Genomic DNA, 899,211 nt, shown 5'->3' on the forward strand with positions numbered 1-899,211 from the left:
CGGCCTTGGCCGCGCCTATGCCCTGGCCCTGGCGGCCGAGGGCGCGAAAGTCGTGGTCAACGACATCAACCGGGAAGCCGTCGCTGGCGTGGTGGCGCTGATCCGCGACCAGGGCGGCAGCGCCATCGGCGACTGCCACGACATCACCGACTACGTCGAAGCTGGCGAGATCGTCGGCTCGGCCATCGCCGCCTTCGGCGACCTGCACGCGGTGGTCAACAACGCCGGCATCTGCCGCGACCGCATGTTCGCCAGCCTCACCGAAGCCGACTGGGACGCGGTGATGGCCGTGCACCTGAAGGGCCACTTCTGCATCGCCAGCCACGCCGTGAAGCACTGGCGCGAGCAGGCGAAGCAGGGCGCCAAGGTGCAGGCGCGCATCATCAACACCAGCTCCGGCGCCGGGCTGCAAGGCAGCATCGGCCAATCCAACTACGCAGCAGCCAAGGGCGGCATCGCCTCCCTGACCCTGGTGCAGGCGGCGGAACTGGCGCGCTACGGCATCACCGCCAACGCCCTGGCCCCGGCCGCGCGCACCGGCATGACCGAGCAGGTGTTCGCCGCGACGATGAAAAAGCCGGAAGAAGGCTTCGACCACTTCGCCCCGGAAAACGTCGCGCCACTGGTGGCCTGGCTGGTGTCCGAGGACTCGCAGCACGTCACCGGCAAGCTGTTCGAAGTCGAAGGCGGCAAGCTGTCCATTGCCGACGGTTGGCGCCTGGGTCCGCAACTCGACAAGGGCGCGCGCTGGCAGCCGGCGGAAGTCGGTGCGGCAGTGGATGCCCTGATCGAACAAGCGGTGCCGGCGCAGAAGGTCTACGGCACCTGAGACCCGCAAACCTCAACATACGGAGTTCCCCTGTAGGAGCGGCCCATGGCCGCGAATCGCGCGCATGGCGCGCTCCTACAGGGTTGTCTCGGTGCAGGGATAATCGCGGATGAATCCGTTCCTACAGGATGATGCCGAACGGCTCCCTCTCCCTTCAGGGCGGGCCGCGTAGGAGAGGGCTGGGGAGAGGGTAGCGGACTTCGCCCCAGCATCGGCGCCAAGCCTGACTCCGCTCCCCCTCCCTAACCCTCCCCCGCAAGCGGGAGAGGGGCTGTTCGGCAGAACGGGGGGGCTGCAGCCGGCCGGTTGCCTCGGTTCGTGAGCAAGCTCGCTCCTGCGAAAGGCCGGCTCCGGCAAGCCCCCACGTCCATTCGGACGATTCCCCCCACCCGCGCTGCGGCCAGACTGCCTCCATCCGACTCGACAGGGCTGCCTGCCATGAAGTTCGCCTTCACCGAGATGCAGGGAGCGGTCCGCGCCGTCGTGGGCCGTGAACAAGGGCTGGGGGTGCTGCTGTGTGGCGCCCAGGCTTCCTCGCCGCCTTGGCAGGTCGCCGAGGCTCTGACGGAGCTGATCGGCCTGGCCTACGAGGGGCTCAGCGAGGCGCGGCCCTGGTTCGGCCTGGCCGAGCGCCTGCGGCAGTTGCTCGGCGCCTTCAACGTGACCATCACCCTGCATCATTCCGAGGACCAGCCCCGGGATGTCCAGGTGATGGCCCTGGACGCCGATGATCGCACTGACTGGGACCTCGCCGAGCAGGTTTCCCGCGAGCGCTTCTGGCACATCGAGCTGGTGCGTCCGGAGTCGGTGGCGCCGGGCACGCTGATCGAGTTCGGGCCGGGCGACGTGGAGGGGGACTGTGCCGCCTTCATGGTTTCGCTGGGCATCGGGCGGTGCCTGCGCGGTTGCTTCGCAGAGCCCGGCGGCATGCGCTGCTGGATCGACGTGGTGCGTGGCCTGCGGCTGTCCGGGCAGGCCTTCGCCGCGGAGGAGCGCGCCTTGCTGGCGCAATTGCTGCCGCATCTTTCCCGGTCGCTGGGCCTGTACGCCCGGCTCAAGCGCGAGGAGGCCGAGAAGGCGGTGTACGAGGGCAGCCTCGACCACCTGGCGCTCGGTTGCCTGCTGCTGGATGGCCATGCGCGGGTGCTCTGCGCGAACCGTGCGGCCCGCGCGATCATCGCCCGGCAGGTCGGCATCGAGATTCGCCAGGGGCGCTTGCAGGTCGAGGAGCGCGGAGCGCAGCAGGCGTTGGAGGCGGCTGTCGCAAAGGTCCTGCAGGCGCGCGACGGTCCCGGCGAGCGGGTGCGCCTGCAGGCGCGCGACGGCACCTTGCTCGGCATCCTGGTCGCGCCGGTGCCGCCGGCGCCTTATTACCAGGGCGAGCAGGTGCCCAGCGTGATCGTCCACCTCTGCGAGCTTTCCCAGTGCGAGGCTGCATCGCAAGTCCCGCGCGCCCACTCGCCCGAGCTGCTCGGCCAGCTCTTCGGCCTGACCCGCCAGGAGGCGCGCCTGGCGGCCTGGCTGGCCACCGGGCGGACGATCAGCGAAGCGGCCGGGCAGATGAACATCGCCGTGACTGCCGCGCGCAATTATTCGAAGAACATCTACGCCAAGCTCGGCATCAAGGGCCAGACCGACCTGGTGCGCCTGATGTGCCGGAGCGTCGCCCTGCTGCGCTGACGCCGGAACCCGCGTTCTCAGTACCAGTTGGTACTGGAGCGGTGTTTCTCCCTCTCTCTAGGATCGATGCCACTGGAGCTGCCCCGGCCACAAGGCCGGCAGCGCATACCAAGGAGTCGCCAGTGAGCAGTGCGATCGATCGGCAAGCCGCGTGCGGACGGGTTCCGCAGTTCCCCATCGCCCAGGCCTACGAGGCCGGCGTGGTGCCGATCCGCTTCAGCGGCTGGCCGGCGGCGCAACCCGCGCCCGTGTACGCGGCGCTGGACGGCGACCTGGACGCCGATGTGGTGGTCGTCGGCGCCGGCCTGGCCGGGACTTCCCTGGCCCTGCACCTGGCAGAGCGCGGCGTACGCAGCGTGCTGCTGGAAGCCGACCAGCCGGCCAGCGGCGCCTCCGGGCGCAACGCCGGGCACGTGCAGCCCTACCTGAGCTCCTTCGAACCGCTGCGCGCCCATCGCGACCAGGGGCGGCGCTTCATCGAAACCTTCATCGAGCAGCGCAACATCGTCTTCGAGCTCTGCCGCAAGCATGGCCTGGACGCCGATGCGGCGGCCTGCGGGATGCTCGAAGCGGCGCGCCGACCGAGCGCCGCGCTGGCGAAACAGACGCAGCAGTGGAAGGGGTTCGGCTACGACGTCGAACTGGTCGGCCAGGCGCGCCTGCGGGAGATGCTCGGTACCGACATCTACACCCAGGGCATCCACTGGCGCGAAGGTGGGCGGATCAACCCCTACCTCTTCACCCAGGGCATGGCCGCCGCAGCCGTGCGCGCCGGGGCCTCGGTGTTCGGCAATTCCTGCGTGCTGGCCTGCGAGCGCGACGGCAACCGCTGGCGTGTGCGCACCGCCACCGGCAGCGTGCGCGCGGCGCGCGTGGTGCTGTGCACCAGCGGCCACACCGGCAACGCTTTCTTCCCGGAACTGGCGCGGACCCAGTTCCCCCTGGTCGCCTGCGGCATGGCCACGCGACCGCTGCCGGCGGCCGTGCTCGACGCCATCAACCCGGCCCGCGTGGCGCTCATGCAGTACCCCGCCGGTCTCTATCCGCTGGTCGTAGACGGGCGCGGCCGGCTGGTCACCGCGACCATCCCGCGGCACCGCCAGGCGCAGTGCGCGGACGTCCACTTCGCCAGCTTCGTGCGCTACCTGCGCCGCACCTTCCCGGGCGTGGGCAATGCGCCCATCGAGCTGGAGTCCTACTGGACCGGGATGACCGCCAACTCCTCGGTCGCCTACGAGGCCGCCTATCCGAAGCTTTACCGGGCGGCGGACGGCGTGCTGGCGCTGATGAACCTCGGCTCCTGGGGCAACCTCATGGGCCCGCTGCTGGGCATGGACCTGGCGCGCGCGCTCGCAGCCGACCGTCCGGACGATGCCCTGCTGCCGCTGGAGCAGCCGCAGGCGGTGTGTCTGCCGGGACGATTCGAAACCAAGATCCGCCGGGTGCTGATCCCGGCGGCCAGGCTGGCGGACCGCCTCGACCTGGTCTGAGCCCGGGCGCGCCCGCGTCCGGAGCGAGAACGCTTAACACGAAAACAAGAAGCAGAAAGAGAGGTAAGCATGAAGATCTTGCTGTTGGGGTGCGGGAATGTCGGGGCCAACGTGGCGCGCCAACTGGTGCCGCGTCATCCCTCGGTCGAATACGTGGTGGCCGACCTGAACCTCGAGGTCGCCGAGAAACTCGCCGCCGACCTGGGCTCGCAGGTGAAGGCGGCGCGGGCCGACGTGCTCGACCCGGCGTGCCTGGACGCGCTGCTCGATGGCGTCGACCTGGTGTTCAACGCGGTCGGTCCGTTCTATCGCAGCGCGGTGCCGGTGATCGAGGCGGCCCTGCGCGCCCGCGTCGACTACATCGACATCAACGACGACCATGATGTCGCCGAGGCTCTCTACCTCGATCCGAGCTATCAGCAGCGCGCCCTGGAAGCCGGGATTCGCCTGGTCGTCGGTTGCGGCTCGACGCCCGGCCTGAGCAACGTGATCGCGCGCATGCTGGTCGATCGCCTGGACAGCGCCACGGAAATCCACCTGGCCACCGCCGTGCCCTTCGTGCCGGACCTGCTGTCGCCGGCGGTGGTTGACCACATGATGCACATCACCTGCGGCGAAGTGGTGCAGTTCGTCGACGGCCAGTACCGCAAGATGCCCGGCTGGGGCGGTCGCCTGGAGGTGCCTTACTCGGCGCCGTTCAAGCACTACCCGGGGTTCTTCATCGGCCACGGCGAGACCGTCACCCTGCCGCATTGCATCCCCGGCCTGCAGCAGGTCACCAACCGCATCGGCTTCATTCCCGAGGCCGGTTCGAAGATCTGGCAATCGATGATCGACCTCGGCCTGGGCAGCCCGGAGAAGATCGAGTCGCTGGGCATCTCGCCGCTCAAGTTCCTCACCCAACACCTGTCCAGCGAGGCCGGGCGCAAGGCCCTGAGCGTCGACCTGTCCGACGAGCCCTGGGCGGTGGCCATGCGCGTTGAGGTCCGTGGCCTGCGCGACGGCGCCGAAGTGTGCAGCGTGGTCGAGCAGCACCTGCAATTGCCGGTGGAGGAGACCGAGGACAGCACCGCCGACCCGACCCCGACCTGCGCACGCCTGTTCATCGAGGCCTACCTGGACGACCGGATCCTCGGCCAGGGCCTGCTGGCGCCGGAAAGCTGCGTGGACGCCGAGGCCTATGTGCGCGCCTTCGCCGAGGAAACCGGCGCGACCTTCATCGCCAGCGAAACCCGGGTGCAGGGCGAGCTGTTCGCCTGATCCCGCGTACCCGTGGACGACCACAAGGCCGGCCCGCCCCGCGCGGCCGGACCTTCGCAGAGGAAGAAGACACCATGAAGCACACGATTCTTGGCGCGCTGCCGCTCGCGGCGACGCTGATGCTGGGCAGCGGGCTCGCCCTGGGCGCGGCCAGCCCCGCCGATGTGGAAAAGCTCGGCCGCGAACTCACCTGCCTGGGCGCGGAAAAGGCCGGCAACGCCGACGGCAGCATCCCGCCCTACAGCGGCAAGTGGCTGGGCACGCCGCCGGGCCTGAAGTTCGACGGGGTGGGCGCGCGCCATCCCGATCCCTATGCCGGGGAAAAACCGCTGTTCACCATCACCGCGCAGAACATGGCGCAGTACGAGGCGCGCCTGTCCGACGGGCAGAAGGCGCTGCTGCACAAGTACCCGGCGAGCTTCGCGATTCCCGTCTACCCCAGTCATCGGGACTTCCGCTACGACGACTATCGCTGCGAAATCGCCCGCAAGAACGCCGCCAGCGCGGAGCTCGAGGACGGCAACATGGGTGAGCGCGCACTGCGCGGCGGCACGCCTTTCCCGATTCCGAAGAACGGCGACGAAGTGCTGCGCAACATTCTCCTGCCGGCCTATGCCGCCGAGGAAGACGGCGAGTACGACCAGGCCGTGGTCTACCAGGACGGCAAGATCGCCTGGGGCCGGATGCGCTTCGAGATCCTCGACCTGACCGGCGACCAGTACGCCGGCCAGCCCACCGACGGGGTCTTCGCCCTGTCGCGGGTCACCACCCTCAAGCCGGACCGCGACAAGGGCCAGGTGTCGCTGACCTACACCTACTTCAACGAGGCGAAGAACCCGCAGACCAGCTGGCAATACAACCCCGGCACCCGCCGTGTGCGCCAGTCCCCCGGCTATGGCTTCGACATCCCGCTGGGGGTCGGCGGCTTCCGCACCATCGACGACGACCGGCTCTTCAACGGTTCGCCCGAACGCTACAGCTGGAAGCTGCTCGGCAAGCGCGAGATGTACATCCCCTACAACGGCTATCGACTCGAGGCCGAAGGGGTCAAGTACGCGGACCTGCTCAAGCCCGGCAGCATCGACCCCAGCGTGATGCGCTACGAGCTGCACCGGGTCTGGGTGCTGGAGGCGACCCTGAAGGAAGGTTATCGCCACCAGTACGCCAAGCGCGTCCTGTACATCGACGAGGACACCTGGAACGCCATCATGGCGGACAACTACGACGCCCATGGCGAGTTGTGGCGGACCAACTTCCTCAACGCCTACTACGCCTACGGCGCGAAGGTCTTCCAGGCGGGCGTCACGGTCTACCACGACCTGATCGCCGGCTCCTACCTGGCCGACCGGCTGACCAACGAGGGCGCTGCGCCCCGGGTCAACGGCGACCGGCTGAAGCCCTTCATGTTCACCACCGACATGCTCCGCCAGGCGGGCCGGTGAGCGCACCGGGCGCCGCGCTCGCGGCGCCCGGACACGGCTTTCTCCACTGAGAACAATTCCAAAAGACCCCATCCCCGGCGACGGCCAGTGCCTCGCCAGGGGGTGATGCTGCGCGGTCGTCGGACACCGGGGGACGGTGCCGCGGCGGCGCGGGCGAACAGGAGGCTGTAGATGATGCGTTTTGCAAGCGATGTGGCTGGGGGATCGGGTTGGCTGCGTGGCGGCCGCAAGTTGCAGTGGCTGCTGGGGCTGTCGGTGATGCCCTTGGCGGTTCCGGCGCATGCCGGGAGCTTCGGCATCGGCGAGGAGGTGAACGTCGACTACATCATCAACGTCAGTTACGCCGCGGCCTACCGCCTGCGCGATCCATCGGCGGCGCTGGTCGACGGACCGACCGACCCGGCCAGCGGCCTGCCGACCACCGTCAACTCGGATGACGGCGACCGCAACTTCAAGCGCGGCGCGCTGATCAACAATCGCCTGTCGGTGCTCGGCGATTTCGACATCAAGTACCGCAACTACGGGGCGTTCCTGCGCGCCAGCAGCTTCTACGACGATGTCTACCGGCACTACAACGACAACGATTCGCCCGAAACGGTGAACAAGGACGGCGACCACGACCAGTTCACCTCGCGGGCGCGCCGCCTCGAAGAGAACCGCACGCGCCTGCTCGATGCCTACCTGTATACCAGCCAGCAGACCGGCGAGGAGTCGATGCTCAACCTGCGCCTGGGGCAGCAGGTGGTGCAGTGGGGCGAAAGCCTGTTCTTCCCGAACATCGCCGGCGCCCAGTCGCCCGCCGATGCGACCAAGGCCAATGTGCCCGGCACCGAGGTGAAGGACATCCTGCTGCCGGTCGGCCAGCTCTCGGCGCAGTGGCAGCTGAACCCGGTGTTCGGCGTCGCGGCCTACTACCAGTACCAGTACAAGCCCACCGAGCTGGACCCGGTCGGCACCTACTTCTCCTACACCGACGTGGTCGGACCGGGAGCGGAATTCATTCGCGCGGCACCGGGCTTCAACATTCCGCGCGGCCCCGACCATCACCCGCGCGACAGCGGTCAGTGGGGTCTGAGCACGCACTTCGCCGTGACCAGCGAGACCGACCTGAGCCTCTTCTACCTGCGCTACCACGACAAGAACCCCAACGTGGAAGTGCACTACCAGGACCAGTTCCCGGTCGACTACAGCGTGGTGTATTTCGACGACATCTCGCTCTACGGCGCCAGCTTCTCGACCCGCCTGGGCGACGTGAACCTGGCCGGCGAGGTCAGCTACAAGGAAGGCGTGCCGGTGCTGGTCGACTCGCCGCTGGGCTCGGTGGCGACCCGCGCCGACGCCACCCAGGCGAACCTGTCGGCCATCTACCTGCTGGGCCCGCGCTGGTTCTCCGAACAGACCACCTTCCTCGCCGAGGTCAGCTCGCTGCACGTCAACTCGGTGGACGCCTTCGGCTTCGCCGGGGAGCGTTACGACGAGCTGACCAATGACCGCAACTCCTGGGCCTACCAGCTGATGGTGATCCCGTCCTGGAACAACGTCATCGAGAACTGGGACATGACCCTGCCGGTCTCCTTCGCCCAGCAGGTCAAGGGCGCGGCCGCCGTGGCGGGGGCCTTCGGCGGCCTGGTCGGCCAGGGCGACAAGCGCATGAGCGTCGGCATCACCGGCAAGTACCTGAACAACCTGGAACTGGACCTGACCTACAACGGCTTCCTCGGCTCGGCCGACCTGGAGAAGCGCCCGCTGGCCGACCGCGACTACCTGGCGTTCGCCGCCAAGTACAGCTTCTGAGCCGGGGAGGCCTTTCATGAGGACGATCCTCGGACTGGCTGCCTGCGTGCTGGTGGCGGGGGCCGGTGCGCTGGCCTTCGCCCCACGCGGCGCGCCCTCCCTGCGGCCGACGGAGATTCCCGTCGAGCGCATGCAGATCGACGGCATCAAGGCCACGGCCGCCGGGCTGGTGCTGGCCGGCGAACTCGGCCAGATCCGCCTGTCCCTCGACCAGGGGCGGACCTGGATCGCCGCCAAGGTTTCGCCGCAACGCCAGGCGCTGATCACGCGCCTGGTGTTCGCCGATTCCCACAACGGCCTGGCCCTCGGCCACGAGGGCTGGATCCTGCGCACCACCGACGGCGGGCGCAGCTGGCACGAGGCCGCCTTCGTCGAGAACGATGGCCAGCCGCTGATGGACGCCGCGCGGCTGCCTTCGGGCGACTGGCTCGCGGTCGGCGCCTTCGGCCGCGTGCTGCGCTCCACCGATGGCGGGCAGCACTGGAGCGGCGAGTCCATCGGCGCGCCGGGTGACTGGCACCTGAACGCCATCGTGGCCGCGCCCGACCGGCACCAGTGGCTGATCGTCGGCGAGGCCGGCAGCGTGCTGCGCTCCACCGACGGCGGCGCGCATTGGCAGGCCATCGAGCCTTTCTACAGCGGCTCGCTGTACGGGGCGCTCGGCCTGGGCGGCGGCAACTGGCTGGCCTACGGCATGCGCGGCCAGGTGTTCCGCAGTGGCGACGACGGCCTGCACTGGCGCCCGGTGCGGGTGCCGCTGCCGGTCTCGCTGTATGCCGGCGCGATTGATTCACAGGGCGCGGTGCTGCTCGCCGGACAGGGCGGCGTGGTGCTGGGCAGCCGCGACGGAGGCCTGTCCTTCCAGGTGCTGCGCGAGGGCGGCCAGGAAAACCTCACCGACCTGCTGCTCCCACCCGGCGGCCCGCTGCTGCTGGCCAGCGACGCCGGTTTGCGCCGCCTGGCGCTGCCGGGTTCCGCCCAGGTCCCGACCCCGCCACAGGAGATTCACTGATGTCCCCCGCTGCAACCCGTACCGAGCGCCTGGTGGCGGCCCTGGCCCGAGGGCTGATCGCCCGGCGCAAGGTCCTCGGCCTGCTCTTCGTGCTGATCACCCTCGGCCTGGGCGCCTCGGCGCTGCACACCCGCCTGGACCCGGGCTTCAACAAGCTGATCCCGCTCAGCCATCCGTTCATGGCCGCCTTCCGCGAGCACGGCAGCACCTTCTCCGGCGCCAACCGGGTGCTGGTGAGCGTGCACTGGAAGGGGCCGGGCGACATCTACAATCCGCAGTTCCTAGAAGTGCTGCGCAAGGTCACCGACGAGGTGTTCTTCACCCCCGGGGTGAACCGCAGCCGCGTGCGCTCGCTGTTCACCCCCAACGTGCGCTACATCGAGGTCACCGAGGACGGCTTCACCGGCGACGTGGTCGTGCCCTCGCACTTCGTCGCCGACGCCACGGGGCTGGCGCAGATCCGCACCAACGTCGCCAAGTCTGGCGAGATCGGCCAGCTGGTGGCCAACGACCTGCGCTCGGCCATGGTCCAGGCCGACCTGCTGGAGGTCGACCCGCAGACCGGCCGCAAGCTCGACTACGCGGCGGTCGCCAAGCGCCTGGAGAGCATCCGCGCGCGCTACGCCAGCGACCGGATCGACATCCAGATCGTTGGCTTCGCCAAGCTCATGGGCGAGGTGATGGACGGCCTCAACGGGGTGCTGGGCTTCTTCGCCATCGCCTTCGCGATCACCGCCGTCCTGCTGTGGCTCTATTGCCGCTCGCTGAAGCTGACGCTGCTGGCGATCTGCGTCGCGCTGCTGCCGGTGATCTGGCTGCTCGGCCTGCTGCCGCTGCTGGGCTATGGCATCGACCCGATGTCGGTGCTGGTGCCCTTCCTGATCTTCTCCATCGGCGTGTCCCACGCCGTGCAGATGACCAACGCCTGGAAGCAGGACGTGCTGGCCGGTGCCGCGCCGCGTGAGGCCGCCGAGGCGGCGTTCCGCAAGCTGGCGATTCCGGGTACGGTGGCGCTGCTGGCCAACGCGCTGGGCTTCATGGTGATCATGCTCATCGACATCCCCATCGTCCGCGAGCTGGGCCTCACCGCATGCCTGGGCGTCGGCCTGATGGTGGTCACCAACAAGATGTTCCTGCCGATCATCCTGTCCCACCTGCAGTTGGAGCGTGCCGCGCGCAGGGTGCCGGCGGGGCAACGCCAGCGCGCCTGGTGGGCGCTGGCGGCGCTGGCCGAACCGGGCCCGGCGCTGCTCAGCCTCGCCGCCATGCTCGTGCTGCTCGCCGCCGGCACCTATGGCTCGCGCTTCCTGCACATCGGCGACATCGGCGCCGGCGCCCCCGAGCTGCGCGCCGAGTCGCGCTACAACCGCGACAACGCGGCCATCGTCGGCAGCTACTCGATCAGCATGGACGTGCTCTCGGTCTACGCCGAGACCAGCGGCCAGGGGGAGGCCTGCCTGAACTGGCAGGTGATGAACGCGGTCGAGCGCCTGGACCTGTTCCTGCGCGGCGTCGCAGGCGTGCAGTCGGTGCGCAGCGTGGCCGGCGGGGTGAAGCTGTACGTCGCCGGGAACAACGAGGCCAACCCGCGCTGGGCGGCGCTGCAGCGCTCGGAGGCGGCCCTGCGCATCGGCGGCGGGGCGGCCAACCCGGAGCTGGGGCTGAACACCGAGGGCTGCCGGACCCTCAACATCCTGGTCTACCTCGACGATCACCAGGGCTCGACCCTCAAGCACGTCACCGAGGAAGTGCAGCGCTTCATCGCCGCCGAGCATGACCCGCTGATCCGCTTCCGCCTGGCCGGCGGCAACGCCGGGGTGGCGGCGGCCACCAACGAGGCGGTGGAACACGCCGAGGCGCAGATGCTGGCGTCGATCTTCGTCGCCATCACCCTGCTGTGCTGGATCACCTTCGGCTCCTGGCGCGGGGTGCTCTGCGTGATCGTGCCGCTGATGCTGGTGACCATCCTCTGCAACGCGCTCATGGCCCTGCTCGGCATCGGCCTGAAGGTCGCCACCCTGCCGGTGATCGCCCTCGGCGTCGGTGTCGGGGTGGACTACGGCGTGTACCTCTTCGAGCGGGTGCAGCATGAACTGGAAGACGGCAGGAGCCTGCGCGAAGCCTTCTACGAAGCGCTGCGCCAGCGCGGCACGGCTGCCGTGTTCACGGCCGTGACCATGTCCATCGGCGTCGGCACCTGGGCGTTCTCCGCGCTCAAGTTCCAGGCCGACATGGGCGTGCTGCTGGCCTTCATGTTCCTGGTCAACGTGCTGGGGGCGATCTTCCTCCTGCCGGCGCTGGCGGTGTGGCTCGGCGTCGGCCAGCGCTTGCGTGAGAAGCCGGCGCTGCCGGTCGGCGGCGAGCTGTTCGAGCGCTGAGTGTGTATCCCGGGGGCGCGCACGTTGAAGGCGCGCGGGGCGAGGGCAGGCGCGGGTGGCGGGCTCGACCGACCCGCGTCCCGCCGCCCGAGTGCACGTCCCCGGGGCCTTTGTCTTGCGTAGGGCGTACAACCGTTCGCGGTTGTACGCCGTTTGACCGATGCCTCCGCCAACCTCGCGCTCGAACCAGGCGATTCTTCCAAGCCCGACCCCGAGCGTGCCGCAACCAAGGTCAATCGGCGTATAACGCGGAGCGTTATACGCCCTACGCCCCCGTGAACCTTCGCGCGTTCCTCCCCACGTCCATTCGGACGATTCCCCCCGAACCTTCTCCCGCCAGACTTCGCCCATCCGAAACCGCAGGGCCGCATCCCATGGAATTCGCCTTCACCGACGAGCAGGAGATGATCCGCGACAGCGCGGAGAGCTTCCTCGCCGACGCTTCACCTTCCAGCGCCGTGCGCGCGGCCATGGCCGCCGGCGGTCATGACCGGGCGCTGTGGCAGCGCATCTGCAACGAACTCGGCTGGCAGGCCCTGCTGGTGCCCGAGGCCCATGGCGGCCTGGGTCTGGGCTTCGTCGAGCTGGCCATCGTCCAGGAACAGTTGGGTCGCCGTCTTTCGCCCTTGCCGTTCTTCGCCAGCGCTCTGGCCGTGTGCGCCTTGCGAGTGCTTGGCGATGAAACGCAGCAGGCGCGTTGGTTGCCCGGCCTGGCCGAGGGCAGCCTTACCGCCGCCTTGGCGCTGAGTACACCCTACGCCGATGCCGTGCAGGTACAGGCGCGTGCGGAGGGCCAGGGGTTCGTGCTCGACGGTCGCCTGCGTTCGGTCATCGACGGAGCCAGCGCCGATCTTCTGCTGATCCCCGCGCGCGTGGCGCAGGGCATCAGCCTGTTCGCCGTACCCGCCGAAAGCGCCGGCCTGCAGCGCCGTGTGCTGCCGACGCTGGATCAGACCCGCACGCTCGCGGAGATCGAACTGAATGGCTTGTACCTGCCCGCCGATGCCTTGCTGGGTGATCCGGGCGCGGCCTGGCCGTTGCTGGAGAAAGTCCTGCAACTGGGCGCCGTGGCCCTGGCCGCCGAGCAGGTCGGCGGCGCGCAACAGGCGCTGGACCTGACCGTCGCCTACACCCAGGAGCGCCGCCAGTTCGGCCGCCCGGTCGGTGGTTTCCAGGCGCTCAAGCACCGCATGGCGGACATGATGCTGCAGGTGGAATGCGCGCGTTCGGCGCTGTACTACGCCGCCTGCGTAGCCCAGGAAGCGCTGGACGGGCAGGGCGACGCCGCGCTGGCCGCCGAGCTGCCGCTGGCCGCCGCGCTGGCCAAGTCGCAGGCCTCGGAGACCTTCTTCCACTGCGCCGCCGAGTCGATCCAGCTGCACGGCGGCGTCGGCTTCACCTGGGAATACGACCCGCACCTTTATTTCAAGCGCGCCCGCGCCGGCGAGGGCCTGTTCGGCACCCCGGCCTGGCACCGCGAGCGCATCGCCGCGGCCATCCTGGAGGAACGTCCATGAAGATCGGATTCAGTGCCGCCGACGAGGCTTTCCGCGCCGAGGTGGCCGGCTGGCTGGCGGACAACCTGCGCGGCGAGTTCGAATCGCTGCGCTTCCGTGGCGGACCGGGCGACGAACACAGCTTCCCCGAGGAGCGCAAGGCCTGGGAGCGCAAGCTCGCCGAGGGCGGCTGGACCTGCGTCGGCTGGGCGCCGGAGCACGGCGGGCGCGGCCTGTCGATCAACCAGCAGGTAATCTTCCACGAGGAATACGCCCGCGCCGGCGGCCCCGGTCGCATGGGCCATATCGGCGAGGGCCTGGCCGGGCCGACCATCGCCGCCTTCGGCACTGAGGAGCAGAAAAGCCGCCTGCTGCCGGGCATCGTCAGCGGCCGCGAGTTCTGGTGCCAGGGCTATTCCGAGCCGGGCGCCGGTTCCGACCTGGCGGCGGTGAAGACCCGCGCGAGCTTCGATGCCGAGCGCAACGTCTGGAAGATCAACGGACAGAAGGTCTGGACCTCGTTGGCCCATGAGTCCGACTGGTGCTTCGTCATCGCCCGCTGCGAGCCGGGAAGCGTCGGTCACCACGGCCTGGCGTTCCTGCTGGTGCCGATGCGCCAGGCGGGCGTCACGGTGCGGCCGATCGAGCAGATCACCGGCACCTCGGAATTCAACGAGGTGTTCTTCGACGACGCCGAGACCGCCGCCGAGAACCTGCTCGGCGCGCCGGGCGAGGGCTGGAAGATCGCCATGGCGCTGCTGGGCTTCGAGCGCGGGGTGTCCACCCTCGGCCAGCAGATGCAGTTCCAGAACGAGCTCGACGAAGTCATCCGCATCGCCCGTGCCAACGGCGCCGCCCGCGATCCGCTGCTGCGCCAGCGCCTGGCCGAGGCCTGGGGCGGGCTGAAGGTGTTGCGCTACAACTCGCTGCGCATGCTCTCCGGCCCGCAGGACGGCCGCCTGCAACGCGAGGCGCTGATCTACAAGCTGTGCTGGGCCGACTGGCACGCGCGCCTGGGCAAGCTGGCGATGGACGTGCTCGGCCCCGAGGCGGAAATCCTCGACGGCGCGCCCTACGAGCTGAACCGGCTTCAGGGCCTGTTCCTGTTCAGCCGCTCCGACACCATCTACGGCGGCAGCAACGAGATCCAGCGCAACCTCATCGCCGAGCGCGCGCTCGGCCTGCCGAAAGAACCCAAGGCGCCTCGCTAGGAGACAGAATCCATGCTCAACCCCGAATACGTATCCGGCCGTGGCCTGCTGCGCGGCAAGTCGGTGCTGATCACCGCCGCGGCGGGCGCCGGCATCGGCTTTTCCGCCGCCCTGCGCGCCGCCGAGGAAGGCTGCCGCGCGCTGATGATCAGCGACATCCACGAAGGCCGCCTGAACGAGGCGGTGGAGCGCATCCGACAGGCCTGCGGGCTGCAGGCGGTGTACGGTCAGGTCTGCAACGTCACCAACGAGGAACAGGTGCGCGCCCTGGTGGCCGCCGCCGAAGAGCGCCTGGGCGGGGTCGACGTGCTGATCAACAACGCCGGGCTCGGCGGTTCGCGCACCCTGGTGGAGATGACCGACGAGGAGTGGAACCGCGTCCTCGACGTCACCCTCACCGGCACCATGCGCATGACCCGCGCGATGCTCCCGCACATGATGGAGCGCAAGGCCGGCGCCATCGTCAACAACGCCTCTGTGCTCGGCTGGCGCGCGCAGAAGGAACAGAGCCACTACGCCGCCGCCAAGGCCGGGGTGATGGCGCTGACCCGTTGCGCGGCGCTGGAAGCGGCCGAGTACGGCATCCGCATCAACGCGGTGAGCCCGAGCATCGCCCTGCACGATTTCCTGCGCAAATCCGCGCCCCAGGAGCTGCTGGAGAAACTGGCCTCCACCGAGGCCTTCGGCCGCGCGGCGGAGACCTGGGAAATCGCCAACGTGATGATGTTCCTGGCCAGCGACTACAGCTCCTACATGACCGGCGAAGTGCTCTCGGTCTCCAGCCAGAGGGCCTGACATGCCGCGCCTCTTCGAACATCCCGAACAACTGCTGGCCTGCGTCGGCGAAACCCTCGGCGAGAGCGAGTGGCTGACCGTCGAGCAATCGCGCATCGATCAGTTCGCCGAGGCGACCGGCGACCACCAGTGGATCCACGTCGACCCCGTGCGCGCCGCCGCCGGCCCCTATGGCGCGTGCATCGCCCACGGTTACCTGAGCCTGGCGCTGGTCAACCTGTTCCTGCCGCAGATCGTCGAGGTGCGCGGCATCTCGATGGGCGTGAACTACGGCTGCGACCGCGTGCGCTTCCCCAACGTGGTGAAGGCCGGCGCGCGCGTCCGTGGCCGCGCCGAGCTGGTTGCCGCCGAGGCGGTGAAGGGCGCGGTGCAGGCGACGGTACGCGTCAGCGTCGAGATCGACGGCGAAGACCGCCCCGGCTGCGTCGTGGACACCATCAGCCGCTATTACCCGGCCTGAGGCCGGGACGACCCATTTGCGAAGGAACCCATCATGAGAGAAGCCGTCATCGTCTCCACCGCCCGTACCGCCATCGGCAAGGCCTTCCGCGGCGCCTTCAACGACACCGAGGCGCCGGCCATGGGCGGCCACGTGGTGGCCGAGGCGGTGCGCCGCGCCGGCGTCGAGCCGGGCGAGGTGGACGACGTCATCATCGGCGCCGCGGCCCAGCAGGGCACCCAGGCCTACAACCTCGGGCGCCTCTGCGCCATCGCCGGCGGGCTGCCGACCAGCGTCGCCGGCATGGCCGTGGAGCGGCAGTGCTCGTCTGGCCTGATGAGCATCGCCATCGCCGCGAAAGGCATCATCTGCAACGAACTGGACATCGCCGTGGCCGGTGGCCTGGAGTCCATCTCGCTGGTGCAGAACAAGCACAAGAACGCCTACCGCAATCAGTCCGCCGCCGTGATTGAGCGCGACCCGGCGGCGTACATCCCGATGATCGAGACCGCCGAGATCGTCTCCGCGCGCTACGGCATCAGCCGCGAAGCGCAGGACGCCTATGCCCTGCGGAGCCAGCAGCGCACAGCCGCCGCGCAGCGCGACGGCCTGTTCGACGCCGAGATCGTGCCGTTCAATGCTCAGCGCCTGGTGGTGGACAAGGCCACTGGCGAGAGCCGCCACGAACCCGTGCTGCTGACCCGCGACGAGTGCAACCGCGCCGACACCAGCCTGGAAAGCCTGGCCGCGCTGGAGCCGGTGTGGCAGGGCGGACAGTGGAGCGGGGCGGGGCGTTTCATCACCGCCGGCAACGCTTCGCAACTCTCCGACGGCGCCTCGGTTTCGCTGCTGATGGAAGCCCGCGATGCCGAACGTCGTGGCCTGCAGCCGCTGGGCATCTATCGCGGCATGGCTGTGGCCGGCTGCAACTCCGACGAGATGGGTATCGGCCCGGTGTTCGCCGTGCCGAAGCTGCTCAAGCGCCACGGCCTGACGGTCAACGACATCGGCCTGTGGGAGATCAACGAAGCCTTCGCCTGCCAGGTGCTGTTCTGCCAGGACAAGCTGGGCATCCCCGACGAGCGCCTGAACGTCAACGGCGGCGCCATCGCGGTCGGCCACCCGTTCGGCATGTCCGGCGCGCGCATGGTCGGCCACGCGCTGATCGAAGGGCGCCGGCGTGGCGTGCGCTACGTGGTGGTGACCATGTGCATCGGTGGCGGCATGGGCGCTGCCGCGCTGTTCGAGGTGGCCTGATGGACGCGCAACTGATCCGCCGCCGTATGGCGCGCTACGTCGAACTGGTGGATGCCGGGGATATCGACGGCATCCTTTCCCTGTACGCCGATGACGCGGTGATCGAGGACCCGGTGGGCTCACCGCCGCTGGTCGGCATCGAGGCGATCGCCCGCTTCTACCGCGAGGGCCTTGGCCGCGCCGAAGCCAGCGCCCAGCTCACCGGCCCGGTGCGGGTGGCGAGCAACGGCAGCGGCGCCATGCCGTTCCGCGTCGACCTGGTGTGGAACGGCGAGCCGTGCAGCCTGCACGTGATCGACGTGATGGAATTCGACGGCAATGGCCGCATCCGCACGATGAAAGCCTACTGGGGCGAACTCAACATGGAGCGCCGGCCGGAATGAACCTTGAACAGCGCATCGCCCGGCTGGAGGCCCTGGAGGCCATCCGCCAACTCAAGCACCGCTACCTGAATGCCTGCGACCTGAAGGATGTGGGCGCGATCCGCGACTGCTTCGCCGAAGGCGAGGTGCTGATCGACTACGGCCCGCTTGGCGTGTTCCGCGAGCGCGAGCCGTTCCTGGCGCTGTACCAGGAGCTGGCCTGCGTGCCGAGGGTGATCGACCTGCACCATGCGGCCAACCCGGAGATCGAGCTGGAAGACGAAAACAACGCCCGCGCGCGTTGGGCGTTGCATTACCAGAATCGGGATGGCGAGACCGGCGCTACGCGGCAGCTCGGCGGTTTCTACCAGGACCGTTACCGCCGCGTGGATGGCCGATGGCGGATCGTCGAAACCGTCTTCCGCGGGCATTTCGAGGTATCCCATCCTACGGCGCGAACGGCAGGGCACGATGTTCACCTGTAGGAGCGGCCCATGGCCGCGAATCGCGCGCATGGCGCGCTCCTACAGGTTCCATTTCGTGCCGATCAGCCCTTGGCGAAATCCGCATTCTGCGTCTGGCCGGTTTCGTAGAACGCCTTCAGGTTCACCGCGATCTTCGCCACGGTCTTGCGCAATGCGCCGGCCAGCAGCCATTCGCCGAGTTTGCCGCCGCGCAGCTCGCCATCCAGGCTCAGGCTCAGGCGGGTGCGGCCGTTGCCTTCCGGTTGCAGCGCATAGCAGAAGCTGGCTTCACGGAAGGGGAAGGGCGGGCCTTGTTCGGCGCGGTGCAGGCGCAGGACGAAGCCTTCGCCTTCTTCCCAGTGCAGGACGCTTTCGTCGAGGAAGCCGCGTTTCATGAACACCCGGCGGCTGGCGCCCGGGCCTTCCTTCGGGCCGGGGTGGAAGGCGCAGGCGGTGAGGCCGGGCACGTAGTGCGGCGCCAGGGCCAGGTTGCGCAGGTGCGTCCAGGCGGCTTCCGGGGTCAGGTCGAGGATGAGTTCGTGGGAAGCGCTGAGCATGGCCTCACCCCTGCGCCGCGTCGAGGAACGCCGGGCGTTCGCCGCCGCCATGCAGGGTGATCTCGGCGCCGCTGACGTAGGCGGCCATCGGCGAGGCGAGGTACAGGCAGGCGTCGCCGATGTCGCCCGGCTCGGCCATGCGACCGAGCGGGATGCTCGCGGCAACCCGGGCCACGCCGGCTTCGTCGCCATAGTGCAGGTGGCTCTGCTCGGTGCGGATCAGTCCGCCGATCACCGCGTTGATCCGCACCTTGGGCGCCCATTCCACGGCCAGCGAACGGCCCAGGTTGACCAGGCCGGCCTTGGCCGCGCCATAGGCGGCGGTGCCCGGCGAGGGGCGGATGGCGCTGACGCTGCAGATGTTGATGATCGCGCCGCCTTGCGGCTGCTTCTGCATGCGCTGGTTGGCCAGCTGGCAGAGGTTGAGCGGCGCCAGCAGGTTGAGGCGCACGATGGCTTCGGAGAAGCGCGGCGAGGCTTCGGCGGCATTGGCATAAGGCGCCCCGCCGGCATTGTTGATGAGCACATCGAGGCGGCCGTAGCGCTCGTCGATGGCGGCCATCAGCTGTTCCAGCTGCGCGAAGTCGCGCACGTCGCAGGGCACGAACCAGGCTTCGCGGCCCTCATGCGCCGGCAACTGCGCGGGCGCCTCCCGGCCACAGATCACCACTTCGGCGCCCTGTTCCAGGAAGCGCTGGGTGATGCCTCTTCCAACGCCCTTGGCGCCGCCGGTGACCAGGACGACCTGGCCGCTGAAATCCATCGTTCGTGTCATCGCACGTCCTCTTCGGGAAAGGCTTCCAGCCTAGGTGGAGCTGGGGCTGGCGCCCACGTCCGAAGGGACTAGGCAGAGCCCTCTCCCCAACCCTCTCCCGCAAGCGGGAGAGGGGCTGGTCGGCGTGAACGGACGGTTCGGCAGCGGATTCATCCGCGAAATTCCCGGTACCAATTCACCCGTAGGGCGCATAACCGCGTTCGCGGTTATGCGCCGCCGCCCGGCACGAAAACGGCGGATAACCCCCACGGGGTTATTCGCCCAACGGGTCGGCATTCGTGCCAGGCGGTTCGCGAGCTCGCTCCTACGAAGAGAGGATTCATTGCCCAGCACCACGCTAGTCCTCTCGGACGATGCCGCCCGCGTCGGCGCGCCGAAATAATCGCTGCGATCCCACCACCCAGGAGCAGCGCCATGGCCGCCTTGCCGCAAGGGCACTTCGTCACCCTCAACGACGGACTCCGGTTGCACTACCTGGACAGCGGCAGCGGCGACGCCGTGCTGTTCATCCATGGCAGCGGCCCTGGCGCCAGCGGCCATAGCAACTTCAATCTGAACTACCCGGAATTCGCCGCCGCCGGCCATCGCGCGCTGGTGCCGGACCTGCCGGGCTACGGCCTGAGCGACAAGCCGGAAACCGACTACACCCTGGACTTCTTCGTCGAGGCGATGTTCGGCCTGCTCGATTCGCTGGATATCCAGCGCTGCACCCTCGTCGGCAACTCCCTGGGCGGCGCCATCGCCATCAAGATGGCCCTCGACCAGCCGCAGCGCATCGCGCGCCTGGTGCTGATGGCGCCCGGCGGGTTGATGGAGAAGGAGCAGTACTACCTGCAGATGGAAGGCATCCAGCGCATGGGCGCGGCCTTCGCCAATGGCGAGCTGAACGATGCCGAGGGCATGCGCCGCCTGCTCTCGCTGCAACTTTTCGATGCCTCGCAGATCAGCGACGAGACGGTGAACGAGCGCGTCGCCGTGGTGAAGGAGCAGCCGCGCTACGTGCTGACCCGCATGCAGGTGCCGAACCTGGCCGCGCGGCTTTCCGAGCTGAGCTGCCCGATCCTCGGGTTCTGGGGCATGAACGACAAGTTCTGCCCGGCCAGCGGCGCGCAGACGCTGATGCAGGCCTGCCGCAATATTCGTTTCATCCTGCTCAGCGAGTGCGGGCACTGGGTGATGGTCGAGCACCGCGAGGTGTTCAACCGCGACGTGCTGGCCTTCCTGGCGGAGGGCGCGAAATGAGCGAGGCGTTGCATCGCCAGTACGGCGAGGAGCTCTACCAGGCCCTGCTCGCCGGGCGCACTTTGGCGCCGCTGACCGAGCGCTGGCCGCAGATCACCATCGAGGATGCCTACCGCATCTCGCTGAACAGCATCGAGCGCCGTGTGGCTGCCGGTGACGCCATCGTCGGCAAGAAGATCGGCGTCACCTCCGAGGCCGTGCAGCGCATGCTGAACGTGCACCAGCCGGACTTTGGCTTCATCACCCGCGACATGTCCTTCGACTGCGGCGCCGATATCTCGCTTGCCGAGCACCGCCTGATCCAGCCGCGCGCCGAGGGCGAGATCGCCTTCAAGCTCAAGCATGACCTGCAGGGGCCGGGCGTCACCGAGCAGGACGTGCTGGATGCCACCGAGTGCGTGATGGCCTGCTTCGAGATCGTCGATTCGCGCATCCACGACTGGAAGATCCGCATCCAGGACACGGTCGCCGACAACGCCTCCTGCGGCGTCTTCGTCCTCGGCCGCGAGCAGGTCGACCCGCGCGGGCTGGACCTGCCGAACCTGCGCATGACCGTCTACAAGAACGGCGTGCCGATCAGCGAGGGGCTGGGCTCCGCCGTGCAGGGCAACCCGCTCACCGCGGTGGCCTGGCTGGCCAACACGCTGGGCGCCTTCGGCATTCCCTTCAAGGCCGGCGAGATCATCCTCTCCGGCTCGCTGGTGCCCCTGGAGCCGGCGCGCGCCGGCGACCGCTTCGAACTGAACATCGACGGCCTGGGCAGTGCCCGGGTGTCGTTCCGTCCCTGATTCCCCTTCCGCCACGGGAGCTTTCCATGAGCAAGAAACTCAAGGCCGCGATCATCGGGCCGGGCAACATCGGCACCGACCTGCTGATGAAGATGCGCCGTTCCGACTGGATCGAGCCGGTCTGGATGGTCGGCGTCGACCCCGAATCCGATGGCTTGAAGCGCGCCCGCGAATTCGGCCTGAAGACCACCGCCGAGGGCGTCGACGGCCTGCTGCCGCACGTGCTGGACGACGACATTCGCATCGCCTTCGACGCCACCTCGGCTTATGTGCATGCCGAGAACAGCCGCAAGCTGAACGCCCTGGGCGTGATCATGATCGACCTGACCCCGGCGGCCATCGGCCCGTTCTGCGTGCCGCCGGTGAACCTCGCCGAGCACGCCGGCAACCTGGCCATGAACGTCAACATGGTCACCTGCGGCGGCCAGGCGACCATTCCGATGGTGGCGGCCGTGTCGCGGGTGCAGCCGGTGGACTACGCCGAGATCGTGGCCACCGTTTCCTCGCGTTCGGTCGGTCCGGGCACGCGCAAGAACATCGACGAGTTCACCCGCACCACCGCCGGCGCCATCGAGAAGGTCGGCGGGGCGAAGGAGGGCAAGGCGATCATCGTCATCAACCCGGCCGAGCCGCCGCTGATGATGCGCGACACCATCCACTGCCTGACCGCCGGCGAGCCCGACCAGGCGGCGATCCGCGAGTCGGTGCACGCGATGATCCGCGAGGTGCAGCGCTACGTGCCGGGCTACAAGCTGATCAACGGCCCGGTGTTCGATGGCAAGCGCGTCTCGGTGTACCTGGAGGTGGAGGGCCTGGGCGACTACCTGCCCAAGTCCGCCGGCAACCTCGACATCATGACCGCCGCCGGCCTGCGCACTGCCGAGATGTTCGCCGAACGCGCCGCCGAAGGCGCCCTGCAACTGCCCGCTCGCTGAGGAATTCCCGATGAACCTGCAAGGTAAGAAAGTCCGCCTGCACGACATGAGCCTGCGCGACGGCATGCACGCCAAGCGCCACCAGATCAGCCTGGAGCAGATGGTCAGCGTCGCCACCGCCCTGGACGAGGCCGGCGTGCCGCTGATCGAGATCACCCACGGCGACGGCCTGGGTGGCGCCTCGGTGAACTACGGTTTCCCGGCGCACACCGACCGCGAGTACTTCGAGGCAGTGGTTCCCAAGCTCAAGCAGGCCAAGGTCTCGGCCCTGCTGCTGCCGGGCATCGGCACGGTCGAGCACCTGAAGATGGCCCACGGCTGCGGCGTCTCCACCATCCGCGTGGCCACCCATTGCACCGAGGCCGACGTCTCCGAGCAGCACATCGGCATGTCCCGCGAGATGGGCCTGGATACCGTCGGCTTCCTGATGATGGCGCACATGGTCAGCGCCGAGCAGTTGCTGGCCCAGGCGAAGCTGATGGAGAGCTTCGGCGCCAACTGCATCTATTGCACCGACTCGGCCGGCTACATGCTGCCCGACGAGGTGAGCGCCAAGATCGGCCTGCTGCGTGCCGAGCTGAAGGGCTCCACCGAAGTCGGCTTCCACGGCCACCACAACCTGGGCATGGCCATCGCCAACTCCCTGGCCGCCATCGAGGCCGGTGCTGCTCGCATCGACGGTTCGGTGGCGGGCCTGGGCGCCGGCGCCGGCAACACCCCGCTGGAAGTGTTCGTCGCGGTACTGCAGCGCATGGGCGTGGAAAGCGGCGTGGACCTGTATCGCATCATGGACGTCGCCGAGGACCGCGTGGTGCCGATGATGGACCAGCCGATCCGCCTCGACCGCGATGCGCTGACCCTGGGTTACGCGGGGGTCTACAGCTCGTTCCTGCTGTTCGCCAAACGCGCCGAGGCCCGCTACGGCATCTCCGCCCGCGAGCTGCTGGTGGAACTGGGCCGGCGCGGCACCGTCGGCGGCCAGGAAGACATGATCGAGGACCTGGCGCTGACCCTGGCCAACCAGCGCGGCGTGCTGCCGACGTAGGGCGTACAACCGTTCGCGGTTGTACGCCGTTTGACCGATCCCCCCGCCCGCGTCGTGTTCGAACCGGGCGCCCTGCTCCCAGCCCGCCCGCGGTTGTACGCCGATACACCCTGCCTGGCAGGTCACTCCGTGGCCGCCAGGGCGGTCTGTGCCACGGCGGCGCTTCGATCTGATCCTGATCAAGGTATTTCCGCGCCAACCGCGCAGGATCAGCGAAGTGATCGATCCGATCAGTGCCGGGAGAACCCTCATGAAAAAGCTCGCGATGGCCGTGGCGACGGCCCTGTTGGTAGGTACCCCGTTGGTGGCGGTGATGGGCGCCGAGAGCCAGCCCAAGGCCGATGACAAGCCTGCGGCACAGGCCGGCACGCCCAAGGCGCCGGACACCGCCGCGTTCGACAAGCAGCTGGAGCAGATCCAGCAGCAGATGAATGCGATGCACGAGCAGATGCAGAGGATCCAGGCCACCCAGGACCCGAAGGAGCGGCAGAAGCTGCTCGATGAGCACTGGAACAGCATGCACAGCACCATGTCGGCTATGCATGAGCTCTGGGGCCGGGGCATGGGGCCGGCGGGGATGGGGCCCGGAGGGATGGGCATGGGCGGCATGGGGCCCGGCATGATGGGCGGCGGTGGCGGCTGGATGCACATGCGCGGCTACTACTCGCACCTGACGCCCGAACAGATGCATCAGCACCAGTACATGATGGATCAGTACCTGAACATGCAGCAGATGATGATGAACCACATGATGTGGCAGCAGCAGTACGGCAACGGCGCGCCGCCGAAGAGCCCTTAGTCGGCTCGCGGCTGCCCCGCGTGGACCGCGGGGCTTTCGTTTGATGCCGATCAAGGCGCCGCCAGCATTCCGGGTCGAGGTTAGCGAGAGATCACCCGGAGGGCTGGGAAATGGCACATAGCAAACTCCTGTTCGGCAGCCAGGCGCGCGAGAAGGTGCTGCGCGGCGCGACGCAGCTGGCCGATGCGGTGCGGGTCACCCTGGGGCCGCGCTCCAAGTCCGTCCTGATCCGCCGTGGCTGGGGCACTCCGGTGGTGTGCAACGACGGGGTGACGATTGCCAAGCAGGTCGACCTCGAGGACCCGGAAGAGAACCTCGGCGCGCAGATGCTCTGCCAGGCCGCCGAGCGCACCGGCGAGGCGGTGGGCGACGGCACCAGCACGGCGACGGTGCTCGCCCATGCGATCCTCGCCGACGGCATCCGCAACGTGGTCGCCGGGGCCAGCGCCATCGACATCAAGCGCGGCCTCGACCGCGGCCTGCAGCGGGCGGTGGCGTCGCTGAAGGCGCAGTCGCGGCCGGTGAGCGGCCGCAGGGAAAAGGTCCAGATCGCGAGCATCTCGGCGCACAACGACAACGCCATCGGCGAGCTGGTGGCCGACGCCCTGGAGAAAGTCGGCAGCGAGGGCGTGATCAGCGTGGAAGAGTCCAAGACCACCGAGACGGTGGTGGAAGTGGTCGAGGGCATGCGCTTCGACCGGGGCTACGTGTCGCCGTACTTCATCACCGACACCGACAAGATGCAGGCCGTCATCGAGGACGCCTACCTGTTGCTGAGCGACCAGAAGATCGGCCTGCTCAAGGACCTGATCCCGCTGCTCGAGCAGGTCGCCAAGAGCGGCCGGCCGCTGCTGTTCATCGCCGAGGACATCGAGGGCGAGGCGCTGGCGACGCTGATCGTCAACCAGATCCGCGGCATCCTCCGCGCAGTGGCGGTCAAGGCGCCGGGGTTCGGCGAGCGGCGCAAGGAGCTGCTGCAGGACATCGCCGTGCTCACCGGCGCCCAGGTGATTTCCAGCGACCTCGGCATCCGCCTGGAGCAGGTCGAGCTGAGCCAGCTGGGGCGCGTGCAGCGGGTGGTGGTGGACCGCGAGAGCACCACGCTGATCGGTGGCGCCGGCGAGCGCCCGGCCATCGAGGCGCGCCTCCAGCAAATTCGCGCGCAGCTGGAGCGCAGCACCAGCGAATACGACCAGGAGAAGCTGCGCGAGCGTCTGGCCAAGCTGTCCGGCGGTGTCGCGGTGGTCCGCGTCGGCGCGCCCACCGAGGCGGAAATGAAGACCCGCAAGGACGCCCTCGACGATGCCATCGCGGCGACCAAGGCGGCCATCGCCGAGGGCCTGGTGCCTGGCGGCGGGCTGGCGCTGCTGCGCGCGGTCAAGGCCATCGCCGAGGAGGAAGCGAATTGCCAGGGCGACGAGCGGACCGGCCTGCAGATCCTGCGCCGCGCCCTGGAGGCGCCGGCACGGACCATCGCCGAGAACTCCGCGGTGGATGCCGGCGTGGTGGTCGCGCGGATGCTCGCCGAGGAGGGCGATCGCGGCTTCGATGCATCGAACAACCAGTACGTGGACATGTACGAGGCCGGCATCATCGACCCGACCAAGGTGGTGCGCGTCGCCCTGGAGAACGCCGTGTCGGTCGCCAGCGTGCTGCTGCTCACCGAGGCCACCCTGACCGAGCTGCCGGAGAAGGAGCCGCCGGAAGGCCCTCCGTCGCTGCAGGGCTGAAGCGCTGGCCGGTCAGTGCCAGTGCAGGTGCAACTCGCCGTCGTCGTCCCCGCGCAACCAGCAGCCAAAGGGCGTGCACAAGCGGTTGAGGGTATCGAGCAGCCAGGCGCGATCCGCCTCGGCGGCGGCCTGCAGGCTCAGCCGGCATTGCCGCGTGGGGTAGAGCGCCAGCGACAGCAGGCGGCCCTCGGCGTCCAGTTCGGGGAAGTAGAGCAGGCCGAGGTCGCTGCGGTAGCGCTCGTGCCCGCCGATGCCTTCGTAGTCGTCCAGCAGGTCGCCGCAGCCGTACAGGATCAGGCGCTCGCGGTAGACCTCCAGCGCCTTGACGTGGTGCGAGGAGTGGCCGTGGACCAGGTCCGCCCCGGCTTCGTCGATCAGCCCGTGGGCGAAACGGACCTGTTCCGAGGCGACGGGGAACTCCCAGTTTCCGCCCCAGTGCAGCGAGACCAGCACGCGGTCGCCCGGTTGGCGGAGCGCGTCGATGTGCCGGGCGATGCGCGCCACGGTCGACGACGACAGGTCGGCCAGGCGGGCGATACCGGCGCGCCCGTGGCCGGCGGCCCAGCCTGCCGGTACGCCGCAATCGCCGGTGGCGAAGGCAAACACCAGCAGGCGGCCGCCAGCCACGGGCAGGACCGCGGGCGCCTCGGCGCTGCCGCGGTCGATGCCGGCGCCGGCGTGGCGCACGCCCGCCTGGTCGAGCCCGGACAGGGTGTCCAGAAGGCCTTCCTCGCCCCAGTCGAGCACATGGTTGTTGGCCAGGCCGCAGCAGTCGATGCCGGCGCTGCGCAGCACCGGCAGGTTGTCCGGATGCATCCGGTAGTTGATGCCCTTGGGCTGCGGCCAGCCACGCCGGGTCACGGCGGTCTCCAGGTTGACCAGGCGGACGTCCGCGCGGTGCCGGGCGATGGCCTGCAACGCCACGCCCCATACGTAGGTGAAATCCACCGGGCGGGCGATGGGGCCGTTGCGCCGCTCGGCCAGTTCCACGTAACGGCGGGCATCCGTGACGTAGGCTTCGTAGAGCAGTGGGTCGCCCGGATGCGGCAGGATCTGGTCGATGCCGCGGGCGGTCATCAGGTCGCCGCCGAGGAACAGCCGCAAGGGCGGGGGCGAATCGGACATGGGGCACCTCCTGCTTCGGGCGTTTTCCGATGCTGGGCCGATCCGCCGCCGGCGACTTGATCTGCATCAGAGCCGGGCCCTGTGCGAGGGCGTCTGATGGAACTTCCGGATGCCTGTATCAGCGAGGAATTCCGCCATGCCCCAGCAACGGCCCCAGCTCGCCTTACCCGGCGCGCTGCTGACGGACCTCTACCAGCTGACCATGCTGCAGGCGTATTTCGACCGGGGCATGTTCGACACCGCGGTGTTCGAGTTTTTCGCGCGCAAGCTGCCGGCGTGCCGCAACTTCTACCTGGCCGCGGGGCTTGAGCAGGCGCTGGACTACCTCGAGCAGCTGCAGTTTTCCGAGGCCGAGCTGGAATGGCTGTCCGCCCAGCGGATGTTCAACGCGGCGTTCATCGACTACCTGGCCGGCCTGCGTTTCACCGGTGAGGTGCATGCCATGGCCGAGGGCACGCCCTTCTTCGCCAACGAGCCGATCCTGCGGGTGACCGCGCCGCTGCCGGAGGCGCAGCTGGCGGAGTCGCGGCTGGTCAACCTGCTGCACTTCCAGTCGCTGATCGCCGGCAAGGCCGCCCGGGTCGTGCTGCAGGCGCCGGGCAAGCGCCTGGTGGATTTCGGCCTGCGCCGGGCGCATGGCGCCGAGGCCGGACTGCTCGCCTCGCGGGCCTGTTACCTGGCGGGCTTCTCGGCCACGGCCACGGTGCTGGCCGGTGCGCAATTCGGCATCCCGCTCGCCGGGACCATGGCGCATTCGTTCATCCAGGCGCACGTCGACGAGGTCGCGGCCTTCGAGCATTTCGCCCACAGCCTGCCGGGCTCGGTGGTGCTGCTGATCGACACCTACGACACCGAGGCCGGCGCCGCGCGGGTAGTGGAGTTGGCGCCGCGCCTGGCGGCGGCCGGCATCCGCGTCCAGGGCGTGCGCATCGACAGTGGCGACCTCGGCGAGCATGCGCGCCGGGTGCGCGCCATCCTCGATGCCGGTGGTCTGACTGAAGCCACCATCTTCGCCAGCGGCAACGTCGACGAATACCTGCTGCGCGACCTGCAGGCAAAGGGTGCTCCTATCGACGGCTATGGCGTGGGGACGAAGCTGGATACGTCGGCCGACGTCCCGGCGCTGGATTGCGCCTACAAGCTGCAGGAATACGCCGGGCTGCCCCGGCGCAAGCGCTCCGAGGGCAAGGCCACCTGGCCGGGGCGCAAGCAGGTTTATCGCCAGTACGACGACGATGGCTGCTGTTGCGGCGACGTTCTCACCCTGGAAGGCGACACGGCACCGGGCGTGGCCTTGATCAAGCCGGTGATGCGTCACGGCCGGCGCCTGCACCCGTCACCGTCGCTGGATGAGGTTCGTGCCTATACCCGATTGCAGCTGGACAGCCTGCCCGCGGCCCTCTGCAGCCTCGACCCGGCCACCTATCCGGTGCACGAGTCCGAGGCGCTGCACCTGCTGGCGGCCGAGGCCGACCGGCTCGTCGGCAGGCCCTGAGCGGCGCGAGCCTCAGAGGCTGTCGCGAATCTCCACCCCGGCTTCGCGCATCGCCAGTACGGCTTTCGCCAGCGAGCCGTCCAGGTCCAGGCCGCGGCAGGCGTCGAGCAGCAGCACGGCCTCGAAGCCTTCCCGGCGGGCGTCCAGGGCGGAATACAGCACGCAGTAATCGGTGGCCAGGCCGACGAGGAACAGGCGCCGGATGCCGCGTTCGCGCAGGTAGCCGGCCAGGCCGGTGGGTGTGCGGCGGTCGTTCTCGTAGAAGGCCGAGTAGGAGTCGATGGCGCTGCGGTAGCCCTTGCGCAGGATCAGTTCGGCCTGGGGCAGCGCCAGTTGCGGATGGAAGGCCGCGCCGGCGGTGCCCTGCACGCAGTGCACGGGCCACAGGATCTGCTCGCCATAGGCCAGGCGCAGGCTGTCGAACGGCTGCCGGCCGGGGTGGTTGGCGGCGAAGCTCTGGTGGTCGGCCGGGTGCCAGTCCTGGGTCAGCACCACATGCGAGAAGCGCTCGGCGAGGCGGTTGATCACCGGCACCACGGCGTCCGCGTCGGGCACGGCCAGGGCGCCGCCGGCGCAGAAATCGTTCTGGACGTCGATCACCAGCAACAGGTCGTGGCTGTCGGGGGCGGATGGGCTCATGGCAGGGGCTCCGGGGCGGGAATCGGCAGGCGCCGCGCGAGGCGGGCGAATTGTCCGGATGCTAGCGCAAAGCCGGCCGGCGTCGAACCGCAAGGGGACCGCGATTGCTTGATCGGGATCAAACCGGCCATCCGGCACGGGGCTAGCCTGACTCGAAATCGGCCCTGGACTCTCCTGTGCCCGCGCGCCCGGAGGTGAACGATGCGTCCGGCTACCATCGACAAGCATCCCGAAACGATGCAGGTGAAGCCCAACTGGCCGGATGACGCCGAAGCCGCCGCCGGGTTTTCCTGGCCGATCGCTGCGCGCGAGTTGGCGCGGCTGCCCGGCGGGGGCCTGAACCTGGCCCATGAGGCGGTCGACCGCCACGCCCTGGGCGCGCGAAGCGGGCATACCGCCTTGTGCCTCCTGGCCCGTGACGGCGGGCGCCGCGAGGTCAGCTACGCCGAGCTGAGTCGCCTGAGCAACCGTTTCGCCAATGTCCTGCAGCGCCTCGGGCTTTCGCGGGGTGATCGGGTGTTCGTCCTCTGCGAGCGGGGCATCGAGCTGTACCTCGCCGTGCTGGGCGCGTTGAAGAACGGCTGCGTGGTCACGCCGCTGTTCGCCGCCTTCGGCCCCGAGCCCCTGGAAACCCGTCTGCGCCTGGGCGAGTGCCGCCTTCTGCTGACCAGCCGCAGCCTCTACCGGCGCAAGGTGGCGGGGCTGCGCGAACGCCTGCCGGCGCTCGAACGGGTGCTGGTCTACGGCGGCGAGGGCGAGGCTACGCCCCTGGACCGCACGCTCGACCTGCAGCCGCTGCTGGACGAGGCATCGGACGACTTCGCGGTCGTGTCCTGCGACGAGGACACCCCGTCGCTGCTGCACTTCACCAGCGGCACCACCGGTACGCCGAAGGGCGCGCTGCACGTGCACGGCGCGGCGCTGATGCACTACATCACCGGCAAGTACGCGCTGGACCTGCACCCGGACGACATCTACTGGTGCACCGCCGATCCGGGCTGGGTCACCGGCACCTCCTACGGCATCCTCGCCCCGCTGATGCTGGGCGTGACCAGCCTCGTCGACGCCGGCGACTTCGATGCGGCGCGCTGGTACGCGACCCTCGAACGCGAGCGGGTCAGCGTCTGGTACACGGCGCCCACGGCGATCCGCATGCTGATGCGGGCCGGGCCGGACCTGGCGCGACGCCACCGTTTTCCGCAGCTGCGCTTCGTCGCCAGCGTGGGCGAGCCGCTGAACCCGGAGGCGGTGTGGTGGGGCCAGGACGTGCTGGGCCTGCCCATCCACGACAACTGGTGGCAGACGGAAACCGGCGGGATCATGATCGCCAACACCCTGGCCATGCCGATCAAGCCCGGCTCCATGGGCAAGCCGCTGCCGGGCATCGAGGCGGCCATCGTGCGGCTGAAGGACGACGGCGGCCTGGAGCGCCTCGGCGACGACCAGCTCGGCGAACTGGCGCTGCGGCAGCCCTGGCCGGGCATGTTCCGCACCTACCTCGGCCAGGAGGAGCGCTACCGGCGCTGCTTCGTCGGCGACTGGTACCTCAGCGGCGACCTGGCCCGCCGCGACGTCGATGGCTACTACTGGTTCGTCGGCCGCAACGACGACGTCATCAAGTCCGCCGGCCACCTGATCGGTCCGTTCGAGGTTGAGAGCGCGCTGCTGGAGCATCCGGCGGTAGCCGACGCGGCGGTGATCGGCAAGCCCGACGAACTGCTCGGGGAACGGGTCAAGGCGTTCGTCGCCCTGAACCCCGGCTTCTCCCCCAGCGATGCGCTGCGTGACGAACTGCTCGGGCATGCGCGGGTCCGCCTGGGCGCCGCCGTGGCGCCCAAGGAGCTGGACTTCCTCCCCAGCCTGCCGCACACCCGCAGCGGCAAAACCCTGCGCCGCCTGCTCAAGGCGCGCGAGCTGGGGCTGCCGGAAGGCGACACCTCGACCCTGGAGAATCCGCTATGAACGGACAGCCATCGCCACCGTCGCCGGCGTTCGCCGTCGGCCTGCTGCGCGACATGCTGCGCATCCGCCGCCTGGAGGAGCGCGCCGCGGAACTCTACGGGCAGCAGAAGATTCGCGGCTTCCTGCACCTGTACATCGGCGAGGAGGCGGTGGCGGTCGGCGCCCTGCGCGCCCTGGCGGCGGACGATGCGCTGGTGGCCACCTACCGCGAGCACGGCCATGCGCTGCTCAAGGGCGTGCCGATGGACGCCATCATGGCGGAGATGTTCGGTCGCCAGGAGGGCTGCTCCCGCGGGCGCGGCGGGTCCATGCACCTGTTCGACGCGGCCACGCGCTTCTTCGGCGGCAACGCCATCGTCGGCGGCGGCCTGCCGCTGGCGGCGGGGCTGGCCCTGGCCGAGCGGCTGCAGGGCGGCAAGCGCCTGGTCGCCTGCTTCTTCGGCGAGGGGGCGATGGCCGAAGGGGCTTTCCACGAAACCATGAACCTGGCGGCGCTCTGGCAGTTGCCGATGCTGTTCTGCTGCGAAAACAACCTCTACGCGATGGGCACCGCGCTGGTTCGCTCGCAGTCGCAGACCGAGCTGTGCGCCAAGGCGTCGGCCTACAAAATGCAGGCGCAGGCGGTGGACGGCATGGATGTGCTTGCCGTGCACGAGGCCAGTCGGCGGGCGGTGGAGTGGGTGCGCTCCGGAGCGGGGCCGTATTTCCTGGAGTTCAGGACCTACCGCTTCCGTGCGCATTCGATGTTCGACCCGGAGCTCTACCGCGACAAGGCCGAGGTCGAGCGCTGGAAGCTGCGCGACCCGATTCCGGCCTACCGCGCGCAACTGCTCGCCGAAGGCATGCTGGACGAGGGCGCCGCCGGCGCGCTGCTCGCCGAGGTCGAGCGGGAGGTGGAGGCGGCGGTCGCCTACGCCGAGGCCGGCACCCTGGAACCGGTGGAGACGCTGGCGCGGGATGTCTACACCGGGGAGGGCGCGCCATGAGCCACACCACCTACCGCGAGTCCCTGCGCGAGGCGCTTCGCGAAGCGCTGCTGCGCGATGAGCGGGTGTTCCTGATGGGCGAGGACGTCGGCCGCTACGGCGGCAGCTATGCGGTGTCCAAGGGCCTGCTCGAGGAATTCGGCGAAGCGCGCATCCGTGACACCCCGCTCTCCGAGCTGACCTTCGTCGGCGCCGGCATAGGCGCGGCGCTGGGCGGCATGCGGCCGATCGTCGAAGTCATGACGGTGAATTTCAGCCTGCTGGCGCTGGACCCGCTGGTGAACACCGCCGCCACCCTGCGGCACATGTCCGGCGGCCAGTTCTCGGTGCCCCTGGTCCTGCGCATGGCCACGGGCGCGGGGCGGCAACTGGCGGCGCAGCACTCGCACAGCCTGGAGGGCTGGCTGGCGCATATTCCCGGGCTGAAGATTCTTGCCCCGGCCACCCTGGAGGACGCTCGCGGCATGCTCTGGCCGGCGCTGCAGGACCCCGATCCGGTGCTGATCTTCGAGCATGCCCAGCTCTACAACCTGGAGGGCGAGCTGGATGCCGACGCGCCGGTGGACATCCGTTCGGCGAAGGTTCGCCGCGAGGGCAGCGACCTGACCCTCATCGCCTACGGCGGCACGCTGCACAAGGCCCTGGCCGCCGCCGAGCAACTGGCGCAGGAGGGCATTTCCGCCGAGGTCATCGACCTGCGTGTACTGCGCCCGCTGGACGACGCCACGCTGCTGGCTTCGCTGCGCAAGACCCGGCGGGTGCTGGTGGTCGACGAGGGCTGGCGCAGTGGCGGGCTGTCCGCCGAGATCCTCGCGCGCCTCACCGAGCAGGGCTTCTATGAGCTGGATGCGCCGCCGGCGCGGCTTTGCAGCGCGGAGGTGCCGATCCCCTACGCCAAGCACCTCGAAGACGCGGCCTTGCCGCAGGTGCCCGGCATAGTCGCGGCGGCCAGGGGGTTGCTGGGATGATCGAATTCAACCTGCCATCGCTGGGCGCCGACATGGACGAGGGGACCTTGCTGGAGTGGAAGGTGCGCCCCGGCGACAAGGTCGAGCGGGGCCAGGTGGTGGCCGTGGTGGACACCGCCAAGGCGGCGGTGGACGTGGAGTGCTGGCATGCCGGCGAGGTCTTCGAGCTGCTGGTCGAGCCGGGGGACAAGGTGCCGGTCGGCACCCTGCTGGCGACCCTGCTGGAAGCCGGCGAGACGGCGGCCAACGCGCAGCGCCGGGCACGTCCGGCCGTGGCGGCGGAGGCGCCGTCACCCGGGGCGATTCCCGGCGCGCCGGCCAGCACCCGTCCGCGGATATCCCCGGCGGCGCGCCTGCGGGCCGCCGAGTTGGGCCTCGACGTCGCGAGCTTGCGCGGTACCGGACCGCAGGGCGCGGTGACTCTTAGTGACGTCGAGGCGGCCCGGCCGGTCGCGGCGGTCGATCGCAACGCCGCCATGCGCCAGGCCATCGCCAGCGCGATGAGCCGCTCCAAGCGCGAGATTCCGCACTATTACCTGATGGAAAGCCTGGACCTCGGGCCGCTGCTGGCTTGGCTGCAGGCGTACAACGCGCCGCTGCCCCCGGAACGTCGCCTGTTGCCGGCGGTGGCCCTGCTCAAGGCGGTGGCGCTGGCGCTGCGCGATTACCCGCAACTCAACGGCAGCTGGCGCGACGGCGCCTTCCACCCGGCCGACGGCATTCACCTGGGCGTCGCCATCGCGTTGCGCCAGGGCGGGCTGGTGGCGCCGACCCTGCATGCGGTCGCGGACAAGGACCTGCCGACCCTGATGGACGACTTCGTCGATCTCGTTCAAAGGGCTCGCGCCGGCTCGTTGCGAAGCTCCGAGCTCGAGGGAGCGGGACTGACCGTCACCCTGCTCGGCGACCAGGGGGCGGAGAGCGTGTTCGGCGTGATCTATCCGCCGCAGGTGGCGCTGGTTGGCTTCGGCCGCATCGCCGAAAGGCCCTGGGTCGATGGCGGCGAGCTCTGCGTGCGGCCGCAGGTCAACGCGAGCCTGGCGGCGGACCACCGGGTAAGCGACGGCCACTACGGCGGACGTTTCCTGGCCGGGATACACCGCCTGCTGAAGCATCCCGGCGACCTGTGAGGAGGTGAGAGATGGACGAGGCGGCGATCCGTGCCGAGGTGCTGCAGGCCCTGAAGACGGTCGCGCCGGAGATCGATCCGGCGACCTTGCGGGGCGACCGGGTCCTGCGCGAGGAAGTCGACCTGGACTCGATGGACTGGCTGCGCTTCCTGACACTGCTGCATCAGCGCCTGGGCGTCAGCATCCCCGAGGAGGACTACTGGCGTTTCGAACGGCTGGACGACCTGGTCGGCTACCTGCTCCCACGCCTGGCCTGATGCGGCTCGTCGGAGGGCGCCGGCCGGCCGTGGCTGGCCGCAGGGCTTGGACTTAACTCTAGGAGTGCTCGCCCCCGCGAAGGTCCCGCACCGAGGAGTTGCACCGTGCCGCCGCATCTCGAATTGACCGTCCCGCAGCTCTACCAGGCCTGCGACCTGGAGGCGCTGGGCTGCGCCAGCAGCGCCGATCTCGCCGACCTCGACGGCGGTCTTGGCCAGGAGCGCGCGCTCGGCGCCCTGCGCTTCGGCATCGGCATCCGCCACGAGGGCTACAACCTCTATGTGATGGGCTCGCCGGGGCTGGGCAAGCATGCCATCGTGCGCCAGCTGCTCGGCCGCCAGGCGCCCTTGCTGGAGGCACCGAACGACTGGTGCTACGTCAACAACTTCCGCACCCCGCACAAGCCGCGCGTGCTGCGCCTGCCGGCAGGCACCGGGTGCAACCTCGACGGCGACCTGCGGGCGCTGGTGCGGCGCTTGATCGTGGCACTGCCGGCGGCATTCGACAGCGCCGAGTACCGCAGCGCCGTGCAGGGCATCAAGGACAAGTTCAAGAACCGCGAGGATCAGCTGTTCGGCGATGTCGAGGCGGCGGCCAAGGAGGCGGGCATCGTGCTGCTGCGCACCCCGGCGGGCTTCACCCTGGCGCCGACCAAGGACGGCGAGGTGATGGACGCCGAAGCCTTCGGCAAGCTGCCCGAGAGCGAGCGGCGGCAGATCGACGAGTACACCGAGCAGATCAGCCAGCTGCTGCGCCAGACCGTGCAGCAGGTCGCCCAGGCCAGCCGCGACCACGACCTGCAGATCGAGCAGCTGAACCAGGCGGTGGCGCGTGCCACCGTGGACCGTCAGTTCAACCACCTGGCAGGCCAGTACGCTCACCTGGAGCAAGTGGCGCTGTACCTCGACGAGGTCAAGCGCGACATGATCGAGAAGGGCCTGGAGCTGTTCGGCTCGGCGCCGGCCGAGCGGATGCTCGATCACCAGCGGCTGACGCCGTTCAATCGTTACTTCGTCAACGTGCTGGTGGATAACGGCGCCAGCGATGACGCCCCGCTGGTCTACGAGGATTTCCCGAGCTACCAGAACCTCTTCGGGCGCATCGAGCACCAGGCGATGATGGGCACGCTGCACACTGACTTCACCCTGATCAAGGGGGGCGCGCTGCACCGTGCCAACGGCGGCTACCTGCTGCTCGATGCGCGCAAGCTGCTGCTTACCCCTTTCGCCTGGGATGCGCTCAAGCGCGCCCTGCAGGCCGGCGAGCTGCGCATCCAGTCACCGGAACAGTTGCTCAGCCTGGCCAGCACCATCTCACTGGAACCGGACCCGATCCCGCTGCGGGTCAAGGTGGTGCTGATCGGCGATCGCCTGCTGCATCACCTGCTGACCCAGCTGGACCCGGAGTTCCCGCTGCTGTTCAAGGTCCAGGCCGATTTCGCCGAGGACATGCCGCGCAGCGCCGACAGCGCGCGTCTCTATGCCCGCCTGCTGGCCACGCTGCAGCGCCGCGAGCGCCTGCGCGTGCTGGAAACCGCCGCCATCGGCCGACTGATCGAGGAAGCGGCTCGGACCGCCGACGACGGGGAGAAGATGACCCTGAACATGCAGGCGCTGCTCGACCTGCTGCACGAGGCCGACTACTGGGCCGGCGAAAGCCGCCAGGAGCTGATCCGCCGCGAGGACGTCGAGCGCGCCGTACAGGAACGCCGGCAACGCGCCGGGCAGATCCGCGAGCGCCAACTGGAGGCGACCCTGCGCGACCTGCGGCACATCGAGACCGACGGCAAGCGGGTGGCGCAGATCAACGGGCTGTCGGTGCTGCAACTGGGCGGGCAGACCTTCGGCCAACCGGCGCGGATCACGGCTACCGCGCGCCTGGGCGACGGCAAGCTGATCGACATCGAGCGCGAGGTGGAACTGGGCGGCGCGCTGCACTCCAAGGGCGTGCTGATCCTCTCCGCCTGCCTGGCCAGCCGCTTTGGCGGGCGCCAGCCGCTGTCCTTCGCCGCGACCCTGGTGTTCGAGCAGTCCTACGGCGGAGTGGACGGCGACAGCGCCTCGGCCGCCGAGCTCTGCGTGCTGCAGTCGGCGCTCGGCAAGTTGCCGCTGCGCCAGGACCTCGCGATCACCGGCTCGGTGGACCAGCACGGGCGGCTGCAGGTGATAGGTGGGGTCAACGAGAAGATCGAGGGTTTCTTCGACCTCTGCGCGGCGCGTGGCCTGACCGGCAGCCAGGGTGTGATCATTCCGCAGGGCAACGTCTGTCACCTGATGCTGCAGCGAAGCTTGCTGGATGCAGTGGCCGAGGGGCGCTTCCACATCTACGCCGTGGAACACGCCGAGCAGGCCATGGAGCTGCTCACCGGGCTGGAGGCCGGGGTCGCCGACGCCGACGGGCGCTTCCCCGCCGGCACCGTGCACGGGGCGTTGCAGGCGCGCCTGGAGGCCTTCGCCGAACTGCGCCGGCGCTTCGCCGAGACGGCCGCGCCAGCGGGGAGTCCCGAGCAGGGAAGCGCGCCATGACGTCCCGGCGTCGCCGGCGTGCTCGGGCCCTGCTGGCGCTCGTCGTAACGACTCGAAAGGCGCCGACCGCCTATCCGAATGCCCTTCAATTTACTGCAGAGGCTTACAAACCGCCGCCGACACTGTATCCTGCTCGCCTGCCTGCTCTGTTTAGCGGCCCGTCTTGATGCTCGATTTCGAATTCCATCTCCACGGTATCCCTTCACTTTGCATTCAGTCATCTACAGTCCATACGGCTGGGCAATTCCTACTTTGGAGAAACACATCATGGCAAATCGCCAAAACGGTACCGTCAAGTGGTTCAACGCCGAGAAAGGCTTCGGCTTCATCACCCCTGAGAGCGGTCCGGACGTATTCGTTCACTTCCGTCAGATCGAAACCAACGGCTACAAGACCCTGGACGAAGGCCAGCGCGTCAGCTTCATCGTGACCCAAGGCGCCAAGGGTCCGCAGGCCGAGCAGGTTCAGATCGTTTCGTAAGCGATCGCACCGTCGAAAAACCCGCAATGCATGCATTGCGGGTTTTTTTATGGGCGCGATTCGGGCTCGGGCCCTGGTGGCGTTTCCCCGCACCCTCCGGTTGCCAGCTCGAGCAAGAGGGAATGCGCCTTGTGCTTCACCGCCCGCCAGGGCGCGGCGCCAATGCGCGCTTGCACCTAGTCTGATGAGGCACGCCTGCCCATCGCTGGGGCGGGACATGAAGCATCGTCGGGAAAGGTGGGTTCCGTGAATCGGGGATCGCTCGACCACTGGCTGCGCTGGCGCGAGCCGGCACTGTTGCTGCTGACCGCGCTGGGCTTGTTGCTCGGCGGCTTGGCCTACGCCCTGGACCAACCGTCGCTGGCCGCCGGCTGCTGGACTTCGGGGGCGGTGATGATGGCGCTGCTGTTGGCCGTCGAGATCGTCCAGCGCCTGCTACGGGGCGAGACCGGAGTGGACCTGGTCGCCTTGCTCGCCATAGGTGCGGCCCTGGCCTTCGGGCAGTGGCTGGTGGCGGCGGTGGTGGCGCTGATGCTGGCCAGCGGGCGGACCCTGGAGTTCTACACCTCGCGGCGCGCCGAGCGTGAGCTGCGTGCGCTGGTCGACCGGGCGCCGCGCTTCGCCTGGCTGGAGGAGGGCGGCGACCTGCGTCGCGTGCCCATCGAGCAGGTGCGGCCCGGGCAGGTGTTGCTGGTGCGCCTGGGCGAAGTGGTGCCGGTCGATGGCCGCCTGCTCAGCCCCAGCGCCAGCCTCGACGAGTCGGCGCTGACCGGCGAGTCGTTGCCGGTGACGCGGCGTCAGGGCAGCCCGTTGCTCAGCGGGGTGGTCAACCTTGGCGAGCCGCTCCAGCTGCAGGCCACCCAGGGCGCGGCCGAAAGCACCTATGCCGGGGTGGTGCGCCTGGCCGAGGCGGCACGCAGCTCGCGTGCGCCCTTCGTGCGCCTGGCCGACCGTTACGCGCTGCTGTTCATCCCCGCGACCCTGCTGCTCTCCGGACTCGCCTGGCTGTTCAGTGGCGACCCTTTGCGCGCTTTAGCGGTGCTCGTAGTGGCTACGCCCTGTCCGCTGATTCTTGCGGTACCCATCGCCATCATCGGCGGCATCTCGCGGGCGGCCCGGCGCGGCATCCTGATCAAGGATGGCGCCACCCTGGAGGCGCTGGCCGAAGTGAGCCAGCTGTATCTCGACAAGACCGGCACCCTCACCAGCGGCCAAGTGCGCCTGCTGTCGGTGGAGGTCAACGGCAGCCGCGACGCGGGCCAGTTGCTGACCTGGGCCGCTTCGCTTGCGCAGGCCTCGGTGCACCCGATCTCCCAGGCCATCGTCCAGGCCGCGCAGCAGCAGCGGTTGGCGCTGCAAGCGCCGCAGGCGGTGGAGGAAAGCCCCGGCGCCGGGCTCGCCGGACAGGTCGACGGCCATCGCGTGCGCCTGGGGACGCTGTCCTTCGCCCGTGCCGGGGCGGAGTCCGGGCGCTGGGCGGCGAGCATCCTGCGGCGCATGGACTACGCCGCCTGTGGCGGCAGCTTCGTCGAGGTGGACGGCGAGCTGGCCGGCGCGCTGCTGTTCGCCGACCGCGTGCGCCGGGAAACGCCACGTGTGGTACGGCGCCTGCGCGCGGTGGGGGTCGAGCGGATCGTCATGCTAACCGGCGACCGCCTGGAGACCGCCGAGATGATTGCCCTGGCTGCCGGCATCGACGAGCTGCACGCCGGGCTGTCGCCGGCGGACAAGGTACGCGCGGTGAAGGAAGGAGGGGCAGCCGGTCGCACGCTGATGGTCGGCGACGGGATCAACGACGCGCCGGCCCTGGCGGCGGCCGATGTCGGTGTGGCCATGGGCGCCGCCGGCGCCAGCGCCTCCTCCGAAGCGGCCGGGGTGGTGCTGCTGGTCGATCGCCTGGATCGCCTGGTCGAGGCGCTGGATATCGCCCGCCATACCCGCGCCATCGCCCGCCACGGCGTACTGGCCGGCATGGGACTGTCGCTGCTGGCCATGCTGGTGGCGGCTTGCGGCTTCCTGCCGGCGCTGGCTGGCGCGGTAGTGCAGGAGCTGATTGACGTGGCGGTGATCGCCTACGCCCTGCGTGCCCTGGGAACGCGACGCGGGCAGGCGGAATTGCTGAGCGGTGAGCAACTCGACCGGTTGAGCGACGAGCACGCCCAGCTCGGACGCCTGCTGGCGCGCCTGCAGCAACTGGCCGGGGAGTTCGCGCGGTTGCCGGAGGACGCGGCCCGGGAGGCGCTCAACACGCTGGTCGACGACCTGCAGCGCCTGCTCGCCGAGCATGAGCGCGACGACGAACGAAAGCTCTATCCGCTGCTGTCGGCACGCCTGGCCGGCGAAGACCCGTTGTCGGCGCTCAGCTACGGCCATCGCGAGATCTTCCGCCTGATCCTGCTGCTGGCAAGGATGCGCGACGACCTGCAGCAGGACCCGGCCGCCGTGCCGCTGGACGAGGTGCAGATGCTGCTGGTCCGCCTGGACACCCTGGTGCGGCTGCATTTCGAGCAGGAGGAAGAGCTGTACCAGTATCTCGACAGGCGCTAGCTGGGGGCTGCGGGGATGGACCCTGTAGGAGCGAGCTTGCTCGCGAACCGATTCGGCAGGGAGCCGTTCGCGAGCAAGCTAGCTCCTACGAAAAGCCCGAGATCGAAAGCGGAAACGGCGGGGCGGGTAGCCCCGTCGCGGCGCCTGCCGGGTGGGCAGGCGCAGGCATGTAGATGCCAGAAGGGAAGGGCCGCGGTACCGGGCGGGTAGCCCCCGAATTCGGTGTACCGCGGTATGCGCCCAAGGGCGCGAGTGGAGCCGGCGGCGGCCCGGGTAGGGCCGCCGCCTTTTTCATCAGCCGATGGTCATCAGGCTGGCGTTGCCGCCCGCGGCGGCGGTGTTGACGCTGAGTGCGTGCTCGACCAGCAGGCGCTCCATGGGCACGTCGGTTTCGCCCTTGGCCAGGCCGTGCACGCCGACGATGGCGCCCTTGCGCTTGGCGGCCTGCTCGCAGACTGCGCGCAGCTGGTCGGAATCGCCGTGGTGGAGGATGGCGTCGAAGGCGGCGTCGGCGGCGGTCCAGTCGTTGACCAGCTCGATGCGCTTCTGCACGTCCTTCGGCAGGCTGTCGCGCAGCTCGCGCTGGGACGCCGGCCATACGGCCAGGCTGCCCACCGCGAGGGTCGCGGCCAGTTGCACCAGCAGGTCGGCGCGTTCTTCGGCAAGGTTCAGCACGCGTTCGCGCGGCAGCAGGGTGTAGGTATTGCGCTCGCCGGTCGGGCCGGTCAGCACGTGGCAGCTGTAGCTCTGCGCCAGTTCGGCGAACTCGGCGGCCAGCTTGGCCAGTTCCGGCTCCTGCTTGCCGGCCCAGTCACGCAGGGCTTGCAGGGCTTTCGCCTGCTCGGCCGGGCGCTCCAGGGCCTGCTTGGCGTCGCCGGCCAGTTGCTGGGCCACCGCATCGCGCGGGCGGGTCGACAGCAGGCGGTACAGGTACAGCGGGCCGCCGGCCTTCGGGCCGGTGCCGGACAGGCCTTCGCCGCCGAAGGGCTGCACGCCGACCACGGCGCCGACGATGTTGCGGTTGACGTAGAGGTTGCCGACGTGGGCGGCCTCGACGACCTGGTTGATGGTCTCGTCGATGCGGGTGTGCACGCCGAGGGTCAGGCCGTAGCCGGAGGCGTTGATCTGCGCCAGCAGCTGGTCGAGGTCGGAGCGCTCGTAGCGCACCAGGTGCAGCACCGGGCCGAAGATCTCGCGCTTGAGCTCGTCGAAGCTGTCCAGTTCGATCAGGGTCGGCATGACGAAGGTGCCGCGCTTGATCTCCTCGCCGTTCACGCGAGCGGCCTGGAACACCTTGCGGCCTTTGTCGCGCATGGCCTGGATGTGCTTGTCGATGTTGGCCTTGGCTTCGGCGTCGATCACCGGGCCGATGTCGACGTTCAGGCGCTCCGGCGAGCCCATGGCGTATTCGGCCATGGCGCCCTTGAGCATCTGCACCACGCGGTCGGCCACGTCGGCCTGCACGCACAGCACGCGCAGGGCCGAGCAGCGCTGGCCGGCGCTGTCGAAGGCGGAGTTGATCACGTCCACCACCACCTGCTCGGCCAGGGCCGAGGAGTCGACGATCATGGCGTTCATCCCGCCGGTCTCGGCGATCAGCGGAATGGCGCGGCCCTGGGCATCCAGGCGGCCGGCGATGTTGCGCTGGAGGATGCCGGCCACCTCGGTGGAGCCGGTGAACATCACGCCGCGCACGCGCTCGTCGCCCACCAGGCGGGCACCGACGGTTTCGCCGCGGCCCGGCAGCAGTTGCAGCACGCCGGACGGAAGGCCGGCTTCGATGAGGATGCGCACGGCTTGCGCGGCGATCAGCGGGGTCTGCTCGGCCGGCTTGGCCAGCACGGTGTTGCCGGCGGCCAGGGCGGCGGCCACCTGGCCGCTGAAGATCGCCAGCGGGAAGTTCCACGGGCTGATGCACACCACCGGGCCCAGCGGACGGTGGCTGTCGTTGGCGAAGCCGCGTGCCTGGGCTGCGTAGTAGCGCAGGAAGTCCACCGCCTCGCGCACTTCGGCGATGGCGTTGGCGAAGGTCTTGCCGGACTCGCGCACCAGCAAGCCCATCAGCTGCTGCATCTCGCCTTCCATCTGGTCGGCGGCGCGTTCCAGCACGGCGGCGCGTTCGGCTGGCAGGGTGGACTGCCAGATCGGACCGCTGGCCTGGGCGCAGAGCAGCGCGGCCTTGACGTCGGCTTCGCTGGCTTCGTGCACCTGGCCGACGAGGTCGCGGTGGTCGGCCGGGTTGCGCACGGCTTCGGCCGCCAGCGGCGTCGGGGTGTCGTTGCCGAGCACCGGCTGGGCGACGTAGGCGTGGTTGGTGCTGGAGAGCAGCGCCGAGCTCAGCGAGCCGAGGCGGTGTTCGTTGGCGAGGTCGAGGCCGGCGGAGTTGGCCCGGGCGTCGCCGTACAGGTCACGCGGCAGCGGGATGCGCGGGTGCGGCAGGCCGAGGGTGCCTTCCTGGGCGGCCATCTTCTCGACTTGCTGCACCGGGTCGGTGACCAGGTCCTGCAGGGAGATGCTGTGGTCGGCGATGCGGTTGACGAAGCTGGTGTTGGCGCCGTTTTCCAGCAGGCGGCGGACCAGGTAGGCCAGCAGCGTCTCGTGGCTGCCGACCGGGGCGTAGATGCGGCACGGACGGTTGAACTTGCCGTCGGCGACCTTACCCACCACTTGCTCGTACAGGGGCTCGCCCATGCCGTGCAGGCACTGGAACTCGTACTGGCCCGGGTAGTAGTTCTGCCCGGCGATCTGGTAGATGGCCGCCAGCGAGTGGGCGTTGTGGGTGGCGAACTGCGGGTAGATGGCTTCCGGCACCGCCAGCAGCTTGCGCGCGCAGGCGATGTAGGAGACGTCGGTGTACGGCTTGCGGGTGTAGACCGGGTAGCCTTCCAGGCCGTTGACCTGGGCGGCCTTGATCTCGCTGTCCCAGTAGGCGCCCTTGACCAGGCGGATCATCAGGCGGTGGCGGCTGCGCTTGGCCAGGTCGATGACGTAGTCGATCACGTACGGGCAGCGCTTCTGGTAGGCCTGGATGACGAAGCCGATGCCGTTCCAGCCGGCCAGGCTCGGCTCGAAGCACAGGCGCTCGAGCAGGTCGAGGGAGATTTCCAGGCGGTCGGCTTCCTCGGCGTCGATGTTCAGGCCGATGTCGTACTGCTTGGCCATCTGCGTGAGGTTCAGCAGGGTCGGGTACAGCTCTTCCATCACCCGGTCGTACTGCGCGCGGCTGTAGCGCGGGTGCAGCGCCGAGAGCTTGATGGAGATGCCCGGGCCTTCGTAGATGCCGCGGCCGTGGGAGGCCTTGCCGATGGCGTGGATGGCCTGCTCGTAGGAGGCCAGGTAGCGCTTGGCGTCTTCCTCGGTCAGCGCGGCTTCGCCGAGCATGTCGTAGGAGTAGCGGAAGCCCTTGCTCTCCATGGTGGTGGCATTGGCCAGGGCTTCACCGATGGTCTCGCCGGTGACGAACTGCTCGCCCATCAGGCGCATGGCCATGTCCACGCCCTTGCGGATCAGCGGCTCGCCGCTCTTGCCGATGATGCGGTTGAGCGAGGAGGTCATGCCCGCTTCGGTGTGGGTGGACACCAGCTTGCCGGTGATCAGCAGGCCCCAGGAGGCGGCGTTGACGAACATCGACGGGCTCTGGCCCAGGTGCTGGCTCCAGTTGCCGTTGGCGATCTTGTCGCGGATCAGGGCGTCGCGGGTGGCCTTGTCCGGGATGCGCAGCAGCGCCTCGGCCAGGCACATCAGCGCCACGCCTTCCTGGGACGACAGGGAGAACTCCTGCAGCAGGCCCTGCACCAGGCCCTGGCGGCCGCCGGCGCTCTTCTGGTTGCGCAGTTTCTCGGCGATGCCCAGGGCCATCTTGTTGGCCGCATCGGCCAGGGCCTGCGGCAGGCGCGCCTGCTCCAGCAGCATCGGCAGGGCTTCGGTTTCCGGGCGGCGGTAGGCCGAGGTGATGGCGGCGCGCAGCACGGATTGCGGGAGGATGCTCTCGGCGAATTCGAGGAACACCTGCAGGCCCTGCTCGTTCAGCGCTTCCAGCGATTCTTCGCCGGCCGCGGCGGCCAGGCCGGCGTGGGCGGCGGGGTTCAGGCCCCCTTCGATCTGTTCCAGGTAGTTGAAGATGGCCTGCTTGATCAGCCAGTGCGGGGTGCGCTCGATGGTCTGCGCGGCTTGCTTGAGGCGTTCACGGGTGGCGTCGTCAAGTTTCACGCCAAGGGTGGTGGTGGCCATGGTTCTACCTGTTCTTGGAAAGGGGCACGACAAAGTGGCGAGAATATAAACGTCGGCATTCTCGGGTGCAACCAGGTGCAACCGCGTCTTTCGCAGGTTTCAGAACGTCCGGGTGGTAGTCTGTTTCTCCCTGTCAGAGGCCGGTTTTGCTGGGCTCGCCATCGGTGATGGCAGGCTGTTGAGTGTTTTGGCCGGCTGCCCGGCCGAGCGCCTGGGCAGCCTTCGAGGCGACGAGGTGCAACCCTTTCGTCGGGGGGCTCCGAGGTGGTTCTCCTTGCAAGGAGGACACTGCAAGGACAGTGCCGGTTCACGACGAGTGGCGTCGCACCGCCAAGTTCGCGGGGCGTGCAGGTGCCTGGCGATGGGGTTGCCCTTGGAGTCGGCCGGGGGTGTTACTACGCGTAGCGCTGGAGGCCGGCAATGGGTGCAGCCCGCGGCGGGGCAAGGAGCAGTGGAAGGTGCGCGAAGCTAGGGCGCCGGTCGCGCTGGCAATGGGCCGGTCGGCGGATTCAGGCGTCGGCCGGCTCGCGGGTTTCCGTGCGGCCGGCGTAGATCATCGGTTCGATGGTAAAGAGCATGCCCGGCTCCAGCCGCAGCGCCTTGTCGAGTTCGGCCGGGGTGCGGCGGCGAATCGGCGGGCGTTTCACTGGCTGAGTTCCTCGTGGTGATCGGATTCGCCCTGGCGCCAGTAGGCGGCGATGCGCATGGTTTCCTTCGGCTGGCCCTTTTCCTGGGTCAGCAGGTTGCGCACGCGGACCATGCTGGCGGACTCGCCGGCGCCCCAGCAGAAGCCTTCGCCTTCCGGCAGTTGCAACGCCTCGACGGCGGCCAGCAGTTGTTCGCTGCTATCGAACCATTGCAGTTGAACATCGGCGGCCGTGTCGAACCGGCGACGATCGGCGGCCTCGACCTGCAGCAGGACGATGGCGCGGGTGCCGGCCGGCAGTTCCTCCAGGCAGCGATGCACGGCGGGAAGGCCGGTGGCGTCGGCGATCAGCAGGCGCCAGGCGAAATCGGTGGGGACGATCATCGAGCCGCGCGGCCCGCCGATCACTGCCGCATCGCCGACCTGCGCATTCTCGGCCCATTGGCAGACCTTGCCGTCGCCGTGCAGGGCAAATTCCACGGTCAGCTCGCGGGCCTGCCGGTCGAAGCGGCGCGGGGTGTAGTCGCGGCGCACGGTGTTGCCGTCGGCGTCGTCGAACATGAACTTGATGTGGTCGTCGAACCCGGCGGAGACGAAGTCCGCCAGGGCTTCTCCGGCGAAGGTGAGGCTGACGAAGTGCGGGCTGATGCGTTCGCGGCGGACGACTTCGACTTCGCGCATGCGCAGTTCGTGGCGGATGCGCTGGACGCGGCGTTGTACGGTGGCTTGGGTCATGGCTTGCCCTCGTGGGCTATGGTTGATAATGTCAACAAATCCTAAGAACTAGTAGTTGATATTGTCAACCATATAGCCGTGAAAACCGACGATCCGCTCGAACTCATCCACGCCGTCATGCACCTGTACCGCTCGCGGCAGTACCGCGAATTGCGCGACGGTCCCCACGAGCTCACGCACATGGAGTTCAAGGTGCTGGGCTTTTTCGCCCGCCATCCGGGCGCGACCCAGCGTGACCTGGTGCAGCACAGCGGGCGCGACAAGGCGCAGATCGCCCGGCTGATCCAGGGCCTGCGCCAGCGCCAGCTGCTCGATGCCAGCGCCGACGAACAGGACAAACGCAGCCTCTGCCTGCGCCTGAGCGAAGCGGGGGAGACGGTGTACGGCGTGGTTGCGCGCCAGGGCCGGCGCCTGTCCGAGGTGGCGGTGCAGGGCTTCAGCGCCGAAGAGAAGCAGACACTTGCGGCATTGCTGGAGCGGGTGCGCGAGAACCTCGAAGACGAAGGCTGATGCCCGACTCAGGCGTCCAGCTGACGAACGTCCAGGCGCTCCACGGTGCGGGCGCGCAGTTGTCCACAGCCCCCATCGACGTCTTGCCCGGCGCTGTTGCGTACCTTGGTCAGCACGCCGCGGCTGTGCAGGTAGCGGACGATCTCGACGATGCGTTCGCCGTCCGGGCGCTGGTAGGCGTCGCCTTCCAGGGCGTTGAAGGGGATCAGGTTGAGTACCGCGAACTTGCCCTTGAGCAGGCGCAGGATGCCGTCCAGCTCGTCCTGGCCATCGTTGACGCCCTTGAGCAGGGTCCACTGGTACTGGATCGGGTAGCTGACCTCGCGGGCGTAGGTTTCGCCCAGTTCGACCAGCTCATCCGGGGTGATCTTCGGTGCCTTGGGCAGCAGGTGCTCGCGCAGCTCGGCCTTGGTGGTGTGCAGCGAAAGCGCGAGGGCCGGCTTCACCTGTTGTCGTGGCAGGCGCTCGAACACGCGCGGATCGCCGACGGTGGAGAACACCAGGTTCTTGTGGCCGATGCCGGCGGCGCTGCCAAAGAGGTCGATGGCTTCGAGCACGTTGTCGAGGTTGTGCGCCGGCTCGCCCATGCCCATGAACACCACTTTCTTCACCGGGCGCAGGCGTCGAGCCAGTACCAGCTGGGCGACGATCTCGCTGCTGTGCACCTGGCGCAGCAGGCCGCTCTTGCCGGTCATGCAGAAACGGCAACCGACCGCACAGCCGACCTGGGTCGATACGCAGAGGCCGCCGCGCGGCAGCAGCACACTCTCGACCATCTGGCCGTCGGCCAGGCTCACCAGCAGGCGCTCGGAGCCGTCGCCGGCCGGGTGGCGGGAATGCAGGCGGGCCAGGCCGTCGAGCGCGGCGCTTAGCTCGGGCACGGCGTTTCTTACCGACAGCGGCAGGAAGTTCTCGCTAGCCTGGCGGCGCGTGCCGAGGTCCAGCGGCTGGCCCTGCAGCCAGGCACGCAGCATCCGCGCGCGGTGCTTGGGCAGCGCGCCGAGGTCGGCGAGGCGTTGGTCGAGTTCGGTCAGGCGCATGGGGCGCGCATGCTATCACCGGGCATGCGTGCCGCGTAGCGCTGGCCGTCCGTTGGGAAGGGAAGGGCGGGGCCGGACGAGCCGGCCCCGCTGTTTCAGGCGCCGCTGCCGACCACCCGGTAGCACGGCTTGTAGGCCGCGCCGCCGGGCAGCTTCATGCGGTGTTGCTTGACGAAGGCCTGCAGCAGGTCGTCCAGCGGCTTCATCACCTGGTGGTCGCCGTGGATCTCGTAGGGGCCGTGCTCCTCGATCAGGCGCACGCCGTTCTCCTTCACGTTGCCCGCGACTATGCCGGAGAAGGCCCGGCGCAGGTTGGCGGCCAGTTTGTGCGGCGGAATGTCTTTCGTGAGCTGCAGCGCGGCCATGTTCTCGTGGGTCGGGTCGAACGGACGCTGGAAGCGCTCGTCGATCTTCAGCAGCCAGTTGAAGTGGAAGGCGTCGTTGCGCTCGCGGCGGAACTGCTTGACCTCCTTGAGCCCCTTGGCCATTTCGCGGGCCACTTCCGCCGGATCGTCGATGAGGATGCGGTAGCGACGCTGCGCGGATTCGCCGAGGGTGGCGCCGACGAAGGCGTGCAGTTGCTCGAAGTAGGGCGCGGCGCTGCGCGGGCCAGTGAGCAGGAGGGGGAAGGGCAGCTCCTGGTTGTCCGGGTGCATGAGGATGCCCAGCAGGTAGAGGAATTCCTCGGCCGTGCCCACGCCGCCGGGGAAGATGATGATGCCGTGGCCGACGCGGACGAAGGCTTCCAGGCGCTTCTCGATGTCCGGCAGGATCACCAGTTCGTTGACGATCGGGTTCGGCGCCTCGGCGGCGATGATCCCCGGCTCGGTCAGGCCCAGGTAGCGGCCACCGTGGTGGCGCTGCTTGGCGTGGCCGATGGTGGCGCCCTTCATCGGGCCCTTCATCACACCGGGGCCGCAACCGGTGCAGACGTCGAGGTTGCGCAGGCCCAGCTCGTGGCCGACCTTCTTGGTGTACTTGTATTCCTCGGTGCTGATGGAGTGACCGCCCCAGCACACGACGATCTTCGGCTCGACGCCGGCGCGCAGGGTGCGGGCGTTGCGCAGCAGGTGGAAGACGTAGTCGGTGATGCCCGCCGAGCTGTTCAGGTCGACGCGCTGGTTCTCCAGCTCGCTGGCGGTGTAGACGATGTCGCGCAGCGCGCTGAAGAGCATTTCGCGGGTGCCGGCGATCATCTCGCCGTCGACGAAGGCGTCGGCCGGCGCGTTCAGCAGTTCCAGGCGCACGCCGCGGTCCTGCTGGTGGATGCGCACCTCGAAGTCGCGGTAGGCGTCGAGGATGGTCTTGGCGTTGTCGATACGAGCGCCGGTATTGAGGATCGCCAGCACGCACTGGCGGAAGAGCTGGTAAAGGTTGCCCGAGCCGGCTTCGCTGAGTTGCGCCACTTCGCGCTGGGACAGGGTTTCGAGGGTGCCCTTGGGGCTGACCGAGGCATTGATGGTGGGTCTGTGGGACATTACAGCTTCCATGTATTCGGATGCCGCTGGGGCATCTGGGTACTTCAACCGCGCGGCGGCGGTGTCCTGCCCCGGGGGCCGCAAGGGCGGCCGCTGAAGGGTGGGGCTTACCTGGATAGTAGTGCGAGTTTTATGACTGCTGCGAGTCCGTTTGGCTGCAGCGCACTCTCGGTTGGACCGCCGGATGGGGCGCTGTGTTCGCTGCTTCGCGGATGATCGCCGCGCGCTCGCCGGCGTGAGGCGCCGGATCGACTCAGATCACGCCAAGCGCGCCAAGGCTGCGATAGAGCATGTAGAGCGCGGTCGCGCCGATCATGGTGGCGGAAACCAGGTTAAGCAGCCCCTGGCTGCGCGACAGGCGCGTGGCCAACAGGGCGCCGAGCAGGCCGCCGCCGATGCCGCCTGCGATGAATACCAGCGCCAGCATCCAGTCGACCAGCCCGGAACGCGCGTAGTTGAGCGCGGTGGTCAGGCCGAACGCGGTGACCGCCACCAGCGAGCTGCCGACGGCGAAGAGGATTGGCATGCGCGTGGCGGCCATCAGTCCGGGGACGATGAGGAAGCCGCCGCCGATGCCGAAGAACCCCGAGAGCGCGCCGGCCAGTCCGCCGAAGGCCGCCAGGCGAGGGGCATTGCCCGGGCCGAGTGCGACACTGGCGTCGCCCTCGCTACCGCGTCCGCGCACCATGAGGGCGGCCACCACCAGCATCAGCAGCGAGAACAGCACCAGCAGCTTCTGTCCGTCGAAGGCCTTGCCCAGGCTGGAGCCGAAGAACGCGCCTATCACCCCGACCACCGCGAAGACCGATGCGCACGGCCATTTAACGTTGCCACGGCGGGCGTGATTGAGCAGGTTCGCCGCGGCGTTGGCGGCCACCGCCAGGGCGCTGGTGCCGATGGCGATGTGCGGGTTGTCAACCCCGACCAGGTAGACCATCAGCGGCACGGCGAGGATCGAGCCGCCGCCGCCGACCAGGCCGAGGGTGAAGCCGACCAGCGAACCGGCGGCGGCGCCGAGCAGGTACTGCAGCAAGCTCAGGGTCGGCATGGCGGCTCCTCAGGCGCTTGCAGCGGTGGTGTGGCGGGCCGGTGCGCAGAGCCATTCGCGGCCCTTGAGCATGGCGTTCCAGTACAGGCTCGGCAGCGCCTCGGACTTCAGGTGCCAGGCGAGGCTCGAGGGACGACGGCCGTCGATCAGCCAGCGCGGGAAGGTCGGCAGCAGCTTGCCGCCATAACCGAACTCGGCGAGCACGATCTTGCCGCGCTCCACGGTCAGCGGGCAGGAGCCATAGCCGTCGTACGCCGCCTGCAGCGGCCGGTCGTCGAGGCAGGCGAGGACGTTCTCCGCCACCACCGGCGCCTGCTTGCGCGCCGCCGCGGCCGTCTTGGCGTTGGGCGCGGCGCTGACGTCGCCGAGGGCGAAGACGTTGGCGAAGCGCTGGTGGCGAAGGGTGTTGTGATCGACATCGATCCAGCCGCTCTCGCTGGCCAGCGGACTGCGGCGGATGAAGTCCGGCGCTGTCTGTGGGGGGCAGACGTGGAGCATGTCGAACTCACGGGTTTCCTCGATGCGCTGGCCGTTGGCATCGGTGCGAGCGAAGGTCGCGGTGCGCGCGGGGCCATCGACGGCTACCAGGTTTGAGCCGAAATTGAGCTGCGCGCGGTAGCGCTCGACGTACTCCATCAGTGCCGGGACGTAGGCTTCGACGCCGAACAGCGCGGCGCCGGCGGTGTGGAACTGGATGTCGATGCCGTCCAGGCGGCCGCTGCGGCGCCAGTGGTCGGCCGACAGGTACATGGCCTTCTGTGGTGCGCCGGCGCACTTGATCGGCATCGGCGGCTGGGTGAAGAGCGCGCGGCCGCTGTGCAGGCCGCGTACCAGTTGCCAGGTGTAAGGGGCGAGGTCGAAGCGGTAGTTGGAGGTCACCCCGTTGCGCCCGAGCGTCTCGGCCAGGCCGGGGATCGATTGCCAGTCGAGCTTGATGCCGGGCGCGACCACCAGGGTGCGGTATCGCAGGCTATCGCCATTGGCCAGGATCACTCGGTCATGCTGCGGTTCGAAGGCGGCCGCGGCGGAGCGTTCCCAGGCCACGCAGTCGGGGATCAGCGAGGCCATGGGGCGCACGGTGCGCTCCTGGGTGAAGACGCCGGCGCCGACCATGGTCCAGCCTGGCTGGTAGAAGTGCTCGGAAGCCGGCTCGACCACGCAGATGCGCAGGTCCTGGCGACGCTTGAGCAGGCTGGCGCAGGTGGCCAGGCCGGCAGCGCCGGCGCCGATCAGGACCACGTCGTAGAGCGGCTCGCGAAGATTGGCCGGGCGGGCCGCGCGATGCAGGCGCCAGTGCAGGGTGGAGAGATCGAAGCCGGCGCGGGTGGTGGCGGCGAGGATCTGCTCCAGCGGCCGTCGGTCGGCCTGGCTCAGCGCCCATAGCGAGGCCGAGCGCATGCCGCTGCGGCAGTAGGCGAGCAGCGGGCCGGGTCGTTCGGCCAGGGCGGTGGCGAAGGCGGCGACCGCGGCCTCGTCGATGGCGCCGCTGACGACCGGAATGTGCACGAAGTCGATGCCGTGGGCTTGGGCGGCTCGTGCGATGGCATCGCTGCCGGGTTGATCGGCGGCTTCGCCGTCGGGGCGATTGCATATCAGGGTGCGGAAACCGGCGGCGGCCAGTTCCGGGATGTCTTCCGGGCGAATCTGCGCGGCGACGGCGAAGCCGTCGTCGAGGTCGAGACGATGCATGGGGTTACCTCGTGCGGCGGCGCTGCAAGGCAAGGGTGGGGCGAGGCGCCGGCCGCCGCGGCGCCTCGCTCGCGCTGCTCACAGGAGGTTCAGTGGCAGCTTCAGGTAGCTCACGCCGTTGTCTTCCGGCTCCGGCAGGCGGCCGCCGCGCATGTTCACCTGCACCGAGGGCAGGATCAGGCGCGGCATGGCGAGGGTGGCATCGCGCGCATCGCGCATGGCGACGAATTCGCCTTCGCCGATGCCCTCGTGGATGTGCACGTTGTGGCAGCGCTGTTCGCCGATGCTGGATTCCCAGACGTACTGGTCGCGGCCGGGCGCCTTGTAGTCGTGGCAGAGCAGCACGCGAGTGGCGTCCGGCAGCGCCAGCAGGCGTTGCACCGAGCGGTAGAGGGTGGCGCTGTCGCCGCCGGGGAAGTCGCAGCGGGCGGTGCCGTAGTCGGGCATGAACAGGGTGTCGCCGACGAACACCGCGTCGCCGATCACGTAGGCCATGCATGCGGGGGTGTGGCCGGGTACGTGCAGGGCGATGGCTTCGAGATTGCCGATACGGAAACTTTCGCCATCCGCGTAAAGATGATCGAACTGGCTGCCGTCGCGGGCGAAGGCGCTGCCCTCGTTGAAGATCTTGCCGAAGGCTTGCTGCACCACCGTGATCTTCTCGCCGATGGCGATGCGTCCGCCCAGTTCCTGCTGCAGCAGCGGCGCGGCGGACAGATGGTCGGCGTGGGCGTGGGTCTCCAGCAGCCATTCGACGTGCAGGTCGTGTTCGCGGACGAAGGCCATTACGGCGTCGGCAGAGGTACTGCTGGTGCGGCCGCTGGCAGCGTCGAAGTCGAGCACGCTGTCGATGATGGCGCAGGCCTGGCTGGACGGGTCGCGCACCACATGGCTGGCGGTGAAGGTGGCTTCGTCGAAGAAGGAGGTGATCTGCGGGCGCCTGGCCGGGGCGGCCTGGGCGGCTTCGACCAGCGCGATGGCGCGGGTCAGGGCCTGATCGGGGTTCGCGGACGTCATGCTGACATCTCCTGCGGCATTGACTTAAATCATGCTTACATTATTTAAGTAATTACGCAATTGTAATCTCGGGAATACCGTCATCGACGCTACCGAGCCCTGGCGTTAGCATGGCGGGCCTGTTCATTCGAGGATGCCGAGCACCGTGGAACCCATCGTCAGCCCCGCACCTGCCATGCCGCCCCTGCGGCAGAACGACCGTGCGCCGGAGTTTCGCGCACGCACCACCCGTGGCGATGTCGCCTTGAGTGATTATCGTGGGCGTTGGCTGTTGCTGTTCTCCCATCCGGCGGATTTCACGCCGGTGTGCACCAGCGAGTTCATCGCCTTCGCCCGTGCCAAGCCGCGCTTCGATGCGCTGGGATGCGAGCTGCTCGCGCTGTCGGTGGACGGCCTCTATTCGCACCTGGCGTGGATCCGGGACATCCACGAGCGCTTTGGCGTGGCCATCGACTTCCCGATCATCGAGGACCCGTCCATGGCCATCGCCCGTGGCTACGGCATGGTCGCCGCCGATGCCAGCGACAGCTCGACAGCTCGCGTCAGCTATGTGATCGACCCGGAAGGCATCATTCGCGCCATGAACTGGTACCCGATGAACGTCGGTCGCTCGGTCGATGAGCTGTTGCGCCTGGTGGCTGCGCTGCAGGCCAGCGATCGCTACGGCGCTTCCACCCCGGAAGGCTGGCAGCCGGAGCAACCGCTGCTCGAGCCGGTGGCCCTCGACGCACGCGAGGCCCTGGCGTTGAAGCCGGCCGACGACGAGGCCTGGTACTACCGCTGGAGACGCCCGTGACAGCGCTGGCCGCCGTCGAGCTGGAGGCGCTCAAGGCGCGCGCCAATGACGCCGCCGAGCTGCTGCGCCTGTTGGCCAACCCGACGCGCCTGCTGCTGCTCTGCCACATCGCCCGTGGCGAATGTTCGGTGGCCGAGCTGGAACGCGACCTGGGCCTGCGCCAGCCGGGCTTGTCGCAGCAGTTGGCCGAACTGCGCCAGAACCAGTTGGTGAAGACTCGCCGCGAGTCGCGCTCGATCTACTACAGCATCGCCGATGCGCGTGTGCAGGTGATGCTCGATGCGCTCCACGAGGCCTTGTGCGGCGATCCGCAGCTTCGCGAAGGCTCCGTGCAGGAGTCGGACGGCACTGCGCGGCACGGCGAAAGCGCGCGTTTCGCGCAGATCATTCGCTGAGCGCGGATTGCTGGCACGCGGGCCGGCCCTGCCGCGCCTGCGGCCTGGGTATCCGCTGGCGACAACGACGGGCCGTGATGCGGGAGGCGTCTCCCGCCTTCACGAGCCCGCTCAACTGGCCAGGGCGGCGACCGGGATACCCTGCAGGTTGGGGTGGTAGCCATTGCCCAGGGACAGGCTGACCGGCTGGCGTTGCGGACGCAGGAAAGCCAGCATGGCGTCCTGGGTTTCCTGCCAGGCCTGCTTGTGCTCGACGTCGATGAAGTGCCCGGCATTGCGGATGGTGCGGAACTCGCAGTCGCGGATCAGTTGCTGGAACTGCCGTGCGTCGCCCGGCGTGGTGTACAGGTCCATCTCGCCATTGAGGAACAGCAGCGGGATGTCGATGGCGGCGAAGTCTTCCATGTAGTTCTCGGTGCTGAGCTTGAACACCTGGCAGATGTGGTAGTGCATCTGCAGGTACTCGTGCTCGTCGAGACTGGAGACGTGGCGGAAGTTGAAGCGCTTGAACAGCTGTGGCAGGTAGCGGCCGATGGTCTCGTTGACCAGGTTGGCCACGTTCGCCCGGTCGCACGCCGCCAGGTAATCCATGCCGCGGTGCAGGTAGTCCAGCATGGCCGCATTGAAGACTGGCGAGAACGAACTGATCACCGCCTTGCGGATGCGGCTTGGGCGCTGTGCCAGGGCCAGCAGGGCAGCCACGCCGCCCCACGAGAAGGACATCACCACGTCGGCGCGGAAGTGCTCGATCAGGCCCAGCAGCAGCTGCGCTTCGTACTCCTTGGTGATGAATTCGCCCGGCGCGTTGAATGCCTTGGACCCGCCCGCATAGGGCTGGTCGTAGCAGACCACGTTGAAGTGCGGTTGCAGGTACTTCACCGTTTGCGCAAAGGAGGCGGTAGTCGACAGCGAGCCGTTGACCAGGATGATGGTCTGGCGTGCTTCCCTGTTCGCATAGAACTCCGTGTAAACCCGGTGTTGCAGAATCTCGACGACGGCGGTTTCCGGCCTCATGTCGCTTCCTCCATACGCAGCTCGAATGGACGCACCCGACTATCGGATGCAGAGGACTACCAGGCAGAGGAAAACGCTTTGAGGTGACAACTTCATTGCACCCAGCGAAACTTCATAAATTCTTTATTTTCAACAGCTTATGTTTCAAATAGAGCGAAGCGCAAAGCCCTTGTGGAGGCTGTGCGAGGGTACTGGGCAGGTATTTCGAAAGGGCCTGGCGGGGAGGTGCCGGGCGGATGGAGCTTCTTAGAAGTATTGCGTGACCGGTGAGTCACACATGGGGCAGAGTTAAGCAGGACGGTCCGAGCCACGCAACCCCGTCGGAACCGGCGAGTCACATTTTTTCGCTGCTTGGCCGGCGGATTCCGACGAACTGCGTTTGCCCGGCAAAAGGCCAGCGCCCTATTACACTTTCCCACTAGTCGTTTCCTCAGCATCGCCCTGCCGCGGAAGAGGTAGTTGCACTCCTCCCTGGCCGACACAACGGATGGGTCGGTTCCATGGTCTTGTTCCCTGTCTTGCGCATCGGGCTGCTGTGCGCCCTCATGAATTGCGCCTCCCTGTATGCGGCCGCGGAAGACCGCTACGGCTGCGCTACGCCGGTGCGCCTGGCGTTCTATCCACACCCGATCCTCTACGAGGACGGCAAGGGCATGGATGTCGATGTGGCCACCGAACTGGCGCGTCGCAGTGGCTGCCGCTTCGAGGTTTCGGTCCGGCCCCGTGCGCAGATCTGGCAGGACATCGAGAGCGGCGAGGTGGACCTGACCATGAGCGGCGTGGCGAGCCCCGACCGCCTGCGACTGGCGTACTTCATTCCCTACCTGTACCTGCGTGAGCGCCTGATCGTGCCGCTCGAACAGTCCATGGACCTGCACGACCTGAACGATTTCCGCGCGCGGCCCGGTGTGCGCCTGGGCGTGATCAGCGGCTACCGCCACGGCACCTACCTCGACGCCATATTGCGGATCATGGCCGCCGACGGGCAGTTGAGGGAGTACCCCGACGAGCGCGGCAGCTTCGCCGCCCTGCAAAAAGGCGAGGTGAACGGGCTGATCGGGCACGCGCTGGTGCTCTCCACCGTTCTGAGCGATCCGGCCATGCGCCATCGCTACCGCGTGATCGAGCTGAATGCACCGGGCGTTGCGCGAGGTCTGGTGCTCTCGCGCCTTCACTTCAATGCCGCGCAGAGCGCCGAGTGGTTGCGCCTGCTCGAGGACCTGCGCCTGGACGGTGGCCTCTCCAGAATCCTCCTTCGCAACGCGCCGCTGGATATCGCGGCATCGTTGCTCGACAACGGTTATCGCGCGCCTGCGGGCGACCTGGACAAGCAACCATGACCATGAAAGCGAAAAGACGCGGCATTCCACTGCAGGTCCTGCTAACCGGCGCCATCATCCTCAGCATGCTGGTCCTCGCGGCGTCGCTGCTGATCCAGGGCTATCGAGGCGTCGAGGCTGCGATGGTGTCGGCGGCCGGGGAGGCCGCCGGGCAGCTCGGCATCACGGTCAACGAGCGTATCCGGCGTCTGCTGGACCCGGCGCAGAACACCTTGCGTCTGCTCAGCTATGACCGTATCTCGCAGGCCGACAACCTTTCCGCGCGCCTGGAGCGCCTGCCGGTCCTGGTCGAGAACCTGCGCGCCAACCGCACGCTGAGCGCGGTGTACATCGGTTATCCGAATGGCGAGTTCCTGCTGGTGCGCGCGCTCAACGCCGCCTCGGTGCGGGAGAAACTCAAGGCGCCGCCGAAGGCGCTCTATCTGGTGCAGAGCCAGACGCTCGACGCGCAGAACGTGCCGCAGGGCGAGTGGCGCTTCTACGACGATCAGCTGCAGCTGCTTCAGCGCCTGGACATGCCCGACTACCATTTCGACGCTCGCCAGCGTGGCTGGTACCAGGAGGCATCCGCCAGTCGCACCACGGTTCTTACCCAGCCCTACGTGTTCTTCACCACCGGCGAGATCGGCTTGACCCTGGCGCAGCGCACCGTCGATGGCGCCGCGGTGATCGGCATGGACGCATCGGTCAATGACCTGGCCGAGGAGATGGGCGATCTGCGTCAGACCGTGCATACCGAGCTGGCAGTGATCGACGGGCACGATACCGTGATCGCCTATCCCGACCTGTCGCGTCTGCTCGTACGCGAGGGCCGCAAGGCACGCCTGGCCAAGCTTGGCGAGCTGGGCGTGCCGAGCCTGAGTCGGCTGGCCGAGATCGGTGGCCAGCCCCGCATGGCGCAGGCCTATCGAGTCGACGGCGAGAACTGGTATGGCATCTGGGTGCCGCTGGCGAGTTTCGCCAGCACCCAGGCGCGCGTGCTGATCAGCATTCCCGCCGCCGAACTGCTGGCCGGAGCGCGGGCGACCCTGCTGCAGCAAGCCCTGTGGGGCGGCGTGCTGCTGTTGGTGTTGCTGCTGCTCGGCTCGCTCATCGGCCGCCGCATCGCCCGCCCGCTGAACCTGCTGACCGAGCAGCTCGGCGCCCTGGCGGCCTTCGACTTCGCCCGCCCGGTGGGGGTGAACTCGCGGATCGCCGAAGTGCGCGAGCTCAGCCAGGTGCTGGGCGGCATGTCGAAGACCATCCGCAATTTCCAGGGCATCACTCTGAGCCTCAGCCGCGAGACGCGGCTGGACAGCATGCTCGCCGACGTGCTGTCGCGCCTGGTCGAGGCCACCGGCGTGCTCGGTGGCGCGGTCTACCTGCTGCACGAGGAGGAGAACCGCCTGGGCCTGGCCTGCGCGGTCAATGGCGAGCATTACCAGCAATCGCTGCCCATCCAGGGCTTCGACGAAAAGCAGTTGGCCTCATTGCTGGACCAGGCGCTGAGCGGCAGCGGCCGGCACATGGAAGTGGCCCTGCGCAATCGCAGCGAGGAACTGCTCGGCGTGCTGGTGCTGCAACTGCAGGAGGAGGGCGAGCGGCGGCGCAAACCGCGTCGGCCGTTCCGGCGCTTCGTCGAGGAGCTCTCCGGCGCCGCCGCCGTGGCCATCGAGACGCGCCAGTTGATCGAAGCGCAGCAACGCCTGCTGGACGCCATCATCAAGCTGCTGGCCGACGCCATCGATGCCAAGAGCCCCTACACCGGCGGGCACTGCGAGCGCGTGCCGCAACTGGCCGACATGCTCCTGCAGAAGGCCATCGACGACCGCGACCGCTACGCCGATTTCGCCATGAGCGACGCCGACCGCTACGAATTCCAGATCGCCGCCTGGCTGCACGACTGCGGCAAGATCACCAGCCCGGAATACGTGGTGGACAAGGCCACCAAACTGGAGACCCTGTACAACCGCCTGCACGAAGTGCGCATGCGCTTCGAGGTGCTCTGGCGCGACGCCGAGATCGACTACTGGCGCGGTCTCGCCGAGGGTGGCGACAGCGCAGCACTGGGCGCGCGCCGCGATGCCGAGCGGCAAGCGTTGCAGGAAGACTTCGCCTTCGTCGCCCAGGCCAACGTCGGCGGCGAGTTCATGAAGGACGAGGACATCGAGCGCCTGCAGCGGATCGGCGAACGCCGCTGGCTGCGCCACTTCGACGACCGCCTGGGCATTTCCCACGACGAAGCCGCACGGCTGGTCGGCGTGCCGGCAGCCTCCTTGCCGGCGGAGGAACGCCTGCTCGCCGACAAACCCGAACACTGCGTGCCCTGGGGCGAGCGCAAGCCACCGGTAGACAAGGACGACCCGCGCAACCGCTGGGGTTTCGACATGCGCCTGCCGCCCTGCGCGAGCAACTACGGCGAGCTCTACAACCTCGGCATCCGCCGCGGGACCCTCACCGACGAAGAGCGCTTCAAGATCAACGAGCACATCGTGCAGACCCTGATGATGCTCAGCGCCCTGCCGTTGCCCAAGCACCTCAAGCGCGTGCCGACCATCGCCGCCAACCACCACGAGAAGATGGACGGCACCGGCTATCCAAGACGCCTGGCGGGCGAGGACATGAGCATTCCGGAAAGGGTGATGGCGATTGCCGACATCTTCGAGGCCCTGACCGCCGCCGACCGCCCGTACAAGGCGCCCAAGACGCTCTCCGAATCGCTGAAGATCCTCGCCTTCATGGCCCGCGACCGCCACGTCGACAGCGAGCTGTTCCGCCTGTTCGTCGAAACCGGGGTATACCGCGAGTACGGCGAGAAATTCCTCCGCCCGGACCAGCTCGACGCGGTGGACGAAAAAGCGATGCTGGCGATCGTCGAGGCGCCGGCGAAGGCCTAACGCCTTCGTACGAGCGAGCCGGCTCGCAAACAGCGCTACCTGGATGCATGGGTATTTCGGCTTGCCCTGGTTCCCTCTCCCCAACCCTCTCCCGCAAGCGGGAGAGGGGCCGTTCTGAGAACGCGGGAAGATCGGCGCCGTCCTGTAGGAGCATATCTTCCGCGAAAATCCCCGCGCCCTTTCCAACCGTAGGGTGCATGACCTCGTTCGCGGTCATGCACCGCCACCCCGTAAGAGAATGGCGGATAACCCTTTCGGGGTTATTCGCCCTACAGGTTCGGCATTCGTGCCGTGCGGTTCGCGAGCAAGCTCGCTCCTACGAAAAGCGGCAGCGCCGCGCAGCTCTTGCTCTTGGACTTCCAGAGAAACGTCCGCGCACTCCGGACCGCCCCTTACAGGAGGCCGAGCTAAGCCCACGCAGAGGAGGTTGCGCGACATGGATGTCGCAAAAGCCCCGACCAGCACAGGGACGTGCTGTCGGGGCGGGCCTCCGGGTGCGTGGGGATGTGCGAGGGAAGTCCGGCTTGCCGGACCCGTATGTCGGGGCAAGCGCTTTGGTTACTTTCTGCGGGGGTGGCCTTCCACCGTTTGAGAAAGTGACTCGCCCGAGGGGGCGAAACAAGAAACATCCGAACACGCCAACGGGGCGCGCTACACCGAGCAAGACGCCTCTGGATCCCCGCGTTCGCGGGGAAGACGTGAAGGGGCGCGCGGTGCATGGGCGTAGGAACGGACCTTGTCCGCGAAAAGATCGCGGATGAATCCGCTCCTACAGGGAGGCACCGTGCCAGGAGTTCGCGGATGAGATCCGCCCTACAGTGGGGAACTGAAGTGCGTTGCGGGAGGGGATGGGGCGGCACTGCGCCGCCCCGGAATGGCATTTAGCGCTTGGCCAGCGTCGTCGCGCGGCCCAGGTTGGGCGCCTTGGCCACGGTGCAGCTGGCGCCGGCGAGGTACTGCGAATTGCTCAGCCAGTTCTGCTGCGGGTAGTAGGCGAACACGTAACTGCCTTGCGACAGCGTGTCGATCAGCCGCTTCGCCACTTGCGGACGTACCGCCGGGCAGCCCTGGCTGCGGCCGAGGCGACCGAGGCCGGGGACCACTTTCGGGTCGGCGTAGGCGGCTGCGTGCATCACGATGGCGCGCTCTTCACTGTTGTCGTTGAAGCCCGGCTCCAGGCCCAGCAGGCGCAGCGAGCGGCCGTGCTTGCCGCTGTAGGTGTTGCCGGTCTGGTAGAGGCCCAGCGACGACTGGTAGCTGTTCGGGCGGTTGGAGAAGGAAGTGGCGACGTCGTCGCCGCTGTTCTTGCCGTGGGCCACCCACTCCTCGAACAGCAGCTTGCGCTTGCTCAGGTCGAACACCCACAGGCGCTTGTCGCGCGAGGGCTTCGAGTAGTCGATGACGGTCAGCAGTTCGCCCTTGCCGCCCAACTGGCTGCTGGCGCACTGGTAGGCGCTGAGCGCCAGGCGCAGGGCTTGCAGGCTGGTGGCCGGGGCCAGGCGGTGGAGTTCCTCGGCGCTGGGCAGGGCAGCGGCGTGGACGGTGCCGCAGCCGAGCGCGAGAAGCGCGCCCACGGCAAGCAGCGGCCGGAGTTTCCCCCAGACGTTCGATATGGACGGCATGGCGCCGTTCCCCCCTTGGTGTTTTTCCTAAGGTCTAGTTTTGGTATAGCGCGCAAGTGCGCGAAATTGGGCCGGATTTTCGCTTATTTTTTGATCGATGCAGGTACCGCTTGTCGATCATTGGTGGTGATCACCGTGAAGTCCGAACTGCTTCGGGTATCGCGGCTGGAGGGCAGGTCGGTGATCACCAGGGTGCTGCCGACGTCCATCGCCAGCAGCAGCGAGCGCAGGAAATGCGGGTCCATGCTGAACTGGCCGAGCTGTTCGGAAGGCGTCAGGCCGGCCTGCGGGTTGCTCACCTGCACCGCGCTCCAGCGCAGGTTCGGCGTGGCGCTGGCGAGCTGTTCCGGTGTCGGTCGCTCGAGCAGCGAGAAGGCGGCGACGCCGGTGCGCGCGCCCGGATTGTCGATGGTCACCGGGGCGCTGCCGATCTGGGTGCCGCCGCGGTAGACGTAGGCACGCCGGTCGGCGCGGCTGATCAGCACCGAAATCGGACCGACGGCCGCGCCCGGATCGTTCAAATAGGGCTCCGCCTCCGGGCTGGCCGGTCCGCTGGCCTTGCCGTCGCTGACCTGGGGCGCCAGCAGGCCGGGGTGGTAGACCTCCACCGGCGAGCTCTTGGCGTCGGAGATGATCACCGTGGTGCTGGTGAAGCCGGTGACCTCATAGAGCTTCTTGGCGAAGGCCATCGGCATGCGGATGCAGCCGTGCGAGGCCGGGTAGCCGGGCAGGTTGCCGGCGTGCAGGGCGATGCCGTCCCAGGTCAGGCGCTGCATGTAGGGCATAGGCGCACTGTCGTAGAGGTCGGAGTAGTACTCGACCTTCTTCTGCAGGATGGTGAATACGCCGGTCGGGGTTTCCCGGCCGCGCTTGCCGGTGCTCACGGTGGCGACGCCGATGGCGATGCCGTTGCGGTAAACGTAGGCCCGTTGCTCGGTCAGGCTGACCACCACGGTGACCGGCCCCTGCGGGGAGATTTCCGGGTACCAGAGGAACTGCCCTGGCTTGAGCTTCTTCAGCGCTGCCTGCAGGTCATTGAGCGGCGATCCGTGGCTGCTCGTGGCGGCCACGGCGGGAAGGGCGAACAGGCTGAGCGCGAGCAGGGCGGCGTGCAGAGTCTTCATCGGAAACCTTCGAGGAGCGGGCGTCAGAGCAGCTTAGCCGCGGCTCCGGCGTCGCTGCAATCGGCGATGCCAGACGGTCCGATTCAGTCCGAAGCGGCTACTTCCGCGGCGCTCAGGGCCCGGTACTGGCCCGGTGCCAGGGCCGGATCGAGGCTGATGCCGGCCATGCTTTCGCGGTGCAGGCGGGTGACCTTGTTCTGGAAGTGGCCGAACATCCGCTTGACCTGGTGGTAGCGGCCTTCGTGCAGGGTCAGGCGCGCGGCGCGGGCGTCGAGGATTTCCAGTTGCGCGGGCAGCGTGGTGAGGTCCTCGAAGCGGAAGTACAGGCCTTTGGCGAAGGTTTCCGCGTAATGCGCTTCGATCGGCTGCTCGGTCTCGACGTAGTAGACCTTCGGCAGCTTGCGCCCCGGCAGGGTCATGCGCCGCGACCAGAGGCCGTCGTTGGTGATCAGCAGCAGGCCGGTGCTGTTGTAGTCGAGGCGGCCGCCGATGTGCAACTCGTGCTTGTCCGGCTCGTCGAGCAGGTCGAGCACGGTGCGGTGCTCGGCGTCGCGGGTCGCGCTGACGCAGCCTTCGGGCTTGTGCAGCATGAAGTAGCGCGCCGGCTTGCCGGCCTGCAGCACCTCGTCGTCCAGCTCCACGCGGCTGAACTCGCGCACCTCGAAGCGACCGTCGCGCACCACTTCGCCGTCGACGCGCAGGCGGCCGGAGACGAGCAAGAGGCGCGCATCCTGGCGGCTGAAGCGGGGCAGGTTGGAGAGCAGGCGGTCCAGGCGCATCAGGTCGGTTCGTCTTCGGGCGGCAGGTTCTGCGCGCAGCGCGGGCAGAGGCAGGCGCGGTCGACCGATTCCGGGGCAATGCGCTGCAGTGCGACGGGGTCGATGGCCGTTTCGAAGCACCAGCAGGACGCGCCGTCCGCGGCCGGATCGGCCTGGGCGCAGCGGTTGCGCTGGCCGCAGAGCGGGCAGCGGGTGGGGTCGATGTCGGTCATGTCGCGGGGTCGGGGTTTCGCCGGGCGCACAGGGTGCAGCGGGGGCGTGCGGGGCGCAAGGGGATTCGGATGCCTGGCCGGCATGGATGATGGGAATTCGTAGTATGGGTTGAGCGAAGTGTTCTGCCGGGAGACATGGGTGACAGGTGTCGGGAGACATAGGTAACGCATTTAGGATCACGGTGTAGCCGTTTCGGGAGATCGAGCGATGCCGTGGAAGGAGTGCACACCTGTGTCCAGTCGATATGAGTTCGTTCTTCTGGCGAGGCAGCCAGACACCAATGTGCGCGAGTTGTGTCGTCGCTACGGGATCAGTCCGAAGACGGGCTACAAGTGGATTGAGCGCTATCGAAAGCAGGGCGAGTCGGGGCTGCTGGATAAGTCTCGACGGCCCTTGAATAGCCCTCGCAGTTGCAGCGATGAACTGGAGAAAGCGGTCTTGGCACTGCATGACGAATACCCCGCCTGGGGCAGTCGCAAATTACGCAGCTTGTTGAGCAGCGACTTGCCGTTGCCGCACCACAGCACTATCGATGCGATCCTGCGGCGCAATGATCGGCATCTGCGCTATGGCGCCGATACTGGCCCGGCGGCTACGTCTCGTTTCGAGCATGACGCGCCCAATGACCTCTGGCAGATGGACTTCAAAGGCCATTTCGCCTTGTTCGGCCAGCGTCAACATTGTCATCCGCTGACCTTGCTCGACGATCACTCGCGCTTTGCGTTGTGCCTGGCAGCTTGTGCCAATGAACGGCGCGAGACGGTCCGCCAACAGTTGATCCGTGTGTTCAGGCGCTACGGCCTGCCGCGGCGCCTGACCAGCGACAACGGTCCACCCTGGGGGTCAACCCGACGTGGTGGAATCTCGGCTCTGGAGGTCTGGCTGATGCGCTTGGGCATCAAGGTCGGCCACAGCCGCCCCCACCACCCACAGACACAAGGCAAACTCGAACGCTTCCATCAGACGCTGAAGCGGGAGCTGCTGCACGACGCGCATTTCCGCACGCTGGAGCAGTGCCAGGCCGGTATGGACCGCTGGCTCGAACAGTACAATCAGCAACGCCCGCACCAGGCCTTGGGCCAGAAACCACCGCTGACGCGTTATCAGAGCAGCCCCAGGCCATACCCGGAACAACTGCCGGAAGTGGAATACGAGCCGGGAGAGTGGGTGCTGACAGTGCATACCAAGGGCCAGATCCGCCTCAATGGCCAAATGGTATTCGTCAGCGAAGGCTTGGCCGGCGAACGCGTCGCCATCCGCCCGGCCAAGGAGGATGGCGTGCTCGATATCATTTTCATCAACAGAACGGTCCGGCAGGTCGATCTCCGGCAGCCGGAGTGAACATGGGCAACCGTTACCCATGTGTCCCGACAGGCGTTACCTGTCTGTCCCGGCAGAACACGAAGCGAAACCCATGCCGCTCGAAACCCTACGCCCCTTCGATTTCCTCGCGAGGCTCAAGGACGACAGCATGGGTTTCGTACCTCAACCCATCCTACAGTCGTCAACGCGCCTGGATTTTCTCGATCCAGGGCTCCAGGCGCTGGCCGAAATCCACCTCGGCAACGAAGGGCTGCGCGGCTTCCTGGGCGGCGCGCTGTTCGGCGCGTGGGGCCAGGCCTTCAAGTTCCTCGTGCCAGCGCTTGGGTACGTTCAGTGCGCGCACGCCGTCGGTGCTGGCCATGCCACCGATGATCCAGGCACGGTTGCGGTACAGCGAGCTGGGCCGCACCTGGCCGTGGACGATGGCGTAGCGCTGGCGGTCCGGGTAGCGCGCGCGCAGGGCCTGCAGGTCGTTGCCGGCGTCGGCGAGGAGCAGGCGGCTGGCGCGCTGTTCCTCGTGCTCGAGGGCGTCGCGCTGGAAGTCGCGCTCGCTCTTGAGGTGGACGTTGCCGGGGTCGCCGGCCAGCGCCCGCTCGGCCTGTTCCAGGCGCTGCTGGGCCAGGCGCAGTTCGCGCTGGTACAGCGGGCCGTCCAGTTCCAGCACCAACAGGGCGTCGCGGGCCTGCTGGCGGTCGTAGGCCAGCGCGCTTTCGCGGTCGATCTGCTGCGGAACTGCGAAGCCCAGCTCGCGCATGCGCTCGGCCGGGATGCGCGGCGCCCAGGCAGCATTCGACTCCTCTCCGGGGATGCGCCAGAGCAGGCGCAGGCTGACGCCGCTGTTTTCGTTGTGCCAGTCGCTGTTGCGCACCAGCTCGCGCTCGCTCAGCGCCAGGCGGCTGTCCGGTTCGCCGCTGCGGTTCCAGGCGGCGGAGCCGAGGGCGGCGGCATTGGCCAGGACGATCAGGCCGAGCCCGGCGAGCAGGCCCTGGGTACGTGTCCAGTTCATCACAGGCGCCCTCCGAGCAGGCCGTGGACGTTGCGCAGGTAGCGCAGGAACAGCAGGATCGCCACCGCGCCCAGCCCGAGGACCAGGAAGAACAGGTACTTGGGCAGCACCTCCCACCACCAGTCGAAGAACTTGGTGTAGAGGAAGATGACGAAGAAGGTCAGCCCGGTGTTCACCACCTCCGGCCATTCCTGCCGCGCGCCCAGCCAGATGGCCAGGGCCGCGCAGACGAAGCCGAGCAGCTGGTAGAGGCTTTCCAGCTTGTGCGGCGCGAAGGGCAGGTAGCTGGAGCCGCCCCAGTTGGCCAGCACCAGCATTGGCAGCATTAGGGCGAGCAGGCCGAACACCCGGTAGATCGCGGCGAAGCCGTCGAAGCGGTGCTGCTCGAAGACCAGCGGCACCAGGAAGATCAGCACGGCGGCGGGGAAGAAGTTCTCCGGACGCTCGCCCACGTCCAGCCAGTAGACCCCGCCCCAGGTGCCGCAGCGCGCGGCGACGAAGCCGATCAGGCAGATCAGCCCGGCGCCCAGCAGCAGCCTGGACTGGCACAGGTAGGCCAGCAGCAGGGCGTAGGCGGCCCAGGGCAGGAACGCGAGGTCCGAGGGCGTGAGGTTGAAGATCTGCCCGAGCATGCTGATGTTCAGCACCAGTGCGGCGAAGGCCAGCATGGCGGCCAGCTTGGCGAAGTAGCCGGAAGCGTCGCGGCCTTGCAGCCAGAACGTGGCCAGCAGCGTGACCAGCGAGGCACCGACCAGGATGGCGACCTGCGCGCCTTCGCCGAACAGTCCCCAGAACTGGTAGAAGAGGAAGAACAGGCTGGCCGCCAGGGCCAGCGCACCGAGGAAGGACGCCACGCGCATGCCCAACGACAGGCGGCTGTCCTGGCTGTCGCGGTCGATGTCGAACTGCGCGCGGTAGTCGTCGAGCAGGCGCAGGTGATGGGTTTCCACACGGGCGCGCTGGTCCGCGTCCAGCTCCAGCGCACCTTCCTCGCCCAGGCGTCGCAGCTCCCGGTTGAAGGCGTGGATATCGTTGACCCGCTGCTGGGCGTCGTGGTGGCTGAGCATCGGCATGACACAACCTCGGCGATAGGCTTCCACTCACTCTAGCGACTCCCGCAGCACCCCTCCACTGCGTCCGGTCCGCGTACCGCGACCCTTAGCCGCGGCTGGCCAGCCAGGCTCTCCAGCCGCCGAAATGGCTGATGTCCTCGGCACCGGCGAGGCCCCAGCCGTCGCAGATGAAACCTGTCTCCCAGCGGCCGTCGGCCAGTTCCACCTTGCCCAGCCCCAGCGGCGCCGGGATGCCGGTGAGGAAGGAGCCGAGCTCGGCGCTGGGCAGTTCCCAGATCTCCACTTCGATGGCCGTGCCGCCTTGCGCCACCCGGACCATGCCCGGCCGCAGCGGCGGGCCGCCGGCCAGGGCGTAGAGCTTGTAGGCCGGCGCGCTTTGAGTGGCTTCGAGCAGGCGCGCGCCGCGCTGGCGCAGTTGCCAGTTCAGCGCCAGGCCGTCGAGGTGCGCGCCGCATACCACCAGGCGCGCGCGGTCGCTGCGTGCGGATACGGCGGGCGCAGGACTGTTCAGCGCATTGCCGCCGACCAGTGGTAGCGCGTTGTGGCGTTGCAGCGCGTCGCCCAGTCCGAGCAGGTACTGGTCGGTGAAGGCGCGGCCGAACAGCGTCAGGCCCCAGGGCAAGCCATTGGTCATGAAGGCGCTGGGCAGCGCCAGGGCTGCGTAGTCCAGCAGGTTCATGAAGTTGGTGTAGTAGCCCAGCTGCGAGTTGCGCAGCACGGGTTCGGCGTGCAGTTCGTCGAGGGTGACGGGGCGGCCGATGGTCGGGGTCAGCACGCAATCCAGCTCGGCGATGATCGCGTCGCATTGCGCCTTGAGTTCCTGCAGGCGGTACTGTGCGCGGAACAGCTCGACCGCGCCGGCGCCGGGCGCCTTTTCCAGCACCGCGCGAATCACCGGCAGCACGGCCTGCGGATCGCGCTCGATCAGCTCGCCGGCGACGCTGTAGCGCTCCGCCACCCAGGGGCCTTCGTAAAGCAGTCGAGCGGCTTCGAGGAAGGGCGCGAAGTCGATCTCCACCGGTGAGCCGCCGATGCCGCGCAGCTGTTCGATAGCTTGGGCGAACAGCGCCGGCCCCTCGTTGCAGCCGAAGAATTCGAGGTCCTGGGCGCGGGGAACGCCGAAGCGGAACGGGCGTGGCGTGCCGAAGGCGCTGCCGTCGTTCCAGGAAGGATTGGTGCGGCTGTAGCCATCTTGTGGATCGTGGCGCGCGCTCAGGGCCAGCAGCTCGCTGGCCTCGGCGGCCGTGGCGGTGAAGTAGGTGATGCAGTCGAGCGTGCGGCAGGCCGGCACCAGGCCGTGGTTGGACAGCAGGCCCTTGCTCGGTTTCAGGCCAACGAGATTGTTCAGCGCCGCCGGCACGCGGCCGGAACCGGCGGTGTCGGTGCCCAGCGCGAAGCTGGCCACGCCGAGGGCCACGGCCAGCGAGGAGCCGGCGCTGGAACCGCCGGACGGGAACTCCGGCAGCACGCTGTTCGGGCATTCGCCATAGGGCGAACGGGTGCCGTTGAGGCCGGTGGCGAACTGGTCGAGGTTGGTCTTGCCCAGCGGCACCGCGCCCAGCTCGACCAGTCGCTGCACCAGCGTTGCCGACGTAGGCGGCGTGTAGGCGAAGGCCGGGCAGGCGGCGGTGGTCGGGATGCCCGCAAGGTCGATGTTGTCCTTGATGGCGAAGGGGATGCCGTACAGCGGCAGCTGCTCGGGCGACTTGCCGTCGAGCGCCGCGAGGTAGGGCTCAAGCTCCGCCAGCGTCAGCAGGTGGATGAACAGGTGGTAGTCCGGGTTCAGCGCGGCGGCCTTGTCGCGCAGCTCGGCGATCAGCTGGCGCGGGGTGCTGCGGCCTTCGCGGTAGGCGGCGCGCAGGGTGGCGAGGCGGAGGTCGAAGGGTTGGCTCATCTGTTTTTCCTCAATAGGTTCCGGGCGATTCGCGGCGTTGCGCGGATCAAGCCTCTTCCAGCACCACCACCCGCTGCCCCGCCCGCACCGGCGAACCGGGCTGCACGCGAACCTCGCGGACCACGCCGTCGCGCGGGGCGGTGAGGGGGATTTCCATCTTCATCGACTCGAGGATCACCAGGGTGTCGCCGGCCTTCACGCTGGCGCCCTCGCTCACCTGCACCTGCCAGAGGTTGCCGGCGACGTGGCTCTCGATGGCGTGCTGGCCGGCTTCCAGGGGCGCGTCCTCGCCCAGCTCCGGTGCAACTTCCTCGCTCTCGAAATGCGCCTGGCCGGAGGCGATCCAGCGTTGCCGTTCGGCGTCGAAGGCGGCGCGCTGGTGCGTGCGGAAGGCCTCGATGCTCTCGGCCTCGCGGCCCAGGAAGGCCTGGTAGTCGGCCAGGCACAGCTCGCTTTCCTCGATGCGCAGCGGATAGCGGCCGAGCGGAAAGTCGCGGCGGATGCGCAGCAACTCCTCGGCGCTCACCGGGTAGAAGCGGATCTGGTCGAAGAAGCGCAGTAGCCAGGGCTTGCCGCCGAAGGCCTCGACGGCGCGGTAGCGGTTCCACATCTGCAGGGTGCGGCCGACGAACTGATAGCCGCCGGGGCCTTCCATGCCGTACACGCACATGTAGGCGCCGCCGATACCTACCGAGTTCTCCGCGGTCCAGGTGCGTGCCGGGTTGTACTTGGTGGTGACCAGCCGGTGGCGCGGGTCCAGCGGCGTGGCCACGGGCGCGCCGAGGTAGACGTCGCCCAGGCCCATCACCAGGTAGCTGGCCTCGAACACCGTGCGGTACACGGCCTCAAGGTCAGGCAGCTCGTTGATGCGGCGGATGAACTCCAGGTTGCTCGGGCACCAGGGTGCGTCCTTGCGCACCGTGGTCATGTATTTCTCGATGGCCAGCTGACAGGCCGGGTCGTCCCAGGACAGCGGCAGGTGGACGATGCGCGAAGGCACCTTGAGGTCGCGCGCGGCGCAGACGCCGTCCCACAGGCCGGCGACGGTTTCCAGCAGCTTCGCAAGCGGCAGCGCTTCGGGTTGGTAGTGCACCTGCAGCGAGCGGATGCCCGGGGTGAGGTCGATCACGCCTTCCAGCGCCAGGGCTTCCAGGGCCTGCATCAGCGCGTGGGCGCGGAAGCGCAGCACGAGGTCCAGCTCGGGCTGGCCGATCTCCAGCAGCAGGTGGGTGTCGCCGGAAAGGCGCGCGACCAGGCGGGTGTCGTCCTGGCCGAGGTCGAGGACGATGGGGGAGGTGAGGGCGGTGCCGGGGCTTCCCTCTCCCCCCGCCCGCTCCCGCAAGCGGGAGAGGGGGCTGTCCGTGCCGGCCCTGGTCAGTTCGCGCGCCGTGGCGATGTCCACCGGTTCGAAGCACACCTTGTCCCCGGCCTTGAGCTGGCCGAGCTGCCAGAGGTCGGCCTCGATCACCGTCACCGGGCAGACGAAGCCGCCCAGGCTCGGACCGTCCGGGCCGAGGATCACCGGCATGTCGCCGGTGAAGTCCACCGCGCCGATGGCGTAGGGGTTGTCGTGGATGTTCGACGGGTGCAGGCCGGCCTCGCCGCCGCTGTCGCGCACCCATTCGGGTTTCGGGCCGATCAGGCGCACGCCGGTGCGGCTGGAGTTGAAGTGGACTTCCCAGGCGGTGGCGAAGAAGGTCTCGATGTAGGCCGGGGTGAAGTATTCCGGCGCGCCGTGCGGGCCGTAGATGACGCGGATGCGCCGCAGCTCCGGCAGCTCGGTGCATTGCTCGGCGGGCAGGCGGGCGCCGTGGCTGGCGTCACTCAGTTCCGCTAGGTGCAGCACATCGCCGGCGCGCAGGGCGCGGCCGCCGTGGCCGCCGAACTGGCCGAGGGTGAAGGTGCTCTTGCTGCCCAGGTAGTCCGGCAGTTGCAGGCCGCCGCGCAGGCACAGGTAGCTGCGCGCCCCGGCGCCGGAAATGCTGCCCAGGGCGAGAGTCGAGCCGGCGGGCACGAAGAGCGCGGTGTCCATCGGTTGCTCGACACCGTCCAGGCTCAGGGCGATGCGCGCGCCAGTGACGGCGACCACGGCGTCGGCGTTGAAGCGCAGGGTCGGGCCGCTCATGGTGATTTCCAGGGCGGCGGCGCCTTCCGGGTTGCCCAGCAGGCGGTTGCCCAGGCGCAGCGCACGGTCATCCATCGGCCCAGACGGCGGCACGCCGACCGCCCAGTAGCCGAGGCGGCCGGGGTAGTCCTGCGCGCTGGTCTGGGTGCCGGCGCTCAGTACCTCGAAGGTCTGGGCACGGTAGCGCAGGCCTTCCAGGCAACGGGTCCAGGGCGAGCCGCTGGCGAAGGGCACGTCGGCGAGGATCTGCCGCAGGTAGTCGCGGTTGCATTCCACGCCGTACAGCAGGCTGTCGGCCAGCGCGCGGTCGAGGCCGGCGCGGGCCTGTTCGCGGTCCGGCGCCCAGGCGATCAGCTTGGCGATCATCGGGTCGAAGTAGGGCGGGATCTCGCAGCCGGCCTCGACCCAGGTGTCGATGCGCAGCGCCTTGCCATCCGCTGGCGGGAAGGCGACGGCGGTGAGCAGGCCGGGGCTGGGCTGGAAGTCGCGGCCCGGGTCCTCGGCATACAGGCGCGCCTGGATGGCGTGGCCTTGCGGTTTCAGCGCGGCGGTGAGCTCGGCCAGCGGCGGCAGGTCGCCGGCCGCCAGTTCGATCATCCAGCGCACCAGGTCGACGCCCCAGACCTGCTCGGTGACGCCGTGCTCCACCTGCAGGCGGGTGTTCACTTCGAGGAAGTAGAAGCGCTCGGCCAGGCTGTCGTAGACGAACTCGACGGTGCCGGCGCTGCGGTAGTTCGCCGCCTTGGCCAGCTTGATCGCCGCCGCGCAGAGCTTGTCGGCCATGCCGGCCGGCAGGTTAGGCGCCGGGGTTTCCTCCAGCACCTTCTGGTTGCGCCGCTGCACCGAGCAGTCGCGCACGCCGAGGGCGATGACTTCGCCCTGGCCGTCGCCGAACACCTGCACTTCAAGGTGGCGGGCGCGTTCGATGTACTTCTCGATGAACACGCCGGAGTCGCTGAAGTTGTTCTGCCCCAGGCGTTTCACCGCGTCGAAGGCGTCGGAGAGCTCCTGCGCCGAGCGGCACACGCGCATGCCGATGCCGCCGCCGCCGGCGGTGCTCTTGAGCATCACCGGGTAGCCGACGGTTTCACCGGCGGCCAGCGCGGCGTCGAGGTTTTCCAGCAGGTCGGTGCCTTCGAGCAGCGGCACGCCCTGTTCGCGCGCCAGGGCGCGGGCGGTGTGCTTGAGGCCGAAAAGACGCAGCTGCTGCGGCGTCGGGCCGACGAAGGCGATGCCGGCCGCTTCGCAGGCTTCGGCGAAGGCGGCGTTCTCGGAGAGGAAGCCGTAGCCGGGGTGGATGGCCTGGGCGCCGCTGGCGCGAGCGGCGGCGAGGATCTTGTCGACCACCAGGTAAGTGCTGGACGCCGGGCCGGCGCCCAGCTCGAAGGCTTCGTCGGCCTGCTGCACGTGGAGGCTGGCGGCGTCGGCTTCGGCGTAGACCGCCACGCCTTGCACGTCGAGGGCTCGAAGGGTGCGCAGGATGCGGCAGGCGATGGCGCCGCGGTTGGCGATCAGGAGCTTGTCGAACATGAGGAAGTCCCCATGGGGTGGCGGGCCGTCCCGCCGTCATTCGGTCTGCGCCACGGTCGTCCGTGGTCGGGTTGTAGGAGCGCGCCAAGCGCGCGATTCGCGGGCATGGCCCGCTCCTACGGCTTCAGGCATTGCCCGGAGCGGCTCTGGCAGAGCAGGAAGAGCAGGGCGCGCAGGCGCTGGCTCAGTCCCATACCAGCAGCTCCGCCGGGGTCGGGTTCCAGCCGTTGCACGGGTTGTTCAGCTGCGGGCAGTTGGAGATCAGGACGATCACGTCCATGTGCGCGAGCAACTCGACGTACTTGCCGGCGCCGGAGATGCCGTCCTCGAAGGTCAGGCCGCCTTCCGGGGTGACCGGCACGTTCATGAAGAAGTTGATGTTGTGGCTGATGTCGGCCTTGCTCAGGCGGCCGTCGTGCAGGCTGGCGCGCAGGAAGTTGTCGCGGCAGCTGTGCATGTAGCGCTTGTCCAGGGCGTAGCGCACGGTGTTGCTTTCCTGCGCGCAGGCGCCGCCGAGGGTGTCGTGGCGGCCGCAGGTGTCGGCGACGATGGTCAGCATCGGGTTGCCGAGGTTGGAATAGAGCACGCTGCCGGCGGAGAGGTAGACGCGCCCCTGTTTGCGCAGGGTGCGCTGCACGTCGTAGCGCTCGCGCGGGTTGCGCGCGCTGAAGAAGAGGGTGTCCACCGCCTGGTTGCCTTCCAGGTCGAGGATGCGCAGGGTCTGCCCGGCTTTCAGTTCGGTGAGGCTGGGCTCGCCGGCGGGGATCAGGGTGCGCGAGAAGGCGGCTTCGGGGTGTTTGTCGCTGGGGACGATGGGCATGCTCGCGTTCCTTCAGATGAACAGGCGTTCGGTGTTGTGGAAGCCGCGGCCGTTTTCCGGGCGCGAGGTGCGGCAGAGCACGCTGATGCCGTCGCTGGCGACCTGGTGCCAGGACAGGCCGATGGGCTTGGGCGCGTACTGCGGGTTCGGGTCCATGGGGTGCTGCAGGGCGGTGAGCACGACGAGCGTGTCCATCGGCGCGTAGAGCTCCACGTAGTCGCCGGCCTTGGAATTGCCGGGTACGAAGTGGAAGCAGCCGTCGGCATCCACATCCACGCGGCTGAACAGGTTCAGGCACATCAGCAGGTCTTGCAGGCGCATGTCCCACTTGCCCATTTCCACCAGCAGGTTGTCCGCGCCGTTGCGGAAGAAACCGTTGCGCAGTTCCTGGTAGCGGCCCTGGCCGTACTTCTCCAGCACCTCGGCGGCGTTGAGCACGCCGCCGAAGCTGTCGTGCCAGCCGCAGGTGTCGGCGCTGATGGCGGCGAGCACGCGGCCCATGTCGGAGTACAGGCAGTGCCCGGCGGTGAACTTGGCGGTGTGCTGGCACTTGAGGCTGTCCGGCAGGTTCAGCCGTTCGCTTTTCTCGTGGGCGTTGAACAGCAGTACGGCGAGGTTGCCACCGCCTTCGATATCGGTGATGCGCAGCAGCTGGCCGCGCTTGAGTACGAAAGAGGTGTGGCCGCCGCCGGGGACGGTTTCTTCGTAGAGGGTCGAGCGCAGGGCGAGGGATGCGGTCATGTCGGGTTCCTTAATAGGCCGGCGTGATGAGGGGCGCGGCGGGGGGCTCGCCGGACGCTTCCAGGCGCGCGGCAAGCGGGGCCGGCAGGGCCGCGCGGGCGGCGCGGCGATCGGCGTTGAGCGGGATGTCGTAGGTGATGCGCGCGCCGTAGGCGTTGGGCGCGTGCGGGTCGTGGCGGACCTTGTCGAAGACCAGCAGGCGGGTGCCCAGGCTGAAGCCTTCGGCGAGGTCGTGGGTAACCATGAACACGGTCAGCCGGGTTTCCTGCCAGAGGTCGAGCAGCAGCAGGTGCATGTCCTTGCGGATGCCCGGGTCGAGGGCGCCGAAGGGCTCGTCGAGGAGCAGCACGCGCGGCTTCATGATCAGCGCCTGGGCGATTGCCAGGCGTTGCTGCATGCCGCCGGAGAGGGCGCTGGGGTACTTGTCCAGGGCATGGCCGAGGCCGACTTTCTTCAGCAGTTCGGCGGCCTGTTCGCGGGCTTCGCGGCGGGCGGCGCCGAACAGCCGGCCGAGCAGCTTGGCGCGGGGCAGTTCGAGGCCGAGCACCACGTTGTCGAGCACGGTCAGGTGCGGGAACACCGAGTAGCGCTGGAACACCACGCCACGGCTCGGGTCGGGTTCGCCGGGCAGCGCCTTGCCGTCGAGCAGCAGTTCGCCGCGGCTGGGGCGCTCCTGGCCGAGCAGCAGGCGCAGGAAGGTCGACTTGCCGCAGCCGGAGGCGCCGACCAGGGTGCAGAACTCGCCCTCGTTCACCGTCAGGTTGAGGCGTTCGAGGATCACGTTGCCGGCGTATTCCTGCCAGACGTTGCGGACCTGGATGAAGCTCATGCCTTGCCTCCTTCGTACCAGGGGAAGGCGCGCCGGGTGAGCACGCGCAGGGCCCAGTCCATCAGCCAGGCGAGCAGGGTGATCCAGACCACGTAGGGCACGATCACGTCCATCGCGAGGTAGCGGCGCACGAGGAAGATGCGGTAGCCCAGGCCGTCGGTGGAGGCGATGGCCTCGGCGGCGATGAGGAACAGCCAGGCCGAGCCGAGCATCAGGCGCAGGGAGATCAGTAGGCGCGGCAGCAGCTGCGGCAGCACCACGCGCAGGATCAGGGTCCAGGTATTGGCGCCGAGGGTCTGCGCCTTGATCAGCAGCTCGCGGGGGATTTCCCGGGCGCGCTGCTCGATGTCACGGGCGATGCAGGGGGCGACGCCGATGACGATCAGCACCACCTTGGACAGCTCGCCGAGGCCGAAGACGATGAACAGGATCGGCAGCAAGGCCAGCGGCGGCACCATCGACAGCACGGTGAGCAGCGGCGAGAGCGGCGCGCCGAACAGCGGCACGCTGCCGGCGGCGATGCCCAGCGTGAGGCCGAGCAATGCGGCGATGCCAAGGCCCAGGCCGAGACGTTGCAAGCTGGCGCCGGTGTCGCCCCAGAACAGCACTTCGCCGGTGCGCTTGTCCTCGCTGAAGGCCAGGCGGTCGACGGCATCGACCATCTGCGCGGCGCTGGGCAGCAGCTTGTCGTTGGGGTTCTCCGCCAGCCGCGACGCCGACCCGGTGAAGTAGGCGAACAGCAGCAGGGCGAAGGGCAGCAGCACCAGGAGCAGGCGGCTGCCGCGGTCGGGTTGCAGGTTGATCAGGCGCATATCGTCTACCCGTAGAAGGTGGCTGTAGGAGCGGATCTCATCCGCGAATCGCGCTGGAGGAGCCGGTCATCGCGGACAAGGTCCGCTCCTACGGTCTGCGGCTCAGAGCTTCCCTTCCGCCGCCATCTGCACGTAGCTCGGGTCGAAGCGCAGCTTGAGGTTGCCGGCGTCGCCCAGGGCCACGCCGTTGGCGAAGCTCATGCCGACCGCGTCGGGGCTCTTGGCGCCTTCGCCGAGCAGACCGTGGGCGAAGGAGAATTTCGCCACCTTCTGCATGGTGTCCGGCAGGCCGGCGCTGGTGGCGAAGGCCAGCGCCTCGGCCGGGGTGGCGAACAGCTTGGTGGTGGCCAGCTGCGACTGGTAGCCGGCGAGGTCGGTGCCGGAGGCCTTGGCCATGTGTTCCAGGGCTTCCTTGCTCTGCGCGTTGTCGGCCTTCATCAGGGCCACGGTCTCGAACCAGGCGCCGGTCAGCGCCTTGCCCAGGGCGGGGTTGTCCTTCAGCGTCTGGCTGTTGACCACCATCATGTCCATGATCTCGCCGGGCACCTTGCTGGAGTCGAACACCTCGGTGGTGCCGGGCTTGGCGCGGGCTTCGGCGAGCATCGGGTTCCAGGTGGTCACCGCCTGCACCTCGTCGGTGTTGAAGGCGGCGGCGATGTCGGCGTCGGACGTGTTGACGGTCTTCACGTCCTTCTCGGCGAGCTTGGCGGTCTCCAGGGCGCGGGCGAGCAGGTAGTGGGAGACCGACAGCTCGACCAGGTTGACCTTCATGCCCTTGAGGTCGGCGAGGGTCTTGCCTTCGCCCTTGAGGACGATCCCGTCGTTGCCGTTGGAGAAGTCGCTGACGATCAGCGCGGTGGAGTCGACGCCGCCGGCGGCGGGGATGGTCAGGGCGTCCATGTTGGTCATGGTGCAGCCGTCGAACTGGCCGGCGGTGTACTGGTTGATCGACTCGATGTAGTCGTTGAGCTGGGTGATCTTGATGTCGATGCCGTACTTCTTCGCCCACTTGTCGACGATGCCGTGGCTGGCGGCGTATTCCCAGGGCATCCAGCCGGCGTAGATGGTCCAGCAGAGGTTGAAGCTGTTCTTGCTCGCGGCGGAGGCGGAGAGGCTGAGGGCGGCGAGGGCGGCGGCCAGCAGGGCGGTGAGGCGGGACTTGCGCATGGGAACCTCCAGGTCGGTTGTCGGGCAGGCGGGAGTCGGGCGGCGGTGGCGTCGCGCTCTTCTCCCGGGCTTTTGTCCCGCCGTGTAACCTCGCTGGAGGTCGATGGCTCTCGGACCAGACGCCCGCAACGCGAGCCGGAACCCTAGCCATCCATTTCGAATTGTGGTGCCGCGAACCCGCATGGCGGGTGACTCCTGCACGTCGATCCCTAAGCGATAGGCGTGCCAACTACGCGGCGCACCCGTGGCAGAGCGGTCGCGCCACTTCCGGCGGCGCGCGCGCGGGGTCGGCGTGCCCCGGCATGCAGCACGTCGCCACATCCTGGTGCGCGCCAGTCGAAAGTCGGTGTCGAGGCGCCCTGGCCTCACGGCAGACTGCGGCGACCAATCCCCATCGGAGTCGTCCCCATGTCGCACCTGCTGTCCTTCGCCAAGGGCGCGCTGGCCATGTTCTGGCTGGCCGCCGCGGTCAACCTGGTCTACCCGTTCGGCGAGCTGCATCGGCCGCTGTTGCTGCTGGCCGGCGTGCTGCTGGTGGTGCATGCCGGCGAGGTGCTGCTGTTCGGCAAACGCCTGAAACAGCGCCCGCAGCCCTGGCTGGAGCGCCTGCAGGTCTTGCTCTTCGGCGTCCTGCATCTGCCCGCAATGCGTCCGTAAATCGATGATTTACAAAAGCTTTACCTGAGGCTGTGGCACTCGCTGCAAGGCGCTCGGTCTGATCTATCAAGTCGCTGCTACGCGCTTTCGCGAAGCGGACTTGCCCAGATCAGGAGTTAGCCATGCGTCGCTTGTTCATTGCCTTGCTGTTGTTCCTGCCGTTGTCCGGCTGCGTGGTCTACGAACACGATCACGGCTGGCGCGGGCCGCGCTACTACGGCCCGCCGGCTCACTACTACGATCACGATCGATATGACCACGATCGCTACGACCGCGACTGGCGGCGTTGATCGCGCTGACTGACGGCACCTTCGGGTGCCGTCAGCTTTTTCGCTTGCCGTCTTCGACCGGATGGCCTTCGGTCTCCAGCAGCAATTCGACGAAGGCCGCAGCCGCCGGCGACAGGCTGCGGCTGGCATGGCGCACCAGGCCGTAGGCAGAGCGGCGCAGCGTGGCGTCGCCGGCCAGGCGCGGCCAATGCAGCGCAGCCAGGCGTCCGCTGGCAATGTCGGCGGCGACCACGTCGGCCACCGCCAGGCAGAGCATGTCGCTGCCGCGCACCAGTTCCTTGAGCATCAGTACGTCGTCGCACTGCACGTCCAGCGGCTGCTCGCGGCCGAGCGTCTGCACCAGACGGTGATGAGCGTCGCGCGGCAGGCGCGGGCCGGCCAGGGGGAAGTCGAGCAGGCGCTCGATGCCGGGCTCCGCCTCGCTCAACAGCGGATGGCCGGGGCGGCAGAACAGCAGGCTGTCGTGCTCGCGTAGCGGAAGGATGTCGAGGCGAGGATCGTCCATGAGTTCGCGGCAGTCGGCGACGAAGAGTTCCAGCTCATCATCGAGCAGCCGCTGGTGCAGCTCGCCCCAGTTCTCGATCGACAGCACCAGGCTGACCTTCGGGTGCGCCCGGCTGAAGGCGGCGAGCACCTGCGGCATCAGGCGCGCGGCGGGGAAGGGGCCGGAACCCAGGCGCAATTCGCCGGCGCCCATTTCGCCCAGCTGGCGCACCGCGTTGTCCAGTGCGCGGCTGCCGGCGAGGAGGCGGCGGGCATGTTCCAGCACCAGTCGGCCATGGGCGGTGAGGGTGATGCCGCGCGGATTGCGGTCGAGCAGACGGCAGTCGAGCTGGCTTTCCAGCGCCTGGATGCTACGCGAGAGCGCGGGCTGGCTGAGGTTCACCGCTTCGGCGGCGCGGGCGAAGTGACCGTATTCGGCGAGGGCGACGAAGTGGCGGAGCTGGCGAAGGTCGGTCATGCGCGTACTGCATTGAAGTAGATAAAGGAATGCATTGGAATTATTGATCCGCGCGGCGGCATAGTGCCAGGCATTCCCATAACAAAAACCGGAGTTCCTTCGCATGATGCGTCTGTCCGCCGCCGTCCTCGTGGCCGGCCTGTCTCCCGTGCTGCTCGCCGCCGACGATCCCGCCGATGCGCCCAAGGCGCCGAGCACCTTCACCATCGCCGCGCAGCAAAAAGTCCGCGAGTCGCTCCCGTTCAGCGAACGCGCCGACTTCGAGCGGGTCGAGAAGGGCCTGATCAAGCGCCCGCCGGCGCTGGAGATCAGGAACGAGGACGGCAGCGTGGCCTGGACCCTCGGCGGCTTCGACTTCCTCAATGCCGGCAAGGACTTCGACAGCATCAACCCGAGCCTGCAGCGCCAGGCCCTGCTCAACCTCAAGTACGGCCTGTACAAGGTCACCGACGGTGTCTACCAGGTACGTGGCTTCGACCTCGCCAACACCACCTTCATCGAAGGCAAGACCGGCTGGATCGTCATCGACACCCTGACCACCCCGGCCACCTCGAAGGCCGCCTATGCGCTCGTCAGCCAGGAGCTAGGGCAGAAGCCGATCAAGGCGATCATCTACAGCCACGCCCACGTCGACCATTTCGGCGGGGTGAAGGGGCTGGTCAGCCAGGAACAGGTGGACAAGGGCGAGGTGCAGATCATCGCGCCCAAGGGCTTCATGGAGGCGGCGATCAAGGAAAACGTGCTGGCCGGCAACGCCATGCTGCGCCGCGCCACCTATCAGTACGGCACCCTGCTGCCCAAAGGCCCCACCGGCTTGGTCGACATGGCCATCGGCAAAGGCGTCGCCCACGGCCCGATGACCCTGATCGCGCCGACCAGGGTGATCGAACGCGACGACGAGCAGTTGGACATCGACGGCGTGACCTTCGCCTTCCAGAACACCCCGGGTACCGAATCGCCGGCGGAGATGAACATCTGGATGCCGCAGCAGAAGGCCCTGATGATGGCCGAGAACGTCACCGCGACCCTGCACAACCTCTACACCCTGCGCGGCGCCGAGACCCGCGACGCGCTGGGCTGGAGCAAGTACATCAACGCCGCGCTGCACCGCTATGGCGACCAGGCCGAAGTGATGCTGGCCGTGCACAACTGGCCGCGCTGGGGGCACGACGACATCGTTCGTACCCTGGAGAAGGAGCGCGACCTGTACGGCTACCTCAACGACCAGAGCCTGCACCTGGCCAACCAGGGCGTGACCATCAACCAGATCCACGAGCGCTTCCAGTTGCCGCCGGAACTGGCCAACGAATGGTTCAACCGCGGCTACCACGGCTCGGTCAGCCACAACGTGCGCGCGGTGGTGAACAAGTACCTGGGCTACTACGACGGCAACCCGGCGACGCTCAACCCGTTGGCGCCGGAGGATTCGGCGAAGAAATACGTGGAGTTCATGGGCGGCGCGGAGCACCTGCTGCAGATGGCGCAGAAATCCTTCGACCAGGGCGAGTACCGCTGGGTGGTGGAAGTGGTCAACAAGCTGGTCTTCGCCGAGCCGGACAACCAGGCCGCCCGCCGCCTGCAGGCAGACGCCCTGGAGCAGCTCGGCTACCAGGCGGAGAACGCCGGCTGGCGCAACAGCTACCTGGCCGCCGCCGACGAGTTGCGCCACGGCGTGCCGCGCAACCTGCCATCGCTCAAGACCTCCAGTTCCGACGCCCTGGCGGCAATGGATACCGGCCTGCTGTTCGACTACCTGGGCGTGCGCCTGAACGCCGGCAAGGCCGAGGGCGAGGATTTCGCCATCAACCTGGTGCTGCCGGATCTCAAGCAGCAATACCTGCTGGAGCTGAAGAACTCGCACCTGAACAACATCCAGGGCGTTCAGAGCGACAAGGCCGGGCAGACGGTGACCATCGACCGCGTCGACCTCAACCGCTTGCTGCTCAAGCAGGTCAACCCGGTGGTGCTGATCGCCGAGGGCAAACTGAAGAGCTCGGGCAACCCGCTGCTGCTGCCCAAGCTGTTCGGCATGCTGGACGACTTCGACTTCTGGTTCGACATCGCCACGCCGGCGAAGCGGGAGGGGTAACGGAAACGGCGCTTTTCGTAGGAGCGAGCTTGCTCGCGAACGGCTGCGGCACAGGGCTTGTTCGCGAGCAAGCTCGCGCCTACAAGAGCAGGCTGCCGCAGGACGCAGGGCGCATAACCCCCGAGGGGGTTATGCGCCTTGTCGTTTCAATAGGCCACGGTGAACCGCTGCTGGTGATGCGCCGGTTTCTCCGCTTCGTCGAGCATGGCCACTGCGAGGTCGGGCAGCGAGATGCGGCTCTCGCCCTTGGCATCGAACAGCACCTGGTCGCCGCCGATGCGGAAGCTGCCGGTGCGGGTTTCGCCTTCGAGGAGCATGGCCGGACTGAGGAAGGCCCAGTCCAGGCCCTTCTCGCTACGCAGCTGGTCGAGGGCATCGGCGGCGCCGAGGGCGCCCTGTTTCCACTGCTCGGGGAATTCCGGACTGTCCACCAGGCGCTGGCCGGGCGCGATCTCCAGGCTGCCGGCGCCGCCGAGCACCAGCAAGCGCTTCACCCCGGCCGCCTTGGTGCCTTCGAGGATGGCGCGGCTGCCGTTGGCGTGGGCGTTGCGGATGTCCGGGTTGCCCCAGCCGGCGTTGAAGGCGCTGATCACCACGTCATGTCCGGCCACCGCCTTGGCCACCTGTGTGGCGTCGTAGACATCCGCCTGGACTGCGCTGACGCCATCGCGGCCGGCCAGCTTCGCCGGGTCGCGCACCAGTGCGGTCACCGCATGACCACGGCGCAGGGCTTCTTCCAGGAAATAATGGCCGACGTGGCCGGTGGCGCCGATCAGGGCGATTTTCATGGGGGATCTCCAGTGTCTGGGCCGCGATTGCGGCGGGAAAGGCGCCCATGATCGGCTGGTGCGGGGCGTGGAAAAACCACTGGAACAGCCATGCACTCATTAGCTGGGCTTCATAATCTGTCTGCGGGTTCGTTCATCAGCGACAGGCCGCGGGCCACTGCCACGGAGATGAACAGCACCCCCAGGACGGCTTCGCTGGTCGCCAGCAGGCGGGTGATCGGCAGCAGCGGCTGGATGTCGCCGTAGCCGACGGTGGTGAGGGTGATCAGGCTGAAATAGACGAAGCTGTCCAGGTGCAGTTCGCTGCCCGGTGGGCCGAACCCGCCGGGCAGGTAGCGCTGGATCAAGGCGTAGAGCAGGGCATAGGCCAGGGCCAGCTGCAGGTAGAGTGCGCTCAATCCGTAGAGCAGTTCGCCGGTCACCGGGCGTTCGCGGGCTACACGGCGGAACAGCGTGACGAGCAGGACGGCATAGAAGGCCAGCAACGGCAGCGTGCGGTCGAAGTACGGTGAATGCCCATTGAGCTCGGCGAGCAGTGAGAAAACGACGCACGCGCTACCGAACAGCGCCGCCAGGATAATCCAGCCGCGACGTTGCGGCAGGCTGTTGATACCGCTTAGCACCAGCGTCAGCAGCGCGATCTGGTCCAGCGCCAGCGGCGGTTGCGGGAAGCCGAGCACCAGCAACATGAAGACGCTGCTGAAGAACAGCAGGCGAAAGCGGAAACGGTGCAGGAAGCCGGGCATCTCCATGCTCTCCGATGTGTCTGTGTTCAGTGATCGAACAGCTTCTGCACCACCGAGAAGTCCTTGTCGCCGAAGCCCTGGCGCAGCAGCAGGCGATACAGGCTGGTGGCCAGGCTGCCCATGGGCGTGCTGTTGCCGCTGACCAGCGCGGCTTCCTGGGCCAGGCCCAGGTCCTTGACCATCAGCGCGGTGAGGAAACCGCCTTCGTAGCCGCGCGTGGCCGGGGCATTCTCCATCACTCCCGGCCAGGGGTTGTAGACCTCCAGGGCCCAGTTGCCGCCGGAGCTGCGGCGCATGATCTCGGACAGCACGCGCGGATCGAGACCGTTGGCGACACCCAGCGCGAGAGATTCGGCGGTGCCGATCATCAGCACGGCGAGCAGTTGGTTGTTGCACACCTTGGCGACCTGGCCGGCGCCGTCGGAACCGGCATGGAAGATGTTGCGGCCCATGGCGGAGAACACCGGTTTCGCTTGTTCGAGCACGTCGGCGTCACCGCCGACCATGAAGGTCAGGGTGCCGGCGATGGCACCACCGACGCCGCCGGACACCGGCGCGTCGAGCATCGGGATGCGCAGCTCGGCAGCGGCCTTGTGCACCTTGCGCGCCGAGGCCGGGGCGATGGTCGAGCATTCCAGTACCAGGGTGCCGGGGGCGATGTGCCGGAGCAGCCCTTCGTCGCCGAGGTAGAGCCCTTCGACGTGGTGGCTGGCCGGAAGCATGGTGATTACCACGTCAGCCCCGTCGACCGCGTCGTGGGCGCTGCGCGCGGCATTGGCGCCCAACGGCACCAGGCCGTCGATGGCGCTCTGCACCAGGTCGAAGACCCGCAGCAGGTAACCGGCCTTGAGCAGGTTGGCGGCCATGGGCGCGCCCATGTGGCCGAGGCCGATGAAGGCTATCTGTTTCATCCGCGTTCTCCTCTGGTTGCCAGGGTGAACGCGTCGATGTTGTCCACTGGGCTCCCGCGTTCGCGGGAGTGACGGGGACGGGCGCGGTGCTCATACCCGTCTTCCCCGCGAATGCGGGGACCCAGCAGATAGCCGATCGGGAAGGGCGGGGGGATCAGAGATCCGCCAGCGGGTGCGCGCCCTCCCAGGTCGCCTCGAAATGCGCGTCCACCACTGCCTCAGGTATGGCAGCGATATCCGGCCAGTGCCAGTGCGGCGCGTTGTCCTTGTCGATCAGGCGCGCGCGCACGCCTTCGGCGAACTCCGGATGGCGGCAGCAGTTCAGGCTCATCGCGTATTCCATGCGGAACACCTCGGCGAGCGACGAATGGCGGGCGCGGCGGATCTGCTCCCAGACCAGCCGGGCAGTCAGCGGGCAGCCACTGGCCATGGTCCGGGCGGCCTTCGCCAGCAGCAGGTCGGCGTCGTTCTGCTTGGCGGCGAGGGCCTGCCAGGCGTCGGCGGCGTTGGCCACGTCGAGCAGCGCGTCGAGCCGTTCGCGGCGCGGCAGCAGCTGGGCCTCGGGCAGTTCGCCTCGGGCTTCGTGCTCCAGGGCGCGCAGCAGGCTGTGCAGTTGCACTTCGGGCTGCTCGCGCCAGTTCAGTTGCACCAGCCCGGCGAGCAGGGCGTCCTGCTGATTGTCGAGGAGGAAGCGGTCGGCGAGGTCGAGGTCCAGCGCGTCGCGGGCGTTCAGCTGGGTCGCGCCCAGGCCGAGGAACAGACCCAAGCGACCCGGCAGGCGGGCGAGGAACCAGCTGGCGCCGACGTCCGGGTACAGGCCGATGCCGATTTCCGGCATGGCCAGGCGGCTGGAAGGGGTGACGATGCGCACGCCGGCGCCCTGCATCAGGCCCATGCCGCCGCCCATCACGTAGCCGTGGGCCCAGCAGATCAGCGGCTTGCCGTAGGTATGGATGAGGTGGTCGAGGCGGTATTCGTCGGCGAAGAAGCGACGTGCCAGTTCGGGCACCTCGCCGGGGTGTTCGCGGCAGGCATCGACCAGCTTGCGTACGTCGCCGCCGGCGCAGAATGCCTTGGCGCCGGTGCCGCGCAGCAGCACGCAGGCGATGTGCGGGTCCTCGCGCCACAGCTTCAGGCGCTGGGCCAGGGCCTCGATCATCGGCAGGCTGAGGGCGTTGAGGCTCTTTTCCGCGTCCAGGGTGGCGATGCCGATGCGGAAGCCGTGGAGCCCGGAGCGTTCCTCGAATAGTACGTTCATGGCCCTTTCCTTATTTGTTGCGCCAGTTCGGCTCGCGCTTCTCGAGGAAGGCATTGACGCCTTCGCGGGTGTCGTCGGCGTCGAACAGGTCGACGAAGCTCTCGCGCTCCTCGCTCAGCCAGGTGTTCGGCCCACGCTCGCGGGCGCCCTGGATCAGCGGCTTGATGGTGCGTACCGCCACCGGGCTCTGCCGCGCCACCTTGGCCGCCAGCAGCAGGGCGGTGCCGCGGGCTTCGCCGCTGTCCACCACCTGCTCGACCAGGCCGATGCGCTGCGCGGTATCGGCGTCGATGCGCTCGCCGCAGAGAATCATGCGCTTGGCCCAGCCTTCGCCCACCAGCCAAGCCAGCGCCTGGGTGCCGCCGGCACAGGGCAGCAGGCCCACCGCGGCTTCCGGCAGGGCCATCTGCGCGTGACGCTCGGCGATGCGGATGTCGCAGGCGAGGGCGCACTCCAGGCCGCCGCCCATGGCGTAGCCGTTGATCGCGGCGATGGACACGCCACGGAAGTCGCGCAGGGCCTCGAAGGCTTCGCCGAAGCGGCGGGCCATTTCGCGGGCGCGGGCCTTGTCGCCGTCGGCGAACATGTTCAGGTCGGCGCCGGCGGAGAAGAACTTCGGCCCCTGGCCAGTAATCACCAGAGCGTAGATGTCGTCGTCGCGGTTCAGGTGCTCGACCAACTGGCGCAGGCCGATCAGCGAGTCGCGGTCCCAGGTGTTGGCCGGCGGATGGTTGATGGTGATCAGCGCGGTGTGGCCGTGCTTCTCCACGGTGAGCTTGTGGGTCAGGTCGAAGAGGCCGGGCTTGTAGGGTTCGACGGCGGTGCTCATGGCGTTCTCCTTATCGATGGCCGCGCTCGGCGGGCGTATGTCGGTGGACTCTAGGCGGGCGCGGTTGCGCGCGTCCATGTCCGATCTGTTCGATTGCGCCCGCGAGGGCGGGCGGATTTTCCAGTAGGAGCGAGCAAGCTCGCCCCTACTGGGGAAACATCAGAGCAGCCTGTCCAGCATCCCGCCCTGGTCGAGCAGGCGACGGGCGACTATCACCCGCATGATCTCGTTGGTGCCTTCGAGGATCTGGTGCACGCGGCTGTCGCGCACCCAGCGCTCGAGTGGGTAGTCGTTCAGGTAGCCGTAGCCGCCGTGCAGCTGCAGCGCCTCGTTGCACAGGGCGAAGCAGCGATCGGTGGCAAAGCGCTTGGCCATGGCGCAGTAGAGCGTGGCCTCGCCGTCCTTGTGGTCCAGCTTGTGCGCGGCCAGGCGCACCATCTGCCGACTGGCGGTGAGGTCGGTGAGCATGTCGGCGAGTTTGAACTGCAGGGCCTGGAACTCGGCCAGGGCCTTGCCGAACTGCTTGCGCTCCTCGACGTAGCGCAGCGACTGCTCCAGCGCTGCCTGGGCCGCACCGAGGGAGCAACTGGCGATGTTCAAGCGGCCGCCATCCAGGCCCTTCATGGCATAGACGAAGCCCTGGCCTTCCGGGCCGATGCGGTTGCCTGCCGGGATGCGTACGCCCTCGAAGGTGATGGTGCGGGTCGGCTGGGCCTTCCAGCCCATCTTGTCTTCGTTGCGGCCGTAGCGGACGCCTTCGGCGTTGGCCGGCACCAGGAAGCAGGAAATGCCCTTGGCGCCGTCCTCGCCGGTGCGCGCCATGACGATCAGCACGTCGGTGGAGCCGGCGCCGGAGATGAAGGTCTTGGCGCCGTCCAGCACGTATTCGTCGCCGTCGCGGCGGGCGCGGGTGCGCAGATGTGCGGCGTCGGAACCGGCGTCCGGCTCGGTGAGGCAGTAGGAGGCGAGCAGTTCGCCGCCGATCAGGCCGGGCAGCCACTGTTCCTTGAGCGCGGCGTCCCCGAAGGAGGCGAGCATCCAGCTGGCCATGTTGTGGATGGTCATGTAGGCGGTGGTGGCGACGCAGCCAGCGGCCAGTTGCTCGAAGATCAGCGAGGCGGACAGCCGCGACAGGCCCAGGCCGCCGTCGTCCTCGGCGATGTACAGGCCCAGGTAGCCCTGCTCGGCGGCGCGGCGAATCACCTCGACCGGGAAGTGGTGCTCGCGGTCCCAGTCCGCCGCGTGCGGCGCCAGTTCGCGCGAGGCGAAGGCCCGGGCGCTTTCCACCAGCAGGCGCTGTTCTTCGCTGAGATCGAAATCCATGGGGGAGCTTCCTCGGTTTGTTCTTGTGAAGTGGGACAGCTTGCAGCGGTTATAGCGCGAGCCGGGGGGCGCTGTGGATTGACGATCTTGCTCGCGAGATGGACGATCTTGGCGTTGAACAATGCATTATCGAGGTCGTGATCGCGATGTCCGGCAGTCCGCTCCTGTCCACCTGGCCCCTGCCGCAGCAGGGCGTCCGTTTCATCACGCCGCCGCGCCTGCGCCGCGCGTTGGCCCGTCACCCGCTCGGTCAGGCCTGCTATCCGCTCGCCCTGGGCTACTACCCGGCGGCGTCCGGGCACCTCATGCAGCGCCAGGTTCCCGACGATCATCTGCTGATCTACTGCAGCGCGGGGGAGGGTTGGCTGGAGATCGGGGATGGACGATTCGATGTCATGGCTGGCGACCTGCTGGTGTTGCCGAAGGGCCAGGCGCACGCCTATGGCGCTTCCGCCGAGCGGCCCTGGTCGATCTTCTGGGTACACCTGGAAGGCGGGCTGGCCGAGGAGTTCCTGCGGCCGCTGGGCAAGTCGCCGCGCCTGCGCATCGGCGTGCAGCCGCGCCTGCGCGGGGAGTTCGACGCCTTGCTGGCGCTGCGTCGCCAGGGCTTGAGCCTGCCGCACTTCATCCACGCCGCGCATCTGTTGCAAAGCCTGCTCACGTCCCTGGCGCTGCGCCCGGTGCGGGCGCGACTGAAGTCAGGCGGGGTGCTGGATATCGAAGCGGTACAGGCGCTGATGCGCGAGCACCTGGATTCGACGCTCAACCTCGACGAACTGGCTGCGCAGTTCCACTTGTCGCGTTTCCATTTCGCCAAGACCTACCGGGCGCTGACCGGCCAGGCGCCGATCCAGGATTTCATCCGCTTGAAGATGACCCATGCCTGCCGCCTGCTCGACCAGGGGCATCTGGAAGTGCGCCAGGTCGCCGAGCAGCTCGGCTATGCCGATGCCTACTACTTTTCGCGGTTGTTCAAGCGCGTGGTGGGCATGGCGCCCAGTCACTACCGGGCGCTGCACCAGGGCTGATCAGCGGTTGCCGAGCAGTTGGCGCCAGCCCTGGAAGTCGCCGGCCAGCTCTTCGCGCAGGCGCTCCATCGAGGTCGGCAGCGCGGGGCAGAGGCTGCGCAGGCGGGCGAAGGCCGGCAATTTCGCCAGGGCGTCGTCGGCCAGCTGCGGGTTGCGCAGGTGGTGGGCGATCTGCACCAGGTCGGCCAGGTCGATCTCACCGGTCGTTTCGCGGCTCCAGCAGGTGCGCTGGCGGGCGCATTCGATCAGGTTGGTGGGCAGCTTCCAGACGGTCATGATGACCACGCCTATGTCGCCGGACAGCCACTCGCACAGCTGATTCAGCGAATCCTGCTCGCGCGACTGCTGCGGCCAGCGCTCCAGTTCGGCGAGCAGCGGCAGGCTGCCGACGTCCTGCAGCAGGCCGCCAAGCAGGGCTTCGTCGATCTCCACGCGCTCGCAGCGCTGGGCCAGCGCTGCGCTGTACGCAGCGCGTTCGAGGGCGGCTCGCCAGCGGGCGCGAAACACCTGCTGCAGGGCCGACTCCTTGCCGATGTAGAGGTTGCGTATGGCGAAGCCGGTTACGAGGCTGGCCAGGCGACGGATGCCCAGGCGCGCCAAAACGTCGCGCAGCGGCGCGCCGGGGCGGGTGCCGCGCAGCAGCGGGCTGTCGGCGAACTGCATGAGGTAGGCGGCCAGCGGCGGGTCGGCCTTGATCGTCTGCGCCAGTTGCTCCAGCGAGGCTTTCGGGTCAGCCAGCAGGCGGCGCACGCGAAGATAGGCCTCGGGCATCTGCGGGATCTTCGCCTCGCCTTTCAGGAAACGGTTGTACAGCGCGAAGCGCATGGCTTCGGCGCTCATCGGCTTAGGCGGGTTTTCCGCGTTTTCCATGTCGGCCTGCCGGATTGACAAGGGGGTCGGGCTTTTCTAGGGTGCGCCGGCCATGTTTCATCAGGTGTCCCATGACCGAGAGCGACGATCGTATCAAACTGGAAGCAAGCTGGAAGGAAGCCCTGCGCGACGAATTCGACAAGCCCTATATGCATGAGCTGAGCGAATTCCTACGCAGTGAGAAAGCCGCCGGCAAGGTGATCTACCCGCCGGGGCCGCTGATCTTCAACGCACTCAATTCGACGCCGCTGGACCGTATCAAGGTGGTGATCATCGGCCAGGATCCCTACCACGGGCCGGGCCAGGCCCATGGGCTGTGCTTCTCTGTGCAGCCGGGCGTGCCGACGCCGCCGTCGTTGCAGAACATCTATAAGGAGCTGCAGCGCGACCTGAACATCCCCATCCCCGCGCACGGCTACCTGCAGCACTGGGCCGAGCAGGGCGTGCTGCTGCTCAACACCTCGCTGACAGTCGAGCAGGCGCGCGCCGGCTCGCACGCCAATGCCGGCTGGCAGCAGTTCACCGATCGGGTGATCCAGGTGGTCAGCGAGCGGTGCGACGGACTGGTGTTCCTGCTCTGGGGCTCGCATGCGCAGGGCAAACAGAAGTTCATCGACGCGCAGAAGCACCTGATCCTCAAGTCGGCGCATCCGTCGCCGCTTTCGGCCTACCGCGGCTTCCTCGGTAACGGCCATTTCAGCCGCGCCAACAAGTTCCTCGAACAGCACGGCAAGACGCCTATCGACTGGGCATTGCCGGCGCTAGGTTGAAATCAATAAAAAAGGCGCTGCCGGATAACCCGGCAGCGCCTTTTTTATTGAGTTGCACTTAGCCGCGCATCATTTCCTTGAGGATCTTCTCCTGGTCGCGGAATTCCTGCTGGCGAGCATCCAGCTTGGCGGCCAGGGTGAAGTTGCCGCCGGCGCGGCGCTTGGCGAAGTCCAGTTGCTCGATGGCCGAAGGGTAGTCGCCGGTCAGCGCCAGGTACTCGGCGCGCGCCTGGTGCACGCCGATGGCGTTGCCGTCGATGGTGCGGGCGTCGGCCAGGCGGCTCCAGACGTCCGGGTCGAGCGGGCGGGCCTGGGTCAGCTTGATCAGGATCTTCTCGGCGTCGGCCGCGCGGTTGAGCTTCATCAGCACGTCGGTCTGGGCCTGGATCAGCGGGTAGCTGTCGGGGTACTGGCCCAGCAGGCGCTGCACGCGGGAGAGGGCGTCGTTCAGCTTGTTCGCGGTGATGTCCAGGTCGACCTGGGCGAGGTTGTAGGCCAGTTCATTGGGCGCCTTGGCCAGCAGCGGTTGCAGGGTGGCGCGAGCTTCGTTGAGCTGGCCGATGCGGGTCTGCGACAGCGCCAGGCCGTAGCGCGCGGCATCGAGCTTGGGATTGTCGTCGAGCATGGCGCGGAAGCGCTTGCCGGCCATGCCGGGCATTTCCTCGAAGATCAGCTGCACGCGGGCGCGCATCAACTGGTAGCGCAGGCTGTCTTCCTTGCCGCTCGACGGGTATTGCTCGGCACGATTTCGGGTGTCGGCGATACGCGAGTCGGTAACCGGGTGGGTGAGGAGGAATTCCGGCGGCTTGGCGTCGTAGCGGTACTGCCGCGCCAGGCGCTCGAACATGGTCGGCATGGAGCGCGGGTCGTAGCCGGCGCGAACCATGTTGACCACGCCGACGCGGTCGGCTTCCTGCTCGTTCTGCCGGGAGAAGCGCAACTGGTTCTGAATCGCCGCCGCCTGGGTCGAGGCGATAGTGGCGATGCCGGCATCACCGGCGCCGGCGGCGGCCGCGACGATACCGGCGAGCATCGCTGCCATTACCGGCAACTGCATCTGTTTCTGCGCTTCCAGGCCGCGGGCGAAGTGGCGCTGGATCAGGTGACCCAGTTCGTGCGCCAGTACCGCGGCGTACTCGCCTTCGGTTTGCGCATAGAGGAACAGGCCGCCGTTCACCCCGATGACTCCGCCGGGTGCGGCGAAGGCGTTGATCTGCGGGTCCTTGATGAGGATGAAAGCCAGGCGGTGGTCCTGCAGGTCGCTGGTTTCGGCCAGGCGATAGACGCTGGATTCGACGAAATCCTTGATCTGCGGGTCGTTGATCGAGTCGACCTGGTTGCGCAGCATGCTCAGCCAGGCGCGACCGAGCTGGAACTCCTGCTCCTGGGAGACGATGGACGAGCTGGAGTCGCCCAGGGACGGCAGGTCGTCCGCCACGGTGGGCATGGCCAGCAGGCAGGCAAGCGACAGCAGGGCAGGGCGCAGTACTTTCATGTACATGAGGCTCGTTCCGGGAAAGGCACTACTTTAGCCGCAGGCTGTCGCCACTGCCTAGGTTATGGCGGGGCGTCGCGGCGGGACAGGAAGCGATCCGACTACCTTTCTAGGCCGTGGGGCTGAAGGTTTGCTTAAGGTCACGCGGGTGCGCGCGAGCCGGGCAGTTTTCCAACGGATTCGGTATTCTTGGGCGCCTTGCCCGGAGACCACGACATGCCAGCCGATATTCATTGTGACGCCGAGCTGGATGCCAGCGGTCTGAATTGTCCCCTGCCGCTGCTCAAGGCCAAGCTGGAACTCAATCGCCTGGCCAGCGGTCAGGTGCTCAAGGTCATCGCCACCGACGCCGGTTCGCAGCGCGACTTCCGCGCCTTCGCCGAACTTGCCGGGCACCAGCTGCTGCGCGAAGAGGCCGACCAGGGCCAGTACCGCTACTGGCTGCGCAAGAAGTAACCCCGCCCGGGCCCGCGCCCGGGCGTTTCCATTTCGCAGGACTCCCGATGCTCAAAGTTCTACAAGGCTGGATGCAGCGCTACTTTTCCGACGAGGAAGCAGTGGTGCTGGCAGTCATCCTGGCGCTTGGTTTCACCGTCGTCCTGGCCTTCGGCAGCATGCTTGCGCCGGTGCTCGCGGCCATGGTCGTGGCCTTCCTGATCAAGGGCCTGCAGGGCCAGCTGGAACGCCTGCGGGTGCCCAGGCTGTTCGCCCTGTGGCTGGTCTACGCGCTCTTCCTGGGAATGCTCGGGTTGTTCCTGCTGGTGCTGGTGCCGCTGATCTGGAAGCAGCTGTTCACCCTCGTCAACGAGATGCCGCGCATGCTCGGCGAGTGGCAGTCGGTGCTGCTGATGCTGCCCGAGCGCTACCCGGAGATGGTCAACGAGGAGCAGGTGCTCAAGGTGATAGAAACGGCGCGCAGCGAGTTGGGCCAGCTCGGCCAGTGGGCGCTGACCTTCTCCCTCTCGGGCCTGCCGATCCTGGTCAACGCCATGATCTACCTGGTGCTGGTGCCGATCCTGGTGTTCTTCTTCCTCAAGGATCGCCGGCGCTTCCAGCTCTGGTTCCGTCGCTACCTGCCGCGCGAGCGCGGGCTGATGAAGCAGGTCTGGGTGGAGATGGACAAGCAGATCGCCAACTACATCCGCGGCAAGGTCATCGAGATCGTCATCACCGGCGCCGCCAGCTACGTCGCCTTCGTCGTGCTCGGCCTGAACTACGCCGCGCTGCTGGCCCTGCTGGTGGGCCTGTCGGTGGTGGTGCCTTATATAGGCGCGCTGGTGGTCACAGTGCCGGTGGCGCTGATCGGCCTGTTCCAGTGGGGCTGGGGCGACCAGTTCATCTACCTGATGGTGGCCCACGCGGTGATCCAGGCGCTGGACGGCAACGTGCTGGTGCCGCTGCTGTTCTCCGAGGCGGTGAACCTGCACCCGGTGGCGATCATTTGCGCGGTGCTGCTGTTCGGCGGCCTGTGGGGCTTCTGGGGCGTGTTCTTCGCCATCCCCCTGGCAACCCTGGTGAAGGCGGTGCTGGACGCTTGGCCGAAGCAGCCGGAGCTGCAGCCGCAGGTCAGCCCGCTGATGTAAACGAAAAAGGCCGCTGGAAAGCGGCCTTTTTCATGCTGCGACGCAAGGGTCAGGCCTTGGCCAGTTCCTGTGCGGCGGCAAGCACGGCATCGACATGGCCGGGCACCTTGACCCCGCGCCACTCGTGACGCAGCACGCCCTTGGCGTCGATCAGGAAGGTGCTGCGGTCGACGCCCATGTATTCCTTGCCGTAGAGCTTCTTCAGCTTGATCACGTCGAACAGCTGGCAGAGCGCCTCGTCCTTGTCGCTGATCAGCTCGAAGGGGAAGCACTGCTTGGCCTTGAAGTTCTCGTGGGACTTCAGGCCGTCGCGGGAGACGCCGAAGATCACCGTGTTGGCCTTGGCGAAGGCCTCGATCTGGTCGCGGAAGCCCTGGCCTTCGGTGGTGCAGCCGGGGGTGCTGTCCTTGGGGTAGAAGTACAGCACTACCTGCTGGCCCTTCAGTGCCGAGAGTTGCACCTGCTGGCCACTGGTGGCAGCGGCCTGGAAGTCGGTGACGGGTTTGTCGAGTTCAACGGCCATGCGGTTCTTCTCCTTACGGGTGCTGCGGGCGCCAGGGTTCGATCAGCGCGTCGAGGTTCAGTGCATCGGCGAAGTCGAGGAACTGGTCGCGCAGCCAGCTGATCTGGGTGCCGGCCGGCAGCGTCACGGTGATGGTGGCGTTGAGCATGCTGGTGTTGGTGTGCGGCGCCTGGTAGGTGTCGCAGGTCAGGTTCTCCAGCTCGATGTTGTGGTCGATGAAGAACTGGCACAGCTCGTTGAGGATGTCCGGGCGGTACACCGCGCTGACATAGGCCACGTAGGGCAGGGCCTGGGCGCGGGTCACGTGGGCGTTGCTGCGGGTCACGCTGAGGGTGAAACCATGGCGCTTGGCCAGCGCCGGCAGGCCGCCTTCCAGGCGGGCCAGGGCGTCCCAGCTGCCGGAGACCTGCAGAACAAGCGCGCTGAACTCGCCGTGGCGGGTCAGGCGGCTGCTGATGACCGAGCAGCGGTTGTCGATGCAGGTGCGGCAGAGCACGCTGGTCAGCTCCATGGGGTTGGGCCCCAGGGCACTGATCAGGAGGAATTGTTCACGGGGGTGGGAGGCGGACATGCAGCTTTCCTGGGATGGGCGACCGAAGGGGCCGCGTCGACAAAGGGGAAAGGGTAGCGAAAAGCGGCCGCAAGGGGAATGTCCGGTATGCGCCGGACGCCGCGCTCAGCTTGTGCAAGGCAGGTGGCCCCAGTACCATTACGGCTTTCTTTTTCCGGCAGGAGCGGTTGCATGATTGCGGGCAGTATGGTGGCGCTGGTCACCCCCTTCGATGCTCAGGGTCGACTGGATTGGGACAGCCTCGCCAAGCTGGTGGACTTCCACCTGCAGGAAGGCACCAACGCCATAGTTGCAGTCGGCACCACGGGTGAATCGGCGACCCTCGATGTGAACGAACACCTCGAGGTCATCCGCCGCGTCGTCGACCAGGTCAATGGCCGCATCCCGGTGATCGCCGGTACCGGCGCCAACTCCACCCGCGAGGCGGTCGAGCTGACCGAGGCGGCCAAGAGCGGCGGCGCCGATGCCTGCCTGCTGGTCACCCCGTACTACAACAAGCCGACCCAGGAAGGCCTGTACCAGCACTTCCGCCACATCGCCGAAGCCGTGGCCATCCCGCAGATCCTCTACAACGTGCCGGGCCGTACCGCCTGCGACATGCTGCCGGAGACCGTCGAGCGCCTGTCCAAGGTGCCGAACATCATCGGTATCAAGGAAGCCACCGGCGACCTGCAGCGCGGCAAGGAAGTCCTGGACCGCGTCGGCAAGGATTTCCTGGTCTACTCCGGCGATGACGCCACCGCCGTCGAGCTGATGCTGATGGGCGGCAAGGGCAACATCTCGGTGACCGCCAACGTCGCCCCGCGCGCCATGAGCGACCTGTGCGCCGCCGCCATGCGTGGCGACGCCGCTGCCGCCCGTGCGATCAACGACCGTCTGATGCCGCTGCACAAGGCGCTGTTCATCGAATCCAATCCGATTCCGGTGAAATTCGCCCTGCACGAGATGGGCCTGATCCCCGAGGGCATCCGTCTGCCGCTGACCTGGCTCAGCTCGCGTTGCCAGGAACCGCTGCGTCAGGCCATGCGCCAGACCGGCATTCTGGCCTGACGGAGAGCGATTGCATGAAGCGACTGGCAGGACTGACCGCGCTCGCCCTGATCATTGGCAACACCACTGGCTGCAGCTGGTTGTGGGGCAAGGACGGCTACTTCCGCGACCGCGGCACCGATTACCTGGATTCCCGCGAAACCGCACCGATGAAGGTGCCGGAAGGCTTGCATACCAAGCCTCTGGACCCGCTGCTGCCGATTCCAATGAACGTCGCCGACAGCCACGAGAAGGCCGGTGAGTTCGAGGTGCCGCGCCCGGTGGCTCTGGCCACTACCGGCGCCAGCTCCAGCGATTACAGCCTGCAGAAGAGCGGCGATTCGCGGTGGCTGATCGCCCAGCGCCCGCCGGCGGAAGTCTGGCCGGTCGCCCACCAGTTCTACCAGGACAACGGCTTCGCCTTCGCCGAGGAAAAACCGCAGACCGGCGAGTTCACCACCCGCTGGCAGCCGCTGACCTCGCTGTCCGCCTCGCTGTCCCGTCGCCTGAGCAGCCGCGTGGCTGGCATCGACCCGAGCAGCGAGGCGCGCGTTCGCGTGCGCATCGAGCCGGGCGTGCAGACCAACACCAGCGAAGTCTACGTGCTCAGTGAAACCCGTCCGGCCGGCAGCAATGCCAGCCAGGACTGGCCGAGCAAGCCGGTCGTCCCGGCACTCGATGCCGCTCTGCTCGACGAAATGCTGGCCAACATGGCCACCACCTCGGAGAAAGGCGGTTCGGTTTCCCTGCTGGCTGCGCACTCCACCTTCGACACCCCCGGCAGCGTAGTTCTGGACAAGGACGGCAACGGCAACCCGATGCTGACCATCGACTCCGACTTCGACCGCGCCTGGGTCAGCGTCGGCCGCGCTCTGGACAAGGCCGACGTTCGCGTAGACGACATCAACCGCAGCCTCGGCGTGTACTACGTGAACGTCGCCGAAGGTGCGAAGAAGCTCGACGAAGACAAGAAGCCGGGCTTCTTCAGCCGCCTGTTCGGCGCCAGCGAAGAGAAGGCCAAGGCCGAGGAAGAGAAGAAGGCCCAGCGCTACCAGGTTCGCCTGACCAGTGTGAACAACACCGTGCAGGTAACCCTCGACAAGGACATCAACACCTCCGCGCCGACCGATGTTGCGCAGAACGTGCTGGAAAAAATTCAAGAGAGCATGCGTGATGCACTTCGCGGTCCTGGGGAGCGGAAGCCGGGGCAATTCGGCCTTGGTGAGAAGTTCTGACGCCCGCGTCCTGATCGATTGCGGCTTTCCGCTGCGTGAAACCGTCAAGCGACTGGCTCGCCTGGGTATCGAACCCGGCGAGCTGGACGCGATCCTGGTCACGCACGAACACGCCGATCATGTGCATGGCGTCGAATTGCTCGCCCGGCACCACCGGATACCCGTCTACCTCAGCGCCGGAACCCTGCAGGGACTGCGCAAGCCATTGGAGCCCGCCGGGCTGTTGACGGCCGGTCAGCGTCTGCAGATCAAGGACATGGAAATCACCGCCGTCGGCGTCGCCCACGATGCCCGCGAGCCCTTGCAGTTCGTGCTTTCCGATGGTCGGCGGCGATTCGGTCAGTTGACCGATCTGGGGAGCGTCACCGCCGAAGTGCTGGAGTGCTATCGTGGCCTGGATGCGCTGGTGGTCGAGGCCAACCACGACAGCGAGATGCTCGCCCGTGGTCCCTATCCCTACCCGCTGAAGGCCCGCGTGGGCGGCCAGTGGGGACACTTGAACAACCAGCAGGCCGCCGACCTGGTCGCGGCGCTGGACTGGGAAGGGCTGCAGCACCTGGTGCTGGCCCACCTCAGCGAAAAGAACAACACGCCGCAGCTGGCCCGGCAATGTTTCGTCGACACCCTCGGGTGCGACCCGGACTGGCTGCAGGTAGCCGATCAGCATTCGGGGCTCGACTGGCGCGAGATCGCCTGACCCCATCAACCTAGCAAGCGGAGCCCATCATGGAAAAACGCGAAGAACTTTATCGCGGCAAGGCCAAATCGGTTTACACCACCGACGACGCCGACCGCCTCGTCCTGCTGTTCCGCAACGATACCTCGGCGTTCGACGGCAAGCGCATCGAGCAGCTGGATCGCAAGGGCATGGTGAACAACAAGTTCAACGCCTTCATCATGCAGAAGCTGGAAGAAGCCGGCATTCCCACCCAGTTCGACAAACTGCTGTCGGACAACGAGGTGCTGGTGAAGAAGCTGGCGATGATTCCGGTCGAGTGCGTAGTGCGCAACTACGCCGCCGGCAGCCTGGTGCGCCGCCTGGGTGTGGAAGAGGGCCTGCAGCTGACGCCGCCGACCTTCGAGCTGTTCCTGAAGAACGACGCCCTGGGCGACCCCTTCATCAACGAATCCCACGTCCAGGCCTTCGGCTGGGCGACCCTCGAGCAACTGGCGCAGATGAAGGCCTACTCCTTCAAGGTCAACGAAGTGCTGAACAGGCTCTTCGACGACGCCGGCCTGCTGCTGGTCGACTTCAAGCTGGAGTTCGGCGTGTTCCACGGCCAGATCGTCCTTGGCGACGAGTTCAGCCCGGACGGCTGCCGCCTGTGGGACAAGGAAACCCGCAAGAAGATGGACAAGGACCGCTTCCGCCAAGGCCTGGGCGACGTGATCGAAGCCTACGAGGAAGTCGCGCAACGCCTCGGCGTTCCGCTCTAACCTGTTCAAAGCGCGCAAGCGACTGAAAGAACGCGAAAATTTCCAAAAGAAAGCTTCGCGTTCTGCAATCAAGCTGGTATCATGCGCGCCGCACGGAGAGATGCCGGAGTGGTCGAACGGGACGGATTCGAAATCCGTTGAGTCAGCAATGGCTCCTAGGGTTCAAATCCCTATCTCTCCGCCATTACATATGGCCAGAACCCCTGAAATGCCTAGCGTTTCAGGGGTTTTGTCTTTTCTGGGGGGAGTCTCTAGGGAATGCCAGCAGGTAGGCGTGGTAATGGCGATCTGCTAGCGTTCCCGGTGTGAACTCCAGATCAAGGCCGGAAATGGGATCAGCAGTCGGAAAGGGATTGTCATTCGCTCGGCGCATCTACCCGCCGCGCACCGTTGGGCTGGGTATCGGCTTCTTCTGTGTGGCCGCTGCGCTACAGCCGCTGGGGATGCCCCTGTGGGGCTGGGGGCTGCTGGTTTTCAACGGATTTCTCTGGCCGCATCTGGCCTATCAGTTGGCGCGCCATTCTCGGCAACCGTACCAGGCCGAGCGCCGCAACCTCTTGCTGGACTCGCTGTTCGGCGGCTTCTGGGCCGGCGCCATGCAGCTCAATCCGCTGCCTAGCGTGACCATCCTGTCGATGATGGCGATGGACAACATCGCTGCCGGCGGACTGCGCTTCTTCCTGCTCGGCAGCCTGGCGCAACTGCTCGGCCTGTCGCTCGCCGTGGCGCTCTTCGGCTTCACCTTCATCTCCGTGGCGACTCCGCTGCAGGTGTACGCCTGCCTGCCAATGCTGGTGATCTATCCGCTGGCGGTCGGCGGGGTCAGTTTCAGCCTGGCCAAGCGTCTCTCCGATCACAAGAAGGCCTTGCGCGCGGTGAGTCGCACCGACAGCCTGACCGGGCTGCTCAACCACGGCAGCTGGATGGACCAGCTGGAAAGCGAGTTCCAGCGCTGCCGCCAGCAGCACACCCGCTCCAGCATCGCACTCATCGACATCGACCGCTTCAAGAACGTCAACGACACCTACGGGCACGTGCTGGGTGACATGGTTATCGCCGAGCTCAGCCGCGTCCTGACCCATACGCTGCGCGATACGGACACGCCCGGCCGCTACGGCGGCGACGAGTTCTGCGTAATCCTCCCTGGCACCACGCAGTCCCTGGCGGTGGAAGTGATGCAGCGCCTGCGGCAGAACTTCGCCAAGGTGCGTTTCGAACTGCATCCGGACCTGATGGTGAGCCTGAGTATCGGCGTCGCCTCCTACAGCCCCTACCAGGTGGATGCCTGCGCCTGGCTCAACGAGGCCGACCGCGCCTTGTACCAGGCGAAGAACCAGGGGCGCGATCAGGTGGTGCTCGGCAAGCCCATGGCTCAGCCGCAGTAGCCGTCCATCTTCAAGCGGTTCTTGTCGCTGGGGTCGGCCTGGTACTGCTGACGCCAGAACTGGCAGGGCGCGCTGTTGAAGCGTTTGTCCCGCTCGCTCTGCTCGACCTTCTGATTCTGCTCACCCTGCAGCTTGCGCTGGGTGTCCAGGTATTGCTGGAACATGGCCGCGTTGGCGTCTTCGGCGGTGGGGCGCGCGGGTGCTGGCGCTGGCAGCAGGCGCTTCGCAACTTCGGCCGGAGCCTGGGGCAGGTAGCGATAGAGCAGAGCGCAACTGAGGGCTACGGCAGCGAAGCCGAGCCAGATGCCGGCGGCAATGCCGAGGGCCAGTTTCCAGGTGCTGAATCCAGGTGTGGACATGGCGGCTCACGTCAGAGGGTAAGCCGCCACTGATAGCGCATTTCCGCCGACGGCATCAACCGGCGGAAGATTCGTACGCCTCCAGGGCGCGCAGCGAGTAGACATAGGCCGCGCCCGCGTTCATGGCGATGGCCGTGGCAAGTGCCTGCGCCACTTCCGCTTCGCTCGCGCCGGCCTTGCGTGCAGCCTCTGCATGCACCCCGATGCAACCGTCGCAGCGAGTGGTGATGGCCACGGCCAGGGAGATGAGTTCGCGGGTCTTGGCGTCCAGCGCATCGCCGTCCGCCGCGGCGGCATCCAGCGCCTGGTAGGCGGCGATCATTTTTGGATGCTTCTTGCCCAGGGCGCCGAAGGCTTTCTTCACCGCGGGAACGTATTCGGACCAGTTGAACAGCATGGCGGCAGCTCCTTTCTTCGGGATCGGAGCATGCAGCGTAGTCCGGCGTCGATGGGTGCGCCGGCCAGGTCAGCTGGCGTCGAGGATTTCGTAGACCTGCTTGCCCACCTGCAACTCGTCGCCCGGCTGGTGATTGAGCAGGGCGCCACCCAGTGGCGAGCGCGGGCTGATGACGAGGATCTCCTGGCCATCCAGCGCCACCTTCAGACCGGCGGCGTCCGGGCCGAGGAACAGCCACATATGGCGGTCGTCCTGATCTGCCAGCTGCACCAGCGCGCTGGTCTGCACGCCCTGGTCCGGGTCGAAGTCGCGCAGTACCAGGTTCTGGAAGCGCGCCAGGGCCTGGCGGATCTCCTCGACACGGCGCGATTGCCCGGCGGCCAGGTAGGCGGCCTCCAGGCCGAGCGTGTCGTACTTGTTTTCGGCGACGTTTTCCTCGTGAGTGGCGGCCTCGTGGGCCGTGCGGGCGGCGCCCACGGCGATGTCCAGGTCGGCTTCGAGGCGGTCGAGGATCAACTGGTAGACGCGTTTCTTGTCCATGGCGGCGGCGAGCGGGGCGGAAAGGGCGCCTATCGTAGTGGCTTTCGCCGGCGCGGGCGAATCCGCATCTCAAGATTTCCCCGTGCCGGTCGATAGCAGGCTGCATACCCGGAAAAGGAACCCGGACATGATTGTGTCTCCATCTAGCTCGAACTATGTGATCTCGGTCTCCACCAACGCCTCGTCAGGTAATGGCGCGGGAATGGCTGACACCGCCAAGGACGAGACTACGACGCGCCAGGCCGTGCCTACTGGCCGCTCTTCCGCCGCAAGCGGCAGTGCCTCGGCGGGCGGCTCGTCCACTACCGTGCAGCAACTGCAGAAGCGCCTCAAGGAACTGCAGAAGCAGCTCCAGCAGGAGCAGCAAGAACTGTCCGCCGCCCAGGCGCGACACTATTCGTCCGATGCCGAGCGCACCGCCGCGTTGATGGCGATTCAGAGCCGCATCGCCAGTACCAGCGCAGCGCTGCAGACGACCGCCGCAGCGCTCGTCCAGGCGCTTCAGAAAGGTGGCGGCGGCGCCGGCTCGCTGCTGAGCGCCACCGCCTGAGCCGAGCCGGCATCAATAGCCGGCGAGTACGCTGACCACCGCGCCGGTGGCGATCGCGATCAGCACGTAGTCGCCGTTGACGTACAGCCAGCGATGATCGCGCGGCGGTGCATACAGATGGCGCGCGTGCCAGTCGGTGACCCAGTAGCGGTCGCTACGGTAGACCGGCTGCACCACCCACCCCCTGCGCCACTCCCGATGCGGCACCGGCATGCCGGGGCGCGGCTGGTAATGCGGATCGCGGTAGTAGCGCGGGTCCGCATGGCCGGAGCGGCCGTGGTCATGGCCCGGCTTCGGCGGTTGACCGTAGCCCGGCGGGCGATGGTCGGGGCCTCGATCCGGGCCCGGTTGGGCGAAGCTGCTCAGCGGGCCGGCCAGGGCAAGGGCGGCACAGAGCAGGGCGAGAGTCTTTTTCATGTTGGGCTCCTGGAGCGCCGGTCCGGCGCGTTCATCGGGTCGCGTCCGCGTCGAGCGATTGCCGCGCGGTTGCAAACTCTGACTGCGCAGGCCCGTCAAGAAACGCCAAGCAGTGGTAAAGGTCGGGTAAAGACGCAGGCTTCGGCTCATTTCACGTTCTGTGGAAATATCACTTTGTGTGATATAAATGATGAAATTTCACCAAGGAGGCGCGCGCCATGAGTGCCCTGATCCAGGACAGTCCGTCGCCCGACATCGTTCTTGCCAAGGCCGTTCTGGCTGCCCGCGAGCAACTGGGCATGACCCAGCAGGAGCTGGCCGATATCGTCGGTGTGGACCGCAGCGCGGTGAGCCGCTGGAAGGGCGCTGGCCTGCGAGTCAACAGCAAGACCGGCGAGTTGGCGCTGCTGCTGGTGCGTATCTATCGCGCGCTGTTTGCCTTGTTCGGCGGCAACCTTGAGGACATGCGCCACTTCCTGCGCACCGACAACCATCACCTGGGCGGCGTGCCGCTGCAGCTCATGGAACAGGTGCAGGGCCTGGTACAGGTGGTGGAATACCTCGACGCCATTCGGGGCAAAGTCTGAATGGCTTCCGACGCGGGCGCCGAGCTCTGGCGGCGTTGCCAGGGCGAGCAGACGATCACGCCGCTGCGCGGCAAGCTGGTGCGCCTGGTGGAAAGCCAGGAGCAGGTCGCGACCCTGCAATTGGTGGATACCCTCGAGGAGCAGGCGCTGCTCGAGGAACTGATCGAAACCAGCAAGCCACGCCTACCGCAGACGGCCACCGATCTGCATTACCTGCTCAAGACACCGTTCCGCTATCCGCCGCTGCGCTGGGGTTCACGCTTCGGTCGGCGCCACGAGCCGAGCCTGTTCTACGCCGCCCTGCGCCTGGAAACCGCGATGGCCGAAGGCGCCTATTACCGCTTCGTGCTGTGGGAGGGCATGAGCAGCCCGCCGCCCAGCGGACGCATTCTTTCCGAACATGCGTCCTTCGAGGCGCGTTTCCAGGTGCAGCGGGGTGTGCGCCTGCAACAGGCGCCCTTCGCCGAACATGCTGCGAAGCTGGAAGATCGGCAGGACTACGGGCTGACCCAGGGCCTGGGCAGTGCGATGCGCGGTGCCGGGGTCGAGGCGTTCGAGTATCGTTCGGCGCGTTGTCCGCTGGGTGGACTCAATGCGGCGCTGTTCGCGCCGTCGGCCTTCGTCGATCGGCGCCCGCGCAACTTGCAGCCCTGGCTGTGCGAAACCACGGGCGACTATGTGGCCTATAAGCAGGCGCAGGTGCCGGATGCGCCGCGGTTGTTCCCGCGCGAGACATTCCTGGTGGATGGACGACTGCCGTACCCGGCCTGACCGTTTGTCGTCCTTTGCTGTCGGATCGGTCTGAAGGGTTTAGCTTATGGGGCTGGCCAGCAAGGAGCGCCGCCATGGATGTCCGCCTGGAAGCCCATCCCCATGACCGTCAGCAATGGCGCGTCTACCTGAATCAGCAGTTCTTCTTCCAGTACTCGAACAAGCTTGCCGCGCAGCGCATGTTCGAGCGCGTTCGCCTGTCGCTCTGCGATGTTGCACCACCCTGGCACAAACCGCCGTCGACGCCTGTCGTCGAGCGCCGCCGAGGCTCTCGCCAGTACGTCTGAAACGCCCCGGAAAAGCCCCTGGTATGCCGCTTTGCCGCCCTGAATTGAGGCGGTCTGCGGCCGTGTGCCGCAGACTTGTGCACATCGCGCGTGCGCCCTGTCAAGCCTTTGAGAAAATCTTCCGCAAGCCTTTGATTTTTCACTTTACATTCATAAGTTATTGAAAATATTATTGTTTTTCTGTTGGTGAAAAAATCGACAATCTAAGCCGCGGCCCCGCAGGGCAAGGCGTATAAGACGTTTTCATCATCTTATCCACGAAGTTATCCACAGCTTCTGTGGATTGTCCCAAGCGCTTGCTTCCGGCCACCTTTGTCAAGCCTTTCCAGGCCGTTGCCAGGGACTTTTTCGTCGCTCATCGCTGCTACCATGGCGCGCAACTTTCCTTCCCGCCGTCTGTTCCGGAGCCTGCGAATGCCCATTGACCTGCCCAACCTGCTGATCGGATTGCTCGCCGGGATGCTGCCGCTGGCCGGGCTCGCCTGGCGCCTGCGCGAGCGGCTGGCCGAGCGCGAGGGCGAGCTGGCCCTGATAGGCGAGCGCCTGGCTACCGCGCAATTGGCACAGGACGGCCTCGGTGCGCAGTTGGAAGCCGAGCGCGATGCCGTCCAGACCCTCAACGGCCGCAATGGCGAGCTGTTGGCGGAGGCGGCGGCGCTGCGTCGAGAAGTCGAGCTGCGCCGTACCGAACGCGAGCGCCAGGTGCAGGCGGAGCGCGCCTGGCAGAGCGAGCGCGAGGGCAAGGAAGAGGAGCTGCGCCGTCTGGCCGCCGAACGCGCGTCCCTGGCGGCCGAGTTGCGCGAGCAGCAGGAAGGCCATCAGCAGCGCCTGGGCGATCTGCAGTCGGCTCGTGATGAGTTGCGCGCGCAGTTCGCCGAGCTGGCCGGGAAGATCTTCGAGGAGCGCGAGCAGCGTTTCGCCGAGAACAGTCAGCAGCGCCTGGGGCAATTGCTCGATCCGCTGAAGGAGCGCATCCAGGCCTTCGAGAAGCGTGTCGAGGAAAGCTATCAACAGGAGGCGCGCGAGCGCTTCTCGCTGGGCAAGGAACTGGAGCGCCTGCAGCAGCTCAACCTGCGCCTGGGCGAAGAGGCGACCAACCTGACCCGTGCGCTCAAGGGCCAGAAGACCCAGGGCAACTGGGGCGAGCTGGTGCTGGAGCGGGTGCTGGAGCATGCCGGGCTGGAGAAGGGCCGCGAGTATGAGACCCAGGTCAGCCTGCGCGCCGCCGACGGCGAGCGCTTCCAGCCCGACGTGTTGATCCGCCTGCCTGGCGACAAGCAGGTGGTGGTGGATGCCAAGGTCAGCCTGACCGCCTACCAGCAGTTCGTCGCCAGTGACGACGAGGAAATCCGCCTGCAAGCGCTGAAGCAGCACGTGCAGTCGCTGCGCAACCATGTGAAGGGCCTTTCCGGCAAGGATTACCGGCGCCTGGAAGGCCTGCACAGCCTGGACTTCGTGCTGCTCTTCATGCCGGTGGAAGCTGCATTTTCCGCCGCCCTGCAAGCCGAACCGAACCTGTTCCAGGAGGCGTTCGAGCGCAACATCGTGATCGTCAGCCCGACCACCCTGCTAGCCACGCTGCGGGTGATCGACAGCCTGTGGCGCCAGGAGCGGCAGACGCAGAACGCCCGCGAGATTGCCGAGCGCGCCGGCGCGCTGTACGACAAGTTCGTGCTTTTCGTGCAGGACCTGGATGAAGTGGGCTCGCGCCTGCAGCAGCTGGACAAGGCCTACGCCTCGGCCCGCAACAAGCTCTGCGAAGGGCGTGGCAACCTGATCAGCCGTGCGGAGCAGGTCAAGCTGCTCGGCGCGCGGGCCAGCAAGAGCCTGCCGGGCGACTGGCTGGAGCGGGCGCTGGGCGACGAGCCGCAGGTGCTTGAAGGCGAGTAATCCGGCGTATACCGGTCGGTATGCGCGGTGCCTGCTCTTGGTAGGAGCGGACCTTGTCCGCGATTCGCGGCCATGGGCCGCTCCTACAGGTTTCGGCGCCATTCGCGGATGAGATCCGCTCCTACAGGATCGCTAGAACAGCGAATACGGCTTTCCGGCGGTGCCATCGGCGAAGCGCCGCAGGCGGAAGGCGTGCAGGTCCAGGCCTGGCTGGCCGTCGAGCAGCCACTGGCGCATCAGTTGGCCGACGATCGGCCCCATGGCGAATCCGTGGCCGCAGAAGCCGGTGGCCACCAGCAGGCCCGGCACTTCGCTCGGGGCGTCCAGCACCGGGATGCCGTCGGGCAGCACGTCGATCATCCCGGCCCAGCTCTCCACCACTTTCACATCACGCAGTGCTGGGAAGGCCTTCGCCAGGTTGCTCTGCGCATCCAGCACGCGACGCTGGTTGACCGCTACCTGCGGGTCGCGCTCGCCGATCACCGGGCCATTGCGCTGTCTCTCCGAGCCCGGCAGGCGTTGGCGCAGGTCCTGGAGCAGCTTGCCGTTGAGCTTGAAGGCGAAGCTTGCGCGGTTGTCCGGCAGGTGCGGCAGGTACCACTTTGCCGCACGCAGGTAGTCGAGGCTGAGGTCGATATCGGCCTGGGTTTCGTCGGCCAGGTTGAAGCTGCCGTCGGCGCGCTGGCGGATTCCGATACCGTGACCGATAAAGCTCTGCGCGCCGATATGCGGGCCGGGGCTGGTGCGCGATACCGTGCAGCGCACGGCTTGCTGCGGCAGTTCCAGGCCGATGCTCTGCAGCAGGCGCCAGCTGCTGGCGCCGGCGGCGACCAGCAGATGCTTCGTCTTCACGTAACCGCGTTCGGTCTGCACGCCGCAGATGCGTCCGGCGGCGAGATCGATGCCGCTCACGCCACAGCCTTCGACGAACACGGCGCCGCGCTCACGGGCGCGCAAGGCATATGCAGGTGCGACTCGGCGTGGTTCGGCCTGCCCGTCGTTGGCGGTGTACAGGGCGCCAAGGCCCGTGTCGGAAAGGCCCGGCATCAGCGCCTTCACTTCGGCGGGCGAGATCACGCGGGTGCCGAGTCCGAATTGTGCGGCGACCTTCAGCCACTCCTCATGGCGGGTGCGCTGCTCGGCGTTTTCGGCTAGGTACAGGCAACCGCCCTGGCGCCACTCCAGTGGCATTTGCAGTTCGCTTTCGAGGCGCTCCCAGAGCGGGATGGCCGCCATCATCAACGGCACTTCGGCGGGATCACGGGCCTGCTGGCGGACGAAGCCCCAGGCGCGGGTGGACTGCTGGCTGGCGAGGCCGGCCTTGTCGCAGACCAGCACGCGCAGGCCACGTTCGGCCAGTTCCCACGCGGTGGCGCAGCCCATGATGCCGCTGCCGGCAATGACCAGGTCGACTTCCTCGGGCAGGCGCGCGTCAGCGCTGGCGAGGGCGGGGTGCAGTGGATAGGTTCCGGTCGGCATCGGCGTTCCCTGTCGTACTCAATGGAGGGCCGAGTATGCCGGTGGCGAGCCGCGCCCATCCATGGGCGCGGGTCCGCGGGGACTCAGGCGCGCGCGGCGCGGCTGGCGGCCGGCGAGCGGGCGAGGTAGTCCAGCGCTTCCTGGGTGTTGGCCTCGTGGTCCGGGTGGTACCAGGGCTTGAAGTAGCGCAGGAAGCTGGTCGCCACCGAGGAGATCCTTGGCAGCAGGCCGCGCTTCGCGCTGTCGCGCCAGATGGCGAAGAAGCCGCGCGGCTTGGTCAGGCTCGGGTCCTGGCGAGCGATGGTGCGAGTGCCGAAGGCGAACAGCCAGACGATCAGCGGCCAGACCACGAACATCCACAGCTGGCGGCTGATGAAGCTGCCGCCCAGGTGCACGTGCAGGTCGTGGGCGACGTTGCGGTGCTCCACTTCCTCGGCGCCGTGCCAGCGGAACAGGTCGAGCAGCACCGGGTCGGCCTTGGCGCGGTCCAGCGCATCGGCCTCGAGAATCCACTTGCCGAGCACGCAGGTGAAGTGCTCGACGGCCGCGACTATCGCGCAGCGCTGGCCGATCCACCAGCGCTGCAGCCAGGGCCGGCGATTGAACAGCTGGTAGCCGAAGGGAGTGTCGCTAAGCATCTGTTCGAACAGGTAGTCCATCACCTTCAGGTACTTCGACGAGTCGATGTTATGCACCGACAGGTAGCGCTCCAGCGCACCGGAGTGCGCGCGCGAGTGCATCGCCTCCTGGCGGATGAAGCCCTGCACGTCGTCGCGCAGGCGGGCGTCCTTCACGAAGGGCAGGGCCTTGTTGTACAGGCGGCAGAACCACAGCTCGCCGGCCGGCAGCATCATGTGGATGACGTTGATCACGTGGGAGGCCTCGGCCTCGCCGGGGATCCAGTGCAGCGGCGAGTCGCTGTAGTCGAACTGGACCTTGCGCTGCACCAGGCGGTGATGATGGTCGATCATGGCGCGAACCTCAGGAAGTCAGGTTGAAACGGGCGAACAGACGCGACAGGCCGGGCAGCAGGCGCCATTGCCAGTGCGCCATGTGCACCTCGCTGCCGGCGGCGACCACCGGCTTGTTGCGTTGCACGGCCTGGACGATCTTCTCGCCCACCGTGTCGGGGCTCAGTCGGCGGCGGCGGTAGAAGCGCTGCACCTTGGCGCGGCGCTTGGCCTGCTGCTCGTCGGAGAGGCCGGCGAAGCGGGTGGCCTGGACGATGCCGGTGTCGACGAAACCGGGGCAGGCGGCGCTGACGCCGATGCCCTTGCCGGCCAGTTCGGCGCGCAGGCATTCGCTGAGCATCAGCACCGCGGCCTTGCTGGTGGCGTAGGCCGGGTAGTTGCGCGATGGGGCAAAGGCCACGCCGGAGGCGACGTTGACCAGGTGCCCGGGTTTGCCGGCCTCGACCATCTGCCGGCCGAACAGGCGGCAGCCGTCGATCACGCTCCACAGGTTAACCCGCAGCAGACGCTCCCAGTCCGCCGGGGTGGTGTCGAGCATGGCGCCGGCCATGCCGATGCCGGCGTTGCTGACCACCACGTCGGGCACGCCCAGGCTGCTCTTCACCCATTGGGCGAAGCGCTCCATGGCGGCGCTGTCGCCGACATCCACGCAATAGCTGAAGGCGCTCGTGCCCATAGCACGGGCCAGTTCGGCACTGCGTTCGGCGGCGGCCGGGTCGATGTCCGCGGCGAGCACGCTGGCGCCGCGCTCGGCGAAGCTGAGCAGGGTCGAGCGACCGATGCCGCCGCCGGCGCCGGTGACTACCACCAGCTTGCCGGCGAAGGGCCCAGAACCCGGCTTCAGTGCGGCGCGTTGCAGTGCCTGGCTGGCTTCGCCGCCCTCGATGTGGCTGGCGAATTCGTCGATCCAGCCGGCCAGGCGATCGGCTTCGGCAAGTAGCGTCCAGTGCCCGGCGGACACATCGCGCCGCCACAGCCGCGGCGCCCACAGCGAGAGTTGCTGGAACAGCTGCTGGCCGACGTAGCGGTCGCGGGTCGGCACTATCAGTTGTACGGGGACTTCGGTGTGGCGCTTGCGCGGCTTGAAGATCGAGGTGATGAAGTTGGCCCGGTACAGCTTCACCCCGTGCACGCCGTCGCTGGCCTGGTGCGGGTTGATCGCCGGATTGCGCACGCCTTCGACCTTGCGCAGGTATTGCGGCCACAGGCGCGCCGCGCCCAGGCGCCAGGACAGCGCCGGCAGCAGCGGCAGGTGGAAGTAGTAGATGTACCAGGAGTGCACGAGCTGGCTGACCAGTTGCAGCAGTGCGCGCGGGCTCTTCTGCCGCAGGCGGTCGCGCATCCAGAAGCCGACGTGGTCGAGGCAGGGTCCGGAGACACTGGTGTAGGAAGCGATGCGCTCGCGCAGCGCCGGGTCGGTGACGCTTTCCCAGGTCTGGATCGAGCCCCAGTCGTGGGCGACCAGGTGCACCGGGCGTTCGGGGCTTACCGCATCCAGCACGGCCTTGAGGTCCTGGCTGAGCAGTTCCAGGCGGTAGTCGCGGGTCTTGCCCGGCTTGTCCGATGCGCCGGCGCCGCGCACGTCGTAGGCCACGACTTGATAGCGACCAACCAGGCGTTCGATCAGTGGCAGCCAGACTTCATGGTTGTCCGGGTAGCCGTGGACGAACAGCAGCATCGGTTTGCTCGCGTCGCCCCAGCGGTAGACGGCCAGGCGCACGTCGCCGGACTGCACCGTCAGGCGTTCGGCCGGCGGCAGGCCGGGGCGCTGCTCCAGCATGGCGTTCATGCGGCCTCCTTGCGCGGGGCCAGCAGGCCGCGTTCGCGCCAGCGGCGTACGTGGGGCAGGTCGTCGTCCAGCCAGAAGGCATCGTCTTTGGTAATGACCAGCAGTTCTTCGTATTTCACTCCCACGCCGCGCAGGCCGAGGTGCGGCTCCACCGCCCACAGGCCGGGCGTGGGCGCGTGTCCCGAGCGGGCGTTGCTCGACCACAGTGGCGACCAGCCCTCGCGGCGCCCGGTGAGCAGCGCGTTGCGCGTCAGGGTGTAGAGGTTGCGCACGCCGAAGCGGGCGATGGACGGGCCGCTCTTGCGCTCGCCGAGCTTCTCCACGCGGTGCGCCAGGACTTCGAACGGGTAGGCCTTGTGTCGCGGCAGCGTGCCCTGGCGCTGGCACAGGCGGTCTACCGCGCGGCTGACCTCGGCCATCGGCTGGCGCTGGCGGATCAGGTCGAGGATGAGTTCGCGGTGCGGAAGCAGGTCGTCCATCAACCGGTCGACTAGCAGGTTGCTGCCCAACGCGCCGGAGTAGCCGACGTCGGCGGTGTAGGCGCCGAGGGTGGGCGCGCAGTCGAGGATGAACGGCATGCCTTCTTCCAGGCGCGTGCGTCCGGGGTAGAAGGCCAGGTTGAAGCCGCCCAGGTGGCGCAGGCCGTCGAAGCCCTTGAAGGCCGTGCGATTGCCGAACCAGGCGAAGGGTTGGTGGAACCACTCGCGCACGCCGTGATCCTGCAGCCAGGTCTTCATCAATGCGGCGGTTTCGCGCTCGCTGATGCCGGGGCGCAACTCGCCGGCGATGGTTTCGCAGCAACGGTAGGCGAGCTGCTGGACGTCGCGGAAGCGCGCCAGGTCTTCGGGGGTGGGCAGCCAAGCGCCGTGGGACATGACTCTCTCCAGGCCGGTTGTTGTTATGGGTCTGCGGAAGTGATCGTGACATTGGTCGATGTCATGGTTCGATGCTGACCCATCCGCCTCGCGCGCGCCATGCCCGGGGGCGGTGTTACCGTCCCGGTCATTCGTCTACAGGCCAGGAACCGCGCGGGTTGAGCGGAAGAGAGGGTTGGGGCGGCGGGGCCAAATCCCGCCTTTGGTTGGGCTCTGGACGGTTTTGTGATCCGCGCTTTGGGATTAACCCGTTCCGGTTGTAGCGCTCGCGATGCCGTCGCTATGATCGCGCCCATGAGCACACCCCTGAGCCTCCTGCAGCGCCTGCTCCAACGTCCCGACGACAGCCCGCGGGCGCTGGATGACGAGCGCGAATTCAGCGTCGACGAACTGGCCCGCGAAGCCGGCAGCACCGTGCGCAATGTCCGCGCCTACCAGGACCGCGGCCTGCTGCCGCCGCCGGAGAGACGTGGACGTAGCGGCGTCTACTTCGCCAGCCACCTGCGCCGCCTGCGCCTGATCGGCAGCTTGCTGGAGCGCGGTTACGGCCTGTCGAACATCAAGGAGCTGCTGGAAAGCTGGGAGCGCGGCCAGGACCTCGACCATGTGCTCGGCCTGGACGAGGCGATCCTCGGTGCCTGGAACCAGGAAGCGCCGGCGGTGATCGGTTTCGACGAGCTGCAGGCGATCTTCGGTGACGAGCTGAACGACGAAGTGATCGAACGCGCATTGGCCCAGGGCCTGCTGCAGTTCGATGGCGAGCGGATCAACGTGCCCAGCCCGCGCCTGTTCAATGCTGGCGTCGAGCTGTACCGCTCGGGTATCCCCCTGGCGGCGCTGCTGGAGCATCTGGCGGTGCTGCGCAGCGACACCGAGCACCTGGCCGCCGGCATCGTGCGCCTGGTGGTGACCCATTTGGTGGACAAGAAGGGCGCCGACCTGCTGCCCGGAGCGGCCGACCTCGGGCAACTGGCGGAGGTGTTCATGCGCTTGCGCCCGCTGGCCGAGCAGGTGGTGCTGGTGGAACTGGCGCGCGGCCTCAAGCTGTCGGCCAACGAGATGCTCGGCGAGCGCGTCGGCGAGATCCTGCGGCAGCTGGAGCAGCCACGCTAATCCTGCGCGGCCTGCTGCAGGCGTTGGCGCAGCCAGAGGCGCGCTGGATCGCGATCGGCGTCTTCGCGCCAGATCTGCACGAAATCGAAGCGCGGTAGCGCCAGGGGTGGTTCGAACACCGCCAGCGAGTCGGACAGTGCCAGGCGTTCCAGGCAGCGCTCGGCGATGGTCAGGACCAGGTCTGTTCCTTCGAGCAACGCGGGCGCCACAGTGAAGTGAGGCAGGGTCAGCGCCACTCGACGCTGCAGGCCGAGCTTGCCGAGGCAGCCGTCGACCTCCTCCAGCGTATCCTGCAAGGCCACGCGCAGATGCGCGGCGGCCAGGTAGGCGGGCAGCGACAGACTCAAGGGCCGGTCCAGCAGATCGCGCCGGCAAACGCAGACGAAGCGTTCCTCGAACAGCCGCCAGGCGCGCACGCCAGCAGGCAGCTCCGGAAAAACGCCCAGGGCGCCATCCAGTTCACCTTCAGCCACCTGACGGGCCATTTCCAGGCGTGATTCCTGGGTGACGCCCAGGCTCGAATGCGGCGCGCTTTGGCGCAGGTCGCGCAGCAGGCGTGGCAGAACCACCCAGGCGCCGTAGTCGGACATGCCCAGGCGAAAGTGCCGGTGGCTGGACTCCGCCGCGAACGCCGGTCCGCCTAGCAGCCCTCGTACGCCGTCCAGTGCCTGGACGAGTCGAGGCGCCAGCTCCAGCGCGAGGCTGGTCAGGCGCATCTCGTTCCTGACCCGCACCAGCAGTGGGTCGCCCATTAGCTCACGCAGGCGTGCGAGGGCATGACTCACCGCCGGCTGCGACATGGCAAGGCGATCGGCTGCGCGGGATACGTGGCGTTCGGCGAGGAGGGCATCGAGGATCACGAGAAGGTTGAGGTCGATGCGTCGCAGGTCATGAATCTCATGCATATGTGCCGTGCCGAATGTGCATTTCAATTCGCTGATTGGATAGCAAAGGATAGTCCCATCGACAAGTGACGGAGTTCTTCCCATGTCCAAACTTCTGCTCATTGCCCTGGCCGTATCGGTGGGTGGCCTGGTGGCCCTCCAGGCCGGCAGCAACGCCTTTCTCGGGCGTCAACTGGGGCATCCGCTGAGCGCCAGCCTGGCCTCGCTGAGCGTTAGCCTGGGCGTGGTCGTGCTCGCCCTGCTGGTGCTGCGCGTGCCGCTACCGGCCAGCGGCGGATTGGCCGCGACGCCTTGGTGGAGCTGGCTCGGCGGGCTGTTCGGCGCAGCCTACCTGACGGTAGCAGTCATGCTGGCGCCGCGCCTGGGCGGCGCGACTTTCCTGGCCTGCGTGGTCGCCGGTCAGGTGCTTGTCGCCTCGCTGTGCGACCAATACGGCTGGCTGGGCTTTCCAGTGCGCCGGCTCAGTGCGGAGGGTGTGATTGCGCTGCTACTGATTGTCTCCGGCGTGCTTCTGCTGCAGTGGCGCGGGCGACTGGCCTGAGCAGTGCCTGCTCATTGCAGGCTCAGGTGCCGGCTCAACAGCGCGCGCAGCGCCGCCGGCTTCACCGGCTTGGCGAGGAACTCCAGGCCCTGGGCATGCACCTGCGCCACCAGCTCGGGGCGGGCGTCGGCGCTGATCACCACGCCGGGCACCGGCTCGCCCATCCGCGCGCGTAGCCAGGCCATCAGCTCGGCGCCGGTCTCGCCGTTGTCCAGGTGGTAGTCGATCAAGGCCAGCTCGGGGCGCGCATCGCCGGCCAGCAGTTGCTCGCAGTCGGCCTTGCTGCGGGCGGTGAGCACGCGGCAGCCCCAGCGGCTGAGCAGGCTGCTCATGCCGACCAGGATGCTGTCTTCGTTGTCCACGCAGAGCACCTGGGCGCCGTTGAGTTCGGCCGGAGTCTCGACCTTGTGGCCATTCAACTCGGCCGGCGCCGGTTGCCGGGCCAGCGGTACGCTGACGCTGAATACGCTGCCCTTGCCCGGCCAGGAGCGCACTTCCAGGCGATGGCCGAGCACCTTGCACAGCCGGTCGGCGATTGCCAGGCCCAGGCCCAGGCCCTTCTCGGCGCGGGTCTGGTGGCTGTCCAGGCGCTTGAACTCCTCGAAGATCACGCTGAGCTTGTCCTCGGGAATCCCCGGTCCGCGATCCCAGACTTCCAGGCGCACATGCCCGGCCTCGCGGCGTACGCCCAGCAGCACGCGGCCCTTGGCGTAACGGAAGGCGTTGGTCAGGAAGTTCTGCAGCACCCGTCGCAGAAGCTTGATGTCGCTGTCCACGCGCAGCTTGCTGCCGCGCAGGCGGAAGTCGATGCCCTGTTCCTGGGCCAGTGCGCAGAACTCCGCGTCCAGCGGGTCGAGCAGCGCGCTCAGCGGGAAGGCCGTGCGTTCGGCGCTGACCCGGCCGCTCTCCAGGCGCGAGATGTCCAGCAGGTCGGTGATCAGGTCCTCGGCGGAGCGCAGCGAGGAATCCAGGTGGCGCACCAGTTCAGTAGCTTCGCTGGACAGTCCGTTCTGGTGCCCGAGTGCGGCTGAGAACAGCCGGGCGGCGTTCAGCGGCTGCATCAGGTCGTGGCTGACGGCGGCGAGGAAGCGCGTCTTCGACTGGTTGGCCGCCTCGGCGGTGCCCTTGGCCTCGGTCAGCGCCTGGTTCAGCTGCGACAACTCGTGGGTACGCTCCTGCACGCGTTGCTCCAGGCTTTCGTTGGCTTCCTTGAGTCCGTGCTCGGCGTCGCGGAACGCGGTGATGTCGGTGAAGCTCATGACGAAGCCGCCGCCGGGCATGGGGTTGCCGATCAGCTCGATGACGCGGCCGTTGGGGAACAGTCGTTCGGAGGTGTGCGGCGTGCCCTGGCGCATCCAGTACAGGCGCTTGGCCACATGCAGGTCCGGGTCTCCGGGACCGCAAAGACCGCGTTCGGCGTTGTAGCGGATGATGTCTGCGATGGGGCGGCCGACGTAGATCAGGCCTTCTGGGTAGTCGAACAGCTCGATGTAGCGGTGGTTCCAGGCCACCAGGCGCAGCGACTGGTCGACCACGCTGATGCCCTGGGTGATGTTCTCGATGGCGCCCTGCAGCAACGCGCGGTTGAACTGCAGCACTTCGGAGGCTTCGTCGGCGATCTTCACCACGTCCTCGACCTGCATCTCGCGGCCTTCGATGGCGGCTTTCACCACCGCGCGCGCGGAAGAGGCACCGAGCACGCCGGCAAGCAGGCGTTCGGTGTGGGCGATCCACTCCTCATTGGCGTTCTGGCTCGGCACGAAGCCCTTGCCCTGGCGGTAGGCGAAGCGGATGAAGCTCTGCCGCGCGCGCTCTTCGCCGACGAAGCGCGCGGCAAGCATCAGCAGGTCTTCCAGCTGTACAGCGAGCATCGAGCGCGAGCTGGGCTTCTGCGAGAGCTCCTGGCCGATGAAGCGGCTGGCCTGCCAGTGCTCGGAAACGCGGGTGCGGGAGAACACCGAAACCAGCCCGAACAAGGCGAAGTTGCCGATCAGCGAGAGCAGCACGCCAAGGGTCAGCGGCTCGATGTTCACGCCGAAGGGGCGGCCGGCGAGCCAGGCCAGGCCGGGGAAATTCTCCAGCGGCCAGCCCAGGCCGCGGGCGATCACCGGCAGCACCAGGGTGTAGGCCCAGAGCGCGGAACCGGCGGCCAGGCCGGCGAACACGCCGCGGCGGTTGGCCTGTTTCCAATACAGCGCGCCGATCATTGCCGGGCCGAGTTGGGCGATGGCGGCAAAGGCGATCTGGCCGATGGTGGCGAGGCTCGCGGTGGAGCCAAGCAGGCGGTAGCTGACGTAGGCCAGCAGCAGGATCAGCGCGATGCTGACCCGGCGCACGGTGAGCAGCCAGTGGCGGAACACCTCGAACGGCTGCTCGGCATTGCCGCCGCGACGGCGCAGCAGCCAGGGCAGCAGCATGTCGTTGGAGACCATGGTGGACAGCGCCACGCTGGCGACGATGACCATGCCGGTGGCCGCCGAGGCGCCGCCGATGAAGGCGAGCAAAGCCAGCGCCGGGTGCTGTTCGGCCAGCGGCAGGCTGATCACGAATGAATCGGGGATGACCCCGGCCGGCAGGTGCATCTGCCCGGCGAGGGCGATGGGGACCACGAACAATGCGGCCAGCACCAGGTACGCTGGGAACACCCAGCGCGCCAGGCCGAGGTCGCGCGGCTCGATGTTCTCTACCACCAGCACGTGGAACTGCCGGGGCAGGCACATGATCGCGGTCATGGCCACGCCGGTCTGCAGCAGCATGGCCGGCCAATGCACGGTTTCCTGCCAGTACTCGGTCAGTTGCGGCGCGACGCGCGCGGTTTTAAGCAGGTCGTCGAAGCCGTCGTAGAGGCCGTAGGTGACGAAGATGCCGACGGCGAGGAAGGCGGCGAGCTTGACCAGCGCCTCGAAGGCGATCGCCAGGACCATGCCGCGGTGGTGTTCGGTGACGTCCAGGCTGCGCGTGCCGAAGACGATGGTGAACAGCGCCAGTACCAGCGACACGATCAGCGCCGTGTCCTGCGCGCGGCTGCCGCCGGCATCAGCGCCGGCGCCGATCAGCAGGTTCACGCCGAGCACGATGCCCTTCAGCTGCAGGGCGATGTAGGGCAGCACGCAGACCACGCAGATCAGCGCAACCACCACCGCCAGCGCCTGCGACTTGCCGTAGCGCGCAGCGATGAAGTCGGCGATGGAGGTGATGTTCTCCTGCTTGCTGATCATGATCATCTTCTGCAGCACCCAGGGCGCGAAGAGCATGAGCAGCACAGGGCCGATGTAGATCGGCAGGAACGACCAGAGCTGGCCGGCGGCCTGGCCGACCGCGCCGAAGAAGGTCCAGCTGGTGCAGTAGACCGCCAGGGACAGGCTATAGACCCAGGCGCGCATGCGCGGCGACAGCGGCGCGCGGCGGCGGTCGCCATAGAAGGCGATGGCGAAGAGGATGGCCATGTAGAGAAGGGCGACCGTGGCGATCAGCCCGCTGGACAACGACATGCGAACTCCGGAATGACTCGCTCCCCCGCAGGAGCGCAATTGCTGCATGCAGTTTCGCACCAAAGCAGGGTGCTGTCAGAAAGCCTGCGACCAAGGTCGCAGCGGTCGCTTGCCGCGCTCCATGCTCGCTGGTAGCTTTGCGCGCCTTCCGCGCCGGGGGCGCCCGTCGCACCCTGGCGACGCTAGTGGCACTATTGCCTGGTGCCGGGCTCGAAGCGGAGCCGGCGGAAAGTCGATGCAAGAGGAGGGGCTATGTTCAGACCGTCACCGATAACCCTGCAGCGCGGTGCGCTGCGCCTGGAGCCCATGGTCGAGGCCGATGTCTCCGAGCTGGTGGCCCTGGCCGAAGCCAATCGCGAGGCGCTGCAATTCATGAGTGCGCCCCAGCGTCCGGACTGGTATCGCCAGAGCATCGCCGACCAGCGCGAAGGCCGCGCCCTGCCTTTGGTGGTGCGCCTGGGCAACCAGATCGTCGGCACCACCCGCTTCATGGACTTCCTGCCCGCGCTGCCGGCCTGTGAGATCGGCGGCACCTGGCTCGACTCTGCGCAACACGGCAGCGGGCTCAACGCCAGCATCAAGTACCTGATGCTGCGCCAGGCCTTCGACAACTGGAAAATGGTCCGCGTGCAACTGAAGACCGCCGCCAGCAACCTGCGCTCGCAGCGCGCCATCGAGAAGCTGGGTGCAGTCCGCGAGGGCGTGCTGCGCAACCACCGCCGACTGGCCGGCGGACGCCTCGACGACTCCGTGATCTACAGCATCACCGACCTGGAGTGGCCGCAGGTCAAGGCCGCGCTGGAAGCCGGTTTCAACGGCTGAGCCGGGGCATGGACACAGGCACGCTGCAGGACGACGCCCAGGGCGAACGTACGCGCTTCTGGCGCGCCCAGGAACTGGGCGGCTTGGAGCTGCTGCATGCGCGCTACATCGGGCAACGCTTCGCTCCGCACGTACATGAAGGCTTCTCCCTGGTGCTGATCGAGCAGGGCGCCCAGCGCTTCCGCCATCGCGGCGCCGAGCACCTGGCGCCGAGCGGCAGCCTGGTGCTGATCAATCCCGACGAAGTGCACACCGGCTCCAAGGCCCACGATGCGGGTTGGCAGTACCGCGGCTTCTACCCGGAGATCGACCAGGTCGGCAGCGTGCTCGATGAGCTGAGCCTTGGCGGTCGCGGCTTGCCGACCTTCGACGTCAGCGTGCTGCACGATCCGCAGCTGAGCCGGGCTTTCATCCATGTACACCGGCTGCTGGAGTCGCCGGCCAGCGACCTGGAGCGCCAGACCTGCTGGCGCGAGGCATTGCTGGCCCTGTTCCAGCGTCATGCGCGGGTGCCGGAGGCGCGTCGGTTCGGGCAGGAGCCGCTGGCCGTGGCACGCGCTCGCGAGCTGTTAGCCGCACGCCTGCTCGATCCGCCGTCGCTGGAAGAACTCGCAGCGGCGGTCAATCTTTCGCCCTTCCATCTGTCCCGCGTATTCCGCCAAGCCACCGGCTTGCCGCCGCACGCCTGGATCAAGCAGCGTCGCCTGGAGCAGGCGAGGGCGCTGCTCAAGCAGGGCGGCGCGCCGGCAATGGTGGCCGCGCAGCTGGGCTTCGCCGACCAGAGCCACCTTAGTCGCCAGTTCAAGCAGGCCTATGGCGTGGCGCCGGGCGAGTACCGGCTGGCGTGCGGGCGGTCCGTCGTGAGTTCATAACGACCAGGGTTGTCTGGATCCCCGCGTTCGCGGGGACGACGTATCTGGCTTGACCCCGCGAACAAAGCAACGCCGTCATTCCCGCGAACGCGGGAACCCAGAAACAACGGCACCCGCGCGATGTAAGCGGATTTTTCGCGTTTGGATGTGGCCTGCGGCCCGGCTGTTGCGGTCAAATCACCGACGGACGCCTCGCGTCCTCCCGGCCCGCTACAGGGTCGTCTGACCAGGTACACACGGACGATGAGCCAACATTCGCAATTCGCCTTGCTGGGCACCCGGCGTTTCCTGCCGTTTTTCATCACCCAGCTGCTCGGCGCCTTCAACGACAACATCTTCAAGCAGTCGCTGATCCTGGCGATCCTCTACCACCTGAGCGTCGGCGGTGACCGCAACCTGCTGGTGAACCTCTGCGCGCTGCTGTTCATCCTGCCGTTCTTCCTGTTCTCCGCCCTGGGCGGGCAGTTCGGCGAGAAGTTCAACAAGGACGCGCTGATGCGCGGGCTGAAGCTGGCCGAGATCGTCATCATGCTGGTCGGCGCGGCGGGCTTCCTGCTCGGCAGCCTGACGCTGCTGTTCGTCGCGCTCTTCGCCATGGGCACCCATTCGGCGCTGTTCGGTCCGGTGAAGTACTCGATCCTGCCGCAGAGCCTGCGCGAGGACGAACTGGTCGGCGGCAACGCCCTGGTGGAAATGGGCACCTTCCTCGCCATCCTCGCCGGCACCATCGGCGCCGGCGTGCTGATGTCGCGCAGCAGCTTTGCGCCGGGCGTGGCGGTGGCCGTGGTGCTGGTCGCCACCTGCGGCTACCTGGCCAGTCGCGGCATCCCGCGTGCCGCGGCGGCGCTGCCGAACCTGCAGCTGGACTGGAACATCTTCAAACAGTCCTGGAGCATCCTGCGCCTGGGCCTCGGGCAGCGCCCGGCGGTGTCGCGCTCGCTGGTCGGCAACTCCTGGTTCTGGTTCCTCGGCGCGGTCTACCTGACGCAGATCCCGACCTACGCCAAGGAATTGCTGCACGGCGACGAGAGCGTGGTGACCCTGATTCTCACGGTGTTTTCGGTGGGCATCGCACTGGGTTCGATGCTTTGCGAGAAGCTCTCCGGGAAAAAGGTGGAGATCGGCCTGGTGCCCTTCGGCTCCATCGGCCTGAGCCTGTTCGGCATCCTCCTGTGGTGGCACAGCGGCGGCTTCCCCGCGGCGGACGCGCCTTATACCTGGCTGGGCGTGCTGGAGCAGCCGCAGAGCTGGGCGGTGCTGCTCGACATCCTCGGCATCGGCATCTTCGGCGGCTTCTACATCGTGCCGCTCTATGCGCTGATCCAGGCGCGCACCGAGGAAGACAAGCGTGCCCGCGTGATCGCCGCAAACAACATCCTCAATGCGCTGTTCATGGTGGTCGCGGCCATCGTCTCGATCCTGCTGCTGTCGGTGGCCGGGCTGAGCATCCCGGAGCTGTTCCTGGTGCTCTCGCTGATGAACGTCGCGGTGAACGTGTACATCTTCAAGATCGTGCCCGAGTTCACCATGCGCTTCCTGGTCTGGCTGCTCAGCCACTCGATGTACCGCGTCGATCACCGCAACCTCGAGGCCATCCCCGACGAGGGCCCGGCGGTGCTGGTGTGCAACCACGTGTCCTTCGTCGATGCGCTGCTGATCGCCGGTTCGATTCGCCGGCCGGTGCGCTTCGTCATGTACTACAAGATCTTCCAGATCCCGGTGCTCAACTTCATTTTCCGCACCGCCGGCGCCGTACCCATCGCCGCGCGCCACGAGGACGAGCGGATCTACGAGGAGGCCTTCGCCAAGGTGGCCGAGTACCTGAAGGAAGGCGAGGTGGTGTGCATCTTCCCCGAAGGCAAGCTGACAGCCGATGGCGAGATGAACGAGTTCCGTGGCGGCGTGGAGCGGATCATCGAGGAAACCCCGGTGCCGGTGATCCCGATGGCGCTGCAGGGGCTGTGGGGCAGCTTCTTCAGTCGCGACCCGGGCAAGGGCTTGTTCCGTCGCTTCTGGTCGCGGGTCAGCCTGGTCGCCGGGCAGCCGCTGGCGCCCGAGGTGGCCGGCCGCGAGCGCTTGCAGGCGCTGGTGGCGGACCTGCGGGGCAATGCCCGCTGAAACGAAAAAGCCCCGGCAATGCCGGGGCTTTTTTCAAGCAGCCGAGGTTCAGATGACCTGAACTTCGTCAGCCTGCAGGCCTTTCTGGCCTTCAACGACTACGAAGGAGACCTTCTGGCCTTCCTGCAGCGATTTGAAGCCAGTGCCCTGGATGGAGCGGAAGTGCACGAACAGGTCGCCGCCGCTTTCCTGGGTGATGAAGCCGAAGCCTTTGGCATCGTTGAACCATTTGACGGTGCCGGTTTGACGAGTCGACATGGAATTACACCTTGAACGTTGTGGATTGCTGCGCGGCGAGCCGCGCCGGTTCTGAGTTGCAAGGTGTGGGGGCGGGCGCCGTGACTACCCTGGCAAGCACAGTGGCCGCAGCATACCGGGAGTTTTCCGGGAAAGCGACAGTACGCGCGCAGCGAAATTTCAATGGCTGAGCTTGAGGCCGACAAGGCCGCAAAGGATCAGCAGGATGCTGAGCAGGCGCAGCAGCGCAATGGACTCGCCGAAGAGCAGGATGCCGACGATCACCGTGCCGATGGCGCCTACGCCGGTCCAGATCGCATAGGCGGTGCCCAGCGGCAGATTCTTCATGGCCAGGCCAAGCAGGCCGATGCTGGTCAGCATGGCCAGCGCGGTAAACAGGCTGGGCCAAAGGCGGGTAAAGCCTTCGGTGTATTTGAGACCGACCGCCCAGGCGACTTCGAACAGGCCGGCGACGAACAGGATGAACCAGGACAAGGAAACCTCCGGGGCAGCATTGAAAGGCAGGGCCGTCCCCGTTGGTACACCGCTCAGGTGGTGAGGTCGTCCTCACGATGCGCAGTATTTTGCACTTTTCTTCTGCCGCGGCAACCGCGGCGGGAGATCGACCTCACTTGCGAGGCTCGTCGGAAAGGCGGCGGAACCAGCTCGACAAGGTTGCGCCTGAGACGTTGTGCCACACGCTGAACAGCGCGCTCGGCACTGCCGCCAGCGGCGAGAAGTGCGCACTCGCGAGGGCTGCGCCAAGCCCGGAGTTCTGCATGCCGACTTCCAGGGCCAGCGACTTGCGCTGTGCCAGCGGCAGCCCGAAGAGTTTCGCGGCGAGGTAGCCGAGGAGGAAGCCGAAGCCGTTGTGCAGGATCACCACGGCCATGATCAGCAGGCCGGATTCGGCGATCTTCGCCTGGCTGGCGGCAACCACGGCCGCAATGATCACCACGATGCAGATCACCGAAACCAATGGCAGCGCTTCCACCACCACGCGCACCCGCGCGCCGAACAGACCCTGGGCGACGAGGCCCAGGGCGATGGGCAGCAGCACCACTTGCAGGATCGACCAGAACAGCGCGCCGAAGGACACCGGCAGCCAGGCCGAAGCCAGCAGCCAGATCAGCGCAGGAGTCAGCAGCGGGGCGAGGAGGGTAGTCACCGCGGCGATGGAAACCGACAGCGCCAGGTCTCCGCGGGCCAGCCAGGTCATCACGTTCGAGGCTGTGCCGCTCGGGCAGCAGCCAACCAGGATCACGCCGACGGCGATTTCCGCCGGCAACTGCAGCGCTTGGCAAAGCAGCCAGGCCACGCCGGGCATGATGACGAAGTGCGCTACCACGCCCAGGCACACACGCCACGGGTGGCGCGCCACTTCGGCGAAGTCTTCCAGCTTGAGGGTCAGCCCCATGCCGAACATGACGATGCCGAGCATCGGCACTATCGCCGGGGCTAGCGGGCGGAACCACTGCGGGGCGAAGAAGGCGAGCACGGCGAACAGCAGAACCCAGAGGGCGAAGGTGTTGCCGACGAAGCGGCTCAGCAGGGCGAGGGCGCGCATGGGCGAATCCTGATTGTTCTTCTAATGAAACCGGCGCCTTGAGGCGCCGGTCGTCGTGGACATCCGCTGATTAGATGCCCTGGGGGATTTCCTCGCCGCCGAGGGCTTCGAATAGCGCGGGGAGGAATTCGCCGAAGGTCAGCATCATCAGGATGAAGCTGGCGTCCAGTTGGCCGAGGGCGTCGTCGCCACCGTCCTTCTCGGCCTGCTCCTGCAGCAGCTCCTCGAAGCGCAGGCGCTTGATCGCCAGCTTGTCGTCGAGAACGAAGCTCAGCTTGTCCGACCAGGCCAGGGACAGCTGGGTGACCAGCTTGCCAGAGGACAGGTGCAGCTGGATCTCGTCGCTGGTCAGGTCCTGGCGCTTGCAGCGCACTACGCCGCCGTCCTCGTGGGTATCACGCAGCTCGCACTCGTCGAGGACGAAGAAGTCGCCAGCGGCTTCCTGGGTCTTCACCCAGTCGGTGAGGGTGGCGCTGGGCGCGACTTTCACGCTGAGCGGGCGCACAGGCAGCGAGCCGAGGGCTTCGCGCAGCGTGGAGAGCAGGTCCTCGGCTTTCTTCGGGCTGGCCGAGTCGACCAGGATCAGGCCCAGCTCGGGGGCGATCGCGGCGAAGGTCGAGGAGCGACGGATGAAGGCGCGCGGCAGCAGGGTCTGGACGATCTCGTCCTTCAGCTGGTCGCGCTCCTTCTTGTAGACCTTGCGCATCTGCGCGGTCTCGATTTCGTCGACCTTCTCCTTGAGCGCGTCACGCACCACGCTGCCGGGGAGGATGCGCTCCTCTTTACGCGCGCTGATCAGGTAGAAGCCCTGGCTGACATGCGCCAGCGGCGCGTCGGGGCCCTTGCCGAAGGGCGCGGTGAAACCGTAGGTGGTCAGTTCCTGGCTGGCGCAGGGGCGCGCCGGTTTGCTGGCCAGGGCTTTCTCGAGGGCATCTGCATCGATCTGCAGATCCTGGGTGAGGCGGTAGACGAGCAGGTTACGGAACCACATGAGGGTCAAACTCCCGGACACAAAGGTCTGCATTATTCCCACAGCGGCGGTCCAGGCCAAGCCCATGGCTTTTCGCCTTGCATTGCTAAGCCTTTGGAACGGCAGAAAATTTTTTTTAATCAGGGGCTTGCCAGGGTGCGAATGCGTCCGTAGAATGCGCCCCACTTCGAGAGTGAAGGGTGATTAGCTCAGCTGGGAGAGCATCTGCCTTACAAGCAGAGGGTCGGCGGTTCGATCCCGTCATCACCCACCAATCTCGGGTCCGACGCAGCGGTAGTTCAGTCGGTTAGAATACCGGCCTGTCACGCCGGGGGTCGCGGGTTCGAGTCCCGTCCGCTGCGCCATATTCAAAGCCCTCAGGTAGAAATACCTGGGGGCTTTTTCGTTGCCGTCCGGCATGTTTTCCTGGCCCAGTCCTGGGCACCTATCCTCTTAATTTTTCTATAAGTTTGCCGTGGGAACTTATCCCCCGGCGACGGTTCCTATTGCCCATAGCCATTGGTCGCGACGCCCTGCTAAGCTCGCGGCTTCACCGAAATGCCAGCATGGCGAATAGACAAGGAATCAGCATGAAACAACATCGGTTGGCGGCGGCGATCGCACTGGTCGGCCTGGTTCTCAGCGGCTGCGATCAGAAAGCTGCCACTGTCGAGCTCAAGACTCCGGCGCAGAAGGCCTCTTATGGCATCGGCCTGAACATGGGCAAGAGCCTGGCCCAGGAAGGCATGAATGACCTGGATCCCAAGGCCGTTGCCCTGGGCATCGAAGACGCCATCGGCAAGCAGAAGCAGAAGCTGACCGATGAAGAGCTGACCGAAGCCTTCACCTTCCTGCAGAAGCGTTCCGAAGAGCAGGCGGTCAAGCTGAGCGAAGAAACCCTCAAGGCCGGCAAGAAGTTCCTCGAGGACAACGGCAAGCGCGAAGGCGTGGTCACCACCAAGTCCGGCCTGCAGTACGAAGTCGTGAAGAAGGCCGACGGCGCGCAGCCCAAAGCTACCGACGTGGTCACCGTGCACTACGAGGGCAAGCTGACCGACGGCACCGTGTTCGACAGCTCCATCCAGCGTGGCAGCCCGATCGACCTGCCGGTCAACGGCGTGATCCCGGGTTGGGTAGAAGCGCTGCAGCTGATGCACGTTGGCGAGAAGATCAAGCTCTACATCCCGAGCGAACTGGCTTACGGCGCACAGAGCCCGAGCCCGACCATTCCGGCCAACTCGGTGCTGGTGTTCGACCTGGAACTGCTGGCAATCAAGAATCCGAACCAGGCAGGCGACGAGCCGCAGGCCCCGGCGAAGAACTGAGTACCTTCGTACCACATCGAACGCCCCGCCCTTTGGCGGGGCGTTCGTTTTTCCGTCGTACGAGCGCAACGCCGGGGCTGACCGACGAGTCTGATTGGGCATGCTGCAGTGCGCGGGTGTTACCCTTATGCACATTTATGACGCAGTTGAAATGTTGCCTGGTGCTTGACAGCGATAGCCCTCATCGCATAGCCGCAACTGCATGATTTTTAACGGGTTTCCAGGCCTGGATAAAAAATCGCCGATCTGTCTGCAGGCCGCTGGTGGCGGGGCATTCGGCTCGGTTGGAAGATAATTTCAACAGAGTTATCCACAGGAAAGGTGGATAACCCACAGGAGGCCCGGCACAGCCCGCCGGGGCGAGGTGGAGCATGAAAAAGCCCGCTGGATTCGATCGTTACCTGAACCTCGCCGAGCGCTTCCTGGCGCGCGGGCGGGTCCCAGCCCTGTTGTTCGCCGTAGCGCGCAAGAGCTCACGGCTGAAGCTGGTGAAGTCCGATCTCAAGTTGCTGCAGGAACTTGCCCTGGCAACGGTGCGCGGGCAGTACCGCGAGCTCAACCCCAAGGCCCTGCTGGCGGTGGTTGCGGCGCTGCTGTATTTCCTGTCGCCGGTGGACGTGATTCCCGACTGGATCCCCGGCTTCGGCCTGCTCGACGATCTCGCCGTGCTGGCTTGGGTGGTGCGTCACTGGCAGTCCGAATTGGACGCCTTCAAGGCCTGGCGTGACCGCCAGAGCGTGGACGTGCGGCAGTCGCTGAATTTGCTGCCGGCCCCGGGGAAGTCGTCCGCGTCCTGAGCCGCCTTTGAGCGAAGCGCTGCGCTGCTGGGCTGATCGACCTTTCATGGGCGATACTTGTGAAGACAGGGTTTCCGGAATGGTTGCCCGAAATGCCGTCAACGCCTGTAGGACGGCAGACTGTAAGGAGTGCAGTAGATGAATGTGCAAGTGATCATGCGTGACGGCGAAGCGGAATATGCCGTGCTGCCCTGGGCGGACTACCAGGCGCTGTTGGCGTCGGCAGGCAAGGCGCCTGCGGTGGCCGAGGTCGCTAGCCCGGTAGTGGCGGCCCATGCCTCCTGGCGCGAGTTGCGCGAAGCTCGCGGGCTGTCGTTGGAGCACGTGGCCCGTGAGGTGGGCATCAGTCCGCCGTATCTGGCAATGATCGAAAGCGGCGAGCGCGAGGCCAGCGACGCGATCCAGCATGGTTTGCGCCGCGCGTTGGGAGTGAAGTCGGAGCCGGCATCTTGACCGTGCACATCAGCCGCAAGCACTGGCAAGGCTTGCTGGTGGAGCTCGAAGATGCCCGGCGCCAGCGTCATCTGCTTACCTACCGCGCGCTGATCGAGCGCCTGCAGTTGCCGACCCCGGCGATGACGACCCTGACCGCGGCGCTGGAGCATCTGGCGGCGCTGGATGCGCGTGCCGGACGGCCACTGCGTAGCTCGCTGGTGATCAGCCAGGGCGCCAGTCGCCTGCCGCGCACCGGGTTCTTCGAATGTGTCGAGCGACTCGGGCGTTTCTCCGGCGCTCCCGACGGCCCGGCAGCGGCTGGTTGGCATGCCGCCGAGGTGGTCAGGGTCTTCGAGTTCGACTATCCGGAAGAGCCGTGAGCCGCGAGCTCTTCTGGCGCCTCCGCGCGCGCCTTGCCTACGGACTGGCGCGGCGCTTGCTGGGCTGGCCATGGCTGGTCCGTCAGCCACGTGCCTGGCAATGGATGCAGGGGCAGTTCGCACGCATGGCCGCTCTTGGCCATGTTCCGGCACAGAATTTCTATGGTCACCTGTTGCTGTTCCGCGGCCAGGGTCAAGGCGCCCGCGATGAGGGCCTCCGGCTGCTCGCGCTCGCCGCTGCGGCGGGCGATGCCAAGGCGGCCTACCAGCTAGGGGTTCAGGCGCTGCAGGGCGACGCACGCAAGGCGCCGGATGGTGCGGCCGCAGCCCGTTATTGGGAGCAGGCTGCCGCTGCCGGGCACCCTTTGGCGGCGCGACGCCTGGCCGATCTCTATCGCCAGGGTGCGCCGGGGCTGGACGCCGATCCGGCCTTGGCGGCGCGCTACAGCGAGCGCGCCGCGCAGCTCGGCCTCTAATCCAGCGTCAGGATGTGCAGGCTGTAGCCGGGCATCTGCTTGGCATGGCGCTTGGCTTCCGATGCGGCGCTGGCCAGTTGGGCGGCATCCAGCTTCGAGCAGGCCGACGGCTTGAGATGGACCACGCCGACCGACAGTGAAAGCAGCGGGAATTCCTGACGCTCGCCCTGCCTGTTGTGCGACACGAAACAACCTGCCTGCAAGTGTTCCTGGCTGTAGAAGCGCCGGCACTGGCCCTGGAAGTCTTCGAGCAGATGGTTGATTCGGGCGCGCCAGTCTTCGGAGGCGAACACGAGCATGAAGTCGTCCCCGCCGATGTGCCCGACGAAATCGCTGCCTGGGTCGACCCGATCGTTCAGGCATTGCGCCAGGCACAGCAGCACCTCGTCGCCACGGGCGTAGCCATAGAGGTCGTTGAAGGGCTTGAAGCTGTCGATGTCGACGTAGCAGATGGCCGCTTCGCGGTTCTGCTGCAGCAGGCGGCCGAGGCACTGCTGGATGGGCACGTTGCCCGGCAGCAGGGTAAGCGGGTTGGCATAGCGCGCCTGGCGGATCTTCAGTTCGGTGATCAGCTTGAGCACGTCGATCACCCGGCCAAGGCCCAGGTAGCGGCCTCCCTGGGTGATGATGAAGTCTTCCTCGATACGCTGCCGTGCGCGACTGGTGAGCAGGCGGCTGACCTGTTGCAGCGACTGGCTCCGCTCCACGGCGAGGAAGTTCTCGCTCATCAGCCGACTGATCGGCTTGCGTGAGAATAGGTCGGTGGCAAAAGGCTTTAGCAGGGCGTCGGACAAGGCATGCCGATGGACGATGCCAACCGGCCGCAGATGCTCGTCGAGCACCGCCAGGGAATTCAAATTCGCCTGAGAGTGGAACGCCTCGAGGATCGCGCTGATGGGCGTATCGCTGGCTACCGCGGGTTGCTCCAGAAGCAGCGGACGCAGGTCGGCCTGTTCCTCAGTGGAGAGGCTGTCGATCCGGTCCAGCTCCGGCAGCATGTGCCGGGCCTCGCGTGGCGGATTTTCCTGCGGGCGGCCGATCAGGTAGCCCTGGACCAGGTCGACGCCCATTTCGGAGAGCACCGCCAGTTCCTCGGGCAGTTCGATGCCTTCGGCGATCACCTGCGCGCGGGAGGCGTGGGCCATCTTCAGGATGGAGCCGACGAACTCGCGCTTGACGCCATCCTGGTGGATTCCGTCGATGAAGTGGCGGTCGATCTTCACGTAGTCCGGGCGCAGCTCCGACCACAAGCGCAGGCTGGAATAGCCGGCGCCGAGGTCGTCGAGGGCGATGCAGAAGCCCATGGCGCGATAGTGGTGCAGGGCGGTATCGAGCAGCCCGAAATCCTCGATGGGTGCCTGTTCGGTCAGCTCGATCACGACGTCACTGGGTGAGATGCCCAGTGCCTGCAGCATCTGCAGGGTGCGGCCGGGCTGGTGGCTGGCCTCGAGCAGCGACTCGGGCGACACGTTGAGGAACAGCTTGCCGTCCAGCTTGAGGTCGCGAAAGCGTTGGCAGGCCTTGCGTCGGCACAGGACGTCCAGCTCGCTCAGGCGGCCGGCGTGGCGGGCGGTGCTGAACAGCGTGAGAGGCGAGTGGAGCGGGCTGTTGGACGGGCCGCGGGTGAGGGCTTCGTAGCCCACCAGGCGGCGTTCGGAGAGCGACAGGATGGGCTGGAACAGGCAATGCAGGTCGCCGTGAGCGAGGATCTGGCCCAAGGCGCTCAACTGCTCGGTGACGGTCATGACGGTTCTCGGCGAGTGAAAAGAAGAGGGCCGGTTTCCCGGCCCTCGCGCATTTCACTGCAAGATCATGACGCTTTCATGACCACTCGGAACGTCAGTGCTTGGCCACCGCTGAGCTGAGCGTCAGGTAGTCAAGCAGGATGTGCCCGGACTCGGTGAGGTAGGCGTCGTCCTGTGGCTTGGTCTTGCTATCGTCGTCAAGCAGGTTGTCGTCGTCTTCCTGCTTGAGCTTCTTCAGCGGCTCCTGGCCCTTGGCCTTGCGCAGCTCGTTCTCCATTGCCAGTTGGCGGTTCTCGATGCTGGTCTGCTGGGTACGGCGCTTGGCTTCGTTGAGGCTCAGGGTCTTCTCTTTCATCAGCTCCTGGGCCAGCGCCAGACGCTCGCGGGCGTAGACGAAGTCCGCGTTATGCTCGGTGCGCGCATCGTGCTGGGTCTTGAGCTGATCGAGGAACGGCTTGAAGGGATCGCTCTGCGCCTGCAGCACCGGGCGGATGGTGTCCCAGGGCATGGAGTCGGGCAGAGCGCTCTCGCCGATTTCCTTGTCGTCGACCACCGACGGGTAGCTGATGTCCGGGATCACGCCCTGGTGCTGGGTGCTCTGGCCGGAGACGCGGTAGAACTTGGCCAGGGTCAGCTTCAGCTCGCCATGGTTAAGCGGCTGGATGGTCTGCACGGTGCCCTTGCCGAAGGTCTGGCCGCCGACGATGAGCGCGCGGTGGTAGTCCTGCATGGCGCCGGCGAAGATCTCCGACGCCGAGGCCGAGAGGCGGTTGACCAGCACGGTCATCGGGCCGCTGTAGAAGGCCTTGCCTTCGTCATCGTTGAGCACGTCCACGCGGCCATCGCTGTTGCGCACCAGCACGGTCGGACCCTGGTCGATGAACAGGCCGGTCAGCTCGGTGGCTTCCTGCAGGGAGCCGCCGCCGTTGTTGCGCAGGTCGATGACGATGCCGTCGACCTTGTCCTGCTGCAGCTCGCCGATGAGCTTCTTCACGTCGCGCGTGGTGCTCTTGTAGTTCGGGTCGCCGGCGCGGTAGGCCTTGAAGTCCAGGTAGAAGGCCGGCACGTCGATCACGCCGACCTTGTAGTTGCGGCCGTCGTGGGAGAGGGTGATCTCCGACTTCTTCGCCGCCTGGTCTTCGAGCTTCACCGCTTCGCGGGTGATGGTTACTACCTTGCTGGTCTGGTCGTTCGGCGCGTTGGTCGACGGGATCACTTCCAGACGCACTTGCGAGCCTTTCGGACCGCGGATCAGCTTGACCACCTCGTCGAGGCGCCAGCCCACCACGTCGACCATCTCGCCCTTGCCCTGGGCGACGCCGATGATCTTGTCCGACGGCTTGATCTGCTTGCTCTTCTCCGCCGGGCCGGCCGGTACGAGACGGACCACCTTGACGAAGTCGTTGTCGCTTTGCAGCACGGCGCCGATCCCTTCGAGGGACAGGCTCATGTTGATGTCGAAGTTTTCCGCGCTATCCGGCGACAGGTACTGGGTGTGCGGGTCGTAGGTCTGCGCGAAGGCATTGATGTAGGCCTGGAAGATGTCTTCGCTGCGGGTCTGCTCCAGGCGCATCAGCTGGTTCTTGTAGCGCTTGGTCAGCTGGTCCTGGATGGCCTTGTTGTCCTTGCCGGCGATCTTCAGGCGCAGGATCTCGTCCTTGACGCGTTTGCGCCAGAGGTCGTCGAGCTCGGCGCTGTTCTTCGCCCAGGGCGCGTTCTCGCGGTCGATGGTCAGGCTCTCGTCGACGCTGAAGTTGATCTTGTCGACGCCCTTGTTGAGCATCGCCAGGGCGTAGTCCAGGCGCTCCTTCAGGCGGTCCAGGTGACGCTTGTAGATGGTGAAGCCGGGGTCCAGCTCACCGCTCTTGAGGAAGTCGTCGAACTGGGTACGCCAAGGCGTGAACTGCGCGATGTCGGAAGCGGTGAAGTACATCCGCGACGGATCGAGGGCCTTGAGGTAGGCGTCGTAGATCTTCGACGAGCGCTCGTCGTTCAGCGGCGGCTTGCTGTAGTGATGGCGCTTGAGCAACTCAACGATGTTGAGGCTGGCGATCACCTGGTCACGATCCGGCTGCAGGCCATCCCAGGAGTTAGGGCCTGCGGAGGTGCTAGCGAAGGACGGCAGGGCGCTGGCGCCGAGGACCAACATCAGGGTGGTACGGGACAGAAATCGCTTCATGCTTATTCGACTGGGTGCGGAGTTATGACGCATATTAGGCCGTATCTGGCGGTGCCGGGTTCCAAGCTTGTCGAGATTGGCGTCCGGTGCGACGAGCGAAGAATAGGCCCGACCGGAGGGCGCGGGCCTGTTGAAGCACTATGGAGGTAGCGTGAACGCATTGCAAGGCATCGAAGGGCGGGTGGAGTGGGGCGAGCGGCCGGCGCCGGCCTGTGCTCCGGGGCAGATTCGCATCCGTGTGGCAGCGGCCGGGCTCAACCGTGCCGATCTGCTGCAGAAAGCAGGGCTCTATCCGCCGCCGCCGGGCGCCAGCGACATCCTTGGTCTGGAGTGCGCCGGGGTGGTCAGCGAGACAGGTGCCGGTGTCACCTGGCAGGTTGGCGACCGCGTCTGCGCGCTGTTGGCTGGTGGCGGCATGGCCGAGGAGGTGGTGGTGGATGCGCGTCATGCGCTGCCAGTGCCGGCGGGCCTGTCGCTGGCCGAGGCGGCAGCGCTGCCGGAAGTCTACGCCACGGCTTGGCTGAACCTGTTCCAGCTCGGTGGCTTGAAGCCGGGCGAGAAGGTCCTGCTGCATGCTGGCGCCAGCGGCGTGGGGTCGGCGGGCATACAGCTGTGCAAGGCCTTTGGCAGCCCGTGCTGGGTCAGCGTCGGCTCGGCCGACCGCCTGGCCTACTGCGAGGCACTGGGCGCCGAGGGCGGCGTGCTGCGGGGTGACGATCTGCAGTCGCTGCGCGATTTCGCGCCTTTCGACCTGATCCTCGATCCGGTCGGCGCCAACTACGCAGAGCTGAACCTGCAGTTGCTGCGCCAGGATGGCCGCTGGGTGGTCATCGGCCTGATGGGCGGCCGCAAGGCCGAGTTGGACCTGGCGCTGCTGCTGGGCAAGCGCATCCAGCTGACGGGCTCGACGCTGCGCAGCCGCGATGCCGACTTCAAGGCACAGCTGATCGCCGAGCTGGGCGAGAAGGTCTGGCCGCTGTTCGCAAGCGGGCAGCTCAAGCCGCAGCTGGAACGGCAGTTCGCCGCCAAGGAGGCCGAACTGGCCTTCGAGACCCTGGCGAGCAACCAGGTGCAAGGCAAGGTGGTGCTGCTGGTCGACGAAAGCCTGGCCTGAGGGCCTGCTATCGAGGGCGTATGACCGCTAACGGTTATGCGCCCGACGCATCAAGCCAGCCTATTTCCAGGAAAGAACTTCCCAGCCCGAGCGCTCGGCTTCGGCGCGCAGCGCTGTGTCCGGGTTCACCACGTGCGGATTGCCGACGCGACGCAGCAGCGGCAGGTCGTTGCGCGAGTCGGAATAGAAGTGCGCTTCGGCCAGTGCCTTGTCTTCCCCGTCCAGCCAGTCCAGCAGGCGGATGATCTTGCCTTCGCGGTAGGTGAGCACGCCCTGGGTGCGGCCGGTGTAGTGGCCGTTGACGACTTCCAGGTCGATGGCCAGCACCTCGCTAATGCCGATGCGCTCGGCGATCGGCTGGACCAGGTGTACGCCGGAGGCCGAGATCACCAGCGGGTGGTCGCCGGCGGCGCGGTGGCGCGCCAGGGTAGAGCAGGCGTCGCTGTAGATCAGCGGTTCGATGACGTCTTCGACGTAGGCTTCGACTTCCCGCTCGACTTCATCGACGCTGCGCCCGGCCATCGGCTCCAGGCTGAATGCCATGTAGTCCTCCATGGACAGTTCGCCGATTGCGTAGCGCGCCATCAGCTCGGCGTCGCGTTTCACGAAGGACACGCCGTCGACCCAGCCGAGGTCGGCCATGCGCCGGCTCCACAGGCTGGCGCAGTCGCCGCCGATAAGGGTTTCGTCGAGGTCGAAGATCACCAGGGCCATCAGGCCACCTCCCGGATGCTGTCTTGGTCGATTGCCAGGCCCAGTTCGGTGCCGGCGGGGTAGAGGCGTTCGGCGCTGCGATTGAGCACGTCCACCGTGAGTTCAACGCCGTCGGCATCCACGCGGTAGCGGATGACGTTGCCGAGCAGGCTGTGGGAGAGCACGCGCACGGCAATTCCATCGCCCGGCTCCTGGCTCAGGCGCAGGGATTCCGGGCGGATCGCCACCTGCCCGGCGAAGCGGCGGCCGAGCAGCTTGCCGGCCTCGTCGGCGGCGAGCAAGTTGTAGTTGCCGATGAAGCCTGCAGCGAAGGCGTCGCGCGGCGCCGTGTAGAGGGTTTCCGCGTCGCCGCTCTGGACGATGCGCCCTGCGTTCATCAGGACGATGCGGTCCGACAGCGTCAGCGCCTCTTCCTGGTCGTGGGTGACGAACACGGTCGTCAGCTGCAGCTCTTGCTGGATGCGCCGGATCTGTTCGCGCAGGTGCTTGCGGATGCGCGCGTCCAGGGCCGACAGCGGCTCGTCGAGCAGCAGCAGGCGCGGGCGAGTGACCAGCGAACGGGCGAGGGCAACGCGCTGGCACTGGCCGCCGGAAAGCTGGTGAGGGTAGCGCTCGGCGAAGCTGCCGAGCTCGACCATGTCCAGCACCTCGGCAACCCGCTGGCTGGCCTCGACGGCCGGCACTTTCTGCATGCGCAGGCCGAAGGCCACGTTCTGCTGCACGGTCATGTTGGGGAACAGCGCGTAGCTCTGGAACACCATGGCGATGCCGCGCTTCTGCGGCGACAGCGGCACCAGGTCCTGGCCGTCGACCAGGATGCGCCCGCTGTCCACCGAGGTCAGCCCGGCGATGCAGCGCAGCAGGGTGGATTTGCCGCAGCCGCTGGGGCCGAGGAGGGTGACGAACTCGCCGCGCTCGGCGGCGAAGTCGATGTCCTGGAACACCTGGGTGTTCCCGTAGCTCTTGTTCAGGTGTTCGACGCTGAGGAAGCTCATGTGCGTTCCTTGTCCTTGTTCAATCGGTTGGCCGCCCAGGTGAGCAGCAGGACGAAGAAGAAATACGAGACCACCACCGCGCTGGTGTAGTGGCCGCTGCTGTTGCGCATGTTGTTGAGGAACACCTGCAGGGTTTCGTAGCGGGTGCCCACCAGCAGGTTGGCGAAGACGAATTCGCCGATGAGGAAGCTGAAGGAAAGGAAGAGTGCGGCCATCAGCCCCTTGCGCAGGTTCGGCAGCAGCACCAGCAGCGCCGCTTGCCAGGTGCTGGCGCCGAGCAGGTGGGCGGCGTCCATCAGGTCGTGCAGGTTGATCGCCTGCAGGTTGTTGCCGATGGCGCGGTACATGAAGGGCAGGGCGATGGTGAAGTAGCAGCCGATCAGCATCCAGGGCGTCCCCACCAGTGGAATCGGGCCGGCGGCATACAGCTGCAGCAGGCCGACGGAGGAGACCACCGGCGGCACCGCGAAGGGCAGCAGGATGAGCACGTTCATCAGCGCGTCCAGGCGCGGGAAGTAGTAGTGCACGACGAACATCAGCGGCAGTACCAGCACCACGCTCAACACCAGCGCACCGGCGCAGACCAGCAGCGACTTGCCGAAGGCGGCGAGGAAGCGCGGGTCGCTCCACAGCGTCAGGTACCACTTGATGGTCAGGCCGTCGGGCAGGATGCTCGCCGACCACTGGGTGGCCAGGGAGTAGAGCAGGGTCGCGGCCAGCGGCAGCAGAAGGATCAGGAACAGGCCGTAGACCACCACGCGGTGGTAGAGCCCGCCCCCGGCGTTACTAGCGTTTCTGGGCATGGTAGCTCCGGCGCAGCAGCCACTGGTGGACGAAGGTGATCAGGCTCATCAGGAAGACCAGCAGCATGGCGAGCGCGCTGGCCATGTCCGGGTCCAGGAAGATGTCGCCAGCGACCAGCCCCGCGATGCGGATTGGCAGTACGTTGAAGTTGCCGGTGGTCAGCGAGTAGACGGTGGCGTAAGCGCCTAGCGCGTTGGCTAGCAGGATCACGAATGTGCCGAGTAGCGCAGGGGTCAGCACAGGGACGCCGATCAGCCGCCAGAACTGCCAGTTGCTGGCGCCGAGCAGCGCCGCGGATTCGCGCCAGTCCTCGCGTACCGCATCGAACGCGGGGAAGAGCAGCATCACGCCCAGGGGAATCTGGAAGTAGGTGTAGAGGATGATCAGGCCGGTCTTGGAGTACAGGTTGAAGTCGCTGATCAGTCCGGTCTGCTTGAGCAGCAGGGTAATGGCGCCGTTGAAGCCGAGGATGATGATGAAGGCGAAGGCCAGCGGCACCCCGGCGAAGTTGCTGGTCATGTTGGCGAAGGCCATGACGAAGTCGCGCAGGCGGCTGTTCACCTGGCGCAGCGAGTGGCAGCCGAGCACCGCTATCAGCAGGCCGATCAGGCTCGACCAGAGCGAGATGTCGAGGCTGTTGCCGATCGCCTGGCGGTAGAACGGCGAGGCGAAGATCTCGCGGAAGTTGCCCAGGCCCCAGGCGCCGGCGGCCTGCACGCTGTGCAGGGCGATCCACACCAGAGGCGCCAGTTGGAAGGCGGCGAAGAACAGGGCGAACGGCAGCAGGCAGAGCAGCGCGATGAGTTTTCCGCGGGTCGATCTCATGGTCGCAGCAATCCTTCGCAGACCGGTTTGTCATGGGCGACGCCGAGGATTTCGCAGAGGCTGCCGCAGAGCTCGACCTGGCGTGGGCGCACCTGGTCGTCGAGGCTGAACGCGTTGCCGAAGACGAACAGCGGCACCTCGCGCTCCTCAGGCAGCACGCCGCCGTGGGTGCGGTCGTCGTTCATGCCGTGGTCGGCGGTGACCATCACCTGGTAGCCCGCAGCCAGCCACTGGTGAAGGTATTCGGAAAGGATGATGTCGGCGTGCCGCGCGCAGTTGCGGTACTGCGGGCTGTTCAGGCCGTGCTTGTGGCCGACGTCGTCGATGTTCATCGGATGCACCAGCAGCACGTCGGGCTGGTGGCGACGGCGCAGGCGCTCGGCGTCGGCGAACAGGTGCGAGTCCGGATAGTGGTCGGTCCAGTAGAAGTGGCCGTGCTGGATCGGCAGGGAAATGTCCTCGGTATGTCTGTCGCGGCTGTCGTCGAACGGCGAGCGGTTGTACAGCTCGCTGATCCAGTGATAGGCCGCGGCAGCGGTCTTCAGGCCGGCATCGCGGGCATAGTGGAACAGGCTGCGCTGGGTGGACAGGCGCGACACGCCGTTGTGCAGGATGCCGCTGTCGATGGGCGGCACGCCGGTGAGAATGCATTCATAGAGGGGGCGCGACAGGGACGGCAGCTCGCACTCCAGGCGGTAGAGCTGGCCGCGCCCGGCCTTGCAGAGCGCCTGCAGGTGGCCCATGCAGTCGTGGGCGACGCTGTAGTTGAGGCCATCGAGGATGACCAGGACGACGGGTTGGGACATCGGGACGGCCTGCGCTGACGAATTCGGAAGGAACCGCCCCCGCATGCGCGGGGGCGGCGATGCATCACTGCATGTTGATGATCACGCTTTCCTGCCAGAGGCGCGGGATGCGCTTGGAGGTCTCCTCCCAGGCCTTGGCGTCCTTGATCGGCTGGACCTTGGCGTACTGCTCGTTGGGCAGCAGCTTGGCCTTGACCTCGGCCGGCAGCGTCAGGTGCTCGGCGCGGATCGGCCGGGCGTTGCCCTTGGCCAGGTTGATCTGCCCGGCGTCGCTGAAGATGTACTCGCGGGCGAGCTTCGCGGCATTCGGGTGCTTGGCGAACTTGTTGATGATGGTGGTGTAGCCGGAGATCACCGAACCGTCGGAGGGGATCAGCACCTCGAAGCGGCTGGGGTCGATCTGATCGCGGTAGCTCAGGCCGTTGAAGTCCCAGACCACGCCGACTTCCACTTCACCCTTCTCGAGGGTGTTGATCACCGGGTTGGTCAGCGACAGGCGGCCCTGCTTGGCCAGCTGGGCAAAGAAGTCCAGGCCCGGCTGGATGTTCTTCTCGTCGCCGCCGTTGGCGATGGCCGCGGCGAGCACGCCGTTGACCGCCTGGGCGGCGGTGCCGACGTCACCGATGGTGACCTTGTACTTGCCCTTGAGCAGGTCGGCCCAGCTGTGCGGGACGTCCTTGACCAGTTGCTTGTTGACGATGAAGGCGATGCTGCCGGTATAGGCCAGCGCCCAGTGCCCGTCCTTGTCCTTGGCCCAGTCGGGGACCTGGTCCCAGGTGCTCGGCTTGTACGGCAGGGCCAGGCCCTGCTGCACGGCGATCGGCCCGAAGGCGGCGCCGACGTCGCCGATGTCGGCGCTGGCGTTCTCGCCCTCGGCCTTGAACTTGGCCAGTTCCTGGGCGGAGCTCATGTCGGTGTCGACATGCTTGAGCCCGTACTTGCTCTCCAGGTCCTTCCAGGTGTCTTTCCAATTCGCCCAGCTGTCCGGCATGCCGACGCTGTTGATCTGGCCTTCCTTGCGGGCGGCCTGTTCCAGCGCCTGCAGGTCGGCATCGGCGGCCATTGCCGCGGCGCCGCCGAGGGCGATTGCTGTTCCCAGCAGTGAAGCAAGCAAGCGTTTCATTCGGTGCTCCTTCGTTCATCGGGTTTGGGTGTGCGGTCCGCGTCGCAGTGTTCTGGCAGCGGAAAAACTCTGGTCTAGATCAGCAAGACCCAGGCCAATCTACGAGCCGGGTATGACAGTTTCGTGTCCGTGGGTCAGCTCGGCTCTGCGGCGGCTCCGGCCCAGTACAGCCTAGACCATGCGTAAGATGTTGATCCGCTTGAGCTATGCTGCGCAGATTGCTGGCATGGGAGGTGCTTGCCACCTGGCTGTCACAGGATATTCATCGCTGCTTTCTAGAGTGGAGCAGCCGCTAACGGCACCGAATTGCCCTGAAATGGGGCTGGACTAGTCCAGAAGAGGGATACCGCATGCGCGACGAGGCGCTACCGACAGTGACGGCGATCTGCCGAGCCCTGATCGAACAGATCGACAGCGGCCTGCTGCCGGCCGCCGGCAAGTTGCCGGCAGAACGCCGCCTCAGCGAGTTGTTCGATACCACGCGTATCACCCTGCGCGAGGCGCTGACCCAACTCGAAGCGCAGGGGCTGATCTATCGCGAGGAGCGCCGCGGCTGGTTCGTCTCGCCACCGCGGCTGCTTTACAACCCACTGGTACGCAGCCACTTCCACGAGATGGTCGCTGGGCAGAACCGGGTGCCGGCGACCGAAGTGATCTCGGCACGGCAGGTGCCGGCGAGTCCGGCGATCTGTGCGCACCTGGAGCTCCCGGCGCTCTCCAGCGTTTACCAGATCCGCCGCGCACGGCGGGTGGATGGTCGCCTGGTGCTGTATGTCGAGCATTACCTCAATCCGGCCTATTTCCCCGGAATCCTCGATTGCGACCTGCGCCAGTCGCTGACCGATCTCTACGCCAGCCGCTACGACATTCGCTACGGCCGCGTGCGGTTCGACATGGTCCCCACCGCGCTGCACGGCGAGGCCGCTGCGGCACTGCGCGTGGCTGAGGGTAGCCCGGCGCTGCGCATCACCCGGATCAACCGCGACCAGCATGGGCGGATCATCGACTGCGACCTGGAATTCTGGCGGCACGACGCCATCCACGTGAGCGTGGAAGTGCCGGATTGAAGACGTTTGTATAGGAGCGAGCTTGCTCGCGAACCCGAGTCTCTGCGGCCTGTCAGGCCTTGCGCTCTGGATTCCACTCCGGATAGGCGGGGATGTTCTCGCCGGAGAGCCACGGGCGGTCGTGTGACGTCCAGATGTGGCGGGCCGGGCGGGTGCCCGGGTCGTCGTCGAGCGTGGCCACCCGCACGATGACATGCGGCTGGCCGTCGCGTTCGGCGATCAGATGGCTGCCGCAGCGCGGGCAGAAGCGCCGCAGTTTCCCCGGCGAGGATTCGTAGGCCGCCACCAGCGCCTCGCCGCGGGTCCAGCGGAAATGCTCGCGCAGGACGCCGGCGGTCGTGGCGAAGGCAGCCGCATGAGCCTTCTGGCAGGTCTGGCAGTGACAATGGCTGATCGGCATGTCGAGCGAGTCGATCTCGTAGCCGATTGCACCGCACAGGCAGCTACCTTTCAGGCTCATGTTTTTCTCCTCAGGGCAGTTCGATGCTTTCGTAGAAGGCGCTCAGCACCTTGGCCAGGTAGCGCAGGTCCTGGCTGCCGGCCAGCTCGCGGATGCTGTGCATGGCGAAGGTCGGCAGGCCGATGTCGACGGTGCGCACGCCCAGCTGGCTGGCGGTAAGCGGGCCGATGGTCGAGCCGCAACCCATGTCGCTGCGGGTCACGAAGCTCTGCACCGGGACTTCATTCTCCAGGCACAGGTGGCGGAAGAAACCGGCGGTTTCGCTGCTGGTGGCGTAGCGCTGGTTGCTGTTGACCTTGATCACCGGGCCGCCGTTGAGCTGCGGGCCGTGATTGCCGTCGTGCTTGTCGGCGTAGTTGGGGTGCACGCCGTGGGCGTTGTCGGCGGAGACCAGCAGCGAGCGCTGGATCACGCGGACGAAGGCGTCGCCTTCGGGCAGCAGGCGGCGCAGGGTCTGTTCGAGGAACGGGCCATCGGCGCCGCAGGCCGAACAGGAGCCGACTTCCTCGTGGTCGGTGCAGACCAGCACCGCGCTCTGTTCGTCACCGCTGGTTAGTAGCGCTTCCAGGCCGGCGTAGCACGACAGCAGGTTGTCCAGGCGGGCGCCGGCGATGAACTCACCACCCAGGCCGACCACTGCCGCGCGTTGGGTGTCGTAGAAGCTCAGTTCGTAGTCGAGGATGGCGTCGGCAATGATGCCATGCTCGTTCTGCAGCTGTTCGCCGAGCAGGTCGCGGAAGTCGCGGGTTTCGCCGGCGGCCAGTTGGGCCAGGATCGGTGGCAGCTCGTTCTGCGCATTGATCGGCCAGCCCTGGTTGGCCTCGCGGTTGAGGTGGATGGCCAGGTTGGGAATCACTGCGATGGGCGCGCGGAAGTCGATCAGGCGGCTTTCCACCTTGCCCGCCAGGCGGAAGGTGACACGGCCGGCGAGCGACAGGTCGCGGTCGAACCAGGGCGCGAAGAGGGCGCCGCCGTAGACTTCGACGCCCAGCTGCCAGTAGCCCTGGCGTGCCAGTTCCGGGTTCGGCTTGACCCGCAGGCAGGGGCTGTCGGTGTGTGCGCCAACCAGGCGCAGGCCGTGCTCGAGCGGTGCGTTGCGGCCGAGCTTGAAGGCGATCAGCGAGGAGTCGTTACGGGTCACGTAGTAGCGCCCGCCTGCTTCGGTGCGCCAAGCGTCGCGTTCGTCGAGGCGCTGGTAGCCGGCCTCTTCGAGGCGCCGGGCGAGGCTTGCGGTGGCATGGAAAGGCGTCGGCGAGGCCGCGAGGAAATCGATCAGGCCCTGGTTGAGATCTGCACGCATGGGAAACTCCGGACAGCGAATGGCGGAAGTTTATCGCAAATGTGTGGCAGCGCGGCTGTGGGAAGCGGGCGGGATGGCTTGTACTGCCATGCCCGCGAATCGCGGGGTCAGAACGGTGCGGGCGACTCGAAGCGCATCCGCTCGCCGGTCTGCGGATGGGTCAGGCACAGCAGGCTGGCGTGCAGGCACAGGCGGTCGCGCAGGGTCAGGGCTTCGCCCTGGGCGTAGAGGCGGTCGCCGAGCAGCGGGTGGCCGATGGAGAGCATGTGCACGCGCAGCTGGTGCGAGCGGCCGGTGATCGGGGTCAGCTCGACGCGTGCGTAGTTTCCGCAGCGCTCGACCACTCGCCAGAAGGTCAGTGCATGACGGCCGTGCTCGTGGCAGACGATGTGCCGAGGCTTGTTTTCCGGGTCGTAGCGCAACGGCAGGTCGATGCGACCGCTGTCCAGCTCGGGTTCGCCCCAGCATAGCGCGGTGTAGGCCTTCTCGGTCTCACGGTCGTGGAATTGCCGGGACAGCTCGCGGTGGCTGTCCGCGTCGCGCGCCAGCACCATCAGGCCGGAGGTTTCCCAGTCCAGGCGGTGAACGATGCGTGCTTCCGGATAGCCGTTCTCCTGCAGTCGGGTTACCAGGCAGTCCTTGTTGTCGTCGGCGCGACCGGGGACGGAGAGCAGCAGGGTGGGCTTGTTCACCACCAGCAGGGCGGCGTCCTGGTGGACGATCTGGATGTTCGACAGCGGCATGGCAATTGACCGGAGAAAAAGAAACGACTGCGGCGGCCGAGGCCGCCGCAGGGTACCGTGCGGAACTCAGCGTTCCGGCAGGGTGATGTTGAGCTCCAGGATCGAGCAGCTACCCTGGTTGGCCAGTTCGACCTGGACTTGCTCCTGGTCGATCGGCACGTACTTGCGGATCACTTCCAGCAGGTCTTTCTGCAGCTGCGGCAGGTAGTCAGGCTGGGAGCGGTTGCCGCGCTCGTGGGCGACGATGATCTGGAGTCTTTCCTTCGCTATCGACGCACTGGATTGCGCCTTTCGGCTGCGAAAGAAGTCTAAAAGGCTCATTCACGTCCTCCGAACAGTCGTTGCAGGAATCCTTTCTTCTGCACATCGAGGAACCGATGCGGCATCTCTTTGCCCAGCAGGCGGTCGACGGCGTCGCTGTAGGCCTGGCCGGCGTCGCTCTGGTCGTCGAGGATGACCGGTACGCCCTGGTTCGAGGCCTTGAGCACGGCTTGCGACTCCGGGATCACGCCGAGCAGGCGGATCGCCAGGATTTCCTCGACGTCTTCCACGCCGAGCATCTCGCCCTTGGTGACGCGCTCGGGGTTGTAGCGGGTCAGCAGCAGGTGCTCCTTGATCGGCTCCTCGCCCTTCTCGGAGCGCTGCGACTTGCTGGCCAGCAGACCGAGCATGCGGTCGGAGTCGCGTACCGAGGAGACTTCCGGGTTGGTCACGACGATCGCCTCGTCGGCGAAGTACATGGCCAGGTGGGCACCTTTCTCGATGCCGGCCGGGGAGTCGCAGATGATGTATTCGAAGTTTTGCTTGAGCTCTTCCATGACCTTGCCGACGCCTTCCTGGGTCAGGGCGTCCTTGTCACGGGTCTGGCTGGCGGCCAGGACGAACAGGTTCTCGAGGCGCTTGTCCTTGATCAGGGCCTGGGTCAGTGTGGCTTCGCCGTTGATGACGTTGACGAAGTCGTAAACCACGCGGCGTTCGCAGCCCATGATCAGGTCGAGGTTACGCAGGCCCACGTCGAAGTCGACGATGACGGTCTTGTGGCCACGCAGGGCCAGGCCGGTGCCGATTGCTGCGCTGGTGGTAGTTTTACCGACGCCACCCTTACCGGAAGTGACTACGAGGATCTTGGCCAAGGTGATTCACCCCAAAGAAAAAACGAAGGATTCTGGTCCCTGAAAGTCGCGGCAGTATCCGTTAAAGGCGGGTGATGTTCAACACGTCACCCGACAGGCTGACGTGGACCGCCTGACCCCACTGCGGACTGCGCCTAAGGTCTTCTGCCACCTTGTAATTTCCGGCGATCGAGACCAGTTCGGCGCCCAGTTGCTGGCAGAAGATCCGGGCGCTGGTGTCGCCCTTGACGCCTGCCAGGGCACGGCCGCGCATCGGACCGTAAACGTGGATATTTCCGTCGGCGAGAAGTTCCGCGCCGGGGCTGACCGGCGCCAGCACGATGAGGTCGCCGCCGGCTGCGTATATCTGCATGCCGCCACGTACCGGGGCGGTGATCATCTTGGTCGGGCGGACCACCGGAAGAGCGGGCTCGACCGGCTCCTCGGCTTTCTCTTCGACCGGTTCGGCGGCCTTTTCCTCGACCTTCTCCTCGGCTTTGGCCGCCAGTTGCGCTTCGACGGCTTTCTCGACCACCTGTCCGGCCAGCTTCTCGCTGCGCGGGCGGCGGATCACCGGCTCGGCGGTCGGCGCGTCCTTGGGCTCCAGCGGGCGCTCGCGCGAGCCGGACTGCGGCAGCACGGGGATGTCCAGCATGGTCGCCAGGCGCAGGTCTTCCTCGCGGTTGGCGCGGATCGCCAGGGTGCGCAGGCCGTGGCGGCGGCAGATGTCCAGCACGCCTTGCAGGTCGAGCTGGCCTTCACCGTCGGGGAGTTTGTCCAGGGCGAGCACCAGCGGGGTGTCGCGGAAGAAATTCGGAGCCTGGGCGACCTTGTCGGCAAGCTGTCTGTCCAGGCGCGCCAAGTCGTTGTGTGCCAGTTCCAGCACGGTGACGGCGAGCATGCTGCCCTTGAGCTGGAATACGGGATCTTGGTCGAGGAGGTCGGCTTGGCTCATGGTCGGACTGCATCGCTAAATGGCCTCGACTTATAGCGGACCGTCCCAGCGCCCGCAAGCCTGGCGCGGCGCCACTTCCGCGGTAGCGGTGCAAAGCCCGTCGCTCGCGGTAGAATGCCGCTCTTTGCCTGTCTATCCGGAACCCTTCATGGATCGTCCCCAATTTCGCGCCGCCTTCCTCCATCCGCGCTACTGGCCGCTATGGCTGGGCCTCGGCGTGCTGTGGCTGGTGGTGCAACTGCCCTATCCGCTGCTGCTGTGCCTGGGCCGTGCCCTGGGTGCGGTGATGTATCGGGTGGTCGGCAGCCGCCGGGCGATTGCCGCGCGCAACCTGGAGCTGTGCTTCCCGGAGAAGTCCGCCGCCGAGCGCAAGCGGCTGCTTAAAGAGAACTTCGCTTCAACAGGCATCGCTTTCTTCGAGATGGCCATGAGCTGGTGGTGGCCGAAGGCGCGCCTGGCGAAGCTCGCCCATATCGAAGGCCTGGATATCCTGCGCAAGGCCCAGGCCGAGGGGCAGGGCGTGATCCTCATGGCCATGCACTTCACCACCCTGGAGATCGGCGCGGCGCTGCTTGGCCAGGTGCAGACCATCGACGGCATGTACCGCGAGCACGACAACCCGCTGTTCGACTTCGTGCAGCGCCGTGGCCGTGAGCGGCACAACGCCGACGCCAGCGCCATCGAGCGCGAGGACGTGCGCGCCATGCTCAAGGTGCTGCGCGCCGGCCGGGCCATCTGGTACGCACCGGACCAGGACTACGGCGCCAAGCAGAGCCTGTTCGTGCCGCTGTTCGGCATCCAGGCGGCCACCGTCACCGCTACCACCAAGTTCGCCCGCCTGGGCCGCGCGCTGGTCTGCCCGTTCACCCAGACGCGCCTGGCCGATGGCTCCGGCTACCGCCTGGTGATCCATCCGCCGCTGCAGGACTTCCCCGGCGAGACCGAGGAGGCCGACTGCCTGCGCGTCAACCAGTGGGTCGAGGCCGAGATCCGCCAGCAACCGGAGCAGTACCTGTGGGCGCATCGGCGCTTCAAGAGCCGCCCGGAAGGCGAGCCCAAGCTCTACGCGAAGCGCTGAGCGCCGGCTTTACCGAACCCGGCGCAGCGACATACTTGATTGCAGGACGCATCCAGGACTCCTGTCGTGACTGAATCCGCCGAGCAGCACCCGACTTCCCATTCTCCCCGCGCCGTTACCGGGCTGATCCTGTCCGGCGGCGGCGCCCGCGCGGCCTACCAGGTCGGGGTGCTCGCGGCCATCGCCGAGCTGCTGCCGGAAGGTGCGGCCAATCCGTTCCCTGTGATCGTCGGCACCTCGGCCGGCGCCATCAATGCAGTGGGGCTGGCTTGCGGTGCGCTCTCGTTCCGCGAGGCTATCCATAGCCTCACGCGGGTCTGGAAGGGTTTCCAGACCGGCCAGGTCTACCGCGGCGACTTCCTCGGCGTGTGCGGCCAGGCGTTGCGCTTCCTCAGCCACAGCCTGCTTGGCCTCGGCCGGAGGCAGCCGGTGGCGCTGCTCGACAGCACGCCGCTGCGCCATCTGCTGGCCCGCGAGCTGGACTTCTCGGGCATCTCCGCCGCCTTGCAGGCGCGGAAGCTGCGCGCGGTCGCGGTTACCGCGTTCGGCTACGAGTCCGGCCAGGCAGTGACCTTCTACCAAGGACGCGCCACCATCGAGCCCTGGCTGCGTCATCGGCGGGTCGGCACGCCAACGCGGCTGAATCTGGAGCACCTGCTGGCCAGTTCGGCGATTCCCCTGCTGTTCGCTCCGGTGTGCATCCAGCAGGAGTATTTCGGCGACGGCGCGGTACGCCAGCAGGCGCCGATCAGTCCGGCGCTGCATTTGGGGGCCAACCGCGTGCTGGTGATCGGCGTCAGCGGCAATCCGACCCGCAGCGATCCCAACGAAGGCGCCGACACCCCGCGCAGCGGCCGGCCACCAAGCCTCGCGCAGATGGGCATCCACCTGCTCAACGGCACCTTCATCGACAGCCTGGAAGGCGACATCGAGGTGCTGCAGCGCATCAACTACCTGGGCAAGCTGGTGCCCGTGGAACGCCGCCAGCAAGAGGCGGGTTTGCGTGAGGTGGAGGTACTGCTGGTGTCGCCGTCGGTGCCGCTGGACGAGATCGCCGCCAAGCACCGCAAGGAGCTGCCCTGGGCGCTGCGCCTGTTCCTGCGTGGCCCTGGCGCTACCCGGGCGAGCGGGGCGGGCGTGCTGAGCTACCTGCTGTTCGAGCGGGGCTATTGCCACGAGCTCATCCGCCTGGGCTACAAGGACGCGATGAACCAACGGGCGGAGTTGACGCGCTTCCTCGGGCTGGAAGAGCACAACCTGTAATCGCCCGCTCCGGCTTCAAATATGTTTAGGAGCGAGCTTGCTCGCGAACGGCTTCGGTACGTGACCCGTTCGCGAGCAAGCTCGCTCCTACGAAAGGCAGGACTTATCAGACCGCCAGCACGCCATCGCGGTAGTCGCGCAGGGCCTGCTCGATTTCCTCGCGGCTGTTCATCACGAAGGGCCCGTACTGCACGATCGGCTCCTGGAGCGGCTTGCCGGCCAGCAGCAGGACGCGCGCACCACCAGCACTGCTCAACTTCACGGCATCGCCATCGCCCAGGCGGGCCAGACGGTTGTGGCCGATTTCGCCGCCGCGCTCGGCCTCCACCTGCAGGCTGCCTTCGTAGACATAAAGCAGGGCCTGGTGACCACGCGGCAGGTGCGGGGTGACGCTACTACCGGCGGGCAGGCTGAGGTCGTAGTAGTGCGGCTCGGTGTCCGGACGCTGCACGGCGCCGTCGAGGGCGATTTCGCCATCGTCGAAGCGACCGGCGATGACCGTCACGCCCACACCTTGCGCGGTGGTCGTGCGCGGCACGTCTTCCGGTTCTATATCGCGGTAGCCGGCCGGGCCGAGCTTGCTCTTGGCCGGCAGGTTCAGCCAGAGCTGGAAGCCGCGCATGGCGCCTTCTTCCTGTTCCGGCATCTCGCTGTGGATGATGCCGTGGGCGGCGGTCATCCACTGCACGCCGCCGGGCTTGAGCAGGCCTTCGTTGCCCAGGTGGTCGCGGTGGCGCATGCGCCCTTCGAGCATGTAGGTGACGGTTTCGAAGCCGCGATGCGGGTGATCAGGGAAGCCGGCGATGTAGTCGTCGGGGTTCTGCGTATCGAACTGGTCGAGCATCAGGAACGGATCGAAGCGCTCGAGGCCGGGGCCGCCGATCACGCGGGTCAGGCGAACGCCGGCGCCGTCCGAGGCGGGGCGGCCGATGTGCAGGTCGAACAGATTGCGCAGCTGGGTCATGGTGACCTCCTCGATCAGGTATGGAGGCCATCCTAGTCCCGATTGGCGGATAGATGGTTGCGAGTTTTGCGAGGGAAATATCGATTAAGTCGATATTTCCCTCGCTCAGGCTTACTCATTGATCTGCAACTTGCGCGACTCGGTATAGAAGTAGCGCAGCTTCTCGTACTCGAACGGTGTGTTCATCTGCCCGTAGCGGAAGCTGTTCGTGTAGCGCTTGTCGATCACCATCAGCGTGGGGATTTCCCAGTAGTCGCTGCTGGCGCTGGCAACGCCCAGGTAGTCGACCTGCTCGGCGGCGATGTAGTCGGTGACCAGCCCGCCGGTGTCGCGCAGGTTGGACGGCCCGAGGATCGGCAGCATCAGGTAGGGCCCGGCGGGCACGCCGTAGAAGCCCAGGGTCTGGCCGAAGTCCTCGCTCTGCTTGGGTAGGCCCATGCGGGTTGCCGGGTCCCACAAGCCGAGGACGCCGAAGGTGGTGTTGAACAGCAGCCGCGCGGTGGTGTTCATGGCGCGTTTGCCTTTGAACTGCAGCAGGCTGTTGAGCAGGGTCGGCACATCGCCCAGGTTGCTGAAGAAGTTGCTCACACCGCTGCGCACGAAGCGTGGGGTGACGTATTCGTAGCCATGCACGACGGGCAGGAACACCCAGTTATCGAAGCGGTAGTTGAAGTGATAGACGCGGCGGTTCCACGACTCCCAGGGGTCGTAGATGTTCAGCGCGCTCAAGGTGGCGCGCTCGAATTCGCGCTGGTCCAGGCCGGGGTTGAACTTGAGGGCGTCGAGCGGGTGCTTGAAGCCGTCGGCGTCGGGCTCCAGGGCTATCGGCTTGGCCGCGGAGGGCGGCACGATCGGCTGCGGGCCGGCCTCGCTGGCGGCATCCGCGTGGGCCAGGCCGCAGCCCAGGGCGAGGGTGAGAAGCCAGGTGGATCGAAGCGTCATTCAGTGGCTCCCTGCTGCGCCACGCTCTGCGGCGCGGCGTCCTTGCCGTGGAAGAAGTCCAGCATGTCCTGGGCGTTGACCCGGTAGTTGAGGTTGCCGCAATGGCCTCCCAGCGGGTACAGCGTCAGCCGGTCGCCAAAGGTCCGCCGCAGGAAGCCGACGTCGCCGGGGCCGAGGATGAGGTCGTCGGCGTTGTGCATCACGGCGATCTTCGGGGTGTCGTGCAGGTACTGCTCCAGGGCGTACAGGCTGGTCTGCTGGATCAGCTGCGGCAGGCTGTTGCCCTTGTGATGCTTGCGCCAGGCAGGGATCAGCTGCTCGACCATGTAGCAGTCGAAATCGCATTGCAGCGAGCGCGAGAAGAAGGGTTCGAGGCTGGTGCCCTCGCGGATCGGGTAGCCCGGCGGGGTGATCAGCCCGCGGCGGTTGATCAGGTCCGAGGTGAAGGCGATGTCCGCCGAGGAGAAGCGGAAGGTCGCGCCAATCAGCATCGCCATCTCTTCGTTGGTCAGGTGCTGCTTGGAGTTCTGGAAGTCGTAGAGGAAGGCATCGTTCAGGTCGATGTAGCCCTTTTGCTGGAAGTAGCGGGTGAGCTTGCCCAGCACCAGTTGGTAGAAGGTCTTGGAGTCGGTGATGCCTTTGACCCGGGTCTGCACCAGCTTTTCCAGGTTGCTCACCGAGGTGTAGAGATTCACCGGCGGGTTGAGCAGCAGCACGCGCTTGAAGTTGAAGGTGCGCATGGACTCGTCGAGCTGGCTGACGAAAGCCGCGTGCAGCGCACCGAGGCTGTAGCCGGTGAGGTAGTACTCGGTAACTGGCAGGCTCGGATTCCCGGCGAGTACGGCCTGCATCACCCGGTACAGGTCGTCGGCGTCGTCGGGGCTGTAGCCGGGTGTGGCGTGCATCGAAGCGCCGGCCATGAAGTCCCAGCTGGTCGGCGAGGAAATCTGCACCACGTGGTAGCCGGCGCCGTAGAACAGGCGCTTGAGGTATTCCGGCGTGCGGCTGTCGTAACTGGCGCCGGTGCCGGCGATGATGAACACCAGCGGCGCCGGGTGATCCTGGCGGGCCAGGCGGTAGTGCAGCTTCTTCACGGGCCAGAAGTTGTCCGGCAGGGCGTACTCGCGCTCCGGGCGCAACTTCACTGCGTAGTCGCTCTGGCGGATGTCGCCATCGTCCGGCAGCACCGGGCGCAGCTCTGGCGGCGTGGTGGCGATGGTCGCTTCGAACGGGTTGCTCAGCGGAAAACCGTAGCTGGCCGGGTTGACGTCGCGGGCCAGGGCGGGGCCGACGAATCCCAGCACGAGGCTGCCGAGCAGGACGGCGGCGCGCGAAAGCACTGTCATGAAGGTTCCCTTGGCGAAAAGCACGCTTGGAGTGAAATAGAGCTTTATGACAAGCGCAAGGCGCTGGAGTGCCTTGGCGCACGAATCCGTGCGTCGCATCAGTCGCGCTGGCCGAGCATGCTGCGCTGGCTCGTGCCCTGGCAACGTCATTGGCTGTCGATATCGAGCCGCTCGACCCAGACCAGTTCGCAGGCCCCGGCGCCGGTGTCCTCGCGGCTCAGCGAGCTGGTCCAGCGCCAGCCGTCGGCGGCACTCACCTGTACCAGCTTCCCGCTCAGGTGGATGTGTTCGCCCGCGCTTACTGCGGCCAGGCTGTGCGCCACTGTGTCGCTGGCCGGGATCATGTGCATGTTGGCGCTGTGCGTCTCGATCTCGCGAGGCGGCAGTGGAGGTTGCTCGGCCTGCCAGTGGTACCAGCGGCCGCCCTGGCTGAAGTGGATCTTCGCGGCGATCGCCGCATCGCCCAGCGGGCCCCAGCCGAGCGCCAGGTCGGTGGGCGAGATCTGTGCCTCGCGGCCGAGCCGGTAGTCCTCGCGACTCAACACCAGGGCGTCGATCTGGAAGTCCTGCAGCGGCTGGACGCGGTAGCCGTCCAGGTGCAGGCTGCCGTCGGCGGCGGTCTGCGCGAGGTGATGTTGCTTGAATGGCAGCAGCCACCAGAAGCTGATGGCCAGGCAGACAAGGAAGAAGCGGGTGGCGCGCGACATGGACAACTCCTGCGCAGGACCGGCCCAGTGTAATGAGCGGCGCCTGGCCTTGCATCGCCCCCGGCGCTGGGTATGCTGGGCGCCGTTTCGCTCATGGAGTGGCCCGATGCCCCGTCGACTCTCGCTGATCCTCCTGCTTCTGCTCGCTGCGCTTTGGGTGGCGGCGTGCTATGGGGTGCGCTTCGGCTTGCTGGAGAACGGCAGCTGGGTCGACGTGTGCGCCGATAACGAGCAGCAACTGGCCTGCCAGGCTCGCTCCGGGCTGGGGCTGCTGATCCACTTCGGCGTGCTTGGCCAGGCGGCGCTGGTCGCGTCCATCCCGGCGTTCCTGATTCCCGGCCGCATCGGCTGGTGGCTGGCGGCCGTGGCGTTGTTCATCGGTTTGCCGGCACTGGTGTTCTACAGCGTCAGCATGGCGGTGTTCGCCGTGGTGCTGGCCGCCTTGCGCCTCGTGCGCCAGGCGCGTCCCGCCTGAGGCGGGCTCAGGCCAGGCGAGTCTCGGTGCGGGCAGAGCGGGTCTCGGCAGTGCCGGAGCGTTCCTGACGCAGGCCGCGCAGCAGTGCACCGGCCAATAGCGCGCAGATGCCGGCCCAGAGGACCGCCTGCAGATTGTCCAGCCCCTCCAGGGCCAATTGCGGCACGATGCCGGCGGCGATCAGCACGGCGAGCAGGGTCGCTTCGCGACGCGGCGTGGCTACCGGGCGATAGAGGTAGAAAAGCGCCGGGAACAGCAGCGCGGCGTTGGGGAAGTTGCGGTAGCGCGCATCGAATACCAGCGCCAGCATCCATACCGCGCCGGCGAAACCGCTGGCCAGCAACCACCAGCCGCCGCGCGCTTCCAGGCCTCGGAATAGCCGACCGCGCCAGCCTTCGTGGGCGCCCAATGCCAGTGCCAGGTGAGCCATGACCAGCAGGTTGAGGATGGCCAGGTAGGCCGCCCACAGCCATTCGTCGAGGAAGGTGCAGATCACCCAGGCCTGGGCGCACCAGAGGCCCAGGCAGGTCGCGCCCAGGGCCATGCCCAGCGGTTGCGCGAGGGCTGCGCGGGCGCTGGCCGGACGCCCGCCGAGCAGCAGCATTGCGGCGCCCAGCAGGGCGCTGAAGGCGAACCAGGCGGGCCAATCCGGCTGATTGGAAACCGGGCCGGCGAGCACGTCCTTCTCCTGGCGGTCGGCGTCGAACAGCCCCCAGTAACCGCCCACGGCGCCTTCCAGGCGGCGCTTCCACGGCTGGTCGAAGGCTTCGATCAGGTTGTAGCGCCAGCCGTTCTCCTCGGCCATCTGCACGAAACCGCGGATGTAGCGCGCTTCGTTGACCCGGCTGGGCAGGGCGGTGCGCCGCTGCCGGCCTTCGCTGGGCCAGCCGGTCTCGCCGATCAGGATGCTCTTGCCGGGGAAGGCGCGGTCGAACTGCTGGCGGATTTCCGCGACATGCTGCAGGGCGCCGTCGATGCCGCTGGGCTGGTTGTCCCAGTACGGCAGCAGATGCAGGGTGACGAAGTCGACGTGCTCGGCCAGCTGCGGGTGCTTCAGCCAGTACTCCCAGACCTCGGCATACGACACCGGCTGGCGAACCTGGCTCTTCACCTGGGCCAGCAAACCCTCCAGGTATTTGCTGGTGACCTCCTGGCGCAGCAGGGTCTCGTTGCCGACGATCACCGACTGCACCACGTCCGGATAGGTGTTGGCGGCGTCGATCAGCTTGCGCACTTCGCGCTCGCTATCTGCCGGGATGGCGTTGATCCAGGCACCGAGGATGAGTTTCAGGCGGTGCTTGCGGGCCAGCTCGGGAATGCCTTCCAGGCCGGTCATGGAATAGGTGCGTACGCAGCTGAAGTGCTTGGCCAGCAGCGCCAGGTCGGCGTCCATCTGCTGCGGGCGCAGCACGAAGGGCTGGTCGAAGGGCGACTGGTCCTTGCCGAACGGGCTGTAGGACGCGCATTGCAGGCGCTGCCCCGGTGCGGCGGCATCTGCCAGGTCGAGGCTGCGCCCCTGCAGGTACCAGGCGCCGAGCAGGCCCAGCAGGGCCACGAGCAGAGCGCAGCAGTAGGGCAGCAGCGGGAAGGGCGAGCGATTGGGCATGAAGGAGGGCCTGGGTGCGGACAGGCGATCTTAGCAATCGCCTCCATGCGCGTCAGCGTTCTCCCGAGCGTCGGCGCACTGTCGCAAACGGTTCGTGCAAGTCGCAAATGGCGAGGTCGTGTCGTGGAGGGGATCGTTCGGAGTCGCTCTCGGAGCAGCCCGCACGGCTCTCACGCCGATGATGGAGGTGCGGCCAAGACCGCCTCGGGGCATTGGCTCCGGTGTACCTAATTCGAAGGGGAGAAACACATGCGAATGATGCGACGTCTGCTGGGCCTGGGCGCGGGGCTGGCACTGACGGCGGCGGCGACCCTGGTGTCGGCTGCAGCCAAGCCGGAAATCACCATCGGCTACGTCGATGGCTGGTCGGACAGCGTGGCCACCACCCACGTGGCGGCCGAGGTGATCCGCAAGGAGCTCGGCTACCCGGTGAAACTGATGCCGGTGGCGGCCGGCATCATGTGGCAGGGCGTGGCCCGCGGCAAACTCGACGCCATGCTCTCGGCCTGGCTGCCGGTCACCCACGGCGCCTACTTCGAGAAGATGAAGGACAAGGTGGTCGACCTGGGCGTGAACTACCCGGGGGCGAAGATCGGCCTGATCGTGCCGGAGTACGTCAAGGCCAACAGCATCGAGGACCTCAAGGCGCAGAAGGCTGACTTCAACGGCCAGATCATCGGCATCGACGCCGGCGCCGGGGTGATGCTCAAGACCGACCAGGCGATCAAGGACTACGGCCTGGACTACAAGCTGGTGGCCAGTTCCGGCAGCGGCATGATCGCCGAGCTGACCCGCGCCGAGAACGACAAGAAGGCGGTGGCGGTGACCGGCTGGATTCCGCACTGGATGTTCGCCAAGTGGAAACTGAAGTTCCTCGAGGACCCGAAGAAGGTCTACGGCGACGAGGAACACGTCGACAGCGTCGCCAACCCGGCGCTGGAGAAGAAGGCGCCGGAAGTCTGGGCCCTGCTGAAGAAACTGAAGTGGAAGGACGGCCAGGAGATCGGCGAGGTCATGCTTGCCATCCAGGACGGCGCCAAGCCCGAGGAAGCCGCGAAGAAATGGGTGGACAGCCACCCGGACCGGGTCAAGGAGTGGACCCAGTAAGTCCTGTTCAAGCTCCGCAAAAAGCCCGCCGCATGGCGGGCTTTTTCATGCCGCGCGCTCTGTTCCGCAGCTTGGCGGGCAGCACGCTGAGCGCTACGACTAAAGTCGTCTGGAGGCCTTGCACCAGAGTCCTAAAGTGGGGATCGACGACATCCGCGTCATCCCCCGCTGTGAGGACAAAAACAAAATGAACGACAGCATCTACCAGCGGATTGATAGCAATCCGCGCTTCAAAGAACTGGTGGCCAAGCGCGAGCGATTCGCCTGGCTGCTCTCCGTGATCATGCTGGGCCTGTACGTGGGCTTCATCCTCCTGATCGCCTTCGCACCGCAGGTCCTGGGCACCAAGGTCAGCCCCGAATCGTCCGTGACCTGGGGCATTCCCCTGGGCGTCGGCCTGATCGTTTCGGCCTTCGTCCTCACCGGCATCTACGTGCGCCGCGCGAATGGCGAGTTCGACCGCCTGAACCAGGAAGTCCTCAAGGAGATCCAGCAATGATCGCCCGCCTGCTCGCGGCCCTCGGCCTGGCCGCCTTCGCTCCTGCCCTGTGGGCCGACGCCCTGACCGGCGACGTCCAGCGCCAACCCATGAACGTCTCCGCCATCGTGATGTTCGTGGCCTTCGTCGGCCTGACCCTGTGCATCACCTACTGGGCCTCCAAGCGCAGCAAGTCGGCCGCCGACTTCTACACCGCTGGCGGCAGCATCACCGGTTTCCAGAACGGCCTGGCGATCGCCGGCGACTACATGTCCGCAGCGTCCTTCCTGGGGATTTCCGCCCTGGTGTTCGCCTCCGGCTATGACGGCCTGATCTACTCCATCGGATTCCTGGTGGGCTGGCCGATCATCCTCTTCCTGATCGCCGAACGCCTGCGCAACCTCGGCAAGTACACCTTCGCCGACGTCGCGTCCTATCGCCTGAAACAGAAGAACATCCGCACCCTGTCCGCCTGCGGTTCGCTGGTGGTGGTGGCCTTCTACCTGATCGCGCAGATGGTCGGCGCCGGCAAGCTGATCCAGCTGCTGTTCGGCCTGAACTACCACGTCGCGGTGGTCATGGTCGGCATCCTGATGGTGCTCTACGTGCTGTTCGGCGGCATGCTCGCCACCACCTGGGTCCAGATCATCAAGGCCGTGCTGCTGCTCTCCGGCGCCACCTTCATGGCGATCATGGTGCTCAAGCACGTCAACTTCGACATCAGCACCCTGTTCTCCGAAGCCATCAAGGTCCACCCCAAAGGCGAAGCGATCATGAGCCCCGGCGGCCTGGTCAAGGACCCGATCTCGGCGTTCTCCCTGGGCTTCGCGCTGATGTTCGGCACCGCCGGCCTGCCGCACATCCTGATGCGCTTCTTCACCGTCAGCGACGCCAAGGAAGCGCGCAAAAGCGTGTTCTTCGCCACCGGCTTCATCGGCTACTTCTACATCCTGACCTTCATCATCGGCTTCGGCGCGATCCTGCTGGTCAGCACCAACCCGGCCTTCAAGGACGCCACCGGCGCGCTGATCGGCGGCAACAACATGGCCGCCGTGCACCTGGCCAACGCCGTGGGCGGCAGCCTGTTCCTCGGCTTCATCTCGGCGGTGGCCTTCGCCACCATCCTCGCGGTGGTCGCCGGGCTGACCCTGGCCGGCGCCTCGGCGGTGTCCCACGACCTGTACGCCAGCGTCTACAAGGGCGGCAAGGCCAACGAGAAAGATGAGCTGCGCGTGTCGAAGATGACCACCGTCGCCCTGGGCGTGGTTGCCATCATCCTCGGCATCCTGTTCGAGAAGCAGAACATCGCCTTCATGGTCGGCCTGGCCTTCTCCATCGCCGCCAGCTGCAACTTCCCGGTGCTGCTGCTCTCGATGTACTGGAAGAAGCTGACCACCCGCGGCGCCATGATCGGCGGCTGGCTGGGCCTGATCACTGCGGTGGTGCTGATGATCCTCGGCCCGACCATCTGGGTGCAGATCCTCGGCCACGAGAAACCGATCTATCCGTTCGAATACCCGGCACTGTTCTCCATGGCCGTGGCCTTCATCGGTATCTGGTTCTTCTCGATCACCGACAAGTCCGCCGCTGCCGACGAGGAGCGCGCACGCTTCTTCCCGCAGTTCATCCGTTCGCAGACCGGCCTTGGCGCCAGCGGTGCCGTAGCGCACTGATGGTTTTTGGCTGTTGAATGCAAAGCCGGAGGTTCGCCTCCGGCTTTGTCTTTGTTTCCCTGCCACGGGGGCCGAGATGGCCGAGCAGTTCAACTTTTCCTCGCCGCCGTTCGATCTGCTGCGCGCGGCCGAGCGCGAGCGGCTGAGCGAGGCGCTTAGCGTTGGCTACTACGCCGCCGGCGAAACCCTCATCGCCGCTGGATCCGCGGTACCTTGCCTGTTCGTCGTGCTCAAGGGCGTGATCGAGGAACGCGGCGAGGACGGCAAGCTGTTCGCGCAGTACACCAGCGACGACATCTTCGACATCCGCGGGCTTTTCTCCGGCAGCAGCAAGCACGTCTATTGCGCAGTGGAGGAGAGCATCACCTACGAATTGCCCGCCAGCGTCTTCCATCAGCTGTGCGGCGCCAATCCGGACTTCGGCCGCTTCTTCCAGGCCGACCTCGCGGCCAAGCGCCAGCTGGCGCGCCGCGACGGGCAGAACCTCGCCGAGTTCATCCTCACCCGCATCGCCCGCGAGCACCTGCTGCCGGCGATCGAAGTCTCCGCCGGCCTGGCCCTGGGCGATGCCGCGCGCCTGCAGCTGAGCCGTGGCGCCGATGCGCTGCTGGTTCGCCAGGACGGCGAGCTGGGCATAGTCACCCGCACCGACCTGATGACCGCGCACTTTCGCGACGGCCGCAGCGAGGCCGAGCCCATCGGGCCCTTGGCGCATGGTCCGCTGGCCTGCGTGGAGCTGGGCGACTTCCTCTTCGATGCCATGATCCTCATGACCCGCAAGCGCATCGAGCGGGTCGCCGTGCGCGAAGACGGCGAGGTCGTCGGCCTTCTGCACCTGACCCAGGTGCTCAGCCTCTTCTCGACCCACTCCCACGTGCTGGCGATGCGCATCGCACGGGCAGAGAGCGAGGAGGAGCTGCGCGGCGCCGCGGAAACCCTGCACACGCTGATTGCCACGTTGTGCGGCAACGGCATTCGCCTGCGCTTCATCATGCAGTTGGTCAGCGCGCTCAATGAGCAACTGCTGGAGCGACTGTTCGAACTGCTCGTGCCGCCAGCACTGCGCAGCCGCTGCTGCCTGCTGGTGATGGGCAGCGAAGGCCGCGGCGAACAGTTGCTCAAGACCGACCAGGACAACGCCTTGATCCTCGCCGAAGACCTGCCGGTCGAGCAGGGGCTGGCGCTGATGCAGCGCTTCAGCGAGGCCCTGCTGAGCTTCGGTTATCCACCTTGTCCGGGCGGCGTCATGGCCAGCCAGCCAGCGTGGTGCAAGCCGTTGGCGGCCTGGCAGCGTGAGCTGAACCAGACCCAGCTGGAGGGTCAGCCCGAGCAGCTGATGCGCATGTCGATCCTGGCCGATGCGAGCCCTGTCGCCGGAAATCGGCAGCTCTACGAAGGGCTGCGCCAGGGACTGCTGCGTTTCGCCCAGGAGGGCGAGCGCTGGTTGCCCGACATGGCAGCCGCTGCTCTGCAGTTCGACACGCCGCTCACCATCCTTGGCAACTTGAAAACCCGCGAGGAGCATCTGGACATCAAGCGCGGCGGCATCTTCCCGCTGGTCCACGGCTGCCGTGTGCTGGCCCTGCGCGAAGGTCTGGAGGAGCGCGGCACCCTGGCCCGCCTGGGAGCTCTCAAGGCGCGCGGCGTCCTCGACGAAGGCTTGGCCGACAACCTGGCGGAATCCTTCGAACTCTTCCTGCAACTGCGTCTGCAGCAACAGCTTGGCGGTGCGCGCGATGGCCGCGAGCACGGCCTGGACGTGGCGCGCCTGAGCCGCCACGAACGCGATCTGCTGCGCTTCGGCTTGCATGCGGTGAAGAAGTTCAAGCAGAGCCTGGCCTGGCAATTCCATCTGGAGAGTCGATGAACGCGCTGGTGAAGCTCCCCGATCACGCCTGGTCTGGCTGGCGCCGCCGCCTTTACTGGTGCCTGCATGCGGCCGAAGAGGCCGAGGAAATCGTCTCCATCGATCTCGAAACCACCAGCCTCGACCCACGCACGGCAGACATTCTGAGCATCGGCGCGGTGCTGATCCGCGGCGGCAAGTTGGTCCTCGGCGAGCGCCTGGACCTGCTGGTCGAGCCGCCGGCAAGCCTGACCGGCGACTCCATCCGCATCCACAAGCTGCGCCGCGCCGACCTCGAAGGGCAATTGCCGCTGGCCGAAGCGCTGCGCCGCCTGCTGGCGTTCATCGGCGAGCGACCGCTGCTCGGCTACTACCTGTCCTTCGATGCCGCTGTCCTCAGCCGCCATCTGCGCCTGCTGCTGGGCGAGCGGCTGGACAATCCGCGCATCGAGGTCTCGGCCCTGTATCAGCGCAAGATGGCGCGGCGCTACCCGGACCTGCACCTGGACCTGCGCTTCGACACGCTGGCGCGCACCCTCGATATCCCGGTGGAAGGGCGCCACACCGCCCTGGGCGACGCGCGCAGCGTGGCCCTGATGTTCCTGCGCCTGCGCAAGGGGTCGCTGCCCACGGAGCTGCGCTGACGTACGTATTTGTATCTGGCGCAAAGTGACCCAGCACACAGCCCGCAGCCGGGCAACTCTCTACCATGTCGGCTTTTTCGGGAGAGGGGAGCGCGCATGCTCGGGATGGTGCTGGTCGTGCTGGGAAGCCTCTGGCTGCTGAGCCAGTTGCTGCTGGGCGTGGTGATTCTGCCGCTGGCGAGCTGGCTGGCCCGCGAGAGCAATCCGCAGCTCTACTGGCAGTTCGTCTACCTGCTGCCGGCCTTGCTGCTGGCGATGGGCGCCTTCCTCTTGCGCTACCGCGTCCATTCCTTCGCCGGCCTGCGTCGCGAGCGCACCAACTGCGTGACCTTCCTGCTGGTCTCCGCCGGGCTTGCGCTGGTGCTCGGCAAGGCCACAGGGCTGCTCCTGCCGGCGCTCTGAAGGCCCCGCCACGCCTGGCTATGGCCGCGGTTTGCCAGGGCCATTCAGCAGCCTGATTTAAGCGCAGCCCGCCATGCGCCTTGGCTAAACTGCCGGTCAACTTCACCGGACAAGACAAGGCAACCTCCCTATGCAAAATCGCATGATGATCACCGGCGCCGGTTCCGGCCTGGGTCGTGAAATCGCCCTGCGCTGGGCCCGTGACGGCTGGAAACTGGCCCTGGCCGACGTCAACGAAGCGGGCCTGGCGGAAACCCTCAAACTCGTTCGCGAAGCCGGCGGCGACGGCTTCACCCAGCGCTGCGACGTGCGCGACTACAGCCAGCTCACTGCGCTGGCGCAGGCTTGCGATGAGAAGCTCGGCGGCATCGACGTCATCGTCAACAACGCCGGCGTGGCCTCCGGCGGTTTCTTCGGCGAGCTGTCGCTGGAGGACTGGGACTGGCAGATCTCGATCAACCTGATGGGCGTGGTCAAGGGCTGCAAGGCCTTCCTGCCGCTGCTCGAACGCAGCAAGGGGCGGATCATCAACATCGCCTCCATGGCTGCACTGATGCAGGGCCCGGCGATGAGCAACTACAACGTCGCCAAGGCCGGCGTGGTGGCGCTCTCGGAAAGCCTGCTGGCCGAGCTGACCCTGGTGGACGTGAAGGTCCACGTGGTCTGCCCGTCGTTCTTCCAGACCAACCTGCTCGATTCCTTCCGTGGCCCGAGCCCGGAGATGAAGAGCCAGGTCGGCAAGCTGCTGGAAGGCTCGCCCATCAGCGCCGCCGACATCGCCGACTACATCCACCAGGAAGTGGCCCGCGACAGCTTCATGATCCTGCCCCACGAACAGGGCCGCATGGCCTGGCAGATCAAGCAGCAGAACCCGCAGGCGATCTACGACGAGATGGCGAAAATGGCTGCGAAGATGCAGGCCAAGCGCGGCAACGCGGCCTGATTTCCGCACCGCTTTGGTGCTCGTGCAATCAGGGCTTGCCCAGGCCGGTGCAAAGCGCTAGCTTTACCCCACCGGCCTGCCTGCCGATGTATGTTGGACCCCAGTGAAAGCCCCGCCACGTTCGCGGGGCTTTTGCTTTTCTGCGTAACCCCGGCCGGTGTTTGCGCGGTTGCGCATCTTTGCCGCAGTTCGCTTTCGGTTCCTTTGCGCCTGTGCTAGAAGGCTGCGGTGTTTTTCCGTGGTAGGGAGTGTCCCGTCTTGCAGTCCGAATCCATCGTCTATGGTTGCATCCGCGACTGGCCCGGCGACTCCATGGAGCGGCGCATGCGCCGGGCGGCCAATCGCAAGGTGCTGGACAGCCTGCCGATGGGCGAGAACTGGCCGTTCATCGGCCGCGAGATGTTCAGCCGCTGCGAGCAGGAAGGCGCCGGGCTGTACCAGTCGCAAGTGATCCACTTCGGTGCCAGCTACCAGACCATCGAATACGAGTGGAGCCTCTGGGTCGAGCAGTTCGAGTCCCTGCTGCGGCGCCTGTACTGGGCCAGCGCGGTGGTCCACCTGGAGACCGAACTCAACGGCAGCCACACCTTCCGCTGGGAGTCCGAGCGCGGCTTCCACAGCCCCCACGAGGACGACCTGCGCGTGCGCTGCGCCTGGGAAAGGGAAGGCGGCCTGCGCGGCTGAAGCTCAAGGAAAGCCCATGCTCAATTACCTGTGGTTCCTGCTCGCCGCGTTCTGCGAGATCGCCGGTTGCTACACCTTTTTCCTCTGGCTGCGCCTGGATCGCACGCCCCTGTGGATAATTCCCGGGCTGTTCAGCCTGGTCTGCTTCGCCCTGCTGCTGACCCGCGTCGAAGCCGCCTACGCCGGGCGTGCCTACGCGGCCTACGGCGGGATCTACGTGGCGGCCTCGCTGTTCTGGCTGGCCTTCATCGAGAAGAGCCGCCCGCTGTGGAGCGACTGGCTGGGCGCGGCGCTGTGCATAGCCGGCGCGAGCGTAGTGCTGCTGGGGCCGAAGCTGGCGCCCTGACATGGACGGGCATCCCTGCCCGCCCGTTGCCGAACCTCAGCCGTGCGCGATGATGCCGGCGTAGCCGAATTGCGGTTGCGGCTGGGCGCCCTTGCGCCACTTCACCAGCAGCAGGGTCAGGGCAAAGCCGCCGATGATCAGCAGGGGATAGGCCGCGAGAATTTCTGCCAGGCTGTACTTCCACGACAGCGGGCGACCGACGCCGAGCATGGCCGCGTACAGCCAGGAAACCGCTGAGACGGTGCCGCTGAAAATCGCCAGGTCGCGTTCGCTGGCCGGCAGCTTCAGGATGCAGCCGGCGCGCTTGATGGTCGGCATGATGTAAGCGTGCAGGGCGAAGCCGTTGAGCGTCAGGAGTGTCACCACCAGTATCTTGGCCTGCAGCTTGGGATTGAGCAGGTACTGGGTGCCTTTGCCCAGCATATCCAGCCCAACGACCAGGGCCCCGCTGATCCACAGTGCGACCAGGGCATAGCTGATGATGCGTTTAAGCGTATCGAGGTGGTTTCCGTCTTCTTCGGTGCTGCGGCCCGTAACCAGTTTGTGCAGCAGGGTGAAGTCGCTGACCAGCACCATGCCGAGGGCAACGCAACAGGCAAGCAGGTGCGCATACACGACGCCCATTCGAATGAGCTCCATGGCGGCGTCGCGGTGCAGGAGATCGATGAAGTAGTGGGTGAGTTCCATAGGATGGGGTGCCTCTTGTTAACAACGATTTCAGGTTCTGAACTGCTTCCTGCGGTTGCCCATTTCCTATTTCCGGCATTGCGTCCCCCTCGCGGCGCATCGTAAGGGGGCTTCGAGTGTCCACTCCTTTTCTTCGGACAAAATGAGTCCCTGCACGGAATGTCTTCCGCGCATGAGGGACCTCCGTCCGGGAAAAGGGGGGGCGCCTGGGCAACGTGCCGGTTGCCATGCCCAGGCGAAAGTAGGAGTCCGATGCAGCCGTGGGGTTCAGCAACAATTGGAAGAAACTGGTCAAGTTCCGATCAACGGAAGGGAATGACCAATGCGACTGACAGAGCCGATTGGGTTGTGGAGGCGGGGGTAGAGCGTCGGGCTTCGGGTTATCTGATCAATGGGTCAGGAAAGTGCGCCATGTGCCTGATGCTGCTGGAAAAGCTCGGTTTGGCAAGATCGGGTGTCGTTTGGATTCCGACGTCGCTCACCGGGGAGGGCCGATGGGGTTCAGCTCTCCAGCCACTCCTTCGGCACTTCGCTTTTCAGCATCAGTTGGCACTGCTGGCTTTCCGGATCGAAGACGATCACCGCCTCGCCGCGTTTGAGCGCATGACGGGCGCGCTCGACGCGGACGTCGAGCGGGGTGTCGTCGCCGTTGTCGGTGCCTTCGCGGGTGACGAAGTCTTCCAGCAGGTTGTCCAGGGTCTCGGCTTCGAGCAGGTCGTGGGGGATCAGCATCATGGGTACTCGGCGGAACAGGCGGCGATTCTAGTCCCGCGCCGGTCCGCCGGCGAGTCCGGGGTGCTTCAGCGGCGCTCCTTGTCGTCGTCCGGGTGCTGGTCCAGCAGTTCGCCGACCGGCTGCACGTGGGTGGTGCTTTCCATATGCACCGGGTGTTCCAGCTGCTTGCTGAAGCGCGCGATGGCGCCTTCGCGCGGCTCCGCGTCGCTGGCGAACACCGGCGGGCTCAGCAGGTAGGCGCAGAGCAGGCGGGCGAGGTTGGCCAGGCTGTCGATGTGGGTGCGCTCGTAGCCGTGGGTCGCGTCGCAGCCGAAGGCCAGCAGCGCGGTGCGGATGTCGTGGCCGGCCTCGATCGCCGATTGCGCATCGCTGTGGTAGTAGCGGAACAGGTCGCGACGCACGTTCACTTCGTGCCGCTCGGCCAGGCGCAGCAGGTGCCGCGACAGGTGATAGTCGTACGGCCCGCCGGAATCCTGCAGGGCCACGCTCACCGCGTGTTCGCTGGAGTTCTGCCCGGCGGCCACTGGGGCGATGTCGATGCCGACGAACTCGCTGACGTCCCAGGGCAAGGCGCCGGCCGCGCCCGAGCCGATTTCCTCGGTGATGGTGAACAGCGGGTGGCAGTCGATCGGCGGCACCTGGCCGCTTTCCACCACGGCCTTGAGCGCCGCCAGCAGCGCCGCGACACCGGCCTTGTCGTCCAGGTGACGGGCGCTGATGTGGCCGCTCTCGGTGAATTCCGGCAGCGGGTCGAAGGCGACGAAGTCGCCGATGGATACCCCCAGCGCGGCGCTGTCGGCGTGGCTCACGGTGTAGGCGTCCAGGCGCAACTCGATGTTGTCCCAGCTGATCGGCAGGTTATCCACCGCCGTGTTGAAGGCATGCCCGGAGGCCAGCAACGGCAGCACGCTGCCGCGCAGTACGCCGTTGTCGCAGAACACGGTGACGCGGCTGCCCTCGGCGAAGCGGCTCGACCAGCAGCCTACCGGCGCCAGGGCCAGGCGGCCGTCGGCCTTGATCTCGCGGACGATGGCGCCAATGGTGTCCAGGTGCGCCGATACCGCGCGGTCCGGACTGTCGCGCTTGCCGGCGAGGGTTGCGCGGATGGTCCCGCGGCGGGTCATCTCGAAGGGCACGCCGAGCTCTTCGAGGCGTTCGGCGACGTAGCGCACGATGGTGTCGGTGAAGCCGGTAGGGCTGGGGATGGCGAGCATCTCCAGGAGCACGCGTTGCAGATAGGCCAGGTCTGGCTGCGGCAGGGCGGTCATGCGGACTCCTGGCGACCCAGCGGGTCGCGGCTGAGCGGGAAGAGCAGGTCGATGAAGCGTTCGGCGGTGGGCTGCGGCTCGTGGTTGGCCAGGCCCGGGCGTTCGTTGGCCTCGATGATCACGTAGTCCTCGCCGTCCACTGCCGGCACCAGCAGGTCGAGCCCGGTGACCGGCACTTCCAGCGCCCGCGCGGCGCGCACGGCGGCCTCGCGCAGGGTCGGATGCAGCTGCGCGGTGACGTCTTCCAGGGTGCCGCCGGTATGCAGGTTGGCGGTGCCGCGCACGGCCAGGCGGGTGCCCTCCGGCAGTACGTCGGCGTAGTCGTAGCCCGCGGCGCGCAGGGTGCGTTCGGTTTCGCCGTCCAGCGGGATGCGGCTCTCGCCGTCGGTCGCGGCCTGGCGTCGGCGGCTCTGGGCTTCGATCAGCTCGCGGATGCTGTGCCGGCCGTCGCCGATCACGCTGGCTGGGTGGCGCACGGCGGCGGCCACCACTTCGTAGCCGATCACCAGTACGCGCAGGTCGAGGCCGGAGTGGTAGCTCTCCAGCAGCACGCGGGTGTCGAAGCGTCGGGCGTGCTCGATGGCTGCCTCCAGTTCCTCGGCATCGTTCAGGTTGACCGCTACGCCCTGGCCTTGCTCACCGTCCACTGGCTTGACTACCAGCGCGCCATGCTCGGCGAGGAAGGCGGCGTTCTCTGCGGCGCTGCCGGCCAGGCGCTGGCTGGGCTGCTTGAGGCCGGCGCGGGACAGCGCGCGGTGGGTCAGCTGCTTGTCCTGGCAGAGGGTCATGGCCACTGCGCTGGTCAGGTCGCAAAGCGACTCTCGGCAGCGGATGCGCCGGCCGCCCTGGGTGAGGCTGAACAGCCCGGCGTCGGCGTCCAGCACGCGGACCTCGATACCGCGCCGGTGGGCCTCGTCGATGATGATCCGCGCATAGGGGTTGAGCGCGTGCTCCGGACCGGGACCGATGTACAGCGGCTGGTTGATGCTGTTCTTGCGCTTGATGGCGAAGGTCGGCAGTTCGCGGAAGCCGAGCTTGCGGTACAGCGCCTTGGCCTGCTGGTTGCCGTGCAGCACCGACAGGTCGAGGTAAGCCAGTTCGCGGCTCATGAAGTGCTCGATGAGGTGCCGCACCAGCGCTTCGCCCACGCCCGGGCGAGCGCACTGCGGATCGACCGCCAGGCACCAGAGGCTGGAGCCACGCTCCGGGTCGGCGAAGGCCTTGGCGTGGTTCAGGCCCATCACGCTGCCGACTGCCGCACCGGTTTCGCTGTCCTCAGCCAACCAGTAGGTGGGGCCGCCGTCGAAGTGTGGGGTGAGTCGCTGCGCATCGACCGGCTGCATGCCGCGCGTCAGGTACAGGCGATTGATCGCGGCCCAGTCCGCCTCGCTGTGCACGCGGCGGATACGGAAGCCGCGGAACGAGCGGCGCGCCGGGCGGTAGTCGGTGAACCACAGGCGCAGGGTGTCGGACGGGTCGAGGAACAGCTGCTGTGGCGCATGGGCCAGCACCTGCTGCGGCGCCGCTACGTAGAGGGCGATGTCGCGTTCGCCGGCGCGCTCCTTGAGCAGTTCACTGGCGAGGGCTTCGGCTTCGGCGAAGGTGTGCCCGACCAGCAGGCGACCCCAGCCGCAGTGCAGGATGTGCGGCTCGAAGGGCTCATTGTGGTCTTCGGCAAAACGCGCCTGCAGACGCTGGTAGGTCGGCGCCAGGCCGCGCAGCAGGCGCTGGTTGTGCGGACGGGGCGGGTGGATGGGGTTCTTCATGCTGAGCTCCCTGGGCAGGTCGCCGGCTCGTGGGCCGGGGCCTGCCGGCTGAGTGGCGTCAGAGTCCCTGCTCGTTGAGCCAGAGGTTGAGGGCGGCGAGCTGCCAGAGCTTCGAGCCGCGCAAGGGGGTGAGGTCGTCCTCCGGGCTGCCCAGCAGGCGGTCGATCTGCGCAGGCTCGAAGAGGCCGCGGTCCTGGCTCGGGTCGAGCAGCAGCTCGCTGATCCAGGCGCGCGTACGGCCCTGCAGGTGCTTGAGGCCAGGCACCGGGAAATAGCCCTTGGGGCGGTCGATCACCTCGGCCGGCAGCACGCGTCGCGCGGCGGCCTTGAGCACCTGCTTGCCGCCGTCGCCGAGCTTGAAGCGCGCAGGGATGCGCGCCGAGAGCTCGGCCAGGCGGTAGTCGAGGAACGGCACGCGGGCCTCCAGGCCCCAGGCCATGGTCATGTTGTCGACCCGCTTCACCGGGTCGTCGACCAGCATGACCGTGCTGTCCAGGCGCAGCGCCTTGTCCACCGGATCGGTCGCGCCGGATCCGGCGAAGTGCTCGGCGACGAAGGCCTGGGCGACATCCTCGACGCGCAGCGCCGGACGCACTGTCTCCAGGTACTCCGCGTGGGTGCGGTCGAAGAAGGCCGCGCGATAGCCGGCCAGCGGGTCGGCGGCTTCGGCGACGCGCGGATACCAGTGATAGCCGGCGAAGAGTTCGTCGGCGCCCTGGCCGCTCTGCACCACCTTGCAGTGCTTCGAGACTTCGCGAGCGAGCAGGTAGAAGGCGATGCAGTCGTGGCTGACCATCGGCTCGGTCATGGCGCGGAAGGCCGCAGGCAACTGGTCGATCACTTCGTGTTCGGCGATGCGCAGGCGATTGTGGCGCGTGCCATAACGGCGGGCGATGAGGTCGGAGTAGTGGAATTCGTCGCCGCGTTCGCCGCCGGCATCTTCGAAACCGATGGAGAAGGTCGGCAGTTCCTCCACACCGGCCTCGTGCAGCAGCGCGACGAGCAGGCTGGAGTCGACGCCACCCGAGAGCAGTACGCCGACCTCGCGGGCCGCGCGCTGGCGCAGGCGTACCGCGTCACGCAAGCCGTCGAGCACGCGTTCTTCCCAGTCATCCTGGGTCAGTTCGCGTTCTTCCTCGGTCGGGCCGTAATCGAGGCGCCACCAGCAGTGCTGCTCGACGCGTCCGACGCTGTCGATGCTCATCCAGGTCGCCGGCGGCAGCTTGCGCACGCCGGCCAGCAGCGTGCGCGGGGCCGGCACCACCGAATGGAAGTTCAGGTAGAGGTTCAGCGCCTCGGGGTCGAGCTGGGTATCGATACCGCCGCCCTGCAACAGCGCCGGCAGGCTGGAGGCGAAGCGCAGGCGCTTGGCGTCGCGGGTCAGGTAGAGAGGCTTGATGCCCAGGCGGTCGCGGGCGATGAACAGGCGCTGAGCGTCACGCTCCCAGATGGCGAACGCGAACATGCCATTGAGGCGCGGCAATAGATCCTTGCCCCAAGCGTGATAGCCTTTTAACAGTACTTCCGTGTCGCCGCTGGAAAAGAACCGATAGCCGAGGGCTTCCAGTTCGCGGCGCAACTCCGGGTAGTTATAGAGCGCGCCATTGAACACCAGGGACAGGCCCAGATCGGCGTCTACCATGGGCTGAGCGGAGCGCTCGGCAAGGTCCATGATCTTCAGCCGGCGGTGCCCGAAGGCGATCGGGCCCTGGCTGTGGAAGCCCCAGGCGTCGGGTCCGCGAGGGGAGAGGTGGTGGGTGATGCGCTCGACCGCTGCGAGGTCGGCGGGTTGTTTATCGAAACGAAGTTCTCCTGCTATTCCGCACATTGTCCTTACCGGTTCTCCGTTGGGGATGAATGGGGTCAGGCCGGGGCCTAATTGGTAGGTGGTAATTGACTGACACTTTCAGGTGGAAGTGGTTCTGAAGATTTTTAATGATCCTTTCTGGGCTCTGTGCGGGTGATTGCTTATGGCTGAAAGAGATTCGGCGAAGGATGACGCCTACAGGCTGTCCATGTTCCAGGCCTTGCGGCGGCTCCAGCAGGGCTGCGAGGTGCACGCCAAGCGCCTGAGCCGGCTGGGTGGGCTGACGCCATTGCAACTGCTGATCCTGCAGGTGTTGCAGATGGAGCAGGAGATCACCGCGAGCGGCCTGGCCAAGCAGGTGAGCCTCTCGCAGGCGGCCCTCTCCGGGGTACTCGACCGCCTGGAAAGCCGCGGATTACTGGCGCGGAGGCGCGATGAAAGAGATCGCCGCAAGCAATGGCTGCTGCTCGAAGATGCCGGCCGCGACGCGCTGCGCACGGCACCACCGCTGTTGCCCGAGTACGTGATGACGCGTTTCGCCGAACTGCCGGAATGGGAGCGCCATGCGGTGCTGGCCGGCTTGCTGCGTGCGGCCGAGTTGTTCGAGCTGCCGGAAGAGGAAGAGGAGTGATGTAGGAGCGGAGAGGTTCGCGCCTACGTCAGGCCAGCAGCTTCTGCGCCGCCAGGGAGAGGCTCACGACTACCAGCATTACAGCGAAGATGCGCTGCAGGGTGGCGCCACCCAGGCGCAATGCCAGGCGGTTGCCGAACAGCACGCCCAGCGCACCGCCGGCTGCGAGTGCGGCAAGCAGCGACATCGGCGGTTGCGCATGGCTGAGGTAGAGCAGGAAGCCGCCGCCCGAGACCAGGGCGATGCCGGCCATGGAGGTCGCGGTGGCCGCCAACATCGACAGCGGGGTGAACCACAGCAGCCCCGGCACTATCAGGAAGCCGCCGCCAACGCCCATCAGCCCCGAGAGCAGGCCCACCGCGAGACCAAGCGCTAGCAACGGCCCGTTGCGCGTCGCCGTGCCGGCCACCTTGGGCGTGCTCGAACCACGCCACATCCGCCACGCCGACCACAGCACCAGGGCGCAGAAGCCGAGGATCAGCAGCGCCTCGGGGATGAAGCGGCCCAGCCACTGGCCCAGGGCGTTGCCCGGCCAGCCGGCGAGGGTCAGCCACAGCAGGGGGCGCCAGGCCACCAGGCCCTGACGCGCACGGGGAATGGCGCCGATCAGCGCCGACAGCGCCACCGCGCCCAGGCTCACGCCGATGGCGTCGTGCAGCGGCATGTGCAGGCTGAGCAGCAGCGGCAGTGCCACCAGCGAGCCGCCGGCACCTGTGAGGCCGAGCAGCAATCCGAGGATCATGCCGATGGCAGCGGATTCGACGAGCAGGGCATCCATTCGCGTGGGAGGCTCCGGTGGTCCGGTTGCAGGTTGAGAGTCAGGCCTTCTGGCCGCGCACTACCTCACGCAGCAGGAAACGGTTCGGCAAGCAGGCCTCGGCGACCTTGCGCGGCAGCGGCAATGGCTCGCCTTCGATCCAGGCCGCGAGCAGTTCGCCGGAAAGCGGTGCGGTGATCAGTCCGCGCGAGCCGTGGGCGCTGTTCAGGTATAGCCCTTCGAGCCAGGGGCAGGGGACTTCCGGCACCTGGCGGGCATCCTTGCCCAGCACCGTATAGGCGGCGGCGAAGGCTTCGCGTTCGGCCAATGGGCCAATCAGCGGCAGGTAGTCCGGCGTGGTGCAACGGAAGGCCGCGCGGCCTTCCAGCGTGGCCGGGTCGAGCTTACCAGCGCCAAGGCGCGCGAGAAGGTCAGGGGAGATTTCTCGCAAAAGTTCGAGGTTGCCCTGGTGCTCTTCGACGGTCGGCTGCAGGTCGTCGTTGTGGAAATCGAAGCTGGCGCCGAGGGTGTGTTCGCCCAGGCGCGGCGGGGCGACGTAGCCTTCCGCGCAAACCACGGTGCGCAGGGCTGCGCTTTCGGCGTTGGCCGGCAGGCGGCTGATCTGCCCGCGGATGCGCTTGAGCGGCAGGCTCGCCGCAGCGGGGAAGGCACGCACTTCGGCGGCGGTGGCGAGCACCGCGACCGGCGCGATGGCCAGGCGTTGCTCGCCGCTCCAGGCGCTCCACTGCCCGTCCTCGCGCTGCAGGCGCACTTCATGGCAGGTCTGCACGCTGATGTTCGGATGGCTCGCCAGCGCCCGGCATAAGGCCGGTGGATGTACCCAGCCGGCTTCGGGGAAGTACAGCCCGCCGGCGGGCAGGGCGACGCCGGCGAAGGTTTCGGCTTGTTCCTGTGACAGGGCTTGCAGCAGGTTTTCCGGAAAGGCGTCGGCCAGTTGCGCCTGGCGCTTGCCCTCGGCTTCGTCGAAGGCCAGTTGCAGTACGCCGCAGGCATCCCAATCGCTGCCGCGTTGCAGGCGTTCGAGCAGCCGACGGGTGTGGCCGAAGCCGCTGACGATCAGGCGCGAGAGCGCGGTGCCGTGGGCCGAGAGCTTGAGGTAGAGCACGCCCTGGGGGTTGCCGGATGCTTCCATGGCCAGCTCGGCGTGACGTTCGATCAGGGTCACTCGCCAGCCGCGCCCGGCCAGGCTGGCGGCGCTGGCGCAACCGGCCAGGCCGCCGCCGATCACCAGGGCGTGGCGCTCGCCTGCTGCGCGCGGTGGGCGCGCATACCAGGGTACGGTCGCGCCTTCGGCGGGACCTTCGAAGGTGCCGACCAGCATCTCGCGTTTCTGCCCGAAGCCCTTGACCCGCTGCATGGCGAAGCCGGCTTCGATCAGGCCGCGGCGGACGAAACCGGCGCTGGTGAAGGTGGCCAGGGTCGCGCCGGGGGCGGACAGCCGCGCGAGTTGCTGGAACAGCGGCTGGGTCCACATCTCCGGGTTCTTCGCCGGCGAGAAACCGTCGAGGAACCAGGCATCGATGCTTGCGTCCAGCTCGGGCAGGCAGTCCAGCACGTCGCCCACCAGCAGGGTGAGGACCACGCGGCCGCCGGCGAACACCAGGCGCTGGAAGCCCGGATGGATGGCGTGGTACTGCGCCAGCAGCTGATCGCTCCAGGGCTGCAGGTCGTCCCAGAGGGCGAGGGCGCGGATCAGGTCGTCGTGGCGCAGGGGGAATTTTTCCACGCTGACGAAGTGCAGGCGGGCATCCGCCGGTGCCAGGGCTTCGAACAGGCGCCAGGCGCAGAGGAAGTTGAGCCCGGTGCCAAAACCGGTTTCGCCAATGCACAGGCAACCGCCGGCGGGGAGCGCGGCGAAGCGTCGCGGCAGCTGGTTGCCGTCGAGGAACACGTGGTGTGTCTCGTCCAGGCCCGACGCGCGGGAGAAGTACACGTCGCCGTAGACGCGCGAAAGCGGCTGGCCGTTGTCGTCCCAGTCGAGCTGGGCGCTGTGGAGGTCGGGCATGGGGGTTCCGGCAGTGAAGCGAAGGGCGCATTTTAGCCGATCCCCCGCACAGACAGCCTGCGTCACATCCGCTACTTTCAATGCATCCCGCAGTCAGGAGCGTATGCATGTTCGAGTCCGCCGAGATCGGCCATTCCATCGACAAGGAAACCTACGACAAGGAAGTTGCGGAGCTGCGCGAGGCGTTGCTCGAGGCGCAATACGAGTTGAAGCAGCAGGCGCGCTTCCCGGTGATCGTGCTGATCAACGGCATCGAAGGCGCCGGCAAGGGCGAGACGGTGAAGCTGCTCAACGAGTGGATGGACCCACGGCTGATCCAGGTCGAGAGCTTCCTGCGGCCCTCGGACGAAGAGCTCTCGCGGCCGCCGCAGTGGCGCTTCTGGCGGCGCCTGCCGCCCAAGGGGCGGATCGCCATCTTCTTCGGCAACTGGTACAGCCAGATGCTCCATGCGCGGGTCAACGGCGATATCAAGAGCGCTCGCCTGGATGCCGCCATCAGCGCAGCGGAGCGCTTCGAGCGCATGCTCTGCGACGAGGGCGCGCTGATCTTCAAGTTCTGGTTCCACCTGTCCAAGAAGCAGCTCAAGGAACGCCTGAAGGCGCTGGAGAACGACCCGCAGCGCTCCTGGCAACTGAGCCCGCTCGACTGGAAGCAGAGCGAGGTCTACGACAGGTTCGTGCGCTATGGCGAGCGCGTGCTGCGCCGCACCAGCCGCGACTACGCGCCCTGGTACATCGTCGAGGGCGCCGACGAGCGCTATCGCAGCCTCACTGTGGGGCGCACCATCCTCGAGGGCCTGCAGGCGGCGCTGAAGCACAAGGTGCGTCCGCAGCTGCAACCGCACACTGCGCCGCTGGTCGCCAGCCTGGACAATCGCGGGTTGATCGACAGCCTCGACCTGAGCCTGTCGCTGGACAAGGACCAATACAACCAGCAGATGGCCAAGGAGCAGGCACGCCTGGCCATGCTGATGCGCGACAAGCGCTTCCGCCAGCACTCGCTGGTGGCGGTGTTCGAGGGTAACGACGCTGCCGGCAAGGGCGGCGCCATCCGCCGCGTGACCGGCGCCCTCGACCCGAGGCAGTACCACATCGTGCCGATCGCCGCGCCGACCGAGGAGGAGCGCGCGCAACCCTATCTGTGGCGCTTCTGGCGGCACATGCCGGGGCGTCGGCAGTTCACCATCTTCGACCGCTCCTGGTACGGCCGCGTGCTCGTCGAGCGGGTCGAGGGCTTCTGCCCGCCTGCCGACTGGCTGCGCGCCTATGGCGAGATCAACGATTTCGAGGAGCAGCTCACCGAATTCGGCATCGTGGTGGTCAAGTTCTGGCTGGCGATCGACAAGGAAACCCAGTTCCACCGCTTCAAGACGCGCGAGGAAGTGCCGTTCAAGCGCTACAAGATCACCGATGAGGACTGGCGCAACCGCGACAAGTGGGACCAGTACGTCGATGCCGTGGGCGACATGGTCGACCGAACCAGCACCGAGATCGCACCCTGGACCCTGATCGAGGCCAACGACAAGCGCTTCGCGCGGGTGAAGGTGCTGCGCACCATCAACGATGCGCTGGAGGCGGCGTACAAGAAGGACAAGTGAGGAGGGACGAAGGATGGTCTATGTGCAGCGCAATGCGAACGGGCGCCTGGTGCGCGTGCAGCGCGAACCCTTCGAAGGTGCGCAGGGCCTGGCGGCCGACGATCCGGAAGTGCTTGCCTGGTTCAACGATGCGGCCCTGGATGCGCGCCTGCAGTCGCTGCAGCGTTCGGACCTGGAGCTGGTGCGGGTGCTGGAGGATCTGGTCACGGTGCTGGTCGATCGCGGTGTGATCCGCTACACAGACCTGCCGGAGGTGGCCCGGCGCAAGCTGGAGGCCCGCGCCAGCACACGGGCCAGCCTGGGCGGCCTGAGTTCGCTGGTCGATGAGGATGACGAGCGGCTGTTCTGACCCCGTTGTTGGCTTCAACGTAGATGACACGGTATCTACGGTTTCGGCGTGCTCTCTCCCCACGGCGCCGGTGGGCCGATCAGCCGGCCCATGGCGCCGTGGATGCCCATCTCGCGCAGCACGCGCAGTTCCCCTTCGCTTTCCACCATCTCGGCAATCAACGGCAGGTCGATGCTATTGGTTGCGCGGAACACCGCCTCGATGAACACGCGCTTGGAATCGTCCTGGTCGATGGAGCGGATGTAGCTGCCGTCCAGCTTCAGGTAGGCCAGGCCGAGGCGGGTGAGGTTGCCGATCAGGCTGAAGCGTCCGCCGAAGTGCTGCAGGCCGAGGTTTGCGCCGGTGTCGCGCACGGCTTGGCCGAGGCGTTCCAGTTCGGCCGGTGGCGGCAGGTAGCGCTCGTCCAGTTCCAGGGTCAGCAGGCCGGCCTGTTGCGGGTTGGCCTTGATGACGTCGAGCAGGCGTTGCAGGGCCTGGGGTTCGCGAATGCTCGCCGCCGACAGGCTCAGCGCCAGTGGCCGGGCATGCTGGGCCAGGTGGGCGAGGGCATGTTCGAGCATCGCCAGGTCGAAGCGCGCGGCCCAGCCGAAGCGCTCCACCCAGGGCAGGAACTGGCCGGCGGCCACGGCCTGGCCTTGCTCGTCGAGCAGGCGCGCCAGCACCTTGCTGTGCAATTCGCCACCGCCCTCGGCGCACGCGCGTACCGGCTGGAACCACAGCTGCAGCTGGCTCTTCTGCAGGGCCTGGTCGATCCAGCGGTGCCAGGCGTGGCTGTCCTGGGTGGTTTGCCCGCTGGATTGCTCCAGGCGGTGCCAGGGATGCTCCGCACTGCTTTGCGCCTGGGCCAGGGCCTGGTCGGCGCGACCGAGGATAGAGGCAGGTGCTTCGCCCGGCTGGAAGGCCGCGAGGCCCAGGTGCGCCACCGGATTGCAGTCGCTGGCGCCAGTGCGCTGCAGGCTTTCCAGTTGCGCGCTGAGGGTCTCCGCGAGGCGCTCGGCGCCCTGGCTGTCGAGGCCGGGAGCGAGCAGGGTGAATTCACCGCCGCGGCTGCGCGCCGCCAGCCAGTCCGGCGTGCCGTGCTGTTCGAGGCTGCGCTGCAGCAGCCCGGCCACTTCGCGGATCAGGGCGTCGGTGCGCTGGCCGCCCAGGCGCTGGTTGAGTCCGGCGAGGTCGTTGAGCCGCAGCAGCAGAAGGTAGCCGCCAGGGTGCTGCTCGCTGGGGGTCAGCTCAGCTTCCAGGCGAGCGTCGAACAGACGGCGGTTGGCCAGGCCGGAGAGGCTGTCCTGGTAGGCCTCCTCGCGCAGTTTCTCGCTGCGCGTGGCTTCCTCGGCGAACAGCGCCTTGAGCTTCTCGACCATCTGGTTCATCGCCTGCACCACCCGGCGCAGTTCCGGGGTGCGCGGCTCGCGCGGCAGGGTGAGGAACTCGCGGCGGGTGATCGCCTGGGCCTGCTGCACCATCTGGTCCAACGGCCGCAGCTGGGCGCGCAGCAGCCAGCCGCCGAGCAGGGCGCTGATCACTCCGCAGGCGAGCAGCCAGGCCAGGCTGCCGAGGGCGCTGTCCCACAGCCGCGACAGGGCGAACTGCGGATGGCTGACCACCTCGACCCGCGCGGCCTGGTCCCAGCCGCGCATGATCAGGGCATCGCCGCCTTCGGCCTTGAGGTTGACCAGGTGGGCGAACCAGCCCGGCACGCTGCCGGTGCCCGGGTCGGCCTTGCGCTCGACGATCACCTGGTTGTCGGGGATGCGCACCACGCGGATGCTGGCGAAGTAGCCGCTGTCGAAGATCGAGCTGACCATCAGCTCGATCATCGCCGGGTCGTCGACATGCGGGGTCAGCGACAGCCCCAGCGCGGTTGCAGCGTCCTGGGCATGGGAGCGCAACTGGCTGATGAGTTGCTCTCGGGAACTCTCCAGGCTGGTGGCGAAGCTACCGGCGAAGGCCACCACGAGGAACAGGCAGATGGCCAGGAAGAGTTGCTTGAGTAACGACATGCATGCCTCCTAGCGCGTCTCGTCGAGGATCAGGCCCTCGGCGCGCATCTTGGTCAACAGGTCCTGCCAGCGCGACAGCTGCTTGCTGCTGCCGGTGCGCTTGCCGCCGCCGGGGCCCGGCAGCCAGAGGCCTTCGGCATTGAAGGCGTAGACCGGGAGCAGGTCCGAGCGCTGGGAAGCGGGGCGGATCTGCGGGATCAGGTTGTCCAGCACCAGCGGCTCGCCGCCGGGCGTGGCGTAGTAGGTGAGCACCATGTGCGCCTGGTTCAGGCGCAGGGCCTTGACGTAGGTGATGCGCAGCTTGTCGCTGGGGATGCCGAGCTGGCGCAGGGTCACGTACTTGGCGATGGCATAGTCCTCGCAATCGCCGGCGCCCTTGTACAGCGCTTCTATCGGCGTGGCCCAGTAGTCGGTCTGGTGCCAGACGCTCATGTCGTCGCGGAAGGCGAGGCTGGCGTTGAAGAAGTCGTTGGCGGCCTTGAGCTTCGCGGACTCGTCGAGGTTCTGGCTGCGTTCGAGCAGCTCGCCCCAGTCGCGGATGCGCTGGCGTGCGGGGCCCAGGTCGCCCCATTGCTGTTCGGCGTTGCGGAGGATGGCGTCGAAGTCCCAGCCGGCCTGGCCGATGCTCAGCAGCAGGGCGCCGACGCACAGAACGACGAGGTTCCGGGCGGTGCTGTGCCATCTCCTGATGCCTGCGTACCGCGCCATCTGCCACGCCTCCGCGGTGGATGCGCAGAGTCTAGTGGCTCTCGGCCATTTCTGCCGATGCTCAGCCGAGGCGGCGGGTCTTCACGAGCAGGAGGATGTAGAGGCTGACCAGGACCGCGCTGGTCAGCATGAACACGCGGGCCCAGAGGTGCGGCAGCAGGTAGAAGGAAAGCCCGATGCTCGCCCACATCAGCGCCAGGGTATAGAGCTTGCCCTTGAGCGGGATGCCGTTGCCTTCGAGGTAGTCGGCGATCCACGGACCGAGCCGCGGGTGCAGCACCAGCCAGTCGTAGAAACGCTGCGAGCTGCGCATGAAGCAGGCGGCGGCGAGCAGTAGGAAGGGCGTGGTCGGGAGCAGGGGGAGGAAGATCCCGGCCACGCCCAGGGCAACGCTCAGCCAGCCAACGGCCAGCAACAGATAGCGCACCCAGGCGTGGCGATGACGGCGGATGGGCCGCGTCATCGACGGTGGATCAGTGCTGGCGGGGTTTGAGCAGCGCCGGCTTTTCTTCCGGAGCCTGGCAGAGCAGGAACAGGTTGGTCAGCAGTTCGGGGATCTGCGCGACCATGTCGTCCACCAGGTGGCGGTCGCGGGCGATCTCGTCGAATTCCGGCTGTTCGTCGAACAGGCCCGAACCGACCATGATCGGCAGCAGCAGCTCGCTGACTTCTTCCTCGGCCTGCTCGAACCACACCGCTTCACGCAGGAACACGCCTTCCATGAAGCCGATGCACCAGCCGCGGATATCGGAGTCGTCCGGCTCGTCGCCCAGGTAGGGTTCGCAGGGCAGCTCCAGCTCTTCGTCGCTGGCCAGCACACGGGTGATGTGCGCTTCGAGCTGTTGCAGGGTGCCCTCGATTTCCTCGCGCTCGGCGTCGCTGCGGTAGTGCGGCGGCTCGGCGAACAGGGCGTCGATCCACTCGCGCTCCGGGACCTGTTCCGGGCAGATCGCCAAGGCGGTCAGGTAACCGTGGGCCGCGATGTAGTCCAAGGCTTCCTCGTGCAGGTCATCGGCATCGAGAAAGGCTTGCAGGCGGGCCAGTTGGTCGGCGAAGGACATCGGTTACTACCTCGGCGGGAATTAGGAGCGGGATTGTAGTCCTTCCGCGCCCTGCGGGCCAGCAGCAGCGCGGGGTGGCGGCATTCGGCGAACGCTCCGCGACGGCTGACCGGGCAGCGCCTGGCCGCTTGCGTATAATGCGCGCCTCGATTCGGAGACCCCCATGCTCGACCAGGCACAGCGCATTCTCAAAGACGTATTCGGCTACGACGCCTTCCGCGGCAACCAGGCGCGCATCATCGAGCGCGTGGCCGGCGGTGGCGATGCGCTGGTGCTGATGCCCACCGGCGGCGGCAAGTCGCTGTGCTTCCAGGTCCCGGCGCTGCTGCGCGAGGGCCTGACGGTGGTGGTTTCGCCGCTGATCGCGCTGATGGAAGACCAGGTCGCCACCCTCGACGAGCTGGGCGTGCCGGTGGCGGCGCTGAACTCCTCGCTCAGCCCCGAGGCGCAGCGCGACATCGCCGCGCGCCTGGAACGTGGCGAGATCAAGCTGCTGTACCTTGCGCCCGAACGCCTGGTGCAGCCGCGCATGCTGGCCTTCCTGCAGCGCCTTAACATCGGCCTGTTCGCCATCGACGAGGCGCATTGCGTGTCGCAGTGGGGCCACGACTTCCGTCCCGAATACCTGCAACTGGGCCAGCTCGCCGAGCTGTTCCCGGACGTGCCGCGCATCGCCCTGACCGCCACCGCGGACATGCGCACCCGCGAGGAGATGATCCAGCGCCTGCACCTGCAGAACGCCGAACAGTTCCTCTCCAGCTTCGACCGGCCGAACATCTTCTACCGCATCGTGCCCAAGGAGCAGCCGCGCAAGCAGTTGCTGGGCTTCCTCAGCGAGCGTCGTGGCGACGCCGGCATCGTCTACTGCCTGTCGCGCAAGAAGGTCGAGGAGGTCGCCGAGTTCCTCTCCGGCCAGGGCTTCCCGGCGCTGCCGTACCACGCCGGGCTGTCCAACGAGCTGCGCGCGTTCCACCAGAAACGCTTCCTCAACGAAGAGGGGCTGATCATGGTGGCGACCATCGCCTTCGGCATGGGCATCGACAAGCCGAACGTTCGCTTCGTCGCCCACCTCGACCTGCCCAAGAGCCTGGAGGCGTACTACCAGGAAACCGGCCGCGCCGGCCGTGACGGCCTGCCGGCGGATGCCTGGATGGCCTACGGCCTGCAGGACGTGCTGTTGCTGCGGCAGATGATGCAGAACTCCGAGGGCGACGAACGCCACAAGCGCATCGAGCGGCACAAGCTCGAAGCCATGCTGGCGCTCTGCGAGGAAACGCGCTGCCGGCGCCAGGCGCTTCTGGCCTATTTCGACGAGCAGATGGCCAACCCCTGCGGGCACTGCGACAACTGCGTCGACGGCGTCGAGACCTGGGATGCCACCGAGCCTGCCCGCCAGGCGCTGTCGGCCATCTACCGCAGCGGCCAGCGCTACGGCGTCGGCCACCTGGTGGACATCCTGCTCGGCAAGGATACCGAGAAGGTGCGCAGCCTCGGCCACCAGCACCTGGCGGTGTTCGGCATCGGCAAGGCGCGCGCCGAAGACGAATGGCGGACCCTGTTCCGCCAGTTGGTCGCCCGTGGATTCGCCGACGTGGACCTGGAAGGCTTCGGCAGCCTGCGCCTGACCGAGGCTTGCCGCCCGCTGCTGCGCGGCGAGGAGACGCTGGCCCTGCGCCGCGATCCGAAGCCGCAACGGAGCAAGTCTTCGTCCTCCGGCGGCGCCAGCCCGGCCAGCCAGCTCGTGCGGGCCGAGGAACGCCAGATGTGGGAGGCCCTGCGCACCCTGCGACGCAAGCTCGCCGAGGAGCATGCGGTGCCGCCGTACGTCATCTTCCCCGATGCCACCCTGCTGGAAATGCTGCGCAGCCAGCCGCGCTCGTTGTCGGACATGGCCCAGGTCAGCGGCGTCGGCGCGCGCAAGCTGGAGCGCTACGGCCAGGCCTTCCTCGACGTGCTCACCGATTCCCCGGCGGCGCCCGCCACGCCGCCGGCGGACCTGCGTCACGAGCTGGTCAGCCTGGCCCGCGCCGGCATGACTCCGGCGCAGATCGCCCGCCAGCTGGATTGCACCGAGAAAAATGTCTACAGCCTGCTGGCCGAGGCCATCACCGCCCAGCAGCTGAGCCTGGAGGAAGCCCTGGACCTGCCCGAGGCGCTGCTGGCCGACGTGCAGGACGCTTTCCTCGAGGAAGACGGCGAGCTGCCGCCGGTGGCTGCGATCGCCGAGCGTTTCGCCGGTCGTGTGCCCCAGGGCGTGCTGTACTGCGTCCGCGCTGCGCTGCAGGCCGAGCTGGAAGCCTGACGGAAGCTGGCGAAGGTGCCGGCTAGAAAGGTCTTCAGAAATTACTGGCCATTTGATGGCTGCCAAGGAAGTGACGCCCTTTCGCGACAAACTTGTGACGTGTGTCGCCAACCGCTAAGGTGGCGCGAGAACCTCCGGAAGAAGAGGTATTCATGCAACTGCATGCCTGGCTCGACGACGTTCGCTCCAATCCTTATGCCGAACAGCTCTCCCGGGGCTTTCGCCGCCTGCGCTTCGCCTCCGCCCTGGAGAGCGAGTACCGCAGCTATTTGCTGGAAGACAATTTCGAACTCAAGTGCAGCGCACTGGGGTTCGCCATGTTCGCCTGGCTAGCGCTGGCCGCCGTCGACTTCCTGCTGATTCCCGGTGCCGAACACTGGACCATGCTGGCCGTGCGCGGCGTGGTGCTTGTGCTGCTGATCGTCTGCGGCGGGCTCATCCTGCACCGGCGTTTCGTCCGCCTGATGGTGCCGCTGAGCATCGCCTGCATCCTCGCGGTGGGGATAGGGGCGGCCGCGGTGGTCGGCATCGCCCATCGGGTCGACCCCGGCTATCCCTATGAGGGACTGCTGGTGGTCAGCATGGCCGCCTACTTCCTGGTCGGGCTGCGCTTCTCCGAGGCGCTGGGCTCGGCCACGCTGATCCTGCTCGCTTACCTGGGCTGCGAGCTGTACGCCGGCCTGCCACCGACCAAGCTGCTCAACAACCTGGTGTTCCTGCTGCTCGGTAACCTGGTCGGCGCGGTGGGCTGCTACCTGCTGGAGTACAAGTCGCGCGAGCATTTCCTGGTCAGCCGCCTGATGCGGGTGATGGCCGAGCACGACCCGCTCACCGGCCTGCGCAACCGGCGCAGCTTCGATCGCCAGCTTGAACGCCTGTGGCGCCAGTCGCAGCGCGACGAGACGCCGATGGCGCTGCTGCTGTGCGACGTCGACCACTTCAAGGCATACAACGACCGCTATGGCCACCAGGCCGGTGACCAGGCGCTGCAGCGCATCGCCGGGGCCCTGCAGGACAGCGCCCGGCGGCCGCTGGACATGGCCGTTCGCCTGGGGGGAGAGGAGTTCGCCGTGCTGCTCTATGGTGCCGACGGCGACGAGGCGCGGCAGCGCGCCGAGGTGCTGCGCCAGGCGGTGCAGGGCCTGGGCATTCCCCACGAGGGTTCGAGCACGGCGGCGGAGGTGACCCTGTCCATCGGCATCTCCTGCCTGGTGCCCGGTACTTCGGTGGGCCTGCAGGCGATCTACGCGCATGCCGACCGCGCGCTCTACGAGGCCAAGGCGTTCGGCCGCAACCAGGTGGTGGCCTGACGCCTTCGGTCCCTCCAGCTGGCGCCGGCGGTGACTGCGTGGGCCGCGGGGCCGGTGCTAGCATGCGCCGCACCCCGGCAGCGAGCGCGCGAGCATGCAGCAACTCATCCAGGCCAACGGCCAGCCGCACTACGGCATCCTTGAGCAGACCCCGCAGCACATCAATTACCGCGATTTCGACTACCGCTCGCCGATGGGCCGCAAGCTCGGTGCGCTGAGCAAGTGGCGCAACTTCCACCAGTTCCAGTACTTCGGCCTGATCAGCCCGACGCTGATCGGCGGCTGCGCGCTCGCCCAGCTGAGCCTGGTGGCCATCGGTTTCGTCTACCTCTACCACCCGCAGAGCGGGCGCATGATCGAGCGCCAGTTCAAGTGTCCGCTGGGGCTGGGGACGAACTTCTCGCAGACGCCGGACGAAGGCGTCTGCGAACTGCGCCAGGGGCGCAATCTGTTGCGGTTGGAGAATGTCGGCAACCCGCTGGAGAAACGCCTGCTGGTGGAGCTGGACGACGGCATGCGGATAGATGCGCGCTTCAACGAGCAGGACCCGGTATTCAACCCCATGAGCCTGTGCACGCCGACCGCGGTGAACGGCTGGGTCTATGCGCGCAAGGTTGCCGGGGTGCGCTGCAGCGGCGAGGTGCGCAGCGCGCTGGGCGACTTCGATCTGCGAGCCATCGACGCATTCGCCCACCACGACTGGTCGGCCGGCTACATGCGCCGCGAGACCTTCTGGAACTGGGCCTGCCTGTCCGGCGAGGCGCAGGGGAGGCGGGTGGGGCTGAACCTGTCATGCGGGGTGAACGAGACGAGCTTCACCGAGAACTGCTTCTGGCTCGACGGCGAACTGCTGAAGGTCGATAGCGTGCGCTTCGAATTCGACCGTGACCGCGACATGTCGCCCTGGGCCATCCGCTCCTTCGACGGCCAGGTCGACTTGCGTTTCGAGGCCCACGGCCTGCACCGTGAGCGCCTGAATCTTGGCATTCTTGCCAGCAATTTCCGGCAGATATTCGGACGCTTCAGCGGCGAGCTGCGACCGTTCGGACAGTCTGTGCTGCCGATCGACAATCTATGGGGGTTTGTCGAGGACCAGTACGCCAAATGGTGAGGCAAAGCGTCCCTGCGACAATATGTCATTGTACGGTCTTGATTAGCCGGCTAATAATTAGCCAAATCAATTAGCCCGAAAATGCGTTGCACAATGTCCGATAAAGATAAGCACTACTTCGGTACCCAGTTGGCTCAAGCGTCCCGTGCCTGGCGCGCCGAGCTCGACCGTCGCCTCAGTCACCTGGGCCTTTCCCAGGCGCGTTGGCTGGTGCTGCTGCACCTGGCCCGCAACTCCGGTATTCCCACCCAGCGCGAACTGGCGCAGTCGGTAGGCGTCGAAGGCCCGACCCTGGCGCGCCTACTCGATGGCCTCGAAGCCCAGGGCCTGGTGCGCCGCCAGGCGGTGGCGGAGGATCGCCGGGCCAAGCGCATCTGCCTGACGCCCAAGGCCGATGTGCTTATCGCCGATATCGAAAGCATCGCCGCCAGCGTGCGCAACGACGTGCTGGCCGGGATCGACGAAGAGGACATTGCGGTCTGTCAGAAGATCCTCTCGAAGATCCTCTGCAACCTGGAAAAGAATTGAGCACTCATTCACAGTATTTCGAGTAAGCTAGCCAAATATCTGACGGCCCTTTATGGGCCGTCTTTCATTTAGGCGCAGGCCCGGCCTACCTAATTGTCGGTTTTCCGACGAGTCGTCTTGACCGCACCCGGACCAGCACCTAAATCGTGATAGCAACGGGCCGGTATCGGCGCCGCGCGCGAATAGGTAATTCGTCGCGGCAAATGGATGCAAGGAACGCCAACCGACCGCGTGCAAGTGGCATGGAAGCCAAGGAACCTGGACTGAACTGGGGTGGCGACTATGGCTCGAATCAACCGCTTGCCGCTGGCAATGGCCGTGTTCTCGGCCGTCATGGCTTCACAGGCGCAGGCGCTGGGACTGGGTGACATCACCCTGCGTTCCGCGCTGAACCAGCCCCTGGATGCCGAAATCGCACTGCTTCAGGTCGGCGACCTGACCTCCGAGGAGCTCGTCGCCCACCTGGCGAATGCCGCGACCTTCGATCGGCTTGGCGTCGACCGCCCGACCTTCCTGCAGAACCTGCGCTTCACCCCGGTGATCCGTGGCGGTCGCAGCTACATCCATGTGGTTTCCACCCAGGCGGTGCGCGAGCCCTACCTGAACTTCCTCGTCGAGGTCGAGCGCCCCAACGGCAGCCTGATGCGCGAGTACACGCTGCTGCTCGATCCGCCGGGCTACAGCGAAACGCGCAGCTACGGCAGCTATGCGGACACCCGCCCCGAGCGCGCCGACAGCTACGCGTCCAACGCCCGTCCGATTTCGCACGACGCCGCTCCGCGCAAGGCCAGCAAGCCGGCGGTTGCGGCTACTCCCGGCGACGGCCGCTACACCACGGTCAGCGGCGACTCCCTGTGGAGCATCTCCGGCCGCCTGGCGGGGCAAGGCGTGTCCCGTCACACCTACATGGCGCAGTTGCAGCAGTTGAATCCGCAGGCCTTCGTCGGTGGCAATCCCCATCGCCTGCGGATCGGCCAGACACTGGTGCTGCCCGCCAGCACGACCGCGGGCGCTGCCGGTACGCCGCCAGTCGCCAGCGCAGCCCCGGTCGCACCGAATGCCCCTGCTGCGCCGGCCGTTGCTGCAGCGACTCAGCAACAGGTCGACCAGGCGCAGAGCCAGCTGGCCAACATGAATGCCGAGCGCGACAAGCTCAACCAGCGCATGGATGACTTGCAGAAGCAGCTCAATACCCTGCAGCAGACCCTGGAAAGCCGCGACCAGCAGGTGCAATCCCTGGAAGCGCAGCTGGCTCAACGTCAGGCGGCGGCAGCGTCGGCACAGCCCGCACCGGCACCGGTTGCCCCCAAGCCAGCACCGGCAGTAGCAGCGCCGGCGCCCAGCGCCCCGCAGGATGAAGGTCTGGTCCGCTACTGGCCCTGGGCAGCCGCTCTCGGCGCCGCATTGCTGCTCGGCGTCCTCTACGGTCGCCGGCGCAAGCCGGAAGCCACCGAGCCGCCGCGCGTGCAGGCGGCTGCTGCCAGCCTGCCGCCGCAGCCACCGGTGCGGCCAGCACCGGTGGCCAAGCCGGTCAGCGCACCGGTTGCCGCTCCCGTTGCTCCTGCCGCCAGCGACGCGTCGCTGGCCAAGCTGCCGACGGCCAGCAGCGACAGCCTGGAAGGCGCGAACATCTACATCGCCTACGGCCGCTTCGGCCAGGCCCGCGACATGCTGCTCAAGGCCATCGTCGCCGAACCCGAGCGCCGCGAGCTGCGCATGAAGCTGCTGCTGGTCCTGGCCGAACTCGGCGAGGTCGGCGCCTTCCATGAACAGGAGAAGGCCCTGGTGGCCATGGGCGGCGATCAGAAGCAGATCGATCAGCTGAAGACGCGCTACCCGGCCATGCTGGAGCGCGATGAGAGCGTGGCGATCAGCGACACCCTCGGCGAATGGGAAGGGCTGGAGCTGGACGAAATCGTCGCCGAGCCGGTCCAGGAAGAGCAGCCGATGCTCGGCGACAGCGAGCTGAACCTCGGTGACCTGCCGATGGACCTCGACTGGAGTGCCCTGGACCCCTTCGAGACGCCGAAAACCGCATCGACCAAAGCCAAGGCGGCAGCCGAGCCGGTGCTGGAAGACTTCCGCAGCAACCTGCGCGAGCTGCCGGAGGTCACCGAGTTCGATCTCGACGGCGAGCACGCCGGCGCCTTCGGCCTGCCGTCACGCCCGGTCGTCAGCGGCGAGCAGGACAAGCTGCTGGCCAGCCTCGACGAGGCGCGGGCCTGCATCGATCGCGGCGACCTGGAGCAGGCCTACCGCATCCTCAAGCGCGTGCTCGAGGACGGCGACTCTCACCAACGCGAAGAAGCGCGCGAGCTGTTGGCGCGCATCGCCTGAACGCATTCCCTTTGATGTTCCCCAGCCCGGCCTAGCGCCGGGCTTTTTTTGCCAGCGTATCGGCTTTGGCAAGACCGATCAGGATCGGTACCGCGGCATCAACCGGACCGCGTGCCTGGCTGTCTTGCTTGGGGCGGCAGCCGAACAGCATGCGGCGCATGTCGGGGGCCGGTCGATCATCCCGGGCCGCTATCATAGGTCCCCCCTCCCAGTGGAAGTCCTTGTCATGAGCCAGCCCAAAGCCGAAGTCGTCATCACCTATTGCACCCAGTGCCAGTGGCTGCTGCGTGCCGCCTGGCTGGCCCAGGAGCTGCTCAGCACCTTCGCCGACGACCTCGGCCGGGTATCCCTGGAGCCGGGCACCGGCGGGGTGTTCCGCATCACCTGCGACGGCGAGCAGATCTGGGAGCGCAAGGCCGACGGCGGTTTCCCCGAGGCCAAGGTGCTCAAGCAGCGGGTGCGCGACCGCATCGATCCGCAGCGCGATCTCGGCCATAACGACCGCTCATGAGGAAATAACGTTAGCTAGCTAACTTTTATTGCCTTGCGTCAAAGCCTGATGGCGATGCTCGGAATAGCCTGTGTGCACTCCATTCTCTACAAGGGAGTGTTCCCACATGAGCATCATCGTCACCGGCGCCGCCGGCTTCATTGGCAGCAACCTGGTCAAGGCGCTCAACCTGCGTGGTGAGACCGACATCATCGCGGTGGATGACCTGACCGAGGGCGACAAATTCCGCAACCTCGCGGACTGCGAGATCACCGATTACCTGGACAAGCGCGACTTCGTCACGCGCTACGCCAGGGGCGGTTTCGGCGTGGTCCGCGCGCTGTTCCACCAGGGCGCCTGCTCCAGCACCATGGAGAGCGACGGGCGCTACATGATGGACAACAACTACCGCTACAGCTGCGACCTGCTGCAGGCCAGCCTGACGCTGGGCATCCCGTTCCTATATGCCTCATCGGCTGCGGTCTATGGTGGTGGGCGTGACTTCCGCGAAATGCGCGATCACGAGAAGCCGCTGAACGTCTACGGCTACTCCAAGTTCCTCTTCGACCAGCGCGTACGCCGCGTGCTGCCGCAGGTGCGCACCCAGGTGGTCGGCCTGCGCTACTTCAACGTCTACGGCCCGCGCGAGCAGCACAAGGGGCGCATGGCCTCGGTGGCCTACCACTGCTTCCGGCAGTTCCGCGAGCGGGGCAAGGTGCAGCTGTTCGGCGAGTACGGCGACTATCCGGCCGGCGGCCATCTGCGCGACTTCGTGTCGGTGGAGGATGTCGCCCGGGTCAACCTGCACTTCCTCGACAACCCGCACCACAGCGGCATCTTCAACCTCGGCAGTGGCCGGGCTCAGCCGTTCAACGACGTGGCGCTGGCGGTCATCAACAGCCTGCGCGCACAGCAGGACCAACAGCCGCTGAGCCTCGAACAGGCCATCGGCCAGGGCCTGCTCGAGTACGTCGAGTTTCCCGACAGCCTGCGCGGCAAGTACCAGTGCTACACCTGCGCGGACATCTCCTTCCTGCGCGAAACGGGCTTCCGCGGACCGATGCTGAACGTGGAAGAGGGCGTCGATCGCTATTGCCGCTGGCTTCTTCAAGAGGAGGCCTGAACGCCTTGTATTGCGGTTTTTACCAAGTCTTTACCAAGCGCTGACAACCAAGGCAGGGCGAACGCGCGATCATTGTCCTCACGAATGGCGGGCGCGCTGGCGCCCGTGTCTTGAGGAGTCATCGAAGATGCCGTCGCGCGCTGCGCTGAAGTCGATCTGCTGTGTGCTGGCCCTGAGTGTCTCGGCTGCTGCCATGGCGGGTCCGCCGCCAGGGTACGGTCCGCCGCCGCATTACCACGGCTGGGGACCGGGCCACGGCCACGGTCTGCCGGACTATGCGCGGTCCCTGTGGATCGGCAGCGCCCTGTATTTCGTTGCCGCCGGCACCTACTACCTGTGGAACGCCGACCGTCGTCAGTACGTGGTGGTACAGCCGCCGCCTGCCGTACAGCAGGCACCGGTAGGGGTGAGCTACGACGTGATCGCTTATCCGGCACGCGGGCAGAACCCCGATCAGCAGAGCCGCGATCGCTACGAGTGCCACACCTGGGCCGTGGGCCAGAGCGGCTTCGATCCGGCGGCATCCACCCAGGCGCCACCGCCTGCGGTCGCTGATACATACCGCCGCGCGCTGGGCGCGTGCCTGAACGGGCGCGGTTATAGCGTCAACTGATTTCCCGGCTTCACGCCGGAACCGAACAGGCCGCTTCGCAGGCTGTCGTGCGGTGAGTCCTTGGCAATCCCTCCCCAGGGCAAGGATTCGGGTTACGCACGCTGCGAGGCGGCCTTCTTTTTTGCGCGCAGTTCGTTAGCGAGCAAGCGCGCTCCTGTGTGCTTGCTGGGTCCCCGCGTTCGCGGGGATGACGCAGGAGAAAACGAATCTTAATCCCGTCACTCCCGCGAACGCGGGACGCGGCTCCATCGCGAACAGCGCTTGCGCTGGCCCGAAGGGGAATAACCCAGAAGACAGTTGCTCCTGCGAGGAGCTAGGTCGCGCTGCGCGCGCTGAGGAAGGTGGCGAAGATGATCAGCGCGCCGCCCGCGAGCATGCGCAGGCTCGGCTGCTCGCCGAACAGCATGGCGGCGAAGGCGATGCCATAGACCGGCTCCAGGGCGAAGATCACTGCCGCCGTGCGCGCCTTGATCAGCCGCAGGCTGGCGACGAACAGGCTGTGCGCCACCCCCGTGCAGAGCACGCCGAGCAGGACCAGCCACAGCCAGTCGAGGGCGCGCACCTGCGGCAGTTGGCCGATCGCGAATGGCAGCAGGCAGAAGAGGATCGTCAGGTTCTGCGCGAAGGCCGCGAAGACCGGGTCGAGCCCACGCACGCTGACGCGGTTGGCCAGCGACAGCAGGGCGAACAGCAGACCCGAGACGATCCCCCAGAGCAACCCGGCGGTGGCGCCCTGGCTGAAGTCCAGGTTCGGCGTCACCAGCACCAGGCCCAGGCAAACCAGCGCGACCACCTGATACTCGCTGCGGCGGATGCGCTCGCGGAACAGCAGCCCTTCGAGCAGCACGGTGAAGGCGGGGAAGCTGGCAAAGCCGAGGGTCGCCACGGCGACGTTGCCGACCTTCACCGCGAGGAAGAAGGTCAGCCAGTGCGCGCACAGCAGCACGCCGCTGCCGACGAGCATGGCCGCCTGGCGCGCGCTTGGCCGCGGCTGCGCGGCCATGTGCCCGGCGAAGGCTGCGCCCAGGGCGAGTACGCCGAAGAGTGCGCGGCCGAAGACGATCACCAGCGGGCCGGCGAGGATGAGTTTGCCGAAGACGCCGGTCAGGCCGAACATCAGGGCGCCAATGTGCAGGCCGAACAGGGCCGAGCGGGGCGTCAGCTGGGGAACACGCATTGCTCGTCGTGCAACCTCAGGCCAGGCGGGCGCCGTTGGGCAGCGGCTTGTCGAAGCCGGCCAGCACCACCTTGTCGTCGCTGTCGTAGACACCGGTGACCAGCACCTCGGAGCGCACCCCGGCAATCAACTTGGGTGCGAAATTGCAGACGCACAGCACCTGCCGGCCGATCAGTGCCTCGATGGCGTAGTGCGCGGTGATCTGCGCGCTGGAGGTCTTCAGCCCGAGCGGGCCGAGGTCGACCTGCAGGACGTACGCCGGCTTGCGCGCCTTTGCATTGGGTTCGGCGTGGACGATGGTGCCCACGCGCAATTCGACGCGCTCGAAATCCTGCCACTCGATGGTGTCTGCCGACATCGCTGTTCTCCTTTTCGATGGAGCGGCAGTCTAGGGCCTGGCGCGGTGCTTGTCTGTCGAGGGACTAGCGGGAATTGTCGCGCGCCTCGCGGCGGATCTGTCGCGGCGTAAGGCCGAACTCGCGGGCCAGCGCGGCGGTGAAGGCGCTCTGCGAGGCATAGCCGACCTGCGCAGCGATCTCGCCCACGGCCAGCGGCGTGTTGCAAAGCAGTTCGCGGCCCAATTGCAGGCGGCGTTGGCGCACGTAGTCCATGGGCGTTTGCCCGGTCTCGGCGAGGAAGCGGGCGTGGAAGCGCGCGGCGGACAGCCCGGCGAGCCGCGCAAGGTCCGCCACCTGCAGCGGATGCCCGGCATGCCGGTCGATGTAGCTGTCCAGGCTGGCCAACGGCAGGCGTGTCGCTGATTCGCCGACGGCTTCGGCGCGGGCCAGGCTGGCGAGCAGCAGCAGGGCGCCCTGGCGCTCGATCACCGGGTCTTGCAGGGGGCTGTTGGCGAGCCAGTGGACCAACTGGCCCTGGGCCGGATCGAGTTGCAGCGCGGCCGGGCGTTCGAGTAGCCGGCGGATGCTGTCGGCGTGCTCGCCGAGGCCGCGCAGCAGCAGGTCTTCGTCTTCCAGGTCGAACACCAGGCAATGGCTGCCGGTGGGCGCGGCGCAGGCGTGGTGCGTGCCGCGCGGCACCACCGCGAAGCGCTGGCGGGTGACGCGACTGCCGTGGCCGCCGACCTCGAATTCCAGGTCGCCGGACAGCCCGAGCACCAGCTGCGCATGGTCATGGCTGTGGGCGAGGTATTCGTGGCTGTAGTGGCGCAGGGAGAGGATCTGGCTCATCGCGGACTCCGGGGGCAGGTGGCCAGTTTAGCGCCAAGCGCGCTGTCACGGGACTGTCGCAGCGTCGTCATGATCGGGTCACCGCAGCGGCCGACAATCGGTGAAACCCCGCCGGAGCCCGCCGATGACCAGCGCCCAACGCCTGACCCCGACCAAGAAACAACGGGTGCGCACCCTGTGGATTTCCGATGTCCACCTGGGCACGCGCGATTGCCAGGCCGAGCACCTGGCGGCATTCCTCAAGCGCTATCACGCCGAGCGCGTCTACCTGGTCGGCGACATCATCGACGGCTGGAAACTGCGTGGCGGCATCTATTGGCCGCAGGCGCACACCAACGTGATCCGCCGCCTGCTGACGATGAGCAAGCGCGGCACCGAGGTGATCTACGTCACCGGCAACCACGACGAATTCCTGCGCCGCTATTCCACGCTGCTGCTGGGCAACATCCGCCTGGTCGACGAGATCGAGCACACCACCGCCGACGGCCGCCGCCTGCTGGTGATCCACGGCGACCAGTTCGACGTCATCACCCGCTACCACAAGTGGCTGGCCTTCCTCGGCGACTCCGCCTACGAGTTCACCCTGACCCTCAACCGCTGGCTGAACCACTGGCGCAGCCGCTGGGGCTACGGCTACTGGTCGCTGTCGGCGTACCTCAAGCACAAGGTCAAGAGCGCGGTGAACTTCATCAGCGACTTCGAGGAAGCCATCGCCCACGAGGTGCACAAGCGTGGCCTGAACGGTGTGGTCTGCGGCCACATCCACCATGCCGAGATCCGCCGCATCGGCGAGGTCGAGTACCTCAACTGTGGCGACTGGGTAGAGTCCTGCTCGGCGCTGATCGAGCACTGGGACGGCAGCATCCAGCTGTACCGATTGGCTGAAGAGCAGGCCCAGCTCGCCGAAGCGCCGGTCGTAGCCGAGTCGGCAGCATGAGGTTGCTGATTGTCAGCGATGCCTGGTCACCGCAGGTCAATGGCGTGGTCACCAGCTTGCGAGCGCTAGTCGCAGAACTGGAGACCATGGGGCATACCGTGGCGGTGCTGTCGCCGCAGGAATTCCGCAGCCGGCCCTGTCCGACCTACCCGGAAATCCCCCTGGCCTGGGACCTCTGGCGGGTCGGCGAGAAGATCGAAGCCTTCGCCCCGGATTGCGTGCACCTCGCCACCGAAGGTCCGCTGGGCTGGTCCGCGCGGCGCTGGTTACGGCGTCGCGGGTTGGCCTTCACCTCGGCGATCCATACACGTTTCCCCGAATACCTGCACGGCCGCTGGCCCTGGCTGCCACTGGCGCTGGGCTATGCGGTGATCCGCCGCTTCCACGCGCCGAGCTCGGCGGTGATGGTCAGCAGCGAACGCATGCGCGGTGTCTTCGCCCAGTGGGGCGTGGGTGACCTGGCGCTGTGGCGCAAGGGTGTGGACAACGGCCTGTTCAGCCCGGCCGCAGCCCCCGAAGGCGAGGCGGTATTCCTCTACGTCGGTCGCGTGGCGCCGGAGAAGAACCTGGAAGCCTTCCTCGACCTGGACCTGCCGGGTCGCAAGCGGGTGGTCGGCGACGGTCCGCAGCGCGCTGAACTCCAGGCGCGCTATCCACAGGTCGAGTTTCTCGGCTATCGCCATGGCGAAGAACTCGCCGAAGCCTATCGCGCGGCCAGCGTGCTGGTGTTCCCTTCGCGGACCGACACACTCGGCCTGGTGATGTACGAAGCCCTGGCCTGCGGCACGCCGGTGGCTGCCTTCCCGGTGCCTGGGCCGCTGGATGTGCTGGTGGAAGGCCTGACCGGCGCGATGGACCCGGACCTGGGCGAAGCCTGCCGTCGCGCGCTGACGCTGGACCGCCACGCCTGCGCGGCCTGGGCGCAGGAGCAGTCCTGGCGCTACTCGGCGCAGCAGTTCCTGGCCCTGCAGCGGCCGCTGGTCGAGGCTCCGCTGGGGGGCGAAGCCTCGGTCCTTGCGGACTAGCCGAACAGTTCGCGTTCTCCGGACAAGCTCTGGTCGACCAGCCACTTGCCGTGGGCGATGGACGCGTGCTGCGCGGCATTCAGGTCGGCCATGTAGGCCATCTGCGTAGGTAGGGTCTGGCGGCGGCTGATGCGGCCGTCCGGGGCGATGATCTGGCAACCGCCGGCCCAGGGCGTGGGCAGCCCCGGATGCTCGAAGACGCGGGCGATGACGGTGTAGTCGCGATGGGTGCATTGCAGGCTTTGCATGGGGTGGACCTCGCATCGAAGCCGAAGCCGCACCGCCTGGCGCCGCTCCGGCAGGAGTGTCCCGCGGTTTGGCGGGGCCTGTGCTTTCGCGCCCCACCACCTTAGAACAGCGAGTCGCATGCACAAGGGAAGGGCGACGAAGGGTTCGCCGCTTTCCTTCCGCCAGCGCTCGCGCCAGACTGTCGCGCATGCCTATCCATCGCCTTTCCCGCCTCAGCGATCTCGACGCCGGCCAGTGGGACGCCCTGCTGCCCGACGCCCAGCCGTTCCTGCGCCACGCCTTCCTTTCCAGCCTGGAGGACAGCCGCAGCGTCGGCGCGCGCACCGGCTGGCGCCCGGCGCATCACCTGCTGCACGGCGATGACGGTCGCCTGCTCGCAGCGGTGCCGGCCTACGTGAAGGCGCACTCCTATGGCGAGTACGTATTCGATTGGGGCTGGGCCGAGGCCTGCGAGCGCGCCGGCATCCGCTACTACCCGAAACTGCTGGTGGGCATTCCGTTCTCGCCGGTAGGCGGTGCGCGCCTGCTCGGCGAGGAAGGTGCGCTGGCAGAGCTGCTCGGCGTGCTTGGCGAAGGTGTCGAAGAGGGCATCTGGTCGGGTATCCACGTGAACTTCACCGATTCCCGCGCCGATGCCCTGATCGCCGCGCAGGACGGCTGGCTGGAGCGCCTGGGCTGCCAGTACCACTGGTTCAATCGCGGCTACCGGGATTTCCAGGACTTCCTCGACGCCCTGGCTTCGCGCAAGCGCAAGCAACTGCGCAAGGAGCGCGAGCAGGTCGCGGGGCAGGGCATGGACTTCCGCTGGATGGAAGGCGCCGAGCTGAGCGAGGCGGACTGGGACTTCGTCTACGCCTGCTACGCCAGCACCTACGAAGTGCGCGGGCAGGCGCCTTACCTGACGCGGACGTTCTTCAGCCTGCTGGCCGAGCGCATGCCCGAAGCGATCCGCGTGGTGTTCGCGCGGCGCAACGGGCGGCCGGTGGCCATGGCATTCAGCCTGGTCGACGGCGAGACACTGTATGGACGCTACTGGGGCTGCCTGGCGGACTTCGACCGCCTGCATTTCGAGACGTGTTTCTACCAGGGCCTGGAATACGCCATGGCTGCCGGATTGCGGCGCTTCGATGCGGGCGCGCAGGGCGAGCACAAGCTGATCCGCGGCTTCGAACCGGTGATCACGCGATCCTGGCACCGCCTCGGCCACCCGGGCTTGCGCGTGGCGGTCAGTGACTTCCTCGCCCAAGAGCGGGCGGGGATTCGCGCCTACGCCGAAGAGGCGAGGGCGGCGTTGCCGTACAGGCAGGTTCCTTAGGCGGGTAGAAGGATCGGTCCCCGGCCGCTACAACTGGCTCGCGGGTGGCCAAACGGCCAGGGACCGATGCGCGGTCGGGGCTCAGGCGTGGCTCGCCTTGCCGCCCCATTCGAGGAAGCGCACGCGGTGCGGCGCGCCATCGTGATCCAGGTATACGAGGTAGGCGGGCACCATGCCGACCTTCTCGGAGTTGTCGGTGCGGTGCAGGACCTTGTCGATGTCTAGCTGCATGCCGTAGTGGTACTCCTCGGTCGGAATCTCCCGCCCCGGCTCCTTCACCACGTCCTGTGCGAAGGCCATGGGAGCGAGGCTGGTAATCAACGCCGATACGACAGATGCAATCTTCATTCTGGATGTCCTCATAGCGAAGTGGGGTAGCCCCGCCTGGAGCGCTGGCATCAATGTCTGTCGTCGGGTCCGGGGTCGGACAGGGGGCGATGCTTCAGGCTTCCACGGCTCAGCGGGGCGTGGGACAGATATGACCATCCTTTGCCCGGCGGCAGAAATTGATGTGCTTGCTAATGAAGATCGATGGGCGTGATGTGGCGGTTTGTCGCAGGTCGGCCACCTTTCCACCTGTAGGAGCAACTGTCTTTCACTCGGCACCTGTTCTCCAGCAGGTGCCGTCTCTGACCATGGCATTCAACCGTACGATGAGTACGCGCATGCAGGCCACCAGAGCGACCTTCGCGCAGCGCCCGTTCTCGCGCAGGCAGTGGTAACGCTGGGAGAAGTCGTTCTGGTAGCGAATGACCGACCAGGTCGCCATGTACAGGATGCGCCGCATCATGCCGCGCCCGCCGCGGATACGACGCTGGCCTGACTTCTGGCCGCTGTCGCTGTTGTAGGGCGCGAGTCCCACCAGAGCGGCGATCTGGCGCCGATTCAGTTGCCCCAGCTCCGGCAAATACGCCAGCAACCCAGCAACAGTGACAGGGCCGATGCCCTTGACCTGAGCAAGCTGCTGGGCCTGCTCGGAGTCCACGGCAGCCATGGCCTTGGCAATTTCCCGGTCATAGCGGCGAATCATGTCTTTCAAGGCCTTGATGGCATCCTCCAGGCATTTCCGCACAAATGCGTCCCTGGCCTGAGGCAAACGACGACGCTCGTCATCACGCTGGCTGACCAGCTGTTCCCGGCGCTGTACCAGCTCGCGTAGCCGATCGCGCTCTGGTGAAGGGACAGTGCTAGGGGCCTCCTCCAGCGTCTGGGCCAGGTGTGCCAGCACGGCCGCATCGATGGGGTCGGTCTTGGCCTGCTTGCCCATGGCGGTGGCAAACGCCCGCACCCGCACGGGGTTCAGCCGCGAGATGGCGTGGTTGGCCCGGGACAAGGCGAACATGACCGGAGTCTCATAGCCGCCAGTAGCCTCCAGTACGATCCGAGCAGGCTTGTCTTCGGCGAGCAGCGCTATGAGTTGCTGATGCCCCGCCTCATCATTGGAGACGCTGAAGCTCTTGCCCTGCGGCCGAAGCCATACGGCCAGCGAGTCCTTGGCCACATCGATACCTACCCAACACGTCATGATCAAACCCTCGTAAAATCCATGGCGAGAGCACTCTGACTGCCCACGCTTGTGGTTCGAGGTTTGACTCGTTCAACTGTTCGGGCTTGGTCAGAGGACGGCGGGAGGCAGCTTGGGCTCCTACCCGTGCTCGAACACCGCGGACCTGCAGCTTGCCTCCCGCCGCTCTCACCTTCGATCTTATCGATGTCTGCAGACACAAGCGGGCCATGCCCGCGATTCGCGCGCATGGCGCGCTCCTACAAGGGACGCCTACTGTTCAATCCACCCCGACGAACCCGCCCGTCTGGTGCCGCCACAGGCGGGCGTAGAGGCCGCCGTGTTCGAGCAGCTCGGCGTGGCTGCCACTCTCGACGATGCGGCCGTGCTCCAGCACTACCAGGCGGTCCATGCGGGCGATGGTAGAGAGGCGGTGGGCGATGGCGATTACCGTCTTGCCACGCATCAGGGTTTCCAGGCTTTCCTGGATTGCCGCTTCCACTTCCGAGTCGAGCGCCGAGGTGGCTTCGTCGAGGATCAGGAGGGGTGCGTCCTTGAGCAGCACGCGGGCGATGGCGATGCGCTGGCGCTGGCCGCCGGAGAGTTTCACGCCGCGTTCGCCGACGTGCGCGTCGAGGCCGGTGCGGCCCTGGGCGTCGTACAGCTGCGGGATGAATTCGTCGGCGCGGGCCTTGCGGATCGCTTCCTGCAGTTCCTCCGCGCTGGCGCCGGGGCGGCCGTAGAGCAGGTTGTCGCGGATCGAGCGGTGCAGCAGCGAGGTGTCCTGGGTGACCATGCCGATCTGCGCGCGCAGGCTTTCCTGGGTCACGCTGGCGATGTCCTGGCCGTCGATGCGGATGCAGCCGCCTTCGAGGTCGTAGAGGCGCAGCAGCAGGTTGACCAGGGTCGACTTGCCGGCGCCGGACGGGCCGACCAGGCCGATCTTCTCGCCCGGGCGCACTACCAGGTCGAGGCCCTGGATCAGGCCGTTGCCCTTGCCGTAGCTGAAGTCGACGTGCTCGAAATTCACTTCGCCGTGGGGCACCTGCAGCGGCTGCGCACCAGGCTTGTCCACCACCTGGCGAGGGATGGAGATGGTCTGCATGCCGTCCTGCACCTGGCCGACGTTCTCGAAGATGCCGCCGACCACCCACATGATCCAGCCGGACATGTTGTTGATGCGGATCACCAGGCTGGTGGCGAGGGCGATGGCGCCGACGCTGATCAGTCCCTGGCTCCACAGCCACAGCGCGAGGCCCGTGGTGCCCGCGATGAGCAGGCCGTTCATGAAGGTGATGCTGACGTCCATCGACGTCACCACGCGGCCGGCGCCCTGGGCCTTGCGGGTCTGGTCGTCGATCGCCTCGCGGGCGTAGTCCTCTTCCTGGCGTGTGTGGGCGAACAGCTTGAGGGTGGTGATGTTGGTGTAGCCGTCGACGATGCGCCCCATGAGCTTCGAGCGCGAGTCGGAGGCGGCCACCGAGCGGCGCTTCACCTGCGGCACGAAGTAGGCGAGGGCGCCGATGTAGCCGATCACCCAGATCGTCAGCGGAATCATCAGCCGCCAGTCGGCCTCGGCGAACAGCACCAGCGCGCTGATCGTGTAGATCGCCACGTGCCAGAGCGCGTCCACCACCTGCACCGCCGAGTCGCGCAGGGAGTTGCCGGTCTGCATGATGCGCTGGGCGATGCGCCCGGCGAAGTCGTTCTGGAAGAAGCCCAGGCTTTGCTTGAGCACGTAGCGGTGGTTCTGCCAGCGGATCAGGTTGGTCATGCTGGGGTTGATGCTCTGGTGCACCAGCATGTCGTGCAGGGCGTTGAACAGCGGGCGCAGGATCAGCGCCACCACGGCCATCCACAGCAGTTCCTTGCCGTGCAGGCTGAAGAACTCGGCGGGCTTGGTGTTCTGCGCCAGATCGACGATGCGCCCCAGGTAGCTGAACAGCGCCACTTCGATCAGCGCGACTATCAGGCCGACCACCAGCAGCACCGAGAAGATCGGCCAGACCTGGCGCAGGTAGAAGATGTAGAAGCGCACCACCTCGGCCGGCGGCATGTGTTCGGGGGCGCTGCGGAAGGGGTCGATGAGCTTTTCGAAACGGCGGTAAAGCATGATGTCTCTCGTGTGTCGCGGGTCCGTCCTGGACCCGCAGGTTCAGCCTCCGTCAGGCGGGCGTAGCGGTGAGGCTTACAGGCGCTTGGCGGAGAGGATGACCACCGGCTCGCTGGGTACGTTCTGGTACATGCCCTTGTTGGTGGTAGGGACCTTGGCGATCTGGTCGACCACGCCCATGCCGCGTACCACCTTGCCGAATACGGCGTAACCGAAGTCGCGCTGGCCGTGGTCGAGGAAGTCGTTGCCGGTCAGGTTGATGAAGAACTGGCTGGTGGCCGAGTCGACCTCGCTGGTGCGGGCCATGGCCAGGGTGCCGCGCTCGTTGACCAGGCCGTTGTCGGCCTCGTTCTTGATCGGCGCTGCAGTGTCCTTCTCCTGCATGTTCTCGGTGAAGCCGCCGCCCTGGACCATGAAGCCCGGGATTACGCGGTGGAAGATGGTGCCGTTGTAGAAGCCCTTGTCCACATAGGCGAGGAAGTTGTTCACGCTGATCGGCGCCTTGGCTGCGTCGAGCTCGACTTCGATTTCGCCCAGGGTGGTGGACAGCAGCACGTGCGGCTTCGTCGCGTCCGCGGCGAGCGCCGAGGTGGCCAGGACGAGGGAGCAGGCGGCAAGCAGCAAGCGTTTGAACAGGGTCATTTTGCGGAAGTTTCCTGAGGGTGTTGGAAGTGATCGACCTGCTCGAGGAAGTCGAGCAGGGTACGGTTGAACACTTGGGGCTGGTCCAGCGGCGTGGCGTGGCGAGAGTCCTCGATCACCACCAGGCGCGCGTCGGGCAGGCGTTGCACGTATTCCTGCTTGAGTGCCACCGGGGTGTAGTCGCGGTCGGCGCTGATCACCAGCGTTGGACAGGTTATGCGCCCGAGGCGTTCCTGCACACCCCAGCCGATGATGGCGTGCAGGCTGGAGAGGTACGCGCGCTTGTCGTTCTGCGGCCAGCGCTGTTCGATCTTGCGGCGCAGGTCGGCCTGTTCCGGCTTGGGGAAGAGCAGTTTGCCGAGGGCCTTGCCTACGGTGTTCAGCCCCAGCACATGGGCGAGGAACAGCCGGCGCGCGACTTCGAGGTATTCGCGCGGGGTGCGTGGCTTCACCTCCGGGGCGCTGTTGACGATGGTCAGGCTCTTCAGCAGCTCCGGATGACGGGTGGCCAGTTCGAAACCGATCATACCGCCCATGCTGATTCCCACCAGGTGCACCGGCGCCAGGCGCAGGTGCTCGATCATCGCCGCCACGTCGGCGGCGAAGCCGGCGATGCTGTAGCGCTCGCGCGGCTTGTCGGACTGGCCGTGGCCGCGTACGTCGACGGCGATCACCCGGTGCCGGGCCTCAAGCTCGGGGACCTGGAACTCCCAGTCGCGGCTGCTCGAGCCCAACCCGTGGACCAGCAGGACCGGGCTGCCCTGGCCGCTGACTTCGTAGTACAGGCGTTGGCCGTCATGGTGCAGGTAAGGCATGCGGGTTTCCTCCTCAACGGATCGACGAGTCGGCTGGCGCTTCCGGTGCGGCGAAGGGGGCGTCGAGGGGCACGCTGGCGAAGGTCTTCAGCAGCTCGACGAGGATCTGCGTGGCCGGCCCCAGCGGCTTCTCCTTGTTCGGGTAGAGGTAGAAGCGGCTCTCCCGGGTGCCGCCCTGGGCCAGCGGCAAGGCCTTGAGCTGGCCGTCGCGCAGTTCGCGCTCGATCATGTGCCGTGGCAGCCAGCCAAAGCCCAGGCCGTTGCTGACGAAGGTGGCGGCGGTGGCGAGGCTGCCCAGCGTCCAGCGCTGCTCGGCGCCGAGCCAGCCGACGTCGCGCGGCTGCAAGCGGCCGGAGTCGCGGATCACCACCTGCATGTGGGTTTCCAGGTCCTGGTGGGTCAGCTCGCGCTGCAGGCGGTGCAGGGGATGGTCCGGGTTGGCGACCGCGACGAAGTCCACCATGGACAGTTCGGCGCCCAGGTGGCCGGCAATGTGCAGGCCGCTGATGGCGAGGTCGGCGTGGCCCTGGATCAGCGCTTCTTCCACGCCGGAGAGCACCTCTTCGCGCAGCAGCACGCGGCAGCCGCGGCTCTGCGGCATGAAGGCGGAGAGGGCGCGGACCACCCGCAGGGTCGGGTAGGCGGCGTCCACCACCAGGCGCACCTCGGGCTCCCAGCCTTGCTCCATGTGATGGGCGAGGTCTTCCAGCTGACTGGCGGACTTCACCAGTTGCCGCGAGCGGCGCAGCAGCACCTCGCCGGCCTCGGTGAGCACCGCCTTGCGGCCGTCGATGCGCAGCAGCGGCACGCCGAGCTGCTCCTGCATGCGCGCGACCGTGTAGCTGATCGACGATTGCGAGCGGTGCAGGGCGTCTGCGGCCTGGGCGAAGCCGCCGTGATCGACCACCGCCTGCAGGGTCCGCCATTGATCCAGGGTAACGCGGGGCGCTTTCATCCTCGCCTCCTCTTGTCTAATCTGGCGGCCTGCCTGAATCCAGCGAGACCCCCTCATGAAACGTATTTGCTGTGCGCTGTTGCTGTGCTTGCCGCTGACCGCCCTGGCCTACCCGACCGAGGTGGAAAAGTCCCTGAACGGCATGGAAATCGACGTCCAGACCCAGGACATCGGCGACACCATGGGCGCGGTACTGTTGCAGAACTACGGCAAGCAGGACGTGGCCTGCTCCGCGACGTTCCAGAACGGCCCGGAGAATCCCAAGGTGCGCAAGGCTGTGATCCCCGCCGGCAAGACCAAGAACCTCACCGCCAGCTTCGGCCGCTCCATCATCAAGCTGCGCGTGAAGGTGACCTGCAACCCGGCCTGATGTGGCCGACACTGGCTTCAGCCTAGGACCGGACAGGAATTAAATCAACTTGTTCGATAGATTGAAGCAGAATTTTACGCTTTTTAATCGATAAATCTCTCCATAAGCTGACCTCCATCGACGCAACGACCGATGGAGGTCCAGCAAATGTCCCGTGTCCTGGTTATCGAAAGCAGCGCCCGCCAACAAGGTTCCGTATCCCGCCAACTGACCGCCGAGTTCATCGCCAACTGGCGCGCCGCCCATCCGGCGGACGAGATCAAGGTACGTGACCTGGCTGTCGAGCAAGTGCCGCACCTGGACGCCGACCTGCTGGGTGGCTGGATGAAGCCGGCCGCGGAGCAGAGCGAGACCGAACGCGCCGCGCTGCAACGCTCCAACCTGCTGACCGATGAGCTGCTGGCCGCCGACGTACTGGTCCTGGCCGCCCCCATGTACAACTTCGCCATCCCTAGCACCCTGAAGTCCTGGCTCGACCACGTGCTGCGCGCCGGCGTCACCTTCAAGTACACCGAGACCGGCCCGCAGGGCCTGCTCACCGGCAAGCGCGCCTACGTGCTGACCACCCGTGGCGGCGTCTACGCCGGCGGCCCGCTGGACCACCAGGAACCCTACCTGCGCCAGGCCATGGCGTTCATCGGCATCCATGACGTCACCTTCGTGCATGCCGAGGGCCTGAACATGGGCGGCGAGTTCGCCGACAAGGGTTTGGCCAAGGCTCGCGAGCAACTGGCCGCGGTGGCCTGACCGCCTTCTCCCCCGACTCTCTCCTTGCGCGCCCCCACGCTCCTGGGCGCAATGCCCGGTCGACGGCTTCCCCGCTAATGTCGACCGGGCTTTTTCTTTTCCGGTCTAGGCATGGTTACCACCAGCTTTCTGCTGGGTCCCCGCGTGCGCGGGGAAGACGCCGAGGCTCGATGGGTAATAGGGGGAGGGAACCTGAAGCCCGCGCGGGGAGAAGACGCTGTCCAGCGTCCCCCGTCGTCCCCGCGAACGCGGGGATCCAGTAAACGGATACGCGCAGTCATTGATCGCCAGGCCAGGGAAGGTTTCCAGCTCCGCTCGCCGCGGACCCGCTACGCTTCCTTCGCCGGGCCAAAACCGCTATTTTCCCCGCCCCTTTCTGGTGCTGCGGTCATGCCTTACCTGCTTTTCGTCACCGTCCTCTGGGCGTTTTCCTTCAGCCTGATCGGCGAATACCTCGCCGGCCAGGTGGACAGCTATTTCGCCGTGCTCACCCGTGTGCTGCTGGCCGGCGCGGTGTTCCTGCCGCTGACGCGCTGGCGCGGGGTGGTGCCGCGATTCATCGGCGGGGTGATGCTGGTTGGCGCGCTGCAGTTCGGCATCACCTATGTCTGCCTTTATCAGAGCTTCCGGGTGCTGACGGTGCCGGAGGTGCTGCTGTTCACCGTGCTCACCCCCCTGCACGTGGCGCTGATCGACGACGCGCTGAACCGTCGTTTCAATCCCTGGGCGCTGCTCGCGGCGGCGGTGGCCGTGCTGGGCGCGGCGATCATTCGCTACGACGGTGTCAGCGGCGCCTTCTTCGAAGGCTTCCTGCTGCTGCAGCTGGCGAATGCCACCTTCGCCGCAGGGCAGGTCCTTTATAAGCACCTGGTGACCCGCTATCCCTCGGACGTCCCGCAGTTCCGCCGTTTCGGCTACTTCTTTATCGGCGCGTTGCTGGTGGCGCTGCCGGGCTGGCTGCTGTGGGGCAACCCGCAGAAGCTGCCGAGCAGCGAGGTGCAGTGGTGGGTGCTGCTGTTCATGGGCTTCGGCGCGACTGCGCTCGGCCAGTTCTGGTGGAACAAGGGCGGCACCCTGGTCGATGGCGGCACGCTGGCCGTGATGAACAACCTGCACGTGCCGGTCGGCTTGCTGATCAACCTGCTGATCTGGAACCAGCACGCCGACCTCGGGCGCCTGGCGCTGGGCGGCGCGGTGATTGTGGCGTCGCTCTGGGTCAATCGCCTCGGGCTGCGCCGGAGCGTGCCGGCATGAACATTTCCGGACGGGGCGTGGCGCTGTCCCTGGCCGCCTCGGTGCTATTCGTCACCCTGCCGGGCTACCTGCGCTGGCTGGCGCCGCTGGACAGCGTGCAGGTGGTTGCGCACCGGGTGGTCTGGTCGATCCCCATGGTCCTGCTGCTGGTGTATTTCACCGGGCAGTCGGCCGTGCTGCGCGAAGCCGGCCGGCGCCTGCTGCGCGAGCGCTGGTTGCTGCTGTGCTTCCCGCTGAGCGCGGCGATGATGCTGGTGCAGTGGGGCGTGTTCATCTATGCGCCCATGATCGGCCGGACGCTGGAGTTGTCCCTGGGGTACTTCCTGTTGCCGCTGACCATGGTGCTTTGCGGTCGGCTTTTCTATGGCGAACGGCTGACCCCGCTGCAGAGCATTGCCGTGGGCTTCGCCCTGATCGGGGTGCTCCACGAGCTGTGGCTGACCCGCGCCTTCTCGGCGTTCAGCCTGATCACCGCGCTGGGTTATCCACCGTATTTCATGCTGCGCCGGCGCATGGGCGTGGACGCGCTTTCCGGCTTCGTCTTCGAGATGCTGGTGTTGCTGCCCTTCGCCGTGTGGACCATCTGGCACTTCGGCGATCGCCAGGTGTTCGTCGATACGCCGCGCCTGTGGGCATTGCTGCCGGTGCTCGGGCTGATCAGCGCGCTGGCCTTCGGCGCCATGATGGCCTCCAGCCGGCTGCTGCCGATGGGGCTATTCGGCATCCTCAGCTACGTCGAGCCGATGCTGCTGTTCGCCTTGGCCGTGCTGTTCCTCGGTGAGAGTTTCAGGGCCGAGCAGCTGTGGACCTACGGGCCGATCTGGCTGGCGATTCTGCTGACCGGCTGGGACAGTGTGCGCCTGTTGCGCAAGCAGGCACGGCGCGGAATGAATGGCTGAAAACGAAAAACCCCGGGCATGCCCGGGGTTTTTGCTGTGCGGCTCGGCTTACTCGTAACGGTGGCCGGGCAGGTCGGCCTTGGCCAGGGTTTCCGGCAGGACACGCTTGGCGGCCAGGTAATGGCGCTGCCAGTACTTGTCGTTGAGGTTGGCCACCTTGACCTTCTGCCCACGACGCGGTGCGTGGACGAAGCGGTCGTTGCCGACATAAATGCCGACATGGTCGACACTGCGGCTGCGGATGCGGAAGAACACCAGGTCGCCGGGCTGCAGGTCGCCGCGCGAGACCTTGGGGTTGCTGCTCTGGTAGATGGCCCGGGCCGTGCGCGGCAGTTCGACGTCGTCGACATCGCGGTACACGTACTTGACCAGGCCGCTGCAGTCGAAGCCCTTGGGCGAGGTGCCGCCCCAGCGGTAGGGCGTGCCGATCATGCTGAAGGCACGCTGGGTCACCTGGTGGGCGTCACTGGGGGCCTGCTTGGTCGGCGCGGGCACGCCCAGCAGGTCCTTGCCTTGCAGCGGGACGCGGAGTTCGAGTGGAGCGGGCGAGTAGGTTCGTACAGCCCGCGGAGAGGCTTCCACCCCGGTTACAAAGGCGGCCAAACTGGTCGCCAAGCCTATGGAAAGGCATGTCAAAAGGGTACTGCGCATTCGGCATGTCTTCTTTCTGGTTGTTGATGTAACCCAGACTCCGCTGGATCGCCGTTGCTCTTCGGCGGGCGATGGTGTCCTTTGGTCCGTGAGGAAAAGTGGCGGCATTCTGACCGACTTCAGGTGACAGTGTTTTTACCGTTCGTCGATTGAAAAATGAGCAATGTGACTCCGCGAGCGGCTGATGACATGTGCCAGCACCCGTGGGTCGGGGGCCGGCCTTATCGCCGGAAGCCCTATGCAATGGGGTTCTTCGCGGGGTGGCCAATGGCCGGGTCGCGCCCCGGGAAAGGGCGCGCGGAGGGGGATAACGCGATGTGGTGACCCGGGTAAAAACCCGACGAAGTGCAGGTTATTGACTGCTTTTCGTCATCACTCGTGGTGATTTTTCAGCGCAGGCAGGACTTTTTCGCGTAGCAGGGGCGCCAGATTGGCCATCGGTTCGGCATCGCGCTCCAGCCAGGCCAGCTCTTCCAGCTCCGCTGCGGCGGCCACCGGATGGGGCAGGGCGGCCAGGTAGATGTGGGCGTCGACCTGGGTGTCGGGCTCGTTGGCTGCTGCGGCCTGGAAACGGCCGAGCGGCGCCAGGGCCGCTTCCGGCAACGCCAGGCCGAGCTCTTCTTGCAGTTCGCGCTGCAGCGCCTGGAGCGGGTTCTCGCCGGGTTCGCGCTTGCCGCCGGGCAGCATGAAGGCGCGAGTGCCGCGCTTGCGCACGAGCAATAGGCGGCCGGCTTCGTCGAGCAGGCAGGCGGCGGCGATGGCGAGTACGGTCTGGGTCATGGTTCGGGGCGTTCCTTCAGCACCTGGTAGCGCATCTGCACGATGCCGCTGGGAAAACTGCGCTGCTCGAGCAACTGCAGGCGTCGCTCGAGGCCGATGCCGAACAGCGGGATGCCGGCGCCGAGCAGGTGCGGAATGATGCTGACGATCACCTCGTCGAGCAAGTCGGCCGCCAGGCAGTTGCCGGCCAGGCTGCCGCCGCCGACCAGCCAGATGCGCTCGCAACCCAGGCCGTGCAGATGCTCCAGGGCTTCGGCCGGCGAACAGTGGCGCAGTTCCAGCTGCGCAGAGGCCCGGGGCAGGTGATTGGCGCGGGTCAGCACCAGGACCGGTTTGTCCGGATAGGGCCAGGTGCCGAAATCCAGGCACTGCAGGTAGGTGGCGCGGCCCATGAGCAGGCCATCGATGCCAGCATAGAAAGCGGCGTAGCCGTGATCGTCGTCGCTGCCGGCCAGTGCGGGCAGCCAGTCGACGCTGCCGTCGGGGCGGGCGATGAAGCCGTCCAGGCTGGCGGCCACGTAATAGATGAGGGTCGGTGGCACGGTCGTTCTCCGGAATGGGCGCGCGTTGCGCACCTGCGCTGAGCATGGCATCGGCTGGGCGAGGCGGCCATGACGTCCGTCCGGCGGTGAAGACCCTTCGGCGGTCGGCCGTGACGAATAAAACCTGCGTTCGCCGGCGGCAACCGGTAGGCTATGCAGCTATTTGATCTTTCGTCACGCCGAGGTTTGCCTTGTTCGCCCAATTCGCCCTCCATGAACGCCTGCTCAAGGCGCTCGACAGCCTGTCCTTCACCGAGCCGACCGCCGTGCAGGCCGCCGCCATCCCGAAGGCGCTGGAGGGCCGCGACCTGCGAGTGACGGCGCAGACCGGCAGCGGCAAGACTGCCGCCTTCCTGCTGCCGCTTCTGCATCGCCTGCTCGCCGAGGAAAAGCCCAGGAGCGGCGCCCGCGCGCTGATCCTGCTGCCGACCCGCGAACTGGCCCAGCAGACCCTCAAGGAAGTCGAGCGCTTCGCCCAGTTCACCTTCATCAAGGCCTGCCTGATCACCGGGGGCGAGGACTTCAAAGTGCAGGGTGCGCGCCTGCGCAAGAACCCGGAAATCATCATTGGCACCCCTGGCCGCCTGAACGAGCAGTTCAACGCCGGCAACCTGCCGCTGAACGATGTCGAGGTGCTGGTGCTCGATGAAGCCGACCGCATGCTCGACATGGGCTTCTCCGAGGACGTGCTCAAGCTCGCCGCGCAATGCCCGGCGCAGCGCCAGACCCTGCTGTTCTCCGCCACCACCGGCAGCGGCCTGCGCGAGATGATCGAAACCGTGCTGCGCGAGCCGGAGCACCTGCTGCTGAACCAGGTCAGCGAGCTCAACGAAGAGGTGAGCCAGCAGGTCGTGCTGGTCGACGAGGGCGAGCACAAGGAAGCCGTGCTGTTCTGGCTGCTGCAGAACGAGACCTACGAGAAGGCCATCGTCTTCACCAACACCCGCGTCCAGGCCGACCGCCTGACCGGCCGGCTGATCGCCGCCGGGCACAAGGTCTTCGTCCTGCACGGCGAGAAGGACCAGAAGGACCGCAAGCTAGCCATCGAGCGCCTGAAGCAGGGCGCGGTGAAGATCCTCGTCGCCACCGACGTCGCCGCCCGTGGCCTGGATGTCGACGGCCTGGACCTGGTGATCAACTACGACATGCCACGCAAGGGCGACGAGTACGTGCACCGTATCGGCCGCACCGGTCGCGCGGGCGCTGCCGGTGTCGCCATTTCGCTGGTCGCGCACACCGACTGGAACCTGATGTCGAGCATCGAGCGCTACCTCAAGCTGCGCTTCGAGCAACGCGTCATCCCGGGCCTGAAGGCCAGCTACAAGGGGCCGAAGAAGGTCAAGGCCTCGGGCAAGGCTGCCGGGACCAAGAAGAAAAAGACCGACGCTGGCAAGAAGGCCGGCGCCAAGCCCGCCGCCAAGCGCAAGCCGGCAGCCAAGCCGAAGGCACCGCTGGCTAGCAGCGACGGCATGGCGCCGCTCAAGCGCAAGAAGCCGGCGGCGGAATAAGCCTCGGCCTGGGCGGGTGACCGGAACCGGACATCCGCCGCACACTTTTGATCTGTAGGAGCGGATCTCATCCGCGAATCGCGCCGGGACTTCCTGCTTTCGCGGACAAGGTCCGCTTGTGTCTGCAGACATCGATAAGATCGAAGGTGAGAGCGGCGGGAGGCAAGCTGCAGGTCCGCGGTGTTCGAGCACGGGTAGGAGCCCAAGCTGCCTCCCGCCGTCCTCTGACCAAGCCCGAACAGTTGAACGAGTCAAACCTCGAACCACAAGCGTGGGCAGTCAGAGTGCTCTCGCCATGGATTTTACGAGGGTTTGATCATGACGTGTTGGGTAGGTATCGATGTGGCCAAGGACTCGCTGGCCGTATGGCTTCGGCCGCAGGGCAAGAGCTTCAGCGTCTCCAATGATGAGGCGGGGCATCAGCAACTCATAGCGCTGCTCGCCGAAGACAAGCCTGCTCGGATCGTACTGGAGGCTACTGGCGGCTATGAGACTCCGGTCATGTTCGCCTTGTCCCGGGCCAACCACGCCATCTCGCGGCTGAACCCCGTGCGGGTGCGGGCGTTTGCCACCGCCATGGGCAAGCAGGCCAAGACCGACCCCATCGATGCGGCCGTGCTGGCACACCTGGCCCAGACGCTGGAGGAGGCCCCTAGCACTGTCCCTTCACCAGAGCGCGATCGGCTACGCGAGCTGGTACAGCGCCGGGAACAGCTGGTCAGCCAGCGTGATGACGAGCGTCGTCGTTTGCCTCAGGCCAGGGACGCATTTGTGCGGAAATGCCTGGAGGATGCCATCAAGGCCTTGAAAGACATGATTCGCCGCTATGACCGGGAAATTGCCAAGGCCATGGCTGCCGTGGACTCCGAGCAGGCCCAGCAGCTTGCTCAGGTCAAGGGCATCGGCCCTGTCACTGTTGCTGGGTTGCTGGCGTATTTGCCGGAGCTGGGGCAACTGAATCGGCGCCAGATCGCCGCTCTGGTGGGACTCGCGCCCTACAACAGCGACAGCGGCCAGAAGTCAGGCCAGCGTCGTATCCGCGGCGGGCGCGGCATGATGCGGCGCATCCTGTACATGGCGACCTGGTCGGTCATTCGCTACCAGAACGACTTCTCCCAGCGTTACCACTGCCTGCGCGAGAACGGGCGCTGCGCGAAGGTCGCTCTGGTGGCCTGCATGCGCGTACTCATCGTACGGTTGAATGCCATGGTCAGAGACGGCACCTGCTGGAGAACAGGTGCCGAGTGAAAGACAGTTGCTCCTACCTGGTTCTCGCATTACTCGAAGGCGAAATGCTCTGCCTTCAACCCCATCACCGATTCCACCGGCTTGCCCATCGCCGCCGCGTGGCCCTTGGCCCGTGGCAGCAGGCGGGCGAAGTAGAAGTCGCTGGTGGCGATCTTCGCCTTGTAGAAGTCGCTCGACTCGCCGCCGCCCTGGCGCAGGCGCTTGCGTGCCGCGGCTTCCTGCAGCGCCCAGGAGTAGGCCAGGGCGACGTAGCCGGAGAACATCAGGTAGTCGTGGCTGGCGGTGCCCACCAGGTCGCGTTCCTTGCGGGCGGTGAGGGCGATGCGCAGGGTCAGCAGGTTCCATTGCGCGCAGAGCTTGAGCAGGGTGAGGGCGCGGCCGCGCATGGCCGGTTCTTGCTTGAGCAGATCGACAGCAAACCTGCCGACCACCTTGGTGAAGTCGCGTACGGCCTTGCCCTGTGTCATCAGCAGGACCTTGCGGCCGAGCAGGTCCAGCGCCTGGATGCCGGTGGTGCCTTCATAAAGCGTGGCGATGCGCGCATCGCGGACGATCTGCTCCATGCCGTGCTCGCGGATGTAGCCGTGGCCGCCGAACACCTGCATGCCCAGGTTGGCGCTTTCCAGGCCCAGTTCGGTGAGGCAGCCCTTGAGGATCGGGGTAAGGAAGCCGAGCTTGTCGTCCCAGCGCTCGTACTCGGCGTTGTCGCCGGTCAGCAGGCCCTGGATCATCTTGTCGGCGTACTGCGTGGCCAGGTAGACCAGCGCGCGGCCGCCCTCGGCCACGGCCTTCTGGGTCAGCAGCATACGGCGCACGTCGCCGTGGTGCATGAGGCTGTCGGCGACCTGTTCCGGCTCCTTGGTCCCGGATAGCGCGCGCATCGAGCGGCGCTCACGGGCATAGGCTAGCGCGCCCTGGTAGGCCAGCTCGGCGGTAGCGACGCCCTGGATGGCGGTGCCGATGCGGGCGCTGTTCATGAAGGTGAACATGCATTCCAGGCCCTTGTTCGGTGGGCCGATGAGGTAGCCGGTGGCGCCGTCGAAGTTCATCACGCAGGTCGCCGAGGCCTTGATGCCCATCTTCTTCTCCAGCGCGCCGCAGCTCACGCCGTTGCGTTCGCCCACGCCGCCCTCGGTGTTCGGCAGGAACTTGGGCACGATGAACAGCGAGATGCCGCGAGTGCCCTTGGGCGCGTCAGGCAGGCGGGCGAGGACGATGTGCACGATGTTCTCGGTGAGATCGTGGTCGCCCGAGGAGATGAAGATCTTGGTGCCGCTGATGGCGTAGCTGCCGTCGGCGTTGGCTTCGGCGCGGGTCTTCACCTGGCCCAGGTCGGTGCCGCACTGCGGTTCGGTGAGGCACATGGTGCCGCCCCAGCGGCCTTCGGTGAGGGGTGTCAGGTAGGTGCGCTTCTGTTCCTCGGAGCCGTGCTGCATAACCGTGTTCATCGCGCCAAGCGACAGGCCCGGATACATGGAGAACGGCCAGTTGGCGGTGCCGAGCATCTCCTGCTTGAGCGCGCCCAGGCTCATCGGCAGGCCCTGGCCGCCGTATTCCACCGGGTGCGAGAGGCCCTGCCAGCCGCCGGCCACGTAGGCGTCGTAGGCTTCCTTGAAGCCCTTGGGCGTGCGTACCTCGCCGTTTTCCAGGTGGCAGCCTTCCTCGTCGCCGGAGTGGTAGAGCGGGGCGACGACTTCCTCGCAGAGTTTCGCGCACTCGCCGAGGATGGCGTCGACCATGTCCGGCGTGGCGTCGGCTCCGTTGATCAGGTTGCGGTAGTGCTCGGGGAAGTCGAAGACCTCTTTGAGCAGGAAGCGGGTGTCGCGCAGCGGGGCTTTGTAGAGGGGCATTGCAGTGATCTCGGAGGGACTGTCGGCGCAGTTATACGGCCGGCCGCCGCGCCTGCCCTTGGCAGCGGCAACAACCGCCATCTGGCAGAAAGGACAATCGGTCACCGCGCGATTGACGCCCCCAGGTATCGCGGGTATATACACGCAATGCTCAAGACCCAATGCCTTTGCACCCAATTGCGCCGCGCTGCGCGAGGCGTCACCCGCGTCTACGACGATGCCTTGCAGGGCATCGGGCTGACGGTCGCGCAATTTTCCCTGTTGCGCCATCTGGCACGCCTCGACGAGCCGAGCATTTCTGCGCTCGCGGATGCCATGGGCCTGGACCGCAGCACCCTCGGGCGCAACCTCAAGCCGCTGCAGGCCGAAGGTCTGGTGCAGTTGCAGGGCGACGCGGGCGACCAGCGCAACCGCCTGGTGCTGCTCACCGAGGCCGGTCGCGAGCGCCTGGAGCAGGGCGCCGCGCCTTGGGAGGCGGCGCAGCAGCGCATGCATGAGCAACTCGGCGAGGCCAATCGCGCGCAGTTGATGGCATTGCTTGGTGAATTGGAAAGCCTCGGCTGAACCGACGGGTTCGGGCGAACGAACGGATTGAAGCGGGTATATACCCCTACTGGAGATAAGAACAATGTCCAAGCTGTCGCGCACGGGATTCTGGATCCTCTTGTCCGGCGCCCTGATCCTGGCCTTGTCGCTGGGCACTCGCCACGGCTTCGGCCTGTTCCTCGCGCCGATGAGCGCCGAGTTCGGCTGGGGCCGTGAGGTGTTCGCCTTCGCAATTGCCCTGCAGAACCTGATCTGGGGCATCGCCCAGCCGTTCACTGGCGCCCTGGCTGACCGCTACGGCGCAGGGCGCGCCGTGTTGGTCGGCGGGCTGCTGTACGCCGTGGGCCTGGTGCTGATGGGGCATGCCGACTCGGCTGCCAGCCTGTCGCTGAGCGCCGGTCTGCTGATCGGCATCGGCCTTTCGGGCACTTCCTTCTCGGTGATTCTCGGCGCGGTCGGCCGCGCCGTTCCGCTGGAGAAGCGCAGCATGGCGATGGGCATTTCCGCCGCCGCCGGCTCCTTCGGCCAGTTCGCCATGCTGCCCGGCACCCTCGGGCTGATCGGCTGGCTCGGTTGGTCGACGGCGTTGCTTGCCCTCGGCCTGCTGGTGGCGCTGATCGTGCCGCTGGCCGGGTTGATGCGCGACAAGCCGCTGCCGGTGCTGGCCCATGAACAGTCCCTGGGCGAGGCGCTGCGCGAGGCCTGTGGGCATTCGGGCTTCTGGCTGCTTTCGCTGGGCTTCTTCGTCTGTGGCTTCCAGGTGGTGTTCATCGGCGTGCACCTGCCGGCCTATCTGGTGGACCGTCACCTGCCGGCCACGGTCGGCACCACGGTGCTGGCGCTGGTCGGGCTGTTCAACGTGTTCGGTACCTACCTCGCCGGCTGGCTCGGCGGTCGCTGGAGCAAGCCGAAGTTGCTGACTGCGCTCTACCTGGTGCGTGGCGTGGTGATCCTGGCCTTCCTCTGGGCGCCGTTGAGCATCTGGACGGCCTACGCCTTCGGCATTGCCATGGGCCTGCTGTGGCTGTCCACCGTGCCGCTCACCAACGGCACGGTGGCGACCCTGTTCGGCGTGCGCAACCTGTCGATGCTTGGCGGCATCACCTTCCTGTTCCACCAGATCGGCGCCTTCCTCGGCGGCTGGCTGGGCGGTTACGTTTATGACCACACCGGCAACTACGACCTGGTCTGGCAGATTTCCATCCTGCTCTCGCTGCTCGCCGGCCTGCTCAACTGGCCGGTGCGCGAGCGCCCGGTGGCGCGCCTGGCTGCCGCGGAGGTCGCGTGAGTCCGCGAGTCCTGCAACTCGGGCTAGGCCTGCTGGCAGCGCTGCTGCTGGGCCTGGCCTGGTGGGGCTGGGCGCATGGCGGCCTGGCGCTGCTGCAGGCCGGCCTGTGGCATTGCTTCTGAGGATTGCCGCGGGCGGGGCAGGAGAGTAGCGTCACTCGATTATTCGAGGATTCCGCACATGTCCCGCTACCTGCTCATCAGCCTGTTCTTCTTCGCACCCCTGGCCGCGCAGGCCGCCGACTGTCCGCCGCTGCTCGCACAGCAGGGGCACTTGCAGAAGCTGCGCTCCAAGGTGGACCTCGATCTTTGCGAACTCTACGCCGGCAAGCCGCTGCTGGTGGTCAACACAGCCAGCCACTGCGGCTTCACTCCGCAGTTCAAAGGCCTGGAGGCGATCTACCAGCGCTACAAGGGACAGGGCCTGGAAGTGCTTGGCGTGCCGTCCGATGACTTCAAGCAGGAGGATGCCGACACCGAGGTGACCGCCAAGGTCTGCTACGGCAACTACGGCGTGACCTTCAACATGACGCAGGTGCAGCCGGTACGCGGCGACGACGCCATCCCGCTGTTCAAGGAGCTGGCGCGCCAGGCCGACCAGGCGCCGCGCTGGAACTTCTACAAGTACGTGGTGGACCGCCAGGGCAAGGTGGTCGGCGAGTTCCCCAGCCTGACCAAGCCGGATGATCCGGCATTGCAGGCGGCCATCGAGAAGGCCATCGCCAGCCAGCCGTAACGAACGGCAGAAACGAAAAAGCCGGGCAGATGCCCGGTTTTTTCTTTCGCGCAGCGGCCTATCAGAAGCGATAGGTGACCTGGGCGGTCAGACCGTTGGCGCTGTTGTCGTACTTGGCGCTGTAGGCCGGCTGCAGCGCAGTGCCTTCCTGGTTGACGCCGGCGGTGTCTTCCCACAGGTAGGCGTAGGCCACGTCTACGGTCAGGTCGGCGTTCGGCGACCAGCCTGCACCGAAGGTGACGATCTGGCGATCGCCCACCGGGATGCGCACGTTGCGGTCGGCGTTGCTGGTCGGCGACGGGTCGTAGGCGTAACCGGTACGCAGCACCCACTCCTGGTTCAACTGATAGGAGGCGCCGATGGAGCCGGACCAGGTGTCCTTCCAGTTCAGGTTTTCGCCGATGGTGCCGAAGCCCAGGGCCTGGCCGAGGGCCGGAACGCCGCTGTTCTCCACCTCGATCTTGTCCAGGCGGCTCCAACGGGTCCAGACGGCGCCGATGTAGCCGGTCCACTTGTCGTCGAACTTGTGGGTGAAGGAGGTATCGACGTTTTCCGGCAGGGTGATGTCCAGCTTGGCGTCGTAGCTGCCGTTCAGGCCCAGGCCGTTAGGCGCGTTCTTGACCTTGGTGCGACCGTCCAGGTGGTAGTCGACCTTGGAGTGGTAGGTCAGACCCCAGGTGGTGTCGTCGGTCAGGTCGACCATCACGCCGATGTTGTAGCCCAGCGCGGTGTCGTCGCCCTTGATGTCGATGTGGGTGTCGCCCTTGCCGCCGTTCAGCGCATTGGTCGCCAGGTCGTTCTTCAGCTGGCCGTCGATGCGGTTGATGGTCGGACCGAAGCCAACGGAGACCTTGTCGTTGATCTTGTAGGCGATGGTCGGCTGCAGGGTGATGACTTGAACCTTGCTGTAGGAGCCGTGGTAGCTGCCCTGGAAGCCGTTCTCGTAGTCGTTGATGATGCCGTAGGGCACGTACATGCCGAAGCCGAAGGTGAAGTCGTCGTTGATCGGCGTGGAGACGTAGCCGAACGGAACGGCGGCCAGCGGTACGGAATCACCCTTGTTGGAACCCTTGTTCGGGCCCTGGGCGTCGCTGATGTCGTCCTTGGCGTCGACGATCGCCAGACCGCCGCTCACCTCGGTGCGCTTGAGCTTGCTCAGGCCGGCCGGGTTGCCGAAGACGGTGCTGGCGTCCAGTGCGGAGGAGGCGCGGCCGGCGTAGGCGGTGCCCGCGCCACTCGCGCTTTGTTCGTTAATCGCGATGCCGTTGGCCAGGGCCTGGGCAGAGGCGGCGCTGATGGTCAGTGCGAGAGTGGTTTTGAGCCATGTTGTTTTCATTGTTAAAGCAACTCCTGTGGTCAACGGCGCGCAAACTAGCAAGATTCCCCAGCAATGGGTAGCCCTTGTGGGCGCTCTATTCCGGGCTTCCGAGCGCGAGGCGGCGGGCTTATCGGCGCCGTTACATTTGTGTCTGTAGGTAAACGGAAAGTGACCAGTAGGTCACTTCTGATTTCGTTGTAGGCAAATTTGAATTGACCGATTGGTCAGTTCAACTTCAGGCCACTTGCACCAGGTTCCCAATGTGCCGTTGCCAGGCGTCGAGAAAGTCGTGCAGGTGCCCGTGGGGCTGAAAGACGCGGCGCCAGATGCGAGCGAGGGCGAGGTGATCGGCGGCATTGGGGAGGGGCAGGTGGGTCGCTTCGACCAGCATCCAGGCGATTGCGACGCTGTACCGCAGGTTGACGGTCAATTCGAGGTGCGGGGCGCTGAGGAAGGCGTGTTGGCTGGCCAGGCCTCGGACGCGGCTGGCCAGATCGGGATCGGTGGCCAGGTAGCGGTCCCAGACCTGCTGGTGCCTTCGCTCGTCGATGCGGAAGAGTCCGTGGCCGTGGCGGCAGTCGAGATTGCTGCCCAGGGCTGTTTGACATGCCGCCGCTCCCAGCAACAGCACCTCGGCCGCATCGCTGTGTCGATCCAGATACAGCAATGTGGGCCGGATGACGTGCTGTCGCAGGTCGCTGGCGGCTATTCCCATGGTCTTGTCCCTCATTAGCCGGCGGGGCTGGGCGCTTTGGCAGCTTCTGATGTTCTCCTGGGCCCCGCCGTAAGCGAACTTAGCCGCTCGATTTGAAGTGTAGTGCGACAAATCGGCTGTAAAGGACTGTTTTTAAATTGTTTTGACTTGCTGCTTCGCGGGCATATTCCGCGTCGTGATTAGCCGCTCGCTGCTAGTCGCGGCCAGTGACTGCGCAGGCGGCACGGGCGGCCGCCTGCGTTGGAGCGCTCAGGCGCCGGTGGCCACGGGGCGCGCGGGGTCGGTGATCCACTCGCTCCAGGAGCCTGCGTACAGGCGGCCCAGCGGGTAGCCGGCGAGGCTCAGGGCGAACAGGTTGTGGCAGGCGGTCACGCCAGATCCGCAGTAGGCGACCAGGGATTCCGCCGGGCGGCCGCGCAGCAGGTGGGCGAAGCGCTGGTGCAGCTGTGAGGGCGGAAGGAAGCGGCCGTCGCTGCCGAGGTTGTCGGTGAAGGCCGCGCACTGCGCGCCGGGAATGTGCCCGGCAACCGGATCGATGGGCTCGACCTCGCCACGGAAGCGCGGCTCCGCGCGGGCATCGATCAGCGGCGGCTGGGCGTCGGCGAGCAGGGTCGAGAGGCCGTTGGCGTCGATCAGCAGGCTGGCGTCTGGCCGGCCTTGGAAGGCGCCCGGCTGCACCGCGGGTTTGGCGGTGGTCAGCGGCAGGTTGGCGGCGCGCCAGGCGTTCAGGCCGCCGTCGAGCAGGTAGACGCCGTCACGCTTGCCCAGCCACAGCAGCAGCCACCAGGCGCGGGCGGCAAAGGCGCCGGGGCCGTCGTCGTACAGCACCACTTCGTCGCTTTTGTCCAGGCCCCAGTCGCGCAGGCGTTGCAGCAGGGCTTGCGCGTCGGGGAGCGGATGGCGCCCGGTTACACCTTTTATTGCCGGCGCAGACAGGTCGCGCTCGAGGTCGGCGTATTGCGCCCCGGGAATGTGGTTCTCGGCGAAGACGCGGGCTCCGTAGTCCGGGTCATCCAGCGCGAAGCGGCAATCGAGGATCAGCAGGCCGGGATCGTCCAGGCGGGCTGCCAGTTGTTGCGGGGTGAGCAGGCGGGCGAGCGACATGTGCGGGTTCCTGTGTCGTAGCGATGTCTCGGCGCATCATAAGGCTTGTGCAGCGAAAGCGCTGGGTTCGGCGGCTTTCCTCAATCGATTGGAGTTTCGTGCATGTTCAGCCTGCAGCCGAGGGTTCAGGGCGCGTCCCTTTTCCGCATTGTCTATGTCGCCATCGCCACTACGCTGGTGACCCTCCATTACAGCTTGCTGGTGCTTGGCCGGGCGGCTTGCGGGCGCCTGGGGCGCGAGCAGGTCGACCGCTACACCCGCGAATGGTCCGGGCTTTTGCTGCGCCTGGTGCGCATGCGCTTGAGCGTGCACGGGACTGTGCCGACCTTCAGTGACGGTCGGCGCTACATGATCCTCTGCAACCACTCCAGTCACTACGACATCCCCGCCAGCTTCGCCGCCCTGCCAGGCTCGATCCGCATGCTGGCGAAGAAGGAGCTGTACCGAATCCCGGTGCTTGGCCGGGCCATGCGCGCCGCCGAGTTCCCGTCCGTGGACCGGCACAACGGCCAGCGTGCCCGTGACGATCTGGAGCGCGCCCGCGCGATGATGGAAAGCGGCATCGTCCTGTGGGCGGCGCCGGAAGGCACGCGTTCCCCCGACGGGCGCCTGCTGCCGTTCAAGAAGGGCTGCTTCCGCCTGGCCCTGGACACCGACGCGGTGATCATCCCGGTGGCCATTCGCGGTATCCATCGCGTGCTGCCGGCGCGCACCTTCTACCTCAACCTGGGCCAGCCGGTGGATCTGCTGGTGGGCCAACCGATCGATGCCGCTGCGTTTCATGAGCGGGGGCTGGATGCCCTGATCGGCGAGGTGCGCGAGCGCATGCAGAATCTGCTCGAACCAGCCGCACCCGCCAAGGTTGAAGCGCCTGCGAAAGAGCCGCTGGCGCTCAGCTGAGGGCTGTCAGCGAATCTGCAGGCGACCGATGCGGTCGTTCTCCAGGCTGCCGAAGTAGAGGTAGTCGCCCACCGGCTTGGCCGAGGTGATCATGCGCAGGTGTTGGCCGCTGGTGTCGTGCAGGCTGCGCAGTACCTTGCCGTTCTCGTCCAGGCCGAGGACCAGGCCGTAGGGCGTCGGCTTGGGCAGCAGCGGGCGCGGCAGCTTGGCCAACTGCGCCTTGAGCCAGGGATGCGGGAGGATGAAGTCGGCATCGGCCTTGCGCGGCGAGGGCAGGGCAACCCAGAAGGTGCCGGCGCGATCGCCCTGCAGGTTGTCCGGCAGCCCCGGCAGGTTATCGACGAAGACCTCGTTCTGCCCGGCTTTGGGACCCGTCAGCCAATAGCGGGTGATCCGGTAGCGGTAGGTCTCGTTGACCAGCACGAAATCCTCGTGGGCGGACAGCGCCACGCCATTGGCGAAGTACAGGTCCTTGAGCAGCGTCTCGGTCTTGCCGCTTGCCGGGTCATAGCGCAGCAGGCGGCCGTGCGGACGGCTCTCCAGCAGGTCGAGGACGTAATCGGGCTGGTGGAAGCGACTGGAGGCGTCGGTGAAATAGATGCGCCCGTCGCTGGCGATGTCGAGGTCGTCGGTGAAGCCGAAGGGCTGCCCATCGGCCTGGGTGCTCAGCACCGTGATCTGGCCCTGCGGGTCGATCTTCAGCAAGCCCTTCCAGGCGTCGCAGACGATCAGGTTGCCCTGGGCGTCGAAGTCCATGCCCAGCGGGCGGCCGCCGGTGTCGGCGAAGGTCTGCACCTGGCCGCTGCCATCCAGGCGCACCACGCGGCCGTCGGCCAGGCCAGCGTAGACGCGACCGTCCTTGTCCACGGCGGTGTCTTCCGGGCCACGCACCCGGCCCTGGCCGAGCAGTTCGGCCTTCATCAGGGTGTCGTTGGGTTCCAGTACGCCGGTCAGCTTCGGCGCCGTTGGCGGGGTCCAGGCGACCGGGTCGATGGGGCTGGGGGTAACGACGAGATAGATCGCCAGGGCGGCGACGAGCAAAACCAGCAAGCTTGCGAGTTTCTTCATCATTGAAGGCTTCTTCTTGTTGGGGATCCTGGGGACGGAAAGATACGGATTTCGTCCGAACCCTGCAGCTTCGCCCGCAAAAGCCGAATGCCCGGACCTCGGCGCGCCGATATAATGCGCTCCACTGAAAGCAAGGAGATGTTCGTGAGCGCCCTCGATATCCGGTGGATCCGCGACGATGCCAGCCTGGCGCAGCAATGCCAGGACTGGAAACAACGGCCGTACCTGGCACTCGATACCGAGTTCATGCGCGTCGATACCTTCTACCCCGAGGCCGGCCTGATCCAGGTCGGCGACGGCGACTGCGCCTGGCTCATCGATCCGCTGCTGATCCGCGACTGGTCGGCATTTGCTGCCGTGCTCGAAGCGCCGTCGGTGGTCAAGGTCTTCCACGCCTGCGGCGAGGACCTGGAGGTCTTCCTGCGCCTGACCGGCAGCCTGCCGCAACCGCTGTTCGACACCCAGCTGGCCGCCGCCTACCTCGGCATGCCGCATTCCATGGGCTATTCGAAGCTGGTGCTGGAAATCCTCGGCATCGAGCTGCCCAAGGACGAGACCCGATCGGACTGGCTGCAGCGCCCGTTGACCGACATGCAGGTGCGCTACGCCGCCGAGGACGTGCAGCACCTCGCCGAGGTCTACGTGAAGCTGGCGCCGCGCCTGCCCGAGCACAAGCTGGCCTGGCTGCTGGCCGACGGCGCGGACCTTGTGGCGAACCAGACCCGCGTCAGCGACCCGCGCGAAGCCTGGCGCGAGGTCAAGCTGGCCTGGAAACTGGCGCCGCGGCAACTCGCCGTGCTGCGCGAGCTCTGCGCCTGGCGGGAGGAGCAGGCACGCCTGCGCAATCAGCCGCGCAACCGCGTGCTGCGCGAGCCGACGCTGTGGCCGCTGGCGCGCTTCCAGCCGACCGACAAGGTGGCACTGGCCCGCATCGAAGACATGCATCCGCGCACCGTGCGCCAGGATGGCGACACCCTCCTGCAATTGATGGCCCATGCCGCCGCGCTGCCCGAGTCCGAGTGGCCGCAGGCGCTGCCCGAGCCGCTGCCGCGCGAAGTCACGCCGCTGCTCAAGCAACTGCGCGAAGTCGGCCAGCGCGAAGCGGAGCGCCAGGGCATGGCGCCCGAGCTCATGCTGCGCAAGAAAATCCTTGAGGCGCTGCTCAAGACCGGCTACCCCGACGGCCCCTATCGCCTGCCCGATTCCCTGCAGGGCTGGCGCCGTGAATTGATGGGCCAGGCCCTGCTGGATTGCCTGAGCCCTGCGGAGAAACCATGAAACGCATCTGCTCCATTTACAAAAGCCCGCGCAAGAACGAGATGTACCTCTACGTCGACAAGCGCGAAGCCCTCAGCCGCGTGCCCGAGGCGCTGCTGGCCGCATTCGGCGCGCCGCAGCACGCCTTCGACCTGGTGCTGACCCCCGAGCGCAAGCTGGCGCGCGAGGATATCGAGAAGGTTTTGGAGAACATCGAGAAGCAGGGCTACCACCTGCAGATGCCGCCGGGGGAAGAGGAGTACATCGAGCACCTGCCCGAAGAACTGCTGCGGATGAACGACCCGCTGTAATTCAGCGGGTGACGGAAAACCGACGTAATCCCGCGCGCGCCGCTCTATCTATGGGCAAGTGTCGGAATCGGGCGCATTATTGCTGGAAATAGTAGTTACAGGGCGCGGAACGCCTGGCCTTCCAGCCTGTCTTACAGGCCTTCGTTCCAACAGCCCCGACAGCGCCGAACCGGCAGGGATGTTTCGACCATGACCAGCCAAATGCCCATGCCCTGCCAACCGGACGGTGCGACCTAGACCATGCGCGTGCTCATTCTCGATCGCGACCATAAGCTCTATGCCGCCCTGCTCATGGCGGCGGAACCCAATCTGAACGTCGTCGCCGGCGACAGCCCGGACAAGGTTCTGGACGCCGCCAGCGAATGCCCGGTGTGGCTGGGCCAGCCCGACCTGGTGGCGCAACTGCTGCGCAAGGGTGTGCATCCGGTCTGGGTGCAATCGACCTGGGCCGGGATTACTCCGCTGCTGGCCACCGATCTGCCCTGCGACTATGCGCTGACCCGCGCCGTGGGCATTTTCGGCCAGGTGATGAGTGAGTACCTGCTGACCTACATGCTCGCCCACGAGCGCCAGTTCCTCGGCCGCCTGGCCAGCCAGGTCGGCAGCCAGTGGGACGACCGCGCACCGGGCAGCCTGCGCGGGCGCCACGTGCTGTTGGTCGGTGCCGGCGAGATCGGTCAGGCGGTGGCGCACATGCTGGCCGCGTTCGGCGTCGAGCTGACCGGCGTGGCGCGTACGCCCCGGTCGTTGCAGCCGTTCCAGCGCATGGGCGCGCTGAGCGAGCTGCCGCGCCTGGTAGAAACCGCCGACTACGTGATCAACCTGCTGCCCGACACCCCGGACACCCACGATCTCTACGACCTGTCGCTGTTCCAGCGGATGAAGCCTTCGGCGTTGTTCATCAACGCCGGGCGCGGCAATGCCGTGGTCGATGCCGATCTGGTCGCCGCGCTGGAAAACAACCGCCTGGCCGGCGCGATCATCGACGTCTGCCGCGAGGAGCCATTACCCGCGCACCACCCGTTCTGGATGACGCCGCGCCTGCTGCTCACCGGCCATACTGCTGCGCCGACCCTGCCGGGGCCGATGGTCGAGCTGTTCCGCGATAACCTGTCGCGCTTCTGGGCCGGGCAGGCGATGCGCGGCGAAGTGGACTTCGCCCGCGGTTACTGAAAAAACGCCCCGCTTGCCGGGGCGTTTTCTTCCTACAGACTGAAGTCGCCCTCGGCGACCAGCTCCTGCAGCGGCCGCCGCGCATTCGGCACTTCGCGCGCCTGCAGGCTTTCCGACAGTTGAGCCTTGTCGCCCTGCTTGCCGATCGCCACCACGGCGTGGATCTCGTACTCGTCCGGCACCTTCAGCTCGACGCGGGTCGCTTCGCGGTCGAAGCCGGCCATGCCGTGGCTGTGCCAACCGGCCAGGTGCGTCTGCAGGGCGAGGAAGCCCCAGGCGGCGCCGGTGTCGAAGGTGTGCCAGAGCGCTGGCTTCTCTTCGCTGGAGCCGGGCGGCGCGAAGGTGGTCTTGGACAGCACCACGACCAGCGCCGCGGCGTTCTGCGCCCAGCCGCGGTTGAACTCGCCCAGCAGGTTCAGGTAGCGCTGCCAGTTCGGCGTGTCGCGGCGCGCGTAGAGGAAGCGCCAGGGCTGCGAGTTGAACGAGGAGGGCGCCCAGCGCGCGGCTTCGAGGAAGCCCAGCAGGGTTTCCTCCGGGATGCTTTCGCCGCTGAAAGCGCGCGGCGACCAGCGCTCGAGGAATTGCGGGTCGATGGGATAGTCGGCAACGCGGGGATTGGCGCTCATGGAGGCTCCTGGAAGAAAGGGAGATGGTGCCGTGGACGGCTGGGCATCGCGAGGCTGTGGATAACGCGGGGCGGCCCGTCGCGGGCCTGTCGGTGGGCGAAAGCTACCCAGCCGCGTTGGCCCTGGCAAGGGCCCGATGGTCACCTGCGCTTGGCCCCGGACGTCGCGGGGCATAGACTTGGCGCCCCGTGATCTACCCCTGCTAGAAATAAAGATGGCTGCCAAAGTCGAACCCTTCTGGAAACGCAAAACCCTCGACCAACTCGATCAGGAAGAATGGGAGTCGCTGTGCGACGGCTGCGGCCTGTGCTGCCTGCAGAAACTCGAGGACGAGGACGACGGCGCCGTCTACTACACGCGCATCGCCTGCAAGCTGCTGGACCTGAAAACCTGCCGCTGCACCGACTACGCCAATCGCCGCGCCAGCGTGCCGGACTGCATCCAGCTCACCCCGGCGCAAGCCGACGAATTCCGCTGGCTGCCGCCGACCTGCGCCTATCGCCTGGTATCCGAGGGCAAGGACCTGCCGCTGTGGCACCACCTGGTCTGCGGCGATCCGGAAGCGGTGCACCACGAGCGCATTTCGCAGTCCGGGCGCATGCTCAGCGAAGGTTCGGTGCCCGAGGATGACTGGGAAGAGCACCTGATCTTCCGCGCGGGTTGAGACTTTCCGTGGCAGCAAGCTTGCTCGCGAACTGCACGGCCCGGTATTTCCCTGTAGGAGCGGCCCATGGCCGCGAATCGCGCGCATGGCGCGCTCCTACAGGGGGCGTTGGCGCAGGGATTTCGCGGATAAGATCCGCTCCTACCGGATGATGCCGAACGCTCAGCGCCCACCCGGCGTCGGGCGCAGCCAGTAGCAGGCCTCTTCGCCAGCCACCAGCGGGCCGCCGTGGTCTTCCTCCAGGCTCGGGTAGTCGGCGCGGCGCTGCCAGAGGGCGAACCAGCGTTCGTCCTTTTCGTCCTCGATGGTCGGCGGCCTTACCTGGTCGCGGAAGCGCCTTTCGCAGGCGCCCCATTGCACGAAGTTCACCTGGGCCTCGATCAGGCTGACCGCGTTGGCCCCGCCGCGCGCGTCGGGGAAACACAGTTGCAGCAGATCGTCTTCCCAGAAGCAGATCGGGCAGATTTCGTAGGAGCCCGGCGCGTCGGCGAAGCTGAAGTGGCCGCAGCAGGGGCAGGTGTAGAGCATCAGGCCTGCTCCAGCCCCAGTACCTTCAGCAGGAAGCCGTATTCCAGCGCCACGTCCTTCAGCCCCTGGTAGCGGCCGCTCATGCCGCCGTGGCCGGCTCCCAGTTCTGTCTTGAGCAGCAGCAGCTTGTCGTCGGTCTTGCTGACGCGCAGCTTGGCCACCCACTTGGCCGCTTCCCAGTACTGCACGCGGCTGTCGTTGTAGCCGGCCACCACCAGCATCGCCGGGTAGTCCTGGGCACAGACGTTCTCGTAGGGCGCGTAGGCGCGGATGCGCTGGTACACCTCCGGCTCCTGCGGGTTGCCCCACTCGTCGTACTCGGTGACGGTCAGCGGCAGGTCGGGGTTGAGCATGCTGTTGAGTACGTCCACGAAAGGCACTTCGGCGATGGCTGCGGCGAACTGTTGCGGACGCTGGTTGAGCACCGCGCCCATCAGCAGGCCGCCGGCGCTGCCGCCGCTGATCGCGGTCTGCTGCGGGGTGCTGTAGCCCTCGGCGCAGAGGTGTTCGGCGCAGGCGATGAAGTCGCTGAAGCTGTTCTGCTTGTGCGCCAGCTTGCCGGCGCGGTACCAGGCCTCGCCCAGTTCGCCGCCGCCGCGGACGTGGGCGATGGCGAAGACGAAGCCGCGCTCCAGCAGGCTCAGGCGGGCGTGGGAGAACCAGGGATCGAGGCTCATGCCGTAGGCGCCGTAGCCGTAGAGGTAGAGCGGCGCAGGGCGGCCAGCGGCGATGCCGTCGAGCACCTCGCGGCGCGCTACCAGGCTGATCGGCACCTGCACGCCGTCCACGCTCGTTGCCCAGAGCCGGCGGCTCACGTAGGCGTCGGCGTCGAACGGGCCTTCCACCGGGGTTTCCTTGAGGACTTTCTGCTCGCCGTCGAGCAGGCCCAGCTGGCGGATCTGCGCGGGGCGGTTGAGCGCTTCGTAGCGCAGGCGGATCACCTGGCTGTGGAACTCCAGGCTGTCCTGCACGTACAGGTTGTAGGCCGCGTCCGGCAGCTCGACGCGGCGCGGCTCCTGTCCTTGCGCGCGCACTTCGATGATCGGCAGGCCGCCTTCGCGCAGGCTGAGGATGAAGGCGTCGCGGTTCAGGGTGATGTCTTCGAGCATCACGCTGTCGCGGTGGGCGATCAGCTCGCGCCAGTGCTCGCGGGTCGGCTGCGCTTCGCTGGCGGTGTAGAGGGCGAAGTTGATGCCGCTCTGGTTGCTGCGCACGAACCAGGTCCACTCGCCGTCGAGTAGGCCGTGGTCGACGTGGTACTCGTGCTCTTCCTGGCGCGGCGCCAGGCAGCGGAACTCACCGAGCGGGGTTTCCGCGTCGAGCACCCAGGCTTCGCTGGTGGTCTTGCTGCCGAGCAGCAGCACCAGCTGGCGCTCGGAACTGGCGCGGTAGCAGTGCAGGAAGAAGCGCCCGTCGGGCTCCTCGAAGACCAGCTCGGCGCCTTCCTCACCGAGGGTGTGGCGGTACAGCTTGTGCGGGCGATGGGTGTCGTCCAGCTCGCCGAAGAACAGCGTGCGGCTGTCGTTGGCCCAGGTCATGCTGCCGTCGCAGTCGTCGAAGGCCAGTTCCGTCACGGTGCCGCTGTCGAGGTCCTTCACATAGAGCTGGTAGATCTCGTCGCCGCTGGTGTCGAGGCTGTAGGCCAGGCGCGAATGGTCGGGGCTGATGCTGAAAGCGCCGAGGGAGATGAAGCCACCGGCGGCCAGTTCATTGGGGTCGAGCAGCAACTGCTCGGCGTTCTCGTCCACGACCAGGGAGCCATCGGCCGGGCGCGGGCAGCGGTAGTGACGCGGGTATTCGTCGCCGGCGGTGGTGCGCTGGTAGTACATCCAGGGGCCCCAGGGCGAGGGCAGCGAGAGGTCGGTCTCGCGGATGCGGCCCTTGATCTCCTGGAAGAGCTTTTCGCGCAGCGCTTGCTGGTCGGTCAGTTGCTCGTCGAGGTAGGCGTTCTCCGCCTTGAGGTAGTCGAGCACCTCCTCGGCATCGCGGTTCTCCAGCCAGGCGTAAGGGTCGGCGGCGGCTTCGCGGCGGGCGATGGGGGGCTGGCGGTCGGTCATGGCGGCTCCTTGGCGGGGCAGGGGTGACGCCCGGCTGCGCACCCGCAAGTAAAAAAGGGCTATCATAAGCCCCCCTCCGCCGCCATCGCACGCACGCGCATGAACCAACACGATTATGAACTCGCCTGGGCCGTCTACCTGGCTGCTGGCTTAGGTCTGCTGCTGGTCTGGTTCCTGATGACCGACTGGATGTGGCGTTGGCTGCGCGAGCCGCTGCGGGTGATTGTGCTGGTCCTGCTGTTCACCCCGACCCCGGTCGACCCGGCGAACAACGAGTACGCCCCGGCCATCGCCATCACCGCCCTGGACATCCTGTTCAAGGTTGGCAATAACGCCTGGCGCGCGGTCTCCGATCTGGCCCTGGTACTCTTGGCGGCCTTCGTCGTCTACCTGATTTTCGTCGCCGTGCGCTGGCCGATCGAACGTGCCGCGAAGAAGCGCCGCGAGCGCGCCGAGGCGGAAGCCGAGCCGACCATGCGGCAGATGATGCAGCCCTCGCTCATGCCCGACGTCGACAGCCGCACCGACGAGCGTGGCGACCGCCGCATGCGCATCGAGCCGCGCCTCTGATCCTGCCTGGGCGCCGCCCTTGCGCGGCGCCGGATCGGCGTTCAGCATGACGGCATCGTCCCTGCGGAACCTGCCCGATGCCGTTTCTGTACAGCGCGCGCTCCATGCGCGCCCCTGACAAATCCACCTGCTTGCCCGTGCCGGGCTGCCTGCCACGGGAGGTCTGAGCCATGTGCGAACTGCTCGGCATGAGCGCCAACGTGCCCACCGATATCGTCTTCAGCTTCACCGGCCTGATGCAGCGCGGTGGCGGCACCGGCCCGCATCGCGACGGCTGGGGCATCGCTTTCTACGAAGGGCGCGGCGTGCGCCTGTTCCAGGACCCGCAGGCGAGCATCGATTCGGAAGTGGCGCGCCTGGTGCAGCGCTACCCGATCAAGAGCGAAACCGTGATTGGCCACATCCGCCAGGCCAACGTCGGCAAGGTCTGCCTGTCCAATACCCACCCCTTCGTGCGCGAACTCGGCGGGCGCTACTGGACCTTCGCGCACAACGGCCAGCTGAGCGACTTCAACCCGCCGCCGGGGATGTACCGGCCGGTGGGCGACACCGACAGCGAAGCGGCCTTCTGCGACCTGCTAAACCGCGTGCGCCGGGCCTTCCCCGAGCCGGTGCCGGTGGAGGTGCTGCTGCCGACGCTGATCTCGGCCTGCGCCGAATACCGCCAGAAAGGCGTGTTCAACTGCCTGCTGAGCGACGGTGATTGGTTGTTCACCTTCTGCTCGAGCAAGCTGGCGTACATTACCCGCCGCGCGCCCTTCGGTCCGGCGCGCCTGAAGGATGCCGACCTGACCGTCGACTTCCAGGCGGAAACCACGCCCGACGACGTGGTGACGGTGGTCGCCACCGAACCGCTGACCGACAACGAGAGCTGGACCCTGCAACAGAGTGGCGAATGGATGCTCTGGTGGCGCGGTGAGATTCTCGACCAGGGCCGCGTCTGAGAGGGGGACTCCCATGCTGCGCAGTTACATTCGCCTGGTGCTGTTCGCCATCGGCCTGCTGGTCGGGGTGCAGGTGCCGGGCTTCATCAAGGATTACGCCCTGCGTGTGGATGCCCATCGGGCGGAAGCGGCGCAGGCCCTGGACGGCTTCCGCAGCACGGCGGGGCAGTACTTCAGCGGCGATCTCAATGCCCTGGTGGCGCATTACCGCGGCAGCCCCGACCCGGTGTTCCAGCGCGACGGCGACAACGTCGAGCGCGTGCTGCGCCGTTCCCAGCTGTTCGACCGCGAATGGCAGATTCTTCAAGGCCCCTGGTACACCCGCGCCTGGCACCTGTTCAGTGCGCCCAACCGCGAACTGTTGGAAGAAACCCTGAGCGGCTACAGCTACCAGGTGCTGCTGTCGCCGGAAGCCATCGGCTGGGCGATTGGCGGCGGCCTGCTGCTGTCCTGGATCGTCGAGCTGTTGATGGTCTCGATCGGCGCGCTGGTGGGGCTTGGCGACAACCGCCAGACGGCGGCGCGGCGGCACTGGAGCTGAGCGCCGTTCTTGCGTAGGAGCGAGCTTGCTCGCGAATGGATTCCCGGCCGCTACCGTGCCGGACCGGTTCGCGAGCAAGCTCGCTCCTACATGTGGTTTCTCCCTCAGCCGCGGGCGTTGATGGCCCGCTGGTTCGACAGATAGACGTTGTCGCGCTCCGGCGCTTCGCCACTCTTCACGGCTGCTACCCACTCGTCCGTGCTCAGCACCGCGGCGAACGACGAATGCAGCACCACGCTGAACACCCGGTGAATCTCCTCGGCGGTGGCCGCGCCAGCGCGGTTGGCGTAGGGCAGCGAGCCGCTGGCGTCGTGCAGGAACTCCACGTCCCAGCCCTCATGGGCCGCCTGCCGCGCGGTGGCGTCGTCGCAGTTGTGGGTCATGTAGCCGACGATGGCCAGGGTGTCGATATTCCGCTCGCGCAGCCAGTCGCCCAGGCCGGTGCCGAACAGGGCGCTGGCTTCGGACTTGGTCACTTCATGCTGGTAGGGCCGCGCCGCCACTTCGGGGTGCAGGGCGGCGCCGTGGCTGCCGACAGCGAAGATCGGCGCGCTCTCCGGTGCCAGGTGCAGCACCCGCACGACCGGGATGCCGGCAGCCTGGGCGGCGTCCATGGCGCGCAGGATGTTGGGCAGGGACTCCCGGACCGGCGGGTATTCGATGCGCAGGTTGCCGTCGAAGTATTCGTTCTGCACGTCGATGACGATCAGGGCGCGATTGGCTTTCTGGCTCATGGCGAGGCCTCGTTGGGTGGGAAGTGGAGCCATTGTGGGATGACGAGCGGCGCCACCGTGAGTGGCCCGAATGACAGCTTTCGCTAGAATTGGGCCAACTCCTTCGCTCGCCGGATTGCCCGCCATGGACCTGCACCGTGTCGCCGTGGTCGCCTTCGACCAGATCAGCCCGTTCCACCTGTCGGTCCCTTGCCTGGTCTTCGGCGAAGGCGACCCGGGCGGCGAGCGGGTGCGCTTCGAACTGCTCGTGTGCGCCGCCGAACCCGGGCCGCTGCGCACCAGCGCCGGCTTCAGCATTGTCACGGAGCACGGCCTGGAAGCGCTGGCCAGCGCCGACACGGTGATAGTTCCGAGCTGGCGCGATCCCGAGGAGCGCCCGCCGCAAGCGCTGCTCGACGCCCTGGTGGCCGCCGCCGAGCGCGGCGCGCAACTGGTCGGCCTGTGCCTGGGGGCCTTCGTCCTGGCCGAAACCGGGCTGCTCGACGGTCGCGTGGCGACCACCCACTGGCTGTGCGCGGAGCAGTTCACCCAGCGTTTTCCGGCGGTGCGCGTGGCGCCGGACGTGCTCTACGTCGACGACGGCCCGATCCTGACTTCCGCCGGCACCGTGGCGGGCATCGACTGCTGCCTGCACTTGCTGCGCGAGCGCTGCGGCGCGCAACTGAGCAACCAGCAGGCGCGTTACATGGTGGTGGCGCCGCACCGCCAGGGCGGCCAGGCGCAGTTCGTCGAACAGCCCTTGCCGGCGACTGCGCGGGACAACCGGCTATCCGGCCTGCTCGACTGGGTGCGCGAGCGCCTCGACCAGCCCCATGACCTGGACAGCCTGGCCGAGCGCGCGTTGATGAGCCGGCGCAGCTTCAGCCGGCATTTCCGCCAGTTGACCGGCAGCACCCTGGGCGACTGGCTGCGCAGCGAGCGTCTGGCCCTGGCGCAGCGGTTGCTGGAGTCCACCGAACAGCCGATCCCCGAGGTCGCCTGCCTGTCGGGCTTCGGTTCGGTCGCCTCGTTGCGCCAGCATTTCGCTGCGGCGCTGGGGGTGTCGCCGAGTGCGTATCGGCAGGCGTTCAGGGGTTAGCGCCGGGGAGCACTGCGTACACCTGTAGGAGCGCGCCATGCGCGCGATTCGCGGCCATGGGCCGCTCCTACAAGGGGACCGTACCCTGGGTTTCACGGGCTCGTAGGATACGGTTGAGCGCAGCGAAACCCATGCGGCATGGGTTTCGTGCCTCAACCCATCCTACGTAGGACGCTGTTCTTATTCCGCCAGCGCCTTCTCCGGCAATTCGTTGCGCCGATAGGGGAAGACATCGATCACCTTGCCCGCGCGGATCTGCGCCTGCAGGCCCTTCCAGTAGTCGGCGTCATAGAGGTCGCCGTGCAGCTTGGCGAACAGCCGGCGCTGCTTGAGGTCGGCGAACAGGAAGCGCGGGAACTCCTCGGGGAAGACGTCGTTCGGCCCCACCGAGTACCAGGGCTCGGAGGCCATCTCGTCCTCTTCGTAGCGCGGCGGCGGGATGTGCCGAAAGTTCACTTCGGTGAGGTAGAGGATCTCGTCATAGTCGTAGAACACCACGCGGCCGTGGCGGGTGACGCCGAAGTTCTTCAGCAGCATGTCGCCGGGAAAGATGTTGGCCGCCGCCAGTTGCTTGATGGCCAGGCCGTAGTCGTAGAGGGTTTCCTCCTGCTGCGCCTGGGTGGCGTGCTCCAGGTAGAGGTTCAGCGGGATCATGCGGCGCTCGGTCCAGCAGTGGCGGATCAGCACCACGTCGCCTTCGAGCACCACGGTGGACGGCGCCACTTCGAGCAGTTCGGCCAGGCACTCGGGGTCGAACTTGCTCAGCGGGAAGCGGAAGTCGGCGAATTGCTGGGTGTCGGCCAGGCGGCCGACGCGGTCGTGGTTCTTCACCAGCTGGTACTTCTGCACCACGGTGGCGTGGTCTACGGTCTTCGCCGGGTTGAAGTTGTCCTTGATGATCTTGAACACGGTGTTGAAGCCGGGGAGGGTGAACACGCTCATCACCATCCCGCGCACGCCGGGGGCCATGACGAAGCGGTCGTCGGTGGTCGCCAGGTGGTTGATCAGCGCGCGGTAGAACTCGCTCTTGCCCTGTTTGTAGAAGCCGATCGAGGTGTACAGCTCGGCGATGTGCTTGCCCGGCAGCAGGCGCTTGAGGAAGGCCACCAGCTCCGCCGGCACCGGCACGTCGACCATGAAGTAGGAGCGGGTGAAGGAGAAGATGATCGACACCTCCGCCTCGTCGGTGATCACGGTGTCGAAACGGATGCCCTGGCCTTCGCGGTGGATCAGCGGGAACACCAGCGGCCACTGCTCGTCCGGGGTGAACAGGCGACCGACCAGGTAGGCGCCCTTGTTGCGGTAGAACACCGAGCCGATCAGCTCCAGGGTCAGTTCCGGGTCCTTGCATACCCAGTCCGGCAGGTTGCTGTGCAGCAGCGTTTCCAGGCGCGCCAGGTCACCTTCGGCATCCTCGTAGGGCACATTGAAGCGGTAGTCGACGAGGATTTGTTCCAGCGTCTTGCGCAGGTGGCCTTGCGGACGATAGATGCGGGTGTGCGGATCGCGCGCGTGGGGGCGCAGCGACGGCCGCGTGGTGTGCACGAACATGGTGCCGTCGCTGATGTTGTCGTGGCTGAACAGGCCGCAGAAGATCGAGTTGAACCAGGTTTCCGCCAGCTCGTCGTCGTTGCGCGGGTCGATCAGGCCGATGTAGGCGCTCTTGATCAGCGGCCAGCGCTCGACGTCGTGCAGGTCGGCCGCCGCGAACTCGCGGGTCAGGCGCGCCACCGTCTCGCCGACCTTCTCCTCGTAGAGGTTGATGCGCGCCGCCGAGGCGTGCTGGATTTCCTGCCATTGCGCCTGCTCGAAGCGCGCCGGGGCGCCGTCGGTGATCTGCCGGAAGCCTTCGCGGTAGTCGTCGAATCCTTGCAGGATGGCCTGTGCGATCGGGGCGTGGGACATGGACGCGGCTCGCTTGAGGGGAGTGAAGCGAGCTTAGCCAGAGTCCCGGAGGGGCGAAAGCGCGCCGACCGACCGGGCGGTCGGAGTTTGAAAGTCACCTCCGTGTTGCCGTGCGCACCCAGGCGGTTAAGCTCGTCACCTTCTCCCTGCCTCGAACCACCGTCATGCGCCCAACCGATCTGCTCCGCCTCTTCAGCCTGGCTGCCATCTGGGGTGCCAGTTTCCTGTTCATGCGCCAGTTGGTGCCGGCCATCGGCGTGATGCCGACCGCGTTCCTGCGCGTGGTGCTCTCGGCCATCGGCCTGTTCGCCATCCTGGGCGCGATGCGCGTGCCCTGGGCGTTTCGCGGCAAGCTCAAGGCGATGCTGCTGATCGGCACCATCAGTTCGGGCATCCCGGTGCTGATGTTTAGCCTCGCCGCACGCTTCCTGCCGGCGGGCTACTCGGCGATCTTCAACGCCACCACGCCACTGATGGGCGTGCTGGTCGGCAGCCTGTTCTTCGGCGAGCGCCTGACCCCGGCGAAGGCCCTCGGCATCGGCATGGGGCTGGCGGGCGTGGCGGTGCTCAGCGGCGCCGGTCCCGCTCCCTTCGACAGCAAGCTGCTGCTGGGCGCAGGCGCCTGCCTGGTGGCGACCACCTGCTACGGTTTCGCCGGCTACCTGACCAAGCGCTGGGTCAACGACCAGGGCGGGCTGGACAGCCGCGTCACCGCCTTCGCCAACCAGCTGGGCGCGACCCTTTGCCTGCTGCCGGTGTTCGCCGCCACCAGCCTGGACATGCCGCTGGCGCCCCTGGCCCAGCCGTCGATATGGCTGGCCCTGGCCGGGCTCGGGCTGCTCTGCACGTCCTTCGCTTACATCGTGTACTTCCGCCTGCTCGCCGATATCGGCCCGCTGAAGACCATGACGGTGACCTTCCTGATCCCGCCGTTCGGGGTGTTCTGGGGCGTGCTGCTTCTGGGCGAACAGGTGTCCTGGGCGCACCTGCAGGGCGGCGTACTGATCGCCCTGGCGCTCTGGCTGGTGCTGCGTCCCGCACCGGTGGCACGGGACGCGCAAAGCGCCTGAGCGGCTCAGCTGGCTTCGGTTTGCGCCTCGCCTCCGCGCTCGCGCGGCTGGCGGAACACCAGCAGCAGGCCAGCCACGATCAGCGCCATTCCGAGCAGGCTGAGCGGGCCGAGGCGGTTGCCGAAGGCCAGGTAGTCGAGCAGTGCGGTCACCGCCGGCACCAGGTAGAACAGGCTGGTGACCTGCACCAGGTTGCCGCGGGCGATCAGCCGGTAGAGCAGCAGGGTCGCTCCCACCGACACCAGCAGGCCCATCCACAGGAGGCTAAGCAGCAACTCCGGGCTCCAGTCGAAATGCAGCGGCTGGGTCGGCAGTAGCGCCAGGCACAGCAGCAGGCCGGCGACGTACTGCAGCGGCAGGCTACCCAGCGGGCTCTCGGTCAGGCCCTTCTGCAGCAGGGTGCCGAAGGTGATGCCGAGCAGCGCCAGCAGAGCGCAGGCGAGCCCGCCGAGGGTGAGGCCGGCCATGCCGATGCCTTGCCAGACCACCAGCACCAGGCCGCCAAGGCCGAGCAGCAGGCCGACCAGGCGCGCCGCGGAGAAGCGCCGTTCAGTGAGCAGCCCGGTGAGGATCGGCTGCACGCCGAGCAAGGTGGCGATCAGCCCCGGCGTCACCTGCAGTTGCAGGGCCCAGACGTAGCAGATCGGGTAGAAGCCGAGCAGCACCAGCCCGGTGAGCAGGGCGCGGCGGCGCTCGCGTGGCTGTTTCGGCAGACGCAAGCCGAGCAGCGGGCCGAGGATCAGCAAGGCGCCCAGGGCGATGGCGAAGCGGCCGATCAGGAAGGCCACGGGCGAGGCGTGGGCGAGACCCCACTTGGAAACGATGGCGGCGCTGCTCCAGAGCAGCACGAAAAAGCTGGCGCTGGTCACGCCGACCAGGCTGGAAGCGTTGATTCGGGACATGGTGTCACCTGTCTTGCAAGCGATGGGGAACGACCGCGGCGCGAAGGCGCGGCGGCAATGCGTTCAGGGAAAGCGCTTGGGCGCTGTCAGTGGGCGCGAACGCCCGGCGGCGGGCAGGCCGCTACGCACGGGGGCGGAGGCGCTGCGACCGCAGCGAGGGGAGGCGACAGGAGGGCGACGGCATCGCGCAGACGAACACCCGCTTCGCCGTGGGCGGCGCTGGAAGCTGCGAACTGTGCGAGGGCAAGGGACATGGCCGGGATCTGCGTGGTGGATGCGTCGGAGGGGACTATAGCGAGCCCCGCCGAGGCTGGCGAGCCGGGCGAGAGTCGCGCGGCAATCGCGCGAGTCCGGCGGCAATTCGCCGGGTGGAGTGCGCTCCCGCCGGGGCGGGAGCGCGAGGGGCTTACTTGCCGGTCTTGATGGTGTTCCAGACGCGTGTGCGCAGGCGGTCGATCTTCTGCGGCATCGACTGCAGGGCGAACAGCTTGGCCATCTTCTCCTGCGGCGGGTAGATCGCCGGGTCCGCCTTGATCGCCGCGTCCACCAGCGGGTCGGCGGCCAGGTTGCCGTTGGCGTAGTGCACCGAGTTGCTGATGCCGGCCATCACGTCAGGACGCAGCAGGTAGTTCATGAAGGCGTAGCCGGCCTTCTCGTCGGGCGCGTCGGCCGGCATGGCGACCATGTCGAACCACAGCGGCGAGCCTTCCTTCGGCGTGGAGTACTGGATTTCCACGCCGTTCTTGGCTTCCTTGGCGCGGGTGGCGGCCTGCAGCACGTCGCCGGAGAAGCCGACCACCATGCAGATCTCGCCGTTGGCCAGGTCGCTGACGTACTTCGAGGAGTGGAAGTAGCGGATGTACGGACGCACCTTCACCAGCGCCGCCTCAGCCTTCTTGTAGTCCTCGGGGTTCTGGCTGTGGTGCGGCAGGCCCAGGTAGTTGAGGGTGATCGGCAGCAGCTCGGGGCCGTTGTCCAGCACCGCCACGCCGCACTTGGCGAGCTTCTCCATGTTCTCCGGCTTGAAGAACAGGTCCCAGGAATCGACCGGCGCGTTGTCGCCCAGCACGGCCTTGATCTTGGCCGGGTTGTAGCCGATGCCGGTGGTGCCCCACAGGTAGGGGAAGCCGTGTTCGTTGCCCGGGTCGTTGACCTCCAGGGCCTTCATCAGCACCGGGTTGAGGTTCTTCCAGTTGGGCAACTGGCTCTTGTCCAGCTTCTTCAGGGCGCCGGCCTGGATCTGCTTGGCCATGAAGTGGTTGGAGGGGAAGACCACGTCGTAGCCGGACTTGCCGGTCATCAGCTTGCCGTCGAGGGTCTCGTTGCTGTCGTAGACGTCGTAGGTGGCCTGGATGCCGGTTTCCTTGGTGAAGTTCGGCACGGTTTCCGGAGCGATGTACTCGGACCAGTTGTAGATCTTCACGGTGTCGGCGGCCTGGGCGGCGGCGACCATGGAGACGGAAAGCGCGAGGGCACTGAGCAGCGGTGCGGTTGTTTTCATTGTTGTTTCCTGACGGCGAACGGAGAGGGCCTGACCGGGTTGCGATTGGGCCTGGCGAAGAAATAACCGGATTGCCGACGGATTTGGAGACGCTGCGGTTGCCTGCGGACCCGCAGACAGGGGAGGAGAGGGCGCCGCCCCGTGATGGGGCGGCGCGGGGCCTTACTGCACCTTTTCCTGTTCGTCGAACATGCCTTCGAAGAGCATGCTCGACAGGTAGCGTTCGGCCGAGTCGGGGAGGATCACCACGATGGTCTTGCCCTGCATGGCCGGTTCCTCGGCCAGGCGCACGGCCACCGCCATGGCGGCGCCGCTGGAAATGCCGCAGAGGATGCCTTCTTCCTGCATCAGGCGGCGGGCCATGCTGCGGGCCTCGTCGTCGGTGACCGTCTCGACGCGGTCGACCATCGCAAGGTCAAGGTTCTTCGGCACGAAGCCGGCGCCGATGCCTTGGATCTTGTGCGGGCTGGGCTTCACTTCCTCGCCGGCGAGGGTCTGGCTGATGACCGGCGAGCTGACCGGCTCCACCGCCACCGAGAGGATCGGCTTGCCCTTGGTGTTCTTGATGAAGCGCGAGATGCCGCTGATGGTGCCGCCGGTGCCGACCCCGGCTACCAGCACGTCGACCGCGCCGTCGGTGTCGTTCCAGATCTCCGGGCCGGTGGTCTTCTCGTGGATCGCCGGGTTGGCAGGGTTCTCGAACTGCTGCGGCATGAAGTACTGGTCGGGGTGTTCGGCGACCAGCTCCTCGGCCTTGGCGATGGCGCCCTTCATGCCCTTGGCCGGCTCGGTGAGGATCAGCTCGGCACCCAGGGCCTTGAGCACCTGGCGGCGTTCCAGGCTCATCGACGCAGGCATGGTCAGCACCAGCTTGTAGCCGCGCGCGGCAGCGACGAAGGCCAGGCCGATGCCGGTGTTGCCGGAGGTCGGCTCGATGATCTTCATGCCCGGCTTGAGGCGGCCGCTGGATTCGGCATCCCAGATCATGCTGGCGCCGATGCGGCATTTCACCGAATAGCCGGGGTTGCGGCCCTCGGTCTTGGCCAGGATGGTGACGCCGCGCGGCGCGATGCTGTTGATCTGCACCAGCGGCGTGTTGCCGATGGACTGCGCGTTGTCTGCGAAGATGCGACTCATGTTGGGTTGTCCTTGTGGAGGCGATGCTGACCCACCAGCCTATTCCGCGGCGCAGTGGCCGTAAAGCCGCGAAACCGGCGGAAAGATCGGTCCCAGGGCCCCGCAGGCGGTGCCAGGGTGGAGGCCGAAAGGCGCGGTTCGACGAAGGGACGAGTGGTCGTGCATTCAATGACTGAATGCCTGCCCTGCGTTCACAGTTGGCGGACCCGCGCGGTATAGTCGCAGTCTGTTTCCCCTAATTCCTTCAGACCGGGCCTACGCCCGGCGACACCCGTTCGAGGATTTCCCGATGAAGTTCGAAGGCACCCAGTCCTACGTCGCCACCGACGACCTCAAGCTGGCGGTCAACGCCTCCATCACCCTGCAGCGTCCGCTGCTGGTGAAGGGCGAGCCGGGCACCGGCAAGACCATGCTCGCCGAGCAGCTCGCCGCGGCCTTCGGCGCCAAGCTGATCACCTGGCACATCAAGTCCACCACCAAGGCCCACCAGGGCCTCTACGAGTACGACGCGGTCAGCCGCCTGCGCGACTCGCAGCTGGGCGTGGACAAGGTCCACGACGTGCGCAACTACATCAAGAAGGGCAAGCTCTGGGAGGCCTTCGAGGCCGAAGAGCGCGTGATTCTGCTGATCGACGAGATCGACAAGGCCGACATCGAGTTCCCCAACGACCTGTTGCAGGAACTCGACAAGATGGAGTTCTACGTTTACGAGACCAACGAGACCATCAAGGCCAAGCAGCGCCCGATCATCATCATCACCTCGAACAACGAGAAGGAACTGCCGGACGCCTTCCTGCGCCGCTGCTTCTTCCACTACATCGCCTTCCCCGACCGCGACACCCTGCAGAAGATCGTCGACGTGCACTTCCCGGCCATCAAGCAATCGCTGGTCAGCGAAGCGCTGGACGTGTTCTTCGACGTGCGCAAGGTCCCGGGCCTGAAGAAGAAGCCGTCCACCAGCGAGCTGGTCGACTGGCTGAAGCTGCTGATGGCCGACGACATCGGCGAAGCCGTGCTGCGCGAGCGCGATCCGACCAAGGCCATCCCGCCGCTGGCTGGCGCCCTGGTGAAGAACGAGCAGGACGTGCAATTGCTCGAGCGCCTCGCCTTCATGAGCCGCCGCGCCAGTCGTTAAATTGGGCTGCTGCGCGTCGGCCATGCTGCGTTGGAATCAGACTCGGAAAGCCACTTGTGGCTAACGCACTTTAGTGCGGCCCCGTAGGGGCGAGCGGAGCGAGTAATGCTCATTTACAATCGTAGACTCCGCTTCCTCGTCTGATTCCGCCTTGCCTGGCTCTAGCTCGCGAGCCCTAGCACCGAGTGCAAAAGGAGCATTGCTCCTGAATCAATGAATTCATGAGGCATGCAGCCATGCTGCTCAACCTGTTCAATGAAATGCGCGCGGCCAAGGTGCCGGTGTCGGTGCGCGAGCTGCTCGACCTGATCGATGCGCTCAAGCACCGCGTCGTGTACGCCGACATGGACGAGTTCTACTACCTCGCCCGCACCATCATGGTGAAGGACGAGCGCCATTTCGATAAGTTCGACCGGGCTTTCGGCGCCTACTTCAAGGGCCTGGAAAAGCTCGATGACCACCTCAAGGCCCTGATCCCCGAGGAATGGCTGCGCAAGGAGTTCGAGCGCATGCTGACCGACGAGGAGAAGGCGCAGATCCAGTCCCTGGGCGGCCTGGACAAGCTCATCGAGGAGTTCAAGAAGCGCCTCGAGGAGCAGAAGGAACGCCACGCCGGCGGCAACAAGTGGATCGGTACCGGCGGCACCAGCCCGTTCGGTTCGGGCGGCTTCAACCCCGAGGGCATCCGCGTCGGCGACGCCGGCAAGCGCCAGGGCAAGGCCGCCAAGGTCTGGGACCAGCGCGAGTACAAGAACCTCGACGACCAGGTCGAGCTGGGCACGCGCAACATCAAGATCGCCCTGCGCCGCCTGCGCAAGTTCGCCCGCGAAGGCGCCGCGGAAGAGCTGGACATCGACGGCACCATCGACCACACGGCCAAGGACGCCGGGCTGCTCAACATCCAGATGCGCCCGGAGCGCCGCAACACCGTGAAGCTCCTGCTGCTGCTCGACATCGGCGGCTCCATGGACGCCCACGTGAAGGTCTGCGAGGAGCTGTTCTCGGCCTGCAAGACCGAGTTCAAGCACCTGGAGTACTTCTACTTCCACAACTTCATCTACGAGTCGGTGTGGAAGAACAACCTGCGCCGCACCAACGAACGCACCGCGACCTTCGACCTGCTGCACAAGTACGGGCCGGACTACAAGGTGGTGTTCGTCGGCGACGCAGCGATGGCGCCCTACGAGATCACCCAGGCCGGCGGCAGCGTCGAGCACTGGAACGAGGAAGCCGGCTACGTGTGGATGCAGCGCTTCATGGAGAAGTACAAGAAGCTCATCTGGATCAACCCGTATCCGAAGGAAACCTGGAACTACACCGCCTCCACCAACCTGGTGCGCGAGCTGGTGAAGGACCAGATGTTCCCGCTGACCCTGCGCGGGTTGGAAGAGGGCATGCGCTTCCTCTCACGGGGTTGACGCGAAAAGGGCCGGCAGCAAGCCGGCCCTTTTGTTTTGTAGGAGCGAGCTTGCTCGCGAACCCCACGGCACAGGGTACCCCTGTAGGAGCGGCCCATGGCCGCGAATCGCGGGCATGGCCCGCTCCTACACGATTGCATCGGCGCGGGGATTTTCGCGGATGAATCCGCTCCTGCAGGATCACGCCGAACAGCCCACTCTCCCGCTGCGGGAGAGGGTTGGGGAGAGGGAACAGAATCACCTCGAAACGCCGTCGCACCCGTGAGGCAACGTTCGCGAGCAAGCTCGCTCCTACCTCTCGATCGCGCTCCGGCACGCAACTTGCCTTGCCAATGACCTCGCTCCCGGCGGTAACATCGGGGGCGCGTCGTAGCGCACCGATGGGCAAGACATGACCGCTAACACGTTCTCCCGCAATACCTGGCTCAACTCCCTGCACATGTCCTCGCTGACCGTCTCCCTGCTGGAAGCCGAAGGGCATGGGCGTGACAGCATTCTCGAAGGCAGCGGTATCACCCAGGCGGACCTGCTCGATCTGCGCCGGCTGGTCAGCCCCTGGCAGGAGCAACAGGTGTTCGCCAACGCCGAGCGCCTGGCCGCCGAGCCGGCGCTGGGCTTGCGGCTGGGGCTGCGGACGCGTATCTCGGCCTATGGCCTGCTGGGCTATGCGCTGCTTTCCGCGCCGACCTTTGGCGAAGCGCTGCGGATCGGCCTGAGCTATCCGGTGCTGCTGGGCACCTACTTCCACCTGGAGTTGAGTGTCGAAGGCGAGGTGGCCTGGCTGGTCGCCACCCGCTATGGCGAAGACGAGGCGTTGCGGCCGTTCAATACCGAACTGTGCCTGGGGTCGCTGAAAGTGACCTGCGGCGACCTGCTCGGCGAGCCCCTGGAACTGCTCTACGCCGAGTTCGACTACGCCAGCTCCGCCGAGCGCGAGGCAGCCTATGCCGCCGGTTTCGGGTGCGAGTTGCGCTTCGGCGCCAAGCGTAGTGCCTTCGGTTTCCCCGCTGCCTGGCTGGAACGGCGCCTGCCGCTGGCCGACCCGGTGACCCACCGCGAGATGCTCGAACAGTGCCGCCGGCAGAACGTCGACCTGGCCGCGCGCCGCGCCTGGCTGGACAAGGTGCGCGCCATCCTCGGCGAGCGCCTGCAATCGCCGCCGGGGCTGGAAGAGCTGGCGCGGCGCCTGAACTGCTCCTCGCGCAGCCTGCGCCGGCACCTGCAGCAACAGCAGACCAGCTACCAGCAACTGCTCGACGAACTGCGCTTCGCCCGCGCCAAGGAGCTGCTGCAGGGCGGCGACATGCCGATCTACCGCATCGCCGAGGAGCTCGGCTTCAGCGAGACGGCCAGCCTGCGCCATGCCTTCCAGCGCTGGAGCGGCCAGCCGCCGAGCCATTTCCGCGCCTGACACATCCGCGCTGCGTTTACCGCCTTGCCTCCAGGATCAGATTGAACGGCGTTTCCGCCGCGCGGCGGAAACTGCCGAAGCCGGCTTCCTCGAACACCTTGCGCAGACGCGCCTCGCCGGCTTGCGCGCCGAGGCCGAGGCCGACTTCCTGGGACAGCGAGTTGGGCGTGCAGATAAAGGTGGAGGCGGCGTAGTACAGGCGCCCGACAGGTGTCTTGTTGTCGTCCAGGTGGTCGTGCGCATAGGGCTCGACCAGCAACACTGTGCCGTCCGGGGCCAGGCGCTGCAGGGCGTGGCGGGCGGCGCCCACCGGGTCGCCCATGTCGTGCAGGCAGTCGAAGAAGCAGATCAGGTCGAACTCGCCCGGATAGTCCTTGGCGCTGGCCTTGGCGAAGCTCACCCGCTCGGCGACGCCCGCGTCGGCGGCGCGGCGGGTCGCGGTGTCGATCGACGGGCCGTGGTAGTCGAAGCCCTGGAAGCGCGAGGCCGGGTAGGCCTTGGCCATGACGATGGTCGAGGCGCCGTGGCCGCAGCCGACGTCGGCGACCCGTGCGCCGGCCTGCAGCTTGGCGGTGACGCCTTCCAGCGCCGGAATCCATTCATCGACCAGGTGCGCGCGGTAGCCGGGGCGGAAGAACCGCTCGGTGCCATGGAACAGGCACGGGTGGTGGTCGCCCCAGGCCAGGGCGCCGTCACCGCGCATGGCGGCGATCAGCTTGTCCTTGTCCTGGTACATCGAGGCCAGCACGCTGGCGCCGCCGGCCACGTAGACTGGCGAATCCTCGTTGGCCAGGGCCATGGCCTGCTCTTCGGGCAGGCGGAACTTGCCGCCGTCGTGTTCGAGGTAGCCAGCCGCCGCCTGCGCGTTGAGCCATTCGCGCAGCAGGCGCGGGTGGCAGCCGGTGCGTTCGGCGAGGGCTTCGGGGGTGACCGGCTGGCTGTCGGCCATCGCCTTGTAGATGCCCAACTCGTCGCCGAGGATGACGCTGGCGAGCATCGCCGCGCCGCCCATGTCGGTGACCAGGCGTCCCATGAAGTCTTGCAGTTTGGCTTCGTCCACGGCGCTTCCTCCTCTGCGGGGGCCAGTCGTTCAGCCGTGGGCGGGCATGCGTGGGGCTGGCCTGGGGTGGGTTTGCGAAGCTGCCGGAGCGCGGCGCGAACGGCGGGGAGGGGCGGTGGACGGGACCGTCGGATCGGCACCAGCGTAGCGGCAGTCGGACGCGTGCCGGCAGCTGGAAATTCACGCGTCCACACCGGTCCGTTGCGCAGGTGTCCCCTCTGCGGGGCGTGCTTTGAGTTTAGTTCCGTGCTCTGAAAGCCGCATGTGGCGCGACGTCCGGCCGGACTGCTGTCGAAATGTATAACGCCAATTCGCTCTGCCGCGTTGGCTGGCCCTGTGCCATAACTCCACCAGCCAACCGCCACGGAGCGCCGCCATGAACCACGCCGAACAGCAGCTCAGCAAGACCCTGCGCAGCCTGGTCTACAACCTGGAACTGGCCTCGTACAACATGCGTACTTCGCAGGCGTTCGTCGAAGACGCGGTGCTGGCGGGGATGCTCGGCGCCGATGCGCAGCGCCTGGCACTGGCCGCCGAGGCCATGCAGGGATTGCTGGGGGAGGTGCAGGATGGCCGCATCTGCCGCCTGCAGCAGCAACAGGATGGGCGTCGCGCCGGTTGAGCGGCCTAGCTCAGCCCGCCGTTCTGCATGATCTGCGCGATGATCGGCACCGGCGTCATCAGGTGGCTGCGCATCATCTCGCTGGCTTTCGCCGCGTCGCGGGCCAGGATCGCCTCGACCAGCGCGGCGTGCTCCTGGCGCTTGAGCTCCAGCGCCTGCTCGGAAAACACCGTTTGCGTCAGCCACAGGTGGCGGTAGCGCTCGGCCTGGTCGAACAGGTAGGTGCGCGCCTGTAGCAGGTGCTTGGAGCCGCAGCCCTGGGCGATGGCGGTGTGGAAGGCCTTGTGGCGTTCGTCCCAGACATCCAGGCGCTGCTCGCGGGTCTTCACCTCGACGACCTTGGCCAGGGTGTGCGAATGCGCCAGCACCTGCGCTTCCCAGGCGTCGTCGCCGCGCTGGATGGCCAGGCCGACGATCATCGCTTCGAGGTTGGCGCGGGCGTCATAGATGTCGCGCATCTCTTCCAGCGACATGGGCGCGACGCGGTAGCCCTTCTGGCTGATGGCTACGACCAGGTGCTCCGCGACCAGCTGCGAAAGCGCCTCGCGCAGCGGACCCACGCCGAGGTCGTAGCGCTCCTTCAGGGTGCTCATCAGCAGCTTTTCGCCCGGTTTGAAGACACCGCGGATGATGTCCTTCTTGAGCTTTTCGTACCCGCTGAAGGCCGAGTTCTGACGGGGGGCGACGGCTTCCAAATCCAGCTCCTGCAAGGGTTTAGCTGGCGATCATACCCAAATGTCGTATGGACGAAAAACAATAGACAAGGCACTGTTTTGTCTGTGATTTAGAAAAATGTAGACATTTTGTATTTGTGGCGATATTTTGATCCTGCCCGCCTGATCCAGGTCATTGCCGGACGGCGCCAACCCATCTTTGCCAGGACATCGCCATGAACGCCTTCACCTCCATCCAGGACCTCGTCATGCCCCTGCCGCTGGAGACCCGCGGCTTCTCGGTAGCGCCGTCGGCGCAGTCGCCGCGCCTGCTCGAGCTGACCTTCGCCCGCGACACCGTGGAGGCCTTCGTCAAGGCCGTGGCCCAGTGGCCTGTACAGGCCCTGGAGTACAAGTCGTTCCTGCGCTTCCGCATCGCCCAGATCCTCGACGAGCTGTGCGAAGGCACCCTGCGTCCGGTGGTGCTGAACACCATCCTCGACCGTGGCACCGGCGGCATGCTGATCAAGCCCGAAGGGCTGGATGACGCGGCCCAGGCCGAAGACATGGTCAAGTTCTCCACCGCCGTTGCGCACCTGATCGGCCGTTCCAACTACGACGCCATGAGCGGCCAGTTCTACGCCCGCTTCGTGGTGCTCAACACCGACAACTCCGACAGCTACCTGCGCCAGCCGCACCGCGTCATGGAGCTGCACAACGACGGCACCTTCGTGAATCAGATCACCGACTACGTGCTGATGATGAAGATCGAAGAAAAGAACATGGAAGGCGGCAACTCGCTGATCCTGCACCTGGACGACTGGGCCGATCTGGACGAGTTCTACCGCCACCCGCTGGCCCGCCGCGAGATGCGCTGGACCGCGCCGCCGAGCAAGAAGGTCAGCGAGGACGTGTTCCACGCGGTGTTCGATACTGACGCCGAAGGTCGCCCGACCATGCGCTACATCGACCAGTTCGTGCAGCCGAAGGACTTCGAGGAAGGCATCTGGTTGAACGCCCTGTCCGAGTCCCTGGAAGGCAGCCCGGCCAAGCTTTCGGTGCCGGTGCCGCAGGGCTGCTTCCTGCTGATCAACAACCTGTTCTGGCTGCACGGCCGCGACCGCTTCACCCCGCACGAGGGCCTGCGCCGCGAACTGATGCGCCAGCGCGGCTACATCGCCTACCAGAAGCCGCTGTACCAGCGCGGCCAGTAATTTCGACAGCGTCACCCTTGCCGTAGGGGCGAGCTGGCTCGCGAATGTCCGCGCACGGTCTTCGCCAGTGGCTCGCTCCTGCGGTTCTTTTTCAGCTGAGCCAGTGCGCGAGGTAATGGCTGTGTACGATTTCATCATCATCGGCGGCGGCATCGTCGGCATGTCCACCGCGATGCAACTCACCCAGGTCTACCCGGACGCGAAGATCCTCCTGCTGGAGAAGGAATCCGGCCCGGCCCGCCACCAGACCGGGCACAATAGCGGCGTGATCCACGCCGGCGTCTACTACACCCCCGGCAGCCTCAAGGCGAAGTTCTGCCTGGCCGGCAACAAGGCCACCAAGGCCTTCTGCGACAAGCACGGCATCCGCTACGACGAGTGCGGCAAGCTGCTGGTGGCCACCAACGAACTGGAAATGCAGCGCATGGGCGCGCTCTGGGAACGCACCGCGGCCAACGGCCTGGAGCGCTACTGGCTGAGCGCCGGCGAACTGCGCGAGCGCGAGCCGAACATCGTCGGCATGGGCGGTATCTTCGTGCCCTCCAGCGGCATCGTCAGCTACGCCGAAGTCACCGCCGCCATGGGCCGCGAGTTCCAGGCCGCCGGTGGCGAGATCCGCTACAACGCCGAAGTCGTCGGCCTCGACGAGCGTGCCGACGAGGTGGTGGTGCACACCACCGACAACGCCTTCCGCGGCCGCTACCTGGTCACCTGCTCGGGCCTGATGGCCGACCGCATCGTGCGCATGCTGGGCCTGCAGCCGGAATTCATCATCTGCCCGTTCCGTGGCGAGTACTACCTGCTGCCCAAGCAGCACAACCAGATCGTCAACCACCTGATCTACCCGATCCCGGACCCGTCCATGCCGTTCCTCGGCGTGCACCTGACCCGCATGATCGACGGCACCGTCACCGTCGGCCCGAACGCCGTGCTGGCGATGAAGCGCGAGGGCTACCGCAAGCGCGACATCAGCCTCTCCGACATGTTCGAGACGCTGACCACGCCGGGCATCCTCAAGGTGCTGGCGAAGAACCTGCGCCCGGGCCTTATCGAGATGAAGAACTCGCTGTTCAAGGGCGGCTACCTGAAGGAAGTGCAGAAGTACTGCCCGAGCATCGTCAAGGCCGACCTCACCGACTATCCGGCCGGCGTCCGCGCCCAGGCGGTATCGCGCGACGGCAAGCTGATCGACGACTTCCTCTTCGTGAACACCAAGCGCAGCGTCAACGTCTGCAACGCCCCGTCGCCTGCGGCCACCTCGGCCATTCCAATCGGCGCCTACATCGTCGAGAAGGTCCGCGAGCAGGTCGCCGCCCAGGGCGGCAACTTCGTCAAGGCCGTGACCCCGAACAACCTGCGGGCGGCCGGTTAAGCCGCCCGACACCTATAACCTCGACACCTAAAACGAGGAAGAACGCGTGCAACTCAAAGACTCCAGCCTGTTCCGCCAACAGGCGTACATCGATGGTGCCTGGGTGGATGCCGACAACGGCCAGACCCTCGCGGTGACCAACCCCGCCACCGGCGAACTGCTCGGCAGCGTGCCGAAGATGGGCGCCGCCGAAACCCGCCGCGCCATCGAAGCCGCCGACAAGGCCCTGCCGGCCTGGCGCGCGCTGACCGCCAAGGAACGTGCCAACAAGCTGCGCCGCTGGTTCGAGCTGATGATGCAGAACCAGGACGACCTGGCTCGCCTGATGACCCTCGAGCAGGGTAAGCCGCTGGCCGAAGCCAAGGGCGAGATCGCCTACGCCGCTTCCTTCCTCGAGTGGTTCGGCGAGGAAGCCAAGCGCGTCTACGGCGACATGATCCCCGGCCACCAGCCGGACAAGCGCCTGATGGTGATCAAGCAGCCCATCGGCGTCACCGCGGCCATCACCCCGTGGAATTTCCCCTCGGCGATGATCACCCGCAAGGCCGGCCCGGCCCTGGCCGCCGGCTGCACCATGGTCCTCAAGCCCGCTTCGCAGACCCCGTATTCCGCCCTGGCCCTGGCCGAGCTGGCCGAGCGCGCCGGCATTCCGAAAGGTGTGTTCAGCGTCGTCACCGGCAGCGCTGGCGCAGTCGGCGGCGAGCTGACCGGCAACCCCATCGTGCGCAAGCTGACCTTCACCGGCTCGACGGAAATCGGCCGCCAGCTGATGGTCGAGTGCGCCAAGGACATCAAGAAGGTGTCCCTGGAACTGGGCGGCAACGCACCCTTCATCGTTTTCGATGACGCCGACCTGGACGCCGCCGTCGATGGCGCGCTGATCTCCAAGTTCCGCAACAACGGCCAGACCTGCGTGTGCGCCAACCGCCTGTATGTGCAGGACGGCGTATACGACGCCTTCGTCGACAAGCTGAAAGCCGCCGTCGCCCGCCTGAGCCTGGGCAATGGCCTGGAAGCGGGCGTGACCACCGGCCCGCTGATCGACGCCAAGGCCGTGGCCAAGGTCCAGGAGCACATCGAGGACGCCGTCGCCAAGGGCGCCAAAGTCGTCGCCGGCGGCAAGCCGCACGCCCTGGGCGGCACCTTCTTCGAGCCGACCATCCTGGTCGACGTGCCGAAGAACGCCCTGGTCTCCAAGGACGAGACCTTCGGCCCGCTGGCACCGGTGTTCCGCTTCAAGGACGAGGCCGAAGTGATCGAGCTTTCCAACGACACCGAGTACGGCCTGGCCGCCTACTTCTACGCCCGCGACCTGGGCCGCGTGTTCCGCGTCGGCGAGGCGCTGGAGTACGGCATCGTCGGCATCAACACCGGGATCATCTCCAACGAGGTCGCTCCCTTCGGCGGCATCAAGGCCTCGGGCCTGGGCCGCGAAGGCTCCAAGTACGGCATCGAGGACTACCTCGAAATCAAATACCTGTGCATCGGCGTGTAACCACGGCGGTCATTCATCAAGCGTCATCAGGAGCGAACATGAACACCAACCAGAGCCTGCAACAACGCCGCATGGCCGCCATCCCGCGCGGTGTCGGCCAGATCCACCAGATCTATGCCGAGCGCGCCGAGAACGCCACCGTGTGGGACGTCGAGGGCCGCGAGTACCTGGACTTCGCCGGCGGCATCGCCGTGCTGAACACCGGTCACCTGCACCCGAAGATCATGGCCGCCGTGCAGGAGCAGATGGCCAAGCTGACCCACACCTGCTTCCACGTCTTCGGCTACGAGCCCTACGTGGCCCTGGCCGAGAAGATCAACGGCCTGGTCCCGGGCAACTTCGAGAAGAAGACCCTGCTGGTGACCACCGGCGCCGAAGCGGTGGAAAACGCCATCAAGATCGCCCGCGCCGCCACCGGCCGCACCGGCGTGATCGCCTTCACCGGCGCCTACCACGGCCGCACCCACTACACCCTGAGCCTGACCGGCAAGGTGGTGCCGTACTCCGCCGGCATGGGCCTGATGCCGGGCGGCATCTTCCGCGCCCAGTACCCGAACGCGCTGCACGGCGTGTCGGTGGACGACGCCATCGCCAGCATCGAGCGCATCTTCAAGAACGATGCGCAGCCGCGCGACATCGCCGCGATCATCCTCGAGCCGGTGCAGGGCGAGGGCGGCTTCAACCCGGCGCCGAAGGACTTCATGCAGCGCCTGCGCGCCCTGTGCGACGAGCACGGCATCGTCCTGATCGCCGACGAAGTGCAGACCGGCGCCGGCCGTACCGGCACCTTCTTCGCCATGGAGCAGATGGGCGTCGCCGCCGACCTGACCACCTTCGCCAAGTCCATCGCCGGCGGCTTCCCGCTGGCCGGTGTGGCTGGCAAGGCCGAGCTGATGGATGCGGTGGCCCCGGGCGGCCTGGGCGGCACCTACGCCGGCAACCCGCTGTCCTGCGCCGCCGGCCTTGCCGTGATCGAGGCCTTCGAGCAGGAGAACCTGCTGGATCGCGCCAAGGCAGTTGGTGAAGTGCTGGGCGCCGGCCTGCGCCAGATTGGCGAGGAGCACGCCTGCGTCGGCGACGTACGCACCCTGGGCGCGATGGTCGCGGTGGAACTGTTCGAGGCCGACGGCAAGACCCCGGCCGCCGAGCTGACCGCCAAGATAGTCGCCAAGGCCCGCGACAAGGGCCTGATCCTGCTGTCCTGCGGCACCTACTACAACGTGCTGCGCATCCTGGTGCCGCTGACCGTCAGCGACGCCGACCTGCAGCGCGGCCTGTCCATCATCGGCGAGTGCTTCGACGAACTGGCCTGACGGTCCGTCGATTCCGCCCAGCAAGACCCCACGACAAATCCCTCCCTGCCCGTGAGCGCTCACGGGTGGGCGAGGGCGTTTTTGCTGCAAGGATGCTGCTCTACAAAGGTGAGACCATGAAACAGCTCAACAAGAACAACCTGAGCCATGGGTTGAAATCGCGGCATGTGACCATGCTGTCCATCGCCGGGGTGATCGGCGCCGGCCTCTTCGTCGGCTCCGGCCGCGCCATCGCCGAGGCCGGCCCGGCCGCGATCCTCGCGTACCTGCTGGCCGGCGCGCTGGTGGTGATCGTCATGCGCATGCTGGCCGAGATGGCCGTGGCGTCGCCCGACACCGGCTCCTTCTCCACCTACGCCGACCAGGCCATCGGCAAGTGGGCCGGCTACACCATCGGCTGGCTGTACTGGTGGTTCTGGGTCCTGGTGATCCCGATCGAGGCGAACATCGCCGCCACCATCATCAACACCTGGGTGCCGCAGCTGGACATCTGGGTGCTGTCGCTGGCGATCACCCTGCTGCTCACCGTGACCAACCTGTTCAGCGTGAAGAACTACGGCGAGTTCGAGTTCTGGCTGGCGCTGGTCAAGGTGATCGCGATCACCTGCTTCATCATCCTCGGCGCCTGCGCCATCCTCGGCCTGCTGCCGAACACCGGCGTGAGCGGCGTGTCGCGCCTATGGGACAACGGCGGCTTCATGCCCAACGGCTTCGGCGCGGTGCTCAGCGCCATGCTGATCACCATGTTCTCGTTCCTCGGGGCGGAAGTGGTGACCATCGCCGCGGCCGAGTCCGACGCCGCCGGCAAGCAGATCTCCAAGGCCACCAACTCGGTGATCTGGCGGATCAGCCTGTTCTACATCCTGTCGATCTTCATCGTCGTCGCCCTGGTGCCCTGGACCGACTCGCGCCTGGCCGCCGACGGCTCCTACGTGACAGTGCTGGAAGTGCTCGGCGTGCCGCACGCCAAGGCACTGATCGACGTGGTGGTGCTGACCTCGGTGACGAGCTGCCTGAACTCCTCGCTCTACACCGCCTCGCGCATGCTCTATTCGCTGAGCAGCCGTGGCGACGCGCCGGCCGCCGCGCGAATCACCAGCCGCGCCGGTACTCCGGTGGTGGCGGTGCTGCTGTCCACCGCCGCGGCGTTCGCCACCGTGGTCGCCAACTACCTGGTGCCGTCCCAGGTATTCGGCTTCCTGATGGCCAGCTCCGGCGCCATCGCCCTGCTGGTGTACCTGGTGATCGCCGTCTCCCAGCTGCGCATGCGCAAGCGCATGGTCGCCGAGGGCAAGGCCATCGAATACCGCATGTGGCTGTTCCCCTGGCTGACCTGGGGCGTGATCGCCTTCATCGCCGGCGTGCTGGTGCTGATGCTGCTGCGCCCGGACCACCGCGTCGAAGTGACCGCCACCGCGCTGCTCAGCGTGCTGATCGTCTGCTCCGGGTTGTTGGTGACGCGCCGGCGTGCGCGGAGTGAGCAGAGCGCAGCGGGTCTGAGCGTGGCTAAACATTAAGCCGCTGCCCCCGTGTAGGAGCGCGCCATGCGCGCGATCGCGGGCATGGCCCGCTCCTACAGGGTTGTGCAAATGAAACGGGGCGCCATTTGGCGCCCCGTTTCATTTCATTCATCAGGCCAGCTTCAGCAGCCCCATCCCCAGGATCAGCAGGGCCAGCCCCAACCAGCCGCGCCCCACCAGGCGCTGGCCGAACAGCGCCCAGCCCATGGCCACGGTGGCGAGGATGCCGAAGCCGCCCCAGATGGCGTAGGCCACCGACAGTTCGATGTCCTTCACCGCCTGCGCCAGCGCCGAGAAGGCGGCCAGCACGCAGAGGATCGAGACGATGCCGTAGCCGCGCTTGCGGAAGCCGTCGGAGTACTTCAGCAGCAGGTTGGCCACTACTTCCAGCACGATCGCCAGGCCCAGCCAGGCGAACGGAATCCAGTCGAAATTCAGCATGCCAGGGCCTCCTCTGCAGCCGGCTCGCGCTTGGCTTGGGTGCCGGACTTGATCAGCAGGATGCCGGCGATCATTACGGCCAGGCCGATGGCCTTCTCAACGGCCAGGTCTTCGCCCAGCCAGGCCACGCTGATCAGGGTGATCAGCACGATGCCGATGCCTTCCCAGAGGGCGTAGGCGACGCCGACCGGCACGCGCTGGATGGCCAGCGACAGGCAGTAGTACGACAGACCGATCATGGCAAACATCAGCAGGTGGCCGTACAGCGGGGCCAGATCGGCGGTGAATTTCATCGAGGTGGTGCCAGCGACTTCGAAGCCGATGGCGGCGAACAGATAAATCCAGGAACGCATGATCGAGCCCTCCCATGGGCAAGCGTGTGCCGCGCGAAACAGCTGCGTGGCGATGCGAAACGACGGTTCGGGAGGTGACGGCTCGAGCGGCGATACGCTCGGGCGCATCGTCACCAACGAAGATGACCGAAGGGGAGGGGCTAGAGGTCGCCGGTCCAGTAACGCTCGCGGGAGACCAGACGAGAAGTGGCGAGGGATTTAACTTTGCTGTTCAGCATAATGAACACTATCTTGCCTGAGACGCCGAAAATTGGCAAATCGATCCTGGCGTCGGAATGTTTAAATGGCGTTAATTCGCCGTTTCAGTTGGGTTTCTCACTATGGAACTCCATGGGGCGCTCAATGAGGGTGTGCAATATTTTGTTCGATCGCCTGGCCGCGTCGTTTTCCTGGCTGGGCAAAGAGGGGTGATAGGCGTAACCTTCATTTGAAGGTGTTGTCTGCGTCATTTGAGGAGGTCGCATGCTGGCCATGAAAACCAACGAGGGTCATCGCGGTGCTGCGCAGTTCCCCCGCTTCTGGGCGCTGGCGTACGACCATGCCCGACTCACCGAGAACGAGCGGCTGCAGCAGATCAGGCACGGCCTGAGCTGGACCTGGGTCGAATCCGCGCGCGACACCTTCCGCATCAACACGTCGGACTTCGTCGCGCTGTTCAACATTTCCCTGTCCACCTACGAGCGCAAGAAGAAGGCCGACCAGCCGCTGGACGTCGTGACTTCCGAGCGCCTGGACCGCCTGGCCGCTGTGGCCCTGCTGGCCGAGTCGGTGTTCGAGGACAAGGATGCCGCTACCCAATGGCTGGAACGGCCGAACGAAGCCCTCGGCGGGCAGACACCGCTGAGCCTGTGCGACACCGAGATAGGCGCAAACCAGGTACGCCGCGTGCTGCACGCACTGGAGTGGGGCGGAGTCGTCTGATGCGGGCCTGGCGAGTCGCCAAGGCCTCGCGCGCCACCGACCTGTCCGGCCAGGGCGCCGCGATCCAGGGCGGTCGCTGGAACGACAAGGACGTGCCGGTCGTCTACCTGGGCCTGTCGCCGGCCATCTGTTGCCTGGAAACCTTCGTCCACGCCAGCGGCCGGCCGCTGTTCCCGATGAAGATCACCGCATTCGAGCTGCCGGATGGCGACGAGCTCTACCTCAGGCCCGACCCGCAGGACCTGCCCGATGGCTGGAACAGCCTGCCGGCGGACCGCCCGAGCATGGACTTCGGCACCCGCTGGCTGAAGGCTGGCGAACAGCTCGGCCTGATCGTGCCCTCGGCGGTGCTGCCGCTGGAATGGAACATCCTGCTCAACCCGCGTCACCCCGCCATGGCTCAGGTGCGGGTCGAGGACAGCTTCGATTTCCTCTACGACGAGCGCATGTTCCAGCCGCGCTCGTAACGGAGATGGCCCTGCCATGGCGGGGCCGCACGGGGAGACTTTCGGGTCTGCCGGTTCTGTGTTGCCGGTTCGCCAACCCCGTGTGGTTCTGCCTCCATTCTGCCTGGGTGCCTTGACGCCCGAATCCACCCCTCATACCCTCTGCCCGCCTTCGCGAAAGCGGCGAAGGTCGGGTTTGGCGACTCGTTTTATATCTAGCTGCGGTACTGCCTACGGGCGCTGCGACGTATTGCTATGCGTGCAGTGTTCTTCTCTGGCGGGCCGCATAGGGAGACCTTCGGGTCTGCCGGTAGCTAGGTAGCCGGTTCGCCAACCCTGTGCGGTTCCGCCTCCAATTCGTTTGGCGACGAGGTGGTGGCGGCTCTTTTTCTACCTAGGAGCTTCCCCATGGACGATGTTCATTTTCCCGTTGTCTTCCAACGCTTTAACCGTTCCCTGCGCGGCGTATGCATCGACGGCCAGCCCTGGCTGGTCGCGCGCGACCTAGGCGTGCTGATCCGCGAGCGGGTCGAGCATTACGTGATCCATCGACTCGACGATGATCTGCGCCGCCAGGCCGTGCTGGTCAGCCGCTCCGGCGAGGAGTGCGTCTGGCTGGTCAATGATTTCGGCCTGTTCCATCTGCTCGCTCGTTATCGCCATCCGGAGCACCGCAACCTGCGTCAGTGGCTGACCGGCGAAGTGCTGCCGACATTGCGCGATCAGGCTGAAAGTCGTGCCGAACAGCCGCGGCGCATGCACTTGCAAGGTCCGACTGCGCCGCTAACGGTGCTGCTGTGGCAGGGCGAGTTATGGATGCGCTTTGGCGACATGCCGCGGCTGCTGGCCGAGCAAACACGCAACCGACGCTGGTCGCACTGGTTGCCGGGAAGACGCGATTCGTAGGATGGCGTTGAGCGCAGCGAAACCCATGCTGCATGGACGTCCCTGCGCTGAATCGAGCCCGTGATGGAGCGGGTGAGAATCCATCGATGACCGCATGGGTTTCGTGCCTCAACCCATCCTACGGTGCAGCCGCAAACATCGCGGCGAGACGACCGACCTCCGCCAGCACCTTGTCCCGCTGTTCCAGCGAGGCGGTGCTGCGGGTGAGGTAGGCGGTCACCAGCAGCGGCGCGCGGCCGGGCGGGTAGAGGATGGCGATGTCGTTGCTGGTGCCGGTGGCTTTCGGGCCGGTGCCGGTCTTGTCGCCGACCTTCCAGTCCTTCGGCACGCCGGCGCGCAGGCGTGCGTCGCCGGTCTGGTTGGCCAGCAGCCAGGCTTTCAACTGGTCGCGCGAGTTGGTTTTGAGCACGTCGCCCAGCAGCAGGCGCTGCAGCGTTTCCAGCATGTCTGTTGGCGTGGTGGTGTCGCGCGGGTCGCCGGGCGTGCCTTCGTTGAGGGCGGGCTCGTTGCGGTCCAGGCGCGTCACTGTGTCGCCCGTTTTGCGCAGCCAGGCGGTCAGGCCAGCGGGGCCGCCGAGGCTTTCGAGGAGCAGGTTGGCCGCGCCGTTGTCACTGAGGGTGACGGCGGCTTTGCAAAGCTCGGCGACGCTCAGGCCGGGTTCGCCGACGTGCTTTTCCGCAACCGGCGAGTAGTCCACCAGTGCTTCGGGGCCGTAGACGATGTGCCGTGCCAGGTCTTCCTTGCCGGCATCCACCCGCGCCAATACGGCAGCAGCGAGCAGCGCCTTGAAGGTGCTGCACATGGGGAAGCGTTCGTCCGCGCGGTGGCCGAAACCTTGGCCGGTGCCGGTATCCAGTACGGCCACGCCGAGGCGTCCGCCGCTGCCGCGTTCGAGCTTTGCGAGTTGCGCTTCCAGGGCCTTGCGGTCCGCCGCTCGGGCCGGGCCGGCGAGCAGGCCGGCCAGCGGGGCGAGCATCAGGATGTGGGTGAACTGTCGTCTGCCGAGCATCGTCGTCTCCTTGTCCAGGCGGCGACTATCGGCCAGTCGAACGAGGACGGCAACCTCGCTCAGCGGATGCGCAGCAGGCGGTCCAGCGACCAGGCGCCGGCGCCGCGGCCGATCAGCAGCAGGAGCAGGCCGGCCCAGGACAGGTGCGTCGGCCAGGCGTCGGGGTAGACGAACACTTCGATCACCGTGGTCATGCCCAGCAGCGCCAGGGCCGAGAGGCGGGTGAACAGGCCGAGCACCAGCAGGATCGGGAAGAAGGTTTCGGCGTAGGTCGCCAGGTGCGCGGCTATGTGCGGCGGCACCAGCGGCAGCATGTACTCGGTCTGGAACAGCTCGTAGGTGCTCGGGGTGATGGTCAGGATGCCCTCGACCTTGGTGCGCCCGGAGAGGAAGAAGATCGAGGCTATGCCGAAGCGCGCCACCAGGCACAGGAAGGAGTCGCCGAGCAGGCGTTGCAGGCAGTCCGCAACGTGGTTCCAGCGTTGGCGCAGGCCGGTGGTGGGAGTAGTGCTGTGGGTGATGTCCATGGCGGCGTCCTCAGGCGAGGTTCAGGGGGCGGAACACGGCGGCGCCGAGGAGGCGGCCGAGCAGTGCGGTGAAGTCGAGGTCGGGCTGTGCTTCGAGCGCGAGGGCCGAGGCGCGGTCGAGGTCGCGGCCGGCGGCGCAGGCGTCGAGGAAGGCGCAGCCGCCGGCCTCCAGGGCCTGCCAGGCGACGCCCTCGGCGTGGCCGACCAGCAGGGCGCCTTCACCCTGCCAGCGCAGTTCATCCGGCATCGGCAACGCTTCGCGGTTGTGCCGCCAGATGCTGTAGATCGGTTGTTCGGCGAACCAGCGCCAGCGCGCGCTGGCACGCGGTTCCAGGCAGCAGGCGGCAAGGTCCGAGGCGGTCATGCCGGCCAGGCTGGCGAGCTCCAGCGTTGCCTCTTGCGGCGCGGCGAAGGCTTCTATCCACAGGCGGTCGAGACGCGCCACGTCGCCCAGGTAAGGCAGCTCGCGGGCCGGCTCGAAGGCGTCGAGGAAGTCGGGAAAATGCTCGCCGTAGAACACCAGGCGGGCGTCGCTCGGCGGCGTCTCGCGGGCGTGGACGGCGCCCGCCGCTCGGAGCCATTCAGTGCTGACCAGGCGTTCGACGCTGGGGAAGTTGTCGCACAGGGCGTCGACGCAACCCTTGAGCACGGTGTTGCGGTAGACCTCGAAGCCGCTCTGTTCGACGACCGCTTGCAGTTCCGCTGGCGGGCGTTGGTAGAGCGCTGCGACGAAGGCGTCCTGGAAGGCGCCGAGCGAGGTCTTCATGGCGCTATCTCCGCGAGGTTGAGGATGGCTTGCGCGAGGCCGCGTTCGGCCAGCAGCTCGCCGAAGGCGGGGATGTGGTCGTCGCGCTCGATCAGCGTCGGACGCGGGCCGATGCGCTGGATCAGGTGCTCGTAGATTGCCCAGACCGCCTCGGCGATGGGCGCGTCGTGGGAGTCGATCAGCAGTTCGCCGCCCTCGTCGTGGCTGTGCCCGGCGAGGTGGATTTCGAGAATCGCCGCGGCAGGGAAGCGGTCCAGGTAGCGCGTTGCGTCAAAGCCCAGGTTGTGTGCGCTGACATGCACGTTGTTGACGTCGAGCAGCAGGCCGCAGCCGGTGCGCTTTGCCAGTTCGGCGAGGAATTCGATCTCGTCCCAGTCGTGGCCGTCGAGGCGCAGGTAATGGCTGGGGTTCTCGATGGCGATGCGCCGGCCCAGGGCTTCCTGGGTGCGCTGGATGTTCTCGACGATGCGTGCCAGGGCCGCGTGGCTGCGCGGGAAGGGCAGCAGGTCCGGCAGGTACTGGCCACGCCAGGTGGACCAGGCCAGGTGTTCGGAAACCAGTGTCGGCTGCACGCGCTCGACCAGCATGCGCAGACGTTGCAGGTGCGCCTCGTCGGGCGGGGCGTCGGCTGCCAGGGACAGCGAAACCCCGTGCAGCGACAGCGGATGCCGTTCGGCGATCCGCTCCAGCCAGGCAAGGCGTGGACCGCCGACCATGTAGTTCTCCGGGTGGACTTCGAACCAGAGCCCTTGGGCGGTGCAGGCGAGGGCGTCGGCGTAGTGTTCTGCCTTCAGCCCCAGCCCCGCGCCCAGTCGAGTCGATGCGTTCATGGTCGGCGGCCTGCGGTCAGGACTTCATCGGGGTCAGCGAGCCCATGCCGTGGGGCGTCTTGATCGAGGTGCAGGTGCCGGTGGGGACGTTCTTCCAGTGCATGCCGTCGTAGTCCTTCTTGGCGCTGCCCGCGCAGGTGGTGCCGGCGCCGGCCTTGCAGTCGTTCTTGCCGGCCAGGGCCACGCCGTAGCATTTCTCCATGGCCGCGCCATTGCTGGCCTTGGTGTTCATGTCGTCGGCCAGGGCGGCGCCGGTGATGGCGGCGAGGGCGAGGGCGGCGGTGGCGAGGGTCAGGGTTTTCATGGTGCGGTCTCCAGTTCGGTTGAGGGGCCGCGGAGTGCTTTCCGGCGGCTCGATGAGTAGTTCGCCGGGGGCCGCGATCCGGTTACAGCGCCGCGAAATATTTTTTGAGAATTCTTCGGCGCGGCCCTAACGTATTGAACGGCGGCCTGTTTTTTTCTGCGGGCCGGGAGCGCGCCAGCAGGCTGGGGGCGGGCTTGGGAAAATTTCCATCCGCGGTGTAACCAGGACGGCCGATGCAGCGAACTACCAGCCAGGAACTGTTGATCGCGCGCGAAGCGCAGTTGCAGACATTGCTGCTGCGCGGCATGGACGGCGACTCGGCGGCCTACCGCGAATTCCTCGCCGCGCTCGGCACGCACCTGCGCGCCTTCCTGCGCCGACGCCTCAACCAGCGCCCCGGCGAGGTCGAGGACCTGCTGCAGGAAGTCCTGCTGGCGGTGCACAACGCCCGCCACACCTACCGTGCCGAACAGCCGCTGACGGCCTGGGTGCAAGCCATCGCGCGCTACAAGCTGGCCGACCATTTCCGCGCCTTCGCCCGTCGCGAGGCGCTGCACGAACCGCTGGAAGACGACGACGGCGAGCTGTTCGCCGCTGAGGACGAGGAGCCGGCCCAGGCCAGCCGCGACCTCGGCAAACTGCTGCAGCAATTGCCCGACAAGCAGCGCCTGCCCATCGTCCACGTGAAGCTGGAGGGTCTGTCGGTGGAGGAAACCGCCAGCCTGACCGGGCTTTCCAGTTCCGCCGTGAAAGTCGGCATCCACCGTGGGCTGAAGGCCCTGGCGGGCATGATTCGAGGATTGCGAAGCGATGAAGACCAATGAACTGATCGACCTGCTGGCCGCCGGCGAGAGCCCGGTGGACCGGCACGCCCTCGGCAAGCGCTTCGCCCTGGCCCTGCTGGGCGGGGGCCTGGGCGCGCTGCTGCTGATGGCCGCGCTCTACGGCGTGCGCCCTGATCTCGCCGAGGTAGCGCGCACGCCGCTGTTCTGGGCCAAGGTCGCCCTGCCGGGCAGCCTGGCGCCGCTCGCCCTGTGGCTGTGTAGCCGCCTGGCGCGGCCGGGTGTGAAGGGCGGTGCGGCCTGGGTGCTGTTGGCGCTGCCAGTGCTGCTGGTGTGGCTCGGCGGTGCGCTGGAGCTGGCCGGGGTGCCCGCCGAGGCCCGCGCCGGGTTGATCCTGGGCCAGACCTGGCGCACCTGTCCGCTGAACATCGCGCTACTCTCGGTGCCGGCCTTCATCGCTGTGTTCTGGGCATTGCGCGGACTGGCCCCGACCCGCCTGCGCCTGGCCGGCGCCGCCGGCGGCCTGCTCGCCGGGGCCACCGCGACCCTGGCGTACTGCCTGCACTGCCCGGAGATGGGCATTCCCTTCTGGGGCGTCTGGTATCTGCTCGGCATGCTCCTGCCGACACTGCTGGGTGCCGCTCTCGGTCCGCGCCTGCTGCGCTGGTGAACCCCGCGCACCCGCAATGGGTGCGCAGCGACCACGCCCATCGGTTTTTTCCGCGTTCCGCGCCCAGGCCTCTACCCTGATTAGGGTCGCCGGTGCAGGAAATATCCTTCGCCGAGCGACGATGGCAGCAGGCGGAGAATAGCGATGAACCCTTCGGCCCACGAACATCCCATCGAGATCAAGCTCCACTCCGGGCGTGTCAGTGTGCACTTCGACGGCGAACTGATCGCCAGCAGCGACAACGCTCTGGTGCTGCAGGAGGCCAACTACCCGCCGGTGTTCTACATCCCCGAGCAGGACACCCGTCGTGGTTACTTCGTGCGCAGCCCGCACCACACCTTCTGCCCGTTCAAGGGCGAGGCCAGCTACTACAACCTGGTGCACGAGGGCCGGGTATCGGAGAACGCCGCCTGGACCTACCCCGATCCCAAGCCGGCGGTGGCCATGATCCGTGGCCATGTCGCCTTCTATCCCGAGCAGGTGCGCATCCACGCGGAAGACTGAAGCGACCTGCGCCTGCCGAACCAGAGGGGACCGCCCCATGCTCCGCAAGGCCACCCCGCTCGCCGAACGCTACCGCCAGGTGCGCGAGGCCAGCGAACTGTTGCTCGCCCCGCTGGGCGCCGAAGACGCCCAGGTGCAGTCGATGCCCGACGCCAGCCCGGCCAAGTGGCACGTCGGGCATGTCACCTGGTTCTTCGAGACCTTCCTGCTGCAGCCGAATCTGGCTGGCTACGAGCCCTTCGACGCGAGCTTCGCTTACCTCTTCAACTCCTATTACGAGGCGCTGGGCCCGCGCCAGCCCAGGCCCCAACGCGGGATGCTGACGCGCCCACCGTTGCAGCGCGTGCTCGACTACCGGCATCACGTCGACCGCCACATGCAGCAGTTGCTCGCCGAAGCGCCCGACGAGAGCCTGCGAGACCTGGTGCTGCTCGGCCTGGCCCATGAGGAGCAGCACCAGGAGTTGCTGTTGATGGACATCCTCCATCTGTTCAGCTGCTCGCCGCTGGCGCCGGCCTATGGCGATGGGTTCGCGCCCTCGCGCTGCGGTCCGCCGCGTTTCCATGTGATCCGGGGCGGGCTGCTGGGTATCGGCCATGCCGGCGAGGGCTTCGCCTTCGACAACGAGGAGCCGGCGCACCGCTGCTTCCTCGCGCCCTTCCAGATCGCCGAGTCGCTGGTGAGCAACCGCGAGTGGCTGGCCTTCATCGACGACGGCGGCTACCAGCGCGCCGAGCTGTGGCTGTCCGACGGTTGGGCGAAGGTGCGCGAGGAGGGCTGGGAGGCGCCGCTGTACTGGCGGCGGCAGGCGGGCGGCTGGCAGGAGTTCGGCCTGCAGGGCTTGCAACCGCTGGACCTCGACGCGCCCGTGCTGCACGTCAGCTACTACGAGGCTTCGGCCTACGCGGAATGGGCCGGCGCGCGCCTGCCGACAGAGGCGGAGTGGGAGGTCGCCGCGCTCGACGGGCGCCTGCGCCAGCTCTACGACGCCGCCTGGCAATGGACGCAGAGCGCCTATGCGCCTTACCCCGGCTTCCGCCCGAAGGCCGGCGCGGTGGGCGAGTACAACGGCAAGTTCATGGTCAGCCAGATGGTCCTGCGCGGCGGCGCCTGCATCACGCCGCCGGGGCATTCGCGGCCGAGCTATCGCAACTTCTTCTACCCGGACAAGCGCTGGATGTTCGCCGGCGTGCGCCTGGCGCGCGACCTGGCTGGACAAGCCGACCTCGAACCCCAGGCCCGCGAGATGCTGGAAGACCTGGAGGCGGGCTTTTCGCTGACACCCAAGCAGCTGTCGCCCAAGTATTTCTACGACGCGACGGGGTCCGAGCTGTTCGAGGCCATCTGCCGTACCCGCGAGTACTACCCCACGGGCAGCGAAACCGCCTTGCTGGCGCGGATCGCACCGAGCATCGCCGCGCACGTCGCCGCCGACACCACCCTGGTGGAATTCGGTAGCGGCGCCAGCGAGAAGACCTGCCTGCTGCTCGACGCGGCGCCGCAACTGACCCGCTACCTGCCCATCGACATCAGCCCGGCCGCCCTGGACAAGGCCGCCGCGCGCTTGCAGCGCGACTATCCGGCGCTGCGTATCGAGCCGCTGCACGCCGACTTCACCCGCCTGGAGGCGCTGCCCGAGGGCCTGCGCAACGGGGCTCGGATGGGCTTCTTCCCCGGTTCCACCATCGGCAATTTCGACCCTGACGAAGCCCTGGGATTTCTGCATGGGGCTCACGGGCTGCTGGGCGCGGACAGCACCTTCGTGATCGGCGTCGATCTGCGCAAGGATGTGGACGTGCTGGAGGCGGCCTACAACGATGCCGGCGGCGTCACCGCGCGCTTCAACCTCAACCTGCTGCAACGCATCAACCGCGAGCTGCAGGCGGACTTCCAGCTCGACCAGTTCGAGCACCTGGCGCTGTGGAACGCCGAACTCGGCCGCATCGAGATGCACCTGGTCAGCCGTTGCGAGCAGGTCGTGCGCATCGCCGGCGTCGACTACCGCTTCGGCGCCGGCGAACGCCTGCACACCGAGAACTCCTACAAGTACGCCCTCGACGACTTCGCACAGCTTGCCGAACGCGCCGGCTGGCTGGTGCGCGAGCACTGGGTCAGCGCCGAGCCGCAGTTCGCGGTGTTCCGCTTGCAGGCCTAGCGCTCCAGGTCCAGGCGCCGATGCCAGTCGGCGATGGACTCTTCCGGGTAGTGCTGGAAGTACTGGTCGCGCGGGTGCTTTTCCACTTCCACCCAGCTCGCCTTGGAGTCGAGCAGCAGGTGGGTGTGCTCCGGCGGCACCGGCAGCGGCGTGTCGATGGCCGAGGCGAAAGGGTGGATCAGTTCCGGCCACTCCGGGCTGAACAGCCAGAGTGCGCTGCCGCATTCGCCGCAGAAGCAGCGTTCGGCGCTGCTGGTCCAGGTGCGCTTGCCGGGCTCGCGCATCTTCGCGTGGTAGATGCGCAGGTGCTTGCGCCCGCGCACCTTCAGGCTGGCGGCAGCGCCGCCGAGGTTGATGGAGTAGCCACCGCCGCCCTGGGTCTTGCGGCAGATCGAGCAATAGCAGCGCTGGTAGGGGTAGGGGTGGGCGCTTTCGACGCTGAAGCCGATCGCGCCGCAGTGGCAGGAGCCTTCGAGTCGCATGGCGACGTTCCTCGGTGGATGGACTTCAGAGCAAGGCTGGCCGACCCCGGCCTGTCGGAGGGCGCTTGACGACGAGCGGGCCAGCTCCCCATCATGCACTTATATTTCGGTCGTCATATAAGTGCGACCGAACTCCTGCGACAGAAGAGGCGATCCGATGACGGCGCAACGCATAGTGGTAACAGGGACCGGGGTGGTCAGCCCCCTCGGATGTGGCACCGAGAAGGTGTGGCAGCGCCTGCTGCAAGGGCGCTCGGGGATCGACCGGCTGGCCGACGAATTCGTTCGCGACCTGCCCTGCGCGGTGGGCGGCCAGGTGCCGGACATCGCCGAGGACGCCGAGGCCGGCTTCGATGCCGAGCGTGCCGCGCCGGCCAAGGAGCAGAAGAAGATGCACCGCTTCATTCTCTTCGCCCTGGCCGCCGCCGAGGAAGCGCTGGCCCAGGCTGGCTGGGCGCCGCAGGACGAACGCGAGAAGACCCGCACGGCCACGGTGATCGCCTCCGGCATCGGCGGTTTCAGCGCCATTGCCGATGCCGTGCGCATCACTGACGAGCGCGGTCCGCGCCGCCTGTCGCCATTCACCATCCCGTCGTTCCTGGTCAACCTGGCGGCGGGGCACGTGTCCATTCGCCATGGCTTCAAGGGCCCGATCGGCGCGCCGGTGACGGCCTGTGCGGCGAGTGTCCAGGCGATAGGCGACGCCGCGCGGATGATCCGTGCCGGCGAAGCGGACATTGCCCTGTGCGGCGGCGCCGAAGCCTCCATCGACCGCGTCGCGCTGGGCGGTTTCGCTGCGGCGCGCGCGCTGTCCAGCGGCTTCAACGACAGGCCGCAGGAAGCCTCGCGGCCGTTCGACCGCGAGCGTGACGGCTTCGTCATGGGCGAGGGTGCAGGGATGCTGGTGATCGAGTCGCTGGAACACGCCTTGGCGCGTGGCGCGCAGCCGTTGGCCGAACTGGTCGGCTACGGCACCAGCGCCGACGCCTACCACCTGACCGCCGGCCCCGAGGACGGCAACGGCGCGCGGCGGGCCATGCAACAGGCCATCGCCCAGGCGGGTATCGACCCGGCGCTGATCGGCCACCTGAACGCCCACGCCACCTCCACGCCGGTCGGCGACAAGGGCGAGCTGGCGGCAATCCGCTCGGTGTTCGGCGACAAGGGCACGGTGGCCGTGAGTGCGACCAAGTCGGCCACCGGCCACTTGCTGGGCGCCGCCGGCGGGCTGGAAGCGATCTTCACCCTGCTGGCCCTGCGCGACCAACTGGCGCCGGCGACCCTGAACCTGCACGAGCCGGACGAAACCGCAGTCGGCATCGACCTGGTGCGCGGCGAGCCGCGTCCGCTGCAGACCGAATACGCGCTGTCCAACGGCTTCGGCTTCGGCGGCGTCAACGCCAGCGTACTCTTCCGCCGCTGGACTGGCGCCTGAGTCGAACGGCAGGTTCCGGCAACTGTCGGATGGTCACGGAAACCCCTTATCATTCCGCGACTTGTCCCCAGGGCCGGAGCCTGCCGATGCTGTCTGCCGTACGGCGCTACAAACTGCTGTTGTCCGAATCCCTGGCGCGCTATTTCCCGCGCACCAGCGCCTACCTGCGCGAGCAGGAAGAAGCCGCACGCGCCCAGGCCGCGCCGCCGAAGAAGACCCGCGCCAAGGCCAAGCCGAAGGATGCAGCCGCCGCCAAGCCACGCGCGCCGCGCAGCAAGGCCAAACCTGCCGAGCCCGAGCCTGCGCAACAAGCCGAAGCGCCGGGCAACGCCGGTATCTATGCCGCGCGCGCCCTGCCAGTGCAGCAAGGGCAGATCGACGCGATGCGCGAGCGCGTGCGCCAGGCCGTGAGCGCCGGGGTCATCAGCCCGCCATCCGATGAGCAGTGGGCGATGATCCTCTGCCGCCAGCCGCTGGCGCGGATCTTCGCCGGCGCCGGTTCCGGCAAGTCGACCACCCTGGTGCTGCGCCTGGTGTTCATGCTCTGCCACCTGGGCATCGATGCCGACAAGGTCACGGTTATCTCCTTCACCAACGCCTCCTGCGCGCAGCTGCGCGAACAGCTGGTGCGTGTCCTGGCGTTCTGGAACTACCCCTTCGACATGGCCCGCGCGCGCCAGTGCGTGCGCACCTTCCACTCGGCCATGGGCGTGCAGGCGCGCGAGATGCTCGGCCGCCTGCGCTGGTTCGAGCAGCTGGAGGAGAAGAACCCCGGCGAGCCGGACAACCCGCTCACCGGCGGCCGCCTGCGTCCGGCGCAGCAACGCCTGCTGCTGGAAGCCTACGAGGAGTGCTACGCGGTCAACGGCGCCTTCCGCGCCAAGGTGCATCGCCTGCTCGGCCTGGAGAAGCCCGAGGAAGTGCCGGGCCCGGCGCCGCTGCAGCCGTTCCGCCTGCCCGGCGAGTTCGTCGAGGCGCCGCTGGTGGAGGTGTTCCACACCCAGGCCGGCTTCATGGAAAGCCTCGGCCTGCGCCCGCAGGAGCTGAAGGTCGCCGAACTGGATTGCTCGACGCGGGAGAAGATCTTCCTCGAAGCCCTGGCGATCTACTGGAGCTTCTTCCTCACCCTGCTGCGCCGCCAGGGCCTGACCACCTTCAACGCCGCCTTCCAGCAGCTCACCCGCCGCCTCAACGAGTCAAAGGCGCTGGAGGAGGCGGCCACGCCCATGACCCATCTGCTGATCGACGAATTCCAGGACATCTCGCCGCAGATCGTCCTCTGGCTGCAGGCCCAGCACCGCCACCTGGCGCGCCACGCCCAGGCGCCGAGCCTGATGGCCATCGGCGACGACTGGCAGTCGATCTACGGCTGGCGCGGCAGCTCGCCGGAGCTGTTCATGGACTTCGACAAGCACTTCCCCAGCAAGGGCCGCAACCGCCAGAGCACGGTGCTGTTGCTGGAAACCAACTACCGCAGCATCGAGCCGGTGATCCGCGACGGCGAGGCGGTGCTGGCCGAGGTGAACTTCAAGCAGGCCAAGACCTGCCGCGCCTTCAAGGCCATCCAGCCGGGTGACCACGGCGTGCGAGTGGAAGCGCGCTTCGACCTGGCCCGCGACCTGCCGAAGCTGGTGGCGGAAGTCCGCGCGCAATGCGAGCACGTCGCCGAGCGCGCCAGCCGTGAAAGCACGGCGGTGCTGCTGCTGAGCCGCCGCAACGAGCCGCTGCAGCAGATCCAGGCCCAGCTCGACGCCAACCTGCCGGTGAAGGCCATGAGCATCCACCGTGCAAAAGGCCTGCAGGCGGAAGTGGCAATCATCATCGACGACGGCGCCCCGCCCGAACGCCACCCGCTGCGCAACGTGCTCTACGCGCACTGCGGCTTCTTCCGCAACAGCTACGACCAGGCGATGCAGGACGAAAGCCTGCGACTGGCCTACGTGGCCATCACCCGTGGCGTGAGCCGGGTGATCTGGTACACGCGCAAGGTGCAGGGCGCGACGGCGTTGTTGGCGCGCAGAGGGTAGGGGGAAAGCGGCACATAACCGCGAACGGTTATGCGCCTACGATGCGTCATCCGGCAAGGCGCTGTGCCCGTAGGAGCAAGCTTGCTCGCGAACCGCCCGAACTCTTATCTCCCATCGTCTTCCCCGCGAACGCGGGGATCCAGAAAAGCGGTTTAACGCGCCGCTTCGGCGTATTCGGATATTTCTTGTTCCGCCCCCTCGGGCGGGTCACTTTCTCAAACGCGAGAAAGTAACCAAAGCGCTTGCCCCGACATACGGGTCCGGCGGAGCCGGACTTCCCTCGCACATCCCCACGCACCCGGAGGCCCGCCACGACAGCACGTCCCTGTACTGATCGGGGCTTTTGCGACATCCATGTCGCGCAACCTCCTCTGCGTGGGCTTTGCTCGGCCTTCTGTAAGGGGCAGTCCGGAGTGCGCGGACGTTTCGCTGGAAGTCCGAAGAGCAGGTGCGAAGCGCGTATGCGCTCCTACGACGGCTCTGCGTCGGTGGATGAGCCGGCCGCGTCTTCCAACACCCGCTTGTCCTCCGCCACCAACCTCAGGCTCCTCGGCGTCGCCAGGCTGATGCCTTCCTCGTGCAGCTTGCCGAAGATGGCGAACAGCAGGTCGCTGCGCGTGCTGGAGACGCTGCGGGGGCTGCCGACGTTGCCGCTGGCCGAGAGGGTCAGGCCCTGGTCGTTGAGCTGGGTGAAGCTCACCGACGGCTTCGGCGTTTCCAGGATCGCCGGGTGTTCGGCGTAGGCGGCCAGCAGCAGCTCGCGGACCTTGTGCACGTCGGTGTCCAGCGGCAGGGTCAGGGCGATGCCGACGCTGCCCAGCGCGCCACCCATGGTCACGTTGCGCACGTTCTGCGTGATCAGCTGGGAGTTGGGCACTATCACCGTGGAGTTGTCGCTTTGCTTGATCTCGGTGGCGCGCACGTTGATGCGCTGGATGTCGCCTTCCACCGTGCCCAGGCTGACCCAGTCGCCGACTTTCACCGGGCGTTCGGTGAGCAGGATCAGCCCTGAGATGAAGTTCTGCACGATGGCCTGCAGGCCGAAGCCGATACCTACCGAGAGGGCGCTGACCACCCAGGTCAGGCTGGTCAGGTTGATGTGCAGCGCCGAGAGCACCAGCAGGCCGAGCAGGACGAAGCCGAGGTAGCCGACCAGCGTCACCAGCGAGGCGCGCATGCCGGCGTCCATGCTGGTTTCCGGTAGCAGGCTCTCCGCCAGCCAGCGCTTGAGCAGGCGCAGGACGTAGAGGCCGCCGAACAGCGTGACCAGGGCCAGGAGGATGTCCTGCGGGACTATGTTCAGGCTGCCCAGGGACTGGCCGCGCTGCAGCAGGCGCTCGACGCCGGCCGCCAGTTCGTCTGGGCTGCTGGCGGTGGGCGAGAGCACCACCATCAGGGTGAGCAGCACCAGCAGCGTGCGGCCCACGCCAGCCAGCAGGGTGGCCGCCTGGGCCTGGTGCTGGTGTGCCAGGCCCAAGGCGCGGGCGAGGGTCTTGCCGGCGCTCTGGCGGGGCGACAGCAGGGTGTCGCAGAGGTCGCCGAAGAAGGCGGTGAGCAGGTATCCGGTGAGCGATACCGCGGTGACCCAGAGCAGCTTGCTGGCGATGAAGGAGGCCAGGGACAGGTAGCCGCTGATCAGGGCGAGCACGATGGCCAGCACCACCAGCAGGGCGGCGAAACGGATCAGCCGGGCCAGGGCCGGACGCTCCTCGTCTTCGTCGAGTTCGACGCGGCTGCGGCGCAGGCGCAGCAGCGCGACGCCGAGGAGGATGGCTAGCAGCAGGGCGGTCAGGCCGTTGACCGCTACGGTCAGCGCAAGGCTGGCGCCGATGCTGCTGTTGATACGTGTCTGGATGCCCAGCAGCAGGACCAGGATGGCAAGCAGGCCGGGGAAGGGCGACAGGAGCTTGGCCATGTCGTCGGGGATCGGCAGCAGGCGCCAGGACGGCCTTTCGACCATCAGCAGGGCGCGCCCCAGGCCGCTGACGAAGCCGCTGAAGATCGCCACCGTGACCAACTGCCCGGTCAGGATGCCCAGGCCGCCGTCGAGATTCTCGTTCCAGTCCAGCCCCTGGTGCAGCAGCGCCGCGCTGCCGCCGATGGTCGCCACGCCGACCAGGGTGACCGCCAACGCCAGGGTGCTGCGGCGCAGGCGGCCCTCGGGGACTATGCGGCTCACCAGGTGGTTGATCAGGCCCTCCAGCAGGCGCCGCCCCGGCAGCAGGAGCAGCCCGGCGGCGATCAGGCAGGCCAGCAGCGGCAGTCGCGCGTGCGCCCAGTTCGTCGCCAGCCGTGCGGCGAGCGCCTCCCGGAGACCGTGCAGGCGCGCCAGGTCCTCCTCCGTCGGACGGGTCAGCGTGGACCAGAACTGCGGGCTGAAGGGCGGCGGCGAACGGGTGAGGATTTGCGAGGTGAACAGGCTGCGGCGCAGGTTGACGATCTGCACCGAGAGGTCGGCGGCCGAGCGCTGGACGCTCGCCGCTTCGTTGAGCTGGGCCTGCAGCGCGGTCTTCTGCCGGACCAGCTCGGCACGCTGCTGCGCCAGCGCGGCGGTCTCGCCGGGCGCGGGCGCACCGAGCACGTTGAGCTGGTCGGCCAGGCGATCGCTGCGTTCCTGCAGTTCGTCGTTGCGCTGGCCGGCGAGTTTCTGCACCTCCAGGGTCGCCAGGCGCAGGCGCGCCAGGACGTCGTCGCCGACCTGCTCGGTCACCCCCTGGCGTATCAGCTCCAGGCGTTCGCTCAGCTGCGCCGGACTGGCGTCCTGGGCCAGCGTGGGGAGCTCGCCCGGCGTCTTGTCCGGTCCCGGCTGCGCCATGCACACCGCGCCCCAGAGCAGGCCCAGCAACAATAGAGAGCGAATCAGCTTCTGGTAGTCCCCCGGCATGATCCCTTCCTTATTTCGCGTGGCTCGTGGCATTCGACGGGCCACGGCGGCAGTGATTCCCATGAGCATAGCGAGCCGAAGGCGAGGGGTAGGGTGCTGGGGTAAAGGGTCATAAATGTTGGCCATTCCAATCCCCTTTTGGCCGCTGCCGCTGTTCAGCACCAGGCCTGCGAATGGGCAGAATCCCTGCCACCTAGAACAACAAAGCCGAGAGGTTCTCACCATGTTGACCGTCTACAGCGACGATCACCGCCTGCACTTCGGCCAGTCCGAACTGGTCGATGGCAAACTCCAGCCCTGCTTCGAAATGCCCAGCCGCGCGGATACCGTGCTGGCCCGCGTGAAGTCGCAGAACCTGGGCGAGGTCATCGCGCCGAAGGACTTCGGCTTCGATCCGATCCACCGCATCCACGACCCGAAATACATCGCCTTCCTGAAAGGCGCCTGGGCCCGCTGGGCGGCCGAGGGCCACACCGGCGACCTGGTTTCCACCACCTTCCCGGCTCGCCGCCTGCGCCGTAACGGCCCCATCCCCACCGCGCTGATGGGCGAACTGGGTCACTACAGCTTCGACACCGAGGCGCCGATCACCGCCGGCACCTGGCAAGCCGTCTATAGCTCGGCACAGGTCGCGCTGACCGCCCAGGACCACATGCGCCAGGGCGCGCGTACCGCCTTCGGCCTCTGCCGTCCGCCGGGACACCACGCCGGTAGCGACTTCATGGGCGGCTACTGCTTCATCAACAACGCCTCCGTCGTCGCCCAGGCCTTCCTCCATCAGGGCGCCAAGCGCGTGGCCATCCTCGATGTCGACTACCACCACGGCAACGGCACCCAGGAGCTGTTCTACAACCGTGGCGACGTGCTCTTCGCCTCCATCCACGGCGACCCGCTGGTGGAATACCCGTACTTCCTCGGCCATGCCGACGAGCGCGGCGAAGGAGCCGGCGAAGGTTTCAACCACAACTACCCGCTGGCCCACGGCACCGGCTGGGACGGCTGGTCCGCCGCCCTGGAAGACGCCTGCCGCAAGATCGCGGCCTACGCGCCGGACGCGGTGGTGGTGTCCCTCGGCGTCGACACCTACAAGGAAGACCCGATCTCGCAGTTCAAGCTCGACTCCCCGGACTACCTGCGCATGGGCGAGCGCATCGCCGCCCTCGGCCTGCCGACCCTGTTCATCATGGAAGGCGGCTATGCGGTGGAAGCCATCGGCGTCAACGCCGTGAACGTGCTGCAAGGTTACGAAGGCGCCGCCCGCTAAGGGCGCGCCGATTCCAGGAGCGAGTCATGCTTAAGCACAACAAGAAGAACAAGACGATCCTCAGCGGCCTGCTCGGCGCCGCACTGCTGACGACTGCGGGCATCGCCTGCGCCGAACCGGTGGTGCGCATCTACAACTGGTTCGACTACATCGGCCCCGACACCCTCAAGGGCTTCCAGGCCGACAGCGGCATCGTGCCCAAGTACGACGTCTACGACAGCAACGAGGTCCTCGAGGCCAAGCTGCTCTCCGGGCATTCGGGCTATGACCTGGTGGTGCCCAGCGACAGCTTCCTGCCGAATTACCTCAAGGCGGGCGTGTTCCAGAAGCTCGACAAGAGCAAGCTGCCGAACTGGAAGAACCTCAACCCGGCGCTGCTCAAGGTGCTGGAGGCGAAGGACCCGGGCAACCAGTACGCGATGCCGTACATGTGGGGCACCAACGGCATTGCCTACAACGTCGACAAGGTGAAGGCGATCCTCGGCGAGAACGCGCCGGTGGACTCCTGGGACCTGGTGTTCAAGCCGGAAAACCTCTCCAAGCTCAAGCAGTGCGGCGTGGCCTTCCTCGACTCGCCGACCGAAGTGATCCCGGAAGTGCTCGGCTACCTCGGCCTGTCGCCGAACAGCAAGAACCCGGACGACTACGTCAAGGCCGAGCAACTGCTCACCAGCCTGCGCCCGTACGTCACCTACTTCAGCTCCTCGAAGTTCGTCACCGACCTCGCCAACGGCGATGTCTGCGTGGCCATCGCCTGGTCCGGCGGCGCCATGCAGGCGGCCAGCCGCGCCAGGGAAGCGAAGAACGGCATCAAGATCGAGTACCGCATTCCCAAGGAAGGCACCGCGGCCTGGTTCGACGTGCTGGCCATTCCCAAGGACGCGCAGAACGTCGAGCAGGCGCATGCCTACCTCAACTACCTGCTGCGCCCGGAAGTGGTGGCGCCGATCTCCGACTACGTGTCCTACGCCAACCCCAACCAGGCGGCGGACAAGCTGATCTCGGCGGACCTGCGCAACAACCCCAACGTCTACCCGCCGGCCGAGGTGCAGGCCAAGCTGTATTCGGTGGAGATGCTGCCGCCCAAGCTCGAGCGCATCCGTACGCGCACCTGGAGCAAGGTCAAGACCGGCCAGTGAATGACGCTCCGGTAGCCGGCGGCGTCGGATTTCCGTTGGCACCGGGCTGCACCCAGCTGGGATAATCGGCGGCACCCTTCGGGGGCCGCCGCTTGCATTTTTGGCCTCCGCCTTTTTCGACTGCCGAGCCCTGCCATGAAACTGCCGATGCACCCTTGCCTCTCCCGCTCGCCCGGAATGCGGGGGCGCGCATGACACCGACGCCGCCACGCAAGGGCGCCGACGCCTTCGCCTTGCAGATGATGCTGGTGCTGTGCCTGATCTGGGGCATCCAGCAGGTGATGGTCAAGCTGGCCGCCGGCGACATCGCGCCGATCATGCAAGCCTTCGGGCGCAACGTGATCGCCGCGCTGCTGGTCGGCGCGCTGATGTGCTGGCGCGGCGGCTGGGAAGGGCTGCGCCAGGGCACCCTGCCGGGCGGGGCGCTGGCCGGCGTGCTGTTCTGCGCGGAGTTCTTCTTCATCGCCCAGGGGCTGGTGTACACCACGGCTTCGCACATGGCGGTGTTCATCTATACGGCGCCGATCTTCTCCGCCCTCGGGCTGCATTTCCTGCTGCCCAGCGAACGCCTGCGGCCGTTGCAGTGGCTGGGGATCGCGGTGTGCTTCGGCGGTATCGCGTTGTGCTTTGGCGGTGGCTTCGATCTGCAGCACATGGACGGCCGCATGCTGCTGGGCGATGCCTTCGGCGTGCTCGCCGGCGCCTCCTGGGGCGCGACCACCGTGGTGGTGCGCGGCACCCGCCTGTCGGAAGCGCCGGCCAGCCTGACGCTGTTCTACCAGCTGTTCACCGCCGCGCTCTTGCTGCCGTTGCTGGCGCTGTGGTTGGGCGAGTTCGGCAACGTGCGGCTGACCGCCATGAGCGTGGGCAGCGTGCTGTTCCAGGGCGTGGTGGTGTCCTTCGCCAGCTACTTCAGCTGGTTCTGGCTGCTGCGCCGCTACCTGGCGTCGAACCTGGCGGTGTTCTCCTTCATGACCCCGGTGTTCGGCATCGCCTTTGGCGTGCTGTTGCTGCACGAGCCGTTGGCCTGGAACTTCGTCGGAGGCGCGGCGCTGGTGCTGCTCGGTATCACCCTGGTGAGCAGCGAGGCGTGGGTGCGCCGGCTGTTGCGTGGCGATGAGCGGCGCGCTTGAACTTGATCCAGATCAGACGCCGGGCCCAGGCAGGCGCGTAGTCTTGCAATCAAGGAGAAGGTAGCGAGGGCGGAGAGTGGGACGCCGAGCTACTCTACTCTGAGGGCGACCCGGAACATCGGGTCGCCCGACTTCTCCACCGCACAGGAGGCACTTCATGAAACTCTGGCTGGAAACCCTGGCATGGAAACTGGGAGTGATGCTTGGCCTCATCGAGCCTCCGCGCCTGCAGCCCATCCCGATCCGCAGCGACGAGCAAGCACGCTACCGCGAAAAGCGCTGAACGCTGCACCTTCCCACCCCACCGACTCTGCCCGCTGATGCGGGCAGATTGCATTTCGGGCCCGGCGTTCAGCCGTGGGCCGCCAGCCACTCGTCGATCATCTGCCGAAGGCGCTCGCCGGAGAAACTGGCGAAGTGCCCACCGTGCACGGTGCGCACCGGCAGCTGGCGCAGGCGTTCCAGGCTGCGCGCGTAGTCGTCGAGGTTCGAGTGATAGGCGTCTTCGATCAGCGGACCGTCATAGATGATGTCGCCGGAGAACAACGTCTGCGTGCGCGCTTCCCAGAGGCTGATACCGCCGGGCGAGTGGCCGGGGGTGTGCAGCACCTCCAGCGCGCGGTCGCCGAGGTCGAGCACGTCGCCTTCGTCGATGGTGCGGGTCGCCGGGGCGGCCTTCACCTGGTACTCGGCGTAGCACAGCGGGCAGTCCGGGTGCGCCTCGAACATGTCGTCGCCAACGAAGGCGGTTGCCAGGGTGCGCTCGCCGTCGGGGCTGGCGAGGATGTCGGCCTCGGCCGGGTGGCACAGGCGTTCGTCGAACTCGTGGTGGCCGGCGATGTGGTCGAAATGGGTGTGGCTGGCGACCGCCAGCAGCGGACGATCGGTCAGCCAGGGCAATTGTTCGCGCAGGCTTACCAGGCCGGAGCCGCTGTCCACCAGCAGGTCGCGGTCGCGCCCCTGGATGTGCCACATGTTGCAGCGGTAGAAGGGCCGCACGTAGGGCTCGTGGATCAGGCTGACGCCGTCGTAGCAGTGGCGGACTTCGAACCAGCGGTCGCGAGTGACGATTTTCATGGGTCGGGTTCCGATACGAATGTAGGAGGGCGCCATGCGCCCGATCGCGGGCATGGCCCGCTCCTACGAGGGTAGGCTTGCCAGTATGGCGCGGGGCTGGCCGCCGCTCCCTCTCCCCCCGCCCTCCCCCTGAAGGGGGAGGGCGGGGGGAGAGGGCAGTCGAGCCCCGCTCCGTTACCGCAAGATGGGGCTTACGGCGCGAACGGCGCCGCTTCCATCACTTCCACGATCAGCGGGCGGTCGCTCGGCGCGTTGCGCAGCAGCTCCTGCAGGTGCTCGTGGTCGCGGGCGCGCTCGGCCTCGCAGCCGAAGCCCTTGGCGATGGCGAGGAAGTCCGGGGTGTAGATGTCCACGCCCAGCGGGGTGATGTCGCGGCGTTCCATGTAGCGCTTGATCTCGCCGTAGCCGTAGTTGTTCCACAGCAGTACGACTATGCCCACCTTGGCTTCCACGGCGCTGGCCAGTTCGGTCAGGGTGAACTGCAGGCCGCCGTCGCCCATCAGGCTGATGACCGGGCGGCTCGGGTCGCCGAGCTTGGCGCCGATGGCCGCCGGCAGGCCGTAGCCGAGGGTGCCGTAGCCGGTGGAGGCGTTGAACCAGCGGCGGCCGCCGTCCAGCTCCACCAGGTGGTTGCCGCTGTACACGGTCTGGGTCGAGTCGCCGACGAAGCGGGCTTCGGGCAGCACTTCGAGGATCTTGTCGAACAGGGTGCGGTAGTGCGCCCAGCCGCCGAAGTCCTCGGCCAGTTGAGCGCGCACCTTGGCCGCGCGCTGCGCGCCGGGGCTCTGGGTGTCGGATTCGCGGGCCGGCAGCAGTTCCAGCAGGGCGCGCATGGCGGTGCGGGCGTCGGCCTGGATGGCGATGCTCGGCGCGTAGTTGCGCATCAGCTGCTGCGGGTCGATGTCGACGCGGATCAGCTCGCCGCCGATCCTGAAGTTGCCGTCGAAGACCACGTCGTAGTCGGTCTCGCCCAGCTCGGTGCCGATGGCCAGGACCACGTCGGCTTCCAGCGCCAGTTCACGCACCGGGATCAGCGACTGGTTGCTGCCGATCAGCAGCGGGTGGCTCGGCTGCAGCAGGCCCTTGGCGTTGATGGTCAGTGCGGTCGGGGCGTCCAGCGCGGTGGCCAGGGCGCGGGCTTCGGCCTGGGCCTCGACGCAGCCGCCGCCGAGCAGCAGCAGGGGCTTCTGTGCCTTGGCCAGCTTGGCCGCGGCTTCGTGCAGCGGCGAGCGGGCCGGCGCCGGGCGGGCCAGTTGCACGCGCGGGCGCACCTGCATGTGGTCGGCCGGGGCGGTGATGATGTCCAGCGGCAGCTCGATGTGCACCGGGCGCGGGCGCTCGCTGTCGAACACGGCGAAGGCGCGGGCCAGCACGGCCGGCAGTTCCTCGACGCTCATCAGGGTGTGGCTGAAGGCGGTGACGCCGGCGGTCATGGCGCGCTGGTTCGGCAGCTCGTGCAGGTAGCCATTGCCGTGGGCCAGGCGCGAGCGCTCGTTGACGCTGCTGATCACCAGCATGGGGATGGAGTCGGCGTAGGCCTGGCCCATGGCGGTGAGAATGTTGGTCATGCCCGGGCCGGTGATGATGAAGCACACGCCCGGCTTGCCGGTGACGCGCGCGTAGCCGTCGGCCATGAAGCCGGCGCCTTGCTCGTGGCGCGGGGTGATGTGACGGATGCTGCTGCCCGGCAGGCCGCGGTACAGCTCGACGGTATGCACGCCGGGGATGCCGAAGACGGTGTCGACGCCCCAGGCTTCGAGCTGCTTGACGAGGAATTCGCCGCAAGTGGTCATGGGTGCTTCCTTGTAATGAGTGAGGTCGTGAATGAAAACGGGGCGCGGTGACTCAGTCGCCGCGCCCCTTTTTTAACGCCTGGTCGAAATCAGGCGGCGCTGGCGGATACCGCCGGGCGCGGCGACAGCAGGCTGACGACGACGAAGCTCACCAGGCCGATGGCCAGGCTGTAGTAGATCGGGGTGTTGGCGTCGAAGCCATCCTTGAGCATGAACACCAGAGCGGTTACGAAGCCCAGGGCCATGCTGGTGATGGCGCCGGCGGTGGTGGCGCGCTTCCAGTAGATGGCACCGATCAGCGGAATCAGCATACCGCCGACCAGCAGGTTATAGGCCAGGGTCAGGGCGCTGATCACGTCGTTCACTACCAGGGCGATGACCAGAACCAGCAGGCCGGTGAGGGCGGTGAACAGGCGGCTCATGCCCAGGCTCGATTGCTTGCCGCCACGCAGTTTCGGCAGCAGGTCTTCGGTGATGGTGGTGGAAGCGGCGAGCAGGCCGGCGCTGGCGGTGGACATCATCGCGGCCAGGGCAGCGGCGATCACCAGGCCACGGATGCCGTCCGGCAGGGCGGACTGGACGATGGCGGCGAAGGCGTTGTTGACGTTGTCCAGGTTCGGCAGCAGGACGTGGGCGCACATGCCGATGGCGGCGCCGACCAGGCCGTAGATCACGCAGTAGACACCGGCGACGGTACCCGCGTACTGAGCGACTTTCTCGGTGCGCGCGGTGAACACGCGCTGCCAGATGTCCTGGCCGATCAGGATGCCGAAGAAGTAGATCAGGAAGTAGGTGATGATGGTGTCGTAGCCGATGGTGTGGAAGCTGAAGGCGCTGGCCGGCAGCTTGGCCACCAGCTCATCCCAGCCGCCCACGCGGTACAGGCAGATCGGCAGCAGGATGAACATCAGGCCGACGGTCTTGATGATGAACTGCACGATGTCGGTCAGGGTCAGCGACCACATGCCACCGATGGTCGAGTAGACCACCACGACGCCGCCGCCGAGCAGGACCGAGACCCAGAACGGCAGGCCGAACAGCACTTGCATGACGGTGCCGATGGCCAGGGTGGAAACCACGCCGATCATCAGCGCGTAGGCGAACATGATCGCCGCGCTGGCCTGGCGGGCCATCGGGTTGTAGCGACGCTCCAGGACCTGGGTGACGGTGAAGATGCGCAGCTTCAGCAGCGGCTTGGCCAGGAACAGGTTCAGGGCGATGATGCCGGCGCCCAGCGCGGCGCACAGCCAGAAACCGGAAATGCCGTGGACGTAGCCCAGGCGAACGGTACCGACGGTAGAGGCGCCACCCAGAACGGTGGCGGCCATGGTGCCCATGTAGAACGACGGGCCGAGATTGCGTCCTGCTACCAGGAAGTCCTCATGGGTCTTCGCGCGGCGCATGCCGTACCAGCCCAATAACAGCATGCCGGCGGCATAGATCAGAACGACGATTACATCCAAGGCCATGTTTGGCTCCTCTACACACGGATTGTCATTGTTGCCGTCCGCGGATGGCGGACGGTAAGCCATCGGACCGGCGGTGGCCGGTCCGATGGGGTCTCACGGGGATTACGGGATTCGCTTCAGGCAGTGAAGCGCGGTGGAACTCAGGCAGTCGGTTCGCTGATGCCGCGTACCGGACGGTCGTGGCTGCCGACCCAGCGCGGGCCTTGCGGGCCGTACACACCGGCCGATTCCGGGAAGGTGCGCAGCAGGGTCAGGTAGAGCAGGGCGGCGAGGCCCAGGGTCACCGGCAGGCTGATGTCGATGCCGCCGGCCAGGTTGCCCAGGGGGCCGACGAATTGACCCGGCAGGTTGACGAAGCACAGGCCGGCCAGCGCGCTGGGGATCCAGGCGCCCATGCCGCGCCAGTTCCAGCCATTGTGGAACCAGTAGGCACCGCCTTCCTGGCCACGGGTGAACACTTGCAGGTCGTCGGCGTGGTAGAAGCCGCGGCGGGTGACCAGGCCGAGGATCATGATCACCATCCAGGGGCTGGTGCAGGTGATGATCAGCACGGCGAAGGTGGACACGCTCTGCACCAGGTTGGCGGCGAAGCGACCGATGAAGATGAAGGCGATCGACAGCAGGCCGATGAACAGGGTCGCCTGGACGCGGTTCAGCAGACGCGGGAAGACGCTCGACATGTCCAGGCCGGTGCCGTACAGCGAGGTGGTGCCGGTGGACATGCCGCCGATGGTGGCGATCAGGCACACGGGCAGGAAGTACCAGCTCGGGGCGATGGCCAGCAGGCCGCCGACGTAGTTGTTCTGCGCGATGTAGTCAGGCGCTTTCACAGCGACGATGGTGGCGGTCACCAGGCCGAAGAAGAACGGGATCAGGGTGGCGATCTGCGAGAAGATCACCGCCGCCATGATGCGGCCCTTCGGCGTTTCACGCGGGATGTAGCGGGCCCAGTCGCCGAGGAAGGCGCCGAAGGACACCGGGTTGCTCATGGCCAGCAGGGTGGCGCCGATGAAGGCGGCCCAGAAGCCCGCCTGGCCGTGCTGAACGGTGCCGGCGTAGGCCGCGTCGAAGGGGCCTGCGAAGGCGAACACGCCGAGCAGGAACAGCAGGCTCGCGGCCCATACGGCGATCTTGTTGACCAGCAGCATGAAGCGGAAGCCATAGATGCACACCACCAGGACCAGCACGGCGAACAGACCGTAGGCCAGGCCCAGGGTCAGGTCGGTTTCCGGCAGGTCGAACAGGCGCTTGGCGCCGCCGATCAGGGCGTCACCGGAGCTCCAAACCGACAGCGAGAAGAACGCGATGGCGGTCAGTAGCGACAGGAACGAACCGACGATACGGCCGTGCACACCGAAGTGCGCGCCCGAGGAAACCGCGTTGTTGGTGCCATTGAGCGGACCGAACAGGCCCATCGGGGCGAGGATCAGGCCACCGACCAGCACGCCGAGGATGATCGACCAGGCACCGGCCTGGAACGACAGCCCGAAGAGCACCGGGAAGCTGCCCAGTACCGCGGTGGCGAAGGTGTTCGAGCCACCGAAGATCATGCGGAACAGGTCGGTGGGCGTGGCGTTGCGCTCGTTGTCCGGGATCTGCTCGACCCCGAACGTTTCGATTTCCGTGATTGCGTGATTCTTCTTGTTATCCATGACTTCCTCCCGGGAAAGGCCTGTCTTACGGCGCGGGCGCCGGTGACAGATGCTCGTGTACGGCCAGCCAACGGCCTTGTTGTGGTTCACGGCGGAAGACGATGGTCTCCCGTTCGTGGCTCAGGCTTTCCTCTCCCTGGATGCGCAGCCGAGTGGCGACGTCGTGGGTGAAAATCGCCACGTCCTCGCCCTGCAGGCTGACAAAGGTGTTGCTCGACTGGCATTCGAGAACCTCGAAGCCGTCGTCACGCAGCCAGCCTTCCCACACCTCGCGGTAAGCCGCGCGCGACAGCAGCGGCTGGGGCCAGGTGTGGAAGATGAAGCTGGCGTCTTCGCTGAAAGCCGCGAAGTAGGCCTCGGTATCGGTGCGCGCGAAGGCTGCCACGAGAACGCGGGCAGCCTCGAGCACCTGTGCTACGCAGGTGTCTTTTTGCATGTGTGGTTACTCAGCGGCGCTGTACGCCCGGGAGGATGCAGAGCATTTCGTACAGCAGGTTGGCGCCGAGCAACGAGGTGTTGCCGGTGGTGTCGTAGGGCGGGGAGACTTCCACCACGTCGCAGCCGATGATGTCCAGGCCCTGGCAGCCACGGATGATTTCCATCGCCTGGATGGTGGTCAGGCCGCCGATTTCAGGGGTGCCGGTGCCGGGCGCCCAGGCCGGGTCGATGCCGTCGATGTCGAAGGACAGGTAGACCGGGCCGCCGCCGACCTTCTCGCGCACTTCGGCCATCAGCGGGGCCAGCGACTTGTGCCAGCACTCTTCGGCCTGCACGACGCGGAAGCCCTGCTTGCGGCTCCAGTTGAAGTCTTCGGCGGTGTAGCCCTGGGCACGCAGGCCGATCTGCACGACGCGGTCGCAATCCAGCAGGCCCTCTTCCACGGCGCGGCGGAAGGTGGTGCCGTGGGCGATCTTCTCGCCGAACATGTGGTCGTTCACATCGGCGTGGGCGTCGATGTGCACCAGGCCGACCTTGCCGTGCTTCTTGTGGATGGCACGCAGGATCGGCAGGGTGATGGTGTGGTCGCCGCCGAGGGTCAGCGGGAGGATTCCGTGGTCGAGGATCTTGTCGTAGGCCTCCTCGATGATGCGCACGGCTTCGAGCAGGTTGAAGGTGTTGATCGCCACGTCGCCGATGTCGGCGATGTTCAGCGAATCGAACGGAGCGGCGCCGGTAGCCATGTTGTACGGGCGGATCATCACCGATTCGGCGCGGATCTCGCGGGGCCCGAAACGGGTGCCCGAGCGCAGGGAGGTGCCGATATCCAGGGGCACGCCGACGAAGGCAGCATCGAGCTGGTTCAGCTCTTCCTCACTCTGGATATGCGGCAGGCGCATCATGGTGGCGATGCCGCCGAAGCGCGGCATTTCGTTTCCGCCCAGGGGCTGGTGGAGTTTCTTGTCCATGGGGAAGGCCTCACGCGATTCGCTGTTTTAAGGGAACAGGCTTGTTGATACTGAAACGGGATTCTCGTCAGGGGCGGTAGTCGGAAGAATCGCTGGCTACAAAAAATCAGTTCAGAGTTTTCTAAACTAACTGCAGTCGCTAGACTGCGCTCCCCTGTCGCAGCCCCCGCCTTGCCAGGCCCGTGGCCTCTGACTTGCAGCTCGCCGGCGAAAAAGTTCCCCGACGTACGGCCAGTCAAGGGAGTGCTGAACTGGAGCCTTCAACCCCTGCCGTCCGGAGTCAAAATGAGCGCCAGCGCGTTGCCTGACATCAAGCTTTTGCGGATTTTCGCCTGCGTGGTGCGCAATCAGGGCTTCGCTTCCGCCCAGCAGGAACTGAACCTGTCGACCTCGGCGATCAGCACCTACATGAGCCAGCTGGAGAACCAACTGGGCATCGTGCTGTGCCACCGCGGCCGCGGCGGCTTCGGCCTGACCAGCAAGGGCGAGCTGTTCCATCAGGAAACCCTGCGCATCCTCGGCGAACTTGAGGGTTTCGAGCGCTATGCATCGACCCTCAAGGGCGAACTGCGCGGCACCCTCAACCTCGGCGTGCTCGACTCCACGGTGAGCGACCCGGCGCTGCCGCTGGCCGAGGTGATCGGCTCGTTCAGCGGCCTGCACCCGGCGGTGCACCTGCACCTGCAGGTACAAAGTCCCTACGAGCTGCAACTGGCGGTGCTCGACAACCGCCTGGACCTGGCCATCGGCTCCTTCTTCAGCCGGATGAACGGCCTGGTCTACCAGCCTCTCTATAGAGAGCAGCACTGGCTGTACTGCAGCGACCGCCACCCGCTGTTCGACGGCCGCCGGATTCCCGCTGAACTGATCACCCAGCAGCGCATGGTCGGCCGCGGCTACTGGAGCCAGGCGGAGCTGGCCCGGCACGGCTTCAAGCACAGCGCCGCGACCGTGGAAAGTATGGAAGCGCAGCTGATCCTGATCCTGTCCGGCGGCTATATCGGCTACCTGCCCGAGCACTACGCCCACCCCTGGGTCGACCAGGGCCGCTTGCGCGCGCTGCTGCCGGCGACCTTCGGCTACCAGGCGCCGTTCTCGCTGATCCTGCGCCGCGGCCGTTCCCGCGAGCCGCTGATCCAGAACTTCCGCGACCTGCTGCGCACGCAGCCCGACAAGCCATGAGCCGCGCCCGCTGCGAGCGCTGCCTGCGGCCGGAAGGGCATTGCCTGTGCGCCCTTGTCCCCAGCCTGGGCAGCCGCACCCGCGTCCTGTTGCTGCAGCATCCCAGCGAGACCGATCACGCGCTCAATACCGCGCGCCTGGCCGCCCTTGGCTTGCAGAACGCCGAATTGCGGGTGGGCGAGCGCTTCGCCCCGGAGAGCTGGCAGCGCGCGGACTACCAGAGCTGGCTGCTGTTTCCTGGCGAACAGGCCAAGGAGCTGGAGGAAGTGCGCGAGGCTTGCGCCGATCTGCCGTGCCAACTGATCGTCCCCGACGGCACCTGGCGCAAGGCGCGCAAGCTGCTGCACCTGAACCCCGAGCTGGCGGCGCTGCCGCGGGTGGTCCTGCCTGAGGGGCTGAGCTCGCGCTACCGCCTGCGCAAGGCGCCGGCCGAGGGTGCTCTGTCGACCATCGAAGCGGTGGTCCACGCCCTGAACGCGCTCGATGCGCCGCAGCACTTCGACGAACTGCTGCGTCCCTTCGATGCCCTGATCGAAGGGCAGATAGCCGCAATGGGCGAAGAGACCTTCCGCCGCAATCACCAGCGCCCGGCCTGACGCGCAGTGTGTCCCTGTAGGAGCGCGCCATGCGCGCGAATCGCGGCCATGGGCCGCTCCTACATGGGTACGTGCCAGCCGGCTGGCGTAGGAGCGAGCTTGCTCGCGAACCGTCCGAACTCCGATCCCTCGATCGTCTTCCCCGCGAACGTGGGACAGCGCTTGCGCTGAACGCGCTTCAGTGCGACCTGAAGCGAGTCACCCAGCGTCTTGTCTGGGTGTAGCGCGCCGCTTCGGCGTGTTCGGATGTTTCTTGTTTCGCCCCCTCGGGCGACTCACTTTGGCAAGCGGTGGGACGCCACCCCGGCCCAAAGTAAGCAAAGGTCTTGCCCTGACATACGGGTCCGGCGGAGCCGGACTTCCCTCGCACATTCCCACGCACCCGGAGGCCCGCCCCGACAGTACGTCCCTGTACTGATCGAGGCTTTTGCGACATCCATGTCGCGCAACCTCCTCTGCGTGGGCTTTGCTCGGCCTGCTGTAAGGGGCGGTCTGGCGCGTGCGGATGTTTCTCTGGAAATTCGTTTCCTAGATCCCCGCGTTCGCGGGGAAGACGCCCAAAAGCACGAGTCTCAACTCCGTCACTCCCGCGAACGCGGGAGCCTAGAAGACAGTTGCTCCTACGAAGAGCATCGCGGTCCGGCGCGCGTCTCACCGTTCGCGCAGGGCCTCCCACCGCGCCTTGAGCACCGGCTTGAGGATGTAGTCGAGCACGCTCTTCTCGCCGGTGATGATGTCCACCGTCGCCACCATGCCGGGGATGATCAGCAGCGGCTTGGCGTCGGTGCCCAGGTGGTTCTTGCTGGTGCGCACCTGGATCAGGTAGAAGGCGTTGCCCTTGTCGTCGGTGATGGTGTCGGCGCTGATCAGTTCCAGCTGCGCTTTCAGCCCGCCGTAGATGGTGTAGTCGTAGGCGGTGAACTTCACCGTGGCCGGCTGGCCGGGGCGCAGGAAGGCGACGTCCTGCGGGCGGATCTTCGCTTCCACCAGCAGGTTGTCCTCCAGCGGGACGATTTCCACCATGTCGCTGCCCGGCTGCACCACGCCGCCTATGGTGTTGACCTTGAGTTGCTTGACGATGCCGCGCACCGGCGACACCACGGTGGTGCGGCTGACCTTGTCGTCGATGGCGCGGCTGCTGGCGGTGAGCTTGTTCAGCTCGGTGCGCACTTCGTTGAGTTCCTTGAGCGCGTCGCTGCGAAAGCCCAGGCGCGATTCGTCGACCTTGCGCGCGATTTCCTGCACCGCCGCCTCGGCACGGGGAATGGCCAGCGTTGTAGCGCTCAGTTCGCCGTTGATCTCCACCGCGCTGCGGCGCAGGCGCAGCATTTCCACCGGCGAGATGGCGCCGCTCTTCACCAGCGGCTCGGACATGTTCAGCTCCTGCTGCACCAGGCCCAGGCTGGAGCGGTACTGCTGCTGCTTGGCGCGGAACTCGGCGAGCTCCTGGGTCTTCTGCCGCAGCTGTTCCTGGAGGATGTTGACCTCGCTGTCCTGGCGCGCCTGGCGGGTGTGGTAGAGGCGCATCTGGTCGTCGACCACCTGCGGCGCTTCCTTGTTCAGCTGCTCGGAGAAGCTCGGCGCGCGGCCGTCGGCCTCGGCGCTCAGGCGCTCGACGCGGGCTTCCAGCGAGTTGCGGTCGGCGTCGGTCTCGTCGCGGTTGGAGGCGAAGCGGGTGTCGTCCAGGCGCAGCAGGGTCTGGCCCTTTTCCACCACCTGGCCTTCGTGGACGAAGATCTCCGAGACGATGCCGCCCTCCAGGTTCTGGATGGTCTGCACCTTGCTCGAGGGGATGGCCTTGCCTTCGCCCTTGGTGACCTCTTCGAGCTTGGCGAAGTACGCCCAGATGACCGCCGCCACCAGCAGGGCGAGCACCGCCCAGAGGGTGATGCGTGCGGTCAGTGGAGAATCTTCCTCGACCGTGCCCTGCACCTCGGGCATGAACTCGATGTCGCGGCGGGCGCCGAAATAGCCCGGTGACGGCTGACTGCTGGCCATGGCGCTACCCCGCTGATGGGCCGACGTGGCCCTTGCGCAATGCATCGATCACCGCATCCTTGGGGCCGTCGGCGACGATGCGGCCGTTGTCCAGGACGATCAGCCGGTCGACCAGGCTGAGCATGGAGGTGCGGTGGGTCACCAGCAGCAGGGTCTTGCCGCGGCTGCAGTCCTGCAGGCGGCGGCGCAGGACTTCCTCGCTGCTGTTGTCCATGGCGCTGGTCGGCTCGTCGAGCACCAGCAGCGGCGGGTCGAGCAACAGCGCGCGGGCCATCAGCACCGCCTGCCGCTGGCCGCCGGAGAGCAGCTGGCCGCGCTCGCCCACCGGGCGGTCGAAGCCCAGCGGGTGCTGCCGGGCCAGTTCGCTGACGCCGGTCATCTCGGCCACTTCGAGCATGCGTGCGTCGCTGACGTAGCGCGCGCCCAGGGTCAGGTTGTCGCGCAGGCTGCCGGCCAGCAGCGGCAGGTCGTGGGCGACGTAGCCGGTCTGCTGGCGCAGGTCGGCGACGTCTATCTGCCGCAGGTCCAGGCCGTCGAGGAGGATCTGGCCTTCATCCGGCTGGTAGAAGCCCAGCAGCAGGCGCGCCAGGGTGCTCTTGCCCGAGCCGCTGCGGCCGATCAGGCCGACCTTTTCGCCCGGCGCCAGGCGCAGGCTGATCTGGCTGAGTGCCGGCACCGGCTGGTCCGGGTAGCGGAATTCCACCTGGCGCATTTCCAGCGCACCGTGCAGCTGGGTGCGCTCCAGCGGGCGCTGGCGCGCCTCGCGCTCCTGCGGCAGGGCCATGAGCGCGTCGGTGCTCTTCATGGTCAGGCGCGCCTGCTGGTGGCGGGTGATCAGCCCGGCGATCTGCCCGAGCGGCGCCAGGACGCGGCTGTTGAGCATGTAGCAGGCGACCAGCGCGCCGACGCTGAGCTGGCCGTCGAGGATCGCGTAGACCCCGCAGATGATCATGGCCATGCCGGCGAACTGCTGGATGAACAGGGTGCCGTTGGTGGCCAGGGTGGAGAGGAAGCGCGCGTGGTTGTCCAGGCGGCTGAGTGCGCCGTGGGTGGCTTCCCAGTGGTACTGGCGCTCGCTTTCCGCGCCGCAGGCCTTGAGCATCTCCAGGCCGCCGAGGGTTTCGATCAGCAGCGCCTGGCGTTCGGCGCCGAGGGTCAGGCTCTTCTGCACGGTGTCGCGCAGGCGCGCCTGGATCACGTAGGCGAACAGGATGGTGATCGGGAAGGCCAGCAGCGGCACGGCGACCAGCACGCCGCCCAGCAGGCCGATGACCACGATCATCAGCAGCGAGAAGGGCAGGTCGATCAGGCTGGTCAGGGTCAGCGCGGTGAGGAATTCGCGCAGGCCCTGGAAGTCGTGGATGCTCTGGGCGAAGCCGCCGACCGTGGCCGGGCGGAACTTCATGGCCATGCCGGTAATGCGTTCGAAGAGGGTCGCCGAGAGCACCACGTCGGTCTTCTTGCCGGCGAGGTCCAGCAGGTGCGAGCGCAGCACCCGCAGCAGCAGTTCGAAGAGGGTGCCCAGCAGCAGCCCGCTGGCCAGCACCCAGAGCGTCGAGGTGGCCTGGTTGGGCACCACGCGGTCGTAGGTCTGCATGACGAACAGCGGTACCAGCATGCTCAGCACATTAATAAGCAGGCTGGCGACCAGGGCGTCGGTGTACAGCCAGCGCGACAGCTTGAGGGTGTCGCGGAACCAGGCCTCTACCCGCGGCACCAGCGGTTGGCGCGCGGCCTCCAGTTCATGCCGCGGACGGGCGAAGAGTGCGTGGCCACTGTATTGCGCGGCCAGTTCTTCGACGCTCACCCACTGTTCGCCGCCCTCGGTCTCGCTGGGCAGGATCAGCGCCTTGCCGTCGTTGCCCCATTGGCGCAACACCGCGCTGCGGCCGCCGTCGAGCAGCAGCAGCACCGGCAGGTTGAGCGCGGGAATGGCCTTGAGGTCGCGGCGCAGCAAGCGCCCTTGCAGGCCGGCGCGGGCCGCCGCGCGGGGCAGCAGTTCGGCGCTGAGGCGTTGCTGGGGCAGGGGCAGGCCGGCGGTCAGGCCGGTGCGGCTGACCGCGCAGCCGTGCAGGCGGCAGAGGATGAGCAAGCCATCGAGCAGGGGATCGTCGTGGCTCAGGCGCGGATCGTCCGGCGTCGTGGCGCCGCGCTCCTGGATGATCATGGTCACGCTCCTTACTCCCGGGCCTCTCTGGGGCCCTCGGGGGCGCTTCGCAACGCACTTCGGCGGCCATCCCGGCCGCCGCGCGCGGCGAACGAAAGCGCCCTTTATTGCATGGTGGGCAGGCGTGCCTCGTTCTTCACATCGGAAAGCGCCACCCCTTCGTGGGGCGGTACTACGTTCTGCGAGCGGAGCAGGGCGCCCATCGCGGCCAGCACGCGGTAGCGAGAATATTCCTCGGTGTAGCGCACCTGGGTGTAGCGACGGTTGGCGGTGAACAGTTCGTTCTCGCTGTCCAGCAGGTCGAGCAGGGTGCGCTGGCCGAGGGTGAACTGCTGCTGGTAGGCCTCACGCACCTTGCGGGTGTAGTCGGCGTACTCGCGGGCCGGGCCGGTCTGCTTGGTCGCGTTCTCCATGGCGTCCCAGGCCAGCGAGAGGTTCTCGTTGAGCAGGCGCAAGGCGTTGTTGCGGATGTCCTTGGCTTCGTCGACCTGGTGCGAGGTGGCGCCCAGCTTGGCCTGGTCGCGCAGGCCGTTGAACAGGTTGTAGCGCATCACCACCTGGGCTTCCCAGTCGTTGAAGTGGCCCTCCTCGCCGTCCACGTTGTTGTTCGCCGCCTGCGACAGTTCGAGGTCGAAGCGCGGGTAATACGGTGCCTTGGCGGCCTCGTATTGTTTCTCCGCGGCGTTGACGTCGGCCTGGGCGGATTTCAGCAGCGGGTTGTTGGCCATGACTTCCTGGCGGGCGCCGTTCAGGTCTGCCGGCAACAGGGCCTTGACCGTGCTCGGGGTTTCCAGCTCGTCGGGCAGCTTGCCGACGGCGCTGAAGAAGTTGGCCTCGGCATCGCGCAGGTCGACTTCCTCCGTATAGAGGTTGTTCTGCGCCAGGGCGAGACGGGCAGTGGCCTGGTCGTTGTCGGCGGCGCTGCCGACGCCCTGCTTGCTGCGCAGGGCGATCTGGTCGCCGATGCGCTGGTGCGCCTGCAGGTTGTTGCGCGCCAGATCCACCTGTTCGCGATGCTGCAGCACGCTGAGGTAGACCTCGACGGTACGCAGCGCGGCGTTCTCCGAAGTGCCGAGCACACGGAATGCCTTGGAGTTGACGTTGGCCTCGTTGCGCGCCACTTCGTTGGGAGTGGCGAAACCGTCGAACAGCATCTGTTGCAGACGGAGTTCCGCGTCGCCGCGGTCCAGGGTCACGGTGCCGTGGTTGCCGTTCTGTCGGGTGGTCGGACTGTCGACGCCTTCGCGGCCGTAGCCCAGCAGCAGGTCGACGGTAGGAAGATAGCCTCCCCGGGCGATCTTCAGTTCCTGGTCGGCGGTCAGCCGGCTGTTCATGCTCTGGCTGATCTCGGGATGGTATTGCAGGGTGTTCTGAATGGCTTGCGTCAGGCTCATTGCGTGGCCATTGGCGCAGGTCGCCGCCAGAAATACACCGCTCCATAGTGCTGCGTTACTGCTACGCATGGCTCTCTCCTGGTGTTCGCTTACTTCGATGCTCTACATTTCGCCAATTTATTGGCTATTTTCTGATATCAAGCGTTTCACGCTTGTAACATCAGAGCTAAGAACAACTTTCAGCGAGCCTCAGAAGAATTTTTCACAAGCTCTATTCGGAAAAAGTCTTATGAGCCATGTGAAATCCAGCACATTGTAAATTCCGTAACCCCTGATTTTTCCTGGGTATGGGCAGGTAAAAGGGTTAATACGTTCGGCTATGTACGTTTCAGAGCGGCTAGGGCGGGGATTTCAGCGGCGAGCGATAAAAGGCGCTGCCAGATTCGACAAAAAATTGTCACTGGCATTTTGATACTTAAACGCCTGTACTCGTTGCCTTCCTTCTTCGCATGTATCCGGATGCTGTAGGCGTCGTGGCCAATTCGGAGTCTCAGGCAGCGGTGGAGCCGTTGCCGGGCAGTGCGCGGAGGAAGGGAGCATGGCCAAGCAACTGGGTATCGTCAGCAAGGTGGTCGGCGAGGTGTATGCCGTAGCCTCCGATGGTTCGCATCGGATCCTGCATCAGGGCGACAAGCTGTTCGTCGGCGAGCAACTGGTCACCGGGCACAACGGTGCCGTGGCCGTCGCCATAGCCGGCGGTGGCGAACTGACCCTCGGCCGTGACAGCTCGATGCCGATGAGCGACCAGCTGATGGCAGCGGCGCACCACCAGTACGACAACACCCCGGCGCAGGCCCCGACCACCCCGACCCAGCAGGACGTCACCGACGTCAAGGCGCTGCAGGCGGCCATCGCCGCAGGCGTCGACCCGTCCAAGGTCGCTGAAGCCACCGCGGCCGGGCCGAGCTTCTCGGCCGGCGGCAACGCCAAGGCCGGCGGCGGCCACTCCTTCGTGCTGCTGACCGAAATCGGCGGCCATATCGACCCGGAAATCGGCTTCCCCACAGGCCCTCAAGGCAGCGGTCCGCTGTTCCCTCGCCAATTCGACGCCGCGCCGCTTCCCGCGCAGCAGCAGCCGGTTGCCGTGGACAATTCGCCGAGCGCCCCCAGCGACAGTGCAGCGCTAAGCGAAGGTGGACTGCCGGGCGGCATTCCCGATGGCGGGGCCAGCGAGTCCACCACCACCACTGGCAGCCTCGGCTACAGCTTCGGCGCCGATGGCCCCGGCAGCTTCACCTGGGGCACCGCCGGCTTGCCGACGCTCACATCAGGCGGTCAGCCGGTGACCTATAGCGTCAGCCCCGACGGGCACACCCTGACCGGTTCGGCGAACGGCCAGCCGGTCTTCACCCTGACCCTGACCGATGTGAACACCGGCGCCTTCCAGCTGGTCCTGCAGCAGCCGCTGGACCACCCGGTGCATGGCGTCGAAGACAACCTCACGCTCAATGTTCCCTATACCGTGACCGACGGTAACGGCACGCCGGCCAGTGGCAATCTGAACGTCTCCATTAAGGACGACAGCCCGACCGCCAGCCTATCCATTGGCGGCGAGGCTCCAGACCTGCTGACCCACGATGCGGGAACCCTGAACGGCGGCCATGACAGCAGCACCGCGGACTTCTCCACGGTCTTCCACGGCAACCTGCAGTACGGCGCTGACGGCGCCGGCAGCACGGTCTGGCACTACAGCCTGAACCTGGCGGCGCAGGGCGAGGACTCCGGCCTGACCAGCGCCGGGCAGGCGATCCACCTGTACACGGTGAACGGCCAGGTGATCGGTTCGACCGCCGATAGCGCCAACGAAATTTCCAGCGCGAACACCGTGTTCTCGGTGAGCGTGAACGGCAACACCGGCAGCGTCACCCTGACCCAGTTCGCCGCCATCGACCACGCACTGCCCGGCGCGACCAGCGCCTTCGACAGCCAGCACGCGGTGCTCGGCACCGGGCTCGTGCAACTGCAGGCGCAGGTCACGGTCACCGACCGCGACGGCGACCCGACCAGTGCCACCCAGAACCTAGACCTGGGCGGCCACGTGAGCTTCGCCGACGCCGGCCCGAGCATCCAGTTGGCGACCGAGGCGAGCATCGCCCTGCAGGTCGACGAAACCCAGCTTGGCGTGGACGCGCACAGCGCCAATATCGCCAGCCTGTTCAGCAGCGACTACGGTGCGGATGGCGCCGGCTCCACGACCTACGCGGTGAGCACCAGCAACAACACCGATAGCGGCCTGGTCGATACCGCGACCGGGCAGAAGATTTACCTGTTCAACACCGCCAATGGCGTCGAAGGGCGGGTAGGGGACAGCAACGGGGCCGTGGCCTTCAGCGTCACAGTCAACGGCGGCGTGGTCACCCTCGACCAGCAGCGCGCCCTGGTGCACTCGGACACCAGCGACCCGAACGATCCGCTGAGCATCGGCAGCGGCAAGATCAGCCTGACCGCCACCATCACCGACCGCGATGGCGACCACAGCAGCGCGAGCGTCGACCTGGGCGGCAAACTCACCTTCCTCGATGACGGTCCGAGCATCAGCGTGGGTGAAGGCAGCTTCGCCAACCTGACGGTGGACGAGACCCACCTGAACGTCGATGCCAGCAGCGCCAGTGTTTCCGGGCTGTTCAGCGGCAGCTATGGCGCCGACGGCGCGGGCAGCACGACCTATAGCGTCAGCACTGCGGATAACACCGACAGCGGCCTGAAAGACACCGCGACCGGCCAGGAAATCTTCCTGTTCAACACCTCCAACGGTATCGAAGGGCGAGTAGGCGGCAGCGGCGGGGCAGTGGCCTTCAGCGTTACCGTCAGCAATGGCGTGGTGACCCTCGATCAGCAACGTGCCCTGTCGCACCCGATTACCACCGACCCGAACGACCCGCTGAGCATCGGCACCGGCAAAGTCAGCCTGGTGGCGACCATCACTGACGGCGATGGTGACCACAGCAGCGCGAGCATCGACCTCGGCGGCAAGCTCACCTTCCTCGACGATGGCCCGAGCATCAGCGTGGGCGAAGGCAGCTTCGCCAGCCTGACGGTGGACGAGACCCACCTCGGCGTGGATGCGAGCAGCGCCAGTGTTTCCGGGCTGTTCAGTGGCAGCTATGGCGCCGACGGCGCTGGCAGCACCACCTACAGCGTCAGTACCACCGACAACACCGACAGCGGTCTGAAAGACACCGCCACCGGCCAGGAAATCTTCCTGTTCAACACCGCCAACGGTATCGAAGGGCGAGTAGGCGGCAGCGGCGGGGCAGTGGCCTTCAGCGTTACCGTCAGCAATGGCGTGGTGACCCTCGATCAGCAACGCGCCTTGTCGCACCCGATCACCACCGACTCGAACGACCCGCTCAGCATCGGCCTTGGCAAGGTCAGCCTGGTGGCGACCATCACCGACAAGGACGGCGACCACAGCAGCGCGAGCATCGACCTGGGCGGCAGGCTGACCTTCCTCGACGACGGCCCGAGCATCAGCGTGGGCCAAGGCAGCTTCGCCAACCTGACGGTGGACGAGACCCACCTCAACGTCGACGCCAGCAGCGCCAACGTTTCCAGCCTGTTCAGCGGTGACTATGGCGCCGACGGCGCGGGCACCACGACCTACAGCGTGACCACCACGGACAACACCGACAGCGGCCTGAAAGACACCTCGACCGGGCAGGAAATCTATCTCTACAACACCGCCAACGGCATCGAAGGCCGCGTGGGCGGTAGCAATGGCGACGTGGCCTTTGCCGTCACCGTAAGCAATGGCGTGGTGACGCTCGACCAGCAACGGGCCCTGTCGCACCCGATCACCACTGACCCGAACGACTCGCTGAGCATCGGCTCCGGCAAGGTCAATCTGGTAGCGACCATCACCGACGGCGATGGCGATCACAGCAGCGCGAGCATCGACCTGGGCGGCAAGCTGACCTTCCTCGACGACGGCCCGAGCATCGATACCACCGGCGGCTTCACCGGCCTGACGGTGGACGAAACCCACCTGGGCGTGGATGCGAGCAGCGCCAGTGTCGGCGGTCTGTTCGGCGGCAGCTACGGCGCCGACGGCCCCGGCAGCGTCACCTACCTGGTGAGCACCACGGACAACACCGACAGCGGCCTGAAGGACACCGCGAGCGGCCAGGAGATCTACCTGTTCAACACCGCCAATGGCGTGGAAGGCCGGGTCGGCGGCAGCGGCGGGGCAGTGGCCTTTTCCGTGACTGTCAGCAATGGCGTGGTGACCCTCGACCAGCAACGCGCGATGGTTCACCCGGACACCTCCGACGCCAACGACCCGCTCAGCATCGGCGCCGGCAAGATCAGCCTGTTCGCCAGCATCACCGATGGTGACGGCGACAAGGCCAGCGCGAGCATCGACCTGGGTGGCAAGCTGACCTTCCTCGACGACGGCCCGAGCATCAGCCTCAGCGGCGGCACCTTCGCCGGGCTGACGGTCGATGAAACCAACCTCAGCATCAATGCCAGCAGCGCCAACGTTTCCAGCCTGTTCAGCGGCAGCTATGGCGCTGACGGCTCAGGCACCACGACCTACAGCGTCACCACCACTGACAATACCGACAGCGGCCTGAAAGACACCGCCACCGGCCAGGAAATCTTCCTGTTCAACACCGCCAATGGCGTGGAAGGGCGGGTAGGCGGAAGCGGTGGGGCTGTGGCCTTTGCCGTCACCGTGAGCAACGGCGTGGTGACCCTCGACCAGCAACGTGCGCTGGTGCACAGCAATGCCAATGACCCGAATGACCCTCTGAGCATCGGCACTGGCAAGATCGGCCTGGTGGCGACCATCACGGACAAGGACGGCGACCATGCCTCGACCAGCCTCGACCTGGGCAGCAAGCTGACCTTCCTCGATGACGGCCCGAGCATCAGCCTCAGTGGCGGCAGCTTCGCCGGCCTGACCGTCGATGAAACCAACCTGAGCATCAATGCCAGCAGCGCCAACGTCTCCAGCCTGTTCAGCGGCAACTATGGTGCCGACGGCGCGGGGACCACGACCTACAGCGTCAGCACCACCGACAACACTGACAGCGGCCTGAAGGACACCGCGACCGGCCAGGAAGTCTTCCTGTTCAACACCGCCAACGGCGTGGAAGGCCGCGTGGGTGGCAGCGGCGGTGCCGTTGCGTTCAGCGTTACCGTGAGTGGCGGCGTGGTCACGCTTGATCAGGTTCGTGCCTTGGTCCATCCGAACACCAGCGATGCCAATGACTCGCTGAGCATCGCTGGCGGCAAGATCAACCTGGTGGCGACCATCACCGACAAGGACGGCGACCATGCGTCGACCAGCGTCGACCTGGGCGGCAAGCTGACCTTCCTCGACGACGGCCCGAGCATCGGCGCGAGCGGCGGCAGCTTCGCCGGGCTGACGGTCGACGAAACCAACCTGAATATCGACGCGAACAGCGCCAATGTCTCCAGCCTGTTCAGCGGCAGCTACGGCGCGGACGGCGCGGGCACCACGGCCTATACGGTGACGACGACCAACAACACCGACAGCGGCCTGAAAGACACCGCGACTGGCCAGCAAATCTTCCTCTTCAACACCGCCAATGGCGTGGAAGGTCGCGTGGGCGGCAGCGGCGGGGCAGTGGCCTTCGCCGTGACCGTGAGCAACGGCGTGGTCACTCTCGACCAGCAACGCGCCTTGGTGCACAGCAACACCAATGATCCGAACGACCCGCTGAGCATCGGCTCCGGCAAGGTCAGCCTGGTGGCGACCATCACCGACAAGGACGGCGACCACACGTCGACCAGCCTCGACCTGGGCAGCAAGCTGACCTTCCTCGACGACGGCCCGAGCATCGGCGCGAGCGGTGGTAGCTTCGCCGGTCTGACGGTCGACGAAACCAACCTGAATATCGACGCGAGCAGCGCCAATGTCTCCACCCTGTTCAGCGGCAGCTACGGTGCCGACGGGGCGGGGACAACGACCTACAGCGTCAGCACCAGCGACAACACCGACAGCGGCCTGAAAGACACCGCCACCGGCCAGGAAATCTTCCTGTTTAACACCGCAAATGGTGTGGAAGGTCGCGTGGGCGGCAGCGGCGGGGCAGTGGCCTTCGCCGTCACCATCAGCAATGGCGTGGTGACGCTGGATCAGCAACGCGCGCTGGTGCACAGCAACACCAATGATCCGAACGACCCGCTGAGCATCGGCTCCGGCAAGATCGGCCTGGTGGCGACCATCACCGACAAGGACGGCGACCACGCTTCGACCAGCCTCGACCTGGGCAGCAAGCTGACCTTCCTCGACGATGGCCCGAGCATCGGCGCGAGCGGCGGCAGCTTCGCCGGGCTGACCGTCGATGAAACCAACCTCAGCATCAACGCCAGCAGCGCCAACGTCTCCAGCCTGTTCAGCGGCAGCTATGGCGCCGATGGTGCGGGCAGCACGACCTACAGCGTCAGCACCACCGACAACACCGACAGCAGCCTAAAAGACACCGCGACCGGCCAGGAGATCTTCCTGTTCAACACCGCCAACGGGGTGGAAGGCCGCGTGGGCGGCAGCGGTGGCGCCGTGGCCTTCGCCGTCACCATCAGCAGTGGCGTGGTGACGCTGGATCAGCAACGCGCGCTGGTGCACAGCAACACCAATGACCCGAACGATCCGCTGAGCATCGGCAGCGGCAAGATCGGCCTGGTGGCGACCATCACCGACAAGGACGGCGACCACGCCTCGACCAGTCTCGACCTAGGCAGCAAGCTGACCTTCCTCGACGACGGCCCGAGCATCAACCTGAGCGGCAGCAGCTTCGCCGCGCTGACGGTGGATGAGACGAACCTCAGCGTCGATGCCAGCAGCGCCAATGTCTCCAGCCTGTTCAGCGGCAGCTATGGGGCGGATGGTGCGGGTACCATGACCTACAGCGTCAGCACCACGGACAACACCGACAGCGGCCTGAAGGACACCGCGAGCGGCCAGGAAATCTTCCTGTTCAACACCGCCAACGGGGTGGAAGGCCGGGTGGGTGGCAGCGGCGGAGCGGTAGCCTTTGCCGTGACCGTCAGTGGCGGCATCGTCACTCTCGACCAGCAACGCGCCCTGGTGCACGGCAACCCCAATGATCCGAACGATCCGCTGAGCATCGGCAGCGGCAAGATCGGCCTGGTGGCGACCATCACCGACAAGGACGGCGACCACGCCTCGACCAGTCTCGACCTGGGCAGCAAGCTGACCTTCCTCGACGACGGCCCGAACATCAACCTGAGCGGCAGCAGCTTCGCCGCGCTGACGGTGGATGAGACGAACCTCAGCGTCGATGCCAGCAGCGCCAATGTCTCCAGCCTGTTCAGCGGCAGCTATGGGGCGGATGGTGTGGGTACCATGACCTACAGCGTCAGCACCACGGACAACACCGACAGCGGCCTGAAAGACACCGCGACCGGTCAGAAGATCTACCTGTTCAATACGGCCACCGGCGTGGAAGGCCGGGTCGGCGGCAGCGGCGGGGCGGTGGCCTTCGCGGTCACCATCAGCAATGGCGTGGTGACCCTCGACCAGCAACGCGCACTGGTGCACGGCAACACCACTGACCCGAACGACTCACTGAGCCTGGGCAGCGGCAAGATCAACCTCAGCGCGACCATCACCGACAAGGACGGCGATCACGCCTCGACCAGCATCGACCTGGGCGGCAAGCTCAGCTTCCTCGACGACGGCCCCAGCCTGCTGGCCGGCAGCGCCACCGGCCAGGTGCAGGAAGACGCGCTGCCCGGCGGCAACCCCGATGGCGGCAGCGAATCGCTGGTGGCCAGCGGCTCGCTCGCCAGCCTGGTCAACTTCGGCGCCGACGGTGCCGGCGGCTTCTCGCTGAGCAACGACTTCAGCTCGCTGCTCGCGCAGCACCTGACCTCCGGCGGCGTGGCCCTGAGCTACAGCCTGCTGGGCAACGTGCTGACGGCCAGCGCCGGCACCCACACCATTTTCACCCTGTCGCTGGATAACGCCGGCCACTACCAGTTCAACCTGGTCGGCCCGCTGGACCATCCGCTGCACAACGGCGACGACAACGAGCTGCTGTCGATCAACCTCGGCGGCGTGGTCACGGCGACCGATGGAGACGGCGACGCCGTGACCCTCGGCGGCCAGAGCCTGGTGGTCAGCGTCGAGGACGACCTGCCGGTGGTGCATAGCGAACCGCCGTGCCAGGACGTTTCCGATGCACAGGGCTTCGAGCTCACCGGCAACCTCGACGTCAGCTTCGGCGGCGACGGCATCGGCCACTTCGACCTCAGCGGCAATACTGCGCCGACCGGCCTGACCTACGTGGTCACCAGCCTCACCGGCGGCGGCTCGCAGCTGACTGCCTACGACGGCTCCAACCAGCCGTTCTTCGTCCTCACCATCAACGCCGACGGCTCCTACAGTTTCGACGTGGTCAACTCGCGGCCCACCACCTCGGTGGACTACGACCTGACCCAGGTTTCCGCCGGTGGCCCGCAGCCTTCCATCGTGCTGACAGCCTCTGGCCTGACCGCGACCTTCACCAGCCCCGGCAGCGTGGTGAACCCGTCCAACAACGGCATGGGCGTGGGCGGCAACAACCTGATCGACACCGGTGAAACCCTGCGCGTGGCCTTCAGCGCGAAGATCTACGACGCCAGTTTCGACGTGCAGAAACTCTCCAGCGGCGACACCCTGACCTTCAGCGTCTACGACGACCAGGGAACCCTGCTGGCGACCGGCACCTACTCGCCGCCGGCGGGCACCGGGGAGGGCGATTCCACCCACTTCGACCTGCTCAGCGACACCCACTTCACCAGCGGCTCGGCCTACCAGCTGTCGCAGTCCGGCTTCTCCACGGTGCAGTTGAGCAGCAGCGGCGGCGACTACCGAGTGGTCACGGTCGAGGCCAAGCAGTCGATCCTGCCGCCGGACGTGGACCTCAACTTCCATGTCGGCATCACCGACGGCGACGGCGACGCCACCAGCCTCAACCTGTGCCTGGACCTGAGCACGCCGAACCCGCTGCTCGTGGTGGGCAGCAACAGCGGCGACGTCGATGGCTCGACCACCCAGCACACCGTCCCCAACCCGGACGACGCCGACAAGAGCGGCACCATCGGCGGCGGCAACGGCAACGACGTGCTGATCGGCGACCCGGGCGGCGTATCGGTCTCCACGACCCCCGGGAAGAACTACAACATCGCCCTGGTGCTGGATACCTCGGGCAGCATGGACGATGCCTCGGGCACCGCCGGCCTGACCCGCCTGGCCCTGGCCAAGCAGGCGCTGATCAACCTGCTCAACCAGATCAAGGGGCATGACGGCACCATCAACGTGGCGCTGGTGTCCTTCTCCGACGGCTCGACCATCACGCAGCTCAACGGCCTGAACAGCGGCAACGTGCAGACTCTGATCAATGCGATCAACGCGCTCTCGGCCAACGGCAGCACCAACTACGACTCGGCGTTGCAGAAGGCTTCGGCCTGGTTCGCCACCGAGGTCAGTGGCGGCGCCAACGCCGCGCACAACTTCATCAACCTGGCGTTCTTCCTCACCGACGGCAACCCCACGACCTACGTGGGCGACAACAGCAACACCGGTTCGACCACCAACTACCACGACGTGCAGGACGCGCTGAACTCCGGCGCCAACATGCTCAATGGCGGCGGCAACCTCACCGGCGCGGATCACGTCTCGGTCAACGCCATCGGCATCGGCAACGGGATCAACAGCGACATCCTGCAGTTCTTCGACAACACCAACACCGTGGGCACCGGCACCCTGGACTTCGGCAAGACCGACGTCGCCGGCAATGTCGGCCAGCCGCAGATCATCAACACCGCCGACGAGCTGCAGGCGGCCCTGCAGGCGGGTGTCAGCAACGTCTCGCCGCAGCCGGTGGGCAACGACCACCTGGTCGGCGGCACCGGCAACGACATCATCTTCGGCGACGTGATCAACACCGATAACCTGAGCTGGGCCGGACACGCCGCCGGCACCCACAACGGCGCCGGCTACCAGGGGCTGGTGGACTACCTGACCGCCAGCAATGGCGGGACGGCGCCGACCCAGGGCCAACTGGTCAACTACATAGTCGCGCACGCCCAGGAGCTGAACGTCGCCGGCGATACCCGTGGTGGCAACGACATCCTCGAAGGCGGCAAGGGCGACGACCTGCTGTTCGGCCAGGGCGGCAACGACACCCTGCTGGGCGGCGACGGCAACGACATCCTCTTCGGCGGCATGGGCGACGACACCCTCACCGGCGGCGCGGGCGCCGACCAGTTCGTCTGGCAGAAGGGCGAAACCGGGCACGACGTGGTCAAGGACTTCAACATCGGCGAAGGCGATTCGCTGAACCTGGCCGACCTGCTGCAGGGCGAGACCTCCACGGCCGCATCGCTGTCGCACTACCTGACCTTCTCGGTGAACGCCGCCACCACGACCACCAGCATCTCGGTGAACCCCACCGGCGCGTCGGGCGGCGCGACGACCCAGACCATCGACCTGGCCAACGTCGACCTGGCGGCCAAGTACGCCGGGCACGCCGGCAACGGCATCCTCTCCGCCGGCGACACCCAGACCGTGCTCAACGGCCTGCTGCACGACCATGCGGTCAAGGTCGATACCGTCTGATCCTCCCTCCACCTCGTGCAGACCGCCGCCTCCGGGCGGCGGTCGCGTATCGGTCAAAGGATGGCTGCGCATACGCCTAATGAATGATCGTCGCGGCGCGAGATTGTTCGGCTCTATGCTCGGCGACCTTGATCCTCCTTCATCGAACAACAATCAGCGAGGTTTCCCATGCGCGAAGTGGTGATCGTCGATAGCGTCCGCACCGGTCTGGCCAAGTCCTTCCGCGGCAAGTTCAACATGACCCGCCCGGACGACATGGTCGCCCATTGCATCGACGCGCTGCTGGCGCGCAACGGCCTCGACCCGCTGCTGGTCGATGACTGCGTGGTCGGCGCCGGCTCCAACGAAGGCGCCCAGGGCCACAACATCGGCCGTAACGCGGCGGTGCTGTCCAAGCTCGGCATCCATGTCGCCGGCATGACCCTCAACCGCTACTGCTCCTCGGGCCTGCAGGCCATCGCCATCGCCGCCAACCAGGTGGCCTCCGGCTGCAGCGACATCCTGGTGGCCGGTGGCGTCGAGTCGATCACCCTGACCGCCGGCAAGATGAACCGCGACAACTTCGTCAACCCGCGCCTGGAGGCCGAATTCCCCGGCATCTACTACCCGATGGGGCAGACCGCCGAGATCGTCGCCCGCCGCTACAACGTGACCCGCGAGCAGCAGGACCTCTACGCCCTGCAGAGCCAGCAGCGCACCGCACGGGCCCAGGCCGAGGGCCTGTTCAACGACGAAATCGTGCCGATGAGCGTGAAGTACCTGGTGGAAGACAAGGCCACCGGCGAGAAGAAAGTGCTCGAAGGCGTGGTCGACCGCGACGACTGCAACCGCCCGGACACCACCCTGGAAGGCCTGAACTCGCTCAAGCCGGTGTTCGCCGAAGACGGCTCGGTCACCGCCGGCAACGCCTCGCAGCTCTCCGACGGCGCCTCCATGACCCTGGTGATGAGCCTGGAAAAAGCCCTGGAACTGGGCCTGAAACCCAAGGCCTTCTTCCGTGGCTTCACCGTCGCCGGTTGCGAGCCGGACGAAATGGGCATCGGCCCGGTGTTCTCGGTGCCCAAGCTGCTCAAGGCCCGCGGCCTGCAAGTGGCCGACATCGATCTCTGGGAACTCAACGAAGCCTTCGCCTCGCAGTGCCTCTACGCCCGCGACCGCCTGGGCATCGACAACGAGAAGTACAACGTCAACGGCGGCTCGATCTCCATCGGCCACCCCTTCGGCATGACCGGCTCGCGCCAGGTCGGCCACCTGGTCCGCGAACTGCAGCGCCGCAACCTGCGCTACGGCATCGTGACCATGTGCGTAGGCGGCGGCATGGGCGCCACCGGCCTGTTCGAAGCGGTCCGCTGAGTCACCCGGCCATCCCCACGCCGGATGGCCGGCCGACCGAAAAAGCCCCGGCAGCGATGCCGGGGCTTTTTCATGGGGCCAGCGTGGGAGCAGGTCTTATCCGAGACCGGCCACATGCGGTGCTTCCCTGCGTAGGAGCGGATCTCATCCGCGAAAATCCCCCACACCGAATCCCCCTGTAGGAGCGGGCCATGCCCGCGATTCGCGGATAAATCCGCTCCTACGATTCCCCGTCATCCCCGCGAATGCGGGACAGCGCTTGCGCTGAACACGCTTTAGCGCGGCCCGAAGGGCGAGCGGAGCGAGTCACCCAGAGAGCGGATTTGCAGCCCGGCACGCTGGCGGATAACCCCTTCGGGGTTATTCGCCCTACAAAAGCGCATACGCGCTTCGCTCTTGGGACTTCCAGAGAAACATCCGCACGCACCGGGCCGCCCCTTACAGAAGGCCGAGCTAAGCCCACGCAGAGGAGGTTGCGCGACATGGATGTCGCAAAAGCCCCGACCAGTACAGGGATGTGCTGTCGGGGCGGGCCTCCGGGTGCGTGGGAATGTGCGAGGGAAGTCCGGCTCTGCCGGACCCGTATGTCGGGGCAAGACATTTGCCCACTTTGTGTCGTTTGACAAAGTGGGTCGCCCGAGGGGGCGAAACAAGAAATACCCGAACACGCCGAAGCGGCGCGCCACACCGCACAAAACGCCTCTGGATCCCCGCGTTCGCGGGGAAGACGTGAAAGGGGGACGCGATGCTGGGGTGTAGAAGCGAACCTCGCCCGCGAATCCGCGAATCCGCTAACCCACCGCACACAACCCCCCGCAGTTATCCAACTGACAAAAGAAAACCCCGGCCATCGCCGGGGCTCTTCAACGCAAACGAAACGCGCCTACCGCGCCACCCGCGCAAACAGGCCGGCCGCCTGCTGCATGCGGCTGATGTATTGCATCACCTCGCGCTCGGCATCGAAGCGGGTGAAGAAGGGGCCTTCCAGCGTGCCTTCGCGGGTCGAGAAGAAGTACTGGCCGTTGACCGAGCTGATGCGGTCGCTGCGGTAGTGAGTACCCGGCGTACTGTCGCCGTGCCTTTGCCCGAACATAACGGTTTCTCCCACACGAACGGGTTAGTAACTTCAGTGTAGTCTCGGAAGCGTCTGACACAGGCCAGGCGATGAACGGCATGCCAAATGCATCCTGCGGCGCCGGAAGGTCAATATTTTGCTTTTTCAGTTATAAGTAAATCGAAATTTATTCTTTTTTAATCGGATTCGACCTTGGGCATAGTGGCGCCATCCCCAACAAGGAGTCGTTTCCATGAGTCTGCGTCTCGGCGATATCGCCCCCGATTTCGAACAGGATTCCAGCGAAGGCCGCATTCGTTTCCACGAATGGCTCGGCGACAGCTGGGGTGTGCTCTTCTCCCACCCGGCGGACTTCACCCCGGTGTGCACCACCGAACTGGGCCTGACCTCCCGGCTCAAGGACGAATTCGCTCGCCGCGGCGTCAAGGTGATCGCGCTCTCGGTCGACCCGGTGGAGTCCCACGTGCGCTGGATCGATGACATCAACGAGACCCAGGACACCGTGGTCAGCTTCCCGATCATCGCTGACGCCGATCGCAAGGTTTCCGAGCTCTACGACCTGATCCACCCGAACGCCAACGACACCCTGACCGTGCGCTCGCTGTTCATCATCGATCCGAAGAAGAAGGTGCGGCTGATCATCACCTACCCGGCGAGCACCGGCCGCAACTTCAACGAAATCCTGCGGGTGATCGATTCGCTGCAGCTGACCGACAACCACAAGGTCGCCACGCCGGGCAACTGGCAGGACGGCGACGAGGTGGTGATAGTGCCGTCGCTGCAGGACGAGGAAGAGATTCGCCAGCGCTTCCCGAAAGGCTACCGCGCCGTCAAACCCTATCTGCGCCTGACGCCGCAGCCCAACCGCTGAGGCGTCCGCGCCACCTTCCTTAGCCATGTGGAAACTTCGGGCCGGTTCGCCGGCCCTTCTTTTTTCGGATATCAGGCCCGCGCCAACTCCGCCGCATAGACCTCACGGTCGACATTGCCGCCGCTGAGCACCAGCCCGACCCGCTTGCCGCGCAAGGACTCGCGCTCCTGCAGTGCTGCCGCCAGCGAAGCCGCGCCGGCCCCTTCGGCGACGTTGTGGGTGGCGGTGAAGAGCAGGCGCATCGCCGCGCTGATTTCCTCGTCCGTGACCTGCACCACACGGTCGGCACCGGCACGGATCATCGCCAGCGCGGTCGGTTCGGGCGTGGTACAGGCCATGCCGTCGGCCAGCCGCGTGCTGGTGGCGTGGTAGACCGCTTCACCGGCGGTGAACGACAGCGCATAGGCCGGGGCATGGGCCGACACCACGCCGACGATGCGGGTCTTTAGGCCCAGGGCGTCGCGCGCCGCGATCATCGCGCAGAGGCCCGAACCCATGCCGATCGGCACGTAGACCACGTCGAGGTCGGGCAGGGCGCGGAACAGCTCCAGGCTGTAGCTCGCCACGCCCGCGACCAGCCACGGATGGAACGACGGAATCATGTGCAGGCCCTCGCTCGCAGCCAGTAAGCCTGCGTACTCACGGGCAGCCTGGAAGTCCTCGCCATGCTCGATGAGTTCGGCACCGAGGGCACGCATCGCAGCATTCTTCTCGCGGCTGTTGCCGTGCGGTACCACGATGGTCGCCGGCAGGCCCAGGCGCGCAGCGGCGAAGGCGATGGACTGGCCGTGGTTGCCACGGGTGGCGCTGATCACCCCGACCGGCCGTGGCGACTGCGCTGCCAGGTGATGGAAATAGACCAGCCCGCCGCGCAACTTGAAGGCGCCCACCGGCGAGTGGTTCTCGTGCTTGACCCAGGCCTCGCAGCCCAGGGCTTCGCAGAGCAGCGGCCAGCGGATCTGCGGGGTAGGTGGCAGGCTCTGGTGAACGATGGCGGCGGCCTGTTCCAGGGCGGGCAGGGAAAAGGGCATGGCGTTTCTCCGGTGGGTGGCCCCAACAGTCTAGGAAAGCGCCGGTTGCGCCCACCAGATACAGCTGTGCGGTGTTGCCAGGGGCAACTGTTGCCCGATTCCTTGTTGCAACGGAGCGCCCTGTAGGAGCGAGCTTGCTCGCGAACCGCTTTGGCGCCGGGCCATTCGCGAGCAAGCTCGCTCCCACAAAAACAGCTCGTGGCCGAGAAACGACCAGTACAGTTGCAGCGGCGAACTGTTCCTGTCGGGCCCAGCGGCCATGGCATAGCATGGCGGACCGCACACGCGCACCGAGGTTTCCATGCACGTTTCCACCGGCCGCTGGCAACTCGGCTTGTTCCTGTCCCTGGTCACCGCCGTGCTCTGGGGCATCCTGCCGATCAAGCTCAAGGAAGTGCTCAAGGTCATGGACCCGGTCACCGTCACCTGGTTTCGCCTGGTGGTCTCCGGCGGCATGCTGCTCGTCTGGCTGGCGGCCCGCCGCCAACTGCCGGCCTTCCGCCCGCTCGGCAAGCGCGGCATCGGGCTGGTGCTGGCCGCGGTGCTCGGGCTGGTCGGCAACTACGTGTTCTACCTGATCGGCCTGAAGATGCTGACGCCGGGCACCACCCAGCTGGTGATCCAGATCGCGCCGATCCTGCTGCTGCTCGGCAGCCTGTTCTTCTTCAAGGAGAGCTTCAGCATCGGCCAGGCGCTTGGCCTCGCGGTGCTGTTGTGCGGCTTCGGCCTGTTCTTCAACCAGCGCATCGAGGAGCTGTTCGGCTCGCTGGGCGTCTACACCCAGGGCATCCTCATCGTCGTCCTCGCGGCTTTCGTCTGGACCTCTTATGGCCTGGCGCAGAAGCAGCTGCTGACGCAGTGGACCTCGATCCAGGTGATGATGGTGATCTACCTCGGCTGCGCGCTGCTGCTGACGCCCTGGGCGCATCCGCTGGAAGCGCTGAACCTCTCGCCGCTCCAGGCCTGGCTGCTGTTCGCCTGCTGCCTGAACACCCTGGTCGCCTACGGCGCCTTCGCCGAGGCCCTGGCGCACTGGGAAGCCTCCCGGGTCAGCGCGACCCTGGCAATCACCCCGCTGGTGACCTTCGCCTCGGTGGCCCTGGCGGCCAGCCTCTGGCCGGATTACGTCCACCCGGAAAGCCTCAACGGCCTGGCCTACCTCGGCGCCTTCCTGGTGGTCACCGGCTCGGCGCTCACCGCCCTGGCGCCCTCGCTGCTGCGCAGTTATCGGGCGAGGCGGGCGTTGTCGTCCTGACATAAAAAAGCCAGTCGAACCCGACTGGCTTTTTACTTTGCGCGCGAATCAGGCCTGGCTGCCCAACTGCTCCGCGCGCTTCAGCCAGCCCTGGCGTTGCTCTTCGGTGGAGCCGCGCATGGGGCTGAACTCTTCCAGGTGGCGGGTCTGGATGCCGCACGGGCCGAGGATGCAGCGCACCATCTGGCGCAGGCCCGGGGCGCCCTGGCGCAGGCGGTAGCGCCAGTGGGTCTGGTCGTGGGTCACCAGCAGATCGGCGCTGCGGCCGCCCAGCAGGGGTTCCCATTCGCGATCCTGTGGCGTGCGGAAACGGAAGGCGAAGCCGGGCTGGAACACACGGTCGAAGAAGCCCTGCAGCAGCGCCGGCAGGCCGCCCCACCAGATCGGGTAGACCAGCACGATGTGCTGCGCCCAATGCACCTGGCGCTGCGCCTCGAGCAGGTCGGCTTCCAGGTCTTGGCCGCGCTCGTAGCCGCCGCGCAGCACCGGGTCGAAGGCCATCTCGCCGAGCTTCAAGACCCGCACCACATGGTCGCGGCTGCGCGCGCCCTGGATGTAGGCGTCGGCCAGGGCGTGGCAGAAGCCGTCGACCTTGGGTGAACCGAGGATCAGCAGGATGCGCTTGCCATCGCCCTCCAGGGGCGTGGCGCCGGATTTGGCCGCCTCAACCATTCTGCCCGGCCTCCAGCATGTCCTGCGGGCGCACCCATTCGTCGAACTGCTGGTCGGTCAGGTAGCCCAGCTCAAGCGCCGCCTCGCGCAGCGAAGTGCCTTCCTTGTAGGCCTTCTTGGCGATTTCGGCGGCCTTGTCGTAGCCGATGTGGGTATTCAGCGCGGTGACCAGCATCAGCCCGCGCTCCAGGTGTTCGGCCATGCGCGCGGCATCCGGCTGCATGCCCTCGATGCAGTGGGTGTTGAAGTTGCGGCAGCCGTCGGCGAGCAGGCGGATCGACTCCAGCAGGTTGTGGATGATCACCGGCTTGAAGACGTTGAGCTGCAGGTGTCCTTGGCTTGCGGCGAAGGCGATGGCCGCGTCGTTGCCGAGCACCTGGCAGGCGAGCATCGACAGCGCCTCGCATTGGGTCGGGTTGACCTTGCCGGGCATGATCGAGCTGCCCGGCTCGTTGGCCGGCAGGCGCACCTCGGCGAGGCCGGCGCGCGGGCCGGAGCCGAGCAGGCGCAGGTCGTTGGCGATCTTCATCAGCGCCACCGCCAGGGTCTTGAGTGCGCCGGCGAGGGTTACCAGCGGCTCGTGGCCGGATAGGGCGGCGAACTTGTTCGGTGCCGAGACGAAAGGCAGGCCGCTGAGGCTGGCCAGTTCGGCGGCGATGGCATCGGCGAAGCCCTTGGGCGCGTTCAAGCCGGTGCCCACGGCAGTGCCGCCTTGCGCCAGTTCGTATACGGCCGGCAGCGCCGCGCGGATGGCGCGTTCGGCGTAGTCGAGTTGCGCGACGAAGGCCGACAGTTCCTGGCCGAAGGTGATGGGCGTGGCGTCCATCAGGTGGGTGCGGCCGGTCTTCACCAGGTCGGCGTGGCGCGCCGACTGCTCGGCAATGCCGCCGGCGAGTTCGGCGATGGCGGGCAGCAGGTCGTCGTGCACGGCGCGCGCCGCGGCTATGTGCATGGCGGTGGGGAAGCTGTCGTTGGAGCTTTGCGCGCGGTTGACGTGGTCGTTGGGGTGCACCGGCGCCTTGCCGCCACGGCCCTTGCCGGCGACTTCGTTGGCGCGGCCGGCGATCACTTCGTTGACGTTCATGTTGCTCTGGGTGCCGCTACCGGTCTGCCAGACCACCAGCGGGAACTGGTCGTCGTGCTGGCCGGCGAGCACCTCGTCGGCGGCCTGCTCGATCAGCCCGGCGATGTCCGCCGGCAGCTCGCCCAGGCGCAGGTTGACCCGCGCGGCGGCCTTCTTGATCAGCGCCAGGGCGTGGACCACGGCCAGCGGCATGCGCTGGCCGCCGATGGCGAAGTTTTCCAGCGAGCGCTGCGTCTGCGCACCCCAATACGCCTGGGCATCGACCTCGATGGGGCCCAGGCTGTCGGTTTCGGTTCGTTTCATGACGGCTTTCTCTCGGAGGGGACTGAGGGAGTTTAGGCCGTGCCCGCTGTTCGGGGTTCCGCGCGTCGTCAATGGCCGCGATAGCTTGCCGGCGGGCCTACCAGCGTGCCTGGGTCGCGCCTATCCAGCCCAGTGCCTGGCGCACTGGCACCTGTTCGCCGTCGGCGGTGCGCAGGAAGCCGTCGTAGTGGCCGAACCACTGGCTGGTCTCCGAGTACAGCGGGCCCAGGCGCGGTGCTGCGCGGTGCAGCTTGCGCGGGGTGAAGCGCAGGTTGACGCGCTGGTCGGCGCTGACCAGCAGCCAGGGGCCCAGCGGGTCGTGGGGCGTCTGGCGGATTTCCACTTCTCCGGCCAGGCGCTGCAGCTCGCCGCCGAACCACAGGGCGTTTTCCTTTTCATCGCTGCGGTCGGTCCAGCCGGCGCCGAAGTTGCCGGCGATGCCGCCCGGCGCGGCGAACGCGGCGCGCGTCCAGGCGCTGCGGAAGGGCCAGACGCCACGGCCGAAGTCCAGCGCGGCGAAGCTCTGCCCCGGTTGCGTGCTGTAGGTTTTGCCGCCCAGCTGCAGGCTGCCGCTGAAGGGCAGGCCCATCTGCCGGCTGCAGGCATGGAAATGACGCCCGCCCATGGGCACCACCAGGTTGACCGACTCAAGGTGCGGCGGGCGCTGCACTTCCAGCGCCAGGGCCAGGGACTGGCCGTCGAGGTCGCAGGCGTCGGCGCTGATCAGCAGGCGGCCGCCCTGGTCGTCGAAGCTCAGGTTCAGCCGGTCGTGGCGAAAGGCGTGGCTCTGGTTCGGCCGGTCGGGCAGGCGGCAGCCTTGGCCCAGCGGGCTTATAAGGGTGCGCGAGACGGCGTTGCCGCTGTCCAGGTCGAGAAAGTAGAGGGCGCCGTAGCCGAGGTAGTCGAGGTCGGCGACGGTCAGCGAGAGCATCCAGCCGGGGGCGATCAGGCACCAGTGATTCCAGCGTTTGCGCCGGCCGCGCGGGCCGGGCAGGGCGCAGTTCAGCTGTGGGTGCACCGACCAGCCGATCGCCTCGGGGCGCAGACGTCCAAACGGGTCGCAGAGCGAGGAGGGGGGCAGGTGCGCCTGGGAGGTCATCGAACACGTCCATGTGACAATGCCGGCCAGCATGCCGCGTCGCCCGGAGCAGAACAAGTGACCGGTTAACATTCCGCGCCGAATGAGGCGGCGAACGGTCGCGCGGCACCGCTCGGCTGGTGCTTGAGGAGGCTCCGAACTTAGGCGCAGAATGACGGGTCCCTAGGGACACACCTTCAGACTCAAGGATCGCCCATGACCGCCCTTCGCTCCCTTTGCACTGCCGCGCTTCTCGTCGGCTTCAGCTCCATGGCTCTCGCCGACTCCTCCGCCGAGGCCGAGAAATTCCTCAAGCAGGTCCACGCCGACCGCCTGACGGTGCCGGTCTATGCCCAGGTGCAGCAGATGTTCGCCCAGCACTTCCAGCGCGCCAACGCGCCGGACAGCAAGAAGGCGGTGCTCGATCGCTACCAGGCCAAGGCCAATGCCGAGCTGGACCGTGCGGTGGGCTGGGACAAGATCAAGCCGGACCTGATCAAGCTCTACACCAGCAACTTCAGCGAGTCCGAGCTCAAGCAGCTCAACGACTTCTACGCCTCGCCCCTGGGCCAGAAAGTCCTGCAGAAGATGCCGCGCCTGACCGCCGAGTCCGCCCAACTGACCCAGGGCAAGCTGCAGACCGCCGTCGATCCGGTGAACAAGCTGCTGGCCGACATGGACAAGGAACTGGGCGTCAAGGCCCCGGCCGCTCCGGCGAAGAAACCCTGATCCGGACCTGTAAGACATGAGTATGCGTGAACGAATCCAGACCGCCCTGGGCGCCCTCGAGCCGCAGCACCTGGAAGTGCTCGACGAAAGCCACATGCACAGCCGCGGGCTGGAGACGCACTTCAAGGCCGTGGTGGTCAGCCCGCAGTTCGCCGGGTTGAACGCGGTCAAGCGGCACCAGAAGGTCTACGCCACGCTCGGCGAGCTGATGGGTCAGTTCCACGCCCTCGCCCTGCACACCTACACCCCCGAGGAGTGGGCGGAGCAGGGCGCGGCGCCGGATTCGCCGACCTGCCGGGGCGGCAGCAAGCACGACCACTGACGCTGCCCGATCGTTGCGGTAGAATGCGCCAACGCCGGCACCCAGTGCCGGCGTTGTCTTTTCTGAACCGGTCCGCCCTTTACGCGGGCGACCACTGGAGGATGTACCCCATGACCCGCTCTATCGTCGTGGCGGCGCTGTACAAGTTCGTTTCCCTGCCGGACTACGTTGCGCTGCGCGAACCCCTGCTGCAGACCCTGCTGGACAATGGTGTCAAAGGCACCTTGCTGCTCGCCGAGGAAGGCATCAACGGCACCGTGTCCGGCACCCGCGAGGGTATCGACGGGCTGCTCGCCTGGCTGCGCACCGATCCGCGCCTGGCTGATGTCGACCACAAGGAATCGTACTGCGACGAGCAGCCGTTCTACCGCACCAAGGTCAAGCTGAAGAAAGAGATCGTCACCCTGGGCGTGCCCGGCGTGGACCCCAACCAGCGGGTCGGCACCTACGTCGAGCCGCAGGACTGGAACGCGCTGATCTCCGATCCGGAGGTGCTGCTGATCGATACCCGCAACGACTACGAAGTGGCCATCGGTACCTTCGAAGGCGCCGTCGATCCCAAGACCAAGTCCTTCCGCGAATTCCCCGAATACGTCAAGGCGCACTACGACCCGGCCAAGCACAAGAAGGTCGCCATGTTCTGCACCGGTGGCATCCGTTGCGAGAAGGCGTCCAGCTACATGCTCGGCGAGGGCTTCGAGGAGGTCTTCCACCTCAAGGGCGGCATCCTCAAGTACCTGGAGGAAGTGCCCGAGGCCGACAGCCTGTGGCGCGGCGACTGCTTCGTGTTCGACAACCGCGTGACCGTGCGCCACGACCTCTCTGAGGGCGACTACGATCAGTGTCACGCCTGCCGTAACCCGATTTCCGCCGAGGACCGCGCCTCCGAGCATTACGCGCCGGGCATCAGTTGCCCGCATTGCTGGAACTCGCTGTCGGAGAAGACCCGCGCCAGCGCCCGCGAGCGGCAGAAGCAGATCGAGCTGGCCAAGCTGCGCAACCAGCCCCATCCCATCGGCCGCGACCCGCGGCAGGCTGTCCTGGAGGACTGATCCTTGGCCAACGCCCGCCTGCTCTACGTGATGGACCCGATGTGCTCCTGGTGCTGGGGCTTCGCTCCGGTAGCGCAGGCGCTGATCGAGCAGGCGGCCGCTGCTGGCGTGCCGACGGCGCTGGTGCTGGGTGGCCTGCGTACCGGCCACGGCGCGGCGTTGGACCCGGCGACCCGGCGCTACATCCTCGAACACTGGCAGGCGGTGCAGCTGGCCACCGGCCAGGCATTCCGCTTCGAAGGCGCGCTGCCTGACGGCTTCGTCTACGACACCGAGCCGGCCTGCCGGGCGGTGGTCGCCGCGCGAAGCCTGAACGAGCCCAGCGCACTGGCCCTGGCTGGAGCCATCCAGCAGGCGTTCTACGCCGAGGGGGGCGATGTCACCGAAGCGTCGGAACTGCTGCACCTTGCGGAAAGCGTTGGCCTGCCGCGCAGCGAGTTCGCCGAGCTGTTCGACAGCCAGGAAAACCACCTGGCCACCCAGGCCGACTTCTCCTGGGCGCGCGACCTGGGCATCGCCGGTTTCCCGACCCTGCTCGCCGAGCGCAACGGCCAGCTGGCGCTGCTGACCAACGGTTACCAGCCGCTGGAAGAGCTGGCGCCGATGCTCGAACGCTGGCTGGAGCGTGGCCGCCAAGGCTGAGTCGCGCGCCGCTCAACCGTAGCGGATCGCATCGAGAAAACCGATGCACTTGCCGTTGTCGTGGCTCACGCGGGCGCTGGCGATGCTGTTGTAGGGAACGCCCAGCAGCAGGTTCAGCAGCGCCTGGTCGTCGCGGTAGCGCGGTCGCCAGTCCAGCAAGGCCTCCAGATAGGCGATGTTCGGCACGCCGGGCTGGAAGTTCGCCAGCAGCAGGCGGCCGCCGACCGCCAGGTGGCGGAACAGCTGGCGAGTGAGCTGCTCGGCGCTGGAGTCGTCCAGTTGCTCGACCAGACCGGCGCTGTAGATCAGGTCGAACTCATCCAGTTCGGCGACACCGGCCAGCAACTGTCCTACCGACGCATAAAGCGTCTCGACGCCCAGCCAGGCGTAATTGCGCTCTACCTGCTGCAGATGCTCCGGGCTGCTGTCGAGGGCGACGAAACGCTGGAAGCGCTTGTGGCAGAGCGCGCTGGACAGCTCCGCTTCACGCAAGTGGGCGGAACCAATGCAGAGAATGCGTGCGCGGCCTTCGTGCCGCTCGCAGGCGTTGTCGATCGCCTGTGCCAGGCGCAGGCGCCGTGTGCGCAGCGCCCTGGGCGCCAGGCCCTCGCGGGCATAGCGCTGCAGTTCGCCCCGGTTGCCGCTGCCCAGCTGGTTGGCCGACCCATCGCCGATGCCATATAGATAATCGAGCAGGTAGGTGTTGCCGTGACGCGGCGTCGGTGCGGGGGTTGCTTGGCCGCGCGAGGGGAAGGGGATGACCCTCAATTGCCGGGTATAGCGGGTCAGCGCCTGGCGAGCCAGTTCGAGCAGCTCGGCGTCATCGCCCGGCCGTTCGCCGGCGTGCTGTTCCAGATGACCGATGAGGGTTTCCAGCGAAGGGCTGGATTCGCTCGACTTGTCCATGTGCAGCCTCTGTCGTTCCCATGGCGTTCCAGGTCTGAACCTAGCCGGCGCAGGGCCCGGTGCCATCATTCGAACGAATGAAGCCGCTACGGTGGCGGACGAGTGGCGCCTCAGGCCTTGCCCAGGCGCGCCAGCAGGTTGACCAGCTCGCTCTGGCGGCGGGTGTGGGTCTTGCGGAAGAGGGCTCGCAGCTGCGTGCGTATGGTGTTGATCGACACCTGCAGGTGCTGCGCGCATTCATCGACGGTCAGCCCCTGGACGAGCAGTTCGCTCAGTCGCCGCTCAGCCGGCGTCAGGCCGAACAGCTCCGCCAGCAGGGAGCCCGATGCGGCCTGCCGAGGCAAGGTCAACAACACCAGGGGACGCTGGAATGCTCGGTTGTAGGCCGCTTCGGCGGCGACCGGGGCGACCAGCAGCTCGCCCTCGACGGCGTCCAGGCGCAGCCAGCCGGCGCGGCGCTTGCCGTCTTGGCCGGCGGCCTGGCGGATCAGGGCCTGCAGGCCGGTGTTGCAGGCGCGCCCAAGCAAGCGGCCGAAGCGTTCCAGCAGCGGTGCCCTGGGTTGCGCCAGCAGCGCCTGGGCGGCCTGGTTGCAGAACAGCACGCGAGCGTCGCCGTCGAGCAGCCACAGCGGGGCGGGGTGCAGGTCGAGCAGCAGGTCGCGGGTGGCCAGTTCGCGGCGCAGGCCGTTGACCTGCTCGAACATGCGCGCCGCGCGCAGCAGGTGCGGGCTCAGGCGCTGCAGCAGGCGCTGCTCGTTCTGGCCGGGGTAGGGCGCATCGAGGCTGGTCAGCACCGAGAGGTAGATGCCCGACTCGGCCTGCTCGTGCAGCTTCAGGCAGGACACATTGAGCATGCCGTGGGGGCGGTGGAACTCCTGGTAGTAAGGATCGCGCGCGATCTGCGCCAGCCCGTAGTCGCGGGCGTCGTGATACCAGTCACCGACCGGGCGGTTGAGCATGAAGCCGCGCGAGGGGTCGATGGCATGGAACTCGCGGTTGTACCCGCTGATGACGGCGGGGTCGCAGAGGTTGAGCTCGCTGGCGCGCGGGCCATTCTCGCGCTGGTCCCAGAACAGCAGCGCGCCCATCTGCCGGCCGCAGTCGTCGACCAGCGCGCGCAGCAGCGGCAGCCAGGCATCCTGGTCCAGCACGCATTCGTAGCTCAGGCCGACCAGGCGCTCGTAGCGATTGGCGATGTCCTTTTCCTGCACGTGCACCTCCCGTCCGGGGCGGCTTTCCACCGTGCAGAGATATGGCACATGGCCTTAACTGTCGCAAGGAACTGAAAAGCAGGATGTCTGCTGCCGATCGGGCCGCTCGTCCTCCTTCGCGCATGTGCCCCGCGCGCAGGGCAGTCCGTCCTAACCGTTGGGAGGGAGCAGGGCCCAAGGCACTTGTGCTATCGGCCCCATCGACTATGAGTAAGGGAGAGCCGGAAGCCCTTTGGCATCGGTCTCGCGGCGTCGAAGGAACTCGCTCGGCCGAATCTGCAGCGCAACGAAAGGAATCCAACAAGATCCATGGGTGAATCAGGACTGAGTCGCAGTCGCCAGAACTCGCAACTGCTGAAACTGGTGTGGCCATTCATAGTCGTCGTCCTGCTGCAGGGACTGCTCGGCGTCGGCAGCCTTTACCTGCTCTCCGGGGTGCGCGCCTATGTGGGCGGCGAGAGCCTCTGGTCCAAGGGCCAGATGCGCGCCATCGAGTACCTGCGGCGCTATGGCGAAACCCGCGATCCGCTCGACTACCAGCGCTACCAGCAATCCATCGCGGTGCCGCTGGGCGACCGCCAACTGCGCATCGCCCTGGACCGCCCGCAGCCGGACCTCGACCTCGCACGCCGCGGCATTCTCGCCGGCGGCAACCACCCGGACGATGTCGAGGCGATCACCTGGCTGTACCGCTACTTCCACGACTTCAGCTACTTCAAGGATGCGGTGCACTACTGGGAGGTGGGCGACCGCTACCTCGACGAGCTGGATGCCATCGCCCGCGACATGCACGCACGCATCGAAGGCGGAAAGGTCAGCCCAGGCGACCTCGACTACTGGAACCAGGGCATCCTGCGCATCAGCGAAGCCATCGCGCCGGCCTCCAACGCCTTCTCCGCCGCACTGGGGCAGGGGTCGCGCTCGGTCGCCAAGCTGCTGCTGGTGGCCAACGTGCTCAGTGGCCTGTCCCTGATCCTCCTGGCGGTCTGGCGCACCCGCAAGCTGCTGGCCGAGCAGCGTGCGTTCCGCAGCGCCCTGGACCGCGAACGCGAGCAGGCCCAGACCACCCTGGCGGCGATCGGCGACGCGGTGGTGACCATCGACGAGTTCGCCTGCATCGCCTCCATGAACCCGGCCGCCGAGCGCATGATCGGCTGGGAGAGCGGCATGGCCATCGGCCTGCCGCTGAAGTCGCTGCTGCGCATGCTCGACGAGGGCTCCGAGGTGGAAGACTTCGCGCTGGTCGGGCAGATCCTGCGCGGCGAAGTCGAAGCCGGCAGCGAGTCGAGCAAGGTGCTGCAGCGCCTGGATGGCAGCAGCGTGGCCGTTACCGTGGTGGGGACGCCGATCCGCGTCGGCGGCCGCATCGTCGGTGCGGCCCTGGTGCTGCACGACATGACGCGCGAGCGGCAGTACATGGAAAGCCTGTCCTGGCAGGCGACCCACGACGCGCTCACCGGGCTGAGCAACCGCCGCGAGTTCGAGTTCCGCCTGCAGCAGGCGCTGGAGCGCAGCGCGCACATGGACGACCGGCACAGCCTGATGTACCTCGACCTCGACCAGTTCAAGCTGGTCAACGACACCTGCGGGCATGCCGCCGGCGACGAACTTCTGCGCCAGGTCTGCAGCTTGCTCCAGGGGTGCCTGCGCGACAGCGACACCCTGGCGCGGCTGGGCGGTGACGAATTCGGAGTCTTGCTGGAGAACTGCCCGCCGGACGTCTCGGAAAAGATCGCGGAAAACCTGCGCAATACCGTCGAAGCCCTGTACTTCGTTTGGGACCAGCGCCCCTTCAACATCACCGTCAGCATCGGCGTGGTGCACGTATCGGCCATGCTGGTTTCGGTGGAGGAGGCCCTGCGCTGCGCCGACATGGCCTGCTACCTGGCCAAGGAGAAGGGCCGCAACCGCGTCCAGGTGTTCAGCCCGGACGACACCGAGCTGTCCATGCGCTTCGGCGAGATGGCCTGGGTGCAGCGCATTCGCCAGGCCCTCGACGAGGATCGCTTCTGCCTCTACGCGCAACCGATCCGGGCGGTCGATCCGGGCCGGGAGGAGGGCGAGCACGTCGAGCTGCTGCTGCGCCTGAACGACGAGAACGGCCGGCTGGTGGCGCCGAGCAACTTCATTCCAGCGGCCGAGCGCTACGGGCTGATGCCGCAGATCGACCGCTGGGTGGTCAACCAGGCCTTCAGGACCCTGGCTGTGCGCCGCGAGGCAGGGTGCGAGCCGATCGCCACCTGTGCGATCAACCTGTCCGGCGCGACCATCGGCGATGCCGGCTTCATCGAGTACCTGCGCGAGCTGCAGCCGCTCTATGGCCTGGATCCGCAGAGCATCTGCTTCGAAGTCACCGAGACCAGCGCCATCGCCAACCTGGTCAGCGCCACCCAGTTCATCCACGACCTCAAGGCCCTGGGCTACCGCTTCTCGCTGGACGACTTCTGCGCCGGGATGTCGTCCTTCGTCTACCTCAAGCACCTGCCGGTGGACTACCTGAAGATCGACGGCAGCTTCATCAAGGACATGCTCGCCGACCCGATCGACCGCGCCATGGTCCAGGTCATCAACCAGATCGGCCATGTCATGGGCAAGCGCACGGTGGCCGAGTTCGTCGAATCGGCGGAGATCCTCGAGGTGCTGCGGGAAATCGGCATCGACTACGCCCAGGGCTATCACCTGGGAAGGCCGCAGCCTTTCGTCGGCCAACCTTCCGCACTTTTGACGCAATTCACGGAAAAGTCAGACACAACCTCCGGACGGTGACATCTTTCGGTCAGGCCTCTACTCTGTGCTCGTCATCGTCTATGCACAGGGATGAAAAGGCATGAACGAAAGTTTCGTACGCATCGGTCCGCTGAAGGACGTGGAAAGTTATCCGCAGTGGACCCAGGACCTGGTTCAGGCCTGTTCGAGCGCCCGCGAAGCGGTGCGTGGGCATGAGGTCTACCAGCGCATGCGCGATGCGCAACTCTCCGCAAGCACGTTGCGGACCTACCTCATCGGCGGCTGGCCGGTGGTCGAGCAGTTCCCCCAGTACATGGCGCACAACCTGCTGAAGACGCGCTTCGGCCGCTCGGCCGGGGAAGACATGGCGCGTCGCTGGCTGATGCGCAACATCCGCGTCGAACTCAATCACGCCGACCACTGGCTGCACTGGGCCAGCGCCTACGGCGTGACCCTGGAAGACCTGCAGGCCCAGGCCGTGCCACCTGAAATGCACGCCCTCGGCCACTGGTGCTGGCACACCTGCTCGGCGGACGACCTGGCGATATCGATGGCGGCTACCCACTACGCGGTGGAAGGTGTCACTGGCGACTGGTCGGGCGTGGTCTGCTCCAGCGACACCTACGAGCACTCGCTGCCGGCCGACCTGCGCAAGCCGGCCATGCGCTGGCTGCGCCTGCATGCGCGCTACGACGACGACCATCCCTGGGAGGCCCTGGAGATCATCTGCACCCTGATCGGTACGGAGATCACCCAGGCGCGCTGGACCCAGCTGCGCGACGCCATCTGCAAGAGCTACGGCTACATGCGGGTGTTCCTCGACAGCTGCCTCGCCATGGAGGAGGCCGCCGTCAGCCGCCGCCCGGAGCGGCGGCTGGTCGTCGGCTAGGGCGCGTCAGGGCAGCAGGATGTTCTTGTCCGTGCTGCCCTCGTTGACCTCGCGGTAACGCAGCAGGCCTTCGCTGAGCGGCGACTCGCGCAGGCCTTCGGGGCGCGGCAGCAGGCCGTCGTCGAACCACTGGCCGAACTGCTCCAGCATGCGTGCGCAGGCCTCGCTGCCATAGAGCAGCGAATTCACCCCGACCACCGAACCGCCACGGCGATACAGCGCCAGCGCGGGCAGCTGCACGTGCCCATCGACCGGCGCAGCGATGATCGCGATGCGGCCGAAGGTGGCCAGTGCGGCGACGGCGGCAGGCAGCCAGAAACCGGTGGTATCGAAGATCACCTCGGCGCCGCCGGGGAACACCGCGTTGACCTTTTCGCCGAGGGTTTCCTGCTTGTCCAGCAGCAGGCTGGGGATGCCGTGGGCGCTCAGCTCGGCGGCCTGCTCGGCACGTCGTACGCCGGCCAGCACCTCTGCGCCGCGGGCCTTGGCCAGGTCCAGCGCGGCGGAACCAACCGCACCAGCGCCGATCACCAGCAGACGAGTACCGGCTTTCACGCCGCTACGTTCCAGCGCATCCCACGCGGTGGTGTAGGGCACCCCGCAACTGGCCGCCTGGGCGAAGCTCAGGCTCTTGGGCATCAACGCCACGCCGCGGGCTGGCAGGGTCAAGAGGCTGGCGTGGCTGCCGTTGTGGTCGAAGCCCAGGTCCTTGCCGGTGCCCCATACGGACTGGCCGAGCAGCGCTTGCGGCCCCTTCACCACGACGCCGGCGAAGTCGCGGCCAGGCACCCGCGGCAGGGTGGTGTAGGGGAAGCGGCCAAGGACGTTCTTCACGTCGCTGGGGTTGAGGCCGGCGGCGCGAACCTCAACCAGCACTTCATCGGCGGCAGGGACCGGGTCGGGCAGCTCGACGTGTTGCAGGGAGGCGAGGTCGCCGGTCTTGGTGAATTGCAGGGCTTGCATGGCGTACTCCGTGAGCAGGGATTCAGTGGAACCAGTTGGGCAGCAGCGAGCGGCCCAGCGGCAGCAGGTTTTCGCCGAGCTGCATGCCCAGCAGGCCGACCAGCGCCACCAGCGGCGGCGCCGGCGAGCGGAAGTCGAGCAGGTGGTAAAGCAGGCCCACGGCAATGCCGATGGCCAGCGAGATCAGGTAGTTCATGGCGACTCCGGGGCGAGTGGCGGAATGCCGATGAGTCTAGGTCTGCCGACGAAGCGGCATCGGCCAAGGACTTCGGAGTTTCGGACAGATTGCGCCGACGCGGAGGGCAGGGTGCGTCCGTGGGCGTGTTGACTGGATTCCCGCGTTCGCGGGAACGGCGAGGGGGAGACTACGGCCCCCCAATTTCCGTCATGCCGCGCGAACGCGGGACGCGGCTCCATCGCGAGCAGCGCTTGCGCTGGCCTGAAGGGGAATCACCCGGTAATTGCCGGGGGAAGGGCGGTATCGGGAAGAGATCGCTGATCATTGGATTCACGTGTTCGCGGGAACGACGTGAAGGGAGCACGCGATGTTTCCTTTTCCGTCATCCCCGCGAACGCGGGGACCCAGAAACTACTGAATCCAGGTGATGTCATGTCTCGATCCGCTTCGCGCGGTGGGGCAGCTATCAACGGCAGATTAGGTTGCGGCTTCCATCCTCTGGAAACCGTGCCATGCCAATCCAACCCGTGGTCTACATCCTCACGAGCCAACGAAATGGAACCCTTTATATTGGCGTCACAGGCAATCTGCCGAGGCGCGCCTGGGAACATCGCAATCAGCTGTCACAAGGGTTCACGCAGCGCTACCAGGTGCATCGCCTGGTCTATTTCGAAGCGCACGACTCGATGCTGGACGCCATCACCCGCGAGAAGCGCCTGAAGAAATGGCGACGGGAGTGGAAGCTCGATCTGATCGAGTCGTTCAACCCGGATTGGCGGGATCTTTGGGATGAGATCGTCTGATGTGATGCCTGTTTATTGTGAAGTGGCCTAATGATTCTGGACACCCCGATAGGGCGTTAAGCTTCGCCCACAGCTGAGGTGTTCATGAGCAGAAGATCATTCAGTCCAGATTTCAAACTGGAAGCCGCCCGCTTGGTGGTGGATCAAGGCTATACGGTGCCGGCCGCCTGCAAGGCGATGGGGGTGGGGCCCACGGCGATGCGTCGCTGGGTGGCGCAGTTGCAACTGGAGCGTGGCGGCCAGACGCCTGCGCATAGCAAGGCGCTGACAGAGGATCAGCGGCGCATTCAGGAGTTGGAGGCGCAAGTCCGCCGCTTGGAGCGGGAGAAAGAGATTCTAAAAAAGGCTACCGCTCTCTTGATGTCGGACGCCCTCGACTAGTCAGGCTGGTCGAGGCATTGGGCGAGCAGTATTCGCGTACGGAACTGTGCCGGTTATTCCAGGTAAATCGCAGCAGTGTTTATGCGGCCCGAAAGCGGCAGGCACGCGTCTGCAGTCGACGAGAAGCGTTACGCCAGCGCGTGGTGGAACTGCATGCCCAGAGCCGCAGCGCGGCCGGTGCCCGAACGCTATCGGCCGCCTTGCGCAACGAGGGCTTTCCTGCAGGCCGTTACCTTGCCGCCCGGTTGATGAAAGAGGCCGGGCTCGTCAGTACACAACGCCGTAAACATCGCTACCGGGTTGCCAAGGAGCACAGTGCCATCGCGGCCAATGAGCTGGCGCGCCGGTTCAATGTGAGCCGCCCCAACCAGGTGTGGTGCGGGGATGTGACGTACATCTGGGCCGGTGGCCGCTGGATCTACCTGGCCGCCGTGATGGATCTGTATGCACGTCGGATCGTCGGCTGGGCCATGTCCAACCGGCCCGACTCACAACTCACCGGGCGCGCTCTGCGGGTGGCCTACGAAGCCAGGGGCATGCCACAGCAACTGATGTTTCACTCCGACCAGGGCTGTCATTACACCAGCCTCGAATTTCGCCAAATGCTCTGGCGCTACGGCATTCGGCAAAGCATGAGCGGTCGAGGAAACTGCTGGGATAACGCGCCGATGGAGCGATTCTTCAGAAGCCTCAAGTCGGAATGGATACCGCCCTCCGGCTACGTCGATCAGCCCCAGGCGGAAGCCGACGTGCTGCGTTACGTCACCGACTACTACAACCACCAACGGCCACACAGTCACAACGATTACCAGACACCGGCACGGCGTGAAGAGCTGGCTGGATAGACCTAAACCAGTGTCCAGTTTTACTTGACCACTTCATTGGATTCCCGCGTTCGCGGGAACGACGTGGAGAGAGGGACTGCCGGGGCCTCACCTTCGTCATTCCCGCGAGTGCGGGGACCCATAAAAGCGCGGGCATGGCATCCCAGGGGGCTGCGTGGCGGTTTCTGGATTCCCGCGTTCGCGGGAACGACGGTGGGGAAAAGCTGCGGTTTCCTACCACCGCCCTCCCCGCGAGCGCTTGGACGACGCGGAGGGAGGGCGCGGTGTTCCTCTTTCCGTCATCCCCGCGAACGCGGGGACCCAGCAACGCGAGCAGATCCTCAGACGACTGCACTCAATCCTGCAGCTCCGCCCCCGTTGCCCGGTATTCCGAAGGCGCCACACCCAGTTCGCGGCGGAACATCTCGCTGAAGGCGCCTGGGGTGTAGCCCAGGTCGTGGGCGATGCGGCTGATCGGCGTACCCGCGGATAGCGCAGCTACGGCCGTGGCCAACTGCACCTGGCGGCGCCAGGCGGCGAAGCCCATGCCCAGGCTGCGCCGGAACAGGCGGGCGAGGGTGCGCACGCTGGCGCCGGCGCCGGCAGCGTGTTGCTCGAAGGGGATTTCCGCGCTGGGGTTGGCCATCACCGCCTGGCACAGGGCGAGCAGGCGGCGGTCGTCGTCCTCGGGCAGCGCGATGCGCGGCAGGCTGCTGCGGGCGCGGCGCAGTTCGATCACGCAGAGATCGGAGAGGGCGCGGTAGTACTCCGGGTCGGGCTGCTTTTCCTGCTCGACCAGACGCAGGATCAGCTCGCGCAGCAGGGCGTCGACCTCGAACACCTGCACGCGCTCCTCCAGCACCCCGGACAGGCTGGGCCGCAGGTAGATGTTGCGCATCTGCAGCTCGCTGACCACGCGGATGCCGTGGGGCACGCCCGGCGGCAGCCAGACCGCCCGCTGCGGCGGCAGCAGCAGCGCTTCCTGCGGGGTTTCCAGCCACATCAGCCCGGACATGGCGTAGAGCACCTGCCCCCACTCGTGCTCGTGCGGCTCGATGTACAGCCCGCGCGGGTAGCTGCGGGCCAGGCCGCGCAGGGGTACCTGGGTATCGCTGAGGTCGGGCGGGGTGGCGCGGGCCATTGATCACCGGAGGCAGTCGGGAGATGCGGCGAATGGTAGCGGCGGCCGGGGCTGGATGCATCTGCCATGGAAAGCGAACGCACCGCTCTGTAACGAAGGTTTTACGCAACGGCCGGCGGAACCGGCGCGTGGCCGTGGCTGTAACGAAAAGCTGCCACCGGAGCGGCTCCAAAGGCCGGTAGGGCGCGGTTGGGCAGGCTTGTCCGGGCGCGGGCGAGCGGCTGATATGGCGCCTGCCCGAACGCCTGCAGTCGCCTGTCGCAGCGCTCCAGCCTTGCATGCCGAGCGGTCACGAGCCGCGCGGTCCGATCCGTCACAGATAAAAACAAAAGGTGACGCAATGTCGCGTGATACCCAGCACGCAGGCCAGCTACAGCGCGGCCTGAAGAATCGCCACATCCAGCTGATCGCGCTCGGCGGCGCCATCGGCACCGGCCTGTTCCTCGGCTCGGCCGGGGTGCTCAAGTCGGCCGGCCCGTCCATGCTGCTCGGCTATGCCATCGCCGGGCTGATCGCCTTCCTGATCATGCGCCAGCTCGGCGAGATGATCGTCGAGGAGCCGGTGGCCGGCTCCTTCAGCCACTTCGCGCACAAGTACTGGGGCGGCTTCGCCGGCTTCCTCTCCGGCTGGAACTGCTGGGTGCTGTACATCCTGGTCGGCATGTCGGAGCTCACCGCGGTCGGCAAGTACATCCACTACTGGTGGCCGGACGTGCCCACCTGGGTCAGCGCGGCGCTGTTCTTCGTGCTGGTCAATGCCATCAACCTGTTCAACGTGAAGGCCTTCGGCGAGGCGGAATTCTGGTTCGCCATCATCAAGGTCGTCGCCATCGTCGGCATGATCGCCCTCGGCAGCTGGCTGCTGGTCAGCGGCCACGGCGGCGAGCAGGCCACGGTGAGCAACCTGTGGAGCCACGGCGGCTTCTTCCCCAACGGCATTTCCGGCCTGGTGATGGCCATGGCGATCATCATGTTCTCCTTCGGCGGCCTGGAAATGCTCGGCTTCACCGCTGCCGAGGCCGACCAGCCGAAGACGGTGATCCCCAAGGCGATCAACCAGGTGATCTGGCGCATCCTGATCTTCTACGTCGGCGCCCTCGGCGTGCTGCTCTCGCTGACCCCGTGGGACACCCTGCTGCAGACCCTCAGCAGTGCCGGCGATCCCTACAGCAGCAGCCCCTTCGTGCAGATCTTCTCGCTGCTGGGCAGCGGCACCGCGGCGCACATCCTCAACTTCGTGGTGCTGACCGCGGCGCTGTCGGTCTACAACAGCGGCACCTACTGCAACGGCCGCATGCTGGTCGGCCTGGCCGAGCAGGGCGATGCGCCGCGCAGCCTGGCGCGGGTCGATGGACGTGGCGTGCCGGTGCGGGCGCTGCTGGTGTCGGCGGCGGTGACCTTCCTCGCCGTGCTGGTGAACTACCTGATGCCGGCACGCGCCCTGGAACTGCTGATGTCCCTGGTGGTGGCGGCGCTGGTGATCAACTGGGCGATGATCAGCCTGGCGCACCTGAAGTTCCGCGCGCACATGCAGCGCCGGGGCGTGCAGACCCTCTTCCGCGCCCTCTGGTATCCGTTCGGCAACTGGCTGTGCCTGGCCTTCGTCGCCTTCATCCTGGTGGTGATGCTGCTCACCCCGGGCATCCAGGTGTCGGTGTACGCGATTCCGGTCTGGCTGCTGGTGATGTTCGCCTGCTATCGCCTGAAGCGTTCGCCGGCTGCTCGCCCGAGCATGGCCCTGGCCGAGTGAATGCAAGCGCGCCCCGACTTTGCGCCGGGGCGCGCGGCGTTGCCGGGGAGCGGTCGGGTTGTCTAGAGTGTCCGAGCCATTTTTCGTCAGAGGGACATTCATGAAAAAAGCATTCTGGCTGCTGGCTGCTGCCGTTCCCGTACTGCTGGTCGCCTGTGGCGGCGGCGAAAAGGCGAGCGCGCCGCAGGCCGACGCCCTGGCCCTGCCCGGCGACGCCAAGCTCGACTCGCGCAGCGTCGACTACAAGTGCGACGACGGCCGGACCATCAGCGTTCGCTACCTGAACAAGGGTGATAACCACCTGGCAGTGGTGCCGGTGAGCGACAGCTCCAGCCTGGTCTTCGCCAACGTCATCTCCGGCTCCGGCGCCAAGTACGCCGCGGCCCAGTACGTGTGGTGGACCAAGGGCCAGGAAGCCACCTTGTACAAGGACTGGAAGGGCGGCGAGCCGGCCGACGGCGTGGCCTGTCGGGAGCGCTGATCCCGCACCTGCAAGAAGCCCGGCACCTGCCGGGCTTTTTCATGAGTGCGATATGCTGTCGGCCTTTTCCAGCGAAGCGACGCCATGCTGCAGATTTCCAATACCGTGCAGATCCCCGATGCCGAGATCGAGTTGAACGCCATCCGCGCCCAGGGCGCTGGCGGGCAGAACGTCAACAAGGTGTCCAGCGCCGTGCACCTGCGCTTTGACATCCGCGCCTCTTCGCTGCCGGAGTTCTACAAGGAGCGCTTGCTGGCGCTGAGCGACCAGCGCATCACCAGTGACGGTGTGGTGGTGATAAAGGCCCAGCAGTACCGCACCCAGGAGCAGAACCGCGAGGACGCCCTGAATCGCCTAGCCGAGCTGATCCGCTCGGTGGCCAAGGTCGAGAAGAAGCGCAAGGCGACCCGCCCGACCCTGGGCTCCAAGACCCGCCGCCTGGAGGGCAAGAGCAAGCGCGGGGCGATCAAGGCGGGGCGGGGGAAGGTGGATTACTGAAGGTAGAAATCCCTTGTAGGAGCGGCCCATGGCCGCGAATCGCGCGCATGGCGCGCTCCTACAAGGCGTGGGGCATCGCCGCAATGGCGAGCGGCGAAGGGTGAGGTATCACTCCAGCGCCGCACGCTCGCGGATGCCGGCCAGCAGCCGCTCGGCGTTGGCCTCGCAGCCCATGCCATCGGGCTTGTTCTCGATACCGTCGATGAAGGTCAGCAACTGCTCGCGGTTGCGCGCCAGGCGCTCCTGAAGCTGCTCGATTTCCGCCACCTTGCGCTTCAGCCCTTCGAGCAGGCGCGTGTGGTCGCCGTCGATGGCGCCGCCCGGCGGTTGCAGCTGGCGGATTTCCTCCAGGCTGAAGCCGGCCTGCTGCGCGCTGCGGATGAGGTCCAGCTGGCGCAGCGCCTGCGGCGGGTATTCGCGATAACCATTGGCCTGCCGCTGCACCGTTTCGAGCAGGCCGGCAGCTTCGTAGAAGCGGATGCGCGAGGCCGCGAGCCCGCTGCGCTTGGCCAGTTCGCCGATCTTCATGGAGGGGCTCCGGGGGATTGACATTAAAGTTAACTTTAATCTTAACCTCGCCGGCACCACAACCTCGGAGCCGCGCCATGTCCCCGTTCCAGCCGCTGCAACTGCCCAACGGCAGCGAAATCCCCAACCGCCTGGCCAAGGCCGCCATGGAGGAGAACCTCGCCGATGCCGACCAGGGGCCTTCCGCCGAACTGCTGCGCCTCTACCAGGCCTGGGCCGACGGCGGCGCCGGGCTGCTGCTCAGCGGCAACGTGATGGTCGACCGCCGCGCCATGACCGGGCCGGGCGGGGTGGTGCTGGAGGACGAGCGGCAGCTGGAGAAATTCCGTCGCTGGGCCGCGGTCGGGCGTTCGCGCGGCGCGCAGTTCTGGTTGCAGATCAACCACCCGGGCCGCCAGGTGCAGGTCAACCTCGGCCAGGGCGCCTGGGGACCCTCGGCGGTGCCGCTGGAGATGGGCCGCTTCTCGAAGATGTTTGCCGTACCGCGGGAGATGACCGAGGCGGACATCGCGGACGTCATCTCCCGCTTCGCCCGCACCGCCGTGCTCGCCGAGAAGGCCGGATTCAGCGGCGTGCAGGTGCACGCGGCGCACGGCTACCTGCTCAGCCAGTTCCTCTCGCCGATCAGCAACAAGCGCCAGGACCGCTGGGGCGGCTCCCTGGAGAACCGCGCCCGCCTGCTGCTTGAGGTGGTTCGCGCGGTGCGTGCGAAGGTGTCGCCGGGCTTCAGCGTGGCGGTCAAGATCAACTCGGCGGACTTCCAGCGTGGCGGGTTCGACGCCAGCGATGCGCGCCAGGTGATCAGCTGGCTGAACGATGAAGCGGTCGATCTGGTCGAGCTTTCCGGCGGCAGCTATGAGGCGCCGGCGATGCAGGGTGATGCCCGCGATGGCCGCACCTTGGCGCGTGAAGCCTACTTCCTTGAATTCGCCCGCGAGATGCTCGGCGCCGCGTGCATGCCGCTGATGGTCACCGGCGGCATCCGCCGCCTGGCGATCGCCGAGCAGGTGCTGGACAGCGGCCTGGCGATGGTCGGCATGGGCACCGCCCTGGCCATCGACCCGCGCCTGCCGGAGCACTGGCGCGGCGGCCGCGAGCGCAGCGCCGAGCTGCCGGCCATCCGTTGGCGCTCCAAGCCCCTGGCCGCGCTGGCCTACATGGCCCTGGTCAAGCTGCAGATCCGCCGTCTCGGCGCCGGCCGCCAACCACAGCCGGAAGCCTCGCCGCTGCGCGCGCTGATCGTCGAACAGCTGCGCAGCGCACGACGCACCCGCCAGTACAAGCGCTGGATGGACAAGCTGGCCGGTTAAGCCTGCTGGCGAGTGGCGGCGAGGACGATCTCGCGGATGCACACGCCCTGGGGCTGGTTGTAGGCGAAGCCAATGGCCCCGGCGACATCCTCGGCGCTGAGCACCTGGCCGCCCATGTCCTGCTTCCATTCCTGGTAGCCGGCCTTGATGGCTTCGTCGGTGGTGTGGCCGAGCAATTCGGTCTCCACCGCGCCGGGGGCGATGGTCACGACCCGCACGTTGTGGGGCGCCACTTCCTCGCGCAGGTTCTCGGAAATCGCGTGCACTGCGAACTTGGTGCCGACGTAGGCGACGTGGTTGGGGAAGGTCTTGCGCCCTGCCACCGAGCTGACGTTGATCACGGTGCCCTGGCGCCGCGCGATCATGCCCTGCAGCACCGCATGCACGCCGTTGAACAGGCCCTTCACGTTGACGTCGAGCATGCGCTCCCACTCGGCCGGGTCCTGCTCGGCCATGTTCCCCAGCAGCATCACGCCGGCGTTGTTCACCAGGGCGTCGGCCGGGCCGAAGCGCTCTTCAGCTTCCTTCACCGCCGCCAGCAGGGCGGCGCGGTCGGTGACGTCGACGGCGCGGCACAGCGCGTTCGGCAGCTTCAGGGCTTCGAGACGATCGATGCGCCGCGCGAGCAGCAGCAGTGGATGGCCCTGGGCGGCGAACAGGCGGGCGGTGGCTTCGCCGATACCGGAACTGGCGCCGGTGACGATGATCAGGGGCTTGCTCATGGGATTCTCCTGCTATCGAAAATATGGATACCTTGAGGATGTTGAGGAGTATATTTGCGGCAATTCAGCCTGAAAAATGGCTTATTCCTCTGTCTGGTATCGGTTGTGTCTATGGATATTCGTCAGCTCGCTGCCTTCGTCGCCGTCTTCGAAGAGCGCAACATCACCGCCGCGGCGCAGCGCCTTTTCGTCAGCCAGCCAACGCTTTCGGTGACCATACGGCAGCTGGAAGAAGCCCTCGGCGCCACGCTTTTCGTCCGCCAGGCGCGCGGCGTCGAGGTCAGCGAAGCGGCCCGCGCGCTCTATCCGCGAGCGCGCGCATTGCTGGCCGATGCCGAGGGATTGCGCGGCATGTTCCGCCATGCCGAAACCCGGCGTCCGCTGCACCTGGGCGTGGAAGGCGATATCAGCTCAGCGCAGATCGAGCGATTCGTCGCCATGGCCTACGCCGGCGTGCCCAACCTGCTGCTGCACTTGCAGGAAGGCTGCGTCGGCGATGCGCGGCTGGCGGTGGAGGAGTTCTGTTGCGAGGACGAACTGTTCCTGCCGGTGTGGGACGATCCCTACGTGCTCGCGTTGCCCGCCGATGTGCGCGAGACCAGCGACAAGGGGTGGATCACCTGCCCGGCGCACCCCTCGCACCAGCGGCTGATGAGCGCCTATGGCAACGAGCGGGTTGTGGCCCAGGCGGACTCGCTGAAGCTGGCGTTGCATCTGGTTCGTGCCGGCATAGGTGCGGCGCTGTTGCCGGCGTCTCTGCTGGACGGCGTTGCCGGCGTGCGCCAGGGCAAGCTGCAAGTGCCGCTGCCGGTGCGGCGCATTGGCCTCTGTTACGCCGCCCAGTCGCTGGAGAAGCCCGCGGTGCGTGAGCTGTACGACTACCTGCGGGCGACGCCGGCTGCTTGAGTGCGAGCTTCGCTCAGGCGGATCACCAGGCGGGCGATGGACACGCCGCTGAGCAGCACCACGATCAACCGCAGGGTCTGCATCGCCAGGACCAGACCGACGTCGGAGTGGGTGTCCACGGCGATGATCGCCATGGCGTCCAGGCCGCCGGGGCTGGTTGCCAGGTACATCGACAGGAAATCGATGCCGGTGAGGGCCGCCAGGCCCCAGGCGAAGCTCGCGCAACTGGCGATCAGCAGCAGCGCACTGAGCAGCATGGCCGGCAGGTGGCGGCCGACGTAGACCAGGCTGGCGCGATCGAAGCGCAGGCCGATGTAGCAGCCGATCACCCCGTAGGCCAGGGCCAGCAGCCAGTAGGGCAGGGTGATCTGCAGCAGCCCGCCCAGTTGCAGCGCGGCGCCGGCCACCAGCGGCACCAGCAGCGGCCCGGCCGGCAGGCGCCCGCCGATACTGACGCCGACGAAGATCAGCAGCAGGCAGTTGACGAGCGCGGGCAGGTCCTCGGGATTGCTGAGGGTTGAACTGTGCGCCGCCGTGCCACTGCCGTCGATGCCGAACAGGCGGCCGACCAGCGCCCCGGCGCCAACCACGCAGACGACCCGCACGTACTGCATGGTCGCCACCACCCGTGGGTCGCCGCCATGGGCTTCGGCCATCGCCACCATGGCCGAAGCGCCGCCCGGCGCGGTACCCCAGGCAGCCGTGCTGCCGGGAATGCCGCCGAAGCGCACCATCAGGTAGCTGACCAGGGCACTGAGCACGAGGGTCAGCAGGGTGCCGACGAGCATCAGCGGCCAGGATTCGGCCATCGCCTGCAGTACCGACCCGTTGATGGCGTGGGCCACGAGCAGGCCGATGCAGCCCTGGCTGAGGCGGAAGCTCAGGCGCGGCAATCGGATGGTCGCGCCTGAGATGCCGAAGGCGATGGCAACCAGCATCGGGCCGAGGAAGCGCGCGGCCGGCAGCCCCAGTTCGCTGAGCGCCTGCCCGCCGAGCCCCGCCGCGAGAATCAGAGCGAGCCACTGCAGGCTGGCGGGCAAACGGCTGAAGCGCTGGGCTGGAAGGCTGGACACGCGAAGCTCCCGACTACGGACGACGGGGAAAATTATCGATAGCGCAATCCATCAAGTCCATTTTCTAATAGTCATGGATTCATTCCTGAAATTTATCGGATGGCCGCCATGGACCTGCGCGATCTCGCCTACTTCGAAACCATCGCCGAACTCGGTCACCTCGGCCGCGCCGCCGACCGCCTGGGGCGCAGCCAGCCGGCGCTGACCAAGAGCATCCAGCGCCTGGAGCAATCGCTCGGCGCCAGCCTGTTCCAGCGCGACGGCCGGCGCATCCGCCTCACCCCGGCGGGCGAATTGATGCTGCAGCGCGCCCGCCAGCTGCGCCAGAGCGTCGAGGAAACCCGCCGCGAGGTGCGCGACTTCGCTAGCGGCGTGGTCGGCAACATCCGCCTGGGCTGCGCCGCGACCATGGCCGAATACCTGTTGCCGCGCCTGGTGGAAGAGTTGCTGGCGCGGGCGCCGGACGTGACCATCAGCCTGGTCCTCGGCCAGGACGACCTGCTGCGCGAGTCCCTGCGTGGCGGCCGCCTGGACATGGCGATCTGTTCGCGCATCCTCGACGACCCGCAGCTGCTGAGCGAACCGCTGCTGCAGGACCAGGTGGTGGTGGTCGCCAGCCGCGAGCACCCGCTGTTCGACGGCCCCTTCGGCATCGCCGACCTGTGCCGCTACCGCTGGGTGCTGCCCTCGACAGCGGTGTCCTCGCGGCGCTGGATCGATGCCACCTTCCAAGGGCACGGGCTGCCGTCGCCGCAGGTGCAGATCGAGACCAACGCCATTCCCATGCTGCCGCGGCTGATCGCGCGCACCCGCCTGCTCAGCTTCATGGCCCGGGAAACCCTGGGCGGCGGTCACGGTGTGGACCAGTTGCGCGAGGTGCCGCTGGCGGAAACCACCCTCGACCGCAGCATCGGCCTGGCCGTGCGCGACGGCGCCTACCTGTCGCCGGCCGCGCAGTTGCTGCGGGACATGCTGCGCGAGCACGCGGCGCGGTTCGTCCTGTAGGAGCGGGCCATGCCCGCGATTCGCGGACAAGGTCCGCTCCTACGAAAGCCATGCAATCGAGCCCGCGCACACCGCAGTAGGAGCGGATCTCATCCGCGAAAATCACCGCCCCATGCAGGGCGGCTGCTCAGCGACTCGGCACTTCCCCCACCACCGTGGTGCGGTACATCTCCCGGCGCATGCCGTGGTAGTCCGAGACCGGGTAATGCCAGGTACTGCGGTTGTCCCAGATCGCCAGGGTGCCCGCCGTCCAGCGCATGCGGCAGGTGAAGGCCGGCTGGGTCGCGATGCCGTAGAGGTAGTCGAGCAGCGGCTGCGCTTCGGCCGGGCGCATGCCCTTGATGCCGCTGGTGTAGGCCGGGTTGATGTAGAGGATCTTCTTGCCGGTTTCCGGGTGGTGGGTCACCAGCGGATGCGAGCGGGTCTCGCCGTCCGCATTGCCGTAGCGCACCGCCATGTTTTCCATCAGGTCGTTGTGCTTGGCCTCGGCACCATAGGCGCGTTCGGGGCTGTGGATGGCGTCCAAGGTCTCCAGCTGGGCGCGCAGCTTCGGCGACAGCCATTCGTAGGCCAGTGCCATGTTCGCGTAGAGGGTGTCGCCGCCGAACGGCGGGATGTCGTGGCCGTAGAGCAGGGTGAAGGCCGGCGGGCGCTCCTGGAACGACCAGTCGCTGTGCCAGGCGCCGCCGAACACCACCGGGGTCTTCTCGTTGGCTTCCTTGACCACCCGCACCACGTGGGGATGGTCCGGCAGGCCTTCGACGTAGGGTTCGCGGCCGAACTCGCCGAAGCGCAGGGTTACCGCCTCCAGGTCCTCGATGCCCAGCGACTGCCCGCGGATGAACAGCACCTTGTGCGCCAGCAGGGCCTGGCGCAGCTCGGCGTAGCCTTCCTCGCCGAGGGTCTTCAGGTCGATCTCGCTGACGTCGGCACCGATGGCCCCGGTGGCCGGGACGATCTGGAAGTGCCGGTAGCTGGCGGCGCGGTTCTGGCTGGGCAGGGCGTAGAAGAACTCGAACATGGGCGGGCCTCTTGTCGGTGTTGTTGGCGTGCTCAGCATGGTCGGCGGACAGGGGATGCGCCATGATGATCGGCGCCAGAAATTGATGATTTCCGCCACTGCCCGGGAGCCCCACATGGATTGGCGCCAACTTCGCGAGATCACTGGAGTTCGCTACCTGCTCGACTGCGCCCGCGCCGAAGGCCTGGGCGAGGAGGCCTGCCTGGTGGGTAGCGCCATAGATGCGCGCGAACTGGCCGGACGCAACGCGCAAATCCAGGCCTGGCAAGAGCTGGCGGTGATCCGCAACCTGCTGCAGCACCTGGGGCGCCCGGGCCTGGGCTTCAGCGCCGGACGGCGCTACCACCTCACTTCGCTGGGCCTGCTCGGCTTCACCATGCTCGCCTGCCGCAACCTGCTCGAAGCCTTCGAGACCTTCGGCCGCTACCAGAGCCTGGCGCTGACCCTCTGTCCGGTGAGCCGCGCCGAGGATGCACAGGGCATCTGGATGATCTTCGACGACAGCGTGCTGCCGCCCGACGCCCGCGCCTTCGTGGTCGAGCGCGGTGTGGCCGGCTGCGTGCAACTGGCCAGCGAGCTGCTGCAGCGACCGGTCGAGCCACTGGCGCTGGAATTGCGCAGCGCCGCGCCGGAAGACCCGATGCCATACGCCCGTGACTGGCCCGGCCCAGTGCGCTTCGGCGCCGCGCGCAATGCCGTGCTGTTCGCCCATGCCGACCTCGCGGCCAGCCTGCCGCAGGCCCACCTCGACGCCCGCGCCAGCGGCGAGGCGCTCTGCGAACGAGCCTGTGCGGAGCTGCAGCTCACCCTGGCCGGCACGCCCACGGCGCGGGCGGTGCAGCAACTGCTGATCCGCGAGTCGGCGAACCTCCCCGGCAGCCGCGAAGTCGCCCGCCGCCTGGGCCTCGCCGAACGCACCCTGCAACGCCGCCTGGCCGCCGAAGGCCATAGCTTCCAGACGCTCAGCGACGGCATCCGCCAACGCCTGGCCGAGCGCCTGCTGCGCGAATCCAGGCTCGACCTGAACGGCATCGCCCAGTGCCTGGGCTACGCCGAAGCGGCCAGCTTCTCGCGCGCCTTCCAGCGCTGGACCGGCACCACGCCCGGCCGCTGGAAACGCCAGGCGGGGCCGCCGCTGGCTCCTCTGTAGGAGCGGATTCATCCGCGAAAATCCCTGCGCCGATGCCAACGTGTAGGAGCGCGCCATGCGCGCGAATCGCGGCCATGGGCCGCTCCTACAGGGAGGCGCCGTGCATAGCCATTCGCGGATGAGATCCGCTCCTGCCGGGCTTCCCAAAGGCAAAAAAAAACCGGCCATTGGCCGGTCGAATCGAGGGAAGAACCGTTACTCGCAAACCGCCGCGATGGCGCGGGCCAGGTCGCCCAGGCGCGTTGCGTCGATGCCGGCGATGTTGGCGCGGCCGCTGCCGACCATGTACACGCTGTGCTCCTCGCGCAGGCGGCGGACCTGCTCCGGCGTCAGGCCGGTGTAGGAGAACATGCCGCGCTGGATGGCGATGTGCGCGAAGCGCTCGGCCAGCCCGTGCGGGCGCAGGGCCTCGACCAGGCCCAGGCGCAAGCTGGCGATGCGGGTGCGCATGGCGGTCACTTCGTCCAGCCAGAGTTGCTTGAGGTCGCGGTCGCCAAGGATGGTCGCCACGACTTCGGCGCCATGCGCCGGCGGGGTGGACCAGAGGTTGCGCGCGATGCTCGCCAGCTGGCTGCGTACGTTGCCCAGTTGCTCGGCGTTGGCGGCGCTGACGATGAGCGCGCCGACGCGGTCGCGGTAGAGGCCGAAGTTCTTCGAGCAGGAGCTGGTGATCAGCACTTCCGGCAGGCTTTCGGCGAACAGCCGCACGGCGCGGGCGTCCTCCTCCAGGCCGTCGCCGAAGCCCTGGTAGGCGAAGTCGATCAGCGGCAGCAGCTCGCGGCGACGCACTACTTCCAGGACCTTCTGCCAGTCGTTGTAGGCCAGGTCGAAGCCGCTCGGGTTGTGGCAGCAGGCGTGCAACAGCACCACGTCGCCATGAGGCACGTGGTTCAGCGCGGCGAGCATGCCGTCGACGTCGAGGTGATTGTCGGCACCCACGTAGGGGTAGTGATTGACCTTGAGGCCGGCGGCGGCGAACAGCGTCTCGTGGATCGGCCAGGTCGGGTCGCTGACCCAGATGCCGCGCCCCGGCAGGCAGCGCGCGATGAACTCGCCGGCCAGGCGCAGGGCGCCGGTGCCGCCGGGAGTCTGGGTGGCGTCGGCGCGCTGGCTGGCCAGCAGGCGCGAGTCGCTGCCAAGCACCAGCTCGCTCAGGCGGGCGGCGAAGAGCGCGTCGCCGTGGCCGCCGACGTAGCTCTTGGTGGTCTCATGTTCCACCAGGCGCTGCTCGGCCAGCTTCACGGCGCGCGGGATCGGCGTCAGGCCCTGGGCATCCTTGTAGACGCCCACGCCGAGGTCGAGCTTGGCCGGGTTCGGGTCGGCGCGGAAGGCGTCGATCAGGCCGAGGATCGGGTCGCCCGGCACGCGCGGGATGGGGGCGAAGTGGTTCATTTGCGGCCTTCGGCGACCTTGGCCAGCTCGTCGGTGCGCGCGGCCATGATGAAGTCGTTGCGGTGCAGGCCGTTCATCTCGTGGCTCCACCAGGTCACGGTGACCTTGCCCCACTGGGTCAGCAGGTCAGGGTGGTGGCCGACTTCCTCGGCGATGCCGCCGACAGCGTTGGTGAAGGCCAGGGCATGGCGGAAGTTCTTGAACAGGAAAACCCGCTCCAGCTCCATGTGGCCGTCGCGGACCTCGATGTTCCAGTCCGGAATCTGCTTGATCAGTGTGGCCAGTTCATCGTCGGAGACGTGCGGGGCGTCGGCGCGGCAGGCTTCGCATTGGGCTTGGCTGAGGGTGCTCATGGGGTTCTCCTTGTTGGTTTCGTTACGCAAGGTATTTGATTGTAGGAGCGAGAAGGACGCCTGGGCGTTGCTCGCGAACGCCCCCTCTGCGTCATCCCCGCGAACGCGGGGACCCAGAAGGCTTCGCGAGCAAGCTCACCCATACGGGGAGGGGGTCAGGCAGCCTGCTTCGGCGGGAACTTCGGTGCATGCAGGCCCAGCTGCATGGCCTGGCGGACCATCGCCATGATGTCCTGGTGGGCCAGCTCGAACAGGCGCTTGAGCTCCGGCAGGACGAAGTACAGCGGTTGCAGGATGTCGATGCGGTAGGGCGTGCGCATCGCCTCGACCGGGTCGAAGGCCTGGTGCTCGGGTACGTCCGACAGGCTGTAGACCGTTTCCTTCGGCGAGGAGAGGATGCCGCCGCCGTAGATGCGCCGGCCTTGCGGGGTGTCGAGCAGGCCGAACTCGATGGTCATCCAGTACAGCCGCGCCAGGTACACGCGCTCTTCCTTGCTCGCAGCCAGGCCGAGCTTGCCGTAGGTGTGGGTGAACTCGGCGAACCAGGGGTTGGTCAGCAGCGGGCAGTGGCCGAAGATCTCGTGGAAGATGTCCGGCTCCTGCAGGTAGTCCAGCTCTTCCGGGGTGCGGATGAAGGTGGCCACCGGGAACTGCTGGCTGGCCAGCAATTCGAAGAAGGTCTGGAACGGGATCAGTGCCGGGACGCGGGCGACGCGCCAGCCGGTGGTGGCCTGGAGCACCTGGTTGATCTCGCCCAGTTGCGGGATGCGGTCGTGGGGCAGGGCGAGCTGCTCGATGCCGTCCAGGTATTCCTGGCAGGCGCGGCCTTCGATCACCTTGAGCTGGCGGGTGATCAGGGTGTTCCACACCTGGTGCTCGGTTTCCGGGTAGTGGATGAAACCGTTCTCGTCAGGCTGGCGGGCCACGTACTGCGTTGTCTTCATGGGGCCTCCGGGTCAGGCCTTTGTTGTTGTGATAGCTCCACAGATAGCTGTGTTCGCGTGCCGATGCAGCCCCTCGCTTCCCGCTTCACGTGGCTGAGATCGCGGCTTTTCGTAAAGAAAACGTTACGACATGGGCGAGTTGCCGAGAATTCGGCTTGATGCGCTCGGAATCTGTCACATATTCTTGACGGAAAATTCCGGCCGACAGGCGAAAAATGCCTGCCTCGGGACCCCGGCAAGTACAAGAGAGCGGGCCTTTCCATGCGTATCAAAGTCCACTGCCAGAACCGCGTCGGCATCCTGCGCGACATCCTCAACCTGCTGGTCGACTACGGCATCAACGTCAACCGCGGCGAGGTCGGCGGCGAGCAGGGCAATGCCATCTACCTGCTCTGCCCGAACCTGATCAACCTGCAGTTCCAGTCGCTCAAGCCCAAGCTCGAGGCGATCCCCGGCGTCTTCGGGGTCAAGCGCGTCGGCCTGATGCCCAGCGAGCGCCGCCACTTGGAGCTCAACGCGCTGCTGGCAGCGCTGGACTTCCCGGTGCTGTCCATCGACATGGCCGGGCAGATAGTCGCTGGCAACCGCGCGGCCGCGCAGCTGCTCGGCGTGCGCGTCGACGAGGTGCCGGGGATTCCGCTGGCGCGTTACGTCGAAGAGCTCGACCTGCCCGAGCTGGTGCGCGCCAACAAGGCGCGGATCAACGGCCTGCGGGTGAAGGTGAAGGGCGACGTGTTCCTCGCCGACATCGCCCCGCTGAAATCCGAACACGACGACAGCGAGGCGCTGGCCGGCGCGGTCATCACCCTGCACCGCGCCGACCGCGTCGGCGAGCGCATCTATAACGTGCGCAAGGTCGAGCTGCGCGGTTTCGACAGCATCTTCCAGAGCTCGAAGGTGATGGCCGCGGTAGTTCGCGAAGCCCGGCGCATGGCGCCGCTGGACGCGCCGCTGCTGATCGAGGGCGAGACCGGCACCGGCAAGGAACTGCTGGCCCGCGCCTGCCACCTGGCCAGCCCGCGCGGCCAGGCGCCATTCATGGCGCTGAACTGCGCCGGCCTGCCCGAATCCATGGCCGAGACCGAGCTGTTCGGCTACGGCCCCGGCGCATTCGAGGGCGCGCGCCCGGAAGGCAAGCTCGGCCTGCTCGAGCTCACCGCCGGCGGCACCCTGTTCCTCGACGGTGTCGGCGAGATGAGCCCGCGTCTGCAGGTGAAGCTGCTGCGCTTCCTGCAGGACGGCTGTTTCCGCCGGGTCGGCAGCGACGAGGAGGTCTACCTCGACGTGCGGGTGATCTGCGCCACCCAGGTCGATCTGTCCGAACTGTGCGCCAAGGGTGAATTCCGCCAGGACCTCTACCACCGCCTCAACGTGTTGTCGCTGCACATCCCGCCGCTGCGCGAATGCCTCGACGGCCTGAACCCGCTGGTCGAGCACTTCCTCGATTCGGCCAGCCGGCAGATCGGCTGCCCGCTACCGGTGCTGGCGCCGCAGGCCATGGACCGCCTCAGTCGCTACCACTGGCCGGGCAACGTGCGGCAGCTGGAAAACGTGCTGTTCCAGGCGGTCTCGCTGTGCGAAGGCGGCACCATCAAGGCCGAGCACATCCGCCTGCCGGATTACGGCGCGCCGCACCCGCTGGGCGACTTCTCCCTGGAGGGCGGCCTCGACGCCATCGTCGGCCGCTTCGAGCGGGCGGTGCTGGAGCGCCTCTACCGCGAACACCCGAGCAGCCGCCTGCTCGGCAAGCGCCTGGGGGTGTCGCACACCACCATCGCCAACAAGCTGCGCCAGCACGGCCTGGGGCAGGGCGGCGAGTCGGACGGGACATGACGCGGAGCGTCATACGGTCCACGCCCAGTCGATCATCGGGCGTAGGGCGCGTCAGAGAATCGACGAGCCGTAGCGAAAGCCTGGGTTGGTTGAAATTTGTACAATTTTCTGGCGCTGGACTATGTTGACCTTGGAGGTTCCATCGACCGGACGGGGCTGCGGTCCGCAAGGGCCCGCGTAGGCGGTAACGCACAGCCCGGCGCTTCAGGTCGGCCGGCCAGCGGCGAGTCGTTCACCCGCACGCTTGTCCGGCAAGGGAGAGGAAATAACCTCCGGCCCCGCGCGGCGCTCCGGTCGCCGTAGGCGAGGCGAAGGACCGGGCCCGGCGGACCCAGCGACGCTCCCCTCCGGCGCCCCTAGGCAGCGTCAACGGTCGACCCGACGCCTCGGGAGGGACCATGGACAGCAAGGACTCAGGGAGCAGTCTCGCGCTCTGGATACCCGGCGGAGCGGTCATTCTCAGCCTGGTCGTCTCGACATTCGCACTGACCCGCGCACCCTTCCTCGAACCGCGCCCGCTGGGCGGCCAGTTCCGCGCCGAACAGCCCATCGAGGCGCGCCTCTGGCAAGACCCCTTCGATGCCCTGGAGCGCTACCGGCGCAAGCTCAAGGAAACGCCCGAGACCGCGAAGGAAGACCCCTGCCTCGACGTTCTCTCGATCGCCGGTGACAAGCCTGGCGCAGTGCACAAGGCCGACGTGATGCTGGCGGTGATTGAAGGCGGCCCTTACGCCGACGAGGTGGAACTGCGCAGGCGCACGCGTTACGCCATCCTCGCCGGTTTCAAGAACAGTCACATGGTGCCGGACGACGAGCAGCACATGCGCTGCTTCAAGACCCCGGTGTTGAGCACGCCCGCTAAGGACCAGCCCGAGTTGCCTTACGAAGAGCTGGTGGCCAACCCCCTCGATCCGCCACGCGACGCCGAGCACCAGGCACAACCGGAGGCCAGGACGCTGCTGTTCTGGGTCAAGGACGATTACCTGATGGACCACCCGCTGATGCGCTTGAGCGAACTGCGCAAGCAGCTGGCGCCGATGGTCGGTCGTAGCGAAACCGACGACACCTTCGTCCTGAAAGTCCTGGGCCCGTCCCGCTCGACCCTGTTGCGCGAGATGTATCGCGACGAACAGGCGGGCAACGCCACGTCCACCGTCGAGATCTATTCACCGATGGCGACGGCCGAGAAGAAGATGCTGACCTGCGGCATGCCCGGCGACCGGACCGCCACGCCGGGTTCCAACTGCTATGTGGCGGGTGAAAAGCCCGCCACTCCCCAGAAACCGATGAAACTCCTGCGCACCGTCGCCGACGACGGCTGGCTGGCCTCCATGCTGCTGGACGAACTGATGCTGCGCCGGGTCGACCCGGTCAAGGGCATGCAATGCATGCGCGGCATGGCGCAGCGGGTCGGCAATGACTGCGCCGCCACCGATGTCTGGCCGCGCTATGGGCGCATCGCGCTGATTTCCGAATGGGACAGCTTCTACTCGCGCGCCCTGGCCGAATCGTTCAAGGCCAAGGTCGCCGAGCGGGCGCGCCTGGAGCCGGGGAATCGCGACATGGTCGACGACTGGGTGCTGCGCTTCAGCTACCTGCGGGGCGTCGACGGGCGCCTGCCGGATCAGGCGGCGAAGAGCGACCCGTCCGCCGCCCCGAAAGACGCCAAGGACCCGCTGAGCGACCGCAGCCCGCTGGAGCGCTCCGACGGCGATTCGCAGCTGGACTACCTGCGCCGGCTTGCCGATCGCATCGCCGAGCTGGACGACGGCTACCGGCAGAACGGCGACAGTGGCATCGCCGCCATCGGTGTGCTGGGTACCGATGCCTACGACAAGCTGCTGGTGCTGCAGGCGCTCAAGGCTCGCCTGCCGAACAAGCTGTATTTCTCCACCGACCTCGATGCGCGCATGCTGCAGCGCGGGCAGGCGGAGACCACTCGCAACCTGGTGCTGGCCTCGCCCTTCGGCCTGTCGCTGACCCGCGCTTTGCAGCAGGACGTGCCGCCTTTCCGCGACAGCCTGCAGAGCGCCGTGTTCGTCGCCGTGCTTGCCGCCCAGTCGCCCCGCGATTTCGCCTTCAAGCAGGCGAAATTCGACCCTGATGGCGACAGCCTGCTGGCGCCGGGCATCTACGAGATCGGCATCAGCGGTTTCATTCCGCTGGCCAGCGAGCAGCGCGGCGATCGCGGCAAATTCTGCGTGACGCCCAGGACCCAGCGCTCCTGGGCGGCCGGGCGCCCGGCCATGACCCAGGACATCATGACCCTGAGCTGCCTGCAGGACCCGCCGCCACCGCCCTATCCGCAGATCACCGACGCTTTGCGCGGCAAACTCGATGGCGTGCTGGCCATGTGGCAGGGCGATTGGCTGATCCTGCTGGTCTCGGCCTTGTTGCTGTTCCTCGGCTGGTGGTGGGTCGACGAGCGCCAGGACTCGACGACGCAGCAAGGCCAGCTGCCGTTGTGGGTGCGCCGGCTGCCGCTGGCCTTCTACGTGGTCGCCGGCCTGTTCGCCTGGGCGTCGGCGCTGATGTGGCGCGTCCAGTTGATCTGGGGAACCTTCGTGCTGATCGTCCTCGGCGTGCTGGCGGCCCAGCTGATTCGCCGCAATCGTGAACTGATGCGCTGCCGGGAGCAGGAAGCAGGCTCGGCGCCGTTGAAGGAGACGTCCCTGCCACCCAGCCTGTTCGATTCCTCGGCCTACTACCTGGTCCTGCCGGGAGTGGTCTTCATCCTCGCGTTGCTCTGGGGCTACCAGTCACGGCGGATGCTGACCGAGGATGGGCTGGGCGAGCCGATGTTTCTCTTCGAAGGGATCAGTGCCTGGCCAACCATCGCGCTGCGTCTGCTGGCGCTGCTCATCTCGATCTCGGCGCTGGCCTGGGGTTGGCGTTGTCTGCGCCTGAACCGCCAGCAGATCGAAGAGGAGTACGGCCTGAACATCAAGCCGGTGACACTGCGTAGCCGCTTCCCCTGGCGGCGTGGCTCCACGTCGTCGGCAGAGGCCCCGGTGCCCGGCACGCCCGCAGAGGGCCAAGCGAAACAGCAGGCGGCCGGCACTCAGCGCTGGCTCCGGGAATTGGGCACCTATCTGACATTGGTGCTGTTCCCGTTATCCAAGGACAGGATCGGGCAAATGGCCAAGCAGTCGCACGCAGTGAAATACGCGGGCAGCGACGGACGTCCGACCCTCGTTATCGAGGAGTTCTGGCAGGAGCACTGTCTCGGCGGCGTGTTCGGTGCTCGCCTGCTGCGGGCCATCCTGGCGACCTGGACCTTCGCCCTGATCAGCGGTGTGCTGTACGTTCTCTGGCCGTTCGACGGCAGCCCGGTGCGAGGTAGTCTGCTCTGGAGCAAGACCGTCTGGATGCTGCCGACGCTCGCCTTCCAGCTCCTGGTGTTCTGGGTGGTCGACGCCAACTTCCTGCTGATCCGTTTCATTCGCCAGCTGATCGGCCACCACGGCATCTGGCCGGAGGCATTGCGCGAGAAACACCGAAAAATCTTCGGCATCGACCAGCACGCCTGTATCGACGACTGGGTTGACGTCGCATTGATCGCCCGGCGTACCGCAGCGGTGAGCCGGCTGATCTATGCGCCGACGGTGGTGCTGCTGATCCTGATCGTTTCGCGCAGCAGCCTGTTCGACAACTGGCCGACTCCGCCGGGGTTGGTGATTTCCTTCGTTGTCACTGGCCTGATCCTGTTCTTCTCCGCGTTGTCGCTGCGTCGCGCGGCGGAGAAGGCCCGTGCCCTGGCCTTGCAGCACATCGATGCGCAGTTGTTGGCCGAGCCCGCCGACGGCCCACCGGTTGCCAAGCTCCAGCTGATCCGCGAACGCATCGTCAACCTGAAGACCGGCGCCTTCTCGCGCTACACGGAAGAGCCGCTGGTGCGCGCCTTGCTGCTGTCGCTCACCGGCTTGGGCGGCACGGCGATCATCGACGTGCTCAACCTGGCCAAGTTCTAGGTCGATGAAGGGTTACCAGGTCTTCACCCGGTAGCCCTTCACGCAGGCGCGGACTTCGTCGTCGATCAGGTTGCCCGGCTTGATGCATTCGGCCATCGAGCGCGGGCTGTCGCCGTACTTGTCGGGGCGGGCCGGGCTGCCGGCCGCCTGTTGCTCGAGGCCCAGGCGGCCGAGCAGGGCGTGCCAGCGCGCTTCGCTCCACTGGCGGCCGGCCGGGTCGTGCCACAGCTGCCAGGCGCCCACGCCAATGGCGATCAACAGTGCCAGCTGCAGCACGTGCTTGATTGCGCGTCGCCAGTTGTGCTCGCGGGGCGGCGGCGGTTCGCCGTTCTTGCCGGGGTTGTTGATGTTCTGCCAGTACCAGTCGCGGTCTTTCAGGCTCATTCGGGCGGGTCCGCAGGAAGATTCGCGCAGGGTAGCGCTTGCATTGTCCGACGGCGAGGAGTGATCGGCGGTCCTTGAGCACTTTGTGCACCACCACCATATTTGCCTGCATGACTCGACTCGCCGCCGCTTCCGCACCCGCCGATGTGCTGCAGGGTTTCCACCCCGCGGTCGCGGCCTGGTTCGCCCGCCACTTCGCCGTACCGACCGCCGCCCAGGTCCAGGCTTGGCCTTCGATCCGCGCCGGGCGCTCGACCCTGGTCGCCGCACCCACCGGCTCGGGCAAGACGTTGACCGCCTTCCTTTCGGCCATCGACCAACTGGTGCGCGAGGGGTTGGCCAACGGCGGCGAGCTGCCGGACCGCACCTGCGTGGTCTACGTCTCGCCGCTCAAGGCGCTGTCCAACGACATCCGCATCAACCTCGAGGAGCCGCTGGCCGGCATCCGCGAGGAGCTGGAGCGCCGGGGTCTGCCGGCTGTGGATATCCGCACGGCGGTGCGCACCGGCGACACCAGCCAGGGCGAACGCGAGGCCATGCGTCGGCGCCCGCCGCACATCCTGGTGACCACGCCGGAATCGCTCTACGTGCTGCTCGGCTCGGAATCCGGCCGGCAGATGCTGGCCGGCGCGCGCTCGGTCATCGTCGACGAGATCCACGCCCTGGCCGGCAGCAAGCGCGGCAGCCACCTGGCGCTGTCGCTGGAGCGCCTGCAGGCGCTGTGCGCCGAACCGCTCGTGCGCATCGGGTTGTCGGCCACGCAAAAGCCCATCGAGGCGGTGGCGGAATTCCTCTGCGGCATGGCCGATTGCCGGATCGTCGACATCGGCTACAGCCGGACGCGCGACCTGGGCATCGAAGTGCCGCCGGCGCCGCTGGAGGCGGTGATGTCCCACGAGGTCTGGGACAGCGTCTACGACCGCCTCGCCGCGCTGGCCGAGGAGCACCGCACCACATTGGTGTTCGTGAATACCCGGCGGCTGGCCGAGCGCATCACCCGCCACTTGGGCGAACGCCTGGGCATCGACAAGGTCGCCGCACACCACGGCAGCCTGTCCAAGGAGCAGCGCCTGGGCGCCGAGCAGCGGCTCAAGGCGGGGCGCCTCAAGGTCCTTGTAGCCACCGCATCGCTGGAGCTGGGCATCGATATCGGCGACGTCGAGCTGGTCTGCCAGATCGCCTCGCCGCGCTCCATCGCTTCTTTCCTGCAGCGCGTCGGGCGTTCGGGACACAGCGTTGGCGGTACACCCAAGGGGCGGCTGTTCCCCACTTCACGGGATGAGCTGATCGAATGCGTGGCGCTGCTGGACAGCGTGCGTCGCGGTGAGCTGGATGCACTGTCGATTCCGCACGCGCCGCTCGATGTGCTGGCCCAGCAGATAGTCGCGGAAGTGGCCGGCCGCGAATGGCGCGAGGATGACCTGTTCCAACTGCTGACCCGCGCCCAGCCCTACGCCGATCTGCCGCGCGAGCGCTTCGACGCACTCGTGCGCATGCTGGTCGACGGCTACACCAGCCGCAACGGCCAGCGCGGCGCCTACCTGCATCGCGATGGCGTGCACGGTTTGCTGCGCGGCCGACGGGGCGCGCGGCTGACCGCCGTGACCTCCGGCGGCACCATTCCCGATACCGGCGACTACCAGGTGCTGCTGGAGCCGCAGGGCCTGACCGTCGGCACGGTGAACGAGGACTTCGCCGTGGAAAGCCTGGCCGGCGACGTTTTCCAGCTGGGCAACCAGTCCTACCGCATCCTGCGCATCGAGCCGGGCAAGGTGCGTGTCGAGGATGCCCAGGGCCAGCCGCCGAACATCCCGTTCTGGCTCGGCGAGGCGCCGGGGCGCAGCGACGAGCTGTCGGCCAGCGTGTCGCGCCTGCGCGAGCGGCTGGATGGGTTGCTCGCCGAAGGGCAGGGCAGCACCGAACCCCTGCTGCCGGCGCTGGCCTGGCTGGAAGAGGAACTCGACTTGAATGAAGCCGCCGCGCGCCAACTGGTGGAGTACCTGGCCCGCGCCCGTGCCGCCCTTGGCGTGCTGCCGAGCCAGTCGGCGCTGGTGCTGGAGCGTTTCTTCGACGAGTCCGGCGGCATGCAGCTGGTGATCCATTCGCCCTATGGCAGCCGGGTCAACCGCGCCTGGGGCCTGGCCCTGCGCAAGCGCTTCTGCCGCACCTTCAATTTCGAGCTGCAGGCGGCGGCAACCGAGGATGCGATCATCCTCTCGCTATCCACCAGCCACAGCTTTCCGTTGGATGAGGTGTGGCGCTACCTGAATGCCAATACCGCCGAGCAGGTGCTGGTCCAGGCGCTGCTCGACGCACCGCTGTTCGGCGTGCGCTGGCGCTGGAACGCCACCACTTCGCTGGCCCTGCCGCGCTACCGCGGCGGGCGCAAGGTGGCGCCGCAACTGCAACGTATGCGCAGCGAGGACCTGCTCGCCGCGGTCTTCCCCGATCAAGTCGCATGCCTGGAGAACATCGTCGGCGAGCGGCAGATTCCCGACCATCCGCTGGTGGCGCAAACCCTCGATGACTGCCTCCACGAGGCGATGGATTGCGACGCCTGGCTGGCCCTGCTGCGGCGCATGGAGCACGGCGAGGTGGCGCTGTATGCCCGCGACCTGCCGGCGCCCTCGCCGCTGGCGGCAGAAGTGCTCAGTGCCAGCCCCTATGCCTTCCTCGACGATGCGCCGTTGGAAGAGCGCCGCACCCAGGCGGTGCTCAGCCGGCGCTGGAGCGATCCAGAATCCTCCGACGATCTCGGCGCGCTCGATCCGGAAGCCATAGCCGCGGTGCGTGCCGAGGCCTGGCCGGAGGCGCGCGACCCCGACGAGATGCACGAGGCACTGAGTGGCCTGGGTTGCATTCGTGCCGATGAGGCGTGCGAGAACCAAGGCTGGGAACTGCTGCTTGGGCGCCTGGCCAAGGCCGGCCGGGCGACGCGCCTGCGCAGTGGCGAGGCTGATCTGTGGGTAGCCGCCGAACGCCTCTGCCAGGTGCTGGCTGTCTATCCACAGGCGCGGCTGACGCCCGAACTGCAATTGCCGATGGGGTTGCAGGAAGGCTGGTCGGCGGAGGATGCGTTGCTCGAACTGCTGCGTGCGCGATTGACCGGCTTCGGTCCGCGCACGCAACGCCAGATGGTGGAGGACCTCGCCTTGCCTGCCGCCGATATTGCCTTTGCCTTGGCGGGACTGGAGCGCGAGGGCTACGTACTGCGCGGCCGCTTCAGCCCGGATGCCGGCGAGGAGGAGTGGTGCGAGCGCCACCTGCTGGCGCGCATCCACCGCTACACGGTGCGCCGCCTGCGCCGCGAGATCGAGCCGGTGGAGCGGGCCGACTTCATGCGCTTCCTGTTCGACTGGCAGCGCGTTTCGAAGAGCTCGCAAGTGCGCGGCGCCGAGGCGCTGGCCGGTGTGCTCAGCCAGCTGGAGGGCTTCCAGGCCGCCGCCGGAGCCTGGGAAAGCGAGCTGCTGCCGGCGCGGGTGGCCGATTACGGGATCAACTGGCTGGACGACCTGTGCCGCGCGGGCCGGCTGGTCTGGGCGCGCCTGCCGAGCCGCGCCACGCTGCGCGGTCGCAGTGGCGGCGGACCGTTGCGTAGCACGCCCATCGTTCTGCTGCCGCGCCGCGAGCTGCCCTTGTGGGGCGCGCTCTGCGCCGATGCGCCGGAGGCGGAGCTGTCCTCGAAGGCGCAGAAGGTGCTGCAGGCGCTGCAGACACACGGTGCGCTGTTCTTCGACGAGCTTTCCAGCGAGGCGCACCTGCTGCGCAGTGAACTGGAGATGGCCTTGGGTGAGCTGGTGGCAGTCGGCCGAGTGAATGCCGACAGCTTCGCCGGTCTGCGCGCATTGCTGCTTCCTGCTGCCAAGCGCAGCCGCCAGGAGCGCCGGGCGCGTACGCCGCTGTTCGGCATGGCCGACGCCGGGCGCTGGGCCTTGTTGCGCAGGCCGTCGGTCGAGCTGGTCGAGGGCCAGCCGCCACGCCTGGCCGCAGAAGTACTGGAGCGTGTGGCGATGACGCTACTGCGTCGCTACGGCGTGGTCTGTTGGCGCCTGCTGGCGCGCGAGGCCGACTGGCTGCCGCCGTGGCGCGACCTGCTGCGCGTCTACCATCGCCTGGAAGCGCGCGGCGAGATTCGCGGCGGGCGCTTCGTCGCCGGCCTGACCGGCGAGCAGTTCGCCCTGCCGGAAGCGGTCGGCCTGCTGCGCGAAGTGCGCCGGCGCGAGAAGGATGGCGAGTACGTGGTGCTTTCGGCGGTCGATCCGCTGAACCTGGCTGGTACGCTGTTGCCCGGCAGCAAGGTGCCGGCGGTGCTGGGTAACCGGGTGATCTACAAGGATGGTGTGGCGCTGGGTGCGCTCATCGCCGGCAAGCCGGTGCTCTGGGTGGAGTTGCCGAGAGAAGAAGAGGCGCGGGTGCGGGAGTTGCTGATCCGCCGGATTTAATTGGGCCCCCGCGCTCGCGGGGACCCAACATCCAACCTCAGAACCGAATCCGCCCGGTAAAGGCATCCTTTAGCATCACCCAATCGCCCATGAACGACCACAGCGGGTACTGGAAGGTGGCGGGGCGGTTCTTCTCGAAGACGAAATGGCCAACCCAGGCGAAGCCGTAGCCGGCGAAGGGCAGGGCGAACAGCCAGGCCCAGTGGCCGCCGATCACGGCGTAGGCGAGGATCGTCAGCACCAGCAGGCTGCCGACGTAGTGCAGGCGGCGGCAGGTCGCGTTGCTGTGCTCCTGCAGGTAGTAGGGGTAGAACTCGGCGAAACTGCGGAAACGCTCGGCGGTGTCGGTGGCCATGGCGCACCTCCTGTTGTCGTGGTCGGCCCAGTGTAGGGACGGCGCCGCTACTTGCGGATGACCCATGCAGCCAGTTTAGTATCCAACCCCGCCATTCCCCTGGCCGCCCTGGCGCGGCCGAGTACAAGAAGAATCGAGATGCCTGAGCGTACGACACTGTCCAGCTGGGTGCGCGGCATGGTCCTCGCCATCGAGCTGGAAGGCCTGGACGGGCGCGCCCTGTTCGCCGAGCTGGGGCTGGACTACGCGGCGCTGGACGACCCCGACGCGCGTTTCCCGCAGGACGACATGACGCGTCTGTGGCAGCTCGCCGTGCAGCGCAGCGGCAACCCGGCCATCGCCCTCAACATCGCCCGCGTGCACACCCCGGCGTTCCCGGTGGTGGGTTATGCGCTGATGTCCAGCCGCAACCTCGCCGAGGGCTTCGAACGCCTGGAGCGCTACCAGCGGATCATCGCCGAAGGCGCCGACCTGAGCTTCCGCCGCCAGCCCGAGGGCTGCCTGTTCAGCGTGCAGGTCCACGGCGACCGCCTGCAGCCGGCGAGGCAGAGTGCCGAATGCTCGCTGGCCAGCCTGATCGGCCTGGTGCGCTGGATCACCGGCCGGCAGATCCGGCCGCTGGAAGTTCAATTGGCCGGCGAGCCGCCGCGGGACATCGCGCCCTATGCGGCGTTGTTCGAAGCGCCGCTGAAATTCGGCCAGACGCACTGCGCGATGCTCTTCTCCCACGCCGACATGGACGCCCCGCTGCCCACCGCCAACGCGGAGCTGGCGCGGCTGCACGACCGTTTCGCCGGCGAGTACCTGGCGCGCTTCGAAAGTAGCCGCTTCAGCCACCAGACCCGCCAGGTGCTGTGCCGCCTGCTGCCGCAGGGCGAGCCCAAGCGCGAGGCGGTGGCGGAGGCGCTGCACCTCTCCGAGCGCACCCTGCAGCGGCGCCTTCAGGAGGAGGGCAGCAGCTACCAGCAACTGCTCGACGACACCCGCCGCGAACTCGCCCAGCAATACCTGGCGACACCGCACATGACCCTGCTGGAAATCGCCTACCTGCTCGGCTTCTCCGAACCCAGCAACTTCTTCCGCGCCTTCCGCCGCTGGTTCGGCGTGACGCCAGGCGAATACCGCGAGCGAGGCGCGCGGTAGGAGATTCATCCGCGAAAATCCCCACGACAATGTCGCCTGTAGGAGCGGGCCATGCCCGCGATTCGCGGATAAATCCGCTCCTACGAAAAGCGCAAGCGCGCTTCGCTCTTGGGATTTCCAGCGAGACATCCACACGCGCCGAACGCCCCTTACAGAAGGCCGAGCTAAGCCCATGTAGAGGAGGTTGCGCGACATGGATGTCGCAAAAGCCCCGACCAGTACAGGGACGTACTGTCGGGGCGGGCCTCCGGGTGCGTGGGAATGTGTGAGGGAAGTCCGGCTTGCCGGACCCGTATGTCGGGGCAAGCGCTTTGGTTACTTTCTGGCGTTTGAGAAAGTGACTCGCCCGAGGGGGCGAAACAAGAAACATCCGAACGCGCCGAAGCGGCGCGCTAAACCAATCAATTGGATCCCCGCGTTCGCGAGGATGACGGAGGTATGCGGGCGCGGGATCACGAAAGGGCAGACTAAACCCTGACGCCAGCTTGTAACCGGCCCGGCGCACAATGGCAGCGGGCCACCCGGTAAGTTGCCGGGGCCCGGACAAGCTGCTAAATGTTCCCACTCACGACGCGTAGCCATTTCAGCAGGGAGATCACCATGGCCATCACTTCCGTTCCATCGGCCGACGGGCAGGAGCTGACCATCGTGGTACAGGGCCGATTCGATTTCGGCGCGCACCAGGAATTCCGCGATGCCTACGAGCGCATCGAAATCACGCCCAAGCGCTATGTGATCGATCTCAAGGGCGCAACCTACCTGGACAGCTCCGCCCTGGGCATGCTCCTGCTGCTGCGCGACCACGCCGGCGGCGAACACGCGCAGATCCGCCTGACCCAGTGCAGCCCGGATGTGCGCAAGATTCTTTCCATCTCCAACTTCGAGCAGCTGTTCCAGATCAGCTGAGCGACGCGGCGTGCCAGCCATGTCGAACTTCCTGACGATCCTCATCGCCGACGACAACGCCGCCGATCGCCTGCTGCTGTCGACCATCGTCAGCCGCCAGGGCCACCGCGTTCTCACCGCCGCCAACGGCCTGGAGGCGCTGGCGCTGTTCGACCAGGAGCGGCCGCAGCTGGTGCTGATGGACGCCCTGATGCCGGTGATGGACGGCTTCGAGGCGGCCAAGCGGATTCGCCAGCTGGCCGGCGAGGCGCTGGTGCCGATCATCTTCCTCACTTCGCTGAGCGAGACTGAAGCGCTGGTGCAAAGCCTGGAAGCCGGCGGCGACGACTTCCTCTCCAAGCCCTACAACCGCTTCATCCTCGAGGCGAAGATCCGCGCCATGGGGCGCCTGCACCACCTGCAGCGCGAGGTGCTCGAACAGCGCGACCTGATCGCCCGGCACAACGAGCACCTGCTCAACGAGCAGCGCGTGGCCAAGGCGGTGTTCGACAAGGTGGCGCACTCGGGCTGCCTCAATGCGCCGAACATCCGCTACCTGCAATCGCCCTTCGCGCTGTTCAACGGCGACCTGCTGCTGGCCGCCTTCAAGCCTTCCGGCGGCATGCACGTGCTGCTTGGCGACTTCACCGGCCACGGGCTGCCGGCGGCGATCGGCGCCATGCCGCTGGCCGAAGTCTTCTATGGCATGACCGCCAAGGGCTACCCGATCACCGACATCCTCCGCGAGATGAACGCCAAGCTGAAGCGCATCCTCCCGGTCGGGGTGTTCTGCTGCGCGACCATGCTCAACCTGAGCTTCCAGCGCGGCCTGGTGGAGGTGTGGAACGGCGGCCTGCCCGACGGTTACCTGGTGCGCCGGGGCAACGGCCTGGTACCGCTGGTATCGCGCCACCTGCCGCTAGGCATCCTCGACGTGGCCGCGTTCGACGAGAGCTGCGAGGTCTTTCCGATGGAGGACGGCGACCGCGTACTGCTGTTCTCCGACGGCGTGCTGGAGGCGCGCAATCCCCAGGGCGAGATGTTCGGTGAGCAGCGCCTGCTCGAAGTGTTCGCCTCCCAGCCTGACGTCACGCGGCTGTTCGATGGCGTGCAGGCGGCCCTGTCGCGCTTCCGTGGCGAGGCGCAGGACGACCTGAGCATGCTCGAGGTGGCCCTGGTCCCGGGGGCCAGCCTGCAGCGCCCGCCGCTGGCCTTCTCCGACAGCGGGCTGAACGGCTCGCAGGACTGGTCCGCCAGCTTCGAATTCCGCGCGCCGACCCTGCGCCACTTCAATCCGCTGCCGTTCCTGCTGCAGCTGCTGATGGAAGTGCAGGACCTGCGCCCGCGCGGCGGCGCGCTCTACACCGTGCTCGCCGAGCTCTACTCCAATGCCCTGGAGCACGGCGTGATGGGCCTTGACTCGCGCCTCAAGTGCGACGCCCGCGGCTTTGCCGGCTATTACGAGGAACGGCGCCGGCGCCTGGCCGCGCTGGAGCGCGGCTACGTGCGCTTCCATCTCGACCTGGCGCCGCTGGACCAGGGCGGGCGCCTGCTGGTGCGGGTCGAGGACAGCGGCGAGGGCTTCGACGTCAACGCCGTGCTGCAGGCCCAGACGCAATGCCAGCCCGGCGGTTTCAGCGGCCGCGGCCTGACCCTGGTGCGCCAGCTCGCCGACCGCTGCCAGTGGTCGGCGGATGGCAAATCGGTCTGCGTAGAGTTTTTCTGGCCCGCTCAGGCATAATCCGGCGTTCCCGCGCGCCAGCCCTGGCGCCGCCGGCCAGGGAGTGAGCGAATGTCCGAAGCGCATCTCGACGATGCCGTGCTCAGCGCATTGCAGGATGTGATGGCTGAAGAGTTTCCGCTGCTGCTGGAGACTTTCATCGGCGACTCCGAAGAGCGCCTGCGCGGCCTGCGCGAGGCGCTGCAGCACGCCGATGCCCACGCCCTGCGGCACACCGCGCACAGCTTCAAGGGCAGCTGCGGCAACATGGGGGCGCTGCGCCTCACCTCCCTGTGCAAACAGCTGGAAGACCTCGCCCGGCACGGCAACCTGAGCGCCGCTGTACCGCTGGTCGCCGAGGTGGAGAGCGAGTTCGCCAGCGTCCGCCGCTTGCTCGAAGCGCTTGGCCCTACGGCCTCCTGAGCGATACCTCGCGGATCGGCCAGAGACCTGGCCCGTCCCTTGCAATCTCCGTTTCACTCATTCAGCACGAACGGAGATTTCCGATGGCTGTCGCCCCGGATATTTTGCTCTCGCCACCTTCCGCGCCCAGCGCCCGGACCACCGCGTCCAGGGCCGCGCAGGACTCGACGGCGACCACCAACGACAAGGGTTCCAGCTTCGCCGACGTCTATGCCCAGGAGAACCGCGCGGCGCCGCCGGAGCGCCCGGCTGCGCATGCCAGGCCCAGCCGCGACAAGGCCAAGGCGGCGGACGATTCCTCTTCGGACGACAGCGCCAAGGCGGCCGACAGCGGCAGCGATCAGCCGAAGGTTGCCGATGACGGCAAGGCCTTGCCGGCCGACGCCCAGGACAAGACCGCGAGCAGCGACGACAAGCCCGACGAAGCCAGCCTCGACCCGTTGCTGGCGCTAGGCCTGGGAGCTCAGCTGCCAGCTCCGGCGACGCCCGACGCGACTCCGCTGACCGGTCAGGCACAGCTGAATGCGGCGAACAGCGACGGCGACCTGCAGAAACTCAACCAGGCGCAGGGCGTCAACCTGCTGCCGGGTGCCGACGCCACCGCTGCGACCGATTCGGCCAGCGTCGCCCAGAACCTGCAGGCGCAGTTGCAAGGCCAGGCCAAGGTCGATACCGACGTCAAGGGCGCAGGCACGGACAAGGCTGAAGACGGCAAGGGCAAGTTCGACATGCAGTCGCTGCTCGCCGGGCTGACCGGCCAGGCGGCCAAGGCCGAAGACGGCAAGGTGGCGGACGGCGACCTGCAGGTGCTGACCGCGCAACTGCCGGAAAACGCCCGCGAGACCAAGACCGAGACGAACAAGGACGCCTTCGCCGGCAAGCTGGAGGCGCTGACCCAGGCGCTCAACGGTACGCCCCAGGCGCTGACCAACCGCCCGGTCAACCCGCAGGTGCCCGGCCAGCCGGTGGCCATGCAGCAGAACGGCTGGACCGACCAGGTGGTCGACCGGGTGATGTGGATGTCCAGCCAGAACCTGAAGTCGGCGGATATTCAGATGGAACCGGCCGACCTCGGTCGCCTGGAAGTGCGCATCCACATGACCAGCGACCAGACCCAGGTCACCTTCGCCAGCGCCAACGCCGGCGTGCGCGAGGCGCTGGACAGCCAGCAGCACCGCCTGCGCGACCTGTTCAACCAGCAGGGCATGACCCAGGTGAACGTCAACGTCTCCGACCAGTCCCTGGCGCGCGGCTGGCAGGGCCAGCAGCAGGGCGGCGGCAACGGTCGCGGTGGTTCGTCGACGGCGAGCACCGAAGGCGACGACGAGCCGATGCTCAGCGGCGTCAGCGAGATCCGCGCCCGACCGCAGCTCGGCGGGTTGGGCATGGTCGACTACTACGCCTGATCCCGGCGGAGTTCGCGGCACCCTGTAGGAGCGAACCTTGTTCGCGAATCGCGGGCAAAGCCCGCGCCTACCGGGGTTCGGTGTGGAGCCTTCGCGGATGAGATCCGCTCCTACGGGAGATCAACGCGAAAGCCTCGCGCGGCCCCTCGCTCCCGCCACCGCCACCCTGTAATATCCGCCGCGGCAGCCAGGCATCGCGACCTGGCACAGCCCTTGCTCCTGTCCTTGGGAACAGGCAACGGAACGCGCAAGTGACGGATTTCTGGCATGGCTAAGAACGATCAGCAGACCCCTCCCGCCGAAGGCGGCGCCGGCAAGGGCCGGCTCAAGCTCATCATCATCATCGCCGTGGCCTTCCTGCTGGCGGTTGGCGCCTCCGTGGGCGGCACCTGGTTCTTCCTCAGCCGTGGCGCCAAGCCGGCCGAGCCTCCGCCTGCCGAAGCCAGCAGTGGCAAGAAACCGGCGCTCTATGAAGTGTTGGCGCCTTCCTTCGTGGTGAACTTCAACCAGAACGGGCGGCAGCGCTACCTGCAGGTGTCGGTGGCGCTGATGGGCCGCGACCAGGCCCAGCTCGATGCCCTGCAGGAACAGATGCCGCTGGTCCGTAACCAGCTGGTGATGCTGTTTTCCAGTCAGAATTTCGATTCCCTGACCACTCCGGTGGGCAAGGAGATGTTGCGCCAGCAGGCCACCGCCAGCATTCAGGAAGTGGCGAAGAAGGCCACCGGTCAACTGACCGTCGAGCAGGTGCTTTTCACCAATTTCGTACTCCAGTAGGTAGCCGCGATGGCCGTGCAAGATCTGCTTTCCCAGGACGAAATCGACGCGCTGTTGCACGGTGTCGACGACGGCCTGGTGGAAACCGAAGCCGAGTCGGACCCGACGGCGGTCAAGTCCTATGACCTCACCAGCCAGGACCGCATCGTCCGCGGACGCATGCCGACCCTGGAGATGATCAACGAGCGCTTCGCCCGCTATACCCGCATCAGCATGTTCAACCTGCTGCGCCGTTCGGCGGATGTCGCCGTCGGCGGCGTGCAGGTGATGAAGTTCGGCGAGTACGTGCACTCGCTGTACGTGCCGACCAGCCTCAACCTGGTGAAGATGAAGCCGCTGCGCGGCACCGGCCTGTTCATCCTCGACGCCAAGCTGGTGTTCAAGCTGGTGGACAACTTCTTCGGCGGCGACGGCCGTCACGCCAAGATCGAGGGCCGCGAGTTCACCCCCACCGAGCTGCGCGTGGTGCGCATGGTCATCGAGCAGGCCTTCGTCGACCTCGCCGAGGCCTGGAGCGCAGTGCTGCCGATCACCTTCGAGTACGTCAACTCGGAAGTGAACCCGGCGATGGCCAACATCGTCAGCCCCAGCGAAGTGGTGGTGGTATCGACCTTCCACATCGAGCTCGACGGTGGCGGCGGCGACCTCCATGTGACCCTGCCGTATTCGATGATCGAGCCGATCCGCGAGATGCTCGACGCCGGCTTCCAGTCCGACGTCGACGACCAGGACGAGCGCTGGATCAACGCCCTTCGCGAGGACATCCTCGACGTCAACGTGCCGATCGACGCGACCGTGGTGCGCCGCCAGCTGCGCCTGCGCGACATCCTGCACATGCAGCCGGGCGACGTGATCCCGGTGGAGCTGCCCGAACACATGATCATGCGCGCCAACGGCGTGCCTTCGTTCAAGGTCAAGCTGGGTTCGCACAAGGGCAACCTGGCCTTCCAGATTCTCGATCCGCTCGAGCGCCCGCGCTGAGCGAATCCCCTCCGAGGACCCGACAATGACAGATGAAGACAAAGTAAGCGCCGAGGAACAGGCCCTGGCGGATGAGTGGGCCGCGGCCCTGTCCGAAGCCGGTGACGCCAACCAGGATGACATCGACGCCCTGATGGCCCAGGGCACCCCGGCCGTTCCGACGGCGCCGCGCGCGCCGATGGAAGAGTTCGGCATGGCCCCGCGCCCGCCGGCCATCGCCGGCCTGGAAGGGCCGAACCTGGACGTGATCCTGGACATCCCGGTGACCATTTCCATGGAGGTCGGGCACACCGACATCACCATCCGCAACCTGCTGCAGCTGAACCAGGGCTCGGTGATCGAACTCGACCGCCTGGCCGGCGAGCCGCTGGACGTACTGGTCAACGGCACCCTGATCGCCCACGGCGAAGTGGTGGTGGTCAACGAGAAGTTCGGCATCCGCCTGACCGACGTGATCAGCCCCAGCGAACGCATCAAGAAGCTGCGCTGACCATGGGCCGCCTGTACGCGTTTCTCCTCACCCTGCCGCTGCTCGGCCTCGCTGGCCTGGCGTCGGCCGCCGAGGACGATGCGGCCGTCGCCCCGGCGCCGGCCATCGTCCATGCCAGCACCTCGCCGAGCCTGATCACCGGCAGCGCCGGCGCGCAGCTGCTGCAGCTGCTGGTCGGCCTGGTGCTGGTGGTCGGCCTGATCTTCCTGCTCGCCTGGCTGGTGCGGCGCATGCAGCACTTCGGCCCGCGCAGCAACCAGGCGATCAAGCTGGTGGCCAGCCAGGCGCTGAGCCCGCGCGACCGACTGTTGCTGGTGCAGGTCGGCGAGGAACAGATCCTCCTCGGCCTGACCCCGGGGCGCATCACCCCGCTGCACGTGCTCAAGGAGCCGGTGCGCAGCGTCGAGCCCGCCGAGCCGGCCACGCCGGAGTTCGCCCAGCGCCTGCTGGAACTGCTGAACAAGGACAAGGGCCGCCCGCAATGAGTCCCCGTGTCGTAGCAGCGGTGCTGCGCCGCTGCCTGCCGCTGCTCTTCGGCCTGCTGGCGCTGTTCGCGCCGCAGGCTTTCGCCGCCGCGCCGGACCCGCTGTCGGTCCCGGCGATCACCCTGAGCACCAACGCCCAGGGCCAGCAGGAGTATTCGGTCAGCCTGCAGATCCTGCTGATCATGACCGCGCTGAGCTTCATCCCGGCGTTCGTCATGCTGATGACCAGCTTCACGCGGATCATCATTGTCTTCTCCATCCTGCGCCAGGCGCTGGGCCTGCAGAGCACGCCGTCGAACCAGGTGATGATCGGCCTCGCCCTGTTCCTCACCCTGTTCGTCATGGCGCCGGTGTTCGACAAGATCAACGTCACCGCGCTGCAGCCCTACCTGAACCAGCAGATCCAGGCGCCGGAGGCGCTGAGCCGCGCCGAAGTGCCGCTGAAGGCCTTCATGCTGGCGCAGACCCGGCAATCGGACCTCGACCTGTTCGTCCGCCTGTCCAAGCGCAAGGACATCGCCAGCGCCGACGCCACGCCGCTGACCATCCTGGTCCCGGCCTTCGTCACCTCGGAGCTGAAGACCGCGTTCCAGATCGGCTTCATGATCTTCATCCCGTTCCTGATCATCGACCTGGTGGTGTCCAGCGTGCTCATGGCGATGGGCATGATGATGCTCTCGCCGTTGATCATCTCGCTGCCGTTCAAGCTGATGCTGTTCGTCCTGGTGGACGGCTGGGCGCTGATCATCGGCACCCTGGCCGGCAGCTTCGGCACCGTTTGACCCGATAGGAGGGCCGCCATGACTCCGGAAGTTGCCGTCGACCTGTTCCGCCAGGCGCTCTGGCTGACCGCCATGCTGGTCGCGGTGCTGGTGGTGCCGAGCCTGCTGGTCGGCCTGGTGGTGGCCATGTTCCAGGCCGCCACGCAGATCAACGAACAGACCCTGAGCTTCCTGCCGCGCCTGCTCGTCTCGCTGCTCACCCTGATCGTCCTGGGCCCCTGGCTGCTGCGGCAGCTCATGGAGTTCACCCAGAACCTGATCACCAGCATCCCGACGCTGATCGGCTGATGTTCGAGCTGAGCAACGCGCAGATCGGCAGTTGGGTGTCCAGCTTCATGCTGCCGCTGTTCCGCATCGGCGCGCTGCTGATGAGCATGCCGATCTTCAGCACGCACATGGTCCCGGCGCGCATCCGCATGTACCTGGCGCTGGCCATCTGCGTGGTGCTGGCGCCGAACCTGCCGCCGATGCCGCAGGTCGATGCGCTGAGCCTGAAGGCAATGGTGCTGGTGGCCGAACAGATCGTCATCGGCGTGATGCTCGGCTTCGTCCTGCAGCTGATGTTCCATGCCTTCGTGGTCGCCGGGCAGCTGCTGTCGATGCAGATGGGCCTGGGCTTCGCCTCGACCATGGACCCGGTCAACGGCATCTCGGTGCCGGTGATGGGGCAGTTCTTCAGCATGCTGGTGACCCTGCTGTTCCTCGCCATGAACGGCCACCTGGTGGTCTTCGAGGTGCTCGCCGAAAGTTTCGTCACCCTGCCGGTGGGCCAGGCTCTGAGCGCGGACCACCTGTACACGGTCGCCGGCAAGCTCGGCTGGGTGCTCGGCGCCGGCCTGCTGATCGCCCTGCCGGCGGTCACCGCGTTGCTGGTGATCAACCTCGCGTTCGGCGCCATGACCCGCGCCGCGCCGCAACTGAACATCTTCTCCATCGGATTCCCGCTGACCCTGGTGATGGGCTTCGTCATCGTCTGGATCGGCACGGCCGAGATCCTCTCGCAATACCAGGACCTCGCCCGCGAGGGCCTGCAATTGCTCCGTGAATTGGCGGGGGTGCGCTGATGGCGGAAAGCGAGAGCGGTCAGGACAAGACAGAAGAACCCACAGAGAAACGTCGACGAGAGGCCAGAGAGAAAGGCCAGCTGCCGCGCTCCAAGGAGCTCAATACGCTGGCCGTGCTGATCGCCGGTGCGGGCGCGCTTATGGTCTATGGCGCGGGCCTGGCCGGCGACCTGATGCGCATCATGCGCGGCAGCTTCGACCTGCCGCGCGAGACGGTGATGAACAGCGACAGCATGCTGCAGCTGGTCGGTGCGGCCGTGCGCACGGCCGGGGAGGGGCTCTGGCCGATCCTGGTCGTGTTGCTGCTGGCGTCGATCATCGGCCCCATCGCCCTCGGTGGCTGGCTGTTCTCCGGCGAGGCGCTGGCGCCCAAGTTCAGCCGCATGAACCCGCTGGAAGGGATCAAGCGGATGTTCTCCGCGAAGTCGGTGCTCGAGTTGTTCAAGGCGTTGGTGAAGTTCATCGTGGTGCTGACGGTGGCGGTCCTGGTGCTGCAGTCGGACAAGGACGCGTTGCTCGCCTTGCTCCACCAGCCGCTGGAAGTGGCCATCGTGCAGAGCGTCAAGGTGGTCGGCTGGAGCGCCTTCTGGATGGCCTGCAGCCTGCTGCTGATCGCCGCGGTGGACGTGCCCTACCAGCTCTGGGACAACCGCCAGAAGCTGCTGATGACCAAGCAGGAAATCCGCGACGAGTACAAGGACTCCGAGGGCAAGCCGGAGGTCAAGGCCAAGGTCCGCCGCCTGCAGCGCGAGATGGCGCAGCGACGGATGATGCAGGCGGTGCCGGATGCCGACGTGGTCATCACCAACCCGACGCACTTCGCCGTGGCGCTGAAATACGACGCCGCCGCCGGTGGTGCGCCGAAGCTGCTGGCCAAGGGCAACGACTTCATGGCGCTGAAGATCCGCGAGGTGGCCCAGGAGCACAAGGTCACGGTGCTGGAGTCGCCGGCGCTGGCGCGGGCGGTCTACTACTCCACCGAGCTGGACCAGGAAATCCCCGCCGGCCTCTACCTGGCGGTGGCCCAGGTGCTGGCCTACGTCTACCAGCTCAAGCAGTTCCGCGCCGGAAAGGGCAAGCGCCCGGGGCCGATGCCGGACGTACCGATCCCGCCGGACCTGCGCCGCGACTCCTGATCGCATCGGCGTCTGACAGCGACTTCCTCGAAATTCGCGTTCTCTTGTGGGAATGGGATTATTCGTGTGTGGGAAACATCCTGAATCCTCGGACCGCCCCTACGGGCGGCAGGGCGCGTGCTAAACATCGCGCCCCTTTTTTCGACCGCCTCAGGAGGTTTCCTTGGACGCCAAGCACTGCTGTTCGCTGCATGCCCAACCCGATCCGCAACGCCGTTCCCTGCTCAAGGCCGGCGCCGGCCTTGCCGCATTGGGCTTGGCGGGCACCTGGCTAGGTGTGCCGGCTCAGGTCCAGGCCGCGGCATTGGGCCGTGCCGAGCGCGATGCGTTGACGCCCGAGCAAGTCATCGAGCGGCTGAAAGCCGGCAACCAGCGTTTCCGCAGCGGGCGCATGCAGCAACACGACTACCTGGCGCAGAAGCGCGCGAGCCGCGACGGCCAATATCCGGCGGTGGCGATCCTCAGCTGCATCGATTCGCGGGCACCGGCGGAAATCCTCTTCGACGTCGGCATCGCCGACACCTTCAACGCACGCGTGGCCGGCAACGTCGCCAATGACGATCTGCTCGGCAGCCTCGAATTCGCCTGTGCGGTGGCCGGGGCCAAGCTGGTCCTGGTGATGGGGCATACCGCCTGCGGCGCCATCAAGGGCGCCATCGATGGCGCGCAGTTGGGACACCTGACCGGGCTGCTGGTGAAGATCCGCCCGGCGGTGGATGCGACCCGCTTCGAGGGGGAACGGAGCGCCAAGAACCCTGCGTTCGTCGATGCGGTGGCGCGTACCCACGTGCAGCTCACCGTCGAGCGCATCCGCCAGTCCAGCCCGGTGCTGGCCGGGCTGGAGCGGGAAGGGCGGATCAAGTTGGTCGGCTCGCTCTACCACCTCAACGGCGGAGAGGTGGAGTTCTTCCTCTGAGGCGCCTCAGGCCGGCGCGCGCGACAGTGCCAGGGCGTTGTCGAGCATGCGGTTGGAGAAGCCCCACTCGTTGTCATACCAGGCCATCACCTTGACCAGGCGGCCGGCGACCCGGGTGTGGTTGGCGTCGAAGATCGCCGAGCGCGGGTCGTGGTTGAAGTCCACCGAGACCAGCGGTTGGGTGTTGTAGCCGAGGATGGGCGAGCCCTGGCTGGCTATCCTGAACAGCTGGTTGATCTCCTCGACGCTGCAGTCGCGGCCGACCTGCACCGTGAGGTCGACCAGCGAGACGTTGATCAGCGGCACGCGCACGGCAAGGCCGGTCAGCTTGCCGGCCAGCTCCGGCAGCACCAGGCCCACCGCCTCGGCGGCGCCGGTGCGGGTGGGGATCATCGACTGGGTCGCCGAGCGCGCGCGGTAGATGTCCTCGTGGTAGACGTCGGAGAGGTTCTGGTCATTGGTGTAGGCGTGGATGGTGGTCATCAGGCCGTGTTCGATGCCCAGTTCGCGGTGCAGCACCTGGGCCACCGGCGCCAGGCAGTTGGTGGTGCAGGAAGCGTTGGAGATGATCTGGTGGGAGGCGCGCAGCAGCTCGTGATTGACCCCGTAGACCACGGTGGCATCGACACCCTTGCCGGGCGCCGAGACGATCACCTTGCGCGCGCCGGCCTGCAGATGCGCTGCGGCCTTGTCGCGGCTGGTGAAATGCCCGCTGCATTCGAGGACGATATCCACGTCGAGGCCTTTCCAGGGCAGTTGCGCCGGATCGCGCAGGGCGCTGACGGCGATGCGGTCGCCATTCACCGTGAGGCTGTTGTCGTCGTGCTCGACCTGGCCGGGAAAGCGTCTGTGGACGCTGTCGTACTGCAGCAGGTGGGCGTTGATGGCGGCGTCGCCGAGGTCGTTGATCGCCACCACTTCGAGGTGTTGCCGGTAGTCTGAGGTGTACAGGGCACGGAGGACGTTGCGGCCGATTCGGCCGAATCCGTTGATCGCCAGGCGGAGGGTCATGAGGTCGTCTCTATGTTGTTTTTGTGGTAAAAACCATTAAATTTTTTCTCGATTCAAAAGTAAACATCCTTTCAACGATGATTATGTTGTAAAAACAACAATCGTTAGTCTGCAGGAGAATGCTGCCATGCACCCCCGTGTGCTCGAAGTCACCCGCCGCATCCAGGAACGCAGCGCCGCCACCCGCCAGCGCTATCTCGCCATGGTCCAGGCCGCGGCCAGCAAGGGCCCGCACCGCGGCACGCTGCCTTGCGGCAATCTCGCCCACGGCGTTGCCGCCTGCGGCGAAAGTGACAAGCAGGCACTGCGCCTGATGAACCAGGCCAACGTCGGCATCGTCTCCGCCTACAACGACATGCTTTCCGCGCACCAGCCGCTGGAAGTCTTCCCGGCGCTGATCAAGGAGGCCCTGCGCGAGATCGGCTCGGTCGGCCAGTTCGCCGGCGGCGTGCCGGCCATGTGCGACGGCGTGACCCAGGGCGAGCCGGGCATGGAACTCTCCCTGGCCAGCCGCGACGTGATCGCCATGGGCACCGCCATCGCCCTGTCGCACAACATGTTCGACGCCGCGCTCTGCCTGGGCGTGTGCGACAAGATCGTCCCCGGCCTGCTGATCGGCGCGCTGCGCTTCGGCCACCTGCCGGTGGTGTTCGTCCCGGCCGGGCCGATGCCCACCGGTATCTCCAACAAGGAGAAGGCCGCGGTGCGCCAGCTGTACGCCGAGGGCAAGGCCACCCGCGAGGAGCTGCTGGCCTCGGAGATGGCCTCCTACCACGCGCCGGGCACCTGCACCTTCTATGGCACGGCCAACACCAACCAGCTGCTGGTCGAGGTGATGGGCCTGCACCTGCCGGGTGCCTCCTTCGTCAACCCGAATACCCCGCTGCGCGACGAGCTGACCCGCGAGGCCGCTCGCCAGGCCAGTCGCCTGACGCCGCAGAACGGCAGCTACGTGCCCATGGCCGAGATCATCGACGAGCGCGCCATCGTCAACTCGGTGGTGGCGTTGCTGGCCACCGGCGGCTCGACCAACCACACCCTGCACCTGCTGGCCATCGCCCAGGCCGCTGGCGTCCAGCTGACCTGGCAGGACATGGCCGAGCTCTCCGAAGTGGTGCCGCTGCTGGCGCGCATCTACCCCAACGGCCAGGCCGACATCAACCACTTCCAGGCGGCGGGCGGCATGTCCTTCCTGATCCGCCAGCTGCTCGATGGCGGACTGCTCCACGAAGACGTCCACACCGTCGCCGGCCATGGCCTGCGCCGTTATGTGCAGGAGCCCTTCCTCGACGGCGGCAAGCTGGTCTGGCGCGAAGGCCCGACCAAGAGCCTCGACGAAGACGTGCTGCGTCCGATCGACCGCCCCTTCTCCAAGGAAGGCGGCCTGCGCCTGATGGAAGGCAACCTCGGGCGTGGCGTGATGAAAGTTTCCGCGGTGGCCCGCGAACACCAGGTGGTCGAGGCGCCGGTGCGCATCTTCCACGACCAGGCCAGCCTGGCCGCTGCCTTCAAGGCCGGTGAGCTGGAGCGCGACCTGGTCGCCGTGGTGCGCTTCCAGGGCCCGCGCTTCAACGGTATGCCCGAGCTGCACAAGCTGACCCCGTTCCTCGGCGTGCTGCAGGACCGCGGCTTCAAGGTGGCGCTGGTCACCGACGGGCGCATGTCCGGCGCTTCCGGCAAGGTGCCGGCGGCCATCCACGTGTCGCCCGAAGCGAGTGCCGGCGGCCCGCTGGCGCGTCTGCGCGATGGCGATGTCGTGCGGGTAGACGGCACCACCGGCGAGCTGCGTGTGCTGGTCGATGAGGCTGAATGGCAGGCGCGTCCGCTGGCGCCTCTGCCGCAGGACGATGGCAGTGGCATGGGCCGCGAGCTGTTCGCCTTCATGCGGCAGTCCTTCAGCTCGGCAGAGGAGGGCGCCTGCGCCTTCACCGCCGAGCTGAATGCCTTGCGGTAGCAGGACGCTTGGCGGACGATTCGCCTGTTGTTCACCGCTCAAACCTTTCAGCTGCCCGAGCACGCAATGAATTCCAACAACATGCTCCAAGAGCCGACCAGCGTAACGCTGGTCGGCGACATCGGCGGGACCAACGCCCGCTTCGCCCTCTGGCGTGAAGCGCGCCTGGAGTCCGTCGAAGTCCTGGCCTGCGCCGACTACCCGCGTCCGGAAGACGCCGTGCGCGAATATTTGCACCGTGTCGGCCAGCCGCTCAGTGCCGTCGAGAACGTCTGCCTGGCCTGCGCCGGGCCGGTCGGCGATGGCGACTTCCGCTTCACCAACAACCATTGGGTGATCGACCGCGCGGCCTTCCGCGCCGAGCTCGGCCTGAGCCACCTGCTGCTGGTCAACGACTTCAGCACCATGGCCTGGGCCGCTTCGCGGCTCGCCGGCGAAGAGCTGGTGCAGGTACGTGAGGGCACTGCCCTCGAAGGCCGCGCCAAGCTGATCATCGGCCCCGGAACCGGCCTGGGTGTCGGCAGCCTGATGCCGTTGCCCGGCGGCGGGTGGGAAGTGCTGCCCTGCGAGGGTGGCCACGTCGACCTGCCAGTGACCGGCGAGCGCGACTTCGCCATCTGGCAGCTGCTGCGCGAGAAGTACGGCCACGTCTCGGCCGAGCGCGTGCTCTCCGGCAGCGGCCTGGAGAACCTCTACCGCCTGAGCTGCCAGGTCGACGGCATCGAGCCGCTGGCGCTGAGTGCGGCGCAGATCGGTGAGCGCGCGCTGGCCGGCGACGAATACTGCGATGCCGTGCTGGAGCACTTCTTCCTGTGGCTGGCGCGGGTCGCCGGCAACGCCGTGATGACCGTCGGCGCCCTGGGCGGCGTGTACATCACCGGCGGCATCGTTCCGCGCTTCCTCGAACGTTTCCAGCGCAGTGGTTTCGCCGAAGCCTTCTGCACGCGCGGCAAGACTAGCGGCCCGTACCTGAGCCAGGTGCCGGTCTGGGTGATGACCGCCAAGCATCCGGGCCTGTTCGGTGCCGGCGTAGCCCTGGAACAGGCGTTGCTGGCCGAGGCCTGAATGCCGCACGGCGAATAACAACAAGAAAGGACCGAACGTGAGCCAAGCCGCCAAGTCCATCCTGCTGGTGGACGACGACCAGGAAATCCGCGAACTGCTGGAAGCCTACCTGAGCCGCGCCGGCTTCCAGGTGCGCGCCGTCGCCGACGGCGCTGCCTTCCGCGCCGCGCTGCTGGCCGAGGAATCGGCCCTGGCGATCCTCGATGTGATGCTGCCCGACGAAGACGGCTTCAGCCTCTGCCGCTGGATTCGCTCGCACCAGCGCCTGGCCTGCATGCCGGTGATGATGCTGACCGCCAGCTCCGACGAGGCCGACCGGGTGATCGGCCTGGAACTGGGCGCCGACGACTACCTCGGCAAGCCGTTCAGCCCGCGCGAACTGCTGGCGCGGATCAAGGCCCTGCTGCGCCGCGCGCAATTCACCCAGGTGCGCGGCGGCGAGGTGCTGGCGTTCGACGATTGGCGCCTGGACACGGTGAGCCACCGGCTGTTCCACGAAGACGGCGAGGAATGCTTCCTCAGCGGCGCCGACTTCGCCCTGCTCAAGCTTTTCCTCGACCACCCGCGGCAGATTCTCGACCGCGACACCATCGCCAACGCCACCCGTGGCCGCGAGGTGATGCCGCTGGAGCGCATCGTCGACATGGCGGTCAGCCGCCTGCGCCAGCGTCTGCGCGACACCGGCAAGCCGGCGCGGCTGATCCAGACCGTGCGCGGCAGCGGCTACCTGCTGGCGGCGCATGTTCGCCCGCACCTCGTCAGCCATGGCTGAGCGGCGGCGCTGGTCGCCGATCCCGCGCTCGCTGCTCGGGCGCATGCTGCTGCTGACCCTGCTGGCGATTCTCGTCGCCCAGGGGCTGTCGAGCCTGTTCTGGATTTCCCACCTGCGCTCCAGCCAGCGCGACGGCCTGCTCACCAGCTCGCGCAGCCTGGCTTATTCGATGGCTGCGAGCGTCAGTTACTTCCGTTCGTTGCCGCTGGGTTACCGCCCGCTGGTGCTCGACCAGCTGCGCAGCATGGGCGGCACGCGCTTCTTCGTCTCGCTCAACGAACGCCCGCTGCAAATGCAGGCGCTGCCGGACACGCCGAACAAGCAGGCGGTGCTCGACATCGTTCGCGAGGTGTTCCGCCAGAAGCTGGGTAAAGACGTGGAGCAGGAGGTCGAGTTCGTCGCCCCGGATGACCTGCGCCTGTTCAACAGCGAGCTGAAGCTCGATGAGCTGCCGCGTTCCTGGGCGCACTACGCGCTGACCCTGGAGCCGGTGAAGCCACCGGTGCTGGTGACGCAGATCCGCATTGGCGAGAAGGAGTGGCTGTACATCGCCAGCCTGATGCCGGCTCCCTACGTCAGCCTCGAACCGGAGACGCTGCAACCGCAGCAGCTGCTTTCCATCGTCATCACCAGCCTGTTGCTGCTGCTGTTCGCCGGCCTGCTGGTGCACCAGCAGAGCCGCCCGCTCAAACGCCTGGCCCGCGCCGCCCGCGACCTTGCCCTGGGCAGTCCGGCGCAGCCGCTGGAAGAGGCCGGCGCGCGGGAACTGGTCGAGGTGAGCCGCGCCTTCAACACCATGCGCGAGAGCATCGACCGCTACCTGAGCGAGCGTGGCCAGCTGTTCAGCGCCATCTCCCACGACCTGCGCACGCCGATCACGCGCCTGCGCCTGCGCGTCGAGCTGCTGGACGACGACCAGCAGCGCGACAAGTTCAGCCAGGACCTCGACGAACTGGAGCTGCTGGTCAAGGGCGCGCTGCAATGCGTGAAGGACACCGACATCCACGAGAACATCGAGCCGGTGGACATCAACCAGCTGCTGCAGCACATCACCGGTCCGTACCTGGCGGACGGCCGCGTCGAACTGCTCGGCTCGGCGCGCGAGGCCTACCCCGGCAAACCGCTGGCGCTCAAGCGCTGCATAGGCAACCTGCTGGACAACGCGCTGAAGTACGGCGAACGCGCCTGCGTGCATGTAGACGACAGCGCCGAAGCCCTGGTCCTGCACGTCGACGACAACGGCCCGGGCGTGCCCGAACAGCGCCTGGAGCAGGTCTTCGAGCCGCGCGTGCGCCTGTCCCAGAAAGGGCAGGGTTATGGCTTGGGCCTGGGTATCGCACGCAACATCGCGCACACCCACGGCGGTGAGGTGAGCCTGCAGAACCGCCGCGAGGGCGGTTTGCGGGTAACCCTGCGACTGCCGCGGCTGGCGGTGGAGTAGGGTGAGCGCTCCGTTCGTCCGTTTTTTCCGGCCTGCCGGGTGATCGGGGGCACGGGCTGATCAAGATCAAAATGGCTGCCATCCGTCGCGCCCATCGTGCAAGGCGAGCGATCCCCGCTTTCCTGCACAGGAGACGAATCATGGCCATCGGCGAATACTGCAACCGCGACGTCGTCATCGCGGCACCCACCGAATCCATCCTCACCGCTGCCCAACTGATGAGGGACTACCACGTCGGCGACCTGGTGCTCGCCGAACAGGTCGAGCACGACCGTTATCGCCCGGTGGGCATAGTCACCGACCGCGACATTGTTCTGGAGATAGTCGCCAACGACGAGACCGAGCCGGAACGCATCCCGGTTGGCGACATCCAGCTGCGCAACCTGATCACTGCGAAGGACAGCGAAGACCTCTTCGACGTTATCGGCCGCATGCGCGAATTCGGCGTCCGCCGCATGCCGGTGGTTGACGCCCAGGGACTGCTGGTGGGGATCGTCTCGGCCGACGACCTGCTGGGTGTCCTTGCCGACAACCTGCGCGACCTCTCGCGGCTGGTCGGCTACCAGAACCTGCGCGAGGAACACGAGCGCGCCGAGGACGATCTGTAGGCCAGCCGCCATGCCTGGCTCTCCGCGCGCAAGCGCCGGCCTGCCGGCGGTGGATAACGAGCGCATCGCCCGAGTGTTCGAGGAAATCGCCGACCTGCTGGAGCTGGAGGTGGCCAACCCGTTCCGCATTCGCGCCTATCGAAATGCGGCGCGCAGCGTGCGCGGCGCGGAGTCCTCGCTCGCCGCACTCGTACTCGCCGGCGAGCCCTTGCCGAAGCTGCCCGGCATCGGCGAAGACCTGGCCGAGAAGATCCAGGTCATCAGCCGCACCGGCACCTGCCCGCTGCTCGAGCGCCTGCATGGCGAGGTGCCGGCCGGGCAGACCGAGCTGCTGCACCTGCCGTCCATCGGGCCGAAGCGGGTGCGCCTGCTGCATCAGGAGCTGGGCATCGATTCGTTGCAGGACCTCCAGGCTGCCCTGGGCAATGGCCGCCTGGCGCGCCTGCACGGTTTCGGGCCGCGCCTGCTGACGCAGCTCGCCACGGCCCTGAAGGCCAGGAGCGCCAGCGAGCGCCGGCACCTGCAACCGGACGCTCGCGCCCAGGCCGAGCCCTTGCTGCGGTTCGTCCGCGGGCTCGAGGGCGTGACGGATGCCCAGGTCGCCGGCAGCCTGCGCCGACGGCGGGATACCATCGGCGACCTGGATATCGTCCTGTGCGCCGAAGATGCCTCGCGTGTCATGGCGACGGTGCTGGACTACCCGCCGATCAGCGAAGTCATGGCATCCGGGGGAACACGCAGCAGCGTGCGCCTGGACAGCGGCCTGCAGGTGGATTTTCGCATCGTCGGGCGGCAAAGCTTCGGCGCGGCGCTGCAGTACTTCACCGGCAGCAAGGCCCACGGCATAGCCCTGCGCCGACGTGCCCGCGAGCGCGGCTGCAAGCTCAACGAGTACGGCCTGTTTCGCGGCGACGAGCGGCTCGCCGGGGAAACCGAGGAGGGCGTCTACCGCGCGCTCGGCCTGCCCTGGATCGTCCCCGAGCTGCGGGAGGACAGCGGCGAGATCGACGCCGCCGAACGCGGTGCACTGCCGCATCTGGTGGAACTGCGCGACCTGCGCGGCGACCTGCATTGCCACACACGCGACAGCGACGGCAGCAACAGCCTCCGTGACATGGCGCTGGCGGCGCAGCGCCTGGGCTGGGAGTACCTGGCCATCACCGATCACTCGCAGCATCTGAATATCGCCCATGGAATGGATGCGGAGCGGCTGGCGCGGCAGCTGGACGAGATCGACCGGGTCAACGAGGAACTGGACGGCCTGACCCTGCTCAAGGGGTGCGAGGTGGACATCCTCGCCGACGGCAGCCTGGACCTCCCCGACAGCCTGCTGGAGCGCCTCGATATCGTGGTGGGCGCCGTGCATGGCTATTTCCGGCTGTCCGCTGCGCAGCAGACCCGACGCATCCTGCGGGCGATGGACTCGCCCTCGTTCACCGTGCTGGCGCACCCGACCGGACGCCTGCTGCTGGAGCGCGACGCCTTTGCCGTGGACATGCGCGCGGTGATCCGCCATGCGCGGCAGCGCGGCTGCTTCCTGGAGCTGAACGCGCAACCCCAGCGCCTGGACCTGGATGAGCATTACTGCCGGCTCGCCAAGGAGGAGGGCGTGCTGGTCAGCATCGCCTCGGACGCGCATCGGGTGTCCGACTTCGCCCTGCTCGACTATGGCGTCGGCCAGGCCCGGCGCGGCTGGCTCGAGCGTGGCGACGTCCTCAACACGCGCAGCCTGGCGCAGTTGCGGTCATTGCTGCAAAGGAGTCGATGACGGCGACGGTGCTCATTCGTCGCTGGGGTCCGGCGTCTCCTGGCGGTCGGTCAGGTGCTCGGCCAGGCAAGGACGGACGATCTGGAATTCCGCTACACGCGAGCTCAAGTTGCCACGTGCCTGGCGCAGCGGCGAGCCAGGCGGTCCCGATCGTCATCAAGCGCCTGTGGCGGTGCTAGGGTTCTGCAGGGGATATCCCCGTACTGGTAGCCTTGCGCGTTCTTGTCTGCAGGAGATCGTGCATGTCACCACCTCGTGACAATCGAAGATCGCTTCGTTACCCGGAGAAGGAAATGCCTTGGATAGACTCGGAACACCGCAAGCGAAGACTTGCCCCGAATAACAAGAACAGGTCCCCCTCCATGAATGCGCTCCGTCGCCTTTCCGTTGCTGTCTGTCTGTCCTCGTTCTGCCTCTCCCTGCAGGCCCACGCCGGCGAAGTCGAAGTCCTGCACTGGTGGACCTCCCCCGGTGAAGCGCGCGCCGCCGAAACCCTGAAGAAGCTCGTTCAGGCCAAGGGCCACACCTGGAAGGACTTCGCTGTCGCCGGTGGCGGTGGCGAGGCCGCCATGACCGTGCTGAAGACCCGCGCCGTTTCCGGCAATCCGCCGGCCGCCGCGCAGATCAAGGGGCCGGACATCCAGGAATGGGGCCAGCTCGGCCTGCTCGCCGACCTCAACCAGGTCGCCGCCGAGGGCAAGTGGGACCAGCTGCTGCCCAAGCAGGTCGCCGAGGTCATGAAGTACAAGGGCGACTACGTCGCCGTGCCGGTCAACGTGCACCGCGTCAACTGGCTGTACATCAACCCGGAAGTGTTCAAGAAGGCCGGCGCTACCCCGCCGACCACCCTCGACGAGTTCTTCGCCGCCGCCGACAAGCTCAAGGCCGCCGGCTTCGTCGCCTTGGCCCACGGCAGCCAGCCGTGGCAGGACGGCACCCTGTTCGAGAACCTGGTGCTCAGCAAGATGGGCCCGGAAGGCTACCGCAAGGCCTTTGTCGAGCAGGACAAAGCGACCCTCACCGGTGCTCAGATGGTCGACGTGTTCGCGGCGCTGAAGAAGCTGCGCGGCTACGTCGACGCCGACGCCGCCGGCCGCGAGTGGAACGTCGCCACCAGCATGGTCATCAACGGCAAGGCCGGCATGCAGATCATGGGCGACTGGGCCAAGAGCGAGTTCACCGCGGCCAACAAGGTCGCCGGCAAGGACTACCAATGCCTGCCGTTCCCCGGCACGCAGAAGGACTTCGACTACAACATCGATTCCCTGGTGATGTTCAAGCTGAGCAACGCGGACAACCGCAAGGCCCAGGAAGACCTGGCGCGCGCGGTGCTCGACCCGGCGTTCCAGAAGGACTTCAACCTCGCCAAGGGCTCCATCCCGGTTCGCCTCGACGCCGACATGTCGCCCTTCGACGCCTGCGCCCAGCAGTCGATGAAGGACTTCAAGGCGGCTTCCGCGGCCGGCAACCTGGTGCCGAGCATGGCCCACAGCATGGCGGCCTCCAGCTACGTGCAGGGCGCCATCTTCGATGTGGTGACCAACTTCTTCAACGACCCCTCCGCGGACCCGCAGAAGGCTGCCCAGCAGCTCTACGCGGCGATCGAGGCAGCGGCGCAGTAAGCCGCGAGCGGCGCCCTCCGCGCGGCGCCGCCTGATTCCCCCGACGACCGTTCCGGGCCATCGCCATGGCCCGGCTGGCTTCCCTCGCACGTGAGAAACCCCATGGCGACCCAGACTCCGACCTATACCCCCGCGGCGCCGGCGCGCGCGTCGCTGCTCGACGGCCTGCAACGCTGGCTGCCGAAACTGGTGCTGGCCCCGAGCATGCTCGTGGTGCTGGTCTGCGTGTACGGCTACATCGGCTGGACGCTGCTGCTGTCGTTCACCAACTCGCGCTTCATGCCCAGCTATTCCTGGGCTGGCTTGAGCCAGTACCAGCGCCTGTGGGACAACGACCGCTGGTGGGTGGCGAGCAAGAACCTGCTGCTGTTCGGTGGCCTGTTCATCCTCGTCTGCCTGCTTATCGGTGTGTTCCTCGCCGTGCTGCTCGACCAGCGCATCCGCCGCGAAGGCTTCATCCGCACCGTCTACCTGTACCCGATGGCGCTGTCGATGATCGTCACCGGCACCGCCTGGAAATGGCTGCTCAACCCCGGCCTCGGGCTGGACAAGCTGCTGCGCGACTGGGGCTGGACCGGCTTTCGCTTCGACTGGCTGGTGAACCCCGACCGCGTCGTCTACTGCCTGGTGATCGCCGCCGTGTGGCAGGCCTCCGGCTTCGTCATGGCGCTGTTCCTCGCCGGCCTGCGCGGGGTCGATCCGTCCATCGTGCGTGCCGCCCAGGTGGATGGGGCGAGCCTGCCGACCATCTATCTGCGGATCATCCTGCCGAGCCTGCGCCCGGTGTTCTTCAGCGCGCTGATGATCCTCGCGCACATCGCCATCAAGGCCTTCGACCTGGTCGCCGCGATGACCGCCGGCGGCCCCGGCTACTCCTCGGACCTGCCGGCGATGTTCATGTACGCCCACACCTTCACCCGCGGCCAGATGGGCCTGGGCGCGGCCAGCGCGATGCTGATGCTCGGCGCCGTGCTCGCCATCGTCGTGCCGTACCTGTATTCCGAACTGCGAGGCAAGCGCCATGCGTGAAGCGACCCTCAAGCCTGCCTTCAGCCTCAGTCGCCTGGCCGTTCACGCCACCCTGTGGGGCGCGGTGGCGCTGTACGTGATCCCGCTGCTGGTCATGCTGCTGACCAGCTTCAAGACCCCCGAGGACATCCGCAACAGCAACCTGCTGGCGCTGCCGGACGTGTTCACCGTGATCGGCTGGGTCAAGGCCTGGGGTGCGGTGGGCGACTTCTTCTGGAACTCGGTGAAGATCACGGTACCCGGCGTGCTGATCTCCACCTTCATCGGCGCCATGAACGGCTACGTGCTGTCGATGTGGCGCTTCCGCGGCTCGCAGCTGTTCTTCGGCGCGCTGCTGTTCGGCTGCTTCCTGCCGTTCCAGGTGATCCTCCTGCCGATGTCCTTCACCCTCGGCAAGCTCGGCCTGGCCAACACCACCGCCGGCCTGGTGATCGTCCACTGCATCTACGGCCTGGCCTTCACCACGCTGTTCTTCCGCAACTACTTCGTGACCATCCCGGATGCCCTGGTGAAGGCCGCGCGCCTCGACGGCGCCGGCTTCTTCACCATCTTCACGCGCATCCTGATGCCGATGTCCACGCCCATCGTGATGGTCTGCCTGATCTGGCAATTCACCCAGATCTGGAACGACTTCCTGTTCGGCGTGGTGTTCGCCAGCGGCGACGCGCAGCCGATCACGGTGGCGCTGAACAACCTGGTGAACATCAGCACCGGGGTCAAGGAATACAACGTCGACATGGCCGCGGCGATGATCGCCGCGCTGCCCACGCTGGTGGTCTACGTACTGGCCGGCAAGTACTTCGTGCGCGGGCTGACTGCCGGCGCGGTAAAGGGGTAATCGAAGATGGCAACACTCGAACTGCGCAACCTGCACAAGTCCTACGGCAGTGGCCTGGCGGACACCCTGAAGTCGATCGACCTGGCGATCGACTCCGGCGAATTCCTGATCCTGGTCGGCCCCTCCGGCTGCGGCAAATCCACCCTAATGAACTGCATCGCGGGCCTGGAGAGCGTCACCGGCGGCGCCATCCTGGTCGATGGCCAGGACATCAGCGGCATGAGCCCGAAGGACCGCGACATCGCCATGGTGTTCCAGTCCTACGCGCTGTACCCGACCATGAGCGTGCGCGAGAACATCGCCTTCGGCCTGAAGATCCGCAAGATGCCGCAGGCGGCCATCGACGAGGAGGTGGCGCGGGTTTCCAAGCTGCTGCAGATCGAGCACCTGCTCGAGCGCAAGCCCTCGCAGCTTTCCGGCGGCCAGCAGCAGCGCGTGGCCATGGGCCGGGCGCTGGCGCGGCGGCCGAAGATCTACCTGTTCGACGAACCGCTGTCGAACCTCGACGCCAAGCTGCGCGTGGAGATGCGCACCGAGATCAAGCTGATGCACCAGCGCCTGAAGACCACCACGGTCTACGTCACCCACGACCAGATCGAGGCCATGACCCTGGGCGACAAGGTGGCGGTGATGAAGGACGGCATCGTCCAGCAGTTCGGCACGCCCCAGCAGATCTACAACGACCCGGCCAACCTGTTCGTCGCCAGCTTCATCGGTTCGCCGCCGATGAACTTCATCCCGCTGCGCGTGCAGCGCCAGGGCGGGCAATTGGTCGGCCTGCTGGACAGTGGCCAGGACCGCTGCGAGCTGCCGTTGCCGCTGGACGCGAGCCTGGTAGAGGGGCGCGAGCTGATTCTTGGCGTGCGTCCGGAGCAGATCGGTGTGGTCGAGCCGAGCGCCAATGGCCTGGCTGACCTGCGCGCGGAAGTCGAGGTGCTGGAACCGACCGGGCCGGACACCCTGGCCTTCGTCACCGTCAACGGCACCAAGGTCTGCTGCCGCCTGGCGCCGGACGCCGCGCCGGCCCTCGGCGCGACCCTGCAGCTGCGCCTGGACCCGGCCCGGGTGCTGCTGTTCGATGCGCAGAGCGGCGAGCGCCTGCGCAAGGCGCCGGCCGCCGGCGAGACCAAGGTCACGCCGTTGGCCCGGCACAAGCATTAACCGCCTGACTGGCACATCACCAACGAGGACGATTGCAATGCATAAGAACAACAAGATTCGCCCGGCACTGGGCTGCCTGCTCGCCCTGGGCGCGGCGGGCATGACCGGCCTGGCGCAGGCCGACGACGCCTTCTCTGCCGATTCGAAGTGGGGGCTGGGTGACTGGGGCGGCACCCGCACCGAGCTGCTGGAAAAGGGCTACGACTTCAAGCTCGACTACGTTGGCGAGGCGGCCGGCAACCTGCACGGCGGCTACGACGACGACAAGACCGCGCGCTACAGCGACCAGTGGGCACTGGGCACCCATCTCGATCTGCAGAAGATCCTCGGTTGGCAGGCCGCCGAGTTCCAGCTGACGGTGACCGAGCGTAGCGGCCGCAACCTGTCCAACGACCGCATCAGCGACCCGCGCGCCGGCCAGCTCAGCTCGGTGCAGGAAGTCTGGGGCCGTGGCCAGACCTGGCGCCTGACCCAGATGTGGTACAAGCAGCAGTTCTTCGATGGCGCGCTGGACGTGAAGGTCGGCCGCTTCGGCGAGGGCGAGGACTTCAACAGCTTCCCCTGCGACTTCCAGAACCTGGCCTTCTGCGGCTCGCAAGTGGGCAACTGGGTCGGCGGCATCTGGTACAACTGGCCGGTCAGCCAGTGGGCGATGCGCGTGAAGTACAACATCAACCCGGAATGGTTCGTCCAGGTCGGCGCCTACGAGCAGAACCCCTCGTACCTGGAGACCGGCAACGGCTTCAAGCTCAGCGGCAGCGGCACTCAGGGGGCGATCCTGCCGGTGGAAGTGGTGTGGTCGCCGAAGGTCGGTCCGCAGCAGCTGCCGGGCGAATACCGCCTGGGCTACTACTACAGCACCGCCAAGGCCGACGACGTCTACGAGGACGTGAACGGCCAGCCGCAAGCGCTGACCGGCGAGCCCTTCAAGTCCCACGACAGCAAGCACGGCTGGTGGGTGGTGGCGCAGCAGCAGGTCACTGCGCACAACGGCGACGCCTCGCGCGGCCTGAGCCTGTTCGCCAACTTCACCGTGCATGACGAAGCGACCAACACCGTGCAGGACTACCAGCAGGTCGGCCTGGTCTACAAAGGCCTGTTCGACGGTCGTCCGAAAGATGACATCGGCCTGGGCTTCGCGCGCATCCACATCAACGACGACGTGACCAAGCGGCAGGAGCAGCTGAACGCGGTCAACGGCGTCAGCGACTACGACAACCCGCTGTTCCAGCCCGTGCAGGACACCGAGTACGACGCCGAGCTGTACTACGGCGTGCATGTCACCAACTGGCTGACCGTGCGTCCGAACCTGCAGTACATCAAGCATCCGGGCGGCGTGGACGACGTGGACAACGCGCTGGTCGCCGGCCTGAAGATCCAGTCGACCTTCTGATGCTCTCCTGAGGTGCTGAAGTACTTGGCCCGCCCGCGGTTCACGGGGCGGGCCTTTCTTTTGGCCCTTCGTAGGAGCGAGCTTGCTCGCGAGCCCGGACTGCCCCCCCCCTGGGGTCTCGCGCTCGCGGGGATGACGGGAGGGAGTCTCTTGCCCTTTGTTCGTCCTCCCCGCGAACGCGGGGACCCAGAGCCGCGAACGCCGAAAAAGTCCGGGTCGCTCGCGGGGGCTCTATGCTTTCCAGGTTTCAGGGTAGAATCTGCGCCTTTTTTGCACCGTACGTAGTAAAACTACACAGACGTCATGCCCCGGAGTGTCGGGGGAAAGGGATTGGGTCAGGACCTCCGGACAATGCTCGAGCATCCGCTGCAGCGCTTCTTTCATTCCATGCGGGCCAAGCGACCGTTCGACTGGGTGCGCTTCCAGCGCCGCGACCTGCTGCTGATCGATCACCCGCTGTGCCAGGCGGTGTTCAGCCGCCAGGGTGCGCAACTGCTGCACTTCCGCCCGCAGGGCGAGCGTTCCATGTTGTGGTGTTCCAGCCAGTGGCCGGCGCTTAGCACGGCGCCCATCCGTGGCGGAATCCCGGTCTGCTGGCCGTGGTTCGGCAGCCACCCCAGCGAGCCCGAGTGGCCGCCGCACGGTTGGGCGCGCCAGCGCGAATGGCGCCTGCTCGACGCGCATGCCGACGAAAACCTGGTGCAGGTCAGCTGGCAGCTCGACATCGAGGATTGGCACGTGCGCCTCGATGCCCGCCTGGGCCGCGAGCTGGAGATGGAGCTTTCCAGCTACCACGAAGACGACAGCGACTGCCTGTTCAGCTTCGCCCTGCAGCCCTACTGGCGCCTCGGCTCGCTGCGCCGCGCCGTGGTCCACGGCATGGAGCTGGAGGGCGGCCAGCGCCCGGCTTCGCCGCTGCCCAATACCTGGACTCCACGCGGCGCGGTCAAGCAGGTGCTGTACAACACGGGTTCCCTGGTCATCGAGGACGCCGGCTGGCAGCGCCGCCTGCGCATCGACAAGAACGCCTCCGCCGGCAGTGTGATCTGGCACCCGGGCAGCCGCTCGGTGGAGCAGGTCGAGCCGGGCGAAGCGGACCGCTTCCTCTGCGTCGGTGCCGCCGGCTATCGCCCGGGAGGGTTGATCCTCGCCCAGGGCGAGCGCATGCGCCTGCGCCTGCACGCCGGGTTGGTCTGACCCGCAGGGGCTGTTGCTGTAGGAGCGAGCTTGCTCGCGAACGAAATCAGCCTGCACGCCGTCGCAACGGTGAAGCGCCATTCGCGAGCAAGCTCGCTCCTACGAATGGCGCGTCACGCGCATGCGTTTGTGGCTGTGCGCCGCCTCAGCCTTCCTCGTCCAGCTGGTAGCGGGTCGGCAGCAGGCTTTCCTTGATCTTGCGCAGATGCGGCTGGAAATCCACGCCGCGGCGCAGGGTCACGCCTGTGGCCAGCACGTCGAGCACGGTCAGCTGGATGATCCGCGAGGTCATTGGCATATAGATGTCGGTGTCTTCGGGGAGCGGGACGTCCAGGCTCAGCGTGCAGGCGCGCGCCAGTGGCGAATCGGCGGCGGTCAGCCCCAGCACCGAAGCGCCGTTGTCACGGGCCAGGCGGGCCACGTCCACCAGCTCGCGGGTGCGCCCGGTATAGGAAATCACCACGAACAGGTCGCCGGTGTGCGCCACCGAGGCGATCATCCGCTGCATCAGCACATCGCTCTGCGCCGACACCGCGAGGTTGAAGCGGAAGAACTTGTGCTGGGCGTCGAGCGCCACCGAGCTGGATGCGCCGAGGCCGAAGAAGTGAATCTGCCGGGCCTGGATCAGCAGGTCGACGGCACGGTCGATGACCTTCACGTCGAGCGCCTTGTAGGCGCTGTCCAGCGAAGCGATGGTGCTGCTGAATATCTTCCGCGTGTAGTCCTGCGGGCCGTCGGACTCGGTGACCGCCTGGGCGACGAAGGCCGCGCCGCTGGCCAGGCTCTGCGCCAGCTGAATCTTCAGCTCCGGATAGCCGCTCATGTCGAACGAGCGGCAGAAGCGGTTCACCGTCGGCTCGCTTACGCCGGCGGCCTGGGCCAGCGCGGCGATGCTGAAGCGCGTGGCCTGCTGCGGGCTGGCGAGGATCACTTCGGCGACTTTGCGTTCCGCCTTGTTCAGGTCTTCCAGGCGGGACTGGATCTGCTCCAGCAGGTTCTTCATCCGAGCTCCTTGGCTGCGTCAATTGGCGGGGCTCTGCCTCCGGCCAGCGGCGCTATCCTAACGTCAGCACGACAGGCGACCAACAGCGCCCCGTTCAAGGGAAAAATATGTTGTTTAATTACTACATTTTTGCCTTAATGGCGCCATTGGTAGCGCAATCTCACCTGAATATCTGGTTGGTAACAACAAATGCCCGATGTCCGTGTTCTGCCTTGTACCCTCGCGCTGTTCGGCGCGCTGGGCGATCTTGCCCTGCGCAAGCTGATTCCGGCGCTGTACCAACTCGACCGTGAGGGTCTGCTGCACGCGGACACCCGCATCCTCGGCCTGGCCCGTGAGGAGGGCGATACCGCCACCCACCTGCCGGCCATCGAGAAGCGCCTGCGCCTGGCCGTACCGGCGCGCGAATGGGACGACGCCGTGTGGGCGCGCTTCCGTGAGCGCCTGGGCTACCTGAGCATGGATTTCCTCGATCCGCAGTCCTACCCGACACTGCGCGACGCACTGCCCGGCGGCCTGCCGGTGGTTGCCTACTTCGCCACGCCGGCCTCGGTGTACGGCGGCATCTGCGAGAACCTCGCGGCCATCGGCGTGGCCGAGCGCACCCGCGTCGTGCTGGAGAAGCCGATCGGCCATGACCTGGCGTCCTCCCGCGAAGTCAACGACGCCGTGGCGCGCTTCTTCCCGGAAAACCGCATCTACCGGATCGACCACTACCTGGGCAAGGAGACGGTGCAGAACCTCATCGCGCTGCGCTTCGCCAACAGCCTGTTCGAAACCCAGTGGAACCAGAACCACATCTCCCACGTGGAGATCACCGTGGCCGAGAAGGTCGGCATCGAAGGCCGCTGGGGCTACTTCGACCAGGCCGGCCAGCTGCGCGACATGGTGCAGAACCACCTGCTGCAGCTGCTCTGCCTGATCGCCATGGACCCGCCGAGCGACCTCTCCGCCGACAGCATCCGCGACGAGAAGGTGAAGGTGCTGCGCGCGCTGGAGCCGATCCCGCCGGAGCAACTGGCCACCCGTGTGGTGCGCGGCCAGTACACCGCCGGCTTCATCGACGGCAAGGCGGTGCCCGGCTACCTCGAAGAGGAGCACGCCAACCGCCGCAGCGGCGCCGAGACCTTCGTCTCGCTGCGCGTGGACATCCGCAACTGGCGCTGGTCCGGCGTGCCTTTCTATCTGCGCACCGGCAAACGCATGCCGCAGAAGCTGTCGCAGATCGTCATCCACTTCAAGGAACCGCCGCACTACATCTTCGCCCCCGAGCAGCGTTCGCTGATCAGCAACCGCCTGATCATCCGCCTGCAGCCGGACGAGGGTATCTCCCTGCAGGTGATGACCAAGGACCAGGGGCTGGGCAAGGGCATGCAGCTGCGCACCGGCCCGCTGCAACTGAGCTTCTCCGAGACCTTCCAGGCCGCGCGCGTGCCGGACGCCTACGAGCGACTGCTGCTGGAAGTGATGCAAGGCAACCAGTACCTCTTCGTGCGCAAGGACGAAGTGGAGTTCGCCTGGAAGTGGTGCGACCACCTGATCGCCGGCTGGGAGCGTCTGGGCGAAGCGCCCAAGCCTTATCCGGCGGGCACCTGGGGGCCGCAGGCGGCTGTGGCATTGATCGCGAGAGACGGGAAGGACTGGTATGGCGACCATTGATCTGAATCTGCCGGCCAACGTGGGCTGGACGACCTGGGAAAACGCCGCGGCGCAGGCGAGCGGCCTGGCTGCCAAGGTGGCTGAAGCGCTGCGTGGCGCGATTGCCGCGCGCGGCCGCGCTGTACTGGCGGTGTCTGGCGGGCGCAGCCCGGTAGCCTTCCTCGAGGCGCTGAGCGCCGAGCAGCTGGACTGGTCGAAGGTCACCGTGACCCTGGCCGACGAACGCTGGGTGCCCGAATCACATCCGGACAGCAACGCCGGTCTGGTGCGTCGCCACCTGCTCAAGGGCGCGGCGGCCAAGGCGCTGTTCTGCGGCCTTTACCAGGCGGCTGCGAGCCTGGAAGAAGCTGCGCAAAACGCCGAGCGGCAGGTTGCCGAGCTGGCGCTGCCGATCGATGTGCTGGTGCTCGGCATGGGCGACGACGGCCACACGGCCTCGCTGTTCCCGGGTAGTCCGGGTCTGGTCGAGGCGCTCGACCCGGCGGGTGTGCGTCGCTGCCTGCCGGCCTGGGCGCCGAGCGTGCCGCACCAGCGCCTGACCCTCAGCCGCGCCGTGCTGGCCGGCGCCCGCGTGCAACTGCTGGCGATCCAGGGCCAGGCCAAGCTCGCCACCCTGCGCACGGCGCTGGCCGAGAACGATGAACAACGCATGCCGGTGAGCGCCTTCCTGCGCGCGCCGCTGTCGATCCACTGGTGCCCTTGAGGCGCGGAGCCTTGCAACATGAGCCTTGATCAACACATCCAGCGCATCGACGCCCTCGCCGAGCGCGCGCGCATCCTGCCGGTGATCACCATCGATCGCGAGCAGGACATCCTGCCGATGGCCGATGCCCTGGCCGCCGGCGGTATCACGGTGCTGGAAGTGACCCTGCGTACCAGTCTCGGCCTGACCGCCATCCGCACCCTGGCCGAAAAGCGCCCGGAGCTGTGCATCGGTGCCGGCACCGTGCTGGATGGCGAGACTTTCCGCCAGGCCGAGGAAGCCGGCGCGCAGTTCGTCGTCACCCCCGGTTGCACCGACGAACTGCTGCAGTACGCGGTGAGCCGCCCGGTGCCGCTGCTGCCGGGCGTGGCGACCGCGTCCGAGATCATGGCTGCCTATCGCTATGGCCTGCGCCGCTTCAAGCTGTTCCCGGCCAAGGTCTGCGGCGGCGTGGAAGCGCTCAAGGCGTTCGGCGGCCCGTTCCCCGAGGTGCGTTTCTGCCCCACCGGCGGTGTCGGCCCGGACAACCTGAACGACTACTACCGTCTGGAAAACGTCATGTGCGTGGGCGGCAGCTGGATGCTGCCCAAGGCCGCGGTGTCCAGCGGTGACTGGAAGGCCGTCGAGCGCCTCTCCCGCGAGGCGCTGGCGTTGCTCGATACACACTGAGCTGTCCCTGATTGGACATGCCCGGCCTGGTGCCGGGCTTTTTTATGGTGCCCGTGTAGGAGCGCGCCATGCGCGCGAATCGCGGCCATGGGCCGCTCCTACAGGTTCGTTTCTTCGAGGTAATGCCGCAGGCGCTCCTGCAGGTAAGGCACTGCTTCTTCGTGGGCCAGGTAATCGTCGACATCCATCAATTGCCAGTACTGGCCTTCGTCGCCGAAGCGGATGGCGGCGAATTCCGCCGCGTCGATCCGCGCGACCAGCAGCCAGGCCCAGGGTGCCGGGCCGTGGGTGGCGCGGTAGCGGCGCTGCCATTCGATGCGACCGGCATCCAGGCGCACGGCGAATTCCTCTTCCAGCTCGCGCAGCGCGCATTCGACCGGCGTTTCGTCGCCCTCGCGGCCGCCGCCGGGAAAGTCCCAGCAGTTGGGGTAGGGGATTTCGGGCTTGTCGTCGCGGCGGTAGACCACCAGGCGTCCGGCATGGAACAGCGCCAGCTTGGCGCCGGTGAAGGCGGATTCGTCGTGCACGGTGCGGTTCTCCTGGCAATCGGCGGCGGCGCGGGGAAAAACGGCTAGGCTTTCCCGATCACGGACGGTGCGCTGCCGTGTCCAAGCGCGTATGATGCGCGACCTTTTTCTTCGTTGCATGCCACACCGGGAGGTGCCCAGATGAACGACACGCACGAAAACCCAGAACTGACCCCAGCCCCTGCTGGCGAAAAGCTGCAGAAAGTCCTCGCACGCATGGGCGTCGGCTCGCGCCGCGACGTCGAAGCCTGGATCGAGGAAGGCCGGGTCAAGGTCAACGGCGCCGTAGCCAGCCTCGGCCAGCGCGTCGGCGACCATGACGCCATCGCCGTCGACGATCGCCTGCTCAAGCGCGAGAAGATCGAAGAGCACGTCCGCCGCGTCCTGATCTACAACAAGCCCGAAGGCGAAGTCTGCACCCGCGACGATCCGGAAGGCCGTCCGACCGTGTTCGACCGCCTGCCGCGCCTGCGCAGTGGCCGCTGGATCAACATCGGCCGCCTGGACATCAACACCACCGGCCTGCTGCTGTTCACCACCGACGGTGAGCTGGCGAACCGCCTGATGCACCCGTCCTACGAGATGGACCGCGAATACGCCGTGCGCGTACGTGGCGAAGTCGACGAAGAGATGATCGAACGCCTGAAGAGCGGCGTGATGCTGGAAGACGGCCCGGCCAAGTTCAGCGACATCCAGCAGGCGCCCGGCGGCGAAGGCTTCAACCACTGGTACCACGTGGTGGTGATGGAAGGCCGTAACCGCGAAGTGCGTCGCCTGTGGGAATCCCAGGGCGTGGTGGTCAGCCGCCTGAAGCGCGTGCGCTTCGGCCCGGTGTTCCTCACCTCCGAGCTGACCATGGGTCGCTATCGCGAGATGGAGCAGCGCGAGGTGGACATCCTTAGCGAAGAGGTCGGCCTCACGCCGGTCGCCCTGCCGGAGATCACCGTCAAGCAGCGCGAGAAGCTCGATCGCCAGCAGCGCAAGCTTTCCAAGCCGCTGTCGCGGAGCGAGCGTCCGGATGCCGGTCGCGGCTCCCGCAACCGCAAGGAAGCCGCCGAAGGCGAGCGTCCGCGTCGTGCGCCGCGCGGCGATGCTGGTGAAAGCCGCACTCCGCGTCGCGACGCAGGCGAAGGTCGTCCGGTCCGCGCGCCGCGTGGCGAGGCTGGTGAAGGTCGCGCTCCGCGTGCGCCGCGCCAGGATTCCGCCGGTGGTCGTCCGACCCGCGCTCCGCGTGGCGAAGGCGAAGGCCGTGCGCCGCGTCAGGACAGTGGCCGCCCGGCCCGTGGTCCGCGCGTCGAGGGCGAAGGTCGCGCCCCGCGCGCGCCGCGTCCGGATTCCGCCGGTGGTCGTCCGGCCCGCGCTCCGCGTGGCGAGGGCGAAGGCCGTGCGCCGCGTCAGGACGGTGGTCGTCCGGCTCGTGGTCCGCGTCAGGACGATCGCAGCAAGGGTGCCCCGCTGGCCGAGCGTCCGAGCGACGTGAACCGCAAGCGTCCGGCCAAGCCGAGCGGCGAGCACGCCGAGCGTCCGTCCAAGCCGGTCGTGCGCAAGCCGCTGAACAAGCGTCGTCCGCAACCGTCCGGCGACGGCATGCGCCCGGGCTTCAAGCGCTAAGCCTCACGGCAATGAAAAAGGGCTCCTCGGAGCCCTTTTTTATTGTCTGGGATTTGCTGTCAGCCGGCGCAGGCCAGGCGATTGCGGCCGTCGCGCTTGGCTGCATAGAGCGCCGCATCGGCGCGGCGCAGCAGATCGTCGACACCTTCGCCGGCGGCTAGCGAGGCGCAGCCCAGGCTGATCGACAGCGGCACCGGTTGGCCGTCGACGGTGAATTGCAGGTCTTCGACGGCATGGCGCAGCCGTTCGCCGACCTGGATAGCGCCGGCGCTGCTGGTGTTGGAGAGCAGCGCAAGGAACTCTTCGCCGCCGAAGCGGAACACCATGTCGACGTTGCGCAGGCTGCCCTTGATCGCCATGGCGACGGTGCGCAGGGCTTCGTCGCCGTGGCTATGGCCGTACTGGTCGTTGATGCGCTTGAAGTGGTCCAGGTCGAGCATGAGGATCGACAGCGGCATCAGGTTGCGTCGGGCCAGTTCGACTTCGCGGCCCAGCGCCTGGTCCATGGCGATGCGGTTGCCGGTACCGGTCAACGAGTCGCGCAGGGCCGTCTGGATCGCGGCGCGGTAGAGCAGGGCGTTGCGAAGCGGATAGAGCAGGCTGGCGATCAGGCTTTCCAGCTGACCCAGTTCGGTCTCGCTGAACGGCAGGCGGCGACGGAAGCACAGCTCGCCCAGGTACTCGCCGGCGTGGGTCAGGCGGTAGCTGGCGGCATGGCTGGCGGCGTCGCCAAACTCCAGGCGCAGATCGGCGCCGCTGTGCTGGTAGCTCAGGTAGTCCAGCGGCAGCAGTTGCTGGCTCTCGCGGAAGAAGATGTCGAGTACGCGATCTGCTTCCAGGCTGGTCTGCAGGTGCAGGGCGAGCTGCCGGCGCACGTCGGCCAGGCTGACCTGGCGCTTGCGCGAGCGCAATTCGCCAAGCGCCAGGCGCTGCATCTTGGCGGTGTCGAAATCGATGGTGTTGGACTGCTTGGGTGGGGCCATGACGCTTGGCAACCTCTGGCGCGGGAACGGCGACAGTATGGGCTCAGCGATTTTCGTGCCAACCCACGGAAAGTTGTGTCGGATCGGTCCTAAAGACCCATGGTTACTGGGTTTGTTCCGAAAGTGGGTGCCAGGCGACGGAAGGCAGGGATGTCAAAATGATGGCGAAGCGGCGGGGAGGTGCAGGGGCCAAACGGGGTGGCGGCAACGAATTGCCGGGATTTCGACGGGGCGGCAATGGCGCCGCCCCGGAGGATTTTCAGCCCTGGGCGTCGAAGGCCTGGCCGTTGACTGCATGGCTGTCCGGCCCCATCAGGTAGAGGTAGACCGGCATGATCTCCTCGGGCGTAGGGTTATTGGCCGGGTTTTCGCCGGGATAAGCCATGGCGCGCATGCTGGTGCGGGTGGCGCCGGGGTTGACGCTGTTGGCGCGGATCGGGTGGGTGCCGTCGCACTCGTCGGCCATCACCTGCATCAGGCCCTCGGTGGCGAACTTGGAGACCGCGTAGGCGCCCCAGTAGGCCCGGCCCTTACGACCGACGCTGCTGGAGGTGAAGATCACCGAGGCGTCGTCGGAGAGCTTGAGCAGCGGCAGCATCGCGTGGGTCAGCATGAACATCGCGTTGACGTTCACCTGCATGACGCGCATGAAGTTCTCCCCGGAGATCTGCTCGATGGGCGAACGCGGGCCGAGGATGGAGGCGTTGTGCAGCAGGCCGTCGAGGCGGCCGAACTCGCTCTCCACGGTTGCCGCCAGTTCGTCGAACTGATGCGGCAGGGCGGTTTCCAGGTTGAACGGGATCACCACCGGCTGCGGATGCCCGGCGGCCTCGATCAGGTCGTAGGTCTCGTTGAGGTTTTCTTCGCTCTTGCCCAGCAGCAGCACGGTGGCGCCATGGGCGGCGTAGCTGCGCGCAGCGGCGGCGCCGATGCCGCGACCGGCGCCGGTGACCAGGATCACCCGATCCTTGAGCAGGTCGGGGCGTGCGGAATATTCGAACATCGGAAGCTCCTTCGGAGCGCTGCGCGCGGTTGGCACAGCGAGGGGAGGGCGGACGTTGCCGGAAGGCGTGGCGGCCGCCTCAGCAGCCGCACATTGCCCGTTCGAGGACGGCCAGCAGTTCGCGCGGGTGGTCGACGATCACGTCGGCACCCCAGTGCGCGGGGTTGTCCTCGGGGTGGATGTAGCCGTAGCGCACGGCCGCGGTCTTGGTCCCGGCGGCGCGGCCGGACTCGATGTCACGCAGGTCGTCACCGATGAACAGCACATGCTGCGGGTCGACGCCGATGCGCTCGCAGGCCAGCAGCAGCATTTCCGGATCGGGCTTGCTGCGGGTCACGTGGTCGGGGCAGATCAGCACTGCCGAGCGCTCGGCCAGACCCAGTTGCTGCATCACCGGCTCGGCGAAGCGCACCGGCTTGTTGGTTACCACACCCCAGACCAGGCGGGCTCTCTCGATGCTTTCGAGCAGCTCGGGAATGCCGTCGTAGGGACGCGTGAGCACTGCGCAGTGGTCCTGGTAGCGATCGAGGAACTCCAGGCGCAGCGGTTCGAAGCCTTCGGCTTCCGGGTCCATATCGAAGGTCGCGGCGACCATGGCGCGGGCGCCGCCGGAAACCACGTCGGCGATGCGCTGGTCGGGCACCGGCGGCAGGCCGTGGTCGGCGAGCATGGCCTGGCAGACGGCGATGAAGTCCGGCGCGGTATCCAGCAGGGTGCCGTCCATGTCGAAGAGAACCGCTTTGATCGGCATCGGCCTCATTCCTCGCGCAGGGTCTGGATCATGTAGTTGACGTCGACGTCGTTGGCCAGCTTGTAGTGCTTGGTCAGCGGGTTGTAGGTCAGGCCGATGATGTCCTTGACCGCGAGGCCGGCGTCGCGCGACCAGGCGCCGAGTTCGGAGGGGCGGATGAACTTCTTGAAGTCGTGGGTGCCGCGCGGCAGCAGGCGCATGACGTACTCGGCGCCGACGATGGCGAACAGGTAGGCCTTGGGATTGCGGTTGATGGTCGAGAAGAACACCTGGCCGCCGGGCTTGACCATGCGGTAGCAGGCGCGGATGACCGAGGACGGATCGGGCACGTGCTCGAGCATTTCCAGGCAGGTCACCACGTCGAACTGCTCGGGCATTTCCTCGGCCAGCTGCTCGGCGGTGATGCGTCGGTATTCAACTGCCACGCCGGATTCCAGCTGGTGCAGCTGGGCGACCGCCAGCGGCGCCTCGCCCATGTCGATGCCGGTAACGGTGGCGCCGCGCTGGGCCATGGCTTCGCTGAGGATGCCGCCGCCGCAGCCGACGTCGAGCACCTTCTTGCCGGCCAGGCCGACGCGCTCGTCGATCCAGTTGACGCGCAGCGGGTTGATGTCGTGCAGCGGCTTGAACTCGCTTTCGCGGTCCCACCAGCGATGGGCAAGGGCCTCGAATTTGGCGATCTCGGCGTGGTCGACGTTGCTCATGGCTTACCTTCGTTCAGAAACTTTCGTGGGAATTCGGAGCGCGGAGGCTGACTATGATGCCAGCTTCCCGCCGGGGTTGGGCGCGGCATGACAGATTGTCGCAGCCGCGCCGGGGCGGGTCAGCCCTTGGCGATGCGTCGCCCCCAGTCGCCGGCGGCGGCGGCCAGGCGGCCTTCGTCCAGGCGCGTCAGGCGGCCACTGTCGAGCAGTTGCTTGCCGGCCACCCAAAGGTGGCGCACGCAGTCGCGGCCGGTGGCGTAGATCAGTTGCGAGACCGGCTCGTAGACCGGCTGTTGGGCCAGGCCGGAGAGGTCGAAGGCCACCAGGTCGGCGGACTTGCCCAGCTCCAGCGAGCCGATTTCCTGCTCCAGGCCCAGGGCGCGGGCGCCGTTGAGGGTCGCCATTCGCAGTGCGCGGTGGGCGTCCAGCGCGGTGGCCTGGCCTGCCACGGCCTTGGCCAGCAGGGCGGCAGTGCGGGTTTCGCCGAGCAGGTCGAGGTCGTTGTTGCTGGCCGCGCCGTCGGTGCCGATGGCCACGTTGACGCCGGCCTGCCAGAGGCGCTCCACCGGGCAGAAGCCGCTGGCCAGCTTGAGGTTGGATTCCGGGCAGTGGATCACCGAGCTGTTGGTTTCCACCAACAGCGCCAGGTCCTCGTCATGCACCTGGGTCATGTGCACGGCCTGGAAGCGCGGGCCGAGCAGGCCGAGACGGTGCAAGCGGGCCAGGGGGCGTTCGCCGGTCTTGTCCAGCGCCTGCTGGACCTCGAAGGCGGTCTCGTGGACGTGCATCTGGATGCCGGCGTCGAGCTCTTCGGCGAGCATCAGCACGTTCTCCAGCTTGTCGTCGCTCACCGTGTAGGGCGCGTGCGGGCCGAACGCCACGCGGATGCGCGGGTGATGCTTGAGGTCGTCATGCAGCGCCACGCCCTTGCGGATCGCTTCTTCGGCGTCGCGGGCGCCGGGGATCGGGAAGTCCAGCACCGGGACGCAGATCTGCGCGCGCACGCCGGTCTCGTGGACTACCTCGCAGGCGATCTTGGGGTGGAAGTACATGTCCGAGAGGCAGCTGATCCCGCCCTTGAGCTGTTCGGCGATGGCCAGCTCGGTGCCGGTGCGAACGAAGCCTTCGTCGACCCACTTGGCCTCGGCTGGCCAGATGTGTTCCTGCAGCCAGGTCATCAGCGGTAGGTCGTCGGCCAGGCCGCGGAACAGGCTCATGGCCGCGTGACCATGGGCGTTGACCAGGCCGGGGGCGAGCAGCATGCCCGGAAGTTCGCGGGTTTCCGCCGCCGGATGGCGCAGCGCCTCGGCGCGCGGGGCGAGCAGGGCGATACGGCCGTCGCGGATGCCCAGCGCATGGTCGCGAAGGACCACGCCGGCAGGTTCCACCGGGACTATCCAGGTCGGCAGCAGAAGCAGATCGAGAGGGGCTTTGGCGTCGGGCATGGGGCGCTTCCTGGGCGCGGGATCGGGAGCTCGGCAGTATACCCGAGCGCTGCTGGCTCCGGCTCGTTATACTCGCCGGTTTTCCCGGGGCGATCCCGGGACGGATTTGGGGAGTGCGCGCCGCCTCGGCGCGGTCCGAAACAGCATATGAAAGAAGAGGTGTTCCATGCGTGAGCGACTGTTGGCGGCCGAGCGGGTCACCGCCATTGATTGGCGCAAGGGCACCCTCCGCCTGCTCGACCAGCGCCGGCTGCCGCTGGAGGAAACCTGGCTGAGCTACGACAGTGCCGCCGAGGTCGCCGATGCGATCCGCGAAATGGTGGTGCGTGGCGCGCCAGCCATCGGCATCAGCGCCGCCTATGGCGTGGTCCTGGGCCTGCGTGCCCGGCTGGACATCGGTGGCGACTGGCGCGCGGCGCTGGAAGAAGACTTCCGCGTGCTGGCCGAATCGCGGCCCACCGCAGTCAACCTGTTCTGGGCGCTCAACCGCATGCGCGAGCGCCTCGATCGCCTCAAGCCGACCGACGACCCGCTGCAGGTCCTGGAGGCCGAGGCCATCGCCATCCACGAAAGCGACCGCGAAGCCAACCTGACCATGGCCCAGCTCGGTGTCGAGCTGATCCGCAAGCAGCACAGCGGTCCGCAGAAGATCCTCACCCACTGCAACACCGGTGCGCTGGCCACCGGCGGCTTCGGCACCGCGCTGGGCGTGATCCGCGCGGCGCACCTGGAAGGGTTGGTCGAACGCATCTACGCCGACGAAACCCGCCCGTGGCTGCAGGGCGCTCGCCTCACTGCTTGGGAGCTGGCCAACGAAGGCGTGCCGGTGACCCTGAACGCCGATGCCGCTGCCGCGCACCTGATGAAGACTGAAAGCATCACCTGGGTCATCGTCGGCGCCGACCGCATCACCGCCAATGGTGACGTGGCCAACAAGATCGGCACCTACCAGCTCGCGGTGAACGCCATGCACCACGGCGTGCGCTTCATGGTGGTGGCGCCCAGCTCGACCATCGACATGAGCCTGGAAAGCGGCGACGACATCCCGATCGAGGAGCGTGACGGTCGCGAGCTGCTGGAAATCGGCGGCAAGCGCGTGGCTGCGGAAGTGGAGGCCTTCAATCCGGTCTTCGACGTGACCCCGGCCGACCTGATCGACGCCATCGTGACCGAGCGGGGCGTGGTAGAGCGTCCGGATGCCGCGCGCATGGCCGAGTTGATGAGCCGCAAGCGGCTGCACTGAGGCGGTAGGTGTTCGACCTGGCTTGTGGTAAGCTCCGACGGTTCTTCGGGGGGCATATTTCGCACCCTCGCAGTAGCGCGGATCACTGACCTAAGTCGTTGATTTGTTGTGAGTCGGTGGCGTTCTGATAGCGCCGCCGCACTCCGCCGGGCTCGGGATGGGCGAGGCGGAGGTCCACCTGAAAAAGGAACCAGGCTTCTCATGGGCGAACTGGCCAAAGAAATCCTCCCGGTCAACATCGAAGACGAACTCCGACAGTCCTACCTCGATTACGCGATGAGCGTGATCGTCGGTCGTGCCCTGCCCGATGCGCGCGACGGCCTGAAACCGGTGCACCGCCGCGTCCTGTACGCCATGAGCGAACTGGGCAACGACTGGAACAAGCCCTACAAGAAATCCGCACGTGTGGTCGGTGACGTGATCGGTAAGTACCACCCGCACGGTGATACCGCGGTCTACGACACCATCGTGCGTATGGCCCAGCCCTTCTCGCTGCGCTACATGCTGGTCGACGGCCAGGGCAACTTCGGTTCGGTCGACGGCGACAACGCCGCGGCCATGCGATACACCGAAGTGCGCATGGCGAAGCTGGCCCACGAGCTGCTCGCCGACCTCGACAAGGAAACCGTCGACTGGGTGCCCAACTACGACGGCACCGAGCAGATCCCGGCGGTCATGCCGACCAAGATCCCCAACCTGCTGGTCAACGGTTCCAGCGGTATCGCCGTGGGCATGGCGACCAACATCCCGCCGCACAACCTGAGCGAAGTGGTCGACGGTTGCCTGGCGCTGATGGACAACCCCGAACTGTCCGTCGATGACCTGATGCAGTACATCCCCGGTCCCGACTTCCCGACCGCGGGCATCATCAACGGCCGTGCCGGCATCATCGAGGCCTACCGCACCGGTCGTGGCCGCATCTATATCCGTGCCCGCGCCGAAATCGAGGACATGGAGAAGGGCGGCAACCGCCAGCAGATCATCATCACCGAGCTGCCCTACCAGCTGAACAAGGCTCGCCTGATCGAGAAGATCGCCGAGCTGGTGAAAGAGAAGAAGATCGAAGGCATCACCGAACTGCGCGACGAGTCCGACAAGGACGGCATGCGCGTGGTCATCGAGCTGCGCCGCGGCGAAGTCGGCGAGGTCGTGCTGAACAACCTCTACGCCCAGACCCAGCTGCAGAGCGTCTTCGGCATCAACGTGGTAGCCCTGGTCGACGGCCAGCCGCGCACGCTGAACCTGAAGGACATGCTCGAAGTCTTCATCCGCCACCGCCGCGAAGTGGTGACCCGGCGGACCGTCTACGAGCTGCGCAAGGCTCGCGAGCGCGGCCACATCCTCGAAGGCCAGGCGGTCGCCTTGTCGAACATCGACCCGGTGATCGAGCTGATCAAGGCCTCGCCGACCCCGGCCGAAGCCAAGGAGCGCCTGGTCTCCACCGCCTGGGAATCCAGTGCCGTGGAAGCCATGGTCGAGCGCGCCGGCGCCGATGCCTGCCGTCCTGAAGACCTGGACCCGCAATACGGCCTGCGCGATGGCAAGTACTACCTGTCGCCGGAACAGGCCCAGGCCATCCTGGAACTGCGCCTGCACCGCCTGACCGGCCTGGAACACGAGAAGCTCCTGTCCGAATACCAGGAAATCCTTACCCTGATCGGCGAGCTGATCCGCATCCTGACCAACCCGCAGCGCCTGATGGAAGTCATCCGCGAGGAGCTGGAGAAGGTCAAGGCCGAGTTCGGCGACGCCCGCCGCACCGAGATCGTCGCGTCGCAGGTCGACCTGACCATCGCCGACCTGATCACCGAGGAAGAGCGTGTCGTCACCATCTCCCACGGCGGCTACGCCAAGTCGCAACCGCTGGCGGCCTACGAGGCCCAGCGCCGCGGCGGCAAGGGCAAGTCGGCGAGCGGCGTGAAGGACGAGGACTACATCGAGCACCTGCTGGTCGCCAACAGCCACGCCACCCTGCTGTTGTTCTCCAGCAAGGGCAAAGTCTACTGGCTGCGTACCTTCGAGATTCCGGAAGCCTCGCGCGCTGCGCGTGGCCGTCCGCTGGTGAACCTGCTGCCGCTGGACGAAGGCGAGCGCATTACCGCCATGCTGCAGATCGACCTGGAAGCCGTGCGGGCGCAGTTCGCCGGTGACGAGGGCGATGACGACGACGTGGTTGCCGAGCAGGTCGCCGAGGTGGTGGAAGCTGAAGAGGCCGAAGAAGGCGACGACGCCGACTTCAGCCAGGACGAGCCGACCGGCGCCTACATCTTCATGGCCACCATGAAAGGCACCGTGAAGAAGACCCCGCTGATCCAGTTCACCAAGCCGCGCTCCAACGGCCTGATCGCGCTGAAGCTGGAAGAGGGCGATTCGCTGATCGCCGCCGCCATCACCGACGGTTCGAAGGACGTGATGATGTTCTCCGACGCCGGCAAGGTGATCCGCTTCAAGGAAAGCAAGGTGCGCATCATGGGCCGTAACGCCCGTGGCGTGCGCGGCATGCGCCTGGCGGAAGGCCAGCGCATCATCTCCATGCTGATCCCCGAGTGCCGCGAAGCGCAGATCCTCTCGGCTTCCGCACGCGGTTACGGCAAGCGCACCCCGCTGGCCGACTACCCGCGCCGCGGTCGTGGTGGCCAGGGCGTGATCGCCATGGTGATCAACGAGCGCAACGGCAACCTGGTGGGCGCCGTTCAGGTGCTGGATGGCGAGGAGATCATGCTGATTTCCGACCAGGGCACCCTGGTCCGTACCCGCGTCGACGAAGTCCGTGGCGCAGGCCGTAACACCCAGGGCGTGATCCTCATCAAGCTGGCCGCCGACGAAACGCTGGTGGGCCTGGAGCGGGTGCAGGAACCGACCGTCGTCGAAGACGACGTCATTGACGGCGAGATCGTCGAGGGCGAAGTGGCGGACGAGAACCAAGAAGCAGGCGAAGTCGCGGCTGAAGAAGCCCCGCAGGCCAGCGAAGACTGATAGCGAGAGTGGATGTGAGCAAGCGAGCCTTTAACTTCTGCGCAGGTCCCGCTGCGCTTCCCACCGAGGTGCTGGAGCGCGCCCGCGCCGAACTGCTCGACTGGCAAGGCAAGGGCCTGTCGGTCATGGAGATGAGCCACCGTAGCGACGACTACGTGGCCATCGCCGAGAAGGCCGAGCAGGACCTGCGCGACCTGATGGGCGTGCCGTCGAACTACAAGGTGCTGTTCCTGCAGGGCGGTGCCAGCCAGCAGTTCGCCGAGATTCCGCTGAACCTGCTGCCCGAAGACGGCGTGGCGGACTACGTGGAAACCGGCATCTGGTCGAAGAAGGCCATCGAAGAGGCTCGCCGCTTCGGCAACGTCAACGTGGTCGCCAGCGCGTCCAAGTACGACTACTTCGCCATTCCGGGGCAGAACGAGTGGAACCTCACTCCGAACGCCGCCTACCTGCACTACGCGTCCAACGAGACCATCGGCGGCCTGGAGTTCGACTGGATTCCGGAAGTCGGCGACGTGCCGCTGGTTGTGGATATGTCCTCGGACATCCTCTCGCGTCCGATCGACGTGTCCAAGTTCGGCCTGATCTACGCCGGCGCGCAGAAGAACATCGGTCCGTCCGGCCTGGTGGTCGTCATCGTTCGCGAAGACCTGCTGGGCCGCGCCCGCAGCATCTGCCCGACCATGCTCAACTACAAGGTCGCTGCCGATAACGGCTCCATGTACAACACCCCGGCTACCTATTCCTGGTACCTCTCCGGCCTGGTCTTCCAGTGGCTGAAGGAGCAGGGCGGCGTCGAGGCCATGGAGAAGCGCAACCGCGCCAAGAAGGACATGCTGTACGGCTTCATCGACAACAGCGACTTCTACACCAACCCGATCCAGCCGAGCGCCCGCTCCTGGATGAACGTGCCGTTCCGCCTGGCCGACGAGAAGCTCGACAAGGCCTTCCTCGAAGGCGCCGACGCGCGCGGCCTGCTCAACCTGAAAGGCCACCGTTCGGTAGGCGGCATGCGTGCCTCCATCTACAACGCCCTGGGCCTGGACGCCATCGAGGCGCTGGTCGCCTACATGGCCGAGTTCGAGAAGGAGCACGGCTGATGAGCGACGCTGACCAGCTCAAGGCTTTGCGCGTACGCATCGACAGCCTCGACGAGAAGATCCTCGAGCTGATCAGCGAGCGCGCCCGCTGCGCCACCGACGTGGCGCGCGTGAAGATGGCATCCCTGGCCGAAGGCGAGAAGCCGGTGTTCTACCGGCCCGAGCGCGAGGCCTGGGTGCTCAAGCACATCATGGAGTTGAACAAGGGCCCGCTGGACAACGAGGAAGTCGCTCGTCTGTTCCGCGAGATCATGTCCTCCTGCCTGGCCCTGGAGCAGCCGCTCAAGGTCGCCTACCTCGGTCCGGAAGGCACCTTCACCCAGGCCGCGGCGCTCAAGCACTTCGGCCACGCGGTGATCAGCACGCCGATGGCGGCGATCGACGAGGTGTTCCGCGAAGTGGCCGCCGGCGCGGTGAACTTCGGCGTGGTGCCTGTGGAAAACTCCACCGAGGGCGCGGTCAACCACACCCTCGACAGCTTCCTCGAGCACGACATGGTGATCTGCGGTGAGGTCGAGCTGCGCATTCACCACCACCTGCTGGTGGGCGAGAACACCAAGACCGACAACATCACCCGCATCTATTCCCACGCCCAGTCCCTGGCCCAGTGCCGCAAGTGGCTGGACGCGCACTACCCGAACGTCGAGCGCGTGGCAGTGCCGAGCAACGCCGACGCCGCCAAGCGCGTGAAGAGCGAGTGGAACAGCGCCGCCATCGCCGGCGACATGGCCGCCAACCTGTACGGCCTGGACAAGCTGCACGAGAAGATCGAGGACCGCCCGGACAACTCCACGCGTTTCCTCATCATCGGCAACCAGGAAGTGCCGCCGACCGGCGACGACAAGACCTCGATCATCGTCTCCATGCGCAACAAGCCCGGCGCGCTGCATGAACTGCTGGTGCCGTTCCACACCAATGGCATCGACCTGACCCGCATCGAAACCCGCCCGTCGCGCAGCGGCAAGTGGACCTACGTGTTCTTCATCGACTTCGTCGGCCACCACAAGGACCCGCTGATCAAGGACGTGCTGGAAAAGATCAACAGCGAAGCCGTGGCGCTGAAGGTGCTGGGCTCCTACCCGAAAGCGGTTCTCTGAACCGTCTGTCGAAGCGGCAAGCCTCGGGCTGCCGGTGATCCGGCGCCCGGCTTGCGGCATACAGCTTGAGGCTTGTAGCTATGTCGTGTGACTTCCTCGCCCTGGCCCAGCCGGGCGTACAGAAACTTTCGCCCTACGTCCCGGGCAAACCGGTAGACGAACTGGCCCGCGAGCTGAATCTGGACCCGGCGAAGATCGTCAAGCTGGCCAGCAACGAGAACCCGCTGGGCCCCAGCGCCAAGGTGATCGAAGCGATCCGCGGCGAACTGGTGGAACTGACCCGCTACCCCGACGGCAACGGCTTCGAGCTGAAGAGCAAGCTGGCCGAGCGCTGCGGTGTCACCACTGCTCAAGTGACCCTGGGCAATGGCTCCAACGACATCCTCGACCTGGTTGCCCGCGCCTACCTGGCACCGGGCCTGAGCGCCGTGTTCAGCCAGTACGCCTTCGCCGTCTACCCGATCTCCACCCAGGCCGTCGGCGCCCAGGGCAGGGCGGTACCGGCCAAGGACTGGGGGCATGACCTGGAAGCCATGCTGGCGGCCATCGACGCGAACACTCGCGTGGTCTTCGTCGCCAACCCGAACAACCCGACCGGCACCTGGTTCGGTCCGGACGCCCTGGAGAGCTTCCTGTCTCGCGTCCCGGAAAATGTCCTGGTGGTGCTGGACGAGGCCTACATCGAATATGCCGAGGGCGACGAACTGCCCGACGGCCTGAAGTACTTGGCCCGCTACCCGAACCTGCTGGTTTCGCGCACCTTCTCCAAGGCCTATGGCTTGGCGTCGCTACGTGTCGGCTATGCGATCTCCTCGGCGCAGGTCGCCGATGTGCTGAACCGCGTGCGCCAGCCATTCAACGTCAACAGCCTGGCCCTGGCTGCCGCCTGCGCCGCGCTGGACGACGCCGAGTACCTGGCCGAAGGCAAGCGCGTCAACGACGCCGGCATGCAGCAGCTGCAGGACGGCCTGCGTGCGCTGGATCTGAACTGGATCCCGTCGAAAGGCAACTTCCTCGCCGTCGACATGCAGCGTGAAGCCGGCCCGATCTACCAGGCCCTGCTCGCCGAGGGCGTGATCGTCCGTCCGGTAGGCGGCTACGGCATGCCGCAGCACCTGCGCATCTCCATCGGCCTGCCGCAGGAGAACGCCCGCTTCCTCGAGGCGCTGGCCAAGGTGCTCGCCCGTGGTTGATGTCACTTCCCTGCAACAGCCTTCGGCCAAGCTTCGTCGCCTGGTGGTGGTGGGGCTCGGCCTGATCGGCGGGTCCTTTGCCAAGGGCCTGCGCGAGAAGGCGCTGTTCGAGGAAGTGGTCGGCGTGGACCGTGATCCGCAATCCCGTCGCCTGGCCGTGGAGCTGGGCGTGGTCGACCGTTGCGAGGAGTCCCTCGAGGTCGCCTGCCGCGACGCCGACGTCATCCAGCTCGCGGTACCGATCCTGGCTATGGAAAAGGTGCTTGCCGAGCTGGCGGGCTACGACCTGGGCAATGCAGTGCTGACCGACGTCGGCAGCGCCAAAGGCAACGTGGTACGCGCGGCAAAGGCCGTTTTCGGAGGCATGCCGGCGCGCTTCGTGCCGGGCCATCCGATCGCCGGTTCCGAGCAGAGCGGAGTGGAGGCGGCCAATCCGACGCTGTTCCGCCGTCACAAGGTGATCCTCACGCCGGTCGACAGCACCGACGACGAGGCCCTGATGCTGGTCGACCGCCTCTGGCGCGAGCTGGGTGCGGACGTCGAGCACATGGAAGTCGAGCACCACGATGAAGTGCTCGCCGCCACCAGTCATCTGCCGCACCTGCTGGCTTTCACGCTGGTCGACTCGCTGGCCAAGCGCAGCGAAAATCTGGAAATCTTCCGTTATGCCGCCGGCGGCTTCCGCGATTTCACGCGGATCGCCGGCAGCGATCCGGTGATGTGGCATGACATCTTCCTCGCCAACCGCGAGGCGGTGCTGCGCATCCTCGACGTCTTCCGCGACGACCTCGACGCCCTGCGCGACGCCGTCGACTCCAGGGACGGGCACCAGCTGCTGGGCGTGTTTACCCGCGCCCGCGTTGCCCGTGAACATTTCAGCAAAATCCTGGCCCGTCGGGCCTATGTGGACGCCATGCACAACAACGACCTGATTTACCTGGCCCAGCCGGGTGGCCGCCTGTCCGGGCGCGTACGCGTACCGGGCGACAAGTCCATCTCCCACCGCTCGATCATGCTCGGCTCGCTGGCCGAAGGCACCACCGAGGTGGAAGGCTTCCTCGAGGGCGAAGATGCCCTGGCCACCATTCAGGCATTCCGCGACATGGGTGTGGTCATCGAAGGCCCGCACCACGGCCGCGTGACCGTCCATGGTGTCGGCCTGCACGGCCTGAAGCCGGCTCCGGGCCCCATCTACCTGGGTAACTCCGGCACCTCCATGCGCCTGCTCAGTGGCCTGCTGGCGGCGCAACCGTTCGACAGCGTGCTGACGGGCGACGCCTCGCTCTCCAAGCGCCCGATGAATCGCGTGGCCAAGCCGCTTCGCGAGATGGGCGCAGTGATCGAGACCGGTCCGGAAGGCCGTCCGCCGCTGACCATCAAGGGTGGCCAGAAGCTGACCGGCATGCACTACGACATGCCGATGGCCAGCGCCCAGGTGAAATCCTGCCTGCTGCTCGCCGGCCTCTATGCCGCCGGCGAAACCTCGACCACCGAGCCGGCACCGACCCGCGACCACACCGAGCGCATGCTGCGCGGCTTCGGCTATCCGGTGGAGGTGCAGGGCGCCACTGCCAAGGTCGAGTCTGGCCACAAGCTGACCGCCACCCACATCGAAGTGCCGGCAGACATCTCGTCCGCCGCCTTCTTCCTGGTTGCAGCGAGCATCGCCGAAGGTTCGGACATCGTCCTCGAACACGTCGGCATCAACCCGACCCGTACCGGCGTGATCGACATCCTCAAACTGATGGGCGCCGACATCACCCTGGAGAACCAGCGTGAAGTGGGCGGCGAGCCGGTGGCCGACCTGCGCGTGCGTTCGGCCAAGCTGAAGGGCATCGACATCCCCGAGGACCTGGTGCCACTGGCCATCGACGAGTTCCCGGTGCTGTTCGTCGCCGCTGCCAACGCCGAAGGTCGTACCGTCCTGCGTGGCGCGGAAGAGCTGCGCGTGAAGGAATCCGACCGCATCCAGGTGATGGCCGACGGCCTGCTGACCCTGGGCGTGAAGTGCGAACCGACCCCGGACGGCATCATCATCGACGGCGGCGCCTACGGCGGCGGCGAAGTCTGGAGCCATGGCGACCACCGTATCGCCATGTCCTTCAGCGTGGCTTCGCTGCGCGCTTCGGGCCCGATCCGCATCCATGACTGCGCCAACGTCGCCACTTCCTTCCCGGACTTCCTCGGCCTGGCCGCAGGCGCCGGCATTCGCGTGGCTGCGGAGGGTAACTGATGTCCGCCTCGAACCTCACCGCCTGGCCGGTGCTTGCCATCGATGGGCCGAGCGGCTCGGGCAAGGGTACCGTGGCCGGCATCCTGGCCAAGCGCCTGGGCTGGAACCTGCTGGACTCGGGGGCGCTCTATCGCCTGCTGGCATTTGCTGCTGGCAACCACGGCATCGACCTGACCAACGAGGAAGCCCTCAAGGTCCTGGCCGCGCATCTCGACGTGCAGTTCACCCACGCCAAGGGTGGTGAAGGCCAGCACATCATCCTCGAAGGCGAAGACGTTACCGATACCATCCGTACCGAACAGGTCGGCGCCGGGGCCTCCCAGGTCGCCGCTCTGCCGGCGGTGCGCGATGCGCTGCTGCAGCGCCAGCGTGCCTTCCTCGAGGCGCCGGGCCTGGTGGCCGATGGTCGGGACATGGGCACTGTCGTGTTCCCCGATGCGCCGCTGAAGGTGTTTCTCACCGCATCCGCCGAGGAGCGCGCTCGTCGTCGTTACCTGCAGCTCAAGGCGAAGGGCATGGACTGCGACATGGTGGCGCTGACCGAGGAAATCAGGGCTCGCGACGAGCGGGACAGCCAGCGCAGCGTTGCTCCGCTCAAGCCGGCGGAGGGCGCGATAGTGCTCGACTCCACGCACATGAGCATCGAAGCAGTGGTCGACAGCATTCTCTCCGAGGCTGCCCGCCGAGATCTGACAGGGGAGTGAGTGCGTGCTGCCGTTTGACGCATGCGGCGGCGGTTGCTAACATTCCAGACCTTGTATTGGAAGGACTTTGCGCAAATCTGGCGAGTCATTCCGTAAAAACCGAAATGTGGAGCGTCCGTTTTCGAACGGGCGCGGCCGGGGGCCGGCAGGATACCAGTCTCGATCCTGCTGGCTTCTTTTTCATGACTTGACCGTGTCTGCTGGTGGCGCGGAACCGGGCCTACAGGCCTTTGACTACAGGTATAAACATGAGCGAAAGCTTCGCAGAACTCTTTGAAGAAAGTCTGAAATCCCTCGACATGCAGCCCGGTGCGATCATCACCGGCCTGGTGGTCGACATCGACGGTGACTGGGTTACCGTTCATGCCGGCCTGAAATCCGAGGGCGTCATCCCGGTCGAGCAGTTCTACAACGAACAAGGCGAACTGACCATCAAGGTGGGTGACGAAGTCCACGTTGCGCTGGACGCGGTTGAAGATGGCTTCGGTGAAACCAAGCTGTCCCGCGAGAAAGCCAAGCGTGCAGAATCCTGGCTGGTTCTGGAAGCTGCCTTCAACGCTGATGAAGTGGTCAAGGGCGTTATCAACGGCAAGGTCAAAGGCGGCTTCACCGTCGACGTCAGCGGCATCCGCGCGTTCCTGCCGGGCTCCCTGGTCGATGTACGTCCGGTGCGTGATACCACTCACCTGGAAGGCAAAGAGCTCGAGTTCAAGGTCATCAAGCTGGACCAGAAGCGCAACAACGTTGTCGTTTCCCGTCGTAGCGTCCTGGAAGCCGAGAACAGCGCCGAGCGCGAAGCCCTGCTGGAATCCCTGCAGGAAGGCCAGCAAGTCAAAGGTATCGTCAAGAACCTCACCGACTACGGCGCATTCGTGGACCTGGGCGGCGTAGACGGCCTGCTGCACATCACCGACATGGCTTGGAAGCGCATCAAGCACCCGTCGGAGATCGTCAACGTTGGCGACGAGATCGATGTCAAGGTTCTGAAGTTCGACCGCGAGCGCAACCGCGTATCCCTGGGCCTGAAGCAACTGGGCGAAGACCCATGGGTTGCCATCAAGGCTCGTTACCCGGAAGGCACCCGCGTCATGGCCCGTGTCACCAACCTCACCGACTACGGCTGCTTCGCCGAGCTGGAAGAGGGCGTGGAAGGCCTGGTACACGTCTCCGAAATGGACTGGACCAACAAGAACATCCACCCGTCGAAAGTCGTTCAGGTTGGCGACGAAGTGGAAGTTCAGGTTCTGGACATCGACGAAGAGCGTCGTCGTATTTCCCTGGGCATCAAGCAGTGCAAGTCCAACCCGTGGGAAGACTTCTCCAGCCGCTTCAACAAGGGCGACAAGATCTCCGGCACCATCAAGTCGATCACCGATTTCGGTATCTTCATCGGCCTGGAGGGTGGCATCGACGGTCTGGTTCACCTGTCCGACATCTCCTGGAACGAAGTCGGCGAAGAAGCCGTGCGTCGCTTCAAGAAGGGCGACGAGCTGGAAACCGTCATCCTCTCCGTTGATCCGGAGCGTGAGCGCATTTCCCTGGGCATCAAGCAGCTGGAAGACGATCCGTTCTCCAACTACGCCTCGATGCACGAGAAAGGCAGCATCGTTCGTGGCACCGTGAAAGAAGTCGACGCCAAAGGCGCCGTCATCAGCCTCGGTGGTGAGATCGAAGGCATCCTGAAAGCGTCCGAAATCAGCCGCGACCGCGTCGAAGACGCCCGCAACGTGCTGAAAGAAGGCGAAGAAGTCGAAGCCAAGATCATCAGCATCGACCGTAAGAGCCGCGTCATCAGCCTCTCCGTCAAGTCCAAGGACGTCGACGAAGAGAAAGATGCGATGAAAGAACTGCGTAACAAGCAAGACGTAGAAAGCACCGGTCCGACCACCATTGGTGATCTGATCCGCGCGCAAATGGAGAACCAGGGCTAAGTCCTGATTCCTCCAAGAAAAAGGGCGACTTCGGTCGCCCTTTTTTGTTTTCCCTTGCTCAGGCTGTTCAAAGCATGATCAGCATGCTAAAAGAACCTAGAGCTGATCTAGCCGCTTGAAAAAGAAGGGAAAACCATGACCAAGTCGGAGTTGATCGAGAGAATCGTCACCCATCAGGGGCAGCTTTCCGCAAAGGATGTGGAACTGGCGATCAAGACCATGCTCGAGCAGATGTCCCAGGCTTTGGCGACAGGGGATCGCATCGAGATTCGTGGGTTTGGCAGCTTCTCTCTTCATTACCGCGCCCCGCGCGTTGGCCGTAACCCCAAGACAGGCGAATCCGTACGCCTGGATGGCAAGTTCGTGCCGCATTTCAAGCCCGGCAAGGAGCTGCGTGATCGGGTCAACGAGCCCGAGTAACGGGCGCTGGATGAAGGTGTCGAGGAGATTTCATGCTTCGGGTTAAGCGCTTCATGGTTTTCCTGGCAGCCATTCTGCTGTTCGCCATCGTCATCGTGTTCGCCCTGGAGAACCTGCAGCCCATCCGCCTCACTTTCCTCGGTTGGCAAACCCCTGAGTGGCCGCTGGTGTTGGTCGTCAGCTTGGCGTTTGTCATCGGTGGTGCCATCGGCCTGTTGTTGAGCATTCCCTTCCGTGCGCGCACGCGCATGCACCTTTCCGGCCTGCGCTCCGAAGTGACCCGCTTCCGCAAGGAAAATGAAGCGCTTCGCGAGCAGTCGCCGAAGACACCGTGATCTTGGATGTCCAGCGTTGTCGCGGTTCTGCTGTTTGTACTGGCCATAGCGATCGGCTGGGTGCTGGGCCGTAGATCCTTGCGTTCAGGCGCGCCTGGTGCCCCTGCCGAGCAATCACTGCAAGAGCGGGTGCGCTCGATCCATAGTCTCCTGGACCGACACTCCGACGATGCTCTGGAGCATCTCTCCCAGGGTTTGGCATTGAATGTCGATACGCTGGAGAGCCACGTCCACGTCGGCAATCTGTTCCGTCGCCGTGGCGATATCGAGAAGGCTATCCAGATTCACCAAGAGCTGCTGTCCCGTGTTCCTGAAGGTGATGGCCTGGCGGCGCGGATCAGTCTGGAGCTGGCTCGCGACTTCATTGCCGGCGGCCTGCTGGGGCATGCAGAGCAATTGCTGGATGAATTGCTGCAGCGCGATGAGCCTGCCGCTTCTGTCGAGGCCTTGGATGAGCTGCGGCGTATCGCCGAGCGCGAAAAGAACTGGTCTCGAGCGATTGAGCTTGCTTCTCGGCTGCTACCGCAGCGTCCGCAGCTGAAGGCTGGCCTTGCGAACTACTTCTGTGAGCTTGCGCAGGAAAAGACGCGCCTCGGTGAACAGTCCGCGACGCACGAGTTGCTTCGCGAGGCGCTGAGAATTGACAGGGATTGCGTCCGCGCGCTGTTGATGCGGCTGGACTGCGAGCTCTGGCGGGGTGATCTTGCCGCTGCAATTTCGTCCATGCGGGAGCTGCTAGTGGAGCATCAGGGCTTCGCCGGTGAGTTGCTACCGATTCTGCGCCGCCACAACAGCTTCGCTACGCCTGAGGTTTTGGCGGGCTTGCGAGCGCTGGCAGACGAGCAGGAAGTCCCATCTTCCGTGTTGGCGATGCTCGCGGAAAACGATGCCGATACCATGCGCTGGCGAGAGCGAATGCAGGCTCGCTTGCAGCAGCAGCCCTCGTGGCAAGGGCTCATGGATTTCGTTGCGGCGCTTGGGGCGGACAAGGACGATGTCGAGTCGTTCTCGCGGACGCGGCCACTTCTGTTGGGGCTATATGGCGCGATGCCGCACTATCGCTGCGGCAATTGCGGTTTCGCTGGCCGGGAAATGCATTGGCAATGCCCTGGATGCCATGCCTGGAACAGCATAATGCCAATCCAGGCGCCGCTGCTTAGCTGATATCATCGCTGGTTTACGTTGATTGTTTATAACGATCTGAAATGGATGCCATCGCGTTGATCGCTGGTTGTATGGAGAGTGCTTGGTGAATGTCCTGGTAACGGGCGCCAGCGGATTTGTCGGTGGATATCTGGCGCCAGCGCTGGGCCTTCGCGGCCATGTCGCCACAGGCATTGCCAGGATGCCGCGCGCGCTGCCCGGATATGTCGAGGTGCTGCCTGGCGAGCTCGAACGATTGGATCAGTGGGCTGCTGCGCTGAACGACAAGCAGGTTGTGGTGCACATGGCGGCTCGCGCCCATGTACTTTCCGAATCGGAAAGCCCCGAACAGGTCCTGGAAACCTTCCGCCGCGTCAATCGAGACGCGACGCTCGCCCTTGCCGCCGAGTCGGCTCGACGGGGCGTAAAGCGCTTCGTTTTCATCAGCTCCATTGGTGTCTGCGGCAACCTTTCTGGCGCTCGTGCATTCGATGAGCAGAGGGCAGTCGAGCCGGTCACGCCTTATGCGATCTCCAAGTTCGAGGCTGAAGAGGGCTTGCGCGAGTTGGCCGCTCGTACCGGGATGGAGCTAGTGATCATTCGCCCATCGCTGGTGTACGCAGCGGATGCGCCGGGAAATTTCGCCCTGCTGCTGCGCCTGGTCAGGAGTCGCGTGCCGTTGCCTTTCGGTCGCGTCGACAACAAGCGCAGTCTGATCGCTGTCGAGAGCCTGGCCGAGTTCATTGCTGCTTGCGTTGAGCATCCCGCTGCGGCGGGCGAGTCTTTCGTCATTGCGGACGAAGAGTCCATTTCAACCCGCGACATGGTGAGGGAGCTGGCTCGGGGAATGGGCTTCAAGGCTCGTCTATTGCCAGTGCCTGTAGCGCTGTTGAGGCTCGCAGCGAGCCTGCTTGGACGTCGCAAGATGTATGAGCAGCTTTGCGAAGATCTTTGGATAGACACGCGCAAGGCTGCGCAAATGCTGGGTTGGCACCCTTCGCTGGGTATTCACGAGGGGCTGCGTCGAGCAGGCGCCTCATACGCGAAAATGGAAAATGCAAGATATTAGTATTCTGTTGCGGCCCTCGTCGCTTCTGCTGTTGTTGGCGGTGTTCTGCCTGTCTTACGTGTTGACCCGCATGGTTCGCGGCTATGCGCTGGCCGGAAATCTGATGGATGTGCCGAACGAGCGCAGCTCGCACACAGCGCCTACTCCGCGGGGTGGCGGTGTGGCCATTGTGCTGAGCTTCCTGCTCGGACTGCTTCTTTCATGGTGCCTCGGATTGCTTGGGGGCTGGCAGACGCTAGGGTTCCTGGTGGCTGGAGGATTGGTCGCCGTCGTCGGTTTCGTTGATGACCATCGGCATATTCCGGCGCGTTGGCGCTTGCTGGGGCATTTCGCCGCTGCTGCTGCGCTTCTCTGGGCCTTTAACGGCCTGCCTCCGCTGCCCTTTGCCGGCACTAGCTGGAATCTCGGTCTGCTGGGGCACCTGTTGGCGCTGTTTTATCTGGTCTGGCTGCTCAATCTGTACAACTTCATGGATGGCATCGATGGGATCGCCAGCCTGGAGGCGATTACTGTCTGCTTCGGCGCGGCGCTCTGCAGCTGGCTGGTGGGGCAGGTGGCAACGAGTTGGCTGCCGGTGCTGCTGAGCATGGCGACTCTGGGTTTCCTGCTTTGGAACTACCCGCCGGCGAAAATATTCATGGGCGATGCTGGTAGCGGCTTCCTAGGCCTGGTGCTGGGCGGTCTGTCACTGCAGGCGGCGTGGGCGATGCCGCAGCTGTTCTGGTGCTGGCTGATCCTGCTGGGAGTCTTCGTGGTCGATGCTACCTGGACGCTTTTCCAGCGCCTGCTGCGTGGCGAGCGCCTCTACGAGGCCCATCGAAGCCACGGTTATCAGCGGGCAGCCAGGCTGATTGGGGCGCATCGTGGTGTCAGTCTTTCGGTGGCCGCGATCAATCTCTTCTGGCTTCTGCCGATTGCAATTCTGGTCAGTCTTGAGCGAGTAGACGGGGTGATTGGACTGATTGTTGCCTATGCTCCACTGGTGCTGCTCGCTGTCTATCTGGGTGCCGGTCGGCCGGAAAACAGCACTGCGCGCTGAACTCCATTGGAAATGGTGGTCAATTGATGCGGAAACCTATTCCGCAGTTGGGTAAGGACGAAAGGACTATGTTGCGAGAGCGCCTGCTCAGGTTGCCGCGTCGTCAGAAGCGGATATTGCAAGTCATCACCGATGTCTTCCTGGTGTGGGCTGCCCTGTGGCTCGCCTTCGTGGTGCGCCTGGGCACCGATGACCTGACCTACGCCTTCAGGGAGCACAGCTGGCTTTTCTTCGCGGCGCCCCTCATTGCCATTCCGCTATTCATCCGCTTCGGCATGTATCGGGCGGTCATGCGTTATCTGGGGAATGATGCCCTCATCGCCATCGGAAAGGCGGTAACCATTGCGGCTCTGGTGCTTTCGCTGGTCGTTTACTGGAATCGTGCGGTGACCGTCATGGTGCCGCGCTCGCTGGTGTTCAACTACTGGTGGTTGAGCCTGCTGATGGTCGGCGGTCTTCGCCTGGCCATGCGTCAGTACTTCATGGGGGACTGGTACAGCGCCGTGCAGGCGGTGCCTTTCTTCAGCAAGCAAGATGATGGTCTGACCAAGGTTGCGATCTATGGTGCCGGCTCGGCTGGCAACCAGCTGGTGGCAGCGCTGCGGCTGGGGCGGGCCATGCGCCCTGTTGCCTTCATTGATGACGACGACGAAATCATCAATCGAGTAATCGCCGGCTTGCGCGTCTACAAGCCCAAGCACATCCAGCAACTGATCGAAGAAACCGGTGCGCAGGAGATTCTCCTCGCCATTCCCTCCGCCTCCCGTGCGCGGCGGCGGGAAATTCTCGGTCTGCTCGAGCCTTATCCATTGCATGTGCGTAGCGTTCCGGGGTTCATCGATCTCGCCAACGGACGTGTGAAGGTCGACGACATCCAGGAGGTGGACATTGCCGACTTGCTGGGCCGCGACCCGGTCGCGCCGCGCAAGGAGCTGCTGGAGCACTGCATTCGCGGTCAAGCGGTGATGGTGACCGGTGCGGGGGGCTCGATCGGTTCGGAGCTTTGCCGGCAGATCCTGTCCTGCAGCCCGACTGCATTGGTCCTCTTCGAGCACAGCGAATTCAACCTCTACGCCATTCACCAGGAGCTCGAGCTGCGCATCAAGCGCGAGTCACTGGCGACTCAACTAATCCCAATCCTCGGCTCCGTGCGCAACTCGGAGCGCCTGCTCGACGTCATGCGTAGCTGGAAGGTCAATACCGTCTACCACGCAGCCGCGTACAAGCATGTGCCTATCGTTGAGCACAACATCTCCGAGGGTGTGCTGAACAACGTCTTCGGTACCCTGCATGCTGCCCAGGCGTCGATTCAGGCTGGGGTGCAGAACTTCGTACTGATCTCTACGGACAAGGCGGTGCGTCCGACGAACGTCATGGGTGGCACCAAGCGCCTGGCGGAAATGATCCTGCAGGCCCTGAGTCAGGAGTCCGCTCCCGTGCTCTTTGGTGATCGAAGCGCCGTGCACCAGGTCAACAAGACTCGATTCACCATGGTGCGTTTCGGCAATGTCCTGGGCTCGTCGGGCTCTGTCATTCCGTTGTTCCGCGAGCAGATCCGTCGCGGCGGGCCGGTGACCGTCACGCATCCGTCGATTACCCGTTACTTCATGACCATCCCCGAGGCGGCGCAACTGGTGATTCAGGCCGGTTCCATGGGGCGCGGCGGCGATGTCTTCGTGCTCGACATGGGGCAGCCAGTGAAAATTCTCGAGCTGGCGCAGCGAATGATCCACCTGTCAGGGCTGAGCGTTCGCTCCGAGACGACCCCGCATGGCGACATCGCCATCGAGTTCAGCGGCTTGCGCCCTGGTGAGAAGCTCTATGAAGAGCTGCTGATCGGTGATGAGGTCAGTGCGACCGATCATCCGATGATCATGAAAGCCAACGAAGAGCTACTGACCTGGGATAGCTTCAGGATTGTTCTGGAAACTCTGCAAGGCGCGGTTGATCGTGGCGATTATCCGCAGGTACGCATGCTATTGCGCGAAACCGTTAACGGTTACAGCCCGGATGGCGAGATCGTCGACCTGCTGCATCAGCAGCGGCGGATGGAGCCGTAAGCCCATTGCAGGAGCGCTCGCCGATTTGTAGGCGCATTTCCGATCCGGCTACCGGAAACGGCTAAATACCCTCCAGGACCGCCTCGCACTCTTTTCCTGTGCACTCCCGGCGTCGAAGGTGCTGGGGCGAGCCCGATCAAGGCTCGCTCAACCCTTCGACTCCTAGGAGAGTGACCATGCGCAAGATTTCAGCACTGCTGTTCGTTCTGCTGTCCACTGTTTCCATCTCCGGTATCGCCGTCAGCTCCCCTAAAACGGAGGCGGCACAATCTGCTGCGGCGACTGCGGTGAAACCGACAGGAGAGACGGTCAAGCCGATTGGCGAAGTAGCGAAGGCGGTGAATATCAACACTGCGGACGCAGAGACCCTGCAGCGCGAGCTCAAGGGCATTGGCAAGGTGAAGGCCGAGGCGATAGTGGCCTACCGCGAACAGAACGGCCCGTTTACTTCGGTCGATCAGCTGCTGGAAGTAAAGGGCGTGGGCAAGGCGCTCATGGAACGTAACCGTGCGATGCTGAGCCTCGAATAACCCGAAGAATCATCCTGAAACGAAAAGCCCTCGGCCTGTGCCGGGGGCTTTGCTTTTGGCGGGCTCGGCGCGTGGGATCACCTTGGGGTTGGCGAGAGTTCAGGAGCCCTAAAAGAAAAAGCCCCCGGCATATGCCGAGGGCTTTTGAATTTGGCTCCGCGACCTGGACTCGAACCAGGGACCCAATGATTAACAGTCATTTGCTCTACCGACTGAGCTATCGCGGAACAACGGTGCGTATCTTACTGATTAAAAAGGGGAAGTCAATATTCTGAATGCGACTTCCCGTCAGTTTTTTACAGGACCTGGGCGATGGCGCGGGTGACGGTGTCCAGGTTGCCGTTGTTCAGCGCGGCAACGCAGATGCGACCGGTGCTGACGGCGTAGATGCCGAACTCGTTCTTCAGGCGCTCGACCTGCTCGGCGGTCAAGCCGGAGTAGGAGAACATGCCGCGCTGCTCGGCGACGAAGCCGAAATCGCGCTTGGCGCCCAGGTTGGTCAGCTGCTGGACCATGGCTTCACGCATGGCGCGGATGCGGCCGCGCATTTCACCCAGTTCCGCTTCCCAGTCGGCGCGCAGTTCCGGGCTGTTCAGCACGGCTGCAACGACGCTGGCGCCGTGGGTCGGCGGGTTGGAGTAGTTGGTGCGGATCACGCGCTTGACCTGGGACAGGACGCGCGCGGACTCCTCGCGGCTGTTGGTGACGACCGACAGCGCACCGACGCGCTCACCGTACAGCGAGAACGACTTGGAGAAGGAGCTGGACACGAAGAAGTTCAGCCCCGACTTGGCGAACAGGCGCACCGCAGCGGCGTCTTCGTCGATGCCGTCACCGAAGCCCTGGTACGCGATGTCTAGGAAGGGCACGTGGCCTTTGGCCTTGAGCACGTCCAGGACCTGTTTCCAGTCGTCCATGGTCAGGTCGACGCCAGTCGGGTTATGGCAGCAGGCGTGCAGGACCACGATCGACTGCGACGGCAGGGCGTTCAGGTCTTCCAGCAGGCCGGCACGGTTCACGCCGTGGGTGGCGGCGTCGTAGTAGCGGTAGTTCTTCACCGGGAAGCCGGCCGATTCGAACAGCGCGCGGTGGTTTTCCCAGCTCGGGTCGCTGATGGCGACGGTGGCGTTCGGGAGCAGGCGCTTGAGGAAGTCGGCACCGGTTTTCAGAGCGCCAGTGCCGCCGACGGCCTGGGTGGTGACCACGCGGCCTTCGGCCAGCAGTTCGGAGTCAGCACCGAACAGCAGCTTCTGCACGCCCTGGTCGTAGGCGGCGATGCCTTCGATCGGCAGGTAGCCGCGCGGGGCATGTGCCTCGATGCGGGCTTTCTCCGCGGCCTGCACGGCGCGCAGCAACGGGAGGCGACCCTCCTCGTTGTAGTACACACCAACGCCCAGGTTGATCTTGCCCGGACGGGTATCGGCGTTGAAAGCTTCGTTCAGGCCCAGGATGGGGTCGCGAGGGGCCATTTCGACAGCGGAGAACAGACTCATTTTGGCAGCAGCTCTAAGGCGGGAGTGAAGTGCAATTGCAACCCGCCCGCTCACGGCGCTGGGGGTTGCGTCGACGGGCCGGTATTATATAGGCCTCTATGGCAGGCGGCGAGTTGTCGCGCATGCTTTTCGACTGGTATGACGCTTTGGCGACCGAAGCGTCACACGCCAAAGCGAGGTTCCCCATGTCGTCATTCCAGCTGGATTCGCGCTTCAAGCCCGCCGGTGATCAGCCGGAAGCCATCCGACAGATGGTGGAAGGGCTGGAAGCGGGGCTGTCGCACCAGACCCTGCTGGGGGTGACCGGCTCCGGCAAGACCTTCAGCATCGCCAACGTCATTGCCCAGGTGCAGCGGCCGACCATGGTCCTGGCGCCGAACAAGACGCTGGCTGCGCAGCTCTACGGCGAATTCAAGACCTTCTTCCCGAACAATGCGGTCGAGTACTTCGTTTCCTACTACGACTATTACCAGCCAGAAGCCTACGTACCGTCCTCCGATACCTATATCGAGAAGGATTCGTCGATCAATGACCACATCGAGCAGATGCGTCTGTCGGCGACCAAGGCATTGCTGGAGCGCGAGGACGCGATCATCGTTTGCACCGTGTCGTCCATTTACGGTCTGGGCGACCCGGCGTCCTACCTGAAGATGGTCCTGCACCTGGATCGCGGTGATCGCATGGACCAGCGCGAACTGCTGCGCCGCCTGACCAGCCTGCAGTACACCCGCAACGACATGGACTTCGCCCGCGCCAGTTTCCGCGTGCGCGGCGACGTGATCGACGTCTTCCCGGCGGAATCCGACCTGGAGGCCATCCGCGTCGAGCTGTTCGACGACGAGGTGGAGAACATCTCCGCCTTCGATCCGCTGACCGGCGAAGTGATCCGCAAGCTGCCGCGCTTCACCTTCTATCCCAAGAGCCACTACGTGACCCCGCGCGAAACGCTGATGGAGGCGGTGGAGCAGATCAAGGAAGAGCTCAAGGTGCGCCTGGACTACCTGCGCAACAACAACAAGCTGGTCGAAGCGCAGCGCCTGGAGCAGCGCACCCGCTTCGACCTGGAGATGATTCTCGAGCTGGGCTACTGCAACGGCATCGAGAACTACTCGCGCTACCTCTCCGGGCGTGGTCCCGGCGAGCCGCCACCGACCCTCTATGACTACCTGCCGGCCAACTCGCTGCTGGTGATCGACGAATCCCACGTCAGCGTTCCGCAGGTCGGCGCCATGTACAAAGGCGACCGCTCACGCAAGGAAACCCTGGTCGAGTACGGCTTCCGCCTGCCCTCGGCGCTGGACAACCGGCCGCTGCGTTTCGAGGAGTGGGAGGCGATCAGCCCGCAGACCATCTTCGTCTCGGCGACACCCGGCCCTTATGAAGAGCAGCATGCCGGGCGGGTGATCGAGCAGGTGGTGCGTCCGACTGGTCTGGTCGACCCGCAGATCGAGGTGCGCCCCGCGTCCACTCAGGTCGACGACCTGCTTTCGGAGATCCGCCTGCGCGTGGCCCAGGAGGAGCGCGTGCTGGTCACCACCCTGACCAAGCGCATGGCCGAGGACCTCACCGATTACCTGGGCGACCACGACGTGCGCGTGCGTTACCTGCACTCGGACATCGACACCGTCGAGCGCATGGAGATCATCCGCGACCTGCGCACCGGCGCCTTCGACGTGCTGGTCGGCATCAACCTGCTGCGAGAGGGGCTGGATATGCCCGAGGTGTCGCTGGTGGCGATCCTCGACGCGGACAAGGAAGGGTTCCTGCGTTCGGAGCGCTCGCTGATCCAGACCATCGGCCGCGCGGCGCGCAACCTCAATGGCAAGGCGATCCTCTACGCCGACAACATCACGGGTTCGATGCAACGCGCCATGGGTGAAACCGAGCGGCGCCGCAACAAGCAGATCGCCTTCAACGAGAAGCACGGCATCGTGCCCAAGGGCGTGAAGAAGGACATCAAGGACATCCTCGAAGGCGCCACAGTCCCAGGTGCCAAGGGCAAGCGTCGCGGCGTGGCCAAGGTGGCGGAGGAGAGTGGTCGCTACGAGGGCGAACTGCGCTCGCCGAGCGAGATCACCAAGCGCATCCGCCAGTTGGAGGAGAAGATGTACCAGTTGGCTCGCGATCTGGAGTTCGAGTCCGCCGCGGCGGTGCGCGACGAAATCCACAAGCTGCGCGAGCGCCTGGTGGAGGTCGGCTGACCTCCACTCGCGCGATCAGTGCGCGCCGGCGCCCGCCTGGGCGCCGAAGCCGGCCGGTAGCGGGCGGGTCAGCAGCACCGCCAGCATGCTGATAGCGAGCACGATGCCAATGGCGTGGAAGGCATCGTTGTAGGCCATGATCGCCGCCTGGCGGTGGACGATCAGGCCGATTTCCCCGAGCGCCGCCTGTTGGCTGCCGAGCTGCTCGGCCAGTTGCGCAAGGCGCTCGTCCACCGCAGCGTTCACCGGCACCACGGCTTCGCGCAGGTAGTCGTAATAGACCTTGGCGCGGCTATCCAGCAGCGTGGCCAGCAGGGCGATGCCGATGGCGCCGCCGAGGTTGCGCAGGATGTTGAACAGGCTGGAGGCGGAGCCGGCGTCCTGCGGTTGCAGGTAAACGGTGGCGATCAGCGAGATGGTGACCATCACCATCGGCTGACCGAGTGCGCGCAGCAGCTGGATCTGGTTGAACTGCGGGCCGGCGAAGTCCGGGTTGAGCACGCCGGAGCAGAAGCTCGCCAGGCCGAACAGCCCGAAGCCCATGGCGCACAGCAGGCGCGGCTGGATGAACTTCATCAGCTTGGGGATCAACGGGATCAGGAACAGCTGCGGCACACCCATCCACATGATCACTTCGCCAATCTGCATGGCGTTGTAGCCCTGGATCTGCGCCAGGTACAGCGGCAGCACGTAGATCGAGCCGTAAAGCCCCATGCCCAGGCCGATGCTGGAAATGCTCGACAGGCCGAAGTTGCGATTGCGCAGGATGCCCAGGTTGATCAGCGGGTTGGGGCGTGACGTCTGCAGGATGACGAAGAGAATCAGGCTGACCAGGGCGATGCTGCCCAGCGCCACGATCATGTTCGACTCCAGCCAGTCCTTGCGGTGGCCCTCTTCGAGGAACACCTGCAGGCAGCCCAGGCCGATGGCCATGGTGACGATGCCGGCGTAGTCGGTGCTTTTCAGCAATTCCCAGTGCGGCGGCTTCTTTTCCAGGCCGTAGAGCAGGCCGGCGATCATCAGCAGGCCCGGCGGGACGTTGATGTAGAAGATGTATTCCCAGCCGAAGTTCTCGGTCAGCCAGCCGCCGAGGGTCGGGCCGATGGAGGGGGCGAAGGTGGCCGTGATGGCGAACAGCGCCATCCCCTTGGGGCGGTGGTGGTCCGGCAGCTTGATCAGGCTCAGGGTGAAGGCCAGGGGGATCAGCGCGCCGCCGGTGAAGCCCTGCATGGCGCGGAACACGATCATGCTCTCCAGGTTCCAGGCGAACGAGCAGAGCAGGGAGGAAAACAGGAAACCGATGGAGATGATCACCGCCAGGCGCCGCGCCGAGAGCAGCTGCACCAGCCAGGCGGTGAGCGGGATCATGATGATCTCGGCCACCAGGTAGGAGGTGGAGATCCAGGAACCTTCCTCCAGGGTCGCGGCCAGCGCGCCCTGGATGTCTTTCAGCGAAGAGTTGGTGATCTGGATGTCGAGCACCGCCATGAAGGCGCCGAGCATCGCCGAGAGCACGGCGATCCAGTCGCGCCGGGTCGGTTCGCCAACCGGACGGAGCAGTGGATCAGCGCTCACCGATCTGCACCTCGGCCTCGACCGACATGCCCGGGCGAATCAGGTTCTTGAGCGGGTTGTCGGCGGCGAAGGTGATCTTGACCGGAATGCGCTGCACCACCTTGGTGAAGTTGCCGGTGGCGTTGTCTGGCGGCAGCAGGCTGAACTGCGCGCCGGAGGCGGCGAACAGGCTGTCGACCTGGCCCTCGATGGGCTGGTCGGGGAAGCTGTCGAGGGTCAGGCGCGCCTTCTGCCCGGGGCGCATGCGGCCGACCTGGGTTTCCTTGAAGTTGGCCTGGACCCAGATACCCTCGTCCGGCACCAGCGCCAGCAGCTGGCTATTGGTCTGCACGTACTGGCCGACACGGGCACTGCGCTGGCCGACGAGGCCGGCGACGGGCGCGCGGATTTCGGTGCGCGCCAGGTTGATCTCGGCCTGGGCGATTTCCGCGTGGGACGCATCGATCAAGGCCTGGAGGCGCTTGATGTCGGCATTGATGGCTTCGACCTGGATGCGTTGCGCCTGCAAGTCGGCCTGGGCCTTGGCCACTTGGGAGCGGGCGACATGGGAGTCGGCGGTCAGGGTGGTGACGCGTTCTTCGGAAACGTAGCCAGGTTTGCGCAGGGTCTGTGCGCGGTTCAGGTCGATCTGCGCGCGGCCGAAGGTCGCCTGGCTGGCGTTCAGGTCGGCTTCGCTGGCTGCGATCATGCTGCCCTGGCCTTTCAGCTTGCTGCGCGTCTGCGCCAGTTCTGCCTCGTGGGTAGCGAGGGTGGCCTTGGCACGATCCAGCGCCAGGCGGAAGTCCTGGTCTTCGAGCTTGACCAGCAGTTGGCCCTTCTCGACGTGCTGGTTGTCATTTACCAGCACCTGGTCGATGCGCGCCGAGAGCTGGCTGGAAATGCGCGTGATCTCTCCCTGTACATAGGCGTTGTCGGTGTCTTCGACAAAACGGCCGATGAAATACCAGCGGGCGAGGAGGGCGAGGGCGACCAGGCTGAGAATGACGAGGAAGACGCTCAGACGTCTTTGTAATTGTGCGGGCATGAGAAACGAGCGTTTGCTAGGTAGGAATTTTCGGCAATTTACAGTGTTCCCGCGCGAGGCGCAGTCGCTACAATTCGGAAACTTTGTTGTGTATAGGGAACAATAATGGGGCTGGATGATGCGCTGATCTTTACCCGTGTCGTGGAGTTCCACAGTTTCACCCAGGCCGCCAGCAGCCTGGGCATGCAGAAGTCCACTGTAAGTCGGCGTATCGCGCTGCTCGAGGAGCGCCTCGGCGTGCGTCTGCTCAATCGCACGACGCGCAAATTGCGCCTTACCGAAGTGGGCCAGGCGTACTACGACCGTTGCCGGCAGATCATGCTCGACTTCGCCGAGGCCGAGCAGGCGGTCATGCAGTTGCAGCAGGAGCCGTCGGGCCTGCTGAAGATCACCGCGCCCATCGAGTTCGGCCAGATGTACCTGGCCAGCGTGCTGGGCGACTTCATGCGCCTCTATCCGCAGATCACCGCCGAGGTCGAGCTCAGCTCGCGCACGGTCGATCCGCTGGAGGAGGGTGTGGATATCGCCATTACCGTTGGCCAACCGGAGGACTCCACGCTGATCGCCCGGCGCCTGCTGGTGACCAACCGCTGCCTGTGCGCCAGCCCCGAATACCTGCGCCTGCACGGCCGGCCGCAGCGAGTCGAGGACCTGGCCCTGCATCGGGCAGTGCTCCTGATGCAGGATTCGCAGCGCTACTGGCCGCTGTCCAACGAAAGCGTGCCCTGCCAGCGCGTGCTGTCATGCAACAACATTTCCTTTGCCCGCGAGGCCGCGCTGGCCGGCGCCGGAATAGCCACGCTGCCGGAGCTGATAGTCGAGGAAGCCCTGGAAAGCGGGCGCCTGGAGCGCTTGCTGCCAGAGGTGCAACTGCCTATCGGCGAACTCTACGCGGTCTACCCGTCACGGCGTTTCCAGGCGATGAAGGTGAAGACCTTCCTCGACTACCTCATCCACCGGCTGCCCATCGATGAGCGCCATCGGCTGGAGCCGGGGGCGGCCCGCCTGATAACATCGCGTCCATGAGCGCGCGCCACGGCCCGCGCTGTCCTCACCGCTTCACATGAGAGCTTTCATGACCACTGTCCGCACCCGTATCGCGCCGTCTCCCACCGGCGACCCGCACGTCGGCACCGCCTACATCGCGCTGTTCAACCTCTGCTTCGCCCGTCAGCACGGCGGCCAGTTCATCCTGCGCATCGAGGACACCGACCAGGTGCGTTCCACCCGTGAGTCGGAACAGCAGATCTTCGACGCGCTGCGCTGGCTGGGCGTCGAGTGGGATGAAGGCCCGGATGTCGGCGGTCCGCACGGCCCGTACCGTCAGAGCGAGCGTGGCGCCATCTACAAGCAGTACAGCGACGAACTGGTAGAGAAAGGCCATGCCTTCCCCTGCTTCTGCTCCGCCGAGCGCCTGGACGCCATCCGCGCCGAGCAGCAGGCGCGCAAGGAAACCCCGCGCTACGACGGCCACTGCATGCACCTCTCCAAAGAAGAGTCGGCCAAGCGCATCGCGGCGGGCGAGTCCCATGTCGTGCGCATGAAGGTGCCGACCGAGGGTGTCTGCGTGGTCCCCGACATGCTCCGTGGCGACGTCGAGATCCCGTGGGATCGCATGGACATGCAGGTGCTGATGAAGGCCGACGGCCTGCCCACCTACTTCCTGGCCAACGTGGTCGACGACCACCTGATGGGCATCACCCACGTGCTGCGCGGCGAGGAATGGCTGCCGTCGGCGCCGAAGCTGATCAAGCTGTACGAGTACTTCGGCTGGGAGCAGCCGATCCTCTGCTACATGCCGCTGCTGCGTAACCCGGACAAGAGCAAGCTGTCCAAGCGCAAGAACCCGACTTCCATCACCTTCTACGAGCGCATGGGCTTCCTGCCACAGGCGCTGCTGAACTACCTCGGGCGGATGGGCTGGTCGATGCCCGACGAGCGCGAGAAGTTCAGCCTGCAGGAGATGATTGAGCACTTCGACCTGTCCCGCGTATCGCTCGGCGGGCCGATCTTCGACATGGAGAAGCTGTCCTGGCTGAACGGCCAATGGATTCGCGATCTCTCCGTCGAGGACTTCGCCAAGGAAGTGCAGAAGTGGGCGCTCAATCCTGAGTACCTGATGAAGATCGCCCCGCACGTCCAGGGGCGGGTGGAGAACTTCAGCCAGATCGCTCCGTTGGCCAGTTTCTTCTTCAGCGGCGGTGTCGAACTGGACGCCAAGCTGTTCGAGCACAAGAAGCTCGACGCCACCCAGGTGCGCCAGGTGCTGCAACTGGTGCTGTGGAAGCTGGAAGCGCTGCGCCAGTGGGAGAAGGACAAGATCACCGCGACCATCCAGGCCGTTGCAGAGCATCTGGGGCTGAAGCTGCGCGACGTCATGCCGCTCATGTTCCCAGCCATCACGGGCCATGCCAGCTCGGTGTCGGTGCTCGATGCGATGGAAATCCTGGGTGCCGACCTGTCCCGCTTCCGCCTGCGCCAGGCGCTGGAACTGCTGGGCGGCGCTTCGAAGAAAGAAGCCAAGGAGTGGGAGAAGATCCGCGACGCCATCGCCGGCTGACGGACGCTTCTTCGAAAGAGGCCAGCCACCTATGGGTGCCTGGCCTTTTTCATGCCTGCAAGACGCCGGCAAAGCCAGGCGGGCAGGGCGTGACGGCCGGTCGAGCATGCTCGCCAGGCCTGGGCTGTAATAGGGGTGGCGACCTAAGTGATTGTTCTTTGGGAGAAAAAAAATAAAAAACTGGAAAATTGTTGTTGACAGGGGTTCGCCTCGCCCCTAAGATGCGCCCCGTTCCAGCGACGAACTGAACGACAGGGCGAAGCGGAACGGTAGATGTAGCGGTACTTTGGGGCTATAGCTCAGCTGGGAGAGCGCTTGCATGGCATGCAAGAGGTCGACGGTTCGATCCCGTCTAGCTCCACCAAATTACCAGTAAGTTTCGTTGGTCCGAACGGAACTGAAATCGAAGGTTTTGCGTCCCCTTCGTCTAGTGGCCTAGGACACCGCCCTTTCACGGCGGTAACAGGGGTTCGAGTCCCCTAGGGGACGCCACTTATCCAGCGACGATGCGTTCGCGTCGTCAGCCAGAGTCATCTGGGGCTATAGCTCAGCTGGGAGAGCGCTTGCATGGCATGCAAGAGGTCGACGGTTCGATCCCGTCTAGCTCCACCAAATTGCCAGAATCCGCATCAGGCGGATTTCTTCGAAGGTTAAGTCCCCTTCGTCTAGTGGCCTAGGACACCGCCCTTTCACGGCGGTAACAGGGGTTCGAGTCCCCTAGGGGACGCCAATTTTCCCGCGTTTGCGGGGCCTATAGGGTCACTCAATTTTCGAGTGGCCCTTTTGTTTTTCCAGCTCCCGAAAATTCACCGCCCGACCAATGGTCGCGCTTGGCGCTTGCCGAAAATTATTATGAGAATAATATTCTCTCCATAATATTTTTGGAGAGCGCCATGAGCCGCAAGACAGCCGCTAGCCCGAAAGGGATTGGTGAGAAGAAGGCCCAGACCCGCGAGCGCATCCTCGGCGCCGCCGCCAATGCGCTGGTGCGTCGCGGGCCGGTCGAGCCCAGTGTCAGCGAGGTGATGGGCGCGGCCGGGCTGACCGTCGGTGGTTTCTACGCGCACTTCGAGAGCAAAGACGCGCTGATGCTCGAAGCCTTCCGCCATCTGTTGGAACGGCGCCGGGCGAAGCTCAAGCAATTCGAACCGCAGATGCCTTTCAGCGAGCGCCGGCAACTGGCCGCCGCTTTCTATCTGTCGCGCAAGCATCGTGACAGCGACGAGGAGCTGGGTTGTCCGATCCCAAGCACGTTGGCCGAGGCCGGGCACCTGCCGGAAGGCTTCCGCGAAGTGCTGGCCGAACATATCGAACTGATGGTCGCCGAGTTGGCCGAGCGTCCCGAGGACGCCGACACCGTACTCGCCGACCTTGCGTTGATGGTGGGTGGACTGGCGTTGGCCCGGACCCTGGGTTCGAGCGATCTGTCCGACCGTGTCCTGCGTGCCGCCAAAAAGGCGGTGAACTGAGCCTCGACGGAGGTACTGGCAATGAACAGCATGAACTGGATCCGTGGCGTTAACGCTACCCTCGGGCGCCTGGCGCCGGAATGGGCGGCAGGGCGCATGCGTGAAGTCTTCATGACCCCGCGGCCACTGCCGCCGCGCGACTGGGAGTTGCCGTTACTCGCCAGTTCCGAGCGCATCACCCTGCGCTTTGGTCTCTCCGCGCTGCGTTGGGGGGAAGGGCCGGCGGTGCTGCTGATGCATGGTTGGGAAGGGCGGCCTACGCAGTTCGCTCACCTGATTCGCGAGCTTGTCGGTGCCGGCTATGCCGTAGTGGCTCTGGATGGGCCGGCCCATGGTCGCTCGCCCGGTCGGGAAGCCAACCCGATGCTCTTCGCCCGGGCCTTGCTTGAAGCCGCCAGCGAACTGCCGCCGTTGCGCGCGGTCATTGGTCATTCGATGGGTGGCGCCAGTGCTCTGCTTGCGACTCAGTTGGGCCTGAAGACCGAGGCGTTGGTGACCATCTCTGCGCCGAGCCGAATTCTCTCGGTCCTGCGCCGCTTCGCCGGCTTCGTCGGCCTGCCGGCCGAGGCGCGTCATCGCTTCATCCGCCAGGTCGAGCGTTACACCGGTGTGCCAGCAGCGCAGCTCGACGTGAAACGCTACAACCTCACCATCCCTGGCTTGGTAGTCCATGCCGAGGACGATCCGCAGGTGCCGGTGGCCGATGCCGATGCCATTCACGCTGCCTGGCCTGGCAGTCGCCTGCTGCGCCTGAGTGGCGGCGGGCATCAGCGCGTGCTGGCCGACGCGGCGTTGAGCGATGCGGTACTCGCCCTGCTTGAAGGTCAGGAAGCGCCACGCGTGCTGCCGCTGGCACTGGCCTCCTGAGACGTAGGGCTGTCGAGCCTGTAAACTGCGCGCTCCGATCAAGCGGCCGGGTCCCAGGGGCCCGGCCTCAGCCTGGAGCAAGCACATGGCCTGGGACCTGCCCGAACCCTTCGTCATCGACATCGCGGTCAACGCCGAGGACATCGATGGCCTCGGTCACGCCAACAACGCCGTTTATGTCAGCTGGCTCGAGCGCTGCGCCTGGCGCCACTCGCAGCGCCTGGGGCTGGACCTCGCCGAGTACCGCCGCCTGGATCGCGCCATGGCGGTGGTGCGCCACGAGATCGACTACCTGGCTGCCGCCTACGAAGGCGAAGAACTGCAGATGGGCACCTGGATCGTCGAGTCCGACCAGAAGCTGCGCATGGACCGGCAATTCCAGCTGGTGCGGCCGGCCGATGGCGTCACCCTGCTGCGCGCCCGCACCACCTTCGTCTGCATCGAGCTGTCCAGCGGCAAGCCCAAGCGCATGCCGGCGGAGTTCATCGAGGGCTACGGTCGCGCGCTACTCGGCGCCGCGCCGGTCTGACGAGGCTTTGCCTGGGCCGCGCGAGTCCCTAGAATCCGCGGCCTTCGCCCGTAAAGGTTGTTCCCCGTGCAAATTGCCCTGGCCCCGATGGAGGGGTTGGTCGACGAGATCCTCCGCGATGTACTGACCCGTGTCGGCGGCATCGACTGGTGCGTCACCGAATTCATCCGCGTCACCGATCGCCTGCATCCGCTCGCTACTTACGAGAAGCTGGCGCCCGAACTGCTGCACGGCAGCCGGACCCGCGCCGGTACGCCGATGCGCGTGCAGTTCCTAGGCTCCGACCCGCAATGCCTGGCGGAAAACGCCGCCTATGCCTGCGAGCTGGGTGCTCCGGTGATCGACCTGAACTTCGGCTGCCCGGCGAAGACGGTGAACAAGTCCCGAGGTGGCGCGGTTCTGCTCAAGGAGCCGGAGTTGATGTTCTCCATCGTCGAGGCCGTGCGCCGCTCGGTGCCGGCGCACATCCCTGTTACCTCGAAGATGCGCCTGGGCTACGAGACGCCCGACGGTGCGCTGGATTGCGCGCGAGCGCTGGCGGATGGCGGCTCAGCGCATGTCGTAGTGCACGCGCGGACCAAGGTCGACGGCTACAAGCCGCCGGCGCACTGGGAGTGGGTTGCCCGCGTCGCCGATGCGGTCAAGGTGCCGGTTTTCGCCAATGGCGAGGTCTGGACCCTCGACGATTACCTGCGCTGCCGCTCCATCAGCGGCGTCGACGACATCATGCTCGGCCGTGGCCTGGTTTCCCGTCCCGACCTGGCCCGGCAGATCGCCGCCTGGCGCGACGGCGGTGAAGTGCGGCCGATGGCCTGGGACGAGGTGCGCGTGCTGCTCGACGACTTCTGGCGTCAGGCCCGGCGCAAGCTCGCGCCGCGCTATGCGCCGGGGCGCCTGAAACAGTGGCTGGGCATGCTGACCCGCAGTTATCCCGAGGCGGTGGAGCTGTTTGCGCAGATTCGCCGCGAGCACGATTGCGAGCTGATCGACCGGTTGCTGCAGGTTGAGATCGAAGAAGCCGCCTGAGGGGATTTCACCTGCGAAAAGCATGTTTCAGAAAGGGCTTGAAATGCTCCTTGGCGACCTTATCTGTATCCGTGCGGGAGGCCGAACGGGTCCCGCGCCGGAGTTCTGCTGACAGGCTCCATTCAGATAACTTGCTGATTATTCAGGAGATCCGCCATGAGCAACGTCCTTTCTCTCGCCCCGCTGTTCCGCCAGTCCATCGGTTTCGACCGCTTCAACGACCTGTTCGAGTCTGCCCTGCGCAGCGAGAACGGCAGTTCCTACCCGCCCTACAACGTCGAGAAACACGGCGATGACCAGTACCGCATCGTTGTCGCTGCGGCTGGCCTGCAGGAAGAGGATCTGGAGCTGCAAGTTGAGCGCGACGTGTTGACCGTTACCGGCGGCAAGCGCGAAAGGGCTTCCGAGGATGTCACCTACCTGCACCAGGGCATCGCCCAGCGCGCCTTCAAGCTGTCGTTCCGCCTTGCCGACCACATCGAGGTCCGCGGCGCGTCGCTGAAGAACGGCCTGCTGAGCATCGAGCTGGTGCGCATCATTCCGGAAGAGGCCAAGCCCAAGCGGATCGCCATCAACGGCCAGCGCCCGGCGCTGGAAGGCTGATAGCCCCGTGAACGAAAAAGGCGCCGCAAGGCGCCTTTTTCTTTGCTCGCGTTTTAGTCAGACCAGGCAGGCCATGGGCTTCACCGCCTGGGCGTCGAGCAAAGCCATGAAGGCTCGCGCGGCGTTCGACAAAGTGCGCTCGGTGTGCAGGATGTAGCCGAGCTGGCGGCTGAGCTGGATGTCCTGTAGCGGCAGGCGCACCACGGTTTCGTCGAGCATGGTGCGCGGCAGCACGCTCCAGGCGAGGCCGATGGAAACCATCATCTTGATGGTCTCCATGTAGTTGGTGCTCATGCCGATGTTCGGCGTCAGCCCCTCGGCCTCGAACATCCGTCGCACGATGTGGTGGGTGAATGTGTTGCCACCCGGGAATACCGCCGGGTGCCGCGCCACATCGGCGAGGAACACCGTGCCCTGCATGGCCAGCGGGTGCTCTGGCGCGGCCACGAAGTCCAGCGGATCGTCCCATACCGGCACGGCGCGCACGGGTTCCGCCGTTTCCGGTGCAAGGGTGATCACCGCCAGCTCGGCGCGGCCGTGGAGGATTTCTTCATAGGCCACTTCCGAATCGCAGAACTGGATATCGAGGGCTACCTGCGGGTGCGCCTTGGTGAAGGCGCGCAGCAGCGGCGGCAGGCGATGCAGGCCGATGTGGTGGCTGGTAGCCAGGACCAGGCGGCCGCTGACTTCGCCATTGAGGTTGGTCAGGGCGCGGCGGGTGTCGTCCAGCACATTGAGGATCTGGTAGGCGCGCGGCAGCAGGGCGCGGCCGGATTCGGTCAGCGTCACCTCGCGGCCAACGCGGTCGAACAGGCGCACGCCGAGCTGGTTTTCCAGGGCGGCGATGCGCTTGCTCACCGCCGGCTGGGTCAGGTGCAGGCGTTCACCGGCTTCGGAGAAGCTGCCGGACTCGGCGATGGCGAGGAAGGTATTGAGGCTCGTGAGATCCATGTCGTCGGTGACTCCGGGAGGGCCATGAGCGGCGCTGGAACCATAACCTACTCGTATTCCGCGTGGGAATCCTTTGAATAAAAAATATGAATTTGAGTTATTCGGCGGGGGCTAATAGCATCTCCCCCACAAGCCCTAGGGGCATAGAAAGACGCTGATGAGGATTCTCTGATGGCCGGCAAGACGCTCTACGACAAACTCTGGGAACTGCACGAGGTGAAGCGCCGCGATGATGGTTCGTCGCTGATCTACATCGATCGCCACATCCTCCACGAAGTGACCTCGCCGCAAGCCTTCGAAGGCCTGCGCCTGGCCGGCCGCAAGCCGTGGCGCATCGACGCCAACATCGCCACCCCGGACCACAACGTGCCGACCACCCAGGCCGAGCGCAAGGGCGGCCTCGAAGCCATCGCCGACGAAGTCTCGCGCATCCAGGTCCAGACCCTGGACGAGAACTGCGATGACTTCGGCATCCTCGAATTCAAGATGAACGACGTGCGCCAGGGCATCGTCCACGTGGTCGGCCCGGAGCAGGGCGCGACCCTGCCGGGCATGACCGTGGTCTGCGGCGACTCGCACACCTCCACCCACGGTGCCTTCGGCGCGCTGGCCCACGGCATCGGCACTTCCGAGGTCGAGCACGTGCTCGCCACCCAGTGCCTGGTCGCCAAGAAGATGAAGAACATGCAGGTTCGCGTGGAGGGCAAGCTGCCCTTCGGCGTGACCGCCAAGGACATCGTCCTCGCGGTGATCGGCAAGATCGGCACCGCTGGCGGCAACGGCCATGCCCTGGAGTTCGCCGGCAGCGCCATCCGCGATCTGTCCATGGAAGGCCGCATGACCATCTGCAACATGTCCATCGAAGCCGGTGCGCGCGTGGGCATGGTGGCTTGCGACGAGAAGACCATCGAGTACGTGAAGGGCCGTCCGTTCGCACCGCAGGGCAGCGACTGGGACAAGGCCGTCGAAGCCTGGTCCGACCTGGTTTCCGATGCCGACGCGCACTTCGACACCATCGTCGAGCTGCGTGCCGAGGACATCAAGCCGCAGGTCAGCTGGGGCACCTCGCCGGAAATGGTCCTGGCCGTCGACCAGAACGTGCCGGATCCGGCCGTCGAAGCCGACCCGGTCAAGCGCGACTCCATCGTCCGCGCGCTCAAGTACATGGGCTTGAACGCCAACCAGGCGATCACCGATATCCAGCTGGACCGCGTATTCATCGGCTCCTGCACCAACTCGCGCATCGAAGACCTGCGCGCCGCCGCTGCCGTGGCCAAGGGCCGCAAGGTCGCTGCCACCGTCAAGCAGGCGCTGGTGGTGCCGGGCTCGGGCCTGGTCAAGGCGCAGGCCGAGAAGGAAGGCCTGGACAAGATCTTCATCGAAGCCGGCTTCGAGTGGCGTGAACCGGGCTGCTCCATGTGCCTGGCGATGAACCCGGACCGCCTGGAGAGCGGCGAGCACTGCGCGTCGACCTCCAACCGCAACTTCGAAGGCCGCCAGGGCGCCGGTGGTCGTACCCACCTGGTGAGCCCGGCGATGGCCGCCGCCGCCGCGGTGACCGGTCGCTTCATCGACGTTCGTGAATTGATGCAGGCCTGAGGAGACCGAACATGAAAGCCTTTACCCAGCACACCGGTCTCGTCGCGCCGCTCGACCGCGCCAACGTCGACACCGACCAGATCATTCCCAAGCAATTCCTCAAGTCGATCAAGCGCACCGGCTTCGGTCCGAACCTGTTCGACGAGTGGCGCTACCTGGATGTCGGCCAGCCGAACCAGGACAACTCCAAGCGTCCGATCAACAAGGACTTCGTCCTGAACTTCCCGCGCTACCAGGGCGCCAGCGTGCTCCTGGCCCGCGAGAACTTCGGCTGCGGTTCTTCCCGCGAGCATGCTCCGTGGGCGCTGGACGAGTACGGTTTCCGCACCGTGATTGCGCCGAGCTTCGCCGACATCTTCTTCAACAACAGCTTCAAGAACGGCCTGCTGCCGATCATCCTGAAGGACGAGGAAGTCGACGAACTGTTCCAGCAGTGCGAGGCCAACGAGGGTTACCAGCTGACCGTCGATCTCGCTGCGCAGACCGTGACCCGTCCGGACGGCAAGCAGTACAGCTTCGAGGTCGACGCCTTCCGCAAGCACTGCCTGCTCAACGGCCTGGACGACATCGGCCTGACCCTGCAAGCCGCTGATGCCATCCGCGACTTCGAAGTCGGCCACAAACAGCGCCAACCCTGGTTGTTCCGCGACGCCTGATAAGCGTCGCGCCATCCCGCAAACGGAGAAAGCCATGACCCAGAGTCACCACGAAGCCGTGGTCGAGCGCCAGTTCGGCGCCCAGGCCAACGCTTACCTGAACAGCGCCGTACATGCCCAGGGCGAGGAATTTGCCCAGCTGCGCGAGCGACTGTCGGCGACCACTGGTGCACGCGTGCTGGACCTGGGTTGTGGGGCGGGGCATGTCAGCTTCCAGGTCGCCTCGCTGGCCGGTGAGGTCGTCGCATACGATCTTTCCCAGCAGATGCTCGACGTGGTGGCCTCGGCCGCCGCCGAGCGCGGCCTGGACAACATCCGCACCGAACAGGGCGTCGCCGAGAGCCTGCCTTTCGAGGACGGCGCATTCGATTTCGTCTTCAGCCGCTATTCCGCGCACCACTGGCGAGATGTCGGCCAGGCCCTGCGCGAAGTGCGCCGGGTGCTGAAGCCGTGCGGCGTGGTCTGCTTCATCGACGTGGCGGCGCCCGGTTTGCCGCTGCTCGATACGCACCTGCAAGCGGTGGAAGTGCTGCGCGATACCAGCCACGTGCGCGACTATTCACCGTCCGAGTGGACGCGCCTGGTCGGCGAAGCGGGCCTGGCAGTCACTGGATGCAGCCGCCAGCGTCTGCGCCTGGAGTTCACTTCATGGGTCGAGCGCATGCGCACCCCCGAGGTGATGCGCCAGGCCATTCGCACCCTGCAGCTTTCCGTGGGTGACGAGGTGCGGGAATATTTCGAGATCGACGCCGAGGGCTCCTTCAGCACAGACGTGCTGGTGCTCTGGGCTACCAAATAACCGCTACAAGCAAAGGGCTGCAGGCGATCCCAAGGCGCCTGCGGCCTTGACCAATTCCGAAGGAATGAAGTGATGAGCAAACAGATTCTGGTTCTCCCCGGCGATGGCATCGGCCCGGAAATCATGGCCGAAGCGGTCAAGGTGCTGGAGCTGGCCAACGACAAGTTCCAGCTCGGTTTCGAGCTGACTCACGACGTGATCGGCGGCGCCGCCATCGACAAGCACGGCGTGCCGCTGGCCGACGAGACCCTGGAGCGTGCGCGCAAGGCTGATGCCGTTCTGCTTGGCGCGGTCGGCGGTCCGAAGTGGGACAAGATCGAGCGCGACATCCGTCCGGAACGCGGCCTGCTGAAAATCCGTTCGCAGCTCGGCCTGTTCGGCAACCTGCGTCCGGCCATCCTCTATCCGCAACTGGCTGGTGCCTCCAGCCTGAAGCCGGAGATCGTCGCCGGCCTGGACATCCTCATCGTCCGCGAGCTGACCGGCGGCATCTATTTCGGTGCCCCGCGCGGCACCCGCGAGCTGGAAAACGGCGAGCGCCAGTCCTACGACACCCTGCCGTACAGCGAAAGTGAAATCCGCCGCATCGCCCGTGTCGGCTTCGACATGGCCCGCGTGCGCAACAAGAAGCTGTGCTCGGTGGACAAGGCCAACGTCCTGGCTTCCAGCCAGCTGTGGCGTGAGATCGTCGAGGAAGTGGCCAAGGATTACCCGGACGTCGAACTGAGCCACATGTACGTCGACAACGCCGCCATGCAGCTGGTCCGCGCGCCCAAGCAGTTCGACGTGATGGTCACCGACAACATGTTCGGCGACATCCTGTCGGATGAGGCTTCCATGCTCACCGGCTCCATCGGCATGCTGCCGTCCGCTTCGCTGGATGCGCACAACAAGGGCATGTACGAGCCGTGCCACGGTTCGGCGCCGGACATCGCCGGCCAGGGCATCGCCAACCCGCTGGCGACCATCCTCTCGGTGTCGATGATGCTGCGTTACAGCTTCAACCAGACCGCCGCCGCGGACGCCATCGAGAAGGCGGTCAGCCTGGTCCTCGACCAGGGCCTGCGCACCGGCGACATCTGGTCCGAAGGCTGCAAGAAAGTCGGTACCCGCGAAATGGGCGATGCGGTAGTCGCCGCGCTGCGGAATCTGTAATCTCCCGGTTCGCCCGCCCCAGGCCACACAAGACAAAGGCCGGGGCGGCGTTCCACTACTTATTCGAAGGTGTAGTTGCGATGAAGCGTGTAGGTCTGATCGGTTGGCGTGGCATGGTGGGTTCGGTGCTCATGCAGCGGATGCTGGAAGAGCGGGACTTCGACCTGATCGAGCCAGTGTTCTTCACCACCTCCAATGTCGGTGGCGAAGGTCCGTCCGTTGGCAAGGAAATCGCCCCGCTGAAGGACGCCTACAGCATCGAGGAACTGAAGAGCCTCGACGTCATCCTGACCTGCCAGGGCGGCGACTACACCAATGAAGTCTTCCCCAAGCTGCGCGAAGCCGGCTGGCAGGGTTACTGGATCGACGCCGCCTCCAGCCTGCGCATGCAGGATGACGCGGTGATCGTCCTCGACCCGGTGAACCGCAAGGTCATCGACCAGTCGCTGGATGCCGGTACCAAGAACTACATCGGCGGCAACTGCACCGTCAGCCTGATGCTGATGGCCCTGGGCGGCCTGTTCGAAGCCGGCCTCGTCGAGTGGATGAGCGCCATGACCTACCAGGCTGCCTCCGGCGCCGGCGCGCAGAACATGCGCGAGCTGATCAAGCAGATGGGCGCGATCAACGCTTCGGTCGCCGATGACCTGGCCAACCCGTCCAGCGCCATCCTCGACATCGACCGCAAGGTCGCCGAGATCATCCGCAGCGACGCCCTGCCGACCGAGCACTTCGGCGCGCCGCTGGCCGGCAGCCTGATCCCCTGGATCGACAAGGAACTGCCCAACGGCCAGAGCCGCGAAGAGTGGAAAGGCCAGGCCGAGACCAACAAGATCCTCGGCCGCTTCAAGAGCCCGATCCCGGTGGACGGCATCTGCGTGCGCATCGGCGCCATGCGTTGCCACAGCCAGGCGCTGACCATCAAGCTGAACAAGGACGTGCCGATGGCCGACATCGAAGGCCTGATCAGCCAGCACAACCCCTGGGTCAAGCTGATCCCCAACCAGCGCGAGATCAGCATGCGCGAACTGACCCCGGCTGCCGTCACCGGCACCCTGAGCGTGCCGGTCGGCCGTCTGCGCAAGCTGAACATGGGCTCGCAGTACCTCGGTGCCTTCACCGTCGGCGACCAACTGCTGTGGGGCGCGGCCGAGCCGCTGCGGCGCATGCTGCGCATCCTCCTGGAGCGCTGATAGCGACACCCTCGAAGACGCCGGCCCTGTGCCGGCGTCTTGCTTTGTGCAAGTCGAAAAGGTCGATCATTCGACAGAACGGAGAACTCGCCGTCGCCGCACGCGCTTTCTGTGACGGAGCGCGGCCTGGCCGATGCGGGCCTGTGGCTATCCTCGCAGCCCCGGCCCTGGTGGGCTGGGCCGGCGAGCTGGGGTCGCCGGAAGGAGTCATCGACAGCAGGGGATGGGGATGTTCCGCTTTTCGCACTTCGTTCTGGCCGGCGCCATCGCGGCGGCCTTCTTCCCGGCCAGTGCCGGCGCCCTCGAGCTGGGCGAGATTTCTTCGCGCACCGCGCTCGGTCAGTCGCTCGACGCGCAGATCGAACTGCGCAGCCTGGGCGACCTGTCCGCTGACGAGATCAAGGTGGCATTGGCGCCACAGCAGGCGTTCGATCGGCTTGGTCTGGATCGTAGCGTCGTCGCGACTGGCCTGAGCTTCAGTGCCGAGGTCGGTCGCAATGGTCGTGGGGTGATCCGCGTGAAATCCTCCAGGCCGATGCGCGAGCCGTATCTGGATTTCCTGGTGCAGGTGGCCTGGCCGCAGGGGCAGGTGCTGCGCGAGTACACCTTGCTGCTGGACCCGCCAAGCTACGTCGCGACGTCGGCTGCGCCGACGATGCCTATATCGACTGCCGTCAGCAGTGGCCCGGCTCTCGATGTTCCGCAGGGCAGCGCCTCCGCAGCCGTGATACGTCAGCCAACCGTGTCGCGCCAGGCCGGCAAAGCGCAGTCTCGCGCCGCGTCTCACCGCGAGCGGAAGCCGCAATTGAATGCGGCGCGCAAAAGCGTTCCCGCCGCCGCACCCGCCGTCGCTGCAAAAGGCGACAGCCTGCACCTGGTCTCCGGTCAGGCAAAGGCTTCGTCCAAGGCACCTGATGCAGCCACTGCCGAGCACCTGGCGTTGGCCCAGGAGGGTCTTGATAGCGCGCGGCGCCAGGGCGATGAGCTGAAAAGCCGTATCGCCGACCTGCAGGGGCAGGTGGACAAGCTGAACCAGCTGGTGACGCTCAAGGACGCGCAAATGGCGGAGCTGGTGGCGCGCCTGGCCGAGCGCAATCGGCAGGCCGCAAGCGCGCCGGCAGCGAAGGCCGGGCCGGTTGCCGTGAGCGCGGTTCCGACTGATCCCAAGCAAGTGACGCAGTAATAGCCACGGACGCGGCGATGTTAAGTCTCGCGTCCGATTGCCTGGACGGGGAAGGGCGCATTAAAGTGCTGCGCTTGTTGTCCATCTAGCGCATGGGATTTTCGATGTCCGTCGACATTGCTGTAGTAGGGGCCACCGGTCTGGTTGGCGAAGCCTTGGTCGAGTTGCTGGACGAGGGAGATTTTCCGGCAGCGGACATTCATCTGCTGGCCAGTGGCGAATCCGCCGGCAAGTCGATGCCGTTCCGCGGCCGCAACCTTCGGGTGCGCGACCTGGCCGCTTTCGATTTTGCCAAGGTCAAGCTGGCGTTTTTCGCAACCACCGCTGAAGTGGTCGCCGAATACGCGCCGCGCGCGCTGGCGTCGGGTTGCAGCGTCATCGACCTGAGCGGCAGCGGTGAAGGGTCGCTGGTGCTGCCGGTGTTGAACGCCGAGAGTACCGAGCTGGCGCAACTGCCGGTTCTGCTCCGCGCGCCCGCTGCTGCGGCGGCCGAGGTCGGCGAAGTGCTGGCCGCGCTGGCGTCGTGCGTTGAACTGCGCAGCCTTTCCCTGACGGCCTGCCTGTCGGCTTCCCAGCTGGGTCGCGAAGGCGTGCAGGAGCTGGCAAGGCAGACCGCCGAGCTGCTCAATGCGCGTCCGCTGGAGCCGCGTCTCGTCGATCGGCAATATGCCTTCAATATGCTGGGCCAGGTCGGCAGCGTGGATGCATCCGGTCACAGCGCCATTGAGCGGCGCATCCATGACGAGCTGGTCGAGCTGTTCCCCGGGTTGTCTGGACAGCTGCAGGTGAGCTGCCTGCTGGCGCCGGTGTTCTTCGGCGATGCGTTGAGCCTGAGCCTGCGTACGGCCGAACCGGTCGATCTGGCAGCGGTGCGACAGGCCCTTGACGCGGCTGATGGCATCGAGCTGATCGAGGACGATTATCCGACGGTGATCGGCGATGCGCTGGGTCAGGACGAGATCAAGGTTGGCCGCGTACGTAGCGGATTCCTCGATCCCTGCGAGCTTAATTTGTGGATTGCTTCTGATAATGTGCGAAAAGGTTTCGGGCTCAATGCTGTGAAGCTGGGCGCATTATTGATAAAACACTATCTGTAAAAGATACTTACCGAATATTTGAAGAAGTATTCTAGCTTGGCAAAACTGGCTTGATGGGTGGCTGAACGGGGGGATTTCCAGCGTTTTGGCGCTGGAAATAACGGGCAGCAGCTACCTGATTCAGATCGCGCGAATCCAGAAAAAGCTATTAAAACAAGGGATTAATATATGGTCCGGCTTCGTAAACTGGTGCAGGCAATCGCGGCTGCTTCGGCGTTGACCACGGGCATGGCACATGCGCTCGGGTTGGGGGAGATTCACCTTCACTCGGCGCTCAACCAGCCCCTGAACGCCGATATCGACCTGACGGACATTCGTGACCTGTCCTCGGGCGAGATCATTCCCAAGCTGGCTTCGCCGGAGGACTTCAACAAGTCCGGCGTCGACCGCAGTTACTTCCTCACCGGCCTCAAGTTCACCGCCGTAGTCCAGCCCAACGGCAAGAGCGTCATTCACGTGACCTCCGAAAAGGCGGTGCAGGAGCCCTACCTGAACTTCCTCGTCGAAGTGCTCTGGCCGAACGGCCGGGTGCTGCGCGAGTACACCGTGCTGCTCGATCCGCCGCTGTATTCCCCGCAAGTGGCGGCAGCCGCTGCGCCGCGCGCACCGATTGCGACCCCGGCGCCGATCGCTCGCCAGCCGGTGGCGCCCGCCGCGCCCCGCGCTGTCGAAGCCGCTCCGGTTGCCGCGCCGCAGCGCCGCCTGGAAGGCAACGAATACCGCACCGGCTCCCGTGACACGCTTTGGGAAATCGCTTCCCGCGCGCGCCCGGACGGCAGCGTCACGGTCAACCAGACCATGCTGGCAATCCAGGACATGAACCCGGATGCCTTCATTGGCGGCAACATCAACCGCCTGAAGAGCGGCCAGGTCCTGCGCCTGCCCGACGCTCAGCAGATTCGCAGCCGCACCGCGGCGCAAGCCGACGATCAGGTCCACCAGCAGCGTGCTGCCTGGCGTGAAGGGCGCAGCCTGCCTGCCGGCAACCGCCAGTTGGATGCCACCCAGCGCGCCAATGCTGGCGCAGCACCAGCGCAAGTCGAGGAAAAGGACAATCTGCGCCTGGTTTCCGGCCAGTCCGGCAAGGGCAAGGGCGGTGACAAGGGGGCGAAGGACGGCAAGGCGCTTTCCGAGAAGCTTGCGGTGACCCAGGAAAGCCTGGACAGCACCCGTCGCGAGAACGACGACCTGCAAGGCCGCATGACCGACCTGCAGGGCCAGTTGGACAAGCTGCAGAAACTGATCGAACTGAAGGACGCGCAGCTCGCACGCCTGCAAGGCGAACTGGCTGCGCCGGCCCCGGCTAATGGCCAAGCGCCGGCTGCTGCACCGGGCGCCGCCGCACCTGCCGCTCAACCGGCTGCACAGGCTTCCGCCGCCGCGCCGGCTCCTGCTGCGCAGCCTGAGGCTGCGAAACCCGCCGAAGCCAAGCCGGCCGAGGTCAAACCGGCAGCGCCCAAGCCCGCGGTCAAGCCAGCGCCGGTCGAAAGCGAACCGGGCCTGATCGAGCAACTGCTGGCGAACCCGACCCTGCTGGCCGCCGTCGGCGGCAGCTTGATCCTGGCGCTGCTGGTGGTTCTCCTGCTGATGCGCCGCCGCGCGGCACAGAAGGAGAGTGCCGCTGCCGAGCAGTTCGCTGCCGAATCGTCGTTCGACGAGCAGCCGCTGGACGTGTCTGCTGGCGAATTCGACAGCCTGAGCCTGGCCGACGAAGAAAGCGTCTCCGCGCCGACCGCTGCTGCCGCGCCGGAAAAAGTGGCTGCGCAGACCAGCGATCCGCTGGGCGAGGCCGATATCTATATCGCCTACGGTCGTTTCAACCAGGCAGCAGAGCTGCTGCAGGGTGCGATCTACGACGAGCCGCAGCGCAACGACCTGCGCCTGAAACTGATGGAGGTCTATGCCGAAATCGGTGATCGCGACGGCTTTGCTCGCCAAGAGAAAGAGCTGCGTGAAATCGGCGGCGCCGAGCCGCAAGTCGAGCAGCTGAAGTCCCGTTACCCGAGCATGGCGACCTTGGCCGCCGTCGCCGGTGGCCTGGGCCTGGCGGCTGCCGGTGCTGCAGCCATGTCGGACGAGCTGGACGACTTCAACCTCGACGATATCGGTCTCGACCATGAGCCGGTCGCCGCTGCCGAGCCTGCGCCGGCCGCTGCTTCCGACCTGGATGAAGCCTTCGACCTCGGTCTGGATGATCTGCATCTGGGTGACGAAATTCCTGCTGCTCCGGTGGCGGCCGCCGAAGCCAAGGCTGACGAACTGTCGCTGGAAGACTTCGACCTGGATGCCGACCTGAAGCTGGACGAAGCCGTGCAGCCGGCGAAGGCGAGCGATGATTTCGCCTTCGACCTGGATCTGGACGCCGACCTGGCCAAGGCCGAAAGCGCGCCTGCTGTCAGCAGCCTGGACGAGTTCGCCTTCGACCTGCCGGCTGCAGAAACGCCCGCGCTCGACAAGGACGAGGACTTCCTGCTCGACCTGAGCGAAGAGGGAGGCGAGCTGTCGGCCGCGTCGGCTGATGACTTCTCCTTCGATCTGTCCGAAGACGCTGCGCCCGCTGCGGAAACGCTGGCGGATGACTTCGACCTGTCCCTGCCGGACGAGGCGCCTGTCGCCGTGCCGTCCAGCGACAGCTTCGCCGCTCAGCTGGACGAAGTGAACGCCGAGTTGGATAAGCTCGCGGGCAATCTGCAAGAGCCGGAAAGCGCTGCCGCGCCGCTGTTCGCCGAAGCGGCGAGCGACGAGGCTTCGTCGCTGGACGAGGGTGAGGCGGACGACGAGTTCGACTTCCTCTCCGGCGCCGACGAGGCGGCGACCAAGCTCGATCTGGCGCGCGCCTACATCGACATGGGCGACACCGAAGGTGCCCGCGACATCCTCGACGAGGTGCTCAGCGAGGGCAGCGACCAGCAACAGCAGGAAGCTCGCCAACTGCTCGAAAGCCTCGTCTGAGGCGCGTGCGGCAAGCACAATGGCAGCCCTAGGGCTGCCATTGTCATTTCTGGCGCCGGCGCCGTTCGTCCCGACGCGGCACGCCTGCATTGGTCAGCGCCGAAGTTGTCGCTAGGGTGAGCGCCTGCGCATCCGAGGTGCGCAGCGTTGTCTGTTGCAAGCGGGGTTTCCCAGGGAGGGGCAGGGTGGAAGGGGTGGGAGTCGAACCTCTGGTTGCGGCGCCGAGGCGGCGTCTGCGTGGGTTCTGGTTGTTGCTGATCATCAAGGTCTATGTCGCCGGTGCCTTGTTCGTGCTGGCGCTGCTAGGCCTGAGCCTGGTCGAGCTACAGGCTTGTCTGGAAGATCAACTCGCCGTCGAGCGCCGCGGCCTGGCGTTGCTGGTCGGCCTGGGTTCGCTGGCGTTCTGCCTGAAGATCCTGCGCATGGCGGTGCCGCGCTGGCGCCAGCGCTGAGGATCGCGGCGGGCCTTCAATCCAGGCAAAATAGCCGGCTGATTTTTCCGCAAGGCGGATGGATGGTGGTCTTGAACGAATTCGAGAGCGCGGTGGGCGAAGTAGCTGCCGCGGATGTCAGCAGAATCGCCCTGGGCATCGAGTACAAAGGCGCGCGCTACCGTGGCTGGCAGCGCCAGGAGAGCGGCGTGCCTTCGGTCCAGGCTTCTCTGGAGAAGGCGCTGTCCGAGGTGGCGGCCGAGCCCGTCAGCGTGATGTGCGCAGGACGTACCGATGCTTCGGTGCATGGCAGTGGTCAGGTCGTGCATTTCGACACACGTGTAGAGCGGCCCCTGAAGGCCTGGGTGATGGGCGGCAACGCCAACCTGCCGGACGATATCAGCGTCACCTGGGCGAAGGTCATGCCGGCGCATTTCCACGCGCGCTTCTCTGCCATGGCCCGGCGTTATCGCTACGTCATCTACAACGACCCGATCCGCCCGGCGCACATGGCTGAGGAAGTCACCTGGAATCACCGCCCGCTGGATATCGAGCGCATGCGCGAGGCTGCAACGGCGCTGGTCGGCACCCACGACTTCACCTCCTTCCGCGCGGTGCAGTGCCAGGCCAAGTCACCGGTGAAGACTGTCCATCACCTGCAGGTCCTCGAGCACGGTCGCTTCATCGTGCTGGATGTTCGCGCCAACGCCTTCCTGCATCACATGGTGCGAAATTTCGCCGGCGTGCTGATGACGGTCGGGGCGGGTGAGCGCTCGCCGGAATGGGTGAGCGAGGTGTTGGAAGCGCGTGATCGGCGCGCCGGCGGCGTCACCGCGCACCCGTTCGGGCTCTATCTGGTGCGAGTGGAATACCCCGAGGAATTCGATTTGCCGGAGCGTTACCTGGGGCCGCATTTCCTTTCATCTTTGCCCGATACCCTCGGCTGACGAGGCTGGGGGCTTTTGCTACCATCGTTTGATTGATTTCTGCAAGGATCCTGCATCTTGACCGCTGTTCGCATCAAAATCTGTGGCATTACCCGGGTCGAAGACGCACTTGCGGCAGCCGAAGCGGGTGCCGACGCCATCGGTCTGGTGTTCTACCCGAAGAGCCCGCGCGCGGTCAGCGTGCAGCAGGCGCGGCAGATTCTTGCTGCGTTGCCGCCGTTCGTCAGCAGCGTAGGTCTGTTCGTCAACGCCAGCCGCTGCGAACTGGGCGAGATCCTCGATGCCGTGCCGCTGGACATGCTGCAGTTCCACGGCGACGAGAGCGCCGCCGATTGCTCGGGCTACCACAAGCCGTACCTGAAGGCGTTGCGGGTCAAGGCTGGCGACGACATCGCGGCGAAAGCGGCCGAGTATCCCGCTGCCTCCGGCATCCTCCTGGACACCTATGTCGAAGGCGTTCCCGGTGGAACCGGCGCGGCTTTCGACTGGTCCCTGATTCCCGAGCAGATGCCGCGACCGCTGGTATTGGCGGGGGGGCTGACCGCGGAGAACGTTGCCGCTGCAATTCGCCAAGTACGTCCCTATGCGGTGGATGTCAGCGGCGGGGTGGAGGCGAGCAAGGGCATCAAGGATGCCGCGAAGATTCGCGCGTTCATCCAGCAATGCCGCCTGGCCGACAGCGAACGCTGAGACATGTGACGACGGGCGGCCGGGCGCCGTCCACTAGCGAGCCGCTGCATGGCAGCGACGGCCCGAGGGCCGGTTTGGCGAGGCGCAGCCCAGGGCGCGCCGAGATTTCGAGGCACCGTGGCCTGGCCGCGGTTCCAAAAGTGATTTTTTCTGCTCACGGACAAGCGCGAGGCAACAGGCCGCTAAGCGCACTGTCCCCGTATTGGAGAACAGAGCATGAGCAACTGGTTGGTAGACAAGCTGATCCCCTCCATCATGCGTTCCGAGGCTAAGAAGAGCTCGGTTCCGGAAGGCCTGTGGCACAAGTGCCCGTCCTGCGACGCGGTGCTGTATCGCCCGGAGCTGGAGAAGACCCTGGACGTCTGCCCCAAGTGCGACCACCACATGCGTATCGGTGCGCGCACCCGACTGGACATCTTCCTCGATGCCGAAGGCCGCGAAGAGCTCGGCGCCGACCTCGAGCCGGTGGATCGCCTGAAGTTCCGTGACACCAAGAAGTACAAGGACCGCCTGGTCTCCGCGCAGAAGGACACCGGCGAGAAGGACGCGCTGATCTCCATGAGCGGCAAGCTGCAGGGCATGCCTGTCGTGGCGTGCGCCTTCGAGTTCTCCTTCATGGGGGGCTCCATGGGTTCCATCGTTGGCGAGCGCTTCGTACGTGCGGCCAACGTCGCCCTGGAAAAGCGTTGCCCGATGATCTGCTTCTCCGCCTCGGGCGGTGCGCGCATGCAGGAAGCGCTGATCTCGCTGATGCAGATGGCCAAGACTTCCGCGGCGCTGGCACGTCTGCGCGAGGAAGGCATTCCCTTCATTTCCGTGCTGACCGACCCGGTCTACGGTGGTGTTTCTGCCAGCCTGGCGATGCTGGGTGACGTCATCGTCGGCGAGCCCAAGGCGCTGGTCGGCTTCGCCGGTCCGCGCGTGATCGAGCAGACCGTGCGCGAGAAGCTGCCGGAAGGCTTCCAGCGCAGCGAGTTCCTGCTGGCCCACGGTGCCATCGACATGATCGTGCACCGCTCGGAAATGCGTGCGCGCCTGGCCAGCCTGCTGGCCAAGTTCACCAACACCCCCAGCACCGCCCTCGCAGGATGAGTCAGCGCTCCCTCGCCGACTGGCTCGGCTACCTCGAACAGCTCCATCCCAGCGCAATCGACATGGGGCTGGAGCGCTCCCGCGAGGTGGCCGTCCGCCTCGGCCTGGGACGCCCGGCGCCGCGTGTGATCACGGTCACCGGCACCAACGGTAAAGGCTCCACCTGCGCCTTCCTCGCCGAACTGCTCGGCGAGCAGGGGCTGAAGGTCGGCGTCTACAGCTCGCCGCACCTGCTGCGCTACAACGAGCGTGTCCAGATCGAAGGTCGCGAGGCTTCCGATGAGGCGCTCTGCGAAGCCTTCGCCGCCGTCGAGGCGGCGCGAGGCGAAATCTCCCTGACCTACTTCGAGATGGGCACCCTCGCGGCCTTCTGGCTGTTCGAGCGTGCCGGTCTGGACGCCGTGGTGCTGGAAGTGGGCCTCGGCGGCAGGCTGGATGCGGTCAACCTGATCGACGCCGACGTCGCCGTGGTTACCAGTATTGGCCTCGATCACGCCGATTGGCTGGGTGATACCCGCGAAAGCGTGGCCTTCGAGAAGGCCGGCATCTTCCGCGCCGGCAAGCCTGCCGTGTGCGGTGATCTTGAGCCGCCGCAACCCCTGCTGGATCAGGCTCGCGCCCTGGGTGCGCCGCTGCTGCTGCGCGGTCGCGATTTCGACCTGGCGATTGGCGAGCACGACTGGCATTGGCACGGCCGCGGCGCTGATCGCACGCCGCTACGCCTGCATCACCTGAGCCTGCTCGACCTGCCCATGGAAAACGCCGCGCTGGCCCTGCAGGTCTACGCCTTGCTGGACCTGCCGTGGCAACCCGAGCGGTTGCTGGCTGCGCTGCTGCGCACTCGCGTGACCGGGCGTCTGGATAGTCGTGTGGCGAGCTGGAAGGGCGAGCCGCGTCATCTTCTGCTGGATGTCGGCCACAACCCGCATGCTGCCGAATATCTTGCGCGCCGACTGGCCACGCGGCCGCTCAGCGGTCGGCGCCTGGCGGTTTTCGGCCTGCTGGCGGACAAGGATCTGGGAGGAGTGCTGGAACCCTTGCTCGGCTTGGTGCAGGATTGGGCGGTCGCGCCCTTGCCGACGCCGCGTTCGCGGCCGGCAGAGGAGCTGCAATCGGCATTGTCTGCGCGGGGGGCGCAGGTCAGTGTGCATGCCGACATCGCAGCCGCGCTCGAGGCGCAATGCGCCAAGGCAACGGCGGATGACGAAATCCTGGTATTCGGTTCCTTCTACAGCGTGGCGGATGCCCTGGGCTGGTTGGACGACCAGGCCTGATAAGTAGTCAAGAAAGGGGGAGTGGCAATGGCAATGCTGGATAAGGGGCTCAAGCAGCGGATCGTCGGTGCGCTGGTGTTGCTGGCGCTGGCGGTGATCTTCCTGCCGATGCTGTTCAGCCGCCAGGACGAGATGCGCCAGGTGGTGGTCGACGCCCCGAGCATGCCCAAGGCGCCGGAAATGCCGGCGGTGGCCGTCCAGCCGACCGCGGTTCCCGAACCCCAGGCCGTCGATGCCGAAGCGGCCCAGCCGCAGGCTCCGGCCACCGAACAGGCGCCGGCCCAGGCCGCTTTGCCAGTGCCCAGCGCGCCCGTCACTCAGCCCAGCGCGCCTATCGCCACCTTGCCGCAGGCGCCTGCGCCGCAGCCTGTCGCTCCGGCACCGCGCCCGGCGGCGCCGGTCCAGCAGCAGGCAGCTGCGCCGGCCCCGGCTCAGCACCTGGATGGCGACAACCTGCCGGTGAGCTGGTCGGTGCAACTGGCCAGCCTGTCCAATCGCGCGCGCGCCGAAGAATTGCAGAAAACCTTGCGCAGCCAGGGCTACAACGCCTACGTGCGCAGCGCCGACGGCATGAACCGGGTGTTCGTCGGTCCGTTGGTCGAGCGCGCCGAGGCGGATCGCCTGAAAGAGCAGTTGAGCAAGCAGCAGAAACTCAATGGATTCGTGGTGCGCTTCCAGCCGGAGCGCGGCTGATCACCGATAAATGGCTCCCGTTGCATCGGGGGCTCCGCTAAACCCTAGGGCTCTGCTAAAATGCGGGGCCTTTTTCGTTTCTGGGCCGCAACGTGGCATTTACCTGGGTCGATTGGACGATGATCGGCATCATCGTCGTTTCCAGCCTGATCAGTCTGAGCCGAGGCTTCGTCAAGGAAGCCCTGTCCCTGCTCACCTGGATTGTCGCGGGCGCGGTCGCGTGGATGTTCGGCGGTGCGCTCGCCGAACACCTGGCTCCCTACATCCAACTGCCGTCGGGCCGCGTGATCGCGGCGTGCGCGCTGCTGTTCCTCGCCACTCTGATGCTGGGGGCGCTGGTCAATTACCTCATCAGCGAACTGGTCCGGGTCACCGGCATGTCCGGCACCGATCGGGTGCTCGGCATGGCCTTCGGCGGCGCCCGTGGCGTGTTGCTGGTGGTGCTGCTGGTCGGTCTGCTGAGCCTCGCGCCTGTCCAGCAGGACCCATGGTGGCAGCAGTCGGTGTTGCTGCCGCATTTCCTGCTGGTGGCCGACTGGTCGAAGAACATCGTTCTCAAATTCGCCGGGCAATGGTTCGCCAGTGGTCATCTGGCCCCGCCCGTCGGCATGGGGAGCTTGATCCCCGGCCAGTGATGGCAGGGGTGGGCGGCGAGGTCGCCGCCCGGAGCCGGTCCCGCGGGTCCGGCAACAACGGAATTCTGTTTAGCCTGAAACACCAACTAGGGGTTGCGTCGCATGTGTGGCATCGTCGGTATCGTGGGCAAGTCGAACGTCAATCAGTCGTTGTACGACGCACTCACCGTTCTCCAGCATCGCGGCCAGGACGCTGCCGGCATCGTTACCTGTCAGGATGACCGGCTGTACCTGCGCAAGGACAACGGCCTGGTCCGTGACGTCTTCCAGCAGCGTCACATGCAGCGCCTGGTAGGCAAGGTCGGCATCGGCCATGTGCGCTACCCGACCGCTGGCAGCTCCAGCTCGGCCGAGGCCCAGCCGTTCTACGTCAACTCGCCCTACGGCATCACCCTGGCGCACAACGGCAACCTGACCAACGTCGAGCAGCTGTCGCGCGAGATCTACGAATCCGACCTGCGCCACGTCAACACCAACTCCGACTCGGAAGTGCTGCTGAACGTCTTCGCCCACGAGCTGGCGGTGCGTAACAAGCTGCAGCCCACCGAGGAAGACGTCTTCGCCGCCGTTGCCGGCGTGCACGCCCGCTGCGTCGGCGGCTACGCCGTGGTGGCGATGATCACCGGTTACGGCATCGTCGGTTTCCGCGATCCGAACGCGATCCGCCCGATCGTCTACGGCCAGCGCCACACCGAGAACGGCGTCGAGTACATGATCGCCTCGGAAAGCGTGGCCCTGGACGTCCTCGGCTTCACCCTGATCCGCGACCTGGCTCCGGGCGAAGCGGTGTACATCACCGAGGAAGGCAAGCTGTTCACCCGCCAGTGCGCGGCCAATCCGAAGTACGCGCCGTGCATCTTCGAGCACGTCTACCTGGCCCGTCCGGACTCGATCATGGACGGCATCTCGGTCTACAAGGCGCGCCTGCGCATGGGCGAGAAGCTGGCCGAGAAGATCCTTCGCGAGCGTCCGGACCACGACATCGACGTGGTCATCCCGATCCCGGACACCAGCCGCACCTCCGCGCTGGAGCTGGCCAACCGCCTGGGCGTGAAGTTCCGCGAAGGCTTCGTGAAGAACCGCTACATCGGCCGTACCTTCATCATGCCGGGCCAGGCTGCGCGCAAGAAATCCGTGCGCCAGAAGCTCAACGCCATCGAGCTGGAATTCCGCGGCAAGAACGTGATGCTGGTCGACGACTCCATCGTCCGCGGCACCACCAGCAAGCAGATCATCCAGATGGCCCGCGAGGCCGGCGCGAAGAAGGTCTACTTCTGCTCCGCCGCCCCGGCAGTGCGCTACCCCAACGTCTACGGCATCGACATGCCGAGCGCCCACGAACTGATCGCCCATGACCGCAGCACCGAGGAAGTCGCCGAGCTGCTCGGCACCGACTGGCTGGTCTACCAGGACCTGCCGGACCTGATCGACGCGGTCGGCGGCGGCAAGATCAAGATCGAGCACTTCGACTGCGCGGTGTTCGACGGCAACTACGTGACCGGTGACGTCAACGAGGCCTACCTGAACAAGATCGAGCAGGCGCGCAACGACGCCAGCAAGGTCAAGGCTCAGGCGGTCAGCGCCATCATCGACCTGTACAACGACTGAGGGAGGCCAGGGCATGGCAAGGGAATGGGAAGCCGGTCGCCTCGATAGCGACCTGGACGATGCAGCCTTCGACACCCTGGCGGTACGTGCCGGGCAGCAGCGCACTCCGGAAGGGGAACACGGCGAAGCCCTGTTCCCTACCTCCAGCTATGTGTTCCGCAGCGCCGCCGACGCCGCCGCGCGTTTCGCCGGCGAAGTGCCGGGCAACGTCTACTCGCGCTACACCAACCCGACCGTTCGCACCTTCGAGGAGCGCATCGCCGCCCTCGAAGGCGCCGAGCAGGCGGTCGCCACTTCCACCGGCATGTCGGCCATCCTCTCGCTGGTGATGACCCACTGCAGCGCCGGCGACCACGTGCTGGTCTCGCGCAGCGTGTTCGGCTCGACCATCAGCCTGTTCGAGAAGTACTTCAAGCGCTTCGGCGTGGAAGTCGATTACCCGCCGCTGAGCGACCTCAAGGCCTGGGAAGCGGCGATCAAGCCCAACACCAAGCTGCTCTTCGTCGAGTCGCCGTCCAACCCGCTGGCCGAGTTGGTGGACATCGCCGCGCTGGCCGAAATCGCCCACGCCAAAGGCGCTCTGCTGGCTGTGGACAACTGCTTCTGCACCCCGGCGCTGCAGCAGCCGCTGAAGCTCGGCGCGGACGTGGTGATCCACTCGGCGACCAAGTACATCGACGGCCAGGGGCGCACCATGGGCGGCGTGGTTGCTGGCAGCCGCAAGCTGATGGAAGGCGTTGTCGGCTTCCTCCGCACGGCCGGCCCGACCCTCAGCCCATTCAATGCCTGGATATTCCTCAAGGGCCTGGAAACCCTGCGCGTGCGCATACAGGCGCATTGCGCCAGCGCCCAGGCGGTGGCCGAGTGGCTGGAGCAGCAGGCGGGCATCGAGCACGTCTACTACTCGGGCCTCGCCAGCCACCCGCAGCACGAGCTGGCCAAGCGGCAGCAGAAGGGCTTCGGCGCGGTAGTCAGCTTCGAGGTGAAGGGCGACAAGGCCGCAGCCTGGCGCTTCATCGATGCCACCCGGATGATTTCCATCACCACCAACCTGGGTGACACCAAGACCACCATCGCCCACCCGGCGACCACCTCCCACGGCCGCCTGTCGCCGCAGGAGCGCGCCAACGCCGGCATCCGCGACAACCTGATCCGCGTCGCGGTCGGTCTGGAAGACCTGGAAGACATCAAGAAGGACCTGGCACGAGGCCTGGCGGCACTGTGAGCGATCTCGCAACCATCATTGGCAACGGCAAGGTCGCGCTGGTAACCGGCGCGGCGCGGGGCATCGGCCTGGGCATCTGCGCCTGGCTGATCGCCGAGGGCTGGCAGGTGGTGCTGGTCGACCAGGACCGCGAACGCGGCTCGAAGGTTGCCGAGGCCCTGAGCGACAAGGCCTGGTTCATTGGCCTCGACGTATCCCAGGAAAGCCAGGTGGCGCAGGCCGTGGCGGAAGTGCTCGGCCAGTTCGGCCGGCTCGACGCGGTGGTCTGCAATGCCGCCATCGCGCGCCCGGGCGTAACGCCGCTGGAAAGCCTCACGCTGAACGAGTGGAACCGCACCCTGGCGGTCAACCTCAGCGGGCCCATGTTGCTGGCCAAGCACTGTGCGCCGTATCTGCGCGCGCACCAGGGCAGCATCGTCAATATCGCCTCGACTCGTGCGCACCAGTCCGAACGCAGTTCGGAGGCCTACGCGGCGAGCAAGGGTGGTCTATTGGCACTGACCCACGCATTGGCCGTGAGCCTTGGTCCGGAGATTCGCGTCAATGCGGTCAGCCCGGGCTGGATCGATGCACGCGACCCGAGCGAGCGCGCAGCTGTGCCGCTCACCGAGCTGGATCACGACCAGCATCCGGTCGGGCGCGTTGGCACTGTGGAGGATGTAGCCTCGCTGGTGTCCTGGTTGTTGGGCGAGAACGCCGGCTTCGTCACCGGGCAGGAGTTCGTCGTCGACGGCGGCATGACACGCAAGATGATCTACCTCGACTGAGGTCGAGGTGATGGTGAAGGAGGGCGGCCCAAGGGTCGCCCTTTTTCTTTTCCGCTGCGCTGCTTTTGCTTTGGTGGAAAAATCGCCAATCGCAGTTTTTTCAAAAAAAATTCAATCAGGGCATTGACTTAGGATCTGCCGTCGGTAGAATGCGCCCCACTTCGAGACGAAGGGTGATTAGCTCAGCTGGGAGAGCATCTGCCTTACAAGCAGAGGGTCGGCGGTTCGATCCCGTCATCACCCACCAATCTCGCAAGTTACGCGCAGCGGTAGTTCAGTCGGTTAGAATACCGGCCTGTCACGCCGGGGGTCGCGGGTTCGAGTCCCGTCCGCTGCGCCATCTTCCCCTCCTGGAGTTCACTGCCCTGAACTCAAGCAACGTCGAGTGAAAGCTCCGTGGCAACAGGAAGTTGGAAGGCTGCAACACCCTTTGGACGTCATGTCCAGCCGACGCGCAGCGGTAGTTCAGTCGGTTAGAATACCGGCCTGTCACGCCGGGGGTCGCGGGTTCGAGTCCCGTCCGCTGCGCCATATTCGAAGCCCTCAGGTAGAAATACCTGGGGGCTTTTTCATTTGCCCCGGAAAAATCCTTTCGTCTTGCCAGCGGGAGAGTGCGTCTTCCTGTCACATGATCGTTACCGAAGCTGTCTAGGCTTTTAGCCGATGCTCTGCTAAAACCGGATCAAACGGTCAGGAGAATCGGAAATGGACGACTATCAGGAAGAACTGCTCGAAGAACACCGCGCCGAAGCGGATGCGCCGGAGCCGGCCGACGACGCCACCGAGATGTGATCAGGCGCCCTGGCGCTGGGAGCGCCGGTACTCGCCCGGCGGCAGTCCGCTCCAGCGCTTGAAGGCGCGCTGGAAAGCCTCGGCCGAAGCGAAGCCAAGCAGGTAGGCGATCTCGCCGAAGGCCAGGTCGGTGTCGCGGATGTAGATCATCGCCAGGTCGCGGCGAGTCTCGTTGAGCAGGGTGCGGAACTGCGTGCCCTCTTCGGCCAGCTTGCGACGCAACGTCCAGGTCGGCAGCTTGAGTCGCGCGGCGACCTCTTCCAGGTCTGGCTCGCGGCCATTCAGCAGCGGCCCCAGCAGTTGCACCACGCGCTCGCGCAGGGTGCGCGTGCGGGTCAGCTGGTCGAGCTCCTTCTCGCAGATTTCCAGCATTTGCCGCCAGGTGCTCGGGCAATGCTCGCGGTTGCCCGCGGCCAGCGTCGGCTGGTCGAGGCGCAGGCGATTGGCTCCGGCGGAAAACTCCACCGGGCAGCCGAAGAACTCCTCGTAGCGCGCAGCGTACTCGGGCGCGGGGTATTCGATTTCCACCTTCTGCGCACGTACGGACTGGCCGGCGACGTGGCTCAGGTAGCTGAGCCAGCCGGCTAGCACCGAATCCACCACGAAGCGGTTGTAGGCGTTGTAGGGGCTGATCGAGTAGAAGCTCAGCCAGGCGCCGCCGGAATCTTCGTGCAGGCTGGAGCGGCCGCGATAGTTCTGCGCATAGAGCGGCTCGAAGTGGATCAGGGCGCGGCTGGCGGCGCGCAGGTCGGGCGCCAGGGCGGCGGTGACGCCTGCCAGGCCGACTTGCTGGATGCGGCTGAACTGGCCCATGCGCAGCCCTAGCGCGGGGTCGCCGCTGAGCTGGATGGCGGCGTGGCCCAGGCGCATGTAGCGTGGAATCGACAGGCGTCCGCCGGGCTCGGCGAAGCGCGCGGCATCAAGGCCGTATTGTTCGAGCAGTGCCTGGGGTTGCAGGCCGCAGTCGCGCAAGGCGTCGGCCAGGCCATGGACGAAGCCCACGGACAGGTCGCCGAGGCGCATGCCGCTTGGCTTCATGCTCACAGCCACAGGTTGATCAGGCGCGCGCCCGGGCCGTCTTCGGCCAGTTGGTGCGAGCTACCGCCGACCACCATGCCGGGGCCGGAGCTGCCCAGGTCCCAGAGTTGGCCGCGGAGGAATACCGTGATGCCGGCATGGGCGCCGCTGGTGCCGAGGCGGCCGGGCAGGGACAGACGCTCCCAGGCCTCGCCTTCTCTGAGTTCGCCGGGCTTGAGCTGCACGTCGGCGGGTGTCGCCGCGCCATTGTAGCCGTGCCACGGCTGGCGCCACTGATCGTTGCCGGAAAGGAAGGCCGGCACCGCGATCAGCTCCACCTTGGAAGTGGCGAGCACCGCATAGTTGATCGGATACCAGCTGTCGGCGCAGATCAGCACGCCGAGGCGGCCGGCAGGGGTTTCCAGTACTTGCAGGTTGTCGCTGTGGCCGGCGCGGATGAAGCCTTTCTCGGAGTCGACGGGGTAGACCTTGCGCTGTGGCTCGCCGAGGGGCTGGCCATCGGCGCCGAACACCAGGCTGACGTTGTACAGGCGGCCGTTGCCGGTGCGCAGCACGCCGTCCTCGACCCAGGGGTTGGGCAGGACGATGGAGCCGGCCACCAGGGTCACGCCGAATTCCCGGGCGAGGCTGCCGAAGATGCTCTGGTAGTCGTGCGCCATGTCCACCGCCTTCATGCGGAACAGGGCGTCGGCGAGGCGGTCCTGGCCCTTGGCGGAGAGCCAGCCGCGCGCCACCTTCAGCGGGTTGCTGATGGCCATCCAGCGCATGGCGTCGTTCAGGTTCGTGGCGCTGTAGACCTCGGGCTTCTCGCCGGCGGCGACCAGCCAGGTGCCGATGTGCTCGGGAAACACCACCACGGTGCGCGGGCCGAGCAGGTTCGCTTCGCGGGCCTTCTGCAGATAGGCGGCGAGTTTCAGGCGCAGGCGCGCGGCGCTCTGGTAGTCGCCGTTGAAGAGTTCGGGCTGGATGCCCAGCAGGTTGCCGCGTTCGGAGGGGGCGCCGACGTTCAGCACCACCTGGCTGCGCAGGTCGGACAGGTAGTGGCCGACCGGACGCCGTTCGGCCCAGCCGGCGTAACCGGCGAAGAGGGTGATCAGGACGAGGAAGATCAGCTTGCGCATGCGTTGCTCCGGGACTGTCCGTCAGGGTAGGGGAGACGCCGGCACTTGCCAAGTCGGGGTGTCATCTAGGATCAGTAACTTGTCATTTTCGATCATTGAGTGGGGCTCGGGTGCTGCTTAGAGTCTGCCGCATACCGACCGTGGCCCGTCCGAGGCTCCGGCATCCGTGAATCGCCATGCCTGTTGTGGAGGATCTATGACCGCCCTTTACCCGCACCTGCTCGCCCCCCTGGACCTGGGTTTCACCACCCTGCGCAACCGCACCCTGATGGGCTCGATGCACACCGGCCTGGAAGAGCGCCCGAACGGCTTCGAGCGCATGGCGGCGTACTTCGCCGAGCGCGCCCGCGGCGGCGTTGGCCTGATGGTCACCGGCGGCATCGGTCCGAACGAGGAAGGTGGCGTCTACGCTGGCGCGGCCAAGCTGACCACCCGTGAAGAGGCCGAGAAGCACAAGGTCGTCACCCAGGCGGTGCATGAAGCGGGCGGCAAGATCTGCATGCAGATCCTCCACGCCGGTCGCTATGCCTACAGCCCGAAATCCGTCGCGCCTTCGGCCATCCAGGCGCCGATCAACCCGTTCAAGCCGCGCGAGCTGGACGAGGAGGGCATCGAGAAGCAGATCCAGGACTTCGTCACCTGCTCGTCCCTGGCCCAGGAGGCCTGCTACGACGGCGTCGAGATCATGGGTTCGGAAGGCTACTTCATCAACCAGTTCCTGGTCGCCCACACCAACCAGCGCACCGACCGCTGGGGTGGCAGTTACGAGAACCGCATGCGCCTGCCGGTGGAGATCGTCCGCCGCGTGCGTGAAGCGGTAGGCCCGAACTTCATCATCATCTATCGCCTGTCGATGCTCGACCTGGTCGAGGGCGGCAGCACCTGGGACGAGATCGTCCTGCTGGCCAAGGCCATCGAGAAGGCCGGCGCCACCCTCATCAACACCGGTATCGGCTGGCACGAAGCGCGCATCCCGACCATCGCCACCAAGGTGCCGCGCGCGGCCTTCACCAAGGTCACCGCCAAGTTGCGCGGCGAGGTGGGCATCCCGCTGATCACCACCAACCGCATCAACACCCCGGAAGTGGCCGAGCAGGTGCTGGCCGAGGGCGACGCCGACATGGTTTCCATGGCCCGTCCGTTCCTCGCCGATCCGGACTTCGTCAACAAGGCCGCCGAAGGCCGCGCCGACGAGATCAACACCTGCATCGGCTGCAACCAGGCGTGCCTGGACCACACCTTCGGCGGCAAGCTCACCAGCTGCCTGGTGAACCCGCGTGCCTGCCACGAGACCGAGCTGAACTACATCCCGACCACCCAGGTGAAGAAGATCGCCGTGGTCGGCGCCGGCCCGGCCGGCCTGGCCGCTGCCACCGTGGCTGCCGAGCGTGGCCATGCCGTGACCCTGTTCGACGCTGCCGGCGAGATCGGCGGGCAGTTCAACGTGGCCAAGCGTGTGCCGGGCAAGGAAGAGTTCTACGAGACCCTGCGCTACTTCAAGCGCAAGCTGGAAACCACCGGCGTCGACGTGCGCCTGAACACCCGCGTGTCGGCGGACGACCTGGCCAAGGGCGGCTTCGACGAGATCATCCTGGCCACCGGCATCGTCCCGCGTACCCCGGCGATCCCCGGCATCGATAACGCCAAGGTGATCAGCTACCTGGACGCCATCCTCGAACGCAAGCCGGTCGGGCAGAAGGTCGCGGTGATCGGCGCCGGCGGCATCGGTTTCGACGTCTCCGAGTTCATCACCCACGGCAGCGAATCCACCAGCCTGGATCGCCACGCCTTCTGGAAGGAGTGGGGCATCGACGAGGGCCTGGAAGCCCGCGGCGGCATCGCCGGCATCAAGCCGCAGCCGCACGCCGCGGCGCGCCAGGTATTCCTGCTGCAGCGCAAGAAGTCCAAGGTCGGCGACGGCCTGGGCAAGACCACCGGCTGGATCCACCGCACCGGCCTGAAGAACAAGCAGGTGCAGATGCTCAACAGCGTCGAATACCTGAAGGTCGACGATGCCGGCCTCCACATCAGCGTCGCCGGTGGCGAAGCGCAGGTGCTGCCGGTGGATACCGTGATCGTCTGCGCCGGCCAGGAGCCGCTGCGCGAGCTGCATGACGGCCTGGTCGCCGCCGGGCAGAGCGTGCACCTGATCGGTGGCGCCGACGTTGCTGCCGAGCTGGATGCCAAGCGCGCCATCAACCAGGGCTCGCGCCTGGCGGCCGAGCTCTGATTCCGGAGGGGCGAGGGCTGCGGCCCTCGTCCCGACGGTTGGCGGCCGCCGCATGAGCGAAGCGGCGACCGCTTCACACTTTTGGTCGTGTCGTACATCCCCTTCCTACTGCCGGCGGGTCGAGTGCCAACCCAGTCACATTGCCGGCCGCCGTATTTCCCCTAGACTTGCCTCCAGCCGGGCTCCAGCCCCCTGTCAGACGCCGCCGCAAGGCGTCCTCCACTGCGTTCTCCGTACTGGCCAGAGGTCCATGCATGAGCATTCAGAAGAAGCCGCAAATGGTAGAGGCCGTGGTCTTCTTCAATGATCACGGGGTCTGCAAGCAAATGCTCTACCCGGAGTTCGAGGCTCTGCTGGACAACGTGGTGCACATCCCCGAATACGCCGACCAGCAGATGCGCCTGGCCTACGTGTTGATCAACCCGCGCCTGCTGGTCAAGGCCACCGTGTTCTTCTACCTGGACTTCGACGAGAAGGGCGAGGCCGACCGGGGCTGGAACCTGCCGCTGCGCAAGCTCGCCGAGCGCGCCGGGCGCGGGCCGGACATGGGCGCAGGGCCGATCCGCCTGGCCTGCCGCAGCCAATGCCCGGTGTCCTGGCACCAGATGCACCTGTGGGACCCGAGCCTGGTAGCGGGCAGCAACCACCTGGTGATGATGCGCGACGCCATCAAGCGCAACCAGCTCGGCATCCTGGCCGAGGAGGAGCCGGCCGTGGTGGCGCCGGAGCGCCTGCAGATGGCCGCCGAGCACCAGTGGTACGCCCCGGCCGAAGCGGCTCGCGAGGAGGCCGAGAAGCTGGCCCAGGCGATGCTCGAGGAACACCAGCAGAAGACCGCCGAGTTGCTCAGCCAGCAGGAGTCGCGGCTGTCCAGCCTCAGCCAGCAGCACCAGGACGAGGTCCAGCGCCTGCGCCTGAGCGCCGAGGAGCAATTGCAGGTCCTGCAGGCCGAGCTTTCGGCGCTGCGCCTGGGACTTTCGCGTGAAGAAGAGATCAATGCGGAGCTGCGCAAGGAGCTCGACGAGCGCCTCAGCGGCTTCCAGCGTGGGCGCGAAGAGCTCACTGCGCAGCTACGCAGTATCGAGCAACAAGGTCGCGCCGAGCTGGACGAACTGCGTGCCCAGTTCGCGGCCGAAGCCGATGCCAAGGTCGCGTCGGTCACTGCGCACTACAAGGAGCAGTTGGCCATTCGCGATGCCGAGCTGAGCTATCGCAACGAGCTGGACAAACAGCTGCAGCGGGATAACGAGTCACTGCGCCAGGAGCTTGCCGCGCAGGCCGCCAAGGCAGATGACAACGCGGCGCTGGCGCGCCTCTCCGAGCTGGGCGTGATCTTCGTCGTCTACCATCCCGGCGCCGGGCACCTGACCATTGCGCTGCAGGACATCGCCCGCTACCAGGAAAATCCCATGGCCTACGCCGCGGCCAAGTGCTTCGTCTCGGAAAGCCAGTACTGCCAGTGGCTGGCCCACTACCAGCAACCGACCTGCGACGGTCGGCTGTCCAACGGCGAGCGCTGTGCATTGCCGATCGACCGCGTGGATACCCCCGGGCGCTTCGTCGAAGGCGAAAGCAACTGCTGCAGCCGGCACAAGAATGTCGGTCGTCTGCGCGGAGTGACTTCGCGGTAGATGGCTGGCCTGCTGTTCCCCGACTGGCGGCCGCGTCCGCCGCTGCACCCCGTTCATCTGGACTGGCTCGAAGGCGCGGGCGTCGAGCTGGCGCTTCTGCGTCTGGATCAAGTCGATGCGCTGGTTTCGGGCAACAAGTGGTTCAAGCTCGCGCCCTATCTGTGTCAGGCAGCCGAGCAGGGCCTGTCCGGATTGATGAGCCTGGGCGGCGCCCATTCCAATCATTTGCACGCGCTGGCAGCCGCCGGTGCGCGATTCGGCTTCGAAACGGTCGGCCTGCTGCGCGGTAACGAGCAGGACACCCCGACCGTGCGCGACCTGCGCGAGTTCGGCATCCAACTGCACTGGCTCGGTTACGCCGGCTATCGCGAACGTCATGCCGAGGGCTTCTGGCTGCCTTGGCGGGAGCGCTATCCGCAGCTGCTGCCAGTAGACGAAGGCGGGGGCGGGCTGCCCGGTGCGCTGGGATGTGCCGATCTGCTGACTGCGCTGCGCGAGCAGCTGTCGGAGCTGGGCTGGCCCGATTACGACCAGCTCTGGGCGGCGTGCGGCACTGGCACCACCCTGGCCGGGCTGGTGTTGGGCGAGGCGGGTGCGCATCCCGTCGTCGGTGCGCTCGCGGTGCCGCCTGGGCATGGCGTCGAGGCCATGCTGCCGCGGCTGCTGACGGAGTCCGGGCACGGCGATATCGGCTACCGGTTGCTGGATGCCAGTCGTGGTGGGTTCGGCAAGGTCGATGCGCCTCTGGCGCGCTTCATGGCTGACTTCGAGAAAGGCTGCGGCGTGCCGCTGGACCCTCTCTACACAGGCAAGCTGCTGCTTGCGCTGCATGACGAAGTCGTCGCCGGGCGGGTGCCGCGAGGCAGTCGCCTGATCGCCGTGCACAGCGGCGGCTTGCAGGGGCGGCGCGCCATGGAAGAACGTTTGCGACCACTGCTTTCGTAGGAGCGAGCTTGCTCGCGAACGATGTGCCTGCGGCGGCGCTTCGCGAGCAAACTCGCTCCTACAACGCACTGGCAGCGTTAGCGGTTGTAGCCGTTGTGCACCCTGGGCCACTCGTCGCCTACGAGGAACAACCGTTCCGCCTCGTGCCAGACACCCGCGCGTTCCTCCAGGCGCACCAGCAGCTGCGGGAAGGCGTCTTCCGCAAGCGCTTCCAGCCAGGCGTCGAAGGTCGAGTCCGGCCAGCAATCCGCCGCTTCCTTGCGCGCCGGCGCCAGCCATTCGGTGCGGGGCAGGGGTTGCCAGCGGCCGCTGCCCTGGGCGCGATACAGCGGCCAGTTTCGGCGATGCAGCCAGCTGCCGCGCAGGTGCTCCGGGTTGGCGCCGTCCGGCTCTTCGCATTCTCCGGGCCAGGGATAGAAAAGGTAGCCGCCGAGCCAGAGGGCGGACTGCGCCGGCTCCGGGCTCAAGGTGCGCACCACGGCCCGTCCCTGCTCGCTGGAAGACAACGGCAACTGGTGCTCGTAGAGGTGCCGCAGCTTGTTGGACAGGCGGTCTTCCGCGCCCGGGCCGAGCCATTCGTGCGGCCCTTGGCGTGCCGGTCCGAGGTAGAGCTTGATGGCCAGCTCCAGGTGGTGCAGGCCGTCGTCGTCCTGCAGCAGCAGGTCCAGCTCGCCCAGGGTGTGGCCGTCGTCGCGCACCGCCAGGTTGGCGCCGAGCAGGCGCAGGTCCGGCGCCCGCTCCAGGGCGAATTGCCAGAGCCGCTCGTAGTAACGGCCCAGGCGCTGTTGCGGAGCGGCCTGCAGCTGGTTGACCAATGCTTCGGGCGCGCGATCCTGCTGGCGCAGCCAGTCGGCCAGGTGTTGCGGCTGGGCCAGCCAGCGACTGGCCGCCAGCGGATGGCGCTGCGGGCGATCGGTCTGGCTCAGCAGGGGCGGGGAGAGGAGTGTCCAGGCAAGGTCGCGAACCTGCGGGTGGCGCAGTTCCGCGAGCAATTCGTCAAGCAGGTCGGTGGTCGAGGTCATCTGTGCAGCCTAGCCCCTGGGTGCAGCAACCGCGCGGGTTTGCCGCTGTTCGGGGGTTTCCCCCATAATTCCATGCATTCCCGCCTTGCACCGCCGTCAGGAAGTCTCATGGAACCCTTTCGCAATATCGGCATCATCGGCCGCCTTGGCAGCACCCAGGTGCTGGAAACCATCCGCCGCCTGAAGCGCTTCCTCACCGAGCGGCACCTGCATGTGATCCTCGAGGACACCATCGCCGAAGTGCTTCCCGGCCACGGCCTGCAGACCTGCTCGCGGAAGATCATGGGCGAGATCTGCGACCTGGTCATCGTGGTCGGCGGCGACGGTAGCATGCTTGGCGCGGCGCGCGCACTGGCCCGGCACAAGGTGCCGGTGCTGGGCATCAACCGCGGCAGCCTCGGCTTCCTCACCGACATCCGCCCGGACGAACTGGAAACCAAGGTAGCCGAGGTGCTCGGCGGCCAGTACATCGTCGAGAGCCGCTTCCTGCTCGATGCCCAGGTGCGCCGCCACGGCGAGTCCATCGGCCAGGGCGACGCGCTCAACGACGTGGTCCTGCACCCGGGCAAATCGACGCGGATGATCGAGTTCGAGCTGCACATCGACGGCCAGTTCGTCTGCAGCCAGAAGGCCGACGGCCTGATCGTCGCCACCCCGACGGGCTCCACCGCCTATTCGCTGTCCGCCGGCGGGCCGATCATGCATCCCAAGCTCGATGCCATCGTCATCGTCCCCATGTACCCGCACACCCTCTCCGGCCGCCCGATCGTGGTCGACGGCAACAGCGAGCTGAAGATCGTGGTGTCGCCGAACATGCAGATCTACCCGCAGGTGTCCTGCGACGGGCAGAACCACTTCACCTGCGCCCCGGGCGACATCGTCACGGTCAGCAAGAAGCCGCACAAGCTGCGCCTGATCCACCCGATCGACCACAACTACTACGAGGTCTGCCGGACCAAGCTGGGCTGGGGCAGCCGCCTCGGGAGCAACGAGTGAGCGAACTCGACCCGGGCCGTGGCTACGACCTGATCGGCGACGTCCACGGCTGTGCACATACCCTCGACCGCCTGCTGGAGCAGATGGGCTACCGCCTGCAGGGCGGCGTGTGGCGGCATCCGCGACGCCAGGCACTGTTCCTCGGTGACCTCGTCGACCGCGGTCCGCGCATCCGCGAGGCGCTGCACCGGGTGCACGATATGGTCACCGCCGGCGAAGCCCTGTGCATCATGGGCAACCACGAGTTCAACCTGCTCGGCTGGGCCACGCCGGCAGCGCCCGGCAGCGGTCGCCAGTACGTGCGCGAGCACACGCCGCGGCACGCCCGGCTGATCCAGGAAACCCTCGACCAGTTCGAGCAGCATCCCGGCGACTGGCGCGACTTTCTCGCCTGGTTCCAGGACCTGCCGCTGTTCCTCGACGCCGGGCGCTTCCGCATGGTCCACGCCTGCTGGGATGGCGAGTTGATCGAGGCGCTACGCGAGCAATTCCCCGACGGTCGCATCGACGAGGCGTTCCTGCAGGCCTCCGCCGAGCATGGCAGCTTCGCCTACCAGGCCTGCAACCGCCTGCTGCGCGGCACCGACATGCGCCTGCCCAAGGGTCTTACGCTGACCAGCAGCGACGGCTACACCCGTGCCTTCTTCCGCACCAAGTTCTGGGAAGAGGATCGCGAGCCCGAAACCTATGGCGACATCGTCTTCCAACCCGACGCGCTGCCCGACGAGGTGGCCAGCGAGCGCCTGAGCGCAGAGCAGAAGTCCTCGCTGCTGAGCTACGGCGCCGACCAGCCGCTGCTGTTCGTCGGCCACTACTGGCGACGCGGCACGCCGGCGCCGATCCGTCCGAACCTGGCCTGCCTGGACTACAGCGCGGTCATGTACGGCAAGCTGGTGGCCTATCGGTTGGACCAGGAAACGCGCCTGCAGCGCGACAAATTCGTCTGGGTGGATGTGAAACGTCCTGAGGAGGACCAGTGACCGCAGTGGTAGCCATGCGCCTGCCGTTGAGCGAGGACTTGGCCGGTTTCGTCGGCCTGCTGCAGCGTTTGAATGTGCCCTTCCGAGTTAGCGAGGAATCCGGCGAGCAGGTGCTCTGGGTACCCAATGAGGAGCTCGCCGAGCAGGTGCGCAGCCTCTACCAGCGCTATCCCCAGGGCGATCCCGAGTTGACGGCGCCGGCCTGGAAGCCGCAGCGCGGCCCCGGTTTCCTCGAACAGCTGCGCCTGAGCAAGATGACCGCGGCGGTGCTGCTGGTGACCTTCGTGGTTGCTGCCGTTACGCTGCTCGGCGCCAACCCGGCGACCCTGCGCTGGTTCACCTTCCAGGACTTCCAACTGGTCGGCAGCGACCACGTGATGTTCATTCCGCTGGTCGACGGCCTGGCCGCAGGGCAGTGGTGGCGCCTGCTGACGCCGATGCTGCTGCACTTCGGCTGGCTGCACCTGGCGATGAACGCCATGTGGTACTGGGAGCTGGGCCGGCGCATCGAGTACCGCCAGGGCGGCCTGATGCTGCTGGGCCTGAGCCTGGGTGTCGGCCTGGTGTCCAACGTCGTGCAGTACATGGTCTCCGGGCCGAGCCTGTTCGGCGGATTGTCCGGCGTGCTCTACGGCCTGCTCGGGCACTGCTGGATCTTCCAGCTGCTGGCGCCGACCCCGGCCTACCGCCTGCCCAAGGGCGTGGTGGGGATGATGCTGATCTGGTTGCTGGTGTGCCTGTCGGGCGTCATCGACCTGCTCGGCTTCGGCTCCATTGCCAATGGCGCGCACGTGGGCGGACTGGTGGTCGGCTGCGCGACCGGCGCACTGGGCGGGCTGCTGGCTCGCCGCAAGGGGATGTGACGGGGCGGCCTAGGATGGCGTTGAGCGAAGCGAAACCCATCCTACGAATATCCAAGAGCACCGTCTGACCTGCGCCCGTGCGCCGAAGCGCCCGGCCCGGTAGAATGCCGGCTTTGCCCTACAGCAGGAGTCGGCCCATGTCGTCCTTCGCCGAAATGATCCAGAACATCACCCCCGAGCTCTACGAGAGCCTCAAGCTCGCCGTGGAGATCGGCAAGTGGCCTGACGGCCGCAAGCTGACCCAGGAGCAGAAGGAGCTGTCGCTGCAGGCGGTGATCGCCTGGGAGCTGAAGAACCTCCCGGAAGACCAGCGCACCGGCTACATGGGCCCGCAGGAGTGCGCCTCGCACGCCGAGCCGATCCCGAACATCCTCTTCTCGACCAACACCCTGCACTGATGCAGGAGCTTGGACGCGGCGCCCTGAGCAAGATGTCGGCGCGCCTTGAAAGCCTCGTGCAGTACGCCTTCCGCCTCGGCGAGGCGGAAGTTCCGGTCAACCCCCTGCTCGGCAAGACGATTCGCCTGGAGTTCCTCGGCGAGATCAACTGCTGCCATTGCGGACGCAAGACCAAGAAGAGCTTCAGCCAGGGCTACTGCTACCCGTGCTTCACCAAGCTGGCGCAGTGCGACAGCTGCATCATGAGCCCGGAGAAGTGCCACTACGACGAAGGCACCTGCCGTGAGCCGGAGTGGGGCGAACGCTTCTGCATGACCGACCACGTGGTCTACCTGGCCAACTCCTCGGGCGTGAAGGTGGGCATCACCCGCGCCAGCCAGGTGCCGACCCGCTGGATCGACCAGGGCGCGCGCCAGGCCCTGCCGATCATGCGCGTGGCCACCCGGCAGCAGTCCGGCTTCGTCGAGGACGTGCTGCGCAGCCAGGTGACCGATCGCACCAACTGGCGCGCCCTGCTCAAGGGCGAAGCCGAGGCCCTGGACCTGGTGGCGATCCGCGAGCAGCTCTTCGACCAGTGCGCCGAAGGCATCATGGCGCTGCAGCAGCGCTTCGGGCTGCAGGCCATCCAGCCGGTGAGCGACATCGAACCCATCGAGATCGCCTACCCGGTGCAGGCCTATCCGGCGAAGATCGCCAGCCTCGATCTGGACAAGACGCCGGTGGTGGAGGGTACCCTGCAAGGCATCAAGGGCCAGTACCTGATCCTCGACACCGGCGTCATCAACATCCGCAAATACACGGCCTACCAGCTCGCCGTGAGTGCTTAACTTGTTCTCCCGGCCGGCGCGATCCGCCGGCCGCCTGCCAAGGGGCCACGAGCCATGCGTACCGAGCAACCGAAAGTCATCTACCTCAAGGATTATCAGGCGCCCGAGTACCTGATCGACGAGACCAACCTGACCTTCGAGCTGTACGAGGACCACACCCTGGTCCACGCCCAGCTGGTCATGCGCCGCAACCCGGAGCGCGGCGAGGGCCTGCCGCCGCTGGTGCTCGATGGCCAGCAGCTGGAGCTGCTGTCGCTGGCGCTGGACGACCGCGCCCTGCAGCCGGGCGACTACCAGCTGGACGACAGCCACCTGACCCTGCAGCCGACCGCCAAGCAGTTCACCGTCGACAGCACCGTGCGCATCCACCCGGAAAGCAACACCGCGCTGGAAGGCCTGTACAAGTCCGGCAAGATGTTCTGCACCCAGTGCGAGGCCGAAGGCTTCCGCAAGATCACCTACTACCTCGACCGCCCGGACGTGATGAGCAGCTTCACCACCACCGTCTCGGCCGAACAGCACAAGTACCCGGTGCTGCTCTCCAACGGCAATCCGGTGGCCAGCGGATCGGAAGAGGGCGGCCGCCACTGGGCGACCTGGCAGGACCCGTTCAAGAAGCCGGCCTACCTGTTCGCCCTGGTCGCGGGCGACCTCTGGGCGGTGGAAGACAGCTTCACCACCATGAGCGATCGCGAAGTCGCCCTGCGCATCTACGTCGAGCCGGAAAACATCGACAAGTGCCAGCACGCCATGGACAGCCTGAAGAAGTCCATGCGCTGGGACGAGAAGGTCTACGGCCGCGAATACGACCTGGACATCTTCATGATCGTTGCGGTCAACGACTTCAACATGGGCGCCATGGAGAACAAGGGGCTCAACATCTTCAACTCCAGCTGCGTGCTGGCCAAGGCCGAGACCGCCACCGACGCCGCGCACCAGCGCGTCGAAGGCGTGGTGGCCCACGAGTACTTCCACAACTGGTCGGGCAACCGCGTGACCTGCCGCGACTGGTTCCAGCTGTCGCTCAAGGAAGGCTTCACCGTCTACCGCGACGCCGAGTTCTCCGCCGACATGAACTCGCGCACCGTCAAGCGCGTCGAGGACGTGGCCTTCCTGCGCACCAACCAGTTCGCCGAGGACGCCGGCCCCATGGCGCACCCGGTGCGCCCGGATTCCTTCATCGAGATCTCCAACTTCTACACCCTGACCGTCTACGAGAAGGGCTCGGAAGTGGTGCGGATGATCCACACCCTGCTGGGCGCCGAAGGCTTCCGCAAGGGCAGCGACCTGTACTTCGAGCGCCATGACGGCCAGGCCGTGACCTGCGACGACTTCGTCAAGGCCATGGAAGACGCCAACGGCGTCGACCTGACCCAGTTCAAGCGCTGGTACAGCCAGTCCGGCACCCCGCGCCTGGCGGTGGAAGAGGCCTTCGACGCGGCCGCGCAGACCTACACCCTGACCTTCCGCCAGAGCTGCCCGCCGACCCCGGGGCAGAAGGACAAGCAACCCTTCGTCATCCCGGTGGAAATGGGCCTGCTGGACAAGCTGGGCAACCCGCTGCCGCTGCGCCTGCAGGGCGAGGAACACGCCCACGGCAGCAACCGTGTGCTGCAGGTGACCGAGGCCGAGCAGTCCTTCACCTTCGTCGGCCTCGCCGAAAAGCCGCTGCCGTCGCTGCTGCGTGGTTTCTCCGCGCCGGTGAAGCTGAGCTTCCCCTACGACCGCGACCAGCTGATGTTCCTCATGCAGCACGACGAGGACGGCTTCAACCGTTGGGAAGCCGGCCAGCAGCTCTCGGTGCAGGTGCTCCAGGAAATGATCGGCCAGCACCAGCGCGGTGAGCAGTTGGTCCTCGACGAGCGCCTCATCGCGGCCTTCCGCACCCTGCTGCAGGACAACGCGCTGGACCAGGCGATGGTCGCCGAGATGCTCTCGCTGCCCAGCGAGGCGTACCTCACCGAGCTGAGCGAGGAGGCCGACGTCGAGGCCATCCACGCCGCCCGCGAGTTCGCCCGCCAGCGCATCGCCGAGACCCTGCACGAGCCGCTGTGGCAGCGTTACCAGGCCAACCGCGAAGCCTCGCGCAAGACCCCGTACGTGGCCGAGGCCGAGCAGATCGCCCGCCGCAGCCTGCAGAACATCGCGCTGTCCTACCTGATGCTCAGCGGCAAGCAGGAAGTGCTGGCCGCGTGCCTGGAGCAGTACGAATCCTGCGACAACATGACCGAGCGTCTTACCGCCCTGGCGGTGCTGGTCAACTCGCAGTTCGAGTCGGAGAAGGCCAAGGGCCTGGAGATGTTCGCCGACTACTTCAAGGACGATCCGCTGGTCATGGACCAGTGGTTCAGCGTGCAGGCCGGTTGCACCCTGCCGTGCGGCCTGGAGCGCGTGCAGGCGCTGATGGCGCATCCGGCCTTCACCCTGAAGAACCCGAACAAGATCCGTGCACTGATCGGCGCCTTCGCCAACCAGAACCTGGTCAACTTCCACCGTGCCGACGGGGCGGGCTACCGCTTCCTGGCCGACCAGGTGATCACCCTCAACGCGCTCAACCCGCAGATCGCCTCGCGCCTGCTCGGCCCGCTGACCCGCTGGCGCAAGTACGCGCCGGCCCGGCAGGCGCAGATGCGCGGCGAGCTGGAACGCATCCTGGCGTCCGGCGAGCTGTCCAGCGACGTCTACGAGGTGGTCAGCAAGAGCCTCGCCTGACCCTCGGCGAGCCTTGCCAAAGGTGTTACCAGCCCAGCTGGTAACACCTTTTTTGTTACCTGTGGAAATTACAGGCCACTCTTTCCAGCACCTGATGGAATAACCCCAGCGCGAGAGCGTGCCTGGGGGAAAGTCCGCTCGCGCCATGCCGATGCACCGATCGGGCAAGAAAACCGGCAACTGGTCAATGGCTGATCAGTCACGCTCCGTGCTCCTCTCGAGAACTCCCCTGTAGCCCCGAACGCGCCGCTCTGGCATCGGGGTTGCAACGCGCCTGCCGGATCGCCGCGCGGGGGAAAAGGGCGCGGCTGATCGACGACAACAAGGCCGTGGAGCAAACGGTCGCCAGGCGTCCGCCGTGACGCCGCCGCCAACGATGATCAGTCATGGAGTGTGTTCGATGCGTGTTTCTTCCCGCCCTGCGTCGCTGCGTTTCGCCGCCGTGCGCGCCGGATTCGCCCTGGCCGGCCTGGTGCCGCTGCTGCTGGCCGGACAGGCCGCCGCCATGGAGTTCAAAGTGCTCGACAACCAGGTCAGCGGCTCCCTGGACACCACGCTGTCCTACGGCACGCTGTGGCGGGTGCAGGGGCAGGACAAGAACAACAACGACATCAACAGCAACGACGGCAACCGCAACTTCGACACCGGCCTGGTCTCGGAGGTGTACAAGATCACCTCCGACCTGCAGGCCAACTACAACAACTACGGCCTGTTCGTGCGCGGTCTGGCGTTCTACGACACGCAGATCATGGACAAGCGCAACGACTACTACGACAACAACCAGCCGCCGCAGCCGAGCCAGAGCTACCCCTACAACGACCGCTTCACCGGCGATACCCGCGACAACGCCGGCAACGGCATGGAAATCCTCGACGCCTATGTGTCCGGCAGCTGGGACCTGGGCGAGATGCCGCTCTCCGCGCGCCTGGGTCGCCAGGTGTTCAACTGGGGCGAGGGCCTGTTCTACCGGGGCGGCGTGAACACCACCAACCCGGTGAACGCCTCGGCCTTCCACCTGCCCGGCTCGGAGCTGAAGGAAGTGCTGATGCCGGTGGAGGCGGTGAGCTTCAACCTCGGCCTCACCGACAATCTGTCGATGGACACCTTCTATCAATGGAACTGGAAGGAAACCAAGCTCGACCCGGCCGGCACCTTCTTCTCCGAGACCGACCTCTTCGCCGACGGCGGCAACACCGCCTACACCACGGTTTCGGCGCTGTCGAACCCGCTGTTCCAGAGCCTCTATCCGCAACTCTCGGCGGCCCACGTCGGCGGCCTGCAGGGTACCTCCTACCTGGACTCCAACGGCATCTTCAAGGTTGCCAGCATCGGCAAGGACATCAACGCCAAGGACGACGGCCAGTTCGGCGTGGCCTTCCGCTACCTGGCCGAGCAACTCAACTCCACCGAATTCGGCTTCTATTTCGTCAACTACCACGCCAAGGAGCCGAGCATCTCGGCACACCTGAACCCGTCCTACGCGGGCCTGAACGTCGACCAGTTGGCCGGACTCGGCGGCTTCTCTTCCTATGACCAGCTGATGGCCGCAGCCAACGGCGGCAATGCCGGTGCGCAGCAGGTGCTGGGGCTGGTCAACGGCGCCGCTGCAGTCGACGTGGCCAACCAGGTCACCGCGCAGCGCGAGTACCTGGAAAACATCCGCATGTACGGCCTGAGCTTCAACACCACTGTGGGCAACGCCTCGCTGTTCGGTGAAGTCGCCTATCGGCCGAACCTGCCGATCGGCATCGCCACCACCAACGACCTGCTCGGCGACCTGCTCAACCAGGCCGCCGCCCTGGCCAGCGGCAAGACCGTCAACATCGGTGGCAAGCCGGTGGCGCTCAACAGCGAGATCCACAACTACGAGCGGGTCGAGGCGTTCAACAGCTCGCTGGGCACCATCTACAACTTCGGCCCGGGGCTGAGCTTCGACTCGCTGATGGGCGTTGCCGAGATCGCCGCCGAGCAGCTGCGCGGCAGCAGCCTGAAGTACACCGCCTACGACGGCTCGGTGCGCTACTACTCCAGTCGCGCCAACTCCGCCTACGTCTCCGGCTACGACCGCGCCGACCAGGTCGACCGCAATGCCTACGGCTACACCTTGCTCATGTCGGGCACCTGGAACGACGTGTACGCCGGCATCAACGTCTCGCCCTACGTGGTCTATCGCGACGACTTCCAGGGCAACTCCTACCAGACCGGCAACTTCATCGAAGGTCGCCAGGCCTACACCCTGGGCCTGAAGGCGACCTACCTGAACAGCCTGGAAGGGGAGATCCAGTACACCGACTTCTACGGTGCCGGACAGAACAACGCCACCCGCGACCGCGACAACGTCGGTGTCAGCGTCAAGTACTCCTTCTGATCCTCCGCCAGCGGTCCCGCACACGCGGGGCCGCTGCGCACTCCCGACGACCGTTGCCTGTCAAGCAACAATCCGACTGCCCGCATTTGTGTCTTCCCGCCCCGAGATGCTCCCCTAAAACACTTCGAGTGTTACCGTCAGTAGCTTTTTACGATCTGTTGTAACCCGCGTGGTACCTGGCCTGTAGCCATTTCTCATGCTTTGGGATGAGCGTGCCGATGCTTAACAAAAGATAACGCGCGGTTAATTGTCAGCCTCGGGAAAGGCTGGCTATATAGCGATCACTCCATATCCGCCTGTAATAAAAAGAAGAGGTATAGGCATATGCGTGAGCCCCTGTGGCACGCCATGAGCGAAGGGTCCGTCCGCGCGACCAAGCGTTCTCCTTCCTCGCTGCGCACGACCCTGTCGATGCTCGGCGCTCTCTCCCTGATGCTGATCGCCAACGTCCCGTTGCATGCCAACGCGGCGACGGAAAATTCTTCCGACGGCTACGCCATCGCTTCGGCCAAAGCCTCCAGCTCGCTGATCCTCAGCCTGGCGCATGCCGGCAAGCGGCTCGTTGCCGTCGGCGATCGCGGGCACATCCTCTATTCCGATGACAACGGTCAGAGCTGGACCCAGGCCAAGGTGCCGACCCAGCAGATGCTGACCGCGGTGTTCTTCATCGACGAGAAGAAGGGCTGGGCGGTCGGCCACGACTCGCAGATCCTCGCCACCGAAGACGGCGGCAGCACCTGGACCCGTCAGTTCGAAGACCTCAATCGTCAGGCTCCGCTGCTGGATGTCTGGTTCCAGGACGCGAGCCACGGCGTGGCCGTGGGCGCCTATGGCGCCATGCTGGAAACCCACGACGGCGGCAAGAGCTGGGAAGACATCAGCGAGCGCGTGAGCAACGAGGACCAACTGCACCTCAACGGCATCACCGCGGTGAAGGATTCCGGCCTGCTGGTAGTCGGCGAGTCCGGGGTGATCTTCCGTTCCAAGGACTGGGGCACCACCTGGGAGAAAGTCCAGGGCCCCTACGAGGGTTCGCTGTTCGGCGCCGTGGGCACCAACCAGGCCGGCACCGTGCTGGTCTACGGCCTGCGGGGCCACCTGTTCCGCTCCGCCGATTTCGGCGAGCACTGGCAACAGGTCGCGCTGCCGGTCTCCGGTGACGGCAACCTCGAATTCGGTCTTTCCGAAGGTTCGCTCCTGCCTGACGGCAGCATCGCCGTCGTCGGCAACGGCGGCAGCGTGCTGCTGAGCAAGGACGACGGCCAGACCTTCAGCATCTTCAACCGTCCTGACCGACTGGCGCTGTCCGGCGTCGTCGCTGCCGGCAACGGCAACCTGGTACTGGGCGGGCAGGGCGGTATCCACCTGGCTTCGGCGACCGGCGCCGAGCTGACAGAACAACAATAAGCCGGGGAGCGGAAATGAACGCTGTGAACTCACATCATCAAGACAAGGCGACTCTGCTCGAACGCCTGATCTTCAACAACCGCCCGATCGTAATCGCACTCTGCATGCTGGTGACCCTGTTCCTCGCCTTCCAGGCGACTCAGGTGCGTCCGTCCACCAGCTTCGAGAAGATGATCCCGCTCAAGCACCCGTTCATCCAGAACATGCTGGCGCACATCAACGACCTGTCGAACCTCGGCAACACCGTGCGCATCTCCGTCGAGGCGGTGAACGGCGACATCTTCACCAAGGAGTACATGGACACCCTGCGTCAGATCCACGACGAGGTGTTCTACATTCCTGGCGTCGACCGCTCCGGCCTGAAGTCGCTGTGGAGCCCGAGCGTGCGCTGGACCGAGGTGACCGAGGAAGGCTTCGCCGGTGGCGAGGTGATCCCGCAGACTTATGACGGTTCGGCCAAGGCCCTGGAAAAGCTGCGCGACAACGTGCTCAAGTCCGGGCAGATCGGCCGCCTGGTGGCGAACAACTTCAAGTCGAGCATCGTCGACGTGCCGCTGCTGGAGGTCTACCCGGATCCGAAGGACCAGTCCAAGCTGCTCAAGCTGGACTACCGCCAGTTCTCCCATGAACTGGAAGAGAAGATCCGCGACAAGTACCAGGTGCAGAACCCCAACGTGAAGATCCACATCACCGGCTTCGCCAAGAAGGTCGGTGACCTGATCGACGGCCTGGTCATGGTGGTGGGCTTCTTCGGCATCTGCTTCGTCATCACCCTGGTGCTGCTGCTGTGGTTCACCAAGTGCATGCGCTCGACCATCGCGGTGCTCTCGACCACGCTGGTGGCGGTGATCTGGCAGCTCGGCCTGCTGCACACCATCGGCTTCGGGCTGGACCCCTACTCGATGCTGGTGCCCTTCCTGATCTTCGCCATCGGCATCTCCCACGGGGTGCAGAAGATCAACGGCATCGCCCTGCAGTCCAGTGACGCGGAAACCCCGCTGCTGGCCGCGCGCCGCACCTTCCGCCAGCTGTTCCTGCCCGGCATGATCGCCATCCTGGCGGACGCCGTGGGCTTCATCACCCTGCTGGTGATCGACATCGGCGTGATCCGCGAGCTGGCCATCGGCGCGTCCATCGGCGTGGCGGTGATCGTCTTCACCAACCTGATCCTGCTGCCGGTCGCGATCTCCTACATCGGCATCAGCAAGCGCGCCGTCGACCGCAGCAAGCGCGACGCGGTCCGCGACCATCCGTTCTGGCGCCTGCTGTCGAACTTCGCCAACTCCAAGGTGGCCCCGGTCTCCATCCTCATCGCCCTGGCCATGTTCGCCGGCGGCATGTGGCAAGGCCATCACCTGAAGATCGGCGACCTCGACCAGGGGGCGCCGGAGCTGCGTCCGGACTCGCGCTACAACCTGGACAACGACTTCATCATCCGCAACTACTCGACCAGCTCCGACGTGCTGGTGGTGATGGTCGAGTCCGCGGCTGAAGGCTGCTCGTCGTACCAGACCCTGAATGCCATCGACGCCCTGTCGTGGAAGCTGGAAAACACCGAAGGCGTGCAGTCGGCGATTTCCCTGGTCACCGTCTCCAAGCAGGTGATCAAGGGCATGAACGAAGGCAACCTGAAGTGGGAAACCCTGTCCCGCAACAAGGACGTGCTGAACAACTCGATCAGCCGTGCCGACGGCCTGTACAACAGCAGCTGCTCCCTGGCGCCCCTGCTGGTGTTCCTCAACGACCACAAGGCCGAGACCCTCGACCGCGCGGTCAAGGCGGTGCAGGACTTCGCCAAGGACCACGAGAAGGACGACCTGAAGTTCAAGCTCGCTGCGGGTAACGCCGGTATCGAGGCGGCCACCAACGAGGTGATCAAGCAGTCCGAACTGACCATCCTGATCCTGGTGTACATCTGCGTGGCGGTGATGTGCCTGATCACCTTCCGCTCCTTCGCCGCGACCCTGTGCATCGTCCTGCCGCTGATCCTCACCTCGGTGCTGGGCAACGCGCTGATGGCGACCCTGGGCATCGGCGTGAAGGTCGCGACCCTGCCGGTGATCGCCCTCGGCGTGGGGATCGGCGTGGACTACGGGATCTACATCTACACCCGCCTGGAGTCCTTCCTGCGCATGGGCCTGAGCCTGCAGGAGGCCTACTACGAGACCCTGAAGTCCACCGGCAAGGCCGTGCTCTTCACCGGCCTGTGCCTGGCCATCGGCGTGGCCACCTGGATCTTCTCGGCGATCAAGTTCCAGGCCGACATGGGGCTGATGCTGACCTTCATGCTCCTGTGGAACATGTTTGGCGCGCTCTGGCTGCTGCCGGCCCTGGCCCGCTTCCTGATCAATCCGGAGAAGGTGCGGACCAAGAAGGCCTCGATCCTGGTGCACTGATCGAAAGGCGTTCCCCGCAAGAAGAAACCGCGGCCCTCGGGCCGCGGTTTTTTATGGGGAATCGGTAGTGCGCAGCCGTCCCCTGAAGGAGCGAGCTTGATCGCGAACCCCGCCAGCTTTCAGGTAGAAGCGACTGTCTTCTGGGCTATTCCCTTTCGGGCCAGCGCAAGCGCCATTCGCGATGGAGCCGCGTCCGCGTTCGCGGGAGTGACAGAATCAGGATTCGATTTTTCCCGCGTCATCCTCGCGAACGCGGGACAGCGCTTGCGCTGAACGCGCTTTAGCGCGGCCCGAAGGTCGAGCGGAGCGAGTCACCCAGTAAGCAACGTTGCAGTAGACCTTTTGCGCGACTCGCGCGCATGGCGCGCTCCTGCAGGGTGGGCGCGGCACGGGGCTTCGCGGATGAATCCGTTCCAACAGGATGGCGCTGAGCGGCTTTCTCTCCCATCGGGGAGAGGGGACGAAATGACCTGAGGAGGCCCGGCCATTGCCAGGCGCCGTTCCCGAGCAGGCCTGCACCTACGAGAGCGCTTGGGCTCTGGCGCGTTTGCGCAGGCGTACCTCGATCAGGTGCAGCAACCGGCGCTGGCTGGCTTCAGCGTGGATACAGCGGAGGCAGGCTGGCGCCTTCCTGCGGTGCGGTGCTGGCGCCTTCGAGCGGCGGCAAGGCGCGAATGGCTCGCCAGAGCTCTTCACCCTGCCAGTTGTTTCCGCCTTCGCTGTCGCTGTAGAGCGCGCCGTTGAGGCCGTCCAGTGCGTCGGACAGCGGCACGAAGCGCGCTGCCATGTCGGCGAGGGTTTCCGGCTGCTGCCGCGCCCAGGCATCCAGGGCCTGGCGGGTAGCGTGGGGATCGTTGGCCTGGCAGGTGCGGCGCAGTTCGTCCTGCAGGGTGCGGCTGCTCGGGCCGGTGCTCGCTGCGCGGGCCACTGCCGGTAGTTGGCGGGCGCGCCACCAGAGGCCGAAGCCGAGCAGGGTGGTCAGGCTCAGCAACAGGGTCGCCAACTGCCAGGGCCAAAGGAGCGAATAGCCGTCGACCGGGGTGCCGTCCGCCGCCGGGGCGACGGCATTCTGCGCGTCCAGCTCCGGATTGGCAGCGACCGTCAGGGTGCGACCGGGCAGGTTGGTGTGTTCCAGGCGATCTTCCTGGGTGTTCCACCAGACTACATCGATGGCCGGCAGCACCAGTTGCCCGGCCTGGTCCGGCACCAGTGCGTCGCGCTCCTCGCGGCTGCCGACTACGCCCTGGTCATCCGCCTGCTGAGCGAGTTGCGCCTGGTCGGGATAGTGCCGCAGGCCCGCCGGCAGGGTTTGCGGCAGGGGCGGCAACTGCGCGCTGGAAAGGCCCTCGGCGCGCAGCATAAGGTTGCGTGTCAGCGACTCGCCGGCCTTGGCCTGTTCCGGCTGCGGCGTCCAGCTTTCGCTCAAGCTGAGCGAGCGCGCCGGCAGCCAGGGCGCGTTGGCCGGGTAATCGGCGGGCTTGGCCTTGACCTGCAGCGGGATGTCCGGCGAGGTCACCTTGACCAGCTTGCCCGGGCGGCTGCCGAGGGTCTGCGGGTCGCTGCCGCCGCGCGCCACCTGGGTAGCGGTGAAGCTCTGGCCGGGGATCGTCAGCTCGCCGCTGCGCTGCGGAAAGATCGCGTAGCGAACCTCGATCACGCCGTGGCGCACGCCGTTGATTTCCTTCTCGTAGGTCCGCGGCTGGCCGAGTTGTTCGACGCGGGCGTCGGTGATCTGCAGCGGGCTCAGGTTGCTGTCGTCGTACAGCGAGACCGAGTGATAGATGCGCAGGGTAAGCACCGCCTGGGCCTGCACGTAGACCTGCTCGTGGTCGACGCTGGCGTCCATGAACACCGGCGAGAGCTGTTGTGCGGCTGCTTCGCCGTCGGCCTTGAGTACTTCCAGGCTGATCGGCTGGGTCTCGCCGTTGCCCAGGTGCAGGGCGGGAATGCTGACCGTGCCGCTCTGCCGTGGCTGCAGGGTGATGATCCAGCGCGTGGTGGCCTGCGACTTGCCATTGAAGGTGGTCAAGTGGTTCACCTGGCGCGTGGCGAGCACCTGGAACTGGGCGTCCAGCGGTGCCAGGTCCGGTTTTCCGAACAGGGTCGGGTCGTCGGACTCGAGGGTCAGATCGACGCTTTCTCCTTCGGAGAGACGCGTGCGGTCGACGCTGGCAGTGAAGCTCGCTTCGGCCTGCAGGGCCACGAGACTTAGGAGGATCAGGCAGATCAGCCTTTTCATCGAGGGTTTTCCTGGCGCTGCTGTTGCTGGTACCAGAACTTGCGGCGCAGCAGTTCGGAGGGTTCGTCGGGTATCTGCCGCAGCCATTGTTCCAAGGCCTGGCGGCGCTCGTCGCTGAGCCCATCTTCGGCCGCGGGCGTATCGCCAAGTTCCGTGGAGTCGTTCTGCGCCGTCGTCGATTGCGCTTGCGCGTCGGATGGCTGCTGGTCCCGCGGCTGGCGGTTCTGCAGCGTCGAATCGGGATTGCCGGGGCGCGAGCTGTCCACATGCCCATCATGCTCGGCATCGTGCTGCGGCGCAGCCTGCGCGTTCTCGCTGGTGCTCTGTGCGGGATTGTTTTGCGCAGACTCCTGGGTGTTGTTGGCGGCCGAGGACTCGGCTTCGCGCTGGCGCAGCAGGTTCTCCAGCAATTCCTTGTTGTGTTGCGCCGGCTTCAGGTCCGCTTGCAGTTCGAGGGCCTGGTCGTAAGCGTCGATGGCGGCCTCGTATTGGCCCAGCTGGGCCAGGGCGTTGCCGCGGTTGTAGTGATCGCTGGCCTGGCCGCCCTGGGCGAAGGCCTGGGCAGCGGCGGCGTACTCGCCAGCCTGGTACAGCGCCACTCCACGCCAGCGGAAGTCGGCGAAGCGTTGCGCGGCTTCGGCCGGACGCTGTTCTTCGAGCAGGCGCTGGCCCTGCTGGTCGGGGCGCAGCCAGAGGTCGCGGAATTCGAAGGCCATGGCCGGCCGTGGCGACGCGCAGAGCATCAGCAGCGGCAGGCAGAACAACCAGCCGCGGCGGCCGGCGCAGGCAGCCAGCAGCAACAGTGGCAGCAGCAGCCAGTAGCCCTGGTCCGCCCAGCGCTGCAGGCGCAGCATGGCGTCTTCATTGGTGATGTTCACGCCGTGGTTGGCATTCAGCAGGCCGAGCGCGCGCAGGTCGCGGTCGCTGTGGCCCATGCGTTGGTAGCGGCCATCCAGGCTATCGGCGAAGCGGCGCAGCGAGGCTTCGTCCAGGCGCGGCAGGAGAATGCTGCCCTGGGCGTCCTTCAGGTAGGTGCCGTCCTCCTGCAGGATGGGCGCGCCGCTGGCACTGCCGACCGCGAGCAGCGAGAAGCTCGAACCTTTGCCGTGTAGGGCCTTGCGGATGCCTTGCTGTTCTTCCGTGGTCAGGCCATCGGTGATCAGCAGCAGGCGCCCTGCGCCCTGGGCGCCATGGTCGAGCAGTTGCCGGCCGAGCAGCACGGCGAGGTCGGCGCGCTCCCCGGGCTCGGGCATGATCGACGGCTTGAGGGCGTCGAGCAGGTTGCGTGCGGTCAGCATGTCGTTGGAAAGCGGTACCAGGGTGTGCGCGCTGCCGGCGTAGACGACGATGGCGGTCTGCGCATCGCTGCGTGCGCGCAGCAGGTCGAGGATCTTGCGCCGCGCCTGTTCGAGTCGACTGGGGTTGAGGTCGGTGGCGAGCATCTGCGGCGTCAGTTCGAGCACCACCACCAGCGGGTCGATGCGCTGCGTGGCCGGCTGCTCGATGCGCTGCCAGCTCGGGCCGATCAGGGCCAGTACGCCCAGCAGCCAGGCCAGCCCGAGGTAGATCCACGGGCGGCGGTCGGCGCGGCCGCTGCCACCGGCCAGCAGCCAGGGATGGAAGGCGGCCGGCAGCAGCAGTTGCCAGCGCCCGGCGCGGCGCTGGCGATGCAGGATCTTCCACAGCAACCAGGCGAGCGGCGGCAGCAGCAACAGCCACCAGGGGTGCAGCAGGTGCGGCCACAGGCTCATGAACGCCTCCACGGCCAGCGCCAGTCTTCGCGCGGGAACAGCTCGGCGGCCACCAGCAGCATGCTGAACAGCATCGCCAGAGCCAGCGGCCAGTGATAAAGCGCCACGGCCGGACGTGCCTGGGTCGGCTTCTGGCTGACCGGTTCGAGGCTGTCGAGGGTCGAGGAGATGCGCTGCAGCTCCTCGCCGGTGCGGGCGCGGAAGTACTCGCCGCCGGTCGTTGCGGCAATGGACTTGAGTGTCGGCTCGTCCAGGTCCATGCCTGGCGCCAGGCCGAGCATGCCCAGCACGCCGCCGGGTTGCGGGTCGGCGCCGATGCCGATGGTGTAGATCTTCACGTGTTCCTCGGCGGCCAGCCGCGCAGCGGTCAGCGGCGGTACCTCGCCGGCGGTGTTGGCGCCGTCGGTGATCAGCACCAGCACGCGGCTTTCCGCCGGACGCTGGCGCAGGCGTTTCACCGCGAGGCCAATGGCATCGCCCAGGGCGGTGTCCTTGCCGGCGATGCCGATGCGCGCTTCGTCGAGCCAGATCCGCACGGTATGGCGGTCGAAGGTCAGCGGTGCCTGCAGGTAGGCGCGGCTGCCGAACAGGATCAGCCCGACGCGGTCGCCGCGGCGCTCCTCGATGAAGTTGCCGAAGAGCTTCTGGATCAGGCCGAGGCGGCTGATGTCCGCGTCCTGCCATTTGAGGTCGGTGGTGTCCATGGAACCCGAGACGTCCACTGCCAGCAGCAGGTCGCGGCCGCTGGCGGGAATCGGCAGCGGTTCGCCGACCCACTGCGGGCGCGCGGCGGCGAGCAGCAGCAGGATCCAGATCAGCACGAAGGGCGCCTGCAGCCGCCAGGACGGCAGGCGGGCGCGGGCACGGCGACCGGCCAGTCCTTCCAGCTCAGCGAGGAAGCTCACCTTCAGCGCAGCTTCGCCGCTGTCGGCCACCGGCAGCACCAGGCGCAGCAGCCAGGGCAGCGGGGCAAGCAGGAAGATCCACGGCCAGGCGAACTCAAACATGCTTGCGCACCCAGGTTTCCACCGACGCGGCGAGGCCTTCGATGGCCTTGTCGTCGAGCTTGCATTCGGAGCGGTAGCCACCCTCGACGAGGATCATCCAGCGTGTCAGGCCCGCGGCCGGGCAGCGATTGTCGAGGAATGCCAGCCAGGCCCGGCCGCTCAGGGTGTGGCTGTTGTCGTTCGGCCAGCGCGCCCGGCAAAGGCGCTTGAGCAGTGCGTTGATCGCCTGCAGCCAGGGGCCTGCGGGAGCGCCGTCGTAGGGGCGGGGCAGTTGCGCCAAGGCCTCCAGGGCCGCGAGGCGCAGCGGGTCGAGCTGGGTTTCCTGCGGCTCGACCACACGCCGGCGCGGCAGCCAACGATGCCGCCAGTGCCAGAGTGCCCAGGCCAGCAACGGCAGTAGCGCGGCGAGCAGCCACCAGCCCGGCGCCGGCGGCCAGCCGGGAACGGGCGGCGGATCGATCAGCGGTTGCAGGTCGGCGAGCGGGTTCATGCGCGGCGCCCCGACTGATGTTGTTCGAGCTGGTCACGCAACTGCTCGATCAGCTCGATCTGCGTGCTCAGCGGCAGCAAGGGCACGCCCAGGCGCTGGCTGAGCCGGCGCCAGCGTTCGCGGCGCGCTTCGCCGAGGGCGCGATAGGCCAGGCGCTGCTCGTCGACGAGGGTGTCCACTTCGAGCATTGCCCTGCCTTCGCTGAAGCGCATCAGGCCGGCCGCGGGCAGGGCGTGGTCGAGGGGGTCGGAAACCGGCAGCAACACCAGGTCGGTATGCCGGGCGAGCAGGCTCAGCTGCTGCTCCGCCAAGTCGCCCTGCGGGGTCGCGCCGAGGGCGCGCTCGTCGCAGACGATCATCACCAGACTGCCCGGCCGCAGCACCTCGCGGGCGCGGCGCAGGGCCAGGCCGAAACAGTCGCCGCTGTTCGCCGAGGGCTTGCCGGAAAGCAGGGCGTGATTGGCGCGGACGATCAGGTTGAGCAGACGCAGTTGGCTCTGCTTGCTGCGGCGCGGCTTGATTTCGTGGGTGTCCTGGTCGCTCAGCACCAGGCCGCCGATGCGGTCGTTGTGCGCCAGCGCCGCCCAGCCGAGGAGGGCGGCGGCGCGCGCGGCCAGTACCGACTTCAGGCACAGGCCGGAGCCGAAGAACAGCCGCTGGCTCTGCTCCACCAGGACGAACACCGGGCGCTCGCGCTCCTCGTGGAACAGCTTGGTGTGCGGCTCGCGGGTGCGTGCGGTGACGCGCCAGTCGATGGTGCGCACGTCGTCGCCGGCCTGGTACACGCGCACCTGGTCGAAGTCCACCCCGCGGCCGCGCAGGCGCGAGTGGTGCAGGCCGATCAGCGGGCTGCGGCGGGCGGGCGTGGAGAACAGCTGGACTTCGCGCAGGCGGTGACGGATATCGATCAGCTCCTGCAGATCGATGGCCACTCCTGCGTGTTCCGGCGTCCTGCGTTCGCCAGCGTCGGTGTGCATCAGGCGACTGCGACCACGTCGAGAATGCGCTGGACCACGCGGTCCTGGTCAATGCCCGCGGCCTCGGCCTCGAACGACAGGATCAGGCGGTGGCGCAGCACGTCGAACAGCACGGCCTGGATGTCTTCGGGGCTGACGAAATCCCGCCCGGCCAGCCAGGCATGGGCGCGCGCACAACGGTCGAGGGCGATGGAGCCGCGCGGGCTGGCACCGTAGGCGATCCACTCGGCCAGCTCGGGGTCGTACTTGGCGGCCTGGCGCGTGGCCATGATCAGCTGCACCAGGTATTCCTCCACGGCGTCGGCCATGTACAGGCCGAGAATCTCGTGGCGGGCGGCGAAGATGGACTCCTGGGTGACCTGGCGCTCCGGCTTGGTCTCGCCGTTGAGCGCCTCGCCGCGCGCCTGCTGGAGGATGCGGCGCTCCACCGAGGCTTCCGGGTAGCCGATCTTCACGTGCATCAGGAAGCGGTCGAGCTGGGCCTCGGGCAGTGGGTAGGTGCCTTCCTGCTCGATCGGGTTCTGCGTCGCCATCACCAGGAACAGCGGCGGCAGATCATAGGTGCTGCGCCCCACGCTGACCTGGCGTTCGGCCATGGCCTCGAGCAGCGCCGACTGCACTTTCGCCGGCGCGCGGTTGATTTCGTCGGCCAGCACCAGGTGGTGGAAGATCGGCCCCTGCTGGAACTCGAAGGTGCCGTTTTCCGGACGATAGATCTCGGTGCCGGTGATGTCCGCGGGCAGCAGGTCGGGGGTGAACTGGATACGGTGGAATTCGGCTTCCAGGCCTTCCGCGAGGTCCTTGATGGCCTTGGTCTTGGCCAGTCCGGGTGCGCCCTCCACCAACAGGTGGCCGTCGGCGAGCAGGGCGATGAGCAGGCGCTCGATAAGCTTTTCCTGGCCGAGGATCTGACTGGAAAGGTAAGTTCGCAGCGCGGCGAGCGCCTCACGATGTTCCATTGAAGGAGGGTTCCTGGACTGGCAAGGGCGGCGCGGGACCGGCCGCCTCGGGGCCCATACTTTACTGCATCGGTGGGCGGCCGTGCAGGGTATGCGGCAGTAAGGCGCCTACAGCGTCGTGAGCTGTTTCCTGGCGAAGGAACGAGATCGATCCGATGGGGCGAAGGCGCACTTCCGAGGAACCCCGGCACTAGCTTGGATAGCTCCTCAAACCCAAGGAGCCAACCCCATGCCTTGCTTCCGTCCCACTCATCCTGCCGTCGTCTGCAGCCTGCTGTTCCTGCTCCAATCCGCCGCCGACGCTGCGGCGCTCGGCCTCGATTCCGGCAGCAACACCGGGCTTGGCCAGGCGGCGAACGGCGTCCCTGTGGTCAACATCGCCACACCCGACGCCAATGGCCTTTCGCACAACAGGTTCAGCCAGTACAACGTCGGCCGCGAAGGCCTGATCCTCAATAACGCCGGTGGCGCGGTGCAAACCCAGCTCGGCGGCGTCATCGGCGGCAATCCCAACCTCGCTGGCGGGGCTGCGCGGCGGATTCTCAACGAAGTCACTGGCGGCAGCCGCTCGCAACTGCGCGGCTACACCGAAGTGGCCGGGCAGGGCGCCCAGGTGATCGTGGCCAACCCCAACGGCATCACTTGTAACGGCTGTGGCTTCATCAACACGCCGCGCGCGACCTTGACCAGCGGCAAGCCGCTGTTCGACGGCGAGCGTCTGCAGGGGTACGACGTCGACGCGGGCGACATCCTCGTCGAGGGCGCCGGGCTCGACGCACGCGGCGTCGAGCAGTTCGAGCTGATCACGCGCAGCGCGACCCTGAATGCCGCACTGCATGCCCGGCAGCTCGACGTGGTGGTCGGACGCAATCGCGTGGATGCCGACAGCCTGTCGACCCGCGCCAAGGAGTCCGATGGCAGCGCGCAGCCTCGGCTGGCCATCGACAGCTCGGCACTGGGCGGCATGTACGCCAACAGCATCCGCCTGGTCGGCACCGAACAGGGCGTCGGGGTAAAACTGGCCGGTGAACTGGCAGCCAGTGCCGGCGATATTCGTATCGACAGCAACGGCCGCCTGGAGCTGGCCCGCCTGCGTGCCGCGGGTGATACGGAGATGAACGTAGCGAGCGATCTGCGCAATGGCGGCAGCCTGGAGAGCGCCGGTCGCCTGTCGATGCGGGTAGGCGGAAACCTGGACAACCGCGGCGGGCAGATTCGCGTCCGTGGCCGCGAGGGCGTCAGCGAAATCCATGTTGGCGGGCTGCTGGACAACAGCTCCGGCTACATCGAAAGCGCGGCGCGCGACCTCGACCTGCGCAGCGGCCAACTGCTCAACGCTGGCGGCACGATCAGCCATGGTGGCACCGGCGCCTTCGGCATCGACCTGGTGCAACTGGGGCTGGCCGGCGGGCGTTTCGTCACTCGCTCCAGCCTGACGGTGAAGCGCGACCATTGGGTCAACCACAGCCAGTTACAGGCGCGTGATCTGTACCTGGATGTCGGTCGTCTGGAGCAGGGCAAGACCGGCAAGCTCATCGCCACAGGCAACCTGCAGGGGCGCGGCGGCGATTGGCGCAATGACGGACAGATCGTCAGCGAGGGCAGCTTCGAGTTGCGCCTGGATGGGCGCTACAGCGGCTTCGGCCGGCTGATGAGCCAGGAGCGTTTCGAGCTGAGCGCGGGCTCCCTGGCGCTGAACCAGGGCGCGATCCTCGACGGCGGTTCGACCACGCTCATCGACGTACGTGGCGAACTGAGCAACCAGGGCACGCTGACCGCCTGGGGCGAGCTGTGGCTCAGTGCAGGGAGCCTGGTCAATCGTGGCGTGCTGGGGAGCCACGAGTTGCTCCATTTGAATGTGGCGCAACTGGACAACGAGGGTGGGCAGATCTTCGGCCAGAACAAGCGTAGCGAGCGGGTCGAGCTCTAGTCCGGGCGCTAAAGAGCGACGGCGCCCACACGGCGCCGTCGTGCATTCACGGGATTGCCGTCAGGCAATGCAACTTGCTGTTGGGGTTATCCAGCCCACGGGTTTCCCTGGCGCCGCCATGCACCACGGCCAGGAAATACAGCCAGGCCAGCGGGCGCGGCATGCCCGATTCCAGCAGCATGCGCTGGAACAGGCGGTCCGCCTGCTCCTTGCGCACCGGCGCGACATTCAGGAATTGGTAGAGCGCGTCGTGCACCAGGCTCGCGTGGTGCGCCACCGGCCAGAACACCTCTTTCGACTCCACTTGGCCATTGCGGATGAACTGCACGTTTTCCCGGTGTTCCCACCAGTCCGGCGTGCCGATGATCGCCAGCCAATAGAAGGGAATCTTCGGCGAGCAGCCGTCCCAGGCGTAGGTGCGCGGACGGTCGAAGTGATAGCTGACCTCGCCGCGCTCCGGGGCAACGCTGGAGTGGCCCGGATTGACGATGATCCGCCCGTCGTGGATCACCAGCCATTCGCTATAGAAGAAGCGCTCGCGAAGCTCGGCGCATTCCACCGTCAGCGGATAGTCGATGTAGTTCACCCAGGGGCCAGGCCGGTCGCGACCGCAGAAGCCCCAGTGGTCGACCGACTTCTGGCGCGCATCGCGGATGCGCTGCAGGCGTTCGCAACGGCCGACCCAGTTCGGCAGCGCGACGCCCAGGTAAACCGGAATGGCGCCGGCCAGGAGCGGAGTGAACAGCTCGGGCAGGTACCGACAGGAAAGGATCAGCAGGACGATGCCGAGCAGGGTGACGAGCAGGTGAGGCAGGCGTGGCAGCAGCGGGCGCCGCAGCGGTGGAGCGACGTCCATGGAATCCATTCCGCGGGGAGGGCAGGCGATGATAGCGCCTGGCCATCTTGCACGGTAGTTCCACTCACCTGCATGGCGTTGAACGAATATGTCGCACCCCGATAAGCCCTTCCGCCATCGACCTCGTTAAGCTCGACGGGCCACGCTGACCGGCCGGTCGCGGTCGTCTGCTGGCGTCACACTGCCCAACTGTCCTGTGACCTCCCTAGTGCGAATAAGCGATCTACGCTGAAAGCCAATAAAACGAGCCAAGCGGAGTACAACCATGGCGTTCTTCACCGCGGCCAGCAAAGCCGATTTCCAGCAGCAACTGCAATCGGCCCTGGCTCAGCACGTCAGCGACAAGGTGCTGCCACAAGTAGCCCTGTTCGCTGAACAGTTCTTCGGTCTCATCTCCCTCGACGAATTGACCCAGCGCCGGTTGTCCGACCTGGTCGGTTGCACCCTGTCTTCCTGGCGCCTGCTGGAGCGCTTCGACGCCGCCGCGCCGGAAGTGCAGGTGTACAACCCCGATTACGAAAAGCATGGCTGGCAGTCCACCCACACCGCCGTGCAGGTGCTGCACCCGGACCAGCCGTTCCTGGTCGACTCGGTGCGCATGGAACTGAACCGCCGCGGCTACAGCATCCACAACCTGCAGACCACCGTGGTCAGCGTGCGCCGCAACGCCAAGGGCGAGCTGCAGGAGCTGCTGCCCAAGGGCACCTCCGGCAAGGACGTGCTCCACGAGTCGCTGATGTACCTGGAGATCGACCGTGCCTCCCACGTCGGCGAGCTGCGCACCTTGGAGAAGTCGCTGCTGGAAGTGCTCGGCGAAGTGCGCCTGGCGGTCGCCGACTTCCCCGCCATGCGCGGCAAGGCCCAGGAAGTCCTGACCTGGCTCGGCAAGTCGAAGTCCAAGGCGCGCGCCGAAGAAACCGCCGAAGTCCGCGCCTTCCTCGAATGGCTGCTGGACAACCATTTCACCTTCCTCGGCTATGAAGAATTCACCGTCGAGGACGACGAGGACGGCGGCTACGTCGTCTACGACGAGAAGTCCCTCCTCGGCGTGACCAAGCTGCAGCGTGCGGGCCTGAGCAAGGAAGAACTGCACATCGAGGACTACGCGGTGGCCTACCTCCGCGAGCCGCTGCTGCTGTCCTTCGCCAAGGCCTCGCACCCCAGTCGCGTGCATCGCCCGGCCTACCCGGACTACGTGTCGATCCGCGAGATCGACGCCAAGGGCAAGGTCCTGCGCGAGTTCCGCTTCATGGGCCTGTTCACCTCATCGGTGTACAACGAAAGCGTCAGCCAGATCCCGTCGATCCGTGGCAAGGTCGCCGAAGTCGAGCGTCGTTCCGGCTTCGACGCCAACGGCCACCTCGGCAAGGAACTGGCCCAGGTGCTCGAAGTGCTGCCGCGCGACGACCTGTTCCAGACACCGGTGGATGAGCTGTTCAGCACCGCCATGTCCATCGTGCAGATCCAGGAACGCAACAAGATTCGCTTGTTCCTGCGCAAGGACCCGTACGGCCGCTTCTGCTACTGCCTGGCTTACGTGCCGCGCGACATCTATTCCACCGAGACGCGGATCAAGATCGAGCAGGTCCTGCGCGACCGCCTGAAGGCCAGCGACGCCGAGTTCTGGACCTTCTTCTCCGAATCGACCCTGGCCCGCGTGCAGTTCATCCTGCGCGTCGATCCGAAGACCCGCATCGACCTCGATCCCAAGCGGCTCGAAGAGGAAGCCATCCAGGCCTGCCGTTCCTGGCAGGACGACTACGCCGCGCTGGTGGTGGAGAACTTCGGCGAAGGCCAGGGCACCAACATCCTCGAGGACTTCCCGAAAGGCTTCCCGGCCGGTTACCGCGAGCGCTTCGCCGCGCATTTCGCGGTGGTCGACCTGCAGCACCTGCTCAGCCTGTCGGATAGCCGCCCGCTGGTGATGAGCTTCTACCAGCCGCTGGCGCAGAGCGAACAGCAGCTGCACTGCAAGCTGTACCATGCCGACGCCCCGCTGGCGCTGTCCGACGTCCTGCCGATCCTGGAGAACCTCGGCCTGCGCGTGCTCGGCGAGTTCCCCTATCACCTGCGCCATGCCAATGGCCGCGAGTACTGGATCCACGACTTCGCCTTCACCTACGCCGAAGGCCTGGACGTGAACATCCAGGAACTCAACGAGACCCTGCAGGATGCCTTCGTCCACATCGTCAACGGCGACGCCGAGAACGATGCGTTCAACCGCCTGGTACTGACCGCCGGCCTGCCGTGGCGCGACGTTGCGCTGCTGCGCGCCTACGCCCGCTACCTCAAGCAGATCCGCCTGGGCTTCGACCTCGGCTACATCGCCAGCGCCCTGAACGCCCACGTGGACATCGCCCGCGAACTGGTGCGCCTGTTCAAGACCCGCTTCTACCTTGCGCGCAAGCTCACCACCGAGGACCTCGAAGACAAGCAGCAGAAGCTGGAACAAGCGATCCTCGCGGCGCTGGACAACGTCCAGGTGCTCAACGAAGACCGCATCCTGCGGCGCTACCTGGACCTGATCAAGGCGACCCTGCGTACCAACTTCTACCAGCCGGATGCAGCCGGGCAGAACAAGAGCTACTTCAGCTTCAAGTTCAATCCCAAGGCCATTCCGGAAATCCCCCGGCCGACGCCGAAGTTCGAAATCTTCGTCTACTGCCCGCGGGTGGAGGGCGTGCACCTGCGCTTCGGCGACGTGGCCCGCGGCGGCCTGCGCTGGTCCGACCGCGAGGAAGACTACCGCACCGAAGTGCTGGGCCTGGTGAAGGCGCAGCAGGTGAAGAACGCAGTGATCGTGCCCACGGGCGCCAAGGGTGGTTTCATTCCGCGCCGGCTGCCGCTGGGTGGCAGTCGCGATGAGATCCAGAACGAGGCGATCGCCTGCTACCGCATCTTCATTTCCGGCCTGCTGGACGTCACCGACAACATCAAGGAAGGCCAGATCGTCCCGCCGGCCAACGTGGTACGCCATGATCCGGACGATCCCTACCTGGTGGTGGCGGCGGACAAGGGCACCGCGACCTTCTCCGACATCGCCAACGGCATCTCCGCCGAATACAACTTCTGGCTGGGCGACGCCTTCGCCTCCGGTGGTTCGGCCGGCTACGACCACAAGGGCATGGGCATCACTGCCCGTGGCGGCTGGGTATCGGTGCAGCGGCACTTCCGCGAGCGCGGCATCGACGTGCAGAAAGACAGCATCACCGTCATCGGCATCGGCGACATGGCCGGTGACGTGTTCGGCAACGGCCTGCTGATGTCCGACAAGCTGCAACTGGTGGCAGCCTTCAACCACCTGCACATCTTCCTCGACCCGAACCCGGACCCGGCAGCCAGCTTCGCCGAGCGCCAGCGCCTGTTCAACCTGCCGCGCTCGGCCTGGTCGGACTACGACGCCAAGCTGATCTCCGCCGGCGGCGGCATCTTCCCGCGCAGCGCCAAGAGCATCACGCTGAGCCCGGAAGTGCGCGAGCGCTTCGACATCCAGGCCGAACGCCTGACCCCCACCGAGCTGATCAATGCGCTGCTCAAGGCGCCGGTCGACCTGCTGTGGAACGGCGGCATCGGCACCTATGTGAAGTCGAGCAAGGAAAGCCACGCCGACGTCGGCGACAAGGCCAACGACGCCCTGCGCGTGGACGGTCGCGAGCTGCGCGTGAAGGTAGTGGGCGAGGGCGGCAACCTGGGCATCACCCAGCTCGGCCGTGTCGAGTTCGGCTTGAACGGCGGCGCCTGCAACACCGACTTCATCGACAACGCCGGTGGTGTGGACTGCTCCGACCACGAGGTCAACATCAAGATCCTGCTCAACGAAGTGGTGGCCGCCGGCGACATGACCGGCAAGCAGCGCAACAGCCTGCTCGCCGAGATGACCGAGCAGGTCGGCGACCTTGTGCTGGGCAACAACTACAAGCAGACCCAGGCGCTGTCCCTGGCCGAGCGCCGCGCCCGCGAGCGCATCGCCGAGTACAAACGGCTGATGAACGACCTGGAAGGCCGCGGCAAGCTCGACCGCGCGCTGGAGTTCCTGCCTACCGACGAGGCCCTGGCCGAACGTATCGCCGCCGGACAGGGGCTGACCCGTGCGGAGCTTTCCGTGCTGATCTCCTGGAGCAAGATCGACCTGAAGGAACAGCTGCTGGGTTCGCTGGTACCGGACGACGATTACCTCACCCGCGACATGGAGACTGCCTTCCCGCAGACCTTGGTCGACAAGTTCGGCCAGGCCATGCGCAAGCACCGCCTGAAACGCGAGATCGTCAGCACCCAGATCGCCAACGACCTGATCAACCACATGGGCATCACCTTCGTGCAGCGCCTGAAGGAGTCCACCGGCATGACCCCGGCGAACGTCGCCGGCGCCTATGTGATCGTCCGCGACGTGTTCCACCTGCCGCACTGGTTCCGCCAGATCGAGCAGCTCGACTACCAGGTTCCGGCGGAAGTCCAGCTGACCCTGATGGATGAACTGATGCGCCTGGGCCGCCGTGCCACCCGCTGGTTCCTGCGCAGCCGCCGCAACGAGCAGGACGCCGCTCGTGACGTCGCTCACTTCGGTCCGCGGATCGCTGCCCTGGGGCTCAAGCTCGACGAGTTGCTCGAAGGGCCGACCCGCGAGCTGTGGCAGGCCCGCTATCAGGCCTATGTCGATGCCGGCGTGCCGGAGCTTCTGGCACGCATGGTCGCTGGCACCAGCCATCTCTACACCCTGCTGCCGATCATCGAGGCGGCGGACGTCACCGGCCGCGACCCGGCCGACGTGGCGCGCGCCTACTTCGCCATTGGCAGCGAGCTGGAGCTGACCTGGTACCTGCAGCAGATCAGCAACCTGCCGGTGGAGAACAACTGGCAGGCGCTGGCCCGCGAGGCTTTCCGCGACGATCTGGACTGGCAGCAGCGGGCGATCACCGTGTCGGTCCTGCAGATGCAGGACGGCCCGGCGGACATGGCTGAGCGGGTGGACCTGTGGATTGCGCAGCATCGACCGCTGGTCGAGCGCTGGCGCGCCATGCTGGTCGAACTTCGCGCCTCGACCGGTACCGACTACGCCATGTACGCGGTCGCCAATCGCGAGCTGCTCGATCTTGCCCAGAGCAGCCAGCACGGAGCAGGTAATTCCTGATGCCTGCAGGCTGAACCGAGCATGAACCACTGGCCCCGCTTGTAGCGGGGCCTTTTTTTAACGAGAGGGACAGGTCTGGCGGTACCGAGGAGGCTGGGGCGTTAAGGCCTCACGCAACGGCTCCGGCGCAAGACCAAGCCTGACGGGCTGGTCTGACGGCCTGGTGGTCAGGCCGGAAAGCGAGGTTCGTGCGTCAGCTGCCGGCGCCATCGCTGTGATGTTGCTCGGTCAGCGCGCGGCGATAGCGAGCATAGAGGTCGCTGTTCATGTCGCTGGCGCTGAGCGCCTTGAGCGCGAAGGCTTTGACTTCGGCTTCGCTGTAGACGTGCTGCGGTTCGCTGCTGGCGGGGCGTTCGGCACATCCCATGAGAAGTACGGGCACGGCCAGCAACAGGCTGTAAACGGATTTGCGCATGATGGGTTCACCCGGGGCTGTGGGAGCGGGGATGTGGAAAGGCTAAAGGCGGTGCCGCATCCTGAGAAATCATCCCGGTCGATAGTCGTTATCGTTCGAGCGATTCCGACAGTCATTTCCTACAGAAGTTTCTGAGCGGAAAAACGCCGCGAATCCGGCTATGCTCCGCGCCCTCGTCATCTGCAACAGGACCGCGTCCATGAAAGAGCAACTCGCCGAACTTCTCACCCTCATCAGCTCCGGTTGCATGGGCGAGGAGGAAATCGGGCAGATCGCCGACGAGGCAGCGCAGGCCTACGCCGATCCGCAGGCTTTCCTGGCAGCCAATCCGGACATCAACTACGACGACAGCTTCCCCATCCCGCTGGGCGAATGGGTGGTGGTCGGCAGCCTGCCGGACATCGTGCTGTTCCAGGCAGACAGCTATATGGAACTGTTCGAGAACATCCGCGCCTCGTTCGACAAGAGCGTCAACTTCGTGCTGCAGCCCAAGCAGCTGCAAAAGGCCGATGCGCTGACGGCGCTCAATCGTATCCAGGTACAACTGAGCGCGCTCTATCCGGAAAAGGGCGGCTACGTCCTGCTGGACTTCAGTGAGCCGCTGGACGACGAACTTCAGGCGGTGCTCGTCTACCGCAACGACCTGGAGCGGGTCATGCAACTGTGCGTGGAAATCGGCATTCCGGCCGAGCCTGCGTACGAAAGCCTGAAGAACGCCGAGCAGGAAGACTGATCGGCCGATCTGCCCGCTACCACATCCATCGCTGCTCACGGCCGGGCGGCTCATCCAGGCGGATGTAGTCCTTTTCCTCCTTAAGCTTGGGAAATCAGGAAGTTTCCCCCGGCCGGTAGCATCCTGCACCATGTCCGCCGCTTTCAGATCCGCGTCAAAACGTTGATTTGATTAGCAAAAACGCCCTAATCCATAGGGTTTTGGCGATATCGATTAGCCGGACATGGATGACAGATGATGAAAAACTTCCTCTTTACCCCCGCTCAGCGGCTGCGTGGCCTGCGTGAACTGATGGGGCTGAGTCGGCGGGAACTGGCCGAAGCCGTCGGGATGAAGGCGAAAAGCATCGAGAACATCGAACTCGGCCTGCAACGCATGCATGACGAGGACTTCCAGAAGATCTGCAGCGTCTATCCGCAGTTCGTCCGCTGGATCGCCTATGAGGGGCCGCTCGACACCCCAGTGGTGGACTGGAAGATTGCCGATTCGGCACAGCGCGCGGCCGTCTACCTCGTGCAGCAGAACCCCGAGCTGCTGCAGAACAGCGAAATAAGCCTGGAGGAATGGCGTGAGCGCCATCGCGACGTTCTGGCGCATCTGGACGAAGAGGGGCAGGCGTCCGAAGAAGACGAGGCCTAACCCGCAGCGTGCTGTCGCAGATAGGCGACCATGTCCGGTGCGCCTATTTCGCGCAATCCTTCACCGAAAATCCTGGCTTGCGGGTGATCCTTGGGTAGCAGCAGGCTTTCCGGAGTCTCGCTGTTGAACAGGCCGAAGCGGGCGTAGGGGAGACCGGTGTCGAGCAGCAGGCCCATGAAGCCGGCGTCGCTCCACGCCTGGGTGGGGATGGCGAGCATGTGGAAGCGCTCGTCGAGGTCGCGCAGCGCATCCGGCAGCAGGCTGAAATGTTCGATCTTCGCCGGCAGGGTGATCTCCAGCCCGCGTCGCCGCGCATAGACGATGGCGCTGGCCAGTTCACAGGCTTGGTTGTCGTCTTCCCAGAACAGCCGCGCGCCATGCCAGTCGGCCTGGCGCAGGCGAAGCGTTTCGCTCTTGCGCTCGTAGCCCGGCAACGCCAGGCCGAGCACCCGGCTGAAGTCGTTGTAGCTGATGATCCGTACGCGCTTGCAGGCATCGCTGGCCGCGAGCGCTTCGAAGTCCGGCAATTGGCTGTCGGCAAGCACACCGCGCACGCAGAGACCATCGATCAGTCGCAAGTCCAGGCTGGGCAGGCTCTCGCTGCGGCGGCCAACAAGTTTCTTCAGGACCGCATGGACTCGCGCCTTGTCCTCCTGCACCGGGCCGGAGAGTGCGCCGCGTGGAAGGTCGATCAGGCGATAGAGCGGTGCTCCCGACTGCCAGCCGATTCCGCCGGCGGAGCGTTGCGGAGCTTCGAAACAAAGCGCCAGGGCCCTGGTGCGTTCCGGCACCTTGTGCGCATCGGCGGCGCCCAGCCCCAGACGTTGGGCTATGGCGACGAGGCGCTGGCTCATACTGCGGCTCTGGCTCATGTTCGGCTTGAAATTCCTGGTGCCTGGCGAACAGCCCTAAGCATAGGTAAACCCGCGAGGGTTGCGCTGGCGGACCGCGACAATTTTGCTTCCTCCCTGATGGAACTGCTCCTTGGCCGGCCGTGTGGCGTGCTGGCTCCTCGCGCCGAACAAGGCTGGCCGGCTATACTACGGCCCCATTTTGCCGACCGATGCCCGACCATGTATAGCCTGGCCCGCGAACTGCTGTTCAAACTGTCCCCGGAAACCTCTCACGAGCTTTCCATCGACCTGATCGGCGCTGGCGGCCGCCTCGGCCTGAATAGCCTGCTGTGCAAGGCGCCGGCCAGCTTGCCGGTGGAGGTCATGGGGCTGCGCTTCCCCAATCCGGTCGGGCTGGCCGCCGGCCTGGACAAGAACGGCGACGCCATCGACGGATTCGGCCAACTGGGCTTCGGTTTCATCGAGATCGGCACTGTCACGCCACGTCCGCAGCCGGGCAATCCCAAACCGCGCCTGTTCCGCCTGCCGCAAGCCACGGCGATCATCAACCGCATGGGTTTCAACAACCACGGCGTTGATCATCTGATCGAGCGGGTGAAGGCGGCCAAGTACAGCGGCGTTCTGGGCATCAATATCGGCAAGAACTTCGATACGCCGGTCGAGCGCGCCGTGGACGACTACCTGATCTGCCTGGACAAGGTTTACGCCCATGCCAGCTACATCACCGTCAACGTCAGCTCGCCCAATACCCCGGGGCTGCGCAGCCTGCAGTTTGGCGATTCGCTGAAGCAGCTGCTCGATGCCCTGCGCCAGCGCCAGGAGGCCCTGACCGGCCAGCACGGTCGCCGCGTGCCGCTGGCAATCAAGATCGCGCCGGACATGACCGACGAGGAAACCGCGATGGTCGCCGCGGCGTTGCTGGAGGCGGGCATGGATGCGGTTATCGCGACCAACACCACCCTTGGCCGCGAAGGCGTCGAGTCGCTGCCGTTCGGCAACGAAGCGGGCGGACTTTCGGGCGCGCCGGTGCGCGAGAAGAGCACTCACGTGGTCAAGGTGCTGGCGGGTGAGCTGGGCGGGCGCCTGCCGATCATCGCTGCCGGCGGTATCACCGAAGGCGCTCACGCGGCAGAGAAGATCGCTGCGGGGGCGAGCCTGGTGCAGATCTATTCGGGGTTCATCTACAAGGGGCCGGCGCTGATCCGCGAGGCAGTGGACGCCATTGCCGAGGCGCGTCGCGCGGGCCAATAAATAAAAAGGGCTCCTTTCGGAGCCCTTGGGCTTTCGCCCTGCCGCCCGGATGGGACGGCCTTGAGGAAATCGGTGTGATCCTTGGTCAGCTGCCGGCGTGTTGAATTTGATTCAGACGTTGAAGACCGGCGGTGCCGGTGAGGCCATCCCAGTTGTCACCGCGCCCTTCTCGCCAGCCATTGAGCCAGGATTGACGGGTGGTCGGATGGGTAAACGGACAGAGGTCGCGGGATTTGCCGCTGATGCCGTACTGATAACCGCGTAAAAAGGCTCTTTCCAACGGATCACGCTTAAGTCTTCTCATAGGGTGTTGCCCTCACTTGTTGACTGTTATGTCCCGTTGGCCCCCCAGGGAGGCCAGGCGGAAGGTTTCCGCCTATGGGGTCTGTTGCCGGCGTGACTGACCCCGCCCGACACCTTTGCGGCGACGGGTTAAGCTGAGTTCTAAACCAAGGCGTCAGGCACTGTGAACAACCGTTTTGTCATAAGGACGTAACTCTTCTGGGGTTCAGGCCATAAGTTTTCCCGGCCTGAAAACCGTTCGCCGGACGGCAGGCCTGCCAGGCTGCGGGTTTGCTCGGAGTGGTAAATGAATATGTCGGTAGTTGAGAGAAGCTCTCATCCCGACGAATGGGCCTCGTGTTGCGGCCTTGGGTCGCAGCGTTGTGGAAGGCTTTGGTATTTAGGGTGTCCGTGGTGCGACTACGGAAACGAGGGGCCGCAGGCGGTCCCGCTGAAAAGGGCTTTGGCTCGGGAAATCTGATGGCGGAACAATACGAACTCTTCCTTACCTGTCCCAAGGGGCTCGACGGTCTGCTGCTCGACGAGGCACAGGCGCTGGGCCTGCAGGACGCACGTGCGCAGGTGTCCGCCGTGCGCGGCAACGGCGACCTGGAAACGGCCTACCGGCTGTGCCTCTGGTCGCGCCTGGCCAACCGGGTGCTGCTGGTGCTTTCGCGCTTCCCGGTGGCGAATGCCGAGGACCTCTACTTCGGCGTGCGCGCGGTCGACTGGAAGGAGCATCTGGATGCCGGCGGCAGCCTTGCCGTGGAGTTCAGCGGCAAGGGCTCGGGTATCGACAACACCCACTTCGGCGCGCTCAAGGTGAAAGATGCCATTGTCGACAACCTGCGCGCCGAGTTCGGCAAGCGGCCGACGGTAGACAAGGTCAACCCGGACATCCGCGTCCACCTGCACCTGGATCGCGGCCAGGCGGTGCTGTCCCTCGACCTCTCCGGGCACAGCCTGCACCAGCGCGGTTACCGTCTGCAGCAGGGCGCCGCGCCGCTGAAGGAAAACCTCGCCGCGGCTGTCCTGATCCGTGCCGGTTGGCCGAAGATCGCTGCAGAAGGCGGTGCATTGTCCGACCCTATGTGCGGTGTCGGCACCTTCCTGATCGAGGCCGGACTGATGGCGGCGGACATCGCGCCAAACCTCAAGCGCGAGCGCTGGGGTTTCGACCGTTGGCTGGGCCATGTCCCGGCGATCTGGCGCAAGCTGATGAGCGATGCCGAGGCGCGCGCCGCGGCCGGCCTGGCCCGCACGCCGTTGTGGATTCGCGGTTACGAGGCCGATCCCCGACTGATCCAGCCCGCACGCAACAACATCGAGCGCGCCGGACTGGGCGAGTGGGTGAAGATCTACCAGGGCGAACTGGCTACCTTCGAGCCGCGCCCGGACAAGGGCCAGAAGGGCCTGATCATCTGCAACCCGCCCTACGGTGAGCGCCTGGGCGACGAAGCCAGCCTGCTCTATCTCTATCAACACCTGGGCGAACGCCTGCGCCAGAGCTGCATGGGTTGGAGTGCCGGGGTGTTCACCGGCGCGCCGGAACTGGGCAAGCGCATGGGCATCCGCAGCCACAAGCAGTACGCGTTCTTCAACGGCGCCTTGCCCTGCAAGCTGATCATGCTGGACGTCGACCCGCGCCAGTTCGTGACCGGCGACCGGAGCGAACGCAGCGAGCCGGTGGCGCCCCAGGGCACCGCAGTGATCGAGCAGGCGCGCCTGAGCGAAGGCGGCCAGATGTTCGCCAATCGCCTGCAGAAGAACCTCAAGCAACTGGGCAAGTGGGCCAAGCGCGAGAAGATCGAGTGCTATCGCCTGTATGACGCCGACATGCCCGAGTACGCACTGGCCGTCGACCTCTACCGCGACTGGGCCCACGTGCAGGAATACGCGGCGCCCAAGTCCATCGACCCGGCCAAGGCCCAGTCTCGTTTGCTCGACGCGCTGGCGGCGCTGCCACAGGCGTTGGGGATTCCCACCGAGCGCATCGTCATCAAGCGCCGAGAGCGCCAGGCCGGCAAGAAGCAGTACGAGCGGCAGAATGCCGAAGGCCGCTTCATGGAAGTGGAAGAGGGTGGCGTCAAGTTGCTGGTCAACCTGACTGATTACCTCGATACCGGCCTGTTCCTCGATCACCGCCCGATGCGCCTGCGCATCCAGCGCGAGTCGGCGGGCAAGCGTTTCCTCAACCTGTTCTGCTACACCGCGACGGCTACAGTGCATGCGGCCAAGGGCGGTGCACGCAGCACCACCAGCGTCGATCTGTCGAAGACTTATCTGGACTGGGCGCGGCGCAACCTGTCGCTGAACGGTTTCTCCGACAAGCAGAAGCTGGTGCAGAGCGATGTGATGGAGTGGCTGCGTGAGGATCGGGGCGAGTACGAGCTGATCTTCATCGACCCGCCGACCTTCTCCAACTCCAAACGCATGGAGGGGGTGTTCGACGTGCAGCGCGATCATGTCGAGCTGATTGACCTGGCAATGACTCGCCTGGCCAAGGGCGGTGTGCTGTATTTCTCCAACAACTTCCGCAAGTTCGAGCTGGATGCCGGGCTGGTCGCCCGTTACCAGGTCGAGGACATCAGCGCGCAGACCCTGGACCAGGACTTCGCGCGCAATCAGAAGATCCACCGCGCCTGGCGCATCAGCGCCCGCTGATGCGCCCGAAACCCGCGGCCGTCATTGGTCGCGGGTAGAGGCGTAGAGGTCGAGCAGCACCTGGTCGAGGATCGACGAAGCGCCCCAGGGACGGTTGCTGTTGAGGATCGCCACCACCACCCAGTTATTGCCCTTGGCGTCGCGGCTGAAGCCAGCCAGGGCGCGCACCGTGTTGAGGGTGCCGGTCTTGACGTGGGCCTCGCCGGTCATGGGCGTGTGTTTCAGGCGCTTGTGCATGGTGCCGTCGACGCCAACGATCGGTAGCGAGGAGATGTATTCCGCCGCGTAGGGGCTATGCCAGGCCGCCTGCAGCATGGCGGCCATCTCGCGGGCACTGACCCGCTCGTCACGCGACAGGCCGGAGCCGTTCTCCATCACCAGGTGAGTGGCGGTGATGCCTTTACGCGCCAGCCATTGGCGGATTACGCGTTGCGCTGCCTTGCCATCGTCTCCGTCGGCGCTGGTGCGGTTCTGCGCGCCAATGCTCAGGAAGACCTGCCGCGCCATGGTGTTGTTGCTGTACTTGTTGATGTCGCGAATGATCTCGACGGTGTCCGGCGACATAGCTCGGGACAGAACGGTAGCGTTCTTCGGCACGCTGCCCTGGCGGTCGCGACCGGCAATGCTGCCGCCCAGCTCCTGCCAGATGCCTCGCACGGCGCCGGCGGTGAAGGCCGGGTGGTCGAGCAGCGACATGTAGGTCTGTGCGCTGCAACCGCGCGGAATCTCGCCGCCGGCGGCGAGTACGGTGCCGTCCGGGCGCGTTTCCGGGATGAAGCGCAGCTTCGGCCAGGCCGGGCAATTGGCCGGGGCGGTGATCTTGATTGTGTTCTCGATGCGAACGTTGGCCAGCGGTGGGTCCATCGTCACAGTCGCTTGGTTGCTTTCGCCACGGACCACCAGGCGCACGCTCTTCAGGTTGACCATGGCCGCGTCGGGGCCGACCAGGAACGGCTTGTTGTCGTCGTTGCCGTCGTCGTTGAACACCGGCAGCTGCGGCTGGACGAAGTAGCTGTTGTCGACGATCAGATCGCCGGTGACCTTGAGCACGCCGTTGGCGCGCAGGTCGCGCATCATCAGCCAGAGCTTCTCCAGGTTCAGTTTCGGATCGCCGCCGCCCTTGAGGTAGAGGTTGCCGTTGAGCACACCGTCGCTGAGTTTGCCGTCGGTGAGAAACTCGGTCTTCCACTGGTAGGTCGGGCCGAGTAGCTCAAGTGCCGCGTAGGTGGTGAAAAGCTTCATGGTCGAAGCCGGATTCACCGAGACGTCGGCATTGAAATAGGTGGGAACGCCCGGTCCGTCCAGCGGAATCTTCACCAGGGACAGGGAATTGTTATCGAGCTTGCTGGCCTTGAGGGCTTTTTCGACTCGCGGCGGCAGGCTGGTGTTGATCGGAGCGGCCAGGGTCGGCACGGCGAATGGTAGCAGAGCGGCGAGGGCAAGAACACGCACGGATTTGAACATGATCAAGGGTGAAATCCCGGGTCTGGGCATTGAACTGAATGGGTGAAGATAAAAAGAAACGCTGAAAATGCGATTCCGCGAAGAGGCGAGGGAAGCGCTGGCGCATTATGCCGTAAGCCGCTTCCGGATGCGCTGGGCTTTCTTTCCTGGATGTCATGGGAGCGGCGCTGGGTTGTTGCTAAAGTGCCTTCCTTATTCCCTGCAGCGCAAATGAGTGCGCGGGGCGGCATTCGATCCGAGGAGAACCGTCAGATGGCCAGCAATCGTTCGCGTCGCTTGCGCAAGAAACTTTGTGTCGATGAATTCCAGGAGCTTGGATTCGAGCTGAGCCTGCAGTATCGCGACGAGCTGGATGCACCGACGAAGCAGGCGTTCCTGGGGCAGTTCCTCCAACAGGCGATCACCGGCAATGGCCTGGCTTTCACTGGTGTGGAGGATTTCGGTTTTGTCTGCCTGGCGCGTCGTGGCTCGGTCAGCGAGGAGCAGCGCGGTGCGGTAGAGGGGTGGCTGGCGAAGAGTTCCGAATTGAGCGGATTCTCGGTCAGTCCGCTGCAGGATGCCTGGTACCCGGATCAGCCCATTCATTCGCCATCCTGATCTTGACTCGCCGGGCGCTTTCCATGGCCCGGCGTCTCTGGCGCGGGTTGCTGTCAGGCAATGAACCGCGCGCCCTGAAGAGCACTGTCCCCTCCCGGAACTCTTCTTATCGTCCGAATCTTCTCTACTGGGGAAATGCATAAGGTGTAGGACATTCCGCACGTAATCTCTCGAGAGACTGGTGCCCGATTGGAAGGTCTGCTGATTCGTCATCAATGAGTACCTTTTCAGCGCGGCTCGCAATGGGCAGCCTGGGTACCAATTGAAGTCATTGAGTGGGCTTTAGAGGCCTTCTGAGAGTGGATTCTGTATGTTGCGTAGGAATTTGATAGTGCATTTGTAGGAAACTACTTAATGCGCGGAAATGCGCCGTTCCTGATCTCGACAGCCCATCCTAGGGCGATATCTTACGCCAGCCCCACAATCGGAGCAGGAACGTAAGTATGAGCAAGGTGCTGATTGTCGATGATCATCCCGTTATCCGCATGGCGATGCGCGTACTGCTGGAGAAGGACGGACATACCATCCTCGGCGAGACCGACAATGGCGTCGATGCCTTGTCCGTTGCCAGGGAGTTGTTGCCGGAACTGGTAGTTCTGGATATCGGAATTCCCAAACTTGATGGTCTGGAGGTCATAAGTCGCCTGACTGCGCTTGGATTGTCGATGAAGATTCTCGTGCTGACCGGGCAGAACGCCTCTCTCTTCGCCATGCGCTGCATGCAGGCCGGAGCCTCCGGCTTCGTCTGCAAACAAGGTGGCCTGGGTGAACTGGTCAACGCGGTAAATGCGGTGGCGGCAGGGTACAGCTACTTCCCGAGCATCGCGGTGCGTCCCTCGCGGAAGAACATGGGGGCGGTGGATGACGCTGAACTCATACGCCGGCTGTCCGACCGCGAAATGTCTGTTCTGCAATATCTGGCCAATGGCTTCACGAACAAGGACATCGCGGAGCAGATGTTCATCAGCAACAAGACCGTCAGTACGTACAAGACACGTCTCTTGCTCAAGTTGAATGCGCACAGCTTGGTGGACCTGATCGACTTCGCCAAGCGCAACGCCCTGGTCTGATGCCTGGAATGAGCGCTTGGCTCAAGCACCTGCTGGCCGCCATTGCCTTAACAAGTGTGCCCTGGGCTTCGGGCTACGCTGACGATCTGGCAGTGGATCGGCCCGCGCAGGTGTTGAGCCTTTTGGCACGGGCTGGTACCGAAAGGGTCCAGGTCGACCTTCCCGAATCCAATTGGCAATGGTTGCGGCAAAAGCGGGTGCTGGTTGTAGGTGTCATCGCGCCAGACTATCCGCCGTTGGACATCACCCGCAGCGGTATCGATCTGGAGGGCGTGACGGCGGACGTGCTCGGGATGCTGAGCGATGCGCTGAACATCAGAGTCGAGGTTCGCCGGTTTGCATCTCGCACCCCAGCGATCGAGGCACTGCGTAGCCGAGAGATCGACCTGCTTGGCCGAGCCAGTAATTTCGAGATGGAAACGCCAGGCCTGCTGTTGTCGAACCCCTATCTCAGCAATCAGCCGATCATTGTCGGGCCGCAGCGACTGCGTCTGCAGGGTGATGACCCACTGGCCGGCAAGCGCGTGGCGGTCGCAGCCGATTACCTGTCGCCGGATGAGCTCGACCAGCACTACGCGCACGCTGAAGTCGTGCAGTTCGACTCCGCGCGGCGAGCCCTGGAGTCCGTCGCTCTGGGGCAGGCGGACGCTTATGTCGGCGATGCCTTGAGTGCCCAGTACCTGATCAGCCAGAACTATCTGGTAAACCTCAGGCTGCTCAACTTCGCGAACTTCGATAGAGCCGGGTTCAGCTTTGCGGCAAGGGATGAAGCGGGTCCGCTCCTCGAGATCATCAACAAGGCTCTGGACAGCATCAATCCCCGGCAGCAAGTGGCGCTGCAGAAACGCTGGAGTGCCGGCGGTGTCTTCGCGATGTCACAGCATCGTCTCGCACTCACCCCTCAAGAGCAGCGCTGGCTGGAAAGAAACCCGCGGCTGCGACTGGGAGTCGACCCATCCCTGGCGCCCTTGACCTTCCTCGATGAGCAGGGAAACTTCCGCGGGATTGCGGCCGACCTGCTTGAGCTGATCGAGGCCCGAACCGGGCTGCATTTCGAAGTGCGACCCAATCGTTCTCTGAGCGACCTGGAGACTGAGCTGCATCGAGGAGAGGTGGATGCCTTGGTGGCAATGCCGCTTTCCCGAGGGCGAGAAGCACAGATGGAATTCACTCGCCCATACCTGAGTACGTCGGTCGTTGTGGTATCGCACAAAGTCAGTGATTGGCTGCACACCACCGACGACCTGGAGGGCAAGCGTGTGGCCATCGTCAACGGTAGTGTCGTGGCACCCTACATGCGCGCCAAATACCCGCGGGCGCACCTGGTCCCACTCGACAGCATCGGTGAAACGTTGCCCATGCTTCAGGACGGCCGGGTGGATGTGGCGCTGCAACCCATGCTGACCGCCACCTATCAGGTCGGTCGCTACTATCGAGACCTGCGCCTTGCTGCCACGTTGGACCTGGAGCCCATCTCGTTTTCCTTCGCGGTAGCACGTGGACAACCCGAACTACTAAGCATCCTCAACAAGGCGATCCTGGCGATCTCACCCGAGGATATGGCGGCGATCATAAGCCGCTGGTCGGCGACTGGTGCCGCACCCGAGAGCATTTGGGGCGGCTACCGCGAGCAGTTCTACTGGCTGCTCTGGGGAGCGCTGACCTTGCTGCTGCTGTTCCTGTTATGGAACCGTTATCTAGTGGCCAAGGTGCGCTACCGCGAGCGCGCCAAGCTGGAGCTCGAGGATCGCCTCGAGTTCAAACGCGTTCTAATTGATGCGATCCCTCAGCCTGTTTCGGTTAGAGATGCCGATGGGCGCCTGCTGACGTGCAACCGGGCGTTCCTCCAAGCCATAGGCATTGCGCGCGAAGAAGTGCAGAACACGCGATTGACCGAGTGCGGCTGGATGCCGGCAGGGCAGTCGGAGCAACTGCATCAGGAATACCTCCAGGTCATGGCGGATGGACAACCCCATGCAGGCGACCGGGTGGTACAGATCAATGGCGAATTGCGGCGGATCTTTCACTGGGTCACGCCGTACAAGTTACGCACGGGCAAGGTAAAGGGTCTGGTTTGTGGCTGGGTCGACGTCACTGATCGCGAACGGCTCAACCAGCAGTTAGCAATTGCCAAGGAACAGGCCGAGGCCGCCAGCCGGGCGAAAAGTACGTTCCTGGCGACCATGAGCCATGAGATCCGTACGCCGATGAATGCGGTGATCGGCATGCTGGAGCTGGCGTTGGTCCGTTCGAATTGTGGCGACTGTGGTGAGCAGGACCCCATCCGCGTCGCGTACGATTCGGCCCGATCGTTGCTGCTGCTTATCGGCGACATCCTCGACGTGGCGAAGATCGAGTCTGGTCGGCTGAGTCTTTTGCCTGAGCGGGCCAGACTAGGTGAGCTGATCGAGTCGGTCGTGCGCGTCTTCGATGGCCTGGCGCGGCAGAAGGGGCTGCTGCTCAAGCTTGAGCTGGAAGAGGAGGCTGCCTGCGAGGTGCTGCTAGATCCGCTGCGCTTCAAGCAGATTCTCTCCAACCTGGTAAGCAATGCGATCAAGTTCACCGAGCGTGGTTACGTCCGCATTCATGTAACCGGCGAGCAACTGCCGGGGCGTCGGATGGACTTGAATCTGTGCGTGGAAGACAGCGGCATCGGAATTTCCGGTAGTGACCAGAAGCTATTGTTCGAGCCGTTCAGTCAGGTGCCTGGAAGCGCCGGGGCGAGCGCCGGCGGAACCGGTCTTGGCCTGAACATCTGTCTCAAGCTGACCGAGATGATGGGGGGAACGCTGCGGCTGGTCAGTACGCCTGGCGTTGGAACGCAGGTGTGGGTCAGATTGGCGGTGCAGGTGCTCGAGCCTATTGAGGTGCAGAAGGAACTGTTCGCACCGCCGGAGCGTCTTGCGCAAGTGCCGCTGCGCGTTCTGATCGTCGATGACCATGCGCCCAATCGCATGTTGCTGGTTCAGCAGTTGCAGCATCTCGGCCATCACGTAGCGATGGCGGCCGATGGCGAAGAGGCGCTGCGGCTTTGGCGTCCGAGCGGGTTCGACCTGATCGTCACGGACTGCAACATGCCGATGCTCAATGGTTACGACCTGTCCCGGCGAATTCGTGAGCTGGAGCACGAGGCCGGTGTGGAACGCATGGCGATCCTGGGTTTCACGGCCAACGCACAGCCAGATGAGGTTGCCCGCTGCAAAGCCGCCGGCATGGACGACTGCCTGTTCAAGCCGATCGGTCTCGATCAACTGCGTCAGCATCTGCAGCGGTTGCAGCTAGCCCTGCGGAGCCAGCTTGTGGATGAAGTGTCCGCAACAGCTTGGGAACCCGCGGAGATCCAGTGCCTGAGTAAATTGTCGGGGGACGACCCCGTGCTCATTCGCAAGCTGGTCGACGAGCTGATCGCCAGCAACGCTGCCGATGCGGAGCAGCTGGAACTCGCGTTGCTCGCTGGTGATCGCCTGCAGCTGGGCGAGTTGGCGCATCGCATCAAGGGCGCGGCGAGGATGGTCGAGGCGGATGACCTGCGGGAGTGTTGCGTCACGCTGGAGGAGTCCTGCTCCGGCTGCGCGGAGCAGGACCTGCTGAAGCACAACGTGCAGCGGGTGGTACAGGCGCTCGAGCTTCTGCAGGAGCGCCTGCTCGATCATCGCCAGCGGTTCACGGGTCGTACCGCGAGCACCATCGACGACGAAGCGTCCAAGGAGTGAGGTCGTCGTCAGACCGGGCTTGAACGCCCGGTCATCTCCCTTGCCATTTCAGTGGCGTAGCTGTCGGTCATTCCGGCGATGAAATCGATCACCCGCAGGAAGGACCTGTATAGCGGCCACTGCGGATCGGGTGCGTTGTGCCCGAGCAGGTCGAGGATGCGCTGATTCTTGAACGAAGGCGTGCGTCCGCCGTGTTGTTCCAGGGCAGCGCCGCAGAACGAATTGAGGAGGATTTCCAGGGTGGTGTACGCGCCTATCTCGTGCAGCGTCTTGCGCTTGTCCTGGAAGATCTTTTCCCGCGCCAAAGCCTTGGCCCTTTGCACACAACGCTTGGCCGGGCCGCTCATGTGCTCGACCAGGTCGCCTTCGAGGCTGCCGGCGAGCAAACGTTGCTTCTGCTCGACGAAGGCCCGCGCGGCGGCGTTGCTCAGGTGCTCGATGGCTTTGCCGCGAAGGATCGCCAGCTTGCGCCGGCGCGAGTCGCTGGGGCCGAGCTGGCGGTAGGTTTCCGGCAGGTCGTCGCCGACCAGGTCGAGCAGCAGTGCCTCCACCTCCGGGTAGTCGAGCAGCTCCATTTCCAGTCCGTCCTCCAGGTCGATCAGGCCGTAGCAGATGTCATCGGCGGCCTCCATCAGGTAGACCAGCGGATGCCGCGCCCAGCGCTCGTTTTCCAGCTTCGGCATGCCCAGTTTCGCGGTGATCTGCTCGAGCAGCGGCAGCTCGCTCTGGTAGCAACCGAATTTGTGCTTTTTGTAGCCGAGCGATTCTGCGTGGCGCGCCGTCCAGGGATATTTCAGGTAGCAGCCGAGGGTCGCGTAGGTCAGGCGCATGCCGCCGTCGAACTGGTGGTATTCCAGTTGGGTGAGTACGCGGAAGCCCTGGGCGTTACCTTCAAAGTGCAGGAAGTCGGCGCGCTCGTCGCTGTCCATGTCGTCCAGCCAGCCGCGCCCGGCGGCTTGCTGGAACCAGTGACGGATGGCGTCTTCGCCGGAGTGGCCGAAAGGCGGGTTGCCGATGTCGTGGGCCAGGCACGCCGACTGCACGATCACCCCTAGGTCGCTCGGGTCGCACCATTCCGGGAGCTCGTCGCGGAGCATCTCGCCCACGCGCATGCCGAGCGAGCGGCCGACGCAGCCTACCTCCAGGGAATGCGTCAGGCGCGTATGGATGTGATCGTTGCTGGATACGGGGTGGACCTGGGTCTTGCGTCCCAGGCGCCGGAAGGCGCCGGAGAAGATGATGCGGTCGTGGTCCTTGTGGAAGGCGCTGCGGCCAAGTTCCGCGCTGCTGTGCACGGGTTTGCCGAGGCGCTCGCGGGGAAGCAGGGTATGCCAGTCCATTCGCTCGTCCGGTTGCTCGAGGGATGCGGCCACGCTACCCCCTGCGCGCGGCAATCTCAATCGTTGCGTCAGAGGCCTTCGGCGTCTATGTCGATCAGCAGCAGGCGGTTGTGTTCGATGAACAGCCCGGCAGTCATGCAGTACTGGTTCGAGGTCGCATCGCGGTAGGTGTTCGACAGGGTCAGTCGGCGTTCTTCCCAGCCTTCGGCAAGCAGTTGGTAGAAGTACGGGCGCCATGACCAGTTGTGGCCGAGGTAGCGGCGGTCCTCTTTCCAGAACAAGCCGTTCCACTCCAGGTTTGGCGAGATCTGCGTGCCGTGGCGGTCGCACTGGTAGATGCGCAGCAGACGCGGGAAGCCTTCCGGAGCGGGAAGGCTGCTGAGCATCGCGCCACTTTCGGCCCAGGGGCGCAGGTTGCTGATCAGCTCGGCGAGTTGGCGGCGCAGCTGGATCAGCCCGGCGCGCTCCTGCAGTTTGCGCCGCACATAGCGGTCGCGCAGCTTGCCGAACGTCTCCAGGTAGGCATCGCTGGCCGGGAACTCCAGGGCGGGCTTGGCGAACAGGAATCCCTGCACGAAGCGCGCGCCGCACTCCAGGGCGAAGTCCATTTCGTCTTCGGTTTCGACGCCCTCGGCGATGATCCAGCAGCCGGTCTTTTCCGCCATCTGTGCCAGGGCCTTGACCACTTCGCCGCTGGGGCCGCCGCGTGCAGCCTGCTGGAACAGGCGCATGTCCAGCTTGAGGATGTCCGGTTGCAGGGTGAGCACGCGGTCGAGCTGCGAATAGCCGGCGCCGAAATCGTCGATGGCGACGCGCGCGCCGGCCTGGCGATAACGCGCGACCACTTCCGGCAGGCGCAGATAGCCGCCACTGAGTTCGGTGATCTCGAACACCACGCGGCGCGGATCGACACCGTGCTGCTGCAGTTGGCGCAGGCTCGGCAGCGGCTGATTGGGGCGCAGGCGGCCGACCCAGCGCGGCGAGATGTTCAGGCTGAGGAACCAGTCCTTCGGCGCCTGGTGCAGCCGCGCCAGGGCGTCGTCGCGGATCTGCCGGTCGAGGCGGCGCAGGGCGGCGGGGGAGACTTTCGGGTCGACGAACAGCGGTCCTACGGAAACCAGCCGGCCATCATCCAGGCGCAGCCTGCCGAGGGCCTCGACGCCGGCGATCAGGCCGGTCGCGGTGTCGATGAAGGGCTGGAAGTAGGCGATCGGTTGCCCGTCGATCAAGGGACACATCCTTAGTGGTAGGTGGCGGAGGAGGTGGCGCGCACCTCCTGTTTGCCCTCTTTTGAAGCAAGAATGTAGCCAGGGTGCCTCAAGGGGCTTTTTCGTCGCCGGATTCGGAGCGATTTCGCGATCGCGCTTCGAGCAGCAGCGGGATCAACAGAAGGCCCAGACGCAGCATTCGTCGCAGGCGTCGATTGCGCCCCAGCACCAGTGCGAGGAGCCCGGCGCCACCGGCTGCCCATAGCGGCGCGCTGGCCGGGAGCTGTCGGCGCAGACCCTCACCCATCTCGCGCACGTGTTGTAGCGGCTGCATCAGCTGGTGCATTTCCTGGCGTAGCTCCTGACGCTGCACCTCCAGGCGCAGGCGCACGATGGCCTTGCGCAACTCCTGGCGCGAAGGGCGCGCGGAGAGTCGTGGCTGTTCGCTCATCGCAGCAGATGCTCCTTATCCCGCGCCAGTTCTTCCAGGGTCGCGCTGAACGGCGAGCTGTCGTCTTCCATCAGGCTGCGCAGGCGCAGGGCGCAGAGTGCGCCGCCGGCGCAATAGAACAGGCAAAGCCCGAGCACGGCGGCCAGCCGGTGCTCGTCCCAGAACAGTACGAGCACCAGCAGCGACAGCCCCATCAGCAAGAGCAGGGCGAAGACCAGAGCCAGGCCGGCGAACAGCAGCAGGGCCAGGGTGCGGGCTTTCTGCTCTTGCAGCTCCAGGCCGAAGAGTTCGACGTGGCCCTGCAGCAGGCCGAGGAAGGCGGCGCCGGAGCGCCGCAGGGAAGGGCCGCGGTTGGCGTCCGTGGCGTGCGGTGCGTCACTCATGGATCAGCGCCGTCCCACCAGCAGACCGAGCAGGAAGCCGACGCCGGCTGCCAGGCCAACGGCCTGCCAGGGGTGTTCGCCCACATAGTCCTCGGTCGCGTCGACGGCGGCCTTGCCGTGCTCGCGGACGCTTTCTTGCGCGGCATCGATGCGTTCGCGTGCACGGTGGAGGCCGCTGCGCAGCTGGTCGCGCAGGCGATCGGCTTCTTCGCCGGCGAGCTCGGTGGAGGTCTGCAGCAGTTTCTCGGTGTCGGCTACCAGCGCCTGGAACTCGGCCAGCAGCGCGTCCGTGGTGGCATTCGCATTGGATTTGCGAGGCATGGGGTGTCTCCTTGTTTATTGGCCAGATGTCAGAAGTTTCGAGCCGGCGCGACCGTAGGAAGTTTCCTCGCACTGTACGGCAAAGCGGCGACGCATGTGCCTGCTCAGTGAAGACCAGTCTGCGCTCGGGCGCTTTCATTGTTGCGTGGTATGCCGCTTGCAATGTCGTGGTGCGCGAGTCGGGCGGAGTGCCCTATCGAGGGGCGTTCAGGGATGTCCTGCTGGCGCGAAAAAACCAATCAAATAGCTGAAAGACAAGAGAAAAATCAAAAAAACCAAACACTGTCACAAGTTCCCATGACGCCTTCTGGGGCAACCTGTGGAGCCATCTCGGTGCGCTGGCGCTGCAAGCTGGTGCATTGGGTTCGGGCGGTGAGCTTTTTTGGTGCTTTTTCAGTCGAAGCCGGGACTGCCGATACCCATGGAAAACCTCAATAGCGCCGTGGCAACCCTGATCCACGGTTCCAACACCCTGTTCATCCTGATGGGCGCCGTGATGGTGCTGGCCATGCACGCCGGGTTCGCCTTCCTCGAGGTGGGCACGGTGCGTCTGAAGAACCAGGTCAATGCGCTCTCGAAGATCCTTTCGGACTTCGCCATTTCCGCCCTGGCGTACTTCTTCGTCGGCTACTGGGTGGCCTATGGCGTGGACTTCTTCAAGCCGGCTGCCGAGCTGAGCGCGGAGAACGGCTATGCGCTGGTCAAGTTCTTCTTCCTGCTGACCTTCGCCGCGGCCATCCCGGCGATCATTTCCGGTGGCATCGCCGAGCGCGCCAAGTTTGTCCCGCAACTGTGCGCCACGGCGTTGATTGTCGGCCTGGTCTATCCGTTCTTCGAGGGTTTGGTGTGGAACGGCAACCACGGCCTGCAGGAGTGGCTGAAGCTGGAGTTCGGTGCGTCCTTCCATGACTTTGCCGGCTCGGTGGTGGTGCACGCCTTCGGTGGTTGGCTGGCGCTGGCCGCCGTGCTGTTGCTGGGGCCGCGCAACGGCCGCTATCGCGAGGGGCGGCTGGTGGCCTTCGCGCCTTCGAACATCCCGTTCCTGGCGCTGGGTTCGTGGATCCTCATCGTCGGCTGGTTCGGCTTCAACGTGATGAGCGCGCAGACCCTGGATCACGCCAGCGGCCTGGTGGCGGTCAACTCGCTACTGGCGATGGTCGGCGGCACCATGGCGGCCCTGCTGGTCGGTCGCAATGACCCGGGCTTCCTGCACAACGGCCCGCTGGCGGGGCTGGTGGCGGTGTGTGCCGGTTCCGACCTGATGCACCCGATTGGCGCGCTCGCCACCGGCTTGGTCGCTGGTGCCTTGTTCGTCTGGGCGTTCACTGCGGCGCAAACACGCTGGCAACTCGACGACGTACTGGGCGTGTGGCCGCTGCACGGCCTGTGCGGCGCCTGGGGCGGCATCGCCTGCGGGGTGTTTGCGCAGCCGGCGCTGGGCGGGTTGGGCGGCGTCAGCCTGGCCAGCCAGACGCTCGGCACCCTGCTCGGTGTGCTCATCGCCTTCGCGGGTGGCCTCCTGGTGTATGGCGCGATCAAGAGCGCCGTGGGCATTCGTCTGAGCCAGGAGGAGGAGTACTACGGCGCCGACCTGTCGATCCACAAGATCGGTGCGCTTAGCCACGACTGAGCCGTTGGCGCGTCGGTGCAAGGCCGGCGCGCAGCCTGTTCCCCCAGAGTCTGCGAAGAACCAGAAAAAAGCCCCGTCGTAACGGGGCTGAAACCAAGGGAGCGTAGTCACCGGGAGCCGCCAGGGCGGCCTCCCGGATGCCGATTACCACAGGGGCGTGGTGTAGCTCAGGATCAAGCGGTTCTCGTCCACGTTGTTACTCGCTGCGAGGTTGTTGGCGAAGTTGCTGCGGGTGGTCGCGTTACGCCATTTCACGCCGAAGCCTTTCAGATAGCCGTCCTGGAACACGTAGGCGATGTCGGTATCGCGCTCCCATTCCTTGCCTTCGTCGTTGCTGGTCAGCAGGTCGACGCTGTCGCCCTTGATATAGCGGGTCATGAAGGTCAGGCCGGGGATGCCGAGGCCGGCGAAGTTGTAGTCGTAGCGGGCTTGCCAGGACTTCTCGTCCTTGTTGGCGAAGTCGAGGATCTGGACGTAGTTCACCAGGTAGGGATCGGTGCCGTTGATGTAGGCGAAACCAGTGTCGCCGCTCATCTTCTGGTAACCCAGGCCGAAGGCGTTGTAGCCCAGGTTGTAGGTGAGCATGGCGTTGATCGCCTTGTTGTCGACGTTGCTGCTGCCGTCGTCGTTGGACTTGGCGAAGCGCAGGTCGGTCTTCAGCGACTGGCCGTCGGTGATCGGCAGGGTCCAGAGGGCGGTCAGGAAGTGCTGCTTGTAGAAGTCTTCCAGCTGGCCGTAGTGGTAGCCGGTGCTGAAGTTCTTGGTCCAGGCGTAGGTGCCGCCGGCGAAGTCGAACTCGTTGGTGGTAGTGCCCTTGGTGAAGCTGATGTTCTTCTTGCCGCCGCTGGTGATGCTCATCTCCTGGTAGTCGGAAGAGTCACGTAGGTTGGTCTGGTTGAGCCGGCCGGCGTCGAAGGTCAGGCCGTCGAGCTGGGTGGAGTTGAGCGAGCTGCCCAGGAACACCTGTGGCAGCAGGCGAGTGTCGTTGGCGACAATCACCGGCAGTTTGGGAATCAGGGTGCCGGCCTTCACCACGTTCTTCTCGTAGCGCAGTTTGGCGGTGGCGCCCAACTTGCTGTAGTCGTCCGGGGCCGAACCGTCCGCCTGCTTGGGTAGCAGGCCGGTGCCGGTGCGGTCCGGGCTGGAATCGAGCTTCAGGCCGAGCATGCCGATGGCGTCCACACCCACGCCAATGGTGCCCTCGGTGTAGCCTGATTCGTATTTCAGGATGAAGCCCTGCGCCCATTCCTCGGCCTTGTTCTGCTGGGCCGGGGTGGAGGTACGGAAGTCGCGGTTGAAGTAGAAGTTGCGCAGTTCGATGTTGGCCTTGCTGTCCGAGATGAAGTCGGCGTGGGCCAGGGCGGGGATGATGCAGCTGGAACCCAGCGTGGCCATGGCCACGGCGCGGGCGATCGGAGTCTTGCTCATTGTTATTGTCTCCTCGAGCGCTTTGGTCAGTTCGGTGATGCCGGAACCACGCCGGCACGTCGATCTGTTACAGCCTGCCTACTAAATCATTACAGGCTTTTTCCGACCCTTAGACCTTAGTCGCTGATTGCCGGGATATCCTCCTGATTTGCTGGGATATCCCGTGTTCCGTGGGTTTGCGAGGAGTTCAGGGTTTATTGCACCCACTGCGGGTAGTAGCCGAGGCGGTCCTGCGCGTCGGCGTCGTGGGCCGGAATCACGGTGATCTCCGGGTGGGCGATGAGCATCTCGTGGACCTTCGCCAATTGCGCCAGGGTCTGCTCGCGGTTCTGGTCGACCAGTCGGCTGCTGGCCCAGAACTTCTGTCGCGGGCCGCTGAAACCCTTGAGGCGCCAACTGGTATCGCCACTGAAGAAGTAGCGGCGACCGTTCTCCAGGGTGATGAACAATCCCACCGAGCCAGGCGTATGGCCGGGCATGGGCACCAGCACCAGGCTACCGTCGCCGAACAGGTCGAGGCTTTCGTCGAAGGCCAGGAAGGGCGTCGGGGAGAAGGCATAAGGGTGCCAGCGTGTGCTGGCGCTGAACTCGCTGGGGAAGACCGCCGGTGGCGTGGCAATGTGCGCGTAGTCGATTTCCGCGTAGGGCGCCCAGACCGGTACGTCGGGGAAGTCCGACAGGCCGGAAGCGTGGTCCCAGTGCGCATGGGACAGCAGGATTCTGTCGATGCGAATGCCGCTGCCGGCGAGCTGGTCGCGCACGGGCGAAACCTGGCCGAAGCGGAACAACGGCTTGTCCCACCAGGGCATGTCCTGGCGGAACTGGGCTTCGGCCTGGCTACCCAGCCCCGTATCGAACAGCAGGGTGGCGGCGTGATGCTGGATCAGCACCGCCATGTGGTTCATCCGGACCTTCTCGGTCCAGGAGCCATCGGCCACGGTCAAGGCATCGAGGGTGGTGACCCCGGACGTGCGCACCACGGCGAAGCGCAGGCCGTCGGCAAGGGCGGGCAGGCTGGACAGCCCAAGCGACAGGGCAAGCAGCAGGTGAGACAGGCGCATCCTTTCAATCTCCGTTTACAGGCAGGTAAGGCGAAGGGGCACGCGCCCCGATTCGCCGTCATATCAGGGGGCTTGGCCTAGAGCGCCGGCAACGGCAAGTAGCGGGGCAGGGCGCGTACGCGATCCAGCCAGGCCTGAACCCAGGGATAGGCCGAGGGATCCACGCCGCCTTCGCCGGCCAGGGCTACGTAGGGATAAACCGCCACGTCTGCGATGGTCGGCTCGTTGGTAGCCGCCAGCCAGGTCTGCTCGCGCAGCACGCCGTCGAGCAACTCAAGTGACTGGCGCCCCTTGGACTGTGCACTGGCGAGGTCGCCCGGCCCCTTGAACACCTGGATGATTCGTGCGCTTGCCACGCCGTGCTGGATCTCGTTGGCGGCGAAGCTCAGCCAATGGGCGATGCGGCCCTGGGTCTCGGCATCCAGCGGGTACCAGTAGGACGGGGCGTAGCGGCGTGCCAGGTAGACCAGGATGGCCTGGGAGTCGCCCAGGCGATAGTCGCCGTCCTCCAGCGCCGGGACCTGGCCGCGGGGGTTGATGGCGAGGAAGGCCGGGCGTTTCTGTTCGCCACTGCGCAGGTCGACGTTGATCTGTTCGGCTTGCAGGCCGAGCAGATTGAGGAATAGGCGGACCTTGTACGAATTGCCGGAAAGCGGGACGTCATGGAGTTTCATCGCGGTGTTCCCCTGTTTGCGGGTTGTTATCGGAACGCTTTTGCTGGATATTAGACAGACAGGTCTGTCTATTTCAAGCGAAAATTCCGCGGCAGTGCGGGAACGGTCCTCGTCCGGCGGTTCAAGCCTTGGCGAGGCTCGCGCATAATGGCGGGCCAGGAGGTGCCCATGTCGTCCAGCAACCCGTCATCCAGCAAGCGCGAGCAATTGCTCAATACCGCCCTCGTGCTTTTCTACCGGGAGGGCTATCACGCCACCGGTATCGATCGCATCCTCGCCGAGTCCGGGGTGGCGAAGATGACCCTGTACAAGCACTTCAAGTCCAAGGACGAGCTGATCCTGGCGGCGCTGGAGGCACGCCATGCGCGCAGCCTCGAATACTTCCGCGCAGGCGCGCGCCTGCCGCCGCGCGAGGCGATACTGGTGGTGTTCGACTCGTTGCATGGCTATCTGCAGCAGAGCGATTTCCGCGGTTGTGCGTTCATCCATGCGGCAGCGGAGTTTCATGATCGCGAGCATCCGATCCACCGGCAGGCCGCCGAGCACAAGGACTTCATCGAGCGCTTCTTCCATGAGCAACTGCAGCGGCTCGGGCTCGCCGAGCCAGGCAAGCTGGCGCGACAGCTGCAATATTTGATGGAAGGCGTGTTGGTCATGGCGCACATGCACGGTCCGGCCGACCAGGCCCTGGAGGCCCGCGAGGCGGCGGACATCCTGCTGCGGAGTGCAGGACTATGACGGAGGAGGGCGGGATGAGTCCTGAATGCCAGTTGCTGGGAACCCTAGGCTGCCATCTCTGCGAGGTGGCCGAGCAGGTGATGATGCCCTTCGTCGAGCACGGTCTGCTGGTCGAACTGGTGGACATCGCCGAGCGTGAGGAATGGGTCGAACGCTACGGCCTGCTCATTCCGGTGCTGCGCCGCTGCGACAATGGCGCCGAGTTGAACTGGCCGTTCGATGCTGAGCAGGTGGCCACTTTCCTGCGCAAATGACTTTTGCGCGCGGGCGCCCTACAAAGCCCGCTGCGCTGTGTCAGTCTTCCGCTGTCTTACCTTCCTCTCGGAGACAGCAGCATGAAAATCGGATTCCTCGGTCTGGGTGGCATGGGCGCCGGCATGGCGGCCAACCTGCTCAAGGCCGGCCATCAACTGTGCGTGTGGAACCGTTCGCCGGCGCTCGCCGAGCCGCTTCTCGCCCAGGGCGCGACGCTGGCGGCGGAACCGCAGCAAGCCTTCGATGCCGACGTGGTCGTCACCATGCTCGCCGATGACGCGGCGACTCGCAGCGTTGTGCTCGATAGCGGCGCACTGGCTTCGGCCAAGCCTGGTCTGATCCACCTCGGCATGGCGACCCTGTCCGCGGCCTTCGTGACGGAGCTGGTCGAGCGGCACCGTGAGTGTGGCGCTACCTACATTGCGGCTCCGGTGTTCGGTCGCGTCGAAGTCGCGGCGGCCGGCAAGCTGAATATCCTCGCTGCCGGTCCGCAGGCGGCCATCGACAAGGTCCAGCCGTTGCTCGATGCGATGGGGCAGAAGACCTGGCCGCTCGGCGAGGACCCGCTGAGTGCCGTCGCGGTGAAGATCGCCGGCAATTTCATGATCGCCAGTGCCATCGAGGCCATGGGCGAAGCGGCTGCCCTGACCCAGAGCTATGGCGTGGCGCCGGCGCAGTTTCTGGAGATCATGGGCAACACGCTGTTCAACGCGCCGGTGTATCGCAACTACGGCGCGCAGATTGCCGAGCGGCGCTACGAGCCGGCGGGCTTCCGCCTGGTGCTTGGGCTGAAGGATGTCGGCCTGGCGCTCGCGGCGGGGCAGAGCCGCCATGTGCCCTTGCCCTTCGCCAGCGTGCTGCGCGACAACTTGCTCGAGGCGATCGCCCAGGGAGATGGCGAGCGCGATTGGGCGGCGCTGGCGCAGGTGGCCATGCGGCGCTCGGGGCAGGACTGATTCACCGGGCATGAAAAAGCCCGCCGAAGGGGCGGGCTTTTTGCCGCCTGGAAAAATCGCAGGCAATAAAAAACCCGCCGGTTAAGGCGGGTTTTTTCGGGTTTGGTCGGAGCGACTGGATTCGAACCAGCGACCTTCTCGTCCCGAACGAGACGCGCTACCAAGCTGCGCTACGCTCCGTTTGATGGCGCGCATTCTACCGAAAAACTTTTGACGCACAAGGGGTTAGCGAAAAATTTCTGAAAATATTTTTTCCCCTTCACGAAAACGCAGACGCCCCGCGGGACTCGGGGTCCTGCGGGGCGTCTTTCGCGTTGGGCGCAAGCGGATCAGAGATCCTTCACGCTACGCACCTGGTCCTTGTTCACCTGCACGCGCTTGCCATCCAGTTGCTCGAATTCATAGAAGCCGGTGCTGCTGTCGTATTCCGGAGTGTCGACGGACTGGATTTCGCGACCGTCGTTCATGGTAATGACGCTCGGACTCGAGCAGCCGGCCAGTGCACCCATGCCGAGTGCCAGCAGGAAAGCGGGAAGGGTCCGTTTGATCATTGGTGTTTCTCCTGTACGAAGCCATTTGCAAAGGGATACAAGCGTTCGGACCGGGATGCTATCAGTAAGGTTCCCCGCGAAAGCTCGATCTATGGCGAGAAATTCTCTGCTTGAGAATCTTCCTGCAACAGGTCGGGCGTGTTCAGGTTGGCGAGTCGCGGGTCGTTCGGTGCGCAATGCACGGGCTGGGCTCCCAGCGGCAGCAGCACATGCCGCGGGCTGCGTTCGCCGCGTTGCCAGGCTTGCTCCACCGCCGCGGCAAGCGCGCGGGGAATGATGCAGAACAGCGGCTCCCAGTGCTCGCCGTCATGCAGCATATGCGGATGAGCAGGATCGGCTTGCGCCGCACGGCGCAGATCATCGATCAGTGCCCCGTCGATGCAGGGCGCATCACAAGGCAGCACCAGCAACCAGGGATGGCGGGCGACGGCCAACCCGGCGCGAATGCCGGCTAGGGGGCCGGGGTAATCCGGCGTGTCGTCCTGTACCAGGCGATCGGCGTAGGCGCCGTAGCGATCGGCGTTGCGATTGCAGGAGACGATCAGGTCGTCTGTCAGCGGCCGCACCAACTGGTGGAGGTGCTCGATCAGCGGGCGTCCGTGCCACTCCACCAACCCCTTGTCGCGACCGCCCAGGCGTTGGCCGCGACCACCAGCGAGCAGCAGCACGGAGCAGGGGAGCAAGGGGGGTTCGGGCATGGCGCGGTCTCCGGGGGGGGCCTGTGATATAACACCGGGCACCCCGTCTCACAAGCAAGGTTCCCCTCCCATGAGCCATCAGGCCGCGCCGGCGTTCGTGCCGCTCAATATCGCCGTTCTCACCGTCAGTGACACCCGAACCCTGGAAACCGACACCTCCGGGCAACTCTTCGTCGACCGCCTCACTGCTGCGGGTCATAACCTGGCTGCTCGCGTGCTGCTGAAGGATGACCTTTACCGCATCCGTGCGCAGGTCGCGCAGTGGATCGCCGAAGATGACGTGCAGGTGGTGCTGATTACTGGCGGCACCGGTTTCACCGGCCGCGACAGCACCCCCGAGGCGGTGACCTGCCTGCTGGATAAGGTGGTGGACGGTTTCGGCGAGCTGTTCCGGCAGATTTCGGTGGCCGATATCGGCACCTCTACCGTGCAATCGCGCGCCCTGGCGGGCCTGGCCAACGGCACCCTGGTGTGTTGCCTGCCGGGTTCGACCAACGCCTGCCGCACCGCCTGGGACGGCATCCTCGCCGAGCAGCTGGATGCGCGTCATCGGCCGTGCAATTTCGTCACCCACCTGAAGAAAGCCGCGCCCTGCGAGAGCCGCGGATGAGCGGCTGCGACAAGCCCGGCCTGCTGCCGGTCGAGGAGGCGCTGGAGCGTCTGCTCGACCTGGCGCGGCAGACGCCGATCAACGAAGTCGAACGCGTGTCGCTGGGCGAGGCCGATGGCCGCGTGCTGGCCGAGCCGCTGCTTTCCGGTCTCGATCTGCCGCCGTGGGACAACAGCGCCATGGACGGTTACGCGCTGCGCCTTGCCGACTGGCAGGGCGAGCCCATGGCCGTGAGCCAGAAAATCTTCGCCGGTGTGGCGCCTGAAGCTCTTCAACTCGGTACCTGCGCGCGCATTTTCACTGGCGCTCCGCTGCCGCAAGGCGCCGATTGCGTGGAGATGCAGGAGAACGTCGAGGTCCTGGCCGATGGCCGCGTGCGCTTCCTCCAGCCGTTGAAGTTCGGTCAGCATGTGCGCCCGCAAGGCCAGGAAACCCTCAAGGGCGAATGCGTGCTGCCCGCCGGTACGCGCCTGGGTGCCATCGAGCTGGGCCTGGCCGCCTCGCTCGGCCAGGCCGAACTGTCGGTGCGACGCAAACCGCGCGTGGCCTTGCTGTCCACCGGCGACGAACTGGTCGAGCCGGGCAAGCCGCTGGCGCTAGGGCAGATCTACAACAGCAACCGCGCGCTGCTGAAGGCCTGGTTGCTGCGCAGTGGTTGCGAAGTGGTGGACGCCGGCATCCTGCCCGACGACCTGGCGAAGACCCGCGAAGTGCTGGGCTCGCTGGCTGGCGTCGATCTCATTCTTTCGACCGGTGGCGTATCGGTGGGCGAGGCGGACTTCCTGGGCGCGGCGCTGCGCGAAGCCGGCGAGCTGTCGCTGTGGAAGCTGGCGATCAAGCCGGGCAAGCCGTTGACCGTCGGCCACTATCAGGGCGTGCCGGTGATCGGCCTGCCGGGCAACCCGGCTTCGACCCTGGTGACTTTCGCGCTGCTGGCGCGCCCCTACCTGCTGCGCCGTCTGGGTGTGGAGGAGGTAGCGCCGTTGCGCTTCGAAGTACCCGCCGGGTTCGCCTGGAAACACGCTGGAAACCGCCGCGAGTACCTGCGCGCGCGCCTGGAGAATGGCCGCGCGCTGCTCTACCCGAACCAGAGCTCCGGCGTGCTGCGCAGCGCGGCTTGGGCAGACGGTCTGGTGGAGGTGCGCGAAGGGCGGACGCTGGAAGAGGGCGAGATGCTGCCCTTCATTCCGCTGAGCGAAGTGCTGAACTGATGCTCTTGTAGGAGCGAGCTTGCTCGCGAACAGACTCCGCTGTGGAGCGGGTTCGCGAGCAAGCTCGTTCCTACGAAAAATCGCCTTTCAGCCCGCCGCTTGCCGATGCCGCAAGCGGTACTCGCCGGGCGTTTCGCCGGTCCAGCCCTTGAAGCTGCGGTGGAACGAGCGTGACTCGGTGAAGCCCAGGTACTGGGCGATGTCCTGGATTGGCAGGTCGCTGTGCAGCAGGTAGTGCTCGGCGAGTTCCTGGCGCAGGGCGTCGAGGATCTGCTGGTAGCTGGTGCCGGCCTGCTGCAGGTGGCGCTGCAGCGTGCGCACTGTCATCTCGAAGCGTTCGGCGACGCGTTCCTTGCGTGGCAGACCGTCCTTCATCAATAGGCGCAGGGCGTTCCGCACCCGAAGTGGCAGCGGCTCGTCGTCGTCCAGCTCGGCCATCATCGCCAATGCGTGTTCTTCCAGGGTGCGCAGCAGGTTGGCGTCGGCCTGGCGTAGGGGGAAGGCGAGCAATTGCAGCGGCACCAGCAGGGCGCTGCAGGGTTGGCCGAAGCGCACCGGCGCGCCGAACAGGCTTTCGTATTCCGCGAGGTCGGTGCCCGCCGGCTGTTCGTGCTCGAACCACACCTCCTGCGGCGAGCCCTCGAAGTCGGCGATCCAGCGCGCGTACAGCAGCCAGGAGGCGAGCACGTTTTCCACCATGTGCCGGCGGATTTCCGCGGTCTGGTGGCGGCAGTTCCAGATCAGCCGCACGTGGCCTTCGCCCGGTTCGAGGCGGCTGGTGCCCATGTCTCCGACGAGTTTCTCGTAGGGCATGATGCGGTTCATCGCCTCGCCGAGGTTGGCGCAGTTCATGGTGATGTAGCCCAGCACGCTCCAGGACCCGGGCTGCACGAAACGCGCCGAATGCAGGCCGAAAAGCGGGTCGTTGGCATGTTCGCAGAAGTACCCGAGCAGGCGTTCGTGCGCCTCGCTGGGCAGGCGTTGGCCGTTGTCGGCCAGTTGCGCGCGGGTGAGGCCGGCGGCTTGCAGCGCGGCATCGATGTCCAGGCCGAGGTGTTCGGCCTGGCGCAGGTATTTGAGCAGGGCGGGTACGGATGTGTAGCCGAGGGCGTGCATGGCGTCGCTCTTGTTCTGGTGGCTCTATCGGCGACTGGCGCTGTCCCGATCCGACAGTGACAGGGCCAGGCGGCCGACTAGTATAGGCAGCCATTGCGAGCGACCGGAATAGGAGCACGGCAGGCATGCGACGCTGGAACGGATGGGGTGAGGAAACGACGGCCATGGAGCTGCCCGCGGCGGGCCGCGAGTTCCTCGCCGAGGCGATCGGGCCGGGCATGACGCTCGCCGACGCCAGCCTCGAAGCGGTGCTGGCCAAGGTGCCCGCGTCGCGTCTGGCTGAGCATCCGCTGGTGATCCGCGAAGCGCACGACCGCCTCATGCACGCCCGCGGCCAGAGCCTGGCCGACTGGCTGGCGATGCGCGAAGGCGAGTTCGGCCTGTTCCCCGATGGCGTCGCCTATCCGCAGAGCGCCGAGCAGATCCGCGTGTTGATGCGCTACGCCGAAGCCCAGGACTGCCTGCTCATCCCATACGGCGGCGGCACCTCGGTGGCCGGCCACATCAATCCGCCGGCTTCGGACAAGCCTGTGCTGACCGTATCGCTGGCGCACATGAATCGCCTTCTCGAGCTGGATGAAGAGAGCCTGGTCGCCACCTTCGGCCCCGGCGCGAACGGCCCGCAGGTGGAGAGCCAACTGCGCGCCCGCGGCTACACGCTCGGGCACTTCCCGCAGTCCTGGGAGCTGTCCACCCTCGGCGGCTGGGTCGCCAGCCGTTCCAGCGGCCAGCAGTCGCTGCGTTATGGCCGGATCGAGCAACTGTTCGCCGGCGGCACCCTGGAAACCTTCGCTGGATCGCTGGAGATTCCGACCTTCCCGGCATCCTCCGCCGGTCCCGACCTGCGCGAGCTGGTGCTCGGTTCGGAAGGGCGCTTCGGGGTGATTTCCTCGGTCAAGGTGCGCATCTCGCGGCTAGCCGAGCAGGAGAGTTTCTACGTGGTCTTCCTGCCCTCCTGGGAGCGGGGCTTGGCGGCCATGCGCAGCCTGGCGCAGGCGCGCGTCCAGCTGTCCATGCTGCGCCTGTCTAATGCCGTGGAAACCCGCACCCAGCTGACCCTGGCCGGGCACCCCGGGCAGATCGCCTGGCTGGAGCGCTACCTGAATTGGCGCGGCGCGGGCGAGGACAAGTGCATGCTGACTTTCGGGGTCACCGGCTCGCGGGCGCAGAACGCTGCGTCGCTGAAGGCCGCGCGACGGATGCTCAAGAACTTCGGCGGGGTGTTCACCGGCACGCTGCTGGGGCGCAAGTGGGAAGCCAGCCGCTTCCGCTCGCCGTACCTGCGCGAAACCCTCTGGCAGGCCGGCTATGTGGTCGACACCCTGGAGACCGCCACCGACTGGAGCAACGTCGACAACCTGCTCAACCGCATCGAGTCCAACCTGCGCGGCGGCCTGGCGGCGGAGGGCGAGCGCGTCCACGTGTTCACCCACCTGTCGCACGTCTATGGCGAAGGTTCGAGCATCTACACCACCTATGTATTCCGCCCGGCATCCAGCTATGCGAAGACCCACGAACGCTGGCGCCGGCTGAAGGAAAGCACCAGCCGGGTGATCGTCGAGAACCGCGGCACCATCAGCCACCAGCACGGCGTGGGCAAGGACCACGCGCCCTACCTGCCGACCGAGAAGGGCGAGCTGGGCATGGCCACGCTGCGCACCCTGGCCGCGCATTTCGACCCGGCCGGGCGCCTCAACCCCGGCACCCTGTTGCAGGACTGACGGCATGCCGGCCTGGAACGCCGACTGGCGCCGCGAAGCGCTGGCCGAGCTGGCGGCACGCGACTGGGACCTGATCGTGGTCGGCGGCGGCATCACCGGCGCAGGCATCCTGCGCGAGGCCGCGCGGCGCGGCTGGCGTTGCCTGCTGGTCGAGCAGCGCGACTTCGCCTGGGGCACTTCCAGTCGCTCGTCGAAGATGGTCCACGGCGGCCTGCGCTACATCGCCAAGGGCCAACTCGGCCTGACCCGCGACTCGGTGCGCGAACGCCAGCGCCTGCTCGGCGAAGCGCCGGGTCTGGTCGAGCCGCTGAGCTTCGTGATGCCGCACTACCGCGGCGGCTTCCCCGGGCCGAAGGTGTTCGGCAGCCTGCTGGCGCTGTACGACGCCCTGGCCGGCCGGCGCAATCACCTCTATTACCCGCTGCAGCAACTGCGCTATCTGGCCCCCGGGCTGAAAGAGGACGGTCTGCTTGGCGGCACCCAGTTCAGCGATGCCGTGGTGGACGATGCGCGGCTGGTCATGCGCGTGCTCGACGAAGCGCGCGCCGACGCTGGCGAAGCGCTCAATGGGCTGCGCGTACGCGAACTGACGCGCCAGGGCGGCCGCGTGACCGGCCTGCTCGCCGAAGACAGTGAAGGCGCTGGCACGTTCCAGTTCCGCGCGCGTGCCGTGGCGTTGGCCACTGGTGCCTGGGCCGATCAGTTGCGGCGCATCCAGGGCAGTGAACATATCCGTCCGCTGCGCGGCAGCCACCTGCTGCTGCCGGCCTGGCGGCTGCCGGTCGCGCATGCCTTCAGCTTCATGCATGCGGCGGATAAGCGTCCGGTGTTCGTCTTCCCCTGGGAAGGCGCGACCGTCATCGGCACCACCGACCTCGACCATCGCGAGAGCCTCGACCGCGACGCGCGCATTAGCCCGGAGGAAGTGGACTACCTGCTGGCCGCCTGCGCCCAGCAATTTCCCTCGGCCCGCATCGAACGCGCCGACGTGCGCTCGACCTGGGCCGGCGTGCGCCCGGTGGTCGCCTCCGGCACCGGGCAGAAGAAACCTTCGGATGAGAAGCGCGAGCACGCGCTCTGGGTCGAGCCGGGCTGTGTGACCCTGGCTGGCGGCAAGCTCACCACCTTCCGCCTGCTGGCGCTGGAAGTGCTGCGCGCCTGCGCGCCCATGCTGGGGCGCGAGCTGCAGGAAGATCAGGGCACCGTTTTCGGCTTGCCGCCTGCGGTCGAACTGCCTGGCGTCAGCCCGCAGCAGAAGCGGCGCCTGGCCGGTCGACACGGCCGCAATCTGCCGCAACTGGCGCGGCTGATCGGCGAAATCGGCAGCGAGCGAATCGGCGGCAGCGATTGCCTGTGGGCCGAGCTGGCCTGGGCGGCGGAGGGCGAACTGGTGCTGCACCTCGACGACCTGCTGCTGCGCCGCACGCGCCTGGGCCTGCTGCTGGCCGACGGTGGTTCGGCCGAGTTGCCGGCGATCCGTGCGCTCTGCCAGCCTCGCCTGGGCTGGGACGACGAGCGATGGCAGCGCGAAGAAAGCGATTACCTGGATCTCTGGCGGCGTTGCTACAGCCTGCCCGAGTCGGTTCGATAACAAGAAGGACCACACCTTGAGCGAACAGAGCTACCTGCTGGCCATCGACAACGGTACCCAGAGCGTGCGCGTGCTGCTCTTCGACCTCGCCGGCAACCTGGTGGGCAAGGGCAAGGTCGAGCTGGAGGCGTATTACTCCACCCAGCCTGGTTGGGCCGAGCAGGACCCGGAGTACTACTGGGCCAAGCTCGGCGAGGCCTGCCAGCAGCTCTGGGCGCAGACGGGCATCGACCGCAGCCTGATCCGTGGCGTGTCGCTGACCACCCAGCGCGGCACCGTGATCCACGTTGACGCAGAAGGCCGCCCGCTGCGCCCGGCGATCCTCTGGCTGGACCAGCGCCGCGCGGAGGTCGAAGGGCACATCAAGGGGCCTTGGGGTTGGCTGTTCAAGCTGGCCGGCGCCGAGGGTGCAGTGGACTACTTCCGCAGCCAGGCCGAGGTCAATTGGGTCGCCCAGCAGCAACCGGAATTGCACGCTGCGACGCACAAGGTGCTGCTGCTTTCGGGCTTCCTGACCCATCGCCTGTGCGGGCGCTTCGTCGACTCGCTGGCCTGCAGCGTTGCCTATCTGCCGTTCGACTACAAACGCCTGAAGTGGGCCGCGCCGCGCGACTGGAAATGGCAGGCGGTGAGGGTGCAACAGGAGCAGCTGCCGGAGCTGTTCAAGCCCGGCGAGAAGCTCGGTGCGATCAGTGCCGAAGCCAGCCGCCATACCGGTATTCCCGAGGGCCTGCCACTCATAGCAGCGGGCGCGGACAAGGCCTGTGAGGTGCTCGGCGCCGGGGCCATCGAGCCAAGTGTGGCGTGCCTTTCCTATGGCACCACGGCGACCATCAACACCACCCGCTCGCGCTACCTGGAAACCATTCCGCTGATCCCGCCGTACCCGGCGGCGATTCCCGACCACTTCAACACCGAGGTGATGATCTACCGCGGCTTCTGGATGGTCAGCTGGTTCAAGCGCGAGTTCGGCCTGCGCGAGATGCAGCGCGCCAGCGAGTTGGGCGTGGAGCCGGAAGCGCTGTTCGACGAACTGGTGAACCAAGTGCCGCCCGGCTCCATGGGCCTGATGCTGCAGCCTTACTGGACACCGGGCATCCGCGAGCCGGGGCTGGAGGCCAAGGGCGCGGTGATCGGCTTCGGCGACGTACATACCCGCGCGCACTTGTACCGCGCCATCCTCGAAGGCCTCGCCTACGCACTGCGCCAAGGCAAGGAGCGCATCGAGAAACGCTCCGGCACGCGCATCGAACGCCTGCGCGTGGCCGGCGGCGGCTCGCAGAGCGATGCGGCCATGCAGCTGACTGCGGACATCTTCGGCCTGCCGACGGAGCGCCCGCACGTCTATGAAGCCTCCGGCCTGGGCGCGGCCATCGACTGCGCGGTGGGGCTGGGGCTGTTCCCGGACTTCGCTAGTGCCATCGCCGCCATGACCCGCGTCGGCGAGGTGTTCCAGCCGCGCGCGGAGGCGCAGCGCACCTACGAGCGGCTCTACCGCGAGGTCTACCAGCGCATGTACCGGCAGCTCAAGCCGCTGTACCAGAGCATCCGCGAGATCACCGGCTACCCGGCGTGAACCTTCCCCGCGCCTGGCATGGTCCATAGTGGAACGGACAGCCAGAGGGGGAAGGACCATGACGAAACCGCAGGCACTGCTGATCCTGCACGGCAAGCAGGCCACCAACGAGGGCGTGCGCGCCGCCGTGCTGGCCTGTCGCGAGGCGGGCTGGCAACTGGATGTGCGGGTGACCTGGGAGGAGGGCGATGCCGAGCGCCTGGTCGATGAGGCTCTTGCATACGGCTATCCGACGCTGATCGCCGGCGGCGGCGATGGCACCGCGCGCGCCGTGGCCGATGCCCTGGCGCGCGCCGAGGCCGACGCCAGCCTGGCCCTGCTGCCGCTCGGCACGGCCAACGACTTCGCCCGTGCCGCCGGCATTCCCCTGGAGCCCGATGCTGCCCTGGCCTTGCTGGAGCAGCCAGCGTGCCCAATCGACCTGGGCGAGGTAGAGGGCCAGCTGTTCCTCAACATGGCGACCGGCGGGTTTGGTTCCACCGTCACCGCCAACACCTCCGAGGACCTCAAGAAGATGCTCGGCGGCGCCGCCTACCTGCTGACCGGGCTCAGCCGCTTCAGCGAGGTGCATTCGGCGCAGGGGCATTTCCGTGGACCGGGATTCGAGTGGCGCGGCGAATTCCTCGCCCTGGGCATCGGCAACGGCCGCCAGGCGGGCGGTGGGCACCCCCTTTGCGCCGATGCGCTGGTCGACGACGGTCTGCTCGACCTGAGCATCCTGCCGAAGCCGGGCGACCTGCTCACGACCCTGGGCAGCCTGCTCGGCAGTGGTGGTGGCCTCCGCGAGTTGCTGGTCCGCGCACGCCTGCCGTGGGTTGAGCTGGATGCCGGCGAAGGCCTGGCGATCAACCTCGATGGCGAGCCATTGGAGGCCCGTCGGGCGCGCTTCGAGGTGCGTCCCGCGGCCATTCGTCTGCACCTGCCGGCGGACTCGCCCTTGCTGCGAACGAACGCGGCCAGCTGACGGCCGGCAGTGTGCGGGATTGGCCTGCTCGTCCAACTGAGGCATGATGGCGCGGCGCCAGTATGTTGCCGCCAGTATTCCGGCCGATAGCTTTCGCGCGATTCATTCCGATATCAGGAGCAGGCATGGCCGGCATTCTCGACAGCGTCGATCAACGCACCCAACTGGTGGGCCAGAACCGCCTGGAAATCCTGGTGTTCCGCCTGGCTGGTCGGCAGCAGTTCGCCATCAACGTGTTCAAGGTCCAGGAAGTGCTGCAGCTGCCGCGCCTGACCCTGATTCCGCAGCGCCACCCGATGATCTGCGGGGTGATCAACCTGCGCGGCCAGACGCTGCCGGTGATCGACCTGTCGCACGCCATCGGCATGCGCCCGCTGCGCCCGGAAGAGCGCAGCACCATCATCGTCACCGAGTACAACCGCTCGGTGCAGGCGTTCCTGGTCGGTGGCGTGGAGCGCATCCTCAATCTCAACTGGGAAGCGGTGCAGCCGCCGCCCGGTGGCGCCGGGCGCCAGCACTACCTGACCGCGATCACCCGCATCGACGATCGCCTGGTGGAGATCATCGACGTGGAGAAGGTGCTCGCCGAAATCGTGCCGATGAATACCCGCGTTTCCGCCGACCGCCTGGACAACGAGCTGCTGATGCAGACCAGCGACCGCGAGGTGCTGGTGGTGGACGATTCCAGCGTCGCCGTCGCCCAGCTGCGCGACACCTTCAGCCAGCTCGGCCTGAAGATGCACGTGGCCACCGACGGGCTGCGCGCGCTGCGCCAGCTCAAGGCCTGGGCCGACAGCGGCGTGGACGTCAACGAGAAGCTGCTGATGGTCTTCACCGATGCCGAGATGCCTGAGATGGACGGCTACCGGCTGACCACCGAGATCCGTAACGATCCGCGCCTGAGCGATCTCTACGTGGTGCTGCACACCTCGCTGTCCGGCAGCTTCAACGAGGCGATGGTGCGCAAGGTCGGCTGCGACGATTTCCTCTCCAAGTTCCAGCCCGACAAACTGGTTGAAGTGATCCGCCGGCGTCTGGAAAAAGTCCCCGCCTGACACAGCGATTGCGGGGCGCCCGGCGGCGCCGTATAAGGGCGTTTCGCCCGTACAAGGAAGCCGCCGCCATGCCAAGCCTCAGCGCCCTCTACCGTTATCCGCTCAAGTCCGGACAGGTCGAGCCCCTGGACAACATCCGCCTGGATGCCCTCGGCCTGGAGGGCGACCGCCGCTGGATGGTCGTCGAGGAGGCTAACGGCCGTTTCCTCACCCAGCGCCTGCTGCCGCAGATGGGCCGCATCGAGGCGCGCTGGGAAGAGGGCTTCGGCGCCCTGCGCCTGCGCGCGCCGGGCATGGAGGATCTCTCGGTGGTCGTGCCCGCAACCGACGACGCGCTGCGCGGTGTGACCATCTGGCGCGACATCCTGCAGGTGCCGGATGCCGGCGATGCCGCCGCGGATTGGCTCAGCCGCTTCCTCGGCCGCCCTTGCCGCCTGGTAATGATTCCCGAACAGCGCGCGCGCCAGGTCGACACCGCCTACGCCAATGCCGGCGAGAAGGTGCACTTCGGCGATGGCTTCCCGCTGCTGCTGATCGGCCAGGGATCGCTGGACGACCTTTCCGCGCGGGTCGGTCGTCCGCTGGACATGCTGCGCTTCCGCCCGAACCTGGTGGTGGAGGGCGCCGCGGCTTTCGCCGAGGACAGCTGGAAGCGCATCCGCATCGGCGAAGTGGAGTTCCGCGTGGCCAAGCCTTGCAGCCGCTGCATCCTCACCACCATCGACCCGCACACCGGCGAGCGCGACGCGCAACGCGAGCCGCTGGCCACGCTGATGCAGTACCGCAACGTCGACGGCGAGGCGATGTTCGGACAGAACCTGATCGCCGAAGGGCGCGGCGAACTGCGCCTCGGCATGCCGGTGGAAATCCTCGAGTAGGGCCGAACGGGGCGTACCTGCGTTCGCGGTCGTACGCCCCTTGCAAGGCAATTCCTGTATCAGTTCGAGGCAGTGTCGTCGTCCTTCACTTCGGTCCAGCTGCTGTCCGGGTCGAAGGTCTTCATCGCCAGTGCCAGCTTGGCGCTGTCCGGGCCCATGTCCTTCTCGAACACCTCGCCGTCGTGGCTGATCATGAACGACATCACGCCGCTGTCGCCGTAGCGAGCCGGCCAGGCGACCAGGGCGAAGCCGCGGGTCATGTGCTTGCCGATCCGGTAGTCGTAGGCGCCGCCGGGAGCGGACGGGCCCTGGGCGGTGAGGATGCGGTAGTGGTAGCCGTGCCATTCGCCTTCGGGCTTGGCATCGCCGAACAGCGGGCCCAGCGGACTCTCCTCGACGCCAGGCTGGTCGGCCCAGTAGAGACCGTCGAACTTGCCGTCGGCGCTCTCGAACTTCTGCGCGTATTCGAGCAGCCCGTCGCCGTTGCGATCCTTCGTGGCGTAGTCCAGTTGCGCGTCGTGATAGGCCTTCACTGCCTGGATGGTTGCCAGTTCGTTACGGCCGATGCGGCGGTCGCGAATCTCGTCGACGCTGTCCTTGGCGTCGAAGGCCCAGCCGTCCTTGCCCTGGCGCAGCAGGATCGGCAGGGTCCAACCGTCGTTGCCGGCCACCAGGTGAGCGCGACCTTTGCCGTCGTCACGGATTTCGTGATGTTGCTTGTACAGGTCCAGGAAGGCATCGACGTCCTTGCGCTCGATGTTCTTGACCGGGATGTAGTTATGCCAGTCGTCGCCGAGCAACTTGGCCAGGCGATCGGCGTCGGCGTGTTCGGTGCCGAGTGCGGCGACGAAGGCCGCGGCGGCTTCGTCCGGGCTCTTGAATACCTCCTGCGCCTGGGCCGGAGGAATGAGCAGCGGCAGCAGCGAGAACAGGGCTATGCGTGGGATCAGGGGCATGGCGAGTCTCCTCTCAACGTCTGCCACGGCCACCGCCGCGCGACAGCGACGGGGCGGAGCGTTGGACGGGGCGGCCGGCGCGTTCGGCCTGCGCCCGACCTGCACCGATGCTGTTCCGGGAGCTGGCCCGGCTGAGCTGGCCGCGGTCGCTGCTGGCGCGAGCCTGGCGTGGATTGCGCGCGTCGGCGAAGGCGTTGTTGCGCGGCCCCTGGCTGCCGGCGAAGCGCTCGCGTGCCTGGCGCTGGTTCTGCACATTGCTCGGCGCGCGTTCGCGTTGCCGCGTGCTGGCCTGCTCGCGTTGCCGCAACTTGTTGTCCTGGTTCAGCTTGCCGCCCTGGCCCAATTGGCCGTCCTGGCGGATCCTGCCGTTCTGATCGAGCTTGCCTTGCTGGCGCAGTTCTCTCGATGCGCTCTGGGCGCGTTCCTGTGCCTGGCGATTGGTAGTCGCCGGTGCAGCGATGCCCCGCTGGTTCAGGCTCTGCCGCGCCCGGGCGCGATCGGCGGCGCGCGGGTCCTGGCCGCGCAGGGCGGTGCGCTGATCGGCGCCGGCGAGGCGGCGGTCGAAGCGCTGCTGGGTGGCCTGGCCACGGTAGGGCACGCCCTGGCGATAGGTCGGGTTGTGCTGCCAGGTCCGCTGGCTGGCGTCGAGCTTCTGGCGATTGACGTTGATGTTGTTGTAGCGGTTGACGTCGACATCCACGTCGCCGTTGTCCCAATCGCAATCGCCCCACAACGAGGCGATGGCAGCGACGCCCACGCCGAACGCCAGCCCAGTGGCCAGGCCTGTGGCGATTGGATACGAGGGCGGTGGTGGGTAGTAAGTCGGCGGGTAGGACGGTGCGGGCCAGGTGCCGTAGACCACGTTCGGGTTGTAGCTGGGGACGTAGACCACCTGTGGGTCCGCCGGCTCGATGACGATGGTCTGCGCTGGCGCGGACTCGACCACCGTCGTGTTGCTCGGCGGGGCTTCCTTCACCGTGACCTTCTGCTGCTGGTTGGACTTCAGGGTGCCGGCTGCCTGGGCGCGCTGGCGCAGCTTCTGCACGCTTTGCATCACGGCGTCGGGCTGGGCAAGGAAGGCGTCGCCGACGCGCTGCACCCAGGTCGGGTCCTGCCCCATCAGGTACAGCACGTCGGGGAAGGCCACCAGCGATTGCACGCTCGGGTCCCAGGGCATTTCGGCCACCTGGCGTACCGCGTCGTCCCCCTTGGCGTCGGGGTGGGCCTTGGACCAGGCCACGGCATCGGAGACGTTGCCCGGATAGGTCGCGGCCATCAGCACCTGTGCGAGCAGCGAGTCCGGATACAGCGCGATGGGCGCGAGCATCTGGTCCAGCTGCTCAGCGGTGAAGACGGTCTCTGGCGGGGCGGGCGGCGGCGGAGCAGGCGGAGGCGCCACCGTTGGTGCCGCCGCTGGCGGTTCGGCTGCGGTTGGCTGCGCTGCGGCAGCGTCTGCCGGAGCTGCTGGCGCGGCAGCGGGAGCAGGGGCAGGCTCGTTGGCGGCGAGCGCCGATTGAGACGACAGGATGGCCAGGGCCAGCAGGGCGAGGATCAGGGCAGAGCAGCGATGGACTGGGCGCATGGCGCATCTCCCGCGAGGCAGCGGAAATCATTGGCCGGAGCGTGAAGCTTGGACGCCCATGCAAGCATAGGCGGCCCTGGCGAATGTGGGAGATGCGTGCGCGAGGGCGTGATTCAGAGCTCGTCGAAGAAGCGCTCGTGCCAGTCAACCAGTGGCTGCGGGGCGTTGAGTTTTTGCCCGTAGATCACCGCGTAAGACAGCACGTTCTGCACGTACTGGCGGGTTTCGTCGAAGGGAATGCTCTCCACCCAGACGTCGAACGACAGGTGGCGTGCATTCTTCAGCCACTGGCGCACGCGGCCGGGGCCGGCGTTGTAGGCGGCTGTCGCTAGTACGCGGTTGCCGTTGAACTGTCCCTCGACCTGGCTGAGATACGCGGCGCCGAGCTGGATGTTGACCTCGGGGACGATCAGCTGCTGCGGCGAGCCGAAGGGAATGCCGAACTTGCGCGCGGTTTCCTTGGCGGTGGCCGGCATCAGCTGCATCAGGCCGGTGGCGCCGACGCCGGAGCGGGCATCGGACATGAACGCACTCTCCTGGCGGGTGATGGCGAACACCCAGCTGGAGTGCAATCCACGGTTGCGCGCCTCGCGCAGCAGGCTGTCGCGGTGCGCAATGGGGAAGCGGATGTCGAGGTCGTCCCAGTACTGCGCCTGGCTGATGGCGCGAATCGCCGGGAAGTACCACTGCATGTCGTAGGCCATCTTCGCCTGCGCCAGCAGTTCGTCGCGGTTGAATACGCGGGCTGCGTAGTACCACTCGCGGCGGGCGCTGATGATGTCGCCACGGGCGTAGAACTCCAGGGCGCGCCGGGTGCTGGCGGCATTGCGCACACGCTGCATCACCTGCGGGCTGATCGGCGCCGGGCGGTTGTTCAACTGATAAGGGGCGTTGATCCGGTCGGCGGCGAGGAAACCGTAGAAATCACGCTCGCGTGCCAGCGGCTGGTAGAGGCTCATCGCTGCCGGGTTCTGCGGCTGCGCCAGCTGCAGGGTGCGCGCCTGCCAGTAGCGCCAGCGGTTGGTCTCGGCGAGGTCCTTGGGCAATTGGCGGGTCAGCTGGTAGGCGTCTTCCCAGCGGCCCAGGCGCATCAGCAGGCGCAGGCGCCATTCGCTGACGGTGTTGTCGCGCAGCTCCGGGTCGTACTTGGTCATCAGCGGCAGGGCGCGGGGATCGTAGCTGCGCGCCAGGCCCAGGCCGATCTGCCGGGCGATGTTGACCTTCTCCTCGGTGGAGAAGGGTAGGCTGTTCTCGTAATGGTCGAGCAGGTCGAGCGCGCGCTCGGGGTCCTGCTTGCCCAGGCGGCGCAGACCGAGGCCGACGACGTCGGCCATGGCGTGGGTGCGCTGGTCGAAGCGGGCGGTCTGGCTAAGCTGCGCCGGGCTCTGCGCGACCTTGATCATCAACTCGCCGAGGCTGCCCAGGCCCGCCAGGCGCTTCGACAAGGTACTGGCCAGGCCGTAGTTGCCTTTCTCGGCGGCGAGCTTCAGGCGCTTCCAGATCATGTCTTCGGTGAGCTGGCCGTCGGCTTCCCAGACGCTGAACAGGGCGTCGCAGGCGTCCGGCTGGGACTTGCCGACCAGCCACAGCTTGCGCGTGGTCTCGTTGCCGGCGGCTTTCTGGCCATGGGTGAGCTGGTACTGGCCGTAGAGGCAGTCCAGCTCGGTGAAGTTCATCTTCGGGTCGTAGTAGTCGAGGAAGGTCTTCCAGTCGCCGCTATCGGCCAGCTGGCGCAGCCAGCGCAGCTTCATCCAGTTGATCTGCGGAAGGTCGCCATGCTCGGTGAGGAAGGCTTCGATCTCGGTGTCGCTGGCGCTTTTCAGACGGTTGGTCAGGTCGTCGTAGCCCAGGTACGGCTCCAGCGGATAATCGGCCAGGGCCTGGCGGTAGCGCAGGTAGGGGCCGTTATCGTTGCGCGCGAGGGCGGCCTTGGCTTCGTCGTACATCTGCCGCTGTTGAGTCAGCGACGCGGCCTGTACCGAGCTGACGCTGGTCAAGGCAAGGAACAGGCAGGAAAAAACTAGGGAAAGGCGACCGCGCATGACTCTTCCGGGCTGATGATTCGTGGCGCAGTCTGGCTGGCGCCGATAAGCACAAGCTTAGCCTGTTGCGCGAGCGCGGCGGAAGCACCGCCGGGCTCTATCGACGACTTCCGATGGCGCCGGCGGATGCGCGCAAGGCTCTGACTTTTGCCGACTTTCCCTTACACTGCGCGCCCTGTTTCCGGAGATCGCCCATGACCCTGCTGAAGTTTACCGACGTGTCCCTCGCCTTTGGCACCACGCCATTGCTGGACAAGGTTTCCTGGCAGATCGCGCGGGGCGAACGGGTGTGCGTCATCGGCCGCAACGGCACCGGCAAGTCGAGCATGCTCAAGCTGGTCAAGGGCGAGCAGAAGCCCGATGACGGCGACATCTGGCGTGCACCGTCGCTGAAGATCGGTGAACTGCCGCAGGAATTGCCGCGCGCCGACGACCGGACCGTCTACGACGTGGTCGCCGAAGGCCTGGCCGAGGTGGGCGAACTGCTCGCGCGCTATCACCACCTGAGCATGCACATCGAAACCGAGGACGACCTGAACAAGCTGGCGCGCGTCCAGCAGGAGCTGGAAGCCCGTGACGGCTGGCGCCTGGGGCAACTGGTGGACACCACTCTGACCCGCCTGCAACTGCCGGCCGACAAGACCCTCGCCGAGCTGTCCGGCGGCTGGCGCCGTCGCGTGCTGCTGGCCCAGGCGCTGGTCGCCGAGCCCGACCTGCTGCTGCTCGACGAGCCGACCAACCACCTGGATATCGGCGCCATCGCCTGGCTGGAAAACGCCCTGGCCGACTTCCCCGGCGCGGTGCTGTTCATCACCCACGACCGCGCCTTCCTGCAGGCGGTGGCCAACCGCATCCTCGAACTGGACCGCGGTAACCTGATCGACTGGAACGGCGACTACGCTAGCTTCCTCGTGCATAAGGAGCAGGAACTGGCGGCGGAAGAAGCGGCCAACGCGCTGTTCGACAAGCGCCTGGCCCAGGAAGAGGTCTGGATCCGCCAGGGCATCAAGGCGCGCCGTACCCGTAACGAAGGCCGCGTGCGGGCGCTCAAGGCCATGCGTTTCGAGCGTGCCGAGCGCCGCGAGCGTACCGGCAAGGCCAGCTTCCAACTGGAGACGGCGGAGAAGTCCGGCAAGCAGGTGATAGTCGCCGAAAAGGTCGGCTTCGCCCATCCCGAAGGCCCGACCCTGATCCGTGATTTCTCCCTGGTGCTGCAGCGTGGCGACCGCATCGGCCTGCTCGGCGCCAACGGCACCGGCAAGACGACCCTGCTCAAGCTGCTGCTCGGCGACCTGCAGCCGACTTCCGGCAGCATCAAGGAAGGCACGCGCCTGGAAGTGGCCTATTTCGACCAACTGCGTCACCAGCTGGAGCCGGAAAAGACCGTCATCGACAACATTTCCGAAGGCCGCGAGTTCATCACCATCAATGGCCAGAACCGCCATGTGTTGAGCTACCTGGGCGACTTCCTGTTCACCCCGCAGCGCGCCCGCACGCCGGTCAAGGCGCTGTCCGGCGGCGAGCGGGCACGCCTGTTGCTGGCGAAGCTGTTCAGCAAGCCGGCCAACCTGCTGGTGCTGGACGAACCGACCAACGACCTCGACGTGGAAACCCTGGAGCTGCTGGAAGAAGTGCTGCTCGGTTTCGACGGCACCGTGCTGATGGTCAGCCACGACCGGGAGTTCCTCGACAACGTGGTGACCAGCACCCTGGTCTTCGAAGGCGAAGGGCGCGTGCGCGAATTCGTCGGCGGCTACCAGGACTGGCTGCGCCAGGGCGGCTCGCCGCGCCTGCTGGGTGTCGGTGAAGAAAAGGCCGGAAAGCCCGCTGTAGAGGAAACGGTCCCGGCCGAGCCGGCAGCGGTAGCTGCTGCGGTCGAGGCGCCGGCGGCGAAGAAGAAGCTCAGCTACAAACTGCAACGCGAGCTGGAGGCTATTCCCGGACAGATCGAAGCCCTGGAGTCGGACCTGGCCGCGATGCAGGCGGAAGTCGCTTCGCCCAGCTTCTATCAGCGCCCGGCGGAAGAAACCCGCGGGGTGCTGGAGCGCATGGAAAGCCTGCAGGCCGAGCTGGACCGCCTGATCGAGCGCTGGGCCGAGCTGGAAGAGTGAAGCGACCGGGTCGCGTGCCCGGCGCCGTAAGTGAGAGTCGCTGAAGAATGACGCGGGCCGCGTTCGTCCGGGTGGACGAGTGCGGCCCTTCTAAGGACGGCCAATGGCAATCGAGTACCGCATCAATCTGGATGACGAGCACGCGTTCAGTTATCGCATCGAAACCGATCGCAGCTTCGATGCTGCGTCGGCGGATGACGCGCCGAAGTGGACGCGCCTGGATTACAACCAGTGCAGCAACTGCCCGCTGTCGCGCGAGCAGTTCCGCCATTGCCCGGCGGCGGTCGACCTGCATCGGGTGATCGAGGATTTCCGCGGGCTGCCGGCGATCAAGCGGGCGGAAGTGCAGGTACGCACGCCAGAGCGCGAGTACCGCAAGAATGTCGGCCTGGAAGAGGGATTGCGCGCGCTGCTTGGGGTCATCATGGCGACCAGCGCCTGCCCGCTGCTGGGCAAGCTCAAGCCGATGGCCACGCAGCACCTGCCGTTCGCCAGCAACCAGGAGTTCATCACCCGCGCGGTATCGCTCTACCTCATGCGGCAGTACTTCAACTACCGCGAGGGGCGACACGCGGACTGGGAGCTCAAGGGGCTGGTGCGGCTCTACCAGCAGTTGCAGCTGGTCAACCAGGCGTTCTGGCAGCGCATCCACGAAACCTGCGTCGGCGATTCCAACCTGAAGGCTTTCCTCAGCTTCTTCTCGATGTCCTCGAGCATGAGCTATTCGCTGGAAGCGCAGCTGCAGAAGGTGCGGCCGGTGCTGATGAGCGGCGGCGATCTGGGTTGAACGAGCGGCGCCCGCGTTGAGCGGGCGCCGCGTGCCTCACTCGGTTTTCTGCAGGCGTACCGCCAGCACGTCGCAGGGCGCTCCGTGCAGCACATCGTTGGCGGTGGAACCGAGCAGAAGGGCCAGGCCATGTCGGCCATGGCTGCCGACGATGATCAGGTCGCAACCCTGCTCGTTGGCCAGGCGGTGGATCTCCTGGCGTGGCTGGCCGTAGACCAGATGGTTTTCCGAGACGGAAACCTGCGGATAGCTGAGGGTGAATTGGTGCATGCGCTCCTTGGCCTGGTCGAATTGCTGCTGTTGCAGCATCGACAGGTCCATCGGCACGTCACCGCCGAAGGCCATGGCCATGGGCTCGACCACGTGCACGGTGGACAGCTTCGCCTGGGTGCTGGCAGCCAGCGCCACGGCGCGCTTCATCACCGGATCGCATTCGTCGGTCAGATCCACGGCGACCAGGATGTGTTGGTAGGGCATGAACGTCTCCTCCGGGGGGCTCGTTGAATACAAGTATGGCCCTTCGGGCCGGGGTCTACCTGTTATGAACAACTGGTGGTTGATATTGCTGCTCGCGCTGGTGCTCAGCCCGCTGTCCTGGCTACTCCCGTCGCGGGGCCAGCGTGGGCAGATGGATATGCGCATGCAGGCGCGGCGCCTGGGCCTGGCCATGCAGATGGCGCGCCAGGAGTGGCCGCACTGGCTGGAGCGCCAGCCGCCGCAGAGCTGCGCGCAATACCACCGGGGCCGCAGCCGAGGCCGTGCGGACGCCTGGTGCTATTGGCAAAGCAGTCCCGGGCAGTGGTTGGACCGTTGGCGCGAGCCCTGTACCGATGCCGAGCTGGCCGCCGAACTGGCGACCTTGCCGGGAGATGTGTTCATGGTCGAGGCATCGGCCCAGTTCATCGCGCTGTACTGGGGCGAGCGGGGCGACAGCGCCGACCTGCAACGGGTCGCCGATTTCCTCACGCGTCGCGCCTGAGCCGCGCTCATTGCTGCGCGGCGGCGTATAGCCCGGAAACCTGCTCCAGATCGGCGATGATGCCGTCCGAGTACTTGTCGATGAGGATGGGCACGTTGCTTTGCGCCGCACTCTGCAGCGACTTCTCGATGAAGTGCCACTTGGTGGAGATCGCCCGTAGTTCGCGGCCGATCTCGGGCGATGTCTGCGGCGCCTGCTGCAGGCGGAGCAGGTTGATGGCGAAGCGGTTGCTCAGGTCGTCCAGCGACTGCTGGTCCTCGCTCTTCACCGGATTGGCGCCGACGGAGATGTTGCGCGCCACGTAGTTCCAGGTAATCGCCTGCATCAGCAGGCTCTGCTCGCGGCTCTGCTGGGTCAGTGGCGGCACCTGGACGCCGCTTTCCTCCTGGATCTTGCCGTACAGCTGCTCGGCGGTATCCAGCAACTGGCGATTCTGTTCCGCCAGGTCGCCGAGCGCCTTGAAGTCGTTGTAGCCGTTCTGCTTCTGGGCCTGGATCTGCTGGGTCAGGTTCTGCCGATAGGCCAGCCATTGCTGGTCGAGCTGGCTCTTGAGCTGGGTCGAGGCACCGCCAGGCATGGCGCCCAGGCGGTCGGCGGCATTGCTGGCATCGGCGGTCGAACTGTCGACCAGGCCGGCATAGCGCGCATCGCCTTCGGTGGAGGTGAGCAGGAAGAAGTCGCTGATGCTGCGCTGCGCGGCAAGGCGCATCTGGTGCAGGTTCAGCAGGTCGCTGGGGGCGTCGGCGCGGGCGAGAAGGGGCGTTGCGATAAATAACAGGGTGGACAGCAGCAGAGTCAGCGGTCGGCGCGACATGAATCCATCTCCTTGTGCCGTTCGGCTTCTTGTTGTACCGGCACGCGTTGCGCGACCGGTTCGGCGGACTCTACCCCGCGTCCGGGGCTTTGGCCAGCGACTGCTGGTACCACCGTTCCATTGGTCGGGCGCACGTCATGGATTTGCTGAATGTTCTGGAAGCAATCGGCCGAATGCTGCGCGCCAGAGGCTTTGTCTGACTTCTCTATAAGACTGCGCGATTGACAATTCTGCGCTTTTCCGAGAAGGTGGGCGCACCCGAATCAAACGGGCGTATGAATCGAGCGTTTGCCCTAAGTGATGTTTCGATTACATGGCCCCGGCTATCGCACCGGCGGGTGTGCCGCAGGCTTTGGGACTATGATCGGCGACTGCCGAGCAACCCCGATACACGGCGACCGGTGTGTGATTTCAAGCTTCCCTAGCGTGGAGATCAGTTGATGATTTACGAAGGTAAAGCCATCACGGTTAAGGCTCTTGAGAGCGGCATCGTCGAGCTGAAGTTCGACCTCAAGGGCGAGTCCGTCAACAAGTTCAACCGGCTCACCCTGAACGAACTGCGCCAAGCAGTCGACACCATCAAGGCCGATGCGTCCGTCAAGGGCGTGATCGTGACCAGCGGCAAGGCGGTGTTCATCGTCGGCGCCGACATCACCGAATTCGTCGACAACTTCAAGCTGCCGGACGAAGAACTGCTGGCCGGCAACCTCGAAGCCAACAAGATCTTCAGCGATTTCGAAGACCTGAACGTCCCCACCGTTGCCGCGATCAACGGCATCGCCCTGGGCGGCGGTCTGGAAATGTGCCTGGCCGCGGACTTCCGCGTGATGAGCGCTACCGCCAAGATCGGCCTGCCGGAAGTCAAGCTGGGCATCTACCCGGGCTTCGGCGGTACCGTTCGTCTGCCGCGCATCATCGGCTGCGACAATGCTGTCGAGTGGATCGCCTCGGGCAAGGAAAACAAGGCTGAAGACGCACTGAAAGTCGGCGCCGTCGACGCCGTGGTCGCTCCGGAGCAGCTGCAAGCCGCCGCGCTGGACCTGGTCAAGCGCGCCATCTCCGGCGAGCTGGATCACAAGGCCCGCCGCCAGCCGAAGCTCGAGAAGCTGAAGCTGAACGCCATCGAGCAGATGATGGCCTTCGAGACCGCCAAGGGCTTCGTCGCAGGCCAGGCCGGCCCGAACTACCCGGCTCCGGTCGAAGCCATCAAGTCGATCCAGAAAGCCGCCAACTTCGGTCGTGACAAGGCGCTGGAAATCGAAGCCCAGGGCTTCGTGAAACTGGCCAAGACCTCGGTCGCCGAGAGCCTGATCGGTCTGTTCCTGAACGACCAGGACCTGAAGAAGAAGGCCAAGCAGTACGACGAGATCGCCAAGGACGTGAAACTGGCCGCCGTACTGGGCGCCGGCATCATGGGCGGCGGTATCGCCTACCAGTCCGCCTCCAAGGGCACTCCGATCCTGATGAAGGATATCCGCGAAGAGGGTATCCAGATGGGTCTGAACGAGGCGTCCAAGCTGCTCGGCAAGCGCGTCGAGAAGGGCCGCATGACCCCGGCCAAGATGGCCGAGGCGCTGAACGCCATTCGCCCGACCATGTCCTACGGCGACTTCGGCAACGTCGACATCGTCGTCGAAGCCGTGGTCGAGAACCCGAAGGTCAAGCAGATCGTGCTGGCCGAAGTTGAAGGCGTGGTGAAGGAAGATGCGGTTCTCGCGTCGAACACTTCGACCATCTCCATCAACCTGCTGGCAAAAGCGCTGAAGCGTCCGGAAAACTTCGTCGGCATGCACTTCTTCAACCCGGTGCACATGATGCCGCTGGTGGAAGTGATCCGTGGCGAGAAGTCCAGCGACGTGGCCGTGGCCACCACCGTTGCCTACGCCAAGAAAATGGGCAAGAACCCGATCGTGGTCAACGACTGCCCCGGCTTCCTGGTCAACCGCGTGCTGTTCCCGTACTTCGGCGGCTTCTCCAAGCTGCTGGGCTTCGGCGTCGACTTCGTGCGCATCGACAAGATCATGGAGAAATTCGGCTGGCCCATGGGCCCGGCCTACCTCTCCGACGTCGTCGGCATCGACACCGGCCACCACGGCCGCGACGTGATGGCCGAAGGCTTCCCGGATCGCATGGCCGTTGAAGGCAAGACCGCTGTCGACGTCATGTACGACGCCAACCGTCTGGGCCAGAAGAACGGCAAGGGCTTCTACGCCTACGAGACCGACAAGCGCGGCAAGCCGAAGAAGGTTTCCGATCCGCAGGCCTACGAGCTGCTGAAGGCCATCGTCGTCGAGCAGCGCGAGCTGACCGACGAGGACATCATCAACTACATGATGATCCCGCTGTGCCTGGAAACCGTGCGCTGCCTGGAAGACGGCATCGTCGAAACCGCTGCCGAGGCCGACATGGGCCTGATCTACGGCATCGGCTTCCCGCCCTTCCGTGGGGGTGCCCTGCGTTACATCGATTCCATCGGTGTAGCCGAATTCGTCGCCCTGGCCGACAAGTACGCCGATCTGGGTCCGCTGTACCACCCGACCGCGAAGCTGCGTGAAATGGCCAAGAACGGCCAGAAGTTCTTCAGTTGAGTGCGCAACGAATAGAGCGAGAGTGAATTTATGAGCCTGAATCCGAGAGACGCCGTCATTGTCGACTTCGGCCGCACCCCGATGGGCCGTTCCAAGGGTGGCATGCACCGCAACACCCGCGCGGAGACCCTGTCCGCGAACCTGATCAGCGGCGTGCTTGCACGCAACCCGAAACTCGACCCGGCGGAAGTCGAGGACGTGATCTGGGGCTGCGTCAACCAGACCCTGGAGCAAGGCTGGAACATCGCGCGCATGGCGTCGCTGATGACCCAGATCCCGCACACCAGCGCCGGCCAGACCGTCAGCCGTCTGTGCGGTTCGTCCATGAGCGCCCTGCACACTGCCGTGCAGGCGATCCAGACCGGCAACGGTGACGTCTTCGTCGTCGGCGGCGTGGAGCACATGGGCCACGTTGGCATGATGCACGGCGTCGATCCGAACCCGCACCTGTCGCTGTACGCCGCCAAGGCGTCCGGCATGATGGGCCTGACCGCCGAGATGCTGGGCAAGATGCACGGCATCACCCGCGAGGCCCAGGACAAGTTCGGCCTGCGTTCGCACCAGCTGGCGTGGAAGGCCACCCAGGAAGGCAAGTTCAAGGACGAAATCATCCCGATGGAAGGGTATGACGAGAACGGCTTCCTGAAGGTCTTCGACTTCGACGAGACCATTCGTCCGGAAACCACCCTGGAAGGCCTGGCCTCGCTGAAGCCGGCGTTCAACCCCAAAGGCGGCACCGTGACTGCGGGTACTTCCTCGCAGATCACCGACGGCGCATCCTGCATGATCGTCATGAGCGCCCAGCGCGCCCAGGACCTGGGCATCCAGCCGATGGCCGTGGTTCGCGCCATGGCGGTGGCCGGTGTCGATCCGGCGATCATGGGCTACGGTCCAGTTCCGGCGACCAACAAGGCGCTCAAGCGCGCTGGTCTGACCATCAACGACATCGACTTCTTCGAGCTCAACGAAGCCTTCGCCGCCCAGGCCCTGCCGGTGCTGAAGGACCTCAAGGTGCTCGACAAGATGGACGAGAAGGTCAACCTGCACGGCGGTGCCATCGCCCTGGGGCACCCGTTCGGCTGCTCCGGTGCGCGTATCTCCGGCACCCTGCTGAACGTGATGAAGCAGAACGGCGGCACCCTGGGTGTCTCCACCATGTGCGTTGGCCTCGGCCAGGGCATCACCACCATCTTCGAGCGCGTCTAAGCTCTCGACGAGGGTGAAAGCCGGGGCCTAGTGCCCCGGCTTTCGTTTTTTCGGGGCGGGGATTGCCTTGGGCCACTGCGCCCCGGAGAATCGCCGCTTTTTTCGCCGAGGAGGGCAACGATGGAATTGCAGGCCGGTCTGTATCGCCACTACAAGGGGCAGAGCTATCGGGTGCTCGGTGTTGCCCGCCATTCGGAGACCGAGGAAGTGCTGGTGATCTACCAGGCGCTGTATGGCGAGTTCGGCCTCTGGGTGCGTCCGCTGAGCATGTTCACCGAAGCGGTGGAAGTGGACGGCGAGCGGGTTCCACGCTTTGCTCTGGTAACCCCGGAGAGCGATCCGCTGAAATTGACCCAGGCCAACTCGGGCGAATCCTGAGCTTGACCTTGGGCGGACCGCCACTATATATAGCGGTGCCGTTCCGGGCGCCTCCCTCCTTATATTCACCTTCTCGAAGCAGGAATCTTCCGATCCATGGGTAAATCGCTGGTCATCGTGGAATCACCGGCCAAGGCCAAGACCATCAACAAGTACCTGGGCAACCAGTACGTGGTGAAGTCGAGCATCGGCCACATTCGCGACCTGCCCACCAGCGGTTCGGCCAGTGCGAAGGATCCGGCTGCGGCCAAGACACGCAAGAGCGCTGCAGAAGCGCCAGCGCTGTCGCCGAAGGAAAAGGCCAAGCGCCAGCTGTTCACGCGCATGGGCGTCGACCCGGAGCACGGCTGGAAGGCCAAGTACGAAATCCTGCCCGGCAAGGAAAAGGTCATCGACGAACTGCGTCGCCTGGCCAAGGACGCCGACACCATCTATCTCGCAACCGACTTGGACCGCGAAGGGGAGGCTATCGCCTGGCACCTGCGCGAGGCCATCGGTGGCGATGACAGCCGCTACAAGCGCGTGGTGTTCAACGAAATCACCAAAAAGGCCATCCAGGAAGCGTTCTCGCATCCGGGCGAGCTGGATATCAACCGCGTGAATGCCCAGCAGGCGCGCCGTTTCCTCGACCGCGTGGTCGGCTACATGGTTTCGCCGCTGCTCTGGTCGAAGATCGCCCGTGGCCTGTCCGCCGGCCGCGTGCAGTCGGTGGCGGTGAAACTGGTGGTCGAGCGTGAGCGCGAGATCCGTGCCTTCGTCCCCGAGGAATACTGGGAAGTCCACGCCGACCTGAACAGCCCGCGCGGCGAGAAGGCCCGTTTCGAGGTGGTGCGCGAGAAAGGCGAAGCCTTCAAGCCGCTCAACGAGGCCCAGGCCATGGCTGCGCTGGAGAAGCTCAAGGCCTCCAGCTACAGCGTCGCCAAGCGCGAGGACAAGCCGACTTCGAGCAAGCCTTCGGCGCCCTTCATCACCTCGACCCTGCAGCAGGCCGCGAGCAACCGCCTGGGCTTCGGCGTGAAGAAGACCATGATGATGGCCCAGCGTCTCTACGAGGCCGGCTACATCACTTATATGCGTACCGACTCCACCAACCTGTCGGCCGACGCCATCGAAATGGTGCGCGGCTTCATCGACAGTGAGTTCGGTCAGAAATACCTGCCGGCCAAGCCGAACTTCTATTCGAGCAAGGAAGGCGCCCAGGAAGCGCACGAAGCGATCCGTCCGTCCGACGTCAACCTGCGTCCGACCCAGCTGTCGGGCATGGAGCGCGACGCCGAGCGCCTGTACGACCTGATCTGGCGCCAGTTCGTCGCCTGCCAGATGCCGCCGGCCGAATACCTGTCGACCACCGTCAGCGTTGCCGCCGGTGACTTCGAGCTGCGCGCCAAGGGCCGCATCCTCAAGTTCGACGGCTACACCAAGGTCCTGCCGCAGCAGAGCAAACCGGGCGAAGACGACGTGCTGCCGAACATGGCGCAGGGCGAAGCGATGAAGCTGCTCAAGCTCGACCCGAGCCAGCACTTCACCAAGCCGCCGGCGCGCTTCTCCGAAGCGAGCCTGGTCAAGGAGCTGGAGAAGCGCGGCATCGGCCGTCCGTCGACCTACGCGGCGATCATCTCGACCATCCAGGAGCGCGGCTACGTCGCGACCCATAACCGCCGCTTCTATGCGGAGAAAATGGGCGACATCGTCACCGACCGCCTCAACGAGAGCTTCTCCAACCTGATGGACTACGGCTTCACCGCCGGCATGGAAGAGCACCTCGATGACGTGGCCCAGGGCGAGCGCGACTGGAAGCACCTGCTCGACGAGTTCTATGGTGATTTCCGCAAGAAGCTGGATCTGGCTGAAGCCTCCAATGACGGCATGCGCGCCAACCAGCCGACGCTGACCAATATTGCCTGCCGCGAGTGCGGCCGTCCGATGATGATTCGTACCGCCTCCACCGGCGTGTTTCTCGGCTGCTCGGGCTACAGCCTGCCGCCGAAAGAGCGCTGCAAGGCGACCATCAACCTGATTCCGGGCGACGAAATCGCCGCGGATGACGAGGGCGAGTCCGAATCCCGCGTGCTGCGCAGCAAGCACCGTTGCCCGATCTGCAGCACGGCGATGGATGCGTACCTGCTGGACGAGAAGCGCAAGCTGCATATCTGCGGCAACAACCCGGACTGCGCTGGCTACGAGATCGAAGAAGGTCAGTACCGCATCAAGGGCTACGAAGGTCCGAGCCTGGAATGCGACAAGTGTGGCAGCGAAATGCAGCTCAAGACCGGCCGTTTCGGCAAATTCTTCGGCTGCACCAACGCAACCTGCAAGAACACCCGCAAGCTGCTGAAGAACGGTGAGCCTGCGCCGCCGAAGATGGATGCGATCCGCATGCCGGAGCTCAAGTGCGAGAAGGTGGACGACGTCTACGTTCTGCGCGACGGCGCTTCCGGCCTGTTCCTGGCCGCCAGCCAGTTCCCGAAGAACCGTGAGACCCGTGCCCCTCTGGTCAGCGAGTTGGTGCCGCACAAGGATGAGCTGGATCCGAAGTACCACTTCCTGCTCGCTGCGCCGCAGAAGGACCCGGATGGCCGCCCGGCGGTGATCCGCTTCAGCCGCAAGACCAAGGAGCAGTACGTGCAGTCCGAGGTCGAGGGCAAGCCCACCGGCTGGCGCGCCTTCTACGACGGCGGCAAGTGGAAGGTCGAAGACAAGCGCTGATGGGCGGCGCGCCCCGCGCAAGTGGGGCGCGCATATACTGCCGAATGACTGTTTGAGGGCGCGTCGATGGCTCAGGAACTCTACACCCGCACCAACCAGAAACTGTACTTCGCCGGCCTGGCCCTGGAAGCCTGGCGCAAGGCCGAAGAAGCGCGCCCGATGAACGCACAGGCGCTGGTTCAAGCGGAGCGCGAATCGGCGCTGTTCCATCTGTACGGCGCAGTTCTGGGTGTGGCTCACGAGATTGCGGGCTACTACCGCTTGCCCCAGGCGGGCGCCCCTCGCGTCGAAATGCTGCTCAATGCCGAAGTGCTCGCCGCTGCTCCGAGCCCTGAACTGGCCGAGCTCGTGGAGCTGGCACAGCAGCCTGAGACCTGGTTAGCTCAACTGCTGGCGGCCTATGCCGAACTGTTCCAGCCACCGCGCGAGCCGCGCAAGGCCAAGGTCGATCCGACCCAGCCGTTGATTCAGGCCATCAGCCTTGACGCAGAAGAGCCGCAGCCCTTGAGCAATGCGGATCTGGAAGCCTGGCGCAAGTCGATCAAGGAAATGGTGCTGCGTTTCCGTGGCGCGCTGACCGAACTCTAAGGGGCTGAATCGAGCCCCGTAAGTCCGATGGGCTAGGGTAGCCCGGTCATGGCTGGTACAATGGCCGGTCTGCTGTGAGAGAACCTAGCCATGCCAACCTCATTTCTGGAAATCGTAGAACTGCCTGACGGACGCATTGTGTTGCGTCGCGCGGATGATGAGGAGGCATTGGTGACGCTGGAGTTCTCCAGCGATGCCAAAGGGTTCCTGCAAGGCCAGCACATCGAGGTCGCCAAGGCGATGTTCAACATCGGTGTGCAGATGGCCGGTCGCCTCGCCGAAGGTGGCGATGTCGAACAGGACGGCCCGCGCGTCCTGCACTGAGACGCTCTAGCTTTAATTAACCCAGACGAATGTTCAGGCTCTGCGCCCGTCCGATGACAGCGGCGCGGGACAGCTGCGCGCGCGCCTGGGTGCCGAGCGCCGGTAGCCAGCTCACGACGGTATGGCTGTGGCCCAGGCGCAGGGCTTCGCAGGCGATGCTTTGTGCGGAGGCTTGATCTCGCGCAGGGAGCAGCAGAATGCGTTCGCGGTTGAGCCCGGCCTTGCGCAGCCAGTCGTGAGTCAGGCTGGCTGGCGGGGCAACCAGCGTCAGCCAGCGTGCATCCTGTTCTTCGCTGAGTTCGCGCAGGATGGGGGCGAGGAGGGTCAGGCAGTTACCCGGTAGTCCGCGCAGCGACAGCTCGCTGAAAGCCCCGTCTTCGGGCGCGTCAGGCTCCGCCATCTGCACCAGCAGCGGTTCGTTGGCGTTGGCCCAGAGGGCTTCCTGGAACAGCGGCAGTTGCGGAAGGTCCAGCGGTTGCGGGTACTGCATGGTGCCTCTCCTGTTAGCGGCGGATGACGCCGACGCTCAAGCCTTCGATGATCAGTTCCTGTTCCTGTAGATCGACCTCGATGGGGGCGAACTCGGGGTTCTCGGCGATCAGCCAGACCTTGCTGCCTTCACGCTTGAAACGTTTCACGGTGACTTCCTCGCCCAGGCGGGCGACGACGATCTGGCCGTTGCGCGCCTCGCGGGTGACATGCACGGCAAGGAGGTCGCCATCGAGGATGCCGACGTCCTTCATGCTCTGTCCGCGAACTCGCAGCAGGTAGTCGGCGCGCGGATTGAAGAAGGCCGGGTTGATACGGCAGGCGTCTTCGACGTTCTGCTCAGCGAGGATCGGGGCGCCAGCGGCGACGCGGCCGATGATCGGCAGTTCGTCTTCATTCGCTGCGGCGCTTGGCTCGAAGCCCGGGATGCGGATACCTCGCGATGCGCCCGGCGTCATCTCGATGGCGCCTTTGCGGGCCAGTGCCTTGAGGTGTTCTTCGGCGGCGTTGGGCGACTTGAAGCCCAGTTCCTGGGCGATCTCGGCGCGGGTCGGCGGGTAGCCGTTGTCCTCCAGGCAGCGCTTGATGAAGGCGAGGATCTCGGCTTGGCGCGGCGTCAGCTTCTGCATATCCCTACTCTGTCTTTTTGTACAGTTGCTGGGATTATATACAGTGGTTGGCGACTGGCAACGAATTATTTCAGGTTGCGTTCCTGTTACTCGTCGGCTACGGGAGGCGTCTTGCTGATATCGTTCGTCGCTATCCGTTGTTTTCTGCAACAATCCTCCGCGCCAAGCTTGACAATGGCTCGGGGTGAAACGTAAGTTTCAAACAAGTGTTTGTCAGGTGAGTTGATCCATGGCCCAGTCCGAAACCGTCGAACGTATCCTCGATGCTGCGGAGCAGCTGTTCGCGGAAAAAGGCTTCGCCGAAACCTCGTTGCGTCTGATCACCAGCAAGGCGGGTGTGAACCTGGCTGCGGTGAACTATCACTTCGGTTCGAAGAAGGCGCTCATTCAAGCGGTTTTCTCGCGCTTCCTCGGGCCGTTCTGCGCCAGCCTGGAAAAGGAACTCGATCGCCGCCAGGCCAAGACCGACGCGCCGCGCGCTTCCCTCGAGGAACTGCTGGAGCTGCTGGTGGTGCAAGCCATGGCGGTGAAACCGCGCAGTGGCAACGACCTGTCGATCTTCATGCGTCTGCTCGGGCTGGCCTTCAGCCAGAGCCAGGGGCACCTGCGCAAGTACCTCGAAGAGGTCTACGGCAAGGTGTTCCGTCGCTTCATGTTGTTGGTCAACGAAGCTGCGCCGCGTCTGCCTCCCATCGAGCTGTTCTGGCGTGTGCATTTCATGCTCGGCGCTGCGGCTTTCAGCATGTCCGGCATCAAGGCCCTGCGCGCCATGGCTGAGACCGACTTCGGCGTGAACACCTCGATCGAGCAGGTGATGCGCCTGATGGTGCCGTTCCTGGCTGCCGGCATGCGTGCCGACAGCGGAGTCAGCGACCCGTCGCTGGCCGGCGCACAGCTCAAGCCGCGCAGCAAGTCGGCCACACCGGCCAAGGCCTGAGTACGCTGGGCCTGACCGGGCCGATCGGCTAAGCTAGCGGACCATTCCGGTTGTCGCTGGCGGACAATGCCTGACCTCGATCTGCTGCATATTTCCCTTGCCGACCAGATGCTCTACGGCTTCGCTGCGGAGCGTCTGGCGTTGCGTTTGCCGGTTTCCACCGCGCGCAACGGCGCTGGCGAGCGGGAGGGTTCGGGCTGTACTCCGCGTGGCCTGCACCAGGTGCGGGCGAAGATTGGCGAAGGTCTTCCCGATGGCGCTGTATTGCGCGGGCGGCGCTGGACGGGCGAGGTCTGGAGTGCCGAATTGCATGAGCAGTTCCCCGGGCGCGACTGGATCCTCACCCGTATCCTCTGGCTGAGCGGCTGCGAGCCGGGCGTCAATCGTCTCGGGCCTGTCGACACCTTCCGTCGCTACATCTATCTGCACGGCACGCCGGATTGCGAACCCATGGGCATTCCGCTGTCCCATGGCTGCGTGCGCTTGCGCAATGCCGACTTGCTGCAACTTTTCCCGCGTGTGCCCCTGCACTGCTGCGTGCGCCTCGACGAAGCGCCGCAGCCGCAGTGGCGCACCGCTGAACTCTGCTAAGGAATTCCCAATGCAAGGCTCCCTGATGCTCGATATCGGCGGCACCTGGCTGACCGCCGAGGACCGCCAGATCCTGCGCCACCCTGAAGTGGGCGGGCTGATCATCTTCGCCCGCAATATCGAAAGTCCGCGCCAGGTGCGTGAGCTGAGCGCGGCCATTCGCGCCGTGCGTCCGGATCTGCTGCTGGCGGTGGACCAGGAGGGCGGCCGCGTGCAGCGCCTGCGTCAGGGCTTCCTGCGTTTGCCGGCGATGCGCGCCATTGCCGACAACGAAAATGCCGAGCGCCTGGCCGAGCAGTGCGGCTGGCTGATGGCGACCGAAGTGCTGGCGGTCGGCCTGGACCTCAGCTTCGCGCCGGTGCTGGATCTCGATCATCAACGCAGTGCCGTGGTCGGCAGTCGTGCTTTCGAAGGCGACCCCGAGCGCGCTGCACAATTGGCCGGCGCCTTCATTCGTGGCATGCACGCTGCGGGCATGGCGGCGACCGGTAAGCACTTCCCCGGCCACGGCTGGGCTGAGGCCGACTCCCACGTAGCCATTCCCGAGGACGAGCGCAGCCTGGACGAGCTCCGCCGCAGCGACCTGATTCCGTTCCAGCGCCTGGCCGGACAGATCGACGCTGTGATGCCAGCGCACGTGATCTATCCGAAGGTGGATGCCGGTCCCGCTGGTTTCTCGCGGCGCTGGCTGCAGGAAATTCTGCGCGGCGAACTGGGCTTCGACGGGGTGATCTTCAGTGACGACCTGTCGATGGCTGGCGCCCATGTGGTGGGCGATGCCGCCAGTCGAATCCAGGCCGCGCTCAACGCCGGCTGCGACATGGGCCTGGTGTGCAATGACCGTGGCTCCGCCGAGCTGGCCCTTGGGGCCCTGCAGCGCTTGAAAGTGCAGGCGCCCGAGCGCCTGGCGCGGATGCGCGCCAAGGCTTGGCCGGGCATCGAATACAAGCAGCTGCCGCGCTGGCAGCAGGCCGTGGGCGAACTGCGTGCCGCGCAACTGATCGACTGAGGATTCGCAATGACTGTCTACGCCATCATCGGCGGCACCGGGCTGACCCAGCTGGAAGGCCTGACCCTGAAGGATTCACTGAGCCTGGATACGCCTTACGGTGCGCCTTCGGCGCCGATCCAGCGCGGCGAGTTTGCCGGTCGTGAAGTGCTGTTCCTGGCTCGCCATGGCCATCCGCATCGCTTTCCGCCGCACCAGGTCAACTACCGCGCCAACCTCTGGGCGCTCAAGCAGGCCGGCGCCGAGGCGGTGCTGGCAGTGAACGCTGTCGGCGGCATTCACGCGGCCATGGGTAGCGGCCACCTGTGCGTGCCGCACCAGATCGTCGATTACACCTGGGGCCGCGAGCACACCTACTTTGCCGGTGACATCGACCACGTCACCCACATCGACTTCAGCCATCCGTATGACGAGGTGCTGCGCCAGAAACTGGTGGCGGCGCTGCAGGCGCTGGGGCATCCGCACAGCAGTCACGGCGTCTACGCCGCGACCCAGGGCCCGCGCCTGGAGACTGTGGCGGAGATCGCCAAGCTGGAGCGCGACGGCTGCGACATCGTTGGTATGACTGGTATGCCGGAAGCGGTGTTGGCACGCGAGCTGGAGCTGCCCTATGCCTGCCTGTCGCTGGTGGTCAATCCGGCCGCCGGCAAGTCTAGCGGCATCATCACCATGGCCGAGATCGAGCAGGCGCTGCACGACGGCATCGGCAAGGTGCGTGCGGTGCTGGCGCGCGTTCTGGTGAGCTGATCGGGGCGGCGCATAACCGCGAACGGTGATGCGCCCTACGAAGCGGGCAGCGGAGCGAAGAGGGCGTCCAAGTCGCTCTGCTGCAATAGCAGGCCGCTATCCTTGCCTTCTTCCAGCACGCCGGCGGCCAGCGCCGCCTTCCTGGCCTGGAGTTGCTGGATCTTCTCTTCCAGCGTGCCGCGGGCGATCAGTTTGTATACGAACACCGGCTTGTCCTGGCCTATGCGATAGGCGCGGTCGGTCGCCTGCTGCTCCACTGCCGGGTTCCACCAGGGATCGTAGTGGATCACCGTGTCCGCTGCGGTGAGGTTCAGGCCGGTGCCGCCAGCCTTGAGGCTGATCAGGAACAGCGGCACCCGTCCGCGCTGGAAGTCTTCCACCGGGCCGCGGCGGTCAAGGGTGCTGCCGGTGAGCAGGGCGTAGGGAGTGGCGCGGGCGTCCAGTTCGGCGCGAATCAGGTCGAGCATCGAGGTGAACTGCGAGAAGAGCAGGATGCGACGGCCTTCCGCGAGCAGTTCCTCGAGCATTTCCAGCAGGCTGGCCAACTTGCCCGACTGCGAAGTCGGCAGGTCGCTGCCCAGCAGGCGAGGATCGCAGCAGACCTGGCGGAGCTTCAGCAGCGCGTCGAGAACCACGATGTGGCTGCGTGCCAGGCCCTTCTGGCTGATTTCCTCGCGCACCTTGCGGTCCACGGCCAGGCGTACGGTTTCGTAGAGGTCGCGCTGTGCGTCGCTGAGCTCCACCCAGTGGGTGATCTCGCTCTTGGGCGGCAGTTCGCCGGCCACCTGGTCCTTGCGGCGGCGCAGCAGGAAGGGCTTTATCCGCGCATTGAGATGGGCCAGCCGCTTGCTGTCGCCGGCCTTTTCGATGGGGTTGCGGTACAGGCGGGTGAAGCTGCGCAGGTCGCCCAGCCAGCCGGGCATCACCAGGTTGAACAGCGACCAGAGTTCGCCCAGGTGGTTTTCCAGCGGCGTGCCGCTCAGGCACAGGCGCTGGCGGGCGTCGAGCTTCGCTGCAGCCTGGGCCGATTTGCTGCTGGCGTTCTTCAGGTACTGCGCTTCGTCGAAGATGGCGAGGTGCAGCGGCTGCTTGCTTAGTACGTCGATATCGCGCGGCAGCAGGGCGTAGGTGCTGAGCAGCAGGTCGTAATTTCCGAGTTCGTCGAAGCCTTTGTGGCGGTCGCCGCCGTGCAGGGTGAGTACGCGCAGCTCCGGGGCGAAGCGCGCGGCTTCGTCCTGCCAGTTGGCCACCAGGCTGGTGGGCATCAGCACCAGGGCTGGGCGATCCAGACGTCCGGCGTGCTTCTCGGCAAGGATGTGTGCCAGGACCTGCAGGGTCTTGCCCAGGCCCATGTCGTCGCCGAGGATGCCGCCGACTTCCAGCTCGCGTAGTGCCTGCATCCAGGCCAGCCCTTGCAGCTGATAGGGGCGTAACTCGGCCTGCAGGCCCGCGGGGGGCGGGCAGGGTTGCTGCCGGTGATCGCGCAGGCTTCGACCGAATTGCAGCAAGCGTTCGCCGCCTTGCCATTGCAGGGGCTGGTCGTCGAGCGGGGCGAGCAGGCCGGCGTCTGCGCTCGACAGGCGCAAGCTGTTGTCGTTGTGCTGCGGGCTGGCCAGCAGCAGTTCCTCCAGCAACTGGAGCATGGCCCGCACACGCTCCAGAGGGAGGCTCACGGTCAGTGGCTTGCCGTCCGCCTGGCGCCGCGCGTCGAGGCGAATCGGCAGTTCGCCTTTGGCGGAGCTGTCGCGCAGGGCCGAGGGGCGATGCCTAAGCAGCTCCAGCAGCGGCTGCAGCAGGCTGATCTGCTGGCCGTCCACCACGATGCCCAGCTCCAGGTCGAACCAGGCGTTGCCGGGTTCCTCTTCGAGTCGGGCATACCAGTCCTCGACTTCGCTGAAGTCGAAGGGGAAGTCCTCGTCGATCTCGACCACCCAGCCCTTGGCGCGCAGCTCCGGCAGGCGGCGGACGATTTCGGCCCAGTGCTCGTCGCCTGCGGGCCGGAAGCATTCGTAGCGCTCGCTCAATTCGTAGGGTGTGGAGTACTTGTGGAGTTTCTGCAGGCCTAGGCGTTGCAGAGCCTTGCGCGCGGCCTGCTCGGCCTTGGGTTGGCGTTCGATGACGACAAAGGCGCCGTCTTCCAGGCAGCGGATGGGCTGGTCGCCGCGCGCGGGGCCGTGGACCTGTTCTTTGCCGTAGGCGAATGCGAGGCATGCCTGGTGCTTGTCCTGGCGATGGAAGCTTTCGTGCACGGTGCTCAGTCGCAGGTGCGGCACCGGCTGCACATCATCCAGCCGACGCTCATCGGTGGAGACCGGCAAGGGCGCTTCGGGTGCCAGCTCCTTGAGCTGCAGACTGAACAGGATGGCCTCTTCCGGGGGCACCGGAGGGACGCTCAACAGGTGGTTGGCCAGGGCGTCGGGCAGGTCGTGGAGCAATGGTCCCGCGCGCAGGCTCTGGTGGTCGACGTACCAGGGCGGCGCCAATTGGGTCAGCAGTTGCGGGCAAGGATTGCTTTCGACTTGCCACCCGGCGGTGTAGCAGCCGTCCGGACGGGCCTGCCAGGCGAGTCTGGCAGGCAGCCCCGGTCCCGGCTGCAACTGGCTGGCGAGGTCCTGGGCATCCAGGAACAGTTGCCCGCTGCGCAGGATCAGTTCCAGCAGTTCCGCGCCATCGCTACCGAGTAGAAGCACCTCGTTGTGGTGTGGCTGGACGCCTTCGCAGCCGAGGGCGCGCAGCAGGATGCGCTGATCCGGTTCCGCAACGCCCTGGCTCAGCGCCACGGAAATGGATCCCAGGCGTGGGTAGCCCAGGAGTTGGCCGCTGTCGCTGTGCGCCGCCCTGTGGAGGAATATCCGGCCGTTCTTCGTCAGCCGGTAATGCAGCAGCTCGGTGCATGGCCCTGCTTTCTTCGGCGGAGGCTTGAGCGTGGCGGGCAGTTTTTTCAGCCAGCTTTGCAGATCGGTGGAAAGCCGATTGCTTGGGGCGGGCGCCGGGCGGGCAACTGGCACTGGCGTCGGGGTGGCCGGAGTAAGGGCGGCCTGCTCATCCAGCAAGTGCAGCAACGCAGCTGCGCAATGCTTGCAATCGAAGGAGACCGGGCAATCGCACTGGCAGTCGAGGGTGTCGCCGCTTTGGGACAGGCGGATGCGCTGGCGGTAGCGATTGTTGCCCGAGCCTATGCAAGTGCTCTCCAGAGAGCGTTCGGTGAGGCGAACGATCTGAATGCGGCGCTCGCGGGCATAGGCTTCGCCACGGACCAGGGTGATGGCGGGGAACAGGCGGCGCCAGGGGATGCGTTGCAGGTGTTCTGCGAACTGGGGCATGGCGCCGCCTTCGGTGCGGGGTTACTGCTGCGCGGGCTCGCTTGCCGGCGGGGCGTCGAAGCCGCCGTTGGCCGGCGCTTGCGGCGCCTGTTGCGGTGCTTGCTGCGGTTGGCCGGCCGGGGCGTCTTCCTCCATCTCCGCCGGCGGCGGGGTGGCCGGCTTGGCGTTGAGCGGGCTGACCTTGACCAGCATGCCGAGGCTCGGATGGTCGAGATAAGCCAGCACGCCATTCTTCAGGCTGACGTCCTGGACCATGTGCTGGCTGTGCGCGAGCAGGCCGTCGCCGCCGAACTGGTTGATCCAGAAGTCCACCTGGGTGTCGACGAAGCGCTGCTGGCGCAGGGTCAGGGTGCCTTCCACGGGGAAGTGACCGTCCTGCTCCTGGCCTTCGCTCAGCGAGATCTTCACCGGCTGGTCGGTGATCGCCTGCTTCCACGCCTTGTGCATCAGCACGTGGTAGCCCTGGGCCTGGGCCAGCTTGTTGGCCTGGGCGTCCATTGCGGTTGGACGGCGGCTGTCGGGTGCCGGCGGCTGGGCTCCCTTGGCCCAGTCGTCAGGCGCCGGTTGGCTGGAATAGACGACGTCGCCTTCCTGCTGGAACAGGATCAGTTCGACCTGGTAGAGGTCGTCGGCGAAGCTCGCGGGGGCGAGCAGGACAAGCAACAGCAGCAGGTAGCGGGACATACCGGTCCTTTAGGAGGCAGTGGGGGCTAGGCGCTCGAACAGCGCCTCCAGGGTGTTGAAGCGTTCTTCCGGGCGCTCCATCGGCACCTGGAACTTGAACAGGGTCGCGCCTTCGAACTTGTAGCGGTTCGGCTGGCTCTGGATCAGCTTGATCAGCACCAGCGGGTCGACGCAGGTATCGGCGGCGAATTCTACCCGTCCTCCCTGAGGGCCGGCATCCACTTTGACGATGCCGAGCTTTTCCGCCTGCAGTTTCAGCAGCGTCAGGCGTATGAGGCTCTTGGTCGGCTCGGGGAGCAGGCCGAAGCGGTCGATCATTTCCACCTGCAGCTCGCGCAGGCCGTCTTCGTCGGCGGCGTTGGCGATGCGCTTGTAGAGGATCAGCCGGCCGTGCACGTCGGGCAGGTAGTCCTCGGGGATCAGTGCCGGCACGCGCAGGTTGATGTCCGGGCCGCCGCCCAAAGGCTGCTCCAGGTTCGGTTGCTCGCCTTTGCGAATGGCCTTGACCGCGCGCTCGAGCATTTCCATGTAGAGGGTGAAGCCGACCGCCTGGATCTGCCCGCTCTGGCCTTCGCCGAGCAGCTCGCCGGCGCCGCGGATTTCCAGGTCGTGGGTCGCCAGGACGAAGCCGGCGCCGAGGTCCTGGGCGTTGGCGATGGCTTCCAGGCGCTTCTCGGCGTCCGGGGTCATCTGCTTGCGCGGCGGTGTCAGCAGGTAGGCATAGGCCTGGTGGTGGCTACGGCCGACGCGGCCGCGCAGCTGGTGCAGCTGGGCCAGGCCGAACTTGTCGGCGCGCTCGATGAGGATGGTGTTGGCGCTGGGCACGTCGATGCCGGTCTCGATGATGGTCGAGGCCACCAGCACGTTGAAGCGCTTGTGGTAGAAGTCGCTCATCACCCGTTCGAGATCGCGTTCGTGCATCTGCCCGTGGCCGATGCCGATGCGCGCTTCCGGGACCAGCTCGGCCAGGTCGCGGGCGCATTTCTCGATGGTCTTCACCTCGTTGTGCAGGTAGTAGACCTGGCCGCCGCGCAGCAGCTCGCGCAGCAGCGCCTCCTTGATCACGGACTTCTGCTCTTCCATGACGAAGGTGCGCACCGACAGGCGGCGCGCCGGTGGCGTGGCGATGATCGACAGGTCGCGCATGCCGGCAACCGCCATGTTCAGGGTGCGCGGGATCGGCGTGGCAGTGAGGGTGAGGATGTCCACCTCGCTGCGCAGCGCCTTGAGCTGTTCCTTCTGGCGCACGCCGAAGCGGTGTTCCTCGTCGATGATCACCAGGCCGAGGTTCTTGAAGCGCACGTCGTCCTGCAGCAGCTTGTGGGTGCCGATGACGATGTCGACCTTGCCCTCGGCCAGCTGTGCCGCCGCAGCCTCGACCTCTTTGGCGGTCTTGAAGCGGCTCATTACCTCGACCGTCACCGGCCAGTCGGCGAAGCGGTCGCGGAAGCTGTTGTAGTGCTGCTGGGCGAGCAGGGTGGTAGGCACCAGCACCGCCACCTGACGGCCGCTGTGCACGGCGACGAAAGCCGCGCGCATCGCCACTTCGGTCTTGCCGAAGCCGACGTCGCCGCAGACCAGGCGGTCCATCGGCTTATCCGCGAGCATGTCGGCGATCACCGAGTCGATCGCGGCCTGCTGGTCCGGGGTTTCCTCGAAGGGGAAGCCGGCGGAGAAGGTCGCGTAGTCAGCCTGCGGGTCCTTGAATGCGTAGCCCTTGCGCGCGGCGCGGCGGGCGTAGATGTCGAGCAGTTCGGCAGCGACGTCGCGAACCTGTTCTGCAGCCTTGCGCTTGGCCTTCTGCCAGGTTTCCGAGCCCAACTTGTGCAGCGGCGCCAGGGCGTCGTCGCTGCCGGTGTAGCGCGCGATCAGGTGCAGGTTGGCCACCGGCACGTAGAGCTTGGCTTCGTCGGCGTACTGCAGGGCGAGGAATTCCGCGGTCTGGCCATCGATATCCAGGGTGATCAGGCCGATGTAGCGGCCGACGCCGTGGTCGATGTGCACCACCGGCGCGCCTTCGCGCAGCTCGGTGAGGTTCTTGATGACGTTGTCGCCGCCGTCGCGGGTTTTCTCGCGGCGCCGGCGCTGCATGACGCGCTGGCCGAACAGCGGGCTCTCGGCGATCAGCGCCACGCCCTTGGCGCCGTCCTGCAGGAGCAGGCCGTCGTCCAGCGGCGCGATGGTGATGGCCAGGCGTTCCTTATGGGCGAGGAAGGCCGGCCAGCCGTCGACTTCGCTCGGGCGCAGTTTCAGCCGCGCGAGCAGCTCCAGCAGCACCTCGCGGCGACCGGCGGATTCGGCGCTGAAGAGGATGCGTCCGGGGAACTCCTCGATGAAGCGGCGCAGGCGTGCCAGCGGCTCTGTGGCCTTGGCCTCGATGGCCAGCTCCGGCAGCGCCTCGGCGGGGAAGTTGTCGCGGCCGACGCCGGGCTCCACCGCCTCGCTGCCGACCACCACGCGGGGCCATTGCTTGAGGCGGGCGAAGCAGTCTTCCACCGGCAGGAATACCTCGGCCGGCGGCAGCAGCGGTCGTTCCGGGTCGTAGCGGCGGTCTTCGTAGCGGCTGCGTACGTCGTTCCAGAACTGCTCGGCGGCCTGCTCGATGCCGGGCAGGGAGAACACCTGGGTGTCCTGCGGCAGGTAGTCGAAGAGGGTCGAGGTTTCGCCTTCCTCGAAGAACAGCGGCAGGTAGTACTCGATACCGGACGGGGTCAGGCCGCTGGCCAGGTCCTGGTAGATCGGGCAGCGCCGGTAGTCGACGTCGAAGCGTTCGCGGAAGCGGCCGCGGAAGCCGGTCACCGCTTCCTTGCGCAGCGGGAACTCGCGCGCCGGCAGCAGGCGGATGCTCTGCACCTTGTCGATGGAGCGCTGGTTCTCCGGGTCGAAGGTACGCAGCGTCTCGATCTCGTCGTCGAACAGGTCGATGCGGTAGGGCAACTCGCTGCCCATCGGATAGAGGTCGATAAGCGCGCCGCGCACGGCGAACTCGCCGTGCTCGTAGACGGTGTCCACGCAGCGGTAGCCGGCGGCCTCCAGGCGCAGGCGCATCTGCTCGACGTCGAGCTTCTGGCCGACGTCCAGCACCAGGCTGCTGCCGAGCAGGAACTTGGCCGGGGCCATGCGGTGTAGGGCGGTGCTGATCGGCACCACCAGCACGCCGCGCTTGAGTTCCGGGAGCTGATAGAGGGCAGCGACGCGCTGGGAAATGATGTCCTGGTGCGGCGAGAAGACGTCGTAGGGCAGCGTTTCCCAGTCCGGCAGCTGCAAAACGGGCAGGTCGGGGGCGAAGAATTGCAGCTCCTGCTCCAGGCGCTCGGCGCTCTGGCTGTCGGCGGTCAGCAATAAGGTGAATCGTTTTGCCGGGGCGGCGGCTTCGGCGATGGCGAGGCTCAGGGCCGCGCCGGGAAGGCTGCCCCAGGTTTGCTTGCCGGCTGCCGTGGGCAGGGCGGGTATGCGCAGGACGGACACGGGCGTAGCGGGCTCCGGTCGGAAAATTGACCGGCGGGATTGTAACTATCCGGATTGACGGCTGTCAGTCTTTGCAGTGTTGCAGATTGCCGCCGCCTGCCGGCGCCGTCATAATGTAGCCCCTTTTTTCTTCTCCTACATGTGGAAGGTATTGCCCGTGACTCAGAAGCCCGACCAGTGTCTCGGTGAGTGGATCGATCGTGAAGCCCTCGCGGAAGCCATGATTCCGCTGATCGGCCAGCTCTACCGCAACAACAACGTGGTGACTTCTATCTATGGCCGTGGCCTGATCAACCGCTCGGTGATCGATATCCTCAAGGCCCACCGTTTCGCCCGTCACCGCCTGGCCGGCGAGGCCGAGCTGTCGGTCCACGACACCTTCCCCATCCTCAAGGCCATGAGCGAGCTGAAACTCGGCGCCGCTTCGGTCGACCTCGGCAAGATGGTCGCCAAGTTCAAGGCCGAAGGTAACGGCCGCGCCATCGAGCAGTTCGTCAAGGACGAGCTGGCCGACGTGGTTGGCAAGCAGAACGGCGGCAGCCGCGAAGGTACCGACGTCGTCCTGTACGGCTTCGGCCGCATCGGCCGCCTGCTGGCGCGCATCCTGATCGAGAAAACCGGTGGCGGCGACGGCCTGCGCCTGCGCGCCATCGTCGTCCGCAAGGGCGCCGAGAACGACCTGGTCAAGCGCGCCAGCCTGCTGCGTCGCGACTCGGTGCATGGCAAGTTCAACGGCACCATCACCATCGATGAAGCCAACAACACCATCACCGCCAACGGCAACCTGATCCAGGTGATCTACTCCAACGATCCGTCCTCGGTGGATTACACCCAGTACGGCATCAAGAACGCCCTGCTGGTCGACAACACCGGCAAATGGCGTGACGCCGACGGCCTCGCCCAGCACCTGAAGTGCCCGGGCGTCGACCGCGTGATCCTGACCGCTCCGGGCAAAGGCGCGCTGAAGAACATCGTGCATGGCATCAACCATGGCGACATCACCGCTGACGACAAGATCGTTTCCGCCGCTTCCTGCACCACCAACGCCATCGTGCCGGTGCTGAAGGCTGTCAACGACCAGTACGGCATCGTCAACGGCCACGTCGAAACCGTTCACTCGTTCACCAACGACCAGAACCTGATCGACAACTTCCACAAGGGCAGCCGTCGTGGCCGCGCCGCGCCGCTGAACATGGTGATCACCGAGACTGGCGCCGCTACCGCTGCCGCCAAGGCTCTGCCGGTTCTGAAAGGCAAGCTGACCGGCAACGCGATCCGCGTTCCGACGCCGAACGTCTCCATGGCCATCCTCAACCTGAACCTCGAGAAGGCCACCAACCGCGAAGAGATCAACGAGTACCTGCGCCAGATGGCCATGCACTCGGACCTGCAGAAGCAGATCGACTTCGTGTCCTCGCAGGAAGTGGTGTCCACCGACTTCGTCGGCTCCCGTCACGCCGGCGTGGTCGATGCCGAAGCCACCATCTGCAACGACAACCGTGTCGTGCTGTACGTGTGGTACGACAACGAGTTCGGCTACAGCTGCCAGGTCGTTCGCGTGATGGAAGAGATGGCTGGGGTCAACCCGCCGGCCTTCCCGCGCTGATCCAGGTGTAAGGGAAAACGGGAGCTTTCGGGCTCCCGTTTTTCATTCGAAGGCCCTGACCCGGGCCGACAAGGCGTCCGCTGCGCACAACGCATAACGATAAAAAGCCAACCCCTCTACCGAGGAACCCCGCAATGGATGGACATCCCCATCTGCATGAAGGCTCGCTCAAGCGCGGCCTGAAGAATCGCCACATCCAGCTCATCGCCCTGGGTGGCGCCATCGGTACCGGCCTGTTCCTGGGCTCGGCCGGTGTCCTGCAATCCGCCGGCCCGTCGATGATCCTCGGCTACGCCATCGGCGGCTTCATCGCATTCCTGATCATGCGCCAGCTCGGCGAGATGATCGTCGAGGAGCCGGTCGCCGGTTCCTTCAGCCACTTCGCGCACAAATACTGGGGTGGCTTTGCCGGCTTCATGTCGGGCTGGAACTATTGGGTGCTGTACATCCTGGTGGGCATGTCGGAGCTGACGGCCGTCGGCAAGTACGTGCAGTTCTGGTGGCCGGACATCCCGACCTGGGTCACCGCGGCGGTGTTCTTCGTCCTGATCAACGCGCTCAACCTGTTCAACGTGAAGGCCTTCGGCGAGGCCGAGTTCTGGTTCGCGATCATCAAGGTCGCGGCGATCATCGGCATGATCGTCCTTGGTTGCTGGCTGCTGGCCACCGGCACCGGCGGCCCGCAGGCGGCGGTGAGCAACCTGTGGAGCCACGGCGGCTTCTTCCCCAATGGCCTGAAGGGCCTGGTGATGGTCCTGGCGATCATCATGTTCTCCTTCGGTGGCCTGGAGCTGGTCGGCATCACTGCCGCCGAGGCCGCGGAACCGAAGAAGGTGATCCCCAAGGCGATCAACCAGGTCATCTACCGGATCCTGATCTTCTACATCGGCGCCCTGGCCGTGCTGCTCTCGCTGTACCCGTGGGACGCCTTGGTGCAAAGCATCAACAGCGCCGGCGACCCCTACAGCGGCAGCCCGTTCGTGAAGGTCTTCTCGCTGATGGGCAGTGGTAACGCTGCCCACGTGCTGAACTTCGTGGTACTGACCGCGGCTCTGTCGGTCTACAACAGCTGCGTGTACTGCAACAGCCGCATGCTCTTCGGCCTGGCCGAGCAGGGCGACGCACCGCGCGCCTTCGCCAAGATCGACGACCGTGGCGTACCGTTGCTGGCCATCGGCGTTTCGGCGTTCATCACCCTGGCCTGCGTGGCGGTCAACTACCTGATCCCGGCGCGCGCCCTTGAGCTGCTGATGTCCCTGGTGGTGGCGGCCCTGGTGATCAACTGGGCGATGATCAGCCTGGCGCACCTGATGTTCCGCCGCGCCAAGGACCGCGAAGGCTCCAAGACCTCGTTCCGCGCGCTGATGTACCCCTTCGGCAACTGGCTTTGCCTGGCCTTCGTGGTGTTCATCCTCGGCATCATGCTGCAGATCCCGGGCATCGACGTGTCGGTCTACGCGATCCCGGTGTGGGTCGTGCTGATGGGCGTCTGCTACTTGTTCAAGCGCAAGAGCGGTACTCAGGCCGCTGCCTGATCCGCGTCGTGCTGAAATGATGAAGGCCGCATCCTCCGGGATGCGGCCTTTTTTGTTGGTCGATGGTTGAGTTGTAGGAGCGAGCTTGCTCGCGAAGGGGGGGCTTCATTGCGGCAGGTTCGCGAGCAAGCTCGCTCCTACGAAAAACAGGCCCGGTAGTCAGGAAAAGCCCGCGCTACAGGGCTTGCGCGTGGTAATCCCGTGCCACCGCTTCGAGCCCTGCTTGCGCGAACAGCTTGAGGTGGCGTGCGAGGTCTTCGGTGGGTTGCTCGAAGAGGTCGGTCAGCGGCGTGGGTATCTCGCGGCTGACCACCTGCAGCGTCAGGTAGGGCGCCATCACGCTGAACAGGCAGCGCAGCAGCGCTGGGGCCTGCAGCGGGATGCCAGTGACCTCGCTGAGCAATCCCATCACCAGGCGCACCTTGGGCATCGCCTCCTGGTCGATGAGTTCGGCGAGGAAGGCCGACGGCGCCAGCAGCTCGCGGGCCCACAGCCGCGCCTGCCAGCGCTGGCCGCTGGCGACGTTGAGGGTCAGGGCGTCGATCAGCAGGGCCAGCTTGTCGCGGCTGTCCTGTTCGCTGCGCGTGAGTTGTTCCAGCTGGTCGTAGCTGATCAGGTGCTTGTGCATCTCCTGCAGCAGGGCGCGGTAGAGGTTTTCGCGGCTGCCGAAGTGGTAGTTCACCGCGGCCATGTTGCATTGCGCCTGCTCGCAGATCGCCTTGCTGGTGGTATCGGCATAACCGCGCTCGGCGAACAGCTGGCCGGCCGCCAGGAGAATCCGCCCGCGAGTGGCCTCGCCGTCCTGGCGCGGCGCGCGCGGCGGGCTTTGGCGTGGGGATTCCGGCATGGCGACATCCTGCTCGATGGAGTGAATGCAGCCTAGAACCGAGCTAGATCAAATTCAAATTTGAATTTGTTGTCTATGCTTCCCGGATGTCGCCCCGATCCGCGAGTCACCACCATGCCCAAGAAGCTCGTCGTCATCCCTTCGTTGCTGCTCCTGATCGGCCTGGGCGCCTGGTACTACCACCGCTCGACGATGGACCAGGGCAGCGACCTGGTGCTGTATGGCAACGTCGATATTCGCCAGGTGTCGCTGGCATTCACCGGTAGCGAGCGGATCGCCGAGATGCGCGTGGAGGAGGGCGACAGCGTCAAGGCCGGGCAGATCCTGGCGACCCTCGACAGCCGCGCGCTGAAGCTGCAGATCGACCAGGCCAGGGCCCAGATCGGCGTGCAGGAACAGGCGCTGCTGCGCTTGCGTAACGGCAGCCGCCCGGAAGACATCGACCGCGCCAAGGCCCAGGTGGACGCGGCCAAGGCCCAGCTCGACCTGGCGAATATCCAGCTGCGCCGTCTGCAGGGTATCCGCGCCAACAGCCCCGGTGGCCGGGCGATCAGCCAGCAGGACCTGGACAACGCCAACGCCCAGCTGAAGGTCGACCAGGCGCAACTGGACGACCGCCAGAAGGCCCTGCGCCTGGCGAAGATCGGCCCACGCGCGGAAGACATCGCCCAGGCCGACGCACAGCTGCAAGTGGCTCGCGCGCAACTGGCGCTGCTGCAGCACAACCTCGATGAAACCGAATTGCGTGCGCCGCAGAACGCCGTGGTGCGCTCGCGCCTGCTCGAGCCGGGCGACATGGCCTCGCCGCAGCGCGCGGTCTATGCGCTGGCCATTACCGATCCGAAATGGGTGCGGGTCTACGTCAACGAGACCCAGCTCGGGCTGATCAAGCCCGGCCAGAACGCCAGCGTAGTCACCGATAGTCACCCGCAGCAGCCTGTCGAGGGGCATGTCGGCTACATCTCCGACGTCGCCGAGTTCACGCCCAAGGCGGTGCAGACCGAGGAGCTGCGCACCGCGCTGGTCTACGAAGTGCGCGTGCTGGTCGAGGACAAGGACAATCGCCTGCGCCTGGGCATGCCGGCCACGGTGCGCATCGCCCGGGACGGGCAGGCGCACTGATGGACAAGGGCCTGGTGATAGATGCCCAGAGCGTCGCAAGGCAGTTCCTGATCAAGGAGTCCGGGCAGACCGTGCGAGCGCTGCATGGCCTCGACCTGCGCGTGCGCGAAGGTGCGCTCACCGCGCTGGTCGGCCCGGATGGCGCCGGCAAGACCACCTTCCTGCGCCTGGTCGCCGGCCTGCTGAAGGCCGACGCCGGGCAGTTGCAGGTGCTCGGCGTGGACGTCGCCGCGCAGCCGCAGAAGGTGCAGGACCTCATCAGCTACATGCCGCAGCGCTTCGGTCTGTACGAAGACCTGAGCGTGCAGGAGAACCTCGACCTCTACGCCGACCTGCACGGTGTCGGCGCCGAGGAGCGCAGCCGGCGTTTCGCTCGACTGCTGGAAATGACCGACCTCGGCCGCTTCACCGCGCGGCCGGCGGGCAAGCTGTCCGGCGGGATGAAGCAGAAGCTCGGCCTGGCCTGCACCCTGGTGCGTTCGCCGCGCCTGCTGCTGCTCGACGAACCGACGGTGGGTGTCGATCCGCTGTCGCGCCGCGAGCTCTGGGAGATCGTCCAGCAGTTGGTGGAAGAAGAGCGCCTCAGCGTGCTGCTGACCACTTCCTACATGGACGAAGCCGAACGCTGCAGCGAGGTCTACCTGCTGCACCAGGGCCAGTTGCTCGCCCAGGGCGTGCCCGAGGAAATCCGCCGCCATGCCGAGGGCCTCTGCCGCATTGCCGTGCCGCCGGCGGGGCAGCCCGCGCGCACCCTGCAGGCGCGCTTGCTGGACGATCCGCAAAACATCGTCGATGCCGTGCCCCAGGGCGGCGAGGTGCGTTTCATCCGCCAGCGCGATGCCGATGACCAGCACCTGGAAACGCTCCTGGAAGGTGCACCGGTACGCGAAGTAGAGGCGCGCCTGGAAGACGGCTTCATGGTCCTGCTGCGGGCCAAGAGCGGCGCCGAGAAGGTGGACACCGAATCGCTCCGGGTCGCCGCGCCGGTCGGCGCTTCAGGTAATGGCGACGCGGTGATCGAGGTGAAGGATCTGGTGCGCAAGTTCGGCGACTTCACCGCAGTCGACCGCACCAGCTTCAGCGTGGCCCGTGGCGAAATCTTCGGCCTGCTCGGCCCCAATGGCGCCGGCAAGACCACTACCTTCCGCATGCTCTGCGGCCTGTTGCCGGCGTCCTCTGGAAGCCTTCAGGTGGCCGGGGTCAACCTGCGCCACGCCCGCGCCCAGGCACGCCGGCGCATCGGCTACGTTTCGCAGAAGTTCTCGCTGTACGGCAACCTCTCGGTGCGCGAGAACCTGCAGTTCTTCGGCGGCGCCTACGGGCTGTCCGGCAAGCAGCTGGGGCGACGCATGGAAGAGGTGTCGCGGCAGTTCGACCTGTCCGGCCACGAGGGCGAGCCCAGCGGCCAACTGCCCGGCGGCTACCGGCAGCGGCTGGCGATGGCGGTCGGCCTGCTCCACGAGCCGGAGATCCTCTTCCTCGACGAACCCACCAGCGGCGCCGATCCCCTCGCCAGGCGCGGTTTCTGGCAGCGCATCACGGCGCTGGCTGCCGGGGGCACCACCATCATCATCACCACCCACTTCATGGAAGAGGCCGAGTACTGCGACCGCATCGTCATCCAGGACGCCGGGCGCATCCTCGCCATGGGGACGCCGCAGCAGGTACGCGAGCAGGCCGGCGGCAAGGGCAGCGCGCTGAACATGGAGCAGGCATTCATCGCCATCGTCGAGCAGGCGCGGGAGGTTCAGGCATGAGCGGCAAGGGCTTCTGGCGACGGTTGCTGTCGCTCACGCGCAAGGAGTTCCGCCAGATGCTGCGCGACCGCAGCAACCTGCTGATCGGCATCGGCTTGCCGATCGTGCTGATCCTCATCTTCGGCTACGGCCTGTCGCTGGACGTGAAGCGCAGCCTGGTGGCTGTCGTACAGGATGATCCGGCGCCCATGGCTCGCGATCTGCTGGCCAGCATCAGCCGCTCCGAATACCTGCGCCCGCTGCGCGTAGGCTCCTTCGAGGAAGGGCGGCGCCTGATGCTCAGCCGCGAAGCCGATGCCCTGGTCTACCTGCCGTCCGACTTCAGCCGGCGCCTGCAGGACGGCGACGCGCAGATTCTCGTGTTGGTGCAGGGCGCTGACGCCACCCGCGCCTCGGGCGTGAGCAACTACCTCAACCAGGCCCTGGCGCTATGGGGCGAGAAGCAGGCCGCGCGCAATGCCGGGCAGGTCCAGGGCGGCGTGCGCATCGAACAACGCATGTGGTTCAACGCCGCCAACACCAGCACCTGGTACCTGGTGCCGGGGCTGATCGTGCTGATCATGACGCTGGTCGGTGCCTTCCTCACCGCGCTGGTGATGGCACGCGAATGGGAGCGCGGCACCCTGGAGGCGTTGTTCGTCACCCCGGTGCGGCCGGTGGAGATCCTGCTGGCGAAGATGATCCCCTGCTTCATGGTCGGCCTGCTGGGCCTCGCCATGTGCCTGCTGGCAGCACGCTTCCTGTTCCATGTGCCGATGTATGGCTCGCTGCTGGTGCTGCTGTTCAGCAGCATGCTGTACCTGTTCGTCGCCCTGGGCATCGGCCTGCTGATTTCCTCGGCGACCAAGAACCAGTTCATCGCCAGCCAGATCGCCCTGATCGCCAGCTTCCTGCCGGCACTGATGCTGTCCGGCTTCATCTTCGACCTGCGCAATGTGCCAGTGGCGATCCGCGTGGTCGGCCAACTGCTGCCGGCGACTTACTTCATGGAGCTGGTGAAGTCGCTGTTCCTCGCCGGCGATTTCTGGCCGCTGATCCTTCGCGATTGCGCCGTGCTCGCCGGCTACGCCGCGCTGTTGCTGGGCCTGGCGCGGCTGGCGACGCAGAAGAGGCTGGGCTGAACCATGGGCGTGCTGATCGAGTTCTTCCGGCGCCTGGCCAACCTCTGGCGCAAGGAACTGCTGGTGATCCTCAAGGACCCGGCCAACCGCATCGTGCTGGTCTCGCCGGTCTTGGTGCAGGGCCTGCTGTTTGGCTATGCAGTGACGTTCGACCTCAACGATGCCCCGTACGCATTGCTCGACCAGAGCCACAGCGAAATGTCCGTGCAACTGGCCTCGCGCCTCGACGGCAGTGGCATCTTCCACCGCGTGGCGACCTTGCGCGCACCGGGCGATATCTCCGGCGTCATCGACACGCAGAAGGCACTGCTGGTGGTGCAGATCCCCGCCGACTTCCAGACCCGCCTGACCCGCGGCGAACCGGCGCCGCTGCAGCTGATCCTCGATGGGCGCAACTCCACCACCGCAAGTGCCGCGGCCGCCCGGGTGGCCAATGTGGTCGCGGACTTCAACCGCGAGCGGGGGCTGGTCGCGGCGCCGCTGAGCGTGGTGACCCGTGCCTGGCACAACCCCAACCTGGAGACACGCTGGCCGCTGATCCCGGCGCTGATCGCCTCGCTGAGCATGCTGCAGACGCTGATGCTGTCGGCGCTTTCGGTAGCCCGGGAGCGCGAGCAGGGCACTTTCGACCAGCTCCTGGTGACGCCCTATGCGCCACTGGAAATCATGCTCGGCAAGGCCCTGCCGCCGATCCTCATCGGGCTGGTGCAGGCAACGCTGGTACTGCTGCTGGCGCTGTTCTGGTTCCGCATCCCGCTGGCCGGCTCGCTGCTCGACCTCTACGGCGGGCTGCTGGTGTTCATGGTGTCCTGCGTCGGGCTGGGCCTGTCGATCTCGGCGGTGTCGTTGAACATGCAGCAGGCCATGCTCTACACCTTCGTGCTGATCATGCCGATCATGCTGCTCTCGGGGCTCTCGACGCCGGTGCGCAACATGCCCGAGGCGCTGCAGATGGCGACCTACCTGAACCCGCTGCGCTTCGCCATCGACCTGATCCAGCGCATCTATCTCGAAGGCGTCGGCCTCTTCGACGTGGCCCACGATCTCTGGCCGATGCTGGCAATGGCGGTCGTGACGCTGCCGCTGTCGGCGTGGCTGTTTCGCAATCGACTCGCCTGAACGGAGAGGCCGCCATGTCATCGCCCCGTACTTCCCACCTGTTCTGGCCGCTGTTGCTGACGCTGGGCGCCTGCAGCGCAGTGGGCCCGGATTACCGGGCGCCGCAGCCACAGGTGCCGGCGAACTGGAGCGCCGCCCATGCCGGCGACCCCGCGCTGCTGCCGGCGGGCCAGGGTGGCCAGGCGATTCCGGCGCAGTGGTGGACGCAATTCGCCGACCCGACGCTCGATGCCCTGCAACAGCGCGCCAGCAAGGCCAGCCCGGATCTGCAGAGTGCCGCCCTGCGTTTCGCCCAGGCACGCATGCAGCGGCAGATGGTCGCCGCCCAGCGCGGGCCGAACGTCGATGCGCGCGGTGATATCCAGCGCCAACGCCAGAGCGAGCGCGGAGCTAGCGCGCGGATGATCTCCAGCATCGCCCCGGTGAACAGCGATGAATTGGTGAAGACCCTGGCCGAGCCTTTCACCCTCTACGAAGCCGGCTTCGACGCTTCCTGGGAGATCGACTTCTGGGGCCGTGTGCGGCGTTCGATCGAGGCCGCCGATGCGCAAGTCGAGCAGCAGCGTGCCTTGCTCGAGCAGGCTCGGTTGCTGGTCGCCAGCGAAGTGGCGCGTGGCTACTTCGAGCTGCGCCGCGTGCAACAGCAGATCGCCGTGACCCGCGACGACCTGCGCGCCACCGAGGAGTCGCTGGAACTGGTGCAGGCGCGTGCGGATGGCGGGTTGGTCGATGACTTCGACCTGGTGCGCCAGCGCAGTCAGCTGGAGGACTTGCGCTCGCGCTTGCCGTCGCTGCTGGCGGCGCAAACCCAGGCGATCAACCAGCTTGGCGTGCTGGTCGGCGCGCAGCCGGGTGAGTTGTCGGCACAGCTGGCTGCGCCTGCGGCCAAGCCTTCCGCCTTGCCCGATCTAAGTCCTGGGCTGCCTTCGGAAGTCGCGCGCCGGCGTCCGGACATTCGCGCCGCCGAGGCGCAGCTGCATGCCGCCACCGCGAGCGTCGGGGTAGCTGTTGCCGAGCTCTACCCGAGCATTCGCCTAGGTGCCAGCTTCGGTTATTCGTCCTTCGAGAGCGGCAAGTTTTCCGACTGGGGCAGCCGCCAGTGGGCCGTGGGGCCGAGCCTGAGCCTGCCGATCTTCGACAACGGGCGGCGGCGCTCCCAGGTCACCCTGCGCAAGCTGGAGCAGCAGGAAGCGGCGGTGAACTACCAGCAGACCGTGCTCAAGGCTTGGCAGGAGGTCGACGATGCCCTGAGCGGCTACGGCGCCGAACGCCAGCGCAATGCGCAACTGCAGGCGCGGCTGGGCAGCGCCGGGCAGGCCTACGAAATGGCCAAGGCGCGCTATGCCGGCGGTCTCACCGATTTCCTCGTCGAGCTGGATGCCCAGCGCAACTATCTGCAAGCGCGGCGCGAATGGGTGGATAGCGAAGGCCAACTGCGCCTCGATCTCGTCGCGCTCTACAAGGCGCTGGGCGGCGGCGCGCCGGTGAGCGCTGCCAGCGAGGTGCAATGAGCAACGAACCTTTACCGCCTGGGCAACAGTAAGACGGCTCGCTTCGGGTAGAATGTGCACCGCCCGAACCGGGGCAGGGGAGCGGAGGTGTGCGTTGCGGGGTATCTGGCTGTGCATGGCGCTGTTGGCTTTGGCCGGCTGCGGTGAGCGCGTCGAGCGTTTCGGCGGGCCGACCATGGGTAGCAGTTATTCGGTGCAGTACCTGCCCACCGCGAAAAGCCCCTCTCCGCAGCGCCTGCAGGCCGAAGTCGAGACCATCCTCGGCGAGCTTGACCGGCAGTTTTCCACCTACCGCGACGATTCCGAAGTCTCCCGCTTCAACGACTTGCCGGCCGGTGCCTGCCAGGCGATGCCGGCCGACCTGATCGCACTCCTGCAGTACGGCGATGAGCTTTCCGCCGCCAGCGATGGCGCCTTCGACCTGACCGTCGAGCCGCTGATGAACCTCTGGGGCTTCGGCCCGCAGTCGCGCGAGGAGCGGGTGCCGGCCGAGGCAGACCTGACCCGCGAACGTGCGCGCGTTGGCTACCGGCACGTGCGAGTGGATGGCAGCCTGGTGTGCAAGGACGTCGCGGCGCAGCTCGACTTCGACAGCATCGTCGCCGGCTATGCGGTGGATCGCGTCAGTCAGCGCCTGAGCGAGCTTGGCCTGAAGGACTATCTCGTGGAGATCACCGGCGAGCTCAAGGCAGTTGGGCACAAGGCCGACGGGGCGCCCTGGCGGGTCGCCCTCGAAGTGCCCAGCGGTGAGCGCGAACGCACCGTCGAACGCTCGCTGGATGTGGATGGCTACGGCGTCTCAACCTCGGGCGATTACCGCAACTATTTCGAGGAAGGTGGGCAGCGCTATTCGCACACCTTCGATGCCCGCACCGGCACGCCCGTGCGGCACAAACTGGCCGCGGTGACCGTGGTTGATCGTTCAACGTTGCATGCCGATGGCTTGTCGACCCTGCTGATGGTGCTCGGCCCCGAAGAGGGCTACCGCTTCGCCGAACAGCATGGGCTGGCCGCCTTCTTCGTCATGCATGAGGGGCAGGCCTTTGCGACGCGCGTGACACCGCGCTTCGCCGAGCTGTTCCCGGACTCGCAGCGGCGCTGAAAGCCGCACGAAATGTAGTGATGGCAAAATTCGCCTACCGCCCGACCAAGCGCTAATGTGCAGCAATTTGTCGCGCGGCTAAGCTGCCACCAACGATTCGCTAGTACCCGGCGCGAGACGCGCCGGGGCTTTGCCGGGAGCGCCACAGGGGCGCCCCGGCCTGTTCTGAAGGAGTACGCATGGCTGTCTACAACTACGACGTGGTGATTCTCGGCACGGGCCCGGCGGGCGAGGGGGCGGCGATGAACGCCTCCAAGTACGGGCGCAAGCTGGCGGTGGTGGACAGCCGTCGCGTGGTCGGTGGCAACTGCACGCACCTGGGCACCATCCCGTCCAAGGCACTGCGCCACTCGGTGAAGCAGATCATCGAGTTCAACACCAACCCGATGTTCCGTCTGATCGGCGAGCCACGCTGGTTCTCCTTCCCCGACGTGCTCAAGAGCGCCGAGAAGGTGATCTCCAAGCAGGTCTCCTCGCGCACCGGCTACTACGCGCGCAACCGCATCGACATGTTCAACGGCACCGCCAGCTTCGTCGATGAGCGCACCGTCGAGGTGGTCACCCCCAGCGGCGCTGTCGAGCGCCTGGTCGCCGACCAGTTCGTCATCGCCACCGGTTCGCGTCCGTATCGCCCCTCGGACATCAACTTCAATCACCCGCGCGTCTACGACAGCGACACCATCCTCTCGCTGAGCCACACCCCGCGTCGCCTGATCATCTACGGAGCCGGCGTGATCGGCTGCGAGTACGCCTCGATCTTCAGTGGCCTGGGCGTGCTGGTCGACCTGATCGACACCCGCGACCAACTGCTGAGCTTCCTCGACGACGAAATCTCCGACGCCCTGAGCTACCACCTGCGCAACAACAACGTGCTGGTGCGCCACAACGAGGAATACGAGCGCGTCGAGGGTCTGGACAACGGCGTGATCCTGCACCTGAAGTCGGGCAAGAAGATCAAGGCCGACGCCCTGCTGTGGTGCAACGGCCGTACCGGCAACACCGACCGCCTGGGCCTGGAGAACATCGGCATCAAGGTCAACAGCCGTGGCCAGATCGAGGTGGACGAGAACTACCGCACCTCGGTGTCGAACATCTACGCCGCCGGCGACGTGATCGGCTGGCCGAGCCTGGCCAGCGCCGCCTACGACCAGGGCCGTTCGGCTGCCGGCAACATCGTCGAACATGACAGCTGGCGCTTCGTCAACGACGTGCCGACCGGCATCTACACCATTCCGGAGATCAGCTCGATCGGCAAGAACGAGCACGAGCTCACTGCGGCGAAAATCCCCTACGAAGTGGGCAAGGCCTTCTTCAAGGGCATGGCTCGCGCGCAAATCTCCAACGAGCCGGTGGGGATGCTGAAGATCCTCTTCCATCGCGAGACGCTGGAAGTGCTCGGCGTGCACTGCTTCGGCGACCAGGCTTCGGAGATCGTGCATATCGGCCAGGCGATCATGAACCAGCCGGGCGAGCTGAACACCCTGAAGTATTTCGTCAACACCACCTTCAACTATCCGACCATGGCCGAAGCCTACCGCGTAGCGGCGTTCGACGGCCTGAACCGGCTTTTCTGAAGTACCCCGACCGGCGGCCTGAGCCGGCCGGGGGCGACCCGCTCAGCGATTCCCGAGCGTGGCAGTGGCCAAACCGGGAAAGTCTGTAATCAGGCTATCCACACCAAAGTCGGCGAGTCGGCGCATCAGCGCCGGCTCGTTGACCGTCCACACCGACACATGCAGCCCCTGCTTCTGCGCCTTCAGCAGGCGTTCGGGCGTGCACAGCATCCAGTTCAGCGCCAGCAACTCGCAGCCGTAGTTCGCCGCGACCTTCAGCGGGTCGAGCCAGGCGTATTCGGCGACCAGTCCGCGAGACAGGTCCGGGGCAAGCTCCTGCAGCGCGCGCAACACAGTGCGTGAGCTCGAAGTCACGGTGACGCGGTCGCGCAGGCCGAAGCGCTCCACCAGTTGGTCGATGGCCTGGACGGTGCGCGCGGCGCGATCACGCGAGGCGCTTTTCACCTCCAGCTGCCAGTGCTCGAACTCGCAATGCTCGAACAGCTCGGCCAGCCGCGGGATCGGGCAGGGCCGCAGCCAGCCGGGGCCGCCCTGGCGCGCGTCGTAGGTCACCAGGTCCTCCGCCAACTGCTCGGAAACCTTGCCGCCACGGCCGGTGGTGCGCTTGAGGGTCGGGTCGTGGATCACCATCAGCTCGCCGTCGCGCGAGAGATGCAGGTCCAGTTCGCAACGTTTGACGCCATGTTCGAGGCAGCGCTTGAAGCTGTTCAGGGTGTTTTCCGGCGCTTCGCCTTTGGCGCCGCGATGGCCATAAATGAGAGTCACTGGGGCTCCTTGGAAGAGGGCGTGATCGGATTCTGCGGATGGTGTGCGCGGACGGCGTCCACCACGTGGTCGTATTCGAAGTAGACGCTGAATTCGCGGTAGTCCCAGCGAGTGATAGGCGGCTGGCCGATGGCGGGATGTTCGACGTCGGGCAGGCCGAAGCGCTCCAGCACCGTGCGCCGGCTTTCGCCGCGGGTAGGCAGGCTGATGTGGCTGTCACCCTGGGCACCGACGGGGATTTCCAGGTTGTCGGCCAGCAGCGGCGGGGTCGCGAGCAGGGCAAGCAGGAAGAGCAGGGTACGCATGGGGTGATGATGTTCCTTGTTCATTCGGCGTCGCGGGCTTTCGCCAGGCGGCGCTCGGCGGCCTGCTTCTGCAGGATGTGACGTGCCAGAAGCTGGCGCTGCGGCTCTTCCAGGTCCTCGAAGAGCGTACCTATCTCGTACTCGCCCAGCCCCCGCGCGTGGCAGTGGTGGACCCTGGCGCGCAGTTGCAGGCCGAGGGCGCGGGGCAGCAGCACCAGGCGCAGTGCCAGCAGCTGGCCGACTTCCAGCGGCTCGGGCGTGCGGAAGGCGATGCCGCCCTCGGAGAGCACCACCGGCTGCGCCGGCCCGACCTCGCGGAGCAGGCTTTGGGAGAGGGCGTCGGCGATCAGGTCGATGCGTTTGTCGACCAGTTTCAGGTAGCCGGCCAGGGCGCGGTCGCGCTCGGCGATCTGGCGCAGCAGGTGCTGTCCTTCGAACTCCAGCAGGTGCAGGTCGCCGAGCAGATTGAACAGCGGGGAATCGTCGTGCAGCGCCTGTTCCGCCTGCGCCGGATCGCTCGGCAGCGGGCGAAATTCCAGTGCGAGGTGGTCTTCGATACGGTAGTATTCGCGGCGGTTATCCGCGTCTGGAGTGGACATGGCGAACCCACGGCGGCAGAGATGGTCTGAGTGTAAAGCCGCCCGCCGTACCTCGCCACAAAGGTCACCGGAAAGACCACCTGCAACGAGCAGACGCCCAATTCCCCAACCATCGGCCCCACATGTTCAGACCACTTTCCGTCTATATCGGGACGCGCTACACCCGCGCCAAACGCCGCAGCCATTTCGTCTCCTTCATCTCCCTCACTTCCATGATCGGCCTGGCCCTCGGGGTCATGGTGATGATCGTCGTGCTGTCGGTGATGAACGGCTTCGACCGCGAGATGCGCGAGCGGGTGCTGGGCATGGTGCCGCACGCCACGGTCGAGTCCTACCAGCCGATCGACGACTGGCGCGGCATGGCCGGGCAGATCAAGACGCAACACGCGAACGTCCTGCAGGTCGCGCCCTTCATCCAGATGCAGGGCCTGCTGAGCAGCAACGGCGTGGTGCAGAAGATCCTGATCGACGCCGTCGACCCGGCCGAGGAAGGCAAGGTCTCGATCATCGGCCAGTTCTTCCAGCAGGGCAGCCTGACCAGCCTGCAGCCGGGCGAGTTCGGCATCATCATCGGCGACAAGGCGGCCAAGAACCTCGGGGTCAAGGTCGGCGACAAGGTCACCTTCGTCGCGCCTGAGGTCTCGGTGACCCCGGCCGGCATCTTCCCGCGCATGAAGCGCTTCACCGTGGCTGGCATCTTCCATGTCGGCGCCGGCGAGCTCGACGGCTACGTCGCCCTGGCGCACATCGAGGATGCGGCGCGCATGCAGCGCTTCAAGGAAGGCCAGGTCCAGGGCCTGCGCCTGAAGCTCGACGACCTGTTCCAGGCGCCGCAGACCGCCTGGGAAATCGCGCAGACCTTCCGCGACCACGACCTCTACGCCCGCGACTGGACACGCACCCACGGCAACCTCTACCAGGCGATCCAGATGGAGAAATCCATGATCGGCCTGTTGCTGCTGCTGATAGTCGCGGTGGCCGCGTTCAACATCATTTCCACCCTGGTGATGGTGGTGACCGACAAGAAATCGGACATCGCCATCCTCCGCACTCTGGGCGCCACGCCCGGACAGATCCTGGGCATCTTCATGGTCCAGGGCTGCGTGATCGGCGTGATCGGTACCCTGGTCGGCGGCGTGCTGGGCGTGCTCGCGGCGCTCAAGGTGAGCGACGCCATCGCCCTGCTGGAGCGCCTGATCGGCCACAAATTCCTCAGCTCGGACGTTTACTTCATCGATTACCTGCCCTCGCAGCTGATGCGCGAGGACGTGATCCTGGTGTGCACCGCCGCGCTGATCCTGAGTTTCTTCGCCACCCTGTATCCGGCCTGGCGTGCCGCGCGCACCCAGCCCGCGGAGGCCCTGCGTTATGAGTGACAGAACCGTCCTGAGCTGCCGCAACCTGCGCAAGAGCTACGACGAGGGCCCGCAGTCGGTCGAGGTGCTGGTCGACGTGCAGCTGGAGCTGTTGCCCGGCGAGCGCGTGGCCATCGTCGGTAGTTCCGGCTCGGGCAAGAGCACCCTGCTGAACATGCTCGGTGGCCTCGACACGCCCAGCCAGGGCAGCGTCTGGCTGGCCGGCGAGGAGTTGTCCGCGCTCAACGAGAAGCAGCGCGGCCTGCTGCGCAACCGGGCGCTGGGCTTCGTCTACCAGTTCCACCACCTGCTGCCGGAGTTCACCGCGCTGGAGAACGTCTGCATGCCGCTGCTGATCGGCCGCACGCCGATCGCCGAGGCCCGCGAGCGTGCTGCTGCACTGCTCGAGCGCGTCGGCCTGAAGCACCGCCTGCAGCACAAGCCGGCTGAGCTCTCTGGCGGTGAGCGCCAGCGCGTAGCCATCGCCCGTGCCCTGGTCAACCGTCCGCAGCTGGTACTGCTCGACGAACCTACCGGTAACCTCGACCAGCACACCGCGCATTCCATCCAGGAGCTGATGCTCGAACTCTCGCAGTCGCTGCAGACGGCTTTCCTGGTGGTGACCCACGATCGCAACCTGGCACAGCAGATGGACCGCGTGCTGAGCCTCGAGGACGGCCGCCTGGTCGCCGCCTGACACCATGTTCAGACCCCTATCGATCTTCATCGGCACCCGCTACACCCGGGCCAAGAAGCGCAATCACTACATCTCCTTCATCTCCCTGACCTCGATGATCGGCCTGACCCTCGGGGTGCTGGCGATGATCGTGGTGCTCTCGGTGATGAACGGATTCCAGAAGGAAATGCGCTCGCGCATCCTCGGCATGGTGCCGCACGCGGTGCTGCAGAACGTCGACGGCAAGCCGCTGGAGAACTGGCAGGCGGTGGCGGCGGCTGCGCTGAAGCGCCGCGAGGTTGTAGGTGCGGTGCCCTATACCGAGCTGGACGGCATGCTCTCGTTCAAGGGGCAGATGCAGCCGATCGAGATCGATGGCGTCGACCCGCAGCAAGAGTCCAAGGTCTCGATCATCGGCTCGCACATGACCCAAGGCAGCCTGGAAGCGCTCAAGGCCGGTGAATCCGGGGTGGTGATCGGCGAGATCACCGCGCGGCGTTTCCGGGTCAACGTCGGTGACAGCCTGCTGTTGATCGTTCCCGAGTCGAGCTCCGCGCCGGGCGGCATCACCCCGCGTATGCAGCGCCTTAATGTGGTCGGCGTGTTCAAGGTCGGTGCCGAGCTGGATGGCACCCTGGCGCTGATCCACGTCGATGACGCGGCGCAGCTGCTGCGTTGGCAGCCGGGTCAGGTGCAGAGCGTGCGCATCGCCTTGAAGGACCTGTTCAAGGCCCCGGCCGTCGGCGCGAGCATCGCGAGTGACCTGGGCTCGGGATATCGCTCCGTGGACTGGACCCACACCCAGGGCAGCCTGTTCGGCGCGATGAAGATGGAAAAGACCATGATCGGCCTGCTGCTGCTGCTAATCGTTGCGGTGGCCGCCTTCAACATCATCGCCACGCTGATCATGGTGGTCGCCGACAAGCGCACCGATATCGCCATCCTGCGCACGCTCGGCATGACACCGCGCGAAATCATGACCATCTTCATGGTGCAGGGCACGGTGATCGGCGTGATCGGCACCGTTGTCGGCGGCACCCTTGGCGTCATCGCCGCGTTCAACGTCACGGCGATCGTCTCGGCGCTGGAGAAGGCGGCAGGGACCCACATCTTCAGTTCCGACGTCTACTTCATCAATTACCTGCCCACCGACGTGCAGGCGGCGGACGTGGTGCTGGTGTGTTGCGCGGCGCTGCTGATGAGCTTCCTCGCCACGCTCTATCCGGCCTGGCGAGCGGCCAACACCCAGCCGGCGGAAGCGCTGCGCTACGAATGAAAAAACCGCCCTTCGGGGCGGTTTTTCGTTATGCGGTCAGAGACCGGCGCGCAGATTGCGCAGCGCCTGGCGGCGGCGCCAGCTGCGGCCGATCCACCAGCGCCAGTAGCCTTCGGTGATCAGGTAGCCAAGCGCGCCGACAATCAGTCCGCAGAGTATCGAGCCGAGCAGGAAGGGCTGCCACAGCAGCGTCAGCTCACCGCTGATCCATTCCCAGGTGATGTGCTCGGGCAGGCTGCGCGCCGGAATGCCCATCATCCATGCGCCCATCTTGTAGGTGCAGTAGAACACCGGCGGCATGGTGATCGGGTTGGTCAGCCAGACCAGTCCCACCGAGATCGGCAGGTTGGCCCGCACCCAGATCGCCAGGGCAGCGGCGAGCACCATCTGCAACGGTATGGGCACGAAGGCGGCGAAAAGCCCCATGCCCATGGCGCGTGAAACGGAGCGGCGATTCAGGTGCCAGAGGTTCGGCGAGTGCAGTAGCGGCCCCAGGAAGCGCAGGCACTTCTGTCCCCTGATCAGCTCGGGGTCAGGCATGTAGCGCTGGAAAAGTCGGCGCGGCATGGGGAAATCTCTGGCAGACGGACAACGTCCCATTATGCCCAGCTAGATGACAGCCTTTGCGTCTCAAGTATGACCACGTGTAACCGCATTTTACGTGTGGTCGTCGCTGCTGCGGAGTCTGTCCATGCGTACAGGGATGTTCTCGCTTGCCGTCGGCATGTTGCTCCTGCGCCTGCTGCCCGAGTTGCCGCCGACCTGGCTGCTGTTATTGATGGCGCTGCTCGCCCTGCCACTTCTATATACGCGCTGTTATCCCATCGCCCTGGTACTGCTGGGCTTCGCCTGGGCCTGCTGCAACGCGCACTGGGCGCTGGATCAACGCCTGGCGCCAGAGCTGGATGGTCGTACCTTGTGGCTGGAAGGGCGGGTGGTCGGCTTGCCAGCTACCCGCGGCTCGACCCTGCGTTTCGACCTGGAAGAGGTCAGTGCGCGCTTGCCGCTTCCTTCGCGCCTGCGCCTTTCCTGGTACGAAGGCCAACCGGTGCAGGCGGGCGAGCGCTGGCGCTTCGCCGTTACCCTGAAGCGTCTCCATGGCCTGGCCAACGGGTTTGGCTTCGACTACGAAGCCTGGCTGACCGTCGATCGGATAGGCGCGACCGGCAGCATCAAGGCCGGCGAGCGCCTGCAGCCGGCAACTGGCCCCAACGCCTGGCGCGAGGCTTGGCGGACGCGCCTGTTGACGGCCGATGCCAGCGGCCGCAATGCGTACCTGGTGGCCTTGGTGCTAGGCGATGGGAGCGGGCTGGGCGCGGCGGACTGGAAGGTCCTGCAGAACACCGGAACCCTGCATCTGATGGTGATATCTGGCTCGCATATCTCACTGCTTGGCGGCTTGCTCTATGGCCTGATCGCTGGCCTGGCGCGAATCGGGTTCTGGCCTGCGCGACTGCCTTGGATGCCGTGCGCTTGCGCGGCAGCTTTGGCCGGAGCCTGGGGTTATGGTTGGGTCGCCGGACTCGAAGTCCCGGCCTTGCGCGCCTGCGTGATGCTCAGCCTGGTGTTGCTCTGGCGCCTGCGCTTTCGCCGTCAGGGCGTATGGCTGCCGGTGTTGGCGGCGCTGGTGCTGGTATTGCTGATCGATCCCCTGGCCAGCCTGAGCCCGGGCTTCTGGCTGTCGTTCGCCGCCGTGGCCTGGCTGATCTTCGGCTTCGCCGGCCGCCTGGGTCGTGGGCGCTGGTGGCTGACCTGGGTGCGGGCGCAATGGCTGATGAGCCTGGGACTGGCGCCGATGCTTATCGCGCTGGCGCTGCCGCTGAGTTTCACCGGCGCCCTGGCCAACCTTCTGGCGGTGCCTTGCGTGGAACTGCTAGTGGTGCCGCTGGCCTTGCTGGGCAGCCTGTTCCTGGTGCTGCCGCCGGTGGGCGATTGGCTGTTGTGGTGCGCCGGTGCCGTACTCGAAGGGTTGATGCGTGTGCTCGAACAGCTTTCCCTATGGTCTCCAGCCTGGAGTCCGATGCTTCCGCCGGCCTGGGCCATTGCAATAGCCGCTGCGGGCGCCGTGTTATGTCTGGCGCCAGCTGGGGTGCCGTCGAGAGTGCTGGGGCTGGCAATGTTGCTGCCGATGCTCTGGCCTCAGCCGAAGGCGCCAGAGCACGGGTACGCCGAGGTTCGGGTGCTCGACGTGGGGCAGGGGCTCTCGGTACTGATCCGCACGCAGAGTCAGGCCTGGCTCTATGACGCAGGACCGCGGCGGGGCGATTTCGACCTCGGGGAGGTCGCGGTATTGCCGACCCTGCGGGGACTGGGCATCGACAAGCTGGACGTCATGCTGCTCAGTCACGCCGACAACGATCATGCCGGCGGCGCTATTGCCGTCAGCAAGGGTGTTTCGGTGGCCAAGGTGATCAGCGGCGAGCCTGGGCGCTTGCCCGCGCGCTTGCGCGCAGTGCCCTGCGAAGAGAACGAATGGCTGATCGACGGCGTGCGCTTTTCCACCTGGCAGTGGCCGCGCGCCGATGAAAGCAACGCGCTGTCTTGTGTCCTGCGGGTCGAGGCCCTTGGCGAAAGCCTGCTGCTGACTGGCGACCTGCCTGTAGCCGGGGAGGCTGCTTGGCTAAAGGCTCAGCCGCGCCCTTATGCCGACTGGCTACTCGCTGGCCATCATGGCAGCCGCACTTCGTCCGGAGAGGCGTTCCTGCGTGCGCTCGAACCGAATTCGGCGCTGGTGTCCCGGGCTCGGCACAACTCCTATGGCCATCCCCATCCGCAGGTTCTGGCGCGTTTTGCGAGTCTCGGCACACGCGTTCATGACACGGCGGAGGAGGGTGCCATGCACATCTTGCTCGGGGCCCGCCAGCCGATGCGCGGAGTGCGCGCAAACGCACGCTTCTGGACGGAAAAATGAGAACGGCGGCGGTCGGCGAGCAACAACCCCTATGCTAGAGTGTGGCCACTTTTTTTCAGGGGATTCGCCACTGTGTGGGAACTGGTTCAAGCTGGCGGCTGGATGATGCTGCCGATCATTCTGAGTTCCATCGCCGCCACCGCCATCGTCGCCGAACGACTCTGGACCCTGCGCCGCAGTCGCGTCGCGCCGCCCCAACTGCTGGGCCAGGTGTGGAAGCAGATCAAGGACAAGAAGATGAACAGCCAGGCCTTGAAGGAGCTCAAGGCCAATTCGCCGCTGGGTGAGGTCCTCGCCGCCGGCCTGGTCAACTCCAAGCATGGTCGCGAGATCATGAAAGAGTGCATCGAGGAGTCCGCCGGGCGGGTGATCCACGAGCTGGAGCGCTACCTCAACGCCCTCGGTACCATCGCCGCCATGGCCCCGTTGCTTGGCCTGCTCGGTACCGTGTTCGGCATGATCCAGATCTTCAGCGCCTTCATGGGCGAGGGCATGGCCAACGCGCCGGTGCTCGCCGGCGGTATCTCCAAGGCCCTGGTCACCACCGCTTCCGGCCTGATCGTGGCCATCCCCGCAGTGTTCTTCCATCGCTACCTGCTGCGCCGCGTCGACGAATTGGTGGTGGCCATGGAGCAGGACGCCATCAAGCTGGTGGAGATGGTCCAGGGTGATCGCGAAGTCGATCTGTCCGAGGATGGCAAAGCGTGAAATTCCGGCGTAGAAACCGCAGCGCCGCCCGCGACGATGTGTTCATCAACCTGGCGTCGCTGATCGACGTGATCTTCGTCCTGCTGCTGTTCTTCGTGGTCACCACCACCTTCAGCCGGCCGACCCAGCTAAAGGTCGAGCTGCCCGAGGCGGTCAGCGGCACGCCGCCGGAAGCCACCGAGACCAAGCAGCTGGAACTGGCCATCGATGCCAGCGGGCACTACGCCTTGAACGGGCAGAACCTGGTCAAGAACGATCTCGAAACGCTGATGGCAGCCCTGCAGAAGGAAGCCGGCGGCGACGTCAACCTGCCACTGGTGATCACCGCCGATGGCAAGACCACCCACCAGTCGGTGGTTACCGCGATGGACGCCGCCGGCAAGCTGGGCCTCAGCCACCTGCGCATCACCACCGTCGAGGCGCAAGGCTCGGCCAAACCCTGATGGCGTTTTCCGATCGCCTGCTGCAGGCCTGGTACCAAGGGCACCCGGCGCTCGGCCTGCTGCGTCCACTCGAAGCTCTCTACCGGCGCGTCGCGCAGCGCAAGCGTGATGCCTATCTCGAAGGGCGCAGCGAGTCCTATCGTGCGCCTGTGCCGGTCATAGTGGTCGGCAACATCACCGTAGGCGGCACCGGCAAGACGCCGATGATCCTCTGGTTGATCGAGCACTGCCGTGCCCGTGGCTTGAAGGTCGGCGTGGTCAGTCGCGGCTATGGCGCCAAGCCGCCGAGCCTGCCCTGGCGCGTACGCGCCGAGCACTCCGCCAGCGAGGCGGGCGATGAGCCGCTGATGATCGTGCAGCGCTGCGGCGTACCGCTGATGATCGACCCTGATCGCCCGGCGGCAGTGCGCGCTCTGCTGGCGGAAGAACCGCTAGACCTGATCCTCTGCGACGATGGCATGCAGCACTACCGCCTGGCGCGCGATCTGGAACTGGTGCTGATCGACGCCGCGCGTGGCCTGGGCAATCGACGCTGCCTTCCCGCCGGGCCCCTGCGCGAACCGGCCGAGCGGCTGGAGTCGGTGGATGCGGTGCTCTACAACGGTGCCAGCAGTGATCCCGCCGGTGCCTTCTCGTTCGTCCTGCAGCCAAGCGCGCTGGTCAATCTGCGCAGCAACGAGGCCGTCGGACTCGAGCATTTTGCGCCGGATCAACAGGTCCACGCGCTGGCCGGCATCGGCAATCCGCAGCGTTTCTTCGCGACGCTCGAGGCGCTACACTTGCGGCCTGTTCCGCACGCCTTCCCGGATCACGCGGCCTTTAGCGCCGAGCAACTGAACTTCAGCCCGGCACTGCCGCTGCTGATGACCGAGAAGGACGCGGTGAAATGCCGGGCCTACGCCGCCGCCGACTGGTGGTACCTCGCGGTCGACGCGCAGCCTTCCCCGGCCTTCGTCGCCTGGTTCGACGCCCGCCTCGAGCGTCTGATCGCGCGCTGATGGGCAGCAGCGCTGCCCCCATTGCTTTCCCAAGGATTCCCGCCATGGACCCGAAACTCCTCGACATCCTCGCCTGCCCGCTGTGCAAGGGGCCGCTGAAGCTCACCGACGACAAGTCCGAACTGATCTGCAAGGCCGATGGCCTGGCCTATCCGGTGCGTGACGGCATTCCGGTGATGCTCGAGGGCGAGGCCCGCACCCTGAACGTCGACGAACGCCTCGACAAGTGACCGCGAGCCGAGATCATTCGATGAGCCATGCCTTCACTGTCGTCATTCCGGCCCGCTTCGCGTCCACCCGCCTGCCCGGCAAGCCGCTGCAGGACATCGCCGGCAAGCCCATGGTCCAGCACGTCTGGGAGCAAGCGAGCAAGAGCGCTGCGACACGCGTAGTTGTAGCCACCGATGACGCGCGCATCCTCGAAGCCTGCCAGGCTTTCGGCGCCGAGGCGCTGCTGACCCGCGCCGACCACGAATCGGGCACCGACCGCCTGGCTGAAGTCGCCGATGCCCTGGGGCTGGCGGACGACGCCATCGTGGTCAACGTGCAGGGCGATGAACCCCTGATTCCGCCGTCGATCATCGACCAGGTGGCAGCGAACCTCGCGGCGCACCCGGAGGCGGGGATCGCCACCCTCGCCGAGCCGATCCATGAGGTGGGCTCGCTGTTCAATCCCAACGTGGTCAAGGTTGTCAGTGACCTCGACGGCCTGGCGCTGACCTTCAGTCGTGCACCGCTGCCCTGGGCGCGCGATGCCTTCGCTATCGACCGCGAAACCCTGCCGGAAGGCGTTCCTTATCGCCGGCACATTGGCATCTACGCCTATCGTGCGCGTTTCCTCCGCGATTTCGTCGCCTGGGGCCCGTGCTGGCTGGAAAACACCGAGCGTCTGGAGCAGCTGCGTGCGCTCCACCACGGCGTGCGTATCCATGTCGCCGATGCTCTGGAAGCGCCGCAAGCCGGCGTGGATACCGCCGAGGACCTGGAGCGCGTAAGGCGCATCCTGGGGGCCTGATGCGCGTCCTGTTCGTCTGCCTGGGCAACATCTGCCGCTCGCCTACCGCCGAGGGCGTATTTCGCTACAAGTTGCGCGAGGCCGGGCTGGAATCGTTGGTTACCGTCGATTCCGCCGGCACCGGTGACTGGCACGTAGGCAAGGCGCCGGATGCACGTACCCGCGTCGCTGCGTTGCGTCGGGGCTACGATCTCTCTGCCCTGCGCGCCCGTCAGGTGTGCAAGGCGGACTTCGGCGAATTCGACCTGATCCTGGCGATGGACCTGGCCAATCTGGCCGAACTCAAGCGCCTGGGGCAGGGTGCGGGCGCAGCTGAGCTGGACCTGTTCCTGCGCCGCTATGCCGGCGAGCTGGATGAGGTGCCCGATCCCTATTACGGCGGCGCGGCCGGTTTCGAGCAGGTGCTGGACCTGATCGAGCGCGCTTGCGACGCCTTGCTGCTGGAAGTGAAGGGGCGTCTGTGAGCCTGGTTCTGCAAAACGAAGTTTCCCTCAAGCCCTTCAACACCTTCGGCGTCGAAGTGCGTGCCCGTCTGTTCGCCGAGGCGCGCAATGACGACGAGGTGCGCCAGGGCATCGCCTTGTCGGCCGAGCGTGGCCTGCCGCTGCTGGTGATCGGTGGCGGTAGCAACCTGCTGCTGACTGGCGACATCGAGGCTCTGGTGCTGCGCATGGCTAGTCGCGGCATTCGAGTTCTCGCCGATGACGGCGAGCGGGTGCGCATCGAGGCCGAAGCGGGGGAGGTCTGGGATGAACTGGTGCGCTGGAGCATGACCCAGGGGCTCGGTGGCCTGGAAAACCTTAGTCTGATCCCGGGCACCGTCGGTGCCGCGCCCATGCAGAACATCGGAGCCTATGGCGTCGAGCTGAAGGACGTGTTCGATAGCCTGGTAGCGCTGGATCGACAAAACGGTGAGGTGCGCGAGTTCGGCTTGGCCGACTGTGCCTTCGCCTACCGCGACAGCCTGTTCAAGCGCGAGCCGGGGCGTTGGGTGATCCTGCGCGTGCGGTTCAATCTGTCGCACAACGCTGCGCTGCACCTGGATTACGGCCCGGTGCGTCAGCGCTTGGCGGAAGAGGGCGTAGCTGAGCCGACTCCGGCGGACGTGGCGCGAGTGATCTGTGCTATCCGCCGCGAGAAGCTTCCGGATCCGGCCGTGCTTGGTAATGCCGGCAGTTTCTTCAAGAATCCGTTGGTGCCTGCTGCCTTGGCCGAGCGCCTGCGCAGTGAGCATTCCGATCTGGTTGCCTACCCACAGGCCGATGGTCAGGTGAAGCTGGCCGCCGGCTGGCTGATCGACAAGGCTGGCTGGAAAGGCTTCCGCTTAGGCGCAGCTGGTGTGCACGCGCAGCAGGCGCTGGTGCTGGTGAACTACGGCGGTGCTACCGGTAGTGAGATTCACGCTCTGGCCGAGCGGATCCGCGCGGATATCCGCCAGCGCTTCGGTGTCGAGCTGGAGATGGAGCCGAATCTCTACTGAGGGCTTCGATCCCGAGGAAAGGCGCTCGCCAATGGCAGCGCCTTTTTTGTTGTCCGCAGTTCTTTGGGGGCAAGCTTGCTCGCGAAGCGGAGTTGGTCTGGGGGTAAAAAAGTCCGGACATGAAAAAGGGGATGCCTAGGCATCCCCTTTTTCATCGCTCAGCCAATCAGCTGTGGTGCTTTTCCACGGCTTCATGATGGGCGTGCTGCTCGAGCGCTTGCTCGGCCTGCTCGCCTTCGCTGGCTTGTGCCGCTTCGGCGGCCGGGGCTTCAGTCGGAGCCTCAACGGCTTCGCTGACCACTTCCAGCACGCTTTCTTCGGCAGCGGCTTCTACCGCAACCGCGCTTTCCTCGGTTGCAGCAGGAGCTTCGACTACCGCAGGAGCGGCAGCAGCGGCCTCGGCGGCTTCGCGAGCCAGGCGCTCGGCTTCACGCTGCAGGCGACGACGCTCGCGCGGGTCGTTCAGCGCACGGCCCGTGGCGTTGGCGGCAACAGCGGCTTCGGCTTGTGCAGGCTCCGGAGTGGCGGGGGCCTCGACTTCGGCGGCGACGGCCGGAGCTTCGACAACCGTTGCTTCGGCGACCGGCTCGGTCACGGCAACTTCGTCGCTGATCGGTGCAGCTTCGCTCGGCTGGCTGGACTCGGCCACCTGCTCGACGGTGCTTTCCACGTGAGCTTCGCTGACGGCCGCGACTTCAGTGGTGGCTTCGCTGGTGGCGGTCTCGGTGGCGTGCGAGGTGGCTGCTTCAACAACCTGCTCGGCAACCACGGCAACGGCTGCGACACCGGCAGCGGTCAGGGCAGGAGCGGACGGGGCTTCGCCGCCTTCCTGCTGCTCACCGGCTTCCATGCCATCGGCACCGGCTTCACGCTGACGCTCGCGGCGGTTGCTGCGGCGGCGCTGGCCACGGGAACGACGGCGCGGACGCTCGTCATCGCCACCTTCCTGGTCATCCTGCTGGTCCAGCAGTTCCTCGTTCGGCAGCTCTTCGGCCTCCAGGCTGGCGGCATCGCGGGCCTGGCGGTCTTCACGTGGCGGACGCTCGCCACGCTCTTCGCGGGGTTGACGCTCTTCACGGGGCTGACGCTCGGCGCGCTCTTCACGCGGCTGGCGGTCTTCGCGCGGTTGACGCTCGGCACGCTCTTCACGCGGCTGGCGGTCTTCGCGCGGTTGACGCTCGGCACGCTCTTCACGCGGCTGGCGGTCTTCGCGCGGTTGACGCTCGGCACGCTCTTCGCGGGGCTGGCGGTCTTCGCGCGGTTGACGTTCGGCGCGCTCTTCGCGGGGCTGACGCTCTTCACGCGGTTGACGCTCGGCGCGTTCTTCGCGGGGCTGACGGTCTTCGCGCGGTTGACGTTCGGCGCGCTCTTCACGCGGCTGACGCTCTTCACGCGGTTGTCGCTCGGCGCGTTCTTCACGGGGCTGACGCTCTTCACGCGGTTGACGTTCGGCGCGCTCTTCGCGGCCCGGGCGCTCACCGCGCTCGTCACGACGGCGCTCGCCACGCTCTTCGCGCGGTTTGCGTTCTTCATCGCGGCGGCCACCGTCGCGACGACGGTTCTGCTGGCGACCGTTGCGACGTTCTTCCTGGTTGCTGCGCTCAGCAGCCGGCTTCTCCGGAGTGGCGGCAACCTTGGGCTCTTCCTGCTTGCCGGCGAACAGGCTGACCAGCGACTTCACCAGGCCCTGGAACAGGCTCGGCTCGGGCATCGGCTTGGCGGGTTCGGCAACCGGCTGCGCGGCTTCGACTTGCTGCGGGACCGGGGTCTGCGGAGCAACGGTCTTCACCGCGGCTTCCTGACGAACCAGGGTGCGGGTGGAGCTGACCGGTTGGACTTCCTCGTGCTCGACGTGGGCCATTTCGTAGCTGGAGTGGCCGGCGGCCAGCTCGGGGCTGTCGTCACGCAGACGCTGCACTTCGAAGTGCGGAGTTTCCAGATGGTCGTCCGGGAGGATGAAGATGCGCGCGCGGGTGCGCAGCTCGATCTTGGTGATGGCGTTGCGCTTCTCGTTGAGCAGGAAGGCGGCGACCTGGAACGGAACGCGAGCGCGGACTTCCGCGGTGCGGTCTTTCAGGGCTTCCTCTTCGATCAGGCGCAGGATGGCCAGCGACAGGGACTCGACGTCACGGATGATGCCTTGGCCGTTGCAGCGCGGGCAGACGATGCCGCTGGTCTCGCCGAGGGACGGACGCAGGCGCTGACGGGACATTTCCAGCAGGCCGAAGCGCGAGATGCGGCCGACCTGGACGCGCGCACGGTCGGCCTCGAGGGCTTCGCGAACGCGTTCTTCGACGGCGCGCTGGTTCTTCGCCGGGGTCATGTCGATGAAGTCGATGACGATCAGGCCGCCGATGTCACGCAGACGCAGCTGGCGGGCGATCTCTTCGGCCGCTTCCAGGTTGGTCTGCAGCGCGGTTTCTTCGATGTCGCCGCCTTTGGTGGCGCGCGCCGAGTTGATATCGATGGACACCAGGGCTTCGGTCGGGTCGATGACGATGGAGCCGCCCGACGGCAGCTTCACTTCGCGCTGGAAGGCAGTTTCGATCTGGCTTTCGATCTGGAAGCGATTGAACAGCGGAACGCTGTCCTGATAGAGCTTCACCTTGCTGGCGTACTGCGGCATCACCTGGCGGATGAAGTTCAGTGCTTCTTCCTGGGCGTCGATGCTGTCGATCAGCACTTCGCCGATGTCCTGGCGCAGGTAGTCGCGGATGGCGCGGATGATGACGTTGCTTTCCTGGTAGATCAGGAAGGGCGCGCCGCGCTCGCCGGAGGCTTCCTTGATGGCGCCCCATAGTTGCAGCAGGTAATCCAGGTCCCATTGCAGCTCTTCGGAGCTGCGGCCCAGGCCCGCGGTGCGGACGATCAGGCCCATGTCGCCCGGTGCGTTCAGGCCGTTCAGCGCTTCACGCAGTTCGTTGCGCTCTTCGCCCTCGATGCGACGGGAAATGCCGCCGGCACGGGGGTTGTTCGGCATCAGGACGAGGTAGCGGCCGGCCAGGCTGATGAAGGTGGTCAGGGCCGCGCCCTTGTTGCCGCGCTCTTCTTTCTCGACCTGGACGATGACTTCCTGGCCCTCGCTCAGCACATCCTTGATGTTGATGCGCCCTTCGGGGTTCTTCTTGAAGTACTCGCGGGAGATTTCCTTGAGCGGCAGGAAGCCGTGGCGCTCGGCGCCGAAGTCGACGAAGGCGGCCTCGAGGCTCGGTTCGACGCGGGTGATGCGGCCTTTATAGATGTTGGCCTTTTTCTGTTCGCGCGCGCCGGACTCGATGTCCAGGTCGAACAGGCGCTGGCCGTCTACCAGCGCTACACGCAACTCTTCGGGTTGAGTTGCGTTGATCAGCATTCTTTTCATGTAGTACCAATGGTTTCCGGGGCTGCCGGAAACGGCAATCGGCACCCACGACTCTCATGGTCGGTGCTCAGGCGCGTACTCAGGAACGGCAAGCCATTCCCGTGTCCAGCGACAATCGGCGTTAAGCGGGCCGAGTCGCGACTACGTCTCCTGCTTGTCATGTTCGAACAAGCAATCAACAGGAGGAGGAATCAACAGTCGGAGGCGGACGAGAACGTGCGTCTTTGGATCAGTGCTCTAAGCCACTACGCGATCCGACAGTTGTGCATCTCCACCCTGCACGTTTCCCTTAAGAAGCGGGTGCCGCTCGCAGAATCCGGGAGCGGGTTGGCTTTTTCACGGCTACCGAAGCAGCTGTGCGTCATTTCCGAAGGCTTGGGTTCCGAATCGTTGTGGAGGAAATCGCGGTTCCCTCATGGCAACGCTTCGCAGGACTGCCTCATGTCCGTTCAATGTGTTTGCAGGCGGTGGGGATAAGGCTTTCGTCAGCATCCGCAGGCCAGGCCACTTTTGGCGGCTTCCCGAATATAGCAGCAATGATTAAGTGCTTCAATTGAATGAAAAATTGCTATTATTGCCGCCATGACGACTCCTCCCTCTCCGACTTCCGGCGTTCAGCTTCTGGAAGTCGCGCCGGAATATGCCGGCCAACGCATCGATAATTTCCTACGCACCCAGCTCAAAGGCGTACCCAAGACCCTGATCTACCGCATTCTTCGCAAAGGCGAGGTGCGGGTTAACAAGGGGCGCATAAAGCCCGAGTACAAGCTGCAGGCTGGCGACATCGTGCGCGTTCCGCCGCTGCGCCTCGCTGAGCGCGATGAGCCTGCGCCGCTGGCTCAGGGTCTGCTCGAGCGCCTGGAAGCCGCCATCGTTTATGAAGACAAGGCGCTTATCGTTATTAACAAGCCGGCCGGTATTGCCGTGCATGGCGGCAGTGGCCTCAATTACGGCGTGATCGAAGCGTTCCGCCAGTTGCGCCCTGATGCCAAGGACCTTGAGTTGGTGCATCGCCTGGATCGCGATACTTCCGGGCTGCTGATGATCGCCAAGAAGCGCAGCATGCTGCGTCATCTGCACGAAGCGCTGCGCAACGAGCATGCGGTGGACAAGCGCTATCACGCGCTGGTCCGTGGCAGCTGGCCTGCAGCCAAGAAGCAGGTTCGCGCGCCATTGCTCAAGAGTAACTTGCGTTCCGGCGAGCGCATGGTCGAGGTCAATGTCGAGGGTAAGGATGCGCTCACCGAGTTCAAGGTGCTGCGCCGCTTCGGTGACTTCGCCACTCTGGTCGAGGCGCGGCCGATCACCGGGCGTACCCATCAGATTCGTGTGCACGCCAAGCACGCCGGTCATGCCATCGCTGGCGACCCGAAATACGGCGACGACGAGTTTTCCCGCGAGATCCGCGGGTTGGGTGGTAAGCGTCTGTTCCTGCATTCGGCGCAGTTGTTCGTGCCGATGCCTGATGGCTCTACCCTGGAGTTGGTGGCTGAGGTCGACGACATCTGGCGTGCCACGCTGGAGCGCCTGGATGCCTGATTACTCGCTGCTCATCTTCGATTGGGACGGCACGCTGGTCGATTCCGTCGATCGCATAGTCGAGTCCATGCGAGTGGCCGCCGAGCGTTCGGGGTTGTCCTGGCGCAGTGACGAGGCAATCAAAGGCATCATTGGGCTGGGGCTGCCTGAGGCGATTCAGACGCTCTATCCGGAAGTTGACGATGAGGCGGCACTGGCGATTTTTCGAAGTGACTACGCCGAGCATTATCTGTTGCTGGAGGTCGAGCCATCGCCTCTGTTCCCGGGCGTGGCCGAGGCTTTGGAGTATTTTCGTCAAGCGGGTTATCGCCTGGCGGTGGCGACCGGCAAGAGCCGTCGCGGTCTCGATCGCGTGCTGAAGGGGCGGGGTTGGGAAGGCTTCTTCGATATAACGCGGGCTGCCGACGAGTCGGCCAGCAAGCCAGATCCGCGCATGCTCAACGAGATCCTCGCGCACTGCCGGGTTCCTGCACAGGGGGCGCTCATGGTTGGTGATGCGCCTTTCGATCTCGAGATGGCGCGTCGCGCTGGCATGGATTCGGTGGCGGTCTCTTACGGTGCGCAGCCCATCTCGGTGCTGCGTCAATATGGTCCGCGCCTGGAGATCGGGCATTTCAACGAATTGCGCGCCTGGCTGGATGGCCGGGTGCAGAACCCACGGATCGAGGTGAGCAAGCATGTCGGATGAGTGGAAGGCCGAAGAGTCCGGTTCGGTAGATGCCAAGAGCTGGAAGCTGCTCGAGAAGGCGGTGCTGGCAGGGGTGCAGGAGCAACGTCGGGCCAGGCGCTGGGGTATTTTCTTCAAGTTGCTGACGCTCTTTTATCTGTTCGTTGCGCTGGCGCTGTTCACGCCCATTAGCGGTCTGTCCAAATCGGCCTCGCGCAGCGGTAGCCACACGGCGCTGGTTGAAGTGAAGGGCATGATCGCCGACGACGAGCCTGCAAGCGCCGACAATGTCGTCGGGGCGCTGAAGGCAGCCTTCGAAGACGCTGGCACCAAGGGCATTATCCTGCGCATCAATAGCCCGGGCGGGAGTCCGGTGCAGTCCGGCTATATATATGACGAGATTCACCGGCTGCGCGATAAGCACCCGGATATCAAGGTCTATGCGGTGATAAGCGATCTGGGTGCTTCCGGTGCCTACTACATCGCCAGCGCGGCTGATCAGATCTATGCGGACAAGGCCAGTCTCGTTGGCTCCATCGGCGTTACGGCTGCGTCCTTCGGTTTCGTCGGCACCATGGAGAAGCTGGGTGTGGATCGGCGTGTCTATACCTCCGGCGAGCACAAGGCTTTCCTCGATCCCTTCCAGCCGCCGAAGACGGATGAAACCCAGTTCTGGCAGGGTGTGCTGGATACCACTCACAAACAGTTCATCGACAGCGTGAAGAAGGGGCGTGGTGATCGTCTGAAGGACAAGGATCATCCCGAGCTGTTCTCCGGGCTCATCTGGTCCGGCGAGCAGGCGCTGCAGCTGGGACTGATCGATGGCCTGGGTAGCAGTAGCTACGTGGCTCGCGAAGTGATCAAGGAAAAAGACATCGTCGACTACACCATCCAGGACACGCCGTTCGACCGCTTCGCCAAGAAAATCGGCGCCAGCGTCGCCGAGCGCATGGCCATGTGGATGGGGTGGCAGGGGCCGGCTTTGCGCTGATCCCGTCCCATGCGAAAAGCCCGGCTTTGGCCGGGCTTTTTCGTTTCAGGGGATCTGCACGCCTTCGGCAAGAAGCATGTCGACCAGGCGGATCAGCGGCAGGCCGATCAGGCTGGTGTTGTCGCTGCCCTCGGTGCTGCGGAAAAGGCTGATGCCCAGGCCTTCGGCCTTGAAGCTGCCGGCGCAGTCGAAGGGTTGTTCTGCTTCCAGATAACGGCGAATGCGGGCTTCGTCGAGTTCACGGAAGTGCACCTTGAATGGAACGCAGTCGACCTGGCAGCGGCCGCTATTGCTGTCCAGTAGGGCTAGTCCTGTGAGGAAGGTGACGCTGGCGCCGCTTGAGGCTTTCAGTTGCTCGACGGCGCGCTCGAGTGTGTGGGGTTTGCCTAGAATTGCCGGGCCCTGGACGGCTGCCTGGTCCGAACCGATGATCAGGTGGTTCGGGAAGCGTTCGGCAAGGGCGCGCGCCTTGGCTTCTGCGAGTCGGCGTACCAGTTGTTCGGCGCTTTCGCCGGGCAGGGTGCTTTCATCTATATCCGGGCTCGCGCAGTCGAAGGGCAGGCGCAGGCGTTGCAGCAGTTCGCGGCGGTACGGCGAGCTGGAGGCGAGAACCAGTGTTCGCATCGGATGTCTCCTGGGTGAGGGCGCCGATTCTAGCGAAAAGGGCTGTCCATACAGCGGTTTATGGCTAATTTCCTTTGACAGGGGCGGGTGCATCCCTATAATGGCGCGCTTATGTTGAATGGGCCGATACCACCTCACGTCGATCCGCGCAAATTGGTAGAGCGCGAAGTCACCCTCGAAGGTGTGCTTCCACTCGCCAGTATGCCGCGGGTATGCGAGCAGCTGACCAGCAGCGAAGGCAACGTCCGGGCGAAGTTTTCCTTCTTCCGTGACGAGCAGAAGCTGTCGGTCATGCATGTCGAAGTCGACGCGCAGGTGAGCATGGTATGCCAACGTTGCCTTGAGCCGGCGACCTTCCGGGTTGTCGGTGAGTCTGACTTCGCCATCCTCTGGGAGGGCAAGTCTGCCGAGGGGCTGCCGAAGGGGTACGATGCGCTGGAAGTGGGGGAGGAACCCCTCGACCTGCCACCTCTGGTTGAGGATGAGCTGTTGCTCGCCTTGCCCATCGTTCCGGCCCATGACCCTGAGAAATGCCAGCATCCGGCGGGTTTTGCAGCAGCGCCCGAACCGAGCGAGAACGTGGAAGAGCGTCCCAACCCGTTCAGCGTACTGGCGCAGTTGAAGCGTGACCCAAACGTTTAGGAGTTAATCAATCATGGCTGTTCAGCAGAACAAAAAATCCCGTTCCGCTCGTGACATGCGTCGTTCCCACGATGCTCTCGAAGCGAACGCCCTGTCCGTAGAAAAGAGCACCGGTGAAGTTCACCTGCGTCACCACGTCTCCCCGGACGGTTTCTATCGCGGCCGTAAGGTCGTAGACAAAGGTTCCGACGAGTAATCTTTGTCCGCGCCAATCATCGCGATTGACGCAATGGGTGGGGACTACGGTCCCCACTGCATTGTTCCGGCCTGCATTTCCTTCCTGGCCGAGAATCCCGCTCTACAACTGGTCCTTGTCGGCCAGGCTCCCCTGATCGAACAGCTCTGCGCACGTGTGCCAGCGTCCGATCGTTCTCGTCTGCATATCCAGCACGCCAGTGTAGTCATTGGCATGGACGAGCGTCCATCCCAGGCCTTGCGCGGCAAACCTGATGCTTCCATGCGCGTAGCTCTCGAACTGGTTCGGGATGGTACGGCGCACGCCTGCGTCAGCGCTGGCAATACAGGGGCATTGATGGCGCTTTCGCGCTACCTGCTCAAGACGCTGCCTGGAATCGATCGGCCGGCGATGGTGACGGCTGTGCCGACGCAAGGCGGGTACTGCCATCTTCTCGATCTTGGGGCGAATGTCGACTGCAGCGCCGAGCACTTGTACCAATTTGCCGTCATGGGCGCAGTTGCCGCGGAGGCGTTGGGTAAGCCGCAGCCGAGGGTCGCATTGCTCAACGTCGGTACCGAGGACATCAAGGGCAACCAGCAGGTCAAACTGGCCTCCACGCTTCTGGAGCAGGCTCGCGGCATCAATTACATCGGTTATATAGAGGGCGACGGCCTGTATCGCGGTCTCGCCGATGTCGTGGTCTGCGATGGTTTCGTCGGCAACATCCTGCTCAAGTCCAGCGAAGGGCTGGCGGCCATGGTGGTCAGTCGGCTGGAGGAATTGTTCGCGTCCAGTCTGTCGGCCAAGGCCATCGGCCTGGTGGCCATGCCGCTGCTGCGCCGTCTGCGCAGCGAGCTGACGCCTTCCCGTTACAATGGTGCGAGTTTCCTTGGCCTGCAGGGCATAGTGGTGAAAAGTCATGGCAGTGCTGGCGAGGAGGGCATCAAGAGTGCCTTGCGCCGAGCTCTGATAGAGATTCGCGAGAACCTGCCGCAGCGGCTCCATGGGCGGCTTGAAGATCTTCTCTAAGTGACTGACGGTAAAGGAAATAGAGATTTTTCGCGGCGAAAGCGGTTATGCTTCGCCACCCGTTCGGAGCTGGCCTCGGCGGGCTGAAGAAGAATCGCAATTTGGATGTGACCGCGCCGGACAGGCCGTCATCCAACTGTCAGTTCCATGCGCCAGGCTGCTGCTGGCGTTTCCTCTTCGACGAAACAGACACAAGGGACCCGTTGCAATGTCCGCATCCCTCGCATTCGTTTTCCCCGGTCAGGGCTCGCAATCGCTCGGCATGCTCGGCGAACTGGGCGCGCAGCACGCGCTGGTGCGCGAGACCTTCGCCGAGGCGTCCGACGCTCTAGGTTACGACCTCTGGGCGCTGGTACAGGAAGGTCCGGAAGAGCGTCTGAATCAGACCGACAAGACCCAGCCTGGCATCCTCACCGCCTCCATCGCCCTCTGGCGTCTGTGGCAGAGTCAAGGTGGCGTGCTGCCGGCCTACGTTGCCGGCCATAGCCTGGGCGAGTACTCGGCACTTGTCGCTGCCGGAAGCCTGCCGTTCGCTTCGGCGGTGAAGCTGGTGGAGCGTCGTGGTCAGCTGATGCAGGAAGCCGTTCCGGCCGGTACCGGTGGTATGGCTGCAATTCTCGGCCTGGAAGATGCCGATGTGCTGGCAGCCTGCGCAGAAGCTGCGCAGGGTGAAGTGGTCAGTGCAGTCAATTTCAACGCTCCGGGGCAGGTGGTTGTTGCCGGTTCCGCTGCTGCGGTCGAGCGCGCCATCGAGGCTTGCAAGGCTCGTGGTGCCAAGCGCGCCGTCGCGCTGCCGGTCAGCGTGCCGTCGCACTGCGAGCTGATGCGCCCGGCTGCCGAACGCTTCGCCGGAGCGGTCGAGGCCATCGATTGGCAAATGCCGCAGATCGCCCTGGTGCAGAACGTCAGTGCACAGGTTCCTGCCGACCTGGCCGTCCTCAAGCGCGACCTGTTGGCGCAGCTCTATAGCCCGGTTCGCTGGGTAGAGACTGTGCAACTGCTGGCCGCCAAGGGCGTCACTGATCTGGTAGAGTGCGGCCCCGGCAAAGTCCTGGCGGGCCTGAACAAGCGCTGCGCCAAGGGTGTGAATACCCACAATCTGGACTCCGCGGACGCCTTTGCGGCGGCTCGTGCGACTCTGGCTTGAACAGGAGATAGAAGCATGAGTTTGCAAGGTAAGGTTGCCCTGGTCACCGGCGCTAGCCGTGGCATCGGCCAGGCCATCGCGCTGGAGCTGGGTCGTCTGGGTGCTGTCGTCATCGGTACCGCCACCACCGCTTCGGGCGCCGAGAAAATCGCCGAATACCTGAAGGCCAACGGTGTCGAAGGTGCCGGTCTAGTACTGGACGTCTCCAACGACGAGTCCGTTGCTTCGACTCTCGAGCACATCCAGCAGCACCTCGGTCAGCCGCTGATCGTGGTCAACAATGCCGGCATCACCCGCGATAATCTGCTGATGCGGATGAAAGACGACGAGTGGTTCGATGTGGTCAACACCAACCTCAACAGCCTCTACCGTCTGTCGAAAGCCGTACTGCGCGGTATGACCAAGGCTCGCTGGGGTCGCATCATCAACATCGGCTCGGTGGTCGGCGCCATGGGTAACGCCGGGCAGACCAACTACGCCGCGGCGAAGGCCGGCCTAGAGGGCTTTACTCGCGCCCTGGCGCGCGAAGTGGGTTCTCGTGCTATCACTGTCAATGCGGTCGCGCCGGGTTTCATCGACACCGACATGACTCGCGAACTGCCGGAAGTGCAGCGTGAGGCCCTGCTCGGTCAGATTCCCCTGGGTCGCCTGGGGCAGGCCGAAGAGATTGCCAAGGTGGTAGGATTCCTCGCCTCGGAAGGCGCGGCCTATGTCACTGGCGCGACCATTCCGGTCAACGGCGGAATGTATATGAGCTGAATGTGACGTAACCTTTCGCGGATATGTCATATGGGCTGTCTAAAATCCGTTATAAAGCTGCAACTGGGTTATAGACAGAACATTTGGGTAGCCGCGGAAGGGCGTGGGCATTCGGCTTGAAATGCTGAAAACCCTTTCTATACACTTACCCGCAGCCCAGCTGTACGGATTGTCCATAGGAGTGAAAACAAGGTATGAGCACCATCGAAGAACGCGTCAAGAAAATCGTTGCTGAGCAACTCGGCGTTAAGGAAGAAGAAGTCACCAACAGCGCTTCCTTCGTCGAAGACCTGGGCGCCGACTCCCTTGACACCGTTGAGCTGGTGATGGCTCTGGAAGAGGAATTCGAGACCGAAATCCCCGACGAGCAAGCCGAAAAGATCACCACCGTTCAGGAAGCTATCGACTACATCGTTGCTCACCAGCAATAAGTAGCCGTTTTCCGACGGAAGAAGCCGCACGCCTGCAAAGGCGTGCGGCTTTTCTTTACCGCCGACGCGAGCCGTCTGGCGCATATGCCGTGAAATACACAAGAGGAAGTCGCAGTGTCGCGCAGACGCGTCGTCATCACTGGCCTGGGTATGCTCTCGCCGCTGGGCGTGGACGTTCCGAGCACCTGGCAGGGAATTCTCGCCGGGCGTAGTGGTATCGCTCCGATCGAACACATGGACCTTTCCGCCTATACCACCCGTTTCGGTGGTTCGGTGAAGGGCTTCGACGTCGAGCAATACATGTCCGCCAAGGAAGCCCGCAAACTCGACCTGTTTATCCAGTACGGCCTGGCTGCCAGCTACCAGGCGGTGCGCGACTCCGGTCTGGAAGTCACCGACGCCAACCGCGAGCGCATTGGCGTGGCCATCGGCTCCGGCATCGGCGGCCTGACCAATATCGAGAACACCTGCCGCTCGCTGTTCGAGCAGGGGCCGCGGCGCATTTCGCCGTTCTTCGTGCCCGGCTCGGTCATCAACATGGTTTCCGGATTCCTGTCGATCAACCTTGGTCTACAGGGACCCAACTACGCCATCACCACGGCCTGCACCACAGGCACCCACAATATCGGCATGGCCGCACGCAACATCGCCTATGGCGAAGCTGACGTGATGGTTGCCGGCGGTTCCGAGATGGCCGCCTGCGGCCTGGGCATGGGCGGCTTCGGTGCGGCTCGTGCGCTCTCCACCCGCAACGACGATCCGGCCAGGGCCAGTCGTCCGTGGGACAAGGATCGCGACGGTTTCGTGCTGTCCGATGGCGCCGGTGCTGTCGTCCTGGAAGAGCTGGAGCACGCGAAAGCTCGCGGCGCGCGTATCTACGCCGAGCTGGTTGGCTTTGGCATGAGCGGCGACGCCTTCCACATGACTTCCCCGCCGGAAGACGGTGCCGGTGCTGCTCGCTGCATGAAGAATGCCCTGCGTGATGCCGGCCTGAATCCTGATCAGGTCGACTACATCAACGCCCACGGCACCTCCACCCCGGCCGGCGACATTGCCGAAGCATCGGCGGTGAAGTCGGTCTTCGGCGATCACGCCTATCGACTGTCGATGAGCTCGACCAAGTCGATGACCGGCCACCTGCTCGGCGCCGCCGGTGCCGTCGAGGCCATCTTCAGCGTGTTGGCCATTCGCGATAACGTCGCTCCGCCGACCATCAACCTGGACAACCCGGACGAAGGCTGCGACCTCGACCTGGTAGCGCACGTAGCCAAAGAGCGCAGCATCGACGTGGTGCTTTCGAACTCCTTCGGTTTCGGCGGTACCAACGGCTCCCTGGTGTTCCGCCGGTTCCGCGACTGATGCTCGCCTGGGTCGACGGTCGGCCCGCCGAGGCCCTGTCCGTGCGCGATCGCGGACTGGCCTACGGTGATGGTCTGTTCGAGACCATCGCCGTTTCCGCCGGTCGACCGCGACTTTTGGCGCGGCATCTGGCGCGCCTGGAAGAAGGATCGCGTCGTCTCCATCTGCCGCTTTCGCTCGATCAGGTCGAACAGGAGCTGCTGACGTTTTGCGCTCAACTGGGCGAGGGCGTGGCCAAGCTCATGCTCACCCGTGGCGATGCCCTGCGCGGATACGCAGCCCCGGCCGATGCCAAGGTCCGCCGTATTCTCCTTGGCTACCCAGCGCCGGCTTATCCGGTGGCCAACTTCGAGCAGGGTGTGAGTCTGTTCCCCTGCGCCACCCGCCTTGCGGAACAGCCCCTGCTGGCCGGCCTCAAACATCTCAACCGTCTGGAGCAGGTGCTTGCTCGCAGCGAGTGGAGCGATCCCGCCTGCGCGGAAGGGCTGATGCGTGACCAAAGTGGCCGTGTTGTCGAAGGCGTGTTCAGCAACCTTTTCCTGGTCCTCGACGGTCAGCTACTGACGCCGGCGCTGAGCCGCTGCGGTGTGGCCGGCGTGATGCGCGCCGAAATGCTCGAGTGGGCGGCAGGGCAGGGTATCGCGACTGTCGTTCGCGACGTCGAATATGCCGAACTGCTGCGTGCCGACGAGGTCTTTCTTTGCAACAGCCTTTACGGCATCTGGCCGGTGCGACAGCTGGAGGCGCATGCCTGGCCGGTCGGACCGATCACCCGTAAACTGCAAACCCATTTCCGCGAACTTCTGGATTCCTGACCTGTGATGCGCAAATTGCTGGTGCTGCTGGAAGGCGGCCTGCTGCTGGCCGGGCTATTGCTGGGCCTGGCAGGCTGGGAGCAGCACCGCGCCCTGCAGCAGCCGCTGCAGCTCACCGAGGAGCGCCTGCTCGACGTCCCTTCGGGTGCCACGCCGGGCGCCTTGCTGGCCCGCCTGCAGGATGAGGAGGTGCTGCACGGTGCCTTCTGGCTGCGTCTTTACTGGCGATTCAACCTCTCTGGCCAGGCCCTGCACAGTGGCGAGTATCGCCTCAAGCCGGGCATGGATGGAGCTGATCTGCTAGCCCTGTGGCGCGAAGGCGATGTCGTGCAATACAGCCTGACCCTGGTCGAGGGCTGGACCTTCCATCAATTCCGCGAGCTGCTCGCGCGCCAGCCCAAGCTGGAGGCGACCCTGGCCGGCCTCAGCGACGCCGAGGTGATGAAGCGCCTGGGCAAGGCCGACATCGCCCCCGAAGGACATTTCTTCCCGGACACCTACCGCTATGTGCGCGGTATGCGCGATATCGACCTGCTCAAGCAGGCGTACCAGCGCATGGACAAGATCCTCAAGGAAGAGTGGGACGGCCGCGCGCAGACCTTGCCCTATGCGAACGCCTATCAGGCGCTGATCATGGCCTCGCTGATCGAGAAGGAAACCGGTGTGCCGCAGGAGCGTGCGCAGATCGCCGGGGTCTTCGTGCGGCGCCTGGAAAAGAACATGCTGCTGCAGACCGACCCGACGGTGATCTACGGCATGGGCGAGCGCTACACCGGCAAGATCAGCCGGGCCGACCTGCGCGAGCCGACCCCTTACAACACCTACATAGTCGCCGGGCTGCCGCCGACACCGATCGCCATGCCCGGGCGCGACGCCATCCATGCGGCGCTCAATCCCGCTGACGGGCAAAGCCTGTACTTTGTCGCCCGCGGCGATGGCAGCCACGTGTTCTCCGACAACTTGGACGATCACAACAAGGCGGTGCAGGAGTTCCAGCTCAAGCGGCGTGCGGACTACAGGTCCAGCCCCGCGCCGGCTCCGGCGAACGCACCGGCGGAGGCCTCCGAGCAGGCCCCGGCACAGCAGCAGTAAGACAGAAGGAGAGCCGAGTGAGCGGCCTGTTCGTCACCCTGGAAGGCCCCGAAGGCGCGGGCAAGAGCACCAACCGCGAATACCTCGCCGAGCGTCTGCGCGAGCGCGGCATCGAAGTGCAACTGACTCGCGAGCCGGGCGGTACGCCGCTGGCCGAGCGCATTCGCGACCTGCTGCTGACCCCGAGCGACGAGCCCATGGCGGTGGATACCGAGCTGTTGCTGATGTTCGCCGCTCGCGCCCAGCACATCGCCCAGGTCATTCGCCCGGCGCTGGCACGTGGCGCGGTGGTTCTTTGCGATCGTTTTACCGACGCCACCTACGCCTACCAGGGCGGTGGTCGCGGGCTGCCAGAGGCACGCATCGCCGAGCTGGAGCGCTTCGTCCAGGGCGACCTGCGTCCGGATCTGACGCTTGTCTTCGATCTTCCGGTGGAAGTCGGCCTTTCTCGTGCGGCGGCGCGCGGTCGTCTGGATCGCTTCGAGCAGGAGGGGCGCGAGTTCTTCGAGGCCGTACGCCAGACCTATCTGCGCCGCGCAGCCGCCGAGCCGCAGCGCTATCACGTGCTGGATGCCGCGCAATCGCTGGCGCAGGTGCAGGCCGATCTGGATTCGCTGCTGCCCATGCTGCTGGAGCGCCTGAATGGCTGAGATCTTTCCCTGGCAGTCGGCGCTTTGGCAGCAACTGAGCGGTCGCCCCCGGCACGCTCATGCGTATTTGCTGCACGGGCCGGCGGGTATCGGCAAGCGCGCGCTGGCCGACAACCTGGTTGCTTTCCTGCTTTGCCAGCATCCGGCGGCGGGACATGCGTGCGGTCAGTGCAAGGCGTGCCAGTTATTGGCGGCTGGCACCCATCCGGATTATTTCCAGCTGGAGCCGGAGGAGCCTGAGAAACCCATCCGCGTCGACCAGGTCCGTGAGCTGGTGGGGTTCGTGGTGCAGACAGCGCAGCTGGGCGGGCGCAAGGTGGTGCTGCTCGAGCCGGCGGAGGCCATGAACCTGAACTCTGCCAACGCCCTGTTGAAAAGCCTCGAAGAACCTTCCGGCGACACCGTGCTGATCCTCATCAGCCACCAGCCCAGCCGCTTGCTGCCGACTATCAAGAGCCGCTGCGTACAGCAGGCATGTCCGCAGCCGAACGCCGAGCAGAGCCGTGCCTGGCTGGCTGCTGCCATTCCGGAGGAGCCGGTCGAGTCGCTGGATGAGTTGCTGGTCCTGGCCGGCGGTTCGCCGCTGACGGCGCAGCGCCTGCATGGCCAAGGTGTGCGCGAACAGCGCGCCCTGGTGGTCGAGGGCGTGAAGAAATTGCTCAAGCAACAGATCGCTCCCGGCCAGTTGGCGGAAAGCTGGAATACGCTGCCCTTGCCCCTGCTGTTCGACTGGTTCTGCGATTGGGCGCTGGGCATCCTGCGCTACCAACTGACCCGCGACGAAAGCGGGCTCGGGTTGGCGGACATGCGCAAGGTGGTGCAGTACCTTGCAGAGAAGTCAGCTCAGCCCAAGGTGCTGGCGATCCAGGACTGGCTGCTCGAGCATCGGCAGAAAGTGCTGAACAAGGCCAACCTCAACCGTGCCCTGCTTCTCGAAGCCTTGTTGGCACAGTGGGCAAGCCTGCCGGGGCCGGGCTAGAATCGGCGCAATCGGATCATCGCTAGGACAGCCGCATGAGCTTGCCACCGAACCTGGGACCGCGTAACGGTATCCTGTCCCTGACCATCAAGGACAAGTCCGTACTCTATGCCGCCTATATGCCGTTCATTCGCAACGGCGGGCTGTTCATCCCGACCAACAAGACCTACAAGCTGGGCGACGAAGTCTTCATGTTGCTCAACCTGATGGACGAGCCGGAGAAGATCCCGGTCGCCGGTAAGGTGGTCTGGATCACGCCGAAGGGTGCTCAGGGCAACCGCGCTGCGGGTATCGGCGTGCAGTTCAACGACGGCGACAACACCGCGCGCAACAAGATCGAGACATACCTGGCCGGGGCGCTGAAGTCGGACCGGCCGACCCACACCATGTAATTTGCTGCTGGCTGCAAGCAGGAAGCGCCCGAAGGGGCGCTTCGTCATTTTCGGAGTACCTTTTCCATGCTGGTCGATTCCCATTGCCACCTTGATCGTCTGGACCTGGCCGCCCACGGCGGTTCGCTCGATGCCGCGCTGGATGCCGCCCGCGCCCGGGGCGTCGGGCAGTTCCTCTGCATCGGCGTCAGCGCCGACAACGCCAAGGCGGTGAAGGATCTGGCCGAGCGTTACGACGATGTGCACTGCTCGGTGGGCGTCCATCCGCTCGACCTGGAGCCGGGGGCCGCGCCGGCGCTGGACTGGCTGTTGGCGGAGCTGAATCACCCTCGCGTGGTGGCCATAGGCGAGACCGGCCTGGACTACCACTACGAGCCGGAAGCCGCCGAACTGCAGCAGGAAGCCTTCCGCCTCCATCTCGAGGCCGCCAAGATCACCGGCAAGCCGGTGATCGTGCATACCCGCGAGGCGCGCGCCGATACGTTGGCGCTGCTGCGCGAAGCGGCGCTGCCGCAGGCGGGTGTGCTGCACTGCTTCACTGAAGACTGGGAGATGGCCAAGGCAGCCCTGGATATCGGCTTCTATATCTCGCTGTCGGGCATCGTCACTTTCCGCAATGCCGAAGCGTTGCGCGAAGTCGCACGCCAGGTGCCGGCTGATCGTCTGTTGGTGGAAACCGACTCGCCTTACCTTGCGCCGGTGCCGCATCGCGGCAAGCCGAACCTTCCGGAGTACGTGCGCGAGGTTGCCGAGTATCTGGCGGTGTTACGTGGTGTGAGCTTCGAAACATTGGCCGAGCAGACCACTGCCAACTTCAAACGCCTGTTCCCGCTGGCCGCTTGAGCGTAATGCTCGGCAAGGCTTTTTCGCGCGCATAAAAAAAACCCGGGTTCTGGGGGATGAATCCGGGTCAAGACCATTAGGAGTGTAACAATAAGGTACGCGATCCTCGGTACCTTCACTGGTGGGACACTTGGGGGGAGATGCCGCACACCAGTAATTTCAAGTATTGGCCAACTTTGCAGGGCTTCCACCGCCGCCCGGCGGTTTTTTAAACGGATTTGGAATACTGCAGATAGCTCCCCGGCTTTAGGTCCTCCGCCATGCCCGTCAAGTACCCATGCCCAGCATGCCGCCGGCTTATTCCCGACTCAGCGCGGCGATGATCGCCAATGTGTCGTCTATCACACTTTCCGGTGTGTAGAAGTGTGGAGACAGGCGTACACCGGCTCCACGCTGGATGCACACCACCTGTTCGGCTTTGAGGCGCTCGTGCAAGGCGGCATTGTCCCATCCGTCCAGGCTGAAGGTCAGGATACCTGCGCGGCGTTCGACCTGCAGCGGACTGTGGAGGGTCGCCCCGGCGATTCGTGACAGGCCGTCTTGCAGTTGCTGCACACGGGCTGCCACTGCTGCCCCGACTGCAGCCATGCCGGTTTCTTCCAGCAGGCTCAGGCTTGCCTCCAGGGCTACGGCGCCGAGCATGTTCGGACTGCCGCATTCGAATCGTTTTGCGCTACGAGCCGGTTGCCAGTCGGTCTGGTTGTAATTGCCGGCGCTCTCCAGCATGTGCCAGCCATATTCCTGCAGCGCCAGTTGCTCGCGCTCGGCGGCCCGACAATAGAAAACACCAAGGCCTTCGGGGCCGAGCATCCATTTGTGCCCGTCGGCCATGGCGAACGCGCAGTCATAGGCTTGCACGTCGAAGGGCAGGGCGCCGATCTGCTGGATGGCGTCGATGCAGAACAGCACGCCGCGCTGGCGACAGCCGACGCCGAGGCGCTCAAGGTCCATGCGCAGGCCACTGGCGTACTGCACGGCGCTGATCGACAGCAGGCGGGTACGCGGTCCGCAGGCGGCGAGCAGATCGGCCTCTGGATCGGTGCCGTCGAGGCTTACCTGGATGACTTCTACTCCACGCGGCTTCAGTGCTTCCCAGACCACGCGATTGGAGGGGAACTCCTGGTTGCTGATCACCACCTGGTCGCCGGGGCGCCAGTCCAGGCCGAAGGCGACGAAGGACAGTGCTTCGGAAGTGTTCTTTACCAACGCGATATCGCCGGTGGTAGCGGCATTGAGCAGACGCGCCAGGCGTTCGCGCAGGCGCTTTTCGATCTCCAGCCAGCGCGGATAATCGCGCGCGCCCAGGTGAATGTTCTCGCGAGCGAAGGCCGCTACCGCGTCGGCGCTGCGCCGCGGCCACGGCGCTACCGCCGCGTGGTTCAGGTAGCGCAGTCCGGGTTCCAGGGGAAACTCATGGGAAAGCAGATTCATGGAGGATGTTCCGTGCAATTTGGCGCTGAATAGGCATAATACGCGGCTCCGCAATTTGACTATTTTTGACCTGACAGTCTTTTTATGCAGAAAGAGCCGCGCAAGGTTCGCGAATTCCGACGTCGCGAACAGGAGATTCTCGATACCGCCCTCAAACTGTTCCTCGAACAGGGTGAAGACAGTGTCACGGTCGAGATGATCGCCGATGCCGTGGGCATCGGCAAAGGCACCATCTACAAGCATTTCAAGTCGAAGGCGGAGATCTACCTGCGCCTGATGCTCGACTACGAGCGCGACCTGGCTGCGCTGTTCCACTCCGAGGACGTCGCACGGGACAAGGAGCGCCTCTCGCGCGCCTACTTCGAGTTCCGCATGCGCGACCCGCAGCGCTACCGTCTGTTCGACCGCCTGGAAGAGAAGGTGGTGAAGAACAGCCAGGTGCCGGAGATGGTCGAGGAACTGCACAAGATCCGCGAATCCAACTTCGAGCGCCTGAGCCAGCTGATCAAGGAGCGCATCGCCGCCGGCAAGCTGGAAGACGTACCGCCGTACTTCCACTACTGCGCGGCCTGGGCGTTGGTGCATGGCGCCGTGGCGCTGTACCACTCGCCGTTCTGGCGTGACGTGCTGGAAGATCAGGAAGGCTTCTTCCAATTCCTCATGGACATCGGCGTGCGCATGGGCAACAAGCGCAAGCGCGACGGTGATTCGCCTTCCGCCTGAGTCGTCATTCGGCCCCTGGATAGGTCGTTCCAGGGTAAGTCCGCCGGCCCGGGCGGGGATATACTGAACAGACACTCTCCGCCGGAGCCGATGGATGATCGTCGACCGCCAGGGCAGACGCTTTCGTAACCTGCGCGTCAGCCTTACCGCTGCCTGCAACTACGCCTGCACCTACTGTGTGCCGGACGGCAAGCGGCTGGTCGCGGCGCAGGACGAACTTTCCGCCGAGAACCTGGCGCGCGGTGTGGCCTACCTGATCGAAGCGGCCGGCATCGAGCGTCTGCGCATCACCGGCGGCGAGCCGCTTGTCAGTCCCAAGCTTGATTCCTTCCTGCATGCGGTCAGCAAGCTGGACCTCAAGGACATCAGCCTCACCACCAACGGCCAGTTGCTCTCGCGCAAGCTCCCGCTGCTGCTGGAATGTGGCATTCGCCGGTTGAACGTTTCGCTCGATACCCTGGATGCCGAGTCCTTCCGCACCATCGCCCGCGGCGGTGACCTGGCCACGGTGCTCAAGGGGCTCGACGAGGCTCACGCTGCCGGTCTGAAAATCAAGATCAACATGGTGCCGCTGCGCGGGAAGAACCTCGACCAGGTGGTGCCGTTGTTGGATTACTGCCTGGAGCGCGGTTTCGAGTTGCGTTTCATCGAGCTGATGCGCATGGGCCACCTGGCCCGCGACGGCAATGCCTTCGCCAGCCAATTCGTTGGCCTGAACGAACTGCTGGAATTGATCGGCCAGAACCATGCCTATCTGCAGGCTGACGCGCCGGTAGATGCCACTGCACTGCGTTACGAAGTGCCGGGGCGGGGCCACTTCGGCATCATCGCCAACGAAAGCGTCCCCTTCTGCCGCACCTGCTCTCGCCTGCGCCTGTCTTCCACCGGCTGGCTGCATGGCTGCCTGTCGTCGAGCAATCGTCACTACGTCGGCGACCTCCTCGACAAGCCACGCCACCAGGCGCTGCCCGCGTTGCAGCGGTTGCTGGTCAAGGCCCTGGCGGACAAGCAGGAGCTGGCTTTCTCCGGCGGTGTCACGGTGATGAAGATCATCGGCGGCTGACCGCGCTTTCCGGATCATTCCCTTCATGCAAGATTTCCCGATTTCCTACATCGAACCGGTGTTCCGTCCGCCGAGCGAGGCGCATTCGCTGATCCTGCCGGTGACCAATGGTTGCTCCTGGAACCAGTGCGGGTTCTGCGAGATGTATACCCAGCCGCAGAAGAAGTTTCGTGCCCGTGACGAGGCGGAGGTGCTGGAAGAGATCCGCCGCTGCGGCGAGCAACTGATCGTCCAGCGCGTCTTCCTCGCCGATGGTGATGCCCTTGTGCTGCCGACGCGGCGCCTGTTGAACATCCTCCGGGCGATCCGCGAGCACATGCCGGAGGTCGAACGTGTCTCCAGCTATTGCCTGCCGCGCAATCTGCGCAAGAAGTCGGTGGACGAGCTCAAGGAACTGGCCGACGCGGGATTGCGCATGGCGTATGTGGGTGCCGAGTCCGGCGACGATGAGGTTCTGGTGCGGGTGAACAAGGGCGAAACCTATGCATCGACACTGGATGCGCTGGACAAGCTGGGCCAGGCCGGTATCAAGCGTTCGGTGATGATCCTCAACGGACTGGGTGGCCAGACCCTGAGCCAGCAGCATGCGGACAATTCGGCGCGCCTGATGAATGCGGCGCAGCCCGAGTTCCTCTCCACGCTGGTCGTCAGCTTCCCGACTGGCGAGCAACGCTACCGCGAAGGTTTCCCCGACTTCCAGCCATTGGAACAGGGCCAGCTGTTCGTCGAGATCGAGCGCCTGCTGCAGGGCCTGGAGCTGCGCGACACCGTATTCCGTAGCGACCATGCCTCCAACTACCTTGTGCTCAAGGGCGTGCTCGGTGCCGACAAGCAGCGCCTGCTGGCCCAGGTGCGCGAAGCCATCGAGCGTCCGCAGCAGGCCCGCCTGCGCCAGGAATGGCAGCGCGGACTATGATGGCGCGGAAGCTGCATCTACGCGGCCAGCGCCGGCTTTCTGTCGCCGGCGGTGGAGAAACTGCATGCGCTACCTGATTCTGACCCTGGCCCTTGTCGCACTGAGTGGCTGTATGAAACCCAGCGACATGGTCGACCGCACCGGTTACTACATGGGTGACGCCGGCTTCCTGGACCACAGCCAGACGCGCCGCATCGCCAACCGGCGAATCCAGTCGGACTCCTTCATCTATATCGCCCAGGGGCCGTTCGTCCCTGCCGGCCACCCCTATGCGCGCCCCAATGTGGTCGCCGAGGAGGCCTTCAACGGCTTCGTCGAATACTTCCCTCAGGTGCGCCGTGCCAAGATGCCGCTCGGCCTGGATGGCGCCATGCAGGAGGCGCGCGCAGCCGGCGCCGACTATCTCCTCTACACGCGCTTCGCTCGTGCCGAAGACAACGCGGGCAACTGGGAAGAGTACGAAGACACCGACAACGCTGTCGGTCGCGACCGCAGCGTGATTCAGGTAATGCTGATCGAAACCGGTAATCGCTATCTGGTGGATAGCGCCACCATTCGCAGCCGCGGCGGATTCCTGACGTTCTATGATGCAAAGCCCGAGGACCTGCTCGGCGCACCGCTGGAAGAGTATGCCCGCAGCCTGCTGGGGGTGAAGGCGACAGAGGAGTTCCAATGACCGATCCAGGCAAGGCCGGCGACCTGCTGGCGCAGATTCCCTCGACTCCGGGCAAGGGCCTGCCGCCGGTGCACCTGTGGAACCCGCCGTGCTGCGGCGATATCGACATGCGCATCGCCCGCGATGGCACCTGGTACTACCTGGGCACGCCGATCGGCCGCAAGCCGATGGTCAAGCTGTTCTCGACCATCATCCGCCGCGATGGCGATGACTATTTCCTGGTCACTCCGGTGGAGAAGTGCGGCATTCGTGTCGACGATGCGCCGTTCGTCGCTGTGACCCTGGCTGTCGAAGGGGAGGGCGAGCAGCAACTGCTGCGCTTTACCAGCAACGTCGAGGACGAGTTCGTTGCCGGCCCCGAGCATCCCATTCGCGTGCTCATCGATCCGCGGACCCAGGAGCCGGCGCCTTATGTACTGGTGCGCAGCAATCTGGAAGCGCTGATCCATCGCAACGTGTTCTATCAACTGGTGGAGCTGGCTGTGCCGAGGCTGATCGACGGCGAAGAGTGGCTGGGGGTATGGAGCTGCGGGGAGTTTTTCGCCATCGGCCCGCAGCCATGACCTGTGGGTCGAAAGGTGGCCGGTAGTTTTTTCGAAGTTTTACTACGGCGACTGGTACGGAAATGAAAAAGGCTCCCCGAGGGGAGCCTTTTTCGTTGGAGCGGGAATTACATGTTGGGGTAGTTCGGACCGCCGGTGCCTTCCGGGGCAACCCAGGTGATGTTCTGCGCCGGGTCCTTGATGTCGCAGGTCTTGCAGTGCACGCAGTTCTGCGCGTTGATCTGGAAGCGCTTGCTGCCGTCGTCGTTGCTGACCACTTCGTACACGCCGGCCGGGCAGTAGCGCTGCGCCGGCTCGTCGTACAGCGGCAGGTTCTTGCCAACCGGTACGCTCGGGTCGGTGAGCTTGAGGTGGATCGGCTGGTCTTCTTCGTGGTTGGTGTTGGAGAGGAACACCGAGGACAGCTTGTCGAAGCTGATCTTGCCGTCGGGTTTCGGGTAGTCGATCTTCGGCGCTTCGCTGGCCTTCTTCAGGGTTGCGTAGTCCGGAGTCGTATCGTGCAGGGTGAACGGAATCTTGCCGCCGAAGATGTTCTGGTCGATGAAGTTGAACGCACCGCCACCGATGGCGCCGAACTTGTGCATCGCGGCGCCGAAGTTGCGGCTGCGGAACAGTTCGTCGTACAGCCAGCTGGCCTTGAACGCGTCGACGTAGTTGGTCAGCTGGTCGCCGCCTTCGCGGCCGGCGGCCAGGGCTTCGGCAACGGCTTCGGCAGCCAGCATGCCGGACTTCATGGCGGTGTGGCTGCCCTTGATCTTGGCGAAGTTCAGGGTGCCCAGGTCGCAGCCGATGAGCGCGCCGCCCGGGAAGACCATCTTCGGCAGCGAGTTCAGGCCGCCCTTGCAGATGGCGCGGGCACCGTAGGCCACGCGCTTGCCGCCTTCCAGGTACTGCTTGATCACCGGGTGGTGCTTGTAGCGCTGGAACTCGTCGAACGGCGACAGGTGCGGGTTGCTGTAGGACAGGTCGATGATCAGGCCGACCACCACCTGGTTGTTCTCCAGGTGATAGAGGAAGGAACCGCCCGGGTTCTCGTCGTTCAGCGGCCAGCCGGCGGTGTGCACCACCAGGCCCTGCTCGTGCTTGGCCGGGTCGATGTCCCAGATTTCCTTGATGCCAATGCCGTAGTGCTGGGCGTCGGCTTCGCTGTCGAGCTTGTACTTCTTGATCAGCTGCTTGCCGATGTGGCCACGGCAGCCTTCGGCGAACAGCGTGTACTTGGCGCGCAGTTCCATGCCGGGGGTGTAGTAACCCTCTTTCGGGTTGCCTTCACGGTCGACACCCAGGTCACCGGTGACGATGCCGCGAACCACGCCGTTCTCGTCGATCAGCGCTTCCTGAGCGGCGAAGCCCGGGTAGATCTCCACGCCCAGGCCTTCGGCCTGCTGGGCCAGCCAGCGGCACAGGTTGCCCAGGGAGATGATGTAGTTGCCCTCGTTGTGCATGGTCTTGGGCACGAAGAAGTTCGGCACCTTGGCGGCGGCGGTGTCGTTCTTCAGGACATAGATGTCGTCGCGCTTGACCGGCGTGTTCAGCGGGGCTTCGAGCTCTTTCCAGTTGGGGAACAGCTCGTTCAGCGCGCGCGGTTCGAACACGGCACCGGAGAGGATGTGGGCGCCTACCTCGGAACCCTTCTCGACCACGCAGACGCTGATCTCCTGACCAGCCTCGGCGGCCTTCTGCTTCAGTCGGCAGGCGGCGGACAGACCGGCAGGGCCGGCGCCGACGATGACGACGTCGAATTCCATGTATTCGCGTTCCACTTCTCGATCTCTCCTAACTCAGGGCTCTACGGCTATTTGTTGGTATGGGCCGGGGGCACTACCCCGGACAGAGCGGGGCGCAATTATAGCGACAGGGCCCAGCATAGTTATACCCCCCATTTTGGGCAATACAAACGTTTGTTTGAAATGCATGGAGCCCTGATAGAATCGGGGTCCGGAGCTTATGGAGGGGTATTCTGGTGTATTGACCCGACAAGGCGATCCGGTCAAGATAGCCACGGTTTTGCGGTCGCGGTCTTGCTGCATGTAGTTGCAGATGGCGTGCACTACCGGCCAGGCCTGTCTGGCGACATTCCTATTCACCGGAGAAAAACGAGGAATCCATGAAGGTTCTTGTAGCTGTCAAACGAGTGGTTGACTATAACGTCAAGGTCCGCGTCAAGGCGGACAACTCCGGCGTCGATCTCGCCAACGTGAAAATGTCCATGAACCCCTTCTGCGAAATCGCCGTGGAAGAGGCCGTACGTCTGAAAGAGAAGGGCGTCGCCACTGAAATCATCGCCGTCTCCGTCGGCCCGAACGCTGCCCAGGAACAACTGCGCACCGCCCTGGCCCTGGGCGCCGACCGCGCCATCCTGGTCGAATCCAACGACGACCTGAGCTCCCTGGCCATCGCCAAGGCCCTGAAAGCCGTTGTCGACAAAGAGCAGCCGCAGCTGGTCATCCTCGGCAAGCAGGCCATCGACAGCGACAACAACCAGACCGGCCAGATGCTGGCTGCGCTGACTGGCTACGCCCAGGGCACTTTCGCCTCCAAGGTCGAAGTCGCTGGCGACAAGGTCAACGTCACCCGTGAAATCGACGGCGGTCTGCAGACCGTTGCGTTGAACCTGCCGGCCATCGTCACCACCGACCTGCGCCTGAACGAGCCGCGCTACGCCTCGCTGCCGAACATCATGAAAGCGAAGAAGAAGCCGCTGGACGTTGTTACCCCGGACGCTTTGGGCGTCTCCACCGCTTCCACCGTCAAGACCCTGAAAGTGGAAGCTCCGGCTGCCCGCAGCGCCGGCATCAAGGTCAAGTCTGTTGCTGAACTGGTCGAGAAACTGAAGAACGAGGCGAAAGTAATCTGATGGCTATCCTGGTAATCGCTGAGCACAACAACGGCGTCCTGGGCGCTGCCACCCTGAACACCGTCGCTGCCGCACAGAAGATCGGCGGTGACGTCGTCGTCCTGGTCGCCGGCCAGAACGTCGGTGGCGTGGCCGAAGCCGCTGCCAAGATCGCAGGTGTTGCCAAGGTGCTGGTCGCCGACAACGCCGCTTACGCCCACCAGCTGCCGGAGAACGTCGCTCCGCTGATCGCTGCTCTTGTTGGCGAGAGCGGGGGCAAGGGCTACAGCCACGTGCTGGCCCCGGCTACCACCAATGGCAAGAACTTCCTGCCGCGCGTAGCCGCCCTGCTGGACGTCGACCAGATCTCCGAGATCATCGACGTAGTCAGCGCCGATACCTTCAAGCGTCCGATCTATGCCGGCAACGCCATCGCCACCGTGCAGTCTTCGGCCACCGTGAAGGTGATCACCGTGCGTACCACCGGTTTCGACGCCGTTGCGGCCGAAGGCGGTTCCGCTGCCGTTGAAGCCGTTTCCGGCCCGGCCGATGCCGGCAAGTCCGCCTTCGTCGGCGAAGAGCTGGCCAAGTCCGACCGTCCGGAACTGACCGCTGCCAAGATCGTGGTCTCCGGTGGCCGCGGCATGGGCAATGGCGACAACTTCAAGATCCTCTACGCCCTGGCCGACAAGCTGGGCGCTGCCGTCGGCGCTTCCCGCGCTGCCGTCGACGCCGGCTTCGTGCCGAACGACATGCAGGTCGGCCAGACCGGCAAGATCGTCGCTCCGCAGCTTTACATCGCAGTGGGCATCTCCGGTGCCATCCAGCACCTGGCGGGCATGAAGGACTCCAAAGTCATCGTGGCCATCAACAAGGACGAAGAGGCGCCGATCTTCCAGGTTGCCGACTACGGCCTGGTTGGCGATCTGTTCGAACTGGTACCGGAGCTGGAAAAGGCCGTCTAAGCCCGATCCCGCCCCAAGTAAAAGCCCGCTGCGAAGCGGGCTTTTTCGTTTCAGTGGCGCGCGGCCTGCGCCTGGTCGAGGAACGTCAGGTAGCCCTTGGCGCTTTCTTCGGGGCGCTCGATCATCGGCACGTGGCCACAGTCGCGCAGGATGACCACGCTCGGCTGGCGCAGGAGCGGCTTCATGACGTCGATGCTGGAGACGTCCAGGATGCGGTCGCGGTCGCCCCAGAGCAGCAGGGTCGGTGCGGTGATCTTCGGCAGCTCCGGCTCCAGCGGAATGTAGCGATCACGCAGTTGGCTGAAGATCTGCGCGTTCATATCGCTGCGCGCCAGGCCGCGTTCGCCCAGGTAGTGCTGAAGGCGCGCCGGCATGGGCGGCGCCTGGTAGAAGACGAAATCGACAAGGGTAGGGAAGTCGTCAGCACGGGTCAGTACCAGCGGGTTGGCTTCGCCCTTGTCCAGGCGCTGGAAGAATTCGCTTTTGCGCGGAGCCTGCACGCCCGCGTTGTCGAACAGCGCCACGCTGAACACCTGCTGCGGATGACGCGCGGCATAGAGCGCAACTATCTGCCCGCCCATGGAGTTGCCGACCAGGTGCACGCGGCCGATTCCCAGGGCGGTGGTGAAGTTCAGCAGGCGCTCGGCCTGGGTGCCGACGTCGTAGCTGATGCCGGCCGGCTGGCTGCTTTCGCCGAAGCCGGGCAGGTCCGGGATGAGTACGTGGTAGCGCGAGGTCAGGTAGCGGGCGAATTTTGGCCAATTGTCCTTGTCGGCGCCGAAGCCATGCACCAGCAGGACGGTTTCCGCATCGCTCGGGCCGCCTTCGTAATAGCGGATGTCCAGTCCGTCGACGCGCAGGGTTTTCACGCTGAGCCCGGCGCGGGTTCTATCGACGAACTGTGCGCTCGCCAGTAGCGTTCCGGGAAACGCATAGAAGGTGCCGGCGCCGACGGCCAGCAACATGAGCAGGACCAGCAGGGCTTTCTTCATGGACGATCCTTGTGAGCGGTGTGGGTATAAGCGAAGTACGCTAGCATGCCTTGGCATTACGAATGCTTGTGTTTTTTGGGTCTGCGAGGTCGCTTCATGTCGCAACCGCTAGTCCGTTTCTGCCTGACTCTGGCCATCGTTTGCCTGGTGTCGCCATTCGCCGCGCAGGCCGCGAGCAGCCAGTGTTCGGTGCTGGTAGCCAGCGGAAATCCGGAGTACCCGCCGTTCCTCTGGCGCGACCCGCAATATCCGGAACGCCTCATTGGCGCCAACGCCGATCTGATGGAACAACTGGGCAAGGCGCTAGGCGTCACCATCCATGTGCGCTACGCCGGCTCCTGGGCGCGGGCTCAGGAAGAGGCGCGCCTGGGGCGGATCGACCTGCTCGCCGGTGCCTTCCTCACGCCCGAGCGGCAGAAGCTGATGGACTACATCCAGCCGGCGTTCCTGACCACCGACAACGTGGTCTGGGTACGCAAGGGCGAAGCCTTTTCCTATGCCCGCTGGGCAGACCTGCAGGGCCACACCGGCGGCACGCTGGTGAACAACAGCTTCGGCGCCGCTTTCGACACCTTCGCCGAGCAGCGCCTGAACCTGGAGGAAGTGCCGAGCGTGGCGCAAGCCTTCCAGAAGCTGGTGCTGGGGCGCACCGACTACGCCTTGTACGAGCGCTTCCCGGGGCTGGCCACGGCGGCGCGCCTGGGGCTGACGGACAACCTGCAGCCCTTGGAACCGCCGGTTTCCAGCGAGGGGCTGTTCCTCACCCTCGCGCACGCGTCGCCCTGCTATGGGCCGGAGCTGCGCGGACAACTGCAGGAAAAAATGACAGAATTGACCGCTTCCGGGATTCCCCAGCGCCTGCTGCAGCGCAACCTGCAGCGTTGGCAGGCGCAACAGACGAAGACCACCGCTACCCCCTCGCCGTAGAGAAGATTTCGTGATCAATCGAAGGACGACCCTGGCGGGCCTGGCGCTCACTGCGCTGACCGCCCTGGCCGGATGCGCCAGCGACCCAGTACCTACCGAACAGATGCGCCTCACCGAACAGGCCCTGGAACAAGCCAAGGCCGTGGGCGCCAATGCCGACGTCGCCGAATACAAGTTGGCCGAGGACAAATACCAGGCCGCGCAGGGCGCGCTGAAAGGCGCCAGCAACAAGCAGGCCCGGCAACTGGCCGAGCAGGCAGAACTGGATGCACGCCTGGCCGAAGCGCGGGTGCTGACTCGCAAGAGCAGCGAGCAACTGGCCGAACAGGGCAAGAGCATAGATCGGCTGCGCCGTCAGTTGGGGGAGGCGAAATGACCCGTTTCCTTCTGTCGACCGCCGTACTTCTCGCCATGGCAGGCCTGGCCGGCTGCAGTCATTCGCCGGCTTCCGACCAGGCCCTGGATCGCGCGCGCAGCGAGTTCCAGGCCGTCAAAGGCGATACGGTCGTGCTGCACAGCGCGCCGCGCGACGTGATCCGCGCCGGCGAGTCCCTGGCGCGCGCCGAACGCCTGTCCGGCTACTGGGGCAGCAATGACGACGTCCAGCAATACGCTTATCTGAGCCAGCGCTACAGCGAAATCGCCCGTGAGCGCGCCAACCTGGACGCGAACCAGGAGCGCCTGGCGCGCCAGCAGCTCGACCGCGAGCGTCTGCAGCTGGCCCTGCGCGAGGCCAAGCTGGCGAGCGTGCAGGCGCAAAGCCAATGGTTGGAAGAGCAGATGGTCAGCCTGGCCACCGACCAGACCGAGCGCGGCCTGGTGCTGACCCTCGGCGACGTGCTGTTCGACAGCGGGGAGGCGGAGCTCAAGCCCGCGGCCAACCGCACGGTGCTCAAGCTGGTGCAGTTCCTCCAGCTCAACCCGCGGCGGGTGATCCGCATCGAGGGCTACACCGACAACCAGGGCGACCAGCAGGAAAACGTCGAGCTGTCGCGGAACCGCGCCCAATCGGTCGCCGACGTGCTGACCGACCTCGGGATCAGCGACAAGCGCATCCAGGTCCAGGGCTTCGGCGAGGCCTATCCGGTGGCGGACAACGCCTCGTCCCTCGGCCGCGCGCAGAACCGCCGGGTGGAAATCGTCTTCTCCGACGAAAAGGGCAAGCTCGGCGGCCAGCGCTAAGCCTTGCTGCAGCGGCCGGCGCGAGACCGGCCCGCTGCTAGCCTGTAGGTGGGGAGTAACTCGAAAAATTTCGAGGCATCCCTTGGTGACAATACGCGCCACGCGGCAGCTGTATCTGTCGCGCCCACCAACAGGAACACCCGATGTCGTCGAAACAGGAAATACTCAAGGCCATAGTCGCGGATGCCCAGCCCATGATCGGCTGGGGGTTGCAGCGCTACCTAGATGAAAACTGCCGTACCCAGGTGCTGGACTGGGTCACCGATACCGACTCGCTGCTGGAAAAGCTGGAAACCCTCGAGGGGCTCGACCTGGTCATCATCGAGATGGCCCTGCCAGGCTCGCGCGGCCGGGATGGCGTCCACCTGATCGAGTGGCTGCAGCGCCACTATCCGAACCTGAAGATCCTGGTCTACTCGATCATGGGCGCACCACTGATGGCGCGGGCAGCCCTGCGCTGCGGCGCGAGCGCCTACATCTGCAAGCGCAGCGCGTTGAACCTGCTGGACGAAGCCATCGCAAGGCTGCGTAAAGGGCAGACCTACATCGACACCAGCTTGCGCCCGCCGCGCCATACCGGGCGTCCGTTGAGCCCAACCGAAATCGATATCCTGCGCCGCCTGTCCCACGGCGCCACCGTCGGTGAAATCGCCGAGCGTACCAATCGCAGCGTTTCCACGATCAGTACGCACAAGCGCAATGCCATGCAGAAACTGGGTGTGAGCAACGATGCGCAACTGGTGGTCGCCGGCATGCTGGACTGGCTCGGGGAGTTCTGAGGCCCTCTAGCCCGCGGCCTGCGCCGGCCATCGGCGAGCAGCTGTATCGGCATGTTTCCCTGCTACTGTTCTGGAACAGTTTCGAGTTTTTGGATACTGTTTCGGTCCAATGTTCGAGGGATCGCCGTCATGAGCAATCTGCTTCTGTACCAACGCATCGCCCAGCAACTGGCCGACGACATCCGTCGCGGTGTCTACCAGCCGGGCGAGCGCGTGCCCTCGGTGCGCAAGCTGAGTACCCAGCTCAACGTCAGCCATGCAACTGTGCTGCAGGCCTACGCGACCCTCGAGGATCAGGGACTGATCCGCGCTCGCCCGCAGTCCGGCTACTACGTACACCACACCCCGGCGCTGACGGCCTCGACGCCTGATATCGCGCGGGTCGAGCGGCCCGGCCTGGTGACCCGCAGCAGCATCATCAACCAGGTGCTCGCCGAGGCCCGCCGCGAAGGCGTGTTCCCGCTGGGCGCCGCGGTGCCGCACGTCGATTACCTCCCGGTACGTGCGTTGCACCAGCAGCTGGCCAAGGTCACGCGCTTCTCCAGCCCGCGCGCCTTCAGCTACATGTTCAGCCCCGGCTACGAGCCGCTGCGCCGCCAGGTGGCGATTCGCATGCGCGATGCCGGCGTGGTGGTAGATCCCAGCCAGGTGACCATCACTCACGGCTGCGTCGACGCCATCCATATGGCGCTGCGCGTGATGACCCGCCCGGGCGACCTGATCGCCACTGAATCGCCGAGCTATTACGGCCTGCTGCAACTGGCCGACATCCTCGGCCTGAAGGTCATCGAGATCCCCAGCGACCCGCTTACCGGCATTAGCCTGGAGGCGTTGCAGCTGGCCGCCAACCAGTGGTCGATCAAGGCCCTGGTACTGACCGCACGGCTGTCGAACCCGCTGGGCGGGACCATTCCCGAGGAGCGCCAGAAGCAGCTGCTCAAACTCACCTCCGAGCACAACATCGGGGTGATCGAGGACGATATCTACGGCGAGCTGATGTTCGACGAGGGGCAGACCAAGGCACTCAAGGCCCATGACCGCGAGGGCAGGGTGGTGTACTGCTCGAGCTTCTCCAAGACCATCTCGCCCGGCGTGCGCATCGGCTGGATCATCGCCGAGCGTTACCAGGAAGAGATTCGCCGCTTGCAGACCTTCACCACGCATTCGGCGTGCACGGTGACGCAGATGGGCGTGGCCGCGTACCTGGAGAATGGCGGCTACGACCGGCACCTGCGTTACATCCGCCAGGAGTACCGGAAGAACATGACCGCCTACCAGCTGGCGGTGCAGCAGTACTTCCCGGAAGGCACGCAGATGACCCGGCCCAAGGGCGGCTTCATCCTCTGGGTCAGCCTGCCGGCCAAGGTCAACACCAAGGAGCTGCACGTGCGGGCGCTGGAGCAGGGCATCAGCATCGCGCCGGGGCTGATCTTCAGTAATACCGAGCAGTTCAACAACTGCCTGCGCCTGACGTGCGGCATCCCCTGGGACCGCGAGGCCGAGCGGGCGATCATGACCCTCGGCATGCTGGCCTGCCAGCTTTGCCACGAGGAGCAGATCGCTGCCTGATCGGAGCCTCCTGTGTAGGAGCGGACCTTGTCCGCGATAGCCGGACGTATCGGCGCGACTCGCGGATGAGATCCGCTCCTGCAGCGAAATTTCAGCATTTAACCCGTTTGGTCTGACGGCCTCGTCTGAAGGGAGGAATCCTTCTCGAGGCCGCCACCATGTCGCTTCCCGCCATTCCCCTTCGTCCCGTCGCCATCGGCCTGCTGCTGGCCATCGGTGGTTGCGGCCAGTCCAGCCCGGAGCAGGCCGCACGCGCCGACAAACCCGAAGTCGCTCCGCCGGCGAGCCAGGACCAGGTCCGTAGAAGCGAAGTAAAAGCCAAGCTCGCTGCGCCGGCTGCCGCCCCGATGCTGGAGAGCTACGCCATGCCGGGTGCGCCGGAACCGCAGCCGCCTGGCTACCGCGACGAGGAGCGCGAGCAGTACCAGAAACTCGCGCAGAATCCGATACACAGCGTCGCCGAGGCGCCGGTTTCGACCTTCAGCATCGACGTCGACACCGGCAGCTACGCCAACGTCCGGCGCATCCTCAACGAAGGCCGCCTGCCGCCGCAGGGCGCGGTGCGCCTGGAGGAGATGCTCAATTACTTCCCTTACAGCTACGCCCCGCCCAGTGACGACAGTCCCTTCGGCATCACCACCGAGCTGGCGCCGTCACCGTGGAACCCGCACACGCGGCTGCTGCGCATCGGCATCAAGGCCAGCGAGCGCAGCGTCGAGCAGCTGCCGCCGGCCAACCTGGTGTTCCTGGTTGATGTCTCCGGCTCCATGGATCGTCGCGAAGGCCTGCCGCTGGTGAAGGGCACGTTGAAGCTGCTGGTCGATCAGTTGCGGCCGCAGGACAAGGTTTCCCTGGTGGTCTATGCCGGCGATTCGCGGGTGGTGCTGGAGCCGACTTCCGGCAAGGACAAGGCGAAGATCCGCGCGGCCATCGAGCAGCTCCAGGCCGGCGGTTCCACGGCCGGCGCGGCCGGCATCGAACTGGCCTACCGCATGGCGCAGCAGGGCTTCGTCGACAAGGGCATCAACCGCATCCTGCTGGCCACCGACGGCGACTTCAACGTCGGCGTCAGCGACTTCGAGACGCTCAAGCAGATGGCCGCCGAGAAGCGCCGCAGTGGTGTTTCGCTGACCACCCTGGGCTTCGGCGTGGACAACTACAACGAGCGCCTGATGGAGCAGCTGGCCGATGCCGGCGACGGCAACTACTCGTACATCGACAACCTGCGCGAAGCGCGCAAGGTGCTGGTCGACCAGCTCAGTTCGACCCTCGCGGTACTGGCGAAGAACGTGAAAATCCAGCTCGAATTCAACCCGGCGCAGGTCAGCGAGTACCGCCTGCTGGGGTACGAGAACCGCGCGCTCAAGCGCGAGGACTTCAACAACGACCAGGTCGATGCCGGCGAGATCGGCGCCGGGCATACGGTCACCGCGCTGTACGAAATCGTCCCGAAAGGCGAGAAGGGCTGGCTCGACCCGCTGCGCTATCAGGCGAGCGAAAAGGCCTCAGGCAAAGCTGACGAGCTGGCCTGGCTGCGAGTGCGCTGGCAGGCGCCGGAGGGCGGGCCCAGTCATCTCGTCGAACGTCCGGTCGCCGCTTCCGCTGCCGTGCCCGAGCTGGCCAAGGCCAGCGACGACCTGCGCTTCGCCGCTGCGGTGGCGGCCTTCGCCCAGCAATTGAGCGGGGTGCGCTACACCGGCGACTTCGGTATGAAGGACACGCTGGCGCTGGCCAGGAACGCGCGCGGCGACGATCCTTATGGCCTGCGCGGCGAATTCGTCCAGCTCGTCGAGCTGGCGCGCAGCCTGCAGACCCCACTGGCACGGAACCCCTGACTTGATCATGGATGCAGACGACGCCGTCCTGCTGCGGCGCTACCGACAAGGCGATGCCGAGGCTTTCGCCACGCTCTATGAGCGCCATCGCCTCGGCCTCTACCGCTTCCTCTGCGGCCTGTGCGGCGACAGTGCCCAGGCCGACGAGGTGTTCCAGGAAACCTGGCTGAGCCTGATCCGCAGCGCCAGCGAGCCGGAGGGCCGCGCGAGTTTCCGCACCTGGCTGTACCAGATCGGCCGCAACCGCCTGATCGACCACTGGCGGCGCAACGGCCGGCGCAGCGAGCGGCAGGAAGCGTTCGACGAACAGGCGCATGGCAATGCCGTGCCCGGCGAGGCCGAGGATCCGTTGCAGCAGCTGAGCCTGAGCCGCGACCGCGAGCGCCTGCAGCAGGCGCTGGAGGCGTTGCCTGGTGAACAGCGAGAGGTGTTCCTGCTGCGCGCCCATGGCGACCTGGAACTGCAGGAAATCGCCGAACTGACCCGCACGCCTGCCGAGACGGTGAAAAGCCGCCTGCGTTACGCGCTGCAGAAACTGCGCCGGTTGCTCGCCGACCCGGCGGCGACCGAGGAGGTGTCCCCATGAATCGCCATCCGCAACGGCCGGACGCCGAAGAAGAGGCCTTGCTCGAGCATTTCCGCCGGCACAGCGACGCCCAGCCCTCGGCGCAACTGGATGCCCGCATCCTGGCCGCGGCACGCGCCGCAGTACCGCAACGCCCGAGCGTCTGGCTGCGCGTTCGACAATGGTTGTTTGGCAGCCCGCAACGCTGGTCGGTGGCCCTGGCGGGTCTGGCGACTTTGGGCATCGGCGTGAACCTGACCCTGCGCACCTACGAGCAGGCACCGCCGCGCTTCGACGCGCCGGCTCCGGCAGTAGCCCCAAGCATGCAGCGCCAGGCGATGCCGCAGACGCCAGCGCTGTATTCCGCGCCAGCGGCCAGTGCTCCGCAAACCGAGGAGCGCAAGGTGTTGGCCGAAAGCGCCAGTGTTCAGGACCTGGCCGCACCAGCCGCCAAGCGCAAGGCGGAAGCGGCCGAGCCGGAAACCGACCTGCGTCGTCTGCTGGAGCTGCAACGGCAAGGCGATGCTGCGGCTGCGCAGCAGTTGCGCACGAGCCTGCGGCAGCGTTATCCGCAGCTGGATATCGACAAGGAGTTGAAGCGTCTGCAGGCCCAGCCTGAATGAATGCTGAAAAAGAGGCCCGCGCCCGTCGGAATCGATCAAATTTTGACCTGGGCCTCTTGTCTTGTCGGTCGACTGAGGCGAGGATGGCGCGCCCGTGGCCAATTGCCTTCTTACGATGCTGCACCGACTCGTCCTGCTGACCCTGATACCCCTGCTGCTGAGCGCCTGCGGCGAGGCCGACAAGGCTGCGCCGAGCAAGGCGCCGACGGCTGCCGCGACGCCCGCTCCGGTAGTGGCACCGGCTGCTGCGCCGGTAGCTGCGCCCGCGGCTGTGGCGTCGTCCGTCGAGCCGCAGGAAGTGCCGCACGAGCCGGTGCCCAAGCCCAAGCCCAAGGTCAAGGCCGAAACTGCGCCGCTGGGCAAACCGCTGGCGCCGGCACGCCTGCCGGTTGCGACGGCGAAGAACAAGGGCGCACCTGAGAACGTCCCCGACGTACACCGCGCAGGGGCGCATTCCAAGCTGGACCTGCGCCTGCCCCAGGACGTGCTGCATGGCCTGGACGCCGACCTCGAAGAGCTGAAGACGGTGGAGAAGCCGCTGCTGCCGCCGTTGTTCGAGGACAAATCGAAGCAGGAAAGCCCCTTCCAGGTCGGCGGGCGCCTGATCCAGCGCGAACGCGGCGAACGCGTCGATACCAACGAGGACAACTGGCATTCGGATATCCGCGGCGCCGAGCTGCAGTTCCAGTTCCGTAACTGACGCGATCTAGCCGAACCATCCCCCTGTAGGAGCGGACCTTGTCCGCGATCGCGCGCATGGCGCGCTCCTACAGGGGGCATTGGTTTGGAGAGTTTCGCGGATAAGATCCGCTCCTACGGGATAGCTCCGACCCTGACGTTCGCGCCGAACGGCTCCCTCTCCCGCTTGCGGGAGAGGGTTGGGGAGAGGGCGGCTAATCCCAGGCGCCAGTGCATCCGGCAAGCACCCTTCGCGAGCAAGCTCGCTCCTACGAGAGCGCTACGCCTTTAGAAGCGCAGCTCACCCCGGCGGATCGACTCGAACAGCGCGCGATCCAGCGGCCGGTAGTCGGCCTCGCCGGGCAGGCGAACGAAGAGCGCTTCGCCAACCTGTTGCGGGTCGAAGGCAGCGATCTTCAGGTCGGCTTTCTTGTACTTGAAGGTGCCCGTGGTCTCGACCTGCTGCAGTAGGCGCAAGAACAGCGGTACCGCATACGCCGGCAGTTCGCGGTCGAGGTGTTCGGCCAGCACCGCGCCGTCCAGCGCCTCGCCCGGCGCCAGGCGCAGCGCGGCCATGCCGCAGCGGCCGTCGGTGCCGGGAATCTCCACGCCATAGACCACCGCGTCCTCCACCCCGTGCAGGGCGCCGAGGACGTTCTCGACCTCGGTGGTCGAGACGTTCTCGCCCTTCCAGCGGAAGGTGTCGCCCAGGCGGTCGACGAACTGGGTGTGCTTGAAGCCCAGGTCGCGCATCAGGTCGCCGGTGTTGAACCAGGCGTCACCCTTTTTGAAGACGTCGCGGAAGATCACTGCCTGGGTCTTGGCCGGGTCGGTGTAGCCGTCGAACGGCCACTTGTCGCTGATCTCGCTGATCAGCAGGCCTGACTCGCCCTTGCCGACCTTTTCCATGAAGCCTTTGGCGTCGCGCAGCGGGCGGTCGTTTTCCAGGTCGTAGCGGACGATGGCGTAGGTGGCCGGCGAGAAGCCCACGGTGTTGTCGAAGTTGAAGACGTTGGTGAAGCCGATGTTGCCTTCGCTGGCGGCGTAGAACTCGGTTATCCGCTCGATGCCGAAGCGCTCCTTGAACTCGCCCCAGATCGACGGGCGCAAGCCGTTGCCGATCATGTACTTCAGGCTGTTGCCGCGTTCTTCCTCGCACACCGGCTGGTTCAGCAGGTAGCGGCAGAGCTCGCCGATGTAGCCGAAGCAGGTCGCGCGGTAGTGCTGCACGTCCTTCCAGAATGCCTTGGCGGAGAACTTGCGGCGCAGCGCGATGGCGGCGCCGCCGGCCAGCACGGCGCTCCAGCACACCGTCACCGCGTTGTTGTGGTAGCAGGGCAGGGTCAGGTAGAGCACGTCGTCGCGGGTCAGGCCCAGGCCGGAGTGGCCGAAGCCGCCGTAGGCCTTGATCCAGCGCCCGTGGCTCATGATCGAGGCCTTGGGCAGGCCGGTGGTGCCGGAGGTGTAGATGAAGAAGCAGGCGTCCTTCAGGCGCACCCGGGCAGTGTCGGGGAGGTTGTCCGAGGCCTGGCCCTGGGCCAGGCGCATCAGGTTGGCCCAGCCCTCGGGCGCTTGGCCGGGCTCGCGAAGGGTATCGTCGTCGGCCACCCAGTAGAGGCGCTCGGCGCTGCCGTTCAGGCTGGTGCTGACTTCGTCGAAGGGCGCGCGCAGTTCCTCGCCGACCACGAAGTGGCTGGGGCCCACGAGGTTGAGGCTGTGGCTAAGCACCTGGCCGCGCTGGGTCGTGTTGATCAGCGCGCCAACGGCGCCGAGCTTGGCCAGCGCGGCGAGGATCACCAGCAGTTCGGCGCGGTTCTCCAGCATCACCGCGACTACGCTGCCGTGCTGCACGCCCTCGGCCTTGAAGGCGTGTGCCAGGCGGTTGGCCCAGCCGTTGAACAGGGCGTAGGACAGCCGGCGCTGACCTTCCAGCAGCGCTGGGCTGTCTGGATACAGGCGAGCGGCGCGCTCCAGCGCCCAGCCCAGCGACAGGACCTTCTCGCGGTTGCGGATGCCGGTGTAGTAGAGCCCCCGCAGCATGCGCGGCACGCGGCCCAGGGTGGAGGGCAGGCGAGCGATGAAGCGGGAAGGGGTGATCAGATCGGCGTGGCTCATTGACGCGGTGCCCTTGTTGTCATTGTTGGCGAAGGCGCGCGGGCGCTCGGAACCACTCTAGGCCGGGCTCCGCCGCGCGGCTATGACCCTGGCGCGCGCGGTGGGAGGCAGATGGGCAAATGGGCGCCAGGCTAGAGCCTGGAGGGCTCTTCGTAGGAGCGCTCTTCGTCTGCCAGCTCAGTCCAGGAACAAATCCGGCACCAGGCTGCCGCCCTGCGGATCGAAACGGTACTGCTCGAAGTCCGTCTGGCCCTGTTCGCGGAGGATTTCCTCGTCGATCAGCAGGCGTCCGCTGATGCTGCGGCCGCTGCTGTTGAGGATGGCGTAGGCGGCGTCGGCCATGATCGCCGGGGTGCGGGCGCGCTTGAAGGCGTCGCGGCTGCCCAGTTCGAACTCGATGGCGGCGGTGGCGATCATGGTCTGCGGCCAGAGCGCGTTGACGCTGATGCCGTACTTCTTGAACTCCTCGTGCATGCCGATGGTGAGCATGCTCATGCCGTACTTGGTGACGGTGTAGGGGCCGTGTTGGGCGAACCACTTGCTCGCCATGTTCAGCGGCGGCGACAGGCTGAGGATGTGGCCCTGGCTCTGTTTCAGGTAGGGCAGCGCGGCCTGGCTGCAGACCATCACCGCGCGGGTGTTGATCTGGTACATGAGGTCGAAGCGCTTGGGCTCCAGGCGCTCGACGCCGACCAGCTTGATCGCCCCGGCGTTGTTGACCAGCGCATCGATGCCGCCGAAGTGTTCGGCGGCCTTGGCCATGGCCTCGCGCACGGCGTTCTCGTCGCGCACGTCGAGCTGCAGGGCGAGGGCCTTGCCGCCGGCGGCCTCGACTTCCTCGGCGACGCTGAAGATGGTGCCGGCCAGCTTCGGATGCGGCTTGGCGCTCTTCGCCGCGATCACGATGTTGGCGCCATCGCGCGCGGCGCGCAGGGCGATCTCGCGGCCGATGCCGCGGCTGGCGCCGGTGATGAACAGGGTCTTGGCATTCAGGGACATGGTTGGCTCCGTGTTCTTGTTGTCGTGTGCGTACGGACTGGCTTGGGGGACTAATGTAGGAGCGGGCCATGCCCGCGATTCGCGCGCATGGCGCGCTCCTACAAGGGGTGCTGTCAGGCCTCTTCGGCCTCGACTTCCACCAGCAGCTGGCGGCTCTTCACCTGTTCGCCCTTGCTCACCTGGACGCGGCGGATCACGCCGTCGACGCCGGCCTTGAGCGGGTGCTCCATCTTCATCGCTTCCAGCACCAGCAGCAGCTGGCCTTTGCTGACGCGCGTGCCTTCGCTGACCAGCACGTCGACGATGGCGCCATCCATCGGCGCCTTGACCGTGCCGGAGCCCGCGCCGTTCTGGGCGCCGGCTGGCTCGTGGGTGACGTCGCGCAGTTCCAGGTTGCCGTTCTCGCCGTACAGCCAGACCCGCTCGCCGAGATGGTGGTAAGCGATGCGCCGGCGAATGCCATCGACCTCAGCCACCAGCCAGCGGCCATCGGCAGCAATCTGCTGCAGGGCGATGACGGCCTCGCCGAGACGGGCCAGCAGCTTCGGTTGTGCGCCGGGTTCCAGCACGTCCATTTCCAGCGTGTGTTTCTGCTCGCCGTCGTGCAGGACGAAGCGCCAGGGCGCGCTGCCGGCGTTGCGCCAGCCGGCCAGGCCGCCCTGGTGCGCGCGGGCATTGGCCGAGGCCTGGTAGAGCAGGGCGGCGGCCAGGGCGAGCTCGGCCGGTTGCGGGGCTTGCGGGCGCAGGCTCGGATCGCCGGCGAAGTGTTCGCCGATGAACGCGGTGGTCGCCTTGCCGGCAGCGAATTCGGGGTGCTTGAGCAAGTTGGCGAGGAAGCGCTGGTTGCCCTTCACGCCCAGCAATACGCAGTCTTCCACCGCGCGTACCAGCTTGCGCCGGGCTTCGTCGCGGGTGGCGCCGTAGGCAATCACCTTGGCCAGCATGGGGTCGTAGAAAGGCGTCACCGCCTGGCCTTCGACCAGACCGTGGTCGATGCGCACGCCGTCGAGCAGTTGCGGCTCCCAGCGCAGCACCTCGCCGGTCTGCGGCAGGAAGCCGTTGCCAGCGTCTTCGGCGTACAGGCGCACTTCTATGGCATGGCCGCGCAGCTCGATCTCTTCCTGCTGCAGCGGCAGCGGCTGACCTTCGGCCACGCGGATCTGCCAGGCCACCAGGTCCTGGCCGGTGACCAGCTCGGTGACTGGGTGCTCGACCTGCAGGCGGGTGTTCATTTCCAGGAAGTAGAAGGCGCCGCTGGCATCCAGCAGGAACTCCACGGTGCCGGCGCCGACGTAGTTGACCCGCGCCGCGGCCTTTACCGCCGCCTCGCCCATGGCCTGGCGCAGTTCGGGAGTAAGGACGGGGCAGGGCGCTTCCTCGATGACCTTCTGGTGGCGGCGCTGCACCGAGCAGTCGCGCTCGCCGAGGTAGACGATGTTGCCGTGGTGGTCGCCGAACACCTGGATTTCCACGTGACGCGGCTGGATCACCGCTCGTTCGAGGATCAGCTCGTCGCTGCCGAAGGCGTTCAGCGCTTCGGAGCGCGCGGTCTTCAGCTGCGCGAGCAGTTCGCTGGATTCGTGCACCAGGCGCATGCCGCGCCCGCCGCCGCCGGCGCTGGCCTTGATCATCAGCGGGTAGCCGATGCGCTCGGCCTCGCGCACCAGGGTCGCGTCGTCCTGCTCGGCGCCTTCGTAGCCGGGGATGCAGGGCACGCCGGCTTCGAGCATGGCGAGCTTGGACAGGCGCTTGCTGCCCATCAGGTGGATGGCTTCCACGCCAGGGCCGATGAAGACGATGCCCGCCGCCTCGCAGGCGCGGGCGAACTCGGCGTTCTCCGAGAGGAAGCCGTAGCCGGGGTGCACGGCGTCGGCACCGGTGCGCCGCGCGGCCTCGAGGATGGCCTCGGCCTTCAGGTACGACTGGCCGACCGGCGCCGGGCCGATGCAGACGGCTTCGTCCGCCAGCTGCACATGGCGCGCTTCGGTGTCGGCCTGGCTGTACACCGCCACCGTGCGGAAGCCCAGGTCGTGGGCGGTGCGGATCACCCGGCAGGCGATCTCGCCGCGGTTGGCGATGAGGATCTTGTTGAAGCTGGGCATCGGTGTGCTCCTGCTGGCTTGTCTGTTGTTGTTTCTCTAGGTTCCCGCGTTCGCGGGAATGACGATGAGGCTGGGTTCTCCTCCCCCGTCATCCCCGCGAACGCGGGGACCCAACGAACAAAATCACTGCGCCCAGTTCGGTTTGCGTTTCTGCACGAAGGCCATGGTGCCTTCGGCGCCTTCGCTGCCGGTCACTGCCTCGGCGAACTGCCGTGCGGCGCCGTCCAGCAAAGAGCCAAGCTCTTCCCGCTCGGTCGCCAGCAGCAGCGCCTTGGTCGCCGCGTTGGCGCCCGGTGCGCAGCGGAGGACCTGCTCCAGGCAGTCCGCCAGGCGCTGGCCGAGCGCGTCGGCATCGGCCTCGCTGAAATGCACCAGGCCCAGGCGCAGCGCCTCGCGGCCATCGAAGCGGGCGGCGGTGAGGGCCAGGCGGCGGGCCTGGGTCAGGCCGACGCGCTTGGCCACGAAGGGCGCGATCTGCGCCGGGAGAATGCCCAGCGTGGTTTCCGGCAGGCCGAATTGCGCGCCGTCGGCGGCGATGGCGATGTCCGAGACGCAGGCCAGGCCGAATCCGCCTCCGAGCACCGCGCCTTCCAGCACGGCGACCAGCACTTGCGGCTGCGCCTGGGCCTCTTCCAGCAGGCTGCCGAAGGCACGGTTCAGCTTCGCGTAGGCGTCGGCCCCGGCGGCGCGGGCGCCGGCCATGTCCTTGATGTCGCCGCCGGCACAGAAGTGGCCGCCGGCGCCGCGCAGGACGATGGCGCGCACCGCGCGGTCGTCACGCACTGCAGCGAGCACGGCGCGCAGTTCGCCGACCATCGCCAGGCTCATGGCATTGCGGCTGTCCGGGCGGTTCAGGGTGACGTGCAGCACGCCACCGTCGCGTTCCAACAGCAGGGTTTCGCAGTTCGGCAATTCGCTCATGCCGGGTTCCTCATCGATTCGTTGGCCTGCCTCGCCACGTAGGGCGAATAACCCCGAAGGGGTTATCCGCCGTCGGGCAGCGCGACATCCTCAGCCTTTCTTCTTGCCCGGCAGGGTGCCCATCAGCTTGCAGATGATGCCGAGCATGATTTCGTCGGCGCCGCCGCCGATGGACACCAGGCGGGTGTCGCGGTAGGCGCGGGACACCGGGTTGTCCCACATGAAGCCCTGGCCGCCCCAGTACTGCAGGCAGGCGTCGGTGACTTCGCGGGCCAGGCGGCCGACCTTGAGCTTGGCCATGGAGGCCAGGCGGGTAACGTCCTTGCCGCGGATGTACTGCTCGGTGGCCTGGTAGGTGAGGGCGCGCAGGCACTCGATCTCGGTCATCAGCTCGGCCATGCGGAAGTGGATGACCTGGTTGTCGATCAGCGCCTGGCCGAAGGTCTTGCGCTCCTTGCAGTAGTCGATGGTGGCGTTGACGCAGTACTCCAGGCCCTTGATCCCGCTGGCCGCGCCGAACAGGCGTTCCTCCTGGAACTGCAGCATCTGCATCATGAAGCCCGAGCCTTCGGCGCCGATGCGGTTGCGTTGCGGTACGCGAACGTCGTCGAAGAACACCTGGGCGGTTTCCGAGCTGCGCATGCCGAGCTTGTCCAGGTGCGGGCTGAGGCTGATGCCCTTGCTGTTCATCGGCACCATGATCAGCGACTTGTTGATGTGCGGCTTGTCGTCGGAGGTGTTGGCCAGCAGGCAGATGAAGTCGGCCGAGGGCGAGTTGGTGATCCACATCTTGCTGCCGTTGATGATGTAGTCGTCGCCGTCCTTGCGCGCGGTGGTCTTCATGCCGGCCACGTCGGAGCCTGCGCCGACCTCGGATACGCCGATGCAGCCGACCATGTCGCCGGCAATGGCCGGGCGCAGGAATTCCTCGCGCAGCTCATCGGAACCGAAGCGCGCCAGGGCCGGGGTGCACATGTCGGTCTGCACGCCGAGGGCCATGGGCACGCCGCCGCAGTGGATGGTGCCGAATTCTTCGGCGGCGACCATCGAGTAGCTGTAGTCCAGGCCCATGCCGCCGAACTTTTCCGGCTTGGAGATGCCGAGCAGGCCCAGCGCGCCGGCCTTCTTGAAGACTTCGTGGATGGGGAAGCGGCCTTCCTTCTCCCACTCGTCGACGTAGGGGTTGATTTCCTTCTCGACGAAGTTGCGGACGGTACGGCGGAGTTCTTCGTGTTCCTGGGTGAAGATCATTTGTTGTTTTCCTCCTGGACCTGAATGCCTTGTGGGCGCATCAGAAGCGCGCCACGCCGAAACTGTTGTTCTTCAGCGGTCGTACCGCCGCTTCCGCGCAGATGTCCAGCAGGTAGCCGAGCAGCCGGCGGGTGTCGCGCGGGTCGATCAGGCCATCGTCCCACAGGCTGGCGGTGCCGTAGAGCGCGGTGGACTGGGCGTCGAGCTTCTGCGCGGTCATCTGTTCGAGCATGTCGAGCATCTTCGGGTCGGGCTCCTTGCCCTCCTTGGCGTGCTTTTCCTCGGTGACGATGCGCAGCACCTTGCCGGCCTGGGCGCCGCCCATCACCGCGGTGCGGCTGTTCGGCCAGGCGAAGATGAAGCGCGGGTCGAGGCCGCGGCCGCACATGGCGTAGTTGCCGGCACCGTAGGAGCCGCCGACGACGAGGGTGAGCTTGGGCACCGTGGCGTTGGCCACTGCCTGGATCATCTTCGAGCCGTGCTTGATCACGCCCAGGCGTTCGGACTCGGTGCCGACCATGAAGCCGGTGGTGTTGTGCAGGAACAGGATTGGCGTGTTGCTCTGCTCGCACAGCTGGATGAACTGCGCCGCCTTGGCTGCACCTTGCGGGGTGATCGGGCCGTTGTTGCCGATCAGGCCGCAGGCCTGGCCTTCGATGTGCAGGTGGCCGCAGACGGTCTGGCTGTCGAACTCGTTCTTGAAGTCGAGGAAGCGCGAGCCGTCGGCGATGCGCGCGATGATTTCACGTACGTCGTAGGGCTTCTTGGCGTCCGCCGGGACCACGCCGAGCAGTTCCTCGGCCGGGTACAGCGGCTCGTCCCACTGCTTGGCCACGCGGGCCGGCAGTTGGGCGTTCCACGGCAGCGCGGCCATGATCTCGCGGGCCAGGCGCACACCGTCGGCGTCGTTCTCGGCCAGGTATTCGGCGGTGCCGGCGACCTGGGCGTGCAGCTCGGCGCCGCCCAGCTCCTCATCCGTGGCGATCTCGCCCGTGGCGGCTTTCAGTAGCGGCGGGCCGGCGAGGAACATCTTGGCCTTGCCGCGCACCACCACCACGTAGTCCGACAGCCCCGGCTGGTAGGCGCCGCCGGCGGTGGACGAGCCATGCACCACGGTGACCTGCGGGATGCCGGCAGCGGAAATCCGTGCCTGGTTGGCGAAGCCGCGTGCGCCTTCGACGAAGATTTCCGCCGCGTAGTTGAGGTTGGCGCCGCCGCTCTCCGTGAGGGCGATCAGCGGCAGCTTGTTCTCCAGCGCGACCTGCTGCAGGCGCAGGGTCTTCTTCAGCCCGGTGGGCGAGATGGTGCCGCCCTTGATCGCGCTGTTGCTGGCGGTGACCAGGCAGCGCACCCCGGCCACGTAGCCGATGCCGGAGATGATGCCGCCGCCGGCCTGGGTGCCGTCCTTGTCGTCGTGCAGCTTGTAGCCGGCCAGCGAGCAGAGCTCGAGGAAGGGCGCACCGGGGTCGAGCAGCAGGTTCAGGCGCTCACGCGGCAGCAGCTGGCCGCGCTTGTCGAACTTGGGCTTGGCCTCGGCGGCCTTGTCGAGGACCTTCTGCTCGACCTCGCGGAAGCTCGCCACGGCGGCCAGCATGGCCTCGCGGTTGCGGGCGAATTCTTCGCCCTGGCTGTCGATTTCGGATGGGATGACCGGCATCGCTTACTCCTGATCCTTCAGCACATCGGGCAGATAGGCGCGGTGGAAACCGTTGTACGAGCGGCTCTGCCCCGGTTTCGCCTTGGCCAGCGGGAAGGCGCGGCTACCCTGGCTGGCGGCGCCGTCGATGCGGATGGTGTTGCCGCTGATGAAGGCGGCGCCGGGGGAGAGCAGGAAGACGATGGCCGCCGAGACTTCCGATTCGGTGCCGATGCGCTTGAGCGGAACGTGCTCGCGCAGGGTCGGGATGATGGCTTTGAAGGCGCCTTCGTAGGTGTCCATGCCGCTGGAGGCGACCCAGCCCGGCGCCACGGCGTTGACCCGCACGCCGGCGTAGCCCCACTCGATGGCGGCGGTCTTGGTGAAGTTCTCCATGCCGGCACGCGCCGCGCCGGAGTGGCCCATGCCGGGCATGCCGCCCCACATGTCGGCGAGCATGTTGACGATGCTGCCGCCGTGCTTGCTCATGCTCTGGTTGAACACTTCGCGGGCCATGAGGAAGCCGCCGACCAGGTTGGTGCGTACCACCGCCTCGAAGCCCTTGAGGTTGATCGAGGCAAGCGGAGCGGGGTATTGGCCGCCGGCGTTGTTGACCAGGTGGTGGATCGGTCCGCGTTCGGCGAGCACCTGGGCGACCAGCGCCTTCACCGCCTCTTCGTCGCGGATGTCGCAGCTGTGCCAGCTGGCGCTGCCGCCGTCCTCGACGATCTCGCCGGCGGTCTTTTCCAGCTTCTCCGCCTTGCGCCCGACCAGCACGACATGCGCGCCGAGCGCCGCCAGCTCATGCGCGGTGCAACGGCCGATGCCACTGCCGCCGCCGGTGACGAGGATGGTCTGGCCGGCGAACAGGCCGGGTTTGAAGATCGAGTCGTATGCCATTGTCGTTCTCGTCCTACGGCTTGAGTTCATCGGCGATGGCCTGCGGCACCGCCACCGGGAATTCCAGCAACTGCTGGGCGAAGGCCTTGCCCTGTGGATCGATGCGCAGGCTGGCGACGCCGCCGCCGCCGAGGGCGTGTTCGAGCAGGAAGTTCAGGCTGTGCGTGCCCGGCAGATACCAGCGGCTGACGCGGCCGCGCTGCGTGTCGAGCACGTGCTGCATCCATTCGGCCACTGCGCCTTCGCTTAGCGCCTCGGCGATCCACGGCAGGTATTCCGCCTTGCGCGCCATGACGCCGATATTGCTGTGGTCGCCCTTGTCGCCGGAGCGCGCCACCGCGAGCTTCACCAGCGGCACACTGGCCGTGGCCTGGCCCTGGGCGGCCGGCGCTTCCTGCGCATCGGCCAGCGAGGCGGGATCGAAGTGCGGCAGCGATGGCAGGGTGAGCGAATGGCGTTCTTCGCCGACGCTCACCGCCAGTTCGCAGCGCGCCTTGTCGACCAGGAAGGAGAACAGGCGGATCACCGGGTACACCGTGGGCCGGCCGCCGACGATGCCGGTCAGGCCTGGCGCCATGCCGGTGGCGGCCTGGGCGATCTCGCGGGAGAACAGCACCAGGGCTTCCTTGCGGCTGTGGCGCACGGCGATCTTGATCACCACCTCGCGGGTGTCTTCGCGGCGGCCGTGGGGGCCGTAGGTGGCCTCGCTGCCCAGCAGCTCGACGCTGATCTCGCGGTAGGGCCCCCAGCCGCGCTCCATGAGGATTTCTTCGGTCTTGGCGATGATCGCCTGGCTGACCCGCTCGGCCTTCCTCACCGCGTCGATACCGGCGATCAGGCAGCTGGCGGTGCAGCGGAAACCGTCGGGGTAGGTGGCGCTGACCTTGTACTGCGCGGTCGGCGGCAGCCCGCGGGCGCCGCTGACGGCAACGCGGTCGGTGCCGGCTTGGTGCAGGCGAACCTGGGTGAAGTCGCAGATCACGTCGGGCAGCAGGTAGGCGCGCGGGTCGCCGATCTCGTAGAGCATCTGCTCGCCGACGCTGAGCGTGGTCACCAGGCCGCCCGTGCCGGCGGGTTTGGTCACGACGAAATCGCCGTCGGCTTGCACTTCGACGATGGGGAAGCCGATGTGCTCGTAGTCGGGCACGCTTTCCCAGTCGGTGAAGTTGCCGCCGGTGCACTGCGCGCCGCATTCGATGATGTGCCCGGCGAGCGCCGCCTGGGCCAGCTTGTCGTAGTCGCTCCAGGCCCAGTCGAATTCGTGCACCAGGGCGGCGCTGACCACGGCGCTGTCGACCACGCGGCCGGTGATGACGATGTCCGCGCCAAGCTTCAGCGCTTCGACGATGCCCGGCGCGCCCAGGTAGGCGTTCATCGAGACGCACATGGGCGGTAGCGGGGCGCCGCTGAACATTTCAGTGGTGCCGGCCTTGGCCAGATCGGCGGCCTGGGGCAGCAGGTTGTCGCCTTCGAGCACGGCGATCTTCAGGCTCACCCCGGCCTTCTCGCAGGCCGCCGCGAGCGCCTTGGCGCAGCTCTGCGGGTTGACCCCGCCGGCGTTGCTGATGACGCGGATCTTCTTCTGCGCGATGTCGCCCAGCAGCGGCGCGAGCACTTCGACGAAGTCCGTGGCGAAGCCGGCCTCGGGCGCTTTCAGGCGCGCCCCGGCCATGATCGACAGGGTGATCTCGGCGAGGTAGTCGAAGACCAGGTAATCCAGCTGCGCGCCCTTGACCAGTTGGGCGGCGGCGGTGGAGGTGTCGCCCCAGAAGGCGGAGGCGCAACCGATGCGTACGGTTCTGCTCATTGTTCTGCCCGTAACGTTCGAAGTGTGTTTCAGACATTACCAAGCAAGCGCTTGGTTGAAAAGTGCCGATTCGGCCAGATCACCCAACCAAGTAATGGCCAAGCGCTTGCTCGGTTGGCTCGGCGAGCATACATTTCACCTGTATGCACAAGCACTTGCGTGGCGATTGCGGAATCGTCGTGAACACTGGCGCCCGGTGGGCGGATGAGGGGAGAGCAGAGCGTGGATGAGCAAAAGGCCCGCGAAGTGATGCTGGAACTGGTGGCGACCGGGCAGATCACCGATCCGGAAAGCGCCCGCGGCAAGCTGCTGCAGACCGCTGCCCACCTGTTCCGCAGCAAGGGCTACGAGCGGACCACGGTGCGCGACCTGGCCGGCGCCGTGGGCATCCAGTCCGGCAGCATCTTCCATCACTTCAAGAGCAAGGATGAGATCCTGCGCTCGGTGATGGAGGAAACCATCCTCTTCAATACCGCGCTGATGCGCGCCGCGCTGGCCGATGCCGAGGGCGTGCGCGAGCGCCTGCTGGCGCTGATCCGTTGCGAGCTGCAATCGATCATGGGCGGCACCGGCGAGGCCATGGCGGTGCTGGTGTACGAGTGGCGCTCATTGTCGCCGGAAGGCCAGACCTACATCCTCGGCCTGCGCGACATCTACGAGGACATGTGGCTGCAGGTCCTCGGCGAGGCGCGGGTGGCCGGCTACAGCTCGGCCGACCCCTTCATCCTGCGGCGCTTCCTCACCGGCGCCCTCTCCTGGACCATCACCTGGTTCCGCCCGGAAGGCAGCGTGACCCTGGAGCAACTCGCCGAACAGGCATTGCTGCTGGTGATCAAGGAGGCCTGAGCCTCACTCCAGGCCCAGGTGCAGCGGATAGCTGAGCAGCAGCAGGTGCACGCTGTTCACCGCGGCGTGCAGCAGCACCGCCATCGACATGCGTCCGCTGAAGTGCAGGGCCAGCCCGTAGCCCAGGCCGGCGACGCCGGCGACCAGTGCGAACTTGCCGCTGAAGGGCAGGTGCGCCAGGCCGAAGAGCACGCTGGCCACCAGGATGCCGACAAAAGCCCCGAAGCGCTGCACCAGGACGGTCTGCAGCAAGCCGCGGAAGATGCACTCTTCGGTCAGCGAGATGACCGTCAGGTTCATCAGCATCCAGATCCACAGGCCTTCCGGCCATTTCGGCTTCCACACCACCAGGCCGCTGGCGATCGCCAGCAGTGGCACGGCGAACAGCGTGCAAATCACTGCGATGCTGGCGTAGTCCATCGACCTGCTGGTCGGCGGCGGTCGACGCAGCCACCAGACCAGCAGGGTCGCCCCGACCAGGGCCTTGTCCCAGGACAGCCGCAGGGCGTAGGCCGGCGCATCGCTGCTGAGCTGGCGCGAGGGCCATAGCGTCCAGGACTCGCTGCCAGGCAGCAGGTGGGCGGCGAGGGCGAAGCTCGCCAGCAGGCTGACCGTCCACCACACCGGCCAGGGCAGGTGGCGTTCAGCGAAGAGCGTCCAGGCGATATAGAGCACGCCAATGAAAAGACCCAGGGTGTGGACGAATCCGAGGGCAAAGCCGCTGAGCAGGAGCACGCCTGGCAACAGCGGTAGGAGCTTCCTAAGCATCATTTCCTCCATCCAGTGGCGGGAGTCTAGGCGGATTCACCGGCCAGGAGCCACCACTGTCGCAGCCAAATGGCAGAAATGACGTAAGAAAAAGTGCTTGAAAACGAAGGAAAAGTTGGCGGTGACCGGACGGTCGCCGCCAGAACGGGTTCAGCGCTTGTCGTCGCGGGCGTCCTGGGCATCCATTTGGGCGTTGCGCTCGTGAATGCGCTTGAGCTGTTCCTCGGTCAGCGGCAGCTTGCGGGCACTGTCGCGCAGCAGCAGCAGGCCACCGAGGATGGAGCCAAGGGCGAGGATCATGATCAACCAGGCATACCAGGGCATGGTGTTCTCCTATCGGGACAGGCCTTCACCATAACGCCCGCAGCCGGGCTTGTCTTGCAGAGGCAGCCCCGCCTCGGCGGCGGGGCCGGGGGAGGGGCTCAGGCGCCGGTGAGCATGGCGTCGGCGGGGGCGCTGGCGCGGTGCGCGGCGGTCAGCTGGAAGTAGATGAAGCCCACGGCCATGAAGGCGGCGAAGATCGCGGCGATGGTCAGGTTGTACCAGACCATGGCGACCAGGCAGAGCGTCGCCAGGACCAGCGCGATCCCCGGCACCAGCGGGAAGCCCGGGGCGCGGAAGCTGCGTTCCAGCTCCGGTTCGCTGCGGCGCAGCTTGAACAGGCTGAGCATGCTCATGATGTACATGACGATGGCGCCGAACACGCTCATGGTGATCATCGCCGCGGTCAGGCTCATGCCCTGCAGGTTGATCAGGCTGTCGCTGTAGATGGCGGCGATGCCGATCACGCCGCCGGCGATGATCGCCCGGTGCGGGGTCTGGAAGCGCGACAGCTTGGCCAGGCCGCGCGGCAGGTAGCCGGCGCGGGCGAGGGCGAAGAACTGCCGCGAGTAGCCGAGGATGATGCCATGGAAGCTGGCGACCAGGCCGAACAGGCCGATCCACACCAGCATGTGCAGCCAGCCGGAGTTCTCGCCCACCACCATCTTCATCGCTTGCGGCAGCGGGTCGTTGATCCCGGAGAGCGCTTTCCAGTCACCGGCGCCGCCAGCGAACAGCATCACGCCGATGGCCAGCACCACCAGGGTCAGGATGCCGCTGACGTAGGCCTTGGGAATGGTCTTCTTCGGGTCCTTGGCTTCCTCGGCGGCCATGGCCGCGCCCTCGATGGCGAGGAAGAACCAGATGGCGAAGGGAATGGCGGCGAAGATCCCGCCGACCGCCTCGCCGCTGAAGCCCTGGGAGCCGGCCCAGCCGTTGAGCACGAAGTTGCTGAAGCTGAAGCCCGGGGCGACCACGCCCATGAACACCAGCAGCTCGATCACCGCGAGCACGGTCACCACCAGTTCGAAAGTCGCGGCGATGCTCACGCCGAGGATATTCAGCGTCATGAACACCACATAGGCGCCCAGCGCCGCGTGGCGCGGGTCGAGCGCCGGGAACTGCACGTTGAGGTAGGCGCCGATGGCCATGGCGATGGCCGGCGGGGCAAAGACGAACTCGATCAGCGTGGCCAGCCCGGCCACCAGCCCGCCTTTCTCGCCAAAAGCGCGGCGACTGTAGGCGAAGGGCCCGCCGGCGTGGGGAATGGCGGTGGTCAGTTCGGTGAAGCTGAAGATGAAGCAGGTGTACATGGTCGCCACCAGCAAGGTGGTGACCAGGAAGCCGAGGGTGCCGGCCACGCCCCAGCCGTAACTCCAGCCGAAGTATTCGCCGGAAATCACCAGGCCGACGGCGATGCCCCACAGGTGCAGGGTGCCTAGGGTGGGTTTGAGTTGCGTGCTCATGCGGGTTCTCCCTGAAGGGTCAACGACACGACGGCAAGCGTCGTGCAGTCGTCGTGCCAGCATGGGCAGGCAGGTCGCAAAGTGCGGGTTGCTGTCGTTTTCTCGACGATTTGCCGGCGTTCTTCGCCGACTACCTGGTTTTTCTCTGCCGTTTCGCCTCATGTCGGGGCAGCGGCGGCACAAGCCTGGTTCGTTCAGGGGCGGCGCAGCAGGGCGACCAGGCCGAGCGCCAGGGCGATGCTCAGGCACATGCTGGCGAAGGCCAGCCAGGCGTTCGGCCAGAGCAGCGGCATGCCGAACAGGATCAGGCTGTCGTTGCCGCCGGGCACCAGGCTGGCGCCGGCCCCCATGAGTGCGCCGCCGGCCAGGCAGCGCGCCAGGTCCAAAGCGCGCGGCCAGCGATGCCGCCAGTTGCCGGAGAGCCAGCCACCGAGCAGGGCGCCGCCAAACAGCGCGGGGAGCAGCAGGCCGCGAATGCCCAGGTGCATGAAGCGGCCGTCGGCCAGTTCGCCGAGCACGTCGGTGTAGCTCCAGGGACCAACCGTGCAGAACAGGCCGAGGAAGCACAACGCGATGACCAGTGTCGCCAGGTGCGCCGACCAGGGCGTTGCGCTGCGGCGGCGAGCGTCGCGCAGAATCCAGCCGCCACGCAGCGCGAGCGGCAGCACGATCAGCGCCGGCAGGGCGGCCGGCAAGTCCTGCAGCCAGGTAGGCAGAGCCATTGGCATGTCTACCGCTGCGGCGCCCCAGTGCCGGGCGAGCACGCAGCCACCGAGGAAGCCCAGCGGCGTGCCTAGCCAGGCCCACTGCCCGGAGCCGAGCCGGGCGATGGTGCCGAGCACGCAGCCGCCGTTTAGCAGCGCACCCAGGCCCAGCAACATGCCGCCGGTCGCTGCGCCCCAGTGCAGGTCGAAGCCCATGGGCACGCGCGGCAGCAGGCCGAGGACGCGCAGGGCGATCATCCCGGCCATGACCCACAGCGTGGCTTCCAGCAGCGCCGCGAAGCGGGTCCAGCGGCGCAGCAGCACGGCTTCCTCGACGGCGGCGACCAGGCAGGTGCCGCCACGCTGGATGGCGAGCCCCATGAGCGAGGCCAGCGCCAGGCTGGCGAGCAGGATCGGCATCGCGTCGGCTCCTGTAGCGGTCTCCTCTTCAAACGCTAGACGTCGCGTTGGGGTGATTGTTACGCAGCGATGACGTGTCGATGAAAATTGGGTTGGCCGCGACGGCTGTCACATGCTGGCAATCTGGCGCTGCTTCACTGGCGGGCATTTGAATCAGGGGACCCCCTCGATGACCACCAGCGCCCTGCACGCCCTGTTGCGTGAAGTCGAGCCGTTGCGCCCGGAGATGAGCGTCAGCGACGTCGCCGACCGCCTGCTCACCGCCGAGCACCGCGCCTTCCTCTCGCTGCCGGTGGTCGACGCCGAGGGCCGTCCGCTCGGCCTGATCAGCCGCTACAGGCTGCAGGACATCTTCATGCAGCGTTTCGGCCGCGACCTCTGGGGGCGCCGGCCGATCCGCGATGCGATGAACGCGGCGCCGCTGCAGGTGAGCATGGCGTCCAGCCTGGAGGAGGCGGCGCAGGAGATCACCGCGCGCCTGCAGTACCCGATCACCGAGGACTTCATCCTGGTCGACGGCAATGGCGCCTACCTCGGCCTGGGTACCGTGCTCGACCTGCTGAAGGCCATGGAATCGCGCATCGCCCAGCGCAACCGCGTGCTGCGCAAGGCGCTGGTCGACCTCAAGGAATCCCAGGCGCAGCTGGTGCAGTCGGAGAAGATGGCTTCGCTCGGGCAGATGGTCGCCGGCGTCGCCCACGAGCTGAACACCCCGCTGGGCTATGTGCGCAACAACCTCGAACTGGTCCGCGAGCAGATCCTGCCGCTGCTGCAGGTGGCCGAGTCGCAGAGCCAGCTGGTCGACTGCCTGAACGATGCGGCCTGCGACGAAGCGCGGCTGGTCCAGGCCCTGCAGGCTGCCGAAGCGGCCCGCCGCGAAGCGCCGCTGGAGGAGCTGCTGGGCGATCTCGACCAGCTGTTCGGCGACACCACCTACGGCCTCGAACAGATCGGCGAGCTGGTTGGCGGGTTGAAGGACTTCGCCCGCCTGGACCGCGCCATGAGCGAGGAGGTCGATCTCAACGAGTGCGTGAAGAGCGCGCTGCTGATCGCCCGCAACAGCATCAAGGACAAGGCCGAGATCGTCCGCCAGCTCGGCGAGCTGCCGCGCATCGCCTGCGCGCCCTCGCAGATCAACCAGGTGCTGCTCAACCTGTTCACCAACGCTGCCCAGGCGATGGAGCGCTTCGGCCACATCCACGTGAAGACCTGGGCCGACGACGACTCGGTGTACGTCTCGGTGCAGGACAACGGCAAGGGCATGCCCGCCGAGGTCATGCAGCGCATCTTCGACCCCTTCTTCACCACCAAGCCGCCGGGGCAGGGCACCGGCCTGGGCCTGTCGATAAGCTACAAGATCGTCCAGGACCATGGCGGCAGCATTCGCGTCGCGTCCGAACCCGGACGCGGCACCCGCTTCCTCATCCGCCTGCCACGTGCGCAGGCCCGCGACCTGAAACGGAGTGCCTGACATGATCCAGCCGCTCAAGGCCCAGCTGCAGACCGGCCAGGCCCGTCCCTCCGGCCTGACCCGCATCCTCTTCGTCGACGACGAGGAGCGCATCCTGCGCAGCCTGGCCATGCAATTCCGCCGGCACTACGAAGTGCTCACCGAGAGCGATCCGCGCCGCGCCCTGGAGCGCCTGCGCAGCGAGCCGGTGCAGATCATCGTCAGCGACCAGCGCATGCCGCAGATGACCGGCTCCGAACTGCTGGCCCAGGCCCGCGAGATCACCCCGGACACCCTGCGCATCCTGCTCACCGGCTATTCCGACCTGGATGCCGCGGTGGAAGCACTGAACAGCGGCGGCATCTTCCGCTACCTGACCAAGCCCTGGGACCCGCAGGAAATGGCCTTCACCCTGCGCCAGGCGGCGGAAATCGCCGGCCGCCAGGGCGCGGTGGTGACCGACCTGCAGGCCATCAGCCGGGCGGCGGCGCCGCTGAACGTGCTGCTGCTGGACGAGGACGCCGACACCCTGGCGTGCGTCGGCGACTTCTGCGCTGCCAGCGGCCATCGCCTGCATCGCGCGCGGACGCTCGCGGAAGCCATCGCCTGCCTGAATGGCGAGTCGATCGACCTGCTGGTCAGCGACCTGAAACTGGCCGGCGAAGACACCGCGCCGCTGCTCAAGTCCCTCGCCCAGGCCCATCCGCGCCTGCTCAGCCTGGTGGTCACGCCGTTCCGCGACACCCAGGACCTGCTGGCGCTGATCAACCAGGCGCAGATCTTCCGCTACCTGCCCAAGCCGATCCGCCGCGGGCTGTTCGAGAAGGGCCTGAAGGCCGCCGCCGAGCAGGCCCTGCTCTGGCGCGCGCAGCCGCAGCAGCGCGTGGCACGCGTGGCCGAAGTGCCGCGCGAGGAGCGCGAGCGGGAGAAGGTCGGCAGCCTGCTGGGCATGCTCGGCCGCCTGCGTGAACGCCTGACGGTCTGACCCTGGCGGCCCGGCCGGCGCCGGGCCATGCTCTGGGGCTCCCGTTCGCCTGGAGTCTGCCATGAGCTACCTGGGCCTGACCTATGCCCACCTCGCCACTGTGCTGCCGGCGTTCGCCCTGGGCACCTACTTGCTCGTGCGGCGCAAGGGCACGCCACTGCACAAGGCGCTGGGGCGCTGCTATCTGCTGCTGATGCTGGCCACCGGGCTGATAACCCTGGCCATGCCGGCGCATGTCGGGCCGCAGGTGCTGGGGCACTTCGGCTTCATCCACCTGTTCAGCCTGGTCACCCTCTACAGCGTGCCGGCGGCCTGGCTGGCGGCCCGCCGCGGCGATATCCGCACGCATCGCGGCAACATGATCGGCCTGTACGTCGGTGGCCTGCTGATCGCCGGCAGTTTTGCGCTGATGCCGGGTCGCCTGCTACACACCTGGCTGTTCGGCGGCTGAGGCGCGCAGGGCGTCGCCCGAGGCTGCCGGCGGGCGCGCTTTCTGCGACAATGCGCGGCGTTTTTTTTGATTCCCCGCGAGAGAACCCATGTCCGCCTGCCAGTCCCCGATCATCGTCGCCCTGGATTTCCCCACCCGCGAGGCCGCCCTGGCGCTGGCCGAACAGCTCGACCCGAAACTGTGCCGGGTCAAGGTCGGCAAGGAACTCTTCACCCGTTGCGGCCCGGCGATCGTCGAGACCCTGGCGGCCAAGGGCTTCGAGGTGTTCCTCGACCTGAAATTCCATGACATCCCCAACACCACCGCGATGGCCGTGAAGGCCGCCGCCGAGATGGGCGTGTGGATGGTCAACGTGCACTGCTCCGGTGGCCTGCGCATGATGGCGGCCTGCCGCGAGACCCTGGACGGCCTGAACGGCGCCAAGCCGCTGCTGATCGGCGTGACCGTGCTGACCAGCATGGAGCGCGAGGACCTGGCCGGCATCGGCCTGGACGTCGAGCCGCAGGAGCAGGTGCTGCGCCTGGCTGCCCTGGCGGAGAAGGCCGGCCTCGACGGCCTGGTCTGCTCGGCCCAGGAAGCGCCGGCTCTGAAAGCCGCGCACCAGGCCCTGCAACTGGTCACCCCCGGCATCCGCCCGGCCGGCAGCGCCCAGGACGACCAGCGCCGCATCCTCACCCCGCGCCAGGCGCTGGACGCCGGCTCCGACTACCTGGTGATCGGCCGCCCGATCAGCCAGGCCGCCGACCCGGCCGCTGCGCTGACCTCGATCGTCGCGTCCCTGGGCTGATCGCCCCGGGAACGAAAAAAGGCGGAGCAGGGTGACCTGCTCCGCCTTTTTCTTTGCGTGTGTCCCGTCCTGAATAAGGTTTACACCTTCGCCCTTATTTCAGGAGAGCCCCCGATGGCAGAAGGTGTTCGTCGCAGCCAGCGTGATTACACGCTGGCTTTTAAACTGGCGGTGGTCGACCAGGTCGAAAAAGGCGAAATGAACTACAAGGAGGCTCAGGCCCGCTATGGCATCCAGGGCCGCTCGACGGTGCTGGTGTGGTTACGCAAGCATGGCCGGCAGGACTGGAACCAGGGCGCCTCCCTTCGAAAGGCTCGGAGCCCGGATATGAATACCCCGAAATTGCCGTTGACCCCGGAACAACGCATCAAGGAACTCGAGCAGCAGCTTGAGGTGATGAGCCAGAAGGCGCAGTTCTTCGAGGCCGTGGTGAATGTGCTGAAGAATGACTACGGCGTTTCGATCGTAAAAAAGCGTCCCGGCAAGTCCTCACGCAAAGGCAAGTCCAAGCGCTGAGTGTTAGCAGGGCTTGCCAGTTCATGGGCATCAGCCGCCAGGCGTACTACCAGCGCAACCGGGCGGCGGATCAGCGCAGCCAGCAGGATCGACAGATCGCCCAGTTCGTGCGGCAGGTGCGGATGCGTCAGCCGCGCCTGGGAGCACGCAAGCTGCATTATCTGTTGCAGCAGCAAGCGGAAGCCGCGTTGCGAGTTGGGCGCGATCGCCTGTTCCGGGTGCTGGCCGAGCACCGCCTGCTGGTTCGACCCAAGCGGGCGTACCACAAGACCACCCACAGTTTTCACCGGTTCCATCGCCATCCCAATCTGCTCAAGCCAGGGCCGCAACAGGTCTTGCCCGATGCGCCGGAGCGCGTCTGGGTTGCCGACATCACCTATCTGCCCAGCCAGAGCGGCCCGCTGTACCTGAGCCTGGTCACCGACGCCTATTCGCGCAAGATCGTCGGCCATCACGTCCACGACAGCCTGCACGCCGAGTCGGTGGCCCATGCCTACAGCCAGGCGCTGCGGCGCCGCACGACGCAGGAACCCCTGGTGCATCACTCCGACCGAGGAATTCAGTACTGCTCGGGGCTTTACCAACGCCTGCACGCGCAGCACGGAGCAATCTGCTCGATGACCGACGGCTACGACTGTTACCAGAATGCGCTGGCTGAGCGCGTCAACGGCATCCTGAAGAACGAGTTGCTGGAGCATCCTCCCGCCGACCTCGCGCAGGCGCGCCGCATGGTGCGTGAAGCCGTCGACATCTATAACCGCGAGCGCCCTCACCTGGCCCTGAAATACAAAACGCCCGATGCGGTGCATCGGGCGTTTTGAGGTCTGGAGCATGGCCTGAGAGGTGTAAACCTATTTCAGGACTAGACAGTGGCTTTTCGTAGGAGCGAGCTTGCTCGCGAATGGCCCCGCTGCGGAGCAGGTTCGCGAGCAAGCTCGCTCCTACAGGGGGCTCCGGCTCAGCGGGCCAGTGCTTCGCGCGGCCGCTCGATCCAGCGTCCGCGCAGTGTGTCGTACACCCAGTTGAAGACCACGGTGTAGGGCAGGAAGAACAGCAGCAGGCCGATATCGAGGATGAAGGCTTCCAGCAGGCCGACGTTCAGCCACCAGGCCGCCAACGGCACCAGCATGATCACCAGCCCCGCCTCGAACAGCGACGCGTGGAGGATGCGCACCGGCAGCGTGCGGATGAAGCCCAGGCGGCGCTGCACGCGGTCGAACAGCGCGTTGTAGACCATGTTCCAGAGGGTGGCGACCAGCGAGAACATCAGTGTCAGCACACCCATGTGCGCCAGCGGCTGGTCCATGAGCCAGGCGAGGGTCGGCGCGCAGATGGCGAGGGCGATGAATTCGAAGAGCAAGGCATGGAACAACCGTTCCTTCAGGGTCTTTTGCGGACTCATGGGTGTTCTCCGGGCAGTGGGCCCAAGTGGGCCGAATGGCGGCTATTCTCATCGGTTGAAGGGTGACTTCGAAGTTGGCTAGCATCGGTAAAACCGATGGACGAGGCGCCAGATGCAATACTCCCCCGAATCCCTCCAGGCGTTTGCCGAGGCCGCTTGCCTCGGCTCCTTCAGCGCGGCCGCACGCAAGCTGGGCAAGAGCCAGTCGACCGTCAGCGAGGCCATCGCGCGCCTGGAAATCGACCTGGGCCTGGAACTGTTCGACCGCTCGGCGCGCCAGCCGAAGCTGACCGAAGCCGGCAAGGCGCTGCTCGGGCGCGTCGAGGAAGTGCTGATGGCCAACGACCGCCTCGGCCAGTTCGCCGGGCAGCTGTCGGCCGGCCTCGAGCCACGGCTGACCCTGGCGATGTCCGATACCTATCAGTCCGAGCCGTTCGAGAAGCGCCTGGCGGAAATCGACCGGCACTTCCCCGACATGGAGTTCGAGTGGTTGATCGCCGAGCATGGCGACGTCATCGACCTGGTCGGCCAGGGCCGCGCGGTGCTCGGGCTGCTCGCCGCGCAGCCCAACTATCCGCCGGACATCGGCTCGGCCACCCTGGGCGAGTGCGCCGAGTTCGGCCTCTTCGTCAGCCGCGAGCACCCGCTTGCGCAACTGGAGAAGGTCGAGCGCAGCGACCTGCTGGCCTGGCGCAACCTGCGCCTGAACACCTTCATCGACGATGCCGCGCCGCCGCTGGGCGGACGCTTCTGGTCGGCGCCGACCTACCTGCTGCTGCTCGACATGGCGGTGCTCGGCTTCGGTTGGGTGGAGCTGCCGACCTGGATGGACCAGCGCTTCGCCCGCGGCCGCCTGCAGCAGTTGCAGGTGCCGGGTTGGCCGCGCAGCGTGGCGGTCGATGTGGTCTGGTCGCGGCATCGCCCGTTGGGGCCGGCGGCGCGCTGGCTGGTCGAGCGTCTGCTGGCCAGTTGAGGCGGCCGTTCACAGTTTCTCGCGTCGCCCCTGCCGCACGAGCGGTCGGGCCGGTAGGATCGGTGTTTTACCCCGGGCAAGAGAGGTGAGGATGCGCAGCAAGCTAGAGAAGTGCCTGAACGCCGTCGATGGCATCCTGCTGGGCAAGGAAGTGCAGGTGCGCCTGGCGCTGACCTGCCTGCTGGCGCGTGGTCACCTGCTCATCGAGGACCTGCCCGGCATGGGCAAGACCACCCTGTGCCACGCGCTCGCGCGGGTGCTCGGGCTGAGCTTCCAGCGCATCCAGTTCACTTCCGACCTGTTGCCGGGCGACGTGCTCGGCACCTCGGTGTTCGACAAGGACAGCGGGCAGTTCGTCTTCCACCCCGGGCCGATCTTCGCCGAGCTGGTGCTGGCCGACGAGATCAACCGCGCCACGCCCAAGGCGCAGAGCGCGCTGCTGGAGGCGATGGAAGAAGGCCAGGTGACCATCGAGGGCGCGACCCGTCCGCTGCCCGAGCCGTTCTTCGTCATCGCCACGCAGAACCCGGTCACCCAGGGCGGCACCTTCGCCCTGCCGGAGTCGCAGCTCGACCGCTTCCTCATGCGCCTGTCGCTGGGCTATCCCGGCCGCGCCGCGGAGAAGGCACTGCTGCTGGGCGAGGCGCGGCGCGACCTGCTGCCGCGCCTGGAGCCGATCCTCACCCCGCAGGAGCTGGCTGCGCTGCAGGCTGAAGTCCCGCGCGTGCACGTCAGCGACGCGCTGGTCGAATACGTGCTGCGCCTGGCCGAAGCGACCCGCAGCCAGCCGGCTTTCGCCCTCGGCCTGTCGCCGCGGGGCAGCTTGGCGCTGCTTGCAGCGGCACGCGCCTGGGCGCTGCTCGCCGGGCGCGACTATGCGATTCCCGAGGATGTCCAGGCGGTGCTGCCGTCGGTGGCCGGGCACCGCCTGCGCGACCAGGCCGACCCGTCCGGACACGGCGGCGGCGCCCTGGTGCAATGGCTGCAGCGCGAAGTCCCGGCGCTTTGACGGAGGTTCGCGCGCGATGCTGGTGAAGGTCCGTCCCCTGTGGCAAAGCTGGATCGCCCGGCGCATTCCGCCATCGCCCTCGCTGCAGCTCAACCAGCGGCGCATCTTCATCATTCCGTCCGGCCAGGGCGTGGCCTTCGGCATCGCCCTGGTGCTCCTGCTGCTCACCGCGATCAACTACCAGAACAGCCTGGCCTATGGCCTGACTTTCCTGCTGCTGTCGCTATTCATAGTCGCGATCCTGCACACCTACCGGAACCTCGGCGGGTTGCGCCTGACCGCCCTTGGGGCGATGCCGGTGTTCGTCGGCGAGCAGGTCTGCTTCCGCGTGCGACTGGAAGGCGAGGGGCGCTCGCGGCGGGCCATCGGCATCGGCTGGTCGGAGACCGAGCTGATGTATGCCGATGTCCGTGGCAACGGCGCCGAAGAGCTGGTCCTGGCGCTGCCGGCCGAACGGCGAGGTTGGCTACGGCCGGGGCGCCTGCGGGTGGAAAGCCGCTTCCCGCTCGGCCTGCTGGTGGCCTGGAGCTGGCTCGACCTGGCGCAGGCCGGATTGGTCTATCCACGCCCGCTGCCGGCCGACCTGCCGCTGGAGGGCGGTCGCTCGGAAGAGGAGGAGGAAGGGCTGCGCGCCAGCGGCCGCGGCGTCGACGACTTCCAGGGGTTGCGCCCCTATCAACCCGGCGACTCGCGCCGGCGCCTGCACTGGAAGGCCTATTCGCGCGGCCAGGGGCTGCTGGTGAAGGACTTCTCGGCGCTGACCGGGCGCAACCTGTGGCTGGACTTCAACCTGCTGGGCGGCGATGTCGAAACTCGGCTGTCCTGCCTTTGCCACTGGGTGCTGCAGCTTTCCCTCCGCGGCCAGCCGTTCGGCCTGCGCCTGCCCGGCGTGCTGCTGCCGGTGGCCAGCGGCGACGCCCATCGCGGCGCCTGCCTGCGCGAGCTGGCGCTGTTCGGGAGCGGCGAATGAATCGCCAGCCGCTGCCGCGCATCGCGCTGACCTGGCTGCTGGTGGCGCAGGCGCTGGTGATACTGCCGCACCTGCAGCATCTGCCGCTGTGGGTGGTGGGCTTCTGGCTGGGCTGCGCGGCCTGGCGCGTGCAGGTCTACCGGATGCGTGCGAACTATCCCAACGGCATCGCCAAGATGGCGCTGGTCGTGGCTGCGGCGGCTGGGGTCTGGCTGTCGCGCGGCTCGCTGATCGGCCTGGATGCCGGCGTGGTGCTGCTGATCGCCGCCTTCGTCATCAAGCTGGTGGAGCTCAAGACCCGCCGTGACGCCCTGGTGATGATCCTGCTCGGCTTCTTCGCCGTGGCCACCAGCTACCTGTTCGATGCCAGCATGGTGGCGGCGCTGTTCAGCCTGCTGCCGGTGACCGCGCTGCTGGCCGCGCTGATCGGCCTGCAGCAGAGCAGCTTCGCCGAGGGCCCCTGGCGCACGCTCCGGCTGGCCGCGGGGCTGCTCGCCCAGGCCATTCCGCTGATGTTGCTGCTGTTTCTGCTGTTCCCGCGCATGGGGCCGCTGTGGTCGCTGCCGCTGCCGGGCGCGCGGGCCAGCACCGGGCTCAGCGACTCGATGGCGCCGGGGGACTTCGTCGAGCTCAGCCAGTCGGCCGACCTGGCGTTCCGCGTCAAGTTCGATGGCCCGCCACCGCCGCAGGACCAGCTCTACTGGCGCGCCCTGACCCTGGAGAGTTTCGACGGCGAGCGCTGGACCCAGAGCTGGCGCGCGCAGTCCGATGCCCCGCCGCAATGGACTCGCCAGGGCCCGTCGTTGAATTACCAGGTGATCATGCAACCCAGCGCCCGGTCCTGGCTGTTCGGCCTCGACGTGATCGGCGACGGGCCTGGTGATGCGCGGCTGATGAGCGACTTCCGCCTGGAGCGCAAGGGCCCGGTGCAGGAAGTCCTGATGTACCGCGTGGTCTCCTGGCCGCAGGCCCTGCGCGAGCCGAACAGCAGCGCCACGAGCCTGCGTCGCGACTTGCAACTGCCGGCGCGCGGCAACCCCCGCGCGCGCGCCTGGGCGCAGGAGCTACGCGATCGCTACCCGCAGCCGGAGCAACTGGTGCAGGCTGTCCTGCGGCACTTCCACGACCAGCCCTACGCATACACCCTGCGGCCGCCTGCGACCGGTGAGCAGCGCATCGACGGCTTCCTCTTCGATACCCGCCGTGGCTTCTGCGAGCACTACGCCGGCGCCATGACCTTCGTCCTGCGCGCAGCCGGTATCCCCGCGCGGGTGGTGACCGGCTACCAGGGCGGCGAACTGAATCCGGGCGGCGACTACCTGCTGGTGCATCAGTTCGACGCCCACGCCTGGGTCGAGTACTGGCAGGCCGGCAAGGGCTGGCGCACCGTCGATCCGACCTTCCAGGTCGCGCCTTCGCGTATCGAGCGCGGCTTGGAGGATGCGATGGCGGAGGAGGGCAGCTTCCTCTCCGACTCTCCGTTCTCCCTGGTGCGCTACCGCGGTTTCGGCCTGCTCAACCAGCTGCGCCTGAGCTGGGACAGCCTCAATTACGACTGGCAGCGCTGGGTGCTGGGCTACCAGGGCGAGCAGCAGTCGCGGATGCTCCAGCGCTGGTTCGGCACGCTCGACACGGTGTGGATCGGCATCGCCCTGGTGGGCGGCTGCGGCGTTCTGCTGGCGCTGCTCGCGCTCTGGCTGTTCAAGCCCTGGCGCCATGCCCGCGACCCGCACCTGCGACAGTTCGCCCGCTTCGAGCAACTGCTGGCCACGCAGGGGCTGCAGCGAATCGCAGGGGAAGGGCCGCGCGCTTTCGCCGAGCGAGCGATGCGCCAGTTGCCGACACAGGCAGCGGACATCGGTGCCTTCGTCGATGCCTTCGAACGCCAGCGCTACGGAAACGCGGCCTCCGCCCCCGGCGAGCTGCGCTCGCGCCTGGCCCGCCTGCGGCGCAGCCTGCCTTGGTTCCGCTGGCGCTGAGCGGGCAGCGCCGGGGTGGCGCTTGCCGTGCCGTCGCCTACCCTCATTAAACCGAGCCGCCGGGAGTCTGCCGTGTCCTCCTTCAGTGATTACCTGATCAGTCATGTCATCGAGCAGGAGGTCGCCCTGTTCAGCGCCTCCGAACGCCTGCGCGCGGCCGTCGACAGCGAGGCGCTGCACGACCTGCGCATCGCCGTGCGCCGCCTGCGCAGCCTGTTGCATCCGTTGCAGGGCATGCCGGGCATCGACGAGGTAGAGGCTTCGTTGGGCGAGGTCGGTCGCCTCAGCGGGCCGCTGCGCGATCTCGAAGTGTTGCTGCCGGTGCTGACCGCCGAGGGCCTGGAGCATGCCGCCGACCTGCGCCGTCCGGCGCTCACCACGGGCTATGTCGCGCTGCTCGCCAGCCCGCAATGGGAGCGCCTGCTGCGCCTGCTCGACGGCTGGCCGATGCTCTTGCGCACCGCCGACCGCCACGGCGTGCTCGACGGACTGCATGCCAAGGTCAGCAAGCGCCTGCGCAAGCAATGGCGCGTGCTGCTCAAGGCACTGGATGACCCGGCGCACGACCGCCATCGCCTGCGCCTGCTGATCAAGCGGGTGCGCTATGCGCTGGAGGCCTATCCCAAGGAGTCGCCATTGCCCCGGCAGGTACTCGGGCCGCTAAAGACGGCCCAGGATGCCCTGGGTGTCTGGCACGACTACGAGCAGTGGCTGATCCGCAGCGAGCGCGAACTCGACTTGATGCCTCTGCAGCCACACTGGAACGCCCGCCACGACCTCGCCGAGCGGGACGCCGACGAGGCGCTGGAAGTGCTGCAGAAGGCGCTGCGCAAGGTTTGACGGATTCCGCGTAGGAGCGGATCTCATCCGCGAAAATCCCCACACCAACGCCCCTGTAGGAGCGGGCCATGCCCGCGATTCGCGGACAAGGTCCGCTCCTACAGTGTCGGCGGCTTGAGCGATACCCATGGCGTCGCCGCCTATGCCCTGACATTCGTCGCCCGATTGATTGTCCGATCAGCCCTATGGTTGGTTGCTCATGCGCCCCCGCACTCGCCTAAGATCGGCCTCCGGAATATTTCAGCAGGAGGCGCCATGACCTTTCCCGAACTCATCCAGGCCGTGCGCACCTCGCCGCGCGAAGTGGTCATTCCCGCGCTCTGGGGGCAGGGCCGCGCCAGCTTCGGCGGCCTGGTTGCCGCCATGGCCTACGAGGCGCTGCAAGCGGTGACCGAGCCGGGGCGTCCGTTGCGCTCGCTGGCGCTCACCTTCGTCGGGCCGGTGGAGCCGGAGGTACCGGTGAGCTTCGAGGCCGAGGTACTGCGCGAAGGCAAGGCGGTGAGCCAGGTGTTCTGCCGCGGCGTGCAGAATGGCCAGGTGGTGACCCTGGCCCAGGCCAGCTTCGGTCTGCCGCGCGAGTCTTCCGTGCAAATGGGCGCGCTGCCGGCACCGGCCTTCAAGGCGGTGGATGACTGCCAGGAACTGCCCTACATCCGCAAGATCATGCCGGCCTTCACCCAGCACATCGCCATGCGCTGGGCGGTGGGGCACATGCCGTTCTCGTCCAGCCGCGAACGCGAGATGGGCGGCTGGATGCGTTTCCGTGGCAGCGGGGTAGGGGAGGAGCCGATGGAGGTCTCGCACCTATTGGCGCTGATCGATGCCTGGCCGCCGGCGACCCTGCCGCACCTGCAGACACCGGCGCCGTCCAGCTCGCTGACCTGGACCATCGAGTTCGTCCAGCCGCAACCGGCAATGCCGGCCAACGGCTGGTGCCGCTACCTGGCGACCATCGAGCACGCAAGCGACGGCTATGGCCACATAGCCGCGCAGTGCTGGAGCACGGACGGCCAGCTGATCGCCATCTCCCGGCAGACCGCGACCATCTTCGGCTGAGGCGGCTCAGCGCCGGCGATTGCGCCAGGCACGCCACCAGGCACCGCTGAGGACGAAGCGCGGGAAGGTGACGAACTGTTCGGCGAGCAGCCGGCCGATGGCGTCCTGGCGGTCGATGAAGGGCTCCGGAGCCTGCTCTTCCAGCTTGTGCCCGCGGCCCTGGATGGCCAGCGAGGCGACCATGCCAATCACCCCGAGCAGGATGCTGCCCAGGCTCAGGCTCAGCAGGCCGTCGAGCAGGACCAGCGCGGCGACTATGAACAGCGGAATCGCCACCAGATGCAGCGCCAGGTTGGTGCCGTTGCGGTGATAGTTGGCGTAGCCCTGCCACTGCCAGGTGAAGAGATTGGGTTGACGCTTGCCCATGGGCGGACTCCTTTTCCAGTCATCGGGTCGATGCCGGGAGTCTAGGCCTGGCGCCGGATGGCGGCGAGTGGGCAGTGGCTATGGCGGCGATAGCCTGAAACGACGGGGCCCGGACATTGCCGGGCCCCGGTTGGGTCAAAGGCGCAGTTGGCCGATAGCCCGGCTCAACTCGCCGGCCAGCTCGGCCAGTTCGTGACTGGTGCCGGCCGAATCCACCGTCTGTTTCACGGTCAGCTCGGTGACGTCGCGGATGCCCACCACCGAGCGGGTCATTTCCTCGGCGACCTGGCTCTGCTGTTCGGCGGCGACGGCGATCTGCGTGTTGCTCTCGCGCATGGCAGCCACCGCGCCAGCGATCGCCGCGAGGGCTTCGCCGGCTTCCTGGGCCTGCTCGACGCAGCCGTCGGCCTTGAACGAACTTTCCTGCATGAATTCCACGGCGTCGCGGGTGCCGGACTGCAGGGCGTTGATCATCTGGGTGATCTCGTCGGTGGAGTCCTGCACGCGCTTGGCCAGGTTGCGCACCTCGTCGGCGACCACAGCAAAACCGCGACCCATCTCGCCCGCGCGGGCCGCTTCGATAGCGGCGTTGAGCGCCAGCAGGTTGGTCTGCTCGGCGATGCCGTGAATCACGCTGACCACGCTGCTGATCTTCTGGCTGTCCTGGGCCAGTTGCTGGATCATCTCGGCGGTCTGCTGCACTCCCTGAGACAGCCCGGAAATGGAATCGCCGACGCGGCCGACCACCTGCTGGCCGATGCCGGCCAGGCGATCGGCCTCCTGCGATTTGTCGCGGGTGTCGGCAGTGTGCTGGGCGATGTGGTGCACGGTGGTGGACATCTCGTTGATCGCGGTGGCCGCCTGGTCCGTCTCGCTCTGCTGGCCGAGCATGCCCTGGCGGACCTGGCCCATGCTCGAGGCGAGGGTGCGCGCGCCTTCGTCGAGACGGCTGGCGGCCTGGGCCACGGTGCCGACCACGCGCTGGTAGCCGGCCTGCATGGCGTTGAAGGCGTTGGCCATCTGCCCGACCTCATCACGGCTGTCGAGCGGCACGCGGGCGGAGAGATCGCCGCTGCGTTCGACATGCAGCATCACGTCGCGCAGCTTCAGCAGGTGGGTAAGGATGAAGCGGATCAGCAATTGCGAAGCGGCGAGCAGGACCAGCATCAGCACCGCCACTGCCAGGGCATAGGCCGGTGCGCGTTCGGTGAAGACCGTCCAGAGATCAGCGCCAGGGGCCAGTACTGCGACGCGCTGGCCGTTGCCGAGGTCCTGCACCCAGGCACCGGCGAGCGGTCCAAGGCGGCTGGACGCGCCGCCCAGGTCGACCCAGCCGTTGGCATGGGCCAGGGCTTGGCCGTCTAGACCGGAAACCTGCGGCGCGCTGCCGGCAGTGAAGCCAACGAGGCTATCGCTGCCCGGCAGCGGCGCGCCGGCAGGCCAGTTCTGCAGCAGGTGCGCCTGGCTCTCGGCGGCTTGGCGCGCCGCCTGATTGCGGGCGTCCAACTCCTGGTGCATGGCGAACAACACCAGCAGCAGGGTGGTGAAGAAGGCGACCGCGTTCACGGCCCAGAACTTGTACTTCAGAGAGATATCGCGGATCCAGGCGCCCATGGAATGCTTCTTGTCGTTGGAATGATGGCTTGTGGCCTTCATTCTTCATGGAAGAGAAGGGCGCAGCCTTGATGCGGATCAAGGCTGCCCCGCCTCAGAAGTTAGCGGCGCATTCCGGACATTCTTTAGGGGCATTGCGCCTCAGGCGTCCAACGGCGGCAGACCAAAGAACTGGCGGGCGCTGGCGGTGCTGTGCTCGGCCAGATCGACTTCGCTTTCGCCACGGTGCTGGGCCACGCAGCGCAGCACTTCGGGCAGGAAGGCCGGCTCGTTGTGGCCGTGCTTCGGCTTGGGCCGCAGGGTGCGTGGCAGCAGGTAGGGGGCATCGCTTTCCAGCATCAGGCGGCCGCGGGGAATCTCGCGCACCAGCTCTTGGAGGTGGATGCCGCGGCGCTCGTCGCAGATCCAGCCGGTGATGCCGATATGCAGGTCGAGGTCGAGGTAGCCGTAGAGCGTGCGCCGTTCGCCGGTAAAGCAGTGCACCACTGCTGCGGGCAGGCGGTCGCGGAATTCCTTGACGATGGCCAGCAGGCGCTCGCCGGCATCGCGCTCATGGATGAACACCGGGCGCTGCAGCTCGACGGCCAGCGCCAGTTGCTCCTCGAAGGCCTTTTCCTGTTGCGGACGTGGCGAGAAGTCCCGGTTGAAGTCGAGGCCGCATTCACCCACCGCGCGCACGCGCTCTTCCTTTAATAAGCCGCGCAGGGCTGCGGCGCTGGCGCTGTTCCACTGGCTGGCATCGTGCGGGTGCACGCCGGCGGTGCTGAACAGGCGATTGCCCTTGTCCAGCTCCTGGCACAGGCGCAGTGCCGCTTCGCTCTCGTCGAGGTTGGTGCCGGTCAGGACCAGTTGGCAGACGCCGGCGGCATAGGCGCGTTCGAGAACGGCCTCACGTTGGCTGGCAAAACTGGGGTGATTGAGGTTGACGCCGATGTCGATCAGTTGCATTTTTCCTTCCCTTTAGGGGCGGCAGCATAGCAGAGCCCGTGTTTTCCCTAATAAAACCTTAAAAGACAGAGAGTTAAATGCACTTCTAAAAGTGCTTCGGGAATTTTGGGTTGGCAGCCACGCCTTCCTGTGAGAATCTCGCGCCCCTTTTTCCACGGCCGGGAACTTGCGGAAGCGGCCGCGCTCTGAGTGAGCCGCTGGCGATGGACCGACCCCTGGAGACCTGGATGACGCGACTGTTCTTGCTTCTGCTATGCCTGTTGGCGGCCTTGCCGCAGCAGGCCTCGGCGCGCCTGACCAGCCAGCCGGACAACTGGCCGCAGGAGACCGGCGACAGCCGCGACCTGGCCGACATCCGCAACAGCGGCGTGCTGCGCGTGCTGGTCAACCAGAGCCGCAACAGCTCCGGCGAGATCAAGGGCCAGTCGATCGGCATCGAATACAACCGCCTGCGCGCCTTCGAGCAATACCTCAACGACACCGCCCCCGGCCGTCGCCCGCTGACCTTGAAAATCGTGCCCAAGGCCAAGGACCAGCTGCTGACCGCGCTGCAGCGCGGCGAAGGCGACCTGATTGCGCCGGGCGAAGTGCTGGGTGCCCGTGACGGGCAGAACGTCAGCGCCAGCCTGCCCTGGCGCGAGGACGTGCCGCTGGTGCTGGTTTCGCGCCAGGGCAGCCGGCGCTATGCGCACCTCGAACAACTGGCGGGCAAGCACATCGCCTTGCCCGCCGGCAGCGCTGCCGGCGATGCCGTCCGCCAGGTCAACGAGCGCCTGGCGCAGCGGCATCTGCCGGCGCTGTCCATCGACTGGGTCGATCCGTCGCTGGCGGTGGAAGACGTGCTGGAGATGGTCCAGGCCGGTATCTATCCGTTCACCGTGGTCGAGCAGCCGATTGCCGAGCGCTGGGCCAAGGTGTTCCGCGGCATTCGCGTCGATCGCCACCTGGTGCTGGACAACCGCCAGAGCATGACCTGGTACGTGCGCCGCGATGCGCCCATGCTGCACGCCAGCGTGGATCGCTTCCTCAAGGACTATCACGCCCCTGCGGATCAGGACGGCACCTTCCAGCGCCTCTATAGAAACGCCTACCAGGTGCGCAATCCGCTGGAGAAGGGCGACCGCAAGAAGCTCGAGGCGGTGCGCCCGACCCTGCAGCGCTACGCCGAGCAGTATCGCCTTGACTGGCTGGCTCTAGCGGCCATGGCCTTCAAGGAATCCAACCTGAATGCGGATGCCCGCGGCTCCTCTGGCGCTACCGGCCTGATGCAGGTGACGCCGGCGGCGGCGCGCAGCGTCGGCGTTGGATCGATCCAGGGCAAGGAGGGCAACGTACAGGCGGCCAGCAAGTACATGGCCATGCTGCGCCGCGACTACTTCAACAGCCCGCGCATGGACGACCGCGAGCGCCTGGCCTTCATCCTCGCCGCCTACAACGTCGGCGCCGAGCGCGTGCAGAGCCTGCGCGCCGAGGCGCGGCGCCGCGGTCTGGACCCTAACCGCTGGTTCTTCCAGGTGGAGCGGGTGGCCGCCGACCAGCTCGGCATGGGCGTGGTGAACTACGTCAGCAGCATCAACAAGTACTACCTGGCGTACCAGCGCGAGCGGGACGGCCTGGAATCCAGCCAGAAGGTGGCGCGGAAGTGATCCATTTATTTGATTAATTTAAGCGTTATTTTGCGCTTTTTATATCAAATTAATGGGCTATATTGGTTCTCAAGCAACCGCAGTTGCTCAACCCACTTCCTCTGCACAAGGATTCGCCATGAACGCACTGCTCAAATCCCTTATGTCCACCAATGCTGGCGCCGGCCTGGCCGTTCTGCGCATCACCACCGGCCTGACCTTCATGGCCCACGGTTCGCAGAAGCTCTTCGGCCTGTTCGGTGGCCCTGGCCTGCAAGGGATGGCGGGATGGCTGGAATCCCTCGGCGTGACCCCTGGCTACCTGATGGCCACCCTGGCCGGCAGCGCCGAATTCTTCGGTGGCCTGGCCCTGGTCCTCGGCCTGCTGGTGCGCCTGGCCAGCCTGCCGCTGATCGTAGCCATGCTGGTGGCCGTGTTCAGCGTGCACTTCGCCAACGGCTTCTTCATCACTGCCAACGGCTTCGAATACGCCTTCACCCTGATCATGATCAGCGTAGCCATCCTGATCAGCGGCGCGGGCCCGTTCTCCCTGGATCGCAAACTCTCCAGCTGATCGCCAGGCCGTAACGAAAAAGGGGCGGATGCCAATGGCATCCGCCCCTTTTCATTTGTGCCGCTTCAGCCCAGCAGGTGTTGCACGCCGCTGTTGATCAGGCCGCCGCCGACCAGCAGGAAGACGAACAGGCCGGCACCCAGCAGGAGCGGTTTCGGGCCTTCGCGGCGCAGGTCGCCGAGGCGGGTGGCCAGGCCCAGGGCGGCCATGGCCATGCCCAGCAGCACATCATCCAGTTGTTGCAGCGGTGCCAGCCAGCTGTGCGGCACGAGGCCCAGCGAACGAATGCCGGTTACGACGAGGAAGGCTACTGCGAAGCCGGGGATATGCAGTCGACGCTTGCCTTCCTGCGCTCCCTCGCTGGCGCCGAAACGGCCCAGGCAGAGCAGCGCAGGTGCCAGCAGCAATACCCGCAGCATCTTGCTGATCAGTGCCGCGTCGGCGGCGGCCGGGTCCATGGCGCGGCCTGCGGCGACCACCTGTGCCACTTCATGGATGGTCGAGCCGGTGAAGATACCGAACGCCTTGCTGCTGCCGAACAGGTGCGGCAGGTGGGCGAAGATCAGTGGGTGCAGCAGCATCGCCAGGGTGCCGAACAGCACCACTGTCGCCACCGCGACAGCCGTATGCTCGGCGCGGGCACGCAGCACCGGGCTGCTCGCCATCACCGCGGCGGCGCCGCAAATCGCACTACCCGCGCCGATCAGCAGGGCGCTCTCGCGCGGCAGCTTCAACCAGCGCACTCCAAGCCACCAGGCGGCGCACAGGGTGCTGCCGACCATCAGTACGTCGATAACCAGCGCGGCTGGGCCGAGTGCGGCGATGTCCTGGAAGGTCAGGCGTAAGCTGTAGAGCACCACGCCCAGGCGCAGCAGTTGCTGGCGCGACAGCTCGACACCCGGGCGCAGGCCGCCAAAGCGGGCAGCGCCGAGATTGCCCAGAAGCAGGCCGAGCAGAATGGCCACGGTGAGACTGCCCAGGCCCAGATGCCCAAGGGCGGGAATCTCGACCAGCAGGCGCGAGACGCCGGCGATCGCGAGACAGAGCAGGGCACCGGGAAGCAGGTAGGGAAGGCGGCGCAAGAGGGCGGGCATGACAGGCTCCTTGTGTAAGGTGTTGTCATGGTGCGCGCTGGACTCTTAGTGTAAAAACGGATTGTTCTTATTGGATCAAACGGTTTTATCGATATGGGCCCACGTATCACCCTCCGCCAGCTTGCAACCTTCACCGCCATCGCCGAGCACGGCAACGTGACCCAGGCCGCGGCGGCCATCGCGCTGTCGCAATCGGCAGCCAGCCAGGCACTGCAGGAGCTGGAGCGCACCCTGCAGACGCGCCTGTTCGACCGCAGCGGCAAGCGCCTCGCGCTCAACGACAACGGCCGCGCCCTTTATCCCAAGGCATGCGCGCTACTGGCGCAGGGGTATGAGCTGGAGGGGCTGTTCCAGCAGGCGCCGGTCCAGTTGGCCCTGGGGGCAAGTCGTAGCATCGGCGGTTACCTGCTGCCCCAGCTCATGTCGGGCTTCCTCGCCGAGTTACCGGACAGTCGCCTGCAACTGCAAGTGGCGAACAGCCGCGAAATCCTCGCGGCACTCTGCGAGTTTCGTCTTGACGTCGCTTTCATCGAAGCGCCGATCCAGCATCCGCAGGTGCAGCTGTTGCCCTGGGTGGAAGATGAACTGTTGCTGGTTGCCGCGCCTGGGCATGCACTAGTCGGCGAGAAAAGGGTGAGTCTCGAGCAACTGGCTTCGGCGCGCTGGATTCTCCGTGAGGCGGGTTCCGGGACGCGGGTGACTTTCGAGCAGCAGGTGCTGCCGCGACTGGGCAGCCTGCAGGCACCGCTGGAGGTCAGTAATGCCGAGGCGATCAAGCATCTGGTCGGCAACGGCGTCGGCATCAGCTGCTTGTCGCAGCGAGTGGTGGCGAACGAGTTGCAGCGTGGCGAACTGGTCGTCCTGGACAATCCGCTGGGGCCGCTGCGGCGCACATTCTTCCGTGCGTTACATGTCGACAAATACCCTACGGCGGGGCTGCGGCGATTCCTCGATTTCGCTACGCAGTGGGCGCAGCGGGAGCGTGGCTGACTTCGCCGCCATCCAGCGGCCAGCGGCCGATGGCGTGATAGTGCGTGCCGTGGGGCCCGTTCTCCGAGCTATAGAGCACCAGCTCGCGGGCCGGCCAGGCGAAGTCGACGCTGGCCTCGGGCAACTGGCGGCAATGCCGTGCCAGCGTCAGGTGCGCGCGGAACGTCCGATGCTCGACCTCGAACTGGCACGCTTGCAGGGCCTCGCGCAGGGAATGGACGAGGCTGGGCAAGGCCTCAGGTAGCGTGCTGGGCGCCAAGTGAAGAATGCCGTTGCGCCATAGCGACAGGTTGTCGAGGCGCAGCTCGAAAGGTGTGCGCGGCATGCTCGCGCCGAGCGCCAGTAGTTCGGCCTTGCGCGCCCGTGGGACTGCGCCCAGGAACACCAGGGTCAGGTGAAGGTTGGCGGCGGCCACGGGTTGGCCGTCGATGGCGAGCTTCTCCCGCCAGGCGCACAGTGGCGCGCGGACCTCATCGGGGCAGGGCAGAGCGAAGAACAAACGCAGGGGCGGGGTGCTCATTGGGGCTTCCTTATCAACCTGAGGTCGCCTTGACAGTATCGCCGGGGCTTCTCTAGGATGCCGCACAGCGCCGATTTAAGTAGCAACTTGCGGGGCGCGGATGGCTCGTACGAGGCATCGAAATACCGCTAAAGCGCTGGTTCGGTGTGCCTCTCGCCGCGTCCAGCAGGACCCAGAGGCGGAGACTCGACACCATGAACTGTGCCCATCCCCACGTGCGCCTGGCACCCATCACTACCGGACTGCTGCGGCGCAACCCGCGCATCCTCCTCAGTGGCAACCATCAACCGACCCTGGTTCGCTACCTCGAAGGCTGGCCCAAGCGTTGGCAAGGGTCGCGGACCTTCCGCATCCAGTTTGCCCGCGACCTCGAGGATATCGCTCGCTTTGCGCGTGACAGTTTCGATTTCGCCGTGGCCCACGCGCCTAGCGCCGAAACGCTGGAGTCGCTGGTCCACGAGCTCACTCGCGTCGCCCGTCAGGGCCTGATCACTCGTCGTCCGCCGGCGCTCTGAGCGCTTCTTCGAGTCTGCTGGGTCCCCGCGTTCGCGGGGAAGACGCAATTCGCTGAGCCCCTTCTCGTCGTCCCCGCGAATGCGGGGATCCAGTGAGTGGGCGGAGGCGGATCAGGCTGCCGGGTACTCGATTTCAATCACGAACCAGAGCTTCTCACCGGAGGGCGAGCGCACCATGACTTCGGCGTCCAGCTCCTTGCCCACCAGCGCGCGGGCGAGGGGCGAGTCGATGCTGATCTGGTTGTTGCGCAGGTCCAGTTCGTCCGGGCCGACGATGCGGTAGCGGGCCTGCTCGCCGTCTTGGTCCTCGAGGGTCACCCAGGCGCCGAAATAGACCTTGTTCGGATCGCTGGGGCGCTCGCGTACCACCTTGAGGTTTTCCAGGCGCTTGCGCAGGAAGCGCACCCGGCTGTCGATCTCGCGCAGCATCTTCTTGCCGTAGATGTACTCGGCGTTCTCCGAGCGGTCACCGAGGGCCGCGGCTTCGCTCACCGCCTGGGTCACCTGGGGCCGGCGCACGTTCCACAGCTCGTACAGTTCGGCGCGTAGGCGTGCTTCGCCTTCGGGGGTGATCAGCGGGGTGCCGGCGGTACGCGGCGGACGGTAGCGACTCATGGGGATGCAGATTTCCCGACTGCGGCTGGAGAGGAAGGCGAGTCTATCAGCCTTCCCGCAGCAGGCGCAGCGGGCTCAGGGTCAGTGCCTTGCGCGTGCCGAACAGCCCGGCACCGCCAACCAGAAGGGCGCCGAGCAATGGCACTGTGAGCAACCATGGGTGCGGTCGCCAGGGCAGGTCGAAGACCAGGCTGTAGAGCAGGTAGCTGATCAGCTCGCAACCCAGTGCTGCCAGCAGTCCGCTGACCGCACCGAGCAAGGCGAATTCGCTGCGCCGGGTACGCTGGAGAAGGTCGCGCTCTGCACCCAGCGCCCGCAGCAGGGCCCCCTGGCGCAGGCGCTCGTCGAGGGTCGCCTGCAGGCCGGCGAAGAGCACGGCGAACCCGGCGGCGAGGACGAACACCAGCACGTACTCCACCGCCAGGGTCACCTGGTCGAGGATGCTGCGCAGCTGAGTCAGCAGAACGTCCACCGGCAGCAGGGTGACTGTCGGGAAGGCCCGCGCCAGTTCGACAGCGTCGCGCTGATCGCTGCTGGGCAGATAGAAGCTGGTCAGGTAGGTCACCGGCAGGTCGACCAGGGTGCCGGGCTGGAACACCATGAAGAAGTTCGGCTGGAAGTTGTCCCACTTCACCGCGCGCAGGCTGCGCACCTCGGCTTCGCGAGTCTGACCGGCGACACTGAAGCTCAAGCGATCGCCGACCTTGATGCGCAGATTGCCGGCCAGCTTTTCCTCGACCGACACACCAGGCAGCGTGCTCGCCGGGCCGTCGCCCCACCAGTAGCCGGCAACCAACTGGTTACCCGGCGGTAGCTGTTGCGACCAGGTAAGCCCGAGGTCACGCTGCAGGGCGCGCTCGCTGCGCACATCCTCGCTGAGCGCCTGTACCGGCTTGCCGTTCACTGCCACCAGGCGGCCGGGCACCATCGGGAAAAGCCCTTCGGCATTGGGTGATAGCTGGCGCACGCGGCTTTCGAAGGCGTCCTTCTCCGCCGGCAAGATGTTCAACGCGAAATAGTTGGGTGCGTCGGCGGGCAATTGGGCGTGCCAGGTGTCGAGCAACTCGCCGCGCAGCAGGGCGATGAGTGCCATGCACAGAAGGATCAGGCCGAACGCCAGGCATTGCCCTGCGGCGGCCAGCGGGTGGCGTAGCAGTTGGCCTAGCCCCAGGCGCCACGGCAGGCTGGCGCGGCTGAGCAGGCGGCGCAGGCCGTTGAGGGCGAGCAGCAGCAAGGCGCCCAGCGCGGCGGCCGCGAGCACGCCGCCGCCGAGCAGGGCCAGGGTCAGGCGCAGGTCCAGACTGAGTCGCCACATGATCAGACCGAGCGCCAGCAAGGCGCAGCCATAGGCCAGCCAACTGCGCATCGGCACTGGCAGCAGGTCGCTGCGCAACACGCGCAGCGGCGGCACCCGACCCAGTGCGGCCAGCGGCGGCAGGGCGAATCCGGCCAGGGCAGCCATACCGGTGGCTACTCCGGCGACGGCGGGAAGCACGCCGGCCTCTGGAATCGAGGGCGGCAGCAGGTTGCCGAGCAGTGCAATCAGGCCGAGTTGCGCAAGGTATCCAAGCAGGGCACCCAGCAGGCTGGCCGCAAGTCCCAGACAGAAGAGTTGCAAGCCGAATAGAAGGAGGGCTTCGCGCCGCGACAGGCCAAGGCAGCGGAGCAGGGCACTGGCATCGAAGCGCCGCGCGGCGAAGCGATTGGCCGACAGCGCTACCGCTACGCCAGCAAGAAGAATGGCGGCCAGGCTGGCGAGGTTGAGGTAGCGTTCGGCACGCTCCAGGGCGTCGCCGATCTGCCGATTGCCGTGGTGGGCATCGAGCAGGCGCTGGTTCGCAGCCAGCCCGGGTTCGATCGCGCGGCGATAGGCTTGCAGTGCCTCGGCAGGCCCTTCCCAGAGGTCGCGATAGGTGACCCGGCTGCCGGGCTGCACCACGCCGGTGGCGTCCAGGTCGTGCAGGTTCATCATTACCCGGGGTGTCAGGCTATAGAAGTCGCCGGCGCGGTCGGGCTCGTAGGTCAGTACGCGGGCGATGCGCAGGTCCTTGCGACCGACTTCGACGCTGTCACCGACCTTGAGATCGAGCGCGGTGAGCAGGCGTGCCTCCACCCAGACCTCGCCAGGTTGCGGCCTTCCCCCGGGTTGCTCGGGCTGCAGGGGCGCGGTCGCGCTTTTCAGTTCGCCGCGCAGCGGATAACTGTCATCCACTGCCTTGACGCTGCTCAGTTGGATGCCCTGGTCGGTGGCGATGACGCTGGAGAACTCGACGCTGTAGGCGTGGCGCAGCCCCAGCCGGGCTCCGACATCGCGTTGTTCCGCGCTGGCTGGTTGTGTGCCGTTTAGCACCAGGTCGGCACCGAGGAATTCAGCGGCGCGGACCAGCATGGCGCCGTTCAGGCGAGCGCTGAAGTAGCCGATCGCCGAACTGCAGGTGACCGCGATCAGCAGGGCGAAGAACAGTACTCGCAATTCGCCGCTGCGCCATTCGCGGTGCAGTTGACGCAGGGCCAGGCCGAACAGACGCGAGAGCGGCAGCGAGCGCATGGTTCAGGGCTCCAGGTGGTCTATGAGGTGGCCGCTCTCCAGGCGTATCAGTCGTCGGCAGCGGTGCGCCAGGCGCTCGTCATGGGTGACCAGGACCAGCGTGGTTTGGCGTTCGCGGTTGAGCTCGAAGAGGAGGTCGCTGATGCGTTCGCCGGTGGCCGTATCGAGGTTGCCGGTGGGCTCGTCGGCGAACAGTACGTCCGGTTCCGCGGCGAAGGCGCGGGCGATCGCCACGCGCTGTTGCTCGCCGCCGGAGAGCTGGCGCGGGTAATGCGTTAGGCGCTGGCCGAGGCCGACCCGTTCCAGCAGTTCGCGGGCTTGCTGGCGGGCGTCGCGGCGGCCGTCCAGTTCGAGCGGCAGCATGACGTTCTCCAGCGCGTTGAGGCTGTCGAGCAGTTGGAAGGACTGGAAGACGAAACCGACGTGGGCGGCGCGCAGCCTTGCTCGCTGGTCCTCGTCGAGAGTCTCCAGGCGCTGACCGGCCAGTTCGACGCTGCCTTCGCTGGGGACGTCGAGGCCGGCGAGCAGTCCGAGCAGCGTCGACTTGCCCGAGCCCGAACTGCCGACGATCGCCAGGCTATCGCCGCGATTCAGCGCCAGGGAGAGGTCGTGGAGGATGGTCAACTCGCCTTCCGTGCTGGGAACGACCTTGCTAAGGTTGCGCGCGGTAAGAATGCTTTCGCTCATGGAGGGTCCGATGCGTGCTTGGCTAATGGGCGGTTGCCTGGCGTTGCTGTTGCTCGGGCAGCAGGCCGCGGCGCAGACGCTGCTGGTCGTCGGCGATAGTATCAGCGCCGGATTTGGCCTGAATACCGACCAGGGTTGGGTCACGCTGCTGCAGCAACGCCTGCGGAAAGAGGGATATGCCTACAAGGTGGTCAATGCTTCGATCAGCGGCGACACCAGCGCGGGCGGCCTGGCGCGCTTGCCGGCGCTGCTTTCGGGGGAGAAGCCGGGGCTGGTGGTTATCGAGCTGGGCGGCAACGATGGCCTGCGCGGGCAGCCGCCTCAGCAATTGCAACAGAATCTTGCTTCCATGGTCGCTGCCTCGCAGCAGGCCGGCGCCAAGGTGTTGCTGCTGGGCATGCGCCTGCCGCCGAACTATGGCGAGCGCTATACCCAGGCGTTTGTGCGGGCCTATGAACAGGTCGCGCAAGCCAGCCAGGTGCCGCTGGTGCCGTTCTTCCTCGATGGGGTGGGGGGTGTGCCGCAGTTGATGCAGGCGGACGGTATTCACCCTACGGCCGCGGCGCAGCCTCGCTTGCTGGAAAACGTCTGGCCGCAGCTGAAACCGATGCTCTGAATGCCTTGCGAGGCTTCCCCGCGCGGGGGCTTTCCGCTATGTTTGCGCACCCTTCAGGAGCCACCATGTCCCGCCCCGCCTGGACCCTCTTTGCCTACCAGCTGATCGAGCCCGATTCCCAGCTCGATCTGTTCGCCTGCCGCGAGGTGCGCGTGCATCTCGTCGCCCGCCAGCTGGAGCTCGGCACCCCGGCAGACCGGACGCTTTGTGGTGGCCTTCTACCTGCGCAGCCGCTCTGGCGCGAGGCTGAACGGGAACTGCTGCGCGATCGGCGAATCTGCCCGAGTTGCCTGCAACATCTGCAAGAGGAGAAGCGCGGCCGGCGAATATCCTGGCCGCTATGAACTCTCCCGGAGAGCGGGGTCTGAGTGTTACACTATTGCCCTTTCTTTCAACCGCTCTCATCAAGGATCACTCGGATGTTGTCGCGCGTTTTTGCCGCCTGCTCGCTGTCGATCGCCGCGCTGCTGTCGGCCAACCCCGTTTCCGCTCTTGAGCTGCCGCTGCCGCCGCCGGGCGACGACATCGTCGGCCAGGTGCAGGTGATCAAGGCCAAGTACGAAGACACCTTCGCCGACCTGGGTAAGACCTACGATCTGGGCTACCAGGAAATGATCGCCGCCAACCCTGGCGTCGACGCCTGGCTGCCGGGCACGGGTACCGAAGTCATCATTCCGACTCGCTTCATCCTGCCGCCGGGCCCGCGCGAAGGCATCGTCATCAACATTGCCGAGTACCGCCTGTACTACTTCCCGAAAGGCAAGAACGTCGTTTACACCTATCCGCTGGGTATCGGTCGTGAAGGTTGGGGTTCGCCCATCGCGCACACCAGCATCGTCGCCAAGACCAAGGATCCGGCCTGGTATCCGCCGGCATCGATCCGCGCCGAGCACGCCGCCGACGGCGATCCATTGCCGACCGTGATCCCGCCGGGCCCGGACAACCCGTTGGGTCCATACAAGATGTCCCTCGGTGTTCCGGGCTACCTCATCCACGGCTCGAACAAGAAGTTCGGCATCGGTACCCGTACTAGCCACGGCTGCTTCCGCATGTACAACAACGACGTGACGGAAATCTTCCCGATGGTTCCGGTCGGAACTTCGGTACGCATCATCAACGAGCCGTACAAGTTCGGTCGCGCCGAAGGCAAGATCTATCTGGAAGCGCACACTCCGATCGACGATCACGGCAACCCGTCGGTAGTCGACAAGCACACTGCAGTGATCAATGCCCTGCTCAAGCGCGAAGACATCGCCAACCAGATGCAACTCGACTGGAACACCGTGCGTGACGTCGTGGCTGCCGAAGATGGCCTGCCGGTCGCAATCGCCCAGCCGACGCCGCCTCAGTCTTCCGTGGCTGCCAGTGAGAACGCCGTGCAGAACCCCTGATACCCGGGGCTCTTCACGAAACCCGCTGACCTCAGGTCGGCGGGTTTTTTATTGCCCACAGGAAGTTGCAGGCAATAAAAAAGCCGACCCGTGAGGGTCGGCTTTTTGAATAGATCCGAGGATCTATTACTTGCGGCTGGCTTTGTCCAGCATACGCAGAGCGCGCTCGTTAGCCTCGTCAGCAGTCTGCTGGGCTTTCTGAGCAGCGGCCAGAGCTTCGTCAGCGTGACGATAGGCTTCGTCAGCGCGGGCTTGAGCGCGGGCAGCGGCGTCTTCGGTAGCGGTCAGACGGGCTTCGGTTTCTTTCGAGTGGCTGCTGCAACCGGTGGCCAGAACAGCAGCCAGAGCCAGAGCAGAGAATTTCAGAACGTTGTTCATCGTGTTCCCCTTAAGGTGGACATTTCCATTAAAGCAATCTCCCACGACTGGGAAATTAGCCGGACTACATAGTACTCATTACTTGTAGTAAGTAAACTGACCAAGCGCAAGTAGAGCAATTTTTTTTATGCTTGAGCGAACTTTGCACTAGTTTCGTCATGCATTTGCACAAAAAGTGTTCAATTTATGAAACGGTTGCGCTGGCGGGTGAGTCGTAGGGCGGCTTGGGCGGGTGCTCGAGGATGGGGCAGAGTACTGTTTTCTGGCCAGCAAGTGGCTTGATCGCCATCTTCGAATTAGTTCAATCCGAACTTGCAGGTATCGGGGAAGTAATCGACCGAGAACGAAAAAGCCCGGCTAACTTCATCAGTTAGCCGGGCTTTTGATCTGGCGGTGAGGGAGGGATTCGAACCCTCGATACGGTTTCCCGTATACACACTTTCCAGGCGTGCTCCTTCAACCGCTCGGACACCTCACCAGAATCTCGACAGCGCTGTGTCTGTCGAGGCGCGCACTTTACTCAAACAATTCCCCGAACGCAAATCTTTTTTCAACGGATTCATCGGCTTAAGACTTTCGGGGGGAAATCGGCCGGTGCCGGCTTGCTACACTGGGCGCCTTTCATCGAAGGCGAGTGCAATGGCCAGCTGGGACATCTTCTGCTGCGTGGTGGACAACTACGGCGACATCGGCGTGACCTGGCGCCTCGCCCGCCAGCTCGCCGGCGAGCATGGGCAGCAGGTGCGCCTGTGGATCGACGACCTGGCTTCGTTCGCGCGCCTTTGCCCGCAGGCCGACGCCAATCTGGCGCAGCAATGGCAGGCGGGCGTCGAAGTGCGTCGTTGGCCGGCAGTATGGGAAGAGACGGCTGCCGCCGATGTGGTCATCGAGGCGTTCGCCTGTCCGTTGCCGGCTTCCTATGTAGAAGCCATGCAGACGCGCGCGGTGGCGCCGCTGTGGCTGAACCTGGAGTACCTCAGTGCCGAGGACTGGGTGATTTCCTGTCACGGCCTGCCATCGATGCAGCCCAACGGACTGCAGAAGTACTTCTACTTCCCTGGTTTCCAGAATGGCGCTGGCGGACTGCTTCGCGAGGCTGGGCTGATCGAGCGGCGCCAGGTCTTTCAACGTGACACGCAGCAGCGGCAATCCTTCCTGGGTGCGCTCGGAGTAAGCATGCAGGAGGGGGAGCGGGTCTTCTCTCTATTCGCCTACGAGAATCCCGCACTGGGCGGCTGGCTGGATAGCTTGGCTTCGGCAGGGCAGGCCACGCTTCTGCTGGTTCCGGAAGGGCGGGTGCTGGGGGATGTGGCGGCTTGGTTCGGATTGCCCGGATTGGCGGTCGGCGCTCAGCATTCGCGCGGCAGCCTGCGCGTCCAGGTATTGCCGTTCGTGCGCCAGGAGGACTACGACCTGCTGCTGTGGAGCTGTGATTTCAATGCCGTGCGCGGTGAGGATTCCTTCGTCCGCGCGCTATGGGCTGGCCGGCCGTTCGTCTGGCACATCTATGAGCAGGAGGAGGGTGTTCACCTGGAGAAGCTGGACGCTTTCCTCGCGCTCTATGTGCTGGGGCAGGACGAAGCGCTCAGGGCGCCGCTGGTCGCTTTCTGGCATGCCTGGAACGGACAGGGTGAGCCGAGCGCGGCCTGGTCGGCGCTGGAAAAGCAGCTGTCGTCGTGGAGCGATTGGGCCGATCGCTGGAGCCGCGAATGCGCGGCAAAAACGGATCTTGCCGCGGGGCTGGTGCGTTTTTATACAAATTGGCTATGATATGGCCCCTGTTTTTTGTCACCAATCCAATCGGATAATCGTATGAAAACCGCACAAGAGTTCCGCGCTGGCCAGGTTGCCAACATCAATGGCGCCCCCTGGGTCATCCAGAAGGCCGAGTTCAACAAATCCGGCCGTAACTCCGCGGTCGTCAAGATGAAGCTGAAGAACCTGCTGACCGGTGCCGGCACCGAGACCGTGTTCAAGGCTGACGACAAGCTGGAGCCGATCATTCTCGATCGCAAGGAAGTGACCTACTCCTACTTCGCGGACCCGCTGTATGTCTTCATGGACACCGAGTTCAACCAGTACGAGATCGAGAAAGACGATCTGGAAGGCGTGCTGACCTTCATCGAAGACGGCATGACCGACGTCTGCGAAGCGGTGTTCTACAACGAGAAAGTGATTTCCGTCGAACTGCCGACCACCATCGTTCGCGAAATCGTCTACACCGAGCCGGCTGTCCGTGGCGACACCTCCGGTAAAGTGATGAAGACCGCTCGCCTGAAGAACGGTGCCGAGGTTCAGGTTTCCGCCTTCTGCGAAATCGGTGACTCCATCGAGATCGATACCCGCACCGGCGAGTACAAGTCCCGCGTCAAGGCCTGAGCCTTCGCGTGACGTGAAAAAGCCCGGCAGATGCCGGGCTTTTTCGTTTCCAGCGCCTGTCATTTCAGGTGCTGTTTCAGCTCGACGCCGGCCTGACGCATGGCGGCCTGGACTTCCGGGACCTTGGCCAGCGGGTTGAGCAGGCCGTAGTCGTGGATCATGCCGTTGTAGCGCACGGCGGTGACCGGCACGCCGGCGGCGTCCAGGTGACGGGCATAGGCCTCGCCTTCATCGCGCAGCACGTCGAACTCGGCGGTCTGCACCAGCGCCGGCGGCAGGCCCTTGAGCTGCTCGGGCGTGGCGCGCAGCGGCGAGGCGTAGGTCTCGGCGCGCTGTTTCGCGTCGGTGGTGTAGCTGTCCCAGAACCACTGCATCATCGGCTTGGTGAGGAAGTGCCCCTGGGCGAACTGGTTGTACGACGTGGTCTCGAAGCTGGCGTCGGTCACCGGCCACAACAGGGCCTGGAAGCGCAGCTTGGGCGTGCCCTTGTCCTTGGCCATCAGCGCGACCACCGCGGCCATGTTGCCGCCCACGCTGTTGCCGGCCACCGCCAGGCGCGAACCGTCGACGTTGATCTCCTTGCCGTGTTCGGCGACCCACTTGGTTGCCGCGTAGGCCTGGTTGATCGCCACCGGGTAATGCGCCTCGGGGGAGGGCGTGTAGCCGACGTAGACCGCCACCGCGCCGGAGTTCACCACCAGGTCGTGGATCAGCCGGGCGTGGGTCGGGTAGTCGCCGAGCACCCAGCCGCCGCCGTGGAAGAACATGAATACCGGCAGGGTGCCCTTGGCGTTGGCCGGGCGGACGATGGTCAGCTTGATGGCCTGGCCATCGGCCTGGATGGTCTTCTCGCTGACGCTGGTGCCGGAGAGGTCCACCTTCACCGAGGCCTGGGCGCCGGTCAGAACGGCGCGGGCATCCTTCGGCGAGAGCGTTTCCAGCGGTTTGCCGCCGCCGGCTTCCAGGGCTTCGAGGAAGGCCTGGGTGGTGTGCTCGACGCCCGGGCTGCCGGCGGCGAAGGCATTGCCGATGGCGAGGGCGAGCAGGCCGCCGGTCAGGGTTTTGCTGAGCGCTTTCATGTTCATGTCCTCGGTGGGGTGGCTGGGCTTGGGTCAGACGGCGACGTTCAGGCGCACGTCGATGTTGCCGCGGGTGGCGTTGGAGTACGGGCAGACCTGGTGAGCCGCGGCGACCAGCTCTTCGGCAACGCTGCGATCAAGGCCGGGCAGGCTGATGTTCAGTTCCACTTCCAGGCCGAAACCGCCGGGGATCTGGCCGATGCCGACCTTGCCGGTGATCGAGGCGTCTGCGGGGAGCTGACGCTTGCTCTGGCTGGCGACGAACTTCAGGGCGCCGATGAAGCAGGCCGAATAGCCGGCTGCGAACAGTTGTTCCGGGTTGGTTGCTGCGCCGCCCAGGCCGCCGAGTTCGCGCGGGGTGGTCAGTTTCACGTCGAGGACGCCATCGGAGGAGACGGCGCGGCCGTCGCGGCCCCCGGTAGCGGTAGCGGTGGCGGTGTAGAGGGCTTGGATGCGTTGCATGATGGTTTCTCCAGTACGTTTGTTCGTTAAAGTTTTGCGCGCTAAGTAAGTGCGTGAGGCAGAAGTTAGTCTCATGTTGTTTAGTGCGCAAGATAAATTTTGGAAGAATTCGCGATAAGCAAATAGCGATCAGGGAATAAGCGTCTAGTCCGCGCCTTGCAGGCTGCCGCGCAGGTCCACCAATTCGTTCTTCAGGCTGGCCAGCTGCTTGAGGTCGAGGCCGGTGGCGGCGAGGATGCAGCCAGGAACGCTCTCGGCCTGTTGGCGCAGGGCGCGGCCCTTGTCGGTCAGGCGCAGTTCCACGACTCGCTCATCGGCCTGGCTGCGCGTGCGGGTGATCAGGCCTTCGCCCTCCAGGCGCTTGAGCAGCGGGGTGAGGGAGCCGGGATCGGTGAGCATGCGTGAGCTGATGTCGCCGACGGTGATGCCGTCCTGCTCCCAGAGCACCAGCATGGCGATGTACTGCGGGTAGGTAAGGCCCAGGGCCTGCAGCAACGGTTTGTAGACCTTGGTCATCTGCAGCGAGGTGGAGTAGAGGGCGAAGCACAGCTGGTTGTCGAGCTTGAGGGCTTCGCAGGCGTCCAGTGACGGTTTCATGGGGTGCCTCCGAATAGGTCGTTGCGCATTAATTTAGCGCGATGGCTAATTTTTGAACAGCTGCTGTTCCAGTGCCCGGTCCCACGGCGGCGGGAAACCGAAGCGCTGCGCCAGGAACTCCAGCAGCCGTTCGCTGCGCGAATGGGGAGTGCGCTCCAGGCGCAGCACATGGATGCTGCCGGGTTCGGGTTCCGGCATGCGGCCATTGCAGAACAGCGGCAGCAGGCGGCCGTCGAGCAAGTATTCGCTGCACAGCCAGGTCGGCAAGTGCGCCAGGCCCAGCCCCTGCAGGGCGCCTTCGACCAGGGCTTCGGCATTGTTGGCTGTCATCCGCAAACGGCCAGGCCGCAGGTGCTGCAGGCGGCCGTCGATGAGGAAGCGCCAGGCCTGCGGCGGCGCCAGTCCTTCCCAGTCCAGGCCTACATGCGCCGGCAATTCCAGCGGCGAGAGTGGCGTGCCGTGGTGCTTCAGATAGGCGGCGCTGGCGCAGACGATCCTTCGCATCGATGCCAGGCGCGTCGCTACCAGGCGGCTGTCCGGCAGCGGGCCGATGCGCAGCACCAGGTCGACCTGGCCGAGATTTTCGCCGCGCTGGTCGGTGAAGCTGTCGATCAGGCGCAATTGCACGTCGAGACCGGGGTTGGCTGTGAGGAAGTCGGCGAGTATGGGCGCCAGGTGGCGCCGGCCGAAGGGGATGGGGGCGTCGATGCGGATAAGCCCCTCTGGCGCGGTGCTCAGCGAAACGGCTTCGGCGCGGCCTTGGCGCAGTTCGTCGACGATACGCCGGGCGCGCTCTGCAAATGCATGACCGGCAGGCGTCGCGCGCACCGCATGGGTGCTGCGGATCAGCAGTGTGGCGCCCAGGCTGGCTTCCAGCGTGTCCATGCGCCGCGCCACCGCGGACGGCGTGAGCTGCCGCAGGCGCGCCGCGGCGGAGAAGCTGCCGCCTTCGAGTACATCGAGATACAGGCTGAGTTGTTCTTCGAGGGAGGAGGGCGTCATGGCGCTGCCTGTGCGAAAAATGCAAAGCCATTGTGCTGTGCTTTGCGTTTCCCATCCAGCCTGGCTTGCCTAGCATGGGGCCATCAATGTGGAGGTGCTTATGGTCAGTCTGGCGCTGGAATTTCTTTTGGGTGTGGTCCTGGGCAGCCTGGGTGGCTTGTTCGGAATTGGTGGTGGAATGCTCGCGATTCCTGCCTTGGGCGTGCTGTTCGGCCTCGACCAGCAGCTGGCGCAGGGCACCGCGCTGGTGATGGTGCTGCCCAATGTGCTGGTGGCGCTATGGCGCTACCACCAGCACAACCGGATCGATCCGCTGCAGGCATCGGTACTCGCCGTGGCCAGCCTGGTCTGCGCCTTCTTCGCCGCCCGCTTCGCGGTCAACATGGACGCACGGCACATGCGCCTGGCGTTCGTCATCTTCCTGGCGGTGCTGGCGTTCTTCCTGCTCCTGCAGCTGTCCCGAAAAGCGCCGCAGCGGGGCGATACGCCGCGCTACGGGCTGCACTGGATGGGCGCACTGGGACTGGGTGCCGGGACCCTCGGCGGTCTGTTCGGCGTCGGCGGCGGTGTGGTGGCGGCGCCCGTGCTGACGTCAGTTTTCGGCCTCACCCAGGTCGCTGCACAGGGGTTGGCCCTGGCTCTGGCGGCGCCGAGCACGGCAGTAGCGCTCGCCACCTATGCCGGTCACGGCCATGTCGACTGGCAGACCGGGGCGGCACTGGCGCTCGGCGGGATGCTGAGCGTTTCCTGGGGGGTACGGATGGCCCATGTGCTACCCGAGCGCGGGCTGCGCGTGGCTTTCAGTGCGTTCCTCGTGCTGTGCGGCCTGGTGCTGGCGATACATGCATGATCCGTCTCAGGCGCGGAAGCCTTCGACGATGTATTCCGCCAGCTTGTCGGTCACCGGCGTCATCCGGTTGCCGCGCAGCAGCACGATGCTCGCATTGGGCAAGACGGGCAGCCCTTCTTCTTCACCCAGGATGCGCAGGTTGCCGGTCAGCAGGCTGCGCAATTGCGCGGTGACTGCGAGTCCGGCGCTGGCCACGGCGAACAATGCAGAGAGGCTGGGGCTGCTGTAGGCGATGCGATAGTCGATCTCCATTGCTTCCAGGGAATTGCAGGCCCAGGCGCGGCAGAAACAAGTGGTGTTGAACATCGCCAGCGGCAGCGGGCGCTGGTCTTGCGGGCAGAAGCCTTCCGCGGCCATCCAGACGAAGGGCTCCTGGCGCAGCAACTGACCGATCTCGGTGCCGGGCTCGCGGGTGACGATGGTCAGGTCCAGGTCGTTGCGCGTCAGCAACTGCGAAGACGGTTCGCAGTGCACTTCTACCTGCACCAGCGGATAGGCCTGGGCAAAGCGCGAAAGGATCTCCGGCAGGAAACGCATCACGTAGTCGTCCGGCGTGCCGATGCGCACCGCGCCGACCATGTGCGGCTGGCGGAATGTGTTGAACACCTCGCCCTGCAACCGCAGGATGCGCCGCGCATAACCGAGCAGCACCTGGCCTTCCGGCGTCAGCCGCACCTGCCGGCCGTCGCGTTCGAACAATGCGCGCTCCAGCACGTCCTCCTCGAGGCGCTTCATCTGCATGCTCACCGCCGATTGGGTGCGGTTGACCACTTCGGCGGCGCGGGTGAAGCCGCCGTGATCGGCGATGGCGACGAAGGTGCGCAGCAGTTCGCTGTCGATGCTGGGGAACGTGCTCATACATCAATCTCCGAGATGGGATGCATAAGAATGATTCGTTGGATTGATCTTATGCCTGGCGAGACACTAGTGCCAGCCCCACAGGGAGGACAGCATGATGAAAGCTCAACTAGGCTTCGTGATCACCCCGCACAAGGCAGCGCGGAACGCTTTGCACCCATCGCTCTGGCAACGCCTGCAGGCCCGCATCTGGCGCTGGCGCGAACTGGCCCGGCAGCGCGAGCAACTGGCCAGCCTGAGCGACGAGGCGCTCAAGGACATCGGCCTGAGTCGCGCCGATATCCTGCAGGAAAGCGAAACTCCGTTCTGGATCGACCATCTACGCCGCTGAGCGGCAATCATAAATGCACAAGGACTTGCCCATGTCCCACCGCTACCACCTGGCCCAGGTCAACATCGCCCGGGCCAGGGCACCCATGGATCACCCACTGATGCGCGGTTTCGTCGAGCAGCTCGCGCCGATCAATGCCCTTGCCGAGGCCAGCCCCGGCTTCGTCTGGCGCCTGCAGACGGAGGAGGGCGACGCTACCTCCATCCAGGCCTTCGACGATCCGCAGATCATCGTCAACCTGTCGCTCTGGGATTCACTCGAAGCGCTGCGCGACTACGTCTACGCCGGTCCGCACCTGGAGCTGCTGAAGCAGCGCAAGGAATGGATGGAGAAGGTGGACGGGCCGAGCCTGGCGCTCTGGTGGCTGCCGGCGGGGCAACTGCCGACGCTAGAGGACGCGCGCCGTGCCCTGCAGAGCCTGGCCGAGAAGGGCTCGACTGCCGAGGCCTTCAGCTTCGCCCGGCCATTTGCCGCACCCTCCACGCAGTCGCTGCCGGCCTGAGGCGAGTTGGCGTAGGATCGAGCCTCGATCCGGCCAGGGAGCGCCCGCATGACCGACAGCTTGTCCCTCAAGGAAGCCCGCCGCCTGGCCTTGGCGGCCCAGGGCTTCGCCAATCGCCGGCCGCGCGCGCAGGTGCAGCGCAAGCACTTGCAGCAACTGATCGAGCGGCTCGGTGTATTGCAGATCGATTCGGTCAACGCGCTGGTGCGTTCGCACTACCTGCCGCTGTTCTCGCGCCTGGGCAATTACTCCCAGGCGCTGCTCGACGAGGCGGCCTGGAGCGCCGGGCGGCATCGGCGGATGTTCGAGTATTGGGGGCACGAGGCCTCGCTGCTGCCACTGGAGCTTTATCCGCTGATGCGCTGGCGCATGCGCCGCGCGGCGGACGGGCAGGGTATCTACAAGCAGCTGGCGCAGTTCGGCGTGGAGCAGCGCGCAGTCATCGAGAGAGTCCTGCAGGCGGTGCGCGAGCAAGGAGCGTTGGGCGCCGGCAGCCTGAGCACGCGCAGCGAGCGCGCGGGTCCCTGGTGGGACTGGAGCGCCGAGAAGCACGCGCTGGAATGGCTGTTCGCCGCCGGTGAGGTGACTGTTGCGGGGCGACGGGGCTTCGAGCGTCTCTATGACTTGCCGGAAAGGGTGTTCCCGGATGTCCTGCTGGGTGCTCCGGAACCCGGCGCCGAGGAGGCGCAGCGAGGTTTGCTGCTGCACGCCGCCGTCGCGCTTGGGGTGGCGACCGAGGCGGACCTGCGCGACTACTTCCGCCTCGATGCTGCGGATAGCAAGGCGCGGTTGGCTGAGCTGGTCGAGTCCGGCGAGCTGCGACAAGTGCAGGTCAAGGGTTGGTCGCAGGCCGCCTACGTGGCCGGCGAACCCGTCATTCCACGCAAGGTGCGGGCGAGCGCGCTGCTGTCGCCGTTCGATTCGCTGGTGTGGGAGCGCGCACGCACCGAGCGGCTGTTCGACTTCCGCTATCGGCTGGAGATCTACACGCCGCAGCACAAGCGGGTGTACGGCTACTACGTGTTGCCCTTCCTGTTCGACGAGCGCCTGGCGGCACGCATCGACTTGCGTGCCGAGCGGGCCCAGGGGCGGCTGGCGGTGCACGCCGTGCATGAGGAGGAGCGGCCGTTGGGCGAGTCGGGATATGCCAGCCTGGCCGAGCAGCTACGCGAGATGGCGGACTGGCTGGGGCTGGAGAACGTGCACGTGGGCTGTCGCAAGCCGGAGGGCGCTCGCCTGAAGGCATCCCTGGCGCAGACCCTGTAGGAGCGAGCTTGCTCGCGAACCGCCCAGGCACAAGAGCGTTCGCGAGCAAGCTCGCTCCTACGAAGAGCCGGGCCGCTTAGCGGCGTACCTGTTTCAACGTCTCGGCGATGAGGAAGGCCAGCTCCAGCGACTGGTCGGCGTTCAGCCGTGGATCGCAGTGGGTGTGGTAGCGATCGCTCAGCCCGGCTTCGGTGATCGGTCGCGCGCCGCCGATGCATTCGGTGACGTTCTGCCCGGTCATCTCGATGTGGATACCGCCCGCGTAGGTGCCTTCGGCCTTGTGCACTTCGAAGAACTGCCGCACCTCGGTGAGGATGCGCGCGAAGTCGCGGGTCTTGTAGCCGCTGGAGGCCTTGATGGTGTTGGCGTGCATCGGGTCGCAGCTCCACAGCACCTGGCGGCCTTCGCGCTGCACGGTCTGCAGCAGGCGGGGCAGGCCGTCGCCGACCTTGTCGGCGCCCATGCGCACGATCAGGTTGAGGCGGCCCGGGTCATTGTCCGGGTTGAGGATGTCGATCAGGCGGATCAGCTCCTCGTCGGTCATGCTGGGGCCGACCTTGACCCCGATGGGGTTGCCCACGCCGCGCAGCATTTCCACATGCGCGCCGTCGAGCTGGCGGGTGCGGTCGCCGATCCAGAGCATGTGCGCCGAACAGTCGTACCAGCCGCCGGTGAGGCTGTCGCGGCGGATGAAGGCTTCCTCGTAGTTCAACAGCAGCGCTTCGTGGGCGGTGAAGAAGCTCACTTCGCGCAGCTGCGGCGAGGTGTCCAGGCCACAGGCGCGCATGAAGGCGAGGGTTTCGTCGATGCGATCGGCGAGCTGGCTGTACTTCTCGCCCAGCGCCGAGTTGGCGATGAAGTCGAGGTTCCACTGGTGCACTTCGTGGAGGTCGGCGAAGCCGCCCTGGGCGAAGGCGCGCAGTAGGTTAAGGGTCGCGGTGGACTGGTGGTAGGCCTGCAGCAGGCGTTGCGGATCGGGTACGCGGCTGGCCTCGTCGAAGCCGATGCCATTGACGATGTCGCCGCGGTACGCCGGCAGGGTGACGCCGCCGATGGTTTCTTCACCTGCCGAGCGCGGTTTGGCGAACTGCCCGGCCATGCGCCCGACTTTCACCACCGGGCAGCCGGCGGCGAAGGTCATCACCACCGCCATCTGCAGCAGCACCTTGAAGGTGTCGCGGATTTTCGCCGCGGAGAACTCGACGAAGCTCTCGGCGCAGTCGCCGCCTTGCAGCAGGAATGCACGCCCGGCCGTGACTTCGGCGAACTGCCGGCGCAGCTCGCGGGCCTCGCCGGCGAACACCAGCGGCGGGTAGCTGGCGAGGCTTTCCTCGACCGCGCGCAGGCGGGCGGCGTCGGGGTAGACGGGTTGCTGCTGGATGGGAAGGCTTCTCCAGCTATCGGGGCTCCAGGCTTGGCTCATCGGTGGCTCGTGCGGCAATGGCGAAAGATGCTCGAATGGTATCACCGGCGCTTGCGGCGGCGCTCGGGCAGTGATGGGGCTGATCCGCCGGGGCTGGTATCCTTGCGCCTCCGACCATCCGGCGTGACGAGCACGCCGTCCACCGAGCAAGGATTTCCGAGTGCGCCAAGCAGTGCCGAACATTCCTCCATCGACTCCTCCAGCAGACGCCGTGGTTCGTCCCGCCTGCATGCAGTGCAGCAGAGCAGCGCGATGAGCGAAGACCGTCTGATCGTCGAGGAGCGCGACGAATTCGGCGTGATCCGCGTGGTCGAGCAGGGTGACTTCCGTTACCTGGAGTTCGGCGACGAGGTCGAGCAGAGCTGCGTGCTGACCGCCGACCCGAGCTGGCTCGAGTACGACTACTCGCGCGCCATGCTGCTCGGTGCGCTCTGCCACTCGAAGCCCAAACGCGCGCTCTTCCTCGGCTTCGGCGCCGGCAGCCTGACCCTGGCCTGCCTGCGCCACCTTGCGCTCGACGAAGTGGAGGCCATCGAGTTGCGCCCAGCGGTGCCGCGCCTGGCCCGTGAGCACCTGGGCCTCGGCGAGGACCCGAGGCTGCTGCTGCGGGTCGGCGATGCGGTGCAGGAGTTGCAGGACTGCGAGCCGGCCGATCTGATCTTCCTCGACCTCTACACCGACACCGGCCCGGCGCCGGCGCACCTGGGCTGGGATTTCCTCGGCGCCTGCCGCGAGCGCCTGCGTCCCGGCGGTTGGCTGGTGATCAACCAGTGGAGCACCGACGACGGCCGGCCGCTGGGCGCGGCGCTGCTGCGCGGGCGCTTCCACAGGCATTACTGGGAGTGCCCGGTGCCGGAGGGCAACGTGATCGTCTTCGTCCCGGCCGGGCTCGAGCAGACGCTCAACCTGCGCGGCCTGAAGAAGCGCGTGGCGGCACTCGAGCCGCAGCTGGGCTATTCGCTGCGCCCGTACATCGAGTCGCTGCGGCCGGCACAGTGAGCGCCGGCCGGCTACTCAGGGGAACTGGTAGCTGAAGGTGATGTTCAGGCGCGGGCTGCGTTCGTCGTTGTCGATGGCGCGGTCGCCGAACGGCTTGGCCACTTCCACGCCGACCACGTAGTGCTTGCGGTCGGACAGGCGGACGCCGAGCGCGCCGGAACCCAGCTTGGAGCCCTGCAGGCCATCGCTGTTGTACCAGGTGCGTGCCCCGTCGATGACGGCATAGGGCTGCAGCTGGTTGAGCACATGGTTCTGCAGCAGGAAGCTGTAGTTCGCCTCATAGGACGCGCCCCAGCCTTTGTCGCCGGTGGCCTGGTCGTCGGGGTAGCCGCGGCCGAAGTTGGAACCGCCGTAGGTGACCTGCTCGGAGTCCGGAAGGATGTCGTGGCTCCACTGGAAGCTCGTGCTCGCCACGCCCTGCCAGTGTTCGCCGAACTGGTTCTGCTGGGCGCCGAAGCCGAGCACGCGGGTGAAGGCCGCTTTCACCGGGTCGGTAGTCTGCGCGCCGAAGGCGTTCAGGCCCTGGTAGATACCCAGGCTTCCAGCACGTACCTGCTTGTCGGCGAACTGCTGCACGACGGTGTCGACGCCGACCACGCGCAGCTTGTTGTGCAGCTCGACGCGATAGGGAATGGCCGGCACCACCAGGTCGTAGCGGCTGGTGTCGTCCACCGTGTAGGCGCGCAGGTTGACGTCCCAGGTCAGGTCGCGGCGCAGCAGTACGGGGATGCCGAGCCCGGCGTTGATCCGCTCGTTCTCGCGATGTCGCGCGTACTGCAAGGGGCCGACCACCACGCGGTCTTCCGGCTGCGAGTCGTAGTGGCTGTATCCGGCGAGCAGTTGCAGGCCGTCGTCGCCGAGCAACTGGCTGTAGTTCCAGGCGCGGTAGTACTCCTTGTCGTCGCCCGGCGGGTACAGATAGCTGAACTGCAGGCGTTCGCCCAGGCCGAGCATGGACATCAGGCTGGCGGAGAACACACCGCGCTGCTTGCCGTGGCGGGTATCGAAGTCGGCGCTGGTCTCAACGCGCTTGCGCTGGCCGACCATCTCCAGCACGGCTCCGCCATCGGTGGTGGTCGGCGGGTCGAGGATCATGTTCATCTGCAGGCCGGCCACCCGGCTCATCAGCACGCTGAAGCGCTCGAAACTGGCCCGGGTCAGCGGCCGCTCGGCCTTCAGCCGTTCGATCCAGCGATCGACGCGGGCCTGGTGCACGCCGAAGTCGCCGGCGGAGCGGACCTCGCTCAAATGCCCTTCGATCAGCATGATGCGCCCGACGCCCTGGCTGAAATCCTGGTTCGGCACGTAGGCGAAGGAGATGACGAAGCCGTCGTCCTGATAGCGCCGGGTCATCGCCTTGGCCGCCGCGACCAGATCGCCGACACGGATTTCGCGGCGGGTCAGCGGCTCCAGTAATGGCTTCCAGGTCGCCAGCGGGTAATGGCCGCCGCCGACGACTTCGATGCGCCGCAGGCGGATGTTCTGCTGCAGCAGTTGCTGCGGCTGGCGCGACGAGGCATCCGGGGTGACCACCTTGGGCGCCTGCGGGCGGATGTCGCCGCCCGGCAGGTTGGGTTTGGGCAGGCTCTGCTCGATGTCCGAGCCGGGCAGCTGGATCGGTTTTTCCGCCCAGGCGAAGGGGCAGGCCAACAACAGCGTCACTACGGCTAGCTTGCGCATCTGGTTTCTCCCTGAAACCACTGCAGATGAGGTGCAAAGGGCCGTTGCGGCCCCTCGCGCTACAACCTGGGCGGATCGACGGGTTACGGTTTCGGCGCAGTGACGCCCAGGACGCCGCCGCCCAAGGCGGTGTTCACCCCGCCGAGCAGGCCACCGACTGTGCCGAGGGTGCCGCCGATCAGACCGCCGCTATTGGGTTGGCCGTTGGTGGTGGTGCCCGCGCCGACACCCGCTGCAACGCCCGAGTCGCTGGCGGCCACAGCGGCGCCAGCGCCCAGGCCGTTGCCGCCACTGCCCACGCCCAGCCCTGCACCGGCGACCAAGCCACCGGTGCCGCCGAGGGCGCCAGTGACGCCGGAGACCAGGCCACCCGCCGGGTTGCTTCCGCCCGTGGCGCCGCCAAGGGCTCCAGTGACGCCACCGACCAGCCCACCTACCGGGTTGCTGCCGCCGGTAGCGCCACCGAGGGAGCCGGTCACACCGGAGACGAGCCCGCCAACCGGATTGCTTCCGCCGCTGGCGCCACCCAGTGCGCCGGTAACGCCGCTCAGCAGTCCGCCGACCGGATTGCCGCCCGAGCTGCCATTGCTGCCTTGAACTACGCCGCCCGCGGCACTAACGGCCTGGCCGACGTTGGCGACGGCGCCGCCCACCGGGGCGAGCCCTGTGGTGCCGCCAACCTGGTTGCCGGTCTGGGTCACCAGGCCGCCGACGGTGCTCAGCAGGTTGTTGACCGGCGCGCCGAGCCCGGTGGCCGCCCCGGTTTTCTGGGTAACGCCCTGGACCTGGCTGACCAGGCCGGCGGTGGTGCCGCTGAGCTGGGTGGTCAAGGGGGCGAGGGGACCATTGCCGGTCACCGCGCCGCTGAGCGAGTCGCCGATCATGCTGATCTGTCCGCCGACCTGATTCACGGTCCCGCCGAGGGTGCGGGTGAGGGGGCTCAGCGGCGTCGAGGCGCCAACGGCAGTCACGGTGCCGCCCAGATCGCTGACTGCCGCTCCGGTGTTGTCCACCAGGCCGCCAGCGCCTGCCACGGTGGTGCCCAGTGCGTTGGGATTGCTGCCAAGTTTGCCGACGCCATTGGTCACGCCGCTGCCCAGTGCGCTGACACCCTGGCCAACGTCCTGGACGACATCGCCGGCGCCGTTGGTCAGGCTGCTGCCGCCCACTGGCAGGCTCACCGATTTCACCAGCGCACCGACGCCGCCAACGGTGCCGCCGACGTCGGTCACCGCCTCGCCGGTATTGCTGAGCACGGTGCTGGCGGCCAGTGCTGGCGTGGCGCCGCCAGTGCCACCGGTGCCACCCGTGCCGCCGGTGCCACCGTTTCCATTGGTTCCGCCGGTACCGCCGGTGCCTGCGGTGTTGCCTGTGCCGGCTGTGCTGCCCGATCCGCCGGCCGCCGAGCCCGATGCGCCGGTCGACGAATCGCCGCCACCGGAGCCGCCACTGGCTGTGCTGGCCTGTCCGGAGTCGCTGCCGGAACCATCGGAACTGCTGTGATGACCACCGCTGCTACTGCACCCTTGAAGCGACAGCGCAACGACCAGAAGAGACAGTGCGAAAGTGCGAATCGAACCGGACATGTTCAGCTCCTCCCTGAAGGGCTCTGATTTCAGGAGAAGTCTCGAACAGCAGGCCTGGCGAGCACTTCAACTGAAGTGGGCTCAGTTGTAGTGCCTTGTTGGGATCGGCGAAATTGGAACTTGTATATAGTCGTTTTGATATTTGTTTAAGCGCTTGAGTTTAATTGTTTTGCCTTCTTGGAAGAGCAGTAGGGAAACTTTCCCTACTACCTTGTGTATAGCGCTTAATGAGCGGAGAAAGTTGCTTCTATCTGCTTGTCTAATTGCCGCTGAAGTTCCCTTCGCGCCTTTCCAGCATGGCTTTCAGCCCTTCTTCGGCATCGGCGCTGGCCATCAGCTCCTGCACCTTGGCAGGGATGCTCGCGGCCGCTGCGTCCTGGCTTTCCTCCAGTGCCTGACGTGCCGAAGCGAGGGTCGCTCCGACCGCCAGAGGGGCTCGGCTCGCGACGCGGGCGGCGAGTTTCAGGGCGTTTGGCAGGAGCTCTTCGGGTGCCCAGATTTCCTGGACCAGACCCAGCCGGTACGCCTCATGGGCATCGAATTCGTCGCCGGTGAGCAGCCAGCGCATGGCGTTGCCCCAGCCGGCGGTCTGGGGGAGGCGGAGCGTGGCGCCGCCGAAGGGGAAAAGACCGCGGCGTACTTCCATCTGTGCGAACCGCGCATTGCTCGCGCACAAGCAGATATCGGCGGCCAGCATCAATTCGATGCCAATGGTGAAGCAATAACCCTGCGCGGCGACCATCAGCGGTTTACTCAGGCGTGGCCCGCCGAAGGTACCCCAGGGATCGACGGCGCCTGCCGGCAATTGCCAGCCCTTTCGGAAGCGTTCGCCGACATCGGCCAGGTCCAATCCGGCGGTGAAGTGTTCGCCGTGGGCGATGAGCAGGGCGCAGCGCAGGTTCGGGTCGCGCTCGTATTCGCCCAGGGCCAGGACCAGCTCGTCGAGCATGCGCTGATCGAAGGCGTTGCGTTTCTCGGCGCGGTTCAGGCCGAGCACCAGCAGGTGGCCCCGGTGTTCGCTGGTGATGCGGTTTTCGCTGGCTGGCTTCACGGTCAGGTTCCTGCTGGGATGGAGCCTGCATGGGTATAGCGCAGTCCGGCGACGTTGCAAGTTGCTACCGTGCGACGGATCGTAGCGGAAAAGCGCGCAAGCCTGACGAATTTCCGGTATCATGCGCGCCGGCCTTTTCACGGCCTCGTTCGGGATCCCGCATTTTTCGGAGCTCAAGGCTCTGGCCGTGCGTCCGCTAGCGCGGACTCTCCTTGACGTCATTCTTCCAACAGCACACATCGCAAATCCCCGCTTCCAGCTGCCTGGGTGACTTCGTAGTCGTACAGGGCATGCGCAGCATGGCTATTGGGTCTTTGCGGATGTATTTAGAGGCAAAACCCATGACCCAGGAAACCGTCGGCTTCGCCGAACTCGGTATTCACCCCAGTATTCTCGCTGCCATCGCCGCCGTCGGCTACGAAGAGCCGTCGCCGATCCAGGCCCAGTCGATCCCGGTGATCCTCGAAGGCCACGACATGATCGGCCAGGCCCAGACCGGCACCGGCAAGACCGCCGCTTTCGCCCTGCCGCTGCTGTCGAAGATCGACCCGGCGCGCCGCGAGCCGCAGGTGCTGGTCCTCGTGCCGACCCGCGAGCTGGCCCTGCAGGTAGCTACCGCCTGCGAAACCTACTCCAAGCAGATGCCGGGCGTCGGCGTCGTCGCCGTCTACGGCGGCGCGCCCATGGGCCCGCAGCTCAAGGCCCTGCGCCAAGGCGCGCAAGTGCTGGTAGCGACCCCCGGCCGCCTGTGCGACCACCTGCGCCGCGACGAAAACCTGCTGGCCACCGTCGAGCGCCTGGTCCTCGACGAAGCTGACGAGATGCTCAAGCTCGGCTTCATGGACGACCTCGAAGTGATCTTCGAAGCCATGCCGGAAAGCCGTCAGACCGTGCTGTTCTCCGCGACCCTGCCGGCCTCGATCCGCAGCATCGCCGAGCGTCACCTGAAAGAACCCAAGCACGTCCGCATCGCTGCCAAGACCCAGACCGTCGCCCGCATCGAGCAGGCCCACCTGATGGTCCACGCCGACCAGAAGGCTGCCTCGATCCTGCGTCTGCTGGAAGTGGAGCAGTTCGACGCGCTGATCGGCTTCGTCCGCACCAAGCAAGCCACCCTGGACATCGCCGAGCTCCTCGAGCGCCAGGGCTACCGTGCTGCCGCGCTGAACGGCGACATGCCGCAAGCCCAGCGTGAGCGCGTGATCGAGTCGCTGAAAGACGGCTCGCTGGACATCGTAATCGCCACCGACGTCGCTGCCCGTGGCCTGGACGTGGCGCGCATCACCCACGTGCTGAACATCGACATGCCGTACGACCCCGAGTCCTACGTGCACCGCATCGGCCGTACCGGCCGTGCCGGCCGCGAAGGTCGCGCGCTGCTGCTGGTGACTCCGCGTGAGCGCCGCATGCTGCAGGTGATCGAGCGTGTGACTGGGCAGAAGGTCGGCGAAGTGCGCCTGCCGGACACCGAAACCGTGCTCGAAGCGCGTCTGAGCCGCCTGGCCAATAGCCTGCAACCGCTGCTGGAAACCGCCGTGGCCAACCGTGGCGCCGTGCGCGACGAGCTGATCCGCCGCCTGGGCACCGACATGGAAACCCTGGCTGCCGTGCTGCTGGCCAAGCTCACCGAAGGCAAGGCGCTGGACCTGGAATCGGTCCGCCGCGAGCAACCGCTGACCCCGGCCGCCCCGCGCGAGCGCAGCGATCGTGGTGGCGAGCGTGGCGAACGTTTCGAGCGCCGTGAGCGTCCGGAGCGTAGCGGCGAGCGTTCCTCCGCCCCGGGTCGTCCGATGGCTCCGCCAAGCGAAGGCAAGGCCCGCTGCCGCACCGCCCTGGGCGCGCGCGATGGCGTGGCGGCGAAGAACCTGCTGGGCGCCATCCTCAACGAGGGTGGTCTGTCCCGCGAGGCCATCGGCCGCATCCAGATCCGCGAAACCTTCAGCCTCATCGAGCTGCCGGAAGAGGGCCTGGAGCGTCTGCTGACCAAGCTCAAGGACACTCGCGTTGCCGGCAAGGCCCTGCGTCTGCGCCGCTACCGAGAAGACTGAGTCTTCGCGCTGCAACGCAAAAGCCCCGCCTAGCAGGCCGTGTGAAAACACGCTGTGAGCAAGGCAAAACAAACGCCCCGACTGGTTCGGGGCGTTTGTTTTTTTGGAGGGATCAGCCCATCAACTCGATCAGGCGACGCGCGCCGAGTACCTGAATCGCGCGTTTGAGGTTGTAGGCCTGCACGGCCAGGGCCATTTCCGTACTGGCGCCCGCTAACTGCCGCAGCAGGAAGCGGCCGTTGCCGAATATCCACTGTTTCAGGTTACCGAAGGGGTGTTCGACGATCGCCCGGCGCTTGGCCATCATCTCCGGCCGGGCCTTCAGGCGTTGCTGCATGCGCTCGAACGCTGACTCATGGGTATGACGGCTGAGATGACGACGCTGGCTATTCGTGCAACGCGCCTTCAAAGGGCAAGCGCGGCAGTCGCCGGCGATCGCATAAAGCCTCTCTGTGCCTCGTACCTGTTTGAGCGGGAGCCACTGGCCTGCCGGGCACTGATAGCGGTCATGATCCACGTCGTAGGTAAAGGCGCTGCGATCGAACAGCGCCGTGCCGTTGCCATGATTGTTAACGCCGCGATTCGGCGGCACATACGCGCTGATGCCTGCATCCTCGCACGCCTGGAATTGCTCGCCATTGGAGTAGCCGGCGTCCGCCGTGACCGTCAGTTGCGCCTGTTCCAGCACGGCTTGAGCGGCTTCCGCCATCGGCTGCAACTGGCGAGTGTCATTGCCATCCTGGGTCACCTCGTGGTGCAGCACCAAGCAATGCTTGTCATCGACGGCACTCTGCACGTTGTAGGCGACCCGCGCGCCCTGGTGAGTTCGCATCAACTGGGCATCGGGCTCGCCGATCACGAACTGCTCGAGCCCCTGGGCCTGCATCAGTACCTGGCAGGTCAGGTTGTCCGCGTGTTGAGCCTGCAACTGCTCCAGCGCAGTCTTCACGGCACACCGGTCGCCCCCATCGCCCGCTTCGGCGCGGTCGGCTTCATCCAGGTCGCTCAGATAGCGGGCTATCTCGGCCTCCAGCTTGGCTTGCTGACGCTTGAGCCGCGCCAGGCTCAGGTGCTTGCGCCGTGAAGCCACCGCCTGGAATTTGCTGCCATCGATGGCCACCAACTGACCACCGAGCAACCCGACCTGGCGGCAGAACTGCACGAAAGCACGACAGGTCGCCTGAAACGCCGAACCATTGTCTTTGCGGAAGTCGGCAATGGTCTTGAAGTCCGGCGACAGGCGACCCAGCAGCCACATCACTTCGACATTGCGCTGGCATTCGGCTTCCAGTCGGCGCGAGGAGCGAATTCGCTGGAAGTAGCCATACAGGTACAGCTTGAGCAAGTCGGCCGGATCATAGGCCGGGCGCCCCGTCCGGCTCGCCTGCGCCTTGCTGAAGCCCAGCCGCTGCAAATCCAACCGCGCCACGTAGGCCTCGATCACGCGGACCAGATGTTCTTCGGGAACCAACTCATCCAGCGACACTGGAAACAAGCTGCCCTGATCACGCCCTTCACCGCGGATATAGCCCATGAACGACAATGCCCGTATCGATCGATACGGGCATTGTCTTTGGCTTGTGCTCAGACGGCTAGGTTTTCACACAGTCTGCTAGGCGGGGCTTTTTCATGGGCGGGAGAAATACTCAGCCGAAGCGGTAGATGTCCATCCCCAGCGCGCCGAGGGTGAATCCCGCGTGTTCGATGTGCATCGGCACGCCGCCGGCACCGCGGGCGAAGTACAGCGGCAGCAGGTGCTCGTCGCTCGGATGGTTGCGAGCTGCAGAAGGCGCGCGGCGCCGGTAGTCGAACAGGGCCTCGTCGTCGTTGGCCTGCAGTTTTTCCACCATCCAGTCGCGGAAGGCCTGGGCCCAGGGCTCGACAGCGTCGGGGCTGGCGCGCCAGTCCAGTTCGCCCAGGTTGTGGGTAATGCTCCCCGAACCGATCAGCAGGAAGCCTTCCTCGCGCAACTGGCGCAGCGCCTTGCCGACGCGGTCCTGCAGGCGCGGGCCGACCCGGCTGGGCAGGGAGAGCTGCACGACCGGGATGTCGGCCGAGGGATATATCAGGCTCAGCGGCACCCAGGCGCCATGGTCCAGCGGACGCTCGGGGTCGAGGGTGGCGGGCAATTGATCGGCGGCGAGCAGGTCGACGACCCGCTGGGCGAGTTCAGGCGAGCCTGCGGCCGGGTACTGCACTTCGTAGAGTGCTGTTGGGAAACCGTAGAAGTCGTGCCAGGTTTGCGGTTGCGGATTGGCAGTGACGCGCAGGTCTGGCGTTTCCCAGTGCGCCGAAACCACCAGGATCGCGCGCGGACGCGGCAATTCGGCGGCCAGGCGCTTGAGGGGAGCCTCGCTGGCACCAGGCTCCAGGGCGAGCATCGGGGATCCGTGGGAAATGAACAGGGCAGGGAGCATGGAGCCTCCTATCAAATAGGGAATGATCCTATGTTCCCGCTACGAGATATCGAATTCCAGTATGGGTTTTCGACCATAACCATCCGTTAATTCGATTGCGTCACGCTGCCGCAGGCTGGCTTTTGGCTGGAACCTTTCGGTGATCGTGGGCTCTGAAAACCCTGTCGCCATTCGCGTTCGGGACGAGGCGCCAAGTCGTTGTGTCGGGCGCGTCGCAATCCTGACGTCAGCGAATCGACGCCGCGCAGGCATTGCGGCATGCTGCTCTCGAAGGAAATCCGGGCCAGGGAAAGTCGGCCAGCACGCGAATGCCGTTTCATTCCGTACCCGAGGTTCCATTCATGTCGCACCCCGTTCAAGAAATCGTCCTGCGCGAAGGGGATCGCCTGCTGCTGGCCGACGGCACCGAGCTACGGGTACGGCGCATCGTCAACGGGCGGGTGAGCTGGGAGATCCAGGAAGTCGAAGCGCCGCGCGCGCGTCGCGCCTGGTTGCCGTGGCCAATGCGCTCGCCGCTGTTGCGGGGCCACTAGTTCGGCGCCCATTCCTGGGCGATGATGCCTGCCTTCGCGGCGACGACCCTGTCGCTTGCTGTGTTACAGGAAACGCATCGCCATGCAGCACGACTTCTGGCAGGCGCGCTGGTCGCGCAACGAAATCGGCTTCCATCTTCCGGAGGTCAATCCCTATCTGATTCGCTACTGGCCGTCCCTGAATCTGCAAGCGGGGACGCGCGTGCTGGTGCCGCTATGCGGTAAGTCGCTGGATATGCTCTGGTTGGCGCGACAGGGTTATCCGGTACTCGGTGTCGAACTTGCAGAACGAGCCGTGCTGGACTTTTTCGCCGAGCTGGGCTGCGAGCCCCGTGTAGAGCAAAAGGGTGCCTTGCGCAGCTACAGCCATGGCGACATCGAAATTCTCCAGGGCGATTTCTTCGATCTGCAGCCGGGCGACGTACAGGCTTGCCATGCGCTCTACGACCGCGCGGCGCTTATCGCTTTGCCGCCCGACATGCGCCCCGACTATGCGCGGCATCTGTCCGCGATCCTGCCGCAAGAGCTGAGCGGTCTGCTGATCACCCTCGAATATCCGCAGGAGCAGATGGCGGGGCCGCCATTCGCTGTGCTGGCAGATGAGGTGCGCGAGCGTTTCCTGGGCTGGCAGCTGGAAGAGCTGGAGCGCGTCGATGCCTTGGCGCAAAACGCCAAGTTTGCTGCGCGCGGCGTGCAGCGCCTGGACGAGGTGGTGTTCCGTCTGCAGCGGGAGTAGGGGTGGAGAAATGAAAAGGGCGACCCGTGGGTCGCCCTTTTTTTGCCGTTGCGATTAGCGCGCGTTACGCAGCGCTTCGATGCGCTCTTCCAGCGGCGGGTGGCTCATCAGCAGGCCGGCCAGGCCATGCTTCGGACCACTGCTGATGCCGAACGCGGTCAGGCTGTCGGGCATCTGCACCGGCACGCCGGATTCGGCGCGCAGGCGCTGCAGCGCGGCGATCATCGCGTTGGTCCCGGCCAGGTGTGCGCCGGCAGCGTCAGCGCGGAACTCGCGGCGGCGCGAGAACCACATGACGATGATGCTGGCGAGAATGCCCAGCACCAGCTCGGCGAAGATGGTCGCGACGAAGTAGCCGATGCCCGGGCCTTCCTCGTTCTTCAGCAGGACCTTGTCGACGAAGTTGCCGAAGATCCGCGCGAAGAACATCACGAAGGTGTTCACCACGCCCTGGATCAGCGCCAGGGTGACCATGTCGCCGTTGGCGACGTGGCCGATCTCGTGGGCCAGAACGGCCTTCACTTCTTCGGGCGAGAAGCGCTCCAGCAGGCCCTGGCTGACGGCGACCAGGGCATCGTTGCGGTTCCAGCCGGTGGCGAAGGCGTTGGCTTCGTAAGCCGGGAAGATGCCCACTTCGGGCATCTTGATGCCGGCTTCGCGAGACAGCTCTTCGACGGTCTGCAGCAGCCACTGTTCGTGGCGGGTGCGCGGTTGGCTGATGATCTCGGTGCCGGTGCTCATCTTCGCCATCCACTTGGAGATGAACAGCGAAACCAGCGAGCCGGCGAAGCCGAATACGGCACAGAAGACCAGCAGGCTGCCGTAATTCTGGCCGGTGAAACGGTCCACGCCGAGCAGCTTCAGGGTGATGCTGGCGATCACCAGAACTGCCAGGTTGGTGGCCAGGAACAACAGGATGCGCATCATGGGTAAGACTTCTCCTCGCGGCTTGGACGCACGGCACGCAGGGGCGTGCCGTCGAGTTCCGGACGCAGGCGCGTCGGAACGGGGCTGAATTATGCGCGGTATATACGGTCGGCCCCCAGGGGATTCAATGCGGGGACTATTTCAAACTATGTCTCTTGGCCGGCCGACCCGCTCTCGAAGAGTAGCCGTGCCAGGCGCGCCACGCGCTCGCCGTGTCGCTCGGCCAAAGCGGCGCGCAACTGCTGGGCGAGGCTGGCCTGTTGGCGTCGCACGCTGGGCGGCAGCTGCGGGTCGTCGTGCAGCGCGTGGGGCACGGTGCGGCTCAGGCGCAGGAAGCCTTTTTCGCTGAGTACCGCCTGGTCCAGCGCCTCGTGGCGGATGGTGCTTTCGAAGCGCAGGTAGCCTTCGTCGGCCAGCCACAGCAGGGCGCCCAGGCAGGCCTGGTGACGGTTGCTCGGCAGGCCGAATTCGTCGGGCTCCTCTCGGCCGATCAGGTCCTCGACGTAGAGCGCGATCTTGCGCGGGAACGCCTGGTAGAGCGCGAGCATCCCGGCGGCAACGTCCTTGTAGAAATCGTCGATCTGCAAATCCATGGTGCTGGTGTCCGCCGCCGGGTCAGGCCATTACTGGCGATAGGTCTTGAGGAAGCTGCCGATGCGGCCGATGGCCTGTTCCAGGTCGTCGACGCGGGGCAGGGTGACCACGCGGAAGTGGTCCGGCCACGGCCAGTTGAAGGCGGTGCCCTGGACGATCAGCAGCTTTTCCGAGAGCAGCAGGTCGAGGACGAACTTTTCGTCGTTGTGGATCGGGCAAACCTTCGGGTCAATGCGCGGGAAGGCATAGAGCGCACCCATCGGCTTCACACAGCTCACCCCGGGGATGTCGTTGAGCAGTTCCCAGGCGCGGTTGCGTTGCTCGAGCAGGCGGCCGCCGGGCAGGACCAGGTCGTTGATGCTCTGGTAGCCGCCGAGCGCGGTCTGGATGGCGTGCTGGCTCGGCACGTTGGCGCACAGGCGCATGTTGGCCAGGATATCCAGGCCCTCGATGTAGCTCTGTGCCTTGTGCTTGGGCCCGGAAATGGCGATCCAGCCGGAGCGGAAGCCGGCCACGCGGTAGGACTTGGACAGGCCGTTGAAGGTCAGGCAGAGCACGTCCGGCGCCAGCGAGGCGGTGGAGATGTGCACGGCTTCGTCGTAGAGGATCTTGTCGTAGATCTCGTCGGAGAAGATCACCAGGTTGTGCTGGCGAGCAAGTTCGACGATGTCGAGCAGGACTTCTTTCGAGTACACCGCGCCGGTCGGGTTGTTCGGGTTGATCAGCACCAGCGCCTTGGTGTTGCTGGTGATCTTGGCCTTCATGTCGGCGATGTCGGGGAACCAGCCGGACTGCTCGTCGCACAGGTAGTGCACCGGCTTGCCGCCGGACAGCGCCACCGAGGCGGTCCACAGCGGATAGTCGGGTGCCGGGATGAGCACTTCGTCACCGTTGTTCAGCAGCGCCTGCAGGGCCATGACGATCAGCTCGGACACGCCATTGCCCAGGTAGATGTCCTCGATGCCGACACCTTCCACCTGCTTCTGCTGGTAGTACTGCATCACCGCCTTGCGCGCGCTGAACAGGCCCTTGGAGTCGCTGTAGCCCTGGGCAGTCGGCAGGTTGCGGATGACGTCCTGGAGGATTTCGTCGGGCGCCTCGAAACCGAACGGCGCCGGGTTGCCGATGTTCAGCTTGAGGATGCGATGGCCTTCCTCTTCCAGGCGTTTGGCGTGCTTGAGCACCGGCCCGCGGATGTCGTAGCAGACGTTGGCGAGCTTGTTCGATTTGCTGAACTGCATGATGTGGCGTTCCCGAGGTAAAGATTCCCGCGCGCAGCGCTTGCCTTGGCAGGCTGTAACGCGGGTGACAGACTGGCGTCTACTGGCGGCTGCGGAAGATCGCGCATTCTGGCGGTGAAACTGAAAAATCGCCTGGAAAACGGAGATATGAACGAAAAAATGCCTTTTAAAAGGCATTTTTATCGCGAGGAGCTCCTTGCGCGGCAGATTCTGCATCCACCGAAGACGTCACGCATCATACGTGCGGCCCGATTCCCGGAAAAGGGACTGGTCGGGCTTTTTTCAAGCTTGCGAGGTACAGCGATGGAAAAGATCGAGAAGCCCCTGGACAGCTGGCGCGAGGAACTCGATGAGCAGCAGTTCCACATCTGCCGCCTGGGCGGCACCGAGCGTGCCTTCACCGGCGAGTACTACGCCACCAAGACGCCGGGGATCTACCACTGCGTGTGCTGTGGCGCGGCGCTCTTCGACTCGGATGCCAAGTACGATTCCGGCAGCGGTTGGCCGAGCTATTTTCAACCGGTGTCGAAAGAGGCCATCGCCGAATACGAGGACTTCAGCCACGGCATGCATCGCATTGAAGTGCGCTGTGGCGCCTGCGAGTCGCATCTGGGGCATGTGTTTCCCGATGGGCCGCGACCGACCGGGCTGCGCTACTGCATCAATTCGGCCTCGCTGAAGTTGGTGCCGCGCGCCTGACCGGCGCTGCCGAAATGCCCGTCGCTCACCGGCGGGCTTTTTTTGCGCAAAATTGAGTTGCACGCAATTCAATTGCTCTCTATTTTTATTCCACCTTACTTTCCCGGAGCCATTTCCATGAGCGATGCACTGCTGAACATCCCCTGCACGACCATCAAGGGCGAGCAGAAAACCCTCGCCGATTTCGGTGGCAAGGCCCTGCTGGTGGTGAACACGGCCAGCAAGTGCGGCTTCACCCCGCAGTACCAGGGCCTGGAAGAGCTGTGGGAGAAATACCGCGACAAGGGGCTGGTGGTGCTGGGCTTCCCCTGCAATCAGTTCGGCAAGCAGGAGCCGGGTGACGAGGGTGAAATTTCCCAGTTCTGCGAGCTGAACTTCGGCGTCAGCTTCCCGCTGTTCAAGAAGATCGACGTGAATGGTGCCGATGCTCACCCGCTTTACGTGCAGTTGAAGAAGCGTGCCCCCGGTGTGCTGGGAAGCTCCGGCATCAAGTGGAACTTCACCAAGTTCCTGATCAGCCGCGATGGCGGCAAGGTCAAGCGCTTCGCGCCGATGACCAAGCCGGAAGAACTCACCGCCGAGATCGAAGCGCTGCTGCGATGAGTGACAAGGGCAGGGAGCAGGCGCTGCTGCTCGACACCCAGTTGTGCTTCCGCCTGTACGCCGCGTCACGGGCGATTATCCGCGGCTACCGGCCGATGCTCGAAGCGCTGGGTCTGACCTACCCGCAGTACCTGGTGATGCTGGTGCTGTGGGAGTGGCAGGCCCAGCCGCCGGAGCAACCGTCGGTGAAGGCCCTGGGCGAGCGTCTTATGCTCGACTCCGGAACCCTGACGCCGCTGCTCAAGCGCCTGGAACAGCTCGGCCTGGTACAGCGGCGGCGTGCTCGTGTGGATGAGCGCGAAGTTCACCTGAGCTTGACCGAGTCTGGCAAGACGATGCGTGAGCGGGTGCTGCCGTTGCGCGACGAACTGGTTTGCGACAGCGGTCTGGATCCGCAGGCCATGGAAGAACTGCACCAGCGGCTGGGCGATCTACTCCGGCAGTTGATCGAGATCGAAGGCTAGGGCGGCGGTCGGATCGTTGGAGGCGGGCGCTAGATACCCATGCGTGGCCGTCCCCAGCGCTCCAGCATCGCTGCCATCTCGTCGCGATGGAAGGGTTTGGCCAGGTAGTCGTCCATGCCCGCCGCCCGGCAGCGTTCGCGTTCGTCAGGCAGGGCGTTGGCGGTCAGGGCGATGATCGGCATGCCTTGCCAGCGCGGGTTCTCGCGGATGCGCCGGGTCGCTTCGTAGCCGTTCATCAACGGCATGTTGCAGTCCATCAGCACCATCTCGACGTCATCCTGCTCAAGGGCGCTCAGGGCCTCCTCGCCATTGCCGGCAACGCGGACCTGGCAGCCAAGTTTCTGCAGCAGGCCCTTGGCGACCAACTGGTTGACCGGGTTGTCTTCCACCAGCAATACGCGGGTTGAATAACCGCTGCCGTCGAGTCGGCGCGGAGTGCCTGGGGTGGCTTGCGGCTGCGCGTTGAGCGCCTGCTGAAGTGCCTGGTGCAAGGCGGCGCGGCCCAGGGGGCGGGCAAGCTGGCGCAATGGCGCCATGCGCTGCACCAGTTCGGTATCGAGGAAGCTGCCGTATGCGGTGGCCAGCAGCACCGGGCATGTGCGCAGGGACTGGCGCAGGCCCAGAAGGCAGTCCGGGCAGTCAGAGATCAGCACGTCCAGCTCCAGGCCGGCCAGGCTGGCATCGATGTCGAGGCGGCGATATTCCAGGCCCCACCGTGGCAGCCAGGTCTGCAGCATCTCGGCCAGTCCGCTGCGCGCGCTGCATTGCACGATCAGTCGGCCCTGCAGAGGGGGAAGGGATTGCGCTGGCGTCAGCGCCTTCAACGGCAAGACCGCGCTGAACTCGCTGCCCATTCCCGGTTGCGAGTTGACCAGCAGTTCGCCTTCCATCGCCTCGCAGAGCTTGCGTGTCAGTGCCAGGCCCAGGCCGGTGCCGCCGAACTGGCGGGTGATGCCGGCGTCGGCTTGGGTGAAGGGCTGGAAGATCCGCGGCAGGGCGTCGGCGGCGATGCCGATGCCGGTGTCGCGGACGAGGATACGCACGCCACTCTCCGTGGGTTCGACGCGTACGTCGACACGGCCCAGGCGGGTGAACTTGAGCGCGTTCGACAGCAGGTTGCTGACCACCTGGCGCACGCGCGTGGGGTCGCCTTCCAGTTGCGCCGGCAGTTCGGGGCTGATCAGGCAGGTGAGTTCCACCGCAGGAGCTGCATTCTGCGACAGCAGGTTGGCGGTGTCCTCGACCAGGGTGGCGAGGTCGAACGGGATCTTCTCCAGTTCCAGCTGGCCGGATTCGAACTTGGACAGGTCGAGCACGTCGTTGAGCAGCTCCACCAGCACCTTGCCCGAGTCATGGGCGATCGACAGCTGCTGGCGCTGTTCGTGGCTCAGCGGGCCGTCGAGGGCCAGGCCGAGCATGCCCAGCAGGCCGTTGAGCGGGGTGCGGATCTCGTGGCTCATGCTGGCCAGGAAGTTGGCGCGCGCCTGGGCCATGTTCAGGGCGGTCTGGCGAGCACGGTCCAGTTCCTGGTTCGACAGGGTCAGGCGGGCGTTGGCCGCTTTCAGTTCAGCGGTGCGTGCCGCGACTATGTTCTCCAGTTCGGCCAGGTACTGGGTGAGGCGGTCTTCGGCCTCGCGGCGCTGTTCCATCTCGACCGCGATGTGGCTGAGCTGGCGGTTGGTGACCTCGACCAGCACGCCAATCTCGTCGCGCTCGTGGCCGCTGGGGCAGGGCAGGCGCAGGCGCTTGGGCGAGCGCGGGTCGTGGCGGCTGAGGACGTCGATCAGGCTCACCAGCGGTTTGGTCAGCAAGGCGTAGAACAGCACCAGAAGGATCAGCGACAAGAGCAGGCTGCGGACGAAGCCGGAGAGCAGCGTCATGCCCGCACGGCGCAGGAAGTCGTTGCCGAAGACGAAGGTGTCGATTTCCAGCCGCAGGACGCCGAGCGACTCGCTGGGGGAGTGCTCGATGTTCAGCGGTTCCTCGAAGGCGCGCATCTGCCCGAAAAGGAAGTCGCTCAGCCCGCGCAAGCGGCTTTCCGCCGGTGGGCGGCTGGCGCTGGCTAGCGCTACGTTGGCGCTGTCGATGATTTCTGCGCGGATGACCGCCGGTGAGCGCAGCAGGCCGACCACCAGTTCCTGGGCGAGCTCGGCGTCGATGTTGTAGGCAATGCGGGCCGCAGGGTTGTGGCTGACATCGAGCAGGGCTCGCACTTCGCGGTTGATAGAGGCGTCCTGGCTGGCATAATCGACGCCCACCTGGATCAGGCTGAGCAGGGTGCCGAGAAGAAACGCCACCAGCACCGTCAGGCTGGCCTGCTTGAACGAGAGGCGATGGGTTAGCGCGATATCCATGAGCGGCGGTACTTCGCCTCGAGTGTGCTGAGCTGGCGCCTAGCATAGCCCAACCCCGCCGCTTGTCGGCAGGGGCGCATGGCCCTGTCGCCGGCCCGTTCGTGATCCTGTTGCCGAATACCATTGGAGACTGTCGTGGATTCCCGTCTGAATGATTTCCTGGCTCGCGCCGAAGGCGTGCTGGCCCGCCTTGAGCCGCTGCTACCGGCAGTGCGCGAGTCGATCGACTGGCAGCATTGCCTGGCCGCACGCTGGCACCACGACGGCCGCAGCGGCTACCTGCAGGGGCTGAACGTCAATCTCGACCTGCGCCTTGACGACCTGCTCGGGGTCGACAAGCAGCGCGACCAGCTGGCACGCAACACCCGCCAGTTCGTCGCCGGCAAGCCCGCCAACCACGCGCTGCTGTGGGGCGCCCGCGGCACCGGCAAATCCTCGCTGGTGCGCGCGCTGCTGGCCGAGCTGGCCGGCTCCGGGCTGCGCCTGATCGAGATCGAGCGCGACCACCTGGCCGATCTGCCGCGCGTGGTCGAGCAACTGGCCGGGTGCCCGCAGCGTTTCGTGCTGTTCTGCGACGACCTCTCGTTCGATGCCGGCGAAGGCGACTATCGCGTGCTCAAGAGCGTGCTCGACGGCTCGCTGGAGCAAGCGCCGGACAACGTGCTGCTATACGCCACCTCGAACCGCCGCCACCTGGTGTCGGAGAAGCAGAGCGACAACGACAACTGGCAGATGGTCGACGGCGAGCTGCATCCGAACGAGGCGGTGGAGGACAAGATTGCCCTGTCCGACCGCTTCGGCCTCTGGCTCTCCTTCTATCCCTTCACCCAGGAGCATTTCCTCAGCGTGGTGCAGCACTGGGTCGAGTCGCTGGCTGGCAAGTCCGGGCTGAAGTTCGTCTGGGACGAAGCGCTGGAGAAGGAAGCCGTACGCTGGGCCCTAGGGCGCGGCAACCGCAATGGCCGTTGTGCCTATCAGTTCGCCCGTTACTGGGTGGGCAAGCAATTGCTGGAAGGAGAGCAGGCATGATCGATCTGCAACAGACTGGCGCCGGCCTGGCCGGCTACGAAATGCTCGCTGCCCAGGTGGAGTCGCTGTTCGCCGACGAGCGCGACTTCATCGCCAACGCCGCGCAGTTCTCGGCCTTCCTGTTCCACGAGCTGGGCGACCTCAACTGGGCCGGCTTCTACCTCAATCGCAACGAAGAGCTGGTGCTTGGCCCGTTCCAGGGCAAGGTGGCCTGCGTGCGCATTCCATTCAGCAAGGGCGTTTGCGGTGCCGCCGCGCGTACTCGCGAGACCCAGCGGGTCGAGGACGTGCATGCGTTCCCCGGGCACATCGCCTGCGACAGCGCCTCGAACAGCGAGCTGGTGGTGCCGTTGCTCAAGGACGGTCGGCTGATCGGTGTGCTCGATCTGGACAGCCCGAGCGTCGGTCGCTTCAGCGCCGAGGACCAAGTCGGAATCGAGCGTCTGACGGCGATCTTCCTGCGCTTGACCGACTGCTGATTCGCCCTCCAAGAAAAAGCCCCGCATCTCAGACTGTGTGAAAACACGCTGTGAGCAAGGCTAAGCAAGCGCCCCGACTGGTTCGGGGCGTTTGCTTTTCTGAGGGCTCAGCCCATCAACTTGATCAGGCGACGCGCACCGAGTACCTGAATCGCACGCTTGAGGTTGTAGGCCTGCACGGCCAGGGCCATCTCTTTCCTGGCACCCGCTAACTGCCGTAGCAGGAAGCGGCCGTTGCCGAATACCCACTGTTTCAAGTTGCCGAAAGGGTGCTCGACGATGGATCGGCGCCAGGCTCAGGTGCTTGCGCCGTGAAGCCCAGCCGCTGCAAATCCAACCGCGCCACGTAGGCCTCGATCACGCGGACCAGATGTTCTTCGGGAACCCACTCATCCAGCGACACTGGAGACAAGCTGCCCTGATCACGCCCTTCACCGCGGATATAGCCCATAAAAGACAATGCCCGTATCGATCGATACGGGCATTGTCTTGGGCTTGCTCTCGGACTGCTAGGTTTTCACACAGTTTGATCTGCGGGGCTTTTTCATTCAGGCCGGGGTCTGCGCGATGCGTGCGCGGATCTTCTCGATGATCTTGCGCTCGCCATCGAGGATGGGCTGCAGGGCAGGGCGCTGCAGCACCCGTTCAAGGTGGGCAGCCAGGCGAGGCCAGCTTTGGCTGTCGAGGCTCTCTCCGCCGTGGCGCATGTTCACCAGTTGGCAGGCGATGGCGATGTCGGCCAGGCTGAATTGGTTGTCGACGAAGTAGTCGGCGTCGCCCAGGGTGCGCTCCAGATAGTCGAAGTGCCCCGGCAGCTTCTCCTGCATGGCGCCTTTTACGGCCGCTTCGTCGCACAGCTTGCCAAGCAGCGGTTTGAGCAGGCGGTTGCGGAACACGGTGAAGGTGGCCAGTGGTGCTACTTCATAGTCGGCGTACTTTTCCAGCCAGCTGACCCGTGCGCGGGACAGGGCGCCATTGCCGCACAGGGCAGCGAGCTCGGGGTTGCGCTCTTCCAGGTAATGGCAGATGACGCTGGAGTCGGCGAGGGTAATGTCGCCATCGCGCAGCGCCGGGATGCGCCGCAGCGGGTTCAGCTCGGCGTACCAGTCCGGCTGGTTGAACGGATCGACGTTCTCCAGCTGGTGGTCCAGGCCTTTCTCGGCAAGGAACACGCGGACCTTGCGGACGAAGGGTGAAAGGGGGGCGCCATAAAGGATCAGGCTCATGCTGTCTCCTGGTTGCAGGGGCTGGCTGGCGAAGCGACTGTCAGTCGTCGTAGAGGTTCTTCTTGCGCCAGATATCGTCTTCGTCGAGGGCTTTCAGGCCGTCGGTCAGCTCGCTGGGCTCCTGTTCCACCGGTGCGCTGCTTTCCAGGACCAGGGCGTTGGCGCGGTTGAGCTGCTGCTCCATCTGTTGCAGTTGCGCCTGATAGCGGCCGAGCTCCGGTTGCTTCTGCAGGTATTGCACGCCGCGCTCGAAGGCCAGCCGCGCCTGGCGTGGCTGCCCTTGTTGCAGGGCCTGCTGGCCGAGGTTGCCGAAGAACTCGATGTGCAGCAGGGTCAGCAGGTGACGGATTTCCTTGACCCAGCGCTGGGCGTCGTTGCGCGGCAGCTGGCCTTCCTGGGCGAAACGGGTGATCTGTGCGTGCAGCGCTTCGAAGAGAAAGCGCACGTCCTTGGCCTTGGCTTCGGTCAGGATGATCTGCGGCGCATTGCGTACCTGGATGGCTTCACCCTGGCCGACCAGGCGGCGCAGCTCGGTGACGCGCTCGCCGATCTGGGCATTGGACTTGTCCAGTGCGAGCAGGCGCTCGCCCAGGCTCAGTTCGAAGCGCGAAAGCAGCAATTTGAGGGCGGGGGAGATGAATTGACCGGGCAGGGTCTCGGAGATTTCCGAGCAGCGTCTGTAGCGATCGAGCAAATCCGCTTTCTGCCGGGCCTTCTCCAGTTTGCGGCTCTCCATCTGTTGATTGATGAAGACGATGGCCACCAGGAGGGCGATGCCGACGACAACCAATGCGGTAATGACGAGTGGCGACACCTGTGGATCTCCCTTAAGGGTTTTCTTCGAGTGTAATGGCTTGCCGCCAGCGCTCATAGCAGGGGATCACAAAATGCCCTGAAGTCTTTGATTTAAAAAATATTTTCCATAAGGGTTGACGCCCCCTGAAAGCATCCATAGAATGCGCGCCACTTCGACGCGAAAGCCGCAAGGCAGAGCGAAGAAGCCGGAAAAGCTGTTGTAAGTTCCGGGCCGCGTCCCCTTCGTCTAGTGGCCTAGGACACCGCCCTTTCACGGCGGTAACAGGGGTTCGAGTCCCCTAGGGGACGCCATTGCGGGAATAGCTCAGTTGGTAGAGCACGACCTTGCCAAGGTCGGGGTCGCGAGTTCGAGTCTCGTTTCCCGCTCCAAATTCTCGTTTGTCGCCAAGGCGGCAGGCGTAATTGAAATGGCGTTAGGCTCCGGTGAAAGCCGGAAGCTGCAAGAAAATTGATGCGGGAATAGCTCAGTTGGTAGAGCACGACCTTGCCAAGGTCGGGGTCGCGAGTTCGAGTCTCGTTTCCCGCTCCAATTCGGAACATCCTTCTGCGGTGTTCCATGAACAAAGGCTGCCGAGCGCAGCCTTTTTCATTCACCGCCGGCCAAGCGTCGGCGGTAGCAGAACCCAAGCGGGAATAGCTCAGTTGGTAGAGCACGACCTTGCCAAGGTCGGGGTCGCGAGTTCGAGTCTCGTTTCCCGCTCCAAATAACGATTTGCAGATGTCCATTGCATCTGCCTATCGATGAAAAAGGGCCGAAAGGCCCTTTTTTCGTTTCCGCCCCCTATCTCGGGACTCCCCGTCCCAGCCTCTCGGCGAAGGCAAAGACCTGATCCTGTCGGGAGCGCTCAATGCGGCTCCCGGCAACGGGCATCTCTCTTCCTGTCTGACGCTTGCTCGCTGCTCCGTTGAGGTTCCGAACCTGCCGGGCGGGGCGGCCTGGGCCGTCCGCGGATCACCGACTGGCACGATTGAGCGGCCGCAGGTGGTGTTGAATATTCGTCGATAAATTGGCGGTATTTTTGATTCTTGATTTTATTCGCGCCATTCGTCGGTTAATTGACATTTACGATGAGAGGGGGATCACGGGATTTTCGGCTAATTTACTGATTTAAAGGGACTTAATTGAAAATCAGCGGGCAGTCCGCAGAGAGTCCGGGCCGATGACTGACAGATGGGCGGGCTGAAATGGCACCTGAGTGGTCCTAGACTCAGGTTAACGGTCCAAGGGAGCACATCAACATGCGCAAGCTGTTGATAATGCTTCCTGTTTGCTGCTCGCAGTGGCTTTCCCGGCCATGGGAAGCGTCCGCAAGCCGGCCGTCATGGCGAGTGAGTCTTGGGTGTTCCAGGCCAATGCTCTGGCAGACACCGACAAGGCCTACCGACCCGCTCGATGTGCTCAGACGATCGAGCTATTTGCATGAACTGGCTCGCCTGGAAGGCAAGGGTTCATTTTTCAAAGGGCTGGAAAGATGGTGACTGACCAGGCAAAGCCGATACGCGTAATGCTGATCGATTGTCGCCCTCTCGTCCTCATGGGTCTTCATGACTTGATCAGTGCCAGGAAGCCCACGATGGAAGTGAGCGGTCAGGCCACTACCTATACCTATGCCCTGGATCTTGCCGATCAGGTGCGCCCCGATGTGGTTTTTTTCAGTTTCTTCCCGGATGCGCTGGATCCGCTGGAGGTCGTCGCGGAACTCACCCGCAGTGCCGACATGAAGGTGCTGGTACTCAAGGGCCTCTACGAAGCCGTGCCCGTTGCCCAGGCGATAGAGGTCGGCGCCCGCGGAATCGTGCTGGCGGAAGATCCGACGGAGTCGATCATCCAGGCCATCATCAACGTCCACCATCGCGACATCGGGCGGGACAGGGCGTGGGCTGGCGGGCTTTCCGGCTATGCCGCAACCGCGCGCATACCCTTGAAGTGCAATCAGGAGCAGGCGAAGCAGGCGAAGTTGACGCTGCGCGAGAGGGAACTGATTCGCGCCATCGTCGAAGAGCCGTCCGCCAAGTACATGAGCATCGCCGAGCGCCTGGGTATCAGCGAGCACACCGTGCACAACCACCTCAGCAGCATTTATCAGAAGCTCGATCTCATCAATCGCATGGACTTGCTGATGTATGCGCTGAAGCACGGTCTCACCAGCAGCGATGAGCCGCCCGAATCCACCTGGGTGGAACTGGATCGAAACCAGAGCCATTCCCCTCTTCGGGACGCCTAGGGCTCCACCCCCCAGGTGTCCTGCAGCCTGTATTTCCCCCCGACATACTTCACGTCTCGTGTTCCCCGAGCTTGCTCCGCGGATTCGATCGAGCCGAACCCAACTGAAAAAAGCGAGGGTGGTTTCCACACCACCCTCGCATTCGTTCACACCTCGATGCGTCAGGCCGAGCCGAAGACTATGTCGGTGTTCTGCACGTCGACCCCGACCAGGGTAATGATCGTGTTCTGCCCGCCGGACTCGTGAACCGTGACGATGCTGTTGGCGCCGGAGTTGTCGATCGACTGGACCACGGCATTCTGGTCACCGTTGAGCACCAGGGTGTCGTGCTGGCCTGCGCCCGCATCGAAACCGGTGATCTGGTACTTGCTCTCGGTGGCCGACAGGTCGACGTTGAACGAATCGCGCACGCCGGTCGTGCCGGCCAGGGTGTAGTCGAAGAGCGATCCGGACACCTCGTTGGCCGCCAGGTTGGCGGTAAAGCTGCTCGTCGCCGAATCGCCGTCCTTGTCGGTCACCGTCGCGTTGAATGCCAGCTGGATATCGCTGGCCAGGTTCTCGGTCTCCTGGATGAACTGGATCACCGGGATCTTCACCGCGCCCTTGCCCATCGTGAGCTGCACCGCGTCGATCTTGTGGGTGCCATCCCATTGGACGAGGAAGGATTGCTGTCCTCCCGATTCCGCATGCAGGTCAGCGGCAAGCACTTTCTTCGGCGTGCCCGAGGTCGTGCCGTCTTCGTAGTAGATCGTGTAGTACAGCTCTTCCGTAGACGGGTCGTATCCCTGCAGCGAGTTGTCGATGAAGACCTTCATGGCTGTCAGCAAGGTCTGCGGGTTGATGACGAAGCTCTCGTCACCGGCGTTGATGCCGGCCGTGTTGTTGCCCTCCAGGTTGTTGTTGGCAATGCCGATGCCGGACGTGCTGACGTTCATGGCCGCCGTGCCGATGTACGACGGCAGCGGGGTGGTCTGCAGTTGCGCTTCGGTCGGGTCGGATGCCCCGACGCCGACGCCGGTCAGGATGCTGTTCGGGCCGGTCTGCGGCGCCAGCGGGTCCGCGGCGAAGAAGACGACACTTTCCGTACCGATCGTCAGTGTGCGCACCGGGTCCGGGCCGCCGGCGTCGAGCGAGCCGTCGGCGCTGCTGAGGACGATCGTCGACTTGAAGCCTTCCACCAGGTCCAGTGCGTAGGTGCCATCGGCATTGGCGGTCAGCGTGTAGTGGACGGTCGTGTCCGCCGTTGCGGCGTTGTTGTCGAAATCACCAGTCAAGGTTCCGGAGAAATGGTACGCGCCATTGGCATCTGGCGAGACGGAGTCCTCGGTGAGCGTGCCGGTCCCGGTCGTGGTGGTGTTGTCGGGCCTGACGAGGGTGAACTGGTTGTTCACCAACGAGATATCCAGGCCAGCTGCGCCCAGGCCGTCAGCTCCTGACCCCATGTTCCAGAACCCGATTTGCGGAAGGATGCTACCGGTCCCGACCAGGTTGCCGAAGGCGAGTGTCGGGGTGTCGTCGTCGACGGTGATGGCCAGCTTGTTGGCGGCGGCCGTCACGCTGTCACCGTCGTAGTCGGTGGCTTTCAGCAGGGTGCCGAGGTTGATGGTGATGTCGTTTTCGTCATTACCGGCCGGGTGATCGAGCGGCTTGAGCAGGGTGAAGGTGTAGTCGCCCGTGGCGGTAACGCTCAGGGTGAATACATCGGCACCACCTACGCCGGCTTTGGCCGTAAGGGTATTGCCCGACACGCTGTAGACCAGTGCCACGCCACCCGAGCTGAGTGCGGGTAGTCCGCTGGTGTCGGTCGACAGCGAGTAGGTCAGCGGGGTGTCGGCACCGGACTGGAAGATGCCGGTGATGCTGCCGGTCGCCGTCGTCTCTTCGCCAGCCACGTCGCCGACGCCGCCGGCGATGCCGTTGGTGAGGCCGTCTTCGTCGACGGTGCCAGCCACCGGAGTACCGGCTGCGGTCGGGGTGTCGTCATCGACGGTGATGACCAGCTTGTCGGCGGCAGCCGTGACGCTGTCACCGTCGTAGTCGGTGGCTTTCAGCAGGGTGCCGAGGTTGATGGTGATGTCGTTTTCGTCATTACCGGCCGGGTGATCGAGCGGCTTGAGCAGGGTGAAGGTGTAATTCCCTGCGGACGTCAGACTGAGGGTAAAGACGGTGGCGCCACCCGCACCGGCCGTGGCGGTGAGGGTGTTGCCCGACACGCTGTAGACCAGTGCCACGCCACCCGAGCTGAGTGCGGGTAGCCCGCTGGTATCGGTCGCCAGGGAGTAGGTCAGCGGTGCATCGGCGCCGGACTGGAAGATGCCGGTGATGCTGCCGGTCGCCGTCGTCTCTTCGCCAGCCACGTCGCCGACGCCGCCGGCGATGCCGTTGGTGAGGCCGTCTTCGTCGACGGTGCCAGCCACCGGAGTACCGGCTGCGGTCGGGGTGTCGTCATCGACGGTGATGACCAGCTTGTCGGCGGCAGCCGTGACGCTGTCACCGTCGTAGTCGGTGGCTTTCAGCAGGGTGCCGAGGTTGATGGTGATGTCGTTTTCGTCATTACCGGCCGGGTGATCGAGCGGCTTGAGCAGGGTGAAGGTGTAATTCCCTGCGGACGTCAGACTGAGGGTAAAGACGGTGGCGCCACCCGCACCGGCCGTGGCGGTGAGGGTGTTGCCCGACACGCTGTAGACCAGTGCCACGCCACCCGAGCTGAGTGCGGGTAGCCCGCTGGTATCGGTCGCCAGGGAGTAGGTCAGCGGTGCATCGGCGCCGGACTGGAAGATGCCGGTAACGCTGCCGGTCGCCGTCGTCTCTTCGCCAGCCACGTCGCCGACGCCGCCGGCGATGCCGTTGGCCAGGCCGTCTTCGTCGACGGTGCCGGCCACCGGGGTGCCGGTTGCCGTCGGGGTGTCGTCATCGACGGTGATGACCAGCTTGTCGGCGGCAGCCGTGACGCTGTCACCGTCGTAGTCGGTGGCTTTCAGCAGGGTGCCGAGGTTGATGGTGATGTCGTTTTCGTCATTGCCGGCCGGGTGATCGAGCGGCTTGAGCAGGGTGAAGGTGTAGTCGCCCGTGGCGGTAACGCTCAGGGTGAATACATCGGCACCACCTACACCGGCTTTTGCGGTGAGGGTATTGCCCGACACGCTGTAGACCAGTGCCACGCCACCCGAGCTGAGTGCGGGTAGTCCGCTGGTGTCGGTCGACAGCGAGTAGGTCAGCGGGGTGTCGGCACCGGACTGGAAGATGCCGGTGATGCTGCCGGTCGCCGTCGTCTCTTCGCCTGCCACGTCGCCGACGCCGCCGGCGATGCCGTTGGCCAGGCCGTCTTCGTCGACGGTGCCAGCCACCGGAGTACCGGCTGCGGTCGGGGTGTCGTCATCGACGGTGATGACCAGCTTGTCGGCGGCAGCCGTGACGCTGTCACCGTCGTAGTCGGTGGCTTTCAGCAGGGTGCCGAGGTTGATGGTGATGTCGTTTTCGTCATTACCGGCCGGGTGATCGAGCGGCTTGAGCAGGGTGAAGGTGTAGTCGCCCGTGGCGGTAACGCTCAGGGTGAATACATCGGCACCACCTACGCCGGCTTTGGCCGTAAGGGTATTGCCCGACACGCTGTAGACCAGTGCCACGCCACCCGAGCTGAGTGCGGGTAGTCCGCTGGTGTCGGTCGACAGCGAGTAGGTCAGCGGGGTGTCGGCACCGGACTGGAAGATGCCGGTGATGCTGCCGGTCGCCGTCGTCTCTTCGCCAGCCACGTCGCCGACGCCGCCGGCGATGCCGTTGGTGAGGCCGTCTTCGTCGACGGTGCCAGCCACCGGAGTACCGGCTGCGGTCGGGGTGTCGTCATCGACGGTGATGACCAGCTTGTCGGCGGCAGCCGTGACGCTGTCACCGTCGTAATCGGTGGCTTTCAGCAGGGTGCCGAGGTTGATGGTGATGTCGTTTTCGTCATTGCCGGCCGGGTGATCGAGCGGCTTGAGCAGGGTGAAGGTGTAGTCGCCCGTGGCGGTAACGCTCAGGGTGAATACATCGGCACCACCTACACCGGCTTTTGCGGTGAGGGTATTGCCCGACACGCTGTAGACCAGTGCCACGCCACCCGAGCTGAGTGCGGGTAGTCCGCTGGTGTCGGTCGACAGCGAGTAGGTCAGCGGGGTGTCGGCACCGGACTGGAAGATGCCGGTGATGCTGCCGGTCGCCGTCGTCTCTTCGCCAGCCACGTCGCCGACGCCGCCGGCGATGCCGTTGGCCAGGCCGTCTTCGTCGACGGTGCCGGCCACCGGAGTACCGGCTGCGGTCGGAGTGTCGTCATCGACGGTGATGACCAGCTTGTCGGCGGCAGCCGTGACGCTGTCACCGTCGTAGTCGGTGGCTTTCAGCAGGGTGCCGAGGTTGATGGTGATGTCGTTTTCGTCATTGCCGGCCGGGTGATCGAGCGGCTTGAGCAGGGTGAAGGTGTAGTCGCCCGTGGCGGTAACGCTCAGGGTGAATACATCGGCACCACCTACACCGGCTTTTGCGGTGAGGGTATTGCCCGACACGCTGTAGACCAGTGCCACGCCACCCGAGCTGAGTGCGGGTAGTCCGCTGGTGTCGGTCGACAGCGAGTAGGTCAGCGGGGTGTCGGCACCGGACTGGAAGATGCCGGTGATGCTGCCGGTCGCCGTCGTCTCTTCGCCAGCCACGTCGCCGACGCCGCCGGCGATGCCGTTGGTGAGGCCGTCTTCGTCGACGGTGCCAGCCACCGGAGTACCGGCTGCGGTCGGGGTGTCGTCATCGACGGTGATGACCAGCTTGTCGGCGGCAGCCGTGACGCTGTCACCGTCGTAATCGGTGGCTTTCAGCAGGGTGCCGAGGTTGATGGTGATGTCGTTTTCGTCATTGCCGGCCGGGTGATCGAGCGGCTTGAGCAGGGTGAAGGTGTAGTCGCCCGTGGCGGTAACGCTCAGGGTGAATACATCGGCACCACCTACACCGGCTTTTGCGGTGAGGGTATTGCCCGACACGCTGTAGACCAGTGCCACGCCACCCGAGCTGAGTGCGGGTAGTCCGCTGGTGTCGGTCGACAGCGAGTAGGTCAGCGGGGTGTCGGCACCGGACTGGAAGATGCCGGTGATGCTGCCGGTCGCCGTCGTCTCTTCGCCAGCCACGTCGCCGACGCCGCCGGCGATGCCGTTGGCCAGGCCGTCTTCGTCGACGGTGCCGGCCACCGGAGTACCGGCTGCGGTCGGAGTGTCGTCATCGACGGTGATGACCAGCTTGTCGGCGGCAGCCGTGACGCTGTCACCGTCGTAGTCGGTGGCTTTCAGCAGGGTGCCGAGGTTGATGGTGATGTCGTTTTCGTCATTGCCGGCCGGGTGATCGAGCGGCTTGAGCAGGGTGAAGGTGTAGTCGCCCGTGGCGGTAACGCTCAGGGTGAATACATCGGCACCACCTACACCGGCTTTTGCGGTGAGGGTATTGCCCGACACGCTGTAGACCAGTGCCACGCCACCCGAGCTGAGTGCGGGTAGTCCGCTGGTGTCGGTCGACAGCGAGTAGGTCAGCGGGGTGTCGGCACCGGACTGGAAGATGCCGGTGATGCTGCCGGTCGCCGTCGTCTCTTCGCCAGCCACGTCGCCGACGCCGCCGGCGATGCCGTTGGTGAGGCCGTCTTCGTCGACGGTGCCGGCCACCGGAGTACCGGCTGCGGTCGGAGTGTCGTCATCGACGGTGATGACCAGCTTGTCGGCGGCAGCCGTGACGCTGTCACCGTCGTAGTCGGTGGCTTTCAGCAGGGTGCCGAGGTTGATGGTGATGTCGTTTTCGTCATTGCCGGCTGGGTGATCCAGCGGCTTGAGCAGGGTGAAGGTGTAGTCGCCCGTGGCGGTAACGCTCAGGGTGAATACATCGGCACCACCTACGCCGGCTTTGGCCGTAAGGGTATTGCCCGACACGCTGTAGACCAGTGCCACGCCACCCGAGCTGAGTGCGGGTAGTCCGCTGGTGTCGGTCGACAGCGAGTAGGTCAGCGGGGTGTCGGCACCGGACTGGAAGATGCCGGTGATGCTGCCGGTCGCCGTCGTCTCTTCGCCTGCCACGTCGCCGACGCCGCCGGCGATGCCGTTGGCCAGGCCGTCTTCGTCGACGGTGCCAGCCACCGGAGTACCGGCTGCGGTCGGGGTGTCGTCATCGACGGTGATGACCAGCTTGTCGGCGGCAGCCGTGACGCTGTCACCGTCGTAGTCGGTGGCTTTCAGCAGGGTGCCGAGGTTGATGGTGATGTCGTTTTCGTCATTACCGGCCGGGTGATCGAGCGGCTTGAGCAGGGTGAAGGTGTAGTCGCCCGTGGCGGTAACGCTCAGGGTGAATACATCGGCACCACCTACGCCGGCTTTGGCCGTAAGGGTATTGCCCGACACGCTGTAGACCAGTGCCACGCCACCCGAGCTGAGTGCGGGTAGTCCGCTGGTGTCGGTCGACAGCGAGTAGGTCAGCGGGGTGTCGGCACCGGACTGGAAGATGCCGGTGATGCTGCCGGTCGCCGTCGTCTCTTCGCCAGCCACGTCGCCGACGCCGCCGGCGATGCCGTTGGTGAGGCCGTCTTCGTCGACGGTGCCAGCCACCGGAGTACCGGCTGCGGTCGGGGTGTCGTCGTCGACGGTGATGACCAGCTTGTCGGCGGCAGCCGTGACGCTGTCACCGTCGTAGTCGGTGGCTTTCAGCAGGGTGCCGAGGTTGATGGTGATGTCGTTTTCGTCATTGCCGGCCGGGTGATCGAGCGGCTTGAGCAGGGTGAAGGTGTAGTCGCCCGTGGCGGTAACGCTCAGGGTGAATACATCGGCACCACCTACACCGGCTTTTGCGGTGAGGGTATTGCCCGACACGCTGTAGACCAGTGCCACGCCACCCGAGCTGAGTGCGGGTAGTCCGCTGGTGTCGGTCGACAGCGAGTAGGTCAGCGGGGTGTCGGCACCGGACTGGAAGATGCCGGTGATGCTGCCGGTCGCCGTCGTCTCTTCGCCAGCCACGTCGCCGACGCCGCCGGCGATGCCATTGGTCAGGCCGTCTTCGTCGACGGTGCCGGCCACCGGGGTGCCGGTTGCCGTCGGGGTGTCGTCATCGACGGTGATGACCAGCTTGTCGGCGGCAGCCGTGACGCTGTCACCGTCGTAGTCGGTGGCTTTCAGCAGGGTGCCGAGGTTGATGGTGATGTCGTTTTCGTCATTACCGGCCGGGTGATCGAGCGGCTTGAGCAGGGTGAAGGTGTAGTCGCCCGTGGCGGTAACGCTCAGGGTGAATACATCGGCACCACCTACGCCGGCTTTGGCCGTAAGGGTGTTGCCGGAGACGCTGTAGACCAGGGCCACGCCGCCCGAGCTCAAAGCCGGGAGTCCGCTGGTATCGGTCGACAGCGAGTAGGTCAGCGGGGTGTCGGCACCGGACTGGAAGATGCCGGTGATGCTGCCGGTCGCCGTCGTCTCTTCGCCTGCCACGTCGCCGACGCCGCCGGCGATGCCGTTGGCCAGGCCGTCTTCGTCGACGGTGCCAGCCACCGGAGTACCGGCTGCGGTCGGAGTGTCGTCATCGACGGTGATGACCAGCTTGTCGGCGGCAGCCGTGACGCTGTCACCGTCGTAATCGGTGGCTTTCAGCAGGGTGCCGAGGTTGATGGTGATGTCGTTTTCGTCATTGCCGGCCGGGTGATCGAGCGGCTTGAGCAGGGTGAAGGTGTAGTCGCCCGTGGCGGTAACGCTCAGGGTGAATACATCGGCACCACCTACGCCGGCTTTGGCCGTAAGGGTGTTGCCGGAGACGCTGTAGACCAGGGCCACGCCGCCCGAGCTCAAAGCCGGGAGTCCGCTGGTATCGGTCGACAGCGAGTAGGTCAGCGGGGTGTCGGCACCGGACTGGAAGATGCCGGTGATGCTGCCGGTCGCCGTCGTCTCTTCGCCTGCCACGTCGCCGACGCCGCCGGCGATGCCGTTGGCCAGGCCGTCTTCGTCGACGGTGCCGGCCACCGGAGTACCGGCTGCGGTCGGAGTGTCGTCATCGACGGTGATGACCAGCTTGTCGGCGGCAGCCGTGACGCTGTCACCGTCGTAGTCGGTGGCTTTCAGCAGGGTGCCGAGGTTGATGGTGATGTCGTTTTCGTCATTACCGGCCGGGTGATCGAGCGGCTTGAGCAGGGTGAAGGTGTAGTCGCCCGTGGCGGTAACGCTCAGGGTGAATACATCGGCACCACCTACGCCGGCTTTGGCCGTAAGGGTGTTGCCGGAGACGCTGTAGACCAGGGCCACGCCGCCCGAGCTCAAAGCCGGGAGTCCGCTGGTATCGGTCGCCAGGGAGTAGGTCAGCGGTGCATCGGCGCCGGACTGGAAGATGCCGGTAACGCTGCCGGTCGCCGTCGTCGCTTCGCCTGTCACGTCACCGACGCCGCCGGCGATGCCATTGGTCAGGCCGTCTTCGTCGACGGTGCCGGCCACCGGGGTGCCGGTTGCCGACGGGCCATCATCTTCGAAGATCATCTTCGAGCCGATCTCGGCGGTCGTGTTGGAGACCTGGACCAGCTTGAAGCCGCCGATATCGAAGTCGGCGTGGGTATTGCCCGAGGCGTTGAGGGCGGCGCCGTTCTCGATGAGCACGCGGTCGTGATCCGCACTGGTGGTGTATTCGATCTTGTAGCCGGCCTTCACGCCGGTGATGGTCGCAATCCCGCCGGAAATGGTGATGACGATGGAGGGATCGTTCACCGATCCGTTCGAGTTCTCGATCACCTGTCCGGTGGCGCTGTTGATGACCCGGACATTGGTGATGGCAACCGACGAGTCATTTCCATAACCGTCGACGAAATTCACGCCCGGCTCAGCCGCGGTGTTGAGCGCGCTGATCTTGACCACGGCGCTCTTGCCGCTCTGCAGCTGGACGATGTCGAAGCTGGCAGTCCGCGCCATGAAGACGCCGGTGAAGTCGATGTTGGCTTCCACGTCGGCTTCGTTCTGGTCGAGGTTGGGGATGGTCACGTTCTGCCGGGCACCGGTGACGAAGGTGAAGCGGATGCCTTCCTGCTCCGTGATCATCTGGTTGTTGGTGCCGAAGGTGGTCGGCCCGCCCGCCTGGCTGGTGTTGATGGTGTCGCCGGTGTTGATGTTGACGCCGGTGGACTGGTTGGCCGGGTCCTTGCCGGTCGCGATGATGGTCGGATCGGTGATCCGCACCACCCCGCCAACGGTCTCGGTGTGCGGCGTCGCGGTGGTGAACATCAGGAACAGGTTCTGCCCGGAGGGCGCATTGGCCAGGCTGAAGGTCAGGTCCTGGGTGGTGCCGATGAAGACCTTGTTCAGCAGGTTCACGGCATCGTCGGGGTTGGTGGCGTCCGGATGCTGCAGCGGCTGGTATTCAACGGTCCAGATCTTGCCCCCGGTGGGCGGCGAGCCGGTTTCCTGGATATAGGCGGCGAACACGATGGCGCCGCTCGAGCTCCCCGCGCGGCCCAGGAGGATGTTGTTGTCGGAGGTATCCGTGTAGAGAAGGATGTGGGTGCCGTCGAGGGTCGTCAGCCCGCTGTCCAGGCCATTGAGCGCTGCGCCGAGGCTGTCGGTGAAGGCGACGCCGGTGATGCTGCCGCCCGGTGGGGGCGTGAGGGTGAAGGCATCGCTGCCCGTATTGCCCGCGGCGCCGGTATAGCCGCTCAAGGCCGCCCGTGCCGGGGTGCCTGCGCCAAGGCCGGTCAGGCGACCGGAGAAGGCCGTGGGCAGGGAGGTCACCAGGATGTCGTTGTCGTTGGCGTCTTCCGCGGGGCTTGGCGTGGCGGTGGCGTTCTGCAATCCGGCCGTTTCGTCGATCGACACGGTCACGCCCGTCGCCGTGACGCCCGGGGTGCTGTCGGTGAAGGAGGCGGTCGCCGTCGAGTCGTCGGCGGTGCCGAACGCACCGTCGGCGCCCGCAGTCGTCGCGCTGAGCTGGAAGGTCGCGCCAGCCGAGTCGTCGGGGTTCACGTACCACGAGGTGGTGACGCTGCCGTTGACCTTGCCGTCGAGGTCGCCGGGCCCGCCGTCGGTCACGGACCAGGCTTCGTGCCCGGCGCCGCTGTTGTTGCCGAGCACATCGTCGGGCGTACCCCAGACGTTATCCGCGCCGGCGCCTACGGCGTGCTGCACCTTGAACTCCACCGTGCTGCCGGCGGCGATGCCGCTGGCGGTGAAGAGCGCGGTGCTGCCGGGTGCGTAGTCACTCTGGTCGGAGGTGACGCTCGGCGTATACAGGGGGAAGTGACTGCTGGCGAGGATGAGACCCGTGTCGTCGCCTGTTCGGATCGCCTGGCAGAGGGGCAGCAGATGGAAAGAGGGGAAACTGACCAGGTGATGCGTGAGGTGCAGGTGTTTCTTGTGATGCATGTTCATGGCGTCTTCCTCGTGAGCAATTCCCGTTGTCGCGGTCGAACGCGGCCCTTTTTCTGCTACCTGGCCACATAGCTGGATGGCTACATGCCACAACTATCCTTAAGCGCCGGGAGGGGCGCATCGGCGGATACTCCTAGACGGGGTGGGAGTTTCTGACTATTCGGGAGGGGGAGTAGGGCGGGATGCTATGGAGGAGCCGCGCCATTTATTCCGTTTCTGAATGAGTGCCCCCGGCGCTCGGGGCTGCCCATGCTCGAAGTTGGCGCGAACGGTTGAAGGGGAGGCAGCCCAGTTGGCTGGTTGCGAATGCGCAGCGCTCGATTGGATCTGCAAAAAACAATGCGAGGGTGGTTTCCACACCACCCTCGCATCGATTCACGCGCTCGATGTTTCAGGCCGAGCCGAAGACTATGTCGCTGTTCTGCACGTCGACCCCGACCAGCGTAATGATCGTGTTCTGCCCGCCGGACTCGTGGACAGTCACGATGCTGTTGGCGCCGGAGTTGTCGATCGATTGGACGACGGCATTCTGGTCACCGTTGAGCACCAGGGTGTCGTGCTGGCCTGGGCCCGCATCGAAACCGGTGACCTGGTACTTGTTCTCGGCAACCGACAGATCGACGTTGAAGGAGTCCCGCACGCCGGTCGTACCGGCGAGTGTGAAGTCGAAGAGCGAGCCGGCCGCCTCGTTGGCCGCGAGGTTGGCGCTGAAGCTGCTCGTCGCCTGGTCACCGTCCTTGTCGGTTACCGTGGCGTTGAATGCCAGTTGGATATCGCTGGCGAGGCTCTCGGTCTCGTGGATGAACTCGATCGTCGGGATCTTGACCGCGCCCTTGCCCATCGTGAGCTGCACCGCGTCGATCTTGTGCGTGCCATCCCACTCGACGAGGAAGGACTGCTGTCCTCCGGACTCCGCATGCAGGTCACCGGCAAGCACTTTCTTCGGCGCGCCCGAAGTCGTGCCGTCTTCGTAGTAGATCGTGTAGTACAGCTCTTCCGTGGCGGGGTTGTACCCCTGCAGCGAGTTGTCGATGAAGACCTTCATGGCCGTCAGCAAGGTCTGCGGATTGACGACGAAGCTCTCGTCACCGGCATTGATGCCCGCCGTGTTGTTGCCCTCCAGGTTGTTGTTGGCGATGCCGATGCCGGATGTGCTGACGTTCATCGCCGCGGTGCCGATGTACGACGGCAGCGGGTTGGTCTGCAGTTGGGCTTCGGTCGGGTCGGACGCCCCGACGCCGACGCCGGTGAGGATGCTGTTCGGGCCGGTCTGCGGCGCCAGCGGGTCCGCGGCGAAGAAGACGACGCTTTCCGTGCCGATCGTCAGCGTGCGCACCGGGTCCGGGCCACCGGCATCGAGCGAGCCGTCGGCACTGCTGAGGACGAGCGTCGACTTGAAGCCTTCCACCAGGTCCAGGGCATAGGTGCCATCGGCATTGGCGGTCAGCGTGAAGTGGACGGTGGTGTTCGCCGTTGCGGCGTTGTTATCGAAGTCACCGGTCAAGGTTCCGGAGAAATGGTACGCGCCGTTGCCGTCCGGCGAGGGCGAGTCCTCGGTGAGCGTGCCGGTCCCGGTCGTGGTGGTGTTGTCGGGCCTGACGAGGGTGAACTGGTTGTTCACCAGCGAGATATCCAGGCCGGCGGCACCCAGGCCGTCGGCTCCAGCCGACATGCTCCAGAAACCGATCTGCGGAAGGATGCTGCCGGTCCCGACCAGGTTGCAGAATCCGAGCGCCGGGCCGTCATCCTTGAAGATCAGGTTCTGGCCGATGTTGAGGGTGGCTTGGGCGCTGTCGCCGTCCTTGTCGGTGACTGTCGCCGTCAGGGTGACCAGGTTGTCCGCGCTCAGGGTCTTCGAGTCGTCGGGGTTGGTCGCGTCGGGGTGCATGATGGCGCGCAGCTGGTCGAGGGTGACATCACCGTTGGCGGCCACGCTGACGGTGAACACCAACAGGTGGGTGGTGGCGGTGCGGCCTTCGACCACGCCGCCGTTGACCGACAGGTTGACCGCCTCGCCCGTGGCCGAGTCGACCAGTCCGGAGGCGCCTGCGATCACGCCCAGGGCATAGGTCAGGGTGCCGGCGCCGTCAGCGCCGTAGCCCGAGCTGAAGTTGGCCGCGAAGTTCTGCGTGGCGTCGGTCGTCAGGTCGGTTTCGTCGACCGTCAGCGTCGGTTCGACGCCGGTGGTGCTGATGTGCGGGCCGTCATCCTTGAAGATCAGGTTCTGGCCGATGTTCAGCGTGGCCTGGGCCGTGTCGCCGTCCTTGTCGGTGATGGTCGCCGTCAGCGTCACCAGGTTGTCCGCACTCAGGGTCTTCGAGTCATCGGGGTTGGTCGCGTCGGGGTGCACGATGGCGCGGAGCTGGTCGAGGGTGACGTCACCGTTGGCAGCGACGCTGACGGTGAACACCAGCAGGTTGGTGGTAGCGGTACGGCCTTCGACTACGCCACCGTTGATGGACAGGTTCACTGCTTCGCCGGTGGCCGTATCGACCAGCCCGGACGCGCCCGTGACCACGCCCAAGGCATAGGTCAGTGTGCCGGCGCCGTCGGCGCCATAGCCGGAGCTGAAGTTGGCCGCGAAGTTCTGCGTGGCGTCGGTGGTCAGGTCGGTTTCGTCGACCGTCAGCGTGGGCTCGACGCCGGTGGTGCTGATGTGCGGGCCGTCGTCCTTGAAGATCAGGTTCTGGCCGATGTTCAGCGTGGCCTGGGCGGTATCGCCGTCCTTGTCGGTGATGGTCGCCGTCAGCGTCACCAGGTCATCCGAGGTGAGGGTCTTCGAATCATCGGGGTTGGTTGCGTCGGGGTGGACCACAGCGCGCAGCTGGTCGAGGGTGACATCGCCATTAGCGGCGACGCTGACGGTGAACACCAGCAGGTTGGTGGTGGCCGTGCGGCCTTCCACTACGCCGCCGTTGACCGACAGGTTGACCGCTTCGCCGGTTGCCGTATCTACCAGCCCCGAGGCTCCGGCGACCACGCCCAGGGCATAGGTCACGGTGCCAGCACCGTCGGCGCCATAGCCGGAGCTGAAGTTGGCCGCGAAGTTCTGCGTGGCGTCGGTGGCCAGGTTCGTCTCGTCCACCGTCAGCGTGGGTTCGACACCCGTAGTACTGATGTGCGGCCCGTCGTCTTCGAAGATCATCTTCGAGCCGATTTCGGCGGTCGTGGTAGAGACCTGGATCAGCTTGAAGCCACCGATGTCGAAGTCGGCGTGGTTATTGCCCTTGGCGTCGACTGCCGCGCCGTTCTCGACCAGCACGCGGTTGTGATCCGCCGTGGTGGTGTATTCGATCTTGTAGCCGGCCTTCACGCCGGTGATGGTTGCAACCCCGCCGGAAAAGGTGATGGCGATGCTGGGGTCGTTCACCGAGCCGTCCGAGTTCTCGATCACCAGCCCGGTGGCGTTGTTGATGACCCGGACATTGGTGATGGCAACCGACGCGTCATTCCCATATCCATCGATGAAATTCACGCCCGATTCAGCCGCAGTGCTGAATGCGCTGACCCTTACGACAGCGCTCTTGCCGCTCTGCAGCTGGACGACGTCGAAGCTGGCCGATTTCGCATTGAAGACGGCGGTGAAGTCGACGTTGGCCTCCACATCGGCTTCGTTCTGGTCGAGGTTGGGAATGGTCACATCCTGCCGGGCGCCGGTGACGAAGCTGAAACGGATGCCCTCCTGTTCCACGATCATCTGGTTGTTGGTGCCGAAGGTGGTCGGGCCACCCGCCTGGCTGGTGTTGATCGTGTCGCCAGTGTTGATGTTGACGCCGGTCGACTGGTTGGCCGGGTCCTTGCCGGTGGCGATGATGGCCGGATCGGTGATCCGCACGACACCGCCGACGGTTTCGGTGTGCGGCGTCCCGGTGGTGAACATCAGGAACAGGTTCTGCCCGGAGGGCGCGTTGGCCAGGCTGAACTGCAGGTCCTCACTGGCACCGACGAAGACCTTGTTCAGCAGGTTGACGGCATCGTCGGGGTTGCTGGCGTCCGGATGCTGCAGCGGCTGGTATTCGACGGTCCAGATCTTGCCGCCGGTGGGTGGCGATCCGGTTTCCTGGATGTAGGCGGCGAACACGATTGCGCCGCTAGAGCTTCCCGCACGGCCCAGGAGGATGTTGTTGTCGGAGGTATCCGTGTAGAGAAGGATGTGGGTGCCGTCGAGGGTCGTCAGCCCGCTGTCCAGGCCATTGAGTGGCGCGCCGAGGCTGTCGGTGAAGCTGATATCGGTAATGTTTCCCCCTGGCGCGGGGGTGAGGGTGAACGCATCGCTGCCCGTGTTGCCCACGGCACCGGTGTAGCCGCTCAAGGCCGCCCGTGCCGGGGTGCCTGCGCCAAGGCCGGTCAGGCGGCCGGAGAAGGCCGTGGGCAGGGAGGTCACCAGGATGTCGTTGTCGTTGGCATCTTCCGCGGGGCTTGGTGTCGCGGTGCTGTTCTGAAGTCCGGTCGTTTCGTCCAGCGAAACGTTCACACCGGTCGCCGTGACGATACTGCCGTTGTCCGTGAACGACGCGGTCGCCGTTACGTCGTCGGGACTGCCGAACGCACCGTCGGCGCCCGCAGTCGTCGCGCTGAGCAGGAAGGTCGCTCCGGCCGAGTCGTCGGGGTTCACGTACCACGAAGTGGTGACGCTGCCGTTGACCTTGCCGTCGAGATCGCCGGGCCCGCCGTCGGTCACGGACCAGGCTTCGTGCCCGGCGCCGCTGTTGTTGCCGAGCACATCGTCGGGCGTACCCCAGACGTTATCCGCGCCGGCGCCTACGGCGTGTTGCACCTTGAACTCCACCGTGCTGCCGGCGGCGATGCCGCTGGCGGTGAAGAGCGCGGTGCTACCGGGGGCGTAATCACTCTGGTCGGAGGAGACGCTTGGTGCGTACAGGGGGAAGTGACTGCTGGCGAGGAGGAGCCCCGTGTCGTCGCCCGTTCGGATCGCCTGGCAGAGGGGTAACAGATGGAACGCGGGGAAATTGACCAGGTGATGCGCGAGGTACAGGTGCTTCTTGTGATGCATATTCATGCTGCATTCCTCCCAGGCTATCCAGCCAAGGAGGCCGGATAGCGGACCTTTTTCTGCTACGTGGCATAACTATTGATACGTGCGGAAGCGATGCGCATCGGCCGATACTCCCAGGCAGGGTGGGAGTTTCAGCCTACTTCGCAGGGGGAGGGGCGGTATCCGGGTAGCGAGCGCCACCGGTTATCGCGTTTGCGCATGAGGACAAGGCGGGGGCGCCCGCGCATCGAGCTGACGTTGCGCCAGCTCGGGTGGATTTTCGTTTTCTTTCCTTTATTAGGCAGCTTTCGCGAGTGGGCGGGCCCACTACCGCTTAGTGCTTGGGGGTGTCTTCGGGCAGGGCCAGCAGCTGTTTCTCGGCGTTCCAGTCGAAGGCCTCGCCGTTCTCCTCGGCGGCGAAGCGGCGCTCGTCGAGTTGCTGGTACATGTCGATTTCTTCGTCGGGCATGAAGTGCAGGCAGTCGCCGCCGAAGAACCACAGGAGGTCGCGCGGCACCAGGTGGGCGATCTGCGGGTAGCGGTGGAAGGTCTGGCTGATCAGGTCCTGGCCGAGGTACTGGGCGCCGACCGGGTCGCGCGGCAGTTCCACCAGCAGTTCGTCGAAGCGCTCGAGGAACAGGCCGTGGTTCTCTTCCGGGACCTGCTCGGCTTCGCCCAGGGCGCCGAGGATCATGCGCAGGTGCTGCAGCAAAGCAAGGTGGTGGTCGAGGTTGGTGCTGGCCATGGAGAAGTCCTCTGCGGTTACGACAAAACGGGCGCGGAGTATATAGGGTTTCGCCGTGCGCGCCGTTGTCTGCCGTTCAACGGACGGGTTGCGACTGGATCTGCCGGCGCCGGTTGTCGATGTTCCGTTGTTGCAGGTCGAGCTGCTGCTGTTGTTGCTGCAGGCGGTATTGCTGGAGGTCGCTCTGCTGGCGCTGGATGCTCTGGTCCATCAGGCGCTGCTGCTGGCGTTGGCGGTCGAGTTGCTGCTGCTTCATCTGCAGGCGCTGGTCTTCGTACTGCAGGCGCTGGTCCTGCTGTTGCAGACGGCGTTGCTGGGCCTGGCGCTCCAGCTCCTGGGTCTGCCGCTGCTGCGGGTCGAGATCGATGATCGGCGGCGCCGGCGGGTGCTGACGGGTGGGATAGAGCCAGGAGTCGGCCTGCGCAGACGAAACCAGTGACAGCAGGCCGAAAGCGAATAGGAAGGCGGTGCGCATGGATGCTCTCCCGCAGAATGACTCCGTTGAGTGTGCACCCGTTCGCAGCTGCGCGCGTAATCGCGGACGAAGCGCCGCGCGAAAACGCCAAGGGCGCCGCGTGGGCGCCCTTGGCGTTGGTGCTCCCTTCTTGGGGTAGGGGAAGGGTCTGCGGAATCAGACCGGGCCGGGCCGGCCGAGTTCCTCCTTGGCGAAGTCGTCGACATCGATCACCTGGCGCCGCAACCGCTCGGCTTCCTGCAGCTGCTGGCCCTGTTCTTCGTCGATTACGCCCGCGGCCATTGCGGCGGTGATCGGCGACTCGCCGGCGGCCGGTTTGATGCGACCGTCCTTGAGCGCCTTGTGCAGCTGTTTATGCAGCGGCGCCGTCTCGCGCAGGGCGAGGAGCGCGCGCTCCAGGTCGACCAGCGGTTCCCCGTCGGCTTGCGGCAGGAAGGTGCCGAAGAGAATCGCCTGCAGGCTCGGATCGTCCAGCGAGCGTCCGAGGATGCCGGCGACTTCGGCGTCCAGCGCATCGCTCGGTCCCTTGTGGCGACGCCCGAGCGGGAACGCCAGGAGCTTCAGCAGGCAGGCGACGAGGCGGTTGGGGAAGTTCTCCAGCAGCGCCGCCAGCGCCTCTTCGGTTTTCGCCAGGTTCTCTTCCATCGCCCAGCGCAGCAGGGGTTGCAGGTGTTCGGCGTGGTTCAGGTCGTGGTAGCGCTTGAGTGCCGCCGAGCCCAGGTAGAGGTGGCTGAGTGCATCGCCCAGGCGTGCGGAGAGGCGTTCGCGGCGTTTCAGTTCACCGCCCAGCAGCATCATGCTGAAGTCGGCGAGCATGGCGAAGCTCGCCGCCAGGCGGTTCACCGCGCGGAAGTAGGGGCGTGCGACTCGGTCGCCGGGGACGTGATCGAAGCTGCCCAGACCAAGGCCGAGCAGCAGGCTGCTGGCGGCGTTGCCGACGGCGAAGCCGATGTGCCTGAGCAGCAGGCGGTCGAACTCGCGGGCGGCGAGATCCTGGTCCTCGCGTTGCGCCAGGGCCATTTCCCGGAGCACGTACGGATGGCAGCGGATGGCGCCCTGGCCGAAGATCATCAGGTTGCGCGAAAGGATGTTGGCGCCTTCCACGGTTATGAAGATGGGCGCGGTCTGCCAGGCGCGGCCCAGGTAGTTGCGCGGGCCGAGGATGATGCCCTTGCCGCCGTGGATGTCCATGGCGTGCTTCAGGCAGTCGCGGCCGCGCTCGGTGAGGTGGTACTTGAGTATCGCCGAGAGCACCGAGGGCTTTTCGCCCAGGTCCACCGCGTGGGCGGTGAGGATGCGCGCGCTGTCCATCATCCAGGCGTTGCCGCCGATGCGCGCCAGGGCCTCCTGGATGCCTTCAAAGGCGCCGATGGGCACGTTGAACTGCTCGCGGATCTGCGCGTAGCGGCCGCTGCTGTAGCTGCAGGCCTTGGCTGCTGCGACGCCGACCGCCGGCAGCGAGATGGAACGGCCGACCGACAGGCAGTTCATCAGCATCATCCAGCCTTTGCCGATCATGTCCTGGCCGCCGATGATGCTGTCCAGCGGCACGAAGACGTCCTTGCCGGAATTGGGTCCGTTCATGAAGGCCGCGCCGAGCGGCACATGGCGCCGGCCGATCTCGACGCCGGGGGTGTCGGTGGGGACCAGCGCCAGGGTGATGCCGAGGTCTTCCTCGTCGCCCAGCAGATGGTCCGGGTCATGGCATTTGAAGGCCAGGCCGAGCAGGGTGGCCACCGGGCCGAGGGTGATGTAGCGCTTCTCCCAGGTCAGGCGCAGGCCGAGGACTTCCTCGCCCTGCCACTGGCCGCGGCAGACGATGCCGATGTCGGTCATGCCGCCGGCGTCGGAGCCGGCCTGCGGGCTGGTCAGGGCGAAGCAGGGGATTTCCTCGCCACGCGCCAGGCGCGGCAGGTGGCGCTGGCGTTGCTCGTCGGTGCCGTAATGCAGCAGCAGTTCGGCGGGCCCCAGGGAGTTGGGCACCATCACGGTGGACGCCAGGTCGCCGCTGCGGCTGGCCAGCTTCATTACGACCTGTGAGTGAGCGAAGGCGGAGAAGCCCTTGCCGCCGTATTCCTTCGGCACGATCAGGCCGAAGAAGCCCTGCTCCTTGATGAACGCCCAGGCCTCGGCGGGCAGGTCCATGCGCCGGGATACGTCCCAGTCGTTGACCATGGCGCAGAGCTGCTCGGTGGGACCGTCGATGAAGGCCTGCTCTTCGTCGGTCAGCTGCGGCGCCGGACAGCCGAGCAGCTTGCTCCAGTCCGGGCGGCCGCTGAACAGGTCGCCGTCCCACCAGACGGTGCCGGCTTCGATGGCCTCGCGCTCGGTTTCGGACATCGGCGGCAGCACGCGCTTGAACCAGGCGAACAGCGGGCCGCTGAACCACTGGCGGCGCGCGTCGGGCAGCAGCAGGGTGGCTACCACTACGACCCACGGCAGCCAGAGCAGCAGCATCCAGGCATGGGCGTGGCTGAACAGGCCCATGAAGATCAGGTAGGCGGCCACCAGGCCCAGCGCTGGGGCGGGCGAGACCCGGCGATGGATCAGCCAGGCGACGCCGAGGATGAGTACGATCAGCCAGAGCAACAGCATGCGGTTTCCTCCATGAGAGACGGCAGAGCGGTCACCAGAGCTTAGCCGGGCATGGCGGCTACCTCGGTGAGCTTGGCCGGATCGTCGTGCCGCGGGCGGCGGCAGCCTGGATAGACTGGCTCGATAGCCTCAGGGAGAGCAGTCATGCAGGAATACCTCGAACCCGGCCAATACCTGGATAGCGACCACCCGGCGGTGATCGAGTTCGCCGAACGCCATCGCGGCGCCTCCACCGATCCGCGCGAGCAGGCCGTGTCGCTGTACTACGCGGTGCGCGATGGCATCCGTTACAACCCCTACGTGTTCAGCCTCGATCCGCAAACCCTCAAGGCCAGTCACGCGCTGCAGACGGGGCAGACCTATTGCGTGCCCAAGGCCGCGCTGCTGGCGGCCTGCGCCCGGCACTGCGGGATTCCCGCGCGCATCGGCCTGGCCGACGTGAAGAACCACCTGGCCAGCGGGCGCATGGTGGAGATGTTGCGCAGCGACATGTTCGCCATGCACGGCTACACCGAGTTGTTCCTCGACGGTCGCTGGGTCAAGGCGACTCCGGCCTTCAACCTTGCACTGTGCGAGGCGTTCGGTGTGCAGCCGCTGGCGTTCGACGGGCGCGAGGACAGCGTCTTCCACGAATTCGACGGCGACGGCCGGCGGCACATGGAGTACCTGCGCGAGCACGGCGTTTTCGCCGATGTTCCCGAGGCGCTGTTCTTCGATCACCTGCGCCTGTGCTACCCGCACCTGTTCGAGGTCGGCGCCACGCCGCTCAGTGGCGACATGCAGGCCGAAGCGCCGAAGCATGAAGGCCATCGATAGTCATCATCAGTTTGCGCGCCTTTCTTCTTGCTGCGCCGCCCGGTAGGGTGCACGCATCCATCGGCCGCCCTGCCGCGGCCGCTCTCCGCCGTATATAAGAAGAGGCTGAACGCCATGCTGAAGATCTGGGGCCGGAAGAACTCGTCCAACGTGCGCAAGGCGCTCTGGTGCGCCGAGGAAACCGGCGTTGCATACGAACGTATCGATGCCGGCGGCGCCTTCGGCGTGGTGAACGAGCCGGCCTATCGCGCGCTCAATCCCAACGGCGTGGTGCCGACCCTGGAAGACGACGGCTTCGTGCTCTGGGAGTCCAACGCCATCGTCCGCTACCTGGCGGCCAAGTATGCGCCGGGCAGCCTCTATCCCGATGACTTGCAGCAGCGCGCCAGTGCCGACAAGTGGATGGATTGGGTCTCCTCGACCCTGGCCGGCCCCTTCCGTACCGTGTTCTGGGGCACCCTGCGCACGCCGCCGGAACAGCGCGACGAGGCCGCCATCGCCGCCGCCATCGACGTCTGCGCCAAGGCACTGGCCGTGCCGGAGCAGGCGCTGGCCAGCCAGCCTTACCTTTCCGGTGCGCAATTCGGTATGGGCGACATTCCGCTGGGCTGCTTCATCTACGCTTGGTTCGAGATGCCCATCGAGCGTCCCGCGTTGCCGCACCTCGAAGCCTGGTATGCCCGCCTGCGCGAGCGCCCGGCCTACCGGCGCGCGGTGATGACCGAATTGACTTGAGTCGTCCGCGGCGCCGGAAGTTGTTGCATTTGCCGGCCCGGACCCTTATCTAGCTGTTCCATTTTCTGCGCTGCCCAGCCACGGGAAATTCCATGAGTTCCGCGCTTACCATCCGTCAATTGACGAAGACCTACGGCAACGGTTTCCAGGCCCTCAAGGGCATCGATCTGGACGTCGCCGAAGGTGACTTCTTCGCTCTGCTCGGCCCCAATGGCGCCGGCAAGTCCACTACCATCGGCATCCTCTCGACCCTGGTGAACAAGACCAGCGGCACGGTGAACGTGTTCGGCCACGACCTCGACCGCGAACCGCTGAAGGTCAAGCGTTGCCTGGGCGTGGTGCCGCAGGAGTTCAACTTCAACCAGTTCGAGAAGGTCTTCGACATAGTCGTGACCCAGGCCGGCTACTACGGCATTCCGGCGAAGATCGCCCGCGAACGCGCGGAGAAGTACCTGAACCAGCTCGGCCTGTGGGACAAGCACAACTCGCCGTCGCGCGAGCTGTCCGGCGGCATGAAGCGGCGGCTGATGATCGCCCGCGCGCTGATCCACGAACCGCGCCTGTTGATCCTCGACGAGCCCACTGCCGGGGTGGATATCGAACTGCGCCGCTCGATGTGGAACTTCCTCACCGAGCTGAACCAGCAGGGCATCAGCATCATCCTCACCACGCACTACCTGGAGGAGGCCGAGCAGCTCTGCCGGAACATCGCGATCATCGACCACGGCACCATCGTCGAGAACACCAGCATGCGCAAGCTGCTCACCCAGCTGCACGTGGAGACCTTCGTCCTCGACCTCAAGGGTGCGCAGGCGGCGGTGCCGCAACTGCCGGGCTATCCGGCGCGGCTGCTGGACGACCACACCCTGGAAGTGCAGGTGGACAAGGCGGCCGGCATCAACGGCCTGTTCGCTGCGCTCAGCGCGCAAGGCATCGAAGTACTGAGCCTGCGCAACAAGACCAATCGCCTTGAGGAGCTGTTCGTGTCGCTGGTCGAGAAGAACCTGTCGCAGGTGGCGGTATGAGCGAACTGCGCGCCAACCTGGTCGCCCTGCAGACCATCGTCCACCGCGAGGTCCGCCGCTTCGTGCGGATCTGGCCGCAGACCCTGCTGCCGCCGGCGATCACCATGGTTCTGTACTTCGTCATCTTCGGCAACCTGATCGGCCGGCAGATCGGCGGCATGGGCGGCTTCACCTACATGCAGTACATAGTGCCGGGGCTGATCATGATGTCGGTGATCACCAACTCCTACGGCAACGTGGTGTCGAGTTTCTTCGGCAGCAAGTTCCAGCGCAACATCGAGGAACTGCTGGTGTCGCCGGTGTCGCCGCACACCATCCTCACCGGCTACATCGTCGGCGGCGTGCTGCGCGGCCTGGCGGTGGGGCTGATCGTCACCGTGCTGTCGCTGTTCTTCACCGACCTGCAGGTCCATCACCTGGGCATCACCGTGCTGGTGGTGCTGCTGACCGCGACCATCTTCTCCATGGGCGGCTTCGTCAACGCGGTGTTCGCGCGCAATTTCGACGACATCTCGATCATCCCGACCTTCGTGCTGACGCCGCTGACCTACCTGGGCGGGGTGTTCTACTCCATCCACCTGCTGCCCGCGTTCTGGCAGACGGTGTCGCTGGCCAACCCCATCCTGCACATGGTCAACGCCTTCCGTTACGGCATTCTCGGTGTCTCCGACATCCAGATCGGCACCGCGCTGATCTTCATGCTGGTGGCGACCGTGGTGCTCTACGTGTTCTGCGTGCGCCTGCTGGTCAGCGGGCGTGGCATGCGCCAGTAAGGGCTCTCGCCCTGCGGGTCGACGAAGGCCCCGGTTCCCCAGTGGAGCCGGGGCCTTCGCGTTTCCGGGGTATGGGTTGCACCTTCGTTCTCTTTCGGTTGCCGGTCGCGACCTCGATGGACGGTCGATAGCGAGCCTTTGACGCTTGGAGGTTGCACCTTTTCGTCCGGAAAGGGGCTGATTTCGCTCCAGCCCTGCGCCGTCTGAGTCTGCGCCAAGTACGAAAATGCAACGGTGGCGCCCGGATTCAGAGTTTCCTGCAAGGAATTCAGAGTTTTTCGCAAGAATCCCTGGCCAACAGCCACTAGATTCCGCCTTCCTCTTTACACCGGGTTGCACCTTGAGCAACCATTCGGCGACTCGTGGCTGCAGGAACGGCTCGATGCGTTAGAATGCGCGCCTTTCGGTGGCGCTCATCCGCGTGCCGGAGAGGAATGCTGGCGTCCCCAGGACTGGTGAGGGGGACGTCGGGAAGAATGACGGATCCTGCCCGCCACTGGCGCGACGGGGCCGCCTGGAACGGCAGATCGATGGGGCCTTGCGCGCGGTCCCCTGGCGTTCCGCTTCGTCGCAGGACGAAACCCACGGACCGCTGCTATCCGCAGCCGGCCCGCCAAGCAAGGGCCCGGATTACCCACCGGGTCTGGATAAAAACAAGCTGTAGGGGAGTTCCCATGAGCGTCAACACGCCAACCCTGATCACCTTCGTGATCTACATCGCGACCATGGTTCTGATCGGCCTCGCCGCCTATCGTTCGACCAACAACTTCTCCGACTACATCCTCGGTGGCCGCAGCCTCGGCAGCTTCGTCACCGCGCTCTCGGCCGGTGCCTCGGACATGAGCGGCTGGCTGCTGATGGGCCTGCCGGGCGCCATCTTCCTGTCCGGTATCTCGGAGAGCTGGATCGCCCTCGGCCTGATCGCCGGCGCCTACCTGAACTGGCTTTTCGTCGCCGGCCGCCTGCGCGTGCACACCGAGCACAATGGCAACGCTCTGACGCTCCCGGACTACTTCTCCAGCCGCTTCGAGGATGACAGCCGCGTGCTGCGCGTGCTCTCCGCGGTGGTGATCCTGGTGTTCTTCACCATCTACTGCGCCTCCGGCATCGTCGCCGGTGCCCGCCTGTTCGAAAGCACCTTCGGCATGTCCTACGAGACCGCCCTGTGGGCCGGTGCCGCCGCGACCATCGCCTACACTTTCGTCGGTGGCTTCCTGGCGGTGAGCTGGACCGACACCGTGCAGGCCTCGCTGATGATCTTCGCGCTGATCCTCACTCCGATCATCGTGCTGTTCGCCAGCGGCGGCGTCGAACCGACCTTCGCTGCCATCGAGCTGAAGGACGCGGCCAACTTCGACATGCTCAAGGGCGCATCCTTCATCGGCGTGATCTCGCTGATGGCCTGGGGCCTGGGCTACTTCGGCCAGCCGCACATCCTGGCGCGCTTCATGGCCGCCGATTCGGTCAAGTCGATCCCGGCCGCTCGCCGCATCTCCATGGCCTGGATGATCTTCTGCCTGGCCGGTGCCGTGGCCGTGGGCTTCTTCGGCATCGCCTACTTCCAGGTGCACCCGGAGCAGGCTGGCGCCGTGGGCGAGAACCATGAGCGCGTGTTCATCGAACTGGCGAAGATCCTCTTCAACCCGTGGGTCGCCGGCGTGCTGCTGTCCGCCATCCTCGCGGCCGTGATGAGCACCCTGAGCTGCCAGCTGCTGGTCTGCTCCTCGGCGCTGACCGAAGACTTCTACAAGGCCTTCCTGCGCAAGAACGCCAGCCAGGTCGAGCTGGTCTGGGTCGGCCGTGGCATGGTGCTGCTGGTCGCGCTGATCGCCATCGCCCTGGCTGCCAACCCGGAGAACCGCGTGCTCGGCCTGGTTTCCTACGCCTGGGCCGGCTTCGGCGCTGCCTTCGGCCCGCTGGTGCTGTTCTCCGTGCTGTGGAAGCGCATGAACCGCAACGGCGCCCTGGCCGGCATGCTGGTCGGCGCGCTGACCGTGATCGTCTGGAAGCAGTTCGGCTGGCTCGGCCTCTACGAGATCATCCCGGGCTTCCTGTTCGCCAGCATCGCCATCGTGGTCTTCAGCCTGCTGGGCAAGGCTCCGTCCAAGGCCATGCTGCAGCGCTTCGACGAAGCCGAGGCGGAATACGCCGAAGCTCATCTGCCGGCTGCCGCGCCCGTCGCCGCGCGCTGATCGCCGGCTGACCGAAAGCCGCTGTCCGCCTTGTGCGGGCAGCGGCTTTTTTCATGTCCGCGGCCATAGTGCCGGGCGCGCGCCTGGGTTAAGGTGCCGCGCATTTTCCGCCGAAGGCATCGCCATGACCGAGAAACCCAAAGACCCGCTGCACGGCATGACCCTGCAGGCCATCCTCGAGCGCCTGGTACAGGCCTACGGCTGGGACGGCCTGGCGAAGCAGGTGGACATCCGCTGCTTCAAGAGCGACCCGAGCATCAAGTCCAGCCTGACCTTCCTGCGCCGCACGCCCTGGGCGCGCGAGCAGGTGGAGAAGCTCTACGTGAAGCTGGCGCGGGGCAGGAAATAGATTCGCGCGAGGGGAGGGCGCGGAGCACCCCGTAGGAGCGGACCTTGTCCGCGAATCGCGGGCGTGGCCCGCTCCTACAGGGAGGAGTTTCGCGGATGAGATCCGCTCCTACAATGTCAGCCCTGCGCTTCCGGAGCTACACAACACTCCCGTCACCCCCGCGAACGCGGGGGCCCAGCTAACAGCGACGGTTACAGCCCGCTCACCCTGAGGGTGGCCTGCGGCGTGCGACAGCCGGTGGCGATGTTCGGCTCCAGGTAGCTCTGCAGCATCGGCGCCATGCCCTTGAGCACTTGCACCGGCAGCGCCGAGGTGAACTTGAAGTTGCTCGCCTCGCTGCCCGCCACGTAGGCGGTGAGGGTGCCGAAGTGCCGCGGGCCGAGGTAGAACACGAAGGTCGCGGTGCGGTTCAGCGATTTCGAGCTCTTCACGCCGCCGCCGCGGGTGAAGGTCTCGAAGCGGTTGTCGCCGGTACCGGTCTTGCCGCCCATCACCACCGGGGTGCCGTCGGCCAGCTTGTAGCTGCCGGACAGGCGCCGCGCGGTGCCCTGGTCGACCACCTGCGAAAGCGCTTCGCGCAGGGTGCTGGCGACTTCCGAGGTCATCACCCGACGACCGACGTTGGCTTCCGGCGCCAGGCTCACCTCGTAGGGCGTGCCGGCGGCGAAGTGCAGGTTGTCGATGCGCAGGGTCGGCAGGCGGATGCCGTCGTTGAGGATGATCCCCATCAACTCGGCCAGCGCCGCCGGACGGTCCCCGGAGCTGCCCAGGGCGGTGGCCAGCGACGGCACCAGGTGATCGAACGGATAGCCCAACTGTTTCCACTGCTGGTGGATGTCGAGGAAGGCCTCGACCTCCAGCATGATGCGGATGCGCTTGTCGCGGGCACCCTTGTAGCGCGACTTGTACAGCCAGCCGTAGACCTGCCGGCGCTCGGCATTGCTGGCCGCCACGGCGTCGGCGAAGGTGGCCTGCGGCTGGCGTTGCAGGAAGCCGAGCAGCCACAGCTCCAGCGGGTGCACGCGGGCCACGTAGCCCTGGTCGTTGAGGTCGTAGGCGCCCGGTCCGTAGCGTTTGTAGAGGTCGTCCATGCGCTTGTCGGTGACTTTCTCGCCGACGTAGTGGCCCTGTTTCAGACGGTCCTGGACGAAGGCGGCGAAGGTCGCCTCGTCGGCGTTCGGCTGCAGGTAGCGGTGGATTGCTGCCAGCCGCACCGGCCAGGCGCGCAGGCCGTCGAGGAAGGTGTCGAGGCGGTCGTCAGGAGTCTTGCCGCGGTACTTCTGCCAGAAACGCAGCAGGTAGACCTGGCTCTCGTGGTCGACGAAACGGTCGAGATAGACCTGCCGGCGCGGGTCCTTGTCGTCCTGCAGCAGCGCCACCTTGGCGCCGGCGTTCTGGTACATGTCGTGGCGCACCAGGTCGCGCAGCAGGCGCACGAAGGGCAGGTTGATCGACTCGCGCAGGGCTTCGAGCAGGGTAGGGATGCGGCCGTTGTCCTCCTTGCGGAAGTTGTGGAAGGTGTGCACGCCGCCGCCGGTGAAGAAGCTCTCGTAGGGGCTGGCGGAATACTTGCGCTGCAGCGCGGCGGCAAGCATTGCCGAGAGGTCGCTCTTCGGGTTGGCGATCAGGTAGTCGACGGACCAGCGGCTGATGGCGTCCAGAGGCTCTACCGGCACCTTGCGCAGTTCGGCGGCGGGCTTGCCGTTGAGGTCGCGGTACAGGCCGGCGACCACTTCCAGGTAATTGGAGAGCACGCGCAGCTTGGCCGTCGAGCCGAGTTCCAGCTTGCTGCCTTCATTGATGTCGAAGGGCTGGTCGGTGTTGTCGGTCTGCACGCGCACGCGGTTGCCGTCGGGAGTGCGTTCGAAAAGGGTGAAGCTGTAGTTCACGTCGGCAGTCTTGTCCTTGGACAGCAGGTGCTCGCCGAACAGCCCGATGGAATCGGCGAAATCAGGGTCGGCCAGGTGCTTGAGGTAGCCGCTGATCTTGTTCTGCAGATCGTCCTGCAGGGTGGTGCTGAAGGTCATGTCCAGGCGGTCGAGGTCGTACAGCGGCACATCGAGCATCCCGGCCAGGCGGGTGCGCGCCAGGGTCACGCCCTTGTTCGGCTCCAGCGGCTGTACCGTCGGCTCGTTCTGCGGGTCGCGGAAGGCCAGTTGCTGGTCCAGCGCGGCGTCACGCAGCGCCGGGGTGATGATGCCGGCCTGGGCGAGCACGCGCAGGTGGCTGTCGGTCAGCACGTTCAGCGATTGGCGACCACGCGCGAGGTAATAGGAAGGCCGGCGGTGGGCGATCATCAGCGAGACCACCTGGCGCAGCGCCTTGCCCTGGGCTTCCAGGCTGGCAGCACCGACCGGCACGGAGAGCAGGCGGTTGACCTCCTGGAAGTCGGCGCCGTACCAGATCCACAGGCCGTCCGGCAGGCCGCTGACCTCGCCATAGCCGGGCTGCGCCGACAGCGGCACCGAGTTCAGGTAGGTGAGCACCACATTGCGCCGTGCCGCCAGGTTCTCCGCGCCGCCCTGGTAGGCCCGCACGCTGGCAGAGGCCATCTGCCGTAGCTTGTCGCGGATGGAGTTGGTGCGGCCGTCCACCGAATGGCGGTACTTCTCGATCTGCGTGGCCAGGGTGCTCCCGCCAGGAGCGTGGTTGCCCAGGCCGATCAAGTGCCCAACCTGGGCCAGGGCGGCCTGGGTGAAGCGGCTCCAGTCGATGGCCGGGTTGAGGTAGGGCCGCTGCGGGTCGAGCAGGTCGCGGTTCTCGATGAACAGCAAGCTGTTGACGATCATCGGCGCCACCGCGTCGTAGCTGGCGTAGAGCCGCTGCGGGTAGCGGAAGTTGTAGATCGGCAGGCCGCGGCAGTCGCTGATATCGACGCCGGCCTGGGCCTTCTCCGCATAGGGCGGGAACATGCCGTAACCGGTGTACTGCATCAGCGTCGGCGAGAAGCGCGCCTGGTCGAGGGTGACGAAGTTGCGGTCGTGCAGGCGTTGCAGGAACTGCGGCAGCTGCTGGTAGCCCAGGCGGCGGTCGAAGGGACCGGCGGTGGGGTAGTTGATCTGGTCGCTGGCGCCGGCGGCGACCTGCCAGGTCAGGTTCCCAGCCAGCCGCGCCAGTTCGCGTGCCTGCAGCTTGGACGTGCGCGCCTCATAGAGCAGGGCGGCGCCCAGGGCCGCGAGCAGCGGCAGGACGAACAGGAACAGGAGAAGGAATCGGTGGGGATGATGGTGGTGGTTTTTTTTCGGGGTAAAGCCGGGCTCCGGGCTGCCCGGTTGAGACTGCTGTTGACCGGAACTCACCGAATGCTCCATTTCACGACCTGCCCATGCTTTACCAGCCTGAGTAAGTGGACTCCGCCGACGTGATGACCGGCATCCATCCCGATGCCGCGTAAGCCCTCTGACAGCGGCTTCCTACAATGTTTGAGCGTAGTAGGCGTATAAAATTCTGCGAGATGCGTTGCTTTCTTACAGCCAAGTGGTAGGAATGCCTGACCAAAGAACCAGGAATTGTCCGATGCGCCCGTTGTTGCTGCTCTCGACCCTGCTGGCGTGCCTGGTGGCGCAGGCCGCACCCATGCCGTTCTACCTCTGGCAGAGTCGCCTCAACGGGAAGCTGACCTGCAGCCAGACGTCGCCAGGCGACGGCTGGTCGAAGTTGTCGGGGCCGTTCAGCGATGCCGGCTGTCGGCAACCGCTGCACACTGGGCCTTCGACCAAGGGGTTGGCGGTGCCGAAGGGGATCTAGGTGCGGTTCTCGCTCCTGCACGTCCTCGTCTTCCACGCGAACGCGGGGACCCAATGTCTAGTTTGGGTGTAGCGCGTCGCTTCGGTGTATTCGGATGTTTCTAGTTTCGCCCCCTCGGGCGACCTACTTTGTCAGTCGACACAAAGTAGGCAAAAGTCTTGCCCCGACATACGGGTCCGGCGGAGCCGGACTTCCCTCGCACATTCCCTCGCACCCGGAGGCACGCCGTCGAGAGCACGTCCCTGTACTCACGACGGCTCTTGCGACATCCATGTCGCATGACCTCCTCTGCGTGGGCTTTGCTCGGCCTCCTGTAAGGGGCGGCCCGGTGCGCGGGAATGTCCTCTGGAAGTCTTCAAGGCAAGAGCAGTGCTGCGGCTTTTCGTAGGATCGAGGGGACGCCTAGTCCTTGCTCGCGAACCGCACGGCACGGTGTTTTCCCTGTAGGAGCGGATCTCATCCGCGAATGGCGCGCACCGCGCGCCCGTACGAAAACCGCACGTCCCACCTAGAATGCCCCGGTCACTTTCACCGATTCGGAGCCCCGCCATGGGAGACAAAACCGCCCAGATTCAACGCAGCTGGCAACGCAACGCCGATGCCTGGGCCCGCGCTGTCCGCGAGCAGCGCATCGAGAGTCGGCGGCTGGTCACCGATGACGCCATCGTCGAGGCCGTGCTGCAGGGCTCGCCCAGGCGGGTGCTGGATATCGGCTGCGGCGAAGGCTGGTTGTGCCGGGTGCTGGCGGAGCGGGGTTGCGAGTCGGTCGGCATCGATGCTTCCGCGCCGTTGATCGAGCTGGCGCGGCAGGGTGGTGGCGGTCGCTACGAGGTGCTTTCGCAGGAGCAGTTGCTGGGTGAGGAGGGCGCCGGGCTTGGGCGGTTCGATGCGCTGGTGTGCAACTTCGCGCTCTTCGCGGAGGATCTGCTTCCATTGCTTACAGCGCTGCACAACTACCTCACGCCGGGCGGTCGTCTGCTGATCCAGACCTTGCATCCCTGGGCCGCCTGCGGCGACGAGCCGTATGCGGATGGCTGGCGCCTGGAGACCTTCGCGGCCTTCGGCGACGAGTTCGCCGAGCCGATGCCCTGGTACTTCCGCACCTTCGAGTCGTGGCTGGCGGCGCTGCATGCGGGCGGCTGGACCTTGCAGGCGTTGCGCGAGCCGCGCCTGCCCGATACCGGCCTTGCCTGCTCGCTGTTGCTGGTGGCGGTCGAGGCACAGGGCGGCTGATCGCAACGTGTCTACGTCGATGGTCTTGGTCGCACCATAAAGGGGCAGACGCCCCGGCGAAGCTGTGCAACACTCCGCGCCGACCTCAGTGGCTAACTCCCGCAATGCCCACGTCCGCCCCACAAGGGTGGGCAGCCTCTTCCGGCGTGCAGTCCTGGAACACCCCGATGAATGAATCCTCTTCCGCGCCTTCGGGTGCGGCGGCCGGCTTTTTTCCTCGACCGGCGTTCCTCATCCCGACCGCACCTCCGAGTCGCCGCTGATACGACCAACAACAAAACGAGGTTGCTTCAACATGTCGTCCCACGATCTGCAACGGGATCTCAACGAACGGCACATCCGACTCATGGCGCTGGGCGCCTGCATCGGCGTCGGCCTGTTCCTCGGTTCGGCGAAGGCCATCCAGATGGCCGGCCCGGCCATCATGCTCTCCTACATCATCGGCGGCCTGGCCATCCTGGTGATCATGCGCGCCCTCGGCGAGATGGCCGTGCACAACCCGGTAGCCGGCTCCTTCGCGCGTTACGCCCAGGATTATCTCGGTCCGCTGGCCGGCTACCTGACCGGCTGGAACTACTGGTTCCTCTGGCTGGTGACCTGCGTCGCGGAAATCACCGCGGTGGCCATCTACATGGGCATCTGGTTCCCCGAGGTGCCGCGCTGGATCTGGGCCCTGGCGGCCCTGGCGAGCATGGGCACCATCAACCTGATCGCGGTGCGCGCCTTCGGCGAGTTCGAGTTCTGGTTCGCCCTGATCAAGATCGTCACCATCCTCGCGCTGATCCTGGTCGGCGGCGGCATGATCGTCTTCGGCCTGGGCAACGGCGGTATCGCCACCGGCATCAGCAACCTTTGGAGCAACGGCGGCTTCATGCCCCATGGCATCGGCGGTGTGCTGATGTCGCTGCAGATGGTGATGTTCGCCTACCTCGGCGTGGAGATGATCGGCCTCACCGCCGGTGAAGCGAAGAACCCACAGAAGACCATTCCCGGGGCGATCAACTCGGTGTTCTGGCGCATCGTGCTGTTCTACGTCGGCGCGCTCTTCGTGATCATGTCGATCTACCCATGGAACGAGATCGGCACCCAGGGCAGCCCCTTCGTGATGACCTTCGAGCGCCTGGGCATCAAGACCGCCGCCGGCATCATCAACTTTGTGGTGATCACCGCCGCGCTGTCGTCCTGCAACGGCGGCATCTTCAGCACCGGGCGCATGCTCTACAGCCTCGCCCAGCACGGCCAGGCGCCGGCGGTCTTCGCCAAGACTTCCAAGGGCGGCGTGCCGCGCAATGCGTTGATCCTGTCGATCGTCGCCCTGCTGTTCGGCGTGCTGCTGAACTACCTGGTGCCGGAAAAGGTGTTCACCTGGGTGACCTCCATCGCCACCTTCGGCGCGATCTGGACCTGGGCCATGATCCTGCTGGCGCAGCTGAAGTTCCGCCGCGGCCTGAGCCCGGCCGAAGCCGGCAAGCTGCAGTTCAGGATGTGGCTGTACCCGCTCAGCTCCTACCTGGCCATGGCCTTCCTGGTGCTGGTGGTGGCGCTGATGGCGTTCTTCGAGGACACCCGCATCGCCCTCTACATCGGCCCGGCCTTCCTGGTCCTGCTGGTGGTGCTGTACTACGCGTTCAACCTCGCTCCCAAAGGCGAGCAGGGCAGCGTTGCCAGCCGCGCCTGATGCTCGGTTGAGCGAATGAAAGGGGCCTCTTCGGAGGCCCTTTTTCTTTGCACGGCCGGCTCAGGCCGTCGGCAGGCTGCCGGCCATGCGGGTCAGGCGGCGGTCGAACTCGGTGATCTCCAACTGCAGGCCGACGGGGCGCTTGTCGATGAGCGTGGCGAGGGTCCGTTCAGCGGCGGCGAACAGCGTGTCGACGATGCGCTGGCGCAACTCCTCGGGGCGCCCAGGGGCGATGCGGACCTGGATCTGAATGAAGGCTTCGTCGCAAGTGTCGGCGCCGACGTGGTAGTGGTCGATGGCGCGGGCGAAGGTGCGCAGGCCGTTCAGGGGAAATACGCCGAGGGCCAGGGCGGCTTCGTGGAGTTTCCGGGGAAGGCCGAGCGGTTGGAGATCGCCAGCAAGGTTGGCGGTGTAGTCGATGGCGATGTGCGGCATGTCGGCATCCTTATTCGAGGAGCCGACATCCTAGGTGGGAAGCCGCGCGATGAATATGCGGGTGACTACGTATTCCACCCCTCGCGGACGGCGTCCGCGAGGGGGCGATCAGGCCGCCAGCAGCGGCGGCATCGGGCAGTCGAGGATGTCGGCCACTGCGCGCAGCAGCTCGGCCTCGGCGATGCTGATATGGCCGTCGGATTCGATGCAGCGCGCCATGGCCTTGAGCAGTTGCGGCTTCTGCAGCGGGCGCAGTTGCACCAGGCGCCGGAGCGCCACTTCCAGCTCGCGCAACTTGCCCGCCGCGGGGCGTTGGCGCAGGGAGAAGGGCAGTGCGCTCCAGGCTTCGCTGAAGGCCTGTTCGGCGTGCAGTTCACCGGCGTCGTCGACGGCGCTGAGGAAGCTGAGCAGCACCGCCGCTTCTTCCTGCAAGTCCTCCAGCGGCAGGTTGCCGATACGCGCCGAGCCCGGTCGCAGGTTGCGCTCGACGATGCGCAGCAACGTCCACTCCAGCAGCTTCACCCGGCCATCGGCCTTGATCAGCAGCGCCATGTTCTGCCGCAGGGTTTCGAACTGCGGCGTATCCAGCTGCTTCAGCGCCGGCATGGCGAGGTCGAGCAGCGGCAGGCGTTGGCCCGCATCGAGGGCGCGCAGGGCGTCGTCGAGAAGATCGAGCTGGAAGGCCGGGCCGAGGTCCAGGTGCTGCTTGATCAGTTGCATCTGCTGGTCGCGGGCCGCCGGCTCGCTGTCCATCAGCAGGCCGTAGACCAGCGCCTGGGCGCCGTCGATGGTGCGGGCGGCGCTGTGCAGACGGTCATCCAGTTGGTGCAGGGTGCTGCGGGCGACTTCCAGATGCTCTTCGCGGGGCTCGCCGATGGCTTCCACCGAGGCCAGCGCTGCACTCGGCGCAAAGCCGCTGAGCGCGGCATTCCAGCTTTCGCGGTCGAGCAACGGGGTATCCAGGCGCGGCTCGACCTTCGGGTAGCGGCCGTCCCAGTTGGGCTCGATGCGGCGGATGCGTTGCTTGAGCGGCGGGTGGGTGTCGAAGCCGAACCAGTGGGCTCCCGTGCCGTCGCCGAAGTACAGGTGGCTGAATTCGGCGCGGTGCAGGGCGGCCAGCAGCGAACCGTGGCCGCCGATCTTCTTCAGCGCCCCGGCGATGCCGGCCGGGTTGCGGGTGAACTGCACGGCGGAGGCGTCGGCGAGGTATTCGCGTTGGCGGTTCACGGCGGCCTTGATCAGGTTGCCGAAGAAGCTGCCGATCGAGCCCAGCGCCCAGAGGGCGGCACCGGCGAGAACGGCCATCAGGATGAAGGCGAGGGCGGAACCGCCACCCGAATCGCTGCCTGAACTGCTGCTGCGATTGCCGATGCGCACCCGCGCGCCGCTACCCGAGTCGCTGTCCCAGAGCCCGCGCAGGACGGTCTCGCCGATCAGCCCGAGCACCAGGATACCGTGCAGCAGCGCCACCAGGCGGGTGTTCAGGCGCATGTCGCCGTTATAGATGTGGCTGAACTCGTGGGCGATCACGCCCTGCAGCTCGTCGCGGTCGAGCAGGTCGATGGCCCCGCGGGTGATGCCGATCACCGCATCGCGCGGCGTGAGGCCGGCGGCGAAGGCGTTGATGGCCTCGTCATCGAGCAGGTACACCGGCGGCACCGGGGTGCCCGATGCCAGGGCCATTTCCTCGACCACGTTGAGCACCCGGCGCTCGTCCGGGCCCTTGGCGTCGAGGCTGATCAGCCGGCCGCCCAGGCGCTCGGCCACGGCGCGGCCGCCGGCGCTGAGCTGGTTCTGCTTGTAGAGCGCGGCGATCACCACGACGCTCACCACCACCAGGGCCACGCCCAGGTAGAGGTCGAAGTTGGACAGGTTGTTCGGCGAGGTCCAGTGCGTTCCCGGCTCGCCGATGTGCCGCCAGAGCCAGCCGAGCACCAGCGTGGTGATGCTCACCAGGCAGGTCACGGCGAGGGCCAGGAGCAGGACCAGGCGCCCGGTCTGGCGGCGGGCGCGGTCCTGGTGCTGGAAGAAGTTCATCGACGGCTCCGGTCGTCAGAAGGTGACCTTGGGAGCGTCCTGGATCTGCTTGCTGTCGGCGAATTCGAGCAGGGCGGCGTCGGTCTTGTGGCCGAAGGTCGGCGCCAGCAGCACGGCGGGGAAGGACTGGCGGTAGGTGTTGTACTCCATCACCGCGTCGTTGTAGGCCTGGCGGGCGAAGGCGACCTTGTTCTCAGTGCTCGACAGCTCCTCGGTGAGCTGCTGCATGTTCTGCGAGGCCTTGAGGTCCGGGTAGGCCTCCATGGTCACGTTGAGCCGGCCCAGGGCGCCACCCAGCGCGCCTTCGGCGCTGGTCAGCTGCGCCACGCCAGCAGCTTCGCCGGGGTGCGCGGCGGCGGCCTTGAGCCCGGCCACTGCGGCGTTGCGCGCGGCGATCACGGCTTCCAGGGTTTCGCGCTCGTGCTTGAGGTAGGCCTTGGCGGTTTCCACCAGGTTGGGAATCAGGTCGTAGCGGCGCTTGAGCTGCACCTCGATCTGCGCGAAGGCGTTCTTGTAACGTGCGCGCAGGCTCACCAGGCGGTTGTAGGCGCCGATCGCGCCAAACAGCGGGGCGGCCAGGATGGCAACGGTTACCAGGGAGGAGACTGACATGGGACGTCCTTATCGCGATCAGTGGAGGCGCCGATGATAGCGAAAAGCCTGCCGCAGGGAAGTGGCTGGATCACACGGCGAGGGACGCAAAAAGAGGGCCTCCGAAGAGGCCCGTGAGTGTGGGAAGAGGTTTCAGGCCAGGGCGTAGCGGCCCGGACGGACCAGGCTGCGCTCCACCCACCAGCCGAAGACGAGCCCGAGGGTGCTCCAGAGGATCGCCTGGATGCCCAGCGAAACCAGGCGGAACTGCCAGAGCAGGTCGGCGGGGAAGTCCGCCGGCACTTCGCGCACGGCCGGGAACAGGCCGGCGGCGACGGCGCACACCAGCACGTACAGCACCGCGCCGGCGAGCGAGCCGCTCCAGGCACCGTGCCGGGCGATCAGGCGGCGGGCGAAGTTCACCGCGATGGCGGCAGCGGCCACGGAGACGGCGATCATCAGGAAGAACAACGCGGTGCGGCGCTGGATGCTTTCCGGATCGCCCACCGACGGTGGATTGGCCGGGTACTTCAGGCTCGGCACCAGGTACAGGCTGACGAAGGCGGCCAGGGCCAGCAGCGCGCCGAGCGAGCGTGGGCCGATGCGACCGACGCGGCCCAGGGCATAGGCGAAGACCAGGGCGAAAAGACCGCCCATGGACGCGCTGTACACCACCACGCCGGTGAGCAGGCCGAAGCTGGCCTGCACTTCGCGGCTGACCAGTTCTTCTTCGTGGTCATGGTCGTGGGCGGCGACGCCGTTGGCCGCTTCATCGACCTCGTGCATCGACGCGTGCTGTTCCTCGAAGGCGATCGCGCGATCGACTTCCGGCTCCCCGAAGACCCGGGCGAAACCGAAGGCGAGCAGGCCCGCCAGGATGCCGACGAGCATCCCGCGCAGCAGGAGTTTTCCAGTCATGTGGGTGTCCCCGGTCAGTGGCAGGGGAAGCCCAGCAGGTGGCGGCCGTCGTGCACGAACTCGTGGACGTACATACCCTTGAACATCGAGGTGGCGCCTTGTTCGGCGCCGACGAAGTACAGCGCCAGCACCAGCAGCAGGCCGCCGAAAACGGCCCAGGGCAGCAGTTCGCCCAGCGGGATGACGGGAATGGAAACGCCGGAATCGGCGTGGGTGGCTGAATGAGCCATGAAAACCTCCTAGGATTGCGCGTCCTGAAAGTGGATGTGGATGCGGGGAAGGGTCTGACTCTCAGTCCAGGGACCGAATACAGTGGCGCGACCGTGCCGGGTTCCAACCGGCTTCCTTCCGCTGCAATGTGCTGCGAGAGCGCCGGGGAGTGTAAACCTCGACGTCGCCGAATGGGAGTGAATTTCAATGCCGATCCGCATGAGCCTGGTTTGCCATGGCCGTACCCGGGCGCAGCGCGAAAGTCGCTTCGCCCGTGACGACGAGGCGCTGGAGCACGATCACGAAGCCGCGTTGGCGATGCGCGTTGGCGAGCTGAGGGCCCCGCGACGGGTGCTCTGCGCGCCGGAGCTGCGTACCCGGCAGACGGCCGCGGCCTGGCACGGCGAGGCGCAGGTGCTCGATGAGCTTCGCGATTGCGACTACGGCGCCTGGCGCGGGCACGGCCTGGACGAGTTGCCGGCGGACGCGCTGGCAGACTGGCTGAGCAACCCCGACAGCACGGCCCACGGCGGCGAGTCGCAGGCCCAGCTGTGCGCCCGGGTCGGCGCCTGGCTCGACGGCTTTTGCGAGGAAGGGCACAGCGTCGTGGTCACCCATCCTGCGGTCCTGCGAGCAGCCTTGCTGCACGTGATCGGGGCCGGCGCGCAAGGCTTCAACACCATCGACGTCGAACCGCTGGCGGTGCTGCGCCTGACCTTCAACGGCCGCTGGCGCGTGCGCCTGTAGGGCTATGCTCTGTGAGCATTTGCGCCTGCCCTGGAGAGAGCCATGTCCCACCGCCCGAGCCTGATCCCCTGCCTGCGCTACCGCGACGCGCCAGCCGCCATAGACTGGCTCTGCAACACCTTCGGCTTCCGTCGCCAACTGGTGGTGGATGACGGCGAGGGCGGCATCGCCCACGCGCAGCTGTGCCTGCCGGACGGCAGCGGCATGCTGATGCTCGGTTCGGCGGTGGACAACGAGTACGGCCGACTGATGCACACCCCGGCCGAGGTTGGCGGCTGCACCCAGAGCCTGTACCTGGTGGTAGCCGATGCCGAGGCCATGTATCGCCGCGCGCTCGAGGCCGGGGCGAGCATGGTGATCGACATTCGCGACGAAGATTACGGCGGCCAGGGCTTCACCTGCCGCGACCCCGAGGGGCATGTGTGGAGCTTCGGCACCTACGACCCTTGGCATTGAACGAGTAAGGAGCAAGGCATGAACGACGTGCAGTTCGCCGATGGCGCGAAGGTTCCGGCCATCGGCCAGGGCACCTGGCGCATGGGCGAGGACAGGGCGGCGCGCAAGCGCGAAGTGGCGGCCCTGCGCGAGGGCATCGAGCGGGGCATGACGCTGATCGACGCCGCCGAGATGTACGGCGAAGGCGGCTCCGAAGAGGTGGTCGGCGAGGCCATTCGCGATTGTCGCGACCAGGTGTTCCTGGTCAGCAAGGTCTATCCGCACAACGCCAGCCACAGGGGTGTTCCGGCGGCCTGCGAGCGCAGCCTTAAGCGCCTGGGTACCGACTGCCTGGACCTCTACCTGCTGCACTGGCGCGGCCAGTACCCGCTGGAGGAAACCGTCGAGGCCTTCGAGCGCCTGCGCGAGGCCGGCAAGATCCGCCGTTGGGGCGTGTCCAATTTCGACCTCGACGACATGCACGAGCTGGGCACCACGGCCTGCGCCACCAACCAGGTGCAATACAGCCTGGAAGAGCGCGGCGTCGAATGGGACCTGCTGCCCTGGTGCCAGGCACAGCGCATGCCGTTGATGGCCTACTGCCCGGTCGGGCAGGGCGGCGGCCTGTTGCACGATGCCACGCTGCGCGAAGTCGCCGAGCGCCACGCCGCGACCCCGGCGCGGGTGGCCCTGGCCTGGCTGGTGCAGAAGGGCGGGGTGATCGCCATTCCCAAGGCCGTCGATCCGGCCCATGTGCGCGACAACGCCGCCGCGCTCGAACTGCGCCTGGACGCCGACGACCTGGCCAGGCTCGATGCTGCCTTCCCACCGCCCAAGCGCAAGGCGCATCTGGCAGTCGTGTAGGAGCGGATCTCATCCGCGAAAATCGACGCACCCCGGCGACCCTCAGGAGCGGGCCATGCCCGCCCATCGCGGACAAGGTCCGCTCCTACAAAAAAGCGCCGTGCCATGGTAAGAAGCGCCCTCTGATCGATGGAGGTTGTCATGGCGAAGTTGCGTGTCGGGGTGATTTTCGGTGGGCGTTCCGCGGAGCACGAGGTGTCGCTGCAATCGGCGAAGAACATCGTCGATGCGCTGGATCGCTCGCGCTTCGAGCCGGTCCTTATCGGCATCGACAAGGAGGGCCGCTGGCACCTGAACGACGCCTCCGACTACCTGCTGAACCAGGAAAACCCGGCGCTGATCGCGATCAACCGTTCCAACCGCGAGCTGGCCGTGGTGCCCGGCAAGGCTGAGCACCAGCTCGTTGAAACCGGCAGCCGCCAGCTGCTCGACCACGTCGATGTGATCTTCCCCATCGTCCACGGCACCCTCGGCGAGGACGGCTGCCTGCAAGGCCTGCTGCGCATGGCCGACCTGCCTTTCGTTGGCTCCGATGTGCTGGGCTCGGCGATCTGCATGGACAAGGATGTCAGCAAGCGCCTGCTGCGCGACGCCGGCATCGCGATCACCCCCTTCATCACCCTGACCCGCCGCACTGCCGCCCGCACGCCTTTCGCCGAGGCACAACGCCAGCTCGGCCTGCCGCTGTTCGTCAAACCGGCCAACCTCGGTTCCTCGGTGGGTGTCAGCAAGGTCGAGGACGAGGCCGCCTACGACGCTGCCGTGAAGCTGGCCCTGGCCTACGACGACAAGGTGCTGGTGGAGGCGGCGGTGAAGGGCCGTGAGATCGAGTGCGCAGTGCTTGGCAACGAAGAGCCGGTTGCCAGCGGCTGCGGTGAGATCGTGGTGAGCAGCGGGTTCTACTCCTACGACAGCAAGTACATCGACGAAGACGCCGCGCGCGTGGTGGTCCCGGCGGACATCAGCGCCGAGGCCAGCGAGCGCATCCGCCGGCTCGCCGTGCAAGCCTTCCAGGTGCTGGAGTGCTCGGGGCTGGCGCGGGTCGACGTGTTCCTTACCGAGGATGGCGAGGTGCTGATCAACGAGCTCAACTCGCTGCCGGGCTTCACCCGCATCAGCATGTATCCCAAGCTCTGGCAGGCCGCCGGCATGAGCTACAGCGAACTGGTCAGCCGCCTGATCGACCTGGCCATCGAACGCCACACCGCGCGCCGCGCGCTACAAACCAACCGCTGAACCGGCGCCGCACGTCGGTCCGGGCCTTGCCCGGGTGCCAGCCTGCTAGTTTTGCCTGATGCCCGGCCCTGGGTGGGCCGGATCAGGGAGCGGGATCATGGCCGACAATTCAGGGCAGGCCGCGGCGGCGGCCATTCGGGAAGTGGTGCGGGACTACGTCGAAGGCATGGTGTTCGCCGACGAGAAGCGCCTGCGCCGGGCGTTCCATCCGGACTGCAAGGTCATCGGCCATTACCAGGGCGACCTGGAGTGGCTGGGCTTCGAGGACTTCGTTGCGGCAGTGCTCGCCGGTGGCGCGGCCGAGGAGGGCAGCCAGGCAACCTGGGAGATCCAAGCCCTGGACGTCACCGGCGACAGCGCCGCGGTCAAGGTGCTCGACGACTACCTGGACATGCGCTTCACCGACTACCTCTCGCTGCTGCGCACCGACGCCGGCTGGGTGATCGTCAACAAGCTCTATTACCTGCATTCCTGAGTCGTCTCGATGCCTTTCGCCGCAGCCGTCGCAACGCCGGCTGCACGCTTATTCCGTGCAATTTTGACAAATCGACCTCTACACTCCTGATCTGGCAATGGTCACGCTCGGGAGTGAAACGATGAGTTCTTCTTCGCGTACGGTTTTCGCGGCAGCGCTGCTGGCGTTGCTGTTGGGTGCAGTCCCGGTCACGCACAATCTGGCATGGGGCGATGAGTCGACGCCGCCCAGCGGCATGGACGAAGGCGACCAGCAGGGCCCGCTGGGCGATCTCTCCGACTACGGCAAGCTGGCAGAGGAATCGCTGGATGCCGTGGGCACGGGCGATTTCGCCACGGCGCGCGCCAAGGTCGACGAGATGCAGGGCAAGTGGCATGCAGCCGCGCCGCAGCTCAAGCGCAAGAGTCCGGAGGACTGGAAAGCGGCCAACGCGGCGGTCGAACAGGTGGTCAAGGAACTGCACGCCAAGACCCCGGACAAGGACCGCAGCCTCGACGCCCTCAATACCCTGTTGTCCACCTTCAACGACATCCAGGGCATCAGCGACTAAGCCCCGAACCACCCCGGCGCCCCGTGCGCCGGGGGGATGACCGGCCGTCGGCTACCCCCTCCAGTTACTCGTCATCACAATTTCATCACATCTCCGTCGCGCCGTTTTCACCTTCGCCTGCGCAGGATGGCGCCCAGCATCCGGTATGCCGCCGGTCGCGCCTTCCGAATCATCGCCCGCGAGGCCAGTTGCGAAGTGAAGTCGTCTCCCAACGCTGGACGTGACAAGCGACTCCCCCTGTTCAAATCCCGGCCGTTCCTGGCTGCCTTGCTGGGCGGGCTCGGCCTGCTCGCGCTCGGCCTGGGCGGCGCGGCGAGTTTCTCCGGCGAGCGCGACCTGAAGCAGCTCGGCCCGGCGGACCTGGCGGCGCAGTGGAGCCACGGCGATGTCGTGGTGCTGGTGCGACATGCAGAGCGTTGCGACCGCTCCAGTGCTCCCTGCATGGGCGCGAAGGACGGCATCACCGTGCGTGGCGGCGAGATGGCCAGCACCGTCGGCCGTGACTACCGCACCTTCTTCGGCCTGGACAACGCCGACATCTACGCCAGCCCGCTGACCCGCACCACCCAGACCGCCGACCTGATGTTCGGCAACGTCAAGCCGGACCAGTGGTGGGCAGCCGACTGCAAGGGCAAGCTGCTCGACAACGTGCTGGCGCACAAGGCCAGCCATCGCAACCTGATCCTGGTGACCCACAGCGAGTGCATGGAGCAGTTGGTCCAGGCGCTCGATCACCACGACATCGACACCCCGGACTACGCCTCCTCGCTGGTACTGGCCAGCGATGGCAAGGGTGGGCTGCAGGTGGTCGGGAAGATCGATCCCGATGATTGGTCCAAGACCCAGCAACTGAGCCAGCGCTAAGCTCTCAGGCCAGCACCCCGGCCCAGGCGGACACCAGCAAGATCAGGGCGAGTCCACGGTTCATCCGTTGCAGCGCGTGCGGCGAACGCAGCAGGCGCGCGCTGCCGGCGCCCAGCCCGGCCCATGCCAGCAGGCAGGGCACACCCACCAGGAAGAACAGCAGCGCCATCAGCTGTACCCGCAGCAGGCGATCGTCGCCGTGCCCGGCATAGACGCCGATCACCGCCAACCCCACCGTCCAGTTCTTCGGATTCACCACTTGCAGGCTGAGCGCATCGAACAGGCCCATGCGCCGCGTGGGCTCGCCGCCTTCCAGGCCCTGTAGCGGGCTGTTCCAGATCTGCCAGGCCAGCCAGGTCAGCCAGAGCACGCCGGCGGCGGCCATGACGCCCTGCACTTGCGGTAGCCGAACGAGCAGTTCGCCTACCCCACATCCCACCAGCAACACCATAAGCGCTGCGCCGACACAGCCGCCCAGGATGATCGGCAGCGCTGCACGCCAGCCATGCCGTGCGCTGTTGCTGAAGATCAGCAGGTTGGTCGGCCCGGGTGTGATGGCGGCGACGAAGGCGAAGAGCAGGAAGGGCAGCCACTGCTGCAGGGCGGGGATCATGGAAAGGCTCCGGATGCGAGGGGAGCCTGCATCCTCGCCGGCGGCGTACGCTCAGTCTGGAAGCTTTGAGCAGCGCGTGCGGTAGTACGCCGGGGTGACCCCGTAGGCGCGGCGGAACCAGCGGCCGAGGTGACTCTGATCGGCGAAACCGAGGTCGGCGGCGACCTGCGCCGGCGCCAGTCCGCGGCCGAGCAACTGGCGCGCGCGGGCCAGGCGCAGCTGGATCAGGTAGGCATGCGGCGGCAGGCCGAAGGCCTCCTTGAAGGCGCGGCTGAGGCGGAAGCGGTCGCAGCCGGCGGCGCGCGCCAGGTCGTCGAGGTCGATGTCGCGCATCAGGTTGGCGTGAAGGTAGTCCCGCGCGCGCAACGCCACCATCGGCAGTCGCGGGTTGTCGTCGATGCGCTTGCGCCATTGCAGGCGGCGGGTCAGCCCGCCGAGCAGCTCGTCGAGGGCGGCCTGGCGGACGATGCGCAGGTCGCGCCCGTGCACGGCCTGGAAGGCGGCGTCGATGCCGGCGGCCAACCGCGAGTCGTCGAAGAGGATCTGCGGCACGCTCAGCTGGAAGCCGCTGGGCACGTCCTCGAAGAGCGCGCCCAGTTCGCGATCCAGCCACTGCGGGTCAATGTAGAGCATGCGATAGGTGAAGCCGCCCTCGGTGGGCGCGTCGCCGTCGTGGATGTCGCCGGGCTCGAGGAAGAACACCTTGCCCGGCGTGCTGACGTTGCGCTGCTGGCGGCAGCGGAACTGCTGCACGCCGGTTTCGGTGAAGCCGATCAGGTAGCTGTCGTGCCAGTGCGGATCGTAGGCGTGGCCCTTGAAGTGCGCGCGCAGCGTCTCGATGCCGGTGTCGGCATCCTGCAGCAGGTCGATCCAGTTGTCGCCGGGCATGGCGCGCCTCCGCAATCCGCGAGCAGGTCAGGATACTCCGCGGCGCGCGCCTGTCTGGAAGATTTGTGCAGGCCGGCTAGCCCAGGTGCAGCAGGGCGGTCGCGCCCACCAGCGTGCCGGCGGCGGCCACGGCGTAGGTCGCCAGCTGCACCCAGCGACGGCGGGTCAGCAGGCAGATGGCGGCCAGGGAGATCGCCACCTGGACCAGCAGCATGCCCTGGGCCCAGCGGTGGTGCTGGTGCAGGGCTTGCTCGCTGAGCGCCTCGTTGTGCGCCACCTCGCGCTCCTGCTGTTCGGCCTGGGCGCGGATCTGCTGTTTCTGCAGCGCGTACTTCTGCCTCTCTTGCTCGAAGTGCTCGACTTTCTGCGCGTCGCCAGCGGACAGGGTCGCGCCCAACTCGGCGAGGTTCTGCTTCTCGCCCTTGGCCTGGTAGTAGCCCCACTGGTTGGCCGCCTCGGTCTTGGCTACTGCCTCGGCGTTCTTGTAGTAGAGCGCCAGGCTCTCGGTGGAGCCGCTCTGGTAGGCGAAGACCGCGCCGAGGGTGGCGAGTATCGCGGTGGCGACTGCCATGCTGCCGGTCAGGCGGTCGCGCTTGGGGTGATGCAGGGAGTGTTCGACGGCGTGGTCGTGGGGGCCGTGGACTTCGTATTCGGTGGACATGCGCAGGAGGCTCCGGAACAGGCGGGCGTTGCATCCGGCAACGCCCGATTGGGCCGCGAGAGCCTCTGGCCTGCGCCTTAAGGCCTCCTTAAGCCCCGTTGGCAGCGAAGCTGTCGCTGCGCGCCATGCGCCAGATGCGCTCGTAGAACTCGCCCTCGATATTTCCCGAGAGCAGTTCGCCGGGCTTGAGGAAGTAATGCAGGTGCGAGAACAGGCGGATCTCGGTAGCCGAGACGCGGCGCACCAGGTGCTTGGCTTCCAGTTCCGATGGGCACTCGATGCCGGCGGCGGCGACCATCTCGGCCAGCGCCTTGAGGGTGTTGCGGTGGAAGTTGTAGACGCGCTCGGCCTTGTCCGGCACCACCAGCGCGCGCTGGCGCAGCGGGTCCTGGGTGGCCACGCCGGTCGGGCACTTGTTGGTGTGGCAACTCTGCGACTGGATACAGCCGATGGCGAACATGAAGCCACGCGCCGAGTTGGCCCAGTCGGCGCCCATGGCCAGCACGCTGGCGATGTCGAAGGCGCTGACGATCTTGCCGCTGGCGCCGATGCGGATCTTGTCGCGCAGGTTCAGGCCCACCAGGGTGTTGTGCACGAACAGCAGGCCCTCGCGCAGCGGCAGGCCGATGTGGTCGGTGAACTCCAGGGGCGCGGCGCCGGTGCCGCCTTCCTTGCCGTCGACGACGATGAAGTCGGGGAGGATGCCAGTCTCGTGCATGGCCTTGGCGATGCCCATGAATTCCCACGGGTGGCCGATGCACAGCTTGAAGCCCACCGGCTTGCCACCGGACAGCTCACGCAGGCGGGCGATGAAATCGAGCAGCTCCTTCGGCGTGCTGAACTCGCTGTGGCGCGAGGGCGACACGCAGTCCTGGCCCATCGGCACGCCACGGGTAGCGGCGATCTCCGGGGTGACCTTGTGCTTGGGCAGGATGCCGCCGTGGCCGGGCTTGGCGCCTTGGCTGAGCTTGATCTCGATCATCTTCACCTGCGGGTCCTTCGCCTGCGCGGAGAACTTTTCCGGGCTGAAGGTGCCGTCGTCGTTGCGGCAGCCGAAGTAGCCGCTGCCCAGCTCCCAGGTCAGGTCGCCGCCGTTCTCGCGGTGGTACGGGCTGATGCTGCCTTCGCCGGTGTCGTGGGCGAAGTTGCCGAGCTTGGCGCCCTTGTTCAGCGCGCGGATGGCGTTGGCGCTGAGGGCACCGAAGCTCATGGCCGAGATGTTGAAGATCGAGATCGAGTACGGCTGCTTGCACTCCGGGCCGCCGACGTCGACGCGGAAGGTGCAGGGGTCGGCCACCGGCGCCGGGCGGATGGAGTGGGCGATGAACTCGAAGCCGGACTGGTAGACGTCGATCAGGGTGCCGAAGGGCTTGTCGGCGGACTCGTTCTTCGCCCGCGAGTAGACCAGCGCCCGTTGCGCGCGGGAGAAGGGCAGGGCGTCGTTGTCGCCTTCGAGCAGGTACTGGCGGATTTCCGGGCGGATGCCCTCGACCAGGTAGCGAATGTTGCCGAGGATCGGGTAGTTGCGGCGCACCGCGTGGGGTTCCTGCAGCAGATCGAAGACGCCGAGCAGGCTGAGGGCGAGGGTCAGCAGGGTGAAGGGCCAGACCCAGTCATGGCCGAGGAACGGCAGGCTGAACAGGGTGAAGAGCACGCAGGCGGCGAAGAAGGCATAGCGGCTGAGCAGCGACAGGTTCATGGAGTCTCCAGTCGACGGACGAATCACGGTGGGGAGAGCCGAAAGGGCCACGACAGAGCATGGCAGGCCTCGCGCAAACGCGCCTGGGCGAGGTTGGATCCGGCAGGTATTCAGAAGTCTTTCTAGTGATGAAGGGCGTCGACGGTAGCTCGCGGTGAGCGAAAAAGAAAGCAAGCTAACGATATTTGCCGGGGCTGAGAAAGGGTGTTTCGGTTGTGGCAAAAATGCAGGTGCCCGTCTTTGGCAATGCGGTGTCGTTTTCGTAGGAGCGAGGGGTAAGCCTGGTTCTTGCTCGCGAACGGTGTTTACCAGATGCGCCGGCGTTTCGGCCTCTTCCTGAAGGGAGAGGGGCCGTTCGGCGTGGGCACCGGAGGACGGTGTCAGGATTCATCCGCGAAAATCCCTGCGCCGATCTGCCGTAGGGCGCATAACCGCGTTCACGGTTATGCGCCGCCGCCCACCACGAAAATGGCGGATAACCCCTTCGGGGTTATTCGCCCTACGGGGTTGGCATTCGTGCCGTGCGATTCGCGGGGAAGACCGGGTGAGAAATCGGCGCGCCTCAGCACGCGATCACATTCACCGCCAGCCCGCCCTTCGAGGTTTCCTTGTACTTGTCCATCATGTCGCGCCCGGTGTCGCGCAGGGTGGCGATGGCCTTGTCCAGCGACACCAGGTGCTGGCCGTCGCCGCGCAGGGCCAGTTGCGCGGCGTTGATCGCCTTCAGCGAGGCCATGGCGTTGCGTTCGATGCAGGGCACCTGGACCAGCCCGGCGACCGGGTCGCAGGTCAGCCCGAGGTTGTGTTCCAGGCCGATTTCCGCGGCGTTCTCCACCTGTTCCAGGCTGCCGCCGAGAACCTCTGCCAACCCGGCGGCGGCCATCGCGCAGGCCGAGCCGACCTCACCCTGGCAGCCGACTTCGGCGCCGGAGATGGAGGCGTTGAGCTTGCACAGGATGCCGATGGCGGCGGCGGTAAGCAGGTAGCGCTCGATGGCATCCATGGGCGCGTCGGGCTGGTAGTGGGCGTAGTAGTGCAGCACCGCCGGGACAATCCCCGCCGCGCCATTGGTTGGCGCCGTCACCACCCGGCCGCCGGCGGCGTTTTCCTCGTTCACCGCCAGTGCCCAGAGGTCGACCCAGTCCATGGCGCCCAGGGTGCTGGCGATCAGGTTGCCGCTGCCGGCCTCGTTGAGCCGGCGGTAAAGCATGGGCGCGCGGCGGCGCACCTTGAGGCCTCCAGGCAGGGTGCCTTCGGTTTCCAGGCCGCGCTGCACGCAGGCCTGCATTTCCGCCCAGATGTGCGCGAGGCCGGCGTGGATTTCGGCTTCGCTGCGCAGCGCCCGTTCGTTGGCCCACATCAGGTCGCTGATGCGCCGGAAACCATTGGCGTGGCACAGCCGCAGCAGTTCCTCGGCGCTGTGGAAGGGATGGGGCATGGGATTGTCGGGCAGGGCGCGGTCGGTGTTGAAGTCGGCCTCGTCGACCACGAAGCCGCCGCCCACCGAGTAGCAGGTGCGTTCGGCGAGCAGGTGGCCGTGGCGCTCCAGGGCACGCAGGTGCATGCCGTTGGGGTGCGAGGGCAGGCTGCCGTCGTGGAATACCAGGTCGCGGCCGGGGCTGAAGTCGATGACGTGTTCGCCGTCCAGCGCCAGGCTGTGCTCGGCGAAGATGGCGTCGACCAGCGGTGCCAGGGCCGCCGGGTCGGCATCCGCCGGGTCGATGCCGAGCAGGCCGATCAGGCAGGCGCGGTCGGTGGCATGGCCCTTGCCGGTAGCGCTGAGCGAGCCGTAGAGGTTCACCTCGACCCGCGCTACGCGGTGCAGCAGGTGGTCCGAACGCAGGCGTTCCACGAACTCGCGGGTGGCGCGCATGGGCCCCACGGTGTGCGAGCTGGACGGGCCGACGCCGGGCTTGAACATGTCGAAGACGCTGAGGGTCATGGCGGTGTACCTCCTGCCTTCAAGCATGGACCGGATCGGGCGGGTGGTCGATTGCGGGATTTTTCGAGGACGAGATCCGCGCCTACAGGTGGCAGGGGAGCGCCGCCGGATCAGGCCTGCGCCTGCAGGAACAGCGAGAACAGTTCCGACTGCGACTTGATCCCCAGCTTGCTGTACATGTGCTTGCGGTGGACCTTCACGGTCTCCGCCGAGATCGTCAGCTTGCGGGCGATTTCCTTGCTCGAGCAGCCGCTGAGCATCAGCCGGCCGACTTCCAGTTCGCGGGCGGTCAGCGGGGTTTCCAGGCGTTCGACGGTTTCTTCCAGGCGGCTTTGCCAGCGCGGCGCCGGGGCTACCGCGCTTTCCAGCAGTTCGCGCTCGAAGGCCATGCGCTGGCGCATCAGGCTGCTCACCCAGGGGCGGACCAGGTCGAGCAGGGCGATCTGTTCGGGGTTGAAGCGGCCCTTGCTGCCCAGCGACAGGCAGAGGGTGCGCTCGCTATCCAGCTGGACGTTGAACTGCACCTCGTCGGCGACCACGTTGAGGCGGAAGTAGCGCTGGTAGTAGTCGGTCTGCTCGAAGCATTCCGGGGCCACGTCGGCCAGGCGCTGCAGGCCGCTGCGCGGGTTTTCGCGGCTGGCGATGTAGAAGGGGTCGAGCAGGTAGAGGCCCTTGAGATAGTCCTGGAACAGCGGGTCGGGGCCGCCGTCCTCGCCCGGGCATTCGGCGAACACCTGCGGCCGGCCGCTGCTGAAGAGCAGGACCACCCAGCTGTCGAAAGGCACATACTCCCCGAGCAGGCGCACCAGGGCGAGCCAGAAGTTGGGCTGGTCCAGGCTCTCGATCAGCTGCCCGACCGAGCGGTGCCAGGCGATGTCCTGCAGCGAAAGGTTCATGCCTCTACCCCTGTTGGGTTACCACGTGGGCGTAATTACTCCGGCGCCCGGGCGAGCCGCATACTCGCCGCATGCCTGACACCGGCCGGCGCATTCTGAGCCTTTTGCCCCGCCCGGTCACTGCAAGACAAGAAACCGAGGAAGCCGAATGAAAGTCGAACTCGTGCAACTGGCCGGCCGTGATGGCGATGTGGCCTGGAACCTGGCCCGAACCCTGGAGGCGATCCACGCCTGTGCTGCCGACAGCCAGCTGGTGGTGTTCCCCGAGACCCAGCTGACCGGCTTCCCCACCGAGGACAACATCGCCGCGGTCGCCGAGCCCATCGACGGCCCGAGCGTGCAGGCCGTGCAGCGCGCCGCACGAGAGAAGAACATTTCCGTCGTCGTTGGCTTCGCCGAGGCCGCTGACGGGCGCTTCTACAACACCACGCTGCTGATCACTCCCGAAGGTATCGCCCTGAAGTACCGCAAGACGCACCTGTGGGCGTCGGACCGCGGCATCTTCACGCCGGGCGACCGCTACGCCACCTGCCTGTGGAACGGCATCCGCGTGGGCATCGTGATCTGCTTCGACATCGAATTCCCCGAGTCCGCCCGCGCCCTCGGCCAGCTCGGCGCCGAGCTGATCCTGGTGACCAACGGCAACATGGACCCCTACGGCCCCACCCACCGCACCGCGATCATGGGCCGGGCCATGGAAAACCAGGCCTACGCGGTGATGGTCAACCGCGTCGGCGAAGGCGACGACGGCCTGGTTTTCGCCGGCGGCAGCGCGGTGGTCGACCCGTACGGGCAGCTGATCTGCGAGGCCGGCCGCGAGGAATGCCGGCAGATCGTCGAGCTGGACCTGGAGCGCCTGCAACAGGCGCGCCGCGACTACAGCTACCTCGCCGAACGCCGCTTCGTCCTGCCGGGCGAGCTGCGCGAGCACGCCGATGGCCGCCGCGAGCTGCTGATTCCGGGCTGAGCCCCGGAAGGCGCAGGGCCGCGCCAGCGATCTTCCGAAAAGAAACAGGCGGGAGCTTCCCCCGCCAGCAGCGCCCTGGGTGAGGGGGGCTGCTCTTGCACGCGTCGATTTCGACTCTGCCATAACAACCACAACTCGGAGTAATCAGTAATGGCTCGACTCAAGCGGACGCTGTCCCTGGGTTCGGTGGTGCTTTTCGGCATCGCCTACATGACCCCGATCATCGTGCTCGGCACCTTCGGCATCCTCGCCGAGACCACCCAGGGCCTGGTGCCCTCGGCCTACCTGGTGGCCTCTGTGGCCATGCTCTTCACGGCGCTCAGCTACGGGCGCATGGCCGCCGCCTTCCCGGTGGCCGGTTCGGCCTATACCTATGTGCGCAAGTCGATCAGCCCGAAACTGGGCTTCCTCGCCGGTTGGGGCGTGCTGCTCGACTACCTGTTCCTGCCCATGGCCATCTGGCTGATCGGCGCCGCCTACCTGCACTCGGCCTTCCCGGCGGTGCCGCAGGCGCTCTGGGTGCTGGCCTTCATCGGCGTGACCACGGCGATCAACGTAATCGGCCTGAACCTGGCCAAGAGCGTCAACAACGTGCTGATGCTGGTGCAGTTCCTGGTTCTCGCGGCCTTCGTCGTGTTGGCGGTGCATTACGTGCTGGGCGATCCGAGCAAGCCGCTGTGGTCGCTGCAGCCGTTCTTCAAGGACGGCGTACAGTTCCCGTTGATCATGAGCGGCGCGGCCATCGCCTGCTATTCGTTCCTCGGCTTCGACGCGGTCAGCACCCTCACCGAGGAAACCCATGAGCCGCGCAAGAACATCCCGCGCGCCATCCTGCTGATTACCCTGATCGGCGGCTTCATTTTCATCGCCGCCAGCTACTTCGTGCAGCTCGCGCACCCGTCCATCGAGTTCCAGAATGCCGACTCGGCGGCCTACGAGATCGCCCGCAACATCGGCGGCGACCTGTTCGTCAGCCTCTTCCTCATCGGCCTGATCGTCGGCCAGTTCACCTCCGGCCTGTCGGCCCAGGCCAGCGCTTCGCGCCTGCTGTTCGCCATGGGCCGCGACGGCGTGCTGCCCAAGGCCTTCTTCGGCACGCTGAGCGAGCGCTTCGGCACCCCGGTAGGCAGCATCGTGCTGTGCGGCGTGGTGGCCCTGCTGGCGCTGGAGATGGACGTGACCACCTCGACCTCGTTCATCAACTTCGGCGCGTTCCTGGCCTTCAGCCTGGTGAACCTGTCGGTGATCTTCCACTACTGGATCGGCGGCAAGCAGCGCGGCCCGCGCGAGCTGGTGCTGTTCCTGCTGTTCCCGCTGATCGGCCTGGTCGCCGACCTCTGGCTGATGGTCAGCCTCGATCACCTGGCGATCTACCTGGGCCTGTCCTGGCTGACCGTCGGCGTCATCTACCTGGGCCTGCTGACCGGCGGATTCCGCCAGCAGCCGCCGGAGATGCACTTCGAGGAAGCCTGACGTTGAAGGTCTATGCTTGCGGCTCCCTTGGCCGCAAGCAGGACCGCCGCGATGAGCGCCGACCGCCGCGTCACCTTCTATCACTCCCCGCAGACCCGCTCCTCCGGCACCCTGGCGTTGCTGGAGGAACTGGGCGCCGACTACGACCTGCAGCTGCTCAACATGCAGGCCGACGAGCAACGCCAGCCGGCCTACCTGGCCATCAACCCGATGGGCAAGGTCCCGGCCATTCGCCACGGCGAGGCGCTGGTGACCGAGCAGGGCGCCGTCTACATCTACCTGGCCGATCTCTACCCGGAGGCCGGCCTCGCCCCGGCCATCGGCGATCCGCTGCGCGGACCCTACCTGCGCTGGCTGGTGTTTTACGGTTCGAGCTTCGAGCCGGCGGTCACCGACCGTTCCCTGGGCCGCGAGCCGGCGCCGCGCAACCGCAGCCCCTACGGCGACTTCGAGACGGTGATCAAGGTGATCGACGAGCAATTGGCCAAGGGCCCGTACCTGCTCGGCGAGCGCTTTACCGCCGCTGACGTGCTCTGGGGTTCGGCGCTGGCCTGGACCACGCACTTCGGCATAGTGCCGAAGACCCCGGCCATCGAGGGCTACATCGCGAGGGTCACTTCGCGCCCGGTCTTCGCCCGGGTTGCCGAGCGCGACGCGCAATGGGCCGCGCAGCATGCTGCGGCGGCCGGCAGGGGCTAGAGGGCGTCTCGCGAGGTCACCGGCGATTGCCTCCAGGCTGGCCAGAGCAGCGTCAGGGCGAACAGCAGCACCGGCCAGACCAGCAGGTTGACTGCGCTCCAGCCGAGGCCGGTGATGAGCGCGCCAGAGCTGAGCGACATGGCGGCGGCCATCAGGCTGTTGCCCTGTTCCATCAGCCCCTGGGCCTGGCCGCGTTCGGCCTCGCTGTGGCCTTCGCCGAGCAGGGTGGTGCCGGCCACCAGCAGCAGGTTCCAGCCCAGCCCGAGCAGCAGCGAGCTGACCAGGAAGTGCGCCGTGGACAGCCCGCCCAAGGCGATGCCGGCGCTGGCCGCGAGGGTGGCGATGCCGAGCAGGGCCACGCGGCGGCTACCTATGCGGTCGATCAGAGGGCCGGCGACGAAGGCCGGGAGGAACATGCCGAGGATGTGCCACTGGATCACGCTCACCGAGTCCTTCAGCGGCAGGCCGCAGAACTGCATGGCCAGCGGCGTGGCGTTCATGATCAGGATCATCAGCCCGTGGCCGGCGGCGGAACAGGCGATGGCGGCGCGCACCAGCGGCCGGCCGAGCAGTTCGCGCATGGCCGCCAGGCTGCTGCGTGCCGGACGCGGGGCGGCGCCTTCGCGCAGTCGGGCCATGGTCAGCAGCCCGGCGACGGCGAGGCCTGCAATCGCCAGGTAGGCGCCGACGAACGGCGTCGGCAGGGCGTTACGCGACCACAGCGCGAGACTCGGGGCGAGCAGCGCAGCCAGCACGCCGCCGCCGAACACATAGGCGCTGGCGCGACCCTTCTGCGCTTCGCCGACCGCTTCCAGGGCGGCGAAGCGGTAGTACATCGCCGAAGCCTGGTAGGCACCGATCGGCAGGGAACCCAGGCACAGCAACCAGAACGAGCCGACTTGCACGCCGAGGGCGCAGACCAGCCCGCCGGCTACGCCGCAGGCGGCGCCGAGCATCAGCCCCGGACGTCGGCCGTGGCGCTGCATGAACAGCGACAGCGGCTGTACCGCCAGCAGGTTGCCGAGTACCAGCAAGGCCAGGGGCAGGGTCGCCAGGGCGTTGATCGGCGCCAGTTGCGCGCCGATCAGCGAGGTCAGGGTGATGCCGATCAGCGAGCAGGACCAGTACAGCGCCTGGCCGAGGAACAGCAGCCGCAGGGCGGCATTGCGCAGCAGGAGCATGGTCGTTTCCTCAGCGCTGGCAGCCGCCGGGCTTGAGCACCCGTTCGGTCGAGGCCGGGTCCTTCGCCAGCATCGCCGCCGGGCGCCGCGGCCGTTGCAGCAACTCGCCCGCACAGTTCGGGCAGCTGCCGCCGAGTACGTTCTCGGCGCAGTCGCTGCAGAAAGTGCATTCGTAGGTGCAGATGCGCGCGTCCGTGCTTTCTGGCGGCAGGTCGCGGTCGCAGCATTCGCAGTTGGGGCGAAGTTCGAGCATGGCGAGGTCCTTCTGTGGGGGGAGAGTCAGGCGTCGGCGAGCAGGCCGAAGCGTTCGGCGTATTCCTGGGGGCTGACCGACAGGTGTTTGTGGAAGGTGCGGCGCAGGTTCTCCGGGTGGCCGAAGCCGCAAAGCCGGGCGACCGTGCCGATGGACGCCTGGGCGTCCTGCAGCAGGGCGCGCGCAGCCTCCAGGCGCACTTTCTCGACGTAGCGGCCCGGCGCCAGGCCCAGTTCGCTGATGAATACCCGCGAGAGCGTGCGCGGGCTCATGCACGCCTGTTCGGCCAGGGCTTCCAGCGAGAGATCGGCGCCAAGGTTGGCCGGGATCCATTCCAGCAACGCTGCCAGGCGCGGCGCGCGGACCGGCTCGGGAGTCAGCCAGGTGCTGAACTGCGCCTGGCCGCCGGGGCGTTTGAGGAACATCACCAGGCGCCGTGCGACAGCGAGGGCGATTGGCCGGCCAAGGTCGGCCTCGACCAATGCGAGGGCGAGGTCGATGCCGGCAGTGACACCGGCGGAGGTGAAGACGTGATCGTCGCCGTCGCGCCGGCTCGGATCGTAGGTGTGCAGGCGGTCGCCCTGGACGTGCACCGAGGGATAGCACTCGCGCAGGTTGTCGACGTCCGCCCAGTGGGTGGTGGCGCTACGCCCGTCGAGCACGCCGGCGGCGGCCAGCAGCAGCGCACCCGAGCACACCGAGCCGAGGCGGCGCACTTCGCGCTCGGCGCTATGCAGCCAGGCGAGCAGGGCGGTGTTCCCGCGCTGTTCGGTGACGCCGGCGCCACCGGGGATCAGCAAGGTGTCGAGGCTGGAAAGGGGCGTCTCACGCCAGGCCGCATCGGTGTAAATGCGCAGGCCAGCGGAGGTAGGCACCGGGCCGGCTTGCTCGCCGAGCACGAGGATTTCATAGGCGGCAGGCAAGCCCTGGCGCTGGCGTTCGACATTCGCCGAGGCGAACACCTGCAGCGGCCCGGTGACGTCGAGGCTCATGACGTCCGGGTAGATCAGGCTGGCGATGCGGCGCGGCTTGTCCATGGTGGGGCTCCCTCGTTAATGGCGCGAGTGTGCGCCGGGCCGAGGATGGCTTCAATGTCATATGCCCCACAGATATTGCCAGGCAAACCCTGTGCCGGTACGCCAGGAACGGCGGAAACGAAAAAGCCCGGCGTTGGGCCGGGCTTTTCGTTGGGGATGCCGGAGCATCACTCGGGCATGTGCCATTCCTGCAGGCGGTAGCCGTCGCGGTTCAGCTCCTCGCGGGCCTGAGTCAGCAGGTCGGCCAGGCGTGCTGGGTCGGAGTAGTCCGCGGAGGAAATGCGGGTCAAGCCGAGCAGGCGGGTACCGGTGCGGTCGACGACCGAGAGGTCGAGGCTGCCATCGCCGACCTGGTCGATCCAGGTGACGCATTGGAAGGGCTGGAAGGCTCGTCCGGTGATCAGCAGAGCCTCGTTGAAACGAAGGGGTGCGTTCATGGCGTTACACTCGCTGCGTGGTTCATCCATCGCTGTTAGGTGGGGCGGGACCGCGTGATCCGCCCGTTCGTACAGCCAATGGATGTTTGCAGCCACATGGAAAGTCACAGCCGTTGTCGCTTTTGTGAACAGAGTTGTCGCTAAAAAAACAGGGGGATTGCCGGCAATGTACCGGGCAATCCCCCTGCAGGGCTTCTGCGACGCGGCTTGCGGCGCGGTCGCGGGGTGCGCCTATGCGTCGCAGCGGTTTTTCACGCCTGCATGGCCCAGCCTTCCACTGCCATCGCCGCCTGGCGCAGGGCCTCGGAGCGGGTCGGGTGCGGGTGGCAGGTGCGCGCCACGTCCTCGGAAGCGGCGGCGAACTCCATGGCCACGCAGAACTCGGCGATCATGTCGCCAACGTTCGGCCCGACCATGTGCACGCCGAGGATTTCGTCGCTGCGCTCGTCCGCCAGGACCTTCACGAAGCCTTCGGTCTCGTGGTTGATCTTCGCCCGGCTGTTGGCCGTGAAGGGGAACTTGCCGACCTTGTAGGTGCGGCCTTCGGCCTTGAGCTGTTCCTCGGTCTTGCCCACGGTGGCCACTTCCGGGGAGGTGTAGATGACGCCGGGGATGACGTCGTAGTTGACCTCTCCGGCCTTGCCGGCGATCAGCTCGGCCACCGCGACGGCTTCTTCCTCGGCCTTGTGCGCCAGCATCGGGCCGGCGGTGACGTCGCCGATCACCCAGACGCCCGGCACGCCGCTGCGCAGGTGCTCATTGGCGAGCATGCCGCGCTTGTCGACCTGCAGGCCGACGGTTTCCAGGCCGAGGCCTTGGGTGTAGGGGCGACGACCTATGGCGACCAGTACGTAGTCCGCTTCGATGGCTTCGGCGGCGCCGCCTGCGGCCGGCTCGACCTGCAGGCTGACCTGCTTCGCCGTGGCCTTGGCCTGGGTCACCTTGCTGCCCAGGCGGAACTTCATGCCCTGCTTGGTCAGGGCGCGCTGGAAGGTCTTCGCCGTCTCGTCGTCCATGCCCGGACAGATGCGGTCGAGGTATTCCAGGACAGTCACCTCGGCGCCCAGGCGGCGCCAGACCGAGCCCAGCTCCAGGCCGATCACCCCGGCGCCGATCACCACCAGGTGCTTGGGCACTTCCGGCAGCGAAAGGGCGCCGGTGGAGTCGAGGATGCGTTTGTTGTCGATGGTCACGCCCGGCAGCGGAGTAGGTTCGGAGCCGGTGGCGATGATCACGTTCTTCGCCGTGTGGCTGCTGCTGGAGCCGTCGGCGGCGCTGACCACCACCTTGCCCGGTCCGTCGAGGCGGCCCCAACCCTTGATCCACTCGACCTTGTTCTTGCGGAAGAGGAACTCCACGCCCTTGGTCAGCGCGGTCACGCTCTCGTCCTTCTGTTTCATCATCTGCGCCAGGTCCAGGCTCGGCGTGACCTGGATGCCGAGGCGGGCGAACTCGCCGCCGCTGGCCGCCTCGTACAGTTCGGAGGCGTGCAGCAGCGCCTTGGACGGCATGCAGCCGACGTTCAGGCAGGTGCCGCCGAGGGTTTCGCGGCCCTCCACGCAGGCCACCTTCAGGCCCAGCTGGCCGGCGCGGATGGCGGCGTTGTAGCCGCCCGGACCGCCGCCGATGACGATGACGTCGTAGTCGCTCATGGGTGTTCTCCAGGTTAGAGGCGAGTCCATCGAGGTTAGCGGCTGGCCGGCCATTGGCCAGGCGAGTCGCTGCTGTTTGTATTATGAGCATAATATAAGTATTGCCGCCAAGCGCCTTCGATCGTCAGAGGCCGTGACAGCGGCGGCCCGGCGCAGGAAGATAGCGCCCTGTTTTTTTTCGCAGTCCCGGGAGGACGCATGGACATTCGTTGCGACTTCGACAGCGGCAACATCCAGGTCATCGACGCCAGTAACCCGCAGAACGTGCGTCTGGCGCTGCGCCCCGACCTGAAGAGCCCGCATTTCCAGTGGTTCCACTTCCGCGCCGACGGCCTGCAGCCGGGCCAGCGCTATGAGTTCTGCCTGACCAACGCCGGGCAATCGAGTTACAAGGGCGGCTGGCCGGGCTACCGCGCGGTGGCTTCCTTAGACCAGCGCGACTGGTTCCGCGTACCGACGCGCTTCGACGAGGAAGGCCTGCACTTCAGCCTCGACGCCGAGCAGCCGCAGGCCTGGTTCGCCTATTTCGAGCCGTACAGCCGCGAGCGCCACGCCGCGCTGATCCGCACTGCCGTCGAGGAAGCCGGCGCCGAGCTGATCGCCACCGGCAAGAGCATCGAGGGGCGCGACATCGAGCTGCTGCGCGTCCGTCGCAACCCGCAGGCTTCGCGCAAGCTCTGGTTGATCGCCCAGCAGCACCCCGGCGAGCACATGGCCGAGTGGTTCATGGAAGGGCTGATCGAGCGCCTGCGCCAGCGCGATGACGCGGAGCTCAACGGGCTGCTCGAACAGGCCGAGCTGTACCTGGTGCCGAACATGAACCCTGACGGCGCCTTCCGCGGCCATCTGCGTACCAATGCCGCAGGCACCGACCTCAACCGCGCCTGGCAGGCGCCCAGCGCCGAGGCGAGTCCGGAAGTGCTGTTCGTCCAGGAGCAGATGCGCCAGTACGGCGTGGACCTGTTCCTCGACATCCACGGCGACGAGGAGATCCCCTACGTCTTCGCCGCCGCCTGCGAGGGCAACCCCGGCTACAGCCCGCGTCAAGCGCATCTGGAGCAGGCATTCCGCGCGGGGCTGGAAGCGCGCGGCGAGTTCCAGAGCGTGCATGGCTATCCGCATGACGAGCCGGGCCAGGCGAACATGACGCTGGCCTGCAACTTCGTCGGCGAAACCTACCAGTGCCTGTCGCTGACCCTGGAAATGCCGTTCAAGGACCACGACCTGTCGCCTGATGCCCGCACCGGCTGGAGCGGCGCGCGGGCGAAGAAGCTGGCCGGCGCTGTGCTCTCGACCCTGGCGAGCCTGGTCAACGAACTGCGCTGAAGGGCGACGCCGCCGCGCGATGCCGACTCCGACGGGTGGGCCTCGCGGGCGGAGAGGTCGTCACATCAAGGACATGTGGGGGCGCAATGGCCCCCGCTTCGCATCCACCCCTGCCTGTGGATGCAGGCCCATCGGCAATGCCGGAGAGGGCGCGCGGGCGGTCTGGCGCGCGGGATCCGGAGGGCCGCAATGCCCCTTGCTGACATCAGCTGGCCATTACGCGGATTATTAATCTGACTGTCATAAGAGAGTCACATTAAGAGCATTTAATGATCTCGTCTTCCAACTGCTGGGGCGTTCCCAGCCTCCCTCCCATATTGAGGAATTGACGTGATGCTGCTTAGCAAAACCCGCTTGTCTGTGCTGCTGGCTTCCATGGCCCTGACCGGCCTGGCCCATGCCACCGATGTTACCGGCGCCGGCTCGAGCTTCGTCTACCCGGTCCTGTCCAAGTGGTCGCAGGAATACAGCAAGAGCTCCAGCAATCGCATCAACTACCAATCGATCGGCTCCGGCGGCGGCATCGCCCAGATCAAGGCCGCTACCGTTGACTTCGGCGCCTCCGACGCCCCGCTGTCCGCCGACGACCTGAAGGCCGCTGGCCTGGGCCAGTTCCCGAGCGTGATCGGCGGCATCGTGCCGGTGGTCAACCTCGAAGGCGTCGCCCCGGGCAAACTGCGCCTGGACGGCGAAGTGCTCGGCAAGATCTTCATGGGCTCGATCACCGACTGGAACGATCCGGCCATCGCCGCCCTGAACCCGGACCTGAAGCTGCCGGCTGCCAAGATCACCGTCGTACACCGTTCGGACGGCTCGGGCACCTCCTTCAACTTCACCAACTACCTGTCCAAGGCCAGCGCCGAGTGGAAAGAAAAGGTCGGCTTCGGCACCACCGTACCCTGGCCGGTTGGCATGGGCGGCAAGGGTAACGAAGGCGTTTCCGCCTACGTGAAGCAGGTCAAGAACTCCATCGGCTACGTCGAGTACGCCTACGCCCTGCAGAACAAGATGTCCTACGCCTCGCTGAAGAACGCCGCCGGCAAGTTCGTCGAGCCGAACGCCAAGGCCTTCCAGGCTGCTGCCGACACCGCTGACTGGTCGAGCGCCAAGGACTTCAACCTGATCATGACCAACGCTCCGGGCGACAACGCGTGGCCGATCACCGCCACCACCTGGATCATCATGTACAAGCAACCGAAGAACGCTGAGCAGGCCGCTGCGGCCTTCCACTTCTTCAAGTGGTCCCTGGAGAACGGCCAGCAACAAGCCGCTTCCCTGGACTACGTCGCTCTGCCGAAGTCCCTGGTCGAGCGCATCGAAGGCTACTGGAAGTCGGACTTCGCTCGCTGATCGAGTGAATGACTTGGACCGCCGCCCGGGAGTGCACTCCTTGGCGGCGGTTCGCTTGCTTGGATGAACCGATGTCTACCCAATCCTCCCAGACCATGAGCATCGACAGTCTGCAGTCCGCCAAAGAGGCGGAGGACCGTGCCTTGCGCGATCAGCGCCACGACCGCTGGTTCCGCAATTCCATGTTCGGCGCCGCAGTCCTCGTACTGCTGCTGCTGGCCGGTGTCGCCGGCTCCACCCTCTGGGGCGGCAGCCTGGCCTTCACGACCTTTGGCCTGGATTTCCTCACCAGCACCAAATGGGATGCGGTGAACAACCAGTTTGGCGCCCTGGTACCGATCTACGGCACCCTGGTGACCTCCTTCCTCGCCCTGCTGATCGCCGTGCCGGTCAGTTTCGGCATCGCCATCTTCCTCACCGAGCTCGCGCCCACCTGGCTGCGCATGCCGGTGGCGGCTGCAGTCGAGTTGCTCGCCGGTATTCCGTCGATCATCTACGGCATGTGGGGCCTGTTCATCTTCGGCCCGTTCATGGCCGAGCACCTGGCGCCCGGGATCAACGATTACCTGGGCGCGTTGCCGTTGATCGGCGGCCTGTTCCAGGGCCCGCCGCTGGGCATCGGCATGCTCAGCGCCGGCATCGTCCTGGCGATCATGATCATTCCCTTCATCACCTCGGTGATGAACGAGGTGTTCCACAGCGTACCGACCACCCTCAAGGAGTCGGCCTACGCCCTGGGCAACACCACCTGGGAAGTGGTCTGGGACATCGTCCTGCCGTACACCCGCTCGGCGGTGGTCGGCGGCATCTTCCTCGGCCTCGGCCGCGCCCTCGGCGAAACCATGGCGGTGACCTTCGTGCTGGGCAACTCCCAGCAGTTCTCGGCATCGCTGATGATGCCCAGCTCGTCCATCGCCTCGGTGATCGCCAACGAGTTCAGTGAGGCCTACACCGACCTGCACCGCTCCTCGCTGATCGCCCTGGGCTTCCTGCTGTTCGTGGTCACCTTCGTCGTTCTCGCCGCGGCGCGCCTGATGCTGTTGCGCCTGTCCAAGAAGGAGGGCCTCTGATGAGCGGCAACGAAAGCCTTTACCGCATGCGTGCGCTGAAGAACAACATCGCGATGGTTCTCAGCTGTGGCGCAACCCTGTTCGGCCTGATGTGGCTGGCGTGGATCCTGCTGACCACCATCAGCCACGGTGTCAGCGCGCTGAACCTCGACCTGTTCACCAAGATGACCCCGCCGCCGGGCACCGAGGGTGGCCTGGCCAACGCCTTCTACGGCAGCGCGCTGATGAGCCTGCTGGCGCTGCTGATCGGCACGCCGATCGGCCTGATGGCCGGCATCTGGCTGGCTGAATACGCCCGCCACACCCGCATGGGCATGGTGGTGCGCTTCATCAACGACATCCTGCTGTCGGCTCCGTCGATCGTGCTGGGTCTGTTCGTCTATACCAGCGTGATCCTGCCGCTGAACTACCTCAGCGACCATCGCATCGGCTTCTCCGCCATCGCCGGCGCCCTGGCCCTGGCGCTGCTGGTGATCCCGGTGGTGGTGCGGACCACCGACGAGATGCTCCAGCTGCAGCCGACCACCATGCGCGAAGCCGCGCTGGCCCTCGGCGTGCCGCAATGGAAGCTGACCCTGCAGATCATCCTGCGCGCCGCTCGCGCCGGGGTGGTCACCGGCATCCTGCTGGCGCTGGCGCGCATCACCGGCGAAACCGCGCCGCTGCTGTTCACCGCCTTCGGCAACCAGTTCTGGAGCAGCGACCTGCTCAAACCCATGGCCAACGTACCGGTAGTGATCTTCCAGTACGCCATGAGCCCCTTCGACGACTGGCACGCCCTCGCCTGGGCCGGTGCCCTGGTGCTGACGCTCTTCGTACTGATGCTCAGCCTGACCTCCCGTCTCATCCTCTTGCGCAATAGGGCATCCTGATGACCAGCATGACCAACCCCATTACCGCCGAACGCACCAAGATCAAGGTTCGCGACCTGGAGTTCTTCTACGGCGAACACCGCTCCCTGAAGTCCATCAACATGGACATCCCGGAGAAGTGCATCACCGCGATCATCGGCCCGTCCGGCTGCGGCAAGTCGACCCTGCTGCGCATCTTCAACCGCATCTACTCCCTGTACCCGAAACAGGAAGCGCGCGGCGAGGTGATCCTCAACGGCGAGAACATCCTGGCCCCCGGTTACTCCATGAACCGCCTGCGCAGCCAGGTCGGCATGGTGTTCCAAAAGCCGGTGCCGTTCCCGATGACCATCTACGAGAACATCGCCTACGCCATTCGCCACCACGAGAAAGTCTCGCGCCGCGAGATGGACGATCGCGTCGAGCAGGCCCTGCGCGGCGCGGCCCTGTGGGACGAGGTGAAGGACAAGCTGAAGAACAACGCCCAGGGCCTCTCCGGCGGCCAGCAGCAGCGTCTGTGCATCGCCCGCACCATCGCGCTGAAGCCGCAGGTGCTGCTGCTCGACGAACCGACCTCGGCGCTGGACCCGATCTCCACCGGGCGCATCGAGCAGCTGATCACCGAGCTCAAGCAGGAGTTCACCGTGGTCATCGTGACCCACAACATGCAGCAGGCTGCGCGTTGCTCGGACTACACCGCCTTCATGTTCCTCGGCGACCTGATCGAGTTCGGTGACACCGACACGCTGTTCACCAAGCCGGCCAAGGAGCAGACCGAGGACTACATCACCGGCCGCTTCGGCTGATCGATAGGTCTTCGGCAGACGCCCGCCCCGGAGCGATCCGGGGCGGGCGTTTTCGTACCTGCGCCTGGCAGCTGCGTGCCGGTTCCGGCAATCGCCGGCCGCTGGGCGGCAAGGATTTGCCGCTTGCCGCCTGGCCGCCCCGCGTCGGACACGGCCCTGCTCACTGGTGTGTTTCTTGCCTGATACGAAGTTTCCATCGTGCCGGGAGTGCCATCCGTGAACATCATCAGTGGTCTGAGTGCGCTGAACCTCGCCGGCAAGGTGGTGCGCGGCGTCGTCGCCGGCGCCAGCGAGTTCGCCAGCCTGCTGGCCGAGGCCGGCAGCGCCGCGGATAGCCGCGCGACGAGCGGTACGAGCGGCGCTTCGGCCGGCGCGGTAGCATCCTCCGCCTCGGCCGCCAGCGACACCGGCGGCGCCCTGGACGATTTCCTCGCCTACATGAAGCTCAGCCCCGGCGAAAAGCTGCGCTACGGCGTCATGAAGGAGATGAACGTCACCCAGGACCAGCTCGACGCCATGTCGCCCGCGGATCGGGAGAAGGTCGAGAACGAGATCGCCCAGCGCATCAGGGAAAAGATCAAGTTGCAGGCCGACGCCGGCAGCCAGCCGGTCGCTCCCACTGCCACTCCGGTGGCCCTGATGCAGATGTACAGCGGTGAACGAAAACAGCCTTCCTTCGATCTGTTCGGTTGACCCCGCCAAGGCGTTGCGCCTGGCGCTGGCCCGTTCGCGCCGGGTGCAGCCGTGTATCAAGGCCGATACGACTTGCTACAGGGTGCCGACAGCAACCCTGAAAGCCCTGCCGTAGACTCGGTCGTCCGCAATAGCCCCGTTCCCGCGTAGCCAGATGTCGTCTTCCGCCTCCCACAGCAAATTCATCGGCCAGGTGCCCACGCACCTGATCCAGCAGGCCGTGCCGAAGAAGTTCGGGCGCGGCTGGCGTGCCGATTTCAATATCGCCGCCTGGCTCCACCTGGCCGGCACTGGCGACCAGCCAGTGACCCTGAAGCTCAGCTACCAGGACGGCGAACAGACCCGCGAGCAGCTAATCGACCGCGGTCGCCCGGCCTTCAACCAGCGCATCCTGCTGTGCGGCGTCGCCCGCCTGGAATACACCCACGGCATCGATGGCATGAGCCTGTCGCTGCTCAGCGACACCCCCATCCCGAGCCTGATGGTCGACGAACTCTTCGTTCAGGCCGTGGAATTGCGCAGTGCCGGCACGCTCAAGCACAAGCGTCGCTGAAGCGCCGATTCATCCGAAGGAGTGATACGCGCCACCCGGTCGATCGGGTGAAATGCGCGCTGGCGGTCATTCGCCCGCGCCTCGCCAGCCACTCCTGCCAGGATCAGCCATGCCCATCGACCCGACCCAGTTGCAGTCCTACACCCAGTTCCGTGGCATCGACATTCCGCTGCTCGACCACCTGAATTTCCGCTACCAGCCGGCGGGGGAGGATGGCGGCGACGGCCACCTGGTGCTTCAGGTGGGGCGCGAGCATCTCAACGGCTGGAACAATGCCCACGGCGGCGTGCTCATGAGCCTGCTCGACGTTGCCATGGCGCTGGCCTGCAGCCACGCCGACGAGCAGGGTCGCGGCTGTGTGACCGTCGAGATGAAGACCAGCTTTCTCCGGCCGGGCGGCGATGTCGGCGAAGTCCTCGAAGCCTTCGGCAGCGTGCGCCATCGCACGCGCTCTATCGCCTTCTGCGAGGCGGAGGTGCGCAATGCCGCCGGCGAGACGGTGGCGACGGCCTCGGGCACCTTCAAGTACCAGAACAAGCCGCGTCCGCTGGCCGACGCCTGAGCCAGGCGCTCCTACAGTCGTCCGGTATTCACCAACCGCTCTGGCTCGCAGGTTTTCGTGCGTTCACAAGCGCATTTGTCATGATTTTGTCATCAGGCGTCACTACATTTTTCCGTCATCAAACTGTCACCTCCGAGTGACGGCGCCATTGACGGCCCAACCCTTCCTGCCTGCGATGATCATGCTGCTGAACGACAAGACCCTGCCCCAGCGAATTCGCCGTGAGTCCCTCGACGATCTCGACGAAGCGCTCGAACTGGAGTGGCAGGACCTCTACGACCTGGACGGTCTGCCCACCGGCACCCTGGATGATTTCGAGGCGCGCCTGGCGCGCCAGCGCTACTTCCGCGAGCTGTTCCGCCTGCAGGGCGAGTTGGTGAAGCTGCAGAGCTGGGTGGTGAAGAGCGGGCACAAGGTGGTGATCCTCTTCGAAGGCCGCGACGCGGCGGGGAAGGGCGGGGTCATCAAGCGCATCACCCAGCGCCTCAACCCGCGCGTGTGCCGGGTCGCCGCGTTGCCCGCGCCGAACGACCGCGAGCAGACCCAGTGGTACTTCCAGCGCTATGTCTCGCACCTGCCGGCGGCGGGGGAGATCGTGCTGTTCGACCGCAGCTGGTACAACCGCGCCGGCGTCGAGCGGGTGATGGGCTTTTGCAGCGACGAGCAGTACGAGGAGTTCTTCCGCAGCGTGCCGGAGTTCGAGCGCATGCTCGCGCGTTCGGGCATCCAGCTGATCAAGTACTGGTTCTCGATCAGCGACGACGAGCAGCACCTGCGTTTCCTCAGCCGCATCCACGACCCGCTCAAGCAGTGGAAGCTCAGCCCCATGGACCTGGAGTCGCGGCGGCGCTGGGAGGCCTACACCAAGGCCAAGGAAATCATGCTCGAACGCACCCACATACCCGAGGCGCGCTGGTGGGTGGTGCAGGCCGACGACAAGAAGCGCGCACGGCTGAACTGCATTCATCACCTGCTCGGGCAGATTCCCTACGAGGACATCGAGCATCCGGCGGTGCAGCTGCCGGCACGGCAGCGAAACGCCGATTACGTGCGCATCCCGACGCCGCGGGAAATGCTGGTGCCGGAGGTTTATTGATCGCCCGTAGGATAGCGTTGAGCGCAGCGAAACCCATCGATCACAGCGTACAACCGCGAACGGTTGTACGCCCTACGGTTTGCACGCTTTGCCTTCGTACTGGTAGCCGTGCAGCTTGTATTCCTTGCCGTTCCAGCGTTCCACCGGGAAGCAGAAGCCCGGCCCGCCCACTTCGATATCCGGCCAGCCGCCGACGCCCTTGCTGCCCAGGATGGTCACCATGCCGGTGCCGCCGGTCACCAGCTTCCAGCTGCCGTCGGCCTGTTTGCTGACGAGTCGATAGCCGGCGCCCGTCGCGCCGTAGCAATTGGTCCCGCCTTCGCTGATGAGCGCCTCGGGGCGTCCGTCGCCATTGAAATCCGCCACCTGGTCGAGGCTCGCCGGGGTATAGGACGGGCTGCCATCGTCGCAATCGCTGCGCCAATCCTTGCCCTTGAGGGTGAACCCTGCGGCCTTGAAGGCTGCGCTGCTATCGGCGGGGGTGAGTTGCATGGCTGCCGTGGCGACGAGCGGCAAGGCGACGAGCAACATACACGCGAATCGGGGGTGGGTAGGGGACATGCTGTGACCTCCGGCAAAGGTGGCGGAAACACCGGGGCAGGACGGCCGGACGAGCCGCGGAAGCGGGGCGCGGATAGCGCCGGGCGGTTGCCGAAGTCTAGGTCAGTGCTGCGCAGCCGATGAACTGCGCGGTCGACGCCGGGCGCTCGGCTACGCTTGGCGCATGGACATCCGGATCGAACAGATCGATGGTGATCCGCCCGTATGGAAGGTCTTCCTGGGGACGTTCTTCATCGTGTGCAACAGCGAGGAAGAGGCCGTCGCCTGTCTGGAGGCGGCCCGTCAGTACGTGTCCAGCCATCCGGGCGTGCAGTGTTTCCTGCCGCGTCCGCCCGCCATCTCGCCGCCTGCCGACGGGCGCCTGTTCCCACGCCGCGAGCACCTGCCCCTGGTCCCGGAAACGGCGAGCAGCGATTCTTCGGAAAACTGAGCCACTTATTGCAGCGACTGGCTTAGCTTGCGCAGTTGCTCGGCCTGCTGCTGCAGATCGACGACCACCTGCAGGATCAGCTCGGAGTCGTCCTGGGCCTGGCCGTAGGTTGCGTAGAGCAGGGTGCTGGCGGCGCGTTCGTTGCGCTCGGAGACGGTCAGCAGGGTGTCTTTCAAAGTCTTGGTCAGCAGTTCGACATACATGGTTGAGCTCTCCGGTTCAGTGATCGTCATTCTCCGGCGGACTGCCTGAACGCCACCTGACCAAACACTGAACCGGCGCTGAACCTGCCGGCATTTGCTGCGCAGTGACGGGAAAGTCTGCGATTTACGCATAACACGTGTCTCGTCGCCGACTTCTTGCGTCTATCTGGCGCCTTTTCCGCGGACTCCGCTCAATCCCGTTCCGGCCAGCCCGGAGCACTCAAGGAATGCCATGACCGACGTCGTCGATCTCTTCGATATCCAGTACCTGTGGAACCTGTTGGCGGTGCTCTGGTTCCTGCTCTGCTGGGTGGGCTATACCCGCTACGCAAGCTGGAAGGCGCGCGACACCGCCTGCCTGGCGAGCGTGCTGCACCTGTATCGCGAGGATTGGATGCGCCGCCTGCTGCTGCGCGACAACCGCGTGGCCGACGCCAGCGTGATCGGCAACCTGGAGCGCAACGCCTCGTTCTTCGCCTCCAGCACCCTGATCATCATCGCCGGTGTGCTCACCCTGCTGGGCTCGGCGGAGCGCACCCTGTCGGTGCTGAACGACCTGCCGTTCGTCATGCCGCCGACCCGCGGCCTGTCCGAGCTGAAGTTGCTGTGCCTCGCGGTGCTGTTCGTCTACGCCTTCTTCACCTTCAGCTGGTGCATGCGCCAGTACAACTTCGCCGCGGTACTGGTGGGCTCGGCGCCGCTGATCGGCGAACGGCATGTCGGCGAGCTGGAGCGCAAGGCCTTCGCCGAACGCGCCGCGCGGGTGGTTTCGATGGCGGCGCACCAGTTCAACCAGGGCCTGCGTTCCTACTACTTCGGCCTGGGGATGCTGGCCTGGTTCATCAACCCCTGGCTGTTCATGCTGGTCAGTGCCGGCGTGGTCGGCGTCCTCTACCAGCGCGAGTTCCATTCCGACGTGCTCAAGGTGATGGTCTACACCCCGACCCTGACCCCGGCTCCGTCGCACTCGACGACAGGTGAAGCAGTAAAAGACAACTGCTGAGAACGACAAGGCCCGCATCACAGACTGTGTGAAAACCTAGCCGTCTGAGCACAAGCCAAAGACAATGCCCGTATCGATCGATACGGGCATTTTCGTTCATGGGCTATATCCGCGGTGAAGGGCGTGATCAGGGCAGCTTGTTTCCAGTGTCGCTGGATGAGTGGGTCCCTGAAGAACATCTGATCCGCGTGATCGAGGCCTATGTGGCGCGACTGGATCTGCAGCGACTTGGCTTCAGCAAGGCGCAGGCGAGCAAGGTTGGACGCCCGGCCTATGATCCGGCCGACTTACTACGGAAATGGCCCTGGCAGTACAGGCCTACAACCTCAAGCGCGCGATCCAGGTGCTCGGTGCTCGGCGCCTGATCGAGTTGATGGGCTGAGCCCTCAGAAAAGCAAACGCCCCGAACCAGTCGGGGCGTTTGATTAGCCTTGCTCACAGCGTGTTTTCACACAGTCTGGAATGCGGGCCTTGTGCGTTACGGGTGGAGCTTACTGCTGCTTCGGCTCCTCGCCGGCCGGGGCCGGAGTGCTCGGGGCCGGGGCGGCCGGAGCGGCTTCGTTGGCCGGCGGGGTGGTCGGCGCGGCAGCCGGGGCGCTTGGTTGCTCAGCGGCCGGTGGAGCCTTGGGCTCCTCTTTCTTGTTGCAACCGGCGAGGGTCAGGCCGGCGGCCAGCAGCAGAGCAACGGTAAGGGTCTTTTTCATCGTGGAGCCTCCTTGTGCGGCATTCCTGGGACGTGCAGCTTGGAGTTGAGACTTGTCTTAGAAGTTCCATGTAAGGTTGCGCCAAGCCGGTGATTTATCGCTGCTGCGACTCCTGGCAGCGGAGTATGATGCGCGCTTCAGCAAACCGGCGACCCGATCCTCATGAGCGAAACCCTCCTTCTAGAGCGCGTCGAGCGCTTTCTCGCGGTGCTGCGCCATTGCCAGGTGCTGGGCATCAGCGCACACGCGGCTGACGCCAAGGGGCTGACCCTGCGCCTGCCCTACAGCGAGGCCATCGTCGGCAACCCGGAAACCGGCGTGATCCACGGCGGCGCCATCACCACCCTGATGGACACCACCTGCGGCATCTCCACGCTCTGCGTGCTGCCGGAGTTCGAGATCTGCCCGACCCTGGACCTGCGCATCGACTACATGCACCCGGCGGAGCCGCACAAGGATGTCTTCGGCTTCGCCGAGTGCTACCGCGTTACGCCGAACATCATCTTCACCCGCGGCATCGCCTACCAGGACGATCCCGAGCAGCCCATCGCCCACGTGGTCGGCACCTTCATGCGCCTGGGCAAGAGCGTGGGTGCGCGGACGGCGGAGAAGGGGGCGGGCGCATGAGCACGTCGAGTTTCGAACAGCTGATACTCCAGTGCCGGCAGAACAGCGACTTCGCGCCGCTGCTGGAAAGCATTCCCTACGCCCGGCTCATCGGCATGCGCTGCCTGCAGTTGGGCGAGGACGTGATCTTCCACCTGCCTGCCGCCCGCGACAACATCGGAAACCCGACCCTGCCGGCGCTGCATGGCGGCGTGATCGCCGGCTTCATGGAACATGCGGCGATGCTGCACCTGCTGATGTTCATGGACATGCCGCATCTGCCGAAGATCATCGACTTCTCCATCGACTACCTGCGCGCCGGGCACTTCCGCGATACCTACGCGCAGTGCCAGGTCTGGCGCCAGGGCCGGCGGGTGACCAACGTCGCCATCAGCGCCTGGCAGACCACCCGCGGCGAGCCCATCGCCACCGCCCGCGCGCACTTCAAGGTCGACGGCGCCTGAGCCGGGCGGGAGCGCTCCGATGGATACGCTGCTGATCCTCGCCGGCCTGCTGCTGATCCTCGCCGGCTACGTCTGGCTGATCATCCTCGCCTTCGAACGCGGTCCGCTTTGGGGCCTGGCGTGCGTGCTGCCGCCGCTGGCTCCGTTGTTCCTCGCGCGCCACTGGGATTACGGGCGCAAGGCCGTGGTGCTCGGCGCGCTGGGCGGCATTCCGCTGGTGGTCGGCCTGGCCATGCTCGCCAGCCATGACAGCGCGCGCCTGGAAGCCATCCTGCGCCTGCAATGGCTGCGCAGCGAAACGGCGGTGCCGGACCTGGCCATCGCCCTGCGCGGCGAACTCGACGGCAAACCCTTCGCGCCGCAGCAGGCGGAATTGATCGACGGCGTATTGAGCCTGCGCGAGGGCGATGACTTCTACGCCCGCCGCGAATTGCAGATTCGCCTGCGCCAGCCGGTTACGGGCGCACTGCGCCTGGACGTGCTGCCGGAAGACAAGGGTCCGTTGCCCGACGTGGAAATCAGCTGGCTGGCGCCGGACAGCGACCTGCCCGAGGCCCGCCGCCTGAACCATGGCTACAGCCTGCACCTGGACCTGCAGCCGGAGGCACCGAACCGCCTGCGCGGGGTCTTCCACCTGGTGCTGCCCACCGAGTACCGGACTTCCCTGACCGGCGAGGTCGAGCTCTATACCGACCGCCTGCGCTACCGCAACGGCGTGGTGGATACCCACTACGACTCGCTCGATACGCTGGCCTACGTGGCGCGCGACTATCTCGAGCGGCGCTTCCCGGACAACGTCGTGGCGCTGTCGCCCTTGCCGCACGTCGACCTGCAACGTCATGAGCTGGCGCTGCCAGTGGCTTTCACCCTGGATGGTCGCGCCGAACAGCTGGAATTGTCGTTGCAGCGCAGCGAAAACCGTGGCTGGGCGGTGCGCGACGATCACTATCCCAAGCGCTCTACGCACCCGGCGGCGAGCAAACCGGCCGAGCCGACGACTGCGGTCCGCGCGCCGGCGCCCCGTCCGGCCTATGGCCTGTTGCCGATCGAGCGCCTGCAGGCCGATCCGCAACGCTTCATCAACCGCAGCATGCGCGTGACCACCGAGAGCGGGCGCAGCGCCCAGGGCATCTTCACCGGCCTCGACCAGGAAGGTCGGCTGGTCATCCGTCAGGTTCTCAGCGGCCCGGGAGAGGTCAGCTACAGCCTGCGTCCCGACGAAATCGTCCAGGTCGAACTCCTCGCCCCTTGATCGTGCCGATGGCAAGCCCTTGAAAAGGCAAAGGAAGCCCCCATCTCGCTGACATCCGCCGTTCGATGCGGCTTTTGTCATCCTCGGAGCGAGAACCAATGAGCGTGGAGACTCAAAAAGAGACCCTGGGCTTCCAGACCGAAGTGAAGCAACTGCTTCACCTGATGATCCATTCCCTGTATTCGAACAAGGAAATCTTCCTCCGCGAGCTGATTTCCAACGCCTCCGACGCGGCCGACAAGCTGCGTTTCGAAGCCCTGGCCAAGCCGGAGCTGCTCGAAGGCGGCGCGGAGCTGAAGATCCGCGTGAGCTTCGACAAGGACGCCAAGACCGTCACCCTCGAAGACAACGGCATCGGCATGAGCCGCGAGGAAGTGATCGCGCACCTGGGCACCATCGCCAAGTCCGGCACCGCCGACTTCCTGAAGAACCTGTCGGGCGACCAGAAGAAGGATTCGCACCTGATCGGCCAGTTCGGCGTGGGCTTCTACAGCGCCTTCATCGTCGCCGACAAGGTAGACGTCTTTACCCGTCGCGCCGGTGCTTCGGCAGCCGAGGGCGTGCACTGGTCGTCGAAAGGCGAGGGTGACTTCGAAGTCGCCACCGTAGAGAAGGCTGACCGCGGCACCCGCATCGTCCTGCACCTGAAGAGCGGCGAAGAAGAGTTCGCCGACGGCTGGCGCCTGCGCAACGTCATCAAGAAATACTCCGACCACATCGCCCTGCCCATCGAGCTGCCGAAAGAGCATTACGGCGAGGACAAGCCGGCCGAAGTCGAGTGGGAAGTGGTCAACCGCGCCAGCGCCCTCTGGACCCGTCCGCGCACCGAGATCAAGGACGAGGAATACCAGGAGTTCTACAAGCACATCGCGCATGACTTCGAGAACCCGCTGAGCTGGAGCCACAACAAGGTCGAAGGGAAGCTGGAATACACCTCGCTGCTCTACGTGCCGGGCCGCCCGCCGTTCGACCTGTACCACCGCGAAGCTCCGCGTGGCCTGAAGCTGTACGTGCAGCGCGTGTTCATCATGGACCAGGCCGAGCAGTTCCTGCCGCTGTACCTGCGCTTCATCAAGGGCGTTGTCGACTCCAACGACCTGTCGCTGAACGTCTCCCGCGAGATCCTGCAGTCCGGCCCGGTCGTCGACTCGATGAAGTCGGCGCTGACCAAGCGCGTGCTGGACATGCTGGAGAAGTTGGCGAGCAGCGACGCCGAGGCCTACAAGGGCTTCTGGAAGAACTTCGGCCAGGTGCTCAAGGAAGGCCCGGCGGAAGACTTCGCCAACAAGGAGAAGATCGCCGGCCTGCTGCGCTTCGCTTCCACCAGCGACGAATCCGGCGAGCAGAGCGTGTCGCTTGCCGACTACCTGGGCCGCGTGAAGGAAGGCCAGGACAAGATCTACTACCTTACCGGCGAAAGCTTCGCCCAGGTGAAGAACAGCCCGCACCTGGAAGTCTTCCGCAAGAAGGGCATCGAGGTTCTGCTGCTCACCGACCGCATCGACGAGTGGCTGATGAGCTACCTGTCGGATTTCGACGGCAAGCAGTTCGTCGACGTCGCCCGCGGCGACCTGGACCTGGGCAGCCTGGACTCGGAAGAGGACAAGAAGGCCCAGGAAGAAATCGCCAAGGCCAAAGAGGGCCTGGTCGAGCGCCTGAAGACCGCGCTGGGTGACGAAGTCGCCGAAGTGCGTGTCTCGCACCGCCTGACCGATTCCCCGGCGATCCTTGCCATCGGCGAGGCCGACCTCGGCCTGCAGATGCGCCAGATCCTCGAGGCCAGCGGGCAGAAGGTTCCGGAGTCCAAGCCGATCTTCGAGTTCAACCCGGCCCACCCGCTGATCGAGAAGCTCGACGCCGAGCCCGACGAAGACCGCTTCGGCGAGCTGGCACGCATTCTCTTCGACCAGGCCGCGCTGGCCGCCGGCGACAGCCTCAAGGACCCGGCCGCCTACGTACGGCGTCTGAATAAGCTGCTGGTGGAACTTTCCGCCTAAGCGAGTAACCTCCCACAAAGCCCGCTACTGCGGGCTTTGTGCTTTTCCTACCCCCACTCAAGGAAATCACCGATGAGTCAGATCAGCGTCCAGCCCGTCGCCTACGAAGTCGATGGTGTTTCTTTCGAAGGTCAGCTCGTATTCGATGCCTCCAGCAGCGTGCAGCGTCCCGGCCTGCTGATGGCGCCGAACTGGATGGGCGTCAGCCAGGGCGCGCTGGACGTCGCCCGTCAGGTCGCTGGCCACGGTTACGTGGTGCTGGTGGCCGATCTCTACGGCAAGGATGTGCGCCCCAACGGCCCGGACCAGGCCGGCGCCGCCATGATGCCGCTGAAGAACGACCGCGCCCTGCTGCGCAAGCGCATGCAGGCCGCCTTCAAGACCCTGCAGGCGCAAGCCGGAAAAGCACCGCTCGACACCACCAAGCTGGCCAGTTTCGGCTTCTGCTTCGGCGGCTGCTGCGCGCTGGAACTGGCCCGTGACGGCGCGCAGCTGGCAGCTGCAGTGTCGTTCCACGGCACCCTGGATACGCCGAACCCGGCCGACGCGAAGAACATCAAGGGCGCGGTACTGGTGCTCGACGGCGCTTCCGATCCGCTGGTGCCGCGCGACTCCCTGCCGGCCTTCGCCAAGGAAATGACCGACGCCGGCGTGGATTGGGCGCTGACCAGCTATGGCGGCGCGGTGCACTCCTTCACCGACCCGCATGCCCAGGTGCCGGGCATGATGCAGTACGACGCCAAGATCGCCCGCCGGGCCTTCCAGGCGATGTTCGACCTGTTCGACGAGCGTTTCGGCGAGTAAGGCGGCTGCTGTGCAAAAGCCCGGCTCAGGCCGGGCTTTTTCATTTCTGTGCACCCCGCGCACAAACCACCCCTGTATGAGCGAGCTTGCTCCCGAACGACATGTCCCGGATGCACGGGCATCTCGGGACGACTCTGTCCCTTCCTGTAGGAGCGGATTTATCCGCGAAGGTCCTTGCGCCACTTCATCCATGTAGGAGCGCGCCATGCGCGCGATTCGCGGCCATGGGCCGCTCCTACAGGGGAGCGCCGTGCCGTGCGGTTCGCGCGCAAGCTCGCTCCTACGAAAAGCTCTGCTTGCGGCAGCAACGAAAAAGCCCCGCACTGGGCGGGGCCTTTCGAGGCAGCGCCGATCAGGCGCTGCGGCGGCGGAACAGCGGCTGCGGCTGGCTCACCGAGGTCTGGTAGACCTCGCTGAAGTCGTCCAGGCTGGCCAGCGCGTCATGCGGGTCGCGGTCGGCGCGGATGGCGTAGGCGTCGAAACCGCAGCTCTGCATGAAGAACAGCTGGTCGCGCAGTACGTCGCCGATGGCGCGCACTTCGCGCTTGTAGCCGAAGCGCTCGCGCAGCAGGCGCGCCGTGCTGAAACCACGGCCATCGGTGAAGGCCGGGAAGTTCACCGCGATCACCTGGAACTTGTCCAGGTCGCCGGCGATGGCTTCCGGTTCCTCGTCCGCGTCCAGCCATACGCCCAGGCCGCCGTCGCGGCCGCGCAGGGCGGCGCCGTGCTCGAGCCACAGGTTCAGCGGAATGATCACGTCGTCGCTGTTGGGCACGCTTTCCAGGGTCGCGTCCTTGGGCAGCAGGTGCCAGCGGTCGTCGACCACTTCGCGGTGCTTAATGATTCGCTGCATATACGCGCTCCTTGAAGGGATCGATGCCGATACGGCGGTAGGTATCGAGGAAGCGTTCCTCTTCGGTGCGCTGTTCGACGTAGACGTTGATGATCTTCTCGATCACGTCGGCCATCTGCTCCTGGGCGAACGACGGGCCGAGGATCTGCGCGAGGCTCGCGTCACGGCTGGCACTGCCGCCGAGGGAGACCTGGTAGAACTCCTCACCCTTCTTGTCCACGCCGAGGATGCCGATGTGGCCGACGTGGTGGTGGCCGCAGGCGTTCATGCAGCCGGAGATGTTCAGGTCGATGTCGCCGATGTCGAACAGGTAGTCCAGGTCCTCGAAGCGACGCTGGATGGCTTCGGCCACCGGGATCGACTTGGCGTTGGCCAGGGAGCAGAAGTCGCCGCCCGGGCAGCAGATGATGTCGGTCAGCAGGCCCACGTTCGGGGTGGCGAAGCCTTGCTCGCGCAGTTCGCCCCAGAGGGTGAACAGCTGCGCCTGCTCGACGTCGGCGAGGATGATGTTCTGGTTATGGCTGTTGCGCACTTCGCCGAAGCTGTAGCGATCGGCCAGGTCGGCGACAGCGTCCAGCTGCTTGTCGGTGATGTCGCCAGGCGCCACGCCGGTGGGCTTGAGCGACAGGGTCACGGCGACGTAGCCGGGCTTCTTGTGGGCGAAGGTGTTGCGCTGGCGCCAGCGGGCGAAGCCGGGGTTCTCGGCGTCGAGCTGGGCGAGGGCGGCATCCTGGTCTTCCAGGGCCTTGTAGGCCGGGTCGACGAAGTGCGCGGCCACGCGCTGCACTTCGGCTTCGGTCAGGGTGCTCGGGCCGTCCTTCAGGTGCGCCCACTCGGCGTCGACCTTCTGGGCGAAGACTTCCGGGGTCAGCGCCTTGACCAGGATCTTGATGCGCGCCTTGTACTTGTTGTCGCGACGGCCATAGCGGTTGTACACGCGCAGGATGGCGTCGAGGTACGACAGCAGGTGTTGCCACGGCAGGAATTCGTTGATGAAGCTGCCGACGATCGGGGTACGGCCCAGGCCACCGCCGACGGAAACGCGGAAGCCAAGCTCACCGGCAGCGTTCTGCACCGCTTCCAGGCCGATGTCGTGCACCTCGATGGCGGCGCGGTCGCTCACGGCGCCGTTGACGGCGATCTTGAACTTGCGCGGCAGGTGGGCGAATTCGGGGTGGAAGGTCGACCACTGGCGGATGATCTCGCACCAGGGGCGCGGATCGACGAGCTCGTCGCGGGCGACGCCGGCGAACTGGTCGGTGGTGGTGTTGCGGATGCAGTTGCCGCTGGTCTGGATCGCGTGCATCTGCACGGTGGCCAGCTCGGCGAGGATTTCCGGTACGTCTTCCAGCTCCGGCCAGTTGTATTGCACGTTCTGGCGGGTGCTGATGTGGGCGTAGCCCTTGTCGTAGTCGCGGGCGATCTGCGCCAGCTTGCGTACCTGCACCGAGGAGAGCAGGCCGTAGGGCACGGCGACGCGCAGCATGGGCGCGTATCGCTGGATATAGAGGCCGTTCTGCAGACGCAGCGGGCGGAATTCCTCGCCGGTCAGTTCGCCCGCCAGGTAGCGGCGGGTCTGATCGCGGAACTGCTTGACGCGATCCTCTACGATCCGCTGATCGTATTCGTCATATACGTACATGAAATTTCCTGCTGTCAGGCTATAGCGCTCGGGCGTACTGCGCTTCCAAGCGCGCACGGCAACGCGCTCCACGCGGAGTGGGGCGCACGATACCAGTCAGGGAATATTCGTAAAAGTGAAGTTTGAGTATATGGCGAGAACTTTCTGATCTAAGCGGCGGCTCCAGGCGAACCGCCGCTGCGACGGCGCCAGGCGGGCAGGGCGATGCGCCCGCCCGGCGGTGGTTCAGGCGTCGCGGCCGTGGGCCTGGGCGCCCAGCTGAGCGGTATCGACGCGGACGAAAATGGAGTCGCCGATTGCAGTCAGCACATCGCCGGCATACACCTCGCAGATGATCCGGGTCTTGCGCCCAAGATCGCCGTCCACCCGTGCGCGCAGGGTCAGTGGCACGCCCATCGGGGTCGGCTTGATGAACTTGATGCCGAGGTTGCCGGTGACGCAGTCCGGGCGCGGCAGGCTGCCCGGCTCGCGGCCTTCGGCACGGTAGTGGTGGGCCATGGCGGTCCAGTTCGAGTGGCAGTCCACCAGCATGGCGATCAGGCCGCCGTAGACCAGCTCCGGCCAGCCCGTGTACTTGGCCTCGGGCAGGTGCTTGGCCATGACGTGGATGCCGTCCTCGTGCCAGTAGCTCTTGATGTGCAGGCCATGGGGGTTGGCGCCGCCGCAGCCGTAGCAGATGCCTTCGGGCGCGGCGCTGTCTTGCAGGGAAAGAGAGTCCATCGGGATGCCTTGTCGCAGTCGGGGAACCGCCCCAGCCTAGCGGGTTTGCCGGGCCGGCAGAAGGGCGCGGCGCGCCTTGTAGCGATCGCCGGGCTGGTCTTAACTGCTGGTGGGTCCACCGACAACAGCAAGAAAAAGAGGGGGAGAAATGAGCGAAGAGTCCCACAACGACAACCGCGACAGCGTCATCGACGCCCGCGCCGCTTTCATCCTGATCCTGCTGGTGGTCGCCACCGCGGTGTACTGGGTCAGCCATCAGTAAGTCGCTGCCCGCCCCGTTGGTCAGGGGCGGGCGCTTTCAATAGAGGCAAATGGCTATACTTCGGCGGTTGTGACTGTCGGGGTAGGGCAAGTGAGTTTTCTGCGTAAATCCTGGGTGTTGGTCGCCGGCCTGTTGCTCTCCATGGGCTGCCAGGCGGCTTCGGTGGTCTTTCTCAACCCCGGGCGCGCCAACGAAACGTTCTGGGTCAGCTACACGCAATTCATGCAGGCCGCGGCGAGCGACCTGGGTATGTCGCTGCAGGTGCGCTACGGCGAACGCGATACCCAGAAGATGCTTCGCGAAGCCCGCGAAGTGCTGCAGGGGACGCAGCGTCCCGACTACCTGATCTTCGTCAACGAGAACTACGCCGGCCCGGAAATCCTGCGCCTATCGGTGGGCAGCGGTGTGCGCCTGTTCGCCGTGAACAGCACCCTGACCGCCGACCAGCAGCGCATCGCCGGCGCCAGCCGCGGGCGCTACCCGAACTGGATCGGCAGCCTGGTGGCCGACGACGAAGCGGCCGGCTACCTGATGGCCAAGGCGTTGCTGCGCCAGGGTGAAGCGAGCGGGGCACCGCTGCAGATGCTGGCGTTCTCCGGCAGCAAGCAGACACCCGCCTCGCAGTTCCGCGAGCAAGGCATGCGCCGGGCGCTGGCGGAGTATCCGCAGGCGCGGCTGTTGCAGTTGGTCTATGCCGGCTGGGCCAACGAGCGGGCCTACGAGCAGGGCTTGCAGCTGCTCAAGCGCTACCCGCAGACGCGGCTGGTCTGGTCGGCGAACGATGAGATGGCCTTCGGTGCCATGCGCGCGGCCAAGCAGCTCGGCCGCGTGCCGGGCAAGGACCTGCTGTTCAGTGCGCTGAACAACTCCCCGGAGATGCTCGACAGCACTGTCGATGGCCGCGTAAGCGTGGCGGCTACCGGCCACTTCAGCCTCGGTGCCTGGGCGATGGTGTTGCTGCATGACTACGATGCCGGAGTCGACTTCGCTACCCACGGCGGCAAGGATCGGCAGATACCGATCTTCGTTCTGCTCGACCGTCGCCAGGCCGCACGCATGAAGGCCAATCTCGCGCGCCCGGGCTTCGGTATCGACTTCCGCGACTTCAGCCTGGCGCTGCATCCGGAGCGCAAGCGCTATGAGTTCTCGGTGCAGCCCCTGCTGCGCTAGGTTCAGACCCCGGCGAGGTGCAGCACCAGCTGCACCAGCCCATAGAGCAGCACGACGAAGATCAGGGTGAAGGCGATGCCCAGCAGGATGAAGTGGCTGGGCTTGCCGTAGGTGAAGTCGCGGGCGCGGTTCTTCCCGCTCTGCACGCCAAAGGCGGCGGCGAGCACGCTTTGCAGCATCTGCCAGAAGCTCGGCGGTTTGTTCTGCGATTCATCGTTCATGAAAGGCCCTCCTGCCTGCGGGCAAGCATAGCCCCGCTCAGAGTTCGATTTCGGTCCACTGGCGCTTCTGCCACATCACCGCGAAGATCGCTGAGGCCAGGCCGCGCTGCAGGATCTGCATGCTCCAGATCGCCAGCAGGCCGCCGCCCAGCACCGGGCCCACCAGGTACGCCAGCGGCAGGAAGAACAGCCACTGGTTGCCCAGGCTGACCGCCATCACCGTGCGTGTGGCGCCGGCGCCGAGCAGGGCCTGGGTGAGCACCAGCGCGGTGGCGTCTATCACCATACCCAGGCCGGTCAGGGTCAGCGGCACGCGGCCCAATTCGATCAATGTGGGGTCGCTGACGAACAGCCGCAGGATCGTCTCGGGGAACATCCAGAACGGCGTACCGAGCAACGCCAGCCCGCAGGCGGCGACCTTCACCACGTCCCAGCCCCAGCGATGCGCGCTGTCGAAATCGCGCTCGCCCATGCACTGGCTGACCAGGGTGGTGGCCGCCATGCCCAGGCCGATGCCCGGGAGGATCAGGAACAGCGCCAGGTTGATCAGCACGTGGGCCACCGCCAGCTCGCGGGTGCCGACCTGGCCGATGATCCAGAACAAAAAGGTGATGCCGGCGGCGAAGAAGAATTGCTGCAGCGAGTTGGGCAGCGACAGGCGCAGCATCACGCGGACGTCGCGCTCGCTCGGCCGGCGGGTGAGGAAGCCGTGGCCGCGGGCGTCGCGCCAGGTGATCCAGGCGTAGATCGCCGAGCCCAGGTAAAGCGCCAGCGTAGTGCCCAGGCCGCTGCCGATGGCGCCCATCTGCGGCAGGCCAAACAGGCCGTGGATCAGGCTGTAGCTGATGCCGGCGTTGGCCAGGTGCATGACCACCAGGGTGCGCATGTACATGCCCGAGCGGCGCGTGCCGTTCCAGTAGCCGCGGAAGGAGAAGTTCAGGCCCACCGCCAGCACCGAGAGCGCGCGCCACTCGAAGTAGGGCACGCCGATGTCGAGCACCTGCGGGTCGCTCGACAGCAGCCGCACTATGGGGTGGGCGAACAACAGGCAGATCAGGGTGATGGGAACCGCCAGGCCGAGGGAAACCAGCAGGCCGCAATTCAGCGGATCGGCCAGGCTCGCCTCGCGCCCCTCGCCACGGCGGCGCGCGACCATGGCCTGCACGCCGGCGCCCAGGCCCATGACGAGGGAGATGGCGACGAAGTTGGCGTAGCTGCCGATGCCCACGCCCGCCAGCGACTTCTCGCCCAGGTGGCCGACCATGGCGGCATCCACCAGGTTGAGCAGGCTCTGGCTGAGCATTCCGCCGATGATCGGCAAACCCAGGCTGAGAATGTTCTGAAGGCGCTGGCGCTCTAGCATGGCGTCTCTGGCAGCAGGTGTTCCGGCGATTCTTGGCTGGGCTGGCGGCGTGCCGGTGGCCGTTGCCCTTGAGGAGAGAGCCTAGCGTATGGGGAAGGACGCCGCGCGGCGTCCGGTCGGCTCAGGCGGGCGCGGTTCCGCTCGCCGGGCGTAGCGCGACGTCGGCGAACCACAGCTTCTTCCAGCGTTCGATGCGCTGTTCGGGTGGCAGTTGCTGCGGCGATGCCGGCGCCTCGGCGGCGAAGCCCGTATCGCTGCCGAGCGCGCGGACGTTCAAGGCGGCGAAGGTGCGGCCGTCCGCTTCGTAAGTCACGGCAACCAGCACGCCGCACTGGCGACAGAAGAGGAACTCGGCATTGCGGCTGCCATGCCGGTAACGCCCGGGCTCCTCGTGCCATTCGATGGCCAGGCTGCCGGCGGCATCGGAGATGTAAGCGGCGCCATGAGCCTGGCAGAACCCGCAATCGCAGGCGCGCGGTTGGTAATCGAGCGGTTCGCGGCTCAGGCCGACATGCACCTGGAGGTTGCCGCAGTGGCAGTTGCCGTGCAGGGGGTGGCTCATTTCGTCTCCAACAGCTGTATGGCGAGGCGTTCGGCGTGCTGGCGCAGTTCCGGCACGGCAGTGCTTTCCCAGTGGCTGGCGCGCAGCATGGGGCTGAGCAGGAATAGGTTTGGCTGCGCCTTGCCGGTGGCATCGAGCAGACGGTACTCAGAGTCGGTGTGCAGGCCCAGGCAGTTCGCGTCTTGCACGATCTGGCCGCGCGTCAGTAAGCCTTCGAGCAGTGGCTCGCCGATGTTCCGCAGATCCGTGCTCGGGCCGGTGCAGTTGATCAGGAAGTCGAAGCGTTCGCGTACAGGCCGGCTGTGGCCCCGCGGGCGGAATTCCAGCTGCAGGCCATCATCCCCGGCGTGAGCGGAGAGCAGCCGGCCGGCGCGAACCTGCAGTTGGCCACTATCGCGCAGTTCAGTGATGCGCTGGGCGACCGGTGGCGCCGCACGGTGGCGATGCACGTCCCAATACGGTTGCAGATGGCGGAGGAAGCGTCGGCGCTCGATGTCGCTCAGTTGCTGCCAGATTTGCGGGGTCAGCGGACGCAGGGCTGCAACCAGGTCGCGCCAGTCGTGTCCGTCCTTCGCTGCTTCACGAATCAGTCGGCGTAGGCTGCTGACGCGTTCGTTGAGGTGCATTGTCTGCCGGAAACTTTCCGGCAGCTCGGGCAACAGCGGATGTTGGGCGTTGTCGCGGTGCGCATGGGGCAGTAGGGCCCGGCGCGACAGGGCTGTGATCTGGCCGCGGTGCCCGTGGTCCTGCAGGGCCAGAGCCATGTCGTACATGGTCAGTCCGGTGCCGAGCAGGAGAACGCGTGCATCGCCCGGAATCTGTTCGAGGGCGCCAGCCTGCCACGGGTCGCGCAGGTAGCGCGGGTCGCCAGCCAGGCTCTGCAGCGCGGCGGGGGTGGACGGAGCGAAGTTGCCGGTGGCAATGATTACCTGGCGGCTGTCCAGGAGCTCTCCGTCATCGAGATGCAAACGCAGGTGATCGCCCTGGTCGACCAGTTCCACTACCTGCTGGCACAGGCTGCTGAAGCGCACGCCGGGTGCTGCTTCGGCGATGGCGTGGCCGAGGCGGTCCTGCAGGTAGTCGCCGTAGAAGCGTCGCGGCAGGAAGTCGCCGGGGCGTGCCTCGGGCAGTTGCCGGCGGGCGAATTCGAGGAAATCCGAGGGGCGTTCCGGGAACAGGCTCATGCGTTCGGCCGGGACGTTGAGGATGTGGCTGGCCGAGCGGGTGCCGTAGGCCAGCCCGCGGGCCAGTCGGCCGGAGCGGTTGATCAGGCTGACGCGCAGCGGTCCCTGGGCGCGGGTCAGCAATTGCACGGCCAGTGCCGTGCCGCAGAAGCCGCTGCCGATGATGGTGATGTGTTCCATGTTGCCCATCCTTCAATCGAGTGGGCGCAGGTTCGCAGAGCGAGGGGCGGTAGGCAACCGCGAGGGGACGGGGGTGAGACAAAGCGCCGCCCCGCGAACGCGGGGCGGCGTGGGGTCTTACTCGAACAGGCCGTGCCAGCAGTCGCTGAGCTCGCCGAGTTCGAAGGACTTGCACCAGCTCTGGCCTTTCAGCCACTGCTGGGCGGTCTCGCGGTCGGCTTCGCTGAGGCTGCCGACGGCGTTCAGGCACAGGTAGCCGGTGAACTCGCCGTCTTCGGTGGCGCCGCCGACGAAGACCCAGCCCTGGGCCTCGACGAAGTCGATCCACTGGTCGAGCACGTCATCCAGGTCGCCGCTGTAGTTCACTTCCAGGCTGAAGCCGAATTCCTTGAACTCGCCCAGGCGCAGCTTCTTCTGAAGGCGGCGCTTGCGGGGTTTTTCCATCTGTTCGGGGGTGAGGTATTTCATGTGTTTCTCCTGCTAATGGGGATCAGGCGTCGTAGCCCAGGTTCGGCGACAGCCAGCGCTCGCTGCTGGTCACTTCCTGGCCCTTGCGCGCGCTGTAGCTTTCGATCTGGTCCTTGTCGACCTTGCCGACGGCGAAGTACTGCGCCTGCGGATGGGCGAAGTACCAGCCGCTGACGGCGGCGGCGGGGAACATGGCGTAGTGCTCGGTCAGGGTCACGCCGGAGGTGCCCTTGGGGTCGAGCAGTTTGAACAGGGTGCCTTTCTCGGTGTGGTCAGGGCAGGCCGGGTAGCCGGGTGCCGGACGGATGCCGACGTACTGCTCCTTGATCCGCGCCTCGTTGTCCAGGTGCTCGTCGCGGGCGTAGCCCCAGTAGTCCTTGCGCACGCGCTCGTGCAGCCATTCGGCACAGGCTTCGGCGAGGCGGTCGGCGAGGGCCTTGACCATGATCGCGTTGTAGTCGTCGCCCTTGGCCTCGTAGGCCTTGGCGACTTCCTCGGCGCCGATGCCGGCGGTCGTGATGAAGCCGCCGACGTAGTCCTTCACACCGCTGTCCTTGGGCGCGACGAAGTCGGCCAGGCAGAAGTTCGGCTTGCCGTCGGTCTTGATGGTTTGCTGGCGCAGGTGGTGCAGGGTGGCCAGCTTGTGACCGTCCGTGCCGTAGACCTCCAGGTCGTCATGCTCGACCTGGTTGGCCGGCCAGAAGCCGAACACGGCCTTGGCGCGAATCAGCTTCTCGTCGATCAGCTTCTTCAGCATCGCCTGGGCGTCGTTGAACAGCGTGGTAGCCGCTTCGCCCACGACTTCGTCGGTGAGGATGCGCGGGTACTTGCCGGCCAGGTCCCAGGAGATGAAGAAGGGCGTCCAGTCGATGTAGTCGACCAGCACGTTGAGGTCGATGTCCTCCAGCACTTTGGTGCCGGTGAAGGAGGGGACCGGCGGCTGGTAGCCGGCCCAGTCGAATTTCGGCTTCGCGGCGATCGCCTGGGCATAGCTCAGGCGCTCGGTGCGGGCGCTGCGGTTGGCGGTGCGCTCGCGGACCTCGGCGTACTCCTCGCGCAGCTTGCGGGCGTACTCGGGTTTCATTTCCTTGGACAGCAGGGTGGTGGCCACGCCCACGGCGCGCGAGGCGTCGGTGACGTAGACCACGGCATCGTTGCTGTACTGCGGGTCGATCTTCACCGCGGTGTGTGCCTTGGAGGTGGTGGCACCACCGATCATCAGCGGCAGGTTGAAGCCCTGGCGCTGCATTTCCTTGGCGACGTGGACCATCTCGTCCAGCGACGGGGTGATCAGGCCGGACAGGCCGATGATGTCGCACTTTTCCTCGATGGCGGTCTTGAGGATCTTCTCCGCCGGCACCATCACGCCCAGGTCGACGATGTCGTAGCCGTTACAGCCGAGCACCACGCCGACGATGTTCTTGCCGATGTCGTGCACGTCGCCCTTGACGGTGGCCATGAGGATCTTGCCCTTGGCTTCCGGTTTGTCGCCCTTTTCCGCTTCGATGAACGGGATCAGGTGGGCCACGGCCTGCTTCATCACGCGAGCAGACTTGACCACCTGCGGGAGGAACATCTTGCCGGCGCCGAACAGGTCGCCGACCACGTTCATCCCGCTCATCAGCGGGCCTTCGATGACCTCGATGGGGCGCGCGCATTTCTGCCGGCACTCCTCGGTGTCTTCGACGATGTAAGTGGTGATGCCTTTCACCAGCGCGTGCTCAAGACGCTTCTCGACGCTATGGCTGCGCCATTCCTCGTCTTCCACTTCCTTGGTGGCGCCGCCGCCCTTGTACTTGTCGGCGATGGCGAGCAGGGCTTCGGTGGCGTCCGGGCTGCGGTTGAGCACCACGTCCTCGACCTTGTCGCGCAGCTCCTGCGGGATCTCGTCGTAGATCTCCAGCTGGCCGGCGTTGACGATGCCCATGGTCAGGCCGTTCTTGATCGCGTAGTAGAGGAACACCGAGTGGATCGCTTCGCGCACCGGGTTGTTGCCGCGGAACGAGAAGGACACGTTGGACACACCGCCCGAGCTCAGCGCGTAGGGCAGGTTGTCGCGGATGTAGGCGCAGGCGTTGATGAAGTCGACCGCGTAGTTGTTGTGCTCCTCGATGCCGGTGGCCACCGCGAAGATGTTCGGGTCGAAGATGATGTCTTCCGGCGGGAAGCCCACTTCGTTGACCAGGATGTCGTAGGAGCGCTGGCAGATCTCTTCCTTGCGCGCCTGGGTGTCGGCCTGGCCGGCTTCGTCGAAGGCCATCACCACTACGGCGGCGCCGTAGCGCTTGCACAGGCGGGCGTGGTGCTTGAACTGCTCGACGCCTTCCTTCATGGAGATCGAGTTGACGATGCCCTTGCCCTGGATGCACTTCAGGCCCGCCTCGATCACTTCCCACTTGGAGGAGTCGATCATGATGGGCACGCGGGAGATGTCCGGCTCGGACGCGATGAGGTTGAGGAAGGTGACCATGGCCGCCTTCGAGTCCAGCATGCCCTCGTCCATGTTGATGTCGATCACCTGGGCGCCGGCCTCGACCTGCTGCTGGGCCACTTCCAGGGCCTCGGCGTAGTTCTCCTCGCGGATCAGTCGGGCGAACTTGGCGGAACCGGTGATGTTGGTGCGCTCGCCGACGTTCACGAACAGCGAGTTGCGGTCGATGGTGAACGGCTCCAGGCCCGACAGGCGGCAGGCCTTGGGAATCTCGGGAATGGCCCGGGGCGCATACTTGGCGACGGCCTTGGCGATGGCCTCGATATGCCCGGGCGTGGTGCCGCAGCAACCGCCGATGATGTTCAGGAAGCCCGACGCGGCGAACTCCTCGACCACTTCGGCCATCTGCGCCGGGGTCTCGTCGTACTCACCGAAGGCGTTCGGCAGGCCGGCGTTGGGGTGCGCGGAGACGTGGGTGCCGGCCTTGGTCGCCAGCTCTTCCAGGTACGGGCGCAGTTCCTTGGCGCCGAGGGCGCAGTTCAGGCCCACGGAGATCGGGTTGGCGTGGCGCACCGAGTTCCAGAAGGCCTCGGTGGTCTGGCCGGACAGGGTGCGGCCGGAGGCGTCGGTGATGGTGCCGGAGATCATGATCGGCAGTTCGATGCCGAGTTCTTCGAAGACACCCTGCACGGCGAAGATCGCCGCCTTGGCGTTGAGGGTGTCGAAGATGGTTTCGATCAGGATCAGGTCGGCGCCGCCTTCGATCAGGCCGCGGGTCGCCTCGCTGTAGTTTTCCACCAGTTCGTCGAAGGTGACGTTGCGGAAGCCGGGGTCGTTGACGTCGGGGGAGATCGAGCAAGTGCGGCTGGTCGGGCCGAGCACGCCGGCGACGAAGCGCGGGCGGTCGGGGGTCTCGGCGGTCTTGGCGTCGGCCACTTCACGGGCCAGGCGCGCGCCTTCGACGTTCAGTTCGTAGACCAGCTCCTCCATGTCGTAGTCCGCCTGGGATACGCGGGTGGCGTTGAAGGTGTTGGTCTCGAGGATGTCGGCGCCGGCGTCCAGGTAGGCCTTCTCGATGGACTGGATGACGTCCGGGCGGGTGAGCAGCAGCAGGTCGTTGTTGCCCTTCACGTCGCTCGGCCAGTCGGCGAAGCGGGCGCCGCGGTAGTCCTCTTCCTGCAGCTTGTAGCTCTGGATCATGGTGCCCATGCCGCCGTCGAGGATCAGGATGCGATCCTTCAGAGCTTGCTGTAGGGCTTGCTGGCGAGCGGCACGATCTTTCATGGGAACTACCTGGAAAAGGCTGTGACAAAGGGGCGGTGATAATAGCAAAGCTGCAAGAGATTTGAGCTTGTGGCGGATTTGCATGAGCGCGATTCATGTTGAATCCATCGCTCATTGACCGAAAATCCTCGCCAACCCGCTAGAATCCGCCCATTCACGAGGTTGGGAGACCTACATGTCCTTGCGCGCATCCCTTGCGTTGACCATGGCGTTCATGCTGCTTGCCGGCGGTGCGCGTGCCGCGAACATTTCCTACAGCAAGGACATACAGCCGATCTTCACCGACAAGTGCGTGGCCTGCCATGCCTGCTACGACTCGCCTTGCCAGCTGAACCTCAGCGCCGCCGAAGGCGCCCAGCGCGGCGCCAACAAGCTGCCGGTGTACAACGGCTCGCGCACCAAGGCCCAGGACACCACCCGCTTGTTCCTCGACGCCCATGGCGCCGATGCCTGGCGGCGCAAGGACTTCTGGTCGGTGCTCGACGCGCGCAACGGCCAGGCGGCGCTGATGGCGCGCATGATCGACCTGGGCCACAACCACCCGCTGGTGCCCAACGCGAAGATCCCCGACGGCCTCGACCTGTCGATCAACCGCAGCAACCAGTGCCCGACGCCGGACAGCATCGACGACTTCGTGGCGAAGAATCCGCGCAGTGGCATGCCCTTCGCCGTCAGCGGGCTGAGCGACCAGCAGTACGGCACCCTGAAGAAATGGCTGGCCGAGGGCGCGCCGGTCGACGAGCAGGCCTGGCTGCCGTCCGCCGCCGAGGCGCGCCAGGTCAACGCCTGGGAGACTTTCCTCAACCAGCGCGGCGCGCGCGAGACGCTGGTGTCGCGCTGGCTCTACGAACATCTGTTCCTCGCCCACCTGTACTTCCAGGACAAGGGCGCGCCGGGGCATTTCTTCCAACTGGTGCGCTCACGCACGCCCAGCGGCCTGGCCATCGACCCGATCCCGACGCGCCGTCCCAACGACGACCCAGGCGTCGAGTTCTACTACCGCCTGTGGCCGATCCAGGGCGTGATCGTGCACAAGACCCACATCACCTATCCGCTGAGCCCGGCCAAGCTGGCGCACACCCGCGAGCTGTTCTTCAGCGGCGACTGGACGACCGACAAGGTGCCCGGCTACGGCCTGCAGCATCGTGCCAACCCCTTCGAGACCTTCGCCGCCATCCCGGCGCGGGCGCGCTACCAGTTCATGCTGGACAACGCCGAGTACTTCGTCCGCACCTTCATCCGCGGGCCGGTGTGCCGCGGGCAGATCGCCACCGACGTGATCCGCGACAACTTCTGGACGTTCTTCCAGGACCCGGACCACGACCTCTACATCACCGATCCGGTCTATCGGGCCAAGGCCACGCCGCTGCTGGCGCTGCCCGGGCAGATCGACGACATGAGCCAGATGCTGCAGCAGTGGACCGCCTACCGCGACAAGCGCAACCAGTACGAGGCGCTGCGCCTGGACACCTACGAGGATGCGCCGGCGCCGACCTGGGCGGACATCTGGCGCGGCAACGACAACGCGCTGCTGTCGATCTTCCGCCAGTACGACAGCGCCTCGGTGCGCAAGGGCCTGATCGGCGGCGTGCCGCAGACGATGTGGTGGATGGATTACCCGCTGCTCGAACGCACCTACTACGGGCTGGTGGTCAACTTCGACGTCTTCGGCAACGTCTCGCACCAGGCGCAGACGCGGCTGTACTTCGACCTGATCCGCAACGGCGCCGAGCAGAACTTCCTCCGCCTGATGCCGGTAGCCGCGCGGCCGAAGCTGCTCGACGACTGGTACCAGAACAGCGGCAAGCTGAAGATGTGGCTGGACTATCAGAACCTCGAAAACGACGCGCCCAGCGATCTTGGCCTGCCCGAGCACGGTTCCAAGGGTGCCTTCGCCAGCGAGTTGCTGCGTCGCTTCGCCAGCCTCAATGCGCGGCCCGATCCGATCAACCTGTGCCAGAGCGGTGCCTGCTACCGGCCGCAGGTGCCGCGTCCGCTGCAGGATGCCGAGCAGGCCCTCAGCCGCCTTTCCGGGCGGCCGGCGGCGGGGCTCAAGGTGATCGATTTCCTGCCCGAGGCGACCATGGTGCGCGTCGAGCTGGCCGACGGTAAGCGCGAGATCTATACGGTCCTGCGCAACCGCGCGCACAGCAACGTCGCCTTCATGCTCGGCGAGTCGCTGCGCTACCAGCCGGGGCTGGACACCCTGACGATCTACCCGGGCGTGCTCTCCAGCTATCCGAACTTCATGTTCTCGCTCAAGGCAGAAGAGGCGGGCGACTTCGTCAGCGCGCTGGAGCAGGCGAAGGACCAGGCGGGCTTCGAGCAGGTGGTCGAGCACTGGGGCATCCGCCGCAGCAACCCGCAGTTCTGGACCTACTTCCACGACCTCGACGCCTACCTGCGCGAATTCGAGCCGGTGGAGGCGGGCATCCTCGATATGAACCGCTACGAGAACCTCTGATCCCCGCCCCTCCTGCGGGAGCAGCAGTCTTTTGGGCTCCCGCGTTCGCGGGAGTGACGGGATCAAGATTCGCTTTCCGCTGCGTCGTCCCCGCGAACGCGGGGATCCAGAAACCGGGAGCGCCCGTGTTCGGACGCCAACTGCGAATTATTCCTACCAAATTAGTAGGGCTTTCTCCGCCAGGGGCGAATGACGTACACTGGCGGCACGTTTGCGAGGAGTTGCCATGAGCGCCATCACCATTACCGAAGCTGCCCAGGGTTACCTGGCCGAACTGCTGGCCAAGCAGGACACCCCCGGGATCGGCATTCGCATCTTCATCACCCAGCCCGGTACCCAGTACGCCGAAACCTGCATCGCCTACTGCAAGCCGGGCGAGCAGAAGCCGGAAGACACCCCGGTCGGCCTGAAGGATTTCACCGCCTACATCGACGCCATCAGCGAGCCCTTCCTGGAAGACGCCGTGGTCGACTACGCGACCGACCGCATGGGCGGCCAGCTGACCATCAAGGCGCCGAACGCCAAGGTGCCGATGGTCAACGAAGACAGCCCGATCACCGAGCGCATCAACTACTACCTGCAGACCGAGATCAACCCCGGTCTGGCCAGCCACGGCGGCCAGGTGAGCCTGGTGGACGTGGTCGAGGACAACATTGCCGTGCTGCGTTTCGGCGGCGGTTGCCAGGGCTGCGGCGCGGTCGAGATGACCCTCAAGGACGGCGTCGAGAAGACATTGAAAGAGCGCATCCCGGAGCTGAACGGTGTACGTGACGTCACCGACCACAGCAACCGCGAGAACGCCTACTACTGATAGGTGTACGCGACGCATGAAAAAGGCGGCCCTGGGGCCGCCTTTTTCGTTTCCGTGTCGCTCAGCCCTTGGCCGCGCTGACCCCTTCTAGGGTGGCGAAGGAGGTGTCCTTGGCGGTGAGCAGGAAGTCGCGCATGAAGGGCGCGTCCAGCATGTCTGCGCGGATGGCTGCGTACAGCGTGCAGTACAGGCCCTTCTCGCCGAGGCGCTTGGCGGTCACGTAACCGCGCGAGCTGTACTCGTGCAAAGCCCAGTTCGGCAGGCAGCAGACGCCACGGCCGGAAGCCACCAGCTGCATCATCATCACGGTCAGCTCGGCGGTGCGCACCTGCGCCGGCTCGACGTCGGCCGGTTCGAGGAAGCGGGTGAAGACGTCCAGGCGATCGCGCTCCACCGGGTAGGTGATCAGCGTCTGGCTGGCCAGGTCATCCGGCACAATGAAGGGCTTTGCCGCCAGTGCGTGGTGATTGTCCACGGCCAGCAGCGCCTCATAGGTGAACAGCGGTACGTAGGTGATGCCGGCGATCTCCACCGGGTCCGAGGTCACCACCAGGTCGAGGTCGCCGCGCGCCAGCGCCGGCAGCGGGGCGAAGGAGAAGCCCGAGGCGAGGTCCAGCTCCACTTCCGGCCAGGCATCGCGGAACTGGTCGATGGTCGGCATCAGCCACTGGAAGCAGCTGTGGCACTCGATGGCCATGTGCAGACGTCCGGCGGTGCCCCCGGCCAGGCGCGCCAGGTCGCGCTCGGCCGCGCGCAGCTGCGGCAGTACCGAATCGGCCAGCTGCAGCAGGCGCAGGCCGGCGCTGGTGAAGCGCACAGGCTTGGTCTTGCGGATGAACAGCGACAGCCCGAGGCGGTCCTCCAGTTCCTTGAACTGGTGGGAGAGGGCGGACTGGGTCAGGTGCAGGCGCTCGGCGGCTTCCACCAGGCTGTCGGCTTCCCGCAGGGCGTGCAGGGTTTTCAGATGGCGGAGTTCGAGCATGGTGCAGCTCCCAACATGAGGAAAACTTGATTTCAACGCGAATGGATTGAGTTTGTCTCATGGGGTGGCGGCTGTCGACAATGCGCGGCATCAATTCGCACTTCTGGAGTTCCCCGCCATGGCACTGGCCCATTCCCTCGGCTTCCCCCGCATCGGCTACGACCGCGAGCAGCGCGCTGCGCGCTGGCAATTGCAGAGGGATGCCGGTATCGACCTTCTGCCAGTGGCCGACTTTGCAGGCGGTGACCAGGTGCTCGCGCATTCCCTGGGTTTTGGGGTGGTTGCCGAATCCCGATCGGGAGAGGTTGCGCCGAGCGTCGACTTGGGCCGCTGGTTCGATGGCGTGCATCACTACGCCATTCCGCAATTCGACGCCGACCAGCACTTCCGGCTCGATTGGGAGGCGCTGTTCGAGGAGGTCGAGGCAGCTCGCGCACTCGGTCACCAGGTCAAGCCGGTACTACTCGGCCCGATCAGCTACCTCTGGCTCGGGCAGAGCAAGGACGCCGGATTTGACCGGCTCGATCTGCTGGAGCGCCTGCTGCCGGTGTACGGCGAGATCTTCCAGCGCCTGGCCGGGCAGGGCGTGGAGTGGGTGCAGATCGACGAACCCGTCCTGGCGTTGGAATTGCCGCAGGCATGGAAAAACGCCTTCGAGCGCGCCTACAACCTGCTGCAGCGCGACCCTCTGAAGAAGCTGGTTGCGGCCTGTTTTGGCGGCCTGCAAGACAACCTGGGCGTCGCCGTGGGGTTGCCGGTGGACGGACTGCATGTCGACCTCGTTGGCGCTCCCGATCAGTACCCGGCCGTGCTCGACCGCCTGCCGGCGTACAAGGTGCTGTCGCTCGGTCTGGTCGACGCTCGCAATGAAGGCGCGGGTGACTTGCGCCAGGCGTTCGAGGTGCTGCGGCATGCCCACGACCGGCTGGGCGAGCGTCTCTGGGTGGCGCCGTCCTCGTCGCTATCGGGCGCTTCGCTGCTGCCCTCGAGGGATGATTCTGTGGATACGGAGCTGAGCTTCGGCGTTCGCAAGTGCCGCGACGTGGGCATCCTTACCCGCGCCCTGAGTAATCCCGATGCGTTGTCCAGCCTGGCGGCCTGCGCCGCGTAAGCGTGAATAAGGGGCTGGCTGCGGGCTCGGTATAGCGCCCGCAGCTGACCGAAGGTCACGACCGCTCAGCGCCTTTCATCAAAGTGTCACTGTTGTGTGGCAGAGCGCCGTACGAAATTTCATCAGAATCCGCCTTCACTGGGATTCTGCATTTCGGATTTTCACATGCGTGCGTTTCTGCTGGCGCTGGCACTTCTGTGCTCAGCGCCCCTCTCTGCTTTTGCCAGCGATCGCTGCGATCCACGGGTTCCGACCGAGACTGTGGACCTGGGCGACGTGCGCCTGGCCTACCAGAGCATCGGTTCGCCCAAGGACCCGACTCTGCTGCTGATCATGGGCCTGGGCGGGCAGCTCATCCATTGGCCGGACGAGGTGGTGCAGGCGCTCTGCCAGCAGGGGTTCCGCGTGCTCCGCTACGACAACCGCGACGTCGGCCTCAGCGCCTGGCGGGTGCCGACGCCCAGCGCCAATCTCACCTATGAAGTGATCCGCTACCGCCTCGGCCTGCCGGTCAGCGCGCCCTACAGCCTTACTGACATGGCCTGGGACGCGCTGCGTCTGCTCGATGCCCTGCACGTCGAGCGCGCTCATGTACTGGGCGCCAGCATGGGCGGGATGATCGCGCAGCATGTCGCCGACCTCGCCCCGCAACGGGTGACCAGCCTGACCCTGGTGATGACCAGCTCCGGCGCCGAAGGCCTGCCGGCGCCCAGTGACAGCCTGCTCAAACTGCTTGCCCGGCGTGAAGCGAGCAGCCGCGAACAGGCCCTGGAGCAGCAGGCCGACCTGCTTGCCGCGCTCGGCAGCCCGCAGGTGAAGGACGACCGCCAGCAGCTGCTGCATCAGGCGGCGGTGTCCTACGACCGCGCCTTCAACCCCGAAGGCGTGCAGCGCCAGATGCTGGCGATCCTCGCCGAACCCAGCCGGGTCGATCTGCTCAACCGCCTGGACGTGCCGACCCTGGTGATCCACGGCACCGCCGATCCGCTGCTGCCGGTCATGCACGGCGTGCACGTGGCGGCGCATATCCGCGGCTCCGAGCTGAAGCTGATCCCCGGCATGGCGCATCGCTTCCAGGAAGCCTTCAAGGAGCCGCTGCTGTCGGCGGTGTTGCCCTACCTGCGGGCGCACCAGGCGAGCGGCCACGTCGCTCAGCTCTGACCGCGCCGGGCGAGTCGATCGCCGCACGCATTCCCTTCTTCTGATCCCGTCCGGCGCCTTGCGGCGCTACGGACCGGGCTTGCCCGGATATCTGTAGGCCTGCCGGCAGTTGCTGCGTGCTCTTGCAGTGCGGAAAGGTTGCAGGCAGACTGTTAACCGATAGATTGGCGTTATCTAATAGTTAACAAGCGGACCGTAACTTCCACGACAGCGGCCCTTGGTTCCAGAAGTCGATCGATCTCTCACTAGAACAACAAAGGGGGCCGGCCTGCCCCTCAGCGAGGAGTTGATTCATGAACGATTTCCAGCGTCTGCCCGCCGATTTCTGCAGCAACCCCGAAGAGGCGTACACCATTCCGGCGCAGTTCTACACGAGCGCGGCGGTATTCGAGCACGAGAAGGAAGCCATCTTCGCCCGCAGCTGGATCTGCGTGGCGCACCGCAGCGAAGTGGCGGAGAACAACGCCTACATCACCCGCGAGGTGATCGGCGAAAGCATCATCGTCGTGCGCGGCCGCGACGGCGTGCTGCGTGCCTTCTACAACGTCTGTCCGCACCGCGGCCACCAGTTGCTCGAAGGCAGCGGCAAGGCCAGGAACGTCATTGCCTGCCCCTACCATGCCTGGACCTTCAAGCTCGACGGCGAACTGAGCCACGCGCGCAACTGCGACGCGGTGCAGGGCTTCGACAAGGGCGACTTCGGCCTGGTGTCGCTGCGCGTCGAGGAGTACGCCGGCTTCATCTTCATCAACATGGATGCCGAAGCGGGCAGCGTCGAAGACCAGTTGCCCGGCCTGGAAGCGCGCATGCGCCAGGCCTGCGCGGTGATCGACGACCTGCACCTGGCGGCACGCTTCGTCACTCGCACGCCGGCCAACTGGAAGTCCATCGTCGACAACTACCTGGAGTGCTACCACTGCGCCCCGGCGCACCCGAGCTTCGCCGACTCGGTGGACGTCAGCCAGTACGGCCACTCCCTGCATGGCAACTGGACCTTGCAGCATGGCGTGGCGAAGTCCTCCGAGCAGTCGTTCAAGCTCGCCGAGTCGGTCGCCGACCCTGCCTACTCGGGCTTCTGGGCCTGGCCTTGCAGCATGTTCAACGTGCCGCCGGGCGGCGACTTCATGACCGTGATCTACGAGTTCCCGGTCGATGCGGAAACCACCCTGCAGCACTACGACATCTACTTCCTGAACAAGGACATCACCCCCGAGCAGCAGGCGCTGATCGACTGGTACCGCGACGTCTTCCGCCCGGAAGACCTGCGCCTGGTGGAAAGCGTGCAGAAGGGCCTGAAGTCGCGCGGGTATCGCGGCCAGGGGCGGATCATGGTGGACAAGCAGCGCAGCGGGATCAGCGAGCATGGCATCGCGCACTTCCACAACCTGATCGCGGTGGCTCACCTGGACGCCTGAAAGCGGCCTTTCTGACTTTCAACGAGCGGTGCCCTGCGGTCGAGGTGAAAGATGAGCAATCCCTACGAGATGTTCGAGGTCCGGGTCAGCGCGATAGAACAGGCGTCTCCCCTGATCAAGCGCTTCACCCTGGTGCGCGAGGACGGCCAGCCGCTGCCGGCGTTCAGCGGCGGCAGCCACGTGATCGTGCAGGGCGACAGCTTCAGCAACGCCTACTCGCTGATGAGCGACCCGCGCGACCTCAGTCACTACCAGATCGGTGTGCGCCTGGAGGAGCCGTCCAAGGGCGGCTCGGCCTTCATGCACCAGCAAGTGGAAGTCGGCACCCGGCTGACCATTTCAACGCCGAACAACCTGTTCGCCCTGGACCCGAGCGCGGCGCGCCACGTGCTGATCGCCGGCGGCATCGGCATCACGCCGTTCCTGGCGCAACTGCACGACCTGGAAGGCGGCGACACGCCCTACGAGCTGCACTACGCCTTCCGCAGCCCGGAACACGGCGCTTTCCTGGGTGACCTGGAAGCCGGTCCGCACGCCAGGTACGCGCGTTTCTACATCGACAGCCTGGATCGCAGGCTCGACCTCAAGGTGCTGTTCGCCGGCCTGGAAGAGGGCGCGCACCTCTACGTGTGCGGTCCCAAGCCGCTGATCGATGGGGTGATCGATGGCGCCAAGGCTGCCGGCATTGCCGGTGAGTGCGTGCACTGGGAACAGTTCGCCGCCGACCCGGCCGAAGGCGCCGCCTTCACCGTGGTGCTGGCGCGTTCCGGTCGCGAGCTGCGGGTGGAGGAGGGCATGACCATCCTCCAGGCCATCGAGAACGTGAAGGCGGCCAAGGTGGAGTGCCTGTGCCGCGAGGGCGTTTGCGGCACCTGCGAGACGGCCATCCTCGAAGGCGAGGCGGAGCACTTCGACCAGTACCTGTCCGACGCTGAGAAAGCATCCCAGCAGAGCCTGATGCTCTGCGTGTCGCGCTCGCGCACGGCGCGGCTGGTGATCGATCTCTAAGGTTTGGCTCTTTGTAGGAGCGAGCTTGCTCGCGAACAGCTCCGCAGCGAGTCCGTTCGCGAGCAAGCTCGCTCCTACCGGTTCCCTGTCATCCGCTAGTTTACAGCTGTGTATACTGCCGGCTAGGCATCTCCAGGACAGGACAGCGCATGACCGAAACCAGCTTCGCCTTCCGCCTCAAGGAACTTCTCGAACACCACAAGCTGACCCTGCAGGCGGTCGGTACCGCGCTGGGTATTTCGCGCACCGCGGTGCACAAGTGGACGCGCGGGGGCGAGATCGACTACGACAACCTGCGCAAGCTGGCGGCCTTCCTCAAGGTCAACTGGATCTGGCTGCGCTACGGCGAGGAAGCCCTGCGCGACCTGCAGGGTGCCGCACCGGTCGAGCTGCCGATGACCGACGTGCGCCGCCGCTATACCGCCGAGATCATGGAAAGCGAAGCGCGCATGAAGCTGGCCCAGGAGGGCGCGCGCATCGTCACCTGGGAATGGAACCTGATCAGCGACGAACTCACCTACTCGCCGAACGTCGAGGAGGTCTATGGCTGGCCGGTCAGGCGCAACCAGGATTTCTGGGAGCACCTGCCGCCCGAGGACGTGACCGCCATGCGCGCCATGTACGACCAGGCCATCGCCAGCGGCAGCGGCTGCGACTACGACTTCCGCATCTACCGGCCCGACGGCGAGATGCGCTGGATCGCCTCGCGCGCCAGTGTGGTGAAGGACAGCGCCGGGCGGCCGGTGAAGATGGTCGGCATCAGCATGGACAACACTGCGCGGATGGCCGCCGAGGAAGAGCTGCGCAACAGCGAGGAGCGCTTCCGCGCGATCTTCGAGCTGACCTGGGGCGCGCTGGCCTACATCGGCTTGGACGGCACCTGGCAGCGGGTCAACGGCAGCCTCTGCGAGCTGCTCGGTTACAGCGCCGACGAGCTCTACGGCATGACCTTCCAGCAGCTCACCCATCCCGACGACTTGGAGCGCAACCTGCTACTGCTGCGCAGCATGCTGGCCGGCGAGATCGAGCGTTACGTGGTCGAGAAGCGTTGCCGGCGCAAGGACGGCAGCTATGTCTGGCTGCGCGCGCGCACTTCGCTGCAGCGGCGGCGCCAGGACGGCCTGCCGGAGCACCTGATCAGCGTCTTCGAAGACATCGGCCCGGTGCGCGCCGAGCGCGAGCGCCTGCAGGCGCGCATTGCCGAACTCGAGGCCCAGCTGGCCGCCCGCGCCTGAGTCAGTGCAGGCGCACCCAGATGCCGACCAGCACGCTCGCCGCCACCAGCCAGGCCAGTGCGGCCAGCGCCAGCGAGAGCTCCAGGCGCAGGCGGTCGACCAGCAGGTAGAGCGCGGCCAGGTAGACGAAGTAGGGGATGATCGACCACATGCCGAAGGCGATGGTGGTCTTCAGGTCGTCCAGCGAACGGCTCTTGCCGACGATGTAGTGGGCGATCAGGGCGAAGGTGGGGAACAACGGCACCAGGCCGGCGATGTAGTAATTACGCGTCTTCGACAGCGCGGCGAGGATCAGCACCACGCCGGCGCCGAGGGTCGCCTTGAGTATCAGGTCCACGGGAATCTCTAAGGGTGCGCCGCTGCCGGGCGCTGGCGGCGCGCATTATCCACGCGCCCGCCTGCGCATCAAGCCACCTGTGGGCGTGCCTTGTGCGGATGCTCGCGCTTCAGGTACTCGCCCAGGCGCTGTTGCTCGCCGGCGTCGAGGAACAGCCCCAGCTTGCTGCGCCGCCAGAGGATGTCGTCGGCTTCCTCGGCCCATTCCTCGTGGCACAGATAGTCGACTTCACGAGCATAGAGGCCGTTGCCCAAGTGTTCGCCGAGATCGCTTTCGCATTCCACTCCGTCGAGTAGCCGCCAGCTGCGCATGCCGTAGCTGCGCGCCCAGCGCAGTGCCAGGCCGGCCGGCAGCCAAGGGTGGTCGCGCTCGATTTCATTGGCCAGGCGCTCGGGCGTGCCCATCTGCTCGCCGCCCGGCAGTGGGGCGTGGGCAGTCCAGGCTGGGCCCATGCGTGGGAAGCTTGGCGCGAGTTCCGCCAGCGCCGCTTCGGCGAGCTTGCGGTAGGTGGTCAGCTTGCCGCCGAACACCGAAAGTAGCGGCGCCTCGCCCGGCGCGCCTTGCAGCGAAAGCGTGTAGTCGCGGGTGACGGCGGAGGGATCGTCCGATTCGTCATCGCACAGCGGGCGCACGCCGGAATAACTCCAGAGAATGTCCTCGCGGTGCAGCTGGCGCTTGAAGTGTTCGTTGACCACTTCCAGCAGGTAGCGCGTCTCTTCCTCGGTGATGCGGACTTTCGCCGGATCGCCCAGGTATTCGCGGTCGGTGGTGCCGATCAGGGTGAAGCGCTGCAGGTAGGGGATGACGAAGACGATGCGCCGGTCCTCGTTCTGCAGGATGTAGGCCTGGTCGCCTTCGTACAGGCGCGGCACCACCAGGTGGCTGCCCTGGATCAGGCGGATGCCGTAGGGCGGGCGCTGGTGCAGCTCGTCGCGCAGGAAGCTGGCGACCCAGGGTCCGGCGGCATTCACCAGGGCGCGGGCGCGGATCGACAGCAGGCTGCCGTCGCTGCGCTCCAGGTGCAGGTGCCAGAGGCCCTTGCTACGCCGTGCGCTGACGCAGCGGGTGCGCGGGTGCACGTGGGCGCCGCGCTCGCGGGCGGCCATGGCGTTGAGCACCACCAGGCGGGCGTCGTCGACTGCGCAGTCGGCATATTCGAAGCCGCGGCGGATGCCGCTTTGCAGCGGGCTCTCGGGGCCGAAGCGCAGTCCGCGCGAGGCGCCCAGCTTCTCGCGCTTGCCCAGGTGGTCGTAGAGGAACAGCCCGGCGCGAATCATCCAGGCCGGGCGCAGGTGCGGCCGGTGCGGCAACACGAAGCGCAGCGGGTGGACGATGTGCGGGGCCTTGGCCAGCAGCACTTCGCGCTCGGCGAGGGCTTCGCGCACCAGGCGGAATTCGTAGTGCTCCAGGTAGCGCAGGCCACCGTGGACCAGCTTGCTGCTGGCGGAGGAGGTGTGGCTCGCCAAGTCGTGCTGTTCGCAGAGGAAGACGAACAGGCCGCGGCCGGCGGCATCCGCCGCGATGCCGGCGCCGTTGATGCCGCCGCCGATCACCGCCAGATCGTAGACCTCAGCCAGGGGAGCGGAGCGCTTGTGGGAGTGGCTCATGACGACTTCTCCTGACTGAAAATGAACATGAATGCGTTCGAATTCGAAAATATAGTAGGCGAGTGAACGAATTGTGACCAGCAGGAGCGGCTGAGAAATCGTGGAAAATGTCGCGTTTTCGAAAATGAACTTTCGGGGTCAGGCGAGTTCCAGCTGGACCTTGTGCTGGGCGAGCAGGCGCGCGACTGCAGCCGGAGGCGCGTGGTCGGTGATGAGGCGGTCGACCAGGTCGATCGGCCCCAGGCGCACCAGGGCGTTACGCCCGAACTTGCTGGAGTCGGCGGCGAGCAGCACCTGGCGGGCGTTCTCGATGATGGCGCGGGAGACGCGCACTTCCTGGTAGTCGAAGTCGAGCAGGCTGCCGTCTTCGTCGATTCCGCTGATGCCGACCACGGCGAAGTCGACTCGGAATTGCTGGATGAAATCCACCGCTGCCTGGCCTACCACGCCGCCGTCGCTGCGCACGGTGCCGCCGGCGACCAGCACTTCGAAGTCCGGCTTGGCGCTCAGGGTCGCCGCCACGTGCAGGTTGTTGGTGATGATCTTCAGGTTGCGGTGGCCGAGCAGGGCGCGGGCGATGGCTTCGGTGGTGGTGCCGATGTTGATGAACAGCGAGGCGTTGTCGGGGATGTGCGCGACCACCGCTTCGGCGATGCGCTGCTTCTCGTCGCGCATCTGGTCGGCACGGGTGTTGTAGGCGGTGTTCTCGATGCTCGAGTCCCAGGCGGCGCCGCCGTGGTAGCGGCGCAGCAGGCTTTGCTCGGCGAGCTGGTTGATGTCGCGGCGGATGGTCTGCGGGGTGACGGCGAACTGCTGGGCCAGTTCCTCGATGCTCAGGTAGCCGCGTTCGCGAACCAGGTCGAGGATGCTTTGCTGTCGGGGTGGCAGGTTCATCTGCGCTCTCATGCGTCCGGGCCGAAGGCCCAAGGATGCCGCAGCGCGCTGCGGCTGTCATTTCGGAGGGGTCGAACCCCGCGGCACGGTGTCCCCCTGTAGGAGCGGCCCATGGCCGCGAATCGCGCGCATGGCGCGCTCCTACGGGGGTGTGGGATTTCGCGGATGAGATCCGCTCCTACAGGTCTTCCGCCGCCCAGCCGCGCGTGCGCTCCACGGCCTTCTTCCAGCCGGCGTAGAGCTTCGCGCGGGCGGCTTCGTCGAGTTGCGGCTGGAACACCCGTTCGATCACCGCCTTGCTCTTCAGCTCATCCAGCGATTTCCAGAAGCCGGTAGCCAGGCCCGCCAGCAGGGCCGCGCCGAGAGCGGTGCTTTCGCGCATCTGCGGGCGCTCCACCGGCGTGCCGAGGATGTCCGCCTGGAACTGCATGAGGAAGTTGTTGGCCACCGCGCCGCCATCCACGCGCAGCGCGCGCAGGGCTTCGCCGGCGTCCTGCTGCATGGCGTCGAGCACGTCGCGGGTCTGGTAGGCGATGGATTCCAGGGTGGCGCGGATCACGTGGGCGGCGCCGACCCCGCGGGTCAGGCCGAACAGCGCGCCGCGCGCGTACGGGTCCCAGTAGGGCGCGCCGAGGCCGGTGAAGGCCGGGACCAGGTAGACGCCGTTGCTGTCCTTGACCTTGGTCGCGAAGTACTCGGAGTCGTGGGCGTCGTCGATCACCTTCAGCTCGTCGCGCAGCCACTGCACGGTGGACCCGCCGTTGAACACCGCGCCTTCCAGCGCGTATTGCGGCTCGCCACGCGGCCCGCAGGCGATGGTGGTGAGCAGGCCGTGGGTGGATTTCACCGCCTTCTCGCCGGTGTGCATGAGGAGGAAGCAACCGGTGCCATAGGTGTTCTTTGCCTGGCCCGGCCCCACGCAGAGCTGGCCGAACAGAGCGGCCTGCTGGTCGCCGGCGATCCCGGCGATGGGGGTGCGGTGCACGCCGAGGCCGCCGACGCGCGCCTGGCCGTAGACCTCGGAGGAGGTCTTCACCTGCGGCAGCATGGCCCGCGGGATGTCCAGCGCGGCGAGCAGCTTGTCGTCCCAGTCGCGCTTGTGGATGTCGAACAGCAGGGTGCGCGAGGCATTGGTGTAGTCGGTGACATGCACCTCGCCTTCGGTGAGTTTCCACAGCAGCCAGGTGTCGACGGTGCCGAACAGCAGCTCGCCGTTGCGGGCGCGTTCGCGGGCGCCGTCGACGTTGTCGAGGATCCACTTCAGCTTGGTGCCGGAGAAGTAGGGGTCGAGCACCAGTCCGGTGGTGTCGCGGATGTAGTCCTCCAGGCCGTCGCGGCGCAGTTGCTCGCAGATCGCCGCGCTGCGCCGGCATTGCCAGACGATGGCGTTGTGGATCGGCCGGCCCGTGGCCTTGTCCCACACGACCGTGGTTTCGCGCTGGTTGGTGATGCCGATGGCGGCGACTTCGCCGAAGCCGATGCCGGCCTGGGCCAGGGCCTCGACCAGGGTCGAGCTCTGGGTCGCCCAGATTTCCATGGGGTCGTGCTCGACCCAGCCGGCCTGCGGATAGATCTGCGCGAATTCGCGCTGGGCCATGCTGGCGATGTTGGCGTCGTGGTCGAAGATGATGGCGCGGGAGCTGGTGGTGCCCTGGTCGAGGGCGACTATGTATTTCTTGTTCTGGCTGTCGGTCATGACGTTGGCCTTGTGCTGCATCCGGCAGAGCCCGGGACAGTGGCGACCATAGGCGATTCCGCGGGCCGGGTGAAGGGCCGATGGCGCAGGTGCGGGTGGCGGATTCGGCCGTCGCCGCTTGCTATGCTTGGCCATCGCCCCGCATGACCGACGGAACGCCATGACTCCCGCTATCGACCTGCTGAAGAAAGCCCGCGCCGAACACCGCGTCCTGAGCTACGAACACGATCCGAAGGCGCCGTCCTATGGCCTGGAGGCTGCGGAGAAACTCGGCCTGGAGCCGGCCCGCGTATTCAAGACGCTGCTCGCCGCCACCGAAAAGGGCGAGCTGCTGGTGGCCGTGGTGCCGGTGGCCGGCACCCTCGACCTGAAGGCCCTGGCGCACGCCGCCGGCGCGAAGAAAGCCGACATGGCCGACCCCAACGCCGCACAGCGCGCCACCGGCTACCTGGTCGGCGGCATCAGCCCGTTGGGGCAGAAGAAACGCCTGCGCACCTTCATCGACGAGTCCGCACGCAGCTATCCGACCATCCACGTCAGCGCCGGACGCCGTGGGCTGGAAGTGGAACTCAGCGCCGAGACCCTGGCCAGCCTCACAGCGGGCAGTTTCGCCGCCATCGGTCGCGGCTGAACGGTCCACTGTTACGCTGCGAAAGCCACATACTGTACGGCGATACGTCGCACGCGAACCGGCATCCTCTGCCGGCGAATTCAAGGAGAACGCCATGCAGCTCGACTTCCACCAGGTGGATGCCTTCACCAACCGACCTTTCAGCGGCAACCCGGCTATCGTCTATCGCCTCGACGCCTGGCTCGCCGACGAGTTGATGCAGAAGATCGCCGCCGAGCACAACCTGGCGGAAACCGCCTTCGTCGTGAATGAGCTGGACGGCTGGCGCATCCGCTGGTTCACGCCGACGGTGGAAGTGCCGCTCTGCGGTCATGCCACGCTCGCTGCGGCCCACGTGCTCTTCGAGATTTACGGCGAACCGGGCGAGCGCCTGGAGTTCGCCTCGCAATCCGGCCCGCTACGGGTCTTCCGCGAGGACCCGCACCTGGCCCTGGACTTCCCGGCGCAGCCGCCGAGCGAGGTCGGCAGCACCGTCGAGCTGGAGCAGGCCCTGGGTGTGCCGCTGGTGGACGTGCTGGGCAACAACAGTCACCTGGTAGTGCTGCTGGAGTCGGAACTGGCGGTGCGCCAATGCAAGCCGGATTTCGCCGCCCTGGCGCGCTTGCCGTACCTGGGAGTGATAGTCACCGCGCGCGGCGACGACTATGACTTCGTCTCGCGCTTCTTCGCCCCGGCCATTGGCATCGAGGAAGACCCGGTCACCGGCGCCGCGCATTGCGGCCTGATTCCCTACTGGTCGCAGCGCTTGAACAAGTTGCAGTTGCGCGCCTACCAGTGCTCGGCGCGCGGCGGCGAACTCTGGTGCCGCCTGCAGGGCGACCGCGTGAGCATCGCCGGCCACGCGCGGCTGATCGCTGCCGGACGCCTGTTCGTCTGAGTCGAAACGGGCGCCTGCTCAGGCGCCCGTCGAATCCTGCGGAAATTCGATCACGAAGCGCGTCCAGCCATCCGCGCATTCGGCGCGGATGCTACCGCCATGGGCTTGCACGATGGAGCGACAGATCGCCAGGCCAAGCCCGGCGTGTACGCCATGTCCGTCGCGGTCTGCCGGATCGCGGTGATGGAAGCGGTCGAACAGCAGCGGCAGTTGTTCGGCGGGAATCGCCGGGCCCTGGTTCTCTACGCTGATCCGGCCGGGTTGCAGGCGTACGCGAATGGCGCCTCCGGCGGCGGTGAAGCGCAAGGCGTTGTCCAGCAGATTGGCTAGCACACGGCGCAGCATGCCGCGATCGGCTAGCAGCAGTGCCTCGCCCTGGCGCTGCAATTCGATGCCATTTTCTTCGGCCAGCGGCGCGTAGAACTCCAGCAGCGCATCTACCTCGCCTTCCAGCGCCAGGCTTTCGCGGCGCGGCGCCAGCAGGCCGTGATCGGCCTTGGCCAGCAAGAGCATGTCGTTGACCATCGCCGTCAGCCGCTGCAGCTCCTCCAGGTTGCCGTGCAACGCCTCGCGATATTCGTCCGCGTCGCGTGAGCGCGAGAGCACCACCTGGGTTTGCGTCAGCAGGGCGGTGAGCGGCGTGCGCAGTTCATGGGCGATGTCCGCGGAGAAGGCCGACAGGCGCTGGAAGGCTTCTTCCAGGCGAGCGAGCATGGCGTTCAAATCGTCGGCCAGGCCGCTGAGCTCTTTCGGCAGGCGCGCGGCGTCGAGGCGAGTGGTCAGCGACTGCGCCGAGACTTGCGCCGCCACCTCGCCCATGCGTCGCAGCGGACGCAGGCTGGCGCGGGTGGCCCAGGCGCCGAGCAGGGCGGTGGCCAGGGCGGAGAGGCTCATGGTCAGCCAGATCAGTTGCTGCATGTGCTGGAGGAAATGCTGGTGATGGGTGATGTCCAGCACCAGGGTGAGCTGGCGCCCGTCGGGATCGGCTGGGTCCAGCGGGGCATTCATTTCGCGGTAGGCGGGCTCGTCGTCCATCCCCGGCATGTCGCCGCCGGCACCGCTCATGCGTGGCGGCTCGTCGAGCCAGCGTTGGCCGTCGGCGCCGCTCAGGCGGATGCCCAGGTCCGGGTGGCGGGTCAGTTCGAGCTCGAGGCCGGCCCGGTGCGTGGCCAGGTCGGCAGGCGAGCGGACGTCGGCGAGCAGTTCGCGGAAGGCTGGCAGGCGGCTGCCCATGGTTTCGCGGTCGAGTTCGATGAAGTGCGCCTCGCTGGCGCGGCTGAAGAGGGCGCCGGCGAGCAGCGAGATGGCCGCGGTGGCGGCAGCGAACAGCAGGCTGAGGCGGACCCCTAGGGAAAGGCGCGAACCCAGGCTCATGCCGGCCGCTCTTCGAGCACGTAGCCCATGCCGCGCACGGTGTGGATCAGGCGCTGCGGGAAGTCGTCGTCGACCTTGGCGCGCAGGCGGCGGATCGCCACCTCGATGACGTTGGTGTCACTGTCGAAGTTCATGTCCCACACCTGCGAGGCGATCAGCGACTTGGGCAGCACTTCGCCGTGGCGGCGCAACAGCAGTTCGAGCAGGGCGAACTCCTTGGCGGTCAGCTCGATGCGCTTGCCGGCGCGTTGTACGCGGCGGCGCAGCAGGTCCAGTTCGAGATCGGCCAACTGCAGCGTTGTGTCCTGCACCGGTTGGCCGCCCCGGCGCAGCAGGGTGCGCACGCGGGCGAGCAGTTCGACGAAGGCGAAGGGCTTGACCAGGTAGTCGTCGGCGCCTTGTTCCAGGCCGCGCACGCGGTCTTCCACGGCGTCGCGGGCGGTGAGGAACAGCACCGGCACACCCTGGCCGGCCTGGCGCACGCTGGCGAGGATCTGCCAGCCGTCGCGGCCGGGGAGCATGACGTCGAGGATCAGCAGGTCATAGCCGCCGGAAAGCGCCAGATGCTCGCCCTCGGCGCCATCGGTGCTGAGGTCGACGGCATAGCCGGCTTCGCTCAGGCCCTGGCGCAGGTACTGGCCGATGCGAGGTTCGTCTTCGACGATCAAGAGTTTCAACGCGAGTGCTCCTGGCGGCTGCTGTATGGGCACATTGTATCCAGGCAGGCCGTCGGCACCGCCAAGCTGACAGAACTGTAATCCTCCCGACAGCCAGCGGGCAGCTGGCACTGGGCAGGATGGCGACAGATCAATCCAACGAGGTTCACCCGATGTCCTTGAATTCCCTGTTCCGAGCTGCACTGCTTAGCCTGGCTGCGAGCCTGGCCGTACCGGCGCTGGCCGATGCCGGCCGCGGCTACGACTTCGGCAAGCCGGCCAAGGCCGAACAGGCCACGCGCACCGTCGAGATCACGCTCGGCGACATGTACTTCGAGCCCAAGTCCGTACAGGTCAAGGCTGGCGAGACAGTGCGCTTCGTCATTCACAACAACGGCAAGCTGCTGCATGAGTTCAACCTAGGCAGCGCGGCTATGCATGCCGAGCACCAGAAGGAAATGCAGCACATGCAGGAGATGGGCATGCTCAGCCCCACCGGCATGCAGCACGACATGAGTCAGATGGGCCAGATGGCCGGCATGGACCATTCGCAAATGAACATGAAGCATGACGACCCCAACAGCGTGCTGATCGAACCGGGCAAGAGCGCCGAGCTGACCTGGACCTTCAGCAAGGCGACCGGCCTCGAGTTCGCCTGCAACATTCCTGGCCACTATCAGGCGGGTATGGTCGGCAAGCTGAACGTGGACTCCTGAGGCCGCACCGCGAGGGCGTCTCGTCCTCTGCCTGCTGAAAGCGCCGGAGCATTTGTATACACTTGCCGCGCCCGCCACTCCGGCGGGCGCCGATCCGACTCCGCAGGTTTCCGTCATGCAGCATCCCGCCGAACATTCGCCGCTGGGCAAGTCCAGCGAATACGTCTCCACTTATTCGCCGGAGCTGCTGTTCCCCATCAGTCGCGCCACCAAGTGGGCCGAGCTGGGCCTGGATGGCAGCAACCTGCCGTACCAGGGCGTGGACATCTGGAACTGCTACGAGCTGTCCTGGCTGACCCCGGGTGGCAAGCCGGTGGTCGCCATCGGTGAGTTCGCCATTCCTGCGGCCTCGCCGAACATCATCGAATCGAAGTCGTTCAAGCTTTACCTGAACTCGCTGAACCAGAGCCCGTTCGACAGCCGTGAAGCCGTGAAGGCGGTGCTGGTCCGCGATCTCTCGGCAGCTGCCGGTGCGCCGGTGGCGGTGCGTCTGCGCAGCCTTGACGAAGTGGCCGAGGAGGGCGTCGCCCGCCTGCCGGGGCGTTGCGTCGACGAGCTGGACGTGACCGTGGAGAGCTACGATCACCCGCGCCCGGAACTGCTGCGTTGCAACGATGCACAGCGGGTCGACGAGGTGCTCTACAGCCACCTGCTGAAATCCAACTGCCCGGTTACCGGCCAGCCGGACTGGGGCACCCTGGTGGTCGACTACAGTGGCCCGGCGCTGGACCCTGCCAGCCTGCTGGCCTACGTGGTGTCCTTCCGCCAGCACCAGGACTTCCACGAGCAGTGCGTCGAGCGCATCTATCTCGATCTGCAGCGCCTGCTGCAGCCGAGCCGCCTCACCGTCTACGCGCGCTACGTGCGCCGCGGCGGGCTGGACATCAACCCCTATCGCAGCAGCGAAGCCGTGGTTGCGGATAACCGCCGCCTGGTGCGCCAGTAACTGGCAAAGACGAAAAAACCCGGCCAAGGACGGGTTTTTTGTTTCTGCGCGGGGCTCAGATGCCCATGTTCGCCAGGCTCTGCACCACGGAACGGAGCGTGGCGGCCAGGGTCGGGTGACTGACTTCGAAGCGTTCCACCGCCAGGTTGATGCCATCCATCAGGCTCTCGTCGGAGAGCGCGTCCTCATTGGCCAGCTGCAATTCGATGTCCCGGATCAGCGTCTCCAACTCGCCGCGCTGCTCTTCGCTCAGCGGCGGCTCATGCTCCAGCTGCTCGCGCAGCTTCTGCAGTTCTTCACGCAGTTGACGTGTCGGCATGGCGGTTTCCTTCAGCAGTGGGCTACCCAGGATGGACCGCGCCGCGCCGGCGAAAGTCCATCACCATGCCACACAGCTTAACTCGCCGGGCGCAGCCGTGCCTGATGCGGATCAACCCGCAGTAGACGTTCCAGCGCAGGGAAGAAGTGGCTCAGTTCCGGCGTGCGCATGGCCGGGTCCTTGCCGAGGTCGTCGAGGCGCCGCAGGGTGATGGCGTCTTCGGCGTAGGGCGCCTTGAGGAAGGCCATGGCGGCGCGTTCGTCGAAAGGCCCGCCCTGCAACGCCAGGCTGTGCCGCGAGGCGGGCGAAAGGCCGGCGTGATAGGTCGGGTCGACCGCGCAGAGGTAGCGCTTGGCGGCGACATGCAGCAGCACCGGTTGCCAGACCGATTCGGGCAGCATCCGGCGCAGCAGATGGGCGCCGACTTCCTCGTGGCGCAGGTCGCGGCTCTCGATCTCGTCGGGGTTCTCGTAGAGGTGGCCAATGTCGTGCAGCAGCGCGGCGACCACCAGGCTGTCGGCGCAGCCCGCGCGCTCGGCCAGGGTCGCGCATTGCAGCGCGTGTTCGGCCTGGCTCACCGACTCTCCGTAGGGCTCGGCACCGAAGCTGGCGAAGCGCTCGGCGAGCTCGTCGAGAAAGGCGTGGCGAATGTGTTTCATGGTTTTTCTCCTTTCGCGCGGCGACAGGCGATGTCCCGCAGGCAGGGTTCCAGCTCGCCCAGATGGTCGATCACCGAATGCACGCCCAGGCGGTACAGCTCCAGGGTGGCTTGTGCCCGGCGCTGTTCGCGCGCGCCGTGTTCCAGCGCGTCCCAGTCCTGCGCCGAGAGGCCGCAGTGCGGACCGCGTGCGGCCAGGCCGATGGTCCAGAGACCGGCATTGAGCCCCGATTGCAGCAGGCGCGGCTGGCTGCTGACGAGTACGCAACCGTCCAGCTGCGGGCTGCCCAGCGTGATCAGCGCCTGCCAGCAGGCGTCCGGCGCGGGCCATGGGCGGGCTTCGCCGCCTGAGGAGCCGACGATGGTGCCGTTCAGCGGCTTGGCCAGGCGTTCGCGTGCGGCCGGCGGCAGTTCGTCGAGCCAGACACAGGGAATATCGCTGTGGCCGAGGCGGTGCAGCGCCTCCAGGGCCTCGGGAACCGCTTCGGCCTGTTCGTCGGCGCTGTCGCGCAGCTCGCTGAAGAAGTTGGCGCATTCATCGGCATTGGGCTCGCGGCCGAGCAGATACGTCAGCGCCTGCCGTGGTGGGTGCGCAGTGGCTTCGGCAATGCGTTCCGGCGCGGCATGCGGGAACAGGCGCTGCAAGGCCAGCGGCAGGGTTTGCGCGCCGAAGTCGACGAGGTCGCCGCAGAGGCCGAAGAGCAGGGCGGTGAAGGGGGGCAGTTCGACAGCGGATGCGGGCATGGCAGGTGGTCTGGACAATGGTCTAGGCCAGATTAGCGGGGCAATGTGACGGTCCGGTGAAGGGCGCCGGGTGCTGTGATGTCTCCTTTATAATTGGCCGGTCAGATGCACCGAGAGCTTCCATGTCGGCCGAACAACCCCTGCATTACCTGCGCATCCGCGATCAACTGGCACTGGACATCGCCCAGCAACGGCTGGCTGCGCGCCTGCCTGGCGAGCGCGAGTTGGCCGAACGCTTCTGCTGCACACGGGTGACCCTGCGTGAAGCCCTGCAGCAATTGGAAACCGAGGGCGTGGTGTACCGCGAAAATCGCCGCGGCTGGTTCGTCTCGCCTCCACGGGTGCGCTACAACCCGACGCGCACGGTCGGCTTCATGGACTATGTCGCCGCCCAGGGGCGTGTGCCGCGGACCGAAACCCTGCGCCGCGAACACGCCCGGGCCGATGCCGCGATCGCCCTGCGCATGGGGCTGGAGGAGGGCGCCGCGTTGCTGCGCATCGAGCGGCGACGCTGGGTCGACGAGCGCCCGGTACTGCTGGAGCGCATCCTGCTGGACGCGGCCTGGTGTTCGCCGGCCTTGCTCGAAGAAGACCTGGACACTTCGCTGACCCGGCTGCTGCAGGAGCGTTTCGACCTGCGTCCGCGGCGCTGCGAGTTGGCCATGCATCCTTGTGCACTGGGCGCTATCGAGGCCGACTCGCTGCAGTTGGCGCCTGGTTCTCCCGGCTTGTTCCTGGAGCGGCTGAGCTACGCCGACGGCGTGCGAGCGGTCGAGCTGGACCAGGAGTTCTGGCGCCCGGACGCCCTGGAAATCGTCATGCAGGTGCAATACCCGGACTGATCAGCTTGGCAGGTAGCGCTGCAGGTGCACGCGAAGGGATTCGGGCAACGGGATCGAGCGATTGTCCGCGTGATCGACCCAGACCAGCTTGCAGTGGCCTTCGCCGACGAGGGTGTCGGGCGCCTCCTGGGTGTTCAGGCGATGCCCGAGGGTCAGGCTGCTGTTTCCGATCTGCAACACGCGCAACTCCACCTGTACGGTGGCTGGATAGACGACAGGGCGCAGGTAGGTGTGCAGGTTCTGCAGAACCACTGGCCCTTGGCTATCGTGATTGATATCGATGCCGACGCTGGCGAACCAGCTGCAGCGGACCTCTTCCACGTATTGCAGGTAGACGGTGTTGTTGACGTGGCCGTAGCTGTCCATGTCGCCCCAGCGAACCGGGACCAGGGCCGAGTGAAGGAGGGGTTGTTCGTGCATCGAAGTATTCCGGTGTCTGCAAAAGCGGCGCGGAACTATATACTGCGCGGCGATTCGGAGCCGTCTCGCCGGCTCTTCAGATCTTGCTAAGGAGATATGTCGATGCGCCCACTAGGCGTCAATTGGATGAAGTGCTGCGCACGCCTGCTGGCCGGCGCCGGCCTGGCTCTGGTTCCGTTCCTGGCCCAAGCGGCGAGCGACGAGGACCCATGGGAAAGCGTCAACCGTCCGATCTTCGTGTTCAACGACACCCTCGACACCTATGCCCTGAAACCGCTGGCGCAGGGTTACCAGAAGGTAACGCCGGACTTCATGCAGACCGGCATCCATAACTTCTTCAGCAACATCGGCGATGTGCGCAACCTGGTGAACGACCTGCTGCAAGGCAAGGCTCGCCACGCCGGCATCGACACCAGCCGCCTGCTGTTCAACACCACCTTCGGCCTGGCCGGCTTCATCGACGTGGCTACCCCGATGGGGCTGCAGCGCAACGATGAGGACTTCGGTCAGACCCTTGGCTACTGGGGGGTGGGTAGCGGCCCGTACGTGATGCTGCCGCTGCTCGGCCCGAGCACCCTGCGTGACGCGCCGTCGAAGATTCCGGACGCCTATACCGGCATGTACCCGTACATCGACAACGTGCCAGTGCGTAACAGCATCCGTGGGGGCGATGTGGTCGACACCCGCGCCGACCTGCTCAAGTCCGAGAAGCTGATCAGCGGTGACAAGTACAACTTCATTCGCAACGCCTACCTGCAGAACCGCGAGTTCAAGGTCAAGGACGGCCAGGTAGAAGACGACTTCTGACGGCCATGCTCCCTTCCTCTTCCGGCCTGGGGTGCGCCGTGCGGGCCCCGGCGGGCTCTGTCTTGAACCCTAGGACGGATGGGAGTAGTGTCTGCGCCTTGTCGACCCCGACCCGCGCCGAATTCCGTTCCATGCGCGCCATTCACAACAATTCCGGCGCCGTTTGCCTGGATGACCCATGCACAAACCCAGTGCCACGCTGCTGATCATCGATGACGACGAGGTTGTCCGCGAGAGCCTCGCTGCCTACCTGGAAGACAGTGGATTCAAGGTCCTGCAGGCCACCAACGGCCAGCAAGGGCTGCAGATTTTCCAGCATGAGCTACCCGATCTGGTTGTATGCGATCTGCGCATGCCGCAGATGGACGGCCTCGAGCTGATCCGTCGGGTCGGCGACATGGCCGTGGAAATCCCGGTGATTGTCCTGTCCGGTGCTGGCGTGATGAGCGATGTGGTCGAAGCGCTGCGACTGGGCGCCGCCGACTACCTGATCAAGCCGCTGGAAGACCTCGCAGTGCTGGAACACTCGGTCCGCCGCGCCCTCGATCGCGCGCACCTTCGTTCGGAGAACCGCCGCTACCGCGAGAAGCTGGAAGCGACCAACCGCGAGCTGCAGGCCAGCCTGAGCCTGCTGCAGGAAGACCAGAACGCCGGTCGCCAGGTGCAGATGAACATGCTCCCGGTCACCCCCTGGGAAGCCGAAGGTCTGCAGTTCTCCCACCAGATCATTCCGTCACTGTACCTGTCCGGTGACTTCGTCGACTACTTCCGTGTCGATGATCGGCGCATCGGCTTCTACCTGGCCGACGTTTCCGGTCATGGCGCTTCCTCGGCTTTCGTCACCGTGCTGTTGAAGTTCATGACCACCCGTCTGCTCTACGAGTCGCGGCGGGGCGGGTCGTTGCCCGACTTCAAGCCGTCCGAGGTGCTCGGCCACATCAACCGTGGGCTGATCAACACCAAGCTGGGCAAGCACGTGACCATGCTCGGCGGGGTGATCGACCTGGAAACCGACCGTTTGACTTACAGCATCGGTGGTCACCTGCCGCTCCCGGTAATCTACGTGGACGGCGAGGCGCGCTATTTGGAAGGCCGCGGCCTGCCGGTCGGGCTGTTCGAAGAGGCCACCTACGAAGATCGGACGATGGACCTGCCGCGGTCCTTCAGCCTGTCGCTGTTCTCCGACGGCATCCTGGACGTGCTGCCGGGGACTACATTGAAAGAAAAGGAGGCGACTCTGCCCGAGCAGGTCGTCGCCGCCGGCGGTACTCTGGATGGCCTGCGCCAAGTCTTCGGACTGGCCAAGTTGTCCGAGATGCCGGATGATATCGCCTTGCTGGTGTTGAGCAGGAACCTTGCATGAGTACCGGTAAAATCCAGTTCGCCGAGCAGGATGGCTCTTTCGTCCTGAAGTTCGTGGGCGAAGTCCGACTGACGTTGTGTTCGGCGCTGGATGCCACCATTGAAAAAATCTTCGCCGCGCTGAATTTCACGGCGATCATCATCGATCTCACCGAAGCCCAGAGCATCGACAGCACGACCCTCGGCCTGCTGGCCAAGTTGTCGATCCTGTCCCGGCAGAAGGTGGGGCTGTTGCCGACCGTGGTGACCACCAATCCCGACATGACCCGTCTGCTGCAGTCGATGGGTTTCGATCAGGTGTTCAACATCGTCGACCGTCCCATTCCGTGCCCGGAATGCCTGACCGACCTGCCGCCGCAGGATCAGTCGGAGGAAGTGGTGCGCAGCAAAGTGCTGGAAGCCCACCGCATCCTCATGGGGCTGAACGAGTCCAACCGAGAAGCCTTCCACGACCTGGTGAGCGCCCTCGAGCGCCACTGATCGCTGCGATCCTCGTCGATGAAACGCAAACCGGCGCCCTGAGGCGCCGGTTCGTTTTCGGCTGCGCGCCGTTCAGCGGTTGCCGAGCAGGGCCTCAAGCTTCTCCTGGTCGCGGGCGAACAGGCGGATGCCTTCGGCCAGCTTCTCGGTGGCCATGGCGTCTTCGTTGTGCTGCCAGCGGAAGGCGCTTTCGTCGAGCACCTGGCGCGGCTCGCCACCGCCCGGCTGCAGGTTGCGCGGCAGCTCGCCCTGGGTGTCGGCCAGTTGCTGGATCAGCTCGGGGCTGATGGTCAGGCGATCGCAGCCGGCTAGTTGCTCGATCTGCCCGAGGTTGCGGAAGCTCGCGCCCATTACTACGGTGCGGTAGCCGTTGGCCTTGTAGTAGCGATAGATGCGGGCAACCGACTGTACGCCCGGGTCTTCGGCGCCGATGTAATCGCGGTTGTTGGCCTTCTTGTACCAGTCGTAGATGCGGCCGACGAAGGGCGAGATCAGGAACACGCCGGCGTCGGCGCAGGCTGCGGCCTGGGCGAAGGAGAACAGCAGGGTCAGGTTGGTCTGGATGCCGTCGCGCTCCAGTTGTTCGGCGGCGCGGATGCCTTCCCAGGTGGCGGCGATCTTGATCAGCACGCGGTCCTTCGCCACGCCCTGTTCGGCATAGAGCTCGATCAGGCGGCGGGCGCGAGCCAGGGTGTCTGCGGTATCGAATGACAGGCGCGCATCGACTTCGGTGGAAACACGCCCCGGAATTACTCCGAGGATGTCCTTGCCTACCGCCACGGCAAAGCGGTCGCAAGCCAGCCCGGTATCGCCGCCACTGGACGCGGTGGCGCGCGCGAGGTGCTCGGCGTAACGGGGCAGGGCTGCCGCCTTCAGCAGCAGCGAGGGGTTGGTGGTGGCATCCACCGGCTTCAGGCGGGCAATGGCGTCGAAATCACCGGTATCGGCAACGACGGTGGTGTACTGCTTCAGTTGTTCCAGCTTGGAGGTCATGGCAGGTCTTCCGTTTGCGATGCCACGACCTTACCCGAGCGCAATCCCGCGCTCAACGGGACTTAGCGCCCCGCGAGAAGTTCGACGGCCTGGTCGAATACCTGCAGTGGATCGGCGGCCTTGTGCACGTCCACCGAAAGCAGCTGGCGGAAGCGTCGCGCACCCGGGAAACCCTGGCCGAGGCCCAGCACATGGCGGGTGACGTGGTGCATCGCGCCGCCTTCGGCGATGTGCCGTTCGATGTAGGGGCGCAGGGTCCGCAGGGCGTCGGCGCGGCTGATGGCCGGCGTCTGCGCGCCGTACAGTTCGGCATCCACCTGCGCCAGCAGATAGGGGTTGTGATAAGCCTCGCGGCCGAGCATGACGCCGTCGAAGGTCTTCAGGTGCTCGCGACACTCCTCCAGGGTCTTGATGCCGCCGTTGAGGATGATCTCCAGGTCCGGGAAATCCTGCTTGAGCTGGGCAGCGACGTCGTAGCGCAGTGGCGGAATCTCGCGGTTTTCCTTGGGCGACAGGCCTTCGAGGATGGCGATGCGGGCATGCACGGTGAAGCTGCGGCAGCCGGCCTCGCGGACCTGGCCGACGAAATCGCAGAGCTCGGCGTAGCTGTCGCGGCCGTTGATGCCGATGCGGTGCTTGACCGTCACTGGAATCTCCACGGCATCGCGCATCGCCTTGACGCAATCGGCCACCAGTGCCGGGTGGGCCATCAGGCAGGCGCCGATCATGTTGTTCTGCACGCGGTCGCTGGGGCAGCCGACGTTCAGGTTGACCTCGTCATAGCCGGCCTCCTGGGCCAGGCGTGCTGCAGCCGCAAGATCCGCCGGCGAACTGCCGCCAAGCTGCAGGGCCAGCGGGTGTTCGCATTCGTCATGGCGCAGGAAGCGCGCGGCATCGCCATGCAGCAGCGCACCGGTGGTGACCATCTCGGTGTAGAGCAGGGCATGGCTCGACAGCTGGCGCAGAAAGTAACGACAGTGACGGTCGGTCCAATCCATCATCGGCGCCACGGAGAAGCGGCGAGAGGGTTCGGGGCGAGTGCTGGCGGGCGTGGGGGCGATCGGGGTGGTCATGCAGGTGTCTGTTCTGGGCCGCTCAGTGCCTTGGCGCGCGAGAGCGGGGAAAGCGGAGCGCAGTCTGTCGGGCAGACTGCGACGAAACGGTCGCCAGTCTAACAGGAATCGCTCCTCCCCGAGCGCAGGAGCCCCGACGGTCGCGCTAGACTTGCCGGCAATATTTCAAGGAGACAATGGCATGGAGCTTCCCCCGCACATCGGCGCCAACGACCGCGTGGTTCTTTTCGACGGTGTCTGTCGCCTGTGCAATGGCTGGAGCCAGTTCCTCATCCGCCGCGACAGCGCTGGAGCAATTCGCCTGTGCAGCGTGCAGTCGCCTCAGGGCCAGGCGATCCTTGCTTGGTTCGACCTGCCCATCGATCACTTTGACACCATGCTCTACGTCGAGGGCGCCCGTGCTTTCGAAAAGAGCGACGCCTTCCTCGCCGTGATCGCCCAGCTTCCAGGGCCCTGGCGCCACCTGCGTTGGTTGCGCGTGTTGCCGCGTTGGCTGCGCGATTGGTGCTACGACCGTATCGCGCAGAATCGCTACGCGCTGTTCGGCCGCTACGAACAGTGCCTGCTGCCCGCGGTGGAGCATCGTGGTCGCTTCCTCGACCAGGGCTGATCGAAGCTGGCCGCAAACGCCCGCCACTTCCGACTAAGGGACGATAGCCGCGCCCGGCGAATCGTCGCCTAATGATTAGGACAAAAATAATCAGGGCCAGCGCCAATCCCGCTCCAGGGTTTGGTCGACGGTCGGAAAGGTGCCCTCATGGACCCCGCGCGTTCTCGTCTTTTCCTCGTTCTTTCCCTGCAAACCACCGGACTCCTGCTGCTGCTCATCGCCCTGGCGCTCGGCGGCTGGCCGTTATCGTTGTGCCTGTTGCTGGGTGCTGCCTTGCTCTGGCTGCCGTGGTTTGTCGGTAATCGGCGCCCTGTGCCGGGCGCGCCACCTTCGACGCAGGAGCTTGCTGCCCTGACCCGCGACCTATCGCATGGCACCAGCCATAACGCGTTGTCCGCCGCCGGCGTGTCCTATTCGGTGCAGCGCCTGGTCGAGCGGCTGGAGTCGCAATTGGCCGCCGCCGAGCAGATCGTTGGCAGCGCCGAGGTGATGATCCATACCGAGCGCGCCACTTCGAACCTTGCCCGGCAGGCGACCGACGCTGCCGTTCAGGCTCGTGTCGGCAGCGATGCCGGGCGAGCCGAGCTGCAGCAGGCCATCGCCCGCATGCACCAGCTGAGCAGCCGCGCGCGTGCGAGCCGCGAGCTGATCGAGGCGCTCAACCAGCGCGGCGAGGAAATCCAGCGGGTGGCGCATGTGATTCAGTCGATCGCCAACCAGACCAACCTGCTGGCGCTCAATGCCGCCATCGAAGCGGCCCGCGCCGGCGAGCATGGCCGGGGCTTCGCGGTGGTTGCCGAGGAAGTTCGCGGCCTGGCAGGGCGTACTGCCGAGGCCACCGACGAGGTTGGTCTGATGGTCGAGGAAATCCAGCAGCGCACCGCCGAAGTGGCCGAGCAGATCCGCGAGTTGGCCAGCGATCTCGACGCAGGTGTCGCCCAGGTCGAACACACCGGGCTCCAGCTGGAAGGTATCGCGGGGCTGGCCGCCGGGGTCGAGCGGCAGATCACCGAGATTGCCGAGGGTGCCGAGATCAACCGCCACCAACTGGACAGCCTGTTCGCCGCGGTCGAGCGCATGCGCGGCGACCTGCGTGTGAGCGACGAGCAGACCCACCGCCTGGCGGATGCCGCTGTGCACCTGGAGGCGCAGGCCGAGGCGATCAGCGAGCGCCTGGCCGAAGTCGGTCTGGACGACTATCACCAGCGCATCTATGACCTGGCTCGCGAGGGCGCGTCGGCAATTGGGGCGCGCTTCGCCGCGGATATCGATGACGGCCGCATTTCCTTGGACGATTTGTTCGACCGCAACTATCAGCCGGTGCCTGGCACCGACCCGCAGAAGTACGGCACGCGCTTCGATCGCTACACCGACGAGGTGCTGCCGCGCATCCAGGAAGACCTGCTGCAACGTCATGAGGGCCTGGTGTTCGCCATCGCCTGTACCGCTGAGGGCTACGTGCCGACCCACAACCGCGCGTTCGCCCAGGCGCCGATAGGCGACCCCGAGGTGGATCGTCTGAAAAGCCGCAGCAAGCGCCTGTTCGACGACCGCACCGGCATCCGCTGCGGCAGCCACCAGCAGGCGCTGCTGCTGCAGACCTACTGCCGTGACACGGGCGAGCTGATGCATGACCTTTCCGTGCCGATCTTCGTCAATGGTCGCCATTGGGGCGGCCTGCGCATGGGCTATCGGCCGGAGAGCATGCCGCTGAGCGATACGCCGGCGCTGAGCAGCCCGGTCCGCCGCGAAGCCGCCGTCGGGCGTTAATTCCGCCAGATGTACCAAGGCCGCGCCTCCCAAAAAGGGGCGCGGCCTCTTCATTGCGGAATGAAAAAAGCCGCGCAGGAGTGGGGCGCGGCTGAAGGCGGCAGATCCCGGGAGAAGCCTGCCGAAACGCTGAGCTCAGTGGTGGCCGCAGAGGGCGTCGCGGCCGCGTTCGCCGAGGATGTTGAACAGCAGGTTGAGCAATACGGCCCAGATCGCAGTCATGGCTATGCCGCTATGGGTGATCGGTTCCATCCAAGCGGGCAGGGCGGCGAAGAAGTCCGGGCGTACCACCGGGACCATGCCCATACCGATGCTCACCGCCACCAGCAGCTGGTTGCGCCGGTCGACGATGTCCACCTCGTGGAGAATGCGGATGCCGCTGGCGGCGACCATGCCGAACATGGCGATGCCGGCGCCGCCGAGCACTGCCGGCGGGATCGAGGCGACAACGTAGGCGGCTTTCGGCAGCAGGCTGAGCAGGATCAGGAATCCGCCGGCTGCCACCGTGACGAAGCGGCTGCGCACGCCGGTCATCTGCACCAGGCCGATGTTCTGGGCGAACGAGGAGTGGGTGAAGGTGTTCATGAAGCCGGCGAAGAACGAGGCCGTGGCGTCGCACAGCAGGCCGCGGCGCAGGCGCTTGGGGCAGATCTCGTCGCCGGTGATCTTGCCCAGGGCGAGGAACATGCCGGTGGACTCGACGAAGATGATCAGCACCACCAGGCACATCGACAGCACCGGCGCGAGGTGGAAGGAGGGCGCGCCGAAGTGCAGCGGGGTGACCACCTCGAACAGCGGGCGCGCGTCCATGCCGGACAGGTCGACCATGCCCATGGCGCTGGCGACGATGTAGCCCAGCAGCATGCCGATGAGCACCGAGACGTTGGTCCAGAAGCCTTTCAGGAAGCGGTTGACCAGCAGGATGGCGGCCAGCACCAGGCTGGACAGGAACAGGTATTCCAGGGCGCCGAAGTGGGCCGCGCCCTTGCCGCCGCCAGCCCAGTTGATCGCCACCGGGAACAGGCACATGCCGATGGAGGTGATCACGGTGCCGGTCACCAGCGGCGGGAAGAAGCGCACGATGCGGCTCATGAAGGGCGCGATGAGCATGCCGAAGAAGCCGGCGGCGATGGTCGCGCCGAAGATGCCGTCGATGCCCACGCCGGGCATCCCGGCCATGGCCACCATGCTGCCGACGGCGGCGAAGCTGGCGCCCATCATCACCGGCATGCGGATGCCGACCGGGCCGATGCCGAGCGACTGCACGACAGTGGCGATGCCGGCGACCAGCAGGTCGGCGTTGATCAGGAAGGCGATTTCATCGCGGGACAGACCGGCGGCCTGGCCGACGATCAGCGGGACGGCCACGGCGCCGCCGTACATCAGGAGCACGTGCTGGAAACCCACCAGCAGCAGTTGCAGCAACGGCAGACGCTGATCGGCAGGGGAGCCGGCAGCGCGGCGCTCAGTTACCTCGGACATGCAACACCTCGATTTTTATTGTTGTGTCACGGTGGGCGCCGAGCGGGTCGGCGACCGGGTATCACTGGCTCGCGACACCCCCGGGGCCGTGCGGGTGAAGCGGTGCGGGACTTTATAGCGGCGATATGTATTCCGTTCAATATGTTTTTGTATACAACTATCTGGTCGGCGTGTGGCTGGTCGGTTCCGCATCGCTCTAGCACGCGCGATCCGAGGGCTGGCGCGATGTAGCCGTAGGTCGGGTGAGGCTACGTTTTTGCTTCAGCGCTCGCGTGCTCTCGTAGGAGCGAGCTTGCTCGCGAACAGTGCCCGGCCACCGCCCTCCAACCCGTCATCCCCGCGAACGCGGGGAACCAGGGACCTTCGTCAGCCGCTACACAATGGCGCCGCTGGATTCCCGCATTGGCGGGAACGGCGGGGGCTTTGGGCATCCGGGCGGTTCGCGAGCAAGCTCGCTCCTACACAGGCACCACCCTCTGGTTCGCCGGACACAAAAAAACCGCGCCCTAAGGCGCGGTTTCCTGTGTTGCGTGCGTCAGCTCAATTCGTCTGGGCGCCCTTGGCGATCCAGGAGCCGAGCAGGTTGCGCTCGTCCTGGGTCATCTGGGTGATGTTGCCCAGCGGCATCACCTGGGAGGCCACGGCCAGGGCCTGGATCTTCGCGGCCTGGGCCTGGATCTGCTGCGGCGTGTCGAACATCACGCCAGCCGGGGCGGCGCTGAACATCGGGCTGGTCGGCTTGGCCGAGTGGCAGACCTGGCAGCGCTCCTGGATCACGTGATGAACCTTGTCGAAATCCGCATCGCTGCCGGGGTTGGTCGCTTGTGCCTGAGCCGGAGCGGCAGGGGCGGCAGCCTTCTCGGCGTCTTCCTTGGCTTGCTCGGCGGCCGTCTTGCCACCGATGGCGGTGGCCGGAAGCGGCTGGTACTCGATCTTCGCCGGTGCGCTGGCAGCGGTCGGTGCGCTGATCGGCGTCGGTGCGGTGACGAAGGCCAGGGCGATCATGCCGACCGCGCCGGCGGGCAGCGCCCAGGCCATGCCGTTACCGTTGTGGCGGGTGTTGAAGTAGTGCCGCACGATCACCGCCAGCGCCGCGATGCACGCCAGGATCAGCCAGTTGTAGTGGCTGCCGTAGGTGCTCGGGAAGTGGTTGCTGATCATGATGAACAGCACCGGCAGGGTGAAGTAGTTGTTGTGGCGCGAGCGCAGCAGGCCCTTGGCCGGCAGCACCGGATCGGGCTCGCGGCCTTCCTCGATGGCTTTCACCAGGGCGCGCTGGGCCGGCATGATCACCCGGAACACGTTGCCGACCATGATGGTGCCGATGATCGCGCCGACGTGCAGGTAGGCGCCGCGGCCGCTGAACACCTGGCTCAGCAGATAGGCGGCGAGCACCAGCAGGGCGAACAGGATGGCGCCAAGCAGGCCGGGGGTCTTGCCCAGGGGCGAGTCGCACAGGGTGGAGTAGACGAACCAGCCGGCGACCAGCGAACCGATGCCGATGGCGATGGCCGCGGCCGGCGCCAGATCGCTACCGGGCGCGATCAGGTACAGGGTCGGGTTCAGGTAGAAGACGATGGTTAGCAGGCAGATGCCCGACATCCAGGTGGAGTAGGCCTCCCATTTGAACCAGTGCAGGTTGTCCGGCATCTTCGGCGGCGCCAGCTTGTACTTCTCCAGGTGGTAGATGCCGCCACCGTGGATCGCCCAGAGGTCACCGGAAAGCCCTTCGCGCGGGTTGACCCGGTTGAGGTTGTTTTCCAGCCAGACGAAGTAGAACGAGGCACCGATCCAGGCGATGCCGACGATCATGTGAACCCAGCGAACCAGCAGGTTCGCCCATTCGATGAGATGTGCTTCCACAGTTCTTTACCTCTCGCCCACCCGCGGTTGCCCGCCGGCGGACCTCTCTTATTAGTTTAGTTGGGGGTCGAGGAGGAGCTGTTCGTCCTCGGTGAAGAAATGCTCGTCGCAGTTGTTGCCAGAACCGCTGCGATCGACCACCAGGAAGTCATCCCGCTTTTCGATCGTCAGCACCGGGTGGTGCCAGACGCCGCGGTGGTAGTTGATGCCCTGCTTTCCGTTGCTCCGGAAGGCGCGGACAAGACCCGGTACAGGTGCATCGCCAAGGGGCGCGACCACGACCAGAAAGGGGTTGCCGAGCAGCGGAATGAAGGCCTGGCTGCCCAGCGGGTGACGCTCCAGCATGCGGATGCGCAGCGGCATCTCGAGCGCTTCGGCGCTGAAGATGCTGATGATCGCGCTGTCTTCCGGCTGCGCCGTCTCGACGGTAGCGAGGCGGTGATAGCGGCGGGTGGAGCCGTTGTTGATCATGAAGTAGTCGCTGCCTTCGGTTTCGATGACATCACCGAACGGGGCGAAGGCTTCCTTGGTCAACGGCTCGATCTTCAGGGTACGCATGGCTGGTCTGCTTGTGTTCGTTGTTCGTGGGTTCGTCATCCCCGCGAACGCGGGGACCCAAAGTCTCTGGGCTCCCGCGTTCGCGGGAGTGACGGTGTTTCGCTTACTTCGCCACCTTGCCGAACAGGCGCAGACGGCTGACGCCGCCGTCCGGGAAAATGTTCAGGCGGACGTGGGTGATCGGGCCGAGTTCCTTGATCTGCTCGATGAAGGTGTGCTCGCTGTGCATCTGCAGCTTCTGGCTCGGCAGCAGCTCGCGCCAGTACAGGCTTTGCGTGGCGATCTGGCTGTCGGTGCCGCCCTTCACGAAGGCGCCCTGGATGCTGCAGCTTTCCGGATAGTTGCCCTTGAAGTGCAGGGTGTCGACGACGATCTGCTCGACGATGCCGGCGTGGCCCAGCGCCACGATCACCCAGTCGTTGCCCGGGGTGCGGCGGCGGCCGGTTTCCCAGCCGTCGCCCATGTTCACGCCACGGCCCGGGTTGAGGATGTTGCTCATGCGGCCGAAGTGTTCGTCGGAGCAGGCGAGGGCGCGGCCGCCGTTCAGCGCGGCGGCGAGGTCGACCTGCTCGTTCGGGTCCTGCTTCGCCCAGTCACGGAACGGGATGCCATGCACGCGCAGGCGCGCCACGCCGCCGTCCGGATAGATGTTCAGGCGCAGGTGGGTGTAGGGACGGTCGTCATTGATCTCGTGGTAGTGGTGGCTGTTGCCCTGCAGCTCTACGGAGGGCAGCACTTCGGTCCACTGGGTGTCTTCGTTCGGATCGCCTTCGACGACGAAGCAGCCGTCGATGGAGGCCGACGGCGGGAAGTTGCCAGTAAAGAAGCTGGTGTCGATGTCCACGCCCTTGATCGAGCCCGGCACGCCCAGGCGGATCACCGCGTGGTCATAGCCCTCGAAGCGCTTGCGGCGGGATTCCCAGCCGTCCATCCACTTGCCGTTGTCGTCGAACACGCCTTCCTTCCAGACGGCGGGGGTGGGCTGCAGCATGCGGTTGGCGGCGGCGAACCATTCGTCGGTGACGCTGATCACCTTGCTCCCCAGGCGCTCGTCGGCCAGGTTGACGAATTTCTCGAAGGGAGCGTTGTAGCTTCTCATCTTGTTCTCCTTGGTGACGGTGAATTCCGGCTGCGCGCTTCAGAGCTGCTGCAGACGGAACATCGCGATCTTGTTGATCTCGGCCAGGGCGGTCTGGAACTCCTGCTCCGGCGTGTTGTGGATGCGCTCCTCGAAGGCCGCGAGGATCTGGTGGCGGTTGCTGCCCTTCACCGCCTTGATGAAGGGGAAGCCGAACTTGGCCTTGTAGGCGTCGTTGAGTTCATTGAAGCGGGCGAACTCCTCGGCGGTGCATTCGTGGATACCGGCGCCGGCCTGCTCGGAGGTGCTGGAGGCGGTCAGTTCGCCGCGCACGGCGGCTTTGCCGGCGAGGTCCGGGTGGGCGTTGATCAGTGCCAGCTGGGCTTCATGGCTGGCCGACAGGAGGATGTCGGCCATGCGCTGCTGCAGCGCCTCGATATCGTTGAGGCTGGCGTCGACGCCGATGTCGTAGGCCTTTTCGGCGACCCACGGCGAGTGCTCGTAGATGTCGGCGAAGGCGGCGACGAAGGCGGCGCGGTCGAGGCTGGCCGGGGTCAGGGTCTGGAAGCGGCTCATGCCTGGCTCTCCTTGAAGGGGTGTTTTTCGTGCCAGTGGCGGGCGATGTCGACGCGGCGGGTGATCCAGACCTTCTCGTGGCCCTTCACGTACTGGATGAAGCGCTCCAGCGCGGCCAGGCGCGCCGGGCGGCCCAGCAGGCGGCAGTGCATGCCGATGGAGAGCATCTTCGGTGCGCCCTCGGCGCCTTCGGCGTAGAGCACGTCGAAGGCGTCCTTGAGGTACTCGAAGAAGTCGTCGCCCTTGTTGAAGCCCTGCACCTGGGTGAAGCGCATGTCATTGGTGTCCAGGGTGTAGGGAATCACCAGGTGCGGCTTCTCGGCGGTGCTCGCCGGGTCCCAGTAGGGCAGGTCGTCGTCGTAGGTGTCGGAGTCGTAGAGGAAGCCGCCTTCCTCGCGCACCAGGCGCCGGGTGTTCGGGCCGGTGCGGCCGGTGTACCAGCCTTGCGGGCGCTCGCCGGTCAGCTCGGTGAGGATGCGGATGGCTTCGAGCAGGTGCTCGCGCTCCTGTTCCTCGGCCATGTACTGGTAGTCGATCCAGCGATAGCCGTGGCTGCAGATCTCGTGGCCGGCGGCGACCATTGCCTTGATCACGTCCGGATGGCGCTGGGCGGCCATGGCGACGGCGAAGACGGTCAGCGGCAGGTCGTACTTCTTGAACAGCTTGAGCAGGCGCCACACGCCGGCGCGGCTGCCGTATTCATAGAGGGATTCCATGCTCATGTTGCGCGCGCCCTGCAGCGGCTGGGCGGCGACCATCTCGGAGAGGAAGGCCTCGGACTCCTTGTCGCCGTGCAGGATGCAGCGCTCGCCGCCTTCCTCGTAGTTGAGGACGAAGGACAGCGCGATGCGGGCGTCGCCCGGCCAGTGCGGATGGGGAGGGTTGTCGGCGTAACCGATCAGGTCGCGTGGGTAGTCAGCGCTCACTGCAGTGTTCCTTCTTGTTGGGGGCGGTGCGGTTGGCCTAGAGGGCTTTGCGCAACCCTAGTGCGGAACATTGTATACAAGTTGTGTGGCGGTATGTAAATACAATCCTGCTCGCGAGAATCACCGGTCATCCGTTGACCACTGCCCTCAGCGATAAGCAAGGAACTTGCCTGTTCGGTCAGTTGCGGCGTCTACGCACATCATGGTGGCTGGGCTGCAGCGAAATGGTGCAGCGCTGGATGAGCGGGCGCTGTGCGAGTGCGTGGCGATATTTTTGTATACAATGTTTCGGTGATGTCGTATGGTCCTTCCCATCAACCGCTGCTGCACCAGCCTCAGGCTGTGCGGAGCGTTCCGCAACCGCTAGACATCGAGAGGAGGAAGGCATCGGTCGGTCACACCGGCGATGCCGAGAGCCCATGGGACGTTTGACGACGCACGTACTGGATTCCGCCCACGGCTGCCCTGGCCATGGCATCAAGGTCGAGCTGTACCGCGTGGAAGGCCAGCAGCTGGAGCTGATCGCCACCCGCGTGACCAACGGCGACGGCCGCTGCGACGAGCCGCTGCTGCAGGGCGAGGACTTCCGCGCCGGGGTCTACCAGCTGCAGTTCAATGCTGGCGACTACTACCGCGCTCGCGGTGTGCAGCTGCCGCAGCCGGCCTTCCTCGACCAGGTGGTGCTGCGCTTCGGCATCGCCTCGGAAAGCGACCATTACCACGTGCCGCTGCTGATTTCGCCGTACAGCTATTCGACCTATCGCGGCAGCTAGCCCGCCGCGACACCCGGCTTCCCTCGGACTCTTCGTGGAGTCTTTAACAGCCCGCCTCGATGGCGGGCTTTTTTGTGCGCGATGAAAAAGCATTCGCGAGCAAGCTCGCTCCTACAGGCGGAACCGCTTTTGCGTAGGAGCGAGCTTGCTCGCGAACGGGGTGTGAAGGGATCAGCGACTGAGCAGCGAAGCCCCGCCTGCCGTAGCGAAGAGCGCAGCGCTGCCACGGTTGAACCAGGCCTGGCCCTTGCCCGAGCGCAGGAAGCGCGCCGCGCCCTGGGCAGTGAGGCCGTAGAACAGCTTGCAGGCGAAGTCGAGGACGGCCCAGGTGAGGATCATCACCAGCAACTGCTGCCACAGCGGATGGTCGGCCTTGAGGAACTGCGGCAGGAAAGCGGCGAAGAACAGGATGTCCTTGGGATTGCTCGCACCCAGGCCGAAGGCTTTCCAGAACAGGCTGCGGAAGCCCGGGTTGACCGGCTGCTCCTCGACGGTGCCGGGCCGCGCCGCGACCCGCGAGGCTTTCCAGCTCTGCCAGGCGAGGTAGAAGAGGTAGAGCGCGCCGAGGGTCTTTAGCACGCTGAACAGCTTTTCGGACGCCAGCAGCAGGGCGCCGAGGCCGAGCGCGGAGGCACTAAGCAGGCAGATCGAGGCGCTGACCCCGCCGAGGAAGGCCGGCAGCGAACGGCGCAGGCCGTAGTTGAGGGTGTTGCTGATCATCAGCAGCGACAGCGGGCCGGGAATCAGGATGACGATCAGGGCGGCGCTGCTGAAGAGCAGCCAGGTTTCCAGGTTCATCGCGGTGCTCTCGCAAATGCAAAGGCCCCGACGCAAGCGCCGGGGCCGGGGAAGGGCTGCGGCCAGACTACAGGAAGATGAACTTGGCTACAAATATCAGGCAGAGTGCATACAGGCTTGGCGTTACATCCTTCTGGCGGCCGGTGAAGACCTTCATCACCACGTAGGTCACGAAGCCCAGGGCGATGCCGTCGGCGACCGAGAAGGTCAGCGGCATCATGATCACGGTGACGATGGCCGGGATGGTCTCGGTGTGTTCCTTCCAGTCGATGTGGGCGAGGCCGCCCATCATCAGCATGGCCACGTAGATCAGCGCGCCGGCGGTGGCGTAGGCGGGGATCATGCCGGCCAGCGGGGCGAAGAACATGGCGGCGATGAACAGTGCGCCGACGGTCACCGCGGTCAGGCCGGTACGGCCGCCGGCGGCGACGCCCGCGGCGCTTTCCACGTAGCTGGTCACCGGCGGTACGCCGAGCACCGCGCCGACCACGCTGGAGGCGCTGTCGGCCTTCATCGCCTTGGACAGGTTCTCGATGCGGCCGTCGTCACGCACCAGGTGTGCGCGCTGCGCCACGCCCATCAGGGTGCCGGCAGTGTCGAACATGTGCACGAAGAGGAAGGCCAGGATCACGCTGACCATGGTCACGTTGAAGGCGCCGGAAATGTCCATGGCCAGGAAGGTCGGCGCCAGGCTCGGCGGCATCGAGAACACGCCGCCGAACTTCACCAGGCCCAGGCCGATGCCGGCCACGGTGACGGTGAGGATGCTGATGAGGATGCCGCCGAACACGCGGCGGTACTCGAGTACGGCGATCATCAGGAAGCAGATCGCCGCCAGCAGCGGGCCGGGCTTGGTCAGGTCGCCGACATGTACCAGGGTCGCCGGGTTGGCTACCACGATGCCGGCGGTCTTCAGGCCGATCAGGCCGAGGAACAGGCCGACACCGGCGCCCATGGCGAAGCGCAGGCTTGGCGGAATGCTGTTGAGCAGCCATTCGCGGATGCGCGAGAAGGTCAGGATCATGAACAGCACGCCGGAGATGAACACCGCGCCCAGCGCGATCTCCCAGCTGTAGTTCATGGTCTTGACCACGGTGTAGGTGAAGAAGGCGTTGAGGCCCATGCCCGGCGCCAGGCCCACCGGCCAGTTGGCGTACAGGCCCATGAGGAAGCAGCCCAGCGCAGCGGCCAGGCAGGTGGCGACGAAGGCGGCGCCGTGGTTCACGCCGGCGTCGGCCATGATGTTCGGGTTGACGAAGATGATGTAGGCCATGGTGATGAAGGTCGTCAGGCCTGCGGCCAGTTCTGTCTTCACCGTGGTGCCGTGCAGGCTGAGCTTGAACAGGCGTTCGAGCAGGCCGCTGGCGGGTGGGCTGGATGAATAGGCTTGTTGTTCTTGTTTGGTGCTTTCCACAGCGGGTACTCCTCAACGCTTTTGTTGTAGGTCCTTGCCGTCGGCTGGTTCACCTGTCCCTTGCGCAACGGAAGGTTGTGAGGGTTGCGTTTTTCTGACTGAGAGGTCAGGAAATCACGCCGTGGATTATGCGGTTGTATACAAAAAAATCAAATAATGTTTCGTACGTTTTCGAGGCGCCCTTACAAACAATTTCTCAGACGATTTCCTCCGAATCGCCGCCAGGAATGCGTCGGGACTGACGCGTAATGCGGCGAATTCCGCGGCAGAGGGCGGATGCGCGGTACTGGGCGTTTTGTGTACACTGATGGCCATCATTTCGTCGTGCCCGGCGCCCGGTGCGGACAATCGCACCCAGCCGCCGCCCAGCCCACAAGGTTCCGCACCCCATGACCGACCCGTTGCAACAGATCAAGAAGCAGCCGCGCAATGGCAAGAGCCGCACCGGCACGCAGGACGAGATCGTCTACGCGCACATCTTCGACGCCATCCTCGAACAGCGCCTGGCGCCCGGCACCAAGCTGAGCGAAGAGGCCCTGGGGGAAATCTTCGGTGTCAGCCGCACCATCATCCGCCGCGCGCTGTCACGCCTGGCTCATGAGCAAGTGGTGCTGCTGCGTCCCAACCGTGGCGCGGTGGTGGCCAGCCCGAGCATCGACGAAGCGCGGCAGATCCTCTTTGCCCGCCGTACCGTCGAGCGCGCCATCACCGAACTGGCCGTGGACAACGCCAGCGCCGAGCCGCTGGCCGAGCTGCGCGAGATGGTGGCGCAGGAACAGGCCAGCTTCGCCCGCGGTGACCGCGGCGCCGGTATCCGCCTGTCCGGCGAGTTCCACCTCAAGCTCGCCGAGATGGCGAAGAACGCCCCGCTGGTGAGCTTCCAGCGCAGCCTGGTGTCGCAGACCTCGCTGATCATCGCCCAGTACGAGGCGGGCGGCCGTTCGCACTGCTCGTTCGACGAGCACAACGAAATCCTCGATGCCATCGAGAAGGGCGAGAAGGAAAAGGCCGTGACCCTGATGATGCACCACATGGCGCACATCGATGACAAGCTGAACCTGGAAGGCGACAGCGCTTCCGGCGACCTGCACGCGGTGTTCTCGCACCTGCTCTCGGGCAAGAAGAAGGGCGGTCGCGCGGCGGGCTCGCGTTAAGCTTCTCGCCCATGAATGAGCCCCGCTTAGGCGGGGCTCTTTGTTTGGCGTTGGAGAGGTTGTCCTGTAGGAGCGGATCTTATCCGCGAGAATCCCGCACACCGATGCTCCCTGTAGGAGCGCGCCATGCGCGCGATTCGCGGCCATGGGCCGCTCCTACATGTCTTTATCTCTGGCCTGAATGAAAAACGCCGTTTCCCCGAAGGAGAAACGGCGTTTTCGTTTGCCCGGCTCGACGCTATCAGTCGCCGCGATACTCGCAGCCACTGGTGCAGGTCTCGTGCACGCGTACGCGCGACAGCTCCGGCAGCAGCGGTTTGACCTGTTGCCAGATCCAGCGCGACAGGTTCTCGCTGGTGGGGTTTTCCAGGCCGGGGATATCGTTCAGGTAGTTGTGGTCGAGCTGTTCGTAGATCGGCTTGAAGATCTGCTTGATCTCCGAGAAGTCGCGAATCCAGCCGGTATACGGATCGACGTCGCCCTCGATGTACAGGGCCACGCGGAACGAATGGCCGTGCAGGCGGCCGCACTTGTGGCCCTCCGGCACATGGGGCAGGCGGTGGGCGGACTCGAATACAAACTCTTTGAACAATTCCACGAAGATTGACCTATGAATCAGAAGCCGAAGGCTTGGAGCGGAAAGAGCGGCGCAAATTATACCCGTTTTGTGTACAGGGCAGGGCGCCCGTCTGCCGGCAGGTCGCCCGTGGCCTCAGCGGGTCAGCTGCACCTCGACCTTCTCGCCCTCGCGGACCGTCAGCGTCGACAGCACGAACACGCCCACGGTGGACGGGCCGCTGGTGCCTGAGACTTCCCAGTTCACCTGGCAGGTCAGGTAGTAGCGGCCGGCCGGCACCTGGACGAAGTTGAAGTTGCCATTGCTGTCGGCGCGGACCTGGCGCGTATAGGCACGAGCCCGCGGGTCGGGCGCGGTGATCGGGCGCTGTTCGGTGTAGGCCTGGAGGAGGGGCTTCATGTAGTCGGTCGCCGGGATCAGCGAGACTTCCTGGCCGGCCGCCGGCTTGATGTTGCCGGCGCGGTTCTTGGCGAAGGCGCGGCCGCTGACGTGCGCGGTGCCGTAGGTGGCGAGCGCCTGGTACTCGGCCGCGGGGAACTCGCCGTAGTCGATCGGGCGGCCGCGATTGGGCGAGATGCAGCCCGTCAGGGCGAGTACGGCGAGGAACACGACAAGCTGACGCATGGACCTTCTCCTCGGGCTGGTTGCCGCACGCCGGTGGGTGAATGCTGCGGCCTGCCGGAAAAGATAGCCGATGCCCGGTCTATTTCAGGTCCAGCCGCCGGGCCAGGCGATTCAGGTTCGCCCGGTCGACGCCCAGCTCTCGAGCAACGGCCGCCCAGTTGCCTGAATGGCGTTGCAGGCTGGCGGCGATCAGCTGGCGCTGGAAGGCGTCCAGCGCCGGGCGCAATTCGCCGGCCGCTGCCGGTACGCTGAGGCGCGGCAGCTCATCGTTGGCACCAACGGGCGAAGGCAGGGCCTGTTCGAGGTCCAGGTCGCTGCTTTCCAGCGTTAGGATGCGCGGTCGCTCGGGGCTCGCCGCCAGGGCCTTGAGCGAGGCGCGGCCGATCAGGTGCTCCAGTTCGCGGACGTTGCCCGGCCAGGGGTAGGCGAGCAGCGCGGCCTGGGCTTGTGCGCTCAGGCGCAGGCTACGCAGGCCGAGGCGCGGGCGGTTCTGTTCGAGGAAGTAGCCGGCCAGCAGGAGGATGTCGTTGCCCCGTTCGCGCAGCGCCGGCACGCGCAGCGGGTAGACGCTCAGGCGATGGTAGAGGTCGGCGCGGAAGCGTCCGGCGCGCACTTCTTCGGCCAGGTCGCGGTTGGTCGCGGCGATCAGGCGCACGTCCACATGGTGCTCGCGGTCCGAGCCCAGGCGCTGCAGCTGGCCGCTCTGCAGCACGCGCAGCAACTTGGCCTGGATCGCCAGCGGCAGTTCGCCCACTTCATCGAGGAACAGGGTGCCGCCGTCGGCCAGCTCGAACTTGCCGCGGCGCTCGCCGACCGCGCCGGAGAAGGCGCCACGCACGTGGCCGAACAGTTCGCTCTCCACCAGGGTTTCCGGCAGTGCCGCGCAGTTCAGGCTGACCAGCGGCTGGGCGTGGCGCAGCGACTGCTGGTGGATCGCCTGGGCCACCAGTTCCTTGCCGACGCCGGTCTCGCCGGTGACCAGCACGCTGAGGTCGCTGCCGGCGACCAGCTGGATCTCGTCGACCAGCTGGCGATGCGCCGGGCTCTGCCCGATCAGCTCGCGCGGGGTTTCGCCGGCGGCGCGCTGGTAGGCATCGGCGCGCTGCTGTTCCTGCTCGGCGCGGCGGGTCAGGTCGAGCATGCGCTGGTTGGCCTTGACCGTGGCGGCCGCCAAGCTGGCGAAGGCCTGCAGGTTGTCCAGGTCGCCACCGGAGAAGCGTCCGGGCTCCAGGGCGTCGAGGGTCAGCAGGCCCCAGGGCTGTTCGTCGAGGTACAGCGGGCAGCCCATGCAGTCGTGCACTTCGAGGTGGCCATGGACACCCTCCACCAGACCGTCATAAGGGTCGGGCAGGCCGCAGTCGGCGCCGAACAGCGTCGGCTCCGGGCGTTCGAGCAGGGCCCGCAGGCGCGGGTGCTCGGCAATCTTGAAGCGGCGGCCGAGGGTGTCCGGACTCAGCCCGTCCACGGCCAGCGGCACCAGTTGTTCGCCTTCCAGGCGCAGCAGCGCGCTGGCATCGCAGGGCAGCAGCTGGCGCAGCGCTTCCAGCAAGCGGCGATAGCGCTCCGCCTCTGGCAGTTCGCGGGACAGGTCGTCGACCAGGGGCAGCAGGGTGGCGAGCAGCGGGTTGCTGGTCATTTTGACCTCGTGCAGTCGAATTGACTCGAAATGGCGCGGGTCATTATGACCTCTTCTCGTCTGGAAGTCCCGTAAATACTGGCTCGCACGGATGGCACGGTTCCTGAAACAGCACAGGCAGACCCCAACCCGTCTTGCGCTCCAAGGAGATACGCATGCTGTCCCAAGAACACCGCACCCTGATCAAGGCCACCGTCCCGCTGCTGGAAACCGGCGGTGAAGCCCTGACCCAGCACTTCTACAAGATGATGCTGAGCGAATATCCCGAAGTGCGCCCGCTGTTCAACCAGGCCCACCAGGCCTCCGGCGACCAGCCGCGGGCCCTGGCCAACGGCGTGTTGATGTATGCCCGTCACATCGACGAGCTGGAGCAACTCGGCCCGCTGGTGGCGCAGATCGTCAACAAGCATGTCGCCCTGCAGATCCTCCCGGAACACTATCCGATCGTTGGTGCCTGCCTGCTGCGCGCCATCCGTGAAGTGCTCGGCGCGGAAATCGCCACCGACGCGGTGATTGCCGCCTGGGCCGCGGCCTACCAGCAACTGGCCGACATCCTGATCGGCGCCGAGGAATCCGCCTACGCCAAGAACGAGGCCGATAAGGGCGGCTGGCGCGGCGCCCGCCGTTTCCGTGTCACCGGCAAGGTGGCCGAGAGCGAGGAGATCACCTCCTTCTACCTGCAGCCGGTCGATGGCGGTGCGCTGCTCGACTTCCAGCCCGGCCAGTACATCGGTCTGCGTCTGGTGCTGGACGGCGAGGAAGTGCGCCGCACCTATTCGCTGTCGGCTCCGGCCAACGGCCGCGAGTACCGCATCAGCGTCAAGCGCGAGCCCGAAGGCAAGGTCTCCAACTACCTGCATGACGAACTTCACGAAGGCGACGAGCTGGACCTGTTCCCGCCGGCCGGCGAATTCGTCCTGCGCGACAGCGACAAGCCGGTTGCCCTGATCACCGCCGGTGTCGGCATCACCCCGGCGCTGGCCATGCTGCAGCGCGCGCTGGATGCCGGCCGCGTGGTGCACTTCATCCACTGTGCCCGCCACGGCGGCGTGCACGCCTTCCGCGAGTTCATCGAGCGCCAGGCGAGCAAGCACCCGCAGCTACTGCACTTCTTCTGCTACAGCGAACCGCGTGAAACCGACCAGGCGCATGCCGAGGGCTTCCTCAGCCAGCAACTGCTGGGCGAGTGGCTGCCGGCCGAGCGCGACCTGGACGCCTACTTCCTCGGTCCCAAACCCTTCATGGCCCAGGTGAAACGCCACCTGCGCGAGCTGGGCGTGCCCGAGGCGCAGAGCCACTACGAGTTCTTCGGCCCGGCCAGCGCGCTGGAGGCCTGATGCAATGCCGGCCGGCCCAGGTGGGCCGGCCATCCTTACCGGAGGTGTGTGATGAAAGGCTTCTTCGCTTGTCCGCAACGCAACCTGAGTCATTCCAGCAGCCTGCTCGGCGCGGGTGTCGCCATGCTGCTGGGTGGGATCTTCGGCGCCTATTTCATCGACCAGTACCTGGCGCTGCCGGCCCTGGTCGCGGCCCACGGCCTCACCATCCTCGGTCCGACTTCGATCAAGCTTGGCTACGTGCTGCGCCTGATCGCCCAGCGCCAGATGCGCGAGCCTCAGTGGGAGCAGTGCTGTGCTGTTGCTTGATCGCCGTGTGCTGCTGGCGATCCCGCCGCTGTGGCGGCTGGGCTTTCGCCCCTTCTTCCTGGGTGGCGCGCTGTTCGCCGCTCTCGCGGTGCCGCTCTGGCTCGCCGCGCTCTTCGGTTTGCCGGGTTGGCAGCCGCTGGGCGGATGGCTGGGCTGGCATCGCCACGAAATGGTGTTCGGCTTCGCGCTGGCGATAGTCGCCGGATTCCTGCTTACCGCCGTGCAGAACTGGACCGGGCGGCCGGGGCTGAATGGCTCGCCGCTGCGCGTCCTGGCCGGCCTCTGGCTGGCGGCTCGACTGGCCTGGTTGCTGGGAGCGCCCTGGTGGCTGGCTGCTGCGCTTGAGCTTGCGTTCGCACCGGCCTTGGCCTGGTTCGTCGGCCGCAGCCTGGTGCAGGTGCGCCAGGTTCGAAACTACCCGGTGCTGGCCGTTCTTCTGATGTTCACCTTGGCCGATGCCGAAGTCATGGCCGGATTGGCCCGCGGCAACGAGACCTGGCAACGCGGCGGCGTGTTCGCTGCGCTCTGGCTGGTGGCGGCGCTGATGACGCTGATCGGCGGGCGGGTGATTCCCTTCTTCACCCAGCGCGGCCTTGGGCGCACGGCGCAGGTGCCGGCCTGGCCGTGGCTGGACTGGGTGCTGTTCCTCGGCACTTTGCTGCTCGCGCTGCTGAGTGCGCTGGGCCTGACGCTGCAGCCGGGCCCGTTACTGGCGCCGTTGTTCGGCCTGTTGGCAACCGGTCATCTGCTGCGCCTGGGGCGCTGGTACGACCGCGACCTCTGGCGCGTGCCGCTGCTCTGGTCGCTGCACCTGGCCTATTCCTGGATGGCCGTAGCGCTGGTCGGTCTGACGCTCTCGGCGCTGTCGTTCGGCATTCCGTCGAGCCTGCCGCTGCACGCGCTGACGCTGGGCGGCATCGGCGGACTGATCCTCGCCATGATCGCCCGCGTCACCCTCGGTCATACCGGTCGGGCGCTACAACCACCGGCGGCGATGGGCTGGGCCTTCGTCTTGCTCAACCTTGGCGTGGCGGCGCGGGTGCTGCTGGTGCCCTGGATGCCGCTGGCCGGCCTGATACTCGCGGCGCTTTGCTGGGCCTCGGCCTTCCTGGTCTTCGCCTGGTACTACGGGCCGATGCTGTGGTCCGCCCGTGCGGATGGGCAGCCGGGGTAGAGATGGTTCGCGAACAAAATTCAGAGCGGTTGCAGGTGCTCGCCCAGCCGCCCGCCATCGACCAGTTCGAGGAACTCGTCGCCCATCCGCCGGCTCTCTTCCATCGCCTTGTTCCAGTAGCGCTGGCGTCCGGCGTCATCGCCCAGGTAGCGCTTGAAGTCCTTGCGATCCGGCAGCTTGCCGTGGGGCAGGCGAGCCAGGTATTCGCGCGACGGAGCGAGCAGCAGCACATCCTTCAGGCGGCCGGCGTCGCCGCGGCGCCACGGCAGGCCCTTGTCGAACCAGCCGGGGATGACCTTGTCGGTGAAGTGCGGGTAGAGCACCACGTCGCCGCCCTGGTAGGGCAGGTCCAGGTGATAGTCGAGCAGGCCACCGTCGCGGTAGGTGCCCGGGCCGACACCGGGGATGTCGCGCACGCCCTGCATCACCATGGGGATGGAGCCGGATGCGAGCAGCGCGTGGCGCAGGTTGCCTATGTCCAGCGGCAGGCAGCGCGAGGGGAAGTCGCGTAGCGCTTCCAGCGGCGGCGCCAGGCGCGCGTCGTGCAGGATGACCCGCTCGAAGTGGCGATGCAGATGGCGGCGGCCGAGCAGGTTGTCGCGAATCACCGCGCCCAGCCCCAGGCCAAGAGTGCCTTTGGCGTCGTCGGCGAGACGCCCGTGACTCTTCACCACCACCACGTTGAGCCGGTAGAGCGGGTTGGTCAGGACCTGGGCGTCCTGGCCGTCGAGCAGGTCGTCGAGCATGCGCGTGCAACTGGCGGAAACCTCGAAGATGTCGGCGTTGCGCGAGAAGCACTGCTGCGTATAGAGCTCGCCGAGCCGGCGGATGCCTCGCGCGGCATCCGGCAGGCAGGCGCTGGCGAAGCGCCAGGAGCCGATGGAGGCGCCGATCAGCGAGCGCTCGCGCGGCGCGCGTGGCAGCCAGTCGCCGAACAGAGCGAGGTCGAGCCCCTGGATGCCCAGTGCCTTGGGTCCGCCGGCGGCGCCGGGGAGGATGCCGACATCGGCCGGCGCCAGGCCGTTCTCGCGGATGCGGCGCAAGGCGCGGGCACCGGCCTTGAGGGTGAGGGCGGGGGACTTGATGTGGATGGCAGTCATGCGGGCTCTCTCCGGCGAGCCGCGAATTATAAACGTAGGCCCAGGAACACAAGGAAACTTCACACCGTGAATGAGGCCGCTGCCGGCATTCAGGTTGGTTTAATACCCTCCGGCTAGGCTGCGCACAGTGGAATTCTGTGGGAATCATCTGGTGAAATTACTGACATCCGCGATCGTCGCCTCGCTGGCGGGCGCATCCCGCCGGTCCGCGTGGGCCTGCGCCAGGGTGTACGATTGCGCGCTCGAAACGGACGTGGCGGGCGGCAATTCGCCCCAGGATCGACAGGACCTTCGATGACCTATCCTCTGCGATACGCGCTCTGCGCCGCCTTGCTCTGCAGCGGCCCGGCGTTGGCCCGCGACCTGAGCCAGGACGAGGCCCTGAGCCTGGCACGCGAGGGTGTGATCCAGCCCTTCGAGGCGATATTGCCGCGTGCGCAGACGCTCTATCCCGGCTCGCGGATGCTGGAGGCGGAACTGGATCGCGAGCACGACTCCTACGTCTACGAGATCGAGCTGCTGACCTCCGGCGGTGTGGTACGCGAACTGAAACTGGATGCCCGCGACGGGCGCATCCTCTCGGATAAGGAAGACGACTGATGCGTCTGCTGCTGGTGGAAGACCATGTGCCCCTCGCCGATGAACTGCTCGCCGGGCTGACGCGCCAGGGTTATGCAGTGGATTGGCTGGCCGACGGCCGCGACGCCGCGGTGCAGGGCGCCAGCGAGCCTTACGACCTGATCATCCTCGACCTCGGCCTGCCCGGCCGGCCGGGCCTCGATGTGCTGCGCGAGTGGCGTTCGCAAGGGATCGCGGTGCCGGTGCTGATCCTCACCGCGCGCGGTTCCTGGGCCGAGCGCATCGACGGACTGAAAGCCGGCGCCGACGACTACCTGACCAAACCCTTCCATCCCGAGGAGCTGTTCCTGCGCATCCAGGCGCTGTTGCGGCGGGCCCATGGCGTGGCCAACCAGGCGCAACTCGAAGCCGGCGGCCTGAGCCTGGACGAGTCGCGCCAGTGCGTGCTGCAGGATGGGCGGGAGATCGACCTGACCTCGGCGGAGTTCCGCCTGCTGCGCTACTTCATGCTGCATCCCGGCCAGCTGCTGTCCAAGGGGCACCTGGCCGAACACCTCTACGACGGCGAGACCGAGCGCGACTCGAACGTCATCGAGGTGCACGTCAACCACCTGCGCCGCAAGCTCGGCCGCGAGATCATCGAGACCCGCCGCGGCCAGGGCTATCGCTTCGCCGGCAACAGCGGGGGCGCGGCTTGATTTCCATCCAGCGGCGCCTGGGCTTCGGCCTCGCCGCGGTATTGCTGGTAGTCGGCCTGGTCCTCGCACAGACCGGCCTGTGGCTGTTCGACCAGGGGCTGCGGCAGTACCTGGCCAACGGCCTGCAGGACGAGGCGCAAAGTCTGTTGGTGGCCATCGCCCGTGGACCGGCGGGGCCGCAACTGGACCCGCAGCGGGTCGATGCTGCCTATGAGCGGCTGTTTTCCGGGCGCTACTTCCAGATCCATTACGGCCAGACCGACCTGCGTTCGCGCTCGCTCTGGGACCATGAACTCAAGGTGCAGGACCGCCCCGGCCTCAGCGCGGGCCTGGTCAAGGGCCCCGAGGGCCAGCGCCTGCTGGTCTACCGCGGCGACTACCGGCGTTTCGGCTATGACCTGCAGATCAGCGTGGCGCAGGACTACACGCCGATCCTCAAGAGCTTCAAGCGCCTGCGCAATTTCGGCCTGGGCGCCGGTGCCCTGGCGCTGCTGCTGATCCTGTTCTTCCAGCGACTGGCGGTGCGCCGCGCCTTGCGCCCATTGGAGCAGGTGCGCCAGCAGATCGCGCAGCTGCAGGAGGGCCAGCGCAGCCAGCTCGATACCCAGGTGCCGGAAGAGCTCGAGCCGCTGGTGCAGCAGGTCAACCACCTGCTGCAGCACACCGAGGACACCCTCAAGCGCTCGCGCAATGCGCTGGGCAATCTCGGCCATGCGCTGAAGACACCGCTGGCCGTTCTGATCAGCCTCGCGGATCGCGACGAGTTGCGTACCCAGCCGGAGCTGCGGCGGGTGTTGCAGGAGCAGCTGGAGCAGATCGACCAGCGCCTGGCCCGCGAACTGGGCCGCGCGCGCCTGGTCGGCGAGGCGCTGCCGGGCGCGCACTTCGATTGCGACGCCGAGCTGCCGAGCCTGCGCGAGATGCTGCAGCTGATCCACGGCCAGCAGCTGCGCATCGATTGCCAGTCGGCGCCGGGCCTGCGCCTGCCGTTCGACCGCGAGGACCTGCTGGAGCTGCTCGGTAACCTGCTGGACAACGCCTGCAAATGGGCCGCTGGCGAAGTGCGCCTGCGCGTGGAGAAGGGCGCCGACAATTACCTGCTGCAGGTGGATGACGACGGCCCGGGGATCGCCGCGGACCAGCGCGAGAGCGTGCTGGAGCGCGGCACCCGACTGGATGAGCAGGTGGCCGGCCACGGTCTGGGGCTGGGCATCGCTCGCGATATCGCCGAGGCCTGCGGCGGCAAGCTCCTGCTGGAAAGCAGCGAGCTGGGCGGTTTGCGGGTGCGGGTGGTGTTGCCAAGGCGGGCAGCGGCGTAGGGCTTATAACGCTCCGCGTTATACGCCGTTCGACCTTGGTTGCCGGTCTGCTCGGAGATGAACTTGGCGGTGTTGGATGTGCCAGGTTCGGCCACGGCGTTACCGATACGCGAGGTGAGGCAGCGTATATCCGCGAACGGTTATACGCTCTTCGCCAAGCCCACCTCTGGAAAGAACAAGGCCGGCATATCAGACCGTGTGAAAACCTAGCGGTCTGAGTGCAAGCCAAAGACAATGCCCGTATCGATCGATACGGGCATTGTCGTTCATGGGCTATATCCGCGGTGAAGGGCGTGGTCAGGGCAGCTTGTTTCCGGTGTCGCTGGATGAGTGGGTCCCTGAAGAACATCTGGTCCGCGTGATCGAGGCCTATGTGGCACGACTGGATCTGCGGCGACTTGGCTTCAGCAAGGCGCAGGCGAGCAAGGTTGGACGCCCGGCCGGAGATGATGGCCAAGCGCCGGGCGATCGTCGAACACCCCTCCGGTAACCTGAAACAGTGGGTATTCGGCGCGCGTCGCCTGATCGAGTTGATGGGCTGATCCCTCCGAAAAACAAACGCCCCGAACCAGTCGGGGCGTTTGTTTTGCCTTGCTCACAGCATTCTTTCACACGGCCTGATCAGCGGGCCTTTTCGTTTACACGCGGAACTGCCCCATCAACCCCTGCTGATGGTTGGCCAATTCGTTCAGCGACTGGCTGATCTGCGCCGATTCCTGCGCCTGGCCGGACAGCGATTCGGTGACGTCGCGAATGCCTGCCACGTTGCGGTTGATCTCCTCGGCCACGGCGCTCTGTTCCTCGGCGGCGCTGGCGATCTGCAGGTTCATGTCGTTGATCACGCCCACCGCATCGCCGATGCGTTGCAGCGCGGCGACCGCCTGCTCGACCTGGCTGACGCTGCCCTGCGCCAACTGGTGGCTGCTGTGCATCGCGCCGACCACTTCGCGGGTGCCGTTCTGCAGGCCTTCGATGACCTGGCGGATTTCCTCCACCGAGTCCTGGGTGCGCTTGGCCAGGTTGCGGACTTCGTCGGCGACCACCGCGAAACCGCGACCGGCCTCGCCAGCACGGGCCGCTTCGATGGCCGCGTTGAGCGCCAACAGGTTGGTCTGCTCGGCGATGGCGCGGATCACTTCCAGCACCGAGCCGATCTGCTCGCTGCTCGCGGCCAGTCCCTGGACCTGGCTCATCGCCTGGGTCATGTCGGCGGCCAGGCTGTCGATCACTTTCGTGGTCTGTTCGATCACGCTCAGGCCGTCGCGGGTGGCGCCGTCGGCACCGCGCGCAGCGTCGGCGGCCATGGCTGCGCTGTTGGCCACGTCGTGGGCGGTGGCGCTCATTTCCTGGGACGCGGTGGCGACCTGCTCGATCTCGCGGAACTGCTGTTGCATGCCGGCGCTGGTCTGGGTCGACAGTGCCGCCGACTGGTCGGCAGTGGCGCGGGCATCCTGCACCGAGGCCTTCACGTCGCGGATGATCGGCTGCAGCTTGTCGAGGAAGCGGTTGAACCAGCCGGCCAGCTCGCCGAGTTCGTCCTGGCCCTGGTACTTCAGGCGCTGGGTCAGGTCGCCCTCGCCGCTGGCGATGTCGCGCAGCATGCCGGCCACGCCGAGGATCGGGCGGGTCACACCACGGGCGGTCAGCCAGACCAGCAGCAGGCCGAGGAGGGCGGCGAGCAGGCCGAGGCCGAGTTCGATGGCTGTGCCCTGGGTACGCTGTTCGTCGAGTTCGCTCTGCAGCTTCAGCGCCGGACCCTGCAGGGCTTTCAGCGGCACGTCGATCAGCACGGCCCAGGGCTGCGCCTCGGGAATCGGCTTGAGCGGTTGCAGGGCGCGCAGTTCTTCGTCGTGGGTGAGCACTTGTGCGTGGTCGGCGGCCATCGCCTGCAGCAGCTCGCTGCCCTGACCGGGATAGATGTCCTGCAGCTTCTTGCTCAGCTTGCCGGCATCGGCGCTGTAACCGGCGAGCAGGCCGGAGGCGCTGACGATGGCCACGCGGCTCTGGCCTTCATAGAGCTCCTCGCTGCCTTGCTTGGCGATCTCCTGCAGGCGGTCGAGGGCGATGTCCACACCCAGTACGCCAACCAGCTTGCCGTCGACGAGCAATGGCAGGGCGATACTGGTCATGAGGATCTTGCGGCCGCCGACTTCGTCGACGTAGGGCTCGAGCACACAGGCCTTGTTGCCGGCTTTCGGGCAGGTGTACCAGGCGTTGTAGGCGGCGCCGCTCGGGCCGGGGCTGGTGTCGGCGAGCATGGATTCGCTCATGTTGTCGGCTTCCAGCTTGCCCACGGTGGCCTGGGACCAGTAGAGCGAGAAGCGGCCTTTCTCATTGGAGCCATTGGCGCTTTGCCCGGCGAAGGGGGCGTCCGCTCCGTCCAGGGCATCCGGCTCGAAGGCGACATACAGCCCCAGCAGTTCGGGGTTGGTAGCCACGGCTTCCTGCATCTGCCGGGCAAGCTCCTCACGCAGCACCTGTGGGGCGAGACCGCGCTGGGTAGCCGTCTGGCGCAGTGCCAAGGCCTGTCGCGAGAAGGACTGCGCGTAGCGGTAGGCATCCATGAAATAGCGCTGAATGCGCATCGCCTGGATTTCGCCGCGGGCGCGCAGCCGGGCTTCGGCGGCGTTGCCCAGCATGTGCGTGCTGGATTCCTTCACCAGCTCGGTACTGTGCTGCATGCGATAGACCGAGAGGCCGGCGAGCAGCGATACCACGCCGAGGAGGCAGAGACCGGAGAGGAGGGTGATCTTCCACTGGATGGAGAAGCGGCGAGACAGCATGGGAGCGTCCTTCCATGGGGAAAGTGGGGGTGGTGTCAGCTTATCGGCGCTTGTGCGCTTTTCTTTACAGTTATTTGCGGATTGCCGGCAATTTTTTGTCGGGCAGTTGGTGGGGTGTGCGCTAGAGGCCTTATGGCGCTTCGCCATGACGCTCCTTTCGGGCGCTGGGGTGTGCGTTCAGGCTATCCGGGAGTGAACGATTTGTTGAACAGTAGTAAAGGAGCAAGAGCCTCCCTGCATCATCCTTTGCAACTGGCTGCTCGCGTGAGCGCCCATCGAGCGGGCAATAAAAAACCCCGCCGAGGCGGGGTTTTCATCGTCGCTTGTGGCTATCAGCCGGCGGCGAGCAGGGTCAGACCCGATTGCTGCAGCAGGTGCAGCAGCGGTTGCGGGTAGACGCCGAGCAGCACGGCCAGCAGGGCGATGGCTACCAGCATGATGCCGCCGGCGCGCTGGCCCCAGTTCAGCGGAGCGTCGTGGCGCTTGAGGTTCGGCTCGACCAGGAACAGGGTGACCATGACGCGTAGGTAGTAGAACAGGCCGATGGCGCTGCCCAGTACCAGGGAACCGACCAGCCACCACAGGTGCGCTTCGACGCCGCTGGTGATCACGTAGAACTTGCCGATGAAGCCGGCGGTCAGCGGGATGCCGGCCAGGGACAGCATCATCACGGTCAGCACGGCGGTCAGCACCGGACGGCGCCAGAACAGGCCGCGGTACTCGAACAGGGCATCGGCGTCGCGGCCGCTGTACGGAGTGGACATCAGGGTGACCACGCCGAAGGCGCCCAGCGAGGTGACCACGTAGGTGGTCAGGTACACGCCCACCGCTTCCACGGCCAGACCGTTGCTCGCCACCACGGCGATCAGCAGGTAGCCGAAGTGAGCGATGGACGAGTAGCCGAGCAGACGCTTGATGTTGCTCTGGGTCAGCGCCAGCAGGTTGCCGACCAGGATCGAGGCAACGGCGATGACTGCCAGGGCGGTGTGCAGCAGGCCGCTGTGCAGGGCCGCCGGAGCGATCTGGAACAGACGCAGGAGCACGGCGAAGACCGCGACCTTGGAGGCGGTGGCGAGGAAGGCTGCCACCGGCGCCGGGGCGCCTTCATAGACGTCCGGGGTCCACAGGTGGAAGGGCGCCAGCGACAGCTTGAAGCCCAGGCCGACGATCATCATGCCGACGCCGATGGTCAGCAGCGGACCGTGCACGGTGCCTTCGGCCAGCTGAGCGCCCAGACCGGCGAAGGTCAGGGTGCCCGACTCGGCGTAGAGCATGGCCATGCCGAACAGCAGGAAGGCGGAGCCGGCGGCGGACAGTACGGTGTACTTGATGCCGGCTTCCAGGCTGCGACGGTTGAAGAAGGCATAGGCGACCATGCCGTAGACCGGCACCGACAGCAGCTCCAGGCCGATGAACAGGCCGGCCAGGTTCTGCGCCGCTACCAGCACCAGGCCGCCCGCGGTGGACAGCAGCAGGAGCAGGTAGAGCTCTTCGCGGTTGCCCGGGTAGCTCTCCATGTAGGCATGGGCGAGGGTCGAGCAGGCGAGGGCGGCGATCAGGATCAACGCCGAGTAGAACAGGGCGAAGTTATCGATCTGCATCAATTCGGTGACGGCGATCGGGGTGGCCTTGACCGCCCAGAAGATCGAGACCAGCGCCAGGTTCAGGCCGAGCACAGTGAGGGTGCTGATCAGCTGGTGATTGCGTTTCCAGGCAACTGCCAGCATCACCACCACCAGGGTGGCGCTGGTGATGAGCAGCGGCAGGAGCGCGATGAAGTGTTGGATCGTGAAGGTCATTTCGCGACTACCGTGCGGCAAGGGTGGAAAGGGCGGAGTCGAACCATTGCTGCACACCGTGCATGGTGGCGGCGGAGGTATCGAGTACCGGCTGCGGGTAGATGCCGAGCAGGACCAGCAGGGCGGCGAGGCCCAGCACCATGCTCAGCTCGCGGAAGTTCAGGCCGGCGATCGGCGTGTCCGCCTTCGACGGGCCGAAGTAGGCGCGGTGGATCATGATCAGCGAGTAGACCGAACCGAACACCAGGCCGAAGGTGGCGATGACGATGGTCCAGGTCCAGGTCTTGAAGGTGCCCAGCAGGATCAGGAACTCGCCGACGAAGTTGCCGGTACCCGGCAGGCCCAGCGACGCGGTGGCAAAGAACAGGGCCACGGCCGGCAGGTACGGGATACGCGACCACAGCCCGCCCATCTTGCGCATGTCACGGGTGTGCAGGCGCTCGTACAGCTGGCCGCACAGGATGAAGAGCGCGGCAGCGGAGAGGCCGTGGGCGATCATCTGCACCACGACGCCCTGCAGCGCCTGCGGGCTGCCGGAGAAGATGCCGATCATCACGAAGCCCATGTGCGACACGCTGGAGAAGGCCACCAGGCGCTTGATGTCGGTCTGGGCGAAGGACAGCAGGGCACCGTAGAAGATACCGATCAGACCCAGGGTCATGGCGATGGGCGCGAACTCGGCCGACGCGTTCGGGAACAGCGGCAGAGCGAAGCGGATCAGGCCGTAGGCAGCGGTCTTCAGCAGGATGCCGGCCAGGTCCACGGAACCGGCGGTCGGTGCCTGGGCGTGGGCATCGGGCAGCCAGGAGTGCACCGGAACCACCGGCATCTTCACCGCGAAGGCGACGAAGAAGCCGAGCATCAGCAGCCACTCGACGTGGGCGCTCATCGGGGTCTTCAGCAGTTCGGCGTAGTTGAAGGTCAGCACGCCGGTGGCGTTGTAGTGCACCAGGACCAGGGCGACGATCGCCACCAGCATCACCAGGCCGCTGGCCTGGGTGAAGATGAAGAACTTGGTGGCGGCGTAGATGCGGGTCTTCTTGCCATCGTCCGAGCTATGACCCCAGAGCGCGATGAGGAAGTACATCGGCACCAGCATCATTTCCCAGAAGAAGAAGAACAGGAACATGTCGACGGCCAGGAACACGCCGATCACACCACCCAGAATCCACAGCAGGTTCAGGTGGAAGAAACCGACGCGACGCTGGATCTCGTTCCACGAGCAGAGGACCGACAGCACACCGAGCAGACCGGTCAGGGCGACCATCAGCAGGGACAGGCCGTCCATTGCCAGATGGATGCTGATACCGAAACGCTCGATCCAGCCGATGTGGAACTCCGTGGTCCACTGCGGCGCGCCGCCGGGGGCGGGCGCCAGGTGGAAGTCGCCGGTGTGCCACAGCCACAGGCTCAGGGCCAGGGTCAGCGACATCGACGCCAGCGCGACCCAGCGGGGCAGGGACTTGCTGGTGTATTCGGCGATCCAGCAGAAGAAGCCGCCGATGAAGGGGATCAGGATTAGCCAGGGCAGAATCATGACGGGCTCAATCTCTCCGTGAATTCGTTAGGCCAGCAGCAGCGCGGCGAGCAGCAGCGCGGCGCCACCCACCAGGGAAGCGGCGTACCAGCGCAGGCGGCCGTTCTCGGTGAGGCTGAGGAGTTTGTGTCCACCACGGGCGGTCAGCGGCACCAGGACCAGGGACTGGTCGATCGGGTCGCGGCCGAGCAGGCGGCAGAGCAGCAGATAGGGTTTCACGAACAGCTTGTCGTAGAGCCAGTCGAAGCCCCAGGCATGGAACCACCAGGTACCGAAGAAGCGACCCGGCGCGCTCTGGGCGAGGGCGCTGACGAAGCGGCGCTTGCCGAGGAACAGCAGGCCGGCCAGCAGGATGCCGGCGATGGCGATGGCACCCGAGGCGATTTCCAGGCTGTGCTGGGCTTCGCCGCCGGCATGGCCGACGCTTTCCGGCAGCACACCGTGCAGCGGCGGGGTGATCAGCGCGCCGACGAAGGTCGAGAGCACGATCAGCACCGACAGCGGCAGCCAGTGGCTGATGCCGTGGCCGGCGTGCGCTTCGGTCTTCGCTTCGCCGTGGAAGGCGATGAAGATCAGGCGGAAGGTGTACAGCGAGGTCATGAAGGCACCGACCAGACCGGCGATCAGCAGCTTCTGGTGACCGCTGGCGAAGGCTTCCCAGAGGATCTCGTCCTTGGAGTAGAAGCCGGCGGTCAGCAGCGGCAGGGCAGCCAGGGCAGCACCACCGACGATGAAGCTCGCGTAGGCCAGCGGCAGCTTCTTCCACAGGCCGCCCATCTTGAAGATGTCCTGCTCGTGGTGGCAGGCGACGATCACCGCACCGGAGGCAAGGAACAGCAGCGCCTTGAAGAAGGCGTGGGTCATCAGGTGGAAGATCGCGGCATCCCATGCGCCGACGCCCAGGGCCAGGAACATGTAGCCGATCTGGCTCATGGTCGAGTAGGCGAGGATACGCTTGATGTCGGTCTGCACCAGGGCAGCGAAGCCGGCCAGGACCAGGGTCACCGCACCGACCACGCCGACCAGCTCGAGCACGTTCGGCGCCAGGGTGAAGATGCCGTGGCAGCGGGCGATCAGGTAGACGCCCGCGGTCACCATGGTCGCCGCGTGGATCAGTGCGGAAACCGGGGTCGGACCGGCCATGGCGTCGGCCAGCCAGGTCTGCAGCGGCAGCTGGGCGGACTTACCGACCGCGCCACCGAGCAGCGCCAGGGCCGCGAGGCTCACCCACAGGTCGCCCTGGGCGAAGTGCTGCGGCGCCAGCACCAGCAGTTCCTGGATGTTCAGGGTGCCGAGCTGCTGGAACAGGATGAACAGGCCGAAGGCCATGAACACGTCGCCGACGCGGGTGACGATGAAGGCTTTCAGCGCCGCGTTGCCGTTCGGTACATGGCTGAAGTAGAAGCCGATCAGCAGGTAGGAGCAGAGGCCCACGCCTTCCCAGCCGAAGTACAGGAACAGCAGGTTATCGCCCAGCACCAGGAACAGCATGCTGGCGATGAACAGGTTGGTGTAGGCGAAGAAGCGCGAGTAACCGGCTTCACCGCGCATGTACCAGCTGGCGAACAGGTGGATCAGGAAGCCGACACCGGTGACCACGCCGAGCATGGTGACCGACAGGCCGTCCAGGTAGAGGGCGAAGTTCGGCGCGAAGCCGGCGACGTTCATCCACTGCCAGAGGACCAGGGTGTAGGCGCCGCCGGCGGGCGGCGCGCTGTGGAAGCTCCAGATCGCCCAGAAGGCGGACAGGGCGGACAGACCGACCGAGCCGACGCCGACCAGTGCGGAGAGATTTTCCGACCATCTGCCGCGGGAGAAAGACAGCAGCAGGAAGCCGATCAGGGGGAACAGGAAGGTGAGGGGCAGCAGGTTCATCCGCGCATCTCGCTTGCAGCGTCGACATCGAGGGTATGGAAGCGGCGATACAGTTGCAGCAGGATCGCCAGACCGATGCTCGCCTCGGCCGCGGCCAGGCTGAGCACCAGGATGAACATCACCTGGCCGTCGGGTTGACCCCAACGGCTACCGGCGACCACGAAGGCCAGCGCAGCGGCGTTCATCATCACTTCCAGGCTCATCAGAACGAACAGGATGTTGCGGCGCACCATCAGACCGGCCAGGCCGAGGCAGAACAGCACGCCGGAGAGTGCCAACCCGTGTTCCAGGGGGATTGCATTCATGGTGTTATTCCTTCGCTTCGTGGCGGCCGAGGTGGTAGGCGGCGACCAGAGCTGCCAGCAGCAGCATCGAGGCCAGTTCGACGACCAGCAGGTAAGGACCGAACAGGCTGATGCCGACGGCCTTGGCGTCCACGGTGGTGTGGCCGATGCCGGCACCGCTCGGGGTGCGGGCCAGGACCAGCAGCAGCTCGACCAGTAGGATCAGCGAGAGCGCGCCAGGGCCGACCCAGACGCCGGGCTTGAGCCACTTGCGTTCCTGCTCGGCGATGGCCGGGCCGAGGTTGAGCATCATCACCACGAAGACGAACAGCACCATGATCGCGCCGGCGTAGACGATGATTTCCAGAGCGCCGGCGAACGGAGCGCCGAGGCTGAAGAAGGTCATCGACACGGCGAGCAGCGAAACGATGAGGTAGAGCAGGGCATGCACCGGGTTGCTGTTGGTGATGACCCGCAGGGTTGCCAGCACGGCGACGCCGGCGGCGAAGTAGAAAGCGAATTCCACGCGACGTCTCCTTACGGCAGCAGGCTCTTGACGTTGATCGGTTCGGCTTCGTTCTGCGCGCTGCCTTTCGGCTTGCCGGCAATGGCCATGCCGGCGACGCGGTAGAAGTTGTATTCCGGGTTCTTGCCGGGGCCGGAGATCAGCAGGTCTTCCTTCTCGTAGACCAGGTCCTGGCGCTTGAACTCGCCCATCTCGAAATCCGGAGTCAGCTGGATCGCGGTGGTCGGGCAGGCTTCTTCGCACAGGCCGCAGAAGATGCAGCGGGAGAAGTTGATGCGGAAGAATTCCGGGTACCAGCGACCGTCGTCGGTCTCGGCCTTCTGCAGCGAAATGCAGCCGACCGGGCAGGCCACGGCGCACAGGTTGCAGGCTACGCAGCGCTCTTCGCCGTCGGGGTCGCGGGTCAGGACGATGCGGCCGCGGTAGCGCGGCGGCAGGTACACGGGCTCTTCCGGGTATTGCAGCGTGTCACGCTTGCGGAAGGCATGGCTGAAGATCATCACCAGGCTGCGCAGCTGGGTGTAGGTGCCATGCACGATGTGCAGAATTTCTTTGATCATGGCGATTCTCCTTACTGGGCCGCGAGCACGCAGGCGCCGGTCACCAGCAGGTTGATCAGGGTCAGCGGAAGGCAGACCTTCCAGCTGAAGGCCATCACCTGGTCATAGCGCGGACGCGGCAGCGAGGCGCGGATCAGGATGAACAGCATGATGAAGAAGGACGTCTTCAGCGCGAACCAGATGAACGGGATCTGCGGCAGGATGTTGAACGGGCCGTGCCAGCCGCCGAAGAACAGGGTCACCAGCAGCGCCGAGATCAGCACGATGCCGATGTACTCGCCGACGAAGAACATGCCCCATTTCATCCCGGCATACTCGATGTGGTAGCCGTCGGCCAGTTCCTGCTCCGCTTCCGGCTGGTCGAACGGGTGACGGTGGGTCACGGCGACGCCGGCGATGATGAAGGTGCAGAAGCCGAAGAACTGCGGAATGATGAACCACAGGTGCTGGGCCTGGTATTCGACGATGTCGCGCATGTTGAACGAGCCGACCTGAGCGACGATACCCATCAGCGACAGGGCCAGGAACACCTCGTAGGAGATGGTCTGGGCCGAGGCGCGCAGGCTGCCGAGCAGGGCGAACTTGTTGTTGCTCGACCAGCCGGCGAAGAGCACCGCGTACACGGTCAGACCCGCCATGGCGAAGAAGAACAGGATGCCGATGTTCAGGTCCGCCACACCCCAGTTCGGGGTGATCGGGATGATGGCGAAGGCGATCAGCAGCGCGCCCATGGCAATGACCGGGGCGAGGGTGAAGATCATCTTGTCGGCGAACGGCGGGGTCCAGTCTTCCTTGAAGAACATCTTGATCATGTCCGCGCCGAGCTGGAAGGCCCCGAAGGGGCCGACCCGGTTCGGACCGTAGCGGTCCTGCCAGAGGCCCAGCAGGCGACGCTCCACCCAGCTCAGCAGGGCGCCGCAGACGACGACCACGAGCAGGATGACGATGGCCTTGATGACCTCGATGAGAACGGCGAGCAGCGCGGGTGTCAGCCAGCTCATTGGGCAGCCTCCTGCAGACCTTCAGCGACACTGCCGAACACGCCGGCGGGGATACCGTCGAGACCGACCGGCAGGGCAACGAGACCGGCGCCCAGCTCTTCGCTGATGCGCAGCGGCAGGCGCAGCTCCTGGCCCTTGACGGTCAGGCGCACCAGGCAGCCTTCGGCCAGGCCGAGGCGCTCGGCCTCGTCACGACCCAGGGCTGCGTAGGTTTCCGGGATGCGTTCCTGCACCGGCGCGGCGCGCGAGGAAGTCTCGTCGCTACCGAACAGGTGATGGAACGGCACGACCTTGAACTGGCTGGCCGGGACGTGGAAGGGCGCGGGTACTTCGCTGAACCACAGGGCGTCGCCCTTGGCTTCGATCAGGCGTACGCCCGGATCGCCAGCGCGCAGGTGACCGCCGACTTCGTCCTGGAACTTGTTCCAGGCCTGTGGCGAGTTCCAGCCCGGGGACCAGGCGAAGGGAATCTGCTGACGTGGCTCGGTGCTGCCGGCGTAGCCTTCCATGGAGAAGGCGAACGGGGTATCGATGTCCTGCGGAGCGCGCGGCTCGCTGACATTGATGTTGGCGCGCATCGAGGTGCGGCCGGAATAACGGTGCGGCTCGCGCGCGAGCTTCATGCCCTTGATGCGGAACGAGGCGTTCGGCGCAGCATCGCGGATGCCAGCCAGTTGCGGCTTGGCGGCGACGACGGCATCGATCACGTGGTCGAGCTGGGTCCAGTCGACACGCTTGCCTTCCAGGGTGCTGTGCAGCGCGTGCAGCCAACGCCAGCCTTCGCGGACCAGGATGTCGGCGTTGTAGTAGGCCGGGTCGTAGACCTGGAAGAAGCGCTGGGCGCGGCCTTCCTGGCTGACCAGGGTTCCGTCGCCTTCGGCGAAGCTGGCCGCCGGCAGGACGATGTGCGCCTTGTCGGAGGTGGCGGTCTTCTGGTGGTCGGCGACGATGACCAGCTTGGCGGCGGCCAGGGCGGCATCCACCAGGGCAGCGTCGGCGCGGCGGTACAGGTCGTTCTCCAGTACCACTACGGCATCGGCGGCGCCGGAGGTCAGCTGCTCCAGGGCGGCTTCGACGGACTCGCCGCCGAACAGCGCCAGACCCAGGCTGTTGGCTTCCGGGACCACCAGGCTCAGCGAGCCGTTCTTCTCGCGCTGCTTCAGGGCGCTGGCGATGTTCGCGGCGGCCTCGATCAGGGCGTTGCTGCCCAGCGAAGTGCCGGCGATGACCAGCGGACGCTTGGCGGCGACCAGGGCTTCGGCAATGCGCTTGGCCAGCTCGGCGGCTTCCGGGTCCAGGCCGGCGACGGCCGGGGCGCTCGGATCGATCGCGTGAGCGACGGCGAAGCCCAGGCGGGCGAGATCTTCGGGCGCTGCGTGCACGCACTCGGCGGCGACGTCGTCCAGGCGGGTCTCGGCCAGGCTGGCGATGAACAGCGGGTTCTTCTCGTGCTGGGCGATGGTCTTCACCGCGGCGTCGAGCCACGGCTGGATCTTCATCGCGGCGGCCATGTCCTCGCCCTTGCCCTTGACCGACTGGCGCAGGGCCAGGGCGATACGGGCAGCGGTCTGGGTCAGGTCTTCGCCGAGCACGAACACCGCGTCATGGTCTTCCATGTCACGGATGGTGGGGGAGGGCAGGGGGCCTTCCTGCATCACCTTCAGCACCAGGCGCAGGCGTTGCAGTTCGTCGGCGGAGATGCCGCTGTAGTAGTTGCCGGCACCGACCAGTTCGGACAGCGCGTAGTTGCTTTCCAGGCTGGCACGCGGCGAACCGATACCGATGACCTTGCGGCCCTTGAGCAGGGCAGCGGCCTGGTCGAGGGCGCCGTCGAGGGTCAGCTTCTGCTTGCTGAGCATCAGCATCGGCTGGCGCGGACGGTCTTCGCGGTTGACGTAGCCGTAGCCGAAGCGGCCGCGGTCGCACAGGAAGTAGTGGTTCACCGAGCCGTTGTAGCGGTTCTCGATGCGGCGGATCTCGCCGTAGCGCTCACCGGGGCTGATGTTGCAGCCGCTGGAGCAGCCGTGGCAGATGCTCGGGGCGAACTGCATGTCCCACTTGCGGTTGTAGCGCGCGGAGTGGGTCTTGTCGGTGAACACGCCGGTCGGGCAGACCTCGGTCAGGTTGCCGGAGAACTCGCTCTCCAGCACGCCATCCTCGATACGGCCGAAATAGACGTTGTCGTGCGCACCGTAGACGCCCAGGTCGGTGCCGCCGGCGTAGTCCTTGTAGTAACGGACGCAGCGGTAGCAGGCGATGCAGCGGTTCATCTCGTGGGCGATGAACGGGCCGAGCTCCTGGTTCTGGTGGGTGCGCTTGGTGAAGCGGTACCGGCGCTGGTTGTGGCCGGTCATCACCGTCATGTCCTGCAGGTGGCAGTGACCGCCTTCCTCGCACACCGGGCAGTCGTGCGGATGGTTGGTCATCAGCCATTCGACGACGCTGGCGCGGAACGCCTTGGACTCTTCGTCGTCGATGGAAATCCAGGTGTTGTCGGTGGCGGGGGTCATGCAGGACATGACGATACGACCGCGTTTGTCGTTCTCGTCGGTGTACTGCTTGACCGCGCACTGCCGGCAGGCGCCGACGCTACCGAGCGCCGGATGCCAGCAGAAGTAGGGGATGTCGAGTCCGAGGGACAGACAGGCCTGCAACAGGTTGTCCGCCCCATCGACTTCTAACGTCTTGCCGTCTACGTGGATAGTGGCCATGGTTCAAGTTCTTCGTTGGCCCGTTGTCAGCGGGCGTGGCTAATAGAAATCACGGCTTCGTTGGGCCTGCGGCAACCGCGGCGCTGCAACGAAACATCGCCGGGCCCGCGGGCCCGGCTGCAAAGCTTTACGCGCCGACGCTCTGTGGTTTCGGCGCGGCCTGAGCCTGGCGGGAGACGCCCGCTTCGAACTCGGGACGGAAATACTTCAAGGCACTGCCCAGCGGCTCGACGGCACCCGGCGCGTGGGCGCAGAAGGTCTTGCCGGGGCCGAGGAAGTTGACCAGCTGCTCGAGGGTCTCGAGGTCGCCGGGCTGGCCTTCGCCACGCTCCAGCGCACGCAGGATCTTCACGCTCCACGGCAGGCCGTCGCGGCACGGTGTGCACCAGCCACAGGACTCGCGGGCGAAGAACTCTTCCATGTTCCGCAGCAGGGAAACCATGTTGACGCTGTCGTCCACCGCCATGGCCAGACCGGTACCCATACGGGTGCCGACTTTGGCGACGCCGGCGGCGTAGAGCGGGGCGTCCAGGTGTTCCGGCAGAAGGAAGCCGGTGCCGGCGCCGCCCGGTTGCCAGGCCTTGAGCTTGTAGCCGTCACGCATGCCGCCGGCGTAGTCCTCGAAGACTTCGCGGGCCGGAATGCCGAAGGGCAATTCCCAGATGCCGGGATTCTTAACCTTGCCGGAGAAGCCGATGAGCTTGGTACCCATGTCTTCGCTGCCCGGGCGCGCCAGCGTCTTGTACCAGTCCACGCCGTTGGCCACGATGGCCGGGACGTTGCAAAGGGTCTCGACGTTGTTCACGCAGGTCGGCTTGCCCCAGACGCCCACGGCGGCCGGGAACGGCGGCTTGGAACGCGGATTGGCGCGGCGGCCTTCCAGGGAGTTGATCAGCGCGGTTTCTTCACCGCAGATGTAGCGGCCGGCACCGGTGTGGACGAACAGCTCGAAGTCGAAGCCGCTGCCCAGGATGTTCTTGCCCAGCAGGCCGGCGGCCTTGGCTTCTTCGATGGCGCGATTGAGGTTGCGCGCCGCGTCGACGTATTCGCCGCGCAGGAAGATGTAGCCGCGGTAGGCCTTGAGGGCGCGCGCGGAGATCAGCATGCCTTCCACCAGCAGGTGCGGCAGCTGCTCCATGAGCATGCGGTCCTTCCAGGTGTTGGGCTCCATCTCGTCCGCGTTGCACAGCAGGTAGCGGATGTTGAGGGATTCGTCCTTGGGCATCAGGCCCCACTTCACCCCGGTGGGGAAGCCGGCGCCGCCACGGCCCTTGAGGCCGGAGTCCTTGACGGTCTGCACGATGTCGTCGGTGGCCATTTCGGCCAGCGCCTTGCGGGCAGCGGCGTAACCGTCCTTGGCCTGGTACTCCTCCAGCCAGACCGGGGCGCCGTCGTCACGCAGGCGCCAGGTCAGCGGGTGGGTTTCCGCAGCGCGCGGGCTGCGGTTGGGCGTGCCGTAGGAGGTGAGGCGGGTCATGCGTAGGCCTCCAGCAGTTTGGCGACACCTGCGGGGACGACGTCGCCGTGGGTGTCGTCGTCGATCATCAGGGCCGGAGCCTTGTCGCAGTTGCCCAGGCAGCACACTGGCAGCAGAGTGAAGCGGCCGTCGGCGGTGGTCTGGCCGAGGCCGATGCCGAGCTGCTTTTGGATCTCGCCGACCACCGACTCGTGGCCGCCGATGTAGCAGACCATGCTGTCGCAGACGCGGATGATGTGGCGGCCGACGGGCTGGCGGAAGATCTGGCTATAGAAGGTAGCCACGCCCTCGACGTCGCTGTCGGGGATGCCGAGGATCTCGGCGATCGCCGGAATGGCGCCGTCCGGTACCCAGCCGCGCTGCTTCTGGACAATCTTCAGGGCTTCGATGGACGCCGCGCGGGAGTCCTCGTAGTGATGCATCTCGTGCTCGATGGCCGAGCGCTCGGTTTCGCTCAGGGCGAAACGGTCAGTCTGGATGAGGGTGCTCATGATCAGCGGTCCACGTCGGCCATAACGAAGTCGATGCTGCCCAGATAGGCGATCAGGTCGGCAATCATGCTGCCGTTGATGACCGACGGAATCTGTTGCAGGTGCGCGAAGCTGGGCGTCCGGATACGGGTCCGGTAGCTCATGGTGCTGCCATCGCTCGTCAGGTAGTAACTGTTGATGCCCTTGGTCGCTTCGATCATCTGGAAGGATTCGTTGGCCGGCATGACCGGGCCCCAGGAAACCTGCAGAAAGTGGGTGATCAGCGTCTCGATGTGCTGCAGCGTGCGCTCTTTGGGCGGCGGCGTGGTCAGCGGGTGGTCGGCCTTGTACGGGCCTTCGGGCATGTTCTTCAGGCACTGCTCGATGATGCGCAGGCTCTGGCGCATTTCGCCCATCTTGACCATGCAGCGGTCATAGGCGTCGCCGTTGTGCGCCAGCGGCACTTCGAACTCGAAGTTCTCGTAGCCGGAGTAGGGGCGCGCCTTGCGCAGGTCGAAATCGCAGCCGGTGGCACGCAGGCCGGCACCGGTGGTGCCCCACTCGAGCGCTTCCTTGGTGTTGTACTGCGCAACGCCAATGGTACGGCCACGCAGGATGCTGTTCTTCAGGGCGGCCTTTTCGTACTCGTTCAGGCGCTTGGGCATCCAGTCGAGGAATTCGCGGACCAGGCGGTCCCAGCCGCGCGGCAGGTCGTGGGCGACGCCACCGATGCGGTACCAGGCCGGGTGCAGGCGGAAGCCGGTGATGGCTTCGACCACCTTGTAGGCGCGTTGACGGTCGGTGAAGGTGAAGAACACCGGGGTCATGGCGCCAACGTCCTGGATGTAGGTTCCCAGGTACAGGAGGTGGTTAAGGATGCGGAAGAACTCCGCCATCATGATGCGGATGACGTCGACGCGCTGCGGCACCTTGATGCCGGCGAGCTTCTCCACCGAAAGCACGTACGGCAGGTTGTTCATCACCCCGCCGAGGTAGTCGATGCGGTCGGTGTAGGGAATGAAGCTGTGCCAGGACTGACGCTCGGCCATCTTCTCGGCGCCACGGTGGTGGTAGCCGATCTCCGGAACGCAGTCGAGGATCTCTTCGCCGTCCAGTTGCAGGATGATGCGGAAGGCACCGTGGGCCGAAGGGTGGTTCGGGCCCAGGTTGAGGAACATGTAGTCCTCGTTCTCGCCGTGACGCTTCATGCCCCAGTCTTCGGGCTTGAAGCGCAGGGCTTCCTGCTCCAGTTCCTGCTTGGCAGCGGAGAGGGCGTAGGGGTCGAACTCGGTGGCGCGCGCCGGGTAGTCCTTGCGCAGCGGGTGACCCTGCCAGGTCGACGGCATGAGCATGCGCGCGAGGTGCGGGTGCCCATTGAAGTGGATGCCGTACATGTCCCAGACCTCACGCTCGTACCAGTTGGCGTTCGGCCAGATACGGGTGGCGGTCGGCAGGTTCAGGTCGCCCTCGGAGAGCGCGACCTTGATCATCACGTCGCTGTTACGCTCGAGCGACATCAGGTGATAGAACACGCTGAAGTCGGCATTCGGCAGGCCGCGGCGATGGGTGCGCAGGCGCTCGTCGACCCCGTGGAGGTCGTAGAGCATCACGTAGGGCTTGGGCACGTTGCGCAGGAAAGTCAGGACGTCGATCAGCTTCTCACGGGGTACCCAGAGAACCGGCATGCCGGTGCGGGTAGCCTGGACGGTGAAGGTCTCGGCGCCAAAACGCGAATTCAGTTCGACGACGATATCTTGGTCGTCTGCCTTGTAGGGCGGGATATACAGAGCGGAGTCTGCGGTCATGGTCTCGGTCGCTATCGGTCAACGGTGGAGTGAAAACGGGCCTCTCGTGGAGGTCCGTTTCACACTTCGTCGGGGCTGCGCAGGTTGGTGACCTGGATGCGCTCTGCGCGCTTGAGGTCCTTCTGGGCAGGCATTTCGGCACGGTAGATGCCTTGATCGCCAACCACCCAGGACAACGGGCGACGCTCCTGGCCGATGGATTCCTGCAGCAGCATCAGGCCTTGCAGGAAAGCCTCCGGACGGGGCGGGCAGCCGGGGATGTAAACGTCCACGGGGAGGAACTTGTCGACCCCCTGAACTACCGAGTAGATGTCGTACATGCCACCGGAGTTGGCGCACGAACCCATCGAGATCACCCACTTGGGCTCCAGCATCTGCTCGTACAGGCGCTGGATGACCGGAGCCATCTTGATGAAGCAGGTGCCGGCGATGACCATGAAGTCCGCCTGACGCGGTGATGCACGAATCACTTCGGCGCCGAAACGGGCGATGTCGTGCGGCGCGGTGAACGCCGTGGTCATCTCCACGTAGCAGCAGGACAGGCCGAAGTTATAGGGCCACAGCGAGTTCTTGCGACCCCAGTTGACGGCGCCATTGAGAACATCTTCGAGCTTGCCCATGAAGATGTTCTTGTGGACCTGATCCTCCAGAAGAGGGTCTTCTACCGTTTCGCGCTGGCCGATCGGGTACTGATCATTGGCCGCATCGGGGTCGATCCGGGTAAGTTTGTATTGCATCGCCAAAGCCTCATTGTTTTAGCTTCGCCTGCCGCTCGCGACGTGCCGCCGGTGCCCAATCGAGCGCGCCGACCCGCCAGAGGTAGACAAGACCTGCCAACAGAATTGCAATGAAAATGGTTGCCTCGATCAGACCGGCCCAGCCGCTTTCACGGACGGACACGGACCAGGCGAAGAGGAAGAGGGCTTCGACGTCGAAGATCACGAAGAGCATCGCGACCAGATAGAATTTTGCCGACAGGCGCAGACGTGCGCTGCCGGTAGGAACGATGCCCGATTCGAAGGGCTCGTTCTTGCTGCGACCAAATGCCTTGCTGCCGAGCAGCGAGGAAACCCCTAGCATGAAGGCCAGCAGGCCTACGACCCCTAGAAGGAAGGCGGCGAGTCCCCAGTGTTGTGCTGCAAGTTCAGCTGGGTTGGGCATGCCGATACTCCTTCCTACAAATAAACGGTGGTCTTGGGGGACGGGCTTTTGCCCGATTGAACGAACCCGACTCAAGAATAGTGAGCTAAGGGTTCAAGTGATCCGTTCAATTTTATGCCCAAAGCCTCCAGCAAGTAAATTTTTCTAACACAAACAGATGCTTCTAACTTGGGCAAAAGGCTTTTGCCATTTTGTTCCAAGCCCGGCTGCAGGCCGCTCCGCGCCTGGGTTGGCGCGGCTCAGGCTTTGGTCGAATGGCATTGTTGTGATTACGAAGAAAGTCTTTTTGCAGTGCTATTAATGATAATAATTATCAATTGCAGTGTCGTTTATCCGTAACTTTACTACATATATGCGCCGGCACTTTTAGTTGCCGGATTCCTGGGGGCGCTATTCTCGCGGGAAATACCCTGGCGGCCACCCCTCGGCTTGGGGGCAGCGCTTGATCCAGGCCCAGTGCATTTCGCAGCGGATCGGCTGCTCGCGGCTTTCGTCCAGGATCGTCACCTCGACGACGACTTGGCCCCTGTCCTGCTCCTGCATCGCCTGACGTTGTGCATCGCTCAACGTGGCCGTGGCATGCAGGTTGCCCTGGGCTCGCTTGAGATAGTCGACCTTGAGCGTTCGAATCAGGGGTAGTTTGTCGTCCGGAGGATTCATGCCGACCACGCAGCCGCTCGCCGACTCGGCCAGCAATGCCATGGCGGCGGCGTGGATGCCCTTGATGTGGTTTTGTACGCGTCGGCGATTGGTCAGGCTCATTCGGACTTCATGCTAGGACATGCGCTGAATGCGCACCCGAGCGGAGCCGGCGAGATGCACCTGGGATCCGAACAGGCGGCTGAGTAGCGGTTCGTGCATGGGGGGGGCAGGCGTTGGATGAGGCTGGCGGCAAGGGCCAGGCGATTGCGCTTGGGCATGGTTCGTCCTCTACGCATGTGGGGAGCATCAAGCTCGCACGCATGGCTGGCGTTGCCCTTGGCGGAGGAGGGTGGTGTGTCTGGCGCGGCAGCCAAGCTCTTCTATTTATAGGTGCTGAAAAAGCAGAACCCCGGCATATGCCGGGGTTCTGCGAGGTGCCTCCCGGCCCCGAGGGGCCGGTCGAACCTGTTCCTTAGTGGAACTGGTTCATGGTGTTGTCTTTACCCGAGGCTTTCAGAGCGGCTTCGCCAGCGAAGTACTCTTTGTGGTTGTCGCCGATGTCCGAGCCAGCCATGTTCTGGTGCTTGACGCAGGCGATACCCTGACGCAGTTCCTGACGCTGAACGCCTTTCACGTAGGCCAGCATGCCCTGGTCGGCGAAGTAGCCTTTGGCCAGGTTGTCGGTCGACAGAGCGGCGGTGTGGTAGGTCGGCAGGGTGATCAGGTGGTGGAAGATGCCTGCGTGAGCCGAACCGTCGCGCTGGAAGGTGCGGATCTTCTCGTCGGCGATCTGGGCCAGTTCGGTCTCGTCGTACTCGACGCTCATCAGCTTGGCGCGGTCGTAGGCGGAGACGTCTTTGCCTTCGGCAACGAATGCATCGAACACTTGCTGACGGAAGTTCAGGGTCCAGTTGAACGACGGGCTGTTGTTGTACACCAGCTTGGCGTTCGGGATGACTTCGCGGATGCGGTCAACCATGCCCTTGATCTGGCCAACGTGCGGCTTCTCGGTTTCGATCCACAGCAGGTCGGCGCCGTTCTGCAGCGAGGTGATGCAGTCCAGGACGCAACGGTCTTCGCCGGTGCCCTTGCGGAACTGGAACAGGTTGGAAGCCAGGCGCTTCGGACGCAGCAGCTTGCCGCCGCGGTTGATCACCACGTCGCCGTTCTGCAGTTCGGCCGCGCTGATTTCGTCGCAGTCCAGGAAGGAGTTGTACAGGTCGCCCAGGTCGCCCGGCTGGCGGGTAACGGCGATCTGCTTGGTCAGGCCGGCGCCCAGGGAGTCGGTACGGGCAACGATCACGCCATCGTCAACGCCCAGCTCGAGGAAGGCGTAGCGAACAGCGTTGATCTTGGCGAGGAAGTCTTCGTGCGGAACGGTCACTTTACCGTCCTGGTGGCCGCACTGCTTCTCGTCCGAAACCTGGTTCTCGATCTGGATGCAGCAGGCACCGGCTTCGATCATTTTCTTGGCCAGCAGGTAGGTCGCCTCGGCGTTGCCGAAGCCTGCGTCGATGTCGGCGATGATCGGTACTACGTGAGTTTCGTAGTTGTCGATCTGAGCCTGGATTTCGTCCTGCTTGGCCTTGTCGCCAGCAGCGCGGGCGGCGTCCAGGGCGGTGAACAGCAGGTCCAGTTCGCGAGCATCAGCCTGGCGCAGGAAGGTGTACAGCTCTTCGATCAGGCCGGAAACGGCGGTCTTCTCGTGCATGGACTGGTCGGGCAGCGGGCCGAAGTCGGAACGCAGCGCGGCAACCATCCAGCCGGACAGGTAGAGGTAGCGCTTGTTGGTGGTCTTCAGGTGCTTCTTGATCGAGATCAGCTTCTGCTGACCGATGAAGCCGTGCCAGCAACCCAGCGATTGGGTGTAGACGGAGGAGTCGGCGTCGTACTCGGCCATGTCCTTGCGCATGATGGCCGCGGTGTACTTGGCGATGTCCAGGCCAGTCTTGAAGCGGTTCTGGGCGCGCATACGGGCGACGGACTCGGGGTTGATAGCGCTCCAGCTGCTGCCGAACTTCTCTTTCAGGGCGGCAACGGCCTTGATGTCGTTCTGATATGCGGACATGGTCAACAATCCTTCAAAAAATGTGTTGGTTGAGCACCGACTTCCCACGCAAGACCTGTGAATTCACGGTATTGGAGCGGGATGCTCGCCGCGGATGGCGAAATGACGACCGGAGGAAGGAGTGACGCTGAGAGGAGGGGTGGAGCGGGCGAACAGGTAGATGGTCGCAGCGGTGGCATTCGAGATCGCTTGCCGGCTCGTGGCTGCCGTTGGGCGAGGGCGAATGGCTGCATTCGACCATCTTGCTGATACGTGGTTGCTTCCCCGTCCCTCAGGACAACTTCTTGCCAGTCGCAACCTCGTCATTTCGCCTTGTGGGCTGTAACAACACGGATCAGTACGGCGAGTGGGCCGGAGCTCGATCCGGAGGCCCTATTCTGGGCCCCTGGTTAGCGGGAGCGAGGCCATCATGCCTTTCAAACAAATGTTCGTCAAACGTTTTGTAGTGTTTTTTTTGGACTACTACACGAAGGTCTAACGGAGACTGTCTGGTCAGTCCAGGGAGGTTCAGTCGAGGACGTCGACCTTGACCCGAAGGCTGCTGTCGCTGTGCCCCTGGGTGCTGTAATTGCGGGTCAGGCCGCCCTGATTGTTCTGGCTGCTCTGGCTGATGCCGCCGACTTCGATCCATTCGCCGACTCGGCCGGTCAGGCGCGTGTCGGTGCTGGCGGTGTCCATGGCGCCGGGGTAGCTGCTGTTGAATCGATCGTTTCGCGTGCTGAGGTCGAGGTGGACGATGTTGCCGCTCAGGGTTGCGGTCACGTACATGCCGCGGTTGGCATCGCGATATTCGGTCTGGCTGTAGACCTGTCCGTAGGGGCCGACACCGACGTTGTAGACAGGCTGGCTCTGGCCGACCTGGATCATCGCTGGAGAGCCTTCGGTGGTCTGGATCTGCTGCATGCCGCCACCGCGGCTGGCGGTGGAGTTGTTGATGATGCGGACCTGGTTGCTGCCGTTGACCTGGCCGCGCCCGCTCTGGATTTCCACGTTGCCGGCGCTGACGCTGCCATTCACCGCGTAGCCGCTGCTATCGCGTTGGCTGGAGTCGCTGGTGTCGACGGTGATCAGCAGGCGGTGCGGCCGTGTATCGATCTGTTCGAGCACCTGCTGCAGCTCGCGAATCTTGGATTGCTCGGCATTCACGATCAGTTGGCTGCCATAAGCGGTGACGCGACCCTCGTTGCCAAGTATCTGCTGGACGACTGGCAATACCTCGTCGGCGGTGCGATAGCTCAGCTGGAGGATTTCGGTGCGCGGCTCGGCCTGGGCGGCGAAGCTGATGGCGCAGGCGAGCAGCAGGGCGATTCGGCGATGGCTCACAGCAGGAAACTCCGCAGGTCCGGGTCGGAAAGGCTGGTGTCCCAGGCCTGGTCGAACTGCGCCTGCAGTTGGCGAACCCGTCCAGGATCGTTGTAGTGGGTGTGACCCGCAGGGATCGCGGGCTCGGTGCGCAGCAACAGGCCGCACTGGTCGGCAAGCAGGAAGGCCTGCTCCGGACTGGGGTAGTCGGAGTTGAGCAGGCGGATATTGCAGTTGCTCGACAGGCGCCGGCTGAGATTGAGGAGGCGATGGCCTTCCTTGATGGCCCGGCTACTGTCGCGGACCAGAATGCGCAAGCGGTTCTGCGGATGGCGCAGAAGCAGGCGGGTACAGGCATCCTGGATGCTGGCGAAGTTGTAGAGCCAGGGTTCCAGGTCGGGGCTGTACAGGCACAGGCTGCGAGCGGCCTGCTGTATCAGGGCCAGGGCGTGCGCGCGGGCTGTTTCCGGATCGCTGAAGCGCTCCAGTTGGTCGTGGCTGCCTAGGCGGAAAGGTGCCGGCTCCCAGGAGGGTGGGGGCGGCAGCTCGCTGTCGGGGTTGTGCACTCTGAAGCGCCCCGGCGACTGGAATTCGATGTCCGGCAGATTGTCCGGGTTTCCGTCGTGTTCCGGGGCGTCGTTCATGGCGATTCCTCAGGCGCTTTCGCGGACCATGTCCACGTGGGGGAGGCCGGCTTCGAGGAATTCGCCGCTGGCCACCTTGAAGCCTAGTCGCTCGTAGAACGGGATGGCGTAGACCTGGGCGGTCAGCAGTTGGCGCTTGAGCTCGCGGCGCTCGGCTTCTTCGATGGCGGCGCGCATCAACAAATCGCCGACTTTCAGCCCTCGCCAGTCCTTGAGGACCGATACGCGGCCAATGTGCCCGTCGGTCAGCAGTCGCGCCGTCCCTATCGCGTAGTCGCCTTCGAATGCAAGGAAGTGCACCGCCTCGGCGTCCTCGGCGTCCCATTCGAGCTCCGGAGGGACCGCCTGCTCGGCGATAAACACGGCTTCGCGAATGCGCCGCAGGTCGGCATTGTCCTTTTGCCAGTCGGCCAGGCGAACCCTGATCTTGTTACTCATCGGCGAACTCCAAACTGCCCTGTTTGACCAATTCGGCCAATAGCTTACGCCCATCCTCATCGGCCAGCCATTGGCCTAGGTTCTCGCTGTGAAGGGCGTCGGCCGAGCAGACCAGCTTGAGCAGCGGCTCCATGTGCTTGGGCAGGACGACGCTCTGGCCGCTGGAGAACAGCAGCAGGCCGACATCCACTTCACTCCAGGCCAGGCGAGCGCTTGGGTTGCGCACCAGTACTGCGCCTTCGCGCAAAGCCTGTTGCAGTTCGCCGTCGTCGATTTCCTCGCCGGTAACCAGTTCGGGGTAGCGTGGCTCGGTCATGAATTGGCCGAACCAGGTGAGCAGCAGGCGCTCGTCGCTCATGTGCTCCTGCAGCAGGTTCTTCAGGCGATCAAGGGCATCGCGCTGGATCTTGTGCTGGTCTTCGTCGCTCTTCACCGCACTCATGCCGGCGTCGCTGTAACGCTCCTCATCGGAGAGGAACTGGGCGAGGAAGTCGGTGAAGTGGGTCAGCACTTCGGCGGCGCTGGGTGCGCGGAAGCCGACCGAGTAGGTCATGCAGTCGTCTTCGGCAATGCCGTAGTGGGCGACGCGCGGCGGCAGGTAGAGCATGTCGCCCGGCTCCAGCACCCACTCTTCGCTCTGTTCGAAGTTGGCGAGGATGCGCAGATCGGCGTGCGGCAGCATCGGGCTGTCGGCGTCGCACATCTGGCCGATCTTCCAGCGGCGGCGGCCATGGCCCTGGAGCAGGAAGACGTCGTAGTTGTCGAAGTGCGGACCGACGCCGCCGCCGGGAGCGGCGTAGCTGATCATGACGTCGTCGATGCGCCAGCTGGGCAGGAACTTGAAGTGTTCCAGCAGTTCGGCAACTTCCGGTACGAACTGGTCGACCGCTTGCACCAGCAGGGTCCAGTCGTTTTCGGGCAGCTCTTTATAGGTTTCTTCGGTGAAGGGGCCGCGACGCATTTCCCACGGGGTCTTGCCATGTTCGAGGACGATGCGCGACTCGACGCTCTCTTCGAGCGACAGGCCGGCCAGTTCGTCCGGCTCCAGCGGGCTCTCGAAGCCGGGCAGGGCTTGGCGGACCAGCAGGGGCTTTTTCTGCCAGTAGTCGCGAAGGAATTCGTCGGCGCTGATGCCGCCCAAGAGCTCAAGAGGAATAGCAGAATTCATATGTAAGTCCTTGAAACAAAAACGCCCGGCACAGCCGGGCGTGCAAAAGTTCAGCGCATGTCAGATGCGCTTGGCCTGGGCGGCAGCGTTACCGATGTAGTTCGCCGGGGTCAGCTTCTTCAGCTCGGCCTTGGCTTCGGCGGGCATGTCCAGACCGTCGATGAATACCTGCAGGGCTTCCGGGCTGATGCCCTTGCCGCGAGTCAGTTCCTTGAGCTTCTCGTAGGGGTTCTCGATGCCGTAGCGGCGCATTACTGTCTGTACCGGCTCGGCCAGGACTTCCCAGCAGGCGTCCAGGTCTTCGGCCAGGCGTGCGGCGTTCAGTTCGAGCTTGCCGATGCCCTTGAGGCTGGCTTCGTAGGCGATGACGCTATGGGCGAAGCCGACGCCGAGGTTGCGCAGCACGGTGGAGTCGGTCAGGTCGCGCTGCCAGCGGGAGATCGGCAGCTTGCTGGCCAGGTGCTGGAAGATCGCGTTGGCGATGCCCAGGTTACCTTCGGAGTTCTCGAAGTCGATCGGGTTGACCTTGTGCGGCATGGTCGAGGAGCCGATCTCGCCGGCGACGGTCTTCTGCTTGAAGTAGCCGAGGGAGATGTAGCCCCAGACGTCGCGGTCGAAGTCGATGAGGATGGTGTTGAAGCGCGCGATCGCGTCGAACAGTTCGGCGATGTAGTCGTGCGGCTCGATCTGGGTGGTGTAGGGGTTCCAGTTCAGGCCCAGGTCGCCTTCAATGAATTCGCGGGCGTTGGCTTCCCAGTCGACCTGCGGGTAGGCGGACAGGTGGGCGTTATAGTTGCCCACGGCGCCGTTGATCTTGCCCAGCAACTCGATGCCGGCGACTTGCTTGATCTGGCGCTCCAGGCGGTAGACGACGTTGGCCAGTTCCTTGCCCAGGGTGGTCGGCGAAGCCGGCTGGCCGTGGGTACGGGAGAGCATGGGGACGTCGGCGAACTGGACGGCCAGGGCGCGGATCGACTCGGCGATCTGGCGCATCAGCGGCAGCAGCACCTGGTCGCGGCCTTCGCGCAGCATCAGGGCGTGGGACAGGTTGTTGATGTCCTCGCTGGTGCAGGCGAAGTGGATGAACTCGCTGACCTTGGCCAGCTCCGGCAGCTTGGCCGCCTGCTCCTTGAGCAGGTATTCCACGGCTTTCACGTCGTGGTTGGTGGTGCGCTCGATTTCCTTGATGCGCTCGGCGTGCTCCAGCTGGAAGTCCTCGGCCAGCTTGTTCAGCAAGGCGTTGGCTTCGGCGGAGAAGGGGGCGACTTCAGGGATGCCGGCGTGCGATGCGAGGCGCTGCAGCCAGCGGACCTCTACCAGGACGCGGAAACGGATCAGGCCGTATTCGCTGAAGATCGGACGCAGGGCGCTGGTCTTGCTGCCGTAACGGCCGTCGACGGGGGAAACCGCGGTAAGGGAGGAAAGCTGCATGGGGCGTTCTCGTAGCTGTCGGTCAACGAAAAGGGCGCACATCATACACGAACGGCGGCGCCTACGCCCGTACTTGCTGCTGTACGGAAGGCGTCCTCGTGGGCGCCTGTCGGGCGGCTCAGTCCTGGCCGCGGAGGATCGGGCGCAATTCGCTCAGCAGCTTGCGCCGGCCGAACACCATCTGCCAGCGGTTGCCGCCCAGCTGTCGCCACAGGCGCGCGGAGCGGATGCCGGCCAGCAGCAGGGCGCGGATGCGCGCGGCGTTGGCGTTGATCTGCAGGTGGCGCATGTCGCCGTGCACCTGGATGCGTTGGCGGAAGGTGCTGAGGGTGTCCTGGTAGAGGCCGGCGCAGGAGGCGATGACGTTCTCGTGGACCAGGCCGAAATGCTGCACCTGCTGCTGGATCTGATCCAGGCGCGAGCCGATCAGGTCGAGCATGTCGTCGCGCTTGGCCAGTTGGCGTTCCAGGCCGATCAGTGCGAGGGCGTAGCGCAGCGGTTCGCGTTGCAGGCTGTTGGGGTCGCGCTCCAGGGCGCTGGCAAGGGCGCGGAAGCCCTCGCGCAGGTTCTGGTTGTCGCCGCCATAGACGTCCAGGGTGGTCTTCGGATCGCGTACCAGCAGGCTGCCGAGCATGCAGGCCAACGGAGCTTCCGGGATCTGGCCGGTGCGGGCGAGGCGGTCTACCAGGGCGGCCGACTCGAATACGCCGGCCAAGGCTATCAGCTGATCGCGGAGGTCGCTCATGCGCGCTCCTTCGCGAAGGCCGGTTCGGCCGATTCGATCACGCCGCCGCCGAGGCAGACTTCGCCGTCATAGAAGACCACCGACTGGCCGGGGGTGACGGCGCGCTGCGGCTCCGCGAAGACTGTGCGATAGCCTTCGGTGGTGCGCTCGAGCACGCAGTCTTGGTCGGCCTGGCGGTAGCGCACCTTGGCACGCAGGGTGCGCGGCTGGGTGAGGTCGATCGGGTTCACCCAGAAGATGTGCGAGGCGTGCAGGGCGCGTGAGAACAGCCAAGGGTGGTCGTTGCCCTGGCCGACGACGAGCACGTTGCGCGTCAGGTCTTTCTCGAGCACGTACCAGGGGCTGTCGTCCGCGTTCTTCATGCCGCCGATGCCCAGGCCCTGGCGCTGGCCGATGGTGTGGTACATCAGGCCGGCGTGACGGCCGATCACCTGGCCATCGGTGGTCTCGATGTCGCCCGGTTGCGCCGGTAGGTATTGCTTGAGGAAGTCGCTGAAGCGACGTTCGCCGATGAAGCAGATGCCGGTGGAGTCCTTCTTCTTCGCGGTGGCCAGGCCGTACTTCTCGGCGATGGCGCGAACCTCCGGCTTCTCCAGCTCGCCCACCGGGAACAGGGTCTTGGCGATCTGTTCGCCACCGACGGCGTGCAGGAAGTAGCTCTGGTCCTTGTTCGGGTCCAGGCCCTTGAGCAGCTCGGTGCGGCCGTCGATATCGCGGCGGCGTACGTAGTGGCCGGTGGCGATCAGGTCGGCGCCCAGGGCTAGCGCGTAGTCGAGGAAGGCTTTGAATTTGATCTCGCGGTTGCACAGGATGTCCGGGTTCGGCGTGCGACCGGCCTTGTACTCGGCGAGGAAGTACTCGAAGACGTTGTCCCAGTATTCCGCGGCGAAGTTGGCGGTGTGCAACTTGACGCCGATGCGGTCGCAGACGGCCTGTGCGTCGGCCAGGTCAGTCATGGCGGTGCAGTATTCGGTGCCGTCGTCCTCTTCCCAGTTCTTCATGAACAGGCCTTCCACCTCGTAGCCCTGCTCCTTGAGCAGGAGGGCGGAAACCGAGGAGTCCACGCCGCCGGACATGCCGACTATGACGCGGCCCCTGGAGGGCGGGGTGGGGGCGGTGGTGAGGCTGGAGTCGGACATGGCAGGCGATCGCGGAAGTCGGTGCAAAAGCGGGATTCTATCAGGCCGGGCTCGGCGCGGGCAGTTCGCTGTCGCGGATCAGCGCCAGGGGGAAGCGTTCACCGCTTAGGTAGTCGTCGATGCAGCGCGCTACCAGATGGCTGCGCCAGCTTTCCCTGCAGGCTTCCAGTTCGTCTCGGGTAAGCCAGCGCGGGCCGATGATGCCAGCGTCGAGCGGCAGCTCCGGCCGGTGTTTCAGCGGGCGGGCGGCGAAGCATACGCGTTGGTAGGTAACACCATTGCTCGGCGCGGTATAGAGGTAGATGCCGGTGACGGCGGTCAGCTCGACTTCCCAGCCGGTTTCCTCGAGGGTTTCGCGCACGGCGGCCTGGAGCAGGCTTTCGTTGGCTTCCAGGTGGCCCGCCGGTTGGTTCAGTACGGCCTTGCCGGCGGACTCTTCCTCTACCAGCAGGAAGCGCCCCTGGTCTTCGACGATGGTTGCAACTGTGATGTGGGGTTGCCAGCGCATGGATGGTCCTCTGGAGAAAAACGCTCATCATAACCCCGGACAGGGGGTGTCCAGGTGCCTATCGTAATAGGAGCGAGTTTTCGGCGGAGCCGTTCCCCAGAATGCGAAAACCCCGGCACCGGGCCGGGGTTTTCGCAGTTCACGCTGCGCGACGGATCAGTTCAGGCTGTCGATGGCGGCGTTGAAGATGGCGCTCGGACGCATCACCTGGCTGGTTTTCTCCGGGTTGGAGCGGTAGTAGCCACCGATGTCCACGGGCTTGCCCTGGGCACCGTTCAGTTCAGCGACGATGGCCGCTTCCTGTTCGGTCAAGGTCTTGGCCAGCGGAGCGAAGTGCGCTTTCAGTTCGGCATCTTCGTTCTGCGCAGCCAGGGCCTGGGCCCAGTACATCGCCAGGTAGAAGTGGCTGCCGCGGTTGTCGATTTCGCCGACCTTGCGCGCCGGGGACTTGTTGTTGTCCAGCAGCTTGCCGGTAGCTTCGTCGAGGGTCTTGCCGAGGATCTTGGCCTTGGCGTTGCCAGTCTTGATGCCTTCCTCTTCGAAGGACACGGCCAGGGCCAGGAATTCACCCAGGGAATCCCAGCGCAGGCAGTTCTCTTCGACCAGTTGCTGTACGTGCTTCGGAGCCGAACCGCCGGCGCCGGTCTCGTACATGCCGCCGCCCGCCATCAGCGGAACGATGGACAGCATCTTCGCCGAGGTGCCCAGTTCCATGATCGGGAACAGGTCGGTCAGGTAGTCGCGCAGTACGTTGCCAGTTACCGAGATGGTGTCCTGGCCGCGAATCATGCGTTCCATGCTGGTGCGGATGGCTTCGTTGTAGCCCTTGATGCTGATGTCCAGGCCAGTCAGGTCGTGGTCTTTCAGGTACAGCTCGACCTTCTTGCGCAGTTCGTTGTCGTGGGCGCGCTCCGGGTCCAGCCAGAAGATGGCCGGGGTGTTGGACTGGCGGGCACGGGTAACGGCCAGCTTGACCCAGTCACGGATCGGGGCGTCCTTGGTCTGGCAGGCGCGCCAGATGTCACCGGCTTCGACTTCATGCTGCATCAGCACCTTGCCGTCGGCATCGACCACGCGCATGGTGCCGTCGGCTTCCATCTCGAAGGTCTTGTCGTGCGAGCCGTATTCCTCGGCCTTCTGCGCCATCAGGCCTACGTTCGGTACGCTGCCCATGGTGGTCGGGTCGAAGGCGCCGTTGGTCTTGCAGAAGTTGATCATCTCCTGGTAGATGCGGGCATAGGTGCTTTCCGGCATCACTGCCTTGGTGTCTTTCTGCTTGCCGTCCTTGCCCCACATCTGGCCGGAGTTGCGGATCATGGCCGGCATGGAGGCGTCGACGATCACGTCGCTGGGGATGTGCAGGTTGGTGATGCCCTTGACCGAGTCGACCATCGCCATTTCAGGGCGGTGGCTGTACACCTCGTGGATGTCGTGGAGGATCTCTTCCTGCTGGGAGGCCGGCAGGGATTTGATCTTCTCGTAGACGCTGGAGATGCCGTTGTTCGGGTTGACGCCCAGCTCGTCGAACAACTGGCCGTACTTCTCGAAGACGTCCTTGTAGTAGACGGTCACGGCGTGGCCGAAGACGATCGGGTGGGAGATCTTCATCATGGTCGCCTTGACGTGCAGGGACCACATGACGCCGGTTTCCTTGCAGTCCTGCAGAGTCTTCTCGAAGAAGGCGCGCAGCTTCTGGCAACTCATGAACATGCTGTCGAGGACTTCGCCTTCCTGCATGGCGAGCTTCTTCTTGACCTCGACCTTGCCGTCCTTGCCGATGAACTCGATGCGGACTTCACCTGCCTTCGGAATGGTGACCGACTGTTCGCTGGAGAAGAAGTCGCCGCCGCGCATGTAGTCTGCGTGCGAGCGGGAAGCCATGCTCCACTTGCCCATGCTGTGCGGGTGCTTGCGGGCATAGGCCTTGACTGCGGCCGGAGCACGGCGGTCGGAGTTGCCTTCACGCAGAACCGGGTTCACGGCGCTGCCCAGGACTTTGGCGTAGCGGGCGCGGGTGTCTTTCTCTTCGTCGGTCTGCGGATCTTCCGGGAAGTCCGGCACGGCGTAGCCCAGGGCTTGCAGCTCGGCGATGGCGCCTTTCAGTTGCGGGACCGAGGCGCTGATGTTCGGGAGTTTGATGATGTTCGCGTCCGGCGCAGTGGCCAGGCGGGCCAGGTAGGCCAGATCGTCCTCGATGGCCTTGTCGCCGAGCTTGTCGGTGAACGAGGCGAGGATGCGTCCTGCAAGAGAGATGTCTCGGGTTTCGACGTCAATGTCGGCAGAGGCAGCGAAGGCCTTGACGATGGGGAGCAGCGAGTAGGTGGCGAGGGCGGGTGCTTCGTCGGTGAAGGTGTAGGTGATCTTCGAGCGGTTAGACATCTACTAAGACTCTCTTCTTTGCTGGGCGCGCACAGAATCTCGATACGCCTTGGTGGACGCTTTAGTTCGACTCCGCAGAGTCGACATTCGAGAGTTGCCGCGGGGATATAGGGGGCGCCAGTAGAAACGTTGTGCGACCGGGTCAGGGTGGCGACGCGGTCGCGGCGAGGAGAGGGGTCTGGTCCCAGACTACTCGGACCTCGATGACTGGAAAGTCACGGCGCGCAGTATACCACTCTATCGGCAGGGTGACGCACCAGAGCCTTTTAGACTAAGGAATAAGATGTGGTTGCCCCCATGTAACTGGGCTACCCTCAGGGGCTGCTATAGGGTTCAACCACCAAACGGAGTTCAGCATGGGATACCAGAAGATCCAGGTGCCGGCCGGTGAGCGAATCACCGTAAGTGCCGACAATTCCCTGAATGTACCGAACAACCCGATCATTCCTTATATCGAGGGCGATGGTATTGGCGTGGACATCAGTCCGGTCATGATCGAAGTCGTCGATGCTGCCGTCGAGAAGGCCTATAACGGTCAGCGCAAGATCGCCTGGATGGAGGTCTATGCGGGCGAGAAGGCCACTCAGGTGTACGATCAGGACACCTGGCTGCCACAGGAAACCCTCGATGCCGTGCGTGACTATGTAGTGTCCATCAAGGGCCCGCTGACCACTCCTGTCGGTGGAGGCATCCGCTCCCTCAACGTGGCTCTGCGCCAGCAGCTCGACCTCTATGTCTGCCTGCGCCCGGTGCGTTGGTTCGAAGGCGTGCCCAGTCCGGTTAAGAAGCCTGGCGACGTGGACATGGTGATATTCCGCGAGAACTCCGAGGACATCTACGCCGGTGTCGAATGGAAGGCCGGTTCGCCCGAGGCGGAGAAAGTCATCAAGTTCCTCACCGAGGAAATGGGCGTCAAGAAGATCCGCTTCACCGAAGGCTGTGGTATCGGCATCAAGCCGGTTTCCCAGGAGGGCACCAAGCGCCTGGTGCGCAAGGCGCTGCAGTACGCCGTGGACAATGACCGCAGTTCGGTCACCCTGGTGCACAAGGGCAACATCATGAAATTCACCGAGGGCGCCTTCAAGGATTGGGGTTACGAGCTCGCTCGCGATGAGTTCGGCGCCGAACTGCTCGATGGCGGTCCCTGGATGCAGTTCAAGAACCCCAATACCGGCAAGAACATCGTGGTCAAGGATGTGATCGCAGACGCTATGCTGCAGCAGATTCTGCTTCGCCCGGCGGAGTACGACGTGATCGCTACCCTCAACCTGAACGGCGACTATCTCTCCGATGCATTGGCAGCTGAGGTGGGGGGTATCGGTATCGCGCCTGGGGCCAACCTGTCTGACTCGGTAGCCATGTTCGAAGCAACCCATGGCACTGCGCCAAAGTATGCCGGGCAGGACAAGGTCAACCCTGGTTCGCTGATCCTTTCCGCGGAAATGATGCTGCGCCATATGGGTTGGGTCGAAGCTGCCGACCTAATCATCAAAGGCATGAACGGTGCCATTGCGGCGAAGACCGTGACCTATGACTTCGAGCGCCTAATGGACGGTGCCAAGCTCGTGTCGTGTTCGGAATTCGGTGAGGCGATGATCGCCAAGATGTAAGGCGAGCAAACGCATGAAAAAGGCCGGTATGACCGGCCTTTTTCTTGGCTGCGCCGAAAGGCGTCAGGGGGAGGGTCAGGCCTCGGCGGTTACGCTCTGCACCTGCTCGCTGGTAGCGGACGAGGTGGTGGCGTTGCTGGCATTGGCGCTGATCGGTTGGATGTTGACCGCATGCAGTCCCTTGGGACCTTGCAGGATCTCGAAGCTGACCGGCTGGCCGGCCTTGAGCGTCTTGTAACCATCCATCTGAATAGCCGAGTAATGAGCGAACAGGTCCTCGTCTCGGCCGTCAGCAAGGATGAATCCATAGCCCTTGGCGTTGTTGAACCACTTGACCTTACCGCTGAGCATGCTGATATCCCTCTGCAAAGGACTCCATCGCTGGAGTATCATCCACTACACGATTCCGCTGCAGCCTTAGAAAAGACTGGGCTTCGGAACGCCCGATACCCTCTAGTGGGTATCCATTGTTTGTAACACCGTTTTGTGGTTAGTCAAGGCGCTCTCGTCTGCGCCTGCGATGTGGGTCAAAGTACGTGCCGACCTTCAACTTTCTCTATGGCGAAGCCTTTTATTTCAGCATGCATGCAAGTAGCCAGATTCGACTAACATTCAATCATGACCGTCCTGATCCCCTGGAAGACGAGGGCACTGGACTGGCGGTTGAGGAATCCAAACCGGCCCTGAAGGCTCCGCCGATGTACAGGGTCATCATGTTCAACGATGACTACACGCCAATGGATTTCGTGGTAGAGGTGCTTGAGTCGTACTTCAGCATGAATCGCGAGCAAGCCACACGGGTCATGTTGACAGTGCATACTCAGGGTAAGGCCGTTTGCGGCGTGTTCACCCGCGACATCGCCGAAACCAAGGCCATGCAGGTCAATCAGTACGCGAGGGAAAGCCAGCATCCACTGTTGTGTGAGATAGAGAAAGAAAGCTGATGCGGATGTTTGGGAGCGAGGTGAAGTCATGTTGAATCGAGAGCTCGAAGTCACCCTCAATCTCGCCTTCAAGGAGGCGCGGGCAAAACGGCATGAATTCATGACCGTCGAGCACCTGTTGCTGGCACTCCTGGATAACGAGGCTGCGGCCACGGTCTTGCGCGCGTGTGGGGCAAACCTGGACAAGTTGCGGCGCGACCTGCAGGAGTTCATCGACTCCACTACGCCGTTGATCCCGCAGCACGACGAGGATCGAGAAACCCAGCCGACGCTGGGCTTCCAGCGCGTTCTGCAGCGCGCGGTATTCCATGTGCAGAGTTCCGGCAAGCGCGAAGTGACTGGCGCCAACGTGCTGGTGGCGATCTTCAGCGAACAGGAAAGCCAGGCGGTCTTCCTGCTTAAGCAGCAGAGCGTCGCGCGCATTGATGTCGTCAACTACATCGCCCATGGCATCTCCAAGGTGCCTGGCCATGCCGAGCATCAGGAAAACGACCAGGACATGCAGGATGAAGAGGGTGGCGAGTCCTCCACCTCCAGTCATCCGCTGGATGCCTACGCCAGCAATCTGAACGACCTGGCGCGCCAGGGGCGTATCGATCCGCTGGTCGGGCGTGAGTCCGAGGTCGAGCGTGTTGCCCAGATTCTTGCGCGTCGCCGCAAGAACAATCCGCTGCTAGTTGGCGAAGCGGGTGTTGGCAAGACGGCCATCGCAGAAGGTTTGGCCAAGCGTATCGTCGACGGCCAGGTGCCCGATCTGCTTGCTGACAGCGTCGTCTATTCCCTGGATCTAGGCGCGCTGCTCGCCGGCACAAAATATCGCGGCGATTTCGAGAAACGCTTCAAAGCCCTGCTCAATGAACTGCGCAAGCGTCCGCATGCGGTGCTGTTCATCGACGAGATTCACACCATCATTGGTGCCGGAGCGGCGTCCGGCGGTGTGATGGATGCGTCGAACCTGCTTAAGCCGCTGCTCTCCTCCGGGGAGATCCGCTGCATTGGCTCGACTACCTTCCAGGAGTTCCGTGGCATCTTTGAGAAGGATCGTGCTCTGGCGCGGCGCTTCCAGAAGGTCGATGTCACAGAGCCTTCGGTTGAAGACACCGTTGGCATCCTCAAGGGGCTCAAGCCGCGCTTCGAGCAGCACCACCACATCGAATACAGCGACGAGGCCCTGCGCGCTGCAGCCGAGTTGGCGGCACGCTACATCAATGATCGGCATATGCCGGACAAGGCCATCGACGTAATTGACGAGGCAGGCGCCTATCAGCGCCTGCAGCCGGAAGAGAAGCGCGTGAAGCGCATCGAAGTGGCTCAGGTCGAAGATATCGTGGCCAAGATCGCGCGCATTCCGCCGAAGCACGTCACGACATCGGACAAGGAGTTACTGCGCAATCTCGAACGTGACCTCAAGCTGACGGTGTTCGGTCAGGATGCGGCTATCGAGTCGCTCTCCACTGCCATCAAGTTGTCGCGTGCCGGTCTGAAGTCGCCAGACAAACCGGTCGGTTCCTTCCTTTTCGCGGGTCCCACTGGTGTGGGTAAGACTGAAGTGGCTCGCCAACTTGCCAAGGCGATGGGCGTGGAGTTGGTGCGCTTCGACATGTCCGAGTACATGGAGCGGCATACCGTGTCGCGGCTGATCGGTGCGCCTCCGGGTTACGTGGGCTTCGATCAGGGTGGCTTGCTCACTGAAGCCATCACCAAGACGCCCCACTGCGTATTGCTGCTCGACGAAATCGAGAAGGCGCATCCGGAAGTCTTCAACCTGCTACTGCAGGTGATGGATCACGGCACCCTGACCGATAACAACGGGCGCAAGGCGGACTTCCGCAATGTCATCGTGATCATGACCACCAACGCTGGCGCGGAAACGGCGGCTCGGGCCTCCATTGGCTTCAGCCAGCAAGACCACACCAGCGATGCCATGGAAGTGATCAAGAAGAGCTTCACGCCGGAGTTTCGCAACCGCCTGGATACCATCATCCAGTTCGGTCGACTCAGTCACGAGACGATCAAGAGTGTGGTCGACAAGTTCCTCACCGAGCTGCAGGCGCAGCTGGAAGACAAACGTGTCCAGCTCGAAGTCAGCGATACGGCGCGCAACTGGCTCGCGGAGAAAGGCTACGACCCGCAGATGGGCGCTCGCCCAATGGCGCGGCTGATTCAGGACAAGATCAAGCGGCCGCTGGCCGAGCAGATCCTGTTCGGAGAGCTGGCCGAGCGTGGCGGTGTGGCGCACGTCGATCTGAAGGATGACGAGCTCTTCTTCGAGTTCGAAGTGGTGGCTGCCGAGCCGGCGTAATTGCCGGCTCGGAAAAGCAAACGCCCGGCATTGCCGGGCGTTTTGCTATCTGTCTGGGCTTTTGCCCAGCGTCACCCGTGGCTCAGCGAGCGCGATAGGTGATGCGACCTTTGCTCAGGTCGTAGGGAGTCAGTTCGACGCGAACCTTGTCGCCGGTCAGGATGCGGATGTAGTTCTTGCGCATCTTGCCGGAGATGTGCGCGGTAACGACGTGCCCGTTCTCCAACTCCACGCGGAACATGGTGTTGGGCAGGGTGTCGACGACAGTGCCTTCCATTTCGAAGCTGTCTTCTTTCGACATGCAGTAGAACCCTCGGTGTCTGTATGAATGGCCAGGGTGGCCCTAAAAAAGGCCGATATTGTGCCTGATATACCCGCTCCGCGCCAAGGGGCGCGGAACTGGCTCAGTTTAGAGCCACCCAGCGCTGGTTGACGAAGAGTTCGATCGGTCGGTACTGGGTCTTGTAGTTCATCTTCCGGCAATTCTTGATCCAGTAGCCGAGATAGACGGCGTGCAAGCCCATGCGGGCAGTCTCGGCGATCTGCCAGAGGATGGCGTATCGGCCCAGGCTGCGACGCTCCTCGTCGGGGTCGTAGAAGGTGTACACCGCAGACAGGCCGTTGGGCAGGACGTCGGTGACCGCCACTGCTAGCAGGCGACCTTGCAGGCGGAACTCGTAGAAGCAGCTGAACGGCAGATCGCGCACCAGGAAGGTGCTGAACTGGTCTCGGCTGGGCGGGTACATGTCGCCGTCGGCATGGCGCTGCTCGATGTAGCGCATGTAGAGCCCGTAGTACTCCTCGGTAAAAGCCGGGCGGCGCTTGAGTACTTTGAGGTCGGCATTGCGTTTGATGATGCGCTTCTGCTGGCGTTTCGGCAGGAAGTCAGCGGCCGGAATGCGCGCAGGGATGCAGGCTGTACAGTGCTGGCAGTGCGGGCGGTAGAGGTGTTCGCCGCTGCGGCGGAAGCCGACTTCGGAAAGCGAGGCGTACAGCTGCGCGTCCATGGGCTGGCTGGGGTCGAGGAACAGCGTGGTGGCTTGTTCCTCGGGCAGATAGCTGCATGGATGCGGTTGCGTCGCGTAGAACTTCAGTCGGGCCAGTTCGGTCATGATCAACCCCTGCGATAACCCTCTGGCAAGTTTATGTCAGCCGGAGCCAGTCCGCCTACGAACGCCAATCGCAGAGCGGCGGCTGATCGAGGTGGCGAGCGAGCAAGTCGGCGAACTGACTGCGTGTTATGGCGCGTGCGCCGAGGCTGTGCAGGTGCTGGGTGGGCATCTGGCAGTCGATCAGTTCGAATCCGGCTTCGCGCAGGCGTCGGACCAGGGTGACGAACGCCACCTTCGAGGCGTTGTCGGCCCGGCTGAACATGGATTCGCCAAAGAACAGTCGGCCAATAGCCAGGCCGTAGAGCCCGCCCACCAGTTCGTCCCCTTGCCAGGTTTCCACCGAGTGCGCGACGCCGAGGCGATGCAATTGGCGGTAAGCATCCTGCATGGGCTGGGTGATCCAGGTGCCATCGGCATAATCCCGCGGCGCCGCACAGGCGGCGATGACGCGGTCGAAGGCCTGGTCGATGCTTACTCGATAGCGCTCCTGTCGCATGACTTTTGCCAGGCTGCGAGAGACATGCAGTTCGTCGGGAAAAAGAACGGTGCGCGGATCGGGCGACCACCAGAGGATCGGCTGGTCATCCTGGTACCAGGGGAAGCAGCCGTGCCGATAGGCAGCGATCAGTCGACGCGGGTCCAGGTCGCCGCCGGCAGCGAGCAACCCATTGGGCTCGTGCAGCGCCTGATCCAGCGGAGGGAAGTCGAAATTTCTGCGGGAGAGCCAGCTGAGCATGGCGGGGTAGGGGAGGGTGGACCCTCCCCGAGCGCTGTCAGTGCTGGTCGTCGAGGAACTTTTCGGCGTCCAGCGCGGCCATGCAGCCGGCGCCAGCCGAGGTGATGGCCTGGCGGTAGACGTGGTCGGCCACGTCGCCGGCGGCGAATACACCTTCGATGCTGGTGGCGGTGGCGTTGCCTTCGCCGCCACCCTTGACCACCAGGTAGCCGTCACGCATGGCCAGCTGGCCGGTGAACAGGTCGGTGTTGGGCTTGTGGCCGATGGCGATGAACACGCCGGACAGGTCCAGCTGGCGGGTTTCGCCGGTGTTAGCGTCTTTCAAACGTACGCCGATGACGCCCATGTCGTCGCCCAGCACTTCATCCAGGGTGGTGTTCCAGTGCAGGCGCACGTTGCCGTTCTTGGCTTTCTCGAACAGCTTGTCCTGGAGAATCTTTTCCGAGCGCAGCTTGTCGCGACGGTGGATCAGGTGAACTTCCTTGGCGATGTTCGCCAGGTACAGGGCTTCCTCGACCGCGGTGTTGCCGCCGCCGACCACGCAGACCACTTGGTTGCGATAGAAGAAGCCGTCGCAGGTGGCGCAGGCGGAAACGCCCTTGCCCATGAAGGCCTCTTCCGAGCTCATGCCCAGGTATTGAGCAGAGGCGCCGGTGGCGATGATCAGTGCGTCGCAGCTGTAAGTGCCGCTGTCACCCTTGAGGATGAAAGGCTTCTGTTGCAACTCGGCGGTATGAATATGGTCGTAGACGATCTCGGTATCGAAACGCTGGGCGTGCTGCTGCATACGCTCCATCAGCGCCGGACCGGTCAGGCCTTCGACATCGCCCGGCCAGTTGTCTACTTCGGTGGTGGTGGTGAGCTGGCCGCCGGGTTGGATGCCGGTGATGACAACAGGCTTGAGGTTGGCGCGCGCGGCATAAACGGCGGCGGTGTAGCCGGCCGGGCCGGAGCCCAGGATGATCAGGCGCGAATGCTTGACGTCACTCATAAAAAGACTCCATAAGCCTTTGTCACGTAAGAGATTGCATGCTCCAATTGAGCAGCCGTGAAACCTAGGTGGGCTATGCTACACCGAACCTTGAAAGAGCGGCAAAAGGCGTCAGGGCGGCACCTGTGGCAACGATCGGCCAAAGCCGTACAATAGGCGCGTTTTGCCGTCATAAGACCCTCGGACGCGCCCCGTGCGCAGGAATAGACGTGTTTTGAAGGACTCGACCACTGCAAGCCATGCCGCCGCCTGGCGTCAGCAACTGCATATTCGCCTGAAGGAAGGCGCACTGATCGCGCTCGGCGCGCTCTGCCTTTACCTGTGGATGGCGCTGCTCACCTACGATCCGTCGGATCCGGGCTGGAGCCATTCCAGTCACGTCGAGCAGGTGCAGAATGCCGCGGGACGTCTCGGGGCCCTGAGTGCCGACATCCTGTTCGTCGCGCTGGGCTATTTCGCCTATCTGTTCCCGCTGCTGTTGTGCGTCAAGACCTGGCAGGTCTTCCGCAAGCGCCACATGCCCTGGGAATGGAGCGGCTGGCTGTTCTCCTGGCGCCTGATCGGCCTGGTCTTCCTGATCCTTTCCGGTTCGGCGCTGGCCTATATCCATTTCCACATCGGCGGCAACCACCTGCCAGCTTCGGCTGGCGGTGCCGTAGGCGAAAGCCTCGGTCAACTGGCGATGAACGCCTTGAACGTGCAGGGAAGCACCCTGCTGTTCATCGCGCTTTTCCTGTTCGGGCTGACCGTGTTCGCCGACCTGTCGTGGTTCCAGGTGATGGATATCACCGGGAAGATCACGCTCGACCTCTTCGAACTGATCCAGAACGCCTTCAACCGCTGGTGGAGCGCGCGAAACGAGCATCGCCAACTGATCGCTCAGCTGCGTGAAGTGGATGAGGTAGTGGCCGAAGTCGCGGCGCCCGTGGTGCCCGACCGCCGCGAGCAGGCCAAGGTCAAGGAGCGCCTGATCGAGCGCGAGGAGGCCCTGGTCAAAAGCGTGCAGGAGCGCGAGAAGCGCCCGGCGCCGAAGATCGACACTCCGCCGCCGCCTGCACCGGCAGAGCCCAGCAAGCGCGTCCTGAAAGAAAAGCAGGCGCCGCTGTTCATCGACACCGCTGTGGAAGGCACGCTGCCGCCCATTTCGCTGCTCGACCCGGCCGGTGAGAAGAAGAAGAGCTTCTCGCCCGAATCGCTGGAGGCCATGTCGCGCCTGCTCGAGATCAAGCTCAAAGAGTTCGGCGTCGAGGTACTGGTGGAGTCCGTGCACCCGGGCCCGGTGATCACTCGTTTCGAGATCCAGCCAGCCGCCGGTGTAAAGGTCAGCCGCATCTCCAACCTGGCCAAGGACCTGGCGCGTTCGCTGGCGGTGATCAGCGTGCGCGTGGTCGAGGTCATTCCCGGCAAAACCACCGTTGGTATCGAGATTCCCAACGAAGACCGGCAGATGGTGCGCTTCTCGGAAGTGCTGTCGTCGCCGGAGTACGACGAGCACAAGTCCACCGTGCCGCTGGCTCTGGGTCATGACATCGGTGGCCGGCCGATCATCACCGACCTGGCGAAGATGCCGCACCTGCTGGTAGCCGGTACCACCGGCTCCGGTAAGTCGGTGGGCGTGAACGCCATGCTGCTGTCGATCCTGTTCAAGTCGACGCCGGAAGAGGCGCGGCTGATCATGATCGACCCGAAGATGCTCGAACTGTCGATCTACGAGGGCATTCCGCACCTGCTCTGCCCAGTCGTCACCGACATGAAGGAGGCGGCCAACGCGCTGCGCTGGAGCGTCGCCGAGATGGAGCGGCGCTACCGGCTTATGGCGGCCATGGGTGTGCGCAACCTGGCAGGCTTCAACCGTAAGGTGAAGGACGCCGAGGAGGCTGGCGCGCCGCTGACCGACCCGCTGTACCGCCGCGAGAGCATGGAAGACGAGGCGCCGCTGCTGAAGACGCTGCCGACCATCGTCGTGGTGGTCGACGAATTCGCCGACATGATGATGATCGTCGGCAAGAAGGTCGAAGAGCTGATCGCGCGTATCGCCCAGAAGGCGCGGGCGGCGGGTATCCACTTGATCCTCGCGACCCAACGCCCGTCGGTGGACGTGATCACTGGTCTGATCAAGGCCAACATCCCGACCCGTATCGCCTTCCAGGTATCCAGCAAGATCGACTCGCGCACCATCCTCGACCAGGGTGGCGCTGAACAACTGCTCGGCCATGGCGACATGCTCTACCTGCCGCCGGGCACCGGCCTGCCGATTCGCGTGCATGGCGCCTTCGTTTCCGACGATGAAGTGCATCGCGTGGTCGAGGCCTGGAAACTGCGCGGCGCGCCCGACTACATCGAAGACATCCTCGCCGGTGCCGAAGAAGGCGGCGGTGGTGGCAGCTTCGGTGGCGGCGAAGGCGGTGAAGGCGGAGAGGGCAGCGAAGACGATCCGCTGTACGACGAGGCTGTGCGCTTCGTCACCGAGAGCCGCCGCGCCTCGATTTCCGCGGTTCAGCGCAAGCTGAAGATCGGCTACAACCGCGCCGCGCGCATGATCGAGGCGATGGAGATGGCCGGCGTGGTCACTCCGATGAATACCAATGGCTCGCGCGAAGTGGTCGCGCCGGCCCCCATTCGTGACTGATCGAGGAATTCCATGCGCTTGATCCGCATGCTGCTGCTTGCTGCGCTGACTTTTACCGGCGTTCAGGCCCACGCCGACGATGCCTCCACCCAACGCCTGAGCGGGCTGTTGAGCAAGGCGCAAACCATGACCGCACGCTTCTCCCAGCTGACGCTGGACGGCAGCGGCACTCGCCTGCAGGAAACCGCCGGCAACCTGGCGCTCAAGCGTCCGGGCCTGTTCCGCTGGCACACCGATGCGCCGCAGGAGCAACTGCTGATCTCCAATGGCGAGAAGGTCTGGCTGTATGACCCGGATCTGCAGCAGGTGACCATCCAGAAGCTCGACCAGCGCCTGACCCAGACCCCGGCGCTGCTGCTTTCCGGCGATATCTCGAAGATCCACGAGAGCTTCGACATCACCGGCAAGGACGGCGGCAACGTGGTCGACTTCATCCTCAAGCCGAAGGACAAGGACACGCTGTTCGACAGCCTGCGGATTTCCTTCCGCAACGGCGTGGTCAACGACATGCAACTGATCGACAGCGTCGGCCAGCGCACCAACATCCTGTTCTTCGACGTGAAGATGAACGAGCCGGTGGACGCCAAGCAGTTCGTCTTCGAAGCGCCCAAGGGCGTCGACGTCATCCAGGAGTGAAGGGTCGCCGCCCGAGCGCGGCGCCCGTGAGGTAGTCAGCGTGGACCTGTTTCGTTCCGAACCCGTAGCCCAGCCCCTGGCAGCGCGCCTGCGTGCGGCCAGCCTGGACGAATACGTCGGCCAGGAGCACCTGCTCGCCCGCGGCAAGCCGTTGCGCGAGGCGCTGGAGCAGGGCGCGCTGCACTCGATGATCTTCTGGGGGCCGCCGGGCGTCGGCAAGACGACGCTGGCCAAGCTGCTGGCACAGGTTTCCGATGCGCACTTCGAGACCCTCTCGGCGGTGCTCTCGGGCGTCAAGGAAATCCGCCAATCGGTGGAGATGGCCAAACAGCAGGCGGCGCAATACGGCCGCCGCACCATTCTCTTCGTCGACGAAGTGCACCGCTTCAACAAGAGCCAGCAGGATGCCTTCCTGCCGTATGTCGAAGACGGCACCCTGATCTTCATCGGCGCGACCACCGAGAACCCCTCGTTCGAACTGAACAACGCACTGCTTTCGCGGGCGCGCGTCTATGTGCTTAAAAGCCTGGACGAAGCGGCGCTGCGCAAGCTCGTGGACCGCGCGCTGCACGAGGACAAGGGCCTCGGCAAGCGTCGCCTGAGCCTGCCGGACGAGAGCTTCGCCATCCTGATGGCGGCTGCCGATGGCGACGGCCGACGCATGCTCAACCTGCTGGAGAATGCCTCCGACCTGGCCGAGGACGGTGGCGAGATCAGCGCCGAGCTGCTGCAAAACCTGCTGGGCGATAGCCGCCGTCGTTTCGACAAGGGCGGCGAGGCCTTCTACGACCAGATCAGCGCGCTGCACAAGTCGGTGCGCGGTTCCAGTCCGGACGGTGCGCTCTACTGGTACGCCCGCATGCTCGATGGCGGTTGCGATCCGCTCTACATCGCCCGTCGCGTGGTACGCATGGCCAGCGAAGACATCGGCAACGCCGACCCGCGCGCGTTGACCCTGTGCCTGCATGCCTGGGACGTACAGGAGCGCCTGGGTAGCCCCGAAGGCGAGCTGGCCATCGCGCAGGCCATCGTTTATCTCGCCTGTGCGCCGAAGAGCAATGCCGTTTACAACGCCTACAACACAGCGCGTCGCGATGTTGCCGAGAACGGCTCGCTGGAAGTGCCGCTGCATTTGCGCAATGCACCGACCAAACTGATGAAGAACCTCGGCTATGGCGAAGAGTATCGTTATGCCCACGACGAGCCCGACGCCTACGCCGCCGGGGAAGACTACTTCCCCGAGCAGCTCGAACCGCGCCAGTATTACCAGCCCGTGCCCCGTGGCCTGGAGCTGAAGATCGGCGAGAAGCTCAAACACCTGGCGGCCCTGGATCGGGCCAGCCCGAGAAAACGCAGAAAATCCTGAGCGGCGCCCGCACGCCGCCGACACTAGACACGAGAACAGACCATGCTCGATTCCAAACTGGTACGTACCCAGCCGCAGGAAGTGGCCGAACGCCTTGCCGCACGCGGTTTCACCCTGGACGTGGCGCGCATCGAGGCGCTGGAGAACCAGCGCAAGTCCGTGCAGACCCGTACCGAGACCCTGCAGGCCGAGCGCAACTCGCGCTCCAAGGCGATCGGCCTGGCCATGAAGAATGGCGAGGACGTCGCGCCGCTCAAGGCCGAGGTCAATCGCATGGCCGAGGAGCTGGAATCCGGCAAGCGCGAGCTGGATATGATCCAGTCCGAGCTGGACAACCTGCTGCTGAACATCCCCAACCTGCCGCACGAGTCGGTTCCGGTCGGCGCTGACGAAGAGCAGAACGTCGAAGTCCGCCGCTGGGGCACTCCGCGCAGCTTCGATTTCGAGATCAAGGATCACGTCGCTCTCGGCGAGCGTAATGGCTGGTTGGACTTCGAGACCGCCGCTCGCCTGTCCGGCGCGCGTTTCGCCCTGATGCGCGGCCCGATTGCCCGCCTGCACCGCGCGCTGGCGCAGTTCATGATCGACCTGCATACCCGCGAGCACGGTTACGAAGAGGCCTACACCCCTTACCTGGTGCAGGCGCCGACCCTGCAGGGCACCGGCCAGCTGCCGAAATTCGAGGAAGATCTGTTCAAGATCGGCCGTGAGAACGAGGCCGACCTGTACCTGATCCCGACCGCCGAAGTCTCCCTGACCAACATCGTCGCCGGGCAGATCCTCGATGCGAAGGAACTGCCGCTGAAGTTCGTCGCCCACACCCCGTGCTTCCGCAGCGAGGCCGGTGCTTCGGGCCGCGACACTCGCGGCATGATCCGCCAGCACCAGTTCGACAAGGTCGAGATGGTGCAGATCGTCGAGCCGTCGAAGTCCTGGGATGCCCTGGAAGGCCTGGTCGGCAATGCCGAGAAGGTCCTGCAGGCCCTTGAGCTGCCATATCGCGTGCTGGCCCTGTGCACCGGCGACATGGGCTTCAGCGCGGCCAAGACCTACGACCTGGAGGTCTGGGTACCGAGCCAGGACAAGTTCCGCGAGATATCCTCCTGCTCCAACTGCGGCGACTTCCAGGCGCGCCGCATGCAGGCACGCTTCCGCAACCCGGAAACCGGCAAGCCGGAGCTGGTGCACACCCTCAACGGTTCCGGCCTGGCAGTCGGCCGTACCCTGGTCGCGGTACTGGAGAACTACCAGCAGGCCGACGGCTCGATCCGCGTACCGGAAGTGCTGAAGCCCTACATGGGCGGCATCGAGGTCATCGGCTGAGATGGATTCGCTGCCGCTGTTCCACATCCTGCGCGGGCGTCGCGTGCTCCTGGTCGGGGGCGGTGAAGTCGCCCTGCGCAAGGCGCGCCTGCTCGACAGCGCGGGCGCCGTCCTGCGCGTGGTCGCACCACAGGTTCACAGCGAGCTGCGCGAACTGGTGGAGCAGGGCGGTGGCGAACTGCTCGAACGCCGCTATGCCGAGGGCGACCTCGGCAATTGCGTACTGGTCATCGCCGCCACCGACGACGAGCCGCTGAACGCACAGGTATCGCGCGACGCCCATGTGCGCAGCGTGCCGGTCAACGTGGTCGATTCACCGGCGCTATGCAGCGTGATCTTCCCGGCCATCGTCGATCGTTCGCCGCTGCTCGTGGCAGTGTCCAGCGGCGGCGACGCGCCGGTGCTGGCGCGCCTGCTGCGGGCCAAGCTGGAAACCTGGATTCCCTCTACCTATGGCCAGCTGGCCGGGCTGGCAAGCCGCTTCCGCGAGGCGGTCAAGCAGCGCCTGCCAGACCTGCAGCAGCGCCGCCAGTTCTGGGAAGAAGTCTTCCAGGGGCCGGTGGCCGAGCGTGCGCTCTCCGGGCAGCCCGCGGAAGCCGAACGCCTGTTGGTCGAGAAACTGGCGGGCGGCCAGGCTGATGCGCGTGGCGAGGTGTACCTGGTCGGCGCAGGCCCGGGCGATCCTGACCTGCTGACCTTCCGCGCCCTGCGCCTGATGCAGCAGGCCGACGTGGTGCTCTATGACCGTCTTGTCGCTCCGGCCATCCTCGATTTGTGCCGCCGCGATGCCGACCGTCTTTATGTCGGCAAGCGCCGTGCCGACCATGCCGTTCCGCAGGACGAGATCAACCGCAAGCTCGTCGAGCTGGCTAAGGAAGGCAAGCGCGTGCTGCGTCTGAAGGGCGGCGATCCCTTCATATTCGGTCGCGGTGGTGAGGAGATCGACGAACTGGCGGCCAATGGCATTCCGTTCCAGGTGGTGCCGGGCATTACCGCAGCCAGCGGCTGTGCAGCCTATGCCGGCATTCCATTGACCCATCGCGATTACGCGCAGTCGGTGCGTTTCGTTACCGGTCACCTGAAGGACGGCAGCACCGATCTGCCATGGAACGACCTGGTCGCGCCTGGTCAGACCCTGGTGTTCTACATGGGCCTGGTTGGCTTGCCGGTGATCTGCGAGCAGTTGGTGCGCCACGGTCGTGCTGCGAGTACGCCGGCAGCTCTCGTGCAGCAAGGCACCACGGTGCATCAGCGGGTGTTCACCGGCACCTTGGCCGATCTGCCACAACTGGTCGCTGAGCACGAAGTACATGCGCCGACCCTGGTGATCGTCGGCGAAGTGGTTTCCCTGCGCGACAAGCTCGCCTGGTTCGAAGGCCAGCAATGATGGGGTGGCGCGCCTTGGCAGTCTTCGGTGCGACCTGTGCCCTGGCTGTTTTGGCGCTTCCGGCCAGTGCGGCCAGTTTCGATTGCAAGCAGGCCCGGCACGCAGATGAGAAGGCCATTTGTGCCGATCGCCAGTTGTCCGAGCTGGATGTGCAGATGGCTACCACCTACCGCCTGCTCAGTGGCCTGTTCGCCATGGGTGTGCGGGGCGATATGGGCGACGCCCAGCTTGCCTGGCTGGATGAGCGCCGCGCCTGCGGCGCTAACAAGGCTTGCCTGAAACAGCGTTACCAGGAGCGCCTGGCTGCGCTGCAGAAGATCTACGACAAGATCGACAAGCCGCTCTGAACTAGCTTGCGCGAGAAGTCTGGCTGCTCTGTAGGAGCGAGCTTGCTCGCGAATAGCTCCGCTACGAAGCCAGGTTCGCGAGCAAGCTCGCTCCTACGAAATGCACCCAGCCTCAGCCTTTGCGCGCGATCCCTTTGCCCGGCAGATGCTCGCGCCCGTGCGGTGCGCTGAAATCCTGTTGCGGGCCCAGCGGCACCACGCCCGTTGGGTTGATGGTGCGGTGGCTGCCGTAGTAGTGGTTCTTGATGTGCTGGAAGTCCACGGTGCCGGCGACGCCCTGCCACTGATAGAGCTCGCGCAGCCAGCCGGAGAGGTTCGGGTAATCCGCCAGGCGCTTCAGGTTGCACTTGAAGTGTCCGTGATACACGGCGTCGAAGCGGATCAGCGTGGTGAACAGGCGGACATCGGCTTCGGTCAGGTATTCACCCGCCAGGTAGCGCCGTTCGCCGAGCAGGGCTTCCAGGCGATCGAGTTCGCCGAACAGTGTTTGGAAGGCTTCTTCATACGCGCCCTGAGTGGTGGCGAAGCCAGCGCGATAAACGCCGTTGTTCACTGCCGGGTAGATGCGTGCGTTGAGGGCGTCGATCTCTTCGCGCAGTTCGGCGGGGTAGAGGTCCAGGTCGTTGCCGGTCAGCCCGTCGAACGCCGAGTTGAACATGCGGATGATTTCCGACGACTCGTTGCTGACGATGCGTTTCTCCTGCTTGTCCCACAGCACAGGCACGGTGACGCGACCGGTGTAGTGCGGGTCGTCGCTGGTGTAGCGCTGGTGGAGGAAGCGCAGGCCTTCCAGGGTGTCGCCGCCGGAGCCGAAGTCGCGGTCGAAAGTCCAACCCTCTTCCAGCATCAGCCAGCTGACCACCGAGACGTCGATCAGGCCGGACAGGCCCTTGAGCTGCCGATAGATCAGCGTGCGGTGCGCCCAGGGGCAGGCCAGGGAGACGTAGAGGTGATAGCGCCCGGCCTCAGCGCGGAAGCCGCCTTCGCCGCTGGGGCCGGGACGGCCGTCGGCGGTGACCCAGTTGCGGCGTTGCGCGTTCTCGCGCTGGAAGCGGCCATCCTTGCTGGTGTCGTACCACTGGTCGTGCCAGCGGCCATCGATGAGCTGTCCCATGACGGGCTCCCGTGTAAGTAAGCGATGGGAGCCAGTCTATTCATTTGCTGTCGATAGATAAGCGCAAAAATACGCTTCTATGTATCGATCAGATCGATTTGTCTCGGGCCGCCCAGCGTTCGCGCGCTTCTGCAAAGGCACTCTCGCGGTCTCTGCCGAGGCCGCGCAAGGCGAGCGCCATGGTGGCCGTTACCGCCAGCTCGCCATAGGCATCGTCGCTTGCGCCGGTCCAGACGTCTTTCAGCACCTGCGGGTCCAGGCGCTCCGGCTTGACGTGGCGCAGCGCGGAAAGGGCTGGCCACTCCTCATCCCAGCTCTCGCCGTTTTCGGCGCCATAGAGTTGCGCCGGGCCGTCCGGGTTGATCTCGATCTCGCCGCCTTCGCCCTTGATCACGATGGCGCGGTCGCCGAGCAAGCGGCTGGCTTCGCGGTGGGTGTCCTGGTAGCCGGGGTGGAAGATGCTCTGCAGGATGCAATGCGCGCCCAGCGGGTTGAGCAGGCGCACCAGCGAGTGGATCGGCGAGCGCAGGCCGAGGGTGTTGCGCAGGTCGATCATGTGCTGCAACGTCGGCATCCAGTCCACCAGCGGTGCGAATGCCAGGCCGTGTTCGTCTAGGGCACTGCCAACCGAATGCCAGTCGCGGCACAGCGGAATGTTCAGCACATCCAGCAGTTGTTCGGTGTACATGCGCCCCGCGGTATGTGCGCCGCCCCCATGCAGGAGGATGCGCGTACCGCTGCCGGCCAGGCACTTGGCGGCCAGCAGGTACCAGGGCAGGTGGCGCTTCTTGCCGGCGTAGCTGGGCCAGTCGAGGTCGATGGGGATGGCCGGAGCCTGCAAACGAGCGCGCACCGCTTCGGTGAAACCGGCGAGCTCGTCAGCGCTTTCTTCCTTGTGTCGCAGCAGCATCAGGAAGGCGCCCAGTTGGGTCTCTTCCACCTGGCCATCGAGGATCAGGCCGAGCGCTTCGCGGGCCTCTTCACGGGTCATGCTGCGTGCACCGCGCTTGCCCTTGCCGAGGATGCGGACGAACTGGGCGAAAGGGTGTTCGGCGGGAGTCTGCAGGACGAGCGGGGCGACTGTCATAGGCAATTGGTCGGCTTCGGCAGGCCGGCAAGCTTGGCGGCAAGCTTGGCCGGGGTGCCCTTGAACAGGAGGTTGAGGTGCAGGCTGTTGCCCTTTTCCGGGCCCAGGCGCTGGGCGACGAACTTGATCAGCGGGCGGTTGGCCGGCGACAGCTGGAACTCGGCATAGAACTCTCGCAGCAGGGTGATGATTTCCCAGTGGTCGGCGGAGAGGTGCAGGTCTTCCTGCAGTGCCAAGGTCTCGGCGGTGGCTTCGGACCAGTCCTCCAGGTGTTGCAGGTAGCCGTCCTTGTCCAGGGCGATGTTGTGGCCGTTGACCGAGAGCGTATTCATAGCCAGGCGTTGACCTTGTCGTAGCGGGTGCAGAGTTCGACGAAAGCGGGGTAGTCGACCGCCTTTGCATTGGCCGGCAGTGCGTCCTGCAGGCCGCGGGCCTGGAGGTCTTCGTCGAGGGCGAAGAGTGCGTTGGGCAGCGACTCCAGGCGTTGGCGCGGTGCGCTGCCGGCGGCCAGGGCGTAGACGGCGTCGCCGCTGAGCAGCATGGCGTCGTCGCTGCCGAGCAGCATCAGGCAGCTGTCCAGGCGACCGTCGCCGAACGGGGAATGGGATAGCAGATGCAGCGTGCTCATCAGAGGGTGATCACCTGGTCGTAGTCCTGGGTCAGCTGCCGCAGCGCGGTGTCGTCCAGCACCTGTGCCGGCAGGCTCAGCCCGTCGGCGGCAAGCCCGCGCTCAGCGAGGCTGCGAGCGGCTACATAGAGATCTTCGACGCCGAACAGCGGGAGTGCCTGGAGGTTTGCCTGCAGGTCTTTCTGTTCCAGGTTGGTGGGCTTCTGCCCCGGCGCGAGCTGGAAAACGCCGTCATCCAGGAAGAGCAGGCCGATGGGCAGGTCGAAGGCGCCGCCGGCGAGCGCGATGTCCAGCGCTTCCCGGGCCGCGGGGCCGGACCAGGGCGCCTGGCGGGTGATGATCAGCAGGGATTTGGCCATCAGTCGCCTCCGAAGCAGACCAGGCGGTCCGCGAGTTGTGCCGCTTCATGCAGCTGGCCCAGGCCGGACAGCTCCCAGGGCGCCTGCAGGTTGGCTGCCGGACGCTGATAGCGGCTGGCCTCTTCGGTATTGAGCACGCCACGGCGCAACGCGGCGGCGATGCAGACCACAGCGTCCAGTTTGTGCTCGCTGACGAAGCGGCTCCAGGAGGCGGCGACGTCGAGCTCGTCCTGGCTGGTCACCGGATTGCTCGACGCGCTGTGCACGCCGTCCTGGTAGAAGAACAAGCGGACGATTTCATGGCCGCCGGCGAGCGTCGCCTCGGCGAAACGCAGGGCGCGCCGGGCCGCGGGCGAGTGCGGGGGGGCGAAGAGGGCAATGGCGAATTTCATGGCTGAAGTCGTACGGCGGACGTGCCGGCAATGATACGGCGCTTGCGGAAATTTCGCTGGCTGGAAAAGCAAAAAGCCCGTCGAAACGGGCTTTTTGCTTGGACTTCAGGGCGATCAGTCGTCGCGACCCATGATGCCGAAGATCTGCAACAGGCTGAGGAACAGGTTGTAGATCGAGATGTAGAGGCTGATGGTCGCCATGATGTAGTTGCGTTCACCGCCATGGATGATCGCGCTGGTCTGGAACAGGATGGCCGCCGAGGAGAACAGCACGAAGCCGGCGCTGATCGCCAGTTGCAGGCCGCTGATGTGGAAGAACAGCGAAACCAGGGTGGCGCCGAGCAGGACGAAGAAACCCGCGGTGATGAAACCGGCGAGGAAGCTCATGTCCCGGCGAGTCGTCAGCACATAGGCGGACAGGCCGAAGAACACCAGGGCGGTCATGAAGAACGCCGAGGAGATGATGCTGGCGCCGTTGGCCATGCCCAGGTACAGGTTGAGGATCGGCCCGAGGGTGTAGCCCATGAAGCCGGTCAGGGCGAAGGTGCTGATCAGGCCCCAGCCGCTGTTGCGCAGCTTCATGGTGAGGAAGAACAGACCGTAGAAGCCGACCAGGGTGACCAGCGGGCCCACGTAAGGCAGGCGCATCTGCTGCGAGACATAGGCGACCAGGCCGCTGAAGGCCAGGGTCATGGCGAGCAGGCCGTAGGTATTGCGCAGAACGCCGCTGACCTCTTTCTGCTCGATCGCGGCGGGGCTGATGAATTGCCGTTCTTGCATGGCTAGAAACTCCTGTAATCGGAGTAGGACTCCGTGACCGTAGTTGTAGGAATCATAACAAACGTCGGTAGGCCGCACAGGATCAGTGTTTGACAGTGTGTTGCGATCCGGTACTATGGCGGCCCTTCCGGAAGTGTGGCCGAGTGGTTTAAGGCAGCGGTCTTGAAAACCGCCGACGGGCAACCGTCCTAGAGTTCGAATCTCTACGCTTCCGCCATCTGCTTCAAGCTGAAAGCCCCGCACTGCGGGGCTTTTGCTTTTCTGGCCCTGGCTTCTGGCGCAGACAATGCCAGTGGTTCATTTCCGAAACCTTAAGATTGTTCCGAAACTATAGGCTCCGTGCGAGGGCCCACTGCTGCGCAGCGGGCCCTCCATTGTCAGCCTTGATGCTGCACGGTCAGCACGATCTTGCCGATATGGCCGCTGCGGTCGATCAGTTCATGGGCTTCGCGAGCGTGGGTAAGATCGAAGGTCTGGAAGATCACCGGCTTGAGCTTTCCGGCCTGGATCAGCGGCCATACCTGCGCTTCCAGTTCGTCGATGATCTGTGCTTTCTCTTCGGGGCTGCGGATGCGCAGGGTCGAGCCGATAAGGGTCAGCCGCTTGGTCAGCAGGGGCATGAGGTCCAGTTCTTTCGCCGCGCCTTTGATTACGCCGATCTGCACCACGCGGCCGTTCAGCGCGGCGGCCTGGAAGTTCCTGCCCACGTAGTCGCCGGCGATGATGTCGACGATCACATCCACGCCGCGGCCGTCGGTGGCCTTCATCACTTCTTCGACGAAGTCCTCCTGCAGGTAATTGACGGCCAGGTCCGCACCCAGTGCCAGGCTGGCCTGGCGCTGCGGTTCGTTCCTCAGCGTGGTGATGATCTTCGCCGCGCCGAACGCCTTGCCCAGCATGGTCGCCGTGGTTCCGATACCCGAAGCGCCGCCGTGGATCAGCAGTGTTTCGCCTGGCTTGAACTGGCCGCGCTGGAAGAGGTTGACCCAGACGGTCATGAAGGTTTCCGGCAGCGCCGCTGCCTCGATCATGCTCAGGCCTTCAGGCCATTGCAGCGTGGTGAGTTCGTTGACCACCGCGTACTCGGCGTAGCCGCCGCCCTGAATCAGCGCGCTGACCTTGTCGCCGATGGCGAAGCGGCTGGACTCGCTGCCGAGGGCAACCACTTCTCCCGCGATTTCCAGCCCGGGGATGTCGGAAGCCCCCGCCGGCGGGGCGTAGAAGCCCTTGCGTTGCAGCACGTCAGGACCATTCACGCCCGCTGCAAGAACACGAACCAGCACTTCGCCGGGCGCGGGTTTTGGCGTCTGCCGTTGCACCGGCATCAGGACTTCGGGGCCACCCGGTTGGGTGATCTCGATGGCGGTCATGTGGGCGGGAACATGGGGGGTGAAATCGCGCATGCTGGCTTCCTGAGGAGGACCTGGCCGGGTGTGGCCTGGTCTGGATGCTCGCCATGCTAGTGGCGCTGTATGATGCAGTCTCGCAGTGTTATCTCATCCATGAGATGCAAAAATGCATCATGAGGAAAGGCCATGAACTGGGACGATGCCCGGGTGCTTCTGGCGCTCGGCCGAGCGCAGACGCTACGTGGGGCCGCCCGCGTGTTGCATGTCGACCAGGCGACCGTAGGGCGGCGTATTGCCGCGATGGAGCGCGCCCTTGGCTCCACGCTGTTCCTGCGCACGTCCACTGGCTACCTGCTGACCGAGGCCGGCGAGTCCGCATTCGAGGCTGCCGAAAGCATGGAGGCTGCAGCCACCGAGCTGGTGCGCAGGACCCAGGGGCTGGACAAGGCGCTGTCGGGCGAGGTGCGGGTGACCACCACCGACTTCCTCGCCGTCGACTTCGTCATTCCTGCCATCGCCCGGGTGCATGCCGAGCATCCGGAAGTGCGGGTGGTGCTGACGAGCTCTTCGCAGCTGCTGAACCTTTCCAGGCGCGAGGCGGACATCGCCATTCGGACGCAGAAGCCCGAAAACCCCGACCTGATCGTCAAGCGGCTCACCCGCTGGCCGATGTGCCTTTTCGCGTCCCGGGCCTACCTCGACAGCCACGGCATGCCTGAACCGGGCACGGCATTCAGGGGGCATGACCTGGTGGCCTACGAACCTTATTTGAGCGAGGGCCGGCCGCTGACCTTGCTGGGCGAATCGGCTGGGGCAGGGCGGATAGTGGCAGCGGTCAACTCCAGCATGATGGTGCGCACGGCCGTCGCCGCCGGCCTCGGACTCGGCGAGCTGCCGCTGTACATAGGCGAGCGGGACGGCCTGGTGCGGATCTGGCCGGAGCGCGAGCGCAGCAAGCCCTACGAAGTCTGGTTGGTGACCCATGAAGACCTGCGTTACACCGCGCGGATTCGGGCCGTCATCGAGCAGGTGGTGCAGGTGTTCGCCGAGGCGTGATCGGCGGCGCCGTCGAGTCGAGGGGAGCGATTGCCTATCAGCTGCGGTTGTAGGCGGCCCTGACCCAGCCCCATGGCGATCCGACTATGTCATCGGGCATGACGTCGGTTTGGTCGCTCGCCGAAGGAGCGGCTAACCTCCTGGAAAACCCGAGAGAGGCAGAGCATGAACAGACCCAATCAGCAGCTGCGCCGTGAACTGCAGGACATCGCACAGATGGGTGAAGAGGCCGCGCATGTCATCTGGCAAGTGGTCAAGACGCTACCGGAGGAGCAGATCGAGGCGCTCATGCAGGCCATCGGCCTGGTGCATGAATGCGTCGACAAGGCCCATGACCTGGCCAACCGGGTGAAGGCCGGCGGGGTCGTGGCGGTCTGAGGGCGCTCGCAAACGGCCCCCGGTCCGAAGACGATATCCCCGCCACTCGGACGGTCCGACAATGGGCAAGGCGTTCCGTTCGCAGCGCGCGGCGCGGTGCTGCAGCGCCTTGGCGGACGAGGGGGCAGCCATGCTCCAACGATTCCCGCGCAACCTCCGTGGCCGCGATTTCGCGGTGGGGGACATCCATGGGCATTTCTCCCGGGTCGCCGTCGCCCTGCAGGAGGCAGCATTCGATCCGGCCAGGGACCGGCTGTTCTCCGTCGGCGACCTGATCGACCGTGGGCCGGAGTGCGAACGGGTACTGGAGTGGCTGGCATATCCCTGGTTCTTTCCCGTGCGCGGCAACCATGAGCACATGCTGCTCAACGCGCAGGTCGACCTGCATTTCTCCAACGGCGGAGCCTGGTTCTATGGCCTTGCCGATGCTGCGCGCGACAACATCGCCACCCGGTTGGCGCGGCTTCCCCTGCTGATCGAGGTCGAGGTGCCCGAAGGGCGGATCGGCATCGTGCATGCCGATGTGCCCAGCGCCGACTGGACGGCCCTGAGGATCGCAGTGGAGCGGGAGGCGGGCGGGAGCGAGGAGTTGCTGGAGCACTGCCTGTGGTCGAGTCAGCGCATCATGAGCGGCGACGCTTCGCGGGTGCGCGGTATCTCTGCGGTGGTGGTCGGGCATACGCCGCTGCAACGGCCCGCCATGCTCGGCAACGTCATCCATATCGACACCGGCGGCTGGCTGCCGAAAGGGCGCGGCGGCTACTTCACCCTGCTGGACCTGCATAGCCTGCGGACGATCCCGGCGCTGGCCGCCGCCTTCCATCTGCCGCTGCCACATACGTGAACCGCGCGGGATGAACGGCGCTGCCGGCGCGCCGAATCCTGCTATGCCTATGCCTGAGAGACCGCTCCAAGCCCCCTGGCTGTAACGCTTGGCTAACACCGGCGTGCCATGGCTGCGGTGCCGTACTGGGCACGCGAAGACCCATGGTCTATCCGGACAGGAGGTGGGAAATGCTTTTCATCGTCAACTGGACAGTCATGCCCGATAAACGCGACATCGCCATCGGGCGCTTCCTCAAGACGGGCGCGCTGCCGCCGGCGGGCGTCACCATGAAAGGGCGCTGGCATGCGGTCGGGCGCGTCGGCGGCTTCGGCCTGGCCGAGGCGGACGACCCGGCGCTGCTGCAGACCTGGTTGCTCGAGTGGAACGACATCATGCACATGGAGGTGTATCCGGCCCTCACCGACGAGCAGGCCGCACCGCTGCTGGCGGCGCTGGCGGCCAAGCGCTGAGGGTGCTAGAGGGGCGGGGCCAAGGGCTCGTCGGCCGCATCGTGGCGGCGGGGCAACCGTAAGGTGGCGCACAGGCCGCCGCCTTCGCGGTTGCGTAGCGCCACGGTGCCGCCCAGGCGCTGCACGATCATGGCGACGATCGACAGCCCGAGGCCCGCGCCGTCCTGGCGGCCCTCGCTGTAGAAGCGCTGGAACACCCGCTCCAGTTTGTCTTCGGCGATGCCGGGGCCGTCGTCCTCGACGCTCAGTTCGAAATGCTCGCCGTCGCGCCGCAGGCCCACACGTACCTGGCCACCCGGCGGCGAGTGCTTCACTGCATTGGTCACCAGGTTCTGCAGGGCGATGCCCAGGGCGTTGCCGTCGCTCTCCAGGCGGTAGTCGCCTTCGGCGATATCCAGGCTCGGCTCCTGGCCTTGGCCGAGGATCCAGGGCGTCAGCTCGGCGAGGGTATCGGTGGCCACGCCGGCGAGGTCCACCGGCTTCCACTGGCGCTGGCTGAGCTGGGGCTCGATGCGCGCCAGGGTCAGCAGTTGGTTGACCACCCGGCTCAGGCGGTCGACGCCGCCGATGAGGAAGTCCAGGGCCGCCTGGCGCTCTTCGTCGCTGCGCGCCTGCAGGGCGTTCTGCGCATGCAGGCGGAGGATCGCCAGGGGCGTGCGCATCTCATGGGCGGCATCGGCGATGAAGCGGTGCTCGCGGCGCAGCAGGCTGTCGATCTGTCCGAGCAGTCGGTTGAGCGCCGCCTGCATCGGCTCCAGTTCCTTCGGCAGCGGCACCAGCTGCAGCGGCTCCAGGGATTCTGCGTGCCGCGCGCGGATCACCCGCGCCATGTTCTGCAACGGCTGCAGGCCCCAGCCGATGGCCAGCCAGACCAGCAGCACCAGCGCCAGGCTGCCGATCAGGAAGGGCAGCAGGGTGTGGCGGACGATGCGCGACACCAGGTCGTCGCGCACGTCGTTGCGCTCGCCGACCCAGATCAGCAGTTTCTGCTCCGGCACCGGCAGCAGGAAGCCGCGCCACTGGTGGCCTTCGACCTTGTAGTTGGCGAAACCAGGCTTGCGCAGCGGCGCGGTGAAGGTTGGCGCGCTGGGCGTGTGCACCAGGATTTCGCCACTTTCGCGCCACACCTGGAAGGCCAGCTTGTTCTCGTAGGGGTGGCCGATCTTGTGCTTGCCGGCCTGGCTGAGGGCATTGTCGAAGGCGCTGTAGAGCACATGGCTTTCGGCATCGCCCAGCGGCAGGCTCATCACGCCCTGCAGCAGGCGGGCGTTCTGCGCCAGGTGGGCGTCGTAGACCTCGGCGATCTCGTGGCTGCTGTCGTGGTAGTTGTACAGGGTGAGCAAGCCGGTGCCGATCAGCATCAGCAACATGACCCGCCAGAGGGTGCGTTGGCGCAGCGAGTTCATGCCTGGCCTTCCACCAGGTAGCCGATGCCTCGCACGGTGCGGATGAGTTCGCTGAAGAGTTTCTTGCGCAGGTGGTAGATGTGCACTTCCAGTGTGTTGCTCTCGGCTTCCTCGTCCCAGCCGTAGAGCAGCTGGGTGAGGCGCTCGCGGGTGAAGACCTTGCCCGGTTGCGCGAGCAGTTCGTGCAGCAGCACGTATTCCTTGGGCGTGAGCGTCACCGGCTTGCCCTGGTAGCTGACCTGCTGGGTGGCCGGGTCGAGACTGACCCCGGCGTGCTCGATCAGCACCCGGGCGCGCCCGGCGCTGCGGCGCAGCAGCGCGCGCAGGCGGGCCTTCAGCTCGTTGAGGTCGAAGGGCTTGATCAGGTAGTCGTCGGCGCCGGCGTCCAGGCCGGCGATGCGGTCCTCGGTGGCATCGCGCGCGGTGAGGATCAGCACTGGTACGGCCGAGCCTCCGGCGCGCAGGCGCTTGAGCAGCTCGATGCCGTCCAGGCGCGGCAGGCCGAGATCGAGCACCACCAGGTCGAAGCTTTCCTGTTGCAGGGCGTGCAGGGCACTGACGCCGTCCTGCAGCCAATCGATGGTGTAGCCCTCCTGCAGCAATCCGGTGCGTACCCCTTCGCCCAGGGCGGTGTCGTCCTCTACCAGCAGCAGCCGCATGGTCAGTCCTGTTTTTCCTTGATTGCCTGCAGTAAAGCATTGATTTCGCCGCGTCGGCCCTGGTCGGCCAGTTCCCGGCCCGGCCGCGGAGCCGCCTGCAGGGCCTTCAGCAGAGCCGAGCGGGATTCCGCGTAGCGTCCCTGACGATACAGGTGGTCGCCCCAGAAGTAGAGACTGTCGATGCCGTCGGGATTCAGCGCCAGTGCCTTGCGCAGCATGCTCTCGGCCTTGTCGGCGTCACCGAAGCCGATCGGCCAGCCCGGCACGCGGTCGTAGAGCGCGCCCAGGCTGGTATAGGCCGAACCCTGGAGGGCGTTAGGGTCGATCTGCAGCGCCTTCTCCAGGCTGGCGCGCGCCGCCTTGACCTTGCTCAGCGCGCCGAGGCCGCCCGCGGCGCCGGCCCAGCTGCTGGTGACGATGCCGTTCCAGATCCAGGCCTCGGCCGCGTTCGGCTGGTCGCGGGTGAAGGCCGCGCTGTCGGCTGCCAGTTTCTCGAAGGCGGCGGCGCGCTGGTCTTCCGGGAAACGGTACTGGATCTCCGCCCAGCGCTCCTGGATGACGCTCAGGCGGTGTGCGCCGCCTTGGTCGAGAGCCCAGGCGAAAGGCGTGGCGGCAAGCAGGCAAAGCAGGATCAGGCGCTTCATTTGAGTGGCTCCTTGGTATTCGCGTCGCTGTAGCGGCGGATCATCGGCAGTTGCTTGCGCAGCGCGCGGTCGATCAACCCGGGCAGCATGCCGTTTAGGCGCACGAAGAGCTTTTCCGGCCAGCCCAGGTACAACTCGCTTAGGTTCCTCTGCACGGCGCTGAGCACCGAGCGGGCAACGTCGGCGGGATCGTCCATGCCGACCTTCAGCGCCAGGTTGAGGGCGGTGGCGGCAGCCGAGTTCATGCTGGTGCGGGTGGCGCGTGGCGCGACGTAGAGCACGTCGACCGCGGTGTCGGCCAGCTCCCGGCGCAGCGCCTCGGAGAAGCCGCGCAGGGCGAACTTGCTCGCGCAATACGCGGCGTAGCCGGGATAGCCGATGGAGCCGTAGATGGAACCGACGTTGACCACCAGCGCGTGCGGCTGGGCGCGTAGCAGCGGCAGCATCACGCGGGTCAGTTGCAGGGTCGCGTTGATGTTCAGGCTGAGCAGGTCGTCGAGGCCGCTCTCGTCGATCTGCTCGAGCAAGGCGAAGCGGTTGACTCCGGCGGCATTGAGCAGCAGGTTCACGCCGCCCATCTCGTGGGCGGCGGCGACCACTGCCTGGCGGCCCTGGCCGGTGCGCAGGTCGGCCGCCTGCCAGCGCAGTTGCTGCGGGTAGCGCTGCAACAATGCGGCGAGTGCACCTTGCTGGCGGCTGATGGCAAGCACCTGGGCGCCGGCGGCGCAGAGCTGCTCGGCCAGCTGCAGGCCGATGCCGCCGCTGGCGCCGGTGAGTACCGCGCGGCATTCAGACAAGCGCATGGTTCACCTCGCTGCGGGAGGCCTCGGCACGGGGCAGCCCGCGGAACATGTCGGCGTACAGGCGATAGACGACCTTCGCCGAGTGCACGACGGCTTCCTGGTCGCGCGCATCTTCCAGGCGATCCATCAGGCCGCGGTAGGTGGCCATGTGGTCCTGGTCCAGCGCACCGTGGGAGCTCAGGTAGCTGAAGGCGTTCGCCGGCAGTCCGAGGCTCTTCTGGATGGTCCCGGCGGCCTGGGTGGCCAGCGCGATACTGGTGCCTTCGAGGACGTTGACCATGCCGAACAGGCCCACCGGGTTGTCGCGGGCGATCAGGTCGTAGAGGAAGGCCACCATCAGCTCGATGGGCAGGGCCGGGCGGCTGTTGCGCACCTGGTCCGGGTCGCCGCCGCAGGCCGCGATGTCGTTGAGGATCCACTGCTCGTGGCCGTATTCCTCGTCGATGTATTCGCAAACCGCGCCGCGTAGCCATTCCAGGCGAGTCGGCAGCTTGGCGCCGCAGGCCATCATCAGCGGCACCGTGTGGCGGACGTGGTGATAGGCCTGGGTGAGGAAGGCGACGTAGCCCTCCAGGCTGACCGCGCCGCCCAGGGCATCACGGATCACCGGGACGCCGAACAGCGCGGCGCGTTCGTCGGCAGTGGCCTGTTGCAGGTGTTCGAAGAAAGACATGGCGAACCTCAATCGTTGGCAAGTTCGGAAAGGGTGGTCTGGTAGCGCCGGAGGATTTCCTCGCGGCGCGGCCGGCCATTGGCGGTGAGCGTCCCGGAGGCGCTGCCGAAGGGCTCGGGCAGGCGTTTCCAGGCGTGCACCCGGGCGTAGTCGGGAAGCGTGGCGTTGCACTGCTGCACCGCCTGCTCGAGGGTTTCGTCGCTGGCCTGCGGGTCCAGCGGCCAGAGCAGGGCGAGGTTGTGCGGCAGGCCTTCGCCGTGGACGAAGGCTTGCAGCAGGACGCCGCCCTGGGTGAGTTCGGCCTCGATCCATTCCGGATTGACGTTGCGGCCGAAGCTGGTGATGAACTGGTTCTTCTTGCGCCCGGCGAGGTACAGGTAGCCGTCGTCGTCGAAGCGGCCGAGGTCGCCGGTCGGCCACCACTGGCCGGTGAATGCGGGCTCGCCGAGATAGCCGAGCAGGGTCGAGCCGCGCACCAGCACTTCGCCGTCGTCGGCCAGCGACACCTGTACGTGCGGCAGCGGTTTGCCGACGCTGCCCGGGCGGTTGGCCCCGGGGCGGTTCAGGCAGACCACCGAGGCGCATTCGGACAGGCCGTAGCCCTCGAATACCGGCAGGCCGACCGCAGCGGCGCGGTCCAGCAGGCTCTGGGCAACCCGCGCACCGCCGACCGCGACAAAGCGCAGCGGGCCGACGCGCATCAGGCCGCGCTCGATGGCGGTGACCAGGCCGAGCAGCAGTTGCGGCACCAGGATCAGGCTTTCCGCGCCGCTCAGGGCGATGCAGCCAAGCAGGCGCTTCCAGTCCACGCCGCTGGCGCCACTGATGCCCAATTGCGCCTGCGGCAACACGGTGAGGCTGGCACCGGCCAGCAGCGCGGCGTAGATCCCGAGGTTTTCCAGCAGCACGGCCAGCGGCAGCACGGCGAGGTACTTGCGTGGGGCGGTGGGGCGGCTGGCCAGCTCCAGTTCGCGGGCGACCCGCAACATGGCCTCGGCGGACAGGCAGACACCCTTGGGCGCGCCGGTGCTGCCGGAGGTGTAGGTGATCTTGGCGGTGCTGGCCGGTACGCCAGCGTCGACCACCGCCGGGCGCTGCCAGAACGGCTCGCCGCCGGTGAAACCATTGGCGTCCAGCTCGGCGTGCAGGTCTTCGCCGGTCAGCGCCAGGGTCGCCTGGCTCTGTGTCAGGCAATGGGCGCGCTGCGCCGGGCTGAAGAAGGGCGGCAGGATCACGCAGGGGCGTTCGGCGAAGAGCGCGGCCAGGTCCCAGAGCAGGGCCTGCGGGCCATTCTCCAGGGCAAGGGCGAACACGCCCGGCGGTTGCGCGCGCAACAAGGCGGCGCGGCGCTCGATCTCGTCGAACAGCTGGCGGTAGCTGAGGCTTTCGCTGGCGCCGCGCACGGCCAACTGGTCGCCGCGCTCGCTGGCGTGGGCGCGCAACCGTTCGTGGAAGTGGTTCAGTTCAGGCTGCATGTCCGGCCTCCGTGAGCAGCATGGGGAAACCCAGGCGCTGGTACACGCCCTGGCGCTCCAGCTCGTCGTGGCCGTAGCGGATGTTGCCGGCGAAGACATGCGGGTGCTGTTCGTAATAGGTGCCCCAGCTTTCATGGTCGCCGTTGAGGCGGATCGGGTCGGCGTCGGCCAGCAGCGTGGGTTCCAGGCCCAGTCTATGGAAGCTGTTGATCAGCCCCGCGGCGCCGGTGAAGGCGACCCAGTGCAGCCCGCGGGCGGCCAGCAGCCAGGTCACGGCGATGATGATGAGGCGCGCGCTGCCGGCGCTCAGCGAGCTGAGGTTGCCGACCTCTACCAATTCGTCGCGCGCCACCGGGCGGCCAGCGATGCGCGAGACATGCACTTCCAGGGGATGGTCCAGGTAGCGCTCGAGGAACAGGCTGCCGCTGCTGGCCGGGCGAATGCCGGCGACTGCGGTCAGGCGCCCATGGCTGTCGTGCAGGCCGAGCAGTTCGGGCAGGAAGTGATGGACGTCGGCATGGTGGACATGCTCGAAACAGTCATGGACGAAGGCTTCCAGCTGTGTGCGCTGAGGATCGCCTTCATGTTGCAGCGTCAGGCTGGACTGACGTTCGGCGCCAGGGCCGAAGCGAAAGGGAAAAAGGGCGCCCCATTCGGCGTGATTCATGTCGTTCCCCCCAACAGGAACTGTCGATGGGAGCAGTATCGGGCGGGAGTCTGAATGGAATCTGAAGCCCTCCGGCGTCCCGGAAACCTCCCGTCGACGACGGTTGGCATGGTAAAAGTTGTACAAAAATAAAATATGTACAATTATCGGCAGGGTGCGTCGAGGATGGCTTGTACAGCTTTTGACGGCGGGAGGCAGCGGTCATGGCATGGCGTGGTTTCTCATTCGGAGGCAACCGGGCAGCAGCGTTACTGATGGGGCTGGCGCTGCTGGGCGGCCCCGTGGGCGCCGCGGACTGGCGCGAGCAACTGCCCGAGGCGCGCCTGGTGGGGGCCGGCGATTTCCACTGGTATGGATTGCGGGTGTATTCCGCGCGCCTGTTCAGCCCGGTTGTACGCCCCGACTTGACGCAGCCCTTTGTGCTGGAGCTGACCTACTGGCGTTCACTCAGCCGCGCCACCGTGGTTGACGCCAGCCTCGAGGAAATGCGCAGGCTGGCGCCACTACCGCCCAACGACGTGCAACTCGCGGCCTGGGCAGCGTTGATGCGCTCGGCATTCGTCGACGTGCGTCCGGGACAGCGCATCAGCGGCCTGTACCTGCCCGGTAAAGGCTGCCGCTTCTACACCGACGGGCGCCTGCAACGGGTTGTGGACGACCCGCAGTTCGCCCGTGCCTTCTTCGCCATCTGGCTCGATGCGCGCACCCGCAAGCCGGAGTTGCGCCGCGAGCTGCTGGGCCTCGCCGGGCCCGGCATCGCTGCAGGAGAGCAACCATGAAACGCCTGCTCGGGCTGTGCTTGCTGCTGATGCTGGGCAGCTGTGGTGGTGTGGGCGTCGAGCGCTATGCCGCCGAGCAACCGCGGCTGGACCTCGCGCAGTTCTTCGCCGCGCCGGTGGAGGCGTGGGGCATCTTCCAGAAACGCTCGGGCGAGGTGGCGAAGCGTTTCCACGTGCAGATCGCCAGCCATCGCGAAGGCGAGCGACTGATCCTCGACGAGCGTTTTCTGTATAGCGACGGCACCCGCCAGCGCCGGGTCTGGACGCTGACGCCCGAGGGCGCCGGACGCTGGCGTGGGCAGGCTGCCGACGTGGTCGGGGTGGCGCGCGGCGAAGTCGCCGGCAACGCCCTGCGCTGGCGCTATCGGATGCAACTGCCGGTGGATGGCTCGACCTACGAAGTGGACTTCGACGACTGGATGTACCTGATGGACGCCGACACCCTGGTCAACCGGTCGAGCATGAGCAAGTTCGGTGTTGAACTCGGGCAGGTCAGCCTGTTCTTCCGCCGTTCGCCGGGTGGCCAGCCATGATGGCCGGCCAAGCAGGCATGGCCTCGCTGGGCGACGGCTATCGGGCACTGGTGATAGGCGCGAGCGGAGCGATAGGCGCGGCCTTTTGCGCCTTGCTGCGGGACGATCCGCGCTGCGCCCGGGTTGTGGAGTTGGAGCGCCGTAGTTCGCCGCGCCTGGACCTCGAGGACCCGCCGAGCATCGCCGCAGCCGCCCACGAGGTGGCGGTGCATGCGCCGTTCCAACTGATCCTGCACGCCGCCGGCTTGCTGCATCGTGACGGCGTGCGGCCGGAGAAGCGCCTGGCCGATCTCGATGCCCTTGCGTTGCAGCAGGTGTTCCAGGTGAACGCCATCGGGCCGGTCCTGGTGTTGCGGCACTTCCTGCCGCTGCTGGACCGACGGGGCGCCATGGCGTTGCTGTCGGCGAAGGTCGGCAGCATTGGCGACAACCGCCTGGGCGGCTGGTACGCCTACCGTGCCTCGAAGGCGGCGCTGAACATGCTGGTGAAGACGGCATCCATCGAACTGGCGCGCACGCATCCGCAGGCCCGGCTGCTCTGCCTGCATCCGGGCACCGTGGCCTCGGCCCTGTCGCAACCGTTCCACGGCGCCGCCAACGCCCGACCGGCGGCGCAGGCGGCTGCCGATCTTCTGCGGGTGATCGACGGCTGCAAGGCCGCCGACAGCGGCGGCTTCTTCGCCTACGACGGGGCGCGCCTGCCCTGGTGACGACGAAACAGGAGAGTCTCATGAATCTGCTGGAACTGACCGAGCTGGCAGCAGCCGGGAACATACGCCTGCTGGAAGTGGTGTCGCTGGAGGGCGGTTTCTACGTCGTCCAGGTGCATACCGCAGACACCATCAAGGCACTTCACGACGAGCACGGCGGAGTCCTCCGGCTGCTGTCGGTCACCCATGTCCGCGAATACCTCCGCGACCTTCCAGCGGTGCCCTGCGAGCTGGTGCAGCATTCGATCCACGACGAGATGTGCGGCAGCCGCAGCGGTGCCATCGAACCCTTGCGAGTGCCGTTTTCGCTGGTGCAGCAGTGGTGATCGACAGCGCTCGACGCCTGGGATTGGTCCTGGGCGACCAACTGTCCTTCGACTTGTCGCTGTTCGATGCGCTTGACCCGCAAGAGGACGTGCTACTGCTGGCCGAGGTCGCCGAAGAGGCGCGCTACGTCGCCCATCATCCGCAGAAGATCGCGCTGATCTTCAGCGCCATGCGGCACTTCGCCGACGTACTGCGAGAGCGTGGCTGGCGGTTGATCTACGTGCGCTTCGACGATCCGCACAACAGCGGCAGCCTGCCCGGCGAGCTGCGCCGCTGGAGCGACCGGCTGCGGGCCCGCGAAGTGCACATCACCGAATGCGGCGAATGGCGCCTGCAGCAGGCGCTGGAGGATAGCGGCCTGCCGTTGAACTGGCACGAAGACCGGCGCTTTCTCTGTTCCCGCGCGGACTTTGCCCGCTGGGCAGCGGGGCGACGTCAACTGCGCATGGAGCTGTTCTACCGCGAGATGCGCCGGCGCAGCGGCCTGCTGCTGGAGCCCGACGGCCAGCCCTGCGGCGGTAGCTGGAACCTCGACGCGGAGAACCGCAAGGCCTTGCCCAAGGGGCTGCGCGGGCCGTTCCCGGCGCGTTTTCTGGCTGACGATGTCACCCGCGAGGTGCTGGAACTGGTGGCGGAACGTTTCGGCGACCATTACGGCCGCCTGGAGGGCTTCGACTACCCGGTGACGCACGTCGAGGCGCAGGCGCTCTGGCAGCATTTCCTCGACTTCGCCCTGGCCGCGTTTGGCGACTACCAGGATGCCATGGCCTGCGGCGAACCCTTCCTGTTCCATGCACGGATCAGCGCGGCGCTGAACATCGGCCTGCTCGATGTGCGCCAGCTGTGCGCCGATGTGGAGTCGGCCTATCGCCAGGGCCGTGTGCCGCTCAATGCCGCCGAAGGCTTCATCCGCCAACTGATCGGCTGGCGTGAATACGTGCGCGGCATCTACTGGCTGCGCATGCCGGAGTACGCCGAGCTGAACGCCTTCGGCAACCGCCGTGCGCTGCCCGAGTTCTACTGGACCGGTGCCACCGGCATGCGCTGCATGGCCGAGGCCATCGGCCAGACCCTGGAGCTGGGCTACGCCCACCACATCCAGCGGCTGATGGTCACCGGCAATTTCGCGCTGCTTGCCGGCATCGCGCCCAAGGCCATCTGCGAGTGGTACCTGGCGGTCTACCTGGACGCCTTCGACTGGGTCGAGCTGCCCAATACCCTGGGCATGGTAATGCATGCCGACGGCGGCTACCTCGGCTCCAAGCCGTATTGCGCGAGCGGCCGCTACATCCAGCGGATGTCCGACTACTGTGGCGGTTGCGCCTACCGGGTGGACGAGGCGACCGGGCCGCGGGCCTGCCCGTTCAATGCGCTCTATTGGCACTTTCTCATGCGCCATGCCGAGCGCCTCGAACGCAATCCGCGCATGGCCATGGCCTACCGCAACCTGCGGCGCATGGACGAGGTTCGGCGCGAAGCGCTCTGGCAACGCGGCGAGGAATTGCTGGCGAAGTTGGATGCCGGGGAGGCGCTGTGAAAAAAGCCGACCTGCCGAGCAAGCAGTGCCCGGTGTGCGGCCGGCCGTTCAACTGGCGCAAGCGCTGGGCGCGCTGCTGGGACGCGGTGCGCTATTGCTCAGCGCGGTGCCGGGGCTTGCGCCAGGCGCAGGCTCAGCGGCAGCCAGAGTGCCCATAGCGGCGCCAGCAGCAGTGCGCTTTGGACGGTCCCTAGCGGCAGGCCGATTCCCGCGAGTCTGGCGCCAGCGATATAGGCCAGCGGACCGGCCAGGGCGCCGACCAGCATGGCGAGCCAAAGTGGGCGCCTGACCCAGGCCAGGCTGTGGCGCAATCCGCTGGCGAATACCAGCCAGAGCAGTACCAGCCAGGGTGGCAGCAGCACCTGGCCGAAGGCGAACAGACCCATGGCGCCGAGGCTGGCGTCCAGCGCGCAACCGCAAAGCGCGACGCGCAGGATTGCTGCCGTTTCGGCGCGTGGATGCGGACAGCCGGCCAGGTGGACGGCCAGCCCGCCTATGACGCCGATCAGCAACAGCGGATGGTGGGCGCCGAGTACGCAGGCCCACCAGCCTGCCTGCAGCCAGAGCGCATTTGCGACCAGCCAGGCCCGCGACATCTCAGGCGTCCAGGTACTCCAGCAGCGGCGCGCGACGGGCCGCCGGGCGTGCCCAGAGCAGCTGGGCGACGCCGATGCTGCGCTCCAGGAAACCGCCTTCGCAGTAGCTCAGGTAGTACTCCCAGAGGCGCTGGAAGCGTTCGTCGTAGCCCAGCTGCGCCAGGGCCTGGCGCGACTGCCGCAGGTTCTCCTGCCAGTGCCCCAGGGTGCGTGCGTAGTGCCCGCCGAAGTCCTCCATGTGCAGCAGGTTGAGGTCGGTCTCCCGGCTGGCGGTCTGCAGCAGGGCGGTCAGCGAGGGCAGGGCGCCGCCGGGGAAGATGTAGCGCTGGATGAAGTCCACCGAGCGACAGGCCTGCTCGTAGCGCTGGTCGCGGATGGTGATCGCCTGCAGCAGCATCAGCCCGTCGTCTTCGAGCAGCGCGGCGCAACGACGGAAGTACTCGGGCAGGAAGCGGTGCCCCACGGCCTCGATCATCTCGATGGAAACCAGCTTGTCGTAGCGGCCGCGCAGGTCGCGGTAGTCCTCGCGCAGCACTTCGATGCGTCCCTGCAAGCCCTGGGCTTCGACGCGATGGCGGGTATGGGCGTACTGCTCCTCGGACAGGGTCGTGGTGGTGACCCTGCAGCCATAGTGGCTGGCCGCATAGAGCGCCAGGCTTCCCCAGCCGGTGCCGATCTCCAGCAGGTGGTCGCCCGGCTGCAGGTCGAGCTTGCGGCAGATGCGCTCGAGCTTGTTGAGCTGGGCCTGTTCCAGGCTCTGTTCGGGGTGCTGGAACATCGCTGCCGAGTACATCATGGTCGGGTCGAGCAGGCGCTCGAACAGGGCGTTGCCCAGGTCGTAGTGGGCGGTGATGTTGCGCCGCGAGCCGCGGCGGCTGTTGCGGTTCAGCCAGTGCAGCAGGCGCAGGGCCGGGCGCCCGAGTCGCGCCAGGCCGCCCTCCATGGAATCAAGCACCTCGAGGTTGGCGACGAACACGCGGATCACCGCGGTAAGGTCCGGGCTGCGCCAGTAGCCGTGGATGTAAGCCTCGCCCGCGCCGATCGATCCGTTGCCGGCGATCAGGCCCCAGACCGCGTCGTCGAGCACCTGGATCTCCGCCTGCAGCGGGCTGGCGGGGTCGCCGAAGGCCAGCCGGCGCTCGCCCAGCAGCAATTGCAGGCCGCCATGGCGCAAGCCGCGGAGCTGCGCCAGCACGGCGCGGCGAAACAGGCCGAGGCCCAGGGTCGAACGGCTGCCGGACCTGATTGCGATGAGGCCGTCACTGGACATGCTGGGTATCCTCCGGGGTGTCGCGACCGCTGCCCAGGTGCCCGTCCGGCGCCTGGTGGTCGTGGATGGGCGTGCCTTTGATCAATAGGCGCAGGGCTTGCCAGTAGATGGCGGACAGGGTGCTCAGGGTCGTCCACGGGAAGGCCGCCACATGCCGGCGCAAGGCTTCGGCGGTCAGAGGCTGGCGCTCGACGGCGAGTCCTGCCTCGAACAGCTTGTGTTCGTCGCGCCAGCTCTCGATGTGCACGCGGATGTGCGGCCCCTCGAGCAGGAAGCGCATGTGGTAGCGGGTATCCCGCGGCAGGAAGGGCGAGACGTGGAAGCGCTTGTCGAACCACTGGTCGATGGCGCCGCCCGGACGCACGCTCACCACGTAGTGATAGCGCTCGCGCCAGGGCGTGTTGCGCACCTCGCAAAGGATCGCCGCGAGGCGGCCGTCGTCGTCGTGGCAGAAGTAGAAACTCACTGGGTTGAACCACAGCCCCCAGCAGCGCGGCTGGGTCAGCAGCTCGATGCGCCCGCGCGGCACCTCGCCCAACGCCTCGCCGACCAGCTCGCGCACCGCTTCGCTCAACGGGATGCCCTGGCGGGTGTAGGCCGGCAGGTAGTCGCGCTCGCGCCAGCACAACGGGGCGAAGCGCCAGCGCCCCAGCAGGGGGGATAGCGCGAGCAGGTCCAGCTGTTCGTCGAGGTCCAGGCAGAGCAGGCCGACGCGGTAGCGGAATGCGTGGGGGCGGGGCGCCCAGCGGCGATGCTGGACCCAGCCCTGGCACAGGCTGCTGTTCACAGCTGTTCTCCGAAATAGCGGGCCACGCGCAGGGCGCTGAGCACGCCGTCCTCATGGAAACCGTTCGCCCAGTACGCGCCGCAATAGAAGCTGTGCTGCCGGTCTTGCAGCGCGGCCCAGGCGGCTTGCGCCGCAACGGTGGAGGCGCCGTATTGCGGGTGCGCGTAGGAGAAGCGCGCGAGCACCTTGGTCGGGTCGATGATCTCGCCCAGGTTGAGGCTCACGCAGAAAGTCACCGGCGCCTCCAGGCCCTGGAGGATGTTCATGTCGTAGGTGACGGCGGCGGGTTGGCCGGGCGCACCGCCGAGCCGATAGTTCCAGCTCGCCCAGGCCTTGCGCCGGCGCGGCAGGACGCGGGTGTCGGTGTGCAGCAGGACCTCGTTCTGCGCGTAAGGCAATGCGCCCAGGACCTGTGTTTCGGTCGTGCTGGGCTCATCCAGCAGGGCCAGGGCCTGGTCGCTGTGGCAGGCGAAGATCACCTTGTCGAAGCGCTCCGGTCCGGCGGCGCTGTGCAGCGTCACGCCGCTGTCGTCGCGGCTCACGCGCTGCACCGGGCAGTTCAGCCGGATATGTTCGCGGAAGCCGGCGCACAGCGGCTCCACGTAGCTGCGCGAGCCACCCTCGAGGACGCGCCACTGGGGGCGTCGATTGACCGACAGCAGGCCGTGGTTGCGGAAGAAGCGGACGAATGCTTCCAGCGGGAACGCAAGCATGTCGGCGCGCGACATCGACCAGATCGCCGAACCCATGGGCACTATGTAGTGGTCGATGAAGCGCGCGCCGTAGCCATTGCTGCGCAGGTAGTCGCCGAGGCTGGCTTCGTCGCCGAGCAACTGCCCTTGCAGGTCGTCCACCGCCTCGCGGTTGAAGCGCAGGATGTCCCGCAGCATGCCCCAGAAGCCCGGCGAGAGCAGGTTTCGGCGCTGGGCGAAGAGGCTGTCGAGGCTGTGCCCGTTGTACTCCAGGCCACCGTGCGGATCGTGCACGGAAAAGCTCATCTCGGTCGGCCGCGACGCGACACCCAGGCGGTCGAGCAGGCGGATGAAGTTCGGGTAGGTCCAGTCGTTGAAGACGATGAAGCCGGTGTCCACCGCATACCGGCGGCCCTGCCAGTCGACATCCACCGTGTGCGTATGGCCGCCGATCCAGTCGCTGGATTCGAAGACGGTCACCGCGTGCCGGCGCGCCAGCAGGTAAGCGCAGGTGAGCCCGGAAATTCCGCTGCCGATGATGGCGATGCGCATGTCTCAGCGTCCTTGTGGCGGGCGCGCCAGGCGCTTGCCCAGGGCCAGGCGCCAGGTGGCGGGCAACCGGCCCAGCAGGCGCAGGGCGAGGGTGAAGGCCAGCGGGAAGACGATCTCCAGCGGGCGCGCCGGCAGGCGTTCGGCGATGTGGCGGGCGGCGCGTTCGACCGGCCAGCGCTGCGGCATGGGGAAGTCGTTGCGACGGGTCAGCGGGGTATCGACGAATCCGGGGCTCACCAGGGTGACGGCGATGCCCTCGGCGGCGAGGTCGATGCGCAGCGACTCGAACAGGTAGCGCAGTGCCGCCTTGGACGCTCCATAGGCCCCGGCGCGCGGCAGCGCCAGCCAGGTCACGGCACTGCACATGGCCACCAGCGAGGGGCGCTGGCCGCGTCGCAGCAGGGGCAGGGCGGCCTGCAGGCAGAGGCTGGCGCTGAGCAGGTTGGTCCGTATGACGCGCTCCACCAGGGCGCTGTCGAATCGTCCCGGTTCCAGGTATTCGCAGGTGCCGGCATTGAGGATCGCCATGTCGAGCGCGCCCCAGGTCTGCTCGATGCGCTGCGCGATGCCGGCGACCTGTTGTGGATCGCCCAGGTCTCCCGGCGCCAGCAGCACCTGGCCGGGGAAGCGTTCGTACAGCGATTGCAGCGGCGCGATGCGGCGGGCACTGAGCGCCAGGCTGTGACCTTCGCGCAGCAGTAATTGCGCCAGCGCCTCGCCCAGGCCGCTGCTGGCACCGGTAAGCCAGATGCGGCTCATGCCAGCCTCCGCTTCAACCAGGCGATGACCCGGCCGAGCAGCGGCAGGTGCTCGTAGAGCAGGGCGCCGCTGTCGAAGTAGTCGTGGTGCAGGTAGACGCGATCGGACCAGCGCAGGTAGGTGCAGCCGTCGACGCGGATCGGGCGGCCTCCGCGCAGCTGCGGATGGCTGAATTGCAGGGTCCAGCGCAGGTATCCCTGGCCTTCACCGCTTTCGTCGAAGCTGTGGAAGGTGAAGTGCGGGGTCGTGGCGCTCGAGTAGAGCTGCTCGAAGTAGCCGCGCAAGGCGGGCAGCCCGTGGATGCGATGCAGCGGGTCGCGGAATTCGATGTCCGGGCTGTACAGCTGCTCGAGCCTGTCCAGGTTATGGCGGTCGAGCGCAGCGAAGTCTTGTGCGAAACGTTGCAGAAAGGGGGACATGCGAGCGCTCCGAAAAATGTTGTACAGGACGATTATTCTGTACAACTATTTTCGGAGCCTATCGTAAAACTTGTACGTGTCAATTGGTCTTGTACAGATATTATCTCAAAAGTTGTACAAGATTCCGGTTGCCTCAGGCGTCTTGCCCGGCCAGCCGCTCGCGCAAGGACCTGACTTCCGCCTCCAGCTCGCGCACGCGCTCGAGCGCCTCGACCTCGCCGGTCACGTCGCGCTGGATGCCGATGAAGTAGGTGAGCTGGTCGGCCTCGTTGTAAACCGGGGTGATCGACAGTTCGTTCCAGAAGCGGCTGCCGTCCTTGCGGTAGTTGCGCAGCACCTGGCGGCACGGGCGCCCTTCGCGGATCGCCTGGCGGATCGCGGTCAGGCCCGGTTGGTCATGGTCCTCGCCCTGGAGGAAGCGGCAGTCCTGGTAGAGGATGTCGGCGCCGGCGTAGCCGGTCAGGCGCTCGAAGGCCGGATTGACGTAGATGAGGATGCTGTCCTCGCCTTCCTGTTCGGCTACCACGATACCGTCGTTCGAGGCTTCGACCACGAGTTGCAGGAGCTTGGCGTTGATCATGGCGGCGCGGGACCTCGGCGAGTACGGCGGGGGAAAGGTTGTCCGCCCAAGGTTATCCCTGCTGCGTGTGTCTGCCTAGGCGTTCGCGGACCTGTCTGCGCGGCATGCGGTCTGGTTTACACTTGCGCCATTTCCGCCGCCGCGAATCGCGCCATGACCGAATTCAGCGAAACTGCTTCCTCCGCCCACCCCGAGTTGATACCGATGCGCGAGGTCGTGCGCCAGACCGGGGTGAATCCCGTCACCCTGCGTGCCTGGGAGCGGCGCTATGGGCTGATCTGCCCGGTGCGCACCGAGGGCGGGCATCGGCTGTATTCGCGCGAGGATGTCGACGCCATCCGCCGCATCCTGACCTGGACCGGCCGCGGCGTGGCGGTCAGCAAGGTGGGCGAGTTGCTCGCCAGCCAGCGCGACAGTGCCCCCGAGTCTGCAGCGGCGCAGCACGGGGAGGCGGATGAGCGACAGCATTGGCGCGCGTCCTTCCTGGCCGCCGTCTCGCGTTTCGACAGTACCGAGCTTGAGCGTCTCTACGGCCAGCTGTTCACCCTCTATCCACCTGCCGTGGTGTTCGAAAGCGTGCTGTTGCCGCTGTGGCGCGACCTGCTGCAGCGCAGCGACTTCGGCGCCACTAGCCAGTGGCTGTTCCTCGATGCCTTCCTTCGCGCAAGGGTGCTGATGCGCCTGCAGATGAACCGCGCGAGCGGCGCCCCGGTTCTGCTCGCCGCGTTGCCGGGCGGCTGCCGTGAACTGGAGTTGCTGTGCGTGGGGCTGCTGCTGGGCGGGGAGGACCTGCGCGTCGAGGTGCTGGCCCCAGGGCAGCCGCTGAACGAGCTGGCGCTGGTCTGCGAAGCTCGCCAGCCGCAGGCGCTGGTGCTGCTTGCCCAGGCACCGCTGGATGCCGAGCAACTGCGCCGGGTGCATCGCCTGCAACTGGGCCTGGACTGCCTGCTGGCGCTTGCCGGCGAGGCAGCGGAGATCGGCCTGGAGGGTGTCCAGCAAAGCCCCATCGCCTGCCTCGGCGGCGGCGCCGCGAGCATGGGCCGGCGCTTGCGCGCCTTCATCGACGGCCGTCTGGACACCTGATCCTTTGCCCTCAGTGGCTATCCGCCGACGGCTGGCTGGGCGGGGCGATCTTGTGCATCAGCGGCGCCAGCAGCAGGGTCGCGGCGAAGCACAGGCCCACCAGCAGGAAGGCGTCGGAGAAGGTCATGGTCAGCGCCTCGCGGTAGGTCAGGTTCCACAGTTGCTGCAGGGCCTGTTCGGAGGCCTTGCCGGTGGCGTCCAGCGCCGGGACCAGCCAGTGGTTCAGCGCCTCGTTGCTGCCATTCAGGTGCTCGGCCAGGCGCTGGAAGTGCAGGTTGGTGCGGTCGTTGAGCACGGTGGCGCAGGCGGCGATGCCGATGGCGCCACCGAGGTTGCGCATCAGGTTGAACAGCCCCGAGGCGAGCTTCAGCCGGGCCGGCGGCAGCGCGCCGAGGGCGAGGGTCACGGTCGGCGCCACGCAGAACTGCTGGCCCATGCCGCGCAGGGCTTGTGGCAGCAGTAGCTGGTGTGCGCCCCAGTCGTGGGTGATGGCGGTGAAGTCCCACATCGAGCCGACGAACATGGCCATGCCGACCATGAGGATCCAGCGCAGGTCGTAGCGCCGCGCCAGGAAGGCGTACAACGGGATGCTGCAGATCTGGAAGATGCCGGTGGAGAACACCGCCGCGCCGATATCCAGCGCGCTGAAGCCACGCACACGGCCGAGGAACAGCGGGGTCAGGTAGATGGTGGCGAAGATGCCGATGCCGGTGACGAAGGAGAACAGGCAGCCGAGGGCGAAGTTGCGCTCCTTGAGCGCGCGCAGGTCGACTATCGGGTTGGCGCCGGTCAGGCTGCGGTAGATGAAGGCGACGCCGGCGAGGCCGCTGATCCAGGCGGTGGCGAGGATGGTGTCGTCGCTGAACCAGTTCCAGCGGGGGCCTTCTTCCATGGTGTATTCGAGGCAGCCGAGGAACACCGCCATCAGCAGCATGGCCAGGTAGTCGGCACCCTTGATCAGCGACAGGTCGGGCTTGTCGATGCGCACCATCAGCGGCACCACGATGGCGACGAACAGGCCGGGCACCAGGTTGACGTAGAACAGCCAGGGCCAGGAGGAGATGTCGGTGATCCAGCCGCCGACCACCGGGCCCAGGGTCGGCGCCAGCGAGGCGATGGCGCCGATGGTGGCGGCCACCACCACGCGCTGCTTGCCGTCGAAGTAGATGAAGCCGGTGGTGAACACCATGGGGATCATCGAGCCGCCGAGGAAGCCCTGCAGGGCGCGGAAGGCGATCATGCTCTGGATGTTCCAGGCCAGCGCGCAGAGCAGGCTGGTGAGGGTGAAGCCCAGCGCCGAGCCGGCGAACAGCCAGCGCGTGGAAAACACCTTGGACAACCAGCCCGACAGCGGGATGACGATGATCTCGGCGATCAGATAGCTGGTCTGCACCCAGGCGGTTTCGTCGGCGCCGGCGGACAGGCCGCCGCCGATGTCGCGCAGCGAGGCGGAGACGATCTGGATGTCGATCAGGGCGATGAACATGCCCACGCACATGCAGGCGAAGGCGACGACCTTCTGGCCAGTCGAAAGGCTCTCGACCGGCACCGTCTCCGAGGACCAGAAATTCATGGCCGGCCAGCCTGGGCGACGCGCCCGTCCTGCTCATGCCCCGGTTTGCGGGTATCCACCTCGACCACGACCGACAGCCCCGGGCGCAGGTCGCCGAGCTTGCCGTCGGCCGCGTCGAGGTGCACGCGCACCGGCACGCGCTGGACGATCTTGGTGAAGTTCCCGGTGGCGTTCTCCGGCGGCAGGATGCTGAATTGCGCGCCGGTGGCCGGCGCCAGGCTGTCGAGGTGGCCGTGGAAGACCTTGCCGGGGAGGATGTCGGCTTCCACCGTCACTGCCTGGCCGGCCTTCATGTGCGCGAGCTGGTCTTCCTTGAAGTTGGCGTCGACCCACAGCCCCTGGGCGGGCACCACCGCGAGCAACTGGGTGCCGGCGGCGACGTAGCTGCCGACCCGCGCGCGGCGGTTGCCGATGTAGCCGTCAACCGGGGCGCGCAGTTCGGTGTAGCCGAGGTCGAGACGGGCGCGCTCGCGTTCGGCCTGGGCCTGTTCGAGGGCGGCCTGGGCCTGCTGGCGCTGGCTCTGGATCACGTCGAGCTGGCGCCGCGCGGCGAGCAGGGTGGCATGGGCCTTGTCGCTGTTGGCGCGGGCGGTTTTCCAGGTGGCTTCGGCGCGTTGCGCGGCTTCCACCGAAATGGCGTTGCGCTGCACCAGGGTCTGGTAGCGCCGGTTGTCGTCGCGCGAGCGCGATTCTTCCGCCGCCGCCGCGTCGATTTCCGCCTGGCTCTGGCGGATCACCGCGTCCTGCAGCGCGGCCTGGGCGTCGATGTTGCCCAGCAGCGCTTCTTCGGCGTGCACCGCGCCTTCGGTCTTGGCCAGGGCGGCGCGGTAGTCGCGGTCGTCGATGCGGGCGAGCAGGTCGCCGGCGTGGACGAACTGGTTGTCGTTCACCTGCAGCTCGGCGATGTAGCCGGCCACGCGCGGGCTGATGACGGTGACGTCGCCGCCGACATAGGCATCGTCGGTGGTCTCCAGGAAGCGCGCGCTGGTCCACCAGTGCGCGCCGTAGAGGCCGGCGCCGATCAGCAGCAGGGTGGCGGCGGCGAGCTTGAACGGCTTGCGGGATTTCGTCTTGACCGGGGTGGCGGCTTCGGCGTCGGGAATCTGGACGGGCTGGTTCATGGCGGCATTCCGGTCAGGCGGTGGCGGGGAGGGCAACGGCGTCGGCGCCGCGGCGGATCTGGTGGTGCGGGCCTATGGGCTCGCCGCTGCGGGCGTCGACCAGGGCGATTTCGACCGGCGCGCCGTTGCGCGTGTCGATCAGTTGCACCCGACGGCCAGCCTGTGCGCCGTGGCGCCGGCCCCACTGCATCAGGGTCAGGATCACCGGGCGCAAGTCGCGGCCCTTGGCGGTCAGCAGGTATTCGTGGCGGGCGGGTCGGGTGCTGTACAGGCGACGCTCGAACAGGCCGTTGTCGACCAGGGTCTTCAGGCGGTTGCTCAGGGTGTTGCTGGCGATGCCCAGGTGTGCGGCGAACTGGTCGAAGCGGCTGGCGCCGTAAAAGGCTTCGCGCAGGATCAGCAGGTTCCAGCCGTCGCCGATCAGTTCCATGGCCTGGGCGGCGGGGCAGGGCATGTGTTCGAAGGAGGCTCGCTTCATGGCTGTCACCTGCTTTGTATTAAGGTCGACATTCAATCGGTCCACAGAAAACCGGTTGCACCTGGGGAAAGACGCATCCGGTTTTAGGATTATGACTGTAATCTAATTGGGTCACTTGCATCATGCAAGTGACTTCTCGAAGGGTTCTGGACGAGCGGTAGGGCAGCAGAACGGCGGCCGAGGCTTGCCCTTTCGCCGATCCGTGGCAAGCTAGCGGCCCCTCGTTTTCCGTGTTCGCCATGCAAGTCAATCGCAAAGTCGTCCTGGCCGTCGTGCTCGTCGTGGCCTGGCTGGGCATCCTCGCCGCCGCTTTCTGGTCCTTCAGCGGGCAGTACCTGCGGCCGTACCCCAACACCACCCGATTCTTCGACGGCCAGGCGCTGCAGTTGCCGAAGGACCTGGCCGGGCCCGGGCCGATCCGCGTCGTGCACTTCTGGGACCCGGAGTGCCCGTGCAACGTCGCCAACCAGGCGCACCTGACCGCGCTGCTCAAGCGCTTCGGGCCGCAGGGCGTGACCTTCTATGCCTTCCGCAAGCCGGGCACCAAGGGCCATCTGCAGGACGCCCTGTGGGACCTGAAGGAGCTCGACATGCCGGGGCCACCGCCGATCGAGGCGAGCCCGGCGGTGGCGATCTGGGACCGCGACGGCCACCTGGCCTATTTCGGCCCGTACAGCGAAGGCGCGACCTGCACCTCGGCGAACAGCTTCATCGAGCCGGTGCTCGAGGCGCTGGTCGCCGGTCGCCCGGTGAAGGCGCCGAGCGCCCTGGCCACCGGCTGCTATTGCGCCTGGAAGAAGTGAGCGGCCTTAGCGCGCCGCGATGACCGTCAGGGCCCGCGCCGACGCGACGCTCGATGGCGGGTTCGTGAATGACCTGGCCGAGGTAACGGGGTCACTCGGCCTTGCCGGCGCCTTGCATGGCCTTGCCCAGCTCCTCGGCGCCGCGTGCCTGCAGTTCGGCCGCCGCCCCCAGGCGGTCGCGCGCTTCGCGGTTCTGGCCGACCTTGAACTTGCCGGTCATCTCGCTGATGTCGATCTCGATGCCGACGATGGCGGCGATCATCTGCTCGATGTACTCGCGCGGCGCATCGGCCATCTTCCACGGCTTTTCCTCGCCGGCTTCGTGGGTGCGCGTCAGGCGCCCGACGAGGCCGCGTACGAAGCGTTCCTCGTCGATCACCCGCAGGCGTCCGCGCACATGCACGACCTGGTAGTTCCAGGTCGGTACGTGGCGGTGGTGCTCATGCTTGCTGGGATACCAGGTCGGCGAGATGTAGGCCTCGGCGCCGCGGAAGATCACCAGCACCTCGCTGCCATCGGCTTCGCGCCAGACCGGATTGGCGCGCGCAACGTGGCAGCGCAGCAGGCCGGCCTCGGCGTCGAGTTCGAAGGGCAGGTGGTTGGCGTCGAGCAGATCGTCCTGGCGGGTCACCAGGATGCCCAGCGGATGGCTTTCGATCAGGCGGTGCAGCGCCGCGGGGTCGCTTTCGCTGAAGTGTTCTGGCAGGTACATCCGGTCATCCAGTGCAGGGGGAAAGCGGCATCATCGACCGGCAGTGGTCCTTCGCCAAGATCCATTTCGACCCTGAGTGAAGGAGCCAATTCGCCCGCAGAGGGCGCACCAAACAAAAGGCCCCGCTGGACTGCGCGGGGCCTTTCGGACTGCCACTTCGAGGGGCGGCCGTTCCGTCGGCCTGAACTTGAGTATAGAGCGGTGCCACTAATTGGCCATTATTTTTTCGTGACAGCCCTGTTGCCGTAACGGCGGGCTCAATCGAAGCCGCGCAGTTGGGCGAACTCCTCCAGCGGCGCGCGCTCGGAGCGCAGCTGGTTGATCGCTGCCGAGCGGTCGGCATAGCCCAGCGCCATGCCGCAATACAGCAGCTCATGCTCGGCCAGCTCGAAATGCCGGTGCAGGCTCTGGCGCAGCATGCCCCAGGCCTCCTGCATGCAGGTCGACAGCCCGCGCTCCTCGGCGAGCAGGGCGACGGACTGCATGAACATGCCCAGGTGCGCCCACTGGCCGTGGCCCATCTGCCGGTCGATGACGAAGAACAGCCCCACGGGCGCGCCGAAGAACTGGTAATTGCGCGCCAACTGGCGCATCCGACCGGGCTTGTCCTCACGGGGAATGCCGAGCAGCGCGTAGAGGTCCTCGCCGACCTTGAAGCGCCGCGAGCGATAGGGCTCGCCCAGGTTCGCCGGATAGATCGGGTATTCACCGGCCTCGCCGCCCGGATTCCTCAGCAGCGTCTCCACCGCCAGGCGCTCCACCGCCTTACGCGCCTCGCCGGCCACGGCGATCACCTTCCAGGGCTGCAGGTTGCCGCCCGAAGGCGCCCAGCGCGCGTCGTCCAGTAGTGCGCGGACGGTGGCGGCGTCCACCGGCTGGTCGGTGAAGGCGCGGATGGAGGTGCGTTGCTTGAGCAGTTCGGCGATGGACATGCGCGATCCTCGATACAGGGTGGGAACGGGCTCCTAAGGTATCGCCTTGGCCGCGCGTCGGCAGGCGCAGATTGCGCCACATTCGCGGTGGATTCCGCCTGGGGGCCTGCGGCGGCGAACCCGCTGCTAGGCTTCCTGCGCTGACACTGCGAACGCCAACTCGCGCAGGCGAAGGAGGGGACCGTGAAGCGGATGAAGATCGGCAAGGCCTTTACCTTGCTCGAGCCCGGCCCGGTGGTGCTGGTCAGCACCTACGACGGCGAGCGGCCTAACCTCATGACCCTGTCCTGGACCCTGGTGGTCGACTTCACTCCGCGATTTGCCTTCACCACCGGACCTTGGAATTTCTCCTACACGGCGCTGGAAAGCACCCGCGAGTGCGTCATCGCCATTCCCGGCGCGGACCTGCTCGACACCCTGGTCGGCATCGGCACCTGCTCGGGTGCCGACACCGACAAGTTCGCCCGCTTCGGACTCACCGCCGTTCCGGCCAGGCATGTTCGCGCGCCCCTCGTCGGCGAGTGCCTGGCCAACATCGAATGCCGCGTAGTGGACATCGTCGAAGCGCACAACATCGTGGTGCTCGAAGGCGTGGCCGCCTATGTCGATGACGCGCGCCCGGAACAGCGAAGGTTGCACGCCGTGGGTGACGGCACCTTCGTGGCGGACGGCGAGGTGTTCGATCGGCGCGAGGCAATGCGCTCGAAGCTGCCGGCGGGTGTCTAGCCGGCCTCTGTCGCCAGCTCACTCACCAGACGGGTGCCATGCAGCAGGTTGTCGGCCAGTGGGCAGCGGCGCTCCACTTCCTGCAGGAAGGCTCGTTTCTCCTCCGGACCGAGGTCCGCGTCGATCTCGACGCGCAGGCGTATTTCCTCGAAGCCCGCCCGAACCGCAGTATCCCGCCCAAGCAATCCGGCCGGGTCGTAGTCCGCTTCAATGGCGAAGCGCATGCCGCGTAGTTCGATCTTGCGCTGATGAGCCAGGAAACGGCCGATGGTACCGAAGCACCCGGCCAGCGCGCCGAGCAGCACCAGCAGCGGAGTAGGGCCCGCATCCTGGCCAAAGGCGGCAACCGGTTGGTCCATGACCAGCCGGTGCGACCCGCAGTTCACCTCGACGGCGAAGCCCACCCCCATGGCGCCTTCCACCTGGATGGTCTTGAGGCTCATGTTTCCCCCCTTGGACGCGCAGCGCTCAGGTGCGCTTGCATGTGTCGAAGCCCAGCAGCGAATACGCCGGGCAGATACGGACGATGCCAGTCAGCAGCGGGATCACGCCGATCCAGCCCCACCAGCCGATCACCCCGGACAGGCTGAGCAGGATCAGCAGCACGCCCACGACGATCCGCAACACTCGATCGACCTTGCCAACGTTTGCCTTCATGACGCTCTCCTCGCTTGGTAGCTGAGTCCAGCATTTCAGAAGGCTGTCGTTGCGCTATTGAGGTGCATCAACTCGCCGCAAGGAAAAGGCCGGCCGCTCTCTCCGTCGAGCGCCGTCGGCGGCGACGCCGTCCCAGATGAAGGCCTGCTATCGGTGGTTGGATGACGGCGTACTTGAACGAAAGGGCTGTACCCCTGGCCTTTTCGTTCAATCCCGCACCTGAGCAGGTGCGAATAATCGGCGGGCAGATACACACCCCTGGAGTTCGCCATGTCCATCGTTGTCGAGCGAATGCTTCGCTCGCCTCTCACCATCCTTCCCGTCGCTCTCGCCTTGCTGGCCGCCTGCAGCACGCCACCGACGGACCTCGACCTGTCCCGCGACAAGCCCAGCGACGGCGGCCTCTATCGAGTGTCCGTCGTCGCCCCTTCGCCCGCTGCCGGCATCAACCAGTTGCACAGCTGGAAGGTCCGCCTGTTCACGGCCGGCGGCCAGCCGGTCTCCAATGCCCAGTTCCTGGTCGGTGGCGGCATGCCGCAACACGGGCACGGTTATCCGACGCAGCCGCGGGTGACCCGCGAGCTGGAGGCCGGCACCTACCTGCTCGAAGGCATGAAGTTCAGCATGACCGGCTGGTGGGAGCTGAAGCTCGGCATCCGCGCGGCGCCCGGCGCCGACCACGTGACCTTCAACCTCGTCGTCGGCTCTGACTCGGGGCAGTGACCATGAAGCTCCGCCTCAAAGCCACGCTCGCGGTCGCCTGCATGCTGATCGAGATACCCCTCGCCATTGCCGAGCCGACGACGGCGCCGGCAGTGCTGCGTGACGCCTGGTCGACGGCCGAGCGGGAGGTGCTGGCGTCGATGCAGCTGAGTCGGGCCGAACCGCGTTCGGCCGATCCCTCCAATGCCTTCGAGGGACGCGCCGAGGCAGTGAGCCTCGGTCGTGACCTGTTCAGGGACCCGCAACTGAGCCGAAACGGGCAAATCGCCTGCGCCAGCTGCCATTCGCCATCCGCGCAGTTCGAGGATGGCCGGCCCCAGGGGCAGGGGCTGGGCAGTGGAAGCCGCCGCACCCAGCCGGTGATGGGGGCGATGGGCGCGCCCTTCCTGTTCTGGGATGGGCGCAAGGACAGCCTCTGGTCCCAGGCCCTGGGGCCGCTGGAGAACCCGCTGGAGCAGGGCACCAACCGCGTGCGGCTGGTGGGCCTCGTCCGGGCGCGATATGCCACCCGCTATGCGGCACTGTTCGGCCCGCTGCCGGCGCTGAACGCGCTGCCCGCGGCGGCTTCGCCGCTGGGTTCGCCGTCCGAGCAGGCCGCCTGGTGGGCAATGCCGAAGGAGACGCGGGATCAGGTCGACCGTGTCTTCGCCAACCTGGGCAAGGCCATCGCCGCCTACGAGAGCCGCGTGCAATACGGCCCGGCACGCTTCGACCGATACATCCGCGCGACCCTGGCCGGGGATGCGGCGGGCCAGTCGGCGCTCGCCGCGAAAGAGGTCCGGGGCTTGCGGCTGTTCCTCGGCAAGGGTCAGTGCAGCACCTGCCACAACGGCCCCATGCTTTCCGACCAGGCCTTCCACAACACTGGCGTGCCGCCTTTGGACCCGCAGCACCCGGACCCGGGCCGCGCCGCCGCCGTTGGCCTGCTGCTCGACGACCCGTTCAACTGCCTCGGCGCCTTCAGCGACGCCCGGCCCGATCAGTGCGGGGAGCTGAGCTTCCTCGTCTCGGCCGATCCGCGCCAACTTGGCGCTTTCCGCACGCCGAGCCTGCGCAACGTCGCTGCCCGCGCCCCGTACATGCACGCCGGGCAATTGCGGAGCCTGGCCGAGGTGATCCGGCATTACGTGGAGGCCCCTGCGGCAGCACTGGGGCGGAGCGAGCTGGCCCGAGCGGGTCAAGGCGACGCCCAGCGCGCGCCCATTCGATTGGCACCGGAAGAGATCGACGACCTGGTGGCCTTTCTCGGTTCGCTGACCGGCCCGGTCGTTCAGCCCTGAGCCGCCGGCGGCTCGCGGAGCCTGTCGCTCAGCGGGCCGGCCATGCGCATCGCCGAGGGCGCCAGGCCGAACATGCTGCGGCAGGTCCGCGTGAGGTGCGCGGCATCGGCGAAGCCGGCGGCATGGGCGGCACTCGCCACACTGGCGCCCTGCATGAGGAACTCCCAGGCGAGCAGTAGCCTCCGCCACAGCTGGTACGTCCGCAGCGGCATGCCGGTCTGCTCGACGAAGAGATGACGGAAGCGGCTGGGCGACAGGTGCACCACGCCGGCGACTTCCTCCAGGCTCGCCGGCTCCCCGGCGCGCCCGCGGATGTGCTCGATCGCCTGCAGGACGCGTGGATCGGAGGGAAGGTGGGGCAGGGTACCGGACAGCCAGTCGACCAGGGCCTGCGCGGCTTGCTGCACGGTCTTGCTGTTTCGGCACTCACGCCAGGCGTGGCCCAGGCTATCGACCCGAATCGCCAGTTCCTCTCCCTCGAGCCTTTCGATCTGTCCGTTCAGGCGGGCCGCCAGGGTGCGCCCCTGCGGGGTTTCCGGCTCGATGAACAGCACGGCATTCCATTCGCAGTCGCTGACATCGATGCTGTGCACCGCGCGCGACGGTACCAGTGCGCCGGCGCAGGCCTTCCAGGCCCCGCGCGAACCCTCCTGGACCTTGAGTCCGGAAGGGGCCCCGACCACGAGCTGGATCGCATAGTGCGCATGGGGCGCTACCTGGCCGCCGCCGCAGCCGATGAACAGGCCGCCGCCGGTCCAGGCCAGGAAGTCGCCTTCGTAGCGCGGAAGTTTCTCACTCATCGCCGTGTGCCTCCGAGCAGGACGATAGCTGCGCGGTGGGCAACAGGCGAAGAAGGCGGGAAAAAGCGGTGATCAGGCACGAAGTCGGTCCGGCGGGTGGGGCACAACTGGCGGCAATCTACGGAGATCGCGGGCGCGCTGTCCAGAATCCGGGCGCCGGCTGTGTTCAGCCTCGCATCCCGGCCAGGCACTGGTGGGCATGCGCGGGGTGGCCAGCGGCTCACGGAAAATTCATACACGCCATTTTCCATAAGGTGTAAGAAATTTTCTACAGATGGCTTCGACTGAGGTACCCTGTCGCCACCAGCTGACAAGGGCTGGCAACTTGATACACTCCTGCGCCCGGCGTTGGCTCGCGTTCGAAATTCTGTGCAGAAGCGACGCGGGTGCCAGTAACAGGCGCAACTGCCTTGCGCACGGCCAAGCGGCAGGGAATGCGGGCCCGCCACGAACTAAAAGACGACACCGGTGCCCAGGGAGCCGGGCAGGCAACCGGGATTGTCGACTACAACAACTGCATCAGAAACGAACAAAAAGCGGTGACAGCATGATCGAAGTAACTGAGGTTTCCATCGCCGAGCTGCGCGACGCGCTCGAGACCGGCCGCACCACTGCGGTCGAGCTGGTCAAGGCCTATTTCGCCCGGATAGATGCCTACGACGGCCCGGAGACGCCCACCAAGCTCAATGCGGTGGTGGTCCGCAACCCCGACGCGCTGAAGGAAGCCGAGGCTTCCGATGCCCGTCGCGCCCGCGGTGAAACCCTCGGCCCGCTGGACGGCATCCCCTACACGGCCAAGGACAGCTACCTGGTCAAGGGGCTGACCGCCGCCTCCGGCAGCCCAGCCTTCAAGGACCTGGTCGCCTACCGCGACGCCTTCACCATCGAGCGCCTGCGCGCCGCCGGCGCCATCTGCCTGGGCAAGACCAACATGCCGCCCATGGCCAACGGCGGTATGCAGCGTGGCGTCTACGGCCGCGCCGAAAGCCCGTACAACGAGAAGTACCTGACCGCGCCCTTCGCCTCGGGCTCCTCCAACGGTGCCGGCACCGCCACCGCGGCCAGCTTCTCCGCCTTCGGCCTGGCCGAGGAAACCTGGTCGAGCGGCCGCGGCCCGGCCTCGAACAACGGCCTGTGCGCCTACACCCCGTCGCGCGGCGTGATCTCGGTGCGCGGCAACTGGCCGCTCACCCCGACCATGGACGTGGTGGTGCCCTACGCGCGCACCATGGCCGACCTGCTCGAAGTGCTGGACGTGGTCGTCGCCGAAGACACCGAGAAGCGCGGCGATCTCTGGCGCCTGCAGCCCTGGGTGCCGATCCCTCCGGTGAGCGAAGTGCGCCCGGCCTCCTACCTCGACCTCGCCGCCGGCCCCGAAGCCCTTAAAGGCAAGCGCCTGGGCGTGCCGCGCATGTACATCAACAAGGACGAACTGGCCGGCACCAGCGAGAAGCCCGGCATCGGCGGCCCGACCGGCCAGCGCATCAACACCCGCGCCTCGGTCATCGCCCTCTGGGAAGAAGCCCGCAAGGCCCTGGAAGCGGCCGGCGCCGAAGTGATCGAAGTGGACTTCCCGCTGGTTTCCAACTGCGAGGGCGACCGTCCTGGCGCGCCCACCGTGTACAACCGCGGCATCGTCTCCAAGGAATTCCTCCATGACGAGCTGTGGGAACTGTCGGGCTGGGGCTTCGACGACTTCCTGCGCGCCAACGGCGATCCGAAGCTGAACAAGCTGGCCGACGTCGACGGTCCGAAGATCTTCCCGCACGACCCGGGCACCCTGCCGAACCGCGAGGACGACCTCTGCGCGGGCATGGACGAGTACGTGAACATGGCCAAGCGCGGCCTGAAGACCTGGGACCAGATCGAGACCCTGCCCGACGGCCTGCGTGGCCTGGAGAAGACCCGCAAGCTCGACCTGGAAGACTGGATGGACGGCCTGAAGCTCGACGCGGTGCTGTTCCCGACCGTCGCCGACGTTGGCCCGGCCGACGCCGACGTCAACCCGGAGTCCGCCGACATCGCCTGGAGCAACGGCATCTGGGTCGCCAACGGCAACCTGGCGATCCGTCACCTGGGCGTGCCGACCGTCACCGTGCCGATGGGCGTGATGGCCGACATCGGCATGCCGGTAGGCCTGACCTTCGCCGGTCGCGCTTACGATGACTCGGCGCTGCTGACCTTCGCCGCGGCCTTCGAGGCCACCGGCAGCAAACGCATGATCCCGCCGCGCACGCCGAAACTGGGCGGCTGAGTCATCCGAGGCAGCCGACGGGGCGGACGCGCAAGCGTCCGCCCCGTTTTGCTTTTCAGGGGCAGCAGCGGCGCTCACTTCACCTTGAAGGTGACCGATCCCTTGGCCTCGCCAGCGCGCCAGTCCACGCGATAGGTGCCGCTGGTGAGTGCGGAGGCGGGGGTGATCAGCATGACGGTTGGCTCGGCGCCGGCCGAGACCCGTGCCTTCACCGGCATGGGCGAGGCGTGGGACATGCCGGCCATCTCGGTCATGACGATTTTCGCGGCGCTGTGCTGCGGGTCGAGTTTTTCGCTGAAGCGCAGCTCGACTTTCGCCGGCGCTTCGACCGTGCTGCCTTCGGCGGGCGAGGACGCGACCAGCTTCTGCTCGGCCTGGGCGACTGCACTCAGCAGCAGGCCAAGGGCGAGGGCTGCAGTACGGGTGATTTGCATGGCTTTCTCCTGGCGCTCCGGCGCCCGTGGGTTGGAAAAGTTGGGGTCAGAACCACATGCGCACGCCGAGCACGAGTCGCGTGTCGCTTCGATCGGCGCCTTCCTCGCGCGCGTAGTCGGCGGTCTTGCCGTAGAGGTGGTTCCAGGTCACGCCGACATAGGGCGCGAACTCACGGACGATCTCGTAGCGCAGGCGCAGGCCGATCTCGCTGTCGGCCAGGCCCGAACCGTCGCCGCGCTGCGGGTCGTTGCGGCCGTAGAGGTTCACTTCGGCGGTCGGCTGGAGGATCAGTCGGTTGGTCAGCAGGATGTCGTAGTCGCCTTTCAGGCGCAGGGCGCTCTGGCCGGCCTCGCCGAGGTAGGCGGTGGCCTCGGTCTCGAAGTCGTACAGCGCCAGCCCCTGGATGCCCAGGGCCGCCCAGGTCTGCGGCGAGCCGGGCTTGAAGTCCTGGCGCACGCCTGCGACCACATCCCACCAGGGGCCGATGGCGTGCCCCCAGAGTGCCTGCAGCTCGGCCTTCTCGGTCATGCCGTTCAGGCGCTCGCCCTCCGAGCGCAGCCACAGGCGGTCGATGTCGCCGCCGATCCAGCCGTGCGCCTCCCAGTTCAGCGCGCTGCCGGCGTTGGCGTCCTGCCACTCGAGCTGGTCGATGACCAGCAGCGAGTTGAGCGGCGCGCCCATGTGATGGTTCATCTCGCCGCGATACACGGCCGCGCGGTCGGCGTCGGTGACCGGCGGAATCGGCGTGCGGCTCTGGGTCGGCGCGGCGGGTTGCATGCCCTGCATGTCGCTGTCGTCTTCCATGCCCGGCATGGATTCGGCGTGGCTGGCGCCGGCGATGCCTAGCAGCACCAGGCCGGCCAGGCAGTTCTTGCGGGTCGGTCGAAAGTCCATGCGCATCTCCTATTCCTGCACCCGCACTTCGCGGAACATGCCCAGTTCCATGTGGTACATCAGGTGGCAGTGGTAGGCCCAACGGCCGAGGGCGTCGGCCGTCACCCGATAGCTGCGCCGCGAACCGGGCGGCATGTCGATGGTGTGCTTGCGCACCAGGAAGTTGCCGTCCTCGTCCTCCAGGTCGCTCCACATGCCGTGCAGGTGGATGGGGTGGGTCATCATGGTGTCGTTCACCAGGGTGATGCGCACGCGTTCGCCGTAGGTCAGCAGCAGGGGCTTGGCGTCGGCGAAGGGGATGCCGTCGAACGACCAGGAGAACTTCTCCATGTGCCCCGTGAGGTGCAGCTCGATGGTGCGCGATGGCTCGCGGCCGTCGGGGTCCTCGAAGGTGCTGCGCAGGTCGGCGTAGGTCAGGACGCGGCGGCCGTTGTCGCGCAGGCCGAGACCCGGATCGCTCAGTTTCGGCGTGGGGCTCATGGTCTGCATGTCGACCAGCGGGTTGCCGTTCTCCGACGCCGGATGCGACTGCATGCCGCCGTGCCCCATGGCCGACATGTCCATCCCGGCCATGTCGCCGTGGTCCATGCCACCCATGCCCATGTCGTCCATGCCGATCTTCGGGCGCGGGTCGAGCGGCGGCACCGGTGCGGCCAGCCCGGCCTGCACGGCGAGGGTGCCGCGCGCGTAGCCTGTGCGGTCCATGGATTGGGCGAAGATCGTGTACGCCTGCTGCGTCTCGGGCTCGACGATCACGTCGTAGGTCTCCGCCACGGCGATGCGGAATTCGTCGACGCTGGCCGGGTTCACCGGCTGCCCGTCGGCAGCGACCACGGTCATCTTCAGGCCTGGAATGCGCACGTCGAAGTAGGTCATCGCCGAGGCGTTGATGAAGCGCAGGCGGACCTTCTCGCCGGGGCGGAACACGCCGGTCCAGTTCGCGTCCGGCGCATGGCCGTTGACCAGGTAGGTGTACGTGTAACCGCTGACGTCGGCCAGGTCCGTGGGGCTCATCTTCATCTCGGCCCACATCTTCCTGTCGGCGAGGGTCGCGGCCCAGCCGTTGGCGCCGACGTCATCGATGAAGTCGCCGACGGTGCGCTTGTGGAAGTTGTAGTAGCCGGAGTCTTTCTTCAGCTTGGCCAGGACCCGCGCGGGGTCCTCGTCGGACCAGTCGCTGAGCATGACGACGTAATCGCGGTCGCAGGTGAAGGGCTCGGGCTCCTTCGGCTCTATGACCAGCGCGCCGTAGACGCCGACCTGCTCCTGGGTGCCCGAATGGCTGTGATACCAGTAGGTACCGTGCTGGCGGACCTTGAAACGGTATTCGTAGACGCCGCCGGGGGCGATGCCGGCGAAGCTCAGGCCGGGGACGCCGTCCATGTCCGTCGGCAGCAGGATTCCGTGCCAGTGGATCGAGGTGTCCTCGGCCAGGCGGTTGCGCACGCGGATCGTCACGGTGTCGCCCTCGCGCCAGCGCAGGGTCGGGCCCGGCAACGAGCCGTTGATGGTGATCGCAGTGCGCGGCTTGCCGGTCAGGTTCACCGGCGTCTGGCCGATGAACAGGTCGAATTCATTGCCGCTGAGCACGCTCGCCTGGCCAGCGGCATCGGCCGCCCAGACTGGCGAGCGCCACAGCCCCAGGCCCCCGAGCAGGCCGGTCGCGGCCAGCCCTTTGACGAATGTGCGTCTCGACGTTCCGCCTTGCATGTCGTGGTGTCCCTCCCGCTTGATCGTGTTCGTGGCCGGGCCTTCGTCTGTGCGACGAAGGCCTCGGCGAATTGCCGACTACCCTAGAAGCCCGCGCCTGACGCCTGGCTGAAGTGTGGATTACATTCGTGTCAGCCAGCCCCGCGGACGCGATGGCCGGGGAGGGCGCATCGCTGTCCGAGGGCCGCGCTCACTGGGTGGACGACGCCGGATAGCTGGCCAGTACCTCGTCCGTGCCGTCCTGGGTCAGCCCGATGACCTGGTAGGCCTGCGCGGCCTGGCCCATTTCCATGCCGGGCGAGCCGGCCGGCATGCCCGGAACCGCGATGCCAAGGAGCTCCGGATGCTTCTCCAGTTCGCGGATCTGCGCCACCGGAACATGCCCCTCGACGAACTTCCCGCCGATCACGGCGGTGTGGCAGGACGACAGCCGTGGCGCCACGCCGAGGCGCTGCTTGAGCGCGCTCATGTTCGGCTCGACGTGGTCGTTCACGCTGAAGCCGTTGGCCTCGAGGTACTTGATCCAGCTCTTGCAGCAACCGCAGTTGGGATCGCGGTAGACGTCGATGGGGGTGGCAGCCTGGGCGAAGGACGCCATGAACAGGCCGGCGAGGGCGGTCAGACGAAGTGCCTTGCGCATGATGCTTCTCCTCGCTCAGTGGCAGCCGCAGGAACTGCCGCCGCAGCCACGCGCCTTGGTGCCTTCCGGGGCCTTGGCGGCGGCCGCGAGCGTGGCCGGGTAACCGGCTTCCTGCAGGGCGGCCAGCAGCGCCGCGACGTCGGCGTCACCGCTGACTTTTACGCGGCCCGCCGCAAGGTCCACCGAAACATCGGCAACCCCGGCAATCGGCGCCAGCGCGGCATTCACATGACGGACGCAGGAAGCGCAGGTCATTCCTTCAACTTGCAGATCGGTGCTTTTCATCGCGGTGACTCCTCAATGGAAAAACGCTTTGTGCCAGGGACGGCGACTCGATCCGTCCTGGCCTGAAACCATCCTCGACCTTGCCACCGTGGCAAGGTCAAGCCTGCCGAGCCTGGCCATCGAGCGAGGCGTTGCGCAGGCGCAGGGCGTTGAAGACGACCGATGCCGAACTCACGCTCATGGCCAGCGCCGCCACCATCGGCGACAGCAGGTGCCCGGTCAGCGGGTAGAACAGCCCGGCCGCCAGCGGAATGCCCATGGCGTTGTAGGCGAAGGCGAACGTCAGGTTCTGGTGCATGTTGCGCACGGTCGCCATGGACAGGCTGCGGGCGCGCAGAATGCCCAGCAGGTCACCCTTGACCAGGGTGACCTGGGCGCTGTTCATCGCCACGTCGGTGCCGGTGCCCATGGCGATGCCGACATCGGCGCGGGCCAGGGCGGGTGCGTCGTTGATGCCGTCGCCGGCCATCGCCACGAGGCGTCCGGCGCCCTGCAGGTCGGCCACCAGGCGCTCCTTGTCCTGCGGCCTGACCTCGCCGTGCACTTCCTCGATGCCCAGCTGGCGGGCTACGGCGCGGGCCGTCGTCGGCCCGTCGCCGGTGGCCATGATGACCCGCACGCCGGCCGCCTGCAGACGCTCCACGGCCTGCCGTGAGGTCGGCTTGATCGGATCGGCCACCGCCAGCAGGCCGGCCGCGCGGCCGTCCACCGCCAGGTACATGATGCTCGCGCCTTCGCTGCGGAGCTGCTCGGCGCGCGGCAGCAGCGCCTCGCAGGACACCCCGGCATCGGCGAGCAAGGCGGTGTTGCCCAGCAGCAGGCGATGCCCATCGACCCGGCCGCGCACGCCGATGCCCGAGGCGCTCTCGAATTCCTGCGCGGCACTCAATGCCAGCCCCTTCGCCCGAGCCTGCTCGACGATGGCGTGGGCCAGCGGATGCTCGCTGCCCTGGTCTAGGCTGGCGGCCAGCCGCAGCACCTCGTCGGCGTCGAAGCCGGCGGCCGCTTCGAGCCCCTGGAAGGCCGGGCGCCCCTCGGTGAGGGTGCCGGTCTTGTCGACGATCAGGGTGTCGATCCGGCGCAGGTTCTCGATCGCCGCCGCGTCGCGGAACAGCACGCCGCTGCCGGCGGCCTTGCCGCTGGCCACCATCACCGACATGGGCGTGGCCAGGCCCAGCGCGCAGGGGCAGGCGATGATCAGCACCGCCACCGCGTTGATCAGGCCGAACCCCCAACCCGGTTGCGGCCCCCAGAGGCCCCAGCCGAACAGGGTGAGGACCGCGATGGCGATGACCACCAGCACGAAGTAGCCGGCGATCACGTCGGCCAGGCGCTGCATCGGCGCCTTCGAACGTTGCGCCTGCACGACCATTTGCACGATCTGCGCAAGGACAGTCGCCGAGCCGACCTTCTGCGCCTGCATCACCAGGCTGCCGTGGGTGTTCAGGGTGGCGCCGATCAGCGTGTCTCCGGCGCGCTTGAGCACCGGGATGGGCTCGCCGGTCAGCATCGATTCGTCGACGGCACTCTCGCCCTGCACGACCAGGCCGTCCACCGGGACCTTCTCGCCGGGGCGGACGCGCAGCCGGTCGCCGGGGTGGACATGGCTCAGCGGGATGTCCTCTTCGCTGTCGTCGGCGTTGATCCGCCGCGCCGTCCGCGGCGCCAGGCCGAGCAGGGACTTGATGGCAGCCGATGTCTGCGAGCGCGCCTTGAGTTCGAGCATCTGGCCCAGCAGGGTGAGCGAGATGATGACGGCGGCGGCCTCGAAGTAGACGCCGATGCGGCCTTCCATCATGAAGGTCATCGGGAAGGCCGACGGCGCCAGGGTGGCCGCGACGCTATAGAGGTAGGCGGCGGATGTGCCGAGGCCGATCAGCGTCCACATGTTCGGGCTGCGCTGGATCACCGAGCGCACCGCGCGCACGTAGAACGGCCATCCCGCCCAGAGGACGACGGGGCTGGCGATCAGCAGTTCGATCCAGTTCTGCGTGGCGCCGTGGAACAGGGACAGGGCATGGCCGCCCATGGCCAGCAGGGTGACGACGACGGTCAGCGGCAGGGTCCACCAGAACCGCCGGGAGAAGTCCTTCAGCTCGGGATTCTCTTCCTGCTCCAGCTCCGGCAGCACCGGCTCCAGGGTCATGCCGCACTTGGGGCAGTTGCCGGGCCCAGGCTGGCGCACCTCGGGGTGCATCGGGCAGGTGTACCAGGTGACGCCCGCTTCGGGCGGCGGGTTGGGCGTCGCCTCGTGCGCGCCGGCGCCATAGCGTTCTGGCGCCGCCTTGAACTTCGCCAGGCATTTTTCGCTGCAGAAGCGGTAGTCCTCGCCGGCGTACTCCAGCCGGTGCGGGCTGTCCGCCGCGACCGTCATCCCGCAGACCGGGTCTTTCGCTTCGGCCGCCAGGGGCTTGCCGTGGGGCGTCGGGTGCGCATGCGGGTGTCCGTGCATGAATCAGCCTCTTTCATCGTCCTTGGGAGTAGTGCCTGTCCCGCCATGATGACCATGGCCACCGTGGTGATGACCGAACAGGTGCATGAGCGGGCACAGCAGCAGGATCGCGTAGGGCAGCAACAGGGATATGTGGCCGTAGTGTTCGCGGGCCAGGTAGAACAACGCGATGACCAGCAGCATGCCCATGGCGATGCCTGGCTTGCTGCGCCAGAAGGAAGGTTGCCGATTGTCGGGGGGCGAAGTGTTCATGGTCATTCTCCAGGGGGCGAAAGTGGAGTGCCCCGGCACGGCCTGATGGCGCTCGCGCCCACCAGGCCGCGCCGAACGATCACTGCGCGGGCTTCTCGGCCGGCTGCTGCATCGGCATGTCCTTCATCGGCATGTCCTGCATGCCCGATCCCTGGCCCATCATCCCTGCCTGCTGATCCATCATCTGCATCATCATCCCCATCATCTTCGAGTCCATCATCCGCATGTGCGGGCCCATGCCCTTGCCGGCGCAGCCGTTCTGCATCATGCCGAGGCCTTCCTTCATCGCCAGCATTCCTTCGCGCATGGCGGCCTGGCGTTCCTCCGGGGTCTTGGCGGCGGCGATCTTGTCGTGGATCGCCTGCATCTTCTTCATGTGCTCGGCGATGGCCGCTTCCTGCGACGGTGCCGGGGCGGCCTTGCTCTCGGCCTTCGCCGTAGGCTGGTCGGGGGTCTTTTCGCCGGTAGCGGAGGCAATCAACGGGCTGCCGATCAGCAAGGCGGCGACAAGTGCTTTCAGGGTCATTTGCATGGTGAACTCCAGGTGTTGTGACGAATGAGGCGAAACGTGGCCGCGCCATGCAGGGCAGGCGTGGCGAGGCAGTGCGTCCGGAGGCCGGGCGCACGGAAGGCGGGTCAATCGTTGAAGCGGACGAAGCTCAGGCGTGCCGGCGGGCGTGGCGGTCCGGGCAGGTGGATGGCGCGGGCGGCGAAGCGTGGCCGGCCGGCGGCGGGGAGAAGGAGGACGGGGAGGGTGATCAGCAGAGCCCAGAGGACCTGGTCGAAGGAAAGCTGAGCGGGCGACAGCTTCAGCGCCGACGCGCCGTCCTCGCAGAACTGCAGGCAACCGCTGGCATGCAGCTGGTGCGAGCGATCATGCGCGCTGGCCGATGCCTCGGGATGGGCGACCAGAGGATCGTGCGCCGGGTAGGACAGGCAGCCATGGCTGGCCGCAACCGCGAACGCCAGCACCCACAGCATCAGGGCCATGCGGAGCAATGCGCGTTGATGGTTCCGGAACCAGGACATCGGTCAATTCCGCCCAATGAGTAGCAAGACACTAGCGCCGGCAGCCGGGCGCCATTTGATCCACGTCAAGCAAAGTTGCTCTTCGCCAAAGGTGCAAATCCATCGGGTTGCACCTTTGCGTCATTCGCGCCGGCATATCCTGCCGCGGGCCGGGTTCAATCGCGGTCGGGTGCGCCGAGCGGGAACAGCGGGCGATAGGGGCGAGCCTCATCGACCGCGCGGGCGAACGACGGGCGTTTTAGCAGTCGGGCGCGGTAGGCGCGCAGGGTGTGGTAGCCGTCGTCGATCGGGTGCGTCCAGTCGGCGTAGAACAGCGCCGGCGCCGCCGCGCAATCGGCCAGGCTGAAGTCATCGCTTGCCGCCCAGGCGCGCCCGGCGAGTTCGTCTTCGAGCCAGGCGTAGGCGAGGCTCAGCTTTTCCACGGCGTTCTCCATGGCCTCCCGGCGCTTGGTTTCATCGCCGCTCATCGCGCCGCCGACGGCATGCTGCACCGGGCTCATCACATGCAGGTCGAAGAAGCGATCAAGGAAGCGGACCTGCAGCGCTGCTTGGGGATCGTCCGGCAGCAAGCGCACCGCGCCGCCATGCATGAGCTGCAGGTACTCGATGATGATGCTGCTCTCGGCGAGGCTGCGCGTGCCGTCGAGCAGCACCGGGAACTTGCGCAACGGCCACAGGTTCAGCCAGTCGGCGGTGTGCTGTGGCCAGTCGGGCCCGACGCAACGGAATTCGAACGGGATGGCGTTCTCGTAGAGCGCGATCAGGACCTTCTGCGTGTATGAGGAAAACGGATGACCGTAGAGCGCGAGCGACATGGCGGCGGCACCTGGCAGGAGAGGAAGTCCAATCCACTCTAGCCACTGGCTGGCGCGTTTGTGGTTTGCTGACGGAAGGGTCGTTGGCCGGCCACGGCGCGCGGGTAGCGGCGGGCCGGCGCAACGCGGGTGCCGGAAAGGCGAGGGGAGAAGCGCCGCGCCTCGGATAGGGGCGTGGGCTGTTGGCGGTCCGAGTCCGGACCACCGGCTCAGAGCGCGATGCGGGCGATGTCGCCGTCCAACTGCAGCTCGGTGCCGTAGGGCGCGCTGAGCTTGGCGAAGCGTTGCAGGATCTGCTGCGCGTGCTCGCCCTGGGCCAGGCGCGGGCGGCCGCGGCGGTGGATGGACTCACCAAGGCCGAGGCTCACCGGGTGCAGCTCGATGCTCGCCAGGCGCTTGCCGTCGAACTGGCAGACCGGCACCAGCGACTCCCAGAAACGCGCGTCCGAGGGGAAGCTGCGGGTGTCGTTCTGGGTACGTTGCTGGAAGACCTTCGACGGGGTCTGGTTGCGGTCGACGCGGAACTGCTCGTAGCTGTCGATCGGCAGGCGCTCGACCAGCTCATTCTGGCCGATGAAGTTGCCCAGGCTGTAGAAGATCGGCTTGCCGTTGTACATCTCCATGCCGCGCAGCAGGTGCGGGCCGTGGCAGACGACGATGTCGACGCCGGCCTCGATCATCCGCCGCGCCACCGGCTGGAGGAATTCCGCCGGGGCTTCCAGGTCCCAGTCGCCCTCGGCGTTGAAGCCCAGTTCGTGGGCGTGGATGCTCAGTACCACGACGTCGGACATCACCCGTGCTTCCTCGACCCAGCGCAGGATGTCGTCGACGTCCTTCTTGCGTGGCGCGGTGCGCACGCGGGTCTGCTGGCCCTCGCGGAACAGCAGCGGGGTGAAGGGGCCGAACACCGCCAGCGACGGATGCGGCAGCGGGTGGGCGAAGCCCAGGTCGACGGCGCCCTGGTACAGGCGGTCGAGGCCGAGGCTGGCGATCAGCTCGCGGACCTGGGCCATCTGCGTCGGGTTCACCTCGTGCACGGTGTCATAGCGCAGCGGGTTGAGGCCGGGGCGGCCGGGCATGTCGCGGGTCTGGTCGCTGGCTTCCTGGCCTTTGCCGAATGTGGCGCTGCAGGCGAGCAGGGCGACGGTGCCTTCGGGGCGGGTGCAGTACACCGGGCGCCGCGCTTCTTCCAGGTTGCGTCCGGTGCCGGCGTAGAGCAGCTCGCGCTTGTCCAGCTCGCGGTGCATGGCGTGCAGGCCGGAGATGCTGTAGTCCAGCGCGTGGTTGTTGGCGGTGGAGAACAGGTCGAAGCCGCCTTGCACCAGCTCATCGAGGACCCACGAGGGTGCGCCGAAGTGCGAGCCGCCGCTTTCCAGGGCCGGGTCGCCCTCGAAGTCGTTGGGCAGCACTTCCAGGTTGGTGAAGCTGACGTCCGCCGCGCGGATCAGGTCGAACAACGGACGCAGGGTCGCGTCCTCGCGGCTGTTCAGGCGGCGTTGCAGGATGCTGTCGCCGGTCAGTGCGATCTTCATGGGGGCTCCATCGGCCGGGTGGGATGGCGCCGCACTATAGGCAACAACCACGGCTGCCTCCGCTGAATCCTGCTTATCGCGATAGCCGCCGGTTATCGAGCCCGGCGCGCTTGGCATTTGGCTATAGGCATAAGTTTTTTTCAGAAGTCAGCCGTGTGACCCGGCTCTTACCATGCGACCGCCCCCCAGGATCGCCGCGCTATTTCGTGGCGCCGGGCCGGGCGGCGGGCCCGGTGGGTCCGCCTCTTACCAGCAGGTTCCAGGCGGAGAACGACATGAGAAGAACAAGAGCCGGCGGCGGAGCAATGCGCCCTTCGACTTTGGCAATGGCAGTGGGGATGGCGATGGGCGGCGTACCGGCCGTGCACGCAGCGACCTTCAACATCGGCGAGATCGAAGGGCGTTTCGACTCGACCCTGTCGGTCGGCGCCAGCTGGGCGATGGACAACCCGGACAAGAAATTCATCGGTTCGCGCAACGGCGGCAGCGCCTCCAGCGCCACCTCCGACGACAATCGCCTGAACTTCAAGAAGGGCGAGCCCTTCTCCAAGCTGTTCAAGGGCGTGCATGACCTGGAGCTGAAGTACGGCGACAGCGGCGTGTTCCTGCGTGGCAAGTACTGGTACGACTTCGAGCTGAAGGACGGCCACCAGCACCTCTACGACATCGACGACAACGGCCGCGACCAGGCCGCGCGCTCCTCCGGCGCGCAACTGCTGGACGCCTTCGCCTACCACAACTACAGCATCGCCGAACTGCCGGGCACCGTGCGCCTGGGCAAGCAGGTGGTGAGCTGGGGCGAGAGCACCTTCATCCAGAACGGCATCAACAGCATCAACCCGGTGGACGTCTCGGCCCTGCGCCGTCCCGGCTCCGAGGTGAAGGAGGCGCTGATCCCGGTGCCGATGTTCTACTTCAACCAGGGCGTCACCGAAGACCTGTCGATGGAGGCCTTCTACCAGCTGAAGTGGGAGAAGACCGTCCTCGACAACTGCGGCACCTTCTTCGGCAGCGATATCGCCGCCCAGGGCTGCGACACCGGCATGGCGATCAACGGCAGCGACTTCGACCGTAACGTCGACGGCACCGGGGTGAAGGGCGGCTACGGCTACGTACCGCGCCTGGGCGACGACGACGCCCGCGACGGTGGCCAGTACGGCGTGGCCCTGCACTGGATGGCCGAGTCGTTGAACGAGACCGAGTTCGGCCTCTACGCGATGAACTACCACAGCCGCACGCCCTACAGTAACTGGCTGGTCGGCAAGGGCGCGTTCAGCGACCCGGTCGGCGGCATCATCGGCCAGGGCGGCAAGAGCACCGCGCGCTACTACCTGACCTACCCGGAAGACATCCGCCTCTACGGCCTGAGCTTCGCCACCACGGTCGGCACCACCGCGGTGTCCGGCGAGATCAGCTACCGGCCGAACATGCCGCTGGGCATCAACGGCACCGACGTTTCCGCCGCCGCGACCCTCGGCTCGGCCTCCACCAGCTCGCTGGTCAACGCCGGCCTGCCGATCTTCGCCAGCGGCTGGGCCGACTCGGCCTACGGCTCGCTGATCCAGGGCTACAAGCGCATGCCGGTGACCCAGGCGCAGGTGACCCTGACCAACACCTTCGACAACCTGCCGGTGGTGCGCGCCGATCGCCTGACCCTGGTCGGCGAAGTGGGCTTCACCCACATCAGCGACCTTGGCTCCACCGACGGCAGCGACCTGCGCTTCGGCCGCAGCAGCGTCTACGGCAACGGCGAACTGGCCGCGGCCGGCACCTCCTCGCTGCTTGGCCTGTCGGGCAACGCGCTGTGCCAGAAGGTGGTCAACACCGCCAACCCGGGCGAGTGCAACGACGACGGTTTCTACACCGCCAACTCCTGGGGTTATCGCCTGCGCGGCCAGCTGGAATACAACGACATGCTCGGCGGCATCACCCTCAAGCCGAACCTGTCGTTCGCCCAGGACGTGCAGGGTTACGGCCCGACCTTCAGCGAAGGCGAGAAGGCGGTGAGCATCGGCCTGGATGGCGAATACCTCAGCCGCTACAACGCCAGCCTCTCGTACACCAACTACTTCGGTGGCGATTACAACACCAACACCGACCGCGATTTCCTCGCCGTAAGCGTGGGCGTCAGCTTCTGACGCCCCTGGAGACTCCACGATGAAGCACAAGCTCCTGATCCAGGCCGGCTGCCTAAGCCTCGGCCTGCTCGCTGGCCAGGTCATGGCCGCCGTATCCGCCGAGCAGGCCGCGCGCCTGGGCGCCGACCTGACCCCGGTGGGCGCCGAGAAGGCCGGCAACGCCGACGGCAGCATCCCGGCCTGGACCGGCGGCCTGACCGCCAGCGCCGGCGCGGCCGACGCGGGCGGCTTCCTGCCCGATCCGTACGCCAGCGAGAAGCCGCTGTTCACCATCACCGCGCAGAACGCCGAGCAGTACAAGGCCAGGCTCACCCCCGGCCAGCTGGCGATGTTCAAGCGCTTCCCGGATACCTACCGCATCCCGGTCTACCCCAGCCACCGCAGCGTGAGCCTGCCGCCGGACGTCCTCGCGGCGGCCAAGCAGAACGCCACCCAGACCAGCCTCGCCGAAGGCGGCAACGGCCTGGAGCACTTCAAGCTGTCGATCCCGTTCCCGATCCCGCAGAACGGCCTGGAAGCGATCTGGAACCACGTCACCCGCTACCGCGGCAAGACGATGGAGCGCACCACCGCGCAGATGAACCCGCAGACCAACGGCGACTACACCATCAGCTACATGAAGGAAGACTTCGCCTTCCCGTTCGGCCTGAGCGACTACGACCCGGCGAAGATGGACAACATCCTCTACTACTTCCGCCAGGAAATTCTCTCGCCGCCGCGCCGCGCGGGTAGCGTGATGCTGGTGCTGGAGACCATCAACCAGGTCAAGGAACCGCGCATGGCCTGGATGTACAACGCCGGCCAGCGCCGCGTGCGCCGCGCCCCGCAAGTGGGCTACGACAGCCCCGGCGCGGAAGGCATGCGCACCTACGACGACTTCGACATGTTCAACGGCGCGCCGGACCGCTACGACTGGAAGCTGGTGGGCAAGCAGGAGCTGTACATCCCCTACAACAGCTTCAAGCTCGACTCGCCGAGCGCCAAGTACGCCGACATCGTCAAGCCGGGCCACCTGAACCCCGACTACACCCGCTACGAGCTGCACCGCGTGTGGCATGTGGTGGCGACCCTGAAGGAAGGCCAGCGGCACGTCTACAGCAAGCGTGACCTGTACATAGACGAAGACAGCTGGCAGATCGCCGAAGCCGATGCCTACGACGGCCATGGCAGCCTCTGGCGCGTCGCCGAAGGCCATGCGCGGCCTTTCTACGACCAGCAGTTCACCTGGCTGACCGCGGAAACCCACTACGACGTGATTTCCGGCCGCTACACGGTGTCGGGCCTGCGCAACGAGGAGAAGCACAGCTACAGCTTCGACCAGCGCACCTCGAGCAACGACTTCACCCCGAGCGCCCTGCGCGCGACCGGTATTCGCTGACAACAACGAGCAACTCCACCGAAGCTCTATTTGGGCGGCCGGAAGGCCGCCCGTTTTTTTCGGTGGGGGCGTAGCTGCGGATTTCATCGGCGAAGACCGGGGGGCAATGGTCCCGTAGGAGCGGATATCATCCGCGAAACGCACCGCGCCATGCCTATCTTGTAGGAGCGGGCCACGCCCGCGATTCGCGGCCATGGGCCGCTCCTACAGGGGGGCGATACCGACCGGTCACCCGCCCGGCTGTCCCAGGGCCCCATTTTTGCTTTACCTTGCGCCCCCTCACTCGAACATGCGCACTCCGATCATGAAGCTGCATCAACTCCGCGCCATCGTCGCCATCTGCGAAAGCGGCAGCATCCAGGAAGCCTCGCGCCTGCTGCATATCTCCCAGCCCGCCCTGTCCAAGAGCATCAAGGAGCTCGAGGCCGAGCTCGGCGTGCCGCTGCTGGTGCGCTCCAACCGTGGCATCACCGCCACCGAGTACGGTGACCGCCTGGTGCGCCGCGCGCGCCTGGTGGTGGAGGAGGTGCGCCGCGCGCGCGACGAGATCGAGGCGCTCAAGGGCGCGATGGATGGCCGCGTGGCCATCGGCGTGTCGCCGGTGACGCCCAGCCAGCAGTTCGCCGCCTGCCTGCTGCGCTACCGCAAGCGC

Annotated in this window: 824 protein-coding genes, 18 tRNA genes, 5 pseudogenes and 1 riboswitch (2 of these 848 running past the window's edge); of the genes and pseudogenes, 468 read left to right on the forward strand and 379 right to left on the reverse strand. The window is 66.1% G+C overall.

Translation table 11 applies throughout. The features are described 5' to 3' along the window. The 15 genes from ACA097_RS20380 to ACA097_RS20450 form a co-directional block, all read left to right on the forward strand. Window positions 1-829 carry the 3' portion of an SDR family oxidoreductase gene (locus tag ACA097_RS20380; protein WP_043254180.1) on the forward strand. The gene continues 47 nt to the left of window position 1, outside the view, so 829 of the gene's 876 nt are visible here — the last part of the coding sequence; its start codon lies beyond the left edge, outside the window; the stop codon is at window positions 827-829. Between the two features lie 438 nt (window positions 830-1,267). Further along, the gene (locus tag ACA097_RS20385; protein WP_371365605.1) at window positions 1,268-2,509 is read left to right on the forward strand and encodes a helix-turn-helix transcriptional regulator; all 1,242 of its coding nucleotides are present in this window, start codon (window positions 1,268-1,270) and stop codon (window positions 2,507-2,509) included. A 122-nt stretch (window positions 2,510-2,631) separates the two neighbouring features. Continuing rightward, window positions 2,632-3,999 carry an FAD-dependent oxidoreductase gene (locus tag ACA097_RS20390; RefSeq protein ID WP_371365607.1) on the forward strand — a complete coding sequence of 456 codons (1,368 nt, stop codon included), beginning with the start codon at window positions 2,632-2,634 and terminating at the stop codon, window positions 3,997-3,999. Between the two features lie 69 nt (window positions 4,000-4,068). Continuing rightward, entirely contained in the window at window positions 4,069-5,259 is a 1,191-nt protein-coding gene (locus tag ACA097_RS20395; protein ID WP_371365609.1) for a saccharopine dehydrogenase family protein, read from the forward strand. A 74-nt stretch (window positions 5,260-5,333) separates the two neighbouring features. Continuing rightward, window positions 5,334-6,701, forward strand: a complete 1,368-nt coding sequence (locus ACA097_RS20400; protein ID WP_371365611.1) for a DUF1329 domain-containing protein — start codon at window positions 5,334-5,336, stop codon at window positions 6,699-6,701. A 171-nt stretch (window positions 6,702-6,872) separates the two neighbouring features. Next, window positions 6,873-8,495, forward strand: coding sequence for a DUF1302 domain-containing protein (locus tag ACA097_RS20405; protein ID WP_371365613.1), 1,623 nt, complete (start codon window positions 6,873-6,875; stop codon window positions 8,493-8,495). A 16-nt stretch (window positions 8,496-8,511) separates the two neighbouring features. After that, a complete protein-coding gene (locus tag ACA097_RS20410; protein ID WP_371365615.1) occupies window positions 8,512-9,507 on the forward strand; it encodes a WD40/YVTN/BNR-like repeat-containing protein in 996 nt (331 codons plus the stop codon). Further along, window positions 9,507-11,885, forward strand: a complete 2,379-nt coding sequence (locus tag ACA097_RS20415) for an RND family transporter (protein ID WP_371365617.1) — start codon at window positions 9,507-9,509, stop codon at window positions 11,883-11,885. The genes ACA097_RS20410 and ACA097_RS20415 overlap by 1 nt, the downstream gene beginning before the upstream one ends. Before the next feature lie 374 nt (window positions 11,886-12,259). Beyond that, window positions 12,260-13,402 carry an acyl-CoA dehydrogenase family protein gene (locus ACA097_RS20420; protein WP_371365619.1) on the forward strand — a complete coding sequence of 381 codons (1,143 nt, stop codon included), beginning with the start codon at window positions 12,260-12,262 and terminating at the stop codon, window positions 13,400-13,402. Then, window positions 13,399-14,592 carry an acyl-CoA dehydrogenase family protein gene (locus ACA097_RS20425; protein WP_371365621.1) on the forward strand — a complete coding sequence of 398 codons (1,194 nt, stop codon included), beginning with the start codon at window positions 13,399-13,401 and terminating at the stop codon, window positions 14,590-14,592. Before ACA097_RS20420 ends, ACA097_RS20425 begins: the two co-directional genes overlap by 4 nt. A 12-nt stretch (window positions 14,593-14,604) precedes the next feature. After that, window positions 14,605-15,387 carry an SDR family oxidoreductase gene (locus ACA097_RS20430; protein WP_043254167.1) on the forward strand — a complete coding sequence of 261 codons (783 nt, stop codon included), beginning with the start codon at window positions 14,605-14,607 and terminating at the stop codon, window positions 15,385-15,387. 1 nt (window position 15,388) lies between these two features. Next, on the forward strand, window positions 15,389-15,847 hold the full coding sequence (locus ACA097_RS20435; RefSeq protein WP_371365623.1) for a MaoC family dehydratase: 459 nt from the start codon (window positions 15,389-15,391) through the stop codon (window positions 15,845-15,847). Window positions 15,848-15,880: 33 nt separating this feature from the next. Next, a complete protein-coding gene (locus ACA097_RS20440) occupies window positions 15,881-17,083 on the forward strand; it encodes an acetyl-CoA C-acyltransferase (RefSeq protein WP_371365625.1) in 1,203 nt (400 codons plus the stop codon). Further along, on the forward strand, window positions 17,083-17,466 hold the full coding sequence (locus ACA097_RS20445) for a nuclear transport factor 2 family protein (protein ID WP_371365627.1): 384 nt from the start codon (window positions 17,083-17,085) through the stop codon (window positions 17,464-17,466). The genes ACA097_RS20440 and ACA097_RS20445 overlap by 1 nt, the downstream gene beginning before the upstream one ends. Then, window positions 17,463-17,930, forward strand: coding sequence for a nuclear transport factor 2 family protein (locus ACA097_RS20450; RefSeq protein WP_371365629.1), 468 nt, complete (start codon window positions 17,463-17,465; stop codon window positions 17,928-17,930). The genes ACA097_RS20445 and ACA097_RS20450 overlap by 4 nt, the downstream gene beginning before the upstream one ends. Window positions 17,931-17,992: 62 nt before the next feature. Here ACA097_RS20450 and ACA097_RS20455 read toward each other — a convergent pair whose 3' ends face one another. Then, complete coding sequence (locus ACA097_RS20455; RefSeq protein WP_160287988.1) at window positions 17,993-18,466, reverse strand: SRPBCC family protein; 474 nt, start codon at window positions 18,464-18,466, stop codon at window positions 17,993-17,995. A gap of 4 nt (window positions 18,467-18,470) precedes the next feature. Further along, window positions 18,471-19,241 (reverse strand): SDR family oxidoreductase, encoded by a 771-nt coding sequence (locus ACA097_RS20460; RefSeq protein WP_160287987.1) that lies wholly within the window; start codon window positions 19,239-19,241, stop codon window positions 18,471-18,473. Between the two features lie 414 nt (window positions 19,242-19,655). Here ACA097_RS20460 and ACA097_RS20465 point away from each other — a divergent pair, with 414 nt between their 5' ends. The 6 genes from ACA097_RS20465 to groL all read left to right on the forward strand — a co-directional run bounded on the left by ACA097_RS20465 (window position 19,656) and on the right by groL (window position 25,780). Then, the gene (locus ACA097_RS20465) at window positions 19,656-20,483 is read left to right on the forward strand and encodes an alpha/beta fold hydrolase (RefSeq protein ID WP_371365632.1); all 828 of its coding nucleotides are present in this window, start codon (window positions 19,656-19,658) and stop codon (window positions 20,481-20,483) included. After that, entirely contained in the window at window positions 20,480-21,271 is a 792-nt protein-coding gene (locus ACA097_RS20470; RefSeq protein WP_371365634.1) for a fumarylacetoacetate hydrolase family protein, read from the forward strand. Before ACA097_RS20465 ends, ACA097_RS20470 begins: the two co-directional genes overlap by 4 nt. A gap of 26 nt (window positions 21,272-21,297) precedes the next feature. Further along, a complete protein-coding gene (locus ACA097_RS20475; protein ID WP_043254150.1) occupies window positions 21,298-22,206 on the forward strand; it encodes an acetaldehyde dehydrogenase (acetylating) in 909 nt (302 codons plus the stop codon). 10 nt (window positions 22,207-22,216) lie between these two features. After that, entirely contained in the window at window positions 22,217-23,251 is a 1,035-nt protein-coding gene (gene dmpG, locus ACA097_RS20480; protein ID WP_371365636.1) for a 4-hydroxy-2-oxovalerate aldolase, read from the forward strand. Between the two features lie 250 nt (window positions 23,252-23,501). Then, window positions 23,502-24,050, forward strand: a complete 549-nt coding sequence (locus ACA097_RS20485) for a hypothetical protein (protein ID WP_043257582.1) — start codon at window positions 23,502-23,504, stop codon at window positions 24,048-24,050. A 110-nt stretch (window positions 24,051-24,160) separates the two neighbouring features. Then, entirely contained in the window at window positions 24,161-25,780 is a 1,620-nt protein-coding gene (gene groL / locus ACA097_RS20490; protein ID WP_371365638.1) for a chaperonin GroEL, read from the forward strand. Between the two features lie 12 nt (window positions 25,781-25,792). Here the strand turns inward: groL and ACA097_RS20495 are convergent, their stop codons facing one another. Beyond that, a complete protein-coding gene (locus ACA097_RS20495) occupies window positions 25,793-26,905 on the reverse strand; it encodes a CapA family protein (protein WP_371365640.1) in 1,113 nt (370 codons plus the stop codon). Between the two features lie 136 nt (window positions 26,906-27,041). On the opposite strand from ACA097_RS20495, the gene ACA097_RS20500 reads away from it, so the two are divergent. Further along, a complete protein-coding gene (locus ACA097_RS20500) occupies window positions 27,042-28,400 on the forward strand; it encodes a nicotinate phosphoribosyltransferase (protein WP_371365642.1) in 1,359 nt (452 codons plus the stop codon). A gap of 12 nt (window positions 28,401-28,412) precedes the next feature. On the opposite strand, the gene pncA is transcribed toward ACA097_RS20500, so the two are convergent. After that, the gene (gene pncA, locus ACA097_RS20505; RefSeq protein ID WP_371365644.1) at window positions 28,413-29,039 is read right to left on the reverse strand and encodes a bifunctional nicotinamidase/pyrazinamidase; all 627 of its coding nucleotides are present in this window, start codon (window positions 29,037-29,039) and stop codon (window positions 28,413-28,415) included. A gap of 201 nt (window positions 29,040-29,240) precedes the next feature. On the opposite strand from pncA, the gene acsA reads away from it, so the two are divergent. From acsA to ACA097_RS20545, 8 genes are all read left to right on the forward strand, one after another. Continuing rightward, a complete protein-coding gene (gene acsA / locus ACA097_RS20510) occupies window positions 29,241-31,001 on the forward strand; it encodes an acetate--CoA ligase (RefSeq protein WP_371365646.1) in 1,761 nt (586 codons plus the stop codon). Next, entirely contained in the window at window positions 30,998-31,987 is a 990-nt protein-coding gene (pdhA, locus tag ACA097_RS20515) for a pyruvate dehydrogenase (acetyl-transferring) E1 component subunit alpha (RefSeq protein WP_371365648.1), read from the forward strand. The genes acsA and pdhA overlap by 4 nt, the downstream gene beginning before the upstream one ends. Further along, window positions 31,984-32,955, forward strand: a complete 972-nt coding sequence (locus tag ACA097_RS20520) for an alpha-ketoacid dehydrogenase subunit beta (RefSeq protein ID WP_371365650.1) — start codon at window positions 31,984-31,986, stop codon at window positions 32,953-32,955. Before pdhA ends, ACA097_RS20520 begins: the two co-directional genes overlap by 4 nt. After that, window positions 32,952-34,085, forward strand: a complete 1,134-nt coding sequence (locus ACA097_RS20525) for a dihydrolipoamide acetyltransferase family protein (RefSeq protein WP_371365652.1) — start codon at window positions 32,952-32,954, stop codon at window positions 34,083-34,085. Before ACA097_RS20520 ends, ACA097_RS20525 begins: the two co-directional genes overlap by 4 nt. 11 nt (window positions 34,086-34,096) lie before the next feature. Beyond that, window positions 34,097-34,342 (forward strand): acyl carrier protein, encoded by a 246-nt coding sequence (locus tag ACA097_RS20530; protein ID WP_043254129.1) that lies wholly within the window; start codon window positions 34,097-34,099, stop codon window positions 34,340-34,342. A 105-nt stretch (window positions 34,343-34,447) separates the two neighbouring features. Then, on the forward strand, window positions 34,448-36,868 hold the full coding sequence (locus tag ACA097_RS20535; RefSeq protein WP_371365655.1) for a Lon protease family protein: 2,421 nt from the start codon (window positions 34,448-34,450) through the stop codon (window positions 36,866-36,868). A 267-nt stretch (window positions 36,869-37,135) separates the two neighbouring features. Continuing rightward, entirely contained in the window at window positions 37,136-37,348 is a 213-nt protein-coding gene (locus ACA097_RS20540; RefSeq protein WP_043254125.1) for a cold-shock protein, read from the forward strand. Window positions 37,349-37,594: 246 nt separating this feature from the next. Continuing rightward, window positions 37,595-39,895, forward strand: a complete 2,301-nt coding sequence (locus ACA097_RS20545; RefSeq protein WP_371365657.1) for a heavy metal translocating P-type ATPase — start codon at window positions 37,595-37,597, stop codon at window positions 39,893-39,895. 294 nt (window positions 39,896-40,189) lie between these two features. Here the strand turns inward: ACA097_RS20545 and putA are convergent, their stop codons facing one another. From putA to ACA097_RS20560, 3 genes are all read right to left on the reverse strand, one after another. Beyond that, a complete protein-coding gene (gene putA / locus ACA097_RS20550) occupies window positions 40,190-44,125 on the reverse strand; it encodes a trifunctional transcriptional regulator/proline dehydrogenase/L-glutamate gamma-semialdehyde dehydrogenase (RefSeq protein ID WP_371365659.1) in 3,936 nt (1,311 codons plus the stop codon). Window positions 44,126-44,634: 509 nt separating this feature from the next. Then, complete coding sequence (locus ACA097_RS20555) at window positions 44,635-44,772, reverse strand: hypothetical protein (RefSeq protein WP_197539232.1); 138 nt, start codon at window positions 44,770-44,772, stop codon at window positions 44,635-44,637. After that, window positions 44,769-45,506 (reverse strand): siderophore-interacting protein, encoded by a 738-nt coding sequence (locus ACA097_RS20560; RefSeq protein WP_371365662.1) that lies wholly within the window; start codon window positions 45,504-45,506, stop codon window positions 44,769-44,771. Before ACA097_RS20560 ends, ACA097_RS20555 begins: the two co-directional genes overlap by 4 nt. Before the next feature lie 78 nt (window positions 45,507-45,584). Between ACA097_RS20560 and ACA097_RS20565 the strand changes: the two genes are divergently transcribed. After that, window positions 45,585-46,016 carry a MarR family winged helix-turn-helix transcriptional regulator gene (locus ACA097_RS20565; protein WP_371365664.1) on the forward strand — a complete coding sequence of 144 codons (432 nt, stop codon included), beginning with the start codon at window positions 45,585-45,587 and terminating at the stop codon, window positions 46,014-46,016. A gap of 8 nt (window positions 46,017-46,024) precedes the next feature. Here the strand turns inward: ACA097_RS20565 and ACA097_RS20570 are convergent, their stop codons facing one another. The 5 genes from ACA097_RS20570 to ACA097_RS20590 form a co-directional block, all read right to left on the reverse strand. Then, on the reverse strand, window positions 46,025-47,056 hold the full coding sequence (locus ACA097_RS20570; protein ID WP_371365666.1) for an RNA methyltransferase: 1,032 nt from the start codon (window positions 47,054-47,056) through the stop codon (window positions 46,025-46,027). Window positions 47,057-47,151: 95 nt separating this feature from the next. Beyond that, window positions 47,152-48,534 (reverse strand): nucleotide 5'-monophosphate nucleosidase PpnN, encoded by a 1,383-nt coding sequence (ppnN, locus tag ACA097_RS20575; protein ID WP_371365669.1) that lies wholly within the window; start codon window positions 48,532-48,534, stop codon window positions 47,152-47,154. Window positions 48,535-48,787: 253 nt separating this feature from the next. Further along, a complete protein-coding gene (locus ACA097_RS20580; protein WP_371365671.1) occupies window positions 48,788-49,582 on the reverse strand; it encodes a sulfite exporter TauE/SafE family protein in 795 nt (264 codons plus the stop codon). A 9-nt stretch (window positions 49,583-49,591) separates the two neighbouring features. After that, window positions 49,592-51,271 (reverse strand): TIGR01244 family sulfur transferase, encoded by a 1,680-nt coding sequence (locus ACA097_RS20585; RefSeq protein ID WP_371365673.1) that lies wholly within the window; start codon window positions 51,269-51,271, stop codon window positions 49,592-49,594. A 78-nt stretch (window positions 51,272-51,349) separates the two neighbouring features. Next, window positions 51,350-52,288: an MBL fold metallo-hydrolase gene (locus ACA097_RS20590; protein WP_371365675.1), complete on the reverse strand. Its 939-nt coding sequence runs from the start codon at window positions 52,286-52,288 to the stop codon at window positions 51,350-51,352. Window positions 52,289-52,433: 145 nt separating this feature from the next. Here ACA097_RS20590 and ACA097_RS20595 point away from each other — a divergent pair, with 145 nt between their 5' ends. Continuing rightward, complete coding sequence (locus tag ACA097_RS20595; RefSeq protein ID WP_236658313.1) at window positions 52,434-53,084, forward strand: peroxiredoxin; 651 nt, start codon at window positions 52,434-52,436, stop codon at window positions 53,082-53,084. Next, a complete protein-coding gene (locus ACA097_RS20600) occupies window positions 53,081-53,479 on the forward strand; it encodes a helix-turn-helix transcriptional regulator (protein ID WP_052355342.1) in 399 nt (132 codons plus the stop codon). The genes ACA097_RS20595 and ACA097_RS20600 overlap by 4 nt, the downstream gene beginning before the upstream one ends. A gap of 111 nt (window positions 53,480-53,590) precedes the next feature. Here the strand turns inward: ACA097_RS20600 and ACA097_RS20605 are convergent, their stop codons facing one another. Beyond that, on the reverse strand, window positions 53,591-54,493 hold the full coding sequence (locus ACA097_RS20605) for an alpha/beta fold hydrolase (protein WP_160287965.1): 903 nt from the start codon (window positions 54,491-54,493) through the stop codon (window positions 53,591-53,593). A 545-nt stretch (window positions 54,494-55,038) separates the two neighbouring features. Between ACA097_RS20605 and ACA097_RS20610 the strand changes: the two genes are divergently transcribed. Continuing rightward, entirely contained in the window at window positions 55,039-55,833 is a 795-nt protein-coding gene (locus ACA097_RS20610; protein WP_371365678.1) for a substrate-binding periplasmic protein, read from the forward strand. A gap of 2 nt (window positions 55,834-55,835) precedes the next feature. Continuing rightward, on the forward strand, window positions 55,836-58,709 hold the full coding sequence (locus ACA097_RS20615) for an HD domain-containing phosphohydrolase (protein WP_371365680.1): 2,874 nt from the start codon (window positions 55,836-55,838) through the stop codon (window positions 58,707-58,709). Between the two features lie 881 nt (window positions 58,710-59,590). Here the strand turns inward: ACA097_RS20615 and ACA097_RS20620 are convergent. From ACA097_RS20620 to ACA097_RS20635, 4 genes are all read right to left on the reverse strand, one after another. Then, window positions 59,591-60,331, reverse strand: a complete 741-nt coding sequence (locus ACA097_RS20620) for a murein L,D-transpeptidase catalytic domain family protein (protein ID WP_371365682.1) — start codon at window positions 60,329-60,331, stop codon at window positions 59,591-59,593. Window positions 60,332-60,414: 83 nt separating this feature from the next. Further along, window positions 60,415-61,455, reverse strand: a complete 1,041-nt coding sequence (locus ACA097_RS20625; protein ID WP_371365684.1) for a L,D-transpeptidase — start codon at window positions 61,453-61,455, stop codon at window positions 60,415-60,417. An 83-nt stretch (window positions 61,456-61,538) separates the two neighbouring features. After that, window positions 61,539-62,234 (reverse strand): pseudouridine synthase, encoded by a 696-nt coding sequence (locus ACA097_RS20630; RefSeq protein WP_371365686.1) that lies wholly within the window; start codon window positions 62,232-62,234, stop codon window positions 61,539-61,541. Beyond that, window positions 62,234-62,446 (reverse strand): cysteine-rich CWC family protein, encoded by a 213-nt coding sequence (locus ACA097_RS20635; protein WP_371365688.1) that lies wholly within the window; start codon window positions 62,444-62,446, stop codon window positions 62,234-62,236. The genes ACA097_RS20630 and ACA097_RS20635 overlap by 1 nt, the downstream gene beginning before the upstream one ends. A 208-nt stretch (window positions 62,447-62,654) precedes the next feature. Between ACA097_RS20635 and ACA097_RS20640 the strand changes: the two genes are divergently transcribed. Further along, window positions 62,655-63,788 (forward strand): IS481 family transposase, encoded by a 1,134-nt coding sequence (locus ACA097_RS20640; RefSeq protein ID WP_371365690.1) that lies wholly within the window; start codon window positions 62,655-62,657, stop codon window positions 63,786-63,788. A 163-nt stretch (window positions 63,789-63,951) separates the two neighbouring features. Here the strand turns inward: ACA097_RS20640 and ACA097_RS20645 are convergent, their stop codons facing one another. The 9 genes from ACA097_RS20645 to ACA097_RS20685 all read right to left on the reverse strand — a co-directional run bounded on the left by ACA097_RS20645 (window position 63,952) and on the right by ACA097_RS20685 (window position 75,767). Next, window positions 63,952-64,776 carry a DUF4824 family protein gene (locus tag ACA097_RS20645; protein ID WP_371365692.1) on the reverse strand — a complete coding sequence of 275 codons (825 nt, stop codon included), beginning with the start codon at window positions 64,774-64,776 and terminating at the stop codon, window positions 63,952-63,954. Further along, window positions 64,776-65,849 carry a DUF2157 domain-containing protein gene (locus ACA097_RS20650; protein ID WP_371365694.1) on the reverse strand — a complete coding sequence of 358 codons (1,074 nt, stop codon included), beginning with the start codon at window positions 65,847-65,849 and terminating at the stop codon, window positions 64,776-64,778. Before ACA097_RS20650 ends, ACA097_RS20645 begins: the two co-directional genes overlap by 1 nt. 85 nt (window positions 65,850-65,934) lie before the next feature. Further along, window positions 65,935-67,743 carry an allophanate hydrolase gene (gene atzF / locus ACA097_RS20655; RefSeq protein WP_371365696.1) on the reverse strand — a complete coding sequence of 603 codons (1,809 nt, stop codon included), beginning with the start codon at window positions 67,741-67,743 and terminating at the stop codon, window positions 65,935-65,937. A 46-nt stretch (window positions 67,744-67,789) separates the two neighbouring features. Next, window positions 67,790-71,398 carry an urea carboxylase gene (gene uca, locus ACA097_RS20660; protein ID WP_371365698.1) on the reverse strand — a complete coding sequence of 1,203 codons (3,609 nt, stop codon included), beginning with the start codon at window positions 71,396-71,398 and terminating at the stop codon, window positions 67,790-67,792. Window positions 71,399-71,582: 184 nt separating this feature from the next. Next, window positions 71,583-72,218: an urea amidolyase associated protein UAAP2 gene (locus ACA097_RS20665; RefSeq protein ID WP_160287956.1), complete on the reverse strand. Its 636-nt coding sequence runs from the start codon at window positions 72,216-72,218 to the stop codon at window positions 71,583-71,585. 12 nt (window positions 72,219-72,230) lie between these two features. Next, window positions 72,231-72,959 (reverse strand): urea amidolyase associated protein UAAP1, encoded by a 729-nt coding sequence (locus ACA097_RS20670; RefSeq protein ID WP_371365700.1) that lies wholly within the window; start codon window positions 72,957-72,959, stop codon window positions 72,231-72,233. Window positions 72,960-72,969: 10 nt separating this feature from the next. Further along, window positions 72,970-73,788 (reverse strand): ABC transporter ATP-binding protein, encoded by an 819-nt coding sequence (locus tag ACA097_RS20675; protein WP_371365702.1) that lies wholly within the window; start codon window positions 73,786-73,788, stop codon window positions 72,970-72,972. Next, a complete protein-coding gene (locus ACA097_RS20680; RefSeq protein ID WP_371365704.1) occupies window positions 73,785-74,600 on the reverse strand; it encodes an ABC transporter permease in 816 nt (271 codons plus the stop codon). The genes ACA097_RS20675 and ACA097_RS20680 overlap by 4 nt, the downstream gene beginning before the upstream one ends. A gap of 102 nt (window positions 74,601-74,702) precedes the next feature. Then, complete coding sequence (locus ACA097_RS20685) at window positions 74,703-75,767, reverse strand: putative urea ABC transporter substrate-binding protein (RefSeq protein WP_371365706.1); 1,065 nt, start codon at window positions 75,765-75,767, stop codon at window positions 74,703-74,705. 59 nt (window positions 75,768-75,826) lie between these two features. Next, a riboswitch (guanidine-I (ykkC/yxkD leader) is annotated at window positions 75,827-75,925 on the reverse strand. A gap of 250 nt (window positions 75,926-76,175) precedes the next feature. Between ACA097_RS20685 and ACA097_RS20690 the strand changes: the two genes are divergently transcribed. Then, window positions 76,176-76,424 carry a DUF1145 domain-containing protein gene (locus tag ACA097_RS20690; RefSeq protein WP_043254078.1) on the forward strand — a complete coding sequence of 83 codons (249 nt, stop codon included), beginning with the start codon at window positions 76,176-76,178 and terminating at the stop codon, window positions 76,422-76,424. A gap of 122 nt (window positions 76,425-76,546) precedes the next feature. After that, entirely contained in the window at window positions 76,547-76,714 is a 168-nt protein-coding gene (locus ACA097_RS20695; RefSeq protein WP_167333373.1) for a hypothetical protein, read from the forward strand. Between the two features lie 31 nt (window positions 76,715-76,745). Here the strand turns inward: ACA097_RS20695 and ACA097_RS20700 are convergent, their stop codons facing one another. Further along, a complete protein-coding gene (locus tag ACA097_RS20700) occupies window positions 76,746-77,675 on the reverse strand; it encodes a LysR family transcriptional regulator (protein ID WP_160287951.1) in 930 nt (309 codons plus the stop codon). A 103-nt stretch (window positions 77,676-77,778) separates the two neighbouring features. On the opposite strand from ACA097_RS20700, the gene ACA097_RS20705 reads away from it, so the two are divergent. Continuing rightward, window positions 77,779-79,764 (forward strand): alkyl/aryl-sulfatase, encoded by a 1,986-nt coding sequence (locus tag ACA097_RS20705; RefSeq protein WP_371365709.1) that lies wholly within the window; start codon window positions 77,779-77,781, stop codon window positions 79,762-79,764. 146 nt (window positions 79,765-79,910) lie between these two features. Here ACA097_RS20705 and ACA097_RS20710 read toward each other — a convergent pair whose 3' ends face one another. From ACA097_RS20710 to ACA097_RS20735, 6 genes are all read right to left on the reverse strand, one after another. After that, entirely contained in the window at window positions 79,911-80,552 is a 642-nt protein-coding gene (locus tag ACA097_RS20710) for an NAD(P)-dependent oxidoreductase (protein ID WP_371365711.1), read from the reverse strand. 110 nt (window positions 80,553-80,662) lie between these two features. Continuing rightward, the gene (locus ACA097_RS20715) at window positions 80,663-81,298 is read right to left on the reverse strand and encodes a potassium channel family protein (RefSeq protein ID WP_371365713.1); all 636 of its coding nucleotides are present in this window, start codon (window positions 81,296-81,298) and stop codon (window positions 80,663-80,665) included. Between the two features lie 26 nt (window positions 81,299-81,324). Further along, window positions 81,325-82,209: a 3-hydroxyisobutyrate dehydrogenase gene (mmsB, locus tag ACA097_RS20720; protein WP_371365715.1), complete on the reverse strand. Its 885-nt coding sequence runs from the start codon at window positions 82,207-82,209 to the stop codon at window positions 81,325-81,327. Between the two features lie 154 nt (window positions 82,210-82,363). Then, on the reverse strand, window positions 82,364-83,467 hold the full coding sequence (locus ACA097_RS20725) for an enoyl-CoA hydratase/isomerase family protein (protein WP_371365717.1): 1,104 nt from the start codon (window positions 83,465-83,467) through the stop codon (window positions 82,364-82,366). Between the two features lie 10 nt (window positions 83,468-83,477). Further along, complete coding sequence (locus tag ACA097_RS20730) at window positions 83,478-84,296, reverse strand: enoyl-CoA hydratase (RefSeq protein ID WP_371365719.1); 819 nt, start codon at window positions 84,294-84,296, stop codon at window positions 83,478-83,480. A 159-nt stretch (window positions 84,297-84,455) separates the two neighbouring features. After that, complete coding sequence (locus ACA097_RS20735; protein WP_371365721.1) at window positions 84,456-85,619, reverse strand: isobutyryl-CoA dehydrogenase; 1,164 nt, start codon at window positions 85,617-85,619, stop codon at window positions 84,456-84,458. A 146-nt stretch (window positions 85,620-85,765) separates the two neighbouring features. On the opposite strand from ACA097_RS20735, the gene ACA097_RS20740 reads away from it, so the two are divergent. Beyond that, the gene (locus ACA097_RS20740; RefSeq protein WP_043257571.1) at window positions 85,766-86,647 is read left to right on the forward strand and encodes an AraC family transcriptional regulator; all 882 of its coding nucleotides are present in this window, start codon (window positions 85,766-85,768) and stop codon (window positions 86,645-86,647) included. On the opposite strand, the gene ACA097_RS20745 is transcribed toward ACA097_RS20740, so the two are convergent. After that, the gene (locus ACA097_RS20745) at window positions 86,648-87,517 is read right to left on the reverse strand and encodes an HDOD domain-containing protein (RefSeq protein WP_371365723.1); all 870 of its coding nucleotides are present in this window, start codon (window positions 87,515-87,517) and stop codon (window positions 86,648-86,650) included. It abuts the gene before it with no gap. A 71-nt stretch (window positions 87,518-87,588) separates the two neighbouring features. Between ACA097_RS20745 and ung the strand changes: the two genes are divergently transcribed. Then, complete coding sequence (ung, locus tag ACA097_RS20750; RefSeq protein ID WP_371365725.1) at window positions 87,589-88,287, forward strand: uracil-DNA glycosylase; 699 nt, start codon at window positions 87,589-87,591, stop codon at window positions 88,285-88,287. Between the two features lie 58 nt (window positions 88,288-88,345). On the opposite strand, the gene ACA097_RS20755 is transcribed toward ung, so the two are convergent. Next, on the reverse strand, window positions 88,346-89,782 hold the full coding sequence (locus ACA097_RS20755) for a M48 family metalloprotease (RefSeq protein WP_043257567.1): 1,437 nt from the start codon (window positions 89,780-89,782) through the stop codon (window positions 88,346-88,348). A gap of 216 nt (window positions 89,783-89,998) precedes the next feature. Between ACA097_RS20755 and ACA097_RS20760 the strand changes: the two genes are divergently transcribed. Both ACA097_RS20760 and ACA097_RS20765 read left to right on the forward strand, forming a co-directional pair. Then, window positions 89,999-90,238: a sulfurtransferase TusA family protein gene (locus ACA097_RS20760; protein ID WP_043254063.1), complete on the forward strand. Its 240-nt coding sequence runs from the start codon at window positions 89,999-90,001 to the stop codon at window positions 90,236-90,238. A 47-nt stretch (window positions 90,239-90,285) separates the two neighbouring features. Continuing rightward, a complete protein-coding gene (locus tag ACA097_RS20765; protein ID WP_043254062.1) occupies window positions 90,286-91,365 on the forward strand; it encodes an AI-2E family transporter in 1,080 nt (359 codons plus the stop codon). A gap of 49 nt (window positions 91,366-91,414) precedes the next feature. On the opposite strand, the gene ACA097_RS20770 is transcribed toward ACA097_RS20765, so the two are convergent. Beyond that, a complete protein-coding gene (locus tag ACA097_RS20770; RefSeq protein ID WP_371365728.1) occupies window positions 91,415-91,888 on the reverse strand; it encodes a peroxiredoxin in 474 nt (157 codons plus the stop codon). Window positions 91,889-91,901: 13 nt separating this feature from the next. Further along, window positions 91,902-92,459, reverse strand: a complete 558-nt coding sequence (locus ACA097_RS20775; RefSeq protein ID WP_043254060.1) for a glycine cleavage system protein R — start codon at window positions 92,457-92,459, stop codon at window positions 91,902-91,904. Window positions 92,460-92,630: 171 nt separating this feature from the next. Here ACA097_RS20775 and dapA point away from each other — a divergent pair, with 171 nt between their 5' ends. The 6 genes from dapA (at window position 92,631) to ACA097_RS20805 (ending at window position 97,545) form a co-directional block, all read left to right on the forward strand. Continuing rightward, entirely contained in the window at window positions 92,631-93,509 is an 879-nt protein-coding gene (gene dapA / locus ACA097_RS20780; protein WP_043254059.1) for a 4-hydroxy-tetrahydrodipicolinate synthase, read from the forward strand. Between the two features lie 14 nt (window positions 93,510-93,523). Beyond that, a complete protein-coding gene (gene bamC, locus ACA097_RS20785) occupies window positions 93,524-94,723 on the forward strand; it encodes an outer membrane protein assembly factor BamC (protein WP_371365730.1) in 1,200 nt (399 codons plus the stop codon). Continuing rightward, complete coding sequence (locus ACA097_RS20790) at window positions 94,662-95,420, forward strand: MBL fold metallo-hydrolase (RefSeq protein WP_043254056.1); 759 nt, start codon at window positions 94,662-94,664, stop codon at window positions 95,418-95,420. Before bamC ends, ACA097_RS20790 begins: the two co-directional genes overlap by 62 nt. Before the next feature lie 29 nt (window positions 95,421-95,449). After that, entirely contained in the window at window positions 95,450-96,160 is a 711-nt protein-coding gene (gene purC / locus ACA097_RS20795) for a phosphoribosylaminoimidazolesuccinocarboxamide synthase (RefSeq protein ID WP_371365732.1), read from the forward strand. A 94-nt stretch (window positions 96,161-96,254) separates the two neighbouring features. Next, a tRNA-Ser gene (locus ACA097_RS20800) sits at window positions 96,255-96,344 on the forward strand. 145 nt (window positions 96,345-96,489) lie between these two features. After that, a complete protein-coding gene (locus ACA097_RS20805; protein WP_371365734.1) occupies window positions 96,490-97,545 on the forward strand; it encodes a diguanylate cyclase in 1,056 nt (351 codons plus the stop codon). On the opposite strand, the gene ACA097_RS20810 is transcribed toward ACA097_RS20805, so the two are convergent. The 3 genes from ACA097_RS20810 to ACA097_RS20820 all read right to left on the reverse strand — a co-directional run bounded on the left by ACA097_RS20810 (window position 97,533) and on the right by ACA097_RS20820 (window position 98,841). Then, complete coding sequence (locus tag ACA097_RS20810) at window positions 97,533-97,904, reverse strand: hypothetical protein (protein WP_371365736.1); 372 nt, start codon at window positions 97,902-97,904, stop codon at window positions 97,533-97,535. The genes ACA097_RS20805 and ACA097_RS20810 overlap by 13 nt on opposite strands. Window positions 97,905-97,959: 55 nt before the next feature. Beyond that, window positions 97,960-98,301: a carboxymuconolactone decarboxylase family protein gene (locus ACA097_RS20815; protein WP_043254049.1), complete on the reverse strand. Its 342-nt coding sequence runs from the start codon at window positions 98,299-98,301 to the stop codon at window positions 97,960-97,962. A gap of 69 nt (window positions 98,302-98,370) precedes the next feature. Beyond that, window positions 98,371-98,841 carry a GreA/GreB family elongation factor gene (locus ACA097_RS20820; protein ID WP_160287939.1) on the reverse strand — a complete coding sequence of 157 codons (471 nt, stop codon included), beginning with the start codon at window positions 98,839-98,841 and terminating at the stop codon, window positions 98,371-98,373. A gap of 127 nt (window positions 98,842-98,968) precedes the next feature. On the opposite strand from ACA097_RS20820, the gene ACA097_RS20825 reads away from it, so the two are divergent. After that, entirely contained in the window at window positions 98,969-99,391 is a 423-nt protein-coding gene (locus tag ACA097_RS20825) for a hypothetical protein (RefSeq protein ID WP_043254045.1), read from the forward strand. A gap of 12 nt (window positions 99,392-99,403) precedes the next feature. Here the strand turns inward: ACA097_RS20825 and ACA097_RS20830 are convergent, their stop codons facing one another. Continuing rightward, entirely contained in the window at window positions 99,404-99,808 is a 405-nt protein-coding gene (locus ACA097_RS20830; protein WP_043254042.1) for an RcnB family protein, read from the reverse strand. A gap of 218 nt (window positions 99,809-100,026) precedes the next feature. Between ACA097_RS20830 and ACA097_RS20835 the strand changes: the two genes are divergently transcribed. The 4 genes from ACA097_RS20835 (at window position 100,027) to rmuC (ending at window position 103,343) form a co-directional block, all read left to right on the forward strand. Further along, window positions 100,027-100,395 carry an XRE family transcriptional regulator gene (locus tag ACA097_RS20835; RefSeq protein WP_043254039.1) on the forward strand — a complete coding sequence of 123 codons (369 nt, stop codon included), beginning with the start codon at window positions 100,027-100,029 and terminating at the stop codon, window positions 100,393-100,395. Further along, window positions 100,396-101,166 (forward strand): RES family NAD+ phosphorylase, encoded by a 771-nt coding sequence (locus ACA097_RS20840; protein ID WP_371365739.1) that lies wholly within the window; start codon window positions 100,396-100,398, stop codon window positions 101,164-101,166. It begins immediately after the preceding gene. Between the two features lie 74 nt (window positions 101,167-101,240). Next, entirely contained in the window at window positions 101,241-101,453 is a 213-nt protein-coding gene (locus ACA097_RS20845; RefSeq protein ID WP_371365741.1) for a hypothetical protein, read from the forward strand. Between the two features lie 528 nt (window positions 101,454-101,981). Then, window positions 101,982-103,343, forward strand: a complete 1,362-nt coding sequence (gene rmuC, locus ACA097_RS20850; protein WP_371370549.1) for a DNA recombination protein RmuC — start codon at window positions 101,982-101,984, stop codon at window positions 103,341-103,343. 132 nt (window positions 103,344-103,475) lie between these two features. Here the strand turns inward: rmuC and ACA097_RS20855 are convergent, their stop codons facing one another. The 4 genes from ACA097_RS20855 to ACA097_RS20870 all read right to left on the reverse strand — a co-directional run bounded on the left by ACA097_RS20855 (window position 103,476) and on the right by ACA097_RS20870 (window position 108,457). Next, window positions 103,476-104,822 (reverse strand): NAD(P)/FAD-dependent oxidoreductase, encoded by a 1,347-nt coding sequence (locus ACA097_RS20855; protein WP_371365743.1) that lies wholly within the window; start codon window positions 104,820-104,822, stop codon window positions 103,476-103,478. 83 nt (window positions 104,823-104,905) lie between these two features. Next, window positions 104,906-105,793 (reverse strand): metal-dependent hydrolase, encoded by an 888-nt coding sequence (locus tag ACA097_RS20860; RefSeq protein ID WP_371365745.1) that lies wholly within the window; start codon window positions 105,791-105,793, stop codon window positions 104,906-104,908. Window positions 105,794-105,803: 10 nt separating this feature from the next. After that, window positions 105,804-107,582 carry an SDR family oxidoreductase gene (locus tag ACA097_RS20865; protein WP_371365747.1) on the reverse strand — a complete coding sequence of 593 codons (1,779 nt, stop codon included), beginning with the start codon at window positions 107,580-107,582 and terminating at the stop codon, window positions 105,804-105,806. Continuing rightward, complete coding sequence (locus ACA097_RS20870; RefSeq protein WP_371365749.1) at window positions 107,579-108,457, reverse strand: M24 family metallopeptidase; 879 nt, start codon at window positions 108,455-108,457, stop codon at window positions 107,579-107,581. The genes ACA097_RS20865 and ACA097_RS20870 overlap by 4 nt, the downstream gene beginning before the upstream one ends. A gap of 414 nt (window positions 108,458-108,871) precedes the next feature. Between ACA097_RS20870 and ACA097_RS20875 the strand changes: the two genes are divergently transcribed. After that, window positions 108,872-109,570 (forward strand): MerR family transcriptional regulator, encoded by a 699-nt coding sequence (locus ACA097_RS20875; protein ID WP_371370550.1) that lies wholly within the window; start codon window positions 108,872-108,874, stop codon window positions 109,568-109,570. Here ACA097_RS20875 and ACA097_RS20880 read toward each other — a convergent pair. Then, window positions 109,567-110,475, reverse strand: coding sequence for a LysR family transcriptional regulator (locus ACA097_RS20880; RefSeq protein WP_371365751.1), 909 nt, complete (start codon window positions 110,473-110,475; stop codon window positions 109,567-109,569). The genes ACA097_RS20875 and ACA097_RS20880 overlap by 4 nt on opposite strands. Window positions 110,476-110,557: 82 nt before the next feature. On the opposite strand from ACA097_RS20880, the gene ACA097_RS20885 reads away from it, so the two are divergent. Next, entirely contained in the window at window positions 110,558-111,016 is a 459-nt protein-coding gene (locus ACA097_RS20885; RefSeq protein ID WP_371365753.1) for a DMT family transporter, read from the forward strand. 11 nt (window positions 111,017-111,027) lie between these two features. Here ACA097_RS20885 and ACA097_RS20890 read toward each other — a convergent pair whose 3' ends face one another. After that, window positions 111,028-114,507 carry a NahK/ErcS family hybrid sensor histidine kinase/response regulator gene (locus tag ACA097_RS20890; protein ID WP_371365755.1) on the reverse strand — a complete coding sequence of 1,160 codons (3,480 nt, stop codon included), beginning with the start codon at window positions 114,505-114,507 and terminating at the stop codon, window positions 111,028-111,030. Between the two features lie 252 nt (window positions 114,508-114,759). On the opposite strand from ACA097_RS20890, the gene ACA097_RS20895 reads away from it, so the two are divergent. The 3 genes from ACA097_RS20895 (at window position 114,760) to ACA097_RS20905 (ending at window position 118,319) form a co-directional block, all read left to right on the forward strand. After that, the gene (locus ACA097_RS20895; protein ID WP_043254009.1) at window positions 114,760-115,329 is read left to right on the forward strand and encodes a GNAT family N-acetyltransferase; all 570 of its coding nucleotides are present in this window, start codon (window positions 114,760-114,762) and stop codon (window positions 115,327-115,329) included. A gap of 8 nt (window positions 115,330-115,337) precedes the next feature. After that, window positions 115,338-116,201: an AraC family transcriptional regulator gene (locus ACA097_RS20900; protein ID WP_371365757.1), complete on the forward strand. Its 864-nt coding sequence runs from the start codon at window positions 115,338-115,340 to the stop codon at window positions 116,199-116,201. A gap of 243 nt (window positions 116,202-116,444) precedes the next feature. Then, window positions 116,445-118,319 carry an MFS transporter gene (locus ACA097_RS20905; protein WP_371365759.1) on the forward strand — a complete coding sequence of 625 codons (1,875 nt, stop codon included), beginning with the start codon at window positions 116,445-116,447 and terminating at the stop codon, window positions 118,317-118,319. Between the two features lie 48 nt (window positions 118,320-118,367). Here the strand turns inward: ACA097_RS20905 and ACA097_RS20910 are convergent, their stop codons facing one another. From ACA097_RS20910 to rdgC, 4 genes are all read right to left on the reverse strand, one after another. After that, window positions 118,368-118,577 (reverse strand): cold-shock protein, encoded by a 210-nt coding sequence (locus ACA097_RS20910; RefSeq protein ID WP_043254005.1) that lies wholly within the window; start codon window positions 118,575-118,577, stop codon window positions 118,368-118,370. 159 nt (window positions 118,578-118,736) lie between these two features. Continuing rightward, on the reverse strand, window positions 118,737-119,051 hold the full coding sequence (gene sugE, locus ACA097_RS20915) for a quaternary ammonium compound efflux SMR transporter SugE (RefSeq protein WP_043254003.1): 315 nt from the start codon (window positions 119,049-119,051) through the stop codon (window positions 118,737-118,739). 133 nt (window positions 119,052-119,184) lie between these two features. Then, window positions 119,185-120,123 carry a bile acid:sodium symporter family protein gene (locus tag ACA097_RS20920; protein WP_371365761.1) on the reverse strand — a complete coding sequence of 313 codons (939 nt, stop codon included), beginning with the start codon at window positions 120,121-120,123 and terminating at the stop codon, window positions 119,185-119,187. Between the two features lie 70 nt (window positions 120,124-120,193). Further along, window positions 120,194-121,114 (reverse strand): recombination-associated protein RdgC, encoded by a 921-nt coding sequence (rdgC, locus tag ACA097_RS20925; protein ID WP_043253999.1) that lies wholly within the window; start codon window positions 121,112-121,114, stop codon window positions 120,194-120,196. A gap of 177 nt (window positions 121,115-121,291) precedes the next feature. Between rdgC and ACA097_RS20930 the strand changes: the two genes are divergently transcribed. The 7 genes from ACA097_RS20930 (at window position 121,292) to ACA097_RS20960 (ending at window position 124,506) form a co-directional block, all read left to right on the forward strand. Then, window positions 121,292-121,367: transfer RNA gene (locus ACA097_RS20930), tRNA-Val, on the forward strand. Window positions 121,368-121,381: 14 nt separating this feature from the next. Further along, window positions 121,382-121,458: transfer RNA gene (locus tag ACA097_RS20935), tRNA-Asp, on the forward strand. A 225-nt stretch (window positions 121,459-121,683) separates the two neighbouring features. Next, window positions 121,684-122,418, forward strand: a complete 735-nt coding sequence (locus ACA097_RS20940) for an FKBP-type peptidyl-prolyl cis-trans isomerase (protein WP_043253996.1) — start codon at window positions 121,684-121,686, stop codon at window positions 122,416-122,418. Window positions 122,419-122,789: 371 nt separating this feature from the next. Continuing rightward, window positions 122,790-123,215 (forward strand): YkvA family protein, encoded by a 426-nt coding sequence (locus ACA097_RS20945; protein WP_371365764.1) that lies wholly within the window; start codon window positions 122,790-122,792, stop codon window positions 123,213-123,215. A gap of 138 nt (window positions 123,216-123,353) precedes the next feature. Beyond that, window positions 123,354-123,668: a helix-turn-helix domain-containing protein gene (locus ACA097_RS20950; RefSeq protein ID WP_371365766.1), complete on the forward strand. Its 315-nt coding sequence runs from the start codon at window positions 123,354-123,356 to the stop codon at window positions 123,666-123,668. Further along, on the forward strand, window positions 123,665-124,030 hold the full coding sequence (locus ACA097_RS20955) for a hypothetical protein (protein WP_043253988.1): 366 nt from the start codon (window positions 123,665-123,667) through the stop codon (window positions 124,028-124,030). Before ACA097_RS20950 ends, ACA097_RS20955 begins: the two co-directional genes overlap by 4 nt. Next, complete coding sequence (locus ACA097_RS20960) at window positions 124,027-124,506, forward strand: sel1 repeat family protein (protein ID WP_371365769.1); 480 nt, start codon at window positions 124,027-124,029, stop codon at window positions 124,504-124,506. Before ACA097_RS20955 ends, ACA097_RS20960 begins: the two co-directional genes overlap by 4 nt. On the opposite strand, the gene ACA097_RS20965 is transcribed toward ACA097_RS20960, so the two are convergent. Next, entirely contained in the window at window positions 124,503-126,251 is a 1,749-nt protein-coding gene (locus ACA097_RS20965) for a bifunctional diguanylate cyclase/phosphodiesterase (RefSeq protein WP_371365771.1), read from the reverse strand. The two genes, ACA097_RS20960 and ACA097_RS20965, sit on opposite strands and share 4 nt — an antisense overlap. A 94-nt stretch (window positions 126,252-126,345) precedes the next feature. Beyond that, window positions 126,346-128,430, reverse strand: coding sequence for a carboxy terminal-processing peptidase (locus tag ACA097_RS20970; protein WP_371365773.1), 2,085 nt, complete (start codon window positions 128,428-128,430; stop codon window positions 126,346-126,348). A 151-nt stretch (window positions 128,431-128,581) separates the two neighbouring features. On the opposite strand from ACA097_RS20970, the gene ACA097_RS20975 reads away from it, so the two are divergent. After that, a complete protein-coding gene (locus tag ACA097_RS20975; protein ID WP_371365775.1) occupies window positions 128,582-129,544 on the forward strand; it encodes an NAD(P)H-quinone oxidoreductase in 963 nt (320 codons plus the stop codon). Window positions 129,545-129,604: 60 nt separating this feature from the next. Here ACA097_RS20975 and ACA097_RS20980 read toward each other — a convergent pair whose 3' ends face one another. The 6 genes from ACA097_RS20980 to ACA097_RS21005 form a co-directional block, all read right to left on the reverse strand. Continuing rightward, window positions 129,605-130,258: an HAD family hydrolase gene (locus ACA097_RS20980; RefSeq protein WP_371365777.1), complete on the reverse strand. Its 654-nt coding sequence runs from the start codon at window positions 130,256-130,258 to the stop codon at window positions 129,605-129,607. After that, a complete protein-coding gene (locus tag ACA097_RS20985) occupies window positions 130,258-131,253 on the reverse strand; it encodes an ABC transporter ATP-binding protein (RefSeq protein ID WP_160287921.1) in 996 nt (331 codons plus the stop codon). Before ACA097_RS20985 ends, ACA097_RS20980 begins: the two co-directional genes overlap by 1 nt. Next, complete coding sequence (locus ACA097_RS20990; RefSeq protein ID WP_043253976.1) at window positions 131,250-132,056, reverse strand: ABC transporter permease; 807 nt, start codon at window positions 132,054-132,056, stop codon at window positions 131,250-131,252. The genes ACA097_RS20985 and ACA097_RS20990 overlap by 4 nt, the downstream gene beginning before the upstream one ends. Continuing rightward, a complete protein-coding gene (locus ACA097_RS20995; protein ID WP_043253974.1) occupies window positions 132,040-132,882 on the reverse strand; it encodes an ABC transporter permease subunit in 843 nt (280 codons plus the stop codon). Before ACA097_RS20995 ends, ACA097_RS20990 begins: the two co-directional genes overlap by 17 nt. Further along, a complete protein-coding gene (locus ACA097_RS21000) occupies window positions 132,879-133,688 on the reverse strand; it encodes an alkaline phosphatase family protein (protein WP_371365778.1) in 810 nt (269 codons plus the stop codon). The genes ACA097_RS20995 and ACA097_RS21000 overlap by 4 nt, the downstream gene beginning before the upstream one ends. Before the next feature lie 64 nt (window positions 133,689-133,752). Further along, complete coding sequence (locus tag ACA097_RS21005) at window positions 133,753-134,811, reverse strand: ABC transporter substrate-binding protein (RefSeq protein WP_043253969.1); 1,059 nt, start codon at window positions 134,809-134,811, stop codon at window positions 133,753-133,755. Between the two features lie 350 nt (window positions 134,812-135,161). On the opposite strand from ACA097_RS21005, the gene ACA097_RS21010 reads away from it, so the two are divergent. Then, the gene (locus ACA097_RS21010) at window positions 135,162-135,878 is read left to right on the forward strand and encodes a UTRA domain-containing protein (RefSeq protein WP_043253966.1); all 717 of its coding nucleotides are present in this window, start codon (window positions 135,162-135,164) and stop codon (window positions 135,876-135,878) included. A 52-nt stretch (window positions 135,879-135,930) separates the two neighbouring features. Here ACA097_RS21010 and ACA097_RS21015 read toward each other — a convergent pair whose 3' ends face one another. The 6 genes from ACA097_RS21015 to minC form a co-directional block, all read right to left on the reverse strand. Continuing rightward, on the reverse strand, window positions 135,931-136,338 hold the full coding sequence (locus ACA097_RS21015) for a GFA family protein (RefSeq protein WP_043253964.1): 408 nt from the start codon (window positions 136,336-136,338) through the stop codon (window positions 135,931-135,933). A 10-nt stretch (window positions 136,339-136,348) separates the two neighbouring features. Further along, window positions 136,349-137,638, reverse strand: coding sequence for a M18 family aminopeptidase (locus tag ACA097_RS21020; protein WP_043253961.1), 1,290 nt, complete (start codon window positions 137,636-137,638; stop codon window positions 136,349-136,351). Between the two features lie 107 nt (window positions 137,639-137,745). After that, window positions 137,746-138,381 carry an RluA family pseudouridine synthase gene (locus tag ACA097_RS21025; protein WP_043253959.1) on the reverse strand — a complete coding sequence of 212 codons (636 nt, stop codon included), beginning with the start codon at window positions 138,379-138,381 and terminating at the stop codon, window positions 137,746-137,748. A 66-nt stretch (window positions 138,382-138,447) separates the two neighbouring features. Next, entirely contained in the window at window positions 138,448-138,702 is a 255-nt protein-coding gene (minE, locus tag ACA097_RS21030; RefSeq protein WP_043253957.1) for a cell division topological specificity factor MinE, read from the reverse strand. Then, window positions 138,699-139,514, reverse strand: a complete 816-nt coding sequence (minD, locus tag ACA097_RS21035) for a septum site-determining protein MinD (protein WP_043253956.1) — start codon at window positions 139,512-139,514, stop codon at window positions 138,699-138,701. The genes minE and minD overlap by 4 nt, the downstream gene beginning before the upstream one ends. Window positions 139,515-139,575: 61 nt before the next feature. Beyond that, on the reverse strand, window positions 139,576-140,448 hold the full coding sequence (gene minC, locus ACA097_RS21040; RefSeq protein ID WP_043253955.1) for a septum site-determining protein MinC: 873 nt from the start codon (window positions 140,446-140,448) through the stop codon (window positions 139,576-139,578). 148 nt (window positions 140,449-140,596) lie between these two features. Here minC and ACA097_RS21045 point away from each other — a divergent pair, with 148 nt between their 5' ends. Continuing rightward, window positions 140,597-141,526, forward strand: coding sequence for a lipid A biosynthesis lauroyl acyltransferase (locus ACA097_RS21045; protein WP_043253954.1), 930 nt, complete (start codon window positions 140,597-140,599; stop codon window positions 141,524-141,526). A gap of 66 nt (window positions 141,527-141,592) precedes the next feature. Next, window positions 141,593-142,789, forward strand: coding sequence for a patatin-like phospholipase family protein (locus ACA097_RS21050; RefSeq protein WP_043253952.1), 1,197 nt, complete (start codon window positions 141,593-141,595; stop codon window positions 142,787-142,789). A gap of 106 nt (window positions 142,790-142,895) precedes the next feature. On the opposite strand, the gene ACA097_RS21055 is transcribed toward ACA097_RS21050, so the two are convergent. From ACA097_RS21055 to ACA097_RS21070, 4 genes are all read right to left on the reverse strand, one after another. Beyond that, the gene (locus ACA097_RS21055; RefSeq protein ID WP_043253950.1) at window positions 142,896-143,753 is read right to left on the reverse strand and encodes a pirin family protein; all 858 of its coding nucleotides are present in this window, start codon (window positions 143,751-143,753) and stop codon (window positions 142,896-142,898) included. Between the two features lie 111 nt (window positions 143,754-143,864). Then, a complete protein-coding gene (locus ACA097_RS21060; RefSeq protein ID WP_043253948.1) occupies window positions 143,865-144,695 on the reverse strand; it encodes a VacJ family lipoprotein in 831 nt (276 codons plus the stop codon). After that, the gene (locus tag ACA097_RS21065) at window positions 144,692-146,041 is read right to left on the reverse strand and encodes a serine/threonine protein kinase (RefSeq protein WP_043253946.1); all 1,350 of its coding nucleotides are present in this window, start codon (window positions 146,039-146,041) and stop codon (window positions 144,692-144,694) included. Before ACA097_RS21065 ends, ACA097_RS21060 begins: the two co-directional genes overlap by 4 nt. Window positions 146,042-146,187: 146 nt before the next feature. Further along, on the reverse strand, window positions 146,188-146,748 hold the full coding sequence (locus tag ACA097_RS21070; protein WP_160287914.1) for a hypothetical protein: 561 nt from the start codon (window positions 146,746-146,748) through the stop codon (window positions 146,188-146,190). 106 nt (window positions 146,749-146,854) lie between these two features. Here ACA097_RS21070 and ACA097_RS21075 point away from each other — a divergent pair, with 106 nt between their 5' ends. After that, window positions 146,855-147,223: a hypothetical protein gene (locus ACA097_RS21075; RefSeq protein ID WP_043253941.1), complete on the forward strand. Its 369-nt coding sequence runs from the start codon at window positions 146,855-146,857 to the stop codon at window positions 147,221-147,223. Between the two features lie 7 nt (window positions 147,224-147,230). Here the strand turns inward: ACA097_RS21075 and ACA097_RS21080 are convergent, their stop codons facing one another. Continuing rightward, complete coding sequence (locus ACA097_RS21080; RefSeq protein ID WP_371365780.1) at window positions 147,231-148,829, reverse strand: beta (1-6) glucans synthase; 1,599 nt, start codon at window positions 148,827-148,829, stop codon at window positions 147,231-147,233. A gap of 249 nt (window positions 148,830-149,078) precedes the next feature. On the opposite strand from ACA097_RS21080, the gene ACA097_RS21085 reads away from it, so the two are divergent. From ACA097_RS21085 to ACA097_RS21125, 9 genes are all read left to right on the forward strand, one after another. After that, entirely contained in the window at window positions 149,079-149,936 is an 858-nt protein-coding gene (locus ACA097_RS21085) for a glycine betaine ABC transporter substrate-binding protein (protein ID WP_043253939.1), read from the forward strand. Window positions 149,937-150,123: 187 nt separating this feature from the next. Continuing rightward, on the forward strand, window positions 150,124-150,435 hold the full coding sequence (locus ACA097_RS21090; RefSeq protein WP_043257561.1) for a DUF485 domain-containing protein: 312 nt from the start codon (window positions 150,124-150,126) through the stop codon (window positions 150,433-150,435). Further along, window positions 150,432-152,087, forward strand: a complete 1,656-nt coding sequence (locus ACA097_RS21095; protein WP_043253936.1) for a cation acetate symporter — start codon at window positions 150,432-150,434, stop codon at window positions 152,085-152,087. The genes ACA097_RS21090 and ACA097_RS21095 overlap by 4 nt, the downstream gene beginning before the upstream one ends. 76 nt (window positions 152,088-152,163) lie before the next feature. After that, window positions 152,164-153,954: a DUF294 nucleotidyltransferase-like domain-containing protein gene (locus ACA097_RS21100; protein WP_043253934.1), complete on the forward strand. Its 1,791-nt coding sequence runs from the start codon at window positions 152,164-152,166 to the stop codon at window positions 153,952-153,954. Then, on the forward strand, window positions 153,951-154,577 hold the full coding sequence (locus tag ACA097_RS21105; protein WP_043253930.1) for a 3'-5' exonuclease: 627 nt from the start codon (window positions 153,951-153,953) through the stop codon (window positions 154,575-154,577). The genes ACA097_RS21100 and ACA097_RS21105 overlap by 4 nt, the downstream gene beginning before the upstream one ends. 96 nt (window positions 154,578-154,673) lie before the next feature. Further along, the gene (locus tag ACA097_RS21110) at window positions 154,674-154,979 is read left to right on the forward strand and encodes a hypothetical protein (RefSeq protein WP_043253928.1); all 306 of its coding nucleotides are present in this window, start codon (window positions 154,674-154,676) and stop codon (window positions 154,977-154,979) included. 130 nt (window positions 154,980-155,109) lie between these two features. Next, window positions 155,110-155,922, forward strand: a complete 813-nt coding sequence (locus ACA097_RS21115; protein WP_043253927.1) for an SDR family oxidoreductase — start codon at window positions 155,110-155,112, stop codon at window positions 155,920-155,922. A gap of 258 nt (window positions 155,923-156,180) precedes the next feature. Next, complete coding sequence (locus tag ACA097_RS21120) at window positions 156,181-156,606, forward strand: hypothetical protein (RefSeq protein WP_371365785.1); 426 nt, start codon at window positions 156,181-156,183, stop codon at window positions 156,604-156,606. A 16-nt stretch (window positions 156,607-156,622) separates the two neighbouring features. After that, window positions 156,623-156,952 carry a YnfA family protein gene (locus tag ACA097_RS21125; protein WP_043253923.1) on the forward strand — a complete coding sequence of 110 codons (330 nt, stop codon included), beginning with the start codon at window positions 156,623-156,625 and terminating at the stop codon, window positions 156,950-156,952. 36 nt (window positions 156,953-156,988) lie between these two features. Here ACA097_RS21125 and ACA097_RS21130 read toward each other — a convergent pair whose 3' ends face one another. From ACA097_RS21130 to ACA097_RS21150, 5 genes are all read right to left on the reverse strand, one after another. After that, window positions 156,989-157,639: a hypothetical protein gene (locus ACA097_RS21130; protein ID WP_371365787.1), complete on the reverse strand. Its 651-nt coding sequence runs from the start codon at window positions 157,637-157,639 to the stop codon at window positions 156,989-156,991. Window positions 157,640-158,140: 501 nt separating this feature from the next. Continuing rightward, window positions 158,141-158,371 carry a YheU family protein gene (locus ACA097_RS21135; protein ID WP_371370551.1) on the reverse strand — a complete coding sequence of 77 codons (231 nt, stop codon included), beginning with the start codon at window positions 158,369-158,371 and terminating at the stop codon, window positions 158,141-158,143. Window positions 158,372-158,439: 68 nt separating this feature from the next. Next, window positions 158,440-159,642: an osmoprotectant NAGGN system M42 family peptidase gene (locus ACA097_RS21140; protein ID WP_043253921.1), complete on the reverse strand. Its 1,203-nt coding sequence runs from the start codon at window positions 159,640-159,642 to the stop codon at window positions 158,440-158,442. Continuing rightward, window positions 159,639-161,408: an N-acetylglutaminylglutamine synthetase gene (gene ngg / locus ACA097_RS21145; protein ID WP_371365789.1), complete on the reverse strand. Its 1,770-nt coding sequence runs from the start codon at window positions 161,406-161,408 to the stop codon at window positions 159,639-159,641. Before ngg ends, ACA097_RS21140 begins: the two co-directional genes overlap by 4 nt. Window positions 161,409-161,466: 58 nt before the next feature. Then, window positions 161,467-163,236 carry an N-acetylglutaminylglutamine amidotransferase gene (locus ACA097_RS21150; protein WP_371365791.1) on the reverse strand — a complete coding sequence of 590 codons (1,770 nt, stop codon included), beginning with the start codon at window positions 163,234-163,236 and terminating at the stop codon, window positions 161,467-161,469. A 142-nt stretch (window positions 163,237-163,378) separates the two neighbouring features. On the opposite strand from ACA097_RS21150, the gene ACA097_RS21155 reads away from it, so the two are divergent. Continuing rightward, complete coding sequence (locus ACA097_RS21155) at window positions 163,379-163,846, forward strand: MarR family winged helix-turn-helix transcriptional regulator (protein ID WP_160287909.1); 468 nt, start codon at window positions 163,379-163,381, stop codon at window positions 163,844-163,846. A 28-nt stretch (window positions 163,847-163,874) separates the two neighbouring features. Here the strand turns inward: ACA097_RS21155 and ACA097_RS21160 are convergent, their stop codons facing one another. After that, entirely contained in the window at window positions 163,875-164,624 is a 750-nt protein-coding gene (locus tag ACA097_RS21160; protein ID WP_371365794.1) for a sulfite exporter TauE/SafE family protein, read from the reverse strand. 40 nt (window positions 164,625-164,664) lie between these two features. Beyond that, window positions 164,665-166,629 (reverse strand): bifunctional tRNA (5-methylaminomethyl-2-thiouridine)(34)-methyltransferase MnmD/FAD-dependent 5-carboxymethylaminomethyl-2-thiouridine(34) oxidoreductase MnmC, encoded by a 1,965-nt coding sequence (gene mnmC / locus ACA097_RS21165; protein ID WP_371365796.1) that lies wholly within the window; start codon window positions 166,627-166,629, stop codon window positions 164,665-164,667. Window positions 166,630-166,736: 107 nt separating this feature from the next. Between mnmC and pap the strand changes: the two genes are divergently transcribed. Together pap and ACA097_RS21175 are read left to right on the forward strand one after the other, a co-directional pair. Next, window positions 166,737-168,227 carry a polyphosphate:AMP phosphotransferase gene (pap, locus tag ACA097_RS21170; RefSeq protein ID WP_371365798.1) on the forward strand — a complete coding sequence of 497 codons (1,491 nt, stop codon included), beginning with the start codon at window positions 166,737-166,739 and terminating at the stop codon, window positions 168,225-168,227. Window positions 168,228-168,240: 13 nt separating this feature from the next. Beyond that, window positions 168,241-168,576 (forward strand): hypothetical protein, encoded by a 336-nt coding sequence (locus tag ACA097_RS21175; RefSeq protein ID WP_043253906.1) that lies wholly within the window; start codon window positions 168,241-168,243, stop codon window positions 168,574-168,576. 35 nt (window positions 168,577-168,611) lie between these two features. Here the strand turns inward: ACA097_RS21175 and lapD are convergent, their stop codons facing one another. The 4 genes from lapD to ACA097_RS21195 form a co-directional block, all read right to left on the reverse strand. After that, complete coding sequence (gene lapD, locus ACA097_RS21180) at window positions 168,612-170,573, reverse strand: cyclic di-GMP receptor LapD (RefSeq protein ID WP_371365800.1); 1,962 nt, start codon at window positions 170,571-170,573, stop codon at window positions 168,612-168,614. Between the two features lie 9 nt (window positions 170,574-170,582). Further along, a complete protein-coding gene (gene lapG, locus ACA097_RS21185; RefSeq protein WP_371365802.1) occupies window positions 170,583-171,281 on the reverse strand; it encodes a cysteine protease LapG in 699 nt (232 codons plus the stop codon). A 61-nt stretch (window positions 171,282-171,342) separates the two neighbouring features. Then, window positions 171,343-171,744: a YbaN family protein gene (locus ACA097_RS21190; RefSeq protein ID WP_043253900.1), complete on the reverse strand. Its 402-nt coding sequence runs from the start codon at window positions 171,742-171,744 to the stop codon at window positions 171,343-171,345. A 10-nt stretch (window positions 171,745-171,754) separates the two neighbouring features. Beyond that, entirely contained in the window at window positions 171,755-172,342 is a 588-nt protein-coding gene (locus tag ACA097_RS21195) for a YecA family protein (protein ID WP_043253898.1), read from the reverse strand. 163 nt (window positions 172,343-172,505) lie between these two features. On the opposite strand from ACA097_RS21195, the gene recQ reads away from it, so the two are divergent. The 5 genes from recQ (at window position 172,506) to ACA097_RS21220 (ending at window position 179,930) form a co-directional block, all read left to right on the forward strand. Continuing rightward, complete coding sequence (gene recQ / locus ACA097_RS21200) at window positions 172,506-174,644, forward strand: DNA helicase RecQ (protein WP_043253895.1); 2,139 nt, start codon at window positions 172,506-172,508, stop codon at window positions 174,642-174,644. Window positions 174,645-174,796: 152 nt separating this feature from the next. Further along, window positions 174,797-175,954 (forward strand): diguanylate cyclase, encoded by a 1,158-nt coding sequence (locus ACA097_RS21205; RefSeq protein WP_043253892.1) that lies wholly within the window; start codon window positions 174,797-174,799, stop codon window positions 175,952-175,954. 94 nt (window positions 175,955-176,048) lie between these two features. Further along, on the forward strand, window positions 176,049-177,065 hold the full coding sequence (locus ACA097_RS21210; protein WP_371365805.1) for a DUF2804 domain-containing protein: 1,017 nt from the start codon (window positions 176,049-176,051) through the stop codon (window positions 177,063-177,065). A 93-nt stretch (window positions 177,066-177,158) separates the two neighbouring features. Further along, window positions 177,159-177,593, forward strand: coding sequence for a transcriptional regulator SlyA (gene slyA, locus ACA097_RS21215; protein WP_043253887.1), 435 nt, complete (start codon window positions 177,159-177,161; stop codon window positions 177,591-177,593). A 282-nt stretch (window positions 177,594-177,875) separates the two neighbouring features. After that, window positions 177,876-179,930 carry a FimV/HubP family polar landmark protein gene (locus tag ACA097_RS21220; protein WP_371365807.1) on the forward strand — a complete coding sequence of 685 codons (2,055 nt, stop codon included), beginning with the start codon at window positions 177,876-177,878 and terminating at the stop codon, window positions 179,928-179,930. A 31-nt stretch (window positions 179,931-179,961) separates the two neighbouring features. Here the strand turns inward: ACA097_RS21220 and ACA097_RS21225 are convergent, their stop codons facing one another. After that, window positions 179,962-180,090: a hypothetical protein gene (locus ACA097_RS21225; protein ID WP_277914509.1), complete on the reverse strand. Its 129-nt coding sequence runs from the start codon at window positions 180,088-180,090 to the stop codon at window positions 179,962-179,964. A 66-nt stretch (window positions 180,091-180,156) separates the two neighbouring features. On the opposite strand from ACA097_RS21225, the gene ACA097_RS21230 reads away from it, so the two are divergent. The 3 genes from ACA097_RS21230 (at window position 180,157) to ACA097_RS21240 (ending at window position 182,156) form a co-directional block, all read left to right on the forward strand. Beyond that, window positions 180,157-180,441, forward strand: a complete 285-nt coding sequence (locus ACA097_RS21230; RefSeq protein ID WP_043253885.1) for a SelT/SelW/SelH family protein — start codon at window positions 180,157-180,159, stop codon at window positions 180,439-180,441. A 106-nt stretch (window positions 180,442-180,547) separates the two neighbouring features. Then, window positions 180,548-181,543, forward strand: a complete 996-nt coding sequence (rfaD, locus tag ACA097_RS21235) for an ADP-glyceromanno-heptose 6-epimerase (RefSeq protein ID WP_043253883.1) — start codon at window positions 180,548-180,550, stop codon at window positions 181,541-181,543. Window positions 181,544-181,670: 127 nt separating this feature from the next. Then, the gene (locus ACA097_RS21240) at window positions 181,671-182,156 is read left to right on the forward strand and encodes a hypothetical protein (RefSeq protein WP_043253881.1); all 486 of its coding nucleotides are present in this window, start codon (window positions 181,671-181,673) and stop codon (window positions 182,154-182,156) included. Window positions 182,157-182,469: 313 nt separating this feature from the next. On the opposite strand, the gene ACA097_RS21245 is transcribed toward ACA097_RS21240, so the two are convergent. From ACA097_RS21245 to ACA097_RS21255, 3 genes are all read right to left on the reverse strand, one after another. Beyond that, window positions 182,470-183,318 (reverse strand): DMT family transporter, encoded by an 849-nt coding sequence (locus ACA097_RS21245; protein ID WP_160288977.1) that lies wholly within the window; start codon window positions 183,316-183,318, stop codon window positions 182,470-182,472. 31 nt (window positions 183,319-183,349) lie between these two features. Further along, on the reverse strand, window positions 183,350-183,691 hold the full coding sequence (locus ACA097_RS21250) for a tRNA-binding protein (RefSeq protein ID WP_371365810.1): 342 nt from the start codon (window positions 183,689-183,691) through the stop codon (window positions 183,350-183,352). A 64-nt stretch (window positions 183,692-183,755) separates the two neighbouring features. Then, window positions 183,756-184,520 carry an AraC family transcriptional regulator gene (locus tag ACA097_RS21255; protein WP_043253878.1) on the reverse strand — a complete coding sequence of 255 codons (765 nt, stop codon included), beginning with the start codon at window positions 184,518-184,520 and terminating at the stop codon, window positions 183,756-183,758. A gap of 124 nt (window positions 184,521-184,644) precedes the next feature. Here ACA097_RS21255 and ACA097_RS21260 point away from each other — a divergent pair, with 124 nt between their 5' ends. Then, window positions 184,645-185,457, forward strand: a complete 813-nt coding sequence (locus tag ACA097_RS21260) for a UDP-2,3-diacylglucosamine diphosphatase (RefSeq protein ID WP_043253876.1) — start codon at window positions 184,645-184,647, stop codon at window positions 185,455-185,457. Continuing rightward, complete coding sequence (locus ACA097_RS21265) at window positions 185,454-186,482, forward strand: glycosyltransferase family 4 protein (protein ID WP_371365812.1); 1,029 nt, start codon at window positions 185,454-185,456, stop codon at window positions 186,480-186,482. The genes ACA097_RS21260 and ACA097_RS21265 overlap by 4 nt, the downstream gene beginning before the upstream one ends. Here ACA097_RS21265 and ACA097_RS21270 read toward each other — a convergent pair. After that, on the reverse strand, window positions 186,479-186,730 hold the full coding sequence (locus ACA097_RS21270) for a hypothetical protein (RefSeq protein ID WP_371365814.1): 252 nt from the start codon (window positions 186,728-186,730) through the stop codon (window positions 186,479-186,481). The two genes, ACA097_RS21265 and ACA097_RS21270, sit on opposite strands and share 4 nt — an antisense overlap. 188 nt (window positions 186,731-186,918) lie before the next feature. On the opposite strand from ACA097_RS21270, the gene ACA097_RS21275 reads away from it, so the two are divergent. Further along, window positions 186,919-188,046, forward strand: a complete 1,128-nt coding sequence (locus ACA097_RS21275) for a GNAT family N-acetyltransferase (protein ID WP_160287896.1) — start codon at window positions 186,919-186,921, stop codon at window positions 188,044-188,046. Between the two features lie 81 nt (window positions 188,047-188,127). Here ACA097_RS21275 and ACA097_RS21280 read toward each other — a convergent pair whose 3' ends face one another. The 6 genes from ACA097_RS21280 to ACA097_RS21305 all read right to left on the reverse strand — a co-directional run bounded on the left by ACA097_RS21280 (window position 188,128) and on the right by ACA097_RS21305 (window position 194,075). Continuing rightward, window positions 188,128-188,394: a DUF2790 domain-containing protein gene (locus ACA097_RS21280; protein ID WP_043253868.1), complete on the reverse strand. Its 267-nt coding sequence runs from the start codon at window positions 188,392-188,394 to the stop codon at window positions 188,128-188,130. Between the two features lie 247 nt (window positions 188,395-188,641). Next, on the reverse strand, window positions 188,642-189,571 hold the full coding sequence (locus ACA097_RS21285) for an IS110 family transposase (protein WP_371365817.1): 930 nt from the start codon (window positions 189,569-189,571) through the stop codon (window positions 188,642-188,644). A gap of 259 nt (window positions 189,572-189,830) precedes the next feature. Continuing rightward, a complete protein-coding gene (locus tag ACA097_RS21290) occupies window positions 189,831-191,663 on the reverse strand; it encodes an ABC transporter ATP-binding protein (protein ID WP_043253864.1) in 1,833 nt (610 codons plus the stop codon). 75 nt (window positions 191,664-191,738) lie between these two features. After that, a complete protein-coding gene (locus tag ACA097_RS21295) occupies window positions 191,739-192,299 on the reverse strand; it encodes a peptidylprolyl isomerase (RefSeq protein ID WP_156958144.1) in 561 nt (186 codons plus the stop codon). A gap of 2 nt (window positions 192,300-192,301) precedes the next feature. Then, on the reverse strand, window positions 192,302-193,120 hold the full coding sequence (locus tag ACA097_RS21300) for an alpha/beta fold hydrolase (protein WP_043253861.1): 819 nt from the start codon (window positions 193,118-193,120) through the stop codon (window positions 192,302-192,304). Between the two features lie 13 nt (window positions 193,121-193,133). Next, window positions 193,134-194,075 (reverse strand): LysR family transcriptional regulator, encoded by a 942-nt coding sequence (locus ACA097_RS21305; RefSeq protein WP_043253859.1) that lies wholly within the window; start codon window positions 194,073-194,075, stop codon window positions 193,134-193,136. A 55-nt stretch (window positions 194,076-194,130) separates the two neighbouring features. Between ACA097_RS21305 and ACA097_RS21310 the strand changes: the two genes are divergently transcribed. The 4 genes from ACA097_RS21310 (at window position 194,131) to rarD (ending at window position 197,345) form a co-directional block, all read left to right on the forward strand. Then, window positions 194,131-194,445: a hypothetical protein gene (locus ACA097_RS21310; RefSeq protein ID WP_043253857.1), complete on the forward strand. Its 315-nt coding sequence runs from the start codon at window positions 194,131-194,133 to the stop codon at window positions 194,443-194,445. Window positions 194,446-194,592: 147 nt separating this feature from the next. Beyond that, complete coding sequence (locus tag ACA097_RS21315; protein ID WP_043253856.1) at window positions 194,593-195,192, forward strand: FMN-dependent NADH-azoreductase; 600 nt, start codon at window positions 194,593-194,595, stop codon at window positions 195,190-195,192. 390 nt (window positions 195,193-195,582) lie between these two features. Further along, the gene (locus tag ACA097_RS21320; RefSeq protein ID WP_371365820.1) at window positions 195,583-196,446 is read left to right on the forward strand and encodes a carboxylate/amino acid/amine transporter; all 864 of its coding nucleotides are present in this window, start codon (window positions 195,583-195,585) and stop codon (window positions 196,444-196,446) included. Continuing rightward, the gene (gene rarD, locus ACA097_RS21325; RefSeq protein ID WP_160287895.1) at window positions 196,443-197,345 is read left to right on the forward strand and encodes an EamA family transporter RarD; all 903 of its coding nucleotides are present in this window, start codon (window positions 196,443-196,445) and stop codon (window positions 197,343-197,345) included. Before ACA097_RS21320 ends, rarD begins: the two co-directional genes overlap by 4 nt. Before the next feature lie 48 nt (window positions 197,346-197,393). On the opposite strand, the gene ACA097_RS21330 is transcribed toward rarD, so the two are convergent. The 3 genes from ACA097_RS21330 to ACA097_RS21340 all read right to left on the reverse strand — a co-directional run bounded on the left by ACA097_RS21330 (window position 197,394) and on the right by ACA097_RS21340 (window position 199,318). Beyond that, a complete protein-coding gene (locus ACA097_RS21330) occupies window positions 197,394-197,996 on the reverse strand; it encodes a C40 family peptidase (RefSeq protein ID WP_043253850.1) in 603 nt (200 codons plus the stop codon). Between the two features lie 372 nt (window positions 197,997-198,368). Continuing rightward, window positions 198,369-198,776: an NUDIX domain-containing protein gene (locus tag ACA097_RS21335; protein WP_043253847.1), complete on the reverse strand. Its 408-nt coding sequence runs from the start codon at window positions 198,774-198,776 to the stop codon at window positions 198,369-198,371. Then, window positions 198,773-199,318 (reverse strand): dihydrofolate reductase family protein, encoded by a 546-nt coding sequence (locus tag ACA097_RS21340; RefSeq protein WP_043253845.1) that lies wholly within the window; start codon window positions 199,316-199,318, stop codon window positions 198,773-198,775. Before ACA097_RS21340 ends, ACA097_RS21335 begins: the two co-directional genes overlap by 4 nt. Window positions 199,319-199,509: 191 nt before the next feature. Here ACA097_RS21340 and ACA097_RS21345 point away from each other — a divergent pair, with 191 nt between their 5' ends. Both ACA097_RS21345 and ACA097_RS21350 read left to right on the forward strand, forming a co-directional pair. Further along, a complete protein-coding gene (locus ACA097_RS21345; RefSeq protein ID WP_371365824.1) occupies window positions 199,510-200,826 on the forward strand; it encodes a DEAD/DEAH box helicase in 1,317 nt (438 codons plus the stop codon). 318 nt (window positions 200,827-201,144) lie between these two features. After that, a complete protein-coding gene (locus ACA097_RS21350; protein ID WP_371365817.1) occupies window positions 201,145-202,074 on the forward strand; it encodes an IS110 family transposase in 930 nt (309 codons plus the stop codon). A gap of 29 nt (window positions 202,075-202,103) precedes the next feature. Here the strand turns inward: ACA097_RS21350 and ACA097_RS21355 are convergent, their stop codons facing one another. Then, on the reverse strand, window positions 202,104-203,924 hold the full coding sequence (locus ACA097_RS21355; protein ID WP_371365826.1) for an acyl-CoA dehydrogenase C-terminal domain-containing protein: 1,821 nt from the start codon (window positions 203,922-203,924) through the stop codon (window positions 202,104-202,106). Between the two features lie 147 nt (window positions 203,925-204,071). Here ACA097_RS21355 and ACA097_RS21360 point away from each other — a divergent pair, with 147 nt between their 5' ends. The 4 genes from ACA097_RS21360 to ACA097_RS21375 all read left to right on the forward strand — a co-directional run bounded on the left by ACA097_RS21360 (window position 204,072) and on the right by ACA097_RS21375 (window position 206,493). After that, window positions 204,072-204,488: a MarR family winged helix-turn-helix transcriptional regulator gene (locus ACA097_RS21360; RefSeq protein WP_043253838.1), complete on the forward strand. Its 417-nt coding sequence runs from the start codon at window positions 204,072-204,074 to the stop codon at window positions 204,486-204,488. A gap of 73 nt (window positions 204,489-204,561) precedes the next feature. After that, the gene (locus tag ACA097_RS21365; RefSeq protein WP_371370552.1) at window positions 204,562-205,758 is read left to right on the forward strand and encodes an MFS transporter; all 1,197 of its coding nucleotides are present in this window, start codon (window positions 204,562-204,564) and stop codon (window positions 205,756-205,758) included. Then, complete coding sequence (locus ACA097_RS21370) at window positions 205,755-205,880, forward strand: hypothetical protein (protein WP_371365828.1); 126 nt, start codon at window positions 205,755-205,757, stop codon at window positions 205,878-205,880. The genes ACA097_RS21365 and ACA097_RS21370 overlap by 4 nt, the downstream gene beginning before the upstream one ends. Window positions 205,881-205,938: 58 nt before the next feature. Beyond that, the gene (locus ACA097_RS21375; protein WP_052355337.1) at window positions 205,939-206,493 is read left to right on the forward strand and encodes a glutathione peroxidase; all 555 of its coding nucleotides are present in this window, start codon (window positions 205,939-205,941) and stop codon (window positions 206,491-206,493) included. A gap of 61 nt (window positions 206,494-206,554) precedes the next feature. On the opposite strand, the gene ACA097_RS21380 is transcribed toward ACA097_RS21375, so the two are convergent. The 3 genes from ACA097_RS21380 to ACA097_RS21390 all read right to left on the reverse strand — a co-directional run bounded on the left by ACA097_RS21380 (window position 206,555) and on the right by ACA097_RS21390 (window position 209,630). Further along, window positions 206,555-207,829 (reverse strand): outer membrane protein transport protein, encoded by a 1,275-nt coding sequence (locus ACA097_RS21380; RefSeq protein ID WP_160287890.1) that lies wholly within the window; start codon window positions 207,827-207,829, stop codon window positions 206,555-206,557. Between the two features lie 217 nt (window positions 207,830-208,046). Then, a complete protein-coding gene (locus ACA097_RS21385; protein WP_043257548.1) occupies window positions 208,047-208,526 on the reverse strand; it encodes a hypothetical protein in 480 nt (159 codons plus the stop codon). A 249-nt stretch (window positions 208,527-208,775) separates the two neighbouring features. After that, window positions 208,776-209,630 carry a sulfurtransferase gene (locus ACA097_RS21390; RefSeq protein ID WP_371365830.1) on the reverse strand — a complete coding sequence of 285 codons (855 nt, stop codon included), beginning with the start codon at window positions 209,628-209,630 and terminating at the stop codon, window positions 208,776-208,778. Window positions 209,631-209,732: 102 nt separating this feature from the next. Here ACA097_RS21390 and ACA097_RS21395 point away from each other — a divergent pair, with 102 nt between their 5' ends. Next, window positions 209,733-210,530, forward strand: a complete 798-nt coding sequence (locus ACA097_RS21395; protein ID WP_371365832.1) for a lysophospholipid acyltransferase family protein — start codon at window positions 209,733-209,735, stop codon at window positions 210,528-210,530. Between the two features lie 6 nt (window positions 210,531-210,536). Here the strand turns inward: ACA097_RS21395 and ACA097_RS21400 are convergent, their stop codons facing one another. Further along, window positions 210,537-211,598 (reverse strand): SMP-30/gluconolactonase/LRE family protein, encoded by a 1,062-nt coding sequence (locus ACA097_RS21400; protein ID WP_371370553.1) that lies wholly within the window; start codon window positions 211,596-211,598, stop codon window positions 210,537-210,539. A gap of 138 nt (window positions 211,599-211,736) precedes the next feature. On the opposite strand from ACA097_RS21400, the gene rnd reads away from it, so the two are divergent. From rnd to ACA097_RS21415, 3 genes are all read left to right on the forward strand, one after another. Continuing rightward, window positions 211,737-212,876 (forward strand): ribonuclease D, encoded by a 1,140-nt coding sequence (gene rnd / locus ACA097_RS21405; RefSeq protein ID WP_043253826.1) that lies wholly within the window; start codon window positions 211,737-211,739, stop codon window positions 212,874-212,876. Next, entirely contained in the window at window positions 212,873-213,166 is a 294-nt protein-coding gene (locus ACA097_RS21410; RefSeq protein WP_043253823.1) for a YcgL domain-containing protein, read from the forward strand. The genes rnd and ACA097_RS21410 overlap by 4 nt, the downstream gene beginning before the upstream one ends. A 240-nt stretch (window positions 213,167-213,406) precedes the next feature. After that, window positions 213,407-214,339 (forward strand): D-2-hydroxyacid dehydrogenase, encoded by a 933-nt coding sequence (locus ACA097_RS21415; RefSeq protein ID WP_371365835.1) that lies wholly within the window; start codon window positions 213,407-213,409, stop codon window positions 214,337-214,339. 32 nt (window positions 214,340-214,371) lie between these two features. Here the strand turns inward: ACA097_RS21415 and ACA097_RS21420 are convergent, their stop codons facing one another. After that, window positions 214,372-214,965 carry a nitroreductase family protein gene (locus ACA097_RS21420; protein ID WP_160287888.1) on the reverse strand — a complete coding sequence of 198 codons (594 nt, stop codon included), beginning with the start codon at window positions 214,963-214,965 and terminating at the stop codon, window positions 214,372-214,374. A 214-nt stretch (window positions 214,966-215,179) separates the two neighbouring features. Between ACA097_RS21420 and ACA097_RS21425 the strand changes: the two genes are divergently transcribed. Then, on the forward strand, window positions 215,180-215,629 hold the full coding sequence (locus tag ACA097_RS21425; protein WP_043253816.1) for a YcgN family cysteine cluster protein: 450 nt from the start codon (window positions 215,180-215,182) through the stop codon (window positions 215,627-215,629). Between the two features lie 162 nt (window positions 215,630-215,791). Here ACA097_RS21425 and ACA097_RS21430 read toward each other — a convergent pair whose 3' ends face one another. Continuing rightward, window positions 215,792-216,157 carry a CPCC family cysteine-rich protein gene (locus ACA097_RS21430; protein WP_043253814.1) on the reverse strand — a complete coding sequence of 122 codons (366 nt, stop codon included), beginning with the start codon at window positions 216,155-216,157 and terminating at the stop codon, window positions 215,792-215,794. Beyond that, entirely contained in the window at window positions 216,157-218,214 is a 2,058-nt protein-coding gene (locus ACA097_RS21435) for a S9 family peptidase (RefSeq protein ID WP_371365838.1), read from the reverse strand. The genes ACA097_RS21430 and ACA097_RS21435 overlap by 1 nt, the downstream gene beginning before the upstream one ends. A gap of 99 nt (window positions 218,215-218,313) precedes the next feature. On the opposite strand from ACA097_RS21435, the gene ACA097_RS21440 reads away from it, so the two are divergent. The 3 genes from ACA097_RS21440 (at window position 218,314) to ACA097_RS21450 (ending at window position 220,269) form a co-directional block, all read left to right on the forward strand. Then, window positions 218,314-218,784, forward strand: coding sequence for a hypothetical protein (locus tag ACA097_RS21440; protein ID WP_043253809.1), 471 nt, complete (start codon window positions 218,314-218,316; stop codon window positions 218,782-218,784). Window positions 218,785-218,954: 170 nt separating this feature from the next. Further along, window positions 218,955-219,728 (forward strand): class II glutamine amidotransferase, encoded by a 774-nt coding sequence (locus ACA097_RS21445; protein ID WP_160287884.1) that lies wholly within the window; start codon window positions 218,955-218,957, stop codon window positions 219,726-219,728. A gap of 13 nt (window positions 219,729-219,741) precedes the next feature. Then, window positions 219,742-220,269: a DUF2937 family protein gene (locus ACA097_RS21450; protein ID WP_371365841.1), complete on the forward strand. Its 528-nt coding sequence runs from the start codon at window positions 219,742-219,744 to the stop codon at window positions 220,267-220,269. 104 nt (window positions 220,270-220,373) lie between these two features. On the opposite strand, the gene ACA097_RS21455 is transcribed toward ACA097_RS21450, so the two are convergent. Further along, complete coding sequence (locus ACA097_RS21455) at window positions 220,374-221,003, reverse strand: cysteine hydrolase family protein (protein ID WP_371365843.1); 630 nt, start codon at window positions 221,001-221,003, stop codon at window positions 220,374-220,376. A gap of 124 nt (window positions 221,004-221,127) precedes the next feature. Here ACA097_RS21455 and ACA097_RS21460 point away from each other — a divergent pair, with 124 nt between their 5' ends. Continuing rightward, window positions 221,128-222,081: a GlxA family transcriptional regulator gene (locus tag ACA097_RS21460; RefSeq protein ID WP_043253803.1), complete on the forward strand. Its 954-nt coding sequence runs from the start codon at window positions 221,128-221,130 to the stop codon at window positions 222,079-222,081. 180 nt (window positions 222,082-222,261) lie between these two features. On the opposite strand, the gene aceK is transcribed toward ACA097_RS21460, so the two are convergent. Further along, window positions 222,262-223,986, reverse strand: a complete 1,725-nt coding sequence (aceK, locus tag ACA097_RS21465; protein ID WP_371365845.1) for a bifunctional isocitrate dehydrogenase kinase/phosphatase — start codon at window positions 223,984-223,986, stop codon at window positions 222,262-222,264. Window positions 223,987-224,150: 164 nt separating this feature from the next. Between aceK and ACA097_RS21470 the strand changes: the two genes are divergently transcribed. Beyond that, window positions 224,151-225,056, forward strand: a complete 906-nt coding sequence (locus ACA097_RS21470; RefSeq protein WP_371365847.1) for a DMT family transporter — start codon at window positions 224,151-224,153, stop codon at window positions 225,054-225,056. Window positions 225,057-225,061: 5 nt separating this feature from the next. Here the strand turns inward: ACA097_RS21470 and ACA097_RS21475 are convergent, their stop codons facing one another. The 3 genes from ACA097_RS21475 to cysK all read right to left on the reverse strand — a co-directional run bounded on the left by ACA097_RS21475 (window position 225,062) and on the right by cysK (window position 228,596). Then, the gene (locus ACA097_RS21475; RefSeq protein WP_371365849.1) at window positions 225,062-225,958 is read right to left on the reverse strand and encodes a DMT family transporter; all 897 of its coding nucleotides are present in this window, start codon (window positions 225,956-225,958) and stop codon (window positions 225,062-225,064) included. 406 nt (window positions 225,959-226,364) lie between these two features. Next, window positions 226,365-227,411: a polyamine ABC transporter substrate-binding protein gene (locus ACA097_RS21480; RefSeq protein ID WP_371370554.1), complete on the reverse strand. Its 1,047-nt coding sequence runs from the start codon at window positions 227,409-227,411 to the stop codon at window positions 226,365-226,367. 210 nt (window positions 227,412-227,621) lie between these two features. Beyond that, window positions 227,622-228,596 (reverse strand): cysteine synthase A, encoded by a 975-nt coding sequence (gene cysK / locus ACA097_RS21485; RefSeq protein ID WP_160287877.1) that lies wholly within the window; start codon window positions 228,594-228,596, stop codon window positions 227,622-227,624. Between the two features lie 289 nt (window positions 228,597-228,885). Between cysK and ACA097_RS21490 the strand changes: the two genes are divergently transcribed. From ACA097_RS21490 to ACA097_RS21500, 3 genes are all read left to right on the forward strand, one after another. Next, window positions 228,886-229,731, forward strand: coding sequence for an AAA family ATPase (locus ACA097_RS21490; RefSeq protein WP_371365851.1), 846 nt, complete (start codon window positions 228,886-228,888; stop codon window positions 229,729-229,731). Window positions 229,732-229,967: 236 nt separating this feature from the next. Further along, window positions 229,968-231,149, forward strand: a complete 1,182-nt coding sequence (locus ACA097_RS21495; RefSeq protein ID WP_043253794.1) for a VWA domain-containing protein — start codon at window positions 229,968-229,970, stop codon at window positions 231,147-231,149. A gap of 391 nt (window positions 231,150-231,540) precedes the next feature. Next, window positions 231,541-232,560 carry an AraC family transcriptional regulator ligand-binding domain-containing protein gene (locus ACA097_RS21500; protein WP_371365853.1) on the forward strand — a complete coding sequence of 340 codons (1,020 nt, stop codon included), beginning with the start codon at window positions 231,541-231,543 and terminating at the stop codon, window positions 232,558-232,560. 16 nt (window positions 232,561-232,576) lie between these two features. Here ACA097_RS21500 and ACA097_RS21505 read toward each other — a convergent pair whose 3' ends face one another. Next, complete coding sequence (locus ACA097_RS21505; RefSeq protein WP_371365855.1) at window positions 232,577-233,620, reverse strand: class I SAM-dependent methyltransferase; 1,044 nt, start codon at window positions 233,618-233,620, stop codon at window positions 232,577-232,579. Between the two features lie 376 nt (window positions 233,621-233,996). Between ACA097_RS21505 and ACA097_RS21510 the strand changes: the two genes are divergently transcribed. Further along, complete coding sequence (locus tag ACA097_RS21510; protein WP_043253789.1) at window positions 233,997-234,242, forward strand: hypothetical protein; 246 nt, start codon at window positions 233,997-233,999, stop codon at window positions 234,240-234,242. Between the two features lie 5 nt (window positions 234,243-234,247). On the opposite strand, the gene csiR is transcribed toward ACA097_RS21510, so the two are convergent. After that, window positions 234,248-234,937 carry a DNA-binding transcriptional regulator CsiR gene (gene csiR / locus ACA097_RS21515; RefSeq protein WP_371365857.1) on the reverse strand — a complete coding sequence of 230 codons (690 nt, stop codon included), beginning with the start codon at window positions 234,935-234,937 and terminating at the stop codon, window positions 234,248-234,250. Between the two features lie 194 nt (window positions 234,938-235,131). On the opposite strand from csiR, the gene glaH reads away from it, so the two are divergent. The 5 genes from glaH (at window position 235,132) to gabP (ending at window position 241,806) form a co-directional block, all read left to right on the forward strand. Continuing rightward, window positions 235,132-236,109: a glutarate dioxygenase GlaH gene (gene glaH, locus ACA097_RS21520; RefSeq protein WP_371365859.1), complete on the forward strand. Its 978-nt coding sequence runs from the start codon at window positions 235,132-235,134 to the stop codon at window positions 236,107-236,109. A gap of 121 nt (window positions 236,110-236,230) precedes the next feature. Continuing rightward, complete coding sequence (gene lhgO / locus ACA097_RS21525) at window positions 236,231-237,481, forward strand: L-2-hydroxyglutarate oxidase (protein ID WP_043257543.1); 1,251 nt, start codon at window positions 236,231-236,233, stop codon at window positions 237,479-237,481. Window positions 237,482-237,527: 46 nt separating this feature from the next. Further along, on the forward strand, window positions 237,528-238,976 hold the full coding sequence (gabD, locus tag ACA097_RS21530) for an NADP-dependent succinate-semialdehyde dehydrogenase (RefSeq protein ID WP_371365861.1): 1,449 nt from the start codon (window positions 237,528-237,530) through the stop codon (window positions 238,974-238,976). A 38-nt stretch (window positions 238,977-239,014) separates the two neighbouring features. Then, a complete protein-coding gene (gabT, locus tag ACA097_RS21535; protein WP_371365863.1) occupies window positions 239,015-240,289 on the forward strand; it encodes a 4-aminobutyrate--2-oxoglutarate transaminase in 1,275 nt (424 codons plus the stop codon). A 116-nt stretch (window positions 240,290-240,405) separates the two neighbouring features. Beyond that, entirely contained in the window at window positions 240,406-241,806 is a 1,401-nt protein-coding gene (gabP, locus tag ACA097_RS21540; protein WP_371365865.1) for a GABA permease, read from the forward strand. 114 nt (window positions 241,807-241,920) lie between these two features. Here the strand turns inward: gabP and mdtI are convergent, their stop codons facing one another. Continuing rightward, the gene (gene mdtI / locus ACA097_RS21545; protein WP_371365867.1) at window positions 241,921-242,250 is read right to left on the reverse strand and encodes a multidrug/spermidine efflux SMR transporter subunit MdtI; all 330 of its coding nucleotides are present in this window, start codon (window positions 242,248-242,250) and stop codon (window positions 241,921-241,923) included. Further along, complete coding sequence (locus ACA097_RS21550) at window positions 242,244-242,603, reverse strand: SMR family transporter (protein ID WP_371365869.1); 360 nt, start codon at window positions 242,601-242,603, stop codon at window positions 242,244-242,246. The genes mdtI and ACA097_RS21550 overlap by 7 nt, the downstream gene beginning before the upstream one ends. Before the next feature lie 462 nt (window positions 242,604-243,065). On the opposite strand from ACA097_RS21550, the gene ACA097_RS21555 reads away from it, so the two are divergent. The 3 genes from ACA097_RS21555 (at window position 243,066) to ACA097_RS21565 (ending at window position 244,876) form a co-directional block, all read left to right on the forward strand. Continuing rightward, complete coding sequence (locus ACA097_RS21555) at window positions 243,066-243,524, forward strand: antitoxin Xre/MbcA/ParS toxin-binding domain-containing protein (RefSeq protein ID WP_371365871.1); 459 nt, start codon at window positions 243,066-243,068, stop codon at window positions 243,522-243,524. Continuing rightward, window positions 243,524-243,991: an RES family NAD+ phosphorylase gene (locus ACA097_RS21560; RefSeq protein ID WP_371365873.1), complete on the forward strand. Its 468-nt coding sequence runs from the start codon at window positions 243,524-243,526 to the stop codon at window positions 243,989-243,991. The genes ACA097_RS21555 and ACA097_RS21560 overlap by 1 nt, the downstream gene beginning before the upstream one ends. A gap of 387 nt (window positions 243,992-244,378) precedes the next feature. Continuing rightward, window positions 244,379-244,876, forward strand: a complete 498-nt coding sequence (locus ACA097_RS21565; protein WP_371365875.1) for a Bro-N domain-containing protein — start codon at window positions 244,379-244,381, stop codon at window positions 244,874-244,876. 118 nt (window positions 244,877-244,994) lie between these two features. On the opposite strand, the gene bla is transcribed toward ACA097_RS21565, so the two are convergent. The 5 genes from bla to ACA097_RS21590 are packed head-to-tail and all read right to left on the reverse strand — an operon-like array spanning window position 244,995 to window position 248,312. Then, entirely contained in the window at window positions 244,995-245,885 is an 891-nt protein-coding gene (gene bla, locus ACA097_RS21570; RefSeq protein WP_371365877.1) for a class A beta-lactamase, read from the reverse strand. A 59-nt stretch (window positions 245,886-245,944) separates the two neighbouring features. Further along, a complete protein-coding gene (locus ACA097_RS21575; protein WP_371365879.1) occupies window positions 245,945-246,412 on the reverse strand; it encodes a DoxX family protein in 468 nt (155 codons plus the stop codon). Window positions 246,413-246,422: 10 nt separating this feature from the next. Next, window positions 246,423-247,178, reverse strand: coding sequence for a putative DNA-binding domain-containing protein (locus tag ACA097_RS21580; protein ID WP_371365881.1), 756 nt, complete (start codon window positions 247,176-247,178; stop codon window positions 246,423-246,425). Continuing rightward, window positions 247,175-248,008 (reverse strand): DUF692 domain-containing protein, encoded by an 834-nt coding sequence (locus ACA097_RS21585; protein WP_371365883.1) that lies wholly within the window; start codon window positions 248,006-248,008, stop codon window positions 247,175-247,177. The genes ACA097_RS21580 and ACA097_RS21585 overlap by 4 nt, the downstream gene beginning before the upstream one ends. Before the next feature lie 16 nt (window positions 248,009-248,024). Further along, entirely contained in the window at window positions 248,025-248,312 is a 288-nt protein-coding gene (locus ACA097_RS21590) for a DUF2282 domain-containing protein (RefSeq protein WP_043253768.1), read from the reverse strand. A 233-nt stretch (window positions 248,313-248,545) separates the two neighbouring features. Here ACA097_RS21590 and ACA097_RS21595 point away from each other — a divergent pair, with 233 nt between their 5' ends. From ACA097_RS21595 to egtB, 4 genes are all read left to right on the forward strand, one after another. Next, entirely contained in the window at window positions 248,546-249,136 is a 591-nt protein-coding gene (locus ACA097_RS21595; RefSeq protein ID WP_371365885.1) for a sigma-70 family RNA polymerase sigma factor, read from the forward strand. Next, window positions 249,123-249,764 (forward strand): DUF1109 domain-containing protein, encoded by a 642-nt coding sequence (locus ACA097_RS21600; protein WP_371365887.1) that lies wholly within the window; start codon window positions 249,123-249,125, stop codon window positions 249,762-249,764. Before ACA097_RS21595 ends, ACA097_RS21600 begins: the two co-directional genes overlap by 14 nt. Before the next feature lie 144 nt (window positions 249,765-249,908). Then, entirely contained in the window at window positions 249,909-250,268 is a 360-nt protein-coding gene (locus tag ACA097_RS21605) for a DUF427 domain-containing protein (protein ID WP_371365889.1), read from the forward strand. 37 nt (window positions 250,269-250,305) lie between these two features. Beyond that, window positions 250,306-252,423: an ergothioneine biosynthesis protein EgtB gene (gene egtB, locus ACA097_RS21610; protein ID WP_371365891.1), complete on the forward strand. Its 2,118-nt coding sequence runs from the start codon at window positions 250,306-250,308 to the stop codon at window positions 252,421-252,423. Here the strand turns inward: egtB and ACA097_RS21615 are convergent. Further along, window positions 252,420-252,905 (reverse strand): GFA family protein, encoded by a 486-nt coding sequence (locus tag ACA097_RS21615; RefSeq protein ID WP_371365893.1) that lies wholly within the window; start codon window positions 252,903-252,905, stop codon window positions 252,420-252,422. The genes egtB and ACA097_RS21615 overlap by 4 nt on opposite strands. A gap of 157 nt (window positions 252,906-253,062) precedes the next feature. Here ACA097_RS21615 and fabF (ACA097_RS21620) point away from each other — a divergent pair, with 157 nt between their 5' ends. Both fabF (ACA097_RS21620) and ACA097_RS21625 read left to right on the forward strand, forming a co-directional pair. Next, on the forward strand, window positions 253,063-254,340 hold the full coding sequence (gene fabF, locus ACA097_RS21620) for a beta-ketoacyl-ACP synthase II (protein WP_371365895.1): 1,278 nt from the start codon (window positions 253,063-253,065) through the stop codon (window positions 254,338-254,340). Between the two features lie 86 nt (window positions 254,341-254,426). Continuing rightward, window positions 254,427-256,367: a UvrD-helicase domain-containing protein gene (locus ACA097_RS21625; RefSeq protein WP_371365897.1), complete on the forward strand. Its 1,941-nt coding sequence runs from the start codon at window positions 254,427-254,429 to the stop codon at window positions 256,365-256,367. Between the two features lie 469 nt (window positions 256,368-256,836). Here ACA097_RS21625 and ACA097_RS21630 read toward each other — a convergent pair whose 3' ends face one another. Continuing rightward, window positions 256,837-259,251 (reverse strand): DUF3772 domain-containing protein, encoded by a 2,415-nt coding sequence (locus tag ACA097_RS21630; RefSeq protein ID WP_371365899.1) that lies wholly within the window; start codon window positions 259,249-259,251, stop codon window positions 256,837-256,839. 223 nt (window positions 259,252-259,474) lie between these two features. Between ACA097_RS21630 and ACA097_RS21635 the strand changes: the two genes are divergently transcribed. From ACA097_RS21635 to ACA097_RS21650, 4 genes are all read left to right on the forward strand, one after another. Further along, window positions 259,475-260,515, forward strand: a complete 1,041-nt coding sequence (locus ACA097_RS21635) for a histone deacetylase family protein (RefSeq protein WP_371365901.1) — start codon at window positions 259,475-259,477, stop codon at window positions 260,513-260,515. A 26-nt stretch (window positions 260,516-260,541) separates the two neighbouring features. Further along, the gene (locus tag ACA097_RS21640; protein ID WP_160287854.1) at window positions 260,542-261,654 is read left to right on the forward strand and encodes an extracellular solute-binding protein; all 1,113 of its coding nucleotides are present in this window, start codon (window positions 260,542-260,544) and stop codon (window positions 261,652-261,654) included. A gap of 191 nt (window positions 261,655-261,845) precedes the next feature. Next, window positions 261,846-262,787: a DMT family transporter gene (locus tag ACA097_RS21645; RefSeq protein ID WP_043253750.1), complete on the forward strand. Its 942-nt coding sequence runs from the start codon at window positions 261,846-261,848 to the stop codon at window positions 262,785-262,787. 157 nt (window positions 262,788-262,944) lie between these two features. Further along, on the forward strand, window positions 262,945-263,070 hold the full coding sequence (locus tag ACA097_RS21650; protein ID WP_269090587.1) for a PA1414 family protein: 126 nt from the start codon (window positions 262,945-262,947) through the stop codon (window positions 263,068-263,070). Between the two features lie 68 nt (window positions 263,071-263,138). On the opposite strand, the gene ACA097_RS21655 is transcribed toward ACA097_RS21650, so the two are convergent. The 6 genes from ACA097_RS21655 to speB form a co-directional block, all read right to left on the reverse strand. Continuing rightward, complete coding sequence (locus tag ACA097_RS21655; protein WP_371365904.1) at window positions 263,139-263,864, reverse strand: MBL fold metallo-hydrolase; 726 nt, start codon at window positions 263,862-263,864, stop codon at window positions 263,139-263,141. Between the two features lie 191 nt (window positions 263,865-264,055). Further along, the gene (locus ACA097_RS21660; RefSeq protein WP_371365906.1) at window positions 264,056-265,657 is read right to left on the reverse strand and encodes a 5-guanidino-2-oxopentanoate decarboxylase; all 1,602 of its coding nucleotides are present in this window, start codon (window positions 265,655-265,657) and stop codon (window positions 264,056-264,058) included. 89 nt (window positions 265,658-265,746) lie between these two features. Beyond that, a complete protein-coding gene (locus ACA097_RS21665) occupies window positions 265,747-267,126 on the reverse strand; it encodes a sodium:solute symporter (protein WP_371365908.1) in 1,380 nt (459 codons plus the stop codon). A 140-nt stretch (window positions 267,127-267,266) separates the two neighbouring features. Beyond that, on the reverse strand, window positions 267,267-268,778 hold the full coding sequence (locus tag ACA097_RS21670; RefSeq protein ID WP_371365910.1) for a cytosine permease: 1,512 nt from the start codon (window positions 268,776-268,778) through the stop codon (window positions 267,267-267,269). 25 nt (window positions 268,779-268,803) lie between these two features. Continuing rightward, window positions 268,804-269,214, reverse strand: a complete 411-nt coding sequence (locus ACA097_RS21675) for a nuclear transport factor 2 family protein (RefSeq protein WP_043253740.1) — start codon at window positions 269,212-269,214, stop codon at window positions 268,804-268,806. Window positions 269,215-269,224: 10 nt separating this feature from the next. After that, window positions 269,225-270,184 carry an agmatinase gene (gene speB / locus ACA097_RS21680; RefSeq protein WP_043253737.1) on the reverse strand — a complete coding sequence of 320 codons (960 nt, stop codon included), beginning with the start codon at window positions 270,182-270,184 and terminating at the stop codon, window positions 269,225-269,227. A gap of 285 nt (window positions 270,185-270,469) precedes the next feature. Between speB and ACA097_RS21685 the strand changes: the two genes are divergently transcribed. Further along, on the forward strand, window positions 270,470-271,366 hold the full coding sequence (locus ACA097_RS21685; protein ID WP_371365912.1) for a LysR family transcriptional regulator: 897 nt from the start codon (window positions 270,470-270,472) through the stop codon (window positions 271,364-271,366). Beyond that, entirely contained in the window at window positions 271,363-271,962 is a 600-nt protein-coding gene (locus ACA097_RS21690) for a tRNA-uridine aminocarboxypropyltransferase (RefSeq protein WP_371365914.1), read from the forward strand. The genes ACA097_RS21685 and ACA097_RS21690 overlap by 4 nt, the downstream gene beginning before the upstream one ends. 651 nt (window positions 271,963-272,613) lie before the next feature. Here the strand turns inward: ACA097_RS21690 and ACA097_RS21695 are convergent. The 3 genes from ACA097_RS21695 to ACA097_RS21705 all read right to left on the reverse strand — a co-directional run bounded on the left by ACA097_RS21695 (window position 272,614) and on the right by ACA097_RS21705 (window position 277,590). After that, entirely contained in the window at window positions 272,614-273,960 is a 1,347-nt protein-coding gene (locus ACA097_RS21695) for an HlyD family type I secretion periplasmic adaptor subunit (protein ID WP_371365916.1), read from the reverse strand. Between the two features lie 4 nt (window positions 273,961-273,964). Next, window positions 273,965-276,127: a type I secretion system permease/ATPase gene (locus tag ACA097_RS21700; protein WP_371370555.1), complete on the reverse strand. Its 2,163-nt coding sequence runs from the start codon at window positions 276,125-276,127 to the stop codon at window positions 273,965-273,967. A 104-nt stretch (window positions 276,128-276,231) separates the two neighbouring features. Further along, window positions 276,232-277,590 (reverse strand): TolC family outer membrane protein, encoded by a 1,359-nt coding sequence (locus tag ACA097_RS21705; RefSeq protein ID WP_371365918.1) that lies wholly within the window; start codon window positions 277,588-277,590, stop codon window positions 276,232-276,234. A 469-nt stretch (window positions 277,591-278,059) separates the two neighbouring features. Here ACA097_RS21705 and ACA097_RS21710 point away from each other — a divergent pair, with 469 nt between their 5' ends. Both ACA097_RS21710 and ACA097_RS21715 read left to right on the forward strand, forming a co-directional pair. Then, window positions 278,060-288,115 (forward strand): retention module-containing protein, encoded by a 10,056-nt coding sequence (locus tag ACA097_RS21710; protein ID WP_371365920.1) that lies wholly within the window; start codon window positions 278,060-278,062, stop codon window positions 288,113-288,115. Window positions 288,116-288,283: 168 nt separating this feature from the next. Further along, window positions 288,284-289,468: a thiolase family protein gene (locus ACA097_RS21715; protein WP_043253720.1), complete on the forward strand. Its 1,185-nt coding sequence runs from the start codon at window positions 288,284-288,286 to the stop codon at window positions 289,466-289,468. Window positions 289,469-290,351: 883 nt separating this feature from the next. On the opposite strand, the gene ACA097_RS21720 is transcribed toward ACA097_RS21715, so the two are convergent. After that, window positions 290,352-290,561, reverse strand: a complete 210-nt coding sequence (locus ACA097_RS21720; protein WP_043253717.1) for a DUF6316 family protein — start codon at window positions 290,559-290,561, stop codon at window positions 290,352-290,354. Window positions 290,562-290,775: 214 nt separating this feature from the next. On the opposite strand from ACA097_RS21720, the gene ACA097_RS21725 reads away from it, so the two are divergent. Then, window positions 290,776-291,414: a peroxiredoxin gene (locus ACA097_RS21725; RefSeq protein WP_371365923.1), complete on the forward strand. Its 639-nt coding sequence runs from the start codon at window positions 290,776-290,778 to the stop codon at window positions 291,412-291,414. A 71-nt stretch (window positions 291,415-291,485) separates the two neighbouring features. Here ACA097_RS21725 and ACA097_RS21730 read toward each other — a convergent pair whose 3' ends face one another. Then, window positions 291,486-292,445 carry a threonine dehydratase gene (locus tag ACA097_RS21730; protein ID WP_371365925.1) on the reverse strand — a complete coding sequence of 320 codons (960 nt, stop codon included), beginning with the start codon at window positions 292,443-292,445 and terminating at the stop codon, window positions 291,486-291,488. A 301-nt stretch (window positions 292,446-292,746) separates the two neighbouring features. On the opposite strand from ACA097_RS21730, the gene ACA097_RS21735 reads away from it, so the two are divergent. Then, window positions 292,747-293,700 carry a DMT family transporter gene (locus ACA097_RS21735; RefSeq protein ID WP_371365927.1) on the forward strand — a complete coding sequence of 318 codons (954 nt, stop codon included), beginning with the start codon at window positions 292,747-292,749 and terminating at the stop codon, window positions 293,698-293,700. A gap of 48 nt (window positions 293,701-293,748) precedes the next feature. Here ACA097_RS21735 and ACA097_RS21740 read toward each other — a convergent pair whose 3' ends face one another. From ACA097_RS21740 to ACA097_RS21750, 3 genes are all read right to left on the reverse strand, one after another. Further along, the gene (locus tag ACA097_RS21740) at window positions 293,749-294,372 is read right to left on the reverse strand and encodes an NAD(P)H-dependent oxidoreductase (protein ID WP_043253708.1); all 624 of its coding nucleotides are present in this window, start codon (window positions 294,370-294,372) and stop codon (window positions 293,749-293,751) included. Further along, entirely contained in the window at window positions 294,365-295,759 is a 1,395-nt protein-coding gene (locus ACA097_RS21745) for a class II fumarate hydratase (protein ID WP_371365929.1), read from the reverse strand. The genes ACA097_RS21740 and ACA097_RS21745 overlap by 8 nt, the downstream gene beginning before the upstream one ends. 97 nt (window positions 295,760-295,856) lie before the next feature. After that, complete coding sequence (locus ACA097_RS21750) at window positions 295,857-296,858, reverse strand: DUF2804 domain-containing protein (RefSeq protein WP_371365931.1); 1,002 nt, start codon at window positions 296,856-296,858, stop codon at window positions 295,857-295,859. Between the two features lie 195 nt (window positions 296,859-297,053). Here ACA097_RS21750 and ACA097_RS21755 point away from each other — a divergent pair, with 195 nt between their 5' ends. From ACA097_RS21755 to ACA097_RS21770, 4 genes are all read left to right on the forward strand, one after another. Next, window positions 297,054-297,566, forward strand: a complete 513-nt coding sequence (locus ACA097_RS21755) for a DUF2059 domain-containing protein (protein ID WP_160287836.1) — start codon at window positions 297,054-297,056, stop codon at window positions 297,564-297,566. A 16-nt stretch (window positions 297,567-297,582) separates the two neighbouring features. Further along, window positions 297,583-297,888 (forward strand): BolA family protein, encoded by a 306-nt coding sequence (locus ACA097_RS21760; protein ID WP_371365933.1) that lies wholly within the window; start codon window positions 297,583-297,585, stop codon window positions 297,886-297,888. Window positions 297,889-297,998: 110 nt separating this feature from the next. After that, window positions 297,999-298,940, forward strand: a complete 942-nt coding sequence (locus ACA097_RS21765; RefSeq protein WP_371365935.1) for a rhodanese-related sulfurtransferase — start codon at window positions 297,999-298,001, stop codon at window positions 298,938-298,940. A gap of 39 nt (window positions 298,941-298,979) precedes the next feature. Then, window positions 298,980-299,582: a DsbA family protein gene (locus ACA097_RS21770; protein ID WP_371370556.1), complete on the forward strand. Its 603-nt coding sequence runs from the start codon at window positions 298,980-298,982 to the stop codon at window positions 299,580-299,582. 12 nt (window positions 299,583-299,594) lie between these two features. Here the strand turns inward: ACA097_RS21770 and ACA097_RS21775 are convergent, their stop codons facing one another. Together ACA097_RS21775 and ACA097_RS21780 are read right to left on the reverse strand one after the other, a co-directional pair. Further along, window positions 299,595-300,488 carry a class I SAM-dependent methyltransferase gene (locus tag ACA097_RS21775; protein WP_371365937.1) on the reverse strand — a complete coding sequence of 298 codons (894 nt, stop codon included), beginning with the start codon at window positions 300,486-300,488 and terminating at the stop codon, window positions 299,595-299,597. 110 nt (window positions 300,489-300,598) lie between these two features. After that, a complete protein-coding gene (locus tag ACA097_RS21780; protein WP_371365939.1) occupies window positions 300,599-301,699 on the reverse strand; it encodes a helix-turn-helix transcriptional regulator in 1,101 nt (366 codons plus the stop codon). Between the two features lie 309 nt (window positions 301,700-302,008). Between ACA097_RS21780 and ACA097_RS21785 the strand changes: the two genes are divergently transcribed. Next, window positions 302,009-304,465 carry an EAL domain-containing protein gene (locus ACA097_RS21785; protein WP_371365941.1) on the forward strand — a complete coding sequence of 819 codons (2,457 nt, stop codon included), beginning with the start codon at window positions 302,009-302,011 and terminating at the stop codon, window positions 304,463-304,465. Window positions 304,466-304,526: 61 nt separating this feature from the next. Further along, entirely contained in the window at window positions 304,527-305,315 is a 789-nt protein-coding gene (locus ACA097_RS21790; RefSeq protein WP_371365943.1) for a TenA family transcriptional regulator, read from the forward strand. A 6-nt stretch (window positions 305,316-305,321) separates the two neighbouring features. Here ACA097_RS21790 and ACA097_RS21795 read toward each other — a convergent pair whose 3' ends face one another. Further along, window positions 305,322-306,278 carry a zinc-binding alcohol dehydrogenase family protein gene (locus ACA097_RS21795; RefSeq protein WP_371365945.1) on the reverse strand — a complete coding sequence of 319 codons (957 nt, stop codon included), beginning with the start codon at window positions 306,276-306,278 and terminating at the stop codon, window positions 305,322-305,324. 22 nt (window positions 306,279-306,300) lie between these two features. Then, entirely contained in the window at window positions 306,301-306,474 is a 174-nt protein-coding gene (locus tag ACA097_RS21800) for a DUF1427 family protein (RefSeq protein ID WP_084166678.1), read from the reverse strand. 494 nt (window positions 306,475-306,968) lie between these two features. Here ACA097_RS21800 and ACA097_RS21805 point away from each other — a divergent pair, with 494 nt between their 5' ends. Together ACA097_RS21805 and ACA097_RS21810 are read left to right on the forward strand one after the other, a co-directional pair. After that, window positions 306,969-307,259 carry a GIY-YIG nuclease family protein gene (locus ACA097_RS21805; RefSeq protein ID WP_371365947.1) on the forward strand — a complete coding sequence of 97 codons (291 nt, stop codon included), beginning with the start codon at window positions 306,969-306,971 and terminating at the stop codon, window positions 307,257-307,259. A gap of 84 nt (window positions 307,260-307,343) precedes the next feature. Then, a protein-coding gene (locus ACA097_RS21810) for an IS3 family transposase (protein WP_371365441.1) occupies window positions 307,344-308,485 on the forward strand; the annotation gives its coding sequence in 2 pieces (ribosomal slippage) (window positions 307,344-307,596 and window positions 307,596-308,485; 1,143 coding nt in all). Between the two features lie 334 nt (window positions 308,486-308,819). Here ACA097_RS21810 and ACA097_RS21815 read toward each other — a convergent pair. Continuing rightward, window positions 308,820-309,605, reverse strand: coding sequence for a helix-turn-helix transcriptional regulator (locus tag ACA097_RS21815; protein WP_371365949.1), 786 nt, complete (start codon window positions 309,603-309,605; stop codon window positions 308,820-308,822). A 340-nt stretch (window positions 309,606-309,945) separates the two neighbouring features. Here ACA097_RS21815 and ACA097_RS21820 point away from each other — a divergent pair, with 340 nt between their 5' ends. From ACA097_RS21820 to arfB, 3 genes are all read left to right on the forward strand, one after another. Further along, a complete protein-coding gene (locus ACA097_RS21820; RefSeq protein WP_160287828.1) occupies window positions 309,946-311,355 on the forward strand; it encodes an amino acid permease in 1,410 nt (469 codons plus the stop codon). A gap of 100 nt (window positions 311,356-311,455) precedes the next feature. After that, a complete protein-coding gene (locus tag ACA097_RS21825) occupies window positions 311,456-311,836 on the forward strand; it encodes an MliC family protein (RefSeq protein ID WP_371365951.1) in 381 nt (126 codons plus the stop codon). 84 nt (window positions 311,837-311,920) lie between these two features. Then, complete coding sequence (arfB, locus tag ACA097_RS21830; protein ID WP_371365953.1) at window positions 311,921-312,334, forward strand: alternative ribosome rescue aminoacyl-tRNA hydrolase ArfB; 414 nt, start codon at window positions 311,921-311,923, stop codon at window positions 312,332-312,334. Window positions 312,335-312,442: 108 nt separating this feature from the next. Here arfB and ACA097_RS21835 read toward each other — a convergent pair whose 3' ends face one another. Next, window positions 312,443-312,862 (reverse strand): MerR family transcriptional regulator, encoded by a 420-nt coding sequence (locus ACA097_RS21835; protein WP_043253681.1) that lies wholly within the window; start codon window positions 312,860-312,862, stop codon window positions 312,443-312,445. Window positions 312,863-312,939: 77 nt separating this feature from the next. Here ACA097_RS21835 and ACA097_RS21840 point away from each other — a divergent pair, with 77 nt between their 5' ends. Further along, the gene (locus tag ACA097_RS21840; RefSeq protein ID WP_371365955.1) at window positions 312,940-314,172 is read left to right on the forward strand and encodes an NADH:flavin oxidoreductase/NADH oxidase family protein; all 1,233 of its coding nucleotides are present in this window, start codon (window positions 312,940-312,942) and stop codon (window positions 314,170-314,172) included. On the opposite strand, the gene ACA097_RS21845 is transcribed toward ACA097_RS21840, so the two are convergent. After that, window positions 314,169-314,894: an SDR family oxidoreductase gene (locus tag ACA097_RS21845; protein ID WP_371365957.1), complete on the reverse strand. Its 726-nt coding sequence runs from the start codon at window positions 314,892-314,894 to the stop codon at window positions 314,169-314,171. The genes ACA097_RS21840 and ACA097_RS21845 overlap by 4 nt on opposite strands. Before the next feature lie 111 nt (window positions 314,895-315,005). On the opposite strand from ACA097_RS21845, the gene ACA097_RS21850 reads away from it, so the two are divergent. Beyond that, complete coding sequence (locus ACA097_RS21850; RefSeq protein ID WP_371365959.1) at window positions 315,006-315,800, forward strand: LysR family transcriptional regulator; 795 nt, start codon at window positions 315,006-315,008, stop codon at window positions 315,798-315,800. Here the strand turns inward: ACA097_RS21850 and ACA097_RS21855 are convergent. Then, window positions 315,773-316,873, reverse strand: a complete 1,101-nt coding sequence (locus ACA097_RS21855) for an AbrB family transcriptional regulator (protein WP_371365961.1) — start codon at window positions 316,871-316,873, stop codon at window positions 315,773-315,775. The genes ACA097_RS21850 and ACA097_RS21855 overlap by 28 nt on opposite strands. 108 nt (window positions 316,874-316,981) lie before the next feature. On the opposite strand from ACA097_RS21855, the gene ACA097_RS21860 reads away from it, so the two are divergent. Next, complete coding sequence (locus ACA097_RS21860; protein ID WP_371365963.1) at window positions 316,982-317,878, forward strand: LysR family transcriptional regulator; 897 nt, start codon at window positions 316,982-316,984, stop codon at window positions 317,876-317,878. A gap of 127 nt (window positions 317,879-318,005) precedes the next feature. On the opposite strand, the gene ACA097_RS21865 is transcribed toward ACA097_RS21860, so the two are convergent. Next, window positions 318,006-318,899: a TauD/TfdA dioxygenase family protein gene (locus tag ACA097_RS21865; protein WP_371365965.1), complete on the reverse strand. Its 894-nt coding sequence runs from the start codon at window positions 318,897-318,899 to the stop codon at window positions 318,006-318,008. Between the two features lie 115 nt (window positions 318,900-319,014). Here ACA097_RS21865 and ACA097_RS21870 point away from each other — a divergent pair, with 115 nt between their 5' ends. Further along, window positions 319,015-320,049 carry an AraC family transcriptional regulator gene (locus ACA097_RS21870; protein WP_371365967.1) on the forward strand — a complete coding sequence of 345 codons (1,035 nt, stop codon included), beginning with the start codon at window positions 319,015-319,017 and terminating at the stop codon, window positions 320,047-320,049. A 195-nt stretch (window positions 320,050-320,244) separates the two neighbouring features. Here the strand turns inward: ACA097_RS21870 and ACA097_RS21875 are convergent, their stop codons facing one another. The 3 genes from ACA097_RS21875 to phhA form a co-directional block, all read right to left on the reverse strand. Continuing rightward, the gene (locus ACA097_RS21875; RefSeq protein ID WP_371365969.1) at window positions 320,245-321,441 is read right to left on the reverse strand and encodes an amino acid aminotransferase; all 1,197 of its coding nucleotides are present in this window, start codon (window positions 321,439-321,441) and stop codon (window positions 320,245-320,247) included. Next, a complete protein-coding gene (locus ACA097_RS21880) occupies window positions 321,438-321,794 on the reverse strand; it encodes a 4a-hydroxytetrahydrobiopterin dehydratase (RefSeq protein ID WP_160287817.1) in 357 nt (118 codons plus the stop codon). Before ACA097_RS21880 ends, ACA097_RS21875 begins: the two co-directional genes overlap by 4 nt. Before the next feature lie 155 nt (window positions 321,795-321,949). Further along, window positions 321,950-322,738 (reverse strand): phenylalanine 4-monooxygenase, encoded by a 789-nt coding sequence (phhA, locus tag ACA097_RS21885; RefSeq protein WP_371365971.1) that lies wholly within the window; start codon window positions 322,736-322,738, stop codon window positions 321,950-321,952. 261 nt (window positions 322,739-322,999) lie between these two features. Between phhA and ACA097_RS21890 the strand changes: the two genes are divergently transcribed. Together ACA097_RS21890 and ACA097_RS21895 are read left to right on the forward strand one after the other, a co-directional pair. Further along, window positions 323,000-324,571, forward strand: coding sequence for a sigma-54-dependent phenylalanine hydroxylase transcriptional regulator PhhR (locus tag ACA097_RS21890; RefSeq protein ID WP_043253665.1), 1,572 nt, complete (start codon window positions 323,000-323,002; stop codon window positions 324,569-324,571). Window positions 324,572-324,969: 398 nt separating this feature from the next. Beyond that, window positions 324,970-328,542: a hypothetical protein gene (locus tag ACA097_RS21895; RefSeq protein WP_371365974.1), complete on the forward strand. Its 3,573-nt coding sequence runs from the start codon at window positions 324,970-324,972 to the stop codon at window positions 328,540-328,542. A gap of 12 nt (window positions 328,543-328,554) precedes the next feature. Here ACA097_RS21895 and ACA097_RS21900 read toward each other — a convergent pair whose 3' ends face one another. Beyond that, the gene (locus ACA097_RS21900) at window positions 328,555-328,926 is read right to left on the reverse strand and encodes a hypothetical protein (protein ID WP_371365976.1); all 372 of its coding nucleotides are present in this window, start codon (window positions 328,924-328,926) and stop codon (window positions 328,555-328,557) included. Between the two features lie 110 nt (window positions 328,927-329,036). Here ACA097_RS21900 and ACA097_RS21905 point away from each other — a divergent pair, with 110 nt between their 5' ends. After that, window positions 329,037-333,368 carry a DEAD/DEAH box helicase gene (locus ACA097_RS21905; protein WP_371370557.1) on the forward strand — a complete coding sequence of 1,444 codons (4,332 nt, stop codon included), beginning with the start codon at window positions 329,037-329,039 and terminating at the stop codon, window positions 333,366-333,368. Window positions 333,369-333,405: 37 nt separating this feature from the next. Here ACA097_RS21905 and ACA097_RS21910 read toward each other — a convergent pair whose 3' ends face one another. Beyond that, window positions 333,406-333,723: an Mpo1-like protein gene (locus ACA097_RS21910; RefSeq protein WP_043253657.1), complete on the reverse strand. Its 318-nt coding sequence runs from the start codon at window positions 333,721-333,723 to the stop codon at window positions 333,406-333,408. Between the two features lie 138 nt (window positions 333,724-333,861). On the opposite strand from ACA097_RS21910, the gene ACA097_RS21915 reads away from it, so the two are divergent. The 14 genes from ACA097_RS21915 to ACA097_RS21980 all read left to right on the forward strand — a co-directional run bounded on the left by ACA097_RS21915 (window position 333,862) and on the right by ACA097_RS21980 (window position 345,931). Then, a complete protein-coding gene (locus ACA097_RS21915; protein WP_371365979.1) occupies window positions 333,862-334,866 on the forward strand; it encodes an AraC family transcriptional regulator in 1,005 nt (334 codons plus the stop codon). 600 nt (window positions 334,867-335,466) lie between these two features. Then, window positions 335,467-335,772, forward strand: coding sequence for an STAS domain-containing protein (locus ACA097_RS21920; protein WP_043253653.1), 306 nt, complete (start codon window positions 335,467-335,469; stop codon window positions 335,770-335,772). A gap of 19 nt (window positions 335,773-335,791) precedes the next feature. Then, window positions 335,792-337,492, forward strand: a complete 1,701-nt coding sequence (locus ACA097_RS21925; RefSeq protein WP_160287810.1) for a fused response regulator/phosphatase — start codon at window positions 335,792-335,794, stop codon at window positions 337,490-337,492. 51 nt (window positions 337,493-337,543) lie between these two features. Then, window positions 337,544-337,894 carry an Hpt domain-containing protein gene (locus ACA097_RS21930; protein ID WP_043253649.1) on the forward strand — a complete coding sequence of 117 codons (351 nt, stop codon included), beginning with the start codon at window positions 337,544-337,546 and terminating at the stop codon, window positions 337,892-337,894. An 83-nt stretch (window positions 337,895-337,977) separates the two neighbouring features. Continuing rightward, a complete protein-coding gene (locus ACA097_RS21935; protein WP_371365982.1) occupies window positions 337,978-339,300 on the forward strand; it encodes a flagellar hook-length control protein FliK in 1,323 nt (440 codons plus the stop codon). Window positions 339,301-339,567: 267 nt separating this feature from the next. Continuing rightward, window positions 339,568-340,077 (forward strand): flagellar basal body-associated protein FliL, encoded by a 510-nt coding sequence (fliL, locus tag ACA097_RS21940; RefSeq protein ID WP_043253646.1) that lies wholly within the window; start codon window positions 339,568-339,570, stop codon window positions 340,075-340,077. Between the two features lie 9 nt (window positions 340,078-340,086). Beyond that, the gene (fliM, locus tag ACA097_RS21945) at window positions 340,087-341,058 is read left to right on the forward strand and encodes a flagellar motor switch protein FliM (RefSeq protein WP_043253644.1); all 972 of its coding nucleotides are present in this window, start codon (window positions 340,087-340,089) and stop codon (window positions 341,056-341,058) included. Window positions 341,059-341,083: 25 nt separating this feature from the next. Beyond that, entirely contained in the window at window positions 341,084-341,548 is a 465-nt protein-coding gene (gene fliN / locus ACA097_RS21950; RefSeq protein WP_043253643.1) for a flagellar motor switch protein FliN, read from the forward strand. Window positions 341,549-341,550: 2 nt separating this feature from the next. Further along, window positions 341,551-342,033, forward strand: coding sequence for a flagellar biosynthetic protein FliO (gene fliO / locus ACA097_RS21955; RefSeq protein ID WP_043253641.1), 483 nt, complete (start codon window positions 341,551-341,553; stop codon window positions 342,031-342,033). Beyond that, window positions 342,030-342,815 carry a flagellar type III secretion system pore protein FliP gene (fliP, locus tag ACA097_RS21960; protein ID WP_371365985.1) on the forward strand — a complete coding sequence of 262 codons (786 nt, stop codon included), beginning with the start codon at window positions 342,030-342,032 and terminating at the stop codon, window positions 342,813-342,815. Before fliO ends, fliP begins: the two co-directional genes overlap by 4 nt. A gap of 18 nt (window positions 342,816-342,833) precedes the next feature. After that, a complete protein-coding gene (gene fliQ, locus ACA097_RS21965) occupies window positions 342,834-343,103 on the forward strand; it encodes a flagellar biosynthesis protein FliQ (protein WP_043253637.1) in 270 nt (89 codons plus the stop codon). Next, a complete protein-coding gene (gene fliR / locus ACA097_RS21970) occupies window positions 343,103-343,879 on the forward strand; it encodes a flagellar biosynthetic protein FliR (RefSeq protein WP_371365987.1) in 777 nt (258 codons plus the stop codon). The genes fliQ and fliR overlap by 1 nt, the downstream gene beginning before the upstream one ends. Beyond that, window positions 343,879-345,015: a flagellar biosynthesis protein FlhB gene (gene flhB / locus ACA097_RS21975; RefSeq protein WP_371365989.1), complete on the forward strand. Its 1,137-nt coding sequence runs from the start codon at window positions 343,879-343,881 to the stop codon at window positions 345,013-345,015. The genes fliR and flhB overlap by 1 nt, the downstream gene beginning before the upstream one ends. A gap of 163 nt (window positions 345,016-345,178) precedes the next feature. Continuing rightward, the gene (locus tag ACA097_RS21980; RefSeq protein ID WP_371365991.1) at window positions 345,179-345,931 is read left to right on the forward strand and encodes a carbonic anhydrase family protein; all 753 of its coding nucleotides are present in this window, start codon (window positions 345,179-345,181) and stop codon (window positions 345,929-345,931) included. 6 nt (window positions 345,932-345,937) lie between these two features. On the opposite strand, the gene gap is transcribed toward ACA097_RS21980, so the two are convergent. After that, entirely contained in the window at window positions 345,938-346,942 is a 1,005-nt protein-coding gene (gap, locus tag ACA097_RS21985; RefSeq protein ID WP_371365993.1) for a type I glyceraldehyde-3-phosphate dehydrogenase, read from the reverse strand. A gap of 127 nt (window positions 346,943-347,069) precedes the next feature. Here gap and edd point away from each other — a divergent pair, with 127 nt between their 5' ends. From edd to ACA097_RS22045, 12 genes are all read left to right on the forward strand, one after another. Next, window positions 347,070-348,896, forward strand: coding sequence for a phosphogluconate dehydratase (gene edd, locus ACA097_RS21990; protein ID WP_371365995.1), 1,827 nt, complete (start codon window positions 347,070-347,072; stop codon window positions 348,894-348,896). Between the two features lie 81 nt (window positions 348,897-348,977). Beyond that, window positions 348,978-349,961, forward strand: a complete 984-nt coding sequence (locus ACA097_RS21995) for a glucokinase (RefSeq protein ID WP_371370558.1) — start codon at window positions 348,978-348,980, stop codon at window positions 349,959-349,961. A gap of 37 nt (window positions 349,962-349,998) precedes the next feature. Continuing rightward, on the forward strand, window positions 349,999-350,733 hold the full coding sequence (locus ACA097_RS22000; RefSeq protein ID WP_043253623.1) for a response regulator: 735 nt from the start codon (window positions 349,999-350,001) through the stop codon (window positions 350,731-350,733). Window positions 350,734-350,752: 19 nt separating this feature from the next. Beyond that, window positions 350,753-352,174: an ATP-binding protein gene (locus ACA097_RS22005; protein WP_371370559.1), complete on the forward strand. Its 1,422-nt coding sequence runs from the start codon at window positions 350,753-350,755 to the stop codon at window positions 352,172-352,174. 140 nt (window positions 352,175-352,314) lie between these two features. Continuing rightward, a complete protein-coding gene (locus tag ACA097_RS22010; protein ID WP_160287802.1) occupies window positions 352,315-352,782 on the forward strand; it encodes a CBS domain-containing protein in 468 nt (155 codons plus the stop codon). A gap of 10 nt (window positions 352,783-352,792) precedes the next feature. Continuing rightward, entirely contained in the window at window positions 352,793-354,550 is a 1,758-nt protein-coding gene (gene polX / locus ACA097_RS22015; protein WP_371365997.1) for a DNA polymerase/3'-5' exonuclease PolX, read from the forward strand. A 362-nt stretch (window positions 354,551-354,912) separates the two neighbouring features. After that, window positions 354,913-356,172 carry an ABC transporter substrate-binding protein gene (locus tag ACA097_RS22020; RefSeq protein ID WP_371365999.1) on the forward strand — a complete coding sequence of 420 codons (1,260 nt, stop codon included), beginning with the start codon at window positions 354,913-354,915 and terminating at the stop codon, window positions 356,170-356,172. Window positions 356,173-356,274: 102 nt separating this feature from the next. Further along, a complete protein-coding gene (locus ACA097_RS22025) occupies window positions 356,275-357,201 on the forward strand; it encodes a carbohydrate ABC transporter permease (protein ID WP_043253617.1) in 927 nt (308 codons plus the stop codon). After that, window positions 357,194-358,039: a carbohydrate ABC transporter permease gene (locus ACA097_RS22030; RefSeq protein ID WP_371366001.1), complete on the forward strand. Its 846-nt coding sequence runs from the start codon at window positions 357,194-357,196 to the stop codon at window positions 358,037-358,039. The genes ACA097_RS22025 and ACA097_RS22030 overlap by 8 nt, the downstream gene beginning before the upstream one ends. Before the next feature lie 6 nt (window positions 358,040-358,045). Then, window positions 358,046-359,200: an ABC transporter ATP-binding protein gene (locus ACA097_RS22035; RefSeq protein ID WP_371366003.1), complete on the forward strand. Its 1,155-nt coding sequence runs from the start codon at window positions 358,046-358,048 to the stop codon at window positions 359,198-359,200. Window positions 359,201-359,237: 37 nt separating this feature from the next. Continuing rightward, complete coding sequence (locus tag ACA097_RS22040) at window positions 359,238-360,593, forward strand: carbohydrate porin (protein WP_371366005.1); 1,356 nt, start codon at window positions 359,238-359,240, stop codon at window positions 360,591-360,593. Between the two features lie 351 nt (window positions 360,594-360,944). Then, window positions 360,945-361,790: a D-hexose-6-phosphate mutarotase gene (locus tag ACA097_RS22045; RefSeq protein WP_371366007.1), complete on the forward strand. Its 846-nt coding sequence runs from the start codon at window positions 360,945-360,947 to the stop codon at window positions 361,788-361,790. A 145-nt stretch (window positions 361,791-361,935) separates the two neighbouring features. On the opposite strand, the gene ACA097_RS22050 is transcribed toward ACA097_RS22045, so the two are convergent. Beyond that, window positions 361,936-362,793, reverse strand: a complete 858-nt coding sequence (locus tag ACA097_RS22050) for a MurR/RpiR family transcriptional regulator (protein WP_371366009.1) — start codon at window positions 362,791-362,793, stop codon at window positions 361,936-361,938. A gap of 189 nt (window positions 362,794-362,982) precedes the next feature. Between ACA097_RS22050 and zwf the strand changes: the two genes are divergently transcribed. Genes zwf through ACA097_RS22065 form a run of 3 tightly spaced genes read left to right on the forward strand, consistent with a single transcriptional unit; the run spans window position 362,983 to window position 365,824 of the window. Next, window positions 362,983-364,452, forward strand: a complete 1,470-nt coding sequence (gene zwf / locus ACA097_RS22055) for a glucose-6-phosphate dehydrogenase (RefSeq protein ID WP_160287795.1) — start codon at window positions 362,983-362,985, stop codon at window positions 364,450-364,452. Continuing rightward, a complete protein-coding gene (gene pgl, locus ACA097_RS22060) occupies window positions 364,439-365,155 on the forward strand; it encodes a 6-phosphogluconolactonase (protein ID WP_371366011.1) in 717 nt (238 codons plus the stop codon). Before zwf ends, pgl begins: the two co-directional genes overlap by 14 nt. Before the next feature lie 18 nt (window positions 365,156-365,173). Beyond that, window positions 365,174-365,824, forward strand: a complete 651-nt coding sequence (locus ACA097_RS22065; protein WP_371366013.1) for a bifunctional 4-hydroxy-2-oxoglutarate aldolase/2-dehydro-3-deoxy-phosphogluconate aldolase — start codon at window positions 365,174-365,176, stop codon at window positions 365,822-365,824. A gap of 98 nt (window positions 365,825-365,922) precedes the next feature. Here the strand turns inward: ACA097_RS22065 and ACA097_RS22070 are convergent, their stop codons facing one another. Beyond that, a complete protein-coding gene (locus tag ACA097_RS22070; protein ID WP_371366015.1) occupies window positions 365,923-366,351 on the reverse strand; it encodes an NUDIX hydrolase in 429 nt (142 codons plus the stop codon). 141 nt (window positions 366,352-366,492) lie between these two features. Between ACA097_RS22070 and rluB the strand changes: the two genes are divergently transcribed. Then, entirely contained in the window at window positions 366,493-367,962 is a 1,470-nt protein-coding gene (gene rluB, locus ACA097_RS22075; RefSeq protein ID WP_371366017.1) for a 23S rRNA pseudouridine(2605) synthase RluB, read from the forward strand. Window positions 367,963-368,021: 59 nt separating this feature from the next. On the opposite strand, the gene ACA097_RS22080 is transcribed toward rluB, so the two are convergent. The 5 genes from ACA097_RS22080 to ACA097_RS22100 all read right to left on the reverse strand — a co-directional run bounded on the left by ACA097_RS22080 (window position 368,022) and on the right by ACA097_RS22100 (window position 372,848). After that, window positions 368,022-368,945 carry a GGDEF domain-containing protein gene (locus ACA097_RS22080; RefSeq protein ID WP_160287790.1) on the reverse strand — a complete coding sequence of 308 codons (924 nt, stop codon included), beginning with the start codon at window positions 368,943-368,945 and terminating at the stop codon, window positions 368,022-368,024. Between the two features lie 259 nt (window positions 368,946-369,204). Next, on the reverse strand, window positions 369,205-369,948 hold the full coding sequence (locus ACA097_RS22085; RefSeq protein WP_371366019.1) for a YciK family oxidoreductase: 744 nt from the start codon (window positions 369,946-369,948) through the stop codon (window positions 369,205-369,207). Between the two features lie 79 nt (window positions 369,949-370,027). Then, window positions 370,028-370,708, reverse strand: coding sequence for an N-acetylmuramic acid 6-phosphate phosphatase MupP (gene mupP / locus ACA097_RS22090; protein WP_156958051.1), 681 nt, complete (start codon window positions 370,706-370,708; stop codon window positions 370,028-370,030). Further along, window positions 370,705-371,403: a bifunctional 2-polyprenyl-6-hydroxyphenol methylase/3-demethylubiquinol 3-O-methyltransferase UbiG gene (gene ubiG, locus ACA097_RS22095; RefSeq protein WP_043253588.1), complete on the reverse strand. Its 699-nt coding sequence runs from the start codon at window positions 371,401-371,403 to the stop codon at window positions 370,705-370,707. Before ubiG ends, mupP begins: the two co-directional genes overlap by 4 nt. Window positions 371,404-371,522: 119 nt before the next feature. After that, the gene (locus ACA097_RS22100; RefSeq protein WP_371366021.1) at window positions 371,523-372,848 is read right to left on the reverse strand and encodes a TRZ/ATZ family hydrolase; all 1,326 of its coding nucleotides are present in this window, start codon (window positions 372,846-372,848) and stop codon (window positions 371,523-371,525) included. Window positions 372,849-373,014: 166 nt separating this feature from the next. Here ACA097_RS22100 and mtnA point away from each other — a divergent pair, with 166 nt between their 5' ends. The 15 genes from mtnA to ACA097_RS22175 all read left to right on the forward strand — a co-directional run bounded on the left by mtnA (window position 373,015) and on the right by ACA097_RS22175 (window position 391,921). Continuing rightward, entirely contained in the window at window positions 373,015-374,091 is a 1,077-nt protein-coding gene (gene mtnA, locus ACA097_RS22105; RefSeq protein WP_043253586.1) for an S-methyl-5-thioribose-1-phosphate isomerase, read from the forward strand. 201 nt (window positions 374,092-374,292) lie between these two features. Next, on the forward strand, window positions 374,293-377,067 hold the full coding sequence (gyrA, locus tag ACA097_RS22110) for a DNA gyrase subunit A (RefSeq protein ID WP_043253585.1): 2,775 nt from the start codon (window positions 374,293-374,295) through the stop codon (window positions 377,065-377,067). 14 nt (window positions 377,068-377,081) lie between these two features. Further along, window positions 377,082-378,167, forward strand: coding sequence for a 3-phosphoserine/phosphohydroxythreonine transaminase (gene serC / locus ACA097_RS22115; RefSeq protein WP_043253584.1), 1,086 nt, complete (start codon window positions 377,082-377,084; stop codon window positions 378,165-378,167). Next, entirely contained in the window at window positions 378,167-379,264 is a 1,098-nt protein-coding gene (gene pheA, locus ACA097_RS22120; RefSeq protein ID WP_371366024.1) for a prephenate dehydratase, read from the forward strand. The genes serC and pheA overlap by 1 nt, the downstream gene beginning before the upstream one ends. A gap of 80 nt (window positions 379,265-379,344) precedes the next feature. Beyond that, window positions 379,345-380,457 (forward strand): histidinol-phosphate transaminase, encoded by a 1,113-nt coding sequence (gene hisC, locus ACA097_RS22125; protein WP_371366026.1) that lies wholly within the window; start codon window positions 379,345-379,347, stop codon window positions 380,455-380,457. Further along, window positions 380,450-382,690 carry a bifunctional prephenate dehydrogenase/3-phosphoshikimate 1-carboxyvinyltransferase gene (locus ACA097_RS22130; protein ID WP_371366028.1) on the forward strand — a complete coding sequence of 747 codons (2,241 nt, stop codon included), beginning with the start codon at window positions 380,450-380,452 and terminating at the stop codon, window positions 382,688-382,690. The genes hisC and ACA097_RS22130 overlap by 8 nt, the downstream gene beginning before the upstream one ends. Continuing rightward, on the forward strand, window positions 382,690-383,394 hold the full coding sequence (gene cmk / locus ACA097_RS22135; protein WP_043253580.1) for a (d)CMP kinase: 705 nt from the start codon (window positions 382,690-382,692) through the stop codon (window positions 383,392-383,394). The genes ACA097_RS22130 and cmk overlap by 1 nt, the downstream gene beginning before the upstream one ends. Before the next feature lie 248 nt (window positions 383,395-383,642). Continuing rightward, on the forward strand, window positions 383,643-385,325 hold the full coding sequence (rpsA, locus tag ACA097_RS22140) for a 30S ribosomal protein S1 (RefSeq protein ID WP_043253579.1): 1,683 nt from the start codon (window positions 383,643-383,645) through the stop codon (window positions 385,323-385,325). Window positions 385,326-385,460: 135 nt separating this feature from the next. Further along, window positions 385,461-385,745 carry an integration host factor subunit beta gene (ihfB, locus tag ACA097_RS22145; protein WP_003091441.1) on the forward strand — a complete coding sequence of 95 codons (285 nt, stop codon included), beginning with the start codon at window positions 385,461-385,463 and terminating at the stop codon, window positions 385,743-385,745. Between the two features lie 32 nt (window positions 385,746-385,777). After that, complete coding sequence (locus ACA097_RS22150; RefSeq protein ID WP_043253578.1) at window positions 385,778-386,080, forward strand: lipopolysaccharide assembly LapA domain-containing protein; 303 nt, start codon at window positions 385,778-385,780, stop codon at window positions 386,078-386,080. A 6-nt stretch (window positions 386,081-386,086) separates the two neighbouring features. Then, window positions 386,087-387,244 (forward strand): hypothetical protein, encoded by a 1,158-nt coding sequence (locus ACA097_RS22155; protein ID WP_371366030.1) that lies wholly within the window; start codon window positions 386,087-386,089, stop codon window positions 387,242-387,244. 85 nt (window positions 387,245-387,329) lie between these two features. Further along, window positions 387,330-388,292 carry an NAD-dependent epimerase/dehydratase family protein gene (locus tag ACA097_RS22160; RefSeq protein ID WP_371366032.1) on the forward strand — a complete coding sequence of 321 codons (963 nt, stop codon included), beginning with the start codon at window positions 387,330-387,332 and terminating at the stop codon, window positions 388,290-388,292. Next, window positions 388,279-389,331, forward strand: coding sequence for a glycosyltransferase family 4 protein (locus ACA097_RS22165; RefSeq protein ID WP_371366034.1), 1,053 nt, complete (start codon window positions 388,279-388,281; stop codon window positions 389,329-389,331). Before ACA097_RS22160 ends, ACA097_RS22165 begins: the two co-directional genes overlap by 14 nt. A 68-nt stretch (window positions 389,332-389,399) precedes the next feature. Next, window positions 389,400-391,391 (forward strand): polysaccharide biosynthesis protein, encoded by a 1,992-nt coding sequence (locus tag ACA097_RS22170; RefSeq protein WP_371366036.1) that lies wholly within the window; start codon window positions 389,400-389,402, stop codon window positions 391,389-391,391. A gap of 176 nt (window positions 391,392-391,567) precedes the next feature. Beyond that, window positions 391,568-391,921 (forward strand): ComEA family DNA-binding protein, encoded by a 354-nt coding sequence (locus ACA097_RS22175; RefSeq protein ID WP_371366038.1) that lies wholly within the window; start codon window positions 391,568-391,570, stop codon window positions 391,919-391,921. Window positions 391,922-392,072: 151 nt separating this feature from the next. On the opposite strand, the gene ACA097_RS22180 is transcribed toward ACA097_RS22175, so the two are convergent. Both ACA097_RS22180 and ACA097_RS22185 read right to left on the reverse strand, forming a co-directional pair. Continuing rightward, a tRNA-Asn gene (locus ACA097_RS22180) sits at window positions 392,073-392,148 on the reverse strand. Between the two features lie 69 nt (window positions 392,149-392,217). Next, complete coding sequence (locus ACA097_RS22185; RefSeq protein ID WP_371366040.1) at window positions 392,218-393,414, reverse strand: amino acid aminotransferase; 1,197 nt, start codon at window positions 393,412-393,414, stop codon at window positions 392,218-392,220. A 185-nt stretch (window positions 393,415-393,599) separates the two neighbouring features. On the opposite strand from ACA097_RS22185, the gene uvrB reads away from it, so the two are divergent. After that, a complete protein-coding gene (gene uvrB / locus ACA097_RS22190) occupies window positions 393,600-395,615 on the forward strand; it encodes an excinuclease ABC subunit UvrB (RefSeq protein WP_043253572.1) in 2,016 nt (671 codons plus the stop codon). Window positions 395,616-395,630: 15 nt separating this feature from the next. Here uvrB and ACA097_RS22195 read toward each other — a convergent pair whose 3' ends face one another. Together ACA097_RS22195 and ACA097_RS22200 are read right to left on the reverse strand one after the other, a co-directional pair. Continuing rightward, window positions 395,631-397,130 (reverse strand): MDR family MFS transporter, encoded by a 1,500-nt coding sequence (locus ACA097_RS22195; protein ID WP_156958140.1) that lies wholly within the window; start codon window positions 397,128-397,130, stop codon window positions 395,631-395,633. A 49-nt stretch (window positions 397,131-397,179) separates the two neighbouring features. Further along, a complete protein-coding gene (locus ACA097_RS22200; RefSeq protein WP_371366043.1) occupies window positions 397,180-398,214 on the reverse strand; it encodes an HlyD family secretion protein in 1,035 nt (344 codons plus the stop codon). A gap of 105 nt (window positions 398,215-398,319) precedes the next feature. On the opposite strand from ACA097_RS22200, the gene ACA097_RS22205 reads away from it, so the two are divergent. The 11 genes from ACA097_RS22205 to ACA097_RS22255 all read left to right on the forward strand — a co-directional run bounded on the left by ACA097_RS22205 (window position 398,320) and on the right by ACA097_RS22255 (window position 405,268). Then, window positions 398,320-399,240: a LysR family transcriptional regulator gene (locus ACA097_RS22205; protein WP_043253569.1), complete on the forward strand. Its 921-nt coding sequence runs from the start codon at window positions 398,320-398,322 to the stop codon at window positions 399,238-399,240. 49 nt (window positions 399,241-399,289) lie between these two features. Beyond that, the gene (gene gltX, locus ACA097_RS22210) at window positions 399,290-400,774 is read left to right on the forward strand and encodes a glutamate--tRNA ligase (RefSeq protein ID WP_043253568.1); all 1,485 of its coding nucleotides are present in this window, start codon (window positions 399,290-399,292) and stop codon (window positions 400,772-400,774) included. A 288-nt stretch (window positions 400,775-401,062) separates the two neighbouring features. After that, window positions 401,063-401,138: transfer RNA gene (locus ACA097_RS22215), tRNA-Ala, on the forward strand. Window positions 401,139-401,190: 52 nt separating this feature from the next. Then, window positions 401,191-401,266 (forward strand) — tRNA-Glu (locus ACA097_RS22220). A gap of 44 nt (window positions 401,267-401,310) precedes the next feature. Beyond that, window positions 401,311-401,386, forward strand: a tRNA-Ala gene (locus ACA097_RS22225). Window positions 401,387-401,428: 42 nt separating this feature from the next. Continuing rightward, window positions 401,429-401,504 (forward strand) — tRNA-Glu (locus ACA097_RS22230). A gap of 196 nt (window positions 401,505-401,700) precedes the next feature. Continuing rightward, a complete protein-coding gene (locus ACA097_RS22235; protein ID WP_043257513.1) occupies window positions 401,701-402,243 on the forward strand; it encodes a TetR/AcrR family transcriptional regulator in 543 nt (180 codons plus the stop codon). 21 nt (window positions 402,244-402,264) lie between these two features. Continuing rightward, the gene (locus ACA097_RS22240; RefSeq protein WP_043253567.1) at window positions 402,265-403,110 is read left to right on the forward strand and encodes an alpha/beta fold hydrolase; all 846 of its coding nucleotides are present in this window, start codon (window positions 402,265-402,267) and stop codon (window positions 403,108-403,110) included. A gap of 85 nt (window positions 403,111-403,195) precedes the next feature. Next, window positions 403,196-403,639 (forward strand): thioesterase family protein, encoded by a 444-nt coding sequence (locus ACA097_RS22245; protein WP_043253566.1) that lies wholly within the window; start codon window positions 403,196-403,198, stop codon window positions 403,637-403,639. A gap of 66 nt (window positions 403,640-403,705) precedes the next feature. Continuing rightward, window positions 403,706-404,665: a tRNA dihydrouridine synthase gene (locus ACA097_RS22250; RefSeq protein WP_371366046.1), complete on the forward strand. Its 960-nt coding sequence runs from the start codon at window positions 403,706-403,708 to the stop codon at window positions 404,663-404,665. A 156-nt stretch (window positions 404,666-404,821) separates the two neighbouring features. Then, a complete protein-coding gene (locus ACA097_RS22255; RefSeq protein WP_043253564.1) occupies window positions 404,822-405,268 on the forward strand; it encodes an Hsp20 family protein in 447 nt (148 codons plus the stop codon). Window positions 405,269-405,325: 57 nt separating this feature from the next. On the opposite strand, the gene ACA097_RS22260 is transcribed toward ACA097_RS22255, so the two are convergent. Then, window positions 405,326-406,219, reverse strand: coding sequence for a LysR family transcriptional regulator (locus ACA097_RS22260; RefSeq protein WP_043253563.1), 894 nt, complete (start codon window positions 406,217-406,219; stop codon window positions 405,326-405,328). 171 nt (window positions 406,220-406,390) lie between these two features. Here ACA097_RS22260 and leuC point away from each other — a divergent pair, with 171 nt between their 5' ends. From leuC to ACA097_RS22365, 21 genes are all read left to right on the forward strand, one after another. Then, entirely contained in the window at window positions 406,391-407,818 is a 1,428-nt protein-coding gene (gene leuC, locus ACA097_RS22265) for a 3-isopropylmalate dehydratase large subunit (RefSeq protein ID WP_371366049.1), read from the forward strand. Window positions 407,819-407,829: 11 nt separating this feature from the next. Beyond that, a complete protein-coding gene (leuD, locus tag ACA097_RS22270; RefSeq protein WP_160287775.1) occupies window positions 407,830-408,474 on the forward strand; it encodes a 3-isopropylmalate dehydratase small subunit in 645 nt (214 codons plus the stop codon). A gap of 34 nt (window positions 408,475-408,508) precedes the next feature. Then, window positions 408,509-409,273, forward strand: a complete 765-nt coding sequence (locus tag ACA097_RS22275) for a class I SAM-dependent methyltransferase (RefSeq protein WP_371366051.1) — start codon at window positions 408,509-408,511, stop codon at window positions 409,271-409,273. Between the two features lie 72 nt (window positions 409,274-409,345). Then, on the forward strand, window positions 409,346-410,428 hold the full coding sequence (gene leuB / locus ACA097_RS22280) for a 3-isopropylmalate dehydrogenase (protein ID WP_043253559.1): 1,083 nt from the start codon (window positions 409,346-409,348) through the stop codon (window positions 410,426-410,428). 80 nt (window positions 410,429-410,508) lie between these two features. Next, window positions 410,509-411,621 (forward strand): aspartate-semialdehyde dehydrogenase, encoded by a 1,113-nt coding sequence (gene asd / locus ACA097_RS22285; RefSeq protein ID WP_043253558.1) that lies wholly within the window; start codon window positions 410,509-410,511, stop codon window positions 411,619-411,621. Between the two features lie 229 nt (window positions 411,622-411,850). Continuing rightward, a complete protein-coding gene (locus ACA097_RS22290) occupies window positions 411,851-412,804 on the forward strand; it encodes a FimV family protein (protein ID WP_371366054.1) in 954 nt (317 codons plus the stop codon). Between the two features lie 104 nt (window positions 412,805-412,908). Further along, complete coding sequence (locus ACA097_RS22295) at window positions 412,909-413,901, forward strand: aspartate-semialdehyde dehydrogenase (protein ID WP_371366056.1); 993 nt, start codon at window positions 412,909-412,911, stop codon at window positions 413,899-413,901. Window positions 413,902-414,069: 168 nt separating this feature from the next. Beyond that, window positions 414,070-416,853: a FimV/HubP family polar landmark protein gene (locus ACA097_RS22300; RefSeq protein ID WP_371366058.1), complete on the forward strand. Its 2,784-nt coding sequence runs from the start codon at window positions 414,070-414,072 to the stop codon at window positions 416,851-416,853. 194 nt (window positions 416,854-417,047) lie between these two features. Continuing rightward, the gene (locus ACA097_RS22305; protein WP_371366060.1) at window positions 417,048-417,305 is read left to right on the forward strand and encodes a hypothetical protein; all 258 of its coding nucleotides are present in this window, start codon (window positions 417,048-417,050) and stop codon (window positions 417,303-417,305) included. A 71-nt stretch (window positions 417,306-417,376) separates the two neighbouring features. Beyond that, the gene (gene truA / locus ACA097_RS22310; RefSeq protein ID WP_371366062.1) at window positions 417,377-418,231 is read left to right on the forward strand and encodes a tRNA pseudouridine(38-40) synthase TruA; all 855 of its coding nucleotides are present in this window, start codon (window positions 417,377-417,379) and stop codon (window positions 418,229-418,231) included. 57 nt (window positions 418,232-418,288) lie between these two features. After that, window positions 418,289-418,921, forward strand: coding sequence for a phosphoribosylanthranilate isomerase (locus ACA097_RS22315; RefSeq protein WP_371366064.1), 633 nt, complete (start codon window positions 418,289-418,291; stop codon window positions 418,919-418,921). Window positions 418,922-419,137: 216 nt separating this feature from the next. After that, window positions 419,138-420,013 carry an acetyl-CoA carboxylase, carboxyltransferase subunit beta gene (accD, locus tag ACA097_RS22320; RefSeq protein WP_371366066.1) on the forward strand — a complete coding sequence of 292 codons (876 nt, stop codon included), beginning with the start codon at window positions 419,138-419,140 and terminating at the stop codon, window positions 420,011-420,013. Next, a complete protein-coding gene (gene folC, locus ACA097_RS22325; protein WP_371366068.1) occupies window positions 420,010-421,287 on the forward strand; it encodes a bifunctional tetrahydrofolate synthase/dihydrofolate synthase in 1,278 nt (425 codons plus the stop codon). The genes accD and folC overlap by 4 nt, the downstream gene beginning before the upstream one ends. A 27-nt stretch (window positions 421,288-421,314) precedes the next feature. After that, on the forward strand, window positions 421,315-421,980 hold the full coding sequence (locus ACA097_RS22330) for an SPOR domain-containing protein (protein WP_371366070.1): 666 nt from the start codon (window positions 421,315-421,317) through the stop codon (window positions 421,978-421,980). A 92-nt stretch (window positions 421,981-422,072) separates the two neighbouring features. Continuing rightward, window positions 422,073-422,615, forward strand: a complete 543-nt coding sequence (locus ACA097_RS22335; protein WP_156958048.1) for a CvpA family protein — start codon at window positions 422,073-422,075, stop codon at window positions 422,613-422,615. Between the two features lie 102 nt (window positions 422,616-422,717). Continuing rightward, entirely contained in the window at window positions 422,718-424,223 is a 1,506-nt protein-coding gene (gene purF, locus ACA097_RS22340) for an amidophosphoribosyltransferase (RefSeq protein ID WP_371366073.1), read from the forward strand. Window positions 424,224-424,236: 13 nt separating this feature from the next. Next, window positions 424,237-425,448 (forward strand): O-succinylhomoserine sulfhydrylase, encoded by a 1,212-nt coding sequence (locus ACA097_RS22345; RefSeq protein WP_371366075.1) that lies wholly within the window; start codon window positions 424,237-424,239, stop codon window positions 425,446-425,448. A 14-nt stretch (window positions 425,449-425,462) separates the two neighbouring features. Continuing rightward, entirely contained in the window at window positions 425,463-426,215 is a 753-nt protein-coding gene (locus tag ACA097_RS22350) for an SDR family oxidoreductase (RefSeq protein ID WP_371370560.1), read from the forward strand. A 171-nt stretch (window positions 426,216-426,386) separates the two neighbouring features. Beyond that, window positions 426,387-426,462: transfer RNA gene (locus ACA097_RS22355), tRNA-Val, on the forward strand. Between the two features lie 16 nt (window positions 426,463-426,478). Beyond that, window positions 426,479-426,555: transfer RNA gene (locus tag ACA097_RS22360), tRNA-Asp, on the forward strand. A gap of 114 nt (window positions 426,556-426,669) precedes the next feature. Further along, window positions 426,670-426,746, forward strand: a tRNA-Asp gene (locus tag ACA097_RS22365). Window positions 426,747-427,007: 261 nt separating this feature from the next. Here the strand turns inward: ACA097_RS22365 and ACA097_RS22370 are convergent. Continuing rightward, window positions 427,008-428,045 (reverse strand): AraC family transcriptional regulator, encoded by a 1,038-nt coding sequence (locus ACA097_RS22370; protein WP_371366077.1) that lies wholly within the window; start codon window positions 428,043-428,045, stop codon window positions 427,008-427,010. A gap of 2 nt (window positions 428,046-428,047) precedes the next feature. Beyond that, window positions 428,048-429,166: a carbon-nitrogen hydrolase family protein gene (locus tag ACA097_RS22375; protein WP_371366079.1), complete on the reverse strand. Its 1,119-nt coding sequence runs from the start codon at window positions 429,164-429,166 to the stop codon at window positions 428,048-428,050. Between the two features lie 196 nt (window positions 429,167-429,362). On the opposite strand from ACA097_RS22375, the gene ACA097_RS22380 reads away from it, so the two are divergent. From ACA097_RS22380 to ACA097_RS22390, 3 genes are all read left to right on the forward strand, one after another. Continuing rightward, window positions 429,363-431,396, forward strand: a complete 2,034-nt coding sequence (locus tag ACA097_RS22380) for an FAD-dependent oxidoreductase (protein WP_371366081.1) — start codon at window positions 429,363-429,365, stop codon at window positions 431,394-431,396. 254 nt (window positions 431,397-431,650) lie between these two features. Beyond that, window positions 431,651-433,027: a hypothetical protein gene (locus ACA097_RS22385; RefSeq protein ID WP_043253543.1), complete on the forward strand. Its 1,377-nt coding sequence runs from the start codon at window positions 431,651-431,653 to the stop codon at window positions 433,025-433,027. Beyond that, window positions 433,028-433,972 carry a 1-aminocyclopropane-1-carboxylate deaminase/D-cysteine desulfhydrase gene (locus tag ACA097_RS22390; protein ID WP_371366084.1) on the forward strand — a complete coding sequence of 315 codons (945 nt, stop codon included), beginning with the start codon at window positions 433,028-433,030 and terminating at the stop codon, window positions 433,970-433,972. It abuts the gene before it with no gap. 77 nt (window positions 433,973-434,049) lie between these two features. On the opposite strand, the gene ACA097_RS22395 is transcribed toward ACA097_RS22390, so the two are convergent. Beyond that, window positions 434,050-434,994, reverse strand: coding sequence for a DUF1853 family protein (locus ACA097_RS22395; RefSeq protein WP_371366086.1), 945 nt, complete (start codon window positions 434,992-434,994; stop codon window positions 434,050-434,052). A gap of 108 nt (window positions 434,995-435,102) precedes the next feature. Between ACA097_RS22395 and ACA097_RS22400 the strand changes: the two genes are divergently transcribed. The 9 genes from ACA097_RS22400 to ACA097_RS22440 all read left to right on the forward strand — a co-directional run bounded on the left by ACA097_RS22400 (window position 435,103) and on the right by ACA097_RS22440 (window position 447,941). Further along, window positions 435,103-435,990, forward strand: a complete 888-nt coding sequence (locus ACA097_RS22400) for an NAD(+) kinase (protein ID WP_043253541.1) — start codon at window positions 435,103-435,105, stop codon at window positions 435,988-435,990. Then, on the forward strand, window positions 435,987-436,970 hold the full coding sequence (locus ACA097_RS22405) for a metallophosphoesterase (RefSeq protein WP_043253540.1): 984 nt from the start codon (window positions 435,987-435,989) through the stop codon (window positions 436,968-436,970). The genes ACA097_RS22400 and ACA097_RS22405 overlap by 4 nt, the downstream gene beginning before the upstream one ends. A 14-nt stretch (window positions 436,971-436,984) precedes the next feature. Continuing rightward, the gene (locus tag ACA097_RS22410; RefSeq protein WP_371370561.1) at window positions 436,985-437,833 is read left to right on the forward strand and encodes a rhomboid family intramembrane serine protease; all 849 of its coding nucleotides are present in this window, start codon (window positions 436,985-436,987) and stop codon (window positions 437,831-437,833) included. Between the two features lie 137 nt (window positions 437,834-437,970). Then, a complete protein-coding gene (locus tag ACA097_RS22415; RefSeq protein WP_160287758.1) occupies window positions 437,971-438,231 on the forward strand; it encodes a YeaC family protein in 261 nt (86 codons plus the stop codon). Continuing rightward, entirely contained in the window at window positions 438,231-439,058 is an 828-nt protein-coding gene (locus tag ACA097_RS22420; RefSeq protein WP_371366088.1) for a DUF2797 domain-containing protein, read from the forward strand. The genes ACA097_RS22415 and ACA097_RS22420 overlap by 1 nt, the downstream gene beginning before the upstream one ends. Window positions 439,059-439,112: 54 nt before the next feature. Next, the gene (gene pepN / locus ACA097_RS22425; RefSeq protein WP_371366090.1) at window positions 439,113-441,770 is read left to right on the forward strand and encodes an aminopeptidase N; all 2,658 of its coding nucleotides are present in this window, start codon (window positions 439,113-439,115) and stop codon (window positions 441,768-441,770) included. A gap of 400 nt (window positions 441,771-442,170) precedes the next feature. Further along, complete coding sequence (locus ACA097_RS22430; protein WP_371366092.1) at window positions 442,171-444,138, forward strand: DUF1302 domain-containing protein; 1,968 nt, start codon at window positions 442,171-442,173, stop codon at window positions 444,136-444,138. A gap of 324 nt (window positions 444,139-444,462) precedes the next feature. Then, complete coding sequence (locus tag ACA097_RS22435; protein WP_371366094.1) at window positions 444,463-445,545, forward strand: WD40/YVTN/BNR-like repeat-containing protein; 1,083 nt, start codon at window positions 444,463-444,465, stop codon at window positions 445,543-445,545. A 14-nt stretch (window positions 445,546-445,559) separates the two neighbouring features. After that, a complete protein-coding gene (locus ACA097_RS22440; RefSeq protein WP_371366096.1) occupies window positions 445,560-447,941 on the forward strand; it encodes an RND family transporter in 2,382 nt (793 codons plus the stop codon). Between the two features lie 595 nt (window positions 447,942-448,536). On the opposite strand, the gene ACA097_RS22445 is transcribed toward ACA097_RS22440, so the two are convergent. Genes ACA097_RS22445 through ACA097_RS22470 form a run of 6 tightly spaced genes read right to left on the reverse strand, consistent with a single transcriptional unit; the run spans window position 448,537 to window position 455,364 of the window. Further along, window positions 448,537-450,180, reverse strand: a complete 1,644-nt coding sequence (locus ACA097_RS22445; RefSeq protein ID WP_043253533.1) for a BatD family protein — start codon at window positions 450,178-450,180, stop codon at window positions 448,537-448,539. Continuing rightward, a complete protein-coding gene (locus ACA097_RS22450; protein WP_371366098.1) occupies window positions 450,177-451,931 on the reverse strand; it encodes a VWA domain-containing protein in 1,755 nt (584 codons plus the stop codon). Before ACA097_RS22450 ends, ACA097_RS22445 begins: the two co-directional genes overlap by 4 nt. After that, window positions 451,928-452,938, reverse strand: a complete 1,011-nt coding sequence (locus ACA097_RS22455; RefSeq protein ID WP_371366100.1) for a VWA domain-containing protein — start codon at window positions 452,936-452,938, stop codon at window positions 451,928-451,930. Before ACA097_RS22455 ends, ACA097_RS22450 begins: the two co-directional genes overlap by 4 nt. After that, window positions 452,931-453,428 carry a DUF4381 domain-containing protein gene (locus ACA097_RS22460; protein ID WP_043253530.1) on the reverse strand — a complete coding sequence of 166 codons (498 nt, stop codon included), beginning with the start codon at window positions 453,426-453,428 and terminating at the stop codon, window positions 452,931-452,933. Before ACA097_RS22460 ends, ACA097_RS22455 begins: the two co-directional genes overlap by 8 nt. Beyond that, window positions 453,425-454,405 carry a DUF58 domain-containing protein gene (locus ACA097_RS22465; protein ID WP_371366102.1) on the reverse strand — a complete coding sequence of 327 codons (981 nt, stop codon included), beginning with the start codon at window positions 454,403-454,405 and terminating at the stop codon, window positions 453,425-453,427. Before ACA097_RS22465 ends, ACA097_RS22460 begins: the two co-directional genes overlap by 4 nt. After that, window positions 454,405-455,364: a MoxR family ATPase gene (locus ACA097_RS22470; protein WP_043253528.1), complete on the reverse strand. Its 960-nt coding sequence runs from the start codon at window positions 455,362-455,364 to the stop codon at window positions 454,405-454,407. The genes ACA097_RS22465 and ACA097_RS22470 overlap by 1 nt, the downstream gene beginning before the upstream one ends. A gap of 229 nt (window positions 455,365-455,593) precedes the next feature. On the opposite strand from ACA097_RS22470, the gene ACA097_RS22475 reads away from it, so the two are divergent. Then, on the forward strand, window positions 455,594-457,294 hold the full coding sequence (locus ACA097_RS22475) for a filamentous hemagglutinin N-terminal domain-containing protein (protein ID WP_371366104.1): 1,701 nt from the start codon (window positions 455,594-455,596) through the stop codon (window positions 457,292-457,294). Window positions 457,295-457,340: 46 nt separating this feature from the next. Here the strand turns inward: ACA097_RS22475 and ACA097_RS22480 are convergent, their stop codons facing one another. Then, entirely contained in the window at window positions 457,341-458,150 is an 810-nt protein-coding gene (locus ACA097_RS22480; RefSeq protein ID WP_371366106.1) for a DUF1353 domain-containing protein, read from the reverse strand. A gap of 265 nt (window positions 458,151-458,415) precedes the next feature. Here ACA097_RS22480 and ACA097_RS22485 point away from each other — a divergent pair, with 265 nt between their 5' ends. Then, window positions 458,416-463,278, forward strand: coding sequence for an NAD-glutamate dehydrogenase (locus tag ACA097_RS22485; RefSeq protein ID WP_371366108.1), 4,863 nt, complete (start codon window positions 458,416-458,418; stop codon window positions 463,276-463,278). A gap of 193 nt (window positions 463,279-463,471) precedes the next feature. Here the strand turns inward: ACA097_RS22485 and ACA097_RS22490 are convergent, their stop codons facing one another. Continuing rightward, on the reverse strand, window positions 463,472-463,693 hold the full coding sequence (locus ACA097_RS22490; protein ID WP_043253526.1) for a hypothetical protein: 222 nt from the start codon (window positions 463,691-463,693) through the stop codon (window positions 463,472-463,474). Window positions 463,694-463,892: 199 nt separating this feature from the next. Between ACA097_RS22490 and ACA097_RS22495 the strand changes: the two genes are divergently transcribed. After that, window positions 463,893-464,426, forward strand: coding sequence for a hypothetical protein (locus ACA097_RS22495; protein ID WP_043253525.1), 534 nt, complete (start codon window positions 463,893-463,895; stop codon window positions 464,424-464,426). A gap of 234 nt (window positions 464,427-464,660) precedes the next feature. After that, complete coding sequence (locus ACA097_RS22500) at window positions 464,661-465,065, forward strand: helix-turn-helix transcriptional regulator (RefSeq protein WP_084166676.1); 405 nt, start codon at window positions 464,661-464,663, stop codon at window positions 465,063-465,065. Here the strand turns inward: ACA097_RS22500 and ACA097_RS22505 are convergent. Then, window positions 465,062-465,919 carry a DUF6685 family protein gene (locus tag ACA097_RS22505; protein WP_371366111.1) on the reverse strand — a complete coding sequence of 286 codons (858 nt, stop codon included), beginning with the start codon at window positions 465,917-465,919 and terminating at the stop codon, window positions 465,062-465,064. The two genes, ACA097_RS22500 and ACA097_RS22505, sit on opposite strands and share 4 nt — an antisense overlap. A gap of 219 nt (window positions 465,920-466,138) precedes the next feature. Here ACA097_RS22505 and ACA097_RS22510 point away from each other — a divergent pair, with 219 nt between their 5' ends. Next, the gene (locus tag ACA097_RS22510; protein WP_043253523.1) at window positions 466,139-467,170 is read left to right on the forward strand and encodes a quinone-dependent dihydroorotate dehydrogenase; all 1,032 of its coding nucleotides are present in this window, start codon (window positions 466,139-466,141) and stop codon (window positions 467,168-467,170) included. Between the two features lie 85 nt (window positions 467,171-467,255). Here the strand turns inward: ACA097_RS22510 and rmf are convergent, their stop codons facing one another. Continuing rightward, the gene (gene rmf / locus ACA097_RS22515; RefSeq protein ID WP_084166675.1) at window positions 467,256-467,474 is read right to left on the reverse strand and encodes a ribosome modulation factor; all 219 of its coding nucleotides are present in this window, start codon (window positions 467,472-467,474) and stop codon (window positions 467,256-467,258) included. Window positions 467,475-467,932: 458 nt separating this feature from the next. Here rmf and rlmKL point away from each other — a divergent pair, with 458 nt between their 5' ends. Further along, window positions 467,933-470,116 (forward strand): bifunctional 23S rRNA (guanine(2069)-N(7))-methyltransferase RlmK/23S rRNA (guanine(2445)-N(2))-methyltransferase RlmL, encoded by a 2,184-nt coding sequence (gene rlmKL / locus ACA097_RS22520; protein WP_371366114.1) that lies wholly within the window; start codon window positions 467,933-467,935, stop codon window positions 470,114-470,116. A 21-nt stretch (window positions 470,117-470,137) separates the two neighbouring features. On the opposite strand, the gene dacB is transcribed toward rlmKL, so the two are convergent. Next, entirely contained in the window at window positions 470,138-471,580 is a 1,443-nt protein-coding gene (gene dacB / locus ACA097_RS22525; RefSeq protein WP_043257496.1) for a D-alanyl-D-alanine carboxypeptidase/D-alanyl-D-alanine-endopeptidase, read from the reverse strand. Window positions 471,581-471,832: 252 nt separating this feature from the next. On the opposite strand from dacB, the gene ACA097_RS22530 reads away from it, so the two are divergent. The 3 genes from ACA097_RS22530 to ACA097_RS22540 all read left to right on the forward strand — a co-directional run bounded on the left by ACA097_RS22530 (window position 471,833) and on the right by ACA097_RS22540 (window position 476,960). Continuing rightward, window positions 471,833-472,177 (forward strand): YggL family protein, encoded by a 345-nt coding sequence (locus ACA097_RS22530; RefSeq protein ID WP_371366116.1) that lies wholly within the window; start codon window positions 471,833-471,835, stop codon window positions 472,175-472,177. Window positions 472,178-472,620: 443 nt separating this feature from the next. After that, a complete protein-coding gene (locus ACA097_RS22535; RefSeq protein WP_043253520.1) occupies window positions 472,621-473,247 on the forward strand; it encodes a response regulator transcription factor in 627 nt (208 codons plus the stop codon). Window positions 473,248-473,255: 8 nt separating this feature from the next. Further along, a complete protein-coding gene (locus tag ACA097_RS22540) occupies window positions 473,256-476,960 on the forward strand; it encodes a transporter substrate-binding domain-containing protein (RefSeq protein ID WP_371366119.1) in 3,705 nt (1,234 codons plus the stop codon). Window positions 476,961-476,968: 8 nt separating this feature from the next. Here ACA097_RS22540 and ACA097_RS22545 read toward each other — a convergent pair whose 3' ends face one another. The 5 genes from ACA097_RS22545 to ACA097_RS22565 form a co-directional block, all read right to left on the reverse strand. Then, window positions 476,969-478,300, reverse strand: coding sequence for a deoxyguanosinetriphosphate triphosphohydrolase (locus ACA097_RS22545; protein WP_160287745.1), 1,332 nt, complete (start codon window positions 478,298-478,300; stop codon window positions 476,969-476,971). Between the two features lie 68 nt (window positions 478,301-478,368). Continuing rightward, window positions 478,369-479,529 (reverse strand): EAL domain-containing protein, encoded by a 1,161-nt coding sequence (locus tag ACA097_RS22550; RefSeq protein WP_043253518.1) that lies wholly within the window; start codon window positions 479,527-479,529, stop codon window positions 478,369-478,371. An 88-nt stretch (window positions 479,530-479,617) separates the two neighbouring features. Beyond that, window positions 479,618-479,959 (reverse strand): hypothetical protein, encoded by a 342-nt coding sequence (locus ACA097_RS22555; protein ID WP_043253517.1) that lies wholly within the window; start codon window positions 479,957-479,959, stop codon window positions 479,618-479,620. Beyond that, window positions 479,956-480,342 carry a phage holin family protein gene (locus ACA097_RS22560; protein ID WP_371366122.1) on the reverse strand — a complete coding sequence of 129 codons (387 nt, stop codon included), beginning with the start codon at window positions 480,340-480,342 and terminating at the stop codon, window positions 479,956-479,958. Before ACA097_RS22560 ends, ACA097_RS22555 begins: the two co-directional genes overlap by 4 nt. A 3-nt stretch (window positions 480,343-480,345) precedes the next feature. Continuing rightward, window positions 480,346-480,663 (reverse strand): YqjD family protein, encoded by a 318-nt coding sequence (locus ACA097_RS22565; protein ID WP_043253515.1) that lies wholly within the window; start codon window positions 480,661-480,663, stop codon window positions 480,346-480,348. A gap of 213 nt (window positions 480,664-480,876) precedes the next feature. On the opposite strand from ACA097_RS22565, the gene ACA097_RS22570 reads away from it, so the two are divergent. Together ACA097_RS22570 and ACA097_RS22575 are read left to right on the forward strand one after the other, a co-directional pair. Continuing rightward, on the forward strand, window positions 480,877-481,101 hold the full coding sequence (locus ACA097_RS22570) for a hypothetical protein (RefSeq protein ID WP_160287743.1): 225 nt from the start codon (window positions 480,877-480,879) through the stop codon (window positions 481,099-481,101). Continuing rightward, window positions 481,085-482,293 carry an ammonium transporter gene (locus ACA097_RS22575; RefSeq protein WP_371366124.1) on the forward strand — a complete coding sequence of 403 codons (1,209 nt, stop codon included), beginning with the start codon at window positions 481,085-481,087 and terminating at the stop codon, window positions 482,291-482,293. The genes ACA097_RS22570 and ACA097_RS22575 overlap by 17 nt, the downstream gene beginning before the upstream one ends. Before the next feature lie 144 nt (window positions 482,294-482,437). Here the strand turns inward: ACA097_RS22575 and ACA097_RS22580 are convergent, their stop codons facing one another. From ACA097_RS22580 to ACA097_RS22590, 3 genes are all read right to left on the reverse strand, one after another. Beyond that, complete coding sequence (locus ACA097_RS22580) at window positions 482,438-483,721, reverse strand: OprD family porin (RefSeq protein ID WP_371366126.1); 1,284 nt, start codon at window positions 483,719-483,721, stop codon at window positions 482,438-482,440. A gap of 194 nt (window positions 483,722-483,915) precedes the next feature. Continuing rightward, the gene (locus tag ACA097_RS22585) at window positions 483,916-484,782 is read right to left on the reverse strand and encodes an MBL fold metallo-hydrolase (RefSeq protein WP_043253512.1); all 867 of its coding nucleotides are present in this window, start codon (window positions 484,780-484,782) and stop codon (window positions 483,916-483,918) included. A 77-nt stretch (window positions 484,783-484,859) separates the two neighbouring features. Next, on the reverse strand, window positions 484,860-485,456 hold the full coding sequence (locus ACA097_RS22590) for a glutathione S-transferase family protein (RefSeq protein WP_371366128.1): 597 nt from the start codon (window positions 485,454-485,456) through the stop codon (window positions 484,860-484,862). 168 nt (window positions 485,457-485,624) lie between these two features. On the opposite strand from ACA097_RS22590, the gene ACA097_RS22595 reads away from it, so the two are divergent. The 3 genes from ACA097_RS22595 to ACA097_RS22605 all read left to right on the forward strand — a co-directional run bounded on the left by ACA097_RS22595 (window position 485,625) and on the right by ACA097_RS22605 (window position 487,405). After that, a complete protein-coding gene (locus ACA097_RS22595) occupies window positions 485,625-486,194 on the forward strand; it encodes a TetR/AcrR family transcriptional regulator (protein WP_371366130.1) in 570 nt (189 codons plus the stop codon). A gap of 14 nt (window positions 486,195-486,208) precedes the next feature. After that, complete coding sequence (locus ACA097_RS22600; RefSeq protein ID WP_043253509.1) at window positions 486,209-486,448, forward strand: glutaredoxin family protein; 240 nt, start codon at window positions 486,209-486,211, stop codon at window positions 486,446-486,448. Window positions 486,449-486,529: 81 nt separating this feature from the next. Next, on the forward strand, window positions 486,530-487,405 hold the full coding sequence (locus ACA097_RS22605) for an NAD(P)-dependent oxidoreductase (RefSeq protein WP_371366133.1): 876 nt from the start codon (window positions 486,530-486,532) through the stop codon (window positions 487,403-487,405). 103 nt (window positions 487,406-487,508) lie between these two features. Here the strand turns inward: ACA097_RS22605 and ACA097_RS22610 are convergent. The 3 genes from ACA097_RS22610 to mobA form a co-directional block, all read right to left on the reverse strand. Continuing rightward, window positions 487,509-487,585: transfer RNA gene (locus ACA097_RS22610), tRNA-Pro, on the reverse strand. A gap of 149 nt (window positions 487,586-487,734) precedes the next feature. Beyond that, window positions 487,735-487,956 (reverse strand): YgdI/YgdR family lipoprotein, encoded by a 222-nt coding sequence (locus ACA097_RS22615; protein ID WP_043253507.1) that lies wholly within the window; start codon window positions 487,954-487,956, stop codon window positions 487,735-487,737. An 89-nt stretch (window positions 487,957-488,045) separates the two neighbouring features. After that, window positions 488,046-488,654: a molybdenum cofactor guanylyltransferase MobA gene (gene mobA, locus ACA097_RS22620; RefSeq protein WP_371366135.1), complete on the reverse strand. Its 609-nt coding sequence runs from the start codon at window positions 488,652-488,654 to the stop codon at window positions 488,046-488,048. 70 nt (window positions 488,655-488,724) lie between these two features. Between mobA and moaB the strand changes: the two genes are divergently transcribed. Then, window positions 488,725-489,264, forward strand: coding sequence for a molybdenum cofactor biosynthesis protein B (gene moaB, locus ACA097_RS22625; RefSeq protein WP_371366137.1), 540 nt, complete (start codon window positions 488,725-488,727; stop codon window positions 489,262-489,264). Further along, the gene (gene glp, locus ACA097_RS22630) at window positions 489,261-490,475 is read left to right on the forward strand and encodes a gephyrin-like molybdotransferase Glp (protein WP_371366139.1); all 1,215 of its coding nucleotides are present in this window, start codon (window positions 489,261-489,263) and stop codon (window positions 490,473-490,475) included. The genes moaB and glp overlap by 4 nt, the downstream gene beginning before the upstream one ends. An 87-nt stretch (window positions 490,476-490,562) precedes the next feature. Here the strand turns inward: glp and ACA097_RS22635 are convergent, their stop codons facing one another. Continuing rightward, window positions 490,563-491,591 (reverse strand): AraC family transcriptional regulator, encoded by a 1,029-nt coding sequence (locus tag ACA097_RS22635; RefSeq protein ID WP_043253503.1) that lies wholly within the window; start codon window positions 491,589-491,591, stop codon window positions 490,563-490,565. A gap of 125 nt (window positions 491,592-491,716) precedes the next feature. Between ACA097_RS22635 and ACA097_RS22640 the strand changes: the two genes are divergently transcribed. The 6 genes from ACA097_RS22640 (at window position 491,717) to ACA097_RS22665 (ending at window position 499,376) form a co-directional block, all read left to right on the forward strand. Further along, window positions 491,717-493,312 (forward strand): FAD-binding oxidoreductase, encoded by a 1,596-nt coding sequence (locus ACA097_RS22640; protein WP_371366141.1) that lies wholly within the window; start codon window positions 491,717-491,719, stop codon window positions 493,310-493,312. 4 nt (window positions 493,313-493,316) lie between these two features. After that, window positions 493,317-494,903, forward strand: coding sequence for a glycerol-3-phosphate dehydrogenase/oxidase (locus ACA097_RS22645; RefSeq protein ID WP_371366143.1), 1,587 nt, complete (start codon window positions 493,317-493,319; stop codon window positions 494,901-494,903). Between the two features lie 16 nt (window positions 494,904-494,919). Continuing rightward, a complete protein-coding gene (locus ACA097_RS22650; RefSeq protein ID WP_371366145.1) occupies window positions 494,920-496,479 on the forward strand; it encodes an FGGY-family carbohydrate kinase in 1,560 nt (519 codons plus the stop codon). Between the two features lie 58 nt (window positions 496,480-496,537). Further along, window positions 496,538-497,443: a lipid kinase YegS gene (yegS, locus tag ACA097_RS22655; protein WP_371366147.1), complete on the forward strand. Its 906-nt coding sequence runs from the start codon at window positions 496,538-496,540 to the stop codon at window positions 497,441-497,443. A gap of 125 nt (window positions 497,444-497,568) precedes the next feature. Beyond that, complete coding sequence (locus ACA097_RS22660; RefSeq protein WP_371366149.1) at window positions 497,569-498,498, forward strand: chemotaxis protein CheV; 930 nt, start codon at window positions 497,569-497,571, stop codon at window positions 498,496-498,498. A gap of 68 nt (window positions 498,499-498,566) precedes the next feature. Beyond that, a complete protein-coding gene (locus ACA097_RS22665) occupies window positions 498,567-499,376 on the forward strand; it encodes an MOSC domain-containing protein (RefSeq protein WP_043253497.1) in 810 nt (269 codons plus the stop codon). A 59-nt stretch (window positions 499,377-499,435) separates the two neighbouring features. Here ACA097_RS22665 and ACA097_RS22670 read toward each other — a convergent pair whose 3' ends face one another. The 3 genes from ACA097_RS22670 to ACA097_RS22680 form a co-directional block, all read right to left on the reverse strand. Further along, window positions 499,436-500,332: a DUF2950 domain-containing protein gene (locus tag ACA097_RS22670; protein WP_371366153.1), complete on the reverse strand. Its 897-nt coding sequence runs from the start codon at window positions 500,330-500,332 to the stop codon at window positions 499,436-499,438. A 13-nt stretch (window positions 500,333-500,345) separates the two neighbouring features. Continuing rightward, entirely contained in the window at window positions 500,346-501,914 is a 1,569-nt protein-coding gene (locus tag ACA097_RS22675; protein WP_371366156.1) for a DUF3300 domain-containing protein, read from the reverse strand. A gap of 113 nt (window positions 501,915-502,027) precedes the next feature. Further along, on the reverse strand, window positions 502,028-503,956 hold the full coding sequence (locus ACA097_RS22680) for a transglycosylase SLT domain-containing protein (protein WP_160287734.1): 1,929 nt from the start codon (window positions 503,954-503,956) through the stop codon (window positions 502,028-502,030). Between the two features lie 194 nt (window positions 503,957-504,150). Between ACA097_RS22680 and ACA097_RS22685 the strand changes: the two genes are divergently transcribed. Further along, entirely contained in the window at window positions 504,151-506,067 is a 1,917-nt protein-coding gene (locus tag ACA097_RS22685; protein WP_371366158.1) for an ATP-binding cassette domain-containing protein, read from the forward strand. 103 nt (window positions 506,068-506,170) lie between these two features. Continuing rightward, a complete protein-coding gene (locus ACA097_RS22690; protein ID WP_043253492.1) occupies window positions 506,171-506,854 on the forward strand; it encodes a hypothetical protein in 684 nt (227 codons plus the stop codon). Between the two features lie 36 nt (window positions 506,855-506,890). Here ACA097_RS22690 and ACA097_RS22695 read toward each other — a convergent pair whose 3' ends face one another. Continuing rightward, window positions 506,891-507,331, reverse strand: a complete 441-nt coding sequence (locus tag ACA097_RS22695) for a universal stress protein (protein WP_043253491.1) — start codon at window positions 507,329-507,331, stop codon at window positions 506,891-506,893. A 64-nt stretch (window positions 507,332-507,395) separates the two neighbouring features. On the opposite strand from ACA097_RS22695, the gene ACA097_RS22700 reads away from it, so the two are divergent. Then, window positions 507,396-507,833: a hypothetical protein gene (locus ACA097_RS22700; protein ID WP_160287732.1), complete on the forward strand. Its 438-nt coding sequence runs from the start codon at window positions 507,396-507,398 to the stop codon at window positions 507,831-507,833. Window positions 507,834-507,840: 7 nt separating this feature from the next. Here ACA097_RS22700 and ACA097_RS22705 read toward each other — a convergent pair whose 3' ends face one another. Next, window positions 507,841-508,647: a hypothetical protein gene (locus ACA097_RS22705; RefSeq protein ID WP_371366161.1), complete on the reverse strand. Its 807-nt coding sequence runs from the start codon at window positions 508,645-508,647 to the stop codon at window positions 507,841-507,843. A gap of 440 nt (window positions 508,648-509,087) precedes the next feature. Between ACA097_RS22705 and fadB the strand changes: the two genes are divergently transcribed. The 6 genes from fadB (at window position 509,088) to ACA097_RS22735 (ending at window position 516,437) form a co-directional block, all read left to right on the forward strand. Beyond that, the gene (gene fadB, locus ACA097_RS22710) at window positions 509,088-511,235 is read left to right on the forward strand and encodes a fatty acid oxidation complex subunit alpha FadB (RefSeq protein ID WP_371366163.1); all 2,148 of its coding nucleotides are present in this window, start codon (window positions 509,088-509,090) and stop codon (window positions 511,233-511,235) included. A 30-nt stretch (window positions 511,236-511,265) separates the two neighbouring features. Continuing rightward, complete coding sequence (gene fadA / locus ACA097_RS22715) at window positions 511,266-512,441, forward strand: acetyl-CoA C-acyltransferase FadA (protein WP_043253488.1); 1,176 nt, start codon at window positions 511,266-511,268, stop codon at window positions 512,439-512,441. 120 nt (window positions 512,442-512,561) lie between these two features. Further along, window positions 512,562-512,819, forward strand: a complete 258-nt coding sequence (locus ACA097_RS22720; RefSeq protein WP_043253487.1) for a DUF1653 domain-containing protein — start codon at window positions 512,562-512,564, stop codon at window positions 512,817-512,819. Window positions 512,820-512,915: 96 nt separating this feature from the next. After that, on the forward strand, window positions 512,916-515,525 hold the full coding sequence (gene topA / locus ACA097_RS22725) for a type I DNA topoisomerase (protein ID WP_371366166.1): 2,610 nt from the start codon (window positions 512,916-512,918) through the stop codon (window positions 515,523-515,525). Window positions 515,526-515,591: 66 nt separating this feature from the next. Next, complete coding sequence (locus ACA097_RS22730; RefSeq protein WP_371366168.1) at window positions 515,592-516,113, forward strand: DUF6586 family protein; 522 nt, start codon at window positions 515,592-515,594, stop codon at window positions 516,111-516,113. 90 nt (window positions 516,114-516,203) lie between these two features. Next, window positions 516,204-516,437: a hypothetical protein gene (locus tag ACA097_RS22735; RefSeq protein ID WP_043253484.1), complete on the forward strand. Its 234-nt coding sequence runs from the start codon at window positions 516,204-516,206 to the stop codon at window positions 516,435-516,437. 16 nt (window positions 516,438-516,453) lie between these two features. On the opposite strand, the gene sulA is transcribed toward ACA097_RS22735, so the two are convergent. Together sulA and lexA are read right to left on the reverse strand one after the other, a co-directional pair. Then, window positions 516,454-516,927 (reverse strand): SOS-induced cell division inhibitor SulA, encoded by a 474-nt coding sequence (gene sulA, locus ACA097_RS22740; RefSeq protein ID WP_043253483.1) that lies wholly within the window; start codon window positions 516,925-516,927, stop codon window positions 516,454-516,456. A gap of 13 nt (window positions 516,928-516,940) precedes the next feature. Continuing rightward, window positions 516,941-517,555: a transcriptional repressor LexA gene (gene lexA / locus ACA097_RS22745; RefSeq protein WP_043253482.1), complete on the reverse strand. Its 615-nt coding sequence runs from the start codon at window positions 517,553-517,555 to the stop codon at window positions 516,941-516,943. A 229-nt stretch (window positions 517,556-517,784) separates the two neighbouring features. On the opposite strand from lexA, the gene ACA097_RS22750 reads away from it, so the two are divergent. The 4 genes from ACA097_RS22750 (at window position 517,785) to ACA097_RS22765 (ending at window position 520,839) form a co-directional block, all read left to right on the forward strand. Further along, window positions 517,785-518,492: a TetR/AcrR family transcriptional regulator gene (locus tag ACA097_RS22750; RefSeq protein WP_043253481.1), complete on the forward strand. Its 708-nt coding sequence runs from the start codon at window positions 517,785-517,787 to the stop codon at window positions 518,490-518,492. A 66-nt stretch (window positions 518,493-518,558) separates the two neighbouring features. Next, window positions 518,559-519,083, forward strand: coding sequence for a L,D-transpeptidase family protein (locus ACA097_RS22755; RefSeq protein WP_371366171.1), 525 nt, complete (start codon window positions 518,559-518,561; stop codon window positions 519,081-519,083). A 10-nt stretch (window positions 519,084-519,093) separates the two neighbouring features. Further along, a complete protein-coding gene (gene nagZ / locus ACA097_RS22760) occupies window positions 519,094-520,092 on the forward strand; it encodes a beta-N-acetylhexosaminidase (RefSeq protein WP_371366173.1) in 999 nt (332 codons plus the stop codon). Window positions 520,093-520,101: 9 nt separating this feature from the next. Continuing rightward, entirely contained in the window at window positions 520,102-520,839 is a 738-nt protein-coding gene (locus ACA097_RS22765; protein ID WP_371366175.1) for an S-methyl-5'-thioinosine phosphorylase, read from the forward strand. A 35-nt stretch (window positions 520,840-520,874) separates the two neighbouring features. Here the strand turns inward: ACA097_RS22765 and ACA097_RS22770 are convergent, their stop codons facing one another. From ACA097_RS22770 to mfd, 3 genes are read right to left on the reverse strand one after another with little or no spacing between them, the layout of a single operon-like run. Beyond that, on the reverse strand, window positions 520,875-524,162 hold the full coding sequence (locus ACA097_RS22770; RefSeq protein WP_371366177.1) for an SNF2-related protein: 3,288 nt from the start codon (window positions 524,160-524,162) through the stop codon (window positions 520,875-520,877). Between the two features lie 21 nt (window positions 524,163-524,183). Then, entirely contained in the window at window positions 524,184-524,846 is a 663-nt protein-coding gene (locus ACA097_RS22775; RefSeq protein WP_371366179.1) for a CsiV family protein, read from the reverse strand. Window positions 524,847-524,855: 9 nt separating this feature from the next. Further along, window positions 524,856-528,314: a transcription-repair coupling factor gene (gene mfd, locus ACA097_RS22780; protein WP_160287723.1), complete on the reverse strand. Its 3,459-nt coding sequence runs from the start codon at window positions 528,312-528,314 to the stop codon at window positions 524,856-524,858. Between the two features lie 139 nt (window positions 528,315-528,453). Here mfd and ACA097_RS22785 point away from each other — a divergent pair, with 139 nt between their 5' ends. Together ACA097_RS22785 and ACA097_RS22790 are read left to right on the forward strand one after the other, a co-directional pair. Beyond that, window positions 528,454-529,920 (forward strand): glyceraldehyde-3-phosphate dehydrogenase, encoded by a 1,467-nt coding sequence (locus ACA097_RS22785; RefSeq protein ID WP_371366182.1) that lies wholly within the window; start codon window positions 528,454-528,456, stop codon window positions 529,918-529,920. A gap of 134 nt (window positions 529,921-530,054) precedes the next feature. Continuing rightward, window positions 530,055-531,455, forward strand: a complete 1,401-nt coding sequence (locus ACA097_RS22790) for an amino acid permease (RefSeq protein ID WP_043253474.1) — start codon at window positions 530,055-530,057, stop codon at window positions 531,453-531,455. Between the two features lie 175 nt (window positions 531,456-531,630). On the opposite strand, the gene ACA097_RS22795 is transcribed toward ACA097_RS22790, so the two are convergent. Then, window positions 531,631-532,302, reverse strand: a complete 672-nt coding sequence (locus ACA097_RS22795; RefSeq protein ID WP_043253473.1) for a TetR/AcrR family transcriptional regulator — start codon at window positions 532,300-532,302, stop codon at window positions 531,631-531,633. Between the two features lie 114 nt (window positions 532,303-532,416). On the opposite strand from ACA097_RS22795, the gene ACA097_RS22800 reads away from it, so the two are divergent. The 7 genes from ACA097_RS22800 (at window position 532,417) to sthA (ending at window position 541,608) form a co-directional block, all read left to right on the forward strand. Next, entirely contained in the window at window positions 532,417-533,424 is a 1,008-nt protein-coding gene (locus ACA097_RS22800) for an efflux RND transporter periplasmic adaptor subunit (RefSeq protein WP_371366185.1), read from the forward strand. After that, window positions 533,424-535,181 carry an ATP-binding cassette domain-containing protein gene (locus ACA097_RS22805; protein ID WP_371366187.1) on the forward strand — a complete coding sequence of 586 codons (1,758 nt, stop codon included), beginning with the start codon at window positions 533,424-533,426 and terminating at the stop codon, window positions 535,179-535,181. The genes ACA097_RS22800 and ACA097_RS22805 overlap by 1 nt, the downstream gene beginning before the upstream one ends. Next, entirely contained in the window at window positions 535,178-536,302 is a 1,125-nt protein-coding gene (locus ACA097_RS22810; protein ID WP_371366189.1) for an ABC transporter permease, read from the forward strand. Before ACA097_RS22805 ends, ACA097_RS22810 begins: the two co-directional genes overlap by 4 nt. 3 nt (window positions 536,303-536,305) lie before the next feature. After that, on the forward strand, window positions 536,306-537,421 hold the full coding sequence (locus ACA097_RS22815) for an ABC transporter permease (protein WP_371366191.1): 1,116 nt from the start codon (window positions 536,306-536,308) through the stop codon (window positions 537,419-537,421). A 14-nt stretch (window positions 537,422-537,435) separates the two neighbouring features. After that, entirely contained in the window at window positions 537,436-538,932 is a 1,497-nt protein-coding gene (locus ACA097_RS22820) for an efflux transporter outer membrane subunit (protein WP_371366193.1), read from the forward strand. Window positions 538,933-538,984: 52 nt separating this feature from the next. Next, on the forward strand, window positions 538,985-540,034 hold the full coding sequence (locus ACA097_RS22825; protein WP_371366195.1) for an FAD:protein FMN transferase: 1,050 nt from the start codon (window positions 538,985-538,987) through the stop codon (window positions 540,032-540,034). A 179-nt stretch (window positions 540,035-540,213) separates the two neighbouring features. Further along, complete coding sequence (sthA, locus tag ACA097_RS22830; RefSeq protein ID WP_043253466.1) at window positions 540,214-541,608, forward strand: Si-specific NAD(P)(+) transhydrogenase; 1,395 nt, start codon at window positions 540,214-540,216, stop codon at window positions 541,606-541,608. A gap of 42 nt (window positions 541,609-541,650) precedes the next feature. Here sthA and ACA097_RS22835 read toward each other — a convergent pair whose 3' ends face one another. From ACA097_RS22835 to ACA097_RS22845, 3 genes are read right to left on the reverse strand one after another with little or no spacing between them, the layout of a single operon-like run. Then, window positions 541,651-542,373 carry a glycerophosphodiester phosphodiesterase gene (locus tag ACA097_RS22835; protein ID WP_043253465.1) on the reverse strand — a complete coding sequence of 241 codons (723 nt, stop codon included), beginning with the start codon at window positions 542,371-542,373 and terminating at the stop codon, window positions 541,651-541,653. After that, entirely contained in the window at window positions 542,370-542,678 is a 309-nt protein-coding gene (locus ACA097_RS22840; protein WP_371366198.1) for a phosphodiesterase, read from the reverse strand. The genes ACA097_RS22835 and ACA097_RS22840 overlap by 4 nt, the downstream gene beginning before the upstream one ends. Before the next feature lie 20 nt (window positions 542,679-542,698). Beyond that, window positions 542,699-543,277, reverse strand: a complete 579-nt coding sequence (locus tag ACA097_RS22845; RefSeq protein ID WP_043253463.1) for a PilZ domain-containing protein — start codon at window positions 543,275-543,277, stop codon at window positions 542,699-542,701. Window positions 543,278-543,399: 122 nt separating this feature from the next. On the opposite strand from ACA097_RS22845, the gene ACA097_RS22850 reads away from it, so the two are divergent. From ACA097_RS22850 to ACA097_RS22860, 3 genes are read left to right on the forward strand one after another with little or no spacing between them, the layout of a single operon-like run. Next, entirely contained in the window at window positions 543,400-544,653 is a 1,254-nt protein-coding gene (locus ACA097_RS22850) for a lipoprotein-releasing ABC transporter permease subunit (RefSeq protein WP_043253462.1), read from the forward strand. Then, window positions 544,646-545,329, forward strand: coding sequence for a lipoprotein-releasing ABC transporter ATP-binding protein LolD (gene lolD / locus ACA097_RS22855; protein ID WP_043253461.1), 684 nt, complete (start codon window positions 544,646-544,648; stop codon window positions 545,327-545,329). Before ACA097_RS22850 ends, lolD begins: the two co-directional genes overlap by 8 nt. Before the next feature lie 4 nt (window positions 545,330-545,333). Next, on the forward strand, window positions 545,334-546,584 hold the full coding sequence (locus ACA097_RS22860; RefSeq protein WP_043253460.1) for a lipoprotein-releasing ABC transporter permease subunit: 1,251 nt from the start codon (window positions 545,334-545,336) through the stop codon (window positions 546,582-546,584). 36 nt (window positions 546,585-546,620) lie between these two features. Here ACA097_RS22860 and ACA097_RS22865 read toward each other — a convergent pair whose 3' ends face one another. Continuing rightward, window positions 546,621-547,151 carry a DUF2062 domain-containing protein gene (locus ACA097_RS22865; RefSeq protein ID WP_371366201.1) on the reverse strand — a complete coding sequence of 177 codons (531 nt, stop codon included), beginning with the start codon at window positions 547,149-547,151 and terminating at the stop codon, window positions 546,621-546,623. Window positions 547,152-547,275: 124 nt separating this feature from the next. Between ACA097_RS22865 and ACA097_RS22870 the strand changes: the two genes are divergently transcribed. The 8 genes from ACA097_RS22870 (at window position 547,276) to murB (ending at window position 554,139) form a co-directional block, all read left to right on the forward strand. Continuing rightward, window positions 547,276-549,495, forward strand: coding sequence for a DNA internalization-related competence protein ComEC/Rec2 (locus tag ACA097_RS22870; RefSeq protein WP_371366203.1), 2,220 nt, complete (start codon window positions 547,276-547,278; stop codon window positions 549,493-549,495). A 72-nt stretch (window positions 549,496-549,567) separates the two neighbouring features. Further along, the gene (locus ACA097_RS22875; protein WP_043253457.1) at window positions 549,568-550,203 is read left to right on the forward strand and encodes a MotA/TolQ/ExbB proton channel family protein; all 636 of its coding nucleotides are present in this window, start codon (window positions 549,568-549,570) and stop codon (window positions 550,201-550,203) included. Then, entirely contained in the window at window positions 550,200-550,646 is a 447-nt protein-coding gene (locus ACA097_RS22880; RefSeq protein ID WP_043253456.1) for a biopolymer transporter ExbD, read from the forward strand. Before ACA097_RS22875 ends, ACA097_RS22880 begins: the two co-directional genes overlap by 4 nt. Further along, window positions 550,646-551,644, forward strand: a complete 999-nt coding sequence (gene lpxK, locus ACA097_RS22885) for a tetraacyldisaccharide 4'-kinase (RefSeq protein ID WP_371366206.1) — start codon at window positions 550,646-550,648, stop codon at window positions 551,642-551,644. Before ACA097_RS22880 ends, lpxK begins: the two co-directional genes overlap by 1 nt. Before the next feature lie 44 nt (window positions 551,645-551,688). Next, window positions 551,689-551,874 carry a Trm112 family protein gene (locus ACA097_RS22890; protein WP_009621404.1) on the forward strand — a complete coding sequence of 62 codons (186 nt, stop codon included), beginning with the start codon at window positions 551,689-551,691 and terminating at the stop codon, window positions 551,872-551,874. Window positions 551,875-551,894: 20 nt separating this feature from the next. After that, the gene (gene kdsB / locus ACA097_RS22895) at window positions 551,895-552,659 is read left to right on the forward strand and encodes a 3-deoxy-manno-octulosonate cytidylyltransferase (protein ID WP_371366209.1); all 765 of its coding nucleotides are present in this window, start codon (window positions 551,895-551,897) and stop codon (window positions 552,657-552,659) included. Further along, a complete protein-coding gene (locus tag ACA097_RS22900; RefSeq protein ID WP_371366211.1) occupies window positions 552,659-553,123 on the forward strand; it encodes a low molecular weight protein-tyrosine-phosphatase in 465 nt (154 codons plus the stop codon). Before kdsB ends, ACA097_RS22900 begins: the two co-directional genes overlap by 1 nt. After that, complete coding sequence (gene murB / locus ACA097_RS22905) at window positions 553,120-554,139, forward strand: UDP-N-acetylmuramate dehydrogenase (RefSeq protein ID WP_371366213.1); 1,020 nt, start codon at window positions 553,120-553,122, stop codon at window positions 554,137-554,139. The genes ACA097_RS22900 and murB overlap by 4 nt, the downstream gene beginning before the upstream one ends. Before the next feature lie 166 nt (window positions 554,140-554,305). On the opposite strand, the gene rne is transcribed toward murB, so the two are convergent. Further along, window positions 554,306-557,500, reverse strand: coding sequence for a ribonuclease E (gene rne, locus ACA097_RS22910; RefSeq protein WP_160287705.1), 3,195 nt, complete (start codon window positions 557,498-557,500; stop codon window positions 554,306-554,308). Window positions 557,501-558,082: 582 nt separating this feature from the next. On the opposite strand from rne, the gene rluC reads away from it, so the two are divergent. Genes rluC through sppA form a run of 3 tightly spaced genes read left to right on the forward strand, consistent with a single transcriptional unit; the run spans window position 558,083 to window position 560,697 of the window. Then, a complete protein-coding gene (rluC, locus tag ACA097_RS22915) occupies window positions 558,083-559,039 on the forward strand; it encodes a 23S rRNA pseudouridine(955/2504/2580) synthase RluC (protein WP_043253450.1) in 957 nt (318 codons plus the stop codon). Further along, the gene (locus tag ACA097_RS22920) at window positions 559,032-559,727 is read left to right on the forward strand and encodes an HAD-IA family hydrolase (RefSeq protein WP_043253449.1); all 696 of its coding nucleotides are present in this window, start codon (window positions 559,032-559,034) and stop codon (window positions 559,725-559,727) included. The genes rluC and ACA097_RS22920 overlap by 8 nt, the downstream gene beginning before the upstream one ends. Then, window positions 559,717-560,697, forward strand: a complete 981-nt coding sequence (gene sppA, locus ACA097_RS22925; RefSeq protein WP_043253448.1) for a signal peptide peptidase SppA — start codon at window positions 559,717-559,719, stop codon at window positions 560,695-560,697. Before ACA097_RS22920 ends, sppA begins: the two co-directional genes overlap by 11 nt. Window positions 560,698-560,742: 45 nt before the next feature. On the opposite strand, the gene ACA097_RS22930 is transcribed toward sppA, so the two are convergent. Continuing rightward, a complete protein-coding gene (locus ACA097_RS22930; protein ID WP_043253447.1) occupies window positions 560,743-561,321 on the reverse strand; it encodes a nucleoside triphosphate pyrophosphatase in 579 nt (192 codons plus the stop codon). A gap of 111 nt (window positions 561,322-561,432) precedes the next feature. On the opposite strand from ACA097_RS22930, the gene ACA097_RS22935 reads away from it, so the two are divergent. From ACA097_RS22935 to ACA097_RS22995, 13 genes are all read left to right on the forward strand, one after another. After that, entirely contained in the window at window positions 561,433-561,963 is a 531-nt protein-coding gene (locus ACA097_RS22935) for a YceD family protein (RefSeq protein WP_043253446.1), read from the forward strand. 13 nt (window positions 561,964-561,976) lie between these two features. After that, window positions 561,977-562,159 (forward strand): 50S ribosomal protein L32, encoded by a 183-nt coding sequence (gene rpmF, locus ACA097_RS22940; RefSeq protein ID WP_037006032.1) that lies wholly within the window; start codon window positions 561,977-561,979, stop codon window positions 562,157-562,159. A gap of 3 nt (window positions 562,160-562,162) precedes the next feature. After that, window positions 562,163-563,170, forward strand: coding sequence for a phosphate acyltransferase PlsX (gene plsX / locus ACA097_RS22945; protein WP_371366217.1), 1,008 nt, complete (start codon window positions 562,163-562,165; stop codon window positions 563,168-563,170). A 208-nt stretch (window positions 563,171-563,378) separates the two neighbouring features. After that, window positions 563,379-564,317 (forward strand): ACP S-malonyltransferase, encoded by a 939-nt coding sequence (fabD, locus tag ACA097_RS22950; protein ID WP_043253445.1) that lies wholly within the window; start codon window positions 563,379-563,381, stop codon window positions 564,315-564,317. A gap of 15 nt (window positions 564,318-564,332) precedes the next feature. Next, complete coding sequence (fabG, locus tag ACA097_RS22955; protein ID WP_043253444.1) at window positions 564,333-565,076, forward strand: 3-oxoacyl-ACP reductase FabG; 744 nt, start codon at window positions 564,333-564,335, stop codon at window positions 565,074-565,076. A 194-nt stretch (window positions 565,077-565,270) separates the two neighbouring features. After that, complete coding sequence (acpP, locus tag ACA097_RS22960) at window positions 565,271-565,507, forward strand: acyl carrier protein (RefSeq protein ID WP_007160597.1); 237 nt, start codon at window positions 565,271-565,273, stop codon at window positions 565,505-565,507. Window positions 565,508-565,621: 114 nt separating this feature from the next. Then, a complete protein-coding gene (gene fabF, locus ACA097_RS22965; protein ID WP_043253443.1) occupies window positions 565,622-566,866 on the forward strand; it encodes a beta-ketoacyl-ACP synthase II in 1,245 nt (414 codons plus the stop codon). Further along, window positions 566,866-567,681 carry an aminodeoxychorismate lyase gene (pabC, locus tag ACA097_RS22970; protein ID WP_043253442.1) on the forward strand — a complete coding sequence of 272 codons (816 nt, stop codon included), beginning with the start codon at window positions 566,866-566,868 and terminating at the stop codon, window positions 567,679-567,681. The genes fabF (ACA097_RS22965) and pabC overlap by 1 nt, the downstream gene beginning before the upstream one ends. Window positions 567,682-567,687: 6 nt before the next feature. Further along, window positions 567,688-568,773, forward strand: a complete 1,086-nt coding sequence (gene mltG / locus ACA097_RS22975) for an endolytic transglycosylase MltG (protein ID WP_371366221.1) — start codon at window positions 567,688-567,690, stop codon at window positions 568,771-568,773. A gap of 17 nt (window positions 568,774-568,790) precedes the next feature. Next, the gene (tmk, locus tag ACA097_RS22980; RefSeq protein WP_371366223.1) at window positions 568,791-569,423 is read left to right on the forward strand and encodes a dTMP kinase; all 633 of its coding nucleotides are present in this window, start codon (window positions 568,791-568,793) and stop codon (window positions 569,421-569,423) included. Next, window positions 569,416-570,402: a DNA polymerase III subunit delta' gene (locus tag ACA097_RS22985; RefSeq protein WP_371366225.1), complete on the forward strand. Its 987-nt coding sequence runs from the start codon at window positions 569,416-569,418 to the stop codon at window positions 570,400-570,402. The genes tmk and ACA097_RS22985 overlap by 8 nt, the downstream gene beginning before the upstream one ends. A gap of 35 nt (window positions 570,403-570,437) precedes the next feature. Beyond that, window positions 570,438-570,794 carry a PilZ domain-containing protein gene (locus ACA097_RS22990; RefSeq protein WP_009621447.1) on the forward strand — a complete coding sequence of 119 codons (357 nt, stop codon included), beginning with the start codon at window positions 570,438-570,440 and terminating at the stop codon, window positions 570,792-570,794. A 66-nt stretch (window positions 570,795-570,860) separates the two neighbouring features. Further along, on the forward strand, window positions 570,861-571,637 hold the full coding sequence (locus ACA097_RS22995) for a TatD family hydrolase (protein WP_043253438.1): 777 nt from the start codon (window positions 570,861-570,863) through the stop codon (window positions 571,635-571,637). 297 nt (window positions 571,638-571,934) lie between these two features. On the opposite strand, the gene ACA097_RS23000 is transcribed toward ACA097_RS22995, so the two are convergent. Then, window positions 571,935-573,068: an aminotransferase class V-fold PLP-dependent enzyme gene (locus ACA097_RS23000; protein WP_371366228.1), complete on the reverse strand. Its 1,134-nt coding sequence runs from the start codon at window positions 573,066-573,068 to the stop codon at window positions 571,935-571,937. Window positions 573,069-573,152: 84 nt separating this feature from the next. On the opposite strand from ACA097_RS23000, the gene ACA097_RS23005 reads away from it, so the two are divergent. The 5 genes from ACA097_RS23005 (at window position 573,153) to ACA097_RS23025 (ending at window position 577,009) form a co-directional block, all read left to right on the forward strand. Further along, the gene (locus ACA097_RS23005) at window positions 573,153-573,791 is read left to right on the forward strand and encodes a TetR/AcrR family transcriptional regulator (protein ID WP_043253436.1); all 639 of its coding nucleotides are present in this window, start codon (window positions 573,153-573,155) and stop codon (window positions 573,789-573,791) included. A gap of 94 nt (window positions 573,792-573,885) precedes the next feature. Then, on the forward strand, window positions 573,886-574,854 hold the full coding sequence (locus ACA097_RS23010) for a GTP 3',8-cyclase MoaA (protein WP_371366230.1): 969 nt from the start codon (window positions 573,886-573,888) through the stop codon (window positions 574,852-574,854). 25 nt (window positions 574,855-574,879) lie between these two features. Continuing rightward, window positions 574,880-575,770 (forward strand): radical SAM protein, encoded by an 891-nt coding sequence (locus ACA097_RS23015; protein ID WP_371366232.1) that lies wholly within the window; start codon window positions 574,880-574,882, stop codon window positions 575,768-575,770. A gap of 64 nt (window positions 575,771-575,834) precedes the next feature. Next, window positions 575,835-576,446 (forward strand): DUF4823 domain-containing protein, encoded by a 612-nt coding sequence (locus tag ACA097_RS23020; protein ID WP_160287691.1) that lies wholly within the window; start codon window positions 575,835-575,837, stop codon window positions 576,444-576,446. Beyond that, on the forward strand, window positions 576,443-577,009 hold the full coding sequence (locus ACA097_RS23025; protein WP_043253432.1) for a DUF1285 domain-containing protein: 567 nt from the start codon (window positions 576,443-576,445) through the stop codon (window positions 577,007-577,009). Before ACA097_RS23020 ends, ACA097_RS23025 begins: the two co-directional genes overlap by 4 nt. Window positions 577,010-577,116: 107 nt before the next feature. Here the strand turns inward: ACA097_RS23025 and ACA097_RS23030 are convergent, their stop codons facing one another. Next, window positions 577,117-578,772: an electron transfer flavoprotein-ubiquinone oxidoreductase gene (locus ACA097_RS23030; RefSeq protein ID WP_371366236.1), complete on the reverse strand. Its 1,656-nt coding sequence runs from the start codon at window positions 578,770-578,772 to the stop codon at window positions 577,117-577,119. Between the two features lie 344 nt (window positions 578,773-579,116). Here ACA097_RS23030 and ACA097_RS23035 point away from each other — a divergent pair, with 344 nt between their 5' ends. Together ACA097_RS23035 and ACA097_RS23040 are read left to right on the forward strand one after the other, a co-directional pair. After that, entirely contained in the window at window positions 579,117-579,866 is a 750-nt protein-coding gene (locus tag ACA097_RS23035; RefSeq protein WP_043253430.1) for an electron transfer flavoprotein subunit beta/FixA family protein, read from the forward strand. After that, window positions 579,866-580,810 carry an electron transfer flavoprotein subunit alpha/FixB family protein gene (locus ACA097_RS23040; protein WP_371366238.1) on the forward strand — a complete coding sequence of 315 codons (945 nt, stop codon included), beginning with the start codon at window positions 579,866-579,868 and terminating at the stop codon, window positions 580,808-580,810. Before ACA097_RS23035 ends, ACA097_RS23040 begins: the two co-directional genes overlap by 1 nt. A 50-nt stretch (window positions 580,811-580,860) precedes the next feature. Here ACA097_RS23040 and ACA097_RS23045 read toward each other — a convergent pair whose 3' ends face one another. Continuing rightward, window positions 580,861-581,802, reverse strand: coding sequence for an alpha/beta fold hydrolase (locus tag ACA097_RS23045; RefSeq protein WP_371366240.1), 942 nt, complete (start codon window positions 581,800-581,802; stop codon window positions 580,861-580,863). Window positions 581,803-581,898: 96 nt separating this feature from the next. On the opposite strand from ACA097_RS23045, the gene ACA097_RS23050 reads away from it, so the two are divergent. The 9 genes from ACA097_RS23050 (at window position 581,899) to ACA097_RS23090 (ending at window position 589,982) form a co-directional block, all read left to right on the forward strand. Next, window positions 581,899-582,729: an ABC transporter substrate-binding protein gene (locus ACA097_RS23050; RefSeq protein WP_201752508.1), complete on the forward strand. Its 831-nt coding sequence runs from the start codon at window positions 581,899-581,901 to the stop codon at window positions 582,727-582,729. A gap of 13 nt (window positions 582,730-582,742) precedes the next feature. Then, window positions 582,743-583,105 (forward strand): DUF4398 domain-containing protein, encoded by a 363-nt coding sequence (locus tag ACA097_RS23055; RefSeq protein WP_371370562.1) that lies wholly within the window; start codon window positions 582,743-582,745, stop codon window positions 583,103-583,105. Continuing rightward, entirely contained in the window at window positions 583,102-583,911 is an 810-nt protein-coding gene (locus ACA097_RS23060; RefSeq protein ID WP_160287688.1) for an OmpA family protein, read from the forward strand. The genes ACA097_RS23055 and ACA097_RS23060 overlap by 4 nt, the downstream gene beginning before the upstream one ends. 143 nt (window positions 583,912-584,054) lie before the next feature. Next, window positions 584,055-584,690: a response regulator transcription factor gene (locus ACA097_RS23065; protein WP_043253425.1), complete on the forward strand. Its 636-nt coding sequence runs from the start codon at window positions 584,055-584,057 to the stop codon at window positions 584,688-584,690. Window positions 584,691-584,819: 129 nt separating this feature from the next. Beyond that, window positions 584,820-586,259 (forward strand): PLP-dependent aminotransferase family protein, encoded by a 1,440-nt coding sequence (locus tag ACA097_RS23070; RefSeq protein WP_043253424.1) that lies wholly within the window; start codon window positions 584,820-584,822, stop codon window positions 586,257-586,259. A gap of 158 nt (window positions 586,260-586,417) precedes the next feature. Beyond that, window positions 586,418-588,094 (forward strand): von Willebrand factor type A domain-containing protein, encoded by a 1,677-nt coding sequence (locus ACA097_RS23075; RefSeq protein WP_371366243.1) that lies wholly within the window; start codon window positions 586,418-586,420, stop codon window positions 588,092-588,094. Window positions 588,095-588,101: 7 nt separating this feature from the next. Beyond that, entirely contained in the window at window positions 588,102-588,680 is a 579-nt protein-coding gene (locus ACA097_RS23080) for an RNA polymerase sigma factor (protein ID WP_371366245.1), read from the forward strand. Beyond that, window positions 588,677-589,282 carry a hypothetical protein gene (locus tag ACA097_RS23085; RefSeq protein WP_043253422.1) on the forward strand — a complete coding sequence of 202 codons (606 nt, stop codon included), beginning with the start codon at window positions 588,677-588,679 and terminating at the stop codon, window positions 589,280-589,282. Before ACA097_RS23080 ends, ACA097_RS23085 begins: the two co-directional genes overlap by 4 nt. A gap of 115 nt (window positions 589,283-589,397) precedes the next feature. Further along, on the forward strand, window positions 589,398-589,982 hold the full coding sequence (locus ACA097_RS23090) for a hypothetical protein (RefSeq protein ID WP_371366247.1): 585 nt from the start codon (window positions 589,398-589,400) through the stop codon (window positions 589,980-589,982). Window positions 589,983-590,248: 266 nt separating this feature from the next. Here ACA097_RS23090 and ACA097_RS23095 read toward each other — a convergent pair whose 3' ends face one another. From ACA097_RS23095 to ACA097_RS23130, 8 genes are all read right to left on the reverse strand, one after another. After that, a complete protein-coding gene (locus ACA097_RS23095) occupies window positions 590,249-592,075 on the reverse strand; it encodes a long-chain-acyl-CoA synthetase (protein WP_371366249.1) in 1,827 nt (608 codons plus the stop codon). Window positions 592,076-592,252: 177 nt separating this feature from the next. Next, a complete protein-coding gene (locus ACA097_RS23100) occupies window positions 592,253-593,074 on the reverse strand; it encodes an SDR family oxidoreductase (RefSeq protein WP_371366251.1) in 822 nt (273 codons plus the stop codon). Between the two features lie 113 nt (window positions 593,075-593,187). After that, window positions 593,188-595,176, reverse strand: coding sequence for a geranyl-CoA carboxylase subunit apha (gene atuF, locus ACA097_RS23105; RefSeq protein ID WP_371366253.1), 1,989 nt, complete (start codon window positions 595,174-595,176; stop codon window positions 593,188-593,190). Between the two features lie 123 nt (window positions 595,177-595,299). Then, the gene (atuE, locus tag ACA097_RS23110; RefSeq protein ID WP_371366255.1) at window positions 595,300-596,097 is read right to left on the reverse strand and encodes an isohexenylglutaconyl-CoA hydratase; all 798 of its coding nucleotides are present in this window, start codon (window positions 596,095-596,097) and stop codon (window positions 595,300-595,302) included. 90 nt (window positions 596,098-596,187) lie between these two features. Continuing rightward, the gene (gene atuD, locus ACA097_RS23115) at window positions 596,188-597,348 is read right to left on the reverse strand and encodes a citronellyl-CoA dehydrogenase (protein ID WP_160287679.1); all 1,161 of its coding nucleotides are present in this window, start codon (window positions 597,346-597,348) and stop codon (window positions 596,188-596,190) included. Window positions 597,349-597,388: 40 nt separating this feature from the next. After that, entirely contained in the window at window positions 597,389-599,005 is a 1,617-nt protein-coding gene (atuC, locus tag ACA097_RS23120; RefSeq protein WP_160287678.1) for a geranyl-CoA carboxylase subunit beta, read from the reverse strand. 3 nt (window positions 599,006-599,008) lie between these two features. Then, window positions 599,009-599,884: an SDR family oxidoreductase gene (locus ACA097_RS23125; RefSeq protein ID WP_160287677.1), complete on the reverse strand. Its 876-nt coding sequence runs from the start codon at window positions 599,882-599,884 to the stop codon at window positions 599,009-599,011. 13 nt (window positions 599,885-599,897) lie between these two features. After that, on the reverse strand, window positions 599,898-601,691 hold the full coding sequence (locus tag ACA097_RS23130; protein ID WP_371366258.1) for an acyclic terpene utilization AtuA family protein: 1,794 nt from the start codon (window positions 601,689-601,691) through the stop codon (window positions 599,898-599,900). A gap of 222 nt (window positions 601,692-601,913) precedes the next feature. On the opposite strand from ACA097_RS23130, the gene ACA097_RS23135 reads away from it, so the two are divergent. Then, a complete protein-coding gene (locus ACA097_RS23135; RefSeq protein WP_197539230.1) occupies window positions 601,914-602,537 on the forward strand; it encodes a TetR/AcrR family transcriptional regulator in 624 nt (207 codons plus the stop codon). A 3-nt stretch (window positions 602,538-602,540) separates the two neighbouring features. Here the strand turns inward: ACA097_RS23135 and ACA097_RS23140 are convergent, their stop codons facing one another. The 4 genes from ACA097_RS23140 to ACA097_RS23155 all read right to left on the reverse strand — a co-directional run bounded on the left by ACA097_RS23140 (window position 602,541) and on the right by ACA097_RS23155 (window position 606,216). Then, entirely contained in the window at window positions 602,541-603,305 is a 765-nt protein-coding gene (locus ACA097_RS23140) for a lysostaphin resistance A-like protein (protein ID WP_371366261.1), read from the reverse strand. A 150-nt stretch (window positions 603,306-603,455) separates the two neighbouring features. Then, window positions 603,456-603,629: a DUF2897 family protein gene (locus ACA097_RS23145; protein WP_084166670.1), complete on the reverse strand. Its 174-nt coding sequence runs from the start codon at window positions 603,627-603,629 to the stop codon at window positions 603,456-603,458. A 98-nt stretch (window positions 603,630-603,727) separates the two neighbouring features. Next, window positions 603,728-605,092, reverse strand: coding sequence for an ethanolamine permease (gene eat, locus ACA097_RS23150; RefSeq protein ID WP_371366263.1), 1,365 nt, complete (start codon window positions 605,090-605,092; stop codon window positions 603,728-603,730). Between the two features lie 194 nt (window positions 605,093-605,286). Then, complete coding sequence (locus ACA097_RS23155; RefSeq protein WP_371366265.1) at window positions 605,287-606,216, reverse strand: YeeE/YedE thiosulfate transporter family protein; 930 nt, start codon at window positions 606,214-606,216, stop codon at window positions 605,287-605,289. 169 nt (window positions 606,217-606,385) lie between these two features. Here ACA097_RS23155 and ACA097_RS23160 point away from each other — a divergent pair, with 169 nt between their 5' ends. The 5 genes from ACA097_RS23160 (at window position 606,386) to ACA097_RS23180 (ending at window position 611,226) form a co-directional block, all read left to right on the forward strand. Beyond that, a complete protein-coding gene (locus ACA097_RS23160; protein ID WP_371366267.1) occupies window positions 606,386-607,687 on the forward strand; it encodes a sensor histidine kinase in 1,302 nt (433 codons plus the stop codon). 1 nt (window position 607,688) lies between these two features. Next, complete coding sequence (locus ACA097_RS23165; RefSeq protein WP_160287672.1) at window positions 607,689-608,651, forward strand: response regulator; 963 nt, start codon at window positions 607,689-607,691, stop codon at window positions 608,649-608,651. Window positions 608,652-608,712: 61 nt separating this feature from the next. Next, window positions 608,713-609,102: a DUF2306 domain-containing protein gene (locus ACA097_RS23170; protein WP_160287671.1), complete on the forward strand. Its 390-nt coding sequence runs from the start codon at window positions 608,713-608,715 to the stop codon at window positions 609,100-609,102. Window positions 609,103-609,190: 88 nt separating this feature from the next. Beyond that, complete coding sequence (gene pyrF, locus ACA097_RS23175; RefSeq protein ID WP_043253408.1) at window positions 609,191-609,889, forward strand: orotidine-5'-phosphate decarboxylase; 699 nt, start codon at window positions 609,191-609,193, stop codon at window positions 609,887-609,889. Window positions 609,890-610,003: 114 nt separating this feature from the next. Continuing rightward, a protein-coding gene (locus ACA097_RS23180; RefSeq protein ID WP_371366270.1) for an IS3 family transposase occupies window positions 610,004-611,226 on the forward strand; the annotation gives its coding sequence in 2 pieces (ribosomal slippage) (window positions 610,004-610,355 and window positions 610,355-611,226; 1,224 coding nt in all). Between the two features lie 137 nt (window positions 611,227-611,363). On the opposite strand, the gene ACA097_RS23185 is transcribed toward ACA097_RS23180, so the two are convergent. Continuing rightward, window positions 611,364-611,807, reverse strand: a complete 444-nt coding sequence (locus tag ACA097_RS23185) for a multidrug/biocide efflux PACE transporter (protein ID WP_371366272.1) — start codon at window positions 611,805-611,807, stop codon at window positions 611,364-611,366. Between the two features lie 112 nt (window positions 611,808-611,919). On the opposite strand from ACA097_RS23185, the gene ACA097_RS23190 reads away from it, so the two are divergent. The 6 genes from ACA097_RS23190 to ACA097_RS23215 all read left to right on the forward strand — a co-directional run bounded on the left by ACA097_RS23190 (window position 611,920) and on the right by ACA097_RS23215 (window position 618,634). Continuing rightward, entirely contained in the window at window positions 611,920-612,780 is an 861-nt protein-coding gene (locus ACA097_RS23190; RefSeq protein WP_371366274.1) for a LysR family transcriptional regulator, read from the forward strand. Between the two features lie 91 nt (window positions 612,781-612,871). Beyond that, window positions 612,872-613,789, forward strand: a complete 918-nt coding sequence (locus ACA097_RS23195; protein WP_160287668.1) for a MoxR family ATPase — start codon at window positions 612,872-612,874, stop codon at window positions 613,787-613,789. 16 nt (window positions 613,790-613,805) lie between these two features. After that, window positions 613,806-614,759 (forward strand): DUF58 domain-containing protein, encoded by a 954-nt coding sequence (locus ACA097_RS23200; protein ID WP_160287667.1) that lies wholly within the window; start codon window positions 613,806-613,808, stop codon window positions 614,757-614,759. Then, window positions 614,756-616,738, forward strand: a complete 1,983-nt coding sequence (locus ACA097_RS23205; protein ID WP_371366276.1) for a DUF3488 and DUF4129 domain-containing transglutaminase family protein — start codon at window positions 614,756-614,758, stop codon at window positions 616,736-616,738. Before ACA097_RS23200 ends, ACA097_RS23205 begins: the two co-directional genes overlap by 4 nt. Window positions 616,739-616,810: 72 nt before the next feature. Beyond that, window positions 616,811-617,578, forward strand: coding sequence for a CHAD domain-containing protein (locus ACA097_RS23210; RefSeq protein WP_371366278.1), 768 nt, complete (start codon window positions 616,811-616,813; stop codon window positions 617,576-617,578). Between the two features lie 255 nt (window positions 617,579-617,833). Next, entirely contained in the window at window positions 617,834-618,634 is an 801-nt protein-coding gene (locus ACA097_RS23215) for an acyl-CoA thioesterase II (protein WP_043253402.1), read from the forward strand. A gap of 6 nt (window positions 618,635-618,640) precedes the next feature. Here the strand turns inward: ACA097_RS23215 and ACA097_RS23220 are convergent, their stop codons facing one another. From ACA097_RS23220 to ACA097_RS23230, 3 genes are all read right to left on the reverse strand, one after another. Next, the gene (locus tag ACA097_RS23220) at window positions 618,641-619,000 is read right to left on the reverse strand and encodes an Mpo1-like protein (protein ID WP_043253401.1); all 360 of its coding nucleotides are present in this window, start codon (window positions 618,998-619,000) and stop codon (window positions 618,641-618,643) included. 135 nt (window positions 619,001-619,135) lie between these two features. Beyond that, window positions 619,136-620,614 carry a methyl-accepting chemotaxis protein gene (locus ACA097_RS23225; protein WP_371366280.1) on the reverse strand — a complete coding sequence of 493 codons (1,479 nt, stop codon included), beginning with the start codon at window positions 620,612-620,614 and terminating at the stop codon, window positions 619,136-619,138. 141 nt (window positions 620,615-620,755) lie between these two features. Next, complete coding sequence (locus tag ACA097_RS23230) at window positions 620,756-621,562, reverse strand: TatD family hydrolase (protein WP_371366282.1); 807 nt, start codon at window positions 621,560-621,562, stop codon at window positions 620,756-620,758. Between the two features lie 227 nt (window positions 621,563-621,789). On the opposite strand from ACA097_RS23230, the gene ACA097_RS23235 reads away from it, so the two are divergent. Together ACA097_RS23235 and ACA097_RS23240 are read left to right on the forward strand one after the other, a co-directional pair. Beyond that, a complete protein-coding gene (locus ACA097_RS23235) occupies window positions 621,790-623,208 on the forward strand; it encodes a transglycosylase SLT domain-containing protein (protein ID WP_043253398.1) in 1,419 nt (472 codons plus the stop codon). Window positions 623,209-623,326: 118 nt separating this feature from the next. Then, on the forward strand, window positions 623,327-623,761 hold the full coding sequence (locus ACA097_RS23240) for a DoxX family protein (RefSeq protein ID WP_043253397.1): 435 nt from the start codon (window positions 623,327-623,329) through the stop codon (window positions 623,759-623,761). A 65-nt stretch (window positions 623,762-623,826) separates the two neighbouring features. Here ACA097_RS23240 and ACA097_RS23245 read toward each other — a convergent pair whose 3' ends face one another. Then, window positions 623,827-624,855, reverse strand: a complete 1,029-nt coding sequence (locus tag ACA097_RS23245) for a YeiH family protein (protein ID WP_371366284.1) — start codon at window positions 624,853-624,855, stop codon at window positions 623,827-623,829. A gap of 93 nt (window positions 624,856-624,948) precedes the next feature. On the opposite strand from ACA097_RS23245, the gene ACA097_RS23250 reads away from it, so the two are divergent. Beyond that, window positions 624,949-625,845: a LysR family transcriptional regulator gene (locus ACA097_RS23250; RefSeq protein WP_371366286.1), complete on the forward strand. Its 897-nt coding sequence runs from the start codon at window positions 624,949-624,951 to the stop codon at window positions 625,843-625,845. Here the strand turns inward: ACA097_RS23250 and thpR are convergent. Beyond that, entirely contained in the window at window positions 625,814-626,365 is a 552-nt protein-coding gene (thpR, locus tag ACA097_RS23255) for an RNA 2',3'-cyclic phosphodiesterase (protein ID WP_371366288.1), read from the reverse strand. The two genes, ACA097_RS23250 and thpR, sit on opposite strands and share 32 nt — an antisense overlap. A 194-nt stretch (window positions 626,366-626,559) precedes the next feature. Between thpR and ACA097_RS23260 the strand changes: the two genes are divergently transcribed. After that, the gene (locus tag ACA097_RS23260; RefSeq protein WP_371366290.1) at window positions 626,560-626,880 is read left to right on the forward strand and encodes a hypothetical protein; all 321 of its coding nucleotides are present in this window, start codon (window positions 626,560-626,562) and stop codon (window positions 626,878-626,880) included. Between the two features lie 111 nt (window positions 626,881-626,991). On the opposite strand, the gene greB is transcribed toward ACA097_RS23260, so the two are convergent. From greB to ACA097_RS23275, 3 genes are read right to left on the reverse strand one after another with little or no spacing between them, the layout of a single operon-like run. Beyond that, window positions 626,992-627,495, reverse strand: coding sequence for a transcription elongation factor GreB (greB, locus tag ACA097_RS23265; protein WP_371366292.1), 504 nt, complete (start codon window positions 627,493-627,495; stop codon window positions 626,992-626,994). Window positions 627,496-627,541: 46 nt separating this feature from the next. Beyond that, window positions 627,542-630,034 carry an ABC transporter permease gene (locus ACA097_RS23270; RefSeq protein ID WP_371370563.1) on the reverse strand — a complete coding sequence of 831 codons (2,493 nt, stop codon included), beginning with the start codon at window positions 630,032-630,034 and terminating at the stop codon, window positions 627,542-627,544. Window positions 630,035-630,046: 12 nt separating this feature from the next. Then, window positions 630,047-630,730 carry an ABC transporter ATP-binding protein gene (locus ACA097_RS23275; RefSeq protein WP_160287658.1) on the reverse strand — a complete coding sequence of 228 codons (684 nt, stop codon included), beginning with the start codon at window positions 630,728-630,730 and terminating at the stop codon, window positions 630,047-630,049. Window positions 630,731-630,740: 10 nt separating this feature from the next. On the opposite strand from ACA097_RS23275, the gene ACA097_RS23280 reads away from it, so the two are divergent. The 3 genes from ACA097_RS23280 (at window position 630,741) to ACA097_RS23290 (ending at window position 632,737) form a co-directional block, all read left to right on the forward strand. Continuing rightward, the gene (locus ACA097_RS23280; RefSeq protein WP_043253389.1) at window positions 630,741-631,346 is read left to right on the forward strand and encodes an arylesterase; all 606 of its coding nucleotides are present in this window, start codon (window positions 630,741-630,743) and stop codon (window positions 631,344-631,346) included. Between the two features lie 65 nt (window positions 631,347-631,411). Beyond that, a complete protein-coding gene (locus ACA097_RS23285; protein WP_043253388.1) occupies window positions 631,412-631,690 on the forward strand; it encodes a hypothetical protein in 279 nt (92 codons plus the stop codon). 75 nt (window positions 631,691-631,765) lie between these two features. Then, window positions 631,766-632,737, forward strand: coding sequence for a L,D-transpeptidase family protein (locus ACA097_RS23290; protein ID WP_043253387.1), 972 nt, complete (start codon window positions 631,766-631,768; stop codon window positions 632,735-632,737). A gap of 126 nt (window positions 632,738-632,863) precedes the next feature. Here ACA097_RS23290 and oprI read toward each other — a convergent pair whose 3' ends face one another. Continuing rightward, window positions 632,864-633,115, reverse strand: a complete 252-nt coding sequence (gene oprI, locus ACA097_RS23295) for an outer membrane lipoprotei OprI (protein WP_024128796.1) — start codon at window positions 633,113-633,115, stop codon at window positions 632,864-632,866. A gap of 388 nt (window positions 633,116-633,503) precedes the next feature. Then, a tRNA-Ser gene (locus tag ACA097_RS23300) sits at window positions 633,504-633,593 on the reverse strand. Window positions 633,594-633,754: 161 nt separating this feature from the next. Here ACA097_RS23300 and earP point away from each other — a divergent pair. Together earP and efp are read left to right on the forward strand one after the other, a co-directional pair. Then, window positions 633,755-634,885 carry an elongation factor P maturation arginine rhamnosyltransferase EarP gene (earP, locus tag ACA097_RS23305; RefSeq protein WP_371366295.1) on the forward strand — a complete coding sequence of 377 codons (1,131 nt, stop codon included), beginning with the start codon at window positions 633,755-633,757 and terminating at the stop codon, window positions 634,883-634,885. Between the two features lie 42 nt (window positions 634,886-634,927). Beyond that, window positions 634,928-635,494, forward strand: a complete 567-nt coding sequence (efp, locus tag ACA097_RS23310; protein WP_017517001.1) for an elongation factor P — start codon at window positions 634,928-634,930, stop codon at window positions 635,492-635,494. A gap of 59 nt (window positions 635,495-635,553) precedes the next feature. Here the strand turns inward: efp and ACA097_RS23315 are convergent, their stop codons facing one another. The 4 genes from ACA097_RS23315 to ACA097_RS23330 form a co-directional block, all read right to left on the reverse strand. Further along, the gene (locus ACA097_RS23315; protein WP_371366297.1) at window positions 635,554-636,573 is read right to left on the reverse strand and encodes an alpha/beta hydrolase; all 1,020 of its coding nucleotides are present in this window, start codon (window positions 636,571-636,573) and stop codon (window positions 635,554-635,556) included. Between the two features lie 33 nt (window positions 636,574-636,606). Then, on the reverse strand, window positions 636,607-637,035 hold the full coding sequence (locus ACA097_RS23320) for an organic hydroperoxide resistance protein (RefSeq protein ID WP_043253385.1): 429 nt from the start codon (window positions 637,033-637,035) through the stop codon (window positions 636,607-636,609). Window positions 637,036-637,179: 144 nt separating this feature from the next. Continuing rightward, entirely contained in the window at window positions 637,180-637,632 is a 453-nt protein-coding gene (locus tag ACA097_RS23325; RefSeq protein WP_043253384.1) for a MarR family winged helix-turn-helix transcriptional regulator, read from the reverse strand. 45 nt (window positions 637,633-637,677) lie between these two features. Beyond that, window positions 637,678-638,634 (reverse strand): LysR family transcriptional regulator, encoded by a 957-nt coding sequence (locus ACA097_RS23330; protein WP_043253383.1) that lies wholly within the window; start codon window positions 638,632-638,634, stop codon window positions 637,678-637,680. A gap of 100 nt (window positions 638,635-638,734) precedes the next feature. Here ACA097_RS23330 and ACA097_RS23335 point away from each other — a divergent pair, with 100 nt between their 5' ends. Continuing rightward, window positions 638,735-639,484 (forward strand): sulfite exporter TauE/SafE family protein, encoded by a 750-nt coding sequence (locus tag ACA097_RS23335; protein ID WP_043253382.1) that lies wholly within the window; start codon window positions 638,735-638,737, stop codon window positions 639,482-639,484. A gap of 6 nt (window positions 639,485-639,490) precedes the next feature. Here the strand turns inward: ACA097_RS23335 and ACA097_RS23340 are convergent, their stop codons facing one another. Continuing rightward, complete coding sequence (locus ACA097_RS23340) at window positions 639,491-640,342, reverse strand: LysR substrate-binding domain-containing protein (RefSeq protein WP_371366300.1); 852 nt, start codon at window positions 640,340-640,342, stop codon at window positions 639,491-639,493. Window positions 640,343-640,439: 97 nt separating this feature from the next. Between ACA097_RS23340 and ACA097_RS23345 the strand changes: the two genes are divergently transcribed. Genes ACA097_RS23345 through ACA097_RS23355 form a run of 3 tightly spaced genes read left to right on the forward strand, consistent with a single transcriptional unit; the run spans window position 640,440 to window position 642,441 of the window. Continuing rightward, window positions 640,440-640,673 (forward strand): DUF1127 domain-containing protein, encoded by a 234-nt coding sequence (locus ACA097_RS23345; RefSeq protein WP_043257473.1) that lies wholly within the window; start codon window positions 640,440-640,442, stop codon window positions 640,671-640,673. A 31-nt stretch (window positions 640,674-640,704) separates the two neighbouring features. Next, complete coding sequence (locus tag ACA097_RS23350; protein ID WP_160287652.1) at window positions 640,705-641,175, forward strand: DUF3291 domain-containing protein; 471 nt, start codon at window positions 640,705-640,707, stop codon at window positions 641,173-641,175. A gap of 48 nt (window positions 641,176-641,223) precedes the next feature. After that, window positions 641,224-642,441, forward strand: a complete 1,218-nt coding sequence (locus ACA097_RS23355) for a winged helix-turn-helix domain-containing protein (protein WP_371366302.1) — start codon at window positions 641,224-641,226, stop codon at window positions 642,439-642,441. Between the two features lie 76 nt (window positions 642,442-642,517). On the opposite strand, the gene ACA097_RS23360 is transcribed toward ACA097_RS23355, so the two are convergent. Continuing rightward, window positions 642,518-643,864, reverse strand: a complete 1,347-nt coding sequence (locus ACA097_RS23360; RefSeq protein WP_371366304.1) for a class II 3-deoxy-7-phosphoheptulonate synthase — start codon at window positions 643,862-643,864, stop codon at window positions 642,518-642,520. A 252-nt stretch (window positions 643,865-644,116) separates the two neighbouring features. On the opposite strand from ACA097_RS23360, the gene ACA097_RS23365 reads away from it, so the two are divergent. Next, window positions 644,117-644,863 carry a spermidine synthase gene (locus tag ACA097_RS23365; protein ID WP_043253377.1) on the forward strand — a complete coding sequence of 249 codons (747 nt, stop codon included), beginning with the start codon at window positions 644,117-644,119 and terminating at the stop codon, window positions 644,861-644,863. Between the two features lie 15 nt (window positions 644,864-644,878). On the opposite strand, the gene ACA097_RS23370 is transcribed toward ACA097_RS23365, so the two are convergent. The 3 genes from ACA097_RS23370 to ACA097_RS23380 form a co-directional block, all read right to left on the reverse strand. Next, complete coding sequence (locus ACA097_RS23370; protein ID WP_371366306.1) at window positions 644,879-646,543, reverse strand: ShlB/FhaC/HecB family hemolysin secretion/activation protein; 1,665 nt, start codon at window positions 646,541-646,543, stop codon at window positions 644,879-644,881. 83 nt (window positions 646,544-646,626) lie between these two features. Further along, window positions 646,627-648,129: a collagen-like triple helix repeat-containing protein gene (locus ACA097_RS23375; RefSeq protein ID WP_371366308.1), complete on the reverse strand. Its 1,503-nt coding sequence runs from the start codon at window positions 648,127-648,129 to the stop codon at window positions 646,627-646,629. A 259-nt stretch (window positions 648,130-648,388) separates the two neighbouring features. Beyond that, a complete protein-coding gene (locus tag ACA097_RS23380) occupies window positions 648,389-649,180 on the reverse strand; it encodes a crotonase/enoyl-CoA hydratase family protein (RefSeq protein ID WP_201752507.1) in 792 nt (263 codons plus the stop codon). Window positions 649,181-649,486: 306 nt separating this feature from the next. On the opposite strand from ACA097_RS23380, the pseudogene ACA097_RS23385 reads away from it, so the two are divergent. Further along, a pseudogene (locus tag ACA097_RS23385) lies at window positions 649,487-651,228 on the forward strand (DEAD/DEAH box helicase). Between the two features lie 112 nt (window positions 651,229-651,340). Here ACA097_RS23385 and ACA097_RS23390 read toward each other — a convergent pair. Beyond that, a complete protein-coding gene (locus ACA097_RS23390) occupies window positions 651,341-652,762 on the reverse strand; it encodes an IS1182 family transposase (protein ID WP_371366310.1) in 1,422 nt (473 codons plus the stop codon). Window positions 652,763-652,874: 112 nt separating this feature from the next. Beyond that, complete coding sequence (locus tag ACA097_RS23395) at window positions 652,875-653,645, reverse strand: class III extradiol ring-cleavage dioxygenase (protein ID WP_371366312.1); 771 nt, start codon at window positions 653,643-653,645, stop codon at window positions 652,875-652,877. Window positions 653,646-653,986: 341 nt separating this feature from the next. Here ACA097_RS23395 and ACA097_RS23400 point away from each other — a divergent pair, with 341 nt between their 5' ends. Both ACA097_RS23400 and ACA097_RS23405 read left to right on the forward strand, forming a co-directional pair. Beyond that, window positions 653,987-654,178: a hypothetical protein gene (locus ACA097_RS23400; protein WP_156958044.1), complete on the forward strand. Its 192-nt coding sequence runs from the start codon at window positions 653,987-653,989 to the stop codon at window positions 654,176-654,178. An 82-nt stretch (window positions 654,179-654,260) separates the two neighbouring features. Next, complete coding sequence (locus ACA097_RS23405; protein WP_371366314.1) at window positions 654,261-654,914, forward strand: thiopurine S-methyltransferase; 654 nt, start codon at window positions 654,261-654,263, stop codon at window positions 654,912-654,914. A 54-nt stretch (window positions 654,915-654,968) separates the two neighbouring features. Here the strand turns inward: ACA097_RS23405 and htpX are convergent, their stop codons facing one another. The 3 genes from htpX to ACA097_RS23420 form a co-directional block, all read right to left on the reverse strand. Then, on the reverse strand, window positions 654,969-655,841 hold the full coding sequence (htpX, locus tag ACA097_RS23410; RefSeq protein ID WP_160287645.1) for a protease HtpX: 873 nt from the start codon (window positions 655,839-655,841) through the stop codon (window positions 654,969-654,971). A gap of 146 nt (window positions 655,842-655,987) precedes the next feature. Further along, the gene (locus tag ACA097_RS23415) at window positions 655,988-656,434 is read right to left on the reverse strand and encodes a hypothetical protein (RefSeq protein ID WP_371366317.1); all 447 of its coding nucleotides are present in this window, start codon (window positions 656,432-656,434) and stop codon (window positions 655,988-655,990) included. Window positions 656,435-656,464: 30 nt separating this feature from the next. After that, window positions 656,465-657,676, reverse strand: a complete 1,212-nt coding sequence (locus ACA097_RS23420; RefSeq protein ID WP_371366319.1) for a pyridoxal phosphate-dependent aminotransferase — start codon at window positions 657,674-657,676, stop codon at window positions 656,465-656,467. A gap of 303 nt (window positions 657,677-657,979) precedes the next feature. On the opposite strand from ACA097_RS23420, the gene msrB reads away from it, so the two are divergent. From msrB to ACA097_RS23435, 3 genes are all read left to right on the forward strand, one after another. Next, window positions 657,980-658,375 carry a peptide-methionine (R)-S-oxide reductase MsrB gene (gene msrB / locus ACA097_RS23425; protein ID WP_160287642.1) on the forward strand — a complete coding sequence of 132 codons (396 nt, stop codon included), beginning with the start codon at window positions 657,980-657,982 and terminating at the stop codon, window positions 658,373-658,375. A 117-nt stretch (window positions 658,376-658,492) separates the two neighbouring features. Beyond that, window positions 658,493-658,978, forward strand: a complete 486-nt coding sequence (locus tag ACA097_RS23430) for a glutathione peroxidase (protein WP_371366321.1) — start codon at window positions 658,493-658,495, stop codon at window positions 658,976-658,978. Beyond that, window positions 658,975-659,442, forward strand: a complete 468-nt coding sequence (locus tag ACA097_RS23435) for a MarR family winged helix-turn-helix transcriptional regulator (RefSeq protein WP_371366323.1) — start codon at window positions 658,975-658,977, stop codon at window positions 659,440-659,442. Before ACA097_RS23430 ends, ACA097_RS23435 begins: the two co-directional genes overlap by 4 nt. A 29-nt stretch (window positions 659,443-659,471) precedes the next feature. On the opposite strand, the gene ACA097_RS23440 is transcribed toward ACA097_RS23435, so the two are convergent. Continuing rightward, on the reverse strand, window positions 659,472-661,796 hold the full coding sequence (locus ACA097_RS23440; protein WP_371366325.1) for an ATP-binding protein: 2,325 nt from the start codon (window positions 661,794-661,796) through the stop codon (window positions 659,472-659,474). 135 nt (window positions 661,797-661,931) lie between these two features. Here ACA097_RS23440 and ACA097_RS23445 point away from each other — a divergent pair, with 135 nt between their 5' ends. Continuing rightward, window positions 661,932-662,825: an ATP-binding protein gene (locus ACA097_RS23445; RefSeq protein WP_371366327.1), complete on the forward strand. Its 894-nt coding sequence runs from the start codon at window positions 661,932-661,934 to the stop codon at window positions 662,823-662,825. Next, window positions 662,822-663,304 carry a GAF domain-containing protein gene (locus tag ACA097_RS23450; RefSeq protein ID WP_371366329.1) on the forward strand — a complete coding sequence of 161 codons (483 nt, stop codon included), beginning with the start codon at window positions 662,822-662,824 and terminating at the stop codon, window positions 663,302-663,304. The genes ACA097_RS23445 and ACA097_RS23450 overlap by 4 nt, the downstream gene beginning before the upstream one ends. A gap of 107 nt (window positions 663,305-663,411) precedes the next feature. Here the strand turns inward: ACA097_RS23450 and ACA097_RS23455 are convergent. The 4 genes and pseudogenes from ACA097_RS23455 to ACA097_RS23470 all read right to left on the reverse strand — a co-directional run. After that, a pseudogene (locus ACA097_RS23455) lies at window positions 663,412-663,594 on the reverse strand (transposase); the annotation flags it as partial. Continuing rightward, on the reverse strand, window positions 663,558-663,755 hold the full coding sequence (locus ACA097_RS23460) for a hypothetical protein (RefSeq protein WP_371366331.1): 198 nt from the start codon (window positions 663,753-663,755) through the stop codon (window positions 663,558-663,560). The pseudogene ACA097_RS23455 and the gene ACA097_RS23460, both read right to left, overlap by 37 nt. A 97-nt stretch (window positions 663,756-663,852) precedes the next feature. After that, entirely contained in the window at window positions 663,853-664,530 is a 678-nt protein-coding gene (locus tag ACA097_RS23465; protein ID WP_371366333.1) for a glutathione S-transferase family protein, read from the reverse strand. 40 nt (window positions 664,531-664,570) lie between these two features. Beyond that, entirely contained in the window at window positions 664,571-665,344 is a 774-nt protein-coding gene (locus ACA097_RS23470; protein WP_371366335.1) for a hypothetical protein, read from the reverse strand. 217 nt (window positions 665,345-665,561) lie between these two features. Here ACA097_RS23470 and ACA097_RS23475 point away from each other — a divergent pair. The 5 genes from ACA097_RS23475 (at window position 665,562) to ACA097_RS23495 (ending at window position 667,571) form a co-directional block, all read left to right on the forward strand. Beyond that, window positions 665,562-665,637, forward strand: a tRNA-Glu gene (locus tag ACA097_RS23475). A gap of 2 nt (window positions 665,638-665,639) precedes the next feature. Next, window positions 665,640-665,715 (forward strand) — tRNA-Gly (locus ACA097_RS23480). 84 nt (window positions 665,716-665,799) lie between these two features. Beyond that, a tRNA-Gly gene (locus ACA097_RS23485) sits at window positions 665,800-665,875 on the forward strand. 98 nt (window positions 665,876-665,973) lie between these two features. Continuing rightward, a tRNA-Gly gene (locus ACA097_RS23490) sits at window positions 665,974-666,049 on the forward strand. Between the two features lie 769 nt (window positions 666,050-666,818). Next, window positions 666,819-667,571 carry a response regulator transcription factor gene (locus tag ACA097_RS23495; RefSeq protein ID WP_371366337.1) on the forward strand — a complete coding sequence of 251 codons (753 nt, stop codon included), beginning with the start codon at window positions 666,819-666,821 and terminating at the stop codon, window positions 667,569-667,571. A gap of 161 nt (window positions 667,572-667,732) precedes the next feature. On the opposite strand, the gene ACA097_RS23500 is transcribed toward ACA097_RS23495, so the two are convergent. From ACA097_RS23500 to ACA097_RS23520, 5 genes are all read right to left on the reverse strand, one after another. Next, window positions 667,733-677,950: a DUF5801 repeats-in-toxin domain-containing protein gene (locus ACA097_RS23500; RefSeq protein WP_371366339.1), complete on the reverse strand. Its 10,218-nt coding sequence runs from the start codon at window positions 677,948-677,950 to the stop codon at window positions 667,733-667,735. A gap of 391 nt (window positions 677,951-678,341) precedes the next feature. Further along, complete coding sequence (locus ACA097_RS23505; protein ID WP_371366341.1) at window positions 678,342-682,970, reverse strand: DUF5801 repeats-in-toxin domain-containing protein; 4,629 nt, start codon at window positions 682,968-682,970, stop codon at window positions 678,342-678,344. 310 nt (window positions 682,971-683,280) lie between these two features. Then, window positions 683,281-683,691: a PA2817 family protein gene (locus ACA097_RS23510; protein WP_371366343.1), complete on the reverse strand. Its 411-nt coding sequence runs from the start codon at window positions 683,689-683,691 to the stop codon at window positions 683,281-683,283. Window positions 683,692-683,767: 76 nt separating this feature from the next. After that, window positions 683,768-684,166: a PA2816 family glutamine-rich protein gene (locus ACA097_RS23515; RefSeq protein ID WP_043253360.1), complete on the reverse strand. Its 399-nt coding sequence runs from the start codon at window positions 684,164-684,166 to the stop codon at window positions 683,768-683,770. A gap of 156 nt (window positions 684,167-684,322) precedes the next feature. Further along, window positions 684,323-686,761: an acyl-CoA dehydrogenase gene (locus ACA097_RS23520; RefSeq protein ID WP_371366345.1), complete on the reverse strand. Its 2,439-nt coding sequence runs from the start codon at window positions 686,759-686,761 to the stop codon at window positions 684,323-684,325. A 144-nt stretch (window positions 686,762-686,905) separates the two neighbouring features. Between ACA097_RS23520 and ACA097_RS23525 the strand changes: the two genes are divergently transcribed. The 6 genes from ACA097_RS23525 to ACA097_RS23550 all read left to right on the forward strand — a co-directional run bounded on the left by ACA097_RS23525 (window position 686,906) and on the right by ACA097_RS23550 (window position 692,651). Next, complete coding sequence (locus ACA097_RS23525) at window positions 686,906-687,577, forward strand: transglutaminase family protein (RefSeq protein ID WP_371366347.1); 672 nt, start codon at window positions 686,906-686,908, stop codon at window positions 687,575-687,577. A gap of 114 nt (window positions 687,578-687,691) precedes the next feature. Then, entirely contained in the window at window positions 687,692-688,312 is a 621-nt protein-coding gene (locus ACA097_RS23530; protein WP_160287632.1) for a glutathione S-transferase family protein, read from the forward strand. A 92-nt stretch (window positions 688,313-688,404) separates the two neighbouring features. Further along, window positions 688,405-689,337, forward strand: a complete 933-nt coding sequence (locus tag ACA097_RS23535) for an ABC transporter ATP-binding protein (protein WP_371366349.1) — start codon at window positions 688,405-688,407, stop codon at window positions 689,335-689,337. Further along, window positions 689,334-690,110, forward strand: a complete 777-nt coding sequence (locus ACA097_RS23540) for an ABC transporter permease (protein ID WP_043253355.1) — start codon at window positions 689,334-689,336, stop codon at window positions 690,108-690,110. Before ACA097_RS23535 ends, ACA097_RS23540 begins: the two co-directional genes overlap by 4 nt. Window positions 690,111-690,784: 674 nt before the next feature. Next, entirely contained in the window at window positions 690,785-692,302 is a 1,518-nt protein-coding gene (gene putP / locus ACA097_RS23545; protein WP_371366352.1) for a sodium/proline symporter PutP, read from the forward strand. Between the two features lie 124 nt (window positions 692,303-692,426). Then, window positions 692,427-692,651: a VF530 family DNA-binding protein gene (locus ACA097_RS23550; protein ID WP_371366354.1), complete on the forward strand. Its 225-nt coding sequence runs from the start codon at window positions 692,427-692,429 to the stop codon at window positions 692,649-692,651. A 191-nt stretch (window positions 692,652-692,842) separates the two neighbouring features. Here ACA097_RS23550 and ACA097_RS23555 read toward each other — a convergent pair whose 3' ends face one another. Next, complete coding sequence (locus ACA097_RS23555) at window positions 692,843-695,962, reverse strand: transglycosylase domain-containing protein (RefSeq protein WP_371366356.1); 3,120 nt, start codon at window positions 695,960-695,962, stop codon at window positions 692,843-692,845. Between the two features lie 205 nt (window positions 695,963-696,167). Here ACA097_RS23555 and ACA097_RS23560 point away from each other — a divergent pair, with 205 nt between their 5' ends. The 3 genes from ACA097_RS23560 to ACA097_RS23570 all read left to right on the forward strand — a co-directional run bounded on the left by ACA097_RS23560 (window position 696,168) and on the right by ACA097_RS23570 (window position 699,309). Continuing rightward, complete coding sequence (locus tag ACA097_RS23560) at window positions 696,168-696,398, forward strand: hypothetical protein (RefSeq protein WP_371366358.1); 231 nt, start codon at window positions 696,168-696,170, stop codon at window positions 696,396-696,398. A 549-nt stretch (window positions 696,399-696,947) separates the two neighbouring features. Continuing rightward, the gene (locus ACA097_RS23565) at window positions 696,948-697,631 is read left to right on the forward strand and encodes a class I SAM-dependent methyltransferase (RefSeq protein ID WP_371366360.1); all 684 of its coding nucleotides are present in this window, start codon (window positions 696,948-696,950) and stop codon (window positions 697,629-697,631) included. Between the two features lie 295 nt (window positions 697,632-697,926). Beyond that, complete coding sequence (locus ACA097_RS23570) at window positions 697,927-699,309, forward strand: amino acid permease (RefSeq protein ID WP_371366362.1); 1,383 nt, start codon at window positions 697,927-697,929, stop codon at window positions 699,307-699,309. 60 nt (window positions 699,310-699,369) lie between these two features. Here the strand turns inward: ACA097_RS23570 and ACA097_RS23575 are convergent, their stop codons facing one another. The 5 genes from ACA097_RS23575 to ACA097_RS23595 form a co-directional block, all read right to left on the reverse strand. After that, a complete protein-coding gene (locus ACA097_RS23575) occupies window positions 699,370-699,744 on the reverse strand; it encodes a 5-carboxymethyl-2-hydroxymuconate Delta-isomerase (RefSeq protein WP_371366364.1) in 375 nt (124 codons plus the stop codon). A 108-nt stretch (window positions 699,745-699,852) separates the two neighbouring features. Then, window positions 699,853-701,781 (reverse strand): M48 family metallopeptidase, encoded by a 1,929-nt coding sequence (locus ACA097_RS23580; RefSeq protein ID WP_371366366.1) that lies wholly within the window; start codon window positions 701,779-701,781, stop codon window positions 699,853-699,855. Window positions 701,782-701,796: 15 nt separating this feature from the next. Further along, window positions 701,797-702,393: a LemA family protein gene (locus ACA097_RS23585; protein WP_371366368.1), complete on the reverse strand. Its 597-nt coding sequence runs from the start codon at window positions 702,391-702,393 to the stop codon at window positions 701,797-701,799. 132 nt (window positions 702,394-702,525) lie between these two features. Beyond that, a complete protein-coding gene (locus ACA097_RS23590) occupies window positions 702,526-703,290 on the reverse strand; it encodes a CbtA family protein (protein WP_371366370.1) in 765 nt (254 codons plus the stop codon). A 14-nt stretch (window positions 703,291-703,304) separates the two neighbouring features. After that, window positions 703,305-703,520 (reverse strand): CbtB-domain containing protein, encoded by a 216-nt coding sequence (locus tag ACA097_RS23595; protein ID WP_043253346.1) that lies wholly within the window; start codon window positions 703,518-703,520, stop codon window positions 703,305-703,307. A 187-nt stretch (window positions 703,521-703,707) separates the two neighbouring features. On the opposite strand from ACA097_RS23595, the gene ACA097_RS23600 reads away from it, so the two are divergent. The 7 genes from ACA097_RS23600 (at window position 703,708) to ACA097_RS23630 (ending at window position 708,671) form a co-directional block, all read left to right on the forward strand. Then, window positions 703,708-704,247 carry a histidine phosphatase family protein gene (locus ACA097_RS23600; protein ID WP_371366373.1) on the forward strand — a complete coding sequence of 180 codons (540 nt, stop codon included), beginning with the start codon at window positions 703,708-703,710 and terminating at the stop codon, window positions 704,245-704,247. 42 nt (window positions 704,248-704,289) lie between these two features. Then, window positions 704,290-704,703 (forward strand): VOC family protein, encoded by a 414-nt coding sequence (locus ACA097_RS23605; protein ID WP_371366375.1) that lies wholly within the window; start codon window positions 704,290-704,292, stop codon window positions 704,701-704,703. A gap of 18 nt (window positions 704,704-704,721) precedes the next feature. Next, window positions 704,722-705,546, forward strand: coding sequence for an aldo/keto reductase (locus ACA097_RS23610; protein ID WP_371366377.1), 825 nt, complete (start codon window positions 704,722-704,724; stop codon window positions 705,544-705,546). 141 nt (window positions 705,547-705,687) lie between these two features. Then, window positions 705,688-706,782, forward strand: a complete 1,095-nt coding sequence (gene ddlA, locus ACA097_RS23615) for a D-alanine--D-alanine ligase (protein ID WP_371366380.1) — start codon at window positions 705,688-705,690, stop codon at window positions 706,780-706,782. Window positions 706,783-706,879: 97 nt separating this feature from the next. Next, a complete protein-coding gene (locus tag ACA097_RS23620) occupies window positions 706,880-707,257 on the forward strand; it encodes a nuclear transport factor 2 family protein (RefSeq protein WP_043253341.1) in 378 nt (125 codons plus the stop codon). 121 nt (window positions 707,258-707,378) lie between these two features. Further along, window positions 707,379-707,807, forward strand: a complete 429-nt coding sequence (locus ACA097_RS23625) for a hypothetical protein (protein WP_043253340.1) — start codon at window positions 707,379-707,381, stop codon at window positions 707,805-707,807. A 195-nt stretch (window positions 707,808-708,002) separates the two neighbouring features. Beyond that, the gene (locus ACA097_RS23630) at window positions 708,003-708,671 is read left to right on the forward strand and encodes a histidine phosphatase family protein (protein ID WP_371366382.1); all 669 of its coding nucleotides are present in this window, start codon (window positions 708,003-708,005) and stop codon (window positions 708,669-708,671) included. 4 nt (window positions 708,672-708,675) lie between these two features. Here the strand turns inward: ACA097_RS23630 and ACA097_RS23635 are convergent, their stop codons facing one another. The 6 genes from ACA097_RS23635 to ACA097_RS23660 all read right to left on the reverse strand — a co-directional run bounded on the left by ACA097_RS23635 (window position 708,676) and on the right by ACA097_RS23660 (window position 715,370). Next, window positions 708,676-709,284 (reverse strand): LysE family translocator, encoded by a 609-nt coding sequence (locus ACA097_RS23635; protein ID WP_371366384.1) that lies wholly within the window; start codon window positions 709,282-709,284, stop codon window positions 708,676-708,678. A gap of 51 nt (window positions 709,285-709,335) precedes the next feature. Beyond that, window positions 709,336-710,172, reverse strand: coding sequence for an AraC family transcriptional regulator (locus ACA097_RS23640; protein WP_043253338.1), 837 nt, complete (start codon window positions 710,170-710,172; stop codon window positions 709,336-709,338). A 76-nt stretch (window positions 710,173-710,248) separates the two neighbouring features. Beyond that, entirely contained in the window at window positions 710,249-710,833 is a 585-nt protein-coding gene (locus tag ACA097_RS23645; RefSeq protein WP_371366386.1) for a DUF4337 domain-containing protein, read from the reverse strand. Between the two features lie 88 nt (window positions 710,834-710,921). Continuing rightward, entirely contained in the window at window positions 710,922-712,532 is a 1,611-nt protein-coding gene (locus tag ACA097_RS23650; protein ID WP_160287617.1) for an FMN-binding glutamate synthase family protein, read from the reverse strand. Window positions 712,533-713,094: 562 nt separating this feature from the next. Then, window positions 713,095-714,474 (reverse strand): L-serine ammonia-lyase, encoded by a 1,380-nt coding sequence (locus ACA097_RS23655; protein ID WP_160287616.1) that lies wholly within the window; start codon window positions 714,472-714,474, stop codon window positions 713,095-713,097. Between the two features lie 110 nt (window positions 714,475-714,584). Further along, a complete protein-coding gene (locus tag ACA097_RS23660) occupies window positions 714,585-715,370 on the reverse strand; it encodes a helix-turn-helix transcriptional regulator (RefSeq protein WP_160287615.1) in 786 nt (261 codons plus the stop codon). Between the two features lie 148 nt (window positions 715,371-715,518). On the opposite strand from ACA097_RS23660, the gene ACA097_RS23665 reads away from it, so the two are divergent. From ACA097_RS23665 to ACA097_RS23675, 3 genes are all read left to right on the forward strand, one after another. Beyond that, window positions 715,519-716,337, forward strand: a complete 819-nt coding sequence (locus ACA097_RS23665) for a carbon-nitrogen hydrolase family protein (RefSeq protein ID WP_160287614.1) — start codon at window positions 715,519-715,521, stop codon at window positions 716,335-716,337. A 150-nt stretch (window positions 716,338-716,487) separates the two neighbouring features. Further along, complete coding sequence (locus ACA097_RS23670) at window positions 716,488-717,810, forward strand: APC family permease (protein WP_371366389.1); 1,323 nt, start codon at window positions 716,488-716,490, stop codon at window positions 717,808-717,810. A gap of 51 nt (window positions 717,811-717,861) precedes the next feature. Beyond that, window positions 717,862-718,509, forward strand: coding sequence for a glutathione S-transferase family protein (locus ACA097_RS23675; protein WP_371366392.1), 648 nt, complete (start codon window positions 717,862-717,864; stop codon window positions 718,507-718,509). Here the strand turns inward: ACA097_RS23675 and ACA097_RS23680 are convergent. The 5 genes from ACA097_RS23680 to lpdA form a co-directional block, all read right to left on the reverse strand. Next, window positions 718,506-719,690, reverse strand: coding sequence for an MFS transporter (locus ACA097_RS23680; protein ID WP_160287611.1), 1,185 nt, complete (start codon window positions 719,688-719,690; stop codon window positions 718,506-718,508). The genes ACA097_RS23675 and ACA097_RS23680 overlap by 4 nt on opposite strands. A gap of 10 nt (window positions 719,691-719,700) precedes the next feature. Continuing rightward, entirely contained in the window at window positions 719,701-719,943 is a 243-nt protein-coding gene (locus ACA097_RS23685; protein WP_043253330.1) for a DUF1272 domain-containing protein, read from the reverse strand. A 26-nt stretch (window positions 719,944-719,969) separates the two neighbouring features. After that, window positions 719,970-720,980 (reverse strand): GlxA family transcriptional regulator, encoded by a 1,011-nt coding sequence (locus ACA097_RS23690; protein WP_371366395.1) that lies wholly within the window; start codon window positions 720,978-720,980, stop codon window positions 719,970-719,972. A gap of 167 nt (window positions 720,981-721,147) precedes the next feature. Continuing rightward, window positions 721,148-721,417, reverse strand: coding sequence for a hypothetical protein (locus ACA097_RS23695; RefSeq protein ID WP_043253328.1), 270 nt, complete (start codon window positions 721,415-721,417; stop codon window positions 721,148-721,150). Window positions 721,418-721,668: 251 nt separating this feature from the next. Beyond that, window positions 721,669-723,069, reverse strand: coding sequence for a dihydrolipoyl dehydrogenase (gene lpdA / locus ACA097_RS23700; protein WP_371366397.1), 1,401 nt, complete (start codon window positions 723,067-723,069; stop codon window positions 721,669-721,671). A gap of 198 nt (window positions 723,070-723,267) precedes the next feature. Here lpdA and ACA097_RS23705 point away from each other — a divergent pair, with 198 nt between their 5' ends. The 9 genes from ACA097_RS23705 to ppk2 all read left to right on the forward strand — a co-directional run bounded on the left by ACA097_RS23705 (window position 723,268) and on the right by ppk2 (window position 731,376). Next, window positions 723,268-724,395: a M14-type cytosolic carboxypeptidase gene (locus tag ACA097_RS23705; RefSeq protein WP_371366399.1), complete on the forward strand. Its 1,128-nt coding sequence runs from the start codon at window positions 723,268-723,270 to the stop codon at window positions 724,393-724,395. 333 nt (window positions 724,396-724,728) lie between these two features. Next, entirely contained in the window at window positions 724,729-725,745 is a 1,017-nt protein-coding gene (gene pstS, locus ACA097_RS23710) for a phosphate ABC transporter substrate-binding protein PstS (protein ID WP_084166666.1), read from the forward strand. Between the two features lie 95 nt (window positions 725,746-725,840). Beyond that, window positions 725,841-726,815, forward strand: coding sequence for a phosphate ABC transporter permease subunit PstC (gene pstC / locus ACA097_RS23715; RefSeq protein WP_167333394.1), 975 nt, complete (start codon window positions 725,841-725,843; stop codon window positions 726,813-726,815). Further along, window positions 726,815-727,687, forward strand: a complete 873-nt coding sequence (gene pstA, locus ACA097_RS23720; RefSeq protein WP_043253323.1) for a phosphate ABC transporter permease PstA — start codon at window positions 726,815-726,817, stop codon at window positions 727,685-727,687. The genes pstC and pstA overlap by 1 nt, the downstream gene beginning before the upstream one ends. An 8-nt stretch (window positions 727,688-727,695) precedes the next feature. Then, complete coding sequence (pstB, locus tag ACA097_RS23725; RefSeq protein WP_043257466.1) at window positions 727,696-728,472, forward strand: phosphate ABC transporter ATP-binding protein PstB; 777 nt, start codon at window positions 727,696-727,698, stop codon at window positions 728,470-728,472. Between the two features lie 216 nt (window positions 728,473-728,688). After that, window positions 728,689-729,165 carry a hypothetical protein gene (locus ACA097_RS23730; RefSeq protein ID WP_052355315.1) on the forward strand — a complete coding sequence of 159 codons (477 nt, stop codon included), beginning with the start codon at window positions 728,689-728,691 and terminating at the stop codon, window positions 729,163-729,165. A 154-nt stretch (window positions 729,166-729,319) separates the two neighbouring features. Then, a complete protein-coding gene (locus ACA097_RS23735; protein WP_371366402.1) occupies window positions 729,320-729,718 on the forward strand; it encodes a hypothetical protein in 399 nt (132 codons plus the stop codon). 109 nt (window positions 729,719-729,827) lie between these two features. Next, the gene (locus ACA097_RS23740) at window positions 729,828-730,280 is read left to right on the forward strand and encodes a PaaI family thioesterase (protein ID WP_371366404.1); all 453 of its coding nucleotides are present in this window, start codon (window positions 729,828-729,830) and stop codon (window positions 730,278-730,280) included. Between the two features lie 181 nt (window positions 730,281-730,461). Further along, on the forward strand, window positions 730,462-731,376 hold the full coding sequence (gene ppk2 / locus ACA097_RS23745; protein ID WP_371370564.1) for a polyphosphate kinase 2: 915 nt from the start codon (window positions 730,462-730,464) through the stop codon (window positions 731,374-731,376). Between the two features lie 72 nt (window positions 731,377-731,448). Here ppk2 and ACA097_RS23750 read toward each other — a convergent pair whose 3' ends face one another. Then, the gene (locus tag ACA097_RS23750; protein ID WP_160288959.1) at window positions 731,449-731,907 is read right to left on the reverse strand and encodes a hypothetical protein; all 459 of its coding nucleotides are present in this window, start codon (window positions 731,905-731,907) and stop codon (window positions 731,449-731,451) included. A 193-nt stretch (window positions 731,908-732,100) separates the two neighbouring features. Here ACA097_RS23750 and ACA097_RS23755 point away from each other — a divergent pair, with 193 nt between their 5' ends. Continuing rightward, window positions 732,101-732,367, forward strand: a complete 267-nt coding sequence (locus ACA097_RS23755) for a hypothetical protein (protein WP_371366406.1) — start codon at window positions 732,101-732,103, stop codon at window positions 732,365-732,367. Window positions 732,368-732,372: 5 nt separating this feature from the next. Here the strand turns inward: ACA097_RS23755 and ACA097_RS23760 are convergent, their stop codons facing one another. Further along, the gene (locus tag ACA097_RS23760; protein ID WP_043253319.1) at window positions 732,373-732,570 is read right to left on the reverse strand and encodes a hypothetical protein; all 198 of its coding nucleotides are present in this window, start codon (window positions 732,568-732,570) and stop codon (window positions 732,373-732,375) included. Window positions 732,571-732,802: 232 nt separating this feature from the next. On the opposite strand from ACA097_RS23760, the gene ACA097_RS23765 reads away from it, so the two are divergent. Continuing rightward, complete coding sequence (locus ACA097_RS23765) at window positions 732,803-733,573, forward strand: DUF599 domain-containing protein (protein ID WP_371366408.1); 771 nt, start codon at window positions 732,803-732,805, stop codon at window positions 733,571-733,573. A 98-nt stretch (window positions 733,574-733,671) separates the two neighbouring features. Then, entirely contained in the window at window positions 733,672-733,938 is a 267-nt protein-coding gene (locus tag ACA097_RS23770) for a transposase (RefSeq protein WP_371366410.1), read from the forward strand. Window positions 733,939-734,064: 126 nt separating this feature from the next. On the opposite strand, the gene ACA097_RS23775 is transcribed toward ACA097_RS23770, so the two are convergent. After that, window positions 734,065-734,277, reverse strand: a complete 213-nt coding sequence (locus ACA097_RS23775) for a hypothetical protein (RefSeq protein ID WP_043253318.1) — start codon at window positions 734,275-734,277, stop codon at window positions 734,065-734,067. A gap of 162 nt (window positions 734,278-734,439) precedes the next feature. Between ACA097_RS23775 and ACA097_RS23780 the strand changes: the two genes are divergently transcribed. The 5 genes from ACA097_RS23780 to ACA097_RS23800 all read left to right on the forward strand — a co-directional run bounded on the left by ACA097_RS23780 (window position 734,440) and on the right by ACA097_RS23800 (window position 739,400). Beyond that, a complete protein-coding gene (locus ACA097_RS23780; RefSeq protein ID WP_043253317.1) occupies window positions 734,440-734,904 on the forward strand; it encodes a PaaI family thioesterase in 465 nt (154 codons plus the stop codon). Next, the gene (locus ACA097_RS23785) at window positions 734,901-735,347 is read left to right on the forward strand and encodes a PaaI family thioesterase (RefSeq protein WP_043253316.1); all 447 of its coding nucleotides are present in this window, start codon (window positions 734,901-734,903) and stop codon (window positions 735,345-735,347) included. Before ACA097_RS23780 ends, ACA097_RS23785 begins: the two co-directional genes overlap by 4 nt. Before the next feature lie 19 nt (window positions 735,348-735,366). Continuing rightward, window positions 735,367-736,599, forward strand: coding sequence for an MFS transporter (locus tag ACA097_RS23790; protein WP_371366412.1), 1,233 nt, complete (start codon window positions 735,367-735,369; stop codon window positions 736,597-736,599). A gap of 98 nt (window positions 736,600-736,697) precedes the next feature. Then, the gene (gene htpG / locus ACA097_RS23795; protein ID WP_371366414.1) at window positions 736,698-738,596 is read left to right on the forward strand and encodes a molecular chaperone HtpG; all 1,899 of its coding nucleotides are present in this window, start codon (window positions 736,698-736,700) and stop codon (window positions 738,594-738,596) included. Between the two features lie 72 nt (window positions 738,597-738,668). Continuing rightward, window positions 738,669-739,400, forward strand: a complete 732-nt coding sequence (locus ACA097_RS23800) for a dienelactone hydrolase family protein (RefSeq protein ID WP_160287599.1) — start codon at window positions 738,669-738,671, stop codon at window positions 739,398-739,400. A 352-nt stretch (window positions 739,401-739,752) separates the two neighbouring features. On the opposite strand, the gene ACA097_RS23805 is transcribed toward ACA097_RS23800, so the two are convergent. The 3 genes from ACA097_RS23805 to ACA097_RS23815 form a co-directional block, all read right to left on the reverse strand. Next, window positions 739,753-740,253: a DUF934 domain-containing protein gene (locus ACA097_RS23805; protein WP_371366416.1), complete on the reverse strand. Its 501-nt coding sequence runs from the start codon at window positions 740,251-740,253 to the stop codon at window positions 739,753-739,755. Next, the gene (locus ACA097_RS23810; protein WP_043253311.1) at window positions 740,237-741,895 is read right to left on the reverse strand and encodes a nitrite/sulfite reductase; all 1,659 of its coding nucleotides are present in this window, start codon (window positions 741,893-741,895) and stop codon (window positions 740,237-740,239) included. The genes ACA097_RS23805 and ACA097_RS23810 overlap by 17 nt, the downstream gene beginning before the upstream one ends. 225 nt (window positions 741,896-742,120) lie before the next feature. After that, window positions 742,121-742,615 (reverse strand): PaaI family thioesterase, encoded by a 495-nt coding sequence (locus tag ACA097_RS23815; RefSeq protein ID WP_160287597.1) that lies wholly within the window; start codon window positions 742,613-742,615, stop codon window positions 742,121-742,123. A gap of 403 nt (window positions 742,616-743,018) precedes the next feature. On the opposite strand from ACA097_RS23815, the gene ACA097_RS23820 reads away from it, so the two are divergent. After that, entirely contained in the window at window positions 743,019-744,047 is a 1,029-nt protein-coding gene (locus ACA097_RS23820) for an ABC transporter substrate-binding protein (protein ID WP_052355453.1), read from the forward strand. A 2-nt stretch (window positions 744,048-744,049) separates the two neighbouring features. On the opposite strand, the gene ACA097_RS23825 is transcribed toward ACA097_RS23820, so the two are convergent. The 6 genes from ACA097_RS23825 to metH form a co-directional block, all read right to left on the reverse strand. Beyond that, window positions 744,050-744,268: a DUF2970 domain-containing protein gene (locus ACA097_RS23825; protein ID WP_371366418.1), complete on the reverse strand. Its 219-nt coding sequence runs from the start codon at window positions 744,266-744,268 to the stop codon at window positions 744,050-744,052. Window positions 744,269-744,305: 37 nt separating this feature from the next. Further along, window positions 744,306-745,631 carry an MATE family efflux transporter gene (locus ACA097_RS23830; protein WP_371366420.1) on the reverse strand — a complete coding sequence of 442 codons (1,326 nt, stop codon included), beginning with the start codon at window positions 745,629-745,631 and terminating at the stop codon, window positions 744,306-744,308. Between the two features lie 121 nt (window positions 745,632-745,752). Then, entirely contained in the window at window positions 745,753-746,193 is a 441-nt protein-coding gene (locus ACA097_RS23835; RefSeq protein ID WP_371366422.1) for a GFA family protein, read from the reverse strand. After that, window positions 746,190-747,557, reverse strand: coding sequence for an FAD/NAD(P)-binding protein (locus tag ACA097_RS23840; RefSeq protein WP_371366424.1), 1,368 nt, complete (start codon window positions 747,555-747,557; stop codon window positions 746,190-746,192). Before ACA097_RS23840 ends, ACA097_RS23835 begins: the two co-directional genes overlap by 4 nt. 117 nt (window positions 747,558-747,674) lie before the next feature. Next, on the reverse strand, window positions 747,675-748,025 hold the full coding sequence (locus ACA097_RS23845) for a YggL family protein (protein WP_371366426.1): 351 nt from the start codon (window positions 748,023-748,025) through the stop codon (window positions 747,675-747,677). Between the two features lie 22 nt (window positions 748,026-748,047). Continuing rightward, window positions 748,048-751,740: a methionine synthase gene (gene metH / locus ACA097_RS23850; RefSeq protein ID WP_371366428.1), complete on the reverse strand. Its 3,693-nt coding sequence runs from the start codon at window positions 751,738-751,740 to the stop codon at window positions 748,048-748,050. A gap of 205 nt (window positions 751,741-751,945) precedes the next feature. Here metH and ACA097_RS23855 point away from each other — a divergent pair, with 205 nt between their 5' ends. Together ACA097_RS23855 and nfuA are read left to right on the forward strand one after the other, a co-directional pair. Then, complete coding sequence (locus ACA097_RS23855) at window positions 751,946-754,204, forward strand: fatty acid cis/trans isomerase (RefSeq protein ID WP_371370565.1); 2,259 nt, start codon at window positions 751,946-751,948, stop codon at window positions 754,202-754,204. A 226-nt stretch (window positions 754,205-754,430) separates the two neighbouring features. After that, complete coding sequence (nfuA, locus tag ACA097_RS23860; RefSeq protein ID WP_043253301.1) at window positions 754,431-755,015, forward strand: Fe-S biogenesis protein NfuA; 585 nt, start codon at window positions 754,431-754,433, stop codon at window positions 755,013-755,015. Window positions 755,016-755,076: 61 nt separating this feature from the next. On the opposite strand, the gene metR is transcribed toward nfuA, so the two are convergent. Beyond that, window positions 755,077-755,997 (reverse strand): transcriptional regulator MetR, encoded by a 921-nt coding sequence (gene metR / locus ACA097_RS23865; protein WP_043253300.1) that lies wholly within the window; start codon window positions 755,995-755,997, stop codon window positions 755,077-755,079. Between the two features lie 118 nt (window positions 755,998-756,115). Here metR and ACA097_RS23870 point away from each other — a divergent pair. The 5 genes and pseudogenes from ACA097_RS23870 to ACA097_RS23890 all read left to right on the forward strand — a co-directional run. Next, window positions 756,116-757,096: pseudogene (locus ACA097_RS23870) on the forward strand (5-methyltetrahydropteroyltriglutamate--homocysteine S-methyltransferase); the annotation flags it as partial. A 177-nt stretch (window positions 757,097-757,273) separates the two neighbouring features. Then, window positions 757,274-758,269: an alpha/beta fold hydrolase gene (locus ACA097_RS23875; protein WP_371366431.1), complete on the forward strand. Its 996-nt coding sequence runs from the start codon at window positions 757,274-757,276 to the stop codon at window positions 758,267-758,269. 293 nt (window positions 758,270-758,562) lie between these two features. Continuing rightward, window positions 758,563-759,684, forward strand: coding sequence for an aromatic ring-hydroxylating dioxygenase subunit alpha (locus tag ACA097_RS23880; protein ID WP_371366433.1), 1,122 nt, complete (start codon window positions 758,563-758,565; stop codon window positions 759,682-759,684). A 51-nt stretch (window positions 759,685-759,735) separates the two neighbouring features. After that, on the forward strand, window positions 759,736-760,692 hold the full coding sequence (locus tag ACA097_RS23885; RefSeq protein WP_371366435.1) for a 2Fe-2S iron-sulfur cluster-binding protein: 957 nt from the start codon (window positions 759,736-759,738) through the stop codon (window positions 760,690-760,692). 149 nt (window positions 760,693-760,841) lie between these two features. Further along, a complete protein-coding gene (locus ACA097_RS23890; RefSeq protein ID WP_371366437.1) occupies window positions 760,842-761,927 on the forward strand; it encodes a PAS domain-containing protein in 1,086 nt (361 codons plus the stop codon). Window position 761,928: 1 nt separating this feature from the next. Here ACA097_RS23890 and ACA097_RS23895 read toward each other — a convergent pair whose 3' ends face one another. The 4 genes from ACA097_RS23895 to glpK all read right to left on the reverse strand — a co-directional run bounded on the left by ACA097_RS23895 (window position 761,929) and on the right by glpK (window position 766,461). Continuing rightward, complete coding sequence (locus ACA097_RS23895; protein WP_156958135.1) at window positions 761,929-762,255, reverse strand: GlpM family protein; 327 nt, start codon at window positions 762,253-762,255, stop codon at window positions 761,929-761,931. 77 nt (window positions 762,256-762,332) lie between these two features. Continuing rightward, a complete protein-coding gene (glpD, locus tag ACA097_RS23900; protein ID WP_043253294.1) occupies window positions 762,333-763,871 on the reverse strand; it encodes a glycerol-3-phosphate dehydrogenase in 1,539 nt (512 codons plus the stop codon). Between the two features lie 138 nt (window positions 763,872-764,009). Further along, on the reverse strand, window positions 764,010-764,765 hold the full coding sequence (locus ACA097_RS23905; RefSeq protein WP_043253293.1) for a DeoR/GlpR family transcriptional regulator: 756 nt from the start codon (window positions 764,763-764,765) through the stop codon (window positions 764,010-764,012). A 178-nt stretch (window positions 764,766-764,943) separates the two neighbouring features. Next, the gene (gene glpK / locus ACA097_RS23910) at window positions 764,944-766,461 is read right to left on the reverse strand and encodes a glycerol kinase GlpK (RefSeq protein WP_043257454.1); all 1,518 of its coding nucleotides are present in this window, start codon (window positions 766,459-766,461) and stop codon (window positions 764,944-764,946) included. A 160-nt stretch (window positions 766,462-766,621) separates the two neighbouring features. Here glpK and ybaK point away from each other — a divergent pair, with 160 nt between their 5' ends. Both ybaK and ACA097_RS23920 read left to right on the forward strand, forming a co-directional pair. Next, on the forward strand, window positions 766,622-767,092 hold the full coding sequence (gene ybaK / locus ACA097_RS23915) for a Cys-tRNA(Pro) deacylase (RefSeq protein ID WP_043253292.1): 471 nt from the start codon (window positions 766,622-766,624) through the stop codon (window positions 767,090-767,092). A 94-nt stretch (window positions 767,093-767,186) separates the two neighbouring features. Next, a complete protein-coding gene (locus tag ACA097_RS23920; RefSeq protein WP_043253291.1) occupies window positions 767,187-767,969 on the forward strand; it encodes a PhzF family phenazine biosynthesis protein in 783 nt (260 codons plus the stop codon). A gap of 18 nt (window positions 767,970-767,987) precedes the next feature. Here the strand turns inward: ACA097_RS23920 and ACA097_RS23925 are convergent, their stop codons facing one another. Then, window positions 767,988-769,343 (reverse strand): heavy metal sensor histidine kinase, encoded by a 1,356-nt coding sequence (locus tag ACA097_RS23925; RefSeq protein ID WP_371366440.1) that lies wholly within the window; start codon window positions 769,341-769,343, stop codon window positions 767,988-767,990. Further along, window positions 769,340-770,020, reverse strand: a complete 681-nt coding sequence (locus ACA097_RS23930; protein ID WP_043253289.1) for a heavy metal response regulator transcription factor — start codon at window positions 770,018-770,020, stop codon at window positions 769,340-769,342. The genes ACA097_RS23925 and ACA097_RS23930 overlap by 4 nt, the downstream gene beginning before the upstream one ends. A gap of 152 nt (window positions 770,021-770,172) precedes the next feature. Here ACA097_RS23930 and ACA097_RS23935 point away from each other — a divergent pair, with 152 nt between their 5' ends. After that, window positions 770,173-770,715: a plastocyanin/azurin family copper-binding protein gene (locus ACA097_RS23935; RefSeq protein ID WP_043253288.1), complete on the forward strand. Its 543-nt coding sequence runs from the start codon at window positions 770,173-770,175 to the stop codon at window positions 770,713-770,715. Window positions 770,716-770,830: 115 nt separating this feature from the next. Next, window positions 770,831-771,661: an NADPH-dependent 7-cyano-7-deazaguanine reductase QueF gene (queF, locus tag ACA097_RS23940; protein WP_043253287.1), complete on the forward strand. Its 831-nt coding sequence runs from the start codon at window positions 770,831-770,833 to the stop codon at window positions 771,659-771,661. 55 nt (window positions 771,662-771,716) lie between these two features. On the opposite strand, the gene ACA097_RS23945 is transcribed toward queF, so the two are convergent. The 3 genes from ACA097_RS23945 to ACA097_RS23955 form a co-directional block, all read right to left on the reverse strand. Then, window positions 771,717-771,980: a DUF4404 family protein gene (locus ACA097_RS23945; RefSeq protein WP_043253286.1), complete on the reverse strand. Its 264-nt coding sequence runs from the start codon at window positions 771,978-771,980 to the stop codon at window positions 771,717-771,719. A 77-nt stretch (window positions 771,981-772,057) separates the two neighbouring features. Then, entirely contained in the window at window positions 772,058-772,639 is a 582-nt protein-coding gene (locus ACA097_RS23950; protein WP_371366443.1) for a phosphonate degradation HD-domain oxygenase, read from the reverse strand. Further along, window positions 772,636-773,382 carry a phosphatase gene (locus tag ACA097_RS23955; protein ID WP_043253284.1) on the reverse strand — a complete coding sequence of 249 codons (747 nt, stop codon included), beginning with the start codon at window positions 773,380-773,382 and terminating at the stop codon, window positions 772,636-772,638. Before ACA097_RS23955 ends, ACA097_RS23950 begins: the two co-directional genes overlap by 4 nt. Window positions 773,383-773,504: 122 nt before the next feature. On the opposite strand from ACA097_RS23955, the gene ACA097_RS23960 reads away from it, so the two are divergent. Beyond that, entirely contained in the window at window positions 773,505-774,224 is a 720-nt protein-coding gene (locus ACA097_RS23960) for a UTRA domain-containing protein (RefSeq protein WP_371366446.1), read from the forward strand. Here ACA097_RS23960 and ACA097_RS23965 read toward each other — a convergent pair whose 3' ends face one another. Continuing rightward, on the reverse strand, window positions 774,225-774,644 hold the full coding sequence (locus ACA097_RS23965) for a thioesterase family protein (protein WP_160287577.1): 420 nt from the start codon (window positions 774,642-774,644) through the stop codon (window positions 774,225-774,227). Window positions 774,645-774,746: 102 nt separating this feature from the next. Between ACA097_RS23965 and ACA097_RS23970 the strand changes: the two genes are divergently transcribed. From ACA097_RS23970 to rssC, 3 genes are all read left to right on the forward strand, one after another. After that, window positions 774,747-775,451 carry a VacJ family lipoprotein gene (locus tag ACA097_RS23970; RefSeq protein WP_160287576.1) on the forward strand — a complete coding sequence of 235 codons (705 nt, stop codon included), beginning with the start codon at window positions 774,747-774,749 and terminating at the stop codon, window positions 775,449-775,451. 178 nt (window positions 775,452-775,629) lie between these two features. Next, entirely contained in the window at window positions 775,630-776,814 is a 1,185-nt protein-coding gene (gene rssB / locus ACA097_RS23975; protein ID WP_043253280.1) for a two-component system response regulator RssB, read from the forward strand. Beyond that, window positions 776,811-777,293, forward strand: coding sequence for an anti-sigma factor antagonist RssC (gene rssC / locus ACA097_RS23980; RefSeq protein ID WP_043253279.1), 483 nt, complete (start codon window positions 776,811-776,813; stop codon window positions 777,291-777,293). The genes rssB and rssC overlap by 4 nt, the downstream gene beginning before the upstream one ends. A gap of 72 nt (window positions 777,294-777,365) precedes the next feature. Here the strand turns inward: rssC and tal are convergent, their stop codons facing one another. Together tal and dusA are read right to left on the reverse strand one after the other, a co-directional pair. Beyond that, window positions 777,366-778,286 (reverse strand): transaldolase, encoded by a 921-nt coding sequence (gene tal, locus ACA097_RS23985; protein ID WP_043253278.1) that lies wholly within the window; start codon window positions 778,284-778,286, stop codon window positions 777,366-777,368. 62 nt (window positions 778,287-778,348) lie between these two features. Continuing rightward, window positions 778,349-779,359, reverse strand: a complete 1,011-nt coding sequence (gene dusA, locus ACA097_RS23990; RefSeq protein ID WP_371366449.1) for a tRNA dihydrouridine(20/20a) synthase DusA — start codon at window positions 779,357-779,359, stop codon at window positions 778,349-778,351. Window positions 779,360-779,540: 181 nt separating this feature from the next. On the opposite strand from dusA, the gene ACA097_RS23995 reads away from it, so the two are divergent. Continuing rightward, a complete protein-coding gene (locus ACA097_RS23995) occupies window positions 779,541-779,969 on the forward strand; it encodes a thiol-disulfide oxidoreductase DCC family protein (RefSeq protein ID WP_043253276.1) in 429 nt (142 codons plus the stop codon). Window positions 779,970-780,458: 489 nt separating this feature from the next. Further along, window positions 780,459-781,739, forward strand: a complete 1,281-nt coding sequence (locus tag ACA097_RS24000) for a methyl-accepting chemotaxis protein (protein ID WP_371370566.1) — start codon at window positions 780,459-780,461, stop codon at window positions 781,737-781,739. Between the two features lie 135 nt (window positions 781,740-781,874). Here the strand turns inward: ACA097_RS24000 and ACA097_RS24005 are convergent, their stop codons facing one another. From ACA097_RS24005 to puuE, 6 genes are all read right to left on the reverse strand, one after another. After that, window positions 781,875-783,221: a nucleobase:cation symporter-2 family protein gene (locus ACA097_RS24005; protein ID WP_043253274.1), complete on the reverse strand. Its 1,347-nt coding sequence runs from the start codon at window positions 783,219-783,221 to the stop codon at window positions 781,875-781,877. A gap of 540 nt (window positions 783,222-783,761) precedes the next feature. Beyond that, on the reverse strand, window positions 783,762-785,084 hold the full coding sequence (locus tag ACA097_RS24010) for a urate hydroxylase PuuD (protein ID WP_160287572.1): 1,323 nt from the start codon (window positions 785,082-785,084) through the stop codon (window positions 783,762-783,764). A 51-nt stretch (window positions 785,085-785,135) separates the two neighbouring features. Then, window positions 785,136-785,642 (reverse strand): ureidoglycolate lyase, encoded by a 507-nt coding sequence (locus tag ACA097_RS24015; protein ID WP_043253272.1) that lies wholly within the window; start codon window positions 785,640-785,642, stop codon window positions 785,136-785,138. Window positions 785,643-785,745: 103 nt separating this feature from the next. After that, complete coding sequence (gene alc, locus ACA097_RS24020) at window positions 785,746-786,741, reverse strand: allantoicase (protein ID WP_043253271.1); 996 nt, start codon at window positions 786,739-786,741, stop codon at window positions 785,746-785,748. A 39-nt stretch (window positions 786,742-786,780) separates the two neighbouring features. Continuing rightward, window positions 786,781-787,296 carry a 2-oxo-4-hydroxy-4-carboxy-5-ureidoimidazoline decarboxylase gene (uraD, locus tag ACA097_RS24025; protein ID WP_043253270.1) on the reverse strand — a complete coding sequence of 172 codons (516 nt, stop codon included), beginning with the start codon at window positions 787,294-787,296 and terminating at the stop codon, window positions 786,781-786,783. Then, a complete protein-coding gene (gene puuE, locus ACA097_RS24030) occupies window positions 787,293-788,222 on the reverse strand; it encodes an allantoinase PuuE (RefSeq protein ID WP_043253269.1) in 930 nt (309 codons plus the stop codon). The genes uraD and puuE overlap by 4 nt, the downstream gene beginning before the upstream one ends. A gap of 419 nt (window positions 788,223-788,641) precedes the next feature. On the opposite strand from puuE, the gene uraH reads away from it, so the two are divergent. Next, window positions 788,642-788,995 (forward strand): hydroxyisourate hydrolase, encoded by a 354-nt coding sequence (gene uraH / locus ACA097_RS24035; RefSeq protein WP_371366453.1) that lies wholly within the window; start codon window positions 788,642-788,644, stop codon window positions 788,993-788,995. A gap of 171 nt (window positions 788,996-789,166) precedes the next feature. Here uraH and ACA097_RS24040 read toward each other — a convergent pair whose 3' ends face one another. Together ACA097_RS24040 and ACA097_RS24045 are read right to left on the reverse strand one after the other, a co-directional pair. Further along, on the reverse strand, window positions 789,167-789,793 hold the full coding sequence (locus ACA097_RS24040; protein WP_043253267.1) for a LysE family translocator: 627 nt from the start codon (window positions 789,791-789,793) through the stop codon (window positions 789,167-789,169). A gap of 67 nt (window positions 789,794-789,860) precedes the next feature. Continuing rightward, entirely contained in the window at window positions 789,861-791,207 is a 1,347-nt protein-coding gene (locus tag ACA097_RS24045; protein ID WP_043253266.1) for an NCS2 family permease, read from the reverse strand. Window positions 791,208-791,596: 389 nt separating this feature from the next. Here ACA097_RS24045 and ACA097_RS24050 point away from each other — a divergent pair, with 389 nt between their 5' ends. After that, window positions 791,597-792,361 carry a GntR family transcriptional regulator gene (locus ACA097_RS24050; protein WP_043253265.1) on the forward strand — a complete coding sequence of 255 codons (765 nt, stop codon included), beginning with the start codon at window positions 791,597-791,599 and terminating at the stop codon, window positions 792,359-792,361. 241 nt (window positions 792,362-792,602) lie between these two features. Here the strand turns inward: ACA097_RS24050 and queD are convergent, their stop codons facing one another. The 3 genes from queD to norR all read right to left on the reverse strand — a co-directional run bounded on the left by queD (window position 792,603) and on the right by norR (window position 795,198). Further along, window positions 792,603-792,959: a 6-carboxytetrahydropterin synthase QueD gene (gene queD / locus ACA097_RS24055; RefSeq protein ID WP_084166663.1), complete on the reverse strand. Its 357-nt coding sequence runs from the start codon at window positions 792,957-792,959 to the stop codon at window positions 792,603-792,605. Between the two features lie 114 nt (window positions 792,960-793,073). After that, the gene (locus tag ACA097_RS24060; RefSeq protein ID WP_043253263.1) at window positions 793,074-793,562 is read right to left on the reverse strand and encodes a hypothetical protein; all 489 of its coding nucleotides are present in this window, start codon (window positions 793,560-793,562) and stop codon (window positions 793,074-793,076) included. A 79-nt stretch (window positions 793,563-793,641) separates the two neighbouring features. Beyond that, window positions 793,642-795,198, reverse strand: a complete 1,557-nt coding sequence (gene norR / locus ACA097_RS24065) for a nitric oxide reductase transcriptional regulator NorR (protein WP_160287568.1) — start codon at window positions 795,196-795,198, stop codon at window positions 793,642-793,644. 155 nt (window positions 795,199-795,353) lie between these two features. Here norR and hmpA point away from each other — a divergent pair, with 155 nt between their 5' ends. Genes hmpA through ACA097_RS24080 form a run of 3 tightly spaced genes read left to right on the forward strand, consistent with a single transcriptional unit; the run spans window position 795,354 to window position 798,018 of the window. After that, window positions 795,354-796,535, forward strand: a complete 1,182-nt coding sequence (gene hmpA / locus ACA097_RS24070; RefSeq protein ID WP_043253261.1) for an NO-inducible flavohemoprotein — start codon at window positions 795,354-795,356, stop codon at window positions 796,533-796,535. 51 nt (window positions 796,536-796,586) lie between these two features. Beyond that, window positions 796,587-796,844 carry a transmembrane sensor/regulator PpyR gene (locus tag ACA097_RS24075; protein WP_160287566.1) on the forward strand — a complete coding sequence of 86 codons (258 nt, stop codon included), beginning with the start codon at window positions 796,587-796,589 and terminating at the stop codon, window positions 796,842-796,844. Further along, window positions 796,831-798,018, forward strand: a complete 1,188-nt coding sequence (locus ACA097_RS24080) for an NnrS family protein (protein WP_371366458.1) — start codon at window positions 796,831-796,833, stop codon at window positions 798,016-798,018. Before ACA097_RS24075 ends, ACA097_RS24080 begins: the two co-directional genes overlap by 14 nt. 20 nt (window positions 798,019-798,038) lie before the next feature. Here the strand turns inward: ACA097_RS24080 and ACA097_RS24085 are convergent, their stop codons facing one another. Beyond that, window positions 798,039-799,118, reverse strand: coding sequence for a patatin-like phospholipase family protein (locus tag ACA097_RS24085; protein WP_371366460.1), 1,080 nt, complete (start codon window positions 799,116-799,118; stop codon window positions 798,039-798,041). A gap of 294 nt (window positions 799,119-799,412) precedes the next feature. On the opposite strand from ACA097_RS24085, the gene ACA097_RS24090 reads away from it, so the two are divergent. The 4 genes and pseudogenes from ACA097_RS24090 to ACA097_RS24105 form a co-directional block, all read left to right on the forward strand. Further along, entirely contained in the window at window positions 799,413-799,718 is a 306-nt protein-coding gene (locus ACA097_RS24090; protein WP_160287563.1) for a PepSY domain-containing protein, read from the forward strand. Then, window positions 799,718-800,395, forward strand: coding sequence for a response regulator transcription factor (locus ACA097_RS24095; protein ID WP_160287562.1), 678 nt, complete (start codon window positions 799,718-799,720; stop codon window positions 800,393-800,395). The genes ACA097_RS24090 and ACA097_RS24095 overlap by 1 nt, the downstream gene beginning before the upstream one ends. Next, window positions 800,392-801,714 (forward strand): sensor histidine kinase, encoded by a 1,323-nt coding sequence (locus ACA097_RS24100; protein WP_160287561.1) that lies wholly within the window; start codon window positions 800,392-800,394, stop codon window positions 801,712-801,714. Before ACA097_RS24095 ends, ACA097_RS24100 begins: the two co-directional genes overlap by 4 nt. A gap of 268 nt (window positions 801,715-801,982) precedes the next feature. Continuing rightward, a pseudogene (locus ACA097_RS24105) lies at window positions 801,983-802,162 on the forward strand (IS5/IS1182 family transposase); the annotation flags it as partial. Between the two features lie 190 nt (window positions 802,163-802,352). Here the strand turns inward: ACA097_RS24105 and ACA097_RS24110 are convergent. From ACA097_RS24110 to ACA097_RS24235, 26 genes and pseudogenes are all read right to left on the reverse strand, one after another. Then, window positions 802,353-803,108, reverse strand: a complete 756-nt coding sequence (locus ACA097_RS24110; RefSeq protein WP_371370567.1) for a methyl-accepting chemotaxis protein — start codon at window positions 803,106-803,108, stop codon at window positions 802,353-802,355. A gap of 150 nt (window positions 803,109-803,258) precedes the next feature. Further along, a pseudogene (locus ACA097_RS24115) lies at window positions 803,259-804,644 on the reverse strand (chemotaxis protein); the annotation flags it as partial. Window positions 804,645-804,829: 185 nt separating this feature from the next. Further along, window positions 804,830-806,296: an NADH-quinone oxidoreductase subunit NuoN gene (gene nuoN, locus ACA097_RS24120; protein WP_371366463.1), complete on the reverse strand. Its 1,467-nt coding sequence runs from the start codon at window positions 806,294-806,296 to the stop codon at window positions 804,830-804,832. Window positions 806,297-806,303: 7 nt separating this feature from the next. After that, window positions 806,304-807,833 carry an NADH-quinone oxidoreductase subunit M gene (gene nuoM, locus ACA097_RS24125; RefSeq protein WP_160287558.1) on the reverse strand — a complete coding sequence of 510 codons (1,530 nt, stop codon included), beginning with the start codon at window positions 807,831-807,833 and terminating at the stop codon, window positions 806,304-806,306. Between the two features lie 27 nt (window positions 807,834-807,860). Continuing rightward, window positions 807,861-809,708 (reverse strand): NADH-quinone oxidoreductase subunit L, encoded by a 1,848-nt coding sequence (gene nuoL / locus ACA097_RS24130; protein ID WP_371366465.1) that lies wholly within the window; start codon window positions 809,706-809,708, stop codon window positions 807,861-807,863. Beyond that, a complete protein-coding gene (gene nuoK / locus ACA097_RS24135; RefSeq protein WP_043253249.1) occupies window positions 809,705-810,013 on the reverse strand; it encodes an NADH-quinone oxidoreductase subunit NuoK in 309 nt (102 codons plus the stop codon). Before nuoK ends, nuoL begins: the two co-directional genes overlap by 4 nt. A gap of 4 nt (window positions 810,014-810,017) precedes the next feature. Continuing rightward, the gene (gene nuoJ / locus ACA097_RS24140; RefSeq protein ID WP_160287556.1) at window positions 810,018-810,518 is read right to left on the reverse strand and encodes an NADH-quinone oxidoreductase subunit J; all 501 of its coding nucleotides are present in this window, start codon (window positions 810,516-810,518) and stop codon (window positions 810,018-810,020) included. Window positions 810,519-810,529: 11 nt separating this feature from the next. Next, window positions 810,530-811,078, reverse strand: a complete 549-nt coding sequence (nuoI, locus tag ACA097_RS24145) for an NADH-quinone oxidoreductase subunit NuoI (RefSeq protein WP_043253247.1) — start codon at window positions 811,076-811,078, stop codon at window positions 810,530-810,532. Window positions 811,079-811,089: 11 nt separating this feature from the next. Then, window positions 811,090-812,079, reverse strand: coding sequence for an NADH-quinone oxidoreductase subunit NuoH (gene nuoH / locus ACA097_RS24150; protein WP_043253246.1), 990 nt, complete (start codon window positions 812,077-812,079; stop codon window positions 811,090-811,092). Then, a complete protein-coding gene (gene nuoG, locus ACA097_RS24155) occupies window positions 812,076-814,790 on the reverse strand; it encodes an NADH-quinone oxidoreductase subunit NuoG (protein WP_371366468.1) in 2,715 nt (904 codons plus the stop codon). The genes nuoH and nuoG overlap by 4 nt, the downstream gene beginning before the upstream one ends. A gap of 127 nt (window positions 814,791-814,917) precedes the next feature. Further along, on the reverse strand, window positions 814,918-816,267 hold the full coding sequence (gene nuoF / locus ACA097_RS24160; protein ID WP_043253244.1) for an NADH-quinone oxidoreductase subunit NuoF: 1,350 nt from the start codon (window positions 816,265-816,267) through the stop codon (window positions 814,918-814,920). Further along, window positions 816,264-816,764, reverse strand: a complete 501-nt coding sequence (gene nuoE, locus ACA097_RS24165; protein WP_197539282.1) for an NADH-quinone oxidoreductase subunit NuoE — start codon at window positions 816,762-816,764, stop codon at window positions 816,264-816,266. Before nuoE ends, nuoF begins: the two co-directional genes overlap by 4 nt. Next, window positions 816,761-818,542, reverse strand: a complete 1,782-nt coding sequence (gene nuoC / locus ACA097_RS24170) for an NADH-quinone oxidoreductase subunit C/D (protein ID WP_371366470.1) — start codon at window positions 818,540-818,542, stop codon at window positions 816,761-816,763. Before nuoC ends, nuoE begins: the two co-directional genes overlap by 4 nt. Window positions 818,543-818,601: 59 nt before the next feature. After that, window positions 818,602-819,279, reverse strand: coding sequence for an NADH-quinone oxidoreductase subunit B family protein (locus tag ACA097_RS24175; protein ID WP_371366472.1), 678 nt, complete (start codon window positions 819,277-819,279; stop codon window positions 818,602-818,604). 10 nt (window positions 819,280-819,289) lie between these two features. Continuing rightward, window positions 819,290-819,703, reverse strand: a complete 414-nt coding sequence (locus tag ACA097_RS24180; protein ID WP_043253241.1) for an NADH-quinone oxidoreductase subunit A — start codon at window positions 819,701-819,703, stop codon at window positions 819,290-819,292. Window positions 819,704-820,093: 390 nt separating this feature from the next. Continuing rightward, on the reverse strand, window positions 820,094-820,465 hold the full coding sequence (locus ACA097_RS24185; protein ID WP_371366475.1) for a DUF4442 domain-containing protein: 372 nt from the start codon (window positions 820,463-820,465) through the stop codon (window positions 820,094-820,096). Window positions 820,466-820,817: 352 nt separating this feature from the next. After that, window positions 820,818-822,413 carry an isocitrate lyase gene (locus ACA097_RS24190; protein ID WP_043253239.1) on the reverse strand — a complete coding sequence of 532 codons (1,596 nt, stop codon included), beginning with the start codon at window positions 822,411-822,413 and terminating at the stop codon, window positions 820,818-820,820. A 507-nt stretch (window positions 822,414-822,920) separates the two neighbouring features. After that, a complete protein-coding gene (locus ACA097_RS24195) occupies window positions 822,921-823,736 on the reverse strand; it encodes a secretin N-terminal domain-containing protein (RefSeq protein ID WP_371366477.1) in 816 nt (271 codons plus the stop codon). After that, window positions 823,733-824,359, reverse strand: coding sequence for a histone acetyltransferase HPA2 (locus ACA097_RS24200; RefSeq protein ID WP_371366479.1), 627 nt, complete (start codon window positions 824,357-824,359; stop codon window positions 823,733-823,735). Before ACA097_RS24200 ends, ACA097_RS24195 begins: the two co-directional genes overlap by 4 nt. A gap of 9 nt (window positions 824,360-824,368) precedes the next feature. After that, entirely contained in the window at window positions 824,369-824,797 is a 429-nt protein-coding gene (locus ACA097_RS24205; protein WP_043253237.1) for a GNAT family N-acetyltransferase, read from the reverse strand. Continuing rightward, window positions 824,790-825,965, reverse strand: a complete 1,176-nt coding sequence (locus ACA097_RS24210) for a JmjC domain-containing protein (RefSeq protein ID WP_371366482.1) — start codon at window positions 825,963-825,965, stop codon at window positions 824,790-824,792. The genes ACA097_RS24205 and ACA097_RS24210 overlap by 8 nt, the downstream gene beginning before the upstream one ends. A 60-nt stretch (window positions 825,966-826,025) precedes the next feature. Then, complete coding sequence (purB, locus tag ACA097_RS24215; protein WP_043253235.1) at window positions 826,026-827,396, reverse strand: adenylosuccinate lyase; 1,371 nt, start codon at window positions 827,394-827,396, stop codon at window positions 826,026-826,028. Between the two features lie 118 nt (window positions 827,397-827,514). Then, entirely contained in the window at window positions 827,515-828,141 is a 627-nt protein-coding gene (gene hflD / locus ACA097_RS24220) for a high frequency lysogenization protein HflD (protein WP_371366484.1), read from the reverse strand. After that, window positions 828,138-829,280 (reverse strand): tRNA 2-thiouridine(34) synthase MnmA, encoded by a 1,143-nt coding sequence (gene mnmA / locus ACA097_RS24225; RefSeq protein WP_371366486.1) that lies wholly within the window; start codon window positions 829,278-829,280, stop codon window positions 828,138-828,140. The genes hflD and mnmA overlap by 4 nt, the downstream gene beginning before the upstream one ends. Before the next feature lie 40 nt (window positions 829,281-829,320). After that, entirely contained in the window at window positions 829,321-829,788 is a 468-nt protein-coding gene (locus ACA097_RS24230; RefSeq protein ID WP_371366488.1) for an NUDIX hydrolase, read from the reverse strand. Window positions 829,789-829,944: 156 nt separating this feature from the next. After that, the gene (locus ACA097_RS24235; protein WP_043253231.1) at window positions 829,945-832,167 is read right to left on the reverse strand and encodes an NADP-dependent isocitrate dehydrogenase; all 2,223 of its coding nucleotides are present in this window, start codon (window positions 832,165-832,167) and stop codon (window positions 829,945-829,947) included. A gap of 356 nt (window positions 832,168-832,523) precedes the next feature. Here ACA097_RS24235 and icd point away from each other — a divergent pair, with 356 nt between their 5' ends. Next, window positions 832,524-833,777: an NADP-dependent isocitrate dehydrogenase gene (icd, locus tag ACA097_RS24240; protein ID WP_160287546.1), complete on the forward strand. Its 1,254-nt coding sequence runs from the start codon at window positions 832,524-832,526 to the stop codon at window positions 833,775-833,777. A gap of 75 nt (window positions 833,778-833,852) precedes the next feature. On the opposite strand, the gene cspD is transcribed toward icd, so the two are convergent. Then, on the reverse strand, window positions 833,853-834,128 hold the full coding sequence (cspD, locus tag ACA097_RS24245) for a cold shock domain-containing protein CspD (protein ID WP_043253229.1): 276 nt from the start codon (window positions 834,126-834,128) through the stop codon (window positions 833,853-833,855). A gap of 230 nt (window positions 834,129-834,358) precedes the next feature. Here cspD and clpS point away from each other — a divergent pair, with 230 nt between their 5' ends. Further along, on the forward strand, window positions 834,359-834,721 hold the full coding sequence (clpS, locus tag ACA097_RS24250) for an ATP-dependent Clp protease adapter ClpS (RefSeq protein ID WP_043257449.1): 363 nt from the start codon (window positions 834,359-834,361) through the stop codon (window positions 834,719-834,721). Window positions 834,722-834,749: 28 nt separating this feature from the next. After that, window positions 834,750-837,023, forward strand: a complete 2,274-nt coding sequence (clpA, locus tag ACA097_RS24255) for an ATP-dependent Clp protease ATP-binding subunit ClpA (protein ID WP_160287545.1) — start codon at window positions 834,750-834,752, stop codon at window positions 837,021-837,023. A gap of 82 nt (window positions 837,024-837,105) precedes the next feature. Here clpA and infA read toward each other — a convergent pair whose 3' ends face one another. From infA to trxB, 4 genes are all read right to left on the reverse strand, one after another. Further along, the gene (infA, locus tag ACA097_RS24260; protein ID WP_002553999.1) at window positions 837,106-837,324 is read right to left on the reverse strand and encodes a translation initiation factor IF-1; all 219 of its coding nucleotides are present in this window, start codon (window positions 837,322-837,324) and stop codon (window positions 837,106-837,108) included. Window positions 837,325-837,427: 103 nt separating this feature from the next. Continuing rightward, window positions 837,428-838,135 (reverse strand): arginyltransferase, encoded by a 708-nt coding sequence (locus tag ACA097_RS24265; RefSeq protein ID WP_371366491.1) that lies wholly within the window; start codon window positions 838,133-838,135, stop codon window positions 837,428-837,430. Between the two features lie 55 nt (window positions 838,136-838,190). Further along, window positions 838,191-838,871 (reverse strand): leucyl/phenylalanyl-tRNA--protein transferase, encoded by a 681-nt coding sequence (gene aat, locus ACA097_RS24270; protein WP_043253227.1) that lies wholly within the window; start codon window positions 838,869-838,871, stop codon window positions 838,191-838,193. A gap of 37 nt (window positions 838,872-838,908) precedes the next feature. Continuing rightward, window positions 838,909-839,862: a thioredoxin-disulfide reductase gene (gene trxB, locus ACA097_RS24275; protein WP_043253226.1), complete on the reverse strand. Its 954-nt coding sequence runs from the start codon at window positions 839,860-839,862 to the stop codon at window positions 838,909-838,911. A 193-nt stretch (window positions 839,863-840,055) separates the two neighbouring features. Between trxB and ftsK the strand changes: the two genes are divergently transcribed. The 6 genes from ftsK to ACA097_RS24305 are packed head-to-tail and all read left to right on the forward strand — an operon-like array spanning window position 840,056 to window position 847,550. Continuing rightward, the gene (ftsK, locus tag ACA097_RS24280; protein WP_197539227.1) at window positions 840,056-842,491 is read left to right on the forward strand and encodes a DNA translocase FtsK; all 2,436 of its coding nucleotides are present in this window, start codon (window positions 840,056-840,058) and stop codon (window positions 842,489-842,491) included. 12 nt (window positions 842,492-842,503) lie between these two features. Further along, entirely contained in the window at window positions 842,504-843,127 is a 624-nt protein-coding gene (gene lolA, locus ACA097_RS24285; RefSeq protein ID WP_043253224.1) for an outer membrane lipoprotein chaperone LolA, read from the forward strand. A 40-nt stretch (window positions 843,128-843,167) separates the two neighbouring features. Then, a complete protein-coding gene (locus tag ACA097_RS24290; protein ID WP_043253223.1) occupies window positions 843,168-844,493 on the forward strand; it encodes a replication-associated recombination protein A in 1,326 nt (441 codons plus the stop codon). Between the two features lie 42 nt (window positions 844,494-844,535). Next, entirely contained in the window at window positions 844,536-845,816 is a 1,281-nt protein-coding gene (gene serS / locus ACA097_RS24295; protein WP_371366494.1) for a serine--tRNA ligase, read from the forward strand. Window position 845,817: 1 nt separating this feature from the next. Beyond that, window positions 845,818-847,203 (forward strand): siroheme synthase CysG, encoded by a 1,386-nt coding sequence (cysG, locus tag ACA097_RS24300; protein ID WP_043253221.1) that lies wholly within the window; start codon window positions 845,818-845,820, stop codon window positions 847,201-847,203. After that, window positions 847,203-847,550, forward strand: a complete 348-nt coding sequence (locus tag ACA097_RS24305) for a lysozyme inhibitor LprI family protein (RefSeq protein WP_371370568.1) — start codon at window positions 847,203-847,205, stop codon at window positions 847,548-847,550. Before cysG ends, ACA097_RS24305 begins: the two co-directional genes overlap by 1 nt. A gap of 112 nt (window positions 847,551-847,662) precedes the next feature. On the opposite strand, the gene ACA097_RS24310 is transcribed toward ACA097_RS24305, so the two are convergent. The 7 genes from ACA097_RS24310 to ACA097_RS24340 all read right to left on the reverse strand — a co-directional run bounded on the left by ACA097_RS24310 (window position 847,663) and on the right by ACA097_RS24340 (window position 851,910). Next, window positions 847,663-848,664, reverse strand: a complete 1,002-nt coding sequence (locus tag ACA097_RS24310) for a glutathione S-transferase family protein (protein ID WP_371366496.1) — start codon at window positions 848,662-848,664, stop codon at window positions 847,663-847,665. Between the two features lie 88 nt (window positions 848,665-848,752). Then, complete coding sequence (locus ACA097_RS24315; protein ID WP_371366498.1) at window positions 848,753-849,751, reverse strand: glycosyl transferase family protein; 999 nt, start codon at window positions 849,749-849,751, stop codon at window positions 848,753-848,755. After that, the gene (locus tag ACA097_RS24320) at window positions 849,748-850,083 is read right to left on the reverse strand and encodes a TusE/DsrC/DsvC family sulfur relay protein (RefSeq protein WP_371366500.1); all 336 of its coding nucleotides are present in this window, start codon (window positions 850,081-850,083) and stop codon (window positions 849,748-849,750) included. Before ACA097_RS24320 ends, ACA097_RS24315 begins: the two co-directional genes overlap by 4 nt. Then, window positions 850,080-850,379, reverse strand: a complete 300-nt coding sequence (gene tusB / locus ACA097_RS24325) for a sulfurtransferase complex subunit TusB (RefSeq protein ID WP_371366502.1) — start codon at window positions 850,377-850,379, stop codon at window positions 850,080-850,082. Before tusB ends, ACA097_RS24320 begins: the two co-directional genes overlap by 4 nt. Further along, window positions 850,379-850,738, reverse strand: a complete 360-nt coding sequence (tusC, locus tag ACA097_RS24330) for a sulfurtransferase complex subunit TusC (protein ID WP_043253216.1) — start codon at window positions 850,736-850,738, stop codon at window positions 850,379-850,381. The genes tusB and tusC overlap by 1 nt, the downstream gene beginning before the upstream one ends. After that, window positions 850,738-851,130 carry a sulfurtransferase complex subunit TusD gene (tusD, locus tag ACA097_RS24335; RefSeq protein WP_043253215.1) on the reverse strand — a complete coding sequence of 131 codons (393 nt, stop codon included), beginning with the start codon at window positions 851,128-851,130 and terminating at the stop codon, window positions 850,738-850,740. The genes tusC and tusD overlap by 1 nt, the downstream gene beginning before the upstream one ends. Window positions 851,131-851,244: 114 nt before the next feature. Continuing rightward, window positions 851,245-851,910, reverse strand: coding sequence for a Bax inhibitor-1/YccA family protein (locus tag ACA097_RS24340; protein WP_160287535.1), 666 nt, complete (start codon window positions 851,908-851,910; stop codon window positions 851,245-851,247). A gap of 129 nt (window positions 851,911-852,039) precedes the next feature. Between ACA097_RS24340 and ACA097_RS24345 the strand changes: the two genes are divergently transcribed. Next, window positions 852,040-852,127 (forward strand) — tRNA-Ser (locus tag ACA097_RS24345). Between the two features lie 160 nt (window positions 852,128-852,287). Here ACA097_RS24345 and ACA097_RS24350 read toward each other — a convergent pair. Continuing rightward, window positions 852,288-853,280: an NAD(P)H-quinone oxidoreductase gene (locus ACA097_RS24350; RefSeq protein ID WP_371370569.1), complete on the reverse strand. Its 993-nt coding sequence runs from the start codon at window positions 853,278-853,280 to the stop codon at window positions 852,288-852,290. Window positions 853,281-853,445: 165 nt separating this feature from the next. Between ACA097_RS24350 and ACA097_RS24355 the strand changes: the two genes are divergently transcribed. The 4 genes from ACA097_RS24355 (at window position 853,446) to ACA097_RS24370 (ending at window position 855,989) form a co-directional block, all read left to right on the forward strand. After that, window positions 853,446-854,315 carry a LysR family transcriptional regulator gene (locus tag ACA097_RS24355; protein WP_371366505.1) on the forward strand — a complete coding sequence of 290 codons (870 nt, stop codon included), beginning with the start codon at window positions 853,446-853,448 and terminating at the stop codon, window positions 854,313-854,315. Window positions 854,316-854,480: 165 nt separating this feature from the next. Further along, window positions 854,481-854,693, forward strand: coding sequence for a hypothetical protein (locus ACA097_RS24360; protein ID WP_160287532.1), 213 nt, complete (start codon window positions 854,481-854,483; stop codon window positions 854,691-854,693). 130 nt (window positions 854,694-854,823) lie between these two features. After that, window positions 854,824-855,537 carry a metallophosphoesterase gene (locus ACA097_RS24365; protein ID WP_371366507.1) on the forward strand — a complete coding sequence of 238 codons (714 nt, stop codon included), beginning with the start codon at window positions 854,824-854,826 and terminating at the stop codon, window positions 855,535-855,537. Window positions 855,538-855,707: 170 nt separating this feature from the next. Then, window positions 855,708-855,989, forward strand: coding sequence for a DUF3303 domain-containing protein (locus tag ACA097_RS24370; RefSeq protein ID WP_160287531.1), 282 nt, complete (start codon window positions 855,708-855,710; stop codon window positions 855,987-855,989). A 5-nt stretch (window positions 855,990-855,994) separates the two neighbouring features. Here the strand turns inward: ACA097_RS24370 and ACA097_RS24375 are convergent, their stop codons facing one another. The 7 genes from ACA097_RS24375 to ACA097_RS24405 are packed head-to-tail and all read right to left on the reverse strand — an operon-like array spanning window position 855,995 to window position 862,316. Then, the gene (locus ACA097_RS24375) at window positions 855,995-857,395 is read right to left on the reverse strand and encodes a sensor histidine kinase (RefSeq protein ID WP_371366509.1); all 1,401 of its coding nucleotides are present in this window, start codon (window positions 857,393-857,395) and stop codon (window positions 855,995-855,997) included. After that, window positions 857,392-858,054, reverse strand: a complete 663-nt coding sequence (locus ACA097_RS24380; protein ID WP_043253208.1) for a response regulator — start codon at window positions 858,052-858,054, stop codon at window positions 857,392-857,394. The genes ACA097_RS24375 and ACA097_RS24380 overlap by 4 nt, the downstream gene beginning before the upstream one ends. A gap of 2 nt (window positions 858,055-858,056) precedes the next feature. Further along, window positions 858,057-858,698, reverse strand: a complete 642-nt coding sequence (locus ACA097_RS24385) for a tetratricopeptide repeat protein (protein ID WP_043253207.1) — start codon at window positions 858,696-858,698, stop codon at window positions 858,057-858,059. Beyond that, a complete protein-coding gene (locus ACA097_RS24390) occupies window positions 858,695-859,501 on the reverse strand; it encodes an SDR family oxidoreductase (protein ID WP_371366511.1) in 807 nt (268 codons plus the stop codon). The genes ACA097_RS24385 and ACA097_RS24390 overlap by 4 nt, the downstream gene beginning before the upstream one ends. Next, a complete protein-coding gene (locus ACA097_RS24395; RefSeq protein ID WP_043253205.1) occupies window positions 859,488-860,174 on the reverse strand; it encodes a TenA family transcriptional regulator in 687 nt (228 codons plus the stop codon). The genes ACA097_RS24390 and ACA097_RS24395 overlap by 14 nt, the downstream gene beginning before the upstream one ends. Before the next feature lie 8 nt (window positions 860,175-860,182). Continuing rightward, the gene (locus ACA097_RS24400; RefSeq protein ID WP_371366513.1) at window positions 860,183-861,649 is read right to left on the reverse strand and encodes an AMP-binding protein; all 1,467 of its coding nucleotides are present in this window, start codon (window positions 861,647-861,649) and stop codon (window positions 860,183-860,185) included. Next, complete coding sequence (locus ACA097_RS24405) at window positions 861,639-862,316, reverse strand: thermostable hemolysin (RefSeq protein WP_043253203.1); 678 nt, start codon at window positions 862,314-862,316, stop codon at window positions 861,639-861,641. Before ACA097_RS24405 ends, ACA097_RS24400 begins: the two co-directional genes overlap by 11 nt. A gap of 254 nt (window positions 862,317-862,570) precedes the next feature. On the opposite strand from ACA097_RS24405, the gene ACA097_RS24410 reads away from it, so the two are divergent. From ACA097_RS24410 to ACA097_RS24435, 6 genes are read left to right on the forward strand one after another with little or no spacing between them, the layout of a single operon-like run. Continuing rightward, entirely contained in the window at window positions 862,571-863,095 is a 525-nt protein-coding gene (locus ACA097_RS24410) for a chalcone isomerase family protein (protein WP_371366515.1), read from the forward strand. Further along, the gene (locus ACA097_RS24415; protein ID WP_043253201.1) at window positions 863,092-863,628 is read left to right on the forward strand and encodes a DUF3833 domain-containing protein; all 537 of its coding nucleotides are present in this window, start codon (window positions 863,092-863,094) and stop codon (window positions 863,626-863,628) included. Before ACA097_RS24410 ends, ACA097_RS24415 begins: the two co-directional genes overlap by 4 nt. Then, the gene (locus ACA097_RS24420; protein ID WP_371370570.1) at window positions 863,628-864,338 is read left to right on the forward strand and encodes an SDR family oxidoreductase; all 711 of its coding nucleotides are present in this window, start codon (window positions 863,628-863,630) and stop codon (window positions 864,336-864,338) included. Before ACA097_RS24415 ends, ACA097_RS24420 begins: the two co-directional genes overlap by 1 nt. 20 nt (window positions 864,339-864,358) lie before the next feature. Next, a complete protein-coding gene (locus ACA097_RS24425; RefSeq protein WP_167333393.1) occupies window positions 864,359-864,664 on the forward strand; it encodes a DUF6482 family protein in 306 nt (101 codons plus the stop codon). Further along, window positions 864,661-866,202 (forward strand): cryptochrome/photolyase family protein, encoded by a 1,542-nt coding sequence (locus ACA097_RS24430; protein ID WP_371366517.1) that lies wholly within the window; start codon window positions 864,661-864,663, stop codon window positions 866,200-866,202. The genes ACA097_RS24425 and ACA097_RS24430 overlap by 4 nt, the downstream gene beginning before the upstream one ends. Further along, complete coding sequence (locus ACA097_RS24435) at window positions 866,199-866,360, forward strand: DUF2256 domain-containing protein (protein ID WP_371366519.1); 162 nt, start codon at window positions 866,199-866,201, stop codon at window positions 866,358-866,360. Before ACA097_RS24430 ends, ACA097_RS24435 begins: the two co-directional genes overlap by 4 nt. Here the strand turns inward: ACA097_RS24435 and ACA097_RS24440 are convergent. From ACA097_RS24440 to ACA097_RS24470, 7 genes are all read right to left on the reverse strand, one after another. Beyond that, on the reverse strand, window positions 866,301-866,798 hold the full coding sequence (locus ACA097_RS24440) for a DUF2878 domain-containing protein (protein WP_371366521.1): 498 nt from the start codon (window positions 866,796-866,798) through the stop codon (window positions 866,301-866,303). The two genes, ACA097_RS24435 and ACA097_RS24440, sit on opposite strands and share 60 nt — an antisense overlap. A gap of 1 nt (window position 866,799) precedes the next feature. After that, window positions 866,800-868,068, reverse strand: a complete 1,269-nt coding sequence (locus ACA097_RS24445; RefSeq protein WP_371366523.1) for a class I SAM-dependent methyltransferase — start codon at window positions 868,066-868,068, stop codon at window positions 866,800-866,802. After that, complete coding sequence (locus tag ACA097_RS24450; protein WP_371366525.1) at window positions 868,058-868,855, reverse strand: DUF1365 domain-containing protein; 798 nt, start codon at window positions 868,853-868,855, stop codon at window positions 868,058-868,060. Before ACA097_RS24450 ends, ACA097_RS24445 begins: the two co-directional genes overlap by 11 nt. Then, entirely contained in the window at window positions 868,852-870,099 is a 1,248-nt protein-coding gene (locus tag ACA097_RS24455) for an NAD(P)/FAD-dependent oxidoreductase (RefSeq protein WP_371366527.1), read from the reverse strand. Before ACA097_RS24455 ends, ACA097_RS24450 begins: the two co-directional genes overlap by 4 nt. Window positions 870,100-870,102: 3 nt before the next feature. Next, window positions 870,103-870,858 (reverse strand): SDR family oxidoreductase, encoded by a 756-nt coding sequence (locus ACA097_RS24460; RefSeq protein WP_043253196.1) that lies wholly within the window; start codon window positions 870,856-870,858, stop codon window positions 870,103-870,105. Then, window positions 870,855-871,277, reverse strand: coding sequence for a nuclear transport factor 2 family protein (locus tag ACA097_RS24465; RefSeq protein ID WP_371366529.1), 423 nt, complete (start codon window positions 871,275-871,277; stop codon window positions 870,855-870,857). Before ACA097_RS24465 ends, ACA097_RS24460 begins: the two co-directional genes overlap by 4 nt. Window positions 871,278-871,410: 133 nt before the next feature. Further along, window positions 871,411-871,857 carry a PAS domain-containing protein gene (locus ACA097_RS24470; RefSeq protein WP_043253194.1) on the reverse strand — a complete coding sequence of 149 codons (447 nt, stop codon included), beginning with the start codon at window positions 871,855-871,857 and terminating at the stop codon, window positions 871,411-871,413. Window positions 871,858-872,010: 153 nt separating this feature from the next. On the opposite strand from ACA097_RS24470, the gene ACA097_RS24475 reads away from it, so the two are divergent. Next, a complete protein-coding gene (locus tag ACA097_RS24475) occupies window positions 872,011-872,940 on the forward strand; it encodes a MerR family transcriptional regulator (RefSeq protein ID WP_043253193.1) in 930 nt (309 codons plus the stop codon). Window positions 872,941-872,950: 10 nt separating this feature from the next. On the opposite strand, the gene ACA097_RS24480 is transcribed toward ACA097_RS24475, so the two are convergent. The 3 genes from ACA097_RS24480 to ACA097_RS24490 are packed head-to-tail and all read right to left on the reverse strand — an operon-like array spanning window position 872,951 to window position 876,112. After that, a complete protein-coding gene (locus ACA097_RS24480) occupies window positions 872,951-874,513 on the reverse strand; it encodes a DHA2 family efflux MFS transporter permease subunit (RefSeq protein WP_371366531.1) in 1,563 nt (520 codons plus the stop codon). Continuing rightward, the gene (locus ACA097_RS24485; protein WP_371366533.1) at window positions 874,510-875,634 is read right to left on the reverse strand and encodes an HlyD family secretion protein; all 1,125 of its coding nucleotides are present in this window, start codon (window positions 875,632-875,634) and stop codon (window positions 874,510-874,512) included. The genes ACA097_RS24480 and ACA097_RS24485 overlap by 4 nt, the downstream gene beginning before the upstream one ends. A 13-nt stretch (window positions 875,635-875,647) precedes the next feature. After that, on the reverse strand, window positions 875,648-876,112 hold the full coding sequence (locus tag ACA097_RS24490; protein WP_043253192.1) for a helix-turn-helix domain-containing protein: 465 nt from the start codon (window positions 876,110-876,112) through the stop codon (window positions 875,648-875,650). Window positions 876,113-876,351: 239 nt separating this feature from the next. Between ACA097_RS24490 and ACA097_RS24495 the strand changes: the two genes are divergently transcribed. Then, entirely contained in the window at window positions 876,352-876,915 is a 564-nt protein-coding gene (locus ACA097_RS24495; protein ID WP_043253191.1) for a DUF6436 domain-containing protein, read from the forward strand. A gap of 91 nt (window positions 876,916-877,006) precedes the next feature. Here ACA097_RS24495 and ACA097_RS24500 read toward each other — a convergent pair whose 3' ends face one another. Together ACA097_RS24500 and ACA097_RS24505 are read right to left on the reverse strand one after the other, a co-directional pair. Continuing rightward, entirely contained in the window at window positions 877,007-877,627 is a 621-nt protein-coding gene (locus ACA097_RS24500) for an FMN-binding negative transcriptional regulator (protein WP_043253190.1), read from the reverse strand. A gap of 257 nt (window positions 877,628-877,884) precedes the next feature. Then, window positions 877,885-878,559 carry a nitroreductase gene (locus ACA097_RS24505; RefSeq protein ID WP_371366535.1) on the reverse strand — a complete coding sequence of 225 codons (675 nt, stop codon included), beginning with the start codon at window positions 878,557-878,559 and terminating at the stop codon, window positions 877,885-877,887. Window positions 878,560-878,751: 192 nt separating this feature from the next. On the opposite strand from ACA097_RS24505, the gene ACA097_RS24510 reads away from it, so the two are divergent. Further along, window positions 878,752-879,285 (forward strand): flavin reductase family protein, encoded by a 534-nt coding sequence (locus ACA097_RS24510; RefSeq protein ID WP_371370571.1) that lies wholly within the window; start codon window positions 878,752-878,754, stop codon window positions 879,283-879,285. Here ACA097_RS24510 and ACA097_RS24515 read toward each other — a convergent pair. Continuing rightward, on the reverse strand, window positions 879,282-879,728 hold the full coding sequence (locus ACA097_RS24515) for an OsmC family protein (RefSeq protein ID WP_371366537.1): 447 nt from the start codon (window positions 879,726-879,728) through the stop codon (window positions 879,282-879,284). The genes ACA097_RS24510 and ACA097_RS24515 overlap by 4 nt on opposite strands. Before the next feature lie 25 nt (window positions 879,729-879,753). After that, on the reverse strand, window positions 879,754-879,942 hold the full coding sequence (locus ACA097_RS24520) for a DUF2892 domain-containing protein (protein ID WP_043253186.1): 189 nt from the start codon (window positions 879,940-879,942) through the stop codon (window positions 879,754-879,756). Window positions 879,943-880,212: 270 nt separating this feature from the next. Here ACA097_RS24520 and ACA097_RS24525 point away from each other — a divergent pair, with 270 nt between their 5' ends. Together ACA097_RS24525 and ACA097_RS24530 are read left to right on the forward strand one after the other, a co-directional pair. Then, window positions 880,213-880,665 (forward strand): FixH family protein, encoded by a 453-nt coding sequence (locus tag ACA097_RS24525; RefSeq protein WP_371366539.1) that lies wholly within the window; start codon window positions 880,213-880,215, stop codon window positions 880,663-880,665. A 2-nt stretch (window positions 880,666-880,667) separates the two neighbouring features. Then, on the forward strand, window positions 880,668-881,945 hold the full coding sequence (locus tag ACA097_RS24530) for a cytochrome-c peroxidase (protein WP_043253185.1): 1,278 nt from the start codon (window positions 880,668-880,670) through the stop codon (window positions 881,943-881,945). Here the strand turns inward: ACA097_RS24530 and ACA097_RS24535 are convergent. After that, a complete protein-coding gene (locus ACA097_RS24535) occupies window positions 881,936-882,745 on the reverse strand; it encodes an AraC family transcriptional regulator (RefSeq protein WP_043253184.1) in 810 nt (269 codons plus the stop codon). The two genes, ACA097_RS24530 and ACA097_RS24535, sit on opposite strands and share 10 nt — an antisense overlap. Window positions 882,746-883,292: 547 nt before the next feature. Between ACA097_RS24535 and ACA097_RS24540 the strand changes: the two genes are divergently transcribed. After that, the gene (locus ACA097_RS24540) at window positions 883,293-884,999 is read left to right on the forward strand and encodes an amidase (RefSeq protein ID WP_371366543.1); all 1,707 of its coding nucleotides are present in this window, start codon (window positions 883,293-883,295) and stop codon (window positions 884,997-884,999) included. Window positions 885,000-885,073: 74 nt separating this feature from the next. On the opposite strand, the gene ACA097_RS24545 is transcribed toward ACA097_RS24540, so the two are convergent. From ACA097_RS24545 to ACA097_RS24595, 11 genes are all read right to left on the reverse strand, one after another. After that, entirely contained in the window at window positions 885,074-885,433 is a 360-nt protein-coding gene (locus ACA097_RS24545) for a copper resistance protein CopC (RefSeq protein ID WP_371366545.1), read from the reverse strand. A 46-nt stretch (window positions 885,434-885,479) separates the two neighbouring features. Next, window positions 885,480-886,328, reverse strand: coding sequence for a copper resistance protein B (locus ACA097_RS24550; protein WP_371366547.1), 849 nt, complete (start codon window positions 886,326-886,328; stop codon window positions 885,480-885,482). A 9-nt stretch (window positions 886,329-886,337) separates the two neighbouring features. Continuing rightward, window positions 886,338-888,038 carry a copper resistance system multicopper oxidase gene (locus ACA097_RS24555; RefSeq protein ID WP_371366549.1) on the reverse strand — a complete coding sequence of 567 codons (1,701 nt, stop codon included), beginning with the start codon at window positions 888,036-888,038 and terminating at the stop codon, window positions 886,338-886,340. A 190-nt stretch (window positions 888,039-888,228) separates the two neighbouring features. Beyond that, the gene (locus ACA097_RS24560) at window positions 888,229-888,678 is read right to left on the reverse strand and encodes a DUF411 domain-containing protein (RefSeq protein ID WP_371366551.1); all 450 of its coding nucleotides are present in this window, start codon (window positions 888,676-888,678) and stop codon (window positions 888,229-888,231) included. 15 nt (window positions 888,679-888,693) lie between these two features. Further along, window positions 888,694-888,963: a heavy-metal-associated domain-containing protein gene (locus ACA097_RS24565; protein ID WP_371366553.1), complete on the reverse strand. Its 270-nt coding sequence runs from the start codon at window positions 888,961-888,963 to the stop codon at window positions 888,694-888,696. Between the two features lie 97 nt (window positions 888,964-889,060). After that, the gene (locus ACA097_RS24570; protein WP_371366555.1) at window positions 889,061-891,415 is read right to left on the reverse strand and encodes a heavy metal translocating P-type ATPase; all 2,355 of its coding nucleotides are present in this window, start codon (window positions 891,413-891,415) and stop codon (window positions 889,061-889,063) included. Window positions 891,416-891,418: 3 nt separating this feature from the next. After that, on the reverse strand, window positions 891,419-891,667 hold the full coding sequence (locus tag ACA097_RS24575; protein ID WP_160287509.1) for a DUF2933 domain-containing protein: 249 nt from the start codon (window positions 891,665-891,667) through the stop codon (window positions 891,419-891,421). 79 nt (window positions 891,668-891,746) lie between these two features. Then, window positions 891,747-892,199 (reverse strand): hypothetical protein, encoded by a 453-nt coding sequence (locus tag ACA097_RS24580; RefSeq protein ID WP_371366557.1) that lies wholly within the window; start codon window positions 892,197-892,199, stop codon window positions 891,747-891,749. 104 nt (window positions 892,200-892,303) lie between these two features. Further along, complete coding sequence (locus tag ACA097_RS24585) at window positions 892,304-892,696, reverse strand: hypothetical protein (RefSeq protein WP_371366559.1); 393 nt, start codon at window positions 892,694-892,696, stop codon at window positions 892,304-892,306. 155 nt (window positions 892,697-892,851) lie between these two features. Beyond that, on the reverse strand, window positions 892,852-893,511 hold the full coding sequence (locus tag ACA097_RS24590; RefSeq protein ID WP_371366561.1) for a glutathione S-transferase family protein: 660 nt from the start codon (window positions 893,509-893,511) through the stop codon (window positions 892,852-892,854). Window positions 893,512-893,720: 209 nt separating this feature from the next. Next, window positions 893,721-895,043: a CapA family protein gene (locus ACA097_RS24595; protein ID WP_371366563.1), complete on the reverse strand. Its 1,323-nt coding sequence runs from the start codon at window positions 895,041-895,043 to the stop codon at window positions 893,721-893,723. 275 nt (window positions 895,044-895,318) lie between these two features. Between ACA097_RS24595 and ACA097_RS24600 the strand changes: the two genes are divergently transcribed. The 3 genes from ACA097_RS24600 to ACA097_RS24610 form a co-directional block, all read left to right on the forward strand. Then, window positions 895,319-897,181 carry a DUF1302 domain-containing protein gene (locus tag ACA097_RS24600; RefSeq protein ID WP_371366565.1) on the forward strand — a complete coding sequence of 621 codons (1,863 nt, stop codon included), beginning with the start codon at window positions 895,319-895,321 and terminating at the stop codon, window positions 897,179-897,181. 19 nt (window positions 897,182-897,200) lie between these two features. After that, window positions 897,201-898,559, forward strand: coding sequence for a DUF1329 domain-containing protein (locus ACA097_RS24605; protein WP_371366567.1), 1,359 nt, complete (start codon window positions 897,201-897,203; stop codon window positions 898,557-898,559). 304 nt (window positions 898,560-898,863) lie between these two features. Further along, a protein-coding gene (locus ACA097_RS24610; protein ID WP_371366569.1) for a LysR substrate-binding domain-containing protein crosses the window boundary here: on the forward strand, window positions 898,864-899,211 show its start. 561 nt of this gene lie beyond the right edge of the window; only the first 348 of its 909 coding nucleotides appear in the window; the start codon lies at window positions 898,864-898,866; its stop codon lies beyond the right edge, outside the window.

Origin of the sequence: Pseudomonas sp. QL9 (assembly GCF_041409665.1) — a bacterium.
In the GTDB taxonomy this organism is placed as follows: domain Bacteria; phylum Pseudomonadota; class Gammaproteobacteria; order Pseudomonadales; family Pseudomonadaceae; genus Pseudomonas; species Pseudomonas knackmussii.

Coding starts and splice junctions, on each gene's coding strand:
- ACA097_RS20385 (WP_371365605.1), top strand. CDS start 1,268: ATGAAGTTCGCCTTCACCGAGATGCAGGGAGCGGTCCGCGCCGTCGTG.
- ACA097_RS20395 (WP_371365609.1), top strand. CDS start 4,069: ATGAAGATCTTGCTGTTGGGGTGCGGGAATGTCGGGGCCAACGTGGCG.
- ACA097_RS20400 (WP_371365611.1), top strand. CDS start 5,334: ATGAAGCACACGATTCTTGGCGCGCTGCCGCTCGCGGCGACGCTGATG.
- ACA097_RS20405 (WP_371365613.1), top strand. CDS start 6,873: ATGATGCGTTTTGCAAGCGATGTGGCTGGGGGATCGGGTTGGCTGCGT.
- ACA097_RS20410 (WP_371365615.1), top strand. CDS start 8,512: ATGAGGACGATCCTCGGACTGGCTGCCTGCGTGCTGGTGGCGGGGGCC.
- ACA097_RS20415 (WP_371365617.1), top strand. CDS start 9,507: ATGTCCCCCGCTGCAACCCGTACCGAGCGCCTGGTGGCGGCCCTGGCC.
- ACA097_RS20420 (WP_371365619.1), top strand. CDS start 12,260: ATGGAATTCGCCTTCACCGACGAGCAGGAGATGATCCGCGACAGCGCG.
- ACA097_RS20425 (WP_371365621.1), top strand. CDS start 13,399: ATGAAGATCGGATTCAGTGCCGCCGACGAGGCTTTCCGCGCCGAGGTG.
- ACA097_RS20430 (WP_043254167.1), top strand. CDS start 14,605: ATGCTCAACCCCGAATACGTATCCGGCCGTGGCCTGCTGCGCGGCAAG.
- ACA097_RS20435 (WP_371365623.1), top strand. CDS start 15,389: ATGCCGCGCCTCTTCGAACATCCCGAACAACTGCTGGCCTGCGTCGGC.
- ACA097_RS20440 (WP_371365625.1), top strand. CDS start 15,881: ATGAGAGAAGCCGTCATCGTCTCCACCGCCCGTACCGCCATCGGCAAG.
- ACA097_RS20445 (WP_371365627.1), top strand. CDS start 17,083: ATGGACGCGCAACTGATCCGCCGCCGTATGGCGCGCTACGTCGAACTG.
- ACA097_RS20450 (WP_371365629.1), top strand. CDS start 17,463: ATGAACCTTGAACAGCGCATCGCCCGGCTGGAGGCCCTGGAGGCCATC.
- ACA097_RS20455 (WP_160287988.1), bottom strand. CDS start 18,466: ATGCTCAGCGCTTCCCACGAACTCATCCTCGACCTGACCCCGGAAGCC.
- ACA097_RS20460 (WP_160287987.1), bottom strand. CDS start 19,241: ATGACACGAACGATGGATTTCAGCGGCCAGGTCGTCCTGGTCACCGGC.
- ACA097_RS20465 (WP_371365632.1), top strand. CDS start 19,656: ATGGCCGCCTTGCCGCAAGGGCACTTCGTCACCCTCAACGACGGACTC.
- ACA097_RS20470 (WP_371365634.1), top strand. CDS start 20,480: ATGAGCGAGGCGTTGCATCGCCAGTACGGCGAGGAGCTCTACCAGGCC.
- ACA097_RS20475 (WP_043254150.1), top strand. CDS start 21,298: ATGAGCAAGAAACTCAAGGCCGCGATCATCGGGCCGGGCAACATCGGC.
- dmpG (WP_371365636.1), top strand. CDS start 22,217: ATGAACCTGCAAGGTAAGAAAGTCCGCCTGCACGACATGAGCCTGCGC.
- ACA097_RS20485 (WP_043257582.1), top strand. CDS start 23,502: ATGAAAAAGCTCGCGATGGCCGTGGCGACGGCCCTGTTGGTAGGTACC.
- groL (WP_371365638.1), top strand. CDS start 24,161: ATGGCACATAGCAAACTCCTGTTCGGCAGCCAGGCGCGCGAGAAGGTG.
- ACA097_RS20495 (WP_371365640.1), bottom strand. CDS start 26,905: ATGTCCGATTCGCCCCCGCCCTTGCGGCTGTTCCTCGGCGGCGACCTG.
- ACA097_RS20500 (WP_371365642.1), top strand. CDS start 27,042: ATGCCCCAGCAACGGCCCCAGCTCGCCTTACCCGGCGCGCTGCTGACG.
- pncA (WP_371365644.1), bottom strand. CDS start 29,039: ATGAGCCCATCCGCCCCCGACAGCCACGACCTGTTGCTGGTGATCGAC.
- acsA (WP_371365646.1), top strand. CDS start 29,241: ATGCGTCCGGCTACCATCGACAAGCATCCCGAAACGATGCAGGTGAAG.
- pdhA (WP_371365648.1), top strand. CDS start 30,998: ATGAACGGACAGCCATCGCCACCGTCGCCGGCGTTCGCCGTCGGCCTG.
- ACA097_RS20520 (WP_371365650.1), top strand. CDS start 31,984: ATGAGCCACACCACCTACCGCGAGTCCCTGCGCGAGGCGCTTCGCGAA.
- ACA097_RS20525 (WP_371365652.1), top strand. CDS start 32,952: ATGATCGAATTCAACCTGCCATCGCTGGGCGCCGACATGGACGAGGGG.
- ACA097_RS20530 (WP_043254129.1), top strand. CDS start 34,097: ATGGACGAGGCGGCGATCCGTGCCGAGGTGCTGCAGGCCCTGAAGACG.
- ACA097_RS20540 (WP_043254125.1), top strand. CDS start 37,136: ATGGCAAATCGCCAAAACGGTACCGTCAAGTGGTTCAACGCCGAGAAA.
- putA (WP_371365659.1), bottom strand. CDS start 44,125: ATGGCCACCACCACCCTTGGCGTGAAACTTGACGACGCCACCCGTGAA.
- ACA097_RS20560 (WP_371365662.1), bottom strand. CDS start 45,506: ATGACCCAAGCCACCGTACAACGCCGCGTCCAGCGCATCCGCCACGAA.
- ACA097_RS20570 (WP_371365666.1), bottom strand. CDS start 47,056: ATGCGCCTGACCGAACTCGACCAACGCCTCGCCGACCTCGGCGCGCTG.
- ppnN (WP_371365669.1), bottom strand. CDS start 48,534: ATGTCCCACAGACCCACCATCAATGCCTCGGTCAGCCCCAAGGGCACC.
- ACA097_RS20580 (WP_371365671.1), bottom strand. CDS start 49,582: ATGCCGACCCTGAGCTTGCTGCAGTACCTGCTCGGCGCCGCCGCCGGT.
- ACA097_RS20585 (WP_371365673.1), bottom strand. CDS start 51,271: ATGCATCGTCTCGACCTCGACGACGGCTTCGCCGTCGCCGCGCAGATT.
- ACA097_RS20590 (WP_371365675.1), bottom strand. CDS start 52,288: ATGACGTCCGCGAACCCCGATCAGGCCCTGACCCGCGCCATCGCGCTG.
- ACA097_RS20605 (WP_160287965.1), bottom strand. CDS start 54,493: ATGAGGCCGGAAACCGCCGTCGTCGAGATTCTGCAACACCGGGTTTAC.
- ACA097_RS20610 (WP_371365678.1), top strand. CDS start 55,039: ATGAATTGCGCCTCCCTGTATGCGGCCGCGGAAGACCGCTACGGCTGC.
- ACA097_RS20615 (WP_371365680.1), top strand. CDS start 55,836: ATGAAAGCGAAAAGACGCGGCATTCCACTGCAGGTCCTGCTAACCGGC.
- ACA097_RS20620 (WP_371365682.1), bottom strand. CDS start 60,331: ATGCCGTCCATATCGAACGTCTGGGGGAAACTCCGGCCGCTGCTTGCC.
- ACA097_RS20625 (WP_371365684.1), bottom strand. CDS start 61,455: ATGAAGACTCTGCACGCCGCCCTGCTCGCGCTCAGCCTGTTCGCCCTT.
- ACA097_RS20630 (WP_371365686.1), bottom strand. CDS start 62,234: ATGCGCCTGGACCGCCTGCTCTCCAACCTGCCCCGCTTCAGCCGCCAG.
- ACA097_RS20635 (WP_371365688.1), bottom strand. CDS start 62,446: ATGACCGACATCGACCCCACCCGCTGCCCGCTCTGCGGCCAGCGCAAC.
- ACA097_RS20640 (WP_371365690.1), top strand. CDS start 62,655: ATGCCGTGGAAGGAGTGCACACCTGTGTCCAGTCGATATGAGTTCGTT.
- ACA097_RS20645 (WP_371365692.1), bottom strand. CDS start 64,776: ATGAACTGGACACGTACCCAGGGCCTGCTCGCCGGGCTCGGCCTGATC.
- ACA097_RS20650 (WP_371365694.1), bottom strand. CDS start 65,849: ATGCCGATGCTCAGCCACCACGACGCCCAGCAGCGGGTCAACGATATC.
- atzF (WP_371365696.1), bottom strand. CDS start 67,743: ATGAGCCAACCCTTCGACCTCCGCCTCGCCACCCTGCGCGCCGCCTAC.
- uca (WP_371365698.1), bottom strand. CDS start 71,398: ATGTTCGACAAGCTCCTGATCGCCAACCGCGGCGCCATCGCCTGCCGC.
- ACA097_RS20665 (WP_160287956.1), bottom strand. CDS start 72,218: ATGCCCATCGTCCCCAGCGACAAACACCCCGAAGCCGCCTTCTCGCGC.
- ACA097_RS20670 (WP_371365700.1), bottom strand. CDS start 72,959: ATGACCGCATCCCTCGCCCTGCGCTCGACCCTCTACGAAGAAACCGTC.
- ACA097_RS20675 (WP_371365702.1), bottom strand. CDS start 73,788: ATGAGCTTCATCCAGGTCCGCAACGTCTGGCAGGAATACGCCGGCAAC.
- ACA097_RS20680 (WP_371365704.1), bottom strand. CDS start 74,600: ATGCGCCTGATCAACCTGCAACCCGACCGCGGCAGCCGCCTGCTCCTG.
- ACA097_RS20685 (WP_371365706.1), bottom strand. CDS start 75,767: ATGCGCAAGTCCCGCCTCACCGCCCTGCTGGCCGCCGCCCTCGCCGCC.
- ACA097_RS20690 (WP_043254078.1), top strand. CDS start 76,176: ATGTCGCACCTGCTGTCCTTCGCCAAGGGCGCGCTGGCCATGTTCTGG.
- ACA097_RS20695 (WP_167333373.1), top strand. CDS start 76,547: ATGCGTCGCTTGTTCATTGCCTTGCTGTTGTTCCTGCCGTTGTCCGGC.
- ACA097_RS20700 (WP_160287951.1), bottom strand. CDS start 77,675: ATGACCGACCTTCGCCAGCTCCGCCACTTCGTCGCCCTCGCCGAATAC.
- ACA097_RS20705 (WP_371365709.1), top strand. CDS start 77,779: ATGATGCGTCTGTCCGCCGCCGTCCTCGTGGCCGGCCTGTCTCCCGTG.
- ACA097_RS20710 (WP_371365711.1), bottom strand. CDS start 80,552: ATGAAAATCGCCCTGATCGGCGCCACCGGCCACGTCGGCCATTATTTC.
- ACA097_RS20715 (WP_371365713.1), bottom strand. CDS start 81,298: ATGCCCGGCTTCCTGCACCGTTTCCGCTTTCGCCTGCTGTTCTTCAGC.
- mmsB (WP_371365715.1), bottom strand. CDS start 82,209: ATGAAACAGATAGCCTTCATCGGCCTCGGCCACATGGGCGCGCCCATG.
- ACA097_RS20725 (WP_371365717.1), bottom strand. CDS start 83,467: ATGAACGTACTATTCGAGGAACGCTCCGGGCTCCACGGCTTCCGCATC.
- ACA097_RS20730 (WP_371365719.1), bottom strand. CDS start 84,296: ATGAGCACCGCCGTCGAACCCTACAAGCCCGGCCTCTTCGACCTGACC.
- ACA097_RS20735 (WP_371365721.1), bottom strand. CDS start 85,619: ATGGATTTCGATCTCAGCGAAGAACAGCGCCTGCTGGTGGAAAGCGCC.
- ACA097_RS20740 (WP_043257571.1), top strand. CDS start 85,766: ATGTCCGGCAGTCCGCTCCTGTCCACCTGGCCCCTGCCGCAGCAGGGC.
- ACA097_RS20745 (WP_371365723.1), bottom strand. CDS start 87,517: ATGGAAAACGCGGAAAACCCGCCTAAGCCGATGAGCGCCGAAGCCATG.
- ung (WP_371365725.1), top strand. CDS start 87,589: ATGACCGAGAGCGACGATCGTATCAAACTGGAAGCAAGCTGGAAGGAA.
- ACA097_RS20755 (WP_043257567.1), bottom strand. CDS start 89,782: ATGAAAGTACTGCGCCCTGCCCTGCTGTCGCTTGCCTGCCTGCTGGCC.
- ACA097_RS20760 (WP_043254063.1), top strand. CDS start 89,999: ATGCCAGCCGATATTCATTGTGACGCCGAGCTGGATGCCAGCGGTCTG.
- ACA097_RS20765 (WP_043254062.1), top strand. CDS start 90,286: ATGCTCAAAGTTCTACAAGGCTGGATGCAGCGCTACTTTTCCGACGAG.
- ACA097_RS20770 (WP_371365728.1), bottom strand. CDS start 91,888: ATGGCCGTTGAACTCGACAAACCCGTCACCGACTTCCAGGCCGCTGCC.
- ACA097_RS20775 (WP_043254060.1), bottom strand. CDS start 92,459: ATGTCCGCCTCCCACCCCCGTGAACAATTCCTCCTGATCAGTGCCCTG.
- dapA (WP_043254059.1), top strand. CDS start 92,631: ATGATTGCGGGCAGTATGGTGGCGCTGGTCACCCCCTTCGATGCTCAG.
- bamC (WP_371365730.1), top strand. CDS start 93,524: ATGAAGCGACTGGCAGGACTGACCGCGCTCGCCCTGATCATTGGCAAC.
- ACA097_RS20790 (WP_043254056.1), top strand. CDS start 94,662: ATGCACTTCGCGGTCCTGGGGAGCGGAAGCCGGGGCAATTCGGCCTTG.
- purC (WP_371365732.1), top strand. CDS start 95,450: ATGGAAAAACGCGAAGAACTTTATCGCGGCAAGGCCAAATCGGTTTAC.
- ACA097_RS20805 (WP_371365734.1), top strand. CDS start 96,490: ATGGGATCAGCAGTCGGAAAGGGATTGTCATTCGCTCGGCGCATCTAC.
- ACA097_RS20810 (WP_371365736.1), bottom strand. CDS start 97,904: ATGTCCACACCTGGATTCAGCACCTGGAAACTGGCCCTCGGCATTGCC.
- ACA097_RS20815 (WP_043254049.1), bottom strand. CDS start 98,301: ATGCTGTTCAACTGGTCCGAATACGTTCCCGCGGTGAAGAAAGCCTTC.
- ACA097_RS20820 (WP_160287939.1), bottom strand. CDS start 98,841: ATGGACAAGAAACGCGTCTACCAGTTGATCCTCGACCGCCTCGAAGCC.
- ACA097_RS20825 (WP_043254045.1), top strand. CDS start 98,969: ATGATTGTGTCTCCATCTAGCTCGAACTATGTGATCTCGGTCTCCACC.
- ACA097_RS20830 (WP_043254042.1), bottom strand. CDS start 99,808: ATGAAAAAGACTCTCGCCCTGCTCTGTGCCGCCCTTGCCCTGGCCGGC.
- ACA097_RS20835 (WP_043254039.1), top strand. CDS start 100,027: ATGAGTGCCCTGATCCAGGACAGTCCGTCGCCCGACATCGTTCTTGCC.
- ACA097_RS20840 (WP_371365739.1), top strand. CDS start 100,396: ATGGCTTCCGACGCGGGCGCCGAGCTCTGGCGGCGTTGCCAGGGCGAG.
- ACA097_RS20845 (WP_371365741.1), top strand. CDS start 101,241: ATGGATGTCCGCCTGGAAGCCCATCCCCATGACCGTCAGCAATGGCGC.
- ACA097_RS20855 (WP_371365743.1), bottom strand. CDS start 104,822: ATGCCGACCGGAACCTATCCACTGCACCCCGCCCTCGCCAGCGCTGAC.
- ACA097_RS20860 (WP_371365745.1), bottom strand. CDS start 105,793: ATGATCGACCATCATCACCGCCTGGTGCAGCGCAAGGTCCAGTTCGAC.
- ACA097_RS20865 (WP_371365747.1), bottom strand. CDS start 107,582: ATGAACGCCATGCTGGAGCAGCGCCCCGGCCTGCCGCCGGCCGAACGC.
- ACA097_RS20870 (WP_371365749.1), bottom strand. CDS start 108,457: ATGTCCCACGGCGCTTGGCTGCCCACCCCCGAAGACCTGGCGCGCTTC.
- ACA097_RS20880 (WP_371365751.1), bottom strand. CDS start 110,475: ATGCATGAGATTCATGACCTGCGACGCATCGACCTCAACCTTCTCGTG.
- ACA097_RS20885 (WP_371365753.1), top strand. CDS start 110,558: ATGTCCAAACTTCTGCTCATTGCCCTGGCCGTATCGGTGGGTGGCCTG.
- ACA097_RS20890 (WP_371365755.1), bottom strand. CDS start 114,507: ATGTCGTTGTCCAGCGGGCTGATCGCCACGGTCGCCCTTCTCTACATG.
- ACA097_RS20895 (WP_043254009.1), top strand. CDS start 114,760: ATGTTCAGACCGTCACCGATAACCCTGCAGCGCGGTGCGCTGCGCCTG.
- ACA097_RS20900 (WP_371365757.1), top strand. CDS start 115,338: ATGGACACAGGCACGCTGCAGGACGACGCCCAGGGCGAACGTACGCGC.
- ACA097_RS20905 (WP_371365759.1), top strand. CDS start 116,445: ATGAGCCAACATTCGCAATTCGCCTTGCTGGGCACCCGGCGTTTCCTG.
- ACA097_RS20910 (WP_043254005.1), bottom strand. CDS start 118,577: ATGTCGACTCGTCAAACCGGCACCGTCAAATGGTTCAACGATGCCAAA.
- ACA097_RS20920 (WP_371365761.1), bottom strand. CDS start 120,123: ATGCGCGCCCTCGCCCTGCTGAGCCGCTTCGTCGGCAACACCTTCGCC.
- rdgC (WP_043253999.1), bottom strand. CDS start 121,114: ATGTGGTTCCGTAACCTGCTCGTCTACCGCCTCACCCAGGATCTGCAG.
- ACA097_RS20940 (WP_043253996.1), top strand. CDS start 121,684: ATGAAACAACATCGGTTGGCGGCGGCGATCGCACTGGTCGGCCTGGTT.
- ACA097_RS20945 (WP_371365764.1), top strand. CDS start 122,790: ATGAAAAAGCCCGCTGGATTCGATCGTTACCTGAACCTCGCCGAGCGC.
- ACA097_RS20950 (WP_371365766.1), top strand. CDS start 123,354: ATGAATGTGCAAGTGATCATGCGTGACGGCGAAGCGGAATATGCCGTG.
- ACA097_RS20965 (WP_371365771.1), bottom strand. CDS start 126,251: ATGACCGTCACCGAGCAGTTGAGCGCCTTGGGCCAGATCCTCGCTCAC.
- ACA097_RS20970 (WP_371365773.1), bottom strand. CDS start 128,430: ATGAAGCGATTTCTGTCCCGTACCACCCTGATGTTGGTCCTCGGCGCC.
- ACA097_RS20980 (WP_371365777.1), bottom strand. CDS start 130,258: ATGGCCCTGGTGATCTTCGACCTCGACGAAACCCTTATCGGCGGCGAC.
- ACA097_RS20985 (WP_160287921.1), bottom strand. CDS start 131,253: ATGAGCTTCCTCAGCGTCGAACACCTGAACAAGAGCTACGGGAACACC.
- ACA097_RS20990 (WP_043253976.1), bottom strand. CDS start 132,056: ATGCCCAGAAACGCTAGTAACGCCGGGGGCGGGCTCTACCACCGCGTG.
- ACA097_RS20995 (WP_043253974.1), bottom strand. CDS start 132,882: ATGAGATCGACCCGCGGAAAACTCATCGCGCTGCTCTGCCTGCTGCCG.
- ACA097_RS21000 (WP_371365778.1), bottom strand. CDS start 133,688: ATGTCCCAACCCGTCGTCCTGGTCATCCTCGATGGCCTCAACTACAGC.
- ACA097_RS21005 (WP_043253969.1), bottom strand. CDS start 134,811: ATGAAACGCTTGCTTGCTTCACTGCTGGGAACAGCAATCGCCCTCGGC.
- ACA097_RS21010 (WP_043253966.1), top strand. CDS start 135,162: ATGCGCGACGAGGCGCTACCGACAGTGACGGCGATCTGCCGAGCCCTG.
- ACA097_RS21015 (WP_043253964.1), bottom strand. CDS start 136,338: ATGAGCCTGAAAGGTAGCTGCCTGTGCGGTGCAATCGGCTACGAGATC.
- ACA097_RS21020 (WP_043253961.1), bottom strand. CDS start 137,638: ATGCGTGCAGATCTCAACCAGGGCCTGATCGATTTCCTCGCGGCCTCG.
- ACA097_RS21025 (WP_043253959.1), bottom strand. CDS start 138,381: ATGCCGCTGTCGAACATCCAGATCGTCCACCAGGACGCCGCCCTGCTG.
- minE (WP_043253957.1), bottom strand. CDS start 138,702: ATGAGCCTTTTAGACTTCTTTCGCAGCCGAAAGGCGCAATCCAGTGCG.
- minC (WP_043253955.1), bottom strand. CDS start 140,448: ATGAGCCAAGCCGACCTCCTCGACCAAGATCCCGTATTCCAGCTCAAG.
- ACA097_RS21045 (WP_043253954.1), top strand. CDS start 140,597: ATGGATCGTCCCCAATTTCGCGCCGCCTTCCTCCATCCGCGCTACTGG.
- ACA097_RS21055 (WP_043253950.1), bottom strand. CDS start 143,753: ATGACCCAGCTGCGCAATCTGTTCGACCTGCACATCGGCCGCCCCGCC.
- ACA097_RS21060 (WP_043253948.1), bottom strand. CDS start 144,695: ATGACGCTTCGATCCACCTGGCTTCTCACCCTCGCCCTGGGCTGCGGC.
- ACA097_RS21065 (WP_043253946.1), bottom strand. CDS start 146,041: ATGACAGTGCTTTCGCGCGCCGCCGTCCTGCTCGGCAGCCTCGTGCTG.
- ACA097_RS21070 (WP_160287914.1), bottom strand. CDS start 146,748: ATGTCGCGCGCCACCCGCTTCTTCCTTGTCTGCCTGGCCATCAGCTTC.
- ACA097_RS21075 (WP_043253941.1), top strand. CDS start 146,855: ATGCCCCGTCGACTCTCGCTGATCCTCCTGCTTCTGCTCGCTGCGCTT.
- ACA097_RS21080 (WP_371365780.1), bottom strand. CDS start 148,829: ATGCCCAATCGCTCGCCCTTCCCGCTGCTGCCCTACTGCTGCGCTCTG.
- ACA097_RS21085 (WP_043253939.1), top strand. CDS start 149,079: ATGCGAATGATGCGACGTCTGCTGGGCCTGGGCGCGGGGCTGGCACTG.
- ACA097_RS21090 (WP_043257561.1), top strand. CDS start 150,124: ATGAACGACAGCATCTACCAGCGGATTGATAGCAATCCGCGCTTCAAA.
- ACA097_RS21095 (WP_043253936.1), top strand. CDS start 150,432: ATGATCGCCCGCCTGCTCGCGGCCCTCGGCCTGGCCGCCTTCGCTCCT.
- ACA097_RS21100 (WP_043253934.1), top strand. CDS start 152,164: ATGGCCGAGCAGTTCAACTTTTCCTCGCCGCCGTTCGATCTGCTGCGC.
- ACA097_RS21105 (WP_043253930.1), top strand. CDS start 153,951: ATGAACGCGCTGGTGAAGCTCCCCGATCACGCCTGGTCTGGCTGGCGC.
- ACA097_RS21110 (WP_043253928.1), top strand. CDS start 154,674: ATGCTCGGGATGGTGCTGGTCGTGCTGGGAAGCCTCTGGCTGCTGAGC.
- ACA097_RS21115 (WP_043253927.1), top strand. CDS start 155,110: ATGCAAAATCGCATGATGATCACCGGCGCCGGTTCCGGCCTGGGTCGT.
- ACA097_RS21125 (WP_043253923.1), top strand. CDS start 156,623: ATGCTCAATTACCTGTGGTTCCTGCTCGCCGCGTTCTGCGAGATCGCC.
- ACA097_RS21130 (WP_371365787.1), bottom strand. CDS start 157,639: ATGGAACTCACCCACTACTTCATCGATCTCCTGCACCGCGACGCCGCC.
- ACA097_RS21135 (WP_371370551.1), bottom strand. CDS start 158,371: ATGCTGATCCCCCACGACCTGCTCGAAGCCGAGACCCTGGACAACCTG.
- ACA097_RS21140 (WP_043253921.1), bottom strand. CDS start 159,642: ATGACCGCCCTGCCGCAGCCAGACCTGGCCTATCTGCAACGCGTGCTC.
- ngg (WP_371365789.1), bottom strand. CDS start 161,408: ATGAAGAACCCCATCCACCCGCCCCGTCCGCACAACCAGCGCCTGCTG.
- ACA097_RS21150 (WP_371365791.1), bottom strand. CDS start 163,236: ATGTGCGGAATAGCAGGAGAACTTCGTTTCGATAAACAACCCGCCGAC.
- ACA097_RS21155 (WP_160287909.1), top strand. CDS start 163,379: ATGGCTGAAAGAGATTCGGCGAAGGATGACGCCTACAGGCTGTCCATG.
- ACA097_RS21160 (WP_371365794.1), bottom strand. CDS start 164,624: ATGGATGCCCTGCTCGTCGAATCCGCTGCCATCGGCATGATCCTCGGA.
- mnmC (WP_371365796.1), bottom strand. CDS start 166,629: ATGCCCGACCTCCACAGCGCCCAGCTCGACTGGGACGACAACGGCCAG.
- pap (WP_371365798.1), top strand. CDS start 166,737: ATGTTCGAGTCCGCCGAGATCGGCCATTCCATCGACAAGGAAACCTAC.
- ACA097_RS21175 (WP_043253906.1), top strand. CDS start 168,241: ATGGTCTATGTGCAGCGCAATGCGAACGGGCGCCTGGTGCGCGTGCAG.
- lapD (WP_371365800.1), bottom strand. CDS start 170,573: ATGTCGTTACTCAAGCAACTCTTCCTGGCCATCTGCCTGTTCCTCGTG.
- lapG (WP_371365802.1), bottom strand. CDS start 171,281: ATGGCGCGGTACGCAGGCATCAGGAGATGGCACAGCACCGCCCGGAAC.
- ACA097_RS21190 (WP_043253900.1), bottom strand. CDS start 171,744: ATGACGCGGCCCATCCGCCGTCATCGCCACGCCTGGGTGCGCTATCTG.
- ACA097_RS21195 (WP_043253898.1), bottom strand. CDS start 172,342: ATGTCCTTCGCCGACCAACTGGCCCGCCTGCAAGCCTTTCTCGATGCC.
- recQ (WP_043253895.1), top strand. CDS start 172,506: ATGCTCGACCAGGCACAGCGCATTCTCAAAGACGTATTCGGCTACGAC.
- ACA097_RS21205 (WP_043253892.1), top strand. CDS start 174,797: ATGCAACTGCATGCCTGGCTCGACGACGTTCGCTCCAATCCTTATGCC.
- ACA097_RS21210 (WP_371365805.1), top strand. CDS start 176,049: ATGCAGCAACTCATCCAGGCCAACGGCCAGCCGCACTACGGCATCCTT.
- slyA (WP_043253887.1), top strand. CDS start 177,159: ATGTCCGATAAAGATAAGCACTACTTCGGTACCCAGTTGGCTCAAGCG.
- ACA097_RS21220 (WP_371365807.1), top strand. CDS start 177,876: ATGGCTCGAATCAACCGCTTGCCGCTGGCAATGGCCGTGTTCTCGGCC.
- ACA097_RS21225 (WP_277914509.1), bottom strand. CDS start 180,090: ATGCGCCGCATGCTGTTCGGCTGCCGCCCCAAGCAAGACAGCCAGGCA.
- ACA097_RS21230 (WP_043253885.1), top strand. CDS start 180,157: ATGAGCCAGCCCAAAGCCGAAGTCGTCATCACCTATTGCACCCAGTGC.
- rfaD (WP_043253883.1), top strand. CDS start 180,548: ATGAGCATCATCGTCACCGGCGCCGCCGGCTTCATTGGCAGCAACCTG.
- ACA097_RS21240 (WP_043253881.1), top strand. CDS start 181,671: ATGCCGTCGCGCGCTGCGCTGAAGTCGATCTGCTGTGTGCTGGCCCTG.
- ACA097_RS21250 (WP_371365810.1), bottom strand. CDS start 183,691: ATGTCGGCAGACACCATCGAGTGGCAGGATTTCGAGCGCGTCGAATTG.
- ACA097_RS21255 (WP_043253878.1), bottom strand. CDS start 184,520: ATGAGCCAGATCCTCTCCCTGCGCCACTACAGCCACGAATACCTCGCC.
- ACA097_RS21260 (WP_043253876.1), top strand. CDS start 184,645: ATGACCAGCGCCCAACGCCTGACCCCGACCAAGAAACAACGGGTGCGC.
- ACA097_RS21265 (WP_371365812.1), top strand. CDS start 185,454: ATGAGGTTGCTGATTGTCAGCGATGCCTGGTCACCGCAGGTCAATGGC.
- ACA097_RS21270 (WP_371365814.1), bottom strand. CDS start 186,730: ATGCAAAGCCTGCAATGCACCCATCGCGACTACACCGTCATCGCCCGC.
- ACA097_RS21275 (WP_160287896.1), top strand. CDS start 186,919: ATGCCTATCCATCGCCTTTCCCGCCTCAGCGATCTCGACGCCGGCCAG.
- ACA097_RS21280 (WP_043253868.1), bottom strand. CDS start 188,394: ATGAAGATTGCATCTGTCGTATCGGCGTTGATTACCAGCCTCGCTCCC.
- ACA097_RS21285 (WP_371365817.1), bottom strand. CDS start 189,571: ATGACGTGTTGGGTAGGTATCGATGTGGCCAAGGACTCGCTGGCCGTA.
- ACA097_RS21290 (WP_043253864.1), bottom strand. CDS start 191,663: ATGCTTTACCGCCGTTTCGAAAAGCTCATCGACCCCTTCCGCAGCGCC.
- ACA097_RS21300 (WP_043253861.1), bottom strand. CDS start 193,120: ATGCCTTACCTGCACCATGACGGCCAACGCCTGTACTACGAAGTCAGC.
- ACA097_RS21305 (WP_043253859.1), bottom strand. CDS start 194,075: ATGAAAGCGCCCCGCGTTACCCTGGATCAATGGCGGACCCTGCAGGCG.
- ACA097_RS21310 (WP_043253857.1), top strand. CDS start 194,131: ATGAAACGTATTTGCTGTGCGCTGTTGCTGTGCTTGCCGCTGACCGCC.
- ACA097_RS21315 (WP_043253856.1), top strand. CDS start 194,593: ATGTCCCGTGTCCTGGTTATCGAAAGCAGCGCCCGCCAACAAGGTTCC.
- ACA097_RS21320 (WP_371365820.1), top strand. CDS start 195,583: ATGCCTTACCTGCTTTTCGTCACCGTCCTCTGGGCGTTTTCCTTCAGC.
- rarD (WP_160287895.1), top strand. CDS start 196,443: ATGAACATTTCCGGACGGGGCGTGGCGCTGTCCCTGGCCGCCTCGGTG.
- ACA097_RS21330 (WP_043253850.1), bottom strand. CDS start 197,996: ATGCGCAGTACCCTTTTGACATGCCTTTCCATAGGCTTGGCGACCAGT.
- ACA097_RS21335 (WP_043253847.1), bottom strand. CDS start 198,776: ATGACCCAGACCGTACTCGCCATCGCCGCCGCCTGCCTGCTCGACGAA.
- ACA097_RS21350 (WP_371365817.1), top strand. CDS start 201,145: ATGACGTGTTGGGTAGGTATCGATGTGGCCAAGGACTCGCTGGCCGTA.
- ACA097_RS21355 (WP_371365826.1), bottom strand. CDS start 203,924: ATGCCCCTCTACAAAGCCCCGCTGCGCGACACCCGCTTCCTGCTCAAA.
- ACA097_RS21360 (WP_043253838.1), top strand. CDS start 204,072: ATGCTCAAGACCCAATGCCTTTGCACCCAATTGCGCCGCGCTGCGCGA.
- ACA097_RS21375 (WP_052355337.1), top strand. CDS start 205,939: ATGTCCCGCTACCTGCTCATCAGCCTGTTCTTCTTCGCACCCCTGGCC.
- ACA097_RS21380 (WP_160287890.1), bottom strand. CDS start 207,829: ATGAAAACAACATGGCTCAAAACCACTCTCGCACTGACCATCAGCGCC.
- ACA097_RS21385 (WP_043257548.1), bottom strand. CDS start 208,526: ATGGGAATAGCCGCCAGCGACCTGCGACAGCACGTCATCCGGCCCACA.
- ACA097_RS21390 (WP_371365830.1), bottom strand. CDS start 209,630: ATGTCGCTCGCCCGCCTGCTCACCCCGCAACAACTGGCAGCCCGCCTG.
- ACA097_RS21395 (WP_371365832.1), top strand. CDS start 209,733: ATGTTCAGCCTGCAGCCGAGGGTTCAGGGCGCGTCCCTTTTCCGCATT.
- ACA097_RS21400 (WP_371370553.1), bottom strand. CDS start 211,598: ATGAAGAAACTCGCAAGCTTGCTGGTTTTGCTCGTCGCCGCCCTGGCG.
- rnd (WP_043253826.1), top strand. CDS start 211,737: ATGTTCGTGAGCGCCCTCGATATCCGGTGGATCCGCGACGATGCCAGC.
- ACA097_RS21410 (WP_043253823.1), top strand. CDS start 212,873: ATGAAACGCATCTGCTCCATTTACAAAAGCCCGCGCAAGAACGAGATG.
- ACA097_RS21415 (WP_371365835.1), top strand. CDS start 213,407: ATGCGCGTGCTCATTCTCGATCGCGACCATAAGCTCTATGCCGCCCTG.
- ACA097_RS21420 (WP_160287888.1), bottom strand. CDS start 214,965: ATGAGCGCCAATCCCCGCGTTGCCGACTATCCCATCGACCCGCAATTC.
- ACA097_RS21425 (WP_043253816.1), top strand. CDS start 215,180: ATGGCTGCCAAAGTCGAACCCTTCTGGAAACGCAAAACCCTCGACCAA.
- ACA097_RS21430 (WP_043253814.1), bottom strand. CDS start 216,157: ATGCTCTACACCTGCCCCTGCTGCGGCCACTTCAGCTTCGCCGACGCG.
- ACA097_RS21435 (WP_371365838.1), bottom strand. CDS start 218,214: ATGACCGACCGCCAGCCCCCCATCGCCCGCCGCGAAGCCGCCGCCGAC.
- ACA097_RS21440 (WP_043253809.1), top strand. CDS start 218,314: ATGAACCAACACGATTATGAACTCGCCTGGGCCGTCTACCTGGCTGCT.
- ACA097_RS21445 (WP_160287884.1), top strand. CDS start 218,955: ATGTGCGAACTGCTCGGCATGAGCGCCAACGTGCCCACCGATATCGTC.
- ACA097_RS21450 (WP_371365841.1), top strand. CDS start 219,742: ATGCTGCGCAGTTACATTCGCCTGGTGCTGTTCGCCATCGGCCTGCTG.
- ACA097_RS21455 (WP_371365843.1), bottom strand. CDS start 221,003: ATGAGCCAGAAAGCCAATCGCGCCCTGATCGTCATCGACGTGCAGAAC.
- ACA097_RS21460 (WP_043253803.1), top strand. CDS start 221,128: ATGGACCTGCACCGTGTCGCCGTGGTCGCCTTCGACCAGATCAGCCCG.
- aceK (WP_371365845.1), bottom strand. CDS start 223,986: ATGTCCCACGCCCCGATCGCACAGGCCATCCTGCAAGGATTCGACGAC.
- ACA097_RS21470 (WP_371365847.1), top strand. CDS start 224,151: ATGCGCCCAACCGATCTGCTCCGCCTCTTCAGCCTGGCTGCCATCTGG.
- ACA097_RS21475 (WP_371365849.1), bottom strand. CDS start 225,958: ATGTCCCGAATCAACGCTTCCAGCCTGGTCGGCGTGACCAGCGCCAGC.
- ACA097_RS21480 (WP_371370554.1), bottom strand. CDS start 227,411: ATGGTCGCCGCCGCCCAGGCCGCCGACACCGTGAAGATCTACAACTGG.
- cysK (WP_160287877.1), bottom strand. CDS start 228,596: ATGAGTCGCATCTTCGCAGACAACGCGCAGTCCATCGGCAACACGCCG.
- ACA097_RS21490 (WP_371365851.1), top strand. CDS start 228,886: ATGAAGTTCGAAGGCACCCAGTCCTACGTCGCCACCGACGACCTCAAG.
- ACA097_RS21495 (WP_043253794.1), top strand. CDS start 229,968: ATGCTGCTCAACCTGTTCAATGAAATGCGCGCGGCCAAGGTGCCGGTG.
- ACA097_RS21500 (WP_371365853.1), top strand. CDS start 231,541: ATGACCGCTAACACGTTCTCCCGCAATACCTGGCTCAACTCCCTGCAC.
- ACA097_RS21510 (WP_043253789.1), top strand. CDS start 233,997: ATGAACCACGCCGAACAGCAGCTCAGCAAGACCCTGCGCAGCCTGGTC.
- glaH (WP_371365859.1), top strand. CDS start 235,132: ATGAACGCCTTCACCTCCATCCAGGACCTCGTCATGCCCCTGCCGCTG.
- gabT (WP_371365863.1), top strand. CDS start 239,015: ATGAACACCAACCAGAGCCTGCAACAACGCCGCATGGCCGCCATCCCG.
- gabP (WP_371365865.1), top strand. CDS start 240,406: ATGAAACAGCTCAACAAGAACAACCTGAGCCATGGGTTGAAATCGCGG.
- mdtI (WP_371365867.1), bottom strand. CDS start 242,250: ATGCTGAATTTCGACTGGATTCCGTTCGCCTGGCTGGGCCTGGCGATC.
- ACA097_RS21550 (WP_371365869.1), bottom strand. CDS start 242,603: ATGCGTTCCTGGATTTATCTGTTCGCCGCCATCGGCTTCGAAGTCGCT.
- ACA097_RS21555 (WP_371365871.1), top strand. CDS start 243,066: ATGCTGGCCATGAAAACCAACGAGGGTCATCGCGGTGCTGCGCAGTTC.
- ACA097_RS21560 (WP_371365873.1), top strand. CDS start 243,524: ATGCGGGCCTGGCGAGTCGCCAAGGCCTCGCGCGCCACCGACCTGTCC.
- ACA097_RS21565 (WP_371365875.1), top strand. CDS start 244,379: ATGGACGATGTTCATTTTCCCGTTGTCTTCCAACGCTTTAACCGTTCC.
- bla (WP_371365877.1), bottom strand. CDS start 245,885: ATGCTCGGCAGACGACAGTTCACCCACATCCTGATGCTCGCCCCGCTG.
- ACA097_RS21575 (WP_371365879.1), bottom strand. CDS start 246,412: ATGGACATCACCCACAGCACTACTCCCACCACCGGCCTGCGCCAACGC.
- ACA097_RS21580 (WP_371365881.1), bottom strand. CDS start 247,178: ATGAAGACCTCGCTCGGCGCCTTCCAGGACGCCTTCGTCGCAGCGCTC.
- ACA097_RS21585 (WP_371365883.1), bottom strand. CDS start 248,008: ATGAACGCATCGACTCGACTGGGCGCGGGGCTGGGGCTGAAGGCAGAA.
- ACA097_RS21590 (WP_043253768.1), bottom strand. CDS start 248,312: ATGAAAACCCTGACCCTCGCCACCGCCGCCCTCGCCCTCGCCGCCATC.
- ACA097_RS21595 (WP_371365885.1), top strand. CDS start 248,546: ATGCAGCGAACTACCAGCCAGGAACTGTTGATCGCGCGCGAAGCGCAG.
- ACA097_RS21600 (WP_371365887.1), top strand. CDS start 249,123: ATGAAGACCAATGAACTGATCGACCTGCTGGCCGCCGGCGAGAGCCCG.
- ACA097_RS21605 (WP_371365889.1), top strand. CDS start 249,909: ATGAACCCTTCGGCCCACGAACATCCCATCGAGATCAAGCTCCACTCC.
- egtB (WP_371365891.1), top strand. CDS start 250,306: ATGCTCCGCAAGGCCACCCCGCTCGCCGAACGCTACCGCCAGGTGCGC.
- ACA097_RS21615 (WP_371365893.1), bottom strand. CDS start 252,905: ATGCGACTCGAAGGCTCCTGCCACTGCGGCGCGATCGGCTTCAGCGTC.
- fabF (WP_371365895.1), top strand. CDS start 253,063: ATGACGGCGCAACGCATAGTGGTAACAGGGACCGGGGTGGTCAGCCCC.
- ACA097_RS21625 (WP_371365897.1), top strand. CDS start 254,427: ATGCTGTCTGCCGTACGGCGCTACAAACTGCTGTTGTCCGAATCCCTG.
- ACA097_RS21630 (WP_371365899.1), bottom strand. CDS start 259,251: ATGCCGGGGGACTACCAGAAGCTGATTCGCTCTCTATTGTTGCTGGGC.
- ACA097_RS21635 (WP_371365901.1), top strand. CDS start 259,475: ATGTTGACCGTCTACAGCGACGATCACCGCCTGCACTTCGGCCAGTCC.
- ACA097_RS21640 (WP_160287854.1), top strand. CDS start 260,542: ATGCTTAAGCACAACAAGAAGAACAAGACGATCCTCAGCGGCCTGCTC.
- ACA097_RS21645 (WP_043253750.1), top strand. CDS start 261,846: ATGACACCGACGCCGCCACGCAAGGGCGCCGACGCCTTCGCCTTGCAG.
- ACA097_RS21650 (WP_269090587.1), top strand. CDS start 262,945: ATGAAACTCTGGCTGGAAACCCTGGCATGGAAACTGGGAGTGATGCTT.
- ACA097_RS21655 (WP_371365904.1), bottom strand. CDS start 263,864: ATGAAAATCGTCACTCGCGACCGCTGGTTCGAAGTCCGCCACTGCTAC.
- ACA097_RS21660 (WP_371365906.1), bottom strand. CDS start 265,657: ATGACCACTTGCGGCGAATTCCTCGTCAAGCAGCTCGAAGCCTGGGGC.
- ACA097_RS21665 (WP_371365908.1), bottom strand. CDS start 267,126: ATGGCCTTGGATGTAATCGTCGTTCTGATCTATGCCGCCGGCATGCTG.
- ACA097_RS21670 (WP_371365910.1), bottom strand. CDS start 268,778: ATGGATAACAAGAAGAATCACGCAATCACGGAAATCGAAACGTTCGGG.
- ACA097_RS21675 (WP_043253740.1), bottom strand. CDS start 269,214: ATGCAAAAAGACACCTGCGTAGCACAGGTGCTCGAGGCTGCCCGCGTT.
- speB (WP_043253737.1), bottom strand. CDS start 270,184: ATGGACAAGAAACTCCACCAGCCCCTGGGCGGAAACGAAATGCCGCGC.
- ACA097_RS21685 (WP_371365912.1), top strand. CDS start 270,470: ATGAGCGCCAGCGCGTTGCCTGACATCAAGCTTTTGCGGATTTTCGCC.
- ACA097_RS21690 (WP_371365914.1), top strand. CDS start 271,363: ATGAGCCGCGCCCGCTGCGAGCGCTGCCTGCGGCCGGAAGGGCATTGC.
- ACA097_RS21695 (WP_371365916.1), bottom strand. CDS start 273,960: ATGGCCAGCAGTCAGCCGTCACCGGGCTATTTCGGCGCCCGCCGCGAC.
- ACA097_RS21700 (WP_371370555.1), bottom strand. CDS start 276,127: ATGATCATCCAGGAGCGCGGCGCCACGACGCCGGACGATCCGCGCCTG.
- ACA097_RS21705 (WP_371365918.1), bottom strand. CDS start 277,590: ATGCGTAGCAGTAACGCAGCACTATGGAGCGGTGTATTTCTGGCGGCG.
- ACA097_RS21710 (WP_371365920.1), top strand. CDS start 278,060: ATGGCCAAGCAACTGGGTATCGTCAGCAAGGTGGTCGGCGAGGTGTAT.
- ACA097_RS21715 (WP_043253720.1), top strand. CDS start 288,284: ATGCGCGAAGTGGTGATCGTCGATAGCGTCCGCACCGGTCTGGCCAAG.
- ACA097_RS21720 (WP_043253717.1), bottom strand. CDS start 290,561: ATGTTCGGGCAAAGGCACGGCGACAGTACGCCGGGTACTCACTACCGC.
- ACA097_RS21725 (WP_371365923.1), top strand. CDS start 290,776: ATGAGTCTGCGTCTCGGCGATATCGCCCCCGATTTCGAACAGGATTCC.
- ACA097_RS21730 (WP_371365925.1), bottom strand. CDS start 292,445: ATGCCCTTTTCCCTGCCCGCCCTGGAACAGGCCGCCGCCATCGTTCAC.
- ACA097_RS21735 (WP_371365927.1), top strand. CDS start 292,747: ATGCACGTTTCCACCGGCCGCTGGCAACTCGGCTTGTTCCTGTCCCTG.
- ACA097_RS21740 (WP_043253708.1), bottom strand. CDS start 294,372: ATGGTTGAGGCGGCCAAATCCGGCGCCACGCCCCTGGAGGGCGATGGC.
- ACA097_RS21745 (WP_371365929.1), bottom strand. CDS start 295,759: ATGAAACGAACCGAAACCGACAGCCTGGGCCCCATCGAGGTCGATGCC.
- ACA097_RS21750 (WP_371365931.1), bottom strand. CDS start 296,858: ATGACCTCCCAGGCGCACCTGCCCCCCTCCTCGCTCTGCGACCCGTTT.
- ACA097_RS21755 (WP_160287836.1), top strand. CDS start 297,054: ATGACCGCCCTTCGCTCCCTTTGCACTGCCGCGCTTCTCGTCGGCTTC.
- ACA097_RS21760 (WP_371365933.1), top strand. CDS start 297,583: ATGAGTATGCGTGAACGAATCCAGACCGCCCTGGGCGCCCTCGAGCCG.
- ACA097_RS21765 (WP_371365935.1), top strand. CDS start 297,999: ATGACCCGCTCTATCGTCGTGGCGGCGCTGTACAAGTTCGTTTCCCTG.
- ACA097_RS21770 (WP_371370556.1), top strand. CDS start 298,980: ATGTGCTCCTGGTGCTGGGGCTTCGCTCCGGTAGCGCAGGCGCTGATC.
- ACA097_RS21775 (WP_371365937.1), bottom strand. CDS start 300,488: ATGGACAAGTCGAGCGAATCCAGCCCTTCGCTGGAAACCCTCATCGGT.
- ACA097_RS21785 (WP_371365941.1), top strand. CDS start 302,009: ATGGGTGAATCAGGACTGAGTCGCAGTCGCCAGAACTCGCAACTGCTG.
- ACA097_RS21790 (WP_371365943.1), top strand. CDS start 304,527: ATGAACGAAAGTTTCGTACGCATCGGTCCGCTGAAGGACGTGGAAAGT.
- ACA097_RS21795 (WP_371365945.1), bottom strand. CDS start 306,278: ATGCAAGCCCTGCAATTCACCAAGACCGGCGACCTCGCCTCCCTGCAA.
- ACA097_RS21800 (WP_084166678.1), bottom strand. CDS start 306,474: ATGAACTACCTGATCTCGCTGGCCATCGGCATTGCCGTGGGCCTGCTT.
- ACA097_RS21805 (WP_371365947.1), top strand. CDS start 306,969: ATGCCAATCCAACCCGTGGTCTACATCCTCACGAGCCAACGAAATGGA.
- ACA097_RS21815 (WP_371365949.1), bottom strand. CDS start 309,605: ATGGCCCGCGCCACCCCGCCCGACCTCAGCGATACCCAGGTACCCCTG.
- ACA097_RS21820 (WP_160287828.1), top strand. CDS start 309,946: ATGTCGCGTGATACCCAGCACGCAGGCCAGCTACAGCGCGGCCTGAAG.
- ACA097_RS21825 (WP_371365951.1), top strand. CDS start 311,456: ATGAAAAAAGCATTCTGGCTGCTGGCTGCTGCCGTTCCCGTACTGCTG.
- arfB (WP_371365953.1), top strand. CDS start 311,921: ATGCTGCAGATTTCCAATACCGTGCAGATCCCCGATGCCGAGATCGAG.
- ACA097_RS21835 (WP_043253681.1), bottom strand. CDS start 312,862: ATGAAGATCGGCGAACTGGCCAAGCGCAGCGGGCTCGCGGCCTCGCGC.
- ACA097_RS21840 (WP_371365955.1), top strand. CDS start 312,940: ATGTCCCCGTTCCAGCCGCTGCAACTGCCCAACGGCAGCGAAATCCCC.
- ACA097_RS21845 (WP_371365957.1), bottom strand. CDS start 314,894: ATGAGCAAGCCCCTGATCATCGTCACCGGCGCCAGTTCCGGTATCGGC.
- ACA097_RS21850 (WP_371365959.1), top strand. CDS start 315,006: ATGGATATTCGTCAGCTCGCTGCCTTCGTCGCCGTCTTCGAAGAGCGC.
- ACA097_RS21860 (WP_371365963.1), top strand. CDS start 316,982: ATGGACCTGCGCGATCTCGCCTACTTCGAAACCATCGCCGAACTCGGT.
- ACA097_RS21865 (WP_371365965.1), bottom strand. CDS start 318,899: ATGTTCGAGTTCTTCTACGCCCTGCCCAGCCAGAACCGCGCCGCCAGC.
- ACA097_RS21870 (WP_371365967.1), top strand. CDS start 319,015: ATGGATTGGCGCCAACTTCGCGAGATCACTGGAGTTCGCTACCTGCTC.
- ACA097_RS21875 (WP_371365969.1), bottom strand. CDS start 321,441: ATGAACCACTTCGCCCCCATCCCGCGCGTGCCGGGCGACCCGATCCTC.
- ACA097_RS21880 (WP_160287817.1), bottom strand. CDS start 321,794: ATGAGCACCCTCAGCCAAGCCCAATGCGAAGCCTGCCGCGCCGACGCC.
- phhA (WP_371365971.1), bottom strand. CDS start 322,738: ATGAAGACAACGCAGTACGTGGCCCGCCAGCCTGACGAGAACGGTTTC.
- ACA097_RS21890 (WP_043253665.1), top strand. CDS start 323,000: ATGCGTATCAAAGTCCACTGCCAGAACCGCGTCGGCATCCTGCGCGAC.
- ACA097_RS21895 (WP_371365974.1), top strand. CDS start 324,970: ATGGACAGCAAGGACTCAGGGAGCAGTCTCGCGCTCTGGATACCCGGC.
- ACA097_RS21900 (WP_371365976.1), bottom strand. CDS start 328,926: ATGAGCCTGAAAGACCGCGACTGGTACTGGCAGAACATCAACAACCCC.
- ACA097_RS21905 (WP_371370557.1), top strand. CDS start 329,037: ATGACTCGACTCGCCGCCGCTTCCGCACCCGCCGATGTGCTGCAGGGT.
- ACA097_RS21910 (WP_043253657.1), bottom strand. CDS start 333,723: ATGGCCACCGACACCGCCGAGCGTTTCCGCAGTTTCGCCGAGTTCTAC.
- ACA097_RS21915 (WP_371365979.1), top strand. CDS start 333,862: ATGCCTGAGCGTACGACACTGTCCAGCTGGGTGCGCGGCATGGTCCTC.
- ACA097_RS21920 (WP_043253653.1), top strand. CDS start 335,467: ATGGCCATCACTTCCGTTCCATCGGCCGACGGGCAGGAGCTGACCATC.
- ACA097_RS21925 (WP_160287810.1), top strand. CDS start 335,792: ATGTCGAACTTCCTGACGATCCTCATCGCCGACGACAACGCCGCCGAT.
- ACA097_RS21930 (WP_043253649.1), top strand. CDS start 337,544: ATGTCCGAAGCGCATCTCGACGATGCCGTGCTCAGCGCATTGCAGGAT.
- ACA097_RS21935 (WP_371365982.1), top strand. CDS start 337,978: ATGGCTGTCGCCCCGGATATTTTGCTCTCGCCACCTTCCGCGCCCAGC.
- fliL (WP_043253646.1), top strand. CDS start 339,568: ATGGCTAAGAACGATCAGCAGACCCCTCCCGCCGAAGGCGGCGCCGGC.
- fliM (WP_043253644.1), top strand. CDS start 340,087: ATGGCCGTGCAAGATCTGCTTTCCCAGGACGAAATCGACGCGCTGTTG.
- fliN (WP_043253643.1), top strand. CDS start 341,084: ATGACAGATGAAGACAAAGTAAGCGCCGAGGAACAGGCCCTGGCGGAT.
- fliO (WP_043253641.1), top strand. CDS start 341,551: ATGGGCCGCCTGTACGCGTTTCTCCTCACCCTGCCGCTGCTCGGCCTC.
- fliP (WP_371365985.1), top strand. CDS start 342,030: ATGAGTCCCCGTGTCGTAGCAGCGGTGCTGCGCCGCTGCCTGCCGCTG.
- fliQ (WP_043253637.1), top strand. CDS start 342,834: ATGACTCCGGAAGTTGCCGTCGACCTGTTCCGCCAGGCGCTCTGGCTG.
- fliR (WP_371365987.1), top strand. CDS start 343,103: ATGTTCGAGCTGAGCAACGCGCAGATCGGCAGTTGGGTGTCCAGCTTC.
- flhB (WP_371365989.1), top strand. CDS start 343,879: ATGGCGGAAAGCGAGAGCGGTCAGGACAAGACAGAAGAACCCACAGAG.
- gap (WP_371365993.1), bottom strand. CDS start 346,942: ATGACCCTCCGCCTGGCGATCAACGGATTCGGCCGAATCGGCCGCAAC.
- edd (WP_371365995.1), top strand. CDS start 347,070: ATGCACCCCCGTGTGCTCGAAGTCACCCGCCGCATCCAGGAACGCAGC.
- ACA097_RS21995 (WP_371370558.1), top strand. CDS start 348,978: ATGCTCCAAGAGCCGACCAGCGTAACGCTGGTCGGCGACATCGGCGGG.
- ACA097_RS22010 (WP_160287802.1), top strand. CDS start 352,315: ATGGCCATCGGCGAATACTGCAACCGCGACGTCGTCATCGCGGCACCC.
- polX (WP_371365997.1), top strand. CDS start 352,793: ATGCCTGGCTCTCCGCGCGCAAGCGCCGGCCTGCCGGCGGTGGATAAC.
- ACA097_RS22020 (WP_371365999.1), top strand. CDS start 354,913: ATGAATGCGCTCCGTCGCCTTTCCGTTGCTGTCTGTCTGTCCTCGTTC.
- ACA097_RS22025 (WP_043253617.1), top strand. CDS start 356,275: ATGGCGACCCAGACTCCGACCTATACCCCCGCGGCGCCGGCGCGCGCG.
- ACA097_RS22030 (WP_371366001.1), top strand. CDS start 357,194: ATGCGTGAAGCGACCCTCAAGCCTGCCTTCAGCCTCAGTCGCCTGGCC.
- ACA097_RS22035 (WP_371366003.1), top strand. CDS start 358,046: ATGGCAACACTCGAACTGCGCAACCTGCACAAGTCCTACGGCAGTGGC.
- ACA097_RS22040 (WP_371366005.1), top strand. CDS start 359,238: ATGCATAAGAACAACAAGATTCGCCCGGCACTGGGCTGCCTGCTCGCC.
- ACA097_RS22045 (WP_371366007.1), top strand. CDS start 360,945: ATGCTCGAGCATCCGCTGCAGCGCTTCTTTCATTCCATGCGGGCCAAG.
- ACA097_RS22050 (WP_371366009.1), bottom strand. CDS start 362,793: ATGAAGAACCTGCTGGAGCAGATCCAGTCCCGCCTGGAAGACCTGAAC.
- zwf (WP_160287795.1), top strand. CDS start 362,983: ATGCCCGATGTCCGTGTTCTGCCTTGTACCCTCGCGCTGTTCGGCGCG.
- pgl (WP_371366011.1), top strand. CDS start 364,439: ATGGCGACCATTGATCTGAATCTGCCGGCCAACGTGGGCTGGACGACC.
- ACA097_RS22065 (WP_371366013.1), top strand. CDS start 365,174: ATGAGCCTTGATCAACACATCCAGCGCATCGACGCCCTCGCCGAGCGC.
- rluB (WP_371366017.1), top strand. CDS start 366,493: ATGAACGACACGCACGAAAACCCAGAACTGACCCCAGCCCCTGCTGGC.
- ACA097_RS22080 (WP_160287790.1), bottom strand. CDS start 368,945: ATGGCCCCACCCAAGCAGTCCAACACCATCGATTTCGACACCGCCAAG.
- ACA097_RS22085 (WP_371366019.1), bottom strand. CDS start 369,948: ATGTTCGAATATTCCGCACGCCCCGACCTGCTCAAGGATCGGGTGATC.
- mupP (WP_156958051.1), bottom strand. CDS start 370,708: ATGAGGCCGATGCCGATCAAAGCGGTTCTCTTCGACATGGACGGCACC.
- ubiG (WP_043253588.1), bottom strand. CDS start 371,403: ATGAGCAACGTCGACCACGCCGAGATCGCCAAATTCGAGGCCCTTGCC.
- ACA097_RS22100 (WP_371366021.1), bottom strand. CDS start 372,848: ATGCCCGACGCCAAAGCCCCTCTCGATCTGCTTCTGCTGCCGACCTGG.
- mtnA (WP_043253586.1), top strand. CDS start 373,015: ATGCGTGAGCGACTGTTGGCGGCCGAGCGGGTCACCGCCATTGATTGG.
- gyrA (WP_043253585.1), top strand. CDS start 374,293: ATGGGCGAACTGGCCAAAGAAATCCTCCCGGTCAACATCGAAGACGAA.
- pheA (WP_371366024.1), top strand. CDS start 378,167: ATGAGCGACGCTGACCAGCTCAAGGCTTTGCGCGTACGCATCGACAGC.
- hisC (WP_371366026.1), top strand. CDS start 379,345: ATGTCGTGTGACTTCCTCGCCCTGGCCCAGCCGGGCGTACAGAAACTT.
- cmk (WP_043253580.1), top strand. CDS start 382,690: ATGTCCGCCTCGAACCTCACCGCCTGGCCGGTGCTTGCCATCGATGGG.
- rpsA (WP_043253579.1), top strand. CDS start 383,643: ATGAGCGAAAGCTTCGCAGAACTCTTTGAAGAAAGTCTGAAATCCCTC.
- ihfB (WP_003091441.1), top strand. CDS start 385,461: ATGACCAAGTCGGAGTTGATCGAGAGAATCGTCACCCATCAGGGGCAG.
- ACA097_RS22150 (WP_043253578.1), top strand. CDS start 385,778: ATGCTTCGGGTTAAGCGCTTCATGGTTTTCCTGGCAGCCATTCTGCTG.
- ACA097_RS22155 (WP_371366030.1), top strand. CDS start 386,087: ATGTCCAGCGTTGTCGCGGTTCTGCTGTTTGTACTGGCCATAGCGATC.
- ACA097_RS22165 (WP_371366034.1), top strand. CDS start 388,279: ATGCAAGATATTAGTATTCTGTTGCGGCCCTCGTCGCTTCTGCTGTTG.
- ACA097_RS22170 (WP_371366036.1), top strand. CDS start 389,400: ATGTTGCGAGAGCGCCTGCTCAGGTTGCCGCGTCGTCAGAAGCGGATA.
- ACA097_RS22175 (WP_371366038.1), top strand. CDS start 391,568: ATGCGCAAGATTTCAGCACTGCTGTTCGTTCTGCTGTCCACTGTTTCC.
- ACA097_RS22185 (WP_371366040.1), bottom strand. CDS start 393,414: ATGAGTCTGTTCTCCGCTGTCGAAATGGCCCCTCGCGACCCCATCCTG.
- uvrB (WP_043253572.1), top strand. CDS start 393,600: ATGTCGTCATTCCAGCTGGATTCGCGCTTCAAGCCCGCCGGTGATCAG.
- ACA097_RS22200 (WP_371366043.1), bottom strand. CDS start 398,214: ATGCCCGCACAATTACAAAGACGTCTGAGCGTCTTCCTCGTCATTCTC.
- ACA097_RS22205 (WP_043253569.1), top strand. CDS start 398,320: ATGGGGCTGGATGATGCGCTGATCTTTACCCGTGTCGTGGAGTTCCAC.
- gltX (WP_043253568.1), top strand. CDS start 399,290: ATGACCACTGTCCGCACCCGTATCGCGCCGTCTCCCACCGGCGACCCG.
- ACA097_RS22240 (WP_043253567.1), top strand. CDS start 402,265: ATGAACAGCATGAACTGGATCCGTGGCGTTAACGCTACCCTCGGGCGC.
- ACA097_RS22245 (WP_043253566.1), top strand. CDS start 403,196: ATGGCCTGGGACCTGCCCGAACCCTTCGTCATCGACATCGCGGTCAAC.
- ACA097_RS22255 (WP_043253564.1), top strand. CDS start 404,822: ATGAGCAACGTCCTTTCTCTCGCCCCGCTGTTCCGCCAGTCCATCGGT.
- ACA097_RS22260 (WP_043253563.1), bottom strand. CDS start 406,219: ATGGATCTCACGAGCCTCAATACCTTCCTCGCCATCGCCGAGTCCGGC.
- leuC (WP_371366049.1), top strand. CDS start 406,391: ATGGCCGGCAAGACGCTCTACGACAAACTCTGGGAACTGCACGAGGTG.
- leuD (WP_160287775.1), top strand. CDS start 407,830: ATGAAAGCCTTTACCCAGCACACCGGTCTCGTCGCGCCGCTCGACCGC.
- ACA097_RS22275 (WP_371366051.1), top strand. CDS start 408,509: ATGACCCAGAGTCACCACGAAGCCGTGGTCGAGCGCCAGTTCGGCGCC.
- leuB (WP_043253559.1), top strand. CDS start 409,346: ATGAGCAAACAGATTCTGGTTCTCCCCGGCGATGGCATCGGCCCGGAA.
- asd (WP_043253558.1), top strand. CDS start 410,509: ATGAAGCGTGTAGGTCTGATCGGTTGGCGTGGCATGGTGGGTTCGGTG.
- ACA097_RS22290 (WP_371366054.1), top strand. CDS start 411,851: ATGTTCCGCTTTTCGCACTTCGTTCTGGCCGGCGCCATCGCGGCGGCC.
- ACA097_RS22295 (WP_371366056.1), top strand. CDS start 412,909: ATGTCCGTCGACATTGCTGTAGTAGGGGCCACCGGTCTGGTTGGCGAA.
- ACA097_RS22300 (WP_371366058.1), top strand. CDS start 414,070: ATGGTCCGGCTTCGTAAACTGGTGCAGGCAATCGCGGCTGCTTCGGCG.
- accD (WP_371366066.1), top strand. CDS start 419,138: ATGAGCAACTGGTTGGTAGACAAGCTGATCCCCTCCATCATGCGTTCC.
- folC (WP_371366068.1), top strand. CDS start 420,010: ATGAGTCAGCGCTCCCTCGCCGACTGGCTCGGCTACCTCGAACAGCTC.
- ACA097_RS22330 (WP_371366070.1), top strand. CDS start 421,315: ATGGCAATGCTGGATAAGGGGCTCAAGCAGCGGATCGTCGGTGCGCTG.
- purF (WP_371366073.1), top strand. CDS start 422,718: ATGTGTGGCATCGTCGGTATCGTGGGCAAGTCGAACGTCAATCAGTCG.
- ACA097_RS22345 (WP_371366075.1), top strand. CDS start 424,237: ATGGCAAGGGAATGGGAAGCCGGTCGCCTCGATAGCGACCTGGACGAT.
- ACA097_RS22370 (WP_371366077.1), bottom strand. CDS start 428,045: ATGAAGCCAAGCGGCATGCGCCTCGGCGACCTGTCCGTGGGCTTCGTC.
- ACA097_RS22375 (WP_371366079.1), bottom strand. CDS start 429,166: ATGCGCAAGCTGATCTTCCTCGTCCTGATCACCCTCTTCGCCGGTTAC.
- ACA097_RS22380 (WP_371366081.1), top strand. CDS start 429,363: ATGACCGCCCTTTACCCGCACCTGCTCGCCCCCCTGGACCTGGGTTTC.
- ACA097_RS22385 (WP_043253543.1), top strand. CDS start 431,651: ATGAGCATTCAGAAGAAGCCGCAAATGGTAGAGGCCGTGGTCTTCTTC.
- ACA097_RS22390 (WP_371366084.1), top strand. CDS start 433,028: ATGGCTGGCCTGCTGTTCCCCGACTGGCGGCCGCGTCCGCCGCTGCAC.
- ACA097_RS22395 (WP_371366086.1), bottom strand. CDS start 434,994: ATGACCTCGACCACCGACCTGCTTGACGAATTGCTCGCGGAACTGCGC.
- ACA097_RS22400 (WP_043253541.1), top strand. CDS start 435,103: ATGGAACCCTTTCGCAATATCGGCATCATCGGCCGCCTTGGCAGCACC.
- ACA097_RS22410 (WP_371370561.1), top strand. CDS start 436,985: ATGCGCCTGCCGTTGAGCGAGGACTTGGCCGGTTTCGTCGGCCTGCTG.
- ACA097_RS22415 (WP_160287758.1), top strand. CDS start 437,971: ATGTCGTCCTTCGCCGAAATGATCCAGAACATCACCCCCGAGCTCTAC.
- ACA097_RS22420 (WP_371366088.1), top strand. CDS start 438,231: ATGCAGGAGCTTGGACGCGGCGCCCTGAGCAAGATGTCGGCGCGCCTT.
- pepN (WP_371366090.1), top strand. CDS start 439,113: ATGCGTACCGAGCAACCGAAAGTCATCTACCTCAAGGATTATCAGGCG.
- ACA097_RS22430 (WP_371366092.1), top strand. CDS start 442,171: ATGCGTGTTTCTTCCCGCCCTGCGTCGCTGCGTTTCGCCGCCGTGCGC.
- ACA097_RS22435 (WP_371366094.1), top strand. CDS start 444,463: ATGCGTGAGCCCCTGTGGCACGCCATGAGCGAAGGGTCCGTCCGCGCG.
- ACA097_RS22440 (WP_371366096.1), top strand. CDS start 445,560: ATGAACGCTGTGAACTCACATCATCAAGACAAGGCGACTCTGCTCGAA.
- ACA097_RS22445 (WP_043253533.1), bottom strand. CDS start 450,180: ATGAAAAGGCTGATCTGCCTGATCCTCCTAAGTCTCGTGGCCCTGCAG.
- ACA097_RS22450 (WP_371366098.1), bottom strand. CDS start 451,931: ATGAGCCTGTGGCCGCACCTGCTGCACCCCTGGTGGCTGTTGCTGCTG.
- ACA097_RS22455 (WP_371366100.1), bottom strand. CDS start 452,938: ATGTTTGAGTTCGCCTGGCCGTGGATCTTCCTGCTTGCCCCGCTGCCC.
- ACA097_RS22460 (WP_043253530.1), bottom strand. CDS start 453,428: ATGAACCCGCTCGCCGACCTGCAACCGCTGATCGATCCGCCGCCCGTT.
- ACA097_RS22465 (WP_371366102.1), bottom strand. CDS start 454,405: ATGCACACCGACGCTGGCGAACGCAGGACGCCGGAACACGCAGGAGTG.
- ACA097_RS22470 (WP_043253528.1), bottom strand. CDS start 455,364: ATGGAACATCGTGAGGCGCTCGCCGCGCTGCGAACTTACCTTTCCAGT.
- ACA097_RS22475 (WP_371366104.1), top strand. CDS start 455,594: ATGCCTTGCTTCCGTCCCACTCATCCTGCCGTCGTCTGCAGCCTGCTG.
- ACA097_RS22480 (WP_371366106.1), bottom strand. CDS start 458,150: ATGGACGTCGCTCCACCGCTGCGGCGCCCGCTGCTGCCACGCCTGCCT.
- ACA097_RS22485 (WP_371366108.1), top strand. CDS start 458,416: ATGGCGTTCTTCACCGCGGCCAGCAAAGCCGATTTCCAGCAGCAACTG.
- ACA097_RS22490 (WP_043253526.1), bottom strand. CDS start 463,693: ATGCGCAAATCCGTTTACAGCCTGTTGCTGGCCGTGCCCGTACTTCTC.
- ACA097_RS22495 (WP_043253525.1), top strand. CDS start 463,893: ATGAAAGAGCAACTCGCCGAACTTCTCACCCTCATCAGCTCCGGTTGC.
- ACA097_RS22500 (WP_084166676.1), top strand. CDS start 464,661: ATGATGAAAAACTTCCTCTTTACCCCCGCTCAGCGGCTGCGTGGCCTG.
- ACA097_RS22505 (WP_371366111.1), bottom strand. CDS start 465,919: ATGAGCCAGCGCCTCGTCGCCATAGCCCAACGTCTGGGGCTGGGCGCC.
- ACA097_RS22510 (WP_043253523.1), top strand. CDS start 466,139: ATGTATAGCCTGGCCCGCGAACTGCTGTTCAAACTGTCCCCGGAAACC.
- rmf (WP_084166675.1), bottom strand. CDS start 467,474: ATGAGAAGACTTAAGCGTGATCCGTTGGAAAGAGCCTTTTTACGCGGT.
- rlmKL (WP_371366114.1), top strand. CDS start 467,933: ATGGCGGAACAATACGAACTCTTCCTTACCTGTCCCAAGGGGCTCGAC.
- dacB (WP_043257496.1), bottom strand. CDS start 471,580: ATGTTCAAATCCGTGCGTGTTCTTGCCCTCGCCGCTCTGCTACCATTC.
- ACA097_RS22530 (WP_371366116.1), top strand. CDS start 471,833: ATGGCCAGCAATCGTTCGCGTCGCTTGCGCAAGAAACTTTGTGTCGAT.
- ACA097_RS22535 (WP_043253520.1), top strand. CDS start 472,621: ATGAGCAAGGTGCTGATTGTCGATGATCATCCCGTTATCCGCATGGCG.
- ACA097_RS22540 (WP_371366119.1), top strand. CDS start 473,256: ATGAGCGCTTGGCTCAAGCACCTGCTGGCCGCCATTGCCTTAACAAGT.
- ACA097_RS22545 (WP_160287745.1), bottom strand. CDS start 478,300: ATGGACTGGCATACCCTGCTTCCCCGCGAGCGCCTCGGCAAACCCGTG.
- ACA097_RS22555 (WP_043253517.1), bottom strand. CDS start 479,959: ATGAGCGAACAGCCACGACTCTCCGCGCGCCCTTCGCGCCAGGAGTTG.
- ACA097_RS22560 (WP_371366122.1), bottom strand. CDS start 480,342: ATGAGTGACGCACCGCACGCCACGGACGCCAACCGCGGCCCTTCCCTG.
- ACA097_RS22565 (WP_043253515.1), bottom strand. CDS start 480,663: ATGCCTCGCAAATCCAATGCGAATGCCACCACGGACGCGCTGCTGGCC.
- ACA097_RS22570 (WP_160287743.1), top strand. CDS start 480,877: ATGTCCTGCTGGCGCGAAAAAACCAATCAAATAGCTGAAAGACAAGAG.
- ACA097_RS22575 (WP_371366124.1), top strand. CDS start 481,085: ATGGAAAACCTCAATAGCGCCGTGGCAACCCTGATCCACGGTTCCAAC.
- ACA097_RS22580 (WP_371366126.1), bottom strand. CDS start 483,721: ATGAGCAAGACTCCGATCGCCCGCGCCGTGGCCATGGCCACGCTGGGT.
- ACA097_RS22585 (WP_043253512.1), bottom strand. CDS start 484,782: ATGCGCCTGTCTCACCTGCTGCTTGCCCTGTCGCTTGGGCTGTCCAGC.
- ACA097_RS22590 (WP_371366128.1), bottom strand. CDS start 485,456: ATGAAACTCCATGACGTCCCGCTTTCCGGCAATTCGTACAAGGTCCGC.
- ACA097_RS22595 (WP_371366130.1), top strand. CDS start 485,625: ATGTCGTCCAGCAACCCGTCATCCAGCAAGCGCGAGCAATTGCTCAAT.
- ACA097_RS22600 (WP_043253509.1), top strand. CDS start 486,209: ATGAGTCCTGAATGCCAGTTGCTGGGAACCCTAGGCTGCCATCTCTGC.
- ACA097_RS22605 (WP_371366133.1), top strand. CDS start 486,530: ATGAAAATCGGATTCCTCGGTCTGGGTGGCATGGGCGCCGGCATGGCG.
- ACA097_RS22615 (WP_043253507.1), bottom strand. CDS start 487,956: ATGATCAAACGGACCCTTCCCGCTTTCCTGCTGGCACTCGGCATGGGT.
- mobA (WP_371366135.1), bottom strand. CDS start 488,654: ATGCCCGAACCCCCCTTGCTCCCCTGCTCCGTGCTGCTGCTCGCTGGT.
- moaB (WP_371366137.1), top strand. CDS start 488,725: ATGAGCCATCAGGCCGCGCCGGCGTTCGTGCCGCTCAATATCGCCGTT.
- glp (WP_371366139.1), top strand. CDS start 489,261: ATGAGCGGCTGCGACAAGCCCGGCCTGCTGCCGGTCGAGGAGGCGCTG.
- ACA097_RS22635 (WP_043253503.1), bottom strand. CDS start 491,591: ATGCACGCCCTCGGCTACACATCCGTACCCGCCCTGCTCAAATACCTG.
- ACA097_RS22640 (WP_371366141.1), top strand. CDS start 491,717: ATGCGACGCTGGAACGGATGGGGTGAGGAAACGACGGCCATGGAGCTG.
- ACA097_RS22645 (WP_371366143.1), top strand. CDS start 493,317: ATGCCGGCCTGGAACGCCGACTGGCGCCGCGAAGCGCTGGCCGAGCTG.
- yegS (WP_371366147.1), top strand. CDS start 496,538: ATGACGAAACCGCAGGCACTGCTGATCCTGCACGGCAAGCAGGCCACC.
- ACA097_RS22660 (WP_371366149.1), top strand. CDS start 497,569: ATGGCCGGCATTCTCGACAGCGTCGATCAACGCACCCAACTGGTGGGC.
- ACA097_RS22665 (WP_043253497.1), top strand. CDS start 498,567: ATGCCAAGCCTCAGCGCCCTCTACCGTTATCCGCTCAAGTCCGGACAG.
- ACA097_RS22670 (WP_371366153.1), bottom strand. CDS start 500,332: ATGCCCCTGATCCCACGCATAGCCCTGTTCTCGCTGCTGCCGCTGCTC.
- ACA097_RS22675 (WP_371366156.1), bottom strand. CDS start 501,914: ATGCGCCCAGTCCATCGCTGCTCTGCCCTGATCCTCGCCCTGCTGGCC.
- ACA097_RS22680 (WP_160287734.1), bottom strand. CDS start 503,956: ATGCGCGGTCGCCTTTCCCTAGTTTTTTCCTGCCTGTTCCTTGCCTTG.
- ACA097_RS22685 (WP_371366158.1), top strand. CDS start 504,151: ATGACCCTGCTGAAGTTTACCGACGTGTCCCTCGCCTTTGGCACCACG.
- ACA097_RS22690 (WP_043253492.1), top strand. CDS start 506,171: ATGGCAATCGAGTACCGCATCAATCTGGATGACGAGCACGCGTTCAGT.
- ACA097_RS22695 (WP_043253491.1), bottom strand. CDS start 507,331: ATGCCCTACCAACACATCCTGGTCGCCGTGGATCTGACCGACGAATGC.
- ACA097_RS22700 (WP_160287732.1), top strand. CDS start 507,396: ATGAACAACTGGTGGTTGATATTGCTGCTCGCGCTGGTGCTCAGCCCG.
- ACA097_RS22705 (WP_371366161.1), bottom strand. CDS start 508,647: ATGTCGCGCCGACCGCTGACTCTGCTGCTGTCCACCCTGTTATTTATC.
- fadB (WP_371366163.1), top strand. CDS start 509,088: ATGATTTACGAAGGTAAAGCCATCACGGTTAAGGCTCTTGAGAGCGGC.
- fadA (WP_043253488.1), top strand. CDS start 511,266: ATGAGCCTGAATCCGAGAGACGCCGTCATTGTCGACTTCGGCCGCACC.
- ACA097_RS22720 (WP_043253487.1), top strand. CDS start 512,562: ATGGAATTGCAGGCCGGTCTGTATCGCCACTACAAGGGGCAGAGCTAT.
- topA (WP_371366166.1), top strand. CDS start 512,916: ATGGGTAAATCGCTGGTCATCGTGGAATCACCGGCCAAGGCCAAGACC.
- ACA097_RS22730 (WP_371366168.1), top strand. CDS start 515,592: ATGGCTCAGGAACTCTACACCCGCACCAACCAGAAACTGTACTTCGCC.
- ACA097_RS22735 (WP_043253484.1), top strand. CDS start 516,204: ATGCCAACCTCATTTCTGGAAATCGTAGAACTGCCTGACGGACGCATT.
- sulA (WP_043253483.1), bottom strand. CDS start 516,927: ATGCAGTACCCGCAACCGCTGGACCTTCCGCAACTGCCGCTGTTCCAG.
- lexA (WP_043253482.1), bottom strand. CDS start 517,555: ATGCAGAAGCTGACGCCGCGCCAAGCCGAGATCCTCGCCTTCATCAAG.
- ACA097_RS22750 (WP_043253481.1), top strand. CDS start 517,785: ATGGCCCAGTCCGAAACCGTCGAACGTATCCTCGATGCTGCGGAGCAG.
- ACA097_RS22755 (WP_371366171.1), top strand. CDS start 518,559: ATGCCTGACCTCGATCTGCTGCATATTTCCCTTGCCGACCAGATGCTC.
- nagZ (WP_371366173.1), top strand. CDS start 519,094: ATGCAAGGCTCCCTGATGCTCGATATCGGCGGCACCTGGCTGACCGCC.
- ACA097_RS22765 (WP_371366175.1), top strand. CDS start 520,102: ATGACTGTCTACGCCATCATCGGCGGCACCGGGCTGACCCAGCTGGAA.
- ACA097_RS22770 (WP_371366177.1), bottom strand. CDS start 524,162: ATGCCCCAGTTCGCAGAACACCTGCAACGCATCCCCTGGCGCCGCCTG.
- ACA097_RS22775 (WP_371366179.1), bottom strand. CDS start 524,846: ATGTCCCGCTACCTGCTGCTGTTGCTTGTCCTGCTCGCCCCCGCGAGC.
- ACA097_RS22785 (WP_371366182.1), top strand. CDS start 528,454: ATGTGGAAGGTATTGCCCGTGACTCAGAAGCCCGACCAGTGTCTCGGT.
- ACA097_RS22790 (WP_043253474.1), top strand. CDS start 530,055: ATGGATGGACATCCCCATCTGCATGAAGGCTCGCTCAAGCGCGGCCTG.
- ACA097_RS22795 (WP_043253473.1), bottom strand. CDS start 532,302: ATGCCGGAATCCCCACGCCAAAGCCCGCCGCGCGCGCCGCGCCAGGAC.
- ACA097_RS22800 (WP_371366185.1), top strand. CDS start 532,417: ATGCCCAAGAAGCTCGTCGTCATCCCTTCGTTGCTGCTCCTGATCGGC.
- ACA097_RS22805 (WP_371366187.1), top strand. CDS start 533,424: ATGGACAAGGGCCTGGTGATAGATGCCCAGAGCGTCGCAAGGCAGTTC.
- ACA097_RS22810 (WP_371366189.1), top strand. CDS start 535,178: ATGAGCGGCAAGGGCTTCTGGCGACGGTTGCTGTCGCTCACGCGCAAG.
- ACA097_RS22815 (WP_371366191.1), top strand. CDS start 536,306: ATGGGCGTGCTGATCGAGTTCTTCCGGCGCCTGGCCAACCTCTGGCGC.
- ACA097_RS22820 (WP_371366193.1), top strand. CDS start 537,436: ATGTCATCGCCCCGTACTTCCCACCTGTTCTGGCCGCTGTTGCTGACG.
- ACA097_RS22825 (WP_371366195.1), top strand. CDS start 538,985: ATGTGCACCGCCCGAACCGGGGCAGGGGAGCGGAGGTGTGCGTTGCGG.
- sthA (WP_043253466.1), top strand. CDS start 540,214: ATGGCTGTCTACAACTACGACGTGGTGATTCTCGGCACGGGCCCGGCG.
- ACA097_RS22840 (WP_371366198.1), bottom strand. CDS start 542,678: ATGCGTACCCTGCTCTTCCTGCTTGCCCTGCTCGCGACCCCGCCGCTG.
- ACA097_RS22845 (WP_043253463.1), bottom strand. CDS start 543,277: ATGTCCACTCCAGACGCGGATAACCGCCGCGAATACTACCGTATCGAA.
- ACA097_RS22850 (WP_043253462.1), top strand. CDS start 543,400: ATGTTCAGACCACTTTCCGTCTATATCGGGACGCGCTACACCCGCGCC.
- lolD (WP_043253461.1), top strand. CDS start 544,646: ATGAGTGACAGAACCGTCCTGAGCTGCCGCAACCTGCGCAAGAGCTAC.
- ACA097_RS22860 (WP_043253460.1), top strand. CDS start 545,334: ATGTTCAGACCCCTATCGATCTTCATCGGCACCCGCTACACCCGGGCC.
- ACA097_RS22865 (WP_371366201.1), bottom strand. CDS start 547,151: ATGCCGCGCCGACTTTTCCAGCGCTACATGCCTGACCCCGAGCTGATC.
- ACA097_RS22870 (WP_371366203.1), top strand. CDS start 547,276: ATGCGTACAGGGATGTTCTCGCTTGCCGTCGGCATGTTGCTCCTGCGC.
- lpxK (WP_371366206.1), top strand. CDS start 550,646: ATGGCGTTTTCCGATCGCCTGCTGCAGGCCTGGTACCAAGGGCACCCG.
- ACA097_RS22890 (WP_009621404.1), top strand. CDS start 551,689: ATGGACCCGAAACTCCTCGACATCCTCGCCTGCCCGCTGTGCAAGGGG.
- kdsB (WP_371366209.1), top strand. CDS start 551,895: ATGAGCCATGCCTTCACTGTCGTCATTCCGGCCCGCTTCGCGTCCACC.
- ACA097_RS22900 (WP_371366211.1), top strand. CDS start 552,659: ATGCGCGTCCTGTTCGTCTGCCTGGGCAACATCTGCCGCTCGCCTACC.
- rne (WP_160287705.1), bottom strand. CDS start 557,500: ATGAAAAGAATGCTGATCAACGCAACTCAACCCGAAGAGTTGCGTGTA.
- rluC (WP_043253450.1), top strand. CDS start 558,083: ATGACGACTCCTCCCTCTCCGACTTCCGGCGTTCAGCTTCTGGAAGTC.
- ACA097_RS22920 (WP_043253449.1), top strand. CDS start 559,032: ATGCCTGATTACTCGCTGCTCATCTTCGATTGGGACGGCACGCTGGTC.
- sppA (WP_043253448.1), top strand. CDS start 559,717: ATGTCGGATGAGTGGAAGGCCGAAGAGTCCGGTTCGGTAGATGCCAAG.
- ACA097_RS22930 (WP_043253447.1), bottom strand. CDS start 561,321: ATGCGAACACTGGTTCTCGCCTCCAGCTCGCCGTACCGCCGCGAACTG.
- ACA097_RS22935 (WP_043253446.1), top strand. CDS start 561,433: ATGTTGAATGGGCCGATACCACCTCACGTCGATCCGCGCAAATTGGTA.
- rpmF (WP_037006032.1), top strand. CDS start 561,977: ATGGCTGTTCAGCAGAACAAAAAATCCCGTTCCGCTCGTGACATGCGT.
- fabD (WP_043253445.1), top strand. CDS start 563,379: ATGTCCGCATCCCTCGCATTCGTTTTCCCCGGTCAGGGCTCGCAATCG.
- fabG (WP_043253444.1), top strand. CDS start 564,333: ATGAGTTTGCAAGGTAAGGTTGCCCTGGTCACCGGCGCTAGCCGTGGC.
- acpP (WP_007160597.1), top strand. CDS start 565,271: ATGAGCACCATCGAAGAACGCGTCAAGAAAATCGTTGCTGAGCAACTC.
- pabC (WP_043253442.1), top strand. CDS start 566,866: ATGCTCGCCTGGGTCGACGGTCGGCCCGCCGAGGCCCTGTCCGTGCGC.
- mltG (WP_371366221.1), top strand. CDS start 567,688: ATGCGCAAATTGCTGGTGCTGCTGGAAGGCGGCCTGCTGCTGGCCGGG.
- ACA097_RS22985 (WP_371366225.1), top strand. CDS start 569,416: ATGGCTGAGATCTTTCCCTGGCAGTCGGCGCTTTGGCAGCAACTGAGC.
- ACA097_RS22990 (WP_009621447.1), top strand. CDS start 570,438: ATGAGCTTGCCACCGAACCTGGGACCGCGTAACGGTATCCTGTCCCTG.
- ACA097_RS22995 (WP_043253438.1), top strand. CDS start 570,861: ATGCTGGTCGATTCCCATTGCCACCTTGATCGTCTGGACCTGGCCGCC.
- ACA097_RS23000 (WP_371366228.1), bottom strand. CDS start 573,068: ATGAATCTGCTTTCCCATGAGTTTCCCCTGGAACCCGGACTGCGCTAC.
- ACA097_RS23005 (WP_043253436.1), top strand. CDS start 573,153: ATGCAGAAAGAGCCGCGCAAGGTTCGCGAATTCCGACGTCGCGAACAG.
- ACA097_RS23010 (WP_371366230.1), top strand. CDS start 573,886: ATGATCGTCGACCGCCAGGGCAGACGCTTTCGTAACCTGCGCGTCAGC.
- ACA097_RS23015 (WP_371366232.1), top strand. CDS start 574,880: ATGCAAGATTTCCCGATTTCCTACATCGAACCGGTGTTCCGTCCGCCG.
- ACA097_RS23020 (WP_160287691.1), top strand. CDS start 575,835: ATGCGCTACCTGATTCTGACCCTGGCCCTTGTCGCACTGAGTGGCTGT.
- ACA097_RS23025 (WP_043253432.1), top strand. CDS start 576,443: ATGACCGATCCAGGCAAGGCCGGCGACCTGCTGGCGCAGATTCCCTCG.
- ACA097_RS23035 (WP_043253430.1), top strand. CDS start 579,117: ATGAAGGTTCTTGTAGCTGTCAAACGAGTGGTTGACTATAACGTCAAG.
- ACA097_RS23040 (WP_371366238.1), top strand. CDS start 579,866: ATGGCTATCCTGGTAATCGCTGAGCACAACAACGGCGTCCTGGGCGCT.
- ACA097_RS23045 (WP_371366240.1), bottom strand. CDS start 581,802: ATGAAGAAAGCCCTGCTGGTCCTGCTCATGTTGCTGGCCGTCGGCGCC.
- ACA097_RS23050 (WP_201752508.1), top strand. CDS start 581,899: ATGTCGCAACCGCTAGTCCGTTTCTGCCTGACTCTGGCCATCGTTTGC.
- ACA097_RS23060 (WP_160287688.1), top strand. CDS start 583,102: ATGACCCGTTTCCTTCTGTCGACCGCCGTACTTCTCGCCATGGCAGGC.
- ACA097_RS23065 (WP_043253425.1), top strand. CDS start 584,055: ATGTCGTCGAAACAGGAAATACTCAAGGCCATAGTCGCGGATGCCCAG.
- ACA097_RS23070 (WP_043253424.1), top strand. CDS start 584,820: ATGAGCAATCTGCTTCTGTACCAACGCATCGCCCAGCAACTGGCCGAC.
- ACA097_RS23075 (WP_371366243.1), top strand. CDS start 586,418: ATGTCGCTTCCCGCCATTCCCCTTCGTCCCGTCGCCATCGGCCTGCTG.
- ACA097_RS23080 (WP_371366245.1), top strand. CDS start 588,102: ATGGATGCAGACGACGCCGTCCTGCTGCGGCGCTACCGACAAGGCGAT.
- ACA097_RS23085 (WP_043253422.1), top strand. CDS start 588,677: ATGAATCGCCATCCGCAACGGCCGGACGCCGAAGAAGAGGCCTTGCTC.
- ACA097_RS23090 (WP_371366247.1), top strand. CDS start 589,398: ATGCTGCACCGACTCGTCCTGCTGACCCTGATACCCCTGCTGCTGAGC.
- ACA097_RS23095 (WP_371366249.1), bottom strand. CDS start 592,075: ATGAGCCACGCCGATCTGATCACCCCTTCCCGCTTCATCGCTCGCCTG.
- ACA097_RS23100 (WP_371366251.1), bottom strand. CDS start 593,074: ATGTCCCTGAATGCCAAGACCCTGTTCATCACCGGCGCCAGCCGCGGC.
- atuF (WP_371366253.1), bottom strand. CDS start 595,176: ATGCCCAGCTTCAACAAGATCCTCATCGCCAACCGCGGCGAGATCGCC.
- atuE (WP_371366255.1), bottom strand. CDS start 596,097: ATGAGCGAATTGCCGAACTGCGAAACCCTGCTGTTGGAACGCGACGGT.
- atuD (WP_160287679.1), bottom strand. CDS start 597,348: ATGATCTTCACCCAGGAACACGAAGAACTCCGCCGTACCGTCCGCAAC.
- atuC (WP_160287678.1), bottom strand. CDS start 599,005: ATGCCGGTCATCCCATCCGAAATCGACAGCCAGGGCGAAGAATTCGCC.
- ACA097_RS23125 (WP_160287677.1), bottom strand. CDS start 599,884: ATGGCATACGACTCGATCTTCAAACCCGGCCTGTTCGCCGGCCAGACC.
- ACA097_RS23130 (WP_371366258.1), bottom strand. CDS start 601,691: ATGAGCAGAACCGTACGCATCGGTTGCGCCTCCGCCTTCTGGGGCGAC.
- ACA097_RS23140 (WP_371366261.1), bottom strand. CDS start 603,305: ATGCTTAGGAAGCTCCTACCGCTGTTGCCAGGCGTGCTCCTGCTCAGC.
- ACA097_RS23145 (WP_084166670.1), bottom strand. CDS start 603,629: ATGCCCTGGTATGCCTGGTTGATCATGATCCTCGCCCTTGGCTCCATC.
- eat (WP_371366263.1), bottom strand. CDS start 605,092: ATGAGCACGCAACTCAAACCCACCCTAGGCACCCTGCACCTGTGGGGC.
- ACA097_RS23155 (WP_371366265.1), bottom strand. CDS start 606,216: ATGCCGATCCTGCTCGCCAGCCTGGCGCTGGCCTCGCTCATGGGGCTC.
- ACA097_RS23160 (WP_371366267.1), top strand. CDS start 606,386: ATGACCACCAGCGCCCTGCACGCCCTGTTGCGTGAAGTCGAGCCGTTG.
- ACA097_RS23165 (WP_160287672.1), top strand. CDS start 607,689: ATGATCCAGCCGCTCAAGGCCCAGCTGCAGACCGGCCAGGCCCGTCCC.
- ACA097_RS23170 (WP_160287671.1), top strand. CDS start 608,713: ATGAGCTACCTGGGCCTGACCTATGCCCACCTCGCCACTGTGCTGCCG.
- pyrF (WP_043253408.1), top strand. CDS start 609,191: ATGTCCGCCTGCCAGTCCCCGATCATCGTCGCCCTGGATTTCCCCACC.
- ACA097_RS23185 (WP_371366272.1), bottom strand. CDS start 611,807: ATGAGTCCGCAAAAGACCCTGAAGGAACGGTTGTTCCATGCCTTGCTC.
- ACA097_RS23190 (WP_371366274.1), top strand. CDS start 611,920: ATGCAATACTCCCCCGAATCCCTCCAGGCGTTTGCCGAGGCCGCTTGC.
- ACA097_RS23195 (WP_160287668.1), top strand. CDS start 612,872: ATGCGCAGCAAGCTAGAGAAGTGCCTGAACGCCGTCGATGGCATCCTG.
- ACA097_RS23200 (WP_160287667.1), top strand. CDS start 613,806: ATGCTGGTGAAGGTCCGTCCCCTGTGGCAAAGCTGGATCGCCCGGCGC.
- ACA097_RS23205 (WP_371366276.1), top strand. CDS start 614,756: ATGAATCGCCAGCCGCTGCCGCGCATCGCGCTGACCTGGCTGCTGGTG.
- ACA097_RS23215 (WP_043253402.1), top strand. CDS start 617,834: ATGACCTTTCCCGAACTCATCCAGGCCGTGCGCACCTCGCCGCGCGAA.
- ACA097_RS23220 (WP_043253401.1), bottom strand. CDS start 619,000: ATGGGCAAGCGTCAACCCAATCTCTTCACCTGGCAGTGGCAGGGCTAC.
- ACA097_RS23225 (WP_371366280.1), bottom strand. CDS start 620,614: ATGGGCGCCTGGATCCGCGATATCTCTCTGAAGTACAAGTTCTGGGCC.
- ACA097_RS23230 (WP_371366282.1), bottom strand. CDS start 621,562: ATGCAACTGATCGACATCGGCGTCAACCTCAATCACCCCAGTTTTGCC.
- ACA097_RS23235 (WP_043253398.1), top strand. CDS start 621,790: ATGACGCGACTGTTCTTGCTTCTGCTATGCCTGTTGGCGGCCTTGCCG.
- ACA097_RS23240 (WP_043253397.1), top strand. CDS start 623,327: ATGAACGCACTGCTCAAATCCCTTATGTCCACCAATGCTGGCGCCGGC.
- ACA097_RS23245 (WP_371366284.1), bottom strand. CDS start 624,855: ATGCCCGCCCTCTTGCGCCGCCTTCCCTACCTGCTTCCCGGTGCCCTG.
- ACA097_RS23250 (WP_371366286.1), top strand. CDS start 624,949: ATGGGCCCACGTATCACCCTCCGCCAGCTTGCAACCTTCACCGCCATC.
- thpR (WP_371366288.1), bottom strand. CDS start 626,365: ATGAGCACCCCGCCCCTGCGTTTGTTCTTCGCTCTGCCCTGCCCCGAT.
- ACA097_RS23260 (WP_371366290.1), top strand. CDS start 626,560: ATGAACTGTGCCCATCCCCACGTGCGCCTGGCACCCATCACTACCGGA.
- greB (WP_371366292.1), bottom strand. CDS start 627,495: ATGAGTCGCTACCGTCCGCCGCGTACCGCCGGCACCCCGCTGATCACC.
- ACA097_RS23275 (WP_160287658.1), bottom strand. CDS start 630,730: ATGAGCGAAAGCATTCTTACCGCGCGCAACCTTAGCAAGGTCGTTCCC.
- ACA097_RS23280 (WP_043253389.1), top strand. CDS start 630,741: ATGCGTGCTTGGCTAATGGGCGGTTGCCTGGCGTTGCTGTTGCTCGGG.
- ACA097_RS23285 (WP_043253388.1), top strand. CDS start 631,412: ATGTCCCGCCCCGCCTGGACCCTCTTTGCCTACCAGCTGATCGAGCCC.
- ACA097_RS23290 (WP_043253387.1), top strand. CDS start 631,766: ATGTTGTCGCGCGTTTTTGCCGCCTGCTCGCTGTCGATCGCCGCGCTG.
- oprI (WP_024128796.1), bottom strand. CDS start 633,115: ATGAACAACGTTCTGAAATTCTCTGCTCTGGCTCTGGCTGCTGTTCTG.
- earP (WP_371366295.1), top strand. CDS start 633,755: ATGGCCAGCTGGGACATCTTCTGCTGCGTGGTGGACAACTACGGCGAC.
- efp (WP_017517001.1), top strand. CDS start 634,928: ATGAAAACCGCACAAGAGTTCCGCGCTGGCCAGGTTGCCAACATCAAT.
- ACA097_RS23315 (WP_371366297.1), bottom strand. CDS start 636,573: ATGAAAGCGCTCAGCAAAACCCTGACCGGCGGCCTGCTCGCCCTCGCC.
- ACA097_RS23320 (WP_043253385.1), bottom strand. CDS start 637,035: ATGCAACGCATCCAAGCCCTCTACACCGCCACCGCTACCGCTACCGGG.
- ACA097_RS23325 (WP_043253384.1), bottom strand. CDS start 637,632: ATGAAACCGTCACTGGACGCCTGCGAAGCCCTCAAGCTCGACAACCAG.
- ACA097_RS23330 (WP_043253383.1), bottom strand. CDS start 638,634: ATGACGCCCTCCTCCCTCGAAGAACAACTCAGCCTGTATCTCGATGTA.
- ACA097_RS23335 (WP_043253382.1), top strand. CDS start 638,735: ATGGTCAGTCTGGCGCTGGAATTTCTTTTGGGTGTGGTCCTGGGCAGC.
- ACA097_RS23340 (WP_371366300.1), bottom strand. CDS start 640,342: ATGAGCACGTTCCCCAGCATCGACAGCGAACTGCTGCGCACCTTCGTC.
- ACA097_RS23345 (WP_043257473.1), top strand. CDS start 640,440: ATGAAAGCTCAACTAGGCTTCGTGATCACCCCGCACAAGGCAGCGCGG.
- ACA097_RS23350 (WP_160287652.1), top strand. CDS start 640,705: ATGTCCCACCGCTACCACCTGGCCCAGGTCAACATCGCCCGGGCCAGG.
- ACA097_RS23355 (WP_371366302.1), top strand. CDS start 641,224: ATGACCGACAGCTTGTCCCTCAAGGAAGCCCGCCGCCTGGCCTTGGCG.
- ACA097_RS23360 (WP_371366304.1), bottom strand. CDS start 643,864: ATGAGCCAAGCCTGGAGCCCCGATAGCTGGAGAAGCCTTCCCATCCAG.
- ACA097_RS23365 (WP_043253377.1), top strand. CDS start 644,117: ATGAGCGAAGACCGTCTGATCGTCGAGGAGCGCGACGAATTCGGCGTG.
- ACA097_RS23370 (WP_371366306.1), bottom strand. CDS start 646,543: ATGCGCAAGCTAGCCGTAGTGACGCTGTTGTTGGCCTGCCCCTTCGCC.
- ACA097_RS23375 (WP_371366308.1), bottom strand. CDS start 648,129: ATGTCCGGTTCGATTCGCACTTTCGCACTGTCTCTTCTGGTCGTTGCG.
- ACA097_RS23390 (WP_371366310.1), bottom strand. CDS start 652,762: ATGGGCTATATCCGCGGTGAAGGGCGTGATCAGGGCAGCTTGTTTCCA.
- ACA097_RS23395 (WP_371366312.1), bottom strand. CDS start 653,645: ATGCTCCCTGCCCTGTTCATTTCCCACGGATCCCCGATGCTCGCCCTG.
- ACA097_RS23400 (WP_156958044.1), top strand. CDS start 653,987: ATGTCGCACCCCGTTCAAGAAATCGTCCTGCGCGAAGGGGATCGCCTG.
- ACA097_RS23405 (WP_371366314.1), top strand. CDS start 654,261: ATGCAGCACGACTTCTGGCAGGCGCGCTGGTCGCGCAACGAAATCGGC.
- htpX (WP_160287645.1), bottom strand. CDS start 655,841: ATGATGCGCATCCTGTTGTTCCTGGCCACCAACCTGGCAGTTCTGGTG.
- ACA097_RS23415 (WP_371366317.1), bottom strand. CDS start 656,434: ATGGATTTGCAGATCGACGATTTCTACAAGGACGTTGCCGCCGGGATG.
- ACA097_RS23420 (WP_371366319.1), bottom strand. CDS start 657,676: ATGCAGTTCAGCAAATCGAACAAGCTCGCCAACGTCTGCTACGACATC.
- msrB (WP_160287642.1), top strand. CDS start 657,980: ATGGAAAAGATCGAGAAGCCCCTGGACAGCTGGCGCGAGGAACTCGAT.
- ACA097_RS23430 (WP_371366321.1), top strand. CDS start 658,493: ATGAGCGATGCACTGCTGAACATCCCCTGCACGACCATCAAGGGCGAG.
- ACA097_RS23435 (WP_371366323.1), top strand. CDS start 658,975: ATGAGTGACAAGGGCAGGGAGCAGGCGCTGCTGCTCGACACCCAGTTG.
- ACA097_RS23440 (WP_371366325.1), bottom strand. CDS start 661,796: ATGGATATCGCGCTAACCCATCGCCTCTCGTTCAAGCAGGCCAGCCTG.
- ACA097_RS23450 (WP_371366329.1), top strand. CDS start 662,822: ATGATCGATCTGCAACAGACTGGCGCCGGCCTGGCCGGCTACGAAATG.
- ACA097_RS23460 (WP_371366331.1), bottom strand. CDS start 663,755: ATGGGCTATATCCGCGGTGAAGGGCGTGATCAGGGCAGCTTGTCTCCA.
- ACA097_RS23465 (WP_371366333.1), bottom strand. CDS start 664,530: ATGAGCCTGATCCTTTATGGCGCCCCCCTTTCACCCTTCGTCCGCAAG.
- ACA097_RS23495 (WP_371366337.1), top strand. CDS start 666,819: ATGGTGACTGACCAGGCAAAGCCGATACGCGTAATGCTGATCGATTGT.
- ACA097_RS23500 (WP_371366339.1), bottom strand. CDS start 677,950: ATGAACATGCATCACAAGAAACACCTGCACCTCACGCATCACCTGGTC.
- ACA097_RS23505 (WP_371366341.1), bottom strand. CDS start 682,970: ATGAATATGCATCACAAGAAGCACCTGTACCTCGCGCATCACCTGGTC.
- ACA097_RS23510 (WP_371366343.1), bottom strand. CDS start 683,691: ATGGCCAGCACCAACCTCGACCACCACCTTGCTTTGCTGCAGCACCTG.
- ACA097_RS23515 (WP_043253360.1), bottom strand. CDS start 684,166: ATGCGCACCGCCTTCCTATTCGCTTTCGGCCTGCTGTCACTGGTTTCG.
- ACA097_RS23520 (WP_371366345.1), bottom strand. CDS start 686,761: ATGCTGTTGCTCTGGCTGATCGTACTCATCCTCGGCGTCGCCTGGCTG.
- ACA097_RS23525 (WP_371366347.1), top strand. CDS start 686,906: ATGCAGGAATACCTCGAACCCGGCCAATACCTGGATAGCGACCACCCG.
- ACA097_RS23530 (WP_160287632.1), top strand. CDS start 687,692: ATGCTGAAGATCTGGGGCCGGAAGAACTCGTCCAACGTGCGCAAGGCG.
- ACA097_RS23535 (WP_371366349.1), top strand. CDS start 688,405: ATGAGTTCCGCGCTTACCATCCGTCAATTGACGAAGACCTACGGCAAC.
- ACA097_RS23540 (WP_043253355.1), top strand. CDS start 689,334: ATGAGCGAACTGCGCGCCAACCTGGTCGCCCTGCAGACCATCGTCCAC.
- putP (WP_371366352.1), top strand. CDS start 690,785: ATGAGCGTCAACACGCCAACCCTGATCACCTTCGTGATCTACATCGCG.
- ACA097_RS23550 (WP_371366354.1), top strand. CDS start 692,427: ATGACCGAGAAACCCAAAGACCCGCTGCACGGCATGACCCTGCAGGCC.
- ACA097_RS23555 (WP_371366356.1), bottom strand. CDS start 695,962: ATGGAGCATTCGGTGAGTTCCGGTCAACAGCAGTCTCAACCGGGCAGC.
- ACA097_RS23560 (WP_371366358.1), top strand. CDS start 696,168: ATGCGCCCGTTGTTGCTGCTCTCGACCCTGCTGGCGTGCCTGGTGGCG.
- ACA097_RS23565 (WP_371366360.1), top strand. CDS start 696,948: ATGGGAGACAAAACCGCCCAGATTCAACGCAGCTGGCAACGCAACGCC.
- ACA097_RS23570 (WP_371366362.1), top strand. CDS start 697,927: ATGTCGTCCCACGATCTGCAACGGGATCTCAACGAACGGCACATCCGA.
- ACA097_RS23575 (WP_371366364.1), bottom strand. CDS start 699,744: ATGCCGCACATCGCCATCGACTACACCGCCAACCTTGCTGGCGATCTC.
- ACA097_RS23580 (WP_371366366.1), bottom strand. CDS start 701,781: ATGAACTTCTTCCAGCACCAGGACCGCGCCCGCCGCCAGACCGGGCGC.
- ACA097_RS23585 (WP_371366368.1), bottom strand. CDS start 702,393: ATGTCAGTCTCCTCCCTGGTAACCGTTGCCATCCTGGCCGCCCCGCTG.
- ACA097_RS23590 (WP_371366370.1), bottom strand. CDS start 703,290: ATGACTGGAAAACTCCTGCTGCGCGGGATGCTCGTCGGCATCCTGGCG.
- ACA097_RS23595 (WP_043253346.1), bottom strand. CDS start 703,520: ATGGCTCATTCAGCCACCCACGCCGATTCCGGCGTTTCCATTCCCGTC.
- ACA097_RS23600 (WP_371366373.1), top strand. CDS start 703,708: ATGCCGATCCGCATGAGCCTGGTTTGCCATGGCCGTACCCGGGCGCAG.
- ACA097_RS23605 (WP_371366375.1), top strand. CDS start 704,290: ATGTCCCACCGCCCGAGCCTGATCCCCTGCCTGCGCTACCGCGACGCG.
- ACA097_RS23610 (WP_371366377.1), top strand. CDS start 704,722: ATGAACGACGTGCAGTTCGCCGATGGCGCGAAGGTTCCGGCCATCGGC.
- ddlA (WP_371366380.1), top strand. CDS start 705,688: ATGGCGAAGTTGCGTGTCGGGGTGATTTTCGGTGGGCGTTCCGCGGAG.
- ACA097_RS23620 (WP_043253341.1), top strand. CDS start 706,880: ATGGCCGACAATTCAGGGCAGGCCGCGGCGGCGGCCATTCGGGAAGTG.
- ACA097_RS23625 (WP_043253340.1), top strand. CDS start 707,379: ATGAGTTCTTCTTCGCGTACGGTTTTCGCGGCAGCGCTGCTGGCGTTG.
- ACA097_RS23635 (WP_371366384.1), bottom strand. CDS start 709,284: ATGATCCCCGCCCTGCAGCAGTGGCTGCCCTTCCTGCTCTTCGCCTTC.
- ACA097_RS23640 (WP_043253338.1), bottom strand. CDS start 710,172: ATGCCCGGCGACAACTGGATCGACCTGCTGCAGGATGCCGACACCGGC.
- ACA097_RS23645 (WP_371366386.1), bottom strand. CDS start 710,833: ATGTCCACCGAATACGAAGTCCACGGCCCCCACGACCACGCCGTCGAA.
- ACA097_RS23650 (WP_160287617.1), bottom strand. CDS start 712,532: ATGAACCTGTCGCTGCTCAGCCGCTATGCCTTCTTCGCCGCCTGCGTG.
- ACA097_RS23655 (WP_160287616.1), bottom strand. CDS start 714,474: ATGACCCTCAGCGTCTTCGACATGTTCAAGCCCGGCGTCGGCCCGTCC.
- ACA097_RS23660 (WP_160287615.1), bottom strand. CDS start 715,370: ATGAACCTTTCGCTGCAGGACATCGCCTGGCACCGCTCGGTCGGGCAG.
- ACA097_RS23665 (WP_160287614.1), top strand. CDS start 715,519: ATGAAAGTCGAACTCGTGCAACTGGCCGGCCGTGATGGCGATGTGGCC.
- ACA097_RS23670 (WP_371366389.1), top strand. CDS start 716,488: ATGGCTCGACTCAAGCGGACGCTGTCCCTGGGTTCGGTGGTGCTTTTC.
- ACA097_RS23675 (WP_371366392.1), top strand. CDS start 717,862: ATGAGCGCCGACCGCCGCGTCACCTTCTATCACTCCCCGCAGACCCGC.
- ACA097_RS23680 (WP_160287611.1), bottom strand. CDS start 719,690: ATGCTCCTGCTGCGCAATGCCGCCCTGCGGCTGCTGTTCCTCGGCCAG.
- ACA097_RS23685 (WP_043253330.1), bottom strand. CDS start 719,943: ATGCTCGAACTTCGCCCCAACTGCGAATGCTGCGACCGCGACCTGCCG.
- ACA097_RS23690 (WP_371366395.1), bottom strand. CDS start 720,980: ATGGACAAGCCGCGCCGCATCGCCAGCCTGATCTACCCGGACGTCATG.
- ACA097_RS23695 (WP_043253328.1), bottom strand. CDS start 721,417: ATGAACGCACCCCTTCGTTTCAACGAGGCTCTGCTGATCACCGGACGA.
- lpdA (WP_371366397.1), bottom strand. CDS start 723,069: ATGAGCGACTACGACGTCATCGTCATCGGCGGCGGTCCGGGCGGCTAC.
- ACA097_RS23705 (WP_371366399.1), top strand. CDS start 723,268: ATGGACATTCGTTGCGACTTCGACAGCGGCAACATCCAGGTCATCGAC.
- pstS (WP_084166666.1), top strand. CDS start 724,729: ATGCTGCTTAGCAAAACCCGCTTGTCTGTGCTGCTGGCTTCCATGGCC.
- pstC (WP_167333394.1), top strand. CDS start 725,841: ATGAGCATCGACAGTCTGCAGTCCGCCAAAGAGGCGGAGGACCGTGCC.
- pstA (WP_043253323.1), top strand. CDS start 726,815: ATGAGCGGCAACGAAAGCCTTTACCGCATGCGTGCGCTGAAGAACAAC.
- pstB (WP_043257466.1), top strand. CDS start 727,696: ATGACCAACCCCATTACCGCCGAACGCACCAAGATCAAGGTTCGCGAC.
- ACA097_RS23735 (WP_371366402.1), top strand. CDS start 729,320: ATGTCGTCTTCCGCCTCCCACAGCAAATTCATCGGCCAGGTGCCCACG.
- ACA097_RS23740 (WP_371366404.1), top strand. CDS start 729,828: ATGCCCATCGACCCGACCCAGTTGCAGTCCTACACCCAGTTCCGTGGC.
- ppk2 (WP_371370564.1), top strand. CDS start 730,462: ATGCTGCTGAACGACAAGACCCTGCCCCAGCGAATTCGCCGTGAGTCC.
- ACA097_RS23750 (WP_160288959.1), bottom strand. CDS start 731,907: ATGTTGCTCGTCGCCTTGCCGCTCGTCGCCACGGCAGCCATGCAACTC.
- ACA097_RS23755 (WP_371366406.1), top strand. CDS start 732,101: ATGGACATCCGGATCGAACAGATCGATGGTGATCCGCCCGTATGGAAG.
- ACA097_RS23760 (WP_043253319.1), bottom strand. CDS start 732,570: ATGTATGTCGAACTGCTGACCAAGACTTTGAAAGACACCCTGCTGACC.
- ACA097_RS23765 (WP_371366408.1), top strand. CDS start 732,803: ATGACCGACGTCGTCGATCTCTTCGATATCCAGTACCTGTGGAACCTG.
- ACA097_RS23770 (WP_371366410.1), top strand. CDS start 733,672: ATGGGCTATATCCGCGGTGAAGGGCGTGATCAGGGCAGCTTGTTTCCA.
- ACA097_RS23775 (WP_043253318.1), bottom strand. CDS start 734,277: ATGAAAAAGACCCTTACCGTTGCTCTGCTGCTGGCCGCCGGCCTGACC.
- ACA097_RS23780 (WP_043253317.1), top strand. CDS start 734,440: ATGAGCGAAACCCTCCTTCTAGAGCGCGTCGAGCGCTTTCTCGCGGTG.
- ACA097_RS23785 (WP_043253316.1), top strand. CDS start 734,901: ATGAGCACGTCGAGTTTCGAACAGCTGATACTCCAGTGCCGGCAGAAC.
- ACA097_RS23790 (WP_371366412.1), top strand. CDS start 735,367: ATGGATACGCTGCTGATCCTCGCCGGCCTGCTGCTGATCCTCGCCGGC.
- htpG (WP_371366414.1), top strand. CDS start 736,698: ATGAGCGTGGAGACTCAAAAAGAGACCCTGGGCTTCCAGACCGAAGTG.
- ACA097_RS23800 (WP_160287599.1), top strand. CDS start 738,669: ATGAGTCAGATCAGCGTCCAGCCCGTCGCCTACGAAGTCGATGGTGTT.
- ACA097_RS23805 (WP_371366416.1), bottom strand. CDS start 740,253: ATGCAGCGAATCATTAAGCACCGCGAAGTGGTCGACGACCGCTGGCAC.
- ACA097_RS23810 (WP_043253311.1), bottom strand. CDS start 741,895: ATGTACGTATATGACGAATACGATCAGCGGATCGTAGAGGATCGCGTC.
- ACA097_RS23815 (WP_160287597.1), bottom strand. CDS start 742,615: ATGGACTCTCTTTCCCTGCAAGACAGCGCCGCGCCCGAAGGCATCTGC.
- ACA097_RS23820 (WP_052355453.1), top strand. CDS start 743,019: ATGGGCTGCCAGGCGGCTTCGGTGGTCTTTCTCAACCCCGGGCGCGCC.
- ACA097_RS23825 (WP_371366418.1), bottom strand. CDS start 744,268: ATGAACGATGAATCGCAGAACAAACCGCCGAGCTTCTGGCAGATGCTG.
- ACA097_RS23830 (WP_371366420.1), bottom strand. CDS start 745,631: ATGCTAGAGCGCCAGCGCCTTCAGAACATTCTCAGCCTGGGTTTGCCG.
- ACA097_RS23835 (WP_371366422.1), bottom strand. CDS start 746,193: ATGAGCCACCCCCTGCACGGCAACTGCCACTGCGGCAACCTCCAGGTG.
- ACA097_RS23840 (WP_371366424.1), bottom strand. CDS start 747,557: ATGGAACACATCACCATCATCGGCAGCGGCTTCTGCGGCACGGCACTG.
- ACA097_RS23845 (WP_371366426.1), bottom strand. CDS start 748,025: ATGAAATACCTCACCCCCGAACAGATGGAAAAACCCCGCAAGCGCCGC.
- metH (WP_371366428.1), bottom strand. CDS start 751,740: ATGAAAGATCGTGCCGCTCGCCAGCAAGCCCTACAGCAAGCTCTGAAG.
- ACA097_RS23855 (WP_371370565.1), top strand. CDS start 751,946: ATGGCGTTCATGCTGCTTGCCGGCGGTGCGCGTGCCGCGAACATTTCC.
- nfuA (WP_043253301.1), top strand. CDS start 754,431: ATGAGCGCCATCACCATTACCGAAGCTGCCCAGGGTTACCTGGCCGAA.
- metR (WP_043253300.1), bottom strand. CDS start 755,997: ATGCTCGAACTCCGCCATCTGAAAACCCTGCACGCCCTGCGGGAAGCC.
- ACA097_RS23875 (WP_371366431.1), top strand. CDS start 757,274: ATGCGTGCGTTTCTGCTGGCGCTGGCACTTCTGTGCTCAGCGCCCCTC.
- ACA097_RS23880 (WP_371366433.1), top strand. CDS start 758,563: ATGAACGATTTCCAGCGTCTGCCCGCCGATTTCTGCAGCAACCCCGAA.
- ACA097_RS23885 (WP_371366435.1), top strand. CDS start 759,736: ATGAGCAATCCCTACGAGATGTTCGAGGTCCGGGTCAGCGCGATAGAA.
- ACA097_RS23890 (WP_371366437.1), top strand. CDS start 760,842: ATGACCGAAACCAGCTTCGCCTTCCGCCTCAAGGAACTTCTCGAACAC.
- glpD (WP_043253294.1), bottom strand. CDS start 763,871: ATGAGCCACTCCCACAAGCGCTCCGCTCCCCTGGCTGAGGTCTACGAT.
- ACA097_RS23905 (WP_043253293.1), bottom strand. CDS start 764,765: ATGAACCTGCCACCCCGACAGCAAAGCATCCTCGACCTGGTTCGCGAA.
- glpK (WP_043257454.1), bottom strand. CDS start 766,461: ATGACCGACAGCCAGAACAAGAAATACATAGTCGCCCTCGACCAGGGC.
- ybaK (WP_043253292.1), top strand. CDS start 766,622: ATGACTCCCGCTATCGACCTGCTGAAGAAAGCCCGCGCCGAACACCGC.
- ACA097_RS23920 (WP_043253291.1), top strand. CDS start 767,187: ATGCAGCTCGACTTCCACCAGGTGGATGCCTTCACCAACCGACCTTTC.
- ACA097_RS23925 (WP_371366440.1), bottom strand. CDS start 769,343: ATGAGCCTGGGTTCGCGCCTTTCCCTAGGGGTCCGCCTCAGCCTGCTG.
- ACA097_RS23935 (WP_043253288.1), top strand. CDS start 770,173: ATGTCCTTGAATTCCCTGTTCCGAGCTGCACTGCTTAGCCTGGCTGCG.
- queF (WP_043253287.1), top strand. CDS start 770,831: ATGCAGCATCCCGCCGAACATTCGCCGCTGGGCAAGTCCAGCGAATAC.
- ACA097_RS23945 (WP_043253286.1), bottom strand. CDS start 771,980: ATGCCGACACGTCAACTGCGTGAAGAACTGCAGAAGCTGCGCGAGCAG.
- ACA097_RS23950 (WP_371366443.1), bottom strand. CDS start 772,639: ATGAAACACATTCGCCACGCCTTTCTCGACGAGCTCGCCGAGCGCTTC.
- ACA097_RS23955 (WP_043253284.1), bottom strand. CDS start 773,382: ATGCCCGCATCCGCTGTCGAACTGCCCCCCTTCACCGCCCTGCTCTTC.
- ACA097_RS23960 (WP_371366446.1), top strand. CDS start 773,505: ATGTCGGCCGAACAACCCCTGCATTACCTGCGCATCCGCGATCAACTG.
- ACA097_RS23965 (WP_160287577.1), bottom strand. CDS start 774,644: ATGCACGAACAACCCCTCCTTCACTCGGCCCTGGTCCCGGTTCGCTGG.
- ACA097_RS23970 (WP_160287576.1), top strand. CDS start 774,747: ATGCGCCCACTAGGCGTCAATTGGATGAAGTGCTGCGCACGCCTGCTG.
- rssB (WP_043253280.1), top strand. CDS start 775,630: ATGCACAAACCCAGTGCCACGCTGCTGATCATCGATGACGACGAGGTT.
- rssC (WP_043253279.1), top strand. CDS start 776,811: ATGAGTACCGGTAAAATCCAGTTCGCCGAGCAGGATGGCTCTTTCGTC.
- tal (WP_043253278.1), bottom strand. CDS start 778,286: ATGACCTCCAAGCTGGAACAACTGAAGCAGTACACCACCGTCGTTGCC.
- dusA (WP_371366449.1), bottom strand. CDS start 779,359: ATGACCACCCCGATCGCCCCCACGCCCGCCAGCACTCGCCCCGAACCC.
- ACA097_RS23995 (WP_043253276.1), top strand. CDS start 779,541: ATGGAGCTTCCCCCGCACATCGGCGCCAACGACCGCGTGGTTCTTTTC.
- ACA097_RS24000 (WP_371370566.1), top strand. CDS start 780,459: ATGATCCATACCGAGCGCGCCACTTCGAACCTTGCCCGGCAGGCGACC.
- ACA097_RS24005 (WP_043253274.1), bottom strand. CDS start 783,221: ATGTCCGAGGTAACTGAGCGCCGCGCTGCCGGCTCCCCTGCCGATCAG.
- ACA097_RS24015 (WP_043253272.1), bottom strand. CDS start 785,642: ATGCGTACCCTGAAGATCGAGCCGTTGACCAAGGAAGCCTTCGCCCCG.
- alc (WP_043253271.1), bottom strand. CDS start 786,741: ATGAGAAGCTACAACGCTCCCTTCGAGAAATTCGTCAACCTGGCCGAC.
- uraD (WP_043253270.1), bottom strand. CDS start 787,296: ATGAGCCGCTTCCAGACCCTGACCCCGGCCAGCCTCGACCGCGCCGCC.
- uraH (WP_371366453.1), top strand. CDS start 788,642: ATGGGACGTTTGACGACGCACGTACTGGATTCCGCCCACGGCTGCCCT.
- ACA097_RS24040 (WP_043253267.1), bottom strand. CDS start 789,793: ATGAACCTGGAAACCTGGCTGCTCTTCAGCAGCGCCGCCCTGATCGTC.
- ACA097_RS24050 (WP_043253265.1), top strand. CDS start 791,597: ATGACCGACCCGTTGCAACAGATCAAGAAGCAGCCGCGCAATGGCAAG.
- ACA097_RS24060 (WP_043253263.1), bottom strand. CDS start 793,562: ATGCGTCAGCTTGTCGTGTTCCTCGCCGTACTCGCCCTGACGGGCTGC.
- norR (WP_160287568.1), bottom strand. CDS start 795,198: ATGACCAGCAACCCGCTGCTCGCCACCCTGCTGCCCCTGGTCGACGAC.
- hmpA (WP_043253261.1), top strand. CDS start 795,354: ATGCTGTCCCAAGAACACCGCACCCTGATCAAGGCCACCGTCCCGCTG.
- ACA097_RS24075 (WP_160287566.1), top strand. CDS start 796,587: ATGAAAGGCTTCTTCGCTTGTCCGCAACGCAACCTGAGTCATTCCAGC.
- ACA097_RS24085 (WP_371366460.1), bottom strand. CDS start 799,118: ATGACTGCCATCCACATCAAGTCCCCCGCCCTCACCCTCAAGGCCGGT.
- ACA097_RS24090 (WP_160287563.1), top strand. CDS start 799,413: ATGACCTATCCTCTGCGATACGCGCTCTGCGCCGCCTTGCTCTGCAGC.
- ACA097_RS24095 (WP_160287562.1), top strand. CDS start 799,718: ATGCGTCTGCTGCTGGTGGAAGACCATGTGCCCCTCGCCGATGAACTG.
- ACA097_RS24110 (WP_371370567.1), bottom strand. CDS start 803,108: ATGCAACAGCAGTTCCGCGAGATCGAGCAGGTCGCCACCGCGTCCCAG.
- nuoN (WP_371366463.1), bottom strand. CDS start 806,296: ATGACCTTCACGATCCAACACTTCATCGCGCTCCTGCCGCTGCTCATC.
- nuoM (WP_160287558.1), bottom strand. CDS start 807,833: ATGATTCTGCCCTGGCTAATCCTGATCCCCTTCATCGGCGGCTTCTTC.
- nuoL (WP_371366465.1), bottom strand. CDS start 809,708: ATGAACCTGCTGCCCCTCACCTTCCTGTTCCCCCTGATCGGCTTCCTG.
- nuoK (WP_043253249.1), bottom strand. CDS start 810,013: ATGAATGCAATCCCCCTGGAACACGGGTTGGCACTCTCCGGCGTGCTG.
- nuoI (WP_043253247.1), bottom strand. CDS start 811,078: ATGATCAAAGAAATTCTGCACATCGTGCATGGCACCTACACCCAGCTG.
- nuoH (WP_043253246.1), bottom strand. CDS start 812,079: ATGAGCTGGCTGACACCCGCGCTGCTCGCCGTTCTCATCGAGGTCATC.
- nuoG (WP_371366468.1), bottom strand. CDS start 814,790: ATGGCCACTATCCACGTAGACGGCAAGACGTTAGAAGTCGATGGGGCG.
- nuoF (WP_043253244.1), bottom strand. CDS start 816,267: ATGACCCGCCTCACCTCCTACGGCACGCCCAACCGCAGCCCGCGCGCT.
- nuoC (WP_371366470.1), bottom strand. CDS start 818,542: ATGACCGCAGACTCCGCTCTGTATATCCCGCCCTACAAGGCAGACGAC.
- ACA097_RS24175 (WP_371366472.1), bottom strand. CDS start 819,279: ATGCAATACAAACTTACCCGGATCGACCCCGATGCGGCCAATGATCAG.
- ACA097_RS24180 (WP_043253241.1), bottom strand. CDS start 819,703: ATGCCCAACCCAGCTGAACTTGCAGCACAACACTGGGGACTCGCCGCC.
- ACA097_RS24185 (WP_371366475.1), bottom strand. CDS start 820,465: ATGAGCCTGACCAATCGCCGACGCGTACAAAACCACATCAAGGGCATC.
- ACA097_RS24190 (WP_043253239.1), bottom strand. CDS start 822,413: ATGTCCGCATATCAGAACGACATCAAGGCCGTTGCCGCCCTGAAAGAG.
- ACA097_RS24200 (WP_371366479.1), bottom strand. CDS start 824,359: ATGAACGACGCCCCGGAACACGACGGAAACCCGGACAATCTGCCGGAC.
- ACA097_RS24205 (WP_043253237.1), bottom strand. CDS start 824,797: ATGAGTAACAAGATCAGGGTTCGCCTGGCCGACTGGCAAAAGGACAAT.
- ACA097_RS24210 (WP_371366482.1), bottom strand. CDS start 825,965: ATGAATTCTGCTATTCCTCTTGAGCTCTTGGGCGGCATCAGCGCCGAC.
- purB (WP_043253235.1), bottom strand. CDS start 827,396: ATGCAGCTTTCCTCCCTTACCGCGGTTTCCCCCGTCGACGGCCGTTAC.
- hflD (WP_371366484.1), bottom strand. CDS start 828,141: ATGAGCGACCTCCGCGATCAGCTGATAGCCTTGGCCGGCGTATTCGAG.
- mnmA (WP_371366486.1), bottom strand. CDS start 829,280: ATGTCCGACTCCAGCCTCACCACCGCCCCCACCCCGCCCTCCAGGGGC.
- ACA097_RS24230 (WP_371366488.1), bottom strand. CDS start 829,788: ATGCGCTGGCAACCCCACATCACAGTTGCAACCATCGTCGAAGACCAG.
- ACA097_RS24235 (WP_043253231.1), bottom strand. CDS start 832,167: ATGTCTAACCGCTCGAAGATCACCTACACCTTCACCGACGAAGCACCC.
- icd (WP_160287546.1), top strand. CDS start 832,524: ATGGGATACCAGAAGATCCAGGTGCCGGCCGGTGAGCGAATCACCGTA.
- cspD (WP_043253229.1), bottom strand. CDS start 834,128: ATGCTCAGCGGTAAGGTCAAGTGGTTCAACAACGCCAAGGGCTATGGA.
- clpS (WP_043257449.1), top strand. CDS start 834,359: ATGCATGCAAGTAGCCAGATTCGACTAACATTCAATCATGACCGTCCT.
- clpA (WP_160287545.1), top strand. CDS start 834,750: ATGTTGAATCGAGAGCTCGAAGTCACCCTCAATCTCGCCTTCAAGGAG.
- infA (WP_002553999.1), bottom strand. CDS start 837,324: ATGTCGAAAGAAGACAGCTTCGAAATGGAAGGCACTGTCGTCGACACC.
- ACA097_RS24265 (WP_371366491.1), bottom strand. CDS start 838,135: ATGACCGAACTGGCCCGACTGAAGTTCTACGCGACGCAACCGCATCCA.
- aat (WP_043253227.1), bottom strand. CDS start 838,871: ATGCTCAGCTGGCTCTCCCGCAGAAATTTCGACTTCCCTCCGCTGGAT.
- trxB (WP_043253226.1), bottom strand. CDS start 839,862: ATGAGTGACGTCAAGCATTCGCGCCTGATCATCCTGGGCTCCGGCCCG.
- lolA (WP_043253224.1), top strand. CDS start 842,504: ATGCGCTTGATCCGCATGCTGCTGCTTGCTGCGCTGACTTTTACCGGC.
- serS (WP_371366494.1), top strand. CDS start 844,536: ATGCTCGATTCCAAACTGGTACGTACCCAGCCGCAGGAAGTGGCCGAA.
- cysG (WP_043253221.1), top strand. CDS start 845,818: ATGGATTCGCTGCCGCTGTTCCACATCCTGCGCGGGCGTCGCGTGCTC.
- ACA097_RS24305 (WP_371370568.1), top strand. CDS start 847,203: ATGGGGTGGCGCGCCTTGGCAGTCTTCGGTGCGACCTGTGCCCTGGCT.
- ACA097_RS24310 (WP_371366496.1), bottom strand. CDS start 848,664: ATGGGACAGCTCATCGATGGCCGCTGGCACGACCAGTGGTACGACACC.
- ACA097_RS24315 (WP_371366498.1), bottom strand. CDS start 849,751: ATGACAGTCGCCCCGCTCGTCCTGCAGACTCCCGCCGAACACCCTTTC.
- ACA097_RS24320 (WP_371366500.1), bottom strand. CDS start 850,083: ATGAATACGCTCTCGGTCAACGGCCACAACATCGCCCTGGACAAGGAC.
- tusB (WP_371366502.1), bottom strand. CDS start 850,379: ATGAGCACGCTGCATCTGCTATCCCATTCCCCGTTCGGCGACGGTCGC.
- tusC (WP_043253216.1), bottom strand. CDS start 850,738: ATGGCCAAATCCCTGCTGATCATCACCCGCCAGGCGCCCTGGTCCGGC.
- tusD (WP_043253215.1), bottom strand. CDS start 851,130: ATGAAATTCGCCATTGCCCTCTTCGCCCCCCCGCACTCGCCCGCGGCC.
- ACA097_RS24340 (WP_160287535.1), bottom strand. CDS start 851,910: ATGCAAGAACGGCAATTCATCAGCCCCGCCGCGATCGAGCAGAAAGAG.
- ACA097_RS24350 (WP_371370569.1), bottom strand. CDS start 853,280: ATGACCGCCATCGAGATCACCCAACCGGGTGGCCCCGAAGTCCTGATG.
- ACA097_RS24355 (WP_371366505.1), top strand. CDS start 853,446: ATGAACTGGGACGATGCCCGGGTGCTTCTGGCGCTCGGCCGAGCGCAG.
- ACA097_RS24360 (WP_160287532.1), top strand. CDS start 854,481: ATGAACAGACCCAATCAGCAGCTGCGCCGTGAACTGCAGGACATCGCA.
- ACA097_RS24365 (WP_371366507.1), top strand. CDS start 854,824: ATGCTCCAACGATTCCCGCGCAACCTCCGTGGCCGCGATTTCGCGGTG.
- ACA097_RS24370 (WP_160287531.1), top strand. CDS start 855,708: ATGCTTTTCATCGTCAACTGGACAGTCATGCCCGATAAACGCGACATC.
- ACA097_RS24375 (WP_371366509.1), bottom strand. CDS start 857,395: ATGAACTCGCTGCGCCAACGCACCCTCTGGCGGGTCATGTTGCTGATG.
- ACA097_RS24380 (WP_043253208.1), bottom strand. CDS start 858,054: ATGCGGCTGCTGCTGGTAGAGGACGACACCGCCCTGGGCGAAGGGGTA.
- ACA097_RS24385 (WP_043253207.1), bottom strand. CDS start 858,698: ATGAAGCGCCTGATCCTGCTTTGCCTGCTTGCCGCCACGCCTTTCGCC.
- ACA097_RS24390 (WP_371366511.1), bottom strand. CDS start 859,501: ATGCGCTTGTCTGAATGCCGCGCGGTACTCACCGGCGCCAGCGGCGGC.
- ACA097_RS24395 (WP_043253205.1), bottom strand. CDS start 860,174: ATGTCTTTCTTCGAACACCTGCAACAGGCCACTGCCGACGAACGCGCC.
- ACA097_RS24400 (WP_371366513.1), bottom strand. CDS start 861,649: ATGCAGCCTGAACTGAACCACTTCCACGAACGGTTGCGCGCCCACGCC.
- ACA097_RS24405 (WP_043253203.1), bottom strand. CDS start 862,316: ATGAATCACGCCGAATGGGGCGCCCTTTTTCCCTTTCGCTTCGGCCCT.
- ACA097_RS24410 (WP_371366515.1), top strand. CDS start 862,571: ATGGGGCTGGCGCTGCTGGGCGGCCCCGTGGGCGCCGCGGACTGGCGC.
- ACA097_RS24415 (WP_043253201.1), top strand. CDS start 863,092: ATGAAACGCCTGCTCGGGCTGTGCTTGCTGCTGATGCTGGGCAGCTGT.
- ACA097_RS24420 (WP_371370570.1), top strand. CDS start 863,628: ATGGCCGGCCAAGCAGGCATGGCCTCGCTGGGCGACGGCTATCGGGCA.
- ACA097_RS24425 (WP_167333393.1), top strand. CDS start 864,359: ATGAATCTGCTGGAACTGACCGAGCTGGCAGCAGCCGGGAACATACGC.
- ACA097_RS24440 (WP_371366521.1), bottom strand. CDS start 866,798: ATGTCGCGGGCCTGGCTGGTCGCAAATGCGCTCTGGCTGCAGGCAGGC.
- ACA097_RS24445 (WP_371366523.1), bottom strand. CDS start 868,068: ATGTCCAGTGACGGCCTCATCGCAATCAGGTCCGGCAGCCGTTCGACC.
- ACA097_RS24455 (WP_371366527.1), bottom strand. CDS start 870,099: ATGCGCATCGCCATCATCGGCAGCGGAATTTCCGGGCTCACCTGCGCT.
- ACA097_RS24460 (WP_043253196.1), bottom strand. CDS start 870,858: ATGAGCCGCATCTGGCTTACCGGTGCCAGCAGCGGCCTGGGCGAGGCG.
- ACA097_RS24465 (WP_371366529.1), bottom strand. CDS start 871,277: ATGTCCCCCTTTCTGCAACGTTTCGCACAAGACTTCGCTGCGCTCGAC.
- ACA097_RS24470 (WP_043253194.1), bottom strand. CDS start 871,857: ATGATCAACGCCAAGCTCCTGCAACTCGTGGTCGAAGCCTCGAACGAC.
- ACA097_RS24475 (WP_043253193.1), top strand. CDS start 872,011: ATGACCGAATTCAGCGAAACTGCTTCCTCCGCCCACCCCGAGTTGATA.
- ACA097_RS24480 (WP_371366531.1), bottom strand. CDS start 874,513: ATGAATTTCTGGTCCTCGGAGACGGTGCCGGTCGAGAGCCTTTCGACT.
- ACA097_RS24485 (WP_371366533.1), bottom strand. CDS start 875,634: ATGAACCAGCCCGTCCAGATTCCCGACGCCGAAGCCGCCACCCCGGTC.
- ACA097_RS24490 (WP_043253192.1), bottom strand. CDS start 876,112: ATGAAGCGAGCCTCCTTCGAACACATGCCCTGCCCCGCCGCCCAGGCC.
- ACA097_RS24495 (WP_043253191.1), top strand. CDS start 876,352: ATGCAAGTCAATCGCAAAGTCGTCCTGGCCGTCGTGCTCGTCGTGGCC.
- ACA097_RS24500 (WP_043253190.1), bottom strand. CDS start 877,627: ATGTACCTGCCAGAACACTTCAGCGAAAGCGACCCCGCGGCGCTGCAC.
- ACA097_RS24505 (WP_371366535.1), bottom strand. CDS start 878,559: ATGTCCATCGCCGAACTGCTCAAGCAACGCACCTCCATCCGCGCCTTC.
- ACA097_RS24510 (WP_371370571.1), top strand. CDS start 878,752: ATGAAGATCGGCAAGGCCTTTACCTTGCTCGAGCCCGGCCCGGTGGTG.
- ACA097_RS24515 (WP_371366537.1), bottom strand. CDS start 879,728: ATGAGCCTCAAGACCATCCAGGTGGAAGGCGCCATGGGGGTGGGCTTC.
- ACA097_RS24520 (WP_043253186.1), bottom strand. CDS start 879,942: ATGAAGGCAAACGTTGGCAAGGTCGATCGAGTGTTGCGGATCGTCGTG.
- ACA097_RS24525 (WP_371366539.1), top strand. CDS start 880,213: ATGTCCATCGTTGTCGAGCGAATGCTTCGCTCGCCTCTCACCATCCTT.
- ACA097_RS24530 (WP_043253185.1), top strand. CDS start 880,668: ATGAAGCTCCGCCTCAAAGCCACGCTCGCGGTCGCCTGCATGCTGATC.
- ACA097_RS24535 (WP_043253184.1), bottom strand. CDS start 882,745: ATGAGTGAGAAACTTCCGCGCTACGAAGGCGACTTCCTGGCCTGGACC.
- ACA097_RS24540 (WP_371366543.1), top strand. CDS start 883,293: ATGATCGAAGTAACTGAGGTTTCCATCGCCGAGCTGCGCGACGCGCTC.
- ACA097_RS24545 (WP_371366545.1), bottom strand. CDS start 885,433: ATGCAAATCACCCGTACTGCAGCCCTCGCCCTTGGCCTGCTGCTGAGT.
- ACA097_RS24550 (WP_371366547.1), bottom strand. CDS start 886,328: ATGGACTTTCGACCGACCCGCAAGAACTGCCTGGCCGGCCTGGTGCTG.
- ACA097_RS24555 (WP_371366549.1), bottom strand. CDS start 888,038: ATGCAAGGCGGAACGTCGAGACGCACATTCGTCAAAGGGCTGGCCGCG.
- ACA097_RS24560 (WP_371366551.1), bottom strand. CDS start 888,678: ATGCGCAAGGCACTTCGTCTGACCGCCCTCGCCGGCCTGTTCATGGCG.
- ACA097_RS24565 (WP_371366553.1), bottom strand. CDS start 888,963: ATGAAAAGCACCGATCTGCAAGTTGAAGGAATGACCTGCGCTTCCTGC.
- ACA097_RS24570 (WP_371366555.1), bottom strand. CDS start 891,415: ATGCACGGACACCCGCATGCGCACCCGACGCCCCACGGCAAGCCCCTG.
- ACA097_RS24575 (WP_160287509.1), bottom strand. CDS start 891,667: ATGAACACTTCGCCCCCCGACAATCGGCAACCTTCCTTCTGGCGCAGC.
- ACA097_RS24580 (WP_371366557.1), bottom strand. CDS start 892,199: ATGCAAATGACCCTGAAAGCACTTGTCGCCGCCTTGCTGATCGGCAGC.
- ACA097_RS24585 (WP_371366559.1), bottom strand. CDS start 892,696: ATGTCCTGGTTCCGGAACCATCAACGCGCATTGCTCCGCATGGCCCTG.
- ACA097_RS24590 (WP_371366561.1), bottom strand. CDS start 893,511: ATGTCGCTCGCGCTCTACGGTCATCCGTTTTCCTCATACACGCAGAAG.
- ACA097_RS24595 (WP_371366563.1), bottom strand. CDS start 895,043: ATGAAGATCGCACTGACCGGCGACAGCATCCTGCAACGCCGCCTGAAC.
- ACA097_RS24600 (WP_371366565.1), top strand. CDS start 895,319: ATGAGAAGAACAAGAGCCGGCGGCGGAGCAATGCGCCCTTCGACTTTG.
- ACA097_RS24605 (WP_371366567.1), top strand. CDS start 897,201: ATGAAGCACAAGCTCCTGATCCAGGCCGGCTGCCTAAGCCTCGGCCTG.